We start from the raw sequence: 870,351 nt of genomic DNA, 5'->3' as shown, positions 1-870,351 counted from the left end.
ATGCTCAACCACAAACAGCGTATTGCCGGCGGCTTTGAGGCGTTGCAGGGCTTCAAACAACGCCTCGCCATCCGCCGGATGCAGGCCGGCCGAGGGCTCGTCCAGCACATAGATCACACCGAACAGTTGCGAGCCCAATTGCGTCGCCAGCCGCAAGCGCTGCAACTCTCCGGATGACAAGGTCGGCGTGCTGCGTTCCAGCGCCAGGTATCCGAGCCCCAGGTCCGTCAGGGTGCTGACCCGCTCCAGCAGATCCTGAGCTATGCGTTGCGCGGCCAGGCGTTTTTCTACCGACAGATTCGGCGTGTGCCGCACGTCCGGTGCGTTGGCATGCCCGCTGGCACCGTGAGCAACCCGCGCTTCCCGAGCCTCACGGGTTTGCCGGTGGGTCAACACGTCGCCCGCCTCATCGGCCTGTTCCAGGTAACTGTGCGCCGCCACCGGTTTCAGTACGGCGGCCACTTGCAGCAGCGGCATCTGCGATAGCTCACCGATGTCGTACCCCGCAAATGTCACCGACAGCGCCTCGCGCTTGAGTCGTTTACCGTCACATAACGGGCATGGGCTGCCGAGCATGAATTGCGAAACGCGCTTCTTCATCAGCGCACTTTGCGAGTGAGTGAAGGTGTGCAGGATGTAGCGTCGGGCGCCGGTGAAGGTGCCCTGGTAACTCGGTTCCATTTTGCGTTTGAGCGCAACGCGGGTTTCTTCCGGCGTGAGCCCGGCATACACCGGCACCGTCGGTGTTTCTTCGGTGAAGAGAATCCAGTCGCGCTGCTTTTTCGGCAGATCTCGCCACGGGATATCGACGTCGTAACCCATGGTCACGAGGATGTCGCGCAGGTTCTGCCCCTGCCAGGCCGTGGGCCAGGAAGCCACCGCGCGCTGGCGGATGGTCAGGCTCGGGTCGGGGACCATCAGCGCTTCGGTGACGTCGTAAACCCGCCCCAACCCGTGACACTCCGGGCACGCGCCTTGCGGGGTGTTGGGCGAGAAGTCTTCGGCATACAGCATCGCCTGTCCCGGCGGATAACTGCCGGCCCGCGAGTAAAGCATGCGAATCAGGCTCGACAGGGTCGTCACACTGCCCACCGAAGAACGAGTGCTCGGCGTGCCCCGTTGTTGTTGCAGGGCCACGGCCGGCGGCAGGCCTTCGATGGAATCGACGTCCGGTACACCGACCTGGTCGATCAACCGCCGCGCATAAGGCGCCACGGATTCGAAATAGCGGCGCTGCGCTTCGGCGTAGAGGGTCGAGAACGCCAGCGAAGACTTGCCCGAACCGGAGACACCGGTGAACACCACCAGCGCATCGCGCGGAATGTCGACATCGATGTTCTTGAGGTTGTGTTCCCGGGCTCCACGCACCCTGACCATGCCGGAGGGAGGGTTGGAGGTGCGCTTGGATGTCATCGAGTGGCCTTAATCAGATATTGAAAAAACACCAATCCCCTGTGGGAGCGAGCTTGCTCGCGATGGTGCAGTGTCAGTCGACATGGATGTTTAATGACACACCGCAATCGCGAGCAAGCTCGCTCCCACAGTTGATCTCAGTTGATTTCCCACTGGCGGTGTATCAGCCATTGAGCACCGTGCGAACCATGCGGGTCAGTGATTCAGGCCTGTAGGGTTTGCTCAGCAAATGCGTGTCGGGGCTCAGTTGATGGTTGCGCGAGATAATGTCACGGGTATGCCCTGAGGTGAACAACACCGCCACCGGGGGATTCTGCACTTTGGCCCACGCGGCCAAATCCGCGCTTTTGATCAGACCGGGCATGACCACGTCAGTGAAAATCAGATCCACCGCTGTGCCCTCCAGCAACATTTGCATCGCCTGGTCGCCGTTGGCCGCTGTCAGCACCTGGTAGCCTTCTTCGCGCAACAATTCCACCGCCGAGGCGCGGACTGCTTCGTTGTCTTCGACCACCAGAATGCTTTCGTGGCCGCCGCGCTGCTGCGGACTATGCTGCGTGATTTCACTGGGCGCCGGTCGCAGGCTTCGCGGAAAGTACAACTGCACCCGAGTGCCTTGTCCCTCAGTGCTGGAAATCTCGATGTGCCCACCACTCTGCTTGACGAAACCGAACACCATGCTCAACCCCAACCCGGTGCCCTGGCCGTCGGCCTTGGTGGTGAAAAACGGTTCGAAGGCCTGCGCGAGCACCTGCGGCGGCATGCCGACACCGGTGTCCGCCACTGCGACACACACATAGTCGCCGGCAACGATGCCCTTGCCGGCACAAAATTTTTGGTCGAGGGTGATGTGCTCGGCATTCAGGCTGATGGTCCCCTCTCCTTTCATGGCATCACGGGCATTGATCGCCAGGTTGAGAATGGCGTTTTCCAGTTGATTGCGATCCACGAAAATATGCCAGGGATCATCCGGGGCACTCACTTTGATCTGCAGGGTTTCCCCCAGCGCCCTTTGCAGCAGTTCCGCCAGACCATCGAAGACCTGCCGTGGAATGCACACCGCTGGCGACAGTGGCTGGCGGCGGGCGAACGCGAGCAATTGCGAAGACAGTTTGGCCCCACGTTCGACCGCGGCAATGGATGCACTGACCCGACGCTGCACATTGGCGTTGTCCGGTTCGTGCCGAGCCAGCAAATGCAGGTTGCCGGCGATCACCTGCAACAGGTTATTAAAGTCGTGGGCCACGCCACCGGTGAGGCCGCCGATGGCTTCAAGTTTCTGCGATTGGCGCAGTTGTTCTTCGGCGGCCAGCCTCGCGTCCACTTCGTCAGCGACGCGCTGCTCCAGGTTGCGGGTGAACCTGAGCAAGGACTCTTCGGCGGACTTGCGTTCATGGATGTCGATCAATACGCCAGGAAAGCGGAATGGCTCGCCCTGTTCATTGAACTCGCAACAGCCGCTCGCCTGCACCCACAAGTAAGTGTCGTCCGGGCGCAGGACGCGATACTCGGCATTAAATGGCTCGCCGGTTTCGACCGATTGATTGACTTGTTCCTGTACCCAACTGAGGTCGTCGGGATGGATCTTCGCTTCGGCGACCTCCGTCGGCAGGTTGGTCAGGTCCTGATCGGCGGGATAGGAGAAGGTCCGGGCGAAACGCTCGTCGCCAGAGAGCCGATTGGCCTTGATGTCCCAGACGAACGAGCCGAGCAAGGCACCGGCATTGAGGGCCAGGCGAACCCGCTCATTGTCGGCGCGGTAGGCGTCTTCGGCGGCCTGGCGGCGGCGTTCGGAAATCACATGCTCGGTCGTCTCGACCACTATCGCCATGACCCCGGCAGGCTTGCCTTCATCATTGGCCACCGGGCTGTAATAAAGATCGAGCCAGACGTCTTCGGGAATGCCGTCGCGCAGCAGCACCAGTTTTTTATTGTGGTAGGACAAGGTGCCGCCCGCCAGGCAGGTGTCGACCACGTTCCGATTGAATTCGGCCACTTCCGGCCAACCCAGTTCCACCGGGGAGCCCAACAGGTATGGGTGGCGGCCACCGGCGAATTCGGAGTAGGCGTCGTTGTAGATCATGTAACCGGCGCGGCCCCACAGCATCACCAGCGGCAGTGGCGAGGCCAGCATCAATTGCACAGTGCTACATAGACTCGCAGGCCAGGTGTCGAGGCTGCCCAGCTCGGTCTGGCCCCAGTCGAACGCACGAATGCGCCCGGCCATTTCGCCGTTCCAGCCGGCACACCCGTGGCTTTCGTCTAGAAACTGCATTGACTGGCTCTTAGTCCCTGTAGATGAACTGGCTCAAGGGATCGCGACAGTGTGAAGACGGCGCGGCCCGTTTGTTTCGAGCATCGCCGACGTCAAATGGTTTCATAGAGGTTAGCTGATTCTTCGGGTCTTCTGCGCCCCCCCCTTTTCACTGTGGGAGCCACGTTTCCGTATTCAGCGGAAATCCCGGCTGCGCACGCTGATGCCGTCGAGCAATGAGCTCAGGTCGCTCAAGCGTCCGGCAATCAGGTGGCGAACCTCACCTTCCTTTTCCCAGCGACCATCGACCTTGAGCAATTGCGAGCCGACCAGGACCTGGCGTTGCCGCTCAGCCAGGTCGCGCCAGACCACCACGTTGACGTTGCCAAACTCGTCTTCCAGGGTCACGAAGGTCACGCCACTGGCGGTGCCCGGTCGCTGTCGCCCCGTCACCAGCCCGGCGACACTGACCGGTCGCCCGTGTTCGACCGTCATCAGTTCTTGCGAACTGCGGCAGCGCCGGGCTTTCAGTTCACCGCGCAACAACGCCAGCGGATGCGGGCCGAGGGTGGTGCCGACACTCGCGTAATCGGCTTGCAGGTCTTCGCCGACGGTGGGTTTGGGCAACGCCACGGCATCCTCTTCCTGACTCGGCAGGCCGACGAACAAACCGAGTTGCTTTTGCACCCCCGCCACCTCCCAGCGGGCCCGATGCCGGTCGCCGGCCAACCCGCGTAACGCACCGGCATCGGCCAGTTGCTCCTGGGCGCGGGCATCCAGTCGCGCACGCTCGCCGAGGTCGGCGATGTCGACAAACACCCCGCGCGCGCGCGCCGCTTCGATGCGCCGGGCATCGTCTTCGCGAAAGCCCTTGATCATCCGCAACCCCAGGCGAATCGCCGGTTGCCCGACGGTTATCGGTTCCAGGCTGCAATCCCAGTCACTGGCGCGCACGTCCACCGGGCGAATCTGCAAATGATGCCGGCGCGCGTCCTGGAGAATCTGGTCCGGGCTGTAGAACCCCATCGGCCAACTGTTGATCAGCGCACAGGCAAAAGCCGCCGGCTCGTGGCATTTCAGCCAGCAACTGGCGTAGGTCAGCAAAGCGAAACTGGCAGCGTGGGATTCGGGGAAACCGTAGCTGCCGAAGCCTTTGATCTGCTCGAAGATCTGCGCGGCAAACTCGGCCGTGTAGCCGTTTTTCTTCATCCCGGCGGCCAGCCGATCCTTGTGCGGTTCCAGCCCGCCGTGGCGTTTCCAGGCCGCCATGGAACGCCGCAACTGATCGGCCTCGCCGGGGCTGTAGTCGGCGGCGACGATGGCGATCTGCATGACCTGCTCCTGGAACAGCGGCACGCCCAAGGTGCGCTTGAGCACCGCTTCAAGTTCCGGCGAGGGATAGGTTTCCGGCTCTTCCTTGTTGCGACGGCGCAGGTACGGATGGACCATCCCCCCCTGAATCGGGCCCGGACGGACGATGGCCACCTCGATCACCAGGTCATAGAACTTGCGCGGCTTGAGCCTGGGCAGCATCGACATCTGTGCCCGGGACTCGATCTGGAACACGCCGATGGTGTCGGCATGGCCAATCATGTCGTAGGTGGCCGAATCTTCGGACGGGATCGTCGCCAGACTCAGGTCAAGGTTGCGGTGGCGACGCAGCAGATCAAAACAGCGGCGGATGGCGCTAAGCATGCCCAAGGCCAGAATATCGACTTTGAGCAGACCGACCGCGTCGAGGTCGTCCTTGTCCCACTGAATGATCGTGCGCTCGGCCATGGCGGCGTTTTCCACCGGCACCAGGCTGTCCAGCGGTTGCTCGGAAATCACGAAGCCACCGGGGTGCTGCGACAAGTGTCGAGGGAAGCCGATCAACTGTTGGGTCAGGCTCAAGACCCGGCGCAGCACCGGGCTTTCGGGGTCGAAGCCGCCTTCCAGCAGCCGTTCCACGGGCGGCGCGGTATCACTCCAGTGGCCGCAGCAATCGGCCAGCGCATTGATCTGGTCCGGCGGCAAACCCAGCGCCTTGGCCACGTCACGCACCGCGCCGGCCGCGTGATAAGTGCTGACCACCGCCGTCAATGCCGCGCGGGTCCGGCCATAACGCTGAAACACGTACTGCAGGACCTCTTCGCGACGCTCGTGTTCGAAATCGACGTCGATGTCCGGCGGCTCGTTGCGCTCCTTGGAGAGAAACCGTTCGAACAGCAACGTGGTGCGATCCGGATCGATTTCCGTGATGCCCAAGGCAAAACACACCGCCGAGTTGGCCGCAGAACCTCGGCCCTGACACAAAATGTGCTGGTCGCGGGCGAACCGCACAATGTCGTGCACCGTCAGGAAATAGCTTTCGTAGCCCAGTTCGGCGATCAGCTCGAGCTCTTTGTCGATCTGCGTCAGCACCGCCGTTTTCGGGCCTTTGGGCCAGCGCCATGCAATGCCCTCATCCGTCAAATGACGTAGCCAGGACGTGGCGGTCTGACCTTGCGGCACCAATTCCCGTGGGTACTGATAACGCAACTGGCCGAGGTCGAAGGTGCAGCGCCGGGCAATGACCAACGTTTCATCGAGCAAGGCTGGCGGATAGATCGATTGCAAAACCTCCAGGCTGCGCACATGCCGCTCGCCATTGGGATGAAGGCGCAGCCCGGCTTCGGCCACCGGCAGGTGACGACGGATCGCGGTCATGGTGTCCTGCAAGGCGCGCCGGCCGCGGGTGTGCATGTGCACATCGCCGCTGGCCACGGCGGGAATACGCAGTTCCCGGGCCAGGGTCAGCAGCGCCGCCAGGCGCCGGGTATCGTCCTGGCCACAATGCAACTGGACGCTCAGCCACAGGCGTTCGGCAAAGGTCTGTTGCAACCAGTGGCCCTGTTCGACGTCATCGACCGTGTCCGGCACCCACAACGCCAACAGCCCCGGCATCGGCTCGCTGAAGTCTTCGCGCAACACCTGATACTGGCCTTTTTGCGTGCGGCGTCGCGCGCGGGTGATCAGCCGGCACAGGGTCTGGTAGCCCTCAAGGTTCTCCACCAGCAACACCAGCTTCGGGCCGTTCTCGATGCGGATTTCGCTGCCGATGATCAGTGGCAGTTCCACTGATTTGGCCGCTTGCCAGGCGCGGACGATGCCGGCCAGGGTGCATTCATCGGTGATCGCCAGCGCCTGATAGCCGTGCTTTTTCGCCCGTTGAAAGAGTTCCAGGGCGCTGGAGGCTCCGCGCTGGAAGCTGAAGTTCGACAGGCAGTGCAACTCGGCGTAGTCGATGTTCATGCGAACCAGCCTTGCAGCCACAGCGGACCGCCCTCACCCACCGCCCGATACGCCCAGCCCTGTTGGCCAGAGCGGGTTTCGACCAGGTAGTAATCCCGGCGCACATCGGCGCCGTCCCACCAGCCGGATTCGATGCGCTCCGGGCCCATGAGGATGCGTGTCGAGCTTTCGTGGATCGCCTGCGGTTGCGTCAGCAACCAGCCCGGACGCTGCACACCCGGCAACCCCGCGCACAGTTGACTGTCGACCCGCGCCTGCCATGCGCACTCCGGGCGGTGATCGGCCTGGAAGCGCAAGCCGTGCACCGCCTCATCGCCGAGTCGCGCGCGCAAGCGTTCGCGCAGTTGCTCCCAGGGCAAGGATTGCTGCGGGCGGTCGTAGAACAGTTCCTGATACTGCGGGACGAAGGTCGGCAAGTCTTCGGCACGCAGCCGAAAACCGCGCACCGGGGCTTCGACCTGTACCTGTTCCAGTCGCCCTCGCGCCAGTTCGAAGAGCATCGCCGGATCGCGCTCGGCGCTGAGCAGGCCGACCTTGATCACCGAGTCCGGCAGGCCGGCGTGTTCCAGGTGCAGGTCGAAACGCTGCACGCCGCTGTCCCGACCGCAGAGAAAGGCCGACAGGTCGCCGGTCAGGCGGCGCAGCGGAAACAGCAGCGCCTGATGGGACTGCACGTCGAAATTGAGCTCGATGCGCACGTCGAAACGGTCCGGCGGCAGGTAGAACGCCAGGGCCAGTCGGCGCGCCCCCGTCAACGCGTCCAGGTGCTTGAGCACCTGGGCTTCGAAACGTCGGGCCAGGCTCTGTCGTGGCAGCGCCTGGACCTGACTCAAGGTGCGCAAGCCCATGCGCGACAACGCCGAGGCAACGCTGGGCTCCAACGCGATACGGTCGACGGGCAACTGCCCGAGATGGTAGTGCAAGGCGTCGCTGTCCGGCACCACCAGCCCGTCATAGACGTTGGTCAACACCCGCGCGGCCACCGGGTTGGGCGCCGCAACGATCCGATGGCGAAAACCCAGCTCGCCGAGCTCGGCACGCAACCGTGCCTCGAAGGTTGGCCACGGCCCGAACAAGCCCAGACTGGACTCGATTTCAAACACCACGGCACGCGGGTAATGCACGCTGACCTGAGAGCTGAAGCGATAGGCCCACGCGGCCAGGAACTGTTGCCAGTGTTCGATCTCGGCGGCGTCGTATTCCGCCGTGGCAAAGCCTTTGCTCAAGGCCTGGGCGGCGGTCATCGACTGCCCCGGACGCAAGCCCAGCGCCCGCGCCGACGCATTGACCGCCTGCAACACCCGGCGCTGCGCCGGGCCGGTCAGCAGCGCCAGCGGCTCATCGGGATCGGGGCGCTGACGCAGCACCGCGTCCAGCGCCAATTGCGGGAAAAGAATACAAACCCAGCGCATGGCAACCTCAATGCCCCACGGGGAAGGCAATCGGCGTCGAACGCGCAAGGCCGCCCCGGCACTTGAGCACGCGCAATTGCGCGGGCCTGGCGTCGATGGCAATGCGCAGGGCGGCGGGCGAAGGATTGACGGCTTCATGGATCGAGCGGTAGGCGAACGCCAGGGTCGAACCGGTTTCCGCCGCCACCTGCAAGCGGCGCAACGCCCGGTCATCGGCCTTGTGCGGCCAGCACAGCACGGCGCCGCAACTGCCCGAGCGCAGGCATTGTTCCGCAGCCCACAAGGCATCCCGCTCGCGGGCCTGAATGATCGACAACTGGCGCAGATCGACCCCGGCGTTTTGCCACGCCAGGGGATACGGCACGTAAGGGGGCGCCACCAGCACGATGCGCTCGCCCGCCGCCGACAACCGCGCCAGCGCCGGCCACACCAGTTGCAACTCGCCGACGCCCTGCCCGGCGAGGAGAATTTCGGTCAGCGCCGCTTCCGGCCAGCCCCCGGTGGGCAACGCCGCATCCAGCGCGGCATGCCCGGTGGGTTGCGGGCTGACGGCCGGTGGCGCAGGCCGGCCCTTCCAGACCTGGCCGCCATTGAACAGCGTATCCAGCGCAACGACGGCGCCCATCACCCTTGCCTCACCAGCCCGCAGAACACCCCTTCGATGGCGAGGTCCTGACCGGGCTGCACGATGATCGGTTGATACGCCGGGTTGCGCGGCAACAAGCGAACCGTGTCGCCGGCCCGCTCGAAACGCTTGATGGTGACCTCTCCGTCCAGTCGCGCCACCACGATCTGGCCATTGACCGCTTCCGGGTTGCGTCGCACGCCCACCAGATCGCCATCGAGGATACCGTCCCCGATCATCGAGTCGCCCTGCACCCGCAGCATGTAATCCGGCACCCGCGAGAAGATCGACGGGTCCAGCAGCAAACGGCTGTGCACCTCGGCATCGGCCCCGATCGGCGCCCCTGCCGCGACCCGGCCGAGCACCGGAATGTCCAGCAACTCGGGGCGCGCCGGTTGCCCAAGCAGACGAATGCCACGGGCCTGATGCGGGTTGACCTCGATGAAACCGGCTTCGGTCAGCGCCAGCACATGCTTGCGTGCCACGCTGCGGGAGGCAAAACCAAAGGCTTCGCTGATTTCAGCGAGGCTCGGGGGCTGACCGTGCTCCGCGATTCGGTCGCGGATAAAGGTCAGGATGGCGGTACGGCGGGGAGTTAAAGTCGTCATGGAGTACATTTGTACTCTTTTGGCATTTTACTGGCAAGGACTTGTAGCAGCGGTCGAGCAACGCGAGGCTGCGTCTGCAGTTTGCCTGATAGAACCCGGTTGCCGGGTTTGCGACGGCTGCGTCCGAACGCGGCCCGCACCGAACGCTGCCTCGCGCTGCTCGACAGCTGCTACAGGGGCAGCGGGATCAATCAGCTCAAGCCACGGGACGCCAGAAACCCTGCGATGTAATCGATAAACGCCAGCACCTTCGCGGTCGCCCGTCGATGGCTTGGGTACACCGCCAGAATATGCGGGCCAAAGCTGTCCGGGTCGATGTCGTAGTCGGCCATCAGCTGCACCAAGCGGCCATCGGCGATGTACGGCGCGGCGCTCCACAATGGTGTGTGCAACAAACCGCGCCCGGCCAGCGCATTGGCCAGCAGCAGATCGTAATTGTCGCTGCGCAACCGCGGATTGGGCGGCTGCGGCAGACTCAGGCGTTGCCCGTCACGCTCGACCCACCAGAATTCGCGGCTGAGCAGCGGATGGCGGTATAGCAGCCATTCGTGGTCATCGAGGGTCTGCGGGGTGACCGGCAAAGTCTTGCGCGCCAGATAGGCCGGGCTGGCGCACAGCGCCAGGCGATTACTGCCGACCACGCGGGCGATCAGCCCCGGCAAGTCATCGTGACCTTCGCGCAGAGCCAGGTCGTAGCCGCTTTCCAGCAGATTGACGAACTCATCGCACAGGTCCACCTGCAAATTGATCTGCGGGTATTGCTCGAGAAAGCCACCACACACCTGATCGAGAAACGCCTGCCCATAGGCCAATGGCGCGGTGATTTTCAGGTTGCCGCGCAGGCCATGCTGCAGCTGTTCGATTTCCTCGCCGGCCTCCTCCAGCCGCTGCAACACCTGGCGCGCGGTTTCCAGATAGAGCCGCCCGGATTCGGTCAGCAAAATCCGCCGGGTACTGCGCTCGAACAGGCGCGCCCCAAGCTCGGCTTCCAGGTGGTTGACCGCTTTGGTCAGGGCCGACGGGGTCTTGCCCAACTGCTCGGCGGCGCGGCTGAAGCTGCCCAGTTGCGCCGTAACCACGAACATTTTCAACGCACCCAACTTGTCCATACTTTTTCCATTCAGGCAAAAACGTTTTTCGTGAGGAAGGCGTTCTGCTGCGCACCAGCAGCCACTAATCTGGCCATCAGACGCAATAACAAGGAAACATTCAATGAAAAGATTCATCCCGAATCTCTTGATGGCCGCTGTTAGTTTTGCCTCGATGGAAGCCATGGCAGCCACCGACCTGGTGCTGATCAATGGCAAGATTTTCACCGCCGACCGTGCCCAACCGAAGGCACAGGCGCTGGCGGTACAGGATGGCAAGGTGCTGCAAGTCGGCAGCGATGCGCAGATCAAAGCCTTGATCACGCCCGACACCAAAGTGGTCGACCTCGGCGGTAAAACCTTGATGCCAGGCCTGATCGACACCCATTCCCACGCGATTTTCGGTGGTCTGGAAATGGTCTCGGCCAACATGGAAGACGAGGTGGTCGAACTCGACGAACTGGAAAAGCGCCTGCGCGGCTGGCGTGACGACGGCAAGGCCAAACATGGCGATGTGTTGACCATCGCCGGCATGAGTTCGGTGTATTGGGCCAAGGCCGAAGCACTGGGCAAAATATTCAACAACGGTGAATGGGCCAACGTGCCCGTGGTGTTCACCGGCAGCGACCACCACACGGCCTGGGCCAACGATTTCATGCTCAAGCGCGCCGGGATTGATGCCGCGCTGCTCAAGTCATTGCTCGCCGCCGAAGCGGACACCATCGGCAAACGTGCCGACGGCACCCCCAACGGTTTCCTGGTGGACGCCGGTTGGGACCGGGTGTCCTCGAAAATACCCGTGCCGAGCACCGCCGACATGCTCAAGGCCGCCCAATCGGCCGTGCGCTACAACAACAGCTTCGGTATCACGGCGTGGATGGACCCCGCCGCCAACGCCGCCCCAGGTGAACCGCTGTTCGCGCTCAAGCCCACGGAAAAAACCGTCGGCGTGCTGCCGGCCTATAAAGCCCTGGCCGAAACCGGCAACATGAGCGTCCACGTCGCCGCCCTGCTGGTGGCCAACCCGAAAAGCCTACCGGCCGATCTCGAGACGCTGGACAAGGTTCGCCAGCAATTTCAGGGCATCCCCAACCTGACCCTGCCCGGCGTCAAGATCTTCGCCGACGGCGTGATCGAATTCCCGGCCCAGAGCGCGGCGATGATCGACCCTTACAACAACTCGCACAAACAGGGCGAATTGCTGATCGATCCGAAGCATTTCGGCGAACTGGTCAGCGCCATCGACCAGCGCGGCTGGCTGGTGCACATCCACGCCATCGGCGACCGCGCGGTGCGGGAGTCGCTGAATGGCATCGAACAGGCGCGCAAGGATCGCCAGAGCGGCGTGACGCACTCGATCACCCACCTGCAAATCGTCAACCCGAAAGAATTTGCGCGGTTCAAACCGCTGAACGTCATCGCCTCGATGCAACTGCTGTGGGCCTCGGCCGACGACTACACCACGGACATGATCAAGCCTTACGTCAGCGCCCTCGCCTTCCGCTATCAATACCCGGCGCATTCGCTGCTCAAGCAAGGCGCGACCATCGCGGGGGCCAGTGACTGGCCGGTGTCGTCGCCCAATCCGTGGAATGCCATGGCCCAGGCCATCACCCGTGTCGGCCCGATGGGCGTGCTGAACATCAAAGAAGCCGTGGATCGGGAAACGATGTTCTACGCCTACACCGCGAATGCCGCGCGAACCATCGGTCTGGAGAAGCAGATCGGTTCGCTGGTTCCTGGCAAGCAAGCGGACTTCATCGTGCTCGACCGTGATGTCTTCACCGTCGACAACAAGGCCCTGAGCGACACAAAAGTGCTGCAAACCTGGTTTGCCGGGCGCGAAGTCTACGCACCGACCCTCTAATAAAAACCCGCTGTAACCCGCTGCCCGATCCCGTGTTCAAGACCGGGGTTCGGCGCAGCTTTGCCCAAAAAAACTGCCCATAACAATCACAATATCGGGACTGCATTCATGAAAGCTTTCACCCTGCTCGCCCTTGGTTCCTTGAGTCTGCTGCCGTTGAGCAGCCAGGCCATCGTCTTGAATGACGACTTCTCCGTATTGGTGGACCTGACCCTGGCGAGCGACTACCGCACCCGTGGTATTTCGCAAACACTCAATGACCCCGCCGTGCAGGCCGGTGTGACCCTGGCTCACAGCACGGGGTTGTACGTGGGTGCCTGGAGTTCGAACGTCGACTTCGGCGGCGGCCTGAAGACCCGTCAGGAAGTCGACTACTACGGCGGCTGGCTCTGGGAAGCGACCGAGGACGTCAACCTCGACATCGGTTACCTCAAATACACTTACCCGAAAGAAAGCCAGTTCAACCAGAGCGAGGTCTACGGCATTCTCAGCGTCTACGGGGTGAAGCTCGGCGCCTATTACTCCGACGATGCACCGGGCATCGACAGCAAGCAGAACTCGCTGTACAGCTATGTCGGTTACGAAACCCAATTGCCGTATGACACCGGCCTGAAACTGCGCTACGGCAACATGGACTTCAAGGACCCGCACCTGTACTCGAGCTCGGGCCATGCCGAAGACTCGTACCGCGAATGGGAAGTCAAACTGACCCACGAACTGGCCGGTGTGATGCTGGGCCTGAGCTACATCGACACCGACCTGTCGAAAAGCCAATGCACCAGCAACTGGGGCTACGACGACCTGTGCAGCGCCACCGTGGTGGCGAGCGTCAGCAAGTCATTCTGACCCACACCAATTCCCTGTGGGAGCAAGCTCGCTCCCACAGGATCGAGTTGAATCTGATGGTTTAGCGGCGCTTGAGGATCTGATCCATCACCCAGTCGGTTTTCAACGCTTCCGCGGCCACCGCCGGGTGCTGCGTTTGACCGCGAATGTGTGCATTCATGCCCAGCACGTGATGCCACTGGATGTGCTCGTGATGGTCGATATGCAGGCTGAGCTGTTCATCCGCCTGAAGCTGCACCGGGTGTTCATCGAACACCGAAAAGCTGATCCGGCCTTGGCTGCCAATCACCTCGACCCGATCCTCGCGGCGATCCGCCACGAAATTCCAGCAGCCCATGCCGGTCGCCCCCGAAGCAAACCGCCACGTAGCACTGACCGCATCTTCGGCGGCATACAGCCCGGCCTGTCGCGCGGTGAAACCGGCGACGTCGGTGATATCGCCGAGCAGGTACTGAAACAGGTCCAACCCGTGGCTGGCGAGGTCGGCGAAGTAACCGCCGCCGGCAATGTCCGGGTCCGTGCGCCAGTTGTGCGCGCCGCCCAGATCGACGGGCGACGGGGCCTTGGTGAGGGTCCAGGTCAGGTGCCGGACCTCGCCGATCCGCCCGGCTTCCAGCCACTGCCGCACTTGCTGGAAGCGCGGCAGCGAACGTCGGTAGTAGGAAACGAACAGGTGCAATCCGGCGTCGGCAAAGACCTGCCGCATCTCGCGGCTTTGCCCGGCATTCAGCGACATCGGTTTTTCGACGCAGCAATGTTTGCCGGCGGCGGCGACCATCAGGCTGTAGGCGTGGTGACTGTCGGGCGGTGTGGCGATGTACACCGCGCCCACCTCGGGGTCATTGATCAGTGCTTGCGCGTCGGTGTACACCCGGGCGATGCCATGGCGCGTGGCGTAATCCGTCACGGCCTCCAGACGCCGCCCCATCACCGCCACCAGTGCCGAACCGGGCGCCTTGTAAAAGGCTGGCCCGCTCTTGCGCTCGGCAACGCTGCCACAACCGATCATGCCCCACCGCACCACGTCCATGTTCAACTCCTGTGGGTTAGCCGATGCGCAAGGCGCGCAGGTCCAGGCGACCGTCCTTGAGCGGCGGGCACCAGTAGTAGCCGCCGGTGATCGGGCGGCTGATGCGGTACAAACCGTCGGTGATGCCGTCTTCCAGACCACTCATGCGCCGCAGTTGCGCTTCGAAAGCGTCGAGGGAAAAACCGAACGCGAGGAACATCAGGCCAGCGCGATCCCCTTCGATCCACGGCATCGAGCGACGGACCACGAACGCCTCGGGGGCGAAGCTTTCCTGGGCGGTGCGCTTGACGTGGGCCGAGACTGGCGCGTCGTCGAGTTCTTCGTTGTCGCTCAAACGACGGCCCATGATGTTGTCTTTTTCATGGGGCGGCAGCGCGTGGAAGCCCTTGAGGTCATGCTGCCACTGCTGGATCGCGGCAAAGCTGCCACCGACCAGGCCATCCGCGCCTTCGCTCAACAGTGCGGCGGCGACGGCGGCTTCGTCGTGCGGGTTTTCGGTGCCGTCTTCGTAGCCGGTCAGGTCGTGGCCGGTCATGTGACGGAAGGTTTCGTTCATCTGCACCAGGCGCAGGGCCGGCGCCAGCGCAGCTTCGATGGCCTGGCTGCGATTGAGCAATTCACCGCGGTCGATGCCGTGCAGCCAGCACCAGAGTGCGTGTTGCGTCGACGGGTTGTCGACGCCCACACCGGTCAATGCCGGAAAGGCACGCAGGCCATCGATCTGAGCGTGCAACGCCTTGACCAGCGATTCGCCAAAGCCGACAACAGCCGATTTCCCGTCCACCAGTTGCATCAAGTTGTCGAGCGCGACGGGCAAGGCTTCGGCGGATTCGAGGGCGAAGAACATATGGCGGGCTTGAGGCGGAACAGGGGTGGCGAGAATGCCCGGCTGGTAATAGCTCATATGAACTCCTTGAAAAAGAGCACCGAGTTTAACCGGAGCACGACGGTTTGTGTGCACCCCTTGTAGCAGCTGACGAGCAGCGCGAGGCTGCATCCGGCTGCGAAGCAGTCGTCATTCCTCTGTGCGAGGTGTACCTGACACACCGAGTTGCCTGATTTTACGACTGCTGCGCAGCCGGACGCAGCCTCGCGCTGCTCGTCAGCGGCTACAGGGGATCGAGGGTTGGGGATTCGTTGCGGAATGCGCTCGGGCTCATGCCGGTCCAGCGTTTGAAGGCGCGGCGGAAGCTGCGCACGTCGCTGTAGCCGACTACTTCGGTGATGCGTTCGATGGGCATGTCCGGGTTGGCCAGCAGGCTCATGGTACGGGCCTGTCGCACTTGTTCCAGGAGTGTTTCGAAGGTCAGCGCGTGTTCGGTGAGGCGGCGGCGCAAGGTGCGGCTGCTCATGTTCAGGTCGCCGGCAATTTTCTCGATGTGACTGCCCTCGGTCAGGTCGCGGGCAATGGCTCGTTCCACGGCCTGGATCAAGTCCATTTTCTGATGCACTTTCGCGGCTTCCAGCTCCAGCAATTTCACCGCCTGACGCAAGGCCAGGGAATGGTGATTGGGCAAGTGAACATCCAGCCAATGCGCCGCGATCACCATGCGATTCTGCAAGCAGCCGAAGCGCACGTCCGGCCCCAGCACGCGCGAATATTCGCCGAAATAATCCGGCGCAGCGTGCATGAACTCCACCGCCATCGGCTTGAAATCCGCCCCGACCAACGCCCGGCCGTACACCAGCAGACTGGCGAAAAACTCCTCCACCGCAAACAGTTGCACATCGGCGAACGGCAAGCGGCATTCAACGTCGACAAACACCCGGTCCCCCGCCTCCTCCACGCTCGACACCACGATCCCGCCGGAAGTGTGCTGATGCCGAATGCCCAGCTCAAAGGCATCGCGCAGGGTCTTGCACAGCGACAACACATGCCCCAGCAACCCCAGCGTACCGAGCACATTCTGCGCGCCGACCCACAAGCCCAGGCCCTGATTGGGCAAGGCTTTGAGCGCGCGCTGAATCATCGCCACGGCCTGCCGATAGGAAATGCGCTGCGCCGGGTCCTGAAGATCTTCAAAGGTAAAACCCAGCCCTCGGCACAGGCTGTCGGGGTTGATGCCTTTTTGCTTCGCGACTTCGGCGAGGGTTTGCAGGAGAAACGGCGACACCAGCGCCAGTTCAAAGGTGGGATCAATCACTTTCATTTGCATGGGGTCATACATTCCGGGGCGAGCTGCATTCTTATTTTTGTTACCGGTTATGTCGAAAGAAGTTAGCACAGGGTTCAAAGGCTGTCCGCAGAAGTCCCCCTAAATGGCCGCCAATACCCTGCCTGGCACCGCGCAGACAGCTTATTTCTATGTGGCGGCCCTCGTATGGACGCAGGACAGCCCGCTAACAATAATAATGAGTACCCCCATGATCCCGACCCGCACGAGATTCCCCCTACTGGTCATCAGCCTGGCCGGCATTTTCACCACTCATCCGGCACTGGCCACCGAGGCTGGCGTGGACAACATCGGCCCAGGCACCGACGGTTTCTTCATGTTGCCGCTGTCGCCCGACAGCCTTCCGGACAACATGGTTGCGTTCAACCTCTACTACAACCACTACACCTCCACGAAGCTCAACATCAGTTCGCTCGGCGGCAAGGTGCCGGATGTCGATATCGAATCCACAGCGGTGATTCCACGCCTGGATTACCTCAGCCCCCTGCGGGTGTTCGGTGGCCGGTTTGCGGGCTACATTGCGCAGCCGTGGCTCAAGCAGGAAGTGGCGGTGTTCGGCTTGCACGACACCCGCGAAGGCATGGGTGACACCACTGTCGCTCCGATCATTCTGTGGGACATGGGCCCGAACCTGACCCTGGCTGCCGCGCTGGAAATCACTGTGCCGACCGGCGAATACAGCGTCGATCGCCTGGCCAACACCAGCAACAATTTCTATACCTACAAACCGCTGTTTTCCTTCACCTGGCTGCCGACGGATAAAACCGAGGTGTCGATGAAGACGACGTACAGCTTCAACGAGAAAAACAAAGACACCGATTACAAATCGGGGCAGATTTTCCACTTCGACTATTCGGCCAGTTACAAAATCACCGACAACCTGATGCTCGGGTTGAACGGCTACTACCTCAAGCAAACCACCGACGACAAACAGTTCGGCCACACCGTGCAGTTCAATGGCGAAGACGTGAACGATGGGGTTCGCGGACAGGTATTCGCGATTGGTCCGGCCTTGCACCTGACCTTTTTGCAGTACGCCACGGCAGAGATTCGCTGGGCCAAGGAGTTTGATGTGGAGAACCGGCCTGAAGGGGAAATGCTGTGGGCCAAGGTCAGTATCCCTTATGCGTTCTGACGATTGATCGTTCCCACGCTTTGCGTGGGAATGCAGCCTGGGACGCTCCGCAGCCCATCAAGAGCCAGAGCGTCCGTTGAGGCGCTCCCACGCAGAGCATGGGAACGATCATCAGGAATACACCGGCCAGCTATCAACAATCTGCCCTCCCCGAACCGCCAGCAAATCCCCAAACTGCAACAACACCGATTCCGTCTGAGTCGGCCGCAAAAACACCTGGTCCTCAACCCCCAGCCCCACCGCCGCCGAACCATTGACCATTTCCTGATTCGAGCTGCGGCCATACACCCCGTTGCTCTGCAACCCCGATGGCGATTCAAACTCCGCCATCCAGTTACCGCCATAGACGAAAAACGTCTCGCGCTGATTGGTGTCCCACCACGAAAACAACCGGGACTTGTCATCCAGCGCCGGAATGTTCACCGCCCCCGTGCTCTTCAACACCGGCGTAGCGATGTACGCCGCCGGCACATGTTCCACCAGCGACGGCAAATCATAGTGTGTCGGCTTGAGCATCGCGGTCCCCACCGAAACCTCCGTGCTGAGCTGTTCATGCTCGTGCATGCGATAACTCGGGCTGCCAGCGGTGTTGAGGGTCAGTCCTTGATGCCACAGGCCGGGATATTGCTGACGGGTGAAGTCGACGCAGCGGTTGTAAATCACCATCACCTTGGCGAACAGTTCTTCGGGCGAGCCCAGTATTCCCGGCACGCCCATGCCCACGAACGGGTCGTAGCCCATGAAGCCGGCGAACTCCAGGTGCTGAGGATTTTTGCTGATCAGTGCCAGCATCGGTCCGAGCACACCCGCATCGCTGACACCCCCACGATGCAGCCCGACATCCAGTTCAATGTTCACCCGTAATCGCGTGCCCAATCCCTGCGCCAGCGCGAGGTACTGTTGAAGTCGTTCAGGCGTATCAAGCAGCCATTGCAATTGCTTCGAGGGATCAAAAGGCCCTTTGTGCGACTGATAAAACAACTCGGCCGAACGCACCGGCAGCGGTTTGCCTAACAGGATGTCGGACTCGGGAAACTGCACCGCATCATGATTGAGAAACGGCTGATGAAACGACATCAAGCGCTGCGTGCCCGCGCGCTTGGCAATGTAGGTCAGCAGCCCCGGCGCCGGCAGTGATTTCTCTACCAGGCGCAGGTGCTTGCCGCCGCGTTTTACCGACAGCATCACCGCATCGATGTTGTGATCCAGCCGATCAAGATCGATCAGCATCACCGGCCGCATCGGCCCGTGTTCCTTGAGCTCGCGGTTCAGCGTATGGAAATAATCGCTGTACGGCGCGCCTCGATCACCCGGCCGCAGCCAGGCGCCAGCCCCCGCCAACAACACGCTGACGCCGGCGGCCCCCATCAGGAAATTGCGTCGATTGACCGCCATCAGCTCACCCCCAGAATCGATGACAAGTGCGCATTGAGGAACTTGCCGCTGGGGTCCAGCGCTTGCCGCACCTCGATAAATTCCTGCCAACGCGGGTACAGCGGCTGCAGGCTTTTCGCGTTGAGCGTGTGCAACTTGCCCCAGTGCGGCCGGCCGTTGTACTTCCAGAAAATCGGTTCGATGGCGGCGAAGAAGTTGTGATGGTCCATCTGATAATGCTGGTGGACCGAGATCGAGCAACTGTCGCGGCCTTCGAACATGCTCAGGGGAATGTCGTCGGCTTTGACGTAGCGGTATTCAATCGGAAACCAGGTGCGCAGGTCCTTGTCCTGAATCAGCTTGAGGATTTCGCGCAGACACGCCGGGCCGTGCTCGGCCGGCACTGAATATTCCATTTCGTTGAAACGCACCGTGCGCACGTTGGCGTAGATGTCGAACGAGTCGCCCACCCGGTCGTCGAAACTGGCGAGGTGGCGCAGGCTGTTGAGCAGGGTGCGGCGCAGGTCCGGAAAGTCGCTGCCGTACTTGTCGATCTTCTCGATCAAGGTCACAAATTCGTTGCCGCCCTCCTCATCCGCCGGAATCGGCGGTGTCGCAGGGTCGGTGGTTTCGTTGAGGGCGATCGACAAGGCGTAGTCGGAATGGGTCACCACGAGCATTTCCCAGTGCTGGTTTTCCCGGGTGTTCTTGTCGAGGTCTTCCAGCAACTCTTCGGTCCTGGCGATCCACTGCCGTTCCCTCAAGCGATACGCGGGGCGGTTTTGCAGACGGATTTTCGTCGCCACACCGAGCGCGCCGAGGGACACCCGTGCCGCGCTGAACACTTCAGGATGACGTGTGCTGTCGCAGTCCAGCACCTCACCCGTGGCGGTCACCAATTGCAGGCCGCAGACGTGGGCCGAATAGGACTGGAAGTTCTTGCCGGTGCCGTGGGTCGAAGTAGAAATGGCGCCGGCGAGGGTCTGGTAGTCGATGTCGGCCATGTTTTGCAGGGCCTGGCCGACATCTTTGAGCGGTGTGCCCATGCGCGACATCGGCGTGCCGGCGGCGAACTCGGCTTGCAGGGTTTTCGCGTCGTGATCGAGCAGCCCGGTGAAATAGCTCAGGGACAGCAATGTGCCGTCTGTGGGCACCAGCGCGCTGAAGGAATGCGCCGAACCCACCGGGCGAATCTTGCCGGGAGCCTGGCGTACAACGTGGGTCAGCTCGTCCAGATTCTTCGGCGCCAACCGCGCCGCCGGCAGGCAACTCTGGCCACCCGACCAGTTACGCCAGGGGATCAGCCGTGGCGCGCGCAGCAGTTCGGCCAGCGCCGGTGTAGAGCCGAGCGCGGTAAAGGCGCCAATGACACTCGCCCGTTGCAACAACTGACGCCGTGTTAAGTCCATCGTCATGAATCGCACCCTGTCGTTCTTATTGTGGGATGTGCTGGCCGGACATGAAGCTAATCAGCGCCAGGAACTGTTCCTCTGAACACTGCACGCACTGGCCCATCGGTGGCATGCCGTTGTAGCCGTTGATCGCGTGATCGAGCAGCGTGTCGGCGCCCTGCATCACCCGAGGCTCCCAGGCTTTGCTGTCGCCGGTCAGCGGTGCCCCGGCCGCCGGGTTGGCGTGACAGAGCTTGCAACTGTTGTCGTAGACCTGCGCCAGCTCGGTGTCGGCGGGCCTGGCGGTAGCCGCGTCAATGTGCGTTGCCCGGGTTTTCGGCTCTTCGCCACACCCTGCGAGCAACACCACGAGCCCCACCAGGGCAAAACAGAGGCTAGGCTTTTCACTGAATCGGCGTGCCCGCATGGCGTTCCTCTCATGGGGTGCCCGGTCAGCCGGGTGCACCGTTTATTGTTGTGATCAACAGAGCTCAACACTAAGGCACCCGGCGTGGGCGGGTTGAGGGCATTGGGGGCCAACAAGGGGGGCTTCTGAGGCCATGACCGCTGCGCCATGAAATCCGCACGCCATCACGCACCGGCACAAAACGCTGAGATGAGTCATGACAAGCGAGGCCGAGGTCTGCTAAAACGATTCATCAGTGCATGACCCAATTCAGAGGGGGTAGCGATATGACCACAGCCAACATTCTCGACAACCTGTTTCCGAGCCTCGCCGACATCCCGGAAAAGTACCGCCTCGATGGCCAGACCGAGCAGCGCGAGTACCTGGTCGATGGCGAACTGAAAACCTGGGACGGGCCGCTCGCCCAGGTCCGCAGCCCGGTGTACCTGACCGGCGCGAATGGCGACGAGCAAGTGATCCTCGGCAGCACGCCGCTGCTGGACGCCGACACTGCGCTGACCGCGCTGGACGCCGCCGTCCGTGCTTATGACCGCGGCCAGGGCTTGTGGCCGACCATGCGCGTGGCCGAACGCATCCAGCACGTCGAAGCCTTTCTGGGTCGTATGCGTCAACAGCGTGAGGCGGTGGTCAAGCTGCTGATGTGGGAGATCGGCAAGAACCTCAAGGACTCGGAAAAAGAGTTCGACCGCACCTGCGATTACATCGTCGACACCATCAATGCCTTGAAGGAACTCGACCGCCGCTCCAGCCGCTTCGAGCTGGAACAGGACACTCTCGGCCAGATCCGTCGCGTCCCGATGGGCGTGGCTCTGTGCATGGGCCCCTACAACTACCCGCTGAACGAAACCTTCACCACGCTGATTCCGGCGCTGATCATGGGCAACACCGTGGTGTTCAAACCGGCCAAACTCGGCGTGCTGTTGATTCGTCCGTTGCTGGAAGCGTTCCGCGACAGCTTCCCGGCCGGGGTGATCAACGTGATCTACGGCAGCGGCCGCGAGACGGTCAGTGCCTTGATGGCCAGCGGCAAGATCGACATCTTCGCGTTTATCGGCACCAACAAAGCCGCCAGCGACCTGAAAAAACTCCACCCAAAACCTCACCGGTTGCGTGCGGCGCTGGGTCTTGATGCGAAGAACCCCGGCATCGTCCTGCCAGAGGTCGATCTGGACAACGCGGTGAGTGAAGCAGTGACCGGCTCGCTGTCGTTCAATGGCCAGCGCTGCACCGCGCTGAAAATCCTCTTTGTCCACGAAGACGTGGTCGAAGCGTTCATCGAGAAATTCAACGCCAAACTCGCCAGCCTCAAACCCGGTATGCCGTGGGACAGCGGCGTGGCGCTGACCCCGTTGCCGGAGTCGGGCAAGGTTGATTACTTGCATTCGCTGGTCGCCGATGCCGAAAGCAAAGGCGCCAAGGTGGTCAACCCCAACGGCGGCATGGCCCGCGCCTCGTTCTTCTACCCGGCGGTGCTGTACCCGGTGACCCCGCAAATGCGTGTCTACCAGGAAGAACAGTTCGGCCCGGTCATCCCGATCGTGCCGTACCGCCATCTGGACACGGTGATCGATTACGTCCTGGAATCGGACTTTGGCCAGCAGTTGAGTATTTTCGGCACCAACCCGGTGGCGGTCGGCCGACTGGTGGACACGTTCGCCAACCAGGTCGGGCGCATCAACCTCAACGCCCAATGCCAGCGCGGTCCGGACACCTTCCCGTTCAACGGGCGCAAGAATTCGGCCGAAGGCACGTTGTCGGTGCATGATGCCTTGCGGGTGTTTTCGATCCGCACGTTGGTCGCGACCAAGTTCCAGGAGACCAACAAGGACCTCATCAGCGAGATCATCAGTGGACGCAGTTCGAGCTTCCTGACCACCGATTACATTTTCTGAGGACACCGAGCCTGAGTACCTTCAGCCATCGATTGCCACCGCTGCTGCGCCGACTGCTGCGTCCATTGCTGGACCCGTACCGGCGCTATCGCCACGCCAGACTGATTCATGCGGTGCGGGTCTCGCTTGGGTTGCTGGCAACGATTCTGCTGACCACCGGCATCCATTTGCCGCACGGTGAATGGGCGTCGGTGACGATGCTGGTAGTGATTGGTGGCTTGCAGCACCACGGCAACATCGGCAAAAAAGCCGCCGAACGGGCCATTGGCACGTTGATCGGGGCCGGCGTCGGTCTGCTGCTTGTCGCGCAACAGGCCTGGCTCGGAATGCCGTGGCTGACCTATTTCGCCATGTCGGTGGTGTGCGGGGTTTTCTCGTATCACGCCATTGGCAAGGGAGGCTACACGGCGTTGCTCGCGGCGATCACCGTATTTATCGTCGCCGGGCACGGTGACAACCCGGTTACGGACGGCTTATGGCGTGGGGTGGATATTCTGATTGGCATCGCCTTGGCGCTGGCGTTTTCCTTTGCGTTGCCGCTGTATGCGGTGTTTTCCTGGCGCTACAAACTGGCCGATGCGCTGCGCGATTGCGCGACGATCTACGGGCGCATCATCAATGGCCAGCCTGTCAGCGATGACGACCACCTCAAACTCATGGGGCGCCTGAATTCGGTGATGGTGCAATTGCGCTCGCTGATGCCGTCGGTGTCCAAGGAAGTGAAAATCTCCATGACCGAACTGGATGCCATTCAGCGCAATTTACGCATGTGCATCAGTACCCTGGAAATTCTTGCCAACACTCGCCCGGACCCCAGCGACTCGAACGCCATGGCGCAATTGCAATCGGCAATGACTGCCGAGCATCGGCAGATCCGCGTGCAATTGATCGGGATGGCGCGGGCATTGAAAACCGGAGCGTCGCAACGGCTGAGCCGGCCCGTCGACTTGCCGCCCGCTTCAAGTCTCGAAGCGCCGGTCTACAGTCCGCTCGACGGTTATCGGCTGCTGACCCGACAGTTCGCCGCCAACATCGGCGAGATGCGCCAGCGACTGGCCAAGACCGCGCCGCGCTGGAACATCTGACGTTACTGAGCCGCCAACTTGCGCGATTTGAAGCCCCAGCCCTGTTGCATACCGGCGGCGGCCAGCAAAATCGCCGCGACGCCGAGCCATTGCAACGGTTCCAGACGATGGCCGAAGGCAAACCAGTCGACAAAAATCGCTGCAATCGGGTAGATGAACGACAACGCCCCAGTCAACGCCGTCGGCAGTTTCTGAATCGCGCCGTACAACAGCACATACATCACACCGGTGTGGACGATGCCCAGCGTTACCAGGCTGGCCCAGGCACTCGGCGCTTGCGGCAGTGCTGAAAAGTGCGCGAACGGTGCGAGCAAAAGCACCCCGGTGCAGACCTGGATCAAGGCGATCAGATGGGGTGGCGTACCGGTCAGGCGCTTGATGATCAGCGCGGCAATGGCGTAAAGGAATGCAGCACCCAGCGCCAGACCAATCCCCATCAGGTAATCATTACCGCTCTCGCCCTGCCCGCCATGGGCGCTGACAATTGCGAGCATCCCGACAAAGGAAATGCCCAGCCAGAACAGCTTCTGCAGGGTGATCTTTTCGTTGAGGAACAACGCGGCCAGACCCACCAGCATGAACGGCTGCACGTTGTAGACCGCCGTGCCAATGGCAATCGAGGCGCGCGAATAGGACGCGAACAACAGCACCCAGTTGCCGACAATCGCCACGCCGCTGAGCACCGCCAACAGGAAAGTGGTACGGGTCAGAATGCCGGGACGGAAGAAGCCGAACGCCGCGCAAATCATCAGCAAGGTGCCCGCCCCGAACAGGCAGCGCCAGAACACCACGTCCAGCACCGGTTGCCCGGACACCAGCACAAACCAGCCAATGGTCCCGGAGATCAGCATGGCGGCGCTCATCTCGAATGAGCCGCGACGTATTGATTTGTCCATCTTCAGACTCCTGTGTTTGAGCGCAAAGTATGCCAATCCACCCGGGGGCTTCTCCAGCGCAAAAAGCAGGCTAAACTCGGTTTCTGCCTTTTTTATCAAGGCAGTTTCAATTTATTGCCTTACAGAGGTTTCGCCATGACCGACGATATCGACCAAGTGCTGATCAGCGCCTTGATGGAAGATTCACGGCGCTCGCTCAAGGCGTTGGCGCACCTCAGCGGCTTGTCCTCGCCCAGTGTCGCCGAGCGTCTGCGCCGCCTCGAAGAACGCGGTGTGCTCAAGGGCTACACGGTGGAAATCGATCCGAAATGCTTCGGCTATCAACTCCAGGCCATCGTGCGGATTCGTCCTTTGCCGGGTCAGTTGCAGGAAGTGGAGCGACAGATTCAGGCAATCCCCGAATTCACCGAGTGCGACAAAGTCACGGGCGACGACTGCTTCATCGCGCGCCTGCATGTACGCTCCATGGAACAACTGGACACCCTGCTCGACCGCCTCAATACCCACGCCGAAACCAACACGGCAATCGTGAAGAAGACTCCGGTCAAACGCCGGTTGCCACCGATGGCGTAAGTGATGTTTGCTCTCGACTGGCGTAGATTGAGGTTTTCCGGCGAAAGATTGGCGGTATGAAAACCCAGGCAATGCTACTGGCGGCGCTGATGCTGACGGGCTGCGGCACGATTCAAACGGCCGTGCGCGGTGACGAAGTGGCGTCTAAAAGTCTTAAGGATCAGAAATCCTATTGCGGCGCCATTCCGCGAATCTACAGCGGTGTGACTTATGATTTTTGCAGTCTGAATGCGCCGCTGCAAAATGGACTGGATGCACAAACCCACACCAACGCTCCAGCCATTGTGCTGATTGACGTGGTGATGTCCGGCGCACTCGACACCTTGCTGCTGCCCTACACCATTTACCGCCAACAGGCCGATGGCAACATCGTCATTGCCGAGTAACCCTGAATCCCAGGCAATAAAAAACCCGCCTAAGCGGGTTTTTTACTCAAGGCCTTCGATCAATCATCGCGGCTCATGATGCCAAACAGCTGCAACAAGCTGATGAAGAGGTTGTAGATCGATACATACAGGCTGATGGTCGCCATGATGTAGTTGCGCTCGCCGCCGTGAATGATGGCGCTGGTCTGGAACAGAATGCAGACCGAGGAGAACAGCACGAAACCTGCGCTGATCGCCAGTTGCAGGCCGCTGATCTGGAAGAAGAAGCTCGCCAGCGTCGCACCCAGCAGCACGAAGAAGCCTGCAGTGATGAAACCGCCGAGGAAGCTCATGTCCTTGCGGGTAATCAGCACGTAGGCTGACAGACCACCAAACACCAGCGCCGTCATCGCGAACGCCGAACTGACCACTTCAGCGCCGCCCTGCATGCCCAGGTAGCGGTTGAGGATAGGGCCGAGCAGGAAACCCATGAAACCGGTCAGGGCAAATGCCGACACCAGGCCCCAGGCCGAGTCACGGAGTTTGTTAGTAAGGAAGAAAAGGCCATAGAAGCCGATCAGCACCACGAACACGTTCGGGTAGCCGACACGCATCTGCTGAGCGACGAACGCCATCACGCCGCTGAATGCGAGGGTGAGAGCGAGCAAGCCGTATGTATTGCGCAGGACGCGGCTAACCTCTAGCTGCTCAGCCTGCACGCTGTTATTAACTGCGTAATCCTGTTCGCGCATGGCGACACTCCTGTTGGTATGAAATGTTCAGTCGCAAAGATCATAACAGACGCTCTGTAACAAGCTATGCAGAGAGTTTGACAGTGTGTTTCATTCAGGTATTATGGCGCCCGCAACGCAAACGGAGGTGTGGCCGAGTGGTTTAAGGCAACGGTCTTGAAAACCGTCGACTGTAACAGGTCCATGAGTTCGAATCCCATCGCCTCCGCCATATTTGTACCGACAAAGCCCTGATTATTCAGGGCTTTGTCGTTTCTGGCACTCAGGAATTTTGCTCCTCTCTCTATGGATCGTTTCCGCATCTATTCGGGCATTTCCGCAACCCAACCCTTCTGACACCGTTAAGTTGGTGCTAAACAAATCAAACTAAGCACAGCGCGTCGGTAGCATTGAATGCTCAGTAGACCGTTTTCGGCCGATTCTGTTGAAAAAGTCGGATTTTCAGATCACCTGAACTCAGGCACAGCCACCACCAGAGAACCTACTCACCACATTGAGTGGTTTCTCGGCCCTTCGTTGACCATTGTTGCTTTGTTATTGGGTTAATTTGAGGTTTTTGGCTTAGTGCAGGCGCACCTATCCCGGGGCAGGCGGCCCTTGGGATGTAAGTTTGGCCAGTCGACGCAGGTTCTGTACCGCAGCCGCCAGTGTGAACTCATCGGTCGCGCCTCTCATGCCACGTAGTCGCAAGCGATCCAATTTCAGGATGCGCTTGAGGTGGGCGAACAACATTTCGACCTTCTTACGTTCGTGGCGAGAGCGCACGTACTCCGGCGTCGCCGCGATGCGTCGAGCCACGTCACGAGCGGCTTCATGAACGCTGCGAGCGATCTTGCGAAACGACGTGTTCGGGCAGCACTTGGCTTTCATCGGACACGTCGCGCAGTCAGTCTGTCTGGATCGGAAGATGATGGTGTTGGCTTTGGTGACGTGCGAACGCTCGTTCTTGAAGGCTCGCCATTCGCTACGTAATGCATTGCCAGCCGGGCAGCAGTATTCCTCAGTCTCTTCATTCCAGCGGAAATCGTTGCTCGAAAAACTGTCGTTCTTGCGTTCGGTTTTGTCCCACACCGGCACATGTGGCTCGATGTCCTTTTCCTCCACCATCCAGGCCAGCATCGGCGCGGTACCGTAAGCGGTGTCGCCAATGAGGCGTTCCGGCTTGATGTCGAACTGCGCCTCAACGCGATCGATCATCGTCTTGGTGCTCTCGACTTCTGCGGTTCGATGAGCCGGTGTGGGTTCCACATCCATGATCACGCCGTGCTCGGTATCGATCAGATAATTCGTGGAGTAAGCGTAGAACGCTGGGCCACCTGGAGCTGCGGTCCAGCGGGCTTGAGGATCAGTCAGCGATAGACGCTTCGGTAGCGTTTCGGCCAGAGCCTCTTCATCGAGTGCCTCAAGATACTCACGCACGGCGCGGGTGCTCAGGGCCGGATCGCTCCAGTTGACCGGTTCATCACCCGGTACACCGCGCTGCCGACTCGCATCCGCTTTGATGATGCTGGCGTCCACGGCAAAGCCTTCGCCCTTGACCAGACCGGCGTCCATGCAACGACGCAGCACTTCATTGAACAGCCAGCGAAACAGATCGCTGTCCCGAAAACGGCCGTGTCGGTTTTTGGAAAAGGTCGAGTGATTGGGGACTTCATCTTCAAGGCTCAATCGGCAGAACCAGCGATACGCCAAGTTCAAATGGGCCTCTTCGCACAACCGCCGCTCTGAGCGTATGCCGTAGCAATAGCCCACGATCAACATGCGGATCATCAATTCAGGATCAATCGACGGGCGCCCAATCGGGCTATAGAAGTCGGCGAGGTGATGGCGCAAATCACTCAGATCGAGACACCGATCAATGCTGCGCAGAAGGTGATTGGCTGGGATGTGATCTTCAAGGTTGAACGAGTAAAACAGTCGCTCCTGCCCACTCGATAACTGTCCCATCATGCTGTGTGATCCCCCGCCGGCCAATGAAGCAATTTTGCCGCAGGCCAGACAGGGGAGCTACTTTTTCAACAGAATCGGCCAATAGCTGCCTGTCACGATTAGCCCGGTTGTCGCGATCAGCCGATTTAGAACGCACTGCTCAGAGGTGTTCCCCACACCCGTTGAAGGTGCCCACTAATGGCACCTTTTTTCAGCTCTATCCCCAATGTGGCCAGACTTAAAGCAAGTCTTCAAGCTGCATCGTCAAAATGATTTTACCGACGTTTTCGGAAGACTCCATCCGGCGATGCGCATCGGCAGCCCGTGCTAGCGCAAAGGTGCTATCGACAACCGGCTCAAGGCTTCCGGCACCCTCGAAGCGATCAAGCCAGTGCTCGCGGAAGCGCTTGATCATGGCGTGTTTGTCCGGTTGCGTGCGCGACTTCATGACCGTACCAATGATTTGCAAGTGGCGATAAAGAATGTCCTCCAGCGCCACCGTGACGTTGCCGCCACCGCCGAGAATCCCCACCTGAATGAGGCGGCCGCCGCGTGCAAGGGACGCGACGTTGCGGGCGAAGTAGGGCTCACCGATAAAGTCGATGATCACATCGACGCCGCGACCCTGGGTTTTGTCGGCGATCACTTCAGCGAAGTCCTGCGTCTTATAATCGATCGCCACGTCAGCGCCCAAATGCTCGACACGCGCCAACTTGCTGCCTTCGGTCGTCGCATACACCGTGGCGCCGGTGGCGTAAGCCAACTGCACCGCGGCTGATCCGACGCCGCCGGCGGCCGCGTGAATCAGCACCGAATCGCCAGCCTTGAGTCGAGCCAGGTGCATCATTGCTTCATGGGCCGTGACGAAGACCTCGGGAATGGCTGCTGCGTGTACATAGTCTAGCTGCGCGGGGATGTGCATCGCCAGGCGGTAATCGATGCGTGCCAACTCGGCGTAGGCACCGCCGCCGACCACGCCCATGACTCGATCTCCGACCTCGAACCCCGTCACCGCGTTACCTTTGCCGATCACTTCGCCGGCAATTTCCAGGCCGATGATCAGCGAGTCACCGAAATTCGGATGGCCGTACCCTCCGGTTCGGTGAGTCAGATCCGCACGGTTCACCCCGGCGGCATAGACACGTACCAGCAGGTCGTCAGGACGGACTTCAGGATTGGCGACTTCGACGAGTTCAAGGACGTCTGGCGCACCGAATTCTCTGATGTTGATGGCTTTCATTCAGTTGTTCTCCGTTTCGCTGAATGTGGCGTTGGCAATAGCAGACGCAGTGATGGCGCCAGGGAAGCCCACGTAGAACGCCAGGTGCGTGATGGCTGCCGCCAGTTCGTCTTGGGTCACACCGTTGCCAGCCGCACGGCGTAAGTGGGCAGGCAACTCTTCCGAGTGCCCAGCGGCAATCAATGCCGCCACGGTGATCAGGCTACGGTCGCGCGGGGACAGCGCCGGGTCACTCCAGATCTGCGGATAAAGCGTCGAGTCGACGAATTGCGACAGCTTTGGCGTGAACGCGCGCGCGGCTTCGCGAGGACTGCTGAAGTTGAGCTTGGACATGGGCAAGTTCCTTAAACCTGGCTGATGAATTTGTGGGTGAGATAGTGTTCGATGCCTTCAATGCCGCCTTCGGAGCCGTGACCGCTTTCTTTCATGCCGCCGAACGGGAGTTCGGTCGCGACGATGCGGTATTGGTTGATGCCGATCATTCCGGCCTCCAATCCGTCGGCGACATCAATGGCCGTGCGCGCGCTGGAGGTGAACGCGTAGGCCGAGAGTCCGTACGGCAGGCGGTTGGCTTCTTTGAGCCCATCGGCCAGTTCATCGAACGCCATCAGCACGGCAATGGGGCCAAAGGGTTCTTCGTGCATGACGCGGGCGTTCATCGGCACATCTGCCAGAACCGTGGGTTGAAAGAAGTAGCCTTCGCCTGACAAGGCTTCACCACCGACCAATACCCGTGCACCTTTTTCGACGGCATCGGCGACCAGTTCTTCCATTTTTGCCAATTGCCTTGGGTTGGCCAGGGGGCCGACCTGCGTGTCTGGATGCAGGCCGTCACCTATTCTCAGCGCTTGGGTCGCTGCGACAAAGTGATCGACGAAGGCTTGATAGGCGCCGCGCTGGATGAGAAACCGAGTAGATGAAATGCACACTTGCCCGGTGCCGCGAAACCGGTTCGCTACGCCTTCGATAGCGGCTTTTTCAATGTCGGCATCTTCGAACACCAGCACCGGTCCGTGCCCACCCAGTTCAAGGGTGATGGGCTTCACGCCTTCGGCAGCTCGTGCAGACAGCAGGCGCCCGATCGGCACTGAACCGGTGAAGGTCACTTTGCGAATGATCGGCGAGGCGATCAGATGGCTGGACACTTGATCCGGTACGCCGAAGACCACTTGCAGTACACCTTTGGGCAATCCAGCATCATCGAGTGCACGCGCAAGGGCCAGCGCTGTGGAAGGGCTTTCTTCACCGGGTTTGAGAATGACGCTACAACCCGCAGCCAGCGCTGCCGAGAGCTTGCGTGCCGGGGTGATGGCCGGGAAATTCCACGGTGTAAATGCGGCCACTGGGCCGATGGCCTGGCGTTTGACCAGTTGCAACACGCCGGGACGGTTGGCCGGCACCACACGGCCATCAATACGCCGGGCGCTTTCGGCAAACCATTCGAAATACTCCGCCGCGCGGGTCACTTCATCCAGGCTTTCACCCAGCGGTTTGCCTTCCTCCAGGGTCATCTGCGCGGCAATCTGCGGTGCACGTTCGAGGATCAGGTCGGCGGCATGCTTGAGGATCTTGGCGCGCTTGTCAGGCACGGTCTGGCGCCATTGCTCGAAGCTCAGGCGAGTCACTTCCAAGGCGTGATCAAGGTCGCCTGCGGTGGCGAGTGGGACGCGTCCGATTTCGCGGCCGGTAGCCGGGTTAACGACGGCGGCAGTATCGCGCCCTTCAGCACTGATCCATTCACCACCGATGAAAAGATAAAGCGGGTCGTAGGAGGTTTTCATGATGTGCCCTTCAGTTGGTTGTCAGAGATTCGAATGAAACCCGGCGCCTGTTCAGGCGGCCTGTGCAACCAAGTTTATGGAAGGAGGGCCCATTGATTTAGACGGGCCAAAGGGAATCATTGTTGTCGCCAGAGGTAATATCGAGCCGCGGGCCGAACGTGTAGCATCCGGAAAATGCGCGTTAGCACGGGTGAGTGTCAGATCTATAGGAAGGTCGCGATGGATAAGCTTTCGAACATGTCGGTGTACATAAAGGTTGTCGAGATGGGTAGTTTCACGGCCGTGGCCAATCATCTGGACTCCACGGTCGGTAACGTCTCGCGTGCTGTCTCTGCGCTGGAAAACGTGCTCGATGCGCGCCTGTTGCAACGCTCGACCCGACGCCTGTCGGTCACCGATGCGGGGCGACGATTCTATGAGCGCTGCACGAAAATTCTCGCTGATCTGGAGAGTGCCGAAGCCGAAGCCAGCAATGCCGCCCTGGAGCCTCGGGGAACACTGAGGGTGCATTGCGTACCCGGGCTGGCTCGGCATTTGGTCACCGGGGCCGTGCTGGAATACCGTCAGCAATTCCCGGAAGTGACCGTGGATTTATTGCTCTCGCAACGTATGCCTAACCTGTTGGAAGACCAACTGGACGTCTCGATTCTGATCGCCCGAGCGTTACCCGATTCGGCGTATGTCAGCCAAAAAATTGGTGTCAGCCATTGTGTGCTGGTGGCGTCGCCAGACTACCTGGCTCGGAATGCGGCCCCCGAGACGCCTGAAGATCTGCGCGATCACCAGTGTTTGCTGTTGGGTACCGTTGACTATGTGCGGGATGAGTGGCAGCTGAAAAGCAAGGCAGGAGACGCGACATTTGTCCCGACAGGGCCAAGTTTCAGCGTCAACGATATGGATGCGATGGCATATGCCATTCGAGATGGGGCGGGGATTGGCTTGCTGGCCGGGTTCACGGCCGTCGACGATTTGCGTTGCGGCAAGCTCGTGCGGGTTTTGCCTGACTACCATACCTATGAGCGCAACGTGTACGCCGTCTATACCTCTCGGCAGTTTGTCGATGCAAAAATCACGCGGTTTATTGAAACGCTGAAAGATCGGGTTGGCAGTCAACTGGCCGCCACGGCCAAAGAACTGATCGATTGAAATGCCACGGAGCAAAAAGGTATTTGCGCCTCGATGAAACAACGCTTCGAGGCGCAATGATTGGCGAACAGCTTGGTTATCCCTGGCTGCAACGGCCCATGACGTTATAGGCCAATACGTGCTGTTTGCCTTGTGAATCCTGGTAGGTCATGTGCGTCGGCACTACAGCGCAAACATCTGGCACCGGGTCTTCAGAGATGACCTTGGCGACATCAAGGTGGCTGCCATAACCGTATTGCTCTACAGGCTGAGTATTTGCAGCGCCGTCCTGTGCCGCTACCACAGAGCTGAAGCCCAAGAGTGCGACGATGATCATTGCCGTTTTCATAATGAGATTTCCTAAAGTAAGTGTGATGTTGCTGGCAGGACGTACTTTAGGTTCGAGGGTTTTCTGGAAACAGGAGCGAATCAGGGAAAGACTTTTCTAAATTCCGAACACAATGTGGGGATGTCTGAGGTAAAGGCGGTTCGTCTGTGACCGTCCGCTATTGGCCGATTCTGTTGAAAAAGTAGCTCCCCTGTCTGGCCTGCGGCAAAATTGCTTCATTGGCCGGCGGGGGATCACACAGCATGATGGGACAGTTATCGAGTGGGCAGGAGCGACTGTTTTACTCGTTCAACCTTGAAGATCACATCCCAGCCAATCACCTTCTGCGCAGCATTGATCGGTGTCTCGATCTGAGTGATTTGCGCCATCACCTCGCCGACTTCTATAGCCCGATTGGGCGCCCGTCGATTGATCCTGAATTGATGATCCGCATGTTGATCGTGGGCTATTGCTACGGCATACGCTCAGAGCGGCGGTTGTGCGAAGAGGCCCATTTGAACTTGGCGTATCGCTGGTTCTGCCGATTGAGCCTTGAAGATGAAGTCCCCAATCACTCGACCTTTTCCAAAAACCGACACGGCCGTTTTCGGGACAGCGATCTGTTTCGCTGGCTGTTCAATGAAGTGCTGCGTCGTTGCATGGACGCCGGTCTGGTCAAGGGCGAAGGCTTTGCCGTGGACGCCAGCATCATCAAAGCGGATGCGAGTCGGCAGCGCGGTGTACCGGGTGATGAACCGGTCAACTGGAGCGATCCGGCCCTGAGCACCCGCGCCGTGCGTGAGTATCTTGAGGCACTCGATGAAGAGGCTCTGGCCGAAACGCTACCGAAGCGTCTATCGCTGACTGATCCTCAAGCCCGCTGGACCGCAGCTCCAGGTGGCCCAGCGTTCTACGCTTACTCCACGAATTATCTGATCGATACCGAGCACGGCGTGATCATGGATGTGGAACCCACACCGGCTCATCGAACCGCAGAAGTCGAGAGCACCAAGACGATGATCGATCGCGTTGAGGCGCAGTTCGACATCAAGCCGGAACGCCTCATTGGCGACACCGCTTACGGTACCGCGCCGATGCTGGCCTGGATGGTGGAGGAAAAGGACATCGAGCCACATGTGCCGGTGTGGGACAAAACCGAACGCAAGAACGACAGTTTTTCGAGCAACGATTTCCGCTGGAATGAAGAGACTGAGGAATACTGCTGCCCGGCTGGCAATGCATTACGTAGCGAATGGCGAGCCTTCAAGAACGAGCGTTCGCACGTCACCAAAGCCAACACCATCATCTTCCGATCCAGACAGACTGACTGCGCGACGTGTCCGATGAAAGCCAAGTGCTGCCCGAACACGTCGTTTCGCAAGATCGCTCGCAGCGTTCATGAAGCCGCTCGTGACGTGGCTCGACGCATCGCGGCGACGCCGGAGTACGTGCGCTCTCGCCACGAACGTAAGAAGGTCGAAATGTTGTTCGCCCACCTCAAGCGCATCCTGAAATTGGATCGCTTGCGACTACGTGGCATGAGAGGCGCGACCGATGAGTTCACACTGGCGGCTGCGGTACAGAACCTGCGTCGACTGGCCAAACTTACATCCCAAGGGCCGCCTGCCCCGGGATAGGTGCGCCTGCACTAAGCCAAAAACCTCAAATTAACCCAATAACAAAGCAACAATGGTCAACGAAGGGCCGAGAAACCACTCAATGTGGTGAGTAGGTTCTCTGGTGGTGGCTGTGCCTGAGTTCAGGTGATCTGAAAATCCGACTTTTTCAACAGAATCGGCCGAAAGCAGCCTCTCAAAGAGGACTTACAGAAAATTAATGACCAGATGTGCAGCCACTGTGCACCTGGAGATTGGCGACCTATAGTACTGCTGGATATCAGGTTTTGCCGCTCCATCATGGTAAACGCTTAGGCTTTTACGCCGCAGCGACAGGCCCGAACCAACATCGAATACCAGCGGCTAGCAACCTCCTTCCAGCACGGCCTAGGACACACCTTCCCGCCCCAGCCACAGTGTGGCGTCCCTCCACGCACCTACCGTCACAAGCTCCTCCAGCGTCTCTAATAGAATTTTTTCCCAGCTAAGCGCCAGACGGCTATTTCTCCGGTCCTTGAGCGTGGTCAACGAGACCGTGGAGCGAATGCCCGGTCGCTCAATCGCATGGCCGACCAAGATTCCCCTGGCAATGTCCTCCTGGACCGCGGCATGCGCCAGAATCGAATAGCCCATGCCCTCAGCCACCATGCGCTTGGTCAAGTTGACGCTGTCCACATCGAACACGACATTCAATTGAAAGCAATTTTGTGCTGCGACTTGTTCAATCAGGCGTCGATTGCTGTGGGGCAATCCTGGGAGGATCAACGGAAAATCCGCTAACCCAAGTATGCGCACCGACTTCGACGCTTCGCCCGGCGGACCGACCAGCACCATTCGTTCGCTGAAAATCGGCCGCACATCAAATGCCTCCAGCAAAGGCTGGTTGTAAACCACGGCTACCTGAATGCGGCCATCCAGCAACCATTCCTGCAGTGACGTGCTCAAACCTTCCAATACATGCAATGAAGCCTTAGGCCAGCGCTCGTGAAAACGACGAATCAACTGCGGACCGACGATGGTACCGATGGCAGGGGGCAAGCCAACTGCCAAGTGCCCTCGCTCCTCGAATGCACTGTTGCGCACGTGGTCAGCGGTTTCTTCCATGTAACGCAGCATAACGTCCGCCCGCTCCAACAGGCGCGCACCTGCCGCGGTCAGTTCTACGCCCCTACCATGACGAATGAACAAGGTCACTTGAAGCTGCTCTTCAAGCTTGGCGATCTGCCGACTGAGCGCCGGCTGCGCGATGAATAGCTCCTTGGCAGCGCGACTGAAGCCGCCGCACTGGGCCACTTTTACAAAAGAGCGGAGTTCTCGTATGTCCATCGTATTCACCATGCCGTAATGGCATAGCTTTGTATCAAAATAAGGTTTTTGTGCCTAGCGGTTGTTTTTTCTATGCTGAAGTCACATAGCTGAAGGCCCAGCTTTCCCGTCAGGGAAGTGTTACCACAAGAATAATGATGCCCACTATTGGGTCAGGAAATGCCATGAATCAGTTGAAGAAGCTCCACGTGCAGGTGCTGTTCGCACTTGTTGCCGCCGTCATTCTCGGATTTGCCGCGCCACAATGGGCGGTCGCCATGAAACCTCTCGGACAGGCTTTCATTGCCCTGCTGAAAATGATGCTGGCTCCAATCGTCTTCGTCACCCTTGTGCATGGTCTGACCCATGTTCAGGACATGCGCAAACTCGGCCGGCTCGGCGTGAAATCGCTGATCTATTTTGAAGTCGTCAGCACAGTCGCGATGTTGATCGGGTTCATTCTGGTCAACGTGGTGGAGCCCGGCGTGGGCCTGCATGCCACCAGCCTCAACGAGTCCAGCGAAGCGATCAAGGCCACCTCCGCCGCCGGCAGCGTGTCCATGGTCAACTACCTGCTCGGCCTCATTCCGCACACGCTGGTCGATGCATTTGCCAAGGGCGACATCATCCAGGTACTGATCATTTCGGTACTCGCCGGTATCGCCATCAACCGAGTCTGCGGCCCGGATTCGGTCGCCGTTAAAGCCATTGGAGAAGCCCAGAGCATCCTGTTCAAAATGCTTGGCTTCATCATGAAGCTGGCCCCGCTCGGCGCGTTCGGCGCCATGGCTGCGGCCATCGGTAGCTACGGCGGTGACACCCTCCTCTATCTCCTGAAGCTGATTGCGGTGTACTACGCAGCGTCCCTGATCTTTGTGTTTGGCATTCTGGGTTCGATCAGTTGGTCCATCGGCTTGCCGTTCGGAAGTGTGTTGCGCCTGATCCGGGATGAAATCCTGTTGGTGTTCGGCACGGCATCCGGTGAGGTGGTGTTTCCTCGCCTGATCGAAAAACTCAAGCGCAGCGGATGCGATGAAGTGGTGGTCGGCTTTGTCCTCCCCGCAGGCTACAGCTTCAACCTAGACGGCACTGCGATCTACATGGCGATTGCTATCGGCTTCATCGCCCAGGCCACCGACACACCGTTCTCCCTGATGCAGCAATTGGGTCTGTTGGCCATCCTGAGTATCACCTCAAAGGGCGGCACCACGGTTGCCGGCGGCGCCTTCATCAAACTGGCCGCGACCTTGCAATCGGTGCAAACCCTGCCCTTGAGTGGCCTAGGGCTTCTGTTTGGTATCGACCGCATCATGGCTACCGCCACCGCGCTGACCAATATCGTCGGCAACACCGTCGCGGTGTTCGCCATCGCCCGCTGGGAAGGTGCCTTCAACCCTGAAGACTTCGAGCGCGAAACCGGCCGTAAACCGAGCCGCAGCTTGCTGCGTCCACCTGCAGAAACCCAGGCAGCCGAGTTGTCCATCGAGCCGGCGCAGAAATCGAATATTCAGTCACCGCGTCCCTGACAGGAAATCTCCATGAATCGTCTACCCCCTATTGACCCGAAAAACCTCACTGATGCTCAGCGGCCGGTTTACGAGCGCATCGCGAACGGCCCGCGCAAAGGTGTGAGAGGCCCCCTGGCGATCTGGCTGCATCGGCCTGAGCTGGCGGAGTGCGCCCAGGCACTGGGCCGCTACTGCCGCTATGACACCTGCCTGGAACCCCGCTTGTCGGAGCTGGCCATCCTGATGATGGGGCGCCACTGGCTCGCAGAATACGAATGGGCTGCGCATAAGCCATTCGCGCTGGAGGCGGGTCTCGCGCCACACATTATCGATTCCATTCGCGATGACCTGACGCCAGCGTTCGATAACGTCGATGAGGCGCTGGTGTACCGCTTCATTCGCGAGCTGCATGCCCAACGTGCAATCAGCGACGGCCTGTACGCCGAATTTGTCGAGTTGCTGGGCACCGATGCGGCCGTCGACCTCGTCGGCATCGCCGGTTATTACAGCCTGATTTCCATGACCATCAAGGTGTTCGAAGTACCTGCCCCTACGGGCTGCACCGCCGAACTGCCGACTACATTGAACTGAGGATATTTGCATGACCGACACTCTTCCAAAAGCGACCGCCTCAAAGGCAAGGTCGCTATCGTCACCGGTGCGGGTTGCGTCGGCAGCGGATGGGGCAACGGCCGCGCAGTCGCGGTGATATTCGCCATGGCCGGTGCCAAGGTGTTTGCGGTCGATCGTGATCTAGGGGCCATGGAGGAAACTCTGGAGCGCATCCGCGATGCGGGCGGTGAAGTCACACCTTATGCCTGCGATGTCACCAACACTCAGGCCGTCGCGGCCATGGTTGCCGCCTGCAAAGAGACCTATGGCACCGTCGATATTCTGGTAAACAACGTCGGCGGTTCCGCGGCGGGTGGCGCCGTTGCCTTGGCTGAGGAAAAGTTCGATGCCCAGATTGCCCTCAACCTCGGCAGCGTCTTCCTGACCTGCAAGCACGTGCTGCCACTGATGGAAGCCCAGGGCAGCGGCTCGATCATCAACACGGCTTCAACGTCCGGTATTCGCTGGACGGGCTCGGCCCAAGTGGCCTACGCGGCCAGCAAAGCCGGGATCATCCAGTTGTCGCGTGTGACCGCCGTGGAATACGCGCCCAAGGGCATCCGCGTGAACACCGTGGTGCCCGGGCAGTTGCACACACCGATGGTCGAAGTACGCCTGGCCGGGCAACGCACTGGTGGTGATGTGAACAAATTACTCGACACACGCCTGGCACGCATTCCTCTCGGGTTCATGGGCGATGGCCGCGACACGGCTTACGCCGCGCTGTACCTGGCCAGTGACGAGTCGCGCTTTGTCACTGGCACCGAAATTATCGTCGATGGCGGCATGACCGCGCGTTGCGACTAAGCCACTGCAAAGGCTGCACAGATTGCAGCCCTGCCCACCTAACCAATCAGAGTCGAACATGGACGATCTATCTTTCGTTCAGGCGGCACGCCGTCTGTTCATTAAACGCAGCCTGATCGCTGCAGCCGGTATCGGCCTGGTTGGCGATGCATCTGAGCAAACTTTCGGAGCCAACATGCCGATTTTATCCAACCCTGGGGGCGCGTGGGATTGCCACACCCATATCTACGGCCCCTGGGCTCAGTTCCCTCTTCCAACCGATGCAGCCTATACGCCTGAGCCGGCACCTTTTACCGAGCTGCTGGCACTGCATCGTCGGCTGGGCATCCGCCACGGCGTGCTGGTACAGGCCGCGCCGTATGGCACCGATCATTCTGCCATCCTGGAAGCGATTGCCAGCAGCCAAGGTGCGTACCGCGGTGTCGGCATCATTGATGAAACCACCACCGACTCGCAGTTGCAGGCCCTGCATGACGGGGGCCTACGCGGAATCCGTTTCAATTTGATGGGCCACCTGCCTGGCGCACGTGATCCTGAAAAACTGCGCGCTCTGGCTGAGCGCGTCGGCCCGTTTGGATGGCATGTACTGGTGCATGGCGAATTACCTACGCTACTGCCTTTTCTACAAGCCTGGCGCGACCTGAAGACGCCGTTGGTCATCGATCATATGGCACGTCCAGACCTCACTCAGCCTGTTGATCCGTTGTTGATGAGTCAACTGCGTGCTGAGCTGGGTCATTCCAATCGCTGGCTCAAACTGTCGGGCGTCGACCGCGCCATGCAAGGTCAGCCAGGCCCGTGGCCGCAGGCGCTGGATCAGGTTCGTACGCTACTTGAGTGCGCACCGGAGCGTGCCATCTGGGGGTCGGATTGGCCGCATCCGAACATCAAAGGGCCGGTGCCGGATGACGCCGAGCTTCTCGCCTTCATTCACCAGGTGTGCGACAGCCCTGCCCTGCAGCAGGCGGTCCTGATCGATAACCCGGCACGCCTTTACACCTGACGTCTGCCCCTTGCGGAGTGACAAGATGAACGAGATCACCTGGACTCCCAGCGTGCGCGTGCCCGACCCAAGGGTGCGTGAACTGGACCCACGATTTGCGCATTACCGTATTGCCCATGCCAAGGTCGAGCGTCTCGACGGTGGTCTGCGCTGGGCAGAAGGCCCGGCCTGGTTTGCCGACGGACGCTTCCTGCTGTTCACCGACTTGCCCAACGATCGCATCATGCGCTGGGACGAGGCCACCGGCGTGCTGGGCGTGTTTCGCCAGCCCGCCAACCAGGCCAATGGCATGACGCGCGACCGTCAAGGCCGCTTGCTGGTATGCGAACACGGCGGGCGGCGGGTGACCCGCACCGAGTACGACGGCAGCATCACGGTGCTGGCCGACGGTTTCGCGGGAAAGCCGCTGAATTCGCCGAATGACATTGTGGTGAGGTTGGACGACAGCATCTGGTTCACCGACCCGCCTTTCGGCCTGATCAGTGACTATATGGGCCGTCAAGGCACTCCAGAACTGCCGGCCAATCTGTATCGCCTCGATGCGGACGGCACGCTGCACTGTGTGGCGGAAGACCTCGAAGGCCCGAACGGCCTCGCCTTTTCCCCGGATGAAAAAACCCTTTATCTGGTCGAGTCCAGAGCGCGTCCGCGACGAATCGTGGCCTACAACGTCGACATTCAAGGTCACCTCAGCCAGCGGCGCGTGTTGATCGATGCCGGCTGCGGGTTGCCCGATGGTTTACGCGTGGACGTGGACGGCAATCTCTGGTGCGGCTGGGGCGCACCGGAGCCGGGCATGGATGGCGTTCGCATCTTCGCCCCCGATGGCAACGCCATTGGCCATATCGACTTGCCGGAGCGCTGCGCCAATTTGTGCTTCGGCGGGCCACGCGGCAATCGCTTGCTGATGGCCTCGACCACTTCGCTGTATTCGTTGTTCGTCAACACCCGCGGCGCTTGAAACGAGCGTCTAATCGAGAAGGTAGCACCATGAAAAAAACAAGATCTGCCCCGATGTTAGTGACCACTGGTTTGGTCAGCCTGATCGGGTTCTCTCAGTTGGGCGAAGCAGCTGAGCTTAAAGTTATTGCCAGTGGCGCTCTCCGGGGTGCAATGGAACACCTTCAACCGGCGTATGAAAAAGCCAGCGGCAATACCCTGAGTTTCAGTTGGGGGCCTTCGATGGGAACCTCGCCTGAATCCATTCCAGAGCGTATCCGGCATAAGGAGCCGATGGATCTCGCGATCATGGCCGACGAAACCCTGGAACTGCTCTCGGCGACCGGCGCCTTCGAAATGACGACCCGCCGCGAAATCGCGGATTCTCGTATCGGTGTGGGTGTACCTCACGGTAAACCGAAGCCAGATGTCTCAAGCGTCGCGGCGTTGAAAGCAGCCTTGCTGAACGCTGACAAAATCGCATATTCCCAGGGCGCAAGCGGCGTGTACATCCGCACCGAGCTGTTCCAGCGCCTGGGCATTAGCGACCAGATAAAAAACAAAACCGTCGAAATCGCCGGCAAGGAGCTGGTAGGCACGGCCCTGGCCCGGGGCGATGCGGACATCGGCATGCAACAAATCAGTGAATTGAAAGTTACACCGGGCGTGGACTTCCTGGGTCCCCTGCCGGAGGAAGTGCAGAAGATCAGCCGCTTCTGCGCCACCGTTGCACAGCAAACCCATAATGCGCTGCCTGCGCGTGAGTTCATTGCCTTTCTCAGGAGCCCAGCAGCCCGTCGCCTCCTGGAAGAGAGCGGCCTTGAGCCAGCGAAAACCTCGAACGTCCAGGAGTCTGAATAATGAAAAACGTTTCGCGTTTTCTGCTCGCCACCACCTTTGGCTTATCGTGCGCCATGGCAATGGCCGCCGGCGCACCGCTCAAGCAAGAGCTGGTTCGTTACGACAATGTGCAAATCGAAGTCACTGCCCAAGGTACCGGGCCAGTGATTGTCATGCTGCCCTCGTTGGGTCGTTCGGGGCGTGATTATGATCAGGTCGCTGATTATCTTCAGGCCGACGGCTTCCGCGTCGTCAGGCCTGAGCCGCGTGGCATCGGGCAAAGCAGAGGGCCAATGGAAAACCTGACCGTGCACGACTTTGCCCGAGACGTCGCGGCGGTGGTCGAACATGAGAACAAGGGGCCGATCGTGGTGGTCGGTCATGCCTGGGGCAACTTCGCAGCGCGTATGCTCGCCGCAGACCGCCCCGATCTGGTGCGCGGCGTGGTCATGGCCGCAGCCTCCGCCGGCAAGGTGCCGCCGGGATCGACAGAAAAACCCATCAATGCCGAGATGCGCCAGGCCATCGACGGCGCGGGCGATCTGTCACTACCTGAAGAGCAACGTCTGATCTACCTGCGCAAGGCATTCTTTGCACCTGGCAACGACCCTAGAGTCTGGTTGGACGGCTGGCACCAGTCAACCCACGATGCCGAAGGCCACGCGCGCAATACCACGCCGGTGGACGATTACTTCGCCGCTGGCACGGCGCCGATTCTCGACCTGCAAGGCGAGGCAGATACAGTGGCCCCACGGCGCTTCTCGGGCGTACTCAAAAGCATGCTTGGCGACCGGGTTCAAGTAGTCGTATTGAAAAACGCCGGCCATGCCATGGCCCCGGAACAACCCAAGGCGATGGCGGATGCAATCGCCGTTTTTGCCAAGGCGCAGTACGCGAAAAAATAATTTCAGGTGGACGTCAGGAATGCTCCGAATCCAAAGATTCGGAGCATTTTTGCGTTAAAGGACAGCTAAAAAGCGAGTGGCGCGCTCATCGCAAAGGATTAAGCAATCAATGACTCATTTTGCCGCGTACACGCGGTGAGCGAACTCAGCGATGGCATCTGCCATTGCACGAGGCTGCTCAGGCGCCATGGCATGTCCGGCGTTGGCGATAACCTTGTGTTCGACCCGATCAGCGAGCATCGACTTGAGAATATTTGGAATCACCACCGCGTCATGCTGACCCTGCAAGTCGAGGATCGGCACGGTTTTACCGGCAGACCAATAGAGTTCCACGGGAGTGCTGTCCCGCGCGTGATCCTGCGCTTGGTGAGTCTTGTCGTACCAGCCGCTTAACCAGGCACGCGGGTCATTGCCAGGGGCGAAGAACGCCTCTTTGAGATAATCGATACGTTTAGCTTCCGGCAACGAATAATTACCCGCGCCTTTGATGGCCTCGACCATTCGGCCATAAGGTTTCTCCGATGAGCCCGTAGGCAACTTGCCAATGGACGCGGCCGCCAACACGATGCCATTGACCAGGTCCGGGCGATCCACCGCCAGCACGCGCGCGGGCTGGCTGCCCCAGGCATGTCCGACCACCACCGAAGGCCCGGTCTTGGCACTGTCCATAACCAGCGCGACGTCAGCGGCGAAATCATGCAGCGTCGGCGTATCCATCGGCGCCTTACTGCCCTTGATCCCACGCGGCTCAGGACGGATGACGCGGTAGCCGTCCGCGGCCAAGTAGCGTGCCACCTCGTCATAGTCATTCGCGCCGCGCCCTTTCGAGGGAAGGATCACGATCACATGGCCCTTGCCCTGATCCAGCGCCTCGATATGTACGTTGCCCTTCTCGGCAACCAGTGTACGTACCGAATCATCGGCATTTCCCGGCAGGCTATAGGCAACGAGGCCAGCGACGATTAAAGATTGCATGACGCGAGTGTAGTGCATGGGATGAGCCTTTTGTTGTTGGTGTGAACGCTCAGGTTTATGCACCGGGAAGAAAATAACCAATACCGATGTCTGATGCTGTTCGATGCCTGTCGGGCATAGCCGCTGACCTGCAAAAATCCCCTCAAAGTCCCATGCCCTGCCGTTATGGAAACCTATGGTTTAAAGGTCTTGGCGTACCTCAGAACGCCAGCCATATGCTTTCAGGCTCCTGACTACAACAATAAAGGAGCACCATGAATACACTCACATCCGCTCAAGTGACAGCCCAAGAGTCGCTGGAATCCAGCGCTTGTCGCAAAGCCGCGATACGCTTGATTCCGTTGCTTGCCATCGCTTACTTCTTCAATTATCTGGACCGAACGAATGTCGGGTTCGCATCGTTGACGATGAATGACGACCTGGGACTTACAGCATCCCAGTTCGGTTTTGCGGCCGGCATCTTTTATGTCGGTTATTGTCTGTTCGAGGTGCCCAGCAACCTGGCGCTCTATCGCTTCGGCGCACGTCGCTGGCTGGCCAGGATCATGATCACCTGGGGGCTGTTCTCCGCCTCCACCGCATTGGCGCAAGGGCCTGTCAGTTACTCAGTGATTCGGCTGCTAGCTGGCATTGCCGAAGCCGGGTTTTTCCCAGGCGTGATCTTCTTCCTCTCGCTGTGGTTTCCCATCCAGTATCGAACGCGGGTCATGGCCTGGTTTCTGTTCGCTATCCCCGTGTCTTCTGTACTTGGCGGGCCGCTCTCGGCAGCCATGCTGGCGATGGATGGCATCTGGGGTTTCCATGGCTGGCAATGGCTCTTGGTGCTGCAAGGCCTGCCAGCCTGCTTACTGGGCGTGATGTGTCTGAACATGCTGGCCGACAGGCCTGCCGACGCGAAATGGCTGACCGTGGACGAGCGTCACGCGTTGCAATCGGCCTTGGACGCCGAGCATGAATCAAAGGGCTCCCACAGCTTTCGCGAGTCAATCAACGACGTGCGCGTATGGCTGCTGGCGGCCATTCTGTTTAGCTACATCATTGGCATCCTCGGCATCGGCGTCTGGCTGCCGCAAATCCTCAAGACCCATTCACTGACCACCACTCAAATCGGCTGGGTGTCGGCGATCCCCTATCTGATCGCCAGTGTCGCCATGCTGCTGTGGGCCAAAGTGCTCGCACGCAAGCGGCGTTATGTCCTGCACCTTGCGATTACGTGCGCCACGGGGGCGGCCGGTTTTATCTTCTCGGTGGTCTATAGCGACCTGATTCCGGCGCTGATTGGCCTGACGGTCGCGTTGATTGGCTTAAGCTCGGTGCGCACCTGCTTCTACAGCATTCCGGCGACGTTCCTGAGCAAGCAGGCAGCGGCGGGTGGCATTGCGTTCATTAACGCGGTGGGCAGCCTTGGCGGCCTGGTGGGACCGTATGCAGTGGGCTGGCTTAAGGACGTCACACACTCATTCAATGCCGGGCTCATTGCGATGGCGGCCATGCTGTGTGTCGCCACGGTGTTGACGTTGATTTTGCGCTACGTGGTAAAGGAAGCCTGATACACCAAGGCCCCGGCAGGCTGATTAAACCGCCGGGGTTGCTCGTCAGTTGCCGTGGAAGGTTTTCTGGCGAGTCATAAAGGTCGAAAGCGCCTTGCCCTCAAGGTTGTAGCGCTTGAGCGCCCTCGCCACAGCGCCGAGCCCTATCTGATCGGCATAGTAGGTCAACCCGCCTTTGTAGCGCGGGAAGCCATAGCCATGAATCCACACCAGATCGATGTCAGCAGGGTGAGCGACGATATCGTGGTCGATCAACCAGGCGGCCTCGTTAATCATCGCAAACAAACAGCGCTCTTCAATTTCCCGATCGGTGATGCTGCGGGGGGTGATGCTCCATTGTTGTCGATGATGCGCCAACAACTCTGCCAGCCAAGGGTCCGGCAACGCCTGGCGGCTGCCTGACGCGTAGCGATAGAACCCGAGGCCAGCCTTTTGCCCGAGCCGACCTGCGGCATACAACGTATCGACCCAATCGCAGCGCTTCTCACGCTCGCTCAACCGCGACAAACGCCCCTGACGGTTACGCCAGGCGACGTCCACGCCAGCCATGTCCCGCAATTCAAAAGGGCCAATGGGAAAGCCGAACGCACGCATCACTCGGTCGACGGCTTCGGGAGACGCCCCCTCCTCCAGCAGGAACATGGCTTCGCGCTCTCGCGCCGCCAAGAGCCGATTCCCGACAAAACCGTCGCATACCCCAACGGTGACTGTCACTTTGCCCAGCCGCAGCGCCAAGCCAAGCACGTCAGCCAGCACAGACCTATCGGTTTGGGTCGTGCGCACCACTTCCAGGAGTTTCATCACCGGCGCCGGGCTGAAAAAGTGCATCCCCAATACCTGTTGCGGGCGACGGGTGCAATCGGCGATGGCTTCGACGTCCAGATAAGAGGTATTGGTCGCAAGAATGGCATCCGGCTTACACAGCGTATCCAACTGGCGAAATACCTCGCGCTTGACCTCCATGTCTTCGAAAACAGCTTCGATGACCAGGTCGGCGTCCGCCACAGCGTCCATTGACGTCGATGGCGAGATCAATGCCCGGCGTTCCTGACAGGTTTGCTCATCCATACGCCCCTTAAGCAGCGCGTCGCGGTAATAGTCATCAATGTGCTTTACGCCGCGTTGCAGCGCTGCGTCCTTTACATCGATCAGGCTCACAGCAACACCTGCATTGGCCACGCAGATAGCAATTCCGCTGCCCATAGTGCCTGAACCGATCACCGCGACCTTTTCAATCCCACGTCCCTGGCCGTTGGCGGCCAGCGTGCGCGTGCGCCCCGCCAGGGCTCGCTCGGCGAAAAACAGATGCCGCAAGGCCTTGGCCTGGGCCGATTGCCGCCGTTCGACAAACAGTTCGCGCTCCAGCGCCATGCCGGCGTCAAACGACTCGGTCAGCGCCGCATTGATGGCCTTGAGCGCGGCCTGGGGCGCTTCTTGCCCAGCCAACTTCTTCATCACCGCAGTGACTTTCGTTTCGAATTCAGCGCTGTTGTGGGCAGGCATCAACCGATCCCGCGTGCGCTCCCAAAAAGGATGGGTAAGGATAAAGCGCCTGGCGTGTTCGATGGCTGCACCTGGTAGGTCGTCGGCCACACAGTGGTCGACCAGCCCGACGGCCTGAGCCTGCGTCGCCGACAGGCGCTGCCCGCCAATCACGACATCGACGGCAACCAGCGGCCCACAGAGGCGAACCAGCCGCTGCGTGCCTCCAGCGCCAGGTATCAACCCCAGGCTGACCTCCGGCAAACCCAACACCGTGTGTTCATCAGCAATACGCAGATGACACGCCAGCGCCAACTCGAGGCCGCCACCGAGCACCGAACCATGCAAGGCCGCGATCACGGGTTTCTGGCTGTTTTCGATAGTGCTCAGAACGTACGGAAGATGGGGCTCCATCAGGGGCTGGTCGAATTCCTTGAGATCGGCGCCGGCCACAAACGTCTTGCCCTGGCAGGTGATGACAATCGCCTGCACCGCAGGGTCGGACCCGGCCAGCGCGAAGCAGGCCGAGAGCTGTTGCCGAACGCCCTGTGACAAGGCGTTCACAGGCGGGTTATTAATTGCGATGACAGCGATCCCGCGGGTTTCCGACCCCGTGTCCTTTGAAAGCCCCCAGGGTCCCCGGCGGTTTTCTGCCCGATCCGGTCGGTCAGCCGAGACAAATCCACCAGGTGTTCTGAAATCACTTGCTTGCCCCTTGAGTCGAGGTGGGTACACCGAAACGGTTGCCGATGGTGTTCGAGTCGACACTGACATGCGAATCCCGGATGAACAGCCACCACAGCACTGTCAGCAGCAGTAGTTTGATCACTATTGCCGTGAGCAGATGGCGTCGAAGTAGCTTGTCGGAAATGGTCATGTCTATGCAGTTAGCACACGGCATGCCAAGGGGAATAATTCTGTTTTTATCGTTTAAAAACAGTTACTTAGACAATATTCAAGCGGTGCGCGGAATGGGTTGGCAGATCAGTGCGCTGCCAATGACTGCCAGTGCCGGCAGTCATTGGCAGAATTGCGGCGTGAGCGCTGGCTACTAGGCCAGCCCCTGCTCTTTCAGGCGTCTGTACAAAGTACGCTCACTAATCCCCATGTGCTTGGCCAACTCACTGCGGGTACCTTTGAAAGTTGCCAGTGCCTGTACCAGCGAGCCGCCGTCGAAAGGAGTTGAAGTAGAGGCCTGAGGAGATGCCAGCACGGATGCCTGGGGCAAATGTATGGAGCGGATCACCCCATCGTCAGCAAACAGACTGGCTCTTTCCAGAACATTGCGTAATTCACGGATATTTCCGGGCCAGGAAAACCGCTGCAATTGTGCGAGAGCATCCGCATCTATCGTCAGCCGGCGCTTGCCGGAACCGGCACGTTGTAGAAATGAGTTCACCAGCAAACCAATGTCTTCAACCCGGTTGCGCAAGGGGGGTAACTGAATTGGGAAGGCGCTGATGCGGTAGTACAGATCCTGTCTGAACTCACCTTTTTCCATCATTTTTTCCAATGGTTTGTGGGTCGCAGCAATTAACCTGAAGTTAGCGTGAAGGGTCTCGACACTCCCTACACGGCGATAGGTGCCCGATTCGATCAGACGCAACAGTTTCACTTGCATGGCCAACGGAACATCGCCAATTTCATCGAGAAACAACGTGCCGCCCTGGGCCGTTTCAACCAAGCCAGGCTTACGTGTGGTGGCACCGGTGAATGCTCCTTTTTCATGGCCGAACAGTTCGCTCTCAAATAACGTTTCGGTCAATCCAGAGCAATCAACGACGACAAAGGGTCCATTGGCCCGCTCGCTGGTTTCATGTACGGCGCGGGCGAACAGCTCTTTGCCCGTACCGGACTCGCCTAGCAGCAGCACCGGCAGCATTGAGGGTGCCACCCGCTGCAGCTCCGACAGGGCACGGTTAAAGGCAGGTGAACGGCCGACCAACCCTTCGTTGCTGGGTCGCGCTGATGCACTGCGGACCAGGGTGAGACGCTCCACATAGGCAGTAATAACACCGTGTTCGTCTAGAATCGGGCGCAATTCGACGTCGACATGCTCAGGACCGCGAGGCGTGTGGTGAATGTGCAAAACACGATCTGGCCCGCGCATTTCCTGCGCCTTTTTCATCGGACAATTCTCACCCGCCTGATCACAAGGGACATCGTAATGGTGTGAGATTTGATAACACTTATGGCCGATAAAGGGTGTGTCAGCGCTGCCAAACTGCCGCTGATAGGCAGTGTTGGCTGCCAGGATGTTGTAGTCCGGATCGAGCACGATCATTGGCTGGGGTTCGTACTCAAGAAACGAAACAAGTGATTGCACTTGATCCGTCTGCGCAAGTGAGTGGGCTGGGGTGGGCAGGATAGTCTTCATCGTGGCTCCTGAGAATCCATCCATCCTGCGATGACACTGCCACCTCTGTCAACGCGGACTGCCAATGGCAGTAAATCCCGGTGAATATAGAAAAGATCAAACCACCTGTAGGAAATAAACTGAATAAAATCATACAGATAAAAGCATACCTTTGTGTGGGCAGGGCCTGGCAGACTTATTGCTATGTCAGTCCTTAGTGAGAGCGGCTTGGTAAAAGCCCCCCTAAGGAGACAGGTCATGAGCGTAAAACTTCGCGTCGAAGGATTCTTCGATTCTGCTACCAATACCGTCAGCTATCTTGTGCTGGATGAGGCCTCCCACCACTGCGCTTTAATAGACAGCGTGCTGGATTACGACCCTAAGTCCGGTCACACCGCCACAACGTCTGCCGACAGGTTGATTGCGAGGGTGAACGAACTCAAGGCGAAGGTTGACTGGATTCTGGAGACCCACGTCCACGCAGACCATCTCACGGCAGCGCCCTACCTGAAGGAAAAGCTCGGCGGAAAAATAGGGATCGGCAGCCAGATTTCGACGGTGCAGGAGGTGTTCGGCACTCTGTTCAATACAGGTCGAGATATGGCCCGCGACGGGAGTCAGTTCGATCACCTGTTCGTCAATGACGAGCCGTTCGCCATTGGCACGCTGCAATGCCATGCGCTCCATACACCGGGCCATACACCCGCCTGTATGACTTATGTGGTTAGCGATGGCGCCGAAACGGCTGCATTTGTCGGCGACACCTTGTTTATGCCGGACTACGGGACTGCACGCTGTGACTTTCCCGGTGGAAATGCTCGCACGCTGTTCCAGTCAATTAACAAGGTGCTGAGCCTGCCGGCCAATACCTTGCTCTACATGTGCCACGACTATCAGCCGGGTGGCCGCGAGGTGCAATTCGTCAGTACCGTTGCCGACCAGCGCGCCCACAACGTTCACGTCCGTAATGGCATCAGTGAGGAGGAGTTTGTGGCGATGCGCACAAAGCGCGATGCATCGATGGAAATGCCGACACTGATCCTGCCATCGGTTCAGGTCAACATGCGCGCCGGGCACTTGCCTGAGCCGGAAGCGAACGGGACGCGCTACCTGAAAATCCCGCTCAACGTCGCCTGACGTTGCCTTCCCCACAATACGCATAAAAAAAAACCATAACGGAGTCACTTATGGACATTCGCCACCTTGCGCCTGGACTGTCGGTATCCGAACAGATTTTTCCCAACCAAATGGCCGAACTGAAAGAGGCCGGCTTTCGCACCGTCGTGTGTAACCGTCCCGATGGCGAAGGCAGTGATCAGCCCTTGTTTGCCGAAATCAAACGTGCGGCCGAAGCAGTCGGCATTGAAGCGCACTACCTTCCCGCTGAATCCGGCAAAGTCACCGACGAGCAAGGTATTGCTTTCGGCAAGCTCCTTGAAACACTGCCAAAACCGGTGTTGGCCTATTGCCGTTCCGGCATGCGCTCGACAACGATGTGGGCACTCTCACAAGCGGGCAAACAACCCCTGCCACACATCGTCGAGACGGCCAAAAAAGCCGGGTTCGATATGAAAGGCGTCATTCGCCGGATTGCCAATCAGGGGCGTACGCCGGTCGAAGTGGCTGAGGCGCAGCATACCGTGGTCATCATCGGAGGCGGTGCGGCAGGTATCGCGACTGCATCCAGTTTATTGGCGCGAGATCCTGGGATCGACGTTGCCATCATCGACCCGGCCGATGTGCACTACTACCAGCCTGGCTGGACCCTTGTCGGCTGTGGCGTCTTCGATGCACCCCAAACCGCTCGCACGATGGGTACGACCATCCCCCGCGGTGTGCACTGGATCAAGTCGGCGGTCGCCGCTTTCGAACCCGAGAGAAATGCCGTCATTCTTGATGGATGCAGAGTCGTCAAATACGAGCAACTGATCGTGTGCCCTGGCCTGAAGCTCAATTGGCATGCCATCGAGGGTTTGTCGGACACCTTGGGCCGCAACGGCGTGACTTCAAACTACCTGTATCACCTTGCCCCCTACACGTGGGAACTGGTGCAGCAACTGCGTGGTGGCCGTGCGGTTTTCACGCAACCGCCCATGCCAATCAAATGTGCCGGGGCGCCGCAAAAAGCAATGTACCTGTCTGCCGATCATTGGAGGCGTGCCGGTGTATTGGACAACGTCGAGATCGAATTTTGCAGCGCCGGCGCGGTGCTGTTCGGGGTTCCCGACTATGTGCCTGCACTGATGGAATACATCACGGCTTATGGTATCGACCTGAATTTCGGCCACACGCTCACCAGCGTGAATGGACCTGCACGGACTGCAACGTTCAATTGCGTCAATCCGGATGGCAGCGCCCATTGTGTGACGCGCGACTTCGATCTGCTTCATGTGGTGCCACCGCAGATTGCGCCGGATTTCGTTCGGGTCAGCCCTCTCGCTGACGCGGCTGGCTGGATCGATGTCGACCCTGCCACGTTGCGCCATAAAACCTGGGGCAATATTCACGCACTGGGCGACGCCACCAACACCAGCAACGCCAAAACCGCGGCAGCAGCACGCAAGCAGGCGCCCGTTGTTGCCCATAACGTGTTGGCTGCAATGGGTAAAGCAAAAGGCAGCGCCCATTACGACGGTTATGGCTCCTGCCCGCTGACGGTTGAACGCGGCAAGATCGTACTGGCTGAATTCACCTATGGCGGCAAGGTCGCCCCCAGCTTTCCATCCTGGCTGATTGACGGTACTCGGCCATCCAGGCTGGCATGGTTGCTCAAAGAGCGGATTCTTCCACCGCTGTATTGGAAGGGAATGCTCAAGGGCCATGAGTGGATGGCGAAACCTGAGATGGCCGACGTATGAAACCAGGCCTGAAAGCGAGGAGACTGAGATGATCGCCGTCTTACTGCTCGGGCTTACTGTCGGGGTGATTCTGGCTCTGACCGGTGCCGGAGGTGGAATACTGGCTGTTCCATTACTGGTATTTGGAGTGGGGTTGAGCATGGCCGAGGCAGGGCCAATTGGTTTACTGGCTGTCGGTTTAGCCGCGACCCTGGGTGCCGCAATGGGACTTAAAAACGGCACCGTTCGCTACAAAGCTGCGCTTCTAATTGCGGGAGCGGGGATCGTGTGTTCTCCACTTGGCCTTTGGCTGGCGCAGCGCACGCCTAACCGTCCGTTAACGATCATGTTTGCCTTCGTGCTGATGTACGTTGCATTCCGGGTATATCAACGATCACTCCCTCCCTCCACGGAGTCGAAGCCCCCCGTCACATCCAAACCGCCGCCTTGCCTTTTGGACGTGAACCGAGGAAAGCTTAACTGGACGGGTCCGTGTGCATGGGCACTCACCGTCTCTGGCGTTGTTGCGGGCGGGCTTTCCGGCTTGCTCGGCGTGGGCGGTGGCTTTGTGATGGTGCCGGCGCTCCAGCGATACACCAATTTGACAGCGCAGTCGGTGCTTGCGACGTCGCTTGCCGTTATTGCGCTGGTTTCAATTTCCGGCGTTGCTGCAAGCTCGGCAGCTGGGCACTTGCAGTGGGCAGTGGCCCTTCCGTTTTCCACTGGAGCATTGGTCGGAATGGTAGGCGGGCGTCTGATCGCGGCACGGCTCGCGGGTCCACACCTACAAAAAGGGTTCGCCGCCGTTTCTATGGTGGTTGCGGTGGCCTTGCTGGTGAAAGCTATTTAGTCATGAACATGAGTCATCCACTTCCAGGACTGCCCAAGACTCGCCTATAGCCCGAGACTTGCCCCGACCTCCCCTGCCAGTGACGAGCCCTATTGAATGCCGCTATACACTTAGTTTTTTTATATACTATAATCTGACTAACTGAACAATTAGTGATCAATCGTATGCCCGAATCAGATCTCCAGCAGCTACACGCCAATGCCGATGCTGCCAGCCAATTCCTTAAAGCCCTGGCCAATCCGGATCGCTTGATCCTCCTATGCCAGCTATCTCAGGGTGAGCGCAATGTCAGCGATCTGGAGTCACTGCTGGGGATACAGCAACCGACGCTTTCTCAACAGCTGGCTGTGCTTCGCCGCGAAGGCCTGGTAGAGACCCGCCGTGACGGAAAGCAGGTGTTCTATCGCATCAGCAGTCCCGCAGCATTGGCGGTCATCCAAACCCTGTATCAACAATTTTGCGTCGGAGAAGGTCCATGAATGTCGACTGGCTCAACTTCACTCCCTGGTCGTCCCTTGCTGGCGGCGCATTGATTGGCTTGGCGGCCAGTCTATTCGTCGTCGCTAACGGGCGTATCGCAGGCATCAGTGGTCTGATCGGCAGTCTTTTACAGCGTGGGAGCGAGGGGGTAAGTGAGAAAGCACTTTTTCTCCTGGGCCTGCTCATCGCGCCACTTCTATGGGGCTTGTTCGCCACGTTGCCGCAGATTGAGTTCAAAAGTGGCTGGTTCGGACTGATCGTCGCCGGTCTATTGGTGGGCATCGGCACACGATACGGTTCAGGTTGCACCAGTGGCCATGGGGTGTGCGGCATATCGCGCCTTTCGCCGCGATCGATGGTTGCCACTGCGTGTTTCATGTTCAGTGGTTTCGTCACGGTGTTTGTCTTGCGTCATCTGCTGGGGAGTTGAACATGACCAAACTGACTGCGTTCATTGCGGGCCTGCTGTTCGGCTTGGGTCTGCTTCTGGCAGGCATGGCCAACCCCGGCAAAGTACTCGCTTTCCTGGATCTAACCGGTGCTTGGGACCCTTCCTTGGCGTTGGTCATGGTCGGGGCAATTGGTGCGGCCATTGGCCCGCTAACCTGGGCACGACAACAATCCAGTTCGCTGCTGGGAAGGCCAATGCAGCTACCGGTCAAACGTGAGCTGGACCCGCGCTTGATTGGCGGGAGCCTGGTGTTCGGCATCGGCTGGGGAATCGCTGGCATCTGTCCGGGTCCCGCAGTGGCAATTCTGCTGACAGGACGCTGGCAAGTGATCGTATTCATGTTGGCCATGCTGGCCGGCATGTTGTTGTTTACTGCGCTGGAGACCCGGCGTAGCCATTGATTGGGAGATCGCCATGAAAGCGAACATTGGAACCATTGACCGCAGCCTGCGCATTATCGCCGGTCTGCTGCTCATTGGCCTCAGTCTGTCCGGTGTGATCGGCGTGTGGGGTTGGATAGGTTTAGTGCCGCTGGCCACTGGCATTTTCCGTTTCTGCCCTGTCTATACATTGCTAGGCATCAAAACCTGTAACCGTTGCTGAGCGACCACCGTTGCACACTTGCGGGTGCCTGAAGGTGCCCGTGGTGGGTTGCTGGTGTTTAAAACTATTCTGAGCGGAGCAGTTTCAAAACCTGTTTGAACAAGGAGATTTTGATGTCCGACCTGAACGATCCACGCGTGTTCTTTGCCGCTGAGCGAACGTTGCTGGCATGGAACCGAACCAGCCTTTCGCTGATGGCATTTGGCTTTGTGATTGAACGATCCGGACTACTGCTGCAAATGCTGAAGCCGGGCGTTCTGGGTCCTCCTGGGAAACATTTTTCGTTCTGGATCGGACTGGCTTTTCTGATGCTGGGTTCATGGGTTGCCTGTTGGTCATCCTGGCAATACAAAAAGGTAGTCAAGACCCTCAAACCCGTTGAGATCCCGCTTGGCTACAGCGTCAATGCTGGCCCTGGCATAAATGTCATTACGGCAATCCTGGGCGTTTTGCTCATGGCCTATTTGTCCATGATGTGAGCGAGGCTGGCCTGCCTGATCTCGCTCGGTTTTCCCACCACTGCTTCTGCATATTTGGGTCTAACGGTCGCCTCACCGATGTTAACGGTGCAGGCTCCAGCTTTGTCTACCCGGTTTTGTCCAAGCGAGTTCGGCAATCAACGCTACATCTTGAAAAATGGATCATAGGCTACGAGGAGGCCCGCCCATTCCGAGCCTCCCCCGAGTGAATAGGTTAATTGCTGACCGAAGCGATTTGCGCCGCACGACGGTTCTTTTTGCCAATCATAAACACCAATAGCGAACCAATTGCGGTCAATGCACAGAGCGGCATCAGTGCGATAGGAAAGCTCCCGGTCTGATCACGCAACACCCCAATCACTGAGCTCATGGCGCCGGTCCCCAGGTGGGCAAAGGTATTGATCGCCGCAATCCCGGTGGCCAAAGTCGCTGGTGGCAGGGATTCGGAACAAAGTGCCCAGAACGGCCCCTTGATCGCATAGTTACCCATCAATACGAGCGTCATTGTCATCGTTGTCTCCCCTGCCACCTCGCGCCGCGAGGGTGTTCCAGGGTCAGGCGCTTTCCTCGAACACAATTGCTCCCCGCACCAGGAATAAATGCGCAATCCATCTAACCCGGTGGTCTCAGCGACTCAATCAGTCCTTGTTCGCGAACAGGGCCCCACGCTCAAAACAACTGCTTACACAATAGAAATACATAAAGTCCGATCTTGTACTACCGAGTGTTAGCTTGTGCGCCTTTTCGGGCCATGAGATGCCAACGCCTTCATCATGCACATAAAGCTCCCCAGCATTCCGGCCCTAGGTGTTTACCTCGCCCTTGCTTGCCTCTTTGCGGGCGCATGGTTCACCCACCCTGCCCCCAAGCATTCCTCCTTTGCCCCGACAAGCCCGGTTTTGCCGGTGACGGATCAGACGGCCAAACCCATTTATACCAGCCGTTTCGCCTCCTCCGGGCTGGTGGACTTCGTGCATTCTTCAGCGGTAACAGCCTTGCCTGACGGCAGCTTGATGGCGGTCTGGTTCGCCGGCACTCGCGAAGGCGCCGCCGACGTGCAGGTGCGCTCCGCTCGCTTCAACGTGAGTACCGGCGAGTGGGGTGAAGAACAGGTCATGGCCACTCGGGAATCGACCCAGCTAAGCACTCGAAAATACATCCGAAAACTGGGCAACCCGGTCATTGCACTGGCGCCGGACAATCGCCTGTGGCTGTTCTTCGTCTCCGTGTCCATGGGCGGCTGGGCCGGTAGCGCGGTCAATGTGATGGTTTCAGACGACTTGGGTATGAATTGGTCGGCACCGCGCCAATTAATCACTTCACCCTTTCTGAACATCAGCACCCTGGTCCGGTCGGCACCGGTGTTCCATGCCGACGGCTCCATCGGCTTGCCGGTCTACCACGAGTTTCTGGGCAAGTTTGCCGAGTACCTGTACTTGAGCGCAGACGGTGAAGTGATCGATAAATACCGCATCAGCCACGGCAATAACTCATTGCAACCCGCGGTCGTTCCGCTGGACGGTCAGCGTGGTATCGCCATGTTGCGTTATGCCGGCGACACGCACCACCGAGTCCTGGCGAGCCGCACCGAGGATGCCGGACAGACCTGGAGCGAACCTTATCCGCTCGATCCATCGAACCCCAATTCCTCGTTGGCGGCCGTTGCGACGCCCGGACACGGATTGCTGGTAGCGCTCAATGACCTGCAAGAGGGGCGCTTCAAGCTGAGCCTCTATCTCACCGATGCGAAAATGGACGATTGGCGCCTGGTGCGCGATCTGGACAAATCACCGGACCCCGAGGGCGATCCGTATTCACCCCTCGCCTACAAGGAACTCATCGGGAAAGAGTTCCGCGACTCCAGTGGCAAGCTCCGCCAACCGCTGGAGGCGCGATTCCTCGACAACCTCGACAAACGCGTCTGCAAAAGCGAAGGGTGTGAGTTTGAATACGAATACCCGTACTTCATCCGCAGCCCCGACGGGATGTATCACTTGGTTTATACCTGGAACAACACCTTCATCAAACACGTGTCTTTCAACGATATCTGGCTGTCCGAGCGTCTCAAATGATCAGCCTGTGGCAAGCCCATCTCAGCTTCGCAATGATCATCTTCCTGGCAATGCCGTCTTTTGGCCTGAACAGGGTCTGGCGCATCGCGCTGTTGCTTACATTGCTGGTCGCAAGCTTCATACCACTGGACGGGATTTCGCTGGCCGCTTACTTGCGCAGCCACATGGATGACCTCGCGATCACCTCATTGGTGTTCATGGGGTGGGGCTGCCTGCGTCGACTGGATGTGTTGCCGCCCGCGCAGCGTGATCAAACCGGCGTACTGATCCTCTTCGCCGTCATGGCCCTGGTGTTATATCCGGCAACGCTGGGCTTGAGTGATCTGGACCCTTACCGACGGGGGTTCAGCCCACGCCCCCTGTTGTTTGTCGTTGCACTGCTGACGTTCAGCCTGTTTTACCTGCGCAATTACCTGGCCGTCGTGTTGTTGACGAGCGCGACCCTGGCCTTCCTCGCCGGGATCAAACCTTCCCACAACTATTGGGACTACCTGATTGATCCACTACTGGGCCTGTATTGCGGCCTGACGCTGCTGGTGCTGGGGACGCGCTGGACGTATCGCCGATGCATCACGCTGCGCCGCCCAATACCAAACGAATCCGTTTGAAAATTAACGAAATTCTTAATAGGGAAACATCGATGGGCTGGCTGAAATCGAGACGTTTGCATTACTGGCTGGGCGCAACAGCGATCGCGTTTGTGCTGTTTGCACTGCTGCGGGTGGTGTTCTTTTTCGGCTTTTCCGGTTTCGACGCCAAAGCCCTGAGCGACGACAATGCCGTTCTGGAAACTCTGGGCATCGGCTTTCGCTTCGACTTGCGCCTGGCCATTCTGGTCATGCTGCCATTGGCGTTATTGGCCTGGATCCCTCGCTGGAACCTGATCAGTAGCCACCTCGTTCGCTGCATCGCCCGGGGATATCTGGTCGCCGTTCTCAGCGCCATGCTGCTGATCTACATCGTCGATTTTGGCCATTACGCCTACCTCGGCGTGAGGATCAACGCCACGGTGTTGCGCTTCATCGAGGATGCGCAAATATCCCGTGATATGGTCTGGCAAACCTACCCGGTCATCTGGATTTCATTGGGTTGGCTGGCAACCGTCGCGTTCGTGACACTGGCGCTGATCCGTTTGGAGCGCGTCACGCTGGACCGCCCCCGCAACGTCATTCACCGGCTCTCCGCGGCGTGGGGCAGTGCGTTGATGGTCGTGCTGGTACTGCTGGGTATTTTGGGCCGTGTCGAGCACTTGAACCTTGAAAATCCGGTGCCATTGCGCTGGAGTGATGCGTTCTTCTCGGGCAATAACCAGATCGCCGCATTGGGCCTGAACCCGGTCATTTTCTTCTACGACACCGTCAAAGTCGGCCAGTCGCGCTATGACGAAGCGACAGTACGCGAACTGTATGCGGTCATGACTAACTATCTGGGCGTTGATAAACCCGATCCACAGGCCCTTGACTTTGTCCGTCACCAGGCACCACAACCCTACAAAGTAGCGGGCTCGCGGCCACCGAACGTGGTGTTCGTGATGCTTGAGTCGCTGGGCACCAGCGCTGTCGGGGCCTATGGCAACCCGATTAATCCGACGCCCAATATCGATCGCCTGGCCACGCAGAGCTGGTTCTTCAAGCACTTCTATGTGCCGGTGACAGGGACCGCAAAAACCGTCTGGGCCAGCATCAGCGGAGTACCTGACGTTACTCGCCAGGATACCGCGACGCGTCATCCACTGATCACCAACCAAAACACGCTGGTCAATGCCTTCACCGGCTACGAGAAGATCTACACCATTGGTGGCAACGCCGGTTGGGCCAACATGAATGCCTTGATCAAACAAAGCATTGACGGCGTTCGCCTGTACGACGAGCGAGACTGGAAATCCCCAGTGGTGGATGTCTGGGGCATTTCGGATCTGGACCTGTTCAAAGAGACCGACCAGATCCTGCAAACGCTGCCCAAGGACAAACCGTTCTTCGCCTACGTACAAACAGCCGGCAACCATCGCCCCTTCACGATTCCAAAGAGCAACGACGGATTCGAGGTCAAGCACCCTACTCTGGAGCAAGTCCAGGCCGCCGGTTCGCGCAGTGTCGAACAATACAACGCCGTGCGTTTGCTGGACTTCAACATCGGACGCTTGATGGAAATTGCCAAGGCCGGCGGCTGGTACGAAAACACTATTTTCGTGCTGTTTGGCGACCACAACACCCGCATCGCCCAGATCCCTTTCCTGCCACCGGCCTACGAGCAACTGGGTCTGGAAAGCAACGCAGTGCCGATGATCATCCACGCGCCCGCCCTGATCGGCACGCGCAAGGTCGAGGAAGCCGTCGGCCTGGTGGACTTACTGCCAACGGTGGCCGGTATGGCCGGCCTTGAATTTCGCAACAGCGGCATGGGACGTGATATTCAGCAACCTGCACCCGAAGGCGAACGCGTGGTGCCATTGGTGTTGCGCGAAGGCACGTTCCCGCTGATTGCCGGCGTGACTCAACATTACTTGCTACAGATGGAACACGACGGCAGCTCGCCAACTCTCCATGACCTCGCCTCACCGACGCCGCTGGACAACGTCGCCGAGCAACACCCCGAAGAGTTCAAGCGATTGTCAGAGTTGACCCGCGCCATGCATGAAACCTCACGGTTGATGCTGTACCAGAACGTGCGGAAATAACGCCGGGATTTTTGCCAACCATGGGAAGGTGTGTTCTTGCTGGAGGTGCGGTAATCCCGGAATCCGGGATTACCCACGATGCAGGAGTTACGGGCTGACTTAACGATTCAAGAATGAATATAAAGCCCGCCCGCAGGGGTGATGCCGCGCTGCCAGGATGATTGCAATGATGTTGCGCGACAGAACTTGGCGATCTTGTAAAAGAGCTAGATCGTTAGCTCTTTGTTGAGGTTGCTCATCACAAATGTATAAGCGTCTGGTGATGTGAAAAAAGAGTGCCACGCATAGGGTGCTCTGAAGTAAGTGTGATTCCCCGACCGCCAGATAACGACGACATGTCCCGCGAGACTTGCGCCGGCAGCCGCTAACTGAAACGTCCTCATAATCGCTTCTTGCGAGTGGTTAGACTGACTGCCGAATGAAGCATCCAGTGGGAAAATTATCATGTTTTGCCCACCCTGACGCACATGAGCGATGAGGTACTTTGCCATCTCCTTCTCCTTGAAATTACTACCGTTACTGTCCACCCTCGTGCATTCGAGGGCGTGGGCCCGCTAACGCTTCGAGTACGATCGCCCATTGATATAGATGATGAAAAAACATGATTCCAACAACCCGCTGAAGGCGCGTCAGAACGCCCCCCCGAGTGACGACCCACTATCAGAACCGGACATTGTATTTATTGCTGGCAACATTAAATGTCGCCATAACTCTTACAGCATTATCACCGAAAAATTTCCGAACAACACCGTCATACACACAGAGCACAACACCTTCACCCGGCACATATGAACTACCATTATTCACCAGCGCCAAGTTGTACACATCATAACTATGCGCAATATCCGGCATGAGCTTATCGCAAATAGCAAGATGATCAGGCTCGCCAGCAATTACCATGACAGGGGAAAGCAGGGCCAGCAGAAAGAGTAACTTTTTCACTTTTGCTTCGCCTTTAGTGTATTAACTACCAATGGCGCCGGATGGTAATTTGAGCCTGATTAGCTGTCAATATGCGATATCTGCTAGCTTTTTTGCGGCATCTGATTTCATCAAATACAAATCCTGGTTATTTAAACACTGGGAAATCAATAATTAATCCGACATACCAACTAGGTTAATACCGACTTTTTAATCGTCAGAATCATTGAAGCCTCTTAACGACACAGGGGAATAAATGGCTGTCCCTCATACAATTAAGCCTATTCGCTCTGACTGCCAGTCCAGGTGTCCGCTACATCATCTGTCGGCTTGTCAGTAGTGATGAGCTTCTCGATACCCCAGTCACCAGGCACATGCCAATCCTCGCCGAAAAGTTCGGCCGGGTGCATCGTACGATCGGAGCCATTTCCACAGGCCAAGGACTTCGCCGGACAATAACGGTCGCACCCCCAACAGATCCGTTCGGGGTGCTTGGGGTTGATGGGGAAGTTCTTGGCCATGCCGATCTCCGGTCATTGGGAGGCTTTATTCCAACCTACAGACGTTACGCAAAGCCAGCCTTGATACACATCAAGAATCGACATCGGGTGACTGCGCTCACCTCCTTCGCAATCCCGGGGCTAAGCTAATGCTTTAATAGAATTGGAGACGTGTCTCATGCTCAATAAAAATCCTTTCCCAAGCGGCCTATCAACTTGGGACGATCAAGATGCCGCAACATCTCTCGATGACAAAGCGTTTACCGCTCCGCCCGCCTTGACCAACGCCGAACTGGTTCATCTGCGTGTCCGAGTGATTGCCCTGGAAAACCTGGTCATCGCCCTGCTGGCCGATGGATCGGAACACCAACTCAGCATGACGGATCTCAGAGGCTGGCTGCGGATCATCAGTGTCGGGGGTAGACGATCAATACGCCTTGATTTGCATCAAGCACAAGCAACGTCTTGGAAGAACAGGCCACCGTTCAAAGCCGTTCACCAGGTCAGATAGAACATTCCCTTGGCCAGCAGCACGATAGCGACCATGTGACAGAACAGGCTGCCGTGGATGAACTGCAGGTATCGCGGGCTCATTCGGCCACTTTTGAACAAAAACATGGCCACCAGGAAGTGCAGCAGTACGCTGACGGCCACCGCGATTTTTATGGCCAGCAATGTGCCGAACGAGGAAGCCAATGGTGAGGCCAGGACTGGCAGATAGCGCAGCCCGACCATGCCAAGCCCCGCACCAAACAATACCAGTAGCACCCACGGCATCAGCGAGCGCGCTCGCCGGCCGATGCCCTGCTCGACCAGCAGCATGACCCTGGCAGGTAGCTGTTTGCGGATGCTTTCAAGGAACAGCACTTCGAAGAACACAGTGCCGATAAAGATCAGGGCGGCAAACAGGTGCAACGTCAGAAACAGCGGATAGATCATGGAGGTTTCGCCTTGAGTCAAGGCAACCCGTTACGGCACAAACGTACGGGATGTCGGTCTCTGGAGACTACAGAGCCGTCCGATCCATGTGGTTGACATCGATCAAGAAAGCCACAGACCCCACACTCACCGTGCTTCATCATAATCAACGTACAGGAGCGACCATTTCACCGTTGCTCGATAGAAAAACCTGATTGGAGGCCTGTCTAAACATCGTGACCTGGTATGAACGCAGGTTCGGCTGGAGATTCCCCACTATCGCGGGCTGATGAACGCAAACCACATCGCCAACTACATCATTGAAAGCGGCACGGTGAACCAGGACTTCATCAATAAGCACACCCGGTTTGCCCTGGGCCTTGACAACATCGGCGACGGTCTGCGTCCGGACGACCCACGGGAACGCCCCCTCTTGGCATGGCGGATTTCGCCACGCGTCCAAGCCAGTGCCCACAGCGAGAGCCAAATATTTTCTCATGAGAAAAGTCCAGGGCGCGGGCAGCACAGTGACAGCACCGGACAAGGCCATTACAATTTGATTAACATCTAGCGACTTGAGTGATTGAATACACCATGGAAAGTAAGACTGCGCGCCTCACTGTGCTCATTGATCCCGTCAAGAAAAAAGCGTTCGAGGAACTCTGTGCAGCGCAAGACCTGACGTCTTCGCAGGTTGTCCGTCAACTGATTCGTGACTACCTGGACACCCACGGTGCCAGCTATTCGACCAAGAGCAAGCATGCCACCGGCACCAAGTCATAACCCAATACAGGCAGTTAGCTGCTAGAGGATCGACTTACCCTCTGCGAGAGTGAAAGCTTTATCCAGCGCGGTGTTGAAGTCGGCGTGGTAATGCTCCATGCCGATTTCTTGCAAGATACCTACCCTATCAAGCTTGTTGAGCACCTTCGCGTTCGCCTCGCAGAGTTTCACGACGATATTCCGCTTGTGCAGTTGCTGGATGACCTCCTCCAGCACCTGCAATCCAGTGATATCCATAAACGGTACGCGCTTCAAGCGGATAATCAGCAGGCGCGGGTCGGTATGGGTCTGTGCCAGGACACGCTCGAAGGTCTCAGCCGCGCCAAAGAACAATGGCCCTTCAATTGTATAAATCAGTGTCCCTGGAGGCAGGCGAACATGCCCGTTGGCCCTCAACTCGTGTTCTAGCTCGTGCTCGACGACCTGTTGCACCTCGACAGATGAGGCCATTCGACGCATGAAGTGCAACATGGCGAGAATAACGCCGATATTCACGGCGATCACCAGATCACTAAACACAGTGAGACTGAAGGTGATGAGCAGGATAGCAACGTCTGCGCGTGGGGCCCGCTGGACCATGCGTTTGAAGTGCTTCAACTCGCTCATGTTGTACGCGACCACGAAAAGAATCGCGGCCAGCGCGCACAGGGGGATGTTTGAGGCTAGTGGTGCGAGGAACAGAATAATAAGCACCAAGGTGACCGCGTGCATAACGCCGGCCAGAGGGCTCGTACCGCCGTTGCGGATATTGGTTGCAGTACGGGCAATGGCTCCGGTAGCGGCGAAGCCGCCAAATAATGGCGAGACCAAATTAGCCACTCCCTGACCGATCAATTCCTGATTGGAATCGTGCTTGGTGCCCGCCATGCCATCGGCCACCACTGCGGACAACAGCGATTCGATTGCTCCAAGCATGGCGATAGCGAATGCCGGACCAATCAAATCGATGACGCGAGACATTGTAACTTCAGGCAGGCTCAACGCTGGAAGGCCTTGAGGTATGCCCCCAAATGCGCTGCCAATTGTGGCTACCCCCTCGAAATGAACGATTGACTGTATCGCTGTCGCTACCGCCATTGCGATTAGCGGGCCAGGTACCCGTTTGAGTCCGGGAATTTTAGAGGCAGTAATGACCAGGAAAAGGCTAATCACCGCCAGCAGAGTGGTGGCGACATGAAGATCCGGCAGGGCCTGGAGCAAATGCCAGAACTTGTCATGGAAGTGCTCTCCACTGACAGCCGGTAAACCGAAAAAGTCTCTCCACTGCCCGACCCAGATAATCACGCCAATGCCCGCGGTGAATCCGACAATCACCGGGTCAGGGATAAACTTGATGACTGAACCGAGCCGTGCCATCCCCAGCAATAACAACATGGCCCCCGCCATCATCGTGGCGATTTGCAATCCGTCAACGCCATGCTTGGCCGTGACTCCCGCCAGAATCACGATGAACGCACCTGTCGGCCCGGCAATCTGCAAGCTGCTTCCCCCAAAGAGTGAAACCAGCAGACCACCAACGATTGCGGTGTAGATGCCTTGCTCAGGTTTGACGCCAGACGCAATGGCAAACGCCATTGCCAGGGGGAGCGCAACGACCCCGACGATCACACCGGACACTAGGTTGCGAAGCCAGTGTCCTCGCCCCAACAACCCCGCCTTCCATGCCTCAGCAATCGCAATCATGGCTAGATCCTCAGTGGATGCATGTGCATAATATTAACATCCAGTGATAATTTAAATGCCCTTGATCAACCGCCTCGTGCGGCTGGTAATTTTTTACAGTGAAAGCTCAGATGGAGCTGGCCGGGCATGCACTGCCAATACAGAATTTAAGAACGCGCGTAGCGTGGTAACTGACATGAATCGTAAAAATGTGAAAGACAAACATGCCGAAGGCGTGACTTTTGACACCCATGTAATCGCAAACCCGACTAACCCCAAGGAGTGGATTGTGTTCTTCAAGAAGGACGCAGGGAGAAGTTATTTCTTGGTTGATGACAACGAAGAAGTCGAGACTTTCGGGCATCTGGATGACTTGATCGCTGAGCTTCGAGACCTGGGTCTCAAAACCGCGGAAATCCACTTTTAGCCCTTGGATTGCGCCATGCAGACATGATCATATCGGTGAAGATCGAGTAGCTAGTCAGTCAAAGCAGAGCACTTGGGTCTAGCCGCTCTGTGCCATCGATCAGTTGGGGGCGCAGCCGGCATCAGCGGCATCGTCGGCGGGCTGTTGCGCCCGATGGCCGGCCCACCATGATGAAGGCTAGAGAGGGATCCCAAGCCCCGTTGGGGATTGGCAGGGATTTGTCCTGGCCCCGCGTTGGGATTGATGGGCTCAGGCATTCTCAAGGGCGTGGTGTTTGTCATGGCCATGTTGGCTGGTATGGGGCTGTTCGAAAGGCTTGAACGACAAAGACGCCCAGAGTCACCGGTTCCAATTTCCGAGAATAAATCCAGTTGATTTTATCCAGGAGCCAACCCTGTTCGCCTGAGGCGTTATTGTTTCTTGAGTACCTGTTCGCCTGAGGCGTTATTGTTTCTTGAGTAACAGCAGGAGTAGCGCTGTGAAGGCAATCACTGCCCCCATGAGGAATGTGCTGTCCGATCCAACGCTTTGCCATAACCCGCCCGCTATTACACTGGCCATCAACATACAGACACCGCTGACCAGATTGAAAATGCCGAAGGCGGTTCCCTTGAGTTCTCTGGGTGATTTATCAGCTACCAGCGAGGCAAGAATGCCTTGGCTAAATCCCATATGGAGTCCCCACAGCGCGACACCCAACATCATCGTGATCACTGAACTGGACTGAGCAAGCACAAGATCCGCCAGGACGAGTAACCCCATGCCCACACAGAGCAGCTTCGTGCGACTGACACGATCGGACAGCCAGCCGGCCGGGTAAGCGGACAACGCATAAAAAAGTGCCATGATCACCATCACCAGCGGTACCCAGGTGATCGACAGTCCTATCTGCTGCGCCCGCAATACCAGAAACGCCTCGCTGAAACGGGCAAGTGTAAACACCCCGCCAATAATGACGACCCACCAATATCCGGAGGAGAAGTCGTGAAGGACGCTCCAATGAATTGGAGAACGGAATCTATGTGTGCTGGAGGCCTGGGTAGATTCTTTTACTCCAGCGACAATGAGCACCACCGCTACTGTTGCGGGGATCACTGCAAACCACAGCACACGCTGGATATCTGCAAGCCATAGCATAAGCAGGATGGCCAGAATGGGGCCAAGAACAGCACCCACGGTATCCATCGACTGTCGCAGCCCAAAACAGGCACCCCGGATTTCTGCTGGCGACACATCTGCAACCAAGGCATCTCGGGGTGCACCACGAATGCCTTTGCCGATTCGATCCAGAAAACGTGCGATAAAGACGACTTCAACCGAATGCGCAAGAGGAAAAAGTGGTTTGCTCAGAGCCGCTAAACCGTATCCAAGCAGCAGCAACCCTTTGCGCCGCCCCATAAAGTCGCTGATAGCGCCAGAGAATACCTTGACCAGCATCGCGGTCGACTCTGCAATCCCCTCGATCACGCCGACGGTCAACGCATTCGCACCCAATGTCGTCACCAAAAATACAGGGAGCAAGCTGTGTACCAGTTCAGAGGATAGATCCATGAACAGGCTGACAAAGCCCAGCGCCCAGATCGTGCGCGGAATACGAATAGGCTCAGCTTTAGTACCTGGACTTTCGCTACTCATCGTTTCGTCCTTTGCCCATCAGCACTGAAGAGAGACTGCGAAAATCAAAGATCCTCTAATTAATAGCGCAAATGCATCGATTAAAACGGTTTTCTGAAAATCCCCAATCCACTTCGTTGCCTGGTCACCAAGAACCAGAGCGTTGTCGTCAGTTCCCCTCCTCAGTCCCCGCCAAGTGTCCTCCCATACCTTCTCCCCTGCGCCCTATTCGTGCTGAACAATAGCGGTTTGTGTGTATCGGTGTGGTTGAACACCGCGAAGCATTGAAATCAACTCGACTTCTTTTTGACATTTTTTTCCCAAACGGCCTCGTAAGGTGCGTTATCCGGCCAAACAGGTAGCAGTCAATGAATCCACCCAGCTCTTGCGACATGGACGAAGCCACCCTCAGCCAAGCCGCTCATTGGTGTATGCGTTTACAAGAAAACACCTGCACGCAGGAGGAAAAACTGGCCTTTAAGGAGTGGATTCAGATGGATCCTCGCCACGCCTTTGAATACGCAAAAATGCTGGAAATCTGGGACCTCAGCGACCAGTTGCCAAACCATCAAAACACCTCGAAAAAGCTGCTGACTGATAGATCGACGCAGCAGAACGGCGCGCACAAAATGTGATGCGCTGAAACGGTCGCACCATTGCAGTGCAATCTGTTGGCGAAAACCGCTTTCCTCAACTAGGGTCTCTACGCAATCAAACGCCCCCGCTCATAGGTGGGGGCCCCTGATCAAGGAGAGATAAATGCCGTCCATTCGCAGTGTCGAAAAAACCTATCGCGCCTGGTCGAGCCCGATCCTGTTGGAGCTCAAGGAGCGAGAACACCAACTGGACCCCGTCGCGCGCCAGGCGCTCGAAAACATCCTGGTAGAAAGAAGACTGATCAACCTCGGCAATCCTTCAGGCAGTGAGCGGCGCAACGCGGGTCGGGACAACCATCAGTAAACCGCGTCCGATGACCGGTACACATTCTGCCTTTTGCTCATGCAGACAGAAGTCCGAAATCCAAAGGAACTGGCACTACGCCATTAATGTCGTAGCGGTAGCACCTGGAGAATCGGATGACTCACACTCGCTATTTTCAAATCACCTACCGTTTCAACGATGACCGGCACGTTTTCGTACAGCCAGACACGCACATGAGTCACGCAGACGCATGGTATTACGCTTGCCTGCATTCAGGGCTGGGACTTTCATATGGGCAAAATCACGATCAACAAAACGACGAGGCACTTCGAAGTCACGCGCAAGCAGGCGGCCTGATCGATGTCAGCTGGGAAGAATTACCCAGTTGAAAAGGCCGGTGCGCCTCTTTACAGACAATCCTTCACGGCTTTGCGCATGGCGCCGGACTTGGCCCAAGGTGGCCCCTGATACAGCGAAACCCGACTGCCGTCCTTGTACTTGACGATATCGAGAATTTCATCCGCGGTGATGATGCTCGGCGCATTCAGCCGATAGCCATTGGAAATGCCGACCTGGGTCGTTTTCGGAATTTCTTTCTGCCACGCCGGCAAAATACACGCCGCCAGTTCTTTGGGCGGCTTGTCGCTGTATTTGCTGACGTTGGGTTCACCCGGCACCACAGACGCCGGCAACGAACAACCTGCCAGCATCGCCAGCGTTACTCCCCCAATCCACATCCGCATGACGCATCCTTATCCCGTAAAACGCGAAATGTAACGCTTCGCCGGCCGGACATCCATCTATTGAATACAACTCAATGTGGAGCATTGTTTCCTGGAGGCTCTGGATAGGTTCTTTCGTTGAGATAAGCCATCCACCGCTCATAGGCTTCATGCTGCCATTGCGTGACCCGCTCCCACTCCGGGCCGCTCAGTTGATGCGCTGAAATCAGCTTCATCATCTCTGTGGTGGCGGTATCCAGGTCAACAATCAACTCATGGGCATGAAATTTGAAGTCATCGGTATTGCTCATAGAGTGTGGCCCCGTCCTGACGAAGTTCATTGACCTTCGTACGACAACCGCGAAGGTCACTCGCCCTCAACTTCCCGACCAACGGACGCACCTTCTATCCCGCGGGAATCTGACGAACAAACGTTACGCCGTTCTAAATGGAACTACTCTTTCTTATCGAGAGATTGCTGGAGGTCGTCATGTGGCTTAACGAAGATGAAAACGCACTTCGCCGTGACCTGCAAAGCGTTGCGTCAGATTTGAGGTGGTCGGCGGTCGAGTTGCTGCGCATTGAGCAACAGCTACGCCAGGCGGGTAATGAGGTGGATGCGCAAGCCGTTCTCAAGTTATGCGCGTTGTTTCAGGGCGATGAAGCACGCCTGGCGGGCTATGCCGAGGAAGTGAAAGCCAAGGTGATCAGTCGGAAGAAGGCCTCACTAACGGGAGCACTGTCATGAACAAGTTTCACCCTGGCAGTCCTGCTGGCGGTGGGTGGCTGCAGCACCGAGGAACATATTTACGGTACCCAGCCCTTGGTCGCCAAAGTCCAGACCGGGATGAGCAAGGATCAAGTGCAGCAGATCGGCGGTCAACCGGTCTCGATCACCGACCGCACGGTGCAGCCTGGTAGTTGTTTTGACTACACATTGACGCACGCGGACCAGCATCAGCCGTACAACGTCAGCTTCGATGGCAACGGCAAGGTCGACCACAAAAGCTTCATGACTTGCGCGCAATGGAGTCACGTTCAACAGAAAGCCAGGGAACCCTCACACTCAAGCGGTGGCGGAGGCTACTGAGCGAACTAGCCGGCAACAGGCTTGTTGCAGGTATCCCGCCATTTATCGGCGAAGGTGTTGATTGCCTGGCTTTTCTGCGCTTGAGAATCGCGAACGGGCTGGCTGTACGCTTCGTTGATCAACATTGCTCCCAACGTGTCGTGGTCGGGATTGCCCGATTTTATGGCGAGCAAACTGGCTTTCGATTCGCCGTTTTGACGAGACTGCATGATCGATCCGGCCAATACACGGAACGCTTCGCAGACCTGCGGGTTGGTTTTAATTTCGCCCAACGCCTGGGCTTGAGCCGGGCTTGCGCAAGCCCAACTTATTGCAGACACCAAGGCCAGAGACATCCAGCGCCCTTTCAACATGGGTTCTTCCTTGAATTGAAAACGGCCACCCTATCACTCCAATGTCGCGTTTAAAATCCTCTGCGCTTCGCTTCTGAAACAAAAAAGCCCCGGCATTCCGGGGCTTCAAGGGTGTCGTCATTCTGACTGCTGAGCTAACGGGCGAACCGTCCTCGCTCTATAGGCGGGAAGCGATGCAGCATAGGCCAGCGCTTCCTCTCTGCTGCTGAAAGACCCCAAGCGGTCACCTTGGGTGCAAACCCGCCAGGGGCCGTTGTTTACGCTCAGTACGTCATAACCGTTCATGTGCATTTTATTCAGTATCGGAACACTCATGGTCACCTCCTGTTCGGTAGTGGAACCGACGATTGCCTGCAATACCTTACACCCGACCTTTGCCCAAGTGCCGACCAGACGTCGCGTCAGTAATCCAGCGTTCAATTGCACTTTTCGCTGAGAACATCGCTCTAACACCTGAAATAGAGATCACGGCCCGAATGTTGCATTTTTATTACGTTTTTATGACACGCAATTGTTAGGTAACCGATGAAAGTACGTGCAACGGTCATTTGCGAACTGGACCGACATGTTCTCCTGGTGCGCAAAACCAGGTGTCGCTGGAGCTTGCCCGGCGGAAAAGTCGAACCCGGTGAAACCACGGCGGGCGCCGCGTTGCGTGAGCTTCAAGAAGAAACCGGCCTGGGCGCCGACAACCTGCTGTACCTCATGGAGCTGGAATCGGGCGGCACCCGCCACCATGTCTACGAAGCGTCGGTGCCGAACCTTGAGCAGGCCCGGCCCCAAAACGAAATCATCGACTGCATCTGGCACCCGCTGGAGACGGTCGACAACCTGAGCACCAGCGACGCCACGCGCCAGATCGTCAAGGCGTTTCGGCGCCGCTTGTAAGCGACTGCTTGACGTAGGTACGGGTTGTTCTCAGTGAGCGTCAGCCCTGGTCGCCGCCACCGACCGGCATGATCATGCCGGTGATGTAGGACGCTTCGTCGCTGGCCAGAAACAGGATAGCGCCTGCCTGCTCATCCAGCGTGCCGTAGCGCTTCATCAAACTGCTGTCGAGCGTCTGGTCGACGATCTGCTGATACCAGACTTTTTCCTCAGGACTTTGCTCGGCAGTGTTGCGCGCAATGACCCGGGGCGGCGCTTCGGTGCCACCGGGTGCGGTTGCATTGACCCGCACCCCGCGGCCGGCAGTTTCGAAGGCCAGGCAAGCGGTCAGTGCGTTCACCCCGCCCTTCGCCGCGCCATACGGCACGCGATTGATACTGCGCGTGGCGATGGACGAGACGTTGACGATGGCGCCACTGCCCTGCTCCAGCATGAACGGCAGCGCCGCATGACAGCACCACAACGTCGGGAACAGCGAGCGGCGGACTTCGGCTTCGATCTGCTCCTCGGCATAGTGCTCGAACGGCTTGGTCCAGATCGTGCCGCCGACGTTGTTGACCAACACGTCGAGACGCCCGAAACGTTCAATGGCGGTGCGCATCACCCGGCTGCACTCACTGTATTGCTCAAGGTCGGCGGTCAGGGCCAGCACCTGATTACGTTGGCCCAACTGCTGCTGCACCTCAAACACCTGCTCGGAGCGGTCGACCAGAATCAACCGCGCCCCCTCAGCGGCCATGCGCTCAGCCACCCGCCGCCCGATGCCTTGCGCAGCCCCGGTAATCAGCACCACTTTTTCGTGAAATCTGTTCATACCCACCTCGTGAAAAAAACCTGACCTGCAGGAGCGAGCCTGCTCGCGATAGCGGTCTAACAGGCGACATTCCCGTTGAATGTCCCGCCCCCTTCGCGTGTACTACTCAAGCCGCGCTGGCGGCGAATTTTTCGTAGTAGAAATTCGCAGGCTGGACGCCTTGCTCACGGATGAACTGGCTGACCGCCTCGACCATCGGCGGCGGGCCGCACAGGTAGACGTCGACGTCACCCTCGTTCAAATGCCGCGGCTCGATGTGCTGGGTCACGTAGCCCTTGAGTGGATACTGGCTGTCGGGGTTGGCCACACAGGCGCTGAAGCTGAAGTTCGGGATGCGTGCGGCGAAGGTTTCGAGGCGGTCGAGTTCCACCAGGTCGAAATCGTTGGTCACGCCGTAGATCAAATGCAGCGGATGTTCGCTGCCCTGCTCGGCTATTTTTTCCAGCATCGCGGTGAACGGCGCCAGCCCCGTGCCACCGGCCAGCAGCAACAACGGACGGCGAATATCGCGCAGATAGAAGCTGCCCAGCGGCCCGGCCAGGTTCATGCGGTCGCCCGCCTTCGCCATGCCAGTCAAAAAGCTGCTCATCAAGCCGCCGGGCACATTGCGGATCAGGAAACTGACTTCGCCGTCGCGCTGCAACGAGCTGAACGAATAGGCGCGGGTCTGCTCGCTGCCCGGAACCCCGAGGTTCACATATTGCCCCGGCAGAAACGCCAGGGTGCTCAACGCTTCACCCTTGATCGACAGCGCGATGGTGCTGTCAGACAACTGGCGCACCGCGCTGATCGTGGCGTCATAACTCACCTGCCGCGTGCGGCAAACCTCCGAGGACGCCGGCACCCGCACCACGCAATCGCTCTGGGCACGCATCTGGCAAGTCAGGACAAAACCCTGCTCGGCTTCTTCCGCGCTGAGAGCGTCTTCGATGTACTCCTCGCCCAAGTCATAACGACCGGCCTCGGCGAAGCATTTGCAGGTGCCGCACGCGCCGTCGCGGCAGTCCAGCGGGATATTGATGCCCTGGCGGTACGCGGCATCGGCCACTGTTTCACCGGCATTGGCGTCGATGAACCGGGTGACACCGTCTTCAAAATTGAATGCAATGGAATGCGTCATGACAGCCGCCTCACAAGTGGTAGACATCGATGACCTGGCGAACGTAATCGTTCTTCAGGATCACTTTCTTGGCCTTGATCAGCGGGTTTTCACCGCGCACATCAAGGGTGTAGAAACTGCTGCCGAAATAGCTGTCGACGGTCTTGTAGCGAAAGCTCAGGGTGTGCCAGTTAAAGCGCACCTTGCACAGACCGTCCGCCTGTTCGAGCAGCTCGATGTTGCTGAGGTTGTGTGAGGTGCGGGTGTCCGGAATGCTCGCGCTGGAACGCTCGGTCTTGATACGGAAGATGCGGTCTTCCAGCCCCGTGCGGTTGCCGTACCAGATCAGCGAGATTTCCCGCTGCGGGTCTTCGGTCAACTCGTCGTTGTCGTCCCAGGACGGCATCCAGAAGGACGCATCGGCGGCGTACAATTCCAGCCAGTCATCCCATTGCTTGTCGTCGAGGTAGCGTGCTTCGCGGTACAGAAAATCACGCACGGCGTCATAGGTGATGGTCATTGCACGGCCTCCACGGCAATCAATTCGGACTGTTCGGCGGCCAGTGCCTTGAGCATCGTCTGCTGCCAGTATTTGTGTTGCAGCACGAACAGGCCTTCGTCCTCGGTGCGCACGCCGCTGAGCAGCGGGTGCAGGTCGATTTCCTTGGCCGCCTCGTCAGCACCCTCGATCCAGTGTTCGGCGCCCCGGGACATGTCATTCCAGGTGGTGACGCTGCCCTGATAGCTGGTCTGGCACGAACGAAACTCTTCCAGATCGTCCGGGGTGGCCATGCCGCTGACGTTGAAGAAATCCTCGTATTGACGAATTCGGCTGGAACGGGCGTGGTCGCTTTCGCCTTTGGGGGCGATGCAGTAAATGGTGATTTCCGTGCGGTTGACCGAGATCGGCCGGGCGATGCGGATTTGCGAGCTGAACTGGTCCATCAGGTACACGTTCGGGTACAGGCACAGGTTGCGCGAGTTCTCGATCATCCAGTCGGCGCGAGCCTTGCCGAAATCCCGGGCCAGTTCGTCGCGCCGCTCGTACAGCGGGCGATCTTCGGGGTTGGACCAGCGCGTCCAGAGCAGCATGTGGCCTTTGTCGAAAGAATAAAAACCACCGCCCTGCTTGGCCCAGGTGCCGGCGCTCATGGTCGGGTTGCTGTCGCCGGCATCGCGTTGTTTGCGCTGGTTCTGGGTGGCCGCGTAGTTCCAGTGCACCGAGCTGACGTGGTAACCGTCGGCGCCGTTTTCGGCGGTGAGTTTCCAGTTGCCTTCGTAGATGTAGCTCGAAGACCCGCGCAGTACCTCCAGGCCATCGGCGGACTGGTCGACGATCATGTCGATGATTTTGGCCGACTCGCCAAGGTGTTCAACCAAAGGCACCACATCGGCCTTGAGGCTGCCGAACAGGAAGCCGCGATAGGACTCGAATCGCGCAACTTTGGTCAGGTCATGGGAGCCTTCGCAGTTGAAGCTCGCCGGGTAACCGGCCGCGGCCGGATCCTTGACCTTGAGCAGCTTGCCGGAGTTGTTGAAGGTCCAGCCGTGGAAGGGGCAGGTGTAGGAGCTTTTGTTGCCGGTCTTGTGCCGGCACAGCGTCGCGCCGCGATGGCTGCAGGCGTTGATAAAGGCGTTGAGCACACCGTCCTTGTTGCGCGCGATGAAGATCGACTGGCGCCCCATGGTGGTGGTGTAGAAATCGTTGACATTGGGGATCTGGCTTTCGTGCGCCAGGTACAGCCAGTTGCCTTCGAAGATGTGTTGCATCTCCAGGTCGAACAGCCGTGGGTCGGTGAACATCTCGCGCTTGCAGCGGTAGATGCCGGTTTCCTTGTCGTCTTCAAGCAGGGAGTGAAGGTATTCGGGTCGCAGGGACATGGCCGCCGCCTCCATTGTTTTTATTCAGGCAGGGCCATGCTAGGACGGAGGGATGAGGCGGACTATCCGCTGGGTGCAGACGTTTATCCGTTTACTGCAGTTGTCGCGGAACCTGTAGCAGCTGTCGAGCCTGCGAGGCTGCGTGTAGCAGCGGCTACGGGGAGGTGTGGTCGGTCAATGGCGGCGTTTGAGGGTGTCGGAGGGCAATTCGCCGAACAGTTTGCGGTAGCTGTCGGAGAACCGCCCCAGGTGCAGGAAGCCATAATCCATGGCCACTTCCGTGACGTTGCGCACGTTGCACGTCGGGTCGCTGAGGCACAGGTTGATGCGCTCTAGTTTTTTCTGCCGGATGTAGTTTTGTGGCGACGTTCCCGCATTGCGCTCGAACAACCCGTACAGCGAACGCAGGCTCATTCGCGCCTGGCGTGCCAGTTCCTCACTGTCGATGTCGTGCTTGAGGTTGCGTGCGATGTAGTCGGCAATCACCTCGAAAGTGGGCGAACCCAGACTTGTGCGAATGACGTTGGTTTTCATCAGGCTGAGCATTTTGCTGACGATGATCTGTGCATAGTGCTCCTGCACACGCGGAATCTGCTCGGTGGCCTCGGCTTCCTGGCAAATCATTGCGAGCAAGCTGACGAAACCCTCCAGCTCATCGAGTTGATAACGACTCTCCAGGAATCGCACGCCCTGCCCCGGATACCGCCAGCGCTGTTCATCGCACACCGATTCAAACAACCGAGTCGGAACCTTGAGGATGAATTTTTCGCAATCGTCGGAATAGGTCAGGTCAACCGGTTCATCGGGGTTGATCAGCAGCAACTCACCGGGCGCGAAGTAATGTTCCTGACCCCGCCCGCGCGACAGGCAGTTGCCCCGCAGCAGCACTTGCAGGTGATAGATGCTGTCGAGTGCGCCGGAGGTCACCCGCACGCTGGCGCCGTAGCTGATGCGGCACAGGTCCAGGCTGGCGAATTTGCGGTGATCGAGGCTGGCCAGCGGCCGGCCGACATTGGGCATCAGGATACAATGGTTGCCGACGTGCTGATTGACGTAACCCGACACCGCGTAAGGGTCGGCATGGTCGAATATTCTGCTGCGCTGACTCAACAGTTGCGCGTGCATCATCGGGTCACTCTCGTTGTTGTTATTGGCGGTGTCAGTTCCATTCTAGAACAGCGCGCATAACATTGTGTCGGCAGACTGAAAACCCCAGTGGGAGCGAGCCTGCTCGCGAAGGCGGCGTCAGCTTCAACATCGACGTTGACTGACACTCCGCTTTCGCGAGCAGGCTCGCTCCCACAGGTTTGATCGCGCTATCAATCTTCCAGCGCGCGAACCCGTTCGTGGCGTTGTTGCTCTTCGGGTTGGGCGGTCGACTGTAGCGTGAAATCAAATTCGATTTCAGCAAACCGCCCGCTCACACCATGCGCCGCGGCGCGTTGTTGATCGTCGCTGAAGCGGATGTGGGCGATCAACTCGTCGCGGGTGGCGTAGGCGAAATCGTCATGCAGGTACTGATCACCATCGAGGTTGATCTGGGTGGTCAGGTGACGATGATCCGGTGCCGAGATGAAGAAATGCACGTGCGCCGGACGCTGGCCGTGACGGCCCAGTTGATCAAGCAATTGCTGGGTCGGACCGTCCGGCGGGCAGCCGTAACCCGACGGCACGATGCTGCGGAAACGGTAGCGACCTTCGGCATCGGTGACGATACGGCGGCGCAGGTTGAACTCCGATTGCGTGGTATCGAAGTACGAGTAAGTGCCGCCAGTGTTGGCGTGCCAAACGTCCACCACGGCGCCAGCCAGCGGTTCGCCGGCGGTGTTGAACACGCGCCCTTGCATGAACAGCGTCACACCCGGATCGAGGCCATCATCGAGTCGCGCTTCGCCTTCGGACAGCGGCGCGCCGGCTACGTACAGCGGGCCTTCGATGGTCCGTGGCGTGCCGCCGGATTTGCCCGCCTGCTCGTCTTCGGCGTCCATCAGCAGGTCGAGGTAATGCTCCAGACCCAAGCCGGCCACCAGCAACCCGGCTTCCTGACGCGCGCCCAGCACGTTGAGGTAGTTGACGGCTTTCCAGAATTCTTCCGGGGTCACCGCCAGGTCTTCGATGATGTTCACCGAATCTCGCAGAATGCGGTAGATCAGGGCTTTGACACGCGGGTTGCCGGCGTCGTTGAGCAGGCCGCTGGCGTCTTCGAGAAACTTCTGTGCGCTGGCAGTGTGGGAAATCTTGACGTTCATGGTGGATCCTCATCTTGTAATTATTAGCGTAGCGAACTGAACAGGCTGGGTTCAGCGGTCATCCTCGCGGATGGAAGACGGATGCCGGCACATCGCGTCGATCTCGATCGCCATGTAGGGAAACAGCGGCAACTGCATCAGCAGGTCGTGCAATTGCTGGACGCTGTCGACATCGAAAACGCTGTAGTTGGCATAGTGCCCGGCGATGCGCCACAGGTGGCGCCACGTGCCCTGCTCTTGCAGGCGCTGGGCCAGGGCTTTCTCGTCAGACTTCAGCTTGGCGGCGGCTTCGGGGTTCATGTCGACCGGTAGATTCACGGTCATTTTGACGTGGAATAGCATGATCTCTCCTCAGGCTTGATGAACGGAAGTGGATGTTTTGTCACGACGGAAAAACGCCAGGCGTTCTTCATCGAGGCTCAGGCCCAGGCCCGGTGTTTGCGGAACATGCAGTTCAAAATCGCGATACACCAGCGGCTCGCTGAGAATGTCTTCGGTCAGCAGCAAAGGGCCAAACAGTTCAGTGTCCCAAGCCAGTTTGTTCAGGGTGATAAAGGCATGGGCCGAGGCCATCGTGCCGAGCCCGCCTTCGAGCATCGTGCCGCCGTACAGGGCGATGCCAGCGGCTTCGGCAATCGCGGCAGTGCGTAACACGGCACGCGGGCCACCGTTCTTGGCGATCTTCAAGGCAAACACCGACGCAGCGCCTTCGCGTGCCAGATTGAAGGCGTCTTCCACGCATTCGATGGATTCGTCGGCCATGATCGGCGCCGGGCTCATCGCATTCAGGCGCGCCATGCCGGCGCGGTTGTTGCGCGAGATCGGCTGTTCGATCAGGTCGATGCCGTTGGTGCCAAGGATTCGGCAAGCGCGCAATGCGACCGCTTCATCCCAGGCCTGATTGACGTCGACCCGCACACTGGCGCGGTCACCCAGGGCTTTTTTGATCGCAATAACGTGGGCCAGGTCGCGGTTGACTTCACCGGCGCCGATTTTCAGTTTGAAGATCCGATGACGGCGCAGGTCGAGCATTTTTTCCGCTTCGGCGATGTCTTTGTCGGTGTCGCCGCTGGCCAGGGTCCAGGCCACCGGCAAGGCATCGCGAACACGCCCGCCGAGCAACTCGCTGACCGGCAGGCCGAGGCGCTTGCCCTGAGCGTCGAGCAACGCGGTTTCGATTCCGGACTTGGCAAAGGTATTGCCGCGGATGCTGCGTTCCAGACGCAGCATGGCGGCGTTCACATTGCCGCTGTCCTGGCCGATCAGCAGCGGCGCAAAATGTTTGTCGATGTTGGTCTTGATGCTGTCCGGGCTTTCATTGCCATAGGCCAGGCCACCGATGGTGGTGGATTCACCGATCCCTTCGATGCCATCGGCGCAGCGCACACGAATGATCACCAGGGTCTGATTCTGCATGGTGTGCATCGCCAGCTTGTGCGGGCGGATGGTCGGCAGATCGACGATGATCGTCTCGATCGATTCAATGGCTGTTGCACGCATGTCGATACCCATCAGGTTCTTAAAGTTCTGGAACCGATTCTCGTACGGCTTTTTTTACGATGCCAATATAGAATTGGTCTGACTTGATACCTTTAAGGTATGCAAACGACCGACGTTCGGAGGCCCCATGGAACTGCGTCATCTGCGGTATTTTCAGGTGTTGGCTCAAACCCTCAATTTCACCCGCGCCGCCGAGCTGCTGCACATCGCCCAACCGCCCTTGAGCCGGCAGATCCAGCAACTGGAAGACGAACTCGGGGTGTTGTTGCTGGAGCGTGGCCGGCCGCTGAAGCTGACGGAGGCCGGGCGGTTTTTCCATGAACACTCCGCCGCCCTGCTCGAACAACTGAACAAGGTTTGCGACAACACGCGGCGAATCGGCCTGGGGGAAAAGACCTGGCTGGGCATCGGCTTCGCGCCTTCGACCCTGTACGGCGTACTGCCGGAACTGATCCGCCGTCTGCGCAGCGGCGAGCCTCTGGAGCTTGAACTGGGGCTGTCGGAAATGACCACGCTGCAACAAGTGCAGGCGCTCAAGGCCGGGCGGATCGATATTGGCTTCGGGCGAATACGCATCGACGACCCGGCGATCATTCAAACGGTGCTGACCGAAGATCGGCTGGTCGCCGCCCTGCCCGCCGGGCATCCCCTGCTGGCCGGGCCGATCAGCCTGCGCGAATTGGCGAAGGAACCATTTGTGCTGTACCCCGGCAATCCGCGCCCGAGCTATGCCGACCATGTGATTGCACTGTTCGAGTCCTATGGCGTGAGCATTCACGTGGCGCAATGGACCAACGAACTGCAAACGGCCATCGGTCTGGTAGGGGCCGGGATCGGCGTCACGCTGGTGCCGGCCTCGGTGCAATTGCTGCACCGCGACGACATTGGCTTTACCCCGCTGCTGGAAGACAACGCCACCTCGCCGATTATTCTCAGTCGGAGGGTGGGTGATGTGTCACCCGGGTTGAATCATTGTTTGAAAATGATCGAAGAGCTGCAACCCCGGGCCTGACCGTCAGCCGGCAAACGCCCGGCGGCCGGCTCTAATCTCGGTACGCAGTTCGCCCACCAGGTCGGAGATTTCGCGCACTGTGGTCAATTCAGCGGTAGACACGCCATTGATCAATAAGTGAATGCACCCGGTGGCTGGCTCGAACACCTTAATGCACAGCAGTCCGTCGGCACTCTTCGTGCATTCGCAAGAAAGTGGCTCGAAGCCAGACTCCACAATGTTGCAAAGGACTGAAATGGGAACCATCGCTGTCGCCTCCGTGGCGGTCGGTCGAAATCAACCTGTTCAGGATAGATGGCCTTTTTCCTTTACGCCCCAGCCAATGCTCACTGAAAGTGATACTTGCCTCGCATATTGGCGAGGTTTTAATGGGAATTCTTGTCCCAGAACCAGTTCCAGAACCCTGGCAGCTCCACTGGCTGGGAACTGTCCTTGACGGTACGCGCCATGGCCGCGCGCAGCACGGCGTCGTGATCATCGTAAAATGGTTTTTGCGCCAATGGCACGCCGGTGGCCTTGGCGCTGTCGATCAGGATTTGCAGGTATTCCCGGGCATGCCGGGCGGTGTAGCGGTTGAGGTCGTGGAAGGTCACCACCACCGGAATCACCCCATCCACGGTCGGCAACTCGCCCTGCGCGATGCGCTCACGCACTTCAGACATTGAACGCAGCATATGAGAGCGACGCCGGGGGCTGGCGTTAAAGCCCCAGATCTTGCCGTCGTTGGCACTCAAATCAGTCAGCAGCACATGCATGCCGTGCTGCTGATACGCCGCGAAGACGCGTTTGTCGTAGTTCCAGAATGGCGGGCGGACCAGGGTCGGCGGCGCACCGGTAATCGCCGCGATGTCGGCACTGCCTTTGCTCAGCGACTGCTCCAGTTCTTCCGGGCTCAGCGAACGGTGATTGGTGTGCCAGTGGGTTGCGGTGTGAAATCCCAGTACCTGCCCTTCTGCGTGTTCGCGATGCATCAGCTCGCGCCCGATATCACTGTCGCCGGCGCGCGGCGCACCGGTCTGCACGAAAAACACCGCTTTGATGTCGGGTTGCAGTGGATTGTCCTTCAGGCTGTCGAGCACCGTAGCGGTAGGGTTCCAGAAACTCGACGCGCTGGGGCCATCGTCGAAAGTCAGCAGAAAACGAATCGGCGCCTGGGCCTGTAGACGGTGTTCCGTCTGCGGGGTCAGTGCGATGGGGGCCGAAATGCAGCCTGCCAGCCCGGTGGCAATGGCGAGTACGCAGAATATGTTGAACAGCTGCTTCATGTTTTGCCTTGGGCCAGACCCTGACGGTCAACACTATGAATGGCAAAAATCCTTCGCCCGCTCTTCCTTCGCCGCCCCGTCAGTGACGCGGGCCGAGGTTTGATCAGGGTATACAGTGTTTGGTTCCGCGACCCGCCCCCCCAACGCACGGGTGATCCGAAAGCTAAGCTGAACATTCCCGTCAGCGCTTTCCAACCGCAGGTTCAGCCGATGTGTGGACGTCTGTCGCAGTACCGTGGCATTCACGATTTCGTTGCCGTGTTGAGCATTCCCGACGCAATGATCAATCACGTCGGGGATGAGCCCTTGGCCCGCTATAACGCGGCACCCACCACTCAACTCGCCCTGCTCCATCTTGAGCCGGACGGGCTGCACGCCGATCCGGTGCGCTGGGGTTGGCGCCCGCACTGGGCCAAGGATCGCGCGGCGCCGATCAACGCGCGGGTTGAAAAAGTCGCGCACGGTCCATTCTTTCGGGCGATCTGGCCTCACCGGGCGATTGTACCGATCGACAATTGGTTCGAATGGGTCGACGCGGGTGATTCGACGCGACTGCCATGGCTGATTCGTCGACAGGACGGCGCACCGAGTTACTGCGCCGCCATTGGCCAGTTCCCGGTCGCTGGCAATGAACCACGCAGCGACGACGGTTTTGTCATCATCACCGCGGACAGCGTCGGTGGCATGCTCGACATTCATGACCGGCGGCCGGTGGTGTTGTCGCCGGAACTGGCGCGCGAATGGCTCGACCCGGCCACGCCCAAAGAACGCGCCGAACAGATGGTGCTGCTGCAAGGGGAACCCAGTGAAATGTTTGAGTGGTACAGGGTCGACAAGGCGGTCGGCAACGTCAGAAACCAGTCTCGCACGTTGATTGACCAGCTTGTTCAGGACTGATCAGTTGAACAGTCCTGTATAGACAGGAAAGTTATCGTTCAATGACTTCAACGCATGAACGTTACACAGACTGTTTCATATCAGAAACACATGCTGCGTGTATTTGAAATCGGCCCTCAACCGCTTGTCCGACAATGTCTTTATCGTACATACATTCACTAACACTAAAGTTAGGATGCGCGCCGCATTTCCAATGGCATCGCCAAGTTGACCAAAAAGTCAACAAAGAAGGAAATCCTTATAAAATCAACAAGCATTGCAGAGAACTAAGTTGCGCGACGATCTTGTAATTAATCAAGTCAGCAGCCTGGAGTGTGTGTACCTGTCCATGACAGAACGCTATCAACTTGACTGCTTTATCGGGCAATACATAAAGACCCGGAACCTGCGTTCTATCCCCAATATCAACAACATCCTGCGTTCGACCCTCGCCACCTACGCCGGCACCCCGCCGGTCATGGTCAACGAGCTAAATGCATGGATCGACAGGAAATTGGGTTATCGGGCTTCCCATCCGGATTTTCCGTCGTTGGAAGACCTTTAAAATGATGCCCGGTGCCGTTCAGCACAAGAACTGAACGAACCGGACTTCGTTGCACTCACAGTAGTAGAGGCCTGCGGGCCTCCTTCTTTTCAGCTTTGTTATTTCTGCACACCGCTTGTAACGCAGATCTACCTGAATTCTCCATTCAACTGCTGAGCCCCAGCCCAGGCTGAACTCAGGAGCAAGACATGAGCGAGCTCGTCCCTTACGCCGTGCACTACTTGTTCGAAGGCGTTCGTCGGCACTTTTTCAAACTGGCCGAACAGTTTTCGGATGTCGACGCGATTCATTCGGCGTCCGCCCATGCCTATCCGCAGTCTGGGCGAAAGATCGCTGCACACGCCACCCTCGACGCCGCGCGGTTGACCGCCACGCAACTGGGCATCACCCAAATACGCTGGAACGAGGCGATCTAACTTATCCAAGCAAAAACACAACCCTGTAGCTGGCGAAGCCTGCGTCCGGCTGCGCAGCCGTCGTAAAATCGACGCATGCGGTGTTTCAGATAGACCGCGTCAGCAGGATTTACGACTGCTTCGCAGCCGAACGCAGCCTCGCGCTGCTCGTCAGCTGCTACAAAGGTTGTGGTGCATGGGGTCAGGGCTTCAGCGGACGCTCTTGGTCGCGCTCTGACAGCTCCCGACTGTCGTCATTTTTCCAGTCCTGCCGCAAACGTTCCTGCCGCTTGATCTCTTCCTCCGTGGGTTCATCCTCATCGTCAAAATCCGGATGTTTTTGATCGTTGGCCATGCGCACCTCTCTTCCAGTGAAGGGACCCATTAAGCGTAGAACACATTTGAGCGTTCGACTCAGAGCCACCAACGCAGCAAAAAGAAAAACACCATGCTCAAGAGCATGCTGAGCAAGGTGTTACGGGTGTAAAGCACCAGCCCCACCGCCACCAGCGAACTGATCAGGTACGGGTTGTCCCACTGCAGATTCAGCTGCTTGTCGGGCATGAACACAATGGGCCCGCAGATCGCGGTCAACATGCCGGGCACGGCAAACCCGAGGAACTGCCGGGCATTGCTGCTCAAGCGCACCGGCAATCGGGGTTCGAGAAACACGTAGCGGTTGAGAAACACCAGCACACCCATTCCGACAATCACCGCCCACACCATCATGCTGTTCGCCCCAGGTAGAGTTTGTTGCAGATAAAACCGGCGGTCATACCCGCCAATCCGGACAGTACAAGCGCCGAGCCCCATTGCCAGTAGCTGAACAACACCGAACAGAACAGCGACACCGCGACACACACTACCGTGGGCACGTTGCGCACCACCGGCGTAATCAAGGCGATAAAGGTGGCGGCGATGGAGAAGTCCAGGCCCAGATGCTCCAGCCCCGGAATGCTGCTGCCCAGCACAATGCCCGCCAGCGTGAACAGGTTCCAGGCAATGTAAAACGTCAGCCCGACGCCCAGCGCGTACCAGCGATTGAATTGCTGTTTGTCGTGCTGACTGGTCAAGGCAAACAACTCGTCGGTGAGCAAAAAGCCCAATCCCACCCGCCAACGCCCCGGCAACGGCGAAATCACCGAACGCATGCTCATGCCATACAGCAGATGCTGCGAGGTCAGCAGCAAGGTGGTCAGCAGAATCGAAAAGACCCCGGCACCGCCCTTGAGCATGCCGATGGCGACCAACTGTGCGGCCCCGGCAAACACAATGCTCGACAAGCCCTGCCCTTGCAGCGGCGTGAGGTTGGCCTCGATGGCCATGGACCCGGCCAGCAAGCCCCAAGGCGCGGTGGCCAGGGACAGCGGCATGATCGCCACAGCGCCACGCAGAAAGGCACTGCGCGGCATGATTGAATTCTTCATAACGCCCTACAACCGGTGAAAGACCCGAGACTGTGCCAGCCGTCGCGGCGGATGGCTTGAACAATCTTGCGCACTTGCGTCGTGAGCGTGTGCAGCGAAGGCACTCCGTTCATCGGCCGGGCGCTTGATTCGCCTCGATAGTAGCAACATGATGGCGCTGCATATTTCCTTGAGGCCAGGCCCTGCATGAGCTCAGTCGAACCCGATAGCGATGTCTATAAAACCCTGCTGGAGTCAACCAATGCGATTCCCTGGCGGATCGACTGGAAAACCATGACCTTCAGCTACATCGGCCCGCAGATCGAGGCGTTGCTGGGCTGGAAACAGGACAGTTGGGTGACGGTCAACGACTGGGTCGAGCGCATGCACCCGGACGATCGGGATTACGTGGTGGAGTTCTGCGTCTCGCAATCGCGTGCCGGGGTCGATCATGAGGCGGATTATCGGGCACTGACCCAACAGGGCGACTACGTGTGGATTCGCGACGTGGTGCACGTGGTGCGCAAGGACGGCGAAGTCGAAGCGTTGGTGGGCTTCATGTTCGACATCAGCGAACGCAAGAAAACCGAAGAACACCTGAGCCGGCTGCAGAAGCAACTCGAAGAGTATTCGTTCCAGGACGGCCTCACCGGCATCGCCAACCGGCGGATGTTCGACACCGTCATGGAACGCGAATGGGGCCATGCCCAGCGCACCGGTTTGCCGTTGTCGTTGCTGATCCTCGACATCGACTACTTCAAGCAATTCAACGACCACTACGGCCACATCAAAGGTGACGAATGCCTGCGCCAGGTGGCCCAGACGTTGTCGCTGGCGGCCAATCGTCCGCGTGACTTCATCGCCCGGATCGGCGGCGAAGAATTCGTCTGGCTGCTCCCGGAAACCGACGCCGAGTCCGCACGGCTGGTGGCGCGCAAATGCCTGCACCTGATTCGCCAACAACAGATTGCCCATGCATTTTCCCCGGTATCGCCGCTGTTGAGCGTGAGCCTGGGCGTCGGCACCACGGTCGCGCCGCTACAGGCGACGGCTGTCGATTTCATCGAGCAGGTCGACAAATTGCTCTATCGCGCCAAGCACAACGGGCGGATGCGCGCCGAGTTCGCAGATTTGCGCTGAACACCGGGAGACGTCCGAGTACCATGAAGCGATTCGCCAACAGGTCAGGGAGTCGACATGTTTTACCGGATCGCCGCCGACGGGCTGGTGCTGTTTCATCTGCTGTTCATTCTGTTCGTGCTGTTCGGCGGGCTGCTGGTACTCAAATGGCGGCCGCTGATCTGGGCCCACCTGCCTGCTGCTGCGTGGGGTGTGATGGTCGAAGTCTTGCACCTGACCTGCCCGCTGACCCCGTGGGAAAACCTCATGCGCCAGGCCGCCGGGCAAACCGGCTACGGTGGCGGCTTTATCGAGCACTACATCTGGCCGGTGATTTACCCCGCCGGCTTGACGCCGCCGATTCAATTGGCGCTGGGCAGCGTGGTGCTGGCGATCAACGTGCTGGTCTATCGTCGGTTGTTCAGGCAGTGGAAACTGCGCCGGGCCGCCTGAAACCAACGCCGAGGATGAACCCATGCTGTCGATTGAAGACCTGACTTTGCTCCAGGCCATCCGCGAAACCGGCAGCCTGTCGCGGGCCGCTGCGCACCTGGGCAAGGCGCCGTCGACCGTGTCCTACGCCGCGCGGCAACTGGAAGAGCGCTTCGACGCGCTGCTCTTCGACCGCCGTCGCTACCGCTTGCAGCTCACCCCGGCCGGCGAGTTGCTGGTGAACGAAGCGGCGCGGTTGATGCAGGACGTGTCCCGCCTGACCCAACGGGTGCAGCAAGTGGCCAACGGCTGGGAAAGCCGACTGTGGATTGTCACCGACGAATTGCTCGAATTCGAAACCTTGATTCCGGTGATCCACGAGTTTGATGCGCTGGAATCCGGCGTGCCGCTGCGCATCACCCAAGAGGTGCTCAAAGGCGTTTGGGAAGCCCTGCGTGAAGGGCGCGCGGATTTGATCATTGGCGCCACCAACGAGCCACCGGCGATTCCGACCCTGCGCTGGATGCAGTTGGGAGAAATGGAGTGGGTGTTCGCAGTTTCACCGAAACACCCGCTGGCCAAGGCCAAAGAACCGATTTCCCGGGCCATGGTCGCGCAGCACCGGGCGATCGTCGTGGCGGACTCGTCGCGGGTCACCGAGGGCAGCACCTACGGCGTGTCGGGCGGCCAACCGGTGCTCGCGGTGCCGACCATGCGCGCCAAAGTCCTCGCTCAATGCGATGGCCTGGGCGTCGGCTGGCTGCCCCGGCACCGGGTGGGCTCGCTACTGAAAAACGGCACGCTGGTTGAAAAACAGATGGCCGACCCACGCGAACCGAACATCCTGTACGCCGGCTGGCGCGGCGATCATGACGGCCGGGCATTAGGGTGGTGGCTGGAAAAACTCAAGCAGTCGTACCTGTCCACCAAACTGGTCCAGGGCAGCGACCGGTTTATCTGACCTCAATTGGCTATCACGCTCATGTTGCGCCCGCTGGACTTGGCCACATACAAGGCCTTGTCCGCTGCGGTGACCACATCGTCGGGCTGGTCCTGCGAGGCCGTGTTGTAGGCGCAAACGCCGATACTGACGGTCACCCTGCCCTCTGCGCTGTCCAGGTGCTCAATGTCCTCCAGCAGGACGGCGTGACGGATTTTTTCAGCCACCAGAAAAGCGCCGACATAGTCCGTGCCAGGCAGCACGACCGTGAACTCTTCGCCGCCATAACGGGCGGCTAGATCACCGGGGCGCTTGATGTTGTCCTTGATGATCGAGCTTATCCGGCGCAAACACTCATCACCGGCGACGTGACCGTAGCGGTCGTTGAAGCTCTTGAAGTGATCGACATCGATCATCAGCATCGCGAGGTGGGTCTGGGTGCGCCGTGCGCGGCCCATTTCCGCGAGGATAAACAGGTCAAACTGACGCCGGTTGGACAGCCCGGTCAACGCGTCCTCCAGGGCCAGCAGCTCAAGGCTGCGATTGACCTCGATGAGTTTTTCCTGGCCATCAAGCAACACGCGCTGGAAGTGATGTTGCTGCTTCATGAAGTGAATGAGGCGATAACCGAGCGCGCCCAGAAACAGCAGCAGCAACAATACGATCCCCGCGCTCAGCGCCGTCTCCTTGCGCCAACTGGCCAGCACCTCCTCCTTGTCCAGCGCGGTAAAGATGATCAGCGGATAACCGCTGACCCGCCAAAACCCGACCACCCGTTCCACACCGTCCACAAACGACTTGACAGTGGCCGTGCCGGAATCGCCTTTAGGCAACAGTTGGGTAAACAGCGGCCCCTTGGCCACGCTGCTGCCAATGTCAGCCGCTTTGAACGGCCGACGTACAACAATACTGGCGTCATCGGCAATCAGGTTGATCACCCCGTTCTGGCCCATGTCGATGCTGTCGTACAGCTCAAGGAAATGACTGAGATAGATCGTGGCCAGCGCCACCCCGGCGAATCGGCCATCCGGATAATTGATCCGGCGCGACACGGTCATGATCCATTCACCGCTCGAGCGACTTTTTATCGAACGACCGATATGTGGGCCACGGTCGGTATGGTCACGATGGAAGATGAAATATTCACGGTCGGAATTGTTGGCGTTGGGCACCTCTGCGCCATTGGAGTTAGCGATCCAGCGCCCTTGTTCGTCGTAGACAAACAAGCCATGCAGTTGTTTGAGCTCATCACGTTCAGCGCGGAGCAATCGTTGCAACCGGGGCAGTTGCTGCGGGCCGACGCCCTCGTTTTCGAGGCGGTCCACCAAGGCAAACAGCAGCGTATCGGCCTGTTTGATCGACGCCTGCGCCTGCGAGGCCAGGGTTTGCGCCAGGTTGGACATCGCCACTTCTTTGTCCTGCAGATGGTACTGGCGCGAGTTCCAGGCTTCCCAGAACACGATCACCGTCATCGACAGGCACACCGCCACGAGCAGCACTACCGCATAGCGGACCTTGAGCCTTGATTCGATCTGGCCGGGCACCCAAGGCGTGGCGGGACGCGGGTTTGCAATCGGATCTTTGATGGACGGATTCCCCATGACAGTCCCTGATTTGTTATGACAGGGCGATTTTTCCTGTTCGCCCTTTAGATGTCGCATCAGAAACACGATAGGTGATTTGCCGGCCCCGTGACGAGTTTGTGTCGGGAAACCTTATCTCGACGCCTGCTTCACCGCCTCAAGCCAGGCTGGATCCAGACGGGTCTGGTCGGTGTCGATGCCCAGTTCCTCCATTCGCGCCTTGTGCTGATCCATTTCGCGAACCAGCTGACTGTGGTCGCTGGAGTTGGCGTCCAGCTCGTGCATCTGGTGCAGGCCCAGGTGATAGAAACGCAGCAGTTTCATGGCCACTGGATCACCGGTCGCCACCGCTGCGGTGACCTGATGCATGATGTTGGTGATGCTCATCAGGCTGCGTTTGAGCTGCCAGCCGTAGACTGCCGCAGCCATCCATGGCTGGTTCCAGAACTTGCCGCGCATCAGCGCCACCATCAGCAACACCGCGATAAACACACCGCCGACGTTATACCGCAGGTTGTCGCCGCCGGGTTCACCGAACACCGCCACCGCCGCCGTGGACAGCACCATCGCCAGCGCGAGGAACATCAGGGCAATAATCACCGTACTGCGGCGCGTCTGTTGTCGATAGGTTTGAGCGTTCTGCGGCTGGATTTCGAACATCGCGACAGGTTTCCTTGGGAGCAGAGACAAAAAGAAAGCCAGGCATTATCGCCTCTGCGAGGGATTTAGCTATGCTGGGGCTCCTTTTCATCTTTTCATCGTCAAACGGGGGACATGGCGGTATAGCGCAGTTCGTGCCATCTTCATCCATGGATACACACTATTCGGATGCCCTTCGCGCGGTTCGGCGAGTGACATCGTTTTAAGGATCACTGAATGACCCAACGACAAGTAATCAACGCCTCGGTCAGCCCTAAAGGCAGCCTGGAAACCCTTTCCCAACGCGAAGTCCAACAACTGAGCGAAGCCGGTTCCGGCAGCACCTACAACATCTTCCGCCAGTGCGCCCTGGCCATTCTCAACACCGGCGCCCATGTCGATAACGCCAAGACCATTCTCGAAGCCTACAAAGATTTTGAAATCCGCATCCACCAGCAAGATCGCGGCGTACGCCTGGAACTACTGAACGCCCCGGCCGACGCCTTCGTCGACGGCGAAATGATCGCCAGCACCCGTGAAATGCTGTTCAGCGCCCTGCGTGACATCGTCTACACCGAAAACGAACTCGACAGCCAGCGCATCAACCTGAGCACCTCCCAGGGCATCAGCGACTATGTGTTCCACCTGCTGCGCAACGCCCGCACCCTGCGTCCCGGCGTCGAACCGAAGATCGTGGTCTGCTGGGGCGGTCACTCGATCAACACCGAAGAATACAAATACACCAAGAAAGTCGGCCACGAGCTGGGCCTGCGCAGCCTCGACATCTGCACCGGTTGCGGCCCCGGCGTGATGAAAGGCCCGATGAAAGGCGCGACCATCGCCCACGCCAAACAGCGTATCCACGGCGGTCGCTACCTCGGCTTGACTGAACCTGGGATCATCGCCGCCGAAGCGCCGAACCCGATCGTCAATGAGCTGGTGATCCTGCCGGACATCGAAAAACGCCTGGAAGCGTTCGTGCGCGTCGGCCACGGCATCATCATTTTCCCGGGGGGGGCGGGCACGGCCGAAGAATTCCTGTACCTGCTCGGCATCCTGATGCACCCGGACAACGACGGCCTGCCCTTCCCGGTCATCCTCACCGGGCCCAAGCATGCCGCACCGTATCTGGAGCAACTGGACGCGTTCGTCGGCGCCACGCTGGGCGACGCGGCGAAGAAACATTACCAGATCATCATCGACGATCCGGCGGAAGTCGCACGGCAGATGACCCAGGGACTCAAAGCGGTCAAACAGTTCCGCCGCGAGCGCAATGACGCGTTCCACTTCAACTGGCTGCTGAAGATCGACGAAGGCTTCCAGCGCCCGTTCGACCCGACCCATGAAAACATGGCCAACCTGAAGCTGAGCCTGGCCATGCCGGCCCACGAACTGGCGGCCAACCTGCGCCGTGCGTTCTCCGGCATTGTCGCCGGCAACGTCAAGGACAAGGGTATCCGCCTGATTGAGCAGCACGGGCCGTATCAGATCCGTGGCGATGCCCAGATCATGCGTCCGCTGGATCAATTGCTCAAAGCGTTCGTCGCCCAGCACCGGATGAAACTGCCGGGTGGCGCGGCGTATGTGCCGTGTTATCAGGTCGTGGCATAACCCACGATCCGACTAACACCCTTTACCCCTGTAGGAGCGAGCCTGCTCGCGATGAGGCCAGATCAGTCAGCATTGATGCTGAATGACACTCCGCCATCGCGAGCAGGCTCACTCCTACAGGGGGTTAGTGGGGTTACAGGTGATCAGCATCAATCACTGCTTTGGCAAACGCCTGCGGATCTTCCTGCGGCAGGTTGTGGCCGATGCCGCCATTGATCAGCCGGTACTCATACTTGCCGGTAAATCGCTTGGCGTAATCCTCGGCCGCCGGATGCGGCGCGCCGTTCGCGTCACCTTCCATCGTGATGGTCGGCACCGTAATTGATGGCGCCGTGGCCAACTTCTGTTCCAGCGCTTCGTATTGCGGCTCGCCCTGCACAATGCCCAACCGCCAGCGGTAATTGAAAACGGTGATCGCGACATGGTCCGGGTTGTTCAGCGCGGCAGCGCTGCGATCATAGGTCGCGTCGTCGAACACCCATTTTGGCGACGCCGTCTGCCAGATCAACTTGGCAAAGTCGTGACGGTTTTTTTCGTAGCCGGCCTGGCCACGATCGGTCGCGAAATAAAACTGGTACCACCACTGCAATTCAGCCTTGGGCGGCAACGGGTTCTTGCCTGCGGCCTGGTTGCCGATCAGGTAGCCGCTGACCGACACCAACGCCTTGACCCGCTCCGGCCACAGCGCCGAGACGATGTCCGCCGAACGCGCACCCCAGTCATAGCCGCCGAGTACCGCCTGTTTGATCTTCAGCGCATCCATGAAGTCAATCACGTCACTGGCCAGCGCCGCAGGTTGGCCGTTGCGCAGGGTCTTGTCCGACAGGAACTGCGTGTCGCCATAACCCCGGGCGTATGGAACCAGCACCCGGTACCCCTTGGCCGCCAGCAACGGCGCCACTTCGCTGTAGCTGTGGATGTCGTAGGGCCAACCGTGCAGGAGAATCACCACGGGACCGTCAGCAGGCCCCACCTCGGCGTAAGCCACATTCAACAAGCCAGCCTTGACGTGCTTCAGCGGCCCGAACGAGTCGTGCGACTCCACGTTCGCCACCACCGGCTCTGCAGTCGGGGTCGCGGCTTGCGCTGTGGCGGCACTGAGGACACCGAACTGCATCAGCGCAACAGCGAGCATCGTTGGTGCCAGGAAGCGGCGACGTGATTCGGTTTTACGGCTCAACACATTCATCTTCATAGTGATTTCCCTACCCGTCATTTGTCGGTTGTTTTGCACGACTCAGTGGATGGATCAACCGCCCTGATTGCCGCACTCGCGGTGACGATAGTCGGTGGCGGTGAGGCAAGTCGTCTTGTCTCGATGGAAGCCATTTAATCGCCCGCAGGTATCTGCCATGTGTCGTCAACACCGCGTTATTAAGGCGTAAGGTGTCAAACAGCGCCTGCGATACAGTGCGATACAATTCTCCGAATCGAATAAAAAGAGGGTTGAGCAATGGAGCATGTGAACCACATCCTGATCGTCGATGACGATCGCGAGATCCGCGAGCTGGTGGGCAATTACCTGAAGAAGAACGGCCTGCGGACCACGGTGGTTGCGGATGGCCGGCAGATGCGCCATTTTCTGGAAACCAATCAGGTCGACCTGATCGTGCTGGACCTGATGATGCCCGGCGATGACGGCCTGGTGCTGTGCCGTGAATTGCGCGCCGGCAAGCACAAAGCCACGCCGATCCTGATGCTCACCGCTCGTAATGACGAAACCGATCGCATCCTCGGCCTGGAAATGGGCGCAGACGATTACCTGACCAAACCCTTCGCCGCCCGCGAATTGCTCGCGCGGATCAACGCGGTATTGCGCCGTACACGGATGCTGCCACCGAACCTGCTGATCACCGAAACCGGTCGTCTGCTCGGTTTCGGCCGCTGGCGTCTCGACACCACGGCTCGCCACTTACTGGATGAAAACGACACCATGGTCGCCCTCAGTGGCGCGGAATACCGGTTGCTGCGCGTGTTTCTCGATCACCCGCAACGGGTACTCAGCCGCGACCAGTTGCTCAACCTGACTCAAGGCCGTGATGCCGACCTGTTCGATCGCTCCATCGATTTGCTGGTGAGCCGCTTGCGCCAACGCTTGCTTGATGACTCGCGCGAACCGACCTATATAAAGACCGTGCGCAGCGAAGGCTACGTGTTCTCCTACCCGGTGGAGTTGCTCGGCGCCGAATCCTGATGGGGTTTTGTATCCGTCTGTATAAGAACCCGCGACAGATACGCAAACCCCGATTTCGACGGGTTACAGCACACATCACCGATACACCCGAGCGTTTAACTGTGATCACCGGATAGCAGCCGCTACCGCCCCACTCACACTAAACGCACGGAGAATCACCCATGTTCAACTTTTCGAAAGTCTCGTCCCTGGCACTCGGTCTGGCACTGGTCGGTGGTCTCGGTCTGTCTAACCTGGCATCGGCGAACACCGCCCATGCCGTGTCCCACAGTCAGCATCAGCAACGGTTGGTGGAAGGTGGTTCGGATCGATTGATCGAAAATCGTGTCGTTGAAGGCGGCGCGGATCGGCTGCAAGAACTGCGTGAACGCGTGGCGCTGATCAGTCCGAACAACGCCGTTCGCGCTGGTGTGGTGGTGGCGGAGAACCGCCCTGAGTTCGGTTCGAAATATCAGCGGTATTGAGTCACAATAGAGATCCCCTGCAGTTTGATTGAGTGGTGTCCAGTAACGAGACCAGCCGCGGTTCCATCGAGCTCTCCAGCACCTCAATCAACGCCAGCGTCACCGGCAGCTTGAAGCGCCGCCGCCCCGCGCTGCCGGGGTTGAGGAATAGCGTATCGTCGCGCCATTCGATGCGCGGTTGGTGCGAATGGCCAGTGATCACCAGTTTGATGTCAGCATCGAGCAACGCCGGAACATCGGCGATGTCATGCACCAGCAACGTGCCCCATCCGTTCAGTTCAAAGCGCAGCAGATCCTCGAGATCTGCCGCCCAAGGCTCGGTCAGGTCATTGTTCCCGCGCACCACCTGCAGCGGAGCAATGGATGCCAGTTGATCGAGAATATCGCGGCTGCCGATGTCACCCGCGTGGATGATCCGCTCACAGCCCTCCAGCGCCGCCACCGCTTCGGCGCGGAGCAAGCCATGGGTATCGGAGATCACGCCAACCTTCATGCACAACTCCAGACGACGCTTGGAACTCAGGCGTTCAAGGATCTACTTGTGCCATCAGTTCGGCAACCGATTCCTGGCGTTTGGCGTAGCGCTGGGCCAGCACCGCACAGACCATCAACTGAATCTGATGGAACAGCATCAACGGCAGGATCAACACGCCGATGGTGCTGCCGGCGAACAGCACTTGGGCCATCGGCACGCCGGTGGCCAGGCTTTTCTTCGAGCCGCAGAAGAGGATGGTGATGCGGTCTTCCACATTGAAACCAAAGGCTTTGCCCAGCACCGTCGAGGCCACCAACACCAGCCCCAGCAACACGCAGCACGCCACCACCAGCCCGGCCAGTTCCCACAGTGGGATCTGCTGCCAGATGCCCTCGTTCACCGCTTCACTGAACGCGCCGAAGACCACCAACAGAATCGAACCCTGATCGACGAACTTCAGCCAACCCTTGTTGCGCCCGACCCAAGCACCGATCCAGCGCCGCGCAATCTGCCCGGCAATGAACGGCAGCAGCAGTTGCACGCTGATCTTCACAATCGCACCGAGCGTCGAGCCGCTGTCGCCATGCACATTCAGCAGCAGCGTCACCAACAATGGCGTGATAAAGATCCCGAACAGACTGGACGCCGCCGCACTGCAAATCGCCGCCGGAATATTCCCCCGCGCCAGGGAGGTAAACGCAATGGCCGACTGCACCGTGGCCGGCAGCGCGCAGAGGTAGAGCATGCCCATGTACAGGTCGTCACCGATCAGGGGCGACAGCACCGGTTTGAGCGCCAGGCCGAGCAGCGGAAACAGCACAAAGGTCAGGCTGAACACCAGCAAATGCAGGCGCCAGTGGCCGGCGCCGGCGATGATCGACTCGCGTGACAGTTTGGCGCCATGCAGGAAAAACAGCAGCGCGATGGCGATGTTGGTCATCCAGCCAAAGCCCACCGCGACCTGACCGCTGGCGGGCAAAAAACTGGCGAGCAGCACGACGCCGATCAGAGTCAGGGTGAAGTTGTCGGGTAGGAAGCGAGGGCGCGTCATCGAGGGCATCCGGGTTTGCCAGGAACGTGATCTCGACTCTAACGCTTCTGCGGATTACCGACTAACGCTAGTAAGCCAGGAGATGTCGCCTAACGGACATGCCTGACGAGTCAACCTGCGTTCTTGACGCCTGGTGCCATTCAGTGGGAAAACATGCCGGGCCCGAATGGAAGTGTCGGTCATTCACGATCAAGGAAGACTCATGAAAACCCTGTTCTGTTTACTGATCGCCACCGGCGTCGGCGGTGCCTTGCAATACGCGGGCATTCCCCATGGCCTGTTGCTGGGGTCGATTCTGGCAACGGCATTGATCGCCAGTCGTCTGCACTTCTCCCCTACCCTGCGTTTCGGCCTCGGCTACGTGCAGATCGTACTGGGAATCGCGACCGGCCTGATGTTTACCGCGTGGGACAGCCACACCGTCGCGGCCATGCTCCCCAGCCTCGGTTTGATGCTGTTTTGCCTGATGGTGCAAAGCTCGGTGGCCGGCCTGGCGCTGCTGAAAATCGCCGGATGGAACCGCAAGGATTCGCTGCTGGCGGTCTACCCCGGCGCACTTGCTGCGATATTCGACTTGCTCGAATCCGAACGCGCGTCCAGCAAAGTGATTGTCGTGCATCTGGTGCGACTGCTCGCCATCACCCTTCTCGTCAGCTTCTGCATTCCCGGACAGACCCACCTGGCGATGGCCGACAGCAACCTGCAAGACATGAGCATGGCACTGCCCCTGCTGTCGCTGATCGCCTTGTGCCTGTTGCTCGGTCGCTTGCTGCTGAACATCGGCGTGCCGGCACCGTTCATGCTCACGGCCATCGTGCTCACTGGCGTCTACCTCAAGTCCGGTTACTTGCAGGGCTTTCACATGCCGTCATGGAGTGTCGACTTTGCGACCGTGCTGCTCGGCGCGCTGATTGGTTCGAAATTCAAGGACATCTCTTTCGGCGAACTCCTGCATCACGGCCGTACCGCCGTGATGTCGGTCGGCCTGATGCTGCTGATCGCTGCCGCATTTGCCGGCGTCGCCGGGCAGTTTTTGGGCAGCAATCCCTTGTCGCTATGGCTGGCGTACATGCCGGGCGCCATCGAGACCATCGCCCTCGTCGCCTTCAGCGGCGGGCTGAATGTCGTGTTCATCCTCACCCATCACCTGGTGCGCATGGTGGTGCTGCACTTTGCGCCTGCACTGGTGGTGCAGGCGCGGCGCTGGCGGGAGGATGTTTGACCGGCAGTCGCGTATCAGAGCAAAGGATTAAGTCGGAGAGATGGTGGCCAGTGCGCCAATCAGAATGGTCAACACCAGAAAACCACCGAGGAAAATTGCCATCTTGCCCATTGGAGCCTCCAACATTGTGAATTCGCGGTAGGCCGTCATTGTGAGCCTGCAACTGAGTGCATTACAGAGGCAGATGGACCAGGAAAATACGGATCAGATGCCCGAAACGAAAAAGCCCCGCCCCACTGATGTGGGACGGGGCTTTTACTGCATGGACCGCCGTTTTACAGGTCAGTGATTTCCTTGTGGCGTGGCACCAGCGCCTTCATCACGCTCCAGGCCACCAGATAGGCCAGCGAGCAGATCGCGAACATGATCATGTAGCCGGTGTGAATGTCGTTGATCGATTTGTAGTAGTCGAACACGTAACCACCGATCTTCGTCATCACCACACCGCCCAGACCACCCGCCATGCCGCCAATACCGACCACCGACGCAATGGTTTTTTGCGGGAACATGTCAGACACGGTCGTGAAGATATTGCACGACCACGCCTGATGCGCCGACGCGCCTACACCAATCAACAACACCGGCACCCAGAAACTGATGTAACCCAATGGCTGCGCCAACAACACGACCAACGGGAACAACGCGATCACCAGCATGGCTTTCATACGACCGTCATACGGCTTGTCGCCGCGCGCCATGAAGTAGCTCGGGAACCAGCCGCCGCCGATGCTGCCGATCATCGTCATGCTGTACAACACGGCGAGCGGTGCAACGATGGCCGCGCCCTTCATCTCATATTGCGCCGACAGATAGGTTGGCAGCCAGAACAGGAAGAACCACCACACGCCGTCCGTCATGAACTTGCCGAAGGCAAACGCCCAGGTCTGGCGGTAGGTCAGCAGTTTGAACCACGATACTTTTTTGGCAGCGACACCCGACACTTGCGGGGTGACCACTTGCACCGGTTCATCGGCACGAATGTAGGCCAGTTCCTCGGCCGACAGACGTTTTTGCTGCTCCGGTTTCTCGTAGAGTGCGATCCAGACAGCGACCCAGACGAAGCCCAACAGGCCAATCACGATGAACGCTGCTTCCCAGCCCCAAATGCCGGCAATCAATGGCACGCAGATCGGCGCCAGGATCGCGCCGACGTTGGCGCCGGAGTTGAAGATGCCGGTGGCGAACGAGCGTTCCTTCTTCGGGAAGTATTCCGCAGTGGCCTTGATCGCAATCGGGAAGTTACCCGCCTCACCAATCGCCAGAACCGCCCGCGACAACATGAAACCGGCAATGGACACCGGAATGACAGCCAGCCCGAGCGCACTGCTCAGGAAGCCGATGCCCTCACCCATTGGCACTGCAAAGGCGTGCATCACCGCACCGGTGGACCAGATGCCAATCGCTAACATGTACGCTTTCTTGGTGCCGATCTTGTCGACGAAGCGGCCGGCGAACAACATGGAAATCGCATACACAAACTGGAAAACCGAGGCGATGTTGGCGTAGTCGGTGTTACTCCAGCCAAATTGCGTCGACAGCTGCGGCGCTAAAAGACTGAGTACCTGGCGGTCCAGATAGTTGACGGTCGTGGCAAAAAACAACAGTGCACAGATCGTCCAGCGGTATTTGCCGACCGCCTGGCCGACGCGTTGCGCATTGATGGGCTCGTTCAGATTCATGGCATCACTTTATTATTGGATTATGGTGATGATCTCTCGGTTTCAAGCGAGATCAATTGTGTCGTAGAGCATCGCCAAAACGCGAGGAATCCGCGCCAAGGCTGGTCAGGTTCAGCCGTGTCTTGCGATTAGCCGTTTTGCGCTATCGGTTAACTCACGCGTAGCGCGATCTCAATGGCGCAAGCCGGGCATGAAGTGATGCGAGGAAGCGTTTGGCGGGACAGTCGCCTGTGACGGGCGAGATGGCGCAGACGGGTAAAGCGTCAGGAACGAACCGGAAGCAGCGGCATTCAGCGAGGTGAGGACGCAGGTTGAATTCATGATGGGCCGACACTCTTTCTTATTTTTAGGATGAACAGATCGCTAATCGTCTGTCGTCGTACAACTGTGCCTTTTATATCGAGTCCCATACGACGCTGTCAATCTGAAAAATTGCCGTTGGTCTAGAGAATCACCCCCGTTTAATAGCCAAATCATCGCTGAACGCTCTGGCGATGGGCTTCACGGCTTGTTGTTCGTCGGGCGATATTAGTGACACGCGGGGACTGAAGTCATCCGTCGATGTTGTACGACGACGCATGTATTCAGGACGATGCGCCTCGCCGGGACATCGGCGAGGCGTTTTAAGTCAGAGAGGCAGGCTTGATGGCTGATCGTCAAGGGTCAGTTCGACACTGTCGCGGTACTCGGGCACGGACACTGACCACCCCAGTTCCAGACTGATGCGTCGGCGCAATACATCCGCGGCGTTGGGCTCGCCATGTACCACATAAGTATGCTTCGGCGGTCGTTTGAACCCGCGCAACCACTGGATGATTTCATCAGCGTCGGCGTGCGCGGACAACGTTTCCATGGGCACCACCTCCGCCCGGATGGGCACGTCTTTACCGTGGATGCGCACCGACGGCGCACCGGCGACGATCTGCGCACCGCGAGTGCCTCCTGCCTGGAAGCCTGGGACCAACAGGGTATTCAGCGGATTCGGCGCCAATGCTTTGAGGTGGTGCAGCACCCGCCCTCCTGTCGCCATGCCGCTGGCGGCGATAATCACCGCCGGGGTGCGCTGCTGATCCAAATTAATAGAGTCACGAGTCGACCGCACAAAGTGTGTGCCCAGGCACATGCCTTCGCAGTCCTCCAGCGACAGCCGATGCTCACTGCGAAAGCGCTGGTACAAGCGCGTGACATCTGTCGCCATAGGGCTGTTGAGGTAGATCGGCAGGTCTGGAATGGCATGCGTCTGTTTCAGCCGATACAAGTAATACATCAGCAATTGAGCACGCCCGACAGCAAACGATGGCACCAGCGTGATGCCATAACGCATGGCCGTGCGATTGATGACCTCGGCCAGTTTTTTCTCCGGAGGCTCGTCAGGGTGCAGACGGTCACCGTAGGTTGACTCAATGAGCAAGAAATCAGCTTGTTCGATGGTTTCCGGCGCGAACATCAGCGGGTCGTTCGGCCGCCCCAAATCCCCGGAAAACACCAGCGTTACGCCATCGGCCACCACTTCGACGGTGGCGGCGCCCAGTATGTGCCCGGCGCCGCGCAACTTAATGCTCATGCCGGGCACAATGTTCACCGGGTGATGCAACTCCAGGGGTCGCAACAGCTTCAGCGCCCGTTCAGCGTCTTGTTCGGTGTAAAGCGGTAGCGCCGGTGCGTGTTTGGAGTAGCCATGCCGATTGGCAAACTCGGCTTCCTCTTCCTGTAAGCGACCACTGTCTCGCAGCAGGATTTTCACCAGCTCACAAGTCGCCGCCGTGGCATAAACCGGCCCGCGATAACCGTTGCGCACCAGCACCGGCAAGTAGCCGCTGTGATCAAGATGAGCATGAGTCAGCACAATGGCGTCGAGATCGCGGACCGGCAGCTGAAAAGGGTCCCAGTTATGCAATCGCAGTTGCTTGTAGCCCTGAAACAGGCCGCAATCGATCAGCACATGCTGGTCCCTGTGTTCCAACAGGTATTTGCTGCCTGTGACCGTGCCTGCCGCACCGAGAAATGTCATTCGCATGGCCGTCTCCTTGATCATCCATGGGGGCGCGATGGCTTGACGATCATCAAGCTGCACGGCGCCTTGTTCAGCACACTCTCGACGGTACCGCCGATGAACCGGTCGATCCCGTGATGATAGGCGGTACCCAGCACCACCAAGTCAAAAGCCTGTTGTCGAGCAAACTTCACGATCACCTTGTGAGGGATGCCCTTCAGCAGATGTCGGCGTTTCTTGTCGATGCAATAACGTTCGGCAAGCGCATCAAAGGCCTCTTGCTGAGCATCATTGATCGCATCGCTCAAACTGTTCTCCAGGCTCAGTGTCGGCACACTTCTCTCGGTATCCCCCACCACCGACCAGTTGCTGACGTTGAGTACGTGCAAGTCGGCGCCACAGGAGGCCGCCACTGTCGAGGCCAGATCGAGAATCCGGTCATTAAGCCCGTGGCTCAGCTCTTCGAGATGGGACAAATCGACTGCCGCAAGAATGCTCATCGGCTTGGAATTTTTTGCGTCGCTGACCAGATGCAAGGTCGCCGGACAGTCGCGCAGCAACAGCCAGTCAAGGGGCCGGTGGAACGCGCGGTCGAGTACCGGCACATGCGTGGCGTCCTTGATGACCAGGTCCGCATGGAAGTCATTGACGTATTCCACTATGTGCGCAGGGGTGGACCTGGACCAGACGACTTCGGTGGTGACCTGCATACCGATGCATTGATGAAACCGGGCTTGTTGCTCCAGCCAGTGTCGGTGCACCTGCAGGTAGCCCTCCCGCGCCTGAGCCATTGCATCGTGATCAAACAACCCGGCCACCGCCAGCACCTGCACATAATCGAATGCGACGATGTGCAACAGCGCCCCCGTGGCACAGGCCAGCGCATGCGCGCGATCAAACGCCGGGGTGCGGATCATTTCGCAAGGGGCAATCAACAGGATACGTTTAAGTTTGAGCATCATAGACCTCGTCCCGCGAGCGCTTTACCTGACTGACGGCCAGCCCGCCGTCCAGCCTGAGGCTTCCTGCCATGGCTGATTATTTAAGTTTCGCTTTATCGGTTATTCGATTGGCGCGCTGGTTGGCCTCATCGGCAGCCCGTTGTGCTTGCTCCGCTTTGTTGTACGCCTCATCGGCCCGCAGCCGAGCGGTCGCGGCGTTGTTTTCAGCGGCCTCCAATCGCGCGTCAATTTCCTGAGCGTGCCGATGACTGCAACCGGCGGTCGTTGCCAACAAGATACTCAGTAGTACAAAGGACAAGCGCTTGCTCATGACTTTTCCCCTCGGTTTATCGCAGCGGTGTACTTCACCTGGATTGCCAAAGTATCGGACGCCAGCGCTTGCGCACTCTGATTTTTGTCAACTTATAGCTCGCTGACAGTGAGTGAGTGGCTCACTGAAGCCTTGTTGATTTAACTCAATGTTTTTATGCCGCCGGGGCGTAGAAAAAGTGAACCGGGTCCAGGCGGCTTAAAGGCCGCACCTGAAACAGAGGGCGCTGTCATGAGCAACTTGAGTTGGCGTAAAACCATCCTGGAAGCACTTGAGTTCAAGCCTGAAATCAACGCCGCCAATAGGGAAGTTGCCCTCCGGGCGACTCAAGACTGGCGGCCCTGCCCCTGTCTTCTTGCTGAGTGAACGTCATGAAAAAAACACACCAGTGGAACCTCTCCTACTTCCTGATCGCGTTTGTCGTGTTCACCCTCACTCAGTTACTGTTTGTCGATCGTCACGTTGTGCAGAACATTCCCTACAGCCAGTTCCTGCAATTGCTGAAGGAGCAAAAGGTCAGCGACTTAAAGGTCGAAGCAGGTCAGATCAGCGGCAAACTGCAAGAGCCTATCGAAGGGCACTCCTTGTTCTCGACGGAACGGGTCGATCCGGCGCTGGCGGCGGAGCTTGCCCATTCGGGTGCCAGCTTTGCCGGAGTCAACGAAAATACCTTTCTGAGCGGCCTGCTGGGCTGGCTGCTGCCGTTCGCCCTCATCATGGTGGTCTGGCATTTCCTGTTTCGCTCAATGGCGGAAAAACAAGGAATGGGAGGGTTGATGAGCATCGGAAAGTCGCGGGCCAAGGTGTTCGTCCAGCGCGATACCGGAGTGACCTTCGCCGATGTGGCGGGTATCGATGAAGCCAAGACCGAACTGGTGGAAATCGTTTCTTTTCTCAAGGACAAGGCCAAATACGCACGCTTGGGGGCGCACATCCCCAAAGGCACCCTGTTGGTCGGTCCGCCGGGAACCGGCAAGACCCTGGTCGCCAAAGCGATCGCCGGGGAAGCCGGTGTGCCGTTTTTCTCGATCTCGGGGTCGGAGTTCGTCGAAATGTTCGTCGGGGTGGGAGCCGCACGGGTGCACGACCTGTTTGAACAAGCGCGGGAGGCGGCGCCCTGCATCATCTTCATCGACGAACTGGATGCGCTGGGCAAAATGCGGGGCGTTGGTGCATTTGGCGGCAATGACGAAAAAGAGCAAACCCTCAACCAATTACTCGCGGAACTGGACGGATTCGATCCTCGTGAGGGCGTTGTATTGCTGGCCGCGACCAATCGGCCAGAGATCCTCGACCCGGCGCTGCTGCGAGCCGGCCGAATCGACCGTCAGGTGCTGATTGATCGCCCGGACCGAAAAGGCCGGCAAGCGATCCTCAAGGTCCACCTGCAAAAGATCACCACAGAGCCGGGCCTGGATGGCGAGCGTATTGCCGACATCACCACGGGCTTCACGGGCGCGGACCTGGCCAACCTGGTCAACGAAGCGGCCATCGTCGCCACTCGCCGCGGCGCGGAGTCGGTCAACCTGGACGATTTCACTGCCGCGGTGGAACGTATCATCGCGGGGGTTGAACGCAAGAGCAGCCTGCTACGCCCCGAGGAGCGCCAGGTGGTGGCGTATCACGAGATGGGGCATGCCCTGGCTGCCAGTAGCCTGCCGGCCATGGACCCCGTTCACAAAGTATCAATCGTGCCTCGCGCCATCGGTTCCCTGGGCTATACGTTGCAACGACCGACCGAAGATCACTTCCTCATCAGCTGCCAGATGCTCAAGGACCGGATTGTCGTCCTGATGGCCGGACGCGCCGCCGAATACCTTGCTTATGGCCAGATTTCTACCGGGGCGGCCGATGACCTGGCCCGTGCCACTGATATCGCCCGGCAATTGATCACCCGGTTTGGCATGAGCGACGAACTTGGGCAGTCGGTGCTGGAGCGGCAAAGCGCGACGTATCTGGGCGAACATATGGGCGGCGGCGAGCGAGACTATTCAGAACAGACCGCCAGGGAAGTTGACCTGGGTATTCGTGCCCTGCTCGATGAAGCTTATGGACGGGCGAAAGCCTTACTCCACAGTCGGCGGGCTGATCTGGATGCCGGTGCACGCCTGCTGCTGGAAAAAGAAACCCTGACGCCGCAAGAATATCCACCACTGATGCCGATCAAACCCGCCCAGGCCCCGACACAACCGAACGTGGCACCTGCCTGAGGAACGTCCCTTGTCGCCCCCCTTTGGCGCAGTCCTTCACACCTACGCTGCCACCGGAGGTTTGCCATGCTGGCCGTTACCTTGATCAATACACTGGTGGTCATCGTTGTCGTGGTGATTCATTACGAATGCCTGCTACGCCTGAACGATTGGCTGCCCCGGCTCAAGCTTTGGAGCCGCTTCAGGATTGTTGTCGGGGTGTTCGGCGCGCTGCTGGCCCATGCGCTGGAAGTCTGGTGCTTCGCGCTGGTCTATTACCTGATGGTGCGTTCCGGCGAATGGGGCGGCCTGACAGGCAACTTTGATGGTTCTCTGCTGGACTGCGTCTATTTTTCCTTCACGACCTATACGACGATCGGGTTCGGCGATATTTCGCCCGTGGGCAATCTCAAATACCTGACCGGCCTGCAAGCCTTGACCGGCCTGGTACTCATCACCTGGACGGCCTCGTTTCTGTTTCTTGAAATGCAGAAATACTGGAAGCGCAAATAGCAAACGCCGACCTCGCGCTCTCTGTCACGCCCACCGGTCAGTCGGGTCTGACCGCCCCGCCCTCTTCAGACCGCCAAGACGCTGCAAGGCACCTGATACAAAATATGCTCGGTTGTGCTGCCCAGAAGCTTACCCATTCCATGGGACTGGACTTTGCCCATCACAATCACATCCACTTGATGATCGAAGGCAAACTCGCTCAATGCTTTGACGGGGTTTCCTAAAATGAAATGTCGACGATCAGAGGCCACCCCATACCGACCGGCCAACTTGAGGAATGACTTCTCCAGGTCACTGCGCAGCGCTTTGGTCAGGTCAGCCAGCGTCAGGCCATCCATGTCTGCCAGGAAGGCGGCGGAAATATCGCAGGCGTACAGCAAATGCAACTCGGCATCACACTGTATGGCGAGGCCGCTGGCTTGCTGGATGATCCGGTCATTGAGCTCGTCGTCGGGAGACTCGGTTTCCGACACTTCGACCGCCGCCACAACCCTGCGTGGCAAGACAAAGCCGCTCCCGCCCACCAGATAAACCGGTACCGGGCAGTGACGCAGCAGATGCCAGTCCAGAGGCGTGAAAAAAGCACGTTTGAGCACCGATTCATGCTGAACCTCCTTGATCAGCAGGTCGGGCTGCATGTCCGAAACGTGATCGAGAATGTCTTGCGGCAAGTCATCCGCCCATGCCACCTCGGTGGTCACATTGATCCCCCGGTCACGCAGGTTTCTTGCCTGCTCCTTCAGCCAGTCTTGATGGTCCTGCAGATACCGCTCCCGAGCCATTTTCCGGTCGCCTTCCTCGAGCAGTGACAACATTTTCCACGGAGCAATCAAGGCGGCAATATGCAAATTCGCATGGCTGGCCTTGGCCAGTGCTGCGGCATGATGGATTGCCTGGGAATGGCGCAGGGCCGGGTTGATGATCAGTAACAACCGTTGATACTGGCTCATGATCTGCCTCCAGTCAGGTGGGGGTTGAACGTCGCTTGCTGCCTGCTGCCTGCTGCCCAGGCTCGCGGTGGCGTTTCGCTGGATCAGGCGCCAGCGTGACTTTAGAGTCCTCCTGCGGCACCTGCGTGACCTTGATTTAGATCAGCTCCCCCACCTCAACCATCGGCCACAGGCGTCCACTGCCAATTCAGCACCTCGGGCATGTCTTGCCCGTGCTCGATGAGGTAGAGCTTGTGTTTTTCCATCGTCGACCAGTATCGCGACCGCGCGTTTTGCAGTTGATCATGCAGACGGGGAACTCGCTCGATGACGTCCAGCGCCAGTTGATAACGGTCCAGGTTATTGATCACGGCCATGTCGAACGGCGTCGTGGTCGCGCCCTCCTCCTTGAAGCCACGGACGTGGAAATTGTCATGATTAGTGCGTTTGTACAGCAGGCGGTGGATCAGCGCGGGGTACCCGTGGAAGGCGAAAATCACCGGTTTATCGACCGTAAACAGCTCATCAAACGCCGTGTCCGGCAAACCATGGGGATGCTGGAAGGAAGGCTGCAGCACCATCAGGTCGACCACATTGATCACCCTGACGCGCAAATCCGGAACGTACTCGCGCAACAAGGTGACTGCCGCCAGGGTTTCCAGGGTCGGCACGTCACCGGCGCAGGCCATCACCACGTCCGGGTCCTGATCATCCCGGCATGCCCAGTCCCAACGGCCGATCCCCGTCTGGCAATGTCGGATGGCCGCATCAATATCCAGCCACTGCCACTCCGGTTGTTTGCCGGCGACGATGACGTTGATGTAATTGCGGCTTTTCAGGCAGTGGTCAGCCACCGACAACAGGCAATTGGCATCGGGCGGCAGGTAGATCCGCACCACGTCTGACTTTTTATTCGCCACCAGATCGATGAACCCCGGATCCTGGTGGGAGAAGCCGTTATGGTCCTGACGCCAGACATGGGACGTCAGCAAGTAATTGAGCGAAGCAATGGGTTTGCGCCATGGCACTTCGGCAGCGGTTTTCAGCCATTTGGCATGCTGATTGACCATCGAATCGACGATATGGATGAACGCCTCGTAACAGGACAGCAAACCATGGCGACCTGTCAGCAAATAGCCTTCGAGCCAGCCCTCGCACACCTGCTCGCTGAGGATCTCCATGACCCGGCCATCGACCGACAGGTTCACATCGTCTGGTTCCAGCGGTTCCATCCAGGCTTTGGCGCTGACCTCGTAGACCGCATCCAGTCGGTTCGAGGCCGTTTCATCCGGGCCGAACAAACGAAAGTTTTTCGTTAACAGGTTGTTTTTCATCACATCGCGCAAAAACGTGCCCAGTACCCGCGTGGCCTCCGCGCGCCGGCTGCCAGGCTCCTCGAGCTTCACCGCATAGTCGGTGAACTGCGGCAGGTCCAGCGCCCGCAACAGCAAGCCACCGTTGGCGTGGGGATTGGCACTCATGCGTCGGTGGCCGGTGGGAGCCAGTGCAGCGATTTCGGGCTGCAAGGCGCCATTGGCATCAAACAGTTCATCCGGGCGGTAGCTGTTGAGCCATTCCTCCAGTTGCCGCAGATGAATCGGCTGCTGGAAATCGGCCAGAGGCACCTGATGCGCACGCCAGGTGCCTTCGACGTGAAGGCCATCGACGAATTTCGGGCCGGTCCAGCCTTTGGGGGTGCGCAACACCAACATGGGCCAAAGCGGCCGTTCTGGCGCTCCGGATTGCCGAGTCTGGCGCGCCTCGCGCTGAATCTCGCGGATTTTCAGCACCATCGTATCCAGCGTCCGGGCCAGGGCCTGATGCACCTGCGCCGGATCATCGCCCTCAACGAAATAAGGATCGTAGCCATAGCCATACATCAGGGCTGACAGTTCATCTTCACTGATTCTGGACAGCACCGTGGGGTTGGCGATTTTGTAGCCATTGAGGTGCAGGATCGGCAACACCGCCCCGTCACGTGCGGGGTTGAGGAACTTGTTGGAGTGCCAGCTGGCCGCCAGCGTACCGGTTTCCGCTTCGCCGTCTCCGATCACGCAAGCAACGATCAGTTCAGGGTTGTCGAAGGCGGCGCCGTAAGCGTGGGCCAGGCAATAACCCAGTTCGCCACCTTCATGGATCGAGCCCGGGATCTGTGCCGACACATGGCTGGAGATCCCGTACGGCCAGGAAAACTGCCGAAACAGACGAATCAGGCCGTTGGTATTGCGCTCCACCGATGGACGGAATTCGGTGTAGGTCCCCTCCAGATAGGTCTGCGCAACAACCGCAGGCCCACCGTGTCCGGGACCTGCGACAAAAAGCATGTTCAGGTCGTACTGGTTGATCAGGCGGTTAAGGTGGGTGTAGATCAGGTTAAGCCCCGGTGTTGTCCCCCAATGGCCCAGCAACCGAGGTTTGATGTGTGCCAGGGTCAGGGGCACCTTGAGCAAGGGGTTATCTTTGAGGTAGATCTGCCCGACAGCCAGGTAATTGGAAGCCCGCCAGTAGGCGTCCAGCCCTTCCAGTTGCTCATCATTCAGAAAATTACTCATGAAGTTCCCCGCCCATCGTCGGACCTGCCGATTGTCATGGGTCGATTCTGGGTGCCTGAAACGCTCAGGACTTGATTTACATCAAGTTTCAAAGTGGCGGCGCCAGTCAAGGTGCCGGAGGGCCCCCTGTATCTCGGCTCCCAATCCGCGCGGGGCATTCCCCATTCGTCGAATACCCCGCCATACCCCGCAATGAAATGCGCGTGCGGGGCAGCACCACCTATGCTTAATGCACCCCACCCAGATGGCGTCGTTCCCCATGCCTGAAACCCGCCCACTTCAAATTCATCACCTCAAGGCAGCGTGCTCCAACTGCAGTGTGCTGGAGCTGTGTCTGCCAATCGGTTTGAGCGGCCCGGAAGTCGAACGCCTTGATACCCTGATCGTGCAACGTTTCAAGGTAAAAAAGGGGACAGCGTTGTACCGCACGGGAGATCCCCTGCTTTCGCTTTACGCGGTCCGCATCGGCTCATTCAAGACCAGCATGCTGTCAGTGGATGGGCGTGAACAGGTCACTGGCTTTCACATTCCGGGCGAGATGCTCGGTCTGGATGCCATCAGTGCCGACGAACACGCCTGTAATGCGTTTGCCCTCGAGGACAGCGAAGTGTGTCCCATCCACTTTGCGCAGCTAGAGAAACTCGCCCAAAACCTGCCGTCGCTGCAGCACAACCTCAACAGGCTGCTGAGCCGTGAAATCGTGCGTGATCACTCCATGCTGATGCTGATGGGCAACATGAACTCGGATGAGCGGCTGGCAGCCTTTTTACTGAACCTGTCGCAGCGCTTCAGTATCCGTGGCTATTCATCCAGGGACTTCGTTCTGAAAATGCGCCGCGAAGAAATCGGCTCCTACCTGGGGTTGCGGCTGGAAACCATCTGCCGGGGCATTGCTCACCTTCGGGATCAAGGTTTGGTGGAAATCGCCGGCCGAGAGGTAAAGATCCTGGACCTGGAAGGGCTCAAGCAACTCGTCGCCGGTTGTCACCGTCCCCAGCGCTGACACTTGCACGTCTGGAGAAACATCATGCGTGCCATGGTGCTACAGGTTGCCGGCGCGCCCTTGCAACGGGAAGACCGCCCCATCCCGATACCCGCCGCCCACCAACTATTAATCAAAGTCCTGGCTTGCGGGGTCTGCCGCACCGATCTGCATCTGGTCGACGGGGAATTACCGCAAGCAATACTGCCGCGGGTGCCGGGTCATGAAATCGTCGGTGAAGTCACTGCAGTGGGCGCTGACGTCGCGTCCGACTGGATCGGCAAGCGGGTGGGCGTACCGTGGCTTGGCTGGACGTGTGGTCAGTGTGCGTTCTGCACCTCAGGCCAGGAAAATCTTTGCGATAAGGCGCAATTCACCGGATGTCATCTGGACGGTGGTTACGCCGAATACACCGTCGCCGACAGGCGTTTCTGCTTCCCGATTCCCGACAGTCTCTCGGACATTCAAGCGGCACCGCTGCTGTGTGCCGGGCTAATCGGCTTTCGGGCGTTACAGATGGCAAAAGGAGCACGGCACCTGGGCCTTTATGGTTTCGGGGCGGCAGCGCATCTGGCAATCCAGGTGGCGCGAGGCCGAGGGCAGAAGGTGTATGCCTTCACTCGACCAGATGACCACGAAGGCCAGGACTATGCCCGATCCTTGGGTGCCGAGTGGGCGGGGGCATCGGATCAACCACCGCCGCACTTGCTCGATGCCAGCCTGATTTTTGCGCCTGTCGGTGCGCTGGTGCCGCTGGCCCTGGCCACGACCATCAAGGGCGGATGCGTGATATGCGCCGGTATTCACATGAGCGACATCCCGGCGTTCCCCTATCGTCTGCTGTGGGGCGAACGCAGCATTCGCTCAGTAGCCAACCTGACCCGCGACGACGGCACGGCATTTTTTCAGGAGTTGCAACACACGTCCGTGCATTGCGACGTCACCCGCTTTGCCCTGGACGATGCCAACCAGGCACTGGAATGCTTGCGGGCCGGTCAGTTCAATGGCGCCATCGTGCTCACACCTTGACGCCCTGCCGGACCGCCAGAATGCTGCCCGGCACCGAATACAGCGCCCGTTCGGTGTTACTGCCGATCAAGCGGTCAATCCCCACTCGGTGCACAGTGCCCATCACCACCACATCCGCCAGGTATTGCTCGACAAATTCACTGATCACCGGCACCGGCAGGCCCATCACGAAATGCCGCCGCTCAGGCGGCACGCCGTAGCGATCCGCCAGGGTGACAAACGCCAGGTGCAAGGATTCACGCAGTTCCTCGATGTAGTCCACACCCCAGCCCCCCGGACAGTGGCGCATCACCATTGAAGGCGGGCGACAAATCGTAGGCATATAGCAGGTGCAACGGGGCGTCGCATTGCAGGGCCAGGGCATTGGCCGTCTGGATGATGGTGTCGTTCAGTCCGCTGATTTGAGTCGAGGGATCAAACGGGTCCACAGCGGCCACGACCCGGTGCGGCAAGCTGTAACGAACCTGATTGACCAGGTGCACGGGAACCGGGCATTCGCGCAGTAGATGACAATCGAGTGGAGTAATGAACACTCGCTTGAGCACCGGCTCCAGGATGACATCCTTGATCACCAGGTCGGGTTTGAGTTCTTCAACCGTTTTCAGGATATCCAGCAATGGATGGGTCGTGAAGATCACTTCCACCGTGACATCCAGCCCTTGGCCACCCAGCTGCTCCACCTCATCCGCCACCCAGCGACGATAGCGGCGCAAGTAGCGCTGATACCCGGCGTCGTCCGTTTTCTCTTCCCACAAATGCACGATCGGCGCCGGCTCGACAAAGGCCCGCACATCCAGCGCCGCCCCGCTCACCTTGGCCAGCGCGACGGCGCGCAGCAAGGCGGGAGATTGATGCAGGGTTTGGTCGGCAATCAGCAGCAAACGATGAAATTGACCCATCACACACCTCCGCTCGACTCCGGTCGTTAAGCGCCGGTTGCTCCAAGACTGCGCTCGGCACCCTCCTTCCCGTTGATTTACATCAAACACACGTCAATCAGCGCCCCACATTACGGGCATCTGATCCAGATCAGGTTTGACCGCTGCCAACGGCGTAGAAAGGAATGAGCCGTGCGGTTCGTCACCGCGCGCACACTGTACAAACCGGATGGAGGATCTCCCCATGCTTACCGTCAAAGACCACAACGAACGGGCTGCAGCGGCTTACGCTGCGGTCCTCGGGCAATACTGGATCGAAGCGCTCAAGGACGGCCGGCATGTATTGATCCGGCCGCTGGCAGAAAAAGACCGCGACCGTGAATACGCGTTTATCAAGCGACTGTCGCCCGAATCCCGGCACATGCGTTTTCTCGCACAGATCAACGAGCCCGGCGCTGCGATGCTCGATCAGTTGATGGACACCGATAACAAAAAGCGCGTCGCCTACATCGCGCTGGTTCACGAAAACGGCCAATTGATCGAGATCGGTATCAGCCGTTACGCTGCCACCGATGAGCATGAATGTGAATGCGCCGTGACGGTCGCCGACGACTGGAAGCACCTGGGGCTGGGGACGTTGCTGATGGAGCATCTGATCAAGACGGCGCGCAAAAACGGCTTTCGCCAGATGTATTCGGTGGACGCCGCCAGCAATACATCGATGCGCGACCTGGCCCGGACACTGGGCTTCGATACACACAATGACCCCGATGACGCCCGTCAGGTGATTCACCGCCTCTGCTTGTAAACAAGCGCCCCACGATGTGCAGGCCAACGGCACATCGTGGGGCGCTTTGGCACTCAGGATTGCAACGCCCTGCCCGGTTTTATCGCCAGCACACTGCAGGGGGCCCGGTGCAAGAGCTGTTCGGCGGTAGTCCCCAACAATTTGTTCAACCCATAATGCTGCACCGTCCCCATGACAATGATGTCCGTATGATGCTCGGCGACAAAATCACAAATACTCGTCAGCGGTGACCCCTCGATGAAATGCCGATCCTGCGGTGGCACGCCATGTCGCTCGGCGATGGCTGCAAACGCTTCGTGCTGCGCCGCCCCCAGGGCTTCATAGATCCCCGTGGCCATGGGCAGTGCGCCAAAGCCAATGTCCTGGGCATAGATTGCCGTCCAGTCGTACACATGCACCAGATCAAGCCGGGCATCACACAGGGCGGCAAGCTTGGCGGCTGCGTCAATGATCTGGTCATTAAATACATGGTCCTGGTCTTCACTGCGCAAGACATCGATGATCGCCAGCACATTGCGGGGGCGTGGATGAACGGCATTGGTCACCAGATGCACCGGCGCCGGACAATCGCGCAGAAGCTGCCAATCCAGTGGCGTGAAAAACACGCGCTTCAATGCCGACTCTTCCTGGGCATCCTTGATAATCAGTACCAGTGGCATCTCGTTGACGTAGTGCAAAACCTCCTCATAAGGGTGCTGTACCCACACCACCTCACTGGTGACCTCCACGCCCTGTTGGCTCATCGACGCGGCTTGCTCCGCGAGCCATTGCCGATGGCTTTGCAGATAACCATCACGGGCGAGACTCATTTGCTCAGAGGCAAACAGACCGGCCACCGCCAAAGCTTGCAAATAATCGAACGCGACGATGTGCAACGGCAATTGCATGGCCAGTGCCAGCGCGGCGGCACGGTCGAAAGCCGGTGTACGGGTCATGGCTGGGGGGGCAATTAACAGTAAACGCTGAGTCTGCGACATGGGGCACCTCGGCACACGGCCATCAGGATAGAGATAACAGGCATCCAGATTGAGCGTTCCTGCCGCGGCTGACTTGATCTTGATCAACCGCCCCCCTTTCCCTTCGGCCTACCCTGAATTGGGGCTTAACGCATCAATGGCGGTATCGGAGGGGGCAATGATCGAATATGACCAGCAGTTGTTGGTAAGAGCATTGGACGCTGCGACAAATCCGGTATTGATCACCGAGCGCACGGGCTGCATCGTCTGGATCAATAAGGCGTTCTGCCTCTTGAGTGGCTATTCAAAGCCCGAGCTGGTCGGGAAAACCCCGCACCTGCTTTCTTCGGGACGACAAAGCACCACCTTTTATCGGGACCTGTGGCTGACGATCCTGGCGGGGCTGACCTGGCAGGGAGAGATGGTCGAGCGACGCAAGGACGGAGGTCATTGCACTGTCAATCAGGTCATCACCCCAGTGATTGACGATCAGGGGGTGGTGACGCACTTCATCGCCATTTTGCACAACTTCAAAGTGAGGGATGAGGAACGCGCGAATATGCAGCAACTGGCGTTTCACGACACCTTGACCGGGTTGCCTAACCGCAGATTGTTTCTGAATCTGCTTGAACAGGCGATGGAACACGCCACGACATTCCAACAGTCGCTGGCACTGATGTTTATCGATCTGGATCGCTTCAAGTCCATCAACGACACGTTGGGACACGGCTGTGGCGACAAGCTGCTTATAGCGGTTGCCGAACGCCTGGGCCGGTCCGTGCGCAGGTCCGATGTCGTCTCCCGCTTGAGCGGCGACGAGTTTGCGATTCTGATCACGGGTGTGGATCAACGGGACCAGATCGAGGCCTTGGCCAATAATCTGATTGCCGCGATTGATCAGCCCTTCATGATCGATAAACATCATATAGAAACGCGCATTAGCGTCGGCATCAGCCTGTTTCCCGCTGATGGTGTCAGCGCCGAGGCATTGCTTGAGCAAGCCGACAACGCGATGTACCACGCAAAAAAAAACGGCGGTAATGCCTGTCGCTTCAGTGGCCTGATCCCGTCCTCTGTTTAAACATTCAAGACAACAAGTTGTCTGCCCACGGGTGAACAGCGCCAGGACTACTCAATGGTCGCCGCCAAATGGCTACCCCGTGCCTCCCGTATAAATACCTGTTGGGCAGCGGTGTCTGGCCATTTATGCGGCGCGTTGATCCGTGCCTTGAGTTGACCAACGAACGCCTGAGCTTCCTCTTGGCGGTTGAAGTTCACTTCCAGGTTATCCAGCTGCACGACCCAACGATGGGTCGTCCGTTTTTCTGTAATCGCAATGATCATAAACACCTCCCGTCGACCTCGAGAATCACCCATCCCTCATCACGGTTTTTACACAATGTTCTGCACACCCGACTCCCGGGTGCGCACGTCACTCATGGCCATGACGGATGCCTCTGGCCATGTCCGATGGAATTGGGCACTGCCCCAAGACTGCGCCGAGGTGGCAGGACAGAAATTGATAATGGTCAATACTTTGTGAGAGGCCGCCTGTGATTGACCGCGCGTCAGGCGCTGAAACCGGTCAACCGTCTCTTTGACAAAGATCAAACCCACCCCCCTCTCCAGCAGCAGGATAAGAACCAGGCCTTACGGCCCAAACGCACGGTCGACATTGAGTGCAAGGGTTTCTGCGATGACCTACGGGAGAATTGTCATGTCTGAGCAATCACGTTTCATGCTGGTCGTTTCGCCGCTGATGGAAAACAGCCCCGCTTTCGACCGGGCCGCAGCATTGGCCAAGGCTGCGGGGGCCGCCTTGCATATCGTGGCGTTCGACTACCTGGAGGGACTGGCGACCGCCGGTCTGGTCAACGAACAAGCGCTGGAGCAGATGCGCCTGGGCTATGTCGAGCGTCATCGCCAATGGCTCGAAGACCAAGCCCGGCCCTTGCGTAAAATCGGCGTGCACGTCACCACGGAGGTGGTCTGGGTAGAAAAACCTCTGAAAGAAATCCTCATTCACCTCAAAGAACAGCCGATGGCGGTACTGATCAAGGCGCTGGAGCATGAATCGCTGCTGTCACGCCTGATGTTCACGCCACTGGATATCCATCTGCTGCGCGAATGCCCGGTGCCGCTGCATTTTGTCAGCAATGTGCAGCACGCGCTGCCGCGAAGAATCCTCGTCGCGGTCGACCCGTTCCATCGTGACGGTCAATACGTGGGTTTCAACGACAGGATTCTGCGCGAAGCCTCGAAACTGGCGAGCATCTGTAACGCTGAGCTCGATGTGATCTATGCCCATGACCTTTCCTCCATCAGCGCTAACGAATTCGGCTTTGATAATGCCTCGGCGTTTTTCTCATCAGGCAAAGCCAAATCACTGTTCGATGCACAGGGCCAGACTTTCCGCGATCTGGCTGATCGCAATGGCATCCCGCCGGAGCGTCAGCACATGATCATGGGCGACCCGGCCAAGGTCCTCTCCAGTTATGCCGATGCTTATAGCATCGACGTCATCGTGATGGGCCGGGTCGGTCATCGTGGCATTGAGCGATTGGTCGGCAGTACGGTGGAACACCTGCTGTACAAAATGCCGTGTAGCGTGTGGGTCGTTTCGCCAGAGACGCTGGAGGACTGAGGCAGGGTTGTTGCCGCGTTTTAGGCTGGCACCGCTTGACGCCCAAGCGGTGCTGATCTTGAATCTTGTTTGCTGCCCTTTCCCCCCGACACGCCTGATACTGGCCAGCAGTCTGCAGCCAAACCCGCCGTCGGGCTTCGTCAACCGGCACCTGCTAGCCGGGAAAAAGGATTTGCCATGACTAATCTGGTGATTTGCTGCGACGGCACCTGGAACACCCCCGACCAACTCGACCAAGGCATCCCCGCCCCCACCAACGTGGTGCGGCTTTACAACGCCGTAGCTGACAACGCCAAGGGCGTAGCACAAACCACCTACTATCACCCCGGTGTCGGCACCAATGGCAGTTGGTGGGATAAAGCCGTCGGCGGCGGCACCGGTGCCGGCCTTGATGACAACATCATGAGCGCCTACCAGAAGCTCTGTTACTGCTACCAGCCCGGCGACAACATCTTCCTGTTCGGCTTCAGCCGCGGCGCTTACACGGTGCGCAGCCTTGCCGGGTTCATTGGCCGCTGCGGGCTGTTGCAGATCGTCGGGTTACCACCCGCCGAGGTCTGGACGCGCATCCAGACCCTGCTCACCTACGGCTACCGGCGTAAAACCGAGGAGCGCAAAGACTGGGATGCGCAAGGTTGGCAGTTCCACAACAAGGCTGGCAATTCGATCCCCATTCGTTTCATTGGGGTCTGGGACACCGTCGGTGCGCTGGGCATCCCCGACGACATGGCATTGCTCAATCTGCTCGACAATCGCGAACGCTACACCTTCCACGACACCACGCTGCACCCCTCGGTCAAGTACGCCCGCCACGCGTTGGCGATGGACGAACGCCGCGCCTCGTTCCAGCCGACGCTGTGGAGCAAGCCGCCGACGGGCACCGACCTCCAGCAAATCTGGTTCCCCGGCGTGCATTCAGACGTCGGCGGTGGCTACCAGAACTGCGGCCTGGCCAATGGCGCGTTGAAGTGGATGATTGATGAGGCGAGCGCGGCCGGACTGATTTTTGACCCCAATATTGTCAAGCAGATCAAGCCAGACCTCTACGACACCCTGCACGACTCCTGTGATGGCGTGTTCACTGTGCTGCCGACTCAACCCCGCAGCGTGGCCGACATGAGCTCACAACAGACGTTGTTCCACACATCAGCACTGGACCGGCAGAAAGTCCCCCCCATCACCCAATCGCCCTACCGCAAAGCACGCTTGCTGGCACCGCCTAACCCGCTGGTACTGGACATCTCCGCCCGCCAACCGTGGAACGAAACCGGCCTGTGGCTCAACGCTGGCACCACGTACACCTTTAGCGCCAGCGGTGAGTGGCTGGACGCCTCGATCGTTTGCGACCCGGCCGGGCCAGTGAGCAAGCATTTTCAACCCAGCGAACTGGCCTACGTGGCCGGCGCGGCATTGGGCAAACTGGAAACCTGGTACAGCAAGCTGTTCAACAACAGCGACGCAAACTTTTACTTCACCCGCCGCCACGAGAATTACCCTTGGTTCAGTCTCGTCGGCGCAATCGCCAACAGCGAGGGTGTCGACGCCAAAGGCGTCCTGTTGAAACCGGAAACCTTCCTCATCGGCCACGGCTGCACGTACACGCCGAAGCGCTCCGGGTATCTCTATGCCTATGCCAATGACGCGTGGAATTGCTATGGGAATAACAAGGGGCATGTGGCGTTGACGATTCAGTAGTCCATGGCTGATCACCGGGTTATTGCGAGGGGGTGAAATGCATGAAGCCCCGCCCCCTCAGAGGGGACGGGGCTTCTGACTGCACACCCTGCTGAAACAACGAATAACCTGTGGCAAGTTCCTTCGTCACAAAACAGCGGTCACACAGCTGGCTCAATCTTATCCAGCACTCCATTCGCCGTGATCTCTGCCACCATGATGCTGTTGGAAATGCCCAGCAGCGCGTAGCGCGCCTCCCCCTCCAGATGATCCACCAAGTGGTGGACCATCACATCAAGCGAAGCCAGTGTCTCGACCAAAAAAACCGCCAGGGTTTCGGCTGTGGCTTTCGGGTCCACGGAAAATAGCGTGCTGCGTGTTCGCGGGGTGGCTTTGATGTCGGCGTTGGACGGGAAGTGGACGTTGAGGGCGCGTTCGGCGGCCTCGTTGAGCTTTTTTGAATCGGGTTCGTACGGGGACACTGGATCGGTGTCTGGTGGATTGGGGGTTACCTTGAACATGGTGAAACTCCTAGAGAAATGGAGCTGCCACGATTCGCTGCGAAACGAAAAATAAGGTGGCAACTGTACGCGGGTTCGCAGACCAGGACTCTAGGAACCCGGCAGACCCGAAGGTCTCCCACGCACAGCCGCCATGACATGAGGGACAGACCTGACGAAGCATCTGGTCATGGACGTAGACGTTGTGCGTCTAGAGATTACCCGGGCTGCGAAACCCGATCACTGATGGGCAGTGACACGAGTCAAGTTACCGAGAGGCCCAAAAGCGCACAAGCCGGCGGATTCTGGCGTACCCGTAGGCAAAGGCACAAGGTTTTGTAGCTTTCAGGACGTAACCTTGAGGGTGCTTAAACATAAGCTCTCAAGTGTTGTTGAATGGGCTGACACGTACTTCCTACGGAGGGTGAAAGAGGTAGCAATGTTGTCTCTTGAATCAATCGGTAATCGGCCAAAAGCAGTCGGTCGAGCAAGATCCAGAAAAGCGGGTTGCGCGACTTTACCATTTGCCAGCTTGGGCTCATCTGAGCACTGCCAGACTGGCTGCCATATGCCTATCGGCCGATAGGCTGCCGAGGGTCGGCCAAGGTGTCCTTATAAAGATAACGACGGGCGTGCCGATACTGCAAAAGTACTCCAAGTCACTGCACGCTGTTGTTGGCGATGAGCAAGGAACACAAAATGATGTCTACTCGTCGGAACGCACTCAAAGCATCAGACGTGACCCTTTGCGGTCTGGTGTGCCTGGCTGGGGTCGCCGTCACGTTCTTGGTGCTGATTCTGTTCGTAGGGTCAGAGAAACGTACCGTTAGCGTTGCTTTTCAACTGGAGGTCGACGAAAGATTCAGTCGCCTGCAACGACGCTTTAATACTCAGGTCTTGAAACTAGACGTTGTAAGGCGTTTCTTTATCAACGCCGACGATGTCACTGAAAAGGAGTTTCTGGGATTCGTTACGCCTCTAGTGGAAGAGGACGAAGCCTATAGCTGGGTACCAAGGATTCTCGAGAAGGATCTCCAAGCGTTTCGCGCTAAGGCGCTTCTCAATGGCACCCGTGATTTTTCATACCATGAAATTAATCCCGTCACCGGCGAAAAAGTCCCCCTCGCCAGCCGGCCTGAACACTGGATATTGCTCTACTTATTGAAGCGCGACGACGTAAAGATAATACCGGGCATGGATGTTCTGGCTCGCCCCGGTCGCCAAGCCTTGATGAGCAAGGCACGAGAAACACGTCAAATAGTTGTGTCGGAACCGTTGAAAATGACCAATGGGCAGTCGGGGATTTTCTTTGTCGCACCTGTATTCCAGGAGTCCCCTGAGGTTCCATTGAACGATGATAATTTGCAGGGGTTCGTTGTCTCCACCGTACGCTTGGCTTCGTTGATGGAACAAGGCATTCCATTACCAAGTCTGCAACGACTGAACGTGACACTTTCATTGATCGACACGCAGCATCAAGGGGAAAACATTTATCAGAGCGCTGCCCCTGCGGCCCCTTCAGCGCTGTACGCGCAGCGGCTACTGAAAGTAGCCGACCAAAATTACTTGATCCAGTTTAGACCCAGCCCAACATTTCTGGTCGCCAACAGCTACGCACTGTCCATCAGCCTAATTATCGTGTTCGGAGCTGGGTTGACGCTGCTGCTGACCTTGATGGTGTACTTGTTGATTACGCAGCGCGCCCGCGCCCTCTCGCTGGTTGATGAACGCACGAAAGACTTGCGGTTGTTGAACATTACCGATCACCTGACCGGAGTCTATAACCGCCGACACTTCGAAGAGTTGATGGAGCGCCTGCTCATCGAGGCTAACGTGCAATACCGCCCTCTGTCGCTGATCATGTTTGACGTCGATCACTTCAAACACATCAACGACCGCTGGGGCCATCAGTGTGGTGATAACGTTTTGAAGTCGTTGTGCACACGAATACGTTCGGCAACACGCAAAACCGATCTGCTGTGCAGAACAGGCGGAGAAGAGTTTGCATTGATCTGCCCGGATAGCCAACTGAACGATACAAGGCTACTGGCAGAAAAGCTTCGAGCTCTAATAAGCAACCTGCCATTTGATGATATTGGACAGGCGACGTGTAGCTTCGGCGTTGCCACGTGGATTCCATCAGAATCGTTTGACGCCTTCATTCGGCGCGCTGATACCGCGATGTACAGTGCTAAATCAAGTGGTAGAGATCAAGTCCAACTTGCCGATATGTAGCAGGTCGGCTACCCGGATGTCACGGCGCAAAAGCCAAAACTCGATAGCTTCGCAGCCGCGCTCTGCGTTCAGGTCATCGTCCCATTGTCCAGCACGCCCCCTGGTAATGACCGGCAGAAGACGACCCAAATCAGTCCTTCGGGGAAGGGCTGAAATCGGCCGATTTCTGTTGAAAACAATCGGATTCTCAGCTCGCCTGAACTCAAGCATGATCACCGCCAGAGAGCCTACTCACCACTTGAGTGATTTCTCAGCTCTTCGTTGACCTTTGCTGCTCTGCTATTGGGTTAGTTTGAGTTTTTTTGCTTAGTGCAGGCGCACCTATCCCGTGACCGGTGGCCCTTGAGATATAAATTTGGCCAGCCGGCGACATGAACTCATCGGTCGCGCCACTCATGCCACGTAGTCGCAAGCGATCCAATTTCAGGAAGCGCTTGAGGTGGGCAAACAACCGATCATTGTCTGGGTGCTCTCGACTTCTGCGGTTCGATGAGCCGGTGTGGGCTTCACCTCCAAATCGTCTACCTTGCTGGTGACACCGTAACGTATGGGCAGGTGGCGGGCATCCTCGAACGTGTCCCGGGACGTCCATTCAAACGTAACGTCTGGATGGTTGCGCACTTGATCCGGGAACTGGAAAAAGCCCCCACTCATCACATCAAAAAGTACCGCGCAGTGTTCGCACAAGGCAAAGGTGTGGCTTGCTCCCTGCGGCATACCAAACTATCGGGTATTTATCCGCGCAGTAAACCTCACGCCCCTTACCTCCCCGCTAATCACTCCTGCTTATATAAGTACACGGGCACATGAAGTAACTCGTTTCATATTTGAAACAAATCCGCCATGTTCCCGCGTTCGGCGTTACTGAACCAAGCATCCTCCCTTTCGCAGTTTCCCTGTAATACACATCAAATGTGCAATTTCGTGCCACACAGGAAACCTTGTTTCATATATGAAACGTGCGTGAAATGAGAAATTCAACGTAACTTCATAATAAGAAAGGTTTTTTTAAGAAAAAACCAACTGGGCAACTCAGTGGCATTGTTCATGCAATAAACACCGTATCACCTATAAAACAGACCAGAGACCCTTCCCAATGGCTGTGAACGAGATGTACGCCATCGCTCCTCAATGGAATAAACCCGCTCCCAAGGAAGATCTGGAGCCCATCGAAATTGAATTTCGCAATGTCGGCAAATGTTTCCCGGCCAAAGGAAAGTCCGAAGCGCCGTTTGCCATTCGCGACGTCAATTTCAAGATTCGCCGCGGTGAAGTGGTGTCGATCATCGGCCCTTCCGGTTGCGGCAAAAGCACCATTCTGAACATGGGCTCCGGCCTCTATCGACCTTCCGAAGGCGAAGTGTTTGTCGGCGGTGAAGCGGTGACAGGTCCGGTTCGCCAAGTTGCTTTCATGCTGCAAAAAGACCTGCTGATGCCATGGCGCAGCATTCGTCGCAATGTCGAACTGGGCCTGGAAATTCAAGGTGTACCGGCCGCTAAGCGTCAGGCCGTGGCCAAAGATCTGCTCGATCGTTGCCACCTGCAAGGCTTTGCCGACCACTACCCGTTCCAGCTGTCGGGCGGCATGCGGCAGCGTGCAGCCCTGGCTCGTACCTTGGCCATCGACCCGCAAGTGCTGTTCCTCGACGAGCCGTTCTCGGCCCTGGATGCGCAGACCAAGATGATCCTGCAGCAGGACATGGCGCGGATGCTGTTCGACGAAAAGAAAACCGCCCTGTTCATTACCCATGACCTGATCGAAGCCATCGCCATGTCCGACCGGTTGCTGGTCATGAGTGCCCGCCCGGGCACCATCATCGAAGAAATCAACGTCGACCTGCCGTTTCGCGACAACCCGCTGGAGCGCCGCAAGCTGCCGGAGATCGGTCCGCTGGCCGGTCGCCTGATGGAATTGCTGAAAGTCGGCGAAGACACCGAACTGCATTGATCAACGCCCTTGCGGCCATCAACCGATTCAGGAGTACGCATGTTCAAGTCTCTGTTTCAACGCTTCAGCCAGGCCAGCGGCATTGCGCTCGGCCTGGGCATGGCCTTCGCCGCGCAGGCGCAGCCCACCGACGTGACCTACTTGTTGCCGGCGCCGCCGAACTCGCCGGCGTTCGCCCCGTGGATCATTGCCCAGCAAAAGGGTTACTACGCCGCCCAGAACCTGAACATGACCTTCATCGCGGCCAAGGGCGGTGTGGACGTGGCGAAGCAGATCGGTGCCGGTAACGCCATGCTCGGCGGTGCCCTGGGTGATACCCCGATTGTGGTGCGGGCCAACGGTATTCCGGTGCGCTCCGTCGCCGTGCTGGGCGCCGGCGGTGTAACTATGATTGCCACCAACGCCGCCGAAAATATCAACTCGATCACTGACCTCAAGGGCAAGACCATGACGGTGATGTCCTACTCGGACACCACCTATTACGCCTTGCTCGCCTCCCTTAGAAAAGCAGGCCTGAGCAAAACCGACGTGAACATCCAGGCTGCCGGCCCGTCGGGCGTCTGGCAGTTATTCTCGGCTGACAAAGCCCAGGCGATGGCGGGCGTACCGGACTGGGTGGTCAACGCCGAAGAAGCCGGCGTGAAGATCAAACTGATCCCGCAATCGCAAATTTTCGAAAGCATGGCCCAGGCAATTCTCGCGTCGGACGACGCCATCAAGACGCACCCGGAAATTGTTCGCGGCGTGGTCCAGGCCACCCTGCAAGGCATGCGCGACATCATCCAGGACCCGCACGCCGCGGCACTCACCTTCGCCAAAGCTGTCCCCGCCTACGCCGGCAAAGAAGATTCGCTGGAGAAGGTCTTCAAGCTTTACGTCGAACACGTCTACGCCAACCAAACCGTACTGGGTCGCATCGATCCGGCGCGGCTGGAAGCGGTCCGCACGTTCTATGTCAGCGAAGGCATCGTCAACCAGGAACCGAAGCTCGACGACCTGTACACCAATCAGTTCATCGACACCCAAACAGCTGCGCAATAACGGCGAGTGACAACAAGGTAACGACACGATGAAAAACCTCAATAACTCCATGCTCGGCAGCGTTGCCCTGCTGATCCTGTTCCTGGTGCTCTGGCAATGGGGCCCGGGACTGCTCGGCATGCCCGAATTCGTCATGCCGCACCTGAGCCGCGTGGCCCAGGAAAGTGTGGTGATGTGGCAAACCGGCGGTCTGCTGCAACATACCTTGATCACCGCATTCGAGATCATCGTCGGCTTCGGCCTGGGCGCTCTGCTCGGTGTGGCGATCGGTGTTTCGCTCGGGCTCTCGCCCGCTGCCGAAGCCATGCTGTCGCCATACATTTTGGCCCTGCAAATCGCCCCCAAAGTCGCCTTCGCCCCGCTGTTCGTGATGTGGCTGGGCTACACGATTTACCCGAAGATCCTGATTGCCATCCTGATTGTGTTCTTCCCGGTGATGATCAACGTGCTGTCGGCCATCCGCACCGTTGACCCGGACATGATCAACCTGGTCCGGACCATGAACGCCAGTCGCTGGCAGATCTTCCGCCTGGTGGAGTTCCCATCGGCCATGGCCGCGCTGTTCTCGGGCTTGCGCATTGCCTCCACCCTGGCTGTGATCGGCGTCACCGTCGGTGAGCTGGTCGGCGGCAACCAGGGCTTGGGATTCCTGCTGGTCGATGCCGAAGGTCAGGGCAACACCGCGGGCGTATTCGTCGCCATTGTGATGCTCACGCTGATCGGTGTGCTCTCTTACGGCGCGGTGGTCTGGGCCGAGAAACGCGTTCTGCATTACATGCCCAAAGCCATGCTGAGTACCCAATGATGACGGCCCTCAATCGTTTGCTCGAAGGCCGCCGGATCCTGGTCACCGGGGGCGCCCGCGGATTGGGTTATGCCTTTGCCCAGGCCATCGGCCGCGCCGGTGCCCACGTGGTGATCGCCGACATTCTTGCCGAGCGCGTCCAGCAATCGGCCACTGAACTCGTCGCCGAAGGCCTGACCGTGCATGGCGTGACAGTTGATCTGGCGCAACCCGATTCGATCGATGCCTGCGTGGCTGAAGCCACCCGCTTGCTCGGCGGCCTCGACGGCCTGGTGAACAACGCTTCAATCACCAATTCCGGCGGCAAGACCTGCGAAGAGCTGAGCCTCGAGACCTGGGATCAGGTCATGCAAGTCAACGTGCGCGGCACCTGGCTGATGACCAAGGCGTGTCTGCCGGCCCTGCGCGCCAGCGGTCATGGCGCCATCGTCAACCTGGCGTCGGACACGCCTCTGTGGGGTGCGCCCAACCTGCTGGCCTATGTCGCCAGCAAGGGCGCAATCATCGCGATGACCCGCAGCCTGGCCCGCGAACTGGGCACCGACAACATCACGGTCAACGCCATCGCGCCGGGCCTGGTGCTGGTCGAAGCGACCGCCTACGTGCCCGAAGCACGTCACCGTTTGTACAACGATCACCGGGCCATTCAACGCCCACAACTTCCCGAAGACGTCAGCGGCGCCGTGTTGTTCGCGCTGTCCGACCTCGCCCGTTTCATCACTGGACAAACCTTGCCGGTCAACGGCGGGTTCGTCATGCCTTGACTTGATCTGGAGACAGCCATGACCGATTTATCAGCACAGCAAGACACCCCGAAAAGCTGGGAACAGCCAGCCGGCAGCGATCTCGAAAGCTGGATGAAAACCCGCATCGCTCGCTATGACACGCGCAAGTACGACTGGAACGCGCTGAAGTTCCAGGCCGACTACGATCCGAAATTCCGTCGTGCGCAAATGCGCTACATCGGCACCGGCGGCACCGGCGTGAGCACCGACATGAACACCATCCCGTCGGAGAATTTCACGTTCTCGACCATGGTGATTCCGGCCGGTCATGAAGGCCCGCCGCACCTGCACACTGACGTTGAAGAAGTGTTCTTCGTGCTGCGCGGCAAACTCAAAGTGATCATCGAAAAGGACGGCGAGCGCTTCGAAACCATCCTCACCGACCGCGACGTGATTTCCGTGCCGCCCGGCGTGTACCGCGAAGAGATCAACATCGGCGATGAAGACGCGCTGATGTGCGTGATGCTCGGCGCGAAAAAACCGCTGACCCCGACCTACCCGCCAGAACACCCTCTGGCCTCGATCAAGCGCGGATAAGCCCATGTCGTACGCCATCGATAATCTCGTTTCGCCGCTCACGGCTGACCTCCAGGCACAACTGGCCCTGAACTTTCCGGTGCGTACGCTGGAGATCGCCGGCGGTCGCCAAGCCTTTCGCGAATGCGGGGCCGGGCCGGCCATTGTGTTGTTGCACGGGATCGGCTCAGGCTCGGCGTCGTGGTTAGAGGTGGCGCAGGAGCTTGGCCAGAGCGCCCGGGTGATTGCCTGGGACGCGCCCGGCTACGGTGATTCCACGCCGCTGAGAACGCTGGCCCCCGACGCTTCGGACTACGCCGAACGACTGCTGCAACTGCTCGACGCACTGGGCATCCAGCGCTGTGTGCTGGTGGGTCATTCCCTGGGCGCGATTACCGCCACGGCGTTCGCCAGCGGCGTGCAGCAGCAACGGATCAGCCGGCTGGTCTTGATCAGCCCGGCCCAAGGCTATGGCCATCCATCACGCGCGTTGCAGCGTCAGGAAGTGCGCAACAAACGCCTGCGTGCCCTGGAACAACTGAGCATTCAGCAGATGGCCGAGCAACGCAGTCCCTACATGCTTTCACCCGCCGCCAGCCCGAAAGCACTGGCCTGGGTGCGATGGAACATGGCGCGGCTCAATCCCGATGGCTATCGCCAGGCCATTGAACTGCTGTGCAGCGATGACCTGCTGCGGCACCCACCGCTGTCGATGCCTTGCGAAGTGCATTGCGGCGAAGCCGACGGCATCACCGCGCCCGAAAGCTGCCTGACCCTGGCCAAGGCGTTGGGCGCCACGTTCAACCTGATTGCCGATGCCGGGCATGCCAGCCCTATTGAACAACCTTATGTCGTGGCGGGCCGTCTGGCCTTTGCCATTAAAGAATCCCTGACAGGTGCATCTCTATGAACGATTCAGATCTGCTGAAGGACGCTCAGGACAAATACATCGTGCCGGGCCTGGAGCGCGGTCTGCTGCTGCTCTGCGAATTCAGCCGGCGCAATCGCACGCTGACAGCGCCAGAACTGGCCCGGCGTCTGGCACTGCCACGCTCGACCATATTTCGTCTGCTGTCGACCCTGGAAACCATGGGGTTTGTCACCCGCAGCGGCAATGAATACCGCTTGGGCATGTCGGTGCTACGCCTGGGCTTTGAATACCTGGCTTCGCTGGAACTGACCGAACTGGGCCAGCCGCTGCTGGCTCGCTTGTGCGACCGCCTCAACTACCCGAGCAACCTGGTGGTGCGCGATGGTCGTTCGATCGTTTACGTGGCCAAGGTCTCGCCGCCGTCAGTGTTCTCCAGTGCGGTCAACGTCGGCACTCGCCTGCCCGCCCACGCCACTGTCCTCGGACGAATTCTGCTCGAAGACTTGTCGCTGGCCGAGTTGCGTGAGCTGTACCCGGAAGACCATCTGGAGCAGTTCTCGCCGTGCACGCCGAAAACCGTGATGGAACTGTTCGACCTGGTTCAGGCTGACCGCCAGCGCGGTTTCGTCAGCAGCGAAGGCTTCTTCGAGTCAACGATCTCGACCGTTGCCGCCCCGGTGCGCGATGAGACGAGCAGGATCGTCGCCGCGCTGGGCGTCACGATCCCGACCGCACAGATCGCTCACGTCAACTTCAACGAGTTGCTCCTGCAAGTGCGCCGTAGCGCCGACGAACTGTCGCGGCTGCTCAACTACAACAGCGCTGCTGCCCATGACGGGCACCGCGTCACTGCATTGATGAGGGATTGAGATGAGCCTTTATCAACTGCAAGACAGCACCGCGATTGTCACCGGCGGCTCTTCGGGCATTGGCCTGGCCTGCGTCGAGTTATTGCTCGAAGCCGGCGCGGCCGTGGCCTTTTGCGGCCGGGACGAAAACCGGTTGCGCAACGCTGAAACCGAATTGCGTCAACGCTTCCCCGAAGCACGGCTGCTCACCCAAGTTTGCAACGTGCTCGATGCGGACTCAGTCAAGGCGTTTGCCGCCGCCAGTCTGGCCGCATTGGGCCCGGCCAGCGTGTTGATCAACAACGCCGGGCAAGGTCGGGTGTCGACCTTCGCCGACACCACCGACAGCGCCTGGACCGAAGAGTTGAACCTGAAGTTCTTCTCGGTGATCAACCCGGTCCACGCCTTCATGGCACAGCTGCAACGCCAGCCGAACGCGGCCATCGTCTGCGTCAACTCGCTGCTGGCCAGCCAGCCGGAGCCGCACATGGTCGCCACCTCGGCCGCTCGCGCCGGGGTCATGAACCTGGTGCGCTCGATGGCCACCGAATTTGCCGGTCAGGGTATTCGGGTCAACGGCATCCTCATTGGCCTGGTTGAGTCCGGGCAATGGCGCCGACGTTTCGAGGCCCGCGAAGAGCGGGACCTGGACTGGACCCAATGGACCGCCCGGCTCGCGCAACAAAAACACATTCCCTTGGGGCGTCTGGGCCTGCCGATTGAAGCGGCCCGCGCGATCCTGTTTCTGGCCTCGCCTCTGTCGGCTTACACCACAGGCAGCCATATCGATGTTTCTGGAGGCCTGTCTCGTCATGCGTAATGAAAATACTGTCACCGTTGGCGCTGCCATCACCGCGTTTCTCGAGCAGTGCGACGTCAAGGCCGCGTTCGGCGTGATCTCGATCCACAACATGCCGATCCTCGATGCCTTCGCCGTTCGCGGAAATATCCGCTTCGTCATGGCTCGTGGGGAAGCCGGCGCCACTAATATGGCCGACGCCTATGCCCGCACCACCGGCGGCCTCGGTGTCTGCCTGACATCCACCGGCACCGCAGCCGGCAACGCCGCAGGCGCCATGGTCGAAGCGTTGACCGCCGGCACACCGCTGCTGCACATCACCGGGCAGATCGAAACACCGTACCTGGATCAGGAATTCGCCTACATCCACGAAGCCCGCGACCAACTGACCATGCTCAAGGCTGTATCGAAGGCTGCGTTCCGTGTGCGCAGTGTCGAAACCGCCATCAGCACCATGAAGCTGGCCGTGCAGACTGCGCTGACCGCTCCCACCGGGCCGGTCAGCGTGGAAATCCCGATCGACATCCAGTCGACCTTTATCACGATGCCGACCGACCTCTCGCCGCTGCCAATCCCAGTGGCCGTCCCCGCGCCCGAAGCGCTGGACCTGGTGGCCGAACGACTGGCCACCGCCACCCGTCCATTGCTATGGCTCGGCGGCGGCGCACGACACGCCGGGCCTCAAGTCAAACGCCTGCTGGACATGGGCGTCGGCGTGATCACCTCGACCCAGGGTCGCGGTGTGGTCAACGAAGATGACGAACGCTGCCTCGGCGCGTTCTCGCAAAACAAACTGGTCGAGCAGTTCCTGCAAAGCTGCGATGCCTTGCTGATCGCCGGCTCCCGTCTGCGCAGCAATGAAACCTTCAAGTACGCGTTGAAATTGCCACGCAACACTTTGCGCATCGACGCCAACCCGGCCATCGAAGGTCGCAGCTATAACAGCGAACTGTTCATCTGTGGCGACTCGGCGCTAGCACTTGAAGGTCTGGCGGATCGTCTGGAAGGTCGGCTGCAAATCGATCCGACCTTCCTTGCCGAGCTCAAGCAAGTGCGCGAAAAGTCCCGCACGCAACTGATCGCCGACCTCGGCCCGTACTCGGCCATGGTCGAACAGCTGCAAGCCATCACCGGGCGCAATTTCTCCTGGGTACGCGACGTCACGCTGTCCAACAGCATCTGGGGCAACCGCCTGCTGACCCTGTTCCACCCGCGAGCTGGCGTGCATGCCCTCGGCGGCGGCATTGGCCAGGGCCTGTCGATGGGCATCGGCGCGGCAGTCGCTGCGGCTGAAACAGCCCCTGAGCGCAAAGTCTTCACCCTGGCCGGTGACGGCGGTTTTATCCTCAACCTCGGCGAACTGGCGACGCTGGTGCAAGAAAAAGCCAACGTGGTGATTCTGCTGATGAACGACCAGCGCTACGGCGTGATCCGCAACATTCAGGACGCGGTCTACGGCAGCCGTCACTGCTACGTCGACCTGCACACCCCGGATTATTCCAAGCTGGCGGAATCGCTGAACCTGCGCCACGGCCTGGTCACCGACCTGAAGGATTTCGGCCGCGTGGTCGACGGCGCACTGGCTCAACCCGGCCCGTTCCTGCTGGAAGTGGACATGCTCGCCGTCGGCAGCTTCGCTACCCAGTTCGCCGGTCCGCCCAACAGCGAAACCAAAGCGCAAAAAGCCACGGCCTGAGGACTTCGTCATGTTGCATATCACCATGATCGGCTGCGGCGCCATTGGCGTCGGCGTGCTCGAACTATTGGAGAAGGACCCGCAGCTGTGCGTTGACTACGTCATCGCTTCGACCGGGTCTGAAGAATTGGTGCGCCAGCGGCTGGCCAGTTTCAAGCAACCACCGCAGGTGCTGACCGCCTTACCGGCCGACGCCCGCCCGGACCTATTGGTCGAGTGCGCCGGCCACCGCGCCATCGAAGAACATGTGTTGCCGGCGCTGGAACGTGGCATTGCCTGCCTGATCGTCTCGGTCGGCGCGCTGTCCGAAGTTGGCCTGGTTGAACGCTTGGAAGCAGCAGCCGAACGCGGCCAGACCCGCATCGAGTTGCTGCCCGGCGCTATCGGCGGCATCGACGCCTTGTCGGCGGCCAAAGTCGGCGGGCTGGATTCGGTCAATTACACCGGCCGCAAACCGGCTAAAGCCTGGAAAAACACCCCCGCTGAACAGGCCTGTGACCTGGACAACATTACCGAAGCCACGGTGATTTTTCAGGGCAGCGCCCGGGAAGCGGCACGGCTCTATCCAAAAAACGCCAACGTCGCCGCGACCTTGTCGCTGGCCGGGCTCGGCCTGGATCGCACCCATGTGACGCTGATCGCCGATCCGCTGAGCGAGGAGAACGTCCATCACTTCGAGGCTCGCGGCGCTTTTGGCGGTTTCGAACTGAGCTTGCGTGGCAAACCGCTGCTGGCCAACCCGAAGACCTCGGCGCTGACCGTTTACAGCGTCGTCCGCGCCCTGGGCAACCACGCCCACGCGATTTCGATTTAGGGGACCGTCGATGACTCTCGAACAGACTTTACCGATCTGCATTGCCGGCGACTGGCGCCTCGGTCGCGGCGAGCGTTATGCCACGTGCTACCCCGCCACGGGCGAAGCCGTCGCCTGGCTGAATGCCGCCAGTGTCGACGACGTTGAAGACGCCGTGCAAGGCGCCCATCAGGCGTTTTTGCACAGCGGCTGGGCGCAGCGCAAACCTCACGAACGGGCCAGCGTGCTTTACCGCATCGCCGAGCTGATCCGTGAGCGCAGCGAGGAACTGGCGCAATTGCAGCGCCAGGACAACGGCAAACCGATCAACGAAACCCGTGCCCTGGTGGCCAGCGCCGCCGGCACATTCCAGTTCTTCGCTTCGGCCTGTGAAACCCTCGAAGAAACCATCACGCCGTCCCGTGGTGATTTCGTCAGCATGAGTGTGTACGAACCGATGGGCGTGATCGCCGCGATCACCCCGTGGAACTCGCCGATTGCCAGCGAGGCGCAGAAGGTCGCTCCGGCGCTGGCAGCGGGCAACGCGGTGGTGATCAAACCGGCGGAAATCACCCCGTTGATGGCCCTGCAACTGGCGCGCATCTGCGAAGACGCAGGCTTGCCTAAAGGCCTGCTCAGTGTGCTGCCGGGTAAAGGTTCACTGCTCGGTGATGCGCTGACCCGTCATCCGTTGGTCAAGCGCGTGTCGTTCACCGGCGGCACCAAAACCGGCAAGCACATTGCCCACATCGCCGCCGACAAGATGATGCCGGTGTCGCTGGAACTGGGCGGCAAATCACCGACCATCGTCCTCGACGACGCCGACCTCGACCACGCGGTGGCGGGTGTGCTGTACGGCATCTTCAGCTCTTCGGGCGAAGCCTGCATCGCCGGCTCGCGGTTGTTCGTCGCCCGCGCGCTGTATGAGCCGTTCATGTCGCGCCTGGTGGCCGCTGCGGCCGAACTGCGCGTCGGTGATCCGGCCGATGAACGTACCCAAATGGGTCCGTTGATCAGCGCCGGCCACCGCGACTCGGTGGAGCGTTATGTGGCTCTGGGGCTGGCCGAAGGTGGACGCCTGCTGCTCGGTGGCAAACGTCCGAGCGGCGGCGTGTACGACCAGGGTTATTACTACCCGCCGACCATCCTCGAAGGCCTGAACAACAGCCAACAGGTTTGTCAGGAAGAGATCTTCGGCCCCGTTTTGGTGGCGATGCCCTTCGATGACGAAGCGCAATTGCTCGAACAGGCCAACGACAGCCTGTACGCCCTCGCCGCCGGCATCTGGACGCACGACTACAAACGCGCCTGGGCACTGGGCCGAAAAATTCAGGCCGGTACGGTGTGGATCAACACCTACAAACAGTTCTCGATTTCCACACCGTTCGGCGGCTGGCGCGACAGCGGTCTGGGCCGTGAAAAAGGTCGCCTCGGCATCCTGCAGTACATGGAACAGAAAAGCCTTTATTGGGGCATGAATGAACAGCCACTGGCCTGGGCCGGTGCGCAACGAGAGGTTGGGTTATGAGCGTTTTAGGCATTGATGAAGTCACCTACGGCGTCGAGGACCTCGACACCAGCGTGCGTTTTTTCAGCGACTGGGGCCTGACTAAAGTCAGCGAGCAGCCTGATGAAGTGATCTTCGAAACCCTCAACGGTTGCCGCGTGGTGCTCGCCGACATCAACAAGGCCGGTTTGCCACCTGCCATCGAAGCCGGTTCAACCGTGCGCGAAGTGGTGTGGGGCGTCGAAAGCGACGCCGACTTGAAGCTTTATGGCGAACGAATCGCCAACGATCCGGGCTTCATAGAAGCCGATGGCCGCATCGGTTGCACCGACCCTAACGGCCTGGCAATCCGCCTGCAGGTGACCCGCAAACGTGACCTGGAGATCGAGTGCAGCGGCCATAACACCTGGCAGACCAAAGGCCGGATCAACAAAGCCGCGCCGATCTACGACCGCGCCACGCCGATCGAAGTCGGTCATGTGGTGTTTTTCGTCAAGGACGTGAATGCCTGCGAAGCCTTCTATCACGAGCGCTTCGGCTTCCAGGCCTCGGACCGTTATCCGGATCGCGGAGCGTTCCTGCGCACCGCCGAAGAAGGTGGCCACCACGACCTGTTCATGCTGCAACTGCCCGCCCCTCGTGCCGGCTTGAACCACGTCGCCTTCACCGTGCGCGATGTGCACGAAGTGTTCGGCGGCGGCATGCACATCTCCCGCCGCGGCTGGGCCACGGAAATCGGCCCGGGCCGACACCCGGTGTCTTCGGCGTTCTTCTGGTACTTCAAGAACCCGGCCGGCGCCCTGGTCGAGTACTACGCCGACGAAGACCAACTGACCGGCGAATGGCAGCCACGGGACTTCGAGCCGGGCCCGACGATGTTCGCTGAGTGGGCGATTGCCGGCGGCATCGATGGCAATACCCGTCGCCAGCAACATGTCGAAGCGCCGCAAGGCAAGTTCCTCACCGACAAACCGAAATCCTGAGCAGGAGTCGTCCATGTCTTCGCTGAATATCGCTATCGCCGGTGCCGGAATCGGCGGCCTGACCGCCGCCATCGCCCTGCATCGCGCAGGCCATAACGTCACCGTATTCGAACAGTCGAAAGCCTTTTTGCGGGTCGGTGCCGATATCAACCTGACCCCTAATGCCGTGCGTGCTCTGGATGGTCTTGGGGTGGGCGCCGCCGTGCGCATTCCGGCCGCTCGTCCAACGCACCGGATCAGTCGCCTGTGGGACAGCGGCGAGGAATCTTCGCGCCTGGAAATGTCCGATGCCGCCGAACAGAAATACGGTGCACCGCAACTGACCATTCACCGCGCCGATCTGCTGGCCGCGCTGGCGGACGTCTTTCCACCAGAACAGGTGCAGTTTGGCAAACGCGCCGACCACGTCGTGCAAACCGCCGACGGCATCGAGTTGCGCTTCAAGGATGGCAGCCGTCACTTCACCGATCTGTTGATCGGTGCGGATGGCATCCATTCGGTAGTGCGTAATGCGCTGTTCGGTGATGAGCAACCGCGCTTTACCGGAGTGGTCGCTTACCGCGCCGTCGTACCTGCCGAACGCGTGGCCCATGTGCCGAACATTCAGGCGTTCACTAAATGGTGGGGCCCGACACCGGAAAGCCAGATCGTGACGTTTCCGCTGAACCAGGGTCGGGACATTTTCATCTTCGCTACCACCGCTCAAGACAGCTGGCATGAAGAGTCCTGGACCAGCGCCGGCGATGCCGACGAGTTGCGTAGCCATTATCAGGACTTCCACCCGGATGCTCGCGCTCTGTTGGATGCGTGCAACGAGGTGCTCAAGACCGCGCTGTATGAACGCGATCCGCTACCGTTCTGGTCCAAAGGGGCGATGACGCTGCTGGGCGATGCCTGCCATCCGATGATGCCGTTCATGGCTCAGGGCGCCGGCCAGGCGATCGAAGATGCGGTGGTGCTCGCTCGCCATTTGCAAGACCTGACCGGCACCGCGCAAATCGCCGATGCCCTGCAGGCTTATCAGCAGGCGCGGTTGCAACGCACCAGCCAGATCCAGATCGGCTCGCGCGGCAACCAATGGCTCAAGGACGGCGGTAACGCCGACTGGGTTTATGGCTATGACGCCTGGGCCGTGCCGATGCCGAACGTGGCGTGAGCAGGACCGCAGCCATGAGCAAATCCTTGCTGGTGACCGTACTGCTCAAGCACGACCAATCAAAGAACCTGGAAGACATTCAGCGGCACATGAAGCAGCAGGACTGGTGGGAACGGTTTCCCCCGCAAGGCGTCGAGGTGGTGTCCTGGACCGTGGCCATGGGCCTGGGCCAGATCGTCACCCTGCGGTTGCCGCCGAGTCTGCTGCCGACCCTCAACGTCGAGCTCGAACGGTCGGCCTGGGGCGTGTTCAGCACCGAAGTTTTCCCGACGTATGACTTTATTCCCGTGCGCGAAATGATCCGCGAACGGGTACGTAACGGAGATCAATGAGATGAGCAATACCGAACCCTACCTGGAGCCCCATCAGGCCCGCAAACGTCCGAACACCCAGTTCGAAGAGTTGCTCGGCGACTCCATCGAGCGCGCCTTCGGCAACGGAGTGACCGAATTGCCCGATCTGCTCGCGCACCTGAATCTGGCCGGGCCGCCCTGCCCGCTGACCACCGGAGAGTGGACAGCAGACGCCTATAAAACCCTGATGGCTCGGCTGGGCGAATGACCCGCCGGAGGACAATAAGAAATGAACATGAATACAACCGTCGATCCAGCTGAAAACCTCTTGGCCAACGGGTTGAAAAACCTTTGGTTCCCGGTCCTGCCCTCCGATCAATTGGGCGAAAAACCGGTGTCAATTCGCCGTCTGGGCTACAAAATCGCCCTGTGGCGCGACAATGACGGCAGCGTCCATGCCCTTGAAGATCATTGCCCTCATCGCGGCGCGCCGCTGTCCCAGGGACCGGTGCTGGGTGACCGTCTGCAATGCCCTTATCACGGCGTCGAAGTGCGCTGTGACGGCACCGTCACCAAAGTCCCCGGCAGCCCTGGTTGCAAGCTTGAAGGCAGCCGCCCGACACGCATGTTTCACACCCGTGAAGCCGCTGGCGCGATCTTTCTGTACAACGCTGCAGATCCGCACGTGGACACCCCTCCGGAGCTGGTCCTGCCAGAGCAACTGACCTCCCCCGAATGGAGCAGCTTCCTCTGCTACACAGAATGGAAAGGCGATTATCGCTACGTCATCGACAACGTCATGGACCCGATGCACGGCACCTACCTGCACAAGATGTCGCACTCCATGAGCGAAGGCGAAGCCACCGCCAAGTTCGTCACCCGCGACACCGACAACGGTTTCTTCTTCGAGAAAGAAGGCCAGCGCGGGGTGAATTTCGACTGGACCGAGTTCATGGATAACGGCTGCCACTGGCTGCGCCTGGAAATCCCCTATCCGAAAACCGGCGGCCCGGGCGGCAACTTCACCATCATCGGCAGCTACACGCCGAGCAGCCGCTCCTTGTCCGCGGTGTTCCACTGGCGTTGCCGTCCACTGACCGGCTGGCAGCGCGATACCTGGCGTTTCCTCTACAAAAACCGCCTGGAAGCACGCCACTGGGCAGTGCTGGAACAGGACCGGGTGCTGCTCGAGTTCATGGAACCGGACGCCAACCAGCGGGAAAACCTCTACCAGCATGACTTGGGTGTGGTGCGTCTGCGTCGCTACCTGAAAAACGCGGCCAAGGCCCAACTGGAGCTGATCGACGCGAAGCAGGTGCCATGAACGCAGCCGTGCAACGTGTTCAGGCCGGCTCGTTGATCGAGCCGGCCAGCGCCACCTGGTCGAATGCCTTGCTGATCGGCAATGAAGTGGTGATGTCCGGCATGACCGGCCATCCCGCTACACGCCTGGCCGTTGTGGCAGACGCGCCGCTCGATGCCTACGCCCAGACACTGGTCGTGTTGAACAAAGTCCGGGCGCTGGTCGAGGCGGCGGGTGGGCATATCGGCAACATTTACCGGCTGACGGTGTATGTCACCGAGATCGCCGACAAGGACGAAGTGGGTCGCGCACGGCGTGACTTCTTCGAAGGTCAGGCGGTTTTTCCTACCTCCACGCTGGTTGAAGTGAGCGCGCTGGTGTTTCCCGAACTGCGGGTGGAGATCGAGGCCGGCGCGCGTCTCGATCTCGATTTGCGTACTGTCGAAAAGAGGTGACCGATGTCCCATTCCTCCCCCCTCACCGCTCGCGTGCACACACTGCGCTACGAAGCCGAAGGCATCATCAGCGTCGAGTTGCGGCCGTTTGGCGACACGGTGTTCGCCCCGTTTGAAGCCGGCTCGCACATCGATTTGCACTTACCCAACGGACTGGTGCGCAGTTATTCACTGCTCAACTCGCCAAGCGATCAAGGCCGTTATGTGATCGGCATCCTGCGAGATCGCAACAGCCGTGGCGGCTCGGAATTTGTGCATGCGCAGCTGCGGGTCGGCATGCAACTGCCAATCTCGTCGCCGCGCAATAATTTCCAGCTCGACCTCAGTGCCAGACATAGCGTGCTGGTGGCTGGCGGTATCGGTATCACGCCGATCTACTGCATGTTCCGGCAACTGCTGGCGCTGGGAAAATCCGCCGAGTTGATCTACTGCGCCCGCTCGCGACAGGAAGCCGCGCTGGTTGAGGAACTCAGCGGCTTGAGTGCCAAAGTCGTCTATCACTTCAACGATGAAAAGGGCATGCCGCCAGACCTGAGCGCCTACCTGGCGGGTCAGCCGAGCGATACGCACTTCTATTGCTGCGGCCCGACGCCGATGCTCGATGCTTTCGAAAGTACCTGCGAAGGCCTCGGTTACCCTCATGCGCATATCGAGCGTTTCACGGCGGCAGAACTGCCGCCGTCTGAAGACGCGCAGAGCAGCTACAGCGTCGAGCTGAAAAAAACCGGCAAGACACTGTCGATCGAGCCGGGTTTGAGTTTGCTCGACGTACTGCTTGAGGCGGGTTGCGACATCGAGTACAGCTGTCGCGAAGGGGTCTGCGGGTCGTGCGAAACACGCGTACTGGAAGGTGATGTCGACCACCGGGACGGCGTGCTGACCAAAGCCGAACGTGCGGCCAACAAATCCATGATGGTGTGTGTGTCGGGTTGCAAGAGTCGGCGATTGGTCCTGGATCTATAACGCGAGTATCAAGTTTCCAGGGTTAAACAGGCCGACAGATATGTCGGCCTTTTTTATGCGCGTGAAATAAAAAACGCACACTGAACGTGCAGTTTCGTTACCCCTCGACGCGCCTGTTTCATGGGCAATACAAACAAATATGTTTCCCATATAAACAATTGTTTTTATTGAGTTTTTAAGCACCCAACAGACTTTTGGCAGTTGGCATAGTTTCTGCTCAGGTAACCCTGAGTTCATAGGCCATACGCCGTATTACCCATAAAACAACAAAAACAGAAACGCACTTAATCAAAGCAACACTCGCCGTTATCCACCCATCGCCACTGTTAAGGCGAACGGAAAAGTGTTGCCAGTCACTTTGTAGCGTTCAATTGAGCAGCGGAGTCAACATGAAGCATTACCTTATATGTATGGGACTGATGATGAGCAGTTGCGTGAGCTTCGCCGGTGAACCCGGTCCCGCCGCGCCCGTGACATCGACTACCGGTAAAAAGCCGTTTCCGCATATCGCTTGGCGCAGCGACGATGGCGAAAGCAGTCTGGACATCGGTGGTGCCCTGCGAACCAACTACCGCGACGAGCATTGGGACACCACCGAAAACAACGGGCGTTTTCTCTTCGACACCTTCCGTGTCGACGTACAGGCGACCTACAAAAATCTCTACAGTGATGTCGGCTACTGGTTTCAGGATGACGGCAAACGCTCCATCGACCGGGGCTTCGTCGGCTACCGCCTGAACAGCAACTCAAACCTGCAACTGGGCGCTCCATTCAAACCGTTTGGTCTGGAACCCTATCCACAATTTGGCTGGAGCTATCACCTGCCCTTCTTCATGGGCTATGGCGTCAGCGCCGGCACAGGCCTGAAATACAGCTACAAGGATCAGGACTGGGATCTGCAACTGGGGTACTTCCCGCGCATGTTGCCTTCCGACATTCGCTACTCGCCGGAAATCGGGCGTTACGCCGACCTCAAGGACAATGCGATCCCCTTCACCCAGTCGCGCCAGGACAACGAGAAACACAACCAGATCAACGCCCGGGTCGCGCGGACCTTTATTAATGACGGCTGGAAAACCGAAATCGGCGCGTCGGTGGCCACCGCCCAGCTTTACAACGCCACCACCAAAGACGACGGCGATTACTGGGCCGGCGGTATCCACGCCATCATCAACGCCGGCGCGTGGACCGTCTCCACCCAAGGCATTCGCTACGAGTACGACCCTAAAAACCCTACCGGTGTCAGCAACGACTCGGTGCTGATGGGCGGTAACGGCCTGACGCCCGCGTATCTGATTGCCTCCAAGGCCACCATTGCTTCGCTGAACGTCGGCTATGACATCCCGACGCCGAAACTGGGGCAATTGAAGAAGATCAAGCTCTACAACGACTACAGTCGCATGATGAAAGACAAGAGCGGTTGGGACGACTCGCAGATGTACACTGTCGGCGCACAGTTCCTGGCCATGCCGATCATGGCGTGGGTCGATCTGACCTGGGCAAAAAACGCCAACCCCTATGGCGGCGCGGAAAACGGTACGGGCTTTACCAATACCAGTTCGGTTGGCAGCAATACCTGGTACTACCGGACCAATATCAACATTGGGTATTACTTCTAATGCCTGCCTTATGGCCGCTGTTACGGCTGCGATAAATCCGTCGGCAGACGTAATGTTTCGGCAACTCTACGTCCTGATTCGGCTGATTGCATTGGATCGTTTACTGCCGGTCGCGACCGGCAGAATTCGCCCATTAGCGAACGCTCAGCCTACGTCTTTTTTCGGCTAGAGGCCGTCACCTGCAGGGTGATGACGTTTGCACCGACATCGGCCATAGATATTTTGCAAACGACTTCGTAAGCTCCAGCCTACTCTTGTCTCTTTTTCCCCAGTCCCATGTTTAGCAGTCGCGTCGACGAGATCGGATTCTACGTTTACCGACCCTCTCCTTCGCTCGCATTGATCTGTTTCGCGCATTAATGCATGCCAACAATGCACTTATCATATCGATCATCCTGTTCCACCATTCGCCCTAATAAGAACCGTGCGCCGCGTCCAGGCAGCGCACGTCATAAAAGCGGTGGAGTACAGGTCAATGACAACATCAAACCCTTCCGGGCGTTCACGCGCCAGTGCCATTTTCCGGGTTACCTCGGGCAACTTCCTCGAACAGTTCGATTTCTTCCTTTTCGGTTTTTACGCTACGCAGATTGCAGCTGTGTTCTTCCCGGCCAGTAGTGAGTTTGCCTCCCTGATGATGACCTTCGCGGTGTTTGGCGCGGGTTTCCTGATGCGTCCGTTGGGCGCGGTGGTACTCGGTGCTTACATCGACGATGTGGGTCGGCGCAAAGGGTTGATCGTGACGCTGTCGATTATGGCCAGCGGCACGATTCTCATTGTGTTGGTGCCCGGTTACGAAACCATCGGGTTATTTGCGCCCGCTATCGTACTGATCGGTCGCTTGCTGCAAGGCTTCTCGGCCGGTGCGGAAATGGGGGGCGTCTCGGTGTACCTCTCGGAGATCGCCACGGCGGGCAACAAAGGTTTCTTCACCAGTTGGCAGTCGGCCAGCCAGCAAGTGGCAATTATCGTCGCGGCGGCTTTGGGTTACGGGTTGAATCAGTGGATGGCGCCCGCAATGATTGCCGATTGGGGCTGGCGGATTCCGTTTTTCGTCGGTTGCATGATCGTGCCGTTCATTTTTTTCCTGCGCCGTAACCTCGAAGAAACAAAGGAGTTCGAAGCGCGCAAACATCGGCCGAGTATGGGCGATGTGTTCCGCACCCTCGCGCAGAACTGGGTCATCGTGTTCGCCGGGATGATGATGGTCGCCCTCACCACCACGGCTTTTTACCTGATCACCGTGTACGCGCCAACCTTCGGCAAAACCGTGCTGCACCTGAGTACGTCCGATGCGTTATTGGTGACCCTGCTGGTGGGTGTTTCGAACTTCTTCTGGTTACCCATTGGCGGCGCATTGTCTGACCGCATCGGTCGGCGTCCAGTGCTGATCGCCATGGCGCTGTTAACCCTCGCCACGGCGTATCCAGCGCTGACTTATCTGGTCAACGCGCCAAGCTTCGTCAACATGCTGTTGGTCTTACTGTGGTTGTCGTTCATTTACGGTTTGTACAACGGCGCGATGATTGCGGCGCTCACCGAAATCATGCCGGTCGAAGTCCGTGTTGCCGGCTTTTCACTGGCGTATAGCCTGGCCACGGCAGTGTTCGGGGGTTTCACTCCGGCGATGTCGACCTTCCTGATCCAGTACACCGGCGACAAGGCCGCACCCGGTTACTGGATGAGTTTCGCCGCACTCTGTGCCTTGTGCGCGACGCTGTATCTCTACCGCCGCTCCACCGGCCGCCTGCAACCGGCGATGTCTTGAACCTGCCCTTTTGTGAGAACACGACCATGAACAAACTATTTAATTTCGCCGCCCTCGGCCTGGTGGCCAGCCTCGGCCTGAGCTCCGTCGCCCAGGCAGAAGAGATCCGCGTGATGACCTCCGGCGGTTTCACCGCGGCCTACAAAGTTCTCGGCCCGAAATTCGCCGCGTCCACCGGCAACACGCTGGACACCGCCCTTGGCCCATCGATGGGCAAGGCGCCGGAAGCGATCCCCAATCGCTTGGCCCGTGGCGAGAAGGCTGACGTAGTGATCATGGTCGGCTACGCCCTCGATGACCTGATCAAGCAAGGCAAAGTTGATCCCGCTTCACGGGTTGAACTGGCTGATTCCCGAATCGGGCTCGTAGTGCGTGAGGGCGCGACGAAGCCGGACATCAGCTCCGTTGACGGACTGAAGAAAACCTTGCTCGACGCGAAGTCCGTCGCCTATTCCGATAGCGCCAGCGGCGTGTACATCGAGGATCAGTTGTTCAAGCGCCTGGGCATTGAAGACCAACTCAAACCCAAATCGAAGATGATCCCGAAAATCCCCGTGGGTTCGGTGGTTGCCACCGGCGACTACCAACTGGGCTTCCAGCAGGTCAGCGAATTGCTGCCCGTGCCGGGCGTAAGTTTTGTGGCAAAGATTCCAGAGTCGGTGCAATCGGTAACGCGTTTTGCTGCCGGCATTCCCGTAGGCGCGCAACACCCGGCTGAAGCCAAGGCGTTGCTGGAGTACTTGGCGTCCTCGGCCGCTCAACCGGATGTCAAGGCCACCGGGCTGGATTCGGTCAGTCGCTGACCTGAACTTTCATTTCCACCACCAGCCGTTCCAGTTCCAACGCAGCCGGGGTCAACGTGCGACCCCGGCGCTTGATCAGGCCGACACTGCGCATCACCTGCGGGTCGGTCAGCGGTACCCGCGTCAGAATCGGGTGATCCGCTGCCGGCATCGCCATCAGCGGCACCGCAGCGACCCCCAACCCCGCTTCAACCAAGCCGATCATCGTCGTCACATGCCGGGTTTCACAGATGCTCTGCCGTTGCGGCACGATGCCGGTCAGCGCCTGATCCAGCAAAAAGCGATTGCCCGAGGTCTTGTCCAGCGAGATGTAATCCTGCTGATAGAACTCATCCCAGGTCACGCTGGTTCGACCCGCCAACGGATGATCGCGCCGACAGGCCAGTACATAACCTTCCTGCACCAATGGCTCGAACTCGACTTCAGTCTCCAGCGTACCCATGAAGCTCAGACCGAAATCGGCTTCGCCATTGACGACGGCGCTGAGTACGTCGTGGGCGCTGGAGTCGAGCACTTTTACTTTGATCCTCGGGAACTGCCGGTGGTAATGGGCGATCACGCGCGGCATGAAGTAATACGCTGCCGAGGGCACGCAGGCCACCGTGACATGGCCTAGCCGGGTCGAAGCGACTTCGCTGATGCCCAGCAGCGCCACGTCCAGATCGTCCAGCAAGCGCTCGACGCTGGGCATGAAACCGCGCCCGGCCTGAGTCAAGCTGACCTTGCGTGTAGTGCGTTCGAACAATCGTACTCCGAGGGCGTCCTCAAGTTTTTCGATGCGCCGGCTCAGCGCAGGCTGAGAGATACGCACGGCGTCGGCGGCTTTGCGAAAACTGCCCTGCTCGACCACGGCGCGAAAAGCTTGCAGGTCGTTGAGGTCGAAGTTTATGGCCATGGTGCGCACTCGGGATCAGACAGATTGATCAGCTTATCCTATGAATGTAAAAAATTATTCCACAATGTAGGTTCCTGTGGGGTTGGAGACAGTGTGCGAAACGCGCTGGCAACGATCAGCAAGCACTAAGCATTCATCAATATGGCGCCAGTGCGGTTCGCCGCTGTTCTGGTCGCGAAGCCGGGGTGAATACGCAGACTGGATATCTATAGCGTTGGGTCCGCTAGACACGACCTTTACCGACAAGCAGCAACCCATCGAAGTGCCGTCTAAGGCACCCTGGTATGAAATCCAGGGTCGGTGGCCACAGTCTCGAGACAGCTTCGGGTCAGCTGCTACCATCCTCGACAACGCGCACGCGCTCAACGGTCAGCCCAAACCTGCGAGAATACTGCCTCTTCGGGCTTCGCAACTTGTATGGCGAACGTTCAGGTATTTGAATAACAAATTCGCGAGGAGCCGCCACATTGGAATTGAGACAACTGCGCTATTTCGTAAAAATCATCGAGCTTGGCAGTCTGGGGCGTGCGGCACTTGAACTGGACGTTGGTGTGTCAGCCCTCAGTCAGCAAATCTCCAAGCTGGAAAGCGAACTGTGCACCCGCCTCCTGAATCGAACCTCTACCGGCGTGACGCCCACTAGCGCCGGATTTGCGTTTTTACACCATGCCCAATTGACGCTACGCCAGGCGGAAAACGCAATCATGGCCGCCCATCGCGGGCGAATGAGCGGTTATGTCAGCGTCGGTTTACCGCCGACTACGGCAACGGTGCTCGCGTTGCCGTTGATCAACGCAATGCGTGCGCGTTATCCGGACATACAACTGCATTTGGTGGAAATGCTTTCCGGCCACTTGGCGGCGCAGCTCAACGCACGGCAAATTGATCTGGCCATCCTGTTCCAGCTCGAAGGGGGTAAACGCTGGAGCGTGACTCCGCTGCTGGATGAAAAGCTGTTTGTCATTGCCTCGCCCAGCCTGCCTCAAGCGCCTTCTGGTGATAGCGTGCAGTTAGCAGACCTCGGCGGCCTGCCGCTGGTGATGCCCAGCGCGCAACATGGATTGCGCTCGGCATTGATGAGCGCGTTCGAGCGGGTCGGGCTAACACCCAACGTCATTATGGAAGTCGACGGTCTCGCTGTTTTGATGAACGCCGTTCGGGCAGGTCATGCGGCAACGATACAACCGGGGGCGGCCGCTGCATTGAAAGACGGGTCCGGACTTTCAGTGATCAGGATTGCCGATCCCCATGTGGGCCGGCGTAATCTTCTGGCGACGCTGGCTGACGACGAACTCTCTCCGGCGGCGCTGGCAACGCGTCTGGTCATCGTCGATGTGGCACGACAGCTGGTGGTCGACAAACAGTGGCCTGGAGCTACATGGATAGAAGGTGTAGACGCTTGATCCTTCCTCATCCCGGCCCCATTAGTCTCTTCTGACGACAAAGCCTTTAGAAAAACTAAACACCCCGCGTCAAACACAGCCTTTCGGCCACTCCTTGCTCACCCTATCGTTCTCCCCACTCGCAAGGAGCACTTCGTTCCCGCCTCCTTGCAAATCGAGGAGCGATAATGATCGATGTCTTAATCATAGGGGGTGGCAACGCTGCCTTGTGCGCCGCTCTGATGGCGCGAGAAGCGGGCGCCAGCGTGATGCTGCTGGAAGCCTCTCCGAAAATCTGGCGCGGTGGCAACTCCCAACACACCCGTAACCTGCGGTGCATGCACGACGAACCGCAGGACGTGCTGATCGATGCCTATCCGGAAGAAGAATACTGGCAAGACCTGTTGAAGGTTACCGGTGGCCTCACGGATGAAAAGCTTGCACGCATTGCCATTCGGGCATCGTCCTCTTGCCGCGACTGGATGCGTTCACACGGCGTGCATTTTCAGCCACCGCTGTCCGGCGCGCTGCACGTGGCGCGGACCAATGCATTTTTTATGGGCGGCGGCAAAGCGCTGGTCAATGCCTATTTCCGCAGCGCCGAGCGCCTGGGTGTAAAAGTTCGCTACAACACGCAAGTGACCGACATCGAGTTGGACGACGGTAAATTCGTCGCCGCCCATGTGGGCGAACATGAGGTCGATGGTCAGCGTTTCGCCGCAGAACGCATTGAAGCCCGGGCCTGCGTGTTGGCGGCCGGTGGCTTCGAATCCAACCGTGAATGGCTGCGCGAAGCCTGGGGTCAGAACGAACGCGGTGAATGGCCATCGGACAATTTCCTGATCCGGGGCACCCGATTCAACACCGGCATTTTGCTACGGCGCATGCTCGACCTGGGCGCAGATGTGATTGGCGATCCGACGCAAGCACACATGGTCGCGATTGATGCCCGCGCGCCACTCTACGACGGCGGCATCTGCACCCGAATCGACTGCGTATCGCTGGGTGTGGTGGTCAATCGTGATGGCGAACGCTTCTACGACGAAGGTGAGGATTTCTGGCCAAAACGTTATGCGATCTGGGGCCGTCTGGTGGCCGGACAACCCGGTCAGCAGGCGTATTCGATCATCGATCAACAAGCCATCGGCCGCTTCATGCCGCCGGTCTTTCCCGGAACCACCGCCAATACTTTGCAAGACCTTGCCCGCCAGTTGAAGCTGCCTGAAGAAAAATTCGTCAAGACTGTCGAGGACTACAACAACGCCTGCCGCGTTGGCACGTTCGATCACACGGCGTTGGACGACTGCCACACCCAAGGACTGACGCCCGCCAAAACCCATTGGGCGCGGCCATTGGTGAAACCACCTTTCTACGCCTACCCGCTTAAACCGGGTGTCACGTTCACCTACCTCGGCCTCGCCACCGACGAAACCGCTGCCGTGCATTTCAACGGCAAAGCGAGCCCCAACCTGTTCGTCGCGGGAGAAATGATGGCCGGCAATGTTCTGGGCAAGGGCTACACCGCCGGCATCGGCATGGCCATCGGTACCGCGTTCGGCCGCATCGCCGGTGTACAGGCGGCCGCTTCGGTGGGCTTTGGCGTTTCATCTGCAAACACGGAGTCTCGCTATGCAACTGTTTGATCCCCAAGCGTCGGGCGGGTTGATCCCGGTGTTGAATCTCGACGAAAGTGAAGTCCAGCGGCAGATGACCATCTGCAATAGCTGCCGTTATTGCGAAGGCTTTTGCGCGGTATTTCCGGCGATGACCCGGCGCCTGGAATTCACTCAGGCCGACATCCATTACCTGGCGAACTTGTGTCATAACTGCGGCGCGTGCCTGCACGCCTGTCAGTACGCCGCCCCACACGAATTCGACGTCAACATACCCAAAGCCATGGCCAAAGTGCGCCTGGATACCTACGCCGAATACGCCTGGCCGCAAGTAATGGGCAGGTTGTATCAGCGCAACGGCCTGACCCTGGCACTGGCTTCCGGTGGGGGACTGGCCTTGTTTCTATGCCTGACCCTGATGCTGATGGGCAATCTGTTCACGGCCATTCCCGGGGGCAATTTCTACCAGATTTTCCCGCATAACACCCTGGCGCTGATGTTCGGCTCAGTGTTCGGCTTTGCGGTACTGGCACTGACCCTGGGTGTACGGCGCTTCTGGCGCAACGTTTCACCGGTCGCAGCGCCACTGCCGTTGAAAACGTCCGCGGCATTGGAGGCTACGGCCAACGTCGCGAAGCTCAAATACCTGGACGGCGGCCATGGCGAAGGCTGCAACAATGCCGACGATCAATTCACCTTGTGGCGACGCCGATTCCACCACCTCACCTTCTACGGCTTCATGCTGTGCTTCGCCGCCACCGGTGTCGCCACGCTCTTTCACTATCTGCTGAAGTGGTCGGCGCCTTATCCGATCTTCAGCTTGCCGGTGATGTTGGGTATTGCCGGTGGCATCGGCCTGCTGATCGGCCCGGCGGGTCTGCTTTGGCTGAACCTGCGTCGCAACCCTGCGCACGGCGATGAGAACCAAAAACCCATGGATCGCGGCTTCATCGCGCTGCTGTTTCTGGTCAGCGCAAGCGGCCTGGCGCTACTGGCTTTGCGTGAAACCAGCGCCCTGGGCTTGATGTTGGCGATTCATCTCGGCCTGGTCATGGCGTTTTTCTTGACCATGCCCTACAGCAAATTCGCCCATGGAATATTCCGCAGCGCAGCGCTGCTCAAACACGCCATCGAGAAGCGTCAACCCAACCCGATCAACGCCGGCAGCGACTGACGGTTAAAGCACTCATTCCAAAAACAATAGTGAGCATAACGGTAGCCATGATGAAAACGACAACGGCAACAACCCGAGCCAAGGGGTCCAAATTGGGCGCCATATTGCGGGTCACCAGCGGTAACTTTCTCGAGCAGTTCGACTTCTTTCTGTTCGGGTTCTACGCGACCTACATCTCCCGGACCTTCTTTCCAGCCACTAGCGAGTTTGCCTCGCTGATGATGACCTTCGCGGTATTCGGCTCCGGATTCCTGATGCGTCCGTTAGGTGCCATTGTGCTGGGCGCGTACATCGACAAGGTGGGTCGTCGCAAGGGGCTGATCGTGACGCTGTCGATCATGGCCGCCGGTACCGTATTGATCGCCTTGGTGCCGGGCTATGCCGCCATCGGCGTGGCGGCCCCCATTCTGGTGTTATTGGGCAGGCTGCTACAGGGCTTCTCCGCTGGCGCGGAAATGGGCGGTGTTTCCGTGTACCTGGCGGAAATTTCCACCCCCGGGCACACCGGTTTCTACACCAGTTGGCAATCGGCCAGCCAACAGGTGGCGATCGTCGTCGCGGCCGCGTTGGGCTACACGATCAATGCCACGATGCAAGCCGCTGAAATCGCCGATTGGGGATGGCGTATTCCGTTCTTCATTGGCTGCGTGATCATCCCGTTCATTTTCATTATTCGCCGCTCACTGGAAGAAACCGCTGCCTTCACTGCTCGCAGCCATCGTCCAACCACTCGCGAAGTGTTTCGCTCGATGCGTGACAACTGGCGCACCGTACTGGCGGGCGGTTTGCTGGCGTCTATGACCACTACCACGTTCTACCTGATAACGGTCTACACACCGACGTTTGGCAGGACAGTACTGAACCTGAGCACCACCGACAGCCTGGCGGTCACACTGCTGGTCGGTATCAGCAACTTTATCTGGCTGCCCATCGGCGGCGCCCTCTCCGACCGCATTGGCCGTCGGCCGCTGTTGCTGGCGATATCGTTGCTGTGCATCTTCACCGCCTATCCCGCCATGCACTGGCTGGCAGAGGCGGCGAGTTTCGAACGACTGCTTACTGTTCTGCTGTACTTCTCATTCTTCTTTGGCATTTACAACGGCGCCATGGTCGCGGCACTGACCGAAGTCATGCCACAGAACGTGCGGGTCGTCGGGTTTTCACTGGCCTTCAGTTTGGCCACCGCGGTGTTTGGCGGTTTTACCCCGGCAATCTCGACGCTGCTTGTCCAGGCCACGGGCGATAAGGCATCACCTGCCTACTGGCTGATGTTCGCGGCGGTGTGCGGGTTCACGGCGACGACAATTCTGTATCGTCGGCACAAACCTTTGGCCGTCAGAACCGTTTAGTTCTTCGATCGCCGACGCTTACCACGCGTCGATCCGGGGAAGTATTCAGCCTAAAGACCCCATTTAATGGGCATAGACAGATTCTTCGAATAATTCTCAATAGGTGGCCCTTGATTCCACTCGATCAAGGGCCCGAAGCAGAGATGCTGCTTTTCCAAGAGCGCAAGAGGCGGTCGATTTAACACCGGAGTACGAGATCTGACTTGTGCTTATTCGTATGGCCCATGACCGGCTATATCGGGTCGGTTGCTGCTCTTCGCGACAGGCAGCGATCGGCCAAAATCGGCCCTTCGAGGTATCAACAAAACTAGAGGCGATTCATACGCGCGATTCCATAAATGGACAGCAACAATGCCGCTTAGTAGCATCCCGCGCTAGCTTTCGTATATCAAGGATGAAGTTCATGCCGTTTTTCACGCTTCGTTTCACAGGCGCCATTGTCATCGCTGCGCTTTTTTACAGCTTGCTGGCGGGTTGTGCGGCCAAGAACACTTACGTCGACGCCACCGAGCCGGACGCCGCCAAACTTAGATTCGTTGCCAATGCCCCAAACGCCCGTCTCTACTATCTTGACGACCAGCGCTGCGAAGGAGCGACAGGGGAGCTCAACAACCTTTACGTGCCTGATACTTTGCGCCGTGCGGGCATGATCATTCCGCCACCGGCCAAAGCCCGAGGCTATCTGGAGATCAAGGTCAAGCCGGGCATCGAGGGTTATATCCATGTCGCCACCAGCGGCCAAAACTGGTTGTGCATGACGCACCTTAGTCTGATTCCAGTAGCCAACGCTGAATACGAAGTCACCTTGAACATGCATGATAACAAGTGCATCACTCAGTTGAGCCGCTTGCAGCGGATCGATGGGAAAGATTTGCGGGCACCGATGCCAACCCTCGAATACCGTACCCCGGAATGTTTGCGTGTGGAGGCCTCGAAATCACCTGCTAAATAGTCGTCCCCCTGTGCAATAGAGCCGCCATTCGTGGAAGTCAGCTATCGGCCGATTCTGTTGAAAAAGTCGGATTTTCAGATCACCTGAACTCAGGCACAGCCACCACCAGAGAACCTACTCACCACATTGAGTGGTTTCTCGGCCCTTCGTTGACCATTGTTGCTTTGTTATTGGGTTAATTTGAGGTTTTTGGCTTAGTGCAGGCGCACCTATCCCGGGGCAGGCGGCCCTTGGGATGTAAGTTTGGCCAGTCGACGCAGGTTCTGTACCGCAGCCGCCAGTGTGAACTCATCGGTCGCGCCTCTCATGCCACGTAGTCGCAAGCGATCCAATTTCAGGATGCGCTTGAGGTGGGCGAACAACATTTCGACCTTCTTACGTTCGTGGCGAGAGCGCACGTACTCCGGCGTCGCCGCGATGCGTCGAGCCACGTCACGAGCGGCTTCATGAACGCTGCGAGCGATCTTGCGAAACGACGTGTTCGGGCAGCACTTGGCTTTCATCGGACACGTCGCGCAGTCAGTCTGTCTGGATCGGAAGATGATGGTGTTGGCTTTGGTGACGTGCGAACGCTCGTTCTTGAAGGCTCGCCATTCGCTACGTAATGCATTGCCAGCCGGGCAGCAGTATTCCTCAGTCTCTTCATTCCAGCGGAAATCGTTGCTCGAAAAACTGTCGTTCTTGCGTTCGGTTTTGTCCCACACCGGCACATGTGGCTCGATGTCCTTTTCCTCCACCATCCAGGCCAGCATCGGCGCGGTACCGTAAGCGGTGTCGCCAATGAGGCGTTCCGGCTTGATGTCGGACTGCGCCTCAACGCGATCGATCATCGTCTTGGTGCTCTCGACTTCTGCGGTTCGATGAGCCGGTGTGGGTTCCACATCCATGATCACGCCGTGCTCGGTATCGATCAGATAATTCGTGGAGTAAGCGTAGAACGCTGGGCCACCTGGAGCTGCGGTCCAGCGGGCTTGAGGATCAGTCAGCGATAGACGCTTCGGTAGCGTTTCGGCCAGAGCCTCTTCATCGAGTGCCTCAAGATACTCACGCACGGCGCGGGTGCTCAGGGCCGGATCGCTCCAGTTGACCGGTTCATCACCCGGTACACCGCGCTGCCGACTCGCATCCGCTTTGATGATGCTGGCGTCCACGGCAAAGCCTTCGCCCTTGACCAGACCGGCGTCCATGCAACGACGCAGCACTTCATTGAACAGCCAGCGAAACAGATCGCTGTCCCGAAAACGGCCGTGTCGGTTTTTGGAAAAGGTCGAGTGATTGGGGACTTCATCTTCAAGGCTCAATCGGCAGAACCAGCGATACGCCAAGTTCAAATGGGCCTCTTCGCACAACCGCCGCTCTGAGCGTATGCCGTAGCAATAGCCCACGATCAACATGCGGATCATCAATTCAGGATCAATCGACGGGCGCCCAATCGGGCTATAGAAGTCGGCGAGGTGATGGCGCAAATCACTCAGATCGAGACACCGATCAATGCTGCGCAGAAGGTGATTGGCTGGGATGTGATCTTCAAGGTTGAACGAGTAAAACAGTCGCTCCTGCCCACTCGATAACTGTCCCATCATGCTGTGTGATCCCCCGCCGGCCAATGAAGCAATTTTGCCGCAGGCCAGACAGGGGAGCTACTTTTTCAACAGAATCGGCCAGAAGCAGTCACTCGAACGAGGTTTTTACCTGATCGGTAGGAGGCATTAAAGACAGCTATGACACTTTCCAAAGGCGACTTCATAAAACTAACCCACGTCGATTCTACGAAGGCTGTGTATGTTGATTGGATAAATGCTCGTGATGCGGCGCCTGGGGATATCGCAGTCGTCAAAGAAACTTTTAGTACGGAGTCCGGACTCATCATCCGTCTACTGTGCGAGCCCCGGTCGGGCTTTCAAGAATGGTGCACCACATTTTATGAAGCCGATTTGACCTACGAACTGTTGCTCGTAAAACCAATTCACGATGACTAAGCTTGAAAGTCCGCTTCGGGTTATGGATTCCTGCCTCTCGCGAAAGGCAGGATTCGGCCAGAAGTAGTCATTCGATGTATCTATGAAAACTCAGGGCAATTCATCAAGCGAGTCAGGTGCGTACCAACTCTGCGTCAAACCAAACGTCTTCAAAATTATTGCCGTCGATGTAAAAACGATAGCCTGGCGGCAAATCGAGATATCCGACAACTTCCGGTAGATAGTCCGTGATGTGCTCTACATGCAGGGGTGAAAAAAAATCGTCAGCCTCAGACCACTCCATACCGCACCACAGGTACCAACCATTCGTACCGTTTTCCGGATTAACCCTTAACCCATTTATGGGCTGAAGCCCCAGGGTCCCCAACGCTATTCCGATTTTTGACCCCGATTGTGGTCGATCTGGGGCAACTCCCTGCCATTCACAAATGCTTTGCTCCTTCCTTACTCGCATGGCGATTTTCTCCAAAGATTTGGGTGCCATACAGTTCGCACTCTCATGGCTGGGGTGGTGGGTATGGGCCGATTACTACCTGTAACGACTGGCCCGAAGGAGTCGATGTTGGTCAATCATAACAGGCAGAAATCCACCATTTTCAGTCTTTAGCGAACGGCTGCAATGGGTCGATTCTGTTGAAAAAGTAGCTCCCCTGTCTGGCCTGCGGCAAAATTGCTTCATTGGCCGGCGGGGGATCACACAGCATGATGGGACAGTTATCGAGTGGGCAGGAGCGACTGTTTTACTCGTTCAACCTTGAAGATCACATCCCAGCCAATCACCTTCTGCGCAGCATTGATCGGTGTCTCGATCTGAGTGATTTGCGCCATCACCTCGCCGACTTCTATAGCCCGATTGGGCGCCCGTCGATTGATCCTGAATTGATGATCCGCATGTTGATCGTGGGCTATTGCTACGGCATACGCTCAGAGCGGCGGTTGTGCGAAGAGGCCCATTTGAACTTGGCGTATCGCTGGTTCTGCCGATTGAGCCTTGAAGATGAAGTCCCCAATCACTCGACCTTTTCCAAAAACCGACACGGCCGTTTTCGGGACAGCGATCTGTTTCGCTGGCTGTTCAATGAAGTGCTGCGTCGTTGCATGGACGCCGGTCTGGTCAAGGGCGAAGGCTTTGCCGTGGACGCCAGCATCATCAAAGCGGATGCGAGTCGGCAGCGCGGTGTACCGGGTGATGAACCGGTCAACTGGAGCGATCCGGCCCTGAGCACCCGCGCCGTGCGTGAGTATCTTGAGGCACTCGATGAAGAGGCTCTGGCCGAAACGCTACCGAAGCGTCTATCGCTGACTGATCCTCAAGCCCGCTGGACCGCAGCTCCAGGTGGCCCAGCGTTCTACGCTTACTCCACGAATTATCTGATCGATACCGAGCACGGCGTGATCATGGATGTGGAACCCACACCGGCTCATCGAACCGCAGAAGTCGAGAGCACCAAGACGATGATCGATCGCGTTGAGGCGCAGTTCGACATCAAGCCGGAACGCCTCATTGGCGACACCGCTTACGGTACCGCGCCGATGCTGGCCTGGATGGTGGAGGAAAAGGACATCGAGCCACATGTGCCGGTGTGGGACAAAACCGAACGCAAGAACGACAGTTTTTCGAGCAACGATTTCCGCTGGAATGAAGAGACTGAGGAATACTGCTGCCCGGCTGGCAATGCATTACGTAGCGAATGGCGAGCCTTCAAGAACGAGCGTTCGCACGTCACCAAAGCCAACACCATCATCTTCCGATCCAGACAGACTGACTGCGCGACGTGTCCGATGAAAGCCAAGTGCTGCCCGAACACGTCGTTTCGCAAGATCGCTCGCAGCGTTCATGAAGCCGCTCGTGACGTGGCTCGACGCATCGCGGCGACGCCGGAGTACGTGCGCTCTCGCCACGAACGTAAGAAGGTCGAAATGTTGTTCGCCCACCTCAAGCGCATCCTGAAATTGGATCGCTTGCGACTACGTGGCATGAGAGGCGCGACCGATGAGTTCACACTGGCGGCTGCGGTACAGAACCTGCGTCGACTGGCCAAACTTACATCCCAAGGGCCGCCTGCCCCGGGATAGGTGCGCCTGCACTAAGCCAAAAACCTCAAATTAACCCAATAACAAAGCAACAATGGTCAACGAAGGGCCGAGAAACCACTCAATGTGGTGAGTAGGTTCTCTGGTGGTGGCTGTGCCTGAGTTCAGGTGATCTGAAAATCCGACTTTTTCAACAGAATCGGTCGAAAGCTGCCGATCACGACTCACCGCTTTCGACCCGAAGCAGCCCTTGATGGCTGTTTGTTCTCGTCATATGTTACGGGTATTCATGGAGGATTCTGACTGATGGCACGCGTGGGTTTGATACTGACACCCGGTTTTGCGGACTGGGAATACGCTTTCATTGCGGGTACGGCCTCCCCTTTTTACGGGATCGACGTTAGGTTTTTCGCTCCTGCTACGGGGGAGTTTCGTTCACAAGGTGGATTGGCTGTAACGGTCGACAGCAGCTTGCATCAATGTCTGGACTGGAAACCGGACGTTGTCGTCGTTATTGGAGGAATGGTCTGGGAAAGTGCAGAAGCGCCGGATATTCGAGACTTTCTTCATGCCAGCCGTTCAAGTGGAGCAACCCTTGCCGGTATCTGTGGAGGAACGCTGGCACTTGCGAGGGCCGGGCTTCTAGATACGGTTCCTCATACCTCGAACAGCGCTGACTTCTTACAGAATGCGGTCAGTTATCAAGGCTGCACGCTTTACCGAAGCAGCTTAATAGCGGTGATGGCGGATCGCATCATTACTGCTCCAGGCACCGCCCCCGTTAGCTTCACCTGCGCAGTGTTTGAAAGTGCCGGGCTATCTTCAGAGAGCATTTCCCAATTCAGGTCAATGTTGGCAGCGGAACATGCGTGATCGCGTCGTCCCGGCGCTGATTGGACGTCGATCACGTCAGCGTCACCAGGCCGACCCGGTCGAATCCTTGTTCCGCCAGACAGGTCATCAATGGGATTGCGAGCACAACGGATTGCAAGTGTTCGCGGTAGACGGCGCATTGTTGCGCCCCCTTGATTCAACTGGCCTGAGAGAGCAACCCCACAATACTGCGGCATAGCCGGAGCACTGTGGGGTGGGTATGAAAGCGCCTACACCGTCCCGAAACCTTAAAAATTCCAACACTCAGCGATGAAATGAGAATGTCCAAAAAAAAAATCTATGCCAAAGAGTTCGACATCTGCGTATCGATGTCAGATTTAGTAACCTGGGAAGGTGACCAGAAGACTCCCAGCGCCGACCTGCAGGCGGTTTTTACCACCCTTGAAATCCCCGTCAACATTCTCGAACTCCACGAGTTGTATTTCGCCCACCTTTACAACGGCTACGGCGACGTGCATGTGTATCATGCTCAAAATAACGGAGGCAGTATTTTCGCAATCGACTTGTATCGAGAGCTCACGGACCAACAAGATTTGACAGGTCTGTTTCTGCGAATTGAAAGCCCCGCATTTGATCAGGCACTCGTCCATCTCAGGTCATTCTTTGACAACGCCAGCTGCCAAGTTGCATTTGACCAGGCAAGCTACTCTAGGCGACTTCGCGAAACGCTTGACGAAAGCAGATACCCTCGACTGGTCGAAGTAGATCACGACTTCATACAGCAGCATTTCACTCATCGGTGACGCTAGCCAACCAGACACTGCACAATTGCGATTCAACGTTGGCGTTTAGCAATTGCGCCAATACTGTGGTCACTTGCCGATCTCCTCCTTGCGACCAAAGAATGCGATCACCTGGTTCACCATGCTTCGAACGGATTGGGCCTCTCTACACCATACTGTTGCGGCCAAATCCATCCCCACTGTACCTGCTTCTGCCTAACTACTACCGGTTAGCATCACTCCTCACCCAAGGAGGTATTGCTCTATGCCGGACACCACTAACCTCTACCTGTTCATTGCTGCCGCCTTGATGTTGCTGATCGTGCCTGGCCCTAACATGGCTATCGTCAGTAGCCATGCAGTTGCCCACGGCTGGCGCGCCGGCCTCGCCGCAGCACTGGGAATAACCCTGGCCGATGTGCTGATGAGCGTCATGGTTAGTGCAGGTCTCGGTGCGCTGGTGATGAGTTGGGCGCCGGCGTTTGATTTGCTACGGTGGGCGGGCGCTTGTTATCTGATGTGGCTGGCCTGGCAGGCATTGAAGATTCCTCCTACGGACACTGATGTTCTAGCTACACAAACTTCGCTTCGGAAGATCGTGGCCCGCGCCACGCTTAACAGCCTGTTAAACCCCAAGGCGCTGTTGTTCTTCATGGTATTCCTGCCGCAGTTCGTCACCGTAGGTGCCAGCAACGTCACCTCGCAATTGATGTTCTTGGGTTTATTGCTTGCGCTGATCGCATTGATCTTCCATTCCCTACTCGGGTTCTGCGCTGGACGGCTGCATGGGCGCCTCAGCAAAGGAATAATATCTAAACGCCTTGGTGCTTATGGTTTCGCTGCGGTAATGACAGCTCTGGCAGCACGTTTACTTGTGCTTAACCGGCCGCTTTAAAGGGTCGAGGCGCACCGATTTAGCAAATACCTTCCTTGCCGATCCGCACCGTCGAATACCGTGACCTAGACGTGACTTCCGCTTTGGGCCGGTTGCTGCCCTTCGTGACAGACAGCAACCGGCCAATAGCTGACCTTGCAGATCGGCTGCCAGAAAGCCACTTTTCCACTGCTATGCTAACAACGTCTGTTTCTACGCCAGAGACGAGCAGCATGGCATCACAAGGCATTTTTTATTCATTGCACATCGTCAGAGGAACGCCCCGCGATGCGACACTCACTTAAACATTCGAGACTTCGTTTTGGCTTTTTGCTGACTGTTATCTCAATGGGGCTGACCGCTTGTTCCAGTAACGACAATATCAATACACCTGCCAAAGCCATTGCTCGACCACCGATCGATGATAGCGAGACGTCTTCTGTACGTGTCACTACCAGCTGGATACAACACTCGCTTAGTCAAGCTGAATGCCTGAAGCACGCTCAATCAGCGCTTACAAAAGCGAGATATTTTGTTGATGCCGGAGACAGGTCCGTTTTTGGGTTTCGTCAAGGGATGACTTTTTCGATCCGCTGCGACTACGAAGGCGTTGCATTTTTAGCAGTGGCTTATCGTCATAGACCCAGTGTTGAAACGCAGGATCGGATCTTGAATGAAATAACCAGGCTATTTTAAGGACTAGTGACAGGCAGCAAACGGCCAACACCAACAGCCTTCCGATTTTGAAGCTATGGTAGATACCGGTTCAAACTTTCCGCAGTCATGAGCCATGCCTGCCGGGAGCCAATTGAGCATTACGCACGACCGCCCTCTTCATCCCTTTATTGTGAGCGGGGCGTCAAGATAGCCAACGCAGCCGCCACGATGAAGAGCGCCGGCACGTCACCTGCCAAGTGCCCCATTTGCTCCGGCTGGGTGAACGCCTGGACGGCCATGATTCCTCCGTGTACGGCGCTAGACCACACGGCGAACCAGATTAGGCTCAGATTGGCTAATGGATCACGTGCGGCCAGGATCAGGAACACGCCAAGTGTGGCGTAGATGCCAACGATCATCATCGGGTAGTCCGAGTGACCGACGTGCCAGGCCCAGCCGGACGGCCAGAACAACATAAGTGGGTAGAGAGCAAGGCACGCGAGGCCCGCCAAAACCAGAACGACGCGCAAATACCTGAGGCTATCGACTACGGTCATGACGAATTCCTCTTTGGGCCTAACGCTAAATTGCCCCCAAGTGGCGTGATAACACCTTCACAGGCTTGGTGGATAACATTCCTTTTTCTGTCGTCTAGCCTCGACTAGGCCGGGCATTGTGACAGTCGGGTGTCTGCTGAAGGGGTTTATACCCCATGGACGGAAAGCTCAATCAGTTCCGGCAGTTGAGCAAGCATAGCTACTCGTTTGCTATCGCTCCGTCCACCGGCTGCTTCTGGCTGAAAGCCGCTCCGTCAAACAATCTGAATCTATCCTTTACACAAAACCACCCTCCACAAAAAAGCCCACTGACCGTCTCCGGTTCAGTGGGCTTTTGACAAGGCCTCTACTTACAAAGCCATATCACTAGCAGCATTAGCCTTCGGAGCTTTTGGCGCGTCACCAGGAGCAGCAACCGGAGCCGCCAACTGCGGGATCACCGGTGGCGGAGTCAGTTCCAACACCTTGGAAGTGTAAGCCCACTCCTGCGCAACCTTCTCAGGACTGCCGTTCAACTGAGTGCCATAGCTCGGCACGATCTGGTGCAGCTTCTCCTGCCAGGCCGGCGAAGCCACTTTGTCTTTGAACACTTTCTGCAGCACGGTCAGCATGATCGGCGCAGCCGTCGATGCACCCGGCGATGCGCCCAGCAGACCGGCAATCGAGCCGTCGGCAGAGGACACAATTTCGGTACCCAGCTTCAGCACGCCACCAGCGGCTTCATCACGCTTGATGATTTGCACGCGCTGGCCGGCTTGCCACAGGCGCCAGTCTTCGGCTTTGGCGTTCGGGAAGTATTCTTTCAGGGCGTTCATGCGGTCTTCGTCAGACAGCATCAGTTGGCCTGCAAGGTACTCAACCAGTGGGTATTCCTTGATGCCGACCTTGGTCATTGGCCACACGTTGTGCGTGGTCGTGGTGGTCAGCAGGTCCAGGTACGAGCCTTCTTTCAGGAACTTGGTGCTGAAGGTCGCGAATGGGCCAAACAGGATGACGCGCTTGCCGTCCAGGACACGGGTGTCCAGGTGCGGCACCGACATTGGCGGTGCGCCGACGGAGGCTTTGCCGTAGGCCTTGGCCAGGTGTTGTTCGGCGATGGTCGGGTTTTCGGTCACGAGGAACGAGCCGCCGACCGGGAAGCCTGCGTATTCCTGGGCTTCAGGAATGCCGGACTTCTGCAGCAGGTGCAGTGCACCGCCACCAGCGCCGATGAACACGAACTTGGCGTCGGTTTCGGATTTGGTGCCGTCTTTCAGGTTTTTGTAGCTGACGCGCCAGGTGCCGTCTTCGTTCTTGGTGATGTCTTGCACTTCGCTAGACAACTTCAAGTCGAACTTTGGCGTGGTTTGCAGGTGCGCGACGAACTGGCGGGTGATCTCGCCAAAGTTCACGTCGGTGCCGATCGGGGTCCAGGTGGCCGCGATTTTCTGGTTCGGGTCGCGCCCTTCCATCATCAGCGGAACCCACTTCTTGATCACAGCCGGGTCTTCGGAGTACTGCATGCCGGCGAACAGCGGGCTCGCTTGCAGGGCTTCGTAGCGCTTCTTCAGGAATTTGATGTTGTCATCGCCCCACACAAAGCTCATGTGCGGCGTGGAGTTGATGAACGAATGCGGATTTTTCAGCACGCCTTGCTGAACTTGCCAGGACCAGAACTGACGGGAGATCTGGAACGCTTCGTTGATTTCAACGGCTTTCGGGATCTGTACGTTGCCTTTGTCGTCTTCCGGGGTGTAGTTCAACTCGGCCAGGGCGGAGTGACCGGTACCGGCGTTGTTCCAGCCGTTGGAGCTTTCGAGGGCAACGCCGTCGAGACGCTCGATCATTTCCATCGAGGTGCCGGGTTCCAGCTCATTGAGCCACACACCCAACGTTGCGCTCATGATGCCGCCGCCAATCAGCAGCACATCGACTTTCTTTGCCTCTTCCGCTTGAACGGACGTGATCCCCATCGACAAAGCCAGCCCCAGCAGGGCCGTGTTCATTTTTTTAAACATCTGTAGCACCTATGATAAAACGCCATCCGCCCTTCCATCTTCACATCAAAAACCCCTGGTTCACGGCATACAGGCAGGATGTCGTGGGTGTTCATGCATGAGGATTGGAGGGTGGGCACACAAGGCCGATGTGTCTCCATCGACCTCAGTTATATGTCCCTACTGAACTGACTTTTTATCATTATTGGCTTCAGCTACTTGAGCGACATTGATCCTGTTTGCGCGTCTGCGAGACGGGCAAACTGATTAGGTCAAACCAAGTTGGCGCGCAGAATATCACGGCTCGGCGACCGTGCGCTCCCGAAAGGACTTGTGAGTCTAGTCCAGACGAGGCTCGTTCGCCGCGTTCTGGCCCAAACGATTCAGCACAAACACCTTGGCGTTGCGGGTCATTTGGTCCAGATGCCGGTCGCGCTGCTTCTCGGCATCGATCATTGCGCGCTTGCCGTGCTTCTGCAGCAAGTAGTGATGGATCTGCCGAACTTCCAGAGAACTGTAGATCGACGCCACATCCAGCAACCCCATCAAGCCTTCGCTGCTGTGGTCGCGAGTGTTCATCAGCACTTGCGTAGCGCGCACGCCCAGCACCTGAAAACCCATCGATTCGAACCACGGCACCTTGGCCACGGCGCAGGTCAATTCGGCGTGCGGGTAACGCTTGATCATGTCTTGCAGCATGGCGCGCGCGACACCTTGGCGACGATGGCCGACGTCGACCGCCATGTAGGCCACGCCACACGCCTGCGGATCGTCCTTGATCGGCAGGTACAGCAAAAAGCCGATGACCTTCGTCGGGTCTTCGTCGTCGGTGGCGACGATCAACTCGACCGCAATCCCCTTGGACCCGTCGAGCGCTTCCAGGTACAGGTGCACTTCGAAGCCGACCGTGTATTGGTAGACGTTGTACAGCGGGTTGCTCGGGCCGATGCCGACCATGCTGATGTCGGTCAGGTTATCGACGACCAGTTGCAGGATCTGGCTGTTGATGTGCTCCGGGCACGGGGCTGCGAAGTGGGTGAGTTGGGGCATTGAAATTCTGACTCCGGGAAAAGACTTACTGGGCATCGGCCAGGCTATTGTCACAGATTGAGCGCCACGCGGCTTGCGCCAGCAGTTCGCGGTAGGCCTTGGGACTGCCCTTCACTCTCCCCGACAACCACGCGCGGCAGTAACTGTCGGCCTGGCCGATGATCAGTGACAGCAACAGTTCACCCGGCACCGCGCGCAATTCATCGCGCCGGCCGGGCGCTGCCAGCCATTCGCCGAGTGTGTGATTACGGGTTTTGTTGCGGCTCGCGAGCTCGTCCTTGAACGGGCCTTTGGTGATGGCGAACCGTGCGTGGTACTGGAACCGCGCCCATTCAGGCTGGCTGTCGACCCAGTCGACGTAGCTGTGCACCAGCGCATGCACGCCCTCCTCGGTCGTCTGCGCTTCGGCCAGGTAGCGGTCGCGAAGCTGGGCCTGATCGTCCAGCGCGGTGAAAAACAGCGCCGCCACCAAGCCTTCCTTGTTGCCGAAATGGTGGTAGATCGCGCCGACGCTGGTGTCGCACTCGGCGCGGATCATTTCGATGGTCGTGGCTTCGACCCCCAGGTCGTTAAACAGGGCCAGGGCCTTTCTGAAGATATCGCGCTTGAGTTCGGCTCTTCTGCCGGGGTAGCAGCGTTCGAGTAAATCTGGAGTTTCCATGCGGGACACAGGCCGAGTAAATCCATGACAAGGCAGAGCACTGCCCATGAGTAAGCACCGTTAGGTTGACAGATTTCACCGCGACAGAATACTGTTCCGTCACAGAACATTATTCTGTTACGGAACATCGTTCTGTAAAACCAACTGTCAGTGAGGCTTCAACATGAGTCAGTTTCTCAGCATGTTTAACAGCGCAGGTCCGGAAGCGTTCAGCAAAATGGCCTGTCAGGTGGCGCCCTACTTCAGCACCATCAACCCGCTGATCTCGGAATTGCGCCCGGGGTATGCCGCGGTCCAGGTGCCGTTCAAGCGGGAGATCACCAACCACCTGGGCAGCGTGCATGCGATTGCGATGTGCAACGCCGCCGAACTGGCCGCGGGGACAATGACTGACGTGTCGATCCCCTCGGGTGCGCGCTGGATTCCAAAAGGCATGACTGTGGAGTATCTGGCCAAGGCCAAGAGCGACGTGACGGCAGTGGCCGACGGTGAAGCGGTGGACTGGCAGACCGAAGGCGACAAGATCGTCCCGGTGGATATTCATGACGCCGAAGGCAAGAAGGTGTTTACGGCGCGGATCACGATGAATGTGAAACTGGCCTGAGCCCGACCATCACGGTCACCTCAGCGTTCGGCAAGTCGGTCACCGCACCGATAGCCGCGCACTAAAGCGTTATCGAGGGCGCCCGGTCTGCTCATTGCGGACCGGGCGCCTGTCGATTACGGACCGATTCGTCCAGAGAGTGCGGATCGTTGGCCTGTTTTTCTGCTTTCACCACTGCCCTAAGGTGGCGTCCAGACACTTACTGGAGGTCACCATGAATCACCCAACCCTGCTTTCGCCGATCAACATCGGTCAACACAGCCTCACCCACCGCGTCGTCATGGCGCCATTGACCCGCATGCGTTCCGAGCCCGGCGACCTGCCCGGCGCCTTGATGGCCGAGTACTACTCGCAACGGGCCACTGACGGCGGCTTGATCATTTCCGAAGCCACCGTGGTCTCGACTACCGGCAACGGCTACCTCGGTTCGCCCGGCCTGTATAACGACGCACAGATCCCTGGCTGGAAAGTCATCACCGAAGCGGTTCACGCCAAGGGCGGCAAGATCTTCCTGCAACTGTTCCATGCCGGTCGCCAGTCCCACAGCGACATGCAGCCTGATGGCGCGCAACCGGTCGCCCCGTCGGCCGTCGAATACGATGGCGTCGCCTACACTGCCAGCGGCTGGGTTGCCAGCACACCCCACCGCGCACTGACTGAAGCGGAAGTGGTGGCACTGGTCGAAGATTTCCGCAGCGCTGCACAACGCGGGCTGGAAGCCGGTTTTGACGGCGTGGAAGTCCATGGCGCCAACGGCTACCTGATTGACCAGTTCCTGCAGGACGGCAGCAACCGTCGCACTGACGCCTACGGCGGCACCATCGCCAAGCGCTCGCGTGTCCTGATGGACATCACCCGTGCCGTGATTTCGGTGTGGGGCAGCGAGCGCGTTGCGGTCCGCCTGGGCCCAAGCGGCAACTTCGGCGACATGAAAGACAGCGATCCTGAAGCGCTGTTCGTCTACGTCGCCGAACAATTGGCCACGCTGAAACTGGCCTACCTGCACCTGATCGAACCACGGGTGTTGGGTAACTCGATCGATGAGAGCAAGGACCAGAACCCGGTGGCTTCGCAGTTGATTCGCAAGCACTACGACGGCCTGATCATCGCCGCCGGTGGCTTCACCGCTGCATCGGCCGAGCAGATTCTGCAAGCGGGTGATGCCGACCTCGTGGCATTCGGTCGCGACTTCATCGCCAACCCGGACTTGCCGGAACGTATTCGCCATGATCGGCCGTTGAATGCTTACGACCGCGACACGTTCTACGGTGGTACTGAGGTTGGGTTTACTGACTATCCGTTCTACCAACAAAGCGCCTGAACTTTGCGCTGAATGTAAGACCGCCATTGCTCGCTCCCACATTTGATCTCCGTCGGACACAAAATGAGTGTTCACCGTAGATCAAATGCAGGAGTGAGCCTGAACGCGATTAGCCGCACCTCCGTTCCCGAGACTTCCCTTCCCAATTCCCCCGCCCGCCTCTACTCTGCCTTGACCCTCTCCCAGCACCGAGCACACCTCAAATGATGGACAGCCTCAGCGGCATCACGGCCTTCATTCATGTGGCCGAAACCCGCAGCTTTACCGAAGCCGGTCGCCTGCTGGAGATTTCCTCCTCCGCCGTCGGCAAAAGCGTGGCGCGCATGGAGGAGCGCCTGGGCGTGCGGCTGTTTCATCGCAGCACCCGCAGCGTCACCCTGACCACCGAAGGCGAACTGTTTCTGGACCGTTGCAAACGCATCCTCAGTGAAGTGGAAGCGGCGGAAATGGAGTTGCTGGAGTTGTCCGCCACCCCGCGCGGCAAGGTGCGCATCAGCGTGCCGATCCAGAACGTGTTGATCATGCCGGTGCTGGCCGGGTTCATGCGTGCCTACCCGGACATCGAGCTGGACGTGGACATGTCCGACCGCATGGTGGACGTGATCGAGGAAGGGTTCGACGCGGTGATCCGCACGGGCGCGCCGCAGGATTCGCGGCTGATGGCGCGCAAGTTGGGGGGTTATCAATTGCAGTTGGTGGCGTCGCCAGCGTATCTGGAGCGCCATGGCGACCCGGTGCACCCGGACGATTTGATCCGCCACGTGTGCCTGCTGCACAAATTTCCGGCCACCGGGATGATCGAGCGTTGGCCACTGCGCGTCGGCGATACGCACATCGAGCCGAACCTGGCGCGGGCATTGACCTGCACCACGATGGACCCGCTGACGTACCTGGCGATTGATGGGGTGGGGATTGCCTGCCTGCCGGATTTTTCAATCCGTCAGCCGTTGGCCGACGGCAGGCTGAAGGTGGTGCTGGAGGACTACACCGACCACACCGGCAACCTGTGGATGCTCTGGCCTGCGTCGAAGCAGACGGCACCGAGGTTGCGAGTGTTGATCGACTACTTCAAGGACAACATTCTCAAAGCCTGAAATCAGCGTTGCAGCGCCTCGGCAATCGGCGCTTTGCCGAGACCGAAACTGAGCATCACCGCCAAACCGAGCACACCGATGGCCGCGCCCAGCCACAACGCTGAAGACACGCCGGCGTGATCAACCATCAAGCCGCCAAACAGCGAACCCGAAGCAATCGCCACCTGAAACGTGGTCACCAACATCGCGGAACTGGCTTCCGGCAATTGCGGCGACGTCAGTTGCATCCAACTGCTCACGCCCAGAGGAATTGCGCCGTAGGCAACACCCCACACCAACACCGCCAACGTCACGCCCCAATCCTGCAACCCGGGCAATGCCAATTGCGCGATCACCATCAGCAACACCACGGCGCCCAGCGACGCACGCAAGTGCGTGGTGATGCTCCCGGCCATGGCGAAGTTCGCCAACATGCCGACCAGGCCAAATCCGAGCAGAATCGCGGTGATCGCGCTCGGCGAAAAACCGGCGTCATGCCCCAGGAACGGCGCAATGTAGGTGTACGCCGTGAAGTGCGCGGCGACCACTGTGCCGAGCAGCAGCATGCTGCGACGGGCATTGCTGCGCGACAGAAACGCCAACAAGGCGCGCACCTGCAAGCCCTCGCGGGACGGCAGCGAGGGCAGCGTCAGCCATTGAGCCGCCAGTGCCAGCAACGCCAATCCCGCGGTCACGGCAAACGACATCCGCCACGAAAACAGCGTGCTGACAAACGTACCAAACGGCACACCGAACACCGTCGCCAGGGTAATCCCGGCAAAAATCAGCGCCGTCGCTTTCGCCGCTTTTGACTCGCTGACCAAACGCCCGGCAGCCGCAATCGCCACCGCCCAGAATCCACCCAGCGCCACCCCCAACAAGCCGCGCCCCACCAACATGATCGACAACGACGGCGCCAACGCCGAAACAGCGTTGGACGCCACCAGCAACAGGGTCAACAACAGCAATAAATGTCGCCGATTCATGCGCCCCGCGCCGAGCATGATCGCCGGCGCCGACACCGCCGCCACCATGCCCGGCACGGTGACCATCAACCCCGCGACCCCATCGGTGATGCCCAGGCTATTGGCAATTTGCGGCAAGACGCCGACCGGCAGGTATTCGGTGGTGACAAAGGCAAAAGCGCCCAGGGCCACCGCGTACACCGACAGCCAGTCGCGCCAGGAGGACGGCTCCGCTGGCGCGTGCGCAGCGGTGGCCGGTGATGCAGACAGATCGTTCATGGCAAAGCTCCACAGGAATGAGTGGCGCCATGCTAGGTATCCGAGCCCTGCGGAAAAATGGTGCACGGCTCCGATCACTGCGGATCAATCGTTCCGCAATCGCACAAGCGTGCAGGCCATTAGCGCCTTTCCTGTCCGCAGTGTTCGGCCCTTTGGCCGGTTTTTCCGCAGGGCGGCGCTCCCTAGACTTCACCTCGTCAACCAAACCCTACGAGGACCTTCCCATGACAACTGCACACTCCCCTATTCGCGTCGGCATCATCGGCGTCGGCAACTGGGCTCGCCACGGCCATCTGCGCGTACTTAATCTGCTGCCGCAATATCACCTGCAAGCGGTGTACAGCGAACGCCGCGAACGCGCCGAAGCCGCGGCCAGCGAGTACGCCATCAGCCAGGTCGCCGACTCGGTTGACGCGTTGGTCAACAACCCTAAAGTCGACCTGGTCGTGGTGCTCAACACCGCCCCGCAACACGAAAAAACCGTGCGTGCCGCCATCGCCGCCGGCAAAGACGTCTACTGCGAATGGCCGTTGACCACCACCACCGCAGACTCCGAACAACTGCTGCACCTGGCCAAGGATGCCGGCGTGCGCCACATCGTCGGCCTGCAACGCCGCCACGCGCCGCACAACCGCTACCTGCAAGACCTGCTGCAACAAGGCTACGTCGGCAAGGTGCGCTCCGTGCGCATGCACGTCAGCATGAATTACTTCCAGGCCCTGCGCCCCAACGCCCTGCGCTGGACCGCCCCCGAGGAAAACTTCTCCAGCGTCATCGCCATCTACGCCGGACACTTCCTCGACATGCTCTTCACCGCCACCGGTTGGCCCGTGAGCGTCTCAGGGTTGATGGTCAATCAGTTCCCGAAAGTGACCATCAAGGAAACCGGCGAAGTGCTGGACAGCACCGCCCCCGATCAGCTCGTACTCAGCGGCATGCTTGAAGACGGCGGCGTGATTTCGATCCACATCGAGGGCGGCAAACGCAACGGCTCAGGCGTGCAGATCGACATCACCGGCGACCAGGGCGACCTGAAAATCACCAACCGTTCGGCATTTGGCGACGTCGGCGATGATTACGTGATCGAAGGTGCCCACGGCGACAATCTGGCACTGGAAGCACTGCCACTGCCAGCCAGCTATCAGCGTCTGCCCGAGTCGACATTGCCTTCGGCGGTGCTGGAACTGGCTGAGCTGTATTACGTGTATGCGCAAGACGTGGTCGACGGCAGCCATGGTGCGGCGACGTTTGAAGAGGCGGTGCGCTTGCATCGGTTGTTGGATGCGGCCAAGTAAAAGACTCAGATCAAACCGGCCTTCTTCCAATTGGCGAGCAGCCCCTTCGAGACCTCAAAATGCATCCCATCCTCGACTGGAAAAGCAGCGCCCCAGTACCAACCTGCTGAGTTGAAGTAAGTGGAAAGGATCAACAAACCGCGCTGAATCTTGCCATCCCCCTGGGGGTCGAGGTCCGATTCAAGTTGCACATCGAGTGCCGTCCCCCACGAATGGTTCGAGATCGAAGGGCCGATTCTTCCATTGATTTTGGTGTATCTGGAACACAGCATTCCCTGTGTTTTCAAAATCGCATAGAGGTCCGGGACTTCAAGGTTTACCCGCGAAAAAATGCTCACCAGTGAGTCCAGGGCGGGCTTGAGTCCTGTGACTTTTAACGGTCCTACATTGCGGGTTTCAAGCCTCTTCTTGAAATCAGGATTGTCCGGCGCCTTGCATTTTCCCTTGGGGTCATATTGACCACCCACCACGGGATGCCCGAAAAACCCAAGCATGTCGGCATTTCTGGGGGATGTCAGTCCTTTGTTGAACGTATCTTTGGGGGGAAGTGCAATCAGTTCCAGGTAGTCCATATCAGCCTCACATTCACGGCCACTGGCCGGATCACGGTTAAGTAGGCATTTCAGGTCCGGACTTGGTCAAAAGGTAATCTTGACCTCCACCCACAAGCCCGTTGGATGGTAGGCCAGTACCGCCGGATTTTTGGCCGCGGTCGGTATTCTCATGAATGTTGCGGTTTCGGTGGCAATGTCACTGTCGCCGATCAGCACCCGGTTTTTGGTGCTGGTGTTCAGAGCGCTGTAAAGGTCCGGATAAGGCATGTTCCAGTCGTTACCCTCAGCGACTTTAGTGACCAGGGGAATCATCGCGACCAACCTTGGGTCGGTCATTTTCTGCAACCCCAACTGACGCAGTGTCGCGTTGTGGCTGCAATGGTGGCCGACCTTGTACAGCGTGACGCGTGCGAGGATTTCATCGACGGTGAGCGCACGCTCGCCTGCCGGGACAGGCGAGCGCGGATAAGTCTGGTCAGTCCACGACAGCCAATTGCCCACTTGAGCGTCACCGGGAAACAACAGAATTTGCTCATCCGCCAGTTCAAACGCCAGCACCAGGCTGGTGTTGTTGGTGTCGGAGTCCATTTTCAGCGCCAGCGTCTCGGCAGACGAATACCACTCGTCATCGATTTGTCGCCATTGCGCGGCGGGGTCGAAGTACAACTCCAGGGTCAATGTGCGTTCTTTCGGCGGTCGTTTTTCGATCGTCTCCAGCGCACGCTGATGTGGCAGTGCGAAGGGAAGATCCACCTTGTCGACAGCTTTTCCGTTGAGGTGACCGACCTGAATTTCTACGGCGTGTGCGTCTTCCTGACGGGTCAGGTACACCTCCTTGTCCGCCCCTGGCGAGGGTGTGTCCTTGCGCAACCGGTCTTCTCTTTTGGGCGGTCCCAGCACGTAGGCTTTGAGCCCCTCGATCCCTTGCGGCCGGGCAACATCGCCCGGTTCCAAGTAGCGGGTTCGTGCAGGCGTGGCCTTTTCCTTGAGCATATCCAGCGTGCTGGCACCGGTCGGACGAGCGCCGTCTTTCATGCCCATAAACTCACTGAGACCAAATACTGTCTTGATGTGAATGTCCGGTTTTTCCCCTATCGCAAGCCCGGCCATTTTCGGGTTGGAGACCAAGGCAGACAGCGCATTCCTGGTCTTATCAAAACGCTGGCGCAACTCAATGGCCCGAGGGTCGGTCGGGCTCTCGGTCCAGGCGAGCCAAAACTCTCGAATGTCGAACTTATTCTTGAAGGTGTCCTGTTCGTAGAGAAAACCGGACAGGTGATCGTGATGCTCGTGAGTGACAACCAGCAAATCCAGCTTGCCGCCCGTGGTTGCCAGAAGATCTGCGACAATATTTTTCATCAGGACTTTCGCACCCGTAACGCCCTGCAATACCCCGCAGTCAATCAGGATGTGCTTGACCTCTTTGTTCTCCACTTCCTGGCGCAACAAAAAACAGTCACCAAGGATGCCGCGATACATGCGCACCGATACCGTGCCGTGCAGAGTGCTCGTCGTCATGCCGTCAGACTCCACGATGCATCATGGCAAACGGGTTGTCGTTGGCGTGTGCGTCCCGGTATGTCAGCGCCAGACTGTCGGTGCCCACCCCGAGAAAATCACGCTGGAACGCCAGTCGCTCCTCATCATCAATGCGCTTACGAATCACATAACGGACTTTTCGATCACGCAGATCGATGATCAGCGTCGCACCCCCCGGAAAAGAAAGTCACTGGTCAAGGGTGGTGTCGGCCCCACCATGTCCTGTTGATCCTGGATAGCCTGTTTGTGTTTATCCAGGAATCCTTGCCGCTTTTGCGTGACCTCGATCACCAACTGACGCAGATCCTGACCATCGGGACCTGCTCGACGGCAAGTGCGCACCGAGTGCACCTCGACTGCCGGCTCGATTCCGTTGAATCGTGGAAAGAGGCTGCCGGCGATGTATCCGGGCGTCCGGTCGGTATTGAAAATGACCCCCAGGGCATCTGCCCATCCAGAGTTCGAACCGCAAACCTTCATGATCCAGTGCCAGACAATCCTGCGATTTCGCTCGGACTGGCGAAAGCCCTTGTGCCGCTGATATTGCGGGGTGATATCCAGCGTTGGCGTACCTTTGGGTGCCTTAAGCAGATCCTTGGCCACCAGATCGACTGCCGCCGCTTCCCATAACAGACTGTCGGGTGCCAACGACAAGCAGTTAGCGGGCAGGATGCCGCGACGCCGGAATGCCTGAATCATTGCCAGGCGATATTGCATGGGGTCGTCCGGGATCAGGTCGGTGTCCGCCGTGATGATTGCCCGCAAGAACTCGCCGAAGCGCACATCCACCGGTGGCAAGTAGTCCAGCGCGCGAATGCACATGCGCAAGACATGATCCGCCGACTTGATCGCTTCTCGGGTCAAGCGCTGGACCAACTCCGGTGGCAGGCGATTGCGCGCGCCTTCTCCATTGTCGGCCAGACGTAAGAGATCGGCAGAGCGCTGCTCGTAGATGCTGACAAACGCATCGAACACCGCAGCGACCAGGATTGCACCGCGCTGGTGTGGCTCGCCTACTTTGGACAGCAAGGTCGGGTCGGGCAATTGCTGGCTGTCCTTGTCGTCGATGGCCTCGCGCAATGCGGCATACCGGCCCGTTGCCTCCCCGAATTGCCGCGCCAGGCCACTCAGCCAGGAGCGCTGATTGAGGCTGCCGCCATTGCCGGCCACATACATCGACACAGCCTCCGGCAAGGTGAAATGCATCATCAGCGCCACGATGTCGGCAAAGGCTTCATGAAAGGCCAGGCTGTCCGAGCTTGTCGACTCGCTGTAGCGACGGTGCAAACCATCGAGAATGGCGTGGGTGGTTTCGTGGGCAATGATGTCGTGGGACAACGCCGTGAATACCCAACTGCCTGGCAGGTTGGCGCCGGGATCGCTCATGGACGCCTTGAAGTAACCGAACAGCAAAGCCTTTTTGTCTTTGCTGTAATAGGCATTGGCCTCACGTAACCCATGAGGATAAATGCGCAGCTTGCGAACCTCCTTGTAGGTGTTGGACTGTTCATCCCACTGCGGGCACCAATACACCTTGCGGCCCAGCGCACGCTCGAACAGCTTTACGGTTTTCATCGCAACGGCAAACACCATCTGCTGATGAAAGCGCGGGTCTCCTTCAGAAGGCGTCAAGCCGTCCTGCGCCAGCAGATGACGGTCGTCGAGATCCACCGGGTCGTAAAACTGAGCGCTGCCTGGATCAATATCGATGACCTCGAAGTACTCATTGACCGGGCCGGGCTGCATTTTCGCTTCCCAGCGTTCCTCCCACGGAATCTGGATGGTTGCGTGACTGATACGCGCCGTTTCCAACTGCGTGGAGGCCTGCGGATCGAACGCGTAGACCCGTAGTTTGCGCATGGGCGGTGGTGGGTAGTTGTTCATCTGCATCCCCTGTGCGCGGGTTAACCATCAAAGGTGCAATTCGATATCGACCATCGCACCAGCCAGCAGCGTGCCGCTCCACACCTCGCTACAATTCGCCGGGTTGCCCACGTCCACCAGACGGATGCTTAGCGGCACGCCGACGGCGACATCCCAACCACCCGAATGGGGAAAGCGGCCGAAGTCGCGAAAGAACAGATACCTCAGGGGGGTTCTGTTCGAGGGACGATTCAGTTGCCCGACCACGTTAAACACACCGGCCGTCATGATCTCTACCCTCACCGCGCTGACGCCCGGATTCGCCGCAACCTTTAACCAGGTGACGGATATCCAGGCCTGTGTCGGCGCAGGTCGAGGCTTGATGTTTTCCGCCGTGAGCACACTTCTGTAGCCCAACGTGACCAGCAGTTTGTTGACGCCGGCACTGCCGCCGGCAATCACCATCGCGGTCAGCAAATTGGCGAACCACAGGTCCTTGGGTGCAATAGCGGGAAATTTGTATTGCGCTGCCAGCGTCTGCACAACGTTGACGTTGAACCAACAAACCACCAACAATGCCATGAACAACATGCACGGAGTTTTCATCCCGCGACCGTCGAACAGAATCAGAAACGGACGCCAGTTGAAAACAATCGCCATCGCCGATTCCAACAACGTTGCCAGTACGAACAGTTTCAAAAGCGTCGACGCCGACGCGTCAAGATCACCGACGACAGCCACATGATCGGTACTTGCAGGCTGTTCAGAAGGAGGTGGCTCCGCAGCGGGATCCGCAACAGCCTGCGTAACAGAATCTGCTGCCTGAACCGATACCGGAGAAACAGGAAGATAAATCAGCAAGATAGCCAACAACCAGAGCACACGACGAAAGTTGCGCATACATCCTCCTGGGGCCATTCGCGTACCAGCTGTTAACCCGCTGAAACAACCATCCAACAAGTTGTTAAATTACTGATACGCAAACTTGTTTTGTTGATGCAGCAGCGCGCAACCTTTCGTTTGCAGCGTAGTTGACCGCAGCGGCAACGCAACAAACTTTAAATTACACTTAATACCTTTCCGCTACTGCGGTTATTCCGAGGACACGCCCCGAACAACTTCAAGTTTTGTGTCTGTCATTTAAATGATCGCAGCAAGCAACTGTGTGCGTAACGAAAGAAAAGCTGATTGCTTTCCACTGCTGGAATTTCAAACACTTCTAAAGTAATTCTCTTCGTCGCCGATTCTTCATGTGAACTTACCAACGAAGGACCGTGAGATGTATTACCCCCGCGAAGCTGAAAAAGATCACCTGTTCAACCGGGTGATCCTGCTCACCGTGGCCTGCTGTGTGGTGCTGATCCTGGCCGGCATGGCCCGGCACGAGGGCATCCGCTATGCCGCGATCCAGCTGGGCCCTGTCGAAACGACGGGGACAGTGACGCAACTCGATGACATCCTGATGAACCGCGACGGCAAAGTGATCCATTACCGCTACACCGATCTCGACGGCCAAGTGCACGACAACCAATACGTCGACGAACGTTATGCAACAAAAACCGCCTATGAAACCGGCGGCAGCATTCCCCTGCTCTACTCCCGCTGGCTACCGGCGCAAAGCAGCATCGCCCGCGAGCTGAACGGCAACCGTCCGGGGTTTTACATCATGATGGGTGGGGTATTGCTGACGTTGTTGTTCCTGGGGATATCGGCCAGGACGCTGGGCCGGATTTATGCGATGAAAGAGGAAGACCGGTTCTATTAACCCTTCCCCGCCTTTACTCTGAAACCGCCACTTGATTACGCCCACGCGCCTTGGCCCGATAAAGCGCCTTGTCCGCATTGTTCATCAGACTTTGCAGATCAGGGTCCTGCATCTCCATTGCGGCAACGCCAAGGCTGGCCGAAATGCGATAAACCGGGCCGGTCATCAACCCACCGATGGACTGGATCAGGTGCTCGGCAATTTCGAGGGCGACCTCAATGGACGTGTCCGGCAGCAGGATGGCGAATTCCTCGCCACCCAGCCGGCCGTAGACGTCTGTTTCACGAAAACAGGTGCTGATGACCACTCCCATCTGGCGCAATACCTGATCGCCAACCTGATGGCCGTAAGTGTCATTGATGTGCTTGAAGTGATCCATATCGAGCATGACCGCGCACAGCGGCAACCGATGGTGTTGGCAGTTGTTGAACAACTGCTGCGCATGCTCAAAAAAGCCCGGCGGTTTTTCAGCCCCGTGAGTTCATCGGTTTGCGCAGCATGCGTGGCGATGCGGTGCGCCAGTTCCATTTCACGGGTCAGGCGAAAAGCAGTTTCCAGCGCTTCGGACAGTTTGCGGGTGGCTCTGGCAACAAATGAAGCAAACACCACGACGGCCAGGGCCATACCGACTTGCAATGTTGTCGGCTGAAACACCAGCCAGGTGGTACACGGCAACAACACCAGGCCAATCGACACCAGCGTCATGTACCGGTAGGACGAGTAACACGACACGGCACTGACCGACATGCCGACGGCAAACAGCATGACCAGTGCCTGGGCCAACAGGTCGTCTGACGGCATGACGGCTAAAGCGCCAGCGCCCCAGATACCGGCAGACAACACCAGCGTCACCCAATAGATCCGCTCCCAGCGTTGCGGCGTGCGCTCACTGTCCGGGCTGCGAAAATAGACCACAAACATCAGGATGCGCAGTAACGAGGAGGCGCTCAGCAGGCCAATCCAGCCGATCATCACGTTGTGATCCATGCGCTCCCAGCACAGCCCGCACAGCATAAGCGCGGCCAGGTAACTGCCGAACACCGCGGACACGGATTGGTTGAACAGCTGTCGCAATCGGTCACCGCGCACTTGCGCCGCGATGAAAGTCTCCTGATGGTGCCGAAATCCTGGGCCATCCATGTGATCCGCCTAATCATGATGCTGCGACAAAAAAAAGCGATTGTGGCACCCTGCCACCTAGACAAACAAATGAATCCCACGCCGAACTTAAGACCCACCGTACTTTGTAGCAGCTGGCGAAGCCTGCCCCCGGCTGCGCAGCAGTCATGAGATTAGACGATGCGGTGTTTCAGGAAATCCGCGTGTGCTGAATTTACGACTGCTTCGCAGCCGGACGCAGGCTTCGCCAGCGGCTACAAAGGCACCGCTGCGTTACTGCTGCGGCGCCACCATCTTGAAGCGGATATTGATGTCGTCGGAAACCACGGTATCGGCATATTCACCTTCGCCGATCTTGAAATCGCTGCGTTTGAGCGTTAACTCGCCGTCGAAGATGCCGATGGTGTCCTCGGCTTTTAGCAGGACCGGAACCGCGACATCACGGGTAACCCCCCTGAGCGTCAGTTTGCCGATGATTGTGTATTTGTTGTCGCCAAGCGCCTTCACATCGGTCGATTCAAAGGTCGCCACAGGATAATCCGCCGAATTGAACCAGGCGGGTTTTTGCAGTTCCGTGTTGGCGTCACTGCTGCCGGCATCGATGCTGTCGAGCTGGATGGTGAGCGATGCCTGGGCTGCCGCAGGGTTGGCCGTGTCGAAATCCAGCTTGGCTTCGAACACGCCAAACGTGCCGTACACCTGCGAGGTGAATTGGTTGTACGTGAAGGAGATCTTGCTCGCGGCTTGATTGACTTGTTTGTATTGCACCGCTTGCGCGCAGGGCAAGCAGCCAACAGTCAGCATGGCGGCCAGCACTGCGAGCCACGAGAATCGAACACTCATGGGATTCTCCGATAGAGGGCTCCCGTTATGAAGCGAACTGCCCACACACGCGGACGGACGATAGGACGACTAAAGCAAATAACTCGTGTTTCTTCCACTGGCAGCAGGACTTTCGACCACCTGTCGGCCACTCCCGGGCAGCGCCCGATATTGCCACCTTGGCGGGTGTTTAATACCCGTTGCACTCACCGCTTCGGGAGACGGGTCATGAAAGTCGTCGTCATCGGAGGTACCGGGTTGATCGGCAGCAAGGTCTGCAAAAACTTGCAGGAACTGGGCCATGAAGCCTTTGCTGCATCACCGAGCACCGGCGTCAATGTGATCAGCGGAGAAGGCCTCAAAGAGGCACTCCAAGGCGCTGACGTGGTGGTCGACGTGGCGAACTCACCCTCATTTGAAGACCACGCCGCATTGCACTTCTTCGAAACCGCCGGGCACAACCTGTTCGCGGCGGAGAAGCTCGACGGGGTCAAACACCATGTAGCCCTGTCTGTCGTCGGCACCGAGCGGATGCTCGACAGCGGTTACTTCCGGGCAAAAATGGCGCAGGAAGCGCTGATCAAGACGTCGGGTATTCCCTACACCATTCTGCGGGCCACCCAATTCTTTGAGTTTATCCACGCCATCGCTCACTCCGGACGTGAGGAAGGCGACACTATTCACCTGACGTCTGCCGCGTTGCAACCGGTGGCCTCGGACGATGTCGCGACAGCGCTGACCGATATTGCGCTGAAAGCGCCGGTCAATCAGACCGTCGAAGTGGCCGGACCTGATAACCGGCCGCTCGTCGAGTTCGCCAGCGATTACCTCAAGCACACCCAAGACCCGCGCCAAACCGTGGCGGACGACTCGGTTCCCTACTTTGGTGCGCCGATCAATGACCAGTCACTGACACCGGGCGCCAAACCGATCATTGGCGCGACGCGGTTTCAGGACTGGCTCAAGGCCCACTAGACCACTGTTTGACCAGGAAAACTTAAACGCTCAACGGGCCTAACATTGGCTCGCCACCGTCCGCGGGGAAATAACGGCGTAGTCCTGTTTTTTCACTCGCTGCGTCAACACCAGCATGCTCAGGAAACCCAGCGCAATCAGCACCGGATACGCCATCAACAGTTCGGACAGGGAGTATTTCCAGGCCAACGGGCGACCGACGCCCAGCATGGCCGCATACATCCAGGACACGGCCGACAGCGAGCCGCAGAACAGTGCGAGCATCCGTGCGCTGAATCCGAGATCGAGCAAGGAGCCTGCCTTTTGCAGCGCGGGCAATACCAGGCGATGCAACAAGATGCCGTTGTAGGTCAGCAGCATGACAATGATCACTTTGGCTTGAAGTTTGGGGTTCATGAAGTAGTTCATGCCTTTTTCCAGGTAATCAATACCGATGACCGCGGCGCCCGTCACCCACAAGGCTATCAAAGCAACGATCACAGACTTCTGCAGACTTTCCATATGAGCATGATCGTGTTCAGTGAATGTTTTTCGATTCAACAAATCTTTAACCATTGCAATATCACTGGTCAACACCAAACCAATGGCCACACAACAAGCCACTAAATGAACGTAAATAACGCCCAACCGCAAAAACTCCATACACTCTTTATTCTCGAGCAGGCTCATAATTGTATTTATCGCCACGGTACTTTCTCCACCTTGTTCGATAGTACAGATCGGCAACTAACAGGGTATTTAACTCTTCAAACCCCCGTGCGATCTTACTTTTATAAGAGATGCCAAATCGCAGACCTGACACTGCGTAGCCCATTGATTCACTTGGCAAACCAATGACCGACTTGTTTACTGCCTCCTGAATTTCAGATAAAAAAATCCCCATTTGCAGTCACTGCATATGAGGTTCGTTTTCCACTTCTTTTCTACGACTGCTGGAGCAGGTCATGGTGACGTGCTGAAGTATCAGAGGGTGTTACGTCTCGAATGTTCATTTCTCAAGCAAACTACCGACAAACGGTTACTTCAGCGAAACTCATTGAATCTGACCACGAATCGAGAACTTCTCCGAAAGCCGCGCACTAACTGGCCCGCTTTAAATTAGATCAGCCTCAGGCTCTTTCATTGGATCCATTAGTTGTTGCGTTACTCACGAAAAGTGCAATAGAGACCCGCTCGCATTTACCCCCATGCACGACTAAAACAGTCATACTTTTTCACGTCTGAAACTCGGGCTCCCGCCAGCCCCGCCTCAACCGTCGATCGCCGACGCGAGCGGGAGCCAGACGCACACTTCGAAACCCTCTTGCCGACCTGTTGCAGGGGAGCTCAATTTCATTCTCGCGTTAACCCCCTGCACAATTGTTTTGGCAATCGCCAGGCCCAATCCTGAACCGCTGATCTCACTGTGACCGCGTACAAAGCGCTCGGTCAGGTGCTGCAACACTGGCGCCGGCACCACCGGCCCGCCATTGACTATCCGCAGTTGGGCCTGGTCGGTGAGGCTGACTTCGATCGGTTGCGCGGTCTCGCCATACTTCAGAGCGTTCTCAATCAGGTTACGCAACAAGATGCCAAAGGCGTCCGGGTCAATGTTCGAGTACACGCTGGCCTGGTGTGGCAGTTGCAACTCGATGCGCTGGCCGCTGCGCTGGTTCCACTCATCGACGCTATGGGCCAACAACGGAATCAGGTCCTGAGGCGTTTCGGACAGCAGCCCACCGCCCTCGGCCTTCGCCAGTTGCATGAGCTTTTCCGACAGCCGCGCCAGCTCGCGCAAGGCGTTTTCGATCTTCGCCGCACGCACTCGCAAAGGGCCTTCAGGCGCCTCCTGGTGCAAGCGCTGGATCTGCGCCAAGGTCGCGGCCAATGGTGTACGCAACTCATGAGCGCTGTTGGCGGTAAAGCTGCGCTCGGCTTCGAGGGCCTTGCGCAAGCGCTCCAGCAGGTGATTGACCGCCTCAGCCAACGGATCGATTTCTGCCGGCAGGCGGGCCACTTGGATCGGTGATAGATCACCCACACCACGCGCCTCGACCGCACGTCGATACGCCAACACGCTACGCAGGCTGATCCGCACAAACAGCCAGGTGCCCAACAGGCTGACGGGAATCAGCGCCAACAGTGGCAGCAACAAGGCAAACAAGGCTTCCCGCGCGGCTTCACGGCGATGATTCAACGGCTCGGCGACTTCAATGAACAGCGTCCCGCGCAATGCACTGGCGCCATACAAGCGGTACTTCTCAGAGGTAGAAAAACCTTCGGACGGTTGTTGATTGAAGATCTTCGGGTTGGCGTCGTGGGACTGCATCAGGATCTTGCCACTGGCATCGCGCACCAGGTACGTCAGGTATTCCTTGTGCATTTTCAACGTCGCAACATGCTGTGCCTCTCGGGGTTCCTCCCGGTTGCTGATTTCCAGCACGGCCAACGGCAAGATGCGTTGCGCGGTTTCTTCCAGTGCGCTGTCGAATGCCTCGTCCAACTCATGTTGCACCACCAGCCAGGCGCCGACGGTTGCGCCCAGCCAGAGCAAGGTCATGCCCAGGGTCAACCCCAGGCCGAGACGTTTTTGCAGGCTCACAGAAGGCTTCATACGGCCATCAACCGGTAGCCCATGCCGCGCACGGTTTCGATCAGATCCCGACCCAGCTTTTTACGCAGCCGGCTGATATAGACCTCGATGGTATTGCTTTCGATTTCAGCACCGAAGGCATACAGCCGTTCTTCCAGCTGCGACTTGGACAACAGCGCGCTGGGGCGCTGCACAAACGCTTCGAACAGCGCCCACTCTCGCGCCGTCAGGTCCACGGTAGTGCCGGCACGCTGCACGGTGCGGGCGTTCATGTCGACCTGCAAATCACCGAGCCTGATCTGTGGATTTGGGTTGCCGCTGTAACGTCGGGCCACCGCAGCCACACGGGCCGAGAGCTCAAACAGGTCGAACGGTTTGACCAGGTAATCATCGGCCCCGGCATTGAGGCCGGCGATACGATCGGAGATCTGATCCTGAGCGGTCAGAATGATCACCGGGGTCACGTCCCCTGCCGAGCGTTGCTGACGCAAAAAATCCAGCCCGCGCCCATCCGGCAGCATCAGGTCAAGCAGGATCAGGTCGTAAGGCGTGGTGCGTACGCTGTTGCGCGCATGGTCCAGGCGCTGCACCCAATCAACGGCGTGGCCGTCATCGGCGATCTGCTCGCGCACCGCCTCCCCCAACCCTGGTGCGTCCTCGACCAATAAAACCCGCATCTGGTACCCCCCGTGATGGTTGTCGTGCAACACCTTAGTTGCCTTACCTGACGTCAATCTGAAGATTCAGCTGGTTGTCAGGAATGCACCTTAGGGTATGCCACAGACGCCGACCTCGGCAGGAGACAGATCATGAAAACAGGTTTTATTGCCCATGCCGCGCTGTTGAGCCTGCTGCTCAGCGGTTATGCCCTGGCCGATGACGATTGCAGCGACCCGGTGAGCGACTGGCAACCACGCGAGACTTTGCGTCAGCAGGTCGAGCGGCAATACGGCTGGAGCGTGCAGCGCATCAAGGTCGACGACGGTTGTTACGAGCTCAAGGGCCTGGACCGCAAAGGCAATGGCATCGAAGCCAGCTACTCACCGGCCTCGCTGCGCCTGCACACACTTGAGATTCATTTCCGCGACGACGGCGATGCCAGGGACTACCTCGGCAGCCCGCTCACCGAATGACGCCTCACCTGTCGATGAATTTTTCCTGCGCTTCAGGTTGCTGTCAGCCAGCAGGTCCAGTCTCTCGACCTAACGATCAAAAGGACACCCTCATGAAAAAGATCATCGCAGCCACCTGCCTCGCCAGCGCCATTGCCTTGCCGGGTCTGGCCCAGGCCCGTGAAGTGACCTTGACCACTCAGCTCAAAGACTACAGCGGCAATGATGCCTACCTGGCGATCTACGTGACTGACGCCAATGGCCAATACCAGAAAACCCTGTGGGTGGCCGGCAAGAAGGTCAAGTACTACAAGCACCTGGGCGACTGGGCCCGTGGCAGCGGGATGAACCCGAGCGAGTTTGACGGGGTCAGCGGCGCCAGTGTCGGCAGCGGGCGCACGCTCAAAGTCAGCGTCGAACTGGCAGACACCCTGATTGATGCCGGGTACCAGATTCGCATCGACAGTGCCGTCGAGGACAAACGCGACGCCCGCGCCGATGTCAGCGTTCCCCTGACCTCCAAAGGCTCAGGCAAGCCGGCGACCGGCAGTGCCTACGTCGACTCCTTTACTTACGATCTGTAGCACCCGCCATCTCTGGAGGCTGAACATGCTTCGTCAGTTCCATTCCCTTCCTCGGCCTGATCGCCGCCCTGCTGGTCATGGTGTTGGCCATCAGCGGCGCGATCCTGTCTGTCGACCCGGCGCTGGAACGCTTGCACAGCACGTCCACGCCTGCCGGACAACTTAACGTCGGCCAACTGGCCGGGCGCGTTGCCAGCCACTTTCCGGGCGTAGAGCAGATCCAGCGCACAGCGTCCGGGACGGTCATCGTCTACTACAACCACAACGGTCAGGCTGGCGCAGAAAAGGTCGACCCAATGACCGGCCAAGGCCTCGCGCCCTACGAGCCATCCGCGTTCTCGCGCTGGGTGAAAGAACTGCACCGCTCGATGTTCCTTGGCACGCCGGGCCATGGCGTGTCGGGTGTCGGCGCGCTGTTCATGCTGATGTTGTCGGTGACCGGTGCGCTGTTGCTGGTCCGGCGCCTGGGTGGCTGGCGCAACCTGCTGCGGCCATTGCGGGGCACCTTCAGCCAGCGCTGGCACGCTGAAGTCGGGCGACTGGCCTTGCTGGGGCTGCTGCTGTCGGCATTGAGCGGGCTCTACATGTCCGCCACCACCTTTGGCTTTATCGCCGACGGCAGTCAGAGTGAACCCGCCTTCCCCGCTCACGTCAGTGCCGGTCCGGCCTTGCCGGTGGCAAAGCTGCAAGCCTTGCAGGCCACCGACCTCAATGATCTGCGCGAACTGGTCTACCCCAGCCCCAATAATGCGCAGGACGTATTTTCCCTGCGCACGGCCCAGGGCGACGGCTACGTGGACCAGGCCAGCGGCGCGTTGCTGTCCTATCAGGCCCACGACTCGATGCACAACCTCTACGAATTGATCTATCAATTGCACACCGGTGAAGGCCTCTGGTGGCTGGGCTTGCCGCTAGGGCTCTGCGCCCTCTGCGTACCGTTGATGAGCGTGACCGGCATTGTGTTGTGGTGGCGCCGCCGCAAGGCGAGCCCGACCCTGCGCCACAACAGCCCGGCCCACATTGCCGACTGCGTGATTCTGGTGGGCAGTGAAAACAACAGTACCTGGGGCTTTGCAAAAACCCTGCATGATGCTTTGCACCTGGCGGGACACCGGGTGCATAGCGCGACAATGAATCAATACGCCAACCACTACAGCAACGCTCAGCGCGTGTTCATCCTCACCGCGACCCACGGTGACGGTGACGCGCCAGCCTCGGCTTCGCAGTTCCTGGAACGACTGGCGAAAACCGGCCTCAAGCCCGGCCTGCCCTTTGCCGTGCTGGGCTTTGGTGATCGGCAGTTTCCGCAGTTCTGTCAGTACGCCCATCAGGTGCAGGACGCGATGTTGCAGGCCGGTGGTTCGCCATTACTGGGGCTGGAAACCGTCAACCGCCAGTCCTCCCAGGAGTTTGCGCGCTGGGGCCATGCGTTGGGTGAAGTGCTCCAGCATGACCTGACACTGGTCCATACCCCGCAGCGGCCACAGACCTATCCATTGCAGCTGACGGAGCGCATTGTCTACGGTGAGCAGGTGAACGCACCGACCCACGTCTTGCGCTTCAAGGCACCCGGCAAGCTGCCGGACTTTCTGGCCGGTGACCTGGTCGGGATTGTGCCCCCGGGCAGCCCGATCCCCCGCTTCTACTCGCTGGCCAGCGGCTCCCAGGACGGCGTGTTGGAAATCTGTGTACGCAAACACAACGGTGGCGTGTGCTCGGAATTTCTCCATGGCCTGGACATCGGCGGGCCAATCGAAGCGTTTATCCAGCCCAACCCGCAATTTCGCCCGGCGTCAGGCACGCATCCGGTAATCCTGATCGGTGCCGGTACCGGCATCGGCCCACTGGCGGGTTTTATCCGCAACAACACGGCTCGACACCCGATGCACTTGTATTGGGGTGGACGCAACCCGGCCTCGGATTTCCTTTATGAACCGCAGCTTAATCAATACTTGTCAGACCGACGCCTCACGGCATTGCGTGCCGCCTTCTCTCAAGTTCAGGACCGCAGCTACGTGCAAGACCGGCTGATCAGTGATGCCCTGGCCTTGCGCCGACTGATTGAAAAAGGCGCCCAGGTGCTGGTGTGTGGCAGTCGCGAGATGGCCAAAGGCGTGATGCAGGCCCTCGATGAAGTGTTGGCCCCTCTGAACCTGAGCGTGCTGACCCTCAAGGCACAAGGACGCTACCGTGAAGACGTCTACTGAGTTGCAACGCTACAACCTCAACGGCGAAACCATGGGCACCCGCTACACCGCCCTGTTCTATGCCGCTGCCGGGATTGATACCGACGCCGTCGGCCACAACCTGGCACGCGCCGTGGCCCGGGTGGATCAGCAAATGTCCACCTGGAAACCCGACTCTGACCTCAATCGCCTCAACGCCGCCCCAGAACAGCAATGGGTCTCAGTGCCAGAAGAACTGGCGACGGTGCTGTCTGCGGCACTGCGCGTCAGTCAGCAATCGGGCGGTGCCTTCGACATCGCGGTCGGTGATCTGGTTGACGCCTGGGGGTTCGGCCCCACAGAACAGACGATCACAGAGCAGGCGCTCACCACGTCGCCCCACACACGCCTGTCAGCCAGCGCTGCGCTGGTGATAGATACGCAACGCAATCAGGTGCGCAAACGCGCACCACTGCAGCTAGATTTGAATGGCATTGCCAAAGGGTTTGGCGTGGATGAACTGGCCCGTTGCCTGGACGGATTGGGCATCACCCGCTACCTGGTCGGTATCGATGGCGAGATGCGCGCCCGGGGTGTCAAGCCGGATGGCCAGTGCTGGGCCGTGGCCCTGGAAAAGCCCCGCCGGGGCGTGCGTGAAGTCATGGGCGTGATGGAACTGAGTGATGCCGCTATCGCGACCTCAGGGGACTATCGACACTGGGTCGATGTGGCCGGCCAAGCCTATGCCCATACCATGAACCCGGCCACCGGCGCGCCACTGTGCAACCCGCTTGCCGCCGTCACCGTGGTGGCATCCTCCTGCATGCTCGCCGATGCCTGGGCCACGGCGTTGATGGTGCTGGGCGAAACCGAGGGCCCACGTCTGGCACAGGAACGCGGGATGGACGCACTGTTCGTGCTGCGCGACGGCCAACAGTTCAAGGAAATATCCATTGTCGGCGGCCAATTGCAGGCGCAGATTGAAACCCGTCCGATGTGAACCGCCCAATGACAGTGAGTCGCGATCAACCATGAAATTCATGCACAGGCACACCGAGGCACACCGAAGCGATCGTATCGGCTGGCTGCGCGCCGCCGTCCTTGGGGCCAATGACGGGATTGTCTCCACCGCCAGCCTGCTGATCGGCGTTGCAGCCGCCAACGCCAGCCACGCCACGTTGCTGGTCACGGGCATGGCGGGGCTGATGGCCGGCGCCATGTCCATGGCCGCTGGCGAATACATCTCCGTACACTCCCAGGCCGATACCGAGCGCGCCGACTTGTCCCGCGAACAGGCCGAGTTAGCCAGCGATCCGAAAGCCGAACACATCGAACTCGCCAACATCTACATGCACCGTGGTGTCTCCCCCGAGTTGGCGCATCAGGTGGCCGATCAATTAATGGCCCATGACGCACTGGGCTCTCACGCTCGGGACGAATTGGGCATCAGCGCCACCCTCACCGCCAAACCCTTGCAAGCCGCCCTGGCCTCAGCCGCCAGCTTCGTGGTGGGTGCCGCATTACCGTTGGCGGTCACGTTTGTCGCGCCGGAGCACAACGTGGTGCCGTGGATATCGGGCATGTCGTTGGTGTTTCTCGGGACGCTGGGCGCCATCGCCGCCAAGGCCGGCGGCGCTAATGTCCTGACCGGAGCCTGGCGAGTGACATTCTGGGGGGCACTGGCCATGGGCATTACGGCACTGGTGGGGCACCTGTTTGGCGCCGTCGTCTAATTCACGCTCCTGCGCACAAAAAACAAAGGGCGCCTGTTAATTAAAACGGGCGCCCTTCATACGCTGCCAACCTATGCCACGCCGACAAAATCACTCGCAGTAAGGGCCACATGCCCGACCAGATCAATTTGGAAATCGGCGCCATTGCCGCTGTTCACATTGCCCTCCACATACGTGTGATCGACCCCGCCGACATTGACGAAGTGGTACTTCAACTGCGCCTGGTTGCTGAACTCGGTGCCGGCGCCGTTCCACTCGCCGAGGAAGGTGAAGTCCTGATTACCCGCCGAACCTGCGCCGGAGGTCCGGGCATCGATCGAGGTCAGATCGATGTGGTCGGAGCCCTGCGTAAAGTCGGTGATGACGTCGCGGCTTGTGGTTGAAGTACCCGAGTCGCTAGTCGAGGAGAACACAAACATGTCCGCCCCTGCACCGCCGGTCAATGTATCGCGGTTGCCATTGCCGGTCAGCGTGTCGGCGCCACCGCCACCACTCAAGGTGTCGATACCGCCCTGCCCGGTCAGGGCGTTATTGGCGTTGTCGCCGGTCAGGGTATTGGCACCCGAGCTGCCGATGACATTCTCGACACCGGTCAAGGTGTCGCTACCGGTTTGCGAACTGCTGGCCAGGCCGGTGGACAGGTTGACCGTGGCGCTGGCCGAGGTCCCTGACAAGTCATAGGTATCGGTGTCGCCACCGCCGTCGTAGCTGTCATTGCCATCGTTGACCGACGCCCGGAAGGTGTCATTGCCAAGGCCACCGAACAGGTTGTCCGCGCCTTGCCCGCCAATCAACGTATCATCACCGCTGCCACCGTCCATCCAGTCATTGCCGCCCTGGCCTTGCAACACGTTGCTGACGCCGTCGCCCTGAATGTGATCGTCGCCCGAACTGCCGGTGACGTTTTCGATGCCGGTCAGGGAGTCGTTGCCGGTCTGGGTGCTGGTTGACGTACCGGCGATCAAATCGACCGTGGCGGGCGCCGATGTCGCCGACAAATCGTAGGTGTCAGTGCCGGTGCCACCGTCATAGTGGTCGTTGCCGTCGTTCAGCGACGCCAGCATCGTGTCGTTGCCTGCCTCACCAAAGACCGTGTCGTTACCGGCCAGGCCGCTGAGCTGGTTGTTACCGCTGTTGCCATGGATCACGTTGTCCAGCGCGTTGCCGGTGCCGTTGATGTTGTTCGAGCCCAGCAAGGTCAGGTTCTCGACGTTGGCACCGAGGGTGTAGCTGACCGAGGACATGACCGTGTCGGTGCCTTCGTTGAGGTTTTCCTGAACCACATCGCCATTGGCATCGACCATATAGATGTCATTGCCGGCGTTGCCGCGCATCGTGTCGTTACCGGTGCCGCCGTCCAGCAAGTCGGAACCCAGCCCGCCATTGAGGACGTCATTGCCCGAGTAGCCCATCAGGATGTCCTGATAGTTGGTGCCATTGAGCGTGTTGCCAAAGAAGTTGGTGCCTTCGATGAAGCGCCCTACCGCTTCCGAAGGGTCGGACGTCAGTTGTTCCACCGTGCCGTTATTGTCGGTGTAAGTGGTGATCACCCGCAGTTGCTGGCCGAACTGCGCCGAGGTAGGCGCAAAAGTCGATGCATTCGCCCCGGCGATACTAATCCAGGTCGCGCCCACCAGTGCCTGCCACTGATAGGAGAACCCGCTCGGCCCAGGCAAGCCGTCCGCATCCTGGATGGCCGACGTATTGGCGGTCAGCCGGTATTGAGCCGGCACCGGACGGCTGGGCGTGGTCGGCGCGGTGGCATAACCCGAGAGCACCACGTTGCCGGTCGGCAAATGATTGGTGATGCTCAGGTTGATCGTGCGGTCGGCGAAGCGCAGTTTTTCAACGCCGATGACAATATCGGTGCCATCGACGTTCGCAGCGCCCACCCGCAGGTCCACCACTTTGAACGCCGTGATCAGCTCGCCGCCGGGCCGGGTATCAGTGAACTTGGTAATGCTGTAATTGGCATAGTTGCCCGAGTAGATGGCTGTGTCCGCCGCGCCATCGGCAGTGCCGGCGGCCTGGTGGTTATCGCCCAGGACGAAGTCGGGGCGGGTCGATTGCAAGCCGGTGAAGTGCTCGGCAAACCCTTGACTGGCCAGCAGGTGATTGAGATCAGCGAGTTTGATCGAGTCCCCGACGATCACGTCATTGCCGCCGTTGCCTTGGGAGACATCGTCACCACTGCCGCCAATCAGCCAGTTCTCCGTGGCATTGCCGATCAGGCCCGCCAGCGGATTGGCCGGCGTGGCGGTGTTCGCACGGGCGTCACTGAAGCGTGAACCGATCAACCCTTCGATGTCCGTCAGCAAGGCATTGAACGGCTGGAACAGCACGGAAGTACCCGGTGCCGCCACGATGTTCTGATTGTTGAGGTCTGCTGCGGCGTCCAGCGCAATGTTCACATCACTGAAGGCCGCAATGTCGAAGCCCACATCGCCAAGGGCTTCATCACCGTCCCCCTGACCGGGCGCGCCACCCAGGCCCGGCAACAGAATGTCGTCGCCGACACCACCAAACTCCTGGTCGCCGGTGGAGCCGCCGGAAATGATGTCGTCGCCGTCCTCACCGAACAGAATGTCCGGGCCGTCGCCGCCATAAATCTCATCATTACCGTCACCGCCATGCACCAGGTCGGTGTCGCCACCGGCATCGATGTAGTCATTGCCGGCACCACCGTACAGCTCGTCGATCCCGGCTTCACCATAGAGATGGTCATTGCCGTTACCGCCAATCACCACATCGAGGGCACCGGCGCTGGTCCCGGCATAGATGGTGTCATCCCCTTCCCCACCATCGAGGAAGTCTTCGATATCACCGCCATAGATCACGTCGTTGCCGTCGCCACCGTAGATGTGGTCGGCACCGGCCTTGCCATCCAGGATGTCGTCGCCGCCTTCACCGTAGATCGTATCGTCACCGTCCCCGGCATCGAGCCAATCGTTGTAGTCGGTGCCGACCAGCACTTCATGGGAGTTGTAACCCACGGCTGCAGTGCCATCGGGGTTCTCGCCTTGGTCCGGACGGTAGTCACGGATATACGTTTGTGCCGTGTGCGTTTCCGGATTGGTCAGGCTGACCAGCAAGCCATTGCCGCCAATCCCGCCCGCGCCACCGGTGGAGTAAACACCGACATGGTTGGCCGCGATCAGCGTGCCGTATTTGTGCTCGCTCTTGTACGCCGTGGCACTGGTGCCAGAATCGGTGTAGCTCAATTCGACGTAGCTATCGGCATAGCCGAAGACATCACCGGCCAGGTGCCGGGCATCGGTGGTGCGCTCAATGATGTCCTTGAATTGCTCGGTCACCACCTGCTCATTGAGGTTGGTCATCGCTGGCAAGCCGAGGTCGAGGCGGAACAGGTAATAGAAACGGTCACCGTCCATCAACCGTTCCATCTGGTCCTCGAAAATGGCGTTGAAAGTGGTACCCAGTTGCCCGGTGTAGACGTGTTTTTCCGCCAGGCCACCGATCCACAGGTCAATCGCGTTGTAGCCGTCATAGCCCGCCACATGATTGCCGTTGGCGTCTGCTGCGCCGGAGAGGAATAACGCCGCCTCTTCCGCCGTGACGCTGCCACCGGCATAGGTGGCGGTAACGCCGGAGACATCGGCATCGATGATCGCCTGGGCATGCGCCACGTCGCCGTCGAAGGAATAGGCGGCGATAAAATTCACCAGGGACTCGGGGTGAATCATGTTGTTGGCGAAGTCACTCCAACTGGTATAGGGCGTCAGGCCATCGACGATCAGGTTGGTGTGGTGCTGCGCGCCGGCCGGTGAGGCCCGTTCGGCAATCAGCGCATCGTGGATCTGCTGGCGCGCCTGGTTCAGGGTCGGCAGGCCCAAGTCGCGACCACGGGCCAGGTTGATCGTTGCCAGGTCCAAAGGCTGGCCCAGCAAGCCTTGTTGCAAGGCCGGAGTGACGAACTCGTCGATTTCGTTACTGATCTGCCGAGTCATGCCCAATGCGATAGCGGTCGGCCCCACTTCGGCGAAACCGCCAGGGTTGAGGAAGGCCTGCTCCAGCGCATAGTGGGTAATCGCGCCGGTCAGGTCGTAGCCGCCGCTCGCGCTTTTTTCCAGGGCATCGATGGTTTCACGCAATTGCGAGTGCCCGAAACGGAACGCTGCCTGGCCATACTCCAGCGAGATGTTGGTGTTGATGCCCGAGTCGTAGGTTACGAATTCCGGCAGGTCCGGGGTAATCAGCCGCGCGTACTGGTCGATCGCGACGTGTTGGTATTCCATTTCCACGGTCAACTTGGCGGCGTAGAACAACTTGTCCTGATCCCAGGACACCGTGACGCCATCGGCCAGGGTGAAGTTGCCATTGGCATCGGTATAGAAACCGCCGCTACCGTTACTCACCTGTACCTGCCAGTTGTGGCGCACAGTGACGTCGGTCTGCGCCAGCACCTCGTTCTGCAGGTTGATCAGCTGCACGTTGTGGTCTTCGTGGAAGACGTGGTGAATGGCGGTCAGGCCGAAGTTTTCGTTCACCCGGCCATCACCGGCAATGTAGTGGTCGCCCACCGACTCCAGCAGCAACTCGTTGGCCACCGCAAAATCGGCACTGCCGGGCGCGGCGCTGATGGAGAAGTCAGAAAAGTTGACGAAGCTGAACAGGTTCTTCGGCCCCGAGTTGTCATAGTTGATGACCATCCCGAACGGGTTGTTCGCATCGAATGTGATGCTGGTGATGTGCGCATCCAGCGACATCAGCATCGCCTGATCGATATGCAGATCGTCGAAGTGCGGGTTCATGTCCAGCAGGATCGCTTCGCGGGTGTACACCGCTTGCACGCCTGCCGTGGTCGGGTCGGCGTCCAGCACATGGCCGTGGGCATCGCGCACGCGGAAGTTGGCGATGTCGTCCCAGGTCAGGTCGTCACGACCGGTGGCCAGCACATGAGCACGTAACTCGCTCAGGGTCGGCAGGGTCTGGTGGGTCAGCACACCGTTGAGGGTCCAGGCGGCTTCATCACTCAGGGTCGTGCCGTCGAACAACGCCGCCCCGGCAATGAATTGGCCAGGGTGATTAGGGTCCGCTACCCACTGACGCAGCAATTGAGTCACGGCATCGTTAGAGCCGTAAGTCTGGTTCTGATCGATGTACGGCGAGTCGAGGTTGACGTATTGCGCCTGGCCTTGGCCGTCCACTTCGCTGACTGTCGCCCGATGCACTTTGATCGAGTAAACCGGTTGCCCGTCCGGGCCAATCGAGCCATACAGCGGATCATCCGGCGCCAACGGAATAGTGATCGTCGCGTTTTGATTGGGCTTGTTGATGAAGTCCAGGCCGTGGTCGAAGAACTGCCCGAACAAGGTGAACCAGCCAGTGGTCGACGGGTCGCCGCTGACGGTGTTCTGGTTGCGAATGTAGTACTGGCCGGAATCCGGTGAGGTGGTATCGACTTCGCCGATGGTACCGAGAATGCCCGGATCCGTGACGATCGCCACGCCGTTCGCGGTGTGCTGGATGTGCCCATTGGCATCGGTGGCAAAAGTCACCCCGCCGCTGACAATGGTCTGGCTGATCATCCGTGGTGTGTAGTCCACCAGCGAGGCTGTCGGATCGCTATACAGTGAACTATTGTCAGTCAGGGGCGTGGCATCGGCGGGAACGCCCGGTCCTGCCAACGCGGCGTTATCCAGGTTCTGATGAACGTAGTGCGTGTAGTCCGAGTGGGTCAGGCGGATGAAGTTCTGCCCGAAACTGCCCCAACTCTGTCCGTCCTGCGTCAGGTTGTTGAAGTGACCAGAGACGTCACGCAAACCGATCGGGTCCCGTGCGCCGTTGTACCACTGGGTTTCGCCGGCCGGGATGTCCAGCGGATTGAAACTGCCGAGGATGCCCAGCACATGGACATTGCCGTCCGAACCGTTGTAACCGTACAGCGGTTCACCGGCGGCGTTGTAACCCACGATATGAATGGTCGGAAACGTAACCTGCTGTTCAAGAAACGAAATATCGTTTTGATTGAGGGTGAAGCGTTTTAGCTCATACATGGCAAGCTCCAGATATCCATTGAACAGCAGGGTTTTTCACCGACTTATCACGATGATCAGGGAACCGGACTGATGGCAAAAGATGCAAAAGTCGAATCAAAAAACGAGACTTTTGTCAGTGATCAAACTGAGACTTTGGTCGAGCCCCTCTCGGCCAGCGAGCAAGACCACAAGGCCCGCTGGCGCATCAGGTTCAAGACCCGCGCACGCAACCTGAGTCGCTCTACACAATTCGTCATCGCCGCCGCGCTGATCCTGGGGCTGACCATGTTTTTCGTCGGCAAGCTGGTCAGTGCGCGCATAGAACGCGCCGCCGTGCAAAGCGCCGCGGAGGCCGGCGCCCACTATATGGAAGCGTTCCTGGAGCCCTACGTTCAGGAGATGAGCCGCGATAACGGGCTGTCGGCGTCGAGCATAAAATCCCTGGATCGCCTGATGGAGAGCCGCTCGCTGAAACGGCACATCGTCTCGATCAAGATCTGGCGGGCAGACGGCACGGTGGCTTACAGCACCGACAAATCCATTACCAACCGCAAGTTCCCGATGGATGAAATCGCCGGTGCGATCAAGGGCAACGTGGTCACCGACCTTGAGGACCTGGATCAGGAAGAGAATGAGTTCGAGCGAAAGCTGAACGTACCGCTCTATGAAATTTATGCACCGCTGCGGGAGTTCAATACCGGGAAAATCATCGCGGTGGGCGAGTTCTATGAAATGGCGGCCAGTCTGGAGGAGGAAATCAATCGCGTCCGCCAGCAAGTATGGCTGGTGGTCGGTGCCGCGACCCTGGCGATGCTGACGCTGCTGTTCTTTCTGGTCCGGCGTGGCGACAAGATCATCCAGCGTCAACAAGTGGCGTTGCGCTTGCGACTGCTGGAGCAAAACCGGTTGCACATCAGCAATGCCGCGTTGCAACGCAAGATGACCAACGCGACTCAGGAGTTTTCACGAATAAACGAACTGACGCTGCGGCGCATCGGTGCGGACCTGCACGACGGCCCCGCGCAACTGTTGACCCTGATTCTCATCCGCCTCGACGACCTTGCGGAAAATTGCACGGAGGTCGATCAGGAGTCGATGGAAACCATCCGGGGAGCGGCGAGCGATGCATTAAGGGAGGTGCGCGATCTTTCCCGGGGGCTGGCCCTTCCGGAAATCAACGATCTGACGCTGTTGGAGGAGTTGAAACTCGTAGCCCAGCGACATGAGCAGCGCACCGGCACCAAGGTCAAATTGAAACTGGGGCACTTGCCCGATGGGGTGCCGTTGCCGCTCAAGCTGTGCATCTATCGCTTCGTGCAGGAAACCCTGAACAATGCGTACCGCCATGCCGCAGGCAAAGGTCAGGTTCTGAGCGCCAACCTTGTCGACGGAATGTTGCTCATCACGATCAACGATAACGGCCCGGGCATGAACGCCGATGCCCTGGTGGTCGACACCCACGGCAGGACGCGGTTGGGGCTGGCGGGGTTGCGTTATCGGGTGGAATCGCTGGGTGGCGTGTTCCGCATTGACTCAGCAACCGGCAAAGGCACGTCGGTTACCGCACAATTCAAGCTGTAGTCAGGAGCCCCCTCGGGCGTCCAGGGACGACGTCGCTGACGTCACATGAAGTCGACCAATACTCTCTCGTTCCCAATAGCGCCTCAAGGCCGTGACGGCTTCCACACGATTGCGGGCATGCAGCTTTTGCATCACGCAGGTCATGTAGTACTTGACGGTTTTTTCGCTGATCAACAGCTTTGAGGCCACTTCCTTATTTGTCAGGCCCTTTGAGACTTCACGGATGATCTGCTCTTCCCGATGGGTCAGGTCGATCTTGCGAACTTCAGCCTCATGCTTTTTAAAATTGCTCAACAGCTTATTGGCAAATTCTGGGGTGATGTACGTATCGCCCCGGGCAATCGACCGGATCGCCAGCACCAGGTCTGGCCCGCTGACCCCTTTCAAGACATAGCCACGAGCTCCCGCTTCGAGTGCTGAATAAGCATCATCCTCTGACTCGGACACTGTCAGCATCAACACCTTCACATCCGGCAGCTGCGTAGAAATGAACCGCACGGAGCCAAACACGTCGCCCGGCATATTGACGTCCATCAGCATCACGTCCGGCCTCGTTCGCATCGCGATGCCCCGGGCTTCATCCGCGCTGGCACCCTGCTCTACGACTTGTAAATCCGCCCTCTTCCTCAACGTGTTGGCAACACCTTCACGCAACAACGGATGATCGTCGACGATGCCAATCCGAATGAACGGGTTCATGACATGCTCCTGAAAGGGCCAAGTATTCGAACACCCATTGATTAATAGCAGGTAACCCGAACGGGCGCTGGGCTCCGGATGGAAATGCCGGGGTCTTTGAGGGCAAAAATTAGACTTAAGTCGCACGAAATTTGCCCGTCAATAAGCAATCTTCGTCATAAGCTTCTGAAAAATCAGACGCCAACTCATTGTTTTTGAAGACTGTCAAAAACGTCAAAAAAACTTTTTGCTAAAAAACCCGGATCAGCCCTCCATCCGACCAACAGTCGTTCCCCTACGCTGAGGTACATGAATCCACGGTTCGGGGACCCTCCGATGGACAACAAAACCCAGCAGCGATCCGAGTTGGCCGAGGTGCTTTTTCGGCTGCGCCATACGTTTTATTCGCTGGCCGGGTTCAGTGGTGTGATCAACGTACTGATGCTGGCCCCGGCCATTTACATGCTGCAGGTGTATGACCGGGCGCTGGTCAGCAGCAACCTCACCACGCTGCTGATGCTGACCTTACTGATGATCGGTTTGTACACCTTGCTGGCCATGTTGGAAGTGGTGCGAACCCGCGTGCTGATCCGGGTCGGCAATCGTCTGGACATGGCCTTGAACCGTCGTGTCTTTACCGCCGCGTTCGAGCGCAACCTGCAGCGGGCCGGCGGCAACCCCGCCCAGGCCCTGCAAGATCTGGCGCAGGTCCGGCAGTTTCTGACCGGCAACGGGTTGTTCGCGTTCTTCGATGCGCCATGGACGCCCATTTACCTGTTCGTCGCCTACCTGATTCACCCCTTGCTCGGGATCGTCACCCTGTGCGGATCGCTGATCCTGGTGTCCCTGACCTGGCTCACCGAAATTGCCACCAAAAAGCCGTTGAGCGAGGCGAACCTGGCGTCACAAATCTCGGGCACTTTCGCCAACAACAATCTACGCAACGCCGAAGTCATCGAAGCCATGGGGATGCTGCCGGCCATCACCCAGCGCTGGTTCGGCAGCCACCTGCGGATTCTCGAAATGCAGACCCTGGCCTCCGACCGGGCGGCCTACATCAGTGGTTTGGGGCGGTTCGTGCGGATCGCCCTGCAATCGTTGATCCTCGGCACAGGCGCCCTGCTGGCCATCGAAGGCTCGATTACTCCCGGCATGATGATCGCTTGCTCAATCCTCAGCGGTCGCGCGCTGGCACCGGTGGAGCAACTGATCGGCGCCTGGAAGCAATTGCTCACCAGCCGCCGCGCCTGGTCGCGGCTCAAGCAGCTGCTGCAAGCATTTCCGCCCCGGGCCGATGCGATGAAACTGCAACGGCCACTGGGCATGCTTTCGGTCGAGCACTTGCACGCCGGCGCGCCAGGCATGAGCCAATCGATCATTCGCGGGCCGCACTTCAACCTGTCGCCAGGCGAATCGCTGGGCATTATCGGCCCGTCCGCGTCGGGCAAATCCACCTTGGCGCGCCTGTTGGTGGGCATCTGGCCGGCGCAAAGCGGCAAGGTACGGCTCGACGGCGTGGACGTCTATCTATGGAACAAGGAAGAGCTCGGCCCCTGGGTCGGCTACCTGCCACAGGATGTGGAATTGTTCGAAGGCAGCATCGCCGACAACATCGCCCGTTTCGGTGAGGTCGACAGTGACGCGGTGATCGTGGCGGCCAAACGGGCCGGTGTACACGACATGATCCTGCGGTTTGCCCACGGTTATGACACCACCCTGGATGTCGACGGCAACCCGCTGTCCGGTGGGCAACGCCAGCGCATCGGCCTGGCCCGTGCGTTGTACGGCGAGCCGTCGATCATCGTGCTCGATGAACCGAACGCCAACCTCGACGACGCCGGGGAAAAAGCCCTGATCGATGTGCTCGAAGACCTCAAATCCCGAGGGTGCACCACGGTGCTGATCAGCCACCGCCCCAGCATCCTCGGCACCGTCGACAAAGTCCTGATGCTGCGCGAAGGCAGCACGCAATTGTTCGGTCCCCGGGACGAAGTGTTTGCGGCATTGCGTCAAACCAGCGTGCTGCCGACGGTGGGCGCTCCAACCCTGTCAGCCGTTCGCGGGAGAGAATAAATGGGCGCCGTGAGTCTCGATCCGCGTGGCCAGGATTTGCTGCGTGCGGCGGCCAGTATCGATGTCGATGACCACCGTCCGGCACGTTGGGGCGTGTTGCTGGTGATCCTCGGTTTTGGCGGATTTCTGCTCTGGTCCTGGCTGGCACCGCTGGACGCCGGCATTGTCGCCACCGCCACGGTCAAGGTCACCAGCAACCGCAAAACCATCCAGCACCTCACGGGTGGCAGTGTCGAAGCGATTCTGGTGCGCGAAGGTGACAGCGTCAGCAAGGACCAGGAACTGGTTCGACTCGACGCCACCCAGGCACTCTCGGAACAAGGGGTGGTGAACGCGCAGTACATCGCCACCAAAACCATGGAAAACCGCCTTGAGGCCGAGCGCGATGGCGCTGCCGACGTGGTGTTCGACCCCGCCATGTTGCAGCGTTACGCGGGCAACGATCATCTGAACGACGCCATCAGCCTGCAGCGTCATCTGTTCGCCACGCGGCGCACCAGCCTTGAGGGCGAGATTGGCATCCTGCGCGAGTCGCTCAACTCCGCCGAAGCGCAGATCAAGGGCTTGCAGCACATCTACGGTGCCCGTTCCGCGCAGATCGGGTTTCTCAATCAGGAACTGGTCGGGGTCCGTCAACTCGCCGCCGAAGGCTATGTGCCCCGCAACCGGATGCTCGAACTTGAACGCACCGGTTCTGACCTCAATGCCTCCCAGGCCGACAACCTGAACAACATTGCCAAGGCGCGGGGCCAGGTCGCTGACATCAAGCTGCGCATCCTTCAGCGCGAGTACGACTACCGCAAGGAAGTGCAGTCGCTGCTGGCCGACGTGCAGAAAGAAAACAGCGCCCTCACCGATCGTTTGCAGGCGCTGGACTATCAAGTCCGGCACACGGTGATCCGCTCGCCCATCGACGGTGTGGTCCAGGGCTTGAACGTGTCGACCATCGGCGGCGTGATCGCGCCCGGTTTCAAGATCATGGAAATCGTGCCGGCCCACGAACCGTTGCAGATCGACGCGATGGTGCCGGTGCAAGCCATCGACCGGATGACGCCAGGCCTGCCGGTGACCATTTCATTCCCTGCGTTCAACCACGTGCAGACCCCGAACATTCCGGGCCAGGTGCTGACCATTTCCGCCGACCGCCTGGTCAGCGACGACAACAAACAGCCCTATTACCTGGCGCAGATCGAAGTGACACCCGCCGGCATGGCCATGCTGGGCAGCAACCATATTCGCGCGGGCATGCCCGCCTCCGTCACCATCAAGACGGGCGAGCGCAACATGATGAGTTACCTGTTGAAACCACTGCTGGACCGGGTCAACAGCGCCTTTAAGGAGCAGTGACGTGAACCGCGGACGACGTTTTATCGGTTTTGCCGCGTCGCTTTGCGTGGCGCAGTCGGTGGCGGCACTGGACTTGCGCGAGTCCTGGAACTTGATGCAGTTTCAGGGCCCGACCTACCTTTCCGCCGGTCACGAACGCGATGCCGCGCTGGAAAACCGCGCCATCGGTCAATCCGGCGTGCTGCCGAAAATCGGCATCACCGCCTTCGACAACCACATCAACGGCACGCAAAAACAACCGGACTTTTTCGGCAACAGCCACACCAACGACCTGAACTACAACTCGCGGGGCGCGACCTTGCAGCTGCGCCAACCGCTCTTCAACAAACAGAAAATGGCCGAGTATCGCCAAGGCGAGTATCAGGCCGAGTACGGCGTGGCCGTGTTCGACGGCAAGGCACAGGATGCGGCCGTGAAACTGGCCGGGCGCTATTTTGATGTACTGCTGGCCCACGAAACCGTGGCACTGGCGACGGCCAAACTCAATTCCTTCAACGAACAAGTGGCCTCGACTCAACGACGCAAGGACCTGGGCGACGGCACCATCACTGACGTCGACGAAGCGGTGTCGCGCCGCGACTTGGCCCAAGCCGAGCTGATCGAAGCCGAGGACAGCGTGACCGTGGCCCGGCGCCTGTTGCAGGAATACCTCGGTCAGACACCCGATGAAATCGCCACGCTGCAAGACACCTTCCCCACGCCGCCTCTGCAACCGGACAATCTGCAGGAATGGATCATCCGTGCGGGTACCGACAGCCCCTCGATCCGTGCACGACGCTTGAACGTCAACACCGCCGACGAGGAAGTCGCCAAGGCCAAGGCCGGTCACTGGCCGACCCTTGATCTGGTGGTGGGCTACACCGCTGCCGACAGCGAAACCCTGTCCACTCAAAACCAGCGTAACCGCTACTCTTCTGCCGGCGTGGAGTTGAACATTCCGTTGTACAGCGGCGGCTACGTCAGCGCCCGGGCGCGGCAAAGCGTTGCTACCCGGGATCAGGCCGAAGATGACCTGAATGCCACCCGGGAAGAAATCATCTCGGGAACCACCCGCGAGTTTCGCGGCGTACAAAGCGGCGAAGCGCGTATCCACGCGCTGGAAAAAGCGGTGAAGTCCAGCGAACGCTCAGTGGACTCCTCGAAAAAAGGCTTCCTCGCGGGCAGCAGCACCAACGTTGACATCCTCAACGCCCAGGAACAGCTTTACACCGCCCGTCGCGACCTGTTCGAAGCCAAACTGCGCTACCTGTTGGCCAAACTGCGGTTGGCGGCAAATGTCGGGGCACTGGGCGATGATGACATCGCCAGCGCCAATGCCTACCTGGGACCGAAGTTGTCGTTTTGAGCGAAAGGTTTTTTGGCCAGGCAATTATTGACGGGAAGAGTCCTCTTTCGCCCAGGCCCGCTGCAACAACCGCATGACCTCGGCATCCGATGTCTGGGAAAAATCCATGTACCAATGCCCGATCGACATCAGCCACTCCGGCATGATCGGGCATACCAGTTCATCGACTTCACAACGCAGCAGCTCCCGCGTCTCCCGCGCCACCACCGCGTCGAACGCAGCCTGATCAATCGGGTGCACCCGCAGCGCCTGTTGATTGAGAATCTGGATGCCGCCGCTGGCAATCGCGCCCATGGCGAACTCTTCGTGCGACGGCACACCGAGCTTGCGCACCAGCATCAGGTCGAGACGAACATCCAGCGCCGTGGCCACTTCATACGCCACCGGCACGCCGCCTCGGGGCAAGGCGAGAACGATCACGTCCGGGCGATTGGCTTAAGCCTGCAACGGCGCCACCAGACGCCGACCCGCCGCCGGCCGGTCCTGCAAAATCGTGGGCGATGAGGGACTCATTAGAAAACCTCCTCAGGTAATCACGCCTGCCGGTTTCATCACGCAGTCCCGAGGAATTGTCGGCCTGGGCGCGGCTGACAGCAAGCCGCTTGCCTCACACCAACCGTTCGATCCGCTGATGCCGCCAGACAAACCGGTAATACGCCGTCTGCAACGCCAGCATCCCCAGATACGCCACCGGAAACGCCATCCACACGCCTTGCAAACCAAAGTGCCCGTCCAGCACATACGCCACCGGCAATTGCACCAGGACCACGCAGAAAATCGACACCGCCATCGGCACCAACACCGTGCCGCTGGCGCGCATGATGCCGCCGACAATCGCCTGGAAGCCAAACACCAACAAGCTCCAGAGCATGATGTGCAACAGGTGCTCGGCCATTGCCCGCGTCGAGTCATCGGTGAGGAACAGCCCCAACAACCAGTGCGACAGCAGGTAACCCAGCACCACCAATCCGCCCGTCAGACACACATTGATCAGCAACCCCGTGCGCAAAATCGGCCCCATGCGCTCAAGGCGCCCTGCCCCAATCGCCTGAGCCCCGAGGATCGACGCGGTGATCGCAATCGACAGCGCCGGAAACTGCACGTAATTGACGATCTGCGTCACCGCCCCATACGCCGCCGTCGCCTGCGAACCGTGCCGGTTCACCAGCGCCAGAATCACCAGTTCCGACACTGACAACACCACCATCTGCAACCCGGTCGGCAGCCCGATGCGCAACACCTTGCCGAGAATCTCCCGGTCCAGCTTCATCGCCGCAAACATCTCCCGATCCGGCGCCAACGGATGCCCCTTGCGAATCAGCCGCCACGCCAGCCACCCCATCGCCGACAAGTTCCCCGCCAACCCGGCATACGCCGCACTCTGAATCCCCATCATCGGCAACCCGAACCAACCCCGAATCAACGCCGGCGTCAGCGCCAACCCAATACAGGTCGACACCACCAACGCAATCAGCGGCGACACCGTATCGCTGACCCCGCGCAGCAGTTGGGTGAACAGCACGTAGACCAACAGCGACGGCATGATCCACATCATCACGTGGGCATAGGCCACGGCGTCGTCCAGTACATCAGCCGGCGTGCCCAACCCCTGCAAGGCCGACCGCGCAAACACACTGCCGAGGACGGCGGCGGTCAGGCCGATCATTGCCCCGAGCAGCAAGGTGGTGCCGGCAATGGTTTTCACCAGATGCGGTTCACGCGCACCCCACGCTTGGCCAATGAGCACACCCGCCCCTGCGCCGAGGCCGATGACCAGGGCAATGAAGAAAAAGACAATGGGGAACATGCCGGACACGGCGGCCAGGGATTGCGTGCCGAGCATTTGGCCGATGTAGATGCTGTTGACCGTGCCGGACATGGACTGGAGAAAGTTCGACAGGACCATCGGGGCGAGGAAAAGAAGGTAGGTTTTCCAGAGGGGGATGGGGTGGGTGGGTGTTTGCATTGAGGGTCCGTCTCGGGTGGGCACGCGGTTGGGGAATTCTACGCCAGGGCCTTGTTCCGAGACCGCTCTTATTTTGGAAAATCTGGAGCGTTCGAGTAATAAATGGGGCAATCCAGATGGCCAATTTCTGCCTATCGTGAGAGGCAGAAAAGACCAGAAGCAGCCCGTCGCGATCAGAAACGTTTGACGACAACGCGTCGCTCTCGCACTCTGTTTTGCCCCTGTTTCTTCACTAGGCTTCCCTGTGTCATTCGCGACCGTAGTGCTGCTCGACTCCCGGCCACAGCCAAGTACGTCGCCCGAACCCGTCGTGTTCGCCACGGACACGCAGCTATGTTTACGGTATTGCACGGCTGAAGAAGAAATAGCTGTAATCCATTTCCCTCCACTAAAAAAAATTCAGTTCGGCTCACCAAACGATGAGGCTTTGGGCGGCCATCCGCTTATTAGACTTGGCCTCAAGCATTACCAAATTCATCGAATAGATAATTCGCCTTGGCTAGCAGAGCTTGAGCAGAGAAACGCCTTTCATCCGCGACACGATAAACAGCGGTTTCTAAAAGATGCCATCCATTATGTCTTTACGTTTCAGGACTCTACGTTGGAATGCATCGTAATTGAGGGGCAGTTCTGGCATCCAAAAGTACAAGTCTTTACCTCGGAGCAGAAGGCAAGGGATGTCTGGCGCGAACTGATAAATGATGTGGGCGCATGATCCCAATAGTCACTGTGGATGACGGCTATGGGTCGTTCTCTGCAGGTCAGGGTCACGAAGTGTGCTGGTCAAATACAATGCAAATGACTGGTCAGGTCGAATGCAACTGGGTGGACAAATCTGTGCATTACCCAGCAGGCAGCGGACTCCAGTTTCATTTCACGTTGGAACACCCCCCTGCTGGGAGATGTTTCCAGCCGTATCCTCAACAAATTCCATACTGGGTCTCTGTACTGATTCGCGAGATGTTACTACCCCCCCTGAGTATCAATATCGGCATCTTGAACCGGCTTATGTTCAGGTTCTGATTTGAAGTCGGGGCTGTACGGGTTCTCTTTAGCTGCGGGGTCCTGCTTTGGATTATTTGGTGCATCGACTTCGGCCGTTTTCGACGGTACTTCAGACCGCTTGGGGTCATGACCCGCTTCGTTATCCGTGCTGCTCGTACCGCCCTGCTGCGATATGTTTCCCGGTGCATTCTCATCAATGTCCATGTTGCTCTCCGATGGTTATGTAAATGTCCGTGCTTGAACATGAGAGGTAGGGAAACGCTGTAAGTGCCCGGCGATGGACGAATGGCGAGAACAAAAAACCCGGCTCACTGGCCGGGTTTCACTTGTGGATTCAACCGGTCGTGACAGGCAGAAATCGGCCGATTCTGTTGAAAAAGTCGGATTTTCAGATCACCTGAACTCAGGCACAGCCACCACCAGAGAACCTACTCACCACATTGAGTGGTTTCTCGGCCCTTCGTTGACCATTGTTGCTTTGTTATTGGGTTAATTTGAGGTTTTTGGCTTAGTGCAGGCGCACCTATCCCGGGGCAGGCGGCCCTTGGGATGTAAGTTTGGCCAGTCGACGCAGGTTCTGTACCGCAGCCGCCAGTGTGAACTCATCGGTCGCGCCTCTCATGCCACGTAGTCGCAAGCGATCCAATTTCAGGATGCGCTTGAGGTGGGCGAACAACATTTCGACCTTCTTACGTTCGTGGCGAGAGCGCACGTACTCCGGCGTCGCCGCGATGCGTCGAGCCACGTCACGAGCGGCTTCATGAACGCTGCGAGCGATCTTGCGAAACGACGTGTTCGGGCAGCACTTGGCTTTCATCGGACACGTCGCGCAGTCAGTCTGTCTGGATCGGAAGATGATGGTGTTGGCTTTGGTGACGTGCGAACGCTCGTTCTTGAAGGCTCGCCATTCGCTACGTAATGCATTGCCAGCCGGGCAGCAGTATTCCTCAGTCTCTTCATTCCAGCGGAAATCGTTGCTCGAAAAACTGTCGTTCTTGCGTTCGGTTTTGTCCCACACCGGCACATGTGGCTCGATGTCCTTTTCCTCCACCATCCAGGCCAGCATCGGCGCGGTACCGTAAGCGGTGTCGCCAATGAGGCGTTCCGGCTTGATGTCGAACTGCGCCTCAACGCGATCGATCATCGTCTTGGTGCTCTCGACTTCTGCGGTTCGATGAGCCGGTGTGGGTTCCACATCCATGATCACGCCGTGCTCGGTATCGATCAGATAATTCGTGGAGTAAGCGTAGAACGCTGGGCCACCTGGAGCTGCGGTCCAGCGGGCTTGAGGATCAGTCAGCGATAGACGCTTCGGTAGCGTTTCGGCCAGAGCCTCTTCATCGAGTGCCTCAAGATACTCACGCACGGCGCGGGTGCTCAGGGCCGGATCGCTCCAGTTGACCGGTTCATCACCCGGTACACCGCGCTGCCGACTCGCATCCGCTTTGATGATGCTGGCGTCCACGGCAAAGCCTTCGCCCTTGACCAGACCGGCGTCCATGCAACGACGCAGCACTTCATTGAACAGCCAGCGAAACAGATCGCTGTCCCGAAAACGGCCGTGTCGGTTTTTGGAAAAGGTCGAGTGATTGGGGACTTCATCTTCAAGGCTCAATCGGCAGAACCAGCGATACGCCAAGTTCAAATGGGCCTCTTCGCACAACCGCCGCTCTGAGCGTATGCCGTAGCAATAGCCCACGATCAACATGCGGATCATCAATTCAGGATCAATCGACGGGCGCCCAATCGGGCTATAGAAGTCGGCGAGGTGATGGCGCAAATCACTCAGATCGAGACACCGATCAATGCTGCGCAGAAGGTGATTGGCTGGGATGTGATCTTCAAGGTTGAACGAGTAAAACAGTCGCTCCTGCCCACTCGATAACTGTCCCATCATGCTGTGTGATCCCCCGCCGGCCAATGAAGCAATTTTGCCGCAGGCCAGACAGGGGAGCTACTTTTTCAACAGAATCGGCCAATAGCGGGCATCCGGAAAGAAAAATATTTCTAGTCAGAAAAACGGGCGCCTGTTTAAGGACGCCCGTCTATTTATAGCGGCAGGATAGCAACGGAGTTAATCGTGTCCGTTATGGCCGTTCTGCTGCATGGCTTTAAGAATGCCGTCTAAATTGTAGGTCTCCGGTGCCTGCATGGGCGGGAAATCCCTGTACGACATTAATTCCTTCTCCCAGAGCAACTGTCCGATTGGCAGCATGTTCCAGTTGTAGACATAGGCATTACCAGGAGAGCCCAACGCACCGCCATAGCCGGTGATGGACTTCGCATCAGCGCCGACGGTTGTTTCAAAGGGGTCGCGCTTGAGGTTGAGCAGTTGGGTCCAGTGGAACGTGGTCGCGCCATACAACCCGCCTGTCGCGGTATCCGGCACCATGGTGTAGTACATCTTCCAGTTCTTGTAGCGGACCGCCGAAGGTTGCGAGCCGGTGTAATAGAAGAAGGTATCGCGCGCCGACTTGTCGGATTTGCCGGTCAGGTAGTCGGTCTGATCCACGCCATCGAGCTTGGTCTTGACGATGCCAGGGTATTTGCCTGCCATGATCTCCTCATTCAGCTCGTTGCCCTTCTTGCCGCCCGCGATATTGACCAAGGTGGGCAACCAGTCGAGCGAGGCAAAGATGTCGGTCAGGACCGTCCCAGGTTTAATTTTTCCAGGCCAGCGAACGACCAGTGGAGCGCGCATGCCGCCCTCCCAGGTGGTCAACTTGCCGCCCTTGAACGGGGTGGTACCGCCATCCGGAAAGGTAATGGTTTCCGCACCGTTGTCAGTGGTGAAGACGACAATGGTGTTGTCCAACTCGCCCATGTCCTGGAGTTTCTTCAGGACATAACCGATATTGTCATCCAGTTGCTTCATGCCCGCTTCATTGGTGCCCCAGTCCTTTCCGCCCGCCTCACCGACCATGGCGTCATACTTGGGTGGCAAAACCGTGGTGATGTGCATGCGTGCCGGGTTGTACCAGACGAAGAACGGTTTGTCGGTCTTCTTCGGATCGTTGCGATCGAGGAAGTCGATGACCTTAGCGGAGATTTCTTCATCCACCGTCTTCGAGCGTTCCAGCGTCAGTACCCCTTCGTCCTTGCACGTGGTGTTTTTCTGCGTACCGTCGCTGGAGACGCAGGACATGACCGGACGTGGTGGCGTCAGACAGGTACCCTCCCTTGGATCGATGGCGCCGGGTACTTCGGGCAGGCCGTTGATCGGAGTGACCTTGCATGGTGGTGCAATGCCCTGCTCTTGCGGAGTCTTGTTGATATCGACAAAGCTAACGCCCTGCATCGCATCGAGGTGATAGAGGTAGCCCCAAAACTCCTGAAAGCCGTGGGAAGTCGGCAGAGCCTCAAAGTTGTCACCCAGATGATTTTTTCCGAATTCGCCAGTGGTATAGCCCAGATCAAGCAAAAACTTGGACAGAGCGGGAGTGCCAGGACGCAGCCATGAAGGGCTGCCGGGTAATTGCGGTGGAATCATGCCGGTACGCAACGGATGCATCCCCGTGTAGAACGCGTTGCGCCCCGCCGTACAACTCTGCTCGGCGTAGTAGGTCATGAATTTCGCACCTTCCTGGGCGATGCGATCAATATTCGGCGTTTCACCGACCGCCAGCCCCTGGTGATAAATGCTCGGCTGCATCCACCCAATGTCGTCGGCCATGATGAACATGATGTTGGGTTTCTTGTCGGCCGCTTGAGTCACTGTCGGCAGACTTGCACCCATCGCCAGAGAGCCTAATGCCAATCCCGCCAGTACAAGTTTTCTCGGTTGCATGAATTTGATCCTCGTTTAGCTGATTCACATAACGTCCAATTTCGGATATGTCGTGCTCTCATCTCTCAAGGCTCAAAAACTTCAACTGCTCCATCCTAATACTGACGGCCATCCGTCATCTGTTGGTGCAGCCCCCTTAATCTATTGAGCATTGACCCGCAATGACTTGTAGCTAACGTCGAATACACAGCTTGCATTCATAGCCCTTACCAATGACAAGGATCGTGAGTATAGACCCGCATCTCAAAGGTGCCTGCCGGGTAGACCCTGGGGGAAATGCGACCTCAATGCCCTAGTGTCCACTTCTTACAACCGATGGCTTTTGCCCCTCTCCCCCATCCACAAAGTTGGCGAAAACATGGAGGACAATGTTTGCGGGAGCTGCTGAGCTGGCGACCCCTTGAACATCAATAGCCCACCTCATAAGCGCCAAGCGCAGCAAGCAGCCTGATATCCCACGATTGAAAACGCTTCGCGGTTTTCCACTTGGTCTAGGTCGGGGGGTCAGGTTGCCCACCGGATTTCTGCGACAGGCAGCAATGGGTCGATCGTTGCCTATCGTGAAGGACCGCAATCGACCCCGATCTGACGTTGAAGCCCTCGTGAATGCCTTGAACCGTTTGTCAGGCGTACAAGTCATATCCTGCCGCGATGATCAGCGGAGAAACCAGCAACGTTGCCCAGAATCCCGACTTTGGAACAGCAATGACGCAAATGATCGAAATCATAAGCACATAGATGCCAACAATTTTAAGTAGCGCGAGATCGCCAACGGCTACGGCGTGAATCGCTGTCTGCCCTGCGAGCATAAAAAGCGGCCCCAACATGGTAAACCAGAGGGCAGTACGCCGATCTTCGTGCGCTTTGAATTGGTCAACGAAGCCAGAGTCTACAGCGGCGGCAAATGCTGTTTTGAACTTGATGATACCGAATGGAATATGGAGAACGCCCAAGGCGAACAGGGTCCATGCGACGATGTTTGACATGTCTTATATGCTCCGTAACGGTAAGGTTGGAAGGTGCGTAGCGTTTACACGGTCCCAGAGTGCGAGCGAGTGGTTTGCGTTTCTTGTCGCGATGGCGTGTCGTATAACATTCCTTGTCATCCCGTAAGTCCCTGTCTGGCTTAGAAGTGGTGACGGCAAGGACTGCTGCCTCCTAATGAAGCTATCTATTTGCCATCACCGTGTCCACCGTCCACTTTTGGCCGAAAGCACACGGTCAATGCAAAGACAACGATCCAGCCCTACCCCACCCCGCCATGCAGCAACACCCCGTACGATTGCAAAAACTCCACCGTGCCATGAAAGATCAGACCAACCCCCATGGCAGAGACGAAGAACCCGACAATGCGCGTGGCGGCATCGATGCCTTGCGGGCCAATCGTTTTGAGGATGACTTGAGCGTAAGCCAGTGACAAATAGGTGGTGAACATCGTGGCGCAGATGGCCAGCGCCACGACGGCGAAAGACAGCACCGCATGACTGGCGTCTTTGATGGTGCTGGTCAGGCCGATCACGGTGGCAATCGCACCGGGGCCAAACATGATGGGCATGGCCAGGGGGATGAAAGACACGTCCTGGTCGGCGTCGTGACCAGTGGGAATCAGGCTGCTGTTGGGCGTGGGGGCGAACAGCTCGAAACCGATCCGCATCAGAATCACCCCACCGACCACCCGGATCATGCTCAGGGGAACGTCGAACAGTCGCAGGAGCAGATTGCCGAAAATCAGGAAAAAGAACATCAGCAATAACGCAAAGAAACAGGCTCTGCGGGCTACCCGACGGAGCTCGGCAGTGTCCTTGCCTTGCAACATGCCAAGGAACACGGGAATCGCCTCTAGCGGGTTGATGATGGCCAGTAACGTGGTAAACATGCCGACAAACAGCGTTACATAGGTGTTCATGGCGCACCTTCGAGGAGAGACCGCGTTACATCACCTTAGCGGATGATGGGCGATGAGCCCGTTTAGAGCTCAATCTGGCGCTGCGGCACAGGTGGCGCTGGTTCAGGAAAGGTCAGTCGATGACTGACAAAGGATGCGGATCTGGTCCTACACTTATCTCGGAAACCCTCACCTTGCCCGTCGTTCCGATGAAGCTTATAGTCCGCCCCGTCGCTCAGAATGGCGACCAGGTTTGGCGACCTGTTATACGAGTGCGAGGGCGTCTGCTTATTGCAGGCGTCAGCGCATCCGCAAAACCGCAGTTCTATGGCGGTTGTGCGCGGGAGACCTTCGGGTCTGCCGGTTACTCGTTTCCGGTTCGCCAACCTGCGCACAACTGCCACCCATTTCGTTTGGCGACGACATGTGGGCAGTCTCAACACACTAAACGAGACTACTTCTATGGAAAGATACATGCCCCTCACCGGAATCGACCTGATCCCGGCCTCCCTGCTCATCGACACCCAAGCCCCGCTCGACGTCCTGCAAGCCATGGCCGACTACCGCATCCGCACTGTCACTCAAGTCCTGGAGAACATCGCCTTCCGCGCCGAGCTCGGTTGCGACACGGTGGTGCTGTCGGACTTTTCCAAACTGCTGGCCATTCCGTTGCGCGATGGCTGTGACTTGATGGACGTGATCGGTCGACGTTTGCGAGCCCAGGTGGCGGAGTAAATAAAAACGGGCGCCCTATCAGGCGCCCGCTTTGGTTTTACCGCGTAACCTCTATCACCCGGCAGGCTAAGCTTTATGAGGAAGCTGAACGAGCGAAACCCTGCCCCGTCAGGAGGCTGACCATGAGCAAACAACCTCAACCACGAAGCCGCTCCAACCCTCAACCCAGATCCCGCCCGGTCGTGCCTAACCTGCCGAGCAAAACGGGCAACAAGTCCGGGGGAATGCGCGGCAACTACCCGCCAAAACAGTCCTGAGGACTTCAGGGGTATCCAGCGACTGCTCATCGAACTCACTCGCTGGATTGAAGTTCGCTGCTTGCCATAAACATATGGATAAACGAATATTCGAATAACCATATGTATCGAGCCGTGTCCATGCTGACCCCTGCCGCCGTATTCAAATGCCTGTCCGACGAAACCCGTGCGCGGGCCACGTTGCTCATCACCCGCGAGGGTGAGCTGTGCGTGTGCGAACTGGTCTGCGCCCTGAACGACAGTCAACCGAAAATCTCCCGCCATCTGGCGCAGCTTCGCGCATGTGGCCTGTTGCTCGATCGACGTCAGGGTCAGTGGGTCTACTACCGGCTCAATCCTGATTTGCCGGGTTGGGTGCGCACCATTCTTGAGACCACGCTAGCAGCCAACACCGCCTGGCTTGAGGAAAACAGCGCTCGACTCGACGCGATGGGCGACCGCCCTCTCAACACCACCGCCTGCTGCTGACCCCATCGCCTGCCGAGTCTTTTATGTTCATTGCATTCGCTATTTTTCTGGTCACCATCGTATTGGTCATCTGGCAGCCCAAGGGACTGGGTGTCGGCTGGAGCGCCACGTTCGGGGCGGTTCTGGCATTAATCACGGGCGTCGTGACGCTGAACGATATTCCACTGGTATGGGGCATTGTCTGGAACGCTACCGCCACGTTTGTGGCGGTCATTATCATTAGCCTGCTGCTCGACGAAGCCGGCTTTTTTCAGTGGGCCGCGCTGCACGTGGCGCGCTGGGCCAAGGGTGATGGCCGACGCCTGTTCGCCTTCACGGTTTTGTTGGGGGCCGCTGTATCCGCGCTGTTTGCCAATGACGGTGCGGCACTGATTTTGACCCCGATCGTGATTTCGATCTTGCTTGCCCTGCGCTTCTCCCCTGCGTCGACCCTGGCGTTCGTCATGGCGGCAGGCTTTATTGCCGACACTGCCAGCTTGCCGTTGGTGGTGTCGAACCTCGTCAACATCGTTTCAGCCGACTACTTCGGTCTGGGCTTCAGCGAGTACGCCTCTGTCATGGTGCCGGTCAACTTCGTTGCCGTAGGCACTACGCTCACCGTGCTGTACTGGTTTTTCCGCCGTGACATACCCGAGCGCTACTCACTGGATGACCTGCAAGACCCGCGGCGTGCCGTGCGGGATCCGCTGACCTTTCGCGTCGGCTGGATGGTTTTGGGGGTGTTGCTGATCGGGTTGTTTGCGCTGGAACCGCTGGGCATTCCAATCAGTGTCATTGCAGCAGCCTGCGCCGCGATGCTGTTCGCCGTTGCGGCGCGTGGGCATGTGATTTCAACCCGGCGTGTGCTGCGCGAAGCACCCTGGCAGGTCGTGACGTTTTCGCTGGGCATGTACCTGGTGGTGTATGGGCTGAAGAACGCTGGCCTCACCGGCTATCTGACGACGGCCCTGAATCACCTGGCCGAATATGGTGTCTGGGGTGCCGCGTTGGGGACGGGCTTGCTCACCGCATTGCTGTCGTCCGCCATGAACAACATGCCGACGGTGTTGGTGGGCGCGCTGTCGATCCAGGCCAGCGAGGCCACCGGCGTCGTACGTGAAGCGATGATCTACGCCAATGTCATCGGCTCGGACCTGGGGCCCAAAATCACCCCCATCGGTAGCCTCGCAACCTTGCTCTGGCTGCACGTCCTGGAGCGCAAGGGCATTCGTATTACGTGGGGATACTACTTCAAGGTGGGCGTCATTCTGACGCTGCCGATTCTGTTCATTACCTTGTCTGCCCTGGCCTTACGCCTGAGCGTTTAGCACCTGTGCGTCTTCAAAGAGGAATCACCATGCGCGTCCTGTTTATGTGTACCGCCAATAGTTGCCGCAGCATCCTGTCCGAAGCGATGTTCAATCATCTGGCGCCGGACGGTTTCGAGGCTGTCAGCGCCGGCAGCTTTCCCAAAGGACAGGTGCTGCCGCGCAGCCTGACCACGTTGCAAGAGGCAGGGATATCGATCGACGGGTTGAGCAGCAAAGGCAACAACGCCTTCGAGGCCAACCCGCCGGACATTGTGATCACCGTCTGCGACAAGGCTGCCGGAGAGACGTGCCCGGTGTACTTCGGTCCGGCGTTGAAAGCCCATTGGGGGTTGGAGGATCCCTCCGAGGTGAAGGGCGATGAAACGGCCGTCTCCGCAGCCTTCCACTCGACCCTGACGCGCATCGAAAAGCGCTGCCGGGCCTTCCTCGCCCTGCCCTTCGCCGAGCTTGATCGCGATGCATTGAAGCGCGAACTCGACCGCATCAGCACCCTGTAACCGGAGCCCCCATGAGCCACCCTCTGCCTAATCTCGATGCGTCTTTAATTGAGCCCATCGCCAACGATCACGACGGCCAGCACAAGCCACGAATCCTGTTGCTGTACGGGTCGACCCGCGCACGGTCGTTCAGTCGGCTGCTGGTCGAAGAAGCCGCCCGCCTGCTCGAACACTTCGGTGCAGAGACGCGCATCTTCAATCCCTCGGGACTGCCACTGCCGGACGATGCGCCGAACGATCACCCGAAAGTCCAGGAGCTGCTTGAGCTGATGCAGTGGTCTGAAGGACAGGTCTGGTGTTCACCCGAGCGCCACGGTTCCATGTCGGCCGTGTTCAAGGCACAGATTGACTGGGTGCCGCTGGCGTTGGGCGCCGTGCGCCCGACCCAGGGAAAAACGCTGGCGGTGATGCAGGTCTGCGGTGGCTCCCAATCGTTTAACGTGGTCAACCAGTTGCGCGTGCTGGGACGTTGGATGCGCATGTTCACGATCCCCAACCAGTCTTCCGTGCCGAAAGCCTTTCTGGAATTTGACGAAGGGAATCGCATGAAACCCTCCGCGCTGTACGACCGGGTCGTCGACGTCATGGAAGAGCTGGTGAAGTTCACGTTGCTGCTACGGGATCGCCCGGATCTGGTTGACCGTTATTCGGAGCGCAAGGAGACGGCGCAGGAGTTGAGTCAGCGGGTGAATCAGCGGTCGATTTGAAAGCCTGAATCGTTCATCAATCCCTTGGTTTTTATCAAGATGCTGGTGACAAACACTGCACGACTCAAACAAGACGCGTATTTTGGCGCCCTCTTAATGGGGCGCACCCTGTATGGCTTGCGCCCACATAGTCTTCGGGGTTGAGTTGTTTATTGCCACATATTCTATGTGTTGTTGAAGTGCTTGTTAGCGCATGGTCTATGGTTGTTCCAGTCAGCGCGCAGGTCGCTGAAACCCATTCACAATCTTGTCACTCGCTAAGCCTTTGCCTAGCGTGCGGCCTAACTCATTTATTCAAGTGGTGCCTTCGCCTCGCTTGTATAAAGTGTTAGCACTCTGGCGCCACGAACTTTTAACAGAACCCAATCTGGAGATTTGTATGCCTGGAGATTTCCCTGACAAAAATGGATGCACTCTAATAGTGGTCGATAAAAAAGACTTCAATCGCATTGTACTGAGTGCAACCGCCGCGACCTTTCATTGGCGCAGCGTCCCGGAGTATCGAGCCCCGGCCCAGGTCCACCTCGCCGACCTGGTTGAAAAGCTTCAATTGACAGCGGTTGATGGCTCAAGTCCAAGCCACGGCACAATGCATCTTGACGAAGAAGACGCCTCAACACCTGAATTGCATATGCATGTTGTAGGAGACATCGACGATCAAATTTTTAAAGAAAAAATACTTTCCGTGATTGAAAGCCTGGCCGCCCAGGATCATTTAACCGAAGACGAACTGGCCTACATCAAGCGCGGCATAAAGGCACACAACGAATGGTAGCTAATGCTTATATAGCCGCACAATAAAACCCTTCTCACATCACGAACAATCCAATCAAAAGGAGGTGATTAGCGCACGACAAACAAACACTTTACGGCCACTCGATATATCAACGAATCCGCATGAAAATAACTTTTCTATGGAGATAACGTCATGGCTGCAATAACGAAAGCATTGTTGGGTCAGGATTTGTCAGAAGAAATGAAAAATGAGTGTTCAGCGCATCTTGATACGCTGATGGCGCTGGGTCTGGCGAAATCCCAGTACTACGCGCAACTGATCAATACAGCGCTGTTGGGTGCAGGTCAGGGAACGGATAAAACATTCCCCATCTCAACCATTCAATCCTTCACCTATCAGACAAAAGCCTACACATCAGATAATGCCAAAAACATCACCAATGTCGTCAACGACTCCGTGAAAGGCTTCGTTGCGGGAGACAACGTATCCGCCGTGGGTACGATCGTCTCGGGCTTTGTCGACATGCTGTTTGGCTCATCGCAAGGTTCGGAAAGCGAGGTCAGAAGGTATTGCGCGATTCTTGAGGGCGCGTCGATGATTCGCCTTGATTTTGCGGGTTGGTCGCGCTCGGTCACCTCCACATCGTTGAAAAGTAAATGCGACCAGGTCAGTGCATTTGTGCTCTATCGATCGATCGTGAATATGAAAGAGGTGTCGCTGAATGATTTCATCGCCGTGTATCAAATCACGGCGAAGATAGAGAACCCGACGCTGGACACCGCTGGCATCGTGAAAAAATGCCAGGAGCTGTACCTGTTGTTCAACCCGGAAAAGCGCAACGACGGTTTGCTCAGAGCCGCCCACACACCTCTCGAAGGGGTGAATTTTCAACCAACGACAGGCCACCAATCGTTGGACGTCTTCAATAAGCACCTCACAACGCTGTAACACTCACCGCTGACGGCAGGCACGTCACAGGATTCAAAAGCGCCGCTTTGTTGTGGTTTTGGCTCCTGCCGTTTGAGTGCCTGCCTGACCCGCTACGGTTAGAAGGGGATAAAGCCGAACGAACCGAAGTCGGCATCGCAAATCAACTAACCACTGGTCGACGCCCTATTGATCTGCAGATTCAATATATATAGTTTTGAGTCTGCGGATCAATTGAGGTTTGGCACATGGCAGTCCCCCTTCAGGAACCAGCATTCACCAAGAGCCAGTGCGTCACGGGCTTGCGGGCAGCCGTGGGCATTCTCGAAAAATGGTCTGCGTCCAGCGAGCAGGCCTGTCGCATCCTGCGCATTTCCCGCAGCACCTACACCCGCGCCCGGCAGCAAGACCCCGAATGGGCGGTGGCGCTGGACGCTGACCAGATGCAGCGCATCAGCTTTGTCCTCAACATCCACGCAACCTTGCGCCTGGTTTTCGACAACCCGGAAAACGTCTACGGCTTTGTATCGATGGCCAACGACAACGAGTTTTTCAACGGGCGTACCCCGCTCGAGATCATGGCCCAGGGCGATATGATTTCGCTGTATGAAACCTTTCGGCGCATTGACGTACTGCGGGGCGCGCAATGGTGAAGGTGAGCGAACTGGCAGAATGTGCCGGCGAGCGGTTAAAAGCCTACCGACTGGTCAATTCGAAGTACCCACCCATCGCGCTGTTTGATGACGTGGCGGACGCGGACGAATTTGACGTGCTGTATCAGATACAGGCACTGACCAATCCCCGGCTGCACAATGAAGTCGGTCGTCTTGAGTTGATTGCCCGGGATCAGATCCCGTTCGGCATTCCTGGCTGCTCTTACGCGATTGCGCCGTTTACCCACGTTAACCCGGCGGGTTCGCGGTTCAGCGATGGCAGCTTTGGGGTGTTGTACCTGGCGGATACCATGGAAACGGCGCTGGCTGAAGTCCGGCATCACCAGAGTCTGTATTGGTCGAATGTCCGCAACCTGAACTATGAGCGCTTTGTGTTCCGCGGGCTGTCCTGTTCTTTTATCGACGCGGCGATGAAAGATGCGACGTCCATTGCGCTGACGGACCCGATCTACGCGCCCGACGATTACACCCATTCCCGTCAACTGGGCAGCTTGATCAAAAAAGCGCGATGCCCCGGTATTCGTTACCACTCGGTGCGTCTGCCAGGCAGTGACTGCTGGGCGCTGATGACGCCGCGACCGGTCGCATCGATTGTTCAGACGGCTCATTACGAGATGGTCTGGAATGGGCAAATCACCAGTGTCAGCAAGATCAGTGAAGCGTGAAGGCCTCTAAAACGGGGGCAGATGCATCCATTACCGGCATCGATAGTCACCATTGACCCAATGAAGTTCTCTTAAAAAATCCTCGGCGTAACATCCGCTCCATACCAACCCATAAACACCCCGGAGCACACCATCATGAAACGCCAAACTATCCTCGCTATCGCTTTCTCGGTCTTTGCAGTTAACGCTTTTGCCGCAACCTCTGCTCAACCTGTGGTCGCTGAAGGCGGCTCGGATCGCCTGATTGAAAGCCGAGTGGCTGAAGGGGGTTCGGATCGTTTGATCGAGAATCGTGTGGCTGCTGATGGTTCGGACCATCTGATGGAAAACCGCGTAGCCGCTGATGGTTCGGATCGTCTGATGGAAAACCGCGTAGCCGCTGATGGCTCCGACCATCTGATGGAAAACCGCGTAGCCGCTGATGGTTCCGATCGCCTGATGCAGAACCGCGTTGCCGAAGGTGGTTCCGACCGTCTGATCGAAAGCCGCGCTGCATAAATGCAGGGCTTTACCGCAGTACTCAATGAAAAGCCCGGCCTTATCAGCCGGGCTTTTTCGTGAGCTATTTTTAGTGCACTCGCTACGCGGGCGTTGTACATGTATCGCTGATAACCATTAGGTCAACTCGGCACGCCGCATGAACCACACTGAAACGCTCGCCAAAATCCTGCTCGGCCCCTTGCTGCTCATGCAGGGCATTTACACCCGGAAGGTAACGCCCAGGCTGCCGGAAGCCGAGGGCGCACGCCAAGGCATGGCCGGCAGCGGCGTAGCCCTGCGGTTGTTGATTGTGGGCGACAGCGCCGCCGCTGGCGTTGGGGTGTCGACTCAAGACGAAGCACTCAGCGGCCAATTGGTCAGCCAGTTGGCCAATGATTACCACGTGTCCTGGACACTCTGGGCCAGGTCCGGGCTTGATTCGCAAGCGCTGCTGGGGTTGCTCGAAGACAGCGTTCCAGAGGCCTTCGATGTGGCGCTGGTGTCTATCGGCGTCAACGATGTCACCAGCACATTGGCGGCTGACGAGTGGGTCGCCCGACAACATCGATTGATTGGCTTGCTGCGCGAGAGGTACGCGGTAAAGCAGATCGTGCTGTCCCCGCTGCCACCCATGCACCTGTTTCCCGCGCTGCCGCAACCGCTGCGTTGGTACCTGGGACTTAGGGCTAGCGCTTTCAACACGTGCCTTGCCGAACTGGCTGAGCGTAGTGATCACTGCACGCTGCTGGCGACCCGGTTGGCCCCCATAAATGGCTCGATGGCACGGGATGGCTTCCATCCGGGTCCTGCGATATACAGTCAGTGGGCGGACGATGCAGCGGCGGTCATCGGCCAACGTTTTCGCCAAAACACGCGCCTCGACATTGCACAACCCACAATAAAAATACAGGAGTAGAAAATGTCTGAACTGAACCTGCACCCCAACGCCGCGGCCTCCTTGCAGCAATGGCACGAGATGATCCGCACGGCGGACTTGAGCGCCCTGCCCGGTTTGCTCGACCCGCACGCCGTGTTCCGCTCGCCGATGGCGCACACGCCTTATCCGGGCGCGGCCGTGGTGTCGATGATTCTCAACACTGTCGTCAAAGTCTTCGAGGACTTCGCCTACCACCGCGAACTGGCGACAGCAGACGGCTTGAACGTGGTTCTGGAATTCAGCGCCAATGTCGGTGGGAAACAGTTGAAGGGCATCGACATGATCCGCTTCAACGAAGCCGGGAAAATCGTCGAGTTTGAGGTGATGGTCCGTCCGTTGAGCGGCTTGCAAGCCTTGGGCGAGCAAATGGGACAACGCCTTGGGGCTTATCTGGCGGCCAGTAAAGCCTGATTCCAAACGCCTGAAACTCACCTCCCGCGCGGTGATATCACCGCGCGCGATCATCCATTGCCGACATCGATAGTCACCATCAACTCAATGAAGTTCTCATAAAAAATCCGCGGCGTAACATCAGCTCCATACCAACCCATAAGCACCCCGGAGCACACCATCATGAAACGCCAAACCCTTCTCGCTATCGCTTTCTCGGTTTTCGCAGTGAACGCTTTTGCCGCGACTTCGGCTCAACCTGTAGTCGCTGAAGGCGGCTCGGATCGCCTGATTGAAAGCCGTGTGGCTGAAGGGGGTTCGGATCGTCTGATCGAAAAACGCGTCGCTGAAGGTGGCTCTGATCGTCTGATCGAAAAACGCGTCGCTGAAGGTGGCTCGGATCGTCTGAACGAAAAACGCGTCGCCGAAGGTGGCTCTGATCGTCTGATCGAAAAACGCGTCGCTGAAGGTGGCTCGGATCGTCTGATCGAAAACCGTGTAGCCGCTGATGGCTCCGACCGCCTGATGCAGAACCGCGTCGCCGAAGGTGGCTCCGACCGCCTGATCAAGTATCGCGCTGCATGAATGAATAGCCTTCCCGCAGCATTCGACAAAAAGCCCGGCCTGACCCGCCGGGCTTTTTCATGCACAAAATAAATCAGCCCCCACTTAAAGCCGCTGCCGCACCTGTGGTACATAAGACCTGATTGTGAATTCTGCGCTCAATGAGGTTTGCCCATGTTCCGTTCGCCACGCCTGCCACAACTGCTGACCTGCGCCCTGTTCGGTGTATTCGCGTGCGGCGCCCAGGCCGGTACGCCCTCCCCGGCACCCGCCAGCTTGTTGCCGTTGCTGGTGACGATAAACGAGCGCTTGAGCATTGCTGATCTGGTGGCGTTGACCAAGTGGGACAGTGGCAAACCGATTCAGGATACGGCCCGGGAAACGCAGGTCATCGACAACGCCAGGAAGATGGCCGCGAGCCGGAAACTGGACCCGGAAGCGGTTGCCGAGCTGACGGCCGCACAGATCGAAGCCAACAAACTGGTGCAGTACGGCCTGCTCGCTCAATGGCGCGCAGCGTCCAAAGCGCCGGACACTCCACGGCCAGACCTCGTCAATCAAATCAGGCCACGCCTGGATGAGCTGCAAAATCGCTTGCTGCAGCAATACGCCGAATTCGCGCCCTATCGCAATGACCCCAATTGCCCGAACTGGCTGGGGACCGAGCGAGCCAACCTGATCAAGGATCAACTGCACGGCCAGGCCCTGATACGCGCTACCGGGGAGCTGTGTATCGCGGCGCAATGAGATTGAAGGCCGTGTGGCCGAAGGGGGTTCCGACCGTCTGATCGAAAGCCGCACTGCATCAATGCGCGGTTTTACCGCGCAACTCAATGAAAAGCCCGGCCTTATCCGCCGGGCTTTTTTACGCACGCCATTCAACGCGTCTTATGCAGTCAACCCGATCCAGCCATGAATGCCAACGTACAGGCCCACCGCGATAATCAACACCCCGGACAGATAAGGTGCCCGACGCGCCACTGCCCCCAGCCACGGCCAGCGGTTGCTGGCTTGCCGCGCGCCAATGGCTGCGGCCACACCGACCGATACCAGCGTCATCGCCAATCCAATACTGAAGCACAGGACGAGCATGCCGCCTAACGCCACTTCCTTGACCTGAAGGCAGAGCAGCAAAACGGTGATCGCCGCCGGACAAGGAATCAACCCTCCCGTCAAACCGAACACGATGATCTGGCCAGTGGTCACTTCACGGTTGGTGAAACGCTTGCGGATGTCATTGGCGTGGGCACGTTCATGCGCATCCTGATAACCGTCAATCGACAACTCCAGCCCTTGCAGTTCCGCGTGCGAATGCCCGTGGTCATGCTCCGAGTATTCCAGGTCGTAGTCATGCGAGTGCCCGGCATGCCCAAGACTCAGGCGAACGCTGAATTCGTGGGGTTCGGGAATGGCGGCCGTCGATTGCAGAAAACCGTCCTGCTCGACAAATGAGAACGCCTGGGTGCTGCCGTCTGCACGCGTGGTCAACACGCGGACATCCCCGGCACCCCAGGCATGCCCGCTCAACGCTTTCAGGCGCCAGTGCGGCGGCATGCCGGTTTCGAAAATCGACAGTTCGACGCGGCCATGACCGGTATCGATTCGCTGGGTTTCGTCGTGGTGAGCGTGATCCTGTTCGCCGTGGTGATGGTCTTCACCTTGCTCGAACTTGAACATCTGCTCGCCGCGCCAGGTGCGCCACAGCATCCAGAGTGCAATCAAGATAATCAGCGCAGCGGAGGCAAGTTGAAAATACGGCTCAGTGGTTTGCGCATCCATCCCCTTGCCCAGGTACATGCCACCTATCGCGACCAGCCACACCACCGCCGTATGCGACAGCGTTGCCGCCAGGCCCAATAGCACCGCCTGTTTGACCGAACCACGAACGGCCACGATGAACGCCGCCATCATGGTTTTTGAATGCCCGGGCTCAAGCCCGTGCAAGGCCCCCAGCAGTATCGCGCTCGGAAAATAGAGCCACGCGTGGGCGCCACCCTGTTGCAGCAGTTCTGCGAAATTGGGCATCACGGGACCTATTTGGAGTAGCGGCGGATGGCTTCGAGCAGTTCATCGACACCTTTGGCCCGCTCCTCATCGCTCAACGCCGGGTTGGCGACGTGGGCGTGAGCGTGAGCCTCGATGATTTCATCCATCAAACCGTTCATGGCGCCGCGAGTGGCCGCGGCGAGGTGCAGGGTCTTGGCGCAATCGGCCTCTGATTCCAGCGCGCGCTCTATCGCCTGAACCTGCCCGGCAATGCGTCTTACCCGTTTTAATAGGTCGTCTTTTTGCTCATGAGTGTGCGACATACCATACCCCCCTACCTATACAGGCGAGCATGATGACCTGCCGTTGGGAGATAAGCAATCCCCCAAGTGCAGGCAGTCATGTCAGGTAGAAAGAAACGGGGGAGCAGCGGTCGCTAGTCGTAGAACGGCTCAACCGACACCCGACTGCCGACAAAAAAACTATCGGCCACCAATCGCAGCGGCTGGAGGTCCAGGTCGCTGGCGTTGTCGCCAATCAGCTGCTGGAAATGCCGATAAACCGCCGCGTATTCGCCCTCCTCCGATACGGCCTGGCGCACGCCGTCAATGCTCAACAGAGCACCACCATTGTCCAGTCGCAGCACGCCTTCGGCGCAGCGGATCTCGATGCTCCAGAGTTCGTCGTGACCGTGGTCGAAATCGAATTCCGCGCGGACATCGAGGTGCCGTGCATCAGACATTTTGATCGACGCGGCAATCGGCGATTGGCAGTTGTCGGGGACGCGCAGTTCGGCTGACTCGACAAACAGCGGCAGCGCCAGCAGATGGGTGATGATCGACAAGGCATTGATGCCGGGATCGAATACACCCAGGCCACCGGGCTGCCAGATCCAGGCCTGGCCGGGGTGCCACTTGCGCACGTCTTCCTTCCAGTCGATCTGAACGCTTTGCAGGGTGCGGGTGGCCAGCCAGTCACGGGCGGCTTCGATGCCCGGCGCGTAGCGTGAATGCCAGGCGAACAAGCCGCTGACACCTTGCTCTGCGGCCTGATTCACCAACGCCATCGCTTCACCCAACGTGGCACATGGCGGTTTTTCTACCAGCACGTGTTTGCCAGCGGCCAACGCGTGTTGCACCAGTGCGAATCGACCTTGCGGCGGTGTGCAAAACGCAATCGCATCGACGTGCGGGCCACTTTCGAGCAGCTCGCTCAAGGACTGAAAATTCTCTACCCCGGCGCAGGGTTGCCCTTGGGTGGCGACAGACACCAACTGGAACGCGGGGTTGGCGTTAATAGCGGGAACGTGTTGATCCTGGGCAATCTTGCCGTAGCCCACCAGGCCGAGACGAATCGGTTGCATCAATGACTCCTGTTTTTTTTGTCTTGTCATGGAACGCGAGCCGGCAAGATTACGTTTGTATGGCGTGGAAGTCATTGACGACATGCTGATGCCCGCTCCGCCCACACCTTCACAATCCTTTCATCCCCGCCTGCCAAGGTGCTGGTCTCGGCAGCCTGGGCAGCGGCGATAGACAGGCTCAAAACGGACAGCGAACACAAAAGACGTTGAAACACGGTGCAGCCTTATTCATAAGCATTGGGCTGCCCACTCTCTGTATTGAAGGAATACTGAATATGACGGATTGGCCACGAATGAAAATCCGCGCGCGATCGGTCCGTATGGCGCGTTTTTGGACTGTATTTCCCAACCTTTAAACGTTGCTGGCGCTGACTGCACTGCCTTTGACGCCGACCAACGCATTAAACGTATTCACATCAAGTGGCCGGCTCAGGAAATAGCCTTGGCCTTCATCGCACGCCACCGCTTTCAACAAGCTCATCTGCTCTGCACTTTCAATGCCCTCGGCCGTCACCGTGAGCGCCAACGCGCGCCCCAAGCCCACGATCGCCTGGATAATGGCCCGGTCATCCTCGCTTTCATCCAGCCTGTTCAAGAAACTGCGGTCTATTTTCAGGCCATCGAATGGAAACGCGCGCAGGTAACTCAACGATGAATATCCGGTTCCAAAGTCATCCATGGAGATCCGCACGCCAAGGCGTTTGAGTGTGCGCATTATCTCAAGTGCACCCGTGGCATCTTCGAGCATCACGCTTTCGGTAATTTCCAGCTCGACCCGGGCAGGGTCGATTCCGGTGTCGTGCAGTGTTTTCTGAATGCGCTCGACCAGATTGCCGCGCTTGAATTCGGTCGATGACAGGTTGACGGAGACGAACAAATTCTCCGGCCATTTTGCGGCGCAACGGCATGCGGTCTGGATCACCCAGTTGCTCAGGAAAAGGATCAGCCCGGACTCCTCGGCAATAGGGATAAACGTATCGGGGGGGATTAATCCGCGCTCGGGATGCTGCCACCGGACCAGCGCTTCGGCACCGACCATCTGACCGTCCGAGATACGATAGCGTGGCTGAAAATGCAGGCGCAGCTCACCGTGCTTGATGGCGAAACGCAGGTCGTTTTCCAGACGACGGCGCTCAATGATTCTGGCGTTCATATCGCCTGCATAAAAGCGCCAGGTGTTACGGCCGCCCGACTTTGCCTCGTACAACGCAATGTCCGCATAGCGCAGCAACTCGGTCGCTTCGCACGCATCATTGGGCGCCATCGCGATGCCGATACTGGCGCTGACAAACACTTCCTGCTGATCAATCTCTATGGGCCGCTCAACGGACTCGATCAGGCGATGACACAGGGTCTCGACTTCTTCCTGGGAACTCACGTCACTGAGGATCAGTACAAACTCATCCCCCCCGACCCGGGCGACAAGGTCGCCGTGGCGCACGCAGTCCGCCAGGCGACTCGACACTTCATTGAGCACGCGGTCACCGGCGGCATGCCCGAGCAAGTCATTGACCGGTTTGAAGCGATCCAGGTCCAGGCAGAGCATGACCAGCGGTTGTTCCACCGTCGGCATTGCCTTGAGTTTACCGTCAAGAAACTCCTGAAGACGGGTCCGATTGGGGAGCCCGGTGAGGGCATCATGCTGGGAAAGGAATTCGATGCGCCGACGGGCTTCGACTTCGTCCGTCACATCCGTTGCGGTGCCCCGGAACCCTGCGCCCGTCATGTCCCGGGCCGAGATACGCGTGATGCGCTCTCGCCCCTTGGCATCGATATAGCGGCACTGGATGCTGATGTCCGGACGACGGTTCGGAATGCTCAACCATTGGGTCAGCAAACCTAATTCGGTGGCCAGCAGATCATTGATCGACGCACCGATCCAGGCGTCCCGGGAGAGCCCGGTGACATTTTCAAATCGATCGGACAAATAGGTAAAACGCCCACCATCCCCTATTTCCCATACCCAGTCCGAGATGGCTTCAACGACGTCGCGAAAGCGCGCTTCGCTGATGCCCAGGGCGTCCTGACTGGTCTGAAGCGAGGTGTAGCTGGCGTCCAGCGCCACTGCACTGGCGGTGGTGCGCCGCAAAATAACCCAGATCATCAGGCACACCAACAACGCGGCAATGGCGATCAATGGCAGCCCTACTCCCAGTAACCGCAGACCTGGGCTGGACGGACTCCAAGACAGATTGCCGGCAGCACCGTTCTCTCCCAGTGGAAAGAAAGACGTCGCGTCAAGATCATCAGCCGTGGCGACATGCAGGCCCTCGACCCCGAAATCATTACCTAATAGCTCAAGCCTGGCGCTGTCGAGAATGTCGACGAAAATCAACACCGACGGTAGCCGGGCATCAGACACCACGGTCGGGTCGGTTCCCGGTGTAATAGCGGCTGCCGCGACCAGCGCGGGTTCGCCTCCAATATTGATAAAGGCGGTTGTCGGTGTTTCTGAATCCGCGCCTGCACGTGCCTTTTCCAGCATCGGCGCAATGGCTTCCCCCAGCCACTCTGACGCGGCAACGGATTTCAGTTCGCCCTTGATCACCGAGTAAACCGTGCGATTGACGTCGTTGACGACAAACAGCCCCTGAAATCCAAAGTCGGTGTAAAGCGTTGGCCCGGCGTTTTGCCGTACATAGGCCCAATCCGGGTCTACTTGAGCATGCAAGTGCTTGTAGGCATCACCCCAAAATGCGTAGTCCTTGACGACTGAGCGCAGCGACTTTTCCAGCGATTGCACCGCCTTCTTTGTGTAAAACGCACTTTCGACTTCCTCTGTCCGGTCTAAATCGTTTGCAAGATAAACCAGTGAAAAGCTGGCCAGTAAAAACACACCGGCTAACAGACCGACAAACTTGAACAGTGAAGTCCGTGCCAGCGACACGCTTGAACGATGAGAGAGGGAGTGGACGATAGAGGCCAGGCTATTCGGCATAAATTCCCGCTGGTCGTTGATGCAAGAGGGGTGTACACCACGTTATCGGCTGAATTAGCGAACTAATGAATGACCTGATTTTGCGCGTGGCCGTTCACAATGCTCTCGCAGAGGGTAGACGAGGAATCTGTCCACTACTCGGAACACGTCAGAAATTTATGCTGGATATGGGTGATCAGCGATAACGCTGAGGGGGTATTAATGGTTGCCGAGTGCGGCGCCTGAAGAACGGATTTAAACAGGCGCCGAGTCCGAGGTACGGCAGATCAATGCAGCTTGGGCGATACCGACGTCCCGACTTTGCTCAACCCTTTGGTGTTGTGATCGCCTGGCGTCGTAGTCGCCACAGCCCGGGCTTTAGCTACGCCGCGAGTGTCTTTGGAGTGAGCGATGCCTGAAGTCGTTGAGCCATGACCGCGATCACCATTGCGATCACTGCCGTAGTGGTTACCACTTTCACCATGATCGCGAACAGCTTTGCCGGCATGGTCACTGCTGAGCCCGTCGCCGCGCCCGTTACTGCTAATGCCGCCGGCGTGATCTGATCCGCTGTGGCCGCCGGCTGTACCGCCACCATGGCCACCGCCAACGCCACCGCCACCTCCGTGACCGCCGCCATTACCACCACCACCACCACCACCACCACCACCACCACCACCGTCCTTCGCATAAGCGGAGTTCATGATGGATAGGTCAGCAGGCAGTAATGGGGCGGCTGCAAGCATCATGGCGCATGACAATACAGCAACGAGACTCTTGTTTTTTAAAAGCATGATTGCTTCCATAGGGTTGATATCACGTGTTTTAAGACGCGTCAGACCCCAGTCAGTTCAAGTCCCGCGATAGACGGAATGCCTTTACTGCGCGATTGAAAACGAGACTCAAATACTAATCAAAAGCACCGTTGAGCACTTCGTAAATCAGCCCGGTGGCGAGTGCGACCAATATCAAGTCCGTGCCAGCTTGTTGCCATTCATATCCATCGTAATGAGGCAGCCTGCCGACTAACCGACCGTCCAGTTTTTTGGCAATACCCGGTGGTAACGGTTTGCCTCGCGCAAGGTTCTTTTGAATGCCCGGAGGCAATGCAGGCCCAGAGTTCCAGTAGCCCGGATACCCGCCAATAATTCCCAGGACACTGCCGCGATCAATGCTTGGGCCGTTGTCCCAATCGCCGCCCTTGCCTTGGTTTCCATGGGCCTGATTGTTGTGCGGGTTTCCCTTGCCGTTACCCTGACCCTTTCCATTACCAGGGTCGGCTAATGCCGTGGTTGAGCCGACGATCAACGCAAGGCACGTAACGGCTGAAATCAATAAGCGAGATCTGATCATGGTGTCGTTCCTTCTTCGTGGCAGGACGCTGTACTGAAATTTAGTACTGCAATCCAACAAGTGTGCACAATTTTGTGCGCAAAACATCAGAAATACCATTAATGAGCTATACCGGCTAATCACCCCCGCAGTTCTTCGACGCAGGAGTTTGGCCATGAAGTTCAAACATTCACTGGCAGTGCTACTGGTCAGCGCAACCCTTTTCGGTTGCGCCACATCATCAAACCCCAGTGTGACCGTGCCGTTAGTTGCCACGCGGCAGAACGCCGGCCAGATCGGCGATGTAACGTTGACTAGCTTTGACAATAAAACCGGACTCAGTTTCTTCATCAGCGGTGCGCCAAGCGGTGTCACCCTGCCCCTGCGCCTCTACACCTTCATCTATAAAGGCAGTTGCGAAAAACCCGGGGCGGTGGCGTACGCCATGAATGATCAGGTCAACACCGAACGCCAGCCAATACGCGGCTGGACGTTATCCAGAACCGCGCCTGTTGCCATGTCGGTGTTGCTGGCGGGTGGGTATTCCATCGTCGTGCGAACGGCATCGACGGATGGCAATGTCGATATTTTCTGCGGGGATATCAAGCAAGGCAGCACGGCGAAGTAGCCACCTCTTTACTGGCATCAGGGTGTGCTTTAATTCGGGTTCTTCTATAAAGAGTGAGTGCCCCCGGAATGGAACCCAACATCGCACACCTGTCCAGCTTTCACGTGGCGGGTCTGACCGTACGTACGAACAACCGCGATGAATCAACGCAGGACCGCGCAAAAATCCCTGGTTTGTGGAATCGCTTTTTTTCCGACAATGTTGCCGAGAAGATCCCGCAACGGTTGACCGAGGCGCCGATTGTCGGCGTGTATTCGGACTACGATTCTGATGCGAGCGGTGCTTACGACGTGACGGCGGGTGTCTCGGTCAGTACGCCGAACCGCGACTTCGATAACGTCGGGATTCAGGCAGGCAAGTACATGGTCTTCGAGGCCCGCGGCGCCATGCCGGCTGCCGTTATCCAGGCCTGGGGAACTATTTGGGCCTACTTTGAAGCGCATCCACAGGTGCAACGCTGTTATGCCACGGACTTTGAATCGTATGGCGGTCCAGACGAAGTTCAGATTCATATCGGCATCGTGTCGTAGGCGTTCCGAAAAACTTTTTCATTTCGACAACACGTTTTTCACGAAACGCTTACAGAACAGAGCGCAGATTGAACTGACAAATGGATTTGACCCCAAACAGAGAGCCCGCCGAAGCGGGCTTTTTGTCGTTTATCGCGCGCGCCCCGTGCCTTCCCGATCGTGTTCATAGTGTCTGGTGAGCGGGAACGCCGGCAACCAGGACTCGCGACGCACGATCCAGCTTTCGTAAGTGGGCTTCAGTTGGTCAGGGGCATCCAACGACCCCAGGTTCACTTCGATTTCATCGCCCGAGCGGGCAAAAACCGACGAACCGCAACGCGGACAGAAAAACCGCCCGGCGTAATCGCCGGTCTCGCCCTCGATCGTCACTGCCTCCTGAGGGAATATCGCCGAGGCGTGGAACAGCGCCCCATGGTGCTTGCGGCAATCGAGACAGTGGCAAAGGCCGACCCGGTAAGGACGGCCCGAGGCCACAATCCTGACATTGCCGCACAGACAGCCGCCCGTGAATCGATCCATGCTGTACCTCCTCTGGAATCACGCATTCGCAAGGTGATTAAGAAGATAGCAGCACGGGGCGCACGCCATTCTTTCACTCACGTGGTTGTTCAATTTCAGACAAAAAAAAACCCCGTCACCGAAAATGCGGTGCGGGGCAAGAAAATTGGTTGGTTGCGGCCAACCAAAGGAGCTCTGTAAAAAACGCGTTCAATCCGAGGTCAAATACAATCCTGTGCGGCGCGTTCAAAACTCGACGGCAAGAAGCTTGAGGCCAGCAGATGTCGCTCGTAGATGAACACCTTGCCGCCGTCCCCGGACTTGTAGGCTTCCAGCACGTTGTCCGTGGAGACTTTGCTCGGCACCACGATCCGGTAGCTGCGCGAGGTCTGCGAAACGGTCGGGCTCAACGCACTGCCCTGCAATTTCGGGACGACGCAGTCGGCGTATTGGGCCGGGGTCTTGCGGGTCTGCAAGGTCAGGGTCGGGTCGTTCGGCGCGGAGGCACAACCGGCGAGCAACACTGAGGCAACTGCCGTGGCAGCTACGAATAAAGGACGCATCGGTCTCTTCCTGAAAACAAAATGTTCGGTTCATCACGCGGTTTTTTTTCAGCCGCGTGTTCGATGGGGGCGATTTTCCGACTATTGTCGACAAAGAAGAACTTGTGTTTGGTAATGGTCACTATTACGTCTAGCAATAGTTGCGCGCCACGCCGATGGATGCACACTCAAACACCCCCCACAAAAAGATTGATGAGGATCACGCCTTGAGAACCTTTGACCTGATCCGCGATGCGGTTTTGCCGGATTTTCGTGACCGGGTGGCCGAGTACCTGGTCCAGTACGAAACCGTGCTGATGAGCAAAAACCCGCCCGAGCCGGAGCTCTCGCGAGCCACGGCCAATCAGTTGCGCGGTTATTTGCGTGGGTTGAACACCACGCGGGTGCTGGGCATGGCGGAATGGGAGGAGCTGGATCGGCGGGTGGTGAATACGTGGCTTTAGCGCTGCGATCCCGGCGTTTCACACCTTTTCAGCGTTTTTCATCAAACCGATTCGATTGAATCAGCTGTTTTCACAGCACCACTGAAGGCGTAACGGTTTACTGCACTCCCAAGCTTACGGCGCATGACCGAGGCTGTTGTCGCAGGAGACCCCATGAGCCTGGAACGTCTGAGCAAACTCATCTCGATAGGATTTGGTATGGCGCTGGTGGCCTGCCTGACGACCGTCGCTCTGGATGAGTACTTTGGCAAACAGGCCGAGCAAGCCACTGATCGTCGCCATCAGACGATTATCGGCGTTGCCAGAATGTCGACCCTCAACCGCGAACTGACTCAACTGGCGAGGCTCTATGTCGGCACCGGCGATGAGTTGTTTCTCTCCCAATACAATCAAAAATGGCAAGACGGCCAGGCATTCCACGCCGCAGCGATGGATTTTCGAGTGATTGGACTGACGGACACAGAGACACGATTGCTGGCCACGGTCGAGGACATGGACCTCAAGCAGACGGGCATGGAGCGCGTGGCAATGAAGGAGAGTTTCCACAGAGGTGGGTCGTCACTACTTGCAACGACCACCTACATCAACTCCGAGTGGAATTTTGCCGCCGCGCTCAATCAGCTGACACTCTCGACCACCCAACGTTTTAATAGCGACTTCGAGGCGGCCCGGCACAATGCCGAGCTGGCTAGCCACATTAATGTCCTGACGCAACTGATCACGCTGAGCGTGGGACTTTTGGCCTTTCTGGTCATCTTGCGTCGCCAATTGGTGATGCCGTTATTGAGTCTTTCCGAGCGCATACGCCGCCTGCATGCGGGCGAAGCCCTCGGGGAGTCGCCGCACCGTCGGGGGCTTGCTGAAGTCGCGACCCTGGCCGAGGCATTCGATGCCTATGTCGAGGTCAATGAAGAACAGCGTCGCCAGCACTGGGTCAAGGGCCACCTCGGCGAGCTGGTGCAAGCCTTGCAGTTATGTGCCAGCCGGGAGGCTTTTGCGGCAACGTTGCAGCAAAAACTGGGCGAATCCCTGGGCTGCAAGGCGGTGTTGCTATTCGACGCAGTGCCCTTCACCCTCCGTACTGGCCAGGTGCATTTCAGCTTGCCGCTGCTGCAAGAAGGGCAACAGTTAGCCAGCCTGGAGCTCAATTTCGCTCATCGCCCGGACCCCGCCCAGCTGACGTTACTCGACAACTTGCCCAACCGGCTGGGCACCTTGCTGAGTTTGCTGCAGCAGCGAATGCACAATCTGCAGTTGTTGCAGCAGGCTCACCGGCAGACGCGGCAGCTGGAAATACAGGCGTTAAAACTGCAACAGCGCCAACAGTCCCTTGAAGCCACCGAAAGCTGGTACCGCGGCATCGTCGAGTTTGCCCCCAAAGCGCTGCTGGTGTTCGACGAACACGGCGTGATACTCGCCAACCAGGAAAGCGAAGCAACTTTTGGTTATGCCTCCGGCAGCTTGCTGGGCCAGAGTTACCGCACGCTGGTGCCCGACAACCAGCTTGAGGCGATTGATCACTTGCTCGAGCGGGTGCGCATCAACAAAGTGCTCGACACCGTCGAGCTGGTTGCCCGTCGTGCCGATGGTGGCGAGTTTCCTGCCGAGATGCGCCTGTGCCTGCTGCCCGCGCGCGAGGATCGAGGGCAATGCCTATGCGTTGCGATTCGCGATCTCAGCCAGCGCAAAGCCGAAGAACGCAGCCTGCGTGATGCGCACGAACTGCAGCAGGCCATTGTGAGCTCGGCGCCCTATGGCATTGCACTGGTGCAGGGCGGGTTGATCACACAGGCCAATTCGCGGCTGGATGAATTATTGGGATACGGCCCGGGCGAGCAGTTGCAGCGCTCCCCGTTGATCTGGCTGGATCAGGTCATGTCGACGCAAACCTTGATGACGCTGGAAGCGCAGGTCCGCGAGGCGCTGGAACGCGGCGACATTTATCAGCAGCACATTCAACTGCGTCGAAAGGACGCCCAATGCTTCTGGGCCAGCGTCAGTGCCCGAGCCATCGCGTCTGGAAACCAGTCGCGCGGGTCGATCTGGATCATCGAAGACATTTCCGTCCAACAAGCGGCTGCAGACGAGATGCAACAGGCGCGGCAACTGGCCGAGGACAGTGCACGCATCAAGGCCGAATTCCTCGCCAACATGAGCCACGAGATTCGCACGCCGATGAACGCCATCATCGGTATGACTCACCTGACGTTGAAGACAGAACTGAATGAACGTCAGCGCGACTACTTGAGAAAAGTCCAAAGTTCCAGCCGGCATTTGCTGGGGGTCATTGACGACATTCTGGATTTCTCCAAGATCGAGGCCGGCAAGCTTCAGCTGGAAGTCCGTGACTTCAGCCTGGTCCAATTGCTGGAAGAAGCGCTCGATCAGGTACGTCCGCGCATTGCCGATAAAGGCCTGGATGTGCGCCTTAACATTGGGGCCGACGTGCCCGAATGCTTGCGTGGCGATGCGCTTCGACTGCGGCAAATACTGCTCAACTACTTGAGCAATGCGGTGAAATTCACCGAACGCGGACAGATCCGGGTTGAGGTGAGCTTGCGTCAGGCAGGTGCGGATGACGCTTTGCTTCATTTCAGCGTGACCGACAGCGGCATCGGGATCTCGTCCGAACAGCTAAAGCACATGTTCCAGAGCTTCCAGCAGGCTGACGCCTCCACCACACGACGCTTTGGTGGTACGGGCCTGGGGCTGGCCATTGCCAAACAACTGGCCGGGTTGATGAATGGTCAAGTCGGCGTTCAGAGCGTGCCGGGCGAAGGCAGTCACTTCTGGCTTGAGCTGCGCCTGCAGTTGGCACGTAGCCCTGTCATTGATGGCTTGACCGACGGGAAGCCTTTCAGCAATTGGAGAGCGGCCGAAGGGACCCGTGTCTTGCTAGTGGATGACAATGAACTGAACCAGCAGGTGGCCGCCGAATTGCTGCGGGCGGTGGGGTGTGGGGTTGATATCGCGGCGGATGGCCATCAGGCGCTGAACCGGTTGTCGGAAGTGCGCTATGACCTGGTGTTCATGGACATGCAGATGCCGGTGATCGATGGTCTGGACGCTACCCGTCTGCTGCGCCGGTTGCCGGGGCTGAGCACGCTGCCGGTGATCGCAATGACCGCCAACGCCAGCCAGCGTGATCATGACGCCTGTCTGGCCGCTGGCATGAATGACTTTCTCAGCAAGCCTTTCGAACCGCAGACGCTCTACGCCATTTTGCGACGCTGGCTGACGGAAACGCCGCTCCACCCGCAACGCGCAGTCACAGCAGGGAGTGACGCTGACGAGGGTTTGAAACTCGATGACGTAGATACGGTTGCCGGACTTCGACGGGTACTCGGCCGGCACAGCCTGTATGCGGACCTGTTGCACCGCTACCTGGACCACCAGAGCCCGTTGTTGGAACAATTAAGTGCAGCGCTGGCGGCGGGCGAACTGGTTAAAGCCGAGTTGTTGGTCCATAGCTGCAAAGGCGCCTCCGCGACCATCGGTGCCGACGCCGTCGCTCAAGCGGCCAGCGCATTGGAGCTCGCACTGCGCGCAAAGCGCCCGATCGATGAGCTGCAACTCGGTTCGCAGGCGTTGTCCGTCCCCTTGCAGGCACTGCTGGGGCAACTGCGGCAGAAGCTGCCTTGCGACGTCGAGACGGCGCCGGCAGCGGTCGACGTTGTCGAGTTGCAGCGGATCTGCCGAGACCTCGATGTGCTGCTGGATGAGTTTGATGCGCAGGCAGTGCCCTACTTTTCCGCCCATGCAAGCGTGTTGCGCGGCGCGTTTTCCTATCGCTTTGCGCCACTGGAAGGCGCGGTCAAACGATTCGATTTCGGGCAGGCCCAGGTCTGCCTGAGAGAGGCCCTGCGGGCTGTGCAACCGGCGCAGTGAACGTATGCAAATACGAGGATAGAAGCCGTTGAAAACGCGCTGATCAGAAATTTTCAGCGTTTTTCAGCGGCCGGCGGCGACCGTTCAGGCCATTTCAGAGCAGTTGTGTGGGAGGCATGCGTTACTGCAGTCACTTGGCAGAAGCGACGGACCTGCGTCCCGTCGCGCTTTCGGGTTTGCTCCCGGCTGCTTGACCACCCCATCCGGTGACCCCGTCACGAGGACGTCCATTTGAACAGCTCCCCCCTCGACCCTCCGTGCTGGTGGTCGACGATATGCCGGCCAATCTGCAGCTGATCAGTGAGCTGTTGTTTGATCTCTATCATGTGCGCGTTGCTAACAGCGGTGCTCAGGCGTTGCAGATCGTCGAGCGAGCGATACCCGATCTGATTCTGCTGGATGTAATGATGCCCGACATGGATGGGTATGAGGTCTGCCGTCGTCTCAAGGCGGATCCTAAGTCACGTGATGTGCCGGTCCTGTTTCTGAGCGCGCGGAATCAGAACGAAGATGAGTGCCTGGGGTTCGAACTTGGCGCGACCGACTATCTGTTCAAGCCGATCAACCCGCCCACGCTGCTGGCACGGGTGCAGACCCAATTGCGCCTCAAGGCGACAGCTGATCTGTTGCGTTCGCAGAATACTTACCTCGATCAGGAGGTCCTGGCGCGGACCCGTGAGCTGCAAGCCACCCATGACGTGACCATCCTGGCCTTGGCGTCGCTGGCCGAGACCCGCGACAACGAGACGGGCAACCACCTGCGACGCACACAGCACTATGTTCGGTTGCTGGCGGAAAAATTGCGCGATCACCCACGATTCAGCGCCCATCTGGATGATCAAAGCATTGAGCTGATGTTCAAGTCGGCGCCCCTGCACGATATCGGCAAGGTCGGTATTGCCGACCATATCCTGCTCAAGCCGGGACGCTTTGAGCCCGCCGAATTCGAAATCATGAAGACCCATGCCTGGCTCGGTTATCAAGCGCTGGTACATGCTGAGGACATGCTGGGGGCGCAAGTGCCCTTCCTGCGCATCGCCAAGGAAATTGCGCTGTGCCACCACGAAAAATGGGATGGCAGCGGTTATCCCAATGGTCTGGCCGGTGAGGCCATTCCGGTCAGCGCCCGCCTGATGGCGGTTGCCGATGTCTACGACGCGGTCATAAGCCGACGGGTCTACAAGTCGCAAATGTGCCACGAAACAGCGGCAACGATCATCCGCGACGGCGCCGGCCGGCATTTCGATCCGGATGTGGCGGCCGCCTTCATCGCTATTGAAAAAGAGTTTGAACAGATCGCCGAACGCTATGCCGACCCGGTTACCGAGGTACGGCAGTGAAGATACAAACGGTGCCGGTTGGCACATCGGAGTAAAGATCATGAGCTGGGTCGTGAGGCACGCGCAGGCTATCAAGCGCAGTTGCTGGATAACAGTGGCCGTTTTGTCGATGCTTATCGTGGTTGCCGTGGTCGATCGCTATCAGCGCCAATACCTCATGCTGCTGGAGAGTCAGCAAGCACTGCTGGCGCAACGCAGTGCCTGGGGTTATTCCAGCCTGTTGAACAACCTGCAAACCCATAAATTGCAGCAGTCGATGCTGATGGCCAATCCGCCGCCCACGGGCTGCCTGTCAGACGAGTTCATTGCCGGGCAACAGCGCGCGACGGCGACGCAATCTGCGGATGTCGAAGGACTTTCACAGTACACATTGCGGGTGCCGATTCACCAGTTGGCACTGCTGCCCAAGCCGCAGGCGCCGCGCATCCGCCTCAAGGACGGCGGTATCCACATGACCAGCCGGCAACAGCTGGGCTATACCTGCGACGGGCGTTACGCCGTGATCCAGGAAACGCAAACCCGGTTGGAGCCGCAGCCGCTGCTGCCCCCGCAGGCGATGGGGTCTGCGATTGCCCAGGGGCTTGTCGTGCATGTCGCCCTGTCCCAGGGTCAGGGGCCCACCTTGTATTTCGACATCCACTTCACTGCTGGCAAGGCAACGTACCTGCCCGCTACGAAGGCGGCCTGGTCGACTTCGTTGCCTTTTCAAGTGCAAGGCGAAGAGCGTTTCTTTCGCAATTTTTCAAACCTGCACCACGGGCTGCAAATGCGGATCTACAGTGAGCCGGTGGCCCCGGACTTTCTGTCGCAGTTCCTGAGCCTGAACGGCCTCGGATTGTTGTTGGCCATTGCAGTACTCGCATGTCTGCTGCTGATCAGTGGGCTGGTGGCGTACCTGATGGACGCCAGCGTGGAGCAACATCGGGCGGCCACTCGCGACTTTCTCACCGGCCTGTACAATCGCCGAGCCGCGATGTTGCGGGCTGAAATGGAACTGGCGCGCGCCACGCGCAAACCGGGTTCGGTCTGCGTATTGATGCTGGATATCGACCACTTCAAGCAGATCAATGACACCCACGGCCATGACGGCGGCGATCAGGTGCTGAAGTTTCTTGCGCAGTTGCTGACACGGACCGTACGGCAACAGGATCTGGTGGCCCGCATCGGCGGTGAGGAGTTCCTCATCATGCTGCCGGACACCGATCTGCCGGGCGCACAACAGATGGCCAACCGGCTGCTGCAAGCGCTGCGCACCTCGCCCGTCGAGTACGGCAGCAAGCGAATTGGCGTCACCTGCAGCTTGGGTGTCAGCGCCTGGAATGGCCCCGGTGAAAGCGTTCAGAACTTGCTGATCCGTGCGGACCGGCTGCTGTATCACGCCAAGCAGCAAGGACGCGACCGCTTTGCCAGTGAGATCCTGTCCGATTCTGCGCTGGCCTGAATTCAGTCCTTTGGCGGTGATTTCGCCACCTGTTGCGCACAGAGGTTGGCCAAAGCAAGAAATGGCCGCTTAACTCTAGAGGTCGAGGACGCATATCCGACTTGCCGTCCTGCCACGCACGGAAGCTCGCCATGGGCCAATTGCTGATTGATGAACACCTGGTGTTCGACGAGAACAACTTCCTGTTGTTTCGTGCCGACGCCGATGAGGAGCCTTTGCGCATCGGTGCAATCGCCAGCCGTTGCCTGGCCATGTTGCTCCGGTCGGACGGTGCCGTGGTGCGCAAGCGCGAGCTGATGGCCGGCGCCTGGGGGCAATATGGGCTGGAAGTGACCGACAACAGCCTGGCCCAGGTAGTCCGGCAATTGCGCCTGGCCCTGGAGAAACTGCAGCCCGATCGCGAATTCATCCAGACCTTGCCACGCATTGGTTACAAGCTCGTCGATGGGGTGAAAGTCGAGGAGTTGTCAGCCGTTGCGAAAACGGCGCCTGCCCCGAGCGAGACGGTGGCTGACAACGAGGCGCCCGCTCCTGCTGCATTTCCTGAATCGAACAGGGCGGATGCAGAGGACGAACCGCCATTGCCTGCATCAGCCAGACCCGATTCGGCTCCCATGCCCGTGCTCCCGATCACATCACCAAAGCGTTGGGGCCTGGGGCTCGCACTGCCGCTGTGGGGCGTACTTGCTTTCCTGTCGGGGAAAACCTGGTTGGCCCCCTCCCCTGAGGCGCCGCAGCCCGCGTTCGCCGCGCCCGTCACGATGGATGACGTGCGCGTGCATCTGTCGGCTCAGGACGTACAACCTTCAGCGACATCACACCTGCAACTGATGGTTCAGAACAGTCGCAAACTGGCAGGGCTTCTAGGCCTCTCGGCGCAAAACATCCACCTGTACCTGTTACCGTCGCGTCGTGGGGCTGATCAGATTCTCTGCGATGGCGAACTGGAAACGGCCAGCAGTCGCTGCATTGGCGTCCAACAACATGACTAGACGCGCCGCAAACACAATCTGGTGCCTGGCCTTCGTCGTCGTTGGCCTGTCGGGGTTGGCGCTGGGGCGCCTGGCGGGCGAACACAAAACTAAACCGGACCTCTGGTGCACGGGAGAAAGCGCGCACCAAGTGCCGTCCGAAGTACGTCCTGCGTGGCTGATGACACGTTTCAGACTGGACTTGCGGCCCACCGGGCTCAGCCACATGCGCATGGTGGCCCGATTGATCGATGCCGACTCGGGAGCTGAAATCGGCGCTCTGCGTCGCAACAGTGCCTTTGGGGTGCAACGACAGGACCAGCGATTGCAGCTCACTGTCGAGCGCTCCGCCAAGGGCGAAGCGGACAGTCCGATTCCTGAACTGTCGGGCGCGCTGGGGATGTTTATTTTCCGCTCGGACAACAGCGTGAGCTACTGGATGCGTTCAGTGTCCGAAACGCGCTACCTGTTCGATGACGGCAGTGACATGTTCATTCTGTGCAGTCAGCGTCCATCATCGAACAGCAAGGGTTAATGGCCCGGTGCAATCGATCAAGTGCGCCCTACAGAACCGGTGACCGGCAAGTTACCGAGCAACTTCAACCCCGTGGTTTTCACGAACGTCTCGTAATCCATCGGCCTCTCGATACGGGTTTCTGCGTTGGGCAGCACGTACGCCCAGGCGCGCTTCGACGAGGCGTCGTAAACCAGCTTGAACAGGCGCGTCGGCACCCAGACCTTGTTGTCGCCAATGGTGCTATGGCCCGAATCAAAGATCGGGCCGGTAAAGACAAAGACGTTGCCATCGGCGCGCTTGGCAAACTTCCTGACATCCGACTCGACCTTGCTCCAGATCTTGCGATTGTTGGTCGGGTCCTGCGGCACCATGTTCGACAACGCAAAGGATTGGGCCATGGCATTGGGGTTCGGCGCATCGGCGGCCGGGGATTGATGACCACGGTCCACAGCCGGGTGTTGGCTGCGGTAGTCACTCAACTCTGCCCGCCCACTCTTGGGAATGCGTGGATCCGGGTAGAACTGGTTGGTGCGCTCCTCCCCTTTGGCGTCCTGTAGCTGGGCGGCATTCAGTCGCTCAACCACCACCAATGGCGTCTTGCTGGTTTGCGAGTACAGCACCGCGAAGTTATCGGAGCACAACGCCAACGGGTTCATGGTGGCCGGCACCGTGGCGATGTTGATCGGCCGGGCTGCCGGAAACAGATCGGCGCAGCCGTCGAACGAGGCCTGTTTCTGTTTGTTTGAATAAAGGTCCAGCGCCGCGCCCTGGCTGATCGAACCCGAGCGGGACACTTGTTCCTGATGCTGAGTGGGCGGCTTGAGGAGATCCAGCAGGCTGCGGGCTTGCGCCCCGGTCGAGAGCAAAACAAGGGCCGACAGCCCAACTGCAATTTTGCGTAGGTACATGCGTTAGATCTTCGATGTGAGGTGAGGAATAAACGAATGGCGAGTCCCGATTCGCGGGACTCGGTGGAGGCGGTTGCGGATTATAGTGCGGTGAGCATGCGTTCACAGTCCTTGATCAAAATACCGATGCGGTTGCGGGCAGTCCGACCGCTGCGAGTCGTGCGGGGGTTATTGACCACCATAAATCCCTTTAGTGCGAGCGGGTCAGCTTCTCTATGGGTGGCCGGGCCGTCAATCGAGCGCGCGTCCTGACTTGCCTGCAAATATCTGCATGCGAGTTTTGATCCGCTTTAATACTTCTTCCGTGGCAGTCGACAATGGACGCCCTTGCTTAACTAAAAGTCGGGCATTGACGTTCTGGCACACTGGATGATCAATTTCCAATGCCACCAGCTCACCGGACTCGAATTCGTCAAGCGCCGACAAACTAGCGGTCAAGGTGGCCCCCTTTCCGCGTAGAACATATCGCCGAAGTACGGCCAATGAGTTGGTCACCAAGGTGGGTTTTACTTCAACATTCTCGGAATGCACTAACAGCTCAAACACATGACCCAAACCGAATTCGGGTGGCATGACGGCCAGTGGATAGCTGAGCAATTGCCTGACACTGATGGGATGTTTGAATTGCGCCAGAGGATGGCCGGCACTGACCAGCAGCTTTACGGGTTGATGCGAAGAAGCTTTGTACTCGATATCAGCATGGGCCAAGGGGTTGTAGGCGAGCCCTATGTGCGCCCTGCTTTCGGCAACTTCCGTCAGCACATCTTTATTGGGTAAAACGTCCATGTGCACGTTCAACCCGGGGTATTCGCCACAAAAATCGGCCAGGACATCGTCCATCAAACGATCGATGAATCCCTCGCTGCAAACGATTCGCACCTCCCCTCTCTGCAACCCCTGCAGCTCTCCCAGTCGGTCCTCCAGTTGTTCTTGCTGGGATTGGCAGCCTCTCCAGAATTCCAGCAGGTATTTCGCCGACTCGGTTGGCTCTACGCCTCGGGCTTGCCGATTGAACAACTGCACCCCCACCTCCTCTTCGAGCAGCTTTACCTGTCGGGTGATCACCGACGGTGCAGTGTTAAGACTTTCTGCTGCGGCTCTGATGGAACCGTGGGACAACACGGCAAAGAAGTAGCGCATTCGGCGCTGGTTTATCTCTCTCATGGTCGAGTAAACATCCCTGGCTCCGTTGCTCTAAAAGCAACACTATGGGTTAAAAGCTGCCGTTGCTACAAACCCCTTTGTTACCCACCATGACGCGGTCTTCCTGATCCAGACAACCCATAAGTTCTCGGAGGTCGGAATTGAACCGGTTGAATATGAATAAAAACAAGAACGAATCAACGGCGGCGCTTTATCGAAAGATAAGCTGGCGCCTCCTGCCCTTCCTGCTGATCTGCTACATCTTTGCCTACCTGGATCGCGTCAACATCGGTTTCGCCAAACTGCAGATGCAAAGCGACCTGGGCTTCTCGGACACGGTCTATGGCCTGGGAGCGGGCATCTTTTTCATCGGTTATGCATTGTTCGAAATCCCCAGCAATTTACTGCTCCCCAAAATCGGCGCGAGGAAGACGTTCAGCCGCATTCTGATCCTTTGGGGGTTAACCTCCGCCTGCATGTTTTTCGTCAAAAGCGAAACTCAGTTTTACGTCTTGCGCTTCTTTCTAGGTGTGTTTGAAGCCGGTTTCGCGCCGGGCATGATCTTCTATCTCACCTATTGGTATGGACAAGATCGCATGGCACGCGTCATGGCCACGGTCATGCTCGCAGCGCCACTTGCCGGCATTTTCGGTGGTCCTCTTTCCGCCTGGATCATGAGTTCATTTCACACCACGGCGTCCCTGTCTGGCTGGCAATGGATGTTCCTGATCGAAGGCGCGCCTTGCGTGCTGCTGGGCGTCATGGCGCTGTGGTTCCTTCCTGATCGTCCATCAGATGCAAAGTGGCTGACGCGCGAAGAAAAACAACTGATTACGGCGTCGCTGGCGCCTGAGCAAACCCACCATCATTCATTCCGGCAAGTGGCGAAAGATCCGCGGGTTTACCTGATGGCGGCGGCCTATTTCTGCCTCATTTGCGGCATCTATACCCTCGGGTTCTGGCTACCCACGATCATTCGCGAAACCGGCGTCACCGACTTGCTGCAGATAGGCTTTTATTGCGCGATACCTTACATTTTCACCGCTATCGCCATGCAGGTCTTCAGTCGTCGCTCTGACCGACTCAATGAGCGTCGCTGGCACACCGCAATCCCCGCATTGATCTGCGCTGTGTGTTTGGTCGCCTCGACCCTGTTCAGCGGACAACTGATTTTTTCCATGATCTGTCTGACCGTTGCCACTTCATCGGTCTGGGTTGCCTATACGATCTTCTGGACCCTCCCCTCCCAACACCTCAAGGGCGATTCGGCAGCCGGAGGTATCGCACTGATCAACACCATTGGATTGATGGGCGGCTTCTTCAGCCCGACGATCATGGGCTACGCCAATACGGTAACCGGCAACACACAAGCAGGATTACTCGTCATGGCTGCCCTGCTGTTGCTCGGTTCGATATTGCTGGCGGCCAACCACTTGCCTGTTCGCAAGCTGAACCCCATCCCGGCACATACAACGACAACGAAGGAACAGGTCTTATGACAGGTCGAATTTTGATCGCTGGTTTCCAGCACGAAACCAATACGTTCGCGCCCTCAAAAGCCCACTACAGCAACTTCGAGCGCGGCGAAGGGTTTCCACAAATGGCACGAGGGGTGGACGTTCTTGCCATGCGGGACATTAACCTCCCCATCGGCGGTTTTATCCTTGAAGCAGAAAAACTCGCCTACGAACTCATACCCGTCATTTGGGCAGGCGCAAGTCCGTCGGCGCATGTCACGGAGGATGCATTCGAACGCATCAGTGAGGAAATCCTCGCCGCTGCACGTCGCGAGCGGTTCGATGCCGTGTACCTGGACCTGCACGGCGCCATGGTTGCAGAACATGTCGACGATGGCGAAGGTACGCTATTGAAGCGGCTGAGAGACGCCGTCGGCCCCCACGTACCCATCATTGCGTCCCTTGACCTGCACGCCAACATGACGGAACTCATGTTTGCCAACAGCGATGCCTTAGTGGCCTTCCGAACCTACCCTCATGTCGATATGGCTGCCACCGGCGCCAAAGCGGCTGGACTTCTTTCCTGGCTGCTCGACAACAGACGCGAATTGAAGCGGGTCTCGAAGCGACTGCCTTTTCTGATTCCGATCAACTCGATGTGCACCCTGCTTGAACCTGCCCTCGGCGTGTATGAGCAGTTGGAAGTGCTGGAAAACGCTGAGATCCTCTCCTTGTCGTTTGCGCCAGGGTTTCCTGCGGCGGACTTCCCGGAATGCGGTCCTGTGGTGTGGGGATATGGGCGTGACGAGGCAGCGGTTGAGCGCGCCGTTCAACAGCTGTATCAAAAAATTGTCGACGAGGAATCACGTTGGAAAGTTGAGTTTCTGTCGCCAGACGATTCGGTCATCGAGGCGATGCGTTTAGCGGCATCTGCCGATCGCCCGGTGGTCATCGCAGACACCCAGGATAATCCCGGCGCAGGTGGGGATTCCAACACCATGGGCATGCTGCGGGCGTTACTGAAACAGGGTGCTACGCAAGCAGCAATAGGGCTGATCTTCGATCCGGCCGCTGCGCAGATGGCCCATCGTGCAGGCATTGGCGCCTCTTTAGTCATGGAACTGGGCGGGCAATCGATGACCCCAGGCGATGCACCATTGGCCGGACGTTTTGAGGTCATCTTCCTGTCCGACGGATGTTGCCAGTTCGACGGCCCGATGATGAACGGCATGCGAGTGGATGTTGGCCCCGCGGCATGCCTGAAGATCGAGGGTGTTCTGGTGGGGGTGAGCTCCGGAAAAACCCAGATGCTGGATAGAAACCTGTACCGGATGGTGGGCATTGAACCGGAAAAAATGAAAATCCTGGTCAACAAAAGCTCTGTCCATTTCCGCGCCGACTTTCAAGCGATGGCACATGCCGTGCTCGTCGCGAAGGCACCTGGACCGATGATTGCGGACCCGGCGGATTTACCCTGGAAAAACCTTGCACCCGGCCTTCGTACCAGTCCCTTGGGTCAATCATTCGACAAGCCAGCTTGATTGGCTGACGTCCTTGGTTCCTGCCAAACACGCTTCGTGGCGGCGTCGTTGCTCAAAAAGCAACGGAGCCACCCGCAAGTTACTGTTGAAACTCGCCTTTTTGTTCCCCACCATGAGGCAACCCTTTTAATCCACCCTTAGATAACGCTTGATGCACGATGTAATTTCTGAGTATCAAAAAACAAAATAGCCATAAGTTAGTCAGGTATGCATGCCGCTGCACATATAGAACAAGGAAAGTTGCATGAGCCTACTCACTGAAAACCCAAGGTTCGCCATCGTTCTCGCTATTTTTGGCTCCCTCGCAATAGTACTGGCCGCGAGAATTGTGCATCTGTCGATTTTTTCTCATGAATTCTTGAATAACGAAGGGCGTAAACGCTCAACGCGAATGATTGAAACAATACCCGTGCGCGGCACTGTTTTTGATCGCTTCAGTAACCCCCTGGCGGTCTCTACCCCCGTCAGCACCTTGTGGGTGAATCCCAGGCAGTTTGCGCCAACTGATCAGCAGGTAAGCCTGTTGAGTGAACACCTTGCCGTGGAGGCTGCACGGATCAGACAATTGACATTGAACACTCAGGGCAAATCGTTCGCTTATTTAGTCAGAAGGATTGATCCAGCAATCGCAAACAAAGTAGTAAAACTATCTATTCCCGGCGTATATGAACGCCAGGAGTACAAGCGATTCTATCCACAAATTTCGATGATGGCTCAGACACTGGGCTTCACCAACATTGACCAGAAAGGCATTGAAGGCATCGAGCTAATGTATGACCGCGAATTATCAGGAACGCCGGGGCTGCAAGAGCTTACTTTAAATCGGCTCAAACACATCACCCGTGAGATTGTCGTGCGCAAGCCCGTCATTCCTGGAGACGACTTACATTTAACAATTGATTCGGTCCTTCAACACCACGTTGAAAAAGCACTCTGGAAAGCGCTTAAAGATAATGCAGCCCAGTCGGTAAGCGCCATTCTCATACACGCCAAGACAGGAGAGATACTGGCACTCTCCACCGTCCCTTCATTCAATCCAAATGCGCGTAAAGGTTTTCGCCCGGCGGTTATTCGAAATCGTGTATTTACCGATGTCTACGAACCGGGCTCAGTGATAAAGCCCTTGAGCATGGCCGCCGTCTTGACGGCAGGTGTCGTTGCCAAAGATGCCATTATCCAGATCGCACCAGGCTTCGTTAAGATTAATGGTCATACGATTCGGGACGTGGGAAGGGACAATCAGTTGGATTTACCCGGAATCCTTCGTCGCTCTTCAAATGTCGGAATGAGCAAGATCGCCATATCAACCGGTGGTGCCGTCATTTCACAAATGCTGCGGGATGCAGGATTCGGGAGTGACACCTCTGTGCTCTTTCCAGGGGAAAGTGTCGGGTTTGTTCCAACCAGGAGAATATGGTCGGATATCGCCACGGCAAGCCTTTCATACGGATACAGCCTGTCGGTCAATCTGGCTCAGTTAGTTCAGGCCTATACCGTTTTTGCAAATGATGGAAACCTGGTTCCCTTATCGATCATTAAAGGCCAGCCTCAGACACCGCGCAAAGTCATGAGCCCGGAGGTCGCCAACAGCATCCTCGATATGCTGGTGCACGCAGTGGATGGACCTGGCGCAGGCGGAAAGCGAGCAGCCATCGAGGGTTATGCCATCGCGGGCAAAAGCGGAACATCACGCAAGGCCTCCAGTGGCGGGTATCAAAACAATGCATACCGGGCGATGTTCGTCGGTATCGCACCGGCCAATGCACCGGAGTTCATCATGGCTGTTCTAGTGGACGAGCCTACGGCCAAGGGTTACTTCGGTGGAGCGATTGCAGCACCGATTTTCAAGGAGGTACTCGAAGACGTCCTTCGCCTCAGAAATGTACCGAGTGATCAAAGTCCAAGCCTACCGGCAATACAGGGCTGATTTGCAGGAAAACAGTACGTATCCACCTTCTAGATAATTACTTACCAAAGGATAGATAAAATGAGAAAAAACCTATGGATGGTCGTTGCAGCGACGTCCCTTGCCATCGGTACAGCGTTTGCTCAAGCACCTGCAAAAACTGAAGTGACCAGCGACGCTCCCGTTGGAGCATTGAACGAATGCTACGACACCCTTGGTGATCAACCTCGGACCGCCTTGCAGCCTTGTCTTGAGCGCAAGACCAGTGAAGCCTTGGCACAAATGCATATCGCCTACAAAAAACTGGAAGCCGGGACAAAGGAAGTCGATTCGAGTTCGACGCCCAAAGCACTGGCCTCGCTGCTCGCTTCTCAGCAGGCTTTCGAGGCGTTCAAAGATGCGCAGTGCCAGTGGACGGGAGACGCCATGATGGGGGGCTCGGGCTCTGGAGATGTTGTAAGTGCTTGCAAAGTCGATTTGATCCGTTGGAGAACAACGCAACTTTCCGATTGAATAGTCAGCCCCAGGCGACTGGCAATACCCGAGTTTGGTAAGCCAAAGGATCAGGGCAGGTTTTCAAGTAGCTCCAGTGCCCGATCGAAATCGAAGCTTTCGGCTTGCTGGACCACCCGATGCAACTGCTCAGCCATCCGCGAACCGGACGTCAGCGTCTGGAGCTTGTGCAAAGCCGTCAGCGCCTGGGTGTCACTCTCGGCCAGCAGATACCGGACGTGGGCCAATTGCGTATGCCATTCGCTGTCGAGTGGCACCGTAGGCTCTTCGGCCAGTGTCGGTTCGGTAAGCAGCGATAGCCCCTCCAGCACAGGTGTCAGGCAGCGTTCGACCTCGGCCAGTCTATCTGCCACGTCCTGCTCCTCGCCTGCGCTCAGGCACACCTGCTCCAATTGGCTGGCGGCGTTTGCCACGCCAACGGCACCGATGTTGCCCGCCGTACCTCGCAAGGTATGCGCCAGCCTGATTGTCACCGAAGGATCGCCCTGCCCTCGGGCATCCAGAAACTCGGCGCAAAAAGCCTGTTGGCTGACGTGAAATTTGCGCAGCAGGCGCAGGTAAAGCTCGACCTTGCCCATGCAGGTGCGGAGGCCCGCGTTCAAATCAATGCCAGGAAGACTGGCTGGCAGGCCCGCCGTCAACGGGGTGACCGGTGAAACATCGACCGACGGCGCGCCACGGCCAGGTTCGGGGTGTATCCACTTGGCCAATGTGGCGAACATGTCCTCGACGTTCAACGGTTTGGAAATGTGAGCGTTCATGCCGCAGTCAAGCGCCCGTTCACGGTCCCCCGCCATCGCGTCGGCCGTCATGGCGATCACCGGCAGATTCGCCCAACGTGGCTGCTCGCGGATCTTGCGGGTCGCGGTGTAACCGTCCATCACCGGCATCTGGCAGTCCATCAACACACCGTCGAAGTCGTCATCACGCGCCAGCTGTTCGAGTGCTTCTTCGCCGTGAATGGCCAGACGCAGCTCGATCCCGGCACTCTCCAGCAGTTCACACGCCAGCTCACGGTTCAGCTCATTGTCCTCGACCAGCAGCAGGCGCGCGCCACGTAGGCTGGCCATGGCACTGGCGCTCTGGCCGAGTCGCTCGCAAGCCCGGCGATCGGTCTGAGGACGGTTGCCCAGCACGCTGCCCAGCGCCTCAAGCAACGTCGAAGGCGTCACCGGTTTGGTCAGCACCACCGGCAATTGGATGCCGTACCGGATGGCCTCTTCACGGGCCTCCTCGCGCCCGAACGCGGTGACCATAATCACCGAGGGCGTTTGCGCCAGTTTCGCTGCGTGCATCTGCCGCACCGTCGCCACGCCGTCCATGCCAGGCATGCGCCAATCCATCAGGACCAGGTCATAGGGCAGCGTTTTGGCTTCGGCCTCCACCAGCAAGTCCAGTGCGGCCCGGCCACTGTGCGCGACGTCCACTTCCACGCCGAAACTGCGCGTCATGTCAGACAAAATCTCGCGTGCGCTGGCGTTGTCGTCGACCACCAACACGCGTTTGCCCACCAGTTCGGCGGCGGTCACCATGCGCCGCAACGGGACCTCGCGCTGCACGCCCAGGCTCACCTCGAAATGGAACGTGGAGCCTTGGCCCGGCTCGCTCTCCAGCCAGATTTTCCCACCCATCAGCTCCACCAGATGCCGGGAGATGGCCAGGCCCAACCCGGTGCCTCCGTATTTACGGGTCGTGGAGCTATCGGCCTGACTGAATGGCTGGAACAGGCGCGAGCATTGCTCGGCGCTCATGCCAATTCCGCTGTCACGCACCCAGAAATGCAGTTGCGCCTGCTCTCCTGCGGCGCCGCGCAGCTCTACACCAAGCACGATCTCGCCCTGCTCGGTGAATTTCGTCGCGTTGTTGCCCAGGTTGACCAGCACCTGCCCCAGGCGCAACGGATCGCCAATCAACGCGGTCGGCAGTTCGGGAGCAATGTTGAAGAGCAATTCCAGGCCTTTGTCCTCGGCTTTCAGGCCAATCATGTTGGCAAAGCCGTCGAGTACGTTTTCAAGGTAGAAGGGAATGTGCTCGAGGTGCATTTTGCCGGCCTCGATTCTGGAGAAATCGAGGATGTCGTTGATGATCACCAACAGGTACTCCGCCGAGCGATGGACCTTTTCAATGTAATTGCGCTGGCGCGGATCGAGCTCGGTGCGCAAGGCCAGGTGACTCATGCCGATGATGGCGTTCATCGGCGTGCGGATCTCGTGGCTCATCGTCGCCAGAAAGTTGCTCTTGGCCCGGGTCGCCTCTTCTGCGGCCTCGCGGGCCCGCTGCACCTCGGCTTCGGCGATCTTGCGATCGGTGATATCGAAGTACCAGTTGGCCCCCATGCCCCGTTCTCCCAGCGTCAGCGTGATGGCCGACACCAGTACGTCGAAGTGTTCGCCCCCGGCACGCTGCAGACGGGCCTCGAAGTTCAGCACCGCACCTTGCGACGCCGCTTCGAGAAAGCGCTGGTGCGCCCCAGGATCAACCCAGAACTGCGCCGGGTCCGCGCCCTCGAGTTCATCGAGGCGGGTCCCGAACAAGCTGTCGAACTGCGGATTGCAGTAGGTCGGGCGGCCATCGACATCTCTGATCACCATGGCCACCGGGCTGCTATCGAGTACGGCGCGCAACTGTGCCTCACTGGCCTTCAGCGCCGCCTGCAACTGACGACGCTCACTGACGTCGCGCACCGAAGCGCACACGCAGATTTCGCCTCCTTCCAGACTTGGTAAATGCGACAGACTGATCTCTGCCGAGAAAAAGCTACCGTCCTTGCGCACGCCTTGCAGGTCGTCCAGGTTGGCCCCCATCTGGCGAGTGTCACCATGCGCGGTGAATCCCTGTCGCAGCGCCACATGACGCCCGCGACTGGCCACTGGCACCAGGCGTTCGATGGCCTCGCCGATCAACTCACCGGCGTTGTAGCCGAACAACTGGTCCAGTTGGCGATTGGTTCGCAGGATATGCCCCTCGGCATCCACCACCAGCATGCCGTCCGGCGCCGCTTCGATAATCCCGCGATACCAGGCCTCGGTCGCGCGCAACGCCACTTGCTGGGACTCGAGCACCTGCGCCTGCTGCTCCAGTTGCAGCGCTTGTTCCGCCACTTCACTCGCCTGGCGACGGGTTTCTGCCAATAGGGTCTTGACCGCCTGATTACGCTCCAGGATCGCCATGGCCGCCGCCAGACGCGGGATGGCTTCCTGCAACAGCAGCATCTCGCGCTCGCCTAACGGCGCCAGCCCGGCCAGCTCGAGCACGCCCAGCAATCGCTCGCCACGCATGATGGGTTGCAACAACAGGCATCTGGCCGGGGTTTCGCCAAGCGGCGAGTGCAAACGCCAGTAATGCTCGGGCAGCGGGTGAAGCTGACGTGGCTGGCGATCCGCCGCGCACTGCCCCAACAGGCCATCGCCGAACAGGACTTCCTCCTCCGGTGGCCGCTCGGCATCGGTGGCATAGCGCCCCATCAGCAGCAGCTTGCCGGCTTCCTCGTGTGCGCTGTAAAGCACCCCTTGGCAGATGCCTTGCGGGCTGGCCATGTGTTGCAGGAATACCTGCGCCAGCTCGGCGGGCGTTTCTGCCTGCTGCAAATCGACCTGCAATTGGGCGGTCTGCGCCTTGATCCAGCGCTGACGTTCCAGTTGTCGAGACTGCGTCTGCAGCGTGGCAATGGCCCGCGCCAGATCGCCCGTTTCGTTGTTCATGTCGGTGTGGGGAATCGGCTGATCGAGCTCGCCGGCGGCCAACTCGTCCACCGCCACCCGCACCCGGTTAAGCGGATTGCGAATCGACTGGCTGACCAGCCAGGACAGCAGCAGCGCCAGCGACAAGCCACCCAACAACAGCACGTAAGTCAGCTTGGTGCTGCGCTCGGCATAATCGGCAATGTCCTTGGCCGTTTCGCGAATCGTGTCGCCCTTTATCTGCGCAACCGTGTTCAACAACGCGTCGGCCTGCTGGTCAAGTTGCTGGAACTCATTGCTGTTGAGCAGCAACAACGCCTGCCCCTGCCGCCCCTGATCAATCATGACAAAGGCTTGTTCTCTATTGCGCTGCAATTGTTGCAGCAGCACATCCAGCTCGGCCAGGCGCGCGAGGTTTTCCGGACGCCTGAGGGTCAATTTGGCTTGGGCCAGTGCCTGTTGCAGACGACCCTGGGTCTCACGCATTTGCTGCAGGGATTCAACACGGATCTGCGCGCTGTCGGTGCCTACCGCACGCTGCAAGGCCTGCAGCATATGAGGCAGTTGCACCCGTGCCTCATACAAGTGCTCCATGCCGACCAGTTCCTGAAGATAGAGGTTTTGCATGTCGTGCTTGAGCGACTGCTGGGTACGCAGGCTTTGCACGCCGAGTACCAACACCAACAGCAGCAGCGCGGCGAACCCCAGGATCAGTTTGTGCAGCAGCGCAAGACGCTCAAGCAGGGGGCGCAATCCAGTCATAACTATCCTCGTGAACCTGATGAAAACACTGGCAATGGGGCATGCAGTCGCAGGTTCATGGTGTCTGGCCGATGCGCTCCAGGGCAGCCCGCTGGCCGGCCATGTCCAGATCGGTATCGGCGAAACGCTCGGCAACGGCCTGGAACTGTTCAACGCAACTCAGAAAGGCATCGCAGATGTCCGGGTCGAAGTGCGTGCCTCGCCCCTGCCGAATAATCTCGACGGCCTGTGCGTGGGGCATCCCCGATTTATAGACCCGTCGGCTGATCAGCGCGTCATAGACGTCGGCCACTGCCATCATCCGTGCGCTGATGGGGATGTCGTCGCCAGCCAGTCCCTGCGGATACCCGCTGCCGTCCCATTTTTCCTGGTGACTGTAGGCAATCTCCTTGGCCAGACTGAGGAAGTCGGCGCGAATGCCCAGCGCATCCTCGGCATGCTGGATCGCGTCACGTCCTAACGTTGTATGGGTCTTCATGATCTCGAACTCTTCCTCGGTGAAGCGTCCCGGCTTGAGGAGGATGTGGTCGGGAATGCCGATCTTGCCGATGTCGTGCAGGGGCGCCGACTTGAACAGCAACAGGATGGTCTCCTCGCTGAGGAAGTGACTGAATCGCGGATGATCCCGTAGATGCTCTGCCAGCACCTTGACGTAATGCTGGGTCCGCCGGATGTGGTTGCCCGTTTCGTTATCGCGGGTTTCCGCCAGTGACGCCATGGCCTGGATGGCCACGTCCTGGATCGCAATCACCTCGCGAGTCCGGCGCACCACTTCCTGCTCAAGGTAGTCGTTGTGATCGCGCAGGAAGTCTGCCGCCGCCTTGATCTTGAGCTGGGTATCCACCCGCGCCAAAACCAGCGCCGGCCGGATCGGTTTGGTAATGTAGTCGACGGCGCCCAGTTCCAGTCCATGGATCTCGTCCTCGGTCCCGGCCATGGCCGTCAGGAAGATGATCGGAATGTCGCGGATGCGCGGGTCGCGTTTGATCTGATCCGCCACTTCATGGCCGGACAGCCCGGGCATCATCACATCCAGCAGGATCAAGTCCGGCAGTGTGTCGCCCTGCAGAATTCGCAACGCTTTCTCACCGCTATGAGCGGCCTTGACCCGATAACGATCCTTGAGCAGATCCGTCATCAGCATCAGGTTATCGGGTGTGTCATCGACCACCAGGATGGTAGGCGGACTGAAGCGACGCTGTTCGACACTCATGGGGGCGGCTCCCTTGCCATGCATTGGCATCCCAAGGCGACATTTACGCCCCGGCGCAAGGAAGCTTAGCTGCTGTTCTTGAAGACCGGCTTCGATCTAAAGCATTTTCTCCAGGCCGATCTTGTCGCTGAGCCAGGCCTTGAAGCTGCGCCAATGCCCGCCCGGCTCCGTTCGCAACGTATGCAGGCGACCGTCGTCCTCCGTGAGCCAGACGACTTCGCCCTTTTCCAGGCGAGCCTGGTAGCTCACGGCGGGCGCCATGCCCTCAAGCGCCAGTTCGCGCATGTAGCCGGCCAGCTCAGGGCTGTCGACCAGCACGCCGACTTCGGTATTCCACAGCACTGAGCGCGGGTCGAAATTGAAGGAGCCGATGAATACTTTCTGCTGGTCCAGGATCATCGCCTTGGTGTGCAAGCTCGAGTCCGAGCCGCCACTGAAACCACGGGAAGAACCGCCACTGGGATCGTCCGGCTGGAGCCGCAGTTCATAAAGTTTCACGCCATGTTCGAGCAGGGTCTTGCGGTAAGGCGCATAACCGCCATGCACTGCAGGAACGTCGGTGGCTTCCAGTGAGTTGGTCAACAAACGCACATCAACGCCGGCATCGGCACGCCCGATAAGGTAGCGCATCCCCGACTTTTGCGGGACAAAATAGGCGGAGATCAGGATCAGGTCCTGATTGACCTTATCAAGCTCAGGCCGCAGTTGTGTGGCCATCAACAGCGCTCGGGCCGGTTCATCGTCGGCCAGCACTTTGCTCGGTGCATCCCACATCGCCTTGCTGTGCGCCCAGATCAGCTGCTTGCGCCAGGTCTCGAGCTGCGGTTGAGTCCGGTAGGTCATGAGGTGATCGTACAAAGCGCTGTTCTCGACGCGGGTGCTTTGCAGCGATTTCTCGAGGCGTTGCCGACTGTTCAGCAAGTCTTCGGCGGTTGGCTTGTTGGACACCAGGGCACTGATAGGCTGGCTCAGGGCGCTGTTCCAGTATTGATCGAAACTGCGGCCCAACTGTGCGGCGACCGGGCCGACGCACAGCAGGTCCATGTCGGTGAAGTTGCGATCGAGCTTGGCGTCGAAATACTCATCCCCCAGATTGCGTCCGCCGACGATGGCCGCGCTGTTGTCGGCCAGCCATAGCTTGTTGTGCATGCGACGGTGCTGTTGGGACAGATTCAGCAGGCGGCCCATGGTTCGGGTGACCATCGTGCTGCGCCCCAAATGCAAAGGGTTGAAGACGCGGATATAGATATTCGGGTGCGCGGCCAGGGTCGCGATGACTTCTTCCTGTCCGTCGCTGGCGGTGTCGTCGAGCAACATGCGCACCCGTACGCCGCGATCGGCGGCCAGCAACAATTCATGCACCAGTGCCCGGGTGCTGAGACCGTTGTGCACGATGTAGTACTGCAGATCGACGCTTTTCTGCGCATTGCGAATCAACTCGGCACGCGCCCGGAACGCCTCGCTGCTGTTAGGCAGCAAGCGAAAACCCGAGCGCCCTTCATGCGGGGCTGCCTGGTTCTGGAGGGAGCGCCCGAACGCCGATTTGCTGGCGGGTATTGCCTCGCTGAATTCGTGGGGCAAGCGCGTGGTGGAACAGCTGACGACCAGCAGCGCGAGAAACAGTGCGGGGAAGAACCAAGGCATGAACAAGGCGCTCGTCCTCAACCTCGACGGGGGCGTCCCGGCCTCGGGAGCCCGTCTATAGCCGCCGGTTGCCCCCACAAGGGTTCGCCGACGGCAACAAGGATTCCCTCAGGCTGGGTGCCGGATGCAGAGACCATCGAGCCCACGGCAATCTGCACAACTTTTTTTAGTAAAGCCCGGTTCAAGCGGCCTGTCGAAAATTAACCGCAGGACTGTTCCTGTGCTGCACCGTCTAATCTGAGTAGGGCAAGCCCCTAAACACGCCTCTCGATCAGGGGAAACAGGATGACCAAAAAAACTGCGCGCCACGGCTGTTCAAGGTTTCTGCTCTCCCTGCTCGTCCTCAGCCTGGCGCTGACAACAGGATGTTCAAGAAAAGTGCACAGGGATCCCTATGCGCTTTCAAGCTTTGGCTCAAATTGCTATGCGAAAGCGCTACCCACTACCGGCGAGGGTGGTCTGGCCTGGGGCGACACCTTGAACATGGCGCGCAAGAAATCCATGGACAATTGCATACGCTATGCCGGTCGCTCCGGTGGCACGCCGAAGACCTGCCAGGTGGTGGTCGCGGAGTGCAAAAATCAATAGCGGCCCAAGACGGCGGACCAGAGCTTAACCCTGCCGCACAATGTCGACCGAGATCTCCACCGCCGCTACCGTTCCTCTGTTCTCCAGCCAGTGTGTGGTGTTCCTGTCTTCCGGCCAGCCCACTCCCGGGCCATAGTCCGTGGCGACACCGTTGCGGTGATCGGTGATCGTTCCTTGCAGGATGTAGACGGTGCCGGGTCGGTCTACATGGTTGTGAATCGGCCCGAAGACGCCTCCAGGCTCGATGGTCACCCTGCGCATTCTGAGTTGGCGCCCTGCCATGCCCTCGATCTCAGGACCCAGGTCAATCGTTGCCAGTAACTGCACCGCAACGCCTTTTGTCTCGGGTGCCGCCTGCTCATTACTCATCACCTATTCCTCTCTGTACAGACCGGGCCTGACTGTTAGTAAACACCCTTAAAGCGTGTGTGCACTCGAGAGGCGACAAAGGATCGATCAGCGGTTCAGACGTGTCATGAAATGAAAAGAAGGTGTCGTCGAATGAATGGTCGGCCACAAAAAAATACGCGTAAAACACGTCACTAACCGTAGTGGCGCTGCGCCTCTTTCGTACCTCCAAAACATAATAATCCGAAGAAGGATCGCGTTTTATGCGTGTGAATTTGCCTGTAACCGAGCATGAAAGACTCTTCCCCGCAGAACAACGGTTGATCTCCACAACCGACCTTGATAGCCGAATCACTTACTGCAATGAAGCGTTTGTGGCCATCAGCGGTTTCACCCATGACGAATTGATCGGCCAGCCGCATAACCTGGTCCGACACCCTGATATGCCGCCCGGGGTCTTCATTCATATGTGGCACACCATCAAGCAAGGCAAACCCTGGATGGGGATTGTGAAAAACCGCGCGAAAAATGGTGATTTCTATTGGGTCAGCGCCTACGTCACACCCATCTTTGAAAACGGACGATTGAGTGGCTATGAGTCGGTTCGTTCGGTGCCCACTCGCGACCAGGTCCGCCGGTCCTCGGCACTCTATGCGAGGATGCGGGCCGGCAAACCGATCGTTTCGCTGAGTGCACGGATTTTCCGGCCGATGCAACACGGCTGGCCATTATTGATGGCAGGTGTGGTTTCACTTCTGGCTGATCAGTGGCTCCCAAAAGTGGCAGCCCAAGGGGTTCTGTTGGCGAGCCTGGGTATCGCCTGGTACTTGATCGAGTCCCGACATCGCCGAGCCACCGAGCGCACCCTGGCCGAGCATCCGAAAGCCTTTTCCGATCCGTTGGTCGCGCTCACCTTCAGCGACAACCACGGCCCCCAGGGTCGGCTCGACATGGCCATGCTCAGTGAGGAAGCACGCTTGCAGACAGCCTTGTCCCGACTGGTCGATGCCGGGATCAATGTGAAGGCCAAGGCCGCACAGTCCTCCGAACTCTCGGGTGCGCAAGCGCAGTCACTGGATCGCCAGCGCAGTGAAACGGATCAGTCCGCCGCCGCCATTTCGCAGATGGCGGCAACGAACCAGGAAGTGACGCAAAACGTCATGAACACCGCGCATGCCGCGTCCGAAGCCGACCAGTTGACTCGCGAAGGCAGTGAGCTGGCCGTGCAAAGCCTGAGCGCCATGCAGGCCATGAACGATGCCGTCAACGAAATCGGCCAGGCGGTCAACGCATTGGCGATCGAGACGCAAGCCATCGGCAGTGTCGTGGACGTCATTACGTCCATCGCCGAACAGACCAACCTGCTGGCGCTGAATGCGGCGATCGAGGCGGCCCGGGCAGGTGAACAAGGGCGCGGCTTTGCCGTGGTGGCCGACGAGGTGCGCTCCCTGGCACAACGCACCCGCACCTCCACCGAGCAGATCCACGGCATCATCGCGTCACTGAACATGGGCGCCGATCGCGCCGTCTCAACGGCCAGCCGGGGTGAGCAGATTTCCCGCGACAGCATGCAGCGTGTCGAGGCGGTACAGTCGGCGCTGGTCGGCATCAGTGAAGCCGTCAGCCGAATCACCGGCATGAGCCAGCAGATGGCGTCGGCATCGGAAGAACAAAGTCACGTGACTGAAGACATCAATCAGCAGATTACACGGATCGCTCAGCTGTGCGATCACAGTGCCGGGCAGGCCAAGCAAGGTGCTGCGATCAGTCGGGATCTGGAGGGAATGGCTGAGTATCTGCACGGATTGGCAGAGCGTTTTAACCGATAGGTATTAGTGACGGTTGACCTACAGGGTGCTGAATCAGCACCCTGCGGTCATCACGGGCAGCACTTCCGTAAACAGGAGTCCCCCATCAGCAGGACAACGTTGCCAGATAATACGCCGTCGACCTTCCAAAATATCTAGGATCGACGACCCGGTTGGAACCCATGACGTCTCGCACTCAACACGGCCAGTAGGCTCAAAACTGCAAGAACCAATAGCGTCCATGGGAAAGAGCCAGGACCGGCGTATTGAAGTAACACTCCCCCCAGCAGCCCACCGCCGGCGACAGCAAGATTGAATACGGTTACCAACATTGACTGCGCGACATCTGTCCCTTCACCCGCGTTATCCGCGATGGCTGTCTGCAACAGCGTTGGCGCCCCACCGAAGGTCAGCCCCCACAAGGCAATACCAGCCAGCGTAACCATTGAGCTGCCATTGGCGAAGCCAATGATTAATGCAGCTGCGGCAAACAGAGCGAGGCTGAGAATCGTCAGCATCCTGAGAGAGCGATCTACAAACACCCCCGTTATCCAGATTCCGAGGACGGAAGAGGCACCAAACAAAAACAACACAACATCCACATATTCGGCAAGTCCCACTGACGCCAGATAAGGTGCGATATAGGTGTAGAGGATGTTGTGAGCCAAGATCCAGGCAAAGATCACAAAGAGGACTGACCGGATACCCGGGGTAAGGAAAATTTCGCGAATGGATTGACGCTTTGAAGACGATTGACCGGGGTAATCAGGAATACAGGATCGGACCCAAATCAACAGTGCAAATGAAAGCCCCGACATTATCCAAAATACGCCTCTCCAATCCGAAAGACCGCCCAGCCAGGTGCCCAATGGAACACCAATAGACAGAGCGATGGGTTGGCCAACCCCGACAATTGCCAAGGCGCGTCCTTGAAGATGGTTAGGGACCATGCGTCTGGCGTAGCCAGCCAGCAGCCCCCAAATAAGACCCGCCGCCATACCTGCAATAAATCGCGAGACAAGTATCACTACGAAATTAGAAGAAAGCGCGGTAATTGAGTTGAAAACCAGCAAACCAAGAATAGCCAGAAGAAACAGAGGTCTCCTCCGCCAACTGCGTGTGGCTGCAACGATTGGAATCGCGGCTAAAACCGAACCCAACGCATAGAGAGTTACCAACTGACCGGCGAAAGCCTCTGAAACGCCAAGGCTTGATCCAATCTGTGGCAACAGTCCCGCCGGCATGGTTTCAGTCATGATGGCAATGAAACCCGCCAGGGTAAACGCCAGTAACTTCCAAATAGGAATACGTTCGCTATAGCCGATATCGGAAATAGGCTGATTGGAAAAACTGCTGTCCTGAGCTGTCATAATACGTTCACCGCTTTAATAATTTGGGACTTTGCAAAGTAGATGCGCACGCTGGAGAATCTCGTATTCATAAACGTCCGCGTGCCATCCAAGGGGGTCAACAGGCTCGAGTGCTATTGATATTTTTACGATACTTTCAACAGCACTAACTCAAGGCTCGGGTACCGCGTCACCTCAAACGCGATAGATCCACGTTAACTTGCTTTGTTTTATCAATCAGTACAGCCAAGACGCGTTCGTACTGAGGGTGTTCAACGCAGGTTTTACATCGCATTAACACGATTATCTAAAACAGCCAGACTTCTGGAATGATCAGTACAATACTAGGCAAAAAAATTTAACTGAGCTTGGTTATTCTAAAAAAACGGGCCTCAAAGAGCACTTATTGCGACGTCAACAATGTCTCCCAGCCTTTCCGCACGCTCTTCTTGTGCACTTCCTTTGCCAAGCACCCTGATACCCTGAATTGTGCTGACAAAGAATCTCGCGAGTGCGCCGGGATTTTTTTCTACGGATATTTCGCCGCTCTCCTGGCCTCGCTTTATCAGCCCCTTAAGGGCCCGCTCCATGCGCGAAAAGTTTTGGGCGACCAAACTTGCTATTTCCTGATCATGCCTTGCCAACTCTAACGAGGCATTGGCGACCATGCACCCCAGACTCTCTTTATCGTTGAGTTCTTCCGAAACAATTTTCATCAGCAGTTTGCGCACAATATCTCGCACCAAACCTTCCTCTGATAAAATCGAGATATTTGGCGCAGTGAGTTGGTAATAACGGCGAAGAGCAAATTCATAGAGACCTCGTTTGCTGCCGAACGCGTTATAGAGACTTCCGCGTCCTAACCCCGTTCCGTCTACAAGATGTTGAATACTTGCTCCGCTATACCCTCGCAACCAGAAAACATGCATAGCCGCTTCGGCTATGGCATCTGAGTCAAACTCCTTGGGTCTCATAGGGTGTGCGCTCTGGAATGATCGTTCCAAACAATCTAAAGCGTCCATGCCCGATAGTCAACACACGATTGAGCGCTCTGAAACGGGTCTCTTGGCCTTTACCGTAAACAGGGCAATACTAAAAAATGATCTTCAGCACACAAAAAATCCTGTAATTGCCGAAAATCGGCTCCATCCCCGGGCTTACTTCGAAAGCTCTTGCAACAAAGTTTGAAATCGTGCTGCAGCAATCCACCTGTGGATTCAATCGGTCAGAAGCAACCATCCGCAAACGTATAATTCAACGCTGATGATTGGAGCCGCATTGGTCAAAAGGAGATCGGGTGGGGGCATTACGCAGGTTCGCCCCCCACTACTAATCCACAATAAACAACTTCGCCCCGGTGGTGGTGAACGACCGATGTCCCTCAGCATTATTACCCACCTGATAACTCATGCCCGGCGTCAGTGTGAACTGACGACCATCTTCCAGCTCTGTATGCAACTGCCCCTCCAGGCACAAAAGGATGTGCCCCCTCCAGCACCAGTGATCGGCCAGATACCCAGGGCTGTACTCGACCATCCGCACACGCGCTGAACCAAACTGGCAGGTCCGCCAATAGGCTGTGCCTGTCTGACCGGCATGCGCCACCGGCTCTATCGTTGACCAATCGGTGGTACCGAAAGGAATGGCAGTGAGATCCATGGTTGCCTCATCGAATTACAATAAATGCGGACCGTAACAATCTGGCGATGGTGCCGATAGACACAGACAGCCCGGATTTAGGGGATACAGGCGCTGCAAACCCGCAACAGGCTGGCGAGCCATCTCACTGTTGTTTCTGGCTTACCGTACTAGCGATGGTTGCGATAGCGTTCGGTCAACGACTGCACGAGGGTGACGTAGGATTGCGTCTCGGCGTAGGGAGGCACCCCGTTGTACTCGACCACGGACGCTTCGCCAGCGTTATAGCCTGCCAACGCCAGCACCTGGTTTCCGTTGAAGCGCTTGAGCAACCAGGCCAGGTAGCGCACGCCGCCACGGATGTTTTGTCGTGCGTCGAACGGATTGTCCACGGCGAAGCGCTCGGCGGTGGCGGGCATCAACTGCATCAGCCCTTGGGCGCCAGCCTCGGAAATGGCGTTGGGGCGAAACGCCGATTCGGCATGAATCACTGCGCGGACCAGCGCCCTGTCGACACCGTAATGACCCGCAGCGGCTTCGATCTCCCGCCGATAGGAATCAGTGTCCAGGCGCAGTGAGGCGACCTTGAAATCCTTCGGCACCCTGCACAGATAGCAGCCCTTGATGACATAGAGCTCAAGGACATCGACCCGTGCGGAGATGCCGACGGGACGTCGGCTCACATATTGACGAATACCCTTGTGCATGAAGGTGAACACCCGAACCCGCACCGCGCCTGAATCGTCGTCCTGCGCAAGCTGGGGCGGGTCAATTGTCTTAGTGCCGACACCGGCGCCCGCCGTGCCATTCAGGCGAGTGCAGCGGGCGTTGGACCTGGCTTGACTGGTGTAGCTGATGGCTCCGTCACTGGCTTGGCACTTGAACGTGGCGCTCGCGCACAGTGGAGCGGCCAGCAAGGCCAGCTCGATGCAGCCAAGAAGGCTCTTGCGAGCCCATCGCCATGCTCTGGAACTCATCACATCGCTCCGTGCCCGGGCGCAGCCTTTGGAGGCCTGTACTGGTGATCGCCTTTGTTCTGATAGTTATACCCCTTGTAACCGGTCAAGGAACTTGCATTGACGTACGGGCTGCCGGCGCTCCACGGCGAGGCCCAGACTTGATTGCTCGCACGACGCGACTTCCCAACTGTTGCATGGACGAAAGCTGAGTGCTTTGGCATTCCTGCCGGGAATGCAATGCATAAAATTAATGAATTTTTATTATCGCCGCTTATGACCTAAGTTGATTCCAAGGACATGGAGAACCGCCTTGAAATCACCACTTAACCCCGCTGAAAAGTTTGATAACACTCGGGCCAATGAGTACGGACGACAGAGCCGTATCGCACTGGCAGGTTATGACGCCTGTCAGGACTTGGTGGCGTGCATGCTCGCGGCAAGCCTTGGAAAGAGGGACTCGGCAAAAATACTGGTCGTTGGCGCTGGCGGTACGGCGCAGGAGATCATCGCGATGGCCAGGCTTGAGCCAGTCTGGCGCTTCACCGCCGTTGATCCGTCTGAGCCGATGCTGGAAACCGCAAAACAGCAGTTAGCCGTAAACAACGTGCTTGAAAGAACGGACGTGCATCTCGGGCACGTTGAAGACTTGGCCGCAGATGAGTCCTACGACGCAGCCACTTTGATTGGTGTACTCCACCATCTCGATGGGGATGATGCCAAGGGAGAAATTTTACGGTCCATTCGGGCTCGTCTGAAACCGGGGGCTCCACTGATTGTCGCCGGCAATCACTATGCCTACGCCAGCCAGCCGTTACTCCTGGCAGCCTGGGGGCAACGTTGGCGGCAGCACGGAGCCAGTCCGGATGAAGTGAAAGTCAAACTTGGGAAAATTCTTCAAGGCGCTGACCCTCCACATTCTGAGGCGGCTGTTCAGAAGCTTTTGCATGATGCGGGTTTTGGGGACGCTACTCGTTTTTTCAGCAGCCTGTTTTGGGGTGCCTGGTTAACGTGTAAAACAGTCTGAACGGCGATCTGACATGCACGGAGCTAGACTCCGCCGTCATCCCCTTTAGTTGGCGTAACAGCCGAACCTGCCAGCAGGCCGCCGTCAATGTTGAATTCACTGCCGGTGATGTATGTCGCTTCATCCGAGGCCAGTAACAGCGCCACGGCCGCCACTTCTTCGGGCATGCCAAACCGTCTGAGCGGCGTATCCCGGACCAGTGCGGCCATTCGTTCTTCACGCCCCTCGTCGGTGCCTAACATCGGCTCCCACATGGGCGTGAGGATCGCCGCCGGATGAATTGAGTTGCACCGAACCTTGAGGCCTTGCTCAGCGCAGTAAAGCGCCACCGTTTTCGTGTGATTACGAACCGCGCCCTTGGACGATGCGTACGCTGCCGCGCCCGGAATACCGACCAAACCTGAGCGGGAGGAGATGTTGATAATCGAGCCCGATCCTGGATTCCGCATGGCGCGAATGGCGTACTTGCACCCCAGGAATACACCGTCAAGATTGGTCTGATGCACGGCGAGCCAGTCTTCCAGTCGCGCATGTTCCGGGTCGTGCCGCACGGCGCCTTGTTCAAACCCGGTAATGCCGGCGTTGTTCACCAGGATGTCCAGCCTGTCGCGCTCTTTCAAAATGTGCGCCGTCACTCGCTGCCAATCGTCCTCCCGCCGCACATCCAGGCGCAGATAACGGGCACGATCACCGAGTGAGTTTGCTAGCGCTCTGCCGAGCTCATCGTTTATATCGGTGACGTAAACGAAGCACCCCTCCTGCACGTAGAGTCGTGCAATCGCGGCGCCAATTCCTTGGGCTGCCCCTGTAATGATCGCAGTCTTGGCGGTAAGTTTATTGTCCATAAATGATCCTGAGACGCCCTTGGTTTGATGGGAGCAAAGCGTTAACGAACCCGAAGTCGAGTTCACACGCAAAAGCAGACACTAGCACCCCGAACATAAAGCACCTGTTCTATCCTCTCATCCAACCAACAACTCCGGACATCAACATGCCCGCTCCCGAATCCACCCTCCTCCAAAGCTGGCACCATAATGCCCGATCCTGGATCGAAGCCATCCGCACCGGCGCTATCGAAAGCCGCCGGCAAGTCACCGACCAGGCCATCTTGTTGGCGGTAATGGGCCGGCAGCCTGAGCGCGTGCTCGACCTGGGGTGTGGTGAGGGCTGGTTGTTGCGTGCGCTGGCTGACCGGGGCATAGAGGCGGTCGGGGTGGACGGTGATGCGACGCTGATCGAGGCGGCACGGGCAGCGGGCTCTTCGACAGTACAGGTGGCGAGTTATGAAGAATTGGTGGAGGCGAAGGTCAACGTTGGCAGTGACTTCGATCTGATCTGCGCCAACTTCGCACTGCTGCACCAGGACATCATCCCGCTGCTCACGGCCATGAACGCCCTGCTCGTTCCTGGCGGCACGCTGGTGATCCAGACGCTGCATCCGTGGACCGTAGCGGCCGGCAACTATCAGGATGGTTGGCGGGAAGAGACCTTCGCCGGGTTCGGGGGTCAGTGGCAACCCATGCCCTGGTATTTCCGCACCTTGTCCAGTTGGCTCAATGCGCTGGACATGGCTGGTTTTCGGCTGGTCGCCTTGCAGGAGCCGCAGCACCCGCAAAGTCCTGTGCCGCAGTCATTGTTGTTGATGGCGGAGCGGCGGGAGTCATAGCAATCGCGAATGTCACTGCGGCTGAAAGGTTTGCAGGTAGGCCAGCAGGTTTTCGATCTTTTCCGGATCGCTGAGTCCCCAGAAAATCATCCGGGTGCCGGGGACCACTTGTTTCGGCGCTTCGAGGTACGCGGTCAGTGTCTCGCGGGTCCAGACGATACCGGCGGCTTTCATCGCGTCGGAGTATTGGTAATCCGTGGTGCTGCCGGAGTGCCGGCCAAAGATGCCATTGAGCTGCGGACCGAATGAACCCCGCGCCGACTCCCCGACCTGATGGCAGCCCCCGCAAATTCGCTTGAACAGTGTCGCACCCGCTTCAGCATCGCCGGCCGCGTGTGCCTGAAGGCTGAATACACCTGCAGTGAACAACAAGGTAAACGTGAGTGCAGCGGCTTTGTACATGTTCATTTCCCAGTCGTGTTTCGTCAGGCGCGAAAGATGGGCGCCCGCTTGCGGGGGCGAAAGTCTACGCAAAGAATGGCTGTCTTCATAACCCACGGTGTCATCAGGGGTTATTCACTGACAGCTTCAAGCGCAGTCTCTATCCTGTGCGGGCGTATTGGCGTTTGACGAACATTCTATTGGAGACACCTGTGCTACCCCTGACCGCCCGCGAGGTTTACCAGACATTGCGCGATGCCGCCCTGGGCATCCACCCTTTGCGGCGCCTCGATGAACACGCCGGGCCCGGCCAGATTCAGGTCGATATCGAAGGCTGGCGCCTGACCCTCGACGTCGACGGCGTCCATGTGCGCCACTGTCAACGCTGCCACAGCCCCGATGGCCACGTGGGTGAACTCGACGACTGGCAACGTTTTGGCACTGACCCGGTCAGTTTTCTCAGCGCATGGGAACTGGCCCAGATCGAGCGGCTGCTGACCAAGTGCCAAGGCGCACCCGCCAAACGCCAGTCATGAAAAAGCCCGGATAAACCGGTCTTTTTTCGTTGTTCGTCCCGCAGCCCAGGCCATTGCCCTCCTCCACGTGCCTCACGCCAGATGCATTCACAAAGAAGCAGAAAGTAGTCGCGAGACTGCGTAATAATCGGGTCCAATCGATAAATACTGAGGAGTGAGTTTTATGACCACGCAATCCGAAACCGCCATTCTGGCCGGCGGCTGCTTCTGGGGTATGCAGGATTTGATCAGGCGAATGCCCGGCGTGCTGTCTACCCGGGTCGGTTACTCGGGCGGCGATGTGCCCAACGCCACGTACCGCAATCATGGCACCCATGCGGAAGCCATCGAGATTGTGTTCAATCCGGCGGTGATCAGCTATCGCCAGATCCTCGAATTTTTCTTCCAGATTCATGACCCTTCGACGGCCAATCGTCAGGGCAACGACATCGGCCTCAGCTACCGTTCGGCGATCTTCTATCTCAACGAAGAACAACGCGATGTCGCCGAGGACACCGTGGCTGATGTCGATGCGTCCGGCCTGTGGCCTGGCAAGGCCGTGACGGAAATAGCCCCCGCCGGCCCGTTCTGGCAGGCCGAGCCGGAGCATCAGGACTACCTCGAAAAAGTACCCAATGGCTACACCTGCCATTTCATTCGGCCGAACTGGAAACTGCCAAAACGCGCACTCTGAAGCAATGACTCGAGTCGCGAGCAGGCTCGCTCCCACAGTGTTATGGGGTGGGTTCAAGGTTGTGCTTGAACCACCCCACGCTCTTCCAGCAAGCGCACAAACACGGTCAAACTCTGGGACACCGTTCCTCGGCGCCACACCAGCCACGTGCGCAAATACCGGAACGATTCGGACAACGGCCAGATACTCACCGTGGTGCACCCTGGCATGCTTTCCAGCATGCTGCGCGGCATCAACGCCAGGCCGGCACCGGCGCTGACGCAGGCCAGCATGCCGTGATAGGACTCCATTTCGAAGATCTTGCCCGGCACCGCCGCGTCCTTGCTGAACCAGCTCTCAAAGTGGTGCCGGTACGAGCAATTGGAGCGAAAGGCGTAGATATTTTCGCCGTTCACATCCTGCGCCCGGTGGATCGGCGAATGGTTGAGCGGCGCGATCAGCACCATCTCTTCCTCGAACGCTGGCACGCCTTCCAGTGCCGGGTGCAGCACCGGCCCGTCGACAAACGCGGCAGCCAACCGCCCCGACAACACCCCATCAATCATCGTCCCCGAAGGGCCGGTCGACAGGTCCAGTTCAACCTTGGCGTGTTTCTGGTTGTAGGCCGCCAGCAGCCCGGGAATGCGCACCGCCGCCGTGCTTTCCAGCGACCCCAGTGGAAACGAGCCTTGCGGTTCTTCCCCTGCCACAGTGGCACGGGCTTCCTGCACCAGGTCGAGGATGCGCCGGGCATAGTCGAGAAAACTCCACCCGGCCGGCGACAGGCGCAGGCGGCTTTTCTCGCGGATAAACAGGTCCACGCCCAAGTCCTGCTCCAACTGTTTGATCCGCGTGGTCAAGTTGGAAGGCACGCGGTGGATGTGCTGTGCGGCGACGCTGATGCTGCCGTGCTCGGCAACGGCCTTGAAGATTTCCAGCTGAACCAGATCCAAGTCATTCTCCAAACGTGAACGATATGCTCAGTATTATTCAGTTTCCGAAAAACAAACGCCACCGTAACCTGAGCGCATTCCCACCTAGCAGGACGGTGCCATGACCCGCGTTTCCAGCCTTACCCACGCCATTTCGATCAACCCGACCACCGGCGAGCAGATCAGCCACTACCCTTTCGAGTCCGACTCGGCACTGCAAGCCGCCCTGTCGCGGGCCGCAGGCGGCTTCCGTGTCTGGCGCAAAACCGCCGTGGCGCAACGCTCGCAATTGCTGATCGCCCTGGCTCAGGCCCTGCGCAACAGTGCCGACACAATGGCCACCATGATCACCCTGGAGATGGGCAAGCCCATCTCCCAGGCCCGTGGCGAAATCGAAAAGTGCGCGCAGCTCTGCGAGTGGTACGCCGAACACGGCCCGGCCATGCTCAACGCCGAATCGACGCTGGTTGAAGGCGGCAAGGCGCGCATCGAATACCGCCCGCTAGGGCCGATTCTCGCGGTGATGCCGTGGAACTTCCCGATCTGGCAAGTGCTGCGCGGCGCCGTTCCAGCGTTGATCGCCGGCAACACCTACGTGCTCAAACACGCTCCCAACGTCATGGGCAGCGCTTACCTGCTACTGGACGCTTTCAAGAACGCCGATTTCCCTGAAGGGGTTTTCGAAGTACTGAACGTCACGCCGGACGGCGTTTCCACGGCGATTGCCGACCCGCGCATCGCCGCTGTGACCCTCACCGGCAGCGTGCGCGCCGGCATGGCCATCGGCGCTCAGGCTGGGGCGGCATTGAAAAAATGCGTGCTGGAACTGGGCGGTTCCGATCCGTTTATCGTGCTCAACGATGCCGACCTCGATGAAGCAGTCAAAGCCGCCGTCATCGGCCGCTACCAGAACACCGGGCAAGTCTGCGCGGCGGCCAAGCGCTTGATCGTCGAGCAAGGCATTGTCGAGGAATTCACACGTAAATTCGTCGAAGCCACGGCCAAACTGGTGGTCGGCGATCCACTGGCCGCTGACACTTACCTCGGCCCGATGGCGCGGTTTGATCTGCGTGATGAACTGGATCAACAAGTGCGTGACACCCTCGAAGAAGGCGCGACCTTGTTGATGGGCGGCAAGAAGGCGCAAGGGCCGGGCAACTTCTACGAGCCGACCGTGTTCGCCAATGTCACCGACCAGATGACCTCGTTCAAACAGGAATTGTTTGGCCCGGTAGCCTCGATCATCACCGCACGCGACGCCGCCCATGCACTGGAGCTGGCGAATGACAGCGAGTTCGGCCTGGCGGCAACCGTCTTCACGGCCAATGTCGCGCTCGCCCAACAGATGGCCGGCGAACTGGAAACCGGCGGCGTGTTCATCAACGGCTACAGCGCTTCCGACCCCCGCGTGACCTTCGGCGGTGTGAAGAAAAGCGGGTTTGGCCGCGAGCTGTCGCACTTCGGCGTGCGCGAGTTCTGCAATGCCCAGACCGTGTGGCTGGACCGCCGCTAAGCGAAAAACGCAGCCTGGGCGTCGTTGGCTCCCAGGCTGCGATTTTATTCATGCACAAAATAGAGCTTGTTGACGATCATCCAGCGCTCATTGATTTTCAGTAACGACAAATAATCGGTAAAGCGCATACCGGCATAGTCATCCATTACCTTGACGGCCGCAGCATCCCCCGTGATATCGACGCTGAGCGTTTCCCAAAACGGCTTGACCTCTCTGGGCGCCGGCCCCTCGGCCTTGATGGCGCTGACAAACTCATCCAGCGACGACCATTCCAGCGTTCCCTCGTAGTGACCGATGATGCGACAGGCGGGATGAAACGCGTGCCGCAGCAGCACTTCGTCGGCGAATACCATTCCTTCGACATAATTACGAATGACAACGCTGATGTGCTCCCTGTCCAGCGATTGAGCAGTCATGACATACCTCCAGCTTTATCGTCCTCACACCGCCGGTGAGGGCTCAACCTAAAAAGTCTAGCACCGCGATTCGACCCCTCGTGCGCGGCGACTATGCTGTTGGAGGTCACTTTTCGGGAGGCGCTGAAGATGTCCCTGACGCTTTATTACCATCCACTCTCGTCGTACTGCCACAAAGTGCTGATCGCGCTCTATGAGCACGCGGTCGACTTCGACAAACGGATCATTGATCTGGGCAACGCCGCTGAAAAAGCCGAGTTGCAGGCGCTCTGGCCGATCGGCAAATTCCCGGTCATTCATGATCACACCGGCCAGTGCGACGTGGCGGAGTCGACGATCATCATTGAATACCTGGATCACTATTTTGCCGGGCAACACCGGCTGATTCCGGGCCATTGGGACACGGCGCTGGAGGTCCGTCTGTGGGACCGGGTCTGCGACAACTACCTTCAGACGCCACTGCAACAGATTGTCCTGGATCGCATCCTCGGTGCGAACGGCAATCTGACCCAACAGCGCGCCACGCTACAGACCGTGTACGGCATGCTCGACCGCCAGTTGGCGAACAACGCCTGGCTGGCCAGCGCCGCGTTCAGCCTGGCCGATTGTTCAGCGGCCCCGGCGCTTTTCTATGCCAGTACCCTAGAGCAGATACCTGGTGAACACGGCCATTTGAACGCCTATTTCGAGCGGCTGATGAACCGGCCATCCGTGCAGCGGGTGATCGACGAAGCCAGGCCTTACTTCTCGCTCTACCCGTTCGAGCAAGACATCCCGCAACGGTTTCACCCGCGCCCCTAACGCACGATGTCGATCAATTGTTCGCGCTGCGCCCCCGTGAGCATTGGCCCGAAACCGGCGCCGGCATTGTCCGCCATGTAACGCGGATTGCCGGTGCCGGGAATCACGCAGGTCACCGCCGAATGGGACAGCAGGAACTTCAACGCCAGTTGCGCCCAACTGGTGACCCCCACTTGCGCAGCCCAACCGGGCAGTGGCTTGCCCTTCAAGCGTTCGAGCAAACCGCCGCCACCGAAGGGCCGGTTGCAGATCACCGCCACCCCGCGTTCGCGACACAGCGGCAGGATGCGTCGCTCGACACCGCGATCGTCCAGCGCATAGTTGATCTGCAAAAAATCCAGGGGCTCAGCCTTGAGCACCGCCTCCACTTCCTCATAGGCCGTCGGCGTGTAATGGGTGATGCCGATGTAGTGAATCCGACCTTGCTCCTTCCATTCGCGCAACGTCGGCAAATGGGTTTGCCAGTCCAGCAGGTTGTGGATCTGCATCAGATCGATGCGGTCGGTTTGCAGCAGGCTGAAGGACCGTTCCATCTGCGCAATACCTTCCTCGCGGCCACGGGTCCACACCTTGGTGGCGAGAAAGGCCGGCGAGCGCGGCTCATGGATCGACAGCAATTCACCGGTGGTCTGTTCGGCGCGGCCATACATCGGCGAGCAGTCGATGACGGTGCCGCCCTTCTTGAGCAAGACGCTGAGCACCTCTGGCAATTGTTTGTAGGCGAGGCTGGAAGGCTCGACATCAAAACCGCGATACGTGCCCAGCCCGACAATGGGCAATAGCTCGTTGCTGGAGGGAATGGCGCGGGTCTGCATGGTCTTGCCTCCTGTTTCCGTCGACGGCGCCGAGGTTGCAAAAGCCCGATCGAAGGTGAAAACCGCCGAAACACCGGCAGCCAGCGTGAGAAATCGTCGACGCGTGTATCCGTCAGTGTGGCTCATCGTATTGCCCGTGTGGCCCAACCCGGCGTGCCCCGCTACCGTTGAACTAAACTCTGGCACCGATCCCGTGTTAGCGGACCTCGATCCCAGAGCCGTCAATGTCGCCCCCTAAAGTTAGTCGAATGTTCAGAACCCTGACGCTTCTCGTTGTCATCCTTGCTGCGTTGTACCTGACGCTGTGTGCGGCGTTGTTCGTGTTTCAGCGCGCACTGATCTACTACCCGCAAGCCAGCGCGGCCACCACACCCGCATCACTGCTGACGCTGACGGTCGAAGATGCACAAATACAGGTGTCGGTCAGGCCTCATGACGGCCCGAACGCCTTGATCTACTTCGGTGGTAACGCCGAGGATGTGTCTCGCAGTCTGTCCGGGTTTTCCCAGGCGTTCCCCGAGCAGGCGCTGTACTTGATGCACTACCGCGGGTTCGGCGGCAGCAGCGGCTCGCCCTCGGAGGAAGCGATTGCTCGTGATGCGCTGACCTTGTTTGACAAGGTCTACAGCAGCCATTCGAAGGTTGTCGTGGTCGGGCGCAGTCTCGGCTCGGGCGTCGCCGTGCGCCTGGCCAGTCAACGCCCGGTCTCGCGGTTGATCCTGATCACGCCCTACAACAGCCTCGAAAGCCTGGCCAGACAACAGTTTCGCTGGTTCCCGGTGAGGTGGCTGTTACAGGACCGCTTCGAATCCTGGCGATATGCAGCGCACATCACGGTGCCGACGCTGTTGATCGCCGCCAGCCACGACGAGGTCATCCCGCGTTCCAGCACGCAGCAGCTCTACACCCATTTCGCCCCCGGTGTGGCGACGTTGAAGGTGATACCGGGCACCGGCCATAACTCCATATCCGACAGCCCCGAGTACCTGAAGCTGCTGGGCGACGGATTATGAGATGGACTACCTTCATAGACAGTATCGATCGCGCAGTCATCCAGAGTGATTGGACTCACCGCCCGCAAGCTCTTAGCCTGCGCGCGACGCGAAACACCTGAAGGCAGAACTCCATGATCGTCAGACCCAAACCGAACTTCATCAACATCCTCAGCGCGATCAAGGGCTCCATCGCCAAACGGATCGCCCTGCGCAGTTTGATGGTGACGCTATTGGCGTCGGTCATCGTGCTCGTCGAGACTTTGCACCCCAGCTACTTTTCCAAAGTCAGCGCGACGCCGTTCACGCTGCTCGGTTTGTCGCTGTCGATCTTCATGAGCTTTCGCAACAACGCCTGTTATGACCGCTGGTATGAAGGCCGCAAAGCCTGGGGCGATGTGATCGTGGCGATTCGTTCGATGATTCGAGAAACCGTGATCATCAAGGACGCCGACACGCGCAACACCCTGCTGAGTCACTTGTGCGGGTTCGCCCACGCGCTCAACGCCAAACTGCGCCAGGAAAACGAACTGGCAGCGAGTGGCCGCTGGCTCGACCCGATCCCCAAGGACAACGCGCCGGATTTCAGCGGGCGCATATTGCTGCAGGTCGGCCAGCAGTGTTCGGCACTCAGCGAGTCGGGGGTGATCAACGAATGGCGCTACACGATCATGGCCAATCATCTGGCACACCTGACCCAGGCACAGGCTGCCTGCGAACGGATCAAACACACGCCGCTACCGTTTGCCTACACCTTGCTATTGCACCGCACCAGCTACCTGTTCTGCTTCCTGCTGCCCTTCGCCATGGCCGAACCCCTGGGCTGGATGACCCCGATTTTCACGGCGATTGTCAGCTACACCTTTTTTGGCCTGGATGCGATTGGCGACGAACTGGAGGACCCGTTTGGCCGCGACGAAAACGACCTGCCCCTCGATGCGATCGTGCGCACCATCGAGCGGGAAATCCTCACCGCGATGGGGGAAACACAACTTCCACCGGCGCTGGAACCGGTGGACTTTGTGTTGAAGTGATTTCACACCTGATAAAAATCCCGGTACCACTCGACAAACTGCGCCACACCGGTTTCAACCGTCACTTGCGGGCGGAAGTCGACCCAGTCCGCCAGCGCCGACACATCGGCCCAGGTCTTGATCACATCACCCGCTTGCATCGGCAAGTTATTGCGCAGCGCTTTGACCCCCAATGCCGACTCCAGGCATTCGATAAAATCCAGCAACGCGACCGGATGGCCACGGCCGATGTTAAAGAGGCGGTTGACGCCCCCACTCTCGTGGTTCGCCACTGGCGGCTTTGTTCGCAAGCGAGCGATACCTTCGACGATGTCGTCGACATAGGTGAAATCGCGCGCCATCTGACCATGGTTGAACACCTCGATCGGCTGGCCCTTGAGGATCGCTTCGGTGAACTTGAACAGCGCCATGTCCGGGCGCCCCCAAGGTCCGTAGACGGTAAAAAAACGCAGGCCGCTGGCCTTCAGGCCGTACAGATGGCAGTAGCTGTCGGCGAGCAGTTCATTGGCGCGCTTGCTCGCGGCGTACAGCGAAACCGGATGATCCACCGGGTCATCCACACTGAACGGCAGCTTGTTATTGGCACCGTACACCGAACTGCTCGACGCGTAGATCAGGTGCGCGGGCGGATAGTGTCGACAGGCTTCCAGCACATTCAGGAAACCCACCAGGTTGGATTGCGCATAGGCGTCCGGGTTATCCAGCGAGTAACGAACCCCCGCTTGCGCCGCCAAGTGCACCACTTCGGTGAAGTGATGTTCGTTGCACAACGCCATCAACGCAGGCTTGTCGATAATGTCCATTTTCTGAAAACGGAAGCCCTGCAACACGCTCAGTTGTTTGAGCCGGGCCTGTTTGAGTTCGACGCTGTAATAGTCATTGAGGTTGTCGACACCTATCACTTCAAGGCCTTGCAGGCATAACCGTTTGACCGTGTGAAACCCGATGAATCCCGCAGCGCCAGTCACAAGAACGGTCATAGTGCCTTGCTCCCCTGTTAACACAAGAAGGGCTTAGTTATAGCGTTGCTATTGCATGGGGTCCAGATTCGAAGCTTACTACTTAACAACCCCCATGATTGGGGATTATTCTCAACGGCCCGACTATCAATCACATCAAAAGTTTAATTTGTCCGACGAAATAAAAATTCCTCCTGAAAACAGCCGCTTGAGTAGAAGCAAATTCACTATTGGATAAAAGGCGTGCTTTTTGACGAGGAACGTTTGACAGCTCGCTTAGAGTGGTCGATAACTACACCGGTCTATTGGAACAGTTGTGCGAGTGCGGACTGTCTGTTTAGCCTCTGATCCTTAGTCTCCTACCGAATTAGTTTTTATGTGGGTCCCTTGTGCGGACCGTGCGGTAGCTTTGCCCAAAGCGAAGTTGACTCAGGCTTATGCCTGATATGTTGCACGGTATAGCGTCACGTCATTGGCTTGTGCCCTTTCGTGATGCGTTTTGTGATTCATTATTGATACACAACTGCGCAACTCTATAAAAAAACATATCTGCTCGATTAACACTTCCTAGGCCTCAATAGAGCCACTGCCTGCCTAAACTTCTCAATTCACAGAGTTTACCAGCATGCCAGCATTAAGCTCCGAGCGGTCTAATTGGTACCTGTTGCAATGTAAACCACGTCAGGATGAACGTGCCCACCTGAACCTTCTGCAACAAAACTATGTGATCTTCCACCCCCAACTGGTGACCGAGCGCGTGATACGCGGCAAACGCCACAGGGTGCTGGAATCGCTGTTCCCCGGGTATCTGTTTATCCACCTCAGCCGTAACGACAATTGGGCGCCCTTACGCTCCACCCGCGGCGTCAGTCGTATTGTCGAATTCAATCATGGTCCTGCGACAGTGGCAGAGCACGTCATCGAGCATCTGCGCGCGCGCTGTTTTGAATCGGCGGATGCGCACATCGACCATGACCTGAAACCCGGCGAACACTTGCAAATCATTCGAGGGCCACTGTCGACACTGGAAGGCATTTTCGTGTCCTCGCAGGGGGCTGAACGTGTGATGATCCTGCTGCAGTTCCTTAATCGCGATCAAACTATTTGCGTTCCACGCAGTGATCTCGGACGCCAGAGCACGCCCATACAACTTAATAACTAATTGTTTGCCTTATATGCTTTCGTCAGGAGCTACGAAAAATGGCCTTGAAGTCACGCTGCCCTATTGCACTGCTCATGGCCTCTCTTTATCCAGGGATGGCATGGAGTATCAACCCACAAAACATTGATGTTTACGGCTTCAACTTCACTCCAACTTTCCTGCTCTCAGAAAGTTACGACGATAACTTTCGCGAATTGGAAAACAACACACAATCTTCCATGATCACTCGGTTGGCGCCCTCCTTCGAACTGAAGGCTGAAGACCGCAACAGCGCCACGCGCCTTATCTGGCAGCCGACTCAGAACATATACCACGATGAGTCCGATGCCTCGTACACGGCACAGCGGGTGCGGGCCGACAGCATCATGGAGTTCACCGACCGACACCGTCTGAAACTTGAGGCCGAGTACCGCAAATGGGAGCGTACGGAATCGACGGCGGTCATAGGCGAAAACGACAAACTCAACAACAAACGTGTGGGTGGCCTGTACACCTACGGCGCCAAGAGCGCTGATAACCAGATTGATGTCGGCGCCAACTATGCAGAACTTCGCTATACCAATGCCGATGGCGTCAACGACGACAAAGAACGTAATACCGCCGGTGTGACCACCACCTGGTATCACCGCATTGGCAGTAACACCCGTGGCTTGCTGGAATACGACCACACGAACTTCGATTATCTGCAATCCAACAGCCCGCGCAGCAGTAAATCCGACGCCATCCTGGGCGGTGCCACATGGGACTTCACCGCCCGCACCTCGGGCAAAGTGCGCATTGGTTACGAGAAAAAGAATTTCGACAGCAGCCAATCCAAAGACCTCGACAACCCCACCTGGCAAGTGGATCTGCAATACAAACCACGTACTTACTCGACCTTTACCTTTGTCGCCCGCCAGGCCCTTGCCGAGGGCGACGATGGTGCTGACGCTGTCAAATCAACCTTCACTCAGGTCGGTTGGCGCCACGGCTGGACCGAACGCATCACCACCGTGGCCCAGGCCGGTTATGGCCGATATGTCTACGAAGGCGAAAGCCGCACGGACAATCTTCAGGATTACAACCTGGCCCTGAGATACGCCATGCGCCGATGGCTGGATATCGAACTCGGCTATCGCTACCGGGATAACAATTCGGACGCCGAAGATGAAAGCTACACCCGCAACGTTGTTTCGATCAGCTTCAACGTAAGCCTTTAGGAGGGTTTTGCGATGAACTCACACACTCTTGGCTTGTTGTTCGCATTGGCATTTGCCCCCACTACGTACGCAGCGGACTCCGGCACCCAGTACAAACTGGCGGCGGGCGACGTGTTGCGCATCACCGTGTTCGGCGAGCCGGAACTGAGCATTAAAAGGGTTCGCCTCAACGACGCCGGAACGTTTTCCTACCCGTTCCTCGGTGAAATTTCCGCCAAGGGCCTCACCCCCAACCAGGTCGAAAAGATCATCGTCGACGGGCTAAAACAGGGCTATCTGAACGATCCGAAAGTCAGCCTGAGCCAGATCGAATACCGCTCGTTCTACATCAACGGCGAGGTCACCAAACCCGGCAGTTACCCCTTCGTGCCCGGCCTGACGCTTGAGAAAGCCATTGCCTTGGGCGGTGGCCTCACCGAGCGCGCCTCGATCAAACGCGTGACGATCGTGCGCGGCGACAGCGGCCAGACCCTCACCGATGAAGTGACGCGCAGCACCACAATTGCCCCCGGCGACACCATTTCCATTGCACAAGGCTTTTTCTAATCATGGACAACAGCCCTAGCAACTTCGTCGAACGTCCTCTGCAAACGCACGTGTATCAACAGCACAGCGAAGACAGGGACACCATTGATCTGCTCAAACTGTGGAGGGTGATCTGGCGCGCGAAATGGAAAATCGGCTGGCTGGTTGTGCTCAGCGTTGCCCTGGCGGTGGTGGCCGTCTCGCTGATCACCCCGCAATACATCGGCAGCACCACGTTGCTGTTCAACGACAAGACGCCGCCGCTGATGTCCTTCCAGCAAGTGAAGGATTCAGGCAGCAACGCTACTGACTACTTGCAGACCCAGCAGGCTCTCCTGGAATCCCGGGACCTGGCCGAACGTGCGGTGAAAAAACTCGGTCTCACCACCAACCCGATCACCGACCCGCGCCAGCAGCCGGCGCCGTGGTTCACGCCGCGCAAATGGCTGGCGGACCTCAACCTTAATCAGTGGATACCCGGAATGGGCATGCTGTTGCCGGTGAAGGACGCGCCAACCGAGGAAGACGTGTTCAATCAGGTCACGCAAAACCTGATGCTGCACACCACCGTCAAGTTTGTCGGCAAAAGCCAACTGCTGAACATCGAAGTCGAGCTACCGGACCCTGATCTCGCCGCCGCAGCGGCCAACGCACTGGCCCAGGGCTTTACCGACAGCCAGATCGACACCAGCGAAAAATCTTCGCAGTCCACCACGGCGTGGATGAACACCCGACTGGTCGATTTGCGCAACAACCTGCGCGTGGCCGAGAAAAAACTTCAGGGCTACCGCGAAGAGCAAGGGCTGGTCGATGTCGGCGGTGTCTCCACCATCAGCGCCAACGAACTGGAGGCTACCGGCAGCCGCATGGTCGACGCCCGCCGTACCCGCGCTGAAGCCGAGAGCGAATACCGTCAGGCCAAGGCGTTGAGCACTGGCGACCTGAGTCGGCTCTCCAGTGTACCCGCTGTGTTGTCCAATCCGCTGGTCCAGCAATTCCAGGCTGACCGGGCCAAAGCGCAAGCCAAGGTCGATGAGCTGTCGGGGCGCTATGGGCCGAAACACCCGAGCCTGATTTCCGCACAGTCCGAATTGCGCGCCGCCACCACGGCCCTGCAATTGCAGGTGCAGCAAGTGGTCGCCGGGATCGAGCGGCAATATCAGCTCGCCTCGGCCAGCGAAGCCTCGATCCGCCAATCGTTCAACAGCAACAAGGCGCAGATCCAGGACATCGCGCGCAAAGAGTTTCAGTTGCGCGAGTTCCAGCGTGAAGTCGACAGCACCCGTGCGCTGTACGAAACCTTCGTCACTCGCTTGAAGGAGACCGCCGCCACCGCCGACATGGACTCGACCAAGGTGCGCATCGTCGACCCGGCAATTGTTCCGATGGAAGCCAGCAAGCCACGCAAAACGTTGATCGTGGGCATTGTCGGGTTGCTGGCAGCCCTGATTGGCGTTGCGCTGGCCCTGCTGTTTGACAGCCTGAGCAACACCTTCAAGACCGACGAGACCATCGAGAGCACGCTCAATATTCCATTGCTCAGCGTCGTTCCGTTGGTGATGAAGAAAAGCCGCCGGCAACTGGCGCGGTTGTTTGAGGACAACGACAACCCGCGCTTTTCCGAGACCATTCGCAACCTGCGCACCTGGTTGATGTTGCAAAGCAGCGAGATGCCGTCGCAGGTGGTGCTGGTGACCTCGACTGTGGCCGGTGAGGGTAAAAGCACCATCGCCAACAACCTCGCCAGCTCGCTCACCTCCCTTGAGCGCGTGCTGCTGATCGATGCCGACATGCGCCAGCCGACCCTTTCGCTGAACTTCGACTTCCCGCCGGACGCCCCCGGGCTGGCGAATGTGATTGCGGGCACGGCTCGGCTCGAAGACTGCATCGTCTCGGTGGGCAACCTGGATTTGCTGCCGGCCGGGAAAATGTTGCAGCCCTCGGTGGACCTGTTCACCGCGCCGCGCCTGCCATCTCCCGCCGACGCGCTCAACCCGGCACGCCAGCCTCCGCCCCAGGACTTGCTCAGTTCGCCACGCATGGCGCGGATGCTCGAAGCACTGAAGTCGCGTTACCGCCACATCATCATCGACTCGCCGCCGGCGGAGATGATCAGCGATGCCTTGCTGCTGGCCCAGCATTCGGACGCCGTGATCTACGTGGTCAAGGCCGACAGCACGCCGATCAGTCAGGTGCAAAGGGGCATCGCAATGCTGCAACAAAGCCACGTACCGGTGTTCGGTACCGTGCTCAACCAGGTCGACCTGCGCAAGGCGCGCAAGTATGGCTACAACCACTCCCGCACGTTTTATAACTACGACTTCGCGCCCCGTTAACACCGGGGCGACCTAGCCAACGCGTCACCTCTGCCAATACAAAAACAGCTGCTTCACCTCTGCCGAGCAACGGAAAAGCCTGCGGGAGCCACGCCGTGTCCGCCCGTTTTGTGCTGGTGCATTTACTTCTGCCTTGAGGTCAAGCCCATGACACCGCTCTATACCGCTCACCTGACTCACCGCCGAGGCCTGACGTTCTGGGGACATTGGGTCTGCGCAATGACGCTGACCATCGGGCTGCTGATGCTGCTGGTACTGTGGCGCGTCGGCAACCTGACCAGCGATTACCGGATTCTGATCATTCTGACCGTGCTCGGCTCGGTGCCGATCTACAGCCTGATGCAGGTCTACCACAAGCGTCATGGCTTGCTGGTCGGGCTCGGTCGATTGCTGGCCGGCTGGCTGATCCTGCTGGCCGTGCTGGCGGCCATCGCCTTCATCACCCAAACCAGTGCGACGTACTCGCGACAAGTCATCATGGTTTGGGCGGTGTTGGGGTTTCTGGTTCAGGCGCTGAGTTTCCTGCCCCTGCATTACTTCGCCCGGTTGCACGCGCGCATGGTCTGCAAGGAACGCCGGTCAGTGATCATCGGCACCTGTCCGACCGCCCATGAGCTGGCGAAAAAACTCTCCCGGCCGAACCGCGCGCTGGTCCTGGGGTTCATCGCCGCCGCCGACGACAGTGGCCCGGCGCCGAGCATTCTGCCGCTGCTGGGCCGGGTCGACGCCATTCGCGAGATCATCACTCGCCTGGCCGTGCGGCGCGTCTATATCGTCCTGACGATGGCGCATGCCGCAACCATTGAAGCGCTGTACATCGACCTGCTGGACATGAACGTCGACGTGGTCTGGATCCCGGATTTCAGCAGCATGGTGCTGCTCAATCATTCGATCTCGGAAATCGAACGAATGCCGGCGATCTACCTCAACGAAAGCCTGATCAGCTCGCACCCCGCCAGCCTGTTTTGCAAGGACCTGTTCGAACGCAGCCTGGCGGCCACGGCCCTGATTGTGATCAGCCCGTTGCTGTTGGTGGTCGCGGCCGCCGTCAAGTTGAGCTCGCCAGGGCCGGTGCTGTTCAAGCAAAACCGCCACGGCTGCAACGGCGAAGTGATCAAGGTCTGGAAGTTTCGCTCAATGCGCGTCCATGACGACCGCGAGGTGCGCCAGGCCACCCGCGAAGACGATCGCGTCACGCCGGTCGGACGCTTCCTGCGCCGCAGTTCCATCGACGAATTGCCGCAGCTGTTCAACGTGCTGTTCGGCCAGATGGCCCTCGTCGGCCCCCGCCCGCATGCCGTCACCCACAACATTTACTACACCGGCAAAGTCCGCGCCTACATGGCCCGTCATCGCCTAAAGCCTGGGATTACCGGGCTGGCCCAGGTCACCGGGCATCGCGGCGAGACCGAGACCGTGGAAAAGATGCAGCTGCGCGTGGCCCAGGACCTCAACTACATCAACCAATGGTCACTGTGGCTGGACATCAAGATTCTGATCAAGACGCCCTTCACGTTGTTCTCGAAAAACATCTACTGACGCCCTGCTTCGACTCCCCGAGGTTTGATCATGAATGTGAGCGTATTCGGTATAGGTTATGTGGGCCTGGTCCAGGGCGCCGCGCTGGCAGAAGTCGGCCATAGCGTGATGTGCGTGGATGTCGACGCCACCAAGGTCGATGCCCTCAAGGACGGCACCTTGCCGATCTACGAGCCCGGTTTGGAAGCCCTGGTGCGCGACAATTACCAGAGCGGCCGCCTGCAGTTCGGCACCGACCTGGCCAGCGCCGTGCAGCATGGCGATGTGTTGTTGATCGCCGTCGGCACGCCGCCTGACGAAGACGGTTCGGCAGACCTTCAATACGTGTTGAGCGTGGCGCAAACCATCGCGCAGCACATGGATCGTCACCAGATCATCGTCGATAAATCCACCGTCCCCGTCGGCACTGGCGACCTGGTACGTGCACGCATCGAGCAGGTGCTGGCCGACAACGGTCGCAGCCACCTGACCTTCGATGTGGTCTCCAATCCGGAGTTTCTCAAGGAAGGTTGTGCGGTAGAGGACTGCATGCGCCCGGACCGGATCGTCATCGGCACCGACAGCCCGCACGCCGAAGAGGTCATGCGTGAACTGTACGAACCGTTCAATCGCAACCGCGAAAAAATCATTGTCATGGACATTCGCAGCGCCGAGCTGACCAAGTACGCGGCCAACTGCATGTTGGCGACCAAGATCAGCTTCATGAACGAAATGGCCAACATCGCCGAAAAGCTCGGCGCAGACATCGAAATGGTCCGCCACGGAATCGGGTCCGATCCGCGCATTGGTTATCAATTTATCTACCCCGGCCTCGGCTACGGCGGCTCGTGTTTCCCCAAGGACGTGAAGGCGCTGATTCACGCCGCCACCCGTGTCGACATCGATGCGCGGGTGCTCAAGGCCGTGGAGTCGCGCAACAACGAGCAGAAAACCACCCTCTACAGCAAGATTTCCGATCACTTCGACGGCGCCCTGCGCGGCAAGACTTTCGCCCTGTGGGGCTTGAGCTTCAAACCCAACACCGACGACATGCGCGAAGCCCCCAGCCGGGTCCTGATGGAAGCCTTGTGGCACGCCGGCGCGAGCGTCCAGGCCTACGACCCGAAAGCCATGGAGGAAACCCAGCGCATTTACGGCTCGCGCGACGACCTGACCCTGGCGGGCACCAAGGAAGCGGCGCTGAAAAATGCCGACGCCTTGATCATCGTCACCGAGTGGCAAGCGTTCCGCGCGCCGGACTTCGACCTGATCAGCCAACAGCTCAAGCAACCGCTGATTTTCGACGGACGCAACCTGTTCGATCCGCAGCGCTTGAGCAAGCGTGGCTTCACCTACGTGTCCGTGGGTCGCCAGACCCACGCCGCAATCTGAGGGGGTCAGGCCATGATCACGCTGAAAATCGTCAGGCAATACTCACCGACGTTGCTGGATGCCAGCCAGGCGTATTCCTTCATTAATTTCGCGTCCATCGGCAGCCTGATCAAACACACCCCGGGCACCGTTGCCTACTTTTGCGACGGCATGCTGATGTCGGCGTTCATGTCGCGGGTCACCGGGCGCAACGTCGGCCGGGTCAGTTTCGACTTCACTTCCATCGCTCATCCGGTGCTGGGTAGCGCCGAGCAACAGGGCAAACGGGTGTATTTCGTCGGTGCCCGGCAGGACGAACTCGAGTTGTTCATCAGCAAGATCAAGGCGCGCTATCCGCAACTGATCATCGCCGGGTATCACAACGGCTATTTCGATGCAGCGCAGGCCGAGGGCATTCAGGCCGAGATCTGCCGCAGCGGAGCGAACATCCTGATCGTCGGCCTCGGTGCCGGACTGCAAGAAAAGTTCGAGCAGGACGCGCAGCGCTCCGGGTTTCGCGGTGTTGCCTTTACCTGTGGCGGGTTCATTCGCCAGGAGGCCATGGCCACGCGTCACTACTACCCGGCGGTGATCAACCGCCTGCACCTGCGCGCGTTCTATCGCATGTACCGCGAGCCGCACACCATCAAGCGCTACCTCGTCGACTACCCGAGCAATTTCCTGCAACTGCTGGGGATGGTCGTTCGGCACGAAGTCACCATCAGTGTCGGGGAATGACCATGCACATTCTGTTCATCCTCAAGGATTTCACTTCGGGCGGCGGTGTCGAGCGCGTTCAGCAGCGCTTGTCCGAGCAGTTTCTCAAGGACGGCCAACATGTGAGCTTCTTCGTCATCAACGGCGACACGCCCGACACTGAAGGCGTGCGAAGTCTTAATGACGGCGATGGCAGCGGTCTTTGGGGGATGCTCAAATCGATCGTCCAGTTACGCCGGCTGATTCACCGCGAAGGCATCACCCATCTCATTTCCGCCAAGGAGCAGGCCAACCTGTGCACGTGGTTCGCCACCCTCGGCAGCTCCTGCAAGGTGATCTATAGCCGTCACGCATCATTCGATTGCTCGGAACAGAAAACCGGCCCCACCAGCCTGCGCCTGCTCTACGCGCTGTACCTGTGTGGCAGCGGCAAGGTGGTGGCGGTGTCCACCGCGCTGCGCCAATCCCTGGCCGAGATGATGCCGTGGGGGCGGCAGCGCATCCGCTATTGCCCCAACGCGGTCATCACCGACCAGCTCCTGCGCGCCGCCAAGGGTCCGTTGCCCACCGAAGTTCCGCGCAATTACTGGCTGGGCCTGGGCCGGTTGGTCGAACCCAAAGGCTTTAACCTCCTGCTCGACGCCTACGCCATGGCCCTGCAAAGCGAGGCAGTGCCGGACCTGGTGATTGCGGGTGACGGTCCGTTGCGCGAAGCGCTGATCATTCAGGCAAACCGCCTGGGCATCGCGCACCGGGTGCATTTCACCGGGTTCCTGAGCAACCCCTATCCCCTGCTCAAACAGGCTCGACTGTTCATTCTCAGCTCGCTGCACGAAGGCATGCCGACCGTGCTGATCGAAGCCCTGGCGCTGGGTACGCCGGTGCTGGCGTGCGACTGCGAGACCGGGCCTCGGGAACTGCTGGACCACGGCCGACTCGGCCAACTGGTCAACGTCAACGACGTACCGGCGTTGGCCGAAGGCATGCTGCAAAGCCTGTTTTTGCAGGGTCAGGTGGCGATCAACGGGGAAATGATCAGTGACGCGATCCGCCAGTACACCAGCCAGGACGCCGCGCAGGCGTATTACCAGGTATGGAACCAATGAAAAAGCTGCTGATTATCCTCCACGACCTCAGCGCAGGCGGGGCGGAAAAAATGATGACGCGCCTGGCCGGTGCGCTGGTGGACGCGGGCAACGACGTGACCCTGCTGATGCTCACTGGCGGCGGCCTCAACGTGGCAAACCTCGACCCCCGAGTAAAAAAGGTTGAACTGGGCAGCCCGCGCAGTTCAAGGGCGGTGCCGGCGCTGGCGCGCTTCCTTCGGCAAAACCGTTTCGACGCACAACTGGCAGCGCTGACTCACGTCAACGTGGTGGCCATCGTTGCCGCCGCGCTGTCGGGGACGCTGGCCCGGTTGCACGTCAGCGAGCGCAATGCGTTTTCTCACGACAAGCACGTCAACCCCGACCTCATGGTACGGATCGCCTACCGCGTAGCGCCGCTGCTGTATCGACTGATTCCCAACCCGGTGATTTGCGTGTCGCGAGGCGTCGCCCAGGACCTGATCGACACGACTATTGCGCGCCGACAGGACGTGACCATTGCCGACAACCCGGTGCTCGACAACGACTTTCGCGACAAACCGCCACGCCCGCCCAGCCACCGCTGGCTGCTGGAAGCGTCGAGCCCGGTCATTGTCGCCGTGGGCCGCCTGGCGCCGCAAAAAGGTTTCGACACCTTGATCACCGCGTTCGCCGCGCTGCCCAATCGCAGTGCGCGCCTGATCATTTTTGGCGAAGGCGTACTGCGCGATCGTTTGCTGGCGCAGGCACGCAAACTGGGTGTGGAGCATCGGGTCGACCTGCCGGGTTACACCCATGACCCGATGGCGGAAGTGGCCGCGGCCGATTGCTTCGTGTTGTCGTCGCGTTTCGAAGGCAGCCCCAACGCGCTGGTCGAAGCTTTGTCCACCGGCACGCGGGTGGTCTCGACCCGGTGCCCCCATGGCCCGCAAGACATCCTGATCAATGGCGTCGTCGCCCCCCTCGTGGCGGTCGACGACCCGATTGCCCTGTCGCAGGCGATTGCCCTGCAACTCACCACTCCACGCGATGTACACCGCCAGGCCCGCCTCGATGCGGCGGCCCGGTTCATGAACGCCAGCGCGGTGAAAACCTACCTCACCGCCCTGCTCGGGAGCCCCTCGCCATGAACAGACTGGAGATCCGCTATTCCACCCTGCGTGACGGTTTCACCTTGTTCGGCGTGCTGTTTTACATCCAGGTGATTTCCTTTGTCCTTGGTTTGGGCAGCGCCTCGAGTTTCGACGACATCGACAAAGACCTCGAAGGCAACGTGACCAACCAGGTCTGCGGTTTGATCACGCTGCTGGTGCCGTTGTTTTTCTTCATCCGCAACAAGGTGTTCCTCAGTAAAAGCTTTTACCGGGGCAACTTCTTTCTGCTGCTGTTCATGCTCTGCGTGATCGCCTCCATCGGCTGGTCCTTCGACCCGATGCTGAGCCTCAAGCGGTTTGTCGCGATGATCAGCGTGGTGTTTTTTGCAGGCTTCATTGCCTACAACTACAGCCTCGAAAAAATCACCTTCATGCTCGGCTGCGCCATTGGCGCGGCGGCGTTGATCGGCTTGATCCTGGCGCTGGTGATGCCCAGTGCCGCGTTCGTTTCCGGCGGCATTCGCGAAGGCGCGTTCAAGGGGATTTTCATGGAGAAGAATGCCGGCGCACGGATCAACGCCATCGCGATCCTGTTGCTGCTGCCGATGATTCGTCAGCGCAACCGCTGGGCACTGTTCTGTTCGTTCTTCTCGCTGATTGCGATCCTGCTCGCCCAATCTGCGACCGGTGTGGTGCTGGTCGTTGCCGGCACCATCAGCTACTGGTATTTCCTGACGCTGATCCGTCTGCGCATGAACCGATCGCAGCTGTTGTTCCTCGGCTGCACCCTCGTCTACCTGCTGGGCTGCCTGTTTCTCTACAGCAACTTTGCGGTGGTCCTGGAAATGGCCGGTCGCGACCCGTCACTCACCGACCGCACGATGATCTGGGAGCTGCTCGGGCCGTTTGTCGACGATCAGTACCTCAAGGGCTACGGCTTCGGCGCCTTCTGGTCGAGCCCTGATGCTGCCGCGTTCATCAAGCGTTGGGGGTACATCGGCAACGCCCACAGCGGCTACATGGAGACACTGCTCAATGGCGGCATCATCCAGCTGGCCGCGCTGGCTCTGCTGCTCGCTGAAGCGCTGCTTAAACAGTACCGGGCCGTGACGGCGAACCAGTCTGCGCAGTTTCGCGCCAGCGCCTTGGTGATCATCGGTCTGTTCATCGTCACCAACTACGTGGCGTACGTGATTCCCAACTACCGCTCCGCCGAGTTCCTGGTGTTCTGCACCCTGGCCCTGTCCTTCCGGCATCACCACGCGACCTGTCCCGAGTTGTCACCGTCACCCGTGCGTCAGCGTCCATCTGGCCAAGCATTCCCGCGCGATTCAGCCAACGCGTAAAAAAGGAGAATCACCCGTGTCAGACCAAACCCCGTCTTTACCGCATTCAGTGTGTGTCGTGATCCCGATGTACAACGGCGCCGACAGCATTGAGCAAACGCTGACGTCCCTGGCCGGGCAAACCCGACTGCCCGACCACGTCATCGTCGTCGACGACGGTTCCTCCGATGACGGGCCACAACGGGTCAAAGCCTTCGCGGCGCCGTTTCGCCTGACGCTGCTGCACCAGGCCAACGAAGGCCAGGCCAGCGCGCGCAACCACGGTCTGCGGCATTCTGAAGAGACGTTTGTCGCGTTTCTCGATGCCGATGATCAGTTCCGTCCGCAAAAGCTGGAGCTGCAACTGGCCCTGTATGACGAACTCAGTCGTCAAGGCCGGCCGGTGGGGCTGATCGACTGCTACACGCAGGTCAATTACAGCGACGGCAGGCGGCAACTGGACAATCTGCGCAAGAACGGCCGGCATTTCTACGATTTCATCCACGCCAACGTCCTCAATGGCGTATCCACCGCGCTGGTCAAGCGCGACGTGATCATGCAATACGGCGGCTTCGATGCCAGCCTGCGTTACTCCGAAGACCGCTTCATGTGGACCCGGATCGCCGAACACTGGGAGATCCACACGGTGCCGCAGGTGCTGCTGGAGCGCACGGTCAATGGCAACAACATGACCGCGCAACCGAAGAAGTACTACCCGAACAAAATCAGGTTCATCGAGGTGTACCTCGCCCGCTACGGCGCGCAGTTGACCAAGCAGCAACGGATCGATTTCGTGCTGGGCAACCACACTGACTTTCTCAATGCCTTTTCCCGCAAAGGCGAGTATGCCGACGTGATCGGCGTCTACCGGCGAATGCTGGACTATTCCTGGCAAACGCTGATCTTCGCCAGCGGCAAACCAACCTTGCGCTACCTCAATGCCTGCGCCCGCTCATGGCGCAAGGCAACGGCGTCAACCACCGCTCATTGAACCGGTATCCGCCATGGCCAATCATCGCCTGATGACATTGATCTGGATCTTCACCGAGAAATTCGGCCTGATCTTCCTGTCGATGATTACCTTTGTCGTGTATGCCCGGCTGCTGTCGCCCGCCGAGCTGGGTGTGGGCACGGTGATCATTGCCATCGTCGAGTTGATCGGCCTGGTGTATTCATCGGTACTGGAAGACCCGCTGGTGCGACTCGAACGGCTGGAGGACAACCACATCTCCACGGCCTTCTGGGCGGCGGTACTCGTCAGCCTGGTGTCCATCGTCATCATCTCGGGGGCGGCAGTTCTGTATACGCCCGACCCGGTGCTGCAATGGATGACGGCGGTGGCCTCGGTGAAAATCCTGTTCACCATGATGGCGCGAGTCTATGTGGCGCAAATGCGCCGTAGCGGCGACTTCAAGACGTTGGCGTCGCGCACACTGCTGGGCAAAGTGTGTGGTGGCGTCGGCGGCGTCGCTGTCGCGCTTTTGGGGTTGGGGGCCTGGGCGGTCATTGCCCAGGCACTGATCATGGAGTTCGTGTCCATCATCGTATTGATGCGCGCCGACCCGCGACGCATTGCCTTTCATATTGACGGCCCGTTCTTGCGCGAACTGTTGAAGGCCGGTGCACCGGTAGCCGTCAACGCACTGAGTTCGCAAACGCTGCAGCGCGGGGTCAATGTGGTGCTGGGCATGACGGCCGGCGCCAACGCGGTCGGCATGTTCAACATGGCAATGCGCATCATTGAGCTGCCACGCACGGCGATTTACAACGGCCTGCTGAGCTACGCGCTGCCGGTGTTCGCCCGGCGCAGCGCCGATCCATCACGGTTGCGCGCGATCATCGGTGATTCGACCGCCGTCAGCGGTTTCCTGCTGACGCCCTTGTTCATCGGCATCGCACTCACCGCGCACGACGTGATCCTGTTGATCTTCGGCGCCAAATGGACCGAGGCCATTCCCCTGTTGCAGGTGCTGGCGTGCACGGCAGCCATTGGCAATGTCGCCATGTACGCCACCACCGCGCTGGTCGCGGTCAATCGCAGTCACCTGACCATCAAGGCCGAAGTGGCAACCACCGTACTGGCACTGGCGCTGGTCTATGGCTTCGGCAGTCTCTATGGCGGCATGGCCGCCGCCCTGGCATTACTGGCCCGGATGGTGATCATCACGCCGTTGCAGATCCGTGGCTTGAACAGCGCCATCGGCTATGGCTGGCGGCTGTTTTTCGACACCAACTATCGCAGTGTGATTGCCTCGCTCGTCATGGCCGCGATCGTTCTCCTTGTTTCTTCTCGATCGGGTTTCGAAGGTTACTTGCACCTGATCTGCAGCATCGTGGCCGGCGCGCTGAGCTATGCCGTGGCGTATAGCCTCATGCACCCGCGCTGGCCGCAAGAATTCAAATCGGTATTCACCGCCCGCTGAATTCAGTCCCAAAACAGGAACACCTCACCATGCGCAAAACTACGCTGATCACCGGCGGAGCGGGCTACATCGGCTCGCATACCGCCCTGGCACTCATCAACGCCGGACACCGTGTGCTGATACTCGACAACCTGTGCAACAGCTGCCGAGAGTGCATCGCGCGCCTTGAGCTACTGACCCACACCCGAGTTGATTTCATCAATGGCGACATGGGCGACCCGATCTTGCTCGAGCAGATTTTCAGTCGTTACGACATCGACGCCGTGGTGCATTTTGCGAGTCTCAAATCCGTGGAAGAAAGCGTCCGAAAGCCACTGGACTATTACGCCAACAACGTCGCCGGGACGCTCAATCTGTGCCAGGCGATGCTGCGCCATGAAGTGTTCAACCTGGTGTTCAGCTCGTCGGCCACGGTGTATGGCGACCCCACGCAAATACCGATTGCCGAAGACCTCGGCACAGGCAAACCGGTCAATCCCTACGGCCGGACCAAGCTGATGATCGAAGAGCTGCTGACCGACCTGTGCCACTCCGATTCGCGCTGGAACATCGCCTTGCTACGCTACTTCAACCCGATTGGCGCGCACGAAAGCGGGATGCTCGGCGAAGATCCCAAGGGCCGACCCAACAACCTGTTGCCGTGCCTGACGCAGGTCGCGATTGGACGGATGCCCGAACTCACGGTGTACGGCAGCGACTATCCCACCGTGGACGGCACGTGCGTGCGCGACTACATCCATGTGGTCGACCTGGCCAATGGTCACCTCAAAGCGCTGCAGGTATTGCAAGACATGGGCGGCATTCACTGCTGGAACCTCGGCACCGGCATCGGCTACAGCGTGCTCCAGATCATCCACAGTTTCGAAGACGTGACCGGCATTGCCATTCCGTACCGCATCGCCCCGCGCCGCCCCGGAGATATCGCCCAATGCTGGGCCGACCCGAGCCGGGCTGGACGGGATCTGGGCTGGAGCGCGCAACGCAATCTGGATCAGATGATGGAGGATTCCTGGCGTTGGCAGTCGTGCAATCCGCAGGGCTATCAATCCTCATTCGACGTCCCGGCATTGACGGCGGTGAAGTAAGCCGTCGTTCCAACGGCAAGGAAAACACATGCTCAGAGACTGTCTGTGGGTACTGCTGTTGTCGGTTTCGCTGGCGTGCAGCGCCGCGCCAGCGCCCTCCCGTCCGCCCGCCGCCGGGCTGGTGCTGTGGCTGGACGCGGCCGATGCGTCGAGCATGAGTATCGATGCTCAGGACCGCCTCGAGCACTGGAACGACAAGTCCGGCAAATCCAACCACGCCACGGTCGACGATGCCATTGCGTCCTCGCGTCCGCAGCGCGTGGCCAACGCCCTGAACGGAAACGCGGTGGTGCGTTTCACTGGCGCTTCGGCGTTGCTGGGCAAAACCATCCGCGCCGACAAGGGCCCGGCAACCCTGCTGATCGTCTCCCGCCGGCAGCCCGAACAGACTCCGGCAGACCCGTGGCAGCGGCTGTTCAGCTCGCGCCCGAACAGCGTCGATAACGACAATGTGCTGCCGAACTTCGCCATCAGCCTGCGACAGGCAGACGCCTACGCGCCGACCTTTTCCGTCCTCGAACTTCAGGACGTGCCCATCGGCCCCTACGCGGTCGGGCGCAACGTAGTCGGTAACGCCGATAATTTCAAAGGCGATATCGCGGAAGTGCTGGTGTACGACCGCCCGTTCGCCTCCCTTGCGCAGCAACAGGAGGCGTATCAATACCTGGCGAACAAATGGTCGATTGCCGTTCCCAGGCAGGCTGATACCTGGACCCGGGTCGGACCGTTGGGCACGTTGCCAAAACCCCTCGACGCCAGCTTGCCCCTGTCCGATCAGGCCAATGCTGGCAACTGGATATTCGACGGCAACCTGTCCGATGACTTCAATGGCGACGTTCTCGACCCCGTGCGCTGGCACGTCAACAATGCCCAGGGGAATGAATCCCTGGGCCGCAAGCCGGCACTGTTCAAGCCGGCCAATGCGTTCGTGGCCAACGGCAACCTGAACATCGTCTTTCGCAAGGAAGCCTTGCCACAGAAGTACGTGGACCTGGGTTTCAAGGACTATTCCTCCGCCATGGTGCGCACGGTCGACCGCGGTTTTTACGGTTACTACGAGGCACGCGCCAAACCCATGGACTCGGCAGGTTCCAGCGCCTTCTGGCTGGCCTGGACCGGTATGGAAGACAACGCCACCGAAATCGACATCTTCGAAATCGGCGGCAAGACCAAAAACGCGGCCTTCGACCGGCTGTACAACATGAACGCCCACGTATGGGCCACCCCGCAAAGCACCGAGCATATCGCCAACGGCAGCAACTGGGTCAGCCCCTGGCGCCTGGCGAGTACGTTTCATGTCTACGGCTTCGACTGGCAGCCCGACAGCCTGCGCTGGTACGTCGATGGCGTGCTGGTCCGGGAATCGAAAAATGCCAATTTCTTCTTTCCGATGCAGATCGTCTTCGACAGTGAGGCCATGTGGCAATGGTTCGGCGTGGTCGACGATGCTGACTTGCCCTCTACCTTCAGGGTCGATTACGTCAAGGTGTGGCAACGCAGCCAGTAGCGTTTCTCAATCATGGATCAGCCCGTCAGGTGCCTCCGATTAGCCCTGAACTTTCGATCGAGCAGTCGAGTCGACAGAATTCCAGCCCGTCCGCACGCCCGATCATTCCCGCGCACGGCCGCACTGGGTCAGCGTTCAATCGACAGGGACGTCAGTCGTCAATCAGCGCCAATCCATCTGGAGTGTGTACGTGATCAAACGCCGGCTGAATGAACTGGATTTGCTGCGCTTCCTGGCAGCGCTCGCCGTGGTGTTTTTTCACTATGCTTTTCGCGGGTATGCAAAAGGCGACATGTCTGAAATGCCCTATCCGCTGTTGGCAGAGCCTGCCAAATACGGTTACTTGGGCGTCGAACTGTTTTTCATGATCAGCGGATTCGTCATTCTGATGACCGCGTCGGGCAATAATCTAAGAGCGTTTTTCATCTCCCGCGCCATTCGCCTCTACCCTGCTTTCTGGGTGTGCTGCACCCTGACTTTTCTAGTCACGCTGGCCATCGGACAGCCGCGCTACAGCGCTGATATTTATCAATACATTATTAACATGACGTTGCTGGGCGACTTTGTGGGCGTCGAGCCGATAGACGGCGTGTACTGGTCGCTGTTTGTAGAAATAAAGTTCTACCTGATGATCTCCATTCTCCTGGCCTTCAAGAAAATAGAAAGAATAGAAACCTTTCTTGTGTGCTGGCTACTGATCTCTGCCGGTGCCGAAGTCTTCGCCTTTGAAAAGTTGCGCTCGACATTAATTACCGACTACGCCGCCTATTTCATCGCGGGTGCGACGTTCTACATGATCTGGGCCAAGGGGTTCACCAAAAGACGCGTGCTGCTCCTGGCAGGCGCGTTGGCATTGGCCTGCTTCACCGCCGTCGTATGGGCCGAATTGCTCGAAACCAAATACCCAACCGACTTCGATCCGCTGATCGTCTGCAGCATGATCATCCTGTTTTTCATGACGTTCCTCCTGGTGGCAACCAACAAGACAGCAGCCGTAGGAGCCTTCAACTGGACGGCATTAGGTGCGCTGACTTACCCGCTATACCTGCTGCATCAAATGATCGGCTTCATGATCTTCAACATCGCCTATCCGGCGGTAAACCCGCACGTCCTGCTCTGGGGCACTATCGCGTTGATGATCGGTGCGTCTCATATCATCCACACAAAAATAGAAACCCCCATTGCCAGGCACTTTAAAAAAGCCCTGTCATTCTCCTTCAAGCGTGTCGAGGCGAATAAGCCAAGGTATCTGCGGCCGGTTGAGCGTCAAGCGGACGCAAAACCGACCGAGCCAATCCCTAAATCATCGGCGAAGCACTGACCACCCGCAGCGCCAATCCTTCGAACGCATCCAGCGTGATGGTGAATTCCCCTTCAGGCGTCAGGTCCCCTTCCACCCGCTCATTGATGATGTCGACCACCGGCCCCGGCGCAATGTTGGGCAGGTGCAGGGTTTCAGTGATCGGCGTGGAGCCGAAGTTCAGCGCAGTGATTTGCGTGCCTTTGCCGGCTGGTAATTCGTGGACCATGACCAGCAGCCCCGGATGCTCGACATCCGGAATCAGGATCTGCCGACTGGCGGCAATGTCGTAGGCGCGGCGTGCGGCGAGGATTCGCTTGAGTTGCGAGACGAACGAATCCGGATCCTTCAATTGGCTGGTCAGGCTGCCATACAACGTCTTCGGTCGCGGCATCTGCCCGGCCGAGAGTTCTGCTTCGGGGTTGAGGTCGACCAGATCATAAGCGCCGCGATGAATCCACCGGGTGTCGCCGTCGTGCATCAAATGCGCGACCTGTTCGGCCGGCAATGGCAGCGCACCGACCAGATCCCATCCAGACAACGCGAATACGCCGGGCTGCATCGCGTTGTACATCACCAACAGCAAATGCACCTGACGAATCTGCTGGATGTCCTCGGCGGTGATCGCGTCGAGATCACGAATCCCCAGCGCGGCCGTGATGATGCTGGCGGTGGTGCAGGACACACCGTTGGTGACGAACTTCAGATTGTACGGCGCGTGTTCCCCGGCCAGGCGTTCATACATCTGCTCGCGAATGTGCTCGCGCAGGATGTTGCCGGGGAAGGTCTGGCCCTGATAGAGGAAGTTATCGTGGGCATGCAGCGTCCAGAAATGCACCAGTTCCAGGGTCAGTTCGTCGTGGTTTTGCAACGCGTGGATCAACGAACCGGGGTCGATACCGAGGGTGTGCATCTGCCGCAGCATCAGGCGCAGGAACTCGGTATCGCCCATCAGCAGCGCATGCTGGTAGGCCGGTCGGGTGATGAAATCGTATGAAAGATCCGCGCCGCCGTGGGACATGGCGGCGATGTCGTCGACGGTCAGGTTGAGCTCCTGAAAACTGAAGCCGCCCGCCTTGCGGATCGCCCCGGCCAGCAACTGATTGCCGGTGATCGACAGCGGATGGCTTTCCGACCAGGCGGTGCCGTCGAGTTTGCGTTCGACGCCGAGAAAACCGTTGGCATCCAGACGCAGGATCTTGGCGCCCATCACGTCGATGGCGTGCAGCGCGTCGCCGATGATCATCTGCTGCGCGGCGAAGGTTGGGTCCAGCCAGTTCAGCGAGGGCTGCCCTTCCTTGAAGTAATGCAAATAGACCCAGCGGCGCGGCTTGCCGTCGACGCCCACCACAACCGGTGTCGCGCTCCAGTCAGTTTCCTTGACCCCGGGCTCGAAGAAAATTACTCGCTGCAACTGGCCGACGATGTAGTGCTTGTCGCGGAGCACATCGACCTGCAACGGGCTGAGGTTTTGCGCATCGCGGCCCTCAGCGATGTCGGGCAGCAGCGGCCAGTCTTCTTCGCGGATTTCCACCATGTGGTAGAGGCCGGGATAGTCCTCATACGCCATCTCGGCCAAACGGAAGTCTGCGCCTTTGCCGGTGTGCGACGGGATCACGTCATCGATGATCACCGCGTTGTGCGCGGCGGCCATGCGCACCAGCGCCTGCAACTGCGCCTCGGTGCCCAGTTGCGGGTCGATGTCGAAACTGATGCGGTCGAAATTGCCGTCAATCGTCGGCGTGCGTTCGGTGCCCGTCAGGCCGCCGGACATTTTCAGCGGGCCATTGTGAATGCCCTGAATGCCGATTCTCGACAGCGCATGCCACAAGGTTTCATCGCCCAGGGCTTCCAGCACGGTGCCGTTCTCCCGGGTGACGATGGACGCCGGGTACGCCGTGAACCACACCGACGCCAACGCCGACGCATCGCGCGGCCGGGTATGCGCATAGGGTTGTTGCCACAAGCGGCCCTGCCCGGAATAGAGCCTGGCCCGCTGCCGGGCGGCGTGCAGCATGGATTGTTCAACCAGCCAGATCACATGGTTCTTGTCCGCTGCGGTCATAAAAACAATCACCTGTCATTGAAGTCAGAGGCGCGAGGCCCGTGTTCATAGGGCGTCGCTCGTTTTTATATGAGGCCCTGTGGCGGGATTCGTTGCATTGACCGGCGAGCGCTTTCAAGTAGAAGGTATCGCCGCCGATACAATGAAAGCGTCATGGATACGGCGTACGGTGTCCGGCATCGAGCGTCTTATCGCTCTCACTTGCGAGCGTTCCTCGCCAAGGAAGCACAATGATCACTGTTTCAACTTCAACGAATGCGGCGATGTCAGCCTACGCGGCGGCCGTCGATTCGAAGTCTGCCACTGCCCGGCAGCCGGTCGCTCAAGACGACACGGCGCAGGCCAAGGCCTCAAACACCGATTCGGTGAGCCTCTCCAGCACCTCCACCGATTACAGCAGCTCGATCGTCGGCAATGCGCCGTACTTTCCGGTGCGCGCGGGGATGAATGCCGATGCGCTGGTATTGGGTGCGTCCAAGCCCGGTGCGGTCTCCAGCTCCAAGGACAAGACCTTCCCGGAAGTCGCCGCCGATGCGCGCAAGCGCATGGATGAAAAATACGCGCAGATGACCGCCAGCGGCAAGCCGTACGCCAAGACCGATGAAGACCGTAACGCGCTGTTCGGCGACCTTGATCGACGCTCGCTGAACGCCGTCGCCACCAATGAAGGCGGCAAGTTCACCGCGGATGAACAAGCCTCGGCCCAGGCCTTGATGCGCCAGCAGGGCCGTCTCGCCACCGGTTATTACAGCGGCCCGGCGGATCAGGAAAAAAACTGGAAAGACCCGTTCGCCAACGACCCGGTCGCCCGTGCCCATGCGGCCCTGGATTTTCTCGACAACATGAGCCCCGAGGAAAAGAACACGCCGCAATGGCTGACCCAGCACTTGTCGCTGGAAGCGGCGTTGAACCAGGGTGGTGGTTCGGATCCGACCGAGAAAAAGTCCGGGCATTTTCACAACCTGGCTGAAATTCTCGCGGGTGTGGTGACGGATGGGTCGGACCAGAAAAAAGCCGACGATGGCAAAACTGACGATCCGGCCGCCCTGATCCTGGCCAAGCTTCAAACACAGGTTTCCTGAGCCCCTCGCACCGCCGCAGTCCCTTGTGGGTGCGAGCTTGCTCGCTCCCACAAGGGACTGCGGCGGCTGCAATATTCAGGCAGCGGCGAGTTGGCGTTTGCGGGCAGGCAATGCAATAACCAGCGCCAGGACAATCAACCCCGCCGCCACCGCAAACGTCACCCGCATGCCATTACCGGCAAACACCGCCCCCATCGCCGAGGCCCCCGTGATCAACCCCAGATTGCGCGACAGACTGAGCAGCCCGGCAATCACCCCGCGCTGATCGGCGCTGACACCGGTCATGATCGAGGTGTTATTCGCCGCCTGAAACAGCGCATAACTGACCGTGATCACCGCGATGGGAACGACGTAGCCAGGCACACCAAAACCCACCGGCATAATCGCCAACACCCCGGCGCCCAACGCCATGGTGACCAGCCCGAACACCGTCATGCGCTGCGCCCCGAATCGATCCACCAGACGCCCCGCCGGCACCCCGCCCAGCGCCGCCACCAGCGGACCGACCGACAAGGTCAACCCGACCAGCGCGGCGTTCAGCCCCAGCGTACCCGAGAGATAAAACGGCCCCACCACCAGCGTCGACATCATCACCGTCGACACCAAGGCGCTCATGGCCAGGCTCGCACTCAGCCCACGTTCACGGAACATCGCCAGCTTGATGAGGGGCGACGTGGATCTCGCCTCGACCCACAGGAAAACCCCACCACCGATACCAGCAATCAGCAGCACCCACCCTTCACCCAACGTCATGGCCAGCGCATACGCACCGAGCGTCAGCGCCAACAGCAGCGTCCCGGGGAAGTCGAAAGCGCTACGCCGAGCTACCGGCCGATCCGCCGGCAAACAGCGGTAAGCGAGTACAACATTCAAAACACCCAACGGCACGTTGACCAGAAAAATCGTCTGCCAGCCGAACCCGGAAATCAGCACACCGCCCAACGAAGGACCCAGCGTGGTGCCCATCGCCGACATCGTCCCCAGCAAGCCCATGGCGTTGCCGGTTTGCGCTTTCGGCACCGTATCCGCGACAAACGCCACGGTCAGCGCCAACATGATCGCCGCGCCCAGACCTTGCACGGCACGGGCCGCCACCAGCCAGCCCAGCGAAGGCGCGAGCCCACAGGCCAGCGAAGCCAGGGTGAAAATGACGATCCCACCCAACAACAAGCGTTTGCGCCCGATCAAGTCACCGAGCCGCCCGACGCTGACAATCAACGTCGTGATCGCCAGCAGATACGCCAGGACAATCCATTGCACATCTTGAAATGCTGCATCAAAGGTCTGAGCCAACGTCGGCAATCCGGCATTGGCGATGCTGGTGTCGAGGGAAGGCATCAACATTGACAGCGAAAGGCTGGCAAGCGCCCAGCGGACCGGGGTGGATGGCGTGAGGGTTTTCATGGGCAGGCCCCTTCTGAAAGATTGGCTTTCAGCGTAAGCGCGCTGCTGGCATGGCGGAAGACGCAGCGTTTGCACTTGATACCTGCACACAACGCCATGCCACCGCCAAGTCGTGCTAACGTTCAGCCATGACCACGCCCGATCTGAACCTGCTGATTACCCTTGATGCCTTGCTCGCCGAAGGCAGTGTGGCGCGCGCCGCTCAACGCTTGCGCCTGAGCCCGTCGGCGATGAGCCGTGCGCTGGCGCGCTTGCGCGAAACCACCGGCGACCCGCTGCTGGTGCGCGCCGGCCGTGGGCTGGTGCCGACACCGCGAGCGCTGGAACTGCGCGAACAAGTCAGCCAATTGGTGCAGCACGCCGAAGCGGTACTGCGCCCCGCCGAGCAACTCGACCTCAAGCACCTGACCCGAACCTTCACCCTGCGCACCAGCGACGGCTTCGTCGAAAACTTCGGCCCGGCACTCATCGCCCGTCTCAGCGAGCAAGCGCCCGGCGTGCGTTTGCACTTCCTGCAGAAACTCAACAAGGACAGCGCGCTGCTGCGCGATGGAAGCGTCGATCTGGAAACCGGCGTGGTCGGCGACACCACCAGCCCCGAAGTGCGCACCCGTGCGTTGTTTCAGGACCGCTTTATCGGCGTGACGTGCGCCGGACATGGGTTGAGCGAAGGCGAGATCACCCCCGCCCGTTACGCCTCTGGCCGGCACATTCTGGTCTCGCGTCGTGGGCGGGACCGCGGGCCGATGGATGAGGCGTTGCAATCACTGGGGCTGGAGCGAGACATTGTCACCATCGTCGGCGGTTTTTCCGCGGCACTGGCACTGGCCCGCGCCTCGGACCTGATCGCGACCGTCCCCGAACGGCACACGCAAAACCTGCGCGCGGGGTTGCACAGTTTTTCCCTGCCGATCCCGACGCCGCCGATCACGATCTCCATGCTCTGGCACCCGCGCATGGATGCGGACTCGGCGCATCGGTGGTTGCGCGACTGCGTTCGTGAGGTGTGCGCGCAGGGGAACTGATTTTTGCCGCACCCGGGTCTAGACTTCAATCCTTGCCGATACGGTCTGCTGATGTGAGCAAAAGTCATGAGCGACAAAGACGATCTGCGCAAATACTCCTCCCAGGTCATCGACGGCGTCGAAGCCGCGCCCGCCCGCGCAATGCTGCGCGCCGTGGGTTTCACCGATGCCGACTTCAAGAAGCCACAGATCGGCATCGCGTCCACCTGGGCGATGGTCACGCCGTGCAACATGCACATCGACAAGCTCGCCCTTGAGGCCGAAAAAGGCGCCAACGCGGCGGGCGCCAAAGGCGTCATTTTCAACACCATCACCATTTCCGACGGCATCGCCAACGGCACCGAAGGCATGAAGTATTCGCTGGTGTCGCGGGAGGTGATCGCCGATTCGATTGAGGTGGTGGTCGGTTGCGAAGGCTTTGACGGGCTGGTGACCGTCGGCGGTTGTGACAAGAACATGCCGGGCTGCCTGATCGGCATGGCACGGCTCAATCGTCCGTCGATTTTCGTGTATGGCGGCACGATTCGTCCCGGCGCGGGCCATACCGACATCATTTCCGTGTTCGAGGCCGTGGGCCAGCATGCACGGGGGGATATCAGCGAGATCCAGGTCAAGCAGATTGAAGAAGTGGCGATTCCCGGCCCCGGTTCCTGCGGTGGGATGTACACGGCCAACACCATGGCCTCGGCCATTGAAGCGTTGGGCATGAGTTTGCCCGGTTCCAGTTCTCAGGACGCGGTCGGCACTGACAAGGCCTCAGACAGTTTTCGCGCCGGCCAGCAAGTGATGGAGCTGCTCAAGCTGGACCTCAAACCCCGCGACATCATGACCCGCCAGGCCTTTGAAAATGCGATCCGCGTGGTCATCGCCCTCGCCGGCTCGACCAATGCCGTGTTGCACCTGCTGGCCATGGCGAATGCCGTGGATGTTGACCTGACCCTGGACGACTTCGTCGAGCTGGGCAAAGTGTCGCCAGTGGTGGCCGATCTGCGCCCCAGCGGCAAATACATGATGAGTGAACTGGTGGCCATTGGCGGTATCCAGCCGCTGATGAAACGCATGCTCGCCGCCGGCATGCTGCACGGTGATGTGCTGACGGTGACTGGCAAGACCCTGGCGGACAACCTCAAAGACGTGCCCGACTATCCCGAAGGCCAGGACGTGATCCAGCCCTTCGACACGCCGATCAAGAAGGACTCGCACCTGGTGGTGCTGCACGGCAACCTCTCACCCACCGGCGCCGTGGCCAAGATCACCGGCAAGGAAGGTTTGCGCTTTGAAGGCACGGCGCGGGTTTATCACGGAGAGGAAGGCGCGCTGGCGGGGATTCTCAATGGCGAGGTCAAGGCGGGCGATGTGATCGTGATCCGCTACGAAGGGCCCAAGGGCGGTCCGGGTATGCGCGAGATGCTGTCGCCCACTTCGGCGGTGATGGGTAAAGGCTTGGGCAAGGAAGTCGCGTTGATTACAGATGGGCGTTTTTCGGGTGGCTCGCACGGTTTTGTCGTGGGGCATATCACGCCGGAGGCCTTTGAGGGTGGGCCGATTGCGTTAGTTGAGAATGGCGACAGGATCACCATTGACGCCGAAACCCGGCTGATTACGGTGGATGTTTCCGATGCCGTATTGGCCGAGCGTAAGACCCGTTGGGTGCGGCCCGAGTCCAAGTACAAGCGTGGGGTGTTGGCGAAGTATGCCAAAACCGTGTCGAGCGCTTCGGAAGGGGCTGTGACGGATAAGTATCTTTAGGGCTTTGGATTTGTTTTGTTTGGGCTATTGCCATCGCGAGCAGGCTCACTCCTACATTGGATCTCGGGCGTTTACAAAACCCATGTAGGAGTGAGCCTGCTCGCGATGGCGTCTATACAGACACCATCAATTAAAGCCTGAACCGATCCACCGACTGCGACAGTTTCCCCGCCAGACTCGACAACTCATCGGTCGTCGACGCCGTCTGCCCAATCACCTTGCTGTTGCCTTCCGACATCCCCGCAATCATGTCCACCTGATGCGCGATTTCGTTGCTGGCCAGGCTTTGCTCGCCGATGGTGCGGGTAATGTCGTTGACCAGTTGCGTGGTGCTCAGTGTCGCGTCGAGGATTTCACGAATCGCCCGTTCAACATCGGCGGTCACGGCCATGCCTTTGTCGACCTGCGCCACGCCCGCTTCCATGCTGGTTACCGCTTCGCGGGTGCTTTGCTGGATGCGCGCGACCATGCTGGCAATTTCCTGAGTGGAGGCGCTGGTGCGGCCGGCGAGGTTGCGCACCTCGTCGGCGACCACGGCAAAGCCACGGCCCTGCTCACCGGCACGGGCGGCTTCGATGGCGGCGTTCAACGCCAACAGATTGGTCTGGTCAGCGATGCCCTTGATCACCTGAATGATGTTGAAAATCCCTTCCGACTCCTTGTCCAGCGTACGAATCACCTGAGCCGACTGCTGCGCGGAACGGGCGATGCCGTCCATGTCTTCGACAACCTGATGGATCACCCGACCGCCATCCTTGGCCAGTGACTCGGCCTGGTTGGCCATGTCCAGCGCGCGTTCGGCGTGGCGGGTAATTTCCTCGATGCTGGCGGTCATTTCGCTGGCGGCGGCGGCCATGGTGCTGGCGGCGGCGCTTTGCTGCTGACTGCTGTCAGCGACCTGATGGCAACCGCTGCTGAGTTGATCACTCATGCCGCTGACGCCATGGGCATTGCTGCGTACCACCTCGATCATACCCCGCAGATCGCGCTGCATGGTCGCCAGGCTGCGGATCAACGCGCTGGCTTCGTCCTTTTGTGTCGGCTCGACAATCGGTTCGCTCAAGTTGCCGTGGGCGATGCTTTGGGCAATCCGGCTGGCGGTCTGCAACGGCCCCATGATGCTCAGAATCACCCAGCGCCCCTGAATCAACAGCAACACCAGGCTGGCGATCAGCACCACGCCGAGGGTGAAGTTGGCGCTGTGGATGACTTGCGCCGTGCCTTGGCTGGTCTGCTGCGTGTTGGTTTCGATCAACTCGCTGAGGGCCGCCATCTGGTCTTCCAGTTGGCTGAACGCGGTATTGAAAGTGCCCAGTTCCTTTTGCGCAGCTTCAGGATTTTCCAGCGCCAGGCCAACGATACGCTCGGCGGCGCTGATGTAGGTGTCGAGGCTCGGTTTGACCTTGTTCAGTGCAGTCTTGAGAGTGTCGTTGACCGGCAGCTTGAGGTTTTCACCCAGCACGTCACGAAAATGCTTTGCGTGCTCCTCGATGGAACTGTGGACGTCAGCCTTGCTGCTGGTGCTTTTGCCCAAGCCCACCAGCATCGCCGACAGCACGTCAGCGCGCAGGGCGTCGTGCATCATGTCGGCTTCGAGGTGATTGCGCAGCGCCGTCATGCTGACCTCGCTTTCGTTCACTGCGTCAGCCATCTGTGTGTTGCCCACGTAACTGACCAGACTGACGATCAGCGCGGTCAGCAAACTGGTGCCAATCAACAAGAGTAAACGGAGTTTTATAGACATGGTGCAGCCCTCTGTTGGCACGTCGGCATTATGAAAACGCTATCGACTGCAAACGCCACATATTTAAGGCAGGACCGGCACTTTTCGCATTTTGCGACACGCGGTAGGCAACGCCGCTGTTTTTGCGCCCCTCCTTCCTGAACCTAGTCTCAAAACCCCAGTCATACAGGCGCCTTGAAATCCCACTTACCGTCGTCTCTGATCAGAGCTGTCCGCCTCATGCACCCGACCGTCCTCGCCTTGCGCTGCGCCTCGCTGTGTCTTTTGCCTGTGTTTGCTCTATTTGCCTCCCCCGCTCATGCCAATGGCGAACGCCAACTGGTGGCGGCGATCAACGATTACCGTGCCCATCCCCAGCGCTGCGACAGGCGCCCGGCACAACGCCTGGCACCGCTGGCGCTGAATTCCAACCTGGCATTGCCCATCGGTTATGGCGGCGGTTTGCGCGATCGGCTGAAGGCTTCCGGCTATTCAGCAGTGACCGTACGCAGCATACGGGTGGTCGGCGCGCAGGATGCCGATGAAGCGTTTGACAGGCTTCAGGACGATTACTGCGGGGCGCTGCTGGACGGCCAGTACGCCGACATTGGTGTCAGCCGCGCCCGAAGTGAATGGCAAGTGGTGCTCGCGCAGCCGGTGCTCGACCGCAAGGTCGGCGATACACGCGCCGTCAGCAAAGCGTTGTTGGCGCAGGTCAACGCCGCGCGGGCCAAGTCGCGGATGTGTGGCGGCCAGCGCTTCTCTGCCGCGCGGCCGCTCAGCTGGAACGCTGCTTTGGGTGCCGCCGCACAAGGCCACAGCAAGGCCATGGCCTACGGCAATTACTTCGCCCACCGCGACCCCAACGGCGATATGCCCGCGGATCGCGCGAGGGCCGCCGGTTACCGTGGCAGGCAGATCGGCGAAAACATCGCCGCCGGGCAGAGCTCACCGAGCAAGGCGATGGCCGGGTGGCTGGCCAGCCCCGGGCATTGTGCGAACCTGATGAACCCGATGTTTACTCAGGTCGGCGCGGCGTATGCAGCGGATGCGCGCAGTGATGAGGGGGTGTATTGGACGATGCTGTTCGGGGCGCAATGACCGGGGTCATGCCTGCCGCTTTTTCAGCAGGCACATCACCCACACACTGAAACAGAAGTTCGTATCGCGCCTCTGACTTGGGCTGCAGGGTACGGGCTCCTGGCTCAACCTCGCATTGAACGCTTGCGCGCCAGACGCTGCTGCCAATTGCCATCATTGGCACGCTGACATTGCTCTTCAGAATCGAACTGCACATGGGCCGATACCGGTTTGACGATGACATCCGCGTCGCTCAGAGCCATCGCTGTCAGTTCGACCATGCGCTCCCCTTGCCCGCCGGCCAACGCCTGATCCTTATTAGCCTGAGTGTCAAAAACCCAGATCACCCTGAGGCTTGAAGGGAATACGGTGTAATCGACTACATGGGTCAGCCAATCAAACCCGACGACTTCCGCTTTGGCGGTTTCACAGGCATCGCTCAGGGTGGCGACCAGACGGCGTTCGATGTGAGCCTGGTCGCGTTTGCTCAATCCCATGGAGGAATCCTTGTGATGATCGAGATAAAAGTGGCGGAGCCTACAAATGATGCTTCTACAAATCAAATTGATTCGCCCGTGCAGCAGTGGTTCCAAGGCGCCAGCTACCTTCGGGCCTTACTCAACCCTTGTGGGCGCAGGGCTTACCCGCGATGGGACCATCAGCCCCGGTCAATTCCGATGCCTCCCATAAAAGCTTTTACCTATCAGCCCCGAATACTCCACCTATTAGCTGACTTGCAGATAGGCGTCTAACCTTATTCCAGCGCTGGCGTCAGCCGGCCGGTTTTGAGCTGATAAGGAGACAGGAATGAGTCAGAAACATGACTAAGCCTGCCGTGGGCCACCGTGATTGCACCTCTTTTTTTCTGTACCGATAGCCGTGTGATCAAAACAATCAGTGAATCGAACTGCTGGCCCAGCAGCCTGTGTCATTGCTTTCGCTCGTCGCTATTCCAGAACCCACAAAGGGCCGGATAGCCCGGATGAACACGACCAAAGGTAGCTCGCACATGGCAAATGAATCGAAATGCCCGTTTAACCACGCCGCCGGCGGTGGCACGACGAACCGCGATTGGTGGCCGAACCAGCTGAATCTGAAAATCCTGCACCAGCACTCGTCCCTGTCCGATCCGCTGGACGAGGGCTTCAACTACAGTGAAGCGTTCAAAAAACTGGACTTTGCCGCGGTCAAAAGAGACCTCACGGCACTGATGACCGATTCGCAAGACTGGTGGCCGGCCGACTTCGGTCATTATGGGCCGCTGTTCATTCGCATGGCCTGGCACGCCGCCGGTACTTATCGCACCGGTGACGGTCGCGGTGGCGCCGGTTCCGGCCAGCAACGCTTTGCCCCCCTCAACAGCTGGCCGGATAACGTCAGCCTCGACAAGGCACGCCGGCTGCTCTGGCCGATCAAGCAGAAATATGGCCGCAACATTTCCTGGGCAGACCTGATCGTACTCACCGGCAACGTCGCGCTGGAGTCCATGGGCTTCAAGACCTTCGGCTTCTCCGGTGGTCGTCCCGACGTTTGGGAACCGGACGAAGACGTGTACTGGGGCTCCGAAAACAAATGGCTGGGTGGTGACACCCGCTATGGCAAAGAAAACGAGCCCATGCAAGAACCCGGCGACGGCCCACTCGTGGCTGAACCGGGAGAAAACGAGGAGAGCCGCACCGAACAGGGCCGCAATCTGGAAAACCCGCTTGCGGCCGTGCAAATGGGCCTCATCTACGTCAATCCCGAAGGCCCTGAGGGCAATCCGGATCCCGTCGCTTCAGCCAAGGACATCCGTGAAACCTTCGGCCGCATGGCGATGAACGATGAAGAAACCGTAGCCCTGATCGCGGGGGGGCACGCCTTCGGTAAAACCCACGGCGCCGGACCTGCCGACAATGTCGGTGCCGAGCCCGAAGCCGCCGGTCTCGAACAGCAAGGCTTTGGCTGGAAGAACAGTTTTGGCACCGGTAAAGGCGCGGACACCATCACCAGCGGCCTGGAGGTGACCTGGACCACCACGCCGACAAAATGGAGCAACAACTACCTGGAAAACCTGTTCGGCTTCGAGTGGGAACTGAGCAAAAGCCCCGCCGGGGCGAACCAGTGGGTGGCGAAAAACGGTGCAGGTGCCGGCACCATTCCGGATGCCCACGACCCGTCCAAACGGCGCAATCCGACCATGCTGACCTCGGACCTGGCCCTGCGCTTCGACCCGATCTATGAGCCGATTTCCCGGCGTTTCCTGGCCAATCCCGATCAACTGGCTGACGCCTTCGCCCGCGCCTGGTTCAAGCTGATCCACCGCGACATGGGCCCCCTCTCCCGCTACCTCGGCCCGGAAATGCCGAACGAAGAACTGCTGTGGCAAGACCCGATCCCGGCGGTCGATCATGCCTTGGTCAACGACAGCGATGTCGCCGCACTCAAGAGCAAAATCCTCGCCTCCGGCCTGTCGGTTTCGCAGCTTGTGTCCACCGCTTGGGCGGCGGCTTCGACCTTCCGCGGCTCCGACAAACGCGGCGGTGCCAACGGCGGACGCCTGCGTCTGGCCCCGCAGAAATTCTGGGCAGCCAACCAGCCGGAACAACTGGCGAACGTGCTGGCGAAACTTGAAAGCATCCAGAACGAGTTCAACAGCACCGGCAAGAAAGTCTCGCTGGCGGACCTGATCGTGCTGGCCGGTAACGCCGGCGTTGAACAGGCCGCAAAAAATGCCGGGCACACCGTCACCGTGCCATTCACGCCAGGACGGATGGACGCCTCACAAGAGCAAACCGACGTGGAATCCTTCGGCTTCCTCGAACCGATTGCCGATGGCTTCCGCAACTACCTGAAAACCAACTACCGCGTACCGGCCGAGCACTTGTTGATCGACAAGGCGCAATTGCTGACGCTCACCGCGCCAGAAATGACCGCGTTGGTCGGCGGCCTGCGTGTGTTGAACACCAACGTCGGACAAACCCGGCACGGCGTGTTCACCCAGCAACCGGAAGCGCTGACCAACGACTTCTTCACCCACCTGCTCGACATGGGCGTGGAATGGAAACCGACCTCCGAAGCGGCTCAAGAGTTTGAAGGCCGGGATCGCAAAACCGGTCAAGTGAAGTGGACCGGGACGCGGGTGGATCTGGTCTTTGGTTCGAATGCGCAATTAAGAGCATTGGCTGAGGTGTATGCGAGCAGCGACGCGAAGGAGAAGTTCGTCAACGACTTCGTGGCGGCCTGGACCAAGGTGATGAACCTCGACCGGTTTGATGTGAAGTGAAGCACCTGTTCCACCCCGACCCGGTGACAAGGGCCGGGGTGGCCTGATTCGGTGCAGATCGACACAACAACAAAGATCCCCTGTAGGAATGAGGTTAAAAAGCCTCGCCCCCTCGCTGACCAGGGATCAACGCTCTCGATAACGACTATGCCCAAGGGTGTTTTTTCATTACCGGGCTCCAGCACTACAGTGGCCACATCTTCTTCCCCCACTCTGGAGCAACATCATGAAAAGCATCATCGGTCTTGGTTTCGCCCTGTCGGTCCTTGGCGCTACGTCCGCTATCGCCGCCCCGCATACCACTTCGCAGGTTGTCGCCGCCGTCAAGGTCAGCCAACCGGCGACACTGAACGTGAACACGGTCGGTCTTGATCACAAAGACAGCCAGCCAAGCAAACTCTACGTCGCTGAAAACCGTCCTGAATTCGGTTCGAAGTATCAGCGTTATTGATTAACCGCTTTTGCACCGCTTGAACAAAACCCCGGGCAGATCCGATCTCCCCGGGGTTTTTCTTTGCCTTACGCAATCCCTGTAGCAGCTGCCACCAGTCGTGCGGCCAGGGCTTTGGCCTGCAGCGCTACGTCGGTGACGGCGGTGCTTTCCCACCACATGCCGCGCAACGGCGGGCCCATGGCGAACAGGCGACGGGCGACCTGGCCATCGCCGTCCAGTACGGCACCGTCGACCACCGCCGCGATTCCCAGCGCCAATGGTCCCGGCTGGATCAGTCCGCGCGCCAGCAATTGCTGCGGCAACGGTCGAGCGACCCGACGCCAGTCGTATTCGATACCGCTGGAGTTGATCAACGCCGCGCCAGTCACCACACAGGTGTCGGCCTCGCCACGGCGGCGAATGCGGATGCTGACGCCACCCTGCGACACGGGCTCAAGCCCTTTGAACGACGCGGCCTGAATCCGCAACCGCCCTTCCCGGTGCAACCTTTCCACCAGGGCCGCACTCAACGGCGGCGAGCGGTGGTGATGACTTTCCCACCATGGCCGGACATGCCGCACAAACTGCCGACGTTGCAGGTCCGTGGCCTGATTCCACAACCGTCCAATGTGCGCCCGCACGGTATCGAGCGGTGCTTGCCAGTCGATACCTTGGGCGATCGCCTCGCGGCATTGCCGGCGCAGTTCGCGCACCAGTTGCCGGGGGGTGCGAAGGCTGTGATCCGCGGCCAGAAAATCCACCCAGGCCGGCGGTTGCCGTCGCACATGCGGCAGCAAGCCGTGGCGGGAAAACACTTCGATCGGTCCGCGATGCCCAGCCTGTTCCAGCGACACCACGGCATCGACCATGGTCAGGCCGGAACCGATGATCAACACCGTTGATTGTGGATCGAGCTGACGCATCGCGGCGACATCCCACGGATCGAGCGCGGCGGCGTTCAAACCGCTGGACTCGGTCTGTGGTGTGCGCGCGGCGGGGAACATGCCTGTCGCCAGCACCGCATAAGCGCCCTGCAAGCGTTGCCCGTCACTCAAGGTCAGCCGTACCGAATCGTCGTCGGTTTGCAGATCGATTACTTCAGCCTGTACATGCTCGACGGTTGAGCCATTCAACGCGCCGGCCGCTTGCGCTTCAGCCAGACGTTGTTGCACGTACACACCGAATAGCCCTCGTGGCGGGAACAACTCGCTGATCGGTACTGGTTGCTCAGCCGATTCCGGCCAGCCACCCGCGGCAATGTGCTCGGTCAGCCATTGCGTCAAGTCATCGGCATTGTCCGGGTCGACGCTCATCCGCGCTGCGTTGCCGTTCAGCGTATGACCCAATTCGACCGCGCTGTAGGCTTCGCCTCGACCGAGTTCGGCACGTGGTTCGATCACCAGCACCGAACGGCGGCCCGGCAAGCGCAACAACTGCGCCGCCAGCATCGCACCGCTGAGGCCGCCGCCGATGATCAGCATGTCGGCGTGGCGGATGGCGTTGGTCGTCTGTGCGCTTTGGATTTCGCTCATGCCATGCTCATTGGTCAAATGGAAAGCTGCTGCGTGCCACCTTAATGGGTTGCTCTCCCGCACACAAACCCACCCTTAGTAGGAGTGGGCCTGCTCGCGAAGGCGTCTACGCAGACACCATTTCTTCTCCAGTTGCCGCAACGTCGCCAGATCCCGATACCCCGCCCCCGGATGACTTTCCGGCAACCGCGCCCCCTCCTCAAACAACTTCTCGGGATTCTGATAAAGGCGCCAGGACCTTTTGCAGGCGTCGTACCCGATTACTATCTCCAGCTATTTCAACGGGTTGGCGAACCTTCCGAGAACAAAGTGCAGCTGTAGAAAGGCAAAGTGTCCATCCCCTGTTGATCGGCGAACAGTCAGATCACCACGTTGCGCACAAACCGCGCTGCCACCGGGCCATCGTTGCGATAGGCATGAGGCTGGTTGCTGGCGAACATGAAAAACTCACCGGCAGCGATGTGCTGTGGCGTATCACCCAACATCAGGGTCAGGCAGCCTTCGAACACGTAGATCTGTTCACTCCAGCCTTCGGCATCTGGTTGCGACGGATAAACTTCACCTGGTTGCAGGCACCATTCCCATTGCTCCACTTCACGAGTCGCGGTGGCCTTGGACAATAAAACAGCTTTGCTGCCGGGGATTAATCCGGCCCAGGCCACTTCGTTGATGCGACTCGCATCGCGGGCGTCCGGTGCCTGAATAAGGTCGCTGAACCTCACGTCCAGCGCTTCGGCCACTCGGTCGAGGGTGGTCAGGCTGACGTTCTTCTCGCCGGCCTCGATGGCCACCAGCATCCGGCGGCTGACCCCGGACTTTTCGGCCAGCGCGGTCTGGCTCATGTCGGCGGCATGGCGCAGGCGCCGAACGTTTTGGCTGACGTGCTGGAGGACCGAAGCCCGTTGCGTGGAATCTTTGTGCACTATATTGCTCACTTGGTGGGGTTGGGCAGTATACTGCGCAACATTCGGCGCATTGTGCGTCCCCCTCAGGTAGCGTGCAAGGTCATGACGTCGGTGAACTCCTCTTCCCCCCGTTTCTCACGGTTCAGCAAAGCCGAGTGCGTGCTGGTGCTGATCACCATGGTCTGGGGCGGCACCTTTTTGTTGGTGCAGCACGCCATGACCGTCAGCGGCCCGATGTTTTTCGTCGGCCTGCGCTTCGCCGCTGCTGCGAGTCTTGTGGCGCTGTTCTCCTGGCGCCACCTGCGGGAACTGACCTTGTTCGAACTCAAGGCCGGGGCCTTTATCGGTGTGGCGATCATGCTCGGGTACGGCTTGCAGACCGTGGGCTTGCAGAGCATTCCCAGCAGTCAATCGGCGTTTATCACGGCGTTGTACGTGCCCTTTGTGCCGCTGCTGCAATGGCTGGTGTTGGGACGTCGCCCGGGGTTGATGCCGAGCATCGGGATCATGCTGGCGTTTACCGGGCTGATGTTGCTGTCGGGACCGTCCGGCGCTTCGTTCAATTTCAGCCCCGGTGAAATCGCCACGCTGATCAGTGCCATTGCGATTGCCGCCGAAATCATTCTGATCAGCACCTATGCCGGTCAGGTCGATGTGCGGCGGGTGACGGTGGTGCAATTGGCAACCACCTCGGTGCTGGCGTTTCTGATGGTGGTGCCGACCCAGGAACGCATTCCGGACTTTTCCTGGCTGCTGTTGTGCAGCGCGTTGGGGCTGGGCGCGGCGAGTGCGGCGATTCAGGTGGCGATGAACTGGGCGCAGAAGAGCGTTTCACCGACCCGGGCGACCTTGATTTATGCGGGCGAGCCGGTGTGGGCCGGGATTGTCGGACGGATCGCCGGGGAGCGGTTGCCGGCGATTGCGCTGGTGGGCGCGGGATTGATTGTGGCGGCGGTGATTGTCAGTGAGTTGAAGACCAAAGGTAAGGGGACTGCGGCTGAGGGAGAGTTGGAGCGGGAAACCTCGGTTGAACCTTGATAATTCTGTTGCCGGATAGATAGCTATCGCGAGCTTGCTCGCGATGGGGCCAGACCGGCTAAAAACTGGCCCTGGAAACCATGTGAATCAGCCTTTTTCCGTCTACCGTGTAGGATTCTGCGACAGCTTGGCGTTTGGCGATCTTGGGAGTGGCACGTATGATGCTTCACAAACTTCCGCAGATTAGAAGCCTATGTCCCTGATAGTTCTACTGCTTCTGCCTTTTATCGGCAGCTGTCTGGCAGCCGTCCTGCCACACAACGCACGCAATACCGCCCCCCTGCTGGCCGGCCTGATCGCACTGATCGGCACGGTCCAGGTCGCGCTCCTGTATCCGCAAATCGCCCATGGCGGAGTGATCCGCGAAGAATTCTTCTGGCTGCCAAGCCTCGGCCTTAACTTCGTCCTGCGCCTGGACGGCTTCGCCTGGTTGTTCTCGATGCTGGTACTGGGCATCGGCACGCTGGTGTCGTTGTACGCACGTTACTACATGTCGCCGGACGATCCGGTGCCCCGGTTCTTCGCGTTTTTCCTGGCGTTCATGGGCGCCATGCTCGGGCTGGTGATTTCCGGCAACCTGATCCAGATCGTGTTTTTCTGGGAGCTGACCAGCCTCTTCTCGTTCCTGCTGATCGGTTACTGGCACCACCGCAGCGACGCGCGACGCGGCGCCTACATGGCGCTGATGGTCACCGGCGCAGGCGGTTTGTGCCTGCTGGCGGGGGTCATGCTCCTCGGCCATGTGGTCGGCAGCTATGACCTGGACAAGGTCCTGGCCGCCGGCGAGCTGATTCGCGCACATGCCCTCTACCCTATTCTGTTGCCCCTGATCCTGATTGGCGCCTTGAGCAAAAGCGCCCAATTCCCCTTCCACTTCTGGCTGCCCCACGCGATGGCGGCGCCGACACCGGTCTCGGCCTATCTGCACTCGGCGACCATGGTCAAGGCCGGGGTGTTTCTGCTGGCACGGCTGTGGCCGTCGCTGTCCGGCAGCGAAGAATGGTTCTACATCGTCAGCGGCGCCGGCGCCTGCACCCTGTTGCTGGGCGCGTACTGCGCGATGTTCCAGAACGACCTCAAAGGGCTGCTGGCCTATTCGACCATCAGCCACCTGGGCCTGATCACCCTGCTGCTGGGCTTGAACAGCCCGCTGGCGGCCGTCGCCGCAGTGTTCCACATTCTCAACCACGCGACCTTCAAGGCCTCGTTGTTCATGGCCGCCGGGATCATCGACCACGAAAGCGGCACCCGCGACATTCGCAAGCTCAGTGGTTTGATCAAACTGATTCCGTTCACCGCCACCCTGGCCATGGTCGCCAGCGCCTCGATGGCCGGTGTGCCGCTGCTCAACGGTTTCCTCTCGAAAGAAATGTTCTTCGCCGAAACCGTGTTCATCAATGCCACGGCCTGGGTCGAGTGGAGCCTGCCAATCGTCGCGACCATCGCCGGCACTTTCAGCGTCGCCTATTCGCTACGCTTCACCGTCGACGTGTTCTTCGGCCCGACCGCCACCGACCTGCCGCACACCCCGCACGAGCCGCCACGCTGGATGCGTGCGCCGGTGGAATTGCTGGTGTTCACCTGCCTGGTGGTGGGGATGTTCCCGGCGCAAGTGGTCGGTTCCATCCTGGCCGCCGCGGCCCTGCCGGTGGTCGGCGGAACCCTGCCGGAATACAGCCTGGCGATCTGGCACGGCTTGAACGCGCCGATGATCATGAGCTTGATCGCCATGTCCGGCGGCATCGTGCTCTACCTGCTGTTGCGCAATCAGCTCAAGCGCGGGCGCTTCAAATACCCGCCGGTGATTGGCCGGTTCAACGGCAAGCGCCTGTTCGAGCGCGGCCTGGTGATCATGATGCGCCTGGCCCGTCGCCTGGTGCGCCGGATCAGCACCAACCGCCTGCAAACCCAATTGTTCCTGGTGGTCCTCGCCGCCGTGCTGGCCGGGCTGATCCCGATGCTTCACAGCAGCCTGAGCTGGGGCGACCGGCCGAAAATCCCCGGCTCCATCGTGTTCGTGACCCTGTGGCTGCTGGCGATTGCCTGCGCCCTCGGCGCAGCGTGGCAGGCCAAGTATCACCGGCTCGCGGCCCTGACCATGGTCAGCGTCTGCGGCCTGATGACCTGCGTAACCTTCGTCTGGTTCTCCGCGCCGGACCTGGCGTTGACGCAACTGGCGGTCGAAGTGGTGACCACGGTGCTGATCCTGCTGGGCCTGCGCTGGCTGCCACGCCGGATCGAAGAAGTCTCGCCACTGCCGAGCACCCTGCGCAAGGCGCGCATCCGGCGTATCCGCGACTTGCTGTTGTCGACCGGGGTAGGTGGCGGCATGGCCTTGCTGGCCTACGCGATGCTGACGCGCCAGACGCCCAACGATATTTCCTCGTTCTACCTCAGTCGCGCCCTGCCCGAAGGCGGCGGCAGCAACGTGGTCAACGTGATGCTGGTGGACTTCCGTGGCTTCGACACCTTGGGTGAAATCACCGTGCTGGTGGCCGTGGCCCTGACCGTGTTCGCCCTGCTGCGACGCTTCCGCCCGCCGAAAGAAAGCCTGCAGTTGCCGGCGCAGCAACGCCTGTTGGCACCGGACGTGGTCACTGACCTGGTCAACCCGCGCCACGCCAGCGACACCGCACTGGGTTTCATGATGGTCCCGGCGGTGCTGGTACGCCTGTTGTTGCCGATTGCGCTGGTGGTGTCGTTCTACCTGTTCATGCGCGGGCACAACCAACCGGGCGGCGGTTTTGTCGCCGGGCTGGTGATGTCGGTGGCGTTCATCCTGCAATACATGGTCGCCGGCACGCAGTGGGTCGAGGCGCAAATGAGCCTGCGACCGCTGCGTTGGATGGGCACCGGGCTGCTGTTCGCCACGGTCACCGGGCTTGGGGCCATGGCGGTCGGTTATCCGTTCCTCACCACCCACACCTGGCATTTTTCATTGCCGGTACTGGGGGACATTCACATCGCCAGCGCGCTGTTTTTCGACATTGGCGTGTATGCCGTGGTGGTCGGTTCGACGCTGTTGATCCTCACCGCCCTCGCCCACCAATCGGTTCGCGGCCACAAAACCGCGGCCCAGCCTAAACCCGTCGCCACGCAAGGAGCCGTCTGATGGAAGAAGTCATCGCAATCGCCATCGGCGTGCTTGCGGCCTCCGGCGTCTGGCTGATCCTGCGGCCACGGACCTTTCAGGTGGTGATGGGCCTGTGCCTGCTGTCCTATGGCGTCAACCTGTTCATCTTCAGCATGGGCAGCCTGTTCATCGGCCGCGAGCCGATCATCAAGGATGGCGTGCCGCAAGACTTGTTGCATTACACCGATCCCCTGCCACAAGCACTGGTGCTGACCGCCATCGTGATCAGCTTCGCCATGACCGCATTGTTTCTGGTGGTACTGCTCGCTTCCCGGGGCTTGACCGGGACCGACCATGTGGATGGCCGGGAGCCTAAAGAATGAATGCGATGACGCACCTGATCGCCGCACCGATTCTGCTGCCGCTGCTGACCGCCGCCATCATGTTGATGCTCGGCGAGAAACACCGTCCGCTGAAGGCCAAGATCAACCTGTTCTCCAGCCTGCTCGGCCTGGGAATTTCCGTGTTGCTGCTGCAATGGACACAAACCACTGGCGTGCCGGGTTCCATCGGCGTGTACCTGCCGGGCAACTGGCAAGTGCCGTTCGGCCTGGTGTTGGTGGTCGATCGGCTGTCGGCCTTGATGCTGGTGCTGACCGGGATCATCGGCGTCAGCGCCTTGCTGTTCGCCATGGCCCGTTGGGACGGCGCCGGTTCAAGCTTCCACGCGTTGTTCCAGATTCAATTGATGGGGTTGTACGGTGCGTTCCTGACCGCCGACCTGTTCAACCTGTTCGTGTTCTTCGAAGTGCTGCTGGCGGCGTCCTACGGCTTGATGCTGCACGGCTCGGGCCGGCCGCGGGTGTCGGCGGGGCTGCATTACATTTCGATCAACCTGTTGGCATCGTCGCTGTTCCTGATTGGCGCGGCGCTGATCTATGGCGTCACCGGCACACTGAACATGGCCGACCTGGCGCTGAAAATCCCGCTGGTGCCGGAAGCTGATCGCGGTTTGCTGCATGCTGGCGCGGGGATTCTCGCGGTGGCGTTTCTGGCCAAGGCCGGGATGTGGCCGCTGAACTTTTGGCTGGTGCCGGCCTACTCCTCGGCCAGCGCTCCGGTGGCGGCGATGTTCGCGATCATGACCAAGGTCGGTGTCTACACCTTGCTGCGCTTGTGGACGCTGCTGTTCTCCGGTCAGGCCGGGGCGTCCGCCTACTTTGGCGGCGACTGGCTGATCTACGGCGGCATGGCGACGATTGTCTGCGCGGCATTGGCGATTCTGGCGGCGCAACGCCTGGAAAAGATGGCCAGCCTGAGCATCCTGGTGTCGGCCGGGATCCTGCTGTCAGCCATTGGTTTCGCCCAGCCAAACCTGATCGCGGCGGCGCTGTTTTATCTGGTCAGCTCGACCCTGGCGTTGAGTGCATTGTTCCTGCTGTCCGAGTTGATCGAGCGCTCGCGTTCGGTCAATGAACTGCCGTTGTTCGACGACGCCGACCTGATTGCGCGACCGGCGCCGGCTGCGCAACCGCTCAAAGGCATCAACCTCGATGACGATCAGAAAGCGGTGGTCGGCCAGGTGATTCCCTGGACCATGGCCTTCCTCGGCCTGAGCTTTATTGCCTGCGCGCTGCTGATCATCGGCATGCCGCCGCTCTCCGGGTTCATCGGCAAGCTCACCCTGCTCAACGCCCTTCTCAATCCGTTGGGCCTGGGGAACGGCGTCGGCGAACCGGTATCGAATGCGGCGTGGGGGTTGCTGGCGTTGTTGATTCTGTCGGGGCTCGCCTCGTTGATCGCATTCTCGCGCCTGGGCATCCAGCGCTTCTGGACCCCGCAAGAGCGCCCATCACCACTGCTGCGCCGCTTTGAATGCGTGCCGATCATCGTCCTGCTGGGACTGAGCATTGCGTTGACCTTCAAGGCTGAAGCGCTGCTGCGCTACACCCAAGCGGCCGCTGACGCCTTGAACAACCCGCAGCAATACGTGATGGCCGTGCTCGGCACCCGTGCGGTGCCAAGCCCGGAAGCCAAGGCGGCGATGGCGGAGGTGCAACCATGAAGCGCTTGTTCCCTGCTCCCTGGCTGTCCTTGGCACTCTTGCTGTTATGGCTGGTGCTGAACCAGTCGATCAGCCCTGGCAACCTGCTGCTCGGTGTGATGCTGGGTTTCTGCGCGCCGTTGATGATGCGTCGGTTGCGACCGCTGCCCATTCGAATTCGTCGTCCGGGGGTGATCCTGCGCTTGCTGCTGGTGGTCGGTCGCGATGTGGTGGTGTCCAACCTCGCCGTGGCCTGGGGCGTGCTGAACGCCGGTCGCCGTCCGCCCCGCTCGCGCTTCATCAAGGTGCCGCTGGACTTGCGCGATGCCAATGGCCTCGCCGCGCTGTCGGCGATCTGCACCGTGGTGCCTGGCACCGTGTGGTCGGAACTGGCGCTTGATCGCAGCATCCTGTTGCTGCATGTGTTCGATCTGGATGACGAAGCGCTGTTCATCCAGCACTTCAAGGCGACCTATGAGCGCCCCTTGATGGAGATTTTCGAATGAGCGCATTGCTGTCGAACGCCATCCTGGCGAGCCTGTTCCTGTTTTCCGTGGCGATGATCCTGACGCTGCTGCGCCTGTTCAAAGGACCATCGGCCCAGGATCGGGTACTGGCGCTGGATTACCTGTACATCATCGCAATGCTGATGATGTTGACGCTCGGCATTCGCTATGCCAGTGACACCTATTTCGAGGCGGCGCTGTTGATCGCCCTGTTCGGCTTCGTCGGCTCGTTTGCCCTGGCGAAATTCCTGCTGCGTGGCGAGGTGATCGAATGACTGACGAACTGTCGCTGTGGGTTGAGATTCCAGTGGCGATTCTGCTGCTGCTCAGCAGTCTGTTTGCGCTCATTGGCGCCATTGGACTGGTGCGGATGAAGGATTACTTCCAGCGCATGCACCCGCCGGCGTTGGCCTCGACATTGGGCGCATGGTGCGTGGCACTGGCATCGATCATTTACTTTTCGGCACTCAAATCGGGGCCGGTGCTGCATGCGTGGCTTATTCCGATTCTATTGGCGATTACCGTGCCGGTGACGACCTTGTTGCTGGCTCGGGCGGCGTTGTTTCGCAAGCGCATGGCTGGGGATGATGTGCCGGCTGAGGTGAGTAGTCGGCGGAGTGAGAGGGGGAGCTGAATCCGGGGATTTGTATTGACTGGGAGGGCCTCATCGTCGGAACGCCGCCCGGAGCCTGCTCGCGATAGCGGTGGGGCAGTCGGTATTGATGTGACTGATCCACCGCTATCGCGAGCAGGCCCACTCCTACAGTTAGATTTGCTTCAGGCGGAGATATTGGTCGGGATCCACGGATGCGCTGACCGACTGATAGTTGGCCAACAGGGCATGTTGTGTCTGGATCGGGTGCTCATGCGTTTCAGTGATAATCACCAAATCCGCCCCCGCCGCTTCTGCCGCGAGAATGCCTACAGGGGCATCTTCAAAGATCAGGCAATCCGTCACCTCGACACCCAGCCGCTTGGCGGCCAACCGATACCCCGCTGGATCCGGTTTCCCGGCGCTGACCTCTTCAGCCGTCACCATGACATCCGGCTCGGGAATGCCCGCCGCCGCCATCCGGCGCAACGCCAGCGTTCTGGGCGCGGACGTCACGATTGCCCATTGACCGGCCGGCAAGGACCGAAGGAATGCCGCCGCACCACGAACCTCGACAACCCCCTCCACGTCGTCTATTTCTGCCTCGGTAATCCACGCCGCTTCAGCTTCGGCATCTACACCCGGCAACCCCTGTCGGTTCACCGTGTCGATGGCGCGGACGCCGTGAATGGTTGGCAGAAAGGACGCGACATTCACCCCGTGGCGCACGGCCCAGATCGTCCAGATCCGCTCGGCGGCGGCAATGGAATTGAGCACGGTGCCGTCCATGTCGAACAGGAACGCGCGGTACGGTGTGTTGAAAACGGATCGATGAGCAGACAAGGATGAGCTTCCTCTCGCAAGGGCCTGGCGGGTGTGCCGAGCAATGTAGCATTTACTTGCGAGACGGACTCATGCAGCGTAATAACGTTTCAGCTGAAGGGTTTGGACTTCAAGGCGTCCTTGACGCAGTCGAGCAGTTGGCCGAGTGCCCAGGGCTTTTTGATGAACGAAACGGGATGCCTGACACCGGAGCTTTCCGGGGTTTCGAAACCGGACATGATCATGATCGGTTTGTCGGGCCAGCGGTCGCCAAACTGATTGGCCAGGTCAGCGCCATTGAGCTTGCCCGGCATGGTGATGTCGGTGAGCAACAGGCGGACGTTGTCCGAGTGTTGCTCCAGGTAAGCGGAAGCGGCGTCCGCGCTGGTCTGTGGCTGAACCACAAAACCCTCTTCCTGAAGAATTTCGCAGAGAAACTCCAGGATCAACGGGTCATCCTCGACCACCAGAATCAACCCGCCAGTTACGTTCGTGCCCACCGTCGATACTGGCCCCATGATTTCAACACTCCCTGAATACACCCATGATTTTGCGCCATAAATCCGCTGCCTATCAGGTATGAGCAGCGGACTTGGCGGAAATTCATTTTTGATACAGGAGACGACGAAATCAGGCGTCCTGCAAAATCAGGTCGGCGCCCTTCTCGGCCACCATCAGCACCGCCGCATGGGTATTGCCCGACGTCACGTTAGGAAAAATCGACGCATCGACGATGCGCAATCCCTCAAGACCATGGACTTTCAAACGCGGGTCGACCACGGACTTCTGCTCGTCCGAACCCATGGCGCAGGAACCACACAGGTGGTAAATCGAACCACTGTTTTCGCGGAAATACTGCAGCATCTGCTCGTCGGTTTCGACGACCGGCCCCGGCAACACTTCTTCAACCGTGATGCCCTTGAGCGCCGGTGCCTGCATGATCTTGCGCATCAAGCGGCTGCCCTGAATGACCTCGTCGATGTCCTTCTGGGTGCTCAAGTAATTCGGATCAATCAGTGCGGCGTCCCGGGGATTTTTCGAGGCGATCTCGATGTGCCCGCGACTGGTCGGTCGGCATGGGTTGAAGCACAACAGGAAGCCTGAGTACGGCTCCGGTTTGAGGCTGGCCTTGTTGTTTTTCGGGATCTGGTACGACAGCGGGTTGAAGTACAGCTGCAGGTTGGGGTTGGTTTGCTGCTCGTTGCCACGGAAGAATCCGCCGGCCTGATTGACGCTCATCGCCAGCGCGCCCTTGCGGGTGAACAGGTATTTCAGACCGAGTTTGAACTGACCGAACAGCGAACTCAGCTCATCGTTGAGCGTCGGGATATTGGCCTTGTAGTAATAGCTGGCGCACAGATGATCCTGCAGGTTCTGACCCACCGCCGGCAGGTGCTTGACCATCGGGATGTTGTGCTTGGCCAGCAGCGCCTGATCCGCGACACCGGACAGTTGCAGGATCTTCGGCGTGTCCACCGCACCAGCGCAAAGAATCACTTCTTTGTTGGCGGTGAAGGTTCGCACCACGCCGTGCTGGGTAATGGAAATTCCAGTTGCGCGGCCGTTATCGAACAGCACTCGGTCCACCAGGGCGTAGTGCTCGACAGTCAGGTTCGGCCGGCTCAGGGCCGGGTGCAAATGGGCAAAGCTGCTGGAGCAACGCTGGCCATTTTTGGTGTTGACGTCGTAAATGCCCGAACCTTCGAATTTCGGCCCGTTGAAGTCGTCGCTGTGCGGGTAACCGAGTTCATCGCAACCTTTGAGGAACACATCGCAGATCGGATGGGTCTGGCCCTTCATCGGCGTGATACTGATCGGGCCGCTGCCGCCGTGGTATTCGCTGTCGCCCAGCGGATGGTTTTCCAGTTTGCGGAAATACGGCAACACATCTTTAAAGCCCCAGCCTTCGTTGCCGTTGGCCGCCCAATCATCAAAGTCGTGGGCCTGGCCACGGACATAGATCATCGCGTTGATCGAACCCGAACCGCCCTGCACTTTGCCGCGTGGGGCGTAAATTTCGCGGTTGCTCAATTGCTTTTGTGGCTGGCTGTAGTACATCCAGTTGAAGGTTGGGTTGTAATACATTTTGGCGAAGCCGACCGGAATCTTGAACCACAAGGAACTGTCCTTGCCGCCCGCTTCCAGCAGCAACACCGAATGTTTGCCATTGGCCGAGAGCCGGTTGGCCAGAATGCAGCCTGCGGCGCCAGCGCCAGCGATGATGTAGTCGTAAGTCATGCAGGGTTACCGCGTAAGTCGTTGTACAAAAAAACCACCCATCCATCAGTCAAAACGCGATCCCTGTGGGAGCGAGCTTGCTCGCGAAGGCGCCGTGTCAGTCAACCTTAATGCTGAATGTCAGGCCTTCATCGCGAGCAAGCTCGCTCCCACAGGTTTTGCGAGTGGGCGGCAAATCCGCTCAGCCCCTGGCTGGCGATGTGTCTTTAACGTCCACCGGGGTCGGCGCCATTTGCAGGTGCAGGCGCTCGCCGGTGTACGGCGAATGCCTGCGCACCACGTCCATGTTCAGCTCCACGCCCAGGCCCGGCTCGGTGGACGGGATGATGTAGCCGTCCTCCCATTGCAGCGGCTTGGTCAGGACTTCGGCATGGAAACCGCCCCAGGTCATGATGCTTTCCTGGATCAGGAAGTTCGGCGTGCAAGTTGCCAACTGGAAACTCGCGGCCGCGCCAATCGGCCCGTTGTAGAGGTGTGGGGCGATTTGCGCGTAATAGGCTTCGGCCATGCTGGCGATCTTTTTCGCTTCCAGCAGACCACCGCAGCGGGCGACGTTCATCTGCAGAATCGACGCGCCACCGGCTTGCAGCAGCTTGAAGAATTCGTACTTGGTGGTCAGTCGCTCACCGGTGGCAATCGGAATCGAAGTCTTGGCCGCGACCTGCGCCATGGCTTCTTCCTGACCCGGCGGCACCGGCTCTTCGAACCACAGCGGGTCGTACTTCTCCAGGCGCTTGGCCAGGCGAATCGCCGAGGACGGCACCATTTGCCCGTGGGTCCCAAACAGCAGGTCGCACTTGTCGCCCACCGCTTCGCGGATCTTGCGGCAGAAGGTTTCGCAGCGTTCCAGCACTTCCAGGGAAATCTGATGCCCGGAATACGCGGTGTACGGCCCGGCCGGGTCGAATTTCACGGCGGTGAAGCCTTTGTTCATGTTCTCGATGGCGCACTCGGCGGCCAGGTCCGGGTCGTCGTAGTCGTACTCGCCCTTGCTGTTCACCGGGTAGAGGTAGGTGTAGGAACGCAGGCGTTCGTTGACCTTGCCGCCCAACAGTTCATACACCGGCTTGTTCGCCGCTTTGCCGATGATGTCCCAGCAAGCCATTTCCAGGCCGCTGACCACACCCATCATGGTCAGGTCCGGGCGCTGGGTGAAACCGCTCGAATAGGCCTGACGGAAGAAGCGTTCGATGTGGTGCGGGTCCTGGTTCAACAGGTAGCGTTCGAACACGTCTTCGATGATTGGCAACATGGCTTTAGGGCCGAAGGTCGCGGCGTAGATCTCGCCCACGCCTTCGATGCCGCAATCGGTTTTGATCTTGACGAACAGCCAGTACATCCCGCCGATGTGCGGTGGCGGTACGGCGACGATATGGGTTTCAAGGGCGACGATTTTCATCTCAGGCACCTGTCTTAATCAGGGATTTACGATTGATACGAGCACGCAAGGTCAGCGCCGCGAGGGTCCCCAGCAGGCCGACGAAAGCGATGTAGCCGAAATACAGCTTGTAACCAAAGGCACCCGGGAAATGCTCGGTAAGGTAGCCGTTGATCAAAGGAATGAATGCGTCTGGCAGATAACCGACCACCGAGACAATGCCGATGGCCAGCCCCGTGATGCGCAGCGGAATGTTGCAGGTGTCGAGGATCGCCCAGTACAAACCGCGAATGGCGTAGGTCATCAGGCCGATGAAAATCACTGTGCCGACCAACAGGCCCATGCTGTTGAGCGCCGGGAACACGATCAGGCCGACCATCGCCAACGTCGCGCAGAACAGCGCCACGATCAGCACCGAGATGTTCGAGAACTTGTCACCCAGCCAGCCACCGCCGATGCCGCCAATCGGGCGCATCCACAGTTTGATGGTGGTGATGGTGCCGGCCATGACCGCAGTCATGCCGCCGCCCTGCAGGTAATCGGAGAAGCTGTAGGTGGCCCAGAAGATGTGATAACCGCAGAACACGATGGCGGTGACCAGCCACAGCTCAGGGATTTTCACCAGGGTGGTCAGGTCGCTGAGCAGGTTGTACTTGCCCTTCTCCACCGCCGCCGTGTCTTCCATCGACTTCGGGTCCTTGATCAACACCAGCACACAGCCGATGGCGATACAGGTGAAGGCATACAGGTAGACCACATGCTTGAAGCCTTCAGCCGCCGACTCACCGCGAGTTTCGGTGGCGAAAGCAAACAGCCCCAGCGCGACCGTTGCCAGCAAGGCTTCGACCAGCCCGCGACCGCCGTCAAGGATGCCGAAGAAACGGCCCTGCTCGGTGTGATGGGCAATCATCTTCACGCGCTTGAGCACCGAGGCCCAGAACGTCAGGCCGGTGGTCAGGCCCCAGCATCCGAAGATGATCATCAACCCGGTCATCGACGGCGCAGTGGAGTACCACAGGCCCAGGGCACCGGTGGCAACCAGCGAGAAGAAAATCAGGAAGCGTGGGGCAATGCGATCCGCCAGCCAGCCACTCGGCAAGTAACTCAGGAGGAAAATCGTGCCGAGCATCGAATACAGATACCCCAGCTCGCTGTGGTTGATCTGGAACACTTCGAGCATGGTGGTCTGGTAGACCTGGCGCAGGTACAGGATCGGGTAGATCGCACCGGCGGCCAGCACCAATAACATCAATTGGAAATAGCGACTGCCCTTGTCACTCTGGCTGATTGAACCCGCATTCGAACCCCGAACAGCGGCAGCAGTGGATGCTTGCTTGGACATCTAGGTGACCTCTGGCCGCCCGGTGGTCCGGGTGGCCCTGTTAATTGTTTTTATTGGAGTGAAGCAGCTGCAAACGCCAAGCTGTAAGCGGCAAACCAGAGCCGGTTACCGTTCGCTTTTATTTGCAGCTTGAAGCGTGAAACTTGTCGCTGCCGCCCTAGTACTTCATGACCACGAGACGGGTCTGGGTGAATTCGAGCATGCCGTGCTTGCCGTCATCGCCGCCCAGGCCCGAGCGTTTCCAGCCAGCGTGGTAGCCCTGGTACGGATCGGCCGGGGTGCGATTGATGTAGAGCTCGCCGGCTTCGATGCCGTTGGCGACTTTCATCGTGGTGCGGTAGTTCTCGGTGTAGAGCACCGAGGCCAGGCCGAACTGATGGTCGTTGGCCATCGCCAGCGCTTCGTCGATGTCGCGGTACTTGAGCACCGGCAGCACCGGGCCGAAGATTTCTTCCTGGATGATTTCCATGTCCTGGCGGCAGCCGCTGAGCAGGGTCGGCGGGTAGAAATGGCCGTTGCCTTGCGGAATAAAACCACCGGTTTCCAGGACGGCGCCGTCCGCGATGGCGCGCTCGACCATGGCGTGGATGTTCTGCTGCGAACTGGCGTTGACCAACGGGCCCATGAAGCTGGCGTCGGTGGCGCGGTCGCCGAACTTCACGGCGCTGAGTTTCGCTTTCAGCAGCGCGAGGAATGGTTCATAGATGCTTTCCTGCACGTAGACCCGCTCCACCGCCGTGCACAACTGGCCGCAGTGGGTGGTTTTCGAGGCGACGATGGCAGTCGCGGCGGCTTCAAGGTCGGCGTCAGCTTCGATGATCGCCGGGGTTTTGCCGCCCAGTTCCAGCGATGGCTTGGCGATATTAGCCTTGCAGTAATCGAGCACGATGCGCCCGGCATTGACGCTGCCGGTCAGGGTGATCAGGCCCACAGCCTTGTGCGTGCAAACAGCGGCCGCAGTGGCGTGGTCCATGGTCAGGATGTTCACCACGCCGGCCGGCAGTCCGGATTGCGCCACAGCCTTGGCGATTTCAAAGGCCGAGGTCGGTGTGTTGTTGCTTGGACGCACCACCACGGTGTTGCCGGCAATCAGCGCCGGGGCGATTTTGCGCAGCAGCGTATAGACCGGGTAGTTGAACGGAATCAGGCACGCGACCACGCCAATGGCTTCGCGGTGCAGGAACAGGTTTTCGTTCGGGCTGTCGCTGGGAATGATCTCGCCTTCAATGCGGCGGGCCCATTCGGCGTGATAGCGGGTGATCTGCGCGGCGTAACGGGCTTCGTTGCTGGCATCGGCCACGCTTTTGCCGGACTCGGCGGCCAGGGCGGCGCCAATGTGTTCAGCGCAGGCGTCCAGGGCATCGGCGAAGGAACGCAGGTGTTCGGCGCGTTCGATACTGGTGAGTTTGCCCCAGACCTTTTGCGCGGCGGCAGCCGCTTCAACCGCGTTGACCGCTTCGACAGCGGTGGCGGCCGCGACGTGGCCGACCAATGCTTCGGTCGCCGGGTTATAGACTGCGATCAGCGCATCGCTGGCAGGTTCGATGAAGTGGCCGTTAACAAAATTTCGCTCGAGTCGCATGTGCATCGCCCATCGTTGTTTTTATCCAGTTCGAGCAGTCTTGGCATCCTGAGCGGGTTGAACAAACGATTTATTGAGCAGGCAAACATTCGAAAAATGCAGGTTACCCGCTGGAACGATGAGATCCCCTGTGGGAGCGAGCTTGCTCGCGATGGCGGTGTATCAGTCGACAACTGCATTGCCTGACACTCCGCCATCGCGAGCAAGCTCGCTCCCACAGGGATTTGTGGTGGTCAGAGAGCGGCGGTTGAGGGTTCGAGCTGCCGTTGCGCCAACCAGATTTCTTCCTGCAACCACTGGCTGAACACCTGCAATTGCGGCATCAGGGTCTGCTCCGGCCGGGTGACCAGCCAATAGGACTGGTGCCCTTCCACATGCACGTTGAGCACTTGGGTCAGCTGCCCGCTGGCCAGTTCCGGGGCGACCATGTGCCAGTCGGCGATGGTGATGCCGAGGCCATCGACGGCCGCACGAATGGCCAGGTCCAGCAGGTCGAATTCATACCCGCCCTGGGTGTCGACCCCGGTGATGCGTGCGGCGTCCAGCCAGTGTTTCCAGGTCAGGTAGCGCTGGTCTTCCCGGGCCAGCACATGCAGCAATGTCAGCCGATTGAGGTCGATGCCCTGCTCGCTCCACTCCCGCGCATACAAGGTCGGCGCGCACACCGCGATGTGCCGCTCCTGAATCAGCATCGAGCTGTTGAGGCCATCCCATTCGCCATCGCCGAAACGGATCGCACAGTCGAGGGTGCTGGTTTCCGCCAAGCTGTCCTGCAAGCGCGTGGTGATACTCAGTTCCAGCTCGGGATGCTTCTCGCGCAACCGCCCCAGACGCGGCATCAGCCAGCGGTTGGTAAAGGTCGGCGGCGCGTTGATGTGCAGGCGATTGGAATGGGTTTTCTGCTGGATGCTGCGCACCGTCAGCTCGATCTTGTCGAAGGATTGATGCAATGCCCGCAGTAATACCTTGCCGGCGCTGGTCAGTTCGAGGTGGTGGTGGCGGCGTTCCAGCAGGCTCTCGCCGAGCTGCTCCTCCAGCTGACGGACCTGGCGGCTGACCGCACTCTGGGTCACGTTCAACAACTCGGCGGCGCGGGTAAAACTACCGGTGCTGCCGGCCACTTCAAACGCCTTGAGGGCATTAAGACCGGGCATTTTGCGTTTCATGGAAAGCACTCGAGGACGTTAGCTGATCGGCCAAGCATCCCATGCCCGCCACACATTGTCCTACAGGATTTTCTCAGTAACATGCATCTGAGGAAGGTTTGCGCGCATTTTTAATCGTTTGTTCAACCCACCGTTCATCGCAAGACTGGCCGGCATCTCATATAAAAATAACCGAGAGCTGCCCCATGCCCTTCCCTGCTTCCCTGCGCCTAAGTCCTCTGTACATCGCTCTGTTCTGCACCTTTGCGGCTCCTGCCATGGCCGTGCAAGTGACCGACAATCTTGACCTCGGCGGCGCGGTTCGTGCGCGCTGGGACTACGACCCGGATCGCGACATCCAGAAGTTCGGCCTGGACACCATGTTCCTCAGCGCCAAGTACAACTCCGACAGCTGGATCGGCGAGGCCCAGTATCGTTTCTATGGCCGGTCTTATCCGTATCAGTACACCAAGAACTATGCCGACATCCAGTTCGCCAAGTTCGCGTGGGCCGGCTACAAGTTCAACCCCGACCAGCAGGTGCAAGTAGGCCTGAACACGGTGCCGTTCGGTTTGCAGCCGTACTTCGGCAGCACCTTCTACGAAACCCTGGGCAACGTCATCGGCCTGGAAGATGTGCAACAGGTCGGCGCCAAGTACGTCCAGCAATCGGGCGACTGGAACCTCCAGGCCGGTTACTACTTGCGCCCGGCGTGGCAAGGCAAAGGCACCAGCAACGGGGTCACTTACTCCAGCGTGGTGTCCGAAGCCGACAGCTATGTCGCCGACGGCAGCAACAACCAGGAGCGCAACACCGTGGTGCTGCGGGTGGCCAAGGCGCTGGACCTGGGACCGTGGAAATCGGAGGTCGGGCTCTCCGGCCTGAGTTCGTCGCTGGAGAACAAGGACACCAATGCCGATGGCCGGCGCAATGCCGTGGCCATTCACTACCTGGGCAAGAACGGCCCGTGGGGTGTGCAGTTGCAAGCGGCACGGCAACAGATGTCGCCGCGTAACCCCGGCACCGATGAGTTGGTTACCCTTGGCGGTTATGACGGCACGTACAACGTTGCCAGTCGCGGCAACTTGTATGTGGCGGACATCAGTTACGACGTCGCCGGGAAATACCTGTTCGACCAGGTCAGCGGGGTCAAGCTGTACGCCAACTACAGCGCCTTCGATAAATCCGCCAGCGAGTTCAAGACGTCGGAGCGGGTGATTTTGGGCAGTTCGTTTTCGGTGAGTAAATTGTGGGTCGCAGCGGAGTGGTTGTTTGGCAAGAATGATCCGTATATCGGGGGGAGCAGTTACACCCAGAGTCTGGGGGCTGGCGGGAGTGATCAGTGGGAGAATCAGCTTTATGTGAACATTGGGTATTACTTCTGATCGGGTAGTTCTAGCGTCCTTGATAAAGTCATCGCGAACAAGCTCGGCTCCTACAGGGTTTAGCGCACTCTTGCAGGAGCCGAGCTTGCTCGCGATGGCGTCAGCCTAAACAACACTTGCATCCGCCCATTGCTAATAGTCAGATAGGCACCACAGAGAACGCCGCCAAAACAATAAACCGGCCCGACGCAACACCAGAGGCCGGTACGGAGTCCACCTTCGATGCGTCAACTGCCCTCGCTCAATATGCTGCGCGTCTTCGAAGAGGTCGCGCGTCATCGCAGCTTCAGCCAGGCGGCGCTCGGCCTCAACGTCACCCAAGGCGCCGTCAGCCGCCAGATCAAGCAACTGGAAGACTACCTCGGCGTCGCGCTGTTCGTGCGCACGCCCCAGGGTTTGTCGCTGACCGAATCCGGCATCGCCCTCTCCCCGCACCTCGCGGAAGCGTTCGACCATATTGAACGTGCCCTGCAAGCCGTGCGCGTACCCAACCTGCGCCAGCGCCTGAGAATCCTCGCGCCACCGACCTGGGCGACGCGCTGGTTGTCGGCGCATTTGCGCGTGTTCTGTCAGCGTTATCCCGACATCAGCCTGAGTGTGACCAATCAGGCCAGCCACGACAGCCTCGCGGAAATCGACTGCCACATCCGCTTCGGCCTCGAAGCCAACAGCCATTGCAGCAGCCAATTGCTGGTGATGGAACGACACATCGCCGTGGCCAGTCCGGAGCTGTTCAGCGACGGTCAGCCGCCGGATCTGCGGGGCTTTGCGCTGCTGCACATCCTGCACGATGGCAAACGCTTGAAGGTCTGGGAAAACTGGTTGGCGGCCATGGGACGCGACGATGTCGATGCCGCGCAAGGGCTGGAGTTCAGCACGCTGGATCAAGTGATCCACACCGCGCTGGCCGGGGGTGGCCTGGCGGTGATTGACCGGCAGATGATCGAGAAGGAATTGGCCAATGGCAGCCTGCTGCCGATTACCCCGGTGGAGGTGATCGGGCCGTATGGCTATTGGCTGGATGTGGCGAATGACAAGCAGGGGTTGTCGAAGGTGCGGTTGTTTACGGATTGGTTGGGATTGGTCAGCAATCCCTGAAGCCACCGACATTCTAATGTGGGAGCGGGCTTGCTCGCGAAGACGGAGTGTCAGTCAATATTGATGGTGACTGACACTCCGTCTTCGCGAGCAAGCCCGCTCCCACATGGGAACTTTGACAGTCTGTTAGATCGGGGCCGGGACTTTCACCGCCACCGCCGCACCGCCCTCCACCGGGCTCTGTGCCTTGCACGCCTGGCTCAGTGTCAGCGATTTGGTTTCCGGCGCCCACGCCCAGGACAGCCAGGCGCCGATGGCCAGGATCGCCGCCAGAATCCCCATCGTCGGGCTCAAGCCGATCCCCGCCACACTCACCGGCAACAAGAACGTACTGATTGCCGAACCCAACCGGCTGACCGCCGTGGCCAGGCCAATCCCGCTGGCCCGCACTTCAGTCGGGAAGCTCTCGGCCGGGAACACGCCCACCAGGTTACTCACCGCCGACAACACCAGGGTAAACAGCCCGAACACCAGCACCATCAGGAACGCTGCACTGCTCGGCAACACCGCCAGCATGAACAACGCGACCGCCAGAATGATGAACGAGTTGATCAAGAACCCGCGGCGCGAGAATTTGATCGTGCACCAGATCCCGATCAACGCGCCGAGGATCAGCAGCATGTTCAACATCAGTTCAGTGCCGAAGCCTTCAGCCAGGCCCATCTTCTGCAGAATCGAAGGCAGGAAGGTGTAGATGGCGAAGTACGGCATGACGATGCAGACGAAAAACAGGCAGTTGAACGCGGTGCGTTTGCGGTATTCACGGCTGAACAGCACTGCGTAGCCGGAACGGGTTTCGGTGGATTGGGTTTCGTCGAGTTCGACGTTGGCGCCCAGATGCTTCTTGACGATTGCCCGCGCTTCGGCAATTCGGCCCTGGTTCACCAGCCAGCGCGGTGACTCTGGCGTGCCGATGCGCGCAATCAGAATCAACGCCGCCGGGATCGCCGAAGACGCCAGCATCCAGCGCCAGGCGTCATCACCCAGACTAAGCATGGCGGTGCCGACAAACGTCGCGGCCACGTAGCCGAAGGTCCAGATCACACTGAACGAACCGAGCAGCACGCCGCGATGCTTCTTCGGCGCGAATTCGGCCAGCATGGCGTGGCCGACACTGAAATCACCGCCCAGCCCGATGCCGATCAGCACCCGGCACAGAAACAGGCCCATCGCGGTTTCGGCGTAGAACTGCATGACCGAGGCGATAGTGATCAGGACAAAGCTGACCAGGAAGATTTTCTGACGGCCGACCTTGTCGGAGATCCAGCCGAAAAACAGGCTGCCGAGGAACAGGCCGATCAGGGCCGAAGCACCGATCAGTCCCTGCCAGAACGCATCCAGGTGCATCTGCGGGCTCAGCAAGGTGAACGCGATGCCGATCAGGCCGAGGATGTAGCCGTCGGTGAAATGCGCGCCGAAGGTCAGGCCGGCGATTTTCAGGTGAAAGCGCCCGATGGGCAGGTCGTCGATTTTTACCGGTTGTACGGACATGTAAATCTCCAATTGTTGTTATTGACGGAGAAATGAAACCGATCGCTGTTCTGTAGGAGTGAGCCTGCTCGCGATAGCAGGGTGTCAGTCGAAGCTGTGTTGCCTGACACACCGCCATCGCGAGCAGGCTCACGCCTACAAGGGGTGTGGTGGGGGTTAGAGGCCGCCCATCAACAGGTATTTGATTTCCAGGTAGTCATCCAGACCGTACTTCGAACCCTCGCGACCGAGGCCCGATTCCTTGATGCCGCCGAACGGCGCCACTTCCGTGGAAATGATCCCTTCGTTGATCCCGACCATCCCCGCTTCCAGTCCTTCGGCCATGCGCCACACGCGGCCGATGTCGCGGCTGTAGAAGTAGGCCGACAAACCGAATGGCGTGTCGTTGGCCTTTTGCAGCACTTCGGCTTCGTCCTTGAAACGGAAGCAGGCCGCCACCGGGCCGAATGTTTCTTCCTGCGCGATAAGCATTTCGCTGCTGGCTTCGGCGAGGATGGTCGGCTCGTAGAACGTGCCGCCGAGCGCATGACGACGGCCGCCACACAACAGCGTGGCGCCCTTCTCCAGTGCATCGCCGACGTGCAGCTCGACCTTGGCCAGCGCCGCCGCGTTGATCAGCGGGCCTTGCTCGGTTTCCCCGTCCAGCGCACTGCCGACGCGCATCGCCGCAACGGCTTCCGCGAGTTTGCCGGTAAAGGCTTCGTAGACGCCGTCCTGAATAAAGAAGCGGTTCACACAGACGCAGGTCTGCCCGGTGTTGCGGAACTTCGAGGCCATCGCGCCTTTGACCGCAGCGTCGAGATCGGCATCGTCGAAGACAATGAACGGCGCGTTGCCGCCCAGTTCCAGCGAGACCTTTTTCAGGGTTTCCGCCGCCTGGCGCATCAGCAATTTGCCGGTGCGCGTGGAGCCGGTGAACGACAGTTTGCGCACGATGCTCGACGCTTGCAGCGCCCCACCGATGGCCACCGCATCGCCAGACACAATGTTGAACACCCCCGCCGGAATACCCGCTTGCTCCGCCAACACCGCCAGGGCGAAGGCCGACAGCGGCGTTTCTTCCGAAGGCTTGAGGATCATCGTGCAACCGGCGGCCAATGCCGGACCGACCTTACGCGTGACCATGGCCAGCGGGAAGTTCCACGGGGTGATCGCGGCGACCACACCGATGGCTTCCTTGACCACGATGATCCGCGCATCGGCCTTGTGGCTCGGGATCACGTCGCCGTAAGCACGCTTGGCCTCTTCGGCAAACCACTCCAGAAAACTCGCGGCGTAGACCACTTCGCCCATGGCCTCGGCCAATGGCTTGCCTTGTTCGCGGCTGAGCAGAGTCGCCAAGTCCTTCTGGTTGCTCAGCATCAGCTCGCTCCAGCGCTTGAGCTTCTGGCTGCGCTCCTTGGCAGTGAGCTTGCGCCACGCCGGCAATGCACGGTTGGCGGCTTCAATCGCCCGATTGGTTTCTTTGGCGCCAGCCTTTTGTACTTCGGTGATCAACTCGCCGTTGGCCGGGTTGAACACCGGGTAAGTCGGGCCACCGGACGACCATTGGCCGTCGATGAAATTACCCGTGCGAATCAGCGCGCTCATGCCACAGCCTCAGTCAGGGTGAAGCGTTCCAGACCCGGACGGGCCGAACGCAAGATACGTTTGCCGGCGGTGTAATCGTTGATCACGTCGCACGGGGTGTAATTGCGTTCCAGTTCGTGCAGTTCTTCGGCGTCAAGTCTGGTATCGAGCGCGGCCAGTGCACTGTCGAACTGTTCGGTGGTGTCAGCGCCCACCAGCATGCAATCCACACCCGGATGGTTGGCCACCCAGGCCTGGGCAATTTGCGCGTTGGACACGCCACGGGCACGGGCGACACGTTGCACCGAATGGGCGATTTCGAACGAGGCTTCGTCGCTGTACATCTGCTGCGTGAAAAAGTCGGTCTGGTTGCGGGTCGACTGCACGTCGCCGGTCAGCAAGCCACGGGCCAGCGGGCTGAACACCGAGACACCGAGGCCTTGGTCGCGGCAGAACGGAATCATCTCGCGCTCTTCTTCGCGGTAGGCGCAGTTCAATTGCAGCTGCATGTTGATCGGCTTGACCCAACCGTTGCGCTCACAGGCCATGAGGATCTTCGCCAATTGCCCGGTGAGCATGGTCGAGACGCCGATGTAACGGGCCTTGCCGGAGCGCACGATGTCGTTCATGGCGCTCATGGTTTCTTCGACCGGGGTGTTCACATCGAAGTAATGCAGCATGAACACATCGACGTAATCCATGTTCAAGCGCTTCAGCGAAGCGTCGATGCTGTCCATGATGTGTTTGCGCGAATGGCCACTGGCATTGATGCCGTTGCGGGTGCCGTAGCCGACTTTGGTGGTGATCACCAGGTCTTCGCGACGGGCCAGGCGCTTGACGATGCGTCCCACCACTTCCTCGCCAACGCCAGCGGAATAGAAGTCCGCCAGGTCGATGAAGTTGACGCCGTTGTCGAGGGCGTGCGCGACGATTGGCTCGCTTTTCTTCTCGTCGAAGATCCACGGTTTCCAGTCCGGAGTGCCCATGTTCATCGTGCCCAGGCACAGACGGGAGACTTGCAGGCCGGAGTTGCCCAAACGAATGTATTGCATGGCGCGGACCTCAGGCTTTTGGCGTGTAGAAAGGGTTGCTGATGTGATTGACCACATCCGCCAGTTGCGCGGTTTCCGGCTTGCCGGTCAGCGCGGCACGGATCGCCGTGCGGCAGGCGTTGTAGTTATTCAGGTAGACCGCATCGAGGTCATCGCAAGCCGGGTTGACCCAGTTAGCGGTGACGATGGCCCATTCGTCTTCGGCTTCCGGCGGCAAAGTGCCGTCCAGCAGCGCTTCGAGTACTGCCTTGGCGATACCGGCCTGCGACGCGCCCCAGGTAGCGTTGCCGTGCAGGTCGCTGCTGATCGCGGCTTTGTTGACGTAAAGGGTCATCGGCTTGACCGGAATGTTCGGCTGGGCAATCACCATGAACGGGCAATGACCCTGGCTAGGCGACGCCAGGCTGTTGGCAAACGCCTGGCCGGCCGGGCCATTGCGCGGGCCGATCAGAATGTTGATGTGCGCGGCGTTCACGCCCGGGCCTTCGAAACCTTCACCGATGTACAGGTCGAGTTCTTTCATGAGTCGTTACTCTTCAGGGAGTTGAGGTTGATCAGAAACGCACGCAGGCAGCGGGCCTGGCGTGGCAAATGTCGGGGTTCGAAGAGCGCAGCAGGTCGCTGGCGAAGACGCGGCAGTGATGATGAGTCATGGTTGCAAACGCTCTTTTTTGTTGTTGATGAGCTGGTTTGCGATTTTTTAACACTGGGGGTTTGCGGGGCTGTAACCATTAAAAGTCATGAGGGTATGAGTTCAAGTCATACCCGGTAAACCTGTGGGAGCGAGTTTGCTCCCCGCAGGTTTCGGGAAGGATTGGACTATTGCGACATGGCGTCTTTTTTCATGGCGTCTTTGCTCATGCTGTCCTTGGACATTGCATCTTTGGACATGCTGTCTTTCTTCATGGTGTCCTTGGCCATGGCATCCTTTTTCATCGTTGTGTCTTTTTTCATGGCGTCTTTGGACATGGCATCCTTGGACATCGAGTCCTTGCTCATGCTGTCGCTGCTGGTGGTATCGGCAGCGAAAACACTGGCGGCACCCAGTGCGATGCACATGGACAGGACGGCGGTGGCTAACTTTTTCATGATCAAACTCCTCGAAGCGCAGGTTACGAATGAACGCAGCGTGGGCTGCGTGATGAATGTGTCTGTCAGCTGCCACCGAACCAGTTGTAACCCTGGTCTTCCCAGTAGCCACCGCTGTAGGTATTGCTGACGAAAATCGCCTGAATGTGTTTGGGGTTTTTGTAGCCCAGCTTGGTGGGCATGCGCAGTTTCATGGGGAAGCCGTACTGGCGAGGCAGCACCGCGCCGTCATAGGTCAGCGTCAGCAAGGTTTGCGCATGCAGCGCCGTGGCCATGTCGATGCTGGTGTAATAATCGTCTGCACATTTGAAACCGACGTACCGGGCATCGGTGTCTGTGCCGACGCGCTTCAGGAAGTCGCTGAACCGGACGCCTCCCCACCGTCCGATGGCGCTCCAGCCTTCGACGCAAATATGCCGGGTGATTTGTTCGGTTTGTGCCATGGCGCGCAGTTCTTCGAGCCGCCAACTGTGTTTGTCCGCGACCATGCCGGTCACTTCCAGCCGATAGGACTCCTCCTCCACCGTCGGTGCTTCGTCAATGCCGTAGAAGGCATTGAAGGGAAACGGCCGGGTGATCATGGATTCCGGGTAGGTCGGCGCCATGGCGTCGGGATTGAACAACCAGCCTTGCACCCGATCGTTGAAGCGCGACATGGACGACAACGCGGTCTCGACGCTTTCGTTGTCAGTCAGGTTGCAGCCAGACAGCATCGCCACACCGCCGAGGGTCAGGCCGCGCAGCAGAAACGCGCGACGCGAGCGGTCGGGGATCTGCGGGGCGAGTATTTTTCGGGCGTCTGTCAGGATCGATGACTCGTCCAGCCCGGAACTTTCGATGCGCTTTTTCATACCCGCTCCTTGCGGCCGACGATCATCGCCCACAACGTTTTTGGCACCAGTGCGACCATCACCAGATGCACCGCGACAAAAGCAACCAACAGCGACATTGCAAAGAAATGCACCCGTCGCGCGCCTTCGTAGCCCGCCAGCAGTTCACGCAACAGCGGGAACTGGACCGACTTCCAAAGCACCAGCCCGGAGACCACCAACAGCGTGATGTCGACCATCACGAACAGGTAGGCCACCCGTTGCACCTGGTTGTAATGACTCAGGTCGGCATGGCTCAACCGCCCTCTCAATGCGGCCCACAGGTCATGCAGGACACCTTTGGGAGAGACGGGTAGAAAACGGCGTTTCAGACGACCGCTGAACAGATTGATGCCGAGATAAATCAGGCCATTGAGGGCCAGAAACCACATCGCCGCGAAGTGCCATTGCAGCGCACCGCCGAGCCAGCCGCCCAGCGTGATCGACTTGGGAAAGCTGAAGTCATAAATCGGCGAGGCGTTATAGATACGCCAACCACTGGTGACCATGACCAGCACGGCCAGGGCGTTCAGCCAATGGGTCAGCCGTAACCAGCGAGGATGGCTACTGACAGAGGGTGAAGCAGATAGCTGCGACATGTCCGGCTCCCTGCGATTGATCATTGGGGCCGAGTATGGGAGCCGATTGATCGCCAAATCCTCACGTAAAGTTAAATTAAACGTGATAACTCCCGACGCGTTGCAACACGCCTTGCCTTGCATTTGTGGTTAAAATGCCGCCCCCTCAAATTGCCGACCCTGCCCGATGAACTCAGACGCACTTGCCACCCTCCACGCCCACCTGCTGACGGCCCTGGCAACGGCCCCAGCGGAAACCCGCCGCTTGTTTCACGGCCGTGGCCGCTGCTGGCCGGGGCTGGAGCAGTTGACCGTCGACTGGTTGCAGGGGGTGGTGCTGGTCGCGCTGTTCAAAGAGCCGGAAGCGTCGCAGCTGGAAGCGTTGAAACAACTGCTGATCCAGATCACCCGGTCACCCGAGTGGGCACAATCCGGCGCGCACACCTTGCTGTTGCAACATCGCTACTTGCTGCAAAGCACCACCGAGTGGCTGCTGGGCGAGGTGATCGACGAGATGACGATCACCGAGGGTGGCTTGCGTTATCGCGTGGACCTGGGCCGCAAGCAGAACACCGGGCTGTTTTTAGACATGCGTTATGGCCGTGACTGGGTGCGGGCCAATGCCCACGGCAAGCGCGTATTGAACCTGTTTGCCTACACCTGCGGCTTCTCGGTCGCCGCCATCGAGGGTGGCGCCGAGCACGTGGTCAATCTGGACATGTCCAGCCCGGCCCTGAGCCGTGGGCGCGAGAATCACCGGCTCAACGGGCACGATTTGAGCCAGGTCAGTTTTCTGGGCCATGACCTGTTCAAGTCCTGGGGCAAAGTGATTGGCAAGGGGCCTTATGACCTGGTGATCATCGACCCGCCGTCCTTTCAGAAAGGCAGTTTTTTGCTGACCAAGGATTACCAGCGTGTGTTGCGCCGGTTGCCGGAATTGCTCAGCCCTGCGGGCTCGGTGCTGGCGTGCATGAATGACCCGGCGTTTGGGTCTGATTTCCTGATCGATGGGGTGATGCGTGAAGCGCCGAGTTTGCGTTTTGAGCAGCGGCTGGAGAACCCGCCGGAGTTTCCGGATGCCGATGTTGAGTGTGGGTTGAAAGCGTTGGTGTTCAAGCTGGGCGATTGAGTCTTGCCGGGCTCAACGCGGCTGCAACACCAACGCAAACAACTCCCCATGCCCGGTCACATTAAGCTTGTGATAGACATTGCGCCGATGCACTTTCACCGTCTCCGGTGAGATACCCATGTGCTGGGCGATGGCCTTGCTGGAGAAGCCCTGAAGGATCAGCCGGGCGGTTTCGATTTCCCGTACCGACAGGCGCGCGTCGAAGCGGTCCAGCAACGTCGCGAGATCGCCGGCCACCGGTTCAGCGGTCGCGCCTTCCGGCGGCATCAATTGCAGATGGCGGCGCATCGCCGACAGCACCCAGTCGCGCACGCACAGCAGGCGGCCCTGCTCTTCCAGGCTGAACCGCGTCGAACGTCCCAGCGACAAACCCAACACCGCCCCATCAACGTGGACCATGAACTGCAACTCGTCCGCCCCCACCACCGAGCGGAAGTAACTCAGGTAGTACTCGCTCTGCTGGAACTGGTCGGGCGCCACCGATTCGAGGCTGTGCAGGCCCTCGGCAATACCGGCGCAAGCCGCCTGGTAAAAGGGGTCGAGCAGGTACATGCCGGCGCTGTAGTCCGCCAGTTCTTCGTGCTCGGCGGCACCGCCCTTCGAATCGAAATCAATCAGCAAACGCGGGACCCGCCCCGCGCGCATCACCGCGACCAGCGCATTGTCCAGCGGCACCAGCAGCCGCAATGTGTCGACCAGCGCCCGCCAGAACCCGTCCTGCCCCAACGCGCCAAACACCCGCGCCAGCGACTGGTGCACCGGCAGCTCTTTCAACAATGCGTCCACGCACTACCCCTTTCGAGTAACCCATGATGGGAATGGGTGAGTCCCCCGCCTGCCAGTACGCTGCAAGCACCTGTTCATCACCGGCCTGCAGCAGGCCAGGAGTGCCGCATCATGAGTCGTCACCGCTCGCATATCAATCTTGGACTGGGCGCCTGTTTGTGCGTCTCGTTGTCGGCCATGGCCACCGATGCCCCGACGGTGCATGTCTACAACTGGTACGACTACATCGGACCCGACACCCTGCACGACTTCAAGCGCGACACCGGGATCGAACCGGTCTACGACACCTTCGACAGCGCCGAAGTACTCGAAGGCAAACTGCTGACCAGCCGCAGCGGCTACGACGTGGTGGTGGCGAGCAACTTCAGTCTGCCGACGCTGATCAAGGCCGGCGCCCTCGCCCCGTTGCCCCACGCACAAATGCCTGACTTCAAGAACATGGACAGCGACCTGCTGGCGAAACTCGCCAACAACGATCCGGGCAACCAGTACGCAGTGCCGTACCTGTGGGGCACCAACGGGATTGGCTACAACATCGACAAGGTCCGCGCGGCGTTGGGCGACAAGGCGCCGGTGGATTCCTGGGACCTGGTGTTCAAGGAAGAGAACCTGGCCAAGCTCGGTCAATGTGGCGTGGCGATGCTCGACTCGCCGTCGGAAATGCTCCCGGTCGCCCTGCACTACCTGGGCTTGCCACCGAACAGCACCAACCCTGAAGACTACAAGAAGGCCGAGGCGCTGCTGCTGAAGTTGCGTCCGCACATCGCGTACTTCAACTCGTCCAAATTCATCAGCGACCTGGCCAACGGCAACATCTGCGTGGCGGTGGGCTGGTCTGGCGCGATGCTGGAAGCCAAGACCAACGCCGAGCAGGCCAACAACGGCGTGAAGATCGCCTACAGCCTGCCGAAGGAAGGCGCGCCGGTCTGGTTCGACACGCTGGTGCTGCTCAAGGACGCACCGCATCCGCAACAAGGCCTGGCCTTTATCGACTACCTGATGCGCCCCGAAGTCATCGCCCCGGTCAGCGATCACCTGAACTACCCCAACGGCAACCGCAGCGCGACACCGTTGGTGGCCGAAGCGACCCGCACCAACCCGGCGGTGTATCCGTCGGCTGAAGCGCTGGCCACGTTGTTCACCCTTCAACCGCTGCCGCCTGCGACTGAACGAGTGCGCACGCGGGTCTGGAGCAAGGTCAAAAACGGCCAGTGAGAACCCTGTAGGAGTGAGCCTGCTCGCGATGGGGCCATCACCTTCAACATCGATGGCGACTGATCCACCGCTCTCGCGAGCAAGCTCGCTCCCACAGGTTTTGTGACTATTTGACGGTTATCGAAAAGCCCAATTTTCTGCCACGATTTGAAGATGAGAAACCCCATGAAACCACGTGCCCGTGACCTGAACATTCAGTTCGGCCAACTGCAACCCGGCCCCCTCAATGCCATCACCGATGTACCCGGCGTCCGCGTCGGTCACAGTGAAGTGCGTGGCCGTACCGACAGCGGTCGTGACATCCACACCGGCGTCACCCTGATCGAACCGCGTGCCGGTTCCACCAACCAGCAACCGTGCTTTGCCGGTGTGCATGTGCTCAATGGCAACGGTGACGCTACCGGTCTTGAGTGGATTCGCGAAGCCGGCCTGCTGACCAGCCCGATCGCCTTCACCAACACCCACAGCCTGGGCGTGGTGCGCGATGCGCTGATTGCGCTGGACCGACAGGCCCAGCCCGATGACGGCCGGTTGTACTGGAACATGCCGGTGGTGCTGGAGACGTTCGATGGTTTGCTCAGCGACATCAATGGTTTCCACGTCAAGCCCGCGCACGTGGCCCAGGCACAGCGCAATGCCGTCGACGGACCGGTGATCGAAGGCGCAGTAGGCGGTGGCAGCGGGATGATCTGTCATGAGTTCAAAGGCGGGATTGGCACGTCCTCGCGACGCTTGAGCCCGGCGCAAGGCGGCTGGACCGTTGGCGCCATCGTCCAGGCCAACCATGGCATTCGCAACGAGTTGCGTGTCGACGGTTACCCGGTCGGGCGCTACATGGAACAGGTCGACTCACCCTTCCTCAAAGCCTCGCTACCCTATCCGGGCATGGGTTCCATCGTCGTCTGCCTGGCCACGGATGCGCCGTTGCTGCCGCACCAGTGCACACGCCTCGCGCAGCGTGCCAGCCTGGGATTGGCCCGCACCGGTGGCGGTAACGAGGACCACAGCGGTGACATCTTCATTGCCTTCGCCACCGGCAACCAGCACGTGCCACCCGCCGCCTATGAAGGCAAAGGCGCGCCGACATGCGACAACCTGCGCATGGTCAACAACGATCACATCAGCGAGTTGTTTCTGGCCGCGACCGAGGCCGTGGAAGAAGCCATCATCAATGCGCTACTGGCGTCTGACACGGTGGAAGGCAACGGCCATACGGTGAAAGGACTGGATGCGCAAACGTTGCTCAAGGCATTGCGCCAGGCGGGTTGGCCAGGCCAGCGCTGACAGAATCGCCCGATGCCACGCATCGGGCGGTCACTGATTATTTCTCCAACACCAGCAGCGGCGTGCCTTTCTTCACAATGTACGTCGCCAGCTCCGACGCTTTACCGCCACCCACGTTCCTCGCGACATGCGCCGTGCCCTCCGGGATGTACAGTGAATCGCCAGCCTTGAGCGTGACCGGTGGCTGGCCCTCCAGCTGATACTCAAACGAACCTTCGATGACATAAGCCACTTCCACTCCGGGATGCGAGTGTTTAGGCGAGGTCACGCCGGCATCGAAATCGACACGCACCTGAATCACCTCACGCTCGGCCGCCCCCAGGTCTTTGCGCACCAGATCGGTACGGTGGATGCCGGACTGCCAGCTTTTGCCAGGCTGCGCCTCATGGCCTGATTCGCCAGCCTGCGAAAAACTCGCGAAAGCTGCCAGTGAAATAACGGCAAGGGCAATGCCTGAGCGGCCAGCAGTGTTGCGGGAAGTGATACGGGACATCGCGATTCTCCAATGATTGCCGTCAATACGGTGAGCCCATTTAGAGGGTGCGGTGTATCCCGCTCGTGTCACGCAGGCCATGGTTTTGTATGCGAAGTTGGCTGCTGGCCCCGCGGATACGTAGCGATACAAACATGCGCCCGCGAAGACCGACTGTCTGCAGAAATGCCCACCGTCACCAGACAGCTGACATTCACCGGGGACTCACTTCAATGCGCTCATTGCCCCTGAACCACTGCAACCGGATCCGCCCCACGCCCCCCTTGAAGGCGTCACGTCGTGCTTTGCGTTCAGCGGCGTAGGCTTCGCTGGGTGTGCTGATCAGTTCGCCACGGCGCAACGGTTCGCCGCAATGTGCACACAACGGCCCCAGCCCTGCGGGATGTCGACAGGTGGCGTGGGTGTAAACGACCGCCAGCCCCTCCTCCTCTGACTTGCACCAGGTTTCACCCCAGGCGCGCAGTGCCAGCACCACGGAATAGAACGCATCGCCTTTGGGCGTCAGGTGGTACTCGTAGCGCGGGGGCCGCTCGCTGTAGGCGCGGCGCACGACCAGCCCGTCAGCCTCCAGGCGTTTGAGACGGGTGGCGATCATTTGCGGGGTCCCGGCGGTTTGCGCCTGGATCTCGTCGAATCGATGGCTGCCCATGAACAACTCGCGCAGCACCAGAACCGTCCAGCGGTCGCCGACGACGGCCTCGGCCCGTGAAATCGGGCACAGGGTTTCAGGAACAGGTGTATTTACCGACATGCGGTCTTGCCTCTCTTGCAGTTACTATGATTATCATATCAACATGATATCCGGGCAAGCGCCGGACATCGGTCACTCAACATTCCAGGAGAACACCGCCATGTCAAAAGCCCTCTATCCCCTCGACAGAACCGCTTATCTGTTGGTCGATCCTTACAACGACTTCCTCTCCGAGGGCGGCAAAGTCTATCCATTGATCGAACCGATCGCCGCCCAAGTCGGCCTGCTCGACAACTTGCGCGCACTCGACCGCACCGTCCGCGCCCTCGACATTCCGGTGGTCATCGTACCGCACCACCGCTGGGAAAAAGGCGACTACGAAAACTGGGATCACCCGAGCCCCACCCAATGCAAGATCATGCACATGCATCACTTCGCGCGTGGCGAATGGGGTGGTGAATGGCATCCGGATTTCGCGCCGAAGGACGGCGACATCGTCGTTCAGGAGCACTGGGGTTCGAGCGGTTTTGCCAACACCGACCTTGATTTCCGCCTTAAGCAGAAAGGCATTACCCACGTGATCATCGTTGGGTTGCTGGCCAATACCTGCATCGAGGCTACCGCACGTTACGCGCAAGAACTGGGCTATCACGTCACCCTGGTGCGCGACGCCACGGCGGCCTTCAAGCCTGAAATGATGCACTCGGCCCATGAACTGAATGGTCCTACGTTCGCTCATTCCATCGTGACCACACCCGAACTTATCGCCACGCTGACCCAAGGTGACCGCCCATGAACTTGACAGGCAAGCTCATGATCGGCGCTCGTGATGTGAGCGGTTCTGAAGGAACGATGAAGGCGCTCAACCCTGCCACGAACCAGTTGATTGAACCGGATTTCGCCCTGGGTGGCTCGGCCGACGTCGACCGGGCCGCGACCCTCGCTGATGCAGCGTTCGATGTTTACAGCCATACCTCGCTGGCCAAGCGCGCCGCGTTCCTCGACAGCATCGCCGACAATCTCGATAAGGTCCGTCAGGCGCTGGCGGCCCGAGCCGCACTCGAAACCGGCGTGCCCGAGGCGCAACTGGAGGGCGAAGCGATAAAAGCCGCCACCCAGTTTCGCCAGTTTGCCGATGTCGTACGCAGAGGACGCTTCCTGCAACTGGCCATTGATCCGGCACAACCTGATCGTCAGCCGCGTCCGCGCATGGACCATCGTTTGCAGAAGATCGCCCTCGGCCCGGTAGCGATTTTCGGCGCGAGCAACTTCCCTATCGCCTATTCGGTTGCCGGCGGTGATACCGCTTCGGCACTGGCCGCTGGCGCAACCGTGATCCTCAAGGCGCATAACGCGCATCCCGGGGCTTCGGAAATTCAGGCACACGCCATCCGCGACGCCGTGCAAGCGCACGATCTGCCCGAAGGCGTGTTCTCGATGGTGCGCGGTGACGGTAACGCCATCGGTGAAGCGCTGGTCGATCACCCGCTGATCAAAGCGGTGACGTTCACCGGTTCGGAACGTGGCGGCATGGCGCTGTATCGCCGTGCGCAACGGCGTCCCGATCCGATTCCGGTGTTCACCGAGATGACCAGCATCAACCCGACGTTCATCCTGCCCCATGCGCAGGCGGCAAAAGGTGCGCTGATCGGTGACGGCTTTATCGAGCGCATGCTGGTCAACGTCGGGCAAGCCTGCTTGAAACCCGCGCTGTTGATTGCCATCGACGGGCCTGGCTTTGAGGCCATGCGCGCCGCGATGATCAAGCGCGTCAACGAGGCGTCAGCGCGACCGATGCTGACACCCGGCATTCACGCAGCCTATTTGAACGGTCTTGGCCAGATCGAGGACGCAGGGGCACGGCGTATTGGCGAAGGTTCACCGGCCATTGCGGCACTGGAGGGCGCCTCAGCGTTGCTGGAAGTCGACGGCGATCAATTCCTGAGCGAAGCGCTGCTGGCTGAAGAAGTCTTCGGCCCGTCAGCGCTGTTGGTGAACGTCAGGGATGAGGCAGAAATGCTCGCTGTGGCGCGTTCGCTGCGGGGGCAACTGTCGGCGGCCATGCACCTTGAGGATGAGGATCTGCCCTTGGCGCAGCGCTTGTTGCCCGTGCTGGAGCGCCGCACCGGACGCATCGTCGTCAATGCCTTCGCGCACCCGCAGGAAGTGACGTTTGCCACCGTTCACGGTGGACCGTTTCCGGCGACGTCGGACAGCCGCTTCACGTCGGTCGGCATGACCTCGATTGAGCGGTTCTTGCGCCCGGTGGCTTACCAGGGTTTTCCGCAAGCGCTACTGCCGCAGGTGTTGCGAGACGCAAACCCGCTGGCGTTGCCTCGCCTCATTGACGGTGTCTAGAACGGGGGCTCGGGGTTCAATGCCGGGCCATCAGGCCATGCAGGACCCCGAACCTCAACCCGCCCTCGGAAGGCGTCATCTGCGAGATACCGAAGACTTTGAACGCCGCCAGCATCACCACCAGCCCACCCGGCAAGGTGCTCAAACGGTGGTTTTGCAAGCCGGCCAACTTGAGCTGTTTCACATGCCCCACTTCCAGCAGGCGCAACGACAGGCGCAGCAGGCCGCTGTAGGTGATGCCGCTTTCGCCGTCGTCGTTCATGCCGTTGGCCTTGAGCACTTTGGCGAGCATCCGTGCGGTCCCCGACGAGCCGATGGCCTGCTGCCAACCCAACGCTCGATAACGCCGCGCGACTTTTTCAAACTGCAGCGTGGCCACCCGTTCCGCCTCCAGCAGTGCCGGAGCCGTGATGCAACCACCGGAAAAATAACGCGCGCCAAAGGTGCCGCTGCCAATCGCAATGCTCTCGGTCAACAGCGGTTGAGTGCCCTGCCCCAGAATCAACTCGGTGGAACCGCCGCCGATGTCCACCACCAGTCGCATGCTAAGCGGACTGGGGATCGAATGGGCCACACCGGCGTACACCAGATGCGCCTCTTCGTGCCCGGAAATCACATCGATGCGAAAGCCGAGATGACGCTCGGCGCTCGCCAAAAACAGTTGTGCATTGTCGGCCTCGCGCACTGCGCTGGTCGCCACCGCCCGCACCCGCCCAGGTTCGAATCCGCGTAGCTTTTTGCCGAATCGCGAGAGCGCCTGCCAGCCACGGTCCAGCGCCATTTCATCCAGCGCTCCGCCCTGAAAACCCTCCGACAAACGGACAGGTTCACGCAGGGTTTTCACCTCGTGAATCATCCACTTCTGGTTCCGTTTGACCGGTTGGCCAATCATCATGCGAAACGCATTGGAGCCCAGGTCGATGGCTGCAAACAGGGAGGCGTCTCCTTTCATGGGGCGGATTCCTGGCAATTTCATCAGCCCGCGGACGGAGTTCCGCTGAGCGCTCAAGACGGTTTGCGAGGATCCTGCCATGGGTTAGGTGACACCAAGATGACACCACGGTTTTTTTCACTATGTCTTCATCGTCACTTGTCCGTCACATCCCCCGGCCTAGCATGGCCACCTCCACCTCTGTCGGGACTCGGACCATGCATTTAGACAACGACACCCTGATTCAACGTATCCATCGTGAGCTGCTCGACCACAGCGACGAAGAGCTGGAACTGGAGTTGATGGAGGACGGACACGACCTTAACGCACTGTTCGATGAGCACGTCGGTGACAGCCGCGAAAAAGAACAGCGTCGCCGCTATTTCAGCGAGCTGTTCCGCCTGCAGGGTGAACTGGTCAAGCTGCAAAGCTGGGTGGTGAAAACCGGGCATAAAGTGGTGATCCTGTTTGAAGGACGCGACGCAGCGGGCAAAGGCGGCGTGATCAAGCGCATCACCCAGCGGCTCAATCCGCGAGTCTGCCGGGTCGCCGCCCTGCCCGCCCCCAACGACCGCGAGCGCACCCAATGGTATTTCCAGCGCTATGTCTCGCACCTGCCGGCCGCCGGCGAAATCGTGCTGTTCGACCGCAGCTGGTACAACCGTGCGGGCGTCGAGAAGGTCATGGGTTTCTGCAACGACGACCAATACGAAGAATTTTTCCGCACCGTGCCGGAGTTCGAACGGATGCTCGCCCGTTCCGGTATCCAGCTGATCAAATACTGGTTCTCGATCTCCGACCAGGAACAGCACCTACGCTTCCTCAGCCGCATTCATGACCCACTCAAGCAATGGAAACTCAGCCCGATGGACCTGGAATCCCGCCGTCGCTGGGAGGCGTACACCAAGGCCAAGGAAATCATGCTGGACCGCACCCACATCGCCGAAGCGCCGTGGTGGGTAGTGCAGGCCAACGACAAGAAACAGGCCCGACTCAATTGCATCCACCACCTGCTGGGGCAGATGCCGTATGAAGAAGTGCAATCCCCGGTGATCGAGCTGCCAGAACGCGTGCGCCAGGAACACTACACGCGCAGCCCGACGCCACCGGAACTGATCGTGCCGCAAGTATATTGAGACCGACGGGGGCGCATGCGCGCCCAACCGTCATCATTGTGTAACCTTGCGCCAACAATACTGACGCCATACACCGCGTGCTTTTTTTGGGCTGCCTTTTGGGGCGGCTTTTTTTTGTCGGCTGGTTTGTACACCTCAGGCCGCTGGGTGAGCTCGTACTAGCCGTTTTCGACTTCGGCTACGGCTCGCATCGCAGGCGCTTTCGCGTATCGCGACAGTCCAATCTTGAGAATAACCAACAGAGGGGCAGCAACGACAAAGAGCATCGCGACTGCGAAGAACGCGGTATCAAAAGCAATCACAGTAGCCTGCCCTGTCACGACCTTGCCCAACAGGCTCGTCGCGGCACGACCGGCGGAGACTGGGTCCATGCCCTTTCCCGCCAGCATCGCACCTGTGGTGGTCAACCGTTCGATGAGTGCGTTCCCTCCTGGCGTAACGTTGGCACCAAGGACCGCGCTATTGATGACAACGTGATGCTCGATCAGCGTCTGGAGCCCCGCGACGCCCATCAAGCCCCCCAATTGCCGCCCTGTGTTGAACAGGCCAATGCCACAGGCGAGGTTGCGGCTGTTGAGGTCGCTGAAGGCGATCAGCGTGATCGACAGAAACAGAAAACCAAGGCCCAGGCCTCGTAGCAGGATGGCGGTCATCATGCTGGCCGTGCCGCTTTCGCTGGTCGAACCGGACAGCATCCACATGGCCCCCATGATCATCAGGATGCCAAAGGGCACGGTCGCCACAGGGGGAACGTGGCGGACTTTGAAGAGAAAGGCCGCGATAAACAGTGAACCGATAAAAAAACCGCTACTGGGCAACAAGAGCAGGCCGGCCTCGGTCGGGGTGAACGCGAGCACCGACAGGGCAAACGCCGGAATCAGGAACGCGCTGCCGAACAACGCAGCACCGGCGACAAAACTGACGATAAAGGCAAAGGTAAATTCGCTCGATTTGAACACGGTGAAATCGAACAGCCCCTGGCCTTTGACCAACAGTTGCTGACCGATAAATGCCAGCAACGCGCCGCCGCCAAGCATCGTCAGCAACAGAATGTGCGGTTCCTCAAACCAGTCCCAGCGGCTGCCCTGAGTGAGCACGTAGGTGAAACAGAACAGCGTCGTAGCGATCAGTGCGAAGCCGAGCCAGTCGAAGGAGCGTTGTCGCGCACTGGCAGGCACCGGGTGGTCGGCGATGAGCAAAAGACCGGACGCCGCCAAGGCCAGCGGCACCACGCTGAAGAAAATCCAGGTCCAGGACTGGCTGTCGATCAGCCACCCTTGCAGGGCCGGCGCGACCGTCCCGGGTGCGACCACCGAACCCATGGCGAACAGGGCTTGCAGGATTGGCTGCCAGGACCGCGTATACGCGCGAAATATCAGCGCCTGCCCCCCGACCAGCAGGATCCCCGCAGCGAAACCCTGGATAACGCGAAGCGCAACCAGCAGGTCCAACTGAGCGGTAATGGCGGCCATGCAGCACGCCAGCCCCATTAACAGTGTTGAGCCGGTGATCACATGACGCGGATAGAAACGGCTCAACAGCCACGGGGCGGTCATGAACCCGATCAGCTTTAGCGCGATGTAGCCAACGTCCAGCCAGGCGAACTCATCAGGCGTGGCATAGGTGTCGCCGATAATGTCGCCGCGTCCGAGCGATAGAACGGTGCTGGCGATCGCTTCCGTCAACGTGGCCAGCACGATCCCCGTCATGAGCAGCACGCCGGAGGTGGCACTGACAGGGCTGCGCGTGGCGACAGTCGTGTTCATGAGTCATCCCCGCTCGCCACTTCAACCCGCGCGGACAGACCCGGCACGATGCGCCCCGGCATTGGGTTGTGGGCAAAGCGGATCTTTACCGGAACCCGCTGCACGACACGCACAAAGTTACCGGTCGCGTTGTCGGGCGGTAGCAAGCTGAACGCCGAACCACTGCCCGGTGCAAAACTGTCGACCACGCCGGCAATGGCCTGGTCGGGATAGCCATCGACCGTGATACGCACACGCTGGCCGGGATGGAGGGTTTCGAGCTGGGTTTCCTTGAAATTGGCCACGACCCATACATCGTTGACCGGCACGATGTCGAGCAAGGCAACGCCCGGTGTCACGAACCGGCCGAGTCGAATCTGCCGGTTGCCGACAACACCCGCCACCGGCGCACGCACCACGGTGTGGTCAAGATCGATCTGCGCGAGATCACGCGCGGCCTGCGCTTGCGACACAGCCGCCTCGGCCGCCGCTCGTTCGGCCACGAACACGGCGATGTTTTGTTGTTGCGCCTCGACCGTTGCCGAAGCAGCCGAAACCGACGCCTCGGCTCTGGATTGCGCGGTGCCGGTTTCATCGACCAGTGCCTGGCTGACCGCGTTGCTGACGATCAACTGGCGGCTGCGGTCATGGGTCTTGGTCGCCAGGCTCATCTCGGCGGTGGCCGAACGGCGTTGCGCTTCGGCCTGTCGAATCAACGCATGTTGCAACTGGATCTGTGCATCGACATGGGTCAGGCGTGCCCGGGCTGCGCTGACATTGGCCTCCGCTTGCGCCAGTCTGGCGCGATAGTCGCGCTCATCGATACGAAACAGCACGTCACCGGCCCGTACAGTCTGATTATCCTCAACCTCCAGCGCTGTGACATAGCCACCGACTTTGGCGGCGAGCGACGTAACATCACCGCGGACATAGGCATTATCGGTCGAGGTCACACCACTCGAAAATGCAATAACCACCCAGGCCACCATAACCCCTACAGCAGCGACGCACAGCAGTTTGCCGATGGTCTGGCGCTTGCTTCGCGGCGCAATGACAACAGGAGTGCCGGCGTCAGCGCCAATGGCGGCATTGTCCTGGAGCGAGTTCATATTTTTATTTCCTGTTCAGTGCCTGGAACAACCGCTGCCGCCGGGCGGCAGAGTCTGCCGCCCGGCTGTCGAACATTCATGAGCGCGTTGACCGGCTCATTTTTTGATCGGTGTGACGAGTTCCTTTTCGTTGGTGTCGAGGACGAACACTGCCAGCAGGCGTGCAGGCTCGGCATCGCTGGCGTTGGCGCTGACCTCATGCACGGAGCCCGGCTCCTCTACGAAGTTTTGGCCGACGGTGTAGATCTTTTCCGGTTCGCCTTTGACCTTGATGCGAAACGAGCCTTCCAGGACCGTTGCATAGATGAAGGCCGTTTTTGGATGGGTGTGGGCCGGCGACGCAGCGCCCGGCCCGTACTCGACGACGACGCCTTTCATGCTCTTGCCTGGAAGATTGGGAATGGGACGGTCGAACACGACCGTCACCTTGCCGTGGGGCGGCTCAGCGGCGGACGCTGCGCTGATCGATAGCACTGCGAAGGCCGCGGCCAACAGGATTCGAGTAACCATGGGATGGCTCCTTCGTGGGTGGGAATGTGAGGGTGCGGGCCGTTACCGGGCCTTCGATTGAGCGATCCAGTCTTCGAAGCAGATCGCCCCCAGCCGTGGATTCTTGCCAGGCACCAGCGATTGATCGTCGAGCACGGCGCCGAAGTAACGGGCGTGCACGTCCGGCAGGACCTTGCGGCTGTCCCCAGTCGCCCGCAGAAAACGCCTGGCGAGTTCGTCGATCGGCATCGCTTCCGGGCCACCCACTTCAACCGTGCCATTGACCGGTGCTGCCAGCACCACATCGGCCAGCGCCGCCACCACATCGTCGGACGCTATCGGCTGGATCAGCGCCGGCGAGACACAAAACTCCTCGCCGACAGCGAACGACTGGACGATGCCTTCGACAAACTCGAAGAACTGCGTGGCACGCAGGAGGGTGTAAGGAATGCCGGATGCCTTGATCAGGTTTTCCTGCGCGACCTTGGCCCGAAAATAACCGCTGTCGGGAAGGCGTTCGCTACCGACGATCGACAGGGCTACGTGATGACGAACCCCGGCGGCCGCTTCGGCGGCCAGCAGGTTACGCGTCGATGTTTCGAAAAAATCAAGCACGGCCTGGTCTTCCCACGACGGCGCGTTCGCCACGTCCACAACGATGTCAGTACCATCCATCGCTGCGGCCAGGCCTTCGCGGGTGATGCTGTTCACGCCCGTGCTGGGGCTGGCGGCGACCGCGTCGTGGCCGCGCTCGCGAAGGGTGTTCACAAGTTTCGATCCGATGAGGCCGGAGCCTCCGATAACTACGATCTTCATGGCTGTTCTCCACGTGTCGACGGCAACCATTGCGTCGGTGTAGAGAGATTGCATGCGCGCACGCGGCAAGTCCTTGCAGCGGGCTTGGATTTACCTTCATGAACGCTTGGATTTGCGTCCAAAGCAGTGGTTATTCGTCCATCGTCACCGTGGACCATGCAACGGGTTTCGAGCTGCCGTATTATCAATCTCAACTAAATATCACCAGCAGCCTGGGACACGGAGTTGAAGGCGCTTTGCCAGGGGACGCCCACGTTGCAATTCGCGTTTGAAGACTTCGTGCTCGATCAAGAGCGCCGGGAATTGACCTTGCGTGGGCAAGTCGTGGCCGTCGGGCCACAGACTTTCGATCTATTGCTGTACCTGATGTGCAACCGCGATTGCGTTGTCAGCAAGGACGACTTGCTCAAAGCCGTGTGGAGCGGCCGGATCGTCTCGGAGTCGACGATCACCAGCCACATCAATGCGGTGCGTAAAGCCATCGGCGATACGGGCGAAGAGCAGCGCCTTGTCCGCACAATTGCCCGTAAGGGTTACCGCTTCGTCGGGCACATCAACGTCGACAACAGCGAGCAAGCACGACACCCTGGCGTCGACGAACACGCGGCCTCCAGGCAAACGCCCTCCTCTGCGCTGCTTCTCCCGGACAAACCGTCGATTACGGTCTTGCCCTTCCAGAATCTGAGCGGCGATCCAGAGCAGGAATACTTCGCCGACGGCGTGGTAGAGGACATCATCGTCGCCCTTTCAAGGATCCGCTGGCTGTTCGTCATCGCGCGCAACTCGAGCTTCACCTACAAAGGTCAGGCGGTGGACATCCAGGGCATAGGTCAGACGCTGGGCGTTCGCTACGTGCTCGAAGGCAGCGTGCGCAAGTGCGGGAACAAGGTGCGCATCACCGGGCAACTCATCGACGCGACCAGTGGCACGCACCTCTGGGCGGAACGCTTCGAAGGCCTGATCGACGACATCTTCGAGTTGCAGGATCAAATCGCCGAAAGTGTCGTGGGTGCCATCGCGCCGCAACTGGAACGGGCAGAAATCGAACGCGCCAAACGCAAACCCACCGAAAGCCTGGACGCCTACGATTATTACTTGAGGGCCATGGCAAAACTGCACAGCGGCACCCGCGAAGCCATCGCAGATGCCCTGCCGATGTTCAACACAGCCATAGAACTCGACCCCGAATTCGCCTCAGCCTATGGCATGGCCGCCTGGTGCCACTTCTGGCGCAAGCTCAATGGCTGGATGAGCGACCGGCCTGCCGAAATCGCCGAAGGCACGCGGCTTGCGCGCCTGGCGGTGACACTCGGACGCGACGATGCCGTCGCGTTGACGCGCGGCGGACATGCGCTTGCTCATCTGGCCGGTGATGTCGATGGGGGCATAGCGCTGCTCGACAGGGCACGCCTGCTCAACCCTAACCTCGCCCCCGCCTGGTTCCTGGGCGGCGTCTTGCGCGCGCTGCGCGGTGAAACTGAAGGCGCCATCAAGGACTTGACCCATGCCGTTCGCTTGAGTCCGGTGGACCCCGAAATGTTCAGGATGCAGATTGGGATGTCGCTCGCGCACTTCTTCGCCGGCCGCTTCGACCTCGCTACGCAATGGGCGGAAAAAGCCTTGGGCAACCTGCCCAATCTGCTGGCCCCGGTGGCCTTGGTGGCGGCCAGTTACGCGCTCAGCGGACGCATGGACAAAGCGAAGCAGGCCATGCAGCACCTGCGAGCGCTGGATCCGTTGTTGCGGGTTTCTAATCTGAGGGATTGGCTGCCTATTCAGCGTGCGGAGGACCTTGCACGGTTTACGGAGGGACTGCGGCGGGCGGGGTTGGAGGAGTGAGCTGGGGATGGCTGACCGTAGGAATGTCAAACAGTTGACCTCTTCAGGCAGAAAAGCGGTTTGCGTGTTAATCAGAACTGCCAAACCCACGAGACTCATGATCGGTAGACCGCTGAACGATTTAGCCAAACTGTTGAATCGACCGGTTGAATCCACCCCCTAAAGCGTCCCTTCATAACCGGTAGCCGCCAGTGCTAAATGAGTTTTTGCGATGGCCCGCGCAGCCAAAAAAATGGCCCGCATGCGGGCGGGCCAAATGGGGATTTTTCAAAGGAGCAAGGGTAATCTGCGCTCCAGTCTGTGAGCACTGCGTGAAAAACATGTCGCCGAAACGAAAGCATTCGGTCGAAGCAAACACACTACTGTTGCTGATGCAGGTATTTCTGAATGGCATCAATTTCAAGTTTGCTTGGCTTTACACCGTTGTCAGACGTGAAGCTAGCGCTAGCCCAATGCGGCATTGGCGCCTTCAGAGGCTTCCCATGGTCGTCGATACCGCTCAGCACGGCGCGCTCGAATACTTTTGATTTCCACTCACTGGCATCTCCGGCCAGCTTGGGCGCCGATCCTCCCGCGCCTCGAGGCCCGTGACAACCAACACAGTTATCTTGAAAAAGTACTTCTCCATCTGGCGGTGATGCCATGGCCGATGAGCAGGTGAGTAGGGCTATGAACGTCAGAAATGCGCATTTCATTTTAGGCTCCCGGCGACCCAACGATGACGTGAGCGGCTTAGGGGCGCTAAGTGAGAGCCTAGCAGCTGGCGAAGCCTGCTACAGGACGGTGTCGTTCTTACTCGGTCAGGCGTTCGTATTGCCCGACCGGGTAAACGAGTACCGATCGATATCCGTCCGCAGCGTCCAGCCCTGACGTTGCCAATAGCGGGCCGCCGCCTCATTGGTCTTGAACACATCGAGATGGCACTTGAGGATACCGAGTGGCTCAAGACTCGACAGGCAACGCTCCACCAACGCATTCGCAATGCCCTGACGCCGAAACGCCGGCTCGACAATCAGGTGCTGCAAGTACCCTCGACGCCCGTCGTGGCCCGACATGATGCAACCGCACACCACACCGTCGACTTGCGCCACAAAGCTCAACCCGGGGTTGCGTTCCAGATAGCGGGCAGTGGATTCACGCGAGTCTGCGTCACGCAGCGAGACGCCGGGCGTGCGCCGCATCAGTTCGATGACGGTCTCGTAATCGTCCAGGGTCATGACACGAATGTTGAACATTGAGTGCGCCTGAAAGTGGGAATTGTCTGGCGCAGAAGCCTATCAGATGCGATTCCGACGGGCAGAATTGTATCGATCTGTATGTTCGCCGGCGATCTTACACAGCGATACACAACGGCCGGTTCCAGACACACACGCACGACATGAGGGTGCAAAAGTGCGCCACGTCGCAAGGACTTCCCTGAACCCGCGACCTGAACACACAAGCCCTATACCCTCAGCAGGAACTTGCCATGATCCATCAAATCGACACTGTGCTGTACACCGGCAAAACCCACACCACCGGTGGCCGTGACGGCCAGTCCAAAAGTTCGGACGCACGCCTGGACATCAAGCTGTCCCCGCCCGGTTCGTCGGGCAGCGGCACCAATCCGGAACAGTTGCTGGCGGCGGGTTGGTCGGCGTGTTTTATCGGTGCGATGGGTAAAGCGGCGGTCGCATTGAACGTGACACTTCCGAGCGACGTGGCCGTGGATACCGAAATCGACCTGGGCAAAACCGATAACGCTTTTTTCCTCCAGGCACGCCTCAATGTCAGCCTTCCAGGCCTGGATCCAGCCGTCGCCCGCGCCGTGGTGGACGCGGCTCATCAAACCTGCCCGTACTCCAAGGCGACCCGTGGCAACATCGATGTCGAGATCAATCTGGTGTGATCCGGCCCGCTGGAACAGCCTGCCTTTCGGGGTGGGCCGTGCCGATAGCAGTTTTCCGTCCTGCCGTGTTTTTCACAGGACGAAATCGGTCTAAAGAGCGCGCTTTACACTGCGCATGCTTTGCTATTCTGAAGGTGTAGGTGAAGACGCAGACTGATGCGCAAGCGGATAGCAAGGAGACGTGGGGCACGTCCCGAAGGGTACACGGTTAGAAAGATCTCCGCGCTGAGATCCAGCCCTTACGCCGTGTGAAGCAGAAGTACATAACACTGTTCTGTCAGAGTCCTGATAAACCTTGTAAGCCAGAAACCAGCACTGGCCACCTACTCGAAATCCGAAGCCCGCCTTGTGCGGGCTTCTTCGTCAACGCCCCCCCACCTATCAGCAGGACTCTGCGCTTACTGAACGTTTTTCAGCTTGACCACATCACCGGAGATTTTGGTGGTGTAACCGGTCAGGACCCAGGCCCAGAACCAGTTTTCCTGCACTTGGGTGTTGATCATCGCGTCGCCGCCCTTGGCTTTGATCGCCGCGTCTTGCGCGCGAACAAAACGGCTGTTCTGCCGGATCGGGATCACACCAAACAGCAACAGGCCGGTAGCGGATGCTTCGCTGTGGCCGAGGACGGTGTATTGGCTGGCGTCATAATGCTGGGTGTTCATCGGGGCACCGGTGCAACCCGCCAAAACCAGACCGAACAGAGCAACCGCGACAACTTTACTGAGGTCCTTCACTGAAAAACTCCATGAGAATGTGCCCGGGATCCGTCTCTCGGGCGGCGCACACTCTAACGGAGGTGATGGCCAATTGGTACTACCCACAAAAAATTGCGCTGGTGTTCTCCCGATTTGTGCTCACTTGACCGGTTTACGCCGAGCGGCCGCCCGCGACAGGTTGAGCGCCACGGCGGACTTGATCAGTGCCTTCAACGCCTTTTCATCGAGCTTTTCGCCCTCATGCACATCAATGGCACGTCGGGTATTGCCTTCCAGGCTGGCATTGAACAGCCCTGCCGGATCCTCCAGCGCGGCGCCTTGGGCGAAGGTCATTTTGACCACGCTTTTGTAGGTCTCCCCGGTGCACAGGATCCCGGCGTGAGACCAGACCGGCACGCCCCGCCACTTCCATTCCTCGACCACCTCGGGATCGGCCTGACGGATCAACGTTCGAATGTGACCGAGCATCTCGCCCCGCCAATCGCCCAGTTCCTTGATTCTGTCGTCTATCAACGCCGAGGCGTCCTGCGTCACGGCAGCCTGTGCAACGGGCTCGTCCTTCTTCATACAGTGATCACCTGCTTCATGATGGTTTTGACCCGCCTCATGATAGTTGTCGCTCGCCCACCGCTCGAGCGTCACTGACTGACGGCGCCCCCGTCCGGCACGATCTGCGCACAGCGTTTCCTCTGCCACCGGCTTAATGCCAAAATGCAACGCTCAGGTCACCCGTCCAGCCCCTGCCCCGCGTCATGCAGTGCAACGAGAATCGATATGAACCCCCATTTTCAGATAAGTGATGCCCCTGAATCCCACGTCTCCCATCAGCCGCCGGCGGTCACAGCATGATTGAAGTCACTGAGGTTTCCATTGCGCAACTGCGTGCTGCGCTTGAATCCGGCCAGACCACGGCGGTCGAGTTGGTAGAGGCTTATCTCGCCAGGATCGATGCCTACGACGGCGCCGACACCCCTACCGCCCTCAACGCGGTGGTGGTTCGCAACCCCGACGCGCTCAAGGAAGCGCAAGCGTCGGATGCCCGTCGGGCCAAAGGCGAAACGCTGGGCCCGCTCGACGGCATCCCCTACACGGCCAAGGACAGCTATCTGGTGAAGGGGCTGACCGCCGCCTCCGGAAGCCCGGCCTTCGCCAATCTGATTGCCTATCGCGATGCGTTCACCATCGAACGCCTGCGCGGTGCCGGTGCCATCTGCCTGGGCAAGACCAACATGCCGCCCATGGCCAACGGCGGTATGCAGCGCGGGGTCTATGGTCGTGCCGAGAGCCCGTACAACGCGGACTACCTTACCGCGCCTTTCGCTTCGGGTTCGTCGAACGGTGCCGGCACCGCAACTGCTGCCAGTTTCGCCGCGTTCGGCCTTGCGGAAGAAACCTGGTCGAGTGGGCGCGGCCCAGCATCGAACAATGGCTTGTGCGCCTACACGCCCTCGCGCGGGGTGATTTCGGTGCGCGGTAACTGGCCGCTGACACCGACCATGGACGTGGTCGTGCCGTTCGCCCGGACCATGGCGGACCTGCTTGAGGTGCTCGACATTGTCGTGGCCGAAGACCCGGACACCCGCGGCGATCTGTGGCGGATGCAACCCTGGGTGCCGATTCCCAGTGTCTCCTCGGTGCGCCCCGCTTCCTATCATGACCTGGCCGCACAACCTGAGGCTCTCGCCGGCAAGCGTTTCGGCGTGCCGCGCATGTACATCAACAAAGATCTTGAAGCCGGCACCAGCGAGGCGCCGGGTATCGGCGGGCCGACCGGGCAGCGCATCAACACCCGCGCCTCGGTAATCGGTCTATGGGAAGCGGCTCGCAAGGCCCTCGAAGCCGCCGGCGCTGAAGTCGTCGAAGTCGATTTCCCGCTGGTCTCCAACTGCGAAGGCGACCGTCCGGGGGCACCGACCGTGTTCAATCGCGGCATCGTCTCCAAGGAGTTCCTGCACCACGAATTGTGGGACCTGACGGCCTGGGCGTTCGATGATTTCCTTCAGGCCAATGGCGATCCCAAACTGAATCGCCTGGTTGACGTCGACGGGCCGCTGATTTTCCCCCACGACCCCGGCACGCTGCCCAACCGCGAGGGCGATCTGGCGGCCGGCATGGACGAATATGTGCGGATGGCTGAACGCGGCATTACGCCGTGGAACGAGATCACCACCGTGCCTGATGGCTTGCGCGGGCTTGAACACACGCGGCGTATCGATCTTGAGCAATGGATGGATCGCCTGGGACTGGACGCGGTGCTGTTCCCGACCGTCGCCGACGTGGGCCCGGCGAACGCCGATGTCGATCCTGCGTCTGCGGACATTGCGTGGAGCAATGGCATTTGGGTCGCCAACGGCAACCTCGCCATCCGCCACCTCGGCGTTCCGACGGTCACGGTGCCGATGGGCGTGATGCCGGACATCGGCATGCCTGTCGGGCTGACGTTCGCCGGTCGCGCCTATGACGATTCGTCGCTGCTGCGCCTGGCGTCGGCGTTTGAAGCCACCGGGAGCAAACGCTTGATCCCGCCGCGCACCCCGCCGCTGCCAACCCAGCCGTAAACATTGAGCGGGATTGGTGCGCTACAGGCTCCAATCCCGCTCAATAATTCAGCCCTTGGCCGCCATTGCGGTGACTTCCACACGCATGCCTTCGACCGCCAAAGCGGCCACGCCCACAGCGGCGCGAACCGGCCACGGCTTGGCGAAGAAACGCTTGTAGACCTCGTTGAACGCGGCACGATCAGCCATGTCGGTGAGGTAGATGGTCAGGTGCAACACCCGATCCATCGAACTGCCAGCCCCTTCCAGTGCTGACTTGAGCGCTTGCAGCGTGCATTCGCTCTGCTCGACGATGCCACCCAGTTCCAGACTGCCGTCGGCGCGGGTAGGGATCTGAGTGGAGACCAGCAGCCCACCAAAACCGGCAACGTCGGAGGAGATGGAGTCCTGGTCTGGATCAGGGATGAACGTGATGTCTTGGTTAGCCATGAGGATCTCGCGCTTGAGGTGAAAAGGGGCTGTTGCGTATCAGGCGCGCAGTTTACATCCATCTCATTTAATCGGGGCGCAGCAACCCGGAAGGAACCACCGTTTCGATCAGTCCGGTCGTCACGTCGTACACCAGCCCCGTCACCGTGAAACCACCCGGCAGGTTCGGATTGGCCTTCAGTGCCGCCACGTCAACCGCCACCGCTTTATAAGGGTCATCGATTTCAAGCGCCGCCAACTTGTCTGTCTCGACGCCCATGTGTCTGGCCATCGTCTCAAACAGCGCCGCGTTCACACAGTGCCTTGACCACGATACCAAGGGCGGCGAAGAAGTGAAGATCCTGCGCGACAATATGCCCTTTGGCAGTCCGGGTGCGGGCGAGTTTGGCACGTACTTCATCGGCTACGCCCGTTCGCCCGATCCCCTTGAACAGATGCTGGAGAACATGATTGTCGGCCGACCACCGGGCAATTATGTCCGCTTGCTGGATTTGCGCACTGCCTCCACTGGCGGCTTGTTTTTCATCCCTTCGGCAGACTTGCTGGAACAACTGGCGGACCTCAAGCCCTGAGCCGCGGGCGCAGCCTTCATGAATGACGGCTGCGCTCTGCTAGTTCGGATCGAGCAACCCGCCGCTCCAGTTGCGCGATACCCGGCTGCCGGTGAATTTCGCCACCACCGTGCCCTGCGGCACCAGCCGATCGCGATAACGGGTGACCATGCGCCCCGCTTGCTCGGCGACCAAAACCATCTCGGACGATGGATCGCCCGGCCGCCGCAGAATCCGCGCAAAGCGCTGCCCTTCTTCGACGAAATCCCCCAATTCTTTTTCAAAGATCAACACGCCGGGCTGCGGCGCCAGAATGGTTTCCATGTGGCCCATTTCCATCGCCTCGACGGGCCAGTCAGCGGGTGCCTGCGCCTCATCGATGACCCCGCAGCCGCATAGCCAGACGTACAACCCTTCGGCGTCCTGCTCGGCAAACCGGTCGCTGACGTCGCCTTGCCCGCGCAACTCCAGTGTCGCCGCCATGCGTTGGTCGGTGACGCCGTCGCGCAGCCATGGCGCAATGAGGGTCTCTTCGAAAGAGCCATCGCCGCCGTCATCCCAGATGATCGCCACGTCCATTTTCATCGCGGCGGCCAATTCACGACCACGGGGCCAGAAACGGCGGTGGACGTAGAGGTAGGGCATTGCTTCGTCATCGGTGTGCAGGTCGAGCATCACGTCCGCCGGGGCCGCGAGCTGCACCAGTTTTTTTTGCCATTCCTGGACGTTGGTCGAGGGTTGGGCCATGGCGGCCGACTGGTCGAACCCGCGGTTGAAGTTATGCCCGGTAGCCTCATGAAAGCGACCGAGAAGGCGTCCTTGGCGAAACTGCCCGATGCCCAGCGGATTGGCTTGCGGCACCACCGTCACGCGGCCGTTGAGCCGCCCCTGGGCCTGGGCGACCTCAAGCTTCTGCATCAGCAGATGCAACACCAGCATCCCGGCGATTTCATCCGCATGCACCCCGGCCTGGAGGTGTACGGTCGGGCCGCTGCCATGGCCGTCGTAGCGCCACGCGCCGACCTGCACCGAGTCACCGTTGTTGTTGCGAACACTGAACGAAACATCCTGCGCCATCTGCTTGTCCTCCCGCGTCACGAACGTTAAAAACCGACACGTTGCCAAGGCCGAACTGGAGATTGAACGCACGTTCAACTAAGCTCGCCAACCAGGCAACACACCCAAGGAATCCTTGTGACAGTCCCTTCCACAAAAAACCGCCGCGCTGAACCGGACGAGCGTCGCGAAATGCTGGTGGCCGCCACCCTGCGCTGCCTGGTGCGCGACGGTCACGCCGGCATTTCCGTGCGCCGCATCGCCACCGAGGCCGGGGTGTCCGTGGGGTTGCTCAATCACCATTTCGGCAGCATCGATGCGTTGATTGCCGACACCTATCAAAAGATCGCCAGCGAGCTGACCACCGCCCTGCTCCAGGAGATCCAGCAGGCCGGCACGCCCGCGCAGAAGATGGACGCGTTCCTCACCGGTTCCTTCTCGCCTCGGGTCATGGACCCGCAATTGCTTGGGGTCTGGGTGGTGTTCTGGAGCCTGATCCGGCACTCAGAACACGTCAGCCAATCCCACGAAAAAAGCTACCGAGCCTACCTCGACCTGCTCCGCCAACTGCTGGATGACATGGCGGCCAGCGAAGGCTTCGTGATCCACGACACGCGCCTGGCCGCCATCGGTTTATCGGCGATGCTCGATGGTCTCTGGATCGAGTGGTGCCTGAACCCCGAAACCTTCAGCCCCGCCAACGGCCTCCACATCTGTCGCTGCTGGATAAAGGGGCTGCGACACGGAGCATTCAGCACCGACGACGTCCTGTGAGGGGTGACGGCCGAAGATCATCGCCAGGGTGCCGCTGACGGCGATCAGCCCGGCACCGACCATCAGCGACACGTCCATCAGCGTGCCCCAGATCAGGCTCGACAAGAGGAACGCCCAGATCAGCCCGGTGTATTCGAACGGTGCGAGCAACGTGGCCGTGGCCCGCTGAAAACTGGCAAACAGCAGAAACTGGCCGATGCCGCCGACCAGCCCGGCGCCGAGCATCCCGAGCCACGCGGGGGTGGGTGCGGGTGTGTAGGTCCAGGGCAACGCCACTGCCATGCAAATCACAAACACCACGTTGGTGATCAACATCTGTTCGAGCACGGACGTCTGCTCATCCACCTGGCGCAACTGGATGTAGGTGAACGCCCAGCACATCGCCGCCAACAACGTCAGCACCACCGGCACCGGATCGACCAGGTTGCTCGGGCGGCAGGCGATGATCACACCAACAAAACCGATGATCAGGCTGAGCCACTGCCAGCCGCTGGCGCGTTCCTTGAGAATCACCGCCGCCAGCACCGTAACCATGATCGGTGCGGAAAAATACAGCGTGGTCATTTCCGCCAGGGTCAGGTCCCGGGCCGCCGTGTAATACAGCACCCAGGCAACAATTGACAACAACCCGCGCACCACCAGCAAGCGTCGGCTCGGCGAGCGCCAGGCGCGCTGGACCAAACGCAAATGCCCGGCCAGCAGGCAGGCCAGGACCACCACAAGGGCGCGCCAGAACAGAATGCTGACCACCGAATAATCCGCCACCAGCCACTTGATGGCGGCGTCCTGCAGGGCCAGGAACGTATAACCCAAGGTGCACAGGCCAATGCCTTGCAACGACCGGTCAACCATCCTTGGCGTACTCATTACACCGACCTGCGCACGGGTGTCCCGCGCCGTTCGGCAAAGGCAAACAGCGCTTCGATCATGAACGTCAGGCAGACATACACGCCGGCCACCAACAGCAACGGTTGATAGACTTGCAGCGTTTGCGCCCGCACCACGTTGGCGGCGCCCAACAGATCGACAATCGCAATGGTCGAGGCCAGTGCGGTGGACTTCAGCAGCATCACGGTCTCCCCGGCCAGGGTCGGCAACAGCAGACGCAACGCCCTGGGCAAACGCACCCGCAGCAACGACTGGCGCGGGGTCATGCCAAACGCCGACGCCGCTTCCATTTCCCCTTTGGGCACCGCCAGCAACCCGCCGCGAATCACTTCGCCGACATAGGCCCCTACCGACACCACCAAGGCAAACACGATGTACCAGTAACCGTCGCGCAGGTATGGCCAGAGGAAGCTGCCGCGGATCAACGGGAACTGCGCAAACAGGCTGCCGAGGCCGTAGTAGAAGATGTAGATCTGGATCAGCAACGGCGTACCGCGCGTCACGCTGGTATAGAACAGGCTGACCTTGGCGATCACTTTGTTTTTCGAGATCCGGGCCAGCGCCACCAGCACTGCGAGCGCATAACCGAACACGCTGGAAATCAACAAAATGGTGATGGTCGTTTGCAGCCCCCGGCCCAACAGCGCCGCGTATTCAACTATCCACGCTGGAATCATTTCATTCACTCAGCCAAAGGCATCCAGCGACGGATGCGTCGCTCAAGCCGTCCCGACAGGTAGTTGGACACCAGCGTCACGGCGTAATACATCGCCGCGGCGGTGAGGTAGAACAACAGGTAGTGACGCGTCGAGCCCGCGCCTTGCTTGGCGGTGTACAGCAACTCGTTGGTGCCGACCACGCTGATCAATGCGCTGTCCTTGATCAGGTTGATCCACAGGTTGGCCATCCCGGCCATGGCGTAAGGCGCCATGATCGGCAGCGTGACCCGTCGGAACAGGCCGAAGCCGCTCAAGCCGAACGCTTTGCCTGCCTCGATCTGACCGAACGGAATGGCCTGGATCGCCGCCCGGAAAATCTCCGAGGCGTACGCGCCCTGCACCAGCCCCAGCACCACAATCGCCGCCAGCGGACCGCTGACATTCACCGTGTCGTAGCCCATCTGCGCCATCAGCGAATTGAGCAGCATCGAACCGACGTAGTACAGCAGCAGGATCAGCAACAACTCCGGAACCGCACGGAATAACGTGGTGTAACTGCGCATCAGTGCCGCGATCGGTTTCGGCGCGCCCAGCTTGAGGCAAGCCACCACCAGCCCGATCAGGAGCCCGAGCACAAACGCCCCGGCGGAAATCTGCAGGGTCATCCAGAGCCCTTTCAACAGCGCACTGCCCCATCCTTGTTCGCTGAAATTGATCAAATCGAACATTGCCGGCATTTCACTCTCCCGTTAAAGCACCACCGGACCTTGTGGGCGCGAGCTTGCTCGCGCCCACAGGGTTTTGCATCGGCCACAGGATCTCTATCAGAACGCCGGTTTCACGCTGGTGCCGAAGTAGTGTTGGGACAGGTCGTCATAGTCCTTGCTCGCCAGCAAGGTCTTGATCGCCGTGTCGAGTTTGGCCTTGAGCTCGGTGTCGTCCTTGCGCAAACCGGCGCCCACGCCTTTGCCAAAAATCGGGTCGTAAGGCACTGCGCCGAGGTAGGCCAGGTCCTTGGCATCCGGGGTCTGGACGAAGGCCGCCATGGCCGTGCCGTCCGCCATCATCAGGTCGATACGACCGGCAATCAGGTCGGCGTTGGCCGAGTCCTGGGTGTCGTAATACTTCACGTCGGCAATTTTTTCGTAGTACGTCTTCAGGTAACTGGCGCTCACCGTGGAGTTCTGCACCCCAATGGTTTTGCCCTTCAGGTCATCCGGGTACTTCTTAACAGACGCGTCCTTCGGCCCGACAATCGCGATCACCGAATCGTAGTAAGCCTTGCTGAAGGCGATCTGTTTTTCCCGTTCTTCAGTCACCGACATCGAGGAAAAAATCACGTCGATCTTCTTCGCCAGCAACGAAGGAATGATGCCGTCCCACGCCACTTCCTTGATTTCACACTCGGCTTTCATCTCGCTGCACAGCTTGTGGATCAGGTCGACTTCGAAGCCCTTCCACTCACCGTTGGCCTGTTTCTCGGTGTACGGCGGATAGGGTTCGGCCGCGACCGCGAACCTGATCGGTTGCGCCTGCGCCGCGCTCATGCCAGCCAGCAGCAAGCAGGCCGCGCCGGTAAACCAGTTTGCCAAACGTCGATTTCCCATGATTTTTCCCCGTCTTTTTATGATGTTTTAGCGAGTCTGATGTGCGTTGACGAACTGTCGGCAACGTTCACTGCGTGGGTGTACGAACACTTCATCCGGCGAACCGGTTTCCTCGATCAGCCCTTGGTGCAAGTAGGCGACTTGGGAAGACACATCGCGGGCAAAGGCCATTTCATGGGTCACCAGGATCATGGTCCGGCCTTCTTCCGCGAGGGAGCGGATCACCCGCAGCACTTCGCCGACCAGTTCCGGGTCGAGTGCCGAGGTGGGTTCATCGAACAGCATGACCTTGGGCCGCATGGCCAGGGCCCGGGCGATGGCCACCCGTTGTTGCTGCCCCCCGGAGAGAAACGCCGGGTACTCGTTGCGCTTGGCCGCAAGCCCCACGCGTTCCAGCAAGGCTTCAGCCCGTTCAGTGGCTTCGGCACGGCTTTCACGCAGGACCTGGGTCGGCGCTTCGATGAGGTTTTCCAGCACCGTGCGATGGGGCCAGAGGTTAAAGTTCTGGAACACCATGCCCAGGCTCGAACGGATCCGCACCAGCTGTTTGGCGTCGGACACCAGTGGCGCGCCGGGACGGTCGTGGTTGAGCTTGATGCTTTCGCCGTCCACCAGAATGCGTCCCTGGTCCGGCACTTCGAGCATGTTGATGCAGCGCAGCAAGGTACTTTTGCCCGAGCCGCTGGCGCCGATCAGGGAGATCACATCGCCTTCGCGGGCCGTCAGCGAGACGCCCTTGAGCACTTCGATATTGCCGAAGCGTTTGTGCAGGCCATCGACTTCGATCATGGTCTTGGACGTGACGGGGACAACGGTGGCTTCGCAGGTGACGCGACTGAGCACCGGTCGTGGCGCCTCACCTTTCAGCACCAGGACAAAATCGCGAATACGCTGACAGGCCTGGGCCAACCGCTCTTCTCCGAGGGTGAACGAGAGCCGCACAAAGCCTTGCGCCGGCTCGCCAAACGCCGCCGCATCGAGGACCGACACGCGCGCCTCGCGCAACAGGCGCCAGGCGAACTCCAGCGAAGTCAGCCCGGTGTCACGCACGTCCATCAACACGAACATGCCGGCATCGGGGTTGAGCACTGAAATGCCCGGGCAGTTGGACAGACTCGTGACCACCAGATCACGCCGACGGCGATAGATGTCGCGCATGCCGTGGGTCACGTCTTCGTGGGCCTGCACCGCTTTCAGCGCCGCTTCCATGACAAACCCCGGCAAGCCATAGAGCATGCTCAGCACCAGGGTTTCCGCGTGGGCGATCAAGGCTTCGTTGGCGACGATCCAGCCGATCCGCCAGCCGGTCATGGCATGGGATTTCGACAGACTGCCGACCACCACGCAGCGCTCGGCCATGCCCGGCAACGCCGCGAGGCTGAGGTGTTCGCGTTCGAAGGCGAGGCTTTCGTAGACTTCGTCGGCCACCACCCACAGGTCATGTTCGATGGCGAGGTCGGCGATGGCTTGCAGCTCTTCGCGGTTGAGCACCACGCCGGTGGGGTTGTTCGGGTTGGAGAAGAAAATCGCCCGGGTGCGCGGGGTGATGGCCTTGGCCAACACGGCGGCATCGAGCCTGAATCCGCAATCCGCCGAGCACGGCACCCGCACCAGCGTGGCGCCGGAGGCCTTGAGGGTGGCCTCGTACGTCACGTACATCGGGTCCAGGGCAATCACTTCATCGCCCGTGTTGAGCAGGCACATCGAGGTGATGAACAACGCGTTCTGCGCCCCGGCCGCGACGATCACGTTCGGCGCTTGCACCTCACGGCCGAACAATGGGCTGTAGCGGTTGGCGATGGCTTCGCGCAAGGCCTGGCGACCGGCGATCTCGGTGTAGTGAGTGTCACCCTCGCGCAGCGCTTCGATGGCGGCATCGGTGATGAAATCGGGTGTGGGGAAATCCGGGTCACCGACGCTGAGAATGATCACATCCTCGCCACGGCGCTGGGCTTCAAAGGCTGCATTGTGAATATCCCAGGCGGCGACACCGTCGCCTGAAATCCGCTCAACAAAAGGTGAAAACCGCATGCCAGTGCCTCGTTCGAATTGAAGAAACGCCAGCCCGCGCTACCCGCCGGGGAGGTGGCCATCAACATAGTCGAAGCTGAACAGTCGTTCAACAGAAAAGTCGCGAAGGTTCGCGTTCAGCGTAAACAGGTCGTTTTCACGACAGTCGCGGCGTTTTCAGCACGGGGGCATGGTGAAGCTGAATGGGAATCCCGAGAGGGTTTCCAGCCACGGAAGTTTAATAAGAGGGGTACAACTTCTGAGTCAGTCTTATTAGATAAGTGCTGCACATTAGATAATTCCTTCGCACGTGTAACACCAACAAGACACTTATAAAACCTGACACCTTCAACCTAGGCTAAACCTCAACAACATCAGCACTCCGTACCGACGCGCTTTTCTGAACACCCCGAACCCCAAGGCCTTCACCCGCACCTTAGAAGTTCACCCCAATAGCAATGCTCTAAATTAAAAACAACTGACTCATTCCAATTAATCATAAAAAAGCCCAGTCGGATTTTGCTAATCGAATATGCTCAACTCAACGCACCAACAGGCAGTTAGTTCTCTTATCAAGCCGATGACAACAACCGCTTGTTCATGCAAATAACGCCAGCAGACATCACTTCAAGGAAATGGACATGAAGATCAAGATTCTGTGCGTGCATGGCATTGGCCATGAAGAAGCGGATGAGAGTTTCGAGCAATCCTGGAAACGGTCGATTACCACGGCGGTGCTGAGCGTGGCGCCGAATGCGGTGATCGAACTGGACTATTTCGAGTATGACGCGCGCTTTGCGTCCAGCGGTCTGGGCGCGCCGGAAATTGCCGAAGCGACGCTGCGTCTACTGACCAGCGCCGTCATCCATTCAGTCGGGGATCTGTTCCGGCGTGATCGCGGCATCGGGCAATTTCCTGATCGCCTGCGCTGGACGGCCGGCATGGTGGCGCAATGGACCGCGGACGAGGCGCTGCGAACCACGCTGCGTAAAGACCTCGCCACGCGCATCAACGACTCAGAACCGGATATCGTCTGTGCGCACAGCCTCGGAACACTGGTCGCCTATGACACGTTCCGTCGGGATCCGTCGCTGATGAACAAGCGCGTGCTGATCACGTTCGGCTCGCAGATTGCCAACCCCGCAGTACGCGAGACGTTCGGCGGACGTATCGAAGGCATTGACACGGCATACAAGTGGTACCACCTCTACAACGAACACGATCATGTGTTTACCGCACCGCTGTACCTGCGCGATGCCAACTTCACTCAAGTCATGACGCCTTTCGACAAACCGGGCGACGCGCTCAATCACGATGCAACGTACTACCTCGGTCACCCCGAAACCCGGTCCAATGTCTGGGGCCCGCTGTTACAGGTCGGCCTCGCCAGGGGGTTCGACAAACGTTTGCTCGCCGTCGACAAATCACTCGGTCTGGCCGTGCCAAAGGCACAAACCGCACGTCGTTCGAGAGACAAGGCGTTGCTGATCGGGATCAACAACTATCCCAACCCTTCGGACCGGCTCGAGGGTTGCGTCAATGACGTGTTCCTGATGAGTTCATTGCTGCAAGAATCGAACTTCTCTCCGGATGACATCCGCGTCGTGCTCGATGACCGCGCCACCACCGCCGGCATTCGCGATCGCCTGCACTGGTTGCTCGACGACGCCCAAGCGGGTGATCGCCGAGTGCTGTTCTACTCAGGGCACGGTGCGCAGATTCCCAATACCAATGCCGCCGGCGAGGCCGATCGCATCGATGAATGTCTGTGCCCCTGGGATTTCGACTGGACGCCGGAACACGCCATCGTCGACAACGACTTTCGCGACCTGTACATCCAGCTGCCGTACAACACACAGTTCATAACCATCTTCGATTGCTGCCACTCGGGCGGCATGACGCGTGAAGGCGCGCGGCGTGCCCGAGGGTTGACGCCACCGGATGACATCCGCCATCGCGCCCTGCGCTGGGAGGCCAGTCTGCAGATGTGGGTCGAGCGCGATTGGGTGAAAGAGGCGCGCAAGAACGCGCAGAAGGCAGAAGCCGCCAACACCGTGAGCAATCGCGACGGCATTCGCCGGGTCGGCCAGGCCATCGCGGTACGCGGGTACGACGACAAGCTCTACAACAGACGTCGCATCGCTTACAAACACGATGGCCCTTTTCTGCCGATCCTCATGTACGCCTGTGGCGAATCCCAACTGTCGTATGAGTACCGCCACGGCGTGATTTCGTACGGCGCGTTCACCTACGCGCTCGCCCAGACGCTGCGCTCATCCAAAAAGCGTCCGACATTCAATGCCTTGGTCCGCGCCACGGGCAAGCTCCTGGCCGAGCTGGGTTATGACCAGAAGCCGGCCATTGTCGGGCCGAAGGTTTTACTCGGCAAAGTCGTTCCATAAACCATCAACCACCACGCTGAAAATCAAACCGGGCGTCTTGAAGACGCCCGGTTTCTTATTGAGTGGGTCAAAATCAAATCGGCTCCTGCTCGCAACTGAGCTAACGTTGGCGAGGGACCTATCATCGAAACCTGACCTCTAATAAAAACAACCGAGGGTCGCGATCAGGCTATGAACATTCTTTACGACGAACGCGTCGACGGCGTTTTGCCCGAGGTCGACAAAGCCGCCCTGCTCCAGGCGTTACGAGCGCGCTTGCCGGATCTGGACATCCTGCATCAGCAAGAAGAACTCAGACCGTATGAATGCGACGGGCTCTCCGCGTATCGCACCACGCCGCTGCTGGTGGTGTTGCCGCGCCACCTGGACGAAGTCCAGGGCATCCTTCAAGTCTGTCATGAGCGGCACGTCGCGGTGGTTGCCCGTGGCGCCGGCACCGGGTTGTCCGGCGGTGCACTGCCGCTGGAAAAAGGCGTGCTGCTGGTGATGGCGCGCTTCAACAACATCCTGCACATAGACCCCGCCGCCCGCACCGCGCGGGTTCAGCCGGGGGTGCGCAACCTGGCGATTTCCCAGGCCGCGGCGCCGTTTGGTTTGTATTACGCGCCGGATCCCTCCTCGCAGATTGCTTGCTCAATCGGCGGCAACGTCGCCGAAAACGCCGGTGGCGTGCATTGCCTCAAATACGGCCTGACCGTACACAACCTGCTCAAAGTCGACATTCTGACCGTCGAGGGCGAACACCTGACGCTGGGCTCCGACGCGCTCGACTCGCCCGGTTTTGACCTGCTGGCCTTGTTCACCGGTTCCGAAGGCATGCTCGGGGTCATCACCGAAGTCACGGTGAAACTGCTGCCCAAACCGCAAACCGCCAAAGTGCTGCTGGCCGCCTTCGATTCCGTGGAAAAGGCCGGGCGCGCGGTGGGTGACATCATTGCCGCCGGCATCATCCCCGGCGGCCTGGAGATGATGGACAACCTGGCGATTCGCGCCGCCGAGGACTTCATCCACGCCGGCTACCCCGTCGACGCCGAAGCCATTTTGCTCTGTGAACTCGATGGCGTTGAAGCCGATGTCCATGATGATTGCGACCGCGTGCGCCAGGTGCTGGAACAGGCTGGCGCCACCGAAGTCCGCCAGGCCCGCGATGAAGCCGAGCGCGTGCGGTTCTGGGCCGGGCGCAAGAATGCCTTCCCGGCCGTCGGACGGCTGTCGCCGGATTACTACTGCATGGACGGCACGATCCCGCGCCGCGAACTGCCCGGTGTGTTGCGGGCTATCGCGACACTCTCGGATGAATATGGCCTGCGGGTGGCCAACGTGTTCCACGCCGGCGACGGCAACATGCACCCGCTGATTCTGTTCGACGCCAATCAACCGGGCGAGCTCGACCGCGCCGAAACCCTGGGCGGCAAGATCCTCGAGCTGTGCGTGAAGGTCGGCGGTAGCATCACCGGCGAACACGGCGTGGGGCGGGAGAAAATCAATCAGATGTGCGCGCAGTTCAACAGCGATGAGCTGACCGTGTTCCATGCGGTCAAAGCGGCCTTCGATCCTGGCGGCTTGCTCAACCCCGGCAAGAACATTCCGACCCTGCACCGCTGCGCCGAGTTTGGCGCGATGCACGTGCATATGGGGCAGTTGCCCTTCCCTGATCTGGAGCGCTTCTGATGCGTAGCGAACACGACATGGATGACAGTGCCGCGCTGCTGGAGCAGGTCAACCAGGCGCTGCAAAACGCCACGCCGTTGCGCATTCAGGGCTCCAACAGCAAGGCATTCCTGGGACGGATCGTTGCCGGTGAGGTGCTCGACACGCGCACCCACCGGGGCATCGTCAGCTATGACCCGACCGAACTGGTGATCACCGTCCGCTGCGGCACACCGTTGTCAGAACTGGCTGAGGTATTGGACCACGCACAGCAGATGCTGCCGTGTGAACCGCCCTCCTTCGGCGAAGGCGCCACCGTCGGCGGCATGCTTGCCTGCGGCTTGTCGGGGCCTCGACGCCCGTGGTCAGGCTCGGTCAGGGACTTTGTCCTCGGCACACGGGTGATCACCGGGCATGGCAAGCATCTGCGCTTCGGAGGCGAAGTCATGAAGAACGTCGCCGGTTACGACCTGTCGCGCCTGATGGTCGGCAGTTACGGATCGCTGGGGGTGGTGACTGAAGTGTCACTCAAAGTCCTGCCCAAACCGCGTCAATGCCTGAGCATCAGCCTGGACATGGACAGTGACCGCGCCCTGCTGCGCCTCGCGGAATGGGGCCAGCAGCCCTTGCCGATCAGCGCCGCGTGCCACGACGGGCAACGCCTGCACCTGCGGCTTGAGGGGGGCGAAGGCTCGGTGGCGGCGGCCCATGATCGATTGGGCGGCGAGCGGCTGGACGCGAACTATTGGGCGGACCTCAACGAACATCGACTGAGTTTCTTTGATGAGGACCAACCCCTTTGGCGGTTGTCCCTGCCCCACAACACACCCCGACTGTCTTTGCCCGGCGTTCAACTGATCGATTGGGGCGGCGCACAGCGCTGGCTCAAATCCGAGGCGCAAGCCTCGTTCATTCGCAAGATCGTCGGCGAGGTCGGCGGGCATGTGACCTGCTACAGCCATGGCCTGATCGACAGCCCGTTCCAACCGCTGCCGGCTGCACTGATGCGCTATCACCAGAACCTGAAGCAGCAACTTGACCCACGGGGCATTTTCAACCCCGGTCGCCTGTACGCGGAGTGTTGACCCATGCAAACCACGCTCAGCGACCAGGCCCGCCAGCTGCCCCGCGCCGAAGAAGCCGAACGCATTCTGCGCACCTGTGTGCATTGCGGTTTTTGCAATGCGACCTGCCCGACTTATCAATTGCTCGGCGATGAACTGGATGGCCCGCGAGGTCGCATCTACCTGATCAAGCAGGTGCTGGAAGGCAACGAAGTCACGCAAAAAACCCAGCAGCATCTGGATCGTTGCCTGTCGTGCCGCAACTGCGAAACCACCTGCCCGTCCGGCGTCGATTACCACAACTTGCTCGACATCGGACGCGCAGTGGTGGACGCCGCCGTACCGCGCCCGCTCGAGCAGCGTTTATTGCGCGAAGGGTTGCGCCGCGTGGTACCCAACCCGGGATTGTTCAAAGCGCTGGTGAGCGGTGGCCAGGTGTTCCGTGCCTTGTTGCCGAACACCCTGCAAGCCAAGTTGCCTCGCCGTGTGTACCCGGCCAAACCACGCCCGACGGTGCGCCACGCCAGGCAAGTGCTGATACTCGAAGGTTGCGTGCAGCCGGGGCTGTCGCCCAACACCAACGCCGCCACTGCGCGGGTGCTGGATCGACTCGGTATCAGCGTCATACCCACCCGCGAAGCCGGGTGCTGCGGCGCCGTCGATTATCACCTCGACGCCCAGGTGGCCGGCCTTGATCGCGCACGGCACAACATCGATGCGTGGTGGCCGGCGATTGAAAACGGTGCCGAAGCGATTGTGCAAACCGCCAGCGGTTGCGGTGCGTTCATCAAGGACTATGGTCATTTGCTGCGCAGCGATCCGGCCTATGCCGAGAAGGCGCAAAAGGTCAGCGCACTGGCCAGGGACCTGGTCGAAGTGCTGCGCGATGAACCGCTGGAAACCCTCGGTATCCACAGCGACCAGCGCCTGGCGTTCCATTGCCCCTGCACCTTGCAGCACGCGCAAAAACTGGGCGGCGCGGTTGAGGCGCTGCTGACACGTCTGGGTTTTAACCTCACGCCCGTACCTGACGGCCATTTGTGCTGCGGCTCGGCGGGCACCTATTCGCTGACTCAACCGGAACTGTCCCGGCAACTGCGCGACAACAAGCTCAATGCGCTGGAGAGCGGGCATCCCGAAATCATTGTCACCGCCAATATCGGCTGTCAGTCCCACCTCGACGGCGCGGGTCGAACCCCGGTCCGGCACTGGATTGAACTGGTGGAAGCCGCCCTGCCCTGATCACCCTCTGGAGCAATCGCCATGAAGCGTAAAGCCATACTGAGTCAGGCCGAAGTCAGCCAGATCCTCACCGCCGCCCGCACCGAAGCACAGAACAATCAATGGGCCGTAACCATTGTGATTGTCGATGACGGTGGCCATCCCCTGGCGCTCGAACGCCTCGACGGGTGTGCGGCCAGCAGCGCCTACATCGCCACTGAAAAAGCCCGCACCTCGGCCTTGGGCCGGCGTGAGTCGAAAGGTTATGAAGACATGGTCAACGGCGGACGCTTCGCCTTTTTATCGGCGCCGTTGCTGACGTCCCTTGAAGGTGGCGTGCCGATTGTTTACGACGGCCAGGTGATCGGCGCGATCGGCGTGTCCGGGGTCAAGGCCGAACAGGATGCGCAAGTGGCCAAGGCCGGGGCGCAGTGTTTGAAGTAACGCCATAAAAGGTTCGGCACTATCAACCTGTGGCGAGGGAGCTTGCTCCCGCTGGACAGCGCAGCTGTCCCGTTTTTTGGGGCCGCTTCGCAGCCCAGCGGGAGCAAGCTCCCTCGCCACAAAAGCGCCCTCGCCACAGGATCGCATTACTTGCGCGCCAGCTTGTACCGAATGCACTCTTCATAAAAGCTCTGCCGCACCGCAGCCGGTTTGAACCGCGACGGACTGTCGTAGGTCTGCTCGGTAATGCCCATGGCCATCATGTGCATCCACGGTTTGTTGAATTTGTAGGTCTGAATCTTCTTGCGAGCGGCATACAGCGACACCCCGGACAACTTCAGCTCCTGGGCCCTGGCCGCCGTCCCCGCGCCCCAGTCGCACATATATCGGTCATTGGCCACCAACTCCCTGGCCTGGGCCGCGCCGGCCATGCTCGCCAGGGTAAACGAGATCATCGTGATCGCTACATTGCGCAATTGCATTCCGCCTAACCACCTGAAAATAAAGTGATTTTGGCGACTGTTTTGCGCCAGCGGGGCCAGCAGTTTGCCTTATCTGCACCTAATAACCGCATTCGGACTCAATGGGCCGGGATCAGCCCCGAGCCCATGTGGTTTTTTTTAGCGCAGCGCCGCCTTCAAGTCATTGACCCGCTCGTTCCAGGTGAAGTGATAGACGTTGACGGGCGGCAACGGATGACATTTACCGTTATCCGCGTCGGCCCCCACAATCGACCACTGGGCACGCGAGGTTTCGCCCAACTCACGGGCGGTCTGGGGATTGAAACACTTCTCCAGCTCCTCGTCGGGGACCAGCGCGTACGCCTTGGGATGGTCGCGCAGCCATTGTGCGGCTTGCTCGATGGAGGAGCCGGCCATGCCGAAATGCACAATCGGCTGCCGGGCGTACAACCAGTGACCCTCACGCCAGTCGACCAGCACCAGTTCTGCGCCACCGGTCATGGTCGCGGCCTGCGCCATGATCGCGTTATGCGGGTTGGCACCGTCCCTGACCGGTTCGATGAAACCACGGGCGAACCACAGCGCAAACCAGATCACCGCCACCACCTGGAACACCTGACGACCGCGTGGGCGCTGGCTGAACCAGCGTTTGAGCAGCCAGGGAATCAGCGGTGCCGCCACCAACACCAACCCTGGAAGCGCCGGGTAGATGTACAACTTGCGCTTGCCGCTGCTGATGCAGAAAAACAGCACCACCAGCAGGACCCACCCCAGCAGCACCAACACCCGGCCGTCATGCTTTTGCAACTGCCGACGCCACGCCGGCACCAGCCACGGCAACGCCAGCACCAGCGGCAGCCAGTATTGCGGGATCACGTAAACGAAGAAGTACCAGAACGGTTCACGATGGTCCCAGGCCGCGGCATATCGCCCTGCGGTTTGACGCAGCAATATTTCCTTGGCATAGGCGATTTCCTCGGCGCCGCCATTGAGCACGATGGACAACGCCAGGGGCAGCAACCAGATCGCCGTGGCGCCCAACATCACCGCCAGTCCCAGCCACCACTTGCGCGCCTCCCCCGGCATCGCCACCACGCCAGGCCAGTCTTTGCGCACCGCATAGGCATACGGAATCAACATCAGCGCCGGGACAAACCCGACCCCCTTGGTGATTACGCCCACGCCCATGGCCGCGCAGCCGATGTAAAACCAGCGCCAGGCCGGGCCAAGCAACAAATGACGCGTGAGACCGTAGAGGCCGACCGAGGTAAACAGCACCAAAAAGCTGTCGATCTGGCCGGTCTGCAAGATGCTGTAGGTTTGATAGGTGGCCAGGTACAACAGGGCCGCGATCCGGCCGATGCGCTGGTTCCACAGGCGTCGGCCAAGGTCGTAAACCACTGCGGTGACTGTCACACCGGACAACAGGCCCGGAATATAAAGGGCAATCGCAGGCTTCCCGGTCAGCCAAGTGAAGAACGCCACGGTCCACATGAAAATCGGCGGCTTGTCGCCGTAGATCTCTGCCGCCCGGTGCGGAATCAGCCACGCGTTGTTGTGCAACATCTCCAAAGCGACGCCAAGGAATCGTTCCTCGTCGACATTCTGCGGCTGACGCAGCCCCAACCCGGCGCCGATCAGCAGCAGGGCCAGCAACATCAAGCCCAGGCACTCGACGCCGGGCGATAGCGTTCTACGCATGACTCATTCCTTAGCGGGGGTGCTTTTGGCAATCAGTTGCAAATTGCGCAGGTAGACGATCGAGCCAAATGCCTGACCGGCGATAAACACAGGGTCCTGGCGGTAAATGGCGTACGCGAGCAGCAACGTGCTGCCGACGATGCTCAAGTACCAGAAACTCGTCGGGATCACGCTGCGCTTCTGGTATTCGCTGTACAACCATTGCAGGACAAAGCGGCCGGTGAAGGCGATCTGGCCAATGAAACCGACCGCCAGCCACAGGGCTTCGCGGGAGAGGCTCATCCTTCGATCTCCTGCGCCTTGGTGTTCAAGCGCGTGCGTTTGATCAGCCACCAGACCCCGAACAGATCAAGAATGCCCACCAGAGCCCGGTCGAGGTTGCCGTACTTGGACACCCCGGCGGTACGCGGACGATGGTTGACCGGGTGGACGATCATGCGGCCGTTGTGACGCTGGATCAGCGCGGGCAGAAACCGGTGCATATGGTCGAAGTACGGCAAGCGCAGAAATGCCGCCCGCTCGATCAGCTTCAACCCGCAACCGGTGTCCGGCGTGGCATCGTTGAGCATGCGCCGGCGCAGTCCGTTGGCGAAGCGCGAGGCCCAGCGTTTACTGGCGGTGTCGCGGCGATTAACCCGGTGACCGGCCACCAGTTGAACATCGACCGGACCGTGACCGCCCCGCACCAGTTGCAACATGCCGGGGATGTCCGCCGGGTCGTTCTGGCCGTCACCATCGAGCGTCGCCAGCCACTGCCCGCGCGCGGCGAGCGCGGCATGGTAAAGCGAGGTGCTTTGGCCCAGCGAACGCTCATGGCACAGAATGCGCAGCGTGCTCAAACCGCTGTTTTTGATCTGTTGCAGTTCGTGCAGGGTGGCATCGGTGCTGCCATCGTCGACGACGATGATTTCGTACGCTTCATCCGCCAACGCCACACGGATTTCCTCAATCAAGGGCTTGAGGTTATTGGTTTCGTTTTTCGCCGGAATCAGTACCGATACGAAAATGTCTTGGCTCATAGGGTTCTCCCCCCGCTAATGGTTGTTCTCAAGGGTGAACGCTTCATCGCTGATAAAAGTGCCGATACCACTTCACAAACTCCGCCACACCGGTCTCGACCGTCATTTGCGGGCGGAAGTCGACCCAATCCGCCAACGCCGACACATCGGCCCAGGTCTTGATCACATCGCCCGCTTGCAGCGGCAAATAGTTGCGCCGCGCCTTGATGCCCAGCACGTTTTCCAGACACTCGACGAACGCCAGCAACGGCATGGGTTCGCCCCGTCCGATGTTGAAAATTCGATTGATGCCTTCGCCGGCACTGTCCGCCAACGGCGGTTTGGGCCGCAGGCGCACGATGCTTTCGACGATGTCATCGATGTAGGTGAAGTCCCGCGCCATCTCGCCGTGGTTATAGATGTCGATCGGTTCGTCGTTGAGCATCGCTCGGGTGAACTTGAACAGCGCCATGTCCGGCCGCCCCCAGGGCCCGTAAACGGTGAAAAACCGTAGGCCACTGGCGCGGATTCCGTAGAGATGGCAATAGCTGTGCGCGAGCAGTTCATTGGCGCGCTTGCTGGCGGCATATAGCGAAACCGGATGCTCGACGGCGTCTTCGACACTGAACGGCATTTTGCTGTTGGTGCCATACACCGAGCTGCTCGACGCGTAGATCAAATGCTCCGGGCGATGGTGCCGGCAGGCTTCCAGCACATTCACAAACCCCACCAGGTTCGATTGCGCGTAGACGTCGGGATTGTCCAGCGAATAGCGAACGCCGGCCTGGGCGGCCAGATGCACGACCTCGGTGAATCGATGCTCCTGAAACAGCCCCATCAGGGCCGCTTTATCAACAATATCCAGTCGCTGGAAGCGAAAACCCGGCAACGACTCCAACTCTTTGAGCCGTGCCTGTTTGAGTTCTACGCTGTAGTAGTCGTTGAGGTTATCGATACCGACGACATCAAGACCTTGCTGGCACAGCCGTTTAACCGTGTGATAGCCAATAAAACCGGCAGCGCCGGTAACCAGAACAGTCATAGCACCTCATTATTATTCGAAGCCCGATTCAACTTCATGCCCGGCACCATTGATAAGTCCTTGAGGCCCGTGACATCGTTGACACGCTGCCCCGTTACCTTGCCTGCCCAATGGTGAAATTTTGTTACATATTTATTTAATTTGTATGAAGGCAACAAGAGTGCGAAATCGCGTTTTAGCGCTACTGATAAGCCTTGTCATTTGCGGCATGGCCAATGCTGAATCAAGGCCTGAAAACATGGTGTATTTGCGCACCATCGACCCGAGCATCGAACAGGACATGCGCTACGCCAGTGCCCACAATTTCACCGGGCACCGGCTCGAAGGTTATGACGCGGCCGAATGCCTGTTGTCCGTCGACACCGCCAAGGCCCTCGCCCGGGTCCAGGCGGAATTGCGCACTCAAGGCTACGGTTTGAAGGTGTTCGACTGCTATCGACCCAGCCGCGCCGTCGCCGACATGGGGCGCTTCGCGACAGAACCGGGTGACCCGCGCAAGGCCGAGTTCTATCCGCGCGTGGACAAGCAGGACTTCTGGCGTTTGGGCTATGTGGCGCGGGTGTCGGGACACTCCAAGGGCTCAACCGTAGACCTGACGCTGATCGGCCCGGATGCGCTGCCCGCCGACACCTGGACCCCGACGGCGACGCAAGTCGATTGCACCGCGCCCTATGACCAGCGCTGGCACGACGGCGCCCTGGATATGGGCACCGGTTTCGATTGCTTCGACGAGCGCGCGCATACCGCCAACCCGACGATCAACGCCACCGCCAAGGACAACCGTCAACGTCTGAGCAGTGCCATGGAGAAAGAAGGGTTTGCCGGGTATTCGAAGGAATGGTGGCATTTCACATTCAGTGGCGAGGCCGCGCCGAAGGACGTGATGGATTTCCCGATCACACCGATGAGCGCCAGCGACACGGTCGGCAGCAGTGGTCAGTTGATTGTGGTCACCAGCAAAAACTGGGATGACATTCAGGGCACCGCGCAGCGCTATGAACGTGACGGGAAAACCTTTCGAAAATACGGCGATGCCTTTCCCGTCGTGGTCGGCAAAAACGGCATGGGCTGGGGCAAAGGCGTGAGCAGTGTGGGTGATGTTGAAGGCCCGATCAAACGCGAAGGCGATGGAAAAGCACCGGCGGGAGTCTTCAAACTGGGCACGGCGTTTGGTTTCGACGCTACGGTCGACACCCACTTGCCTTACCTCGCGCTGACACCGACCACCGAATGCGTGGATGACAGCCAATCCAGTCACTACAACAAACTGGTCGACGGCGCAGCGACGGCTACAGACTGGAGCAGCTCGGAACACATGCGTAACGAAGAGGGTTATCGCCAAGGCATTTTCATCGAGCACAACACCCCGGCCACAGCGGGTTCGGGTTCGTGCATTTTCTTCCACATCTGGCGCGGCCCTGCGTCACCCACAGCGGGCTGTACGGCCATGGATCAGGAAGATATTGCTGCGTTGCTCAAGTGGCTCGACCCTCGCGAGTCGCCATTGCTGGTGCAGATGCCGGAGGCGCAGTACGAGCAGTTTCGTGAGGCGTGGGCGTTGCCGTGATGTGGGTGGAGGTGCATGACCACCACCCTTCTCAACCCTGCTTCAAATCAAGGCAATACGTGTAATACCCCCCATCACGCACATACCCCAACGACTCATACAACCGCTGCGCACCCACATTGTCGGTGGCGGTTTCCAGCACCATGCCCTTGGCACCGCTCAACACCGCAAAGGCACGGGCGGTGTTCATCAGCAACGTTCCCACCCCTAGCCCGCGGGCCTCGGGGGTGGTGAACAGGTCGCTGAGCAACCAGGTGCGGTGGGCGTCGATGGAGGAAAACGTCGGGTACAACTGCACGAAACCCAACGCGTGGCCCGCGGCGTCTTCGGCGAGGAAAATCACCGATTCGTCCCGGGCAATGCGTTCGGCGATGAAGTCCCGGGACTGGGTCGGGTTCGAGGGCTGGCCGTAAAAGCCTCGGTAGGCGTCGAAGAGGCGCGCCACCTTGTCGAGGTGGCTGGCGTCGGCGCGCAGGGCTTTTACGTCCATTTCGGGATCCCTCGAAGGTTGGATTACTTGGGCTGCGCCACAGTGCGCAAGTACGGTTTGATGGTTTTGAAACCGTCCGGGTATTTTTTCCGCGCATCTTCATCGGACACCGATGTCGGGATGATCACGTCTTCGCCCGGACGCCAGTTCACCGGCGTGGCGACGGTGTGCTTGGCGTTCAATTGCAGGGAATCGAGCAGACGCAGTACTTCATCGAAGTTGCGCCCGGCACTCATCGGGTAGATGAGCATGGCCTTGACCTTTTTGTCCGGGCCAATGATGAACACCGAACGCACGGTGGCGTTGTCGGCGGCGGTGCGGGTGCCGCCACTGGCATTCGGGTGGATCATGTCGTAGAGCTTCGCCACCACCAGGTTTTCGTCACCGATCATCGGGTAGTTGACCGCGTGCCCCTGGGTTTCTTCGATGTCCTTGGCCCAGCTTGCATGGTTGCTGACCGGGTCGACGCTGAGGCCGACGATCTTGGTGTTGCGCTTGTCGAACTCAGGCTTTAGCCCGGCCATATAGCCCAGTTCGGTGGTGCACACCGGGGTGAAGTCCTTGGGGTGCGAAAACAGGATGGCCCACTTGTCGCCAATCCATTCGTGGAAATGCAGCGTGCCTTCGGTGCTCTCGACGGTAAAGTCCGGTGCCTCGTCGCCAATGCGGATTGCCATGTTCGTTCTCCTTACTGTGGGGTCGTAGGGAAAACCGTCGGAGTGCTGGGTGCGCCTCCAACGGCATTCAGGATCGGTGTTGAACCTGCCAACGCGGATCAGTATAGGAGACGCTGCAAGACAAGGCCGTTACCGCTAAAACCCGCCTGAAAAATACAAAAAGCCAGATCGACTCGGCGTCGACCTGGCTGTTGTTGAGCAAAAAACCAGGGCATTAAACCCGGACGTTACGCCCCGGCAACGTCGAGCGCTGGCTGTTTTCCCAATTCTCCACCAAGCCAACCGGTGCATCCGAGGCTGGCAGCATGTTGCGTCCGCGCACCAGATCGCTGGCGCGCTCGGCGAGCATGATGGTCGGCGCGTTGAGGTTGCCGTTCGGCTCGGTCGGGAACACCGACGAGTCGATCACGCGCAATCCGGCGATGCCATGCACACGCAACTCGGAATCCACCACCGCCATGTCGTCCTCGCCCATGCGGCACGAGCCGCACGGATGGTAGGTGCTTTCGAGGTTTTCCCGCACGAAGGCGTCCAGCTCTTCATCGCTGTTCACCCGCGGGCCGGGGGCGATTTCGCCGTCGCGGAAACGGTCCATGGCTTTCTGGCCGATGATCTCCCGGGTCAGGCGGATGCAGCGGCGGAAGCCTTCGCGGTCTTCTTCCCGTTGCAGGTAGTTGAACTGGATCTGCGGGTGCTCGTACGGGTCCGCCGAACGGGCGCGCACGTAGCCGCGGCTCTTGGGTTTGTTCGGCCCGGTGAGCACCATGAAGCCGTGGCCCTTGATCGGTTTGTTGCCGTCGTAACGCATGGCGGCGGGCAGAAAATGGAACTGGATGTCCGGCCAGCGCAGGCCCTTGTCCGAGCGAATGAAACCTCCGGCCTCAAAATGGTTGGTGGCGCCGAGCCCGTCCTTGAACAGCAGCCAGCGCAGACCGATCATCAGTTTGCTCAGCGGGTCCATTTTGCTGTTGAGGGTCACCGGTTCCTTGCAGCCGAACTGGATGTACACCTCGGCGTGATCCTGCAGGTTCTCCCCTACCCCCGGCAGGTCATGGCGCACGCCGATCCCGGCTTTGCGCAGGACCTCGGCCGGACCGATACCGGAGCGTTGCAGCAGGTGCGGCGAACCGATGGGGCCGGAAGAAATCAGCACTTCGCGGTGGCAGTAAACCTGGTGCGTCTGGCCATCGTGGTCGTACATGACGCCCACCGCCCGTTTGCCTTCAAGGAGGATCTGGCGGGTCATCGCGTGGGTGATCACCGTCAGGTTCGGACGGCCCATGGCCGGGCGCAAATAGGCGTTGGCCGTGGAGCAGCGTACGCCGTTTTTCACCGTCATGTGCATGGCGCCGAACCCTTCCTGCATGTAGCCGTTGCAGTCTTCGGTCTTGATGTAACCGGCTTCGGCACCGGCTTCGACCCACGCCCCATACAGCGGGTTTTTCATGTGGTTGCCGTTGGTGGTGTGCAGCGGCCCGGTGCCGCCGCGATAGCCGTCGCCACCCTCCTCGTAATGTTCTGCCCGTTTGAAGTACGGCAGGCAATTGCGGTAGCCCCAGCCCTGGGCACCGAGGGATTCCCACTCATCGAAGTCGTAGGCGTGGCCACGGATGTAGACCAGGCCGTTGATCGACGAAGAACCGCCCAGCACCTTGCCGCGTGGACAGTGGATGCGCCGCCCGTTGAGGAACGGCTCTGGCTCGGTTTCGTAGCGCCAGTTGTATTTCTTGGTGTTCATCGGGATCGAGAAGGCGCTCGGCATCTGGATCACCACACTGCGGTCGCTGCCACCGAATTCCAGCACCAACACCGAAGTCGCAGGATCCTCGCTCAAGCGGTTGGCCAACACACAACCCGCGGAGCCGGCGCCAATGATGATGTAGTCGTATTTTTGCGTAGCCATGGTTATCTCCCGGCCGTCGATTCGTTGAACACTGGGGACGGGCGATGGGTCAGCGAGTCGCCAGTGGTGTATTGCGGAGAGGTTTTCTCGATGTGCTGGATCACGGTTTCTTCACGCTTGAGATCAATCGAGCGGCTGAACCAGTAGTACACCAGCCCCGAAACGATCAGCCCGACCAGCCAGGCGATGTCGATGCTGCCCAGGGCTTTGGCGAGGGGGCCGACATAGACCTCGCGCTGCTCGACGCCGTCGTAGATGTAGAAGAACGGAATCATCGACACGAAACCGATGGCGTACGCGGCGATGCCACGCAGGCCCCAGCTGCCGTAGATGTTGCCGTGGGGCATGAAGAAGTGCGGGATGGCGTAGCGGCCCTTGCGCACGAAGAAGTAGTCCGTCAGGTTGACCGAGGTCCAGGGCACGAGGAAGTACAGCATCACCACCAGGTAGATCCCCAGCACCGACAAGCCTTTGCCCGAACTCTGGATGCTCAGCGCCACGCCGAGTTGCAGCAGGATCACAAAACCAATCGCCAGGATGCGGGCCTTGCGGGTTGGTTCGATGTGCTTGATGGAGTCGACGCAGGTCAACGTGGTCAGTTTCGCGCTGTAGATGTTCATCGCGATCACCGGCAGGAACGCCAGGATCGTGATCACCACCACCGCGGTGCCGATCAGTGGCGAGACGACGTTGCCGACCTGACCGAGGGCGACCAGCACGTCCGTGGAATGCAGGTGATCCGCCAACCAGCCACCCACCGAAATCATCCATGCGCCGGACAACGAGGCGCCAAGAAACACCACGGCAATCAGCTTGCCGCTGGAGGTGTTCTTCGGCAGGTAACGGGAATAGTCGGACACGTACGGGGCGTAAGCGATGTTGTAACTGGCCGCCGCCGCGAACTGGGCGATGAACCCGGTCCAGTTGAAGCCCAACGGCGCTGGCGCGACTTCTCCCGCAGCCAGTACCGGCATCGCGGCATCCGGTACCCAGCCCATCAGCACCGCCAGCGTCACCAGGCCGTACAGCGGAATCGACAGGTACAACGCCCATTTGAAGCTGCGGTGCATCCAGTCATGACCGAGGATCGCCAGGACTGCCGCCGGTATCGTCACCGCCACCGCAATCGCCCAGGGATGAAAGCCGAATAGCGTGTGCAAACCCTGCATCATCAACACCAAGTTGACGATGTTGAACCCGGCAAACACAAACAGCGTCGCCAGCAACACGAGGATCACACCGCGATAGCCGAACTGCGCCCGCGACTGGATCATTTGCGGCAAGCCCAGGTGCGGGCCCTGTGAACCATGGAACGCCATGAACAGTGTGCCGAACATGATGCCCAGCGTGCCGGCGAGTGTGGTCCAGAGCGCGGTCAGGCCGACGCTTGGGCCGACGAAGCCGATGGTCATGGTGAAGAAAGTGAAATTGCCGAGGAACCAGAACGGGCCTTGGCTCGCCAGTTTGTCGGTGCGTTCGTGTTCCGGGATGAAGTCGATCGAATGGCTTTCGACGATCGGTTTGTCGTCGAGAAGCGACACGCTAGGAGCGGCTTTGGCGTCAGTGTTCATGATGGACTCTTATTGTTGGAAGATCATGACGGAACTGCATTCCTTGCGATGAGCACCTTGAGGCGAGGGAGCTTGCTCCCTCTCCACGGGTGCCGCGTGCTTAAGGCAACGTGATCCAGACGGCCTTTGTCTCGAGCAGGTAATCGAGCTGCTCGGCGCCCAGGTCCTTGCCGAAACCGGACTGTTTGTAGCCACCGAACGGCATCGACGGATCGAGGGTGCCGTGGGCGTTGACGTAGACCGAACCGGCCTTCAACCGTGGGATCAGGCTGTGCACCTTGCCCAGGTCGTTGGAGTACAGCGCGGCGGCCAGGCCGTACACCGAGTCATTGGCCAGGGCCAGCGCCTCTTCCTCATCGTCGAACGGTGCGGTGACCAGCACCGGACCAAAAATCTCTTCCTGGACAATGCGCATGTCGTTGCGGCAATGGGCGAAGATGGTCGGCTCGACGAAGAAGCCTGGGCCATCGACGGGCTGGCCGCCGTAGACCAGTTCGGCGCCTTCCTGCTTGCCGGTTTCGATGTACTCGGTGACCCGCTGCTTTTGCAGGGCCGAGACCAGCGGGCCAATGAAACAGTCGGGATCCAGACCCGGTGCAATCTTCAGGGTGCGGGTGTAGGCGATCAGCTCACGCAAAAATTCGTCGTAGACACTGCGATGAATATAGGCGCGTGTACCGGCGTCGCACACCTGGCCCGAGTTGAAAAACACACCGTTGGCGACCGCTTGCGCGGCCGCGGGGATGTCCGCATCGGCCAACACGATTACCGGTGATTTTCCTCCCAGTTCCAGGGTTAGTCGCTTCATTTCGTCCAGCGCCGCACGCCCGACGGTACGGCCGACCGGGGTCGAGCCGGTAAAGGTCAATTTATCGATGCCGGGGTGCGTGGCCATGGCCGCGCCGACCACGCTGCCGCGTCCCGAGACAATATTGATCACGCCGTCGGGAATCCCGGCTTCCTGCACCAGTTCGGCAAAACGCAGGGCTGACAGCGAGGTCAGTTCAGCGGGTTTGACCACCACGGTGCAACCGGTGGCCAGGGCGGCGCCGAGCTTCCAGGCCATGGTTTGCAGCGGGAAGTTCCACGGCACGATAGCGCCGACCACCCCCACCGCTTCCTTGCGCGTATACGCCAGATAGTTGCCCGGCAGCGAAGGCTCGACGGTGCGTCCGTGCAGCTTGGTCGCCCACCCGGCGAAATAACGCAAGGTATCGACGGTGCCCTGGATATCGACGTCCTTGGCAAACGCGACCGACTTGCCCATGTCGATCGATTCGATTTCCGCCAGTTCTGCCGCATTCTGCTCGATCAGGTCCGCCAGGCGTTGCATCAAACGCTCGCGTTCCACCGGTTTGGCCTGGCTCCAGGCGCCACCGTCGAACTGTGCGCGAGCGGCTTGCACGGCGCGGTCCAGATCCTCGGTGGTGCCCATCGGAATGCGTGTGATCAGGCCTTCGGTCGACGGCTCGATGACGTCGGAGGTCTGTCCGTCGCTGGCCTCGACAAAGGCGCCACCGATGAACATTTTCTGCACCTTGCTGAGGAAGGTCTGGGTCGCTTCGCAGACACCGAATTTCTGCAGGTACTGCTTAACACTCGCGTCCATTTTTCATGCCCTCTGTGCGGCGGTCAGTTCACGCCGATTCGGTGGTGGTTGCGCTCACGGCGTGCTTCGCCTGAGCCCGTTCATGGAAGATGAAACCGATACTGTTAAGCAGCAGTTGCGCCGCCAGAATCGAGGTCATACCGCTCGGGTCATACACCGGTGCAACCTCCACCAGGTCCATGCCGACAATGTTGCCTTTGCTGCGCTTGGCCAGGGCCTGGATGATTTCCAGCACTTCGTAGTAGAGGAAACCGCCGTGGCTCGGGGTGCCGGTGCCGGGGGCGATGGACGGGTCGAAACCGTCGATGTCGATGGTGATGTAGTAGTTGATGTTCTGCGGGATCAGCGCCAGCACTCCTTCGACGCCGAGGCGGCGGACATCCCTCACCGAGAGGATTTTCGAACCGGCGGCGTGGGCCGCTTCGTAGTCATCGCGGTTGGACGACGAGACGTTGCGAATGCCCATCTGGGTCATGCCGACAATGTGGTTCATTTCCGAGGCGCGGCGCAGCGGGTTGCCGTGGCCGTAGCGCACACCGTGCCGTTCGTCGACGAAATCCAGGTGCGCATCGAAGTGGATGATGTGGATCGGGCCGCGGCCCTCGAAAGCCTTGATCACCGGCGCGTGCACCGAGTGGTCGCCGCCGAGCACCACCGGCATGACGCCGGCATCGAGGATTTTGCGCACAGCGTATTCGGTGTTTTCGTTACTGGTGACCATATCGGTGTGCACGATGTCGGCGTCACCGACGTCGACCATGCGCACGTCGGCGGCGGTCAGGTACATCACGTCGTCTTCGTGGTCGTAAGCGCCGGCGTGGCCGAAGGAAAACAGCGTCGATGCTTCGCGAATCCCGCGTGGTCCGAAGCGTGCGCCGGAGCGCCACTGGGTGCCCATGTCATTGGGCACGCCGAGCACCGCGACGTCGGCATCCAGCGCGTCCCAATCGGTGCACACCGGGGATTTGCCAAAGGTGCAATGACCTACGAATGGCAGGTTCAGGCGACCGGATTCATAACCGTTATTCGACATTTCAAGCCTCTCCACTTTTTGTTATCGGCTGGGCGGACTGCAAGGCGACCGCCGTTGGAATGACTATGGGCGCAGGTTTTCGTGGAAAAAATGCTAAACATCAGATACTCATATCGGCATTACCGATGCATCCACGTGCGGGAGGTCCAAGGTGATTCAGCTACACGATGTCGATCTGAAATTGCTCAGGGTGTTTGCCACGATTGTGCGGTGCGGGGGCTTTTCCGCCGCGCAGGCCGCGTTGAACGCCGGTCAGTCGACGATCAGCGAACAGATGACTCATCTGGAAACCCGGCTCGGGGTCAAACTCTGCCAACGCGGGCGCAGCGGGTTTCGCCTGACCGAGCAAGGCGTGGCGATACATGAAGCCACCCAACGCCTGCTGTCGGCGGTGGAAAATTTCTGCATGGACGCCGACGTGCTCAAGCAGCACATCAGCGGCAAACTCAACCTGGGAATTATCGACACCACCATCACCGACCCCGATTCGCCACTGCCACGCACCACTCAGCGCTTCGTGTCCCGGGGGCATGACGTGCACCTCAACGTCTACGTCGGCACCCCCGCCGAACTCGAAGAACGGGTGCTCGACGGTCGCCTGCACCTGGCCATCGGGCACTTCCCGATCCATGTACCGGGGTTGCTGCACACACCGCTGTATCAAGAGGCCTTGGGCTTGTATTGCGGGCGCAGGCATCCGCTGTATGGCAACAAGGCCGAAGGCGACGAACTGCTCGAAGAAATCGCCGCGAGCCGCATTGTCGTACGCGGCTACATGCAGCAATACGACCTCGAACATTTGGGTGTCAGCAAAGCCGCCGCGACCGTGGACAATATCGAGGCGCTGGCGATTTTGCTGATCTCCGGGGCCTACCTGGGCTTTCTGCCAGCGCATTTCGCCGCGCAGTGGATCAAGACCGGGGAGATGCACCAACTGGCGCCGAACAGCCTGCAACTGGTGTCGCCGTTTGACGTGATTACCCGACGCGGCACGGCCCCGCCACCGATCCTCCAGGCCTTCCTGGAGGACCTGGCGGCCAGCTCGCGTAAAACCGCCAATGGCTGATCTGCGCTCGCCACAGCCACGCAGTGCCCGGCATACTCATTGACGCCACCACCCCGCTCACCACCCTTGCAGGCCCGTTATGCGCATCCACGTCACCTTCATCGACCGCGTCGGCATCACCCAGGAAGTGCTGGCCCTGCTCGGTGGGCGCCGGTTCAATCTGGACGCCGTCGAGATGGTGCCGCCGAACGTTTACATCGATGCGCCGACCCTCGGTGCCGAGGTGCTGGAAGAGTTGCGCGAGGCCTTTCTCGGGGTGCAGGGCGTGCAAGCGGTGACGATGGTCGACATCCTTCCGGGGCAGCGCCGCAGCTTGCAACTCGATGCCTTGCTCGCGGCCAGCACTGACGCCGTTTTGGCCGTGGATGATCGCGGTGTCGTGCTGCTGGCCAACCCGGCGCTGATTGCATTGTGTGGGCGCGAACCGGCTGGTGAATCGCTGACGGCATTGTTTGATGATCCGTCCCTGCAACACACGTTGATCGAACACCACTTCCGCCTGCCCATGCACGAGGTCAGCCTGGGCGGCCAGACGTTACTGCTGGACGCCATGCCAATCACCGACGCCGGCGCCCTGCTGACCCTGTATCACCCGAGCCGCATCGGCGAACGCCTGTCGGCGCTGCACCATGACCATGCCGAAGGGTTTGATGCGCTGCTGGGCGAGTCCCCGGCGATCCGCACGCTCAAGGCCCGTGCCCAACGTGTGGCCACCCTCGATGCGCCGCTGTTGATCCAGGGGGAAACCGGCACCGGCAAAGAGCTGGTCGCACGGGCCTGCCACGCGCTCAGCACACGTCGGGAGGCGCCATTTCTCGCCCTGAACTGCGCGGCGCTTCCGGAGAGCCTCGCCGAAAGCGAACTGTTCGGCTACGCCGCCGGCGCGTTCACCGGCGCCCAGCGCGGCGGCAAACTCGGCCTGCTGGAACTGGCGGATCAGGGCACGGTGTTTCTTGATGAAGTCGGTGAGATGTCGCCCTACTTGCAAGCCAAGTTGCTGCGCTTTTTGAGCGATGGCTGCTTCCGCCGGGTGGGGGGGATCGCGAGGTCAAGGTCAACGTTCGGGTGCTGAGTGCAACCCACCGGGATCTGGAAAAAATGGTCAGCGAAGGCCACTTTCGCGAAGACCTGTTCTACCGCCTCAACGTGCTCAACCTGCAAGTACCGCCGCTGCGCGAACGCGGCCACGACATCCTGCTGATGGCCAATCACTTCATGCAACAGGCCTGCGCGCAGATCCAGCGCCCGGTCTGCCGTCTGGCCCCGAGCACCTTTGCCGCCCTGCTCGGCAACCGCTGGCCGGGCAATGTGCGCCAGCTGCAAAACGTGATTTTCCGCGCGGCGGCCATTTGCGAAAACCCGCTGGTAGACATCGACGATCTGGACATCGCCAGGACGGCGGTGGAGCGCCAGAACGACGGTGAAGTTGGCAGCCTGGAAGAAGCTGTCGAAGGGTTTGAAAAGCACCTGCTGGAGCAGCTCTACCGCAGCTACCCGTCCAGCCGCCTGCTCGCCGCCCGCCTGCAAACCTCCCACAGCGCCATCGCCATTCGCCTGCGCAAATACGGCATTCCCGCCAAGCCCTGAAACCCTGCCCACCTCCTACAGGGGGCTATGTGCTGTCGATGCGGACTGTTTGCAAATCGATACAGCGTATCGAATTCAAGACACAGCCCTTCCACCCCGTGTTTTCTTGCCCTGCTCGCTACACGCCTGTTGCCCGTATTGATTTCAATACAGGCAACACCCTTTGCCTCTCAACAAATAACTATAAGCCATTGATTTAATACAAATAACAAACATTGGCACCCCCCTTGCTATCACTCCCTGCAACCACGCTCGCTGCCCCCGCACGAGCCTGTAAACGTCATCCGCCACCAGCAGCGGATGGGTCTGAACAATGAGGAGTGGGTATGAGCGAATTGCGTTTTACCGTCGATCACGAATGGCTGCGGCTTGAGCGTGATGGCCTGGTCACCGTTGGCATCACGCCGTACGCGCAGCAGGCTTTGGGCGATGTGGTGTTCGTGCAAGTGCCGGAACTGGGGACGTTTGGCGCCGGTGATGAAGTGGCGGTGCTGGAGTCGGTGAAAGCGGCCAGCAACATCGGCATGCCGCTGGACGGCGAAGTGGTCGAAGTCAACGCGACGCTGGAATCCTCACCGGAACGGGTCAACGAAGACTCACTGGGCGAAGGCTGGTTCTTTCGTTTCAAACCGGCCGACGCTGCAGCCATTTACCAACTGCTGGATCAGGACGCCTACGCGCGCCTGACCCAGGAATCCGCCGAAGCCTGAACCCCTTCCCGCTTACCACACAGGACACCACCATGTTCAGCAAACACGATCAGATCAAAGGCTACGACGACGAACTGCTGGCAGCGATGAATGCCGAAGACGCACGGCAGGAACACCACATCGAGTTGATCGCCTCCGAGAACTACACCAGTCAACGGGTGATGGAAGCGCAAGGCAGCGGCCTGACCAACAAGTACGCCGAAGGCTATCCGGGCAAGCGTTATTACGGCGGCTGCGAACACGTTGACGTGGTCGAGCAACTGGCGATTGATCGCGCCAAACAATTGTTCGGTGCCGACTACGCCAACGTCCAGCCGCACTCCGGCTCTTCGGCCAACAGTGCTGTGTATCTGGCCCTGATCCAGCCTGGAGACACCATTCTCGGCATGAGCCTGGCCCACGGTGGCCACCTGACCCATGGCGCCAAAGTGTCTTCCTCGGGCAAGCTGTATAACGCCGTGCAGTACGGCATCGACACTAAAACCGGGCTGATCGATTACGACGAAGTCGAGCGCCTGGCCGTCGAGTGCAAGCCAAAGATGATCGTTGCCGGTTTCTCGGCTTACTCCAAGACCCTCGACTTCCCGCGTTTCCGCGAGATTGCCGACAAGGTCGGCGCATACCTGTTCGTCGACATGGCCCACGTCGCCGGGCTGGTGGCGACCGGTCTGTACCCTAACCCGCTCCCCTTCGCCGACGTCGTCACCACCACCACGCACAAAACCCTGCGCGGTCCGCGTGGCGGCCTGATCCTCGCCAAGGCCAATCCGGAACTGGAGAAAAAGCTCAACGCCGCGGTGTTCCCCGGCGGCCAGGGCGGCCCGCTGATGCACGTGATCGCAGCCAAAGCGGTGTGCTTCAAGGAAGCGCTGGAGCCCGGTTTCAAAACCTATCAGGCGCAGGTGATTCGCAATGCCCAGGCCATGGCCAAGGTGTTTATCGACCGTGGGTTTGACGTGGTGTCTGGCGGCACCGACAACCACCTGTTCCTGGTCAGCCTGATCCGTCAGGGCCTGACCGGCAAAGACGCCGACGCCGCCCTCGGTCGAGCCGGGATCACGGTGAACAAGAACGCCGTGCCCAATGACCCGCAGTCGCCATTCGTGACGTCGGGGTTGCGCATTGGCACGCCGGCGATCACCAGCCGTGGTTTCAAGGAAGCGCAAAGTATCGAGTTGGCGGGATGGATCTGTGACTTGCTTGATCACCTCGGTGATGCCGATGTCGAGGCGCAAGTCGCCAGCCAAGCCGCCGCCATGTGCAGCGACTTCCCGGTCTACCGCGACTGATCAGCCACCCCGTAATCCCTGTGGGAGCGAGCTTGCTCCCACATTGGACTGTGTGTGGGCTCGCCTCTGCCTTCCGAAGAAAGAAAATACTCATGAACCCCATTGTGGAATCAACCAACCCCGCCCCGGCCAAAATGCAAGTCGGCGTCAAACTGCGCGGTGCGCAAAAGGTCGCGCGGATCCCGGTCAAGATCATCCCGACCGATGAGTTCCCGCGCAAACCCGACTGGATCCGCGTGCGCATGCCGATCTCTCCCGAGGTCGACCGGATCAAACAATTGCTGCGCAAACACAAGCTTCACAGCGTCTGCGAAGAAGCTTCGTGCCCCAACCTCGGCGAATGTTTTTCCGGTGGCACCGCGACCTTCATGATCATGGGCGACATCTGCACCCGCCGTTGCCCGTTCTGCGATGTCGGCCACGGTCGGCCAAAACCGCTGGACGCCGATGAGCCGATGAACCTCGCCGTGGCCATCGCCGACCTGCGTCTGAAGTACGTGGTGATCACCTCCGTGGATCGCGACGACCTGCGCGACGGCGGCGCCCAGCACTTCGTCGACTGCCTGCGCGAGATCCGCAAGCTGTCGCCGGGCGTGCAACTGGAAACCCTGGTCCCGGATTACCGGGGGCGCATGGACGTTGCGCTGGCGATCACCGCGACGGAGCCGCCGGATGTGTTCAACCACAACCTGGAGACCGTGCCACGGCTGTACAAAGCCGCGCGGCCGGGTTCGGATTTCGAGTGGTCGCTGGACCTGTTGCAGACCTTCAAGTTACTGGTCCCGTCCGTCCCGACCAAGTCCGGCCTGATGCTCGGCCTTGGTGAAACCGACGAGGAAGTGATCGAGGTCATGCAGCGAATGCGTGAGCACGACGTCGACATGCTCACGCTCGGCCAGTACCTGCAGCCGTCGCGCAGCCATTTGCCGGTCCAGCGTTTTGTGCACCCGGACGTGTTCGCCTGGTTCGCCGAGGAAGGCGCAAAAATGGGCTTCAAGAACGTCGCCTCCGGCCCGCTGGTGCGTTCGTCTTACCATGCAGACCAACAAATGCAGGGTGCAAAGGCAGTCTGAGGTATGTCGCCTGGAAGAAAGTGACGGGCATAAAAAAACGCCAGACCCGATAGGATCTGGCGTTTCTTGAAGATGGCAGGGGCGGCTGGATTTGAACCAACGCATGGCAGGATCAAAACCTGCTGCCTTACCGCTTGGCGACGCCCCTGTAGCACTTGCTACGTGTGGACGGGAATTTAACAACTTTCGCGCCGTCCGGGAAGCCCCTGCTTAAAATATTTTTCTTCTAAAACAGCCACTTAACATTAATTGATTGCAGATACAACGGGCGCCGCAGCCGATTAAACCCCTGGCTGATGACTGGTCACACAGTGAATGCCGCCGCCACCGGCCGAGATGGCGTCGATATTGAGCTGCACCACCTCACGGTCTGGGTAGAGCTCTGACAGCAGGTCGAAGGCCTTGGTATCGGCAGCTTTGTCCCCGAACTCAGGCGCAATGACCGCCCCGTTGATCACGAAGTAGTTGATGTAGCCGGCGGCGAAGTCCGGGTTGTTCTTGTTGAACTTGCTCTTGCGCGGGTACAGCGGTGGCGACACGGTATGCACTTGGAGCTTGCGGCCATCGGCGTCCGTGGCGTTTTTCAGAATCTCCAGGTGCGCCAACGTGACGTTGCGGTCGTAGGACTCGGGGTCGTTGTCGAGGTTGGCGATCACGACGCCCGGCTTGACGAACCGTGCGTAGAAATCGACATGAGCGTCGGTGATGTCTTTGCCTTTGATCCCCGGCAGCCAGATGATTTTGCGCAAGCCGAGGCGCTCCTTCAGTTCTTGCTCGACCTCGGCCTTGCTCCAGTCCGGATTGCGATTGGCGTTGATCCAGCTGCTTTCGGTCATGATCCCGGTGCCGTGACCATCCACTTCGATGCCGCCGCCCTCGCCCACCAGTTCGGTGCGCAGGTTACTGGCCTCTGCGTTTTCAGCGACCAGACCGGCCAGCTTCGCGTCCTTGGCGTGCTGCTGTTTGTTGCCCCAACCGTTGAAGTTGAAGTCCACAGCACCCAGTCCGCCGTCGCCGTCGATGACGAAGTTGGCGCCGATGTCGCGCATCCAGATGTCATCGAGCTGGGTGTTGATATAGGTGATGTTGGCCGTACCGCACAGCTCCTCGGCCAGACTTCGCTCGTTGCTGCGGCAGAACACCGTGACCGGCTCATAGCGGGCGATGGTGCGGGCGATCCGGCCAAGGGCTTCTTGCACATCGGCGGTGAAGTCCTCCCAGATCGCGTCCTGTGCGCCAAAAGCGATGAAGGCGCGTTGGTGTTTATCGCCTTCATCGGGCATGAACCATGGGCCCCGGGTGGCGGCGTTGACCCAGCCCATGGACGCGGCGGCGCCGAGACCTGCGACCACGGAGACGTATTTGATGAACTCGCGACGCGTCGACATATGTAAATCCTTGAATAGCGGTTCGTAATTGCGCAAAAGGTGAAGGCCGGCACCGGGTGCCGGCCGGATGTCACTGCGCAGTGGCAGTCTTGAACTTGGTCCAGGTGCGCATCCGCGCGCGCATATCGGCTTGTGAAATGTCCTTGCCCGGGATCAGCCGTGCGTAGGTGGCGTCGTCGAGGTAGATGTCCGGGTTATTGCGCATGGCCGCATCGACACTCGGCCGCGCCTTGGCGCTGGAAGTCGGGTATCCGGTGAAATTGCTGATAGCCGCCATGTTCTGCGGGCGCATGACGAAATTGATGAACGCATAGGCGTACTCCGGATGTTTGGCATCGACCGGGATCGCCATGGTGTCCATCCACACCGTGGTGCCTTCACGGGGAACGCGGTACTGGAACGTGGTTTTCTTGCCGGCTGAGTCCGACGTCCGCTGCGCTTGGGTCATGTCGCCGCTGTAGCCGAGTGACAGGCACAGGTTGCCATTGACCAGATCGGTCACCGGCTGCGATTGGAACTTGCGAATGTACGGCCGCAATTTCATCAGCAGATCACTGGCGGCGGCGAGGTCGGCCGGTTTGGCGCTGCGTGGATCTTTGCCCAGATAGTTGAGCACCACGGCCAACACTTCGTCCGGCGAATCGATCATCGAGATCCCGCAATCGGCAAACCGCGCGGCCAGTTCCGGTTTGAACAGCATGTCCAGGCTGCTGACCGGCGCGTCCGGCATGCGCTGCTTGATCTGCTCGGCATTGTAGGTCAGGCCGATGGTGCCCCAAGTGTAGGGAACGGTGGCCTTGCTCGAATGCTCATAGTGCGAGCGCAGCTTCTGCAAACCGGGTTCGACGTCCCCCATCGCGGTGAGTTTCGACTGGTCCAGCGCTTGCAGGCTGCCGGCGCGCATCAAGCGTTCGGCCACGGTGTCACCGGGGAAGATCAAGTCATAACCGCTGCCCCCGGCAAGCATCTTGGCTTCCAGGGTTTCACTGCCGTCCATCACGTCGTAGATCACCTTGATTCCGGTTTCCGCGGTGAACTGGCTGAGCGTGTCCTCGGCAAAATAATCGGCCCAGTTGTACAGGCGCAGGGTTTTCTCTTCGGCGTGCAGCGACGGGATCGCGCAGCACAGGGTCAGGCCCAAGGCGCCGAGCAAGCGTTTGTTGGCAATGTGCATGTCAAACCCCTTGAGTGTTCCAGCGAGCATTGAGGTGACGGCCATCCTGGCTCAACAGCGCTCCGTACATGTCCGGACGGCGATCGCGATAGATGCCCCAGCTCAAACGCTCTTCGCGCATGGCAGCGAGGTCCAGGGTGTGGACCCGCACGCCCGTGCTGTCGCGGTCGGCTTCGGCGAGCAACTTGCCTTTGTGGTTACAGATGAAGGACGAACCGTAGAAACTCATTTGCAGTTCGGGATCGGTGGTCGCCACTTCGCGGCCGACGCGGTTGGCGGCCACCACCGGCAGGATGTTGGCCGCCGCATGGCCGCGCATGGTCATTTGCCAATGATCCCGGGAGTCCAGCGCTGCGCAGCCAGGTTCAGAGCCGATGGCCGTGGGAAACAGCAACACTTCAGCGCCCATCAACGCCAGGCAGCGAGCGGTTTCGGGGAACCACTGATCCCAGCAGATCCCCACGCCGAGGCGCCCGAACGCGGTGTCCCAGACCCGGAAGCCGGTGTCGCCGGGGCTGAAATATTCCTTCTCCTGATAGCCGATGGCGTTGGGAATGTGCGTCTTGCGATACACGCCCAGCAGGCGCCCGTCGGCGTCGGCCACGCTCAAGGAATTGAAGTAGGCGTTGCCAGCCTTTTCGAACCAGCTCAGCGGCAACACCACACCCAATTCCCTGGCCAGCGCGGCGAAGCGCTTGAGCACTGAGCTGTCGCTGTATTCTTCAGCCAGCGCCAAGTGCTTGTGGTTTTGCTCGATGCAAAAATACGGCGTGGCAAACAGCTCCTGCAGCAGGATGACCTGTGCGCCCTTGGCCGCCGCATCGCGCACTAATTGCTCGGCCAGATCGAGGTTGTTTTTCAAGTCCCAGGTGCAGGGCATTTGCGTGGTGGCAATTGTCAAAAGTGTCATCAGATCAACCCTCCACCGGCCACGCCGGCTGTTGTTGGGTGATGCAATGCACCCCGCCGCCGCCATGGGCCAGATGATTGATCCGCACCGGCACCACTTCACGTCCGGGAAACGCCTGGCGCAGTACATCCGCCGCATCATCGTCGGCGTCGATGCCATAAGCCGGCATGATGATCGCGCCGTTGGCGATATAGAAATTGGTGTATGACGCGCAGAACACTTGCGCCTCGGTGTCGACGGCATCGGTGGCTTCGTACAACTCGATCATCTCGAACTTGCGCCCGTGGGCATCGCTGGCCAGTTCCAGGGCGCGACGGTTTTCGCGCACCACGTCGGCATACACCGAGCCTTGGTCGCGGGTGGCGTCGACCAACAACACACCCGGACGCGCAAACGCACACACGCCGTCGACGTGACCATCGGTCATGTCACCGGTCACGTAGTCCGGATCACCCGGCAGCCAGATGGTTTTCTTCACGCCCAGCAACCGCGTGAAAATCTCTTCCATCTCGGACTTGCTCATGCCCGGATTGCGATTGGGGTTGAGCAGTACCGATTCGGTGGTGATCAACGTGCCCTCGCCATCGACATGGATCGCGCCGCCTTCGTTGCTCAACGGTGTGCCAAAGCACGGTAAGCCCAGATGATTGAGCGCACGGCGCGCCAGGCTTTCGTCCAGCTCATGCGCCGACTTGCCGCCCCACGCGTTGAAGCGCCAGCTCACCCCGGCCATGCCGAGTTGCGGGTGGCAGACGAAGCTTGGGCCGGAATCGCGGCACCAACTGTCGTTCACCGCCAACGGGATCAGCTCGATGTTCGGCCCGCACAAGGCTTTGGCACTGGCGACAGCAGACGGGTCGACGACCATTTTTACCGGTTCGAAACGGGCAATGGCATTGGCCACACGGGCGAAATCCTCTTGCACCAGCGGCAGTGTGACGTGCCAACCCGACTCCCAGAGTGCCTGGTTGTGCGGCCACACCATCCAGGTCGCGGCATGGCGAACCCACTCCGCCGGCATCCACCAACCACTGTTTTGAATTTCCTGCTGCTGCTTGACCTGCTGCATGATAAAAAGCCCTTTTAGTTAAGCCATTGTGTTCAATGAAAACTGCCTTGGCGGTCTTGGCATGCATGCTACGGCTGGAAAAACGGGCGAACAAACGATGGATTTTGCGCAGAAGTGATTAGGAGAACTTATCAATGCTCAAGCACTGGCCACCCCTCAGCACCCTTCGTGGCTTTGAAGCTGCGGCCCGTTTGGGCAGTTTTCACAAGGCCGCCGACGAGCTGAACCTCACCCAGTCGGCCATCAGTCAGCAGATCCGCAGCCTGGAGGCGTACCTCGAACAACCGCTGTTCTTTCGCAGCGGCCGCAGCGTCGCCCTGACCGACGCCGGCCACGATTTGCTCAGCACCACCCAGGCGCTGCTGCAACAATTGGCGGTCGGCATTCGCCGTCTCGGGCAATACCAGAAGCCCAATCAACTGGTGCTCAACACCACGCCGGCGTTCGCCCGACATTGGCTGTTGCCGCGTTTGGGGGATTTCCGCGCTCAACATCCAGAGGTGGACCTGTGGATCTACAGCACCGATGAAGTGCCGGACATGGCCACCCAGACCATCGACATTGCAGTGCGCGACGACATCAGCTCCCAGGCTGAATGCAGCTTCAAAGTGCTGCACGCCGACCGACTGTTCCCGGCGTGTCACCCAAGCCAATTGGCACTGCCGAGCGAACAGCGCACCACCCTGCACGGCGAGCGGGAAATGGACTGGAGTCATTGGGCGGTGGAAGCCGGTATCGACGTGGGCCAGCAGGATCAGGGACTGAACTTCTCCGATCCCGGTTTGCTGCTGGACGCGGCGTGCGCGGGGCTGGGTATTGCGTTGGTGAGTCAGTTATTGAGTCAAAAGGCGTGCAGTGACGGGTTGTTGCAGCCGTTGGTGGAGCAAACCATTCGCGGGCCGAATTGGGCGGTGCTGACGCATCGCGACAGCGAGAGCAGTGCGAGGGGGTTTAGTGAGTGGTTGGTGAGACATCTGGAGGCGATCGGCTAATGACCTGACAAGGTGGGGAGAGGCATCGCGTATCGAGCGCATCACAGGATCTGAGTTAACATTCAAGTCTCGCGTCATTCAAGACCAGGCAAGCCGAGTAAAAAACATGAACCGCCGTAAAAAAATACAGCAGCTATTAAAGGCTCACGCCAAAAAGGCCAGCGCCAAACTGGCGCCGCAAAGCAAGGAAAAATACATCAGCAAGGCTGACCGGTTGAAACTGGAGGCCGAGGCCAGTTCAGACTCAGCCGTTACCGCTGAAAGTTGATCGATACGTCTTAAACGCCGACAACCAGTCTCACCCTGTGGCAGTCAGAAGGCTCAAGTTTTTGACCGTTTGATGAGCGAACCTCAAGCGGCATCAGTGGCTGGCCGAACTGGTTATCCAGCAGCACAGAACGCGTCTCTTGGGGCTGGAACAGAAAACGTTCGCCCCACTGCCTGATACTGACCACTACCGGAAAGATCTCCCGTCCTTTTTCCGTCAGCACGTACTCCTTGTACGCGCTGCCATCTGACGCCGGTCGAATGTCGAAGACCCCGACTTCAACCAACGTTTTCAGGCGCGACGCCAGAATGTTCTTGGCCACGCCGAGACTCTTTTGAAATTCGCTGAAGCGGCGAATGTCGTCAAATGCGTCACGAATGATCATCAGCGACCAGCGATCTCCGATGGCCTCCAGTGTTCTGGCGACCGGGCATTCGTTGCTTTGCGGTGAAGCGTCTTCGACCATTTTTTTGCCCTTCCCAAAGGTGGCTTTTTCAGGTTGCAATTTGAAACCAGATGCAGCAACAATCGCATCAGGTTTTTATTTGAAACCAGATTAACACCATGGAGGTGTGCATGACAGCCAAGGTCGACTTAACCACCCAACAACTGTCCACGCAGCCTGCGGGGCTTTCTCCGTCGCTCACGTTGTTGTTTTCTGTCACCTGCGCGCTGGCCGTCGCCAACGTTTATTTCGCGCAGCCTTTACTCGACTCAATGGCTCAGAGCCTCGGCGTGGAATCATCCATGATCGGGGTTGTGGTGACGGCCACTCAGGTCGGTTACGCGCTGGGGTTGCTGTTCATCGTCCCGCTGGGTGACTTGGTCAACCGCAAGCGGCTGATTCTTTCGCACGTGTTGCTCTCCGCCGTTGCGCTCGCAGCGGTCGGCGCAGCGCAGCAATGGCTGACCCTGTTGGGTGCGATGGTCGTGATGGGGTTGTTGGCCGTGGTCGTTCAGGTGCTGGTGGCTTATGCCGCCGTGCTGGCAACGCCCTCACAACGCGGGCATGCCGTGGGGACGGTCACCAGCGGCATTGTCCTGAGCATTCTTCTGGCGCGATTTACTTCAGGCCTGATTGCGGACCTCGCGGGCTGGCGCGCCGTGTACTGTGTGTCCTCAGGATTGATGCTGACGCTCGCGGCGGTGCTCTGGCGAGCGGTGCCTGTCACGGCGTCGCCAAGGCATGAAGAGTCCTACCTGATGCTGATCAGTTCTCTGTTCAAACTGTTCATCACCGAACCCGCGTTGCGTGTCAGGGGCTTGCTGGCCCTGCTGATCTTTGCCGCTTTTTCCGTGCTGTGGACCGCCATGGTGCTGCCGTTGAGCGCCCCGCCGCTGTCGCTTTCACACACGGCCATCGGCCTGTTTGGCCTGGCCGGCGTCGCCGGTGCCCTGGCGGCCAGAAGAGCCGGTCGCTGGGCCGATCAAGGCCTGGGACAGCGGGTGACCGGGATTTCGCTGGCGCTCCTGACGTTGTCCTGGCTGCCCATCACGTTTGCCGAGACGTCCCTGATCGCGCTGGTCTGCGGCGTCGTCCTGCTCGACTTCGCGGTGCAGGCCGTACACGTCACCAACCAGAGCATCATTTTCGCGGCGCGACCCGATGCCCAGAGTCGTATGGTCGGCGCCTACATGTGTTTCTACTCGGTCGGTAGCGCGCTGGGCGCCGCTGCCGCGACTCAAGTTTATGCGGTATGGGGATGGATGGCCGTCAGTTTGTTGGGGGCCTTGATCAGCGTGACTGCCTGGCTTGTGTGGTTTGTCACGTTGCAGCGGGTTTCGCAGCCGTGTCTGCCATTAGGACGCCGTCCATGATCGCGAGGACTGCGGTCGAGCGCGACCCCGGCTCGAACGCAGCCTCGCGGGCTCGGCAGCGGCTACAAGATGGTGGTGTTAGCCTCGTCTGTAGCAGCGGTTACCTGGGGGGTTCTATTTTATCCAGCACGCCGTTTGCCGTGATTTCGGCCACCATGATGCTGTTTGAAATGCCCAGCAGCGCGTAGCGGGCCTCCCCCTCCAGATGATCCACCAACTGATGGACCATCACGTCGATCGAGGCCAGTGTCTCGACCAAAAATACGCCCAGGGTTTCGGCGGTGGCGTGCGGGTCCACGGAAAACAGCGTGCTGCGGGTTCGCGGTTTGGCTTTGATGTCGGCGTTCGACGGGAAATGGAAATTGAGGGCGCGTTCGGCGGCTTCGTTGAGTTTTTTTGAATCGGGTTCGTACGGGGATGCCGGATCGGTGTCCGGTGGGTTGGGTGTTACTTTGAACATATGCTCGCTTCCATGATTGAGCGCCACCCTCCTGCGACTAAACGAGAGGGAGGCAGCTGTACGCAGGTTAGTCGACCGGGGAAGCTAGCAAAGCCGGCGCGCCCGAAGGCGCCCTGCGCACAGCCACCATCAAGTGCAGGCATGGGAATGCCTGAATGACAGAGCTAATGCACCTTACTTTTAACCCCGGGCGACTAAACCCGACCACTGATGGGCAGTGGCAGGGAAACGATAGAGGCCAGGGACAAAGCAAACAAGCCGGCGGATTCTGTCTTACCCGTAGGCGATGGCGCAAGGCGTTGTAGCCTCTGAGTGGTAACCGAAGGCTTCATTTAAACGCTGGCGATTTTTCTTGTTTAAGCCAGCCTGTCGACTGAACACGCGGCTTACCTGAAACCGGAAACCCTCGCAGAAATAACACAAAATAATCCGCGCCAAGCGGCACCCCGGATAAGAGCTGCTACGCTTCAAGCATTAACTTTCGCGCTTTCCAACACGCTGGCGCACACACTCTCTGCAGGCTGATGGAACAGCCGAATGACCAGCTCCTGCGCCCAACCGAATCACACTTCGTTGAGCAAAGGAGTGAACATGCCGCCCCGTAAAAACAGGCCTACCGACAACACGTCTGGGCAATCGCGAGACAACGGGGAAGAACGGGTCTTTCACTCACGCAAGGAACGCCTGTACGCCGGTGAGCAATTACGCGTGAGTCTGCCGCATGCCCTTCACGCCGAATGGAAACCCGCGCGCAAACACCGCGACCCTATCGCACTCCTCGAAGAGTCCAATCGCTATCGACTGCCCAATCTGGTGCCCGTGCGCTACGGGCGCATGCTGGCCAGTCCTTTCACTTTTTTACGCGGCTCTTCGGGGTTGATGGCCCATGACCTGGCGACGACCCCGATCACCGGCTTTCAGGTGCAGGCGTGCGGGGATTGTCACCTGATGAATTTCGGATTGTTCGCGACACCTGAGCGCAATCTGATCTTCGACATCAACGACTTCGACGAAACCCTCCCCGCCCCCTGGGAATGGGATGTCAAACGCCTGGCGATCAGTTTTGCCGTGGCCGCCCGCGACAACCGCCTCAACGATAAAGCGGCAAAGGCCAGCGCCGCCGAATGTGTGCGTGCCTACCGCGAGAATCTGCGCAAATTTTCCAAGATGAGCCCGGTGGAAGTCTGGTACGACTGCCTGGACGCCCAAGCGATCATCGACATGGCGCCCAATGCTGAAATCAAGAAAATCCGTGAGCAATTGGTCGCCAAGGCCAAGCTGCGTGTTGGCGATTACCTTTATCCCAAAATCAGCGGTGAAGTCGGAGGGCGACGGCGTCTGATCGATCAACCGCCGATTCTGTTTCATGTGTATGAAAAGGGCTTCGTGCGCAACGTCCATCTGGCGCTGCAAGATTATCGATTGTCGCTGCCCCATGAACGGCGCGTGCTGTTCGATCGCTACCGTCTCGAAGACATTGCCGTCAAAGCGGTGGGCATTGGCAGCGTCGGTACTTATTGTTTCGTCGGCCTGTTCTTTTCCGCAGAAAATCACCCGTTGCTCCTGCAATTCAAGGAAGCCTGTCCCTCGGTACTCGCGCCCTATGCCGGCAAGAGCGAATACGAGAATCAGGGACAACGTGTCGTCACGGGGCAGCGCCTGATGCAGTCGTCCAGCGACATCTTTCTGGGCTGGACCCGCGGTCAGAACGGCCGCTATTTCTTTGTGCGTCAGTTGCGCGACATGAAAATGTCCGCGCCCATCGAGGGCATTTCCGCCCCACGATTGAAGATGTACGCCGAGTGGTGCGGTCTGACCCTGGCCCGTTCCCACGCCAAATCCGGGGATGCTGCACTCATCAGTGGCTACCTGGGCAAGACCGACTCCTTCGACCAGGCCATCGGAACATTTGCCCTCACCTATGCCGATCAAAACGCAAAAGACCATGCCTCGCTGGTGGCCGCCGAGAAATCAGGTCGGATCATTGCATTGAGAGAAGAAGAGCTATGAGGCCGAGTTTGCCGGTGGGCGTGATTTTTCGCGTCTGTCACGAATAGCCAAGCGACTGTCGTCGAATGAAAAGCGCCCCCGATTCGGGGGCTTTTTAATGGGAGTCATAAAAAAGCATCTGGCGCTTGAGCCCGTCTGATCGCCCACAAGGCGAATGCGGTTGCTCCGCCTGAGCCACGAGTGGCCTGATGCACTCAGCAAGAGAATAACAATATGAAAATCGTGAAAAGTCTTCTGGCTGCCTCACTCCTGATGACGCTGGCCATTGAGGCCCAGGCCTCTGTATCGAGTCAGCAAGCTGCGGAACTTGGCACCAACCTGACGCTGGTCGGTGCTGAAAAAGCCGGTAATGCCGATGGCTCCATCCCGCCCTATAGCGGAGGCCTGACCACGGCCCCCGCCAGTTTCAAGATCGGCGACAGCATGCGCCCGGACCCTTATGCCGGTGAGAAACCGCTGCTGGTGATCAATGGCCGCAACGTTGATCAGTACAAAAACATGCTGACGGCCACCACCGTTGAGTTGGCCAAGCGCTACCCCGGCTACCGCATCGACGTGTACCCGACCCACCGCACCGCATCGTTGCCGCAGACGGTGCTGGACAATAGCCGCAAGAATGCCACCACCGCCCGGTCCCTCAATGGCGGGATTGCCTTCGACAATGTATTGCCCGGTGTGCCGTTCCCGATCCCGCAATCGGGTGCCGAAGCGATGTGGAATTTCCTGCTGCGCTACCAGGGCGTCAACATCCATTCCAAGTACGACTCCTGGAACGTCGACTCGGCGGGCGTGGCAAGCCTGGCCGTCACCGGGGAGGCCTTCGTCTCCTTCCCGATCTACGAGAACCTGTCCAAGCCCATCAACAACTCCGACCTCTACTACCAGTTGAAACTGTCCTATACGGGACCTGCGCGGCGAGCCGGCGAGTCGATCATGCTCAAGAACGCCACCAACCCGCTGCAGCGTCCTGGCCGTGCCTGGCAGTACATGCCGGCCCAGCGCCGGGTCAAACAGATTTCAATCCTGGCCTACGACACGCCGAACCCCGGCACCGCCCGAGCCCTGGAACTGTATGACTGGACGCTGGTGGGCAAGCAAGAAATGATCGTGCCCTACAACACCTACAAACTGACCTACGCGCGGGAGGCCAAGTCGCTGACCACCCCCAATTACCTGTCCCCGGATTTCGTGCGCTGGGAGAAACATCGGGTCTACGTGGTGGAAGGCAACCTCAAGCCCGGCGCCAGTCACATCTACCAGAAGCGCCGCTTTTACCTGGATGAAGACACTTGGGCCGCTGTCGCCTCCGATCAGTACGACACGAGTGGCAAACTTTACCGGGGCTCCTTCGCGTTCCTCAGCCAGAGCTATGACGAGCAGGTCCCGGATGCCACGCCTTTCATGACGTACGACCTGTCGCGCGGCTCGTACAACATCAATGGCGTGGTCGGCCCGCATGGCGGGATTCGGTATATCGAGCCGCTGTCGACGGCGCAGTGGATACCGGAGTCGATGGCGGGTGCGGGTATTCGCTAGGTGCAGGGTGATGGCGAGGACTGCGTCCTCGAACGCAGCCTCGCGGGCTAGGCAGCGGCTACAAAAGGCAGCGCCAATGGCCGCTGTTATCGGTGCCTATTGAGCCGACTGCGCGAGGGTCCCTTGGGAGTCCTCGGGCCGTAGACAGCCTTTGGCCATCCACTGGCAGTCTCTGGCCCAGTGATAGCTGGTTTCCAGATCGCCTCGATCGTTGTAATACGCCAACCTCAATTGATGGGCGTTCAGGTCGAGTTTGGCAAACCCGGCCCGCGATGCGGTGAACGCGCTATCGGGCGTCGGCGTGTTCAGGGCATACAGTTTCTGCCCTCCCGCACCGGAGATGACCCACGCTGGTTCGCCGGCACGCAACAGCAATTGCTGATTGTGATCATGGCCTGACAACAGCAGATCAACGTTGTTGCGCTGCAGCGCCGGCAAAAGCCTGGCGACCAGATCCGACTCCTCACCATGCTGGCCCTGATTGCGCACCGGGTGATGGGACGCTGCGATTCGCCACACCGGTGCCGGACCGGGTGCCTGGAACGCCTGATCAATAAAGTCGATTTGCTGCTGCAAACTTTCACGCGGCGCCGACGTGTCGAGGAACACCATTCGCACCAATGGGCGACCGTCGACTTCACCGAAATCCTTGGCGTAAAAATTCATCGGCATCTGCCAGCGGCCCGATCCCTTGTGCTGTTGTCCGTACTTGATCTCGTACTTTTGCGACACCGGGTAATCGTGATTGCCCAGTACCGCGTAGAACGGCACATGACTCAGCCAATGCCCCCAATAGACGCGCTCGAACCGGGTTTGCCAACTGGAGTCATGGGTACTGGCCAGCGACTTGCCGTAGAAGTTGTCGCCCAGGAACACCACCATGTTCAGGCTTCCCTCATTGGCGGCGACTCGCTCCATGGCCCGCCCCACCCGCCACTGCTGCAGGTTACCGCTGCCTTGATCGCCCACGGCGATCATCGACACCGACGCAGGGTCCGGGCTTCTTAGCGGAACGTAAGGCGCTGGTGGCGTGTATAACCAGTAGCCACCCGCCATGGACAGACAGATGAAGGCGACGCTTGAGCACAGCGCGAGCCGTCTGAGCAGCAAACGTTTTGCAATCTTCGAGGGGGGCTTTATGCGCTTCAAGGGTGACTCACTGGGTGTCAGCGTTCGGAGGAAGTTCTGGTGAACTTTTCTCTTAATTGATCACACCAGTTGTTCACGCTTTGTTAAAAAATCGTGCGGTATACATTTTCAAAATGATTATTTCGACGCGATGGCGAGGACTGCGGTCGAGCGCGACCCCGGCTCGAACGCAGCCTCGCGGGCTCGGCAGCTGCTACACAGTCGACAGGGTTTTAGTGAGTGATTGGCGAATTATCTGCAAGCACCCGGCTGGATGACCCCACCAGCGAACTCGCCAACAACGCCTCCAACCCCATCGGCTTGGCGAAGTAGTAACCCTGGGCCTGCCCCGCACCTATTTCGCGCAGCAGCTCCAGCGTCGCTTCATCCTCGACACCTTCGGCAACCACACTCAGGTCCAGCGATTCGGCCATCCGCACAATCGCCCGGACGATGGCGCGGCTGCGCGCACTGGTGGTCAGTTCGAGGATGAACGATTTGTCGATCTTCAAGCCGCTGAAACGGTATTGATGCACATAGCTCAGGGACGAAAACCCGGCACCGAAGTCATCGAGCACCACCGACATGCCATTGTCGGCGAGTTGCTGCATGGTCAGGCGGGCGATGGCCGGCTCAGCCACCAGCGCACCTTCGGTCAACTCCAGGCAAATCCGCGAGGGCGCAACTCCGTGCCGCGCCAACAGTGCAAGCACTTCACTGGCAAAGTCCGGACGGGTCATGCTGTAGCTGGAGCAATTGACGTGCACCGCAGGCCAATTGGCATGTTCAGGCTGGGCGAGGATCACCGCAACGCTGGTGAGCATGTACAGGTCCAGTCGACCGATCAGGCGCAAGCCCTCGACATCCGGCAAGAACTCGCCCGGCGCGATCACCCGGCCGCCCGGCTGATGCCAGCGCACCAGCGCTTCAAGGGCAATCAGCTCGCCGGTGTCAACACTGACAATCGGCTGGAAATACGGCAGCAGTTCGTCAGTGCGTTTGAGCGCGTTGCGCAAGGCCCCTTCCCGCTCGACCTGGTCCGAAACTTCCCGGCGCACTTCCTGGTTGAACACCGCGTAGCTGTCACGCCCGGCGCTCTTGACCCGGTACATCGCCGCGTCGGCATCGCGCAGCAAGTCGGCGGGCTCGTGATGGAACTGACTGTCGGCGCTGACGATGCCGATACTGCAGGACGAAAACACTTCATGGCCATTGATGAAAAACGGCAGGTCGAACGCCACCAGAATCCGCTCGGCGATTTCGATCACCACCTCCAGCGATGCCTCGGGCGCCAGCACCGAAAACTCATCGCCCCCCAGGCGCGCCAGCATGTCGGTTTCGCGCAGGCAACCGCGCAGACGCTGGGCGGCCTGCATTAACAGCAGGTCGCCAAAATGGTGACCGAGGCTGTCGTTGACCATCTTGAAACGGTCGAGGTCAATGAACATCACCGCCAGGTGCCCGCCGACGCTGCCGAACTCCAACCAGGCCTGGCTCAGGCGCTGTTGCAGGTAGGTACGATTCGGCAACCCGGTCAGCGCATCGTGGGAGTTTTCGTGTTGCAACTTGGCATTGGCGTGATCAAGCTCACGGGTGCGGTTCTGCACCCGGGCCTCCAGCTTGAGATTGGCGGCATGGATCGCTTCGGCGGCCGTGCGGCGTGACAACGCGGTGTCGATATGCCGGGACACGAACGTCAATAGTTCCTGATCACGCAGGGTATAGCGCACCTGCGAGGTATAACTTTGCACCGCCAGCACGCCGCGCACCACATCGCCATCGAACAACGGAATGCCCAGCCAGGAGTAAGACCGGACAGACTCATTGGCCAGTTCGATTTCACCCTGCGCCGCCAATCGTTCAGCCTCGCCGACGTCAATCAGGCACGGCCGGCGCTGCCGGATAACGTACTCGGTCAAGCCCCGGCAGCCACGCCGTGCCGGCGGACAGATCGTCTGCCGCTCATCGACGTAATACGGAAAGGTCACTTCACTGATCGAGTCGTCGAACAGCGCAATGTAGAAGTTCTGCGCGAACAGCAAATCACCGACGATGCCATGCAAGGTTTGAAACAGCTCAGCCATGTCGCCGGGCTGGCTCGACAGTTCGGCAATCTGGAACAGCGCGCTTTGCAGATGCTCGGCGCGCTGGCGGTCGGCCACTTCCTGCCTCAACGCATCGTTGACGGCCGACAGCTCCAGGGTGCGGCGCATCACCGTCTCTTCCAGGTCTTCGCGGTGCAGAATCCGGTCCAGCGCCATGGCCACGTGGCGGGCCACCACCAGAAACAATGCGCGGTCTTCAGCGCTGTAGGTCCGGGACACCTCGTAGACTTGCATGGCCAGCATGCCAAAGACGTCGTCCGAGGCATTTTTCAACGGCGCGCCCATCCAGAACTCCGGACGATCACCCACGCAGTAGAAACGGTCCTCGGCCTGCGCCGCGATGATGCCGGCGGCGTCGATCAGCAGCGGCTGGCCCGTGGTCAACACCTGGCCAGTCAACGACAGGTGCGAAGGGTCGAGGTATTCATAGTGCTGGGACTCCACGGCATCCACGTCGATGATGTCGACATAATACGGGTAGTCAATCTTGCCGGTGTGGGGGTCATACAGCGCGAGATAGAAGTTCTCGGCGTCAATCAGGCTGGCCAGTAACTGGTGAACCCCCACCAGAAACACCGAGCGGTCGCGGGTCGAACTGGCCAGGTAGGTGATTTCATACAGCACACGCTGAGTAATCTGCGCGCGGGCCAGGGTATTGGTCTGGACCTGAATGCCCAGGCGCTGGGCGAAATCGGCGAGCGCCGGGTCCGCCGCTTCGTTGAGGGGGGCAAGTAGCCAACCCAGCTCGCTTTCGCCTTTACCGGTCGGCCAGCGGTGCAAGCGCCGGGTCTGGCAAAAGGCGTCAAAGTCTTCATTCGCCACGCTAGCCGGCCACTGCACCTGCGGGTCGCCCTGCCCGACCAGATGCATTTGTTCACCGGCGCGGTAAACCGCCCACGCCGTGGAGTGCGCCCAGTGGCGCGCGGGGATGAGCAATTGCTCAAGAGTGTCCTTGTTGCCAGCGTAGGTCATGCCGACCGTATCCAGATGTCCATTCAGTTGAGATGCGACAACGTCGCAATCGTTCGATTGCCGCAGGGCGTCGGTCCATGGACGAACTCTCATCAACGCTCCCTGAGCCAAAAACTGGCAATACTCACTTACAGATTGCTGGCAATGTGCCGGTTAGCTTCCCGTTTAAAGCTAATGGGAGTTTTTTTCAATCGTTTTATTGGGTGGTCGCTCTAAATGGACGACCAACTCACACCAGCAGCTCAGTGATCCACCGAGCCTGCCGGGCGATGTCTTGCAGCTTCTCCTGCGGCACGGCCTGTCGCGCTCGGGCGAGCTGGCTCAGGGTCTTCTGCTTTTCGCGCAGCAGGCGCTGCCACTTGGCCAGGAACGCCGGACTGCGTGCCTGCATCTGCAGCGGGCCGAAGTATAGCTCCTCAGCGGTGTACATCACCGGGCCAGCGCGCTCGGCAACGATGATTTCGTAGTCGAAGCGATTTTCCCGCAGCAGTTCCTCGCAGAGGATGCGGTAGCCATTTTCCATCAACCATTGGCGCAGTGGCTGCTCGCCGCCGTTGGGCTGCAGGATCAAGCGCTCCTGCCCGCTCAGCCGCGCCTTGCCGTTGTCGAGGATGTCGCGAATCGTCTCGCCGCCCATGCCGCAGATGCTGATCGCGGTGATCCCGTCGCCCGGCTCGATGGCCGCCAGTCCATTGGCCAGGCGCACGGTGATCCGCACGTCCAGGTCGTTCTCGCGCACGGTGCGTTCAGCCGCGTGGAACGGCGTCAACGCCACCTCACCGGCGACGGCCGCCACGATGGCGCCACGGTGCATCAACGCCACGGGCAAGTAGCCGTGATCGGAGCCGATATCGGCCAGGCGCGCACCGACTGGCACATGCGCCGCCACGCGTTCCAGGCGCATGGACAATGTCTGTTCGTTCAACTGCAGTTCCCTTCACCACGAATGCCCGGCACCGTTGGCCGGATCGGGACGCGATTGTGTCGGGCAATGCTGCGCATTACAAATTCCTGCGACCGGGGCCCGGATCCGCCCCGTCCTGGCGCCTGCGTCAGGGTCATCGGACCAGCCGATACGTGGACTGCACCAAACCGGAAGGAAAGCAGCAACTGGAGACCAGTTTCAAGTCAACATCCTGCTGAAGACGCCCGAACAATGGCCTTCCCGACCCGATCAGCACGGGCACGGTGGTAATCACCATGTCAGCAACTAACCCATCGCGCAGGAATGACTGCACCAACTGCCCGCCATCGACATAAACCCGATGCACGCCCTGCCCGGCCAGTTCCTCCATCAAGGCCGCGGGGGTAAGACTGGAAAAACGCAGCTTGCCCTTCAACGCGTCGGGCACCGGTGCATTGGCCAACTGTTCAGACAGCACCACGACGGGCCGGTCATAGAACCATGATTCGAAGGTCAGCACTTTCTCGTAGCTTCCCCGCCCCATCACGATCACATCCTTGTCGGCGATGAAGGCTGAGTAGCCATGATCCTCGGCCGGATCATCACGCTGCAAAAGCCAGTCGATGTCCCCATCAGCGCGGGCGATGAAGCCATCCAGACTGGTGGCAATGAATACATGTGCGGTGGCCATCAGGTCCCCCTATTTATCCGTCGTAGGTCAAAGCATGATCATACGTGTGAATTTGAGGAAGACCTGGACAAGCAAGCATTTGGGCGCGACAGGAAGGATTTGACCCGCCTGCTATGCTGCATCCACCGTTCATTGACTCAGGTCTAAACGCTGAACGGTCGAATCCTGATAATGATTTTTCATATTTTTAGGCAGGCTCTGAATGACTCCACAGATCTTCCAGATTCACGGCCTCGTGAGTTTTACCCTCGCCATCCTCCTGCTTTTTCTCGGCAAATCCCTTGTTCAGCGCAATGCCTTGCTCCGTCAATACTGCATTCCCGAGTCGGTGGTTGGCGGCTTTGTCTGTGCGGCAGTGACGACCCTGTTTTATTTCGGCCTTAACATCGAGATCGAATTCGATCTCGATGTTCGCGACACCCTGCTGCTGTATTTCTTTGCCGGCATTGGCTTGAACTCGGACATGCGCCAGCTGCTCAAGGGCGGCGTCCCGCTGCTGATCCTGCTGGTGCTCGCGGGGGTGTTCATCGTCCTGCAAAACGCGCTGGGCATGGGCGTGGCCGAGGCATTTGGACTCGATCCCAAGGCCGGGTTGATGGTGGGCTCCATTTCCCTGACGGGTGGCGCGGGCACGACCCTGGCCTGGGCGCCGCTGTTCGTCGACAAGCTGGGCATCAATAATGCGCATGAACTGGGCATGGCCAGTAACACTGTCGGCCTGATTGCCGCGTGCGTGATCGGCGGCCCGATCGCCAACCGCCTGATACGTCGTCATCAACTGACACCTTCCGGGGACGGGAGCCTGGAAGTCGGCGTCCTTGAACAGCAACCCCACCAGTCAATGGACTACTACGATGTGCTCTGGGCGTGGATGTGGCTCAACCTGACCCTGATGCTCGGCTACGGACTCAACCTGCTGCTGGTCGATGCCGGCATCACCCTGCCCAAATTCGTCAGTTGCCTGTTCGCGGGTATCGTCATTCACCACATCGTTCTCGCGGTGATGAATGAACAACGGTTGAAATCCTGGGGCGGCGCCCGCCTGGGTCTGTCGCTGATCTCCGATATCTGCCTGGGCATGTTTCTGACCATGGCGCTGATGGGGCTTCAGTTATGGCAGCTCAGTGGCGCGTTGCTGTTCATTCTGTGCGCCCTGAGCCTGCAAATCCTGCTGACGGTGCTCTACACGTATTTCGTGGTGTTCCGTTGCATGGGCCGCAATTACGAAGCCAGCGTGATAGCGTCCGGCTTCGGCGGCATTGCCCTCGGGTCCACGGCAACGGCCATCGTCAACATGACGACCGTGACGCAAAAATACGGCGCGGCACATCAAGCCTTCCTGATCGTGCCGCTGGTGTGTGGCTTTTTCATTGACCTGGTCAATGCGGTGATCATTGGTATGTTCAGTGGTATCTAGCACCGCCCCGGTCCATGGCGATCGGCATCAGGTCATCAGTATTTGATGTCCCGGGCAGTGCGGCGCGTGTCCTGTTTGGTGCTGCGCTTGTCCTGGCGGCATTGCGCGTTGCTTTTCTCACTGGCCTGTCTGCAATCGACCTTGGTTTGCCGTGCATCCGAGCGCCCTGTCTGGCGTGTATCCCGCGCTTCACGCCGCTGTTCTCCCTGCTCGGTCGCGTAAGCCGTTACCGATACTGACTGCACACCCACGGCGACGACCAGTGTCGCCAGGGCCATCATGCTGTATTTGCGAATCATGATATTCCTCCCGTTAAAACGCTTGGCTGGCTCACTGCCAATCAGTTTAGTCGTCCACTCAGTTGGCGGGGTACATCGCGAGGTAGCTGTCGACGGCCGTGTCTACCGTTGGAAAAAACGCCGTTTCGCCAAACTGCGAGAACAGCCCGAACCGCTTCAGTTTGTCCTTGACCGGGTCTTTCATCTCGGCCAGACACAATTCGATGCCTGCTGCGCGCAAGGTTTCGTCCAGTTCGGCCAACATGTCGGCCGACGTCACGTCGACGCTGGTCATCGGTTCCGCCGCCACGACCACCCAACGCACGGGCGTAGGTGATGCCGCCACGGCGTCCAGTACCCGGTCGTTAAACAGTTCGGCATTCGCGAAAAACAACGGGGCGTCCCAGCGAAACAGGACCAGGCCGGGGATGAGCCGGGCATTGGGAAAACGCTTGAGGTCGTGGTAACCCTGGACCCCTTCGGCACGTCCCAATACGGCGGAGTACGGCCGCCAGCCATCCCAGAGGAATTCGATCACCGCCAGCAGGATGGCCAGGCCAATACCCTCGATGGCGCCGAACACCGCGACGCCGACGGTGCAGGCGATGGACAGCCAGAACTCCCAGCGCTGAATGCGATAGATACGCCGCAGATCAGTGATCTCAATCAAGCCGATGGCCGAAGCGATGACTACCGCCGCCAGCGCGCTATTGGGCAGGTCCTGCAACAGGTTCGGCGCCACCATCAGCAGCAACGCCACCGCCAGCGCGCCGACGACACCGGACAATTGGGTTTTGGCGCCGGCGGCCTCGGCCACCGGAGTGCGTGACGAACTGCTGCTGATGGGAAAACCCTGGAAAAAACCGGCCGCCAGGTTGGCGACGCCGAGCCCGACCATCTCCTGGTTCGGATCGACGTAGGTGCGCGAACGCGCGGCATAGACACGCGAAAGAACACTGGTGTCCGCGAACGAAACCAGCGCGACGGCGCAACCACCGATCAGGACCGGAACCATATCGGCGGAAGTGATCCAGGGAATGGCGAACGCGGGCATGCCTTGTGGAAGTTCACCGAGCACCGATATGCCGTATTTCGTGGCAAGGTCCAGCACACCGACGGCGATGGTTGCCCCTGCCACGGCAATCAAAATACCCGGAATGCGTTTGTGCCCCTTGAGCAACAGGATTACCACCAGGGTGGCAGCGCCGACCGCGCAGGTGACCCAGTTGGTTTTTCCATGCAGCACGGCGGTGAAGATCGCCCATATGTTTCTCAGCGGTCCGTCGGACTCGATCTTGAAGCCGAAAAACTTGGGTAACTGGCTGATCAGTACGGTCAGCGCGATACCGTTCATGTACCCGTAGCGGATCGGTTTGGAGAGCAGTTCGGTGATGAAGCCCAGGCGCGCGATGCCGGCCAGGATGCAGACCACCCCTGACACGATTGCCATCATCCCCGCCAGGGCAACGGCGCGATACGGATCGCCACCGGACAGTGGCAGGATCACCGCCAGGATGACTGCCGCCAGGGAGGAATCCGGCCCCAGTACCAGAATCCGGCTGGGCCCGAATAACGCATAGGCGAGCAGCGGGATGATCGTCGCGTAGAGGCCATAGATGCCGGGCACACCTGAGGCCACCGCGTAGGCGATACCGACAGGCACCAGCATCGTGGTCAGGACGAGTCCGGCCACAATGTCATTTCGCAGCCACGCAATCTGATAGTGGCGCAGGGTGTTCAGCCCCGGCAGCCAGCGCACCAGCAAGCTCTGATCGGTGCCTGCAACGCGGCGGGCAATGCGCCCCGGCTCCGGGGCGGAAGGTGGAGAATCTGAATCGCTCATAGAACTGTAACCCCTTGGTGTACAGCGCATGTTGGCATGGGAGGCAGCGCCTATTGATGGCTTCCTCCTCTGTTTTCAACCACCGAGAGCGATGATCGCAACGATCAGCACAGCACCAGTGAGCGCCATTGCCAGGCCGCCCTGCCACGGCTTTGCACCGGCGTATCGTGCCAGCATCCAACCGGCGATGAACAGCACGGCGAGGCCGACCAGGTTGGACAAGCGAACGGCGAGCGCCGTGTCTTCGAGTAACAGGAAAGGCACGACCAACGGAAAGGTCGAGGCCACCACCAACAGAAAAACACCCAGCGCCCCCTTGAAGTCATCCCAGCCGAGGCCCGACCGGACCGACGTGGCCGGGTACTGGACCAGACGGCTGCGTAACAACTCCAGGGTCTCGGGCTTGGCCGCTGCCGCCAGGTGCGACGGCAATGCAGCCGCCACCAGCGTCTGGCCGGTGGCCGCGTCTGCCCCGCCGAGCTTTTCGTACAAGGTGCTTTTGCGCGTGCGGTCGATCAAGGCCCGCAACAGATACATCACCGCGTCCGCGAGTCCCCAGGCCAGGTTGCAACCGAGTGCGGCGAACATCATTGTCCGTTCCGCCTCCTGGCCCGACGTCGCCACGCTGATCGTTCCGGTGAACGTCATCGCCATGAGCAAGCCGAAAATCACTTCTGTAACACGATCAACGGGGTCGAGTATCCGTGCCCGCTTTTGTTCCCCTGTGTTCGGCATGCGTCCTACCTCGCTGAAAAGTCCTGTGCGGTGCAAGCTTTCAAAGGCCAGAGCACAGCGCTTTCAGGCGGCGCTCTTTTTCGATTTCACTTCATTGTAGTGACAAAAAAAATTGTCGCTGCCGGTGTGCGCGAGTCTCCAAAGCAACACGATTGCCTATGAGCGAAATCGCACTCTGTAGCAGCCGGACGCAGGCTTCGCCAGCATTCACCGACTATTCGTCAGCGCTGTACCGGCGTCCGGACTTTTATTACCACCGTCTGAAGCTGAGCATGCTCGACGCCGCCCGGTTTTTCCTCAACACCACCGACGCCCTGCTCGGCGGCACGCGGATTCCACCGAGCCCGGCCGAGATCCCGGCCCAGGCCTTCGCTGCCTGGATGCAGCCGGAACTGGACCGTTTCTTCGGCGAGGGGCGGATCACGGTCGTGCTCGATCCGACCCAGGCCGCCAAAGCCATCGCCGGGGCGAGCCGCATCCGCCTGCGTGCCAGCGCGCTGTTCTCGGAACTGGACAAGAACCAGTTGCTGCAGCACGAGGCGTTCGTGCATATCGCCACGGCGCAAAACGGCGCGCTCCAACCCAACCTCAAAAGCCTCGGCCTGGGCGCGCCACGCACAACCCAGACTCAGGAGGGTATTGCCACCCTGGCCGAGCTGTTTACCGGCAGCATGGACATCAACCGTTTGCGTCGCCTGGCCCTGCGCGTGCTCGCGGTCCAGCAAGCGCTGGATGGCGCCGACTTCATTCAGGTGTTCGAAGGTTTTCTGGCGGCAGGCCAGTCGCAAGAGGAGTCGTTTCGCTCGACCCAACGGGTATTCCGCGGCGCCGATCTGCGGGGCGGTTCGGCGTTCACCAAGGATGCCGCGTACCTGACCGGCTTGCTCGGCGTGCACACCCTGCTGCGCATCGCGATCCGCGACAACCGGCCGGAGCTGGTCGGCCATTTGTTTGCCGGGCGCCTCAGCCTGGGGGATACCGTACGCCTGGCGCCGCTGTTCGACTCCGGCTGGCTCACGGCGCCGGTCCATCTGCCAGCCTGGGCCAGCGATCTGCGCCTGCTCGCCGCCAACCTCGCCTTCTCGGCCTTTATCACTCGGATTCAGCTGGACGTGCTCGATCTAGAGGTGCTCATGGCGTTCGCAGACGAGCACGAAACCGATGCCAGTGGTGGCGCCAGGCCGGGTGAACGTAAATAAATGGCAGATATTTTTTGTTTGCTACGCTTAGTGAGCGGCGTCGAAGTCAGGACCTGAGGCTTGCACTGTCGGCTTCTACTTCCGGGGCATTGATTCACTTATTTCAAACCTGCCTGACTACAGGGAGTTGCAATGCGCATTCCAGTATTTTACGCGCTGTCGGCTGTCCTATTGTTGAGCGGGTCTAACTGCATTGCAGGTGCGACCGCACCTGCGCCGGCAAACGCTGCCGCTACGGCACCGGTCCCCGCTCCCGTCACGCCGCCTGCCAAAGACCCCGTGTTTACCCAGGAACAGCTGGATCAAATGCTGGCGCCCATTGCGCTGTATCCCGATCCACTGCTGGCCCAGGTACTGATGGCCTCCACGTATCCCGGAGAGGTCGCCGAAGCAGTCACCTGGTCCAAAGCCCATCCGGACGCCAAGGGCGACGATGCGGTCAAACAGGTGGCGAGCCAACCCTGGGACCCAAGTGTGCAGGCACTTGTCGCCTTCCCGCAGGTGTTGGCAACGCTGGGGCAGGATCCCGTCTGGGTGCAACGCCTGGGTGATGCCTTCCTCGCGCAGCCCGACGATGTCATGAACGGGGTGCAACGTTTGCGTCGTCAGGCCCAGGAAGCAGGCAACCTGCAGAGCAACCAGTATCAGAACGTGACCATTCAGAATAATCCTGCACCCGCACCCGCACCCGCAGCGCAATCCGCGCCCGCAGCTGCGCCCCCTGCCAGCAGCAGCTCCACCATCATTATTCAACCCGCCGATCCACAGGTGGTGTACGTCCCCACGTATAACCCGACAACTGCCTACGGCACTTGGCCGTATCCGGCCTCGCCGCCAGCGTACTACCCACCGCCGCCCGCCTATTACCCTGGCCAGGCCTTGATGGCCGGGCTGGCGTTTGGTACCGGTGTGGCCATCGTCGGTGCGTTGTGGGGTGAATGTGACTGGAACGACAACGACGTCGACATCGACGTTGAACGCTACAACAACATCAATGGCAACAACCGCATCAACGTGAATCAGAACAAGTGGGAGCACAACGCCGCGCACCGCAATGGCGTTCCCTATCGCGATAACCGAAGCCGCGAGCAATACGGCCGCCAACTGGACGGTGCCAGTCAGCGTCAGGCCTATCGAGGGGACAATGCCCAGCGCGCCCAGGCCCGCGAAAACGCCCGCACCTCAATGGACAGGGCCGGTATCGAACGCCCTCCTACCAGCAATCGCGAAGCCCGTGATCAAGCGCGTGATGCTTCCAGAGCTAACGCCAGCAATCGGATGCAAGCCGGTACGGACAGACCGAACACGGCCAATAGAGCGCAGACCTCCGACAGACAAAACGCAGCGGATAGACAGAAGGCCGCTGACAGAGCCAAGGCTGCGGACAGAAGCCAAGGGACTGCCCGAAACAATCAGGCGAATCAGCAGCCGAGAAAACAGACCGCTCAGACAAATCAGCGACAGGGCAACGCGCAGGCGCGTCAATCGACGCAAAACCGGCCTTCCACGACGGCCGCCAGCAAGGGCAGTGCCCGCAACAATGCCTTCGCCGGCGCGCGCGCTCCGTCCCAGGTCAACGCACAAGCCAGTCGTGGCCGGGCCAGCCAGGCATCCGCCCAGCGCCCCAGTGCCTCGCGAGCCGCCGGCCATCAGGTCAGTCGGCCGTCCAATCCACCAGCGCGTCAAAGTCAAAGGGGTGGCCGTCGTTGAATAACTATCCTCAATTGAAGGCACGCCTGGGTGTGCTTCTTCAGGCCTTGGCGATAACCGCCGGTTTGGCGTGGTCGTGCATGGCGACAGCACAGCAGGAATTCCCAACCCCGGAAAAAGCCGCTCAAGCGTTCGTCGAAGCACTGGGTACGACACACGCCGATCACGAACGCCTGACCGAGTTGCTGGGTAAGGAATGGCGCAGTTTCATCCCTCGCGAAGGCGCAGAGCGTAAAGACGTGGAGGCGTTTCTAAAGCAGTACCACGAAGAAAACCACATCGAAAAAACCAACGACCGCACCGCGATTCTGTCGGTCGGCAGCAACCACTGGACACTGCCGATTCCCATCGTGAAAACCACCAACGGTTGGCGCTTCGACATCAAGGCCGGCAGTGCCGAGGTCCGGGCACGTCAAATTGGACGCAACGAACTGGCCGCGGTGCAAGCGGCGCTGGCCTATCACGACGCCCAGATGGACTACGCCTCAGTGGATCGTGACGGTGATGGCGCGCTGGAGTATGCGCAGAATATTTTCAGCACTCCCGGCACCCATGACGGACTCTATTGGGCGGACGACGACAGCGGCCAGATCAGCCCGCTAGGCCCTGAGTTCGGCAAAACCATTGCCGGCGAAGGCTGGCATGGCTACCACTTCCGCATTCTCAATGGCCAGGGTCCTTCAGCACCCGGTGGCGCCTACAGCTACCTTATCGGCGACAAGATGAGCCGAGGCTTTGCACTGATCGCCTGGCCAGAAAAATACAATGACACCGGCGTGATGAGCTTCATGATCAGTCATGAAGGACAGGTGTTCGAGAAAGACCTGGGGCCTGACAGTGAAAAAGTGGCGAAGGCAATGAAACGCTTTGATCCGGATGACAGCTGGAAGGAAGTGACTGCAGATTCGGAGTAGGCGGTGTCGTTTCAAAATCCGACTTAAACAGGGGACTTAAAGAATTGTTAAAAGGAGACGGATTTATTGTTCCGTCACCTTTTGAAAAATAAACCCGTCCCCTTTTTCTCTGCTTTTTCTCTGATCGAGATCGATCCATCCTGCTGGAGCCAGGTGGGCGTTTCCGTTCGTCTGTTGTTGCGGTGAACAGCGCATTGAGATGCGCATTCAAAGGGCGACCACCTATGCTTACCACACGCCACATCAGGCACCATCAGCCACGCCTGAAGCCCGCCCCCTTAAAGCTTTTACCTCAAGGCTGCGTGTTCTAACTGCCCACCCTGAACAGGCAGGTCATTGATGTATCAGAACTTAGCGCTACTGGCCGCCTTTCTCCTGACCTACAGCATATTTGCGGGGCGCTTCGAGTCACGTCTGCTTAATGGCCCGCTTATGTTCATGCTGGCCGGTCTAATTCTGGGCCCGGCATTTCTGGGCATTCTGCAACCCCGGATTGACAGGGATGGCCTCAAGTTCCTGGCCGAGCTGACGCTGGCGATTGTGCTGTTCAGCGATGCGGCCAACGCCGACCTGAAGGTCTTGCGGGCCAATGAAGGACTTCCGCTGCGCTTGCTGATGATCGGGCTGCCACTGACCATCGCGGGGGGTTGGCTGGTCGGCCTCTGGTTGTTCCCACAGGTCCCACCGTTGGAACTGGCAATACTGGCAACCCTTCTGGCTCCCACCGATGCTGCACTAGGCAAGGCTGTCGTGAGCAACCCCAAGGTTCCGGCACCCGTGCGTGAAGGCTTAAACGTCGAGAGCGGGTTGAATGATGGGATTTGCGTCCCCGTGTTGCTCATGTTTGTGGCATTGCTGGTCGAGCAATCGACACAGTCCCCTGTCTCACTGGCGTTGGAGTTAGTGATCGAGGAACTGGGCATCGGCGCATTCAGCGGTATTGCTCTGACGCTCATTGCCTGGCAGTTGCAGCGCTACTCCGCAAAACACCACTGGCAAACGCCCATGTGGTCACAGCTGACTCTGCCCGGTCTCGCCATTCTGTGCTTTGCCACAGCACAAACACTCGGTGGTAGCGGGTTCATCGCCGCGTTCGTCGGCGGGTTGCTCGCAAGTTTTCTGTTTACCGAACAAAAGCACCAGATTCTCAAGGCCAGCGAAGAGTTTGCCAGCCTGTTATCGGTCATTACCTGGGTCGTGTTCGGCGCACTGGTGATTCCATGGGCCTGGAGCAGTCTCACCCTGAACATCTGGATTTATTCGGTGCTCAGCCTGACTGTGATTCGCATCCTGCCTGTGCTGATCAGTCTGGTGGGAACCCGCTTCGATTTCGAAACCCGCCTCTTCATCGGCTGGTTCGGCCCGCGAGGTCTGGCCAGCATTGTCTTCGCCGTCATGATATTGGCCTCCCCCCTACAAGCCAGTCGTACGGTGGTGGCTACTGCTGTCTGTACCGTTTTACTCAGCGTGTTGTTACATGGTTTGAGTGCCAACCCATGGGTTGCACGGCTGGCCAATCGTGATCATTGATGCTGGTCAAAACCCGCAAAGCTTGGGCGGGTGGATGTGTTGGCGACCCGGCCGTGATTGCACCCGCTTGGGCTCAGGCAGGTGAGTAGTACGTCGGGGATCGAGCGTTATTACTCTGGGAAACCCCTATGACCACTTCGCAAGATAACGACGAGTCCGACGCAGATTTAGCTCAGCTGGTAATAGGGCAAGGGCCCTGCACTTATCTATTGCTGCTCTTATTAGGATTGATCCTGCTGTTTCCCTTTCTTGAGGAAGGGATATTTGCTCGCACGTTGCTCGGCATTGTGTTTTCCATCGTGCTGCTCGTGGGCGCTTTCGCCACCAGGCAGACTCGATGGGGGCTAATCCTCAAGCTGGGGCTGGCGTTTCTTGGGGTCAGCCTTCTATGGACGTCGTTGTGGGTCAAGAGCATCGCGATTTTTAACCTTGCCGGGATAGCGTATACGGCGTCTCTTGCCGTCTCGTTTAGCGGAGTGCTGCGCTACGTGCTCAAGCGCGGGCCAATTACAGCCGACAAGCTGCATGGCGCGCTGGCGGGTTACATCATGCTGGCCTTCGTGTGGTCCTTCGTCTTTGCCCTGGTGGAGATATCCAATACTGGCTCATTCGGCCCTGGCCACCTCGACTTCATGCAGCCCGGTACTTTTTTCAAACTGATCTATTTTAGCTTCACGACGCTCACGACCACCGGGTACGGTGACGTTATCCCATTGACCAACCACGCCCGTTCACTGGTGATGATCGAAGAATTTTCTGGCGTCTTTTACGTTGGCGTTGTGATCGCGCGGCTTGCCGGTCTTTACCCGTCGAATCAGAGGAATCAGGCGAAGTGATTCTCGTGGCTAAACGCCCCAACTCTGGGGCGCTCCATACCGGTCCGGGTTTGCCTGGATTAAGGTTCAGAAAGGGTGAACCAGAAGTCAAAGGTGTCGAAGTTGGTCAGCATTTCCTTAAATTTGGCTTTGTCGCCGTCGATAGTCACTTCGCCGCTTTCCGACAGATTGCCCAATTTCAGCTTGCCCAGGGCGATGTCATCGAGGGTGGTTCGGTTAAGAGTGACCGTGCCGTCGGCCTTATCCGATTGTGCACACTAGAAACTACGAGCGACTAAACCCGACCACTGATGGGCAGTGGCAGGGAAACGATAGAGGCCGAGGCCAGGGCACACAAGCCGGCCGATTCTGTCTTACCCGTAGGCGATGGCGCAAGGCGTTGTAGCCTCCGGGTAGTAACGGAAAGCGTCATTTAAACGCAGACGATTTTTCTTGTTTAAAACAACGGATCGCGAGGTTCGCCAAGGAATTTCGTATACCCTATCCCCATCTCACTGCAAACGACCTGCCGACGTGAACCTACCCAAACTCAACGCTCCCGACCTTGGCAATACGCCTTCGACCTCGGAAATCATCACCCGCCATCTACGGGACGCGATTGTTGCCGGGCATTTTGCCGAGGATGAACCGATTCGCCAGGACGACATTGCCCGGCAGTTCAACGTCAGCAAAATCCCTGTGCGCGAGGCGCTCAAGCGGCTGGAGGCCGAAGGGCTGGTGATGTTCCAGCGCAATCGCGGGGCGATGGTCACGCGGATTTCCGATGCGGAACTGGCGCAGATGTTCGAAGTGCGCATGTTGCTGGAAGACAAGGTGTTGCGCCTGGCCATTCCCAACATGACCGAAGAGACCTTCGCCCGCGCCGAGCGTATCTGCCAGGAATTCATCGGCGAAGACGACGTCGGGCGCTGGGCCGAGCTCAACTGGGAGCTGCATTCCTGCCTTTACGAGCCGGCGCAGCGGCCGTTTCTGGTGAGTCTGATCCGTTCGGTCAACGATAAACTGGAGCGCTACCTGCGCATGCAGATGAGCCTGTCCGCCGGCAAGGAGCGCGCCGATCACGAACACCGCGAGATCCTCGCGGCCTGCCGTGCCGGGGATGTGGACCTGGCGGTGAAGCTGCTGGATGAGCACATTGCCGGGGTCTGCAAAACCCTGTTCGAGCACCTGCCCCACGCGCACTGATCGCTGCGGGCACTGTGCCGATTTCGTCATCGGCACAGTTTAAATCCATCAAGCCGCCACCCGACCGCACGGGCCACTCTAGCGTTCACTCAACCGAATGGACGTGGCCCTCCCATGAAACACATCTCCGTCATCGACTCCCACACCGGCGGCGAACCGACGCGTCTGGTGACCGCCGGTTTTCCTGATCTGGGCCGCGGCAGCATGGCTGAACGGCGCAAAATCCTCGCTGAACAGCATGACCCATGGCGTGCAGCGTGCGTGCTCGAACCGCGCGGCAGTGATGTGTTGGTGGGCGCCCTGCTCTGCGAACCGGTTGACCCGAGCGCCTGTGCCGGGGTGATTTTCTTCAACAACAGCGGTTATCTGGGCATGTGCGGCCACGGCACCATCGGCCTGGTGGCCTCGCTCGCGCACATGGGCAAGATCGGGCCTGGCGTGCACAGCATCGAAACGCCGGTGGGCACGGTCCAGGCCACCCTGCACGACGACCACACGGTCAGCGTGCGCAATGTCCCCGCTTATCGTTATCGCAAGGACCTGACATTGCAGGTACCGGGGATCGGTCAGGTGACCGGCGATGTCGCCTGGGGCGGCAACTGGTTTTTCCTGATCGCCGACCATGGCCTGCGGGTGGCCGGTGACAACCTTGAGACGCTGACCGCGTACACCTACGCCGTACAGCAAGCGCTGGAAACCCAGGGTATTCGCGGTGAAGACGGCGGCCTGATCGACCATGTCGAGCTGTTCGCCGATGACGATCACGCCGACAGCCGTAACTTCGTACTCTGCCCCGGCAAGGCCTACGACCGTTCCCCGTGCGGCACCGGCACCAGCGCCAAACTGGCGTGCATGGCGGCGGATGACAAATTGCAGCCAGGGCAGATCTGGCGACAGGCCAGTGTGATTGGCAGCGAGTTCGAAGGCTCTTTCGAATGGCAAGGTGAGCGCATTATCCCGACCATCCGTGGCCGCGCCTTCATCAGTGCCGAAGCGCGCCTGATCATTGAACAGGACGATCCATTCGCCTGGGGCATTCGCCCATGATTGAGGGGCGTGTGGCCGATGTGATCGTCATCGGCGCCGGCATCATCGGCGCGGCGTGCGCCCAGGCGCTGGCGCGGCGTGGCTTGCAGGTGCTGGTGCTCGATGCCGGCCTGCACAACGCGACGGCGGCGGGCATGGGGCACTTGCTGGTGCTCGACGACAACCCGGCCGAACTGGCCTTGAGTGATTACTCCCTGCAACGTTGGCGCGAGCTCGGGCCGGGCTTGCCCAACGGTTGCGCTTACCGCAACAACGGCACGCTCTGGCTGGCCGCCAACGCCGAGGAAATGGCGGTGGCCCAGAGCAAATACCTGAACCTGCAGGCTCAGGGAATCGCCTGTGAACTGATCGGTGCCAGTGCCTTGCGCCAGCGTGAGCCGGAGCTGGCCGAGGGACTTGAAGGCGGACTGCTGATCAAGGGTGACGGCATACTCTATGCGCCGGCCACAGCCAACTGGATGCTCGACACCCCGAACATCCGCCAGCGCCGGGCATGCGTCGCGCAGGTCGATGGCCCTCGGGTACGCCTCGAGGACGGCCAGTGGTTGAGTGCCGACGCCGTGGTGCTGGCCAACGGTACGCAGGCCAATCAATTGTGCCCCGAGTTGCCCATCGAGCCGAAAAAAGGTCACTTGCTGATCACCGATCGCTACCCCGCTACCGTCACCCACACCCTGGTGGAACTGGGCTACGTCACCAGCGCGCACAATGCCAAAGGCCCGTCGGTGGCCTGCAATATTCAACCGCGTCCGACCGGGCAATTGTTCATTGGGGCCTCGCGGCAATTCGGCACGACAGACCCGCAAGTCGAAGGCTGGATGCTCGCGAAGATGCTCAAGCGTGCGGCCGGCTACATGCCGGGGCTGGCCCAACTGAATGGCATCCGCGCCTGGACCGGGTTTCGTGCCGCCAGCCCTGACGGTTTGCCGCTGGTGGGTCAGCACCCGCAACGTCAGGGCTTGTGGCTGGCGGTCGGGCATGAAGGACTGGGGGTGACCACCGCGCCCGGCACGGCGGATTTGCTGGTCGCGCAACTGTTCAACGAAACCCCGCCACTGGCCGCGCAACCTTATCTGCCGCAGCGATTCCTCGGAGAATCTGTGTATGCCTGAATTGATGCTCGACGGTCATGCCCTGACGGTCGCCGACGGTACCAGCGTCGCCGCAGCCCTGGCGCTAGGCGGCAATGGTTGCAGTCGCACCTCGGTCAGCGGACAACGCCGCGCACCGCTGTGCGGCATGGGCATTTGCCAGGAATGCCGGGTGACCATCGACGGTCGCCGCCGCCTCGCTTGCCAGACCCTTTGCCGTGACGGCATGCAGGTGGAGACACAGCCATGAATGAATACGCCGACCTGTTGATCATCGGTGCCGGCCCTGCCGGGATGGCCGCGGCATTGGCCGCGGCCCCCAGCGGCGCACGCATTGTCATGCTCGACGACAATCCGTTTGCAGGCGGGCAGATCTGGCGCGACGGCCCTCAAGCCAGCCTCCCCGCTCAGGCCCGTCAGTTGCGTGAGCGCTTGCAGTCCCACAGCAATATCCGCCATCACAGCGCAACCCGGGTGATCGCCAATCCCGGCCCGAAACAACTGCTGGTCGAAGACGACGAAAATGGCTGGCTGATCAGCTATGACAAATTGATCCTGTGCACCGGTGCCCGCGAGTTATTGCTGCCCTTCCCCGGCTGGACGTTGCCTGGGGTGACCGGGGCCGGAGGTTTGCAGGCACTGATCAAATCCGGACTGTCAGTGCGCGATGAACGCGTGGTGATCGCCGGGAGCGGGCCATTGTTATTGGCCAGTGCGGCGACTGCCACAAAACACGGAGCCTCGGTGCTGCGCATCGCCGAGCAGGCTTCATTAACGTCTGTCGTCGGTTTCGCTGCGCAGTTGCCACGCTGGCCAGCGAAATGGTTGCAATCGTTCAGCCTGTTCAACCGTCACTACCGTGCAGGCACTCATGTGCTGGCTGCGCTTGGCACCGACCGACTCGAAGGCGTGCGCCTGCAACAACAAGGCAAAGTCGTCGAGCTGGAATGTGATCGGCTGGCCTGTGGGTTCGGCCTGATCCCGAATATCCAGTTGGGTCAGGCATTGGGTTACGCCATCGAAGGACAGGCGTTGAAGGTGGATGCCTGGCAAGCCAGCACCCATGCCGATCATTACGCGGCAGGCGAATGCACCGGGTTCGGCGGCAGTGAACTGGCCCTGGCCGAAGGTGCGATTGCCGGGCACAGCGCCGTGGGTGAGGTTGAACAGGCCCGCCAATGGTGGCCACGCCGGGCACGCTGGCAGGGTTTCGCCAAGGCATTGAATCAGGCCTTCGCCCTCGACCCGCAACTCAAGTCCCTGGCCCGTCCCGACACCCTGGTCTGTCGCTGCGAAGACGTGCCCTACGCCGCACTGACCGAACACAGTGACTGGCGCGCGGCCAAACTCGCCAGCCGCTGCGGCATGGGCGCCTGTCAGGGGCGAGTGTGCGGCGCAGCGGTTGAGCACCTGTTTGGCTGGCAACCTTCGGCGGCGCGTCCACCGTACAGCCCGGCGCGGATCGAGACGCTGATGTGCCTGGACGACACGCCGCCCGCGTGATGAGTGAGACTGGGGTTTCGGTCATGCGACCGAGCCTCTATGATCCGGAGGTCGCCCTCGGACCTCCCAGCGCTATGTACCCCTCACTCACCACGTTCAAACCCTGCGATCTGCCGACGCTATTAAGCAACCTTCAGCCGATCGCGCCGCTGCTCGACACCTTGTCGGACGTGGTGTTTTTCATCAAGGATCTCGACGCCCGTTACGCCTTCGTCAACCAGACGCTGGCGCGGCGTTGCGGTTTTAAACACAGCGATCAATTGCTCGGGCTCACCGCCGACAAGGTGTTCCCGGAACACTTCGGGCCGCTGTACACCGAGCAGGATCGACGGGTGTTATCCAGCGGCCGGATGCTCGCCGACCAACTGGAACTGCACTTGTATTTCGGCAACCAGCCGATCTGGTGCCTGACCCACAAACTGGCCCTTCACGACGAACAGGGTCACATCGTCGGCCTCGCCGGCATCTCCCGGGATTTGCCAACGCCCCAGTCCACTCACCCGGCGTACGTGAAGCTCGCTGCCGTGGATGCGCATATCCGCAGCCACTTCGCGCGGCCCATCAGTCTCTCTGAATTGACGGCGATTGGCGGCTATTCCGTCGCGCAACTGGAGCGTCACTGCAAGCGGGTATTCCAGCTCACACCGCGGCAGATGATTCACAAGGCGCGCCTGGAAGAAGGTTCGCGGCTGTTACTGAGCACCGATTTGCCCATCACCGAAATCGCCCTGCGCTGCGGTTACACCGACCACAGTGCGTTCAGTCGGCAGTTCCGCGCACTGACCAGTTTGTCGCCGAGCCAGTACCGCGATAATCAGCGTTAAGCCCGTCACCGGTGTTCCCTAAAGGGGCGAACGCACCACCATTGCTCCCATCTGTAACACCAGCACGCAGAACGCCGGCGCGGGGTTGTGCCACTGCAAACCTTCTACTTCAAGGGCTGACGCTAAATTCACGGTTCTGACTGGAAATCGGCACGTTGATTGCTATTGTTAATATCGTATACGAAATCCTCAATACGATTTTTCAACAGCACTTCACACGAACGAGGCCTCTATGAAAAACCCCGCATTTGCCGTAGCCCTCAGCGCTGTTCTCAGTACCTCCTTTGTCGCCAGCGCCCAGGCGGACAAGCTCGACGACATCATCGGTTCGGGCAAGCTGCGCTGCGCCGTGACCCTGGACTTCCCGCCGATGGGTTTCCGCGATGCCGGTAACAACCCGGCCGGTTTCGATGTGGACTATTGCCGCGACCTGGCGAAGATCCTCGGGGTCGAGGCGGAAGTGGTCGAGACGCCGTTCCCGGACCGCATTCCGGCGCTGGTCTCCGGGCGGGCCGACGTGATTGTCGCCTCCACCTCCGACACCCTCGAACGGGCCAAGACCGTCGGCCTCACCGTGCCTTACTTCGCGTTCCAGATGGTGGTGCTGACCCGCGACGACACCGGCATCAACGGCTTTGACGACCTCAAAGGCAAACCCGTCGGTAACACCAGCGGCACCTATGAAGCCATCGCCCTGGAGAAAGACGTGAAGAATTGGGGCACCGGCAGCTTCCGGGCCTACCAGTCGCAGAACGACACCCTGCTGGCCGTCGCCCAAGGCCACATCGACGCGACCGTGGTCACCAACACCGTCGCTGCCGCCACCCTCAAATCGGGGAAATACAAAAACCTGAAAGTCGCCGGTAACGCGCCGTACGTCATCGACTACGTGTCCCTCGGCGCCAAGCGCAACGAGTATGGCCTGCTCAACTACCTCAACCTGTTCGTCAACCAACAGGTGCGCACCGGGCGTTACAAAGAACTGTTCGTCAAATGGGTCGGCACCGATATCTCGCCAGCCAACCTGACCGTGCCACAGGTCTACTACTAAGGTGTCCGGCATGCCTAGGTCTGTTTCTCTGACCGGTCGCAGCCTGGTCGAGGGCGCCGCTCAAGGCGCCCTGTTGTTCGCCGATGTCGGGTTGAGTTTCTGGGGCGGCGTTGATTCCGCCAGTGGCGAGGTCATCGATCGCCACCACCCGCTCAGCGGTGAGTTCCTGGCCGGGTGTGTGCTGGCGATTCCCAGCGGACGCGGCTCTTGCACCGGCAGCAGTGTGTTGATGGAACTGATCAGCAACGGCCATGCACCGGCGGCACTGGTGCTGGCCGAACCGGATGAGATCCTGACCCTGGGCGTGCTGGTCGCGCAGACCATTTTTGCCCGTTCCCTGCCGGTGCTGTGCATCGGCCGGGAGGCCTTCGCGACGTTGCGCGATCACCCTTTCGCCAGGGTGGATGGCGACACGCTGAACCTGTTCGAACACCTGCCCGGCGATGCCTGGCAGGCACTCGAAAAACCGTTGCCCACCGACAGCCGTGCTTCAATCGAACTCACCGGGTTTGATCAGGCATTGCTCGACGGCCAGCACGGTCAAGCCGCGCAAATGGCCATGCACATCGTGCTGCGCATGGCCGAGCTGCAAGGGGCGCGAAGCCTGGTGGATGTCACCCAGGCGCACATCGATGGCTGCATCTACACCGGACCTGCAAGCCTGCGCTTTGCCCAACAGTTGGTGGAATGGGGAGCCAAAGTGCGGGTGCCGACCACCCTCAATTCGATTTCCGTGGACCAGCGCCGCTGGCGTGAATTGGGCATCGACCCGGCCCTCGGCGAGCCGGCCAGTGCCTTGGGCGATGCCTATATGGAAATGGGCGCACAACTGAGTTACACCTGCGCGCCCTACCTGCTCGACAGTGCGCCCAAGGCCGGCGAGCAGATTGTCTGGGCCGAATCGAATGCCGTGGTGTACGCCAACAGTGTGCTCGGTGCGCGCACCCTGAAGTACCCGGACTACCTCGACATTTGCATCGCCCTCACCGGCCGTGCCCCGCTGATCGGCTGTCACCTGGACGCGCAACGCAAGGCGCGGTTGCAGATCGAGTTGCCGGTACTCGGTGAGCTGGACGATGCGTTTTACCCGTTGCTCGGTTATCACATCGGTGCGCTGGCCGGCAGCCGCGTGCCGTTGGTGCTGGGTCTGGAAAATCGCCAGCCGAGCCTGGACGATCTCAAAGCCTTTGGTGCCGCATTTGCCACCACCTCGGCGGCGCCGCTGTTTCATATCGCCGGGGTTACACCGGAGGCGATTGACCCTTTACAGGTGCTGGAAGCAGATGCGTCGATCCCCGTGGAAAAAATCCGCCTGAAAGACCTGCTGGTGAGTTGGCGCGAGCTCAACAGTGCCCTCAATCACCACGTGGATGTGGTGTCGCTGGGCAACCCGCATTTTTCCCTCAGCGAGTTCGCGCATCTGGCGCGGCTGTGCCGAGGTCGGCACAAACACCCGGACGTCGTCCTCGCCATCACCTGCGGCCGAGCGGTACTGGAGCAGGCCCGCGAGGCCGGACATATCCCGGTGATCGAGGCCTTCGGCGCCACGCTGGTCACCGACACCTGCTGGTGCATGCTCGGCGAGCCGGTGATTCCACCCGCCGCCACCACGCTGATGACCAACTCGGGCAAGTACGCCCACTACGCACCCGGACTGGTGGGCCGCAAGGTGCATTTCGCCAGCCTTGCCGAGTGTGTCGATACCGCGTGCAACGCCATCGCCAGCGCACGCCTGCCGGCCTGGCTGCAACCCGCCGCCCAACTGGAGAGCCCTGCGCATGTTTGACTACACCTTTCAATGGCGCTCTGCCCTGCGCGCCTTGCCGGACATGCTCGCCGGTGCCGTGGTCACGTTTGAGACCGCGGCCCTGTCGATGATCTTCGGCGTGCTCATCGCCCTGGCCCTGACGGTCATGCGCGAAAGCAAACAGCCACTGCTGCGCGGCATCGGCAACGGCTGGGTATCGATTGCCCGCAACACGCCGTCGTTGTTCCAGATCTACATCCTGTACTTCGGCCTTGGCTCGCTGGGCATGCACGTCAGTTCATGGCTCGCGCTGCTGGCCGGGATCACGTTCAACAACGCCGGCTACCTCGCGGAAAACTTTCGCGGCGGGCTCAAGGCCGTGCCGCAAACCCAAGTGCGCGCGGCACGGTCACTGGGCATGAGCGCCTTTCAGACCTATCGCATGATCATCGTCCCGCAGCTGCTGCGCATCGTGTTCTACCCGCTGACCAACCAAATGGTCTGGGCGGTGCTGATGACGTCGCTGGGGGTGATCGTCGGGCTGAACAATGACCTGACCGGGGTGACCCAGGACTACAACGTCAAAACATTCCGCACCTTCGAATACTTCGCGATTGCGGCGGTGCTGTATTACGCGATTGCCAAGACGATCGTCGCGACGGCCCGGCTGATGGCCTGGCGGTTGTTCCGTTACTGAGGAGCTGTCCATGTTTGCCACCGGTTTTTCCTCGAATGACCTGATGTTCCTGCTCAATGGCGCCTGGGTCACGCTGCAATTGACGTTCTGGTCGATCATCCTCGGCTCCATCGCCGGGCTGCTGTTCGGCTTGTTGCGGGCGTTGTTGCCACGGGCCAGTTTGCCGCTGGCCTGGGTGCTGGACGTGTTTCGCAGCGTGCCGTTGTTGATCCAGTTCGTGCTGTTCAACTCACTCAAAAGCATCGTCGGCCTGAACATCAGCGCCTTCAGCGTCGGCTGCATCGTGCTCGGCGTGTACACCGCCGCGTACTTCACCGAGATCGTGCGTGGCGGCGTGCTGGCGGTGCCCTTCACGGTACGCCGGGCCAGTCGTTCACTGGGCCTGAGTTTCTTGCAGGACCTGCGCTGGATCGTCCTGCCGATGGCCACGCGCGTCGCCTTCCCCGGCTGGCTGAACCTGGTGCTGGGGGTGATGAAAGACACCGCGCTGGTGATGTGGATCGGCATCGTCGAACTGCTGCGCGCCTCACAAACCATCGTCACCCGCATTCAGGAACCGTTGCTGGTGCTGTGCATCGCGGGCCTTATCTACTACGTCATGAGCCTGGTGGTTGCTCGCCTCGGCGCTCGTCTGGAAAGAAGGTGGCAGGAAAATGATTGAGATCGACAACGTACACAAATCGTTCGGCAACCTCGAAGTGGTCAAGGGCGTGAACCTGACCGTGAACAAGGGTGAGGTGGTGTCGATCATCGGCGGCTCCGGCTCCGGCAAATCCACGCTGCTGATGTGCATCAACGGCCTGGAGCCGATCCAGAAAGGCAACATCCGCGTGGACGGTGTCGAGGTTCATGACAGCGCCACCGACCTCAACCGTCTGCGGCAGAAGATCGGCATCGTGTTCCAGCAATGGAATGCCTTTCCGCACCTGACGGTGCTGGAAAACGTCATGTTGGCGCCGCGCAAAGTGCTGGGCAAAAGCAAGGCTGAAGCCGAGGAACTGGCGGTGCAACAACTGACCCATGTCGGCCTGGGCGACAAGCTCAAGACCTTCCCCGGCAAGCTCTCCGGCGGTCAACAGCAACGCATGGCCATCGCCCGCGCGCTGGCGATGTCGCCGGACTACATGCTGTTCGACGAAGCCACCTCCGCCCTCGACCCGCAACTGGTGGGCGAAGTGCTGGACACCATGCGCATGCTCGCCGAAGACGGCATGACCATGGTGCTGGTGACCCATGAGATTCGCTTTGCCCGCGATGTGTCCGACCGGGTGGCGTTCTTTCGCAATGGGCTGGTGCATGAGATTGGGTCGCCGGATCAGGTGATTGGCAATCCGGTGCATGCGGAGACGGCGGCGTTTCTTAAATCGGTGAAATAGCGGATGGCCCCATCGCTGGCAAGCCCGCTCGCACAGGGTTTGGTGGTGTCCGCAAAGTGGGTGACCAACACAGATACCTGTGGGAGCGGGCTTGCCCGCGATGGGGCCCGAACAGACAAAACAAGGAGCAGGCAATGCGCTCATCAAAAGTCATTCATGTAGTCAGCTGCCACGCCGAAGGCGAAGTCGGTGACGTGATCGTCGGCGGCGTCGCCCCACCCCCCGGTGCCACCGTGTGGGAGCAATCACGCTGGATCGCCAAGGACGAAACCCTGCGCAATTTCGTGCTCAACGAACCGCGCGGCGGCGTGTTTCGCCACGTCAACCTGCTGGTGCCGGCCAAGGACCCGCGGGCGCAGATGGCCTGGATCATCATGGAACCGGCGGACACGCCACCGATGTCCGGTTCCAACTCACTGTGCGTGGCCACGGTGTTGCTCGACAGCGGCATCCTGCCGATGACCGAGCCGCAAACCCGGCTGGTGCTGGAAGCCCCCGGTGGGCTGATCGAGGCCGTCGCCGATTGCCGTGACGGCAAGGTTGAACGGGTGGAAATCAAAAACGTACCCTCCTTCGCCGACCGCCTGGACGCCTGGATTGAAGTCGAGGGCATCGGTTCATTGAAGGTCGATACCGCCTACGGTGGCGACAGTTTCGTAATCGCCGATGCCAAGGGGCTGGGCTTTTCCATCCGACCCGACGAGGCCGCCGATCTGGTCGCGGTCGGGCTGAAAATCACCCGCGCCGCCAACGAACAATTGGGCTTCGTGCATCCGCTGAATCCGGAGTGGTCGCATATTTCCTTCTGCCAGATCGCGGCGCCCATCGTCCATGAGAACGGCATTGCCACCGGCGCCAACGCGGTGGTGATTCAACCCGGCAAAATCGACCGTTCCCCTACCGGCACTGGCTGCTCGGCGCGCATGGCCGTGATGCACGCGAAGGGCTTGATGCAGGTGGGCGAACGGTTTATCGGTCGTTCGATCATCGGCTCCGAGTTCCACTGCCGCATTGATTCGCTGACCGAAGTGGCCGGCCGCGCGGCCATCTACCCCTGCATTTCCGGGCGGGCCTGGATCACCGGTACTCACCAATTGCTGCTCGATCCGAGCGATCCATGGCCGCAGGGCTATCGCTTGTCCGATACCTGGCCGGGGGCTTAATCCCAAACACCCGGACCAACGGCTACAAAATCCCCTGAAAAAACCGAAATAGCACTGGCCGAATCTTTTCATTTTAAATATCGTATACGAAATACAATTAACGACCCGGAGGCAACAAATGAGCAAGCGTATTAACTGGAGTGGCGTCTTCCCCGCGGTGACCACTCAATTCAACGATGACTTCACCATCAACCTGGACAAGACCCATCAGGTGATTTCCAACGTGATCCGCGATGGCGTGTCGGGCCTGGTGGTGTGTGGTTCGGTGGGTGAAAACACCTCGTTGACCGCCGAAGAAAAAATCGCCGTCACCGAAGTCGCGGTCGATGCCTCTCGCGGCCGGGTGCCGGTGATTTGTGGCGTGGCCGAATTCACCAGCGTGCAAGCGGCCAAAGTGGCCAACGCCGTGCGCAAGGTGGGCGTCGATGGCGTGATGCTGATGCCGGCGCTGGTCTACAGCTCCAAGCCGTTTGAAACCGCCGAGCACTACCGCTACGTGGCCAAGCATGCCGACGTACCGTTGATGGTCTACAACAACCCGCCGATCTACAAAAACGACGTCACCCCGGACATCCTGATTTCCCTGGCCGACTGCGACAACGTGGTGTGCTTCAAGGATTCCTCCGGCGACACCCGCCGTTTTATCGACGTGCGCAATGAAGTCGGCGACCGCTTCGTGTTGTTCGCGGGGCTCGACGACGTGGTGCTGGAAAGCATCGCCGTGGGCGCCGAAGGCTGGGTCTCGGGCATGTCCAACGTGTTCCCGAAAGAAGGTGAAACTATTTTCCGTCTGGCCAAGGCCGGGCGTTTTGCCGAAGCCATGCCGATCTACGAATGGCTGATGCCGATCCTGCACCTGGATGCCCGTGCCGACCTGGTGCAGTGCATCAAACTGTGTGAAGCCATTGCCGGTCGCGGCAGCGCGCTGACCCGTCCGCCACGCCTGGCCTTGCCGGACGAAGATCGCCTGTTCGTCGAACAGATCATGGCCAAAGCCCTGGCGAACCGTCCGCAGCTGCCGGACGTCGGTCTCTGAGTGAGTGCCGGGCGGGCCTTGGAGGCCCGGCCCGGCTGCCTGTTTTTGTGCCTCTACAGGAAACGTCAGCATGCCCAATCATCAAGACACTCAACGCGCAACCTCGCCCTCCGGACTCAAGCGCGTCGTGGCCGCCGCCATGGCCGGCACGGTCGCCGAGTGGTATGAATTCTTTCTCTACGGTACGGCCTCGGCCCTGGTCTTCGGCCAACTGTTCTTCCGCCAGACCGACAGCCCCGTCGACGGCATCATCGCCGCGTTCGCGCTGTACGCCGTGGGCTTTCTCGCCCGCCCGCTGGGGGGGCTGGTGTTCGGTCACTACGGTGACAAATTCGGCCGCAAGCGCCTGCTGCAACTGAGCCTGGTGGTGGTCGGCATCACCACGTTCCTGATGGGTTGCCTGCCCGGCTTCGATCAGATCGGGTACGCGGCACCGGTGTTGCTGGTGCTGTTGCGGCTGATTCAGGGTTTCGCCTTTGGTGGTGAGTGGGGCGGCGCGATTCTGTTGGTGTCCGAACACTGCCCGGACAATCGCCGGGGCTTCTGGGCCAGTTGGCCGCAAGCCGGTGTGCCAGCCGGGAATCTGGTCGCGACCGTCGCCCTGCTGCTGTTGTCGTCGAACCTGTCGGAGCAACAATTTCTCGCCTGGGGCTGGCGCGTGGCGTTCTGGTTCTCGGCGGTCGTGGTGTTGATCGGCTACTGGATTCGCACCAGCGTCGATGACGCACCGATCTTCAAGGAAGCCCAGGCGCGTCAGGCTCACACCAAGCAACAACAATTGGGCGTGGTGGAGGTGCTGCGTCACCACTGGCGTTCGGTGCTGGTGGGTATCGGCGCGCGCTTTGCCGAAAACATCCTCTACTACACCGTGGTGACGTTCTCGATCACCTACCTCAAGCTGGTGGTGCACAAGGACACTTCAGAGATTCTGTTTCTGATGTTCGGGGCTCACTTGCTGCACTTCTTCATGATCCCGTTGATGGGGTATCTGTCGGACATCGTCGGGCGCAAACCGGTGTATCTGGTCGGCGCGGTGCTTACGGCATTTTGGGGGTTCGTCGGCTTCCCGATGATGGACACCGGCAACAACTGGCTGATCATGGCGGCCATTACCCTGGGCCTGGCCATCGAGTCGATGACCTATGCCCCGTATTCGGCGCTGATGGCCGAGATGTTCCCGACGCACGTGCGCTATACCGCCCTTTCGCTGTGCTACCAGGTGGCGCCGATTTTCGCCGGTTCCCTCGCTCCGCTGATCGCGATCACGCTGCTCAACAAGTACCACAGCTCGACGCCCATCGCCTGGTACCTGGTCGGTGCCTCGCTGATCTCTGTCATTGCCGTGGGGCTGACCCGGGAAACCCGCGGCAAGTCGCTGCACGCGGTGGATGCCGAGTCCGCGGCGCGCATGGCTGCACTGGATAACGCCGCTCACGTTAGCCCGCGTCGAGGCGATTCGCTGGCGTGAATCCAAAACCTGTAGGCGCGTGGCTTGCCCGCGCCCACAGGGGATGTATTACCTTTTTGCCTGACAGGAGTTTTCATGCCCCAGATCCTCGGCCACAACTACATTGGCGGCACACGCAGTGCCGCCGGCAGCCTCACGTTACACAGCCATGACGCCAGCACCGGCGAGGCGCTGCCCTACGCTTTCGTGCAAGCCACCGAAGGCGAAGTGCACGCCGCCGCTGAGGCCGCTGCCGCTGCATTCCCGGTCTTTCGCACGATGCCAGCGGCACGCCGTGCGGATTTTCTCGAAGCCATCGCCGCACAACTGGATGCGCTGGATGATGAATTCGTCGCCCTGGTCACCCACGAAACCGCACTGCCTGGCGCACGGATACAGGGGGAACGCGCGCGCACCAGCGGCCAGATGCGCCTGTTCGCCCAAGTCCTGCGACGCGGTGATTTTTACGGCGCACGCATCGACCGCGCCTTGCCCGACCGTCAACCGCTTCCCCGTAGCGACCTGCGTCAGTACAAGATTGGCGTCGGCCCCGTGGCAGTGTTTGGTGCGAGCAACTTTCCGTTGGCGTTCTCCACCGCTGGCGGCGATACCGCAGCGGCCCTGGCCGCCGGTTGCCCGGTGGTGTTCAAGGCCCACAGCGGACACATGGCTACGGCCGAACAAGTGGCCGATGCAATCATCCGCGCCGCCGAACAGACCGGCATGCCCCAGGGTGTGTTCAATATGATCTACGGCGCGGGCGTGGGTGAAGCGCTGGTCAAGCATCCGGCGATCCAGGCCGTCGGGTTCACCGGTTCGCTCAACGGTGGCCGGGCGTTGTGTGACATGGCCGCCGCACGTCCACAGCCTATTCCGGTGTTTGCGGAAATGAGCAGCATCAATCCGGTCGTGGTGTTGCCCGAAGCCCTTGATGTTCGCGGCGAGAACATCGCCAATGAACTGGCCGCCTCTGTGGTGCTCGGCTGCGGCCAGTTCTGTACCAATCCGGGATTGGTCATCGGTATGCGCTCCGTGCAATTCAGCGCCTTCACTGAGACCCTGACTGCGCGGCTGGCTGAACAACCGGCGCAAACCATGCTCAACGCCGGCACCCTGCGCAGCTACGAAAAAGGTGTGCAGGCCTTGATTAATCACCCAGGCGTGACCCACCTGACCGACCATGAACAACACGGCAATCAGGCGCGCACGCATCTGTTCAAGGCCGACGTGAGTCTGTTGCTTGAAGGTGATCCGTTGCTACAGGAAGAAGTGTTCGGCCCGACCACCCTCCTCGTCGAAGTGGCCGACAAGGCCGAACTGCGCCAAGCGCTGAACAGCTTGCACGGTCAACTCACCGCCACCCTGATTGGCGAACCCCAGGACTTGCATGAACATGCAGAGTTGCTGGCGCTGCTGGAACAAAAGGTCGGCCGGGTGCTGTTCAATGGCTACCCCACCGGCGTCGAAGTGTGTGATGCGATGGTGCATGGCGGCCCCTACCCGGCCACCTCGGATGCCCGTGGCACCTCGGTCGGCAGCCTGGCCATCGAACGTTTCCTGCGCCCGGTGTGCTACCAGAACTGCCCGGACGCGCTGCTGCCCGCCCCACTGAAAAACGCCAACCCACTGGGCATCGCGCGGCTAATCGACGGCAACACCCACCGAAACCCGATCTGAAAAACACCCAAAACCTTGTTGGAGTGAGCCTGCTCGCGATAGCGCAGTGTCAGTCAACAGAGATGTGGGCTGTGCCGCCGCCATCGCGAGCAAGCTCGCTCCCACAGTTTTTGAATCAAGCCAGCAATGCCATGAGGTCGTTATACAACGCCTCGGGAATCTGCACGCCCTCCACCAGGCTACGCGCCCGCGCTTCGTATCGGCGTTGAGATGGCAAACGTGCGCCCTGCCCTTCAATCCCCTGGAACAACGCTTCGGCCCTGGCCAGATGCACCTCTGTCGAATCCCCCAAAAAGCGTCGTGGGTCCAGGGCAATGATCAGTTCCCCATGGTACGGCGACGATTTGCTGCCCGCATCGTAGGCCAGGGATTCGGCACTGGTCAGGTCGCCGATCAACGGCCCGGCAATCAGCTCCACCATGGCCGCCAGCGCCGAGCCCTTGTGCCCGCCGAATGTCAGCATCGCGCCGCTGTCGAGGACGACGTTGGCATCGGTGCTCGGTTGCCCCTGCGCGTCCACGCCCCAGCCCTCGGGAATCGCTTTGCCAGCACGACGATGCAGTTCGATGTCGCCACGGGCGATGGCGCTGGTGGCGAAGTCGAACACGAACGGATCCTGTCCCTGACGGGGCCAGCCGAAGGCAATGGGGTTGGTGCCGAACACCGGCAAGCGCCCACCGGCCGGTGCCACCCAGGCATGACTTGGATTACACGCCAGCGCCACCAGTCCGGCAGCAGTCAATTGCTCGATCTCCACCCACAGCGCCGAGAAATGCACACAGTGATTGATCGCCAACGCCGCAATCCCGTTGGCTCGGGTTTTCTCCGTCAGCAACGGCAAACCTGCCTGAAACGCCAACTGCGAAAAACCGCCACCGGCATCCACCCGCACAATCGAGGGCGCCTGGTTGATCACTTCGGGTTCAGCCGTGGCCGAGACTTTGCCGGCGCGCAGGGAGTTGACGCACCCCAGAACCCGGTACAAACCGTGGGAGGCACAGCCATCGCGCTCGCCGGCCGTCACCGTCGTCGCCACCGCACGCGCATGGGCCAGGTTAAAACCGTTGTGCAACAGGATCGATTCGGCCAACGCGTGGGCTTCGATCAGGGTCAGTCGGATCATGGTCATCTCCTTGAACAGACCGGTCAGGGTGGTCTATTCGAGGCGACAGGGCTTGATGGGTTTGCACGGAGGGAGTGACGAAATCAGCACAGGTGCTTCACCAAGTGCCCGCGACAGTGCAATGACGATCCCTGCACTGTCGCCCCTGTCGGTCAGGCCTTCGTGCTTCGTACCGCTGGCACAACCACCGCCGATTTCCTGGCCAGCAGGTAGTAAAGAACACCCGGCACCACCAGCCCGACGATCCAGGAAATATCCACGCCGCCCAGTTGCGAAACCATCGGCCCGGAGTAGAAATGCGTGTCGACAAACGGCAGCTGGATCAACACGCCGCTGACATACACGCTGATCCCCAACACGTTCCAGCGACCGTAACGCCCGGCCGGGTCGGACAAGGCCGGGATGTCATAGCGCTCCTTGTTGATGAAGTAGTAGTCCACCAGATTGATCGCGCTCCACGGGGTGAAGAACGTCAGCAAAAACAGGATGAAGTACTTGAAGGAGTTGAGGAACGAGTACTGGCCGACCAACGCGAGCGTGGTCGATGCCGCGACGATCAGCAGCACAAACAGCATGCGCTGGCGGCCGGTGATTTCCAGGCGACTGCGGAAACCGCTGATGATGGTGGCCACGCACATGAAGCTGCCATAGGCGTTAAGAGTGGACACGGTGACTTTGCCGAACACCACGCTCAGGTACAGCAGCGACGCCATCACCCCGGTACTGCCCAGGCCGACGATGGTCGCCACTTCGTGACCGCGAAAGTTGGCACCGGCCAGTGCGGCGGCAAACACCCCCAGCACCATGGATGCCTGGGCGCCGAGCACGGTCCCGAGGCCAACGGCGGTGAACGTTTTCCAGGACGACGTTTTGCTCGGCAGGTAACGCGAGTAGTCGGCCACGTACGGGCCAAACGCAATCTGCCAGGACGCCGACAGCGACACTGCCAACAGGAAAGTGCTCCAGCCAAAGTGGCGGTTTTCCAGGAGCAGGCCGATGTCGTTGAGGGTCATCAAGCGGGTAAACAGGTACGCGAAGGCGATGATGCCGAGCACGCTGGCCACACGCCCCACCAAGTGAATCACCCGATAGCCGAAGATCGTCAGGAACGTGATGCACGCGGCGAAAATCAGGATGCCGGTGCTGTCGCTGACGCTGATCAACTGGGCAATCGCCTGCCCCGACAACACCGCGCCGGTGGCGCTGAAACCGAGGTACATCAGGCACACCAGCACAATCGGGATCGCCGCGCCGTAGACCCCGAACTGCACACGGCTGGAGATCATCTGCGGCAGACCCAGTTTCGGGCCCTGGGCCGCGTGCAAGGCAACGACCGCACCGCCGAGCAACTGGCCGATCAGCAAGCCGATCAATGACCAGAACACATCCCCGCCCAACACCACGGCCAGCGCCCCGGTGACGATTGCGGTGATTTGCAGGTTGGCGCCGAGCCACAGGGTGAACTGGCTGTAGAGGCTGCCATGACGCTCGGCCTCGGGGATGAAATCGATCGAGCGGGTCTCAATCAGGGGACTTCGTTGCTGATTATCGTGGAGCTGAGTCATTATTTTTATTCTCTTCAAAGGTAGAAACCATGCCGAACAGTTCAGCCAGCTGCTACAGAATTGTGTTGAAGCTGAAATTGTTTAGCTGATCGGCATTAGTAGGCGTGGGTTATTTTTGTTGTTCGGTCATGGCCACTTGGCCTACGAACGGCGCCTTGGCCCACACGATCTTGCCCCCCACCACGGTCATCAACACGCTGTTGCGGGCCAACTCATCCTCGGGCACCTGCATGAAGTTTTTATCCAGCACGATCAGGTCCGCAAACTTGCCCACCTCGACCGAACCGACGACGTTCTCCAGCTTCAGTTGCTCGGCGGCGTTGACGGTGATGGTGCGCAGCACTTCGGCACGGGACAACGCAGGGTCGGCATTCAGGCGACCCGCGTATTGGGGGCCATAGCTGTGCGGATTGGTCGGATCACCGGAACGGGTGACACCGACTTTCAGTGCCAGGAACTCATCGAGCGGATCAACCGGCCAGTCGCTGCCATAGGCCACGCGACCACCCGCACGGGCGATGCTGCCCGAAGGCTCCATACGCGAAAATCGAGTAGGCCCGAGGTGATCGCTGGTGCCGTCAACGGTGGACGGTGCCTGCTGCGCCCACTGGAAGGACATGTTGGCGGTCACGTCGAGGGCCTTGAAGCGCCCATAGTCGGCGGGGTCCACGGACTCGTTGTGGGTGACGGTCGGGCGAAAGCCATTGCCGGGCAATTGTTGGCGCACGTATTCGATGCCGTCGAGTGAGTCACGCACGGCGCGGTCGCCGGTGGCGTGCAGGTGCGGATCGAGGCCGGCCTGCACCGCTTGCAACAGCAGCGGCTTGAGCACTTGCGGCGGGAAATACAGCTCACCGACGTTTTTACCCGGCGCCCATTTTGGTGCCTTCTCGGTGCCGGCGTTGCGCAGGTACGGCGTCAACATCGCACCGGTGTCCGCCGGGGCATTGATGATGCCATCCATGAACAATTTGACGTGACGCATGCTCACGCCGGGCGCGACTTTGGCTTCGCCCTGATCGTAGGTCGCGGCCATTGCCTTGGCCTCGGCGATGGTTTTCGCCGGGTCGGCTGCAGCGGCGGCCGGGTCCAGTTTGATCGCCAGCAAGGCCCGGGCGGTCAGTTCACCCGACTGCTGCAAGGTGGTGAAGGCTTTGCCGTTCTCCGGCCCCGACAAGGCATCGAAGAAACTGGTGATGCCTTGCTGGCGCATGGCGTCGAGCGCCGCGCGGGTCTGGTTGAGTTTTTCCGCGTCGGTGGCCGGCGGCACCACGGCGGCCATCGCGTCGGCCGCGCCGTCTTCGCAGATGCCGGTGAGGTTGCCGGCACTGTCGCGCACGTACTTGCCATCCCCGGGGTTGGCGGTGTTTTTGCTGATGCCGGCGACGGCCAGGCCGCGCGAGTTGGTCAGCACGGTGTGGAAATCGGTGGAGCGCACCTGAATCGGCCGGTCGGTCTTGAGGGCGTCCAGCGTCGATTTGTCCGGGTCGCCGTCGAGGCCGTCCATGCCCATCCGGTCCCAGCTGCCGACTTCGAGCCAGACATCAGGCCCCTTGCCCTTGTCGGCATCCAGGCACGCCTGAATGGTGGTCTGGAATTCCTTGCGCGTCATGGTCTGGTATTTCAGGTCGCATAACGTCATGGCGCGGCCGCCGTCACCGGGGTGCATGTGCGCATCGATGAAGCCCGGCATCAGCATGCGCCCCGCCAGATCGATCAATTGCGTTTGTTTGCCGATGTACGACGCCGCCCCTTCATCGTTGCCGACGTAGACGATCTTCCCGCCCGTGACGGCAATTGCCTGCTGCACCGAGTTCTGGCCATCGACGGTGTAGACATAGCCGTTGCGCATGACCATGTCTGCCGGGGTCGAACCCTGGGTCTGGCACCCCACCAGCGCCAGACCGGAAAATGCCGTGGTTGCCGCAATGGCGACAAAAAGCCTGGAGAATTTCAACTGCCTCACCTCTGTTTTTATAGTTTTGGAAGAGGCCCGAACAGCCTGCGCGCAAGCCCCTGATATGCAAGGCATACCCTAGCGTGCGCGGGCGTTGGATGGACCTCCACAAATGAGGAGGGGGCGGTGATTCAGAGGGCTTCGCGGCGGGTTGCCTGTGCAGACAAGACAGCGCCCAGCTCGACTTTGCTTTTCACGCCGAGCTGCAAATAGCAGTTGCGCAGATAAGTGCGCACCGTCGCAGGGCTCAAGCCCAGGATCTTGGCGATCTCTTTATACGAGTGACCGGCCGCGAACAGCATCGCCGCCGTCCGCTCCCGTGGCGCCAGCACCACGCCGCGTGACTGCGTTTCGAGGGACAGAATGACGTGCTTGCCATTCGGGCTGAGGGTCAGCGCACAACGGCCCAGACGCATGACGCTCGGCGCTTTTGGCAGTTGCGCGATCACTTGCGCCGGCAGCATCGAACCGCTCCACCCCGGCACCTCGCGCTGGATCGCCGCACACAGACTGGCGCCGACGTACAGCAGCGTGCCGTCCATGCGCGCTACGCCAAAGTCGCTGGCACCGTTACCGGTGTCGATGCGGATCATGTCCTGCACCTGGAAGCGCCACAGCTGCAACAGGTGATCGCAGAAGGCCGAAAACAATGCGGCCTCGCTGTCGTTGAACCCCGGCGCGTGTTCGCCGCGATACAGGCAGACAAAAAACATCAAACCGCTTTCGGGCAACTCGAAGGTGATGCAGATCACATGGTAGAGGTCATGACGGCGAGCGAACGCGTCGACCTCTACATGGGGATCGGTGTAGCCACTGTCACGCACCACTGCGCCGGGTTGACTCAAGGTGTCATGGGAGAACCGGTCGCTGCCTGCGCTCTTGTGCCATTCGGCGGCAAACGACTCGGGCAGGTCGATGCGCCCGTGCATCCAGCTTTTCGGCGCCACATGGGCATCCGACGTGGACATCTCGCCCCACCACGCCGACGCGAACGGCACCAATGAGCGAAAGGCTTGCAGCCCGTCTTCGATGAATTGCGAAGCGCCGCGCTCCCGAGCCAGTCGCCCGAGGTGCAACACACACTGATTGAATGCCTTCAGCGTCGCCATCGACGGTGTGCCGCCGACCTCACTCCCCTCCTCCATCATCTTGATCCTGTAGGCTGCCTGGCATTTTTTTCGACCATGCCACAAGGCCAGCGATGGCGTCCACAAGCCCTGCATTCATGCGCAAAACAGCAACAGTGTTTGTCCTTCCGACCGCTGTTTGAGGCCGGGGCAAACCCCTAGCATCGTTCCTGCCCGGTGAGCATTTACCAACCGCTCACAAGGTAGAAAACCAACCCTCCTCAAACGATACGGTGAACGCCATGAAACTTTCGAAATTCGCGCTTCTGCTGACACTGGCCAGTCTCGGCGCCCCCGCCTTCGCTGACGATAGTTCTGCAAAGGCCGCAACGGCCAACAGCCCGGTTGAAACCTACACCTACGACACCCACCTCGACATCAAACGCGTCATCAGCGTGTCAGACGTCGGCGATGAGTGTGGCCCGGTACCGGCGCAAATGACCTACGAAGACTCCCGCGGTCAACAGCACGTCCTGCAATACCAAGTCATGGGCACCGGCTGTTCCAACGGTTGAATACCGTGCAGACGATGGAGGGTCGACACTCCATACCGGCGGCACCGGCGTTTACCTGTTTTTGCTTGAACCGACGATTTTCTCATCGGAGGCCAACAGGACCGGAATGTAATCCTTGAGAAAATCCACCCAGGTCTTGATTTTCGCATCGACGAATTTGCGTGACGGATAGATGGCGAACACATTCAGTTCTTCGAAACGATACTCAGGCAACACCCGCACCAAGGTCCCCGCTTTCAAACCTTCCACGGCAGACGCAATCGGTTGAATGCCGATGCCCATTCCGTTGCTGATCGCCACTGTCATCGCGTCGGCGGTGTTGACGTGAAACGGCGACATCGGTGTGCTCACCGTCTCCACGCCTTCGGGCCCTTCGAATACCCAGTTCTCCGCCGGCATCACAGTATTCACAATCCGCAGGCAATCATGTGCGCCCAGTGCAACCGGTGCGTGGGGAATTCCGCGTTTCTTCAAGTACGCGGGCGAAGCGCAAAGAATGCTGTAGGTAATGCCCAGCCGCTGCGCGACAAAGCCTGAATCGGGTAAGTCCCGCGCCAACACAATCGACATGTCATAGCCTTCTTCCAGCAAGTCCGGCAGCCGATTGGTCAGGGTCAAATCAAACATCACCGAAGGGTGCGTCTCTCTGTAGCGAGCGATGGCGTTGATCACGTAGTGATTGCCCACGGCGGACATCGCATGAATTTTCAGCCGACCCACGGGCCTGGTTTGCGCCGTCCCCGCTTCTTCATCGGCTTCGCGCATCTCCTCGATAATCTTCTCGCAGCGTTGCAAATAGCGCAGGCCCGCCTCGGTCAGGGCCAGACGTCGGGTCGTGCGGTTGATCAGGCGTGTTTGCAGCCGCGCCTCCAGGCTGGAAACCGCTTTGGACACGTTAGTGGTCGAGGTGTCCAGCATCGCCGCTGCGGCCGTGAAGCTGCCGCTCTGGGCCACGGCGATGAAACAACGCATGGTTTGGAAAACATCCATCGGTTTTGCCTCGGCGCACAATTGACCAGTCAAAAAAAAGCGGCGGCCTGAGATCAGGCCGCCGCGCTAGCATGGGTTACCTTTTGCCCGGGATAAAGCCCGGAATACCAGTTTCCACCACCGAGTTGAAGCGCACCCGTGTCGTGATGTCCTCCTTGATCTCAAGCATGGCCCGGTGCGGCAGCGTGGTAATGTCAAAGTTTTCCTGAATATGGCTCAGTGTCGCAGACGTGGTCAGAAACGCCACACCGCGCTGCACCGACCAGGCCAAGGCGACTTGAGCCGGGGTTCTGCGCAGGTGTTTGGCGATGCCGGTCAGCACCGGATCTTCCAGCACCGCAGGCTGCATGCCATGACCGAGCGGCGCAAACGCGAGGACGATGATGCCGTGCAGTTTGCAGAACTCCAGCAGCTCCCATTCCGGCAGATACGGGTGGGATTCCACCTGCACCACGGCAGGTTTTATCCGCGCGACTTCGACAATCGCCTTCAACGCCTCAAGGGTGATGTCCGACAAGCCGATGGATTTGCAGCGCCCTTCATCCACAAGCTGTTCCAACGCCCGCCACGTCTCGATCAAGGTCACGCCCGAGTCATAGATCATGTGGCCGAACGGGTCTCGGGGTTCCTGGTCATCACCGGGTTGAAAGGCGAACGGCGTGTGGATCAGGTAGCAGTCAACGTAATCCACTTGAAGGTGCCGGCAACTGGCCTCGAACGCCGGCAACACGCGCTCGGGACGATGGTTGGTGTTCCACAGTTTGGTGGTAATGAACAGGTCTTCGCGCCGGGCCTTGCCCGAGTCGATGAAGGCCTTGAACGCCACGCCCACGGCTTCTTCATTGCGATAACGCTCGGCGCAGTCGAAATGACGGAAACCGGTTTCCAGCGCGTGGGTGACCGCTTGGGTGGTGACGCTGAGGTCGCGGAACAAGGTGCCAAAGCCCACGGCTGGCATCTCGGCCGAGCCGTGGTTCAGTGCAAATTTTGTCTCGCGAAGTTCGTCGTGAAAGGCTTCGTAGGTCATGTCGTTACTCCACTCTCTGAGGCCGCAGCCTTTACTGATATGAACGTTTGGATGCTTCGCGACTGGCGACTCGCTGCTCAAACACGCCAACCGAATTGCCACCCAGGGCGACAAACAGCTGGACGGTGTCGAGGTACTGCGCGGTCTTCACCCTGATCTGTCCCAACAACGCTTGCTCATAGGCGCGCTCGGCCTCCAGCACCTGGAGAATGCTGTTCTCGCCTTGGGCGTACGCTTGCTGGTTCAAGCGAAAACTGCTGTCGGCGGCGCGCAATGCATCTTCCTGGGCGAGGTTTTCTTCGGCGTGATGGTTGATGGCTTGCAGCGTGTCGGCGACCTGACCGAACGATTGGATGACGGTCTGCTGGTAGTCAGCGAGCGATGCGTTGTAACCATCGACCGCCGCCTGGCGTTCAGCCTTGAGGGTTCCACCATTGAAGATCGGCCCCGCCACCCCGGCGGCGAAGCCCCAGAGCGCGGCGCCACCATTACCGGACGCCGACTGTGCGAGAAACGCGGACAGCTCCACATGGGGATAGAGGTTGGCAGTCGCGACACCGACGGCGGCGCTGGCCATGTGCAGTTGCGCTTCGGCTTGCAAAACGTCCGGCCGGGTGTGGGCCATTTCCGAGGGCAGACTGACAGGCACGTTGGCCGGCAAGGCAAATTCACTCAGGTCGAAGTCCGGCGCGATCCAGTCGGCCGGGCCTTTGCCGGTCAGAATCGACAGCGCATGCCGGGCCGAATCACGTTGCTGAGCCAGAGGCGGCAATAGCGTGCGGTCCTGGGCGAACCGGGTTTCGGCCAGCGACACATCGATCTGCGTGGTGCTGCCGTTGGCATGGGCCATGCGCACCAATTCAAGGTTTTTGCTGTCATTGGCCAGCAGTTTTTCCACGGCCTGGATCTGCGCATTCGCCGAGGCCATCAACAACGCCTGGCTGGCGACATTGCCCGTCAAGGTCAGGTACGCCGCTTCGTAGCGATGTTGCTGAAACGCCGTCAATGCTTGCTGTTGTTCAACCTGGCGCTTGTTGCCGCCGAACACATCCAGGTCGAAACCGACCCGAGGCCCGATGGCATAAAAGTTGGAAACCACGGGCTGCGGTCCGTTGTGCGTACGCTGACGACCGGCCTGGGCAGCAAAATCGACCTGCGGATACAGCACCCCTTGCGCCGCCGCGACGGAAGATGCCGCCTGGCGAATGGTGGCATCGGCCGCGACGAGTTCCAGATTGCCTTCGATGGCCCGGCGCACAACGCCGTCGAGCTTGGGCGAACGAAACGCTGTCCACCAGTCGCCGTTGACCTTCTTGCCCAAATCGATGCGCTGGCCAAGACGCTGCTCGGCCTGTTGATCGTAGTGTTGCGACGGACTCGGCGCAGGCATTTGATAATCGGGGCCGACCGTGCAAGCGGTCAGGAACACCAGCACCGCGACCGCGCCGAACGTGGTGTTGATCAGTTGTCTGTTGATGAAACGCGCATTGGATTTCATGAGGCAAACTCCACGAAAACTAGTTGGTCGCAACAGGCTTGCGAAGAAAGATCACCAGTGGGCTCACCACCAGCATCGCGAACATCAAAATCTTGAATTGGCCGACCACGCCGATAAACGCCGCCTGGCCGGTGATCATTTCGTTGAGCCCCGCCATGGCTTGCAGGGACGTCGCCGCCGAATGCGCCGCCGCGCCATACGGCGTCAGGTTGCTGGCCAGCGCCATGTGCATCGCGTGGGTGTTGTTGTAGAAATACAACTGCACGATTGCCACACCGAGGGTGCTGCCGTACACACGCGACAGATTGAACAGACCGGTGCCTTCCGGGCGCAGCGTCGGGTCGAGCGTGCTGAACGCAACCTTGGTCAGCGAGGGCATCAACAGGCCGATGCCGATGCCCTGAATCGCCCCGGCCAGCGCCACCGGCCACCCGTCCATCAGCGGCGAATAACCGAGCATCAGCCAGTTGGCATACACCACGATGGCCACGCCCGCCGCCACGAACAGTCGACGGTCGAAACGCTCCGGAACACGCCCCATCAACAGAAATGCACCAACCAGGCCCATGCCCCGCGGGATGGTCAGCGAACCGGTGGTGTCCGGCGGGTAGCCGAGGATTTCATCGAGCATCGGCGACGTCAGCGCCATGGTCGACAGCAGCACGAAACCCACCGCAAAAAAGATCACCGTCGACAACACGAAGTTGCGGTCGCTGAACAAACGCTTGTTGAGAAAATGCACCTTCGCGGTCAACACATGCACGAGGAACAGGTAGAGCCCGAGTGCACAGCCGATCGCTTCCAGCCAGATTTCGGTCGAGGCAAACCAGTCCAGGCGTTCCCCACGATCGAGCAACATTTGCAGGCTGATCAGCCCCAGCGTGAAGGTGCCGAAACCGAAGAAATCGAACGTCGGGCGTTTCTCGGCCTTCTTCTCGGCGAGCAACAATGCGATCACCAGGAAGATGTACGCCGACAGCGGCAGGCTGATGTAGAAGATCGGGCGCCAGCCAAAATGTTCGGCGACCCAGCCGCCGATGCTCGGGCCGCTGACGATGCCCAACAGCACGATGGCGGTCCACGTCGCGCCGAACTTCGCGCGTTTCTCCAGTGGCAATGTTTCCAGGGCAATCGCCATCGACAACGGCGCCAGCACGCCACTCGCCAGGCCCTGGAAAATCCGCGCGCCGATAAACTCCAGCGGCGTCGAAGCCAGGGTGGCGAGCAACAAGCCCAGGACGAACACGGCCAGCGCGGTTTGGTACACCCGTTTCAAGCCATAACGCCCGGCCAGCCATTGCGCGACCGGCATGGTGATCGCGCTCGCTGCAAGGTACGAGGTGAAAATCCACCCCGCCTGGTCGTCGGTCATCGACATACTGCCTTGAATATGTCTGAGCACGGCATTGGGCAGAGGCAGGTTCGCCGATTGCATATACGTCGCGAGCAATGCGGCCAACCTCAATGAACCCGCGGGAGTGGTGTTCATCAGGAAGCTCCTGCGGTCAACAGCGCCTTGAGCGGTTGCCACCATGGCGTGCGGTGCCCGGTATCGACCTTGACCGTGGCACTGATCCCCGAATAGAGCGGCATCTGCGGGTCGAGCTCGTCGAGTTCGAGTCGCACCGGCACCCGCTGCACCACCTTGACCCAATTGCCGGTGGCATTTTCCGGCGGCAGCAAGGCGAAGTCCGAACCGGCACCGGGGCTCATGCTGATCACGTGGGCCTTGAATTCGTGATCCGGGTAGGTGTCGAGATGAATGGTCGCGGCCTGACCCGGACGCATATGCGTCACCTCCGTTTCGCGGAAGTTGGCTTCCACCCACACCTCGCGATCGGACAACAGCGCAAAGGCTGGCGCGCCGTTGTTGACGAAATTACCCACCTGCAAATCATCGACCTTGGCGACGATGCCGTCGTCCGGCGCATACACCGTGGCGTACGAGAGGTAGAGCTGGGCTTCATCCAGTTGCGCCTTGGCCTCGCGGACGGCCGGGTGGCTGTCGGCCTCGATGTTCGGATTGCCATTCAACGCGACCACGGTGCTGGCGATCTGTTGTTCGATGGAGGCAATACGTTGGCGTGACACTTTCACGTCGGTGTCGGCGCGCTCATAAATCGACTTCGACACGAACTCGGACGCGACCAGTGCCTTCTTGCGCCCAAATTCCTTTTGGTCAAAGTCGGCCGACTCTTTGGCCGATTGCAGTTCAGCCTGTTGCTGGCGGTAACTGGCCTTGAGCCCATCGATGCGCAACCGCGCGACGCTCAACTGGGCTTGTGCGCGGTCAACGGCGATCTGCAAGGGTTTGGGGTCGATGCGGAACAACACCTGGCCCTTGCGAACGGGCTGGTTGTCTTCGACTGCGATCTCGATGACCTGCCCCGAGGTGCGCGCATTGATCGAGGCCTTGGCCACTCGGGCGTAGGCGTTATCGGTCGAGATGTAAGGCTCGCCAGCAACATAGTGGGCGTATCCGATCGCGGCGAAGAGCGCCGGGACACCCACCATCAACAGGGGCCGTACGGTTTCTTTAAGCGTTTTTTTGTTGGGCGCTGTCGGGTTTGGCCCTGGGTGCTCAAAGGTTTGTGAAGCCGGGATATCGAACTGTTTAGTCATGATCGAAAACACCTTTAACCGGGAAGTCAGGGGCTAATACCCATAAAAAACAGCCATACCGTGCGCAGTCAGAAGGATCACTCCGCCGCACCCTGTTTCGTCGCCGCTATACCCCGTTCGAGCGCTGCTTCAACAAACCTGAAATTGAGGAACTTCTGGTTCCTTAATTTTGTGCGATGGTGTAAGAATATGCCTCGACTTACCTTCACACAAGGATTTTGTACGCCATGGCACAAAAAAAGATTACCGAAGCAAAAGGACGTGGACGCCCACGCGCCTACGACCCACAGACCGCACTGCAGCAAGCGCTTGGTGTGTTTTGGAGTACTGGTTATTCCGCCGCGTCGCTGGACAGCATCGCCACCGCAGCGGGCATGAACCGCCCGAGCCTGTATGCCGCTTTCGGTGACAAACACGCGCTGTACATCAAGGCGCTTGAGCAGTACTGGGAATTTGCCGCCGCCGACATGCACGCGGCGCTGACGGACAGCCAACTGACCTTGAGCGAGGCGTTGATGCGTTTCTATGAGGGGCAGCTATCAATCTACTTCTCGGGAGACGGCCAACCCCGCGGCTGCTTCGCGATTGGCACGGCCACCACCGAAGCCGTCGAGGATGTTGAAATCCGTGAGGTGCTGTCGGACCGTCTGAGCCGACTCGACGCCGATCTCGAAGCGCGTCTGCGAACGGCCGTGACTGCCGGCGAACTCAAAGACAACGTCGACCCGGCCGCCCTCGCCGTGCTCGCCTCCTCCCTGCTGCACAGCATTTCCATCCGGGCGCGTGCAGGAAAATCCCGCGCGGAACTGACCGAACTGGCACGCAACGCGGTCAACGTGATCTGCGGTTGAGAGGCTTTATGGCGGGTGAAGGACTTGAAGACATTTTGGCCGATCAGCTCGACGTGATTTTCTGCGGGATCAATCCGGGCATGACGGCCGCCGCCCAAGGGCATCACTTTGCGGGCCGGAGCAATCGTTTCTGGCGCACGCTGCACCTTGCCGGGTTTACCCCCGAGGAGGTGCGCCCGGAAAACGACCGGACCCTCTTGCAGTACCGCTGCGGATTGACCGCCGTGGTCGACCGGCCTACAGCGCGCGCCGATCAGCTGTCGTTGCACGAATTCATCGCCGCCGCTGCCGACTTCGAACAGAAGATCCTGCGCCATGCGCCCCGTGTCGTCGCGTTTCTCGGCAAGGCCGCCTACAGCGCGTTAACCGGCCAGCGAGACATTGCCTGGGGCCTTCAACCCAAGACCTTCGGCAACGCCAAGGTCTGGATTTTGCCCAATCCGAGTGGGCGGAATCTGGCGTTCTCGCTGGATCAATTGGTGGCTGCGTATCGCCAACTCCATCAAAACTTGCACAAATCAACAGTAGGCTAAGCTAAGGATCAGCTTATTGCGCACGATGCTCGCTCCGGCAGGGTTTGGGTGTTTCTGAAGAGCGTCTGCAACAGCTATTTCAGACAGGCCCACACTGTTCACGCAGGACTGACGTGATGACCGAGCCCCTTCTCAGCTTTGATGAACTGAAGCGTGCCGCCGTTGCCGGCGAAATTGATACCGTCCTGGTCTGCATGGTCGACATGCAGGGACGTCTGGTCGGCAAACGATTCCAGGTCGAATTTTTCATCGACAGCGGCCATGAAGAAACCCACTGCTGCAATTACCTGTTGGCCGACGACATCGACATGGAGCCCGTGCCGGGCTATGCCGCTGCCAGTTGGAGCAAAGGCTATGGCGACTTTGTGCTCAAGCCTGACATGTCCACCCTGCGCCGGGTGCCCTGGCTGGAATGCACGGCGCTGGTGCTCTGTGATGTGCTCGATCACCACCATCGCCGCGACTTGCCGCACAGCCCGCGGGCGATCCTGAAGAAGCAGATCGAACGCCTGCGCGAGCGTGGCTATACCGGCATGTTCGCCTCGGAACTGGAGTTCTATCTGTTCGACGAGAGCTACGAGGCGATCCACAAGCGCAACTACCACAAGCCAAAAACCGCCGGCCATTACATCGAGGATTACAACATCCTGCAGACCACCCGCGAAGAGCCGGTGCTGCGGGCGATTCGCAAGCACCTGCAGGCCAGCGGCATTCCCGTGGAAAATTCCAAGGGTGAATGGGGCCCCGGCCAGGAAGAAATCAACATCCGCTACGCCGATGCCCTGACCATGGCCGACCACCACGTCATCATCAAACATGCCTGCAAAGAGATCGCGCAACTGCAAGGCAAGGCGATCACGTTCATGGCCAAGTGGCGTTATGACGCCGCCGGGTCCAGCAGCCACATCCACAATTCGCTGTGGGACAAGAACGGCAAGAAGCCGCTGTTCTTCGATGCCAAAGCCGAATTCGGCATGTCGAACCTGATGCGCTCCTGGGTCGCCGGTCAGCTCAAGTACGCCAACGACATCACCTGTTTTCTCGCGCCCTACATCAACTCGTACAAGCGTTTCCAGGCCGGCACGTTTGCACCGACGCGGGCGGTCTGGAGCCGCGACAATCGCACCGCCGGTTTTCGGCTGTGTGCCGAAAGCAGCAAATCCATCCGCATCGAATGCCGCATCGGCGGCGCCGACCTCAACCCGTATCTGGCCTTCGCAGCCCTGATCGCGGCGGGCCTGGCCGGGGTCGACGAGAAGCTCACCCTCGCCCCGCCGTTTGAAGGCGACGCTTACGTCGATGACCATTTGCCCGAAGTCTCCAAGACCTTGCGCGAAGCCAGCGCCGCACTCCAGAGCTCGAGCATGTTGCGCGAAGCGTTCGGCAACGAGGTGATCGACCACTACGTGCACACCGCCGAATGGGAACAGAAAGAGTACGACCGGCGGATCACCGACTGGGAACTGCAGCGCGGCTTCGAGCGCTATTGAGGTCAGCATGACGGCAACCATCCAACTCATTTCCCCGGTCGATGGCCGGGTGTATGCCGAGCGCCGCTACGCCGACGCCACGCAGATCGAACAGGCACTGACCGCCGCCTCCACCGCCCAGGCACAGTGGAAACGCCGGCCACTGAGCGAGCGCGCGGTTTTTTGCAGTGCGGTGGTGGACGCGATGCTGGCGATGAAAACTGACATCGTGCGAGAACTGGCCTGGCAAATGGGGCGCCCGGTACGCTTTGGCGCGGGTGAACTGCGCGGTTTCGAAGAGCGTGCCCGGCACATGATCGCCATTGCACCTGAAGCCCTGGCGACGATTGAACCCACGCCCGTCAGCGGATTTCGTCGGTACATTCAACGTGATCCGTTGGGGACCGTGCTGGTCATTGCGCCATGGAATTACCCGTACCTGACCGCGGTGAATACGATCATTCCGGCGCTGATGGCCGGCAACAGCGTCATCCTCAAACACGCGTCGCAAACGCTGCTGGTGGGAGAACGGTTCGCCGAGGCCATGGCCAATGCCAACTTGCCGCCCGGTCTGTTTCACAACCTGCTGCTCGATCACCGCCAGACCGCCGACATCATTGGCTCCGGACGCGTGCAGCAAGTGAATTTCACCGGTTCCGTTGGCGCTGGCGAGGCCATGGAAACCGCCGCTACCGGGCGCTTCCTTGGCGTCGGCCTGGAGCTCGGTGGCAAAGACCCGGCCTATGTGCGCGCCGATGCCAATCTTGAACACGCGGTAGAAAACCTGGTGGACGGCAGTTTCTTCAATTCCGGGCAAAGCTGCTGTGCCATCGAACGCATTTACGTCGACAAGACAATCTACCCGGACTTCATCGAACGTTTCGCCGCCCTGACTCGCCAATACGTGCTGGGCAACCCGCTGGATGAAGCCACCACACTCGGCCCCTTGGTCACCCCGGCCGCCGCTGATTTCGTGCGCGGCCAGATCGCCGAAGCGCTGGCCCAAGGCGCCATGGCACTGATTGAACCCACGGCATTTGCCGCTGACGAACCGGGCAGCGCCTACCTCGCGCCGCAAGTATTGGTCGATGTCACTCATCAAATGTCGGTCATGCGCGAGGAAAGCTTCGGTCCGGTGGTCGGCATCATGCCGGTGGACGGTGACGACGAAGCCATCGCCCTGATGAATGACAGTGAATTCGGGCTCAGTGCCTCGATCTGGACTCAGGACCTGGCCGCCGCCGAACGCCTGGGCAATGAAATCGACACCGGCACCGTGTTCATGAACCGCTGCGATTACCTGGACCCGGCCCTGGCCTGGACCGGGGTAAAAAACAGCGGACGCGGCGTCACCCTGTCGCGCCTCGGTTATGAACACCTGACCCGCGCCAAATCCTTCCATTTGCGCCACGAGATCTGAGCCATGAGCCTGACCGCGAACTGGAATTACCCCACGAGCATCCGCTTCGGTGTCGGCCGCATCGCCGAACTCGCCGACACCTGCCGCGCCCAGGGCATTCAGCGCCCGTTGCTGGTCACCGACAGTGGCCTGGCGCGTGCGCCGATGACCCTCGCCACCCTCGACGCCTTGCGCTCAGCGGGCCTCGGTGCGGCGATGTTTAGCGACCTCAAGCCCAACCCGGTCGAAGCCAACCTTGCCGGAGGCCTGGATGCCTGGCGTGCCGGCAACCACGATGGCGTGATCGCCTTCGGGGGCGGCAGCGGCCTGGACATGGGCAAGCTCATCGCCTTCATGAGCGGACAGACGCGGCCGGTCTGGGATTTCGAAGACATCGGCGACTACTGGACCCGCGCCGATGAACGCCGCATCGCCCCGGTCATTGCGGTACCGACCACGGCGGGCACGGGCTCGGAAGTCGGGCGTGCAGCGGTGATCATCGACGAGGCGACCCACACCAAACGCATCATCTTCCACCCGAAAATGATGCCGCGCGTGGTCATCAGCGACCCGGCACTGACCGTCGGCATGCCGGCGAAAATCACCGCCGGCACCGGCATGGACGCCCTGGCGCACTGCCTGGAAGCCTACTGCGCCCCCGGTTTTCACCCGTTGGCCGACGGCATCGCCGTGGAAGGCATGCGCCTGGTGGCCAACGCATTGGTGCGCGCCGTGCACACGCCGGGCGACCTGGAAGCGCGCGCGAACATGCTCGCGGCGGCGGCGATGGGCGCCACCGCGTTCCAGAAAGGCCTGGGCGGAATGCACGCGCTTTCACATCCGGTGGGCGCGCTGTACGACACCCATCACGGCATGACCAATGCGACCTTCATGCCCTATGTCCTGAAATTCAATCGCCCGGCCATCGAAGAACGCATCACCCGCCTGGCCGCGTATTTGCGTTTGCCTTCCCCCGGCTTCGACAGCTTCCTGGCCTTCATCCTCAAGCTGCGCAAAGACATCGGCGTGCCACACACGCTGTTCGAGTTGGGCGTGGACGATCGACAGGCTGATCTGATCGCGGACATGGCCGTGGTCGACCCTTCTGCCGGCGGCAACCCGCTGCCCTTGACCAAGGCCGGTGCGGCAGAGATTTTCGACGCGGCGTTTCACGGCCGCCTGTAGAGCCGTTGACTGTCGGTGCTCGACACATGAAGGCAGCGCACGGCAGGTTGTATCGGTTGGAGACAGGAGCAGTACGACAAGGGGTTGAAAGCCAGCTCGTCCGGCATTCCGGAGGGGCGCGTATCAAAACCTGAAGGGGCACACAACATGAATCCAGCAAGCCAGCCCGGCTCCGACGCCTCGCATGACGAGGACGTCAAGGCGCTGCACAGCATGGGCTACGCCCAGCAGCTCTCACGACGCATGGGCGTTTTCTCCAACTTCGCGATTTCCTTCTCGATCATCTGCATCCTCTCCGGGGGCATCAACTCCCTCGCCCAGGGCACCTCCGGCGCGGGCGGCGCGTCCATCGGCATCGGCTGGCCCATCGGCTGCCTGATCTCCGGGGTGTTCGCCATGGCCATGGCGCAGATTTCCTCGGCGTACCCCACCGCTGGCGGGCTGTATCACTGGGGTTCGATTCTGGGCAACCGCTTCACCGGATGGCTGACCGCGTGGTTCAACCTCCTGGGATTGGTCACCGTACTGGGGGCGATCAACGTCGGCACCTATTACTTCTTTTTCGGTGCGTTCGGCCCGGCATTGGGCATGGAAGACACGACCATGGTGCGGGTGATTTTCCTCGCCGTGCTGACCGGTCTTCAGGCCTTGTGCAACCACCTGGGGATCGGCCTGACCGCCAGGCTCACCGACTTCTCCGGCTACCTGATTTTCGCCACGGCTTTGGCGCTGACCATCGTCTGCCTGATCTCGGCACCGAGCTATGAATTCGCACGGCTGTGGACCTTCAGCAACTACTCCGGCGATGCCGGCGGCGCGGTCTGGCCATCGGTGTCGAACGGCTGGGTGTTCATGCTCGGCCTGCTGCTGCCGATCTACACCATCACCGGTTATGACGCCTCGGCACACACCTCCGAAGAGACGCGCAACGCAGCCATTTCCGTTCCGCGCGGCATGGTCATGTCGGTGGTCTGGTCGTTGCTGTTCGGCTGGGTGATGTTGTGCTCGTTCGTGCTGATGTTGCCGAACATGGACGAGGCGGCCAAGCAAGGCTGGAACGTGTTTTTCTGGGCGATGAACACCCAGGTCAGCCCGACGCTGAAAGTGGCGCTGTATGTAGCGATTTTCATCTCGCAGATCCTCTGCGGCTTGGCGACCGTGACCTCGGTGTCCCGGATGATTTTCGCCTTCTCCCGCGACGGCGGCCTGCCCTTCTCCAGAGCACTGGCCTCGGTCTCGCCAACCTTTCGCAGTCCGGTGGCGGCGATCTGGACGGGTGCCACCCTCGCCGTGCTGTTCGACTGGGGCTCGTCGGTGATCTCGGTCGGGGCCACGCCGGTGTATACGATCGTGGTGTCCTGCACGGTGATCTTCCTGTTCTTCTCTTTCATCATTCCCATCGTGCTGGGCCTGTTTACCTACGGGACCTCGAAGTGGCCGACCATGGGGCCGTGGAACATGGGACGCTTCTGGTACACCGTATTCGCCCTGCTCTCGGTGCTGTCGATGGTGATCATTTTCATCATCGGCATTCAGCCACCGAACGATTGGGCGCTGTACATCACCATCGGCTTCCTGGTGCTGACGGCGATTGTCTGGTTCGGCTTTGAAGCCCGACGCTTCCAAGGGCCGCCGGTGGGCGATGTGATTGCCCAGCGCCAGGCGCAGATTGCGGCGGCAGAGGCGGCGTTGAATAAACGCGCCTGAAGCTACACGAACCCTGTAGCAGCAGGCTTCGCCAGCTGCTACAAAATTGCGTTAGCGTCTCAAAAACGTGGCTTGATGGTTTTCCATTCTGGTTTGTAACGCTGCATCTGTTTCACATCATCGCGCTGGCGAATGCCGCACGTCAGGTATTGGTCATGCAGCTTGCCGAGTTGATCGTGATCCAGCTCCAGGCCCAACCCCGGCGCACGAGTAATTTTCACGCAGCCATCGACGATCGGCAGCTTGCCGCCCTTGATCACCTCTTCGTCCGGCTCCTGCCACGGGTAATGCGTGTCGCAGGCGTAATCGAGATTCGGCACCGACGCGGCGACATGGGCCATCGCCATCAGGCTGATGCCCAAGTGCGAGTTGGAGTGCATGGACACGCCCAGGCCAAAGGTCTGGCACATTTTCGCCAGCGCCTGGGTGTCGCGCAGGCCGCCCCAATAGTGATGATCGGCGAGGACGATCTGCACGCTGTTCAAGGCCACACTGCGGCGGAACTCATCGAAATCAGTCACCACCATGTTGGTCGCCAGCGGCAGGCCGGTGCGTTTGTGCAGTTCGGACATCCCCTCCAGGCCTGGCGTCGGGTCTTCGTAATATTGCAGGTCGTCACCCAGCAGTTCGGCCATGCGAATCGACGTTTCCAGGGACCAGTTAGCGTTCGGATCGATCCGTAGCGGGTAACCCGGAAAGGCCTTTTTCAGCGCCTTGATGCACGCCACTTCATGCTCCGGTTCCAGCGCGCCGGCCTTGAGCTTGATGCTCTTGAAACCATAGGTCTCGATCATGCGCCGAGCCTGGGCGACGATCTGCTCTTCGTTCAGCGCTTCACCCCAACTGTCGGGCTTGTAGGGGGAATCGATGTGCTGGGCGTACTTGAAAAACAGGTAGGCGCTGAACGGAATCTCGTCGCGGATCGCACCGCCCAGCAAGTCCACCAATGGCACGTTCAGCGAGTGCGCCTGCAAATCCAGGAACGCCACTTCGAACGCCGAGTAGGCATTGCTCACCGCTTTGCTGGCGTGAGAGCCGGGCGCCAGTTCGGCGCCGGCGATGCTCGCGGGTTTGTTCGCCGCCACGGTGGCCTGCACGATGGCGCGCAGCTGATTGAGGTTGAACGGGTCGAGGCCGATCAGCTTGTCTTGCAATTGCTGCTGGATCGCCAGCGCCGGCGCGTCGCCGTAACTCTCCCCCAAGCCGATGTAGCCATTGTCGCTCTCGATCTCGATGATCGAGCGCAGCGCGAACGGTTCGTGGATACCGCTGGCATTGAGCAGCGGCGGATCACGGAAAGCGATGGGGGTGACGGTGACTCGTGTGATTTTCAAGAGGCTGCTCCCTTTGGATCTGGTTTCAAAGCGGTGTGACTGACAGTGGATTGCGGCAAGGGGGTCGTGGCGGGTTTACCGGTCAGCGCGCGCAAGGCGTCGCCACGGGGTGCGGTGCGTGCGAAAAAGATCACCACGGCGGCGACCAGTGAGGTGGCGGCCAGGCCGTAGAGCCCGCCCTCGATTGAGCCGGTTTTTTGTTCGAGAAAACCGAATGCCGTCGGCGCCACGAAACCGCCCAGGTTGCCGATGGAATTGATCAGGGCGATCACCGCGGCGGCGATGCGCGCATCCAGATAGCCTTGCGGAATCGGCCAGAACAACGCCGAGGCCGCCTTGAAACCAATGGCCGCAAAACAGATGGCGACGAAGGCGAAGATCGGTCCGCCGGTGGTCGACATGAACATGCCGAACGCCGCAATCACCAGCGTCAACGCCACCCAGGCTTGCTGGTGTTTCCATTGTTGGCCATGGCGGCGAAGCCATACATCGCGACGATGGAAATCAGCCACGGAATCGAGTTGAACAGGCCGACCTGGAAGTCGCCCAGATTGCCCATTTTCTTGATCATGCTCGGCAGCCAGAACGTGGCGCCATAAATGGTCAGGGCAATGGAAAAGTAGATAAAACAGAACAGCGCGATTTGCTTGTCGGCCAGCAGTTTGAACATCGACGGCTTGATTGTCTGCGCGGCTTCGCGAGCCTGCTGCTCCAGCGCGATGGCGCCCACCAGCGCGTCCTTCTCTTCGGCGCTCAGCCACTTGGCTTCACGCGGATGGGATTGCAGCCAGAACCAGACAAAACCGCACAGCACGATGGAGGCAAAACCTTCAATCAGGAACATCCACTGCCAGCCATGCAGGCTGAAACCGCTGACGTTCAGCAGCGCACCGGACACCGGGCCGGAGATGACCGACGCAATGGCCGAACCACTGAGAAAAATCGCCATGGCCTTGCCCCGTTCCGTCGACGGCAGCCACTGGGTGAAGTAGTAAATGATGCCTGGGAAAAAACCCGCTTCGGCCGCGCCGAGAATGAAACGCAGCACATAAAAACTGGTTTCGCCGCGCACGAAGGCCATGGCCATGGCGGCGGCGCCCCAGGTGAACATGATGCGCGTCAGCCAGGCGCGAGCACCGTAGCGTTGCAGCAACAGGTTGGAGGGCACTTCGAAGATCGCGTAACCGATGAAGAACAGCCCGGCGCCCAGGCCATAGGCTGCGGCGCCGATGCCCAGGTCGGTTTCCATGTGGCTGCGCACGAAGCCGATATTGACCCGATCGATGTAGTTGACGATGAACATCACCACAAACAGCGGCAGCACGTGGCGTTTCACCTTGGCCGCGGCGCGGGCGAGCACACGCGGGTCTGGCGGATTCTGGAGGGTATTCAAGAGGCAACTCCCGATCATTGTTTTTTTTAGGGACGAGCCGATCATGGACGCGGCAATTGATCCCGTCTAATCTAACTTGGCATTCGATTGATACCTGGATTAGATCAATGTTCGAACTGACTCAACTGCGCTGCTTCACCACAGTGGCCACCGAACTCAACTTTCGGCGCGCCGCCGAACGCCTGAACATGACGCAACCGCCGCTCAGTCGACAGATCCAGTTGTTGGAGCACCATCTGGGTGTCGAGCTGTTCACCCGCACCACCCGCAGCGTCGCCCTCACCGCCGCCGGTCGTGCCTTCTTCATCGAAGCGCAGAACCTGCTGGAGCGCGCCCAGCAAGCCGCCGTCACCGCCCGGCGTTTTGCCGAAGGCGACATCGGCTCGGTCAACATCAGCTTCGTCGGGAGCGCGGTGTACGAATTCCTGCCCAAGGTCATCGCCGAAGCACGGCTCAAACAGCCCCACGTCAAAATCGACCTGTCGGAAATGAACACCTACCAACAGCACGAAGCCCTTCGCGCTCGGCGGATCGATCTGGGCATCGTCCGCGCGCCCTTGCTGGAACCGGGCTACGCCACCGAGTGCCTGGTGCGTGAGCCGTTCGTGCTCGCCGTCCCCAGTCGCCACCCGCTGGCGACTGCCGACACCGTGTCCGTCCAGGACCTCGACGCGCAACCGTTCCTGATGTACTCCCACGCCGCCTACCCGCCCTTCAACGAACTGCTGACCGGGATGCTGCGCTCCGCCCGCGTGGCCCCGGAATACGTGCAATGGCTCGGTTCGTCACTGACGATTCTGGCGCTGGTCAACGCCGGAATGGGCCTGGCCCTGGTCCCGCGTTGCGCCACCAGCGTGGTGTTCAAGAACGTGGTGTTCCGGGATATCGATCTGGGGGAAGGCGTGCAGAGTGAGCTGCATCTGATCTGGCGCGAGAACAATGACAACCCGGCGTTTGCGATGTTGCTGGAGGGGATCAGGAAGGCTGTGAGGGAGGGATGGGGCGTGTGAAAGCATCGATCAAACGATGAATACCTGTGGCAAGGGGGCTTGCCCCCTCACCACAATCAGCGGTTACACAGAGGGCTCAACCTTATCCAGCACCCGGTTCGCCGTGATCTCCGCCACCATGATGCTGTTGGAAATACCCAGCAAGGCGTAGCGCGACTCACCCTCCAGGTGATCCACCAATTGATGGACCATCACATCGACCGACGCCAACGTTTCGACCAAAAACACGGCCAGGGTTTCGGTCGTGGCCGCCGGGTCCACGGAAAACAGCGTACTGCGCGTGCGCTGGGTGGCTTTGATGTCCGCGTTTGACGGGAAGTGAAAATTGAGCGCGCGCTCGGCGGCGGCGTGGAGTTTTTTGGAGTCGAGGGTTTCGTATGGGGATGCGGGGTCGGTATCTGGTGGATCGGTTTCTGGCGATTCGGTATCTGGTGGATTGGGCGTTACTTTGAACATTGGCTCTAACCTCATAAGAGTGAGGCTGCAACCCGCTCGCGACTAAACGATAGGGAGGCAGCTGTGCACAGGTTAGTCGACCGATGAGCCAAGAAATCGGCGCGCCGAAGCGCCCTGCGCACAACCGCCATCAAGTGCAGGCATGGGATACCTGGCTGATAGGGACACTGTGCGTCTTGACATCAACGGGCGACTAAACCCGATCACTGATGGGCAGTGACGGGAATCAAATTACCGAGGGAGCCCAAGGCGCACAAGCCGGCGGATTCTGGCGTAGCCGTAGGCAACGGCGCAAGGTTTTGTAGCTTTCAGGACGTAACATGGAGGGCGTTTAAACACGCGCTTTCAAAAGTTGTTGAATGAGCCGACACGTAGTTCCTAAAGACTCCTGTCGTGGGAATGATCAATAACCTGTGGCGAGGGGGACGGCTTTATTGTTCCTGCCGTCTGAAGCCGTTCACTTCTGCGGAACGACAAAACTCACTTCCGTATGGGTGAGAATCTTGTGAGTCGGATCCGCCACTTCAAGCAGCACCTTATGCGTGCCGGGCGTCAGCCCAACCACGATAATCGGATCTTCACTGGTGTGCGCCCATGTCCCTTTCCAGTCGTCGACGGTCACATGCAGGTGAGCGAGACGGGGTGATACGTCAGCAGCCGTTTTGCCAAACACCGGCATGATCCTGGCGTGTTCTATTTGATACTGGATGATGACAACCCCGCGGGCGAGCGGCTCGGCAAGCGGCGGATAGGCGATGAGCGTGGGCACCGCCTCGGATTCCAGCGGGAGGATTGCCGGTGGCTGCTGGGGGGCTGCAATGCCTTGACCGCTTGCGGCGATGTAAAGAAAGAATGCCGACGCAACGGCCAAGGCATTTCTGAGCGCGACGGGCATGATTGTTCTCCCGTGAGATAACTTAAGGCTAGATCAAACTTGGCAGTTGTCGATATGGCACAGAACGTGCCGCATCCTCTCGAACGCCGCACACCCTCAACGCCCGATGGATGACTTATCGAGTATCGCTCGATACCCTACCTCCCCGTTCCCAGTCCAACGCCCCTTTCACCCAGGCGAGCATGTCATGAAATCCCCCGCAGGTTTGCTGCTGTCGGCTATCGAACTGGACCGTGCCAGCGCCATTCCCCTGTACCGCCAACTGTATCTGCAAATTCGCAAACAGATACTCAACGGCAGAATCCAGGGGGGCGTGCGTCTGCCGTCGACGCGGACCTTGAGCCAGGAATTGGGGCTGTCGCGGATCACCATTCTCAATGCGTTCGATCAGTTGATTGCCGAAGGTTTTCTGGCCTCGCGCACCGGTGCCGGTACGTACGTCGGCACGGAGTGGGAAAACCGGGGGATCGAGGACGAGCAAACGTCCCAGCCACCGCGCCTGTCGGACCTGAGCCAGTCAATGCTGTCGCTGCGCAGCGATCATTTTCGCGGGGTGTCCTATACCGACTGGGACCCTGCGACCCCGACCTCTTTCCTGCCCAGCCACAGCACCTATGAAGCCTTCCCGCAGGCGATCTGGCGGCGCCTGATGAACCGCCATCTGCTCAAGCCCACCAAGGCCATTCTGGGATATGGCGAGTTGCAAGGCTTGCAGGCGTTTCGCGCGGCGATTGCCGAATACGTTTTCGATGCGCGGGGCATCGACTGCGATGCCGGGCAAGTGGTGATCGTTTCCGGCGCGCAGCAAGCGTTCAACCTGCTGGGCATGTTGCTGCTCAATCCGCAGGACAGCGTCTGGATGGAAGATCCGGGGCACATCGCCGCGCGCATTGCGTTGCAGGCCCAAGGGGCGCAGGTGATTCCCTTGCGTATCGATGAACAGGGGATCGACGTCCAGCAAGGCCTGGCCGAGTGCCCTGATGCCCGACTGGTGTTTTGTACGCCGTCGCGCCAGCACCCGTTGGGTGTCACCCTCAGTTATGCGCGGCGCCAGGCGCTGATCGACTGGGCGGCGCAGCATCAGAGCTGGATCATCGAGGACGATTGCGACAGTGAGTTTCGCTACAGTGGCCGCCTCCTGCCGGCGCTGTATGCCATGGACCAGATGGCCCGGGTGATCTACGTCGGTACGTTCAGCAAAGTGCTCTTCCCGTCACTGCGACTGGGTTACGTGATTCTGCCGCAGGCACTGGTCGAACCCTTTTGCACGTTGCGTGCGGTGATGGATCGCAGCCCGCCCACCCTGCTTCAGGCGACGACAGCAGACTTCATGGGCGAAGGCCACTTTCTGGGGCACATCCGCCGCATGCGTGCGCTGTACAAGGCGCGCCAGCAGGCCTTGATCGGAGAGCTTGAAAAGCAGATTGGCAGCTTTTTCAGGATCACCCCGGCGGACGCCGGCATGCACCTGATCGCCTGGCTACCCGCCGAACTCAGTGACATCGAAGTTGCCCGGCAACTGGCCCAGCGCAACATCCACACCTACGCCTTGAGCGACTACCGCATCCAGCATGCCCTGCCGCCGGCGCTGTTGATCGGCTTTGCCGGCACACCCGAACACCAGGCCCGGGAGCGTGTCGAGGCGCTGGCCCAAGCCTTGCGCGCATTGGGTTATCTGCCGCCGACCACTTGAGGCGAGGCAAGTGGTCTTATCAAATAACTGATAGTGGATCTATCGAGAGTTCCTGACTGGCGCGATAAAGGCTGCGCCGGCAGACCCGGTGTCTGAACCAGGAACGACTCTAATGAACAATAAGATCCAGGAACGATTCAACGCCTTGCTGAGCCATAAAGTGGTCGAAGACGGGGCTGTCCCCGTGCTCACGGATGCACTGGCCCGGCGGTTGCTTGAGCGTCTGGGGCAATTGCGTCTGTTTGCCCACGCCTACCCGCTACTGACCAACCTCACCCACGGCCGTGTGACCCCGGCCGACCTGCTGGACTTCGCCTATCGCCACGAGCTGCAAGGCCTGAGCCTGCACTTGCTCGACGGCGAGGAAAACAGCCTGAGCCAGATGTCACCCGTGCAACTCCAGGCGTTTGCCGCCAAGGCCAAGGCGCTGGGGCTGGATGTACACCTGGAAATCAGCAGCACGCGGAAAAAGGATGTCGACCAGGTGATCGCCATCGCCAGGGCGCTGGGGGTGCGCAACATCCGTGTTTACTCGCGGTACGAGGGCACGCTGTCACAGGTCATGGAGATCATCGAAACCGACCTGCAGTACCTCGCGCAGCAAGCCGATGAACACGACCTGTTCTTTGACTTCGAGCAGCATGAAGAACTCAAGAGCGGCGAAATCGCGCAACTGCTCAATCGCCTCAACCACCCTCGCCTGCATGCCCTGTTCGACTTCGGCAACATGATCAATGCCTGCGAACAGCCTTTGCAGGCCCTGCGCAACCTGGGGCCGCACATCCGCCAGACGCACATGAAAGGCGTACGCATCGTCCCCGAACACAACGGTTTCGGCCATTACGGTGTACTGCAGGGCAGCGACGAAGACGATCTGCCCAGCGCCCGCCTGCTGTTCGAATTGTTGATGCTGGGCGAAGCCACCCCACAGGTGATCGCCTTCATTCTCGAGCAGGAAAACCACTACGTGGCCCCCGCCTTCCGCCAGAGCATCGAGGCCGCCGATCCGTTCATTGCTTACCGGGAGATGAGCGAAACGCCGCTCCCGAACGGCTTCTCGCTGGAGCAAATGCTGGCCGATGAACACCGCTGGGCAAACAACCAGGTCGCCTATGTCCGTAGCCTGCTGGCCGAACTGCGCACCTTGGCCGAACTGACCCTGGCCAGCCCTTCCAACGCCTGACCCTGACGACCCGATTACGCCCGGAGAACAATAATGACAACTCAAAACAAGGCCAAATGGCTCCGATTCCTGATCCTCATCCTCGGGGGCGGCACCATCTACAAACTGGCCAACCTCAAGGACGCCTTTTACGTGCCCATGCAGGAATTCATGGGGTTGAGCCACACTGAAATCGGCATGTTGCTCAGTGCCAACGCGATCATCGCCACTGCGCTGTTTGTGCTGGGCGGCCTGCTCGCCGATCGCTACGACACGCGCAAGCTGATCCCCCTCGGCCTGATCGGCACCGGTGGCCTGGGGTTGTACCTGGCGACCTTTCCGCCCTTCAGCAATTTACTGATCGTGTTCAGTCTGTTAGCCGTGTGCGCCGACTGCCTGTTCTGGCCATCGCTGCTCAAAGCCATCCGCAACCTGGGTGACGATCAGGAGCAAGGCCGGTTGTTCGGCCTGCTCGAAGGCGGGCGTGGCGTGGTGGATACACTGGTGGCGTTTTCGGCGCTGGGCGTGTTCGTCGCCATGGGTTCGGGCGAAACCGGCCTGAAGTCGGCGATCCTGTTCTACTCGGTCATCGACATTTTGGCCGGCACCCTGACCTGGTTCCTGCTCAAGAGCGGCAACGCGCAGTCGGTGGCCAAGCCCAAGAATGGCCTGGCGAACCTGATGGAAGCGATCAAGGTTCCAGGCATCTGGCTGGTCAGCCTCAACGTGTTCATGGTCTACATCGTCTATTGCGGCCTGACCTATTTCATTCCCTACCTCAAGGAAATGTACGGGTTGCCCGTGGCATTGGTGGGCGCCTACGGCATCATCAACCAGTACTTCCTGAAGATCCTCGGCGGACCTGCCGGCGGTTTTATTGCCGACAAGCAATTCAAGAGCACCAGTCGCTACCTGAAGTGGGCATTCCTGGCGCTGTTGCCGCTGATGGGCGTAATTATGTTGATTCCGAAAAGCCCGGGCTTCATCTATGCGGGCATGGCTGCCACCCTGTCCTTCGCCTTGATCGTGTTCTCCATGCGCGGGGTGTTCTGGGCGCCCATGGGTGAAGTCGGCATTCCCCAACACATCACCGGCTCGGCCTTCGGCATCGGTTGCCTGATCGGCTATGCGCCCGGCATGTTTGCCTACGTCATCTACGGCGCGATCCTCGATCATTTCCCCGGTGAACAGGGTTACAACTATGTCTTCACCTTGATGAGCCTGCTGGCCGTCGTGGGCTTCATGGTGTCGAGCCTGCTTTATCAAGCGGTGCGCAAAAAATCCGTGACCACTGACGGCATGAGTGCGGCGCAAGCCTGATCGTCGAGTGCAGAGGTCATCGGCATTGACGATGACCTCTGCCTCGCCCGTCACTCAATGCGGCGCGCGAGGAATCGTCTTCAGTAGGTCTTCAGGGCTGATGTAACCCACCACCGGCTCTGAACCACTGCCCGGCAGCGGCAGGTCAAGGATGTGGCCCTTGATCTTGCCGATGACGTGCATTTCGCAAGGCTTGCAGTCGAACTTCAGGGTCAGCACTTCGTCACCGTGCACCAGTTGCATTGGCGCGACTTTGGTGCGCACACCGGTCACGCCTTTGGCTTGCTTGGGGCACAGATTGAAAGAGAACCGCAGGCAGTGCTTGGTGATCATCACTGGCACTTCCCCGGTTTCTTCATGAGCCTCAAACGCCGCGTCGATCAGCTTGACGCCGTGGCGGTGATAGAAGTCCCGGGCCTTCTGGTTGTAGACGTTGGCCAGGAACGACAGGTGCGACTCCGGATACACCGGCGGCGGCGTGGTTTCGGCCTTGCGGTGACCTCGCGGGTGGGCGAGCAGCCGGGCCGCGGTCAATGCCTCGATCACTTCGCGACGCAAGGCTTTGAGCTGCGAGTTGGGAATGAAGAACGCCTGGGGTGCATCCAGCTCAATGGCAGTGGCGTGGTAGTCCGTGGTGCCCAATTGACCGAGCAGGTCGCGCAGTTGCTCCAGGGCCTGCTCCGGCTTGTTGGCCAGACCGAACGGACCGTCCAGCGACAGGCTGGCGCTGACGCCCTCCTCGCTCGTGGCGGTCAATTGCAGGCGCTGCTCATCCAGACGGGCCACCCAACTCAAACCGATACGGCGTTCGGCAGAAGTCTTCTGCAAGGCCTGCTGCCAGTTATGGTCAAGGTTGCGGCTCAGTGGATGGTTGGGCCGCAGCTTGAACATCCCGTCTGGCATCTCGTTGGGTTCGACCCGGTAGCGATAGCGCTTCTGGCCGTCTTCGAGGAATTCACCCTTGGGCTCGGCGATGTTGGCGCGGAAACCCACCACCTCGCGTTTGATCTGCACGTTGAGGCCGTCGCCATTGGACAGCGGCTCGAAGGTCACCACCTGCAAATCACGCTTGCCGACCTTCTCCACCACGCCCACCGACAAGCCCGTGAAGGTCGGCGAGTCGAAGGCGCCGATGTCGATCTTGCGATCAGTGACGAAGTAATCGGTGCTGCCACGGTGGAAGGTCTTGTCCGGGTCGGGCACGAAGAAGTGCGCGGTGCGGCCGCTGGAGGCCCGCGCCAGGTCCGGGCGGTCTTCCAGCACGTCGTCCAGACGCTGACGGTAATAGGCCGTGATGTTCTTCACATAGCCCATGTCCTTGTAGCGCCCTTCAATCTTGAACGAGCGAACCCCGGCTTCGACCAACGCCCGGATGTTGGCGCTCTGATTGTTGTCTTTCATCGACAGCAGGTGTTTTTCGTAGGCGACGACGCGGCCTTGGTCGTCCTTGAGGGTATAAGGCAAACGACAGGCCTGGGAGCAGTCGCCACGGTTGGCACTACGACCGTTCTGGGCGTGGGAAATATTGCACTGCCCGGAGAACGCCACGCACAACGCGCCGTGGATGAAGAATTCGATCGCGGCATCGGTCTCGTCGGCGATGGCGCGAATTTCTTGCAGGTTCAGCTCGCGGGCCAATACCAGTTGGGAGAAACCCGCCTGGTCCAGAAACTTCGCCCGTGCCAGCGTGCGGATGTCGGTCTGGGTGCTGGCGTGCAGCTCGATCGGCGGGATATCCAGCTCCATCACCCCCAGATCCTGAACGATCAACGCGTCGACGCCGGCATCGTACAACTGATGAATCAGCTTGCGCGCCGGCTCCAGTTCGTTGTCATGCAGGATCGTGTTGATCGTGGTGAACACGCGGGCGTGATAGCGACGGGCGAACTCCACGAGTTGCGCAATATCGCTGACTTCGTTGCAGGCATTGTGCCGGGCGCCGAAGCTCGGGCCACCGATGTACACGGCGTCGGCGCCATGCAGGATGGCCTCGCGAGCGATGCTCACGTCACGGGCGGGGCTGAGCAATTCCAGGTGATGTTTGGGAAGAGACATATTTTTTATCTGGTTATCACGGTAGGTGCGCATTGTAGCGGGCAAAAACGAGATGGGCACGTGGGGCGACGGAATGAGGGTTGTTGCACACCTGCACAGCAAAAGCAGCACTTGCCGACACCCACTTGCAGCGAGTGTCAGCAAGGGGTCGCACTACTTCGATACCACCACCGCCGGTGGCTGCCAGCTGCCTTCGCCAGGGGGAAGAATCGAAGGCGGTGCGGTCTTCGGCCAGTAGAGACGCATCACCAGATAGACCGTGTCGTCAGGTGCCGGCAGCCAGTTGGCTTCCTTGGCCTTGCCGGGGGAGTCCTTCTGGATGTAAATCGTCAGTGAGCCATCCGTGTTTTTCTTCATGGCCGACAGCATCGGCGAATTGATCAGGTAACGGTTGAGCGGATTCTTGATCAGCAGTTGGCTCTTGCCGTCGTACAGGGTCACCGACCAAAAGGCATTGACCGGCGGCAGCTTGCCGGCCGGGAAGGTAAGCGTGTAGTTGCGCTTGCTGGTATCCAGCGTCTGGCCGTTGCCGTCGGTGCGGGTATAGGGGTACATCGCCTCAACGGCGTCATTGCCGTAAAGGCCGCCCTTCGCGGCACCGGCACGCATCAGCCAGTCGGCCTTGTAGAACGCCTGGTCGCCGAAGAACGCACCGACGTTCCAGCCATTGATGTTTTTCATGCCGCTCGAGAGAAACTGGTCCACCTTCTCATCGCCGGCCTTCATTCCCAGCAAGACTACCGCTTTGTGTTCGAGCGAGAGGTCTTTGAATTCGAAGCGCCGGCCGGGGCCTACGCCGATGCTGGCCAGCTTCGCCCGGATCTGCTTGTCGTCAGCCGATGGCGGCACATACTCCAACGCGGCCGACAGGTACTCGAAGAAATTGTCCTTGATCCCCGCCGTGGTGGCCGGCACGAAATCAATCTTCGGGGCCGCGGGCGGCGCTGGTTGATGGAGGAAGGCTGAAAGCGGCTGGACCTTGTAACCCGCCTGAACCTTCTCGACATTGGGCATGTCGGCTGGATTGAACAACTGGGTCCGGATCAACGTCAGGGCAAAGGGGGTCGTGGAGGTGAACACTTTATCGATGCCAGGCGGTGTCGCCCCTTTCCAGTCAGGGCCTGCAATCAGATAGCTCCCGGGCGCGCTGGCCGTTGCCCGGCTGCCGATGTAGCCAAAGTTATAGGTGTTGCCGTCGATCAGCTGCACCGAGTAATAGCGCTTTTTGGAGACTGCCGGCACGGTGATCACCAGAGGCTCGGCACGCAGGTCGGTCCAAAGTATCGAGTATGGAGTGTCGCTGTTTGGCGTAATGACGGCAGTGTCAGCGGGCGTCGCGACCCGATGTTCGTTATACAGTCGGTTGAAAGGCGCCTTGAACTGGCTGGACTTGGGGTCCACCGCGAACTCGTTCATCACGGCGTAGTTCATCACCAGCGGCAGGCCGTAGATAAAGCCTTCCTCGGCGATAGCCTTCGTCTGTTCGAGGCTCGGCGCGGGTACGCCCTTGGCCACATCAGCCTTGTCTGCCTGTGTGATCGGATCGTTCTTGCTCGCACATCCCGTGAAAAGCGTTGAACCCACCACGACAAGTGCCGCAACTAATGTCCAGCCCCGGTTAAACGTCCTGTTCATGTCCACCTCGTTTGTTCTGAGCAAGTTGGCACCACGCCAGTCTGACGACTGAATGCCTGCAAGAACCCTAGGCACAGGGTTCCGGCTCGTCAAACGGACAAGGACAATTTTGAGTTCATCACTGATTGACGGTGCTTCGCGATGTGAACAAGGCCATCACTGCCGCGAGCACCAGCAAGATAGCGCTGGCGAGAAAGGTCATGCGATAGCCGCTCCCGTCGAACAACAGCCCGCCGAGGGTAGAGCCCAGGGCAATGGATAGCTGAATGACCGCCACCATCAGGCCGCCACCGGCTTCAGCATCCTTGGGCAACGCCTTGGCCAACCACGACCACCACCCCACAGGTGCCGCCGTCGCGATCAGGCCCCACAGCCCCAGTAATACAAAAGCAGCCACGACGCCACCGCCAAGGACAATCAAGGACAGTGCAATGGCGGCCATTAAGAGTGGAATGCTGACCAGGACGCGGTACAGGCCGGTTTTCAGGAAACTGCCGATCAGAAGGGTCCCGACAAAACCCGCCACGCCGATGACCAGCAGGATCATCGACAACAGGGAGACCTCTACACCCGTGACGGTCTCCAGAAACGGGCGCAGATAGGTGAACAATACAAACTGCCCCATGAAGAAAATGCCCACGCTCAACATGCCGAAACGGACCAATCGGCTCTTCAACAATCGAAAGACATTGCCCGTGCCCGCTTTACGCGGCGCCGCCGTCATGGCCGGCAGGCTGATCCACTGCCAGATCAATGCGATGATCGCTACCGGAATCAGGCAGAGAAAAGCGCCCCGCCAACCGATGACACTCCCCAGGTAGCTTCCCAGCGGGGCGGCCACTACGGTTGCCAGTGCATTGCCACCGTTGAAGACTGCCAGCGCCTTGGGCACGCTATGGGACGGCACCAGGCGCATGGCCATTGCCGCCGACATCGACCAGAACCCGCCGATCACCACGCCGATCAGCGCACGCCCCATCATGTACACCGTATAGTTTGGCGCCAGACCGACCACCAGCCCCGACACGCACATAATCCCGGTCAGTAGCAGCAACAGCGTCTTGCGGTCCATTGCGCCCGCAAGCCTGGAAATCGAAAGGCTTGTCAGCACCGCGAAAGCGCCGGAGATGGCAATCCCATACCCGGCCAGTCCTTCACTGATGTGCAGATCCGACGCAATCGGCGTGAGTAAACTGACAGGCATGAACTCGGAGGCGATCAGCGCGAATACGCACAGTGTCATCGCAAAGATGCCACTCCAGTAAGCCGGCCGTTCCCCAGTTCCCGGCGTGCCGAGGGCATCACCTGTCGGGGTGTCGAATACAGGTGTCTCGCTCATCCTCAGTACTCCGTTCCAGATAGGTGACAGAGCTTGACGGATTCGAGATACCTTGATTAGTAGGTGTAATCTTCATGTGCTTTTGAGAAAAACTCAGCAATGGCCCATACCAAAGTCAACGATCTCCAAGCTTTTCTGGCAGTGGCACGCGATCAAAGCTTCACCAAAGCCGCAGCCAAACTGGGCATTACGCCTTCTGCACTGAGTCATACGATCCGGGCACTTGAACAAAGACTGGGAATACGTCTGCTCGCCCGCACAACACGCAATGTGTCGCCGACAGAGGCAGGCGAACGATTGATGCGCTCGATCGCCCCGCTTTTTGATCAGATCGCGGTCGAGATTGAAGCCTTGAGCGAATTACGGGACAAGCCCAGTGGCACGATTCGTATTTCCTGCACCGACGATCAGATTGAGTTGTGCATTCGGCCGATGCTTGCAGGCTTCTTGAAGAATTACCCGGATATCACCCTGGAGTTCTACGTCGACTATGGATTCACCAACGTGGTCGAGGAACGCTTCGATGCCGGCATTCGCCTGGGCGAATCGATCAGCAAGGACATGATCGCCGTTCGCATAGGACCGGATTGGCGGTTGGCGGTGGTGGGCTCTCCAGCCTATTTCGAACGCAACCCGGCACCCACAACCCCCTATGAACTGACCGGGCATGACTGCGTGAATATCCGACACAGGCCATCAGGGGCGATTTACGCCTGGGAGTTTGAACGAGATGGCCGGGCGTTTACGGTCAAGGCAGATGGGCCACTGGTTTTCAACAGCATCATGCATGTTCTCAATGCCGCCGTTGATGGCATTGGTCTGGCCTATGTACCCGAGGAATTGGTCGCACCGTATCTGGCCGACGGCCGCCTCAAAGAAGTCCTGGCCGACTGGTGCCCCGAGTTTCAGGGTTACCACTTGTATTACCCCAACAGACGCCAGACGTCTCCCGCCTTTTCTGCATTGGTGGAGGCGCTGAAATATAGAAGCTGAGTGTTCTGTATTCGACGCGCTGCAACGTCTGTTACAGCTCTAAATCAGCCAAACGGAGCCAATCTGATACGGTTTTTTATTGTGGATCTGAGTCTGTTCTGTGGCTGGGTCGGTGTTCTATAAAGAGCGGGATCGGAGTGCGAGCGGACTGCACCCGACCGCCCACTTTTCCAGACTCTTTGAAGATCGGATGGTCTCGGCAGTCCTCAGGAACCATCATGAATACCCTCTGCACGAGCTTTCACAGCGTGGCTCTCCCCGAGTCGCAGCGTGACATTCTCGGCATGATCGCGACCAATCATCCACTGGGCGACGTTCTGGCCGCCATCTGCCTGATGCTCGACGCACAAGAGCCTGACACGCGTTGTTCGATACTGCTCACCGATGCTCAGGGCAAGCATCTGCTGAACGGTGCGGCGCCTGGCCTACCGCCTGAATACAGTCAGGCCATCCATGGCATGCCCATCGGTCCACAGGAAGGGACCTGCGGCACCGCAGCATTCCGGCGCGAATTGGTGGTCACCGTAGACATTGCCCTGGATCCGAGCTGGGAGCGTTTCCGGAGTCTGGCGCTGGGGCACAATCTGCGCTCCTGCTGGTCGTTGCCGTTATTCTCGCATCAGGGCTGTGTGGTGGGGACGTTTGCGCTGTACCAGGATCGGGCCAATGGACCGAATGAGGCGCAGATTCAACGGCTGACCTGTGCGGCGCAGCTGGCGGCCATTGCGATCCGCCATGAGCGTGACGGCCACCGTCTGGAGGAAAGCGAACAACGTTTTCGTTCATTGTTTACCTACAACCCCAACCCGGTGTTCGCCCTCGATCTGGCTGGCAATATCCAGAGTGTGAATCCAGCAGGCCTGAAGCTGAAACCGCACACTGCAACCGACTTCATCGGTCATCATTTTTCCCACCTGGTGCTCGAAGAAGACCTGGAACGGGTCAGTCGGCATTTTTCCGCTGCCCGCACCGGCGAGCCGCAACGCTTCGAGGCACGGGTTCGCGACGAGAATGAAAACCTGTTGACCATGGACATCTCTAACCTGCCGATCATGGTCAACGGAAAGATCGTCGGGGTATTTGGCATTGCCCGGGACATCAGCGAGCAGAAGCATTACGAGCGCCAATTGAGCTTCAACGCCAGCCATGACCGGCTAACCGGTTTGCTTAACCGTGTTTCGCTTGAAGACCGGCTTATTCTGGATTGTCACATCAGTCGTCGGCGTAAGCGTCGTCTGGCGGTGATGTGCATTGATCTGGATGGATTCAAATCCATCAACGATTCGATCGGACACTGCTTCGGCGATCAGGTGCTGATTGAAGTGGCGCAGCGCATGACCCAACAGGTTCGTCCCGGGGATACCATCGTGCGCATGGGCGGTGACGAATTTATCGTCTTGCTGCCAGATCTGCTTCGGGATGAGGACGTTGTCCCGGTGGCCGAGCGATTGATGGCCAGCATTGCCAGACCCTACTGCCTCCAGGGCATTGACCTGCACGTGAGTGCAAGTATCGGCATCACCCTGAGTGATGGTGACATCGAGCAGCCGATGCAGCTGATCCAGCAAGCTGACATGGCCATGTACAAAGCCAAGCAGCAAGGGCGCAACAACTTCCAGTGGTACACCAGCGATCTCAATCAACGTGTTTGCGAGCACGCAAGCCTGCGCAATGACCTGCAAAAGGCGATCGAAACTCAGTCGTTTGAACTGCATTATCAACCGCAGATAGACGCGCGCACCGGTCGGGTAGTCGGGATCGAGGCGTTGCTGCGTTGGGAACATCCGGAGAAAGGCTTTATCTCTCCAGCGGTGTTTGTGCCGGTGGCAGAAGACAGTGGTCAAATCATCCCACTGAGCCTTTGGGTCCTCGATACGGCTTGCGCGCAGCTGCGCCAGCTAGGCGATCAGGGCCTCACAGACATCTCGATGGCCGTGAATATTTCGCCGATGCATTTCCAGCGCGGCCAGTTCGTTGAGTGTATCCAGACAGTGCTGAGCAAGCACGGAGTTAGCGCCGGGCAGTTGGAACTGGAGATTACCGAGTCGCTCTTGCTGCATAACGTTGAACAGGCCATCGATACGTTACACCGGCTCAAAGCCTTGGGTGTACGCATTGCGCTCGATGATTTCGGCACCGGCTTTTCCAGCCTCAGCTACCTCAAGCGTTTGCCCATCGACAAGATCAAGATTGACCGCTCGTTCATCCAGGATATCGCCACCGACCATCACGATGCCGCCATCACCCAAGGCATTATTTCCATGGCCCATCACCTCAGCCTGACAGTGGTCGCCGAAGGCGTGGAAACGGCGTCTCAGGTGAATTTCCTGAAGGGCAGTCGCTGCGACATTTTTCAGGGCTATTACTTTGCCAAACCGATGCCATACGAGGCACTTGAGATGTTCTTGGGCATCGATATCCGCGGGAGCAATACCACGCAGGCCAGATGAACAGGACTCCCTGGTGATCGCTGGGCTAGCCGACTGAAAACCGTAATCGTCCTTGTCAGCGGCTGAACTAAAACGGGCTGGATATCCGCTCTATCCGGACGAGGATGCCTGCAATCACTTAGGGGGGAGACACGCATTCGCTGCCCGCCACGGGTCAATGGAGCAGACGTGCAGGTGAAACGATATTGGGGCCCCCTGCTACCCGGCTGAGCAATTCCAGCCGGGCAACCTCAAATGTATTCCATACCTCCCGATCGGCAACACTGGGTAGCGAGATGGCTTCTCCAGAATCAAAATCCTCTAGCGCGGCATCCACAATGGCCACTGCGCTTTGATATCGGGTCTGCTGTGAACCGGCATACAAAATTGCTTGAACACGTACTGCGACTTTATTGAAACGCTGGCGCAGCGCGTGGGATAGCGAGAGCAAAAAAGCGCTACTCGCCGACTCAATGGCAGCACCGGAACTCGTCTCGAACACGGGCACCAGATTGATAACCGTTCCGGCGCCCCTCTTTACGAAACCATTTGCCAATGCGTAAGACAAGCGTACGGGAGCAGTGATCCCCAAGGCGATTGTGGCCCCTATCTCATCTTCCTCAGGGATATCGTGATGGTTGATGAGCAATGTGATACTGGCGTCCTGGCTTAACAAGGCCTCAATGCGGACAACTTCGGCGGACACGGCCAAATCGGCATTCAGCACTTCAACCGATCGTCCGCTGGAGTCAGTGAGCGCTGCAGCGAGCGTCATTAATTGCGGCCGATCCACGGCAATTAAAATCAAGTCGTAGCCCCGCTGAGTCAGTCGGTGGGCGAACGCTGTGCCTATCGCGGTACCAGCGCCGGTTATAACTGCCGTGCCTTTATGAGTCATGCGGTTTGCTCCAAAGGCGGGTGCATGAAATAGGACCAGAGTAGTGAACGCCCGTATGTCGGTAAAGGCCGTAAAACCATCATTTCCGGCCTCGTGTTGGTCAAGTTTATGGGCGGAAATATTGGTATTCCGACCTGTTGACGGAGTGCAAGCTGCTTAATCTGTCTTCACTGAGTCGGGCCGTAAGACGCCGCTACCGACACCACCGACAGCCGCAGCATCAACTTGATGACCATTGCCGATGATGATCAATACGGTGACCACCCCAGCGCACTGGAATCTACAGCCAGTCAACAGATGGTCATCCGGTTGCGGTAATGCGTGCCAGCGTGGAGCCTGGCGATCTGGAGTTCGTAGTGCAGCTCAATGAGGCACTGGCTGCGGGTTGAAGTTTCTCGTGCCTCAGTATCGGCCTTACCGAATTTACCCGGCAAAAAACGCTAACCCCCTCGAAATCGCGGTTCTGCTTGCAGTCCGGCGATTTTCGCGCATGATTACGTTTCGCATGTCACCAGACATCATGCGTCAAGCCACTGATCAACTGGGCGAACGGGAGTCTTTATGCAAAGTGTTGCGTTGATCGTACGGCCCGATTTTCAGGTTATGAGCCTTGCTGCGCTTTCAGCTTTCGAGTTTGCCAACCTGGCCGCGGGCGAAAAACTCTATGACATCAGCGTGCTATCCGAGCAGGGTGGATTGGTCGCCAGCTCCCTGTTCACCTCGGTTGATACTCAGCAGTTCAACAAGACAGATTTCGATACCGTCTTGATCAGCGGTGCAATGGATCGCAGTTCGGCGTCGAACGGTATTCACTCCTTTCTGGTTGAAGCCAATGCCGATTCACGGCGGGTAGGCGCTTTGTGCGTCGGCGCTTTCGCGCTTGCCGAGTCCGGGTTGCTCGATGGGCGTCGAGCCACAGTGCACTGGGCTCGCGCCAAGGAAATGCGCGATAGATTTCCCGCAATTAAGGTAGAAGAAGATCGCATCTTCATCATCGATGGCAAGATCTGGACCTCGGCGGGCATGACCGCTGCGCTCGATTTAACCATCGGTATGGTCGAGAAGGATTACGGTGCCGCACTGGCCCGGACTGTCTCTCAGCGGCTGGTGCTTTACCATCGCCGCGCGGGTGGGCAGTCCCAGCATTCGGCGATGCTGGAACTGAGTCCGAGCTCCGACCGGATTCAGCAGTCGCTGGACTTCGCTCGAAAAAACCTGCGCCGCGACCTTTCCGTAGAAGACCTTGCGGATGCGGCTTGCCTGAGTCCTCGGCAATTCAGTCGAAGCTTTCGCGAGCAGACCGGAAGCTCACCCGCCAAGGCCATCGAAAATCTACGTCTGGAGGCCGCACGATTGATGATCGAACAAGGGCGTCTAACGCTTGAAGCGGTGGCCTCGGAGACCGGCTTTGGCGACCGTGAGCGTATGCGCCGGGCCTTCCTGCGCGTATATGGTCAATCCCCGCAATCGTTGCGCCGGACCTTCGGTTCTAACGCTGACGTATAAGCTTCTATCTTTTCGCAGCAGAATAACGGCGGCCATTGGCCGCCGTTATTCATTCTTGGAACGCTACTTTTTGAGCGTACAGATTATTTAATTTGAAGGTTGAAGTTGCGGTGCAGGTCGACGACCGGATATGTAGGCCAAGATCAAGGCTGTCGCTGTGCAGAGGGCGCTGACAAAGCCAAGGTTGGCCAACGAGCTGTAGTGCAATGTCAGGGAGCCAAGACCCGCACCCAGTGAGAAACCGAGGTACATGAAGGAGGCGTTGAGCGACAACACCACCGGCGCGCTCGCAACACCAGCCACGCCGACCAGCGTGGTTTGCTGGGCAGGATAAAAAGCCCAGTGAGCCACGCCCCACGCAGCGATGGCGAGGACTATCGGCACAACTACGAACTGTCTATCGATAAAGTGTGGCGCCAGCGACAGGACGACGAACGCCGTAGTGGATGTCGCCAACGCTGGCAGGATCACTGCGCGCGGACCTTTGCGGTCTACCGTTCGGCCGCTGATGGCCAGGCCGATTGCGGCTGAAACACCCCAGCCAAATAGCACGAAGCCTATCGCGGGGCCATTTATGAAGGTGGTGGCTTCCAAAAGCGGCGCGAGGTAGGTGTAAGTGGTGTAACTCGCCATCGCCCACAACGTAGTGATCAGCAGTGTATGCAAAACCGCAGGCTGAGCCGCAGTTGAAATGCGCTGGCGCAGGCTGGCGGTAGCGAGTCCGGTTCCTATCTCGCGTGGAAGCCCTATCAGCAAACCGGCGACGGCCAACGCGGCAATGATCGCGACGCTGCCGAACGTGGCGCGCCAACCCATTGCCGCCCCCAGCACGGTGCCCGCCGGAACACCCAGGGCAATGGCGAGCGACAGGCCACCGTTGACGATAGCGATGGCGCGGCCACGCTGTTCGGGCGGCACGACCACGCTGGCCAGTGCGTTCGCACCGGGTACATACACTGCCGCCGCGAGCGCCAGCACCAGTCTCGCGGCCATCAACGACCAATAGCCACTGGCCGTGAAGGCCAGCAGATTGGCCACCGCAAATAACGCCATGGCACCGATCAGCAGCCTGCGCCGGTTCAGGTTCCCGGTCAGCGCAGCCAGCACTGGAGAGCTCAGTGCATAGGCCAGAGCAAATACCGTGACCAACTGGCCCGCCGTGGCAACGCTGACGTCAAGATCCTTGGCCATGCCGGGAAGCAGGCCCGCGATCATGAAGCTTTCGGTACCGACGGCAAACGTGCCTAAGGCCAGCCAATACAGCGGCCGGTTGCTTTTGATGAATTGGGTTGAGTTCATGGTGTTCCAGCTGTGGAAATGTGAGTTAAGCCACCCGGGTCTCAATCAAGCCGTGACTAGTGTCGGATAGTCCGTGTAGCCCACTTCGGCGCCGCCGTAAAAAGTGTTGCGGTCGTACGCGTTCAATTCAGCACCGGATTTAAAACGAGCGGCCAGATCCGGGTTGGCAATGAACATGCGCCCGTAAGCGATGGCATCGGCATCCCCGGAAGCAATCGCTTCGCTGCCACTCTGCGCGGTGTAGCCTCCCGCCGAGATCACCGGTCCTTTAAAAAGACGGCGGAATAATCGAGCGTTGTTGGCGACATCCAAACTCAGGTCATCACCCAGGCCTACCGAAGAAGCGCGAGGCTCGATCAAGTGCAGATAGGCGATGCCACGCTCGCTCAATGCCTGGATGACATAGCTGAACAGGTCCGTGGGGTTGCTTTCTTTCATGTCATTGAAATTGCCCGACGGCGACAGACGTACACCCACTTTGTCCGCGCCGATGGTGTGGGCAATCGCATCGACCACATTCAGAAGCAGGCGAGCGCGGCCTGCTATCGAACCGCCGTAGGCATCTTCACGCAGGTTACTGTTGTCCTGAAGAAATTGGTCGAGCAGGTATCCGTTGGCACTGTGAATTTCAACCCCATCAAAACCTGCGGCCATCGCATTTTCAGCGGCCTGACGAAAGTCATTGACGATGCCGGGCAGTTCATCGATATCCAGAGCACGCGGGATTTCGAAAGGTACCAGTGAAAATTCGGGTGTGAACGCCTGGCCGTCGACCGGAGCCAATGCAGATGGCGCCACCGGCAAAGCGCCCTCGGGGCTATAGGATGAATGTGAAGTCCGCCCGCCATGCACGATTTGCGCAATGATGCGCCCGCCTTGAGCATGTACTGCCTTGGTCACTGCGTACCATCCGGCCACTTGCTCGGCCGAGTACAGCCCCGGCATATTTGGGTAACCCATGCCCTGCACACTGACGCCCGTGGCTTCGGTAATGATTAACGCGGCTGAAGCACGTTGAGCGTAGTACTCGGCGCTCAGGGCGGTAGGTACGCCACCGGCAGCTGAACGCATGCGCGTCAGGGGGGCCATGACGATGCGATGAGGCAGTTCCAGCGACCCCAATCGCAGGGGGGCATAAAGATTTTCGATGGACATGAGCAAGTACTCCGCAATAACTGAAGTCAAAAAGGGATGATGAATTGCAGACGCTGGACTTGGGTTTCATCCAGCGTGGCGGACGAGCCAATTAGCTGAAAATGAGCTTGCTGAAGTCCAGCGACACAAGCAAAGGCTCGGGGATTTTTTGCCCAGCTTCGTCGTAGGCGTAGATACGGCGTTTTGTCGGCATCATCAGCCCCTGTACCTCGCAGTAATCACTGACGTAGTTAGCGCCGGTAGCTCCGCCAAGAATGTCGACGGTGTAATCATGGCGACGCATCAGGCCATCCGGCCCGAAGTGGGTGATCTGCTTGCGGGTATGGCTCTCGATATGATCAGGGAAAGTGACTTCCAAACGTCGCCATACTTCGCCGTTTTCGTTCCATGGCTCGATCTCCCTGCATTCGAAGCCGGGGTAGGTATAGAGAAAAGGCGAAGTCAGGTAGGTCCACAACGCTTCGCTGGCAAAATAGGCCACATGTAGCAAGTCCCAAGGGCTTTCCAAGGTATGACCAACGAAGGAGTCGGCGGGCTGGTCGCGTTGTTCGACGATGATTCCATCGAGGGTTTCCAGGGTCAGTTGACCGGGCAGGAACACGCTGCGTTGGTTCGGTCCGGCGAAGGGGGTGATGCTCAGGCGCTGGGTCTGGGTCTTGATATCCAATTCTTTATCGAACAGCTGACCCGGCTGCTGCTTGAGGTGCCAGATAGCACCGTCGATCGAAACGTTGGCTCGCAGTTGTGCGAAGCTATTCCAGCGATCCAGGCCACCGTGGGCCTCAACGGCGAAAGCGAGTAGATCATTCATCAGGCGTGCTCCGAAAAGAGGTTTTATATCGATGCGCAAGGGTTGCGCCGGTCCGGCGACTCAGAGTGCGGCGCGAAGCACCAGTTCAGCGACTGCGCCAGGCTGGGAAATCATCGAGCAATGCCCGGCGTCCACCGTGGCCTGCACGGCTCCGATCCTGGTCACAAACATTGATTGAAGTTCAGGCGCAATGGCGTTGTCTTGTGTCGCGAGCAGATACCAGCTTGGCTTATCGGTCATACTGAACTCCCCAACGGGATAGCGAAGTTGAGCTGGGTGGTGAAGAACCGCAGAAAAGAAGTAGTAACTTCAGGCCGAGGCTCACCGTGAGGAGTGCGGAGCTTCAACTGCTCTGCGCTGCTCATGGGAAGTATCTTGGGCCGTATAGGTTTGGGACATCGGTCGAAAAACCGACATTTCAAGCCATTGTGCGTTGACCGGAAAAGGCGTTTTTTTGGGCGCGCGCCAAAGCGCCGCAGCGACCACAACTGTCGCTGAAACGAGAGGGTTGGAAGGGATGGAGACTAACGCCACTGTGACGCTTCTTCAGACGCTAAGGCCCTGACAGCTGAATTCCATCCGGTACGCAAACGATGAACGCAGATAACCGATCAGCGCCTGCAAGGGGGCCGATTCAAAGTGCTCGGCCATCGCCAGAGGACAACTCCAATCACCCTGAATCAGCAGAGTGAGACGGTCGGTGGGATCCAGAGCTAGCGCATAACGAGAGCAGTTTGGAAGTACAGCCATGCTGTCGATAAAACCGCTGATCTGTTGGGCGAGGTCGGATGGGCTTCCGCGCCGCAACTCAACAACGATGAGGTTACTCGCCTGGGTCTGCTGACCAGCGTGTAGGGCGCCGTTATTCTGAAGATGAGTGGTCATCGGTTAGCTCCTGCTGTTTGTTGTCCATGATCGGTATCGGCACCGGACTTCCCCGGCGCATTTACCGGTGTCGGCGGCGCCATTTCCCTACCCTCCTCTTCCCAGTGCCTCGCAGGAGCCAGATGTCTTGCAAGAGCGCTGGGGGCCATGAGGGTCAGCGGTCTGCCGCACTGCAATATGGCCCTGCTGCGTTTGCAACAGGGCCTTGAAGGGTCATCCCGGGAGTGACGTGGGCCTGTTACTTTGGCAGGGCTGCCAACGCCGCTTTTTCGATCACCGCAGCCACTTCTTTCGGGTGCGAGATATACACCGCGTGGCTGGATTTGACTTCTGTCACCTGAGCCGCGGCACGGGTGTACATGAAGCGTTCCAGATCAGGATTTATCGCCCGGTCCTGGGTGGCGACGATGGCCCAGCTCGGCTTCGACTTCCAAGCCGGCGAGGTAATCTTCTGGCCGAAGTTGGCGCCGTTGGTCAGCACTTGAGACAACGCCATAAAGTGGGTGAGCTTTTCCGGCAGGTCGGCGGCAAAGTCGGCGCGAAACTTGTCCGGCGCCAGGTAAACGAAACCGTCCGCCGTCGGGGTAATCGCCGTCGAAGCCGCCGGCATTTTGTGCAGTAATTCGCCCGCCGCTTCACCCGCGTCCGGAGCGATACCCGCGACGTATACCAACGAGGCAACCTTCGGATCGGTCCCGGCCTGGGTAATCACCACACCGCCGTAACTGTGTCCGACCAATACCGCCGGGCCATCCTGCAAGGCCAGCGTACGCTGGACCGCTTTTACGTCGTCATCCAGTGAGGTTTCCGGCTCTTGCACGACCGATACATGAAAGCCGTCCTTTTCCAAAATCTCCGTGACACCGCGCCACCCGGAGCCGTCGGCGAAGGAGCCGTGTACCAGCACAATGTTGTGGATCGCGGCAGCCGGCGTAGCCGCCATGACGTAGCAAGACGCAACGGTGGAAGTTGCCATTAACAGTGCCGCGGATAAAAACTTCATCGATGATTCCTTTTATCAAGTGTGGATTAAAGATGTAGCGCGCGTGTTCACGAAGGCGCGTCGAGCGATGACGCTGAAGTTGAACGCCCCCGAAACTCACGTTCTTTGTTGTTGTGCCATGGGTCCCATGTTAGGGAGCGGCAGCAAGGTTCACCGGACGAAATACCAGCCTTTTGAGCCATGTTTTGTCCTTTTTTTTCCGGGCTCATCAGAGCTCGCGTACAAACCAAAAAGCCCCCATGAGGGGGCTTCGTTTGATCTCTACGCTACAGCCGTTCGCGCTCGGCGAAAGACGTTACGCAGTCGCTTCTTCTTTATAGAACTCGTAGTCGGTGTAACCCACCTCGGTGCCGCCAAAGAAGGTTGGACGGTCATAAGCGTTCAGCGGCAGGTTGTGGCGCAGGCGCTCCGGCAAGTCCGGGTTGGCAATGAAGTGGCGACCGAAAGCCACCAGATCGGCGTCGCCAGCCTGAAGGATGGCCTCGGCGGATTCGCCGTCAAAGCCACCGGCAGCAATGATCACGCCTTTGTAGTGTTTGCGCATCAGCTGGGCAGCCACCGGCGCCGGGTCGGCATTCTCGTCCTCGATGTTGCCCAGGATGCGCGGCTCGATCAGGTGCAGGTAAGCCAGGTTCAGCGGCGCCAGTTGTTGCGCGACGTAGGTGAACAGGCCTTCTGGATCGCTGTCGCCCATGTCACCCCAAGTGCCGCTCGGGCCAACACGTACCGCCACGCGATCACTGCCCCACACTGAAATCAGCGCGTTGGTCACTTCCAGCAGGAAGCGAGCGCGGTTTTCGAACGAGCCGCCGTAAATGTCGGTGCGTTTGTTGCTGTTGTCCTGCAGGAACTGGTCGATCAAATAACCGTTGGCGCCATGCAGTTCCACGCCGTCAAAACCGGCTTTCACGCCACGTTCGGCAGCAGTGCGGAAGTTTTCTACCAGGCCTGCGATCTCCTCGATGCTCAGGGCGCGGTTCGGGGTATTGGGTACCCACCCTTCGGTGGTGTAAGCAACGCCGCCGTGCAGGACTTCCGATGGGCCGACGGGGATGCTGCCTGCAGGCTGCACGTCGACATTGGATTGGCGACCCGCATGATAAAGCTGCAGAAAGATCTTGCCGCCTTTAGCGTGCACGGCGTCGGTGACGTGTTTCCAGCCCGCGATCTGGCTGTCGTCGAACAGGCCAGGTGCGCCGAGATAGCCGTTGCCGTTTGGCGCGGCGATGGTGGCTTCACCGATCAGGAAGCCGCCTTCGGAAGTGCGCTGGGCGTAGTACTCGGCCATCAGAGCGCCAGGACGAGCGCCCTCTTCGGCACGCATACGGGTCAGCGGTGCCAATACAATGCGGTGGGCGAAGGTGAACCGCCCGACTTTAACTGGGGAATGAAGTTTGGACATGGTTGCCTCGATTGAAGTGTATGTGTAGAGCCATTGGATATCTGCCCGGGTCGATAGCCATGTGGGCTTTCGGGGTTGGGGCGCTTGGCATCAGTAAAGGTGATTTTCCGGAGTGAATAAATGGGCCGCGTTTCCCAACACTTCGGACTTTTTGGCTGTAATGCTGGCGATCATGGAGATCGAACTGTCGATGTCCGTATAACGGCGCCCGCACTCATGCAAGCGCCGCGGGGTGCTCACTGGGCGTAGAGTTCCAATATCTGTGTGTTGAACTCAGTGACAAAGGCGTGTTCATCGGCCCCGGCATTAGCGCGCATTGGTTTGGCCCGCTCGACCAGGATTTCCACCGCGTCCGTGCCCAGCACCGCTATCGTCTCGGCAATAAACTCATCCAATGGCATCGCCAGTTCCGCTTCGGAGCTATCCATCAGCTCAGTACGTACCCAGGGCGGCGCGATTTCCAGCACCTTGACCGAGGTATCGCGCAGCATGAAGCGCTGTGACAGTGCATAAGAATGCAGCGCAGCCTTGGTGGCGCTGTACACCGCCGTCAGCGCCATGGGCACGAAGCCGAGCACTGAGGAGGTGTATGCCACATAAGCTTCATCGGCCTTCTTGAGGTGCTCAATCAGCGCCGAAGTCATGCGAATGGGGCCCATCAGATTGGTGGTAACGGTCGACGCCAGCAACTCGTCATCCACATGGCCGGCTGCGGTGTCCGGCAACATGATCCCGGCGTTATTGATCAGCACGTTGAGCTGCGGGAATTCGTTGATCAACTGTTTCGCGACCTCGGTAATACTGGCTGGATCGGTAATATCCAGCTCGACCGCATGCATGCCTGGGTTGGCCGCAACGACGGCTTCCAGATGGCCCTTGCGCCGACCTGAGATAATCACCTGGTTTCCCAGCTTGTGCAGTGCTTCGGCCAGCCCGCGGCCGATGCCAGAGCCGCCGCCGGTAATGAAGATAGTGTTTTGAGTGAGTTTCATGGGTGTGTCCTCTGAGATTGCAGAAATGCTAAGCGTGAACAATTAAGGAAAAATATCGGTTACCTGGCGGCGCGAATGACCAGATCGGCGACAGCCGCAGGCTTGGAAACCATTGAGCAATGGCCCGCATCGACATGGTCGCTGATGGCGCCGATCTTCTTCACCATCAGCTCTTGAAGTGCCGGTGTAATGGCGTTATCAAGGGTCGCCACCAAATACCAGCTGGGCTTGTGCTGCCAGGCGGCTTGAGTGAGTGGTGTGGTGAGTGCCGCTACAGCGGTGGGACGCTGGTTTTCAAACAGCTGACGCTTCTCCTGCGCACTCACATCCTGAGCAAAGCCTTCAAAAACACCCTCGTAAGTGAGGCTCGACGAGCCCGTCTGATCTATGTGGATCTCGGCACTCATCAGCGATGGCTCGGCCAATGCGGTCAGCCCCAATGCTGATTCGCCAATGTCAGGGGTAAAGGCGTTGATATAGACGAGGCCCGCCACCTTGGCGTGAACACCTGCCTCGCTGATGACCGCACCGCCATAGGAATGGCCCACCAGCAACACCGGTCCTGGAGCGGCGGCGATGGCCTGGGACACGACGTCGGCATCTGCTGCCAGTGACGTCAGCGGCAGGTTGACCGTGCTCGTGCTCAGGCCGGCGGCTTCGATCAATGCGCGCGATTTGCTCCAGCTGGTGCTGTCGGCCCAGGCACCGTGTACAAGAATGACGTGTTCGATAGTGCTCATGGCCTTTCTCCTGATTTCGGGTAGACGGGCGGGTTGCCCGTGCTGTGGATTCAGGGTCTATGCTAGGCGCGAGCCAAGAAGCTGATCGGTCGAAATACCGACGTTTCGGGCCATTTCGCCGCCCGCCTCTACTCTGCCTTGACCCTCTCCCAGCACCGAGCACACCTCAAATGATGGACAGCCTCAGCGGCATCACGGCCTTCATTCATGTGGCCGAAACCCGCAGCTTTACCGAAGCCGGTCGCCTGCTGGAGATTTCCTCCTCCGCCGTTGGCAAGAACGTAGGACAACATTCTCAAAGCCTGAAATCAGCGTTGCAGCGCCTCGGCAATCGGCGCTTTGCCGAGACCGAAACTGAGCATCACCGCCAAACCGAGCACACCGATGGCGGCGCCCAGCCACAACGCTGAAGACACGCCGGCGTGATCAACCATCAAGCCGCCAAACAGCGAACCCGAAGCAATCGCCACCTGAAACGTGGTCACCAACATCGCGGAACTGGCTTCCGGCAATTGCGGCGACGTCAGTTGCATCCAACTGCTCACGCCCAGAGGAATTGCGCCGTAGGCAACACCCCACACCAACACCGCCAACGTCACGCCCCAACCCTGCAACCCGGGCAAGGCCAATTGCGCGATCACCATCAGCAACACCACGGCGCCCAGCGACGCACGCAGGTGCGTGGTGATGCTCCCGGCCATGGCGAAGTTCGCCAGCATGCCGACCAGGCCAAACCCGAGCAGAATCGCGGTGATCGCGCTCGGCGAAAAACCGGCGTCATGCCCCAGGAACGGCGCAATGTAGGTGTACGCCGTGAAGTGCGCGGCGACCACTGTGCCGAGCAGCAGCATGCTGCGCCGGGCATTGCTGCGCGACAGAAACGCCAACAAGGCGCGCACCTGCAAGCCCTCGCGGGACGGCAGCGAGGGCAGCGTCAGCCATTGAGCCGCCAGTGCCAGCAACGCCAATCCCGCGGTCACGGCAAACGACATCCGCCACGAAAACAGCGTGCTGACAAACGTACCAAACGGCACACCGAACACCGTCGCCAGGGTAATCCCGGCAAAAATCAGCGCCGTCGCTTTCGCCGCTTTTGACTCGCTGACCAAACGCCCGGCAGCCGCAATCGCCACCGCCCAGAATCCACCCAGCGCCACCCCCAACAAGCCGCGCCCCACCAACATGATCGACAACGACGGCGCCAACGCCGAAACAGCGTTGGACGCCACCAGCAACAGGGTCAACAACAGCAATAAATGTCGCCGATTCATCCGCCCCGCGCCGAGCATGATCGCCGGCGCCGACACCGCCGCCACCATGCCCGGCACGGTCACCATCAACCCCGCGACCCCATCGGTGATGCCCAGGCTATTGGCAATTTGCGGCAAGACGCCGACCGGCAGGTATTCGGTGGTGACAAAGGCAAAAGCGCCCAGGGCCACCGCGTACACCGACAGCCAGTCGCGCCAGGAGGACGGCTGCGCTGGCGCGTGCGCAGCGGTGGCCGGTGATGCAGACAGATCGTTCATGGCAAAGCTCCACAGGAATGAGTGGCGCCATGCTAGGTATCCGAGCCCTGCGGAAAAACAGTGCGCAGCTCCGATCACTGCGGATCAATCGTTCCGCAATCGAACAGGCGTGCCGCCATTAGCGCCTTTCCTGTCCGCAGTGTTCGGCCCTTTGGCCGGTTTTTCCGCGGGGCTCCGCTCCCTAGACTTCACCTCGTCAGCCAAACCCTACGAGGACCTTCCCATGACACCTGCACACTCCCCTATTCGCGTCGGCATCATCGGCGTCGGCAACTGGGCTCGCCACGGCCATCTGCGCGTACTTAATCTGCTGCCGCAATATCACCTGCAAGCGGTGTACAGCGAACGCCGCGAACGCGCCGAAGCCGCGGCCAGCGAGTACGCCATCAGCCAGGTCGCCGACTCGGTTGACGCGTTGGTCAACAACCCTAAAGTCGACCTGGTCGTGGTGCTCAACACCGCCCCGCAACACGAAAAAACCGTGCGTGCCGCCATCGCCGCCGGCAAAGACGTCTACTGCGAATGGCCGTTGACCACCACCACCGCAGACTCCGAACAACTGCTGCACCTGGCCAAGGATGCCGGCGTGCGCCACATCGTCGGCCTGCAACGCCGCCACGCGCCGCACAATCGCTACCTGCAAGACCTGCTGCAGCAAGGCTTCGTCGGCAAGGTGCGCTCCGTGCGCATGCACGTCAGCATGAATTACTTCCAGGCCCTGCGCCCCAACGCCCTGCGCTGGACCGCCCCCGAGGAAAACTTCTCCAGCGTCATCGCCATCTACGCCGGACACTTCCTCGACATGCTCTTCACCGCCACCGGTTGGCCCGTGAGCGTCTCAGGGTTGATGGTCAATCAGTTCCCGAAAGTGACCATCAAGGAAACCGGCGAAGTGCTGGACAGCACCGCCCCCGATCAGCTCGTACTCAGCGGCATGCTCGAAGACGGCGGGGTCATTTCGATCCACATCGAAGGCGGCAAACGCAACGGCTCAGGCGTGCAGATCGACATCACCGGCGACCAGGGCGACCTGAAAATCACCAACCGTTCGGCATTTGGCGACGTCGGCGATGATTACGTGATCGAAGGTGCCCACGGCGACAATCTGGCACTGGAAGCACTGCCACTGCCTGCCAGCTATCAGCGCTTGCCAGAATCGTCATTGCCTTCGGCGGTGCTGGAACTGGCTGAGCTGTATTACGTGTATGCGCAAGATGTGGTCGACGGCAGCCATGGTGCGGCGACGTTCAGCGATGCATTGCGACTGCATCAGTTGCTAGATACTGCAAAAAGCGGAACTCAATCACCCCTCAAATGAGTGAGCGGCGATTTTGACAGGTGTGGAATTCGTCGAGATCGATCATATCCAGATTGCCCAGCGTAGACGCATCGGTGCGAGCTCGTGCGCCCCGATGCGCCAAGCAATCTCAGTAGGCATTTTTCCGATCATTCAAGCATGACTTCTTACTCGACTAATTCCGGAAAAGTTGCACCAAACATCGGTAGGCCGCTGGCGGAGCTGATCGCTGTGGCTTCGTCCTGGAGAACGTCCCAGTGCTCGACCAAAATGCCATTTTCGATACGGACGATGTCTACAGCGATGAGCGCAGTCGGACTACCGTTTCCAGAGAAACGGCCATGAACCATCACTTTGTCATCCTCGGCCATCATTACGCTGTGTTCATAAGTCAGTGTAGTGGGCAGACTTTTGATCAAGTCAAATAAACCCTGCCGTCCTGGAGGGATAAGCGCACTGTGCTGGATATAGTCCGCAGACCAATACTCCTCGGCTGCAGCGTAGTCGCGTTTATTGAATAAAGTATCGAAAGCTTTAAGCACGATCGATTTATTTTGCACTTCAATATTCATAGTTGCTCCTGATTGTATATTGAGACTTGGAGAAACAGAACGCCGACCATTCGAGCCCTGACGGACAGTTACAGCGACAGGGTTGGCCTCTCGAGCGATTTTTAAATTCCGTCAAGTCCAGTTATGAAAAGGCGAACAAAGGACAACGCCTCAGAGTTCCGCACGCTGTAGGTAATACATCCTAGCCTTGCGGATTTAACCGTATAAGCCGAAAAACCGACATTTCATGCCATACCGCTCAACTAACGGAGAACTTCTATACGTAAATCTTCTTTGTTAAGCGTCAGGAGCAACCGCAGATCTGAGTCCACGGCAGGCGCGTAGCCGCCCTCGGATACCACTAGACTACGAAACACCCGCAGAACGATTTAGCCAATCTGTTGCGTCGACCGGTTGAATCCACAGCCAAAAGTAGCCGTTCATGAACCGCAGCTTTTTGACCCAAAGTCGAGTGACTGCCGGTCTACACCGCGTCCACGTCATTGACCGGCAACGAAGCAAACATTTCAGCGCGGCACACCTCAAGGATCTCATCCGCCAATGCGGAATCATCCGGGCAGGCACGTGACAAAATAATTGCACCGACAGCACGAGACAGCAGGTCGATCATTTTCTTTCTCCCCTCACCCGAAGCGGCATCCGGCTTCGTCGGATATTTGTCCCCGAGCGTTTGCAAGGTGTGCTCGATCCCTTCGGCAAACGTCGCTTTCACATCATCCGACTGACGCGCCGCGTCGCCACACAACGCGGCCATGGTGCAACCGTTGCCGCGTCCGTCCCGATGTTCCCTCGTCACATAGACGTCGATGAAGCCCGGAACATCGAGCGATTCAGCACCTTCCAGCGATTTGGAAAGGCTGCTGGCCGAGGCTTCGGCCATCAGGTCGGCCTTCGAGCCGAAATGCTTGTAGAAACCTCCGTGGGTGAAACCGGCAGCCGCCATGAGATCCGATATACCGACGCCGTCGAAGCCACGCTCACGGAACAGCTCAGAGGCCGTCTCAACGATGTGCTCCCGATTGGCCTGCGCCTGGGCCTTGGTCACTCTCACGTGCAATACCTCATGTCCACTGGGAAATCATGGACCCAATGATACATAGATGTTGATCACAATCAAAACCGTTGACAGCTTAGATTTCGATCATCATCCTAATTGCACGCACCACCGACCTCCCTCAACAGGCACGGAAGACATACCCGATGACCGACCAGAATCTGTTCACCCCTTACACGCTTGGCGCCCTCACGCTGTCGAACCGTGTCGTCCTCGCGCCGCTGACGCGCAACCGTGCAGGCCAGGGCTTTGTGCCAAGTGAGTTCGCGGCCACCTATTACAGCCAACGGGCCAGCGCAGGCTTGCTGATCAGCGAAGCCACGCAGATTTCCCGACAGGGCCAGGGCTATCAGGACACTCCCGGGATCTACACGCAGGCGCAGATAGATGGCTGGCGCACAGTGACCGATGCCGTCCACGCCAAGGGCGGAAAAATTTTCCTGCAACTGTGGCATGTCGGTCGGGTGTCGCACGTTGATCTGCAAGAAAACGGCGCCGCTCCCGTGGCCCCTTCTGCGTTGCGCGCCGCCACCAAAGTGTTCGTCAACAACCGCTTTGAAGACGTCTCCGAGCCGCGCGCACTGGAGATCAGCGAACTGCCGGGAATCGTCACCGATTTCCGCCAGGCCGCGGCAAACGCTGTCGTCGCCGGGTTCGATGGCGTGGAGATTCACGGTGCAAACGGCTATTTGCTGGATCAATTCCTCAAGGACAGCGCCAACGTGCGCACCGATGCTTACGGCGGCTCGATTGAAAATCGTGCGCGTCTGCTGCTTGAAGTGACGGCAGCCGTCGTCAATGAAATCGGCGCGGATCGCACCGGTGTGCGCCTATCGCCTGTGTCGCCGGCCAATGGCGTTTCCAGCAGTGATCCGCGGGCGCAATTCGATTACGTCGTCGATCAACTCAACGCCCTCGACGTCGTTTATCTGCACGCAGTCGAAGGTGCAACCGGTGGCCCCCGCGACGTGGCGCCATTCGATTTCGGCGCCCTGCGCCAGCGCTTCAAAAACACCTACATCGCCAACAACGGCTACGACCTGGACCTGGCGACTTCGCGGCTCGCCGAAGACCAGGCCGATCTGATTGCGTTCGGTCGTCCGTTCATTGGCAACCCGGATCTGGTTGAGCGCCTCAAGAGCGGCGCGCCGTTGTCCGCCTTCAACCCCGCCACCCTCTATGGCGGCGGCGCGGCAGGCTACATCGACTACCCGACGCTGGCTGAATCGGGCGCCATCGCAAGCTGAGCAATCAATGACCGCGCTATTTGTTTTCACACATCCTGAAAGAGAGATGACCCCATGAGCATTCGTCCTACCGTCCTCATCACTGGCGCCTCCACTGGCATCGGCGCCGTCTACGCCGAACGCTTCGCGCAACGCGGCCACGATCTTGTATTGGTTGCCCGAGACCAGGCACGCCTGGACGCACTTGCAGCGCGCTTGCGCAGCGAACACGGCGTCGCCGTCGAAGTGATTCCGGCGGATCTGACCCAACTCAGCGATCTGACAACCGTTGAAGCACGCCTGCGCGACGACGCCCGTATCGGCATCCTCGTCAATAACGCTGGCGCCGCGCTGTCCGGCAACTTCATCGACCAAAGCACCGACAGTGTTGCGCAATTGGTCGCCCTCAACACCACGGCGCTGGTGCGGCTCGCCAGCGCCGTCGCCCCACGCCTGGCCAAAGCAGGCGAAGGCGCGATCATCAACATTGGTTCGGTGGTGGGCCTGGCGCCCGAGTTCGGCATGTCGGTCTACGGTGCGACCAAGGCGTTCGTGCTGTTCCTTTCCCAAGGCCTGAGCCTGGAACTTTCGCCCTTGGGCGTTTACGTGCAGGCCGTGCTGCCGGCCGCTACCCGTACGGAGATCTGGGATCGCTCCGGCATCGACATCAACACCCTGAACGAAATCATGGAAGTGGGCGATCTGGTGGATGCCGCACTGGTCGGTTTTGATCGGCGTGAGCCAGTGACGATCCCGCCGCTGCACGAAGCTGAACGCTGGGATGACCTGCAGACTGTACGTCAGGGCCTGCTGGGGCAGATCCGCCAGTCTGCGGTTGCCCAGCGTTACCAAATCCCACAGTGATCTTTTTGTAGCGAACACCCAGCCAGGATTCGATGCAGGCGCCCAAGGCACTGCATCGAAAGCGGCCCGCTGTTCGGAGTAGACATGACTCCCACGAATACAAATAACCCCGCTGGCTCGCCGACATCGTTCGTCAATGCGGCGAACCAGTCGATCACGGTCAACGGCATTCCCTTCGCCTATCGCGACATCGGCCCCACAACCGGTGTGCCCCTCGTACTGTTCAACCATTGGGGCGCGGTGCTGGACAACTTCGACCCCGGGATCATCGATGGCCTGGCACAAACAAGGCGCATCATTGCCACCGACTATCGTGGGATCGGCGGCTCTGGAGGAACCGCGCCACTGACGGTCGGCGAAATGGCAGACGATGCCATTCAACTGATACGCGCGCTGGGTTTCGAGACAGTTGATGTGCTCGGTTTTTCACTCGGCGGTTTTGTCGCTCAAGACCTCGCCCTGAAGGCGCCCGAATGGGTGCGCCGCTTGATTCTCGCCGGCACCGGACCGGCCGGCGGCCCCGGTATCGACAAGGTCGGTTCGGTGACGTGGCCATTGATGCTCAAAGGCTTGCTGACCTTTCGCGACCCCAAGTTCTACCTGTTCTTTACTTCAACGCCCAACGGCCGCCGATCCGCCTCACAGTATTTGCGACGCCTGAAAGCACGCCAAAAAAATCGCGATAAAGGCCCGACGCCCAGCGCTTTTCTCCGGCAGTTGAAAGCCATCACCGCGTGGGGCAAACAGGTCCCTCAAGACCTCGGGCGCTTGCGCACGCCGACGCTGATCGTCAACGGCGATAGCGACATCATGGTGCCCAGCATTAACTCGATTGGGCTGGCCAACCGCATCCCCAATGCACAACTTGTGATTTATGAGGATGCCGGCCACGGCGGCATTTTCCAGCACTACGCTGACTTTGTGGACAAGGCACTGACGTTCCTTGATGCCTGATCAACGCGACGCCGTAAAAGCACCGCCCACCCCCATTCCAACCGACAAGAGCCGCACAACGATGAAGGCATTTTTAATTGATCGCTACGGCAAGAACACCGGGCGCATTGGCGAAGTCCCCGCCCCCGCGGTGGGTGTCCACGACGTCTTGATTGAGGTACACGCCAGCAGCGTCAACGTGCTGGATTCGAAGATCCGCAAAGGCGAATTCAAACTGATCCTGCCCTACTCATTTCCACTGGTACTGGGCAATGACCTGGCGGGCGTCGTGGTTGAAGTTGGCTCGCAGGTGAAGCGTTTCAAACCAGGAGACGAAGTCTACGCTCGCCCGCCAGAAACGCGGATCGGGACGTTCGCCCAATTGATCGCCGTGAACGAAAACGCAATCGCCCTGAAGCCTGCCAATACCGACATGGCTCAAGCCGCGTCGATCCCTTTGGTCGCACTGACCGCCTGGCAAGCGCTGGTCGAAACCGCCCAGTTGAAAAAGGGCCAGAAAGTGCTGATCCACGCCGGCTCCGGCGGTGTCGGCTCCCTGGCCATCCAGCTCGCCAAACACCTTGGCGCCTTTGTCGCGACCACCACCAGCACCGCGAATGTCGAATGGGTAAAGGCGCTGGGGGCCGATCGGGTGATCGATTACACACGGCAGAACTTCGAAAGTGTCTTGCACGACTACGACGTGGTGTTGAACAGCCTCGGCGCGGACGTGCTGGAGAAGTCACTCAAGGTCCTCAAGCCCGGTGGCCAACTCATTTCCATCTCGGGACCACCCACTGCGCAGTTCGCGCAGGAGCAAGGATTGTCCTGGCCATTGAAGCAAGTCATGCGCCTGCTGAGCCTTGGTATTCGGCGCAAGGCACGCAAGCGGGACGTCAGCTACGCGTTCGTGTTCATGCGGGCCAATGGCGCGCAACTGCAACACATCACCGCGCTCATTGAGGCCGGAATCATCAAACCTGTGATTGACCGCTCCTTCACCTTTGAATCAACGGCAGAGGCATTGACGTACGTCGAGCAGGGACGAGCCAAGGGCAAGGTCGTTGTTACGATCAAATGACTACGCTGCCTGTCGATGAGTCGACCACAGAGGCCGCTGAATCGATGTATGGTTTCGATCAGTTAGCCATCACCTCGTCCAGTGCCTGCTCGAGGGTGCTGACCGTGCGCTCGATGTTGTGCAGCTTTTCGAGTCCGAACAGACCGATGCGGAAGGTCTGGAAATCAGCCGGCTCGTCGCATTGCAACGGCACTCCGGCGGCGATCTGCAGGCCATGGTCGGCAAATTTCTTGCCGCTCTTGATGTCGGCATCATCGGTGTAGCTCACCACTACGCCTGGGGCCTGAAAGCCGGCTGCGGCCACGCTTTTGATGCCTTTGCCGGTCAACATGGCGCGCACCCGATCGCCCAGAGCCTGTTGTTCGCCGCGGACCTTGTCGAAACCGTAGGCTTGCGTCTCGTTCATCACGTCGTTAAATCGCGCGAGGGAATCGCTGGGCATGGTCGCATGGTAGGCATGGCCGCCCTGCTCGTAAGCCTGCATGATCTGAAGCCACTTTTTCAGGTCGCAGGCGAAGCTGCTGCTTTGCGTCTGTTCGATGCGCTCGAGGGCCAAAGCACTGAACATCACCAGGGCGCAGCAAGGGGAAGCGCTCCAGCCTTTCTGCGGTGCGCTGATCAACAGGTCGACTGCGCATTTGTGCATATCAACCCACAGCGCGCCTGAGGCGATGCAGTCCAGCACGAACAGGCCACCCACCGCATGCACGGCGTCGCCGACGGCCCGCAGGTAGTCGTCGGGCAGGATAATCCCTGATGAAGTTTCAACGTGGGGGGCGAAGACAATCTGCGGCTTCTGCGCCGCAATGGCGGCCAGCACTTCGTCAAGAGGGGGTGGGGCGTAGGCAGCCTGGCGCCCCGTCTCGACCGGTCGGGCTTTGAGCACCGTAGTGGCCGCCGGGATGTTGCCCATCTCGAGGATCTGGCTCCAGCGATAACTGAACCAGCCGTTGCGTATCACCAGACACTGCTGGTCGGTGGCAAACTGTCGCGCCACCGCTTCCATACCGAATGTGCCGCTGCCCGGGACCACCGCAACAGCCTGGGCGTTGTAGACCTGTTTCAGGGTCCTGGAAATGTTCTTCATTACGCCTTGAAATGACTGCGACATGTGGTTGAGCGAGCGGTCGGTGTAGACCACTGAGTACTCGACCAGCCCCTCGGGATCGATACTGGGATAGAGCTTTGACATGGAGTGACTCCTTTGGCAGAGATGTCAGTGGTATCGACCCTGCCCTAAGCCTTGGCAAATGACAAGATCGCTCGGGATTGAATGGCGACTTCTGCGGTCGATAACGTCCTGTTACGAAGGGCAGCCGCCGCCGCTCGAATAAAGCTTAGGCAGGCTTGAAACAGTACGCGGCCAGTTTGTTACCGTCGAGGTCCCGGGCATAGGCGGCATAAGCATCGGGTGCCCAGCCCCGCGGCCCCGGAGCGCCTTCGTCGGTGCCGCCACAGGCCAGCGCTGCCGCGTGGAAGGCGTCGATGGCGGCGCGATTCGGTGCTTCAAAGCTGACAGTGACACCGTTGCCGACGCTGGCGGGAGCGCCGTTTGCCGGTTTCAGCACGAAAAAGGACGGGGCATTCTCACCCCAGATCGATCCATTGTCTTCCAGGTCAGCGATGCGTTTCTGGCCGAGTGCGCCGAGTACGTTGTCGTAAAAACGGCGAGCCTTTTGCAGATCGTTGGTACCGACGGTGACGTGAGTGAAGATGCTCATTTTGATGCTCTCTTTTTTAAAAACCAGGTGGGTGGGCATTGCGGTTTGCCCGTGCGCGAGACGTCTGACGCTCGACGCCAGGGCGATTCAATCAGCGATCGAAGTGGATAACGGTGCGAATACTCTTGCCTTCATGCATCAACTCGAAGGCCTTGTTAATGTCTTCAAGTCCCATCGTGTGGGTGATGAAGGTGTTGAGCGGGATTTCGCCGGTCTGGGCCTTCTCGACATACGTGGGCAATTCGCTGCGGCCTTTTACACCGCCGAAAGCGGAACCGCGCCAGACGCGACCGGTGACGAGCTGGAACGGACGGGTACTGATTTCCTGACCGGCGCCGGCGACGCCGATAATCACCGACTCGCCCCACCCTTTATGGCAGCACTCCAGGGCCGCGCGCATGAGATTGACGTTGCCGATGCATTCAAAGGAGTAATCCACGCCGCCCTCAGTCATCTCGACAATCACGTCCTGAATGGGTGTGTCGTGATCCTTCGGATTGATGAAATCGGTAGCGCCCAGTTGCCTGGCGATGTCGAACTTGGCCGGGTTGATGTCGATTGCGATGATCCGCCCGGCCTTGGCCATGGTCGCGCCGATAATGGCGGCCAGGCCGATGCCCCCGAGACCGAAGATCGCCACGCTGGCGCCCTCCTCCACCTTGGCCGTGTTGAGCACCGCGCCAATGCCGGTCGTCACACCGCAACCGAGCAGGCAGACCTTGTCGAGAGGGGCATCCTTCGGAATTTTGGCCAGGGAAATTTCCGGCAGCACGGTGTACTCGGAGAACGTCGAGGTGCCCATGTAGTGGAATATGGGCTGGCCCTTGTATGAAAAGCGGCTGGTACCATCGGGCATCAGGCCCTTGCCCTGAGTCGCACGGATCTTCTGGCACAGGTTGGTTTTGCCGGATGTGCAAAATTTGCACTCGCCACATTCGGGGGTGTACAGCGGGATCACATGATCGCCCACCGCCAGGGACGTCACCCCCTCACCGACCGCCTCGACGATACCACCGCCTTCGTGGCCAAGAATGACGGGGAAGATCCCTTCGGGATCGGCACCGGACAAGGTAAACGCATCAGTGTGACAAACACCTGTCGCAACAATACGTACCAGCACCTCACCGGCCTGCGGCGGTGCTACATCGATTTCCACAATGTGCAGTGGCTGGTTCGCCGCGAAGGCGACGGCCGCTCGTGATTTGATCATGTTCGTAATTTCTCGGACGCGAAGTAGAGCCGCCTCTGTGTAGAAGCAGTAAAAATCAGTAGTAAGAGTGTGTTCAGGGGGCCGTTACAAAGGGCGGGCATCCTTGCCCTCAAGATCGGTTAGAGCGATGCCTCGATCTTTTTTGCCGCGGCTTCATCTACCCAGGCGTGCCAGACTTCCGGGTGTTCCTTGAGGAACATCCTGGCCAGCTTCGGAGATTCGATGCGTTCCCGGGTCATCCTCGCCAGGTTCTGATTCAACAGGTCGATGGGAATGTTGACCTTCTCCAGAACCGCGACCAGTTCGGGAGCTTGTTCATGAAAAGCCTTGGAGAGTCCGACCATGGTGATAACGTCTTTGTTGGCGCCCGTCTTTTCTTCCAGTCTTATCGCATCGATCTGCCCCATCAGCGGTGTCGGTGACCAGTAATAGAACAGTACCGGTTCACCGCGTTTATAGCTGGACAGGACCGCCGCATCCAATGCGGCACCGGTGCCTGGACGGAAATTCGTGAAGGTGTTTTCGAGACCGTACTCTTTCAACATCTCGGTATTGTCCTGCTCACAAATCCAACCCGCGGGACAGTTGTAGAAGCGGCCTTTTGAAGGTTCCTCAGCGTCGTGAAAGACGCTCGCGTACTTGCTCAAGTCAGCAACTGTCTTGAGGTCAGGAGCTTGCGCTGGCCTGTTACGTTTAACGTCCCCTTCAACAACATAGCGCGGTACATACCAGCCCTGTGTCGCACCAATAATAGGCGCGCCAACCCCGACGACTTTTCCGGCTGCCGCAGCCTTTTTCCAGACCTCGCTGCGTTCCATCCATTCTTCGCCAAACACCTGAATGTCGGTGCCGGCCAGAGCGGTCTCAAGAATGATGGTATTACCCACCAACTGATCCGTTGCACAGCCATAACCGTCCTTGAGCACGATCATCATGATGTCGGTCAGGAGCATCCCGCTCTCCCAATTCAGGCCGGCAAATTTCACCGGCTTGCCCGACTCACACCATCCTGAAGCCTGGCTTGAAGCACTACCAACGAGCAGGCCAAGGGTGAGCAACGAGGCCAGCAAACTCTTCCTGTTTTTCATGATCAGACGCTCCGAATGATTATTATTGGGGGCAGCGAACTGTTGTGTGCAACACAGGAACAAACGAGTCCATCAGATTCAGCATGGACGAGTCTGTGCGCATACACGTGAAGCCAAGGCGTGAATCAATTGCTTTTATTGTGATTGGCGAAACTTAATCCGGGTCTACGGAGGTGCGTCCGTAGAACAACTGGCGGGCATAGGCACTGAACTCAACATTGGGCTGGTCCACGTACGCGAACACCGCATTGAGCCTCAGCCGGTCCCCTTCCACCGGCGTCACCCGGTGCAATGAATAGCGGCCGCGAAACAATGTCAGGGTACCGGGAACTTGAGGCAAAACCTCTACCTGCTGTGTTTTCGGGTCATCGAGGAATTGCCTGACCGCGTCATAACAATCGTCGTTTTCATTGCGCAGCATGCGCACATACTCGAAATCCCCACCGGCATTCGCCGCCTGAAGAGACAGCGTGACGCTGAAGTCGGAACGGTCAAAATGCCAGCCCAATTCCTGCCCTTCCGTGAAGCCCTGCAAGTTAAGGGCAGCTAATGGATCGGCATGGCGATAGAGCGCGTCCAGCGCCAATACATCTTTGATGAAAGCAAGGACGTCGTCCGACTGATAGATCTGCCTGATCAAATGCTCGGCCGGAATATCGGCGTAGGCAACGGTGTCTTTTGCCGTGTTCATCAATCGTCTTAGCGGATGTTGCGGATCAACGCTTTCATCTTGAGGCTTGAAGTAAACCGTGTGGTTTTCCCGAAAATGAAACATGCGCGAATGCAGGGCTAGTGTCTGATCTGCCATCTCGACAACCGATGGATCGCGAACAAAACCCGGGAAGATTGCAACACCCTCCTCCCCCAGCAATGACTGGCTTTGAGCAACCAGTGCGAGGTAGGCGGGACTGGTGCGGTCAGTAATGGGATAACGCTCAAGGTCGATGATATCGCCCAGGGTCAGTGCAGGTGTGAAAGGTAAGGTAGTCATTTTTGTTGGTCTCCAGTGGCTCTGCTGGATTCAGATTGCATCGTCACAAAAAACAAGTCACGCTCATAATTTTACGCAATTTTGTGAATTATTTTCAGGTCGCCTGCCATGAGACTCACACTGGATCACCTTGTGATGCTGCAAACCCTATCGGAGGTGGATTCGGTAACCGCCGTTGCCGAGCGCCTATGGCTGACGCCCTCGGCAGTCAGTCACCGCCTACGCGAAGCCGAGCGGCGGCTGGGTGTCAGCCTGACGGAACGATCAGGAGGAAAGCTCAGGCTCAGCCCTGCTGGCGCACGCCTGGAACGAGCAGCCAAAGACATCATTGCGATACTCAATGAAGCCGAGTCTGAGGCCAGGTCGATGGCCGGTGGCGTCACGGCGTTTGTACGCATGGGTGTCACCTCCTACGGCCCGTTTCGCTGGATTCCGAAATTCATCAAGCACTACTCAAGTCTGCGGCCAGACATCGAAATCACGCTGGTGACCGTGCCCCGTAATGACGTTTATGCGAGCCTGATGCAAGGAAGACTCGATGTGTCCATCATCGATGACGGCATGGTGCCTAGCGGTGTTGCCAGGTTGCCGCTTTTTCGGGACGACTTGATTGCGATCATGGCAACCGATCATCCCCTTGCCGGAAGGAAAAACATCTACGCGCAAGACTTCAAGACCTACAACCTGGTGACGTATTCGACCGATCGCGCCAGCGGCTGGGAATATGACCGTTTCTTCGCCCCCGCCAGCATTTTGCCGCGCCGCATGATCACGGTGGAGTTGATCGAAGCCATCGTCGAATTGGTGCGCTCAGGCTACGGAATCAGCATCTTGCAACGCGATTTGGTAGCCCCCAGCCTTGAGCGCGGGGAACTTGCGTGGGCGTCCCTGAATGACGGTCTGGATATCGCCTGGAACGCGATCATTCGCCCCTCGGAACGGGAGGACAGTGAGGTCAATAAAATGGTTACAGAGCTGGATAGCTGGATTAAAAATGCAGGAAAACCTGAGCACGGCTAATCGCTGTCTGGCCTGCGGGCTTTCCTTCCCGTCGACTCGACACCGCCTGGAAAGCCCCTCCACGCTCACACCTGATCCATCGCCTCGACCAGCCCCATATCCTCACCCAAAAACCCGCCGCTTTGATGCTCCCACAGCCGCGCATAGAGGCCGTTCTTCCCCAGCAGTTCGGTGTGGGTGCCCTGCTCGATGATGCGTCCGTCATCCATGACGATGAGCCGGTCCATGGCCGCAATCGTGGACAGCCGATGAGCAATCGCGATCACGGTCTTGCCCTGCATCATTTCATCGAGGCTTTCCTGAATCGCGACTTCGACCTCCGAATCCAGCGCGCTGGTGGCCTCGTCCAGCAGCAGGATCGGGGCGTTCTTGAGCATCACCCGGGCAATCGCGACGCGTTGGCGCTGGCCGCCCGACAGCTTGATGCCGCGCTCGCCCACCAAGGTGTCGTAGCCGGAGTGACCTTGCCGGTCGCTCAGTTGGCTGATGAACTCGTGGGCCTGGGCATTGGCCGCGGCGGTGCGAATTTGTGCGTCGCTCGCATCGGGACGGCCGTAGGCGATGTTGTCGCGAATGGAACGGTGCAGCAGCGAGGTGTCCTGCGTGACCATGCCGATGGCGCCGCGCAGGCTGTCTTGCGTCACGTGTGCGATGTTCTGGCCGTCGATGCGAATCTCCCCGCTGTCGACGTCATAGAAGCGCAGCAGCAGGTTGATCAGCGTGGATTTGCCGGCGCCGGAGCGGCCCACCAGGCCGATTTTTTCGCCCGCGCGGATGCTCAGGCTCAGGCCATCGAGCACCTGGCGTTCGCCGTTGTAGTTGAAGCTCACGTTATCGAAGGTGACCGCGCCACCGGAGGTCACCAGCACGCCCGCGTCCGGGGCATCCTTCACCTTGGGACCGCGGGTAAAGGTGGCCATGCCATCCTGCACGGTGCCGATGCTCTCGAACAGCGAGGTCATTTGCCACATGATCCAGTGCGACATGCCATTGATACGCAACGCCATGGCGGTGATGGCCGCCACGGCACCTGCGCCGACCTCACCCTGGTGCCAGAGCCACAGTGCATAGCCACCGGCTGCCATGATCAAACCCACCACCAACGCCTGGTTGACGATCTCGAACTGGCTGACCAGGCGCATCTGACGAAAGCCGGTTTGCTTGAAATCCTCCATCGCGGCACGCGCGAAATGCGCTTCACGATTGGAGTGGGAGAACAGTTTCACCGTCGTGATGTTGGTGTAGGCGTCCGAGATACGCCCGGTCATCATCGACCGCGCATTGGCCTGTTCCTGCCCGACTTTCCCCAGGCGAGGCACGAAGTACAGCATGGCCAGCCCGAACAACGCGACCCAGGCAATGAACGGCAGCATCAGTTTCAGGGCGAAGCCGCCGGCCAGGGCGATGATCGCGATGAAATACACCCCGATCCCGGGTGCGATCTCGATCAGGGTGAACAGCACGTCGCGCACGGCCAGCGCCGTCTGCATCACCTTGGTCGTGACGCGGCCGGAAAACTCATCGGAAAAAAACGAAAGGCTTTGCCGCAGCATCAGGCGATGGAAGTCCCAGCGCAGCCGCAACGGCAAGTTAATCGCCAAGATCTGGTGCTGCACCATGGTGCGCAACGCCACCAGCCCGACACTGGTCACCATGACGATGCCGATGCCCCACAACACGCGACTTTCCTGCGCAGCCGCTTCACCGCCGGCCTGCCAGGTCGAGAGCAGGTCCACGACCTGGCCGAGGAAGGAAAACAGCCAGGCTTCGTAAATCGACACAGCGGCACTGAGCAGCGCCAGCGCAAGAATGTAACCGCGGGCGCCCCGCGTGCAGGCCCACAGGAAGCGAGCCAGGCCGGCGGGCGGTGGTGGCACCTCATCAGGAGGAAAAGGGTCGAGCCTTCGTTCAAACGCACGAAGCATGGTGTTCTCCAAAACGGTCAAGTTGAGGGGATTCTGCCATTGAACGGTTGCTTTGAGGGTTTTGCGACGTTGAGGTAGACGCTGTTGGCAAGATTTCAGGCCGTGCGCCGCATCGGCGAAACGTTGAGCGACGCCGAAGGTGTTGCCTCAGCGGACGCCGCCAGCCGATGCTGGGCCATGAAGTCGACAAACACCCGCAGCTTCGGCGAGTGAAAGGGGCTGGCCGGCCACGGGGCACCACGCGGGATTGGGCAAGCTCCGCCTCCATGGTTTCCAGCTCATTGAATTTTCGCTGGCAGGCGTTGAGCACCTGCTGCCCTTCGTCGGTCAGTTGAATGCCGCGCGTACTGCGATGAAACAAACGCACACCCAAGCGCTGCTCAAGCCGCGCCACCGTCTTGCCGATGGCCGATGACGAAAGCCCCAGTTGATTGCCGGCCTCGGTGAAGCCCAAGGTCTGCGCGGCACGGGCGAAGATTTTCAGGGTGCTGAGGTTATCGAGCATGTTCATAGGGGCAGGCGCAGTGTGGCCACCCAATTGCAGCATGGCCTCAGCGCCAGTGACATCATCGGCCGAACCGGCGGTGATGAATTCATCGTGATCGCCCTGGGCACACCCTCCGGTCAACCCGGCGAGGGTCCATGATTCAGCTCTAGCAGTCGCCTCCGTTTCAGCGTGGAAACAACAACGTCACCGCGAATCGAAACCCCCACCCCTGTGGCCCGTCATCCGGGCTGTCGAGCCAGTACCGTGGCCCGGCTTGCACCGTCAGGGGTTGCCCGCTGATTTTCAACAGTTGTGTGACCGTCAGATTGACCGGCACGGACCATTCGCGTGACTGCCAGTTATAGGTGGACTCAGTGTTCACCCCGTAGGTCGTGAGGGTGCTGGTTGTATAGGAAAGGAACGGTTGCAGGAAGGTCTGGTTGACCTTTTCCTTGTTGTCCGGCGGGCTGCCGTCCAGCCCCCAGATGTGGTTGGCGAGTATCCCGTGCGTCCAGCCATTGGCCTGTTTCAGCGCAACCGCGGTCGGGCCGATGCCCCACTGCTCGCTACTGAGCAATTCATCACTGCCGGTAGGAATCAATAGTGCCGGGCCGACGCCGAGTATCCAGCCACTGTCCGTGGGCTTTTTCGGCGAGAAGAAAAAGCTCTGGGTGATATCGCCAACACCGGACTTGTCCGCCGCGCCGTCAGGTGCCAAACCATGTTGATCAATGACCGGCAGGATCGTGCGTGAAATCAGGTTCCAGTCGTCATTGAGGGTAAATGGCAGGACCGGCTGAATATTGGTCACGCTGTGCATGCCCTCTCCGGTCGGCCCCATTTTCTGGTCCCAGTTGTACTGCACCGGCAGGCTGTACATGGCTGCAACCGGGTTGAGGGCTTGTTTGGCCAATTCTGCCGAGTCCTCAGCCTGGGCCATGGGCACGAAGCACAATGAAGCGAACAGTGCCGTAGAGGTGTAACTCCATCGCTGTATTAAATCCATTGCTCATCACCTGAATCGACAAAGCAAGAGATAAGCGTAGGCAACAGTGATCAATGTGCAATTTTCCCGAATCTCGCACGTCGACTCGGGTAGTAGAAACCGCCAAACCAGGGCGCCCGGCATTGAGGGCACCCTCACCCGCCAGGCCACCAACGTCATGTCGGTTTTGCGCACCTCGCGCACCTGGTGTCAGCAGGTGCGCGAGGTAGCTTCAGCCTCAACAGAAAAAACGCGGCCCTGATGGTTACTGCTGCGTGCCGGGCAGCAGTTCAAAGGTGGGGGTAAACGGGGTAATGGCGGCCATCAACTGTTCGAAAGGTTTGTGATTGCCCACGAACGTGGCTTTGCCGGCCCCAACGAGTTGAGCGAAGCTGGTTTTCCTCGCCATTACGCCTTCAAGATCAGCACGATCAAGGGTGATCGTAAGGTCGGCATTTTTCGCTTGCTGCCCCTTGATATTGGTCAGAGTTGAATTGCTCAACTCAACCACAAACTGCTCACCGTTGTCGGGCGTCTTGAGATTCAAGACGAAGTGTTGATCCGCCACTTTGCTGCCATCCAGCGCGATGCCCAGGTACTCCAGCCACAACTCGGTACTCATGGCGCGAATCATGTCAGGCCCGGTGGTTTTGGGCGGTACACCCTTTGGCATGCCGTTGCGCAACTCATACGCCGCCGCAAGGAAGCTGTTGCGCACCCCTGCACTTTCCTTCTGATAACCGACCTGCTCATAGACGTCCGCAAGCAAGTCCTTGGCCTCGGTGTTCTGGGGTTCGGCATACACCAGCTTATTGAGAATTTCATAGGCTTCGCGGTATTTGCCCTGATCGAACAAGGATTTTCCCTTGGTCATGATCTTCTCTGAGCCCCCCATCATTTCCACGTACAGCGGTGCCGAATCCTTTGGTGACAGCGGCATCAGCGTCGCCGGGTTGGCATCCCAGTAACCGAGGTAGCGGTTGATCACGGCGCGGCTATTGTGCTCTTCGGAGCCGTGGTAGCTGTGGGTCGCCCAGTTGTTTTTCAGGCTGTCTGGCAATTTATAGACGTTGTGAATCTCGTTGATGGTGACGCCCTGGTTGGCCGCGTGCAGCACGGCGTTATTCAGGTTGGCGTAGGCGTCGCGTTGCGCGCGCATGATGTCCTGAATCCGCTCATTGCCCCAACGTGGCCAACTGTGCGCGGCGAACATGACGTCCGCCTGCTGTCCGTAGCGATACAAAGCGTTGTTGATGTTCTTCGACCAGACCAGCGGATCACGGACCAGAGCACCGCGCAGGGTGTAAATGTTATGGATGGTGCCGACGATGTTTTCCGCGGCCCAGAATGCCTTGAACTGCGGGAACCAGGTATTCATCTCCGCTGGCGCTTCGGTGCCCGGCGTACTTTGAAATTCCATTTCCACGCCGTCGATCGTCAGGGTCTCGAAATCTTTCGAGATATAGCGATTGGGTTCGATCAGGCCCATGTTGCCGATGGACGCATTTTTTCCGATGGCCATGTCGACGTGGCCATACGGACTGTGCGGCAACAACACGCCATATTGGAAAAATGCCCGCCGGGTCATTGCGTTACCGGCGTAGACGTTTTCAGCCACGGCATGTTCCATGAAACCGGTGGGTGCTATCAGCGGAATTTTGCCGCTGCGCACATCGGCCTCGTCGACCAACCCGCGCACGCCACCGAAGTGGTCGGCATGGGAGTGAGAGATCACCACCGCTACGACCGGGCGCTTGCCGATTTTTTCATTGATAAAGTCCAGCGCAGCCTTGGCGGTTTCCTTCGACATCAGCGTGTCGAACACAATCCAGCCCGTATCGCCCTTGATGAACGTGATGTTCGCCAGGTCAAACCCGCGCACTTGGTAAATCTTGTCCGGAACCACCTCGTACAGACCGAAGGCCATATTGAGTATCGCCTGACGCTGCAACGACGGGTTGATGCTGTCGTAGTCCTTGCCGTCGAGCAGGAAGTCATAGCTGCCCATGTTCCAGGCGACATTTCCGGCTTCGGCCATGATCTTGTTGTAAGTCGGTGCCGCAATAAAACCTTTCCTGGCCTCTTCAAAATCTCGTTTATCACCGAACGGAAGTGTCTTGCGTACACCGTTTTGCAGTTCGATCGTGTAGGCCGAAGGCGGTTTGCCTTTGGTATCGAAGTGCGCACTTTTTGTTGCGGAAGGATCAGAACTTGCGCCGTTTGCATCGGCAGCAAAAATGCCAGGACTAACGCCACAGCCCAGCGTCATTGCCAGTGCCAGATGAAGGGTCTTGTTGTGCATGAGGGGGTTCCTGTACCAAGGGCTGCCAAGAGCGTCAATGCGGACAATTGCGCTCGATTTTATTGTTTGGGTACGCGTCAACTTGACCCGCCAGGCCATGAATAGCATATTCATCTCATTACGAAAAATTCCGTTTCAGTGAGTTTCGATAACATAAAGGTTATGAGATGACACCCCGTCGCTTACGTCAGTTTTTGGCATTGATTGAACATGCGCACTTTGGTCGAGCGGCCAAAGCGTTAGGGGTTTCCCAGCCGGCACTGAGCAAAAGCATCCAGTTGCTGGAGAATGAACTGGGCGTCACGCTGTTCGACCGACGCCCTGAAGGCATTGCGCTGACGGCGTTCGGTCATTTGCTTCGTGAAAAAAGTCGACGCTTGTTAGTGGCCGAGGAAGATTTGCGGCGTGACATTGCCTTGCTGGCGGGAGGTGATATCGGAGCGCTGAAAGTGGCCTTGGGTCCCTATCCAAGTATGACCAGCGGATACACCAGCATCGCGCGGCTGCACGCCCGGCATCCGCACATCAAAGTCACGGCCCATGTCGCCGGATGGCGTGACGTGGATCATCAGGTCGCGACCGGCGTAGTGGATTTGGGGATTGCCGAAATCAGCACCCTGGAGGGGCGGGACGAATTCACCTGTGAGTTGTTGGGTGAGCACCAGGGACGCTTGTTTTGTCGGCCTGGCCATCCTCTGCTTTCGCAAAAGCGGGTATTGACGTTGGCGCAAACACTCGATTATCCCTGGGTGGCTTCGCGTATTCCGCTGCGACTGTCCAGCCACTTACTCCCGGCAACGTTGGGCTGTGCCGGTGCATACGATGCAGTGAATGGTGATTTTGTACCGGCAATTGAAATAGACGTGCCCATGCAAATCGTTAAATTCGTCGAGAACAGTAACGCCCTCGCGGTAGGGAATTTATCGACTTTTGAGCGAGAGTTCCTCGCCGGCGAGGTCGTACCATTAATCCTCCATGACCTCGCCCTGCGCACCCGCTATGGTTTTATCTACCTGAAAGAGCGCTCACTGCCGCCCGCCGTCGAGGTTTACATGAACGAAGTGAGGGGTGTCGAAGAGGAAATTTGTCAGCGTGAAACCGTTCTGGCCCAAATGACAAGCGCAGTGAAAAAAGATCAAGGTTAGTGGTTCGCCTGCCGAAATATCATGCACTTTGGCGACAGCGCGGGATATTCAAGAACGCAACGCCGCGTGCATGAGCTATACCCAAGAGTCCCCCCACCGCACTTCTTCCACTATTGGAGGTTGGCAATGAAACTCTGTCCCCCCCTGTCAGCACTATTGATCACCGCAAGTCTCTTCGGCTGCACCCACCCATCAAACCCGTCAATGAATCTTCCTTTGACAGCGACCCAGAGGAACCCCGGTCATACCGCCACGACCACTTTGACTGGCGAAGGCAATCAAACCAACTTTGACTTCTACATAACCGGCGTTCCAAACGGAACCATCCTGCCCCCGCGCCTCTACACCTTCATCAACAAAGGTAGTTGCCAGCAACCCGGGCCTGCCGCGTTCGCCATGAACGATAAGGTCAATACCGAACCCAATGCGGGGACCGGCGGATGGACCTTTTACAGAAGCGCGCCGATAAAAATGCCAGACCTGTTATCTGGCAAGTACTCCATTGTCGTGCGTACTTCACCCGAGGATGGCAGCGCCGATATTTTCTGCGGCGATGTGGCGCACGCGACTCGATAAAGCACCTCTAGTCACTGTTGAGTCGAGTCGAGTCGAGTCGGGCTGTATGTGGCGATTGTATTCTTGGTTGGGATTTATTCGGGTTGTAATCCTGGCGTTACATACACCACCCCAACATCGCAATCGCCCCGTCTACTTGAAAAAAACGCACTAGACTTTTCCTGCGCCTGTATCTGTGGAGGGTCATATCACAAGGGGAAAATGATTCTGTACGCAGAACCTAGGCTAATTGCTCGGTGGTCAATGCACCAAGGGTCAATGTTGTTGTGCACTCATCGCCCGGTTGCCAGCACCATGAAACAACGAGGAATCCTGGTATGAAACAGCTATCGGATCGTTTCAGGCTATCTATAGTGTTTGCTGCGCTTTTGTCATTCAACGGACTGGCCCACGCGGCCCAAACGGAAAAAACCAACATTCTGTTTATCGTCTCCGACGATACCGGCTATGGCGACCTGGGCCCCTACGGCGGTGGCGTCGGTCGAGGCATGCCCACGCCGAGCATCGATCAGTTGGCGGCAGAAGGTGTCACTTTTTACTCGTTTTATGCCCAGCCCAGCTGCACACCCGGTCGCGCGGCCATGCAAACCGGGCGAATCCCCAACCGTAGCGGCATGACGACCGTGGCCTTCCAGGGCCAGGGCGGTGGTCTGCCCGCCGCCGAGTGGACGTTGGCATCGGTGTTGAAAACCGGTGGCTACGACACCTATTTCACCGGCAAATGGCATTTGGGCGAAGCCGACTATGCGCTACCCAACGCGCAGGGTTATGACGTAATGAAATACGTCGGCCTGTACCACCTCAATGCCTACACCTACGCTGACCCGACCTGGTTCCCCGACATGGACCCGGAAACCCGCGCCATGTTTCAACGGGTGACCAAGGGCGCGTTGTCCGGCAAGGCGGGTGAAAAACCGGTCGAGGAATTCAAGATCAACGGCCAGTACGTTGACACGCCTGTGGTTGACGGCAAGCCCGGCGTGGTCGGCATTCCGTTCTTTGACAACTACGTCGAAAAAGCCGCGCTGGAGTTTCTCGACACCGCGGCCAAATCGGACAAGCCCTTTTTCATCAACATCAACTTCATGAAAGTGCACCAGCCCAACATGCCGGCACCGGAGTTCATTCATAAGTCCATGTCCAAGTCCAAGTACGCCGACTCGATCGTCGAACTCGACACTCACATCGGTCGGATCATGGACAAGCTCAAGGCGCTCGGCCTGGATAAGAACACGTTGGTGGTTTACACCACGGACAATGGTGCCTGGCAGGATGTGTATCCGGATGCCGGTTACACCCCGTTCCGCGGAACCAAGGGCACGGTGCGTGAGGGCGGTAACCGGGTGCCCGCCATTGCCGTCTGGCCAGACAAGATCAAGCCAGACACCAAAAACCACGAGTTACTCGGGGGCCTGGATTTGATGGCCACCTTCGCCTCGGTTGCTGGCGTGAAGCTGCCCGAGAAAGATCGTGAAGGTCAGCCGATCATCTTCGACAGCTACGATATGACTCCCGTACTCACTGCCAGTGGCCCTTCTCCACGCAAGGAGTGGTTCTACTTTACCGAGAACGAATTGTCACCGGGGGCGGCCCGTGTCGGGAACTACAAGGCCGTGTTCAACCTGCGCGGCGACGATGGCGCAGTAACCGGTGGTCTGGCGGTGGACTCCAACCTGGGGTGGAAAGGCGCCGAAAAATATGTCGCCACCGTGCCGCAAGTCTTCGATTTGTGGCAAGACCCGCAAGAGCGTTATGACCTGTTCATGAACAACTTCACCGAGCGCACCTGGACGATGGTGCCGATCACGGCAGCGATCATGAAGCTGATGAAAACCTACGTCGATTACCCGCCACGCAAACTGCAAAGCATGGGTTATGACGGGCCGATCGAACTGTCGCAGTACCAGAAATTCCAATACGTACGTGATGCGCTGAAAAAAGAAGGCATCAACTTGTCGATGCCAAACGGCAACTGATCAAACAGGCGAAACAGGGCGGCTTCATCAGAGGCCGCCACTTCGCCCTGTTTGACCCTAGCGAGCCGTCACGGCTCATGCCGATTGTCTGCGCCAAGTGCCAGGGGATGTGCCGAACTGGCGCTTGAAGGCGCGACTGAACGCGGCTTCGGATTCGTAGCCGACGGCAAAGCCGATCTGCGCCACATTACCGCGACCCTCGCGCAGCTGTTGAGCCGCCACGTGCATACGCCAGAGGGTCAGGTATTGCATCGGTGGCTGTCCGACCAATGCCGTGAATCGCTCCGCAAACACCGAGCGCGACATGCCCACCTCCTGAGCCAGGGCTTCTGCCGTCCAGCTGTCGGTTGGCCGGGCATGGAGCAGCGCCAGTGCGCGCCCAATGTGCGGGTCTCGCAACCCTGCCAGCCAGCCGCGCCGCTCCGCGGGGAGGCTGGCGACATACTGGCTGACGGCCTCGACAAACAACAATTCCGAGAGCTTGGCGATGACCGTTGTCGAGCCGACGCGCCCCGCCGCTATCTCACTGACCGCGAAACGGAAGGAGCTTTCGATCCAGGCGCCCGAAGCCGTCGCGCGCAAGTCCAGTTTCAACAAGGATGGCAGCGACGACAGCAACGGACTGAAGGGCGTTTCAGAGCCGAGGAATCCGCACAATAACTGTGTGGCCTCGCCGCCCCCGCCGCAGTTGATCCGTGAAATCGCGCCGACTTCCGGCGGCTGGATAACGTCCTTCACCAGCATGGGCTCAACGCTCAGGTCGCTGCCAAACGAATGAGCGTCATTGCGCGGAAGCAGCACGAGTTCGCCGGCCCCCACGTCGATGGCGGCACCACCGTCGATGCTTATTTGCATGTGCCCCGCCGCGACAAAATGCGATGACATGACGTGTCGGGGCGCCGCCAGGAACGGGCTGCAGTCATCCGCCGAGAGCCTGCCGTTAATGCACCAGGGCGCGGTGAGCTCCGCCTCGAGGAACACCCCTCCAGACAGCCGAATCACTCGCAAAACATCAGAAAGCGCATCCAGCATGTGCCAACCCTCCCTTCCGGAGCCCGGAGCAGGTAATCAGGCGTACGGGGCATTCACGGCCGCAAAGGCGACACCTAGATTAGCACCAACGCGGACCCGGCGACCGAGACGAGCCCAGAGGCTCACCCATGGCGAAGGGTTCCGACGTCAACCGTAGCGGCCCCACAGCAGGAGATCGATATGAATACCCTCACGACCATACCCGGCCCGGATTCAGGCAATGCCGCCCGTTATGCGCAAATGGTCAGATCATCGAAAAAATCGGAATGGCAGATCGATCGCGATTTGCTCCGGGACCGTCGTTTCGACTTCTCGCGCAAATTCCTGCCCGACGGGCTGTCGCAGATCGACCGCCTGACCTTTCTCGCCGCGGACGAGGCGCGCCTGCTCAGTCAGATTCAGGGCCGGACCTACGCGTACCTCTTTGGCCTGGTCGAGCGTTTTATCAGTGCCAAGATGCTCGATCAGGGGCGCGCCCATGTCTTTGATGATCAGCTCGCCCTCGAAGCGCTGGTGCGTTTTTCCAACGACGAGATCAAGCACCAGGAGCTGTTCCGGCGCATGGAAACAATGCTGGACTCGCGCTTGCCCGCAGGCTATCGCCAAGTGGCCGATGCCAACGATGTGGCGCGTGCGGTACTGGCGGCCAGCACCTGGTCGGTGCTGGCGCTGACCTGCCATATCGAGCTGTTTGTACAAACGCACTACACGAAAAGCATCGCCCCGCGCGAGGAGTTGTGCCCGCTGTTCAAGGACGTCTTCAAATTTCACTGGAAGGATGAAAGCCGGCACGTCGTACTCGATGAACTGGAGTGGAAGGCCGAGCACGCGAAACTCACGCCGGACGATTGCGACCAGGCGGTGAATGACCTGATTGCGCTGGTAGGCGCCGTCGACGCCATCCTGCAGGCACAATCGGCCGCCGATGCCGAGTACTTCATTGGCAATGTGCCCAGATCGCTCAGTGCCGACGAGACCGCGCAGATCAAGGCCGGCGTGCTGGGCGCCTACCGCTGGCAATACATTATTTCGGGCGTGCAGCATCCCCACTTTGGCCGGCTGCTGACAAGCATGACCACGCCCGCACAGATGGCCAGGATTCAGGCCGCACTGGCACCGATCATGAGCCACTGAGTGACCGCGCGCGACCGACTGCCCATCGGCCGCGCGCTGCGCGATAACGTGCTGACAGCGATCTGTGGAGGATGGCGGCCATGACGATACCGATGTGGATGCTGCTGGGATTTGCGACCTGGACGTTGCTGCTGTTGATGGCCACCGTCGGCGTGTATCGCTGGGGCGCCATCCTGTTCTCGAATGTGCCGATCGCCTCTTTCCGCAGCGATCAACTCGAAGGCGAGGACTGGTATCGGCGCGGAACCAGGGCACACGCCAACTGCGTGGAAAACCTGCCGGTCTTTGCCGTCATCGTCTGGATGATTTCAGCCCTCGACATCAACGGGCCTGCGGTGAACTACTTGAGCCTGTGCGTGCTGATCGCTCGCGTGTGCCAATCGCTGGTGCACGTCTGCCATGTGCAAACCGATGCCTTCGTGGCCGTTCGGTTTACTTTCTTTAGCGTTCAGTTGCTCTGCTTTCTTGCGCTCATTGTCATCGCCGCCGTTCATGGCGGCGAAATGGCGCTCGACTTGACCCATTATTTGCATTCGTCCTGACCACCGTTTGCATCGGAATTGACCCGCACGCTTTGTAGTGGCGATGAACACTGAACGAATTTTATCCGAGGCGTAGCGCCAGCCAAAAAGCAGCGTGGCGCCGCTGTTTTTGAATCAAGGTTGCTTGCGGAAGAACAAGGTGATCTGGCCTACCTCCACCCCGAACTTGGTCATGAACGAGCGATTGATCAGGGTGTTCTTGTCCATAAGGTACATCCAGTCGTCTAACTGAACCTCATACGCCTTGCCATCCACCGGTAGCCTCAGCACGTAATTCCAGCGCAGTGTATTGCCTGCCACCTCACCAAGCGCCTCGCCCACCACGTCGCCAGCGGTTCCGCGCCACTGACTGGAGCCAACCGGGGTTAACGTCCACACTCGTTTTTGCTTCGTACCGTCGCTGTACGTAAATGATTCGTCGAGTATCAGCCTGCTACCTTCGGAGTGGCCAATGATCTCCACGTGGAAGCGCTTGGCGACCATGCCAGAACGCTTTTGAAACATGCCCCAGGCTTCAACCCGCCCCTCGAAGAATTCTCGCAATTCAAGCTTGGGCGTCTCCTGGCTGTAGGTTTGCACATCCACCCGGCTGCAACTGGCAAGGCCAATACACAGCAGCAGTATCCCTATCTTCAACATGCGCATTTCCTCAACGGTCTCAGGGTTTAGCTGCACCCAGCAATTGGGCGCGCAGCTCCGGGTTACGTGTTCGGGGGTCAAGCCATATCGAAAAAAAAGCTTTGGCGAACGCAACATCTCTCACCACATGCCGAAGGTGCTCACCGACGTAAAAACGTGCGCCTTCTCCAGGCATATAAACGCCGGTGATGCGGTCACCGGCACGCACATCGACAAACGCTTGAAACATCTCCGACTCCCAGCGGGCCATGAGCTTTGAATTCACAGTGTTGGGCGACAGGCGACGGATTTCCTTGATGCTGGCCTCCACCAGATCATCGCGACTAATGGCGCGACTGTAGGTCAGCTCCAGCGCAAAAGGCGCATCCGCATCCAGCGTTTCACCGGCAATGAGGCGTGAGCTCCAGAACTGCGCGCTGTAAATGGAAAACCCGAATACGCGCATCTCGCCGTAACCTAGCCGACGAGCATTGGGAACAGCCTCGCGCCAATCAGCAAAGAGTTCTGCGCTTTGGAGCATCAGAACAAAACAGATAGCGTGGTGGATTAAGCGGCCCGTCTGCCTGATCATGCAAAGCCCTCGAAATGACTCAATAGGCGCCCTTAAAAGTTATACCAAATAATAATTTTGTACAGCTATCGTCTCAAACTCGACGACACCCACAAGAACGGACACCACCGCCCTCGGCCAAATGAATTGATTGACACGCATTCGAACGCGATCTGCGCCGAAAAAAGAGGCGAGTGACAGGCACAACGTCATGAAAATAGTCCACCCATGAGGGGTGCCAGGGGTTGGCTTTGGCACGCATTAATGATGCCGGCAGCGTCTTCTGGCGATCTGGAGGTCAGCAACAGGTGCTGAAGCGGCCATTGTCAGCTGACTTTTTAGGCCTCTCTTGCACAAAACATCTACAAACTTATCCAGTACGTACAATTAAAAGCAGAGGAAGTTTCCAATGAAAGATTGCGCGTCCTTCACGCTTTCCAGCCACTCATGAAGATCGACAGCCATAGGCAACCTGGCATCAATGTAATGGCGTTTGAGTGCGAAGGGAGGATAAGTCCTTAATCGCAAGCGAACTCAACCGCGCACCAGATAAGCCCCTGAAGGAACCCGATCCCGCAGTTTCTTGCATTTGCCGGGTGGGGGCTGATGCCCCGGCGGGCGACCAGGAAACCAGATTCGGCATTTACCCGGTGGCGGCATGTGGCCGCGTGGAATCTCAAGTTCATCGTAGGCGGGCTCTGGCTCGACGGAAGTCATTTGCCCCGCTCCTACGGGCTGAAATCTGCCTGCCGTCGGTGAATCCGATGCCACATCTGCCTGTGCGCGGGCGAAGTTGCCCGCGTCACGCCCAGTGCCTGCAACCGATTGCTCAACCGCCGCCCTCTGCGCTTCGCGGCGCCGTTGGGTCTCCGCTTCCAGCGCTTGCCGCACTGCGACCTGATCGTCTTTGGCAGTGGGTGGAATACCCGAAGATTGAGCCTGTTGCGCCGCCTGAATCAGTTGGAAGTTGCGGTTGCGCAACTCGACGTTGCGCCCGACCCGCAGGTTCGAGCGCGCCGCCAAAGTTTCAGCCTGCTGGTATTGCCCCTGCTGAAGACGCAACACACCGAGGTAATGCAGCGTCGCGGGATTGTTCGGCTGGATATGCAGGGCACGCTCCAGCGTGGCGGCGGCTTGGTCCAGTTGGCCATTTCCATACTGCTGCGAGGCTGTTTCGATCAGGGCGGTGGATGCGCTGTTGCTTTGCGCGGTCGCACTTCGCTCGGCAGCAACCGAACAAAACGATGCGACAGCGCAGAACACCAGGATGAGGCCGGGCAGAAAACACGTGGTTGGCATCAGGGGCGGACTCGGCAGAACTCGGAAGGCACTGCCGTTAAACAGGCCACAGCGCTGCTCGGCGTTTGCGATACAGGGCGGCTATTGACCGGGCCAACACCCTGAAGTTCCTGCTGCGACGGGGGGCTATTTAAACCACGGCCCTTTAGAACTTTTCCCTATTTATCGGTCTATCTGGATAGGCTCATTCGCTCGGTCAGCCCTGCCCCCGCAGGCTTGCCTCGGCCAATTGGCCACATGCCCAATGTTCAATCAGAGGTTGTCTTCGCTCATGAAATTCAATGTCCCACGGATGGTGCTTTTCGGCCTGTTCGCGTTTGCGGCAGTGAGCTCGGCATCAGCCACACCGATGAAAACCTCAACCCCTGTTTTCGCCACTGAAGTCACCGCCGTTCAGGTGCCTGCCCAGTCTGCGGAGAACCCTTGGCCGAGCCTGGCCAGCATGGCCGGCCAGCAGACGGGACCGTTACTTGCCCATGACGACCGATATTGGCGTGACGGCCGTTGGCACGATCGTAGAGACGACTGGCGCCGAGACGATTGGCGCCGGGACGACTGGCGCAGAGATAATTGGCGCAGAGAGCAAGCCCGCCGAGAAGCGGACCGTCGTGATTGGGAGCGACGCCAGGATCGCGCCATGCAGCATCGTTACGAGGACGAGCACCGTTACTATCGTCGCTAAACAAAGCGTAGCGGTCGCTGAAATACAGGGCTGGGGATAGTCATCCCTTTCGATCCCCAGCCTGCGACAACGGCCTGGCCACCTGTTCCAACGCCTGGCGCTCCGCCGCCCCCCCCCAAACCGCTTGCACCCCCTCCGCCACACCCATCAGCGCAGCACCAATCAGATACCCGATCAACAAACTGCTGCGCTGCTGGGTCTGGATCAACTGGCCAAACAACGTCGGCCCGATGCCGCCTAGCCCGGTGCCAAACGCATAAAACAAGCGCCCCAACAGCAGCGCCCCGACCGGGTTTTGATGCGTATTATCACGCCCCAAACTGATACGTTTATTTTCAGTAATGTTGCATATGGAATTTTATTGTGTCATTTATACCTTCGCCGATCACAGGATTGATCCACCGCGCCAACCCGGATGGCGGGCACCCGATCCCTCAAATGCCCTCCAAGGAGTCAACAAAATGAACAAGACAGAACTTCTAGGTGCCCTGGCGCTATGTGCTTTCAGCTTCCTGGCACATGCCGATGACGACAGCCTGCGAATCGGTATCGAAGCCGCCTACCCACCCTTCTCCTTCAAGACACCGGAGGGCAACATCAGCGGGTTCGACTACGACATCGGCAACGCCTTGTGCGAAGAAATGAAGGTCAAGTGCGAGTGGGTCATTCAGGAGTTCGACGGCATGATCCCGTCGCTCAAAGTGCGCAAGATCGATGCCGTGCTGTCGTCGATGTCAATCACCGAAGACCGGATGAAGTCTGTGGACTTCAGCAAAAAGTACTACCACACACCGGGCAAGTTCGCGATGAAGGCCGGCAATGTGATCAATGACCCGCTGGTGGACTTGAAGGGCAAGAAAGTCGGCGTGCAACGCTCCTCGACTTACGATCGTTTTGCCACCGAGCAACTGGAAAAAGCCGGCGTCGTCGTGGTGCGTTACGGCTCACAGAATGAGGCTTTCCTCGACCTGGCCTCGGGCCGCCTGGACGCCACCCTCGCCGACATCGTCGCCACCGACGAGAGCTTTATCAAGACACCGGCAGGCCAGGGCTTCGCGCTGGTCGGGCCGGACATCAACGACCCGAAATACTTCGGCCGGGGCGCCGGGATCGCCGTGCGCAAGGGCGACACTGCCAACGTTGCGCGCCTGAGTGCCGCGATTGACGCCATTCGCACCAATGGCAAGTACCAGCAAGTGATGGCCAAGTACTTCGCGTTCGATATCTACGGCGAGTAAGCCCTACCCCAGCCCCGGGGATGGCCCGTTGCGGGCGTCTTCCGGGGCTTGTCTTGCGCGCCTCGCGGCGCTCGCTTGAGGAACTTCATCATGCTCCACGGCTACGGATCGAGCATTCTCGATGGCGCCTGGCTGACCATCAACCTGGCCCTGACCTCCATGTCCCTGGCGATTGCCCTGGGCCTGATTGGCGCGGCATTGCGGCTGTCACCGCTCAAATGGCTGGCCCTGCTCGGGGAAAGCTACACCACCCTGATTCGCGGCATTCCAGACCTGGTGCTGATCCTGCTGATCTTCTATGGCGGCCAGGATCTGGTGAACCGCATGGCCCTGGCGCTCGGTTACACCCGCTATATCGACATCAACCCCTTTGTCGCGGGCGTCTGCACCATGGGCTTCATTTTTGGCGCCTACCTCTCGGAAACCTTTCGCGGCGCTTTCATGGCAATACCCAAAGGTCAAGCCGAGGCTGGTGTGGCTTATGGAATGGGCGGTGCGCAGGTGTTCTGGCGAATTCTGGTGCCGCAGATGATTCGTTTCGCCATTCCCGGGTTCACCAACAATTGGTTGGTACTGACCAAATCCACCGCGCTGATTTCGGTGATCGGCTTGCAGGACATGATGTTCAAAGCCAAAAACGCTGCGGATGCCACACACGAGCCGTTCACGTTTTTCCTCGCAGTGGCGGCGCTGTACTTGATGCTCACCAGCCTGTCCTTGCTGGTGCTGCGCTATCTGGAAAAACACTACTCGGTCGGCATCAAAGCCGCCGAATTGTGAGGGGGAACCGCCCATGATTCTCGACTACAACCTGATCTGGGAAAACCTGCCGCTGTACTTCAATGGCGCCTTGTTAACCCTCAAAGTCTTGCTCATTTCCCTGGCCCTGGGTTTGGTATTAGCGATACCCCTGGCACTGATGCGGGTTTCACGATCGCCACTGATCAACTTGCCGGCCTGGCTCTACACCTACGTGATTCGCGGCACACCAATGCTGGTGCAATTGTTCCTGATCTATTACGGCCTGGCGCAGTTCGAAACCGTTCGCCAAAGCGTGCTCTGGCCTTACCTCTCCAGCGCCACCTTTTGCGCGTGTCTGGCCTTCGCGATCAACACCAGTGCCTATAGCGCGGAACTGCTGGCCGGCAGTTTGAAATCCACGCCCCCCGGCGAGATCGAGGCCGCCAGAGCCGTGGGCATGTCCCGCCAGACCCTGTACCGCCGCATTCTCCTGCCATCGGCCTTGCGCCGGGCATTGCCGCAGTACAGCAACGAAGTGCTGATGATGCTGCAAACCACCAGCCTCGCGTCCATCGTCACCCTCGTCGACATCACCGGAGCCGCGCGGACTGTCAGCTCACGGTTCTATTTACCGTTCGAGGCGTTTATCACCGCCGGCCTCATCTACCTCGTCCTGACTTTCATTCTGGTGCGCCTGTTCAAGTTGGCCGAGCGCCGCTGGCTGGCGTATCTGGCACCGCGCAAGCACTAAGGAGCTGCTATGGAGCACATTCAATACCGCTTGCCGTGGAGTGCATCGGGCACCGAACGCACGCTGACGCTGTTTCGTTTTGGCAGTGGCACACGCAAAGCGTACATCCAGGCTTCATTGCATGCCGATGAACTGCCGGGGATGCGCGTCGCTGTCGAGCTCAAGCGCCGTCTTCTGGAACTGGAAGCACAAGGCCGTCTGAGCGGGGTGATCGAGTTGGTGCCCCTGGCCAATCCGATCGGTATCGCCCAGATGTTCCAGGCCACCCATCAGGGGCGCTTCGAGTTCTCCAGCGGCAAAAACTTCAATCGCGACTTCCCGGAGTTGGTTGATGTTGTTGCACCGCGGCTGGAGGGCCAATTGGGAGACGACGCCACCGCCAACATCGCCCTCATCCGCCGTGCCATGGTAGATGCCCTCGGCGCCATGCCGGCAGCGAGCTCGGAACTCGACGGCCTGCGTCGCCTGTTGCTGCAGCAGGCCTGCGACGCCGATGTGGTGCTGGACCTGCACTGCGATTTCGAATCGATCATGTTGTTGTATGCGATGCCGCAACACTGGCCACGCCTGCAATCACTGGCCGCACGCCTCGGCGCCGGGGTCACGCTGCTGGCCGAAGGTGCGGGCGGCAGCGCGTTCGACGAAGCCTGCGCCATTGCCTGGTTACGCCTGGCTGAGCGCTTTCCTGAAGCCAATATTCCGCTGGCGTGCGCGGCGACCACCATCGAATTGCGTGGCATGGCAGACACCGAACGCGAGCAATGTGTCGACAGCGCACACGCCATTCTCGGGTACCTCGCCGATCAAGGCCTGATCAGCGGTGACTGGCCCGCGGCACCGCCGAGCCATTGCCAGGCCGTGCCCTTCGCTGGCGCGCAGTACGCCTGTGCGCCGCATCCCGGCGTGGTGAGTTTTCTGCAACCGCTGGGTGCGCAGGTCAAGGTCGGCGATCCGCTGTTCGAAGTCATCGACCCGCTGACCGACCGCCATAGCGTGGTGCGCGCCAGCACCGACGGCATTCTTTATGCCCGCGAACGGCTGCGCTTTGCCCAGCCTGGATTGTGGCTGGCCAAGGTTGCCGGCTCTACCCCCATTCGCCAGGGTCGCTTGCTTAGCGACTGACTCCAGAGAGTTCAAACCATGTACAAACTTGAAGTTCAGGACCTGCATAAAAGTTACGGTGCGCATCAGGTGCTCAAGGGCGTGTCCTTGCAAGCTCAGGCCGGTGACGTGATCAGCATCATCGGCTCCAGCGGCTCTGGCAAAAGTACGTTCCTGCGCTGCATCAACCTGCTGGAGCAACCCAATGCGGGCAACATCGTGCTCAATGGCGAACCGCTCAAACTGGTGACCAACACACTCGGCGGGCTCAAAGCGGCCGAACCCAAGCAGTTGCAACGCATGCGTTCGCAGCTGTCGATGGTGTTCCAACACTTCAACCTTTGGTCCCACATGAGCGCCCTGGAAAACGTCATGGAAGCCCCGGTGCATGTGCAGGGTCTGGGCAAGAAAGAGGCACGGGAGAAGGCCGAGCACTACTTGGCCAAAGTCGGTGTGGCACACCGCATGAACGCCTGGCCGGCGCATATGTCCGGTGGCGAGCAACAGCGCGTGGCCATTGCCCGCGCACTGGCGATGGAACCGCAAGTGATGCTGTTTGATGAGCCGACGTCGGCGCTCGACCCCGAGCTGGTCGGCGAAGTGCTTAAAGTCATGCAGGATCTGGCGCAGGAAGGCCGGACCATGGTGGTGGTGACTCACGAAATGGGCTTTGCCCGCGAGGTCTCAAACCAACTGGTGTTCCTGCACAAAGGCGTTGTCGAAGAGCGCGGCGACCCGCGTGAGGTGCTGGTCAATCCGCAATCCGAACGCCTTCAGCAGTTTCTGGCCGGGAGTTTGAAGTAACACCGCTACGGCTCGGCGGTGCCCTGACAGGGTTGGCTTCGGATACACTCCAGCCAACCTTGTCAGGGCATCAGGCACAGCCCTTCTCATACCTTCAGGAATAGTTGAGCCGGATATGCCCCCCCTTCGAAAGACACCACAGTCTACGCCGCGCCGGTCATGCAAAAACTGACGGAAATCGTTGCCGAACTGCCTCCATCACTGCGCAAGGTGGCGGACTTCATCCTGCGTCACCCGCTCAAAGCCGCGACCCTGACCATCGAGGAAATGGCTCACGAAACATTGACCTCACCCGCCGCCGTCAACCGTCTGGCTAAAGCGCTGGACCTCGGTGGTTACAGCGGCATGAAGGCCGAACTGGTCGCAACGTTGCAGCAGATGGTGTCGCCGGTCGACAAATTGCGCAACGAACTGGCCCATCGCCCGGGCGGCGCATTTGGGCTGCATGAACAACTCCAGAGTGCCAGCAGCAACCTGGCCACGGCGGTGACCAACAACCACCCCGACACCTTTGAAGCGTTCGTCACCCGCCTGACCACGGCACGCAAAATCTACATTCTGGGGTTCGGTAACAGTGTTTACTTCGCCGGCCTCGCCGCCTCGACCCTGGTGCCCTTTTGTACCGACGCCACGGCCATCAGCATGGAGGGCGGCAACGAAAATGCCGCGTACCGACTGGCCGCGATCACCGACCAGGACGTTTTGCTGGCGATCTCCCTGCCGCGCTACTCCCTCGACACCCTGCAACTGGCCCGCTTCGCCAATGAACGTGGCGCATCGGTGCTGGCCATTACCGACTCACCCGCCTCCCCCCTCACCGGCATCGCCGAGCACACGCTATTTGCGCCGTGCGACCACCCTGTACTGACCAGTTCCAACATCGCCGTGCTGGCCTTGATCGAAGGCTTGGTCGCCGGCGTGATGGCGCGCAATAAAGAGGCGGTGAAGCTGGCGACAGAATTGACTGAAAGCGTGATGTCGTACCTGCATTTCCCTAACAGCGGAAAGCCTGCGAAAAAGTGATTTCGTTCGTTTTTGCCTGATCGATCGGCGCAGGAACTCTGTTCGACATTTGATGCGTTTAAACAGGCTTCCGGTCGTACGTTTAAAGACACTCGGTGTAACGTCCTAACGGCTACAACGCCTTGCGCCATCGCCTACGGGTAAGACAGAATCCGCCGGCTTGTGCGGCTACGGGGTGGGCTATATCGTTTTCCGGTCACTGCAAAACAGTGATCGGGTTTGGTAGCCCGTCTGCAAATAGTCGTATGGCGACACCGTATGCAGTCTCTTTTTTGAGGCTCGGCGTTATATGGTGGTCATGCGTGGGGCTCCTTTGTGAGCGCCGGGTTTTCCTACTTGCAGCCGGTCTACCAACCCGCGTATGGCCACCACCCTCGTTTGGTAGCAAGGGTGATGGCTCCTTCAATCTGCCGTAGGAGTTTCACTATGAAAAAACCAACACCCAACCCACCGGAAACCGATCCGGCATCGCCCTACGAATCGCTCGATTCGAAAAAACTCCACGAAGCCGCCGAACGCGCCCTCGACCATTACCTCAACCCGGCTGCCCAGATCATGGCCAGCAACCACGAACCCGAACCGATGTTCCTCGCCAATCCCAAGTGCAACACCGAATCCCTGCTGGTCAACGCCAGCGAATCACTGGGCTCGGCGACCACGATGCTGAGTAATTTGGCGGCGTTGTTGGAGAATTCACACCGCAAGACGCTGCTGGGGATTACGCAGGTGGTGATGTTGGGGGAGTTGGCGGTGAATCAGGCGTTGGATAAGGTTGAGTTGAAGGAATAAGGGCTTGCCTCTGTGGCGGGAAAATGGGTTCTCGCCACAGAGGGGGATGTGACTAGGCATGTGCATGCATGATTGATCGGCTTTCGGGCAAAATCGAATCTTTACTGACTGCTAACGACTGTGGATTCAACCGGTTGAATCCACAGCCAATAGCGGACACTCGAGGAGTGTTTTCTTGGTCTTTCTTGATCCGGCGGCGCCATTCGGCGGAAGCACACCCTCGGGGATCAGACGAGAACTTGGCAGTGCCTTTATCGAGGACTATACAGAGCTCAAATCAGTGAGCCAGATCCTTCGACAAAATCTGGATAGCCCAAAGCATCTCGCCACGTTGGATTGATGGGCTTATAAAATTATAAATCCGCAGCGGCAGCACAATTCAAGCTTCATTGATTTCATTGGCCCGGCGAATAGCGCCTCTTTATTTTGACGAATTACGAGGATCGTCATGACTATCAATATATTCAAGACCTAGCGGACCCACTCCATAAACTTGAGATATATATTCTCCAGACTTAGCCCAATGAAAGTGCGGAGTATTCGCCGGAAGTACCACCACGCTACCGGGCCCATAAGCAACTAACTTGCTCGAGTCAAATACAGCGCCAAAACCAATATAAAACACACCAGATATCACAGTGTATATGCGGTCTTCCGGATGTGTATGGGGCATTAGTTTAGTGCCGCTCGGAACTTTAACACGCACAACGTATGGCGCTGGCTTACCTGGATCACCGACCAGAACAGCCAGCTTTACTTCTTTCGGGAATGCAGGAAAGCTATGCCACTCCACGTCTTCATTATACAACGCACCGGTTTTACCGAGCGGTAATGGTTGCGCTTGAACGTGCGACATTGCGGCACCCACGACAAGCAGGGTTGTCAGGCAAGTAGCCTTCATAATAATCTCAATCATAAAAACCACCTTAGCCATGCATTAATAAATCGGCATCGACACTTTTAGCCTAATAAGCAAGTCGTGGCGAGTTACCGCTGAAAACAGAAACATCATGCCCAGCTTATTGATAGATCACTCTTGTGATGATATCGCTGACGCGATTTTCAGTTGATACGCAATGTAATCAATTCAAGCTGCAAAAGTGTGCTCTAGACTGATTTGACTGCGGAGCAAAACCAAACGTGATATTTCGAAACGAGCGCCTCATTTCACACCGACAGTTCATTGCAGGGACAAATAATCAGGCTGCAGCGAGCCCGCCATCAATCAGGTAGATCGCGGCAGAAAACGTCACGATCGACAGCACGGTACTGACCAGAATGCTTGTCGCAGCTTCACTCTGATAGGCACCGGTCTGGTTCGCAAACATCGCCGGGATCGTCGCCGACGGAAGTGCGCACAGTAGAATCATCTGTTGTGCGTAAAGCCCATGGGTGCCCAGCAAAACAGTGGCCGCAAACATCAATACAGGGTGAATGAACAGCTTAAGCCCAAGATTGGTCCATACTTCACCCGACATTTTCAGTTTCTCCGACGACATGATCAATCCAAGGCAAAGCAGCGATACGCCGGGCGTCGCCTTGCCAAGGAGATTGAGTGACTCCGCCGCAATGGGAGGCAGCTTGAACTGAAGCAGAGAAATAATGATGCCCAGCGCCGGAGCCCACATCAGCGGGCGGCGCACCGCGCCGGACAAGCTCGACACGAACGCCTGGGCGCCACTGCCCTTTCCATCGGCAATGGTGAGCAACATGGTGGTCAGCGGGATCATCACCAGGCTCGCGATCAGGTTCAGCACCAGCACCGAATAGATACTGCCCGCGCCGTACATCGCGGCGAGTATAGGGATGCCCATGAAGGCAGCATCAGGATAACCATTGACGAAGCCCTTGAGCGTTGCAACCTTGAGATCGCGAGTGCTGTACCAGCCGATCACCAGCGCTATCGTGTACATACCCATGATGCCGATGAACGTGGCCACGACGAACTTGAAGTCGAACAGTTGCTCACGAGGCGTGCTTGCCATCCCGACAAAAAGCAGCGCCGGGAATATCCAGCCGAGCACCAGTCGGCTGATCAGCAGGCTGTCTGAATGGGTAAGCCGTCCGCGCTTGCCGGCGATATAGCCAAGCGCGATCACAAAGGCGACGGGTAAAATTGGCCCTACGATTCTGTCTAACATGTCTTCAATCCTCGTATTTATTTTTATCAAGAATGTCGTCGTGGCTGTTGAAGGCCGACACCGTGACTGTCGCATCGGCGTCGATCAAACGCGGTAATGACCATGTGGCCTTTGCGGTCAGGGTTTGAAGCGGTAGTCGCGAATGACATCTTCGTCCGGCTCGATGCCGAGTCCCGGCCCTTGCGGCACGTCGATCCGGCCGTTACGCGGAATGATGGCGTCGCCGTAGAGTTGTGCTTCGAGATCAAAGTAACGCCACTCGACCAGTGACTTCGCGCCACCCAAGGCCGCGCTGCCATGCACAGCGGCCAGCAGGCCGGGACCGTCATAGAAGGCATGGACCATCACGGTGACGCCATGGGCGTTGGCCAACGCATAGACTTTTTGCAGTTCGGTAATGCCGCCCATTTTTGCCGGGCTGGGCTGAACAAAATCCACCGCGCCGGCTTCAAGCAGGTGCTGGAAGTCCATGAGCGTCGACGCGTTCTCACCGGCAGCGACAGGAATGCCGCCGTGTTTGCGCACCCGCGCCAGCCCCGAATAGTCTTCTGGCGGCCACACCGGCTCTTCGATCCAGCGCAGATTTAGCGGGCGAAGCTTCTCGGTCATATCCAGTGCTTCGCGCACGCTCCAGGGGGCGTTGACGTCGAGGGTGATTTCCACGCCGGGACCTGCGGCTTCGCACGCGGCACGGATGACATCGGGATCGACCTCATGCAGCTTGAGATGCTTAAAGCCGCTGTTGACCGCGCGCCGCACATTGATGCGAATGAGTTCGGGATCGGCGTAGCGGATCAGGCTGGCATACGCCGCCAGCGAAGTGGCCTCACTGCCGCCAAGCAACTGGTAGACCGGTTTGCCGGCCGCTTTGCCAGCGATGTCCCACAGCGCGATATCAATTGCCGACAAGCCATATATGAACGAACCGCTGCGACCGAAGACGTGAAATTTCTTCTGTAAGTCGCCCTGCAGTTTCTCGCGCCGGGTGGCATCGCTGCCGATCAGTTCTGGCGCCAGGATCGTGTCGATCACGACTTTTACTGCAGGTATCGCGGTGAAGCCGAAGGTTTCGCCCCAACCGACGATGCCGTCATCCGTGGTGATTTTGACCACGAGGGAATCGACCATCTGCAGGTCTTTCGGCCCCCAGACGCCCCCTGCCGACTTGCCACCCGTGGTAAAGGGAATCCGAAGCGGAATGGTTTCAATGCTGGCAATTTTCATAAGACTGCGCCTCAAGCAGGTTGCAAAGCTGGCGTGGCGATTTTCAATGTCGTTCACGTCAGGGGTTGGGGACAACGTACATAACGTCCTGATGTCCTTCAACTGAACAACTTGATGTTTTTCAGCCTTTGAGTCACGACAGTCTTAAGCCATTGTTTTTATTTACTTTTAAATTAATGCTAATGGGGAATTTCAGTTGTTACTTACTGGAACAAGTCTTCTGATGTAGATTAAGAAGACAAGTGAGAAGGATGAACGAGCATGAGCGAAATGAACGTACAACCCGTGGAGCGGCGACCTCATCTTGCCGAGCACATTGCCCGCTCGTTGAGCGATGAGATTGCCTCCGGCAGGCTACGACCGGGGGACCGTTTGCCGACCGAACAGTTTCTCTCGCAAAACTTCGGCGTCAGCAGAAACGTGGTACGGGAAGGAATCGCGACCCTACGAGCGCAAGGGCTGATCCAGTCACGCCAGGGTGTAGGCGTATTCGTCTCGGCCGCACCCCAATCGCCGGAGCCTTTAGTAGCGCATGAGAGTGCGCCTTTTCTGGACGGTGACGACACGATCCGCAACATGTTCGAGGTGCGGGCCGTACTGGAAAGCCAGGCCGCCGCGCTTACGGCGTCGACTATGACGCCCCGCAAGTTGAAGACGATTCAGGCGGCGGTGCTGCGGATGCAATACGAAGGCGAACCGACGCTGGACACTGTCAACGCTGACCTCGACTTTCATCGGGCCGTGGCCGCAGCGTCAGGCAACGACTATCTCGAGACGATGATTCGCACGGTGCTTGAGCCAATGCGGGCACTGATCACCATGAACTTTGCACGGCGAGGCCCTGTGTTCAGCAATATTCCGCATGCCGCACGCGGGGAGCATGAAGAGCTCGTACAGGCGTTCATCGACCGCAATGCAACGGCGGCGCGCCAGATTATGGGGCAGCATATCGTTAGCGCAGCATCACGATTCGGCTACGACATTAAATTCTTCTAGCGCACCGACTGCCCAATGGCAGTTGTTTTCTTGTCCTACAAGAAAGACACAGGATGTGGCCTTCGACACGACGGGATGCGAGGTACGGCTACTCCGGTCTCGTCCCTCATGTACTTTCCCACCCTCCCGGGGAGTACAGCAGTATTGCTACTGTGCCCTCTGCGCGTCTTGCACCGAGTAGGCAGGATAATCAATGTAGCCTTGAGCGCCACCGCCATAAAACGCTTCACGCCCCGCTTCGGCCAGCGGCCAGCCATGCCGCAAGCGATCGACCAGATCGGGGTTGGCTATGAACGGTCGGCCAAAAACCGCCAGGTCTGCCACGCCCTCATCGATGGCCTGCTGTGCTGTTTCAAGGGTGAACCCGCCCGACAGGATCAAGGTGCCGCAGTAAGCCGCCCGGATGGCTTTTTGAAAGTCTGGCGTGCCCAAGTGGCTGGCGTGTAGATAAGCAATCTCGCGTTGGGACAGCGCTCCGGCCAGTGCAAGCCACGTCGCCTCTTCTTCATCGAATGCGTGCAGATCAGCCAGTCGCGCAAAAGGCGAAACACGCACAGCCACCTTCGAACGGCCGATCTCGGCGCTCACCGCGTCGACCGTCTCAAGCAAAAAACGCAGGCGATTGGCAATCGATGCGCCACCGTAACCGTCTTCACGGGTGTTGAAGCCGCCATTAATGAATTGCTCAAACAGATAGCCGTTGCCAGCATGAATTTCGACACCGTCAAAACCGGCTGCCATGGCATTCTTCGCGGCCAGGCAAAAGTCTGAGATGACCTGCCGAATACCCTTGGCATCCAAAGCAACGGGCGCGCTGACGGGCACTTGCGCCGGCTGGCCATCACTATCGTAAGCATGTACCAACGTTTGCGCGGCAGGCACGGCCACAGGTGCGACCGGTGCCCGGCCCTCCAGCAAGGACGAGTGCGAGACCCGCCCCACATGCCAGAGTTGAATGAAAATGCGCCCCCCGGCCTGATGCACCGCATTCGTCACGCGTTTCCAGCCTTCAATCTGCGACGGGGTGTGAATCCCCGGCGTGTAAAGGTAGCCACGCCCCTGGTCAGACACCTGAGTGCTTTCGGTGATGATCAGACCTGCTCCCGCGCGCTGGGCATAGTAGATCGCCATATCCGCAGACGGCACGGTGTCCTTGACGCGGGCGCGGGTCATCGGCGCCATGACGATGCGATTGGACAATTGCTGACCCGCCAGATCGTAAGACTCGAAAAGAGATGACATGTGCTTATCCTCCGACAGTGGCTGGGCCTCAAACATGCGACGGAAAATGCGGCAAGATGTGCTCGCCCAGTTCGTCAAGAATCTCACCATAGGGCTGGCGACTGACCTTGGGGTTGAGCGCGATATGCGAAACACCGGCTGCTTGCGCTTGCTCCAGGTAGTTACGCAGGCCGTTGCGCCCGGCCCGGAAGCCTCCCTGGATGCGCTGGAATGGCTGGTCCGGATTGTCGCTGAGGTCGAAGTAGCCACCGAGCCCTAACGGTTTGAAAGCGTTTCGCCCTTCGATTTCACGCACTTTGGCGTGCCAGGTCTCGCCCAACAACGCCAACCGCTCGGGGCTTTGCACGCCAGCCAGGTAGCCATCAAGGTGTTCAGCCAACCAGTCGATGCTCTGCTGCGCCTGGCCGACAGCGATTGAAGGGACGCGTCCATACGGCGCTTTCGGCACCAGGTCGAGATTGCCAGATGAGCCGCCGAATCGCTCGGAGCGAAAGCGCGGGAAGTCCTGCTCAATCAGTGTGCGAAACACCGAAAAGGCATCCCGGTAGCGGTCACCACGGGTTTCAAAATCGATACCCAGCATCGGGTAGTCGCTGTATCGATCGCCCGAAGACAGCCCCAACACCAGGCGCCCTTCGCTTAACTGATCCAGGGACGTTGCCTGCTTGGCCAAATACATGGGCTCATGGGTAGGCAACACGATACCGGTGGTTCCCAGGACGATGCTGCGTGTGGCTGCGGCCAGGAAGCCGATGTAAACCAGAGGCTCAAAGATGTGCGCCACATCGTTGTACTCCGGATCATAGAAAGGAATATCACGCATCCACAGCGCGCCAAAACCAAGCGCCTCGGCGCGTTGAGCCATTTCCAGATGGCCACGCATGGTCGGTGCCGCTCGGCCGGCGTGGGTCTCGAGGGGCAAAATCAGACCCACCGTCAGCGCCTGTGGCTGGAACAGGCGTTGAAACCCAGGATGACGCTCAAGCGCCGGATGGGCAGTCGGTAAGGCGGCAGGTTGCACGTGTGGCGAGTGTTGGGCAGCGATAGACATGATGACAGTCTCGGTGAGTGACGATGACTGACATGGTTATTGAATCCCGGGTTCAGATAAACAGCAGCTATAGACCATCACACGGTCCAGTGAGTCCCCAATAATCTCAGATCTCCCAAGGTACTCCTGACTCCCAACGCTCGATCAGCAGATCAATAAAGGCGCGAACACGCGGGGACAACTGACGCTTGCTCGGGTAGACAATCCGGATGGGGTCGGGCGATGCACGGTAAGGTTTGAGCACTTCCACCAATGTTCCGTCGCGCAAGTCGTTACCGGTGATATAGGTCGGCAAATGAATCAGGCCAATGCCCGTCAGCGCCGCTTCGCGCATGGCTTCAGAACTGTCAATGTTCAGCCGCCCTGGTTGTTCATGTAAATAAAGTCCGGTGGGTGTCTGGTAACGCCAGACACTACCCTGGCCACTGATGAAAGCGATGGTGTCATACCCGACGAGATCAGCAGGCGTTTGCGGTACACCGTAACGGGCCAGATAAGACGGCGAGGCACACGTTGCGAACTGCTGCCACCCCACGGTGCGGGTTAATAGTTGTGAATCATCTTTTGGCGTGCCAATACGGATGGCTATGTCGACCCCCTCTTCGACGAGGTCGACAAAGCGATCGGTAAACCAGACGTCCGCGCGAAGTTCAGGCCACTGTTTCAGATAAGCATCCAGAATCGGCAGGATATGACGCTGGCCGAAGGACAGGGGGGCTGTGAGTTTAAAAGTGCCGGTCGGCCGCCCACGACGCAAGGCCATGGTTGCATCCACCTCATCAAGATCATCGAGAATCTGCTTCCAGCGTTCATAGGCAACCTGCCCCTCGTCAGTCAGGCTCAGTTTGCGCGTCGTGCGATTGAGCAGCCGTGCTCCCATCCGGCCTTCAAGACGAACAATGCTTTTACCTACAGCAGATCGGGTCAGACCGAGTGAAGCTGCGGCGCAGGTAAAGCTTCCAGCCTTCACTGCGCTGACAAACGCCGCGATGTCACCGAATCGATTGGCTTCCATTGGTAGCTTTACTCCAGTGAATACGGACGTTGTAGTGGGCCATGAAGTCCCAAAGACTGGTTTTTCTGTTAACCCGAAATCACAGATTATTACCCTACCCAAGAGGTAGTGTCACAGAGTCAAAAGCAGTGTCGAATCAAGTTTTATCACCTGCTGGCTGGCCCGGTGAACGGCGGTTTTTTGCTGTCGGGGGTCTCATCTGATCAAGTGACTTGCGAGTCAATCTCACGCTGCTACGCTTTTATGTTCGGCCCTCCTGGCACAAGGCGACATGCTTCGCCCACTCAGATCCGGTGTTTATGGATCTATCGAGACTTGCCCTCTTCTACCGGTACTGCCGACCGTGCCAGATCACCTAACGGTCATGCGCACGAACCCCATGCACATGTGTTGACCCGCGAAGGAACGAAGCAACGAGCGTGACTTTTCACGCGCTCATCAATTGAATGCCATAGCGACGGCTCAATCGGGAATTCACATGCCCTTAGGCATTTCTCTGGAGACACTCCTATGAGACTTCAGTTGCTTTCGGCCGCACTGATTTTCGCCAGTATGGCGACGACAGGCGCGGCCCTCGCTGGCGAGACTTCCCCCTCAACCACCGATAAAGCATCGCCCACCAGCGCGGTCAAACAGGAAATAAAACTCACACGGGTCACACCCGAGTATTGGCGGGTCACGTTCCACAACCCGCCTTACAACATCTATGGTCCCGAAACCATGCCGCAGCTGAACGAGGTGGTCACTGCCATCGAGTCCGATCCGAAGCTGGTGGTCGTGGTGTTCGACAGTGATGTTCCGGATTTCTTCCTCACCCACTATGACTTCGTCCCCCCGCTGACTGACACCACCAGCCTTCCTAACGGCCCGACCGGTCTGCCGCCCCTGCCGGACATGCTAGTGCGATTGAGCAAGGCTCCGGTGGTCTCGATTGTGTCGATTCGCGGTCGCGCCACGGGCGTCGGCAGTGAGCTGGCACTGGCCAGTGACATGCGCTTCGCCAGTCGCGAGAAGGCCATTCTGTCGCAATGGGAGATTGGCGCCGCACTCGTGCCGGGAGGTGGCCCCATGGCTCGACTGCCAAGGCTGATGGGGCGCGGGAGGGCACTGGAAGTGCTGCTGACCGGCAACGATATCAATGGCGAGCTCGCCGAGCGTTACGGCTACGTCAACCGCGCGCTGCCCGATGCAGAACTCGACAAGTTCGTCGACACCATGGCCCGGCGCATCGCGCGGTTCGACAAGCAGTCGATTGCTGATATCAAACGACTGGTCGATGCTGCCAGCCTGCCGCCGAACGACGCCATCGCTGCCGAATGGGATGGTTTCATCGGCTCGGTCAAACGCCCAGCAGCGCAGGCCCGCATCAAACAACTGATGGAGCTTGGATTGCAGAAGAAAGCCGACGTGGAGAAACGCCTGGCTCACTACACCGGCACCTTGGGTGAGGAATCAAAATGATCCTGCCTCTCATTTTTCTAAAGGAGTCACCATCATGAGTACTCTGGAAAACGTTCTGTACACAGCAAAAACCCACACCAGTGGCGGTCGTACAGGCAGTGGGAGGTCGAGCGACGGTGAGCTTGAAGTCAACTTCAGCTCCCCTGGTTCAGGCAAGCCGGGCACCAATCCTGAACAACTATTCGCCCTCGGTTATTCAGCCTGTTTCATTGGCGCAATACAGGTGGCTGCCGGCAAGCTGAAGGTCAAATTACCGGAAGACACCTCGGTAGAGGCTGAGGTGGATTTGGGTAAAACCAACGGAGGCGCCGATTTTCAGTTAGCCGTGAGGCTTAACGTCAGCGTGCCGGGACTAGATCAAGATGTGAAGCAGCAACTGGTTGATGCCGCGCATCAGATTTGCCCGTATTCACGAATGACGCGGGGGGATGTGGAGGTACAGGTCAAGCTGGTTTAAGTCAAAACTGCGCCTTGGCGATGTAGCTGCTGACTATGCAAACGGCTGGAAATGCAAAGCCCCGAAAAGTCATGGCTTTGCGTTTCGGCAGCAGGATTCGCTCTGGGCATCGGAGCAAAAACCCTGTCTCCTGATTTGGAGGTCTCCAATGAGTAACAGTACCGAAATAACATCCTTCACTGGCTGGGCCGCAACAGCGCCAGGCGCTCCACTAGAGAGCTATAGCTACGACCCCGGCCCATTGGGGGATGACGAGGTGGAAGTCTCAGTTGAATATTGTGGAGTGTGTCACTCCGACCAGTCGATGATCGATAATGAATGGGGCTTGAGCCAATACCCTTTTATCCCCGGTCATGAGGCGGTCGGCAGTATCGTACGGATGGGCTCGCAAGTACGCAGTCTCGAATTAGGGCAACGAGTGGGGATTGGTTGGTACAAGGGCAGTTGCATGCATTGTTCATCGTGTATGGGCGGCTCGCATCACCTGTGCGGCACAGTCAAACCTACCATCATCGGCAGCAACGGTGGCTTCGCCGATCGCCTGCGCTCTCACTGGGCTTGGGCAGTGCCGCTACCGAAAGAACTCGACCCGGCCATGGCCGGACCGTTGTTCTGCGCAGGGTCGACGGTGTTCAATCCGCTCTTGCAGTTCAACGTCAAACCTACTGATCGAGTGGGTGTTGTCGGCATCGGAGGGCTCGGTCATCTTGCTCTACGCTTCCTCAACGCTTGGGGGTGCGAAGTCACCGCTTTTACATCGACACTGGCCAAGCAAGACGAAGCCAAGCGATTGGGAGCACACAACGTAGTTGCCTCGACCGACAGTACTGCGCTGAATGCCATTGCCGGCACCCTGGATTTTCTGCTGATTAGCGCCAGTGCAGACCTCGACTGGCCGGCCATGCTTGGAACGCTGCGCGGCAAAGGTCGCCTGCACTTTGTCGGCATCGCGCCCAGCGCTATCCCTGTGCACGTCTTCAACCTGATTCCACAACAAAAAAGCTTGTCCGGCTCGCCAATTGGCTCGCCCGGTAACACGGCGACCATGTTGGAATTCTGTGCACGTCATCAGATCCTGCCGCAGGTAGAAATGTTTCCCATGAGCCAAGTCAACAACGCCATCGAACATCTACGCAGCGGCAAAGCTCGCTATCGCGTAGTGCTGGACGCAAGCAAGTAACAAATCGGCGCGTAGGGTAAAGCCCCACGCGCCGTCACTACCTGTGCTTCTACTTCCCCCGCTCCAGATCCAGATCGACCCGCAGCACCCACGGCCTGGTTTGCCCGGAACGGCCGCCCAGTATTACTTGAGTTTCGCCAGCATGGCCACGGCGACTGCCTTGGCCGATTGTGGGTTCTGGCCGGAAATAACTTCGCGGTCTTCGATCACGTTCTCGCTCCATGGCTTGGCTTCGGAGAAGTTAGCGCCGGCTGCCGTCAGGCCATCCTGCGGGAACAGTTTCATATGGCCGCCGCCGAGGAAGCCTTTGGCCTGCTCCTCTTCCGCGTCGGTGAAGGCGGTGACTTTGTAGCCCTTGTAAATCCAATTGGCTGGCGCTGCCGGCTGTTTGCCCGATTCCAGCGCGGAGACAAAACCGTGCGCGTCCGGGATCGCCGACAACATGGCTATGGTGCCATGGCAAGTGAAGCCGGTGATCTTGCCTTTTTCATGGAAGTGGGTCAGCAGCAGGCCCAGTTGTTTGTCCTTCAGCAGATCCTGCATCGGGATATGGCCGCCAGGCACGAACACAGCATCGAACTTGTCGTAGCCGATTTTCTGAACCTGCGCGAAGCTGATCGTCGGCGAGCCGCTCTTCGAGGTCAGCTTCAGCGTGTCCAGCAGCGCAAGACTTTCCTGACGGGACTTTTCATCGCCGCCCCAGAAGCTCACATCATTGGACTTCTGGTCCGCGGTTGGCGCCTTGCCGCTAGGGGTGGCAAATACGACGGTTTGACCCGCCGCGATGAAGGTCTGCACCGGTTGCATTAATTCGTTCAGGAAGAAACCTGTTTGCATGACCTTCCCGTCTTTCAGGTCCAGTTGATCCTGATCCGACAGTACAACCAATACCGTGCCGGCATTGGCATAGTTAGCGGCAGCGGCTAGCAGGGCGGCAATAATGATTTTTTTCACACGTTTCTCCAGTAGGAATGGTTTGACGGAGCCATCTTATTACTAGAGCAGACGGCAATAGAGCCCCTGAATTGAATTTCACTTATTACATTGAGTAATCAATTGTTGGGGGCTTACTGTCGCCTACGTGCTTGGTCAGCCGCTAGAATTTTCTCGGTGCAAACTCCGGGAAATAGCTGACACAGGCCGTCCTCGAAAAACACTGAGCTACGAAACACCCGCTGAACGATTTAGCCAATCTGTTGCATCGACGGGGTTGAATCCACTGCAGTTAGCTGCCTTCCGCGCCTCGTGTTTAAAGACACTCGGTGTGCTTTCTGTGCCATACAGGGGCGTGTCGTGGACTGCATGTTCGAGTCGGAACAGGCCTCGGAATGGCAGCTGTTCATTGCCCACGGGCAAGGCGGCCAAGGGCCTGTGGCTGGTTTTGACATCATCAATAATCGCCTCAACAAGCCGGTTTATTCCGTGACTACCGCAATTGTTGAGCGTTTGATGAGTTGCGCACCCAACGATGATGAAGCGCGGATCCGTTCGATGGCACTTAATGGCCAACTGGCCGTCTTTCAAATGATGCGCCGTACTGCACTCACTTCATTGAACTGGGGCGAGGTTGATGCGCAGCGGCTTGAATTAATAAAGTGTGTGGTTATTAAGCACACCCGCGCTGTACTGCACGCCATTATCGCTGAGAGTTAATTCGACATAACCCAATGCGTCCAACCAGCGCACATTTCCGATGGCGACCACCGTTTTGCGAGCCTGAGGGTGTGTAACTGCTTCGCTGGTTGCGGTGTAAATGGATCCCCCTGAGCTGCCTTCCACGAAGGCAGCTCAGGGCCGATAGCTATCCGTCGTTACAATCAACAATCGACCAGAAGCACTCTGGCCCTGGGTTGGCCGCCCTAAGCGAGCAACTGGATATGCCTCCGAAACGGGCTTGCGAAACAGGTAGCGGCTCCCCTTCACTACCACCGCATTTGGTAACCGAAAAAGGACGGACGACCGTCCTATCCCCCAACCACCCCATACAACCCCTCCCGCCGATCCCCATGCAAATCATTGCGCGCACTAATCCGCTTATTCCGCGCCTCCCCCAGATTCACCGTCGCCAACAAAATCCGCTCCCCACCCTGCTCCGCCGGCCCCGCCACCGGATACCCATCCGCATCCACAATCACCGACCCCTGCACCCAACCCACCCCACGCTCAAACCCATGCCGATCGCACGCCGCAATAAACATCCGATTCACCGAAGCATTCGCCTGCACCCGCACCACTTCCGCCGGACGCTCCGTCAGCGGCCGAGGCCCATCCGGCCAGTTAACCGGCGCACACAGTAAATCCGCCCCCGCCAGTGCCGGCAGCCGCACCCACTCCGGAAACTCCAGGTCGTAGCAAATCAACATCCCAATCCGCCCATGCACCGTTTCAACCACCGGCGGCGCAGCATCACCTGCGGTGAAAACTTCACTCTCCGCATCCCACAGGTGCGCCTTGCGATACACAGCGCGTAACCCTTGGGCATCGATCATCGCCGCGCTGTTGGCCAGTTCGTCACCGTCCAGTCGCTCGCAAAATCCGCCGACCACGACAATGTCCAACTCGCGGGCGAGTGCCGCCCACAGGCTCAAGGTCGGTCCATCGACCGTTTCCGACAACGACAACGCTTCACGGCGGTCATTGAACACATACCCGCTCTGCACCAACTCAGGCAGCACCACAACCTGCGCCCCTTGATGCGCCGCCGAACGAATCGCCCGTTCGGTCAGCGTCCGGTTGAACGCCAGGTCGCCAATCTTCGGCGCCACTTGGCAGCAGGCGACCACGGTGTTTTTTGCAGTGTTCAACGCACCGCCTCCATCGCAGGTTGAGTCATGGCGAGGATGTCGCTCTCGGTAATGGCATCGATCACCCGGCGTTCGGACGCGAGGTCCAGCGAGCGGCTGAGGATGAAGTACGTCAGGCCCGACACCACCAATCCCACCAGCCAGGCGATGTCCACGCCTTCGAGCATCCGCGCCAGCGGGCCGACGAAGACTTCTTTGTTGGCGGCGGCATCGAAGATGTAGAAGAACGGCACCATCGCGGCGAAGCCGATCAGGTAGGAGACGATGCCACGGAATTGCCAGGCGCCGTAGATGCCGTTCGGGGTGAAGAAGTGCGGGATGGCATAGCGGCCTTTGCGAACGAAGAAGTAGTCGACCAGGTTGACGGCGGTCCAGGGCACGAGAAAGTACAGGAGCAACACGAGGAAGGTGTTCAGCAGCGCGATGCCGTCGCCTTTGATCGACAGCACGCAGGTCAGCAGGATCACGCTGATTGCGGTGATGGACAGGATGCGGGCGCGGGGTGTCGGGGTGATTTTCTTGATCGAGTCAGCGCCGGTCAGCAGCGTCAGCATGGCGCTGTAGGTGTTGAGCGCGATGATCGGCAGGAAGCCCGCCACCGAGACGATCACCAGCACGTTGCCCAGCCCCGGAATCATCGAAGAGCCAACCTGGTTCAATGCGACCAGTGCATCCACCGCTTTCAACTGCTGCGCCAGCCACGCGCCGAGGCCGATCATCCAGCTGCCGGATAGCGAGGCGCCGATGAACACGGCGGCGATCAGTTTGGGGCGGCTGGTGTTTTTCGGCAGGTAACGGGAATAGTCGGAGACATAGGGCGCATAGGAAATGTTGTAGCTGGCGCCGATGGCGAACAGTGTGGCGAACGCGACCCAGTTGAAGCCGAGGTCAGTTGCCGGGGTGACGCCTTCCTGGCCGGCGCCGAACATCAGGGCGATAGTGACCAGTGCGTACAGCGGCAAGGTGGCGAGCAACGCCCACTTGAAGGCTTTGTGCATCAGGTCGTGGCCGTAGATCGACAGCAGCGCGCCGATCAGCACCACCGCCACGGCGACGATGGTCGGGTCGATGCCGAACACGTGTTCGAGGCCGTTCATGATCAGCGAGATGTTCACCACGTTGAAGCCGACGAACACAAACATCGTCGCCATCAGGGCCAGGATTACGCCGCGATAACCGAACTGGGCGCGGGACTGGATCATTTGCGGCAAGCCCATTTCCGGACCTTGCGAGCCGTGGAAGGCCATGAAGATGGTGCCGAACATGATGCCCAGCGCGCCGGCGAGCATGGTCCACAGCGCTGACAAGCCGAGGCTTGGGCCGACGAAACCGATGGAGATGGTGAAGAAGTGGAAGTTGCCCAGGAACCAGAAAGGTCCTTGGCTGCTGAGTTTGGCGTGACGTTCGTTTTGCGGAATGTAGTCGATCGAGTGGCCTTCGATGGCCAACCCGCCGCTCGCTTCGAGGGCGTGCGCAGTTTGTGGGGACCCTGACATACGAATGTTCCTATGCTGGTGATTGTTGTTTTTATGGGCAAAGCGCCGGTTTCATTGCAATGTAGGGCGTCGGTCAGGGCGGTAAAATATCGCAGGCGCACTGTTTACATAGATCGGCGTCTATGTGGTGAACATCGGAGGCAACACATGCTGGGCACTGTATCGGAACTGGATCTGCGTTTGATCCGGGTCTTTCTGACCGTCGTCGAGGCCGGTGGAATCTCGGCCGCGCAGACGGCACTCAACACCACGCAACCGACCATCAGCGCGCAATTGGCGACGCTGGAAGCGCGGGTCGGGTTTCGTCTGTGCGAGCGTGGGCGCGGCGGATTTTCGGTGACGCCCAAGGGTGGCCAGTTTGTCGAAGCGGCCCGTCGGTTATTGGCGGCGGCCGAGGGCTTTCGGGTTGAGGTGCAGCACATCAATCGCAAGGTGTCGGGCATCATCAACATTGGCTTGCTCGGTCAAATCGATCCGTCCGCCAACAAGAACATCGCCCTGGCAATTGCCCGTTTGCGCTCGCGCCATGAGGGGCTGTATTTCCACTTCACCGAGCTGTCGTCGTCGCTGCTGGAAGAGAAAATCATCAACGGCCATATCGATCTGGCCATCGGTTATTTCTGGCATCGCTTGCCCAACATCGATTATTTCCCGCTGTTCCAGGAAACCCAGATCGCCTACTGCGCGCCAGCGCATCCGCTGTTCGATCACGTCGGTGATCTGAGCCGCGAAGACGTACGCGATTACGACTGGGTCTGGCCCAGCCACCCCTTGCCGGAAATGCCCGCGCCCACGTCCATCGAACGTTTGACGGTGCTCACCGACAGCATGGACGGTGCGGCGCTGCTGATTCTGTCGGGCCAGCACTTGGGTTTTCTGCCCCAGCATTACGCGGCCAAACATGAAGAGTTGGGGCAGTTGCATCCGCTCAACCCTGAGCTGCTGCGTTATGAGGTGGGTTTCCATGCGGCGGTGCGACATTCGGCGCGGCAACGGGAGGTGGTGAGTGCCTTTCTGGCGGAGTTGATCGGGATTTTTGCAGACGGGTAATCAAGGGACGAACATAGATCCGCCCCTTTTCAGGCCAGGCTCTCACCGCTCTTCAAGCACACCGAAGCGCAGGTTGTTGGCCACGTAATCCGGATGGAAGACATCCTGATCGAGCTGGAACAGCGCTTTATACTGCGGCAGGCGCTCGTTCTGGTTGAAGGGTTCCTCGGGGCTCACGCCTGTTAGCTCGGCGAGAAGATCGCCAATCAGTTGTTCTACGCTCATTTTATTATTCTCTCTGCGACTGAAGGTCTGTGCGGTCAAGCAGCCGAACGGCGGGGCTTGTAGCGCCGTTCGTGAGAAGAATTTAATACACCGAAGCGTCATTAATTTTTCAATTGGCGACAGCGCTTTCTCATTTCATGACAATTTGTTTCCGTTGATCCGGCAGTTCCACATCAGTCATCAACAGCCGACGGCGACGTCATCGCTGGCCTCCACGCTATATATTTTTGTATATTGCGTAGCTCAAATCGCCTAGACCCTCTCCATGAGCCGCATTCGCCAGCATAATCAGCACCTCATCCTGGCCGCCGCCAGCGAAGAGTTCGCCGCCAAAGGTTTCGATGCCACCCAGACCCGGGACATCGCTGCGCGTGCGGGGATGCCGAAGGCGAATCTGTATTACTACTTTCAGAGCAAGGAAAACCTCTACTCGCGCGTGCTGCTCGGGTTTGTCGAGCCGCTGCTGCACGCCTCGGCCGCGCTGCGCGAAAGCGATGACCCGGTGGCGGGATTGCAGGCCTACATTGCCGCGCGAATTCGTATCGCCCGCGAGCATCCGCACATTGCCAAGGTGTTCAGTAGTGAGTTGCTGCTGGGGGCGCGGCAATTGCCCGAGGAGTGCCGGGACCTGCTGTATGCCGAGGCGCAACGCAATGTGGAGTGTCTGCGAAGCTGGATTGATCGGGGCCTGTTGGCGCCGGTGGACCCGGAACATTTGATGCTGTTCATCTGGTCGGCGACCCGGAGCTACACCAATCTGGGTTGGCAAATGGCGCACATCACCGGGCAGCAAACGCCGCAGGATGAGGATTACGCAAGGGCGGCGGCGACCATTACCCGGCTGGTGTTGGGCGGTGTGGTGCCGGAGGTCGGGCAGTCGCCGAGGGCGTTGATGTTTGCGACGTGAGCAGCCTGAAGCGTCCGGGCCTCAGGGCTGTCAGTAGATTCAGATGCGGATTTCAGCCGCAGGCTTGACGTCGATGCGCGCCACCGAACCGGTCAGGTGCGCCAGGTCCTTGTTGTACTCGGCGATGATGTCTTCGGCAGTCAGGTTACCGTTGTCGAAGGTGGAGTGCGCGTCCGCTGCCAGCTCCACGTCGTAGCCCAGTTTCAGTGCCTGACGCACGGTCGCGTTGATGCAGTAGTCGGTTTGCAAACCGCAGATGATCAGGCGCTCGAACTCCTCTCTCGGCAGCAGCTTTCCCAGGTGAGTCTGGTAGAAGGAGTCCGGGGTTGTCTTGCGTACGAACTTATCCTCGGGGTCAGTCACAAGTCCTTCGGCCAGTTGCCAGCCGGCCGCGTCATGCACGAGCGGCCCGCTCTCGTCTTCGTGCTGGATGAACACGACCGGCACCCCGGCGATCCGGGCCCGAATGCTCAAGTGGTTGATGTTCTCGATAACGCGATTGATCTCAAAGCACTCGTACTCGCCAGAGCACAGCGCCTTCTGGACGTCGATGATTAACAGTGCAGTGGCCATGATTCATTCCTTGAACAATCAATGGATCAGGGGACGAAAATAGATCCGTCCCCTTTCAAACACAACCGCTAGTAGCCGAGTGACAACCCGGTGTTGCGACGTGGGTCGTTAGCGCCGTAGAAGCGGTTTTTGCCGACCGGTTTACCTTCCAGCGAAGGTGCGCCGACGAGGATCGCCGCGACGTGGTTGGCATCCTGTGGCCCGGCAAACTTATGCCCCCAGCTTTCGAGGATCTTCACCGTGTCCGGGCTGGTGGTGAAGGTCTCGAGGTTGGTCTCTTCCGGCAGCCATTGCTGGTGGAAACGCGGGGCGTCCACCGCTTCCTGGATGTTCATGCCGTAGTCGATCACGTTGAGCATGGTCAGCAAGGTGGCGGTGATGATGCGGCTGCCGCCGGGGGTGCCGACGACCATCACAACCTTGCCGTCCTTGGTGACGATGGTCGGGCTCATGGACGACAGCGGCGCCTTGCCGGGGGCGATGGCGTTGGCCTCCCCTTGCACCAGGCCGTACATGTTCGGCACGCCGATTTTCGAGGTGAAGTCGTCCATTTCGTCGTTGAGGATGACCCCGGTTTTGCTGGCCATGACGCCGGCACCGAACCAGTCGTTGAGGGTGTACGTCATCGACACCGCGTTGCCCCATTTGTCGACGATGGAGAAGTGCGTGGTGTTGCTGCCCTCATGCGGCGCTACGCCGGGTTTGATCTCGCGGGACACGCCGGCCTTCTGCGGCTGGATCGCGGCACGCAGTTTGGTGGCGTAGTTTTTGTCCAGCAAATGCGCGATTGGATTTTTCACGAAATCCGGGTCGCCGAGGTAGCTGTTGCGGTCCACATACGCATGGCGCATCGCTTCGATCTGATAGTGCATACCTTGGGCCGAGTGGTAGCCCAGGTCTTTCATCGGGTAACCGTCGAGGATGTTCAGGATCTCGCAAATCACTACCCCGCCGGAGCTTGGTGGCGGTGCCGAGACCACGTGGTAGCCACGGTAATCGCACTCGATAGGCGCCAGTTCGCGGGTTTTATATTTGTCGAGGTCGGCCTGGGTGATGATGCCTTTGTTGGCCTGACTGGAGGTGACGATGGCGTCGGCGACCCAGCCTTTATAGAAACCGTCGGCGCCCTTCTCGGAAATTTCCCGCAGGGTTTTGGCCAGGTCCTTCTGCACCAGTTTTTGCCCGACTTGCATCGGCTCGCCGTTGCTCAGGAAGATCGAGCCGGAGTCCTTCATGTCTTTCTTGAACACGTCGGTGGCGTAGTCAAGTAAATCGACATCGCCCTGCTCCAGGGCAAACCCGTCTTCGGCCAGTTTGATCGCCGGGGCGATCACTTCCTTGCGCGGCTTGGTGCCGTACTTGCTCAGGGCCAGTTCCATACCGGACACCGTGCCCGGCACACCGACAGCCAGGTGGCCACGGGTACTGAGGTCGGGGACGACATTGCCTTCTTTGTCGAGGTACATGTTAGCGGTGGCGGCCAGCGGGGCTTTTTCACGGAAATCGAGGAAGGTCTTGCGCCCGTCCGCCAGCTGAATGGTCATGAAACCGCCGCCACCGAGGTTGCCCGCTGCGGGATACACCACCGCCAGCGCATACGCCACCGCGACGCCGGCATCCACGGCATTGCCGCCGTTCTTGAGCACATCAACGCCCACCTGGGAGGCCAGATGCTGGGCCGTGACCACCATGCCGTTTTCGGCCGCGACGGGGGCCACAGAGGCGGCGTGGGCAGTCAGGCAGCTAAGCGCCAATGAGGTCGCGATGAGCGATTTGGCAAAAGGTTCGTACTTCATGAGTCGGTCTCTTTTTGTTTTTAGGGTCTGAAAAAAGCAGAGAAAACGTTTCAAGAGCAGAAGGCAGTATGGCTCGGATTACACATTGCGCCTCCCCGTCGAGGCAGTATGCTGAGGCTCTGTTCAGCCCTTCTGCGGAGTCCGCCAGCATGACTTACACCTTCACCACCCTGGCGTCTCCGGTCGGCGAACTGAAGCTGGTGGCGAAAGAGGCAAGACTGGCGGCCATCCTCTGGGAAAACGACAAGCCGAACCGGGTGCGGCTGGGCCCGATGCACGAAGCGCCGGACAACCCGATCCTGGTGCGCGCCGTTCAGCAGTTGCAGGAATACTTTGCCGGCACCCGAAACTCGTTCGATCTGGAACTGGATTTTGCCGGCACGGATTTTCAGAAGAAGGTGTGGCAAGCCCTGCTGACCATCCCATTCGGCGAGACGCGCAGCTACAGCCAGATCGCCGAGCAAATCGGCAACCCGAGCGCGGTTCGGGCGGTGGGCGCGGCGAATGGCAAAAACCCGATCTCGATTGTTGCACCCTGCCATCGGGTGATCGGCGCCTCGGGCAAGCTCACCGGATTTGCCGGTGGGCTGGAGGCGAAAGAGCGGTTGCTGACGCTTGAAGGGTGCGAGTGGTCAGGCGCCAGCAGAACGGGCGACCTGTTCTGACTGACCGGAACACCTGTAGCAGCTGCCGAGCCTGCGAGGCTGCGTTCGGCGGCGAAGCCGTCGTAATCCGAGCGCACTCGATCTAGCTGATGCACCGCGCTTCCCACATCCACGGCTGCGGCCCGCATCAGACACAGCCTCGCAGAGCTCGTCAGCGGCTACAGGGAAAGCGTCGCTCAGGTGAAAATGTTCTTCATCGCCGCGTATTGCAGCAGCATGATGGTCTTGGCGTCGCAGATTTCCCCGCGATAAAACGCTTCAAGCGCCTCGTCGAAGGCCCACTCCAGCACCTCCAGCTCTTCGGTCTCTTCCTCCAGCCCACCGCCCTCGCTGACTTTCGACGTGGCGTCGTACTCGGCAATAAAGAAGTGCAGCTTTTCAGTGACCGAGCCGGGGCTCATGTACGACTCGAAGATCTTTTGTACGTGGTGCACGCGGTAACCGGTTTCTTCCTCGGCTTCGGCGCGGATGCGTTCTTCCGGCGCAGCACCTTCGAGCAACCCGGCGGCCACTTCAATCAGCAAGCCGTCATGGCCGTTGACGAACACCGGCAAGCGGAACTGGCGCGTCAGCACGACAGTACGCTTCTCGCGGTTGAACAACAGAATCGCCGCGCCGTTGCCCCGGTCGTAGACCTCGCGGGTCTGACGTTGCCAGTCGCCGCTGTTGCGCTGATAGTCGAAGGTAATTTTTTTCAGCAGGTACCAGTCGTGGGACAACACCTGGGATTCGATAATGTTGACCCGTTCGGCTGTGTTCGCCATGGCACCGCATCCTTTTTCGTGAGAAGCGCCCATGGTAGGCGAAAACGCAAAAGCCCTGCATCTCCCTGACACCTAATACGGGACCTTGTAGCAGCCGGACGCAGGCTTCACCAGCTGCTACAGGGTTGGGGGGTTCTCAGGTTCAGGACAGCTGCGCTTTGTATTCTTTTTCGTACTGGCCGGCGAGGGTTTCTTTCTGTTTGTCATCGAGCAGTTTGCCGGCCATCTGGAAGAACTTCTGCTCTTCCTCTTTCAGGTGGTGATGAACCTTCTCGGCCAGCTTCTTCGCGGTCGCCAGCCAGGCAGGGCTGGACATCTCGGTCGCGTCCAGTTCCTCCATCATTTCGTCCATTTCGTGGTGTTCGGCGATGGCGTGGCGGCTCAGGTCGACGCCGTTGTCGAACTCCATCAGCGGAATATAGAAATGCCGCTCCTCGGCGGTTTCGTGGGCCTGGAGTTCGGACTTGAGTTGTTTGTAAGCCTCGACCCGCTCAGGGGTGTCGCCACTGGTATTGATCAGCGCATCGGCATAACCGCGTTGGCGCTCGTGGCTTTCACGCAAGGCTTCGAAAATATTCACGGGGTGTCCTCATTGGCCGCGTTCTGAAGTGACGCTGTTTAGGCTAGACCTCCGCGCGACGGCGACGGTTCCACAATTACCGCGAGCACGCCAGGCTGGCGGATCATTGCCAAAAGGATGTCGCTCATGACCCTGCGAATCGAACAGTCGCAAAACCCCACGGACGCAGAACGTGAGGCGATCCTCATACCGCTGCGCGCCTACAACACCGCGCAGGCTGGCCCCGGCAATCCGCAACCGCTGGCGTTGCTGGTGCGCGACGACAACGGCGAGATTCTCGGCGGGTTGTATGGCCGGTTCTTTTACCAGTGGTTGTTTATCGAGTTGCTGTCGGTGCCTGAACAGGCTCGGGGACAGGGTTTGGGCTCGAAACTGATGCAGATGGCCGAAGACCTGGCGCAGGAAAAGGAATGCGTGGGGATCTGGCTGGACACCTTCGACTTTCAGGCGCCGGAGTTTTACAAACGGCTCGGTTACAGCGAGCTAGGCCAGATTGCCGACTACCCGCCGGGCCACAAACGCCACTTCTTCCAGAAACGCCTGATCAACTGATCAAAACACAAACCTCCTACAGGGGGTACTGCGTCAGCTCTGATTCAGAGACAAGTCGCCAACGCCGCCAAACGGCGCTTGGCAACAAAATCGTCATGCTGCGCGTAGTAACTGATCACGGTGCCGGACGCATCGGTGGTCACGTCGATAAAGGATTCCGCCGACCGCGTGTAAACCGTCGAACCGCCCTTTTTACCCGGCTGCAAATACGCGCCGGCGTCCACGCCGAACACCGCCTCGTCCTGCCAGGAAAACTGCACGCACTGGGCCACGACCATTTCCGGCTTGTTCGAGTTCAGGGTTTTGTACGGGGCCTTGGTGCGAGCATCGTCCATCACCGAGCCCGCGCATCCCGCCAGCAACGTTACGGCCAGCGCCACCATCAGAATTCGCATTACGTTCGCTCATCAATAAAAAGCGGACTGTATCACCGTGGCGCGGCGTTTCGTTCTGCTTTACTGCATTTATACCGCGACACCGCGTAACGATTCGCGCACCCTGTCGCGCCATAAACACCGCCTTTTTCTGGAACCCCCATGACACCCAACGCCGAATTCTACAAACCAACCCCTGAATACGCCGACAAGCTGATCAGCCAGATTGGCCAGACACCGTCCTGGATTGCCAAGCGCATTGGCGTCACCGACAAGCGCATCCGTTACATCCTCGACGGCGAACGCACCGTCAAAGGCGAGACCACGCCGATCAAGATGACCTACACCGAGCAGTTCGCCCTCGAATGCCTGGCCGCTGCGGCCAAGGCCAGCAAGAAACAATCTTCGTAACCCGTTATCAAGGAGAGACCATGGCGGCAACCGAACAGCAACACGAGCAGGCGCTGAAGAAGTTTCTCGATGAGCGCCCGCAACTGCGCCACGAACTCGACAACCTCAACCCGCTGCTGGCCCAGGCCAAGGGTGAGACCGCGGCGCAGTACCGCGACGAGCGATTGCACGAAGCCTTCGAAGCCGAGGCCGAGCGTCAGGGACTGTTCGCCTGGGAGCTGACGCTGCTGTTGACGGCCGCCACACCACAGGACTACGAAGCCCATCGCCGGGAAGTGCACAAGGAAGTCGCAGAGATGGCCGGCATGAATTGGCTGGACTATTGCGAGTTATACGGGATAGAACCGTAACCCCTGCACAAGGATGCCCGCTCCGATGCTGCCTTCCGCCTCCTCAACCCACGCCAGCCCCGGCCACCTGCACACGCAAAAGTGGCGCGGGCGCATCGGCATGACGCTGGTGGCCATGCTCTCGGTCCTCGCCGGCATGACCGATGCCATCGGCTTTATGGCCAGTGGCGATTTCGTCTCGTTCATGAGCGGCAACACCACGCGGCTCGCCGTGGCCATCAGCGACGGTGATCTGGGGCTGACCGGGCGTTTGCTACTGCTCGTGGCCACGTTCATCGTCGGCAACGCCTTGGGCATTGTCGTCAGCCGCCTCGGCAGACGACGGGCGCTGCCCTTGATGCTGACCGTCGCCGTGCTGCTCTGCGCGGCCGCTACCTGGCCCTACGACGAACAATTGCCCGCGCTGCTGGCGGCGATCATCGCCATGGGCATGCTCAATGCCGCCGTTGAGGAAGTGAACGGCCTGCCGGTCGGCCTGACCTATGTCACCGGCGCCCTGTCGCGCTTCGGACGCGGATTGGGGCGCTGGATGCTCGGCGAACGGCGCAATGGCTGGCGCGTGCAATTGATCCCCTGGACCGGGATGTTCGTCGGGGCTGTTCTTGGGGCGGTGCTGGAACAGCATCTGGGGCTTCAGGCCTTGTTCGCCAGCGGATTGCTGGCGGGGGTGCTGGGGGTGGTGTCGTTGAAAGTTCCGCGGCGGTGGCAGTTGGGGTATATGCCGCGCTGAGTTTTGTATGACCGTGCGGGCCTCATCGCGAGCAAGCTCGCTCCCACAGATTACGTGGTGAAGCTGCAATCTCGAACATTACACAAACCCCTGTGGGAGCGAGCTTGCTCGCGATGAGGCCCGCCCAGACAACATCGATTTAGCCCCCTCAGCGATAAAGCTTTATCATGGCCGCAGTTTCGCTGATCGAGTCCGTCATGAAGTTCGCCATCGCGCTGTTTTCCGCCGCCCATGCGCCCTCCTCGCGCCGCGCCCTGTTGTTTGCCCAGGCTGCGCTGGCCGGTGGGCATGAGATTGTCCGGCTGTTTTTCTATCAGGACGGCGTTTATAACGCGTCCGGCAGCGTGGTCACCCCGCAAGACGAGCTGGACCTGCCCAAGCAATGGCGCGCGTTTGTCAACGAGCATCAACTGGACGGCGTGGTGTGTATCGCCGCCGCCCTGCGCCGTGGCGTGTTGAATGAGGAAGAAGCCGGGCGTTATCAGCGCGACGCGGTTGCCGTGGGCGCGCCGTGGGAATTGTCCGGCCTCGGCCAGTTGCACGACGCGGTGCAGGACGCTGACCGCTTGATCTGTTTCGGAGGCGCGTGAGATGCCTAAATCCTTGCTGATTATCAGCCGTCAGGCGCCATGGTCCGGGCCAAATGCGCGCGAAGCGCTGGACATCGTGTTGGCTGGCGGCGCCTTCGACCTGCCGATCGGCCTGCTGTTTCTCGATGACGGCGTGTTTCAGCTCGCCGCGAAACAGGACGCCAAGGCGCTGCAACAAAAAGACCTGAGCGCCAACCTGCAAGCCTTGCCGATGTTTGGTGTCGAGGAGTTGTTCGTCTGCGCTGCCAGTGCCGCAGAACGAGGGCTGGACCCATCCGGTTTCTCGCTGGAAGAAGCCCAGGCGCTGACCGCCCACGACATCACCGCCCTTATTGACCGTTACGACCAGGTGATCACCCTCTGATGTCGACTTTGCATGTGTTGTCTCATTCCCCGTTCGGCGACGATCGCCTGAGCAGTTGCCTGCGCGTGATCGGCGCCAACGATGCGCTGCTGCTGAGCGGTGACGCGGTGTATGCCCTGCAACCCGGCACCGCCCCGTTCAGCGCGCTGAAGACTCGCGGCCTGACACTGTTTGTACTGGCCGAAGACGTTCAAGCCCGGTCCATTGAGACGCCAGACTGGGCCAAGGCCATCGATTACCCGGCCTTCGTCGATCTGTCGATTCACTACGACAAGGTCAACAGTTGGCTATGAATTCCCTGACAGTCGGCGCTCGCGCCATCGAGTTGGACAAGGACGGTTTCCTGGTCGAACTGAGCGACTGGTCCGCTGACGTCGCCAGCGCCCTCGCTGCGGCCGAAGACATCGAGTTGAGCCCCGAGCATTGGGAAATCCTTGAACTGCTGCGCCGTTTCTACGACGAATTCCAGCTGTCGCCGGCCACCCGCCCGTTGATCAAGTACACCGCGTTGAAGCTCGGCCCGGAAAAAGGCAACAGCCTGCACCTGAACCGACTGTTCAAAGGCACCCCTGCCAAACTCGCCGCGAAGCTGGCGGGCCTGCCCAAACCGACGAATTGCTTATGACCGACTTCCCAGCGTTGACCCTCGAAACACCCGCCGAGCATCCGTTCGCCCAGTTCGTGCGAATCCTCGGCAAAGGCAAACGCGGCGCCCGCGACCTGACGCGTGAAGAAGCCCGCGAAGCCATGGGCATGGTGCTCGACGACAAGGTCGAAGACACCCAGCTCGGCGCGTTTCTGATGCTGCTGCGACACAAGGAAGAAAGCGCCGAGGAAATGGCCGGTTTCACCGAAGCCTTGCGCGAACGTTTGCAGGCGCCCGCCTTGAATGTTGATCTCGACTGGCCGACCTATGCCGGCAAGAAACGTCATCTGCCGTGGTACCTGCTCGCGGCCAAGTGCCTGGCGCAGAACGGCGTGCGTATTTTCATGCACGGCGCCGGCGCGCACACGGCCGGGCGGCTGTACAGCGAACAACTGCTGGAAGGACTCGGCATTGCGCTGTGCCGCAACTGGCAACAGGTGGGCGCGGCACTGGATAACGGTGGCCTGGCGTTCATGCCGCTGGTGGATTGGGCGCCGCAACTGCAACGCATGATCGACCTGCGCAACACCTTGGGCCTGCGCTCGCCGATCCATTCCCTGACACGCATCCTCAATCCGTTGGGCGCCCGTTGCGGCCTGCAAAGTATTTTCCACCCCGGCTATCAGGCGGTGCACCGCGATGCCAGCGGCTTGCTGGGCGACACAGCGATTGTGGTGAAGGGCGACGGCGGCGAGATCGAGATCAACCCGGACGCCGACAGTCACTTGTACGGCACCACCGGCGGTGAAAGCTGGGACGAAGAGTGGCCGCAACTGTCGGCCCAGCGTCACGTCAAACCCGCCGCCCTCGACCCTGAACATATGAAGGCCGTATGGCGCGGCGATGTGGTCGACAGCTACCCGCAAATGGCCCTGATTTCGACCATGGCCTTGGCGTTGCGCGGACTCGGTCAATCCCGTGATCAGGCGTTCGAAACGGCCCAGCAGTATTGGGATGCTCGAAACAGATCGATTTAACCGATCATAACTGCCCAACCTTTGCGCTATTTGTTCGAACTGATGGGCATAGACTCCTCTCCAACGATTTATCGGTTTGAGGAGTCTTGATCATGGGTTTATTAGTCGAAGGCCGCTGGCAAGACCAGTGGTACGAAAGCGGCAAGGACGGCGCGTTCCAGCGCGAACAGGCGCAACGCCGCAACTGGGTCACCACCGACGGCAAGCCGGGCCTGACCGGTGTCGGTGGCTTTGCCGCCGAGGCCCGCCGCTATCACCTCTACGTGTCCCTCGCCTGTCCGTGGGCTCACCGCACGCTGATCCTGCGCAAACTCAAAGGTCTCGAAAACCTGATCGACGTATCGGTGGTCAGTTGGCTGATGCTGGAAAACGGCTGGACCTTCGACCAGCGCCTGGGCTCTACCGGCGACAAACTCGATCATCTCGACTTCATGCACCAGCGTTACACCGCCGACACCGCCAACTACACTGGCCGCGTCACGGTGCCGGTGCTGTGGGACAAACAACAGAACCGCATCGCCAACAATGAATCGGCGGAGATCATCCGCATGTTCAACAGCGCATTCGATGACCTGACCGGCAATGACCTGGATTTCTACCCTGAGCCACTGCGCGGTGAAATCGATGCGTTGAATGAGCGGATTTACCCGGCGGTGAACAACGGCGTGTACCGCGCCGGGTTTGCGACCTCGCAGCACGCTTATGAAGAAGCGTTTGATGGTTTGTTTGAAGAACTGGATCGGCTGGAGCAGCTGTTAGGCGCCAATCGTTACCTGACCGGCGAATACCTGACCGAAGCGGATATTCGGCTGTTCACCACGCTGATTCGTTTTGACGCGGTGTACCACGGGCACTTCAAGTGCAACCTGCGGCGGATTGCCGATTATCCGAACCTGTCGAACTGGTTGCGTGAGATTTACCAGTGGCCGGGGATTGCCGAGACGGTGAGTTTTGAGCACATCAAGCATCACTACTACGGCAGCCACAAGACCATCAACCCGACCGGGATTGTGCCGAAAGGGCCGGCACAGGACTTTACCGTGGCGCATGATCGGGCGCGGTTGAGCGGAAAAGGGGTTTGGCGCAAGGCCTGAGGTTTTGTGCAGGATTTGAAGGCCCCATCGCGAGCAAGCTCGGTTCCTACAACGACACAAATCACTGTAGGAGCCGGGCTTGCCCGCGATGGAGGCGACTCGGTCTCTAGACTTGCGCCTGAGCCCCTTCGAACCACGCCAGTTTCTCGCGCAGTTGCACCACTTCCCCAACAATCACCAACGTCGGCGCATGCACTTCATGCTCCGCGACCAACCGTGGCAGGTCCGCCAACGTGCCGGTAAACACCCGCTGATTGACCGTAGTGCCCTGCTGAATCAACGCCGCCGGGGTATCCGCACCGCGACCGTGCTTGATCAACTGCTCGCAGATAACCGGCAAGCCCACCAGGCCCATGTAGAACACCAGCGTCTGCGCCGGCGCGACGAGGTCGGCCCACGGCAGATCGGTGGAACCGTCCTTCAAATGCCCGGTGACAAACCGTACGGACTGGGCGTAATCGCGATGGGTCAGCGGAATCCCGGCGTACGCCGCGCAACCGCTGGCCGCCGTGATACCCGGCACCACCTGGAACGGGATGCCATGGGCCGCCAGCTCTTCGATCTCTTCACCGCCGCGACCGAAGATAAACGGATCACCGCCCTTCAACCGCACCACGCGCTTGCCAGCCTTGGCCAGATCGACCAGTTGCTGGTTGATCTGATCCTGCGGCACGGCGTGATCGGCGCGGCGCTTGCCGACGTAAACGCGCTCGGCATCACGACGGCACAATTCCAGAATCGCCGGGGCCACCAAGCGGTCATACAACACCACGTCAGCTTGCTGCATCAGCCGCAAGGCACGGAATGTCAGCAGGTCGGGATCACCCGGCCCTGCCCCGACCAGGTACACCTCGCCGGTCGTAACATCCGCTTCGCCGTCGATTTTCGCCTGCAACAGACGTTCGGCTTCGGCGCCCTGCCCGGCCAGTTGCCGGTCAGCAATCGGGCCTTGGAAGACGTCTTCCCAGAACCCGCGACGCTGCTGCACATCCGGAAACAGACCTTTGACCTGATGGCGGAAACGCGCCGCCAAACCGGCCAGTTGACCGTAGGTAGAAGGAATCCAGGTTTCAATCTTGGCGCGAATCAACCGGGCCAGCACCGGCGCATCGCCGCCGCTGGACACCGCAATAATCAGCGGGGAACGATCGACAATCGCCGGAAAGATCACGCTGCACAGGGCCGGTGCGTCAACGACGTTGACCGGCACACACCGCCGATGGGCATCGGCGGACACTTGCGCGTTCAATGGCTCGTCGTCGGTGGCGGCAATGATCAGCCCGCAACCGTCCAGATCCGTTTCGACATAACCCCGTAACAGGCACTCGCCGCCGCTGCCGGCCACCAGTTCGCGCAGTTGCGGTTCGATTTCAGGTGCAACCACCCGCAGCAGCGCACCGGCATCGGCCAGCAGGCGGGATTTGCGCAAGGCAATCTCCCCCCCACCGACAACCAACACACGACTGCCGCGCAGGTTGTGAAACAGCGGCAGATAGTTCATTTAGCCGATGACCTCAAGGCCACCCATGTACGGCTTCAGCACGTCAGGCACGCGGATCGAACCGTCGGCCTGCTGATAGTTCTCCAGCACCGCCACCAGGGTACGACCGACCGCCAGGCCGGAACCGTTCAGGGTGTGAACCAGTTCAGGCTTGCCGGTTTCCGGGTTGCGGAAACGCGCTTGCATGCGACGGGCCTGGAAATCGCCGCAGTTGGAGCACGACGAAATCTCGCGGTACTTGTCCTGGCTCGGAATCCACACTTCCAGGTCGTACGTCTTGACCGCGCTGAAGCCCATGTCGCCGGTGCACAGCGCCAGGGTGCGGTAAGGCAGCTCCAGCAGTTGCAGGACTTTCTCGGCGTTGGCGGTCAGGCTTTCCAGCGCTTCCATCGAGGTCGACGGCTCAACGATCTGGACCATTTCAACTTTGTCGAACTGGTGCTGACGGATCATGCCGCGGGTGTCACGACCCGACGCACCGGCTTCGCTGCGGAAGCACGGGGTGTGGGCCACGAACTTGATCGGCAGCAGTTTCGAATCAACGATTTCGCCAGCGACGATGTTGGTCAGCGACACTTCGGCAGTCGGGATCAGGTACAGATCGGCTTCGCCTTCGCGGGCGATCTTGAACAGGTCTTCTTCGAACTTCGGCAGTTGACCGGTGCCTTGCAGCGCCGGCGCCTGGACCAGATAAGGCGTGTAGGCCTCTTCGTAGCCGTGCTCGGTAACGTGCAGGTTGATCATGAATTGCGCCAGCGCACGGTGCAGACGGGCAATCGGGCCGCGCAGCAGGGCGAAACGCGCGCCGGACAGCTTGGCGGCGGTTTCGAAGTCCAGCCAGCCGAATTTCTCGCCCAGGGCCACGTGGTCCTGAACCGGGAAATCGAACGCGGTCGGGGTGCCCCAGCGACGGACTTCGACATTGCCGTCTTCGTCTTCGCCAATCGGCACCGATTCGTGCGGCAGGTTGGGGATGCCCAGCAGGATCGAATCCAGATCGGTCTGGATCGCGTCCAGCTCGACTTTACCGGCGCTCAATTCGCTGGCCATGCGCTCGACGTCAGCCATCAGTGGCGCGATGTCTTCGCCGCGCTGCTTGGCCTGACCGATGGATTTGGAACGGGCATTACGCTCAGCCTGCAGTGCTTCGGTGCGGGTCTGGACGGTCTTGCGCTGTTCTTCCAGCGCTTCGATGCGCGCAACATCCAGCGTGTAGCCACGGGATGCCAGGCGGTCCGCTACGTCCTGAAGGTTGCTACGTAACAGTTTGGAATCGAGCATGTCGGTTTCTCGTTTATCAAAGTTTGGTCAAGGACAGGCCGGCCCAGGTGGCAAGCAGCCCGCCGAATACGCTGAGCGTCGCATAGCCCAGGGCCAGCGGCACTTGCCCGCTTTCCAGCAGGCGCACCGTATCCAGTGAAAAGGATGAAAAAGTCGTCAGCCCTCCGAGGAAGCCGACGATCAACCCGGCACGCACCTCAAGCGGCACCTCCGGACGAATCAAAAAAAGACCGTATAGAGCACCGATCAGCAAACAGCCCACGATATTAACGGCCAGCGTCGCGGTATAGAAGTGCCGCGGCCAATTAGCGTTGATCCAGTTTCCGGTAGCAAAACGTAACAGTGTGCCGGCGACACCGCCGATGGACACCGCGATGACCAATGGAATCACTATTTTCTCCGCTGCCGAGGGCTTAGACGGTCAAGTTGGGCGAGGTGATTGAGCTTTTCGCCGATCTTCAATTCCAGGCCACGCGGCACTGGCTGGTAGAACGGCTGCGGTTCGAGTTCTTCCGGGAAGTAGTCTTCGCCCGCGGCGTAGGCATCCGGCTCATCGTGGGCATAACGGTATTCGTCGCCGTAGCCGAGTTGCTTCATCAATTTGGTCGGGGCATTGCGCAGGTGCAGCGGCACTTCCAGCGAACCGTGCTCGGTGGCGCTGCGCATCGCGGCCTTGAAGCCCATGTACACCGCGTTGCTTTTCGGCGCGCAGGCCAGATAGGTAATGGCCTGGGCCACCGCCAATTCACCTTCGGGGCTGCCGAGGCGCTCCTGCACTTCCCACGCCGCCAGGCACAGGCTCAGGGCGCGCGGGTCGGCATTGCCAATGTCTTCGCTGGCCATGCGCACCACGCGCCGGGCCAGGTACAGCGGATCGCAACCGCCGTCGATCATCCGCGCGAACCAATACAACGCGCCGTCCGGGTTGGAGCCGCGCACCGATTTGTGCAGCGCGGAAATCTGGTCGTAGAACGCTTCGCCGCCCTTGTCGAAACGCCGACGGGTATCGCCGAGCAGACTTTGCAGGAGATCGACGCCGATCTCGCTGTTGTCTTCGGCCAGGTCCGAGGCGTTTTCCAGCAGATTGAGCAGCCGCCGGCCATCGCCATCGGCGGCGGACAACAGCATCTGGAAGCCTTCATCGCTGAGTGTCAGCTGGCGCTTGCCCAACCCACGCTCTTCGGTCAGCGCGCGATGCACCAGTTTGCGCAGTGCCGCTTCGTCGAGGCTCTTGAGCACATAGACGCGGGCCCGCGAGAGCAAGGCGTTGTTGAGTTCGAACGAGGGGTTTTCGGTGGTCGCGCCGATAAAAATCAGCGTGCCGTCTTCAACGTACGGCAGGAACGCGTCCTGCTGGGACTTGTTGAAGCGGTGAACTTCGTCGACAAACAAGATCGTACGTTTGCCGTACTGCCCGGCCTGTTGCTTGGCGATTTCCACCGCCTGACGGATTTCCTTCACGCCGGCCAGCACCGCCGAGACCGTTTCGAAGTGCGCATCCGAGACTTCCGCCAGCAACCGCGCCAGGGTGGTTTTGCCCACGCCCGGCGGGCCCCAGAAAATCATCGAATGCAGGGCGCCCTGCTCCAGCGCTTCACGCAAAGGCTTGCCGCGAGCGAGCAGGTGTTCCTGACCGACGTACTCGTCCAGATTGGCCGCACGCAGGCGGGCGGCCAAGGGCTGAGCAATCGGGGCGCTGCGAAACAGGTCCATCACGACTTGCGAAACCTCACTACTTGAACACTGCAGGCTCACTCCTACAGGTATTGCGGTTTATTCCTGGATCACGTCCGCCCCTTTAGGGATGTCGAACTTGAACTTGGACGCCGGGATCGGCTCGTTGGCCTTCACACCGGTGAACAGGATATTGGTGCGCTGACCGACGCTGTCGATCAGTTGCATGTCGTTGACCAGACCGTTACGGAACGACAGACGCAGGCTGTCGAACAAGGTGTCTTTGGTTTTCGGCTTCAGGGTGAAGTCGATCACGCCGCCGGCTTCCTTGGCGCTGATGTCGAAGCTCTGGCTGATCTTGGACACATCACCAGACAGCAGCAGCGCCGGGGTCTGGGTCAGACGCATGTCGAGGGTCTTGATAGTGACCTGCTCCAGATCCGGGTCCCACAGGGTGACCTTCTTGCCGTCGGACACCATGGTTTGTTCAGCCGGCGCATTGGTGTGCCAGTAGAACAGACCCGGGCGCTGCAACGACATATCACCAGCGGTTTCCTGCAACTGGGTGCCGCTGCCATCAAGCGTCAGCTGGGAGAAACGTGCGGTCAATGTCTGGGATTTTTCCAGCAATTGGGTCAGGCGCGCCACGTCCTTGTCATCGGCGTGGGCCGAGAGCGTGGTCAAAGCTAGAACCGGCAGCAACAACATGCGGATAAGACGCATGGGAGTCCTCTTGATATTCGTGGGGGGTGCGAGTGGCGCGTCACTGCGCCACCCTGCTTCAAAGCAAATCAGTCGCGTACCGGGCCAGGCGCCAGGACTTCACGCGAACCGTTGGTATTCATGGACGTCACGACCCCGGCCATTTCCATGGCTTCGATCATGCGTGCGGCGCGGTTGTAGCCGATTTTCAGTTTGCGCTGAACGGCCGAGATGGACGCGCGACGGCTTTCCAGGACGAACTGCACCGCTTCGTCGTAGAGCGCATCGGTTTCAGCATCATCGTCGCCACCACCGCCGCCATTCTCAAAGCCGCTGCCGGCTTCTTCGACACCGGCGAGAATTTCGTCGTTGTATTCCGGTGCGCCGCGCAGTTTCCAGGCTTCCACCACGCGGTGAACCTCGTCATCGGACACGAACGCGCCGTGTACACGAATCGGCAGACTGGTGCCCGGTGGCATGTAGAGCATGTCACCGTGACCCAGCAATTGTTCGGCACCGCCCTGGTCGATGATGGTCCGGGAGTCGATCTTGCTTGACACCTGGAACGCCATACGCGTCGGGATGTTGGCTTTGATCAGACCGGTGATCACGTCCACCGACGGACGCTGGGTCGCCAGGATCAAGTGAATACCGGCAGCACGGGCCTTCTGGGCGATACGGGCGATCAGTTCTTCAACCTTCTTGCCGACGATCATCATCATGTCGGCAAATTCGTCGACGACCACGACGATGGTCGGCAGCTTGGTCAGCAGCGGCGCTTCGTCGTGAATGCTTTCGCGCTTGTACAACGGGTCGGTCAGCGGCGTGCCGGCGTCCTGGGCTTCCTTGACCTTGGCGTTGAAGCCGGACAGGTTTCGTACGCCCATCTTCGCCATCAGTTTATAGCGCCGCTCCATCTCCGCCACGCTCCAGCGCAGGGCGTTGGCCGCGTCCTTCATGTCGGTCACGACCGGGCACAGCAAGTGCGGGATGCCTTCGTAGATCGACAGCTCAAGCATTTTCGGGTCGATCATGATCAGTTTGGCGTCTTCAGGGCCGGACTTGAACAGGATCGACAGGATCATCGCGTTCACGCCCACCGACTTACCGGAACCGGTCGTACCGGCCACCAGCAAGTGCGGCATTTTCGCCAGGTCAGTGATGACCGGCTTGCCGCCGATGTCGTGACCGAGGGCCAGGGTGACCGGCGACTTGAAGTTGTCGTACTCAGGAGTCGACAGCACTTCGGAGAACCGCACGATCTGGCGGTCCTCGTTGGGGATCTCGATACCGACGGTGGTCTTGCCGGGAATCACTTCAACCACACGCACACTGGTCACGGCCAGGGAACGTGCCAGGTCTTTCGCCAGGTTGGCGATACGGCTGACTTTCACGCCTGCCGCCGGTTGAATTTCGTAACGGGTAATCACCGGGCCCGGGTGGATCGAATCCACCGAGACTTCGACGCCGAATTCCTTGAGCTTGATTTCCAGCAAATGGCCAACCGCAGCCAGGGATTCGGGCGAGTAATTGAGTTGTTTCTTTTCCGCAGGGTCGAGGATCGAGATCGGCGGCAAGGTGCCTTCCACGGCGCTGTCGACGAACAACGGTGCCTGCTTCTCTTTCTCCACACGCTTGCTCGGTGCAGCGGGTTTCGGCGGCGCTGGCGCAATGACCGGCGGTACCTGCTTCTCGCGCTCGGACATGTGCTTGCTCAGGGCCTGTTCGCGTTCGATCAGGCGTTCCTTGACCTTGGCCTGCTCGCGCTTGTCGGTGACGGTCGGTGCGACCACGTCATGCACGCGATCATCGACTTCACGCAGTTGCGCCACCAGTTGCTTGCGTTCGGTACGGGCTGCCCACCAGCGATTGGCCGCGCCCTGGAACAGTTCGAACAGGTCGAGGGTGATCTTGCCGGTGACGTCCATCACCTTGAACCATGACAGGTCGGTGAACACCGTCAGGCCAAACAGGAACAGCGCGATGAACAGCAGCGTGCTGCCCTGGATATTCAGCGCGTTCTTCGCCAGGTCGCCAAGGCTTTCGCCTAAAGCGCCGCCAGCACCCGCCGGAAGGCCGGTGGCGGCATGGAAATGGATGTGCGCCAGGGCGGCGCCAGACAGCACCAGAAACACCAGGCCGATCAGGCGCCAGGAGAACAGCCAGCCGCTCCACTGCCACGGCTCGTGGCGCTGACGGAAGATCTGATAGACCTTGACCGCGAGCAGCAACGGGAAGATATAGGCGAAGTAACCCAGCACCATGAACAGGATGTCAGCGCTGTAGGAACCGGCGGGACCGCCGAAGTTCTGCACGTCATCAATCTTGCTGTTGTGACTCCAGCCCGGATCGTCCTTGCCGTAAGTCAGCAAGGCCATCATCAGGAACAGGCACAAGGCGCCAATGGCGATCAATGCACCTTCCTTGAGCCGGTAGTGCAAATGCTGGCGCCAGAGCGGAACGACTGTTTTGGGTGCTGCGGTGGATTTCTTCAAAACGCTTCTTTTCCTGCGCCCGAGGCGCGTCCATCTGTTGAATGACTATAAAAAACTGCCCAATCCAGGCAGGTAAAAAAGTGAACAGGCGCAACCGGGACTACTTTTAACACTGCACCCCGTCTTTTATAAACATGGTGAGCACTGCTTATTTTGTTACAACCCCCTTTGCACGCAGGCATTGTACGGGTTTGTTCGCCCGATAACATGCGTGAGGCACTGGGTACAGCATAGCCAAAAAGTGCCGGTATATGCGGCCAATTTGAGCATGCATTCTCTTTCGTGACAAAGGCTTATGAGGTGTTTTTATGAGCGAAGCGAAGCATTCACGCCTGATCATTCTGGGTTCCGGCCCTGCCGGTTACAGCGCAGCCGTTTATGCCGCCCGCGCCAACCTCAAACCCGTTGTCATTACCGGCATACAGGCAGGTGGCCAGCTCACCACCACTGTCGAAGTCGACAACTGGCCCGGCGACGTCGAAGGGCTCACCGGCCCGGTGCTGATGGAGCGCATGCAAAAACACGCCGAACGCTTTGACACAGAGATCGTTTACGACCACATCCACACCGCCAAGTTGCAACAGCGCCCGTTTGAACTGATTGGCGACGGCGGCACCTACACCTGCGACGCCCTGATCATCGCCACCGGCGCTTCGGCGCAATACCTGGGCCTGCCCTCGGAAGAGACGTTCGCCGGCCGAGGGGTTTCCGCCTGCGCGACCTGCGACGGCTTTTTCTACCGCAATCAGGTGGTGGCGGTGATCGGTGGCGGCAATACCGCCGTTGAAGAGGCCCTGTATCTGTCGAACATCGCCAAGGAAGTCCATCTGATTCACCGTCGCGATAAGCTGCGCTCGGAGAAAATCCTCCAGGACAAACTGTTCGAGAAAGCCGCCAACGGCAATATTCGCCTGCACTGGAATCAGAATCTGGATGAAGTGCTGGGCGATACCAGCGGCGTGACCGGCGCCCGCCTGCGCGACAGCCAGACCGGCGAAACCCGTGAGTTGGCGCTGGCCGGCGTGTTCATCGCCATCGGCCATAAACCCAATACCGATCTGTTTATCGATCAACTGCCGATGCGCGACGGCTATCTGCGGGTCAAAAGCGGCAACGAAGGCGACGCCACCGCCACCGCAATCCCCGGCGTGTTTGCCGCCGGCGATGTCGCCGATCACGTTTACCGCCAGGCCGTCACGTCCGCCGGGGCCGGTTGCATGGCCGCACTGGACGCCGAAAAATACCTCGACGACATTCCCACCGTTTAACGGCACACTTTACGGCGGGCCCACCAGCCCGCCACCGCCCTCCCCTTCTGCAAGCCCGGATGCCATGCTGACTTGGTTACAACGCAATACCCTGACCTTCCCCCCGCTGGAAAAAGCCATGCGCGACCCCAACGGGCTCTTGGCTGCCGGGGGCGATCTGTCTGCCGATCGTCTGATTCAGGCCTATCGCCATGGCTGCTTTCCGTGGTTCTCCGAAGGCCAGCCGATTCTCTGGTGGTCGCCGGATCCGCGCACCGTGTTGTTTCCCGACGAACTGCATGTTTCCCGCAGCCTGGGTAAACTGCTGCGCCAACAGCGCTATCAAGTGACCTTCGATCAGGATTTCGCCGCCGTCATCCGTGCCTGCGCCGCGCCGCGTGATTACGCCGACGGCACCTGGATCACCCAGGCCATGCAGGACGCCTACATTGAACTGCACAGGCGCGGCCATGCGCATTCGGTGGAAGTCTGGGATCAGGGCGAGCTGGTTGGCGGGCTGTACGGCCTGGCGATGGGGCAGTTGTTCTTCGGCGAGTCCATGTTCAGCCGCGCCGACAACGCCTCCAAATTTGGCTTTGCCACACTGGTGCGACATCTGAAAGACTCGGGTTTTGTGCTGATTGACTGCCAGATGCCGACCGATCATCTGCACAGTCTCGGCGCACGAGCGATCCCACGCCGCGAATTCGCCGGTTACCTGGCGCAGCACCTGGATCAACCCAACCGCGCCACATGGGTTTGCTGAGCGACTTTCGCGCCGGTGGCTTACACTTAATTCAAAGCTTTTTCCCGAGGGTTGATCATGACCGAGTTGGCGCGTTTGAAGTTCTATGCCACTCAGCCCCACTCTTGCAGCTATCTGCCAGATGAACAGGCCACGACCCTGTTTCTCGACCCTAGCCAGCCCATGGATGTGCATGTCTATGCAGATTTGTCTGAAATGGGTTTTCGGCGCAGCGGCGACCACCTCTACCGGCCTCATTGCCAGAACTGCAACGCGTGCGTCCCGGCGCGCATCCCTGTGGCGCAATTCACCCCCAATCGCCAACAGAAGCGCATTTTCAAACGCAATGCCGACCTGCAGGTTCGCCCCGCCAGGGCGCAGTTCAGCGAAGAGTATTTCGACCTCTACCAGCGCTACATCGAACAGCGCCACGCGGATGGCGACATGTACCCGCCGAGTCGTGATCAATTCTCCACGTTCCTTGTGAGGGATCTGCCGTTCTCGCGTTTCTACGAATTTCGTCTCGCAGGGCGGCTGCTGGCGGTGGCCGTCACCGACTTACTGCCGAACGGCCTGTCGGCGGTTTACACCTTTTACGAACCGTCCGAAGAACGTCGCAGCCTGGGGCGTTTTGCGATCCTGTGGCAGATCGGCGAGACCCGGCGCCTTGGACTGGAGGCCGTCTATCTCGGCTACTGGATCAAAAACTGCAAAAAGATGAGCTACAAGACCCAATATCGGCCTATCGAACTGCTGATTAATCAACGCTGGGTCATCCTGAACTAGAACCCCTTGGCTTAAACCCCATTTTTCGGGCACAATGCACGCCGCTTTTGCCTGGCGCAGTTGCACCGGGCCATTCATTGGACACCGAGGGCTTTACTGCATGTCGAAAGAAGACAGCTTCGAAATGGAAGGCACTGTCGTCGACACCCTGCCCAACACCATGTTTCGTGTGGAGTTGGAAAATGGGCACGTCGTAACCGCGCATATCTCCGGCAAGATGCGCAAGAACTACATTCGTATTCTTACCGGTGACAAAGTGCGCGTCGAGCTGACGCCCTATGACTTGAGCAAAGGGCGCATCACTTACCGCGCTCGCTAATCAAGTCAATACAAAACGCCCGGCTCTGCCGGGCGTTTTTGTTTGTCTGCGATTTGGTGGGGTTTGGGGGTTGTGTGTATATCCGTTGCTGCGGTCACGGCGGCTGGCGGTTTCGCTCTTACAGCGAGTCACTTTTGACAAACGCGGTACGTGTCAAGGTACCTGTCGCCTTGGTACTTCCGCTGCTAACCCATTGCGCCGTTAACTTCAGGGCGTTCTGGGTTCAAATACACCGCATCTGCCAGCTTCCAGTTGCGTGTCCTGGTACTCCAGCGGCTCGGATTCGCTTCCCTGGCCTCTTCATAAAGCGCTGCTCTAGCTTGTAATAAAGCCGTCGCTTTGCCTTCGTGTCGCTCGTTTGGTGTCACGTATTTCAAGGCACTGTGGCGGTGATCTTCGTTGTACCACTCGATGAATTTCTGCACCCAAAGCCTTGCATCAGTCACCGTTTCAAAAGGTTGATCCGGCCAGAGTGGGCAGTACTTAGCGGTGCGGAACAGTGCCTCGGCATAAGCGTTATCGTTGCTCACCCTAGGCCGGCTAAAGGATGGCTCGACGCCCAGCGCAACCATACTTTCACGCAACAAAGAACCTCTCATCACGTGCCCGTTATCCGAGTGCAGCACCAGCGGGCGACCCGCTGTGTGTTCACGTAAGCACCCCTTTCTGAGCAGTTCGCACGCGTGTTCGGCGCACTCCACCTCATGTACTTCATTGGCGACCAGCTTGCGGCTGTAGACATCCTTGACCATGTACCAGTAGAAAAACCGGCCTCTGACGGTACTTGGCAACCAGGTGATATCCCAGCACCACACCTGATTGGGGCTGTCAGCGCGATGAGTCGTCAGCACCCTGCGTTTCGGGGCTTTGGTTCTGCCACGACGCACGTTTTGGTTGGCGGTTTTTAACACACGATAAAACGTCGACTCCGAAGCCAGGTAGATGCCTTCATCGGCCAGCTTAGGAACGATTTGGTACGGGGTGAGGCTGGCGTAGCCAGCCTGATTGGCGGCATCAAGCACTGCTTGGCGCTCCGTCTCACTGAGCTTATTAGCCGGAGCTGCCCGTTGAGCCAGTCGTCGTCGATCACAACCAGTGTGTCGCCAGCGTTGGACTGTGCGCAGGCTCAACCCCAACTCATTGCACGCTCGATATCGACGAGCGCCATTCAGTACCGCGTCTGCAATCAACTTCATGGCTTGCGTGCGATCAAAGGCGTCGATCAGTCTTCCTTGTCCTTGCCCCAGATCGCATTGGCTTTTTTTCTGAGTGCCAGCAAAGCCTCCGCCTCAGCACGCCCAGCATCTGACCGGATCAACTGACGCTCCAATTCTTTAATCCGCCGTTGTTCGGCAGTTTTCTCTACATTGGGTTTCAGATCAGCAAGAATATTGGCGTTTTGGCAGATCTCGCGCCATTGACGGATTTGCTCCGGGTAGATGCCCTTGAGCCGGCAGTATTGAGAAATTTCCACCTCACTCAACGGTGCTGTTTCCATCACAGCGTTGAATTTATCGGCGCTGGACCATTGATCACTGGTCTTGCCATTTCCCGGCACGATCAAACCTTTATCTCTAGCCATTTGTCTCCAGTTTCGCAGTGACTGAGGCGTGAGATTAAGTGCAACGGCGAGTTCCGCCACTGAGCGATTGAGGGGCGGCATCATTTGCAGGACGACCCAATCTTTGAAGTCTTCGTTATAGCGCTTGGACATTGCTAAACACCTTCGCCCTCTTGCATGAGTGAGTCAATCAACAAGGGCGACAGGTAGCCTGACACGGAGGGAACGCCTCAAAAGTAACCAAAAAGTCTTCGCCCCGGCGTACGGCGCCTCGCTGAGGCTCCGCGTACCCTCGCTACGGTGTCCATCAGGGGGCATCGCCTCCGGCCTGCTTCGCGACGACCTCCTCTCGATGTGTGCCGCCTAACCCCCTGATGGACACCTACGCTCGGCCTGCCGAAGGGGCGAAAGATCAAAAGATCGCAGCCTCGTTTCACTCGACAGCTCCTACAGGGGATGGGTGTGCATGTGCTTCTCACCACTCAACAGGATGAGCGTTAGCTCGGCTGCAGCTCTTGATCTTGATCCACGGGCGACATCGGAAGGCTGAGGGGAGGGATTCATCCGGGGTGGGAGCGCAGCGACCGTTCGACGAAGTCGAACACATCGAGAGGAGGTGCAGCGAAGCAAACCGGAGGCGATGCCCCCCGGATGGATCCCGGAGCGAAGGAACCCCGAGCCCCAGCGAGTGGGCCGAACGTAGGAGCAAGCGTTTTTTTGCTTACTTTTTTTAGGCGTTTGTAAAAAAAGTGAGTCGCCGTAAGGGCGAAACCGCCAGCCGCCGTTACCGCACCAACGGATATACACCCACCCCCCCCCAAACCCCAAACAGCAAAAAGGCGCCCGAAGGCGCCTTTCGCTTTACAACAGATCAACAGCCGTCAGGCCATCTCAGCCGTGGTCTCGAACTCGAAGGTCAGCTCGCCATCCTTCAGATCGATATGCACCACACCACCATGGTCGGCCAGCTCGCCAAAGAGGATCTCTTCGGCCAGTGGACGCTTGATCTTGTCCTGGATCAAACGCGCCATTGGACGAGCACCCATTGCCGTGTCGTAGCCACCCACTGCCAGCCAGCCGCGCGCTGCGTCCGTCACTTCCAGCTGCACGCGCTTGTCTTCCAACTGCGCCTGAAGCTCGGTAAGGAACTTGTCCACCACGCTTTTGATGACCTCATGGCTGAGGCGACCAAACTGGATAATGGTGTCCAGACGGTTGCGGAACTCTGGCGTGAAGCTCTTCTTGATCACTTCCATCGCATCGGACGAGTGGTCCTGATGGGTGAAACCGATCGAAGCACGCGCCGCTGTTTCGGCACCGGCGTTGGTCGTCATGATGACGATCACGTTACGGAAATCCGCCTTGCGCCCGTTGTTATCGGTCAGCGTACCGTGGTCCATGACCTGCAGCAGCAGGTTAAAGACTTCCGGATGCGCCTTCTCGATCTCATCGAGCAACAGCACGCAGTGAGGCTGTTTGGTGATGGCTTCGGTCAGCAGACCGCCCTGATCGAACCCGACGTAGCCTGGAGGTGCACCGATCAGACGCGATACGGTGTGGCGCTCCATATACTCGGACATGTCGAAGCGAACCAGTTCGATGCCCAACGCCTTGGCCAGTTGACGCGCCGCTTCGGTTTTACCGACACCGGTCGGCCCTGCGAACAGGAACGAACCGACAGGCTTGTCGGGCGACTTGAGGCCCGCACGGGACAGTTTGATCGCCGTCGACAACGAGTCGATGGCGGCATCCTGGCCAAATACGGTCAGCTTCAGGTCACGCTCAAGGTTACGCAGCAACTCTTTGTCGGAGCTGGTGACGTGCTTAGGCGGAATCCGGGCGATTTTCGCCACGATGTCCTCGACCTGAGGCACCTCGATGCGCTTCACACGCTTCTCGATTGGCTGCAGACGCTGATAGGCGCCCGCCTCGTCGATAACGTCGATCGCCTTGTCCGGCATGTGCCGGTCATTGATATAGCGCGAAGCCAGTTCAGCCGCCGCACGCAGCGCCTCATCACTGTATTCGATGTTGTGGTGCGCTTCGAAACGCCCTTTCAGGCCGCGCAGGATGCCAATGGTGTCTTCCACCGAAGGCTCCGACACATCGACCTTCTGGAAGCGTCGTGCCAGGGCACGGTCCTTCTCGAAGATCCCGCGGAATTCCTGGAACGTGGTCGAGCCGATGCAACGGATATCACCCGAGGACAGCAGCGGCTTGAGCAGGTTCGAGGCATCCATGACGCCACCGGACGCAGCACCCGCACCGATGATGGTGTGGATTTCGTCGATGAACAGGATCGCCTGCGGACGTTTTTTCAGCTCATTGAGCAGCGCCTTGAAGCGCTTCTCGAAATCACCACGGTATTTGGTCCCGGCCAGCAAGGCGCCCAAGTCGAGGGAATACACCACGCTGTTGGCCAGCAAATCCGGCACCTGGTTGTCGACAATGCGTTTGGCCAGGCCTTCGGCAATCGCGGTTTTACCCACGCCCGCCTCGCCCACCAACAGCGGATTGTTTTTACGACGGCGCGCCAGAATCTGTGCGACGCGTTCGACTTCCAGCTCACGGCCTACCAATGGATCGATTCGACCCTGGCGCGCGAGTTCGTTGAGGTTGCTGGCATAAGCATCCAGAGGATTGCCTGAAGATGAAGACTCACCGCCCTCGTCGTCCTGCATATCTTGCTCACCTTCAGAGTGATCGCCATGCCCGGGCACTTTGGAAATGCCATGGGCGATGTAGTTGACGACATCGATGCGCGCAACGCTCTGCTGTTTCAGCAGGAACACTGCCTGACTCTCTTGCTCACTGAAGATCGCGACCAGCACGTTGGCGCCAGTCACTTCGCGTTTGCCCGAGCTCTGTACGTGAAAAACAGCACGTTGCAGTACACGCTGGAAGCCCAGGGTTGGCTGGGTTTCACGATCCTCGTCATGGACAGGGATCAATGGCGTGGTGGAGTCGATGAACTCCTGCAGGTCATGCTTGAGTTTGTCGAGGTTTGCGCCGCACGCACGCAAAACAGTGGCGGCAGCCTCATTGTCCAATAGGGCCAGCAGGAGATGTTCGACGGTCATGAACTCATGACGCTTCGAACGGGCCTCCTTGAAGGCTAGATTGAGGGTGACTTCGAGCTCGCGGTTTAACATAGCTTCACCTCATACCCAAGTGGTCGGCGATTAACCGTCCTTCTCGATTTCACAGAGTAGCGGATGCTGGCTTTCCCTGGCGTACTGGTTGACCTGCATGGCCTTTGTCTCGGCGATGTCGCGGGTAAACACTCCACATACTGCCCGCCCTTCTGTATGGACGGCCAGCATGACCTTGGTCGCCAGCTCCCGATTCAGGTTAAAAAACACCTCGAGCACTTCGACGACGAAATCCATCGGTGTGTAGTCATCGTTGAACAAAACCACCTTGTACATCGGCGGCGCCTGTAACGCAGGCTTTGCCTCCTGAACAGCAATACCCGCTGAATCGTCGTCGTGTGAATCAGGATGATCCTGATTGAATGTTAGTCGAATCTGGCTGATTGCATGCATGGAAAGAAAGGTTCGTCAGTTGTGCTAATACAGTGGTGGGGGCGCCCAGGGACGATTTCAACACCGACCGCCCGGTCACCTTGACTATCGGGAAAACGGTGTTACAACCAATAGAGCCCACAGTGGGTAAAAAAGGTCCGCGGAGTCAATCTTAATTCCAAGATTAGACTGCGGATGTACTGGATGATACTCCAGTGATGGAGTCTGTTGCAGAGGGATATGAGCATGGCAGTCGGCAAGGTGAAATGGTTCAACAACGCCAAGGGATTCGGTTTCATTAACACCGACGCCAGAGAAGGTCGTGATGAGGATGGCAAGGAAATCGATTTCTTTACCCACTATTCGGCCATCAAGATGGAGGGCTACAAGACCCTCAAGGCCGGACAGGTCGTTTACTTCGAGATCGTTCAAGGCCCCAAGGGACTGCACGCCGTAAACATTGGGGCCGCCCCGTCAGTGAGCGAACCAGTCGCTCCCGCCACCCAGCAGGAGACGGTATCGAACTGACGCAACCGGCATTCAGACATGAAAAAACCGCCCGAGGGCGGTTTTTTTTGTACCGGCTCGCTTACATATGCGAGATCAGCGCATCACCAAAACCGGAAGACGACACCAGCTTCGCGCCGTCCATCAGGCGTTCGAAGTCATAGGTCACGGTCTTGGCGGAAATCGCGCCATTGGTGCCCTTGATGATCAGGTCGGCCGCTTCGGTCCAGCCCATGTGACGCAGCATCATTTCAGCAGACAGGATCAGCGAGCCCGGATTGACCTGGTCCTTGCCGGCGTACTTCGGCGCAGTACCGTGGGTCGCTTCGAACATGGCAATGGTGTCGGACAGGTTGGCACCCGGCGCGATACCGATACCGCCCACTTCCGCCGCCAGGGCGTCGGAGAGGTAGTCGCCGTTCAGGTTCAGGGTCGCGATCACATCGTATTCGGCCGGGCGCAGCAGGATCTGCTGGAGCATGGCGTCGGCGATGGCGTCCTTGACGATGACGTTCTTGCCGGTTTTCGGGTTCTTGAACTGCATCCACGGACCGCCGTCGAGCAGGGTCGCGCCGAACTCTTCAGCCGCCACTTCGTAGGCCCATTCCTTAAAGGCACCTTCGGTGAACTTCATGATGTTGCCTTTGTGCACGATGGTCAGCGAGTCGCGGTCGTTGTCGACCACATACTGCAGGGCCTTGCGCGCCAGGCGCTTGGTGCCTTGCAGCGAAACCGGCTTAATGCCGATACCGCAGTTTTCGTCGAAACGGATCTTGGTGACACCCATTTCATCTTTAAGGAACTTAATGACTTTGGTTGCTTCCGGCGAACCGGCTTTCCACTCGATACCGGCGTAGATGTCTTCCGAGTTCTCACGGAAAATCGTCATGTCGACGTCGCCTGGTTTTTTCACCGGGCTAGGCACGCCTTCGAACCAGCGCACAGGGCGCAGGCACACATAAAGGTCGAGTTGCTGACGCAGGGCCACGTTCAGGGAACGGATGCCGCCACCGACCGGGGTGGTCAGAGGGCCCTTGATGGAAACCACGTAATCTTTAACTGCGTCCAGGGTTTCCTGGGGTAGCCAGGTGTCCTGATCGTAAACCTGAGTCGCTTTTTCCCCGGCGTAGACTTCCATCCAGGAAATTTTGCGCTCGCCGCCGTAAGCCTTCTTAACAGCAGCATCGACAACCTTGATCATGACCGGGCTGATATCAACACCAATACCATCGCCTTCGATGAAGGGGATGATCGGGTTGTTAGGAACATTGAGAGAATGGTCTGCGTTGACGGTGATTTTGTCGCCGACTGCTGGAACCTGAATCTTCTTGTATCCCATGCTGAACTCCATTGTTTGGATTGAACATCTGGCTTCGTTCGAGCGTAACCCAGTTAAATCGGCGCGCAAACCCTATGTTCCATCCATCTGCCGCAAAGCTGCATTCCTCGCGGGCTACAAGCCTGAAAGCAAAGGGAAAAGCGCCAAAGTCGAGCACGACGAACGACTCTACGCCCCACTCGCCCCTGCGACCTTTAGACCAATGGACGATATTCCTTACTCATGAACCATCGGCAGATTGCCAGCTACCTATGTATAATGCCGCCGCTGACTAAAGGGTCACGACGGTGGAGAGGCTCTATGACGAGACTTTCCGCCCTATAAGCCGGTCTGTTACCGCAGTCCGAATGCTTGACGCCCTACTGATGCACCCAACATCACAGCAACGAAACCTCGATATTCGGCTCATGGATGACTTTGAACGAACGCGCTTACCCGGCGCCCCTCGAGTTTCTGCGCACGCTTTAGCAAAGAAGAGAGAGTTAATCCGAATATGCCCACCCGCTCGAAGATCATCTATACCTTCACCGACGAAGCCCCAGCCCTCGCCACCTATTCACTGTTGCCTATCGTAGAGGCCTTCACCGCCTCGGCCGATATCGCCGTTGAAACCCGCGATATCTCTCTTGCAGGACGCATTCTGGCCAGCTTCCCCGAGCAACTGGGTGATAAAGCCGTAGCCGACCACCTCGCCGAACTGGGCGACCTGGCTGTTACGCCTGAAGCCAACATCATCAAGCTGCCGAACATCAGTGCTTCCGTACCGCAGCTGCAAGCCGCCATCAAAGAACTGCAAGCCCAGGGCTTCGCCGTTCCTGACTACCCGGAAACCGTGACCAGCGACGCCGACAAGCTCGCCAAGTCGCGCTACGACAAGATCAAGGGCAGCGCCGTAAACCCGGTTCTGCGCGAAGGCAACTCCGATCGTCGCGCACCGCTGTCGGTCAAGAATTACGCTCGCAAACACCCGCACAAAATGGGCGCTTGGGCTAAAGACTCCAAGTCTCACGTTGCGCACATGAGCGCCGGCGATTTCTACGGCAGCGAAAAAGCCGCCCTGATCGAAGCCGCTGACGCCGTCAAAATCGAACTGATCGCTCAAGACGGCACCACCACCGTCCTGAAAGAAAAAACCACCGTACAAGCCGGTGAGATCCTCGATTGCGCGGTCATGAGCAAAAACGCTCTGCGCAGCTTCATCGCTGCCGAGATCGAAGACGCCAAAGCCAAGGGCGTGCTGCTGTCGGTTCACCTCAAAGCCACCATGATGAAGGTCTCCGACCCGATCATGTTCGGCCAGATCGTTGCCGAGTTCTATAAAGACGCACTGGCCAAGCACGCTGACGTGCTGGCGCAGATCGGCTTCAACCTGAACAACGGTATCGGCGACCTGTACGCTCGCATCAAAGCCCTGCCGGCTGAGCAGCAAGCGCAGATCGAAGCGGACATCCAGGCGGTCTACGCCGTTCGTCCGTCGTTGGCCATGGTCAACTCCGACAAAGGCATCACCAACCTGCACGTGCCGAGCGACGTCATCGTCGACGCCTCGATGCCAGCCATGATCCGTGACTCCGGCAAAATGTGGGGCACCGACGGCCAGCTGCACGACACCAAAGCGGTGATCCCGGATCGCTGCTACGCAACCATCTACCAGGCCGTGATCGAAGACTGCAAAGTCAACGGTGCTTTCGACCCAACCACCATGGGCAGCGTGCCAAACGTTGGCCTGATGGCGAAGAAAGCCGAAGAGTACGGTTCGCACGACAAGACTTTCCAGATCAAGACCAACGGTGTGGTTCGGGTTTCCGACAGCGCCGGTCGCACCCTGCTGGAACAGTCGGTTGAAGCCGGCGACACCTTCCGCATGTGCCAGACCAAAGACGCGCCGATCCAGGACTGGGTCAAACTGGCCGTCAACCGTGCTCGCGCCAGCAGCACTCCGGCGATTTTCTGGCTGGACCCGATGCGCGCCCACGATGGCGTAGTGATCGAGAAAGTTCAGGCTTACCTGAAGGATCACGACACGGCCGGCCTGGACATCCAGATCATGGCGCCTGTCGACGCGATGAAGTTCACCCTGCAACGTACTCGCGAAGGCAAGGACACCATCTCGGTGACCGGCAACGTATTGCGCGACTACCTGACTGACCTGTTCCCGATCATGGAACTGGGCACCAGCGCCAAGATGCTGTCGATCGTTCCGCTGATGAATGGTGGCGGCCTGTTCGAAACCGGCGCTGGCGGTTCGGCGCCGAAGCACGTGCAACAGCTGCTGGAAGAAAACTTCCTGCGTTGGGATTCCCTGGGCGAGTTCCTGGCCCTGGCCGCGTCCCTTGAGCACCTGGGTGTGACGTACAACAACCCTAAGGCGCTGGTTCTGGCCAAGACCCTGGATCAGGCCACCGGCCAGTTCCTGGACAACAACAAGTCGCCATCGCGCAAAGTCGGCAACATCGACAACCGCGGCAGCCACTTCTACCTGGCGCTGTACTGGGCTCAGGCCCTGGCCGCCCAGACTGAAGACGCTGCACTGCAAGCGCAGTTCGCGACCCTGGCCAAAACCCTGACCGAGAACGAAGCAACCATCGTTGCCGAGCTCAACGCCGTTCAGGGCAAGCCAGTGGACATCGGCGGTTACTACCACGCCAATGCCGAGCTGATCAGCAAGGCCATGCGCCCTAGCCCAACCTTCAACGCAGCGGTTGCTGCGCTGGTTTAAGGTTGTAAGGATGCATCACAAACCCCGGCCAAGCGCCGGGGTTTGTGTTTTCAGGCTCACTCCTACACTTAACTGCATTTACACCTTGGAAATCGAGGAAGCTTCATGGACTGGAAACCCCACATCACCGTCGCCACCATCGTCGAGGACAATGGCCGCTTCCTGATGGTCGAAGAACTCAAGCACGACCGTATCGTACTCAATCAACCCGCCGGCCACCTCGACCCGAATGAAACGCTGATCGAAGCCGCGGTACGCGAAACCCTCGAAGAAACCGGCTGGGACGTTGAAGCCACCGGTGTAGTCGGCATTTACCTGTACACCGCCCCGAGCAACGGCGTGACTTACCAGCGTGTCTGCTTCACGGCAAAACCGCTCAAACACCACCCGGATTATCAGCTGGATGACGGCATCGTCGGCGCCAAGTGGCTGACGCGTGACGAATTGCTGGAACAGCGCGCAAACTGGCGCAGTGAGCTGATCATCCGCTGTATCGATGATTATCTGGACGGCAATCACTTCGGTCTCGAACTGATCCGCCCTTCTCTTTAGCCTTGCGGGCTCCAGCCTGCTAGAATCGCGTCCTTTTTCAAGACACTCATTGAATCCCTATGCGTGATCCAGCCCCTTCTGACACACAAAAGAAGCGCGTCATTGTCGGCATGTCCGGCGGCGTGGACTCTTCCGTTTCCGCTCTCCTGTTGATCGAGCAGGGCTATGAGGTGGAAGGCCTGTTCATGAAGAACTGGGAAGAAGACGATGGAACGGAATACTGCACCGCCATGGACGACCTGGCGGATGCGCAGGCTGTGTGCGACAAAATCGGTATCAAGCTGCACACCGCCAACTTCGCCGCCGAGTACTGGGACAACGTGTTCGAGCACTTCCTGGCCGAATACAAGGCCGGTCGCACGCCGAACCCGGACATCCTGTGCAACCGCGAGATCAAGTTCAAGGCGTTCCTCGACTACGCCATGGTGCTCGGCGCCGACCTGATCGCCACCGGCCACTACGTGCGCCGCCGCGATATCGACGGTCGCACCGAACTGCTCAAGGGCCTGGACGCGAACAAGGACCAGAGCTACTTCCTGCACGCCGTCGGCGGCGAACAGATCGCCAAGACCCTGTTCCCGGTCGGCGAGCTGGAAAAGCCTGAAGTCCGTGCGATTGCCGAGAAATACGAACTGGCGACCGCTAAGAAAAAGGACTCCACCGGTATCTGCTTTATCGGCGAACGTCGTTTCAGCGACTTCCTCAAGCAATACCTGCCAGCGCAGCCCGGCGAGATCAAGACCACCGAAGGCGAAGTGATCGGCCGTCACCACGGCTTGATGTACCACACCATCGGTCAGCGTCAGGGCCTGGGCATCGGCGGTTTGAAAGACGCCAGTGACGAGCCGTGGTACGTGCTGATCAAGGACCTGGAACACAACGAACTGATCGTTGGCCAGGGCAATGACCACCCGTACCTGTTCTCCCGTGCCCTGCTCGCTTCGGACATCTATTGGGTCAACCCGATTGATCTGACCGAGCCGCGCAAGCTGACCGCCAAGGTCCGCTATCGCCAAAGCGACCAGCCCTGCACGCTGGAGAAAACCGCTACCGGCTACCGCGCGACCTTCGATGACCCGCAGCGCGCGGTCACCCCAGGGCAATCCGTGGTGTTTTACGACGGTGAAATCTGCCTGGGTGGCGGCGTTATCGAAATTGCCGAGCCGTGGACCAGCAAAGGCCAGCCACAATGAGCCCGACTCAGGAGCAACTGACGGCGCTGGGCGGCGTGTTTCTCGCTGCCGTCCTCGTCGACAAGATTGCCAAGACCGGCCAGACCACCGAAGCCGGCCTGACCTGCATGCTCGGCAGCCTGCTGATTCGCGACCCCAAGGACACGCTGGAAGTCTACGGCGGTGACGACCTCAATCTGCGCGAAGGTTATCGCGCGCTGGTGGGCGCACTTGAACGCGACCCGAGCGCCCTTCAACGCGAACCTTTGCGTTACGCCCTGGCGATGCTCGGTCTGGAGCGTCAACTGGCCAAGCGTGGCGACATGCTGGACGTGATCGGCAAGCGCTTGCCGCAGATTCAATCCCAGGTCGAACACTTCGGCCCGGCCCACGAAAACGTGATCGCCGCGTGTGGCGCACTGTACCAGGACACCCTGAGCACGCTGCGCCAACGGATTCAGGTCCACGGCGACATGCGCAACCTGCAACAGCCAAGCAATGCTTCGAAAATCCGCGCCCTGTTGCTGGCCGGAATTCGCTCGGCGCGCCTGTGGCGGCAGTTGGGCGGTCATCGCTGGCAGCTGGTGATCAGCCGACGCAAATTGTTGAAAGAGCTTTACCCCTTGATGCGTAACGAATAAGTCGCGCAGACAAGTTTTACTCCGCATTACGCGTAATACGCCGGTCAGTTGGCAACGGACCGACGGATTTTTTCATGTATGATACGCGCCCCATTTCGTTGCCCGACTGTCCGAGAACACCCCATGCAGCTTTCTTCGCTCACTGCGGTTTCCCCTGTTGACGGCCGCTACGCCGGCAAAACCCAGGCCCTGCGCCCGATTTTCAGTGAATACGGCCTGATCCGTGCTCGCGTTCTGGTTGAAGTGCGTTGGCTCCAGCGCCTGGCCGCTCACCCTGGTATCAGCGAAGTGCCGGCGTTCTCCGCCGAAGCCAACGCCGTGCTGAACACCCTGGCGGAAAACTTCGCTCTGGAGCACGCCGAGCGTGTCAAAGAGATCGAGCGCACCACCAACCACGACGTCAAAGCCATCGAATACCTGCTCAAAGAGCAAGCGGCCAAGCTGCCAGAACTGGCTGCCGTCAGCGAGTTCATCCACTTTGCCTGCACCAGCGAGGACATCAACAACCTGTCCCACGCCCTGATGCTGCGCGAAGGCCGTGATGACGTGATGTTGCCGCTGATGCGCCAAACCGCCGAAGCCATCCGCGAACTGGCCATCCGTTTTGCCGATGTACCCATGCTGTCGCGTACCCACGGTCAACCGGCTTCGCCGACTACCCTGGGCAAAGAGCTGGCGAACGTGGTTTACCGTCTGGAGCGTCAAATCGCTCAGGTCGCTGCCGTACCGCTGCTGGGCAAGATCAACGGCGCTGTCGGCAACTACAACGCTCACCTGTCGGCCTACCCTGAGATCGACTGGGAAGAAAACGCCCGCGCCTTCATCGAAGACGAGCTGGGCCTGGGTTTCAACCCGTACACCACCCAGATCGAACCGCACGACTACATCGCCGAGCTGTTCGACGCGATTGCGCGCTTCAACACCATTCTGATCGACTTCGACCGTGACATCTGGGGCTACATCTCCCTGGGTTATTTCAAACAGCGCACCATCGCTGGCGAAATCGGTTCGTCGACCATGCCGCACAAGGTCAACCCGATCGACTTCGAAAACTCCGAAGGCAACCTGGGCATCGCCAACGCACTGTTCCAGCATTTGGCGAGCAAACTGCCAATCTCCCGCTGGCAGCGTGACCTGACCGACTCCACCGTGCTGCGCAACCTCGGTGTCGGCTTCGCCCACAGCGTGATCGCGTACGAAGCCAGCCTCAAAGGCATCAGCAAGCTTGAGCTGAACGCTCAAAAGATCGCTGCCGACCTGGACGCTTGCTGGGAAGTGCTGGCCGAGCCAATCCAGACCGTGATGCGCCGCTACAACATCGAAAACCCGTACGAAAAGCTGAAAGAACTGACCCGCGGCAAAGGCATCAGCCCAGAAGCGCTGCAGACTTTCATCGACGGCCTGGACATGCCAGCCGCCGCCAAGGCCGAGCTGAAATTGCTCACCCCGGCGAACTACATCGGCAACGCTGTAGAGCAAGCCAAACGTATCTGATTGACCGCTGGACCTGCTTGAGACGCCCGGCCGCGCCGGGCGTTTTTATTCCTGTCTAAAAAGTAGTTTTTTTCAATAGGTTACACATGAATCCTGACATTCCTCTTCAACTTCTGGGCGGCATCACGGCACGCGAATTCCTGCGCGACTACTGGCAGAAAAAACCGCTGCTGATCCGCCAGGCGATTCCTGATTTCGAAAGCCCGATCGACGCCGACGAACTGGCCGGCCTGGCGCTGGAAGAAGAAGTCGAATCGCGTCTGGTGATCGAGAACGGCGAGCGCCCATGGGAGTTGCGCCGCGGCCCGTTTGCCGAAGACGAATTCAGCAAACTGCCGGAACGTGACTGGACCCTGCTGGTTCAAGCGGTCGATCAGTTTGTGCCGGAAGTCAGCGAACTGCTGGAAAACTTCCGCTTTCTGCCGAGCTGGCGCGTTGACGACGTGATGATCAGCTTCGCCGCCCCCGGTGGCAGCGTCGGCCCGCACTTCGACAACTACGACGTGTTCCTGCTGCAAGGCCACGGCAAGCGCAACTGGAAAATCGGCCAGATGTGCGATGCCGAGAGCAAGCTGCTGCCCCACGCAGACCTGCGCATCCTCGCTGAATTCGAAGCCACCGAAGAGTGGGTTCTGGAACCGGGCGACATGCTGTACTTGCCACCACGCCTGGCTCACTGCGGCGTCGCGGTCGATGACTGCATGACGTACTCGGTGGGCTTCCGTGCGCCGAGCGCCGCTGAAGTGCTGACCCACTTCACTGACTTCCTCAGCCAGTTCCTGACGGACGAAGAGCGTTACACCGACGCCGACGCCCTGCCTGCGGTCGATCCACACCAGATCCAGCACGACGCCCTTGATCGCCTGAAAAGCCTGCTGGCCGAGCACATGAGCGACGAGCGCCTGCTGCTGACCTGGTTTGGCCAGTACATGACCGAACCGCGCTACCCGGAACTGGTGGTTGGCCCGGAAGAGATCGAGGAAGACGACCTGCTCGCCAGCCTTGAGCAAGGCGCCGTTCTGATCCGCAACCCAAGCGCCCGCCTCGCCTGGTCCGAAGTCGATGACGACCTGCTGCTGTTCGCCAGCGGCCAGAGCCGTTACCTGCCGGGCAAGTTGCGCGAACTGCTGAAAATGATTTGCGCCGCTGACGCACTGCACATCGACAACCTCGGCGAATGGCTGATTGACGAAGACGGTCGTGGCCTGATCTGCGAATTGATCAAGCAAGGCAGCCTGGGGTTTGCTGATGAATAAAATTCACGTACGTGTCGCAGACTGGCAGAAGGACATCGCCGAGATCCGGCGCATTCGTGAGACGGTATTCATCGCCGAGCAATCCGTTCCACCTGAGCTGGAATGGGATGCCGATGACGCCACCGCGGTGCATTTCCTGGCCTTCGAAGGCGACTTCCCGATTGGCACCGCTCGCCTGCTGCCCGATGGTCACATCGGCCGGGTTTCGGTGCTCAAGGACTGGCGTGGCCTGAAGGTCGGCGATGCACTGATGCATGCAGTGATTGGTGAAGCGGAGAAACGCGGGCTGAAGCAGCAACAGCTCAGCGCGCAAGTGCAGGCCACGGCGTTCTATGAGCGCCTGGGTTTTCACATCCTCAGCGAGGAGTTCCTGGAAGCCGGGATTCCGCATGTGGACATGGTGCGTCACTCGGCTTGATACCGAGGCACCCCCATCGCGAGCTCACGATGAGGCCCGCAAGAACACCACAAAACGCCCCGCCATTTTCGGATGCCGGGGCGTTTTGCTGTCTACGATTCAACTTGCACCACGCCGGGCCGACAAACTGGCACTATCAAGGCATTAGAAGTCGGAGATAACGGATATGTCCCTACGCACCCTGCTCACCACCCTGTTGCTGACCTGCAGTTTTTCAGCCATGGCTGCCACCGAGATCGTGCCCCTCAAGTTTCGCACCAGCGCCGACATGCTGCCCATGGCGCAGGATTTCATTGGCAAGGAAGGCCAGGTCAGCGCCTATGGCAATCAGCTGATCGTCAACGCAGATCAACGCAAGATCGACGAACTTAAAACCCTGATCAGCCAACTCGACGTCGCCGCCAAGCGCTTGCTGATTACCGTCGACACCAATGAAAACAACTTTCAAGGCGATCAGGGCGCCTCGGTCAACGGTGCCAAGCCAAGCCAGACCCGAATCATCAATTACAGCACCGACAGTCGTGACGGTGGCATCCAGCAGATTCAGGCCAGCGAAGGCACCCCCGCCCTGATTCAGGTCGGCCAAAGCGTGCCACTCACCAGCTCACAGACCGATTCCTACGGTGATCTGCGCAGCCAGACCGAGTACCGCAACGTCACTCAAGGTTTCTACGTCACCGCCAGCGTCACCGGCGACATCGTTCACTTGGCGATCAGTACCAACCGTGACCGCATGAGCCAGGAACGTCCCGATGTAGTGAACGTGCAAAGTACCGACACAACTGTCACGGGCCGCCTCGGCGAATGGATCCTGCTGGCCGGCGTCAATCGCCAGACCCAAGCCGACAAACAGGGCACGAGCCGCAACTACGCTACTCAGGGCCGGGATGACATGACCCTGCGGGTGAAAGTCGATACTTTGGACTAAACCACCGAAAACTGACTGATTAGTCGTATTAGACCAAAGATGTAGTGCCTGAAAAAAAGCACTACAAAACGTTTGACGATCGAAAAAAGCAAAGGCATGATGGCCTCGCTCCCGCTAATCAGGGGCCCTGGCAAGGGCCTTCGAAGCGATGCTCGCACCTACCCCGCGAGCCGCTTCGTGTCTGTACCGCCCACAAGGTGTGTTTGACGAGGTTGCCGACTGGAACGAAGTTGTCCCGAGGGACGGAAGCGTAATTAGGTAACCCGGCTTCACACTGATGTTTGCACCAAGGCCCACGATGCCCCAATGCGTTCGCCAGTTTGCCCTTACCTGCTCACTTCCCCTCGAGCCCATCGTTCATCCTGTCGACACCCCCGCCAAATCCGACTTGACCACCTAGCTTCTGGTCAGCGAGCGCATGAATTTTCCACCGCAGAACAACTTTCCGTAAAAGACGCGACGAGGTTTATCTCCATGGCACTGACACGCGAACAGCAAATTGCAGCCCTCGAAAAAGACTGGGCTGAAAACCCACGCTGGAAAGGCGTGACTCGCGCTTACTCCGCTGCTGACGTCGTCCGCCTGCGTGGCTCGGTTCAACCTGAGCACACCTTTGCAAAAATGGGCGCCGAAAAGCTGTGGAACCTGGTCACCCAGGGCGCCAAGCCATCCTTCCGTCCCGAGAAAGATTTCGTCAACTGCATGGGCGCCCTGACTGGCGGCCAGGCTGTACAGCAAGTTAAAGCCGGTATCCAGGCGATCTACCTGTCGGGCTGGCAAGTTGCTGCGGACAACAACTCCGCCGAATCGATGTACCCGGACCAGTCGCTGTACCCGGTGGATTCCGTTCCAACCGTGGTCAAGCGCATCAACAACTCGTTCCGTCGTGCTGACCAGATCCAGTGGAAAGCCGGCAAAGGCCCGGGCGACGAAGGCTACATCGACTACTTCGCTCCAATCGTGGCTGACGCTGAAGCCGGTTTCGGCGGCGTACTGAACGCTTACGAGCTGATGAAGAGCATGATCGAAGCAGGCGCCGCTGGCGTTCACTTCGAAGACCAACTGGCTTCCGTGAAAAAATGCGGCCACATGGGCGGCAAGGTACTGGTTCCTACCCAGGAAGCTGTACAGAAGCTGACCGCTGCCCGTCTGGCAGCTGACGTTGCCGGTACGCCGACCATCATCCTGGCCCGTACCGACGCTAACGCTGCTGACCTGCTGACTTCCGACTGCGACCCGTACGACCAGCCATTCGTGACTGGCGAACGTACCCAGGAAGGCTTCTACAAAGTGCGCGCCGGTCTGGACCAGGCCATCGCTCGCGGCCTGGCTTACGCGCCGTACGCCGACCTGATCTGGTGCGAAACCGCCAAGCCGGATCTGGACGAGGCTCGTCGCTTCGCTGAAGCGATCAAAAAGGAATACCCGGACCAACTGCTGTCGTACAACTGCTCGCCTTCCTTCAACTGGAAGAAAAACCTGGACGACGCGACCATCGCCAAGTTCCAGCGCGAACTGTCCGCCATGGGTTACAAGCACCAGTTCATCACCCTGGCCGGCATTCACAACATGTGGCACAGCATGTTCAACCTGGCGCACGACTACGCCCGCAACGACATGACTGCCTACGTGAAACTGCAAGAGCAAGAGTTCGCTGACGCCGCCAAGGGTTACACCTTCGTGGCTCACCAGCAGGAAGTGGGCACCGGCTACTTCGACGACATGACCACTGTGATTCAAGGTGGCACGTCTTCGGTAACCGCACTGACCGGCTCGACTGAAGAAGAACAGTTCCACTGATCTGCTTCGCCTGAACGATCGGCCGCTGCGGACCGACTAGAAAGCTAACCGCAACGCCGCACATCTGACGCCCCGACTGGTTCGGGGCGTTTTTTTTGCCCGCGATTTAATGAACACCGCCAAATCCTGTGAGAGCCGGGCTTGCCCGGCTCTCACAGGGATGGTGGCGCCCGAAGAAAACATTGATCCAGAGCGGTATCGCCGTCAGAAAAATCCGCTAAAAAGGTCGCCTTCACTACTTGCTGTAGCGCATATAAAAGGCAACTTCCCGGCCCCAACCCGGATAACCAGATTAAAAACCACCGCAAACAATATTGATTATCATTCAGGCGCAACTATGTTCGTTACATTCCCTACAAAACAATATTGATGAAAACCCGGCTAATGCCCGCAACGCATGGGCTGGGGGACTTTGGAGGTGCGCTATGTCCTTATTCCTGTAAATAATTTCGCTATAGGAATTTTACTTGCTGAGTGTTGTGCCATAAAATCAGCGGGATTGATTGCTGCGACATATCGTCACTGCTTTGTTTCTTTTCAAGCTCAGAGACCTTTGCTCTCTGTTAAGGATTACCAGCATGCCCGAAGCGACAGGACTCATGGCCCACAACTGGGGCTTTGCCATTTTCCTTCTGGGCGTTGTCGGCCTCTGCGCCTTCATGCTCGGCGTCTCCAGCCTCCTCGGGTCAAAAGCCTGGGGCCGCAGCAAAAACGAACCGTTCGAATCCGGCATGCTGCCTACAGGTGGCGCCCGTCTGCGGCTCTCAGCCAAATTCTATCTGGTCGCGATGCTCTTCGTGATCTTCGATATCGAAGCCCTCTTTCTCTTTGCATGGTCTGTGTCCGTCCGCGAAAGCGGCTGGACCGGATTCGTCGAAGCTCTCGTTTTCATAGCAATTCTGTTGGCAGGCCTTGTCTACCTATTCCGAGTGGGCGCCCTTGACTGGGCTCCGGAAGCTCGTCGTAAGCGGCAAGCGAAGCTGAAACAATGAGGCTTTGGCAATGCAATACAATCTCACCAGGATCGACCCCGATGCTCCTAACGAGCAGTATCCGATTGGCGAACGGGAAACCGTTTCCGATCCGTTAGAAGATCAAGTCCACAAAAACATCTTCATGGGCAAGCTCGAAGACGTGCTTAACGGCACGATCAACTGGGGGCGCAAGAACTCCCTGTGGCCGTATAACTTCGGTCTTTCGTGCTGCTACGTGGAAATGACCACCGCCTTCACGGCGCCCCACGACATCGCGCGCTTTGGCGCCGAGGTTATCCGGGCATCGCCGCGCCAGGCGGATTTCATGGTTATCGCCGGTACCTGCTTCATCAAGATGGCGCCGATCATTCAGCGTCTCTACGAGCAAATGCTCGAACCTAAATGGGTTATCTCCATGGGTTCGTGCGCCAACTCCGGTGGCATGTACGACATCTACTCTGTCGTTCAAGGGGTGGACAAGTTCCTGCCCGTGGACGTCTACGTGCCTGGCTGCCCGCCCCGTCCTGAAGCGTTCCTGCAAGGCTTGATGCTCTTGCAAGAGTCGATTGGACAGGAGCGTCGTCCGCTTTCCTGGGTCGTTGGGGATCAAGGCGTCTACCGCGCCGAGATGCCTTCCGAGAAGGAAAAGCGCCGCGAACAGCGAATCGCAGTCACCAACCTGCGCAGCCCCGACGAAGTCTGATCCAGATCTGCTTCTTTAATAGAACGCGACACTGGCTTCATTCTTTACGTTGACCGAAAGCGATAAATAACCATGACTACAGGCAGTGCTCTGTACATCCCGCCTTATAAGGCAGACGACCAGGATGTGGTCGTCGAACTGAACAACCGTTTTGGCGCGGACGCGTTCACCGCCCAGCCGACCCGCACCGGCATGCCGGTGCTGTGGGTTGCGCGCGCCAAACTCGTCGAAGTCCTGACCTTCCTGCGTAACCTGCCCAAGCCGTACGTCATGCTCTATGACCTGCACGGCGTGGACGAGCGTCTGCGCACCAAGCGTCAAGGACTGCCAAGCGGCGCCGACTTCACTGTGTTCTATCACTTGATGTCGATCGAACGTAATAGTGACGTGATGATCAAGGTCGCCTTGTCCGAGAGCGACCTCAACGTGCCGACCGTGACCGGTCTGTGGCCGAACGCCAACTGGTACGAGCGTGAAGTGTGGGACATGTACGGCATCAACTTTGCCGGTCACCCGCACCTGACCCGCATCATGATGCCGCCGACCTGGGAAGGTCACCCGCTGCGCAAGGACTTCCCGGCCCGTGCCACCGAGTTCGATCCGTTCACCCTGAACCTGGCCAAGCAACAGCTTGAGGAAGAAGCCGCGCGCTTCAAGCCTGAAGACTGGGGCATGAAGCGTTCCGGTGCGAACGAGGACTACATGTTCCTCAACCTCGGCCCCAACCACCCTTCCGCGCACGGTGCGTTCCGCATCATCCTGCAGCTGGACGGTGAAGAAATCGTCGACTGCGTACCAGACGTTGGCTACCACCACCGTGGTGCCGAGAAGATGGCTGAACGTCAGTCCTGGCACAGTTTCATCCCGTACACCGACCGTATCGACTACCTCGGCGGCGTGATGAACAACCTGCCGTACGTGCTCTCGGTCGAGAAGCTGGCCGGCATCAAAGTGCCTGAGAAGGTCGACGTCATCCGCATCATGATGGCCGAGTTCTTCCGGATCACCAGCCACCTGCTGTTCCTGGGGACCTACATCCAGGACGTCGGCGCCATGACCCCGGTGTTCTTCACGTTCACCGACCGTCAAAAGGCGTACACGGTGATCGAAGCCATTACCGGTTTCCGTCTGCACCCGGCCTGGTACCGCATCGGTGGCGTCGCCCACGACCTGCCGCGCGGCTGGGAAAAACTGGTGAAAGACTTCGTCGAGTGGATGCCAAAGCGTCTGGACGAATACCAGAAAGCCGCCCTGGACAACAGCATCCTGCGTGGCCGGACCATCGGCGTCGCCGCCTATAACACCAAAGAGGCCCTGGAATGGGGCGTCACCGGTGCCGGCCTGCGTTCGACCGGTTGCGACTTCGACCTGCGTAAGGCACGTCCATACTCCGGTTACGAAAACTTCGAATTCGAAGTGCCGCTGGCCGCCAATGGCGATGCCTACGATCGTTGCATCGTGCGCGTCGAAGAAATGCGCCAGAGCATCAAGATCATCGAGCAGTGCATGCGCAACATGCCGGAAGGCCCGTACAAGGCGGATCACCCGCTGACCACGCCGCCGCCGAAAGAGCGCACGCTGCAGCACATCGAGACCCTGATCACGCACTTCCTGCAAGTTTCGTGGGGCCCGGTCATGCCGGCCAACGAATCCTTCCAGATGATCGAAGCGACCAAGGGCATCAACAGTTATTACCTGACGAGCGATGGCGGCACCATGAGCTACCGCACCCGGATTCGTACCCCAAGCTTCCCGCACCTGCAGCAGATCCCTTCGGTGATCAAAGGCAGCATGGTCGCGGACTTGATTGCGTACCTGGGTAGTATCGATTTCGTTATGGCCGACGTGGACCGCTAAGCATGAATAGCACGCTTATCCAGACAGACCGTTTCACCTTGAGTGAAACCGAGCGCTCGGCCATCGAGCACGAGTTGCATCACTACGAAGACCCGCGCGCGGCGTCGATCGAAGCCTTGAAGATCGTCCAGAAGGAACGTGGCTGGGTGCCGGACGGCGCTCTGTACGCCATCGGCGAGATCCTCGGCATCCCGGCGAGCGACGTTGAAGGCGTGGCTACTTTCTATAGCCAGATCTTCCGTCAGCCCGTGGGCCGTCACATCATTCGCGTTTGCGACAGCATGGTCTGCTACATCGGTGGTCACGAATCCGTGGTCAGCGAAATCCAGAGCAAGCTGGGCATCGGCCTGGGTCAGACCACCGCCGACGGTCGTTTCACCCTGCTGCCGGTCTGCTGCCTCGGCAACTGCGACAAGGCGCCGGCGTTGATGATCGACGACGACACTTTCGGTGATGTGCAGCCTGCCGGCGTTGCCAAATTGCTCGAGGGCTACGTATGACCCTGACTTCCTTCGGTCCTGCCAACCGCATCAAGCGTTCGGCCGAGACTCACCCGCTGACCTGGCGTCTGCGTGACGACGGCGAAGCCGTGTGGCTCGACGAGTACCAGGCCAAGAACGGTTACGCCGCTGCGCGCAAGGCCTTCGCCGACATGGCTCAGGACGATATCGTCCAGACCGTGAAAGATTCCGGCTTGAAAGGTCGCGGCGGTGCAGGCTTCCCCACGGGCGTTAAGTGGGGCCTGATGCCCAAAGACGAATCCATCAACATCCGCTACCTGCTGTGCAACGCGGACGAGATGGAGCCGAACACCTGGAAAGACCGCATGCTGATGGAGCAACTGCCCCATCTGCTGATCGAAGGCATGCTGATCAGTGCTCGCGCGCTGAAAACCTACCGTGGCTACATCTTCCTGCGTGGCGAGTACACCACTGCCGCCAAGCACCTCAACCGTGCCGTGGAAGAAGCCAAGGCAGCCGGCCTTTTGGGCAAGAACATTCTCGGCAGCGGCTTCGATTTCGAACTGTTCGTCCACACCGGCGCCGGGCGTTACATCTGCGGTGAAGAAACCGCACTGATCAACTCCCTCGAAGGCCGCCGCGCCAACCCGCGTTCCAAGCCGCCCTTCCCTGCCGCCGTTGGCGTGTGGGGCAAGCCGACCTGCGTGAACAACGTTGAAACCCTGTGCAACGTGCCGGCGATCATTGCCGACGGCGTGGACTGGTACAAATCGTTGTCCCGTGAAGGCAGTGAAGACATGGGCACCAAGCTCATGGGCTTCTCCGGCAAGGTCAAGAACCCGGGCCTGTGGGAACTGCCATTCGGCGTCACCGGTCGTGAGTTGTTCGAAGACTACGCCGGCGGCATGCGCGACGGCTTCAAGCTCAAGTGCTGGCAGCCTGGCGGCGCCGGTACCGGTTTCCTGTTGCCGGAACACCTGGACGCACAAATGTACGCCGGCGGCATCGCCAAGGTGGGCACCCGTATGGGTACCGGCCTGGCCATGGCGGTGGACGACAGCGTCAACATGGTGTCCCTGCTGCGCAACATGGAAGAGTTCTTCTCCCGTGAGTCGTGCGGTTTCTGCACCCCGTGCCGTGACGGTTTGCCGTGGAGCGTCAAGCTCCTGCGTGCGATCGAGAACGGTGAAGGGCAAGCCGGCGATATCGAGACCCTGCTGGGTCTGGTCGGTTTCCTCGGCCCTGGCAAGACCTTCTGTGCTCACGCACCGGGCGCCGTGGAGCCGTTGGGCAGCGCAATCAAATACTTCCGCCATGAGTTCGAAGCCGGCATCGCGCCTGTCAGCGCCGTCGTCCCGCCTCTGGCAAGGCCGATCGTAGTCGGCGCGTAAACGCTTAAAAAGGCGAAGGGTCCGTGCCCTTCGCCTTCTCGTTCGATGACGCCTTTTATGGGCTGTTTGGATTCGGACGAATAACAAGATTCCATTAGCCACGCCCGCTGACACCGGGCCAACGAAGAACTTTGAACCATGGCCACTATCCACGTAGACGGCAAAGAGCTCGAAGTCGATGGGGCAGACAACCTGTTACAGGCATGTCTGTCGCTAGGCCTCGATATCCCTTATTTCTGCTGGCACCCAGCCCTTGGCAGCGTTGGCGCTTGCCGCCAGTGCGCGGTCAAGCAGTACACCGACGAGAACGACAAGCGTGGTCGTATCGTCATGTCGTGCATGACGCCGGCGACCGACGGCAGCTGGATCTCCATCGACGACGAAGAAGCGAAAGTGTTTCGCGCCAGCGTCGTTGAATGGCTGATGACCAACCACCCTCACGACTGCCCGGTCTGTGAAGAAGGCGGTCACTGCCACCTGCAAGACATGACGGTAATGACCGGCCACAACGAACGCCGTTACCGCTTCACCAAGCGTACCCACCAGAACCAGCAACTGGGCCCGTTCATTTCCCACGAAATGAACCGCTGCATCGCTTGCTACCGCTGCGTACGCTTCTATAAGGATTACGCCGGCGGCACCGACCTCGGTGTGTTCGGCGCCCATGACAACGTGTACTTCGGTCGCGTTGAAGACGGCACCCTCGAAAGCGAGTTCTCCGGCAACCTCACCGAGGTCTGCCCGACCGGTGTGTTCACCGACAAGACTCACTCCGAGCGCTACAACCGCAAGTGGGACATGCAGTTCTCGCCGAGCATCTGCCATGGCTGCTCCAGCGGTTGCAACATCTCCCCGGGCGAGCGCTACGGTGAACTGCGTCGTATCGAAAACCGTTTCAACGGTTCGGTCAACCAGTACTTCCTGTGCGACCGTGGCCGTTTCGGCTATGGCTACGTCAACCGCGAAGACCGTCCGCGTCAGCCTCTGCTGGCCAACGGCGCCAAGCTGAGCCTCGACGAAGCGCTGGACAAAGCCGCAGACCTGCTGCGCGGTCGCAACATCGTCGGTATCGGTTCGCCGCGTGCCAGCCTTGAAAGCAACTACGCGTTGCGCGAACTGGTCGGCGCCGAGCACTTCTACTCCGGTATCGAAGCGGCCGAGCTGGAGCGCATTCGTCTGGTCATGCAGGTGCTCAAAGACAGCCCGCTGCCGATCCCGAACATGCGCGACATCGAAGACCATGACGCGATTTTCGTCCTCGGCGAAGACCTGACCCAGACTGCAGCGCGTATGGCGTTGTCCCTGCGTCAATCGGTCAAAGGCAAAGCCGAAGACATGGCCGATGCCATGCGCGTTCAGCCTTGGCTCGACGCCGCCGTGAAGAACATCGGTCAGCACGCGCTGAACCCGCTGTTCATCGCCAGCCTGGCTGAAACCAAGCTCGACGACGTCGCCGAAGAATGCGTTCACGCAGCACCGGACGACCTGGCCCGCATCGGTTTCGCCGTGGCTCACGCCCTCGACGCCAGCGCTCCAGCCGTTGAAGGCCTGGACGCTGAAGCCCTCGAACTGGCCAAGCGCATCGCCGACGCCCTGCTCGCGGCCAAGCGCCCATTGATCATTGCCGGCACCTCGTTGGGTTCCAAGGCGCTGATCGAAGCGGCGGCAAACATCGCCAAGGCCTTGAAGCTGCGCGAGAAGAACGGTTCCATCAGCCTGATCGTGCCAGAGGCCAACAGCCTCGGCCTGGCCATGCTCGGTGGCGACTCGGTCGACGCCGCACTGCAAGCAGTCATCGACGGCAAGGCCGACGCCATCGTCGTGCTGGAAAACGATCTGTACACCCGTACCGACAAAGCCAAGGTTGATGCCGCCCTGACCGCCGCGAAAGTGGTGATCGTTGCCGACCATCAAAAAACCGCCACCAGCGATCGCGCGCACCTGGTTCTGCCAGCCGCCAGCTTCGCTGAAGGCGACGGTACCCTGGTCAGCCAGGAAGGCCGCGCCCAGCGCTTCTTCCAGGTCTTTGATCCGAAGTACATGGACGCGAGCATCCTGGTTCACGAAGGCTGGCGCTGGCTGCATGCCCTGCGCGCGACCCTGCTGAACCAGCCGATCGACTGGACCCAGCTGGACCACGTCACCGCTGCCGTCGCCTCGAGCACGCCGCAACTGGCGCGCATCGTTGATGCCGCACCGTCCGCCGCGTTCCGCATCAAGGGCATGAAACTGGCCCGCGAACCGCTGCGTTATTCCGGTCGTACCGCCATGCGTGCTGACATCAGCGTGCACGAACCGCGTACCCCGCAAGACATCGACACCGCGTTCAACTTCTCGATGGAAGGTTACTCGGGCTCGGTCGAACCGCGTCAGCAAGTGCCATTCGCCTGGTCTCCGGGCTGGAACTCGCCGCAAGCCTGGAACAAGTTCCAGGACGAAGTCGGTGGTCACATCCGCGCTGGCGACCCGGGCACCCGCCTGATCGAAAGCACCGGTGACTCGCTGAACTGGTTCGCCGCTGTGCCGCGTGCGTTCAATCCGGCTCCGGGCACCTGGCAGGTTGTGCCGTTCTTCCACCTGCTGGGCAGCGAAGAGACCTCGTCCAAAGCCGCGCCGGTTCAGGAACGCATCCCGGCCGCTTACGTTGCCTTGGCCAAGTCCGAAGCCGATCGCCTGGGTGTCAATGACGGTGCCATGCTCAGCTTGAACGTGGCTGGCCAGACCCTGCGTCTGCCACTGCGCATCAACGAAGAACTGGGTGCCGGTCTGGTTGCATTGCCTGCGGGCATCGCCGGCATTCCGCCAGCGATCTTTGGCAAATCCGTTGACGGTCTGCAGGAGGCAGCGCAATGACTTGGTTCACTCCTGAAGTGATCGACGTGATCATCGCAGTCATTCAGGCCATCGTGATTCTGCTCGCCGTAGTGGTGTGCGGCGCGCTGCTCAGCTGGGTCGAGCGTCGTTTGCTCGCCCTCTGGCAGGACCGTTACGGTCCGAACCGCGTCGGCCCGTTCGGCGCGTTCCAGATCGCGGCCGACATGATCAAGATGTTCTTCAAGGAAGACTGGACCCCGCCGTTCGCCGACAAGATGATCTTCACGTTGGCACCGGTCGTGGCCATGAGCGCCCTGCTGATTGCCTTCGCGATCATCCCGATCACCCCGACCTGGGGTGTGGCGGACCTGAACATCGGCATCCTGTTCTTCTTCGCCATGGCCGGTCTGTCGGTGTACGCGGTGTTGTTCGCCGGTTGGTCGAGTAACAACAAGTTCGCCCTGTTGGGCAGCTTGCGGGCTTCGGCACAAACCGTGTCGTACGAAGTGTTCATGGGCCTGTCGCTGATGGGCATCGTGATCCAGGTCGGCTCGTTCAACATGCGCGACATCGTTGATTACCAGGCCCAGCACCTGTGGTTCATCATTCCGCAGATCTTCGGCTTCCTGACCTTCTTCATCGCTGGCGTCGCCGTGACTCACCGTCACCCGTTCGACCAGCCGGAAGCGGAACAGGAACTGGCAGACGGTTACCACATTGAATACGCCGGCATGAAATGGGGCATGTTCTTCGTCGGTGAGTACATCGGCATCGTGTTGATTTCGGCGCTGCTGGTGACCTTGTTCTTCGGTGGCTGGCACGGTCCGTTCGATATCCTGCCGCAGATCCCGTTCATCTGGTTTGCACTGAAAACCGCGTTCTTCATCATGATCTTCATCCTGCTGCGCGCTTCGATTCCGCGCCCACGGTATGACCAAGTGATGGATTTCAGCTGGAAGTTCTGCCTGCCGCTGACCCTCGTCAACATGCTGGTGACCGCTGCGATCGTGTTGCTCAACACGCCCGCCGTCGCGGCTCAGTGAGGATAGAGAATCATGAAGTACATATTTGACATCGTGCATGGCTTCTTCACCCAGCTTCGCAGCCTGGTGATGATCTTCGGCCACGCCTTCCGCAAGCGCGACACGCTGCAGTACCCGGAAGAAGCCGTGTACCTGCCGCCGCGCTACCGTGGCCGTATCGTCCTGACCCGCGACCCTGATGGCGAAGAGCGCTGTGTAGCCTGCAACCTGTGTGCCGTGGCGTGCCCGGTGGGTTGCATCTCGCTGCAGAAAGCTGAAACCGAAGACGGTCGCTGGTACCCGGACTTCTTCCGCATCAACTTCTCGCGCTGCATCTTTTGCGGCCTCTGCGAGGAAGCCTGCCCGACCACCGCAATCCAGCTGACACCGGATTTCGAGATGGCCGAGTTCAAACGTCAGGACCTGGTGTACGAGAAAGAAGATCTGCTGATCTCCGGCCCCGGCAAAAACCCTGATTACAACTTCTATCGTGTTGCAGGCATGGCGATTGCCGGGAAGCCGAAAGGCTCCGCGCAGAACGAAGCCCAGCCGATCAACGTGAAGAGCTTGCTGCCTTAAGGAAGAAAGATGGAATTCGCTTTCTATTTCGCATCGGGTATCGCTGTGGTGTCCACGCTTCGCGTGATCACCAACACCAACCCTGTGCACGCCCTGCTCTACCTGATCATTTCGCTGATCGCCGTGGCCATGACGTTCTTCGCCCTCGGCGCACCGTTTGCCGGTGTCCTGGAAGTGATCGCCTACGCTGGCGCCATCATGGTGCTGTTCGTGTTCGTGGTGATGATGCTGAACCTTGGCCCGGCCTCGGTTCAGCAAGAGCGCGTCTGGCTCAAGCCCGGTATCTGGCTCGGCCCGGTCGCCCTCGGCACCCTGCTGCTGGTTGAACTGCTGTACGTACTGTTCAGCCATTCCAGCGGCCAGGCCATCGGCCACACCACTGTAGACGCCAAGGCCGTGGGCATCAGCCTGTTCGGTCCGTACCTGCTGGTGGTTGAACTCGCCTCGATGCTGCTGCTCGCTGCAGCCGTCACGGCGTTCCACTTGGGCCGCAACGAAGCCAAGGAGCAATGACGATGCCTGCTATCCCTATGGAGCATGGTCTGGCGGTCGCCGGCATCCTGTTCTGCCTCGGTCTGGTCGGCCTGATGGTCCGCCGCAACATCCTTTTCGTGCTGATGAGCCTGGAGGTCATGATGAATGCCTCCGCACTGGCGTTCATCGTTGCCGGTAGCCGCTGGGCGCAGCCGGATGGACAGATCATGTTCATCCTGGTGATCAGCCTGGCAGCCGCCGAGGCCAGTATTGGCCTGGCGATTCTGTTGCAGCTGTATCGCCGCTTCCACACTCTCGATATCGACGCTGCCAGCGAGATGCGCGGATGAATCTTCTCTATCTGACTTTCGTATTCCCTCTCATAGGTTTCCTGCTGCTGGCGTTCTCACGCGGCCGCTTCTCGGAAAACCTGTCGGCGCTGATCGGCGTCGGTTCCATCGGTCTGTCGGCCATCGTCACGGCTTACGTGATCTGGCAATTCAACGTCGCCCCGCCTGAGGGCGGTCACTACACCCAGGTGTTGTGGCAGTGGATGGCGGTTGAAGGCTTTACGCCGAACTTCGCGCTGTACCTGGATGGCCTGTCGGTCACCATGCTCGGTGTGGTCGTCGGCGTCGGCTTCCTGATCCACCTGTTCGCGTCCTGGTACATGCGCGGTGAAGCCGGTTACTCGCGCTTCTTCGCCTACACCAACCTGTTTATCGCCAGCATGCTGTTCCTGGTCCTGGGCGATAACCTGTTGTTCCTGTACTTCGGCTGGGAAGGCGTGGGCCTGTGCTCGTACCTGTTGATCGGTTTCTACTACAGCAACCGCAACAACGGTAACGCGGCACTCAAAGCCTTTATCGTCACCCGCATCGGCGACGTGTTCATGGCCATCGGCCTGTTCATCCTGTTCCAACAGTTGGGCACGCTGAACATCCAGGAGTTGCTGGTCAAGGCACCTGAGCACTTCAAGGTCGGCGACTTCTGGATCGTTCTGGCGACCCTGATGCTGCTGGGCGGCGCTGTCGGTAAATCCGCGCAACTGCCGCTGCAAACCTGGCTGGCGGATGCGATGGCCGGTCCTACTCCGGTTTCGGCACTGATCCACGCCGCAACCATGGTGACCGCTGGTGTTTACCTGATCGCCCGTACCCACGGCCTGTTTGCGTTGGCGCCGGACATCCTGCACCTCGTCGGCATCGTCGGCGGCGTGACCCTGGTGCTCGCCGGTTTCGCGGCACTGGTGCAGACCGACATCAAACGTATCCTCGCCTACTCGACCATGAGCCAGATCGGCTACATGTTCCTGGCGCTGGGCGTTGGCGCATGGGAAGGCGCGATCTTCCACCTGATGACCCACGCCTTCTTCAAGGCGCTGCTGTTCCTTGCCTCCGGTGCGGTGATCGTTGCGTGCCACCACGAGCAGAACATCTTCAAGATGGGCGGCCTGTGGAAGAAACTGCCGCTGGCCTACACCAGCTTCATCGTCGGCGGCGCGGCACTGTCTGCCCTGCCACTGGTCACCGCCGGTTTCTACTCCAAGGATGAAATCCTCTGGGAAGCGTTCGCCAGCGGCAACCACGGTCTGCTGTACGCAGGTCTGGTCGGCGCATTCATGACCTCGCTGTACACCTTCCGCCTGATCTTCATCGCGTTCCACGGTGAAGCGAAGACCGAAGCGCATGCGGGTCACGGTATCGCTCACTGGCTGCCACTGTCGGTGCTGATCGTGCTGTCGACCTTCGTCGGCGCCATGATCGTTCCGCCGCTGCACGGTGTGCTGCCCGAAAGCGTCGGCCATGCCGGCGGCGAAGCCAAGCACAGCCTGGAAATCGCCTCGGGCGCTATCGCCCTGGCCGGTATCCTGCTGGCCGCGCTGCTGTTCCTCGGCAAGCGTCGTTTCGTCACTGCTATCGCCAACAGCGGCATCGGCCGCTTCCTTTCGGCCTGGTGGTTCGCTGCCTGGGGCTTCGACTGGATCTACGACAAACTGTTCGTCAAGCCATACCTTGCGATCAGCCACGTACTGCGCAGAGACCCGCTCGACCAGACCATCGGTCTGATCCCGCGTATGGCCAAAGGCGGCCACACCGCCCTGAGCCGTACCGAAACCGGTCAACTGCGTTGGTACGCAGCCTCGATGGCAGCCGGCTCCGTGCTGGTCATCGGCGCCATCGTGCTGGTAGCGGTCTGAATATGAACCTTGCGAACTTGCGAAAGGAATTGAGCCCGTCATGATTCTGCCTTGGCTAATCCTGATCCCCTTCATCGGCGGCCTGCTGTGCTGGATGGGTGAGCGCTTCGGCGCCACCCTCCCCCGCTGGATTGCGCTGTTGACCATGACCCTGGAACTCGCACTCGGCCTCTGGCTGTGGGCCCACGGTAACTATTCATTTGCTCCGGCGCCTGGCGCCGATCCGACCTGGGCGCTTGAGTTCAAGCACATCTGGATCCAGCGTTTCGGCATCAGCGTGCACCTGGCCCTCGACGGCCTGTCGCTGCTGATGATCCTGCTGACCGGTCTGCTGGGTATCCTCTCGGTCCTTTGCTCGTGGAAAGAGATTCAACGTCACGTTGGCTTCTTCCACCTGAACCTGATGTGGATCCTGGGCGGTGTCGTCGGCGTGTTCCTCGCCCTCGACCTGTTCATGTTCTTCTTCTTCTGGGAAATGATGCTGGTGCCGATGTACTTCCTCATCGCGCTCTGGGGTCACAGTTCTTCGGACGGCAAGAAAACCCGGATCTACGCGGCGACCAAGTTCTTCATCTTCACTCAGGCGTCCGGCCTGATCATGTTGGTGGCGATCCTGGGTCTGGTGCTGGTCAACTTCAACAACACCGGCGTGATTACCTTCAACTACGCCGACCTGTTGAAGACCAAGATGTCGATGACCACCGAGTACATCCTGATGCTCGGTTTCTTCATCGCCTTCGCGGTGAAGCTGCCGGTCGTACCGTTCCACTCGTGGTTGCCTGACGCTCACGCCCAGGCGCCAACCGCAGGTTCGGTCGACCTGGCCGGTATCTTGTTGAAGACGGCGGCTTACGGCCTGTTGCGTTTCGCCCTGCCGCTGTTCCCGAATGCCTCGGCCGAGTTCGCGCCGATTGCCATGACCCTGGGTCTGATCGGGATTTTCTACGGTGCGTTCCTGGCCTTCGCCCAGACCGACATCAAGCGTCTGATCGCCTACTCCTCCGTTTCCCACATGGGCTTCGTGTTGATCGGCATCTATTCCGGCAGCCAACTGGCGCTGCAGGGCGCGGTGATGCAGATGCTGGCACACGGTCTGTCGGCGGCGGCACTCTTTATCCTGAGCGGTCAGTTGTACGAGCGCACCCACACCCGCGACATGCGTGAAATGGGTGGCCTGTGGTCGAAGATTGCTTACCTGCCGGCCATCAGCCTGTTCTTCGCTGCGGCGTCCCTGGGCTTGCCGGGTACCGGTAACTTCGTCGGTGAGTTCCTGATCCTGATCGGCACCTTCGCCGCTGCGCCGTGGATCACCGCGATCGCAACGTCGGGCCTGGTGTTCGGTTCGGTCTACTCGCTGATCATGATCCACCGTGCCTACTTCGGCCCGTCCAAGTCGGACGCGGTGTTGCATGGCATGGATGGTCGCGAACTGATCATGGTGGTCGGTCTGGCGGCGCTGCTGATTTACATCGGCGTGTACCCGCAACCGTTCCTCGATACCTCTGCCGCGACGATGCATGGCGTGCAGCAGTGGCTCGGCTCCGCCTTCACTCAACTCGCTTCGGCCCGGTAAGAGCGCTATGGAATTCACGACTCAACACTTTATCGCGCTAGCGCCGTTGTTGATCACCAGCGCCACGATCATCGTGGTGATGCTGGCGATTGCCTGGCGCCGCAACCACTCGCAGACCTTCCTGATTTCCGTGGCGGGCCTGAACCTGGCGTTGCTGTCGATCCTGCCAGCCCTGAAAGTCGCGCCATTGGCCGTGACCCCGTTGCTGCAAATCGATAGCTTTGCCTGCTTGTACATGGCGCTGATCCTGGTCGCCACCCTCGCTTGTGTGACCCTCGCCCACGCCTACCTCGGCGATGGCGGTTCGGGTTACCCGGGCAACCGCGAAGAACTGTACCTGCTGATCCTGATGTCCGCCGCCGGCGGCCTGGTTCTGGTCAGCGCGCAACATCTGGCCGGGTTGTTCATCGGTCTGGAACTGTTGTCGGTGCCGGTCTACGGTCTGGTGGCCTACGCCTTCTTCAACAAGCGTTCGCTGGAAGCCGGTATCAAGTACATGGTGCTGTCGGCCGCCGGTTCTGCGTTCCTGTTGTTCGGCATGGCACTGCTGTACGCCGATTCGGGCAGCCTGAGCTTCGTCGGTATCGGCCAGGCGCTGGCCGCCACTGGCCTGCCAAGCTCGCTGGCGCAACTGGGCCTGGGCATGATGCTGATCGGTCTGGCGTTCAAGCTGTCGCTGGTACCGTTCCACCTCTGGACACCGGACGTGTACGAAGGTGCTCCGGCACCGGTGGCCGCGTTCCTGGCAACCGCTTCCAAAGTCGCGGTGTTCGCGGTAATGGTGCGTCTGTTCCAGATCTCCCCAGCGGCAAGCAGCGGTGTGCTGAGCGACGTACTGACCATCATCGCCATCGCGTCGATCCTGTTCGGTAACCTGTTGGCACTGACCCAGAGCAACCTCAAGCGTCTGCTGGGTTACTCGTCCATCGCCCACTTCGGCTACCTGCTGATCGCCCTGGTCGCGAGCAAGGGTCTGGCCGTGGAAGCCATCGGCGTGTACCTGGTCACCTACGTGATCACCAGCCTCGGCGCGTTCGGCGTGATCACCCTGATGTCCTCGCCGTACAACGGCCGTGACGCAGACGCGCTGTACGAATACCGCGGCCTGTTCTGGCGCCGTCCGTACCTGACCGCCGTACTGACCGTGATGATGCTGTCCCTGGCCGGTATCCCGCTGACCGCGGGCTTCATCGGCAAGTTCTACATCATCGCCACCGGTGTCGAATCGCATCAATGGTGGCTGGTCGGTTCCCTGGTACTGGGCAGCGCCATCGGCGTGTTCTACTACCTGCGTGTGATGGTCACTTTGTACCTGATCGAGCCGAACCTGCGTCGCCACGATGCGCAACTGCACTGGGAACAACGTGCAGGCGGCGTGATGCTGCTGGCTATCGCGCTGGTCGCGTTCTTCCTCGGCGTTTACCCGCAGCCATTGCTGGTCCTGGTTCAACAGGCCGGCTTGGCGGGTTGATCGCTTAAGCGACACTCGGTCGAAAACAGAAACGGCACCTTCGGGTGCCGTTTTTGCGTTTGTGGGATTTGGTATGGCGGCCCCCCAAATACGCTTTTGTGCGGGTAGCAAATGCCTTTCCGGTTGAGCTTGATGGGTAGCACCTTTACGGCTGTCCGAAGAGACTTCAAACACGATAGGAAAAGTCTCTACGCGCCTCCAGAAAAAATTGCTAATCCGTTAATTATTGCGATTTACCGTACTAAACGAGCTGAACTATCTCTCATGCCATTCGACCCAATTGCGGACGCGAATGCATCATCAACCCGGGCTCTACCCCTATTTACGAATCACAATCGTCAATCGCCGATTGATGTGCACTTATTTCATTACAGCGACAATAACAACACTGAAACTTTCAGTCATTTTTGACCGATCAATTTCTAACTCATACAGTTGCTTCGTGCTTGATTTGGCACACTCACCAACCAACAACAAAGAGAGTCTAAACATGGGTTATCTCGTAAGCTGGAACGCCAACAAAGTCATCGACCTTGAACAACAGGACGCCCCTACTGCAGAGCAAATTGAAGAACTGCAACTGACCGAGACTGAACAGGCCGAGCTGGAAGCCGTTTAAAAAAACGGGGGGGTAATGCCCCCCCGTTTTTCAAGGGAGTCAACCATGGACAGTTTCACACCTGCAGAACGAGACCTCACCCTTGCGCAGGCCGAACAGCGGATTTACGCCGAACTGGCGAGTCTGGGACTTCGCGCCGAGCCCCGCGTATTAGGCCAACAAATCGTCGCGGTGCAGGTCTGTGCCAGTTCCGGCAACCCGCGCGGCATCGCCCGGGGGGCGGGCAAGGGTTATCAGCCTCACGCCCATGTTGGAGCACTTTACGAAACACTGGAGCATTATTTAAGCGATCATTTCAATACGTCCGATATTGATTGCATCGCCCCGTGTTATTTTGCCGAGTCTGAATTATTTATCGATGACACCGTCCTTTCCCCCCTGATCGAACAAAACAACGTATTGACAGCCTGCAGAACTTATTCGGATGTTTTCAAACAAACTTCATTCTATTACCCGGTTGCTTTATGCACTCCCGACTATTCATCCAACCCACTGAAACAAGACACAACACACTACGGTGTGTTGCGACGTTACGCCTCTAACAGTGGAACAGCCATTGGCGCCAGTTACAACGAAGCCGTCTTGCATGCCACCAATGAATGCATCGAACGCGATGCGGTCTCGTTGTTTCTGCTGGAGCATTTTTACTACGAAAACCAGCCAGCGCTGCGCCGGGTCGCTCGAGTGACGGATGACGAAGAACTGGGCCGATTATGGCGAGATGCCGAATCGGAGATCGGAGCAGAAATCGCCCTGGTCGACATCAGCACCGAATTCCTGCCACACACGTTCCTGGCGTTCTCTACCAAACCTGGCACCCACCCCAACGTGTTTGGGAGCGGTTGCTCAATCAGCCCCCGGCATGGCGCGTGGCGGGCGTTGACCGAACTCGTCCAGCTGCATCACACCGCCTCGGAGCCAGAACTGCAGTATTTCCTGAGTAACGCACAAAGGCACCTGAGCAAATTTCCGCGCCTGCTTCGCTGCCTGCAATTCGATCTGTCTCCACTGCTGAGTCTGTGCGAGCAACTCACGGTTCAATTACCCGACGCAGTCAATGAGCGCCCGTTGGCGGAGCAAATCAACTTGCTGGCCAACGACCTGCAGCGGCATGGGCGCACGCTCGGGGTAACCCAGCTGCATCAGACCCAACTGGGGACCACGCTGGTGAATGTGGTCATTCCGGGGCTGGAACGGTTTTTCGTGATATCCAGTGGCAATGTGGTGATCCCGCAGGCACGCGGACGGCGCCTGCAAAAACATCAGGAAGTGGCAGCATGACCCCTGCCTTTCGTCGAGAGCGCCACCTCACTCATGCCTTCGCCCATCGCAAAGCAATGCCAGACGAACTCGATGTCCACATCGAACCCTTCGGCCCGGGCCTGCATCATTTGTTCGTTTTGCGCGTGAACGGCAACGATTGGGTAGGTCGCAAAGTCCTGCAACACCGCGACACTGACGGCTGGCACATCAGCAGCCTGCTCAAGCCCTGGATGCTGCTCGGGCCGTTGGCTGAATGGCAGTGGGGCAATCAAGGCGCAGTGATCTATTTCCGTGCGGTGTCTTTGCAGGAGAAGGAAACGGCGTTCACCAACGCAGTGGCGCAACCTGACGGCGAAGTGCGTTTCCCGTTTCCGGCCATGGATGACAGGGGTGTTGAATCGGTATGCCCGCCCGATTATTGGCAGTGCAACGAGTCACTCGCCACACAGTTGAATGCCGACGAAACACATTTTCGCGAGCATTGCGCAAACCTGCTCAAGACCCTGTCGGATCCGGGAGCAGTGATCCTTGATCCGGCGTGTTCGACGGGCGAATTCATCGCTCATCTGGCCACCGAACTCCCGGACCGTCAGTGTCTGGGCTCTGATCGCTCAGCGTCGATGATTGAACATGCCAAGACGCGTCACGGCACGTCACCCGTCCGGTTCTACTGTGCCGACGCCGGCGACGTCGCAACAGCCGGCATCACATGCGATGTACTGATACTGCGTTTCCTCAATGCCGAAGTGATGACGCGCGAGGACGCGCAGAAAGCGTTCCACGATTTGGCGGCATGCGTTAAGCCGGGCGGCACCCTTCTTCTTTTCGGCCATACACCGGTGCTGATCGCCGTGCCTTACATGGCGCAGTTGCTCAAGCTTGAGCTGATGTCCTGCGTTGCGGCCCGTCCAGGCCACACGGAACTGTTTCAGTTCTACCGGCTGAGGATGCCCCTCTGATGATCAGAAACGGCTACTACCCGACAGACGACGGCCATCATCTCTATTGGGAGCGATACGGTACGCCAGGTGGCGAACCGATATTTTTTCTGCATGGCGGACCGGGTGGTCGCAGCAACCGCCATCACCTGGAGTTTTTCGATGAGCGTTGTTTCGACATCATTCTGTTCGACCAGCGTGGCTGCGGACGCTCCCTTCCCCAAGGCGAACTCCAGTACAACAATACCTGGCTTTGTGTCCAAGACATCGAAGCCCTGCGCCAGCACCTGGGCTTCGAGAAAATCAGCCTGCTCGGCGTCTCCTGGGGAAGCTGGCTGGCCATCCAGTACCAACAACGCCATCCCGAGGCTGTTCTGAAAACCACGTTGGTCTCTGTGTTCGTGCCGTTTGCGGCCAATGTAGGTGCCTACGATAAAGCCTTGAGCGACGGCTTGTCGGCAATGCCTCATGGAACCTGCGCCGCCAGTGCGGAGGCGATCTACCAAGCCCTGATTAACGACTGTTCAACACAGCAGCGTCATGCGGCGCTTCACTGGTTGGGGGCGGCATTGCATTTGAATGGACAATCGATGCCCCCTGGCGCACTCGAAGATTTCGTTGACGACGACGCCGTGCGCGGCATCCGCCTGGAATTGCACTACCACGTTAACCGGTACTTCTTCAGCGTGGATGACGAAAACCTTTCGCTCAACGCCGACACCCTGGTGATACAAGGCATCAAAGACACCTTCGGCCTGTTCAGCCTGCGCTGGTTGCGCGAGCGCCAGCCCATTCACTGCCGCCTCCTACGCGCCGGGCACAACGCTTTCGAGTTGCCGGTACTAAAAACCGTGCGTCTGTCGTTGAAACGCGCGTATGCGCAGGCGACTCCGACATGACGAAATTGTAATGCCCTCATCACCTTCGCGTTATCCGCAGCTTGCAACGATGTGACCCGGCGACTATGCCGGCGGGCCGATGCCCGCCGAACAATAAAACCCACGCCGAAGCACGTTCCCGTTCTGCCGAACCCAAGGAGTGATTGATGGTTAACAATAAAAAAATGTCGATGGCCGCGTTGGCTGTAGTGGTCGGCTCAGGGCCGTCCATGGTCCTGGCGGAAGATAAGGCCGAGGGGTTTATCGAAGGCAGCAGCCTGACGGTGCTCAACCGCAACTTCTACTTCAATCGTGATTACCGTCATGGCCAGTCGAGCCCTACCGGCAATGGATATTCCGAGGCCTGGGCCCAAGCCATCATCAGCAAGTTCGAGTCCGGGTTTACTCAAGGCTCCGTCGGGGTCGGCGTTGATGCGTTTGCCATGATTGGCCTGAAGCTCGATACCGGTGACGGCCGCAACGGTGGCCGCAGTTCGTTCGACGTGCTGCCGGTCAACAGTGAAGGCGAAGCGCGGGATGAATACACCAAGGTCGGAGGCGCAGCCAAAATCCGGGCCTTCGATACGGTAGTCAAGGTCGGTGATGTGTTCCCTGCCGCCCCGGTCGTCGCGGCAGGTGATTCACGATTGCTGCCGGAAAGCTTTCGCGGCGTCACGGCGACCAACACCAGCCTCGAGGGATTGTCGGTTCAGGGCGGACGCCTGCATGCGATGAGTCAACCGGTGTCCAGTGACATGCGCGAAAACTTCGCGACGTTTTACGCCGGCCCGGTCAATTCGCCGTGGATCGCTTACGGCGGCGGCGATTATGCGCTGAACAAGAACCTCAGCTTCAGCCTGTATTCGAGCCGCCTCAAGGATGCCTGGAATCAGTATTACGCCGGCACCGCGTGGACGTATCCGCTATCGGACGACCTGTCGTTGTTTGGCGGCCTCAACTATTACAAGGCAGTCGATGAAGGCAAGCAGTTGCTCGGCCGGTTCGACAACAACATCTGGAGCGGCCGGGTCGGCGTGAAACTTGGTGCGCATTCCGTGGCGTTGTCGCACCAGCGCAACAACGGCAATGACGACTTTGACTACCTGCGCCAGTCCGACTCGATCTTCCTCGACAACTCCATCCAGTACAGCGACTTCAACTCGCCCAAAGAACGTTCGTGGATGGTGCGTTACGACCTCGACATGACGACCTACGGCGTACCGGGATTGTCGTTCATGACCCGCTACGCCCGTGGCACCGACGCCGACTATTCCAACGCCAACGCCGTGTACATGCGCCGCGATGCCGACGGTAATCCACTCACCGACCAGAAGCGCTGGGAACGCGACATCGAAGTCAAATACGTGGTGCAGACCGGCTCGCTGAAAGACCTGTCGCTGCGCCTGCGCCAGGCCAATACCCGCGCCACTGCATATGAATCGGATCTGGATGAAGTGCGGGTGATTATCGAGTACCCGTTGGCGATTCTCTGACTTTACGGGTTATAGGCATTCACCTTTAGAAGCTCCTGGCTCCTTTGGTAAGAGGTGAATTTTTTGGCGTCCTTTGGGGCGCCTTTTTTTTGCGCCCGGATTTGGCGGGTTCATCCAGCCTCTTCATTGACTGACCCAACGCTATCGCGGGCAAGCCCGGCTCCCACAGGTTTTGCGGTGTATGCAGAGTCAGCAGGCAGCCCAAAAATACTGTGGGAGCGAGACTGCTCGCGATGAGGCCGGCTCATCCAGCCTCTTCATCGACTGACCCACTGCTATCGCGAGCAGGCTCACTCCAACAGGGGGTCAGCGGTGAATAGCCGACCGGATCAATGTTATCCAGTGCTTTGTTCACCGCCAGTTCGCCGAGCATGACGCCCTGCGCAATTCCCTGCAGCGTCCTGCGGTGGGTGCCTTCCACAACCTTAAACATCGCGAATTGAAGTACGCAATGTAAGCCTTACCCACCGCGCTTAGGGCAATCCCCAGCCACGGTGTATTTGAGGGTGTTGAGTTGGCCCTTGGAGTCTTCGTAGGTCATTGCGGCCGGCACCGCAGCGCAAGCCGCTTGCGGGCGCACCACACTGACCACTTTCACCACATCCAGCTTCATCCCGTACGCATAATCCTTAACCACCGGCGCAGCTTTACCCTGGTCGGCGGCGTACTGTTCCATGGCTTTGGCATTGGCGCTGAGCGCACGCTCAAACGTGCGATCGCCGCCGCCCTCAGCAAACACATTCAGGGACATCGCCATCACGCTGGCGAACGTCATCAACTTGATCAATTTCATGTTCATCACCTTCATAAAAAAGCCCATCACCGGAATTCGATGACGGGCTTGTTCAAGTGCGGCACGCTTACAAGTCTTTGGTCTTATCGTCCTTCTTTTCATTGACGACGACGGTGTCGCGGGCCTGTTCCTTGGCGACGAACAGCTCAACGGAACGGTCTTTGGCCGCCATCATTCTTGCGAATGTCCTGTCGCCGCCACCGGCCGCCATGACCACAGAAGACATCACCAACGCCGCTGCAAACGCACCCAGTTTTACAAGTTTCATCTTTGATTCCTCGTTTAATTAACTAACGGGATCAAGGTAACAATCCGAACCTTTCGTGACGGTGGCGTGCAAATTACATATCCGTTATGTGCGCGCTAAACCTGTAGAAGTGAGCCTGCTCGCGATGACGGTGGGTCAGTCAATGAACGTTTGCCTGATAGACCGCTATCGCGAGCAGGCTCACGCCTACAAGGGATCAGTGGGGTCCTCATCCCTGCGATGGGCGAGCTGATACAGCGCCGGCAAGATCAGCAACGTGAGGAGGGTCGAGGACACGATTCCGCCGATCACCACCGTCGCCAGCGGCCGCTGCACCTCTGCCCCGGTGCCAGTCGCCAGCGCCATCGGAATGAAGCCCAGTGACGCCACCAGGGCCGTCATCAACACCGGCCGCAACCGCGTCAGCGCACCCACGTTGATCGCATCAGACAGCGAACGCCCCTCCTCGCGCAAATTGCGGATGAACGCGATCATTACCAACCCGTTGAGCACCGCCACCCCCGACAGCGCAATGAATCCGACGCCTGCCGAGATCGACAGCGGGATGTCCCGCAACCACAACGCCATGACGCCACCGGTCAAGGCAAACGGAATCCCGGTGAACACCAGCAGCCCGTCCTTGAGGTTGTTGAACATCATGAACAACAAGCCGAACACCAACAGCAGCGCCACCGGCACCACGATCTGCAAGCGCCTGGCCGCCGACTGCAATTGCTCGAACTGGCCACCCCAACTGGTCCAGTAGCCCGCCGGAACCTGCACATCGCGCTCGATCACCTCGCCGGCCTCTTTAACGAACGAACCAATGTCGCGCCCACGCACGTTCGCGCTGACAATCACCAGCCGCTTGCCATTTTCGCGACTGACCTGATTGGGTCCGAGCACCAGATCGAGGCTGGCGACGTCCTTGAGTGCGATGAAGCCAATCTGGCCGGCAGTGCCATTGAGCGGCGCCGGCACCGGGATCAGCAGCGCCGACAGGCCGTCGATGTCCTTGCGCATGGCATCGGACAGGCGCACCACCATGTCGAAACGCCGGTCGCCTTCATACAGCGTCCCGGCCTTGCGCCCGCCGACCGCCACCGCAATGGTGTCTTGCACATCGCCCACGTTGAGGCCATAACGCGCGGCCTTGTCGCGGTCGATGTTGATGGTCAGCACCGGCAGGCCGCTGGTTTGTTCAACCTTGACCTCGGAAGCGCCATCGACCTTCTGCAACGCTGCGGCCACCTTCGCCGCCGTGGCGTTGAGCACGTCCATGTCGTCGCCGAACACCTTGACCGCCACGTCGCTGCGCACGCCGGAAATCAGTTCGTTGAAGCGCAACTGGATCGGCTGCGACAGTTCATAGTTGCTGCCCGGCAACGTCGCGGCGGCTTGTTGCAGTTCGGCCATGAGGGTTTCACGGGACTTGCCGGGGTCCGGCCACTGCTCTTTCGGCTTGAGCATCACGTAGCTGTCGGAGATGTTCGGCGGCATCGGGTCGGAGGCGATTTCGGCGGTGCCGGTGCGGGCGAACACACGCTCGACTTCCGGCACTTTGCCAAGGATCAGGGTTTCCAGACGCTGCTGCATGTCGACCGACTGGGTCAGGCTGGTGCCTGGCACGCGCAGGGCTTGCAGGGCAAAATCGCCTTCGCTGAGGCTGGGCACAAACTCGCTGCCCATGCGGCTGGTCATGACCCCGCTGAGCACAATCACGCCCAAGGCCATGCCCACGGCCAGCGCCCGATGGCTCATCACCCAGGCCAACGCCGGCGCATAAACCTGGCGCGCGCCGCGCATGACCACCCCCTCCTCTTCCTTGACCTTGCCGGTCACGAACAGCGCAATGGCTGCCGGAACAAACGTCACCGACAACAGCATGGCGCCCAACAACGCGATGACCACGGTGAACGCCATCGGGTGGAACATTTTCCCTTCGACACCGCTCAAGGCGAAGATCGGCAGGTACACAACCATGATGATCAACTGGCCGAAAATCAGCGGACGCCGCGCCTCCTTGGCGGCGGCAAACACTTCGTGAAACCGTTCGGAACGGGTCAGCAATCGCCCGTGATGCTGCTGCGCATGGGCCAGCCGTCGCAAGGTGTTTTCAACGATCACCACGGCGCCATCGACGATGATCCCGAAGTCCAGTGCGCCAAGACTCATCAGGTTGGCGCTGACCTTGTTGCTGAACATGCCGGTGAAGGTGAAGAGCATCGACAGCGGAATCACCATCGCGGTAATCAGCGCCGCGCGGATATTGCCGAGAAACAGGAACAGAATCGCGATCACCAGAATCGCGCCTTCGACCAGGTTTTTCTTCACCGTGGCGATGGCTTTGTCCACCAGGTGCGTGCGGTCGTACACCGGCACCGCGATCACGCCTTTGGGCAGGGATTTGTTGATCTGTTCGAGCTTGCTGGCAACCGCTTGCGAAACGGTTCGGCTGTTCTCGCCGATCAGCATGAACACCGTGCCCAGCACCACTTCGCGACCGTTTTCAGTGGCGGCACCACTGCGCAATTCGCGGCCGATGTCCACGGTGGCGACGTTCTTCACCCGGATCGGCGTGCCGTCGACATTGGCCATGACAATGTTGGCGATGTCCTCGGTGCTCGCCACTTGCCCCGGCGCACGAATCAACAATTGCTCGCCGCTGCGCTCGATGTAACCGGCGCCGACGTTGGCGTTGTTGCGCTCCAGCGCCGTCACCAGATCGGTGAGGGTCAACTTGTAAGCCGCCAGCCGTTTCGGATCGGGAGCAATCTGGTATTCCTTGGCGAAGCCACCGATGGTGTTGATCTCGGCGACACCCTGGACGTTGCGCAATTGCGGCTTGATGATCCAGTCCTGAATCACCCGCAGATCGGTCGGCGTGTATGGCGTGCCGTCGTCCTTCAGCGCCCCGTCCTGCGCTTCCACCGTCCACAGGAAAATCTCGCCGAGACCGGTGGAAATCGGCCCCATCACCGCCTCCGCGCCCTCGGGCAATTGTTCCCTGGCGATCTGCAATCGCTCGTTGACCAGTTGCCGGGCGAAGAACAGGTCGGTGCCGTCCTTGAAGATCACCGTGACCTGCGACAGCCCCGAGCGCGACAGCGAACGGGTCTGCTCCAGCGCCGGCAAACCAGCCATCGCGGTTTCAATCGGGAAGGTGATGCGCTGCTCGGTTTCCAGCGGGGAGAACCCGGGGGCGCCGGTGTTGATTTGCACCTGGACGTTGGTGATATCCGGCACGGCGTCGATCGGCAGTTTTTGATAACTGGCGATGCCGAGGCCGGCCATGAGCAAAACGGCGAGCAGCACGATGATGCGCTGCTCGATGGCAAACTGGATCAGGCGTTCGAACATGAGAACCTTCTCGTCGAGGGGGCGTATCGGTGGGAGTCTTCAGTCACTGTCTGCGGTGAGCGTCTTTAGTGAGCGTGCTCAGCCGAGGCTTTGCCCAGTTCCGACTTGAGGATGAAGCTGCCGGCAGCAGCGACCTGCACGCCCGGCTCCAGCCCCTGGATGATTTCCACCTGACCGGCCGCGCGACTGCCCAGCTCCACCGCTTGCGCCTTGAAGCCGTCGTCGGTGCGCACAAACACCGTGGGTTTGTCCTCGACCGTCTGGATCGCGGTTTCGGGGATGGCGACCTTGACCTGGCGGCTGTCGGTGGCGACCCGGGCAGCGACGAACAGTCCCGGACGCCACGAACCTTGCGGGTTTTCCAGGGTGACGCGAACCGTCGCGGTGCGCGTCTGTTCGCCGAGCAAGCTGCCGACGTAAGCCACGGTGCCGACGACTTCGGCGTTCAATTCCGGGGCGCTGACGGTGACTGTTTTGCCCACTTGCACCTGGTTCAGGTCCTTGGGCGACACGCCGAAGGTCACCCACACCCGCGACAGGTCCGAAAGCGTGAACGCCGCCGTGGTTTCGTCAACCACCTCCCCCGGCGTCAGGTGTTTTTCCACCACCACGCCGTCGAACGGCGCGCGCAACTCATAGCGATTGCCGCCGGTGGCGACCACGCTGCCGCTGAGCACGCTGATTTTCTGCCGGGCATTGTTCAGGGCAATTTCGGCTTCCTCCAGCGCCTGGCGCGCCTGAAGGAAATCCTGCTCGGCGGAAATCTTGTCTTGCCACAACTGCTTCTCGCGCTCGTAAGTGGTGCGCGCCAATGTCAGGCGCCGCTGTGCAGCAGCTTGTTCGCTGCGCTGATCGGAGATCTGCTGACTGGCGATCACCGCCAGCAACTGCCCCTTTTTCACCGGCTGCCCGAGATTGACCGACACCGACTCGACCACCCCCGGCACGCGTGGCACAACGTGGGCGGTACGGTCTTCGTCGAAGCGCACTTCGCCGGGAAACGACAAACCGAGGCTGATGTTCTGCGCCCCGGCTTCGGCCAATTGAATGCCCGCTGTAGCAACTTGCTCGGCGCTCAACGTCAGGAGTCCTTCTTCGCCTTCGGCCTGTTCGCCGTCGGCAGCGGCGCCTGCTTCGGCGTGGTCGGCATGCTCCGCCGCCTCATCGGCGTGGGCGTCGACGGAGGCATTGCCCGTCCACATCGAACCGATGCCAATGCCCAGTGCCAACGTCGCCGCAGCGACAACAATCAGTTTTTTATCCATGGAAACTCCTCTGCGTCAGACCATCGCGCAGTCAGGTAAAAGGTGAAATTCAAGGGCTGACGGCGAGATCGCCAAAAATGCGTTCGATGCGCACCCGCGCGTCCGTCGCCTCGGCAACGGCCTGGATGTACTGGGTGCGGGCACTGATCAAGGTGCGCTGGGCATCGAGCACGTCGAGGAAGCCGAACTTGCCCATTTCGAAACCGCGGGTGGCGCTGTCAACGGCACTTTGCGCGGCGGGCAGGATGGTCTGGTTGAACGCTTTGACTTCGCCATTGGCGGTCTGCCATTGCTCCAGGGTGGTCTGGATTTCGGTGCGCAAGCGCAGCTCGGTGGCATTGCGCAGGTCCCGCGCCTGATCAGCGCGGCGCGCGGCGGCCAGCACGTTGCCCTGATTGCGGTTGAACAGCGGAATCGGCATCGACAGCCCCACCACGTTCACTCGCTCGCGCTCCGTTTCGCTGTACTGGCTGCCGACACTGACGGTCAGATCGGGCATCCGCTGTGCTTTCTCCAGCCCCAAAGAAGCTTCACGCTGATCGATCTGCAATTTGGCCAGCCGCAGCTCGGCGGTTTCGTTCAAGCGTTCGAGCAACCGGGTCGGCGGCGGTACGGCGGGCATGCCTTGAGGAGCGGCCTGCACATTCACCGACGTCGGCAGCGGTGAACCCATGACCTGCGCCAATTGCTGGTAGGCATTGCTCTGATCACGTTCGGACCGGCTCAACTCCAGCCGCACTTCCGACAATTGCACCTGCGCCCGCGTGCCTTCGACCGGTGACGATTTACCCGCCTCGATACGCCCTTGCGCCACGCGCACACCCTGCTCGGCGAGTTGCAGCGACTGACGGGACAACCGCAACCGCTGCTGGGCGGTCTGTGCGCCGGTAAACGCCTGGATCACATCGGCGCGCAAGGCATTGCGCTGGCGTTCCAGCTCGATTCCGGCGGCGTCCTGCGCGCGGCTCGCCACCTCGATACGTGCACCGCGCTTGCCACCCAGTTCAATCGGCTGGCTGAGCATCACCGTGGTGGTGCGCGAATCGCGCCGGGTATCTTCAGCCTCCCACGACACTTCGGGGTTGGGAATCAAGCCGGCCTGCTGCCGGTCCCCTTGGGCGATGCCGATTTCCCACTGCGCTGCCGCCAGGTCAGGGTTGCCGGCGAACGCCGTTTGCAGTGCCTGGTCCAGCGTCAGCGTCGAGCCGGGCAAGTCCGCTGCGAAACCTGGACCGGCCAGCCATAAAAAACAGGTGGCACTCACCACCCGCCGCGTTTTTTTCAGGCGTGATCGCGCCGTCAGTTCTCTTAAACCGGGCAATGGAATACTTCCTTAAATCAAGAATCTTCGGTGCCGCCACGGTAAAGTTCTGAACTTATCGACAAGGTGACTGGAACATTACAAATCCGTTATCCACGGTTCCGGCAAGTTGTTTTGCTCTAGCATGCGAAGTACAAAAGCCAACATCGCAATACACAGAAACAAATGCTCAGTGGTTATCCGCCGAACAGTACTTGCCCGAACTCAGTTCTCATGCAGCGGATGAAATTTTGGACACATGCACTGCGACAAGCCGTCGCAGAGGGCCGGTTTAAAGGCACAGCACCGATGTTTTTGGTTGACCCTGTAGCCACTACAACCTTTACCTTGCACACGTTGATACGGAGAACCGCTGAAGCAAAACACAAAACCCGTACAATTCGCCGTTATTGAAACCCGTCCGGACACCCTTACAAAAACAACAACTTTCCCGACCAACTTAGTTACATATCCTTTAAACAGAAGTGGTGATTAATCATGCGAATCCTTGTCGTCGAGGACGAGCTTAAAAGTGCCGAATACTTACATCAGGGACTGACGGAAAGTGGTTATATCGTTGACCACGCGGCAACGGGGGCCGATGGACTGCATCTGGCCCTGCAACAGGTTTATGACCTGGTGATCCTGGACGTGAATCTGCCCGAACTGGATGGCTGGGGCGTACTTGAACAACTGCGGCGTACCCGCTCCACCCGGGTGATGATGTTGACCGCGCGCGGTCGACTCGCCGACAAGATTCGTGGCCTGGACCTGGGCGCCGATGACTACCTGGTCAAGCCGTTCGAGTTTCCGGAATTGCTGGCGCGGGTACGCACCTTGATGCGCCGCAGCGAAAACATCCCGGTGCCACAGGTGCTCAAAGTCGCCGACCTCGAACTCGACCCGGGGCGCCACCGCGCCTTTCGCGGCGAGCAGCGCATCGACCTGACCACCAAGGAATTCGCGCTGCTGCATCTGCTGATGCGCCAGTCCGGCGAGGTGCTCACCCGCACCCAGATCATTTCGCTGGTGTGGGACATGAACTTCGACTGCGACACCAACGTGGTCGAAGTCTCGATCCGGCGCTTGCGGGCGAAAATCGATGACCCCTTCGACAACAAGTTGATTCATACCCTGCGCGGTGTCGGCTACGTGCTGGAGGCGCGGGAATGAAGCCGGTGAGCCTGTCGCTGCGCCTCGGCCTGACGGTGAGTATTCTCGGGGCGCTGTTGGTGGTGTTTCTGGCGAGCTTGGCGTATTTCGCCCTGACCCATGAGCTCAATTCACTCTCCCGGGACAGTCTGGAAAAGAAAATGGCGCAGGTGGAACACAGCCTGTCGCTGTACATCGATGCCAATGAAGTCAGTGGCAAACCGCACATTCTGCTCGATCAGGTCATGGGGCATGACAACCTGACGCTAACGATTTATGACCGCTCGAACCTGCGATCACCGTTGTTGAAGTCCGGCTCCGGCATGGCCGATCCGCGCGTCGAACTGAAGGTCATGCGGGCGGCCACCGATCAGTTGGCTTACTCCACCAGCACCGATGCCCAAGGCGTAAAGTTTCTGACCGCCTCCCGATTGATCCGCCTGAAGGACGGCACCAGCGTCCCGGTAATGCTGTCGATGGACAATGCCCACGATCAGGCATTGCTCAGTGCCTATCTGCGCACGACGCTGATGGCGTTGCCGTTGCTGCTGATCCTCATCGGCCTCTGTGCCTGGGCGGCCGTGCAGCGTGGCCTGGCACCGATGCGAGAGTTTCGTAAAGTGGCGGAGATGGTGTCGACGCAAGACCTCGACCATCGACTCTCGGTGGTGAACATGCCGCAGGAACTCAGTGAACTGGCGCAGGGCATCAATTTCATGCTGCATCGCCTCGACAGCGGCGTGCAGCAGTTGTCGCAGTTCTCCGATGACCTGGCCCACGAACTGCGCTCGCCGATCAACAACCTGATGGGCAAGGCACAGGTGACGCTCTCCCGTGAACGCACGACGGATGAGTACAAGGACGTTTTAGTGTCGTGTACCGAAGAACTGGATCGCCTTGCGCGGATTGTCTCGGACATGCTGTTTCTGGCGCAGGTCAGCCACCCGGCGGCGCTGACGCCTTTCGAGCTGATTGCGCTGGAAGATGAAGCCCTGAAAGTCGCCGACCTGTTTTCCCTGTCCGCACAGGACAAGCAGATTCAGTTGACGGTCATTGGCAGTGCCCGGGTGATGGGCGACCGGCTGATGATCCAGCGGGCGATCTCGAACCTGCTGTCCAACGCCCTGCGTCACTGCCCCGCCGGGCAAACGGTGTCGCTGCTGATTGAACAAGGCGCGACGCAGGTTTCCCTGCTGGTCAGCAACCCCGGTGCGGGCATCGAGGCGCAGCATCTGCCCCATCTGTTCGACCGCTTTTACCGCGTCGACAGCAGCCGCTGCCGTGCACAAGGCAGCACCGGACTGGGCCTGGCCATCGTGCGCTCGATCATGAGCCTGCATCAGGGCGTGGCGGAGGTTAAGAGCCTGCCGGGAGTGATGACGGTGTTTCGGTTGGGGTTTCCTGCGATTGAGGGGGTGGCGCACTGAAGCATCGTATTTGAGATATCCGCTGCCGGGGCCGGCCTCATCGCGGGCAAGCCCGGCTCCCACAGTGATCACCGTCGTCCGCAGCATGTGTGCCCCCGCTGAAACCTGTGGGAGCGTGGCTTGCCCGCGATGGCGGTGGGTCAGGCACCCACAAAAACGGCACCTTTCGGTGCCGTTCGCCTTGCTCAGTACAGAGGTTTACTTACGCGCATCCGCCCACGATTTCAGCAGCTCGTTGTAGCTCACGGTTTCGCCTTTCGGCTTCTCGTTCGCCAGTTTCGGCTTCGGTGCGCCCGGTTGATCGAACCAGTATTGCGCATCGCGCTCGGGGTTCATTTTCGGGGCGCAGGTGGTTTGCGCCTTCGAACGTTCCAGACGGGACATGATCGCGTCCTGATCCTTGGCCAGACCATCAAGTGCCTGTTGCGGGGTTTTCTCGCCGCTGGCCGCTTCGGCGATGTGGCTCCACCACAGTTGCGCCAGACGCGGATAGTCCGGCACGTTGGTCCCGGTCGGGGTCCATTGCACGCGGGCCGGGCTGCGGTAGAACTCGACCAGACCACCGAGTTTCGGTGCCAGGTCGGTCATCGCTTGCGAGTTGATGTCCGACTCGCGGATCGGCGTCAGGCCGACGATGGTTTTCTTCAGCGACACGGTTTTCGAGGTCACGAACTGCGCATACAGCCACGCCGCCAGTTTCTGCTTCTCAGGCGTGGACTTCATGAACGTCCACGAACCCACGTCCTGATATCCCAGCTTCATGCCCTCTTCCCAATACGGACCGCGCGGCGATGGCGCCATCCGCCACTTCGGCGTGCCATCGGCATTGACCACCGGCAGGCCCGGCTTGGTCATGTCGGCGGTGAACGCGGTGTACCAGAAGATCTGTTGGGCGATGTTGCCCTGGGACGGCACCGGCCCCGACTCGGAGAAGGTCATGCCCGCCGCTTCCGGTGGCGCATAGGCCTTGAGCCAGTCGACGTATTTCTGCGTGGCAAAGACTGCCGCCGGGCCGTTGGTGTCGCCGCCGCGGGTCACGCTGGAACCCACCGGGTGGCAATCCTCGACGCGGATGCCCCACTCGTCCACCGGCAAACCGTTCGGCAGGCCTTTGTCGCCGCCACCGGCCATGGAGAACCAGGCATCGGTGAAGCGCCAGCCCAGGGACGGGTCTTTCTTGCCATAGTCCATGTGCCCGTAGACCCGCTTGCCGTCGATTTCCTTGACGTCTTCACTGAAGAATTTGGCGATGTCTTCATAGGCCGACCAGTTCACCGGCACGCCCAATTCGTAGCCGTACTTTTCCTTGAACTTGGCTTTCAGCTCCGGCCGTTCGAACCAGTCGGCGCGGAACCAGTACAGGTTGGCGAACTGCTGGTCAGGCAGCTGATAGAGCTTGCCGTCCGGGGCGGTAGTGAAGGAAATACCAATGAAGTCCTTCAGGTCCAGGGTCGGCGAGGTGAAGTTCTTGCCTTCGTTGGCCATCAGGTCGGTGATCGCTTCGGTCTTGCCGTAGCGGAAGTGCGTACCGATCAGGTCCGAGTCGTTGACCCAGCCGTCATAGATGCTCTTGTCCGACTGCATCACGGTCTGCAGTTTTTCCACCACGTCGCCTTCTTGCAGCAGGTCGTGGGTCACCTTGATCCCGGTGATCTCGGTAAAGGCCTTGGCCAGCACCTTGGACTCATATTCGTGGGTGGTCAGGGTTTCGGAGACGACTTTGATGTCCATCCCTCGAAAAGGCTCGGCTGCCTTGATGAACCACTTCAATTCCGCGAGCTGCTGCTCGGCCGTCAGGGTGGACGGTTTGAACTCGGAGCCAATCCATTTCTTCGCAGCGTCTTCATAGGCGTCGGCCCAGGCCGCAGCGCTCAACCCACTGAGTGCCAGCATGGCTGCCAATGAAATGCTATGTCGCAGCTTATTGTTTTTGTCGAACATAGAGACCTCCTGTTTGATTTTCGGAGCAACATTGCCGAGCGATTCGACTAGCCCCAACGCATCACAGCCAACAGCCACACCAGGGACAACGCGGACGCTACCCAGATGCTCCAGTCGGTGACGCCGATTACCAGCAAATGCAGGTAGGCGCTGCCGAGAAGACCGATAAACAGCCGATCGCCACGGGTGGTGGCAATCGGCAACAAACCCCGCCGAAGAATGCTCGGCGAACGCAATTCCCAGGTCGTCATGCCCACCAGAATCAGGCCAATGACGATGAAGAACGCCGCGGTCGGGACCGTCCAACTCATCCATTCCATCATCAGCTCCTCATACCCGGCCGAGGGCAAAGCCCTTGGCCACGTGGTTGCGAACAAACCAGATCACCAGCATGCCCGGCAGGATGGTCAACACCCCCGCCGCCGCCAGCACGCCCCAATCGATACCGGACGCCGATACCGTGCGCGTCATCACCGCCGCAATCGGCTTGGCGTTGACCGACGTCAGCGTGCGCGCCAACAGCAACTCGACCCAGGAAAACATGAAGCAGAAAAACGCCGTGACGCCGATCCCGGAACCGATCAGCGGGATGAAAATCTTCACGAAGAACTTGGGAAAACTGTAGCCGTCGATGTAGGCGGTTTCGTCAATTTCCTTGGGAACACCGGACATGAAGCCCTCAAGAATCCACACCGCCAACGGCACGTTAAACAGGCAGTGAGCCAGGGCCACGGCGATGTGGGTGTCGAACAGCCCGATCGAGGAATACAGCTGGAAGAACGGCAGCAGGAACACCGCCGGCGGTGCCATGCGGTTGGTCAGCAGCCAGAAGAACAGGTGCTTGTCACCGAGGAAGCGATAGCGCGAAAACGCATACGCCGCTGGCAGCGCCACGCTCAGGGAAATCACCGTGTTCAGGCTCACGTAATACAGCGAGTTGAGGTAACCGGTGTACCAGCTCGGATCGGTGAAAATCACCTTGTAGTTATGCAAGGTGAAGTCCGAGGGAAACAACGTCAGGCCGCCGAGGATTTCGGTGTTGCTCTTGAAGGACATGTTCAGCAGCCAGTAGATCGGCACCAGCAGGAACAGGATGTAGATCAGCAGTGGAATCAGCTTTCTCTTGCTCATGATGGGCCTCAGCGGTTGGCGTCAGAGTGAGTCATGGCGGTGTAGAACAACCAGGACACCAACAGGATGATCAGGAAGTACACCAGCGAAAACGCCGCTGCCGGTCCCAGGTCGAATTGCCCTACGGCCATCTGGGTCAACGTCTGACTGAGGAACGTCGTGGCATTCCCAGGGCCGCCACCGGTCAGTACGAACGGCTCGGTGTAGATCATGAAACTGTCCATGAAGCGCAGCATCACCGCGATCAGCAGCACGCTTTTCAGCTTGGGCAACTGGATGTGCCGGAACACTGCCCACGCCGAGGCCCGATCAATCCGCGCCGCCTGGTAATACACGTCCGGAATCGCCCGCAGCCCGGAGAAGCACAACAGCGCCACCAGCGACGTCCAGTGCCACACGTCCATCACCAGCACCGTGACCCAGGCGTCCATGGTGTTCGACGCATAGTTGTAGTTAATGCCCATGGCATTCAGGCTCGAACCCAGCAGGCCGATGTCGGCGCGGCCGAAAATCTGCCAGATGGTGCCGACCACGTTCCATGGAATCAGCAGTGGAATGGCCAGGATGATCAGCACCAGTGACGACCAGCGGCCCTTGGTCGGCATGGTCAGGGCGATGGCGATGCCCAGCGGGATTTCGATCAGCAGCACGCAGGCCGAGTAGATGAACTGCCGCAGCAGCGAGTCATGCAGGCGCGGATCGAGCAGCACCTGCTTGTACCAGTCGGCGCCGACGAAGTAGCGGCTGGACTGGTCGAAGATGTCCTGCACCGAATAGTTGACCACCGTCATCATCGGGATCACCGCACTGAAGGCCACCAGCAGGAACACCGGCAACACCAGCCACCAGGCCTTGTTGTTTTGCACCTTGTTCATGGCTGTGTCTCCAGCAGGTAATCATCGGCATAGACCATCAACCACTGCGCCGGAAAACTGATGTACGCCGTGCCTTCGGGCACCGGTTTGTCTTCGGCCAGGCGCACTTTCAACGGCGCGCCGTCGAGGTTCAGGGTCAGGATCTTGTAGGTCCCGAGGTCTTCGATGTGTACGACCTGTGCTTGCATCGCGTCATCAAAGGGTTCTTCCCACACGTGGACGAACTCCGGACGGATGCCGACTTTCAGGGTTTTCCACTCGGACTCGGCGATGCGCTGCTGTTGCGCCTCGGACAGCGGCAGGTGCGTCGAGGCGAACCCCACGCCACCCGGTTGCGGCGTGACCTCGATCAGGTTCATCCCCGGGCTGCCGATGAAATAGCCGACAAAGGTGTGGCTCGGCCGTTCGAACAATTCCCGCGGCGTACCGAATTGCACGATCTGCCCGCCGTACATCACCGCAATTTTGTCAGCGAAGGTCGAGGCCTCCAGCTGATCGTGGGTGACGTAGACCATGGTGATGTTGAACTGCTCGTGAATCTGCTTGAGCTTGCGCCGCAGCTTCCACTTCAGGTGCGGATCGATCACGGTCAGCGGTTCGTCGAACAGGATCGCCGAGACGTCATCGCGCACCAGCCCACGGCCCATGGAGACTTTCTGTTTTTCATCGGCGGTGAGGTTGCTGGCCTTTTTGCTCAGCAACGCCTGCAGGTCAAGGACCTCGGCGATTTCCTGCACCTTGCTGTGAATTCTCGCCTCGGCCATGCCCTGGTTACGCAGCGGAAACGCCAGGTTATCGAACACCGTCATGGTGTCGTAGACCACCGGGAACTGAAAAACCTGGGCGATGTTGCGCTTCTCCGGCGTCAGGTCGTTGACCGCTTTGCCGTCGAACAACACATGCCCCTGCGAGGGGCTGAGCAGCCCGGAAATGATGTTGAGCAAGGTCGACTTGCCGCACCCCGAAGGCCCGAGCAACGCATAGGCGCCGCCCTGCTCCCAGATGTGATCCATCTCGCGGATCGCGTAATCCTCAGGGCCGGTGGGGGTTTTGGTGTAACTGTGGGCGAGGTTCTGCAAACGGATTTCGGCCATCAGGCAACCCTCGCAATACGGCGGCCGGGCGCCTGGACCAGACGTCCCTGCGCATCGAACACAAACAATTTATGGGTCGGGATATAGATGCGGATCGGTGCATCGACGTCGTATTCGTGAACGCCGGGCAAGTGCAGCACCAGCAGGAAATGCTCGTTGCGCACGTGCAGGAAGGTTTCCGAACCACTGATCTCGGCGACCTCGACGGTCACGGCCAGCTCCAGGTCATCGTCGTTGCTCGGCACCAGCGAGATGTGGCTCGGCCGCACGCCAAAGCGGAATTCGCCCTCGCCCACCGGCCGCAAATCCACGTTCAACGGGAAGTGCACGAAATTGGCGAAGCTGACTTCGTTGCCGGCAATGCGCCCCGGCATCAGGTTGATCGGCGGCTCGGAGAACAGCTCTGCCGCGAGCACGCTTTGCGGCTGGTGATAGACCTCGGACGACTTGCCGCTCTGGATCACCCGGCCTTCGTGAAGAATGGTCGTGGTGCCGCCCAGCGCCAGGGCTTCGTTGGGTTCGGTGGTGGCGTAGATGGCGATGGTGTGGCGGGCCTTGAACAGCTCGCGCATTTCCTGGCGCAGTTCTTCGCGCAGCTTGTAATCGAGGTTGACCAGCGGCTCGTCGAACAGGATCAGCTCGGCGTCCTTGACCAGCGCGCGGGCCATGGCCGTGCGCTGTTGCTGACCGCCGGAGAGTTCAAGGGGATGGCGCTGGAGAAACTTCTCGATGCGCAGCATCTTCGCGGTTTCCAGCACTTTGCTCTGGATCAGCTCATTGGACACACCGCCCTGGCGCAATGGCGAGGCAATGTTCTCGAAGACGGTCATGGTCGGGTAATTGATGAACTGTTGATAAACCATCGACACGTTGCGCAAACGCACCGGGCGCTGGGTGACATCGACGCCGTTCATGAGGATGCGGCCGCTGTCGGGCTTGTCCAGCCCGGCCATCAGGCGCATCAGACTGGTTTTGCCGGACAGCGTGCGCCCGAGCAAAACGTTGAAGGAACCGGGTTCAAAACTCAGGCAGGCATCGTCGATCCAGGTCTGGCCCTCGACGGTGCGGCTGACGTGCTCCAGGGTTAATGACATGGCTCGGCCTTTTTATTATTTGGAGTCAAGCGACCGGAGCTACAGAGCGAGTTTCGTGCCAGAAATTGCAAGCTATTGATCTGGTTTGAAAATCCTTCAGTGAAGGGTGTGAGCACTTTCGTTGCTGAACAGAAATGAACAACTGAGGCTGAACAACTGAACAATCCGCTGGTTGACAATGAACAATAGTGAACAACACTCTACACACCGTTTTACTGCGAAATATTCCGAATTACGCACGGCCCTGTAGCAGCTGCCGAAGGCTGCTACATGAATCGCGTTACTCACAACAAAAATAATAATGTTCAGAGATCGACTGCCATGGCCGCACCCGCCTCGCCGCTCTCCCACGACGCCGTCATTCAGGACTCCTGGAAGCGTTGCCGCGCCTTCGGGCTTGATCATCAGAGTGCACCCGCGTTTGATCAGCTGCCGGCCGAAGGCATCGCACAATTGCTGGAGAGCCAGCATTCCCTGGTGCAAACCACGCATCAAGAAGTCCTGCCGTATTACGAAAACATCCTGAGCAATTCCAACTGCCTGATCATGCTCGCCGACAATCAAGGCCAGGTGCTCACGTCGTGGGGCACCCAGCGCTTTATCGAGCCGAGCCTGACCCGTGGTTTCAGCGCCGGCGCCAGCTGGATGGAGCGTTGCAGCGGCACCAACGCCATCGGCACCGCCCTCGCCTGCGAGCAGGCCGTGCACATCGAACACGATGAACACTTCCTGAAAGCCAATCGCTTCATGACCGGTTCCGCCGCGCCGATTTTCGATGCCGAGCGCAAAGTGATCGCGGTGCTGGACGTGTCCAGCGACAGCTACCTGCCGCCGTCCCATACCCTCGGCATGGTCAAGATGATGAGCCAGACCGTGGAAAACCGGCTGATTCTCAACCTGTTCCACGGCCAGCACTTTCAACTGACGTTCAACACCGGGTTGAACAACCTCGACAGCCAATGGGCCGGGCTGTTGATCTTCGACGAGACCGGCCAGGTGCTGTCCGCCAACCGCCGGGCCGACAATCTGCTGGGCATCAGCCTGTCGCGGGTCAGCGTCGAAAGCCTGTTCAAGGTGTCACTGCTGGAATTGCTGAACCAGCCCGACGGCCTGCCGTTCGCGCTGCAAGCCTCGGGGCGCAATCGCTTTCAGTGCCTGCTGCGGCGGCCGAAACAAGTACCGATTCAAGCGCGACTGTTTTCTGAACCCAAGAGCGCTGAACCGGTGGTCGTGGCGGCACCCGAAACGATCAGCCTCAACACCCTGCACTTCGGCGACAGCCGCGTGGAAAAAGCCGTGCGTCAGGCTGAACGCCTGCTGGAGAAGGACATTCCACTGCTGATCCACGGCGAAACCGGGGTCGGCAAGGAAGTCTTCGTCAAAGCCCTGCACCAGGCCAGCTCTCGCAGCAAACAACCGTTCATTGCGGTCAACTGTGCGGCGATCCCCGCCGAACTGGTGGAATCCGAGCTGTTCGGCTACGAGAAAGGCGCGTTCACCGGCGCCAACCAGAAAGGCAGCATCGGGCTGATCCGCAAAGCCGATAAAGGCACCCTGTTTCTCGATGAAATCGGCGACATGCCGCTGCCGACCCAAGCCCGGTTGTTGAGGGTATTGCAGGAACGCTGCGTGCAACCGGTGGGCAGCAGCGAGCTGTTCCCGGTCGATATCCGGATTATTTCGGCGACCAACCGTGCGTTGCGTGAGCAAGTGCAACTGGGGCGGTTCCGCGAAGACCTGTACTACCGGATCGGCGGTTTGACCCTGGAACTACCGCCCCTGCGCGAACGCAGCGACAAGCAGGCCTTGTTCAAACGTTTGTGGGAGCAGCACCGCGAGCCATCGCAGTGGGCCGGGTTGAGCCGTGAGGTGCTGGAACTGTTCGGCCGTCATCCGTGGCCGGGGAATTTGCGCCAGGTCAGCAGCGTGATGCAGGTGGCGCTGGCCATGGCCGAGGAGCAGCCGGTACGACCGGAGCATTTGCCGGATGACTTTTTTGTCGATCTGGAGATGGAACCGGTGGATTCGCCAGAAGTGTTGGCGGTGGATTTGAATGATGTCGAAGATTTGAATCGGCAGTTGCGGGCGGCTGGGGGGAATATTTCGCACTTGGCCCGGCGGTTGGGGGTTAGTCGCAATACCCTTTATAAGCGGTTGCGCCAGGCTGAGTGATGAGTGAACCGCAATCCTGGTGTTCGGCGTTAGACCATCGCGAGCAAGCTCGCTCCCACAGGGTTCAGTGTCGTGCGCAGAACTCAAACCAAGCGAAGATCAACTGTGGGAGCGAGCTTGCTCGCGATAGCGCCAGCCGGGACACCACAACCTTTGAGCCCTGCACATAAACAAAAACCCGCACAAGGCGGGTTTTGTTTTGCAGCGGATAACGCAATCAGTCAGCCAACCGCCAGGTCGTGCCGCCCTTGCCGTCTTCCAGCACCACGCCCATGGCGGTGAGCTGGTCGCGGATGCGGTCGGATTCGGCCCAGTCTTTACCGGCACGAGCCGCCAGACGCGCAGCAATCAGCGCGTCCACTTCAGCGGCATCCACACGCCCTTCAGCGCCAGCCTGCAAGAAGTCATCGGCTTCAAGCTGCAACACGCCCAGCACGCTCGCCAGTTCCTTCAAGCGCGCTGCCAGGCCCGCCGCCGCATTGAGATCGCTCTCGCGCAGGCGGTTGATCTCACGCACCATTTCGAACAGCACCGCGCAAGCTTCCGGCGTGCCGAAGTCGTCGTTCATCACCTGGGTGAAGCGCTCGACAAAGGCCTCACCACCGGCCGGTGCCACGTTCGGCAGACCTTTTAACGCGTGGTAGAAACGCTCGAGCGCGCCTTTGGCGTCCTTGAGGTTGTCTTCCGAATAGTTGATCGCGCTGCGGTAGTGGCTCGACACCAGCAGGTAACGCACGACTTCCGGGTGGTACTTTTCCAGCACATCGCGAATGGTGAAGAAGTTGTTCAAGGACTTGGACATCTTCTCGCCATTGATGCGAATCATGCCGCAATGCATCCACGCGTTGGCGTAGGTCTTGCCGGTGGCCGCTTCGCTCTGGGCGATTTCGTTTTCGTGGTGCGGGAACTCGAGGTCGCTGCCGCCGCCATGAATGTCGAAGGTCTCGCCGAGGCAGCAGGTCGACATCACCGAGCATTCGATGTGCCAGCCTGGACGACCGTCGCCCCACGGCGAAGGCCAGCTCGGCTCGCCCGGCTTGGCGCCTTTCCACAAGACGAAGTCCAGCGGGTCCTGTTTGGACTCGTCGACTTCGATCCGCGCGCCGATGCGCAGGTCTTCGATTTTCTTGCGCGACAGCTTGCCGTAGCCCACGAACTTGGCGACGCGGTAGTACACGTCGCCATTGCCCGGTGCGTAGGCATAGCCCTTGTCGATCAAGGTCTGGATCATGGTTTGCATGCCAGCGATGTGATCGGTGGCCCGCGGTTCCATGTCCGGCTTGAGGATGTTGAGGCGCGCCTCGTCCTCGTGCATCGCGGTGATCATGCGCTCGGTCAGCGCCTCGAACGGCTCGCCGTTCTCCTTCGCCCGATTGATGATCTTGTCTTCGATGTCGGTGATGTTGCGCACGTAGGTCAGGTTATAACCGCTGAACCGCAACCAGCGGGTCACCAGGTCGAACGCGACCATGCTGCGGCCATGGCCAATGTGGCAGTAGTCGTACACGGTCATCCCGCAGACGTACATGCGCACATTGTTGCCATCCAGAGGCTTGAAGACTTCTTTGCTCTTGGTGAGCGTGTTGTAGATCGTAAGCACTTTAGTTTCCTTGAATCACTGGCCCCACGAATCACGCAAGGTCACGGTACGGTTGAACACCGGATGACCTGGTTTCGAGTCCTTGATATCCGCGACGAAGTAACCTTCGCGTTCGAACTGGAAACGGTCTTCCGGCTGTGCATTGCCAAGCGAAGGCTCGGCACGACAACCGGTGAGGACTTGCAGCGAGTCAGGGTTGATGTTGTCCAGGAAACTGGCGCTGTCTTCAGCCTTCTCAGGGTTGGCCGAGCGGAACAGGCGATCGTACAGACGCACTTCGCACTCGACGCTGGCAGCGGCCGGCACCCAGTGCACCACGCCTTTGACCTTGCGGCCTTCAGGGTTCTTGCCCAGGGTTTCCGGGTCGTACGAGCAACGCAGTTCGACGATGTTGCCATCGGCGTCCTTGATTGCTTCGTCGGCGCGGATCACGTAGCTGCCGCGCAGACGCACTTCGCCGTTGGGTTCCAGGCGTTTGTAGCCTTTTGGCGGCTCTTCCATGAAGTCATCGTGGTCGATGTAGATTTCACGGGCGAACGGCAGCTTGCGCACGCCCAGTTCTTCTTTCTGCGGATGACGCGGCAGTTCGAGGTTCTCGACCTGGTCTTGCGGGTAGTTGGTGATCACCACCTTCAACGGGCGCAGCACGCACATGGCGCGCGGAGCGTTCTGGTCCAGATCCTGGCGGATGCTGAACTCGAGCATGCCGAAATCGACGACGCCGTCAGAACGGTTGGTGCCGACCATGTCGCAGAAATTGCGGATCGACGCAGGCGTGTAACCACGGCGGCGGAAGCCCGACAGCGTGGACATGCGCGGATCGTCCCAACCGAACACGTGCTTTTCATCGACCAGTTGCTTGAGCTTGCGCTTGCTGGTGATGGTGTAGTTCAGGTTCAGGCGGCTGAATTCGTACTGACGCGGGTGCGCCGGTACTGGCAGCGCGTCCAGGAACCAGTCGTACAGCGGACGATGGCTTTCGAACTCCAGGGTGCAGATCGAGTGGGTGATGCCTTCGATGGCGTCCGACTGACCGTGGGTGAAGTCGTAGTTCGGGTAGATGCACCACTTGTCGCCGGTCTGGTGGTGATGCGCGTGACGGATGCGGTACATGATCGGGTCGCGCAGGTTCATGTTCGGCGAGGCCATGTCGATCTTGGCTCGCAGCACACGGGCGCCGTCCGGGAACTCGCCGGCACGCATGCGGGCGAACCAGTCGAGGTTTTCTTCCACGGAGCGATCACGGAACGGGCTGTTCTTGCCCGGTTCGGTCAAGGTGCCGCGGTATTCCTTGGCTTGTTCCGGGCTGAGGTCGTCGACGTAGGCCTTGCCGGCCTTGATCAGCTCGACGGCCCAGTCGTGCAACTGGTCGAAATACTGCGAGGCGAAGCGCACGTCGCCGGACCATTCGAAGCCCAGCCATTTGATGTCGCTTTCGATCGCGTCAATGTATTCCTGGTCTTCCTTGGCCGGGTTGGTGTCGTCGAAACGCAGGTGGGTGACGCCGCCGAATTCCTGGGCCAGGCCGAAGTTCACACAGATCGACTTGGCGTGACCGATGTGCAGGTAGCCGTTGGGCTCAGGCGGGAAACGGGTGACGATCTGCGTGTGCTTACCCGAGTCCAGGTCCGCCTGGATGATCGGGCGCAGGAAATTGACCGGCACGGCAGGGCCGGTCTTGGCATTCGAGGTAGGGTCGACAGTGGGCTTGCTCATAGGATCCTTGAACGTACAAGTGCGTGGCCGGAACGAAAGGCCTGACAAAACAAAGCCGCTATCATAGCCGATGCTGTCAAGCTGCTGACAGAGCGGGCCCTAAAACAGGTGCGTTTAATGCACCTGTTTTGAAAAACAGCCTCGAAATTAACGCCTGTCGCGCTAAACTGCGCACCTTGGCTGCTGTTGGCCGGACCGGTTAAGGGCCCTGACGCCCCGAAACCCACGAATTCATTAAAGAGTACCGATCATGACCCAAGTCAAACTGACCACCAACCATGGCGACATCGTCCTGGAACTGAACGCTGAAAAAGCCCCGATCACCGTGGCCAACTTCATCGAGTACGTGAAAGCCGGTCACTACGAAAACACCGTTTTCCACCGTGTCATCGGTAACTTCATGATCCAGGGCGGCGGTTTCGAGCCAGGCATGAAAGAAAAGAAAGACAAGCGCCCAAGCATCCAGAACGAAGCCGACAACGGCCTGCCGAACGTTAAGTACAGCGTGGCCATGGCTCGCACCATGGAACCGCATTCGGCTTCCGCCCAGTTCTTCATCAACGTGGCTGACAACAGCTTCCTGAACCACAGCGCCAAGACCACTCAGGGCTGGGGCTACGCCGTGTTCGCCAAAGTCGTTGAAGGCACCGACGTGGTCGACAAGATCAAAGGTGTTGCCACCACCATGAAGTCCGGCCACCAGGACGTACCAGCAGACGACGTGATCATCGAGAAAGCCGAGATCATTGAGTGATACTGCTGATTTCAGACTTGCATCTGGAAGAGGAGCGCCCGGACATTACCCGGGCGTTTCTGGATTTGCTCGCCGGACGCGCCCGCTCGGCGAGTGCGCTGTACATTCTGGGCGACTTTTTCGAAGCGTGGATTGGCGACGACGCCATGACGCCCTTTCAGCGTTCCATCTGCCAGGCCCTGCGCGAATTGAGCGACAGCGGCACGGCCATTTTTCTGATGCACGGCAACCGCGACTTCATGCTCGGCCAGGCCTTTTGTAAACAGGCCGGCTGCACGCTGTTGAAGGACCCGAGTGTCGTGCCGTTTTACGGCGAACCGGTGCTACTGATGCACGGTGACAGCCTCTGCACTCGCGACGAAGCCTATATGAAGCTGCGTCGCTACCTGCGCAACCCGATCAGCCTGTTCATCCTGCGAAATTTACCGCTGCGCACCCGGCATAAGCTGGCGCGCAAGCTGCGCAGTGAAAGCCGCGCGCAAACGCGGATGAAGGCCAACGACATCGTGGATGTCACGCCGGAGGAAATTCCGCGGATCATGCAGGAATACGGCGTGAAAACCTTGATCCACGGCCATACCCATCGCCCGGCCATCCACAAGTTGCAGTTGGGCGAACAAGCGGCCAAACGCATTGTGCTGGGGGATTGGGATCGCCAGGGCTGGGCGTTGCAGGTGGATGAGAACGGGTTTGCACTGGCCCCCTTCGACTTCACCCCGCCACCGCAATTGGCCGCTCCCACTCACTGACTGCCGAACACAAAACCCTTTGTAGGAGTGAGCCTGCTCGCGATAGCGGTGGATCAGTCAACAAAAGTGTTGAATGTGAATCCGCTATCGCGAGCAGGCTCATTCCTACAGTGGATTGTGTTTAGGTCAGTGACCGGAAGCAGCCGGCCCCGCTTTCGCTGCAAACGGCGGTTTCGCCAGCCATACAATCAGAATCAACCCCATGAACCCCCAGCCCAGCAACGTGAAGTAATCCACGGTGGAGAGCATGTACGCCTGACTCGTCAGCACATGATCCAGCTGCGCATAGGCCGGGTTACCCGCCCCGCCCAAGGTGTTCAGTGCATCACGGGTGGCCGGATCGAATGTGGTGATGCTTTCGCTCAGATACGCGTGATGCTGATCCGCCCGGCGAATCCAGATCCAGGTGGTCAGTGACGCCGCAAAACTACCGCCCAGTGTGCGCAGGAACGTCGCCAGGCCCGCGCCGTCGGCGATCTGGCTCGGTGGCAGGTCCGACATCAAGATGCTCAGGGTCGGCATGAAGAACAGCGCCACGCCAATGCCCATGAACAGTTGCACCAGGGCGATGTGCTGGAAGTCCACTTCATTGTTGAACCCGGCGCGCATGAAGCAGCTCAGGCCAATGGCCAGGAACGCCAGCCCGGCCAGCAATCGCAGGTCGAACTTGTGCGCGTACTTGCCGACAAACGGCGACATCAGCACTGGCAGAATCCCGATCGGCGCCACGGCCAACCCCGCCCAGGTCGCGGTGTAGCCCATCTGGGTTTGCAGCCATTGCGGCAGGATCAGGTTGATGCCGAAGAACCCGGCATAGCCGAGCACCAGCACCAGCGTGCCGATGCGGAAGTTGCGATACGCGAACAGCCGCAGGTTCACCACCGGGTGCTTATCGGTCATTTCCCAGATGATGAACACCGCCAGCGCGATCACGGAGATGGCCGCGCCAATCAGGATGAAAGTCGACTCGAACCAGTCCAGGTCATTGCCCTTGTCGAGGATAATCTGCAACGCACCGACGCCAATGATCAACGTGATCAATCCCACGTAATCCATCGGTTGGCGGCTGGTTTCCACCGGGCGCGCCTTGAGTTGCTGGCGCACCACCATCACTGCGAAGACGCCGATCGGCACGTTGATGAAGAAAATCCACGGCCAGCTATAGCTGTCGGTAATCCAGCCGCCAAGAATCGGCCCTGCAATGGGCGCCACCACCGTGACCATCGCCAGCAACGCCAGGGCCATGCCGCGCCTCGCGGGGGGATAGACCGCGATCAGCAGCGTCTGGGTCATCGGGTACAACGGACCGGCCACCAGGCCTTGCAGCACCCGAAAACCGATCAGTTCCGGCATCGAGGTCGAGATGCCGCAGAGAAACGAGGCCAGCACGAACAGCACCGTGGCCCAGAGAAACAGCTTCACTTCACCGAAGCGGCGGCTGAGCCAACCGGTCAGCGGCAGCGCAATCGCGTTGCTCACGGCAAAGGAAGTAATCACCCACGTGCCCTGCTCCGAACTCACGCCCAGGTTGCCGGAAATGGTCGGCAGCGCCACGTTGGCGATGGTGGTGTCAAGCACTTGCATAAAGGTCGCCAGCGACAGGCCGATGGTGCTGAGCAACAGGCTGGGCGGCGTGAAAGAGGCGTTATTGCTCATCGCGAATCCTTTGAAACCGGGAGGGCGCGGCGCCCATTAACGGAGCGCCGCTGAGGGATTGGCGAATCAGCGTTGCGCGGTCTTGCTGACCGCCGCGCTGTTGTCGTGGATCAACTGAGTGATCATCGCGTCGGCTTCAGCCAACTGACGGTCGTAGACGTTGGTGCTGAACGAGGCCTTTTGCGGTGGCTGTTGCGCCAGCACCGGGCCGCTCTGGTCGTGCAGGTTCACGTCAACCTGAGTCGACAGCCCCACGCGCAACGGGTGCCTGGCCAGTTCTTCGGCGTTGATGTGGATCCGCACCGGCACGCGCTGGACGATTTTGATCCAGTTACCGGTGGCGTTTTGCGCCGGCAGCAGGGCAAATGCGCTGCCGGTACCGGCGCCGAGGCTGTCGATGGTGCCGCTGAATTTCACGTCGCTGCCGTACAGGTCGGCCTGGATGTCCACCGGCTGACCGATGCGCATGTCACGCAATTGGGTTTCCTTGAAGTTGGCGTCGATCCACAGTTGATCCAGCGGAATCACCGCCATCAGCGCGGTGCCCGGCTGAACCCGTTGACCCAATTGCACAGAGCGCTTGGCCACGTAACCAGTGACCGGCGCGATCAAGGTGCTGCGCGAGTTGTTCAGGTAGGCCTGACGCAGTTGCGCGGCGGCCGACATCACGTCCGGGTGCGACGAGACCACAGTGTCATCGACCAGCGCACTGGTGGTTTTCAATTGCTGCCTGGCGTTGGCCAGGGCGTTTTGCGCCGAGGTCAGGTCGTCGCGAGCGTGGGACAGTTCTTCCTGGGAAATCGCACCGCCAGCGGCGAGGTTTTTCCGGCGATTGAAGTTGTCCTGAGCCTTCTGCACTTCAGCCTGCTGCGCGTTGACCTGGGCTTTCATGCCGTCAACGTTGCTGTACAAACCGCGCACCTGACGCACGGTGCGGGCCAGATTGGCCTGGGCACTTTGCAGGCCGACTTCGGCGTCATTCGGGTCGAAATTGATCAGCACCTGGCCTTCGTGGACCAGGTCACCATCATCCGCGCCGATGCTGACCACGGTGCCGGTGACCAGCGGGGTGATTTCCACCACGTTGCCGTTCACATAGGCGTCGTCGGTGCTCTCGTTCCAGCGCCCGAAGAGTTCGTGATAACCCCAGACGCCGACACCGGCGAGGACAACCACGATGGCCAGAACGACCAGCATGACTTTGCGTTTACGCGAATTGCTCGTGTCTTGAGCGTTGTCTGGTGATGTGTTGGTTGGAGCAGCAGATGTATCGGCAGTGGCCATGACAAATACCTTGAATTAGTTGTGCTGCGTGGCTGGGAGGGCGTTGGCTGCGGTCAGGGTTTCGCCCTGAAAACCGCCGCCCAGCGCTTGCATCAATTGGATCGACAAGTCGATCTGCTCGGCATTCAGGTTGGCCAGCTGACGCTGGGCCTGGAGCAATTGCTGCTCGATGCTGAGCACGTCCAGGTAGTTACCGATGCCGGAACCGTACCGCTGGACCACGGTGTTGTAAGAATCCTGGGCAATGTCGGTGGCATGCTGCTGGGCACCGATTTGCCGGCCGATATCGCGCAACTGGTTAATGGTGTCGCTGACATCGCCGAGCGCTTTCACCAGGCTTTTGTTGTACTGCGCCACCGCGAGGTCGTAATCGGCGTCGCGGGAATCGAGGTCGGCGCGCAGGCGGCCACCGTCGAAAATCGGCACAGAAATCGTGGGGGCGATGTTGAAGAAACGGCTCGCCGAACCAAACATTGCATCCCCCAACAACGATTCGGCACCGGCCGCGGCGCTGAGGTTCAAGTTGGGATAGAACTGGGTTTTGCCGGCGGCGATGTTCTTGCTCGCGGCTTCGACCCGCCACCTAGCGGCCACCAGGTCGGGACGACGGCCAAGCAATTCGGCGGGCAGCACCGATGGCAAAGCGACTGCGCTGGCCTGAAGAATTTTCGGTCGGGCGATTTCGTTGCCGCGGTCCGGACCTTTGCCGAGCAGTACCGCCAGGGCGATTTTGGCGCTGTTCAAGCGTTTTTCGGCGTCGATCAGGCTGGCTTCGGACGTGGCTTCCAGGCTTTGGGTCTGCTGGAACTGATACTGACTGTCGATGCCCGAGCTCAGGCGACGCTGCCCCAAATCGAGCATTTGTTTAGTGCGCTTGAGGTCTTCATTGGCCAGGTCGTAGACGATGTGCGCCTGCCCCAAGTCGCTGTAGGCGCGGGCGACGTCGGCGGACAGGGTCAACTGCGCGGCCTGTTGATCGACTTCGGCGGCGCGAGCCTGCCCCAATGCAGCTTCCCAGGCGTCACGCTGACCGCCCCACAAGTCGAAGTTGTAATTGAAGCTGGCACCGATGTTGCGCACGGTGGCGTAAGTGCCGCCCTGCCCGGTCGGGTCCTGATCGCGGGCCAGACGCGAGCGGCTGACACCGGCGCTGGCATCGAGGGTCGGCATGCGCGCGGCGTCGGCGGCATAGGCAGCAGCGCTGGCCTGGTGCGCGCGGGCGTCGGCGATTTGCATGTCGGGGCTGTCGTGCAAGGCTTCGCGGATCAGACCGTCGAGTTGCGGGTCGCCGAGGCTTTTCCACCAGTCGCTTTTCGGCCAGGCCGCTGGCGACAGGCTTACGCCGCTGAGGGATTGTCCGGCCTTTAGGGTTTTCGCATCGAGGCTTTTGCCTTCTGTGGTCAAGCCGCTGTAGCTGGCGCAACCGGCCAGGGTCATGGCGGCCAGGACCAGGCTCAACCCGGTGCGCAGAGTTTTACTGTTCATTTGTCACCTACCCGCAGCAGGGTGATCGAATCACCGGCGGCTATCAGGATTTTCTTGAGGAGGTGTTCCAGGGTTTTCAGCTCATCGGGGGTGATGGCGCCGGCCAGTTCGTTCATGGCGTCGGCGCCAATGTGCGGCAGGCGGTCGGCAAGGTTCTGGCCTTCTGCCGTCAGCACCAGTTGAACCTGGCGGCGATCCGCCTCGCAGCGTTGGCGGATGAGGAAACCTTTCTGTTCCAGGCGATCAAGCATGCGGGTCATCGAGCCACTGTCCAGCGACAGGTGACGGCACAACTCGGCCGGGGTATCGACGCCGAACTGGGCCACGATGATCATCACCTTGAACTGAGCGGCGGTGATGCCGTGGGGTTCCATGTGGGTGTCGATGATCCGGTCTTTGAGCAGAGCGGCACGTCCCAGCAGGAGGCCGAGGTGGCAGTTTTCGAAATCGTCTGGGGTGAAATGCTTCATCTGACCACCAATTAGCTGCCTAAGCAGTGAATGTATGACGAGATGTTACTGCCTAGGCAGCCAATGTCAACGTAATAGTTAGGTTGCTTTGTATTTGACAGATAAATGGCGCAGCACAAAAGCAAAAAATCGCAGCCTACGGCAGCTTCTTCAGGTTTTTATGTACCCCTGTAGAAGCTGCCGCAAGACTGCGATCTTTATGCTTTTTGCTTACAACGTTGCCGCAGTGGCCGACCCAGGCTTGAACCAGGTCGGCGCGAGGCTACTTACTCAAACGTGCACTGCTCCGGCGCCACGCCCGCGCAACGAGGCAGCACGCTGCCATCGGCCTGGGTCTGGTTGGTCCAGGCAGCGCCCACTGGCTTCACCGCGTCAGCGGATTTCAACGTCATTCGCACACCTTCGCGTTTTGGTCCCACGTAATCGCAGGCTACGAAGTTTTTCGCGTTGACGACATACGCTTCCTCGAAGGCTACGGCTATCAGATCCTCCTTTGCAGCTATCGGGTTCTCGCCTGTCCATTGCAGACCTTTACTGGCAGCTGCGGTGTAGACAAAGCCGCCGTCTTTCATCGCTGTTTGCTGGATCGCCCCGACAGTCGGGCAAGCGTTGCCGGCATAGGCATTAGCCATCAAAGCCATCATTACAACTACGCCAGCGGAAAATTTGTTGGTAATACCGGTCATGCTTGTTACTCCATGTGCACTTAAAGATTAGTCATCATCCATCTACGACTTGTTATTAGCCCAGTCAGATAAATCAATTGATCGCATCAATTGCGATGACGCATCCTAGTACAGAAACTCATTTCAACAAATAGCAGAGATGAGTAAAAAAACATCAAAACGTGTCAACTTACCCCACTACAAAACAATAACAAATAATAAAAAAATAAAATCCAAACTGACAGCCAAACCCCTAGACATCAATAGCCTCAACACCTGAAGCGATCAAACCCTCATCAGCACATGCCTCACAAAAAAGACAAACAGACAGTTTCCCACAAGGAAACATCCACTCGCCCTACGAGAACAACAAAGTTAATCCCTCAAACCGCGACAACTTTTCTTATTCCTTATAGTGAATATCCCCACACACTAAAACCTCCCTCCTTACTTCACATTGTTATTACATGAAGAGGAGGGAGCATTTGAAGTTCTTAAATCAAAAATCCCGCTTGTAGAAGATGTCCAGCGAACTCGCCACGCCGCTCGCCGCTTCGAGGTAGACCTTCTTGCTCAGCTTGTAACGCAGGGCAATGGTGTTGGCCGGTTCAAACACGCCCACGCCATAACGCAAACTGAGTTTCTCGGAGATATTGCCGCTGGCCACGACGCTGGTGGCAGTGCCGCTGCCCTCGGTGTCCAGTTGGAAATCCTGGATTCCCAGCTCTTTGGCCAACCCGCCGGTCACCCCGGAACTGCCCATCAAACCCAAGCCAAGTGCAGCCTGGGCGAGCATGTTGTTGTCTTCGCCGTTGCTGCTCAGCGGGCGCCCCAGCACCAGATAGGACAAGGCCTGTTCCTGGCTCATGGCCGGTTCGGAGAAGATCTGCGTGGTCGGCTGCTCGGCACTGCCGCTCAGGCGAATACCGGCGATCACGTCGTCAGTCTGGCGAATCGCCTCGACGTCCAGGTACGGCTGATCGAGCGGGCCGGCAAACAACAAACGCGCCCGGCGCACGGTCAGGCGCTGACCGTAGGCGCGATAACGCCCGTCGTTGAGCCACAGTTCGCCGCGTGTGTCCAGGTTGTCGCCGATGTGCACATGCCCCTGCACATTCGCGGTCAGGCCAAACCCGGCAAAGCTCAGCTTGTCTTCGCCCACCACCACATCAATGTCCATCTTCATGGCCAAGGGCGGTTTGCCTTCTTCGGTCTGTTGGCCGACGATTACTACGTCATCGGAGATTTTTACCGTGGAAGGCGGCAACTCGCGAATGGTGATCTCGCCTCTGGGCACCAGCACTTTGCCGGCGATCGCCAACTCATCGCCCTTCATCGAGATTTTCAAATCCGGCGCGACTTCCAGCTTGGCGTACGGCTCAACCGTCACAGGTAACTGCGAGCCCTTGAGCGCCAGGTCCACCACCAGCGCCTGTCCCCAGGCAATGTTGCCGTTGAGGGTGCCCTGCCCGGCCTTGCCGCTTTTCCAGTCGCCATTCAATTGCACGGTTTCACCGACAATCACTGCTCTCAGTTGCAAGGCGTGCAGCGCCATCGGCAGTTCCGCCCCGGAGACTTCACCGTCGCTGAGCAGCAGGCTGCCGTTGACCTGCGGCGCCAACAGGCCACCGGAAATCGTGCCGCTGCCATTCAGGCGCCCGGTGAGCTTTTCGACCATCGGGACGAACGGCCGCGCCACCGACAGGTCCAGCCCGCTCAAGCGGAACGAACCGGTGAGCGGTTTGTTTTTCGGCAACGGGTTGATCTGCGCCTGCACCATCAGTTCGCCCAGTTTGCCGCCGACGAAGTTGAGATCAGTGTCGATACGTTTCGGCGTGAGTTTGCTGGTGAGTTTCAGCGTCTGGTACGGGAAGTCCAGCCACTGGTCCTTCTCCTTCATGCGCAACGTGCCGCCGCTGGCGTCGATGCTGATCTGGCCGTTCGGGCCGCTGGCCGGCAGGTCCAGTTGCAGGTCGGCGTTGAGGCTGCCCTTCCAGGCGAAATCCTTCGGCAGCCACTGCGCCAGGCTTTCAATCGGGAATTGCTTGAGGTGGAAACGCAGCTTCGGCTCCGGCATTAAACGCTGGTCTTCACCGCACAGGCTGGCCGGGCCGGACATCCAGCAGTGGGCGCCGAAATTGATTTTGCCGTCCGCCAGCCGCTCCAGTTTCGCCGGGCCTTGCAGCTTCCAGTCTTGCCCACCGGTCTGGATATCGCCGCTGGCCAGGCGCCCGCGCCAGTTGCCTTTGTCCAGCCCACCGTCGAGACCGAGCGCCAGTTTCAGCTGCGGGCCTTGCAGGTCGAGGCTGAGTTTCTGGTGTTTGATGTCACCCTGGCCACTGGCGGTCAGCGTACCCAGTGAGGTTTCACCGGCCTGAATGCCGCTGCCCTTGAGGTCGATTTTCGCCCGTTGCGCGCTGTCGAGGGTGGCGTCGAGGTTGAGGCTTTGCAGGCGATTGTCGTCGAACGCCAATTGCGTGCCTTGCAGCCCGAGCTTGCCTTGCGGCGCTTTGAGCGTACCGGCGACATCGATGCGGCCGTTCAGTTGCCCCCGCAGTTGCGGCCAGAGCTGGGCCAGACGCGGCATCTTGATGTCGATCTGGCCGGCAAGTTTCTGTTGCAGGCTGCCCTTGCCGTTGATGCTGTTGTCGCCGAGGCGGATTTGCAGCGCGTTGAGGTTCCATTGCTCGCCGCCGCCATCCGCCTTGGCCTGGATCACGGCGGGTTGCCCGCGCAGTTTGCCTTTCAGGTCGAGGCCGGCAGTGAGGCTGAGTGTGTCATTTTTCATCTCGCCTTTGCTGCGCAGCGGTCCGGCCAGTGTGCCCGGCAATTCCGCCACCCAGTACGCCGGGTTGATCGCCGACAGGTCGAGCGCGGTGTCCCAGGCAATGCCGTCGGCGAATTGCAGGTTCAGGTGCCCTTCGGCCTTGCCCTGCCCGGCCTGGAGCTGGATTTGTTGCAGGTAGATTTTCGTCAGGTCGCCGCTGAACGGGCTGTTCAGCGTGAAAGCGCCAGCCGGTCCATCCGCCGCTGCCTGGAAGCTGCCGAGGTACTTGCCGTCGGTGTAGGAGATGTCACCGTTGAAGCTGCGCAACGCCACTTCCGGTTCGTCGATCAGCGGATAGAGGCGGTGCCACGGGAAATCCAGCCAGGCGATTTTCGCGTCGGCGCTCAGGCCTTTGCTCCAGTCGAGGGTGCCGCTGAGCTTGAGGTTTTGCTTGTCGTTGGCGGTGAGGTCGAGGGCGGCGATCTGGGCGCCCTTGGCGTCGACCTTGCCTTGCAGCAGCAACGCGACCGGGCCTTGTTCGGCGGGCAGCGTGGCTTTACCGAGCAATTGGTAACCGTTTTTCAGATCGCCGTCGCCGGTGAGTTCCAGTTGATTGAGTTGCAGGGTGTCTGGCAGGTCGGCGGCGGGTTTGAAGCCGTCGGCGGTGATGCGTACCTTGGCCGGCAAGTTGTCCGCCAGCGGTTGCAGCTCGCCGGTCAACTGTCCGTTCAAGTAACCGCTGCTGTCGGCTTTCAGGTTCAGGGTTTTCAGCAGGTCGCCGTCGACCTTCAGCGCCAGCGTCCAGGGCGCGGGGGCTGACAGGGTCAGTTGACCTTCAACCTTGAGCGGCCAGTTGCCGGTGGGTTGCAGCAAGCCGGAGAGGTTCAGGCTCAGGTCATCGCGCTGCAACTTCACCGAGTCGATCTGCATCCCTTGCGCGGTCCAGTGCGCCGCCAGTTGCAGGCCTTTGAGTGCTTCACTGCCGTTGAACAGCAGGCTGCCGATCTGCACATCACCCAGTTCGATGGCCAGGGGTAGCTTCAGATCCGGAAGGCTGATCGGCCCGCTGCTTTCTTCTTCAGCACCGGGCGGAAATTGCAGGCTGACTTGATCGGCCTTCACTTGCTCAAGGCACAACGTCATGCGTGTCAGGCACAGCGGCGACCAGGCGAAAATCACCTTGCTCAGCTCAACCCGGCTGGTGTCTTGCTGCCACAGCACATGATCGGCGCTCCACTGCCCGCCCAAACGGCCCTGGAAATTCTCGACGGTCAAACCCGGCACGAAGCCTAACGCCCAGCGACTGCCCGTGGCCGTGCCCAGCACCGAGGCGATGCTCAGGACAACCAGCATCAGCAGCGCCAGAATCGCCAGCAGCGTTATTTTCAAACCACGATTCACAGCTCAGGCCCCATGGAAAAGTGCAGCCGAATGCCGCCGTCATCGTCCAGCGCGTGGGCCAGGTCGAGGCGGATCGGCCCCACCGGCGAGACCCAACGCACGCCGATGCCTACCCCGGTCTTGAGGTTTGGCAGTTCGAGTGTATTGAAAGAGTTGCCCTGGTCCACGAAGGTCGCGACCCGCCACTTCTCGGCGATGGAATATTGGTATTCGGCGCTGGCCGCGACCATGTAGCGCCCGCCAATGCGGTCGCCCTCGGAGTTCTCCGGGGACAGGCTTTGATAGTCGTAACCGCGTACGCTCTGATCGCCACCGGCGAAAAACCGCAGTGACGGCGGGACTGAGCTGAAGCCATTGGTGGCGCTGCCGCCCACCTGTACCCGGCCTAGAAAGCGGTGTTTGTCAAAGACTGTGGTCAAGCCTTTCACCAACGCGGTGCCGTAGAGCAAGTTGCTGTCTGAGCCCAGGCCTTCTTTCGCCACTTTGGACTCGAATTGCAGGCGATAGCCGTTGTGCGGGTCGATGCGGTTGTCACTTTTCAGGTAGGAATAGCTGACGCCGGGCATCAACAACGTACTCAAACCCGAGTCGTCGCCCAGGGAGTAATCCTCACGCTGCCATTTCAACGACACCACACGCTGCCAGCCACTGGGCAATTTGCTGTGCCATTCCGGGCCGATGGTCAGCAGCTTGCTGTGGGTGTCAGTGCCGGCGATGTCTTCGTTCTGGTAACCACCGGCAAAACGCAGTTTGTCGGTCAACGGCGGGTCGAGCGGGATGTCGTAGAACAGCCCGACGTTTTGCCGGGGCGCCGACAGCTCGGCTTCCCAGCCATAACTGTGCCCCTGCGGATTGACCCAGTGTCGGGTCCAGTTGGCCTTGACCCGGGGACCGACGTCCGTGGAATAACCCAGGCCCAGGCCCATGGTTCGCGGCTTGCGCGTTTCGAGTTTGACCTCCACCGGGATCACGTCGTTCTTGGACGCCGTCGGTGCCGCATCGACGCGCACACCTTCGAAATAGCCACTCGATTGCAGCGCCTGGTTGAGTTCGGCGATGAGTTCGGAGTCATAAGGCGCGCCTTGCTTGAACGGCACCATGCGTTGCAACAGGTCTTCGTCAAACGGCGTGTCGCCTTCGAAACTGACCTTGCCCAAGGCGTAGCGCGGGCCGCTTTCGTAGATCAGTTCGATATCGGCCACGCCGGCACGCGGGTCTACCGATAATTTCTGGCGGGTGAAGTGGCCGCTGAAAAAGCCGAAGCGCGAGGCTTGATTCTGGATCAGGCGCTTGGCGTCTTCGTAGTGGCCATGATTGAGCACCGCGCCGGTTTTCAGCGACGCGCCCTGGGGCACACGAAAGGATTTGAGGGAGGCCGCCGGGCCGTCGACGCGAATCGTGACAGTGCGCAGGTGCACCGGCTCACCGGGATCGATGTTGAGCACCAGGCGCGGCGTCTTGCCGCCCTTCACATCGCTATCGATCTGCGGCTGGTAATACCCCAAGGCCTGGGCGGCCTTGCGCGCCTGATCCTCGGCGCCACGACTGAAGCGCAGCAACGCTTCTTCGTCACGATCGCCGAGGTTGCCGATATAGCCTTCTATATTGGCTTTCAGTTCATCGTTGGACGGTTTTATCCGCACATCCAATTCACTTTGCGCCAGCGCCGCGCAGCTGGTGAACAGCATCAACGCGCCACTGGTAATTCGTCCTGGAAATTTCATAGGCGCGGATGCTATCACGAGCTTGGGAGCGTGATAGAGCCTCGCATGGCGTTAAAGTTCTACCGTTTATGCCGTTGCGGTTTGCAACACCTGCGGATTGGCGTGAAAAAACACGTGTTCGCGAATCGGTCCTACCGCGACCTCGCCGATTTCCTCATAACCCTGACGCTTATAGAACTCCAGATAGCGAGGATTCCCTGTGTCAAGGATCACCCCCTGGGAGGTTTCATCGACTGCGCACCAGTTATGCACCGCTTGCAGCAGTTGTTCGCCGAAGTGTTTGCCCTGGAATTGCGGGTGAATCCCCAGCAGCGGCAGCACGTGGACCGAATCACTCGGCACGCAGGCCGCGACGGCGGCGTGGTAATCGAGGTAGCGACGGGTGCAGCGAAACCCGGTACTGAGCACCATGCGCAAACGCCAGGCCCAACTTTCGGTGATACCCAGGCGTCGTTGCGGCGGCGCGATCAGCGCGATGCCGATCAAACGGTCATTGACCAGCAGGCCGATGGCTGGCAAATCCTGAAGGAAATGCTGTTTGACCAATTCACGCACGGTGGCCCGCACCCGATGTTCATAACCGGGACGTTCGGCCTCGAACAGGTAACCAAAGGTCGGCTCGTGCCGGTAGGCGTGGTACAGCAGGGAGCGCGCTTCGTGGGCATAGCCGCTGTCGAGCATGTGAATGTCGGCGATGGCGGTCGAGGTTTCAGGCATAACGGTTGATCTCCCCGGTACAGCTCAAATGGCTGTGCTCTTCTTGGTACGAGCCTATCGGTGCTGACACAGTTCCCTACTGATCGATATCAGTGTTGACTGTGATGACGCCATCGCTAGCAAGCTCGCTCCCACAAAGGTATAGACCAGACTCGGACGATAGGAGTGAGCCTGCTCGCGATGAGGCCCGCATCAGCGATGAAAGACCAACCGCCGAACACGAATCCCCTCACCCTACACTGGCCCGATTCCTACATGTCAGCTAGCATCGCCCTTTTGCCAGGACTGCCGACCATGAAGATCGTCTCCTTCAACATCAACGGGCTGCGCGCTCGCCCGCATCAGCTGGCAGCGCTGATCGAAAAACACCAGCCAGACGTCATCGGCCTCCAGGAAACCAAGGTTCACGACGACCAGTTCCCGCTGGCCGAGGTACAGGCGCTGGGCTATCACGTTTATTTTCATGGGCAGAAAGGCCATTACGGCGTCGCCCTGCTCTCGCGCAAAGAACCGCTGGCCCTGCACAAAGGCTTCGCCACCGATGAAGAAGACGCTCAGCGCCGCTTCATCTGGGGCACGTTCGCCGACGCCAACGGCGTGCCGGTGACGATCATGAACGGCTATTTCCCACAGGGCGAAAGCCGCGACCACCCGACCAAGTTTCCGGCCAAGGAACGCTTCTACAGCGACCTGCAGCAACTGCTGGAAAGCCAGTTCAGCAACGATCAGCCGGTGGTAGTCATGGGCGACGTGAATATTTCCCCGGAAGACTGCGACATCGGTATCGGTCCGGACAATATGAAACGCTGGCTGAAAACCGGCAAGTGCAGCTTCCTGCCGGAAGAACGCGAGTGGATGGCCCGCCTGAAAAACTGGGGCCTGGTGGACAGTTTCCGCCACCTGAACCCGGACGTGGCCGACCGTTTCAGTTGGTTCGACTACCGTAGCCGTGGGTTTGAAGACGAACCCAAGCGCGGGCTGCGGATCGACCTGATCATGGCGTCCCATGGCTTGTTGCCACGGGTCAAGGATGCTGGCGTGGATTACGACCTGCGAGGGATGGAGAAACCCTCCGATCATGCGCCGATCTGGCTTGAATTGAGCTGATATCCAAAGTTCAACACAACCCCCTAAATGTAGGAGTGAGCCTGCTCGCGATAGCGGCTGTACATTCAGCATCTTTGTTGACTGACAGTCCGCTATCGCGAGCAGGCTCACTCCTATATTAGATAACTGTCATCTTTCGGAAATCTTACTGACTTATTCTCCCCGCACTTTCTTTGGTTTTTTAAGGTGCGGGCATGACGCTGCGCGTTTTGTTTCTATGGATGCTGTGCGCCGGCCTGCCCCTGACGGCATCGGCCGCTGATTTACCAATCTCCGCCAATGGCCCGGTGCTGCGCATCCAGGGCTCTAACACCATCGGTGCGGCATTGGGCCCGGCGTTAGTCGAGGGGCTGTTGCGCGAACAGGGCCTGCTCAAGGTTCACAGCGAAGCATCGGACACCGCGAACGAACTGCGCATCGTCGGCGAAACGGCACAAGGCCGTCGCGTTGTGGTGGAGGTGGCAGCGCACGGCTCCAGCACCGGCTTCACCGCGCTGAAGAATACCAATGCCGACCTCGCCGCCTCTTCGCGTCCGATCAAGGACAGCGAAGTGGTGGACCTCGAACCCTTGGGCGACTTCAAAAGCCCCGACGCCGAACAAGTCATCGCCATCGATGGCCTGGCGATCATCCTTCACCCGCAAAACCCGTTGAACCAGCTCAACACCGAACAACTGGCGCGAATCTTCAGTGGCGAAGCCAAAACCTGGGAAGAGCTCGGCGGCAGCGGTGGCGCGATTCATGTCTATGCGCGGGATGACCAGTCGGGCACTTACGACACGTTCAAGGAATTAGTCCTCAGCCGTCGTGGGAAAACCCTGAACAGCGCCGCGAAACGCTTCGAGTCCAGTGAACAATTGTCTGACGCCGTCAGTCTTGACCCGCAAGGTATCGGCTTCATCGGCCTGCCCTATGTGCGCCAGGCCAAAGCCGTGGCAATCGTCGATGGCCAATCCCAGGCGATGTTGCCGCTTAACAGCCTGATCGCCACCGAAGACTATCCGTTGTCCCGCCGGCTGTTTTTCTACCTGCCGCCCCATGGGGAAAACCCATGGGCCGAGGCCCTGGCGGTGTTCACGCAAAGCAGCAAAGGCCAGGCGATTGTCGCGGCCAACGGTTTTATCGCCCAGACGGTCCAGGCCATCACGGTCACGCCGAATGCGTTGATGCCGGAGGGCTATCAGGCACTCAGTCGTCACGCGCAGCGGCTGTCGGTGAATTTCCGCTTTGAAGAAGGCAGCGCAACGCTCGACAACAAGGCGCAACAGGACCTGACGCGGGTGCTCGACTATATAAAGCAGCATGACAAAACCAACCGCGAGGTCACGCTGGTCGGGTTTGGCGATGCCAAGAGCGATCCGGCACGCGCCGATCTGCTGTCGAAGCTGCGGGCGATGGCGGTGCGGCGAGAACTGGTGAAAAGCGGCGTGGTGTTTCGCGAGATTCGCGGCTTTGGTGCGGAAATGCCAGTGGCGGCGAATAACGCGGATGAAGGGCGGATCAAGAATCGACGGGTTGAGGTTTGGGTTTACTGAATCACACCGGCGCCCAACGCCACAAAACCGGCCTGTAAAGATACTAAAACTGATATTTCCTACAGGTTCACTTTGTTGATGGCAGTCGCTTAATGGTGGGATCCCGATCAAGGGTTTCTCACCAGAAAGGAACGCTGACATGACAAACCCCACTCAAGCGCCAATACCGTTGTCAAAGTCTGGTGATCTGGATCAGTCCTTTGGTTTTCTAGGCACTGTGCCGGGTCCTGCCAACGGCACTGTTCATTCGATTGTCTCTTCGGACAACGGCACGCTGACTTACGCCATCGAGGACGGTGTAGCATTTCAAATCCGCAGGAACCTCATCAATGGCGGTCGAGATACTGCATTTGGTGACGACGGTATTGTGACGGGACAGTTTGAAAGTGGCAGAAGATCCAAACCCTGCCGACTGATACTTCAAGAGCAAAAAATTCTGGTCATCGGCGATATTCTCACTGACCAAGGAAAACTAGGAGCACCGGCAGTTTTACGTCTCAATGACAGTGGCAGCCCTGACCTTGTTTTCGGCACCGTACAGTTGCCCGCTCCTGCATTCTCCTCAAATTACGATTCGACTGACGGATGCCTCCAGCACGACGGCAAAATCGTCGTCCTGACTCAGAAGATTGATGCCTCGGGTGTTGGCAATTTGGGGCAACTGACACGCTTGAAAAAGGATGGGAGAGGCGATAACAGTGACGGGATTGATCGCGATTTCGGTGAGCAAGGCAACGTCGAGATCAGTTTTGGCGAGCACCTCTGCCGAATGATTAGCGTGGTTATACAACCGGACAGCAAAATCGTTGTCGGTGGCCATTACGTCACGGCAAGTGCTTCCGTCTCCCAAATTGTGCTGGCGCGGTTTGACATTAACGGCACACGCGACAAGAGTTTTGGCAACGACGGATATGTGCGGTTAGGACCTGAAGACGGCCGGTATGAATTGGGTCAGTTGATCGTTCAGGCCGACGGGAAGCTGCTTTGCGCGGGTATGACCGGGCGTTCTGCAGCCCTGTTGATGCGATTTGACACCCATGGAAAACCTGACCAGACGTTTAACGGAGGTCAGGAATTACGTACGGAGCTAGGTCATCAAAACGCGAATTGGAGCGCACTGTCGATTCAGCCCCACGACGAAAAAATTGTCGTGGCAGGTTGGACGCCCGGGTTCCCTTCTTCAATGTTTTGGGGAAGGTTATTGCCTGACGGTACTTTTGACACAGGTTTTGGTAACACGGGCTGGATTAAATCATCAGTGCCGGGCACCCCGTATTCTGTGACCATTCAGGAAGGCGGGAGGATCATCGTTGCAGGCAGGCGAGAAAACGCGTTTATGTCCGTCGTCTGCGGTGTGCAGGGCTGACAAACCTCGCGATAAAGACTCCCGGGACGCCAGCAGCGAAGCCGTCTGCTGGCGTACTCAAGGTTTTGTCAGTGCCCGCTACGCATCATTTCTTTCGGCACATACTTGCCAATCTCGAATTTGCCAATCGCCGCACGGTGCACTTCGTCCGGGCCGTCGGCCAGGCGCAGGGTGCGCTGCATGGCATACATGTAGGCCAGCGGGAAATCGTTGGAAACCCCTGCCCCGCCGTGGATCTGGATCGCCCGGTCGATAACGCGCAAGGCCACGTTCGGCGCGACTACCTTGATCTGCGCGATTTCGCTCTTCGCCACTTTGTTGCCCACGGTGTCCATCATGTACGCCGCTTTCAGCGTCAGCAGCCGTGCCATGTCGATTTCCATCCGCGAGTCGGCGATCTTGTCGATGTTGCCGCCCAGGCGTGCCAACGGCTTGCCGAATGCGGTACGGCTGACCGAGCGTTTGCACATCAATTCCAGCGCGCGCTCCGCCATGCCGATCGAACGCATGCAGTGGTGAATCCGGCCTGGGCCCAAGCGACCCTGAGCGATTTCGAAGCCGCGTCCTTCGCCCAGCAGGACGTTTTCGTACGGCACGCGGACATTTTCGAACAGCACTTCGGCGTGGCCGTGCGGCGCGTCGTCATAACCGAACACCGGCAGCGGACGGACGATCTTCACGCCCGGGGTATCCACCGGCACCAGAATCATCGAGTGCTGGGCGTGGCGCGGCGCATCCGGATCGCTCAGGCCCATGAAGATCAGAATCTTGCAGCGTGGATCGCAGGCGCCTGAGGTCCACCATTTCTTGCCGTTGATGACCCACTGATCGCCATCACGCACGGCGCGGGCGGCCATGTTGGTCGCGTCGGAGGAGGCAACATCCGGCTCGGTCATGGCGAACGCCGAGCGGATTTCCCCGCGCAACAGCGGTTCGAGCCAGCGTTGTTTCTGTTCTTCGTTGGCGTAGCGCACCAACACTTCCATGTTGCCGGTGTCTGGCGCGGAGCAGTTGAACGGCTCCGGGCCCAGCAACGAACGGCCCATGATTTCGGCCAGCGGCGCGTATTCGAGGTTGGTCAGGCCGGCGCCGAGTTCGGACTCAGGCAGAAACAAATTCCACAGACCTTCGGCCTTGGCCTTGAGTTTGAGTTCTTCCATGATCGCCGTCGGCTGCCACCGATCGCCTTCGGCAACCTGGCGCTCGAACACGGCTTCGGCGGGATAAACGTAAGTGTCCATGAACGCGGTTACGCGCTCACGCAGTGCCTGAACCTTGGGCGAATAAGCGAAATCCATGAGCATTTACCTTCTTGGGCAGAGGTTGTTTTTGGTCATGTATCGATGCTAGAACAGCGTTGATAATTTACCTAGCCTATTCTCGGCGTGTATTAACATTCATCACCGATATATGATCGGGTGATTGAGAACCAACAATAAGAGTGCAGCGCAATGAATCTGAGCAAGGTCGACCTCAACCTTTTCATCGTCTTCGACGCGATCTACACCGAAGCCAACCTGACCCGTGCCGGGCAGATTGTCGGCATTACCCAGCCCGCCGTCTCGAACGCTCTGGCCCGCTTGCGCGAGACCTTCAACGATCCGTTGTTTGTGCGCACTGCCCAAGGCATGGTGCCGACGCCCATGGCCCAGAACATCATCGGGCCGGTGCGTAACGCCCTCTCCCTGTTGCGGGTGTCGGTGCAGGAAAGCCGCATTTTCAACCCGTTGCAAGCGGTCAAGACGTACCGCATCAGCATGACCGACCTCACCGAAGCGGTGATCCTGCCGCCACTGTTTCAGCGCCTGCGCCGCCTGGCGCCGACGGTGATCATTGAAAGTTTCCTGTCCAAGCGCCGCGAAACCACCAAGGAACTGGCGGCCGGGCGTCTCGACTTCGCGGTGGATGCGCCGCTCAATACTGACCCGCAAGTGCGCCACGTCAAGTTGATGGAAGACCGGTACGTGTGCGCCATGCGCAAGGGCCACCCAATGGCGGGCAAAGAGAAATTCACTCTGGATGATTATCTGTCGCTGACCCACATCCATATTTCCAGCCGCCGCAGTGGTCTGGGGCATGTCGACCTGGCACTGGGGAAAATGGGCATTCAGCGCAAAATCGCCCTGCGCTCCCAGCATTACCTGATGGCCTCGCAAGTATTGCAGCAGACCGACATGGTCATGACCGTGCCGGAGCGCTTTGCCCGTCGCAATGACTTGCACGCCTTCAGCTTGCCGGTCAATGACGTGCCGCCGGTGGAAACTCATCTTTACTGGCACGAAAGCACTGACCAGGACCCGGCGAACCGCTGGATGCGCGAGCAGATGATCGAGTTGTGCCAGCAGGTGACGGCGCATGAGAAGAAGCTTGAAAAGGTGTAGGACTTGATACCGAGGTGCTCCCATCGCGAGCAGGCTCACTCCTACAGGGGATCTACGGTGACTAGTCAATCTATGTCGGTGCAGAGATCTCCTGTAGGAGAGAGCCCGCTCGCGATGAGGCCCTTAAGAAAACCATAGACCCCAGCCCCTTGACGTAAACGTCAACCTGCCATTAGCTTAGCGCCATGACCTTTTTCGAGCGCTTCCATGAGCAGCCAGACCTATAGCATTTCCGACCTCGCCCGCGAGCTCGACATCACAACGCGGGCCATCCGCTTTTATGAAGAGCAAGGCTTGCTCAGCCCCGAGCGTCGCGGCCAGGAACGTATCTACTCGCCCCGCGACAAGGTCAGCCTGAAGCTGATTCTGCGGGGCAAGCGCATCGGCTTCTCCCTGGCCGAGTGCCGCGAGCTGATCGAGCTATATGACCCCACAGGCGGCAATCAGAAACAACTGCAAACCATGTTGAGCAAGATCGCCGAGCGCCGCGAGCAGCTGGAACAGCAGATGCTCGACATCGAGCAGATGAAGCTGGAACTGGATACCGCGCAGGAACGCTGCACTCAAGCGCTGGAACAGACCATCCAGAACCAGAAGGTTATTCAATAGGGCCACACAATCCCCTTGCAGGAGTGAGTCTGCTCGCGATAGCGCCGGATCAGTCAATACATGTGTTGAATGTAAATCTGCTATCGCGAGCAGGCTCACTCCTACAGGGTTATTTGAACATTCAGACAATCAACACAGGTCGATTCCCATGTCTCTACCCACCCACGTACGCATGGTCGAAGTCGGCCCCCGCGACGGTCTGCAAAACGAAGCCCAACCCATCAGCGTTGCCGACAAGGTTCAACTGGTCGACGCCCTGACCGCCGCCGGCCTCGGCTATATAGAAGTCGGCAGTTTCGTTTCCCCAAAATGGGTGCCGCAAATGGCCGGTTCCGCTGAGGTTTTCGCACAAATCCAGCGCAAACCCGGCGTGACCTATGGCGCCCTCGCCCCCAATCTGCGCGGGTTTGAAGATGCGATGGCGGCCGGGGTCAAGGAAGTCGCGGTGTTCGCCGCCGCGTCTGAAGCCTTCTCGCAACGCAACATCAACTGCTCGATCAGCGAAAGCCTGGAGCGTTTCGTACCGATCATGGACGCCGCCAAGCAACACGGCGTGAGCGTGCGCGGTTACGTGTCCTGTGTGCTGGGCTGCCCTTACGAAGGTAACGTCGCCCCCGAGCAAGTCGCCCGGGTCGCGCGCGAGCTCTATGCCATGGGCTGTTACGAAGTGTCGCTGGGCGACACGATCGGCACCGGCACCGCTGGCGCCACGCGCAAGATGTTCGAGGTGGTCGCAGCCGACGTGCCCCGTGAAAAACTCGCCGGGCACTTCCACGACACCTACGGCCAGGCCATGGCCAACATCTACGCCAGCCTGCTGGAAGGAATCTCGGTGTTCGACAGCTCCATCGCCGGCCTCGGCGGCTGCCCGTACGCCAAGGGTGCCAGCGGTAACGTTGCCACTGAAGACGTGGTTTACCTGCTCAATGGCCTGGGTATAGAGACCGGTATCGACCTGGATGCATTGATCCTGGCCGGCCAACAGATTTGCACGGTGCTGGGGCGTCCAAGCGGTTCGCGCGTGGCCAAGGCTCGCAGCGCACAGTGAGTGTGTCCGGGTGTTACCGCGTGGACACAAAGGTGGGCGCAAGCGAGTAACACGGAAACAGATTCCAGGGTTTTCCCTGATACGGAAAACCCTACAAAATCTTAAAGCATTGATTTTAAAGGGTTTTAAAAAGTTGGCACGGCTTCTGCTATCTCTACTGCATAACAAGAACAAAAAAAGCAGCAAACCCTAATAAAAATAAGACGTAACGACTCTGACATAACAAAAACAACACGGCAGAGACGCAGCTAACAGATTTTTTTGGAGAGGATGTGCTTTTCAGGGTGCTTTTCGGAGTTACCCGCAACCGGGCAGAGAACAATAAAACTACCCTCAGGTAGCTCCCGAACTGGTTGGATCGCTCAGCGAAAAAGTAGATCAGCGCTCAAAAAAATACGTTTGCTCTTGATCCCGGATGGGGATCGACAAAAACAGCGGTAAAGGGTCACGGTCACTAAAAACAAAAACAGACCGCCCCTCAATAATAAAAAAAGAGCACGCGCAACGACAAAATTAAAGGGGAGCTTCGGCTCCCCTTTGTGCTTTCCGGGATTTGTGATTTCCCCCGCTCTCTGTAGGAGTGAGCCTGCTCGCGATGGCGGCAGCACATCCAACATCGATGTCGACTGACTCACCGCTATCGCGAGCAGGCTTACTCCTACAGGGGGATGGGTTTAGCCTTTGTTTTCGCGCAGTTCTTCGATACTGATCTCACGCATCCGGAATTTCTGGATCTTGCCGGTCACGGTCATCGGAAACTCCTCCACAAACTTGAAGTAACGCGGCGTCTTGAAGTGCGCGATGCGCTCCTTGCACCAGGTTTGCAGTTCCTGCTCGGTGGCGCTGTGGCCCGGGTGGAACTTGATCCAGGCAACTATCTCTTCGCCATAACGCGAGCAGGGAATGCCGATCACCTGCACGTCCGCCACCGCCGGGTGGGTAAAGAAAAACTCTTCCAGCTCCCGCGGGTAAACGTTCTCGCCGCCACGGATGATCATGTCCTTGTTGCGCCCGGCAATGCACACGTAGCCTTCGTCGTTCATGCTCGCCAGGTCGCCGGTGTGCATCCAGCCGGCCTGATCGATGGCTTCCGCGGTGCCTTGCGGGTTGTTCCAGTAGCCGAGCATCACGCTGTAGCCACGGGTGCACAGTTCACCAATGGTGCCGCGCGGCACGAGATTACCGGCCTCGTCGATGATTTTGCTTTCCAGCTGCGGCTGGGTGCGGCCGACGGTGGTCACGCGTAACTCCAGCTCGTCTGACGGACCGGTCTGTAACGACACAGGGCTTGTTTCCGTCATGCCGTAGGCAATCTGCACTTCATTCATGTGCATTTCGTTGATGACCCGGCGCATCACTTCGATCGGGCACGTGGCACCGGCCATGATTCCGGTGCGCAGGCTCGACAGATCGAATTCGGCGCGCTGGGGCTGATCGAGCATGGCGATGAACATGGTCGGTACGCCATACAGCGCCGTGGCTTTTTCTTCGGCGACAGTGGTCAGGGTCAGCAATGGATCGAAGGCATCGTTCGGGTAAATCATCGTGCTGCCGTGGGTGATGCAGCCGAGGTTGCCCATGACCATGCCGAAGCAGTGATACAGCGGCACCGGGATCACCAGGCGATCATTAGCGGTCAGGCCGAGGCTTTCGCCGACCATGTATCCGTTGTTGAGAATGTTGTAGTGACTGAGGGTCGCGCCTTTCGGGAATCCGGTGGTGCCGGAGGTGTACTGGATGTTTACCGGTTGATCGAAATGCAGGCTGTCCTGGCGTTCGCGCAGCTGTTCATTCGAAACGCTGGCGGCCAGATCCGCCAATTGCGACCACGGCAGAAAACCTGAAGGTGGCTGCGCATCCAGGCTGATGACTCCGCGCAAATCAGGCAGGCGCTCACTGTGTAACTGTCCGATGGATTGCTCGGCCAGTTCGGGAACGAGCCCTTGCAGCATTCCGTGATAGTTGGATGTTTTGAACGCGCCGGCGCAGACCAGCCATTGGCAACCGGATTGTTTCAACACGTATTCGAGTTCGGAGCTGCGGTACGCCGGGTTGATGTTGACCAGAATCACGCCGATTTTCGCGCTGGCGAACTGGCTGATGCACCACTGCGCGCAGTTCGGCGCCCAGATGCCGAGTCGATCACCGGCCTGCAAGCCCAGCGCGAGCAGCGCTCTGGCATGCAGGTCAACGACCTCGGCCAGTTGCTGCCAGGTGTAGCGCAACTGTTGATGGCGCACGACCAGCGCCTCCCCGGTCGCCTGCTGCGCGACGGTGTTATCGAACGCCTGGCCGATGGTCATCGCCAGCAAGGCTTTGTCCTGGGAACCACGGGTATAGCTGCGCTGCGGGCTTGCACTGGGTTGATCCATGATGACCCCTATTGTCTTTATTAATGGGCTGGCGGCGCTCCCACAGGATGCCCGCGTTCTATCTTGAACTGGCTCTACTCTCGCTCAAGTTGACGTTAACGTAAAGGGTGATTGACAGCCATTCGTCACAGGCTTACGTTAACGTAAAGGTGAGAGCCGAATCATTGCCCTCCCCACCCTACAAAAAAGCCAAAAGGTGCCCCATGAGCTACCCATCCCTGAATTTTGCCCTCGGTGAAACCATCGACATGCTGCGCGATCAGGTTCAGTCCTTCGTCGCCAAAGAGATCGCCCCGCGCGCCGCTCAGATCGACATCGACAACCTGTTCCCCGCGGACCTGTGGCGCAAATTCGGCGACATGGGCCTGCTCGGCATTACCGTACCGGAAGAATACGGCGGCGCTGGCCTGGGCTACCTGGCCCACGTTGTGGCGATGGAAGAAATCAGCCGCGGTTCGGCGTCGGTGGCCTTGTCCTACGGCGCCCACTCCAACCTCTGCGTCAACCAGATCAACCGCAACGGCAACCACGAGCAAAAATCCAAGTACCTGCCGAAGTTGATCAGCGGTGAACACATCGGCGCCCTGGCCATGAGCGAACCGAACGCCGGTTCCGATGTGGTCTCGATGAAACTGCGCGCCGACAAACGCGGCGACAAGTACGTGCTCAACGGCAGCAAGACCTGGATCACCAACGGCCCTGACGCCAACACCTACGTGATCTACGCCAAGACCGACCTGGAAAAAGGTCCGCACGGCATCACCGCATTCATCGTCGAACGCGACTGGAAAGGCTTCAGCCGCAGCAACAAGTTCGACAAGCTCGGCATGCGCGGCTCCAACACTTGCGAGCTGTTCTTCGACGACGTCGAAGTGCCGGAAGAAAACATCCTCGGCGTGCTCAACGGCGGCGTGAAAGTGTTGATGAGCGGCCTCGACTACGAGCGCGTCGTGCTCTCCGGCGGCCCGACCGGCATCATGCAGGCGTGCATGGACCTGATCGTGCCGTACATCCATGACCGCAAGCAATTCGGCCAAAGCATCGGCGAATTCCAGCTGATCCAGGGCAAAGTCGCCGACATGTACACCCAACTCAACGCCAGCCGCGCTTACCTCTATGCGGTGGCCCAGGCTTGCGAGCGTGGCGAAACCACGCGCAAGGACGCTGCCGGCGTGATCCTCTACAGCGCCGAACGCGCCACGCAAATGGCCCTCGACGCAATCCAGATTCTCGGTGGCAACGGTTACATCAACGAATTCCCGGCCGGTCGTCTGCTGCGTGACGCCAAGCTGTACGAAATCGGCGCTGGCACCAGTGAGATCCGTCGCATGCTGATCGGTCGCGAACTGTTCAACGAAACCCGCTAAACGGAGCTGTCCATGGCTATCCTGCATACCCAGCTCAACCCCCGTTCGGCGGAGTTCGCCGCCAACAGCGCGGCGATGCTCAAACAGGTCGACGCCCTGCACACCCTGCTCGCCCAAGTGCAGCTCGGTGGTGGCCCGAAGGCTCAAGAGCGCCACACCTCGCGGGGCAAATTGCTGCCTCGCGAGCGCATCAATCGTTTACTCGATCCGGGCTCGCCGTTTCTTGAGATCAGCCAACTGGCGGCCTACGAGGTGTACGGTGAAGACGTTCCGGCCGCTGGCGTGATCGCCGGAATCGGTCGCGTGGAAGGTGTCGAGTGCATGATCGTCGCCAACGACGCCACGGTGAAAGGTGGTTCGTATTACCCGCTGACCGTGAAAAAACACCTGCGCGCCCAAACCATCGCCCAGCAGAACCGCCTGCCGTGCATCTATCTGGTGGACTCCGGTGGCGCCAACCTGCCGCGTCAGGATGAAGTGTTCCCGGATCGCGAGCACTTCGGGCGGATCTTCTTCAACCAGGCCAACATGAGCGCCATGGGCATTCCGCAGATTGCCGTGGTGATGGGTTCGTGCACCGCCGGTGGCGCTTATGTGCCAGCGATGGCCGACGAAGCAATCATGGTACGCCAGCAAGCGACGATTTTCCTCGCCGGTCCGCCGCTGGTAAAAGCCGCGACCGGTGAAGTGGTCAGCGCCGAAGACCTCGGCGGGGCCGATGTGCATTGCAAGATTTCCGGGGTCGCCGACCACTATGCCGAGAGCGATGAACACGCCTTGGCCATTGCCCGACGCAGCGTCGCCAACCTCAACTGGCGCAAGCTCGGCGAACTGCAACAACGCGCCCCGATTGCCCCGCTCTACGCCAGCGACGAGTTGTACGGCGTGGTCTCGGCGGACGCCAAGCAGCCGTTCGATGTGCGCGAAGTGATCGCGCGGCTGGTCGACGGTTCGGTGTTCGATGAATTCAAAGCGCTGTTCGGCACCACACTGGTGTGCGGCTTTGCCCACCTGCACGGTTACCCGATCGCGATCCTCGCCAACAACGGCATCCTGTTCGCTGAAGCCGCGCAGAAAGGCGCGCACTTCATTGAACTGGCCTGCCAGCGCGGTATTCCGCTGCTGTTCCTGCAAAACATTACTGGTTTCATGGTCGGCCAGAAGTACGAGGCCGGCGGCATCGCCAAGCATGGCGCGAAACTGGTGACCGCCGTGGCGTGCGCCAAGGTGCCGAAATTCACCGTGATCATCGGCGGCAGTTTTGGTGCCGGTAACTACGGCATGTGCGGTCGGGCCTACGACCCGCGCTTCCTGTGGATGTGGCCAAACGCACGCATCGGCGTAATGGGCGCCGAGCAAGCCGCCGGCGTATTGGTGCAGGTCAAACGCGAGCAGGCCGAGCGCAGCGGCCAAGGCTTCAGCGCCGAGCAGGAAGCCGAGATCAAACAACCGATCCTCGATCAATACGAAGAACAGGGTCACCCCTACTATTCCAGCGCACGGCTATGGGACGACGGCGTCATCGACCCCGCTCAGACCCGCGATGTGTTGGCCCTGGCCTTGTCCGCGTCGTTGAACGCGCCTATCGAACCGAGCCGCTTCGGCGTGTTCCGGATGTGATCGGGAGAAAACCATGAGCGACTTCAAGACCCTCGAACTGCTGACCGACCCACGGGGTTTCGCCACCCTGTGGCTCAGCCGTGAAGAAAAGAACAACGCGTTCAACGCAGAAATGATCCGCGAACTGATCCTCGCGCTGGACACCGTGGCCAGCGACGCCAGCCTGCGGTTCTTGCTGGTGCGTGGACGCGGCAAGCATTTCAGCGCCGGCGCGGACCTCGCGTGGATGCAGCAATCGGCCGAGCTCGATTACCACACCAACCTTGACGATGCCCGGGAACTGGCGGAGTTGATGTACAACCTCGCCAAACTGAAAATCCCCACCCTTGCCGTGGTGCAAGGCGCCGCCTTCGGCGGTGCGCTGGGCCTGATCAGTTGCTGCGACATGGCGATTGGCACCGACGACGCGCAGTTCTGCCTGTCGGAAGTGCGCATTGGCCTGGCGCCAGCGGTGATCAGCCCGTTCGTGGTGCAAGCCATCGGTGAGCGTGCGGCCCGCCGTTATGCGCTGACCGCGGAACGTTTCGGCGGGCAACGGGCGCGGGAAATCGGTTTGTTGTCGGAAAGCTATCCGGGCACCGAGCTGGAGCAGAAAGTCGATCAGTGGATCGACAACCTGTTGCTCAACAGCCCCGCTGCCATGCGCACCAGCAAAGACTTGTTGCGTGAAGTCGGCCACGGCGCGCTGACCCCGGCCCTGCGCCGTTACACCGAAAACGCCATCGCCCGCATCCGCGTCAGCCCTGAAGGTCAGGAAGGCCTGCGCGCCTTTCTGCAAAAACGTCCACCGAACTGGCAAGCCCCCACCACCAAGGAGCCACGTTGATGAGCGCACCTGTTCTCACCACCTTGCTGGTGGCCAACCGTGGCGAAATCGCCTGCCGGGTCATGCGTACCGCAAAGGCTCTGGGCCTGACCACCGTGGCCGTGCACAGCGCCACTGACCGTGACGCGCGACACAGCCGTGAAGCGGACATCCGCGTCGACCTCGGTGGCAGCAAAGCCGCCGACAGTTACCTGCAAATCGACAAGCTGATTGCGGCAGCCAAGGCCAGCGGCGCTCAGGCGATTCACCCGGGTTACGGCTTTTTGTCGGAGAACGCCGGGTTTGCCCGCGCGATTGAAGACGCCGGCCTGATCTTCCTCGGCCCACCCGCCTCGGCCATTGATGCGATGGGCAGCAAATCCGCCGCCAAAGCGCTGATGGAAACTGCTGGCGTGCCATTGGTGCCGGGCTATCACGGCGAAGCGCAGGACTTCGACACCTTCCGCGAGGCGTGTGATCGCATCGGTTATCCAGTGCTGCTCAAGGCCACCGCCGGCGGTGGCGGCAAAGGCATGAAAGTGGTCGAGGATGTCAGCCAGTTGGCCGAAGCCCTGGCCTCCGCCCAACGTGAGGCGAAGTCCTCCTTCGGCGACTCACGGATGCTGGTGGAGAAGTACCTGCTCAAACCGCGCCACGTGGAAATCCAGGTCTTCGCCGACCAGCATGGCAACTGCTTGTACCTGAATGAACGCGATTGCTCGATCCAGCGTCGCCACCAGAAAGTCGTCGAAGAAGCACCTGCGCCAGGCTTGAGTCCGGAGCTGCGCCGCGCCATGGGCGAGGCAGCCGTGCGTTCGGCGCAAGCCATCGGTTATGTCGGCGCCGGCACCGTGGAGTTTTTGCTGGATTCGCGCGGTGAGTTCTTCTTCATGGAAATGAACACGCGCCTGCAGGTTGAACACCCGGTCACCGAAGCCATCACCGGCCTCGACCTGGTGGCCTGGCAGATTCGTGTGGCCCGTGGTGAAGCGCTGCCAATGACCCAGGCCGAGGTGCCGCTGATCGGTCACGCGATTGAAGTGCGGCTGTACGCCGAGGACCCGGCCAATGATTTCCTGCCGGCCACCGGGCGTCTGGAACTGTATCGTGAATCCGCCGCAGGCCCGGGGCGTCGGGTCGACAGCGGTGTTGAAGAAGGCGATGAGATTTCGCCATTCTACGACCCGATGCTCGGCAAGCTGATTGCCTGGGGTGAGGATCGCGAACAGGCGCGGTTGCGCTTGTTGAGCATGCTTGATGAGTTTGCGATTGGCGGGCTCAAGACCAACATCAACTTCCTGCGCCGGATCATCGCGCACCCTGCGTTTGCCGCGGCAGAACTGGACACCGGGTTTATCCCGCGCTTCCAGGAGCAATTGCTGCCCGCGCCTTCGGACCTCAGTGATGCGTTCTGGCAAGCGGCCGCTCAGGCCGTTGCCCAGAGCCAGGCCGATTCACCGCGCGCAGATGACGTGAGTTCGCCATGGGCAATCAGCAATGGTTTCCGGGCTGGATTGCCGAAAGAAATCACCTTGCACTTGAGCTGCGAAGGCCAGGACCGCGCATTGACCCTGGGCGATGTCTGCACGGCCCAGCTTAAAGGCGAGCAATTGCTGACCGAACACCACGGTGTACGCCGCCAGCACCGAGTAATCCGTCGTGGCGACTCTGTTTATCTGCAATGGGAAGGTGAACTGCGCCGCATCGAGTCCTACGATCCGATCGGCGCCGTCGAAGCCAGCCACAGCCATCAGGGTGGGCTCACCGCCCCGATGAACGGCAGCATCGTGCGTGTGCTGGTAGAGGCCGGGCAAACGGTCGAAGCCGGGGCGCAATTGGTGGTGTTGGAGGCGATGAAAATGGAGCACAGCATTCGTGCGCCCCACGCGGGTGTGATCAAGGCCTTGTATTGCCAGGAAGGCGAGATGGTCAGCGAAGGCAGTGCATTGGTCGAACTGGAAGAAGCGTGAAATGAAGATCGGTCCTACGTTCCAGGAGGACCGATCTGATTAGAATTTGGCCGTTGCCTGAACCACTACGCCGAGAATTCGGCATTCATCGGTATAAAGGGCTTTCGGATACGTCGGATTGAGCGGGACCAGGTAACGCTGCCCGCCCTCTTCGATCAGCTTGCGAAACGTCGCCTCGGTGCTGTCCGACCACTGCGCGATCACCAGTTTTCCGGGCTCCGGCACAATGGCCGGGTCCACCAGGATCATCATGCCCTCGGCGATGCTCACGCCCGTGGGTGCCGTCATCGCATCACCCACGACCACCAGCCAGAACGCCGCGCCCTGGGCGCGGTAGTCGGTGAGTTCGAAGCGTGGCTTGCCGTAGACCGCCAGCTCACCGTCACGCAGCTGCATCGGCTCACGCCAGTCACTGACCGGGTAACGGAAGTACGGGTTGTACTTGTGCGTCAGGCAAGGCTCGTCGTCCTGCAAGACCTCCCGAACCACCATCGCCACTTCCAGAAAATCCATCCCGAGCGCGCGCAAGACACGATTCATGTCTTGAATGCTCGGCTGACGGCGTTTATTCAGCCAGTGACCCACGCCACCCTGGGACATCCCGAGGCGGTCGGCGAGTACCTCTTGAGTGACTTTGAGGTCACTCATCTTGGCTTTGACTAACTCAATCCATTTATCCATGTGCGGCACGATACGTGGGGTACTCCGACCAACAAAACACAACTTGTAGTATTTAAATTCCAGTCACAAATACAGTTCGTACTAGGATGGATTCACGGATCTGAATCTATCACGGAGCTTGCCATCGTCATGACGTTACCCAGCAATGACCTGCCAGATATGCACATCGATACCACCTTGACCTCGCCCAAAGGCAACGCCGCCGCACAGCGAGCGCTGGATTATTACTTGAAACCAACTGTGTCCGAACCCGCTGCCGTGGAGCGGTTCTTCGATGTGAACCCGGGGATCAGCGCAGAAGAGGCGCTGGTTCATGCCTCGGATTTGTTGCGATGTGCCGCGGCGACAGCACATGAATCAGCCAGCAACCTGAACGGTCCCAGTCGCGACCTGGCCTATTCGACGGTGCACATGATCGACATGGCGAAGGCGATGATCGATCGGTCTTTGCAAGCGCATCGGAACGCATGAAACGGGTGAGCGTTTGGGGAGGACAGGAAAGAGCTTTCCTGTCGCGCAGATAAAATCATTTGACTCTCAAACGAGAATGATTATTATTGCATTCAGCTGATCGCGAGATCAGTCGATTGTCCAAGTGACCTCAGGTCGGTCTCCTGGACTATCTCCTCATCAGGCTAATCACGGTTTTTAACCCGGCTTTTTGCCGGGTTTTTTTTGCCAGTTATTCTGGCTTTTACCTTCAGGCTAATGAAGTCTTTGGGGGCTGCAAATTCGATGGCGTGGATAATATCAAAGGAATATTGGTTGGCAAGAGAAGCCCGGCTTCATTGGGCCAAACGATTCTAAAAATAGCACTTGAGAATCAATCGCACAGTCTCTAAGCTGCGTCGGCGTCATGGAAGACGCCCCCTCTGCACCCCGCAATTCCCCTCGGTTTTACTTCGGCAAGCCGTCACGCTTTCGACTTTACTCTTGGCTGAACAACCTGCGATTCCTCACTCACTGCCGAGGTGACCATCGTCGCTATGATCGACTTCAGCGCCAACTGCCCGACCGGCTGCCCCTGACTGTCAGTGACCACCAATTCATCGAACCCCGCCTCAACCAGTCTTTTGACCGCTGACTCCAATGACGTCCCCATGGGTACGGTCAGCGTCGCTCCACCTTTCACCTGAACAATGGGCCGCATGATGGCTTCGACGCCGATCACCCGCCCCCGATTCACTTCTTTGACGAAGTTGGCAATGTAATCATCGGCAGGCGTCATGACGATTTCCTGTCGGGTGCCTTGTTGCACCACCTCACCGTCACGCAAGATCGCGATGCGATCACCAATGCGCAGTGCCTCATCAAGATCATGGGTAATGAATACGATGGTCTTCTTGATCTCTTTTTGCAGGTCCAGCAACACCGACTGCATGTCCATGCGGATCAGCGGATCCAGGGCCGAGAACGCTTCATCCATCAACAGAATAGGCGCATCACTGGCCAATGCCCGGGCAAGGCCGACGCGCTGCTGCATGCCTCCGGACAGCTGATTGGGATAGTGACTTGCGTAACCCTGGAGCCCTACCCGGTCCAACCAGCCTGTAGCGATTTCTACTTGCCTGTCACGGGACATGCCCTGGATCTCCAACCCATACACCGCGTTGTCGAGCACGGTGCGGTTTGGCAGCAGCGCGAACTTCTGGAACACCATGGAAATTTTATGTCGGCGAAACGCTCGCAAATCAGTCGGGCTCATTTTGAGCACATCCACGCCACCCACGATGACTTCGCCGGCGGTGGGTTCGATCAATCGGTTGATATGGCGGATCAAGGTCGACTTGCCCGAACCGGACAGCCCCATGATCACCTGAATCCCCCCGGACGGCATGCTGATATTGATGTCCTTCAACCCCAGCACATGACTGTGATTGCTCAGCAGTTCAGCCTTGCTCATGCCCTGCTTGACCCGCTCGATACTGGCCTGAGCCTGGTAACCGAAGATCTTGTAGAGATGCCTGATTTCGATGCCGAAATCGTTGGTCAGATCAGTGGCCATGAACCCTCTCCAAATGCTTTTGCAGTCTTCGGCCATAGGCTTGGCTGACTCGGTCGAAGATCACCGCAATACCGACAATAGCCAGCCCGTTGAAAATGCCCAGGGTGAAATATTGATTGGAAATAGCCTTGAGCACCGGTTGGCCCAAGCCTTGAACCCCGATCATCGACGCGATGACCACCATGGCCAGCGCCATCATGATCGTCTGGTTGATGCCGGCCATGATCGAGGGCAACGCCAAGGGTAACTGGACGTTTTTCAGTTTCTGCCAACTGGATGAGCCAAAGGCGTCGGCGCACTCCAGCATCTCGGCGTCAACGTGACGGATGCCGAGGTTGGTCAAGCGGATCATCGGCGGCAAGGCGTAGATCACAACCGCAATCAGCCCCGCGACCTTGCCAATCCCCAGCAACATCACCACTGGAATCAAATAGACAAAGCTGGGCAGGGTCTGCATCACGTCCAGTACCGGGCTGACAAGGTTCTGCAGACGGTTGGAACGGGCCATCGCGATCCCGGTCGGCAAGCCGATGACGATGGATATCACCGTGCAGACGAAGATCATCGACAGGGTCTTCATCGTGTCAGACCACATGTCCAGATAACCGATTGCCATCAGTGTGAACACGCAACCCAGGACAATTCTCCAACTGCGGCTGGCGAACCAGGCAATCAAGGCGACCAGCACAATGATGATTGGCCATGGCGTCGTGGTCATGAACCTTTCGGACTGATTGAGGAAAACCTGCAACGGCTGGAAAAAGGCTTCAAAGCTGTCGCCGTAAGTGCTGGTGAAGTTACGAAAGGCGCCATCGATGGCCTTTTTCAAGGCCCGGAGTCTTTCGTCCTCCATGTGTGGAAAGCTGAGTAACCACTCCATGACATTCCCCTTTTGTAGAAGACCGTAGGAAGCTGGCAGGTCGTTTCAATACGTGGGTGTTTTTATTGTTATCGGTGCGCGAGGCTCAATGCAGCGCGAACAGGCGAGCTGCATCGACCCAAGTGGATTAAAGCGCAGCCTTGATCTTGCCGCTGGCTTCAGGGGTAACCCATTTAGTCCAGAGCGCTTCGTTGTTTTTCAGGAAATACTTGGCGCCTTCCTCACCGGTGGCCTGGTTGTCAGTCATCCAGGCAATCAGTTTATTCACCGTCTCGTTGGACCAGGCGCGCTTGTTCAGGTACGCCATGACCGTTGGCGAGCGAGCGGCGAAGGACTTGGTGGTGAGGGTGTAGACCCGATCAATCGGCCAGCCATTCGGTTTGGGATCAGGACAGTCAGCAACGGTATTGCAACGTTTCCACTCCGCCGCATCGACCGGATGGCCGTTGTCCAGCTTCACCATGGGGTACTTGCCCAGTAAAGCCGTGGGCTCCCAGTAAAACCCCAGCCAAGGCGCCTTGCGCTCGTAGGCTTTGGCGATGGAACCATCCAGCGCGGCGGCCGAACCGGTGTCCACCAGGACGAAACCGGCCTTCTCGAAATCGTAGGCCTTATAAAACTGACTGGTGACCACGGTGCCGCCCCAACCCTGCGGGCCGTTGTAGATCGCGCCTTTTTTCTTGTCGTCAGGGGCCGGGAACAGTTCGGGATGTTTTTTCACATCCTCGAAGCTTTTGATGTCCGGATGGGCATCGGCAATGTACTTCGGAATCCACCAGCCCTGCGAGCCGCCGTCGGATAACGAGTTCGCCGCCTGGATCAGGTTGCCACTTTGAATGCCGCTCCTGGCGACCTCCGGAACCAGGTCGATCCAGCCTTCGGGGGCGATGTCAGGCCGGCCCTTCTCGACCATGGAGGTGATGGTCGGAACCGTATCCCCGGTGACCAGATCGGCATTGCAACCGTAACCTGCGTTGAGAATCAGCTTGTCGACGTTGGCCATGACTTCAGCCGATTGCCAGTTCATGTTGGCAATCGTCACATCACCACACTCGGAGGCTGACACCCAACCGCTGAAGGCGACGATGCCGAGTGCAAGTCCCGTTTTCGAGAAAGACTTTAAATTCATAAACGCTAACCTCGATTGCGGCCAGAGTTAAGGAGGGCCAACTACCGCGTCATTGGACCTTCTTTCGTGTCAGCAGAATGGGCAAAGGGATTCATGCAACTGGCGACCGAGGCCGCTGAATCCAGACCTGCTTTTATTGTTTTATCAAATCCGCTGGCGAGCATGGCGTCGAGACCCGCCGCCGTGACCCCGCGATAATTGATGAGCGTCTGCAAGAGTTCGTCGACGGAGCGCCCATCGCCAATCAACTGACTGGCTTGCACCACCACTGCATGGCAAGCGCGCTGGGCGATTGCCGGTGGCAAACCGCTGCTCACGGCATGCTGAAACAGGCTGCGAGCCAACAATGCCGGGTAAGCAGGCCCTGTACCCACCAACGCCGTCAGGTAGTTCAAATGCCTTTCGCTGAAGACTTCATCGGCACCACCAAAGGTTTCGAACAAACACTGGGCGAACGCTTTTTGCTCTTCGCTGACCTGTTGAGTCGCCAGCCAGGGCGTATAAGATTTGCCGATTTCGGCAGCGGCATTCGCCATGGCGCGAATCACCTGCCGACTGCCGGTACGCTGCACCACATCTTCCAGAGAAACGCCTGCCATCAAGGAAATCACCAGCCGGTTTTCAGCGAAGATTTCTACCTCGGCAAACTGCTCGGGGCGCACGGACACGATGACCACCTCGCAGCGCTCCACCAACTCCTGGTTGTCGCTCGTTACCGTCACCTGTGACCACTTGGCACTCGTCAGCGGGTTGCTCGCACTGCGGTTCGAAAGCACCAAAGCCCCGGGCTGGACAAACGCCTTGTCGAGCATTGCCAGGGCAATCGAACGGCCAAGCCATCCCGATCCACCGATAATGCCTATCGTGGGTTCTTCGTACATGTGAACCTGCCTTCGTCAGTCAGACGTTGCGATCAGTCCTGGGTAGACGATGAATTCTCATCCATCACATACCCATGGCGGGAGTAGAAGCGTTTCAATTCACGCTCCAGGGGTTCCTGGCCGGTGAAGATCTTCACGTACTCGGGAATCCGCCGCATTCGCTCCCCGATATCCTCTCGGGTGTTGGTGCTGATGTAGCCAATCTGTGTCAGGTAAATCGTGCGGGCCCGCACATCGGCCCCCTCGTAGGTGTAGTCGAAGCGCATGAACATCCGGATCAAGGCTTCGCGGCGGGCAATGTCGGCCACGCGGATATGCTCGGACACTTCAGCGGACTGCAAGGCCCAACTGCGCATGGCAAATTCGAACTGTGAATCGAACAGATCGGGGTTCAGCCAACAGTCGAAAACATTGAGCATCGCTTCGGCAATGCTCTCGGCATAACACTCGGTCTGGGCGACCAGATTACCGGTGTTCTTCACCCGCCAGCGCTCGATCAAAGCAGCGAGCAGCTCTTCGCGGTCCTTGAAAAACCAGTAAAAGCTGGTTCTCGACAACCCCAGCTTTTTGGCCAGCGGCATCACCCGCACCGTGTCGACTCCGCACTCGGTCAGGCTTTCATAGGCTGCATCGAGCCACCCTTCCAGGGACCCTCTCCAGCCGGTTTCTACTGCTTTGGTTTGTTCGTTCATGGCTCGATCCTAGCCGCTCATACAACACCACGCAAGCAAAATGTACACCTGTGTCCATAGTGTTGACACAGGTGTACATTTCACCCTAACGTAATTTCAACGCAGGTCCTTGCCCGCTTTCGGAGAGTCTTGACGATGCTGAATGATCCGCTCCTCCAGCCCTATCAGTTGAAGCACCTGACTTTACGAAATCGCATCATGACCACCGCCCACGAACCGGCTTATCCCGTGGACGGCATGCCCAAGGAGCTCTATCGCGCCTACCACGTGGAACGGGCGAAGGCCGGCGTGGCTTTGACCATGACCGCAGGCTCCGCTGCGGTTTCCCGGGACAGCCCGCCGGTGTTCAACAACATCCTGGCCTACAAGGACGAGGTGGTCGGCTGGATGCGCGACCTGAGTGATGCCTGCCACGAACATGGCGCGGCCGTCATGATCCAGTTGACGCACCTGGGCCGGCGCACGCGCTGGGACAAGGGCGACTGGCTGCCCGTGGTGTCACCCTCGTTCGAGCGTGAAGCCTCCCATCGCTCCTTCCCGAAGAAGATGGAAGACTGGGATGTGGAACGCATCATCAAGGACTATGCCGACGCCGCCGAACGGATGAAGTTTGCAGGTCTGGACGGCATTGAGCTGCAAGCCTATGGGCACCTGATGGATCAATTCTGGTCGCCACTGACCAACGACCTCGATGCCCCCTACGGCGGCTCCATCGACAACCGGCTGCGCTTTACCTTCGACATCCTCAGCGCCATTCGCCAGCGCGTCGGCCACGAGTTCATCGTCGGCGTGCGTTATACCGGCGATGAATTGACGCCCGGCGGGCTGACCGCGGCGGATGGGCTGGACATCTCCAGGCGCTTGAAAGACAGCGGCATGGTGGACTTTCTCAATGTTGTCCGCGGCCACATCGACACCGACGCGGGTTTGACCGACCTGATTCCGATCCAGGGCATGCGCAATTCACCGCACCTGGACTTCGCGGGAGAAATTCGCGCCGCCACCGACTTCCCCACCTTTCACGCGGCGAAGATTCCAGACGTGGCCACCGCCCGCCATGCCATCGCCTCGGGCAAGATCGACATGGTGGGCATGACCCGCGCGCACATGACCGATCCGCATATCGTGCGCAAGATTATCGAAGGCCGCGAAGACGATATTCGCCCCTGTGTCGGCGCCAATTATTGCCTGGACCGGATCTATCAGGGCGGTGCTGCCTATTGCATTCACAACCCGGCCACCGGCCGCGAAACCAGCATGCCCCATGACATTCCCAAGGCGGCGAGCAAACGCAAGATTGTGATTGTCGGGGCTGGCGTCGCCGGGCTGGAAGCGGCGCGAGTGGCGGCCGAGCGCGGCCATGAGGTGGTGGTGTTCGAAGCCGCCAATCAGGCCGGTGGTCAGGTTCGGCTCACCGCGCAATCGGAACGCCGACGGGAAATGATCAGCATCGTCGAGTGGCGCATGGCCCAGTGCCTGGCACGTGGCGTCAGTTTTCGTTTCAATACCTGGGCCGAGGCCAGTACCGTCCACGACGAAAACCCGGACGTGGTGATCATCGCCACCGGCGGCCTGCCCCATACCGAGATTCTCTCGACAGGCAATGATCTGGTGGTCTCCACCTGGGACATTATTGCCGGGGATGTGAAACCCGGGCGCAATGTCCTGCTGTTCGACGACGCCGGTGATCATGCGGCGCTGCAAGCTGCCGAATTCATCGCCAGAAGTGGCGCAAAAGTCGAAATCATGACGCCGGACCGGACCTTCGCGCCGGAAGTCATGGCAATGAATCTGGTGCCGTACATGCGCTCGCTGCAAGCTTTGGATACCACCTTCACCGTCACCTTCAGGCTGCTCGCAGTCGAGCGCGAGGGGCAGGATCTGCTGGCAACGATCGACAGCGATTACGGCAGTGCGCGCAAGGTCCGACGCGTCGATCAAGTGGTGGTCAACCACGGCACCCGACCGCTGGACGAACTGTATTTCGAATTGAAATCCGCTTCCAGCAACGGCGGTGTGATCGAACATCAGGACCTGATCGTTGGCAACCCACAACAGGTGGTGACCAACCCGGACGGCAGATTTCAGTTGTTCCGCATCGGCGATGCCGTGGCTGCGCGCAACACCCACGCCGCGATCTATGATGCCTTGAGACTGGTGAAGGACTTGTAAACGAACCCAGGTGAAAAACATGCCAAGCGATGAAACACCCTCATGGAAAATTGCCGGGAAAAACGGCATCCAGGGACCGGTTGAAGGCTCTCTTTATTATTCGTCCTCAATGGATGACTGGTTGCCGACGAAGGCTGAAGGCTTCTGGATCAAGCCGCTGTTCGAGGACAGCGAACGCGGCGAAAAAACCATGCTGATGAAAGTCGACCCTGGCGCCCAAGTCGCCAGTCATACCCATGAAGGCGAGCTGGAACAACTGTTCGTTTTGCAAGGCTCCTTCTACGACCAGGACCGCACACTGAACGTCGGCGACTACTGTTGCCGCGCTCCGAACGCGGCACACAGTGCGGGCTCGGTGCAGGGGGCCGTCCTGATGGTGATCTATACACGCCGATGACGGTTTCACCAGGGGCGATTTTTCCAACCGCCTAATCCCTTTCCAGCGTGTAAAGTAGCAGCCATACAATCATATTCAGGAACCGACTATGACCGTGGCCAAATCTTCCTTCGACATCAGTGCAAACTTCGACAGCGGCAACATTGAAGTGCTGGATATCAGCAACCCGCTTCAAGCGCTGCTGGCCATCAAACCTGACACCCGCAGCCCGCACTTCCAGTGGTTCCACTTCAAGGCCAGCGGTCTGCACGTCGGTCAAGAGCACTGGTTTCGCCTGAACAACGCCAGCAAGTCCTCGTACAACAAAGCCTGGGACGGTTATCAGGCTGTTGCGTCGTACGACCACGTCAACTGGTTCCGCGTACCGACTATCTTCGAAGGCGACTGCCTGCGCTTCAGCCTCGAGGCCACCGCTACTCACGCCTGGTTCGCCTATTTCGAACCTTACAGCCGTGGCCGTCATGACTGGCTGATCGAACAGGCACTGACCAAGGCCGGCACCGAGCTGCTGGCGACCGGCAAGAGTGTTGAAGGGCGCGACATTCAGTTGTTGCGCAAAGGTACCGGTGCCGAAGGCCGGCGCAAGGTCTGGATGATCGCTCAGCAACACCCTGGCGAACACATGGCCGAATGGTTCATGGAAGGCGTGATCGAGCGCCTGGAAAAGCACGACGACCCGGTGTTGAACAAACTGCTGGCCAGCGCCGACCTGTACCTGATCCCGAACATGAACCCGGACGGCGCCTTCCACGGTCACCTGCGCACCAACGCCATGGGCCAGGACCTGAACCGTGCCTGGCAGAGCGCCAGCCAGGAGATCAGCCCGGAAGTGCTGTTCGCGCAACAGCAGATGGAAAAATATGGCGTCGACCTGTTCCTCGACATCCATGGCGATGAAGAAATCCCGTACGTGTTCACCGCTGGCTGCGAAGGCAACCCGGGCTTTACGCCGCGCATCGAAAAACTCGAAGAGCATTTCCGCAGCCATCTGAAACACCTGACCAAGGATTTCCAGACCAAGCACGGCTACACCCGCGACGAGCCGGGAAAAGCCAACATGACCCTGGCCTGCAACAGCGTCGGTCAGAAGTTCGACTGCCTGTCGTTGACCCTGGAGATGCCGTTCAAGGACAACGACGATGCTCCGAATGCGCTGACAGGCTGGTCCGGCAAGCGCTCCAAGCAATTGGGCAAGGACGTGCTGACCACCGTCGCCGACATGATCGACACCCTGCGCTGATCACCCGAATCCTGTACGTTCGGCTCATGTAGCAGCTGCCGAAGGCTGCGTTCGACAGCGGCTACATGAGCCGAACGCAGGCTGCGCCAGCTGCTACAGGGATCAGCCGCGGTCCTTGCCCCGCAACATGCTGTCCAGCACATCATCGCGCCGCACCCAGCCGTGAAACAACGCCGCCGCCAAATGCAGCAGCACGGTCAAGAACAGCAAATACGCCAAATACCCATGCGCCTTGCGTAAAAACGCAAACACCTGCGCATTGGCCGGCAGGATCGATGGCAACTGGAACGAGTTGCTGAGCATCACCGGATCACCCGCCGCCGAAATCATTGCCCAACCGAGCAACGGCAACACGAACATCAAGGCATACAGCAAGACGTGCGAGGCCTTGGCTGCCAGCGCCTGCCAGCTCGGCAAATCGGCCGGCAACGGCGGTTGTCGGGTGGAAAAGCGCACGAACAAACGCACGATCACCAGCAGCAGAATCGCAATGCCCAACGGTTTGTGCAGATGGATCAACCACTCATGGCGCTCGGACACCGAAGCCACCATCCCCGCACCGATAAACAGCATCGAAATGATCATCAGCGCCATCAGCCAATGCAGCAGCCGCGCCAATGGCGCGAAATGGTTCGGTTGGGCGCTCATTGTTGAGCCTCCTGTTTAGCGGCGGGCAACTGACTGACTTCACTGGTGCGGCGCAAGTAGGAACTGGCGTAACCGGCTGAACGAGCCGCGAGCAACGGGTCGTCGGAACCTTCGATACCACTGGGCAACACGAGCGGGTCGTAGTTGATGTCACGGCACTCGCCATTGAGTTGCGGCTGGGTACGTTCAAGGACCAGCGTGCCGGCGTTCAACACTTTGCGACCATCGGGCCAGGCCTTGCTGGCGTCGTTGACCGGGTCCCCCGGGTTGGCCAGCGTGATCATCAACTGCCAACGCAACGGTCCGGCCGACAAGCGCTGAACCAGGTCTTTCTCCAGAAAATCGCTGCCTTCAGGTGCTGTGGCGCCCGCCGCATCCTGTGCCACCGGCACCATGTTCCAACGCACTGCCTGGCGTTGACCGGCCGCATTCACCAGGTAGAACGCATTGACGCTGTTGTACGTCTCGGTCGCATAACTGGCCGACGGCTTGGCGGTTTTGATCCAGGCCAGGAACGGCGCCGCTTCCGGATGGGAGCCGAAGAATGCCGGGACCGCCGCCGGATCAGGTTTACCCGTGGCGGGAAGCGGCGACTGGGCTTGCTGCAATTGATAGAACGCTTCAGGCGTGCCCACCGGGAACACCGGCATGCTGTTCATCCCGGTGCGCCACTGCTGGCCATTGGCCTGGGTAAATCGCAACGCCATGCTGCGAATCGGCACGGCGCTGTCAGGCGCGTAAGGATTGCCGGCGGGCAATGCGAACCGCCCGACCACCGGGGTCTGTGCTTCGCTGAACACCTGGGCACTGGAATAATTGCGCGCTTCACTGCTGCTTTCGAAATGGCCGATCACGCACACGCCTTTGGCGTGATTGCGCCGGAAACCCGGGTGCACGCCGTTGTTGGTTTCCAGCACATTGATCAGTTTTTTCGGTGTCAGACGTTGTGGGTCAAAGGTGCCGTTGACGTAGGCAAAGGCCCCGGCCAACGCGGCGACCACCACGGCAATGCCGGTCAGGCGTAACGTCAGGCTTGCGCCACTCAGCGGTGGCCGGGTGGGCCCGGTTGGCGGTGTTGAGCGATCAACCATGAAAGACTCCAGGGCCATCGGCCACAGGGGGAAGGAGCTATGAGACGAACGTCACGTAGGATTATTCCCCCTGAACTGTAGTTTCTTTCAAAGCGTCGCGAGCGACGAATACTCAAACCCCATCAGGCAGGGTTAAAACATGCCTCACGTTTATCGAGAAAAGCCTGCATGCCTTCTTTTTGCCCGGGGGTTGCAAACAACCCATGGAACGCCCTTCGCTCGTGCAACAGGCCTTCGCGTAATCCCGGCTCCAGCGCGCGATCAACCGCTTCGCGCGCTGCCATGGTGGCGGTTTTGGCGAAACCGGCGATGGTCTGCGCCGCCGCCAGGGATTCTTCCAGCAGGTCGGCGGCGGCAATGACTCTCGACACCAGCCCTGCCCGCTCGGCCTCCTGGGCAGACATCGAGCGGCCGGTCAGGATCATGTCCATGGCTTTGGATTTTCCGATCAGGTGCGTGAGACGCTGGGTGGCGCCCATGCCGGGCATCACGCCCAGTTTAATTTCCGGTTGAGCAAATCGCGCCGTATCGGCCGCAAAGATCAAGTCGCACATCATCGCCAACTCGCAGCCGCCACCAAACGCATAACCGGCGACCGCGGCCAGCGTGGGGGTGCGTAACGTGGCAAAGGCTTCCCACCCGGCAAAATAATCCTCGTGGACCATGTCCAGATAGGACTTTTGGCTCATCTCCTTGATGTCGGCACCCGCCGCGAAATAGTCCACGGTACCGGTCAGGACGAAACACCCCACCCCCGGATCCCGATCCAACCGTTGCAGGGTGTCCAGCAATTCGCGCATGACCTCATCGCTCAGGGCGTTCCGGGCTTGCGGGCGGTTCAGACGAATCAAGACGACTCGATCATGATGTTCGATCAATGTGTGCATGGTGACCTCTTTGAAAAATAGTTGAAGGGTTAATAGCCAGCGCTCACGTCAGGAATCCCAGATCGCGCCGTAGGCTGGAATGCCTCGACTCTCCATTTCCTCGACCACTCGCTGAGTCAGTGTCTGGTTGGAAATGCAGATCACGGCCTCTGCACCGAACGCTTGAACCGCGTCATAGGCCAGTTGCACCAGATCGGGTTTGCCGAGCACATCGGTGTCCCAGATCAAGGCGTCGGGCTGGGCCTGAAGAATCTCCTCCACCAGCTCGTCACCGTAGGTTTTTCGTGGGTTGCGGGTCGACCAGATCAGATGGATCGGCACTTGCCTTGCGAGCAGATGGGGCAGCACCGGGCCGATACCGCTGCCGGTGGCGACATACACCACCGACTTGAACAGGGTTTCGATGTGCGCCACGCCAGCGGTGGTAATGCCTTTGACCCAGACATGAGTTGGCATTTGCTCGATGAATTCGCCGGTCCAGTCCCCGGCCCGGGAAATGATCAGCCGAAAACCGGCCTCCCCCGGCGTGGGAATGTTGGCAAACGAATGCCATTCCAACAGCGGGTTGAGACTGATGGCGTTGGACGAACCGGCAAATGGCGTGACATGCCCGAACCGGGCAATGACGGCGTGGGATGAAGTCCTGAGTAACTGCACCGGCACTTTGCGCAAACGCAACCATGGCAACGCAATGCTGAACGTCAGCACCATCAGCATCCAGAAGGGCACCGAGGTGGCCAGCACCTCTTGCAGCGGCACTTGCGGGTTCTGATCACGAGCAAACAGAAGGGTCGAGCCCCAAAACATGACGAGTGCGGCCCAGCCACCGAAGCGGTGAGTTCGCTCGAACCCATTGTGGAAACGCGAACGAATCCACGGATGCGCCATGGTCGCCACCAGTAGCAACACCCCCAACAGCCCTGCATTCACCCAAAGCAGCGCGGTCGAAACGCCACCTTTGCCGTCAATCCAATGCCAACCCAATGAGCCCAGCAACGCCACGAACCAACCCATGGCGGCCAAGGCTCCGCCACTGTGCAGGCCCCCCAAGTGATAGACCTTGGCCAATGAGCGACGAATCATCAGTGGCCAATGGGTGGGGGCCCGGGTGGCCAGCCAGAACAGCAGATTGATGACGTATTGCTGGCGGATCAAAATCGCCATCGACAGATTCGCCACTACCAGCCCCGCCAGCGTTTCAAGGGCAATACCGGTGGATGTCCACCATTGCCCGGCGTTCAATCCATGCACCAGCGCGGCACCATTGAGTATCAGGACCAGTGCCACAAGCCGGTTGTAATGGGAAAACCACGGCAGCGTTCCAAGGCGTCGCCACAGCGCACGCTTGGCGGGTAAACCGCGAGCGGCGCTCATGCGCTCACCCTCGATACAGCGTTGGCATCAAGGTTGGCCTGCTGCGCCTGGGCCAGCAGCCGCCGCTTGTCGACTTTACCCCGTGAAGTCAGGGGAATGTGGTCCACGGCGATGATCAACGAAGGGACGCAATAATAGGCGAGGCGCGCCTCACAGCGACGTCGCGCCGCTTCGATGTCGGTGGACGCAGGGCTGACGAAGGCCACCAGATGACGACTGTCGAGTTTCAGCGTAACCGCTCGCTCGCAGGCGTCGCATGACTCCAGCACCGCCGACACACTGTCGAGCTCAACCCGAAAGCCCCTCACCTTGACCTGATCATCAACGCGTCCCAAGTGTTCGAGCTCGCCCTCCTCCGTCCAGCGCCCCAGGTCGCGAGTCCGAAACATCATCCGGTCCTGACCCAGAAATGGATCGGGTCGATAACGTTCGGCGGTGAGCGCCGCATTCCCCAGGTAACCCGCCGTTACGCAATCCCCGCCCGCCCACATTTCCCCTTGCACCCCAGTGGCACACGGTCGACCGTCTTCATCGAGTACGTATACCGTGTTATTGGGCGTGGGTTTGCCGATGGTCAGGGGCCTGCCGGCCTGATACCGCTGCATGGTGTTGACGATGGTGGTCTCGGTCGGGCCGCAGGCATTGTAAAACGTGCAAAACGACGACCAGTGATCGGCCAGTGGCTGTGGGCACGGCTCGCCGGCAACGGCCACGACCTTGGCCTGTTGGCAACGCGCGGGATCGAGTGTGCCGAGAATCGACGGCGTGGCGATCAGTACGTCGCATTGCTCGGCGGTCTGAGCAACGTCTTTGCCCCGGATCATCAACGTCGCGCCATGGGCCAGGCAACCCAGAATCTCCCACGCGGCCATATCGAAGGCGATGTTCAGCATCTGCCCGACCTTGAACCCAGGCTTCATGCCGAGGTTGCCCGGTTCCGTCAGCAGAATATTGCAGACATTGCGGTGGGTAACCCGAACCCCGTTGGGCTGCCCGGTGGTGCCGGAGGTGAACAACAGGAAGCACAGTAGATCCGGGATCGTTGACGGCGTACCGGCCACGTTCACTTCGTCCGATGAGGTGGTCGGGGCTGTCATGAAATCATCAAGGCATATGCAGTGCTGCGCTGCTGTCAGGGGAATCTGCGACTCAAGATTCGACAGCGTCAGCACAAGACGCGTGGCGGCAACCTCCATGATATGGCGCAATTGTGTCGCGGGGGTGATCCCCACGTGCTGGGGAATGTAGGCCGCGCTCGCCTTCAATACGGCCAACATGCCCACCAGCATGGGGATCGAGCGTTCCACGAACAGGGCAACGTGATCACCGGGCTTGACGCCCTGGCTGATCAACACGGCAGCCAGTCGATTGGCCTGCCTGTTCAATTCGTTGTAGGTGATGGATTCACCTTGCCAAAGGGCCGCAATACCTTGTGGATGGGTCACGGCTTGCGCTTCGATTGCGTGATGAATCAAGGAGAACGCGGGCTTGACCGTCGGCCCACGGCCCAATGTCTGCCAAAGGTCATGATCCACAGCTGGCGCAGGCATCGGCGAAAAGACCACTGCGGGTTTGAGGGTGATAGCGTGCTCTTGCATGTCAAAAATCTCATCGGGCTCTATGTTCAAGCTCAAGACCGGACGGTGGCGCCGAGCCGACTGACTGGCTGGACGGAATGCCGCTTGCGCTTGTTACGAGGGTTGAGCCACGACGCTTGACGCAATTACAGGATTACAACCAATGAAGAAAAGTCCTACAAAAAACAGTCCGTGGGATTTTCTTTTACGGCAGAGGGAATAACCTGCGTCAGACGGCGTCTTCCTTGTCACTGCCGCCCTTCACTGACTCAGAACCCGCCCTATCCCATGAACGATATCGACGAACAACTCAGAGAAATCATTCCCAGGCTCCGGCGCTTCGCCGTGTCGCTGACGCGCAATCCCAGCAGCGCCGACGATCTGGTGCAGTCGAGTCTGGAACGAGCGCTGTCGAGTTGGGCGGACAAACGCCCCGAAGGCGACTTGCGCGCCTGGCTGTTTTCGATACTGTACCGGCAGTTTCTGGATGCCCACCGCCGTTCCCGGCGCTATGCGCGGATGCTCGAATTCTTTACCGGGCGTGACGACGCACAGCCCTCGGTCGAACGCACGGTGATTGCTCAATCGACGCTGCAAGCCTTCGACCGACTCACCACCGAACAGCGCGCCCTGCTGCTCTGGGTGTCGGTGGAAGGTTTGAGTTATAAAGAGGTCGCCGAGATTCTCGACGTCCCCACCGGCACCGTGATGTCCCGCCTGTCCCGCGCCCGCCAGGCCTTGCGCCAGCTCAGCGACGGCGAAATCATCAGCCCATCTTTGCGGATACTCAAATGATCAGCATGCCCCCGAGCGAGCGTGACCTGCACGCCTACGTCGATCACCAACTCAACGACGCCGACCGACGTCTGGTGGAAACGTATCTGGCCAGCCACCCGGAAACGGCCGCGCAAGTGCGCGCCTGGCAGCACGACGCCCAACAACTGCGCGCAGCCATGAGCGGCGCCCTGCACCACACCGCCAACCCGGACCTCGACCCGGCACTGATTCGCCAGCGTCTCAAACGCCAGTCGCGTCGTCATCTGGCCAGTGCAGCGGTGCTGTTGATTGCCGTCAGCGTCGGTGGGTTGAGCGGCTGGCAAGCGCGCCAAATGACCCTGCCCAGTCCCCCGCTGCCGATGACCGATGCGCTGCAGGCTTACCGGCTGATCGCCCAGCAGGGCATTCTGCCGGCCGACTACACGGTCAGCGACGATGGCGACATGCAGGGCTGGCTCGACCGTTATTTCACCCGCGCCAATCGCCTGCCGGACCTGTCGAGCGCAGGCTTCAAACCGGTCAGCGGCCGTTTGCTCAGCACCGAGCAAGGGCCGGCGGCGATGGTGGTTTACGAGGATCAGGGCGGGCACAAGATCAGCTTCTACGTGCGCCCACCGGGACCGAAAAACATTTTCCTGCCGCGAGGCAGTCGCAGCGATGGCGAGTTGCAGGCCGAATATTGGTCCGGCAGCGGCTACAACTACGCGATGGTCAGCCCGAGCGACACGCCGACGGCGCAGATGCTCAAGCAAACGGAGCAGTTCTGACCACCTAAAGGGATTCGGCGTCGATCACAAAACCTGGCCCCCCCAATCAACGGTAGGAGTGAGCCTGCTCGCGATAGCGGTGGGTCAGTCAACAGCAATGCTGGATGTACCGACCTCATCGCGAGCAGGCTCACTCCTGCAAGGGGTTCAGCGATCTGTTCAGCCCTGCCCAAACACCTGTGAAGGCCGGCGCAGCAGCGGATCGAATGGATTAATCCGCGGCCCGATCATCGCCGCTTCGCGCTTGAGCATCTCCACCACCGTCGGCAATCGATCCGGCCCCAGCCGGTCACTCACCGTCGCCACACTCAACGCCGCCACCGCCCGCCCCTCTCGATCCAGAATCGGCACCGCCACCCCGGCCATGCCTTGCAGCACACCGGTGTTGCGCCCCGCATACCCCAACGCACGCACGTTCTCGACCTCCGAGCGCAGGAACACTTCGTCGTACAAATGGAACTCCTTGAGTCGCGGCAAGTTGTAGTGGATCACCGTATCGCGCTCCTCCTCCGGCAGGAACGCCAGAATCGCCAGGCTGCCCTGGCCCACGCCCAGCGCCACGCGCCCGCCGATATCGCCGGTGAACGTGCGGATCGGAAACGGCCCTTCGCTGCGGTCCAGGCAGATCGCGTCAAAACCGCTGCGCGCCAGTAAAAACAACGAATCCCCCAACGACGCCGAGAGCCGCAGCAACGACGGCCGCACCAGTTCACGCAGGTTGCCGGTATTGCCCGCTCGCGCCGCCAAGGCAAAAAAATCCAGGCTCAGGCGATAACGTTTGCTGCGCACATCCTGCTCGACCATGCCCTCGTCCATCAGGCTGCGCAACAAACGGTGCGTGGTCGGTTGCGACAAGCCAATGCGCTGCGCCAGTTGTGTCACGCGCTCCCCGCCCTCGACGGTGTCACCGAGGCTGCGCAACACGGCAAACAATCGGGAGACCGCACCGACACCGACTTCATTCTTGTTTTCATTCCGCTCAGTGGAATCTGACATGTGGTTTCTCGACAATAAATTTACTCACTGAATGAAATCGAAAATAGTCATCGCTTCAGTGAAATAGGCCATTGAGCCCATCCTAGTCTTCGTCCTAATCTGCGTCCACAGGGGCGATTCGAACAACAGCGGCAGCCGACTCCAGTCGAGCGCCAACGCACCCCGCAAGACCTTTTCGTATCTGCCCATACAAAAAAGCGCGCCTTCGGGTGACGCATAACAATCTCAGGTGGAGCGCAGTCATGGCTTTTGTGCAACTTGAAGGACTCGGCAAACGTTACGGTGAGATCGACGCCGTCGTCGCCACTAACCTCTCGGTAGAGAAAGGCGAGTTCGTGTCCCTGCTCGGTCCGTCCGGGTGCGGCAAAACCACCACCCTGCAAATGATCGCCGGCTTCGTCGAAGTCACCAGCGGTCGCATCCTGCTCGACGGCCGCGACATCACCCACGCCAAACCCGCCAGCCGTGGACTGGGCGTGGTGTTCCAGAGTTACGCGCTGTTCCCGCACATGACCGTCAAGGACAACGTCGCCTTCGGCCTGCGGATGCGCAAAGTGCCCGCCGCCGAGTTGCAGCAACGCGTGGCCCGGGTGTTGAAACTGGTGCGCCTGGATCAACACGCCGAGCGTTATCCCCGCGAGCTTTCCGGTGGTCAGCGCCAGCGTGTGGCACTGGCCCGGGCCTTGGTGATCGAGCCGCCGGTGTTGCTGCTCGACGAGCCGCTGTCCAACCTCGATGCCAACCTGCGCGAAGAGATGCAGTTTGAAATCCGCCGCATCCAGCGCGAAGTCGGGATCACCACGCTGATGGTCACCCACGACCAATCCGAAGCGCTGTCCATCAGCGACCGCGTGGTGGTGATGCAGGCCGGGCGCATCACGCAAATCGACGCGCCCTACACCCTCTACGAACATCCGCGCACCGAGTTCATTTCCGGCTTCGTCGGCAAAGCCAACCTGCTGCCCGGCGAGCGTGACAGTGCCGGCGTGGTGCAGGTGCGCAGTGGCGGCGACCTGACCCTGAGCCTGCGCCCGGAAAAAATAGATCTGCGCGAACAAGATCACGGGCGTCTGCAAGGCAAGATTGCCAGCCGCTTCTTCCTCGGCAGCCAATGGTTATACGGCGTCTCCACGGCCTTGGGTGACATCAGTGTGGTGCGTCGCAACGACGGCTCGACGCCGCTGAACGAAGGCACGGCGGTCGGCCTCGACTGGGATGCAAAGTTGCTGCGGGTGCTGACGGTCGACGAGGTGTCGGCATGAGTACGTTGGCCGCCGTTCGCCAGGGGCGTCAGGGCTACTTGTTGTCGGCACCGGCCCTGGCGTTGTACATCAGCCTGTTGGCCATCCCGCTGCTACTGACGCTGGTGTTGTCGTTCAACGTCTTCGACTACAGCTCGGGGATCAAGAGCGACGCCTACACCCTCAGTCACTACAGCAGCCTGCTGGGCGACCCGTACTTCTACGAAATCTTTCTGCGCACGATGTGGATCAGCGCCCTGACCACCCTGCTGTGCGTGGTGATCGGCGTGCCCGAGGCTTACATCCTCAGCCGCATGGGCGCGCCGTGGCGTTCGATCTTTCTGATCTTGATCCTCACGCCGCTGCTGATTTCGGTGGTGGTGCGCGCGTTCGGCTGGAGCCTGCTGCTCGGCGCCGACGGCCTGGTCAATCAAACCCTGCAAGCCTTTGGCGGTTCGCCGATGAAGCTGTTGTACACGCCGTTTGCGGTGGTGATTGCGCTGGTCCACGTGATGCTGCCGTTCATGATCATTCCGGTCTGGACCTCACTGCAGAAACTCGACCCGGCCGCCGAACAAGCCGCGATGTCCCTCGGCGCCAGTCACTTCACGGTGATGCGCCAGGTGATTCTGCCGCAGATCATGCCCGGCGTTCTTTCCGGCACCTTGATCGTGTTCGGCCTCGCCGCCAGCTCATTTGCGATCCCCGGCCTGCTGGGCGGGCGTCGCCTGAAAATGGTCGCCACGCTGATCTACGACCAGTACCTGTCGGAGCTGAACTGGCCGATGGGCGCGGCGATTGCCGTGGCGCTGCTGGTGCTCAACCTGCTGATCATGCTGTCGTGGAACCGGATGATCGAAGGCCGCTACAAAAAGTCATTGGGATAACTCGTCATGTCCAAGAACGGTCCTTTCGCCCTGCTGTTTCACGCCCTGGTGGTGCTGTTCATGCTCGCGCCGCTGGTGGTGGTCTGCCTCGTCGCGTTCACCCCGGAAAACACCCTGAGCCTGCCGACCACCGAGTTTTCCCTGCGCTGGTTCCGCGCGGTGTTCGAGCGCGCCGACTTTGTCGATGCGTTCTACAACAGTTTGATCCTGGCGTTTTGCTCCGCCAGCCTGGCGACCCTGATTGCGGTGCCGGCGGCGTTGGCAATCACCCGTTTCGAGTTTCCCGGACGGGATTTTTTCAACGGTCTGTTCCTGTCGCCGATCATCATTCCGCACCTGGTGCTGGGCGTTGCCTTGCTGCGTCTGTTTGCGCTGATGGGGGTCAACGGCAGCTTCGCCTGGCTGATTTTCGCCCACGTGCTGGTGATCACGCCGTACGTGCTGCGACTGGTGCTGGCGTCGGCCATTGGCCTGGACCGCAGCGCCGAACATGCCGCGCAATCCCTCGGCGCCGGGCGCTTCACGCTGTTCCGGGAAATCACCTTGCCGATGATTCTGCCGGGCGTTGCGGGGGGCTGGTTGCTGGCGTTCATCAACAGCTTTGACGAGGTCACGCTGTCGATTTTCGTTACCTCGCCGGCCACGCAAACCCTGCCGGTGCGCATGTACGTGTACGCCACCGAATCCATCGATCCGATGATGGCGGCGGTGTCGGCCCTGGTGATCGCGCTGACCGCGCTGACGATGATTCTGCTTGATCGGGTCTACGGCCTTGATCGGGTGCTGGTGGGAAAACAATGAGGGCGCCATGGCTTTGCTGAAACGACTGGCCGAGGGCGATCGCCCGGCCGTGAACTTTACCCTCGACGGCCAACCGGCCAGCGCCCTGCTCGGCGACACCGTGCTGACCGCGGTGCTGACCTGCAGCGAGCACCTGCGCGGCAGCGACTTCAGCGCCGAACCCCGCGCCGGGTTCTGCCTGATGGGCGCGTGCCAGGACTGCTGGGTCCGCCTGGGCGACGGCCGACGCGTCCGCGCGTGCTCGACGCTGCTTGAAACCGACCACCACATCACCCGCGAACCGGGGCGCTCGCTATGAACACCGTGTCTATCTGCCGAAACCTCCCCCCTGTGGGAGCGGGCTTGCCCGCGATGGCGGACTTTCAGCCAACATCGATTTTGAATGTGCGATCGTCATCGCGGGCAAGCCCGCTCCCACAGGGATTTTGTGGCTGTCGGCTAAAGGGTGGTGGGTATGAAGAAGCCTGTGGTCATCATCGGCGCCGGCCCCGCCGGGATTCGGGCGGCGCAGACGCTGGTGGCACATGGCGTTCACCCGGTGTTGCTGGATGAAGCCGCGCGCGGTGGCGGGCAGATTTATCGGCGTCAGCCGGCCAACTTCAAGCGCTCGGCGGTCAAGTTGTATGGCTTCGAAGCACGCAAGGCCAAGGCGCTGCATCAGACCCTCGATACCCTGCGCGAACAGCTCGACTATCGGCCCGACACCCTGGTGTGGAACGCCGAAGCGGAGGCGCTCGACACGCTGCATGAAGGCCGCGCCGCACGCATTGAGTTCTCCCGCGTGATTGTCGCCACGGGCGCCACCGACCGGATTCTGCCGGTGCAAGGCTGGACGCTGCCAGGCGTCTACAGCCTCGGCGCCGCGCAGATCGCCCTGAAATTCCAGGGCTGCGCCATCGGTGAACGCGTGGTGTTCGCCGGCAGCGGCCCGTTGCTGTACCTGGTCGCGTACCAATACGCCAAGGCCGGTGCGAAGGTGGTCGCGGTACTCGACAGTTCGCCGTTCAGTGCCCAGGTCCGCGCCCTGCCCGGCCTGCTCGCGCAACCGGCCACGCTGGCTAAAGGCATTTATTACCGCAGCTGGTTGAGCGCTCACGGCATCCCGGTGCATCAGGGCGCCACCTTGCAACGCATCGAGGGCGAACACCGCGTGCGGTCGCTGAACTGGTCCGACGCAAAGGGCGAACATCAAATGGCATGCGACGCCGTCGCGTTCGCCCATGGCTTGCGCAGCGAAACCCAACTCGCCGATTTGCTCGGCTGCGAATTTGCCTGGAACCCGCTCAACCGCGCCTGGCTACCGCAACGTGACAGCGCCGGACGCAGCAGTGTCGCCGAGGTGTACCTGGCCGGTGACGGCGCCGGGATCATGGGCGCCGATGCCGCGGAAATGGCCGGTGAACGAGCCGCCTTGGCGGTGCTCGAAGACAGCGGCCACCTGATCGCGCCACAGCGCTGCGTCCAACTCGAGCAATCGCTCACCCGGATAAACACCTTTCGCAAAGGGCTGGAACAGGCCTTCATCTTCCCCGAACACTGGGCAGCCCAAACCGCTGACGAGGTGATGATCTGTCGCTGCGAAGAAGTGCGCGCCGGTGACATCCGTCAGGTTGTGCGCGAGGGCCACTGGGAAATCAACCGGGTCAAAGCCCATTGCCGCGCGGGCATGGGTCGCTGCCAGGGGCGGATGTGCGGCGCCGCCACCGCAGAAATCATTGCCGGTGAGAGTCAGCGTGCCGTGTCGCAGATCGGTCGGCTGCGCGCACAGGCGCCGGTCAAGCCGCTGCCGTTTGGCCTGGAGGTCGAATCGTGATCGAAGTCGATGCGATCATCATCGGCGGCGGCATTGTCGGCGCCTCGGCCGCCCTGTTCCTCAGCAAAGCCGGACGTCGCGTGGCGTTGCTGGAGCGGGACTTTTGCGGCTCGCATTCCAGCGGTGTGAATTATGGCGGCGTGCGGCGTCAGGGTCGACCGCTGTCACAACTGCCCTTGTCGCAACGGGCACACGAGATCTGGGAACAACTGCCCCAGTTGATTGGCATTGACGGTGAATATCAACGCAGCGGTCATTTGAAGCTCGCACGCAGCCTCGACGACTTGCGTGCGTTGCAGGATTACGCCGCCAGCAGCCAGGGTTTCGGCCTCGATTTGCAGCTACTGGATCGCGCTGAATTGCGCGCACGTTTTCCCTGGGTCGGCGACGTCGCCGTGGGTGCTTCGTATTGCCCCGACGACGGTCACGCCAACCCGCGACTGGTCTCACCCGCCTTCGCCCAAGCCGCGCGGCGCCACGGCGCACAGGTGCATGAACAGTGCGCCGTCACTGCGGTGGAGCACGACGGCCAGTGCTTTCGGGTCAGCGCCCACAACGGTCTGGAACTGCACGCGCCATGGCTGCTGAACTGCGCCGGCGCCTGGGCCGGCCACCTCGCCGAACAGTTCGGCGAAGCAGTGCCCATGCACGCCGGGCACCCGGCGATGCTGGTCACCGAGCCGTTGCCACTGGTGATGAACGCCAGCACCGGCGTCGAAGGCGGCGGCATTTATGCCCGTCAGGTCGCTCGCGGTAATTGCGTGCTTGGCGGTGGACAGGGCTTTGCCCTCGACGCGGCCCGCGCACGCCCCGGCCAGCAGGCGGTGATCGAAATCCTGCGCCAGGCCGTCGAGCTCTATCCATTTCTTGAAGGCGCCCAGGCGATTCGCACCTGGAGCGGCACCGAAGGTTATCTGCCCGACCGCCAACCGGTGATCGGGCACAGCAGCACGCAACCCGGCTTGTTGCACGCGTTCGGCTTTGCCGGCGCGGGTTTCCAGATCGGGCCGGCGGTGGGCCAGGCGCTCACCGAGATCATCTGCAACGGCGCCTCGTCGACGTCGCTGGATGCGTTTTCCATCACCCGGTTTCACTCCATTTCCGTAGCTTGATAGAGGAAGGTCGCGCCAATGAATCATTTCAAACGCACTGCACTGCTCGGATTTTCATGCCTGAGCGCCCTGCTCACGGTGACCCAGGCTCACGCCGAGCCGACGCTTTACCTGGGCATGAACGGCGGGACCATGGAGCGGCTGTACGCCGACAAGGTGTTGCCGGTGTTCGAAAAAGCCAACAACGTCAAAGTGGTCATCGTGCCCGGCACCTCCGCCGACATCCTGGCCAAGGTCCAGGCCAGCAAAGGCAACCCGCAGTTGCACGTGATGTTCCTCGACGACGGCATCATGTACCGCGCCATCGCCATGGGCCTGTGCGACAAACTTGAGGACAGCCCGACCCTGGCGCAGATTCCGGCCAAGGGCCGAATCAAGGACCAGGCCGTGGCAGTGAGCCTCGGCGTCACCGGGCTGGCGTACAACACCCGGTTATTCAAGGAAAAAGGCTGGAGCGCGCCGACGTCGTGGATGGACATGGCCGACCCGCGCTTCAAGGACAAACTGGTGTTCCAGTCGATGGCCTCGTCGACCTTCGGCCTGCACGGTTTCCTGATGTTCAACCGCATTCAGGGCGGCAGCGAAACCGACGTCGAGCCGGGATTCAAGGCCTGGCCGAACACCGTCGGGCGCAACGTGCTGGAATACATTCCGAGCTCGGCGAAAATTTCAGAAATGCTTCAGACCGACGAAGCCGCGCTGTTCCCGTTGACCCCGACTCAAGTCACCGCGCTGAAGCTCAAAGGCATGCCGGTCGAGTACGCGCAACCGAAGGAAGGCGCCGTGGTGCTCAACGTTGCCGAGTGCGCCATCGCCAACAATACCCAGCCGGAACTGGCACAAAAACTCGCCGCGTTCCTGCTGACGCCTGAAGCGCAAGCCGCCGCACTTGAAGACGGCGACCAGATCCCCTCCAACCCGAACACCCCGACCACCGACAAGACGCGCGGCCAGGTCGAGGCGATGAAGCATTACCTGGAAACAGCGATTGCCATCGATTGGGACCAGGTCAACGAACAGCGCCCGGCGTGGAACGCACGCTGGAATCGCAGCATCGAACGCTAGATAACCGCCCCCGCACCCAGCTCGGCAGCCACACGATTGATGTAGCAGCTGTCGAGCTCCAGGGGTCTACCCGATTCGTCCGTCGACATGACTGGATGGGTAATTACCCATCTGGTTACACTACGCCGCCGCTGCTCGGGGAGCCGGCTGACGACTTCGGGGTGACATGACAATGGCCGCTCGACTGCCCAACCGTTCGCGACTGACTCCACGCTTGCCTTCCTTGCGCAGCCTTTTCGGCAAGGCGCTTGCCGCCCCTGCCAGCGGTACGGCGGCCGGTAAAGCCGTCCACGATTACTTCCGCCAGAAAGCCCATGCCCAGGGCTACACCCTCAGTCACAGCCAGCAGCGAGTGATCGACTGCATGGCGCAAAACGCCACGGCGCTGCTTGGCGCGTCGACAAAAACGCCTCCCGGTCTCTATTTGCATGGCGCAGTCGGTCGCGGCAAGAGCTGGTTGCTCGACGGCTTTTTCCAGGCGATTGCGGTCGAGGAAAAACAGCGACTGCACTTCCACGAGTTCTTTGCCCGCTTGCATCAGGGCATGTTCACCCACCGCGATCAGCCCGATGCGCTGGCCTTCACCCTCGATGAACTGCTGAGCGACTGCCGGGTGCTGTGTTTCGACGAGTTTCACGTCCATGACATCGGCGATGCGATGCTCATCACGCGGCTGTTCAAGGCGCTGTTTCGTCGCGGCATTCTGCTGCTGGTGACGTCCAATTATCCGCCGGAAGGTTTGCTGCCCAACCCGCTCTACCACGCCCGTTTCAAGCCGGTCATCGACCTGATCCACGCCCGCTTGCAAGTGATGGAAGTCGGGGGCCCGCATGACTACCGCAGTCAGGTCAGATCCCATGCGCAGCAGGTGTTTACCCAAGGCCGGTATGTCTGGCCGGGCAGCGTGACGCAACGGCAGGCATTGAACCTGCCCGAACGCGTCACCCCGCCGCTGCAATTGGCGGTCGGCACCCGGCACCTTCAAGCGCGGCATTGCGAAGAGCGGACCATCGGGTTCACCTTTGGCGATCTGTGCGATCACCCCACGGCGGTCATGGATTATCTGGAGTTGTGCCGGCGTTTTGATCATTGGATCATCGACGACCTGCCCAACCTCGCCGACTGTTCGATGGCCGCGCAGCAGCGGTTCATCAATCTGATCGACGTTCTATACGATCAGGACAAACACCTGACACTGCTCGGTCAGCAATCGTTGCGTGAAAGCCTGAGCGGCGATGCCATCGACCTGGCGCGCACGCGCAGCCGCTTGGGTCAGTTGCTGGAAGTACGCGCACCGGCCTGACAGACGAGCCTCCTTTACCGCTATCATGTCGCCCATTTCCAGGCCACCGCGCCTTCCCCTGATCAATAGCGAACCCGCCCATGGATACCCTCGCCCAACTGCGCGCCGGCCAATTGACTGGCATCACCCGCCTGGACCTGGCCTGCGGCCTGACAGAGTTCCCTCGGGAAATCTTCGACCTGGCGGACTCGCTGGAGGTGCTCAACCTCAGCGGCAACGCCTTGCGCAGTCTGCCGGATGACCTGCATCGCCTGACCCGGTTACGCGTGCTGTTCTGCTCGGACAACCTGTTCACCGAACTGCCCGCGTGCTTGGGCCAATGCGCCGCGCTGACGATGATCGGCTTCCGCTCCAATGCCATCGAAACGGTCCCCGCCGCCGCGCTGCCGCCGTTGCTGCGCTGGTTGATCCTGACTGACAACCGCATCACTGAACTGCCCACGGAACTGGGCGACCGCCCGAACCTGCAAAAACTCATGCTCGCCGGCAACCGCTTGCAACGCCTGCCCCGCAGCCTGAGCCAGTGCCATCGACTCGAGCTGATCCGCATCGCCGCCAATCAGTTCAAGGAACTGCCCGAATGGCTACTGGCCCTGCCCAGCCTGACGTGGCTGGCGTATGCCGGTAATCCGCTGGAAACCGAAGCGGATGCCGCAGCGCTGCAAGCCACTCCGCGGATTCCCTGGGAGCAACTGCACCTGGAGCAGCAATTGGGCGAAGGCGCTTCGGGGGTGATTCATCGGGCCACCTGGGCGCAACCGGAGCAACCGGCCACGCAGGTCGCGGTCAAGCTCTACAAGGGCGAAATGACCAGCGATGGTTCACCCCTGCACGAAATGAACGCCTGCATCACCGCCGGCCTTCACCCGAACCTGATCCGCGTCGAAGGCCGAATCGTCGATCATCCCGAGCAACAAGCCGGGTTGGTCATGCAACTGATCGATCCGAGTTATCGAAACCTGGCCGCCCTGCCAAGCCTGGCGTCCTGCACGCGAGACGTCTACACCGATGACACCCGCTTCAGCGCGGGCGTGGCATTGCGCATCGCCCATGGCGTCGCCTCGGTGGCCAGGCATTTGCACCAGCATGGCATCACCCACGGCGACCTCTACGGCCACAACATCCTGTGGAACGAGGACGGTGATTGCCTGCTGGGGGATTTTGGCGCGGCGTCTTTCCACGCAACCTGCGACAGCCCTGAAAGCCGGGCGCTGCAACGGATCGAGGTGCGGGCATTTGGGGTGTTGCTGGGGGAGTTGCTGGAACGCATCGACTCGGGGTTGAGCGAGGTTGCGCGTGAGGAGCTGGAGGTGTTGCAGGAGCGCTGCTGTCACCCTGAGGTGCTGAAGCGGCCGGGGTTTGGCGAGATTGTGCGGGAACTTCAGGATCGGTGACCGCTGCGGGTCAATCGTCGGAACGCCGCCCGGAGACAGGCTCACTCCTACCTTGGATCTGTGTATGACGCAGACCCGTGCAGGAGTGAGCCTGCTCGCGATAGCGGTATTACTGAAGCAACAAATTACCCAGCCAGACCGACAAACATATCCTGCACATCATCATGGTTGTCGAGGCCTTCCAGGAACGCTTCAACCTCAGCCATCTGCTCATCGCTCAAACCGCTGACCGGATTCTTCGGCTGGTAGCCCAGTTTCGCCGACACCACCGTGAAACCTTGCTCCGGCAGTGCTTTTTGCACCGCGTCCAGGTCCGCAGGTTCGGTCAGGAACAGGGTCGTGCCCTCTTCTTCGCCCGGTTCAAAATCCTGGGCACCGGCTTCAATCGCCGCCATTTCCGGATCGGCATCCGGAGTGTCCGGGGACGCTTCGATCATGCCGACATGGTTGAAGTCCCACGCCACGGAACCGGAAGCGCCCAGTTGGCCCTTACGGAACGCCACGCGGATTTCCGCTACGGTGCGGTTGATGTTGTCGGTCACGCATTCAACGATCAGCGGTACCTGATGCGGGGCAAAGCCTTCGTAAGTCACGCGATGGTATTGCACGGTTTCGCCCAACAGGCCCGCGCCTTTCTTGATCGCGCGATCGAGGGTTTCCTTGGGCATCGAGGCTTTCTTGGCCTGTTCAACCACAAGTCGCAGGTGTGCGTTGGTGGCGGTATCGGCGCCGTTACGTGCAGCAATGGTGATTTCTTTCACCAGTTTGCCGAAGATCTTGCCCTTGGCGTTGGATGCCGCTTCTTTGTGTTTAACCTTCCACTGTGCGCCCATTACTCACTCTCTTGATCTGTGGCGCCGAGACATCTATTGGCCGACGCGTTGCGCAAGTTTATACGGCCTAAAGTTGGCAATCGACCAAAAAATGCGCCGGGTCCACCGGCTTCACCGATCGACATTTTCGCCAGCACTCGTAGGGCGATTCTGAAACAGCGATTTGCGGTGACCATTGAGCGGCGCGGTTTCGTACCCTTCGCGTCCGCAATCCAAGGCAGAAGCGCACTCGATGCACAACGACAAGGAAAGTCTCTACACCCTGACCCTCCTCGACAGCGGTTTAAGCCTGCAGGTGTTGACATTCAGTGGCACCGAAGGCCTGAACCGGCCCTACCGGTTCGACATTGAAGTGATTGGCCTGGCACCGGCGATGAACCTAGACCCGTTGCTGCAACAACCGGCCCTGCTGACGATGGGCGATCGCACCGCTGTTCACGGCATTCTTCATAGCGCCAGCCGTGAACACCGCGGCCCGCATTGCATCGGCTATCACCTGGTGCTGGTGCCTTACCTGCAAACCCTCGACCGTCACCGCTGTCGTCGGGTGTTTCATCACCTCAGCGTGCCGGCCATCCTGCGTCAATTGTTCCAGGAGCATGCGCTGCCCGAGGACAGCTATCGTCTGGAACTGGCCACCGTGCACTACCCGCCCCGGCCGTTTTGCATTCAATACGAAGAGTCCGACCTGACACTGATGCAGCGGCTGTGCGAAGAAGAAGGCATCCACTATCACTTCGAACAGCAGTGCAATGGGCATGTGCTGGTACTGGCGGATGACAGCCAGACATTCCCCCAGGAGCCGCTCGTGCTGCCCTTTCAAGAGGATGCGCCCAGCGAGACGTCTTTGCCGGTGATCAGTGAGCTGTCCCAACGTCATAACGCACGTGTCCTGCCCACCCGCCGCGTTGCCAACAATCGAGGATTTCAGGCATCGGGTGACGGCGCCGCCAACCATACCTTGGCCAAGACATCCCCCTTCACCGGTCGCCCCGCCCCCGAGCAGGCGCACCGCGAGCAACTCAGTCGCCGGTCACTGGAGCGTCTGCGTTGCCAGCATCGACAGATTGAAGGCCAAAGTGATCACGCCGGCTTGCGCAGTGGCAGCATCGTGCAAGTGATGGAACATCCCCTGTCGGGCTTCAACGATCAGTGGCTGATCACCGACGTCCAGCACGGCGGGCAACAGCCTTCAATCCTCGCCGACCAACGTCCCCGTCGCTACAGCAATCAGTTCACCGCCATTCCCTGGTCAACGGAATTCAGGCCCGCGCTCACGCAACCCCGGCCGAGCATTCCAGGCTATCAGAGGGCGTTAGTGCTGGGCGTCGCCGGACAACCGGCAGCGCTGGATGAGCAACATCGAATCCACGTGCGGCTGTGGCCAGCACTGGAAGAGGACGCGGATGAATCCATCGGCCTGTGGCTTCCCGTGGCCCTCGCCACACCGCAAGGCGGGATTGATCCCGCCAGCCTGCCCCTCGCCGGCACCGAAGTGCTCATCAGCTTTCTCGACAGCGACCCGGATCGCCCGGTGTTGTGCGCCACCGTCTTCCACCCGACCAAGCCCCGCGCCGCCTATCCACCGCGCAGCGATGGGCGATTGCTGCTCGATTGGCTGATCAATCGCTAGCCCTTGTCCGCCTTGCCGGCCGCCGCGGCAAACTTGGCCAGGCGTACGTCCAGGTGCCGTGGCCTGCGGCCGTGATCTTCGGCGCGCTCCTTGCGGCGGATGGCGTTGCGCACCATCAGGGAACCGAGGTAACGAATCGGCTCCGGCGGAAAAACCCTAAAGGACCGTTCACCAATGGTGAACGGGTCCAGGCATTGTCCAGCCCCAGGACCATCGAGGCCAGAATCTGCCCGCCCATGTGGCACGGGCCAACGCCGCTGCCGGAATAACCGAACCCGTAGAACACATTCCCGCTGGCGCTCATCTGGCCAAAGAACGGCAGACCGGTGACCGAACGATCCGACGGACCATTCCAGGTCGCCTCGACCCTGGCGTCGGCAAACGCAGGAAAGAACTCGTTCAGGCTGTCTTTCAACAACCCGGCGTACGGAGACGGCTGATCGAACACCGGCAACATCCGCCCGCCATAGGCGAAGGTGTTGCCGCCCTTGCCGAGCATGATCCGGCCGTCCGGGGTGTTGTGGTAGTAGTGCACGAAAATCCGCGAATCAAGCACGGTGACGCCGCTGGTCAGGCCGATCTCGTCGAGCAGATCGGGGCGCGGCTCGGTGATCAACATGTCGCTGGAGACAATCGCCACGCTGCGCTCGAACTGCGGGAACGCCCGGGCCATCCAGGCGTTCATTGCCAGCACCACCCGGTCTGCGCGAACGGTGCCGTTGCGGGTTTGAATCCCCGCTGGCTTGCCCTCCTCCAACCCGGTCATCGCAGTGTTCTCATGAATGCTCACGCCCAACTGCAACGCCACCCGCCGCAAACCGCGCACCAGTTTCCCGGGTTGCACGCTGGCGGCCGCCGGGGAAAACCAGCCCTCCAGATGCTTGCTGGAACCGGCCATGCGTTGCACGTCGGCGACCGGGCGCTGGGTGAACGAGTTGATGCCGTTGCGCTCCAGCGCGGCAATCACCGCATCGGTCGAGCCACACTGGGCGCGATTGGTCGCGGTGTAGAGCGTGCCATCGAGGCGGTAATCGGCCTCCACGCCATACTGTTCGCAGAAGGTGCCAATCGCGTAAATGCTGCGCTCGGATTCCTTGACCAGGCGTACCGCCTCCTCGACACCGAACAGTCGCTCGAGGGTGAAATACTTGGCCGACCACGACAACGCACAACCGCCGTTGCGGCCGCTGGCACCGGCCCCGCAGATGTCGGCCTCGATCAGCACCACATCGAGTTCCGGGTTCTGCTCCTTGAGCATGATCGCCGTCCACAAACCGGTGTAGCCGCCACCGACGATGCACACGTCTGCACGGGTATCGCCTTCCAGCGCCGGGCAAATGTCGGACGTATCAGCCTTTAAGGCCTGGTCCAGCCAAAAGGGTCTCATGGGGAAATCTCCAGTCAGATGCCCACACGCCAGCCTGCCGCCCGTGCAGCAGGCTGCGAGGGACAGGATTCAGGTACGCAGGGGTTTGATCGCCATCGCCCGATTGGGCACGAAGGGATAGTTGGTACGCAGGCCAGCCGGGCGGCTGTTCCAGTGGGGAATCAACACCAGGGCCGAGAACAAGGCGCAACCGGCGAAGACGATGAACACGGTGACCGAGTCGAAGTAGCCCGGCAGCAATCCGCCAAGAATCGCCCCGACCGAACCGCAACCGTTGACGAAACCCGCTGCCGTCGCGCCCGCCTTGGCGGTGCCGAAATCAATCGCTGCCGCACCGCTGATCATCGAGTCCGGCCCGTACAGGGTCAGGCCCATGACAAACAACAGCACGACCACCAGCAAGACGCTGCCGGTGTGCAAGGCGCCCATGAACAAGGCCAGGGTCACGGTCAGCGCCAACAGGCTGAGGACGCAGGCCGGCATGCGGCGCGCACCGAACACTTTGTCCGATGCCAGACCCAGCAGGATCGGCCCGAGCAACCCGGCCAGTTCAAACGCGGTCGGGATGATCGCCGCGCCGACCTTGCCCACCGTCGGCATTTGCTCGAACACGATCACCGGGCCCCATAGCAGAATCGCGTAACGCGCCGGTTTCAGCAGAAAGTACGCCAGGCCCAGCACCAGCACCGTGCGGTTGCGCAGGATTTCCTTCAAGGGTTCCAGGATGCTGATCTTGCTTTGCGCGTCAGCCTCTTCGGCGGTCAACTCGGGTTCGATGTCCACCGCCGGCAGGCCGACGTCTTGCGGTGTGTTGCGTTGAAAAATAAAAAACAGCACGGCGACCAGCCCAACCACCGCCGCACTGGAAATGAACGCCGCATGCCAGGTGCCGATCAGCGTATACGCCCACCAGCCCGCAAACGGCGATGCCACCAGCCCACCAAAGGCATAGCAGGAACTCCATAACCCCAGCACCCTGCCGCGCTGTTGCGCGGGGAAGAAACTGCCGAGGTTTTTGCACAGCCCGGACCAGCCGGTGGACTGCGCCAACCCTTGAATCAACATGCAGGTGGCGAAGATCGGCAGTGTCGCGTAAGTGCCCATCACCAGCGCTGCCGCCGCCGAAATCAGTAACCCGCCGAGCACCACGACCCGTGGGCCAAAGCGGTCGGCGAGCATGCCCCAGGTGAACTGCCCGAGGGCGTACGCCGCCAGGTAGATCGCGTCGAGGTTGGCCATGGCCATTTTGTCGAGCATGAAGGTGGGGTCTTCGGCGATCCCCAGTTTGGCCACGGAAAATGCTTTGCGGGTGAAGTAGAAAGCGGCGTAGGCGAGCCAGGTGATCGCGAAGATCTGCACGCGCCAGCGCTTGATGGTGCCGATGGGATTGTTCATTGTGGTTCTGACCTCAGGGTGTGAGTGTGCCGGCAGAATTGGAAGAAAACGCCTGTGTTTTTATTGTTGAGCACTGCGGTATCGCGGATTCCCTGTCGCGATACCGGTCAGATGAGTCCTGCTGTTGCACGCACAGACTCATGGCCACCGCGGCTGTTCGACTGACCAGTCACCGGGGCTGAGGTGGATAAAAACAATTACTGATTAATAAGTGAAATCGATTTATCGTATTTCCAAAATAAGCTCAGCTTGTTACTGGAGGTTTCGATGTCGGTTTCCCACGCCCAACTCAAAGCCTTCCACGCCGTGGCCGTCCACGGAAGCTTTACCAAAGCCGCCGAGCGGCTATTCCTCACGCAACCGGCGATTTCCGACCAGGTGCGCAAACTCGAGGAGCGCTTCGGTGTGTTGTTGTTTCACCGCAACAAACGCTCGGTGCGCCTGACGGATCTGGGCGAGCGCTTGCTCGCCATCACGCAACGGCTGTTCGTGATCGAGGCCGAAGCCCAGGAGCTTTTGCAGGACTCTCAAGCCTTGCAGACCGGCAGCCTGATCCTCGCGGTGGATGCGCCGGTGCACGTGCTGCCGCAGATCGCGCGGTTCTGCGAACGCTATCCGGGCATCAGCGTGAAGATTGAAACCGGCAACACCGATGAGTCGCTGTTTCGTCTGTTCAACTATCAGGCCGACCTGGCGTTGTTGGGCCGGGATGTCAGTGATGAACGGCTGATCTCGCTGCCATTGCGCAATGACCCGATGGTGGCGTTTGTTTCACGCCATCATCCGTGGGCGGATCGCGAATCGATCTGCCTTGCGGACCTGGATGACACGCCGTTGGTGCTGCGTGAAATCGGTTCGGTGACACGCCAGACGCTGGAAGAGGAAATGGCCCGGGCGGGGTTTCGCATTCGCCCGGCGATTCAGGTGGAAGGACGGGAAGCGGCGCGGGAGGCGGTGGTGGTCGGGATTGGGGTTGGGGTGGTGTCGGCCGCCGAGTTTGGTGCCGACTCAAGGGTTTGCGCGTTGCCGATTACTGATTGCAAACGGCGGCTGACGGAGACGCTGGTGTGCTTGCGTGAGCAGAGTTCGCGGCGGGTGGTGGCGACGTTTCTGGAGATGGTTCGCGAAAGTCTGGTGTAGGCAGGCCCGCGATAGCCGCACCTCGTTTCTAACTGACCGGCGCCAGATCAAAAAACGCCTGAATCAAGCGCAAATCCCGCCGCCGCTCCATGCACCCGATCATGTGCCGGTTAACCAACCCCTCGCCCACAATCGGCACCGCCGCCACCCGTGGGTCATGGCTGACTTCCACCGACGACACCACCCCCACCCCCAACTCCGCCGCCACCGCCTCGGTCACTGCTTCACGACTGTCCAGCTCCAGCAACACCCGTGGACTGACCTTCGCCGAATCGCAGGCCTGATCGAACGTGCGTCGGGTAATCGAACTCGGCTCACGCAACACCATGATCACCTGATCCAGTTCCTTGAGCTTCACGCTGGAAGCTTTCGCCCAACGATGACTTTGCGGCACCAATGCGCAAATCCGCGATTCGCTCAGTGCCTGTAAATGCAGGCCCTTGCGCGGTTCAACCTCGGTCAACACCGCCACGTCGGCGTGCTCGGACAATAACGCCGCCAGGGTTTCCTGGGCATTGCCCAGCCGCAGGTTGACGGTGATGCCGGGGTAGCGCGCGCGCAGACTGGCCAGCATCGGCATGACCATGTGCGGCCCGTCTGCCGCCACTTCAAGCCGTCCGGTCAGCAACTGCCGGTTCGCTTCGAGCATCACCTGTGCCTCTTCCGCCAGGCCGAACATGGCCCGGGTGATCGCGGCCAGTTTGGTGCCCTCCTCCGTCAGCTCCACCCGTCGTGCGGTACGGCGCAACAAGGTGATCTGGTAATGCTCTTCCAGGGCCTTGATGTGCCCGGTCACCGCCGGCTGACTGATGAACAACCGCGCGGCGGCGCGGGTAAAGCTGCCTTCGCGGGCCACGGCATCAAAGGCCCGAAGCTGAAACAGGTTCATGAATAACTCTCACTGATGGCTGGCATAACAACAAACAATTTGATTGATAACACGGCAAATTGCAATTTATGTCCCGTAGCTTCATCCCATCGAATGCGAGGACACGAGAATGAGTACTGCCGAACCCATCCTGCTTACCCCCGGCCCACTGACCACATCGGCCCGCACCCGTCAGGCGATGATGGTCGACTGGGGTTCATGGGATGACCGCTTCAATCAACTGACCGCCAGCCTGTGCGAGCAACTGCTGGCGATCATCAACGGCGGCACCAGCCACCACTGCGTGCCCCTGCAAGGCAGCGGTACTTTCGCGGTCGAGGCAGCGATCGGCACGCTGGTGCCCCGCAATGGCAAAGTATTGGTGCTGATCAACGGCGCCTACGGCAAACGCCTGGCGAAGATCTGCGAAGTGCTCGGCCGCTCCTTCAGCACCTTCGAAACCGCTGAAGACGAACCGACCACCGCCGCCGACGTCGACCGTCTGCTGCACGCCGACGCCAGCATCACCCACGTCGCACTGATTCACTGCGAAACCAGCACCGGCATCCTCAATCCGCTGCCGGAAATCGCCAACGTCATTGCGCAACACGGCAAGCGCTTGATCATCGACGCCATGAGCTCTTTCGGCGCGCTGCCGGTGGATGCGCAACAGGTGCCGTTCGACGCCCTGATCGCCGCGTCGGGCAAATGCCTGGAAGGCGTACCGGGCATGGGCTTCGTCTTTGCTCGCAAAGAGTCGTTGGCCAACGCCGCCGGCAACTCGCACTCGCTGGCGATGGACCTGTTCGACCAGCACACCTACATGGCCAAGACCGGTCAATGGCGCTTCACCCCGCCGACCCATGTGGTCGCGGCGCTGCACGAAGCCTTGCTGCAATACAACGAAGAAGGTGGCCTGCCGGCGCGGCATCAGCGCTATGCCGACAACTGCAACGTGTTGCTGGAAGACATGGCCCGGCTCGGTCTGCGCAGCTTCCTGCCCGCCGCGATTCAGGCGCCGATCATCGTCACGTTCCACGCGCCGAAAGACCCGCGTTACCAGTTCAAGGAGTTCTACGAACGGGTCAAGGCCAAGGGATTCATCCTCTACCCCGGCAAATTGACCCAGGTTGAAACCTTCCGCGTCGGCTGCATCGGCCACGTCAACCAGGCCGAGATGCACGCGGCCGTGGCGGCGGTTGCCGAAGTCCTGCGCGAGATGGAAGTGTTAGAGATCTGACGCACAACCATCTGCTACACAAATTTGCTCATCATTCCAACAGACAGGATTTGAGACATGAACTACGCAAACCCAACCAAACTCCAGGCCGCCATCCTCGACTGGGCCGGTACCGTCGTTGACTTCGGCTCCTTCGCTCCCACCCAGATTTTCGTCGAAGCCTTCGCCGAGTTCGACGTCCAGGTCTCCATCGAAGAAGCCCGCGGACCGATGGGCATGGGCAAGTGGGACCACATCCGTACCCTGTGCGATCAGCCACAAGTCGCTGAGCGTTATCGCGCCGTGTTCGGCCGCGCACCGACCGACGATGATGTCACCGCTATCTACAAACGCTTCATGCCGCTGCAAATCGAAAAAATCGCCGAACACTCGGCCCTGATTCCGGGCGCACTGGACACCATCGCCACCCTGCGTCAGCAAGGGATCAAGATCGGTTCGTGCTCCGGCTACCCGAAACAGGTCATGGACAAAGTGGTCGAGCTGGCCGCCACCAACGGTTACGTCGCCGACCACGTGGTCGCCACTGACGAAGTCCCCAACGGTCGCCCTTGGCCGGCCCAGGCCCTGGCCAACGTCATTGCGCTGGGCATCGACGACGTCGCCGCCTGCGTGAAGATCGACGACACCGTGCCGGGCATTCTCGAAGGTCGTCGTGCCGGCATGTGGACCGTGGCGCTGATCTGCTCGGGCAACGCGCTGGGCCTGGACTACGAAGGCTATCGCGCCCTCGGCAGCGATAAGCTGGACAGCGAACGCAAGCGCATCCACGCGATGTTCGAAGGCTCGCGTCCGCACTACATGATCGACACCATCACCGACTTGCCGGAAGTAATCGCCGACATCAACAAGCGCCTGGCGAATGGCGAAATGCCGCAAAGCAGTTGATCGCGGTTTTCTGCGCATAAAAAAGCGTCAGCTCCATTACGGAACTGGCGCTTTTTTGATGTCGATCACCTGAACCAGAGCGTTATACGGCACAATCACCCAAGGCAAATCCGCCAAAGCGGATTACAGTTAAGGAACGCCGTCGGTCAAGAACGGTGGTTTCAGACCAGACCTGTGAGGAACACCGTATGCCCTGGAAGAATTCCGAATCACGCTACAGCACCGTATCGATCACGCTGCATTGGTTGATGCTGGTCTTGTTGGCGCTGGTTTATGCCTGTATCGAGTTTCGCGGGATCTTTCCCAAAGGCAGTGGCGGTCGCGCGCTGATTGTTGAATCGCACTTCATGCTGGGCCTGACCGTGTTCGTGCTGGTCTGGCTGCGCTTGTTCGCCCGCAGCCTGGGACCCGCACCGCAGATCTTCCCCGCCTCGCCCAAATGGCAAATTACGTTGGCGAAGTTAATGCACTGGGCGCTGTACATTTTCATGATCGCGATGCCGATTCTCGGGTGGCTGGTCACCAGCGCCAAGGGTAATCAAGTGATGTTTTACGGCTTTGACCTGCCAATGCTGGTTTCGGAAGACAAGGCGCTGGCCAAGCAGATCCAGGAGTGGCATGAACTGGGCGGCACCATTGGCTACTGGCTGATCGGCCTGCACGCACTGGCCGGGATCTATCACCATTACGTGGTGCGGGATAACACCCTGCTGCGGATGATGCCCAAGCGCGGCTGAACACAGCTGAACGCGATCCTTGTAGCAGCTGGCGAAGCCTGCTGCGACAAGGATGGGGTGGTTACTGAAAACCCCGGCGGCCTTGCAAGCCGCCGGTGTGGATGAAGATCAAGCGTGTACCCTTTTCAAAATGCCCTGCCTCGACTTGCTCCTTGAGCATCAGCAACGCCTTGCCGGTGTACAGCGGCTCTAAAGGCACACCGCTGGCGTGTTCGGCTTGATCGATGAAGTCGAGTAACGACTGATCGACTTTGGCAAAGCCGCCACGGCTGGCGTCCAGCAGTTCGAAGTTACGCTGCGGCACACCGGCCTCTTGCAGTATCGATTCGACCTGTTGCGCCACGCCGTGATCGTCGGGCACCGCCATCGCGCCATACACACTGCGTTCACCCGCCTCGGCCAGCACCAGGCCGGCCAGGGTGGTGCCGGTTCCGCACGCCAGCCACCAGCCGTCGAAGTCGCTCCATCCCAAACGATTCAATTGATCGTCGACCATTGCCTTCAACGTTATGCACCCTCGCGCGCCACGCAGACCGCCGCCCCCTTCTGGCACTGGATACAGGTCGGGGTATTGCGCCTGCCAGGGCTGCCAGAAACCCGGTTCATGCCGCGCCCGGTAGCCGCCGTAGCCCAACCAGTGCAATTGCATGCCCAATGCCTGCAAGTCCTTCACCGTCGGGGTGTCTTGTGGATGGCCACGCAGCAGTCCCACGGTGGTGAAACCAAAGCGTTTACCGGCGGCGGCCAGTGCGTGCAGGTGATTGGAGTGAGCACCGCCCAGGCTGATGATGCCGTTGGCGCCGGCGAGGTTGGCGGCGTTGAGGTGTTCGATGAGCTTGAACCACTTGTTGCCGCTGATTAGCGGGTCGATTTTCTCCAGGCGCAGGATCGCGACTTCGATGCCGGCGGCGGTGAGCCAGTCGAGAGGGAGGGGGTCGAGGGGGGCTTGGGGTAGCCAGTCGCTGGGAGGGAGGAGCATTGGCGGTACGCATTCTGTCAAAAGACAGCAGCGTAGCAGCTGTCGAGCCCCAGCGAGGCTGCGTTCGGCTGCGAAGCAGTCGTAAAACCAACCACCGCGGTGCTCCAGATAAACCGCGGTGAATGGGTTGACGACTGCTTCGCAGCCGAACGCAGCCTCGCTGGGGCTCGACAGCGGCTACGAGGGATGTGACATGGCCTTAGAGTTCGGCGGCGAGGCGCGACCCCTGATTGATCGCCCGCTTGGCATCCAGCTCCGCTGCCACGTCCGCACCACCAATCAAATGCACGCTCTGCCCGGCCGCGACCAACCCGTCCTGCAATTCACGCAGCGGATCCTGCCCGGCACAGATCACGATGTTGTCCACCGGCAGCACCTGCGGCTCGCCGGTTTCGCCGATGCGGATGTGCAGGCCTTCATCGTCGATCTTCAAATACTCGACGCTGTTGAGCATCTGCACCTGCTTGTTCTTGAGCCCCGTGCGGTGAATCCAGCCCGTGGTTTTACCGAGGCCGTCGCCGACCTTGGATTTCTTGCGTTGCAGCAGGAACACGTCACGCGCCGGTGTATGCGGCTCAGCCTTGATGCCCGCCACACCACCGCGCGCTTCAAGGTGAGTATCGATGCCCCACTCCTTCCAGAACGCTTCGCGGTCCTGACTGGTGGCGACGCCCTGGTGCACGAGAAATTCCGACACGTCGAAACCGATACCGCCCGCGCCGATCACCGCGACACGCTTGCCCACCGGTTTGCGCTCCAGGATCACGTCCAGGTAGCTCAACACCTTGGCGTTTTCCACGCCGGGAATCGCCGGGGTCCGTGGCGCGATGCCGGTGGCGAGAATAATCTCGTCGTAACCGCCCTCGACCAGTCGAGCCACGTCGACGCGGGTGTTCAGGCATACCTCGACGTTGGTGGTCTGCAATTTACGGTTGAAATAGCGCAGGGTTTCGAAGAACTCTTCCTTGCCCGGCACGCGCTTGGCGATGTTGAACTGACCGCCGATTTCGCTGGCCGAATCAAACAGCGTCACCTGATGCCCGCGCTCGGCGGCCACCGTCGCAGCGGAAAGCCCGGCAGGACCCGCACCGACCACGGCGATTTTCTTGATCTGCTGCACCGGCAAGTAGTTGAGCTCGGTTTCGTGGCAAGCACGCGGGTTGACCAGGCAACTGGTCAACTTGCCGCCGAAGGTGTGGTCCAGGCACGCCTGGTTGCAACCGATGCAGGTATTGATTTCATCGGCACGCCCTTCAGCGGCCTTGTTGACGAAGTCCGGGTCGGCGAGAAACGGCCGCGCCATCGACACCATGTCGGCATCGCCTTCGGCCAGAATCTGCTCGGCCACTTCCGGGGTGTTGATGCGGTTGGTAGTGATCAGCGGAATGCTCACCGAGCCACGCAATTTGGCGGTGACTTTGCTGAACGCCGCGCGCGGCACTTTGGTGGCGATGGTCGGGATCCGCGCTTCGTGCCAGCCGATGCCGGTGTTGATGATCGTTGCACCGGCCTGTTCGATGGCCTTGGCCAGGGTGACGATTTCTTCCCAGCTGCTGCCGCCTTCCACGAGGTCGAGCATCGACAGGCGGAAGATAATGATGAAGTTCGGCCCCACCGCTTCACGCACGCGACGGACGATTTCCACCGGCAGGCGCATACGGTTTTCGTAGCTGCCGCCCCAACGGTCGGTGCGGTGGTTGGTGTGGGCAGCGAGGAACTGGTTAATGAAATAACCTTCGGAGCCCATGATCTCGACACCGTCGTATTCGGCGGTTTGCGCCAGTACCGAACAGGTCACGAAATCGCTGATCTGTTTTTCGATGCCTTCCTCGTCCAGCTCTTTGGGCTTGAACGGGTTGATCGGCGCCTGGATGGCGCTCGGGGCGACCTGTTTCGGGCTGTAGGCATAACGCCCGGCGTGGAGGATCTGCATGCAGATTTTCCCGCCCGCCTCGTGCACGGCGCGCGTCACGATCCGATGCTTGAGCGCTTCTTCCTCGGTGGTCAGCTTGGCTGCACCGGAATACACCCCGCCCTCGTCGTTAGGGCCGATGCCGCCGGTCACCATCAGGCCAACACCGCCGCGCGCACGTTCGGCAAAGTACGCCGCCATACGCTCGAAACCGCCAGGTTTCTCCTCAAGACCGGTGTGCATCGACCCCATCAGGGTGCGGTTGCGCAGCGTGGTAAAACCCAGGTCCAGCGGGGCCAACAGGTGCGGGTAGTGAGCGGCGGCCATTTGTAACTCCACATCGAGCGATCACGGAAAAAGTGCAGGAGCTCTTCGGCTCCCGTCAGTCATGGTGGACAGACTAAGAGTCGCATCGCTGTCACTCAATGACCGAAACTGACAAGTTAATGATCAAAATGCGCAGCCGCCCTTGGCAAGGGCCGACCGGAACCCCGGCCCTGGCCGCAAACCCTGCCATGGGTTTCAGTTGGATTGGAATTCTTAGCACTGGCGATACGTGTACCCGAGGCCTTTCTCACAACATTTACCCAGGTTTAACTCCCGACATAGCCTTGCTGATACTCACGCGGCGTGCAGCCAAATTCACGCTTGAACACCGTGTGCAGGTATTGCGCCGACTTGAAGCCGCAATCCTGGGCAATCTCGGCAATCCCGGACGTCGTGTTTTCCAACCCGGCAGCGGCAGCGGCCAGTTTGAAACGCAGCACTTCATCATGAACGCTGCGCCCCAACTTGCGACGAAAGTGCGACTCAAGAGATGACCGCGACACCCCCACATAATTCGCCACCTGCTCGGTCTTGATGCCTTGGCAAGCGTATTGCCGAATAAAGTGCAGCGCCTGCATGACATACGGGTCGTCGAGCGGTTGGTGCAAGCTGGAAGTCTGCACATTGATCCCTTCCGGCGGCACCAGGATCTGCGTGCCGGTCGAAGGCATGCCACACAGCATCTGGTGCAGCAAACGTGCGGCGGTACGGCCCATGCTGTCGGTACCCTGGATCACCGAACTGAGCGGCACCCGGGTCAGGCTGCGGGTCAGCGGATCGTTATCGATACCAATCAACGCCACCTGTTCCGGCACCGCGATCCCCGCCGTCAAGCAGGCTTGCAGCAGTTGCCGGGCCCGCGCGTCACTGACCGCGATGATGCCAATGGGTTTAGGCAGGCTGTGCAACCAGGCGATCTGCTGCGCGACGGCGCTGTCCCAAAGCGGTGCGCTGGTTTCCAGGCCACGATAAATTTCGGCGGGCAAGCCATCGCGCTGCAGCAGACGGCGGAAGGCACTCTCGCGCTCCTGCGCCCAGCGATTGGTCTGCGCTTCGGGCAGGCTGAAACAGGCAAAACGGGTCAGGCCGGCGTCGATCAGGTGTTTGTAGGCCAGATTGATCAAAGCGAAATTGTCGGTGGCCACATAAGGCATGTGCCGCGGGTAAGCGCGCTCATCCTCATAGGACCCCCCCACAGCCACCACCGGCAGCTTGATCCCCGCCAGCGCCTGACCAATGACCGGGTCGTCGAAGTCGGCGATGATGCCGTCGCCCTGCCAGCGCTCGATACCCTTCAGCCGGCAGAGAAAGTCCTCCTCCAGAAACAAATCCCAGGACGCCCGGGTGCTGCTCAGATAGTTGCCGATCCCGCTGATGATGCCGCGGTCGTAGATCTTGTTTCCATTGAACAACAGGGCGATGCGGTGGCTGGGCGGAACGGTTTTCATTGTTTTTGTCTCCAGGCCGGTCGGCACAGACTAGGCGCGCGGAGGCGGAATCTCAATACTCAAAATCGAACCCGTGTTTGGTGATTTTCGCAATCGGTCAGCGCCGGGGCGGCGTTACTATCAAGGTCAGTCAGGGCCGCTCTCAAATAACAAGGAAATTGCAGATGACCTACTTCCCCGCGGTCGTCCGGGTTCGCCACAGGACCGACCAACTGCTTCAGTCATCAGCGCTTTACGACCGGCTCCACAAGTAACCTCTCCCCCAAAGTGTTTCCCTGTGTCGCACCGCATGACCGCGACTCTCGAGACCGGACTGCTCGCCTGTACGCGCCGGTTCTCTTGTCCGCCATTGCAGTACGTTTCCAGTATCGATGTGCATCTAAACAACAATAAAAGGACATAACCCTATGAAGAACCTGAAAACCGCCCTGCTCGCCAGCTTCCTGGTCATGATCGGCAACTCGGCCATGGCTGACGCACAACACCCGAAAATCGGCTTTTCGATCGATGATCTGCGCCTTGAGCGCTGGTCCCGCGACCGCGACTACTTCACCGCCGCAGCCGAGCAATTGGGCGCCAAGGTTTACGTGCAATCAGCCGATGCCAACGAGCAGCGGCAGATTTCCCAGATCGAAAATCTGATTTCGCGCGGCGTCGACGTGATTGTCATCGTACCGTTCAACGCCACGGTGCTGAACAATGCGGTCTCCGAAGCCAAGAAGGCCGGGGTCAAAGTTCTTTCCTATGACCGCCTGATCCTGAATGCCGACATCGACGCCTACATCTCTTTCGATAACAAGAAGGTCGGCCAGATGCAGGCTGAAGGCGTGGTCAAGGCGCAACCCAAGGGCAATTACTTCTTGCTGGGCGGAGCGCCGACTGACAACAACGCCAAGATCTTGCGTGAAGGCCAGATGGAAGTGCTTCAACCCTTGATCGACAAAGGCGACATCAAGGTGGTGGGTCAACAGTGGGTGAAAGAGTGGAACCCGACCGAGGCGCTGAGCATTGTCGAGAACGCCTTGACCGCCAATAACAACAAGATTGACGGCATCGTTGCGTCCAACGATGCCACCGCCGGGGGGGCGATCCAGGCCCTCGCTGCGCAGAAGCTGGACGGCAAGGTACCGGTCTCCGGCCAGGATGCCGACCTTGCGGCGATTAAACGGGTGATCGCTGGCACCCAGACCATGACCGTCTACAAACCATTGAAACTGTTGGCCTCGGAGGCCGCCAAACTGTCTGTGCAATTGGCGCGCAACGAGAAGCCTACGTACAACTCGCAATATGACAACGGCGCCAAAAAGGTCGACAGCATCCTGCTCAAACCGACGCCTTTGACCAAAGACAACATCAACGTGCTTGAGGACGACGGGTTCTATACAAAAGCGCAGATTGCCGGGCAGTAATCGCCAGGTTTTCGACGCTTGCCTGACAATATCGGGCGGCTGACAGTCAGTCGTCGCAGGCAAGCGTTCGTCGAGAAGATTTCCAATCTTTGCTTTCGTTCGAGAGTTTTCAATGTCTGACTATCTGCTGGAAATGAGAGGCATCGTCAAAGCCTTCGGCGGGGTTCGTGCGCTGAATGGCATCGACATCAAGGTCAAACCGGGCGAGTGCGTGGGCTTGTGTGGAGAGAACGGGGCCGGTAAATCGACCCTGATGAAGGTGCTGTCGGCGGTCTATCCTTGCGACACTTGGGAGGGCGACATTCTTTGGCGTGGCCAGCCACTCAAGGCCTATTCGATCAAAGAGACCGAAGCCGCCGGTATCGTCATCATTCATCAGGAACTGACCCTGGTCCCTGATCTTTCCGTCGCCGAAAACATCTTCATGGGCCACGAACTGACACTGCCGGGTGGACGCATGAATTACCCGGCGATGATCCACCGCGCCGAAGCACTGATGCGTGAGCTGAAGGTGCCGGACATGAACGTCTCCCTCCCTGTGTCGCAGTACGGCGGCGGTTATCAGCAATTGGTGGAAATCGCCAAGGCATTGAACAAGAAGGCGCGCCTGCTGATCCTCGACGAGCCCTCCTCGGCCCTGACCCGTTCGGAAATCGAGGTGTTGCTGGACATCATCCGCGACCTGAAGGCCAAGGGCGTTGCCTGCGTCTACATCTCGCACAAGCTCGACGAAGTGGCGGCGGTCTGCGACACCATCTCGGTCATCCGCGACGGTAAACACATCGCGACCACCGCGATGGCCGATATGGACATTGCGCAGATCATCACCCAAATGGTCGGTCGGGAAATGAGCAACCTCTACCCCAGCGAACCGCACGAGATCGGCGAAGTGCTGTTCGAAGCACGCCACATTACCTGCTACGACGTCGACAACCCCGGCCGCAAGCGTGTGGACGACATTTCTTTCGTGTTGAAGCGCGGCGAAATCCTCGGCATCGCCGGACTGGTGGGCGCAGGGCGCACGGAGCTGGTGTCGGCGTTGTTCGGCTCGTATCCCGGTCGCTATGAAGGCGAAGTCTGGCTGGACGGCAAACCCATCGATACCCGCACCCCACTGAAATCGATCAGGGCCGGTTTGTGCATGGTCCCTGAAGATCGCAAACGTCAGGGCATCATCCCGGACCTGGGGGTGGGACAAAACATCACCCTGGCAGTACTCGACAGTTTTTCCCGCATGAGCCGCATCGATGCCGAAGCCGAGCTCAGCAGCATCCAGCAGGAAATCGCCCGGATGCAACTGAAAACCGCGACGCCCTTTTTGCCGATCACCAGCCTCTCCGGCGGGAACCAGCAGAAAGCCGTGCTGGCCAAGATGCTGCTGACCAAACCCCGAGTGTTGATCCTCGATGAACCCACGCGTGGCGTCGATGTCGGCGCCAAATATGAAATCTACAAATTGATGGGTGCGCTCGCGGCCGAAGGCGTAGCGATCATCATGGTGTCGTCGGAACTGGCCGAAGTGCTGGGCGTTTCCGACCGAGTGCTGGTGATTGGTGAAGGCCAGCTGCGCGGTAACTTTATCAACCACGAATTGACCCAGGAGCACGTGCTCGCTGCGGCGCTCAGTCAGCCGAACGGGCATGACAACAACGATCGGAAATCTGCGTAAATGAATCAGGTTAAACAGTTGTTCACCCGCTACAAAATGCTCGCCCTGCTGATTGCCGTGATGATTATCTGGCTGTTTTTCAGCTGGCAAACCGAAGGCGGGTTTCTAACCCCACGCAACCTGTCGAACCTGCTACGGCAGATGTCGATCACCGGGATTCTCGCCTGCGGCATGGTGCTGGTAATCATCAGTGGCGAAATCGACCTGTCGGTGGGCTCGATGCTCGGCCTGCTGGGCGGGGTCGCGGCGATTCTCGATGTGGTTTATCACGTGCCGTTGCCGCTCAACCTTGCGATCGTCGCCCTCTGCGGATTGTTGATCGGCCTGGGCAATGGCTACATGACCGCCTACCTGCGCATCCCCTCCTTCATCGTCGGCCTCGGCGGTATGCTGGCGTTTCGCGGGGTGCTGCTGGGCATTACCGGCGGCACTACCATTGCCCCGGTATCGAGCCAGCTGGTCTACATGGGGCAGGGTTACCTGCCACAACTGGCGGGGATAATTCTCGGCGTGCTGTTGTTTGGCCTGGCCCTGTTCCTCACCTGGCGCCAACGCCTCAACCGCGCCCTGCATGGTTTGTCCATGCACTCGCTGCTGCGCGACAGCATACGTGTGGTACTGATCGGCGTGGTGCTGGCCGGTTTCGTCTACACCCTCAACAGCTACGATGGCATTCCGGTTCCAGTGCTGCTCCTGCTGGTCCTGCTGGGACTGTTCAGTTACGTCACCAGCCAGACCGTGTTCGGCCGCCGCATCTATTCGGTGGGCAGCAACATGGAAGCCACACGCCTGTCCGGCATCAATGTGCAGGCGGTCAAACTGTGGATCTTCGGCATCATGGGCGTCATGTGTGCGCTCGCCGGCCTGGTCAACACCGCCCGCCTCGCGGCCGGCTCACCCTCCGCCGGCAACATGGGTGAGCTGGATGCCATCGCGGCATGCTTCATCGGCGGGACGTCCATGCGGGGTGGCTCTGGCACCGTATATGGTGCGTTGATGGGAGCATTGGTGATCAGCAGCCTGGATAACGGAATGTCGATGCTGGACGTCGACAGCTACTGGCAGATGATCGTCAAGGGCAGCATCTTGGTATTGGCGGTTTGGGTAGATGTCAGTACACGGGCAGGACGTCGCTGACTCTCGTTGTCTTCACCGTCTGGACGCCCCACTCGCAGGCAAGCCGGCATAAAGCCTGAATAGAGAAACGGCTTTTTCAACCTCGAGGGAGCCCAGGGTATTTGTCAGGTCGTTTGCCGTTCACATCCTCTGTTGTCCAGCATCGCAAACCAGGTGCGTGCGGTGCTCGGGCAACAGCAGGACCAGGGACTCATCCCGCTTGGTCTTGCTTTAAATTCAGTAGGGTTTGCCGCAATAGGCCAGGTCATTCGACCCGGCTTGTTAGCCCATTCGCAGACCACAACCCTTCGCTAAATGACGCACAACAGCTGGCGGACTCAACCCGCCAGCGTCCCCAATTGTCTGTCCGGTATTGTCAATTAACCCAGACGCACTGGACGAACAGACGCTACTGACGTCGATCACCACCCACCAGAATACGCGACTGGCGCACCGCTATGAGCAGCATAAAAAATGGGCAGCCCAGGCTGCCCACACAAAAAAAGCGGACAGCCTGGGCTGTCCGCAAATATGCGCACATAGAGAGGAGCTTATCGCAACAGCGTTAGAACACCGACTGAATTTTCAGGCCGGCCACCAGTGCGTTATCGACTTCATCAACACCGCCCGGGTGAGTGATGTATTGCAGGTTAGGACGCACGGTCAGCCAGTTGGTAACGTGGAAGCCGTAGTTGATTTCGTAGTTGTACTCGGTGGTCCGCAGTGGCGAGAACAGTGGGTTCTCGTAATCAGTGACATTGTTCGCCGCGTTCACCAGCTCGGCGTTTTTCTTCACGTCATCGTTGACGTGGGTGCGGGCGAAACCGATACCCATGTCATCTTTAGGACGCGCGTCGAACGGGCCCTTGTACACAAACATCAGCGACTGGTAGTTGTCGACGAAGTTGGTGTCCTTGTCGTGGAACGTGGCGTTGGCCGCAATGTTCAGACCGCGGGTCTTGTCACCGTTGTGGCTGGTGAGTTGTTGCTGTGCAACGAACCAGTAGCCGTGTTTGCTGCTGTGGCTGCGGTAGGCGTTGCCGCTGGTGGCCGCATCATTGCCGTTGTCGTCCTTGAGAACGTCATTGGCCTCGGCGGTGCTTTTGTAGTAACCGACACGGTATTCGCCCGGCAGGTTGTTAGGGTTAGGCAACCAGACCAGTTCGACCGGTAACACGGTACCGGCGGTGCCGCTGCCGCTGAGCTTGAAGCCGTTACCGTGCTCAAGTTGCGACGGGTTCTGGTTGTACGCGCCGATCTGCGCATAGAACTCAGGCGAGATGTTGTACTTCACGCGGACCGCTGCCTGCATGACTGGCCAGTTGTACCAGATGTTGGTGGCCCAGTTACCCACCTGGGAACCGCAGAACGCCAGGTTCTGGAACTCGCACGGGAAGGTGTTGAAGTCTTCGCCTTCGCCGAAGTAACCGGCCTTGACGTCCAGTTTGCCGTCGAGGAACTGGTGCTTGATCCACAACTGGGTCAGACGAACCATGTGGCCACGGCCGTAGACTTCCTGCGAGGAACTCAAGGTGCCGGCACGCGGATCGCCTACGCGGTCGTTGGAGATGTTCTCTCCGTTACGGTTGGTGAGCTGGATCTTGGCCTGGGTGTTATCCCAACCAAACAGTTTTTCCAGGTCCAGCGCCGCCCCCAGGCCGAACTGGTCCGCGTAACGCGCGGTTTTGTCGTTGTTGTAGCCACCGTGGAGGTTGCCGCCGACTTCACCGACGTAATCCATCTTGATGTCGATGCCTTGCTCGATCAGCTTGGTCCGCTCGCCACCCCAATCACCGGTCATCCATTCGGAGTCAGCGCTGAACGCGTCAGCCGCGTGCACACTACCGGCCAGCATCATGGCTGCAACTGCTGACAACTGGCAGATAAGCTGAGCGTTGTTGTTCTTCTTCATCCCTACATCCTCGTTTTATTTTTATTAGCTTTTTAGTACGTAGTCATCTTTGCGAAGCGCTTGAAGATGTAGGCGTGGCCCCCCCCAAGCACGAGCACATTGCAACAAATGCCGGTAATTGACAATGAAAATGTTATCGGTAACATTAGCCCTGCGAACCACATCCTCCGCGCTGTGTCGCCCCACCAAAATAATTACAAACCGGCCACAAGAATGGCGTCGGGAGAAATCCGTGAGCAGAGCCTCAACCTCCAGATATTTGATTTTCATCACGATTGCGGCTGCATTCGGTGGCCTGCTGTTTGGGTACGACACCGCTGTGATTTCAGGTGCTGTTCAACCCATACGCAGCTACTTCGTCGAGCCTCTGTTCCAGAACACGGAACTGGCCCGTCACGTCGTCGGAGAGTTCAAGACCTCACTGCTGCTCGGCGCAACATTGATCTTCTGCCTCAGCCTGTACTACCTCATCCGACTCTACGGCCGTACTCGCGGTCTGATGGTCGGAGGCCTGGTGGCTTTTTTCGGCAGCTGGCTGATGCATGACCAAGTCATGTCACTGCCTGATCAGATCACCCCGAACCTGGCGAGCTCGCTCACCGGATTCACTATTTCCTCGGCCCTGCTGGGCTGCGTGATCGGCGGCTTCTGTGCCGGCTCGGTCAGTGAGCGTCTTGGCCGGCGCAACGGATTAATGCTGTCGGCTGCATTGTTCATCATCGCCAGCATCGGCTCGGCCCTCCCGGAATATTTCAATCCGCTGCCATTGCAGGACATCACCGTTTTCAACCTGTACCGCATCATCGGCGGCATCGGTGTCGGTATCGCCTCGATGCTGTCGCCGATGTACCTGGCCGAAATCGCCCCCAGCCACATCCGTGGCCGTCTGGTGTCGTGTAATCAGTTCTGCATCATCCTCGGCATGCTGGTGGTGTATTTCATCAACTACTTCATCGCCCACGGCGAACCTCAGGAATGGCTGGTGCAACAAGGCTGGCGATGGATGCTTGGCTCCGAGGTGCTGCCCGCCCTGGTCTTCCTCCTGCTACTGATCCGCACCCCGGAGACACCTCGCTACCTGGTGATGCGCGGTAAACACGAACAGGCCTCGCGCGTACTGGAAGCCATCAACGGTAAGGACAAGGCGCCAGCCATCCTTCAGGAAATTCGCGCCTCGTTTGCAGAGAGTGCAGCCGACGCGCCGTGGATGTCCTTTGGCGGTCTGCTGATTGCCATTTCCCTTCTGCTGTCGATTTTCCAGCAGTTCATCGGCATCAACGTGGTGCTGTATTACGCGCCGGAAATCTTCAAGAACATGGGCAGTCAGGGCGATGCCTCGCTGCAACTGACCATCATCGTCGGTGCGGTCAACCTGATCTTCACCATTGCCGCCATCGTGCTGGTCGACCGCGTCGGGCGTAAACCGCTGATGATCATCGGTGCGCTGGTGATGGGCATCAGCATGCTGGGCCTGGGGACATCGTTCTACCTGCAGAACCTGGGTGTGACCGCGATGCTCTTGATGCTGAGCTATGTCGCCGCCTTCGCGGTGTCCTGGGGGCCGGTGGTCTGGGTCCTGCTCTCGGAAATTTTCCCGAACAGCATCCGGGGCGCCTTGTCCATCGCCGTCGCCGTACAATGGCTGGCGAACCTGTTGGTCTCCTGGAGCTTCCCGATCATGAACGACAATGCCTGGCTCAATGAAATGTTCAACCATGGCTTCGTTTACTGGGTGTACGGCGTAATGGGGTTGCTTGCCGCTGGCTTCGTCTGGCGCTGGGTTCCGGAAACCAAGAACAAGACGCTGGAAGAAATGAGCACCACCTGGAAAACCAGGACTGTCACTGCCGCCAAACTGAGCGCCGAACCCGTCTGAATCTCCGGCCCTGCGCTGCGGGGTCGCTTTTTTTGTTGTTGAGGATTGATGCAATGACCCAGGCAAATGCCCAATACCCAAGCCTTTGCGACCGCACGGTGTTCATTACCGGTGGCGGCAGCGGCATCGGCGCGGCACTGACCCGCGCGTTCCACCTGCAGGGCGCACGCGTGGCTTTCATCGATATTGCCGAGGAGGCCAGCCTTCAACTCGTCGCCGAGCTCCAAGCGCAAACCGGTCGTGCTCCGTGGTTCCGCCTCTGCGATATCCGTGACGTGCCATCACTGCAGGCGGCGATTCATGAAGCCGGCGAGGAGCTGGGGCCGGTCCGCGTACTGGTCAACAATGCTGCGCGCGACGATCGCCACGACTGGCGCGAGATCGATACCGCCTATTGGGACAATGGGATGGCGATCAACCTGCGGCCCCTGTTCTTCGCTATCCAGGCGGCAGCGCCGCAAATGATCGCTGCGGGTGGCGGCTCCATCATTAACTTCGGCTCCATCAGCGTACAACTGGCGCTCGGCGGCTTGTCCAGTTACGTCTCCGCCAAGGCAGCGGTGCATGGACTGACACGCAGCCTGGCACGTGACCTGGGTGCTGACGGCATCCGCGTCAATACCGTGGTGCCTGGGTGCATCATGACGGAACGGCAATTGGAGAAATGGATCTCCCCGGCCGACGAGGCGCGTATCCAGGAGCACCAGTGCCTCAAGTTGCGCCTGTTGCCCGAGCATGTGGCGCCGACCGTGCTGTTCCTCGCGGCGGATGACAGTGCCCAACTCACGGCCCATGAATTTCCGGTAGACGGCGGCTGGGGTTGACCATGAGCGCCTCATTGAACATCGCAGTTCCCCTGACAATGAGCCTGGGCGAATGTCCATTGTGGGACCACCGTCATGATCGCCTGCACTGGATCGACATCCATGCCGGACGGATCTATAGCTGGACGCCTGGCGACAACGTCGAACCGCACATCATCGAACTGGACGAGCCCGTAGGCAGTCTGGCACTGAGTGCCGACGGCCTGCTCGCCGCCACCGCAAGTGGCCTCTGGCGACTCGATCGCGACGGCCATAAACGTCACGTGGCCGCCAACCCGGAATGGCTCCAAGGCACCGGTAATCGCTTCAACGATGGCCGCTGCGATGCCCGGGGACGCTTTTGGGTCGGCACCCTCGACCGCAACGAGACCGCGCCCAGTGCGGCACTCTACTGCTGGAACGGTGACAGCCTCGACTGCCACCTCGGCGGGCTGGCGATTTCCAACGGGCTGGCCTTCAGTCCGGACGGGGCCTGGCTGTACCACGCCGACTCACCGCGCCGGCAAGTCTGGCGCTATCCCTATGACATGCAAAATGGCCAGCCGGGCCCGGGCGAGCCCTGGATCGATCTCGATACCCTTGGCCTCCCGGGTGTTCCCGACGGTGCCGCGGTGGACAGTGCGGGACGCTACTGGTGCGCGCTCTATGGCGGGGCACAGGTCGCCTGTTTCGACGCTTGCGGTCACCACCTGTTCAGCATCGACCTGCCCTGCCCACACCCGACCATGCTGGCGTTCGGCGGCGCCGAATTGCGTACGCTGTATGTCACCACGGCACGCCAGCACTTGTCGCCGGAGCAAACCGCACGCTGGCCGCACGCAGGGAGTTTGTTTGCCTGCCAGGTTGACGTGCCAGGACTGGCCGAACCTGTACTGGGCAACTGAAAGACTTTTTTGCAGAACGTTTACGGCTTGAAATGTTACCGATAACAGATCTGTTTTTGCGGGTAAGGCCTTCCCCTGATCCCCTGAAGACCGCCCCTAATCCGGCGCCAGCGCCTGATCAAGAGAAACCACATGAACACAGTTAAACGCCCGCTACGCAGCCAACAATGGTTTGACGATCCCGATCATGCCGACATGACCGCCCTCTACGTTGAGCGCTTCATGAACTACGGCATGACACGCGAAGAGTTGCAGTCGGGCCGCCCGATCATCGGTATCGCCCAGACTGGCAGCGACCTTGCACCCTGCAACCGCCACCACCTGGAACTCTCCCAGCGGACCAAGGCCGGTATCCGTGATGCCGGCGGCATCCCCATGGAATTCCCGGTTCACCCGATGGCCGAACAGACCCGACGCCCCACGGCCGCGCTGGATCGCAATCTGGCCTATCTGGGGCTGGTGGAAGTCCTGCATGGTTTTCCACTGGATGGCGTTGTCTTGACCACCGGTTGCGACAAAACCACCCCCGCCTGCCTGATGGCCGCCGCGACAACGGACCTGCCCGCCATCGTGCTGTCGGGCGGACCGATGCTCGACGGTCACCATAAAGGCCAGTTGATCGGTTCCGGCACCGTGCTCTGGCACGCACGCAATCTGCTGGCCAGCGGCGAAATCGACTATGAAGGCTTCATGGAAATGACCACGGCGGCCTCACCGTCGATTGGGCACTGCAACACCATGGGCACGGCGTTGTCGATGAACGCCCTCGCCGAAGCGCTGGGCATGTCCCTGCCCGGCTGCGCGAGTATTCCAGCGGCCTATCGTGAACGCGGACAAATGGCCTATGCCACCGGCAAACGCATCGTTGAAATGGTCCGCGAAGATATTCGTCCTTCACAGATCATGACCCGCGAAGCGTTTGAAAATGCGATTGCCGTAGCCTCGGCCCTGGGCGCCTCGACCAATTGCCCGCCACACCTGATCGCCATCGCCCGCCACACCGGCATTGATCTTGGGCTGGAAGACTGGCAACGCATCGGCGAAGACGTGCCACTGCTTGTCAACTGCATGCCGGCCGGCAAATACCTGGGCGAAGGCTTCCACCGTGCGGGCGGTGTCCCTGCGGTCATGCACGAACTGCAGAAAGCCGGTCGACTGCATGAAGACTGCGGCACGGTCTCAGGCAAGACCATTGGCGAGATCGTCAGCAACGCGGCGGCCAGCGATACCGACGTGATTCACGCCTATCAAGACCCGTTGATTCAGCGAGCCGGGTTCATCGTCCTGAGCGGCAACTTCTTCGACAGCGCGATCATGAAAATGTCGGTGGTGGGCGAAGCCTTCCGCAAGACCTACCTGTCCGAACCCGGCGCGGAAAACAGCTTCGAAGCCAGGGCCATCGTTTTTGAAGGCCCCGAGGACTATCACGCGCGGATCAACGACCCCTCCCTGGAAATCGACGAGCGCTGCATCCTGGTCATTCGTGGCTGCGGCACCGTGGGTTATCCAGGCAGCGCCGAAGTGGTCAACATGGCACCACCGGCAGCACTGATAAAACGAGGCATTGATTCACTGCCTTGCCTGGGCGATGGACGCCAAAGCGGCACCTCGGCCAGTCCGTCGATCCTGAACATGTCGCCGGAAGCGGCCGTGGGCGGAGGGTTGGCGTTACTGAAAACCAACGACCGCCTGCGCGTGGACCTCAATACTCGCCGAGTGGACCTGCTGGTCGACGAAAGTGAGATGGCCCATCGGCAGTCCGAGCTGAAACCTTCATTCCCGGCTTCGCAAACCCCTTGGCAAGAGCTCTATCGGCAACTGGTTGGCCAGCTCTCGACGGGGGGTTGCCTGGAACCCGCCACGTTGCATTTGCGGGTAATCGCCCGGAGCGGCAATCCGCGTCACTCCCATTAATTCAACCGCTGTCGCAAGAGGGTTTCGTACATGTCCCAAACATCCACAGCAACTACTTTGGCGGATTTGAATGTCCTGGCTCAGGGCCTCGGCGAAGGCACATGGATCAGTCGTGTCTGGATCCCGGGTTACGCTGCAGGCCCCTCCGTCGTTTTGGTCCGCGACAGTCAGGTCTATGACATCAGTGCTCGAGTGGCGACTGTTTCAGCGCTGCTTGAGCTTGACGATCCCGTCAGCTATCTGCGCGATTTGCCTTTGGATCAAGCGCTGATCAGCGTCGATGATCTACTGCGCAACAGCGACGCCGCCGTGCGCGATGAAACCCGACCGTGGCTGCTGGCGCCCATCGACCTGCAAGCTGTGAAGGCTGCCGGCGTTACATTTGCCACCAGCATGCTGGAGCGAGTTGTCGAAGAACAGGCCAAGGGCGACCCCGCCAAGGCAGATAGTATTCGTGCCAGTCTGGTCGAGAGTATCGGCACTGACCTCGGGCAAATCGTACCCGGTTCCCCCCAGGCGCTGACCCTCAAGGAGGTGCTGATCGCTCAGGGAATGTGGTCACAGTACCTCGAAGTCGGGATCGGTCCCGACGCCGAAATATTCACCAAGGCTCAACCCCTGTCGGCGGTGGGTTACGGCGCGGACATCGGCATTCACCCCAAATCCAGTTGGAACAATCCGGAGCCCGAAGTGGTGCTGGTCGTCTCCAGCCGCGGCAAAGTACAGGGCGCCACCCTGGGTAATGACGTCAACCTGCGCGACTTCGAGGGCCGCAGCGCCCTGCTGCTGTCAAAGGCCAAAGATAACAATGCGTCGACGGCTCTGGGCCCATTCCTGCGGCTGTTCGATGAAACCTTCGACATCGACGATGTGCGTCGCGCCGAGGTGGCTTTGCGGGTCGTCGGCAACGACGGCTTCATCATGGATGGCAGCAGCTCGATGAACCAGATCAGCCGCGACCCGCTGGATCTGGTCGCTCAAACGCTCAATGAGAACCATCAGTACCCGGACGGTTTTGTCCTGTTTCTCGGCACCCTGTTCGCTCCCAAGCAAGACCGTGACCAACCGGGCGGAGGATTTACCCATAAAGAGGGCGACCTGGTTGCCATCAGCAGCGCCAAATTTGGCACGCTGGTCAATCGGGTGACGACCAGTGATCGCGCACCCGCCTGGCAGATGGGCTATCGCTCGCTCCTCGAAAACCTCCATGGCCGTGGCCTGTTAGAGGCCGCCATTACACCCCGCTGATCCCTATTCGCTGTCGGAGGACTTATGACTGCAATCCTTGGCCACAACTACATCGCCGGTGCCCGCAGCGGCGCTGGCGATATCCGTCTGCAAAGCATCGACGCCCAGAGCGGCGAACCGCTGCCCGCAATCTTTCTACAAGCAACCGAGGCAGAAGTGGACGCCGCGGCTCAGGCCGCCGCCAGTGCCTATCCGGCATACCGAGCGCTGCCCGCGTCGCGTCGCGCCGAATTCCTCGAAGCCATCGCCGCCGAACTGGATGCCTTGGGTGACGATTTCATCGCCACGGTCTGCCGTGAAACCGCCCTTCCGACCGGTCGTATCCAGGGCGAACGCGGCCGCACCAGCGGCCAGATGCGCCTGTTCGCCCAAGTGCTACGCCGCGGGGACTTCTACGGCGCACGCATCGACCAGGCCCTACCGCAGCGTCAACCGCTGCCCCGCGCCGACCTGCGCCAGTGCCGCATGGGCGTTGGTCCGGTCGCCGTGTTCGGTGCCAGCAACTTTCCACTGGCCTTTTCCACGGCTGGCGGTGATACCGCTGCTGCTCTCGCAGCCGGCTGCCCGGTCGTGTTCAAGGCGCACAGTGGTCACATGGCGACGGCCGAGTTAGTCGCTGACGCGATCCTGCGCGCAGCCGTCAAGACCCGGATGCCAGCCGGCGTGTTCAACATGATTTACGGCAATGGTGTCGGCGAGCAGTTGGTCAAGCACTCGGCGATCCAGGCGGTCGGCTTCACCGGTTCGCTCAAGGGCGGCCGTGCCCTGTGTGACATGGCTGCTGCGCGCAAGCAGCCAATCCCGGTGTTCGCCGAGATGTCCAGCATCAACCCGATGGTGCTGTTGCCTCAGGCACTCCAACAGCGAGGCACGCAGATTGCTGCCGAACTGGCCGCCTCGGTGGTCCAGGGCTGCGGGCAATTCTGCACCAATCCAGGGCTGATCATCGGTATCAGCTCGCCTGAGTTCAGCGCTTTCCGCGATCGGCTCTCGAGCATCCTCGCCGATCAACCGGCACAAACCATGCTCAACATCGGCACCCTCAAAAGCTACACAGCGGGCGTCGAGCGTTTACAGGCACATCCTGGCGTACGCCACCTGGTGGGGCAGCTACAACAAGGTAACCAGGCCTTTGCGCAATTATTCCAGGCCGACGTCGAGTTACTGCTGCAGGGTGAAGAATTACTGCAAGAGGAAATATTCGGTCCGGCGAGCGTGGTGGTCGAAGTGGCTGACCGTGAACAATTGCAACAGGCGTTGGCAGCCCTGCAAGGCCAACTCACCGCGACCCTGATCGCCGACCCCGACGACCTTAAAGACGCTTCGGATCTGGTCGCACAACTGGAACAAATCGCCGGTCGGTTGCTGCTCAATGGCTACCCTACGGGAGTGGAAGTCTGCGACGCGATGGTCCACGGTGGCCCCTATCCAGCCACCTCGGATGCCCGCGGCACGTCAGTCGGCACCCTGGCCATCGACCGTTTCCTGCGGCCGGTCTGCTACCAGAACTACCCGGATGAACTGCTTCCAGAGGCACTGCGCAACGCCAACCCATTGGGTATCTGGCGCTTGGTAGACGGTCAGAACAGCAAGGAAGCGCTGGCCTGACGAATCCGCCCACCGGGCAGCCATAAAAAAAGAGCCCCTGGTTTCCTCAAACCCGGGGCTCTTTTTTGCTTCGTCATGGACGCTCGGATCACGCCCGCTCAAGGATTTTTCAGGTACTTTCCCGCGCCAGTACTTTGAACTCCACCACATCGCACTCTCGCGGGCGTGGTAATCCGTGGCGTTGAGCCGCCGCGCTGTTCAACAGCAACTGACCTGCGCGTCTACCAATCCCATAGGGATCAACCGAGACCGTGGTGATGGTTGGCGTGCAGTAACGCGACACCTCAAAGTCACCAAAACCGGCTACCGCAATATCACCGGGTACACTCAGGCCCATCCGATGACACTCCATGATGGCGCCGAATGCTGACAGATCACTGACGCACATCACCGCATCGGTGTCCGGCCATTTTTCCAGCAGGCGCTTCACCGATTCACCGCCATGACTCATGGTAATCGGTGACTCGCCATACTCCACCAGTCGTGGCTCTCCGGCGCCCAACGCGGCGACGGCCTGAAGATAACCTTGCTGACGTTGCTGACCCCGATGATCGAGTCCCGATGCGCCACCGATGTAACCGATGCGCCGATAACCACGGTCATACAGATGCTCGAACAGCGCGGCCGCGGCGGCCACGTTGCTGAATCCGACCGATTGTTCAATCGGGTCTTCAGGAATGTCCCAGGTCTCGACTACAGGGACCTGGGCTTGTCGCAACAACTTACGGGTGTCGTCCAGGTGCGCGCTGCCGGTCAACATCACCCCTACCGGGCGATGGCGCAATAACGTACGTACCAATAACGCCTCTTGGTCCAGGTGGTAATCGGTATCCCCCAACAGCAAACACAAGCCATGCTCCCTGACGATGTCGTTGAGACCTCGCACGGTATCGGCAAAGTTCGAACTCGCCAAGGACGGCACCAGGGCCACGATAAACTCCGAGCGCCCGGAAGACAGGGTGCCGGCAGAGGCATCGGGCAAATAACCGAGGCGATCAATCGCAGCGTGGACCAGCGCTTGAGTACGTTCTGAAACATCGCGCCCGGCCAGGACGCGAGAAACGGTCATCTTGGAAACGCCAGCCAGCTTGGCGACGTCAGCCATACGAGGCGGCGATGGCATTTTGTCTAATTCATCGAGACTCATTGACGTCCTGTTTTCCCTGAAAAAAAGGTCGCGACAGCCGGTCAACCCCCGCTGCGTACGCTGATAGCAACTGATTATACATACGCATGGGCAGGTCTACCTGCCGGACATGCGCAGCATCTTGCGAAGGCCGGACGAGCATCTTTACAACGCCAACGTTAGCGGTAACATCAATTGATCAAGCCATTAACCAGGACTCTCTACGTGGCAATTACCCAAGCATCCTTTGGCTTTCATCATGAACAAGAAGTCACGGCCTATACGCTGACCAACCGCAACCACTGCCAGGCCCGCCTCATCACTTTCGGGGCCCGGTTGGTAGAAATGCATGTCCCGGACAAACACGGCAAAGCCTGCGATATCGTGCTGGGCTTCGATACACTCGAGCCGTACCAGACAAGTGACACCTATTTCGGCGCAACCTGCGGCCGCTACGCAAACCGCATCAGGAACGGCCTTTTTTTCCTGGACGGCCAGCGTGTCGAGGTGGCCTGCAATGAACCGCCGAACCACCTCCACGGCGGGGAGCAGGGCCTGGATAAACAGATATGGGACGCGACATTCAACGAAAGCGAAAACTCCGTCACCTTCAGCCATGTGTCGAAAAAGGGCGATTCAGGCTTCCCGGGCGAGTTGTTGCTCAAGGCAAAATACACCCTGACCGACGACAATCGCCTGCTCATTACCCTGCAGGGCAACACTGACGAAACCACCGTTTTGAACATGGTCCATCACTCCTACTGGAACATGGCGGGTCATGACTCGGGCAGCGTCGTCGGGCAGATGCTGAGCGTGGAAGCAGACTTCTACACCCCGGTCGATGAACAGTTGCTGGCCACCGGTGAGGTGTTGGCCGTTGCCGGAACGCCCTTCGATTTCCGCGAGGCCAAGCGCATCGGGCAAGACATGGAACACAAGGGGGGCTACGACCATAATTGGGTGTTGCGTGGAGCCAGCCCGGCCATTCACCCGGTCGCCAGTTTGTGGGATACAGTCTCCGGACGGGGCTTAACGCTTAAATCCACGGAACCCGGCGTACAAATCTACACTGCCGGACACCTTGGCCCTGCAGTCATTGGCAAAGGCAATACGCCTTATTGCAGCTACGCAGGCGTTGCATTGGAAACCCAGAAATTCCCCGACTCACCGAACTTCGCCCACTTTCCGACAACGCGCCTTGAGCCCGGCGAAACCTACTGCCACGAGATGGAAATCCAGTTTTTCGCTCGCTGACTGCAAAGCCATGACAGAGGTTGCAGGCGGCAATGAGCGGGTTGCTTGCCTGGAACCGCTCGTCCATGAGCGTAATCGGGATCCTGAGCGCTCCAGCGTTGGCCTTCACCCTACGGCGTGATGTCTTTGGTGAGCATCGCCTTGGGGATCAGCAGAATCAGCACACAGCTGACCAGCAAACAGCCACCCAGCACATAGGTGCCATTATTCATGTCGCCCGTCAGGGTTTCGGCTGTGGCGGTGATCATCGAACCGGTGAAACCCGACAGGTTTCCGATCGCGTTGATCATGCCAATACCCGCCGCCGCTGCCACACCGGATAACACTGTGCCAGGCAACGTCCAGAAAATCGGCATCAGACTCAACAAACCTGAGGCGGACACGCTCAGGAAGAAAATAGACACCGGCAGGTTATGGGCAAAGATGGCACTGCAAATCAACCCCACCCCGCCGATAAAGGCAGGAATCGCCGCATGGAATCGGCGCTCGCCGGTTTTGTTGGAGTGCCAGGCGTTCAGTGTCATTGCAACGATGGCGGTGGCGTAAGGAATGGCCGTCAGCAAGCCAATGTGCAGCGTATTGGAAATACCTGTCGCCTTGATGATCGTCGGCATCCAGAACGCCAGACCATAAAAGCCAGTATTGAACGTCAGCAATATCAACACCAACAACCAGACCCGACCATTGAAGATTACATCCCGAAAGCTGGACGCCTTGGTCGTGTTATCCCGGTTGAGGTTGTTTTTCAGCAGTTTTTTTTCTGCGGCATTGAGCCATTTCGCTTTGTCGATGTTATCGACCAGCAACGTCACTACCACGACCGCCATGACCAGCGATGGAATGCCTTCGATGATCAGCATCCACTGCCAGCCAGCCATGCCATTAACACCTTGCATGGCGCCCATCAACCAACCAGAAAGGATCCCGCCCAGAGTCAGGCTGATCGGCATGGCCATAAGGAAACCAGCCATGACACGGCTCTGTCGATGGGTCGGAAACCAGTAGTTGAGGTAAAGGATCACGCCAGGGAAGAAACCGGCTTCGCATATCCCGAGCAGGAAGCGCAGCACGTAGAACATGGTCGTCGATTCAATGTGACAGAATTTTGCCAGAGGCACGGTAAATGCCACGGCAATAGAGACGATGCTCCAGGAGAGCATGATCCGCGCGATCCAGAGGCGGGCGCCAAAGCGATGCAGGAACAGATTGCTCGGCACTTCAAAGAGAAAATACCCCCAGAAGAAAATACTCGCACCGAGGGCGTAGACCGTATTGCTGAATTGCAGATCGTTGAGCATATCGAGCTTGGCGAAGCCAATATTGACGCGATCCAGGTACGCCGCCATGTAGCAAAACAGCAGGATCGGCAGAATACGCAGAATCACCTTTCGATAGGTACGATCCTCAAAGGTAAGCTCCGCCGCGCCCTCTCCTGTAAGAGGACGTTGAGATACTGATTCCATGGTTTGACCCCAGGCATGTCGTCATGCCGTTTATTTTTGTTTTGGCTTGCGATCCTCTGTCTCACGAACTGATCTTGATAAATCCGTACGGGAGGTAAAATCTGCAAGCGACCTGTTACCGGTAACATTTTTAATTTAACAGGTCAGCTCCGAGCAATGCAAACAGGTTCGCTTCAATATTTTTGGGCGGTTTGCCTACGGGTAGGCATCCGCTTCACGCACAGCGTGTTGTTGCGGCAGGAATCTTGACCAGCCGATTACAACCCGGTCCCAGATAATCCAAGGCGGAAAATAGCGATTCAATTGCACTCAGGAATGTGCCAACCACGCCCCCTCAAATTCACGTATCAGGTTTTTAAAGCACACCTGCAAAGCGCGCATTGAGCCTCACTTCAAGAAGTCGAGACCCACGTCGATTTCATCAGCATGAAAAAAACGCACAAGGGATGGAAATTTTTTCTCCAACCCATTGATTTGCCATACCCTGCGATTCTAAACATACTGAAAATCCATGCCTGCACACGGCCGTTGACTGCTTCCCCATGCGCAAACTTCTGTACCTGACCTTTTCCATGGCGATCATTGCCGCCCTTACCACTTACGCGATGTGGGCCGCGGATCGTCCGGTGGGCCATTACCTGTCGGACTTGCGTATCAACCTGGCCATCGATCAAGGCACGCCCGCAGATCGCGGCAACCTGCTGGGCATCCAGCCCGAACTGTTCCCGACCGACTATCAAAGCCCCGAGCGCCTGCACCGCAAACTCGCGGCGTATTTGCAGAAGGCCCAGGATCAGGGCCTGCTGAACGACAAGACCATCGTCGTGCTGCCCGAACATGTCGGCACCTGGCTGATGGTCAGCGGCGAGAAAGATGAGCTGTACCAGGCGACGACGCTCCAGGAAGCGATGAACTGGCTGGCGGCGAGCAATCCGTTGCAGTTCGTTCGTGCACTGATCAGCGCCAAGGGCGACAGCCGGGTCGACGATGCCCATTTGCGGATGAAAGCCAAAGGCATGGCCAAGAATTATCAGGCTCTGTTCGGCGGGTTGGCGAAGGAGTTTCATGTGACGCTGGTGGCAGGCACCATCGTGCTGCCGGAGCCCAGCGTGATAGACGGCACGCTGAAAATCGGCCGCGGTGCGCTGTACAACAGCAGTGTGATCTTTGGTCGTGATGGCCTGCCGATCGGCCAGCCTCAACGCCAGATGCACCCGGTGTTCGAGGAACCTGAGGACATCAAGGCCAATGAACAACAGGCTCTCACCGTCATCGATACGCCGGCCGGACGCCTGGGCGTGTTGATCGGCAGCGACAGTTGGTACCCGGACAATTACCGCAAACTCGATGATCAGGGCGTGCAACTGGTCGCCGTTCCGGCGTACGTCATCGGCCGTGACACCTGGGATAAACCGTGGCGCGGTTACCGCGGATTGCCGACACCCGCCTCCGTCAGCCTCAAGCCCGGCGAACTGAGCGAAGGTCAGGCCTGGCATCGCCTGACCCTCACCGCCCAACCGCCCGCGAGCCGGGCCATTGCCGGCATGAGCGTGTTCCTGCGTGGGCAGTTCTGGGACAAGGGCAGCGCCGGGCAAAGCTTTCTCAGCAACAACGGTCAACAGTTCGCCGACGGCAATGCCCGCGGCGCGCGGTTGCTGAACCTCTGGTTGTGATCCATGAAACCGCTACCGATGCGCCTCGGGGATTTATCGGTGGGTTTCGTCCATAGCCTGGCCGATGCCGTACACAGCCACGGAGTAGACCCGCAGCCGCTGCTCGACCAATACGGGCTGGACGCGGCCCGGTTGGCGGAGCCCGGTGCCCGGCTGTCGATCCCGCGCTATATGCGTTTGGGCCATGGGGCTATTCAACTGACGGGCGATCCCGCGCTGGGTTTGCGCATGGGCCAGCTCAGTCGCCTGAGCCAGGCCGGCCTCGCTGGCGTCACGGCCGCGCAGGCGCCGACGGTTCGAGAGGCCGCACGCTGCCTGATTCGTTTCGAAGCCTTGTACGGCTCCAACTATCGCGGTCAGTCGAGCTTTCATGAAGACGCTCAGGGCGCATGGCTGCGCTTCTATTCCATCAGCCCCTACAACGCCTACAACCGCTTTGTGGTGGATTCGATCATCGCCGGCTGGTTGCACCAGTTGTCCAGCATCAGCCCTGCCCCGCTGCGCGCAGAGCGCATCGAAATCGAATTCGACGCGCCGGAATACCGCGAGGCCTATGCCCTGCTGGGCGATTGCCCGATCCAGTTTGCTGCCGAGCACAATCAACTGCGCCTGAGCCTGGCCAGCCTCGCCCAACGCAACCCGGAACACTGTCCGAGCACCTGGCGGCATTTGCTGCAACTCTGTGAACGGGAACTGGAGCAGCTGACGCGCACCCGTAGCCTGCGTGAACGCATCACTCAGTTACTGGGGCCGTTGCTCAATGGTGGCCGGGAACCCGACCTGGAAGAAGTGGCGGCACGCCTGAAGCTGCCCACCTGGACCTTGCGCCGCAAACTGGCCGAAGAGGGCACGCAATTTCGTGCGATTCTCAACGACACCCGTCGCGACCTGGCCATGACCTACATCCGCGATACCGAACTGGCGTTCGGAGAAATCGCCTACCTGCTGGGTTTCGCTTCAGCGGAAGCCTTCCAACGGGCCTTCAAGCGCTGGAACGGCCAGACACCCGGCGAGTTTCGCCGCAGCCATCGCCAATCCGCTTGACGCTTACAGCTCTGTAGCGTCTTCGGCGGGTTCTAGCGGGTCCAGTTCAAACGCCTGGTACTCGAGCAGTTCTTCTTGATAATCGTCCATTTTTGAATCCCCCAGCGCTCGTTAAAAAAATGCCTGAATAAATGACCAGCGCCTTGAGCATAAAGTGCCCCCGTGAAAGAAAAATGACGCGGGCGCACCGCTCAGCGGCTACTTAATAAAACGTAGCAGTCGGTCAGGAATTTATCACAGGATTTTTTCGACACAGGCTGTAGGACTGCAGCCTGACTGACGCAGATCAACGTTAAGCGCCTACAGGATCGGTGTCGTCTGACCCGACCCCATGGATAAACGCTTACTGACCAGAGATGGGCATGGCCGGAATCGGCTCGCTAGGTGGCGGCAGGTCCGACTGTGGTGGTGGCGTGACCGCTTCTGCGGTCGGTGCCGGTTCACCGTTTTGTGCTGGGGTAATCGGTGCTGTCTCGGCCGGCGGAGCAACCGGTTCAGAGGCCGCAGGAACCGGTGCAGGCTCAGCAGCCGGTGCGGGTGCGGGTGCGGGTGCTGGCGTCGGTTCCACAGGCGTTGGCGCCAACGCTGCAGGCGCCGCTTTGGCCTCAGGCACGCCCAGGTCAGTCTTTGGCTTCTCGACGATGTGTGCGGCTTTCTTCGCTTCCGGAGGCAGGAACAATTCGACCAGGGTGAAAAAACGCTCGTAGAACTTGGCTGACGAAACGGTTTCGCTGGCGACCTTGACCATCGAGTCGTCGGACGAGCCGATCGGCATCGACACCGAGCCCAACACACCGACACCCAGGCTGGCGGAGTTGTTGGTTTTCTTCAGCGCATAGCGGTCCTGCAAGGCGTTGGCGAACATGGTCGCGTGGTGCCCTTCGCTGCCGTCATCGGCGCAGACCACACTGAAGCTGATCTCCATGTGCGTGTCGCCGGTCTGCTGGAAACTCTTGTGCCCGCTGATCAGCTTGGGATCGCTGCTGGTGATGATGTAACCCTGGCTGAGCAAGGCACGACGTGCGGCTTCGCAGGTCTGCGCATCGCTTACGGGGTAGTTGCGCGAAAAGGTGCCGGAGTCAGCGAAGTTCTCATGCTCATAAATCGCGGCTTTCTTGGAGGAGCAGCCGGCAGCAGCAGCGAGCACCAGTGCCAACCCGACGAGACGCATGGGAATTGATTTAAACATTGAACATCCTGAGGAAAACGGTCCGGGGCGTATTGTGCAACAGATCGATGCTTAGCGGAGCATCGATTAGTGTCTTAAAACAGATACAAGTGTAAAGACTCCCAATGACGGGAAAAGGTCGCTCCACACCCGCTTCCGGCGACGGGTAACCGTTTAAGTTTCCCTTCAGGCATAAAAAACCCCGGCCTTTCGGCCGGGGTCTTTGTGTAGCGAGACGCTTAATCAGTCATCAATAACGCTTGATGTCCGCTTCGCTTTCCAGCTGCTTGCGGTAAGCCGCGAAGTCTTGCTGGCCAATGCGCGAGGCGAGGAAGCGGCGATATTGAGCCTTCTCTTCTTCGGTCGGCGCGGCCGCTTCGTTCACGTTGTTCAGACGCACGATCACCAGGCTACCATCGGCCAGGGTCACGTTGCTGAAGGTCGGCTTGTCCTTCGCGGCAGGCTTGGGCATCCGGAACAGCGCCTGCAACACAGTTGGGTCAACCCCTTCCTGAGCGCGGGTAGCCGCTTCGGTCACTTTCCAGCTCTGGCCGTCGATCGCCTTGTCCAGCGGGGTCTTGCCGTCGCGCAGGCTGGCAATCAGCTGTTCAGCCTTGGTCTTGGCGGCAGAGCTGGCGTGCTCCTTGGCCAATTGCGTGCGGATGGCCGTGTTAACGGCTTCCAGCGGCAGCTGTGCGGGTTTCAGGTGTTCCTTGGCGCGCAACACGATCACGGTTTCCGGATCGAGTTCGATGGCGGTGCTGTTGGCACCCTCATCCAGCACTTCAGGACTGAACGCAGCGGTTACTACTGCACGGTTGGCCGCAATGCCCTCACCGCCTTCACGACCAAATGGCTTGGAGGTGTGGATGGTCAGTTTCAGGTCTTGCGCCGGCTGGGCCAGATCGGACGCTTCGAACGAGGCGTCTTCCAGTTGCTTGGTCGCCTCGACGAAACGCTGCTCGACTTGCTGGGTTTTCAGTTCGCGGGTCAGCTTGTCTTTCAGGCTGGCAAACGTCGGCACTTCAGGTGCTTCCACACCCAACAGCTTGATCAGGTGGAAACCGAAGTCGGTACGAACCGGCTCGGAAACTTGATCCTTGGCCAGCGAATACAGGGCTTTTTCAAAAGCCGGGTCGTAGACGCCCGGACCTGCGTAACCGAGGTCACCGCCATTGTTGGCCGAACCCGGGTCCTGGGAGAACTCTTTGGCCAGGGCCTCGAATTTCTCGCCTTTAGCCAGGCGTGCCTGCACGTCTTCGATCTTGGCCTTGGCTTGCGCCTCGGTCACTTTGTCGTTCACTTCGATCAGAATGTGCGCAGCCCGACGCTGTTCGGACAGGTTCGCGGTTTCTTTCTGATACGCCGCTTGCAGGTCTTCGTCCTTCACGGCGACCTGATCAAAGAAGGAAGCCTTCTTCAATTCCAGGTAGTCGATGACCACCTGATCCGGCGTCATGAACTCCTTGGCGTGTTCGTCGTAGTAGGCTTTGACTTCTTCGTCGGTCAGCTTCACAGCCGCCGGGTCAGCCTTGACGTTCAGGGAAGCGAAATCGCGGGTCTGTTTTTCCAGACGGGCGAAGGCCAGTACCTGAGCGTCAGTGACAAAACCGCTACCGGCCAGGCCAGCGCGCAGCTGACCGATCAGCATTTCCTGAGCCAGCATCTGGCGGAACTGCATACGGCTGTAGCCGAGCTGACGGATCACCTGGTCGAAACGCTCCGGGCTGAACTTGCCGTCGACCTGGAATTCAGGCGTCTGCAGGATCACTTGGTCCAGGGCAGCTTCGGAGAAAGCGAACTTCGAGTTCTGTGCGCCTTGCAGCAGCAATTTGCGATCGATCAAGCCTTTGAGGGCCGATTCGCGCAGCATTTTTTCATCGAGCAAGGAAGCATCGAAATCCTTGCCCAGCTGTTGCATGAGCTGACGGCGTTGCATATCAACCGCCTGGCTCAGCTCGTTCTGGCTGATTTCTTCGCCATTGACCTTGGCCGCATCATTGCTGTGCGTCGTGGCCTTGAAAATGGCATCGAAACCGGTCAAAGCCATCAGTGCAACGATGACCCCGATAATGGTCTTGGCAATCCAGCCTTGTGAATTGTCCCTGATATTCTGCAGCATGCGTCCCCCAGAAACGGTTGAACTTCAAAATTAGGCAACCGTGGAGCGTGGGTAGAATCCGGATAGAAGAAAGGCGCATCCGGGGATGCGCCTTCTCGTAACTGGCGGAGCGGACCGAGGGTTCGAACATGCGACCCTCGGCGTCTCGGACCGGCAACTTGCCGACTGGACTACCGCTCCGCTGCCAGGTCAGGCATGACCCCGACCCGGATAGGCAAAAATCTGAATCGAACTTAGTTGACAGCTTCTTTCAGTGCTTTACCGGCTTTGAAACCTGGTTTTTTGGCTGCTGCGATTTCCAGAGTCTTACCGGTCTGTGGGTTACGACCGATGCGAGCTGGACGATCAGTGACGGAGAAAGTACCGAAACCAACCAGAACAACGGAGTCGCCAGCCTTGAGAGCGCCAGTGACGGATTCGATTACTGCATCCAGGGCTTTACCAGCGCTGGCTTTGGAGATGTCCGCAGATACGGCGATAGCATCAATCAGTTCCGACTTGTTCACTCTAAGTCCCCTTATATCTATTTGAGTATGATTCTAAGTTTTTTGGTGAAAACAAAAACGAGTGCTGAATGGCCTACAGACACTTAAGAGCCGCTTTATAACAAGGGCTCTAAAAAGCTGTCAAGGAAGCCACCCGGCCAAATGCGTACTAATGCGTGCTAATTCTTTCCTTAGAGTCAGACTCGCGTTTTTCATCCTTTGCAACGATCTCTGGAGCCACATCAGGCAGCGGCTCCGGCGCGTATTGCAGCGCAATTTGCAGGACCTCGTCAATCCATTTAACCGGTTTAATCTGCAGATCTTGCTTGATATTGTCAGGAATTTCCTTCAAATCGCGTACGTTCTCTTCAGGAATGATCACTGTCTTGATCCCGCCACGGTGAGCAGCGAGCAGTTTTTCCTTCAGGCCGCCAATTGCGAGCACCTGGCCGCGCAAGGTGATTTCACCCGTCATCGCAACATCTGCGCGCACCGGAATCCCGGTCAGTGCCGACACCAGGGCCGTGCACATGCCCACACCGGCGCTAGGGCCGTCCTTAGGGGTCGCCCCTTCCGGCATGTGGATATGCGTGTCGCGCTTCTCGTGGAAGTCCAAGGGAATCCCCAGGCTCTTCGCACGACTGCGGACCACGGTCAGTGCTGCGGTGATCGATTCGACCATCACATCACCCAGGGAACCGGTCTTGATCAACTGGCCCTTGCCCGGAACGACCGCGGCTTCGATGGTCAGCAGTTCGCCGCCCACTTGCGTCCACGCCAACCCGGTCACCTGACCAATCTGGTCCTGCGATTCGGCCAGGCCGTAGCGGAATTTACGCACGCCCAGGAAGTGTTCGAGCATCTCGGCAGTCACTTTCACCGAGAAGCGTTTTTCCATCGCATGTTCTTTGACCGCCTTGCGGCAGACCTTGGCAATCTGGCGCTCCAGCCCACGCACACCGGCTTCGCGGGTGTAGTAGCGGATGATGTCGCGGATCGCTTCGGCGTCGAATTCCAGCTCGCCTTTCTTCAGGCCGTTGGCAGTGATCTGCTTCGGCGAGAGGTATTTCACGGCGATGTTGATTTTCTCGTCTTCGGTGTAGCCCGGCAGGCGAATCACTTCCATCCGGTCCAGCAAGGCTGGCGGAATGTTCATGGAGTTCGAGGTGCACAGGAACATCACATCGGACAGGTCGTAGTCGACTTCCAGGTAGTGATCGTTGAAGTTGTGGTTCTGCTCGGGATCGAGCACTTCCAGCAACGCCGACGCCGGATCGCCACGCATGTCGCTGCCCATTTTGTCGATTTCATCGAGCAGGAACAGCGGGTTGCGAACGCCCACCTTTGTCATCTTTTGAATCAATCTTCCTGGCATCGAACCGATATAAGTACGGCGATGCCCACGGATTTCGGCTTCGTCACGCACGCCACCGAGGGCCATGCGCACGAATTTGCGGTTGGTGGCGTGGGCAATCGACTCCGCCAGCGAGGTTTTACCCACGCCAGGAGGACCTACCAGGCACAACACCGGGCCACGAATTTTCTTCACGCGCTTTTGCACGGCGAGGTATTCGAGGATCCGCTCTTTGACTTCTTCCAGACCGTAGTGGTCTGCATCGAGAATGTCTTCAGCGCGCGCAAGGTCCAGGCGCACTTTGCTCTGAGCCTTCCAAGGCACCTGAACCAGCCAGTCGATGTACGAACGCACCACGGTCGCTTCTGCGGACATTGGCGACATTTGTTTCAGCTTGTTCAGCTCACCCTGGGCCTTGGCCAAGGCATCTTTCGGCAGGCCGGCAGCATCGATGCGCTTTTTCAGCTCTTCGATTTCGTTGTGGCCTTCGTCGCTGTCGCCGAGCTCTTTCTGAATGGCCTTCATCTGCTCATTCAGGTAGTACTCGCGCTGGCTGCGCTCCATTTGTTTCTTGACGCGACCGCGAATGCGTTTTTCGACTTGCAGCAGATCGATCTCGGCATCCAGCAACGCCAGAACGTGCTCGACCCGGGCCGACAAATCGATGATTTCGAGGATTTCCTGCTTCTGTTCGATCTTCAGGGCCATGTGCGCGGCCATGGTGTCGACCAGGCGGCCTGGCTCGTCGATGCTGTTGAGCGACGACAGGACTTCAGCGGGGACTTTCTTGCCCAACTGCACATATTGTTCGAACTGAGCCAGCAGGCTGCGCACAAACACTTCCGACTCGCGCTCTGGCGCGTCGACTTCATCGATCAACGAGACTTCGGCACGGCAGTGGCCGTCCACTTCGCTGAAGCGCTCCACGGCGCCCCGCTGCTCGCCTTCGACCAGAACCTTTACAGTGCCGTCAGGCAGCTTGAGCAGCTGCAGAACGGTCGCAATCGTACCTACGCGATAAAGTGCATCTTCACCGGGATCATCGTCAGCAGGGTTTCTCTGAGCCAGCAGAAGGATCTGCTTGTCGCCCGTCATCGCGGCCTCGAGGGCTTCGATGGATTTCTCGCGCCCCACGAACAGCGGGATAACCATGTGCGGATAAACCACAACATCACGCAATGGCAGGAGAGGCAATTCGATGGTTGTCTTCATGATTTCGCCTCTACGGCGGCCATAAGGCCGGAAACAGATGGAAGTAAGCTTGAAACCAAGATGGGGGCTGCCTTCAAAAAAAACAAGCGCAAAGACAGTGATAAAACGCAGTAAAAGCAAAGGGGCCCGAAGGCCCCTTCTTTGTACCCGCTGCGTGACGCTTAAGCGTCTGGCGCGGCCTTGGCAGCAGGCTCACTGTTTTCGTAGATATACAGTGGCTTGGACTTGCCTTCTATAACGCTTTCGTCGATCACTACTTTGCTCACCTCGGACTGCGAGGGGATTTCATACATAGTGTCGAGCAATACACCTTCGAGAATCGAGCGCAGTCCACGGGCACCGGTCTTGCGTTCCAGGGCACGTTTGGCGACCGATTTCAGTGCGTCGGCCCGGAATTCCAGGTCCACGCCTTCCATCTCGAACAACTTGGCATATTGCTTGGTCAGCGCATTTTTCGGCTCGGTGAGAATCTGCATCAACGCAGCCTCATCAAGCTCGTCCAGCGTGGCAAGTACCGGCAGACGACCGACGAATTCCGGGATCAGACCGAACTTGACCAGATCGTCAGGCTCGACTTCACGCAGGGACTCACCGACTTTCTTGCCTTCTTCCTTGCTGCGCACTTCCGCGTTGAAACCGATGCCGCCCTTGGTGGAACGGTTTTGAATAACCTTTTCCAGACCGGAGAACGCACCACCGCAGATGAACAGGATGTTACGGGTGTCGACCTGAAGGAACTCCTGCTGCGGATGCTTGCGACCACCTTGAGGTGGAACGGAAGCAACCGTGCCTTCGATCAACTTGAGCAGGGCTTGCTGCACGCCTTCACCGGAAACGTCCCGGGTGATCGACGGGTTGTCAGACTTGCGCGAAATCTTGTCGATTTCGTCGATGTAGACAATGCCCATCTGGGCTTTTTCTACGTCGTAATCGCACTTCTGCAGCAGCTTCTGAATGATGTTCTCGACATCTTCACCCACGTAACCCGCCTCGGTGAGGGTGGTTGCGTCGGCAATGGTGAACGGAACGTTCAGCAAACGAGCCAGTGTTTCGGCAAGCAGGGTTTTACCCGAGCCTGTCGGGCCGATCAGCAAGATGTTGCTCTTGCCGAGTTCGACGTCGTCATTCTTTTTGTCACGCTGATTCAGGCGTTTGTAGTGGTTGTACACCGCTACGGCCAGAACCTTTTTCGCACGCTCCTGACCAATCACGTACTGATCAAGGATGCCGCTGATTTCTTTAGGCGAAGGCAATTTATGCGCGCTGCTTTCGGCCTGGGCTTCCTGCACCTCCTCTCGGATGATGTCATTGCACAGGTCGACGCACTCGTCGCAGATAAAGACCGAGGGGCCGGCAATCAACTTGCGTACTTCATGCTGGCTTTTGCCACAGAAGGAGCAATAGAGCAGCTTGCCGTTGTCCTCGCCGTTGCGGGTGTCAGTCATTCGTTCGATCCAAATCCGATAGGCTTGCAACACAAGATGAAGGCTATTGCGGGCTTTTTCAAGCCCGCAGGTGGTCGGACCTGCCGACCAACCTTATTTTGAGCTGCTTATTTTAAGCGGGGCGCTGGCTGATCACTTCATCGATCAACCCGTAATCACGCGCAGCTTCTGCACTCATGAAATTATCGCGGTTGGTGTCGCGCTCGATTTCTTCAAGAGTGCGCCCGCTATGCTTGGCCATCAGCGTGTTGAGACGCTCGCGAATGAAGAGGATTTCCTTGGCATGGATTTCAATATCCGAAGCCTGGCCCTGGAAACCGCCCAGTGGCTGGTGAATCATCACACGCGAGTTCGGCAGGCAGTAACGCTTGCCCTGCGCACCGGCCGTCAACAGGAACGCGCCCATGCTGCACGCTTGACCGATACAGGTGGTCGACACGTTTGGCTTGATGAACTGCATGGTGTCGTAGATCGACATGCCCGCAGTCACCGAACCGCCCGGCGAGTTGATGTAGAGATGGATGTCCTTGTCCGGGTTTTCCGCTTCAAGGAACAGCAATTGCGCACAGATCAGGTTGGCCATGTAGTCCTCTACCGGACCAACCAGAAAGATCACTCGTTCCTTGAGAAGGCGCGAGTAGATGTCATAGGCGCGCTCGCCACGAGCAGACTGCTCGACAACCATCGGGACCAGGCCGCCTGCGGCCTGGATATCAGAGTTCTGCTGAATATACGAATTACGGAACATGCTCTGCAGTCACTCCCAAATAGTTATGTCTTGAATACGCATAAGCCAGCACGAAGGCTGGCTTATGGTGTGTGCTTCTTACCGCAAAAACGATCAGTCGGCTTGTGGAGCTTCTACCGGCTTGACTGCTTCTTCGTAAGAGACCGATTTGTCGGTCACGCTAGCTTTCTGCAGAACAGTATCCACAACTTGTTCTTCCAGCACAACCGAACGAACTTCGTTCAGTTGCTGGTCGTTCTTGTAGTACCAGGACACAACCTGCTCAGGCTCTTGGTAGGCCGAGGCCATTTCCTGAATCATTTCGCGAACGCGGGTTTCGTCAGGCTTGAGGTCGAATTGCTTGACCACTTCAGCCACGATCAGACCCAGTACAACGCGGCGCTTGGCTTGTTCTTCGAACAGCTCGGCCGGCAGTTGGTCAGGCTTGATATTGCCGCCGAACTGCTGAACAGCCTGCACGCGCAGACGGTCAACTTCGTTGGACAGCAGAGCCTTAGGCACTTCGATCGGGTTGGTGGTCAGCAGACCATCCATTACCTGATTCTTGACCTTGGATTTGATCGCCTGACGCAGTTCGCGCTCCATGTTCTTGCGAACTTCGGTGCGGAAGCCATCCAGGCCAGTTTCCTTGATGCCGAATTGAGCGAAGAATTCTTCGTTCAGCTCTGGCAGTTTTGGCTCGGAAACAGTGTTCACGGTGACGGTGAACTCGGCAGTTTTACCAGCCAGATCCAGGTTCTGGTAGTCAGCTGGGAAAGTCAGGTTCAGAACACGCTCTTCGCCAGCTTTAGCGCCAACCAGACCGTCTTCGAAGCCAGGGATCATGCGGCCGGAACCCAGCACCAGCTGAGTGCCTTTGGCGGAACCGCCAGCGAACACTTCACCGTCAACCTTGCCGACGAAATCGATGTTCAGCTGGTCTTCGTTCTGGGCAGCGCGATCGGCCACTTCGAAACGGGTGTTCTGCTTGCGCAGGATGTCCAGCATTTTGTCCAGATCGGCATCAGCCACGTCAGCGCTCAGGCGCTCTACGGTGATACCTTCGAAACCGGCAACGGTGAACTCAGGGAACACTTCGAAAATAGCGACGTATTCCAGGTCCTTGCCCGCTTCGATCGACTTAGGCTCGATCGAAGGTGCGCCAGCCGGGTTCAGCTTTTGCTCAACAACAGCTTCGTAGAAAGAAGACTGGATCACATCGCCCACGGCTTCTTGACGCGCATCAGCACCGAAACGGCGCTTGATTTCGCTCATTGGCACTTTGCCTGGACGGAAGCCAGCAATCTTGGCCTTTTGGGCAGTCTGCTGCAGACGCTTGTTGACCTGAGTCTCGATGCGCTCAGCCGGCACGGTGATGCTCATGCGGCGCTCAAGAGCAGAAGTATTTTCAACAGAAACTTGCATGGATATTCCTCGTTGCACAGACGTTAGCCGGCCGTTTCCGACCCCAGAATCAAGGGCATGCATTCTAGTGGGTCAAACTCAAGAAGTCACCCTACTGAAAACGGGTAAAAACGCAGCAGGCAGTTAATAGGCGGGGACAAACGGTTGTGCCTCGCCCTGTTTGCAAATACAGCCAGTCACGCCAGGGCTCTGCACCAATCCTTCTATATATAAAAGGAATCGGCAATCCATCCCTGACAGTCGATCCCACAAGGAGACCGACGGGCGAATCGGCATCATCGAGCAACACAAATACGATAACCCCTTCCACCCTTCTCAACCCCGGAACCCGCGGCCGCAAAAATTTTGACTTGCGAAACAAAAACGGCGCAGCCCTTTTCAGGTGCCACGCCGCAATCTGCTAGTAGCTCAGCTGTTTGCCTGGGTAGACGGAGAGATCAAAAATCTCCCACGTTGCGGACCAAAGCACTATTAAGCTACAGAAACACCACAAAAATCAACAGCATAAGCCGGTCGCAAAAAACCACGCGCCCCCAAAAGCCCCGCAGTGTACACGTTATGACTTTACGAAACGCACGTTTGTACGCTGTGCATTTTTGAACCACACCCACTTCTTATTGAGACGAGACCCACCCGACAACGTTCAAGGCATGGAAAGAGCGAAAAAACCCGTCTGTTTCTGCTCATTACTTCTGTCATCAAGTAAGGGATCGCCAAGTTCAAGTTACAGGTAACAACAAAGGGAAATGGCGGAACCTCAGACCTGCAATATCGCCTGCAAACCGCCGACATCCTGACAAGCAAAAAGCCATCCCACATTGGTGGACTTCCCCCCAAGGCGGCGATACCATGCGCCCCGTCCAAAATTGACTGTAATCGGGCTTCGAAGCGGGCTGGGCATTACCACTAGCCCCCCGCTCGATGCAGCATCCAGACCCTCATATCGGTAGTACAACCCTCTGCTTTTATTGCTGAGCGGTCCTCGATATATGCCTACCGAGCTCATAAACCCTAGCCGGCCTCATCCCACATGATTTTTAGCTCATGGCAGTTCATTCTGATTTTTCTGCCGATTACGTTTTTTGTATATTTTTGGCTAAATCATCGACGCCTGATTACCGCAGGAAAGGTCTGGCTGGTTGCAGCAAGCCTGTTCTTTTATGCGTATTGGGATGTCCAGTACCTCCCCCTCATCCTTGGTTCAATTTTTTTGAATTTCGCGATCGGAACCGGACTCGCCCAAGCGCATGAACAGTCGCTTCGAGAGACTAAAAAGCCCCACCATGGCGTCAACCGAAAAATAGTTCTGACGACCGGCATTGCCGCCAACTTACTGTTGTTGGGCTACTTTAAATACACTGACTTTCTGCTTAGTAATATTAATATTATTGCAGGCACAAACTTCCCGCTTCCTCATATTCTGCTACCCCTGGCCATCAGCTTCTTCACCTTTACTCAAATTGTTTACCTGGTGGACAGCTACAGAGGCGAAACAGCCGAGTATGACCTGCTGAATTATTCGCTGTTTGTGACATTTTTTCCGCACCTGATTGCCGGTCCGATCGTTCATCACCGCCAGATAATGCCGCAGCTCTCCTCACGCTGGACGTTGGCCCGCAGATACCCGAACATCCTTAAAGGCCTGTTTATCTTCTCGATCGGCCTTTTCAAGAAAGTCGTCATTGCAGATAATTTCGCGGTCTGGGCAACAGCTGGATTTGATGGCGGCCAGACACTCGGCTTCTTTACCGCCTGGGCCACAAGCCTTTCCTACACCTTCCAGCTTTACTTTGACTTCAGTGGCTATTGCGACATGGCCATCGGGGCATCCCTGCTGTTCAATGTCTGGCTACCGATAAACTTCAACTCTCCCTATAAAGCCCTGAGCATCCAGGACTTCTGGCGGCGCTGGCACATCACGCTCAGCAATTTTCTCCGCGATTATCTTTATATCCCTTTGGGCGGAAATCGCTCTGGAGAATATCGTACTTATTTCAACCTGTTCGCCACGTTCGTTCTTGGCGGCCTATGGCATGGCGCCACATGGATGTTCGTGATCTGGGGAGCCATGCATGGCGCAGCCCTTGTCATCCATCGCTTCTGGGCGCGCTTGCGCCGCCCGATGACGCCAGCATTGGCCTGGTTCGTCACCTTCATGTTCGTCAACATCACATGGGTCTTTTTCCGCGCCAAAACACTGGATGATGCATGGCGAGTACTCAGCGGAATGGTTGACTTCCGCTCCGCCATTGGCCACACCAGCGCCTCCGTTCCGACATCAGACCTGGCCTGGGGTGGATGGCTGTCAGACCTGGCATTGCAGGTAACACCCGCAAGCCTTGTCGGCCAACTACCTACTTTCGCGGCAATCATTATCGCCTTTGCGATCATTACCCAAAAGAACTCGATGGAAATGGCAACCGGGGCGATCGGACGATGGAAGGTGACCTACAGCGCCGTCCTGTTCTCAGTGGCGATGTGCTTTACGCTGGCGGCTACTAGCTCAGTCTTCCTTTACTTCAACTTTTGATGCCCTCTATGAAACGTAGCGTATTCGCTTTTTTACTCTCGGCTGCCCTGGTACTGCTTGCAGTTCCAGCTATCAACATAATGATTGCACCGAATCGGGAAGCCATTCACCTGCAGGAAAAGGCCTTCCTTTACAACATGGACTTCGCATCCCGCTGGACAGCGTCCGTGCTGTACCCATTCGGGATCAGCACAGATCCGAAACAAGTGATTATCGGAAAGGATGGCTGGCTTTATCTAGGCGATCTTTATCAAGCGACCCTGTCCGATGACAGGCGGCCTGCGACAGAAAGCGATATTCAACTCACCAAGGAAATCGGGGCCGCCACAGAAGCGTGGGACGCTTACCTTGCCAGCAAAGGCGTAAAGGCCTTCCGAATCATGGTCGGGCCGAACAAAGGCACCATTTACCCGGAACACATGCCGAACTGGGCCAAGCCAGCACCCTCCAACCCCACTGACACTCTGTTCGTACAATCGAACGGAGAGCATTTTGTCGATCTCAGGCCAGCGCTACTAAATGCCAAAGAGACGCACGAAGAAGTTCTTTATTACAAAACCGATACTCATTGGAATGCCCTGGGCGCCGGAGTCGCGCTCCGTGCCTTTTCCCAACAGATCGGAAAAAGCGCACCCGAACTAAAATGGCCATCCGAGAAAGCGTATGAGATACTTCGAGTCGACCCGGGGATCGGCGGCGATCTGGCGAAATTTCTTCGACTCCAAGGAAGCTTTTCCGAACGCAATCCAATCTTGAACGCATCAATGCCAGCGGTAGAAACCACTCAAACCGATTTCGACTCCAAACAAGTCCTTGCCAAAGGCGGCAATCCAGTAATTGCGTCGCCGATGACACCGCTACTGGTTACTTCAACAGGGGCACTTAACAATAAAAAGGTACTTTGGCTGAGAGATTCATATGGCAACTCCCTCTCGCCATTGATGGACGCGACGTTTAGCGAAGTACTCCAACTTCACTGGAGCGAGGCAATCAAGCCCGGCGGCCGCCTTGCCGAACTCGTTGAAAAATGGAAGCCGGATTATGTGTTCGTCACTGTTGTCGAACGCGCCGCGAGAACCCCGTGGTTTGCCATTTACCCGCCTCCCGCCTTTATCCCTGACAGCAGTGAATTCAAAGTCGCCAGAACGTCGACGCCAGTAGGCGTGCACGACCTGATACAAGGCCCGTCCAAGAACGATTATCAAATCAGCGGAACCGATGCCTTTGTTGATTTCGCACTCTCAAATACGGCCACACAGGCAAACCCGCAACACCTGAACATCGACCTGACCTGCGCTGACAACACAGCATCAGTTCCGCTACAGCTATTTTGGCTTGAAGCCGGACAAGCCTCATACGATGAAGCACATAGCGCGAGATTCTCAGCCCCGACAGGGCAACATCAGATTGATCTTCGCACGATTCCAAAATGGAATACCGGCGCAACCATCAATCGGGTTCGTATTGATATCGACGCACAAAACGTCTGCTCTCACTTCAAGCTAAACAATCCGAGCTTCGATCTGAAAGCCCCTGGCGCTCGATAGGTAGCACACCAGCACAAGCCCGCCCTTCTCACCGAAGGGCGACACGAGAACTAAGCACTGACGCCTGGATTGGACCAGCGCAACGACCACCGACCCCGCCAAACAACCCCCACCACAACACCTCAGCCCCCTTCTGCGCCTCGCCAAACACTGAACGATACCGACGGGAAGTCGTGACGCAAAATCATGGACAAAAAAAACGCAGCCCTTTTCAGACCTGCGTCGCTTTCAAACCAAAAAAAAGCGCCAGACTGTCAAGTCTGGCGCCTTTCGAATATGGGGTGGACGAAGGGGATCGAACCCTCGACAACGGGAGTCACAATCCCGTGCTCTACCAACTGAGCTACGCCCACCATATTGCGTGACAAAGAAGTAAAACAACTTCCCTGCTGACCCCAACCAAGCCAATCGGCATGAATGAAGCTTTATTTGGTGCGGATGAAGAGACTCGAACTCTTACGCCTCGCGGCGCTGGAACCTAAATCCAGTGTGTCTACCAATTCCACCACATCCGCGGGTTGAAGCTGTTAAAGCAAAGGCGCCAGACTGTTAATCTGGCGCCTTTCGAAATATGGGGTGGACGAAGGGGATCGAACCCTCGACAACGGGAGTCACAATCCCGTGCTCTACCAACTGAGCTACGCCCACCATATTGCGCTACTTGTGCCAAAGCTGCCTAATGGCGCACCCGGCAGGACTCGAACCTGCGACCATCCGCTTAGAAGGCGGATGCTCTATCCAGCTGAGCTACGGGCGCCTTGTAATTTGTACTCTTGGAGGACTACAAACTAAGTGCTTTCCAGCCTTGCGAAACCGCAGTCCCGCTTGACCTTCTTAACCAGTGCTAGGCTGTGCCCGACAAGTGCGACGAATAGTATAGAGCCCCCTGAGGGTCGTCAAATCCTTTTTAAAAAAAATTCATTTAATTAAAGGAGTTAGAGGAATTTGCAGACCAAGCGCCTTTGCCCTCACCTCATGACATGCGAGAATGCGTTCTCTTTTTTTCCCCTCTCGATGGTTAATCACGCGCAATGACTGCACAACTAATCGACGGCAAATCGATCGCCGCCAGCCTGCGCCAGCAGATCGCCAAACGAGTTGCCGAGCGTCGCGAGCAAGGCTTGCGTACACCTGGCCTCGCGGTGATCCTGGTCGGCAGCGATCCCGCCTCTCAGGTTTATGTCTCGCACAAGCGTAAAGACTGTGAAGAGGTCGGCTTTATATCCCAAGCCTATGACCTGCCTTCCGAAACCACTCAAGAAGCGCTGACCGATCTGATCGATCGTTTGAACGACGACCCGGCAATCGACGGCGTTCTGCTTCAGCTTCCTCTGCCTGAACACCTGGACGCCTCCAAATTGCTGGAGCGCATTCGCCCGGACAAAGACGTCGACGGTTTCCACCCTTATAACGTCGGTCGCCTGGCGCAGCGTATTCCGCTGCTGCGCCCCTGCACCCCTAAAGGCATCATGACCCTGCTGGAAAGCACCGGTGCCGATCTTTACGGGATGGATGCAGTGATTGTCGGGGCATCCAACATTGTCGGTCGCCCGATGGCGATGGAATTGTTGCTGGCCGGTTGCACCGTGACCGTCACCCACCGCTTTACAAAGGATCTGGCGGGCCACGTGGGCCGTGCCGATCTGGTGGTGGTGGCCGCGGGCAAACCGGGCCTGGTCAAGGGTGAGTGGATCAAGGAAGGCGCGATCGTGATCGACGTCGGGATCAACCGCCAGGAAGACGGCAAACTGGTCGGCGACGTGATCTACGAAACCGCCCTGCCCCGCGCCGGCTGGATCACTCCGGTACCGGGCGGCGTTGGCCCGATGACCCGTGCCTGCCTGCTGGAAAACACACTGTACGCGGCAGAAACCCTGCACAGCTGAGTTCCAAAGCAGATATAAAACGACCCCGCCCATGGCGGGGTTCTTTTTGCCCGAAGAAAAAGCCCTACCACCCGCCTGAAAATGACATTTTTTTCATGTTTCACAGGACTTTCACCTGTTACTTGAACAACCATCGACAGTTATTCAGCCATACTCCAGAATGTCGCGCTTTTACGAAATAGCCCGTTACAAAACGGCTTATCAACACATAATGAGTCTGCCAGCGTGAAAATCCGTCTTTCCATCCTGAGCCTATTTTTTGCAGTTACAGGGACTTTCATCACGCCAATCGCCAACGCTGGCGATACCACCGCTGCGCCGCGAGATGCACAACATCTCAAACTTGCTTCGGGCAGCTCATTAGTCATGGATATGCAGACGAACAAAATCATCTACGCCAGCAACCCTGACGTGGTGGTGCCGATTGCATCTGTCAGCAAACTGATGACCGGCCTGGTCATCGTTGAAGCCCGACAGAACATGGACGAGTACATCAACATCAACATCAGCGACACCCCGGAAATGAAGGGTGTGTTTTCCCGGGTCAAACTCAACAGCGAAATGCCCCGCAAGGAAATGCTGCTGATTGCCCTGATGTCTTCTGAAAACCGCGCCGCAGCGAGCCTGGCCCACCACTATCCGGGCGGCTATGCAGCCTTCATCGCCGCGATGAACGCCAAGGCCAAGGCGCTGGGCATGGTCAACACCCACTTCGTCGAACCGACCGGCCTGTCCCCGCGTAACGTGTCCACTGCCCGTGACCTGAGCAAACTGCTGGTGGCTGCGCACAAGTACCCGCTGTTGACCGAACTGAGTACCACCAAGGAAAAAACCGTGTCGTTCCGTAAACCCAACTACAGCTTGGGTTTCCGCAATACTGACCATTTGGTACGCAAACCGGACTGGGACATCCAGTTGACGAAAACCGGCTTCACCAACGAAGCGGGCCACTGCCTGGTGCTGGTGACCAGCATGGGTAATCGCCAGGTTGCGCTGGTCATCCTTGACGCTTATGGCAAGTACACCCACTTTGCCGACGCCACCCGTATCCGCAACTGGGTCGAGACCGGCAAGGGCGCAGACGTGCCATCCGTTGCCTTGCAATACAAATCCGACAAAAACCTCAAGCACCGCCAGAGCGGCGTGGTTGAAGCCTCGAAATAAAAGCACTTACAAAAAAGCCCCGGACCGTCGGGGCTTTTTTTTGTCTGGCATTCATCAGTCGTTGGGCAACGGCATCTGATCGTCATCCGGAATGCCATCCCCTTTGCTCGGATCTCTCCAACCATGTGGATGCTCCGTCGGCACCACCACCGGTCTGGCCAGAGGATCGCGCAACGGGCTGTCCGGATCCATCACCGGGTCGATGTCTTCTTGGGGGGTTGTGGGAACGCTGTCAGGACGTTTGTCGTCGAAACTCGAATCGGTAGACATAAACACCTCATCAGGGCTTAGGGTTTCAGGTCAGCGAGGGGATCGTAGGGCTTCGCGGGTGCCTTGGGGTTGTCGCCCGGCTTCACGTCCCTGGGCGCCTTGGCGGGACCGATGGGGTCGACCTGAGGGTCGGCAAGGTCCGGCGAATCGGGATCGAAACCCAACTCATCGCCCGAAGAGTGCTCAGATGAATGCGGGCCGACAGGGGTTGTGGAATGTGCCATGGGCGCCTCCTTGAATGTGGCCCGGAAAAAATCCGGGCACTGTCCATTAGAGAGCCGCCGCAGGCAGCAGTGCCTGCAGAATGACGAACGGACGCTTACTGCGTGCTCAGTGCCTTCTTGGCCCGAGCCGCCGCTTGCTCCTGGCCGGCCTGACCCAGATCATTCGCGGCCTTGAGCCAACGCTGCTGATCGACGTTGGCCGGAATCTGGTTCGGCTTCTGGATCAGCACGGCCCAGCCGCCCGCGTCCTTGAACGACGATTCAAACGAACTGAAGCTCATCATGTTCCGGTGATTCATGCCTGCGCGCAGCAGCACGGTCTGCTTCTTGCGGTTGTACCCGGCGAGAATGGCGTAGCGCGGCTCAGCCCAGAGCGCGGTGCCTTCGGTGAAGCGCACCATCACCGGATAGCCGGCAGCGACCTGAGTCAACAATGCGGGCAACGTGCTGTCGAGTGGATAAACCACCATCCCGTATTCGCGGGCCAGGTTCTGCATATTCTGCTGTAGCTGGTCCTCGGCGCCCGGCACATGCAGGGGTTTTTCCAGCAAGCCTGGAGTAATCACGATGCCCTGCTGTGCCAACAGGCTGGCCAGCACTTGCGGTCCGCTTTGAAAGGCTTGCCCGCGATAGAACGTACCGCTGAGTTCCACCCGCTCCGGCAGACGCTTGATCTCAGGCGCAACGCTCCCGGCGCACCCCGCCAACCCGGCCACACAGCCCACAATCAGCGCCGCCATGCGAATTCGAGAAAATACCCGCTCCATCTTCACTCTCTTGTTCAGACGCCGGGCAACAGGCTCCCGGCTAGGCTGTCGATCATAGGATGCCCCGTGACGGCGGTATAGCCTTAACCGGCAGTTGCATGCATTCGATAGAGCGAACTGGTTAGTGACAGGCGACCTTTGGTCAATTGTCTGACACACAGCACCGACTAGACTGTCAGTTGCATAGCGTGTGTGCCCGATGCAGGGCAAAGAGGAGGCACGATGAGCCTGACAATGACGATCGTGATGTTGATTTCCGGCTGGCTGGCCGTTGCCGCTGCCATGTTGTGGGGAGTCCTGCGCATTACCCGGCGGCACCATCACCACCCGATTCAATCAACGCCTGAGGAAACCAGCGAAAAGTCCGCTGCCCGTCACGCCACCGTGCACTGAGTGGCATTTTCCGTCTTCAAAAAAAAGGCCGCCTGAACACTTTCGTAGTCAGGCGGCCTTTTCATTTACAGCCGATCAAGCATCAGCAGTGATGCGCTTCTGTTTGGCTCGACGCGACATCATGTTCAAGCACTCGATCGTTGCCGAGAACGCCATGGCCGCGTAGACGTAGCCTTTCGGTACGTGGGCGCCGAAGCCTTCGGCGATCAGCGTCATGCCGATCATGATCAGGAAGCCCAGCGCCAGCATCACCACCGTCGGGTTGTTGTTGATGAACCTGGCCAACGGATCAGCCGCCAGCAACATCACCAGTACCGACACCACCACCGCGATGATCATGATCGGCAAATGCTCGGTCATGCCGACCGCAGTGATAATACTGTCGATGGAAAACACCATATCCAGCATCAGGATCTGACCGATTGCAGCGGCAAAGCCCAAGGTCACGGTCGACGTCGCCGACTTCGGATCTTCCGGCGCCGGGTCCATGCTGTGATGGATCTCGGTGGTGGCTTTCCACAACAGGAACAGGCCGCCGGCAATCAGGATCATGTCCTTCCAGGAGAACGCGTGGCCGAGGATGTCGATCACAGGCGCCGTCAACTGGACGATAAACGCAATGGTGCTCAACAGACCCAGGCGCAGGATCAGCGCCATGCCGATACCGATGCGGCGGGCTTTCTGCCGATGCTGCTCGGGCAGCTTATTGGTCAGGATCGAGATGAAGATCAGGTTATCGATGCCGAGCACGATCTCCATGACAATCAACGTGGCCAGGGCCACCCAGGCGGTAGGGCTTGCAGCAAGTTCTAAAAGGTATTCCATGGGTCAGTCCTGACTCGTATTAGACGTTAGATTTCCTGGGACGAAGCTTCGGTTTTTTCTTTGTCTTCGCCCGCTGATTCTTTCTTGCTGATCAGGCCGCCGGTGGCGTCGCTGAGCGCTTGTTCGGCGGCTTTGTGCGTATCGTCGATGGCCTGTTTGGCGCTTTCAGCAGCCTTGCCCATCAGTTGCTGAGCGCTTTTTTCGGCCTGGTCGCAGCCGGCCAGTACCAGTAAAGACGCGAACAGCACAGCCGTAGTGGTGATCTTCATGATGCTTCCCTCGTTAGAACAAACGGCACCGAGTTGATGGCCCGTTGATAGCGATGCATTCTAGGGAGGCAAACACTTCAGGAAAATTCGTATTTTTAGCGGTTATACTTCGGTTTTTACGAACTGTAGACTGTCATGCTCAACTATCGGCAATTGCATTACTTCTGGGTGGTGGCCAAGACCGGCAGCATCGTGCGCGCCTGCGAGCAGCTGAACCTGACACCCCAAACCATCAGCGGGCAGATTTCCCTGCTCGAGCAAACCTACGGCATCGAGTTGTTTCGACGAGTGGGCCGGCAACTTGAACTCACCGAGGCGGGTCGTCAGGCCCTGCCCTACGCCGAGCAGATGTTTCAGCTAGGCGGAGAACTCGAATTGATGTTGCGAGCGCAACCCAACGAGCAGCAGATTCAGTTTCGGGTCGGTGTCGCCGACGTTGTGCCCAAGTCCATCGTTTATCGACTGATCGCGCCGACCATGGAATTGAGCGAGCCGCTGCGCATCACCTGTCGCGAAGATAAACTCGAACGGTTGCTCGCCGACCTGGCGATCCAGCGCCTGGACATGGTGATTTCCGACAGCCCGATGCCTTCGCACCTGGACATCAAGGGCTACAGCCAGAAACTCGGGGAATGCGGGATCAGCTTCTTCGCCACCGCGGAACTGGCTGCGCAGTACGGCCAGGATTTCCCGCGCAGCCTGCACGGCGCACCGCTGTTGATTCCGGGGCCGGAAACCGTGGTGCGCAACCGCTTGCAGCGCTGGTTCGCCGAGCAGCAGATCCAGCCGCGCATTGTCGGCGAGTTCGACGACAGCGCGTTGATGCAGGCGTTTGGTCAGTCCGGGAGCGGGATCTTCATCGGCCCAAGCGTGATCGCCGATGAAGTGAAACGCCAGTATGGCGTGGAGGTGATTGGCCAGACCGACGCCGTGACCGAGTCGTTCTACGCCATTTCAGTGGAACGCAAGGTCAAGCACCCCGGCATTGTCGCCATTACCGAAGGTGCCCGACGCGAGCTGTTCACCGAACTGTAGAACCTCAGGCGCAGATTTCACGTGGTTTGAAGGTCATCAGCGCAATCGCCAGCAGGATCGAGGCGAGAATAAAAGCGGCGGCCGCGAACCCAAGGCCTTGCAGACCGAAGTTGTCGATCACCCGACCCCCGACCATCGCGCCCAGGCCGATGCCGAGGTTGGCCCCGGCAATGTTCAGCGAGGCGGCGAACGCTGGCGCTTCGGGCGCCGCTTTCATCAGGCGCACATGACTGACCAGGAACAGCGCCGCCTGCGTCACGCCCCAGATGCCCATCGCCGCCGCCAGACCGAGGGGCGAATGAATGTTCGGCACCAGCGCCACCAGGCCGGCAATCATGAACGCGCAAAACATCACCGAAGCAATCAGCGGATGACGGTCCACCGCGCGACCGCCCAGCGAGTTACCGATCAACCCGACCGCGCCGAAGCCCATCAGGCACCAACCGACCACCGTGCCGTTGAAACCGGCGAGGCGCTCAAGGATGTCCGCCAGGTAGGTGTACGCGGTAAACATGCCGCTGAAGACCACAATCGACAGCAGCACATGGCCGATCATCAGTGGGCTGCGCAAGATCTTGAATTGCGAACGGAAACTCACCTGATGCTGGTGCAGGTTGGTTTTCGGCAGGTAGATAAACAGCAGCAAGGCCTTGGCAAAGGCGATGACCGCCAGAATGCCAAACGCACTGCGCCAGCCGAACGCATCGGAAATCAGCGTTCCCACCGGAATGCCGAACACCGTGGCGCAGACAATGCCGAAACCAATCTTGGCAATGGCCCGCCCGGCGTAGTCCGGCCCGACAATGTCCACCGCCGTCTCGCTGGCCAAGGCCCAGAACACCGGCAAGCCGAGTGCGGGAATCAACCGGGCGAAGGCCATCACCCAGATATTCGGCGCAAACGCCGCGAGGGTGTTGGCCAGACCGAACATGATCAGCACCGAGATGAACAGCTTGCGGCGTTCAAAGCGGGCGAAGTACGCGGTCAGGAACGGCCCGAAAGCGGCGACGGTGAAGGCGAACAACGTCACCAGCAAACCCGCTTGCGGGATGCTGACTTCAAGGTCGCGGGCGATGGCCGGCAACAGGCCGACGATGACGAATTCCGTGGTCAGCACCGTAAAACCGGCGGCGGACAACAGAAGAATGGGCAACAGCATGCACAACTCCAGAAAACGACGACACCAGCGAATAGCCCGAAGGCCCACTGGCAGACTTGAAAATGAGGATGGCGAATCTTAACAGAGTGTGTCCAAAGCAGGTTGCACGAACCTGCTTATCTGGTGGATTGCGCGGGTGGCAGATCGTCACAGATCTGAAGGATCCATCCTGCGCTGTGATAAAGTCCGCGCCCTGAAAAACGTACACCCTGTGGCTGACGCCGCTCAGTCAAGCCATCACGCACCTTTTTTAGCAGCTGGCAAAGCCTGCGTACGGCTGCTACAGATCGTCTGATGGTTTAACTGATCGGCATTACACCCCTTTCCGGTTTCCCGTCTGCGGCCTGCCCTGTTTGTTGCTGCATACCTGCGAAACCCTGCTCCTATAAAAATCAGAGATGCTGTTTATGACTGCTTCATCCCCTTCTCTATTGCAACGCCTTAAACGCACCACCCTGGTCACGCAAATCATCATCGGCCTGATCGCCGGCATTGCCCTGGCCCTGTTTGCGCCTGAAGTGGCGAAGTCCACTGCGTTTATCGGCAAGGTGTTCGTCTCGGCGCTGAAAGCCGTCGCACCGATTCTGGTGTTCGTGCTGGTCATGGCGTCGATCGCCAACCATAAGCACGGCCAGGAAACCCATATCCGGCCGATTCTGTTTTTGTATTTGCTTGGCACGTTCGCGGCGGCGGTGGTCGCCGTGGTGGCCAGCATGATGTTCCCGTCGAATCTGGTGTTGTCCACGCAAGACGTCGCGGTCACCGCACCGGGCGGTATCGGCGAAGTGTTGCAAAGCCTGCTGCTGAGCGTGGTCGATAACCCAGTGAGTGCGCTGATGAACGCCAACTTCATCGGCATCCTCGCCTGGGCTATCGGCATGGGCATCGCCATTCGCCATGCCGGTGACACCACCCGGGAAGTGCTGGGCGACTTGTCCAACGGCGTGACCGTGATCGTGCGCCTTGTGATCCGTTTTGCCCCGCTGGGGATTTTTGGCCTGGTGGCCTCGACCCTCGCCACCTCCGGTTTCGGTGCCTTGATCGGCTACGCGCATCTGCTGGCTGTGCTGCTTGGTTGCATGCTGTTCGTGGCGCTGGTGATGAACCCGATCATCGTGTTCTGGAAACTGCGCCGTAACCCGTATCCGCTGGTGCTGATGTGCCTGCGAGAAAGCGGCATCACCGCATTTTTCACCCGCAGTTCGGCGGCGAACATTCCGGTCAATCTGGAATTGAGCAAGCGCCTGGGCCTGCATGAAGACACCTACTCGGTGTCGATCCCGCTCGGCGCGACCATCAACATGGCCGGCGCGGCAATCACCATCACCGTGCTGAGCCTGGCGGCGGTGCATACCTTGGGCATCGCCGTGGACATTCCGACCGCGATCCTGCTGAGCGTCGTCGCAGCGATTTGCGCCTGTGGCGCTTCGGGTGTGGCGGGTGGGTCGCTGTTACTGATTCCACTGGCGTGCAGCCTGTTCGGCATCCCGAGTGAAATCGCCATGCAGGTGGTGGCGGTCGGTTTCATCATCGGCGTGTTGCAGGACTCGGCGGAGACGGCGTTGAACTCGTCCACGGATGTGCTGTTCACGGCGGCGGCTTGCCAAGGTGAAGAGCGCAAAGCCGAACGCCTGGCCTGACCAACACCGCCGCCCCCTGTAGGAGCGAGCAGGCTCACTCCTACAGGGGGCGGAGGTGTTGTTGAGGAATGCGTACTTATGAAAAAGCCCCCGCAACCAACGGCTGCGGGGGCTTTTTTGTACCCGGGCGGTTTAGAACGCGCCCATGTAATCGCGCTTGCCCACTTCCACACCGTTATGACGCAGCAATGCGTAAGCAGTGGTGACGTGGAAGAAGAACTGCGGCAAACCGTAGCTCAGCAGGTAAGCCTGGCCACTGAAGCGCTTCTCTTTAGGGGTGCCCGGACGGGTCACGATCTCGATGCCTTCCTTGCCGTTGATCTGCTCCGGCTTGATCTCGGCGATGTAGGCCAGAACCTTGGTCAGCAGCGCTTGCAGCTCGGCGAAGGTGGTTTCGGTGTCTTCGTACTTCGGCACTTCAACTTCGGCCAGACGCGAAGAAACGCCTTTGGCGAAATCAACGGCGATTTGCACCTGACGCACCAGCGGGAACATGTCCGGGAACAGACGGGCTTGCAGGAATGCGTTCGGGTCGATGTTCTTGGCGGTCGCGTGGGCTTCGGCCTTGTTCAGCACATCGCTGAGAGCGGTGAGCATTTGCTTGAAAACAGGGACGGAGGCGTCGTACAGGGAAATGGTCATGGCAGTCTCGTGTGGTAACAGGAGGGGAAACGTCGGCCGATTATAGCCATGCCCGCCCCTCCTGCCATGGGTCTTTTTCAGCTGCCGCAGACCTTAATGGCACTCCCCCCCCATGCGCACCAGCAGCGCGGCGCGGTGTGGTTTCAGATAGGGTTCGACTTCGCCGACTTTGCACGACGCCAGGTTCTGCAATTGCGGGTCGAGGGGTTCTTGCACAAACAGCAGTCCCGTCGGGCGCTCATCCCCTTGCAACTGCGCAAGGGTCAGCGGCGCCACCGGCCGGCCCATGTAATAGACCAGACGGATATCCGGTTCACCGACGCTGTAGGCCTTCTGGCCCGGTTGCCCGGCAGCCAGCGTGGCGACCTGTTCCAGACCTCCAACGCGATGGGACAGCACCCGCGCTTCGACGAACACATAAAACACCACAAACCCGGCCAGCATCACGTAGGGAACCGTGGCCAGGCAGGTGCGCCAGCGTCCTTGCATACCTTCGAGCACGGCGGCCCAGTGCATGGCCAGCAGCAAGGCCATGGACGGGTAAACCGGCAACAGGTACTTGCCGTGCTTTTCGGTGAACAGGGAAAAAATCAGCAGCGGCAGCAGCGTGCAACACAGCAGCATGGCCGCTTCGCGGCGCGAGCGGATCATTGCCCAAAACTTGCGTGGCTGCACAAACACAATCAGCCAGAACGGAAAGAAGTCACCGGCCAGGTACAACAAGTACGCGTACCAGGATTCGGCGCCCTGGCCGTCGATCTTGTTCATGATGTCTTCGCTGATGATCGACGACCAGATGCCCCAGCCCTGACTCAACGACACCGCCACGTACCACGAACTGCCCAGCACCACGGCAATCAGCCAGCCCCAGCCGTCACACAGGTAGGCTTTGGCCCGCGCATCGCGGTAGATCAAGGCGTACGTCAGGATCGGCGCCGTCACCCACAACAGGCAAACCGGCCCTTTGGTCAGCAGCGCGCAACCTAACAGCAGGTAGCTGAGCCGGCTCCACAGCACCCGGCCCTGCTGGAAGATGAACTGCCACGCCGCCAGCAATGCGCCGAAGCACAGCAGGGTCAACAGCATCTCGATTTCCGAGCGGCGGGCGAACAGGCTGAACGCGCCGTTCGCCGCCAGGAATACCACCGCGAACAAACCGACCTGGCGCCCGGCCTGCCGAACGCCGTACCAGTACGTGCCGATGCAGCACAAGGTCGCCGCCAGTGCCGAAGGCAACCGCACGCTCCACTCGGACACACTGCCCAGCAAGGCCGTCGACACCAGGCCGGCCCAATAGAAAAACGGCGGCTTGGACAGGTACAAATCGCCGTTCATGTAGGGCAGCAGCCAGCTCCCGGCTTCGTGCATTTCCCGTACGGTGACGGCACGGCGCGCCTCGTTGACGCTGAGAAACGGCACACTGCCCAATCCCCAGAAAAACAGCAGCGCCATGGCGACCGCCGCGAGCAACGTAATATTTCGGGTCGATAACGATCCGCGCATGACCTACTCCTTCAGGTTTTTGCTTTTGGCGATCAACTGTAAATTGCGGAAATAAACGAGGGTGCCGAAGGCCTGGCCGGCGATGAACACCGGGTCTTCCCGGTAAATGGCGTACGCGAGCAGGAGCGTGCTGCCGACGATGCTCAAGTACCAGAAGCTCGTCGGGATCACGCTGCGTTTTTTGTATTCGCTGTACAGCCACTGCAGGATAAAGCGCCCGGTAAAAGCGATCTGGCCGACAAAACCGACCACCAGCCACAGGGCTTCGCGGGACATGTTCATCCTTCAATCTCCTGCGCCTGGGTGTTCAGGCGTGTACGCTTGATCAGCCACCAGACCCCGACCAGGTCGAGGATGCCCACCAAGGCGCGGTCGAGGTTGCCGTACTTGGACACCCCGGCGGTGCGCGGGCGGTGGTTGACCGGGTGGACGATCATTCGGCCGTTGTGCCGCTGGATCAGTGCCGGAATAAAACGGTGCATGTGGTCGAAGTACGGCAGGCGCAAAAACGCCGTGCGTTCGATCAGCTTCAACCCACAGCCAGTGTCCGGCGTAGCGTCCTTGAGCAAGCGGCTGCGCAGACCGTTGGCGAAACGCGAAGCCCAGCGTTTGCTCGCAGTATCGCGGCGGTTGACCCGATGCCCGGCGACCAATTGCACATCCCCCGAGCCTGACTCGCCGCGCACCAGCGCCAGCATGCCGGGAATGTCCGCCGGGTCGTTTTGCCCATCGCCATCGAGGGTGGCCAGCCATTGTCCGCGCGCCTCGAACGCGGCGTGGTAAAGCGACGTGCTCTGCCCCAGCGAACGCTCATGGTGCAGGATGCGCAAGGTGCTCAGGCCGTTGTGCCGGATCTGCCGCAGTTCGTGCAGGGTGGCATCGGTGCTGCCATCGTCGACAACGATGATTTCGTAGGCCTCGTCGGCCAGGGCCACGCGGATTTCCTCAAGCAGCGGCTTGAGGTTGTTGGCTTCGTTTTTGGCGGGAATCAGTACGGATACAAAAATGTCTTGGCTCATGGAGTCTCTCTCGCCCTTTTTGTTTTTCAGTTATCAGGGGCGAATAAAGGTGACGCACACCGATTGACTCGATGCATGGATCAGTGGTTCGGAACGCTGCAGCCCGCGGCTACAGTGCCTTGAGTGCACACGCACTAGGTCGCGCGGGCCCGCCTACGGTGCCTGCCCGATTGTAAAAATGGCGTTAATATTTCATCTATGTTTCGTCATCACAGCCTAGCAGCTACGACGAATTCAGTTGCCATTGGCGCTTGCCAATCTAAAGTGCATCCACGCACGTGAAAAACATGAATCGGGTAAGGATGCAGACCATGAGCATTGAGCAAGAAACGACCTTCGACGAGCCACGGCTTAACAGCACGGAAATCCGCATTCTGGGCTCGTTGATCGAAAAACAGGCCACCAGCCCGGAAACCTATCCGCTGACCCTCAATGCCCTGGTCATCGCGTGTAACCAGAAAACCAGCCGCGAACCGGTGATGAACCTGACCCAGGGCCAGGTCGGCCAGAGCCTTCGGGCGCTGGAAGGACGCGGTTTCGCCAAACTGGTGATGGGCAGCCGCGCGGATCGCTGGGAGCACAAGGTCGACAAGGCGCTGGAACTGGTGCCGGCCCAGGTGATTCTGACGGGGTTGTTGTTCCTGCGCGGTCCGCAGACGGTCAATGAATTGCTGACCCGCAGCGGGCGCATGCATGAATTTGAAGACACCGAACAGGTGGTGCATCAGCTGGAGCGTTTGATTGCACGAGGGTTGGCGTTGTTGATCCCGAAGCAGGCCGGGCAGCGGGAAGACCGGTACATGCATGCGCTGGGTGACCCGGCGGATATCGAGGTTATCCTGGCGGCGCGGCAGAATCCGGTGGAACGTGGGGCTTCTGGTGGAGTATCGGCAGAAAGGATCGAAGAGCTCGAAGCGCGAATTGCCGCACTCGAAGAACGTCTGGCCCGCCTCGAATAACCCTCCCGCTCCCTGTAGCAGCTGACGAGCAACGCGAGGCTGCGTCCGCGGTTTGCCTGATAAAACCCGATTGCCGGGTTTGCGACGGCTTCATCCGAACGCAGCCCGCACCGAACGCAGCCTCGCGCTGCTCGTCAGCTGCTACAGGATGCTCGTTAGCCTGAGTGTTACTCGCCGTCCCAGTAATCCACACCGTCGCCCGGTCGGGCGATGGCGACGAAGCCTGAGGCATTGCCCTCGGCATCTACGTGAAAGTCGTCCATCACCGCGTATTTGCCGGAATCGGGATATTCGCAAATCTCCGGCGATTGCTGGGTGCTGACCGCCAGATAGCGCAGTTCCCCGCGGCTGGTGTTGATAATCTGGTGCGCCGCCTCCGGACCTCCCGGCGGGCAGGCAATCACGTCGCCCGCGCGGATCGGGAAACGTTCGGCACCGAGGCGTACCTCCCCTTCCCCGGCCACGACGTAAAACATCTCCTCATTGACCCGATGGCTGTGAAACGGACTGCCGCGCATGCCCGGTTCCAGCACGTACAGCCGATACCCCAGCTTCTGCGCGCCCAATTGCTGACCGACACGGGCCATTCGCTGCTGGTAACGGCCCGCCGTATCGCCGGTGGGCGCCATGGCTTCGGGCAACGGTTCAAGGTCGACCTGGCTCAGATTGAGAATGCGCGGATGCATGGGGATTCCTCCTGGCTGCGGGTCCTAGCTGCGGGCAAATTCCACGGCTTTGTGAAATTGCTCATCGGTCGGCCGGATGCCGGTGTACAGCACAAATTGCTCCAGTGCCTGGATGGCGACCACTTCCAGCCCGGTAATCACCCGTTTGCCTTCAGCACGACCGCGCACGATCAGCGGTGTTTCCGAGGGAATGGCTACCACATCGAAGACAGTCTCGGCAGCGGCAATGGTTTCAGCATCAAACGCCAGTTGATCGGCCTCCGGGCCACCCGTCATGCCAATTGGCGTGACGTTGATCAGCATTTGCGGACGCTGAGCCCCCAATTGCGCTTGCCACTGATAACCCAGCGACTCCGCCAGGGCACGGCCGGCGCGCTCATTGCGGGCGACGATCAAGCCGTTCTGGTAACCGCCGTCGCGCAATGCGCTGGCCACGGCCTTGGCCATGCCGCCGCTGCCGCGCAGGGCGAAGGTCGAATCCTTGGGCACTTCGTGGGTCTTGAGCAGTTGCTCGATGGCAATGTAATCGGTGTTGTAGGCCTTTAAGTGGCCGTCAGTGTTGACGATGGTATTGATCGACTGAATGGCCGCCGCCGAGGCATCCAACTCATCCACCAGCGCAATGCACGCTTCCTTGAATGGCATCGACACGCCGCAACCACGAATGCCCAAAGCGCGAATACCGCCCACGGCGCCGGGCAGATCCTGGCTGCTGAAGGCCTTGTAGTAGAAATTCAGGCCTAATTGTTCGTACAGATGATTGTGAAAGCGCAGGCCGAAGTTGCCTGGGCGCCCGGACAGCGACATGCACAGTTGGGTGTCTCGGTTGGGGTTCATCTGCATGAAACTTTCTCCTTCTAAAGCACTTTCAGATGGACGGGATTAGCCATTCCATCGGGTCTGTTCGATCATAACGGCATGGCGGTGGGCACGGGTGCGAACCGTCAGGAAACCGGTACAGACCTTACACAAAATTTACCTATTTGCTGTGCTGATTTTGGAAAAAATGCTGTCTTAGAAGTATCCCCGCGACAACGCTTGGGTCTATTGCAGACGCAAGCGCCGGGTCGAAGAACCGAGGAATTATCATGATCCGTAAAATCCCCACAGTTGCCTTGCTGATCGGCGCACTTGCTGTCGCAGGGCAGGCACAAGCCCATGGCGGTGGTTGTGGTAATTGCTGGCAAGGACCAGCGGTCTTTGGCGCGCTGGTGGGTACGGCCATCGTCGGTTCGGCCCTGATTAATGCCAATCGGCCGGTCTATGTACAACCTCAACCGGTTTACCAGCCAGCGCCGGTTTATGTACAACAACCACCACCGGTTTATTACCAGCCGGCACCGGTCTACGTGCAACAGCCGGTCTATTACGGGCCACCACCGGTTTACTATGGCCCGCCACGTGGTTACTACGCGCCGCGCGGTTACTACGGCCCTCCCCGCGGTTATGGCCACTGGTAACACCCTCACCAGGCCCTGCCTCAACAGCGGGGCTTTTTTGTGACCGTTCGTCGGCGAACGTCTGGATAAATCGCGTCAAGGTCGCTGTGGAGACAGCGTCGGCGGCGCAAGTTGGCAAGATTGACTCGACCCGCCCTCGCCTTGCGCCAAACGGTCATATTTATGTCATGCCAGGTCCGCAAGCTTGGACCTGTCCGCAAATAACAGGTTGATAACAACAAGGACGACCTTATGCCCACGCAAAACCCGCACCGCAATGTCGGTTTGTGCACTTCCAGCAAGGTGTATGACGCCTTGACCGAACTCAAGCACCTGGAAGGCCATCGCAGCGCCAAGTTCCTTTCGCTGCTGGCCGAAAACCTGGTGCGCAAAGGCCTGCTCAACGAGCAGGAAGTGATTCACATGCTGGATCTGGTGGTCGAGTGAGGCCGATACTCATCGGCATCAATGACGACTATCGAAAGCGTTGATTGTCCGTTTCAGCGCCGGGTCCGTAAGGTAACTCCATCGATTGATGGAGGTACTTATGTCCCAGGTTCAGATCATGTCCGTTGTTGGCAGCGCCGTTCCCGCACCGCTCAGAGAGCTGGGATTGCTCGCCTGTTGGTACCTGATGCAGGACGGTGAAGCGATCAGCGGCCCACTCACTTCGCTGCCCGCCGCCCAGGCCTTGTCGCACCGTATCGGCCAAGGCCGACTCAGCGCCTAAGGCAACTGCACTTTCGGTTTGGTTTCAATGAAGATGGCCCAGCTCGACATGAACAGGGCCGCGATCAGCGGCCCGATGACGAAGCCGTTGAGGCCAAAGATCGCGAGACCGCCGAGGGTCGAGATAAGGATCAGGTAATCCGGCATCTTGGTGTCCTTGCCCACCAGGATCGGTCGCAGCACGTTATCCACCAGGCCGATCACAAAAACCCCGTACAAGCCCAGCACCACGCCCTGCCACATCGCCCCGCTGAGCAGGAAAAACGCCGCTACCGGCGCCCAGATGATTCCCGCCCCCACCGCTGGCAACAGCGACAGAAACGCCATCAGCACCGCCCAGAGCAATGCGCTCGGGATGTCCAGAAACCAGAAAATCAAACCACCCAAGGCGCCCTGGGTGATCGCCACCAGCAGGTTGCCCTTCACCGTCGCCCGCACCACGCGATTGAACTTGAGTTGCAACCGACGCTTCTGGTGCTCCTCCAACGGCACGGCCGCGCGAACTTTGCGTGCCAGCTCGGCGCCGTCACGCAGAAAGAAATACAGCAGGTAGAGCATGATGAAAAAACTCACCACAAAATCAAACGTGCCCTGGCCGAAACTGAACACCTGAGTGGCGAAATACTCATTACCCGTCACCGCGCTCTTGATGATTTTCTCGCGCAGCCCGTCCAGCTCTCCTATGCCGAACCGGTCAAGCAGGTGCTGGAAGTACGGCGGCAAGCTGTGCTTGAAGTGCGACACGTACCCCGCAATGTCCAATTCTCCGCTTTCGATGTTTTTGTACAGCATCGCGCCTTCCTGAACGAGGAAGAAACTGAGGACGATCACCGGCAGGATCGCAATCAGCAGGCTGATACTCAGCGTCAGCAGCGACGTCAGGTTGCGCTCCCAGCCCAGCTTCAATTGCAGTCGACGTTGCATCGGCGCAAAGAGGATGCCGAGGATCACCGCCCAGAACACCGCGCCGTAGAACGGCAACAAAATCCAGATAAACGCGGCAGTCACCAGCCCCAGCAAGATCACCAGTGATTTGTTTTTTACGGTTTCTTCGTTCATGTCCGATCCGTGTCAGTGCGCAGGGACTCAGACTCCTGAAATGAAGAGCCGTCCTTATTGCTTAGTCCGCCACGGTTCGCGCGAGTGCCATCCGTTTGTTCATCAAGCATAGATCCAGATCAATGAACGCCGCCGGCAACGCGCTTACCCTCCACGGTTTTTGCGACTGCCCCCGCCATGACTCTTCTTGCCCCCGAACTGCTCGCCCCCGCCGGCACCCTGAAAAACATGCGTTATGCCTTCGCTTACGGCGCCGATGCGGTGTACGCCGGCCAACCGCGCTACAGCTTGCGGGTGCGCAATAACGAATTCGATCACGCCAACCTCGCCCTCGGCATCCAGGAAGCCCAGGCCCAGGGCAAGCGTTTTTACGTGGTGGTGAACATTGCGCCGCACAACGCCAAGCTCAAGACCTTCCTCAAGGACCTGGCGCCGGTGATCGCCATGGCGCCGGACGCGCTGATCATGTCCGATCCGGGCTTGATCATGCTGGTGCGCCGGCACTTCCCGCAGATGCCGATTCATCTCTCGGTGCAGGCCAACACAGTGAACTGGGCGAGTGTCGAGTTCTGGCAGCAACAGGGCTTGAGCCGGATCATCCTGTCGCGGGAACTGTCCCTGGAAGAAATCGGCGAAATCCGCCAGCAAGTGCCGGCGATGGAACTGGAGGTGTTTGTCCACGGCGCGTTGTGCATGGCGTATTCCGGGCGCTGCCTGCTGTCGGGCTACATGAACAAACGCGATGCCAATCAAGGCAGTTGCACCAATGCCTGCCGCTGGAAATATTCGGCGCAGGAGGCCACGGAAAACCAGCTGGGCGAGATCGTCCAACAGTATCAGCCCGAACCGACCCTGGGCATCGGCGCGCCCACCGACCAGGTGTTCCTGTTGCAGGAGGCCAATCGGCCGGATGAGTTGATGCCCGCCTTCGAGGACGAGCACGGCACTTACATCATGAATGCCAAGGACCTGCGCGCCGTGCAGCATGTCGAGCGTCTGACGCACATGGGCGTGCACTCGCTGAAGATCGAGGGCCGGACCAAATCCCACTTCTATTGCGCACGCACCACGCAGGTGTATCGGCAGGCCATCGACGATGCCGTCGCCGGGCGTGAGTTCGACCGCAGCCTGATGACCGATCTGGAGTCATTGGCACAGCGTGGCTACACCGAAGGCTTTTTGCGTCGGCATGTGCATGACGAATACCAGAATTATCAGCACGGCAGTTCGGTGTCCGAGCGACAGCAGTTTGTCGGGGAGTTGACCGGTGAGCGGCGTGACCGGATGGCGGAGATCAAGGTGAAGAACCGGTTTGCGCTGGGGGATCATCTGGAACTGATGACGCCCAAGGGCAACTTTCATTTCGATTTGCATCAACTGCACAACGTCAGAGGTGAATCCATTGAAGTGGCACCGGGGGATGGGCATACGGTGTATGTGCCGATTCCGGATGCGGTGGATCTGAGGTTCGGGTTGTTGATGCGGGATGTCTGCGCAATCACCGCGTAACCCTGTGGATCACGCGAACTCCTCGCGCAACATCGCCACAAACGCCTCCCGCGCCGGGTGAACCCCGGCGTTTTCATGCCAGTAAAACAGGTTGTCGATGGCCGTCAGCTCCGGAAACTCAAACCCAGCACACCCTGCCCCTTTGGCGTACTGATCAAAGACCCCTTTAGGCACCAGCGCGACGCCGGCTCCCGCGCTGACGCACCCGACAATCGCGCCATAACTGGCCAGGCTGACAATCGGCAGCGCCTGCCCCTGACGCAGCAACCAATGTTCCAGCGCCGCCCGGTACGGACAGCCCTGGGGCCACATGAATACGGTCTTGTCCTGCAAATCCGCGATGCCACGCACCGGCCCCAACGATGTCGAGGCAATCAGCAACAGCTCTTCGCGGTACATCGGCGTGCGCTTGAGTTGGGAGCGTTCGACATCCACCGCGACAATCGCACCGTCGAGCCGATGGTTAAGTGTGTCATCCAGCAGTTGGCCCCAGGTGCCGGTGGTCAGTTCCAGCGCAACCGCGGGATAGCGCTTGTGGAATTTCGCCAGCAGGCGCGGTAGCCGGCCGGTGGCCGAGGACTCGATGGCGCCGATGCGCAGCGGCCCGGAAGGGTCAGCGGACGGGTCCAGTGCGCGTTTGGCTTCAACGGTCAGCGCGAGGATTTTCGAGGCGTAAGACAAAAATGTCTGCCCCGCCGGGCTGATGCGCAGCCCCCGGCCCTCACGCAGAAACAGCGCCACGCCCAACTCCGTCTCCAGCGCCTTGATCCGCGCCGTGATATTGGACGGCACGCAATGCAGCAACTCGGCGGCCCGAGCGATGCTGCCGACGTCGGCCACAGTCTTGAACATGCGAATCTGCGCCAGCTCCATAATCATCACCAAAAGTGAACAGTCGACGCAGTATAAGTCAGTTGTGGTGAGCTGTTCGGCTTCAGATACTCGGCACATACACCCAAGGTGCCCCACCATGAAGCCACTCACCCGCCCCGCCCACTCGCCACTCAAAATCATCCTGGCGATGGCCTTTGTCATCGCCTGCTGGGGTTATTCGCCAACGGGCATTCATATCGGCTTGCAGGCCTACGACCCCGGCCATCTGGCCCTGCTGAGGTTTCTGATTGCCTCGGCGTTCATGGCGGTCATTGCCGCGTTCAAAGGCATCAGTCTGCCCAGGCTTCGCGACCTGCCGCTGCTGATGGTGCTCGGTTTTTTCGCGGTGAGCCTGCATCACGTCGTGCTCAACATCGGGCAACAGCATGTCAGCGCTGGCGCCTCCAGCGTGCTGGCGCAATCGACGCCGTTGTTCAGCACGTTACTGGCGCGCTTTGTGTTCAAGGACCGGGTCAGCTTCTGGCGCTGGGGTTGCATCGTGGCGGGACTGGTCGGCGTGGTGATTGTGGTGGCCGGTGATCGCGGACTGGGCAGCGTCGACGTTCACGGATGGCTGATCCTGCTGGCAGCGGTGTCGTGGAGTTTTTACTTCGCCTTGCAGAAGCATCAAACCGGGCGCTACGACGGTCTGACGCTGGTGTGTTACACGGTGTGGTCGGGCACGGCGCTGCTCCTGATCTACCTGCCGGGACTGGCCAGCGAGGTCGTCGGCGCACCGGCACATGTGCAGTGGGCGGTGATGGCGTTGGGCGTGTTTCCCAGTGCGCTGGCTTATCTGGCCTGGGCGTTTGTGCTGGCGCACGTGGACTTGAGCCGCGCCAGCATGACGCTGTACCTGATCCCGCCGACGGCGATGGCCATGGCGGCCTATGCCTTGGGCGAACAGCCAACGCTGACGGTCGGCGTCGGTGCCCTCGTGGTGTTGATCAGTGTGCTGGCGCTGAATCTGGAGCGCCGGCCTACGGGAATCGCGGCGAGTCCCGCCCGGTCATGACCCAAGCGGCGACTCAGGCGCCGCCTGCGGAAAAGCGGTCGCGGCTGTTGGTCAGGTGCAACCACATCGCCGCCCGCGCCGCGTCCGGATCCTGACGCTTGATGGCGTTGAGAATCGCCTCGTGTTCGAGGTTGGCGAGTTGCCCCAGCTTGCTCAGATCCGCCGCTCCGCGCTCGGCGGCATTGAGGCGGGTGCGCGGGATCATCGCACTGCCCAAGTGCTGCATGATGTCGGTGAAACACACATTGCCGGTGGCTTCGGCGATCAACAGGTGGAAGCGCTTGTCCGCCTCGACGCAACTGTCGTTGTTGGCCAGCAAGCTCTGATAATCGTCCAGCGCTTCACGCATCTGTGCCAATTGCAGCTCCGTACGACGCGTCGCCGCCAGCGCCGCGGCCTGGGTTTCCAGGCCCATGCGCAACTCCAGAATGCTGCGCACCCCCAGCGCGGTATCGACGTTCAGCCGCAAGCCTTGCTCCGGCGCGCGTTCGATGACAAACGTGCCGATGCCGTGACGGGTTTCCACCAGCCCCGACGCCTGCAATTTCGAGATCGCCTCACGCACCACGGTGCGACTGACGCCGTGTGCCTGAACGATCGAGTTTTCCGACGGCAGCTTGTCCCCCGGCAACATCTGGCCCAGCAAGATGCTCTGGGTCAGCTTGGCGACCAGGTCGTGAGCGAGGTTGTGGCTGCGCCTTGGGGCTGGCGTATCGAGGTCAGGTTGCATGGCGATGATCCGGAAACGGGGCTAACGGAATCGTAGCACCGCGCGGGATTGGGATCTTCAGAAAACAGCACCCAGCTTGTATGACAACACTCAACAATCGTGCCCATTCCAGGTAAGAAGCCCGCCAGGCGACACCAGAAAAAGCATAACAAATCGCTTAAATCTCACCATTTCGTTGGACATCACCCCTTGCGCATTAAAAAAACGCAGTTGTATGATGTCTATCAACAACGCAACACCCCGCATAAAAATAATCAGTGGGAGAAACCAAGTGAATACATCCGTATCAGGGATGCACGACGGTGCCGATTCGGTCCTGAAGTCCGCCATCTCAAAAGTGAAACGCCATGTCCTGCCGTTGTTCGTCATCATGTTCATCGTCAACTACATCGACCGTGTGAACATCGGCTTCGTCCGCGCCCATATGGAACACGACCTGGGGATCGGCGCTGCCGCCTACGGTCTCGGGGCCGGGCTGTTCTTCATCGGTTACGCGCTGTTCGAAGTCCCTTCCAACATCCTCCTGCAAAAAGTCGGCGCACGAATCTGGCTGACCCGCATCATGCTGACCTGGGGCCTGGTGGCCGCCGGGATGGCGTTCATCCAGAACGAAACCCACTTCTACATCCTGCGATTCCTGCTGGGCGTGGCCGAGGCCGGGTTCTTTCCGGGGGTGATTTATTACTTCACGCGCTGGTTGCCAGGGGTTGAGCGCGGCAAGGCGATCGCGATCTTTCTCAGTGGCTCGGCAGTGGCCTCGCTGATCTCCGGCCCGCTGTCCGGGTTGCTTCTGCAACTCGACGGTTTCGGGTTGCACGGCTGGCAGTGGATGTACTTCATTGAAGGGATGTTTTCCGTCGGGCTGTGCGTGTTCGTCTGGTTCTGGCTGGACTCCAAACCCCACGACGCCAAATGGCTGAGCCGCGAAGAACAGGATGCGCTGGTCAACGCCATCGAAAACGAACAGCTGGCCCGCGAAGCCGCGACGCCGATCAAACCGTCGTTGGGCAAACTGCTCAAGGATCGCCAGATCATTCTGTTCTGCCTGATCTACTTCTTCATTCAGCTGACCATCTATGCCGCGACCTTCTGGCTGCCGAGCATCATCAAGAAGATGGGCGACCTCAGCGACATTCAGGTCGGGCTGTTCAACTCGATCCCTTGGCTGCTGTCGATTATCGGCATGTATGCCTTCGCTTCGCTGTCCGCCAAATGGAAACACCAGCAAGCCTGGGTGGCTGCTGCGCTGTTGATTGCCGCCGCCGGGATGTTCATGTCGACCACGGGCGGGCCGATCTTTGCCTTTGTTGCAATCTGCTTTGCGGCACTGGGTTTCAAGTCCGCTTCGTCGCTGTTCTGGCCGATCCCCCAGGCGTATCTGGATGCGCGGATCGCCGCTGGCGTGATCGCGTTGATCAACTCGGTGGGCAACCTCGGCGGGTTCGTGGCGCCGACCACCTTCGGTCTGCTGGAGGAGCACACCGGTTCGATTCAGGGCGGTCTGTACGGGTTGGCCGCGACCTCGATCATCGCCGCAATCATTGTCTTTGCCGCACGCAACACACCCAAAACCGCACCGGCCGCTGCGCTGGGCAAACCAACGCCCAACCACGCCTGATCCGTTGTTTATAAGGACAAGAAAATGCACCCACAAGACTGCGCAAAAGCCCCGATCATCACCAGCATGGAGGTGGTTCCAGTGGCCGGCCACGATGGCATGCTGCTCAACCTGAGCGGCGCCCATGGTCCGTTTTTCACCCGCAATATCGTGATCCTCAAGGACAACGCCGGTCACACCGGGGTCGGCGAAGTACCGGGTGGTGAGCGTATTCGCCAGACACTGGAAGACGCCCGCGCGCTGGTGGTTGGCAGCCCGATCGGCACGTATCAGAAGATTCTCAACCAGGTGCGCCAGACCTTTGCCGATCGCGACGCCGGCGGGCGCGGTTTGCAGACGTTTGACCTGCGGATCACCATTCACGCCGTTACGGGGCTTGAGGCCGCCCTGCTCGACTTGCTCGGCCAGCATCTGGACGTACCGGTCGCCGCCCTGCTCGGCGAAGGCCAGCAACGTGACGAAGTGAAGATGCTCGGTTACCTGTTTTACGTGGGTGATCGCCAGCAGACAGACCTGGCCTACCGCAGCGAACCGGACGCCGATAACGACTGGTTCCGTGTGCGCCATGAGCAAGCCATGACCGCTGACGCGGTGGTTCGTCTGGCTGAAGCCGCTCACGCCCGCTACGGTTTCAAAGACTTTAAACTCAAGGGCGGCGTGCTCGGTGGTGATGAAGAAATCGAAGCCGTCACCGCACTGGCCGAACGCTTTCCGGATGCGCGCATCACGCTCGATCCGAATGGCGCGTGGTCACTCAAGGAAGCCATTCGCTTGTGCCGCGATCAGCATCATGTTCTGGCCTACGCCGAAGACCCGTGCGGCGCGGAAAACGGTTACTCCGGCCGGGAGGTCATGGCCGAGTTCCGCCGTGCCACCGGACTGAAAACCGCGACCAATATGATCGCCACCGACTGGCGGGAAATGGGCCACGCCATTCAGTTGCAATCGGTGGACATTCCCCTGGCCGACCCGCATTTCTGGACCATGCAAGGTTCGGTTCGCGTGGCGCAGATGTGCCATGAATGGGGCCTGACCTGGGGTTCGCACTCGAACAACCACTTCGATATTTCCCTGGCCATGTTCACCCACGTCGCGGCGGCTGCGCCGGGCGACATCACCGCCATCGACACTCACTGGATCTGGCAGGATGGCCAGCGCTTGACCAAAGCCCCACTGCAAATCGTCGGTGGTTGTGTGCAGGTGCCGAAGAAGCCGGGGCTAGGGGTTGAACTGGACATGGACCAATTGGCCAAGGCCCATGAACTGTACAAAGGCATGAGACTGGGGGCGCGAGATGACAGCGTGGCGATGCAGTTTCTGATCCCCGGCTGGAAATTCGATAACAAACGGCCGTGCCTGGTGCGCTGACTTCTGCCGCTGTACTCCTTGCAGGAGTGAGCCTGCTCCGGGCGGCGTTCCGACGAAGAGGCCGGCACATTCAACATTGATGCCGCCTGACATTCCGTTATCGCGAGCAGGCTCACTCCTACAAGGGTGGCGTTTCGCACGCTTGCAGTAGCCACTCCTTGAACGCCGACATCGCCGCCGTTTCGGGGCGGGATTGCAAGCGGGTGAGCCAGTAGCTGCCAGTGGTGATGCCGATGGCGAACGGTTGCTCGATGGCACCCGCCGCCAGTTGACGGGAAAACATCAGCGGCGGCGCCAATGCAATGCCGGCACCTTGAAGCGCGGCTTCCATCATCGCCAGCGAAGAGTCGAACACAATATTCCTGGTGGGTGCCGTATTGGGCGGTAACCCGCAAGCCAGAAACCACTCAGGCCACTCGTCTGTCCGGTAGGAACGTAACAACGTTTGTTTCAAAAGATCCTGAGGCTCGCTTAACTGTCGGGCCAGTTCGGGAACGCACAGCACCGACAGCGGCGCTTCGATCAACCGCAGCGCGTCAATCCCGTGCCAGGCGCCAGCGCCAAAGCGAATCGCGTAATCCAGCCCTTCAGCGGCCACGTCCACCCGATTGTTATGGGTCGACAGCCGTAAATCTATGAACGGATGTTTCTCCTGGAAGTCCGCCAGCCGCGGCAATAACCACCCGACCGCGAACGTACCCACCGCCCCGACAGTCAACACATCCCGATAGTGCCCGCCTTCGAACCGCTCAAGCGTTTCGGCGATTCGGTCAAAAGACTCGCGCAGGACCGGCAGCAAGGTTTCACCCTCACTGGTCAGCATTAACCCGCGTGGCAAGCGTTTGAACAGTGTTACGTTGAGTTGGGCTTCAAGGCTTTTGACTTGATGACTCACCGCCGCAGGCGTAACGAACAACTCCACCGCCGCCCGAGTAAAACTCAAATGGCGTGCGGAGGCCTCGAAAGCGCGCAACGCATTCAGCGGCAAGTGAGGACGAATCATGCCAACTCCATAGTTTTTCTAATGGCTCACCCGAAATATCGTCGTTTGTCGACGCTAGGCGTACTGCCTAGATTTGGCTCGCCTATCAGGCAACCCGATTTGCAAGAGCGCATGGAGTGTAGCGGGTTACCATCGACACAACTCATGAAGAGTAGATCTGACATGTACACAAACAAATTGCCAAGGCTTGCATCCTATGGTGCTTTCGCCCTTATCCTCGGCGCGGCATCCTGTATTGCCGCGCCCCCGTCCGACCAACAACTCGAATCTGTGGTCAACGCCGCCGTCGGCCCCGTGATTCAGCAACAGAACATCGCCGGCCTTGCCGTCGCGATCACCCAGAACGGTCAGCAGCATTACTTTAATTACGGCGTGGCCTCTAAAGAGAATCGCAAACCGGTCAGCCAGGACACCTTGTTCGAAATCGGTTCGGTCAGTAAAACTTTCGCCGCCACGCTGGCCGGGTATGCGCAGGCCAACGGCAAACTGTCCCTGTCCGATACTGCCAGCACCGTTTTGCCGGCATTGCGAGGCAGTGCGTTCGATCGCATCAGTGTGTTGCAATTGGGCACTTACACCGCTGGCGGGTTGCCGCTGCAATTCCCCGACGACGCTGACCATGCCGACACGATGCTCGATTACTTCAAGCGATGGACACCGGTTTACCCTGCTGGCACCCATCGCCTGTATTCGAACCCAAGCATAGGGCTGTTCGGTTATCTTGCCGCCCACAGCATGGGCCAGCCGTTCGATGACCTGATGGAAAAAACCTTGCTGCCAAAACTGGGCCTCAAGCACACCTACCTCAAGGTCCCGCCAGCGCAGATGGGGCTTTACGCTCAGGGTTACAACAAGGACGACAAGCCGGTACGTGTCGAGCCGGGGGCGCTGGATTCCGAAGCCTACGGCGTGAAAACCAGTGCCTCGGACCTGATTCGATATGTTGAAGCGAACATGAAACCGGCAGGACTGGAAAAGCCATTGCAGCAAGCCATCGCCACCACTCACACCGGTTATTACACGGTGGGTCAAATGACACAGGGGCTGGGTTGGGAGTTCTACCCTTATCCGGTCACGCTGGATCGGCTGCTCGCCGGCAACTCGACCGAGATGGCAATGGAAGCTCACGAGGTCAAGTGGTTGAACCCGCCGCAGCAGCCACCGCAAAACGTGCTGCTCAACAAAACCGGCTCCACGGGCGGCTTCGGTGCCTACGTTGCGTTTGTGCCCTCGAAGGACATCGGCATCGTGATCCTGGCCAACAAAAACTACCCGAACCCGGAACGGATCAAAATCGCCCACACGATATTGAATGCCCTGAGCGAATAACCGGAAGCAACACGAGCCCTCTGTAGCCGCTATCGAGCTCCAGCGAGGCTGCGTTCGGCTCTGTAGCAGTCGTAAACCCTGCACACGCGGTCTTTCTGAAACACCGCGTTGCCTGATTTTACGACTGCTTCGCAGCCGAACGCAGCCTCGCCGGAGCTCGACAGCGGCTACAAAACAAAAAATGGGTGACCCTTTGAGGTCACCCATTTTCGTTCTTACGCCTGCTTAATGCCGGGTCTCTGGCTCACCGGCAGACGCCTCCCTGTCCGCCGCAAGGTTGTCCCGCACCTGGTTCACCAACAACTCGGCGACCATCGCCAACTGCTGGATCGAAAATATTTCACCGCGGTTCGGCCCTTCCAGTTTGGCGGCAAAGTTCTCAAGCAGGGCCGTCAACGACGCGAGGGTATCGCAAGCTTGTTTCAGTAGCGTCCGCGTGTCGACGCCGGGGGCAATGGTGAATATAGGCTGGGGCGAGGAAACAGGCCTGGGGCGAGGAATGACCGCCACGTCGGCGGTGCCACACAGCTTCACAGACGCGGGATGATTGGTATTGTCAGGGGTGTCTCCTTGAGGCTTGCTGAACTTTTTCACAGGCGAGGCTCCTTTTTCACGGGTGTTTTCATCCTTGGGTCCTTCAATGTCGCGGACATCCATGAAGGCTAGCGGTGCGGGCTGACAGACACCAGTTCATCAAGTGCGACACAACTTGAAGGAATTCTCCGAAGCCCGTGAAGGCGGATACTTCACACGCAAAAAAAATGGGCGATCACCTGGATCGCCCATTGTTGTTACTGCGACTGCAATCGTCGCCCGATCACGTCCATCAAATCACAACCGTCACACAGCGGAATCGCCAACACCCGCGCAAAATCCTGAAGCAACAGAGCATCACGGCCCATCCCCTCGCCCACGGACAAGGTTTCCAGCTGTTGGCTCACGCTACGAATGCGATAGGCCGCAGTGTCATGCAACACATCCACCGGCGCATCCGTATCAATCAGCAACGACGCAATTTGGCAATCGATGCCCGTAATCGGCATATATCTGGCCATCAGTGATCTCCTCTCTCAATGCCGTATCGGTGGCTGAACGACAGGCGCACCTTCGGGTGGATCAACGTTATCCAGCGCCTGGTTCACCAACAACTCGGCAATGACCGCCAACTGCTGAATCGAGAGCGCGACGTTACGCTTTGAGCCTTCCAGTTTGCAGGCCAGATCTGTAATCAGGACATTCAGTGATGCCAGAGTTTCGCAGGCATGGCTTAGCAGAGTTGTGGAATCGACGCCGGGAGTGATCGTGAATACGTGGCTGATCGGGTCGGTATGACTGGGGTTTCGCAAGCGAGCGCTGACGGCAGGCTCGGTGATTTCGGAAAGTGGAACGGCATCGACAGGATCTGAATCGGCCGGGGATAAGGGGGATTGGGACTTAATTTTTTCATGTGCGAAGAACCTCGGTAATTTAAGAAAACTGCCGATCTCACTTCCACAGAGAGGGTGGCAGCTGTACGCAGGTGTGGAAGTCCGGGATACCGAGAGAAACCCAGTGCACGCAATCGTGCTCCTGCGCACAGCCGCCATAAGCAACAATGTTGGCATAAAAAAAAGCCAACAGGTGTTTAGAGGCACATGCTCTCTCGGTAACCACCGGACTTCCACATCCGACCGCTGATTTTGCAGCGGCCCGACAAAGGTATCGGTAGGTGGGTTGGCGCACCAGTTCATGGAGTACGATACGTCTCGCAGGAAATGTCCGACGCCTGTGCAGGCCAGCGCACTGCGTCCGAGGACGTCCCTTCGAGATTACATCCCCACCACCTACAACCCGGGTAGGATCGCCCGCTTTTTAGCCTGTCCACCACGCGGTCAGTGCTGATAGCTCCAGTCGGCAAGGCTTTCGATTTGAGTCAGGGCTGGTTTGTCGAACCGCAGGCGGGATTGCAAGTTGCGCGCATCAGCGGTGGGCGTTACACCGCCAGCAATGGCCCGGATGTCGAACAGGACGCGATGATGTCTGTACAGCCGTTTGCCGGGTTCACGCGCCGAGATTGGCGCGGGCGTTGCGGTGAAGGCGGCGGACAAACACAGCTTCTTTGCGGAAGTGGGCTACACCCATGGCAGCGACATCGAGCAGCCGTGGGCGGTGACGGTCGGGTATCGCTATAACTGGTAACCACACCCTGCAGCTGGCGCAGCCTGCGTCCGGCTGCGAAGCAGTCGTGAAATCAAGCGGTGCGGTGTTTCAGGAAGACCGCGTACTCAGGGTTTACGACTGCTGCGCAGCCGGACGCAGGCTGCGCCAGCTGCTACAGGGTCGGTGGGGTGTCAGTCATCCGGCATTTCAGGGGGCTTGGTTGGTTTGGCCGGTTTGCCATTCTTGGTGGCCTTGGCCCCTTTAGCGCCTTTGACCGGCTCAGCCTCGGCAGGTGGGGTCACTACCGGCGGCGCGGTGGCTTCTTTTTCGGCTGCTGGCAGGGCATCGATGGTGTCGAACACTTTCTTCAAATCGACCGATTTTGACTCAGCCCCCGAACTCTCAAGCTTCTTCTCGCCGTCCTTGCCGATCAGGATCACTTTGGGCAACGCCCCCGCACCGAGTTTCAGGGAGCGAATCAGCGCCATGGTGTCCTGCTGACCGAGGTCCTCGCCGTCGCGCTGGCCGAACATATTCAGCACGCTATACACCCGGATTTTGCGTTGGGCGATCCCGTCCTTGTTGGCCGGATCGTCCAGTGACTTTTTCAGCCCGACCCAGACAGGATCGACGGTGCTGGGTGCAATGACAATCAAGGGCCGGAACCGGCCTTTGTCGGTATCCAGCGGTGAATCACTTTCGGTTGCGAATAAGGGACCGGCGAAAGCCAGCAAGGTTGTCAGGGTCAAAAACCTGATGAGCATGCGCATCTCCTTTTGATAACCACGCTCTAATGATTGCGCATCGCGGCGTTCGTTCCGGGTGACGCACCGCAATTGTGTTTCGCCTTGACCCAAGCTTAGGTCAGGGCGGTCATTGCGCAACAGACGGGGCTAATCTCATCGCAGATAAGCAGCGGGGTGATTCAATCGGAATCAGAACGCCAGTTTGTAACCGATCAGCATCAACATCGTCGCCAGGCAAGGGCGCAGCACTTCATCGGAAATCTTGCCGGTCAAATGACTGCCCAACCAGATCCCCGGCAGCGAGCCGATCAACAAGAATCCCAGCACGTGCCAGTCCATGTTGCCCATGCTCGCATGGCCAAGCCCGGCGACCAGTGTCAACGGCACCGCGTGGGCGATTTCGGTCCCGACGAGGCGACGGGTCGGCAGCAGCGGATACAGGATAAACAGGGCCACGGTGCCCAGGGCGCCCGCACCGATGGACGTCAGCGCAACCATGGTGCCCAGCACCAGGCCGGTGATCACCGTCATGCCGTTGAGGCGTTTGCCACTGGGGTTGTAGTTGCCACCGGCGCGTTTGTGCGCGAAATCGAGCAGGCGCTTCTTGAACAGAATCGCCAATGCCGTGGCAAACAGGACGAACCCCAGTGCCTGCTTGATGACGGCATTCATGGTTTCAGGCGCGGTGTGCAAGCTGCTCAGGAACCACAGCGTCAACGCCACCGCCGGCACGCTGCCAAGGGTCAGCCAGCCGGTAATCGCCCAGTCGATGTTGTTGTTTTTCCGGTGGACCAGCACGCCACTGGATTTGGTGATCGCCGCGTAGAGCAAATCGGTACCGACCGCTGTCGCGGGGTTGATGCCGAACCACAGCAGAATCGGGGTCATCAACGACCCACCACCGACGCCCGTCATGCCGACAATAAAGCCAACCACCAACCCGGCAACGATCAACCCGATGTTCACTAAATCCATTGAGACGTCCACAAAGACCGCAGAAGAAATCTGGCCCGCAGCATAGCGATTTTTCTTATAACCACTTATATCGATGCGAACTATCGTTATATCCAAGACATAACAACATCCATTCCCCTGTAGGCGCTGTGTCGGGGTTTATTGCACCGGCAGGAAATTCAGGAACAGCAGGCTCTGCGCATAATTCAAGCCGATGCGCCGGTAGCGTTCGTCGAGCATCTGCGTCAGCAAATCCAGCCGGGCAACGATCTTGCCGAACTCCACGGCGAAACTCAGGTTGCTGCCCTCCTCCGAGATCTCGTTGGAGAACAGCAAGGGTTCGCCTTGTTTGTTTTGCCGCTGGCTGAGAATCCACGTGGCGATCTCGATGTTGCGCGCGGCGTTGTTGACGAACGTCGGGTTGATCGCGTCCGTCATGTAGAACTCCAGGCGATTGCCGTGAGCGGTTACCAGCATGCTGCCGATGGCATAGATGAAAGCACCGACCCGGTCACCGAGAAACTCCGGGCTCATGGCAAACCTGAGCGCCGCCAGGTCTTTTTTGCCACCGAGGGTGGGCAGTGGCTGTTGCTGCTCGATGGCCATGCGCACTTGCTTCCCGGCGGTTCGGGCATCGAGGAAGCCGGATTTTTTCAGCTCCTCGGGGTTGCGCAGGTAAAGCTTGCTCATCAGCAAATAGAGGCTGTCGAGGTTGTCACGCATCGTCAGCGTGGCCATGCGGTCGACGCTGGTCTGCAGAAATTCCTGGGGACGGCCTTCGCGGAACTGGCTGACAATGTCATTGCCCTGTTGCTGGCTGCAACCGCTGACAAAGAACATCGCCAAGCCAGCCAGAAACAAGCAGCGGCGGCGGATCGGTGGGGTGATGCGGGGTAACACTCGAGCCATGGGTTCTTGAACTTGGGCATGGGCCAGCGGTGGGGATCGCCGCCGGCTGCCCAAGGATAGAGCCGTCAATACCAAAAAAGTGCAGTGCCGGTGGTCCGTGAGCGAAGGCGCCTGCCTGCCCAAAGGTGATATCTCGTCATGTTCGCTTTTACCTGGAAGATGGCGCTGGAGGGAACCACCGGGTTATTTTGCTGCCAACTAGGTATCCACCGTGTTGCACACAGGAGGTTTTCATGCGGTTCCTTGAACTGGCCGGCGTCAACGTACCGGTCATTGGCCAGGGCACCTGGCACATGGGTGAAGATCATTCGGCGCGCGCTAAAGAAGTCTCGGCCCTGCGCCAGGGCATCGAGCTGGGCATGACGTTGATCGATACCGCGGAAATGTACGCTGAAGGCGGCGCCGAGGAGGTGGTCGCGCAAGCCATCAGCGGTCTGCGTGACCAGGTCTTTGTGGTCAGCAAGGTCTACCCGCACAACGCCAGTTGCCAAGGCATTCCCCAGGCGTGCGAACGCAGCCTGCGGCGCTTGAAAACCGATTACATCGATCTGTACCTGCTGCACTGGCGCGGCCAGTACCCCTTGGAGGAAACCGTCGAAGCCTTCGAGCGCCTGCGTGAAGACGGCAAGATTGGCCGTTGGGGTGTGTCCAATTTCGACTTGGACGACCTGCATGAACTGCACTCATCAACCTGCGCCACCAATCAGGTGCTCTACAACCTGGAGGAGCGCGGCATCGAATTTGATTTGCTGCCCTGGAGCCAACAACACCAGCTGCCGTTGATGGCGTACTGCCCTATCGGCCAGGGCGGTGAAATGCTGACGCATCCGACGCTGGTAAAAATTGCCGCCCATCACGGGGTGACACCGGCTCAAGTGGCGCTGGCATGGATCCTGCGGCAGCCCGGCGTGATCGCCATCCCCAAAGCGGTCAAACCTGAACACGTGAAATTGAATGCGCAAGCCGCGCAAGTGCGGCTCGAACCCGGGGATCTGGAGGTGCTGGACCACGCGTTTCACGCGCCACAACACAAACAGCGATTGGCCATGGTCTGAGCCATCGCCGTATTGGCAGAGGGTTTCTGCATGCGAAGCACCGATCAGCTCGATGCTTTTAACTTGCCACGTTTCGTCCAGGCTCAAGACCCGGTCTTTGAGTGGGTTCAGGAAGAACTGAGTGCCGGTCAAAAACGCCGTCACTGGATGTGGTTCATCTTTCCGCAGCTTGCCGGGTTGGGGGGCAGCGAAATGTCCCGATACTTTGCCATTCGCTCCAAAGAGGAAGCCGCGGCGTATCTGCAGCATTCATTGCTGGGTCCACGATTGCGGACGTGCACGCAATTGGTCCTGAACATCAAACAGCGCTCGATCGCCGAGATTTTCGGTCATCCCGATGACCTCAAGTTCCACTCTTCAATGACGCTGTTTGCCCAGGTCGCTCCGGACAACAGCCTCTTTGACCAGGCCCTTGAACAGTATTTCCACGGCATACGGGATGACTGGACGCTTTCATTGCTGGACTTAAAACAGGCCCATTTGCCCACCAATCAGGGTTGAGAAGTCATCGTCGACAAACGGCAGGATCGCGTCCGCCACCGGTTGCAGTTGCCGGGTGACGTAATGGTCGTAGTCGATCGGGGCGCTGCGAATCTCCAGCGGTTCGGGCCCGGCAACGGTGATCACGTAGCTGATCCAGCCGCCGTTCTGGTACTGACGCGGACGGCCCTGGCGGTCGTTGAAGTCATCGGCGATGCGCGCGGCACGCACGTGGGGTGGCACGTTGCGCTCATAGTCGTCGAGGGTACGGCGCAGGCGCTTGCGGTAGATCAGGCGATCATCGAACTCGCCGGCCAGGGTCTTTTGCACGTAATCGCGCACGTAGTCCTGATACGGCTTGCGGTGGAAGATCCGCGAGTACAGCTCCTGCTGGAATTGCCGGGCCAGTGGCGACCAGTCGGTGCGCACGGTTTCCAGGCCTTTGTAGACCATTTCATCCGTGCCATCGGCGCGGGTCACCAGGCCGGCGTAACGCTTCTTGCTGCCCTCCTCCGCGCCACGGATGGTCGGCATCAGAAAGCGTTTGTAGTGGGTTTCAAACTGTAATTCCAGGGCACTTTCCAGCCCGTATTCCGCATGCACATGTTCGCGCCACCACTGGTTGACGTGGTCGACCAGCGCGTGGCCAATCTGCGCGGCCTCCTCCTGACCGTGGGCGCGGCGCAGCCAGACAAAGGTGGAGTCGGTGTCGCCGTAGATCACCGTGTGACCCTGAGCCTCGATCAGTTGCCGGGTACGCAGCATGATTTCGTGGCCACGCAAGGTAATCGACGACGCCAGCCGTGTGTCGAAGAAACGGCAGCCGCTGGAGCCGAGTACGCCGTAGAAGGCATTCATGATGATCTTCAGCGCCTGAGACAGTGGCGCGTTGTGTTCGCGTTTTGCGGTTTCGCGGCCTTCGGCGACCCGGGCGACGATGGCCGGCAGGCAATGCCGGGTTCGTGAAAAACGTGCCCCGCGAAAACCCGGCACAGAGTCGCTGTCGTCGGGATGCTGCAAGCCTTCGATCAGCCCCACCGGGTCGATCAGGAAGGTGCGGATGATCGACGGATAGAGGCTTTTGTAGTCGAGCACCAGCACCGATTCGTACAGGCCCGGCTGCGAGTCCATGACAAAACCGCCGGGACTGGCCTGTGGTGACTTGCCGCCCAGATTCGGCGCGACAAAGCCCTGACGGTGCATCAGCGGCATGTACAGGTGAGTGAACGCCGCCACCGAACCACCGCTGCGGTCCGCCGGCAAACCGGTGACGCTGGCGCGCTCCAGCAAGAAGGTCAGCAGTTCGGTCTTGGCGAAAATCCGTGTGACCAGCTCACAGTCTTTGAGGTTGTAAGTGGCGAGGGCCGGTTTGTCCTCGGCGAACATGCGGTTGATTTCGTCCATGCGCTGGTACGGCGTGCTGATCGCCTTGCCCTCACCGAGCAAGGTTTGCGCGACGTTCTCCAGGCTGAACGAGGGGAAGTTCCAGGTTGCCGAGCGCAGGGATTCGATGCCGTCGATGATCAGGCGCCCCGCGGCTGACGCGAAGTAATGGTTGCGGCTGCCGTGTTCGCGCCACTGCATTTCTTCGCCGCCGCGCCCAAGCTTGAGCGGTACGCCCAGGCGTCGGGCGTGTTCGTGGAGGACGCGAAGGTCGAACTGCACGACGTTCCAGCCGATGATCGCGTCGGGGTCGTGGCGGGCAAACCATTCGTTGAGTTTTTTCAGCAGCACGGTTCGCGAGTCGCAGTATTCAAGCTGGAAATCCACCGCGCTGGCGTCACCATTGGGCGGCCCGAGCATGTACACCTGGCGTTCGCCGCAGCCTTCCAGGGCAATGGAATACAACTCGCCTTGTTCGGTGGTCTCGATATCCAGCGAGACCAGCCGCAGGTTGGGCCGGTATTTCGGGTCGGGTTTCATCTGCGCGTCGAGCAGCAGGCCTTGCGCATCGGGCGACCCACCAAAGATCACTGGCGCGGTGATGAACCGTTCCATCATGTAGCGCTCGGGCGGGCGAACGTCGCCCTCGAACATCTCGACGCCGGCCTTGCGCAGCGCGGTTTCCAGGCGCATCAACTGACCGTGCTGCTGGCAATACAGGCCGAGCACCGGACGATGCTCGAAATCCAGCAGGGCCAGGGGCTTTAGTTCGACGTCTTTCTCGCCGCGCAGCACCTCTTGCGCCTGTTCGCGCTGGGCGGCTGGAATGAACGCCACCGACGGCTGATGAGGCAGGCGGATGCGCCGGGGACCACTGTCGGTCGCCAGCCAGAACTCGACTTCCGTGCCGGCCGGGGTGTCGCGCCAATGCCGGGTCAGGACGAAGCCCTGCTGTAAATCCACCACTGCAACCTCTCGATTTGATTCAGGCGGCAATTCTACGCGTCATCAAGGGGCAGCGGGTCATGCGCGCCACTTTCGACTTTCTCATAGGGTTTACCCGCGGTTTACCGAAAAAATACCGCTGAATGGCGTTTTTTGAGTCTTATCTGCCGCTTTCACTCTTGCCCTCAGCGCTTGGGTCTACGATTCTTCAAGAACAACGACAACACCCGAGAAGCCACCATGAAAACCGTCGCCCAACTGCTCAAGCTCAAAGATCAGAAGAATCAGGAAGTGCACCAGATCAAACCTGATCACATGGTGCTGGAAGCGCTGATGAAGATGGCCGAGAAAAACGTCGGCGCCTTGCTGGTGGTGGAAAATGACGAGGTGCTGGGCATCATCAGTGAACGTGATTACGCACGCAAACTGGTGCTGCATGGCCGTTCTTCGGTGGGCACGCCGGTGCGCGACATCATGGTGTCCCCGGTGATCACCGTGGACACCCATCAAACCGTCGACACCTGCCTGGGCATCATGTCCGACCGACGCCTGCGTCACCTGCCGGTGGTGGAGAACGGCAAGTTGATTGGCTTGCTGTCGATCGGCGACCTGGTCAAGGAAGCGATTGCCGAACAGGCCGAACTGATTCGCCAGCTGGAGCAGTACATCCGCGGCGAGTAATCCGAAGACACCCTGGATCAAAATGTAGGAGTGAGCCTGCTCGCGATGGCGGTATGTCAGTTAATGAATAGGCTGACTGATACACCGCCATCGCGAGCAGGTTGTTATTCGGTGTTCACACTGGCCAATGCCGCGCGAAGACCGGGGCCAGTGTCGGGTGCCGGTCGATGCGCTCCAGCCACGCGAAAAAACCGGGACGGGTGTTGCGTAAATGCTCACGGCTGCCGGCCCACCGCGACACCACCGCCGCCAGCACATCCAGTGCGCCCGGCGTCTCATCCCCCAGATACAGCTCGCCGGAAAACTGATCGGCAAACACCTCCCAGCTCCAGTGCAATCGCGCGCGGGCGCCGGCCATGAGGTTTTGCCTGGACGCCTCATCCGTCTCGGCCAGCCAGCGTTCGGGGTAATCGATGATGCCGATGGCTGCGTAGCAATTGCTGACGATGTACGTGAGGCCGCGGATCGCCTGATCGCGGTCGGCGGGCAGTGTCGGCAACAGGTTCGACTTGGGAAAGGTCAGCCCGAGATGAATCAGGATCGCCGCACTTTCGGTCAGGATGCTGCCATCGGGCAGCTGCAGCGTTGGAATCTGCTTGAGCCGGTTGAGCTTCTCCAGTGCCTGGGCTGCCTCCGAGGACAACTCGACGTCGATGAAGCGATAAGGAATTTCGCACAGCTCGAGCGCCGCTTCTATCGCCGCCGCGCCGGAATTCTGGTGTCCATAAAGTTGATACATGGTGCGGCCTCCTGGCGAGACGGGAATGGGGTCATGAGAGGCGTCACCTGCCGGTCGTGGTGATCCAGCTAATCAGTGTAGAAGCGTCGATCCGCCCTACCCGTACGATCCGACGACTGAACCATCACGCCCGCGTGGAGCGACTCACAGGGGCTATCAATACCGTCGATGTTCACCATCACATCAATGAAGTTCTCATAAAAAATCCTCGGCGTAACATCCGCTCCATACCAACCCATAAGCACCCCGGAGCACACCATCATGAAACGCCAAACTATCCTCGCTATCGCTTTCTCGGTCTTTGCAGTTAACGCTTTTGCCGCAACCTCTGCTCAACCTGTGGTCGCTGAAGGCGGCTCGGATCGTCTGATTGAAAGCCGAGTGGCTGAAGGTGGTTCAGATCGTTTGATCGAGAATCGTGTGGCCGCTGATGGTTCCGATCGCTTGATCGAAAACCGTGTAGCCGCTGATGGTTCGGATCATCTGATGGAAAACCGCGTAGCCGCTGATGGCTCCGATCATCTGATGCAGAACCGCGTTGCCGAAGGTGGTTCCGACCGTCTGATCGAAAGCCGCGCGGCATAAATGCAGGGGTTTACTGCAGTACTCAATGAAAAACCCGGCCTGACCCGCCGGGTTTTTTTACGCCTCTGGTTCGATCAGGGTTACTGGCCAGCCCGCTTCATGCAACGCTGATAACGCTCATCGACGCGCTTGGCAAACCATGCCGTGGTGAGCTTGCGGGTGATTTTCGGGCTTTGCAGTTCGATCCCCGGCAACACGGCACGAGGCAGTGCCCTGCCCTCGGCCTGATCGGCCAACGCAAACACTCGCCGGTAGAGTTCCGTCTCCTCGAATTTCAGGCTTTTGCCCTCCTCCAATTGATTGCGAATGGTCGTATTGCGCATCCCCAACGGCTTGCCAAGGCTGCGCACCGCCACTTCCGTGGTACCGGGCATGATTGAGTCATACCGGACCAAGTCGCCATCCAGCGCCAACGGGATGCCTGACACCCGGCTCAACGCGTTCTGAAACGCCGCATTGCGGCTGGCGTACCAACCGGCATTGAAATCAGCGAAGCGATACAACGGTTGCGTGTAGCTCACCGGATAACCGAGCAAATGGGCGATGCCGAAGTACATGCCGCCGCGCCGAGTGAATACCTCGTGGCGAATCGAGCCTTCCACCGGGTACGGATAGTTCTTCGCCTGCTGTTCGGCGAACTCGATACTGACCTGCATCGGCCCGGCGGTGTGTACCGGATTGAAGCCACCGAACAGGGTCTTGCCCAAGGGCACCATGCCAATGAAATCATCGAAAATCGCGCTGAGTTCCTTTTCACTGCGCGCCGCGTTGAGGCGGTCGCTGTAGCTTTTGCCGTTGGGTGACTTCACCTGCAGCGCGCCGCTGATCAACAGGCTGGGGATGTAGACTTTAGCGGCGCGACGGTCGATTTCGTCCCGGGCGATCTTGCCCAGGCCCAGCACAGGCGGGTCGACCTGGAAGGTGGATTCCTGCTCGGTCACGGCGAGCACCGAACACAGGTTTTGCGTGGACGGATAAATATTCTGGGCGGCGAAGGCGGCGTAGATGTCCGTGGCCCACCCTTGGCGATCCGTGGTTTTGGCCGGCAGCAAGCGCACGATTTCGGCCTTGACCTCGGCGGGCGGGCGCGCGGGTTGTTCCTGCGGGTGCTGAGTGCCGCAACCGGCCAGCAGCAACAGCGCCGCGCCGCCCATGATCAATCGATTGGCTTGCATGGTGCTCCATCAAATCCGTTGAGCCGGGTTAACCATACGACCAATGGCATGGCGCAGGCTATGACTCTTGCGGCCGCGCCCTGTTCCATCGTCATGTCAGCGGGGCCTTTTTCCGTTGGGCGGTCAGCCTTCCGGCCGACTGCGCCTGAACCATACTTGAGCCAGTCACCGAGGAGACAGGCTCATGCACCGTAGCGACGTACTGATCGTCGGCGCCGGCCCGACCGGGCTGGTCCTGGCGCTGTGGTTGAGCAAACTGGGGATCCGCGTGCGGATTATCGACAAGACGTCGGCGCCCGGCACCACGTCGCGTGCGCTGGCAGTCCAGGCGCGCACGCTGGAGCTGTATCGCCAGCTCGACCTCAGCGAAGCCGTGGTGCAAAACGGCCATCGCGTGGCGGCAGCAAATTTCTGGGTCAGCGGTGAATCGGTTGCACGATTGCCACTGAGCAACATCGGCGCTGGCCTGACACCCTATTCGTTCATGGAAATCTTTCCACAAGACCAGCACGAACGCTTACTGATCGAGCGTCTTGAAACCTTCGGCATCAAGGTGGAACGCGGCACCGAACTGGAGGACTTCGAGGAAACCGGCGATGGCATCACCGCCCACTTGCGCCTGCCCGATGGCCAACAGGAAACCTGCCAGGCGTGTTACCTGGCCGGTTGTGATGGTGCCCGTTCGATAGTGCGTAAAAAGCTGGACACCGGGTTTCCCGGTGGCACCTACCAACAGATTTTCTACGTGGCGGATGTGCAGGCCAGCGGGCCGGCACTCAACGGCGAACTGCACGTGGACCTTGATGAAGCGGACTTCCTCGCCGTGTTTCCGCTCGCCGGCAGCGGGCGCGCGCGGTTGATCGGCACCGTGCGCGACGAGCGCGCCGACCGGGCTGAAACCCTGCGTTTCGAGGACGTCAGCAGCCGGGCCATCGAACATCTGAAGGTGCAGATCGAGCAGGTGAACTGGTTCTCGACTTATCGCGTGCATCACCGGGTGGCCGATCACTTTCGCACCGGCCGCGCCTTTTTGTTGGGCGACGCGGCCCACGTTCACAGCCCGGCCGGTGGTCAGGGCATGAACACCGGGATTGGTGATGCGATCAACCTGGCGTGGAAATTCGCGGCGGTGTTGAGTGGCGGTGCCGAGGCGAAACTGCTCGATACCTACGAAACCGAGCGCATCGCCTTTGCGCGCAAACTCGTCGCGACCACCGACCGGGTGTTCAGTTTCGTCACCGCCGAGGGACGCGTGGCCGACGTGCTAAGGACACGGCTGGCACCGTTTTTGATCCCGAAGATGGCCTCGTTTGAAACGTCCCGCGAGTTCCTGTTTCGCACGGTCTCGCAGATCACTCTCAACTATCGTGGCATGCCGTTAAGCACCGGCGTTGCCGGGCACGTTCACGGCGGCGATCGCCTGCCTTGGGCGCATGACGGCGAAGGCGACAACTTTGAATCGCTGAGGAATCCGACCTGGCAGGTGCACGTGTATGGCGACACCAGCGACGAAATGATCGCCTGGTGCATCGAGCATCATCTGCCCTTGCATGTGTTTGACTGGCGACCGGCGTTTGAAGCAGCGGGGTTGGGGCGTAACGGGTTTTATCTGCTGCGCCCGGATACGTATGTGGCGATTGCCGAGACGTGTTCCGATCCGAAGGTGATTGAGCGGTACTTCAACCATCATGGAATCCGGCCGTACTTCGGCACGCCCTGAAGTCACCACCAATCAACGGTGGGAGCGAGCTTGCTCGCGATGGCGTTAGCACATTCAAAAGTGATGTGACTGACCGTCCGCTATCGCGAGCAAGCTCGCTCCCACAGGGTTATGTGGCGGGGTTTAGATCCCGGCCAGGGCCAGGTCCATTGCGAAGTAGGTGAAGATCAGATCCGCGCCCGCCCGCTTGATCGCTCCCAGGCTTTCACGCACCACACGGTCCTCATCAATCGCCCCCGCTTGCGCGGCGAATTTGATCATCGCGTACTCGCCGCTGACCTGATACGCCGACAGCGGCAAACGCGATACTTCGCGGATGTCGCGGATGATGTCGAGGTAGGCGCCGGCCGGCTTGACCATCAGTGCATCCGCGCCTTCCTGTTCGTCCATCAGCGATTCGCGCACTGCTTCGCGGCGGTTCATCGGGTTCATCTGATAGCTTTTGCGGTCGCCCTTGAGCGCGCTACCGCCGGCTTCACGGAACGGGCCGTAGAGCGCCGAGGCAAACTTGGTCGAATAGGCCATGATCGCCGTCTGGCTGAAACCGGCGGCGTCCAGCGCCCGGCGAATCGCCTGGACCTGCCCGTCCATGGCCGCCGACGGGGCAATCACATCGGCACCGGCCCGAGCAGCGGCGACGGCTTGCTTGCCAAGGTTGATCAGGGTCTGGTCGTTATCGACTTCGTAGTTGTGCATCACGCCACAATGGCCGTGGTCGGTGTATTCGCAGAAGCAGGTGTCGGACATCACGATCATTTCCGGCACGGCATCCTTGGCGATCCGCGACATGCGCGACACCAGCCCGTTATCGCTCCAGGTATCGCTGCCGCTGCTGTCCAGATGATGCGACACGCCGAAGGTCATGACCGACTTGATGCCGGCGCGGGCGTAGCGCTCGATTTCGCCGGCCAGTTTCGACTCCGGAATGCGCATGACGCCGGGCATGCTGTTGATCGGCACGAAGTCGTCGATTTCTTCCTCGACGAAAATCGGCAGCACCAGGTCGTTCAGGCTGAACTCGGTTTCCTGGAACAGGCTGCGCAGGCTCGCATTGCGGCGCAGACGGCGTGGACGTGCTTCGGGGAACTGGCTGGACATGGGCATTCCTGAAAAACAGAGGATGAGACTAACGTCGTAGGGGGTGAAGCTTATGCCCTGCAAGGCACAAGGCACAAACCTCAGGTGCAGAACAAACCCTTACCGGCTCGGCAATAATCCCCCCGGATCGACACAGCCCCCTGTAGGAGTGAGCCTGCTCGCGATAGCGATAGCACATGCACCGTCAATGTGACTGACACACCGCTATCGCGAGCAGGTTCACTCCGACAGGTTTAGAGCTTCAGGGTGCCGGAAATACAGGTCACCACCGCTCCACCAATCCAGATTTCATCACCGACCTGAACCACCTGAATGCGCCCCGCCCGTCCCATCGTCAGGCCCTGGCTGACCACATAGGAGGCTGGCGCCAGCCCCTCGGCAAGCAACCACTGCGCAATCCCGGCATTCAAACTGCCGGTCGCCGGGTCTTCCGGCATGCCGTCGCCGGAGATGAAGGCCCGTACTTCGAATTGTGCTTCATCCCCATCACGCTCGGGATTCCACGGTGCAATCACACCGACCGCCAGGCCCAACATTTGCGAGTGATCCGGTTGCAGTTCCAGCACCTGCTGGCGGTCCGCGACCATCACCGCCAGCCAGCCAGCGCCGTTATCCACCCACTGCGCCCGGACAATCGCCCCGACCTCCAGACCGAGCCCGCGTCGCACGCGCTCCACCAGTTCGGCGTCCACCGGCCCGGCGTTGATCAGGGGTGGCGCGAGAAAGGCCAGCTCCGCGCCTTGTCGACGGACCCGCACCAGCCCGACGCCGCACTCCTGAATGATCTCCTCGCCCTTGGGCACGCCACCAGCCTCAAGCCAGGCATGGCAAGTGCCCAGGGTCGGATGACCGGCGAAGGGCAACTCATTCAGGGTGGTAAAGATCCGCACGCGATAGTCGGCCCGCGGATCGCGCGGCTCCAGCACAAACGTGGTTTCACTGAGGTTGGTCCAGGTCGCGAACGCCGCCATGCGTTCATCACTGAGTGCGTCGGCCCCCAACACCACCGCCAACGGATTGCCCTTGAGGGCGACGCGGCTGAAGACATCTACTTGCTTGAAATCGAATGTACGCATGATCTTCCTTGTTCGTGAGGCACTCTATTTAGGGATTTCCAGCCCACGGATCACCGCCGGCCGCGACAGAAAGCGTTCCAGCACGCGCGTGACGTTCTTGAAATCCTTGATGCCCACCAGGTCGCCGGCCTCATAGAAACCGATCAGGTTGCGCACCCACGGGAACGTCGCGATATCGGCGATGGTGTAGCGTTCACCCATGATCCAGTCGCGCCCTTCAAGGCGTCCATCCAAAACTTTTAACAAACGTTTACTTTCCTCGACGTAACGGTCGCGGGGGCGTTTGTCCTCGTAGTCCTTGCCGGCAAACTTGTTGAAGAAACCTACCTGGCCGAACATCGGCCCGATGCCGCCCATCTGGAACATCAACCATTGAATCGTCTCGTAACGCGCGGCCGATTCCTGCGCCAGCAGTTGCCCGCTCTTGTCGGCGAGGTAAATCAGAATCGCCCCGGACTCGAACAATGGCAGGGGTTTGTCCTCGGGACCATGCGGGTCGAGGATCGCCGGGATCTTGTTGTTGGGGCTCAACGACAAAAACTCGGGGGACATCTGATCCTGGGTGTCGAAGCCCACCCGATGCGGCTCGTAGGGCAGTCCGATTTCTTCGAGCATGATCGAGACCTTGACGCCGTTGGGGGTCGGCAAGGAGTACAGCTGGATCCAGTCGGGGTATTGAGCCGGCCATTTTCGGGTAATCGGGAACGCAGACAGATCGGTCATCGGTAGCCTCCATCGCCAAATAAAGCGTTGAGCATAATCCAGGATTGGCGCCCGCAGGTTGCGATCTTTTCGCGTTATCGAAACCGCTGATGATGACGATCAAAAGATGTCAGCCTTTGCCAACGCGTCTACGTGTAGGGTGTCCATAATTTCGCAACATCTTGTCGATAACCTTGACTGCACCCTGTTCAAGGTTATCGATAAAGTGCCGCGCACCCGCCGGTATCGAACCAAACAGGCTCAGAGGACTCTGAGCAATGCCCTTTCGAACACGGACCGGCCCAACGACATGGAAAACACCCGAAGCTGGGAGCTGGCGGTGTAAAGGTTTGTCAGCCTTAACTGAATGCGCTGAAGATCCCTTATTCACATGATGAACCTGTCCAGATTCGCTAAACGCTTCAAACACCGTGCGTATATTTTCCTGCCGACGCTGCTGGCGGCGAGCGCATTGTTTTTGTCGCTGGAGTCCAGCGAAAGCCGCGCCCAGCCGGCGGACGGCACCCAGACCCTGGTGTTCCTGCGTCACGCAGAAAAACCCGCTGGCGGTCTGGGCCAGCTCAATTGCCAGGGCCTCAACCGCGCCATCGACCTGGCCACCTTGTTGCCGGAAAAATTCGGCAAGGCCAACTATGTGTTTGCCGCCAACCCGACGCGCAATGTCGAGGAAGGCGAACTGGACAATTCCTACAGCTACATCCGCCCCCTGATGACCATCAGCCCCAGCGCGATCAAGCTCGGCTTGCCGGTGAACATCGAGTTCTCGGCCAACGACACCAGCGATCTGGCGGACGAATTGCTCCACGACAAGTACCACAACGCCATCATCTACACCGCCTGGTCCCACGGCTACCTGCCCGAGTTGATCAACAAGGTCGCTGGAGAGGCGGTCGGCAAGAAACAGAACATCACCGAGGACTGGGAGTCCAGTGACTACGATTCGGTGTACGTACTGACCCTGACCTGGCACAACGGCAAGGCCAGCCTCGTCAGCCACAGTTACAAACAAGGGCTGGATAACGGCTCGCAGACGTGTCCGACCTAAGCGGTCGGCAACTTCCCACACGCAGTGAAGACCACGGCAGACAAGTGGCGGGCTATCATGTACCCAACTCCCCTTTGTCTGGACTCTCTTCATGTCACTTTCTTCCGCAGCTGTCCCCGCCCGGGGTTGGTCGTTCTGGTGGAAACCCGCCCTGTTCGTTCTGGTCGCCTGCATTGGCCTCTATTACGTCAAGTGGTCGCCCTACTACCTGAAAGCCTTCATCGCCGCTGACAACCACAGCATCGGCGCCTCCATCCTCAACGACGAACAAACCGCCCCGCTGGCCGCTGCCCTGACGTATGCCAAGGTGTATTTCCTGGCGATCTGGAAAGCCGCCGTACTGGCGGTGATTCTGGGCTCCCTGCTGCAAGTGTTGATTCCACGGGACTGGCTGCTGCGCCTGTTCGGACGCGCCAGCTTCGCGTCGACCTTGCGCGGCGGCCTGTTCGCCCTGCCGGGGATGATGTGCTCGTGCTGCGCCGCGCCAGTGGCCGCGAGCATGCGTCGCTCAAACGTCTCGGTCGGCGCGGCGCTGGCCTTCTGGATCGGCAACCCGGTGCTCAACCCGGCAACCCTGGTGTTCATGGGGTTCGTGCTGGGTTGGGGGTTCACCGCGTTGCGCCTGGTCGCGGGGATTGTGCTGGTGTTCGGGGTGTCGATGGTCGCTCAGCGCATCAGCGGTCCGGAAACACTGCCTGAAGCGGCTGTCGAGGCGGTCGCCGAAGTCAGTGAAAAGGACACGCAACCGTTCCTGACGCGCTGGGGTAAAACCCTGTGGCAATTGTTCTGGAGCACCATTCCGATCTACATCCTGGCGGTCATGGTGCTGGGCGCGGTGCGGGTCTGGGTATTTCCGCATATTGACGGGGTCATGGCCAACGGCCTGCTCTGGCTGGTGCCGCTGGCGATCATCGGCACGTTGTTTGTGATTCCCACCGCCGCGGAAATCCCGATCGTGCAAACCATGATGACCCTGGGCATGGGCACCGCTCCAGCCGTGGCGTTGCTGATGACACTGCCGAGCATCAGCCTGCCGTCGCTGCTGATGCTGCGCAAGGATTTCGATGCGCGGGTACTGGTGAGTGTGGCGCTGATGACCATGGGGGTCGGGGTGGTTAGCGGGTTGATCGGGGCTGCTTTGCTCTAAGATCTTTGGTGCCTGAAAGGGCCCTATCGCGAGCAAGCTCGCTCCCACATTTTGACCGTGCTTGATAAACATCTCGGTCTAATGTGGGAGCGAGCTTGCTCGCGATGGGGCCGGCCAAAACGACCTTAATGTTGCGGGTTCACCCGCTCCCGCAGGTACTCAAGAACCGCCGCCTTCTCTCCCGCAAACTCAATCCGCACGCCTTTCTTCTCCCGCTGAAACGCATACATCGGGTCGTAATATTCACGCAGCAACCCTTCGATCCAGCCCCGGTGCAGGTCCACCGCGCCGCTTCGGCCCTGCTCCGCCAAGGCCTCTTCCATCAACACCAACATCCGCCGATGGCGTTCGCCACCCAGGCGTTTCTGCACGTTGTTGAGGCTTTCCAGCAAGCGCTCGGAAAACCGCGCAAACCCCTCATCACCATGCACACCAATGAATTCAGCACACAGGTCCACCACGTAGTCGCGCAAAATCCGCTCGACGCGCCCTTCAAGGCTGTCTTCCAGCCAGACCATCGGAAACTGCTGCATGCCCTGATACAGCGGCAACGGCAAAGCGCAACTGCCGACCGCCCGGCTCTCGTCTTCCAGCACAAACTGCTCGATGCCATGGGCGCGCTTTTTCAGCACATCCACCGCCAGACGGTTCTCGAAATCAATGTTGGATGGCTGCCCGGTCGCGCGCTTGCCGAAGCTGGAGCCGCGATGATTGGCGTGGCCTTCAAGGTCCAGTCCATTGCTCAACTGCGTCAGCACCTCAGTCTTGCCGGTGCCGGTCATGCCGCCCAGCAAGACGAAATCGCATTGGGCAACGGCCTGATCGAGGGTGTCGAGCAAGAAGGTGCGCATCGCCTTGTAGCCGCCACCGACCCGTGGATAGTCAATGCCGGCCTCGTCCTTGAGCCACTGCTGGACGATCTGCGAGCGCAAACCGCCGCGAAAACAATACAGATACCCCTCGGGGTGCGCCCGGGCGAAATCGGCCCAGGCCTGGATGCGCTCAGCCTTGATCTCGCCGGACACCAGTTGATGCCCCAACGTGATGGCCGCCTGCTGCCCGTGTTGCTTGTAGCAAGTGCCGATGCGTTGGCGCTCGTTGTCATTCATCAGCGGCAGGTTGACCACGCCGGGGAATGAACCCTTGATGAACTCCACCGGCGCGCGCGCATCCATCATCGGCCGGTCGTTAAGAAAGATCTCGCGGTAATCGGTGAAGTCGATCGACATCAAAACACCTCAACCGCGTGTGTCTGTCGCTCAACCAGTTCGCCTATCGGTTCCAGGTTCAGGCCCAGTTCGGCCGCCACCGCGAGGAACCGTTCATTGCCTTCGGGCGTGACCGCAATCAGCAGGCCACCGCTGGTCTGCGGATCGCACAGCACGCGTTTGTGCAGTTCCTGGAGTCGTCCCAGTTTGCTGGCGTAACTGTCGAAATTGCGCAGTGTCCCGCCCGGCACGCAGCCTTGCTCGAGGTAATACTCGACACCGGGCAGACGCGGCACGCGGTTGTATTCAATGCGGGCGGTCAGTTGGCTGCCGTCGGCCATTTCCACCAGGTGCCCCAGCAGACCAAACCCGGTGACGTCAGTCATCGCGGTCACGCCGTCGAGCTTGCCGAAACGGCTGCCGGGTTTGTTCAGGGTGCACATCCAGTCGCGGGCCAGACCGATGTCGGCGGTGCGCAACTTGCCCTTCTTCTCGGCGGTGGTAAGGATGCCGATGCCCAGCGGCTTGGTCAGGTAGAGCAGGCAGCCGGCGGTGGCCGTGTCATTGCGCTTCATGTGGCGCTTTTCCACCAGCCCGGTCACAGCCAGGCCAAAGATCGGCTCCGGTGCATCGATGGAGTGCCCACCAGCCAGCGGAATCCCGGCCTCGTCGCAGACCGAGCGGCCGCCGCGAATCACTTCCCGGGCAATCTCCGGCGCCAGCACATTCACCGGCCAGCCGAGGATCGCAATCGCCATCAGCGGATCGCCGCCCATGGCGTAGATGTCGCTGATAGCATTGGTGGCGGCGATGCGGCCGAAGTCGAACGGGTCGTCGACGATGGGCATGAAGAAATCCGTGGTCGAGACGACCCCGCGTTCTTCATCAATGGCGTACACCGCTGCGTCATCGCGCGACGCATTGCCGACCCAGAGTTTGGGGTCGAGGTTCTGCGCCCCGCTGCCGGCCAGAATCACTTCCAGAACCTGGGGCGAGATTTTGCAACCGCATCCTGCGCCGTGGCTGTATTGGGTCAGACGAATCGGCTCGCTCATGGGGTGCACCTTGTGGGATCAATGCGGCCGATTCTAGCAGAGCATGGCCGGAGCAAGGCGCGAGCATCGCAGGTACTGATAGACAGCCATCGCGAACAGGCTCACTCCTGCATTTGATCTTCAGTGAACACAAATCCAGTGTTCGACACAGATCCGTTGTAGGAATGAGCCTGCTCGCGAAGAGACCGGCACAACCCGCATCAGTGCCGGTTATGGCAACAGAATCACCTTGTCACCGCTGCCCTGATTCACTTCCGCATACCGCTCCAGCCCTTCCGCCAGCGGTGATTCAAACAAGCCCTCGGGCAATGGCAACAAATCCTGATCAAAGAACTGACCGAATTGATCAAGCATTGCCGCGCACGCCTGAACCCCATACAGCAACGAGTTGATCCCCACCACCGAACCGCCCTTGCGATACAGCGCCAGGGCCGGCAGTTGCACCATGCCGTCCACCGGCGCGGCGATGATGGCGATGCGGCCGAAGGTTGCCAGGGCCGCAACCGAGGCCGGCAGCCAGAACCCGGTGGTGTCGAAAATCACGTCGGCGCCGCCGCGATACACGGCGTTCACCTGGGCGCCCAAGTCCTCCGGCTTATCCAGTTGCAGCGTCTGATAACCCTGAGCCTGCAATTCCTTGACCTGCTCCGGTCGCCGCGCCGCCGCCAGCACCTGGGCGCCGCGTACCTTGGCCAGCGCCAACGCCGCGCTGCCCACCGCCCCGCCACCGATCACTAACAAGCGCGTTTGCGCCGTCACCAGGCTGCGCTCCAACGCATCCCACGCCGTGGTGTAGGGCACGCCGAGGCTGGCGGCCTGGGCAAAACTCAGGTGGGTCGGTTTGAGCGCCACGCCGTTGGCCGGCAGCTTGACGAATTGCGCATGGGAGCCGTCGGCAAAGAACCCCAGTTCACGCCCGGTGCCCCAGACTGCCTGGCCGATCAGCGCCTGCGGGCCTTCAACCACGACACCGGCAAAATCCCGACCGGGAATCCGTGGCAGCGTGGTGTAGGGGAAACGTCCGAGCACGTTCTTCACGTCGCTGGGGTTGAGGCCGGCGGCCTTGATCTGCACCAGTACTTCATCGGCGCCGGGAACGGGCGTCGGCACGTCAACGTAGCGCAAGGCCGAGAGGTCACCGGTTTTGTCGAACTGCAATGCTTTCATGAGCGTTTCCATGGAGTAAATGAACGGTTCAGGAGATCCAGCCAGCGACCAGTTGCCGGCCCATGGGCCACAACTTTTCACCGGCCAGCATGCCGAGCAGCCCGACCAGCGCGATGGCCGGTGGTGCGGGGGAACGAAAGTCCAGCGCGCCGTAGAGCAAACCGACGCCCAGACCGATGACCAGCGAGATGAGGTAGCTCATGGCGGACTCCGGGGGCAATGAAGACAGGCCCAAAGTCTAGTGCGAGGTGACCGCGGGCACCGGCCAAGTGCTTCTGAATTTCGGCCAAAGCACCCATATCCCAGCTGCTACAAGGTTTGGATATGGCTGGAAAATTGTGAAGGCGCGATGCCCAGTTCCCGGCGGAACATGTCGCTGAAGCTGCTCGGTGAATAGCCCAGCTCGCGGGCAATTGCGCTGACCGACACGCCCTGAATCAGCTCGGCCACCGCCGTCGCCAGTTGCACCTGTCGTCGCCATTCGGCGAAGCCCATGCCCAGCCCCTCCTTGAACAACCGCGCCAGGGTGCGCACGCTGGCACCGGCGTTTTCAGCGTGTTGTTCGAACGGGATGTCCAGCGAAGGCGCGACCATGACCGCCTGACAGAGGTTCATCAGGCGCCGGTCGGAATCATCCGGCAACGGGATTTTCAACAGAGAGCGCCTGGCTCGTCTAAGCTCCAACAGCGCCAGGCCGACCAGTGCTTCGTAATACTCGGGCGCACCATCGTTACCCTGTTCGACCAAGCCGACGATCAATTCACGCAGCAAGCCGCCGACTTCGATGACCTGGACCGTGTTGTCCAGCGTGGCGGCCAGGGACGGCCGCAGGTAGATGTTGCGCATCTGCAAGTCCGACACCACACGAATCCCGTGAGGCATGCCCGGCGGTAGCCATACCGCCCGCTGCGGCGGCACCACCAGCGCCTCATGGGGCGTTTCAACCCACATTACCCCGCTCATCGCATACAGCAATTGGCCCCAGACATGCTCGTGCGGCTCGATATACAGGCCGCGCGGATAAGTGCGCGCCAGCGGTTGCACGGGCACATCGGTGTCACTCAGGTCAGGGGGCGCGGCAAGGGCCATGGGGCAGCAATCATTGAGGTTTTCAGGTCTTGCATGGTAACCAGCCCGAGGCCTTGTCGCCACTGGCTGCCACCGTCTGACAATAAGACTGAATTTTCCGTAACCCCAATGATCCTTCTATTACCACAGGGAGGAATACGGGCTTTATGAACAACGCAAAACTATTCGTCATTGAATACACCCTTCATGGCGTCCCCAAGTCATTCATCATCCGCCTGGACAAGATGGACAACGCGGAAGCTTGGCATTGGGCAAGCTGCGACGCCGGAGTGGGCAGGATCCCGCGATTCGGCCGAGAGAAGGTGCAAAAGACCAGCAAACCGATGGCGGAGAAATTCGGGGTCGAGAATGTGAAGTGGCGGCCGGCGAGTTAATGAAGTGGGGGGCGATCAAGCGACTGGAACCTTGTGGGAGTGAGCTTGCTCGCGATGGCGTCGGCACTTTCAACAGGTAAGTGACTGACAGTCCGCTATCGCGAGCAAGCTCGCTCCCACATTGATTCGGGTTGATTGGCCTTCCCGATCAGGCTCCACTTTTTTATGCACTACTTCTCGTGAGCACACTTGCAGCCCTTGCTGGAGCATTCTTCGCCGTGCTCATGGTGCTTGGCGCAGGCCTCGCAGCAATAGTGCTTACCGTGGCGCGCTATCGGATGCTCGCCCAGCTTGCACGAGCATTTGGGACAATCGCAGATACTGTCACTGCTGATCATGAGTCAGACTCCATTGGTGTGGTCGTCGGGATGCCGCAGACGCGGCCCGTCTAACCAGTGTAGGAGTTTGTGTCAGGCCTGCCGGGTGCTGCTGCGATACATGAACACCAGCGCCAGCCCCAGGCACACCATTGCCACGATCCGGCTGTTCGACAAATTGATGGCCGGATTGCCCAGCCAGCCGAAATTGTCGATCAGCATGCCCATGCCCAGTTGCCCGACGATCACCGCCACGGTCGCCACCGCTGTGCCGACCCTGGGCACCGCGCCGACCATGACCATCATGTACACCACGCCGAACAGCGCGCCACTGAGCTGCCATTTCGGCACGTCCAGCAAACTCAAGGCCTGCGCCGGTTCGAAAAACAGGATCAGCAGACCGGTGACCACCGCGCCCACCACGAAGGTCAGCAAACTGCTGCGCAACACGCCCACCGTTTCGCCCAGACGGCCATTGATCGCCGCCTGCACACTCAGCACCGCACCCGCCGCGACGATCACGGCCAACAAAATAATCAGATTCATCATTAACCCCGAGCGATCAAAACAAGTGCCACGACAATCAGCAGCAACGCCAACCAGCGTTCACCGTTGACCTTTTTGCGGCTCGCGCCGAACCAGCCGAAGTGATCGATCAGTACGCTTTTGCCGACCTGCCCGCAGAGAATCGCGATCATGGTCATCGCAATGCCGATGTGCGGCGTGGCCAGGGTCAGCACCACCACATAAATCGGCCCGAGAAAGCCGCCGATCAATTGCCAGCGCGGCAAAGTGTTCAACGCCGGGCCTTGTTGCGGGCCGCTGAACAACAGCAGCAAAAACAGAATCGCCGAGCCGACCCCGAAGATGCTCAACGTCGCCCATAAATGCCCAACCTGGACCCCGAGCGGCCCGAGTAACCCCGCCTCCACGGAAAGGCCCATGCCCGCGAGGATCACCAACGGCAACAGCAATAGCCGCAGCCCTGGTTTGGACGCGGGTGTGACCGCGGTGTCGATTGAAGACGCTTGCATAAAGGAAACCTGCCTGTAGAAACAATGGCCGGCATTATCCGGTGGCAGAGCTTTGCGATAAATGGGAGCATCCTGACAACACTTTTGCGTAATCCGCACAGCAGGATGAACCATGCACGGTCTCAACGAACTCGGGTTCAAGGCGCTTCGGCTGTTTGTCGCTGTGCTCGACCACGGCAGTTTTTCAGAAGTGGCACGGCGCGAGGGTCTGGCGCCCTCTTCGATTTCCCGGCAGATCCAGCTAATGGAACAGGCCCTGAGCCAGCAATTGCTCTACCGCCACACTCGCGCCGTCACGCCCACCGAAGCCGGGCGCATGCTCGGTCATCATGCGCGGCGGGTGCTGGTGCAACTGGAAGAAGCCGAACAAGCCTTGCAGGAACAGCAAAGTGAACCCAGCGGACTGGTGCGGATCAACGCCCCCGTGGTGTTCGGCCAACGACACCTGACGCCGTGGCTGGGGCAATTGTGCGAGCGCTATCCGAAGCTGCAGCTGGATATCCAGCAAACCGACCATTACATCGACCCGCTGCAAGAAGGCGCCGACCTGCTGTTTCGCATCGGCCCGCTGCACGACTCCAGCATGCAGGCACGGATCCTCGCGCCGCACCGCTTTCAAGTCGCCGCCAGCCCGGCCTACCTCGAACGCCACGGCACGCCGCAACGCCCTGAAGACCTCGCGGCGCATCAATGCCTGGCTTACAAAGGCGCGACCGGCCTGCAACGCTGGTTTTTCCGCAAGGATCAGCAGGACTGGACGCCCTACTCGGTCAAAGGGCCGATCACCGGCAACCACGCCGACACCCTGGTGCAAGCGGCGGAGCAAGGGTTGGGGCTGGTGATGTTTCCGTCATGGCTGATTGGTGAAGCAGTGCGCGAAGGCACGCTGGTGCCGGTGCTGGGGGAATTTCAGGTCTCCAACAGCCTGGAGCCGCAACAGATTGCGGTGCTGTGGCCGGGCAGCCGACGGTTGTCGGTGAAGGTGCGGACGGTGATTGATTTCTTTGTGGAGTGCTTTGGGCCGGTTCCGTACTGGGACAGACCGTAGCATCAACACAACCTGTAGCAGCTGGCGAAGCCTGCGTTCGGACGCAGCAGTCGTAAACCCTGTGTATGCGGTGCACCTGATACACCGCGCAGCCTGGAATTCACGACTGCTTCGCAGCCGGACGCAGGCTGCGCCAGCTGCTACAGGGAATGCGAAACGGCTTAGATACGGAACTGGCCGACCAGTTTGCCCAGGCGCTGGCCAAGGTCTGCCAGGCTGCGCGAAGTCTGCGCGCCGAGCTGGGTTTCATCCGCCACGTTGTCCACGGCCACCGCAATTTGATGCACGCTGCGGTTGATCTCTTCAGCCACCGCCGTTTGTTCTTCCGCAGCGCTGGCGATCTGCGCGTTCATCGAATTGATGGTGCCGATCAACTGCGCCATGGTGTCCAGCGAGGCGCCCGCCTCGTTGGCCTGGGCGGACGTGCCGTCACCGGCTTCGCTGGAACGGCGCATGGCTTCCACCGCCGATTGGGTGCCAGCCTGCAAGCGGTCGATCATGCTCTGGATTTCCTGGGTGCTGATCTGCGTACGACTGGCCAGCGCCCGCACTTCATCAGCCACCACCGCAAAACCACGGCCGGCTTCACCGGCGCGCGCTGCTTCGATGGCAGCGTTGAGCGCCAACAGGTTGGTCTGATCGGCAATCGAACGGATCACCCCAAGGACGCTGACAATCGACGACACGTCTTTTTGCAGGCTGTCCAGGGACACGCCGCTGCTGCGGATGTCGTCCACCAGTGCATGAATCTTGACGATGCTGCCCGCCACCACGCGCTTGGCCGCCTGACCTTCTTCGTCGGTCTGCTGCGCCGCCACTGCCGCGTTTTGTGCACTTTTCGCCACTTCCTGCGCCGCCGCCGACATTTCGTTGATCGCCGTGGCGACCTGATCGGTCTCGTGACGCTGACGCTCCATGGCCTGGTCCGAGCGCTGGGCCTGATCGGACACCTGATTCACCAGCCCGGTCAGTTGCGTGGTCATTTCGGTGATCTGGCGCACCAGGCTGTGGATCTTGTCAACAAAGCGGTTGAACGAGCCGGCCAGTTCACCGAGTTCGTCCTGGCTGGTGATGGTCAGGCGACGGGTCAGGTCACCCTCGCCTGCCGCGATGTCATCGAGGTTGGCTTTCATCATGTTCAGCGGGCGCAGGATGGTGTTGGCCAGTAGCAGGCCGACGGCCGCGATCACCAACAGCACCACCACGGCAATCCCGACGATGCTCAGCAGCACGCCTTCCATGCGCTCCTGAACCTTGGCTTCCACCAGCGCGACTTGCGCTTCGATGCCGTCAAGGTTGACCGACGTACCCACCGCCATGTCCCACTTCGACAGGTATTCGGTGTAGCCCAGTTTAGGCACCAGCACTTGGGTGTTGCCGGGCAGTGGCGAGCTGTATTGCAGGTAGTGCGTCCCGTCCTTGGCAACTTTCACCAGGTCGCGGTTGACGTAGACACCGTTCGGATCGCGGTTGTCCTTGAAGCTCTGGCCCACGCCTTCGGGGCTGTTGGCCTTGAACAGGCGAACCGTATTGGAGTCGTAGCCGAAGAAGTAGCCTTCCTTGCCGTAGGTGATACTCGACAGCAACTTGATCACCTGCGCCCGCGCGGCGTCATCGCCGGGGGCGGCGGCGTCGTAGAGCGGCTTGATGGTGGTCATGGCCACGGCCACGTAGCTTTGCAGGGTGGCCTTGGCGTCGTTGAGCAGGCGCTGGCGCGTTTCCTCGACTTCCTTGTGCGCCTGTTCCTGAAGCACGAACAGTGTGGTCAGGCTGATAACCAGGGCAAAGAGCAACACCGGGAGAACGGCAAGGGACAGGACTTTAGCCTTCAGGCTCATGCGCATGACGGTTCACTCTTTTGGTTTTGTTGGCGTGGTTAAAAGCTTTAACGGCACGCCGGGCCAAAAGTTGAGCTACCGGGGCAATGAGGTCCCTTATAGGAGTGAGCCTGCTCGCGATGACGGCAGCACATCCAACATCTATGTGACAGACATACCGCTATCGCGAGCAGGCTCACTCCTACAGTTGATCGGTGGTGTTTACAAAACCATCGCCGCCACCCAACCAAACGCCAGCAGCGGCAGGTTGTAGTGCAGGAACGTCGGGACCACGGTGTCCCAGATGTGGTGGTGCTGGCCGTCGATGTTCAAGCCCGAGGTCGGGCCCAGCGTCGAGTCCGAGGCTGGCGAGCCGGCATCACCCAAGGCGCCGGCCGTGCCAACGATGCAGACGATGGCCAGCGGGCTGAACCCCAGCTGCACACACAACGGCACGAAAATCGCTGCCAGGATCGGCACGGTGGAGAACGACGAACCGATGCCCATGGTCACCAGCAAGCCCACCAGCAACATCAGCAACGCGCCGATGCCCTTGCTGTGGTTGATCCACGAGGCCGAAGATTCCACCAGCGTCTGCACCTGGCCGGTGGCTTTCATCACTTCGGCAAAGCCTGACGCGGCGATCATGATGAAGCCGATCATCGCCATCATCTTCATGCCTTCGGTGAATAAATCGTCGGTTTCACGCCACTTAACAATGCCGGAGACCGAGAAGATCAGGAACCCGGCCAGGGCGCCGATGATCATCGAGTCCAGCAGTAACTGGATAATGAAGGCCGCCACGACGGCCACGCCGGCCACCATCAGGCTCAGCGGGTTGTACTGCACCGCGACCTGTTCGACTTGCTCGATTTTTGCCAGGTCGTAGACACGTTTCTTGCGGTAGCTGAAAAACGCCACTGCCAGGCCGAACACCATGCCCAGCGCCGGGATGCCCATGGCGTGGGTGACGTTGATGCCGCTGATGTCCACACCGCTGCGGGCGACGTTGGCCAGCAGAATCTCGTTGAGGAAGATGTTGCCGAACCCCACCGGCAGGAACATGTACGGGGTGATCAAACCAAAGGTCATCACGCAGGCAATCAACCGGCGATCCAGTTGCAGCTTGGTCAGCACGTATAAAAGCGGCGGCACCAGCAGCGGGATAAAGGCGATATGTATCGGCAGAATGTTCTGCGAAGCGATGGCCACTACCCACAGCAAACCGATCAGCAGCCACTTGACCTGACCGCCGCCGCTGGCGTGCTGCCGATCGACCATCGCCAGGGCCTTGTCCGCCAGGGCATGGGCCATGCCGGACTTGGCAATCGCCACGGCGAACGCGCCGAGCAAGGCATAGGACAACGCCACCGTCGCCCCGCCGCCGAGGCCGCTGTTGAAGGCCTTGAGCGTGGCGTCGATGCCCAGGCCACCGGTCAGGCCACCCACCAGCGCACCGACAATCAGCGCGATCACTACGTGCACACGGGACAGGCTGAGGATCAACATGATGCCGACCGCGGCGATTACAGCATTAATCATCGTTACCTCAAGGCAAGCGAAATGAGCTCAGCCGGCAGTCTGCGAAGAGCCGCCAGCGGATTAAGTAATGGGTTTTATTAGAGGGCGCGCACTGTGCCGCAGCACCGGCGCCTTGTCAAAGTGAACACCATCCCCGTAGCAAATTTTGTTTCGTGTCTTATTTGAGCGCATGGATAAAGAAAGCCGGATCACGGCCGTTACAGTGCAAAGTCTCAGATATTTATCGAATAAAGGACGTCTCCATGTCACTCAGACAACTTTCCATCCAATGGAAAATCACCCTGCTGGCCGGGCTTTGCCTGGCCGGCATCGTGACCCTGCTGGTGGGTCTTTCGCTGTACCGCATGGAGCACAGCTCCGCGATGGTGAAAGCCTCAAGCATGGAGATGCTCACCGAAGCCGCCCAGGCGCGGATCGAATCCCAGGGTGAAAACCAGGCGCTGCTGATTCGTCAGCAGTTCATGGACGCCTATCAATATGGCCATGGATTCTCGCGTCAGGTGTTGTTCCTGCGCGATCAGGCCGAAAAGCGCTTTCTCGACGCCTTCGACCTGCGTGAAGACCTGACCCGCCAGGTCAAGTCGGCGCTGCAAGCCAACCCCGAGCTGCTCGGCCTGTCGCTGGTGTTCGAAGCCAACGCACTGGACGGCAAGGACGAACTGTTCACCGGCCAGGCGGAGCTCGGCAGCAACGACAAGGGCCGCTTCGCCCTGTACTGGTCCCAGCCGACGCCGGGCAAAGTGAAATCCATGGCGCTGCCGGAAAGTGACATGGCCGACACCAGCACCGGCCCCAGCGGCGAACCGGCCAACGCCTGGTTCACCTGCCCGCGCACCTCGCTCAAGCCGTGCGTGATCGAACCGTACTTCTACGTGATCGACGGCCAGAACGTGCTGATGACGAGCATCGTGTTTCCGCTGATGGTCAACGGTAAAGTGATCGCTTCGCTGTCGGTGGACATCAACCTCAACAGCCTGCAGGCCATGAGTCAGAGCGCAAGCAAAAAGCTCTATGACGGCCAGACCAACGTCAGCATCCTCAGCCCGGTCGGTTTGCTCGCCGGCTACAGTGCCGACGCCAGCAAACTCAGCCAGCGCCTGGACACCGTGGACAAGGCCAACGGCGCCGAGCTGATCCGCATGCTCGCCAGCAGCAGCAAAACCGAAAGCCTGCACAACGATCACCAGTTGAAAGTGCTGGCGCCGTTCCAGCCGATTCCAGGCGGCAAATCCTGGGGCGTGCTGCTCGACGTGCCGGAAAAAGTCCTGGTCGGCCCGGCCGAGATCCTGAAAAAACAACTCGACGACAGCAACACCACCGGTACCCTGGTCGAGCTCAGCCTCGGCGTGCTGGCCGCGTTGATCGGCCTGTTGCTGGTGTGGCTGATGGCCCGCAGCGTGACCAAACCGATCCTCGGCGTGGCCCACATGCTGGAAGACATCGCCAGCGGCGAAGGCGACCTGACCCGGCGCCTGGCCTATGACAAAAAGGACGAACTGGGCCAGTTGGCCGGCTGGTTCAACCGCTTCCTCGACAAGCTGCAACCGATCATCGCCGAGGTCAAACGCTCGGTGCAGGACGCGCGCAGCACGGCGGACCAGTCGTCCGCCATCGCCACCCAGACCAGCGCCGGCATGGAGCAGCAATACCGTCAGGTCGATCAGGTCGCCACCGCGTCCCACGAAATGAGCGCCACCGCCCAGGACGTTGCCCGCAGCGCCGCCCAAGCCGCACAGGCAGCCAAGGACGCGGATCAGGCGACTCGCCGCGGTTTGACCGTGATCGACCAGACCACCACCAGCATCGACCACCTCGCCGCCGACATGAGCGCGGCCATGGTGCAAGTCGAAGGGCTGGCGGCGAACAGCGAGAAGATCGGTTCGGTGCTGGAAGTGATTCGCGCGATTGCCGAACAAACCAACCTGTTGGCCCTCAACGCCGCCATCGAAGCCGCCCGTGCCGGTGAGGCTGGACGCGGTTTTGCCGTGGTCGCCGATGAAGTGCGCAACCTGGCACGCCGCACTCAGGAGTCGGTCGAGGAAACCCGCCTGGTGATCGAGCAATTGCAGAGCGGCACCCAGGACGTTGTCGGTTCGATGAACAACAGCCATCGTCAGGCTCAGGGCAGTGTCGAGCAAGTCAGCCAGGCCGTGACTGCGTTGCGTCAGATCGGCGATGCGGTGACGGTGATCAGCGACATGAACCTGCAGATTGCTTCAGCGGCGGAAGAACAGAGTGCCGTGGCGGAAGAGATCAACAACAACGTGGCAACGATTCGCGACGTGACGGAGTCGCTGTCGGGGCAGGCCAATGAGTCGGCGCGGGTGAGCCAGTCGCTGAACAGCCTGGCGAATCAGCAGCAGAGTCTGATGGACCAGTTCCGGGTTTAACGCAGTTATTTCATCCGCAGAAGATCAAAATGTGGGAGCGGGCTTGCCCGCGATGAGGCCATAACATCCGACATCTATGTTGACTGTTACATCGCCATCGCGGGCAAGCCCGCTCCCACAGGTCACTCAACGTTTTGGGAGTTCGATCACGACCTTCAACCCGCCCCACTCACTCTCGTCCAGCCGCAGCACCCCGCTCCACGTGTCGACGATGTCGCGCACAATCCCCAATCCCAACCCGTGCCCATCCGTCTGTTCATCCAGCCGCGTACCGCGACTGAACACTTGCGCCCGCTGCTCCTCGGGAATCCCCGGCCCATCATCTTCTACACTCAACTCAAACCCGCCCGCTGTCTCGATCACGCTCAAACGAACCTCGGCATCCGCCCATTTACAGGCGTTATCGAGCACGTTACCGAGCAGTTCGAGCAAATCCTCACGGTCCCAAGGCAGCTGCAGCCCGGCCGGTGCGCGGTAGCTGAGCGCCAGGTGCTCGCCATGAATCATGTTCAGCGTCGCCAATAGCCCCGGCAGTTCTCCATCACAATCAAACAACGCCCCCGGCAGCGCGTCGCCGGACAACCGGGCGCGGTTGAGTTCGCGATTGAGGCGTTGCTGGACCTGTTCCAGCTGCGCCTTGAGGATCTTGCGCAACTCTGGATGAGCGTCGAGTTTTTCGCTGGAGGCCAGGCTCAACAGCACCGCCAACGGGGTTTTCAAGGCATGCCCGAGGTTGCCCAAGGCATTGCGTGAACGTTTGAGGCTGTCTTCGGTGTGCGCGAGTAGATGGTTGATCTGCGCCACCAGCGGCTCGAGTTCCACCGGGACCTGATCATCCAGTTGCGAACGCTGGCCTTGTTGCAACTGGGCGATCTGTTCGCGGGCCTTTTCCAGCGGGCGCAAGGCGCGGCGCACGGTGATGCGTTGCAACAGCAAAATCAGCAGCAACCCGGCCAGCCCCAATCCCAAGCCCACTTGCTGCATGCGTTTGAAGCTCTCGCGCACCGGTGTGTAATCCTGCGCGACGCTGATGGAGATGGACTGCCCAAGGCGTCGATAGTCGGAACGCAACACCAGCAACTGCTGCCCTTCCGGCCCCAATTGCAGGTTGCTGTGCAGGCCCGGATGCTCCAGCCGTGGCAACTCCTGATCCCACAGCGAACGGGAGCGCCAATGGCTGTCGGCAAAATCGATGCGGAAGTAATGCCCGGAGAACGGACGTTGATAGGCCGGTGACAGGTGCCGCTCATCCAGTTGCAAGCCTTGCGGCCCACGGACCAGCGCCACCAGCAAATTTTCGCTGTCGTCGCGCAACCCGGCTTCGAGGTAGCGCTGCAAGCCCATTTCGAACAGCCACAGACTGGTTTGCGCCAGCACCAGGCCGACGACGACCATGACGCTGATCAGTCCCAGGCTCAAGCGGCGCTGGATCGACCTCACTGAGCAGCCCCGCCGAACAGGTAACCCTGACCGCGGCGGGTTTCGATCACGCTACGACCGAGTTTACGGCGCAGGTGGTTGACGTGAACTTCCAGCACGTTGGAATCGCGCTCGGTTTCACCGTCGTAGAGGTGTTCGGCGAGGTGGCTTTTGGAGAGGATCTGTTCGGGGTGCAGCATGAAATAGCGCAGCAGGCGAAACTCGGCGGCGGTCAGCTGAATGTCGGCACCATCGCGGGTCACGCACTGCCGGCCCTCATCAAGGTGCAGCCCGGCCGCCTTGAGCGTCGGCTGATTGGCCTGGCCGTGGGAACGACGCAGCAGCGCCTGAACCCGCAGGTGCAATTCTTCCGGGTGGAAAGGCTTGGTCAGGTAATCATCGGCGCCGGCCTTGAGGCCTTCGATGCGCTCGGCCCACGAATCGCGTGCGGTGAGAATCAGCACCGGCGTCGACAAACCGCCTTCTCGCCATTGCGTCAGCACCTCAAGCCCCGACAAACCTGGCAGGCCGAGGTCGAGGATGATCAAGTCGTAGGGCTCGCTGCTGCCCTGATAGACCGCATCGCGACCGTCGGCCAGCCAGTCCACCGCATACCCCTGACGATTGAGGCCGGCCATCAGTTCGTCGGCCAACGGCACGTGGTCTTCCACCAGCAGCAATCGCATCGATCAGTCTTCCTTGTCTTTGAGTAAACGGCCGCTGACGGCCTCGATGTCCAGCTCGCGGACCACGCCCTCGGCGGTCAGCAACTCGACTTCATAAATGTAGACGTCGTGCTTTTCTTCTAGCTCGGCTTCCAGCAGTTTGGAACCGGGATAGCGATCCAGCGCCTGCTGCAGCAGTTGCTCCAGCGGCAGGATTACCCCTTGCTGGCGCAGGCGCAGGGCTTCGTCCTGGTCGAGGTCGCGGGCCAAAACCGCCGAGCAAAACGCCAGCAGCACCAGCGCCATGCGTGAAAATGAACGCACCTTCATTACGTATCCTGATGATCCTTGAGAACCTGGCCGCTGACGGCGTCTAATTCCAGGTCCCACTCGATGCCCTGTGGGTCGCGCAGCTCAACCTGATAGATGTACTTGCCATACTCTTCTTCCAGTTCGGTCTGGGTCACCGTCGAACCGGGGTGTTTGGTCAGAGCCGTGGCGTTGAGCTTCTCGAAAGACACAATGGTACCAGCGTCACGCAGCCTCAGGGCTTCGTCGGGACCGAGGTCGCGGGCGTGGGCGAGGCTGGCGGTCATGGCAATGATCGAGGCGGCGGACAGGGCAGTCAGGATTTTCATGGGTGTCTCCGTATTTTTTATGTGTTGCCTACGAAGGGCACCTTAGCGAGCTGAACTTAATTGAAACTGAATTGCCATCATGAAAGATGGCAACACGACACTACAGACCTGCTCAAAACCCTGTGGGAGCGCGCTTGCTCGCGATAGCGGTGTATCAGTCACCGTTAGTGTTGAATTTGAGACTGCTATCGCGAGCAGGCTCACTCCTACAATGACCGTGCTGCCTGTTTATAATCTTGCGCTTGCCAACCATCGAGACCGGTATGACCGCCATCCACATCAAGTTCCCCTCCCTGACCCTCAAGGCCGGCCCGCGTGCGTTGGCGCGCATCCGTAAAGACGGCTTGAGCGCCGCCGACGTCGGCACGCTACCCGGTGCCGCCGGTGGCCCGAAGGCGTTGGGGATTCAAGGGCTGGACCTGGCGTTGTTTGGCGAATGGCTGCCGGCCGCCCCCCGCGAACGCTCGCTGATTGGCGCCTCGGTCGGTTCCTGGCGCTTCGCCAGTGCCTGCCTGCCGGACGCTGCCGAAGGCATCCGGCGTCTCGGGCATTTGTACACCGAGCAGAATTTCGCCAAGGGCGTGACCATGGCGCAGATCAGCCAGAGCTCGCAGCGCATGCTCGATGAATTGCTCGACGGCCGCGACGCCTCGATCCTGAACAACGCGAATTACCGACTGAACATCATGGTGGTCAAAAGTCACGGTAACCTGGCCGACGATCATCGCGGTCGGTTGGGGCTGGCGTTGGGATCAGTGATCGCCGACAACCTGCGCGGTCGCGCGCGGCTGTCGCGGCATTTCGAACGGCTGATCATCCACGACCCGCGCCTGGCCCCGCCGGTCAATGCGCTGAATGACTTCCCCTCGCGCTTTGTTGCGCTGAACGCCGGCAACCTGCGCCAGGCGCTGCTGGCGTCGGGTTCAATCCCGATGGTGATGGAAGGCGTGCGCGACTTGCCCGGCGCCGGCGCGGGGACATTCCGCGACGGCGGACTGCTCGACTATCACCTCGACCTGCCCTACAGCGGCAACGACATCGTGCTGTACCCGCATTTCACCGACCGGGTGATTCCCGGGTGGTTCGACAAGACTTTGCCTTGGCGCCGCGCCTGCCCTGCGCGCCTGCAGGATGTTCTGCTGCTGGCGCCGTCGAAAGAGTATCTGACGCGCCTGCCCTACGGAAAACTGCCGGACCGTAACGATTTCAAGCGTTTCATGGGCGATGCGCCGGCGCGGCAGAAATACTGGCGCGCCGCCATGGAAGAAAGCCGACGCCTGGGTGACGAGTTCCTCGAACTGGCCGCCAACGGTCGCCTCGGCGAGCGCTTGCTGACCCTTTAGTCAGTGTTTCGCCCGCAGCTCTGGTAAACTCGCCGCCTGCCCACATCGCCGCGGCGATCGCCACCTGACAGAGCTGAAATCACTGTGGAAATCTTCAAAGAGTTTACGTTCGAATCCGCCCACCGCCTGCCCCACGTGCCGGAAGGCCACAAGTGCGGTCGCCTGCACGGTCACTCGTTCAAAGTAGCGATCCACTTGAGTGGCGACCTCGACCCGCACACCGGCTGGATCCGTGACTTCTCGGAAATCAAGGCGATCTTCAAGCCGCTCTACGAGCGCCTGGACCACAACTACCTGAACGACATTCCCGGCCTGGAAAACCCGACCAGCGAAGTGCTGGCCAAATTCATCTGGAATGAATTGAAGCCCCTGTTGCCGGAACTCAGCGCGATCCGCATCCACGAAACCTGCACCAGCGGCTGCATCTATCACGGCGAGTAACCCACTCCAACAGCCAACACGAATCCCTGTGGGAGCGGGCTTGCCCGCGATAACGGTGTACCAGTTAGCACATGTACTGACTGACACACCGCTATCGCGGGCAAGCCCGCTGCCACAATGGGTACTGCGTTTCGTCAGTGAATGATCAAGCCACCTTCATCGGTGGCTTTTTTATGCCTATGCTTTTTGTCTCGCCCCAGAGGACACGCACATGGCTGACTGGCTGCTGGACCGCCAATACCGCTTCAACGGGCACCGCATTCACTACGCCGTGCACGGCGACGGCCCGCCGCTGGTGTTCGTGCATGGCACGCCCTTCTCTTCCTACGTGTGGCACCGCATCGCCCCGCACTTCATTGCCTCCTACCGGGTGTACTACTTCGACCTGTTGGGCTATGGCCAATCGGAGAAAGTCGACGGCGACGTGTCGCTGGGCGTGCAGAACGAGTTGCTGGCGCGCTTGCTTGATCACTGGGCCATCGAGCAGCCCGACGTGGTGGCTCACGATTTCGGCGGCGCCACCGCACTGCGCACGCACCTGCTGAACGGCAAGGATTACCGCAGCCTGACATTGATCGACCCCGTGGCGCTGACCCCGTGGGGCTCACCGTTCGTGCAGCATGTGCGCCAGCATGAAGCGGCGTTCAGTGGCGTACCCGATTACATTCAACAAGCCATCGTCCCGGCCTACATTCGCGGGGCGATCAAACGCGACATCCCCGAAGCAGAACTCGCGCCCTACGTGCGGCCGTGGCTGGGGGAGCCGGGGCAAGCGGCGTTCTACCGGCAAATTGCGCAGATGGATGAGCGCTATACCCGCGAGGCTCAAGGGTTGTACCCGAGCATTCGGTGCCCGGTGCAGATTCTGTGGGGCGAGGACGACCAGTGGATCCCCATCGAACGCGGCCGGGCGCTGCATCAGCTGATACCGGGGTCGCAGTTTCATCCGATTCCCAATGCCGGGCATCTGGTGCAGGAAGATGCGCCCGAGGCCATCGTCGCGGCGTTGCTGCGGTTCCTGCCCCTGACTCAATGACCCCACTCCTACAAGGGCTGTGTTGTGTTTCGTCACGCGGCACTGGCAAGGATCGCCACTGCCGCGCTAATTTAGAGTCATCAACCCAAAGGACTCGCCTCATGCACATCATCAACGCCCGCCTGCGCAACCAAGATGGCCTGCATGAGTTGTACCTGGAAGACGGCCTGATCCGCACCATCGCCCGACAGACCGAAGCCCCGACCCTGGGGCCCGACGATCTGGACGCCGGTGGCAACCTGGTGGTGCCGCCCTTCGTCGAACCGCACATTCACCTCGACGCCACCCTGACCGCCGGCGAGCCGCGCTGGAACATGAGCGGCACGCTGTTCGAAGGGATCGAGTGCTGGGGCGAACGCAAGGTCACGATCACCGAGGAAGACACCAGGACACGCGCCAGGAAAACCATCCAGACCCTCGCCGCCCACGGCATCCAGCATGTGCGCACCCACGTCGATGTCACCGACCCGCAGCTGACCGCGCTCAAGGCGATGCTCGAGGTGCGCGAGGAAAGCCGTCACCTGATCGACATGCAAATCGTCGCGTTCCCGCAGGAAGGCATCGAGTCGTACCGCAATGGCCGCGAGCTGATGGAGGAAGCCATCCGTATGGGCGCCGATGTGGTCGGCGGCATTCCGCATTTCGAGTACACCCGTGATCAGGGCGTCAGTTCAGTGAAATTCCTGATGGACCTGGCCGAGCGCACCGGTTGCCTGGTGGACGTGCATTGCGACGAAACCGACGACCCGCATTCACGCTTCCTCGAAGTACTGGCCGAAGAGGCGCGCAGCCGCGGCATGGGTTCGCGGGTCACCGCCAGCCACACCACGGCGATGGGTTCTTACGACAACGCCTACTGCGCCAAACTGTTCCGCTTGCTCGGGCATTCGGGGATCAGCTTTGTCTCCTGCCCCACGGAAAGCATTCACCTGCAAGGACGCTTCGACACTTTCCCGAAACGTCGTGGCGTGACGCGGGTCAACGAGTTGCTCGAAGCCGGAATGAACGTGTGTTTCGGCCAGGACTCGATCGTGGACCCGTGGTATCCGCTGGGTAACGGCAACATCCTGCGAGTGCTCGAAGCCGGGCTGCACATTTGCCACATGCTCGGGTATCGCAACCTGCAAAGTGCGCTGGACCTGGTGACGGACAACAGCGCCAAGGCGATGAACCTCGGTGATCGTTATGGCCTGGAAGCGGGCCGTCCGGCGAACTTGCTGGTGCTCTCGGCGGACAGTGACTACGAGGTGATTCGCAGCCAGGGCTTGCCGCTGTATTCGGTGCGCGGGGGCAAGTTGCTGATGAAGCGGACGATGCCGGTGGTGGAGTTCAGTGGTCTGAGCTGAAAACCGCGTCGACTTTGATGGCCTCATCGCGGGCAAACCACGCTCCCACAGTGGAATGCATTCCAAATGTGGGAGCGTGGCTCCCGCGATAGCTTTCTTGAGTTCACCGCTTCAACCGAGCCGTACCAAACAGCCTGACCCGACTCAATTCCCCCGCCACTTCCTCCAGCAAAATCGGCGCCGTACCGCCCGGCATCACCACATTGACCTCCCCCGCCGAAACCCAACCGACCCGCCACGCCGCACACGCCACCGCACTGGCGCTGGTGCCCGAAGATGCCGTCGGCCCCTCCCCGCGCTCAAACACTCGCGCGGCGACCCGGCCTTCGGATTCAAGCATCGCCCACTGCACATTCACCCCCGCCGGACACGGCTGACCGGCCCCGGCCGGCATGGCGTAAGCAATCCGCAGCAACCCTTCAGCCAAGGGTGATTCACGCATCTGCGCATTGCTCGGCAACGCAGCAGCGTCCTCTAACAGCGTCACGCAATGTGGATTGCCGACGCGCACAAACTGGCTGCGGTTCCAGGCAGGATCCAGCGCCGCCAAGGGCGCGACATGGCTGACGTCCCGACCGTTCAACAGCCCATCCTCAACCCCCTGCGCGCCCACGGCTTGCGGCCCGAACGTCGGCTTTCCCAGGTCCAGCCAAAACCCTTGCACGCCATCGACTTCCGCCGGTTTCACGGATGTCTCCCCCGGCGAAACCGTGTCCGTCTTGTCGTGATGAACCCGCAGCAGGCACGCCCCCTCCTCCGGCATCAAGCCCTGCTCACTGAGCGACTGGGAGAAAATCGTCAGCCCATTGCCACTGCGTTCGGCCAAGGTGCCGTCGGTATTGACGATCAGCAGGTCATACGGCGGCGCCGATTGAAACGGCCCGACCAGCAAACCGTCGCTGCGATGGTCCTTGCTGCCGGGGGGCTGAATGCCGGGGGCCCAGCCACAAAATGCGTTGATGGCCGCAACCGACCACTGCTCGCGGGTTTGCGCGGCAAGGTCAGCCCGTTGAGGCAGATCGATCCCGCTATCGCGCACAGCCTCGGGCGCCACGACGATATAAATATTGCCCCGTGCATCGTAAATCCGCGTCATGTCGCCTCCTGTCGGAACAATCAATGGGTCGACGATATCGCGAAACCGCGACAGCCTGTGCAAGGATGTGAACCTGCCTCACCGCGAATTGCTGCGGACACTGATAGAACCCGCGGGATCAGTCAGTGTCCTTTGGGGACGCGACGTTTTTTGCCAAGGATTGATATGACCAGCCTCAAGACCCCAACCTCATTTGTTCCTGGCCATCTGGAGCAGATGTCCACCCGCATCGCCTTCTTCATCGCCGGTCTCGGCATCGCCGCCTGGGCGCCGCTGGTGCCGTACGCCAAGGCGCGGGCCGGGCTGGATGAAGGCACGCTCGGCCTGCTGCTGTTGTGCCTCGGGGTCGGGTCGATTCTGGCGATGCCGATGGCCGGATTGCTGGCGTCACGCTTCGGCTGCCGACGCGTGGCGGCGGGCGGGACGTTGCTGATCTGTGCGGCCTTGCCGTTGCTCGCGACGGTGTCGTCAGTGCCGGCGTTGATCGCCACGTTGTTCATGTTTGGCGCCGGGCTGGGCACGGTGGATTCGACGGTGAACCTGCAAGCGGTGATCGTCGAACGGGCCAGCGGCAAGAACATGATGTCGGGGTTTCACGGGATGTTCAGCCTCGGCGGGATCGTCGGCGCCGCGGGGGTCAGCGGCTTGCTCGGCCTCGGGATTTCACCGTTGGGCGCGATGTTGGTGGTGATTGCAGTGCTGCTGCTGGCCCTGCTGAAAGCGGCGCCACACCTGTTGCCTTACGGCAGCGAAAGCACCGGCCCGGCGTTTGCGGTGCCCCATGGCATCGTGCTGTTTATTGGCGGAATGTGCTTCATCGTATTCCTCGCCGAAGGCGCGGCGCTCGACTGGAGTGCGGTGTTTTTGACGCAGGAACGCGGGATCGATACCGCGTACGCGGGGCTGGGGTATGCGGCGTTTGCGTTGACCATGACGGCCGGGCGCTTGACCGGCGACCGGATTGTCCGGCATCTGGGTTCCACGCGAGTGATGGTGTTCGGTGGACTGACGGCCGCAGCGGGCCTGGCGTTGGCCACGTTCGCACCGACCTGGGAGATGGCGCTGGTGGGGTATGCATTGTTGGGTGCGGGGTGTTCGAACATTGTGCCGGTGCTGTACACCGCTGTCGGCAAACAGACCGTCATGCCCGAACACATCGCCGTGCCGGCCATTACCACGTTGGGTTATGCGGGGATCCTCGCCGGTCCGGCGTTAATCGGGTTTATCGCCCATGGCAGCAGTTTGAGTTTTGCCTTTGGGTTGATGGCGCTGCTGCTGGTGGCGGTGGCCATTGGCGGCAAAGTGTTAAAAGCCTGAATTGTCGTGAGAGGGCTTGCTATGGCGAGGAGGCAAGCCCCCTCGCCACAGGTTTGTTTTTAGAACCCCACACTAGCCTGCACAAAGAACGTCCGCGGCGCCCCCACATACATCCCCGAGTTGTTGTCGCTGGACCGGGTGAAATACTGCTTGTCGAAGATGTTCTTCACCCCGGCGCCCAGCTTCAGGTTCGACAACTGCGAACCAAAGTCATAGCCACCGCGCGCGTTCCACGTCACGTAACCCGGAATATCGCCAAACTGCCCGTCCGCCGAACCTTCGGTGATGTAGTTGCCGTTGAAGCTGCCATCGGCGTTCACACCGGTGCCCGGCGAACGCTGCTTGGACTGGGCAAACGCATCGAGGTTGTAGGTCCAGCGATTGATGTCGTAACGCAGCCCGGCGGTGGCCACCTGACGCGAGTAGAACGGCAGGTCACGGCCCTTGAAGCCGGGAATCTCACCCTCATAAGTCGCGCGAGTGTAGGTAAAACCGGCGTTGGCGGTCAGGCCATCGAGCATCGGGTTCAGCGCGGCCAAGTCGTAATGCATCGACGCTTCCAGCCCCTGGTGCTTGGTCGCGCCGAGGTTGGTCCAGCCTACGTCATTGCTGATGTATTGCAGTTCGTCATCGAAGTCGATGTAGAACAGCGTCACTTCCCCGCCCCACGCGCCATCGTTGTAACGCGTGCCGACCTCGTAGGTCTTGGCTTTTTCCGGCTCCAGGCCATTGGCGGTGTTGTCGCCGATGCCGCCTTGGCCGAGCTGGAAATACTGCAGGCTGCCAAACGAAGTTTCGTAGTTGGCGAACAGCTTCCACTCTTCGGATACGTGATACATCACACTCAGCGCCGGCAGCGGCTCGTTGCTTTCGATGCTGCGGTTTTTCTCCGGTACACGCTTGCCGGCGGTGTCGAGCACCGCACGGTCGTGCCAGTCTGTGCTGATGTGTTCGAAGCGGATCCCCGGGGTCACGGTCCAGTTGCCGACGTCAATCTTGTTGTCGATGTACACCGAGTTGGCTTCAGTGCCGCCAGTCCGATCCTGGAACACATGGCCGTCAGAGGACGGCGTCAACACCGGCTGATTGTTCACCAGCGCGACACGGCTCGACTCTTCGTGCATCGCTTCTTTGAGGTAGCGATAACCGACGCTGACTTCCTGCGTGGTCGGACCCACATCAAACACGTGGGACACCCGTGGCTCGATGCCGAAGGTGTAGTAAGTGCGCGGGTACGAGCTGAGGGTTTTCTGGTCGCGGGCGGCGATGTTGCTGCCGCGAAAACTGTCGGTGTAGTAGGTCAGTACCTCGGCCTGGGTGCGGTCGTCGATCTGCCGCGCCCACTTGAACGACACGTCCTTGCGGCGGCCGCTGAAGTTGTCATAGTCGCGCACCGACTGGAACGGGTCGGCGTCGTATTGCGCCTGCGTCAGGCCGCCGGGCATGTCGGCACTGGCGTCGTAGTAGTGAAAGTTGAGGCTGAAATCGTCGACATCGGTCGGCGCCCAATGGGTCTTGAGGATCACGTCGTCGATGTCGTTGCCGTTGTTGCTTTCGCGGTAACCGTTGCCGTTGACGCCGGAATACAACAGCGCCATGCCGATGCCGTTGTCAGCGGTGCCGCCGACAAACGCGGTGTCGATGTGTTTCCAGCCACCGTGCTGCGAAGTTTCAAGGGTGGTGCCGATTTCACCGGTGGCTTTTTCCGGGATCGCGCGCGTCACGAAGTTGATCACGCCACCGACGTTTTGCGGCCCGTAACGCACGGAACCGGCGCCGCGCACCACATCGATGCTGTCGAGGTTGCCCGAGGAAATCGGCGCCATCGACAATTGCGGCTGGCCGTACGGCGCAAACGCGGCCGGCACGCCGTCGATCAACACGGTGGAGCGCGGCGACAGGCGCGAAGTCAGGCCGCGCACGCCGACGTTCAGGGAAATATCGCTGCCGCCGGTGCCGTTGGCGTCCTGCACTTGCACGCCCGGCACACGCTTGAGCACATCACCGACGTTCATCGCGCCCTGCTCGATCATCGCTTCGCGACGAATCACCGTTCGCGCGCCGGGATGGTTCTGCACCACGGCGGCGTCGGCATCACCGAGCCAGTTGCCGACCACTTTGATGTCGGTCATGCCCAGTTCAAGCGGGCCGTTGGCGGCGGCAGTGGCTGCCGGCGTCAGGGTCACCGAGCCTTCATTGATCTGGTAGTCCAGACCGCTGCCTTGCAGCAATTGGCGCAAAGCCTGTTCCGGCGAGATGTCGCCGTCGACGGCCGGAGCCTGTTTGCCGGCGACCAGATCAGGACTGAAAAAAACCTGCAACGAAGACTGCTGGCCCAACTCACTCAAGGCCTCGCCCAATGGCTGCGCCGGAATATGAATGCCACCGGCGGCGAACGCCTGAGGCAGCGCAGCGTTGACCGCCAAGGCGAGCGCCAGCGGCAACCAATGGGATTTCTTGTTTTTGGCAGAGGTGTTATTCACGTCGAACAATGTCCTGTGGATCGCAAACATATGCGTTTGTTAATGCAAACCAGTTGCAGTTGGACAAGAAGACGATGAACTCGAAAAAAACCTGAATTTATTTTGAGATTATTTCCTGACTGCCGTCGTCGAGGGTGCGCACAGCCACCGGCAGGATGCTCGGCAGGGCCTTGAGCAGTGCGTCGGTGTTGTCGGATTTGAACACGCTGGTCAGGCGCAGATTGCCGACTTTGTCGCTGCCGACGGTGAGCGGCTTCTCGCGATAACGCGACACTTGCGCTGCCACCTCGCTGAGGCTGGCGTTGTTGAACACCAGTTTGCCGCTGCGCCACGCGGTCAGTTCTGCCGGGTTGACGGCGTAGGCTGTCGCGACAGTCCCTTGGGCATCAATGCGCGTGCCGAGGCCGGCGGTCAGGCTGACAAATTCGGCGCCCTGCCCCTGAACCTTGACCGTCCCCTGCTCCACCGCGACCCGGGTTTCGCTGAGATCGCGGCGCACATCGAAACGCGTGCCGGTGACCGTCACCTGGCCGTTGCCAGCATCAACCACAAACGGCCGGCGGGTGTCGTGCTCGACGCTGAACATCGCTTCGCCTTCGATCAACTCGACGCCGCGCCGGTCTTTTTCAAAGTTCACCTGAATGCGGCTGCGGCTGTTCAGGTCGATCACCGAGCCGTCAGGCAACGCCACATGACGACGTTCGCCCAACGCAGTGGAATATTCGGCGGTGTAAGTCGCCGGGTGATTCAAACCACTGAACAAGCCCAGACCCAGCGCCACAGCCACCACACTCGCGGCCACCGCGTAACGCATCCACGACTGACGTGCGCGTCGCGCCGGCAGGGTTTCACACAACGCTTGCAAACGTGCGGCCGGCAGCAGGTCAGCCGCCGTCCACAAGCCTTGAAGGGCTTCGAACTCTTCTCGATGTTGAGGGTGTTCGCCGAGCCACGCCTCGAAGCGCCGGTATTCAACGACGTCCACCGCCGGTTCCTGCATCCGCACAAACCAGCGCGCCGCGTCGTCCCGAACGGTTGTATGCCCGCACGCGCAATCACGAGTATCCATCATGGAAGGTCCTGTTGGCCTGGGGATGAGAAGGCGCTGCCAATCATGGTTGCAACCCGTCAAGGCGGTCGCGCAGGTGCCGCAACGTGCGGATCATATACTTCTCCACCATGTTCTTTGACAGGCCCAGGCGTTCGGCGATTTCGGCCTGGGTCAGGCCTTCGATCTTCTGCCACACAAACACTTTGCGGCAATTGAGCGGCAACTCGGTGAGCGCCCGCTCGATGGAATCAGCCAACTGGATCGCCTGCATGTACTGCTCCGGGTCGCCGGTCGACGACACACTGAGATCATTCGCCTGCGACTCCATGGCGCCCCTTCGATCCTCCCGCCGATAACCGTCCACCGCGATGTTGCGCGCGGTCTGGTGCAAATAGGCCCGAGGTTGCTCCACCGCCACCGAATTCGACTCAAGCACCCGCACGAAGGTGTCGTGGGCCAGATCCTCGGCCTGCTGACGATTTCTCAGGCGACGGGTCCAGGTGCCAACCAACTCTTCGTAATGCTCGAAAAAGCCGTGTCTGCGGGGCAGCTTGGGGGTCATTGCGGTGTGCTGTGGGGATGGGGTGCGAATAGTAATGCTTCCTATTAACTGGAGGCAATGGATTACACGTCGAACTAACGGCAGGTGGATCGGCTGGTTGGGGAGCTTCCGGATCTGAGAGTGATGTTGTCTGGCATGCCGCCATCGCGAGCGGGCTCGCTCCCACAGTGGATTGCATTCCCCTGTGGGAGCAAGCCTGCTCGCGAAGAACGATAACGCGGTCTCTGATGGTTACGTCGGCACCTCAACGTTATCCATCATCCGGTTCGCCGCCAGTTCGGCCAGCATGATGATCTGCTGGATCGCCATGGCCGTATGCCGATGCGGCCCTTCCAGGTACCCCGCGAAGTCGCTGGTCATGACACTGGCCTGGGCCAATGTTTCACAGGTGTGGGCCAACAGGTCTTCGTCCCGCAGATTCGGTGCGAGCATGAACATCGTGCTGGGTTTGCGGGTCGCCGGGGATTTGATGGCGCCTGGGTTGAGGTAGTGATCGAGGGCGCGTTCGGCGGCTTCGTGGAGCTTCTTTGAATCGAGTGATTCGTAGGGGGATGCCGGATCTGTGTCTGGCGGATTTGGCGTTACCTTGAACATATTTACCTTCGTCCTTATCGGGCAGCCACGCCTCGCTACTAATACGAGGGGTGGCGGCTGTACGCAGGTTAGTAGACCGGAGAACGAAGGCAAAGCCGGCGCGTCCGAGGACGCCCTGCGCACAGCCACCATCAAAATACAGGCATGGAAATACCTGTCTGACAGACGCTTGTGCAGCCTTCATATCCTCGGGCTACTAAACCCGATCACTGGGAATCAGTGACGGGAATCAAGTTACCGAGGGCGTCCAAAGCACACAAGCCGGCGGATTCTGGCGTAGTCGTAGGGAATGGCGCAAGGCGTTGTAGCTTTCAGGAAGTATCCTTAAACACCTTTAAACAGCACTCCGATTTGAGGCCGCCATCGCGGGCAAGCCACGCTCCCACAGGGTCGGCAGTGATCACAAAATTTGTAAACCGGGCAGATTGGCGCCTGACTGGGAACGAGTGGCATTTCGGCCATTTTCTACGCTTTTTTTGCAGCCACACTGCCTGCTGCCAGCCGCCTTCTAGACTCATCGAATCAAGTGGAGCCACGCTCTGTGCGCTTTTCACTACGCTGATGAAAAACAAGGAAAAATCACCTTGAAGGTTTCGGCAATCAGTTTCGCCGGCGGCGTACTGTTTTCGGTGGGCGCTTCGGCCACCGGGATCATTCCTGTCTTCGACCTGGATTTCACCCGGTCAGCCGATCAGACACTGAAGAAGCTCAATATCAACGACGCGTGCATCGTGGCGGCGCCTGACCCCGTCGCGTTCACCTATTGCCGGGAAGGCTCGACCACCCTGTGGAAGTATCAGGCTGTTGAACTGGAACAACCGTCGGCAATTCACGTGGGTGCCCGGCAACCCAATATGCAGACCGGGCAAATCAGCGTTCTGGAAGTCAACAGCGCGGCGTGCCTGCAGGAAATGGAGTCCGGCGCTATTCCTGCCCTGATGTGCAGGGCAATACTCAGCATGATTGTGCTGATGCTGCTGATTGGCTTGCGATACACCTACAAGGTCATTCGCCACCACTACGATCAACGCACAGCGTTATCGGATCCCTTCTGGCAGCCCCCGCTCGAGCCTGTGCCGCCGGCGCACCATGCCATGGCCAAGGCGTTAGGCGCGTTTGCCGTCGCCGCTTTGCTGGCCCTCGCTTATTGCTGCTGCGCCGTTATCTGACCTCGACTCCCCCGCTGAATCCGCGCCCCGCAGGATGAAAATCCGCCTCTCCCAATTTCAAAAACAACGACAACCCGTACCTCTGTGCGACAAGCCTTATCCCTCCACGAAAATTACTTTCGCCTCGTTTGAAAATCACCTCTCGAAATGTTTTAAGAGTTTCACAATCCATTCGACGTGACCCTTTCGAGGAGTACCGCATGACCCTGTCCTTCGGCTATTGGCTGCTGGTGTATGCCGCCATCGCCATCATTGCGCTGATCGTGCTGATCGCCCGCTACCGACTCAATCCCTTCATCGTCATCACCCTGGTGTCCATCGGCCTGGCCTTGCTGGCCGGGATGCCGGCGTCCGGCGTGGTCGGCGCTTACGAGGCGGGCGTCGGCAAAACCCTGGGGCATATCGCGCTGGTGGTGGCGCTGGGCACCATGCTCGGCAAGATGATGGCCGAGTCCGGCGGCGCCGAGCAGGTGGCGCGGACCTTGATCGACCGTTTCGGCGAGAAGAACGCGCACTGGGCGATGGTCTGCATTGCGTTCCTGGTCGGGTTGCCGCTGTTTTTCGAAGTCGGTTTTGTGTTGCTGGTGCCGATTGCCTTTACCGTGGCGCGGCGTGTCGGGGTGTCGATCCTGATGGTCGGCTTGCCGATGGTCGCCGGTCTCTCCGTGGTTCACGCCCTGGTGCCACCGCACCCCGCAGCGATGCTGGCGGTGCAGGTGTATGGGGCGTCGGTCGGGCAGACCTTGATGTACGCGATTTTGATCGGCATTCCGACGGCGATCATTGCTGGGCCGCTGTACGCCAAGTTCATCGTGCCACGCATTCAATTGCCGGCGGAAAACCCGCTGGAGCGCCAGTTCCTCGACCGCGAACCGCGCGACAGCCTGCCGGGCTTCGGCATCACCATGGCGACTATTTTGCTGCCGGTGGTGTTGATGCTGATCGGTGGCTGGGCCAACCTGATTTCCACGCCGGGCAGCGGCTTCAACCAGTTCTTGCTGTTCATCGGCAACTCGGTGATCGCCCTGTTGCTGGCGACCTTGCTGAGCTTCTGGACCCTGGGTATTGCCCAAGGCTTCAGCCGTGAATCGATTCTAAAATTCACCAATGAATGCCTGGCACCCACGGCGAGCATCACCTTGCTGGTCGGTGCCGGCGGCGGCCTGAACCGGATTCTGGTGGACGCCGGCGTCACCGACCAGATCGTCAGCCTGGCCCACGAGTTTCACTTGTCGCCGTTGATCATGGGCTGGCTGTTCGCCGCGTTGATGCGCATTGCCACCGGTTCCGCGACGGTGGCGATGACCACGGCTTCGGGGATTGTTGCGCCGGTGGCGATTGGGCTGGGTTATCCGCACCCGGAATTGCTGGTGCTGGCGACCGGTGCCGGCTCGGTGATTTTTTCCCACGTCAACGACGGCGGCTTCTGGTTGATCAAGGAATACTTCAACATGACCGTGGCCCAGACCTTCAAGACCTGGACGGTGCTGGAGACCATTATTTCCGTGGTCGCTTTCGGCCTGACCGTGGGCCTGTCCTACCTGATTTAACCGCGCGCCAATCGACTCAAAAAATACGTCACCCCGACGGCCTGATGCTCAGGTCGTTCATCGGGCGCGCCCTTCTGCGCGCCGGTTTCGGGGTGGCGGCGACTCTCCAAAAATCATAAGAAATCATCAGGAGCACCGTATGTACAACCGAACCGTCCCCACCGCCCTCTTGCTGGCCGCCAGCTCCCTGTGCGCGCAGGCCGCAGACACCGCCGCGCACGGCTTTCTGGAAGACAGCAAAGCCACCCTGTCGATGCGCACCTTGTATTTCAACAGCGACAACCGCGATGGCACCGCGGCGCCTTCGAAAACCGAGGAGACCGCCCAGGGTTTTGTGCTGCGTTACGAGTCGGGGTTTACCCAAGGTCCGGTAGGGTTCGGCCTGGATGCGCAGGCGCTGCTCGGTATCACACTGGACAGCGGCGATGGTCGCCACGTCGGCAGCGGCATGATCCCCACCGATGGCGACGGTGCAGTGGGCGCCTGGAGCAGCTTCGGCCCGACGGCAAAAATGCGCATCTCCAAGACAGAGTTTCGCTACGGCACTTTGCTGCCCAAGTTACCGATCCTCATCGCCAACGATGCGCGCGTATTGCCGCAGTCATTCACGGGTGCCCAAATCACTTCGAACGACATTGAAAATCTGACGCTGACCAGCGGCGTGCTTGAACACGCGGTCGGCCGCGCTTCGACAGACCGGACCGGCCTGTCGGTCCCCGGCGCCACGCAGGACAGTAACAAGTTCTACTACGCTGGCGGTGATTACAACATCACCAAGGATTTGAAGGCCCAGTACTACTTCGCGCAGCTGGAAGAGTTCTACAACCAGAACTTCCTCGGGCTGGTCCACGTTCTGCCGATTGACGGCAAAAGCTCCCTCACCACTGACCTGCGCTACTTCAACACCACGTCGACCGGCGCCAACAGCAGCGCCGCCGGCCGGGCCCGAGGCTACGGCATGTCGGGTTACACCGAGGACAACAACGGCGAGATCGACAACAACACCTGGGCGGCGATGATCACCTACGTGAACGGCGGCCACTCGGTGTCGCTGGGGCATCAACAGGTGAGCGATGGCAGCAACTTCGTCCAGCCCAACCAGGGCAGTCTGGTGGACAAGGGCGCCGGTGGCGGCAGCGTTTACCTGCCCACGGACAAGATGATCCAGAACTTTGCCCGCGCCGGTGAACAGACCAACTTCGGTCAGTACACCTATGACTTCGCGCCCTTGGGCGTGCCGGGGTTGAAGGCGTCGGTGGTGTACCTCAAGGGCACGGACATCAAGGCCCGCAACGCCAGCGATCAGTCCGAGTGGGAGCGCGACATGACCCTGGACTACGTGCTGCAATCGGGCACGCTCAAGGGGCTCGGTTTCACCGTGCGCAACGCCAAGTCCAACACCGATGCCGGGCGCAACGTCGATCAAAACCGCTTTATCGTCAACTACACGATCTCGCTGTTGTAACCACCGCCGGTTGAGAAACAAACGCCCCCTGTAGCAGCCGGACGCAGGCTTCGCCAGCTGCTACAGGGGTTCGCGTTTCGGGCGTTGATTGGAGGGCGGTGGGCTGGCGAGTGGATATCTGCACGAAGCTGATTATGCTTCAAGTAATCCGGCAGAAATGCCGGCGCCCTGCTTCGTGCAATTTGCAATCCGACGACATCAGCCCCAGGGCCTGGGTGCGGCAATTGATGAGAGGTACTCCGGCCTATAACAAGAGCAAGACGGAGAACACCATGGCCGCAATCGACAGTACAACCACAGGCAGTACGCCCGGACACGGCATCACCAAGGAGGAGCGCAAAGTCATTTTCGCGTCGTCCCTGGGTACCGTATTCGAATGGTATGACTTCTACCTTTACGGCTCTCTCGCCGCGATCATCGCCAAGCACTTCTTCGCCGGCGTCAACGAGACCACGGCGTTCATCTTCGCCCTGCTCGCCTTCGCCGCGGGTTTCGCCGTGAGGCCTTTCGGCGCCATTGTGTTCGGCCGGTTGGGCGACATGATCGGGCGCAAGCACACCTTCCTCATTACCATTGTCATCATGGGTATCTCCACCGCCATCGTCGGCTTCCTGCCCGGCTACGCCACCATTGGCGTGGCGGCGCCGGTCATCCTGATCACCCTGCGCCTGTTGCAAGGCCTGGCACTGGGCGGTGAATACGGCGGCGCGGCGACGTACGTGGCCGAACATGCGCCGCCCGGCAGACGCGGTTACTTCACCTCGTGGATCCAGACCACCGCGACCCTCGGCCTGTTTCTGTCGCTGCTGGTGATCCTCGCCTGCCGCACCCTACTCGGCACCGAAGCGTTCGAAGCCTGGGGCTGGCGGGTTCCGTTCCTGCTGTCGATCCTGCTGCTGATTGTCTCGGTGTACATCCGCCTGCAACTCAGCGAGTCGCCGGTGTTCAAGAAAATGAAGGAAGAAGGCAAGGCGTCGAAGGCGCCGCTGACCGAATCCTTCGCCCGTTGGGGCAACCTGAAAATCGTGATCATGGCGTTGCTCGGCGGGACGGCCGGTCAGGCGGTGGTCTGGTACACCGGGCAGTTCTATGCACTGTTTTTCCTGCTGCAAACCCTGAAGATCGACCCGCAAACCGCCAACCTGCTAATCGCCGGTTCGCTGCTGATCGGTACGCCGTTCTTCGTGATTTTCGGCAGCCTGTCCGACCGCATCGGCCGCAAGGGCATCATCATGGCCGGCTGCATCCTCGCGGCGCTGACCTACTTTCCGATTTTCCACGCGTTGACCCAATACGGTAACCCCGACGTATTCGTTGCGCAGGAGAAGAACCCGGTCACGGTGATCGCCGATCCGGGCCAGTGCTCGTTCCAGTTCGACCCGGTGGGCAAGGCCCGATTCACCAGTTCCTGCGACCTCGCCAAGAGCCTGCTGGCGAAGCGGGCCATCCCCTACAAAAACGAGAAGGCGGAACCGGGCACCGTCGCCCAGGTGCGCATCGGCGACAAGGTCATCCAGAGTTTCGAGGGCACCAGCCTGCCGGCCGCCGACTTCAAGACCCGCAATGACGCCTTCACCGCCACCCTCACCCTGGCCCTGAAGGACGCCGGTTACCCCGAAAAGGCTGACCCGACGAAGACCAACTACCCGATGGTGTTGCTGCTGCTGACCCTCCTCGTGATCTACGTGACCATGGTCTACGGGCCTATCGCTGCGTGGCTGGTGGAACTGTTCCCGGCGCGCATCCGCTACACCTCGATGTCGCTGCCGTACCACATCGGCAACGGCTGGTTCGGCGGGTTTCTGCCAACAGTGGCGTTCGCCATGGTCGCGGCCACCGGGGATATCTATTACGGGTTGTGGTATCCGATCGTGATCGCGGTGATGACAGCGATTCTCGGCACGTTCTTCCTGCCGGAAACCAAGGACCGCGAGCTTCATCACACCTGAAATGCGCAGCCGCCCTCTCCTGCCGGGAGAGGGCGTGGCGGGTTCATTTGACCAGCCGTTTTTCCTTGGACGGCCGGTAGCCGAAGTACGAGCTGTAGCACTTGCTGAAATGGCTCGGCGAAACAAACCCGCACGCCACCAGCACGTCCACCTGGGACAGCTCGGTGTGCTGCAACAGCCGACGCGCCTCAGTGATGCGCAGTTCCATGTAATAGCGCTGCGGCGTGGTGCCCAGTTGTTCCTTGAACAGGCGCTCCAGTTGCCGACGTGAACGTCCGGCGTACACCGCCAGTTGTTCCAGCTCCAGCGGTTCTTCGAGGTTGGCGTCCATCAGCTTGACCACCTCGCGCAACGGCGCGCTGACGCAGATGTTTTCCGCCGGTTTGATCCGCCGGTAACGCGACTCTTCAAACGCCAGAATGTCCTCGATGCCCTCGACCAGGGCTTTGTCGTGCAGCCCTTTGATCCAGTCCAGCGCCATATGGAAAGCCCCCGAAGGACTCGACGCCGTGAGTCGGTCACGGTCAATCACATAGGGTTCGCTGGTGACCTGTGCCGCTTTGGACACTTCCGCCAGTGCCGGTCGATGCTCGGGGTGAATGGCACAACGATAACCGTCCAGCAGGCCAGCGCTGCCGAGGAACCAGGCGCCATTCCACAGCCCGGCCAAGGTGACGCCGCGCTCTGCCGCCGCCCTGAGCAGGTGGACGAAGTCATCGGCGACTTTCAGCTCCGTGCGGTAGCCGCCACACACCACCAACAGGTCCAGTTGCTGAATCGCCGCGGCATCGAAACGCGCGTCAGGCCGGATCACCAGGCCCAGATCACTGACCACCTCACCGTCATGCAAGCCAAACGTTCGCGAGGCGAACAGGCCGGGACGCAACAGATTCGCGGTGACGATCGTATCCAGTGCCTGGGTGAATGCCGGCAGCGAGAAGTGTTCGAGCAGCAAAAAGCCTGTGCGCGTTATCGGCACAGGCTTGTCCGCAGGTTCGTTGAGATAGCGGAGGTTTTTACCCTTCATGCCGCCGCTGAATTGCCGTCGTTCGATCAATGTCCGACCCACTCGATTACGTTAACTACAGAAGTCAAAACCCGTGGAATCATTATGCGACAGATCCGGCGGGCTGGAAGCCGGTCGACGTCAGGTTGGCGAGACTGCGTGCTTTTCTGTCCGCTGATCGCAGCCTCGCCAAGGCTCGACAGCTGCTACGGGGAAAGTGTTGATCGTTCCCACGCTCTGCGTGGGAATGCCACCCGGGACGCTCTGCGTTGCGTCTTCAGAGATTGCGCGACAGCGCCCGGCGTACGCTGTCGCTGTTCAGCGCAGGGCTTTGTGCCGGAGCATCGACGCGGTTCTGAACCGCTTTCGCTTCGTCAACAGGGCTTTCTTCCTCAATCACGATGTCTGCCTCGACAAAGAGCTCTACCTGTGCAGAAGGTTGCACCACGTGGGCAGGACTTGGCGCCCGGCTGCGATTACCGGCCAAAGTGTCCAGTTTGTCGAGGTAGGCATTCAAATCGCTGACCAGCAGTTTCTTGCGCTGGGAGCCCTGGTACCACGCGTAGCAAAAATAGCCCGCCCCCGCCAGGATACCCAGCCCGCCTGTAGCCAGACCCGCGACACACAACCCGGACACGATCATCACGGTCTTCCAGTTGAAGGGCGCCAGCTCCAGCTCGGTATGCAGCGCGTTGGCGTCACGCAACACCCAACGTTTGGACGCCGTGTGATTCTGCAGAATGGTGTGCAAGGGCGAACCATCCTTTTTCAACGCACTGATCAACGAGACTTCCTGACCCGTGCGTAATGGAATGTCCACGCCACGCAGCTTTACATCGTGTTCGACGCCGTCCGGGGTCTTGACCCAGAACTCATGATTGATGATCGACACCGAACTGATACGCACCGGCGTTACTTCACTGTCCTTGCCGTTCACATGAACGCCACCGGTGGACGTCACGCGGGTTTCGCTGAGCTTTTCGCTGCCCACCACTTCACCGCTCAAGACTGTGAAAACAACGGTTGTATCGCCATGGGTGAAGGTGTGCATTTTCGATTCCTTGAAAGGTCCGCATCGGTCGACGTACAGGAGAAAGATACGTATGCGGCGGATGCTACTAAGCAGCCATCAGGCTGTCCAGAAATCGCCGCCGCTGGTGACGCGGACAGAACGGCGATTATGCCGTCACGACTCTCAAGAAATTTCTAAGAACTGGTGGCCAGTGACGACATTTTGACCCTGGTCGTTAAACGCGAAGACTGACCACAAAAATTGTGCTCAACCCCTCTCCCACAGGGGTTTGGGGGTGGGTTGTAGATTTGGGTTCAGTGCTGGCGCAACCACTCGATAAACAGCGCAAACAACTCTGACTGCGACCCGACTTCCAGCTTCAAATACAGATTCTTGCGGTGCATGCGCACCGTCTCCGGCGAGATGCTCATCTGGCTGGCCGTGGATTTCACCGAATGCCCCCGAAGTACCATGTGCGCCACTTCCCGCTCGCGCTCGGTCAAGACGTCGCAGCCAAAGTTTTCGAAGGCGGACTGCACGCGTTGCTTCAGATCGTCACTTTCAGTGACTGCGCTTTGCACCAGGCCACGACGGCCAAACTCACTGACAAATTCCCGAACCAAAGGCTCCACCGCGCGCAACAGATTCAACTGCTCCGCCCGCAGGCTTTCCCCGCCAAATCCCTGAAACAGGCTGACCGAGACCTGGCTGTCATGCCCCGTATCGATCAGGTAAAAACTGTCCTCCGAACACCCGGTCTTCAAGTAATAAGTCTTGTAGTACTCGCTGTCGAAGAAGTTGTCCGGGGCGATTTCCTCCAGGTGATAAAACCCTTCGGCCAGGCCCTGCTCCACCGCCAGGCAAAACGGGTCGAGCAAGTAGCCACCGGAAAAATAGCGGTCGATGATCGAGTCCCGATACTGCTCCGGGATACCGCGCTGGTACAGCAACTGCGGCGCACGGTCCTTGTGTTCGAGGCTGATCATCACCGATTCGATGGACACCAGATGCCCGAACGCCGACGCCAGGTAGTGCAGCGCATCAGGCGCGTCGACATGGGCGAATGCCTCGCGCATGTCGCCGTGCCATTTGTGCAAGGCCCCGAAGGGCAATGCGATCAGCGTATCGTCGTTGGGTTTGCTCATGCCCCGCAGTCTAGCGGGAGAACCGACGCCGGGTAACCGCCGATTGATCGAACTCATTGCCCGACGTACTGGCCGCTTTTCTCAAGCTCGGCCGCCACTTCAAGAATGCACACCCGCAGGATCTCGACGATTTCATCGACCTGGGCGCACGTCAGGATCAACGGCGGCGACATTACGTTGAGGTGCATGATCGGCCGCACCAGCAAGCCTCGGGCCTGAGCCCGGGAGTGAATCATCTCGCCGATGTTGATCTCATCGGCGAACAACGCCTTGGTGCGTTTGTCGGCCACGAACTCCACGCAGGCCATGAACTTCTGGCAGCGCACATCGCCCACCAACGGCAAGTCGCTGAGGGTTGCCAGGCGTTCTTCGAGATAGGCGCCGACCACCTCGACATGCTCCAGCAGGTGTTCGCGCTCGATGATCTCGATGTTTTTCAGCGCCGCCGTGCAGCACACCGGGTGGCCGCTGTAGGTGAAGCCGTGGGTAAAGCAGCGACCCTTGCCGGGCTCGGCGATGACTTTCCAGATACGGTCGGAAAAGATGCACGCGCCCAACGGCAAATAAGCCGACGTCAGGCCTTTGGCCGTGGTGATGATGTCTGGCTGCACATCGAACAGATCATAAGAAGCGAAAAATTTGCCCAGACGCCCGAACGACGTCACCACTTCATCGGCGACAAACAGAATGTCGTAGCGCTGGCAGACTTCCCACATGCGTTTCAGGTAACCCTTGGGCGGAATGATAACCCCGCCCGAGCCCATGATCGGCTCGGCAAAGAAGCCCGCAACCTTGTCCGCGCCGATCGCCAGGATCTTGTCCTCGAACTCCTTGATCAGGAACTCGAGAAACTGCGCCTCGTCCATACCGTCCGGTGCGCGGTAAGGATTCGGGTTGGAGACGTGGTGGATCTTGTCGTTGGCATAATCGAATTCCGGCACGCGGTCGGCGGCTTTGTTGCCAATCGACATCGTCAGCGTGGTGGAGCCGTGATACGCGTTAAACCGGGCGATGACGTGCTTCTTCTGCGGTTTGCCACGGCAGTTCTGGTAGTACTGAATCAGCCTGTACGCGGTGTCGACGGCGGTGGAGCCGCCGGTGGTCAGGAACACATGATCGAGATCGCCCGGCGCCAGGCTGGCGAGCTTTTCGCACAACTGGATGGCGACGTTGTTGGACATGTCGGAAAACGGATTCGAATACGCCAGTTGCCGTACCTGATCGGCAATCGCCAGAGCCATTTCCTCGCGGCCCAAACCAATGTTGGTGCACCACATGCCGCCGACCGCATCGAGAAAACGGTTGCCGTGAGCGTCGTAAATATAGGCGCCGTCACCGGCCACAATGTTCAGCGCGCCCTGTTCGGCGTGTTCGTCGAACACGTGGTAGCCGTGCATGTAGTGGGCTTTGTCAGCCTTGATCAACAGGGCGTCATCAACAGCCGGCAGTGCTTTCAACGTTGGAGTAGCCATACAAAAACCTCAAACCGAAGGGTTAAACGATCAGATCCCGCTCTTCACCGTGCTCCAGACGCGGGTGATGGCGCGCATTTCCTTGGCGTCCTGGGTCTTCTGCGGAAACAGGCGCTGACGGGTTTCTTCATCGGGGTAGATCGCCGGATTGCTGCGCACATCGGCGTTGAGCAACGGCGTGGCCGCCGCGTTGCTGTTGGCGTAGTGGATGTAGTCGGTCACGTCCGCCATCACTTGGGGCTGCATCAAGTACTCAAGGAACTTGTGCGCGTTGGCCACGTGCGGCGCATCGGCGGGGATGTACATGTTGTCGAACCAGATCAGCGAACCTTCCTTGGGAATGAAGTACGCCAGTTTGATCTTCAGCTTGGCCTCTTCGGCGCGGGCCATGGCGGTGGCGTAGTCGCCGGACCAGGTCATGGCCATGCAGACATCGCCGTTGGGCAGGCTGGTCAGGTAGTTCACCGAATCGAACTTCTTGATGTACGGCCGCACGGACAGCAACAAGTCCTGTGCGGCTTTCAAGTCTTCCGGCGACGCACTTCGCGGGTCTCGTCCGAGGTACTTCAAGGCCAGCGGAATCACTTCGGTGGGCGCATCGACCAGGGTGACGCCGCAGTCAGCGAAGCGCGAGACGATTTTGGGATCGAAGATCATCGCCAGCGAACCAATCGGCGCGTCCGGCATGCGTTGCTTGATCTTGTCGACGTTGTAGGTGATGCCGTTGCTGCCCCATGTGTACGGCGCGGAATACACGGTGCCGGCATCGAAGCCCTGCAAGTCCTGCAAGACTTTCGGGTCAAGGTTGGTCCAGCCCGGCAGCAACTTCTTGTCCAGCGGCTGGAACACTTTGGCCTTGATCAAGGGCGGCGCAAGGGAGGCATTCAATACCACCAGATCGTAACCGGAGTGCCCGGTCAGCAACTTCGCCTGGACGGTTTCGTAGGCATCAAAGGTGTCGTAAATCACCTTGATACCAGAGGCTTTCTCAAAGTCGGCGATGGTCTTTTCGCCGATGTAATCCGCCCAGTTATACAGCCGGAGCGTATTGTTTTCGTTCACGTCAGTGGCGGCGTGCACATTGAGTGTCAGCGGAACTAGCAACAGACTGGAAATCACCATGAGGGCCTTGCGCATAGCAAATTCACCTTATCAAGCGAAGTCGGTTCTGGACGACCGGTTGATGCCACTATTGAGTGATCGGGCCAACGGCACCATACCCCGAATGGGTGTGTGAACCTTTTTGCCGGCCAGCGCTGCGCGAAAACATGGCAAAAAGCAGCAGTTTCGTTGACTCGTTTTGTCATAGCTCCCGCGCCCGTCGGGCGCTTAGAGTGGCTGCCGGACAAAACGGGCGGGGCATTCCATGACTGAGCTGATCAAACAACAACGCAACGACGGCGTTTTGACGCTCACGCTCGACCGCCCCGACAAGCTCAACGCGCTGAACAACAGCCTGTACACGCAGTTGGCCGACCTGTTGCTGGCGGCAGATGAAGACGCTGACATCGGCGTGATCGTGATCACCGGCGGCACCACGTGCTTTACCAGTGGCAACGATCTGGCGGATTTTCTCGAGCACCCGCCGACGCATCTGGACAGTCCTGCGTTTCGCCTGATGAACGTCGTCATTCACCTGAAAACCCCGTTGATCGCCGCCGTGTGTGGCGCGGCCATCGGCATTGGCACCACCCTGTTGCTGCATTGCGATCAGGTGCTGGTGACGCGAAACGCCAAGCTGCGCGTGCCATTCGTCAACCTGGGCCTGTGCCCCGAGTTCGGTGCCAGCCTATTGTTGCCACGCCTGATCGGTCACGCCCGCGCCGCGCGTCTGCTGCTGTGGGGCGACAGCCTCGACGGCGCAGCGGCGGTTGCCTGTGGCCTGGCCAACGAGCTGTTCGACGACGGCCAACAATGCCTGGACGCCGCGCAGAATCTGGCCCGACGCCTGCTGGCCCTGCCGCAGGATTCACTGCGCCAGACCCGCCAACTGCTCAAACAGCCGTCGCTGCCGGAGCTGCAAGCCACTATTCGTCAGGAAAACCTGTTGTTCATCGAGCGCCTCAAGACACCTGAAGCGCAAACAGCGTTGACCGCCCTACTCAATCGCAGTACAGAAAAGCATTCACCAAGAGGAAAGCCGTAATGAACACCCCGGATATTTTTGTTGTCAGCGCCGCGCGTACCGCCATCGGCACCTTTGGCGGTTCGCTCAAAGACGTTCCGCTGGCCGACCTCGCGACCACGGCCGTCAAAGCCGCCCTGCAACGCTCCGGCGTCGACCCGGCGCAAGTTGGCCATCTGGTGATGGGCAGCGTGATCCCGACCGAAACCCGCGACGCCTACATCTCCCGCGTGGCCGCGATGAACGCCGGCATCCCGAAAGAAACCCCGGCCTACAACGTCAACCGCCTGTGCGGTTCCGGCCTGCAAGCGATCATCAATGCCGCGCAAACCCTGATGCTGGGCGATGCCGAGATCGTCGTCGGTGCCGGTGCCGAATCCATGAGCCGTGGGCCTTACATCATGCCGGCCGCCCGTTGGGGCGCGCGCATGGGCAACATCCAGGCCATCGACTACATGCTGGGCATCCTGCATGACCCGTTCCACGGCATCCACATGGGCATCACCGCCGAAAACGTCGCCGAGCGCAACGGCATCACCCGTGAAATGCAAGACGCCCTGGCCCTGGAAGACCAGAAGCGCGCGGCCTTCGCCATCGCCAATGGCTACTTCAGCGAGCAAATCGTTGGCGTGGAAATCCGTGATCGCAAGGAAACCAAGCTGTTCAGCGTCGACGAACACCCTCGCGCCACCTCGCTGGAACAACTGGCGGGCATGAAGCCAGCGTTCAAGAAAGACGGCTCGGTCACGGCCGGCAACGCTTCCGGCCTGAACGACGGCGCCGCTGCGCTGGTCATGGCCACCGGCGCTGCCGTGCAGGCCAACAACCTGCGCCCGCTGGCCCGCCTGGTCAGCTACGCCCACGCCGGTGTTGAACCGGAACTGATGGGCCTCGGCCCGGTGCCGGCCACCCGCCTGGCGCTCAAGCGTGCCGGCCTGACCGTCGCCGACATGGACGTGATCGAAGCCAACATCGCCTTCGCCGCCCAGGCCTGTGCGGTCAGCCAGGAACTGGACCTCGACCCGGCCAAGGTCAACCCGAACGGCTCGGGTATTTCCCTGGGTCACCCGGTCGGCGCAACCGGCGCGATCATCGCCACCAAAGCCATCCACGAACTGCACCGCACCAACGGCCGTTATGCGCTGGTGACCATGTGCATCGGCGGCGGCCAAGGGATTGCAGCGATTTTCGAACGCGTTTAAGCGTCAACGCGGTGCCCGGTGCAACGCCGGGCATCGCAGCCGTTTGATGATTTCCTTCGACAACGGGTCGCAATCCATCAATCCCGCCCTCACGCCCTGGATGGAAACCATTCGACGACCGGCAAAAAAAATCAATTGCCACTAAATATTACATACGTCATATTACCTACGTAATAAACACCCGTTTCCTACAGGTAACCCCCATGACCAGCATGCCCAGCCTTGAAACCGACCAAGCTGTCCCGGTGAGCACGCCCAAGCCTCCCCTGCTCAAACGGTTGATTCTGCTGACAGCGGTTGTCGCTGCCCTGGTTGCGGGCGGGCTGTATGCCTCGCACTGGTGGACAACCGGTCGTTTCATCGAAGAAACCGACGATGCCTACATCGGCGGCGACGTCACGGTGATCGGCCCTAAAGTCGCCGGGTACATCGAAGAAGTGCTGGTGACCGACAACCAGGCAGTCAAAGCCGGCGATGTGCTGATTCGTCTCGACTCCCGCGATTACCGCGCCAACCTGGCCAAGGCCGAAGGTGCAGTGGCTGCTGAAGAGGCGCTGCTGGCGAATCTCGACGCTACCGAACAACTGCAGTACGCCGTGATCGGCCAGGCCCGTGCCGGGATCGATGCTGCGGGCGCGGAAACCTCCCGCTCCCGGGATGACAATGCCCGCTACAAAAAACTGGTGAGCACCAACGCGGTCTCGGTGGAAAGCGCTCAGCGCGCTGATGCTACGTTCAAAACCGCCCAGGCGATCAGCTCGCGGGCCCAGGCCGAATTGTTGGCCGCGCAACGTCAGTTGAACGTGATCGCCACCCAGAAACAGCAAGCCCGCGCCGCGTTGATGCAGGCCCGCGCCGAACGGGATCTGGCGCAATTGAATGTCGGTTACACCGAACTCAAGGCGCCGGTGGATGGCGTGATCGGCAATCGCCGGGCGCGGGTCGGCGCGTATGCGCAGGCCGGTTCGCAGTTGCTGTCGGTGGTGCCGTCCAGTGGTTTGTGGGTCGATGCCAACTTCAAGGAAGATCAACTGGCGCGGATGATTCCGGGCCAACGCGTGGTCATCCATGCGGACGTGCTGTCAGGGCAGGAATTCCACGGTCATCTGGGCAGTCTTGCGCCGGCCAGCGGCTCGCAGTTCAGCGTGTTGCCACCGGAAAACGCCACGGGCAACTTCACCAAGATCGTCCAGCGGGTGCCGGTACGCGTCATCCTCGATCCGGCTGACGGAGTGCTCGGTCACTTGCGTCCGGGCCTGTCGGTGACGGCTGAAGTCGACACCCGCAAAAGCGCTGACATCCCAGCCGTGGCCAGCGCACCATGAGCCGCGCCCTCGCCGCCCCTGCGCAGCCGTTCAACCCCGCCAACATGGCGACGGCGACCAAGGTGTTCGCCTTCGCCAGCATGTGCATCGGCATGTTCATTGCGCTGCTGGATATCCAGATCGTTTCGGCCTCGTTGCGTGACATCGGCGGCGGCCTCTCCGCCGGCACCGATGAAACGGCGTGGGTGCAGACCAGCTACCTGATTGCCGAAATCATCGTGATTCCACTGTCGGGCTGGCTGTCGCGGGTATTTTCGACTCGTTGGTTGTTCTGCGCATCAGCGGTCGGCTTTACCTTGGCCAGCCTGCTCTGCGGCGCGGCCTGGAACATCCAGAGCATGATCGCCTTCCGCGCGCTGCAAGGCTTTCTCGGCGGTTCGATGATTCCGCTGGTGTTCACCACGGCGTTCTTTTTCTTCACCGGCAAACAACGGGTGATTGCCGCCGCAACCATCGGCGCGGTGGCCTCGCTGGCACCGACATTAGGGCCGGTAATCGGCGGCTGGATCACCGACATTTCGTCCTGGCACTGGCTGTTCTACATCAACCTGGTGCCGGGTATTTTCGTTGCCGTGGCCGTGCCGATGCTGGTGAAAATCGACCAGCCGGAACTGTCGCTGCTCAAGGGCGCCGACTACCTGAGCATGGTGTTCATGGCGCTGTTTCTCGGCTGCCTGGAATACACCCTCGAAGAAGGCCCACGCTGGAACTGGTTCAGCGACAGCACCATGCTCACCACTGCCTGGATCAGCGGCCTCGCCGGCCTGGCCTTTATCGGCCGGACCTTGCACGTCGCCAATCCGATTGTCGATCTGCGCGCCCTGAAAGACCGCAACTTCGCCCTCGGCTGTTTCTTCTCGTTCGTCACCGGGATCGGCCTGTTCGCCACCATTTACCTGACGCCGCTGTTTCTCGGCCGGGTGCGGGGCTACAGCGCGCTGGACATTGGACTGGCGGTTTTCTCCACCGGGGTGTTCCAGATCATGGCGATTCCGCTGTATGCCTTTCTGGCCAACCGCGTGGATCTGCGCTGGATCATGATGACCGGACTCGGCCTGTTCGCCTTGTCGATGTGGGATTTCAGCCCGATCACCCATGACTGGGGGGCCAGGGAGCTGATGCTGCCGCAAGCGTTGCGCGGGATTGCCCAGCAATTGGCGGTGCCACCGGCCGTGACGTTGACCTTGGGTGGTCTGGCGCCAGCGCGGCTCAAACATGCTTCGGGGTTGTTTAATCTGATGCGCAACCTGGGCGGCGCCATCGGCATCGCCGCCTGTGCGACCATCCTCAACGACCGCACCAACCTGCATTTCACCCGGTTGGCGGAACACCTGAACAGCACCAACGAAGCACTGAACCAGTGGCTGTCGCAGGTCGGCAACAACTTCGCCACCCTCGGCCAGAGCGGTGACACGAGCGTCACTGCCAGCCTGCATCAGCTATGGCTATTGACCTACCGCGAAGCCCAGACACAAACCTATGGCGACGCGTTTTTGATGATCATGGTCTGCTTCATCATCGCCACGGCGATGGTGCCCTTGATGCGCAAGGTGCAACCACCGGCCGCGCCGTCAGCGGATGCGCACTGATCAGGCTTGAGGCATTTTGCGGAAACCAATCGCCAGACGGTTCCAGGCGTTGATGGTGGTAATGGCCACGGTCAGGTCGACCATTTCTTTCGGGCTGAACTCGGCGGTGGCCAGCTCGTAGTCTTCATCCGGCGCGTGGGTCTGGCTCACCAGCGTCAGGGATTCGGTCCAGGCCAGTGCCGCACGTTCACGCGGGGTAAAGAACGGCGTTTCGCGCCAGGCCGACAACGTAGCCAGACGGCGCTCGTCCTCACCGCCCTTGCGGGCATCGGCGCTGTGCATGTCGAGGCAGAACGCGCAGCCGTTGATTTGCGAAGTGCGCAGCTTGACCAGTTCGATCAGGTTTTTTTCCAGCGGCAGCTTCGACACCGCGGTTTCCAGGGCGATCATGGCTTTGAGCGCATCAGGGGAAGCGGTGTAGAAATCGATACGAGGTTTCATGGTGGACTCCGGTAGCAAGTGGGGATGGAGCTACGTTAATCCCGCCCGCCCTTCGGACAAATAGCCAATATTCCAGAAGTCGAGGAGGCCACTCCCCCCAAACCGCTAAGCCCTATTACGCAACCACTGCAAAAACCCCTTACGCTCCACCACCTTCGGCACTTCCTGGGTCAACGTCTGCGCCTTGTTCAAGCGGAAATCCAGCAGCGCCTTCATCGACTCGCCAATGTCATGCCGCGCATCCAGGCACGGTTTGAGATAGTCCTTCTCAATCCGGTACAGGCTGCACGCGGTCTTGGCGATGAAGTCGGCCGGCATCGCCGTATCCTGCAAGATCCCGCCCTCGCCGATCACCTCGCCCGGTCCCATGCGTCCCGACTCGAACTTGACCCCGGCACGGCTCAACTCCACCGAGACCACTCCGGATTCGATGATGAACAAATGATCGCTGACCTCTCCCGCCGGCAGGATCATGTCCCCGGCACGGAAGGTTTGCAGGGTCATGTGCTGGCTGAAGGTCTCTTTCTCATCCTGACGCAGGGTCGAGAAAATCGCCGAGCTTTCCAGCAAGGCCCGTGGCCGTGACAAACCGGCAGGCACATTCGACTCGATGGTCGACAACAGGCTGACACCCGCGGCCTGCAAATGACGATATGACAGATCGAACAGCAGATTGCGCACCATGCGTTTCTGATCCATCGAGACCACGAAACCACTGATTTCATATTCCACACCTGCGGCACTGGAGCCCTTGAGGGCGACGCACGGTGCCGGTTTTTGCAACAAATGGCGGCAACCCTGCATGGCCCGTTCCAGTGCGTCGATGACTGTTTGCGGGCGTGTATGCGGGCTCAGTTGCAGGCTGATCGACACGCCAAAAATGTCGCTCGGCCGACTGAAGTTGATGATCTTGGCCTTGGCCGCCAGGGAGTTGGGGATCACCGCCATGCTGCCTTGGGCGGTTTGCATGCGCGTGGCGCGCCAGTCGATGTCGGTGACCCGGCCTTCGGTGCCATCGATGGAAATCCAGTCATCCAGTTGATAGGGTTTGGTGGTGTTGAGGACGATCCCGGAAAACACATCGCTGAGGGTGCTTTGCAAGGCCAGGCCGACGATGATCGCCAAGGCGCCGGAGGTGGCCAGCACGCCTTTGACGGGCAGGTCCAGCACGTACGCCAGCGCCGCAATGATCGCGATCAGGAAGATCACCGCACCGAGCAGATCCTGGAGCAACCGCCCCGTGTGCCCGACCCGCTGCATCATCACCGCGCCGATCAGCACCGTCAGGGTCCGAGCGCCGAACAGCCACCAGCCAATCTGCAAACCGGTGGCCGCCAGGTGCAATGGCACGTTGTCAGGCCAAGGGGCGACCTCCAGCGGGTTCAAGCCTTCGTTGAACAGCAGGACGCTGAACAACGAGAAAATCACCAGCCTGACCAGCAACTTCCAGTTACTGCCGGTGGCGCTGGCGCTGATCAACCGCCACAGCCCAAGATCAACCACGATCAGGACCATGGCGCAGACCAATGGATGATTGGTGAAAAAAGACAGCATCGAACGACTCCAACGAAGGCCAATGGCGCGAAGATCTCACACATTGGGCACAGTGTAGGAGGGTTTCATGCAAAACAAATGTGGGAGCGAACCTGCTCGCGATGGCGGTGTGACAGCCACTGCACACGTGTCTGTTATACCGCTTTCGCGAGCAGGCTCGCTCCCACCGGGGGTTTAGGTTGTCAGCCGTTATTTGCTGTTGGTCAATGTGTTGAAGCTGGTCATCAGGTTGCGATAGTCCGGAATATGGTTGGAGAACAAGGTGCCCAACCCTTCCACGTCGTTACGCCAGTCGCGATGCAGTTCACAGGCCAGGCCGAACCAGGTCATCAACTGCGCGCCGGAGGCCGACATGCGGTCCCAGGCCGATTGTCGGGTCAGCTCGTTGAAGGTGCCGGAAGCGTCAGTCACCACGAACACCTCAAAGCCTTCGGCCAGCGCCGAGAGTGCCGGGAACGCCACACAGACTTCCGTCACGACGCCAGCGATGATCAGCTGTTTCTTGCCGGTCGCCTTGATCGCCTTGACGAAGTCTTCGTTGTCCCAGGCGTTGATCTGTCCAGGACGGGCGATGTAAGGCGCATCCGGAAACAGCGCTTTGAGCTCAGGCACCAGCGGGCCATTGGGACCGTTTTCGAAACTGGTGGTGAGGATGGTCGGCAACTTGAAGTACTTGGCCAGGTCGGCCAGGGCCAGCACATTGTTCTTGAAACGGTCCGGTTCGATGTCGCGCACCAGAGACAGCAGTCCCGCCTGGTGATCAACCATCAAAACCGCAGCGTTGTCCTTGTCGAGACGTTTATAAGAAGTCGTCATTGCAGTAGTCCTCGCGTGTTATCGATGCCGAGTGGATATCGGCGTGGGGGAGTCGTTTAGCGCTGGGAGTCCAGCACTTCGTGTTCATTCGCCACTTGCTGAGCCTTGAGGTAGCTTTCGATCAACAATTGATAATGCGGCATGGCCTGGGCGTAGACAGCGGCCCACTGCTCGGCATCCGGACGGTTCCACGAGCCTTGCAGTTCAGACAGCGTAGCCATAATGTCGATCGGCACGACCCCGGCCTGCGCCAAACGGGCGATGGTCAGATCAGTGGCCAGTTTTGAGTGGTTGCCGGAGGCGTCGACCACCGCAAACACTTTGTAGCCTTCATGCACCGCCGCGATGGACGGAAACGCCAGGCAAACGCTGGTCAGCGTGCCGGCAATGACCAGGGTTTTCTTGCCGGTGGCTTTGACTGCCGCGTGAAACCCGGCGTTGTCCCAGGCATTGATTTCGCCCTTGCATACCCTGGCCTGGGAACCGGCCTACTCATCCTGTGCAGAGCGGGTTGTTGACGGAGTACGGGCTAACCGTGCATCCGGCCGAAGCGACCGGACTGGAAGTCGGCGAAGGCCTGGTGAATCTCTTGCTCGGTGTTCATCACGAACGGGCCGTGACCGACAATCGGCTCGTCGATCGGCTCGCCGCTGAGCAACAGCACCACCGCATCCTGGCTGGCTTCAAGGGTCAACTGATCACCCTTGCGATCGAACAGGGCCAACTGACCTTCGCCCACCGACTCCAGGCCATTGACCTGAACCGTGCCACGCAACACCACCAAGGCCGTGTTGCGACCGTCGTGCAGGTCCAGGGTCAGCAATTTGCCGCCCTTGAGACGCAGGTCCCAGACGTCAATCGGGGTGAAGGTGCGAGCCGGGCCGGTGTGGCCGTCAAACTCACCGGCGATCAAGCGCAAACTGCCGGCCTGGTCCTTGAGCGGGATGTTCGGGATGTCGCCATCGAGAATCGTCTGGTAACCGGCGTCGGCCATTTTGTCCTTGGCCGGCAGGTTGACCCACAGCTGCACCATTTCCAGGGTGCCGCCAGACCTGGCGAAACCTTCGGAGTGAAACTCCTCATGCACAATCCCTGAAGCGGCGGTCATCCATTGCACATCGCCAGGGCCGATCGTGCCGCCGCTGCCGGTGGAGTCACGGTGTTCCAGTTCGCCCTTGTAAACGATAGTCACGGTCTCGAAACCACGGTGCGGATGCTGACCAACGCCACGTCGTTCAGTGGTCGGGGTGAATTCGGCAGGCGCCGCGTGATCCAGCAGCAGGAACGGGCTGATGTGCTTGCCCAGGTTGTCGTAGGAAAACAGCGTCCGAACCGGAAAACCGTCGCCGACCCAATGGGTACGCGGGCTGGTGTAGATACCGATGATGTTTTTCATGGTGTCTCCTGATGAGGTGAGTGAAGCCATGGACAAAGCTTAAAACTCGAACCTTTGGTGCGCTAGACTGCAAAAACCAGCCTTTGCGTTCTATCTAAGGAACGATGATGGAAGACCTCAACACCCTTTACTACTTCACCCAAGTGGTGGAACACGGCGGTTTCGCCCCGGCTGGGCGGGCGTTGGACATGCCTAAATCGAAACTCAGCCGACGCATCGCCGAGCTGGAAGAACGCCTCGGTGTCCGCCTGCTGCACCGCACCAGCCGGCATTGTTCACTGACCGAAATCGGCCAGGCCTATTACCAGCGTTGCCTGGCGATGCGCGTGGAAGCGGAAAGCGCCGCCGAACTGATCGAACGCAATCGCTCCGAGCCTCAAGGCCTGGTTCGCATCAGTTGCCCGACGGCGCTGCTCAACTCCTGGGTCGGGCCCATGCTGACGCGCTATATGCTTAAGTTCCCGCTGGTGGAATTATTTATCGAGAGCACCAATCGCCGGGTCGACCTGATCCACGAAGGGTTCGACATCGCCCTGCGCGTGCGCTTTCCGCCGCTGGAAAACACCGACATGGTGATGAAGGTTCTGGGCAACAGCACTCAGTGCGTGGTGGGCAGCCCGGCCTGGGCCGAACGCCTGTCCTCCCCGGCCTCCCCTGCCGACCTGAGCGGTTTGCCGAGCCTGCATTGGGGCGCCGCCCAGCGTGAATATCAGTGGGAATTGTTCGGTGCCGAAGGCGCCAGCGCACTGATTCGACATACACCCCGCATGGTCACCGATGACCTGCTGGCGTTGCGTCACGCGGTAGTGGCGGGGATTGGCATCGCGCACCTGCCGAGCGTCGTGGTGCGCGATGACCTGGCGGCCGGCCGCCTGGTGGATCTGGTGCCGGGTTGGGCACCGAAATGCGGCGTCATCCATGCCATCTTTCCATCGCGCCGTGGACTGCTGCCGTCGGTGCGCACATTGATCGACTTTCTGGGCGAGGAGTTCAACCACGCGGACATCGCTTGAAGAGGCCGGCACACACCATCACTCTTTGCATTCATGACTTGCGGTAAACAGTGCTTTGCCCAGCCAGCGGTTTTTCCCAAGGATCGCGACGGGGATACTCCTGCTCATTCCCACTGCAATCCCTGGAGTCACAGATGTCTATTCCCGCCTTCGGTCTCGGTACGTTTCGCCTGCAAGGCCAGGTGGTCATCGATTCGGTAAGCACAGGCCTGGAGCTCGGCTACCGAGTGATCGACACCGCGCAAATCTACGAAAACGAAGCCGACGTCGGCCTCGCCATCGCCACCAGCGGTATCACCCGTGACGAGTTGTTCATCACCAGCAAAATCTGGGTCGCCAACTTCGCCAAGGACCGTTTGGTCGACAGCCTCAAAGAGAGCCTGCGCAAACTGCAAACCGACTACCTCGACCTGACGCTGATCCACTGGCCGTCGCCGGAAGACCAGGTGCCGGTCGAGGAATTCATGGGAGCCCTGCTTGAAGCCAAACAGCTTGGCCTGACCCGACAGATCGGCGTCTCCAACTTCACCGTCGACCTGATGAAGCAGGCCATCGCCGCCGTCGGTGCTGACCACATCGCCACCAATCAGATCGAACTGCACCCGTACCTGCAAAATCGCAAAGTCGTCGAGTTCGCCCGCAGTCATGACATCCAGATCACGTCCTACATGACCCTGGCCTATGGCGAAGTGCTCAAAGACCCGATCATCCAGCAGATCGCCGAACGCCTTCACGCCACCCCGGCGCAAGTCACGCTGGCGTGGGCCATGCAGTCCGGTTACGCGGTGATCCCTTCCTCCACCCAACGCGCCAACCTGCAAAGCAACCTCAAAGCCTGCGACCTGACCTTGAGCGACGCCGACATGACATCAATCGCCAGCCTTGATCGCGGCCAGCGGCTGACCAGCCCTAAAGGCATCGCGCCGCAGTGGGATTAAGCGTCAGCCGCGTGAGAGGCTTTGGTCCAGTCGGATCATCGCATGCTGCAACTGATCGACGGCTTCATCGATCATCGCCACGCGACCTTCCGCGCAAGCGCGCTCAAGTTGCTCGCAGCATTCGATCAAACGCTCCGCGCGGACCATCCGCGCGCTGCCCTTGATACGGTGCGCCAGCTCGTGAAGACGCGGGTGATCGTCACCCGCGTGGGCTTGCAGCAGATGATTGAGGTCTTCGTGGTTGGCCTTGGCCAATTCACGCAGCAACTGGTTGATCAGCGTCCGGTCTTCGCCGACGTAAAGCTCCAGGCCGGTCAAGTCCATCTCCAGACTTGCTTGCGTGTCGGCCGGCAGGGCCGTTGGCTCACTGCCAAACCGCGAGGCCAGCCAGGCGCTCAAATCCGCCAGCAGAATGGGTTTGAACAGGCAGTCGTCCATGCCCGCTTCCAGGCACCGAATCCTTTCTTCAGGTTGCGCGTTGGCGGTAAACCCCAGAATCAGCGTGGGCGGCAATCCATAGGCGCGCTCTTCATCACGAATCGCACCCGCCAACTCATAACCACTGAACCGGGGCATGTTGCAGTCGCTGATGACCACATCGAACTCATGGATACGCCACAACTCAAGCGCTTGCAGGCCATCTTCGGCCTCCATGACCCGGTGCCCCAGATAGCTCAGTTGACGCGTCAGCAACAAGCGATTGGCCGGATAATCATCGACCACCAAAATCGTCAGGGGTCGGGTGGACAGCGCCAATCCACGGTCCATCGCCTCGCCGGCAGGCAAGGCTTTCAACGCCACCAAGGACAGACTGATGTCAGCCTGAGTGCCCCGCCCCAGGACACTATCGAGCGCCAACCGTCCGCCCATCATTTCGCACAGGGTGCGGCTGATGACCAGCCCCAGTCCAGAGCCTTTGCGTCCCGACTGCAGGTTGTTGCCGGCCTGGACGAACGGGCTGAACAACCGCTGCTGATCCATGGCGCTGATGCCGATGCCGCTGTCTTCAATGTGCACCGCGACGGCCAGATGACCCGGAATTCCCGGCACCACCCGCAGTGTCAGGCTCACTTCACCCGTCTGGGTAAACTTGATTGCATTGCTCAACAGATTGGACAGCACCTGCTTGAAACGCGTGGGGTCAATCAACACGTCACGGTCACTGCGTTCATCCAGATCAACCCGCCATGCCAGGCCTTTTCCCCGTGCCAGCCCTTCAAACACCCTGCACACCGATGCCACCAGCGCATGCAAATTGACACGCTCGGGGGTCAGGGACAGATGCCCGGATTCGATGCGCGCGATGTCCAGGATATCGCCGATCAACGCCAATAACTGCTGCGCCGCAGTGGAGGCTACCTCCAGGGCTGAACGATCGGCGATGCCCTCTTTCGCGCGCATCCCGGCCATTTCGAGCATGCCGATCAAGGCGTTCATCGGCGTACGGATTTCGTGGCTCAAGGTCGCCAGGAACGTGGTTTTCGCGCGATTGGCGTCGTCGGCCGCGTCTTTGGCGTCTTGCAATTGCTGCAACCATTGTTGGCGCTGGCGGATCTGCCGACGTTGCCAGGCGATCCAGCTCACCGCCAGCAGAAGCAACGCGGCGGCGGCGGCGAACGCCTGCAGGATGGCTGGCCGGTGACGCAGCCAATAACTGTCATCCACCACCACATCATTGCCCCAGCGGGTGACCAGACCGTCCATTTCAGCAGGCGAAATACTCAGCAACGCCTTGTTCAAGATCGATTGCAACTCCGGGTCTGCACCGTCCGTTGCCATCGCAATGCGCGCCGGTTCGTCACCCACGGTGCTGCTGATCCGTAAGCGTCCCGAGTAATACCGGGCAATCAGATAACGGGTCATGAACAATGAACTGACGGCCGCGTCGGCTTGTCCGTTCATCACTGACTCCAGCCCCTGCGCCGGGTTTTCAACATCCACCATGCGCACCCCAGGCACCCGCGCCTGAATGAAGGCGCGCACCGGGTGGCTGTGGTAAATCGCCAGGCGCTTACCGGCCAGTTCGTCCAGTGTCTTGGGGCTATCGGGTGTGATTGCGCTGACGAGCGTGTACGGATTGGTCACATAGGGGCTGGTGAAGTGCAGATCGGCGACACCTTCGGTGGTCGGGATGATGGCGGGTATGACGTCGATCTCGCCCGCCTTGAGTTGCTGGATCTGTTGATCAAGGGATCGCTCCCGTAACACCTTGAAGTTCAAACCGCTGCGCTGGCTGATCAGCGACAGCAATTGCGCGGTCAACCCGCTGAATTGTCCCTCGGCATTGAAAAACGTCAAAGGCGCGAAGTTCTCGACTACCCCGACAGTGACGTGTGGATGACGCTCTAGCCACTGCTGCTCACTGGCGCTCAGATTGACTCGCGACTGACCCTGCGTGTTGACCCTGCCGGCGCTCCAACGCTGTTCGATGAGCGCACGCTGGTTCATCGGGATCGCCGCCAGGGTCTTGTCGATGATGGCCTTGAGCGGCAGGTTGTCCCGCGACAGGGCAAAGCCGAACGGATTGGCGTCGAGACCGGACGGTCCCATCAACTGAACGTTATTGGGGTAATTATTGTTGATCAGGTAATTGGCGCTGATGAGGTCCCCGAGGTACACGTCATCTTTCCGATACGCCACCGCCCCCAGCGCATCGAGCGCAGACGGGTAGCGATACAGCCTGGCCTCGGGATAAAACATTTCGACCGTCTGCGCCGGCAGATAGTCATCGACCATCGCAATGCGTTTGCCCGCCAGATCCTCGGGCATGCGTTCGTCCAGCCGGGTGGCCAGCATTGGCTGATCTTCAGCATAGGGGCTGGACAGGATCAACCCGGGATCGGCCGCTTCGAAGTTGTTCGAGGTTCCCAGCAGATCAAGCCGGTCGTATTTCAGGGCTTCCATGGCCGCTTCCCGCGTGCCATACCGCTGCACTTCAATCGGGATGTCCAGCAGTTGCGCAATCAGTCGGGCGTAATCGGCGGTGATGCCTTCCAGCTCATCATGATTGCGCGTGATTTCGAAGGGCGGGTAATCCGGCCCACTCACTCCGAGGCGCAGGACACGTTTGCTGTGCAGCCATTGCCGATCCTTTTCATTCAGATGGACCGCGTAACCCTCCACCGTGGAACGCCCCAGCAGTTGCAAGTACTTCGTCTGCGCAGGCACGGCCGACAGGGCCGCTGGCGCCAGACACAGCATCAATATGCACAACAGGACACGCACGTTCAGGTGCCCTCAGATCAAGTGATTGCGGATGGCAAAGTCGCGCAGGTGCACAGCTGCCTGCACACCAAGCTTTTCGATCAAACGGGTCTTGTAGGTGCTGACTGTCTTGTGGCTCAAGTGCATCGCCTCGGCGATGGCCTTGTTTGCGGTACCCCGAGCCAGGTATTGGAGAATGGTCAGTTCGCGGTTGGAGAGTTTGTCGATCATTTGTTTTTCGCTTTGCTGCAGCGCGTCCATGGAGGCGCTGGGCAGTTGTGCGAAGTAGGTGTACCCGGCCATCAGCGCGTGTATGGCCTTGTGCAACTGACTCAGGTCGTTGGTCTTGGAGACGTACGCCAAAGCACCGGAGCGCATGCAACGCTCTTGAAAAAACAATGGGTCAAGGGACGTGAACACCAACACCACACACGACAAATCGCTGTTTTTTATTCGCTCAAGTACATCCAGCCCGTTACCACCGGGCATCACCAGATCCAGAATCACCAGATCAACAGTGTGCTCACGAAGAATCGCCGACGCGTCACCCACGCTGGCCGCTTCATGAATCCGTTGAAATCCTTCCCGTTCAAGCACCAGTTTGACTGCGGCACGAACCACCGGATGATCGTCCACAATCAGCACTGACTTCATGGAAACTCCCTGTGCAAAAAATCGACGATGACGCCACGGATGCGCGCCGGAAAAGGCCAGAGTGCACGCAGCAACTGCGCGAAAACTCTTACATGGCGGAAGGATGAAAACTACCTGTCAGAAATGACAGTTCCGACGAACGGGCACCTCTATTCAGCCCGTTTTTTGCTGATAGTGCCCGACCAGATCATGACGGGTACTCACCAACGGATCGACACGGGACATCAAGTGCCGGATACACATCAAGTCGGGAAGCAGTACGGTGCTCGTCTGAATTGGCTGTTGCGTGCAAATCGAATTCTGCGCGCGTTCGTCGTTGAAAATCATGGCATGACGAACCTGGGGGTTATCGAGGAAAAACCCCCGCAGGTCCAACGAGCCCTTCGCCAGAGAAGCATTGATGACCACCAGGTCAAACGGCTCGCAACCGTATTCGACCAGCGTCAACAGCTCTTCAAGGTGTTGAACCGGTGCCACCCGGTAGTAACCCAGCTGGTTAAACACGCGCTCAACCTTCATACGGTGGAAGTGTTGCTCGTCGGCAATCAGGATTCGTAATGCTTTATTCATCATTCCGGGGCCTGCAGGGTGACCAAAGTGTGGCGCAAGGCTACGGAAGCTTGGTACCGGTTTATGTAGGACTTTTCCTAAATGCTCGCTCACACTTTCTGATTTTTACGAGGGTTCACGGCTGGATCCGCCCCCCTCGCCTCCGGGATAGCGTCACAACCAGACGATTTACTGCCAGCCAAACCGCCGAATGTAGAACCCTTTCACCGCCTGCGTCAGCGCCATGTACGCCAGCAGAATCACCGGCAGAAACACGAAGTACATCGATGGCAGTGCCTGGAGTTTGAAGTAGTGCGCCAGCGGCCCCATCGGCAGGAAAATGCCGACCGCCATGATGATCCCGGTCATCACCATCAACGGCATCGCGGCGCGGCTTTGCAGGAACGGGATTTTCGGGGTGCGGATCATGTGCACGATCAGCGTCTGGGTCAGCAGTCCGACCACGAACCATCCGGACTGGAACAACGTCTGGTGGTCCGGGGTATTGGCGTCGAACACGTACCACATCAAGGCAAACGTGGTGATGTCGAAGATCGAGCTGATCGGCCCGAAGAACAGCATGAAGCGCCCGACATCCGCCGGTTGCCAGCGCTGTGGTTGCTTGAGCATTTCTGCATCGACGTGATCGAACGGGATGGCGATCTGCGAAATGTCGTAGAGCAGGTTCTGCACCAGCAGGTGCATGGGCAGCATCGGCAGGAACGGGATGAACGCACTGGCCACCAGCACCGAGAACACGTTGCCGAAGTTCGAACTGGCGGTCATTTTGATGTACTTGAGCATGTTGGCGAAGGTGCGGCGCCCTTCCAGTACGCCCTCCTCCAGCACCATCAGGCTTTTTTCCAGCAAGATGATGTCGGCCGCTTCCTTGGCGATGTCGACGGCGCTGTCCACCGAAATACCGATGTCGGCGGTGCGCAGGGCCGGGGCGTCGTTGATGCCGTCACCCATGAACCCGACCACGTGGCCGTTGCCCTTGAGCAGGCGCACGATGCGCTCCTTGTGCGACGGCGTGAGTTTGGCGAAGACGTTGGTGGTCTCCACCGCCACGGCCAGTTGGGCGTCACTCATGCGCTCAATGTCGTTGCCCATCAGCAGCCCCTGCTGTTCCAGACCGACTTCGCGGCAGATTTTCGCGGTCACCAGTTCGTTGTCACCGGTCAGTACTTTTACCGCCACACCGTGAGCCGCCAGCGCTTTGAGGGCCGGTGCGGTGCTTTCCTTGGGTGGGTCGAGAAACGCCACGTAACCGATCAGCGTCAGCTCCTGTTCATCGGCCAGGCTGTAAGTGTCACGGCCTTCGATCATTGGCCGCGCAGCCACCGCGACGACTCGCAGGCCTTCGGCGTTGAACGTCGCCGTCACCTGGCGAATCCGCGCCAGCAATTCATCGCTGAGCGCCTCATCAACGACGCCGTGGCGTACCCGCGTGCACACCGCCAGCACTTCCTCCACCGCGCCTTTACAGATCAGCAGATGAGCATGCTCGCGCTCGGCGACCACCACCGACATGCGCCGGCGGGTGAAGTCGAACGGGATCTCGTCGATCTTGCGAAACGCTGTGCCGACCTTGAGTTCACGGTGGATTTCCACGTGTTCGAGCACCGCAACGTCCAGCAGGTTTTTCAGGCCGGTCTGGTAGTAGCTGTTGAGGTACGCCATTTCCAGCACGTCATCGGAGTCATTGCCCCAGACGTCGACGTTGCGCGCGAGGAAGATTTTGTCCTGGGTCAGGGTGCCGGTCTTGTCGGTGCACAGCACGTCCATGGCGCCGAAGTTCTGGATCGCATCCAGACGCTTGACGATGACTTTTTTGCGCGACAGAAATACCGCGCCTTTGGCCAACGTCGAGGTGACGATCATGGGCAGCATTTCCGGGGTCAGGCCCACGGCAATCGACAACGCGAACAGCAGCGCCTGGGTCCAGTCGCCCTTGGTGAAACCGTTGATGAACAACACCAGCGGCGCCATCACGAACATGAAGCGGATCAGCAACCAGCTGACTTTGTTGACCCCGGTCTGAAACGACGTCGGCGCACGATCAGTGGCACCCACTCGCTGCGCCAGCGCACCGAAATACGTGTCGTTGCCGGTGGTGAGAATCACCGCCATCGCCGTGCCGGACACCACGTTGGTGCCCATGAACAGAATGTTGTCGAGGTCCAGCGGGTTACGGGTGTCGTTATCTTGCTGGCGCGGAAATTTTTCCACCGGCATCGATTCGCCGGTCATCGCCGCCTGACTGACGAACAGGTCCTTGGCGCTGAGCACCCGGCAATCGGCGGGAATCATGTCGCCGGCCGAAAGCACGATCAGGTCGCCCGGCACCAACTGTTTGATCGGCAACTCGATGCGCTGTGCGTCGCGGCGCAGGACTGTCGCGGTGTTGCTCACCATCGCCTTCAGCGCGTCGGCGGCCTGGTTGGATTTGGTTTCCTGCCAGAACCGCAGCAATGTCGAGAGCACCACCATGGAGAAAATCACGATGGCGGCTTTCATGTCCTCGGTCAGCCACGAGATGACCGCGAGCAACGTCAGCAGCAGGTTGAACGGGTTTTTGTAGCAGTGCCACAGGTGCGTCCACCACGGCAGCGGTTGTTCATGCTCGACCTCGTTGAGGCCGAAACGCTCGCGCAGGGCGTCGGCTTCCTCCTCGCTCAGGCCATCGGTGTGCGTGCCGAGTCTTTCCAGCAATTGGCCGGTGTCGCTGCTGGCGGCGCCCACCAGGGTTTGCGCCAGCGTCGGCGGTACTTCACGGCTGACCGTGGTGTCGGTGAAGGTTTCCAGCAGCGCCAGACGACGGAAGTGCCGGGCGATGTGGCGGGTGCGCAGGAATCCGGCAAAGAATTCCTTGAGCAGGGTCAGGTTCATGGCGTTGCCCCCAGGGTCAGCCGGGAAACCTTCGAGCAGGCGTGTCGAGTCGCTGCGATGACGACCAGGCAGGCGCCATCACACGAGAGTGTGTCGATGAGAGGACATCGGGTCGTGCCAGGACTGGCTCGACCGGGAGGCCGCTGCTCGCTGTACGGCGAGACAACGGCACAAAAAAGCTGCGCGTTATCTTGCCGAGAAGGTGCCGGTTACTGAAACCGGCCGACTACTGTCACTCGAACAAGTACCCACTGTGGGTCTCCGCTATTGATGAAAACGCGCGAAGCTTACGCCGCGATTTATGCAGAGTAAACGAAGGAACAGTGTGCGGTGGGGGAATCGCGGGGTTCTTCAGGAAGGGTTCAGGATTGCTGCGCAGATCATTCCCACGCTCCGCGTGGGAACGATCGCAGTGAGAGTCAGCTGGCAGTCGCCAGTAGCAAATCCACCACCGACCGGCTGTGCCCGCGGTTCTTGCCATGCTCATACAACGAACCGGCAATCTCGTCCGCCCGAATTGGCAGGATCGACAACAGCGTGTCGCTCAACCCATGGCTCGCCTGGCAGAAGCCCTGCATATAGATGCCGGCCTTGCAGCGCTCGTCAGTGATCAGCTTATAGTTGCGATCCACTTCAAAATCACCCAGGTACTGCTCCAGCGGCGCCAGCAATTTGCGGTGCATCTGCCGCTCGTAACCGGTGGCCAAGACCACGGCGTCGTAGAGACGAACCGTGACTTCACCCGTGGCGTTGTTGCGCACGGCCAACTCGATACCGTGTTCAGTGGCCGTGGCTTTTTCAATCGTGGTCAATGTGCGGAACGCGTGACGGGCAATGCCCGATACTTTCTGGCGATAGAAGATGCCGTAGATGCGTTCGATCAGATCGATGTCCACCACCGAATAATTGGTGTTGTGGTACTCGTTGACCAGACGTTCACGCTCGCTGTGGGCTTGCTGGAACACCAGGTCGGTGAACTCCGGCGAGAACACTTCGTTGACGAACGGGCTGTCATCCGCCGGTTTCAGTGCCGAGCCGCGCAGGATCATGTCGACCTGCACCGAGGGGAAGCTGTCGTTCAGATCGATGAACGCTTCCGCCGCGCTCTGCCCGCCGCCGATGATGGCGATGCTCATAGGCTGGTTGTTCACGCACGGTTGCGTGGCCATTTGCGCCAGGTACTGCGAGTGGTGGAACACGCGTCCGTCATCCTTCAGCGCCTTGAACGCTTGCGGAATGCGCGGCGTACCGCCGGCGCTGACCACCACCGAACGGGTGGTGCGCACGTGCTGCTGACCTTGGGCGTCGCGCGAGATCACCCGCAGCGCTTCGACCTGCTGGCTGTGCACCACCGGTTCGATGGTCAGCACTTCTTCGCCGTAACGGCTCTGCGATTCAAATTGCGCAGCGACCCAGCGCAGGTAGTCGTTGTACTCCATGCGGCACGGATAAAAGGTGCCCAGGTTGATGAAGTCCACCAGGCGACCGTGATGCTTGAGGTAGTTGACGAAGGAATACGGGCTGGTCGGATTGCGCAGCGTCACCAGGTCCTTGAGGAACGAGATCTGCAATTCGCTCTGAGCCACCAGGGTGTTGCCGTGCCAGCGGTAGTCCGCCTGCTTGTCGAGAAACAGAACATCCAGCTCGCCCTGGCGTGGCCCGCGCTCTTGCAAAGCGATGGCCAGCGCGAGGTTCGAAGGGCCGAAACCGACGCCGATCAGGTCGTGAACGATGGGCGATGCAATTGCCTGTGTCATTTCCAGTGTCCTCTGGATGAACCCCTCAACCGATGGGGAGTAAGCCTAAGTGACCTGACCGGCCTTGGGCAGGACAGCAGGTCGTCTGTTGAGTAGGAACGAGGACAGTGAAATAAAATTTAATCAGCGGGGATCAATGGGCGTCCCACTGACGCATCCGCACCCGGCAATGCTTCATCGCATTGACGATATGCTTTTCCACCAAGGCCCGCGAAATGCCCAGCTGTTCGGCGATCTCCGGGTGCGACAGGCCCTCGATCTTGCGCAACAGAAAACTCTCGCGACACAGCCGTGGCAGCTCCGCCAGGGCACGCTGGAGCATTTGCAGGCGCTGGCCGTGATCGAGGCAGTTGTGCGGAGATGGCGTGAAGTAGCGTTCTTCGGTGTCGAGCACGTCCAGCGACTCGACCTGACGCAGGGCATTGCGCCGATGGTCGTCGATCACCAGATTGAGCGCGGTGCGGTACAGAAACGCCCGGGGCTGTTCGATGGGCGTGTCGCTGGAACGCTCCAGAACCCGCACATACGCGTCATGCACCACATCTTCGGCCACCTGACGGTTGCCTAGCTTGGCGTTCAGGAAACACACCAGCTCGCGATAGTAGTTTTCCAACATGACTCCCGGCCGCACGGGTGCGGTTTCTGTCCTTGAGCCCCCTCGTCGACCGCCGACATAGGCAGTGGCACGATAGTGGCAGTTCGAGATGCGTAATTTATAGTAATTCTCATATAGATTTAAAGTATTGCTTGTCCTTGCCGCACAAATAGTCCTGAGCTACAGGTGTAACCCTATGTGTCCGCACCTAAATTCCCCGCACCATTCCTCGTTTACAGGACAGCTCCCCGTCTCTGTCGGCTGTCGCTGTTAGCTGCGCGCAGGTTGAACGACGGGCCGATACCCATGGCCGGAACCCTGCATGAAACGTCCCCGACACACCCGACGCGCCCTGCTTGTAGCACTTAGTCTGATCCCCGTTATCGCCGTCGCCGCGTGGCAAATCATTCCGCCCGGCCGCGACAGGTTCGCCACCGTGTCCGTCAGCCGCGGCGACATCGAAAGCAGCGTCACCGCGTTGGGCACCCTGCAACCCCGGCGATATGTCGACGTCGGTGCCCAGGCCTCCGGGCAGATCCACAAGATTCATGTGGAGGTCGGTGACGTGGTCAAGGAAGGCCAGTTGCTGGTGGAAATCGATCCGTCCACGCAACAGGCCAAACTCGACGCAGGGCGTTTCTCCATCGAAAACCTCAAGGCTCAGCTCCAGGAGCAACGGGCCCTGCACGAACTCGCGCGGCAGAAATACCAGCGTCAGCAGAACCTCAAGGTCGGTGGCGCCACCCGCGAAGAGGACGTGCAAACCGCGCAAGCTGAACGGCGATCCACACAGGCGCGTATCGACATGTTCCACGCGCAGATCCGTCAGGCCGAAGCCAGCCTGCGCAGCGATCAGGCCGAACTCGGTTACACGCGAATCTATGCGCCCATGTCCGGAACGATCGTCGCCCTCGACGCCCGGGTCGGCCAGACGCTGAACGCACAGCAACAAACGCCGCTGATTCTGCGCATTGCCAAACTGTCGCCGATGACCGTGTGGGCCGAAGTCTCGGAAGCCGATATCGGCCACGTCAAACCCGGCATGAATGCCTGGTTCACCACCTTAAGCGGTGGCAATCGTCGCTGGAGCAGCACGGTGCGGCAGATTCTGCCCGTACCGCCCAAGCCACTCGACCAGACCAGCCAGGGTGGCGGCAGCCCAGCCAGTTCGAGCAAAAGCGGCAGTGCCCGCGTGGTGTTGTACACCGTGTTGCTCGACGTCGATAACGCCGACAACGCGCTGATGGCCGAGATGACGACGCAGGTGTTTTTCGTGGCCGACCAGGCCAAAAACGTCCTCACCGCGCCCATTGCCGCGTTGCAAAGTGGCGCGGAACCGGACACCCAGACCGCACACGTCGTGGCCAAAAACGGCAGCATCGAGTCGCGTCAAGTGCGCACCGGCATCAGTGATCGCCTGCGCGTGCAAATCCTCGATGGCCTGCGCGAAGGCGATCACCTGCTGATCGGCCCGGCTGACGGGAGTGGCGGCTGAATGCAGACGCCCCTGATCGATCTGCACGAGATTCGCAAAGCCTACGGCGGCGGCGATTCTCCGGAAGTGCATGTGTTGCGCGGCATCGACCTGTCGATTCATGCCGGCGAGTTCGTGGCGATTGTCGGCGCCTCCGGGTCCGGCAAGTCGACACTGATGAACATCCTCGGCTGCCTCGACCGCCCGACGTCGGGCGAATACCGCTTCGCCGGGGAAAACGTCGCCGGGCTCGACAGTGACGAACTGGCCTGGTTGCGCCGTGAAGCCTTCGGTTTTGTGTTTCAGGGGTATCACCTGATCCCCTCCGGCTCGGCCCAGGAAAACGTCGAGATGCCGGCCATCTACGCCGGCTTGCCGGCCGCCGAGCGCCACGTCCGCGCCGCTGCCCTGCTCGACCGTCTCGGTCTGGCCTCGCGCACCGGCAATCGTCCGCATCAACTCTCCGGTGGCCAGCAACAACGGGTGTCTATCGCCCGCGCCTTGATGAACGGCGGTCATATCATCCTTGCCGACGAACCCACCGGCGCCCTCGACAGCCACAGCGGCGCCGAGGTCATGACCCTGCTCGATGAACTGGCGAGCCAGGGTCATGTGGTGATCCTGATCACCCACGACCGCGAAGTCGCGGCTCGGGCCAAGCGCATCATCGAAATCCGCGACGGCCTGATCATCAGCGACAGCGCCCGCGATAACCCTCAAGCCCAGACCTCAGCCAACCCCGGTGCGTTGCAAGCCGTGGACTTGCGCAAGCGTCTGAGCGAAGGTGCCGAAGCCACCGGCGCGTGGAAAGGCGAACTGATTGACGCGGTGCAAGCGGCGTGGCGGGTGATGTGGATCAACCGCTTCCGCACCGCGCTGACGCTGCTCGGGATCATCATCGGCGTGGCCTCGGTGGTGGTGATGCTCGCCGTCGGCGAAGGCAGCAAGCGCCAGGTCATGGCGCAGATGGGCGCCTTCGGTTCGAACATCATTTACCTCAGCGGCTCGGCGCCGAACCCGCGCACCGCGCCGGGCATCGTCACCCTCGATGACGTCGCGGCGGTGGCCAGCCTGCCGCAAGTGATGCGGATCATGCCGGTCAACGGCCAGGAAGCCGGGGTGCGCTTCGGCAACCTCGACCACTTGAGTTACGTCGGCGGCAACGACACCCACTTCCCGGCGATCTTCAACTGGCCGGTGGTCGAAGGCAGCTACTTCACCGACGCCGATGAGCGAAACGCCGCGGCAGTCGCCGTGATCGGCCACAAGGTACGGAGCAAATTGCTCAAGGACGTGGCCAACCCGATTGGCCAATACATCCTGATCGAAAACGTGCCGTTTCAGGTGGTCGGCGTGCTCGCGGAAAAAGGCGCCAGCTCCGGCGACTCCGACAGCGACGACCGCATCGCCATCCCCTACTCCGCCGCCAGCGTGCGGCTGTTCGGCACGCATAATCCGGAATACGTGGCCATCGCCGCCGCAGACGCGCGCAAGGTCAAAGATACCGAGAGAGCCATCGAGCAGTTGATGCTGCGCCTGCACAACGGCAAGAAGGATTTCGAACTGACCAACAACGCGGCGATGATCCAGGCCGAGGCGCGCACGCAAAACACCCTGTCGCTGATGCTCGGCTCGATTGCTGCGATTTCCTTGCTGGTGGGCGGTATCGGCGTGATGAACATCATGCTGATGACCGTGCGCGAACGCACACGGGAGATTGGTATCCGCATGGCCACCGGCGCCCGGCAGCGCGACATTCTGCGCCAGTTTCTGACCGAGGCCGTGATGCTCTCGGTGGTCGGCGGGCTGGCCGGGATTGCCCTGGCGCTGATCGTCGGCGGTGTGCTGATTCTCAGTGAAGTCGCTGTCGCGTTTTCCTTGATAGCGGTGCTCGGCGCCTTCGGCTGCGCCCTGGTCACCGGTGTTGTCTTCGGCTTCATGCCGGCCCGCAAAGCTGCCCGACTCGACCCGGTCACGGCCCTTACCAGTGAATGATTTCTCCATGAAGCCGCCATTAAGTCTGTTGACGCTCTGCCTGTTGCTCAGCGCGTGCGGCACACCCGCCCAACGCCCCGACGCCGGTATCGAGCCACCCGTTTCCTGGCAATCGCCGCACACCCAAGACGCCGCGCGCAGCAACCCGCAATGGTGGACGCAGTTCGGCAGCCCGCAGCTGGATCAACTGGTCGAACAGGCGCGGGTCGGCAGTTTCGATCTGGCCGCGGCCATCGCCCGCGTGCGTCAGGCCCAGGCCGAAACGGTGGTGGCCGGCGGTTCGCAACTGCCGGAGGTCAAGGCGGGTTTGAATGCCAACCGCCAGAAACTGCTGCGCGGCAGCGGCTACAGCCAACTGGATGCCGACAGCGACAACAGCGCCGTGGACTACTTCAACGCCAACCTCAGCGCCAGCTACGAAATCGATTTCTGGGGCGGCCAACGTGCGTCCCGCGACAGCGCGCAATTTGCTTTGCAGGCCAGCCAGTTCGATCAGGCAACGGTGGAACTGACGCTGCTCAGCAGTGTTGCCAGCGGCTACGCGCAAACCCTGTCGCTGCGTGAACAGAGCCGCATCGCCGAGTTGAACCTGGCGAATGCGCAAAACGTGTTGAAGCTGGTGCAGACGCGGTTTGACTCAGGCTCGGCGACCGCGCTGGAACTGGCTCAGCAGAAAAGCCTGGTCGCCGCGCAACAACGGCAATTGCCGCTGGTGCAGCAACAGGCGCAGGACGCGTCGATCAGTCTTGCCGCCCTGCTCGGCCGACCGGTTCAGGCGCTGGCATTGGGTCAGGAACACTTTGATCAGCTGTCATGGCCGACCATCGGCGCCGGCCTGCCCAGCGAACTGATCAGCCGTCGCCCAGACATTGCCCGTGCCGAGGCGCAACTGGCGGCGGCGCAGGCGGACGTCACCGTGGCCCGCGCCGCGATGTTGCCCACCGTGACGTTGAGCGGCGAAATCGGCTCGGGCGCGGATCGCGCGTCGGACATTCTGCGCAGTCCGTTCTATAACCTCACCGCCGGATTGCTGGCGCCCGTGTTCAACAACGGACGCTTGGGCGCCGAGCGCGACAAGGCCACGGCCCGCCAGGAGGAACTGCTGGAGACCTATCGCGGCGCGATCATCAACGGTTTCGCCGACGTGGAAAAAGCACTGAACAGCATTCGCGGGCTGGATGAACAGCGGCAATGGCAAGGTGAAGAACTGAAGCAGGCGCAGACCGCATTCGATATTGCGCAACGTCGCTATCAGGCTGGGGCCGAGGGTTTGCTGACGGTACTGGAGACGCAACGCACGCTGTATGCGGCGCAGGATTTGAATGTGCAACTGCGGTTGTCGCGGTTGCAGGCGAGTATTGCGCTGTACAAGGCGCTGGGTGGAGGGTGGCAGGTTTTGTGATGTTGAGTGTCAGTGAGTCCGCCATCGCGGGCAAGCCCGGCTCCCACAGATTTTATGTGTGCCGCATGTTTTGGACACGACGCATAACCTGTGGGAGCCGGGCTTGCCCGCGATGAACGATAACGCGGACTAACTGATTAACTGGTAACCGGCTTAGCCTTCAAATGCCGCGCATACCAGGGCCGCTGCGGCACTTTCCTGAACAAGTCCGCGAGCTTCGTCTCATCCTCGCCAAACGTTATCCGCAGCGCCATCTTCATGGTTTCCGGGTCCATCTCCACCGACTTGCCCGCCTGCAACCCCGGCGTTGTATTGCAACCGTGGGTGCTCGGCCCCAGCCACGGGTCATCGACCTCTACCCACCGCCCTGGCGCAAACCACGCCACGCCGCTCACCTCGAGTCGTCTCACCTCCCCCGGATGAAAACGCTCATGCGCGCGAAACCAGTCCTCCAGTCGATCATCGATCCAGCCATGGAAATGCCAGAACACCGGGTTCACATGGGACGAAAACGGATCGCCGAGAAAGTCGTTTTCCGGCGCAAACCAGCGTGCAGAGAAGTCTGATGGATCCCGGGCGAACGGCACCGGATGGCCGTTGGACGGATCACGCGGCACCGAGGCCCAGCGCATGTGCAGCCAGTCGTGCAGGCCCAATTCAACCTCTGAACCGAACTGACCCAGGGTCAGCTTCGACAGGTAACGCGGGTCGCGGTAGCGCGACTCCCAGACCTGGAAGTTGCTGTGATAGGTCTCGGCGGTCTTGATGTCACTGACCCATTGCGAATAGTCGGCATCGTCGTCGGCCAGCCAGGTCGGCGGCAGCGCGGTGCCGTCGTGGTTGTCGCAGTACTGGGCGAAGCCGATGCGGTCACGGGCCAGTTCCGGTTGCGGTAACGGGAAGTGCTGCCACGACGGCAGGTCCTGCATCGACCGCGCCGTACCGAGCATATGCCGGTGCATGAAGAAAAAATCCACGCCCGACCCGTTGCGATCCTTGCGCGCACCGCGAGCATCGCGCTCCTTGTCTCGCGGACCTGGCTGCCAACCGAGGCCGCGCAAGGCATTGCGCTTGTCTTCGGCCAGGGTGTGCCATTTGTCCCGCGAGGCATGCCAGAGCTGGTGAAACAGCCGATGCTCGGGGGAGATCAGCCAAGCCAACAATGGCGCATTGAGCCCGGTGCGTTCGCGGGCTTCGGGGAAAACCCGTTTGACCGCGACGAAGCGGTTGTCCTGCGCGGTCATCATCAGCGGCCGATCGAGGTTCAATACGCGACCGCTGAGGGTGCCGCTGCCGGCATTGCCGAACCCGGCCCAGACTTCGTCCAGGGTCATGCTGAATTCGTAATCGGAGGTGCCGTTGGCTGCGTCGGCACTGACCAGCCGCCAACTCAATTGCGCCGCGTTGGCATCGGCCAGATCGCCGAGCACCCGGTAGCGCGGTGTTTCGTTTGAACGCAAACGCTCGGCCGTGTCGAGGAACCCGATCAGGCCGCGTCCTTTGTGGCCGACGTCAAGAAACACTTCCAGACCGTCGCGAGGCAACCCTTCGATCCCGGCGTCACGCCCTTCGAAACGAATCTGCCAGACGCCCCGCAGCGTGTCCGCCAGCCGCTGGCCGGCGACATCCGCCACCTCAAATGAGGCTTCGCCGGGGGTGATCGTCGGATCCGGTTTCGTCCATTCGCGATGCCCATAAAAAACCGCAGGCACGGCAGCGCCGGTCAGCACCAGGCCCGCCATGAACCCTCGTCGAGAAATCGTCATTGCCCTACCTGTGTCAGCCATGAAGCAGGCTTTATCCAAGCTAGAACGTTCGCCCCCTCCGAAAATTTAAAAGCATCGCGAGCAAGCTCGGTCCCACTGTGGTTCTGCGGTGTTCACAAAATCCCTGTGGGAGCGAGCTCGCTCGCGATGAGGCCATCAGCCGCCCTAAATTTCCAACGGCATCACTCGTCCATCCCAGATAGCAAAGCCCCCCACACCGGGGCAACGAACCTGACTGAGATGAACATGAAAAAACCACGTTCAAAAAAGGCGCTGTACCTCGGCTTGCCCCTGGCGCTGGCCATCAGCGCCGGTGGCGGCTATGCCGTCTGGGATCACTGGTTCAAGGACAACCCAGGCTACCCGGTCAAGGTGATGCAACAGGCCGATGAACTGCAAACGCGCATCCTCTCCTTCGACAGCCACGTCACCGTGCCGCTGGACTTCGGCACCGCCGGTAATGAAGCCGACAAGGATGGCAGCGGCCAATTCGACCTGGTCAAGACCGGACGCGGACGCCTGTCCGGCGCGGCCCTGACCATCTTCGGCTGGCCGGAAATCTGGAACGGCGCCAACGCCCCGCACCGCCCCACCGCCGGTTTCGTCGACGAAGCCCGGTTCGAGCAGGAAACCCGCTACAAAATCATCAGCGCCATGGTTCGCGATTTCCCCAACCAGGTCGCCATCGCCTACACCCCCGACGATTTCCGGCGCCTGCATGGCGAAGGCAAGTTCGCGGTGTTCATGAGCATGCTCAACGCCTACCCGCTGGGCAACGACCTCAATGCACTGGACACGTGGGCCGCCCGTGGCATGCGCATGTTCGGCTTCAGTTACGTGGGCAACAACGCCTGGGCCGACTCGTCACGACCGCTGCCGTTTTTCAATGATTCGCGCGATGCCCTCGGTGGCCTGTCGAACATCGGCAAACAAGCCGTGCACCGCCTCAACGACCTCGGCGTGATCATCGATGTCTCGCAGATGTCGACCAAGGCCCTGGAGCAAGTCGCGCAACTGAGCCGCACGCCGATGGTCGCCTCGCACTCGGCGCCACGTGCGCTGGTGGACATCCCGCGCAACCTCAGCGACCAGGAAATGCAGCTGATCAAGAACAGCGGCGGCGTGGTGCAGATTGTCGGCTTCCCGACCTACATCCGCCCCTTGAGCCAAACCACCCAGGACAAACTCAACGCCCTGCGCGCCCGCTTCGACCTGCAACCGTTGCAAGGCCTGGAAATGGCGCTGATGCCCGGCGACCCGGTGATCACTGTCTGGTCCGAGCAGCGCTTCGGCGAGTACGCCAGCCAGCTCTACGCGATTGTCGACGAAGAACCGAAAGCCACGCTCAAGGACTACGGCGATGCGATTGATTACGCGGTGAAGAAAATCGGCATCGACCATGTCGGCATCAGCTCCGACTTCAACGACGGCGGCGGCCTGGATGGCTGGAAGGATGTCAGCGAAGCGCGCAACGTCACGGCCGAGCTGATCAGTCGCGGCTACAGCGAGGCCGATATCGCCAAGCTGTGGGGCGGCAATTTCCTGCGGGTCTGGGACCAGGTGCAGAAGGCTTCCCGGCCGATGGCGAACAACTGAATCCCCTTTGCAAAAAAGCGAACCTTGCTGATGACCAACCGTCGTTCATTCCTCAAGCAGGCCGGGATTCTCGCGGCTGGCCTGCCCCTGAGCAGCGCTGTGATGTTGCCGGCACGGGCTGCCACGACGCAGCCGCTGGCCAAGGACAAGTGGGCGCAATTGCGCCAGCTGTTCGATCAGGACCCGGACTATTTGCACTTCGCCAACTTTCTGGTGACATCGCACCCGCGACCGGTGCGTGAGGCCATCGAACGACACCGCGCCAACCTCGACCGCAACCCCGGCCGGGCGATGGACTGGGACCTCGGTGAAACGGAAAAACGCGAACAGGACGTGCGCGTCTGGGCCGGGCGTTACCTCAAGTCCAAGCCTGAGCAGATCGCCCTCACCGGCAGCACCACCGAAGGCTTGTCGCTGATCTACGGTGGCATTCATGTGCGCGCGGATCAGGAAATCCTCACCACCGAGCACGAACATTACGCCACGAACTATGCGCTGGATTACCGCCAGCAAAAGGACGGGGTCAAGGTGCGCAAGCTCAAGCTGTTCGAGAACAGCCGCGACGTGTCCGTCGACGAAGTGCTCGGTTCCATCGCCAAAGGCATCCGCCCACACACTCGCGTGCTGGGCATGACCTGGGTGCAATCTGGCAGTGGTGTGAAACTGCCGATTGGCGAGATTGGCAAATTGGTGGAAGAACAGAACCGCAACCGCGACGACAAGGACCGCCTTCTGTATGTGGTCGACGGCGTGCACGGTTTTGGCGTCGAAGACCTCGACTTCCCCAACATGCACTGCGACTTCTTCATCGCCGGTACTCACAAATGGATGTTCGGCCCGCGCGGCACCGGGATCATTTGCGCCCGTTCCGCCGAGCTCAAGGACGTCACGCCGACCATTCCGACGTTCTCCGAAGCCACGACCTTCTCGACGATCATGACCCCCGGCGGTTATCACAGCTTTGAACACCGCTGGGCGCTGGACGAGGCGTTCAAGTTGCATCTGCAGCTGGGCAAGGCCGAGGTGCAGGCGCGGATTCATGCACTCAATACCTATGCGAAAAACCGCTTGCTGGAAAACCCGCAGATCGAACTGGTCACGCCAAAGAGCCCGGACCTGTCGGCCGGTTTCACCTTCTTCCGGATCAAGGACCGCGACTGCGAAAAAGTCGCCGCCTGGTTGATGGAAAACCGCGTGGTCTGCGACTCGGTGGAGCGCGATGTCGGCCCGGTGATCCGGATTGCGCCTGGTTTGCTCAACACCGAAGACCAGATCGACCGTTTCATAACCCTGCTGAACAAAACCGCATGACGCCATGACTCCTACATTGGTCGTGGCGTGACACCCGTTTTTTATATCGAGACGACTCATGAACCGAGATCATTTGACCCTGCCGTTCAAGGCCCTGGCCCTGGCCGCACTTATGATCGGAGGCGCCCAGGCCGCCACCGCATCGCCACCTGGCAAAGTATTCAAGGACTGCCGCGACTGCCCGGAAATGGTGGTACTGCCCGCCGGCACCTTCACCATGGGCACACCGGACGATGAAATCGGCCGCGAACCCGACGAAGGCCCGATGCACGACGTGACCTTCGCCAAGCCGTTCGCCATGAGCCGCTTCCAGGTCACCGCCGGCGAATGGGACAGTTACGTGCGCGAGAGCGGCGTGATCATTGCCAATGGCGATACCCGGCCGGGCCGCGAGTGCGTGGCCAGCAAGCCGCGTTATCCGCAAACACCGCGCCAGCCGGCGGTATGCATGAACTTCGACGACGTTAAAAACTACGTCGCCTGGCTGTCGAAAAAAACCGGGCAGAACTACCACATGGTCAGCGAAGCCCAACGGGAATACGCCGCGCGGGGCGGCACCAAGGGCCCATTCCCCTTCCCGTTCGATGAGGGCAAGGCCTACAGCATCGCCAAACACGCCAACACCTACGGCCCGGCAGACGGTTACAGCTACAGCTCGCCCGTGGGCAGCTACCCGCCGAACACCTTTGGCATGTACGACATGCACGGCAACGTGTACGAATGGGTCGAAGACTGCGAACACCCGGACTACGTCGGTGCCCCCACCGATGGCAGCGCGTGGGTTGAGGCCAACTGCGAAGCCGTGCGCATACGCGGTAATGACTGGGGTGAAGCGCCAGTGTTCTCGCGCTCGGGCAACCGCAATAGCCAGTACCCGCAAGAGCGCGGGGACTGGATCGGCTTTCGCGTGGTGCGTGACCTCTAAGAGCCACTGAAATCCCCTGTAGGAGTGTGGCGGCCATCAGTCGGTGGTCGCTAAATTAAGCCTTCGATCAGACGTTCTACTGGGTATCTGCCTTTCCACCCAAGGAACCGTCCTCCATGACCCAGCCTCCCCGTGGCGCCATCGGCGAATTGTTCGCCCTGTTGAAACCCTTTCGGCTGATCGTCGCCGCGTCCATTTTCCTGGGCATGGTCGGCGGCTTGAGCGTCACGATCTTGCTGGCGACCATCAACAACGCCCTGCATTCGGACACCGGCCTGACTCAGGGCGTGGTCGCGCTGTTCGCCGGCCTGTGCCTGCTGGCGCTGCTGAGTTCGATCTGCTCCGACATCGGCACCAACTACGTTGGCCAGCACATCATCGCCAAGCTGCGTAAACAGCTGGGCGAAAAGGTCCTGTCGGCGCCCATCGAGCAGATCGAGCGCTACCGCAGCCACCGGCTGATCCCGGTGCTGACCCACGACGTCGACACCATCAGCGACTTCGCTTTCGCCTTCGCCCCGCTGGCGATTTCGGTGACCGTGACCCTCGGCTGCATGGGTTACCTGGCGATCCTGTCGTGGCCGATGTTCCTGATCATGGTCGCCGCCATCCTGATCGGCACGGCGATTCAGGCCTATGCCCAGAGCAAAGGCGTGCAGGGTTTCATGGCTGCCCGCGACGCTGAAGATGAACTGCAAAAGCACTACAACGCGATTGCCGAAGGCGCCAAGGAACTGCGCATCCATCGCCCGCGCCGCCAGCGCATGTTCGTCTCGGGCATCAAGGCCACCGCCGAGTTCATCTGCAACACCCAGGTGCGTTCGATCAACACCTTCGTGATCGCCAAGACCTTTGGCTCGATGCTGTTTTTCGTGGTGATCGGCCTGGCGCTGGCACTGCAAACCTTCTGGCCGAGCGCCGATAAAACCGTGATGAGCGGTTTCGTGCTGGTGTTGCTGTACATGAAAGGCCCGCTGGAACACTTGATCAGCACCCTGCCGATTGTCAGCCGGGCGCAGATTGCTTTTCGCCGTATTGCCGAGTTGTCCGAGCAGTTTTCCACCCCGGAACCGCATCTGCTGCTGAGTGATCAGGGCCAGGTCAAACGAGTCGTGCACGAACTGAAGCTGGCCGATGTGCGTTTCGCTTTCCCGGCCGTTGAAGGGGCGGCGCCGTTCCAGCTCGGGCCGGTCAACCTGACGATCAAGCAAGGCGACATCACCTTTATCGTCGGCGAGAACGGTTGCGGCAAGACCACATTGATCAAGTTGCTGCTGGGTCTGTACACGCCGCAGCAGGGTGAAATCAGCGTCAACGGCGAGGCCATCGACGCGCAAAATCGCGATGACTATCGCCAGTTGTTCACCACGATTTTCGCCGACTACTACCTGTTCGATGACGTGGTCCAGGGCGATACGCACATCCCCGAAGACGCCAACCAATACCTGCAAAGGCTGGAGATCGCGCACAAGGTCAGCGTCAAGGACGGCAACTTCACCACCACCGACCTCTCCACCGGCCAGCGCAAACGCCTGGCGCTGGTCAATGCGTGGCTGGAGGAACGTCCAGTGTTGGTGTTCGATGAATGGGCGGCGGATCAGGACCCGACCTTCCGCCGAATCTTCTACACCGAGCTGCTGCCGGACCTCAAACGCCTGGGCAAGACCATCATCGTGATTTCCCACGATGACCGCTATTTCGATGTCGCCGATCAACTGGTGCGCATGGATAGCGGCCGGGTGGTCACCGAACTCGCCCCTGCCTGAAAGCCCCCTAGAGACCACCCCAGCGGCTACAGACCGCATCGGAGCATGACGGGCGTTTTCGCCCAGTTTCATCTTTCTGACATTTATTTCTCAGGTTTCTTTCCGGTTTTACGTCCACGCCCCGTCTTAATAATCATTCTTATTAACAATAACTTTGCACCACACTTTTCAGGAGCTCAGGTAAGTAATGCGACCTCAACCACGCCGCACACCTCTCGCGCTGGCCGTACAGCGCCCGACTTTGCATCGCACCCTGTTTACAAGCGTATTGCTGACCGCCACCTTGCTGGGGAGCTCGATGGCCAATGCTGCACCTGTAAAAGTGAATATTGCCGTCCAGCCGCTTTCCAATGCGCTGACCGAACTGGGCATGCAGACCAATCTGCAGATCCTCTACAGCCCGGATCAGGTGGCCGGCATCAAGTCCCGTGCGGTGTCCGGTTCGCTGGAACCGTCTGATGCCCTGAAGGCATTGCTGCAAGGCTCCGGCATTTCGTTCCAGATCAACGGCAACACCGTGACCCTGATGTCCGGTGGCGGTTCGGGCCTGCAACTGGGCGCGACCACCATTTCCGGCCAGGCCCTGGGCCTGACCACGGAAGACACCGGCTCGTACACCACCGGCGCCACCGCCTCCGCGACCGGGCTGCCACTGAGCATTCGTGAAACCCCGCAATCGGTCACCGTGGTGACGCGTCAACAGATGGACGATCGCGGTGTACAGAGTGTGTCTGACGCCTTGCGCAACACCCCCGGCGTCACGATGCAGAAGTACGACAGTGACCGCACCGAGTTTTCCGCCCGTGGCTTTGCCATCACCAACTTCCAGTACGACGGCGTCAACATTCCCTACGACGGCGTGTACGGTGAAAACCCGAACAACGGCGACGACGCGGCCAGCCTCGACCGCATCGAAGTCGTCAAAGGCGCTACCGGCCTGATGACCGGCGCGGGCGACCCGTCGGCCACCGTCAACCTGATCCGCAAGAAACCGACCAAGGAATTCAAGGCCTCGGTCAGCGCCACCGCCGGCTCCTGGGACAATTACCGCACCGAGGGCGACATCTCCGGTTCACTGACCGATACCGGCAACGTACGGGGTCGCTTCGTCGGCGCCTACCAGGACAAAGACTCGTACATCGACCACTACAGCCAGAAAAAAGACCTCTTCTACGGCATCATCGAAGCCGATCTGACGGACGACACCTTGCTGACGTTTGGCATCGACAAGTCCAGTGTCACTCCACGCGGCAGCACCTGGACCGGTAACGCACCGTACTTCACCGACGGCAGCCGTACCGACTTCTCGCGCAGCTTCAACCCGGGTGCCGACTGGAGCCGCCGCGATTTCGACAGCACGACTTACTTCGCGTCGCTTGAACAAGCGCTGGCCAATGGCTGGAAATTCAAGGCCAGCTTCGACCAGAAAACCACCGATCACGACACCCAACTGGCCTCGGCCAGCGGTGGCTCCGCAGACCCTGTCACGGGCGAAGGCAACTTCCTGTACTGGGGTCGCTGGGAAGGTCATCGCGTGCAGAACTCCGGTGACGTGAACATCTCCGGCCCGTTCTCGCTGGGTGGTCGCGAGCATGAACTGGTCGCCGGTTTCATGGCGGCCCACTCGCGCCAGACCGGTGCGACCTACGACACCAGCGCGTTTGAACTGGTGCCGGGCAGCATCTTCGACTGGAACGGTCACCTGCCGAAACAGGAGTTCCCGAAAAACGGCAAGTACGAACGCACCCAAAGCCAGAACGGTATCTACATGGCCACGCGCCTGCGTCCGACCGACGACCTGTCGTTCATCCTCGGCGGCCGTTTGAGCACCTTCAAGTACAACGAAGACTACTCGTACTATCCGGGGGCAACCCTGACCGACACCCATGCCAGCTACAAGGAACATGGCGTTGTCACGCCGTACGCCGGTGTGGTCTATGACCTGAACGATACGTACTCGGTGTATGCCAGCTACACCAAGATCTACCAGCCACAAATCTACCTGGACGCAAGCGGTTCGACCCTCGACCCGGTTGAAGGCGACAGCTACGAGACGGGGCTGAAAGCGGCTTACTTCGAAGGCAAGCTGAACGCCACCTTTGCCTTGTTCCAGATCAATCAGGACAACGTTGCCCAGTATGTCACCACCGACGTCGGCACCGGTCGAGACGTCTATGAAGCCATCTCCGGCGCCACCACCAAAGGTGTCGAAATGGAACTGGCCGGCGAACTGGCCGAGGGCTGGAACCTGTCGGCCGGCTACACCTACGCCCGCACCCGCGACAAGGATGAGCAACGTATCTACGGGTTCCCGCTGGCCTCCAGCAAACCGGAACACGTCGTGCGCACCTTCACCACCTACCGCCTGCCGGGCGCGCTGGATCAGTTCACCGTCGGTGGTGGCATCAGCTGGCAAAGCGCGTTCTACGGCCAGAGCTACAGCCCGAACGTGGGTAATGGCGAAGGTGGCAACACCCTGCTCAAGCAAGGCGGCTACACCCTCGTCGACCTGATGACCCGCTACCAGTACGACGAGCACCTGAGCTTCACCGCCAATGCCAACAACGTCTTCGACAAGAAGTACATGTCTGGCCTGGGTAACTTCGGTACGACGTTCTACGGCGAGCCGCGCAACCTGCAGATCACGGCGAAGTATGATTTCTGAGGGGTGAGCTGAAATGAAAAATGCCCGTGTCGTGAGATGCGGGTATTTTTTTGGCCATGATTTATGGTGAGTCTGATGACGCTATCGCGAGCAAGCTCGCTCCCACAGTGGACCGGTGTGAACACAGATTATTTGTCCACTGAAGATCCCTGTGGGAGCGAGCTTGCTCGCGATGGCGATAGTCGCTTCACCAAAAAACCATCAAGCCCGACACAAAATATCAAACCCGGGAGCGCACCCACCCCGCCACTTCCGCATGAATCCCCTCAACCTCCCCCAACAACCCCGCCATGCGCATAAAGTCATGGGTCATCCCAGGCTGTTCCAGCAACGTCACCTCATTCCCCGCCGCACGCAACAGGTCGGCATAGGCCAGCCCTTCATCATGCAGCGGATCATGCCCGGCCAAGTACACCAGCGCCGGTGCCACGCCGGATAAATCCGCCGCCAGCAACGGCGAGCAGCGCCAGTCCGAAAGGTCCTGCGGCGTGCGCCCGTAATGCGCGTAGAACCAATCGAGTGTTGGCGTTTCCAGCAGATAACCCTCAGCGAAATCCCGATGCGAGGCACGCTGGGTCGTCGCCTCCGTCACCGGGTACAGCAACACCTGCGCCTTGGGTTTCAACGCCAGCTCCTCAGGCTCACGCACCGCCATGATCGCCAACACCGTGGCCAATGTCGCGCCCACGCTGTCACCGACCAATGCCACCCGATGGGCATCCAGCCCTCGTGCCGCGCCTTCACGCACCAGCCAGTTGCCAGCGTCGCAGGCATCCTGCACGGGCGTCGGGAAACGCCATTCCGGTGCCAGTCGATAATCCACGGTCAGCAACGCAAAACCGCCCTGGGAGGCCAGGCGTCGGCACAACGCATCATGGGAATCGAGACTGCCGACCACATAGCCGCCGCCATGGAAATACAACACCACCGGTTGCATGCCCTCGACCGTTTGCCCGTCGCGATACAAGCGCGCCGACAGGCTATGACCGTCGCGGGCAGGAATGGTGAAATTTTCACAGACCACGGTTTCCAGCGGCACGTCGAGAAACGCCGACGACGCTTCAAAATCGATCCGTGCCTGTTGTGCTGACAGCTCATGCATCGCGCGGCTTTTGCCGGTCATCCGGCTGAACTCGGCGAGTTCGAGAAATGCTTCAAGTTCTGGCAATACGGCCATGGAATGAGTCCTTTAAACAGAGAGATCAATAATCGAACCTGGACATGTAGGAGCATGGCTTGCCAGCGATAGCGCCCTTGAGATCGCCATCGCGGGCACGCCTTGCGCCTACAGAAACGTCATGCAATGACCCTGCGACGCTCCAACAGGTCTTCCAACTCATCCAGCAACCCGTCGCTACGCAGCAGTTCGTAATGTCCGCCGGCCAACAGGCGATCCACACCATGGCTGCCGACCTGCGCCTCGAACACTCGACGCTCCTCCTCGCGCTCGGCCACCCACCAGCGGTGCGCCGCTGCTTGAATCACCGGCAGTTGCCGATGCGCCAGCGCCAGTTGCTTGAGGCGTGAACCTGTCGCGAAGATCTGCGTGAGTTCCCCTGCGCCCAACGTGGCTTGTTCGTTGGAGCCGTGCATGACCGCCTCGATCACGGCGCTGGAACCTTCACGCTCGTTCAAGTCAGCGGCTTTCAACGCGATCAATGCCTGTGCCTCATCGGCCGGCAACCCCAGCACAAACTTCAGGAAGTCCCCCAGATCCTCGCGCCAGTCCCCCGCTTCTGCCGTGCCCGCCACGTAACTGTCGATCAGCCCGGCAAACGCAACCGTTTCACCCCGGGATTCCAGTTCGTGAGCGACCAATTGCGTCAACGCACCGCCCAACGACCAGCCCAACACGTAATACGGCCCCTTGGCCTGCTGACCGCGAATCCGCTGCGCATAGGCTTGCGCCATGGCCAGCAGCGACTCGTCCTGCCACTGCGGATCAAGCAGCATGCGGCATTGCACGCCGTACACCGTGCGCCGTCCTTCCAGGCGTCGCGCCAGCGGTTCGTAGTCGAACACCGTGCCGAAACCGGCGTGCAGGCAGAACAACGCCGGCACGTTGGGGATCCGTGCATTCAACGCCAGCAACGGGTCCGGTGCGGTCGCCGGTTCAGCCAACTGATAGTCGCTGAGCTCAGCGATGCACGGTTTCTGCATCAGATCCCGCAGCTTCAATTCAAAGCCCAATTGCGGCTGACTGCGCACCCGCGAAATCACTTTGAGCACCTGCAACGAATCGCCGCCGAGTTCGAAGAAGTTGTCGTCGATGCCCACTTGCGGCACGCCAAGCACCTCTTGCCAGATCGCGGTCAGCGCCGTTTCCAGCGGGTTGCGCGGCGCGCGATAGCCGCCAAGCGCCCATTCCGGCGCAGGCAGTGCGCGACGATCAAGCTTGCCGTTGGCCGACAGCGGGAAGCACTCCAGGACCATGATCCGCGCCGGCACCATGTAATCCGGCAGTTGCGCTTGCAGTTCGGCCTTCAAGCGACGATCCAGACCGACTGCGCCGGCCGCCACCACATAACCGACCAATTGCTTGCCGGTCGGTGTGTCGTGAACCACCACGGCGGCATCCTGCACGCCCGCGCACTCACGCAGGCGCGCTTCGATCTCGCCCGGTTCGATACGGAAACCACGGATCTTCACTTGCTGGTCGAGCCGTCCCAGGTAGTCGATCAACCCGCATTCGCGCTGGCGCACCAGGTCGCCGGTGCGGTACATGCGGCCACCGGCCTCGAACGGATCGGGGATGAAACGCTCGGCGCTCATGCCCGGACGCTGGTGATACCCCCGCGCCAGGCATTCGCCGCCCAGGTACAGCTCGCCGCTGACGCCGACCGGCAACGGATTGAGGTCGGCATCAAGCACGTACACACCACGCCCGGCCACGCCTCGACCAATCGGCGCATACGCCGCGTCGCAGGTTTCGCTGGTCTCGGCACGCCACAACAGCGGCGTGACCACGGTTTCGGTCGGGCCATAGCCATTGACCAGACGCTGCGGACGCAAGGCGCGTTTGACCTGTTCGAAACTGGCGTCCGGCACCGCGTCACCGCCAAAGCAATACACCTCGACCGCTGGTGGATTGCCCAGACGCTCGGCGACTTCGGCCATCTGTTGCAGGTACGCCGGCGGGAAGCAGGCGACGGTGACGGCATGACGATGCAACACTTCCAGGGTCTGTTCCGGGGTCCACACAGTGTCCTCGCGGATCACCAGACTGCCGCCGGCCAACAACACACTCAGCCAACGCTCCTGAGCGCCGTCGAAGGCGAACGACATGAAGTGCAGTTCACGGCTGCGCGGTGCCAGTTCGTAGAGTTCGATAATGTCGCGGCAATGCCGGGCAATCGGCCCGCGTTCCACGGCCACGCCTTTGGGTTGGCCGGTGGAGCCGGAGGTGTAGATCAGGTACGCCAGATGCCCCGGCAACGAATTGGAAAGCGGGCACGCCGCGTTGTCGACGACGCGCAACTGATCGAACGGCAGGCGTGGTGGGCTATCCGCCAACGGCAGCCGTTCGCCCAGATCGCTGTCGCAGAGCAACAGACTCGCGGCCGAATCGCTCAACATATAAGCCAGTCGCTCGGCCGGGTACGCCAGGTCCAAAGGCAGGTAAGCCGCCCCCGCTTTAAGCACCGCGAGGAACGCAATGATGGTGCGTTCGGAACGCGGCAACGCTACCGCCACCAGACTTTCCGCGCCAATGCCCCGGTCGATCAGCTGCTGCGCCAGCCTATTGGCTTGCGCCTCAAGCTGTGCATAGCTGATGTGCCGATCCTCACAGATCAAGGCGATTTTCTGTGGCTGCGTCTGTACATGCTGATTGAACGCGTGCAACACATCGGCGCTGTCGGTCGACGCTTGCGGCAGGCTGATACGCGATTCAGGCAGGCCAATGGTGCCGAGCAGACACGTCGCATCTTCCGGCAACGCACGCAGCAACCCTTCAAGCTGCGCACGAATCCGCTCTACTTCCACGTCACTGAAGCGGTCCCGCAGGAACAGGTACTCGACTTCCAAACCTTCTTCGTTGGCACTGACCATCAAGTCCATCGGGAAGTTGGTCACGCCGCCGCTGCCGACCTCGGCAAAACGTAGCTCACCTTCCTCGCCCCCGCGCAGCGCGCGGTCCACCGGATGGTTTTCGAACACGATGATGCTGTCGAACAAACCCTGGCCACCCTGCCCGGCCCAACGCTGAATGTCCGACAACGGCGTGTGTTCGTAGTCGCGGACCATCAAGTTGTAGTCCTGCAACTCGCGCAACCACTCGCCCAACGGCTGTTGCGGATCAAGCGTCTGGATCACCGGCAAGGTGTTGATGAACAGGCCGAGCATGTCCTGCGCTCCGGCCAATCCGGTCGGACGCCCCGCCACCGTGGCGCCGAACGCGACGCTGCGCTGGCCGCTGTGGCGTTGCAACAGCAACAACCACGCACCTTGCACCAGGGTGTTCAGCGTCACGCGTTGACGCTTGGCAAAGGTGTGCAGTTTGCGCGTCGCCTCGCTGTCGAGGTTGCTGTACATCACGCCGTGCCCGGAGCCAGCGGCACCCGAGGCCTTGGCCAGAATGGTCGGTTCTTCGAGCAATGCCAGGCGCTCGCGCCAGAAGCCTTCGGCCTGCGCTCCGTCCTGACGCTGCAGCCAAGCGATGTAATCGGCGTAGCGACCGGTCAGGCTCGGCAAGGTGTCGTTGTGGTACAGGCGCAGCATGTCGCCCAACAGACGCGAGGCGCTCCAGCCGTCCAGCAGCAAGTGGTGGTAAATCCAGATCATCTGGTAACGGTCATCACCGAGGCGCACCAGGATGAAGCGCATCAGCGGCGGGCAGCTCAGGTCGAAGCCCTTGGCCTGTTCCGCGGCGGCCAGTTCCTGCAACGCATGCTCGGTGTCGCTGCGCTCACGCCAGTCGAGTTCTTCGATGGGCAACTCGACGTCGGCGAACACCGCTTGCAGCGGATCGGCCAAGCCATCACGCCAGCGGAATGCCGCCCGCAGCACTTCGTGACGCTCCACCAGAATCTGCCACGCCGCGCGGAAACGCGGCACCTGCAAACCGTCCACCGCCACGCTCAACTGGTTGACGTAAGGGTTGAGTTCCGGTGAATCGAGACAATGGAACAACATGCCTTGCTGCATCGGCGACAACGGATACAGGTCTTGCAGACCTTCACGGGCGGCAACGTCGATGTGCGGCACCAGCGCAAACGCCGGGACTGTCGGCACGTCAACCAACGCCGCTTCACGGCTGCTGGCCACCACGGCCAACGCACGAATCGTCTGTTGTTCGAACAGTTGCTTCGGACTGAACACCAACCCGCGCTGCCCGGCACGGCTCACCGCTTGCAGCGAGATGATCGAATCCCCGCCCAGTTCAAAGAAGTTCTCGGTGACGCCCACCGACTCCAGCCCCAGCAGTTCCTGCCAGATCTCCACCAGCAGCGCTTCGGCCGGCGACGCGGCGACGACGTGATCGTGCTGCTGCCGAGTGGCCTCAGGCGCCGGCAGTCCTTGGCGATCAAGCTTGCCATTCGGCGTCAGTGGCAACGCCGCCAGGCACATCAAATGCGCCGGCAGCATGTGTGCCGGCAAGCGGCTGCGCAGATGAGCCGTCAGCGCTTCACGCAGGTCCTGCTCATCGGCGAGCGGATCACGCGGCACCACGTAACCGACCAATTGGCGACTGACCGGGCCGTCGCGGTCGATCACAAAGGCTTCACGCACGCCTTCATGTTCAAGCAGGCAGGCTTCGATTTCGCCGAGTTCGATACGGAACCCGCGAATTTTCACTTGCTGGTCGATCCGGCCCAGGTACTCAACGACGCCATCGGCACGGAACCGCGCAAGGTCACCACTGCGGTACAAACGCGCACCCTGCACGAACGGATCCGGCACAAAACGTTCAGCCGTCAAATCGGGACGCTGATGGTAACCCCGGGCGACACCCTCGCCGCCCAGGTACAACTCGCCCGCGACGCCGACCGGCAGCGGCTGCAAACCGCCGTCCAGAATATAGGCGCTGCGATTGCCCACCGGCCGGCCTATCGGCATGAATGCCGAGTCGAATTCGGTATCCGGGTACGCCAGCCAGATCAGCGGCGTGATCACCGTTTCGGTCGGGCCGTAACCGTTGATCAGCCGTTTGGGTTGCAGCACCTGTTGCACTTCATCGAAGGCATGTTTGGCCATGCCTTCACCGCACGGGGTGTAGGAACGGATCGGCAGGTCACGCCCCGCTTCGCCCATGAAATCGGCGATCTGCGCCAGGTAGCTCGGGGTGAAACAGGCGATGGTAATGCCGTGTTTTTCGATCTCGGCGCAGGTGCGCTCGACACTCCACAACTCATCGTCACGGGGCATCACCGCCGAACCGAACACCAGCGGCGTCAGCCAGCGCTCGTGGGCGCCGTCGAAGCTGATCGAGGCGAATTGCAGCTCGCGGTCGTCCGGGGTCATGCCGTACAACTCGCCAATCGACAGGCAATGCATGGCCAACGGACCGTGGGCCACGCTGACGCCTTTTGGCCGCCCGGTGGAGCCCGAGGTGTAGATCAGGTAGGCGAGGTTTTCGCCACAGGTCAGGTTGACCGGGTTGGTGTCAGCCATCGATTCCAGCGGTTCGCGGTCGACTTCCAGCACTGGCAGACCTGGCGGCAACGGCAGTTTTTCCCGCAGCCACGACTGGCTGATCAGCAGCGCAATGCCGCTGTCTTCCATCAGATAACGCAGACGTTCGGCCGGGTACGCCGGGTCCAGCGGCACGTAAGCACCGCCGGCCTTGAGGATCGCCAGCAGGCCGATGATCATTTCCGGCGAACGCTGCATCGCCAGGCCGACCCGCACTTCCGGGCCGATGCCCAGTGCGCGCAAGCGATAGGCCAGTTGATTGGCGCGACGGTTGAGCTGGTCGAAGCTCAGTTCCAGGTCGTTAAAGATCAACGCGGTGGCGTTCGGGCGGATAACCGCTTGGGCTTCGATCAATTGATGCACGCACAGCGGGTTTGCCGTGGTGGTGAACGCAGGGTTCCACTCGACCAATTGTTGCGCGCGTTCCGGCGCGGTCAGCAGCGCCAGTTCACTCAATGCGGCCTGAGGCGCGGCGACCATCGCTGACAGCAGCGCGGCCAAATGCTCGCTCATGCGGACAATCGCTTCGGCGCGGAAGTGAGCGCACTGATAGCTCCAGTTCAGGCTGAGCTGGCGCTCAGCAGTCGCCGCCAGGGTCAGCGGGAAGTTGGTGCGTTCATGGTTCTGCGGGACCGAGAAGCTCAACCCGGCCGGTGCGCCCCGTTGCAGCGCTTCGGCCACCGGGAAGTTTTCGAACACCAGCAGGCTGTCGAACAGCGGCTCGCCGGCCCGCCCGGCCCAGCGCTGAATGTCGCCCAAGGCGGTGAATTCATGCTCACGCAATTGGAGGTTCTGCGCCTGCAAGCGAGTCAACCAGTGGCCGACACTTTCAAGCGCATCTGGCGTGCTGATCACCGGCAAGGTGTTGATGAACAGCCCGAGCTGGCTTTCGGCCCCTGGCAAATCGACCGGCCGCCCCGCCACGGTCGCGCCAAACGCCACGCTACGCTGGCCACTGTAGCGCTGCAACAGCAGCGCCCACGCGCCTTGCACCAAAGTGTTGAGCGTAACTTTCTGCTGACGGGCGAACTCGCTGAAGCGTTGGCTGGTGGCTACATCGAACGTCTGGCGATGGTCGCCAAACCCTGCCGTCGACAGGTGTTTACCGCCGCCATGGGCCAGGCTCTGCGCCAACAGCGTCGGGTTGTCGAGGTTGGTCAGTTGCTCACGCCAGAACAGTTCATCGGCCTGCGCGTCCTGACGTTGCAGCCAGCCGATGTAATCGGCGAAACGCCCGGTGGGCGCCTGCACCGCTTGCCCGGCATACCGCTGCAGGACTTCACTGAGTAACAGCGAATTGCTCCAGCCATCCAGTAACAGGTGATGGTGGGTGTAGATCAGTTGTTGGCGATCATCGTCGAGTCGCACCAACGTCAAGCGCATCAACGGCGCCCGGGTCGGGTCGAGTTGCAAGCGTTCGTTGTCAATCAATTGAATCAACGCTTCGGCCTGATCGCCACGACGACGCCAGTCGAGGCAGGTCATCGGCAAGTGCAGATGACGATGGACCAACTGCACCGGCGCTTCGAATCCCTCCGGGAAGTGGAAACTGCTGCGCAGGATCGGATGGGTGTCGAGCACCGCTTGCCATGCACGGCCCAGTCGTTCGGCGTCGAGGCCACGGACTTCGACGCTGAGCTGGTTCACGTAGGCGCCAGACTCCCCCTCATACAGGCTGTGGAACAACAAACCGGCCTGCATCGGCGACAGCGGATACACGTCCTCGATCTGCGCCGGCGGCACCGGCAGATCATCGAGTTGCGCCTGGGTCAGCCGCGCCAGAGGGAAGTCCGCCGGGGTCACGCCGCCCGCCCCATCGCTCAGGCAATGGGCGATCAGCGCCAGCAGTTCGATACGGAAATCTGCCGCCAGGGCTTCGATTTCGCGCCGGTCGAAGCATTCGCGGCTGAAGGTCCAGTCGAGCTTCAGTTCGCCGCCATAGACCTGACCGTCCACCGACAGCCAGTTCGGCAACGGTGCCTCGGCCGATTGCGCGGCACCGCTGGATTCGCGGGCCGGGGTGAACAACGCGTCCTCGGCAAAGCTCTGGTCGAACTGGCCGAGGTAGTTGAACGTCACCCGCGCCTGCGGCAACGCGGCCAGTGCCGCTTGGGTCAACGCATCGCCCATGTAGCGCAACAGGCCGTAGCCCATGCCTTTGCCGGGGATTTCGCGCAGTTGCTGCTTGATCGCCTTGATCGAACCCGCCAGGTCGGCGGTCGGCGTCAGGCGCACCGGGAACAGGCTGGAGAACCAGCCGACGGTGCGGGTCAGGTCGATGTCGTCGAACAGTTCTTCGCGGCCATGGCCTTCGAGCTGAATCAGCGCCGATTGGTCGCCGGTCCAGCGGCTGAGGGTGCGGGCCAGTGCGGTCAGCAGCAGGTCGTTGACTTGCGTGCGGTAGATCGCCGGCGCCTGTTGCAGCAATTGGCGGGTTTGTTCACGGTCCAGACCGATGCTGACGCCCTGGCGCAGATGCCCGGCCTGACTGGCGTGGGCATTGGCAGCCGGCAACCAATCATTCGCCACGCTCAGCTGCGCCTGCCACCAACTCAGTTCATCAGTGGCTGCTTCGGAGCGTGCATAGGCGTCGAGTTTCCCGGCCCACGCCTGGAAAGCGCTGGTCTTCGGCGGCAGCGCTTGCCCAAGGTAGGCCGCCTGCAAATCTTCCAGCAACACCCGCCAGGACACACCGTCCACCGCCAAGTGGTGAATCACCAAGAGCAAACGCTGGGAGCCATCGGCTTGCGCAATCAACGCCACGCGCAGCAAGGGACCGTCTTGCAAACTGAGGCTGCGTTGCGCTTCATCGCACACCGATTCCAGCGAGGCATCACTGGCCACGCGGGCGGTCCAGAGCATGTCGATCACGTCCGCGCTGTCGGCCCCGACATAACGCGCCGACCATTGGCCTTCGACCTGACTGAAGCGTAAACGCAGGGCATCGTGCTGCTTGAGCAGGCGTTGCAGCGCGGCTTGCAGGCGCGGCAGTTCGAGGGTTTCGCGCGGCGTCAGCAACACGGCCTGGTTCCAGTGCGCGCGTTGCGGGATGGGTTCGGCGAAGAACCAGCGCTGGATCGGCGTGAGTATTTGCACACCGTCCACTGGCCCTTGTTGCGCCAGCGGCGCGGCGTGCTCTTTGACCACCGCGGCCAGCGCTTGCAAGGTCTGCTGCTGGAACAAGTCGCGGGGTTGCAGGCTCAGGCCTGCACGACGCGCACGGCTGACCACTTGAATCGAGATGATCGAATCACCGCCCAATTCAAAGAAGTTGTCCTGACGCCCGACCTGCTCCACGCCCAACACGTCCTGCCAGATCTGCGCCAGCACTTGCTCGTGTTCGCTGCGCGGTGCTTCGAAGGCGCGTTGGCTGATGTACGCGGTGGGCGCAGGCAGGCGTTTGCGGTCGAGCTTGCCGTTGGGACTCAAGGGCATTTGTTCGATCAGCACGGTCTGCGCCGGCACCATGTAATCCGGCAGGCTCGCGAGCAGATGGCTTTTCAGGGTTTCGCGCCACGCGCCTTGTTGATCGGCAGTGGCCTCCAGCAGTGCGCGATCCTGCGGCACGAGATACGCGACCAATTGCTTGCCGCTCGGACCGTCGAGGGCCAGTACCACGGCTTCCTGCACGTCGGCATGTTCTTGCAGGCGCGCTTCGATTTCGCCCAGTTCGATGCGCAAACCGCGAATCTTCACTTGGTGGTCGATGCGCCCGCAGTAATCGATGGCGCCGTCGGTGCGATATCGCGCCAGGTCACCGGTACGGTACAGGCGCTCGCCGCTGCCGAACGGATCGACCACGAAACGCTCGGCGGTCAACGCGCCGCGACGGTAATAACCACGCGCCAGGCCGACACCACCGAGGTACAACTCGCCCACCGCGCCCAGTGGCAATGGTTGCAGTTCACTGTCGAGGATGCAGGCGCGCAGGTTGGCAATCGGGCGCCCAATCGGCACGCTGTCGCGGCCTTCTTCCACGCAGGTCCAGTGGGTCACGTCGATGGCCGCTTCGGTCGGGCCATAGAGGTTGTAGAGGTTGGCGTGCGGCAGACTTCGTAGCGTCTGGCGTTGCAGCTCCATTGGCAGCGCTTCGCCGCTGCAAATGATCCGTGTCAGCGAGGTGCAGGCCAAAGATTCGTCAGCGCCGATGAACGCGGAAAGCATCGACGGCACGAAGTGCAGCGTGGTGATGGCTTGCTCGACGATCAACGCAGCGAGGCATTGCGGATCGCGATGCTCACCCGGCGCGGCGATGACCAGCGTGGCGCCTTGCGTCAAAGGCCAGAAAAACTCCCACACCGACACGTCGAAACTGAACGGTGTTTTTTGCAGCACGCGGTCGGTCGGCAGCAGGTTGTAGGCGTCTTGCATCCACTCCAGACGGTTATGCAGCGCCACATGGCGGTTGCCCGCACCTTTGGGTTTGCCGGTGGAACCAGAGGTGTAGATCACGTAGGCGAGGTTTTCGCCGACGGCCCGACTCTTTAAATCAGAAGCAGGCAAATCAGTGCCGGGCAGATCGTTCAGCCAATCAGCCTCGGGGCGCAGGCACAAGGTCCGCAGGGTATCGGGCGTCGGCAATTGCGCCAGCAGATGTTCCTGGGTCAGCAACAACGAAATACCGCTGTCTTCGATCATGTAGCTCAGGCGATCCCGCGGGTATTCCGGGTCCAGCGGCACATACGCGCCACCGGCCTTGAGAATCGACAGCAGGCCGACCACCATTTCAAACGAACGCTCGCAGGCAATCCCGACAATCACTTCCGGGCCGACACCCTGGGCGCGCAGGTGATGGGCCAGGCGGTTAGCGCGCAGGTTCAGTTCGGCGTAACTCAGGGTCTGGCCCTGGAACACCAGCGCCGTCGCCGCGCCGTTTTCAGCCACGCGCTCTTCGAAATGGCGCTGTACGCAGACGTCGCCCGGATAAGCCTGAGCGGTGTCATTGAGTTCATCGAGAATGCGCAGACGCTCGTCGGCGTCCAGCAGCGGCAACTCGGCGAGCGGGCATTGCGGGTTCGCCAGCACGCCGGCCAACAGGTTGCGCCAGTGGCGGGCCAGATGCTCGATGCGCTCGGCGTCGAACAGATCGGTGGCATACGTCAGGCTGGCGAACAGCTTGTCGCCCTCCTCCTGCGTGTCCAGTTGCAGGTCGAATTGCGTGGTATGCGCCGTGGCGTTCAGCGCTTCGACCCGCAGGCCGGCGAGCAAGCCGCTGACCGCTGCCGGTTTGGCTTGCTGGTGGTTGAACATCACCTGGAACAGCGGGCTGTGGCTGAGGCTGCGTTCACCTTGCAGCGCCTGCACCAGACGTTCGAACGGCAAGTCCTGATAATCCTGGGCGTCCAGCGACGCGGTGCGGGTCTGGTCGAGCAATTGGCTGAACGGCAGGCGACCGTCCAGTTCGGCGCGCATCACCTGGGTGTTGACGAAGAAGCCGATCAGGCCACGGGTTTGCGCACGGTTACGATTGGCAATCGGCACGCCGATGCGCACGTCGGACTGGCCGCTGTAGCGATAGAGCAAGGCCTGAAAACTTGCCAGCAACAGCATGAACGGGGTAACGCCGCGCTGTTTGGCCAGGCTCATCAGGCCGCTGGCCAGCTTTGCATCGAGGGCGAAATCCAGACGTGCACCGCGCTGGCTCGGTTGTGCCGGGCGTGGGCGATCAGTCGGCAACTCCAGCAGCGGTTGTTCGCTGCCCAACGTGTCACGCCACCAGTTGAGCTGGCGTTCCAGCTCCCCCGCTTCCATCCAGCGACGCTGCCACACGGCGTAGTCGGAATACTGGATCGGCAGCGGTTCCAGCGCTGCGTTTTGCCCTTGGCAATGCGCGGCGTAGAGACGGGAGAACTCCTCCACCAACACGCCCATCGACCAGCCATCGGTGACAATGTGGTGCAGGGTCAACAGCAGCACATGGTCTTCGGCATCCAGTTGCAACAGGCTGACCCGCAACAGCGGCCCGTGTTGCAGATCGAATGGGCGAGCGATGTCCTGTTCGACGCTTTTCATCGCGAGATCGAGGCGATGTTCCTGAGGTTCGTCGCGCAGATCGATGTGTTCGATCGCCAGCGATGTGAACTCGGCCAGCGTCTGAACGACTTGACCGTCATCCTCGATAAAACGGCTGCGCAGGCTTTGATGCCGCTCCAGCAACACATCAAAACTCTGCTGCAACGCTGCGACATTCAGCGACCCGTGCAAGCGCAACGCCGCCGGGATGTTGTACGCAGCGCTCTGCGGGTCAAGCTGCCAGAGAAACCATTGGCGCTGCTGCGCGTATGACAGTTCAAAGCTCGTTTGCGGCTCGGCAGCCGGCGGAATCGGCAATTGGCCGAAGCTCACGCCCTGCTCTTGCATGCGGCTCAGAAACTCGCGGCGCTTGTCGGCGGGCAGGCCGGCGAAACGGCTGGCGATACGCTGGGCAGTGGTGTGTTCCATCAGTTGATCTCCATCTCGTCGAGAAGCGACTCAAGCGCATCAAGACGTGCATCGTTGTCAGCCGGGGCGTGTTGCCCGGCCATGGCGGCATAAGCCTGCAGGTCGGTGGATTCGAACAGCGCGCGCAGCGGCAGCTCGATGCCCAGTTCCAGTTCCACACGGGCACTGGCCTGGGCGGCGAGCAACGAATGCCCGCCCAGTTCAAAGAAATTGTCGCGCCGGCCGATCTGCGCCACGCCCAGCACCTCAGCCCAGATCGCCGACAGTTGCTGTTCGAGGACACCTTCGGGGGCTTCGAACGGACGTTGCCAGTCCTCGGCATCCGGCGCGGGCAAGGCCTTGCGATCGAGCTTGCCGTTGCCGGTCAGTGGCAAGGCGTCGAGCAACAACCAATGGCTCGGCACCATGTAATCTGGCAGATCGACCTTGAGCGCGGAGCGCAGGGTGTCGCGCCAGGCAATCGGGTCATGCGGGGTGTGCTCGGCCACCACGTAGGCGCACAACTGCGCTCCGCCGTCGCCGTTGTGGACGTTTAATACCGCTTGGCGCACGCCCGGTTGGGCCAGCAGCGCGGCTTCGATTTCGCCGAGTTCGATGCGAAAACCGCGAATCTTCACTTGCTGGTCGATGCGGCCAAGGTAGTCAATGCTGCCATCGACACGCTGGCGCGCCAGGTCGCCGCTGCGATAGAGGCGTTGCGAAACGTCAAACGGGCTCGGCACAAAACGCTCGGCGGTCAGGCCGAAACGCCCGTGATAACCGCGCGCCAGGCCGGCGCCCGAGATATACAACTCGCCTGCAACGCCCACCGGTACTGGCTGTAACTGACTGTCGAGCAAGTACCAGCGCAGGTCGCGGATCGGCAGGCCAATCGGGCTCAGGGCCTTGCCGTGCAGGTCGGCCAGACGAATCGCACGGTAGGTCACGTGCACCGTGGTTTCGGTGATGCCGTACATGTTGACCAAAGTGGGTTGCTGGTCGCCAAAGCGTTCGAACCAGGGGCGCAGGCTCGCGACGTCGAGGGCCTCACCGCCGAAAATCACCTGCCGCAGGGCCATGCTGCGCGGGCTGGCGCAGGCAATCGGCATCAGTTGGCGGAACGCGCTCGGGGTCTGGTTCAGCACCGTCACGCCTTCATCGCAGAGCAAACGGTGAAACGCTTGCGGCTCGCGGCTGATGTCATGCGGCACGATCACCAGGCGTCCGCCGGTGCACAGCGAGCCAAACAGCTCCCACACCGAAAAGTCGAAGGCGTAGGAATGGAACAGCGTCCAGACATCGTTCGGGCCGAAGTTGAACTCGTCGGCGGTGGCGCTCAGCAGGCGCCCGACGTTGGCATGGCTGAGCAATGCGCCTTTGGGCCGCCCGGTAGAACCGGAGGTGTAGATCACGTACGCGAGGTTGTCAGCGGCCGCCAGCGACGGCAGGTTGTCGTCGCTGAAGGTGTCCAGCTCCAGCGATTCCAGGATCAGCACCTGCACGCCCTCGCAAGAGGACAAACCGTCGATCAAATGCTGTTGGGTCAGCAGCAGCGTGAGGCCGCTGTCTTCGATCATGTAGCTCAGGCGCTCGGCCGGGTAGTGCGGATCGAGCGGCACGTAGGCACCGCCGGCCTTGAGAATCGCCAGCAAGCCGACCACCAGCGGCATCGCCCGCTCGGTGGCAATGCCGACCCGCACTTCCGGCCCGACACCCTGCTCCCGCAGCATACGCGCCAGTCGATTGGCCCGGGCGTTGAGCGCGGCGTAGGTCAGTTGCTTGCCTTCGCAGACCAGTGCAATGGCGTTCGGCTGTTGCGCGGCTTTAGCTTCGAACATCCGGTGCAAGGTTGGCGACAAGGGTTGCGCCTCGAACGCCGGGTTCCAGTACTGGATCAACGCGTCGGATTGCGGTGCATGCAGCAGGGGTAATTCGGCGACGCGTTGCTGTGGATCATTGACCACCGCGCGCAGCAGATTCAGCCACTGCTCGGCGAGGCGCTGCATCGACGCCTCGTCGTACAGATCCGTGGCGTAAGTCAGGCTGGCATCGAGCGCTTCGTTCTGCTCCTGGGTGTCGAGTACCAAATCAAACTGGGTGGTCTGCTGCTGCCAGTGCAAACGCTCGACCTGCAAACCGGCCATGCTGCGCTCGACGCTCGCGCCCAACTGCTGCTGATGGTTGTAGAGCACCTGGAACAACGGGCTGTGATTGAGGCTGCGGTCCAGTTGCAAGGCATCGACCAATTGCTCGAACGGCACGTCCTGATGGGCTTGCGCATCCAGGGCAACCTGCTTGACCTGTTGCAGCAACGCACTGAACGGCTGCTGCCCGTCGATCTGTGTACGCAGCACCTGGGTGTTGATGAAAAAGCCGATCAGGCCTTCGGTTTCAATACGCGAACGTCCGGCGCTTGGCACGCCGACGCTGATGCTCGACTGCCCGCTCTGTCGATGCAGCAAGGTCTGGAAACTCGCCAGCAACAGCATGAACAAGGTCACTTGCTGCTCTTGGGCACGCTGGCGCAAACCGGCCAGCAACTCGCGATCAACGTTCAGCATCAGGCTGGCGCCACGCTCAGAGCGACGGGCCGGACGGGTCAGCTCACTCGGCAACTCCAGCGGAGTCTGGCTGCCGGCCAGTTGTCCGCTCCACCATGCCAGTTGCCGTGCGCCCTCGCCGGCTTCCAGCCAGTCGCGTTGCCAACGGGCGTAGTCGCTGTAGTTCACCGGCAGGCTGGCCAGATCGGCACCATGGCCGTCGACGGCCGCCTGATACAGCGCGCTGAACTCATCGACCATGACCTGCATCGACCAGCCATCGGCAGCAATGTGGTGCACGGTGAGTACCAGCACGTGTTCGTCGGCGTTCACTTGCAGCAGCAAGACGCGCCACAGCGGGCCGTTTCGCAGGTCGAACGGCCGGGCGATTTCTTCCGTCACCGCGCTGTCCACCGACAGCTGATCGAGCGTGCGCAGTTCCAGTTGCAGCGCCAGCGTCTCATGCAGCACCGGACGCGCCTGCTGGCCATTCTGATCGAAGGTGGTGCGCAGGGTTTGGTGACGGGCCTGCAATTGCGCGAACGCTTCGCGCAACGCAGTGAGGTTCAGCGACCCCTTGAGGCGCAATGCAGCGGGAATGTTGTAGGCCGGGCTTTGCGGGTCCAGCTGCCAGAGAATCCATTGGCGTTGCTGGGCGTACGACAGCATCGGCGGTTGATCGACTGGCGCAGATTGCAGGACCGGCTGACCACTGATGTTCGCCAGCGCCGCACGCTCGGCAAATTCCGCCAGAGTCGCGGCCGAGAACAGGCTGCTCACCGACAATTCGAGGTGCACTTGCTGGCGCACCCGCGATATCACTTGAAGCACCAGCAACGAGTGACCGCCCAGTTCGAAAAAGTTGTCGTTGCGCCCTACTCGCTCGACCTGCAACACGTCCTGCCAGATAAGCGCCAGCTGCGTTTCCAGCCCTCGGGCCGGGGCCACGAAGTCACGTTGTACGCCGCTGACTTCAACGCGGGGCAAGGCCCTTCGGTCGAGTTTTCCGTTGGTGTTGAGCGGCAACCTGGCCAGCAGGATCAGGTGGCTTGGCACCATGTATTCCGGCAACGACTGACGCAGAACCGCCTTGAGACCTTCCAGATAGTCAGTTTCAGAAACCACCGCATCGTTGGCCACAACATATGCCACCAACTGCACGCCGTCCTGAGCGATGACCGCCGCTTCACGCACGTCCTCGCGAGCTTGCAGACAGGCTTCGATCTCGCCCATTTCAATGCGGAAACCGCGGATCTTTACTTGATGATCGATACGGCCGACGTATTCCAGATTCCCGTCAGCGTTGTAGCGCGCCAGGTCGCCGCTGCGGTACAGCCGCGCGCCCGGCTCACGGGCAAACGGGTCCGGCAGGAAACGTTCGGCGGTCAGCGCCGGGCGATCGAAGTAGCTTTGTGCAAGGCAGGTCGGTGCGCCGATGCACAGCTCGCCGACGCCACCGTTGGGCAACAACTGAGCGGACGCATCCAGCACGTACAACGCACGACCGGCGACGGCGCGACCAATCGGAATGCCGAACGCATCGCAGGCATCCTCGAGACGGCATTCATGCACGCTGGACACCACGGTCGCCTCGGTCGGGCCGTAGGTGTTGAGCAGTCGCACGTGGCTCAATCCAGCTTGATGCCACAAGCGCAAACCTTCGACCGACATCGCTTCACCGCCGACATGCACCTGACGCAAATCGCCGAGATTGCTTATGTCGCCACTAGCACATTCGCGGGCGAGCAAATACCAATAGGCCGCTGGCAAGTCCGCCACGGTCACGCCTTGCTGGACGATTTCAGCCGCCAGTCGCCCGGCATCCCACAGCGCATCGCCACGCATGATCAACGCCGCGCCGACGCACAACGCCGGGAAGCACTGCTCGACGAAGCCGTCGAAACTGAAGGTCGCGAACTGCAACACGCGGTCCGCCGCCGACAGCACCGAATAGTCGGCGGCGCTTTGGCAGAACTCGCGTAATGCGGCGTGGGCGATGGCCACGCCTTTGGGTTGGCCGGTGGAGCCGGAGGTGTAGATGACGTAGGCCAGATCTTCGGCAACCGCATGGCTTTGCGGATCGTGTTCAGGGAAACCGACGTTGTCGTCGAGGCTGAGACGGCGCACGCCTTGACCACTTTCCAGCAGGCCGGATTCGCACAGCAGCACATCGAGGCGGCTGTCGTCGACCATGTAGGCCAGGCGTTCGGCCGGGTAGCTTGGGTCCAGCGGCACGTACGCCGCGCCGCTTTTCAGCACCGCCAGCAGGCTGACGATCAGTTGCGGCCCACGGCGCAGCGCCAGCCCGACACGCTTGCCGGGACCGGCACCGTTTTCAATCAGGCGATGGGCCAGGCGGTTGGCCTGGGTGTTCAGCTGGGCGTAGCTCAAGGATTGACCGTCAACCTGCAATGCCAGTGCATTCGGCGTATTGGCAGCCTGAGCGGCGATGTGTTCATGGACCAACAGGGTGGTGGATAACTGAACCGGGGCCGGCTGACTGAGCGCAAGCAGCGCATTTTTGCCCTCGACATCGAGCAATTCCAGCGCACCCAAAGCCGCGTCCGGCAGCGCCATCAACTGCATCAGCAGATGCTGCAGGTTGGCCGACAACTCAGCGATTTGCGCCGCACTGAACCGCGCCGCGTCGTAGCTGAAATCCAGGCTCAAACCCTCGCCCAGTTCGATGCCGAGGGTCAGTGGATAGTGCGTGCGCTCGTGGTTGTGCAGGTTGCCGAACGACAACCCGGCCGGTGCGCCCTGCTTCAGCGCTTCGGCGACCGGGAAATTTTCGAACACCAGCAGGCTGTCGAACAGCGCCGAACCCTGCTGCCCTGCCCAGCCCTGAATGTGGTAAAGCGGCACATGCTCGAACTCGCGCATGGCCAGGTTCAGCCCTTGCAGTTCGCCCAGCCATTGGCTGACGGTTTGCGCAGGCTTCATCGCGCAGACCAGTGGCAGCGTGTTGATGAACAGCCCGAGCTGTTCTTCGATCCCCGGCAGCGGCGCCGAACGACCCGCGACGGTGGCCCCGAAGACCACGCAATCCTGACCGGTGTAGCGGTGCAGCAACAGGCTCCACGCCGCTTGCAGCACGGTGTTGAGGGTGACTTTCTGTTGCCGGGCGAAGTCGGCCAGACGCTGAGTGGCGCGGTGGTCGAAGGCTACTCGATAGGCTTCGCTGCCCTCGGCACCCACGGGCGGGCGCAAGGCTTCGGCGAGCAAGGTGGGCGCTTGCAGCGGCGCCAGCACGGCTTTCCAGAACCGCTCGCCAGCGACGGCGGATTGCTGCTGTAACCAGCCCAGATAATCGCGGTATTGCCCGGTCGGTGCCGGCAGCGATTGCCCGCTGGCGTAATGCTGGATCACTTCGGCCAGTAACTGCGCGTTGCTCCAGCCGTCCATCAAAATGTGGTGGCTGGTGTAGATCAGGTGCCAGGCGTCAGTGTCGGCACGAACCAGCTTCAAGCGGAACAGCGGCGCGCGCCCCAATTCGAAACCGTGGGCGCGCTCGGCATCGGCCAGCGCCTCGGTGTCGGTCGCTTCCAGCACCTCGAGCGGCAATGCAACCTGACGGACGATCGCCTGATGCGCGGTGTCGAGTCCTTGCCAGTGGAAGCTGCTGCGCAGAATATCGTGGCGTTGCAGTGCGGTCTGCCAGGCACAGGCAAAGCGCTGCGGATCGAGGCCTTGAATGTCCAGGCGCAACTGACTGATGTACGCGCCGACGTGCGGTTCGTAGAGGGTGTGGAACAGCATGCCCTGTTGCATCGGCGACAGTGGATACAGGTCCTCAAGAGTTGCCACCGGCAATGCGTCGAGTTGCGTCTGGCTGAGGCGCGCCAGCGGGAAGTCGGACGGCGTGGCTTGCGGCACTTCAACGGCGCAGCAGTGATCGATCAGCGCTTTGAGTTCCTGCGCGTAGTCGTCCGCCAGACGCTGGATAGTCGCGGTGTCGAACATCTCGCGGCTGAAGCCCCAACTCAATGACAATTCGCCGCCGTAAACCTGGCCTTCAACTGTCAGCCAGTTGCCCAGCGGCGCCGACGGATCCTGCGCCACGCCGGTACCTTCGGTGGACGGCACGAACATTGCGCCGTCGTCGAACTGACGGTCGAATTGCCCCAGATAGTTGAAGGTAATGCGCGGTTGCGGCAACGCGGCAAGTTCGGCGCTCAACACCGAGCCGCCGAGATAACGCAATGCGCCATAGCCGAGTCCCTTGTCCGGCACGCCGCGCAGATGTTCCTTGATGGTTTTGATCGAGGCGCCGAGATCGCTCGACGGCACCAGATTGACGGGGAACAGACTGGTGAACCAGCCCACGGTGCGGGTCAGGTCGATGTCGTCGAACAGGTCTTCGCGGCCATGCCCTTCCAGTTGAATCAGCGCGCTGCCCTGCCCGCTCCAGCGACAAACCGCGCGCGCCAGTGCAGTCAGCAGCAGGTCGTTGACCTGGGTGCGATAGGCCGCCGGGGCGTGTTGCAGCAGTTTTCGGGTGTGTTCGGTATCGAGTTTGAGCTCGATTTTGTGCTCGAAACGGTTCTCCAGCGCGCCGTTCGGGCGGTCGCAGGGCAGACTATTCGCTGCGCTCTTCAGTTGGGTCAGCCAATAACCGAGGTTGTTTTCAAACGCTGGAAGATGATCTTGCAGACGGGCAACCCAGCGCTGATAGCCGCTGGTTTTAACCAACGACACCTTGTTGCCGCTGTAGAACTGCTGAAGATCTTCCAGCAGCACGCGCCAGGAGACACCGTCCACCGCCAGGTGATGAATCACCAACAGCAGGCGTTGTGTACCGTCAGCCATCGCCACCAGCAGCGCACGCATCAGCGGGCCATTTTGCAGATTGAGACTGCGTTGGGCTTCGTCGCACAGGGCGTTAAGTTCGTCGTCGGAGTGCGCCTGACGCTGCCACAGCACCGACTCCGTGGTCGGCGCGGCGTAGGTTTGCTGCCAGCCGTCAGCAGTCTGCTCGTAGCGCAGGCGCAAGCTGTCGTGGTGGGTCAGCAATTGCTCAAGGGCACGGTCCAGCGCCTCGGCGTTCAACACCTCGCGTGGCACCAACAGCAGCGACTGGTTCCAGTGCTGACGCTCGGGGATTGCCTGTTCGAAGAACCACTGTTGCACCGGCGCCAACGCCAGCGCGCCGATTGCCGGGCCCTGGTCGATCAACACCTGTTCGCCGCTGCGGGCCGCTTGGGCGAGACTGCGAATGGTCTGGTGCTGGAACAGGTCCCTGGGGCTCAACACGATCCCGGCTTGGCGCGCGCGACTGACCACTTGCATCGACACGATGGAGTCGCCGCCCAGTTCGAAGAAGTTATCCTCCAGACCGACGTTATCGACAGCCAACACGTCCTGCCAGATCGCAGCGAGGGATTTTTCCAGTGCGCTGCGTGGCGCGACGTGTTCGCGTTGTTGTTGTGAACCCTCAACCGCCGGCAAGGCTTTGCGGTCGAGTTTGCCGTTGGGGGTCAGCGGCAAGTGATCGAGGAACAGCAGGAACGCCGGGACCATGTAATCCGGCAAATGCTGGCGCAGTGCGGCTTTCAAGGTTTCACGCTGAGTCGCTTGAGCGTCGGTGTCGCCCAGCAACACGGGATCGTTCGGCACGATGTAGGCCACCAATTGCTGGCCGTTGACCCCGTCCTGCGCCAGCACCGCCAGTTCGCGCACGGCGTCCTGCTGCAACAGCCGCGCTTCGATTTCAACGAGCTCGATGCGAAAGCCCCGAACCTTGACCTGATGGTCGATGCGCCCGACGTATTGCAACGTGGCGTCGGCCTGATATCGGGTCAGGTCGCCGGTGCGGTACAGGCGCTCGCCATTGCGGGCGAACGGGTTTGGCACATATTTTTCGGCGGTCATGCCCGGCCGCGCGAGGTAACCACGGGTGATCCCCGCACCGCTCAGGTAAAGCTCGGCAGAGACACCTTGCGGCACCGGTTGCAGCTCGGCATCCAGCAAATAGCTGGCGGTGTGTTTGAGCGGGCGACCGATGTTCGCGTGGCCACCGGCCTCGCGTCGGGTCCAGGTCGAATACGTGGTGTCTTCCGACGGGCCATACAGGTCGTAGACGTGTTCGACGGTCGGTTGCTGATACAGCGCGTCCACCAGACTCTGCTTCAGCGGTTCCCCGGCGAGGTTGATGATGCGCACACACGGCGGAATCTGCCCGTCGCGCTGCAATGCATTGATCGCCGACGGTACGGTGTTGATCAGGCGTACTTGATCCCGCGCCAGCAGTTGCGGCAATTCCAGGGCATTGCGGGCGATGATCACCGAGCCGCCGTTGGCCAGGGTCACGAATAGCTCCCACACCGACAGGTCGAAGCACACCGAGGTCGAGGCCAGCACACCCTGGATGTCTTCGCGGCTGTAGACCGATGCCGACCAGTCGATCAGCGCCAGCACATTGCGATGGGCGATGGCCACGCCTTTGGGGTTGCCAGTGGAGCCGGAGGTGTAGATCACGTAGGCGAGGTTGTCCGGTGTGACGCCGGTTTCGGGGGCGTTTTCCGGGTACTCGGTCCACGTTTTGTCGCCCAGCAGCAACACTTGCATATCGGCTGTCACGGTCAATGTCGTGGCGACCGATTGCTCCGTCAGCAACACCAAGGCGCGGCTGTCTTCGAGCATGTAGGCGACGCGTTCGGCCGGGTAGTCCGGGTCCAGCGGCACGTAGGCGCCGCCGGCCTTGAGTACCGCCAGCAACGCCACCAGCAGGTTTTCCGAACGCTGCATCGCTACGCCGACGCGGACTTCCGGGCCGACACCCAGTTCGATCAGTTTGTGCGCCAGGCGATTGGCCTGAATGTCGAGTTCTGCGTACGTCAGCTGCCGGGTGCCGAAGGTCACCGCCAATGCATTCGGACTGGCCGCGGCTTGCTGGCTGATCCGTTCATGAATGCACAGGTCTTGCGGGTAGTATGCGTCGGCGCGATTCCAGTCATGCACGATGCGCTGGTATTCCGCGCTTTCCAGCAGCGGCAAATCGCTGATGCGCTGCGTCGGATCGCTGACCATGCCTTGCAGCAGACGGGTCCAGTGCCGCGCCATGCGCGTGATGGTGTCGGCGTCGAACAAGTCGTTGGCGTAGGTCAGCGCGGCGTGCAGCTTGCCGCCCTTTTCGTAGGTGTCGAGGGTCAGGTCGAACTGCGTGGTGCGCCCTTCCCACTCGATCACGCCCAGCGCCAGGCCGGACGCCGTGCTGACAGAGGCAATGTCCGCGACCTGTGGCTGGTGGTTGTACATCACCTGGAACAGCGGCGTATGGCTGAGGCTGCGTTCCAGTTTCAGCGCCTCGACCAGACGCTCGAACGGCAAATCCTGATGGGCCTGGGCACCGAGGGCAGTTTCCTTGATGGCGCGCAGCAAGTCGTCGACGCGGGTCTGGCCATCGAGTTGCGTGCGCAATACTTGGGTGTTGACGAAGAACCCGATCAGGCCTTCGATCTCGGCGCGATTGCGGTTGGCAATCGGCACGCCGACGCGGATATCGGTCTGCCCGGTGTAACGATGCAACAGCGCGTTGAAGGCGCCGAGCAACAGCATGAACAAGGTAATGTTGTGTTTCTGCGCAGTGGCGCGCAGTTGTTCCGCCAGTTGTGCGTCAACGGCAAATTCGTAGCGAGTGCCGCGATAGCTGGGCATTGCCGGGCGCGAGTGGTCGGTGGGCAGTTCCAGCACCGGGTGTTCATTGCCCAACTGTGTTTGCCAGTAATCGAGTTGGCGCGCCTGCTCGCCCGCTTCCAGCCAGCGGCGTTGCCACAGGGCGTAGTCGCTGTACTGGATCGGCAATGGCGCGAGTTGTGGTTGTGTGCCCGCGTCGAACGCGTCGTAGCAGCGGATGAATTCGTCGATCAGCACGTTCATCGACCAGCCGTCAGACACGATGTGGTGCAGAGTCAGCAGCAGCACGTGTTCCAGATCGGCGAGTTTGAGCAAAGTGACGCGCAGCAACGGGCCGACTGACAGATCGAACGGCTGCACCGATTGCTGTTCGGCGGCTCGCGCAACGGCGAGTTCGCGCTCCGTGGCCGGGAGCGCGCTGAAATCCACATGATTGATGACCAGCGGCGCGCTGGCCGGTACTTGCAGCAAGCGGTCGTCGGTCTGGCGCTGGAACACCGTGCGCAGGGTTTCGTGACGTTCAACGAGGCTGGCGAACGCTTGCTCCAGCGCGGGCAGGTTAAGCCGCCCGGTCAGGCGCACCGCGCCCGGCAGGTTGTACGCGCCGCTGTGCGGGTCCAGTTGCCAGAGAAACCACATGCGTTGCTGTGCGTATGACAACACTTGGCGATCCTCGGCCTCGATGTCAGCCGGGATGGGAAACCGGGCGAAATCAACGCCCTCCTTGTGCAAGGCCGCAAGGAACATCTGGCGCTTTTCCAGGGGCAACCCGATAAACCGGCGAGCGAGTTTCAAGGAGTCTTCAGCATTCATTTCTAAGCATCCGGATCAGTGGCGGGAAGCACAAAGGCACGTCGTCCCTATAAAACGAATGCACACCGGAAAAATTAACGAATGAGAATAAGTATCAGGAAGGAGACAGAACGCGGAGTGTCGGGTTGGCGAAAGTCCAATGCAGGAGTGAGCTTGCTCGCGATAGCGGTCTGTCAGTCACATCCCTGTTGAATGTACCGACGCCATCGCGAGCAGGCTCACTCCTACAGGGATTGGATGTGTCAGGCACTGGCGGCCATGGCATGCCGGCGATGGTGGATCTCGAGCTGATCCTTGATCACTCGCAGCACCTTGGCCTCGTGCTCATGGATGAAGAAGTGACCACCGCCAAGCATGTCCACGGAAAAACTGCCGTGGGTTTCCTTGCTCCAGCCGATCAGCTGTTCCGTGGTCGCGCGATCAGCCTTGCCGCCGAGCACGTGCACCGGGCAGTTGAGCAAGGGGCGCTGCTGTGGTTCGAAGCGTCCGCACAGCAGGAAGTCCGCGCGCAGGACCGGCAGCGTCAGGCTCATCAGTTCTTCGTTGGCCAACACTTCTTCGCGGGTGCCATTGAGCGTACGCAATTGCTCGATCAGCTCGGCATCGGTTTTCGGCTCGGCAAAACCGCGATCGTAGTCCGCACGCATCGTCGGCGCAGCGGTGCCTGAAGCGAACAGCGCCACCGGCTCCGGACCGCCCAGCGAGCGCAACGCATGGGCCATTTCACAGGCGAGCAAGGCACCCAGACTATGGCCGAAAATCGCGTAAGGGGTTTTCAGCGTGGCGATGTGTTCTTGCGCGAGTTGCAGCGCCAGGCGCCGCATGTCGGTGTGCAACGGCTCGCCGAACCGTGCGCCACGGCCGGGCAGTTCCACCGGTTGCAGTGTGAGCCACTCCGGCAGTTTGCGCCGCCAGCGGCTGTAAACCATGGCGCTCGCGCCTGAATAGGGCAGGCACAGCAATGTCAGCTGGGTCACCGGGCTTACCTCGAAAAGTTGTCTATCAAGGGAACGGATGAGCGCCGCGGAGAATTAGTCGTACGCATCCCCTTGTAGGAGTGAGCCTGCTCGCGATAGCGGTAAGTCAGTCAATTCAGATGGTGACTGTTACACCGCTATCGCGAGCAGGCTCACGCCTACAGGGGGGCTTTATTTCAAGTGGCGGAAGCTTTGGACAGCGGAAATGAGGACCACCAGGCCGGCAGCTATCGCCACCCAAAACCCGCTGCGCGCGCCGAACGCATCCACCAGCCACCCCGAACTCGCCGCACCAATCGCCACGCCAATACTCAACCCCGTCACCAGCCAGGTCAGGCCTTCCGTCAGCTTGGCCGGTGGCACGATGCGCTCCACCAGGGCCATGGCGACGATCAAGGTCGGCGCAAAAAACAGCCCGGCCACAAACACCGCCAACGACAACCCTAGAATGTTGCTCGCCAGCAACAACGGCAGCGTCGTCAACGCTGTCGCCACCCCGCCGTACAGGAACAATCGCGGCAATGGCACCTTCGAACGCAAGGCCCCGAACGCCAGCCCGGCCATGCATGAACCAATCGCATACACCGACAACACAATGCTCGCCGCCGCCGGTTGGCCCTGCTGCTGGGCGAACGCCACGCTGACCACATCGACCACGCCAACAATGGTGCCCATGGCGACCATCAACAACATCAGCAACTGAATCTCGACGGAACGAATGATCGAGCCTTGATGGTGTTCTTCATGGGGATGAATGGCCGGCTCGGTGTCGCGTTGCAGGACGAAAGCCGTGACACCAATCGCCAGCATCAACAACGCCGCGAGCGGCCCGGCCTCGGGGAACGCCACCACGCACAAGCCCACCGACACTGGCGGCCCGACGATAAAGCAGACCTCGTCCAGCACCGACTCCAGGGCATAGGCGGTTTGCAGTTCGGGCTGGCCGCGATAGACCTCGGTCCAGCGTGCCCGCACCATCGCCGACATGCTGGGCATGCAACCGGCCAGCGCGGCGAACACGAACAACGTCCAGTGCGGCGCCTGTAAACGGGTGCACAGCAACACCAGCAACAACGCCCCGCCGCCGATCAGCGCCGAAATCGGCAAGATCCGGCGTTGGCCATAGCGGTCGACCAATCGTGAGACCTGCGGCGCGCAAAAAGCTGTGGCCAAGGCAAAGGTTGCCGCCACGGCACCGGCCAGTCCGTAACCACCCTGCAGTTGCGAGAGCATGGTGATCAGGCCGATGCCGGTCATGGAAATCGGCATGCGCGCGATCATGCCGGCCAGCACGAAGGCTCGGCTGCCGGGGGCTTTGAACAGATCGCGGTAAGGGTTGGCCATGGGGTGCGGGTCTCGACAAGGGACTGCAAATTGCCATAAGGCTGATTGAGGGGAAAGCGCCCAATTGTTGGTGGAATGTGAAGGCCCCTTCGCGAGCAGGCTCGCTCCCACATTGGATGTGTCTACGACGCAAAACCCTGTGGGAGCGAGCCTGCTCGCGAAGGGGTCAGAACAATCACCACATCATTCCAGCAAATGAACTCCTGCCCCCAAAAACCAGTCAGCTAGGTAGGCCCTCACCGCAAGGCGCTAACCGTCATGCCGATTTCTCTCCAGCCGCTACTTCACGAACGACAAAGCGCCATCGACGCCCACGGCATCATCGGCGACATGCGCAGCGCCGCACTGGTCAACGACAAGGGCAGCGTGGACTTTTTCTGCTGGCCGGAATTCGACAGCCCGTCGATTTTCTGCTCGCTGCTTGATACGCCCCAGGCGGGTATCTTCCAGTTGTCGCCGGACTTGCCCGACGCCCGCCGCGAGCAGATTTACCTGCCGGACACCAACGTGCTGCAAACCCGTTGGCTGAGTGATCGCGCGGTGGTCGAAATCACCGACCTGCTGCCCATCGGTGACACCGAGGACGATCTGCCGCTGTTGATGCGCAGGGTTCGGGTGGTCAGCGGTGAGGCGACGTTTCACATGCGCTGCGCCGTGCGTCATGACTACGCTCGCGCCAGGACGCGCGCGCGGATGGATAAAAAAGACGTGACGTTCGAGGCCGCCGATCAACCGTCCATGCGCCTGTCTTCGGATCAGGGGTTGCAGGTTGATGGTGATGCAGCGGTGGCCGAATTCACCCTGAAGCAAGATGAGAGTGCACAGTTCCTGCTCGGCGGACTCGACGATCCGCGCTTCAAGGAGGGTGCCGCCGACCTGTGCCTGCAACGCACCCTGAAGTTCTGGCGCGACTGGATTGGCCAGTCCAACTATCGCGGCCGCTGGCGGGAAATGGTCAACCGCTCGGCCCTCGCCCTGAAGCTGCTGACATCACGCAAACACGGCGCGATTCTCGCCGCCGCCACCTTCGGCCTGCCGGAAACACCGGGTGGCGAGCGCAATTGGGATTATCGCTACACCTGGATCCGCGACGCATCGTTTACCGTCTACGCGTTCATGCGCCTGGGGTTCGTCCAGGAAGCCAACGACTACATGCGCTGGCTGCGCGGGCGGGTCAGCGACTGTCATGGCCAGTCGAAGAAGCTCAACATTCTCTATGCCATGGACGGTCGACAGGAACTGCCGGAGGTCGAACTGACGCACCTGTCCGGACATGGCGGCGCGACACCAGTGCGCATCGGCAACGGTGCCTGCGATCAGATCCAGCTCGACATCTTCGGCGAGTTGATGGACGCGATCTACCTGGTCAACAAATATGGCGAGGCGATCTCCCATGAAGGCTGGAAACATACCGTGGAAGTGGTCGATCAGGTGTGCGAAACCTGGCAGCAGGCAGACGTCGGTATCTGGGAAATGCGTGGCGAGCAGCATCACTTCCTGCACTCGCGACTGATGTGCTGGGTCGCACTGGACCGCGCCATTCGCCTGGCCTCGAAACGCTCACTGCCCGCCCCGTTCGCCCGTTGGGACCAGATGCGCCAGGCTATCTACGCCGACATCTGGGGAAACTTCTGGAACGAAGAACGCGGACATTTCGTCCAGTACATCGGCGGCACCGCCCTCGACGGCTCGATGTTGCTGATGCCGCTGGTACGCTTCGTCAGCGCCAAGGACCCGCGCTGGCTCGCCACCCTCCAAGCCATCGAAAAAAACCTGGTGCGCGACGGCATGGTCTATCGCTATCGCAACGACGACACCCGCATCGACGGCCTCGACGGCACCGAAGGCGCGTTCGCCGCGTGCTCATTCTGGTACGTCGAATGCCTGGCGCGGGCCGGTCAGGTGGAAAAAGCCCATCTGGAGTTTGAACAGTTGCTGAGGTATGCCAACCCGCTCGGCCTGTATGCCGAAGAGCTGGACAATCATGCGCGGCATCTGGGGAATACGCCGCAAGCACTGACACATCTGGCGTTGATCAGTGCGGCGAGTTTTCTGGATCGGAAATTGAGTGGGGAGAAGAGTTTTTGGCAGCCTTGAGACTGAGGCGTAGCCATCAGCCACAACATCACTAGCCGACAAAGTCCGTCAGAAATTTCCCGTTTTGCGCTGCCGCTTGTAGGAACGAAGCTCACTCACACCAGGCTTAAACACACTCCCAGAACCTACCAACCCAACGTTGGCGAGCATTTGTGGGCTTTCAGGCCAAACCTCCTACAAAAATTGAACAAACATTCCCCTTTCACCCCGGCACCTCCCATTCCTACAGCCTGAAATACCTTGTTGCCAGTCGTTACATCCCCCCTAACATCCAGCAACAACGGGTACAGCGGAGCTGTCCAACAAAACCCGAATTCAAGGAACCTGAATGAGCCAGCGCATCCACCGCAGCATCGACTCACCCCTTCGCTCCGGCCTGAACCGCGACGAACTGTGGGAAGGCCCGGACAAAGGCCTGATCAAATGCTGGGAAATCGGCCGCCAACGCGCCGCCCGTTTCCCCAATCTCGCCCAACGCAGCCTTGCCGGAGAGCTACCGGTTCTGGGCTGGAAGGGGGTGTCAGTCGCAGCCTGAAAAAACTCGAAAAATACGGATCTCTCAAATACCTGGCGCAGTGGCAGGGTTTGCGCGGGGAGGATCTGGATGTTGATTTGGCTGAAGAGCGCGCGTTGGAATGCTCCCGGACCGGGATGGTGGTGACGTTTACGCCGGATCGGTCAAAGTATTTTAATCAGGTGGCGGAAGTGGAAGCCTGATAGAGAGCGGGCCCACTGACCGAAAACCGCTCGCGATACGCCTGTGGTGTCACGCCCATGGCCCTTAGAAAACTGCGCCGAAGCGTTTCTTCGCTGCCAAATCCGCATTGCACCGCCACCCGCTTGATCGGTACACCGGTGTCGCTGAGCAACCGTCGCGCCGTTTCGACCCGGATTAATTCAATGGCGCGCGCCGGAGTTTGCCCGGTGTCGGCGCGGTAGTGGCGGACAAAACTGCGTTCGCTCATGCCCGCCTGCAACGCCAGGGTGGGAATGCCGAGGTCCTTGGTCAGGTTTTCACTGATCCAGGCGTGAAGTTCGTCGAACCGGTCGCTTTCTTTCTGTAAGGACAAGGTCACGCTGAACTGTGACTGCCCGCCCGGACGCTTGAGGAACACCACCAGTTGCTGGGCGACTTCCAGCGCCATGTTGCGGCCGAGGTCCTCTTCGACCATGGCCAGGGCGAGGTCGATGCCAGCCGTGACCCCGGCCGAGGTCCAGACCGGGCCGTCGTTGATGAAGATCGGATTGGGCTCGACGTGGAGGCGCGGATGCTTCTGCGCCAACTGCTCGCAACGCGTCCAGTGCGTGACCACTCGCCGGCCATCCAGCCAGCCGCTGGCAGCCAGCAAAAACGCCCCGGTGCACACGGATGAAACCCGCCGGCAAGCTGCCGCATGTTCGCGCACCCAGGCCACCAGCGCCGGGTCTTCCGCCGCCGCGTAAACGCCCCAGCCACCGGCAATCACCAGCGTGTCGCTTTCGCCCTCGGGCAACGGCTCGGCCAATAGCCCCAAGCCCGCCGACGATATTACCGCCCCGCCGCCGCTGGCAATCACTGTCGGCGCATAGGGCGGCGGCAATCCTTTCTGGCGAGCCATGTCGTTGGCCGAGGCGAAAACCTGCAAGGGCCCGGTGACGTCGAGCAGTTGCACATTGGCAAACGCGAGTACGTGAATGATTTTCGGCATGTTGGCGTAATTCGTGGGGTGATTGGCGGATACGCCAAATCCTACGAGCCTACAGTGAAGACGTCCACCCACTTCAGGAGAAATACGCCATGACGTTGCAGATCGGTTTTCTGTTGTTTCCCCAGGTTCAGCAACTGGACCTGACCGGCCCTTACGATGTGTTGGCCTCACTGCCGGACGTGAAGGTGCATTTGATCTGGAAGGACCTGGTGCCGATTACCGCGAGCACTGGCCTGGTGCTGAAACCGACCGTGACGTTCGACGATTGCCCGGCGCTGGATGTGATCTGCGTTCCCGGCGGCGGTGGCGTCGGGCCGTTGATGGAAGATGAAGAAACGCTGGCGTTCATCAAGGCGCAAGCCGCCACCGCGCGGTATGTCACGTCGGTCTGCACCGGTGCGCTGGTGCTCGGCGCCGCAGGGTTGCTCAAGGGCAAGCGGGCGACGACGCATTGGGCCTATCACGAACTGCTCAAGCCACTGGGCGCGATCCCGGTGAAGGACCGGGTGGTGCGCGACGGCAATCTGCTGACCGGTGGCGGGATTACCGCAGGGATCGACTTTGCCCTGACCCTGGCGGCGGAACTGTTCGACAAGGACACCGCGCAGCTGGTGCAGTTGCAGTTGGAATATGCCCCGGCACCGCCGTTCCAGTCGGGCAGCCCTGAAGCGGCACCATCGAGTGTTCTGGCTGAAGCGCAACGCCGGGCAGCCGCCTCGCTTGAGCTGCGCACGCAAATCACCGAACGGGCAGCGGCCAGGCTCTAAGCGCTGCCGGACTTTTCGACAGGCAAAAAAAAACCCGCCGAAGCGGGTTTTTCCCAAGACCATTGTCGACTCCCTGTCGGTAGCCAATCCTTGCTGATGGTCGATCATCCGTGATCCTGAAGCGCTTCCTGTGCTTCAGTTGATGGAGTTAGATTACGTGTCGGATCCAATCTGCGATAGACGACATAGCTACCATCGCGTGTAAGACATTCGCTATACCCACCCTTCCGAAAACCCTTAGACGCCTCAGGTTTAATGGCTGGAGGCCTCGAATTCAGGGGGCTGTAGCTTTAACCACCTTCACGCTCGTGGGCTTTGGCGCTTTTGGTCAGAAACTGTTCGATGTTGTTCATCTGCTCATCCCAACCGCGGCTGTCCATACGGAACGCCTTGAGCCTTCGCGCTTGGGGAACATGATCGAAACCGGATTCGGTGACCTTCAACAAGGTGCCTTCATCCATGTCTTCAAGCTCGAATTTCACCAAAGTAGTGGGTTCCTGGGAATAGTCGACATCCGGTTCAACCGCATACGGGTGCCAACGAAACGAAAACACCCGCTCGGGCTCGACCCGCTCCACCAGCACATTCCACAGCAAGTGCTCATACCCGGGATAGGTGATCTGCCCCTGGGTCCACTCACCGGCGACGAAACGCTTGCCGTCCAGCGCAACGCCAAACCACTGCCCAAACGCTTCGGCATTGGCCAGCACACGCCAGACGTGCGAACGCTTCGCCTTGAGCAGGATTTTCCTTTCGATGCGATCTGATGCTGGGTTCATAAGTCACCTCCTGTACTGAACAGTAGGTCAGTAACAACCACAAGACCAACCCTAAAATTGGACCAATCGCTTGTCGCGATCAACCATGCTCGGGATATTCGGCCATTTTTGTGCGCATAAGTTCGGGTTTGCGGGCGAGACGGTTGCGGACAGCAAGGCGTGTTCTGTCGGCGCAGGTTCATAGTGATTCGCTAAACTGCCTCGCAATTTCCTCTGCCACAGCGAGTTTCCGCCATGTACTCACGCTTTTTCCTGGCACTGGCGCCAGTGTTGTTCACTTCGATGGCGTTCGCCGTGGATTGCGACAACGCCACCGACCAGGCCACGATGAACCAATGCGCCGCGCAGCAGAATGCGGCGGCCGACAAGGAGTTGAATGCGCTGTATCAGCAAATCACCACGCGTCTGCAAGCTGAGCCCGAGCGCAAGAAGTTGTTGGTGGGCGCGCAACGGGCGTGGGTTGCGTTTCGGGATGCCGAGTGCAAGTTTTCGGCTTCGGGGGTGGAAGGGGGCAGTGTGTATCCGTTGATCTATAGCAGTTGCACCACCGACTTGACCAAGGCGCGGGTTCAGACGTTCAGGAATTATCTTAAGTGTCAGGAGGGGGATGTGGGGTGTCCGGTTCCGGGGGTTTGATTTGGCAGTATTTTTGAGGGCCTCATCGCGAGCAGGCTCACTCCTACAGGGGATCTGTGTTGCACCGCAGATCCAGTGTAGGAGTGAGCCTGCTCGCGATGGCGGCCGGTCAGGCGCCGCTATTACCGGACAAATATCTGCGCCGTGGTAATCGCCATATCCCCACCCGGCATTTTGATGCTGCCAATCTGCTTCAAGCTGTCGGCATCAAAAATCGCCACGTCGTTAAACGTCCCGGCCAGGTAGATCTTGCTGCCGTCCTTGTTGAAGGAAATGCAGTAGTAGGAATGATCCAGCGTCGCCGACTGAAGCATTTTCTTTTCCTTGATGTCGTACTTGGCCAAGCGGTTGAGCACCCCGAACATCAGGTTCGGGTCCTTCGGCGAGCGCATGCCGCTGAAGTAGATTTCCGTCAGGGGACCGAAGTCGGTGGTTTCGGTCTTGCCGGTTTTCAGGTCGATGCTGAATAGCCCGTAGAGGTATTCGGCGGTCAACGGATCCTGCTTCTTGTCCTTGAATTTCGCGGTGGTGTAGAGCAGCGAGAAATCATGGCGATACGTCTGCTGGTTCCATACGTAGAGCACGTCCGGCGCGCTGTAGTTCGGGCGTTTCCAGTGACGACTGGGAATCAGCACGTCGAACTTGCCAGTGTTCACATTGACCTTGTAGACGTCCGCCCCGGCCACGTACAGCGTGCCGTCGTCGCCGCTTTGCATGATGGTCAGTTGCCGCGGCGCCGGGAAACTGCGCACCGGTTTGGCGTCCATGCCGGCGTCAGTCTTGTACACATCGAGCCGCGGCTGCTGCACTTCGTAGCGGTCATTGAGCATCAGCGTCGGGTTGGCAATGGCAAACAGTTCCTTGCCGTCGTGGCTGAGGGTGAAGGCGAACATCGACTTCGCTTTCTCCCCAGGTTTCTGGGTGATGCTGGCGTGGAACACCTGCTTGCAATTGTCCAGCTCGACGCCGTAGACATCGGCGTAGTGGTTGTTCAACACATAGGCGGTCTTGCGGTCCGGCGACAGTTGCACGGTGCCGGGGCCAAAGGCGTCGGGCATCTTGCAGGTCTTGAACAGCGTGTCGGTGGCCAGGTCGATCACGTTCAGGTTGTTCGGGTAGTTGGTGGTCAACATGTACTCGTGACCGTCTTGCAGTGCTGCATTTTCATCGGCCAGAACGTTGAGCGAACACGTGCTCAGGACGGCGAATGCGGCCAGGCCGCAGGCTTTGATGCTGTGCATGCTGGAATCCTTCTTCTTATCTGATCACTTGTCTTTGGGGAAGACAGTGCCGAGGTTGCGCCAGTTTTCGTTGGACGCCTGGGCATCCTTGTTCCAGTCCGGATAGGTGCTCATCATGTCGGGCACCTGGGCCGGCCACCAGCACGGGTCGGAACAGCCATACAAGTCGGCTTCCATCGGCTGGCACAGCGACGACACCCCGCCAAACGCATCGATCTCCCAACCCGGGTCGGTGGTCGAGGCGCAGCCCGCCACAGAGCTCATGGCCACCACTTCTTCGATGCGGTTTTCGGCCGCAGCCTCGTCCAGTTTCAGCGCTTTGTTATTGATTGCCTTGAGATGTTTCATATCAGTGAGCCTTGCGCGGAGTGATGTAGCTGCTGATAAACGCAGGGTTATGGGCCATGATCCGGGTGTAGACCTCGATGCCGAAGTCGACCCAGTCACGCATCAGTTCGCAGTAGTGATAGGTCGGGTGGGTCGGGTCGCCGTACCGGGCGTAGCTTTCGTGGTAGCAGCCGCCGGAGCACAGGTTGCGGATCTGGCAGTCCTCGCAACCGGTGTTGGTGCGGTCGAGGCGTTGGGACAGGAAGTCGTTCAACTCCACCTGTTTGACGCCGCTGTGCACGTTGCCGAAGGTCGGCAGTGACGAACCGGTAAAGCGATGACACAGGTTCAGTTCGCCTTTGTGATCCACCGCCAGCATCTTCAGGCCCGCGCCGCACGGCAGGGCTTTTTTGTGGCCTTCGTGGATGTCGGTGATCAATTGGTGCAGGTTGGAAAAACCGATGTTGCGGTGTTCCAGCGCCGCGTCCAGGTAACGCCGACCCAGCCTCTTCATGCTGGCGAAAACTTCGATCAACTCGTCGCTGGACAGGTTGAAGGTGCTGATGTCGCCAGAGGTCACCGGGGCAAACCCGACTTCGGCAAAACCCAGTTCATTGAACAGGTGATCCCAGATGGTTTCGACGTCGGTGACGCCGGTGGTCAACGTGACCCGCGCGCCCACCGGACGGCTGTTGTAGCGCGACAACAGCATCTCCGCCTTGCGCCGTACCACGTCATACGTGCCCTGCCCGCCGACGGTGATACGGTTGCGGTCGTGCACGGTTTTAGGCCCGTCGATGCTCACCGACAGCCCGAAACGGTGGGCATTGAGGTAGTCCACAGTTTCTTCAGTGAGCAGCGTGGCGTTGGTGGTCATGACGAACTCGACGAACTTGCCGGCCTCGCGGAAACGCTTCTCGCAATAGTCGACCATGTACTCGATCAGTTTGCGGTTGCTCAACGGCTCGCCACCGAAGAACACCACGGTGAAACGCTCTTCATCCGGGGATTCGCGCAGCAGCATTTCCACCGACGCGACCGCCGTTTCGACGTCCATTTTCTTGCCCGCCGACGGCTTGTCGAGGTCTTCCTTGTAGCAGTAGGTGCAGCTCAAGTTGCAGCCGGTGTTGACGTTGAGCACCACGGTATTGATCGCGGTGCGCTCGACCCGTTTGGTGCCGATGTCCGGGGTCAGTGGCGAGCCGTCGCTGACCAGTTCCAGGGACATCAACTCACGCAAGGTCTCGGTGATTTCCTCGCCGTTGAAGCGGGAGGACAAGCGCTGGATCAGGTCGTCCGACGAACAGCCGGGACCGCGCAAGGTATCGATGATGGTGCCGGTCAGTTCGTCGCTGGCGAACAGCGAACTGCTGGGGATGTGAAACAGCATGCGGTCGGCATCGACGTGCACTTCGTGCAGGTTCCGTTCGACCAGATTCAAAATAGCGCCCATTGCAACCTCCTGTGCAAACCCCGTTTGACGGGGCCTGCGGTCATTCCGAAAAAGTGTCTGAAGCCGTAGGAATCAGCCAACTCATGGAATGGGTGGATTGTTCCAGCGTTGCACGGTGACGATCATGTGGCCTTCGCCGGTCAGGGATTTCCCTGCATCGTCGACGGCGGCGATCACCTTGAGGTTGCCGGCATTGTTGGTGGACATCTTGCGTTGCGGGTTCGGCCCGGCATCGCCCGGTGTGAACACGCCGCTGTCCGCCTGCATGGTGCCAGCGAACTTGACGTCTTCGTCTTCCTTGGCGCGGTCATCGAAGGCCTCGACCTTCCACTGCGCCGGGAACACGCCGATGCGATACAGCTTGCCGTCAGCGCCTTTGCCCCAGGCTTCGGCGTCGAAGCGGCCCTGGACTTTCGGCGTCGAACCACCGCCCTCGCCGATCCGCGCCACCGAGAATTCCGGCACCACTTTGACTTCGGCGATGGAGCTGTAGACCGACAGGCTCGGGCCTTTCAGTGTGCCGACGGTGACTGCACGCACGCCTGGCTGGGCATTGGCGGCGGCCTTGAGCTTGACCTTGATCCGCTCAGGGCTCTGCTCGACGATTTCGACCACTTCCACGCCTTTGCCGAAATTCGGTTTGCCGGTGAGACCGCTGCCGACCAGCGTCACTTCCGTTTCACTGCCAGCCTTCAGATAACCCGGCTGTACCGCCAGCAAACGGCTGGAACCCTGCTTGGCGGCGACGAAGTCCAGACCGCGCTCGTCGTGCTCGGCCTCGAACATCCGGCCCTGCATCGCATTGCCTTGGGCGGCGAATACCTGACGCATGGTCACGCCGTCGATGGTCACGTTGCCGCGCCATTCGTAGCCGGTGTAGAGAATCGCGCTGCCGTCGCCATTGAACGGGCTGCCGTCAGCGTATTGGCCTTTGACGCCAACCTTGAAGGTATCGCTGCCATCGGCCGTGACGCTCATCACGCCGGCCAATTCACCCTTGCCTGGCAAGTGGCCGCTGAAACTCCAGTCGCCCACCAGGGCATCGCTTTTCGGCGCGGCGCTCTGCCATTTTTTCCAGGCCGGGTTGTCCAGCGGATAACGCTTGGCCAACAACGGCACCATGTCTTTGCGGGCAATGTCGAACCAGTCGCGGTCGCGGGCCAGGGCCTGGTATTCGAGGGACGGCCATTGGCCGAGGTGGAAGTTCACCAGGCGTTCCCATTCCTGGGCCGGACGGCGTTGCAGGGCGACCCGCGCACCGGAGTGGCAGCGGCCACACATCTGGCTGGTCTGGTCGTCGAATTTTTCGACGGTGTTGAGTCGGCGCTCCAGCGCATAACGCACGCCATCGGTCTCGCTCGGTGCCAGGCCCTGGGTGTCGGCCAGGTACTTGACGAGGGTGCGGCGGTCGTCATCGCTGATCTGCAAACCGTGCATGGTTTGCATCCGGGCGATGCTCATCAACCAGCCTTCCGGGGTCTTGCGCTGGTGGCTGATGCGGCTGAGGGTGTTATTGGCTTCAGGGGTGTGACAGCCCTGACACGTTTCCTTGAGGATGGTCTGGGCGTCGCGGGCTGCCAGGCTGTCGGGCGAATGCAGCGCCACGCAAGCGGCCACGGCCAGCAGGCTGGCGCTCAGGCCTGATCGGAGTTTTCTCTTCATCAACGTCGAACCTCGCACGGTGCGTTCTTATTGTTGTGGCTTATCGTTTTTATGGTTTCTGCCGCCGGCGGCGAACCGCTGACGGAGGCAAGAGAAACGTCTGCGATGAGCAATACACGGAGCGTGCCAGCTTGCCGATGTTGTTTTTTATCAATCAGTTGCGTGCAATCAAGGGCCTGGAACAGCCGTTGAAGGAGAGCGCCTGCGTCTAATATCGCGACAGGTGTTGCAGTCTGAGACAAGCATAGATGCCCAGCGGGAACAGCTCATCGCCCAACGATTGACGGCACGGGTAGGCCGGCGCGAAATAGTTGTTCACCGATTGCCAGCAAGGGGATAAAAAATGGCAAGCATCACTGTCTTGGCGGGGGACTTTCTGCAGGGTGATGGAGAGTACAGGGACGGCGTTTTCACCCTCAGGACGTCGCTTCATCCATGGCCCGGCCTCACCCTCCCGATTTCAGCGTTCAAGCGTGTGGAAGTCGCCAACGAGGAGTCGATCAACAACATCAAGGATGCCATCGGGTTCGGCGTAGCCGGCGCCATGCTGCTGGGCCCCATCGGCGCGATTGCCGGGTTCATGCTGGCCGGCAAGGAAACCGAAGTGACCTTCCTGGCCACTCTCAAGGATGACCGGACGCTACTAGCGGCCGTGGATAGCAGCACGTTCGAGGAGATTTCTAGCATAATCCCCTCATGAACACCTCAACGCAGGCCGCACCACACGCGGTGGTGCGGCTGACGCCGGTTCAGCTCAAGAACGTTGGGTGGACGTCTTTGTGTGCGTTGATCTGTTGCTGCATCTGCCCCACCAGCGTCGCAATCGCGTGGGCGGTGTCCAGCTCCCAGACGGGAACGTGACTCACCACCAGGTCCACTTTGCCGGTCATGCAATTGCAGACCCGGATCGTCAACGACTGATCCGGTGCCATGCTGCAGGTGCATACCGAAGGTAGAAAACTCCGTTCAATGATGCTTTGAATCTCCAGGGTTGAAAGGTTCATCACAACCCCCCTTGTGCGAGATGTATGGCCGGGGAAATGTTCCGTCATTTCACCCACCGAGCCTGAAAATTCTAGACCCCAACACGGGGGCACTCAAGGTCGCAACCCGGTTGCTCGTCGTCTCAGCGGGTGTCGCAATTTGCGAAAAAATCGCTACCGCCCGCTATGCCGACGGGAGAAGAAATGCCGACGGCAACGCAATTTTTGTAGCCGCTGGCGAAGCCTGCGTTCGGCTGCGCAGCAGTCGTAATTCATGAGTTTGCGGTCTGCCTGAAGCACCGTATCGTCTGATTTCACGACTGCTGCGCAGCCGAACGCAGGCTTCGCCAGCTGCTACATGGCATAACCTTCACCACCCTCCATTGGCGTCCGGCTGATCAACGTTGGCCTGACCACCCGGCGACTTGGCACAGCCATTGCGAAAGCCCTGTTCTCACGAACAATAAGAGGCTTCGCCATGACGCTCCCTAATGTGCTTCCCGCCACCTCCGCATTTATCCAGCGTGCCCCGCGCATGTTGATCGGCGGGGAATGGGTCGAGGCCGCCGATGGCCAGACCATGCCCCTGCACAACCCGGCCACCGGTGAAGTGTTGTGCGTGGTGCCACGTGCCACGCCGGAGGATGTCGACCGCGCGGTGTTGGCCGCGCGTCAGGCTTTCGATGATTCGGCCTGGACCCGCACCCGCCCACGCGAACGGCAGAATCTGTTGTGGAAACTCGCCGACCTGATGCAGCGCGATGGCGAGCTGCTGGCGCAACTGGAATGCCTGAACAACGGTAAAAGCGCGGCGGTGGCCCAGGTGATGGACGTGCAACTGGCCATCGATTTCCTGCGCTACATGGCCGGTTGGGCGACCAAGATTGAAGGTTCCAGCGTTGAGGTGTCGTTGCCGCTGATGCCCAACGATCAATTCCACAGTTTTATCCGTCGCGAAGCGGTGGGCGTGGTCGGCGCCATCGTCGCCTGGAACTTCCCGCTGCTACTGGCCTGCTGGAAGCTCGGCCCGGCCCTCGCCACCGGTTGCACGGTGGTGCTCAAACCCGCCGATGAAACCCCGCTGACCGCGCTGAAACTCGCTGAGCTGGTCCTCGAAGCCGGTTACCCCGAAGGCGTGTTCAACGTGGTTACCGGCACCGGCATCACCGCCGGTTCCGCGCTGACGCACAACCCGCTGGTGGACAAGCTGACCTTCACCGGCTCGACTGCCGTGGGCAAGCAGATAGGCAAGATCGCCATGGACTCCATGACCCGCGTGACCCTGGAGCTGGGCGGAAAATCACCGACC

General features: G+C 59.6%; 767 protein-coding genes, 6 tRNA genes and 22 pseudogenes (1 of these 795 only partly in view). 412 read left to right on the top strand and 383 right to left on the bottom strand.

Annotated elements, in window-relative coordinates:
- The 7 genes from AB4N43_RS30010 to AB4N43_RS29980 all read right to left on the bottom strand — a co-directional run.
- The coding region (locus AB4N43_RS30010; RefSeq protein WP_460152667.1) for an excinuclease ABC subunit UvrA at window positions 1–1,413 on the bottom strand (1,413 nt) is incomplete at its 3' end.
- A gap of 163 nt (window positions 1,414–1,576) precedes the next feature.
- Window positions 1,577–3,688: a hybrid sensor histidine kinase/response regulator gene (locus tag AB4N43_RS30005; protein WP_194940184.1), complete on the bottom strand. Its 2,112-nt coding sequence runs from the start codon at window positions 3,686–3,688 to the stop codon at window positions 1,577–1,579.
- Window positions 3,689–3,862: 174 nt separating this feature from the next.
- Window positions 3,863–6,940, bottom strand: coding sequence for an error-prone DNA polymerase (locus tag AB4N43_RS30000; RefSeq protein WP_059182837.1), 3,078 nt, complete (start codon window positions 6,938–6,940; stop codon window positions 3,863–3,865).
- Window positions 6,937–8,352 carry a Y-family DNA polymerase gene (locus AB4N43_RS29995; protein WP_460152664.1) on the bottom strand — a complete coding sequence of 472 codons (1,416 nt, stop codon included), beginning with the start codon at window positions 8,350–8,352 and terminating at the stop codon, window positions 6,937–6,939. The genes AB4N43_RS30000 and AB4N43_RS29995 overlap by 4 nt, the downstream gene beginning before the upstream one ends.
- Before the next feature lie 7 nt (window positions 8,353–8,359).
- A complete protein-coding gene (imuA, locus tag AB4N43_RS29990) occupies window positions 8,360–8,977 on the bottom strand; it encodes a translesion DNA synthesis-associated protein ImuA (protein ID WP_027923746.1) in 618 nt (205 codons plus the stop codon).
- Window positions 8,977–9,594, bottom strand: coding sequence for a transcriptional repressor LexA (gene lexA / locus AB4N43_RS29985; protein ID WP_027923745.1), 618 nt, complete (start codon window positions 9,592–9,594; stop codon window positions 8,977–8,979). The genes imuA and lexA overlap by 1 nt, the downstream gene beginning before the upstream one ends.
- A gap of 182 nt (window positions 9,595–9,776) precedes the next feature.
- Window positions 9,777–10,694, bottom strand: a complete 918-nt coding sequence (locus AB4N43_RS29980; protein ID WP_027923744.1) for a LysR family transcriptional regulator — start codon at window positions 10,692–10,694, stop codon at window positions 9,777–9,779.
- Window positions 10,695–10,797: 103 nt separating this feature from the next.
- Here AB4N43_RS29980 and AB4N43_RS29975 point away from each other — a divergent pair, with 103 nt between their 5' ends.
- Window positions 10,798–12,540, top strand: coding sequence for an amidohydrolase (locus tag AB4N43_RS29975; protein ID WP_460152661.1), 1,743 nt, complete (start codon window positions 10,798–10,800; stop codon window positions 12,538–12,540).
- A 108-nt stretch (window positions 12,541–12,648) separates the two neighbouring features.
- Complete coding sequence (locus AB4N43_RS29970; RefSeq protein ID WP_027923742.1) at window positions 12,649–13,386, top strand: TorF family putative porin; 738 nt, start codon at window positions 12,649–12,651, stop codon at window positions 13,384–13,386.
- Between the two features lie 61 nt (window positions 13,387–13,447).
- Here the strand turns inward: AB4N43_RS29970 and AB4N43_RS29965 are convergent, their stop codons facing one another.
- The 3 genes from AB4N43_RS29965 to AB4N43_RS29955 form a co-directional block, all read right to left on the bottom strand.
- Complete coding sequence (locus AB4N43_RS29965; protein WP_460152659.1) at window positions 13,448–14,416, bottom strand: Gfo/Idh/MocA family protein; 969 nt, start codon at window positions 14,414–14,416, stop codon at window positions 13,448–13,450.
- A gap of 16 nt (window positions 14,417–14,432) precedes the next feature.
- Window positions 14,433–15,320, bottom strand: coding sequence for a Dyp-type peroxidase (locus AB4N43_RS29960; protein WP_027923740.1), 888 nt, complete (start codon window positions 15,318–15,320; stop codon window positions 14,433–14,435).
- Between the two features lie 205 nt (window positions 15,321–15,525).
- Complete coding sequence (locus AB4N43_RS29955; RefSeq protein WP_059182833.1) at window positions 15,526–16,572, bottom strand: AraC family transcriptional regulator; 1,047 nt, start codon at window positions 16,570–16,572, stop codon at window positions 15,526–15,528.
- A 208-nt stretch (window positions 16,573–16,780) separates the two neighbouring features.
- Between AB4N43_RS29955 and AB4N43_RS29950 the strand changes: the two genes are divergently transcribed.
- Window positions 16,781–17,725 carry a SphA family protein gene (locus AB4N43_RS29950; RefSeq protein ID WP_027923738.1) on the top strand — a complete coding sequence of 315 codons (945 nt, stop codon included), beginning with the start codon at window positions 16,781–16,783 and terminating at the stop codon, window positions 17,723–17,725.
- Window positions 17,726–17,836: 111 nt separating this feature from the next.
- On the opposite strand, the gene AB4N43_RS29945 is transcribed toward AB4N43_RS29950, so the two are convergent.
- The 3 genes from AB4N43_RS29945 to AB4N43_RS29935 all read right to left on the bottom strand — a co-directional run bounded on the left by AB4N43_RS29945 (window position 17,837) and on the right by AB4N43_RS29935 (window position 20,917).
- Entirely contained in the window at window positions 17,837–19,045 is a 1,209-nt protein-coding gene (locus AB4N43_RS29945; RefSeq protein WP_460154242.1) for a DSD1 family PLP-dependent enzyme, read from the bottom strand.
- Window positions 19,046–19,119: 74 nt separating this feature from the next.
- Window positions 19,120–20,514: a D-arabinono-1,4-lactone oxidase gene (locus tag AB4N43_RS29940; RefSeq protein ID WP_460152656.1), complete on the bottom strand. Its 1,395-nt coding sequence runs from the start codon at window positions 20,512–20,514 to the stop codon at window positions 19,120–19,122.
- Window positions 20,515–20,533: 19 nt separating this feature from the next.
- Window positions 20,534–20,917 (bottom strand): c-type cytochrome, encoded by a 384-nt coding sequence (locus AB4N43_RS29935; protein WP_027923735.1) that lies wholly within the window; start codon window positions 20,915–20,917, stop codon window positions 20,534–20,536.
- Window positions 20,918–21,183: 266 nt separating this feature from the next.
- Between AB4N43_RS29935 and AB4N43_RS29930 the strand changes: the two genes are divergently transcribed.
- Window positions 21,184–22,809, top strand: a complete 1,626-nt coding sequence (locus AB4N43_RS29930; RefSeq protein ID WP_059182829.1) for an NADP-dependent glyceraldehyde-3-phosphate dehydrogenase — start codon at window positions 21,184–21,186, stop codon at window positions 22,807–22,809.
- A gap of 41 nt (window positions 22,810–22,850) precedes the next feature.
- Window positions 22,851–23,894, top strand: a complete 1,044-nt coding sequence (locus AB4N43_RS29925; RefSeq protein ID WP_032833532.1) for an FUSC family protein — start codon at window positions 22,851–22,853, stop codon at window positions 23,892–23,894.
- 2 nt (window positions 23,895–23,896) lie between these two features.
- On the opposite strand, the gene AB4N43_RS29920 is transcribed toward AB4N43_RS29925, so the two are convergent.
- Window positions 23,897–24,790: a DMT family transporter gene (locus tag AB4N43_RS29920; protein ID WP_027923732.1), complete on the bottom strand. Its 894-nt coding sequence runs from the start codon at window positions 24,788–24,790 to the stop codon at window positions 23,897–23,899.
- 135 nt (window positions 24,791–24,925) lie between these two features.
- On the opposite strand from AB4N43_RS29920, the gene AB4N43_RS29915 reads away from it, so the two are divergent.
- Together AB4N43_RS29915 and AB4N43_RS29910 are read left to right on the top strand one after the other, a co-directional pair.
- The gene (locus AB4N43_RS29915; protein WP_059182827.1) at window positions 24,926–25,363 is read left to right on the top strand and encodes an Lrp/AsnC family transcriptional regulator; all 438 of its coding nucleotides are present in this window, start codon (window positions 24,926–24,928) and stop codon (window positions 25,361–25,363) included.
- 56 nt (window positions 25,364–25,419) lie between these two features.
- Window positions 25,420–25,749, top strand: a complete 330-nt coding sequence (locus AB4N43_RS29910; RefSeq protein WP_410922772.1) for a YceK/YidQ family lipoprotein — start codon at window positions 25,420–25,422, stop codon at window positions 25,747–25,749.
- Between the two features lie 59 nt (window positions 25,750–25,808).
- On the opposite strand, the gene AB4N43_RS29905 is transcribed toward AB4N43_RS29910, so the two are convergent.
- On the bottom strand, window positions 25,809–26,480 hold the full coding sequence (locus AB4N43_RS29905; protein ID WP_027923729.1) for a Bax inhibitor-1/YccA family protein: 672 nt from the start codon (window positions 26,478–26,480) through the stop codon (window positions 25,809–25,811).
- 123 nt (window positions 26,481–26,603) lie between these two features.
- Here AB4N43_RS29905 and AB4N43_RS29900 point away from each other — a divergent pair.
- Window positions 26,604–26,691: transfer RNA gene (locus AB4N43_RS29900), tRNA-Ser, on the top strand.
- A gap of 365 nt (window positions 26,692–27,056) precedes the next feature.
- Here the strand turns inward: AB4N43_RS29900 and AB4N43_RS29895 are convergent.
- From AB4N43_RS29895 to AB4N43_RS29880, 4 genes are all read right to left on the bottom strand, one after another.
- A complete protein-coding gene (locus tag AB4N43_RS29895; protein ID WP_460152538.1) occupies window positions 27,057–28,430 on the bottom strand; it encodes a transposase in 1,374 nt (457 codons plus the stop codon).
- A 217-nt stretch (window positions 28,431–28,647) separates the two neighbouring features.
- Entirely contained in the window at window positions 28,648–29,649 is a 1,002-nt protein-coding gene (locus AB4N43_RS29890) for an NAD(P)H-quinone oxidoreductase (protein ID WP_460152652.1), read from the bottom strand.
- The gene (locus tag AB4N43_RS29885; protein WP_034154073.1) at window positions 29,650–29,982 is read right to left on the bottom strand and encodes a carboxymuconolactone decarboxylase family protein; all 333 of its coding nucleotides are present in this window, start codon (window positions 29,980–29,982) and stop codon (window positions 29,650–29,652) included.
- An 11-nt stretch (window positions 29,983–29,993) separates the two neighbouring features.
- Window positions 29,994–31,430 carry an NAD-dependent succinate-semialdehyde dehydrogenase gene (locus AB4N43_RS29880; RefSeq protein WP_058426061.1) on the bottom strand — a complete coding sequence of 479 codons (1,437 nt, stop codon included), beginning with the start codon at window positions 31,428–31,430 and terminating at the stop codon, window positions 29,994–29,996.
- A gap of 219 nt (window positions 31,431–31,649) precedes the next feature.
- Here AB4N43_RS29880 and AB4N43_RS29875 point away from each other — a divergent pair, with 219 nt between their 5' ends.
- Complete coding sequence (locus tag AB4N43_RS29875) at window positions 31,650–32,576, top strand: LysR family transcriptional regulator (protein WP_116832068.1); 927 nt, start codon at window positions 31,650–31,652, stop codon at window positions 32,574–32,576.
- A 76-nt stretch (window positions 32,577–32,652) separates the two neighbouring features.
- Here AB4N43_RS29875 and AB4N43_RS29870 read toward each other — a convergent pair whose 3' ends face one another.
- Complete coding sequence (locus AB4N43_RS29870) at window positions 32,653–32,904, bottom strand: DUF2790 domain-containing protein (protein ID WP_058426063.1); 252 nt, start codon at window positions 32,902–32,904, stop codon at window positions 32,653–32,655.
- A 242-nt stretch (window positions 32,905–33,146) separates the two neighbouring features.
- Here AB4N43_RS29870 and AB4N43_RS29865 point away from each other — a divergent pair, with 242 nt between their 5' ends.
- Window positions 33,147–34,520 carry a transposase gene (locus AB4N43_RS29865; protein ID WP_460152538.1) on the top strand — a complete coding sequence of 458 codons (1,374 nt, stop codon included), beginning with the start codon at window positions 33,147–33,149 and terminating at the stop codon, window positions 34,518–34,520.
- Window positions 34,521–34,886: 366 nt separating this feature from the next.
- On the opposite strand, the gene AB4N43_RS29860 is transcribed toward AB4N43_RS29865, so the two are convergent.
- Window positions 34,887–35,825: a LysR family transcriptional regulator gene (locus AB4N43_RS29860; RefSeq protein WP_460152650.1), complete on the bottom strand. Its 939-nt coding sequence runs from the start codon at window positions 35,823–35,825 to the stop codon at window positions 34,887–34,889.
- A gap of 164 nt (window positions 35,826–35,989) precedes the next feature.
- On the opposite strand from AB4N43_RS29860, the gene AB4N43_RS29855 reads away from it, so the two are divergent.
- The 7 genes from AB4N43_RS29855 to AB4N43_RS29825 are packed head-to-tail and all read left to right on the top strand — an operon-like array spanning window position 35,990 to window position 42,418.
- Entirely contained in the window at window positions 35,990–37,330 is a 1,341-nt protein-coding gene (locus tag AB4N43_RS29855) for a cation:dicarboxylate symporter family transporter (protein ID WP_460152648.1), read from the top strand.
- A gap of 12 nt (window positions 37,331–37,342) precedes the next feature.
- A complete protein-coding gene (locus tag AB4N43_RS29850) occupies window positions 37,343–37,903 on the top strand; it encodes a carboxymuconolactone decarboxylase family protein (protein ID WP_460152646.1) in 561 nt (186 codons plus the stop codon).
- A gap of 6 nt (window positions 37,904–37,909) precedes the next feature.
- Window positions 37,910–38,731, top strand: coding sequence for an SDR family NAD(P)-dependent oxidoreductase (locus tag AB4N43_RS29845; RefSeq protein WP_460152644.1), 822 nt, complete (start codon window positions 37,910–37,912; stop codon window positions 38,729–38,731).
- Between the two features lie 58 nt (window positions 38,732–38,789).
- Window positions 38,790–39,734 carry an amidohydrolase family protein gene (locus tag AB4N43_RS29840; protein WP_460152643.1) on the top strand — a complete coding sequence of 315 codons (945 nt, stop codon included), beginning with the start codon at window positions 38,790–38,792 and terminating at the stop codon, window positions 39,732–39,734.
- A gap of 25 nt (window positions 39,735–39,759) precedes the next feature.
- The gene (locus AB4N43_RS29835) at window positions 39,760–40,695 is read left to right on the top strand and encodes an SMP-30/gluconolactonase/LRE family protein (protein WP_460152641.1); all 936 of its coding nucleotides are present in this window, start codon (window positions 39,760–39,762) and stop codon (window positions 40,693–40,695) included.
- Between the two features lie 29 nt (window positions 40,696–40,724).
- Window positions 40,725–41,534 carry a molybdate ABC transporter substrate-binding protein gene (locus tag AB4N43_RS29830; RefSeq protein WP_460152640.1) on the top strand — a complete coding sequence of 270 codons (810 nt, stop codon included), beginning with the start codon at window positions 40,725–40,727 and terminating at the stop codon, window positions 41,532–41,534.
- Window positions 41,534–42,418 (top strand): alpha/beta fold hydrolase, encoded by an 885-nt coding sequence (locus AB4N43_RS29825; protein ID WP_460152638.1) that lies wholly within the window; start codon window positions 41,534–41,536, stop codon window positions 42,416–42,418. Before AB4N43_RS29830 ends, AB4N43_RS29825 begins: the two co-directional genes overlap by 1 nt.
- Window positions 42,419–42,532: 114 nt before the next feature.
- Here the strand turns inward: AB4N43_RS29825 and AB4N43_RS29820 are convergent, their stop codons facing one another.
- Window positions 42,533–43,411: an alpha/beta fold hydrolase gene (locus tag AB4N43_RS29820; RefSeq protein ID WP_460152636.1), complete on the bottom strand. Its 879-nt coding sequence runs from the start codon at window positions 43,409–43,411 to the stop codon at window positions 42,533–42,535.
- A gap of 236 nt (window positions 43,412–43,647) precedes the next feature.
- Here AB4N43_RS29820 and AB4N43_RS29815 point away from each other — a divergent pair, with 236 nt between their 5' ends.
- Window positions 43,648–44,943, top strand: a complete 1,296-nt coding sequence (locus tag AB4N43_RS29815; RefSeq protein WP_460152634.1) for an MFS transporter — start codon at window positions 43,648–43,650, stop codon at window positions 44,941–44,943.
- 45 nt (window positions 44,944–44,988) lie between these two features.
- On the opposite strand, the gene AB4N43_RS29810 is transcribed toward AB4N43_RS29815, so the two are convergent.
- Together AB4N43_RS29810 and cydP are read right to left on the bottom strand one after the other, a co-directional pair.
- Complete coding sequence (locus tag AB4N43_RS29810; protein ID WP_460152632.1) at window positions 44,989–46,989, bottom strand: 3-hydroxyacyl-CoA dehydrogenase NAD-binding domain-containing protein; 2,001 nt, start codon at window positions 46,987–46,989, stop codon at window positions 44,989–44,991.
- A 136-nt stretch (window positions 46,990–47,125) separates the two neighbouring features.
- Window positions 47,126–47,302, bottom strand: coding sequence for a cytochrome oxidase putative small subunit CydP (gene cydP / locus AB4N43_RS29805; RefSeq protein ID WP_460152630.1), 177 nt, complete (start codon window positions 47,300–47,302; stop codon window positions 47,126–47,128).
- On the opposite strand from cydP, the gene AB4N43_RS29800 reads away from it, so the two are divergent.
- Window positions 47,301–47,480, top strand: a complete 180-nt coding sequence (locus AB4N43_RS29800) for a hypothetical protein (protein ID WP_460152628.1) — start codon at window positions 47,301–47,303, stop codon at window positions 47,478–47,480. The two genes, cydP and AB4N43_RS29800, sit on opposite strands and share 2 nt — an antisense overlap.
- Here AB4N43_RS29800 and AB4N43_RS29795 read toward each other — a convergent pair.
- Entirely contained in the window at window positions 47,477–48,802 is a 1,326-nt protein-coding gene (locus AB4N43_RS29795) for a sigma-54 interaction domain-containing protein (RefSeq protein ID WP_460152626.1), read from the bottom strand. The genes AB4N43_RS29800 and AB4N43_RS29795 overlap by 4 nt on opposite strands.
- A 237-nt stretch (window positions 48,803–49,039) precedes the next feature.
- Here AB4N43_RS29795 and AB4N43_RS29790 point away from each other — a divergent pair, with 237 nt between their 5' ends.
- The 8 genes from AB4N43_RS29790 to AB4N43_RS29755 all read left to right on the top strand — a co-directional run bounded on the left by AB4N43_RS29790 (window position 49,040) and on the right by AB4N43_RS29755 (window position 54,481).
- Window positions 49,040–49,918, top strand: a complete 879-nt coding sequence (locus AB4N43_RS29790) for an MBL fold metallo-hydrolase (RefSeq protein WP_027923712.1) — start codon at window positions 49,040–49,042, stop codon at window positions 49,916–49,918.
- 50 nt (window positions 49,919–49,968) lie between these two features.
- Window positions 49,969–51,639 (top strand): bifunctional protein tyrosine phosphatase family protein/NAD(P)/FAD-dependent oxidoreductase, encoded by a 1,671-nt coding sequence (locus AB4N43_RS29785; protein ID WP_027923711.1) that lies wholly within the window; start codon window positions 49,969–49,971, stop codon window positions 51,637–51,639.
- A gap of 28 nt (window positions 51,640–51,667) precedes the next feature.
- Window positions 51,668–52,468: a sulfite exporter TauE/SafE family protein gene (locus tag AB4N43_RS29780; protein ID WP_059182824.1), complete on the top strand. Its 801-nt coding sequence runs from the start codon at window positions 51,668–51,670 to the stop codon at window positions 52,466–52,468.
- A 164-nt stretch (window positions 52,469–52,632) separates the two neighbouring features.
- Complete coding sequence (locus AB4N43_RS29775; protein WP_410922771.1) at window positions 52,633–52,947, top strand: metalloregulator ArsR/SmtB family transcription factor; 315 nt, start codon at window positions 52,633–52,635, stop codon at window positions 52,945–52,947.
- Window positions 52,944–53,378 carry a YeeE/YedE family protein gene (locus tag AB4N43_RS29770; RefSeq protein ID WP_027923708.1) on the top strand — a complete coding sequence of 145 codons (435 nt, stop codon included), beginning with the start codon at window positions 52,944–52,946 and terminating at the stop codon, window positions 53,376–53,378. Before AB4N43_RS29775 ends, AB4N43_RS29770 begins: the two co-directional genes overlap by 4 nt.
- Window positions 53,379–53,380: 2 nt before the next feature.
- On the top strand, window positions 53,381–53,800 hold the full coding sequence (locus AB4N43_RS29765; RefSeq protein ID WP_059182823.1) for a DUF6691 family protein: 420 nt from the start codon (window positions 53,381–53,383) through the stop codon (window positions 53,798–53,800).
- 13 nt (window positions 53,801–53,813) lie between these two features.
- The gene (locus AB4N43_RS29760; RefSeq protein WP_027923706.1) at window positions 53,814–54,002 is read left to right on the top strand and encodes a YgaP family membrane protein; all 189 of its coding nucleotides are present in this window, start codon (window positions 53,814–53,816) and stop codon (window positions 54,000–54,002) included.
- A gap of 113 nt (window positions 54,003–54,115) precedes the next feature.
- Window positions 54,116–54,481 (top strand): YidH family protein, encoded by a 366-nt coding sequence (locus AB4N43_RS29755; protein WP_027923705.1) that lies wholly within the window; start codon window positions 54,116–54,118, stop codon window positions 54,479–54,481.
- 214 nt (window positions 54,482–54,695) lie between these two features.
- On the opposite strand, the gene AB4N43_RS29750 is transcribed toward AB4N43_RS29755, so the two are convergent.
- Complete coding sequence (locus AB4N43_RS29750; RefSeq protein ID WP_228758757.1) at window positions 54,696–54,992, bottom strand: MFS transporter; 297 nt, start codon at window positions 54,990–54,992, stop codon at window positions 54,696–54,698.
- Between the two features lie 262 nt (window positions 54,993–55,254).
- On the opposite strand from AB4N43_RS29750, the gene AB4N43_RS29745 reads away from it, so the two are divergent.
- From AB4N43_RS29745 to AB4N43_RS29735, 3 genes are read left to right on the top strand one after another with little or no spacing between them, the layout of a single operon-like run.
- Window positions 55,255–56,553: a sialidase family protein gene (locus tag AB4N43_RS29745; protein WP_194940196.1), complete on the top strand. Its 1,299-nt coding sequence runs from the start codon at window positions 55,255–55,257 to the stop codon at window positions 56,551–56,553.
- A complete protein-coding gene (locus AB4N43_RS29740) occupies window positions 56,550–57,161 on the top strand; it encodes a hypothetical protein (RefSeq protein WP_027923702.1) in 612 nt (203 codons plus the stop codon). Before AB4N43_RS29745 ends, AB4N43_RS29740 begins: the two co-directional genes overlap by 4 nt.
- Before the next feature lie 32 nt (window positions 57,162–57,193).
- A complete protein-coding gene (locus AB4N43_RS29735; RefSeq protein ID WP_027923701.1) occupies window positions 57,194–59,230 on the top strand; it encodes an LTA synthase family protein in 2,037 nt (678 codons plus the stop codon).
- A 660-nt stretch (window positions 59,231–59,890) separates the two neighbouring features.
- On the opposite strand, the gene AB4N43_RS29730 is transcribed toward AB4N43_RS29735, so the two are convergent.
- A complete protein-coding gene (locus AB4N43_RS29730) occupies window positions 59,891–60,172 on the bottom strand; it encodes a hypothetical protein (protein WP_059182820.1) in 282 nt (93 codons plus the stop codon).
- 260 nt (window positions 60,173–60,432) lie between these two features.
- On the bottom strand, window positions 60,433–60,672 hold the full coding sequence (locus tag AB4N43_RS29725) for a DUF3079 domain-containing protein (protein WP_027923698.1): 240 nt from the start codon (window positions 60,670–60,672) through the stop codon (window positions 60,433–60,435).
- Between the two features lie 157 nt (window positions 60,673–60,829).
- Here AB4N43_RS29725 and AB4N43_RS29720 point away from each other — a divergent pair, with 157 nt between their 5' ends.
- Window positions 60,830–61,162: a hypothetical protein gene (locus AB4N43_RS29720; RefSeq protein ID WP_410922767.1), complete on the top strand. Its 333-nt coding sequence runs from the start codon at window positions 60,830–60,832 to the stop codon at window positions 61,160–61,162.
- Here AB4N43_RS29720 and AB4N43_RS29715 read toward each other — a convergent pair.
- The gene (locus AB4N43_RS29715; RefSeq protein ID WP_410922766.1) at window positions 61,147–61,590 is read right to left on the bottom strand and encodes a CopD family copper resistance protein; all 444 of its coding nucleotides are present in this window, start codon (window positions 61,588–61,590) and stop codon (window positions 61,147–61,149) included. The two genes, AB4N43_RS29720 and AB4N43_RS29715, sit on opposite strands and share 16 nt — an antisense overlap.
- Before the next feature lie 268 nt (window positions 61,591–61,858).
- Between AB4N43_RS29715 and AB4N43_RS29710 the strand changes: the two genes are divergently transcribed.
- Together AB4N43_RS29710 and AB4N43_RS29705 are read left to right on the top strand one after the other, a co-directional pair.
- Window positions 61,859–62,140 (top strand): hypothetical protein, encoded by a 282-nt coding sequence (locus AB4N43_RS29710; RefSeq protein ID WP_460152620.1) that lies wholly within the window; start codon window positions 61,859–61,861, stop codon window positions 62,138–62,140.
- Between the two features lie 23 nt (window positions 62,141–62,163).
- Window positions 62,164–62,352: a ribbon-helix-helix protein, CopG family gene (locus AB4N43_RS29705; protein WP_027923642.1), complete on the top strand. Its 189-nt coding sequence runs from the start codon at window positions 62,164–62,166 to the stop codon at window positions 62,350–62,352.
- A gap of 21 nt (window positions 62,353–62,373) precedes the next feature.
- Here the strand turns inward: AB4N43_RS29705 and AB4N43_RS29700 are convergent, their stop codons facing one another.
- Entirely contained in the window at window positions 62,374–64,035 is a 1,662-nt protein-coding gene (locus tag AB4N43_RS29700) for a SulP family inorganic anion transporter (protein WP_194940206.1), read from the bottom strand.
- 175 nt (window positions 64,036–64,210) lie between these two features.
- Here AB4N43_RS29700 and AB4N43_RS29695 point away from each other — a divergent pair, with 175 nt between their 5' ends.
- Window positions 64,211–64,441 (top strand): hypothetical protein, encoded by a 231-nt coding sequence (locus AB4N43_RS29695; protein ID WP_027923640.1) that lies wholly within the window; start codon window positions 64,211–64,213, stop codon window positions 64,439–64,441.
- 201 nt (window positions 64,442–64,642) lie between these two features.
- A pseudogene (locus AB4N43_RS29690) lies at window positions 64,643–64,816 on the top strand (DUF6691 family protein); the annotation flags it as partial.
- 69 nt (window positions 64,817–64,885) lie between these two features.
- Here the strand turns inward: AB4N43_RS29690 and AB4N43_RS29685 are convergent.
- A complete protein-coding gene (locus tag AB4N43_RS29685; protein ID WP_410922765.1) occupies window positions 64,886–66,076 on the bottom strand; it encodes an MFS transporter in 1,191 nt (396 codons plus the stop codon).
- A gap of 347 nt (window positions 66,077–66,423) precedes the next feature.
- Here AB4N43_RS29685 and AB4N43_RS29680 point away from each other — a divergent pair, with 347 nt between their 5' ends.
- From AB4N43_RS29680 to AB4N43_RS29670, 3 genes are all read left to right on the top strand, one after another.
- Window positions 66,424–66,690, top strand: coding sequence for a FecR/PupR family sigma factor regulator (locus tag AB4N43_RS29680; protein ID WP_460152617.1), 267 nt, complete (start codon window positions 66,424–66,426; stop codon window positions 66,688–66,690).
- Between the two features lie 124 nt (window positions 66,691–66,814).
- Complete coding sequence (locus AB4N43_RS29675) at window positions 66,815–67,015, top strand: hypothetical protein (RefSeq protein ID WP_027923637.1); 201 nt, start codon at window positions 66,815–66,817, stop codon at window positions 67,013–67,015.
- 116 nt (window positions 67,016–67,131) lie between these two features.
- On the top strand, window positions 67,132–67,365 hold the full coding sequence (locus AB4N43_RS29670) for a DUF6555 family protein (protein ID WP_027923636.1): 234 nt from the start codon (window positions 67,132–67,134) through the stop codon (window positions 67,363–67,365).
- 18 nt (window positions 67,366–67,383) lie between these two features.
- Here AB4N43_RS29670 and AB4N43_RS29665 read toward each other — a convergent pair whose 3' ends face one another.
- A complete protein-coding gene (locus AB4N43_RS29665; RefSeq protein ID WP_027923635.1) occupies window positions 67,384–67,719 on the bottom strand; it encodes a hypothetical protein in 336 nt (111 codons plus the stop codon).
- A gap of 71 nt (window positions 67,720–67,790) precedes the next feature.
- Window positions 67,791–68,009 (bottom strand): hypothetical protein, encoded by a 219-nt coding sequence (locus tag AB4N43_RS29660; RefSeq protein WP_027923634.1) that lies wholly within the window; start codon window positions 68,007–68,009, stop codon window positions 67,791–67,793.
- A 179-nt stretch (window positions 68,010–68,188) separates the two neighbouring features.
- Between AB4N43_RS29660 and AB4N43_RS29655 the strand changes: the two genes are divergently transcribed.
- Both AB4N43_RS29655 and osmE read left to right on the top strand, forming a co-directional pair.
- Window positions 68,189–68,446, top strand: a complete 258-nt coding sequence (locus AB4N43_RS29655) for a hypothetical protein (protein ID WP_059183085.1) — start codon at window positions 68,189–68,191, stop codon at window positions 68,444–68,446.
- A gap of 12 nt (window positions 68,447–68,458) precedes the next feature.
- Entirely contained in the window at window positions 68,459–68,788 is a 330-nt protein-coding gene (osmE, locus tag AB4N43_RS29650) for an osmotically-inducible lipoprotein OsmE (protein ID WP_059182790.1), read from the top strand.
- A 5-nt stretch (window positions 68,789–68,793) separates the two neighbouring features.
- Here the strand turns inward: osmE and AB4N43_RS29645 are convergent, their stop codons facing one another.
- Entirely contained in the window at window positions 68,794–69,138 is a 345-nt protein-coding gene (locus AB4N43_RS29645) for a hypothetical protein (protein ID WP_460152615.1), read from the bottom strand.
- A 120-nt stretch (window positions 69,139–69,258) separates the two neighbouring features.
- Window positions 69,259–69,456, bottom strand: coding sequence for an SPOR domain-containing protein (locus AB4N43_RS29640; RefSeq protein WP_027923630.1), 198 nt, complete (start codon window positions 69,454–69,456; stop codon window positions 69,259–69,261).
- A gap of 210 nt (window positions 69,457–69,666) precedes the next feature.
- Here AB4N43_RS29640 and AB4N43_RS29635 point away from each other — a divergent pair, with 210 nt between their 5' ends.
- Window positions 69,667–70,029, top strand: a complete 363-nt coding sequence (locus tag AB4N43_RS29635) for an NUDIX hydrolase (RefSeq protein WP_027923629.1) — start codon at window positions 69,667–69,669, stop codon at window positions 70,027–70,029.
- 40 nt (window positions 70,030–70,069) lie between these two features.
- On the opposite strand, the gene AB4N43_RS29630 is transcribed toward AB4N43_RS29635, so the two are convergent.
- The 8 genes from AB4N43_RS29630 to AB4N43_RS29595 all read right to left on the bottom strand — a co-directional run bounded on the left by AB4N43_RS29630 (window position 70,070) and on the right by AB4N43_RS29595 (window position 77,572).
- Window positions 70,070–70,843: a 1,6-dihydroxycyclohexa-2,4-diene-1-carboxylate dehydrogenase gene (locus AB4N43_RS29630; protein WP_027923628.1), complete on the bottom strand. Its 774-nt coding sequence runs from the start codon at window positions 70,841–70,843 to the stop codon at window positions 70,070–70,072.
- 106 nt (window positions 70,844–70,949) lie between these two features.
- Window positions 70,950–71,963 (bottom strand): benzoate 1,2-dioxygenase electron transfer component BenC, encoded by a 1,014-nt coding sequence (gene benC / locus AB4N43_RS29625; protein ID WP_027923627.1) that lies wholly within the window; start codon window positions 71,961–71,963, stop codon window positions 70,950–70,952.
- Window positions 71,964–71,973: 10 nt separating this feature from the next.
- On the bottom strand, window positions 71,974–72,462 hold the full coding sequence (gene benB, locus AB4N43_RS29620; protein WP_027923626.1) for a benzoate 1,2-dioxygenase small subunit: 489 nt from the start codon (window positions 72,460–72,462) through the stop codon (window positions 71,974–71,976).
- Window positions 72,459–73,823 (bottom strand): benzoate 1,2-dioxygenase large subunit, encoded by a 1,365-nt coding sequence (benA, locus tag AB4N43_RS29615; RefSeq protein ID WP_194940209.1) that lies wholly within the window; start codon window positions 73,821–73,823, stop codon window positions 72,459–72,461. Before benA ends, benB begins: the two co-directional genes overlap by 4 nt.
- Before the next feature lie 174 nt (window positions 73,824–73,997).
- A complete protein-coding gene (locus tag AB4N43_RS29610) occupies window positions 73,998–74,951 on the bottom strand; it encodes an AraC family transcriptional regulator (protein ID WP_460152612.1) in 954 nt (317 codons plus the stop codon).
- 191 nt (window positions 74,952–75,142) lie between these two features.
- Window positions 75,143–76,072: a catechol 1,2-dioxygenase gene (gene catA, locus AB4N43_RS29605; RefSeq protein ID WP_059182787.1), complete on the bottom strand. Its 930-nt coding sequence runs from the start codon at window positions 76,070–76,072 to the stop codon at window positions 75,143–75,145.
- Between the two features lie 51 nt (window positions 76,073–76,123).
- The gene (catC, locus tag AB4N43_RS29600; RefSeq protein ID WP_027923622.1) at window positions 76,124–76,414 is read right to left on the bottom strand and encodes a muconolactone Delta-isomerase; all 291 of its coding nucleotides are present in this window, start codon (window positions 76,412–76,414) and stop codon (window positions 76,124–76,126) included.
- 9 nt (window positions 76,415–76,423) lie between these two features.
- The gene (locus AB4N43_RS29595) at window positions 76,424–77,572 is read right to left on the bottom strand and encodes a muconate cycloisomerase family protein (protein ID WP_027923621.1); all 1,149 of its coding nucleotides are present in this window, start codon (window positions 77,570–77,572) and stop codon (window positions 76,424–76,426) included.
- 127 nt (window positions 77,573–77,699) lie between these two features.
- On the opposite strand from AB4N43_RS29595, the gene AB4N43_RS29590 reads away from it, so the two are divergent.
- Window positions 77,700–78,584 carry a LysR family transcriptional regulator gene (locus AB4N43_RS29590; protein ID WP_194940210.1) on the top strand — a complete coding sequence of 295 codons (885 nt, stop codon included), beginning with the start codon at window positions 77,700–77,702 and terminating at the stop codon, window positions 78,582–78,584.
- Window positions 78,585–78,587: 3 nt separating this feature from the next.
- Here AB4N43_RS29590 and AB4N43_RS29585 read toward each other — a convergent pair whose 3' ends face one another.
- Both AB4N43_RS29585 and AB4N43_RS29580 read right to left on the bottom strand, forming a co-directional pair.
- Window positions 78,588–78,830 (bottom strand): DUF1652 domain-containing protein, encoded by a 243-nt coding sequence (locus AB4N43_RS29585; protein WP_027923619.1) that lies wholly within the window; start codon window positions 78,828–78,830, stop codon window positions 78,588–78,590.
- 119 nt (window positions 78,831–78,949) lie between these two features.
- Complete coding sequence (locus AB4N43_RS29580; RefSeq protein WP_027923618.1) at window positions 78,950–79,849, bottom strand: polysaccharide deacetylase family protein; 900 nt, start codon at window positions 79,847–79,849, stop codon at window positions 78,950–78,952.
- Between the two features lie 210 nt (window positions 79,850–80,059).
- On the opposite strand from AB4N43_RS29580, the gene AB4N43_RS29575 reads away from it, so the two are divergent.
- The 3 genes from AB4N43_RS29575 to AB4N43_RS29565 all read left to right on the top strand — a co-directional run bounded on the left by AB4N43_RS29575 (window position 80,060) and on the right by AB4N43_RS29565 (window position 81,706).
- Window positions 80,060–80,746, top strand: coding sequence for an SOS response-associated peptidase (locus tag AB4N43_RS29575; RefSeq protein WP_460152609.1), 687 nt, complete (start codon window positions 80,060–80,062; stop codon window positions 80,744–80,746).
- A gap of 271 nt (window positions 80,747–81,017) precedes the next feature.
- Window positions 81,018–81,290 carry a hypothetical protein gene (locus AB4N43_RS29570; protein ID WP_194940214.1) on the top strand — a complete coding sequence of 91 codons (273 nt, stop codon included), beginning with the start codon at window positions 81,018–81,020 and terminating at the stop codon, window positions 81,288–81,290.
- A 188-nt stretch (window positions 81,291–81,478) separates the two neighbouring features.
- Window positions 81,479–81,706, top strand: coding sequence for a DUF6555 family protein (locus tag AB4N43_RS29565; protein WP_027923615.1), 228 nt, complete (start codon window positions 81,479–81,481; stop codon window positions 81,704–81,706).
- A gap of 181 nt (window positions 81,707–81,887) precedes the next feature.
- Here the strand turns inward: AB4N43_RS29565 and AB4N43_RS29560 are convergent, their stop codons facing one another.
- From AB4N43_RS29560 to AB4N43_RS29550, 3 genes are read right to left on the bottom strand one after another with little or no spacing between them, the layout of a single operon-like run.
- Complete coding sequence (locus AB4N43_RS29560) at window positions 81,888–82,040, bottom strand: hypothetical protein (protein ID WP_172825942.1); 153 nt, start codon at window positions 82,038–82,040, stop codon at window positions 81,888–81,890.
- 59 nt (window positions 82,041–82,099) lie between these two features.
- Entirely contained in the window at window positions 82,100–82,411 is a 312-nt protein-coding gene (locus AB4N43_RS29555) for an AzlD domain-containing protein (RefSeq protein ID WP_027923614.1), read from the bottom strand.
- Window positions 82,411–83,112, bottom strand: a complete 702-nt coding sequence (locus AB4N43_RS29550) for an AzlC family ABC transporter permease (protein WP_460152606.1) — start codon at window positions 83,110–83,112, stop codon at window positions 82,411–82,413. The genes AB4N43_RS29555 and AB4N43_RS29550 overlap by 1 nt, the downstream gene beginning before the upstream one ends.
- 186 nt (window positions 83,113–83,298) lie before the next feature.
- Between AB4N43_RS29550 and AB4N43_RS29545 the strand changes: the two genes are divergently transcribed.
- Genes AB4N43_RS29545 through AB4N43_RS29535 form a run of 3 tightly spaced genes read left to right on the top strand, consistent with a single transcriptional unit; the run spans window position 83,299 to window position 85,603 of the window.
- Window positions 83,299–84,231: a sensor domain-containing diguanylate cyclase gene (locus AB4N43_RS29545; protein WP_194940217.1), complete on the top strand. Its 933-nt coding sequence runs from the start codon at window positions 83,299–83,301 to the stop codon at window positions 84,229–84,231.
- 57 nt (window positions 84,232–84,288) lie between these two features.
- Window positions 84,289–84,663 (top strand): DUF2784 domain-containing protein, encoded by a 375-nt coding sequence (locus AB4N43_RS29540; protein WP_027923611.1) that lies wholly within the window; start codon window positions 84,289–84,291, stop codon window positions 84,661–84,663.
- A 22-nt stretch (window positions 84,664–84,685) separates the two neighbouring features.
- Window positions 84,686–85,603, top strand: coding sequence for a LysR family transcriptional regulator (locus AB4N43_RS29535; RefSeq protein WP_027923610.1), 918 nt, complete (start codon window positions 84,686–84,688; stop codon window positions 85,601–85,603).
- A gap of 2 nt (window positions 85,604–85,605) precedes the next feature.
- Here AB4N43_RS29535 and AB4N43_RS29530 read toward each other — a convergent pair whose 3' ends face one another.
- Window positions 85,606–87,183, bottom strand: coding sequence for a sensor domain-containing diguanylate cyclase (locus AB4N43_RS29530; RefSeq protein ID WP_027923609.1), 1,578 nt, complete (start codon window positions 87,181–87,183; stop codon window positions 85,606–85,608).
- 114 nt (window positions 87,184–87,297) lie between these two features.
- The gene (locus tag AB4N43_RS29525) at window positions 87,298–87,825 is read right to left on the bottom strand and encodes a DUF3087 domain-containing protein (RefSeq protein ID WP_027923608.1); all 528 of its coding nucleotides are present in this window, start codon (window positions 87,823–87,825) and stop codon (window positions 87,298–87,300) included.
- Window positions 87,826–88,041: 216 nt separating this feature from the next.
- Here AB4N43_RS29525 and ppnN point away from each other — a divergent pair, with 216 nt between their 5' ends.
- Window positions 88,042–89,415, top strand: coding sequence for a nucleotide 5'-monophosphate nucleosidase PpnN (gene ppnN, locus AB4N43_RS29520; RefSeq protein WP_460152602.1), 1,374 nt, complete (start codon window positions 88,042–88,044; stop codon window positions 89,413–89,415).
- Between the two features lie 133 nt (window positions 89,416–89,548).
- Here the strand turns inward: ppnN and AB4N43_RS29515 are convergent, their stop codons facing one another.
- Window positions 89,549–90,610: an alpha/beta fold hydrolase gene (locus tag AB4N43_RS29515; protein ID WP_059182782.1), complete on the bottom strand. Its 1,062-nt coding sequence runs from the start codon at window positions 90,608–90,610 to the stop codon at window positions 89,549–89,551.
- Window positions 90,611–90,868: 258 nt separating this feature from the next.
- Between AB4N43_RS29515 and AB4N43_RS29510 the strand changes: the two genes are divergently transcribed.
- The gene (locus AB4N43_RS29510; protein WP_027923605.1) at window positions 90,869–91,609 is read left to right on the top strand and encodes a response regulator; all 741 of its coding nucleotides are present in this window, start codon (window positions 90,869–90,871) and stop codon (window positions 91,607–91,609) included.
- 161 nt (window positions 91,610–91,770) lie between these two features.
- A complete protein-coding gene (locus AB4N43_RS29505) occupies window positions 91,771–92,073 on the top strand; it encodes a phage infection protein (RefSeq protein WP_460152600.1) in 303 nt (100 codons plus the stop codon).
- Window position 92,074: 1 nt separating this feature from the next.
- Here the strand turns inward: AB4N43_RS29505 and AB4N43_RS29500 are convergent, their stop codons facing one another.
- Both AB4N43_RS29500 and AB4N43_RS29495 read right to left on the bottom strand, forming a co-directional pair.
- A complete protein-coding gene (locus AB4N43_RS29500; protein ID WP_059182780.1) occupies window positions 92,075–92,566 on the bottom strand; it encodes a metallophosphoesterase family protein in 492 nt (163 codons plus the stop codon).
- A gap of 34 nt (window positions 92,567–92,600) precedes the next feature.
- Complete coding sequence (locus tag AB4N43_RS29495) at window positions 92,601–93,599, bottom strand: bile acid:sodium symporter family protein (RefSeq protein ID WP_460152598.1); 999 nt, start codon at window positions 93,597–93,599, stop codon at window positions 92,601–92,603.
- Window positions 93,600–93,801: 202 nt separating this feature from the next.
- On the opposite strand from AB4N43_RS29495, the gene AB4N43_RS29490 reads away from it, so the two are divergent.
- Window positions 93,802–94,821 carry an AbrB family transcriptional regulator gene (locus AB4N43_RS29490; protein WP_027923603.1) on the top strand — a complete coding sequence of 340 codons (1,020 nt, stop codon included), beginning with the start codon at window positions 93,802–93,804 and terminating at the stop codon, window positions 94,819–94,821.
- A gap of 275 nt (window positions 94,822–95,096) precedes the next feature.
- On the opposite strand, the gene AB4N43_RS29485 is transcribed toward AB4N43_RS29490, so the two are convergent.
- From AB4N43_RS29485 to AB4N43_RS29470, 4 genes are all read right to left on the bottom strand, one after another.
- The gene (locus AB4N43_RS29485; RefSeq protein WP_027923602.1) at window positions 95,097–96,500 is read right to left on the bottom strand and encodes an MFS transporter; all 1,404 of its coding nucleotides are present in this window, start codon (window positions 96,498–96,500) and stop codon (window positions 95,097–95,099) included.
- A 628-nt stretch (window positions 96,501–97,128) separates the two neighbouring features.
- Entirely contained in the window at window positions 97,129–98,517 is a 1,389-nt protein-coding gene (locus AB4N43_RS29480; protein ID WP_228758760.1) for an MBL fold metallo-hydrolase RNA specificity domain-containing protein, read from the bottom strand.
- Between the two features lie 14 nt (window positions 98,518–98,531).
- A complete protein-coding gene (locus AB4N43_RS29475) occupies window positions 98,532–99,452 on the bottom strand; it encodes a universal stress protein (protein ID WP_460154241.1) in 921 nt (306 codons plus the stop codon).
- Window positions 99,453–99,531: 79 nt separating this feature from the next.
- A complete protein-coding gene (locus tag AB4N43_RS29470; protein WP_027923599.1) occupies window positions 99,532–99,765 on the bottom strand; it encodes an Lpp/OprI family alanine-zipper lipoprotein in 234 nt (77 codons plus the stop codon).
- 371 nt (window positions 99,766–100,136) lie between these two features.
- Between AB4N43_RS29470 and ftsH the strand changes: the two genes are divergently transcribed.
- Window positions 100,137–101,975 (top strand): ATP-dependent zinc metalloprotease FtsH, encoded by a 1,839-nt coding sequence (gene ftsH / locus AB4N43_RS29465; protein ID WP_460152595.1) that lies wholly within the window; start codon window positions 100,137–100,139, stop codon window positions 101,973–101,975.
- A gap of 66 nt (window positions 101,976–102,041) precedes the next feature.
- Entirely contained in the window at window positions 102,042–102,467 is a 426-nt protein-coding gene (locus AB4N43_RS29460; RefSeq protein WP_027923597.1) for a potassium channel family protein, read from the top strand.
- A 65-nt stretch (window positions 102,468–102,532) separates the two neighbouring features.
- On the opposite strand, the gene AB4N43_RS29455 is transcribed toward AB4N43_RS29460, so the two are convergent.
- Together AB4N43_RS29455 and AB4N43_RS29450 are read right to left on the bottom strand one after the other, a co-directional pair.
- Window positions 102,533–103,417, bottom strand: coding sequence for a universal stress protein (locus AB4N43_RS29455; RefSeq protein WP_460152593.1), 885 nt, complete (start codon window positions 103,415–103,417; stop codon window positions 102,533–102,535).
- A gap of 155 nt (window positions 103,418–103,572) precedes the next feature.
- Window positions 103,573–105,948, bottom strand: a complete 2,376-nt coding sequence (locus AB4N43_RS29450) for a phosphoketolase family protein (protein WP_460152591.1) — start codon at window positions 105,946–105,948, stop codon at window positions 103,573–103,575.
- A 259-nt stretch (window positions 105,949–106,207) separates the two neighbouring features.
- Here AB4N43_RS29450 and fnr point away from each other — a divergent pair, with 259 nt between their 5' ends.
- Entirely contained in the window at window positions 106,208–106,951 is a 744-nt protein-coding gene (gene fnr / locus AB4N43_RS29445) for a fumarate/nitrate reduction transcriptional regulator Fnr (protein WP_027923594.1), read from the top strand.
- A 24-nt stretch (window positions 106,952–106,975) separates the two neighbouring features.
- Window positions 106,976–107,959 (top strand): zinc-dependent alcohol dehydrogenase family protein, encoded by a 984-nt coding sequence (locus AB4N43_RS29440; protein ID WP_460152589.1) that lies wholly within the window; start codon window positions 106,976–106,978, stop codon window positions 107,957–107,959.
- On the opposite strand, the pseudogene AB4N43_RS29435 reads toward AB4N43_RS29440, so the two are convergent.
- Window positions 107,949–108,858, bottom strand: a pseudogene (locus AB4N43_RS29435) (universal stress protein). The gene AB4N43_RS29440 and the pseudogene AB4N43_RS29435 overlap by 11 nt on opposite strands.
- 223 nt (window positions 108,859–109,081) lie before the next feature.
- Here AB4N43_RS29435 and AB4N43_RS29430 point away from each other — a divergent pair.
- Window positions 109,082–109,645, top strand: coding sequence for a GNAT family N-acetyltransferase (locus tag AB4N43_RS29430; protein ID WP_027923591.1), 564 nt, complete (start codon window positions 109,082–109,084; stop codon window positions 109,643–109,645).
- A gap of 53 nt (window positions 109,646–109,698) precedes the next feature.
- Here the strand turns inward: AB4N43_RS29430 and AB4N43_RS29425 are convergent, their stop codons facing one another.
- Window positions 109,699–110,622: a universal stress protein gene (locus AB4N43_RS29425; RefSeq protein ID WP_027923590.1), complete on the bottom strand. Its 924-nt coding sequence runs from the start codon at window positions 110,620–110,622 to the stop codon at window positions 109,699–109,701.
- A gap of 157 nt (window positions 110,623–110,779) precedes the next feature.
- On the opposite strand from AB4N43_RS29425, the gene AB4N43_RS29420 reads away from it, so the two are divergent.
- Entirely contained in the window at window positions 110,780–111,682 is a 903-nt protein-coding gene (locus AB4N43_RS29420) for a diguanylate cyclase domain-containing protein (protein WP_194940226.1), read from the top strand.
- Between the two features lie 47 nt (window positions 111,683–111,729).
- Here AB4N43_RS29420 and AB4N43_RS29415 read toward each other — a convergent pair whose 3' ends face one another.
- The gene (locus tag AB4N43_RS29415; protein WP_059182774.1) at window positions 111,730–111,945 is read right to left on the bottom strand and encodes a hypothetical protein; all 216 of its coding nucleotides are present in this window, start codon (window positions 111,943–111,945) and stop codon (window positions 111,730–111,732) included.
- Window positions 111,946–112,318: 373 nt separating this feature from the next.
- Between AB4N43_RS29415 and AB4N43_RS29410 the strand changes: the two genes are divergently transcribed.
- Window positions 112,319–113,245, top strand: a complete 927-nt coding sequence (locus tag AB4N43_RS29410) for a universal stress protein (protein ID WP_194940227.1) — start codon at window positions 112,319–112,321, stop codon at window positions 113,243–113,245.
- Window positions 113,246–113,422: 177 nt separating this feature from the next.
- Window positions 113,423–114,940, top strand: a complete 1,518-nt coding sequence (locus tag AB4N43_RS29405) for a DUF2235 domain-containing protein (protein ID WP_460152586.1) — start codon at window positions 113,423–113,425, stop codon at window positions 114,938–114,940.
- A gap of 140 nt (window positions 114,941–115,080) precedes the next feature.
- Here the strand turns inward: AB4N43_RS29405 and AB4N43_RS29400 are convergent, their stop codons facing one another.
- Window positions 115,081–115,440 carry a DUF6124 family protein gene (locus tag AB4N43_RS29400; RefSeq protein ID WP_027923584.1) on the bottom strand — a complete coding sequence of 120 codons (360 nt, stop codon included), beginning with the start codon at window positions 115,438–115,440 and terminating at the stop codon, window positions 115,081–115,083.
- Window positions 115,441–116,118: 678 nt separating this feature from the next.
- Here AB4N43_RS29400 and AB4N43_RS29395 point away from each other — a divergent pair.
- The 23 genes and pseudogenes from AB4N43_RS29395 to AB4N43_RS29285 all read left to right on the top strand — a co-directional run bounded on the left by AB4N43_RS29395 (window position 116,119) and on the right by AB4N43_RS29285 (window position 138,606).
- Window positions 116,119–117,654, top strand: a complete 1,536-nt coding sequence (locus AB4N43_RS29395) for a diguanylate cyclase (protein ID WP_460152584.1) — start codon at window positions 116,119–116,121, stop codon at window positions 117,652–117,654.
- Window positions 117,655–118,167: 513 nt separating this feature from the next.
- A pseudogene (locus tag AB4N43_RS29390) lies at window positions 118,168–118,356 on the top strand (aromatic alcohol reductase); the annotation flags it as partial.
- Window positions 118,357–118,765: 409 nt separating this feature from the next.
- On the top strand, window positions 118,766–119,602 hold the full coding sequence (locus tag AB4N43_RS29385) for an ABC transporter ATP-binding protein (protein WP_050590200.1): 837 nt from the start codon (window positions 118,766–118,768) through the stop codon (window positions 119,600–119,602).
- Between the two features lie 39 nt (window positions 119,603–119,641).
- Window positions 119,642–120,643, top strand: a complete 1,002-nt coding sequence (locus tag AB4N43_RS29380) for an ABC transporter substrate-binding protein (protein ID WP_027923580.1) — start codon at window positions 119,642–119,644, stop codon at window positions 120,641–120,643.
- A gap of 28 nt (window positions 120,644–120,671) precedes the next feature.
- A complete protein-coding gene (locus AB4N43_RS29375; RefSeq protein WP_027923579.1) occupies window positions 120,672–121,448 on the top strand; it encodes an ABC transporter permease in 777 nt (258 codons plus the stop codon).
- Window positions 121,445–122,212: an SDR family oxidoreductase gene (locus tag AB4N43_RS29370; protein ID WP_172825941.1), complete on the top strand. Its 768-nt coding sequence runs from the start codon at window positions 121,445–121,447 to the stop codon at window positions 122,210–122,212. The genes AB4N43_RS29375 and AB4N43_RS29370 overlap by 4 nt, the downstream gene beginning before the upstream one ends.
- A gap of 18 nt (window positions 122,213–122,230) precedes the next feature.
- Window positions 122,231–122,770 (top strand): cupin domain-containing protein, encoded by a 540-nt coding sequence (locus AB4N43_RS29365; RefSeq protein ID WP_027923577.1) that lies wholly within the window; start codon window positions 122,231–122,233, stop codon window positions 122,768–122,770.
- 4 nt (window positions 122,771–122,774) lie between these two features.
- On the top strand, window positions 122,775–123,659 hold the full coding sequence (locus tag AB4N43_RS29360) for an alpha/beta fold hydrolase (RefSeq protein ID WP_460152581.1): 885 nt from the start codon (window positions 122,775–122,777) through the stop codon (window positions 123,657–123,659).
- Window positions 123,656–124,489 carry an IclR family transcriptional regulator gene (locus AB4N43_RS29355; protein ID WP_027923575.1) on the top strand — a complete coding sequence of 278 codons (834 nt, stop codon included), beginning with the start codon at window positions 123,656–123,658 and terminating at the stop codon, window positions 124,487–124,489. Before AB4N43_RS29360 ends, AB4N43_RS29355 begins: the two co-directional genes overlap by 4 nt.
- 1 nt (window position 124,490) lies before the next feature.
- Entirely contained in the window at window positions 124,491–125,288 is a 798-nt protein-coding gene (locus AB4N43_RS29350) for an SDR family oxidoreductase (RefSeq protein WP_027923574.1), read from the top strand.
- Entirely contained in the window at window positions 125,281–126,963 is a 1,683-nt protein-coding gene (locus AB4N43_RS29345; RefSeq protein WP_027923573.1) for a thiamine pyrophosphate-binding protein, read from the top strand. The genes AB4N43_RS29350 and AB4N43_RS29345 overlap by 8 nt, the downstream gene beginning before the upstream one ends.
- 10 nt (window positions 126,964–126,973) lie before the next feature.
- The gene (locus AB4N43_RS29340; protein ID WP_027923572.1) at window positions 126,974–127,777 is read left to right on the top strand and encodes an aspartate dehydrogenase; all 804 of its coding nucleotides are present in this window, start codon (window positions 126,974–126,976) and stop codon (window positions 127,775–127,777) included.
- Window positions 127,778–127,787: 10 nt separating this feature from the next.
- Window positions 127,788–129,284 (top strand): aldehyde dehydrogenase, encoded by a 1,497-nt coding sequence (locus tag AB4N43_RS29335; RefSeq protein WP_460152579.1) that lies wholly within the window; start codon window positions 127,788–127,790, stop codon window positions 129,282–129,284.
- Window positions 129,281–130,246 (top strand): VOC family protein, encoded by a 966-nt coding sequence (locus AB4N43_RS29330; protein WP_460152577.1) that lies wholly within the window; start codon window positions 129,281–129,283, stop codon window positions 130,244–130,246. Before AB4N43_RS29335 ends, AB4N43_RS29330 begins: the two co-directional genes overlap by 4 nt.
- Window positions 130,247–130,259: 13 nt before the next feature.
- Entirely contained in the window at window positions 130,260–131,402 is a 1,143-nt protein-coding gene (locus tag AB4N43_RS29325) for an FAD-dependent monooxygenase (RefSeq protein WP_460152575.1), read from the top strand.
- 14 nt (window positions 131,403–131,416) lie between these two features.
- The gene (locus AB4N43_RS29320; protein WP_460152573.1) at window positions 131,417–131,734 is read left to right on the top strand and encodes a hypothetical protein; all 318 of its coding nucleotides are present in this window, start codon (window positions 131,417–131,419) and stop codon (window positions 131,732–131,734) included.
- A gap of 1 nt (window position 131,735) precedes the next feature.
- On the top strand, window positions 131,736–131,963 hold the full coding sequence (locus AB4N43_RS29315; RefSeq protein ID WP_027923567.1) for a recombinase-like helix-turn-helix domain-containing protein: 228 nt from the start codon (window positions 131,736–131,738) through the stop codon (window positions 131,961–131,963).
- Window positions 131,964–131,984: 21 nt separating this feature from the next.
- Complete coding sequence (locus AB4N43_RS29310; RefSeq protein WP_027923566.1) at window positions 131,985–133,019, top strand: aromatic ring-hydroxylating oxygenase subunit alpha; 1,035 nt, start codon at window positions 131,985–131,987, stop codon at window positions 133,017–133,019.
- Window positions 133,016–133,453 carry a Rid family hydrolase gene (locus tag AB4N43_RS29305; RefSeq protein WP_027923565.1) on the top strand — a complete coding sequence of 146 codons (438 nt, stop codon included), beginning with the start codon at window positions 133,016–133,018 and terminating at the stop codon, window positions 133,451–133,453. Before AB4N43_RS29310 ends, AB4N43_RS29305 begins: the two co-directional genes overlap by 4 nt.
- A gap of 3 nt (window positions 133,454–133,456) precedes the next feature.
- Window positions 133,457–134,416, top strand: a complete 960-nt coding sequence (locus AB4N43_RS29300) for a PDR/VanB family oxidoreductase (protein WP_027923564.1) — start codon at window positions 133,457–133,459, stop codon at window positions 134,414–134,416.
- 389 nt (window positions 134,417–134,805) lie between these two features.
- Window positions 134,806–136,035: a hypothetical protein gene (locus AB4N43_RS29295; RefSeq protein WP_027923563.1), complete on the top strand. Its 1,230-nt coding sequence runs from the start codon at window positions 134,806–134,808 to the stop codon at window positions 136,033–136,035.
- A 475-nt stretch (window positions 136,036–136,510) separates the two neighbouring features.
- Window positions 136,511–137,803: an MFS transporter gene (tcuC, locus tag AB4N43_RS29290; RefSeq protein ID WP_027923562.1), complete on the top strand. Its 1,293-nt coding sequence runs from the start codon at window positions 136,511–136,513 to the stop codon at window positions 137,801–137,803.
- Between the two features lie 26 nt (window positions 137,804–137,829).
- Entirely contained in the window at window positions 137,830–138,606 is a 777-nt protein-coding gene (locus tag AB4N43_RS29285) for a substrate-binding domain-containing protein (protein ID WP_027923561.1), read from the top strand.
- Here the strand turns inward: AB4N43_RS29285 and AB4N43_RS29280 are convergent.
- Window positions 138,596–139,501 (bottom strand): LysR family transcriptional regulator, encoded by a 906-nt coding sequence (locus AB4N43_RS29280; RefSeq protein ID WP_027923560.1) that lies wholly within the window; start codon window positions 139,499–139,501, stop codon window positions 138,596–138,598. The genes AB4N43_RS29285 and AB4N43_RS29280 overlap by 11 nt on opposite strands.
- Window positions 139,502–139,968: 467 nt before the next feature.
- Here AB4N43_RS29280 and AB4N43_RS29275 point away from each other — a divergent pair, with 467 nt between their 5' ends.
- From AB4N43_RS29275 to AB4N43_RS29255, 5 genes are all read left to right on the top strand, one after another.
- Entirely contained in the window at window positions 139,969–140,904 is a 936-nt protein-coding gene (locus AB4N43_RS29275; protein ID WP_027923559.1) for a LysR family transcriptional regulator, read from the top strand.
- 167 nt (window positions 140,905–141,071) lie between these two features.
- The gene (gene tcuA, locus AB4N43_RS29270) at window positions 141,072–142,526 is read left to right on the top strand and encodes an FAD-dependent tricarballylate dehydrogenase TcuA (RefSeq protein ID WP_027923558.1); all 1,455 of its coding nucleotides are present in this window, start codon (window positions 141,072–141,074) and stop codon (window positions 142,524–142,526) included.
- Complete coding sequence (tcuB, locus tag AB4N43_RS29265) at window positions 142,513–143,670, top strand: tricarballylate utilization 4Fe-4S protein TcuB (protein WP_059182764.1); 1,158 nt, start codon at window positions 142,513–142,515, stop codon at window positions 143,668–143,670. The genes tcuA and tcuB overlap by 14 nt, the downstream gene beginning before the upstream one ends.
- A gap of 47 nt (window positions 143,671–143,717) precedes the next feature.
- The gene (gene tcuC / locus AB4N43_RS29260) at window positions 143,718–145,019 is read left to right on the top strand and encodes an MFS transporter (protein ID WP_027923556.1); all 1,302 of its coding nucleotides are present in this window, start codon (window positions 143,718–143,720) and stop codon (window positions 145,017–145,019) included.
- A 403-nt stretch (window positions 145,020–145,422) separates the two neighbouring features.
- Complete coding sequence (locus AB4N43_RS29255; RefSeq protein ID WP_059182762.1) at window positions 145,423–145,971, top strand: hypothetical protein; 549 nt, start codon at window positions 145,423–145,425, stop codon at window positions 145,969–145,971.
- 209 nt (window positions 145,972–146,180) lie between these two features.
- On the opposite strand, the gene AB4N43_RS29250 is transcribed toward AB4N43_RS29255, so the two are convergent.
- Together AB4N43_RS29250 and AB4N43_RS29245 are read right to left on the bottom strand one after the other, a co-directional pair.
- Window positions 146,181–147,554: a transposase gene (locus AB4N43_RS29250; protein ID WP_460152568.1), complete on the bottom strand. Its 1,374-nt coding sequence runs from the start codon at window positions 147,552–147,554 to the stop codon at window positions 146,181–146,183.
- 508 nt (window positions 147,555–148,062) lie between these two features.
- Entirely contained in the window at window positions 148,063–148,434 is a 372-nt protein-coding gene (locus AB4N43_RS29245) for an immunity protein Imm33 domain-containing protein (RefSeq protein WP_460152566.1), read from the bottom strand.
- 218 nt (window positions 148,435–148,652) lie between these two features.
- Here AB4N43_RS29245 and AB4N43_RS29240 point away from each other — a divergent pair, with 218 nt between their 5' ends.
- The 5 genes from AB4N43_RS29240 to AB4N43_RS29220 all read left to right on the top strand — a co-directional run bounded on the left by AB4N43_RS29240 (window position 148,653) and on the right by AB4N43_RS29220 (window position 153,170).
- Window positions 148,653–150,026: a transposase gene (locus AB4N43_RS29240; protein ID WP_460152538.1), complete on the top strand. Its 1,374-nt coding sequence runs from the start codon at window positions 148,653–148,655 to the stop codon at window positions 150,024–150,026.
- A gap of 264 nt (window positions 150,027–150,290) precedes the next feature.
- Window positions 150,291–150,857, top strand: a complete 567-nt coding sequence (locus tag AB4N43_RS29235) for a DJ-1/PfpI family protein (protein WP_027926082.1) — start codon at window positions 150,291–150,293, stop codon at window positions 150,855–150,857.
- Window positions 150,858–151,138: 281 nt separating this feature from the next.
- Window positions 151,139–151,621 (top strand): hypothetical protein, encoded by a 483-nt coding sequence (locus AB4N43_RS29230; protein WP_059182760.1) that lies wholly within the window; start codon window positions 151,139–151,141, stop codon window positions 151,619–151,621.
- 244 nt (window positions 151,622–151,865) lie between these two features.
- Window positions 151,866–152,495: a LysE family translocator gene (locus AB4N43_RS29225; protein WP_194940242.1), complete on the top strand. Its 630-nt coding sequence runs from the start codon at window positions 151,866–151,868 to the stop codon at window positions 152,493–152,495.
- Between the two features lie 267 nt (window positions 152,496–152,762).
- Window positions 152,763–153,170 (top strand): hypothetical protein, encoded by a 408-nt coding sequence (locus AB4N43_RS29220; protein WP_155953754.1) that lies wholly within the window; start codon window positions 152,763–152,765, stop codon window positions 153,168–153,170.
- Window positions 153,171–153,316: 146 nt separating this feature from the next.
- Here AB4N43_RS29220 and AB4N43_RS29215 read toward each other — a convergent pair whose 3' ends face one another.
- The 4 genes from AB4N43_RS29215 to AB4N43_RS29200 all read right to left on the bottom strand — a co-directional run bounded on the left by AB4N43_RS29215 (window position 153,317) and on the right by AB4N43_RS29200 (window position 157,375).
- On the bottom strand, window positions 153,317–153,688 hold the full coding sequence (locus AB4N43_RS29215) for a DUF6632 domain-containing protein (RefSeq protein ID WP_059182759.1): 372 nt from the start codon (window positions 153,686–153,688) through the stop codon (window positions 153,317–153,319).
- Window positions 153,689–154,038: 350 nt separating this feature from the next.
- On the bottom strand, window positions 154,039–155,685 hold the full coding sequence (gene mqo, locus AB4N43_RS29210; RefSeq protein ID WP_410922740.1) for a malate dehydrogenase (quinone): 1,647 nt from the start codon (window positions 155,683–155,685) through the stop codon (window positions 154,039–154,041).
- A 318-nt stretch (window positions 155,686–156,003) separates the two neighbouring features.
- Window positions 156,004–156,714 (bottom strand): GNAT family N-acetyltransferase, encoded by a 711-nt coding sequence (locus AB4N43_RS29205; RefSeq protein WP_059182757.1) that lies wholly within the window; start codon window positions 156,712–156,714, stop codon window positions 156,004–156,006.
- 25 nt (window positions 156,715–156,739) lie between these two features.
- Window positions 156,740–157,375, bottom strand: coding sequence for a TetR/AcrR family transcriptional regulator (locus AB4N43_RS29200; protein WP_027926075.1), 636 nt, complete (start codon window positions 157,373–157,375; stop codon window positions 156,740–156,742).
- Window positions 157,376–157,538: 163 nt separating this feature from the next.
- Between AB4N43_RS29200 and AB4N43_RS29195 the strand changes: the two genes are divergently transcribed.
- From AB4N43_RS29195 to AB4N43_RS29185, 3 genes are all read left to right on the top strand, one after another.
- The gene (locus AB4N43_RS29195; protein ID WP_027926074.1) at window positions 157,539–157,979 is read left to right on the top strand and encodes a hotdog fold domain-containing protein; all 441 of its coding nucleotides are present in this window, start codon (window positions 157,539–157,541) and stop codon (window positions 157,977–157,979) included.
- Between the two features lie 214 nt (window positions 157,980–158,193).
- Window positions 158,194–159,300: an alkene reductase gene (locus AB4N43_RS29190; protein ID WP_460152561.1), complete on the top strand. Its 1,107-nt coding sequence runs from the start codon at window positions 158,194–158,196 to the stop codon at window positions 159,298–159,300.
- A gap of 206 nt (window positions 159,301–159,506) precedes the next feature.
- Window positions 159,507–160,394 carry a LysR family transcriptional regulator gene (locus AB4N43_RS29185; protein WP_027926072.1) on the top strand — a complete coding sequence of 296 codons (888 nt, stop codon included), beginning with the start codon at window positions 159,507–159,509 and terminating at the stop codon, window positions 160,392–160,394.
- Window positions 160,395–160,396: 2 nt separating this feature from the next.
- Here AB4N43_RS29185 and AB4N43_RS29180 read toward each other — a convergent pair whose 3' ends face one another.
- Window positions 160,397–161,617: an MFS transporter gene (locus tag AB4N43_RS29180; protein WP_460152559.1), complete on the bottom strand. Its 1,221-nt coding sequence runs from the start codon at window positions 161,615–161,617 to the stop codon at window positions 160,397–160,399.
- A gap of 224 nt (window positions 161,618–161,841) precedes the next feature.
- On the opposite strand from AB4N43_RS29180, the gene AB4N43_RS29175 reads away from it, so the two are divergent.
- Window positions 161,842–162,912: a Gfo/Idh/MocA family protein gene (locus AB4N43_RS29175; RefSeq protein WP_460152558.1), complete on the top strand. Its 1,071-nt coding sequence runs from the start codon at window positions 161,842–161,844 to the stop codon at window positions 162,910–162,912.
- Window positions 162,913–162,917: 5 nt separating this feature from the next.
- Here the strand turns inward: AB4N43_RS29175 and AB4N43_RS29170 are convergent, their stop codons facing one another.
- The 5 genes from AB4N43_RS29170 to AB4N43_RS29150 form a co-directional block, all read right to left on the bottom strand.
- A complete protein-coding gene (locus AB4N43_RS29170) occupies window positions 162,918–163,484 on the bottom strand; it encodes a M15 family metallopeptidase (protein ID WP_410922962.1) in 567 nt (188 codons plus the stop codon).
- Between the two features lie 66 nt (window positions 163,485–163,550).
- Window positions 163,551–164,984 (bottom strand): ComEC/Rec2 family competence protein, encoded by a 1,434-nt coding sequence (locus tag AB4N43_RS29165; protein ID WP_410922961.1) that lies wholly within the window; start codon window positions 164,982–164,984, stop codon window positions 163,551–163,553.
- Window positions 164,985–164,988: 4 nt separating this feature from the next.
- Window positions 164,989–165,132 (bottom strand): hypothetical protein, encoded by a 144-nt coding sequence (locus tag AB4N43_RS29160; RefSeq protein ID WP_460152556.1) that lies wholly within the window; start codon window positions 165,130–165,132, stop codon window positions 164,989–164,991.
- Window positions 165,133–165,164: 32 nt separating this feature from the next.
- Window positions 165,165–166,889 carry a hypothetical protein gene (locus tag AB4N43_RS29155; RefSeq protein WP_460152554.1) on the bottom strand — a complete coding sequence of 575 codons (1,725 nt, stop codon included), beginning with the start codon at window positions 166,887–166,889 and terminating at the stop codon, window positions 165,165–165,167.
- 27 nt (window positions 166,890–166,916) lie between these two features.
- On the bottom strand, window positions 166,917–167,768 hold the full coding sequence (locus AB4N43_RS29150; RefSeq protein WP_410922959.1) for a hypothetical protein: 852 nt from the start codon (window positions 167,766–167,768) through the stop codon (window positions 166,917–166,919).
- A 379-nt stretch (window positions 167,769–168,147) separates the two neighbouring features.
- Between AB4N43_RS29150 and AB4N43_RS29145 the strand changes: the two genes are divergently transcribed.
- A complete protein-coding gene (locus AB4N43_RS29145; protein WP_059182752.1) occupies window positions 168,148–168,633 on the top strand; it encodes a DUF3592 domain-containing protein in 486 nt (161 codons plus the stop codon).
- 13 nt (window positions 168,634–168,646) lie between these two features.
- Here AB4N43_RS29145 and AB4N43_RS29140 read toward each other — a convergent pair.
- Together AB4N43_RS29140 and AB4N43_RS29135 are read right to left on the bottom strand one after the other, a co-directional pair.
- A pseudogene (locus AB4N43_RS29140) lies at window positions 168,647–169,773 on the bottom strand (GGDEF domain-containing protein).
- Window positions 169,774–170,025: 252 nt separating this feature from the next.
- The gene (locus AB4N43_RS29135; RefSeq protein ID WP_027926051.1) at window positions 170,026–170,595 is read right to left on the bottom strand and encodes a YceI family protein; all 570 of its coding nucleotides are present in this window, start codon (window positions 170,593–170,595) and stop codon (window positions 170,026–170,028) included.
- A gap of 207 nt (window positions 170,596–170,802) precedes the next feature.
- On the opposite strand from AB4N43_RS29135, the gene AB4N43_RS29130 reads away from it, so the two are divergent.
- Complete coding sequence (locus AB4N43_RS29130; RefSeq protein WP_194940247.1) at window positions 170,803–171,549, top strand: SDR family oxidoreductase; 747 nt, start codon at window positions 170,803–170,805, stop codon at window positions 171,547–171,549.
- 39 nt (window positions 171,550–171,588) lie between these two features.
- Here AB4N43_RS29130 and AB4N43_RS29125 read toward each other — a convergent pair whose 3' ends face one another.
- The 3 genes from AB4N43_RS29125 to AB4N43_RS29115 form a co-directional block, all read right to left on the bottom strand.
- Window positions 171,589–172,236, bottom strand: coding sequence for a hypothetical protein (locus tag AB4N43_RS29125; RefSeq protein ID WP_194940248.1), 648 nt, complete (start codon window positions 172,234–172,236; stop codon window positions 171,589–171,591).
- A gap of 562 nt (window positions 172,237–172,798) precedes the next feature.
- A complete protein-coding gene (locus AB4N43_RS29120; RefSeq protein ID WP_460152551.1) occupies window positions 172,799–174,142 on the bottom strand; it encodes a sensor histidine kinase in 1,344 nt (447 codons plus the stop codon).
- Window positions 174,139–174,798 (bottom strand): response regulator transcription factor, encoded by a 660-nt coding sequence (locus AB4N43_RS29115; protein WP_027926047.1) that lies wholly within the window; start codon window positions 174,796–174,798, stop codon window positions 174,139–174,141. Before AB4N43_RS29115 ends, AB4N43_RS29120 begins: the two co-directional genes overlap by 4 nt.
- Window positions 174,799–174,930: 132 nt before the next feature.
- Here AB4N43_RS29115 and AB4N43_RS29110 point away from each other — a divergent pair, with 132 nt between their 5' ends.
- The 5 genes and pseudogenes from AB4N43_RS29110 (at window position 174,931) to AB4N43_RS29090 (ending at window position 179,715) form a co-directional block, all read left to right on the top strand.
- A complete protein-coding gene (locus AB4N43_RS29110) occupies window positions 174,931–175,254 on the top strand; it encodes a PepSY domain-containing protein (protein ID WP_059182749.1) in 324 nt (107 codons plus the stop codon).
- A gap of 92 nt (window positions 175,255–175,346) precedes the next feature.
- Window positions 175,347–175,817, top strand: coding sequence for a DUF2271 domain-containing protein (locus tag AB4N43_RS29105; protein WP_410922955.1), 471 nt, complete (start codon window positions 175,347–175,349; stop codon window positions 175,815–175,817).
- A 25-nt stretch (window positions 175,818–175,842) separates the two neighbouring features.
- A pseudogene (locus tag AB4N43_RS29100) lies at window positions 175,843–178,024 on the top strand (PepSY domain-containing protein).
- A complete protein-coding gene (locus tag AB4N43_RS29095) occupies window positions 178,008–178,982 on the top strand; it encodes an FAD:protein FMN transferase (protein ID WP_460152548.1) in 975 nt (324 codons plus the stop codon). The pseudogene AB4N43_RS29100 and the gene AB4N43_RS29095 overlap by 17 nt, the downstream one beginning before the upstream one ends.
- A gap of 31 nt (window positions 178,983–179,013) precedes the next feature.
- Window positions 179,014–179,715, top strand: coding sequence for a VIT1/CCC1 transporter family protein (locus AB4N43_RS29090; RefSeq protein ID WP_027926042.1), 702 nt, complete (start codon window positions 179,014–179,016; stop codon window positions 179,713–179,715).
- A 71-nt stretch (window positions 179,716–179,786) separates the two neighbouring features.
- Here AB4N43_RS29090 and AB4N43_RS29085 read toward each other — a convergent pair whose 3' ends face one another.
- Complete coding sequence (locus tag AB4N43_RS29085; protein ID WP_460152546.1) at window positions 179,787–185,732, bottom strand: peroxidase family protein; 5,946 nt, start codon at window positions 185,730–185,732, stop codon at window positions 179,787–179,789.
- Window positions 185,733–185,804: 72 nt separating this feature from the next.
- Here AB4N43_RS29085 and AB4N43_RS29080 point away from each other — a divergent pair, with 72 nt between their 5' ends.
- On the top strand, window positions 185,805–187,295 hold the full coding sequence (locus AB4N43_RS29080) for a sensor histidine kinase (RefSeq protein WP_460152544.1): 1,491 nt from the start codon (window positions 185,805–185,807) through the stop codon (window positions 187,293–187,295).
- On the opposite strand, the gene AB4N43_RS29075 is transcribed toward AB4N43_RS29080, so the two are convergent.
- The gene (locus AB4N43_RS29075) at window positions 187,296–187,994 is read right to left on the bottom strand and encodes a response regulator (protein WP_027926039.1); all 699 of its coding nucleotides are present in this window, start codon (window positions 187,992–187,994) and stop codon (window positions 187,296–187,298) included.
- 315 nt (window positions 187,995–188,309) lie between these two features.
- Between AB4N43_RS29075 and AB4N43_RS29070 the strand changes: the two genes are divergently transcribed.
- The 3 genes from AB4N43_RS29070 to AB4N43_RS29060 are packed head-to-tail and all read left to right on the top strand — an operon-like array spanning window position 188,310 to window position 192,738.
- Window positions 188,310–190,046, top strand: a complete 1,737-nt coding sequence (locus tag AB4N43_RS29070; RefSeq protein ID WP_027926038.1) for a type I secretion system permease/ATPase — start codon at window positions 188,310–188,312, stop codon at window positions 190,044–190,046.
- Entirely contained in the window at window positions 190,047–191,393 is a 1,347-nt protein-coding gene (locus AB4N43_RS29065) for an HlyD family type I secretion periplasmic adaptor subunit (RefSeq protein WP_027926037.1), read from the top strand. It begins immediately after the preceding gene.
- A gap of 1 nt (window position 191,394) precedes the next feature.
- On the top strand, window positions 191,395–192,738 hold the full coding sequence (locus AB4N43_RS29060; protein ID WP_410922950.1) for a TolC family outer membrane protein: 1,344 nt from the start codon (window positions 191,395–191,397) through the stop codon (window positions 192,736–192,738).
- A 24-nt stretch (window positions 192,739–192,762) separates the two neighbouring features.
- On the opposite strand, the gene AB4N43_RS29055 is transcribed toward AB4N43_RS29060, so the two are convergent.
- Together AB4N43_RS29055 and AB4N43_RS29050 are read right to left on the bottom strand one after the other, a co-directional pair.
- Complete coding sequence (locus AB4N43_RS29055; protein ID WP_460152542.1) at window positions 192,763–193,158, bottom strand: phosphoribosyltransferase; 396 nt, start codon at window positions 193,156–193,158, stop codon at window positions 192,763–192,765.
- 187 nt (window positions 193,159–193,345) lie between these two features.
- Window positions 193,346–194,704 (bottom strand): MATE family efflux transporter, encoded by a 1,359-nt coding sequence (locus tag AB4N43_RS29050; RefSeq protein WP_059182743.1) that lies wholly within the window; start codon window positions 194,702–194,704, stop codon window positions 193,346–193,348.
- 310 nt (window positions 194,705–195,014) lie between these two features.
- On the opposite strand from AB4N43_RS29050, the gene AB4N43_RS29045 reads away from it, so the two are divergent.
- Entirely contained in the window at window positions 195,015–195,419 is a 405-nt protein-coding gene (locus AB4N43_RS29045) for a hypothetical protein (protein ID WP_460152540.1), read from the top strand.
- A gap of 251 nt (window positions 195,420–195,670) precedes the next feature.
- Here AB4N43_RS29045 and AB4N43_RS29040 read toward each other — a convergent pair whose 3' ends face one another.
- From AB4N43_RS29040 to AB4N43_RS29020, 5 genes are all read right to left on the bottom strand, one after another.
- Window positions 195,671–195,913, bottom strand: a complete 243-nt coding sequence (locus AB4N43_RS29040; RefSeq protein WP_032833684.1) for a hypothetical protein — start codon at window positions 195,911–195,913, stop codon at window positions 195,671–195,673.
- Window positions 195,914–196,232: 319 nt separating this feature from the next.
- Window positions 196,233–197,606 carry a transposase gene (locus AB4N43_RS29035; RefSeq protein ID WP_460152538.1) on the bottom strand — a complete coding sequence of 458 codons (1,374 nt, stop codon included), beginning with the start codon at window positions 197,604–197,606 and terminating at the stop codon, window positions 196,233–196,235.
- Window positions 197,607–197,783: 177 nt separating this feature from the next.
- Window positions 197,784–199,496 (bottom strand): arylsulfatase, encoded by a 1,713-nt coding sequence (locus AB4N43_RS29030; protein WP_460152537.1) that lies wholly within the window; start codon window positions 199,494–199,496, stop codon window positions 197,784–197,786.
- Between the two features lie 623 nt (window positions 199,497–200,119).
- Window positions 200,120–200,482, bottom strand: coding sequence for a DUF6463 family protein (locus tag AB4N43_RS29025; protein ID WP_027924606.1), 363 nt, complete (start codon window positions 200,480–200,482; stop codon window positions 200,120–200,122).
- A 260-nt stretch (window positions 200,483–200,742) separates the two neighbouring features.
- Window positions 200,743–201,402 (bottom strand): MarC family protein, encoded by a 660-nt coding sequence (locus tag AB4N43_RS29020; protein WP_027924607.1) that lies wholly within the window; start codon window positions 201,400–201,402, stop codon window positions 200,743–200,745.
- Window positions 201,403–201,843: 441 nt separating this feature from the next.
- Here AB4N43_RS29020 and AB4N43_RS29015 point away from each other — a divergent pair, with 441 nt between their 5' ends.
- The 14 genes from AB4N43_RS29015 (at window position 201,844) to AB4N43_RS28950 (ending at window position 211,475) form a co-directional block, all read left to right on the top strand.
- The gene (locus tag AB4N43_RS29015; protein WP_059182741.1) at window positions 201,844–202,116 is read left to right on the top strand and encodes a hypothetical protein; all 273 of its coding nucleotides are present in this window, start codon (window positions 201,844–201,846) and stop codon (window positions 202,114–202,116) included.
- Between the two features lie 377 nt (window positions 202,117–202,493).
- Window positions 202,494–202,841: a metalloregulator ArsR/SmtB family transcription factor gene (locus tag AB4N43_RS29010; protein ID WP_027924609.1), complete on the top strand. Its 348-nt coding sequence runs from the start codon at window positions 202,494–202,496 to the stop codon at window positions 202,839–202,841.
- A 23-nt stretch (window positions 202,842–202,864) separates the two neighbouring features.
- On the top strand, window positions 202,865–204,148 hold the full coding sequence (locus AB4N43_RS29005; RefSeq protein WP_460152534.1) for an arsenic transporter: 1,284 nt from the start codon (window positions 202,865–202,867) through the stop codon (window positions 204,146–204,148).
- Between the two features lie 29 nt (window positions 204,149–204,177).
- On the top strand, window positions 204,178–204,648 hold the full coding sequence (locus tag AB4N43_RS29000) for an arsenate reductase ArsC (RefSeq protein ID WP_460152532.1): 471 nt from the start codon (window positions 204,178–204,180) through the stop codon (window positions 204,646–204,648).
- 11 nt (window positions 204,649–204,659) lie between these two features.
- A complete protein-coding gene (arsH, locus tag AB4N43_RS28995; protein ID WP_027924612.1) occupies window positions 204,660–205,355 on the top strand; it encodes an arsenical resistance protein ArsH in 696 nt (231 codons plus the stop codon).
- A 379-nt stretch (window positions 205,356–205,734) separates the two neighbouring features.
- Window positions 205,735–206,130 carry a hypothetical protein gene (locus AB4N43_RS28990; RefSeq protein ID WP_059182739.1) on the top strand — a complete coding sequence of 132 codons (396 nt, stop codon included), beginning with the start codon at window positions 205,735–205,737 and terminating at the stop codon, window positions 206,128–206,130.
- A 153-nt stretch (window positions 206,131–206,283) separates the two neighbouring features.
- Window positions 206,284–207,039, top strand: coding sequence for a hypothetical protein (locus AB4N43_RS28985; RefSeq protein ID WP_027924614.1), 756 nt, complete (start codon window positions 206,284–206,286; stop codon window positions 207,037–207,039).
- Window positions 207,040–207,266: 227 nt separating this feature from the next.
- The gene (locus AB4N43_RS28980) at window positions 207,267–207,671 is read left to right on the top strand and encodes an antitoxin Xre-like helix-turn-helix domain-containing protein (protein ID WP_027924615.1); all 405 of its coding nucleotides are present in this window, start codon (window positions 207,267–207,269) and stop codon (window positions 207,669–207,671) included.
- On the top strand, window positions 207,665–208,357 hold the full coding sequence (locus tag AB4N43_RS28975; RefSeq protein WP_027924616.1) for an RES family NAD+ phosphorylase: 693 nt from the start codon (window positions 207,665–207,667) through the stop codon (window positions 208,355–208,357). The genes AB4N43_RS28980 and AB4N43_RS28975 overlap by 7 nt, the downstream gene beginning before the upstream one ends.
- Window positions 208,358–208,492: 135 nt before the next feature.
- On the top strand, window positions 208,493–208,855 hold the full coding sequence (locus AB4N43_RS28970) for a hypothetical protein (RefSeq protein WP_460152529.1): 363 nt from the start codon (window positions 208,493–208,495) through the stop codon (window positions 208,853–208,855).
- Between the two features lie 139 nt (window positions 208,856–208,994).
- Complete coding sequence (locus tag AB4N43_RS28965; RefSeq protein WP_410922946.1) at window positions 208,995–209,753, top strand: SGNH/GDSL hydrolase family protein; 759 nt, start codon at window positions 208,995–208,997, stop codon at window positions 209,751–209,753.
- Window positions 209,754–209,756: 3 nt separating this feature from the next.
- Window positions 209,757–210,185, top strand: coding sequence for a nuclear transport factor 2 family protein (locus AB4N43_RS28960; protein ID WP_027924619.1), 429 nt, complete (start codon window positions 209,757–209,759; stop codon window positions 210,183–210,185).
- Window positions 210,186–210,347: 162 nt separating this feature from the next.
- On the top strand, window positions 210,348–210,749 hold the full coding sequence (locus AB4N43_RS28955; RefSeq protein WP_460152527.1) for a hypothetical protein: 402 nt from the start codon (window positions 210,348–210,350) through the stop codon (window positions 210,747–210,749).
- A gap of 153 nt (window positions 210,750–210,902) precedes the next feature.
- Window positions 210,903–211,475 (top strand): chorismate mutase, encoded by a 573-nt coding sequence (locus AB4N43_RS28950; RefSeq protein ID WP_027924621.1) that lies wholly within the window; start codon window positions 210,903–210,905, stop codon window positions 211,473–211,475.
- 141 nt (window positions 211,476–211,616) lie between these two features.
- On the opposite strand, the gene AB4N43_RS28945 is transcribed toward AB4N43_RS28950, so the two are convergent.
- The 6 genes from AB4N43_RS28945 to AB4N43_RS28920 all read right to left on the bottom strand — a co-directional run bounded on the left by AB4N43_RS28945 (window position 211,617) and on the right by AB4N43_RS28920 (window position 218,347).
- Window positions 211,617–212,753 (bottom strand): nickel/cobalt efflux protein RcnA, encoded by a 1,137-nt coding sequence (locus tag AB4N43_RS28945; RefSeq protein WP_027924622.1) that lies wholly within the window; start codon window positions 212,751–212,753, stop codon window positions 211,617–211,619.
- An 8-nt stretch (window positions 212,754–212,761) separates the two neighbouring features.
- Window positions 212,762–213,037 (bottom strand): metal/formaldehyde-sensitive transcriptional repressor, encoded by a 276-nt coding sequence (locus tag AB4N43_RS28940; RefSeq protein WP_027924623.1) that lies wholly within the window; start codon window positions 213,035–213,037, stop codon window positions 212,762–212,764.
- Between the two features lie 113 nt (window positions 213,038–213,150).
- Complete coding sequence (locus AB4N43_RS28935; RefSeq protein WP_194940256.1) at window positions 213,151–214,077, bottom strand: Gfo/Idh/MocA family protein; 927 nt, start codon at window positions 214,075–214,077, stop codon at window positions 213,151–213,153.
- Between the two features lie 352 nt (window positions 214,078–214,429).
- The gene (locus tag AB4N43_RS28930; protein WP_460152524.1) at window positions 214,430–217,015 is read right to left on the bottom strand and encodes a bifunctional diguanylate cyclase/phosphodiesterase; all 2,586 of its coding nucleotides are present in this window, start codon (window positions 217,013–217,015) and stop codon (window positions 214,430–214,432) included.
- Between the two features lie 266 nt (window positions 217,016–217,281).
- Window positions 217,282–217,788: a hypothetical protein gene (locus AB4N43_RS28925; RefSeq protein ID WP_460152522.1), complete on the bottom strand. Its 507-nt coding sequence runs from the start codon at window positions 217,786–217,788 to the stop codon at window positions 217,282–217,284.
- 115 nt (window positions 217,789–217,903) lie between these two features.
- Window positions 217,904–218,347, bottom strand: a complete 444-nt coding sequence (locus AB4N43_RS28920; RefSeq protein ID WP_027924626.1) for an anti-virulence regulator CigR family protein — start codon at window positions 218,345–218,347, stop codon at window positions 217,904–217,906.
- Between the two features lie 154 nt (window positions 218,348–218,501).
- Between AB4N43_RS28920 and AB4N43_RS28915 the strand changes: the two genes are divergently transcribed.
- Together AB4N43_RS28915 and AB4N43_RS28910 are read left to right on the top strand one after the other, a co-directional pair.
- Complete coding sequence (locus AB4N43_RS28915; protein ID WP_059182732.1) at window positions 218,502–218,954, top strand: hypothetical protein; 453 nt, start codon at window positions 218,502–218,504, stop codon at window positions 218,952–218,954.
- 68 nt (window positions 218,955–219,022) lie between these two features.
- Window positions 219,023–219,484 (top strand): GyrI-like domain-containing protein, encoded by a 462-nt coding sequence (locus AB4N43_RS28910; protein WP_194940259.1) that lies wholly within the window; start codon window positions 219,023–219,025, stop codon window positions 219,482–219,484.
- A gap of 129 nt (window positions 219,485–219,613) precedes the next feature.
- Here the strand turns inward: AB4N43_RS28910 and AB4N43_RS28905 are convergent, their stop codons facing one another.
- Complete coding sequence (locus AB4N43_RS28905) at window positions 219,614–220,003, bottom strand: GFA family protein (RefSeq protein ID WP_460152519.1); 390 nt, start codon at window positions 220,001–220,003, stop codon at window positions 219,614–219,616.
- A 200-nt stretch (window positions 220,004–220,203) separates the two neighbouring features.
- Window positions 220,204–220,545: a YajG family lipoprotein gene (locus tag AB4N43_RS28900; protein WP_027924630.1), complete on the bottom strand. Its 342-nt coding sequence runs from the start codon at window positions 220,543–220,545 to the stop codon at window positions 220,204–220,206.
- Between the two features lie 206 nt (window positions 220,546–220,751).
- Here AB4N43_RS28900 and AB4N43_RS28895 point away from each other — a divergent pair, with 206 nt between their 5' ends.
- From AB4N43_RS28895 to AB4N43_RS28870, 6 genes are all read left to right on the top strand, one after another.
- Window positions 220,752–220,988, top strand: a complete 237-nt coding sequence (locus AB4N43_RS28895; protein WP_027924631.1) for a hypothetical protein — start codon at window positions 220,752–220,754, stop codon at window positions 220,986–220,988.
- A gap of 153 nt (window positions 220,989–221,141) precedes the next feature.
- On the top strand, window positions 221,142–224,876 hold the full coding sequence (locus AB4N43_RS28890) for a response regulator (RefSeq protein ID WP_460152516.1): 3,735 nt from the start codon (window positions 221,142–221,144) through the stop codon (window positions 224,874–224,876).
- A gap of 275 nt (window positions 224,877–225,151) precedes the next feature.
- Window positions 225,152–226,216, top strand: a complete 1,065-nt coding sequence (locus AB4N43_RS28885; protein WP_050590217.1) for a response regulator — start codon at window positions 225,152–225,154, stop codon at window positions 226,214–226,216.
- Between the two features lie 40 nt (window positions 226,217–226,256).
- Window positions 226,257–227,657, top strand: coding sequence for a GGDEF domain-containing protein (locus tag AB4N43_RS28880; RefSeq protein WP_460152514.1), 1,401 nt, complete (start codon window positions 226,257–226,259; stop codon window positions 227,655–227,657).
- Between the two features lie 131 nt (window positions 227,658–227,788).
- A complete protein-coding gene (locus AB4N43_RS28875) occupies window positions 227,789–228,649 on the top strand; it encodes a transcriptional regulator (protein ID WP_027924633.1) in 861 nt (286 codons plus the stop codon).
- Window positions 228,642–229,163, top strand: coding sequence for a hypothetical protein (locus AB4N43_RS28870; protein ID WP_027924634.1), 522 nt, complete (start codon window positions 228,642–228,644; stop codon window positions 229,161–229,163). Before AB4N43_RS28875 ends, AB4N43_RS28870 begins: the two co-directional genes overlap by 8 nt.
- A gap of 17 nt (window positions 229,164–229,180) precedes the next feature.
- Here the strand turns inward: AB4N43_RS28870 and AB4N43_RS28865 are convergent, their stop codons facing one another.
- Together AB4N43_RS28865 and AB4N43_RS28860 are read right to left on the bottom strand one after the other, a co-directional pair.
- On the bottom strand, window positions 229,181–230,053 hold the full coding sequence (locus tag AB4N43_RS28865; RefSeq protein ID WP_027924635.1) for a DNA/RNA non-specific endonuclease: 873 nt from the start codon (window positions 230,051–230,053) through the stop codon (window positions 229,181–229,183).
- A 231-nt stretch (window positions 230,054–230,284) separates the two neighbouring features.
- Window positions 230,285–231,193 carry a LysR family transcriptional regulator gene (locus AB4N43_RS28860; RefSeq protein WP_256218429.1) on the bottom strand — a complete coding sequence of 303 codons (909 nt, stop codon included), beginning with the start codon at window positions 231,191–231,193 and terminating at the stop codon, window positions 230,285–230,287.
- A 164-nt stretch (window positions 231,194–231,357) separates the two neighbouring features.
- Here AB4N43_RS28860 and AB4N43_RS28855 point away from each other — a divergent pair, with 164 nt between their 5' ends.
- From AB4N43_RS28855 to umoC, 4 genes are all read left to right on the top strand, one after another.
- The gene (locus tag AB4N43_RS28855) at window positions 231,358–232,695 is read left to right on the top strand and encodes an MFS transporter (protein WP_460152512.1); all 1,338 of its coding nucleotides are present in this window, start codon (window positions 231,358–231,360) and stop codon (window positions 232,693–232,695) included.
- The gene (locus AB4N43_RS28850; protein WP_460152510.1) at window positions 232,692–234,194 is read left to right on the top strand and encodes a M81 family metallopeptidase; all 1,503 of its coding nucleotides are present in this window, start codon (window positions 232,692–232,694) and stop codon (window positions 234,192–234,194) included. Before AB4N43_RS28855 ends, AB4N43_RS28850 begins: the two co-directional genes overlap by 4 nt.
- Before the next feature lie 244 nt (window positions 234,195–234,438).
- On the top strand, window positions 234,439–236,121 hold the full coding sequence (locus AB4N43_RS28845) for a peptidoglycan D,D-transpeptidase FtsI family protein (protein ID WP_027924638.1): 1,683 nt from the start codon (window positions 234,439–234,441) through the stop codon (window positions 236,119–236,121).
- 60 nt (window positions 236,122–236,181) lie between these two features.
- Window positions 236,182–236,613: a lysozyme inhibitor LprI family protein gene (gene umoC, locus AB4N43_RS28840; RefSeq protein ID WP_027924639.1), complete on the top strand. Its 432-nt coding sequence runs from the start codon at window positions 236,182–236,184 to the stop codon at window positions 236,611–236,613.
- Window positions 236,614–236,663: 50 nt separating this feature from the next.
- Here umoC and AB4N43_RS28835 read toward each other — a convergent pair whose 3' ends face one another.
- From AB4N43_RS28835 to AB4N43_RS28825, 3 genes are all read right to left on the bottom strand, one after another.
- Window positions 236,664–241,055 (bottom strand): response regulator, encoded by a 4,392-nt coding sequence (locus AB4N43_RS28835; protein WP_460152507.1) that lies wholly within the window; start codon window positions 241,053–241,055, stop codon window positions 236,664–236,666.
- 55 nt (window positions 241,056–241,110) lie between these two features.
- A complete protein-coding gene (locus AB4N43_RS28830; RefSeq protein WP_027924641.1) occupies window positions 241,111–242,268 on the bottom strand; it encodes an HD-GYP domain-containing protein in 1,158 nt (385 codons plus the stop codon).
- A gap of 96 nt (window positions 242,269–242,364) precedes the next feature.
- Complete coding sequence (locus AB4N43_RS28825) at window positions 242,365–243,912, bottom strand: phospholipase D family protein (protein ID WP_460152505.1); 1,548 nt, start codon at window positions 243,910–243,912, stop codon at window positions 242,365–242,367.
- A 285-nt stretch (window positions 243,913–244,197) separates the two neighbouring features.
- Here AB4N43_RS28825 and AB4N43_RS28820 point away from each other — a divergent pair, with 285 nt between their 5' ends.
- The gene (locus AB4N43_RS28820; RefSeq protein WP_460152504.1) at window positions 244,198–244,500 is read left to right on the top strand and encodes a hypothetical protein; all 303 of its coding nucleotides are present in this window, start codon (window positions 244,198–244,200) and stop codon (window positions 244,498–244,500) included.
- Between the two features lie 24 nt (window positions 244,501–244,524).
- Here the strand turns inward: AB4N43_RS28820 and AB4N43_RS28815 are convergent, their stop codons facing one another.
- Entirely contained in the window at window positions 244,525–244,869 is a 345-nt protein-coding gene (locus AB4N43_RS28815) for a cupin domain-containing protein (RefSeq protein WP_059182728.1), read from the bottom strand.
- Window positions 244,870–245,111: 242 nt separating this feature from the next.
- Here AB4N43_RS28815 and AB4N43_RS28810 point away from each other — a divergent pair, with 242 nt between their 5' ends.
- Window positions 245,112–246,677 carry a methyl-accepting chemotaxis protein gene (locus AB4N43_RS28810; RefSeq protein WP_460152502.1) on the top strand — a complete coding sequence of 522 codons (1,566 nt, stop codon included), beginning with the start codon at window positions 245,112–245,114 and terminating at the stop codon, window positions 246,675–246,677.
- Between the two features lie 134 nt (window positions 246,678–246,811).
- Here AB4N43_RS28810 and AB4N43_RS28805 read toward each other — a convergent pair whose 3' ends face one another.
- The 4 genes from AB4N43_RS28805 to AB4N43_RS28790 form a co-directional block, all read right to left on the bottom strand.
- Window positions 246,812–248,026 carry an MFS transporter gene (locus AB4N43_RS28805; protein ID WP_027924645.1) on the bottom strand — a complete coding sequence of 405 codons (1,215 nt, stop codon included), beginning with the start codon at window positions 248,024–248,026 and terminating at the stop codon, window positions 246,812–246,814.
- A 371-nt stretch (window positions 248,027–248,397) separates the two neighbouring features.
- A complete protein-coding gene (locus AB4N43_RS28800) occupies window positions 248,398–249,027 on the bottom strand; it encodes a TetR/AcrR family transcriptional regulator (protein ID WP_228758763.1) in 630 nt (209 codons plus the stop codon).
- A gap of 307 nt (window positions 249,028–249,334) precedes the next feature.
- Window positions 249,335–249,664 (bottom strand): DHCW motif cupin fold protein, encoded by a 330-nt coding sequence (locus AB4N43_RS28795; RefSeq protein WP_007992577.1) that lies wholly within the window; start codon window positions 249,662–249,664, stop codon window positions 249,335–249,337.
- 149 nt (window positions 249,665–249,813) lie between these two features.
- A complete protein-coding gene (locus tag AB4N43_RS28790; RefSeq protein ID WP_460152499.1) occupies window positions 249,814–250,620 on the bottom strand; it encodes a lytic transglycosylase domain-containing protein in 807 nt (268 codons plus the stop codon).
- A gap of 292 nt (window positions 250,621–250,912) precedes the next feature.
- On the opposite strand from AB4N43_RS28790, the gene AB4N43_RS28785 reads away from it, so the two are divergent.
- Entirely contained in the window at window positions 250,913–251,626 is a 714-nt protein-coding gene (locus AB4N43_RS28785; RefSeq protein ID WP_059182720.1) for a class I SAM-dependent methyltransferase, read from the top strand.
- A gap of 23 nt (window positions 251,627–251,649) precedes the next feature.
- On the opposite strand, the gene AB4N43_RS28780 is transcribed toward AB4N43_RS28785, so the two are convergent.
- The gene (locus tag AB4N43_RS28780) at window positions 251,650–252,471 is read right to left on the bottom strand and encodes an SDR family oxidoreductase (protein WP_027924650.1); all 822 of its coding nucleotides are present in this window, start codon (window positions 252,469–252,471) and stop codon (window positions 251,650–251,652) included.
- Window positions 252,472–252,617: 146 nt separating this feature from the next.
- Here AB4N43_RS28780 and AB4N43_RS28775 point away from each other — a divergent pair, with 146 nt between their 5' ends.
- Window positions 252,618–253,292: a class I SAM-dependent methyltransferase gene (locus tag AB4N43_RS28775; RefSeq protein ID WP_059182719.1), complete on the top strand. Its 675-nt coding sequence runs from the start codon at window positions 252,618–252,620 to the stop codon at window positions 253,290–253,292.
- 12 nt (window positions 253,293–253,304) lie between these two features.
- Here AB4N43_RS28775 and AB4N43_RS28770 read toward each other — a convergent pair whose 3' ends face one another.
- On the bottom strand, window positions 253,305–253,694 hold the full coding sequence (locus tag AB4N43_RS28770) for a c-type cytochrome (RefSeq protein WP_027924652.1): 390 nt from the start codon (window positions 253,692–253,694) through the stop codon (window positions 253,305–253,307).
- Between the two features lie 191 nt (window positions 253,695–253,885).
- On the opposite strand from AB4N43_RS28770, the gene AB4N43_RS28765 reads away from it, so the two are divergent.
- Both AB4N43_RS28765 and msrA read left to right on the top strand, forming a co-directional pair.
- A complete protein-coding gene (locus AB4N43_RS28765; protein ID WP_460152497.1) occupies window positions 253,886–254,209 on the top strand; it encodes a DUF7693 family protein in 324 nt (107 codons plus the stop codon).
- A 163-nt stretch (window positions 254,210–254,372) separates the two neighbouring features.
- A complete protein-coding gene (gene msrA / locus AB4N43_RS28760) occupies window positions 254,373–254,882 on the top strand; it encodes a peptide-methionine (S)-S-oxide reductase MsrA (protein ID WP_027924654.1) in 510 nt (169 codons plus the stop codon).
- A 53-nt stretch (window positions 254,883–254,935) separates the two neighbouring features.
- Here the strand turns inward: msrA and ptrR are convergent, their stop codons facing one another.
- Window positions 254,936–255,814 carry a putrescine utilization regulator PtrR gene (ptrR, locus tag AB4N43_RS28755; RefSeq protein WP_460152495.1) on the bottom strand — a complete coding sequence of 293 codons (879 nt, stop codon included), beginning with the start codon at window positions 255,812–255,814 and terminating at the stop codon, window positions 254,936–254,938.
- A 100-nt stretch (window positions 255,815–255,914) separates the two neighbouring features.
- On the opposite strand from ptrR, the gene AB4N43_RS28750 reads away from it, so the two are divergent.
- On the top strand, window positions 255,915–257,306 hold the full coding sequence (locus AB4N43_RS28750) for an aldehyde dehydrogenase family protein (RefSeq protein ID WP_460152493.1): 1,392 nt from the start codon (window positions 255,915–255,917) through the stop codon (window positions 257,304–257,306).
- A gap of 44 nt (window positions 257,307–257,350) precedes the next feature.
- On the opposite strand, the gene AB4N43_RS28745 is transcribed toward AB4N43_RS28750, so the two are convergent.
- A complete protein-coding gene (locus AB4N43_RS28745) occupies window positions 257,351–257,722 on the bottom strand; it encodes a nuclear transport factor 2 family protein (RefSeq protein ID WP_027924657.1) in 372 nt (123 codons plus the stop codon).
- A 129-nt stretch (window positions 257,723–257,851) separates the two neighbouring features.
- On the opposite strand from AB4N43_RS28745, the gene AB4N43_RS28740 reads away from it, so the two are divergent.
- On the top strand, window positions 257,852–258,523 hold the full coding sequence (locus AB4N43_RS28740) for a glutathione S-transferase family protein (RefSeq protein WP_027924658.1): 672 nt from the start codon (window positions 257,852–257,854) through the stop codon (window positions 258,521–258,523).
- On the opposite strand, the gene AB4N43_RS28735 is transcribed toward AB4N43_RS28740, so the two are convergent.
- Window positions 258,520–259,464 (bottom strand): aldo/keto reductase, encoded by a 945-nt coding sequence (locus tag AB4N43_RS28735; protein WP_460152491.1) that lies wholly within the window; start codon window positions 259,462–259,464, stop codon window positions 258,520–258,522. The genes AB4N43_RS28740 and AB4N43_RS28735 overlap by 4 nt on opposite strands.
- 98 nt (window positions 259,465–259,562) lie before the next feature.
- Here AB4N43_RS28735 and AB4N43_RS28730 point away from each other — a divergent pair, with 98 nt between their 5' ends.
- Window positions 259,563–260,351, top strand: coding sequence for an alpha/beta hydrolase (locus AB4N43_RS28730; protein WP_194940269.1), 789 nt, complete (start codon window positions 259,563–259,565; stop codon window positions 260,349–260,351).
- A gap of 113 nt (window positions 260,352–260,464) precedes the next feature.
- Window positions 260,465–261,364, top strand: coding sequence for a bestrophin family protein (locus tag AB4N43_RS28725; protein WP_027924661.1), 900 nt, complete (start codon window positions 260,465–260,467; stop codon window positions 261,362–261,364).
- Between the two features lie 2 nt (window positions 261,365–261,366).
- On the opposite strand, the gene AB4N43_RS28720 is transcribed toward AB4N43_RS28725, so the two are convergent.
- Window positions 261,367–262,344 carry an NAD-dependent epimerase gene (locus tag AB4N43_RS28720; protein ID WP_460152489.1) on the bottom strand — a complete coding sequence of 326 codons (978 nt, stop codon included), beginning with the start codon at window positions 262,342–262,344 and terminating at the stop codon, window positions 261,367–261,369.
- A gap of 604 nt (window positions 262,345–262,948) precedes the next feature.
- Between AB4N43_RS28720 and rfaH the strand changes: the two genes are divergently transcribed.
- The 15 genes from rfaH (at window position 262,949) to AB4N43_RS28645 (ending at window position 280,991) form a co-directional block, all read left to right on the top strand.
- Window positions 262,949–263,485: a transcription/translation regulatory transformer protein RfaH gene (gene rfaH / locus AB4N43_RS28715; RefSeq protein ID WP_460152487.1), complete on the top strand. Its 537-nt coding sequence runs from the start codon at window positions 262,949–262,951 to the stop codon at window positions 263,483–263,485.
- A gap of 38 nt (window positions 263,486–263,523) precedes the next feature.
- Complete coding sequence (locus AB4N43_RS28710; RefSeq protein ID WP_027924664.1) at window positions 263,524–264,684, top strand: outer membrane beta-barrel protein; 1,161 nt, start codon at window positions 263,524–263,526, stop codon at window positions 264,682–264,684.
- 12 nt (window positions 264,685–264,696) lie between these two features.
- A complete protein-coding gene (locus AB4N43_RS28705; protein ID WP_027924665.1) occupies window positions 264,697–265,230 on the top strand; it encodes a polysaccharide biosynthesis/export family protein in 534 nt (177 codons plus the stop codon).
- Window positions 265,231–265,232: 2 nt separating this feature from the next.
- On the top strand, window positions 265,233–267,545 hold the full coding sequence (locus AB4N43_RS28700) for a GumC family protein (protein WP_027924666.1): 2,313 nt from the start codon (window positions 265,233–265,235) through the stop codon (window positions 267,543–267,545).
- Window positions 267,546–267,692: 147 nt separating this feature from the next.
- Complete coding sequence (locus tag AB4N43_RS28695; RefSeq protein ID WP_460152484.1) at window positions 267,693–269,084, top strand: undecaprenyl-phosphate glucose phosphotransferase; 1,392 nt, start codon at window positions 267,693–267,695, stop codon at window positions 269,082–269,084.
- A gap of 30 nt (window positions 269,085–269,114) precedes the next feature.
- Window positions 269,115–270,455 (top strand): UDP-glucose dehydrogenase family protein, encoded by a 1,341-nt coding sequence (locus AB4N43_RS28690; protein ID WP_027924668.1) that lies wholly within the window; start codon window positions 269,115–269,117, stop codon window positions 270,453–270,455.
- A gap of 12 nt (window positions 270,456–270,467) precedes the next feature.
- The gene (locus AB4N43_RS28685; RefSeq protein WP_194940272.1) at window positions 270,468–271,172 is read left to right on the top strand and encodes a WecB/TagA/CpsF family glycosyltransferase; all 705 of its coding nucleotides are present in this window, start codon (window positions 270,468–270,470) and stop codon (window positions 271,170–271,172) included.
- Between the two features lie 2 nt (window positions 271,173–271,174).
- Entirely contained in the window at window positions 271,175–272,257 is a 1,083-nt protein-coding gene (locus AB4N43_RS28680) for a glycosyltransferase (RefSeq protein ID WP_027924670.1), read from the top strand.
- A complete protein-coding gene (locus AB4N43_RS28675) occupies window positions 272,254–273,366 on the top strand; it encodes a glycosyltransferase (RefSeq protein WP_027924671.1) in 1,113 nt (370 codons plus the stop codon). Before AB4N43_RS28680 ends, AB4N43_RS28675 begins: the two co-directional genes overlap by 4 nt.
- Window positions 273,363–274,676, top strand: a complete 1,314-nt coding sequence (locus AB4N43_RS28670; RefSeq protein WP_460152480.1) for an O-antigen ligase family protein — start codon at window positions 273,363–273,365, stop codon at window positions 274,674–274,676. The genes AB4N43_RS28675 and AB4N43_RS28670 overlap by 4 nt, the downstream gene beginning before the upstream one ends.
- 16 nt (window positions 274,677–274,692) lie before the next feature.
- Window positions 274,693–275,646 carry a glycosyltransferase family 2 protein gene (locus AB4N43_RS28665; RefSeq protein ID WP_027924673.1) on the top strand — a complete coding sequence of 318 codons (954 nt, stop codon included), beginning with the start codon at window positions 274,693–274,695 and terminating at the stop codon, window positions 275,644–275,646.
- Between the two features lie 13 nt (window positions 275,647–275,659).
- Window positions 275,660–277,078 (top strand): oligosaccharide flippase family protein, encoded by a 1,419-nt coding sequence (locus AB4N43_RS28660; RefSeq protein ID WP_460152478.1) that lies wholly within the window; start codon window positions 275,660–275,662, stop codon window positions 277,076–277,078.
- Window positions 277,079–277,107: 29 nt separating this feature from the next.
- On the top strand, window positions 277,108–278,163 hold the full coding sequence (gene galE / locus AB4N43_RS28655) for a UDP-glucose 4-epimerase GalE (protein WP_027924675.1): 1,056 nt from the start codon (window positions 277,108–277,110) through the stop codon (window positions 278,161–278,163).
- A gap of 28 nt (window positions 278,164–278,191) precedes the next feature.
- Complete coding sequence (locus AB4N43_RS28650) at window positions 278,192–279,670, top strand: family 16 glycosylhydrolase (RefSeq protein ID WP_027924676.1); 1,479 nt, start codon at window positions 278,192–278,194, stop codon at window positions 279,668–279,670.
- A 190-nt stretch (window positions 279,671–279,860) separates the two neighbouring features.
- The gene (locus AB4N43_RS28645) at window positions 279,861–280,991 is read left to right on the top strand and encodes an acyltransferase family protein (RefSeq protein WP_460152476.1); all 1,131 of its coding nucleotides are present in this window, start codon (window positions 279,861–279,863) and stop codon (window positions 280,989–280,991) included.
- On the opposite strand, the gene treS is transcribed toward AB4N43_RS28645, so the two are convergent.
- A complete protein-coding gene (treS, locus tag AB4N43_RS28640) occupies window positions 280,969–283,035 on the bottom strand; it encodes a maltose alpha-D-glucosyltransferase (RefSeq protein ID WP_059182715.1) in 2,067 nt (688 codons plus the stop codon). The two genes, AB4N43_RS28645 and treS, sit on opposite strands and share 23 nt — an antisense overlap.
- A gap of 230 nt (window positions 283,036–283,265) precedes the next feature.
- Here treS and AB4N43_RS28635 point away from each other — a divergent pair, with 230 nt between their 5' ends.
- A complete protein-coding gene (locus AB4N43_RS28635) occupies window positions 283,266–284,117 on the top strand; it encodes a hypothetical protein (RefSeq protein ID WP_027924678.1) in 852 nt (283 codons plus the stop codon).
- A 75-nt stretch (window positions 284,118–284,192) separates the two neighbouring features.
- On the opposite strand, the gene AB4N43_RS28630 is transcribed toward AB4N43_RS28635, so the two are convergent.
- The gene (locus AB4N43_RS28630; RefSeq protein WP_460152473.1) at window positions 284,193–285,521 is read right to left on the bottom strand and encodes an MFS transporter; all 1,329 of its coding nucleotides are present in this window, start codon (window positions 285,519–285,521) and stop codon (window positions 284,193–284,195) included.
- Window positions 285,522–285,649: 128 nt separating this feature from the next.
- On the opposite strand from AB4N43_RS28630, the gene AB4N43_RS28625 reads away from it, so the two are divergent.
- Both AB4N43_RS28625 and ilvD read left to right on the top strand, forming a co-directional pair.
- Window positions 285,650–286,546 (top strand): LysR family transcriptional regulator, encoded by an 897-nt coding sequence (locus tag AB4N43_RS28625; RefSeq protein WP_194940279.1) that lies wholly within the window; start codon window positions 285,650–285,652, stop codon window positions 286,544–286,546.
- A gap of 66 nt (window positions 286,547–286,612) precedes the next feature.
- Entirely contained in the window at window positions 286,613–288,295 is a 1,683-nt protein-coding gene (gene ilvD / locus AB4N43_RS28620) for a dihydroxy-acid dehydratase (protein ID WP_460152471.1), read from the top strand.
- A gap of 130 nt (window positions 288,296–288,425) precedes the next feature.
- Here the strand turns inward: ilvD and AB4N43_RS28615 are convergent.
- Window positions 288,426–289,022, bottom strand: a pseudogene (locus AB4N43_RS28615) (methyl-accepting chemotaxis protein); the annotation flags it as partial.
- Between the two features lie 309 nt (window positions 289,023–289,331).
- Window positions 289,332–290,039, bottom strand: a pseudogene (locus AB4N43_RS28610) (MCP four helix bundle domain-containing protein); the annotation flags it as partial.
- A gap of 219 nt (window positions 290,040–290,258) precedes the next feature.
- Between AB4N43_RS28610 and AB4N43_RS28605 the strand changes: the two are divergent.
- Window positions 290,259–291,119 (top strand): CAP domain-containing protein, encoded by an 861-nt coding sequence (locus tag AB4N43_RS28605; protein ID WP_460152469.1) that lies wholly within the window; start codon window positions 290,259–290,261, stop codon window positions 291,117–291,119.
- A gap of 104 nt (window positions 291,120–291,223) precedes the next feature.
- Here AB4N43_RS28605 and AB4N43_RS28600 read toward each other — a convergent pair whose 3' ends face one another.
- Window positions 291,224–291,595 carry a hypothetical protein gene (locus AB4N43_RS28600; RefSeq protein ID WP_460154240.1) on the bottom strand — a complete coding sequence of 124 codons (372 nt, stop codon included), beginning with the start codon at window positions 291,593–291,595 and terminating at the stop codon, window positions 291,224–291,226.
- Window positions 291,596–292,107: 512 nt separating this feature from the next.
- Between AB4N43_RS28600 and katG the strand changes: the two genes are divergently transcribed.
- Both katG and AB4N43_RS28590 read left to right on the top strand, forming a co-directional pair.
- Window positions 292,108–294,363: a catalase/peroxidase HPI gene (katG, locus tag AB4N43_RS28595; RefSeq protein WP_460152467.1), complete on the top strand. Its 2,256-nt coding sequence runs from the start codon at window positions 292,108–292,110 to the stop codon at window positions 294,361–294,363.
- Window positions 294,364–294,589: 226 nt separating this feature from the next.
- Window positions 294,590–294,814: a hypothetical protein gene (locus tag AB4N43_RS28590; RefSeq protein WP_059182710.1), complete on the top strand. Its 225-nt coding sequence runs from the start codon at window positions 294,590–294,592 to the stop codon at window positions 294,812–294,814.
- A gap of 68 nt (window positions 294,815–294,882) precedes the next feature.
- On the opposite strand, the gene AB4N43_RS28585 is transcribed toward AB4N43_RS28590, so the two are convergent.
- On the bottom strand, window positions 294,883–296,328 hold the full coding sequence (locus AB4N43_RS28585; protein ID WP_460152464.1) for an FAD/NAD(P)-binding protein: 1,446 nt from the start codon (window positions 296,326–296,328) through the stop codon (window positions 294,883–294,885).
- Window positions 296,329–296,687: 359 nt separating this feature from the next.
- Entirely contained in the window at window positions 296,688–297,251 is a 564-nt protein-coding gene (locus AB4N43_RS28580; protein WP_027924688.1) for a helix-turn-helix domain-containing protein, read from the bottom strand.
- Between AB4N43_RS28580 and AB4N43_RS28575 the strand changes: the two genes are divergently transcribed.
- The 7 genes from AB4N43_RS28575 to AB4N43_RS28545 all read left to right on the top strand — a co-directional run bounded on the left by AB4N43_RS28575 (window position 297,246) and on the right by AB4N43_RS28545 (window position 304,528).
- Window positions 297,246–298,271, top strand: a complete 1,026-nt coding sequence (locus AB4N43_RS28575; protein WP_460152461.1) for a DMT family transporter — start codon at window positions 297,246–297,248, stop codon at window positions 298,269–298,271. The genes AB4N43_RS28580 and AB4N43_RS28575 overlap by 6 nt on opposite strands.
- A gap of 193 nt (window positions 298,272–298,464) precedes the next feature.
- Window positions 298,465–301,383: a monovalent cation/H+ antiporter subunit A gene (locus AB4N43_RS28570; protein ID WP_059182707.1), complete on the top strand. Its 2,919-nt coding sequence runs from the start codon at window positions 298,465–298,467 to the stop codon at window positions 301,381–301,383.
- Window positions 301,383–301,727, top strand: coding sequence for a Na+/H+ antiporter subunit C (locus tag AB4N43_RS28565; protein WP_007944721.1), 345 nt, complete (start codon window positions 301,383–301,385; stop codon window positions 301,725–301,727). Before AB4N43_RS28570 ends, AB4N43_RS28565 begins: the two co-directional genes overlap by 1 nt.
- Entirely contained in the window at window positions 301,724–303,409 is a 1,686-nt protein-coding gene (locus AB4N43_RS28560) for a monovalent cation/H+ antiporter subunit D (RefSeq protein WP_460152458.1), read from the top strand. Before AB4N43_RS28565 ends, AB4N43_RS28560 begins: the two co-directional genes overlap by 4 nt.
- Window positions 303,406–303,894 (top strand): Na+/H+ antiporter subunit E, encoded by a 489-nt coding sequence (locus tag AB4N43_RS28555; protein ID WP_027924692.1) that lies wholly within the window; start codon window positions 303,406–303,408, stop codon window positions 303,892–303,894. Before AB4N43_RS28560 ends, AB4N43_RS28555 begins: the two co-directional genes overlap by 4 nt.
- Window positions 303,891–304,169: a K+/H+ antiporter subunit F gene (locus tag AB4N43_RS28550; protein WP_027924693.1), complete on the top strand. Its 279-nt coding sequence runs from the start codon at window positions 303,891–303,893 to the stop codon at window positions 304,167–304,169. The genes AB4N43_RS28555 and AB4N43_RS28550 overlap by 4 nt, the downstream gene beginning before the upstream one ends.
- Window positions 304,166–304,528 (top strand): Na+/H+ antiporter subunit G, encoded by a 363-nt coding sequence (locus AB4N43_RS28545; protein WP_027924694.1) that lies wholly within the window; start codon window positions 304,166–304,168, stop codon window positions 304,526–304,528. The genes AB4N43_RS28550 and AB4N43_RS28545 overlap by 4 nt, the downstream gene beginning before the upstream one ends.
- 132 nt (window positions 304,529–304,660) lie before the next feature.
- Here the strand turns inward: AB4N43_RS28545 and AB4N43_RS28540 are convergent, their stop codons facing one another.
- From AB4N43_RS28540 to AB4N43_RS28510, 7 genes are all read right to left on the bottom strand, one after another.
- Entirely contained in the window at window positions 304,661–305,329 is a 669-nt protein-coding gene (locus AB4N43_RS28540) for an HAD-IA family hydrolase (RefSeq protein WP_460152455.1), read from the bottom strand.
- An 89-nt stretch (window positions 305,330–305,418) separates the two neighbouring features.
- The gene (locus AB4N43_RS28535) at window positions 305,419–305,826 is read right to left on the bottom strand and encodes a response regulator (protein WP_027924696.1); all 408 of its coding nucleotides are present in this window, start codon (window positions 305,824–305,826) and stop codon (window positions 305,419–305,421) included.
- Window positions 305,827–305,938: 112 nt separating this feature from the next.
- The gene (locus tag AB4N43_RS28530; protein ID WP_410922710.1) at window positions 305,939–307,546 is read right to left on the bottom strand and encodes a GMC family oxidoreductase; all 1,608 of its coding nucleotides are present in this window, start codon (window positions 307,544–307,546) and stop codon (window positions 305,939–305,941) included.
- Between the two features lie 181 nt (window positions 307,547–307,727).
- Window positions 307,728–308,945 (bottom strand): mandelate racemase/muconate lactonizing enzyme family protein, encoded by a 1,218-nt coding sequence (locus tag AB4N43_RS28525; RefSeq protein WP_027924698.1) that lies wholly within the window; start codon window positions 308,943–308,945, stop codon window positions 307,728–307,730.
- Window position 308,946: 1 nt separating this feature from the next.
- Window positions 308,947–310,266, bottom strand: coding sequence for an MFS transporter (locus AB4N43_RS28520; protein WP_460152452.1), 1,320 nt, complete (start codon window positions 310,264–310,266; stop codon window positions 308,947–308,949).
- A 157-nt stretch (window positions 310,267–310,423) separates the two neighbouring features.
- Window positions 310,424–311,848, bottom strand: a complete 1,425-nt coding sequence (gene aldA, locus AB4N43_RS28515) for an aldehyde dehydrogenase (RefSeq protein ID WP_460154239.1) — start codon at window positions 311,846–311,848, stop codon at window positions 310,424–310,426.
- 233 nt (window positions 311,849–312,081) lie between these two features.
- Window positions 312,082–313,014, bottom strand: coding sequence for a LysR substrate-binding domain-containing protein (locus AB4N43_RS28510; RefSeq protein WP_059182704.1), 933 nt, complete (start codon window positions 313,012–313,014; stop codon window positions 312,082–312,084).
- A gap of 185 nt (window positions 313,015–313,199) precedes the next feature.
- On the opposite strand from AB4N43_RS28510, the gene AB4N43_RS28505 reads away from it, so the two are divergent.
- Complete coding sequence (locus AB4N43_RS28505) at window positions 313,200–314,378, top strand: hypothetical protein (protein ID WP_460152450.1); 1,179 nt, start codon at window positions 313,200–313,202, stop codon at window positions 314,376–314,378.
- A gap of 222 nt (window positions 314,379–314,600) precedes the next feature.
- Window positions 314,601–315,476 carry a LysR substrate-binding domain-containing protein gene (locus AB4N43_RS28500; protein ID WP_059182702.1) on the top strand — a complete coding sequence of 292 codons (876 nt, stop codon included), beginning with the start codon at window positions 314,601–314,603 and terminating at the stop codon, window positions 315,474–315,476.
- 126 nt (window positions 315,477–315,602) lie between these two features.
- Here AB4N43_RS28500 and AB4N43_RS28495 read toward each other — a convergent pair whose 3' ends face one another.
- The 7 genes from AB4N43_RS28495 to AB4N43_RS28465 all read right to left on the bottom strand — a co-directional run bounded on the left by AB4N43_RS28495 (window position 315,603) and on the right by AB4N43_RS28465 (window position 322,145).
- Entirely contained in the window at window positions 315,603–316,967 is a 1,365-nt protein-coding gene (locus tag AB4N43_RS28495) for an MFS transporter (RefSeq protein ID WP_027924704.1), read from the bottom strand.
- Between the two features lie 156 nt (window positions 316,968–317,123).
- Window positions 317,124–318,557, bottom strand: a complete 1,434-nt coding sequence (locus tag AB4N43_RS28490) for an NAD-dependent succinate-semialdehyde dehydrogenase (RefSeq protein WP_460152447.1) — start codon at window positions 318,555–318,557, stop codon at window positions 317,124–317,126.
- Window positions 318,554–319,588, bottom strand: coding sequence for an aldo/keto reductase (locus AB4N43_RS28485; RefSeq protein ID WP_310265070.1), 1,035 nt, complete (start codon window positions 319,586–319,588; stop codon window positions 318,554–318,556). The genes AB4N43_RS28490 and AB4N43_RS28485 overlap by 4 nt, the downstream gene beginning before the upstream one ends.
- Window positions 319,589–319,598: 10 nt before the next feature.
- Complete coding sequence (gene fae, locus AB4N43_RS28480; protein WP_008043405.1) at window positions 319,599–320,111, bottom strand: formaldehyde-activating enzyme; 513 nt, start codon at window positions 320,109–320,111, stop codon at window positions 319,599–319,601.
- A gap of 296 nt (window positions 320,112–320,407) precedes the next feature.
- Window positions 320,408–320,677 (bottom strand): pentapeptide MXKDX repeat protein, encoded by a 270-nt coding sequence (locus AB4N43_RS28475; protein ID WP_460152446.1) that lies wholly within the window; start codon window positions 320,675–320,677, stop codon window positions 320,408–320,410.
- 65 nt (window positions 320,678–320,742) lie between these two features.
- Window positions 320,743–321,528, bottom strand: coding sequence for a molybdopterin-dependent oxidoreductase (locus AB4N43_RS28470; protein ID WP_410922707.1), 786 nt, complete (start codon window positions 321,526–321,528; stop codon window positions 320,743–320,745).
- A complete protein-coding gene (locus AB4N43_RS28465) occupies window positions 321,525–322,145 on the bottom strand; it encodes a cytochrome b/b6 domain-containing protein (protein WP_027924709.1) in 621 nt (206 codons plus the stop codon). Before AB4N43_RS28465 ends, AB4N43_RS28470 begins: the two co-directional genes overlap by 4 nt.
- 166 nt (window positions 322,146–322,311) lie before the next feature.
- Between AB4N43_RS28465 and AB4N43_RS28460 the strand changes: the two genes are divergently transcribed.
- A complete protein-coding gene (locus AB4N43_RS28460) occupies window positions 322,312–323,253 on the top strand; it encodes a class I SAM-dependent methyltransferase (RefSeq protein WP_460152444.1) in 942 nt (313 codons plus the stop codon).
- Between the two features lie 12 nt (window positions 323,254–323,265).
- Here the strand turns inward: AB4N43_RS28460 and AB4N43_RS28455 are convergent, their stop codons facing one another.
- Window positions 323,266–324,039, bottom strand: coding sequence for a helix-turn-helix transcriptional regulator (locus AB4N43_RS28455; RefSeq protein ID WP_059182698.1), 774 nt, complete (start codon window positions 324,037–324,039; stop codon window positions 323,266–323,268).
- Between the two features lie 111 nt (window positions 324,040–324,150).
- Here AB4N43_RS28455 and AB4N43_RS28450 point away from each other — a divergent pair, with 111 nt between their 5' ends.
- Entirely contained in the window at window positions 324,151–325,254 is a 1,104-nt protein-coding gene (locus tag AB4N43_RS28450; RefSeq protein ID WP_027924712.1) for a polyamine ABC transporter substrate-binding protein, read from the top strand.
- Window positions 325,255–325,419: 165 nt separating this feature from the next.
- Window positions 325,420–326,538, top strand: a complete 1,119-nt coding sequence (locus tag AB4N43_RS28445; protein WP_460152441.1) for a DmpA family aminopeptidase — start codon at window positions 325,420–325,422, stop codon at window positions 326,536–326,538.
- Between the two features lie 37 nt (window positions 326,539–326,575).
- Here the strand turns inward: AB4N43_RS28445 and AB4N43_RS28440 are convergent, their stop codons facing one another.
- Together AB4N43_RS28440 and AB4N43_RS28435 are read right to left on the bottom strand one after the other, a co-directional pair.
- Window positions 326,576–327,031, bottom strand: a complete 456-nt coding sequence (locus tag AB4N43_RS28440; protein ID WP_194940295.1) for a cupin domain-containing protein — start codon at window positions 327,029–327,031, stop codon at window positions 326,576–326,578.
- Between the two features lie 193 nt (window positions 327,032–327,224).
- Window positions 327,225–327,782 carry a winged helix-turn-helix transcriptional regulator gene (locus AB4N43_RS28435; RefSeq protein WP_460152439.1) on the bottom strand — a complete coding sequence of 186 codons (558 nt, stop codon included), beginning with the start codon at window positions 327,780–327,782 and terminating at the stop codon, window positions 327,225–327,227.
- Between the two features lie 100 nt (window positions 327,783–327,882).
- Between AB4N43_RS28435 and AB4N43_RS28430 the strand changes: the two genes are divergently transcribed.
- Both AB4N43_RS28430 and AB4N43_RS28425 read left to right on the top strand, forming a co-directional pair.
- Entirely contained in the window at window positions 327,883–328,518 is a 636-nt protein-coding gene (locus AB4N43_RS28430) for a cysteine hydrolase family protein (protein WP_027924716.1), read from the top strand.
- Entirely contained in the window at window positions 328,515–330,080 is a 1,566-nt protein-coding gene (locus tag AB4N43_RS28425) for an aldehyde dehydrogenase (NADP(+)) (protein WP_027924717.1), read from the top strand. The genes AB4N43_RS28430 and AB4N43_RS28425 overlap by 4 nt, the downstream gene beginning before the upstream one ends.
- A 16-nt stretch (window positions 330,081–330,096) precedes the next feature.
- Here the strand turns inward: AB4N43_RS28425 and AB4N43_RS28420 are convergent, their stop codons facing one another.
- Window positions 330,097–331,032, bottom strand: a complete 936-nt coding sequence (locus tag AB4N43_RS28420) for a Ppx/GppA family phosphatase (RefSeq protein ID WP_027924718.1) — start codon at window positions 331,030–331,032, stop codon at window positions 330,097–330,099.
- 197 nt (window positions 331,033–331,229) lie between these two features.
- Here AB4N43_RS28420 and ppk2 point away from each other — a divergent pair, with 197 nt between their 5' ends.
- Window positions 331,230–332,147, top strand: a complete 918-nt coding sequence (gene ppk2, locus AB4N43_RS28415; protein ID WP_027924719.1) for a polyphosphate kinase 2 — start codon at window positions 331,230–331,232, stop codon at window positions 332,145–332,147.
- A 158-nt stretch (window positions 332,148–332,305) separates the two neighbouring features.
- Here the strand turns inward: ppk2 and AB4N43_RS28410 are convergent, their stop codons facing one another.
- From AB4N43_RS28410 to AB4N43_RS28395, 4 genes are all read right to left on the bottom strand, one after another.
- The gene (locus tag AB4N43_RS28410; RefSeq protein ID WP_059182696.1) at window positions 332,306–333,913 is read right to left on the bottom strand and encodes an MFS transporter; all 1,608 of its coding nucleotides are present in this window, start codon (window positions 333,911–333,913) and stop codon (window positions 332,306–332,308) included.
- On the bottom strand, window positions 333,910–335,001 hold the full coding sequence (locus tag AB4N43_RS28405; protein WP_410922702.1) for an HlyD family secretion protein: 1,092 nt from the start codon (window positions 334,999–335,001) through the stop codon (window positions 333,910–333,912). Before AB4N43_RS28405 ends, AB4N43_RS28410 begins: the two co-directional genes overlap by 4 nt.
- Before the next feature lie 96 nt (window positions 335,002–335,097).
- Window positions 335,098–335,511, bottom strand: coding sequence for a cupin domain-containing protein (locus AB4N43_RS28400; RefSeq protein WP_460152436.1), 414 nt, complete (start codon window positions 335,509–335,511; stop codon window positions 335,098–335,100).
- Window positions 335,512–335,553: 42 nt separating this feature from the next.
- Window positions 335,554–336,306 carry an SDR family oxidoreductase gene (locus AB4N43_RS28395; RefSeq protein ID WP_027924723.1) on the bottom strand — a complete coding sequence of 251 codons (753 nt, stop codon included), beginning with the start codon at window positions 336,304–336,306 and terminating at the stop codon, window positions 335,554–335,556.
- A gap of 255 nt (window positions 336,307–336,561) precedes the next feature.
- Between AB4N43_RS28395 and AB4N43_RS28390 the strand changes: the two genes are divergently transcribed.
- The gene (locus tag AB4N43_RS28390; protein ID WP_059182694.1) at window positions 336,562–338,145 is read left to right on the top strand and encodes a winged helix-turn-helix domain-containing tetratricopeptide repeat protein; all 1,584 of its coding nucleotides are present in this window, start codon (window positions 336,562–336,564) and stop codon (window positions 338,143–338,145) included.
- Between the two features lie 359 nt (window positions 338,146–338,504).
- Here AB4N43_RS28390 and AB4N43_RS28385 read toward each other — a convergent pair whose 3' ends face one another.
- Window positions 338,505–338,840, bottom strand: coding sequence for a c-type cytochrome (locus tag AB4N43_RS28385; RefSeq protein WP_194940297.1), 336 nt, complete (start codon window positions 338,838–338,840; stop codon window positions 338,505–338,507).
- 105 nt (window positions 338,841–338,945) lie between these two features.
- Window positions 338,946–339,380 (bottom strand): GNAT family N-acetyltransferase, encoded by a 435-nt coding sequence (locus AB4N43_RS28380; protein WP_059182692.1) that lies wholly within the window; start codon window positions 339,378–339,380, stop codon window positions 338,946–338,948.
- Between the two features lie 233 nt (window positions 339,381–339,613).
- Between AB4N43_RS28380 and AB4N43_RS28375 the strand changes: the two genes are divergently transcribed.
- Window positions 339,614–340,033, top strand: a complete 420-nt coding sequence (locus AB4N43_RS28375; protein ID WP_460152433.1) for an organic hydroperoxide resistance protein — start codon at window positions 339,614–339,616, stop codon at window positions 340,031–340,033.
- A gap of 398 nt (window positions 340,034–340,431) precedes the next feature.
- On the opposite strand, the gene AB4N43_RS28370 is transcribed toward AB4N43_RS28375, so the two are convergent.
- Complete coding sequence (locus AB4N43_RS28370; RefSeq protein WP_460152432.1) at window positions 340,432–340,767, bottom strand: hypothetical protein; 336 nt, start codon at window positions 340,765–340,767, stop codon at window positions 340,432–340,434.
- A gap of 120 nt (window positions 340,768–340,887) precedes the next feature.
- Window positions 340,888–341,316 (bottom strand): DUF1801 domain-containing protein, encoded by a 429-nt coding sequence (locus tag AB4N43_RS28365; RefSeq protein ID WP_027924729.1) that lies wholly within the window; start codon window positions 341,314–341,316, stop codon window positions 340,888–340,890.
- A 278-nt stretch (window positions 341,317–341,594) separates the two neighbouring features.
- Here AB4N43_RS28365 and AB4N43_RS28360 point away from each other — a divergent pair, with 278 nt between their 5' ends.
- Window positions 341,595–343,307, top strand: a complete 1,713-nt coding sequence (locus AB4N43_RS28360) for an amidase (protein ID WP_059182689.1) — start codon at window positions 341,595–341,597, stop codon at window positions 343,305–343,307.
- A gap of 48 nt (window positions 343,308–343,355) precedes the next feature.
- Here AB4N43_RS28360 and AB4N43_RS28355 read toward each other — a convergent pair whose 3' ends face one another.
- Window positions 343,356–343,736 (bottom strand): RidA family protein, encoded by a 381-nt coding sequence (locus AB4N43_RS28355; RefSeq protein ID WP_027924731.1) that lies wholly within the window; start codon window positions 343,734–343,736, stop codon window positions 343,356–343,358.
- A gap of 67 nt (window positions 343,737–343,803) precedes the next feature.
- Window positions 343,804–343,995 (bottom strand): carbonic anhydrase, encoded by a 192-nt coding sequence (locus AB4N43_RS28350; RefSeq protein WP_027924732.1) that lies wholly within the window; start codon window positions 343,993–343,995, stop codon window positions 343,804–343,806.
- A 32-nt stretch (window positions 343,996–344,027) separates the two neighbouring features.
- Here AB4N43_RS28350 and AB4N43_RS28345 point away from each other — a divergent pair.
- Window positions 344,028–344,308, top strand: a pseudogene (locus AB4N43_RS28345) (Dyp-type peroxidase); the annotation flags it as partial.
- Between the two features lie 39 nt (window positions 344,309–344,347).
- Here the strand turns inward: AB4N43_RS28345 and AB4N43_RS28340 are convergent.
- A complete protein-coding gene (locus AB4N43_RS28340; RefSeq protein WP_460152429.1) occupies window positions 344,348–345,364 on the bottom strand; it encodes a M14 family metallopeptidase in 1,017 nt (338 codons plus the stop codon).
- Window positions 345,365–345,535: 171 nt separating this feature from the next.
- Between AB4N43_RS28340 and AB4N43_RS28335 the strand changes: the two are divergent.
- Window positions 345,536–346,021, top strand: a pseudogene (locus tag AB4N43_RS28335) (TetR family transcriptional regulator C-terminal domain-containing protein); the annotation flags it as partial.
- Here the strand turns inward: AB4N43_RS28335 and AB4N43_RS28330 are convergent.
- From AB4N43_RS28330 to AB4N43_RS28310, 5 genes are all read right to left on the bottom strand, one after another.
- The gene (locus AB4N43_RS28330; protein ID WP_228758765.1) at window positions 345,977–346,984 is read right to left on the bottom strand and encodes a DMT family transporter; all 1,008 of its coding nucleotides are present in this window, start codon (window positions 346,982–346,984) and stop codon (window positions 345,977–345,979) included. The pseudogene AB4N43_RS28335 and the gene AB4N43_RS28330 sit on opposite strands and share 45 nt — an antisense overlap.
- A complete protein-coding gene (locus AB4N43_RS28325) occupies window positions 346,984–347,682 on the bottom strand; it encodes an ABC transporter permease subunit (RefSeq protein ID WP_027924736.1) in 699 nt (232 codons plus the stop codon). Before AB4N43_RS28325 ends, AB4N43_RS28330 begins: the two co-directional genes overlap by 1 nt.
- A 5-nt stretch (window positions 347,683–347,687) precedes the next feature.
- Entirely contained in the window at window positions 347,688–348,401 is a 714-nt protein-coding gene (locus AB4N43_RS28320; RefSeq protein WP_027924737.1) for an ABC transporter permease, read from the bottom strand.
- An 87-nt stretch (window positions 348,402–348,488) separates the two neighbouring features.
- A complete protein-coding gene (locus AB4N43_RS28315; protein ID WP_027924738.1) occupies window positions 348,489–349,271 on the bottom strand; it encodes a transporter substrate-binding domain-containing protein in 783 nt (260 codons plus the stop codon).
- A 27-nt stretch (window positions 349,272–349,298) separates the two neighbouring features.
- Entirely contained in the window at window positions 349,299–351,302 is a 2,004-nt protein-coding gene (locus AB4N43_RS28310; RefSeq protein ID WP_059182685.1) for an aminotransferase class I/II-fold pyridoxal phosphate-dependent enzyme, read from the bottom strand.
- 620 nt (window positions 351,303–351,922) lie between these two features.
- Between AB4N43_RS28310 and AB4N43_RS28305 the strand changes: the two genes are divergently transcribed.
- The 5 genes from AB4N43_RS28305 (at window position 351,923) to AB4N43_RS28285 (ending at window position 358,062) form a co-directional block, all read left to right on the top strand.
- Window positions 351,923–353,683 (top strand): caspase family protein, encoded by a 1,761-nt coding sequence (locus AB4N43_RS28305; RefSeq protein WP_172825940.1) that lies wholly within the window; start codon window positions 351,923–351,925, stop codon window positions 353,681–353,683.
- Between the two features lie 171 nt (window positions 353,684–353,854).
- Complete coding sequence (gene glcD / locus AB4N43_RS28300) at window positions 353,855–355,354, top strand: glycolate oxidase subunit GlcD (protein ID WP_027924740.1); 1,500 nt, start codon at window positions 353,855–353,857, stop codon at window positions 355,352–355,354.
- Complete coding sequence (gene glcE, locus AB4N43_RS28295) at window positions 355,354–356,418, top strand: glycolate oxidase subunit GlcE (protein ID WP_027924741.1); 1,065 nt, start codon at window positions 355,354–355,356, stop codon at window positions 356,416–356,418. Before glcD ends, glcE begins: the two co-directional genes overlap by 1 nt.
- 3 nt (window positions 356,419–356,421) lie before the next feature.
- Window positions 356,422–357,639, top strand: a complete 1,218-nt coding sequence (gene glcF / locus AB4N43_RS28290; RefSeq protein WP_059182683.1) for a glycolate oxidase subunit GlcF — start codon at window positions 356,422–356,424, stop codon at window positions 357,637–357,639.
- A gap of 21 nt (window positions 357,640–357,660) precedes the next feature.
- Window positions 357,661–358,062 (top strand): heme-binding protein, encoded by a 402-nt coding sequence (locus tag AB4N43_RS28285; protein ID WP_460152426.1) that lies wholly within the window; start codon window positions 357,661–357,663, stop codon window positions 358,060–358,062.
- A gap of 146 nt (window positions 358,063–358,208) precedes the next feature.
- On the opposite strand, the gene AB4N43_RS28280 is transcribed toward AB4N43_RS28285, so the two are convergent.
- The 5 genes from AB4N43_RS28280 to AB4N43_RS28260 form a co-directional block, all read right to left on the bottom strand.
- Window positions 358,209–358,538, bottom strand: a complete 330-nt coding sequence (locus tag AB4N43_RS28280; RefSeq protein ID WP_027924744.1) for a hypothetical protein — start codon at window positions 358,536–358,538, stop codon at window positions 358,209–358,211.
- A 144-nt stretch (window positions 358,539–358,682) separates the two neighbouring features.
- On the bottom strand, window positions 358,683–360,224 hold the full coding sequence (locus AB4N43_RS28275) for an ArnT family glycosyltransferase (RefSeq protein ID WP_027924745.1): 1,542 nt from the start codon (window positions 360,222–360,224) through the stop codon (window positions 358,683–358,685).
- Window positions 360,225–360,227: 3 nt separating this feature from the next.
- The gene (locus tag AB4N43_RS28270; RefSeq protein WP_059182680.1) at window positions 360,228–360,506 is read right to left on the bottom strand and encodes a lipid-A-disaccharide synthase N-terminal domain-containing protein; all 279 of its coding nucleotides are present in this window, start codon (window positions 360,504–360,506) and stop codon (window positions 360,228–360,230) included.
- The gene (locus AB4N43_RS28265; protein WP_059182679.1) at window positions 360,503–361,243 is read right to left on the bottom strand and encodes a glycosyltransferase; all 741 of its coding nucleotides are present in this window, start codon (window positions 361,241–361,243) and stop codon (window positions 360,503–360,505) included. The genes AB4N43_RS28270 and AB4N43_RS28265 overlap by 4 nt, the downstream gene beginning before the upstream one ends.
- A 43-nt stretch (window positions 361,244–361,286) precedes the next feature.
- The gene (locus tag AB4N43_RS28260; RefSeq protein ID WP_059182678.1) at window positions 361,287–362,264 is read right to left on the bottom strand and encodes an NAD-dependent epimerase; all 978 of its coding nucleotides are present in this window, start codon (window positions 362,262–362,264) and stop codon (window positions 361,287–361,289) included.
- 145 nt (window positions 362,265–362,409) lie between these two features.
- Between AB4N43_RS28260 and AB4N43_RS28255 the strand changes: the two genes are divergently transcribed.
- Window positions 362,410–363,831: a M15 family metallopeptidase gene (locus AB4N43_RS28255; RefSeq protein ID WP_460152424.1), complete on the top strand. Its 1,422-nt coding sequence runs from the start codon at window positions 362,410–362,412 to the stop codon at window positions 363,829–363,831.
- A gap of 31 nt (window positions 363,832–363,862) precedes the next feature.
- Here the strand turns inward: AB4N43_RS28255 and AB4N43_RS28250 are convergent, their stop codons facing one another.
- The 6 genes from AB4N43_RS28250 to speB all read right to left on the bottom strand — a co-directional run bounded on the left by AB4N43_RS28250 (window position 363,863) and on the right by speB (window position 371,114).
- Window positions 363,863–364,321 (bottom strand): GNAT family N-acetyltransferase, encoded by a 459-nt coding sequence (locus AB4N43_RS28250; protein ID WP_027924750.1) that lies wholly within the window; start codon window positions 364,319–364,321, stop codon window positions 363,863–363,865.
- A 23-nt stretch (window positions 364,322–364,344) separates the two neighbouring features.
- Window positions 364,345–364,998 carry a peroxiredoxin gene (locus tag AB4N43_RS28245; RefSeq protein WP_059182676.1) on the bottom strand — a complete coding sequence of 218 codons (654 nt, stop codon included), beginning with the start codon at window positions 364,996–364,998 and terminating at the stop codon, window positions 364,345–364,347.
- A gap of 214 nt (window positions 364,999–365,212) precedes the next feature.
- Window positions 365,213–366,901, bottom strand: coding sequence for a choline dehydrogenase (gene betA / locus AB4N43_RS28240; protein WP_027924752.1), 1,689 nt, complete (start codon window positions 366,899–366,901; stop codon window positions 365,213–365,215).
- A gap of 2 nt (window positions 366,902–366,903) precedes the next feature.
- The gene (locus AB4N43_RS28235; RefSeq protein WP_460152422.1) at window positions 366,904–368,472 is read right to left on the bottom strand and encodes a purine-cytosine permease family protein; all 1,569 of its coding nucleotides are present in this window, start codon (window positions 368,470–368,472) and stop codon (window positions 366,904–366,906) included.
- 100 nt (window positions 368,473–368,572) lie between these two features.
- On the bottom strand, window positions 368,573–370,081 hold the full coding sequence (locus tag AB4N43_RS28230; protein ID WP_460152420.1) for an aldehyde dehydrogenase family protein: 1,509 nt from the start codon (window positions 370,079–370,081) through the stop codon (window positions 368,573–368,575).
- Between the two features lie 28 nt (window positions 370,082–370,109).
- A complete protein-coding gene (speB, locus tag AB4N43_RS28225) occupies window positions 370,110–371,114 on the bottom strand; it encodes an agmatinase (RefSeq protein WP_027924755.1) in 1,005 nt (334 codons plus the stop codon).
- 151 nt (window positions 371,115–371,265) lie between these two features.
- On the opposite strand from speB, the gene AB4N43_RS28220 reads away from it, so the two are divergent.
- From AB4N43_RS28220 to lipA, 5 genes and pseudogenes are all read left to right on the top strand, one after another.
- Window positions 371,266–372,180 carry a LysR family transcriptional regulator gene (locus AB4N43_RS28220; RefSeq protein ID WP_027924756.1) on the top strand — a complete coding sequence of 305 codons (915 nt, stop codon included), beginning with the start codon at window positions 371,266–371,268 and terminating at the stop codon, window positions 372,178–372,180.
- Window positions 372,181–372,259: 79 nt separating this feature from the next.
- A pseudogene (locus AB4N43_RS28215) lies at window positions 372,260–373,767 on the top strand (sigma-54-dependent transcriptional regulator).
- Window positions 373,768–374,093: 326 nt separating this feature from the next.
- Window positions 374,094–374,477 carry a glycine cleavage system protein GcvH gene (gcvH, locus tag AB4N43_RS28210; protein ID WP_027924758.1) on the top strand — a complete coding sequence of 128 codons (384 nt, stop codon included), beginning with the start codon at window positions 374,094–374,096 and terminating at the stop codon, window positions 374,475–374,477.
- Between the two features lie 32 nt (window positions 374,478–374,509).
- Window positions 374,510–375,766: a serine hydroxymethyltransferase gene (gene glyA / locus AB4N43_RS28205; RefSeq protein WP_027924759.1), complete on the top strand. Its 1,257-nt coding sequence runs from the start codon at window positions 374,510–374,512 to the stop codon at window positions 375,764–375,766.
- Between the two features lie 92 nt (window positions 375,767–375,858).
- Entirely contained in the window at window positions 375,859–376,839 is a 981-nt protein-coding gene (lipA, locus tag AB4N43_RS28200) for a lipoyl synthase (protein ID WP_059182674.1), read from the top strand.
- 73 nt (window positions 376,840–376,912) lie between these two features.
- Here the strand turns inward: lipA and AB4N43_RS28195 are convergent.
- The 5 genes from AB4N43_RS28195 to AB4N43_RS28175 all read right to left on the bottom strand — a co-directional run bounded on the left by AB4N43_RS28195 (window position 376,913) and on the right by AB4N43_RS28175 (window position 381,380).
- Window positions 376,913–376,987, bottom strand: a tRNA-Gln gene (locus AB4N43_RS28195).
- 133 nt (window positions 376,988–377,120) lie between these two features.
- Window positions 377,121–378,227 carry an agmatine deiminase family protein gene (locus AB4N43_RS28190; protein WP_059182673.1) on the bottom strand — a complete coding sequence of 369 codons (1,107 nt, stop codon included), beginning with the start codon at window positions 378,225–378,227 and terminating at the stop codon, window positions 377,121–377,123.
- A 70-nt stretch (window positions 378,228–378,297) separates the two neighbouring features.
- Window positions 378,298–379,401: an extracellular solute-binding protein gene (locus AB4N43_RS28185; RefSeq protein ID WP_027924762.1), complete on the bottom strand. Its 1,104-nt coding sequence runs from the start codon at window positions 379,399–379,401 to the stop codon at window positions 378,298–378,300.
- Window position 379,402: 1 nt separating this feature from the next.
- Window positions 379,403–380,311, bottom strand: a complete 909-nt coding sequence (aguB, locus tag AB4N43_RS28180) for an N-carbamoylputrescine amidase (protein WP_194940311.1) — start codon at window positions 380,309–380,311, stop codon at window positions 379,403–379,405.
- A 4-nt stretch (window positions 380,312–380,315) separates the two neighbouring features.
- Window positions 380,316–381,380, bottom strand: a complete 1,065-nt coding sequence (locus tag AB4N43_RS28175) for an agmatine deiminase family protein (protein WP_027924764.1) — start codon at window positions 381,378–381,380, stop codon at window positions 380,316–380,318.
- Window positions 381,381–381,514: 134 nt separating this feature from the next.
- Between AB4N43_RS28175 and AB4N43_RS28170 the strand changes: the two genes are divergently transcribed.
- Both AB4N43_RS28170 and AB4N43_RS28165 read left to right on the top strand, forming a co-directional pair.
- Window positions 381,515–382,372 (top strand): LysR family transcriptional regulator, encoded by an 858-nt coding sequence (locus AB4N43_RS28170; protein WP_027924765.1) that lies wholly within the window; start codon window positions 381,515–381,517, stop codon window positions 382,370–382,372.
- Window positions 382,373–382,478: 106 nt separating this feature from the next.
- Entirely contained in the window at window positions 382,479–382,640 is a 162-nt protein-coding gene (locus AB4N43_RS28165) for a DUF2986 domain-containing protein (RefSeq protein ID WP_194940313.1), read from the top strand.
- A gap of 10 nt (window positions 382,641–382,650) precedes the next feature.
- Here the strand turns inward: AB4N43_RS28165 and AB4N43_RS28160 are convergent, their stop codons facing one another.
- Window positions 382,651–383,106 (bottom strand): winged helix-turn-helix transcriptional regulator, encoded by a 456-nt coding sequence (locus tag AB4N43_RS28160; protein WP_027924766.1) that lies wholly within the window; start codon window positions 383,104–383,106, stop codon window positions 382,651–382,653.
- A 110-nt stretch (window positions 383,107–383,216) separates the two neighbouring features.
- On the opposite strand from AB4N43_RS28160, the gene AB4N43_RS28155 reads away from it, so the two are divergent.
- On the top strand, window positions 383,217–384,458 hold the full coding sequence (locus tag AB4N43_RS28155) for an MFS transporter (RefSeq protein WP_460152415.1): 1,242 nt from the start codon (window positions 383,217–383,219) through the stop codon (window positions 384,456–384,458).
- Between the two features lie 100 nt (window positions 384,459–384,558).
- On the opposite strand, the gene AB4N43_RS28150 is transcribed toward AB4N43_RS28155, so the two are convergent.
- Window positions 384,559–384,918, bottom strand: coding sequence for a DUF6124 family protein (locus AB4N43_RS28150; RefSeq protein WP_410922687.1), 360 nt, complete (start codon window positions 384,916–384,918; stop codon window positions 384,559–384,561).
- Between the two features lie 591 nt (window positions 384,919–385,509).
- Here AB4N43_RS28150 and AB4N43_RS28145 point away from each other — a divergent pair.
- Both AB4N43_RS28145 and AB4N43_RS28140 read left to right on the top strand, forming a co-directional pair.
- Window positions 385,510–386,928, top strand: coding sequence for a DUF2252 domain-containing protein (locus tag AB4N43_RS28145; protein ID WP_410922686.1), 1,419 nt, complete (start codon window positions 385,510–385,512; stop codon window positions 386,926–386,928).
- 213 nt (window positions 386,929–387,141) lie between these two features.
- Window positions 387,142–388,464, top strand: coding sequence for a DUF1329 domain-containing protein (locus tag AB4N43_RS28140; protein ID WP_027924769.1), 1,323 nt, complete (start codon window positions 387,142–387,144; stop codon window positions 388,462–388,464).
- 96 nt (window positions 388,465–388,560) lie between these two features.
- On the opposite strand, the gene AB4N43_RS28135 is transcribed toward AB4N43_RS28140, so the two are convergent.
- The 4 genes from AB4N43_RS28135 to AB4N43_RS28120 form a co-directional block, all read right to left on the bottom strand.
- A complete protein-coding gene (locus AB4N43_RS28135; RefSeq protein ID WP_059182668.1) occupies window positions 388,561–389,442 on the bottom strand; it encodes a metallophosphoesterase in 882 nt (293 codons plus the stop codon).
- Between the two features lie 383 nt (window positions 389,443–389,825).
- Window positions 389,826–392,762, bottom strand: coding sequence for an EAL domain-containing protein (locus AB4N43_RS28130; protein WP_460152412.1), 2,937 nt, complete (start codon window positions 392,760–392,762; stop codon window positions 389,826–389,828).
- A 136-nt stretch (window positions 392,763–392,898) separates the two neighbouring features.
- The gene (locus AB4N43_RS28125) at window positions 392,899–393,594 is read right to left on the bottom strand and encodes a tRNA (adenine(22)-N(1))-methyltransferase (protein ID WP_027924771.1); all 696 of its coding nucleotides are present in this window, start codon (window positions 393,592–393,594) and stop codon (window positions 392,899–392,901) included.
- Window positions 393,595–393,727: 133 nt separating this feature from the next.
- Entirely contained in the window at window positions 393,728–394,264 is a 537-nt protein-coding gene (locus tag AB4N43_RS28120) for a dihydrofolate reductase family protein (RefSeq protein WP_059182666.1), read from the bottom strand.
- A 202-nt stretch (window positions 394,265–394,466) separates the two neighbouring features.
- Between AB4N43_RS28120 and gltS the strand changes: the two genes are divergently transcribed.
- Entirely contained in the window at window positions 394,467–395,681 is a 1,215-nt protein-coding gene (gltS, locus tag AB4N43_RS28115; protein WP_027924773.1) for a sodium/glutamate symporter, read from the top strand.
- A gap of 35 nt (window positions 395,682–395,716) precedes the next feature.
- Here the strand turns inward: gltS and AB4N43_RS28110 are convergent, their stop codons facing one another.
- From AB4N43_RS28110 to AB4N43_RS28100, 3 genes are all read right to left on the bottom strand, one after another.
- Window positions 395,717–395,980: a hypothetical protein gene (locus tag AB4N43_RS28110; protein WP_059182665.1), complete on the bottom strand. Its 264-nt coding sequence runs from the start codon at window positions 395,978–395,980 to the stop codon at window positions 395,717–395,719.
- A 58-nt stretch (window positions 395,981–396,038) separates the two neighbouring features.
- Window positions 396,039–397,802, bottom strand: coding sequence for a SulP family inorganic anion transporter (locus AB4N43_RS28105; RefSeq protein ID WP_027924775.1), 1,764 nt, complete (start codon window positions 397,800–397,802; stop codon window positions 396,039–396,041).
- A gap of 75 nt (window positions 397,803–397,877) precedes the next feature.
- On the bottom strand, window positions 397,878–398,537 hold the full coding sequence (locus tag AB4N43_RS28100; RefSeq protein ID WP_059182664.1) for a VIT1/CCC1 transporter family protein: 660 nt from the start codon (window positions 398,535–398,537) through the stop codon (window positions 397,878–397,880).
- Between the two features lie 197 nt (window positions 398,538–398,734).
- Between AB4N43_RS28100 and AB4N43_RS28095 the strand changes: the two are divergent.
- The 5 genes and pseudogenes from AB4N43_RS28095 to AB4N43_RS28075 all read left to right on the top strand — a co-directional run.
- Window positions 398,735–399,736: pseudogene (locus AB4N43_RS28095) on the top strand (tyrosine/phenylalanine carboxypeptidase domain-containing protein); the annotation flags it as partial.
- A 132-nt stretch (window positions 399,737–399,868) separates the two neighbouring features.
- The gene (locus AB4N43_RS28090; RefSeq protein WP_460152408.1) at window positions 399,869–401,446 is read left to right on the top strand and encodes a DUF3300 domain-containing protein; all 1,578 of its coding nucleotides are present in this window, start codon (window positions 399,869–399,871) and stop codon (window positions 401,444–401,446) included.
- 80 nt (window positions 401,447–401,526) lie between these two features.
- A complete protein-coding gene (locus tag AB4N43_RS28085; protein WP_371258954.1) occupies window positions 401,527–402,360 on the top strand; it encodes a DUF2950 domain-containing protein in 834 nt (277 codons plus the stop codon).
- A gap of 339 nt (window positions 402,361–402,699) precedes the next feature.
- Complete coding sequence (locus AB4N43_RS28080) at window positions 402,700–403,890, top strand: cation:proton antiporter (RefSeq protein ID WP_059182663.1); 1,191 nt, start codon at window positions 402,700–402,702, stop codon at window positions 403,888–403,890.
- 128 nt (window positions 403,891–404,018) lie between these two features.
- Window positions 404,019–404,726, top strand: coding sequence for a potassium channel family protein (locus AB4N43_RS28075; protein ID WP_059182662.1), 708 nt, complete (start codon window positions 404,019–404,021; stop codon window positions 404,724–404,726).
- 59 nt (window positions 404,727–404,785) lie between these two features.
- On the opposite strand, the gene AB4N43_RS28070 is transcribed toward AB4N43_RS28075, so the two are convergent.
- A complete protein-coding gene (locus AB4N43_RS28070; RefSeq protein ID WP_460154238.1) occupies window positions 404,786–404,917 on the bottom strand; it encodes an alkyl sulfatase C-terminal domain-containing protein in 132 nt (43 codons plus the stop codon).
- Between the two features lie 322 nt (window positions 404,918–405,239).
- Here AB4N43_RS28070 and AB4N43_RS28065 point away from each other — a divergent pair, with 322 nt between their 5' ends.
- From AB4N43_RS28065 to AB4N43_RS27995, 15 genes are all read left to right on the top strand, one after another.
- Window positions 405,240–405,911: a GntR family transcriptional regulator gene (locus AB4N43_RS28065; RefSeq protein ID WP_027924781.1), complete on the top strand. Its 672-nt coding sequence runs from the start codon at window positions 405,240–405,242 to the stop codon at window positions 405,909–405,911.
- Window positions 405,912–406,025: 114 nt separating this feature from the next.
- On the top strand, window positions 406,026–406,958 hold the full coding sequence (locus AB4N43_RS28060) for a 4-hydroxyproline epimerase (protein WP_027924782.1): 933 nt from the start codon (window positions 406,026–406,028) through the stop codon (window positions 406,956–406,958).
- Window positions 406,955–408,070, top strand: a complete 1,116-nt coding sequence (locus AB4N43_RS28055) for an NAD(P)/FAD-dependent oxidoreductase (protein WP_460152405.1) — start codon at window positions 406,955–406,957, stop codon at window positions 408,068–408,070. The genes AB4N43_RS28060 and AB4N43_RS28055 overlap by 4 nt, the downstream gene beginning before the upstream one ends.
- Entirely contained in the window at window positions 408,063–408,299 is a 237-nt protein-coding gene (locus AB4N43_RS28050; RefSeq protein WP_027924784.1) for a (2Fe-2S)-binding protein, read from the top strand. The genes AB4N43_RS28055 and AB4N43_RS28050 overlap by 8 nt, the downstream gene beginning before the upstream one ends.
- Complete coding sequence (locus AB4N43_RS28045) at window positions 408,296–409,552, top strand: FAD-dependent oxidoreductase (RefSeq protein WP_460152403.1); 1,257 nt, start codon at window positions 408,296–408,298, stop codon at window positions 409,550–409,552. Before AB4N43_RS28050 ends, AB4N43_RS28045 begins: the two co-directional genes overlap by 4 nt.
- 74 nt (window positions 409,553–409,626) lie before the next feature.
- Complete coding sequence (locus AB4N43_RS28040) at window positions 409,627–410,376, top strand: AraC family transcriptional regulator (protein WP_027924786.1); 750 nt, start codon at window positions 409,627–409,629, stop codon at window positions 410,374–410,376.
- 232 nt (window positions 410,377–410,608) lie between these two features.
- Window positions 410,609–411,427, top strand: coding sequence for an ABC transporter substrate-binding protein (locus AB4N43_RS28035; RefSeq protein WP_027924787.1), 819 nt, complete (start codon window positions 410,609–410,611; stop codon window positions 411,425–411,427).
- Window positions 411,428–411,437: 10 nt separating this feature from the next.
- Window positions 411,438–413,213 carry a cis-3-hydroxy-L-proline dehydratase gene (lhpI, locus tag AB4N43_RS28030; RefSeq protein WP_460152400.1) on the top strand — a complete coding sequence of 592 codons (1,776 nt, stop codon included), beginning with the start codon at window positions 411,438–411,440 and terminating at the stop codon, window positions 413,211–413,213.
- Entirely contained in the window at window positions 413,206–413,871 is a 666-nt protein-coding gene (locus AB4N43_RS28025) for an amino acid ABC transporter permease (protein ID WP_027924789.1), read from the top strand. The genes lhpI and AB4N43_RS28025 overlap by 8 nt, the downstream gene beginning before the upstream one ends.
- Window positions 413,872–413,881: 10 nt before the next feature.
- On the top strand, window positions 413,882–414,532 hold the full coding sequence (locus AB4N43_RS28020) for an amino acid ABC transporter permease (RefSeq protein WP_027924790.1): 651 nt from the start codon (window positions 413,882–413,884) through the stop codon (window positions 414,530–414,532).
- On the top strand, window positions 414,525–415,247 hold the full coding sequence (locus tag AB4N43_RS28015; RefSeq protein WP_027924791.1) for an amino acid ABC transporter ATP-binding protein: 723 nt from the start codon (window positions 414,525–414,527) through the stop codon (window positions 415,245–415,247). The genes AB4N43_RS28020 and AB4N43_RS28015 overlap by 8 nt, the downstream gene beginning before the upstream one ends.
- 134 nt (window positions 415,248–415,381) lie before the next feature.
- Window positions 415,382–416,410: a trans-3-hydroxy-L-proline dehydratase gene (locus AB4N43_RS28010; RefSeq protein ID WP_027924792.1), complete on the top strand. Its 1,029-nt coding sequence runs from the start codon at window positions 415,382–415,384 to the stop codon at window positions 416,408–416,410.
- A 118-nt stretch (window positions 416,411–416,528) separates the two neighbouring features.
- Window positions 416,529–417,446 (top strand): dihydrodipicolinate synthase family protein, encoded by a 918-nt coding sequence (locus AB4N43_RS28005; protein WP_027924793.1) that lies wholly within the window; start codon window positions 416,529–416,531, stop codon window positions 417,444–417,446.
- Between the two features lie 70 nt (window positions 417,447–417,516).
- The gene (gene abaF, locus AB4N43_RS28000) at window positions 417,517–418,914 is read left to right on the top strand and encodes a fosfomycin efflux MFS transporter AbaF (RefSeq protein WP_460152397.1); all 1,398 of its coding nucleotides are present in this window, start codon (window positions 417,517–417,519) and stop codon (window positions 418,912–418,914) included.
- A 75-nt stretch (window positions 418,915–418,989) separates the two neighbouring features.
- A complete protein-coding gene (locus AB4N43_RS27995; RefSeq protein WP_027924795.1) occupies window positions 418,990–420,570 on the top strand; it encodes an aldehyde dehydrogenase (NADP(+)) in 1,581 nt (526 codons plus the stop codon).
- A gap of 115 nt (window positions 420,571–420,685) precedes the next feature.
- On the opposite strand, the gene AB4N43_RS27990 is transcribed toward AB4N43_RS27995, so the two are convergent.
- From AB4N43_RS27990 to AB4N43_RS27975, 4 genes are all read right to left on the bottom strand, one after another.
- Window positions 420,686–421,693 (bottom strand): Ldh family oxidoreductase, encoded by a 1,008-nt coding sequence (locus AB4N43_RS27990; protein ID WP_027924796.1) that lies wholly within the window; start codon window positions 421,691–421,693, stop codon window positions 420,686–420,688.
- Between the two features lie 152 nt (window positions 421,694–421,845).
- Window positions 421,846–423,258: a purine-cytosine permease family protein gene (locus AB4N43_RS27985; protein ID WP_027924797.1), complete on the bottom strand. Its 1,413-nt coding sequence runs from the start codon at window positions 423,256–423,258 to the stop codon at window positions 421,846–421,848.
- Between the two features lie 109 nt (window positions 423,259–423,367).
- The gene (locus AB4N43_RS27980) at window positions 423,368–425,215 is read right to left on the bottom strand and encodes an amidohydrolase (RefSeq protein ID WP_027924798.1); all 1,848 of its coding nucleotides are present in this window, start codon (window positions 425,213–425,215) and stop codon (window positions 423,368–423,370) included.
- A 131-nt stretch (window positions 425,216–425,346) separates the two neighbouring features.
- Window positions 425,347–426,360 carry a helix-turn-helix transcriptional regulator gene (locus AB4N43_RS27975; RefSeq protein ID WP_027924799.1) on the bottom strand — a complete coding sequence of 338 codons (1,014 nt, stop codon included), beginning with the start codon at window positions 426,358–426,360 and terminating at the stop codon, window positions 425,347–425,349.
- A gap of 224 nt (window positions 426,361–426,584) precedes the next feature.
- Between AB4N43_RS27975 and AB4N43_RS27970 the strand changes: the two genes are divergently transcribed.
- A complete protein-coding gene (locus tag AB4N43_RS27970) occupies window positions 426,585–426,857 on the top strand; it encodes a DUF2790 domain-containing protein (protein ID WP_059182654.1) in 273 nt (90 codons plus the stop codon).
- Between the two features lie 51 nt (window positions 426,858–426,908).
- Here the strand turns inward: AB4N43_RS27970 and AB4N43_RS27965 are convergent, their stop codons facing one another.
- From AB4N43_RS27965 to AB4N43_RS27945, 5 genes are all read right to left on the bottom strand, one after another.
- Window positions 426,909–427,847: a LysR family transcriptional regulator gene (locus AB4N43_RS27965; protein ID WP_027924801.1), complete on the bottom strand. Its 939-nt coding sequence runs from the start codon at window positions 427,845–427,847 to the stop codon at window positions 426,909–426,911.
- Window positions 427,848–427,923: 76 nt separating this feature from the next.
- On the bottom strand, window positions 427,924–428,874 hold the full coding sequence (locus AB4N43_RS27960; protein ID WP_460152393.1) for an aldo/keto reductase: 951 nt from the start codon (window positions 428,872–428,874) through the stop codon (window positions 427,924–427,926).
- 31 nt (window positions 428,875–428,905) lie between these two features.
- Window positions 428,906–430,372 carry an efflux transporter outer membrane subunit gene (locus AB4N43_RS27955; RefSeq protein ID WP_460152391.1) on the bottom strand — a complete coding sequence of 489 codons (1,467 nt, stop codon included), beginning with the start codon at window positions 430,370–430,372 and terminating at the stop codon, window positions 428,906–428,908.
- Window positions 430,373–430,391: 19 nt separating this feature from the next.
- Complete coding sequence (locus AB4N43_RS27950) at window positions 430,392–431,861, bottom strand: DHA2 family efflux MFS transporter permease subunit (protein WP_027924804.1); 1,470 nt, start codon at window positions 431,859–431,861, stop codon at window positions 430,392–430,394.
- A complete protein-coding gene (locus AB4N43_RS27945; RefSeq protein ID WP_059182651.1) occupies window positions 431,861–432,994 on the bottom strand; it encodes an HlyD family secretion protein in 1,134 nt (377 codons plus the stop codon). The genes AB4N43_RS27950 and AB4N43_RS27945 overlap by 1 nt, the downstream gene beginning before the upstream one ends.
- Before the next feature lie 227 nt (window positions 432,995–433,221).
- Between AB4N43_RS27945 and AB4N43_RS27940 the strand changes: the two genes are divergently transcribed.
- The 6 genes from AB4N43_RS27940 (at window position 433,222) to AB4N43_RS27915 (ending at window position 440,138) form a co-directional block, all read left to right on the top strand.
- Window positions 433,222–433,845, top strand: a complete 624-nt coding sequence (locus AB4N43_RS27940; RefSeq protein WP_027924806.1) for a TetR/AcrR family transcriptional regulator — start codon at window positions 433,222–433,224, stop codon at window positions 433,843–433,845.
- An 8-nt stretch (window positions 433,846–433,853) separates the two neighbouring features.
- Window positions 433,854–434,378, top strand: coding sequence for a G/U mismatch-specific DNA glycosylase (mug, locus tag AB4N43_RS27935; RefSeq protein WP_027924807.1), 525 nt, complete (start codon window positions 433,854–433,856; stop codon window positions 434,376–434,378).
- Between the two features lie 116 nt (window positions 434,379–434,494).
- Window positions 434,495–435,868 (top strand): glutamine synthetase family protein, encoded by a 1,374-nt coding sequence (locus AB4N43_RS27930; RefSeq protein ID WP_410922674.1) that lies wholly within the window; start codon window positions 434,495–434,497, stop codon window positions 435,866–435,868.
- A 7-nt stretch (window positions 435,869–435,875) separates the two neighbouring features.
- Entirely contained in the window at window positions 435,876–437,267 is a 1,392-nt protein-coding gene (locus AB4N43_RS27925; RefSeq protein WP_460152389.1) for an aldehyde dehydrogenase family protein, read from the top strand.
- A gap of 3 nt (window positions 437,268–437,270) precedes the next feature.
- Window positions 437,271–438,431, top strand: coding sequence for an iron-containing alcohol dehydrogenase (locus tag AB4N43_RS27920; RefSeq protein ID WP_460152387.1), 1,161 nt, complete (start codon window positions 437,271–437,273; stop codon window positions 438,429–438,431).
- Window positions 438,432–438,578: 147 nt separating this feature from the next.
- A complete protein-coding gene (locus AB4N43_RS27915; protein WP_460152385.1) occupies window positions 438,579–440,138 on the top strand; it encodes an amino acid permease in 1,560 nt (519 codons plus the stop codon).
- 59 nt (window positions 440,139–440,197) lie between these two features.
- Here AB4N43_RS27915 and AB4N43_RS27910 read toward each other — a convergent pair whose 3' ends face one another.
- Both AB4N43_RS27910 and AB4N43_RS27905 read right to left on the bottom strand, forming a co-directional pair.
- The gene (locus AB4N43_RS27910) at window positions 440,198–441,472 is read right to left on the bottom strand and encodes a glucarate dehydratase family protein (RefSeq protein WP_059182641.1); all 1,275 of its coding nucleotides are present in this window, start codon (window positions 441,470–441,472) and stop codon (window positions 440,198–440,200) included.
- Window positions 441,469–442,865, bottom strand: a pseudogene (locus AB4N43_RS27905) (MFS transporter). The gene AB4N43_RS27910 and the pseudogene AB4N43_RS27905 overlap by 4 nt, the downstream one beginning before the upstream one ends.
- Window positions 442,866–442,972: 107 nt before the next feature.
- Between AB4N43_RS27905 and AB4N43_RS27900 the strand changes: the two are divergent.
- On the top strand, window positions 442,973–443,875 hold the full coding sequence (locus tag AB4N43_RS27900; RefSeq protein WP_027924814.1) for a LysR family transcriptional regulator: 903 nt from the start codon (window positions 442,973–442,975) through the stop codon (window positions 443,873–443,875).
- Window positions 443,876–443,938: 63 nt separating this feature from the next.
- Here AB4N43_RS27900 and AB4N43_RS27895 read toward each other — a convergent pair whose 3' ends face one another.
- Together AB4N43_RS27895 and AB4N43_RS27890 are read right to left on the bottom strand one after the other, a co-directional pair.
- Window positions 443,939–444,331 carry a DUF6124 family protein gene (locus tag AB4N43_RS27895; RefSeq protein WP_059182639.1) on the bottom strand — a complete coding sequence of 131 codons (393 nt, stop codon included), beginning with the start codon at window positions 444,329–444,331 and terminating at the stop codon, window positions 443,939–443,941.
- 457 nt (window positions 444,332–444,788) lie between these two features.
- Window positions 444,789–445,226: a DUF6130 family protein gene (locus AB4N43_RS27890; RefSeq protein ID WP_460152382.1), complete on the bottom strand. Its 438-nt coding sequence runs from the start codon at window positions 445,224–445,226 to the stop codon at window positions 444,789–444,791.
- A gap of 187 nt (window positions 445,227–445,413) precedes the next feature.
- On the opposite strand from AB4N43_RS27890, the gene pdxR reads away from it, so the two are divergent.
- From pdxR to AB4N43_RS27875, 3 genes are all read left to right on the top strand, one after another.
- Window positions 445,414–446,919, top strand: coding sequence for a MocR-like pyridoxine biosynthesis transcription factor PdxR (gene pdxR / locus AB4N43_RS27885; protein WP_460152381.1), 1,506 nt, complete (start codon window positions 445,414–445,416; stop codon window positions 446,917–446,919).
- 112 nt (window positions 446,920–447,031) lie between these two features.
- A complete protein-coding gene (locus AB4N43_RS27880; RefSeq protein WP_059182637.1) occupies window positions 447,032–448,102 on the top strand; it encodes a sugar phosphate isomerase/epimerase family protein in 1,071 nt (356 codons plus the stop codon).
- Window positions 448,103–448,135: 33 nt separating this feature from the next.
- A complete protein-coding gene (locus AB4N43_RS27875) occupies window positions 448,136–449,401 on the top strand; it encodes an MFS transporter (RefSeq protein ID WP_027924819.1) in 1,266 nt (421 codons plus the stop codon).
- Window positions 449,402–449,455: 54 nt separating this feature from the next.
- On the opposite strand, the gene AB4N43_RS27870 is transcribed toward AB4N43_RS27875, so the two are convergent.
- The 3 genes from AB4N43_RS27870 to AB4N43_RS27860 form a co-directional block, all read right to left on the bottom strand.
- Window positions 449,456–451,456, bottom strand: coding sequence for a peptidase U32 family protein (locus AB4N43_RS27870; RefSeq protein ID WP_027924820.1), 2,001 nt, complete (start codon window positions 451,454–451,456; stop codon window positions 449,456–449,458).
- Window positions 451,457–451,609: 153 nt separating this feature from the next.
- On the bottom strand, window positions 451,610–453,091 hold the full coding sequence (locus tag AB4N43_RS27865; RefSeq protein ID WP_027924821.1) for a DUF1254 domain-containing protein: 1,482 nt from the start codon (window positions 453,089–453,091) through the stop codon (window positions 451,610–451,612).
- 118 nt (window positions 453,092–453,209) lie between these two features.
- Complete coding sequence (locus AB4N43_RS27860) at window positions 453,210–454,334, bottom strand: MFS transporter (protein WP_032833610.1); 1,125 nt, start codon at window positions 454,332–454,334, stop codon at window positions 453,210–453,212.
- A 195-nt stretch (window positions 454,335–454,529) separates the two neighbouring features.
- Between AB4N43_RS27860 and AB4N43_RS27855 the strand changes: the two genes are divergently transcribed.
- A complete protein-coding gene (locus tag AB4N43_RS27855) occupies window positions 454,530–455,423 on the top strand; it encodes a LysR family transcriptional regulator (RefSeq protein WP_059182633.1) in 894 nt (297 codons plus the stop codon).
- A 218-nt stretch (window positions 455,424–455,641) separates the two neighbouring features.
- Window positions 455,642–457,873: a putative bifunctional diguanylate cyclase/phosphodiesterase gene (locus AB4N43_RS27850; protein ID WP_460152378.1), complete on the top strand. Its 2,232-nt coding sequence runs from the start codon at window positions 455,642–455,644 to the stop codon at window positions 457,871–457,873.
- A 154-nt stretch (window positions 457,874–458,027) separates the two neighbouring features.
- Here the strand turns inward: AB4N43_RS27850 and AB4N43_RS27845 are convergent, their stop codons facing one another.
- On the bottom strand, window positions 458,028–458,750 hold the full coding sequence (locus tag AB4N43_RS27845) for an SDR family NAD(P)-dependent oxidoreductase (RefSeq protein ID WP_027924824.1): 723 nt from the start codon (window positions 458,748–458,750) through the stop codon (window positions 458,028–458,030).
- A 561-nt stretch (window positions 458,751–459,311) separates the two neighbouring features.
- On the opposite strand from AB4N43_RS27845, the gene AB4N43_RS27840 reads away from it, so the two are divergent.
- Window positions 459,312–460,256, top strand: coding sequence for a GlxA family transcriptional regulator (locus AB4N43_RS27840; protein WP_027924825.1), 945 nt, complete (start codon window positions 459,312–459,314; stop codon window positions 460,254–460,256).
- Between the two features lie 87 nt (window positions 460,257–460,343).
- Here AB4N43_RS27840 and AB4N43_RS27835 read toward each other — a convergent pair whose 3' ends face one another.
- From AB4N43_RS27835 to AB4N43_RS27795, 9 genes are all read right to left on the bottom strand, one after another.
- Window positions 460,344–461,555 (bottom strand): MFS transporter, encoded by a 1,212-nt coding sequence (locus AB4N43_RS27835; RefSeq protein ID WP_027924826.1) that lies wholly within the window; start codon window positions 461,553–461,555, stop codon window positions 460,344–460,346.
- 45 nt (window positions 461,556–461,600) lie between these two features.
- Window positions 461,601–462,710, bottom strand: a complete 1,110-nt coding sequence (locus AB4N43_RS27830) for an alkene reductase (RefSeq protein WP_460152375.1) — start codon at window positions 462,708–462,710, stop codon at window positions 461,601–461,603.
- Between the two features lie 91 nt (window positions 462,711–462,801).
- Window positions 462,802–463,521 (bottom strand): hypothetical protein, encoded by a 720-nt coding sequence (locus AB4N43_RS27825; RefSeq protein WP_027924828.1) that lies wholly within the window; start codon window positions 463,519–463,521, stop codon window positions 462,802–462,804.
- A 60-nt stretch (window positions 463,522–463,581) separates the two neighbouring features.
- A complete protein-coding gene (locus AB4N43_RS27820) occupies window positions 463,582–463,761 on the bottom strand; it encodes an alpha/beta fold hydrolase (RefSeq protein ID WP_460152374.1) in 180 nt (59 codons plus the stop codon).
- A gap of 306 nt (window positions 463,762–464,067) precedes the next feature.
- Entirely contained in the window at window positions 464,068–464,406 is a 339-nt protein-coding gene (locus AB4N43_RS27815) for a hypothetical protein (protein WP_027924830.1), read from the bottom strand.
- A 238-nt stretch (window positions 464,407–464,644) separates the two neighbouring features.
- Window positions 464,645–465,409 carry an alpha/beta fold hydrolase gene (locus tag AB4N43_RS27810; protein WP_027924831.1) on the bottom strand — a complete coding sequence of 255 codons (765 nt, stop codon included), beginning with the start codon at window positions 465,407–465,409 and terminating at the stop codon, window positions 464,645–464,647.
- Window positions 465,410–465,704: 295 nt separating this feature from the next.
- Window positions 465,705–466,811 carry an alkene reductase gene (locus AB4N43_RS27805; RefSeq protein WP_027924832.1) on the bottom strand — a complete coding sequence of 369 codons (1,107 nt, stop codon included), beginning with the start codon at window positions 466,809–466,811 and terminating at the stop codon, window positions 465,705–465,707.
- Between the two features lie 236 nt (window positions 466,812–467,047).
- The gene (locus AB4N43_RS27800) at window positions 467,048–467,803 is read right to left on the bottom strand and encodes an SDR family oxidoreductase (RefSeq protein ID WP_027924833.1); all 756 of its coding nucleotides are present in this window, start codon (window positions 467,801–467,803) and stop codon (window positions 467,048–467,050) included.
- A 59-nt stretch (window positions 467,804–467,862) separates the two neighbouring features.
- A complete protein-coding gene (locus tag AB4N43_RS27795; protein WP_027924834.1) occupies window positions 467,863–468,543 on the bottom strand; it encodes an alpha/beta hydrolase in 681 nt (226 codons plus the stop codon).
- A 59-nt stretch (window positions 468,544–468,602) separates the two neighbouring features.
- Here AB4N43_RS27795 and AB4N43_RS27790 point away from each other — a divergent pair, with 59 nt between their 5' ends.
- On the top strand, window positions 468,603–468,953 hold the full coding sequence (locus tag AB4N43_RS27790) for a LysR family transcriptional regulator (protein WP_460152371.1): 351 nt from the start codon (window positions 468,603–468,605) through the stop codon (window positions 468,951–468,953).
- Here the strand turns inward: AB4N43_RS27790 and AB4N43_RS27785 are convergent.
- The gene (locus AB4N43_RS27785; protein ID WP_460152369.1) at window positions 468,852–470,072 is read right to left on the bottom strand and encodes an MFS transporter; all 1,221 of its coding nucleotides are present in this window, start codon (window positions 470,070–470,072) and stop codon (window positions 468,852–468,854) included. The two genes, AB4N43_RS27790 and AB4N43_RS27785, sit on opposite strands and share 102 nt — an antisense overlap.
- A 223-nt stretch (window positions 470,073–470,295) precedes the next feature.
- Between AB4N43_RS27785 and AB4N43_RS27780 the strand changes: the two genes are divergently transcribed.
- Window positions 470,296–471,390 (top strand): Gfo/Idh/MocA family protein, encoded by a 1,095-nt coding sequence (locus AB4N43_RS27780; protein ID WP_460152367.1) that lies wholly within the window; start codon window positions 470,296–470,298, stop codon window positions 471,388–471,390.
- Window positions 471,391–471,536: 146 nt separating this feature from the next.
- On the opposite strand, the gene AB4N43_RS27775 is transcribed toward AB4N43_RS27780, so the two are convergent.
- Both AB4N43_RS27775 and AB4N43_RS27770 read right to left on the bottom strand, forming a co-directional pair.
- Window positions 471,537–471,941, bottom strand: coding sequence for a nuclear transport factor 2 family protein (locus AB4N43_RS27775; protein WP_027925201.1), 405 nt, complete (start codon window positions 471,939–471,941; stop codon window positions 471,537–471,539).
- Between the two features lie 463 nt (window positions 471,942–472,404).
- Complete coding sequence (locus AB4N43_RS27770; protein ID WP_027925200.1) at window positions 472,405–472,992, bottom strand: TetR/AcrR family transcriptional regulator; 588 nt, start codon at window positions 472,990–472,992, stop codon at window positions 472,405–472,407.
- 149 nt (window positions 472,993–473,141) lie between these two features.
- Between AB4N43_RS27770 and AB4N43_RS27765 the strand changes: the two genes are divergently transcribed.
- The 4 genes from AB4N43_RS27765 to AB4N43_RS27750 all read left to right on the top strand — a co-directional run bounded on the left by AB4N43_RS27765 (window position 473,142) and on the right by AB4N43_RS27750 (window position 477,099).
- A complete protein-coding gene (locus tag AB4N43_RS27765) occupies window positions 473,142–474,242 on the top strand; it encodes an alkene reductase (protein ID WP_194940332.1) in 1,101 nt (366 codons plus the stop codon).
- A 54-nt stretch (window positions 474,243–474,296) separates the two neighbouring features.
- Window positions 474,297–475,085 carry an SDR family NAD(P)-dependent oxidoreductase gene (locus AB4N43_RS27760; RefSeq protein ID WP_059182630.1) on the top strand — a complete coding sequence of 263 codons (789 nt, stop codon included), beginning with the start codon at window positions 474,297–474,299 and terminating at the stop codon, window positions 475,083–475,085.
- An 84-nt stretch (window positions 475,086–475,169) separates the two neighbouring features.
- Window positions 475,170–476,039: an alpha/beta fold hydrolase gene (locus tag AB4N43_RS27755; protein WP_059182629.1), complete on the top strand. Its 870-nt coding sequence runs from the start codon at window positions 475,170–475,172 to the stop codon at window positions 476,037–476,039.
- Window positions 476,040–476,100: 61 nt separating this feature from the next.
- Window positions 476,101–477,099: an NADP-dependent oxidoreductase gene (locus tag AB4N43_RS27750; protein ID WP_059182628.1), complete on the top strand. Its 999-nt coding sequence runs from the start codon at window positions 476,101–476,103 to the stop codon at window positions 477,097–477,099.
- A 58-nt stretch (window positions 477,100–477,157) separates the two neighbouring features.
- On the opposite strand, the gene AB4N43_RS27745 is transcribed toward AB4N43_RS27750, so the two are convergent.
- The 5 genes from AB4N43_RS27745 to AB4N43_RS27725 all read right to left on the bottom strand — a co-directional run bounded on the left by AB4N43_RS27745 (window position 477,158) and on the right by AB4N43_RS27725 (window position 482,109).
- Window positions 477,158–478,291: an aminotransferase class V-fold PLP-dependent enzyme gene (locus AB4N43_RS27745; protein ID WP_027925195.1), complete on the bottom strand. Its 1,134-nt coding sequence runs from the start codon at window positions 478,289–478,291 to the stop codon at window positions 477,158–477,160.
- Window positions 478,292–478,436: 145 nt separating this feature from the next.
- The gene (locus AB4N43_RS27740) at window positions 478,437–478,820 is read right to left on the bottom strand and encodes a VOC family protein (protein ID WP_027925194.1); all 384 of its coding nucleotides are present in this window, start codon (window positions 478,818–478,820) and stop codon (window positions 478,437–478,439) included.
- Between the two features lie 91 nt (window positions 478,821–478,911).
- A complete protein-coding gene (locus tag AB4N43_RS27735) occupies window positions 478,912–480,030 on the bottom strand; it encodes an S-(hydroxymethyl)glutathione dehydrogenase/class III alcohol dehydrogenase (RefSeq protein WP_027925193.1) in 1,119 nt (372 codons plus the stop codon).
- Between the two features lie 119 nt (window positions 480,031–480,149).
- Complete coding sequence (locus tag AB4N43_RS27730) at window positions 480,150–481,118, bottom strand: ABC transporter substrate-binding protein (protein ID WP_460152363.1); 969 nt, start codon at window positions 481,116–481,118, stop codon at window positions 480,150–480,152.
- A 154-nt stretch (window positions 481,119–481,272) separates the two neighbouring features.
- Complete coding sequence (locus tag AB4N43_RS27725) at window positions 481,273–482,109, bottom strand: HalD/BesD family halogenase (RefSeq protein ID WP_460152361.1); 837 nt, start codon at window positions 482,107–482,109, stop codon at window positions 481,273–481,275.
- Between the two features lie 108 nt (window positions 482,110–482,217).
- On the opposite strand from AB4N43_RS27725, the gene AB4N43_RS27720 reads away from it, so the two are divergent.
- Window positions 482,218–483,129: a LysR family transcriptional regulator gene (locus tag AB4N43_RS27720; protein ID WP_027925190.1), complete on the top strand. Its 912-nt coding sequence runs from the start codon at window positions 482,218–482,220 to the stop codon at window positions 483,127–483,129.
- 65 nt (window positions 483,130–483,194) lie between these two features.
- Here AB4N43_RS27720 and AB4N43_RS27715 read toward each other — a convergent pair whose 3' ends face one another.
- The 4 genes from AB4N43_RS27715 to AB4N43_RS27700 form a co-directional block, all read right to left on the bottom strand.
- The gene (locus AB4N43_RS27715; protein WP_027925189.1) at window positions 483,195–485,054 is read right to left on the bottom strand and encodes an ABC transporter ATP-binding protein; all 1,860 of its coding nucleotides are present in this window, start codon (window positions 485,052–485,054) and stop codon (window positions 483,195–483,197) included.
- Window positions 485,038–485,682 carry a LysR family transcriptional regulator gene (locus AB4N43_RS27710; protein ID WP_256218457.1) on the bottom strand — a complete coding sequence of 215 codons (645 nt, stop codon included), beginning with the start codon at window positions 485,680–485,682 and terminating at the stop codon, window positions 485,038–485,040. Before AB4N43_RS27710 ends, AB4N43_RS27715 begins: the two co-directional genes overlap by 17 nt.
- 43 nt (window positions 485,683–485,725) lie before the next feature.
- Window positions 485,726–486,481, bottom strand: coding sequence for a transporter (locus AB4N43_RS27705; protein ID WP_371258956.1), 756 nt, complete (start codon window positions 486,479–486,481; stop codon window positions 485,726–485,728).
- A gap of 310 nt (window positions 486,482–486,791) precedes the next feature.
- Complete coding sequence (locus tag AB4N43_RS27700; RefSeq protein WP_027925186.1) at window positions 486,792–488,828, bottom strand: alkyl/aryl-sulfatase; 2,037 nt, start codon at window positions 488,826–488,828, stop codon at window positions 486,792–486,794.
- Between the two features lie 167 nt (window positions 488,829–488,995).
- On the opposite strand from AB4N43_RS27700, the gene AB4N43_RS27695 reads away from it, so the two are divergent.
- The 3 genes from AB4N43_RS27695 to AB4N43_RS27685 all read left to right on the top strand — a co-directional run bounded on the left by AB4N43_RS27695 (window position 488,996) and on the right by AB4N43_RS27685 (window position 492,525).
- A complete protein-coding gene (locus AB4N43_RS27695) occupies window positions 488,996–489,973 on the top strand; it encodes a LysR family transcriptional regulator (protein ID WP_460152358.1) in 978 nt (325 codons plus the stop codon).
- Between the two features lie 126 nt (window positions 489,974–490,099).
- On the top strand, window positions 490,100–490,549 hold the full coding sequence (locus tag AB4N43_RS27690; RefSeq protein WP_460152356.1) for a hypothetical protein: 450 nt from the start codon (window positions 490,100–490,102) through the stop codon (window positions 490,547–490,549).
- Between the two features lie 317 nt (window positions 490,550–490,866).
- Window positions 490,867–492,525 (top strand): arylsulfatase, encoded by a 1,659-nt coding sequence (locus tag AB4N43_RS27685; RefSeq protein WP_027925183.1) that lies wholly within the window; start codon window positions 490,867–490,869, stop codon window positions 492,523–492,525.
- A 75-nt stretch (window positions 492,526–492,600) separates the two neighbouring features.
- Here the strand turns inward: AB4N43_RS27685 and AB4N43_RS27680 are convergent, their stop codons facing one another.
- Window positions 492,601–493,557 (bottom strand): AraC family transcriptional regulator, encoded by a 957-nt coding sequence (locus AB4N43_RS27680; protein ID WP_027925182.1) that lies wholly within the window; start codon window positions 493,555–493,557, stop codon window positions 492,601–492,603.
- Window positions 493,558–493,737: 180 nt separating this feature from the next.
- Here AB4N43_RS27680 and AB4N43_RS27675 point away from each other — a divergent pair, with 180 nt between their 5' ends.
- Complete coding sequence (locus AB4N43_RS27675; RefSeq protein ID WP_460152354.1) at window positions 493,738–494,691, top strand: hypothetical protein; 954 nt, start codon at window positions 493,738–493,740, stop codon at window positions 494,689–494,691.
- Window positions 494,692–494,771: 80 nt separating this feature from the next.
- Entirely contained in the window at window positions 494,772–495,233 is a 462-nt protein-coding gene (locus tag AB4N43_RS27670) for an MAPEG family protein (protein ID WP_050590225.1), read from the top strand.
- 114 nt (window positions 495,234–495,347) lie between these two features.
- On the opposite strand, the gene AB4N43_RS27665 is transcribed toward AB4N43_RS27670, so the two are convergent.
- From AB4N43_RS27665 to AB4N43_RS27655, 3 genes are all read right to left on the bottom strand, one after another.
- Window positions 495,348–495,872, bottom strand: coding sequence for a DUF3833 domain-containing protein (locus AB4N43_RS27665; protein WP_460152352.1), 525 nt, complete (start codon window positions 495,870–495,872; stop codon window positions 495,348–495,350).
- 19 nt (window positions 495,873–495,891) lie between these two features.
- Entirely contained in the window at window positions 495,892–496,443 is a 552-nt protein-coding gene (locus AB4N43_RS27660) for a chalcone isomerase family protein (RefSeq protein WP_460152350.1), read from the bottom strand.
- A 513-nt stretch (window positions 496,444–496,956) separates the two neighbouring features.
- Entirely contained in the window at window positions 496,957–497,721 is a 765-nt protein-coding gene (locus tag AB4N43_RS27655) for a tetratricopeptide repeat protein (RefSeq protein ID WP_460152348.1), read from the bottom strand.
- Window positions 497,722–497,992: 271 nt separating this feature from the next.
- Between AB4N43_RS27655 and AB4N43_RS27650 the strand changes: the two genes are divergently transcribed.
- On the top strand, window positions 497,993–498,403 hold the full coding sequence (locus AB4N43_RS27650; protein ID WP_081743996.1) for a hypothetical protein: 411 nt from the start codon (window positions 497,993–497,995) through the stop codon (window positions 498,401–498,403).
- 40 nt (window positions 498,404–498,443) lie between these two features.
- Here AB4N43_RS27650 and AB4N43_RS27645 read toward each other — a convergent pair.
- Window positions 498,444–498,668 (bottom strand): annotated as a pseudogene (locus AB4N43_RS27645) (MFS transporter); the annotation flags it as partial.
- Between the two features lie 196 nt (window positions 498,669–498,864).
- On the opposite strand from AB4N43_RS27645, the gene AB4N43_RS27640 reads away from it, so the two are divergent.
- The 7 genes from AB4N43_RS27640 to AB4N43_RS27610 all read left to right on the top strand — a co-directional run bounded on the left by AB4N43_RS27640 (window position 498,865) and on the right by AB4N43_RS27610 (window position 504,850).
- A complete protein-coding gene (locus AB4N43_RS27640; RefSeq protein WP_059182609.1) occupies window positions 498,865–499,641 on the top strand; it encodes an ABC transporter substrate-binding protein in 777 nt (258 codons plus the stop codon).
- Window positions 499,642–499,731: 90 nt separating this feature from the next.
- Window positions 499,732–500,421, top strand: a complete 690-nt coding sequence (locus AB4N43_RS27635) for an ABC transporter permease (protein WP_059182608.1) — start codon at window positions 499,732–499,734, stop codon at window positions 500,419–500,421.
- Window positions 500,422–500,434: 13 nt separating this feature from the next.
- On the top strand, window positions 500,435–501,133 hold the full coding sequence (locus tag AB4N43_RS27630) for an ABC transporter permease (protein ID WP_027925173.1): 699 nt from the start codon (window positions 500,435–500,437) through the stop codon (window positions 501,131–501,133).
- 9 nt (window positions 501,134–501,142) lie between these two features.
- Window positions 501,143–502,255: a succinylglutamate desuccinylase/aspartoacylase family protein gene (locus tag AB4N43_RS27625; protein WP_460152345.1), complete on the top strand. Its 1,113-nt coding sequence runs from the start codon at window positions 501,143–501,145 to the stop codon at window positions 502,253–502,255.
- A gap of 18 nt (window positions 502,256–502,273) precedes the next feature.
- Entirely contained in the window at window positions 502,274–503,038 is a 765-nt protein-coding gene (locus tag AB4N43_RS27620) for an ABC transporter ATP-binding protein (RefSeq protein ID WP_027925171.1), read from the top strand.
- Window positions 503,039–503,197: 159 nt separating this feature from the next.
- A complete protein-coding gene (locus tag AB4N43_RS27615; protein WP_460152341.1) occupies window positions 503,198–504,061 on the top strand; it encodes a MurR/RpiR family transcriptional regulator in 864 nt (287 codons plus the stop codon).
- 426 nt (window positions 504,062–504,487) lie between these two features.
- Complete coding sequence (locus AB4N43_RS27610) at window positions 504,488–504,850, top strand: DUF6124 family protein (RefSeq protein WP_194940337.1); 363 nt, start codon at window positions 504,488–504,490, stop codon at window positions 504,848–504,850.
- 421 nt (window positions 504,851–505,271) lie between these two features.
- Here AB4N43_RS27610 and AB4N43_RS27605 read toward each other — a convergent pair whose 3' ends face one another.
- The 3 genes from AB4N43_RS27605 to AB4N43_RS27595 form a co-directional block, all read right to left on the bottom strand.
- Complete coding sequence (locus AB4N43_RS27605) at window positions 505,272–505,766, bottom strand: cupin domain-containing protein (RefSeq protein ID WP_194940338.1); 495 nt, start codon at window positions 505,764–505,766, stop codon at window positions 505,272–505,274.
- A gap of 283 nt (window positions 505,767–506,049) precedes the next feature.
- Window positions 506,050–506,991, bottom strand: a complete 942-nt coding sequence (locus tag AB4N43_RS27600; protein WP_027925168.1) for an AEC family transporter — start codon at window positions 506,989–506,991, stop codon at window positions 506,050–506,052.
- Between the two features lie 117 nt (window positions 506,992–507,108).
- Window positions 507,109–508,215: a mandelate racemase/muconate lactonizing enzyme family protein gene (locus AB4N43_RS27595; protein ID WP_410922974.1), complete on the bottom strand. Its 1,107-nt coding sequence runs from the start codon at window positions 508,213–508,215 to the stop codon at window positions 507,109–507,111.
- Window positions 508,216–508,476: 261 nt separating this feature from the next.
- On the opposite strand from AB4N43_RS27595, the gene AB4N43_RS27590 reads away from it, so the two are divergent.
- Window positions 508,477–509,211, top strand: coding sequence for a FadR/GntR family transcriptional regulator (locus tag AB4N43_RS27590; RefSeq protein ID WP_027925166.1), 735 nt, complete (start codon window positions 508,477–508,479; stop codon window positions 509,209–509,211).
- Between the two features lie 147 nt (window positions 509,212–509,358).
- On the opposite strand, the gene AB4N43_RS27585 is transcribed toward AB4N43_RS27590, so the two are convergent.
- The 3 genes from AB4N43_RS27585 to AB4N43_RS27575 all read right to left on the bottom strand — a co-directional run bounded on the left by AB4N43_RS27585 (window position 509,359) and on the right by AB4N43_RS27575 (window position 512,519).
- On the bottom strand, window positions 509,359–510,453 hold the full coding sequence (locus tag AB4N43_RS27585; protein WP_460152337.1) for an alkene reductase: 1,095 nt from the start codon (window positions 510,451–510,453) through the stop codon (window positions 509,359–509,361).
- A gap of 28 nt (window positions 510,454–510,481) precedes the next feature.
- A complete protein-coding gene (locus AB4N43_RS27580; RefSeq protein ID WP_194940340.1) occupies window positions 510,482–511,504 on the bottom strand; it encodes an LLM class oxidoreductase in 1,023 nt (340 codons plus the stop codon).
- Window positions 511,505–511,610: 106 nt separating this feature from the next.
- Window positions 511,611–512,519, bottom strand: a complete 909-nt coding sequence (locus tag AB4N43_RS27575; protein ID WP_460152335.1) for a LysR family transcriptional regulator — start codon at window positions 512,517–512,519, stop codon at window positions 511,611–511,613.
- A 510-nt stretch (window positions 512,520–513,029) separates the two neighbouring features.
- Between AB4N43_RS27575 and AB4N43_RS27570 the strand changes: the two genes are divergently transcribed.
- The 3 genes from AB4N43_RS27570 (at window position 513,030) to ahr (ending at window position 515,617) form a co-directional block, all read left to right on the top strand.
- A complete protein-coding gene (locus AB4N43_RS27570) occupies window positions 513,030–513,980 on the top strand; it encodes an enoyl-CoA hydratase/isomerase family protein (protein WP_027925162.1) in 951 nt (316 codons plus the stop codon).
- A gap of 34 nt (window positions 513,981–514,014) precedes the next feature.
- A complete protein-coding gene (locus AB4N43_RS27565; RefSeq protein WP_081743994.1) occupies window positions 514,015–514,437 on the top strand; it encodes an organic hydroperoxide resistance protein in 423 nt (140 codons plus the stop codon).
- 148 nt (window positions 514,438–514,585) lie between these two features.
- Window positions 514,586–515,617 carry an NADPH-dependent aldehyde reductase Ahr gene (gene ahr, locus AB4N43_RS27560; protein ID WP_027925160.1) on the top strand — a complete coding sequence of 344 codons (1,032 nt, stop codon included), beginning with the start codon at window positions 514,586–514,588 and terminating at the stop codon, window positions 515,615–515,617.
- A 123-nt stretch (window positions 515,618–515,740) separates the two neighbouring features.
- On the opposite strand, the gene AB4N43_RS27555 is transcribed toward ahr, so the two are convergent.
- Window positions 515,741–516,571 carry a type 1 glutamine amidotransferase domain-containing protein gene (locus tag AB4N43_RS27555; protein WP_059182603.1) on the bottom strand — a complete coding sequence of 277 codons (831 nt, stop codon included), beginning with the start codon at window positions 516,569–516,571 and terminating at the stop codon, window positions 515,741–515,743.
- Between the two features lie 348 nt (window positions 516,572–516,919).
- On the opposite strand from AB4N43_RS27555, the gene AB4N43_RS27550 reads away from it, so the two are divergent.
- Window positions 516,920–517,270, top strand: coding sequence for a CerR family C-terminal domain-containing protein (locus AB4N43_RS27550; RefSeq protein WP_155953741.1), 351 nt, complete (start codon window positions 516,920–516,922; stop codon window positions 517,268–517,270).
- A 311-nt stretch (window positions 517,271–517,581) separates the two neighbouring features.
- On the opposite strand, the gene AB4N43_RS27545 is transcribed toward AB4N43_RS27550, so the two are convergent.
- A complete protein-coding gene (locus AB4N43_RS27545) occupies window positions 517,582–518,421 on the bottom strand; it encodes a nitrilase family protein (RefSeq protein ID WP_460152332.1) in 840 nt (279 codons plus the stop codon).
- On the bottom strand, window positions 518,418–519,917 hold the full coding sequence (locus tag AB4N43_RS27540) for a purine-cytosine permease family protein (RefSeq protein ID WP_460152330.1): 1,500 nt from the start codon (window positions 519,915–519,917) through the stop codon (window positions 518,418–518,420). The genes AB4N43_RS27545 and AB4N43_RS27540 overlap by 4 nt, the downstream gene beginning before the upstream one ends.
- A gap of 147 nt (window positions 519,918–520,064) precedes the next feature.
- On the opposite strand from AB4N43_RS27540, the gene AB4N43_RS27535 reads away from it, so the two are divergent.
- The gene (locus tag AB4N43_RS27535) at window positions 520,065–520,967 is read left to right on the top strand and encodes a LysR family transcriptional regulator (protein ID WP_027925155.1); all 903 of its coding nucleotides are present in this window, start codon (window positions 520,065–520,067) and stop codon (window positions 520,965–520,967) included.
- A gap of 42 nt (window positions 520,968–521,009) precedes the next feature.
- Here the strand turns inward: AB4N43_RS27535 and AB4N43_RS27530 are convergent, their stop codons facing one another.
- Entirely contained in the window at window positions 521,010–521,192 is a 183-nt protein-coding gene (locus tag AB4N43_RS27530; RefSeq protein WP_460152328.1) for a hypothetical protein, read from the bottom strand.
- 265 nt (window positions 521,193–521,457) lie between these two features.
- Here AB4N43_RS27530 and AB4N43_RS27525 point away from each other — a divergent pair, with 265 nt between their 5' ends.
- Window positions 521,458–522,099 carry a TetR/AcrR family transcriptional regulator gene (locus AB4N43_RS27525; RefSeq protein WP_059182596.1) on the top strand — a complete coding sequence of 214 codons (642 nt, stop codon included), beginning with the start codon at window positions 521,458–521,460 and terminating at the stop codon, window positions 522,097–522,099.
- A 39-nt stretch (window positions 522,100–522,138) separates the two neighbouring features.
- Here the strand turns inward: AB4N43_RS27525 and AB4N43_RS27520 are convergent, their stop codons facing one another.
- Window positions 522,139–522,672: a cysteine hydrolase family protein gene (locus AB4N43_RS27520; protein WP_027925152.1), complete on the bottom strand. Its 534-nt coding sequence runs from the start codon at window positions 522,670–522,672 to the stop codon at window positions 522,139–522,141.
- A 68-nt stretch (window positions 522,673–522,740) separates the two neighbouring features.
- Window positions 522,741–524,468 carry a gamma-glutamyltransferase gene (gene ggt / locus AB4N43_RS27515; protein WP_027925151.1) on the bottom strand — a complete coding sequence of 576 codons (1,728 nt, stop codon included), beginning with the start codon at window positions 524,466–524,468 and terminating at the stop codon, window positions 522,741–522,743.
- 149 nt (window positions 524,469–524,617) lie between these two features.
- Here ggt and AB4N43_RS27510 point away from each other — a divergent pair, with 149 nt between their 5' ends.
- Window positions 524,618–525,133: a methylated-DNA--[protein]-cysteine S-methyltransferase gene (locus tag AB4N43_RS27510; protein WP_059182595.1), complete on the top strand. Its 516-nt coding sequence runs from the start codon at window positions 524,618–524,620 to the stop codon at window positions 525,131–525,133.
- A 176-nt stretch (window positions 525,134–525,309) separates the two neighbouring features.
- On the opposite strand, the gene AB4N43_RS27505 is transcribed toward AB4N43_RS27510, so the two are convergent.
- Window positions 525,310–525,897: an NUDIX domain-containing protein gene (locus AB4N43_RS27505; RefSeq protein ID WP_027925149.1), complete on the bottom strand. Its 588-nt coding sequence runs from the start codon at window positions 525,895–525,897 to the stop codon at window positions 525,310–525,312.
- A 142-nt stretch (window positions 525,898–526,039) separates the two neighbouring features.
- Window positions 526,040–526,477, bottom strand: a complete 438-nt coding sequence (locus AB4N43_RS27500; RefSeq protein ID WP_027925148.1) for a hemerythrin domain-containing protein — start codon at window positions 526,475–526,477, stop codon at window positions 526,040–526,042.
- A 126-nt stretch (window positions 526,478–526,603) separates the two neighbouring features.
- Here AB4N43_RS27500 and AB4N43_RS27495 point away from each other — a divergent pair, with 126 nt between their 5' ends.
- Window positions 526,604–527,029 carry a GNAT family N-acetyltransferase gene (locus AB4N43_RS27495; protein WP_027925147.1) on the top strand — a complete coding sequence of 142 codons (426 nt, stop codon included), beginning with the start codon at window positions 526,604–526,606 and terminating at the stop codon, window positions 527,027–527,029.
- A 44-nt stretch (window positions 527,030–527,073) separates the two neighbouring features.
- Here the strand turns inward: AB4N43_RS27495 and AB4N43_RS27490 are convergent, their stop codons facing one another.
- Complete coding sequence (locus tag AB4N43_RS27490) at window positions 527,074–527,424, bottom strand: hypothetical protein (protein WP_027925146.1); 351 nt, start codon at window positions 527,422–527,424, stop codon at window positions 527,074–527,076.
- A 141-nt stretch (window positions 527,425–527,565) separates the two neighbouring features.
- Here AB4N43_RS27490 and AB4N43_RS27485 point away from each other — a divergent pair, with 141 nt between their 5' ends.
- The 9 genes from AB4N43_RS27485 to AB4N43_RS27445 all read left to right on the top strand — a co-directional run bounded on the left by AB4N43_RS27485 (window position 527,566) and on the right by AB4N43_RS27445 (window position 532,565).
- Entirely contained in the window at window positions 527,566–527,814 is a 249-nt protein-coding gene (locus AB4N43_RS27485) for a hypothetical protein (protein WP_027925145.1), read from the top strand.
- Window positions 527,815–527,834: 20 nt separating this feature from the next.
- The gene (locus AB4N43_RS27480) at window positions 527,835–528,164 is read left to right on the top strand and encodes a DUF6388 family protein (RefSeq protein WP_059182593.1); all 330 of its coding nucleotides are present in this window, start codon (window positions 527,835–527,837) and stop codon (window positions 528,162–528,164) included.
- Between the two features lie 25 nt (window positions 528,165–528,189).
- The gene (locus AB4N43_RS27475; RefSeq protein WP_027925143.1) at window positions 528,190–528,894 is read left to right on the top strand and encodes a YoaK family protein; all 705 of its coding nucleotides are present in this window, start codon (window positions 528,190–528,192) and stop codon (window positions 528,892–528,894) included.
- A gap of 197 nt (window positions 528,895–529,091) precedes the next feature.
- Window positions 529,092–529,484 (top strand): sulfurtransferase complex subunit TusD, encoded by a 393-nt coding sequence (tusD, locus tag AB4N43_RS27470; protein WP_027925142.1) that lies wholly within the window; start codon window positions 529,092–529,094, stop codon window positions 529,482–529,484.
- A 1-nt stretch (window position 529,485) separates the two neighbouring features.
- Window positions 529,486–529,848, top strand: coding sequence for a sulfurtransferase complex subunit TusC (tusC, locus tag AB4N43_RS27465; RefSeq protein ID WP_059182591.1), 363 nt, complete (start codon window positions 529,486–529,488; stop codon window positions 529,846–529,848).
- Entirely contained in the window at window positions 529,848–530,141 is a 294-nt protein-coding gene (tusB, locus tag AB4N43_RS27460) for a sulfurtransferase complex subunit TusB (protein WP_027925140.1), read from the top strand. Before tusC ends, tusB begins: the two co-directional genes overlap by 1 nt.
- Window positions 530,138–530,473 carry a TusE/DsrC/DsvC family sulfur relay protein gene (locus AB4N43_RS27455; RefSeq protein WP_027925139.1) on the top strand — a complete coding sequence of 112 codons (336 nt, stop codon included), beginning with the start codon at window positions 530,138–530,140 and terminating at the stop codon, window positions 530,471–530,473. Before tusB ends, AB4N43_RS27455 begins: the two co-directional genes overlap by 4 nt.
- The gene (locus tag AB4N43_RS27450) at window positions 530,470–531,471 is read left to right on the top strand and encodes a glycosyl transferase family protein (protein ID WP_410922968.1); all 1,002 of its coding nucleotides are present in this window, start codon (window positions 530,470–530,472) and stop codon (window positions 531,469–531,471) included. Before AB4N43_RS27455 ends, AB4N43_RS27450 begins: the two co-directional genes overlap by 4 nt.
- A 92-nt stretch (window positions 531,472–531,563) precedes the next feature.
- Entirely contained in the window at window positions 531,564–532,565 is a 1,002-nt protein-coding gene (locus AB4N43_RS27445) for a glutathione S-transferase family protein (RefSeq protein WP_460152321.1), read from the top strand.
- Between the two features lie 106 nt (window positions 532,566–532,671).
- Here AB4N43_RS27445 and cysG read toward each other — a convergent pair whose 3' ends face one another.
- The 6 genes from cysG to AB4N43_RS27415 form a co-directional block, all read right to left on the bottom strand.
- The gene (gene cysG / locus AB4N43_RS27440; RefSeq protein ID WP_027925136.1) at window positions 532,672–534,066 is read right to left on the bottom strand and encodes a siroheme synthase CysG; all 1,395 of its coding nucleotides are present in this window, start codon (window positions 534,064–534,066) and stop codon (window positions 532,672–532,674) included.
- A complete protein-coding gene (serS, locus tag AB4N43_RS27435; protein ID WP_059182587.1) occupies window positions 534,067–535,347 on the bottom strand; it encodes a serine--tRNA ligase in 1,281 nt (426 codons plus the stop codon). It lies immediately after the preceding gene.
- 16 nt (window positions 535,348–535,363) lie between these two features.
- Window positions 535,364–535,738: a fluoride efflux transporter CrcB gene (crcB, locus tag AB4N43_RS27430; RefSeq protein ID WP_027925134.1), complete on the bottom strand. Its 375-nt coding sequence runs from the start codon at window positions 535,736–535,738 to the stop codon at window positions 535,364–535,366.
- Entirely contained in the window at window positions 535,738–537,060 is a 1,323-nt protein-coding gene (locus AB4N43_RS27425; protein WP_027925133.1) for a replication-associated recombination protein A, read from the bottom strand. The genes crcB and AB4N43_RS27425 overlap by 1 nt, the downstream gene beginning before the upstream one ends.
- Window positions 537,061–537,120: 60 nt before the next feature.
- Complete coding sequence (gene lolA / locus AB4N43_RS27420) at window positions 537,121–537,744, bottom strand: outer membrane lipoprotein chaperone LolA (protein WP_027925132.1); 624 nt, start codon at window positions 537,742–537,744, stop codon at window positions 537,121–537,123.
- A 68-nt stretch (window positions 537,745–537,812) separates the two neighbouring features.
- On the bottom strand, window positions 537,813–540,218 hold the full coding sequence (locus AB4N43_RS27415; RefSeq protein ID WP_027925131.1) for a DNA translocase FtsK: 2,406 nt from the start codon (window positions 540,216–540,218) through the stop codon (window positions 537,813–537,815).
- Between the two features lie 308 nt (window positions 540,219–540,526).
- Between AB4N43_RS27415 and trxB the strand changes: the two genes are divergently transcribed.
- From trxB to infA, 4 genes are all read left to right on the top strand, one after another.
- A complete protein-coding gene (trxB, locus tag AB4N43_RS27410; RefSeq protein ID WP_460152318.1) occupies window positions 540,527–541,486 on the top strand; it encodes a thioredoxin-disulfide reductase in 960 nt (319 codons plus the stop codon).
- Window positions 541,487–541,550: 64 nt separating this feature from the next.
- The gene (gene aat / locus AB4N43_RS27405) at window positions 541,551–542,231 is read left to right on the top strand and encodes a leucyl/phenylalanyl-tRNA--protein transferase (RefSeq protein ID WP_027925129.1); all 681 of its coding nucleotides are present in this window, start codon (window positions 541,551–541,553) and stop codon (window positions 542,229–542,231) included.
- A 57-nt stretch (window positions 542,232–542,288) separates the two neighbouring features.
- A complete protein-coding gene (locus AB4N43_RS27400; RefSeq protein ID WP_027925128.1) occupies window positions 542,289–542,996 on the top strand; it encodes an arginyltransferase in 708 nt (235 codons plus the stop codon).
- Between the two features lie 100 nt (window positions 542,997–543,096).
- The gene (infA, locus tag AB4N43_RS27395) at window positions 543,097–543,315 is read left to right on the top strand and encodes a translation initiation factor IF-1 (protein ID WP_002553999.1); all 219 of its coding nucleotides are present in this window, start codon (window positions 543,097–543,099) and stop codon (window positions 543,313–543,315) included.
- Window positions 543,316–543,500: 185 nt separating this feature from the next.
- Here the strand turns inward: infA and AB4N43_RS27390 are convergent.
- The 3 genes from AB4N43_RS27390 to clpS all read right to left on the bottom strand — a co-directional run bounded on the left by AB4N43_RS27390 (window position 543,501) and on the right by clpS (window position 548,421).
- A protein-coding gene (locus AB4N43_RS27390; protein WP_256218453.1) for an IS3 family transposase occupies window positions 543,501–545,029 on the bottom strand; the annotation gives its coding sequence in 2 pieces (ribosomal slippage) (window positions 543,501–544,570 and window positions 544,570–545,029; 1,530 coding nt in all).
- Between the two features lie 728 nt (window positions 545,030–545,757).
- On the bottom strand, window positions 545,758–548,028 hold the full coding sequence (gene clpA / locus AB4N43_RS27385; RefSeq protein ID WP_027925125.1) for an ATP-dependent Clp protease ATP-binding subunit ClpA: 2,271 nt from the start codon (window positions 548,026–548,028) through the stop codon (window positions 545,758–545,760).
- A 30-nt stretch (window positions 548,029–548,058) separates the two neighbouring features.
- Window positions 548,059–548,421 (bottom strand): ATP-dependent Clp protease adapter ClpS, encoded by a 363-nt coding sequence (gene clpS, locus AB4N43_RS27380; protein ID WP_027925124.1) that lies wholly within the window; start codon window positions 548,419–548,421, stop codon window positions 548,059–548,061.
- 225 nt (window positions 548,422–548,646) lie between these two features.
- On the opposite strand from clpS, the gene AB4N43_RS27375 reads away from it, so the two are divergent.
- Complete coding sequence (locus AB4N43_RS27375) at window positions 548,647–548,928, top strand: cold shock domain-containing protein (protein WP_027925123.1); 282 nt, start codon at window positions 548,647–548,649, stop codon at window positions 548,926–548,928.
- Between the two features lie 61 nt (window positions 548,929–548,989).
- On the opposite strand, the gene icd is transcribed toward AB4N43_RS27375, so the two are convergent.
- The gene (icd, locus tag AB4N43_RS27370) at window positions 548,990–550,246 is read right to left on the bottom strand and encodes an NADP-dependent isocitrate dehydrogenase (RefSeq protein ID WP_027925122.1); all 1,257 of its coding nucleotides are present in this window, start codon (window positions 550,244–550,246) and stop codon (window positions 548,990–548,992) included.
- Between icd and AB4N43_RS27365 the strand changes: the two genes are divergently transcribed.
- The 28 genes from AB4N43_RS27365 to AB4N43_RS27230 all read left to right on the top strand — a co-directional run bounded on the left by AB4N43_RS27365 (window position 550,245) and on the right by AB4N43_RS27230 (window position 581,936).
- Window positions 550,245–550,472 (top strand): hypothetical protein, encoded by a 228-nt coding sequence (locus AB4N43_RS27365; protein WP_032833628.1) that lies wholly within the window; start codon window positions 550,245–550,247, stop codon window positions 550,470–550,472. The genes icd and AB4N43_RS27365 overlap by 2 nt on opposite strands.
- Window positions 550,473–550,739: 267 nt before the next feature.
- Complete coding sequence (locus AB4N43_RS27360) at window positions 550,740–552,965, top strand: NADP-dependent isocitrate dehydrogenase (RefSeq protein ID WP_027925121.1); 2,226 nt, start codon at window positions 550,740–550,742, stop codon at window positions 552,963–552,965.
- 105 nt (window positions 552,966–553,070) lie between these two features.
- A complete protein-coding gene (locus AB4N43_RS27355) occupies window positions 553,071–553,517 on the top strand; it encodes an NUDIX hydrolase (RefSeq protein WP_027925120.1) in 447 nt (148 codons plus the stop codon).
- 59 nt (window positions 553,518–553,576) lie between these two features.
- A complete protein-coding gene (gene mnmA / locus AB4N43_RS27350; RefSeq protein ID WP_027925119.1) occupies window positions 553,577–554,710 on the top strand; it encodes a tRNA 2-thiouridine(34) synthase MnmA in 1,134 nt (377 codons plus the stop codon).
- On the top strand, window positions 554,707–555,330 hold the full coding sequence (gene hflD, locus AB4N43_RS27345) for a high frequency lysogenization protein HflD (RefSeq protein WP_027925118.1): 624 nt from the start codon (window positions 554,707–554,709) through the stop codon (window positions 555,328–555,330). Before mnmA ends, hflD begins: the two co-directional genes overlap by 4 nt.
- A gap of 123 nt (window positions 555,331–555,453) precedes the next feature.
- On the top strand, window positions 555,454–556,824 hold the full coding sequence (gene purB, locus AB4N43_RS27340; protein ID WP_027925117.1) for an adenylosuccinate lyase: 1,371 nt from the start codon (window positions 555,454–555,456) through the stop codon (window positions 556,822–556,824).
- An 86-nt stretch (window positions 556,825–556,910) separates the two neighbouring features.
- Window positions 556,911–558,080: a ribosomal protein uL16 3-hydroxylase gene (locus AB4N43_RS27335; RefSeq protein ID WP_027925116.1), complete on the top strand. Its 1,170-nt coding sequence runs from the start codon at window positions 556,911–556,913 to the stop codon at window positions 558,078–558,080.
- Window positions 558,073–558,498 carry a GNAT family N-acetyltransferase gene (locus AB4N43_RS27330; protein WP_027925115.1) on the top strand — a complete coding sequence of 142 codons (426 nt, stop codon included), beginning with the start codon at window positions 558,073–558,075 and terminating at the stop codon, window positions 558,496–558,498. Before AB4N43_RS27335 ends, AB4N43_RS27330 begins: the two co-directional genes overlap by 8 nt.
- Before the next feature lie 166 nt (window positions 558,499–558,664).
- On the top strand, window positions 558,665–559,426 hold the full coding sequence (locus tag AB4N43_RS27325) for a secretin N-terminal domain-containing protein (protein ID WP_460152312.1): 762 nt from the start codon (window positions 558,665–558,667) through the stop codon (window positions 559,424–559,426).
- Between the two features lie 474 nt (window positions 559,427–559,900).
- Window positions 559,901–561,226 (top strand): isocitrate lyase, encoded by a 1,326-nt coding sequence (gene aceA, locus AB4N43_RS27320; RefSeq protein ID WP_027925113.1) that lies wholly within the window; start codon window positions 559,901–559,903, stop codon window positions 561,224–561,226.
- A gap of 578 nt (window positions 561,227–561,804) precedes the next feature.
- Window positions 561,805–562,218 carry an NADH-quinone oxidoreductase subunit A gene (locus AB4N43_RS27315; RefSeq protein WP_003223812.1) on the top strand — a complete coding sequence of 138 codons (414 nt, stop codon included), beginning with the start codon at window positions 561,805–561,807 and terminating at the stop codon, window positions 562,216–562,218.
- Between the two features lie 10 nt (window positions 562,219–562,228).
- Window positions 562,229–562,903: a NuoB/complex I 20 kDa subunit family protein gene (locus tag AB4N43_RS27310; protein ID WP_007946424.1), complete on the top strand. Its 675-nt coding sequence runs from the start codon at window positions 562,229–562,231 to the stop codon at window positions 562,901–562,903.
- A gap of 72 nt (window positions 562,904–562,975) precedes the next feature.
- Entirely contained in the window at window positions 562,976–564,760 is a 1,785-nt protein-coding gene (gene nuoC / locus AB4N43_RS27305; RefSeq protein ID WP_027925112.1) for an NADH-quinone oxidoreductase subunit C/D, read from the top strand.
- A gap of 2 nt (window positions 564,761–564,762) precedes the next feature.
- A complete protein-coding gene (nuoE, locus tag AB4N43_RS27300) occupies window positions 564,763–565,260 on the top strand; it encodes an NADH-quinone oxidoreductase subunit NuoE (protein ID WP_008020715.1) in 498 nt (165 codons plus the stop codon).
- Window positions 565,257–566,612 carry an NADH-quinone oxidoreductase subunit NuoF gene (gene nuoF / locus AB4N43_RS27295; RefSeq protein ID WP_059182581.1) on the top strand — a complete coding sequence of 452 codons (1,356 nt, stop codon included), beginning with the start codon at window positions 565,257–565,259 and terminating at the stop codon, window positions 566,610–566,612. Before nuoE ends, nuoF begins: the two co-directional genes overlap by 4 nt.
- Window positions 566,613–566,750: 138 nt before the next feature.
- Window positions 566,751–569,465, top strand: coding sequence for an NADH-quinone oxidoreductase subunit NuoG (gene nuoG, locus AB4N43_RS27290; RefSeq protein ID WP_059182580.1), 2,715 nt, complete (start codon window positions 566,751–566,753; stop codon window positions 569,463–569,465).
- Window positions 569,462–570,469, top strand: a complete 1,008-nt coding sequence (nuoH, locus tag AB4N43_RS27285) for an NADH-quinone oxidoreductase subunit NuoH (RefSeq protein ID WP_027925109.1) — start codon at window positions 569,462–569,464, stop codon at window positions 570,467–570,469. Before nuoG ends, nuoH begins: the two co-directional genes overlap by 4 nt.
- A 12-nt stretch (window positions 570,470–570,481) precedes the next feature.
- Window positions 570,482–571,027 carry an NADH-quinone oxidoreductase subunit NuoI gene (gene nuoI / locus AB4N43_RS27280; protein ID WP_007946418.1) on the top strand — a complete coding sequence of 182 codons (546 nt, stop codon included), beginning with the start codon at window positions 570,482–570,484 and terminating at the stop codon, window positions 571,025–571,027.
- A gap of 9 nt (window positions 571,028–571,036) precedes the next feature.
- Window positions 571,037–571,540: an NADH-quinone oxidoreductase subunit J gene (gene nuoJ / locus AB4N43_RS27275; protein ID WP_027925107.1), complete on the top strand. Its 504-nt coding sequence runs from the start codon at window positions 571,037–571,039 to the stop codon at window positions 571,538–571,540.
- 2 nt (window positions 571,541–571,542) lie between these two features.
- Window positions 571,543–571,851: an NADH-quinone oxidoreductase subunit NuoK gene (nuoK, locus tag AB4N43_RS27270; RefSeq protein WP_007946416.1), complete on the top strand. Its 309-nt coding sequence runs from the start codon at window positions 571,543–571,545 to the stop codon at window positions 571,849–571,851.
- On the top strand, window positions 571,848–573,701 hold the full coding sequence (gene nuoL / locus AB4N43_RS27265; protein WP_027925106.1) for an NADH-quinone oxidoreductase subunit L: 1,854 nt from the start codon (window positions 571,848–571,850) through the stop codon (window positions 573,699–573,701). The genes nuoK and nuoL overlap by 4 nt, the downstream gene beginning before the upstream one ends.
- A 40-nt stretch (window positions 573,702–573,741) precedes the next feature.
- Window positions 573,742–575,274, top strand: coding sequence for an NADH-quinone oxidoreductase subunit M (gene nuoM / locus AB4N43_RS27260; RefSeq protein WP_027925105.1), 1,533 nt, complete (start codon window positions 573,742–573,744; stop codon window positions 575,272–575,274).
- A 7-nt stretch (window positions 575,275–575,281) separates the two neighbouring features.
- Entirely contained in the window at window positions 575,282–576,745 is a 1,464-nt protein-coding gene (gene nuoN / locus AB4N43_RS27255) for an NADH-quinone oxidoreductase subunit NuoN (RefSeq protein WP_027925104.1), read from the top strand.
- 490 nt (window positions 576,746–577,235) lie between these two features.
- A complete protein-coding gene (locus tag AB4N43_RS27250) occupies window positions 577,236–577,364 on the top strand; it encodes a hypothetical protein (protein WP_256218451.1) in 129 nt (42 codons plus the stop codon).
- Between the two features lie 45 nt (window positions 577,365–577,409).
- Entirely contained in the window at window positions 577,410–578,645 is a 1,236-nt protein-coding gene (locus AB4N43_RS27245) for a YcaO-like family protein (RefSeq protein WP_059182579.1), read from the top strand.
- Entirely contained in the window at window positions 578,642–579,586 is a 945-nt protein-coding gene (locus AB4N43_RS27240; protein WP_460152308.1) for a class I SAM-dependent methyltransferase, read from the top strand. The genes AB4N43_RS27245 and AB4N43_RS27240 overlap by 4 nt, the downstream gene beginning before the upstream one ends.
- Complete coding sequence (locus tag AB4N43_RS27235) at window positions 579,586–580,464, top strand: alpha/beta fold hydrolase (RefSeq protein WP_460152306.1); 879 nt, start codon at window positions 579,586–579,588, stop codon at window positions 580,462–580,464. Before AB4N43_RS27240 ends, AB4N43_RS27235 begins: the two co-directional genes overlap by 1 nt.
- Before the next feature lie 146 nt (window positions 580,465–580,610).
- Window positions 580,611–581,936 carry an OprD family porin gene (locus AB4N43_RS27230; protein WP_059182576.1) on the top strand — a complete coding sequence of 442 codons (1,326 nt, stop codon included), beginning with the start codon at window positions 580,611–580,613 and terminating at the stop codon, window positions 581,934–581,936.
- A gap of 325 nt (window positions 581,937–582,261) precedes the next feature.
- Here the strand turns inward: AB4N43_RS27230 and AB4N43_RS27225 are convergent.
- From AB4N43_RS27225 to AB4N43_RS27200, 6 genes and pseudogenes are all read right to left on the bottom strand, one after another.
- Window positions 582,262–582,360, bottom strand: a pseudogene (locus tag AB4N43_RS27225) (DUF6124 family protein); the annotation flags it as partial.
- Between the two features lie 36 nt (window positions 582,361–582,396).
- On the bottom strand, window positions 582,397–582,729 hold the full coding sequence (locus tag AB4N43_RS27220; RefSeq protein WP_027925099.1) for a DUF2790 domain-containing protein: 333 nt from the start codon (window positions 582,727–582,729) through the stop codon (window positions 582,397–582,399).
- Window positions 582,730–582,796: 67 nt separating this feature from the next.
- Window positions 582,797–582,997, bottom strand: a complete 201-nt coding sequence (locus tag AB4N43_RS27215; RefSeq protein WP_027925098.1) for a co-regulatory protein PtrA N-terminal domain-containing protein — start codon at window positions 582,995–582,997, stop codon at window positions 582,797–582,799.
- A gap of 186 nt (window positions 582,998–583,183) precedes the next feature.
- Window positions 583,184–586,336 (bottom strand): CusA/CzcA family heavy metal efflux RND transporter, encoded by a 3,153-nt coding sequence (locus AB4N43_RS27210; RefSeq protein ID WP_027925097.1) that lies wholly within the window; start codon window positions 586,334–586,336, stop codon window positions 583,184–583,186.
- A 65-nt stretch (window positions 586,337–586,401) separates the two neighbouring features.
- Entirely contained in the window at window positions 586,402–587,601 is a 1,200-nt protein-coding gene (locus tag AB4N43_RS27205) for an efflux RND transporter periplasmic adaptor subunit (protein WP_460152303.1), read from the bottom strand.
- Between the two features lie 49 nt (window positions 587,602–587,650).
- Window positions 587,651–588,922: a TolC family protein gene (locus AB4N43_RS27200; protein WP_027925095.1), complete on the bottom strand. Its 1,272-nt coding sequence runs from the start codon at window positions 588,920–588,922 to the stop codon at window positions 587,651–587,653.
- Window positions 588,923–589,399: 477 nt separating this feature from the next.
- Between AB4N43_RS27200 and AB4N43_RS27195 the strand changes: the two genes are divergently transcribed.
- Both AB4N43_RS27195 and AB4N43_RS27190 read left to right on the top strand, forming a co-directional pair.
- Entirely contained in the window at window positions 589,400–590,074 is a 675-nt protein-coding gene (locus AB4N43_RS27195) for a heavy metal response regulator transcription factor (RefSeq protein ID WP_027925094.1), read from the top strand.
- Window positions 590,071–591,480, top strand: coding sequence for a heavy metal sensor histidine kinase (locus AB4N43_RS27190; RefSeq protein WP_059182574.1), 1,410 nt, complete (start codon window positions 590,071–590,073; stop codon window positions 591,478–591,480). Before AB4N43_RS27195 ends, AB4N43_RS27190 begins: the two co-directional genes overlap by 4 nt.
- A gap of 198 nt (window positions 591,481–591,678) precedes the next feature.
- On the opposite strand, the gene AB4N43_RS27185 is transcribed toward AB4N43_RS27190, so the two are convergent.
- From AB4N43_RS27185 to AB4N43_RS27160, 6 genes are read right to left on the bottom strand one after another with little or no spacing between them, the layout of a single operon-like run.
- Complete coding sequence (locus tag AB4N43_RS27185) at window positions 591,679–593,421, bottom strand: ABC transporter substrate-binding protein (protein ID WP_460152302.1); 1,743 nt, start codon at window positions 593,419–593,421, stop codon at window positions 591,679–591,681.
- A 47-nt stretch (window positions 593,422–593,468) separates the two neighbouring features.
- The gene (locus AB4N43_RS27180) at window positions 593,469–593,741 is read right to left on the bottom strand and encodes a DUF2160 domain-containing protein (protein WP_027925091.1); all 273 of its coding nucleotides are present in this window, start codon (window positions 593,739–593,741) and stop codon (window positions 593,469–593,471) included.
- A 10-nt stretch (window positions 593,742–593,751) separates the two neighbouring features.
- Window positions 593,752–594,552 carry a carbohydrate ABC transporter permease gene (locus AB4N43_RS27175; RefSeq protein ID WP_027925090.1) on the bottom strand — a complete coding sequence of 267 codons (801 nt, stop codon included), beginning with the start codon at window positions 594,550–594,552 and terminating at the stop codon, window positions 593,752–593,754.
- A gap of 8 nt (window positions 594,553–594,560) precedes the next feature.
- Entirely contained in the window at window positions 594,561–595,427 is an 867-nt protein-coding gene (locus tag AB4N43_RS27170) for a carbohydrate ABC transporter permease (protein WP_027925089.1), read from the bottom strand.
- Window positions 595,424–596,521: an ABC transporter ATP-binding protein gene (locus tag AB4N43_RS27165; RefSeq protein ID WP_027925088.1), complete on the bottom strand. Its 1,098-nt coding sequence runs from the start codon at window positions 596,519–596,521 to the stop codon at window positions 595,424–595,426. The genes AB4N43_RS27170 and AB4N43_RS27165 overlap by 4 nt, the downstream gene beginning before the upstream one ends.
- Window positions 596,521–597,615 carry an ABC transporter ATP-binding protein gene (locus AB4N43_RS27160; protein ID WP_027925087.1) on the bottom strand — a complete coding sequence of 365 codons (1,095 nt, stop codon included), beginning with the start codon at window positions 597,613–597,615 and terminating at the stop codon, window positions 596,521–596,523. Before AB4N43_RS27160 ends, AB4N43_RS27165 begins: the two co-directional genes overlap by 1 nt.
- 321 nt (window positions 597,616–597,936) lie before the next feature.
- On the opposite strand from AB4N43_RS27160, the gene AB4N43_RS27155 reads away from it, so the two are divergent.
- The gene (locus AB4N43_RS27155; protein ID WP_027925086.1) at window positions 597,937–599,787 is read left to right on the top strand and encodes a sigma-54-dependent Fis family transcriptional regulator; all 1,851 of its coding nucleotides are present in this window, start codon (window positions 597,937–597,939) and stop codon (window positions 599,785–599,787) included.
- A 217-nt stretch (window positions 599,788–600,004) separates the two neighbouring features.
- On the opposite strand, the gene cysS is transcribed toward AB4N43_RS27155, so the two are convergent.
- Together cysS and AB4N43_RS27145 are read right to left on the bottom strand one after the other, a co-directional pair.
- Complete coding sequence (cysS, locus tag AB4N43_RS27150; RefSeq protein ID WP_027925085.1) at window positions 600,005–601,387, bottom strand: cysteine--tRNA ligase; 1,383 nt, start codon at window positions 601,385–601,387, stop codon at window positions 600,005–600,007.
- Between the two features lie 15 nt (window positions 601,388–601,402).
- Window positions 601,403–603,103 carry a glutamine--tRNA ligase/YqeY domain fusion protein gene (locus AB4N43_RS27145; protein WP_027925084.1) on the bottom strand — a complete coding sequence of 567 codons (1,701 nt, stop codon included), beginning with the start codon at window positions 603,101–603,103 and terminating at the stop codon, window positions 601,403–601,405.
- A 250-nt stretch (window positions 603,104–603,353) separates the two neighbouring features.
- On the opposite strand from AB4N43_RS27145, the gene AB4N43_RS27140 reads away from it, so the two are divergent.
- Together AB4N43_RS27140 and lpxH are read left to right on the top strand one after the other, a co-directional pair.
- Window positions 603,354–603,857, top strand: coding sequence for a peptidylprolyl isomerase (locus tag AB4N43_RS27140; protein ID WP_027925083.1), 504 nt, complete (start codon window positions 603,354–603,356; stop codon window positions 603,855–603,857).
- On the top strand, window positions 603,854–604,606 hold the full coding sequence (gene lpxH / locus AB4N43_RS27135; protein WP_027925082.1) for a UDP-2,3-diacylglucosamine diphosphatase: 753 nt from the start codon (window positions 603,854–603,856) through the stop codon (window positions 604,604–604,606). Before AB4N43_RS27140 ends, lpxH begins: the two co-directional genes overlap by 4 nt.
- Before the next feature lie 126 nt (window positions 604,607–604,732).
- On the opposite strand, the gene AB4N43_RS27130 is transcribed toward lpxH, so the two are convergent.
- From AB4N43_RS27130 to AB4N43_RS27095, 8 genes are all read right to left on the bottom strand, one after another.
- On the bottom strand, window positions 604,733–606,262 hold the full coding sequence (locus tag AB4N43_RS27130; protein ID WP_027925081.1) for a DHA2 family efflux MFS transporter permease subunit: 1,530 nt from the start codon (window positions 606,260–606,262) through the stop codon (window positions 604,733–604,735).
- A gap of 66 nt (window positions 606,263–606,328) precedes the next feature.
- Window positions 606,329–607,546, bottom strand: a complete 1,218-nt coding sequence (locus tag AB4N43_RS27125) for an HlyD family secretion protein (RefSeq protein ID WP_027925080.1) — start codon at window positions 607,544–607,546, stop codon at window positions 606,329–606,331.
- Between the two features lie 15 nt (window positions 607,547–607,561).
- Entirely contained in the window at window positions 607,562–609,031 is a 1,470-nt protein-coding gene (locus AB4N43_RS27120; RefSeq protein WP_460152300.1) for an efflux transporter outer membrane subunit, read from the bottom strand.
- Entirely contained in the window at window positions 609,028–609,501 is a 474-nt protein-coding gene (locus AB4N43_RS27115; RefSeq protein WP_027925078.1) for a MarR family winged helix-turn-helix transcriptional regulator, read from the bottom strand. The genes AB4N43_RS27120 and AB4N43_RS27115 overlap by 4 nt, the downstream gene beginning before the upstream one ends.
- A 266-nt stretch (window positions 609,502–609,767) precedes the next feature.
- Entirely contained in the window at window positions 609,768–610,187 is a 420-nt protein-coding gene (locus tag AB4N43_RS27110) for a DUF3757 domain-containing protein (RefSeq protein ID WP_197622302.1), read from the bottom strand.
- Window positions 610,188–610,665: 478 nt separating this feature from the next.
- Entirely contained in the window at window positions 610,666–614,334 is a 3,669-nt protein-coding gene (locus AB4N43_RS27105) for a translocation/assembly module TamB domain-containing protein (RefSeq protein ID WP_460152297.1), read from the bottom strand.
- Window positions 614,331–616,058, bottom strand: a complete 1,728-nt coding sequence (locus tag AB4N43_RS27100; protein WP_027925075.1) for an autotransporter assembly complex protein TamA — start codon at window positions 616,056–616,058, stop codon at window positions 614,331–614,333. The genes AB4N43_RS27105 and AB4N43_RS27100 overlap by 4 nt, the downstream gene beginning before the upstream one ends.
- A gap of 66 nt (window positions 616,059–616,124) precedes the next feature.
- On the bottom strand, window positions 616,125–616,775 hold the full coding sequence (locus AB4N43_RS27095) for a GNAT family N-acetyltransferase (RefSeq protein WP_027925074.1): 651 nt from the start codon (window positions 616,773–616,775) through the stop codon (window positions 616,125–616,127).
- A gap of 294 nt (window positions 616,776–617,069) precedes the next feature.
- On the opposite strand from AB4N43_RS27095, the gene xthA reads away from it, so the two are divergent.
- From xthA to AB4N43_RS27080, 3 genes are all read left to right on the top strand, one after another.
- Window positions 617,070–617,882, top strand: coding sequence for an exodeoxyribonuclease III (gene xthA, locus AB4N43_RS27090; protein ID WP_027925073.1), 813 nt, complete (start codon window positions 617,070–617,072; stop codon window positions 617,880–617,882).
- A gap of 194 nt (window positions 617,883–618,076) precedes the next feature.
- Window positions 618,077–619,417, top strand: coding sequence for a substrate-binding domain-containing protein (locus AB4N43_RS27085; protein ID WP_460152295.1), 1,341 nt, complete (start codon window positions 618,077–618,079; stop codon window positions 619,415–619,417).
- A gap of 139 nt (window positions 619,418–619,556) precedes the next feature.
- Window positions 619,557–620,783: an NHL repeat-containing protein gene (locus AB4N43_RS27080; protein WP_460152294.1), complete on the top strand. Its 1,227-nt coding sequence runs from the start codon at window positions 619,557–619,559 to the stop codon at window positions 620,781–620,783.
- A gap of 68 nt (window positions 620,784–620,851) precedes the next feature.
- On the opposite strand, the gene AB4N43_RS27075 is transcribed toward AB4N43_RS27080, so the two are convergent.
- The gene (locus AB4N43_RS27075; protein WP_027925071.1) at window positions 620,852–622,081 is read right to left on the bottom strand and encodes an acyl-CoA dehydrogenase; all 1,230 of its coding nucleotides are present in this window, start codon (window positions 622,079–622,081) and stop codon (window positions 620,852–620,854) included.
- 153 nt (window positions 622,082–622,234) lie between these two features.
- Here AB4N43_RS27075 and AB4N43_RS27070 point away from each other — a divergent pair, with 153 nt between their 5' ends.
- The 3 genes from AB4N43_RS27070 (at window position 622,235) to AB4N43_RS27060 (ending at window position 624,821) form a co-directional block, all read left to right on the top strand.
- Window positions 622,235–623,164, top strand: coding sequence for a LysR family transcriptional regulator (locus AB4N43_RS27070; protein ID WP_027925070.1), 930 nt, complete (start codon window positions 622,235–622,237; stop codon window positions 623,162–623,164).
- A gap of 207 nt (window positions 623,165–623,371) precedes the next feature.
- Window positions 623,372–623,773 (top strand): MerR family transcriptional regulator, encoded by a 402-nt coding sequence (locus AB4N43_RS27065; protein ID WP_027925069.1) that lies wholly within the window; start codon window positions 623,372–623,374, stop codon window positions 623,771–623,773.
- 148 nt (window positions 623,774–623,921) lie between these two features.
- Window positions 623,922–624,821 (top strand): hydroxymethylglutaryl-CoA lyase, encoded by a 900-nt coding sequence (locus AB4N43_RS27060; RefSeq protein ID WP_027925068.1) that lies wholly within the window; start codon window positions 623,922–623,924, stop codon window positions 624,819–624,821.
- A 674-nt stretch (window positions 624,822–625,495) separates the two neighbouring features.
- Here the strand turns inward: AB4N43_RS27060 and AB4N43_RS27055 are convergent.
- Entirely contained in the window at window positions 625,496–627,193 is a 1,698-nt protein-coding gene (locus AB4N43_RS27055) for an AMP-binding protein (protein WP_460152291.1), read from the bottom strand.
- A 203-nt stretch (window positions 627,194–627,396) separates the two neighbouring features.
- Between AB4N43_RS27055 and AB4N43_RS27050 the strand changes: the two genes are divergently transcribed.
- The 4 genes from AB4N43_RS27050 to AB4N43_RS27035 are packed head-to-tail and all read left to right on the top strand — an operon-like array spanning window position 627,397 to window position 632,955.
- Entirely contained in the window at window positions 627,397–628,560 is a 1,164-nt protein-coding gene (locus AB4N43_RS27050) for an isovaleryl-CoA dehydrogenase (protein ID WP_007946948.1), read from the top strand.
- Between the two features lie 12 nt (window positions 628,561–628,572).
- Window positions 628,573–630,180, top strand: a complete 1,608-nt coding sequence (locus AB4N43_RS27045; protein WP_027925065.1) for a carboxyl transferase domain-containing protein — start codon at window positions 628,573–628,575, stop codon at window positions 630,178–630,180.
- Window positions 630,181–630,193: 13 nt separating this feature from the next.
- Window positions 630,194–631,006 (top strand): gamma-carboxygeranoyl-CoA hydratase, encoded by an 813-nt coding sequence (locus AB4N43_RS27040; protein ID WP_059182567.1) that lies wholly within the window; start codon window positions 630,194–630,196, stop codon window positions 631,004–631,006.
- Window positions 631,006–632,955, top strand: coding sequence for an acetyl/propionyl/methylcrotonyl-CoA carboxylase subunit alpha (locus AB4N43_RS27035; RefSeq protein WP_460152289.1), 1,950 nt, complete (start codon window positions 631,006–631,008; stop codon window positions 632,953–632,955). Before AB4N43_RS27040 ends, AB4N43_RS27035 begins: the two co-directional genes overlap by 1 nt.
- Before the next feature lie 39 nt (window positions 632,956–632,994).
- Here the strand turns inward: AB4N43_RS27035 and AB4N43_RS27030 are convergent, their stop codons facing one another.
- Window positions 632,995–633,636, bottom strand: coding sequence for a LexA family protein (locus tag AB4N43_RS27030; RefSeq protein ID WP_460152287.1), 642 nt, complete (start codon window positions 633,634–633,636; stop codon window positions 632,995–632,997).
- 129 nt (window positions 633,637–633,765) lie between these two features.
- On the opposite strand from AB4N43_RS27030, the gene AB4N43_RS27025 reads away from it, so the two are divergent.
- Window positions 633,766–634,107 carry a DUF6124 family protein gene (locus AB4N43_RS27025; protein WP_027925061.1) on the top strand — a complete coding sequence of 114 codons (342 nt, stop codon included), beginning with the start codon at window positions 633,766–633,768 and terminating at the stop codon, window positions 634,105–634,107.
- 442 nt (window positions 634,108–634,549) lie between these two features.
- Here the strand turns inward: AB4N43_RS27025 and AB4N43_RS27020 are convergent, their stop codons facing one another.
- The 5 genes from AB4N43_RS27020 to AB4N43_RS27000 form a co-directional block, all read right to left on the bottom strand.
- On the bottom strand, window positions 634,550–635,641 hold the full coding sequence (locus AB4N43_RS27020; RefSeq protein ID WP_059182564.1) for a quaternary amine ABC transporter ATP-binding protein: 1,092 nt from the start codon (window positions 635,639–635,641) through the stop codon (window positions 634,550–634,552).
- Entirely contained in the window at window positions 635,631–636,494 is an 864-nt protein-coding gene (locus AB4N43_RS27015) for an ABC transporter permease (protein WP_371258955.1), read from the bottom strand. The genes AB4N43_RS27020 and AB4N43_RS27015 overlap by 11 nt, the downstream gene beginning before the upstream one ends.
- Window positions 636,495–636,648: 154 nt before the next feature.
- Window positions 636,649–637,650, bottom strand: a complete 1,002-nt coding sequence (locus AB4N43_RS27010) for an ABC transporter substrate-binding protein (protein WP_027925059.1) — start codon at window positions 637,648–637,650, stop codon at window positions 636,649–636,651.
- Between the two features lie 41 nt (window positions 637,651–637,691).
- Window positions 637,692–638,531: a pyrroline-5-carboxylate reductase family protein gene (locus AB4N43_RS27005; protein ID WP_027925058.1), complete on the bottom strand. Its 840-nt coding sequence runs from the start codon at window positions 638,529–638,531 to the stop codon at window positions 637,692–637,694.
- A 32-nt stretch (window positions 638,532–638,563) separates the two neighbouring features.
- A complete protein-coding gene (locus AB4N43_RS27000) occupies window positions 638,564–639,223 on the bottom strand; it encodes a TetR/AcrR family transcriptional regulator (RefSeq protein ID WP_460152284.1) in 660 nt (219 codons plus the stop codon).
- 135 nt (window positions 639,224–639,358) lie between these two features.
- Between AB4N43_RS27000 and AB4N43_RS26995 the strand changes: the two genes are divergently transcribed.
- From AB4N43_RS26995 to AB4N43_RS26985, 3 genes are all read left to right on the top strand, one after another.
- Window positions 639,359–641,395, top strand: coding sequence for an NADH:flavin oxidoreductase (locus AB4N43_RS26995; protein ID WP_027925057.1), 2,037 nt, complete (start codon window positions 639,359–639,361; stop codon window positions 641,393–641,395).
- 19 nt (window positions 641,396–641,414) lie between these two features.
- Entirely contained in the window at window positions 641,415–641,792 is a 378-nt protein-coding gene (locus tag AB4N43_RS26990; RefSeq protein ID WP_194940368.1) for a cupin domain-containing protein, read from the top strand.
- Between the two features lie 88 nt (window positions 641,793–641,880).
- Window positions 641,881–643,032, top strand: coding sequence for a M14 family metallopeptidase (locus AB4N43_RS26985; protein ID WP_027925056.1), 1,152 nt, complete (start codon window positions 641,881–641,883; stop codon window positions 643,030–643,032).
- 102 nt (window positions 643,033–643,134) lie between these two features.
- On the opposite strand, the gene AB4N43_RS26980 is transcribed toward AB4N43_RS26985, so the two are convergent.
- The 5 genes from AB4N43_RS26980 to AB4N43_RS26960 form a co-directional block, all read right to left on the bottom strand.
- Complete coding sequence (locus AB4N43_RS26980; RefSeq protein ID WP_027925055.1) at window positions 643,135–643,680, bottom strand: cytochrome b; 546 nt, start codon at window positions 643,678–643,680, stop codon at window positions 643,135–643,137.
- Window positions 643,677–644,771: a catalase family peroxidase gene (locus AB4N43_RS26975; protein ID WP_410922915.1), complete on the bottom strand. Its 1,095-nt coding sequence runs from the start codon at window positions 644,769–644,771 to the stop codon at window positions 643,677–643,679. The genes AB4N43_RS26980 and AB4N43_RS26975 overlap by 4 nt, the downstream gene beginning before the upstream one ends.
- Window positions 644,772–644,893: 122 nt before the next feature.
- On the bottom strand, window positions 644,894–645,658 hold the full coding sequence (locus AB4N43_RS26970; protein ID WP_059182561.1) for an enoyl-CoA hydratase-related protein: 765 nt from the start codon (window positions 645,656–645,658) through the stop codon (window positions 644,894–644,896).
- Window positions 645,659–645,706: 48 nt separating this feature from the next.
- Window positions 645,707–647,032, bottom strand: coding sequence for a ferredoxin reductase domain-containing protein (locus AB4N43_RS26965; RefSeq protein WP_027925052.1), 1,326 nt, complete (start codon window positions 647,030–647,032; stop codon window positions 645,707–645,709).
- On the bottom strand, window positions 647,029–648,582 hold the full coding sequence (locus tag AB4N43_RS26960) for an amino acid adenylation domain-containing protein (RefSeq protein ID WP_460154237.1): 1,554 nt from the start codon (window positions 648,580–648,582) through the stop codon (window positions 647,029–647,031). The genes AB4N43_RS26965 and AB4N43_RS26960 overlap by 4 nt, the downstream gene beginning before the upstream one ends.
- 315 nt (window positions 648,583–648,897) lie before the next feature.
- Here AB4N43_RS26960 and AB4N43_RS26955 point away from each other — a divergent pair, with 315 nt between their 5' ends.
- Window positions 648,898–649,404 carry an RNA polymerase sigma factor gene (locus AB4N43_RS26955; RefSeq protein ID WP_027925050.1) on the top strand — a complete coding sequence of 169 codons (507 nt, stop codon included), beginning with the start codon at window positions 648,898–648,900 and terminating at the stop codon, window positions 649,402–649,404.
- The gene (locus AB4N43_RS26950) at window positions 649,401–650,153 is read left to right on the top strand and encodes an anti-sigma factor family protein (protein WP_027925049.1); all 753 of its coding nucleotides are present in this window, start codon (window positions 649,401–649,403) and stop codon (window positions 650,151–650,153) included. Before AB4N43_RS26955 ends, AB4N43_RS26950 begins: the two co-directional genes overlap by 4 nt.
- 159 nt (window positions 650,154–650,312) lie before the next feature.
- Here the strand turns inward: AB4N43_RS26950 and AB4N43_RS26945 are convergent, their stop codons facing one another.
- The gene (locus AB4N43_RS26945) at window positions 650,313–651,149 is read right to left on the bottom strand and encodes an IclR family transcriptional regulator (RefSeq protein ID WP_460152279.1); all 837 of its coding nucleotides are present in this window, start codon (window positions 651,147–651,149) and stop codon (window positions 650,313–650,315) included.
- Window positions 651,150–651,391: 242 nt separating this feature from the next.
- Between AB4N43_RS26945 and AB4N43_RS26940 the strand changes: the two genes are divergently transcribed.
- From AB4N43_RS26940 to AB4N43_RS26900, 9 genes are all read left to right on the top strand, one after another.
- Entirely contained in the window at window positions 651,392–652,411 is a 1,020-nt protein-coding gene (locus AB4N43_RS26940; RefSeq protein ID WP_027925047.1) for an ABC transporter ATP-binding protein, read from the top strand.
- Entirely contained in the window at window positions 652,408–653,277 is an 870-nt protein-coding gene (locus tag AB4N43_RS26935) for an ABC transporter permease (RefSeq protein ID WP_059182559.1), read from the top strand. The genes AB4N43_RS26940 and AB4N43_RS26935 overlap by 4 nt, the downstream gene beginning before the upstream one ends.
- A gap of 6 nt (window positions 653,278–653,283) precedes the next feature.
- Window positions 653,284–654,078: an ABC transporter permease gene (locus tag AB4N43_RS26930; protein ID WP_460152276.1), complete on the top strand. Its 795-nt coding sequence runs from the start codon at window positions 653,284–653,286 to the stop codon at window positions 654,076–654,078.
- Between the two features lie 7 nt (window positions 654,079–654,085).
- Window positions 654,086–654,376 carry a (2Fe-2S)-binding protein gene (locus tag AB4N43_RS26925; protein ID WP_027925044.1) on the top strand — a complete coding sequence of 97 codons (291 nt, stop codon included), beginning with the start codon at window positions 654,086–654,088 and terminating at the stop codon, window positions 654,374–654,376.
- A gap of 156 nt (window positions 654,377–654,532) precedes the next feature.
- Entirely contained in the window at window positions 654,533–655,891 is a 1,359-nt protein-coding gene (locus tag AB4N43_RS26920) for an FAD/NAD(P)-dependent oxidoreductase (RefSeq protein WP_460152274.1), read from the top strand.
- Window positions 655,888–657,003: an NAD(P)/FAD-dependent oxidoreductase gene (locus tag AB4N43_RS26915; protein WP_194940374.1), complete on the top strand. Its 1,116-nt coding sequence runs from the start codon at window positions 655,888–655,890 to the stop codon at window positions 657,001–657,003. Before AB4N43_RS26920 ends, AB4N43_RS26915 begins: the two co-directional genes overlap by 4 nt.
- 18 nt (window positions 657,004–657,021) lie before the next feature.
- Window positions 657,022–658,068 carry an ABC transporter substrate-binding protein gene (locus AB4N43_RS26910; protein ID WP_194940375.1) on the top strand — a complete coding sequence of 349 codons (1,047 nt, stop codon included), beginning with the start codon at window positions 657,022–657,024 and terminating at the stop codon, window positions 658,066–658,068.
- A gap of 172 nt (window positions 658,069–658,240) precedes the next feature.
- Complete coding sequence (gene zapE / locus AB4N43_RS26905) at window positions 658,241–659,371, top strand: cell division protein ZapE (protein ID WP_460152272.1); 1,131 nt, start codon at window positions 658,241–658,243, stop codon at window positions 659,369–659,371.
- Between the two features lie 80 nt (window positions 659,372–659,451).
- Window positions 659,452–660,765: a leucine-rich repeat-containing protein kinase family protein gene (locus tag AB4N43_RS26900; RefSeq protein ID WP_059182553.1), complete on the top strand. Its 1,314-nt coding sequence runs from the start codon at window positions 659,452–659,454 to the stop codon at window positions 660,763–660,765.
- A 125-nt stretch (window positions 660,766–660,890) separates the two neighbouring features.
- Here AB4N43_RS26900 and AB4N43_RS26895 read toward each other — a convergent pair whose 3' ends face one another.
- The gene (locus tag AB4N43_RS26895) at window positions 660,891–661,598 is read right to left on the bottom strand and encodes a YebC/PmpR family DNA-binding transcriptional regulator (RefSeq protein WP_460152270.1); all 708 of its coding nucleotides are present in this window, start codon (window positions 661,596–661,598) and stop codon (window positions 660,891–660,893) included.
- Window positions 661,599–661,830: 232 nt separating this feature from the next.
- Here AB4N43_RS26895 and AB4N43_RS26890 point away from each other — a divergent pair, with 232 nt between their 5' ends.
- Complete coding sequence (locus AB4N43_RS26890) at window positions 661,831–663,231, top strand: type VI secretion system Vgr family protein (RefSeq protein ID WP_460152269.1); 1,401 nt, start codon at window positions 661,831–661,833, stop codon at window positions 663,229–663,231.
- Here the strand turns inward: AB4N43_RS26890 and AB4N43_RS26885 are convergent.
- Window positions 663,228–664,618, bottom strand: a pseudogene (locus AB4N43_RS26885) (FAD-dependent oxidoreductase). The gene AB4N43_RS26890 and the pseudogene AB4N43_RS26885 sit on opposite strands and share 4 nt — an antisense overlap.
- A 69-nt stretch (window positions 664,619–664,687) precedes the next feature.
- Entirely contained in the window at window positions 664,688–666,013 is a 1,326-nt protein-coding gene (locus AB4N43_RS26880) for an MFS transporter (protein ID WP_027925035.1), read from the bottom strand.
- A 267-nt stretch (window positions 666,014–666,280) separates the two neighbouring features.
- Here AB4N43_RS26880 and AB4N43_RS26875 point away from each other — a divergent pair, with 267 nt between their 5' ends.
- Window positions 666,281–667,153 carry a LysR family transcriptional regulator gene (locus AB4N43_RS26875; RefSeq protein WP_027925034.1) on the top strand — a complete coding sequence of 291 codons (873 nt, stop codon included), beginning with the start codon at window positions 666,281–666,283 and terminating at the stop codon, window positions 667,151–667,153.
- A 28-nt stretch (window positions 667,154–667,181) separates the two neighbouring features.
- Here AB4N43_RS26875 and AB4N43_RS26870 read toward each other — a convergent pair whose 3' ends face one another.
- On the bottom strand, window positions 667,182–668,042 hold the full coding sequence (locus AB4N43_RS26870) for a LysR substrate-binding domain-containing protein (RefSeq protein WP_027925033.1): 861 nt from the start codon (window positions 668,040–668,042) through the stop codon (window positions 667,182–667,184).
- Window positions 668,043–668,151: 109 nt separating this feature from the next.
- Here AB4N43_RS26870 and AB4N43_RS26865 point away from each other — a divergent pair, with 109 nt between their 5' ends.
- The 3 genes from AB4N43_RS26865 to AB4N43_RS26855 all read left to right on the top strand — a co-directional run bounded on the left by AB4N43_RS26865 (window position 668,152) and on the right by AB4N43_RS26855 (window position 670,883).
- The gene (locus AB4N43_RS26865; RefSeq protein ID WP_027925032.1) at window positions 668,152–669,261 is read left to right on the top strand and encodes a 2-aminoethylphosphonate--pyruvate transaminase; all 1,110 of its coding nucleotides are present in this window, start codon (window positions 668,152–668,154) and stop codon (window positions 669,259–669,261) included.
- A 57-nt stretch (window positions 669,262–669,318) separates the two neighbouring features.
- Window positions 669,319–670,146, top strand: a complete 828-nt coding sequence (gene phnX / locus AB4N43_RS26860) for a phosphonoacetaldehyde hydrolase (RefSeq protein ID WP_027925031.1) — start codon at window positions 669,319–669,321, stop codon at window positions 670,144–670,146.
- 188 nt (window positions 670,147–670,334) lie between these two features.
- Window positions 670,335–670,883 (top strand): cytochrome b, encoded by a 549-nt coding sequence (locus AB4N43_RS26855; RefSeq protein ID WP_027925030.1) that lies wholly within the window; start codon window positions 670,335–670,337, stop codon window positions 670,881–670,883.
- A 61-nt stretch (window positions 670,884–670,944) separates the two neighbouring features.
- Here AB4N43_RS26855 and AB4N43_RS26850 read toward each other — a convergent pair whose 3' ends face one another.
- From AB4N43_RS26850 to AB4N43_RS26840, 3 genes are all read right to left on the bottom strand, one after another.
- Entirely contained in the window at window positions 670,945–671,862 is a 918-nt protein-coding gene (locus AB4N43_RS26850; RefSeq protein WP_027925029.1) for a 1-aminocyclopropane-1-carboxylate deaminase/D-cysteine desulfhydrase, read from the bottom strand.
- Between the two features lie 199 nt (window positions 671,863–672,061).
- Window positions 672,062–674,101: an oxidoreductase gene (locus AB4N43_RS26845; protein ID WP_460152265.1), complete on the bottom strand. Its 2,040-nt coding sequence runs from the start codon at window positions 674,099–674,101 to the stop codon at window positions 672,062–672,064.
- A gap of 266 nt (window positions 674,102–674,367) precedes the next feature.
- Window positions 674,368–675,549 carry a XylR family transcriptional regulator gene (locus AB4N43_RS26840; RefSeq protein ID WP_027925027.1) on the bottom strand — a complete coding sequence of 394 codons (1,182 nt, stop codon included), beginning with the start codon at window positions 675,547–675,549 and terminating at the stop codon, window positions 674,368–674,370.
- 407 nt (window positions 675,550–675,956) lie between these two features.
- Between AB4N43_RS26840 and xylF the strand changes: the two genes are divergently transcribed.
- From xylF to AB4N43_RS26825, 3 genes are all read left to right on the top strand, one after another.
- A complete protein-coding gene (xylF, locus tag AB4N43_RS26835) occupies window positions 675,957–676,958 on the top strand; it encodes a D-xylose ABC transporter substrate-binding protein (protein WP_027925026.1) in 1,002 nt (333 codons plus the stop codon).
- Window positions 676,959–677,070: 112 nt separating this feature from the next.
- Entirely contained in the window at window positions 677,071–678,627 is a 1,557-nt protein-coding gene (gene xylG, locus AB4N43_RS26830; RefSeq protein ID WP_027925025.1) for a D-xylose ABC transporter ATP-binding protein, read from the top strand.
- Window positions 678,628–679,764, top strand: a complete 1,137-nt coding sequence (locus AB4N43_RS26825) for a sugar ABC transporter permease (protein ID WP_027925024.1) — start codon at window positions 678,628–678,630, stop codon at window positions 679,762–679,764. It begins immediately after the preceding gene.
- Window positions 679,765–680,308: 544 nt separating this feature from the next.
- Here AB4N43_RS26825 and AB4N43_RS26820 read toward each other — a convergent pair.
- Window positions 680,309–681,655, bottom strand: a complete 1,347-nt coding sequence (locus tag AB4N43_RS26820) for a carbohydrate porin (protein ID WP_059182500.1) — start codon at window positions 681,653–681,655, stop codon at window positions 680,309–680,311.
- Window positions 681,656–681,887: 232 nt separating this feature from the next.
- On the opposite strand from AB4N43_RS26820, the gene xylE reads away from it, so the two are divergent.
- The 6 genes from xylE (at window position 681,888) to AB4N43_RS26790 (ending at window position 690,009) form a co-directional block, all read left to right on the top strand.
- Complete coding sequence (gene xylE / locus AB4N43_RS26815; protein WP_218186585.1) at window positions 681,888–683,531, top strand: D-xylose transporter XylE; 1,644 nt, start codon at window positions 681,888–681,890, stop codon at window positions 683,529–683,531.
- Between the two features lie 53 nt (window positions 683,532–683,584).
- Window positions 683,585–684,355, top strand: a complete 771-nt coding sequence (locus AB4N43_RS26810; protein ID WP_027926056.1) for an SDR family NAD(P)-dependent oxidoreductase — start codon at window positions 683,585–683,587, stop codon at window positions 684,353–684,355.
- Between the two features lie 2 nt (window positions 684,356–684,357).
- The gene (locus AB4N43_RS26805; RefSeq protein ID WP_460152261.1) at window positions 684,358–685,239 is read left to right on the top strand and encodes an SMP-30/gluconolactonase/LRE family protein; all 882 of its coding nucleotides are present in this window, start codon (window positions 684,358–684,360) and stop codon (window positions 685,237–685,239) included.
- A gap of 132 nt (window positions 685,240–685,371) precedes the next feature.
- Window positions 685,372–687,153 (top strand): IlvD/Edd family dehydratase, encoded by a 1,782-nt coding sequence (locus AB4N43_RS26800; protein WP_027926058.1) that lies wholly within the window; start codon window positions 685,372–685,374, stop codon window positions 687,151–687,153.
- 30 nt (window positions 687,154–687,183) lie between these two features.
- Window positions 687,184–688,401, top strand: coding sequence for a fumarylacetoacetate hydrolase family protein (locus AB4N43_RS26795; RefSeq protein ID WP_027926059.1), 1,218 nt, complete (start codon window positions 687,184–687,186; stop codon window positions 688,399–688,401).
- Window positions 688,402–688,425: 24 nt separating this feature from the next.
- Entirely contained in the window at window positions 688,426–690,009 is a 1,584-nt protein-coding gene (locus tag AB4N43_RS26790) for an aldehyde dehydrogenase (NADP(+)) (RefSeq protein WP_027926060.1), read from the top strand.
- A 109-nt stretch (window positions 690,010–690,118) separates the two neighbouring features.
- Here AB4N43_RS26790 and AB4N43_RS26785 read toward each other — a convergent pair whose 3' ends face one another.
- Window positions 690,119–691,078: a LacI family DNA-binding transcriptional regulator gene (locus AB4N43_RS26785; RefSeq protein ID WP_231986496.1), complete on the bottom strand. Its 960-nt coding sequence runs from the start codon at window positions 691,076–691,078 to the stop codon at window positions 690,119–690,121.
- A gap of 282 nt (window positions 691,079–691,360) precedes the next feature.
- Here AB4N43_RS26785 and AB4N43_RS26780 point away from each other — a divergent pair, with 282 nt between their 5' ends.
- Window positions 691,361–692,389 (top strand): aldose epimerase family protein, encoded by a 1,029-nt coding sequence (locus tag AB4N43_RS26780; protein ID WP_218186586.1) that lies wholly within the window; start codon window positions 691,361–691,363, stop codon window positions 692,387–692,389.
- A 110-nt stretch (window positions 692,390–692,499) separates the two neighbouring features.
- Here the strand turns inward: AB4N43_RS26780 and AB4N43_RS26775 are convergent, their stop codons facing one another.
- Window positions 692,500–693,852, bottom strand: a complete 1,353-nt coding sequence (locus tag AB4N43_RS26775; protein ID WP_027926063.1) for an MFS transporter — start codon at window positions 693,850–693,852, stop codon at window positions 692,500–692,502.
- 542 nt (window positions 693,853–694,394) lie between these two features.
- Here AB4N43_RS26775 and AB4N43_RS26770 point away from each other — a divergent pair.
- Window positions 694,395–695,525 (top strand): carbon-nitrogen hydrolase family protein, encoded by a 1,131-nt coding sequence (locus tag AB4N43_RS26770; protein ID WP_027926064.1) that lies wholly within the window; start codon window positions 694,395–694,397, stop codon window positions 695,523–695,525.
- 3 nt (window positions 695,526–695,528) lie between these two features.
- Window positions 695,529–696,569 (top strand): AraC family transcriptional regulator, encoded by a 1,041-nt coding sequence (locus AB4N43_RS26765; RefSeq protein WP_194941038.1) that lies wholly within the window; start codon window positions 695,529–695,531, stop codon window positions 696,567–696,569.
- Window positions 696,570–696,912: 343 nt separating this feature from the next.
- On the opposite strand, the gene AB4N43_RS26760 is transcribed toward AB4N43_RS26765, so the two are convergent.
- From AB4N43_RS26760 to tig, 7 genes are all read right to left on the bottom strand, one after another.
- Window positions 696,913–697,758 carry a DUF2242 domain-containing protein gene (locus AB4N43_RS26760; RefSeq protein WP_460152258.1) on the bottom strand — a complete coding sequence of 282 codons (846 nt, stop codon included), beginning with the start codon at window positions 697,756–697,758 and terminating at the stop codon, window positions 696,913–696,915.
- 229 nt (window positions 697,759–697,987) lie between these two features.
- The gene (locus AB4N43_RS26755) at window positions 697,988–699,859 is read right to left on the bottom strand and encodes a SurA N-terminal domain-containing protein (RefSeq protein ID WP_027926067.1); all 1,872 of its coding nucleotides are present in this window, start codon (window positions 699,857–699,859) and stop codon (window positions 697,988–697,990) included.
- A 233-nt stretch (window positions 699,860–700,092) separates the two neighbouring features.
- Window positions 700,093–700,365, bottom strand: a complete 273-nt coding sequence (locus AB4N43_RS26750) for an HU family DNA-binding protein (protein ID WP_027926068.1) — start codon at window positions 700,363–700,365, stop codon at window positions 700,093–700,095.
- A 148-nt stretch (window positions 700,366–700,513) separates the two neighbouring features.
- The gene (lon, locus tag AB4N43_RS26745; RefSeq protein WP_027926069.1) at window positions 700,514–702,910 is read right to left on the bottom strand and encodes an endopeptidase La; all 2,397 of its coding nucleotides are present in this window, start codon (window positions 702,908–702,910) and stop codon (window positions 700,514–700,516) included.
- A 161-nt stretch (window positions 702,911–703,071) separates the two neighbouring features.
- Entirely contained in the window at window positions 703,072–704,355 is a 1,284-nt protein-coding gene (gene clpX / locus AB4N43_RS26740; RefSeq protein WP_007946893.1) for an ATP-dependent Clp protease ATP-binding subunit ClpX, read from the bottom strand.
- 112 nt (window positions 704,356–704,467) lie between these two features.
- Window positions 704,468–705,103 (bottom strand): ATP-dependent Clp endopeptidase proteolytic subunit ClpP, encoded by a 636-nt coding sequence (gene clpP / locus AB4N43_RS26735; RefSeq protein ID WP_027926070.1) that lies wholly within the window; start codon window positions 705,101–705,103, stop codon window positions 704,468–704,470.
- A gap of 93 nt (window positions 705,104–705,196) precedes the next feature.
- Entirely contained in the window at window positions 705,197–706,507 is a 1,311-nt protein-coding gene (tig, locus tag AB4N43_RS26730; RefSeq protein WP_027926071.1) for a trigger factor, read from the bottom strand.
- 1,030 nt (window positions 706,508–707,537) lie between these two features.
- Here tig and AB4N43_RS26725 point away from each other — a divergent pair.
- On the top strand, window positions 707,538–709,037 hold the full coding sequence (locus AB4N43_RS26725) for an MBOAT family O-acyltransferase (protein WP_460152255.1): 1,500 nt from the start codon (window positions 707,538–707,540) through the stop codon (window positions 709,035–709,037).
- A gap of 8 nt (window positions 709,038–709,045) precedes the next feature.
- Window positions 709,046–710,584, top strand: coding sequence for an alginate O-acetyltransferase AlgX-related protein (locus tag AB4N43_RS26720; RefSeq protein ID WP_460152253.1), 1,539 nt, complete (start codon window positions 709,046–709,048; stop codon window positions 710,582–710,584).
- A gap of 277 nt (window positions 710,585–710,861) precedes the next feature.
- On the opposite strand, the gene AB4N43_RS26715 is transcribed toward AB4N43_RS26720, so the two are convergent.
- From AB4N43_RS26715 to AB4N43_RS26700, 4 genes are all read right to left on the bottom strand, one after another.
- Window positions 710,862–710,937 (bottom strand) — tRNA-His (locus tag AB4N43_RS26715).
- Window positions 710,938–711,014: 77 nt separating this feature from the next.
- Window positions 711,015–711,099, bottom strand: a tRNA-Leu gene (locus tag AB4N43_RS26710).
- A gap of 57 nt (window positions 711,100–711,156) precedes the next feature.
- Window positions 711,157–711,232: transfer RNA gene (locus tag AB4N43_RS26705), tRNA-His, on the bottom strand.
- A gap of 32 nt (window positions 711,233–711,264) precedes the next feature.
- Window positions 711,265–711,341 (bottom strand) — tRNA-Arg (locus tag AB4N43_RS26700).
- Window positions 711,342–711,615: 274 nt separating this feature from the next.
- Between AB4N43_RS26700 and folD the strand changes: the two genes are divergently transcribed.
- Window positions 711,616–712,470, top strand: coding sequence for a bifunctional methylenetetrahydrofolate dehydrogenase/methenyltetrahydrofolate cyclohydrolase FolD (gene folD, locus AB4N43_RS26695; RefSeq protein ID WP_027925381.1), 855 nt, complete (start codon window positions 711,616–711,618; stop codon window positions 712,468–712,470).
- 225 nt (window positions 712,471–712,695) lie between these two features.
- Complete coding sequence (gene pbpG, locus AB4N43_RS26690) at window positions 712,696–713,634, top strand: D-alanyl-D-alanine endopeptidase (RefSeq protein ID WP_027925382.1); 939 nt, start codon at window positions 712,696–712,698, stop codon at window positions 713,632–713,634.
- Between the two features lie 54 nt (window positions 713,635–713,688).
- On the opposite strand, the gene AB4N43_RS26685 is transcribed toward pbpG, so the two are convergent.
- The 3 genes from AB4N43_RS26685 to AB4N43_RS26675 form a co-directional block, all read right to left on the bottom strand.
- The gene (locus tag AB4N43_RS26685; RefSeq protein ID WP_027925383.1) at window positions 713,689–713,904 is read right to left on the bottom strand and encodes a hypothetical protein; all 216 of its coding nucleotides are present in this window, start codon (window positions 713,902–713,904) and stop codon (window positions 713,689–713,691) included.
- A gap of 17 nt (window positions 713,905–713,921) precedes the next feature.
- Window positions 713,922–714,128, bottom strand: coding sequence for a DUF6021 family protein (locus AB4N43_RS26680; protein WP_027925384.1), 207 nt, complete (start codon window positions 714,126–714,128; stop codon window positions 713,922–713,924).
- A 95-nt stretch (window positions 714,129–714,223) separates the two neighbouring features.
- Window positions 714,224–714,895: a cysteine peptidase family C39 domain-containing protein gene (locus tag AB4N43_RS26675; RefSeq protein WP_027925385.1), complete on the bottom strand. Its 672-nt coding sequence runs from the start codon at window positions 714,893–714,895 to the stop codon at window positions 714,224–714,226.
- 222 nt (window positions 714,896–715,117) lie between these two features.
- Here AB4N43_RS26675 and AB4N43_RS26670 point away from each other — a divergent pair, with 222 nt between their 5' ends.
- Window positions 715,118–715,288 (top strand): hypothetical protein, encoded by a 171-nt coding sequence (locus AB4N43_RS26670; RefSeq protein ID WP_172825935.1) that lies wholly within the window; start codon window positions 715,118–715,120, stop codon window positions 715,286–715,288.
- 75 nt (window positions 715,289–715,363) lie between these two features.
- On the opposite strand, the gene AB4N43_RS26665 is transcribed toward AB4N43_RS26670, so the two are convergent.
- A complete protein-coding gene (locus tag AB4N43_RS26665) occupies window positions 715,364–716,113 on the bottom strand; it encodes a TerC family protein (protein ID WP_027925386.1) in 750 nt (249 codons plus the stop codon).
- 26 nt (window positions 716,114–716,139) lie between these two features.
- Complete coding sequence (locus AB4N43_RS26660) at window positions 716,140–716,382, bottom strand: hypothetical protein (protein ID WP_140667852.1); 243 nt, start codon at window positions 716,380–716,382, stop codon at window positions 716,140–716,142.
- Between the two features lie 135 nt (window positions 716,383–716,517).
- Here AB4N43_RS26660 and nhaR point away from each other — a divergent pair, with 135 nt between their 5' ends.
- On the top strand, window positions 716,518–717,417 hold the full coding sequence (gene nhaR, locus AB4N43_RS26655) for a transcriptional activator NhaR (protein WP_027925388.1): 900 nt from the start codon (window positions 716,518–716,520) through the stop codon (window positions 717,415–717,417).
- Window positions 717,418–717,421: 4 nt separating this feature from the next.
- On the opposite strand, the gene AB4N43_RS26650 is transcribed toward nhaR, so the two are convergent.
- Window positions 717,422–718,576 (bottom strand): MFS transporter, encoded by a 1,155-nt coding sequence (locus AB4N43_RS26650; RefSeq protein ID WP_027925389.1) that lies wholly within the window; start codon window positions 718,574–718,576, stop codon window positions 717,422–717,424.
- Window positions 718,577–718,983: 407 nt separating this feature from the next.
- On the opposite strand from AB4N43_RS26650, the gene sstT reads away from it, so the two are divergent.
- Window positions 718,984–720,216, top strand: coding sequence for a serine/threonine transporter SstT (sstT, locus tag AB4N43_RS26645; RefSeq protein WP_027925390.1), 1,233 nt, complete (start codon window positions 718,984–718,986; stop codon window positions 720,214–720,216).
- Between the two features lie 132 nt (window positions 720,217–720,348).
- Here the strand turns inward: sstT and AB4N43_RS26640 are convergent, their stop codons facing one another.
- The 4 genes from AB4N43_RS26640 to AB4N43_RS26625 form a co-directional block, all read right to left on the bottom strand.
- Complete coding sequence (locus AB4N43_RS26640; RefSeq protein ID WP_027925391.1) at window positions 720,349–720,858, bottom strand: DUF1993 domain-containing protein; 510 nt, start codon at window positions 720,856–720,858, stop codon at window positions 720,349–720,351.
- Between the two features lie 93 nt (window positions 720,859–720,951).
- The gene (locus AB4N43_RS26635; RefSeq protein WP_027925392.1) at window positions 720,952–722,361 is read right to left on the bottom strand and encodes an ArnT family glycosyltransferase; all 1,410 of its coding nucleotides are present in this window, start codon (window positions 722,359–722,361) and stop codon (window positions 720,952–720,954) included.
- A gap of 3 nt (window positions 722,362–722,364) precedes the next feature.
- On the bottom strand, window positions 722,365–722,643 hold the full coding sequence (locus AB4N43_RS26630; protein WP_027925393.1) for a lipid-A-disaccharide synthase N-terminal domain-containing protein: 279 nt from the start codon (window positions 722,641–722,643) through the stop codon (window positions 722,365–722,367).
- Complete coding sequence (locus AB4N43_RS26625) at window positions 722,640–723,380, bottom strand: glycosyltransferase family 2 protein (protein WP_059182495.1); 741 nt, start codon at window positions 723,378–723,380, stop codon at window positions 722,640–722,642. The genes AB4N43_RS26630 and AB4N43_RS26625 overlap by 4 nt, the downstream gene beginning before the upstream one ends.
- A 311-nt stretch (window positions 723,381–723,691) precedes the next feature.
- On the opposite strand from AB4N43_RS26625, the gene AB4N43_RS26620 reads away from it, so the two are divergent.
- Window positions 723,692–724,339: a YceH family protein gene (locus AB4N43_RS26620; protein ID WP_194941042.1), complete on the top strand. Its 648-nt coding sequence runs from the start codon at window positions 723,692–723,694 to the stop codon at window positions 724,337–724,339.
- A gap of 167 nt (window positions 724,340–724,506) precedes the next feature.
- On the opposite strand, the gene AB4N43_RS26615 is transcribed toward AB4N43_RS26620, so the two are convergent.
- Entirely contained in the window at window positions 724,507–725,025 is a 519-nt protein-coding gene (locus AB4N43_RS26615; RefSeq protein WP_059182493.1) for a cupin domain-containing protein, read from the bottom strand.
- A gap of 24 nt (window positions 725,026–725,049) precedes the next feature.
- Window positions 725,050–725,868 carry a shikimate 5-dehydrogenase gene (locus tag AB4N43_RS26610; RefSeq protein ID WP_027925397.1) on the bottom strand — a complete coding sequence of 273 codons (819 nt, stop codon included), beginning with the start codon at window positions 725,866–725,868 and terminating at the stop codon, window positions 725,050–725,052.
- Between the two features lie 245 nt (window positions 725,869–726,113).
- Between AB4N43_RS26610 and AB4N43_RS26605 the strand changes: the two genes are divergently transcribed.
- The 3 genes from AB4N43_RS26605 (at window position 726,114) to AB4N43_RS26595 (ending at window position 727,194) form a co-directional block, all read left to right on the top strand.
- Entirely contained in the window at window positions 726,114–726,485 is a 372-nt protein-coding gene (locus AB4N43_RS26605) for a hypothetical protein (RefSeq protein WP_027925398.1), read from the top strand.
- 231 nt (window positions 726,486–726,716) lie between these two features.
- Window positions 726,717–726,911: a hypothetical protein gene (locus AB4N43_RS26600; protein ID WP_027925399.1), complete on the top strand. Its 195-nt coding sequence runs from the start codon at window positions 726,717–726,719 to the stop codon at window positions 726,909–726,911.
- Between the two features lie 100 nt (window positions 726,912–727,011).
- Window positions 727,012–727,194: a hypothetical protein gene (locus tag AB4N43_RS26595; RefSeq protein WP_027925400.1), complete on the top strand. Its 183-nt coding sequence runs from the start codon at window positions 727,012–727,014 to the stop codon at window positions 727,192–727,194.
- Here the strand turns inward: AB4N43_RS26595 and AB4N43_RS26590 are convergent.
- On the bottom strand, window positions 727,191–728,252 hold the full coding sequence (locus AB4N43_RS26590) for an AI-2E family transporter (RefSeq protein WP_059182492.1): 1,062 nt from the start codon (window positions 728,250–728,252) through the stop codon (window positions 727,191–727,193). The two genes, AB4N43_RS26595 and AB4N43_RS26590, sit on opposite strands and share 4 nt — an antisense overlap.
- A 177-nt stretch (window positions 728,253–728,429) precedes the next feature.
- Between AB4N43_RS26590 and trhP the strand changes: the two genes are divergently transcribed.
- Window positions 728,430–729,761, top strand: coding sequence for a prephenate-dependent tRNA uridine(34) hydroxylase TrhP (gene trhP, locus AB4N43_RS26585; RefSeq protein WP_027925402.1), 1,332 nt, complete (start codon window positions 728,430–728,432; stop codon window positions 729,759–729,761).
- A gap of 9 nt (window positions 729,762–729,770) precedes the next feature.
- Here the strand turns inward: trhP and AB4N43_RS26580 are convergent, their stop codons facing one another.
- Entirely contained in the window at window positions 729,771–730,634 is an 864-nt protein-coding gene (locus AB4N43_RS26580; protein ID WP_059182490.1) for a LysR substrate-binding domain-containing protein, read from the bottom strand.
- Between the two features lie 97 nt (window positions 730,635–730,731).
- Here AB4N43_RS26580 and AB4N43_RS26575 point away from each other — a divergent pair, with 97 nt between their 5' ends.
- Window positions 730,732–731,649 (top strand): DMT family transporter, encoded by a 918-nt coding sequence (locus tag AB4N43_RS26575; RefSeq protein WP_410922829.1) that lies wholly within the window; start codon window positions 730,732–730,734, stop codon window positions 731,647–731,649.
- Between the two features lie 13 nt (window positions 731,650–731,662).
- Here AB4N43_RS26575 and AB4N43_RS26570 read toward each other — a convergent pair whose 3' ends face one another.
- On the bottom strand, window positions 731,663–732,379 hold the full coding sequence (locus AB4N43_RS26570; RefSeq protein WP_194941044.1) for a FadR/GntR family transcriptional regulator: 717 nt from the start codon (window positions 732,377–732,379) through the stop codon (window positions 731,663–731,665).
- Between the two features lie 271 nt (window positions 732,380–732,650).
- Here AB4N43_RS26570 and AB4N43_RS26565 point away from each other — a divergent pair, with 271 nt between their 5' ends.
- Both AB4N43_RS26565 and gudD read left to right on the top strand, forming a co-directional pair.
- Window positions 732,651–733,997, top strand: a complete 1,347-nt coding sequence (locus tag AB4N43_RS26565; RefSeq protein ID WP_027925406.1) for an MFS transporter — start codon at window positions 732,651–732,653, stop codon at window positions 733,995–733,997.
- A gap of 24 nt (window positions 733,998–734,021) precedes the next feature.
- Window positions 734,022–735,365 carry a glucarate dehydratase gene (gene gudD, locus AB4N43_RS26560; protein ID WP_460152244.1) on the top strand — a complete coding sequence of 448 codons (1,344 nt, stop codon included), beginning with the start codon at window positions 734,022–734,024 and terminating at the stop codon, window positions 735,363–735,365.
- A gap of 118 nt (window positions 735,366–735,483) precedes the next feature.
- Here gudD and AB4N43_RS26555 read toward each other — a convergent pair whose 3' ends face one another.
- Window positions 735,484–736,368 (bottom strand): LysR family transcriptional regulator, encoded by an 885-nt coding sequence (locus AB4N43_RS26555; protein WP_027925408.1) that lies wholly within the window; start codon window positions 736,366–736,368, stop codon window positions 735,484–735,486.
- Between the two features lie 162 nt (window positions 736,369–736,530).
- Here AB4N43_RS26555 and ampC point away from each other — a divergent pair, with 162 nt between their 5' ends.
- Window positions 736,531–737,697, top strand: coding sequence for a class C beta-lactamase (gene ampC / locus AB4N43_RS26550; RefSeq protein ID WP_027925409.1), 1,167 nt, complete (start codon window positions 736,531–736,533; stop codon window positions 737,695–737,697).
- A 225-nt stretch (window positions 737,698–737,922) separates the two neighbouring features.
- On the opposite strand, the gene AB4N43_RS26545 is transcribed toward ampC, so the two are convergent.
- The 3 genes and pseudogenes from AB4N43_RS26545 to AB4N43_RS26535 all read right to left on the bottom strand — a co-directional run bounded on the left by AB4N43_RS26545 (window position 737,923) and on the right by AB4N43_RS26535 (window position 739,144).
- On the bottom strand, window positions 737,923–738,291 hold the full coding sequence (locus tag AB4N43_RS26545; RefSeq protein WP_059182485.1) for a DUF6124 family protein: 369 nt from the start codon (window positions 738,289–738,291) through the stop codon (window positions 737,923–737,925).
- 197 nt (window positions 738,292–738,488) lie between these two features.
- Window positions 738,489–738,752, bottom strand: coding sequence for a hypothetical protein (locus tag AB4N43_RS26540; protein WP_194941046.1), 264 nt, complete (start codon window positions 738,750–738,752; stop codon window positions 738,489–738,491).
- 15 nt (window positions 738,753–738,767) lie between these two features.
- Window positions 738,768–739,144, bottom strand: a pseudogene (locus AB4N43_RS26535) (DUF6124 family protein).
- A 427-nt stretch (window positions 739,145–739,571) separates the two neighbouring features.
- Here AB4N43_RS26535 and AB4N43_RS26530 point away from each other — a divergent pair.
- Window positions 739,572–739,875, top strand: a pseudogene (locus tag AB4N43_RS26530) (autotransporter outer membrane beta-barrel domain-containing protein).
- A gap of 152 nt (window positions 739,876–740,027) precedes the next feature.
- Here AB4N43_RS26530 and AB4N43_RS26525 read toward each other — a convergent pair.
- From AB4N43_RS26525 to AB4N43_RS26515, 3 genes are all read right to left on the bottom strand, one after another.
- Window positions 740,028–740,600, bottom strand: a complete 573-nt coding sequence (locus AB4N43_RS26525; protein ID WP_059182481.1) for a DUF4174 domain-containing protein — start codon at window positions 740,598–740,600, stop codon at window positions 740,028–740,030.
- Between the two features lie 171 nt (window positions 740,601–740,771).
- The gene (locus AB4N43_RS26520) at window positions 740,772–741,557 is read right to left on the bottom strand and encodes a sulfite exporter TauE/SafE family protein (RefSeq protein ID WP_059182480.1); all 786 of its coding nucleotides are present in this window, start codon (window positions 741,555–741,557) and stop codon (window positions 740,772–740,774) included.
- Between the two features lie 138 nt (window positions 741,558–741,695).
- A complete protein-coding gene (locus AB4N43_RS26515; RefSeq protein WP_027925415.1) occupies window positions 741,696–742,445 on the bottom strand; it encodes a Do family serine endopeptidase in 750 nt (249 codons plus the stop codon).
- A gap of 233 nt (window positions 742,446–742,678) precedes the next feature.
- Between AB4N43_RS26515 and AB4N43_RS26510 the strand changes: the two genes are divergently transcribed.
- Window positions 742,679–743,500 carry an aldo/keto reductase gene (locus AB4N43_RS26510; protein WP_027925416.1) on the top strand — a complete coding sequence of 274 codons (822 nt, stop codon included), beginning with the start codon at window positions 742,679–742,681 and terminating at the stop codon, window positions 743,498–743,500.
- Between the two features lie 30 nt (window positions 743,501–743,530).
- On the top strand, window positions 743,531–744,001 hold the full coding sequence (locus tag AB4N43_RS26505) for a DUF1810 domain-containing protein (protein ID WP_027925417.1): 471 nt from the start codon (window positions 743,531–743,533) through the stop codon (window positions 743,999–744,001).
- Here AB4N43_RS26505 and AB4N43_RS26500 read toward each other — a convergent pair.
- On the bottom strand, window positions 743,966–746,326 hold the full coding sequence (locus AB4N43_RS26500; protein WP_172825934.1) for a DNA polymerase II: 2,361 nt from the start codon (window positions 746,324–746,326) through the stop codon (window positions 743,966–743,968). The two genes, AB4N43_RS26505 and AB4N43_RS26500, sit on opposite strands and share 36 nt — an antisense overlap.
- A 222-nt stretch (window positions 746,327–746,548) precedes the next feature.
- On the opposite strand from AB4N43_RS26500, the gene AB4N43_RS26495 reads away from it, so the two are divergent.
- Window positions 746,549–746,989, top strand: coding sequence for a CBS domain-containing protein (locus tag AB4N43_RS26495; RefSeq protein ID WP_007944798.1), 441 nt, complete (start codon window positions 746,549–746,551; stop codon window positions 746,987–746,989).
- A gap of 115 nt (window positions 746,990–747,104) precedes the next feature.
- Here AB4N43_RS26495 and AB4N43_RS26490 read toward each other — a convergent pair whose 3' ends face one another.
- Complete coding sequence (locus tag AB4N43_RS26490; protein WP_027925419.1) at window positions 747,105–747,728, bottom strand: glutathione S-transferase N-terminal domain-containing protein; 624 nt, start codon at window positions 747,726–747,728, stop codon at window positions 747,105–747,107.
- Between the two features lie 261 nt (window positions 747,729–747,989).
- On the opposite strand from AB4N43_RS26490, the gene AB4N43_RS26485 reads away from it, so the two are divergent.
- Window positions 747,990–748,313 carry a hypothetical protein gene (locus tag AB4N43_RS26485; protein WP_460152240.1) on the top strand — a complete coding sequence of 108 codons (324 nt, stop codon included), beginning with the start codon at window positions 747,990–747,992 and terminating at the stop codon, window positions 748,311–748,313.
- An 80-nt stretch (window positions 748,314–748,393) separates the two neighbouring features.
- Here AB4N43_RS26485 and AB4N43_RS26480 read toward each other — a convergent pair whose 3' ends face one another.
- Window positions 748,394–749,488, bottom strand: coding sequence for a DUF1615 domain-containing protein (locus AB4N43_RS26480; RefSeq protein WP_460152239.1), 1,095 nt, complete (start codon window positions 749,486–749,488; stop codon window positions 748,394–748,396).
- Window positions 749,489–749,672: 184 nt separating this feature from the next.
- Between AB4N43_RS26480 and AB4N43_RS26475 the strand changes: the two genes are divergently transcribed.
- Window positions 749,673–751,208 carry an FAD-dependent oxidoreductase gene (locus tag AB4N43_RS26475; RefSeq protein ID WP_460152237.1) on the top strand — a complete coding sequence of 512 codons (1,536 nt, stop codon included), beginning with the start codon at window positions 749,673–749,675 and terminating at the stop codon, window positions 751,206–751,208.
- 123 nt (window positions 751,209–751,331) lie between these two features.
- Here the strand turns inward: AB4N43_RS26475 and hemB are convergent, their stop codons facing one another.
- From hemB to AB4N43_RS26460, 3 genes are all read right to left on the bottom strand, one after another.
- Entirely contained in the window at window positions 751,332–752,306 is a 975-nt protein-coding gene (gene hemB / locus AB4N43_RS26470; RefSeq protein WP_460152235.1) for a porphobilinogen synthase, read from the bottom strand.
- 233 nt (window positions 752,307–752,539) lie between these two features.
- Complete coding sequence (locus AB4N43_RS26465; protein ID WP_460152233.1) at window positions 752,540–753,382, bottom strand: PhzF family phenazine biosynthesis protein; 843 nt, start codon at window positions 753,380–753,382, stop codon at window positions 752,540–752,542.
- Between the two features lie 24 nt (window positions 753,383–753,406).
- Window positions 753,407–754,105 (bottom strand): glutathione S-transferase family protein, encoded by a 699-nt coding sequence (locus AB4N43_RS26460; RefSeq protein ID WP_027925425.1) that lies wholly within the window; start codon window positions 754,103–754,105, stop codon window positions 753,407–753,409.
- 373 nt (window positions 754,106–754,478) lie between these two features.
- Between AB4N43_RS26460 and AB4N43_RS26455 the strand changes: the two genes are divergently transcribed.
- A complete protein-coding gene (locus tag AB4N43_RS26455; RefSeq protein ID WP_371258960.1) occupies window positions 754,479–755,150 on the top strand; it encodes a histidine phosphatase family protein in 672 nt (223 codons plus the stop codon).
- Between the two features lie 91 nt (window positions 755,151–755,241).
- The gene (locus AB4N43_RS26450) at window positions 755,242–756,297 is read left to right on the top strand and encodes a permease (RefSeq protein ID WP_460152231.1); all 1,056 of its coding nucleotides are present in this window, start codon (window positions 755,242–755,244) and stop codon (window positions 756,295–756,297) included.
- 125 nt (window positions 756,298–756,422) lie between these two features.
- On the opposite strand, the gene mnmH is transcribed toward AB4N43_RS26450, so the two are convergent.
- The 5 genes from mnmH to AB4N43_RS26425 all read right to left on the bottom strand — a co-directional run bounded on the left by mnmH (window position 756,423) and on the right by AB4N43_RS26425 (window position 760,816).
- On the bottom strand, window positions 756,423–757,526 hold the full coding sequence (gene mnmH, locus AB4N43_RS26445; RefSeq protein WP_059182471.1) for a tRNA 2-selenouridine(34) synthase MnmH: 1,104 nt from the start codon (window positions 757,524–757,526) through the stop codon (window positions 756,423–756,425).
- The gene (gene selD / locus AB4N43_RS26440; RefSeq protein WP_027925430.1) at window positions 757,526–758,560 is read right to left on the bottom strand and encodes a selenide, water dikinase SelD; all 1,035 of its coding nucleotides are present in this window, start codon (window positions 758,558–758,560) and stop codon (window positions 757,526–757,528) included. Before selD ends, mnmH begins: the two co-directional genes overlap by 1 nt.
- A gap of 210 nt (window positions 758,561–758,770) precedes the next feature.
- Window positions 758,771–759,727, bottom strand: a complete 957-nt coding sequence (locus AB4N43_RS26435; protein WP_027925431.1) for a quinone oxidoreductase family protein — start codon at window positions 759,725–759,727, stop codon at window positions 758,771–758,773.
- A gap of 28 nt (window positions 759,728–759,755) precedes the next feature.
- On the bottom strand, window positions 759,756–759,929 hold the full coding sequence (locus AB4N43_RS26430) for a DUF1427 family protein (protein WP_081744004.1): 174 nt from the start codon (window positions 759,927–759,929) through the stop codon (window positions 759,756–759,758).
- Window positions 759,930–760,036: 107 nt separating this feature from the next.
- Window positions 760,037–760,816, bottom strand: a complete 780-nt coding sequence (locus AB4N43_RS26425; RefSeq protein WP_194941051.1) for an AraC family transcriptional regulator — start codon at window positions 760,814–760,816, stop codon at window positions 760,037–760,039.
- A gap of 146 nt (window positions 760,817–760,962) precedes the next feature.
- On the opposite strand from AB4N43_RS26425, the gene AB4N43_RS26420 reads away from it, so the two are divergent.
- Window positions 760,963–761,190 (top strand): DUF6555 family protein, encoded by a 228-nt coding sequence (locus AB4N43_RS26420; RefSeq protein WP_027925433.1) that lies wholly within the window; start codon window positions 760,963–760,965, stop codon window positions 761,188–761,190.
- A gap of 170 nt (window positions 761,191–761,360) precedes the next feature.
- Here AB4N43_RS26420 and AB4N43_RS26415 read toward each other — a convergent pair whose 3' ends face one another.
- The 3 genes from AB4N43_RS26415 to AB4N43_RS26405 form a co-directional block, all read right to left on the bottom strand.
- Window positions 761,361–761,528, bottom strand: coding sequence for a metallothionein (locus AB4N43_RS26415; RefSeq protein ID WP_081744005.1), 168 nt, complete (start codon window positions 761,526–761,528; stop codon window positions 761,361–761,363).
- 72 nt (window positions 761,529–761,600) lie between these two features.
- Window positions 761,601–762,056, bottom strand: a complete 456-nt coding sequence (locus AB4N43_RS26410; RefSeq protein WP_027925435.1) for a DMT family transporter — start codon at window positions 762,054–762,056, stop codon at window positions 761,601–761,603.
- Window positions 762,056–762,541 carry a DMT family transporter gene (locus AB4N43_RS26405; protein WP_460152228.1) on the bottom strand — a complete coding sequence of 162 codons (486 nt, stop codon included), beginning with the start codon at window positions 762,539–762,541 and terminating at the stop codon, window positions 762,056–762,058. Before AB4N43_RS26405 ends, AB4N43_RS26410 begins: the two co-directional genes overlap by 1 nt.
- 112 nt (window positions 762,542–762,653) lie before the next feature.
- Here AB4N43_RS26405 and AB4N43_RS26400 point away from each other — a divergent pair, with 112 nt between their 5' ends.
- A complete protein-coding gene (locus AB4N43_RS26400; RefSeq protein WP_027925437.1) occupies window positions 762,654–763,589 on the top strand; it encodes a LysR family transcriptional regulator in 936 nt (311 codons plus the stop codon).
- 161 nt (window positions 763,590–763,750) lie between these two features.
- On the opposite strand, the pseudogene AB4N43_RS26395 reads toward AB4N43_RS26400, so the two are convergent.
- From AB4N43_RS26395 to AB4N43_RS26385, 3 genes and pseudogenes are all read right to left on the bottom strand, one after another.
- Window positions 763,751–764,338: pseudogene (locus AB4N43_RS26395) on the bottom strand (methyl-accepting chemotaxis protein); the annotation flags it as partial.
- 318 nt (window positions 764,339–764,656) lie between these two features.
- Window positions 764,657–765,427: pseudogene (locus AB4N43_RS26390) on the bottom strand (cache domain-containing protein); the annotation flags it as partial.
- A 201-nt stretch (window positions 765,428–765,628) separates the two neighbouring features.
- On the bottom strand, window positions 765,629–766,945 hold the full coding sequence (locus AB4N43_RS26385) for a Na+/H+ antiporter family protein (RefSeq protein WP_460154236.1): 1,317 nt from the start codon (window positions 766,943–766,945) through the stop codon (window positions 765,629–765,631).
- Between the two features lie 245 nt (window positions 766,946–767,190).
- On the opposite strand from AB4N43_RS26385, the pseudogene AB4N43_RS26380 reads away from it, so the two are divergent.
- Window positions 767,191–768,432 (top strand): annotated as a pseudogene (locus AB4N43_RS26380) (methyl-accepting chemotaxis protein); the annotation flags it as partial.
- 150 nt (window positions 768,433–768,582) lie between these two features.
- On the top strand, window positions 768,583–769,338 hold the full coding sequence (locus tag AB4N43_RS26375) for a methyl-accepting chemotaxis protein (protein ID WP_371258962.1): 756 nt from the start codon (window positions 768,583–768,585) through the stop codon (window positions 769,336–769,338).
- Window positions 769,339–769,464: 126 nt separating this feature from the next.
- Here AB4N43_RS26375 and AB4N43_RS26370 read toward each other — a convergent pair whose 3' ends face one another.
- Genes AB4N43_RS26370 through AB4N43_RS26355 form a run of 4 tightly spaced genes read right to left on the bottom strand, consistent with a single transcriptional unit; the run spans window position 769,465 to window position 772,060 of the window.
- Window positions 769,465–770,778, bottom strand: a complete 1,314-nt coding sequence (locus AB4N43_RS26370) for an ATP-binding protein (protein WP_027925445.1) — start codon at window positions 770,776–770,778, stop codon at window positions 769,465–769,467.
- Window positions 770,775–771,443: a response regulator transcription factor gene (locus AB4N43_RS26365; RefSeq protein WP_027925446.1), complete on the bottom strand. Its 669-nt coding sequence runs from the start codon at window positions 771,441–771,443 to the stop codon at window positions 770,775–770,777. The genes AB4N43_RS26370 and AB4N43_RS26365 overlap by 4 nt, the downstream gene beginning before the upstream one ends.
- A gap of 3 nt (window positions 771,444–771,446) precedes the next feature.
- Window positions 771,447–771,752 (bottom strand): PepSY domain-containing protein, encoded by a 306-nt coding sequence (locus tag AB4N43_RS26360; RefSeq protein ID WP_027925447.1) that lies wholly within the window; start codon window positions 771,750–771,752, stop codon window positions 771,447–771,449.
- Entirely contained in the window at window positions 771,752–772,060 is a 309-nt protein-coding gene (locus tag AB4N43_RS26355) for a PepSY domain-containing protein (protein ID WP_027925448.1), read from the bottom strand. Before AB4N43_RS26355 ends, AB4N43_RS26360 begins: the two co-directional genes overlap by 1 nt.
- A gap of 263 nt (window positions 772,061–772,323) precedes the next feature.
- Between AB4N43_RS26355 and AB4N43_RS26350 the strand changes: the two genes are divergently transcribed.
- The 4 genes from AB4N43_RS26350 (at window position 772,324) to codA (ending at window position 776,226) form a co-directional block, all read left to right on the top strand.
- Window positions 772,324–773,403 (top strand): patatin-like phospholipase domain-containing protein, encoded by a 1,080-nt coding sequence (locus tag AB4N43_RS26350; RefSeq protein ID WP_027925449.1) that lies wholly within the window; start codon window positions 772,324–772,326, stop codon window positions 773,401–773,403.
- 84 nt (window positions 773,404–773,487) lie between these two features.
- Window positions 773,488–773,844: a 6-carboxytetrahydropterin synthase QueD gene (queD, locus tag AB4N43_RS26345; protein WP_081744008.1), complete on the top strand. Its 357-nt coding sequence runs from the start codon at window positions 773,488–773,490 to the stop codon at window positions 773,842–773,844.
- Between the two features lie 211 nt (window positions 773,845–774,055).
- Window positions 774,056–774,880 carry an alpha/beta fold hydrolase gene (locus AB4N43_RS26340; RefSeq protein ID WP_460152226.1) on the top strand — a complete coding sequence of 275 codons (825 nt, stop codon included), beginning with the start codon at window positions 774,056–774,058 and terminating at the stop codon, window positions 774,878–774,880.
- A gap of 101 nt (window positions 774,881–774,981) precedes the next feature.
- The gene (gene codA, locus AB4N43_RS26335) at window positions 774,982–776,226 is read left to right on the top strand and encodes a cytosine deaminase (protein WP_027925452.1); all 1,245 of its coding nucleotides are present in this window, start codon (window positions 774,982–774,984) and stop codon (window positions 776,224–776,226) included.
- 103 nt (window positions 776,227–776,329) lie between these two features.
- On the opposite strand, the gene AB4N43_RS26330 is transcribed toward codA, so the two are convergent.
- Window positions 776,330–777,322 carry a diaminopimelate epimerase gene (locus tag AB4N43_RS26330; RefSeq protein WP_194941056.1) on the bottom strand — a complete coding sequence of 331 codons (993 nt, stop codon included), beginning with the start codon at window positions 777,320–777,322 and terminating at the stop codon, window positions 776,330–776,332.
- Window positions 777,323–777,487: 165 nt separating this feature from the next.
- Between AB4N43_RS26330 and AB4N43_RS26325 the strand changes: the two genes are divergently transcribed.
- On the top strand, window positions 777,488–778,639 hold the full coding sequence (locus AB4N43_RS26325; protein WP_460152224.1) for an MFS transporter: 1,152 nt from the start codon (window positions 777,488–777,490) through the stop codon (window positions 778,637–778,639).
- 59 nt (window positions 778,640–778,698) lie between these two features.
- On the opposite strand, the gene AB4N43_RS26320 is transcribed toward AB4N43_RS26325, so the two are convergent.
- The 4 genes from AB4N43_RS26320 to AB4N43_RS26305 form a co-directional block, all read right to left on the bottom strand.
- A complete protein-coding gene (locus AB4N43_RS26320; protein WP_027925455.1) occupies window positions 778,699–781,122 on the bottom strand; it encodes a TonB-dependent siderophore receptor in 2,424 nt (807 codons plus the stop codon).
- Window positions 781,123–781,219: 97 nt separating this feature from the next.
- Window positions 781,220–782,194, bottom strand: a complete 975-nt coding sequence (locus tag AB4N43_RS26315; protein ID WP_460152222.1) for a FecR family protein — start codon at window positions 782,192–782,194, stop codon at window positions 781,220–781,222.
- 40 nt (window positions 782,195–782,234) lie between these two features.
- A complete protein-coding gene (locus tag AB4N43_RS26310; protein WP_027925457.1) occupies window positions 782,235–782,735 on the bottom strand; it encodes a sigma-70 family RNA polymerase sigma factor in 501 nt (166 codons plus the stop codon).
- Between the two features lie 231 nt (window positions 782,736–782,966).
- Window positions 782,967–783,329 (bottom strand): DUF6124 family protein, encoded by a 363-nt coding sequence (locus AB4N43_RS26305; protein ID WP_027925458.1) that lies wholly within the window; start codon window positions 783,327–783,329, stop codon window positions 782,967–782,969.
- 584 nt (window positions 783,330–783,913) lie between these two features.
- On the opposite strand from AB4N43_RS26305, the gene AB4N43_RS26300 reads away from it, so the two are divergent.
- From AB4N43_RS26300 to AB4N43_RS26285, 4 genes are all read left to right on the top strand, one after another.
- On the top strand, window positions 783,914–784,498 hold the full coding sequence (locus AB4N43_RS26300) for a hypothetical protein (protein WP_027925459.1): 585 nt from the start codon (window positions 783,914–783,916) through the stop codon (window positions 784,496–784,498).
- A 200-nt stretch (window positions 784,499–784,698) separates the two neighbouring features.
- Complete coding sequence (locus AB4N43_RS26295; RefSeq protein ID WP_027925460.1) at window positions 784,699–786,048, top strand: GntT/GntP/DsdX family permease; 1,350 nt, start codon at window positions 784,699–784,701, stop codon at window positions 786,046–786,048.
- Between the two features lie 139 nt (window positions 786,049–786,187).
- Window positions 786,188–787,513, top strand: a complete 1,326-nt coding sequence (locus AB4N43_RS26290; RefSeq protein ID WP_027925461.1) for an OprD family porin — start codon at window positions 786,188–786,190, stop codon at window positions 787,511–787,513.
- 272 nt (window positions 787,514–787,785) lie between these two features.
- A complete protein-coding gene (locus AB4N43_RS26285; protein ID WP_194941060.1) occupies window positions 787,786–789,462 on the top strand; it encodes an MFS transporter in 1,677 nt (558 codons plus the stop codon).
- 43 nt (window positions 789,463–789,505) lie between these two features.
- On the opposite strand, the gene AB4N43_RS26280 is transcribed toward AB4N43_RS26285, so the two are convergent.
- The 5 genes from AB4N43_RS26280 to AB4N43_RS26260 form a co-directional block, all read right to left on the bottom strand.
- Window positions 789,506–790,519, bottom strand: a complete 1,014-nt coding sequence (locus AB4N43_RS26280; protein ID WP_027925463.1) for a GlxA family transcriptional regulator — start codon at window positions 790,517–790,519, stop codon at window positions 789,506–789,508.
- Window positions 790,520–790,745: 226 nt separating this feature from the next.
- A complete protein-coding gene (locus tag AB4N43_RS26275) occupies window positions 790,746–791,519 on the bottom strand; it encodes a hypothetical protein (protein ID WP_027925464.1) in 774 nt (257 codons plus the stop codon).
- Window positions 791,520–791,794: 275 nt separating this feature from the next.
- Entirely contained in the window at window positions 791,795–792,682 is an 888-nt protein-coding gene (locus AB4N43_RS26270) for a helix-turn-helix transcriptional regulator (RefSeq protein ID WP_027925465.1), read from the bottom strand.
- Entirely contained in the window at window positions 792,679–794,097 is a 1,419-nt protein-coding gene (locus tag AB4N43_RS26265; RefSeq protein ID WP_460152218.1) for an aminotransferase, read from the bottom strand. Before AB4N43_RS26265 ends, AB4N43_RS26270 begins: the two co-directional genes overlap by 4 nt.
- Window positions 794,098–794,127: 30 nt before the next feature.
- On the bottom strand, window positions 794,128–795,234 hold the full coding sequence (locus tag AB4N43_RS26260) for a polyamine ABC transporter substrate-binding protein (RefSeq protein WP_027925467.1): 1,107 nt from the start codon (window positions 795,232–795,234) through the stop codon (window positions 794,128–794,130).
- 229 nt (window positions 795,235–795,463) lie between these two features.
- Here AB4N43_RS26260 and AB4N43_RS26255 point away from each other — a divergent pair, with 229 nt between their 5' ends.
- The 4 genes from AB4N43_RS26255 (at window position 795,464) to AB4N43_RS26240 (ending at window position 800,338) form a co-directional block, all read left to right on the top strand.
- Window positions 795,464–796,243, top strand: a complete 780-nt coding sequence (locus AB4N43_RS26255) for an enoyl-CoA hydratase (protein WP_027925468.1) — start codon at window positions 795,464–795,466, stop codon at window positions 796,241–796,243.
- On the top strand, window positions 796,243–797,424 hold the full coding sequence (locus AB4N43_RS26250; RefSeq protein WP_059182457.1) for an acetyl-CoA C-acyltransferase family protein: 1,182 nt from the start codon (window positions 796,243–796,245) through the stop codon (window positions 797,422–797,424). The genes AB4N43_RS26255 and AB4N43_RS26250 overlap by 1 nt, the downstream gene beginning before the upstream one ends.
- A 203-nt stretch (window positions 797,425–797,627) precedes the next feature.
- The gene (locus AB4N43_RS26245) at window positions 797,628–798,749 is read left to right on the top strand and encodes an HlyD family secretion protein (protein ID WP_027925477.1); all 1,122 of its coding nucleotides are present in this window, start codon (window positions 797,628–797,630) and stop codon (window positions 798,747–798,749) included.
- Complete coding sequence (locus AB4N43_RS26240) at window positions 798,746–800,338, top strand: DHA2 family efflux MFS transporter permease subunit (RefSeq protein WP_027925478.1); 1,593 nt, start codon at window positions 798,746–798,748, stop codon at window positions 800,336–800,338. Before AB4N43_RS26245 ends, AB4N43_RS26240 begins: the two co-directional genes overlap by 4 nt.
- On the opposite strand, the gene AB4N43_RS26235 is transcribed toward AB4N43_RS26240, so the two are convergent.
- The 5 genes and pseudogenes from AB4N43_RS26235 to AB4N43_RS26215 all read right to left on the bottom strand — a co-directional run bounded on the left by AB4N43_RS26235 (window position 800,339) and on the right by AB4N43_RS26215 (window position 804,545).
- A complete protein-coding gene (locus tag AB4N43_RS26235; protein ID WP_027925479.1) occupies window positions 800,339–800,779 on the bottom strand; it encodes a carboxymuconolactone decarboxylase family protein in 441 nt (146 codons plus the stop codon).
- Window positions 800,780–800,884: 105 nt separating this feature from the next.
- A complete protein-coding gene (locus AB4N43_RS26230) occupies window positions 800,885–802,333 on the bottom strand; it encodes a mechanosensitive ion channel family protein (RefSeq protein WP_027925480.1) in 1,449 nt (482 codons plus the stop codon).
- A 189-nt stretch (window positions 802,334–802,522) separates the two neighbouring features.
- Complete coding sequence (gene ycaC, locus AB4N43_RS26225; protein ID WP_007943416.1) at window positions 802,523–803,149, bottom strand: isochorismate family cysteine hydrolase YcaC; 627 nt, start codon at window positions 803,147–803,149, stop codon at window positions 802,523–802,525.
- Window positions 803,150–803,205: 56 nt separating this feature from the next.
- Window positions 803,206–803,613 (bottom strand): annotated as a pseudogene (locus AB4N43_RS26220) (isochorismatase family protein); the annotation flags it as partial.
- A 65-nt stretch (window positions 803,614–803,678) separates the two neighbouring features.
- Complete coding sequence (locus AB4N43_RS26215; RefSeq protein WP_027925481.1) at window positions 803,679–804,545, bottom strand: pirin family protein; 867 nt, start codon at window positions 804,543–804,545, stop codon at window positions 803,679–803,681.
- 107 nt (window positions 804,546–804,652) lie between these two features.
- Between AB4N43_RS26215 and AB4N43_RS26210 the strand changes: the two genes are divergently transcribed.
- Together AB4N43_RS26210 and dkgB are read left to right on the top strand one after the other, a co-directional pair.
- On the top strand, window positions 804,653–805,558 hold the full coding sequence (locus tag AB4N43_RS26210; RefSeq protein ID WP_194941063.1) for a LysR substrate-binding domain-containing protein: 906 nt from the start codon (window positions 804,653–804,655) through the stop codon (window positions 805,556–805,558).
- A 134-nt stretch (window positions 805,559–805,692) separates the two neighbouring features.
- Entirely contained in the window at window positions 805,693–806,496 is an 804-nt protein-coding gene (dkgB, locus tag AB4N43_RS26205) for a 2,5-didehydrogluconate reductase DkgB (RefSeq protein WP_027925483.1), read from the top strand.
- Between the two features lie 3 nt (window positions 806,497–806,499).
- On the opposite strand, the gene AB4N43_RS26200 is transcribed toward dkgB, so the two are convergent.
- From AB4N43_RS26200 to AB4N43_RS26175, 6 genes are all read right to left on the bottom strand, one after another.
- The gene (locus tag AB4N43_RS26200; RefSeq protein WP_460154235.1) at window positions 806,500–809,697 is read right to left on the bottom strand and encodes a transporter substrate-binding domain-containing protein; all 3,198 of its coding nucleotides are present in this window, start codon (window positions 809,695–809,697) and stop codon (window positions 806,500–806,502) included.
- A 36-nt stretch (window positions 809,698–809,733) separates the two neighbouring features.
- Window positions 809,734–810,354: a response regulator gene (locus AB4N43_RS26195; RefSeq protein ID WP_460152212.1), complete on the bottom strand. Its 621-nt coding sequence runs from the start codon at window positions 810,352–810,354 to the stop codon at window positions 809,734–809,736.
- Window positions 810,355–810,507: 153 nt separating this feature from the next.
- Window positions 810,508–810,927: an ANTAR domain-containing protein gene (locus tag AB4N43_RS26190; protein ID WP_027925486.1), complete on the bottom strand. Its 420-nt coding sequence runs from the start codon at window positions 810,925–810,927 to the stop codon at window positions 810,508–810,510.
- A gap of 165 nt (window positions 810,928–811,092) precedes the next feature.
- The gene (gene mgtA / locus AB4N43_RS26185; RefSeq protein WP_460152210.1) at window positions 811,093–813,795 is read right to left on the bottom strand and encodes a magnesium-translocating P-type ATPase; all 2,703 of its coding nucleotides are present in this window, start codon (window positions 813,793–813,795) and stop codon (window positions 811,093–811,095) included.
- A gap of 419 nt (window positions 813,796–814,214) precedes the next feature.
- Window positions 814,215–815,552, bottom strand: a complete 1,338-nt coding sequence (locus AB4N43_RS26180; RefSeq protein ID WP_460152208.1) for a lysine N(6)-hydroxylase/L-ornithine N(5)-oxygenase family protein — start codon at window positions 815,550–815,552, stop codon at window positions 814,215–814,217.
- A 133-nt stretch (window positions 815,553–815,685) separates the two neighbouring features.
- Complete coding sequence (locus tag AB4N43_RS26175; RefSeq protein WP_027925489.1) at window positions 815,686–816,168, bottom strand: sigma-70 family RNA polymerase sigma factor; 483 nt, start codon at window positions 816,166–816,168, stop codon at window positions 815,686–815,688.
- Between the two features lie 301 nt (window positions 816,169–816,469).
- On the opposite strand from AB4N43_RS26175, the gene AB4N43_RS26170 reads away from it, so the two are divergent.
- The 3 genes from AB4N43_RS26170 to AB4N43_RS26160 are packed head-to-tail and all read left to right on the top strand — an operon-like array spanning window position 816,470 to window position 821,018.
- Entirely contained in the window at window positions 816,470–817,642 is a 1,173-nt protein-coding gene (locus AB4N43_RS26170) for an efflux RND transporter periplasmic adaptor subunit (RefSeq protein ID WP_460152206.1), read from the top strand.
- Entirely contained in the window at window positions 817,643–819,616 is a 1,974-nt protein-coding gene (locus AB4N43_RS26165; protein ID WP_059182451.1) for a MacB family efflux pump subunit, read from the top strand. It abuts the gene before it with no gap.
- 7 nt (window positions 819,617–819,623) lie between these two features.
- Window positions 819,624–821,018: an efflux transporter outer membrane subunit gene (locus AB4N43_RS26160; RefSeq protein ID WP_059182450.1), complete on the top strand. Its 1,395-nt coding sequence runs from the start codon at window positions 819,624–819,626 to the stop codon at window positions 821,016–821,018.
- A 137-nt stretch (window positions 821,019–821,155) separates the two neighbouring features.
- On the opposite strand, the gene pvdP is transcribed toward AB4N43_RS26160, so the two are convergent.
- Window positions 821,156–822,784: a pyoverdine maturation tyrosinase PvdP gene (gene pvdP, locus AB4N43_RS26155; RefSeq protein ID WP_027925493.1), complete on the bottom strand. Its 1,629-nt coding sequence runs from the start codon at window positions 822,782–822,784 to the stop codon at window positions 821,156–821,158.
- Between the two features lie 246 nt (window positions 822,785–823,030).
- On the opposite strand from pvdP, the gene pvdM reads away from it, so the two are divergent.
- The 5 genes from pvdM (at window position 823,031) to AB4N43_RS26130 (ending at window position 831,047) form a co-directional block, all read left to right on the top strand.
- A complete protein-coding gene (gene pvdM / locus AB4N43_RS26150; protein ID WP_027925494.1) occupies window positions 823,031–824,380 on the top strand; it encodes a pyoverdine-tailoring dipeptidase-like protein PvdM in 1,350 nt (449 codons plus the stop codon).
- A 30-nt stretch (window positions 824,381–824,410) separates the two neighbouring features.
- A complete protein-coding gene (pvdN, locus tag AB4N43_RS26145) occupies window positions 824,411–825,691 on the top strand; it encodes a pyoverdine-tailoring periplasmic protein PvdN (protein WP_460152203.1) in 1,281 nt (426 codons plus the stop codon).
- Window positions 825,692–825,749: 58 nt separating this feature from the next.
- Entirely contained in the window at window positions 825,750–826,616 is an 867-nt protein-coding gene (pvdO, locus tag AB4N43_RS26140) for a dihydropyoverdine dehydrogenase (RefSeq protein WP_027925496.1), read from the top strand.
- Between the two features lie 116 nt (window positions 826,617–826,732).
- Window positions 826,733–828,382 carry a cyclic peptide export ABC transporter gene (locus AB4N43_RS26135; protein WP_460152201.1) on the top strand — a complete coding sequence of 550 codons (1,650 nt, stop codon included), beginning with the start codon at window positions 826,733–826,735 and terminating at the stop codon, window positions 828,380–828,382.
- 187 nt (window positions 828,383–828,569) lie between these two features.
- On the top strand, window positions 828,570–831,047 hold the full coding sequence (locus tag AB4N43_RS26130) for a TonB-dependent siderophore receptor (RefSeq protein ID WP_027925498.1): 2,478 nt from the start codon (window positions 828,570–828,572) through the stop codon (window positions 831,045–831,047).
- A 220-nt stretch (window positions 831,048–831,267) separates the two neighbouring features.
- On the opposite strand, the gene AB4N43_RS26125 is transcribed toward AB4N43_RS26130, so the two are convergent.
- The 5 genes from AB4N43_RS26125 to AB4N43_RS26105 form a co-directional block, all read right to left on the bottom strand.
- The gene (locus tag AB4N43_RS26125) at window positions 831,268–832,224 is read right to left on the bottom strand and encodes an alpha/beta hydrolase (RefSeq protein ID WP_027925499.1); all 957 of its coding nucleotides are present in this window, start codon (window positions 832,222–832,224) and stop codon (window positions 831,268–831,270) included.
- 119 nt (window positions 832,225–832,343) lie between these two features.
- Window positions 832,344–844,121: a non-ribosomal peptide synthase/polyketide synthase gene (locus tag AB4N43_RS26120; RefSeq protein WP_460152198.1), complete on the bottom strand. Its 11,778-nt coding sequence runs from the start codon at window positions 844,119–844,121 to the stop codon at window positions 832,344–832,346.
- The gene (locus AB4N43_RS26115) at window positions 844,121–855,088 is read right to left on the bottom strand and encodes an amino acid adenylation domain-containing protein (RefSeq protein ID WP_460152196.1); all 10,968 of its coding nucleotides are present in this window, start codon (window positions 855,086–855,088) and stop codon (window positions 844,121–844,123) included. The genes AB4N43_RS26120 and AB4N43_RS26115 overlap by 1 nt, the downstream gene beginning before the upstream one ends.
- Before the next feature lie 242 nt (window positions 855,089–855,330).
- Entirely contained in the window at window positions 855,331–856,065 is a 735-nt protein-coding gene (locus AB4N43_RS26110; protein ID WP_027925502.1) for a thioesterase II family protein, read from the bottom strand.
- A gap of 171 nt (window positions 856,066–856,236) precedes the next feature.
- Window positions 856,237–857,409 carry an MFS transporter gene (locus AB4N43_RS26105; protein ID WP_027925503.1) on the bottom strand — a complete coding sequence of 391 codons (1,173 nt, stop codon included), beginning with the start codon at window positions 857,407–857,409 and terminating at the stop codon, window positions 856,237–856,239.
- Window positions 857,410–857,667: 258 nt separating this feature from the next.
- Between AB4N43_RS26105 and AB4N43_RS26100 the strand changes: the two genes are divergently transcribed.
- Both AB4N43_RS26100 and AB4N43_RS26095 read left to right on the top strand, forming a co-directional pair.
- Window positions 857,668–859,506: a glycoside hydrolase family 15 protein gene (locus AB4N43_RS26100; RefSeq protein ID WP_194941074.1), complete on the top strand. Its 1,839-nt coding sequence runs from the start codon at window positions 857,668–857,670 to the stop codon at window positions 859,504–859,506.
- Between the two features lie 328 nt (window positions 859,507–859,834).
- Window positions 859,835–860,223, top strand: a pseudogene (locus tag AB4N43_RS26095) (hypothetical protein).
- Here AB4N43_RS26095 and AB4N43_RS26090 read toward each other — a convergent pair.
- Window positions 860,199–861,194 (bottom strand): GlxA family transcriptional regulator, encoded by a 996-nt coding sequence (locus tag AB4N43_RS26090; RefSeq protein WP_460152193.1) that lies wholly within the window; start codon window positions 861,192–861,194, stop codon window positions 860,199–860,201. The pseudogene AB4N43_RS26095 and the gene AB4N43_RS26090 sit on opposite strands and share 25 nt — an antisense overlap.
- A gap of 89 nt (window positions 861,195–861,283) precedes the next feature.
- On the opposite strand from AB4N43_RS26090, the gene inhA reads away from it, so the two are divergent.
- Entirely contained in the window at window positions 861,284–861,961 is a 678-nt protein-coding gene (gene inhA, locus AB4N43_RS26085) for an isonitrile hydratase (RefSeq protein ID WP_027925507.1), read from the top strand.
- A 290-nt stretch (window positions 861,962–862,251) separates the two neighbouring features.
- Here inhA and AB4N43_RS26080 read toward each other — a convergent pair whose 3' ends face one another.
- Window positions 862,252–862,740: an SRPBCC family protein gene (locus AB4N43_RS26080; protein ID WP_194941076.1), complete on the bottom strand. Its 489-nt coding sequence runs from the start codon at window positions 862,738–862,740 to the stop codon at window positions 862,252–862,254.
- A 234-nt stretch (window positions 862,741–862,974) separates the two neighbouring features.
- On the opposite strand from AB4N43_RS26080, the gene AB4N43_RS26075 reads away from it, so the two are divergent.
- Entirely contained in the window at window positions 862,975–863,376 is a 402-nt protein-coding gene (locus AB4N43_RS26075) for a lysozyme inhibitor LprI family protein (protein ID WP_460152191.1), read from the top strand.
- Between the two features lie 122 nt (window positions 863,377–863,498).
- On the opposite strand, the gene peaD is transcribed toward AB4N43_RS26075, so the two are convergent.
- The 4 genes from peaD to peaA all read right to left on the bottom strand — a co-directional run bounded on the left by peaD (window position 863,499) and on the right by peaA (window position 868,059).
- Window positions 863,499–864,617 carry a quinohemoprotein amine dehydrogenase subunit beta gene (gene peaD, locus AB4N43_RS26070; RefSeq protein WP_027925510.1) on the bottom strand — a complete coding sequence of 373 codons (1,119 nt, stop codon included), beginning with the start codon at window positions 864,615–864,617 and terminating at the stop codon, window positions 863,499–863,501.
- 24 nt (window positions 864,618–864,641) lie between these two features.
- Window positions 864,642–864,965, bottom strand: a complete 324-nt coding sequence (gene qhpC / locus AB4N43_RS26065; RefSeq protein ID WP_008145336.1) for a quinohemoprotein amine dehydrogenase subunit gamma — start codon at window positions 864,963–864,965, stop codon at window positions 864,642–864,644.
- Window position 864,966: 1 nt separating this feature from the next.
- Complete coding sequence (gene peaB, locus AB4N43_RS26060) at window positions 864,967–866,397, bottom strand: quinohemoprotein amine dehydrogenase maturation protein (RefSeq protein WP_410922866.1); 1,431 nt, start codon at window positions 866,395–866,397, stop codon at window positions 864,967–864,969.
- Between the two features lie 81 nt (window positions 866,398–866,478).
- Window positions 866,479–868,059 carry a quinohemoprotein amine dehydrogenase subunit alpha gene (peaA, locus tag AB4N43_RS26055; protein ID WP_460152189.1) on the bottom strand — a complete coding sequence of 527 codons (1,581 nt, stop codon included), beginning with the start codon at window positions 868,057–868,059 and terminating at the stop codon, window positions 866,479–866,481.
- A 343-nt stretch (window positions 868,060–868,402) separates the two neighbouring features.
- On the opposite strand from peaA, the gene AB4N43_RS26050 reads away from it, so the two are divergent.
- On the top strand, window positions 868,403–868,759 hold the full coding sequence (locus AB4N43_RS26050; RefSeq protein WP_027925513.1) for a hypothetical protein: 357 nt from the start codon (window positions 868,403–868,405) through the stop codon (window positions 868,757–868,759).
- 49 nt (window positions 868,760–868,808) lie between these two features.
- Here AB4N43_RS26050 and AB4N43_RS26045 read toward each other — a convergent pair whose 3' ends face one another.
- The gene (locus AB4N43_RS26045; protein ID WP_027925514.1) at window positions 868,809–869,063 is read right to left on the bottom strand and encodes a DUF1652 domain-containing protein; all 255 of its coding nucleotides are present in this window, start codon (window positions 869,061–869,063) and stop codon (window positions 868,809–868,811) included.
- Between the two features lie 457 nt (window positions 869,064–869,520).
- Here AB4N43_RS26045 and AB4N43_RS26040 point away from each other — a divergent pair, with 457 nt between their 5' ends.
- Window positions 869,521–870,351, top strand: the 5' portion of a protein-coding gene (locus AB4N43_RS26040; protein WP_460152186.1) for an aldehyde dehydrogenase family protein. It continues 660 nt past the right edge of the window; the window shows 831 of its 1,491 coding nt (coding positions 1–831); its start codon is at window positions 869,521–869,523; the stop codon falls past the right edge of the window.

It is taken from the genome of Pseudomonas sp. S2_B07, from assembly GCF_054668435.1.
Note: the sequence above shows the minus strand (reverse complement) of the source record. Positions and strands in the feature narration are given on the sequence as shown.

Coding starts and splice junctions, on each gene's coding strand:
- AB4N43_RS27975 (WP_027924799.1), bottom strand. CDS start 426,360: ATGGAGGAGGGGAGTGAGGTCGGCGGCACACCGTCGATGGCGACGCTG.
- AB4N43_RS26255 (WP_027925468.1), top strand. CDS start 795,464: ATGACTGAGCTGATCAAACAACAACGCAACGACGGCGTTTTGACGCTC.
- AB4N43_RS29170 (WP_410922962.1), bottom strand. CDS start 163,484: ATGGACTACCTGGAACTGATTGCACTTCCCCCCAAAGATACGTTCAAC.
- AB4N43_RS29905 (WP_027923729.1), bottom strand. CDS start 26,480: ATGCGCGAACAGGATTACGCAGTTAATAACAGCGTGCAGGCTGAGCAG.
- AB4N43_RS27450 (WP_410922968.1), top strand. CDS start 530,470: ATGACCGACTTCCCAGCGTTGACCCTCGAAACACCCGCCGAGCATCCG.
- hflD (WP_027925118.1), top strand. CDS start 554,707: ATGAGCCCGACTCAGGAGCAACTGACGGCGCTGGGCGGCGTGTTTCTC.
- AB4N43_RS28090 (WP_460152408.1), top strand. CDS start 399,869: ATGCGCATTCCAGTATTTTACGCGCTGTCGGCTGTCCTATTGTTGAGC.
- AB4N43_RS26270 (WP_027925465.1), bottom strand. CDS start 792,682: ATGAGTTCGATCAATCGGCGGTTACCCGGCGTCGGTTCTCCCGCTAGA.
- AB4N43_RS26115 (WP_460152196.1), bottom strand. CDS start 855,088: ATGAATGCTGAAGACTCCTTGAAACTCGCTCGCCGGTTTATCGGGTTG.
- AB4N43_RS28590 (WP_059182710.1), top strand. CDS start 294,590: ATGAAAAGCATCATCGGTCTTGGTTTCGCCCTGTCGGTCCTTGGCGCT.
- AB4N43_RS27065 (WP_027925069.1), top strand. CDS start 623,372: ATGAGCAGCCAGACCTATAGCATTTCCGACCTCGCCCGCGAGCTCGAC.
- AB4N43_RS28695 (WP_460152484.1), top strand. CDS start 267,693: ATGACACCGCTCTATACCGCTCACCTGACTCACCGCCGAGGCCTGACG.
- AB4N43_RS27445 (WP_460152321.1), top strand. CDS start 531,564: ATGGGTTTATTAGTCGAAGGCCGCTGGCAAGACCAGTGGTACGAAAGC.
- AB4N43_RS26660 (WP_140667852.1), bottom strand. CDS start 716,382: ATGAAGATCACCACTACGGCTGTGCTGTTCGCGTCTTTACTGGTACTG.
- AB4N43_RS26465 (WP_460152233.1), bottom strand. CDS start 753,382: ATGCGTACATTCGATTTCAAGCAAGTAGATGTCTTCAGCCGCGTCGCC.
- AB4N43_RS27060 (WP_027925068.1), top strand. CDS start 623,922: ATGTCTCTACCCACCCACGTACGCATGGTCGAAGTCGGCCCCCGCGAC.
- AB4N43_RS26540 (WP_194941046.1), bottom strand. CDS start 738,752: ATGGCCAGATATATGCCGATTACGGGCATCGATTGCCAAATTGCGTCG.
- AB4N43_RS29965 (WP_460152659.1), bottom strand. CDS start 14,416: ATGGACGTGGTGCGGTGGGGCATGATCGGTTGTGGCAGCGTTGCCGAG.
- AB4N43_RS27145 (WP_027925084.1), bottom strand. CDS start 603,103: ATGAGCAAGCCCACTGTCGACCCTACCTCGAATGCCAAGACCGGCCCT.
- AB4N43_RS26910 (WP_194940375.1), top strand. CDS start 657,022: ATGAATCATTTCAAACGCACTGCACTGCTCGGATTTTCATGCCTGAGC.
- dkgB (WP_027925483.1), top strand. CDS start 805,693: ATGTCTATTCCCGCCTTCGGTCTCGGTACGTTTCGCCTGCAAGGCCAG.
- AB4N43_RS26245 (WP_027925477.1), top strand. CDS start 797,628: ATGACCAGCATGCCCAGCCTTGAAACCGACCAAGCTGTCCCGGTGAGC.
- AB4N43_RS27125 (WP_027925080.1), bottom strand. CDS start 607,546: ATGGCCACTGCCGATACATCTGCTGCTCCAACCAACACATCACCAGAC.
- AB4N43_RS26650 (WP_027925389.1), bottom strand. CDS start 718,576: ATGCTGTTGCCCATTCTTCTGTTGTCCGCCGCCGGTTTTACGGTGCTG.
- AB4N43_RS27000 (WP_460152284.1), bottom strand. CDS start 639,223: ATGAACGAACAAACCAAAGCAGTAGAAACCGGCTGGAGAGGGTCCCTG.
- mnmA (WP_027925119.1), top strand. CDS start 553,577: ATGCGTGATCCAGCCCCTTCTGACACACAAAAGAAGCGCGTCATTGTC.
- AB4N43_RS28350 (WP_027924732.1), bottom strand. CDS start 343,995: ATGGGCGTCGAGACAGACAAGTTGGCGGCGCTTGAAATCGATGACCCT.
- AB4N43_RS29185 (WP_027926072.1), top strand. CDS start 159,507: ATGGACAGCCTCAGCGGCATCACGGCCTTCATTCATGTGGCCGAAACC.
- AB4N43_RS26510 (WP_027925416.1), top strand. CDS start 742,679: ATGCGGTTCCTTGAACTGGCCGGCGTCAACGTACCGGTCATTGGCCAG.
- AB4N43_RS28955 (WP_460152527.1), top strand. CDS start 210,348: ATGAAACGCCAAACCCTTCTCGCTATCGCTTTCTCGGTTTTCGCAGTG.
- AB4N43_RS28705 (WP_027924665.1), top strand. CDS start 264,697: ATGAACTCACACACTCTTGGCTTGTTGTTCGCATTGGCATTTGCCCCC.
- AB4N43_RS27760 (WP_059182630.1), top strand. CDS start 474,297: ATGAGCATTCGTCCTACCGTCCTCATCACTGGCGCCTCCACTGGCATC.
- AB4N43_RS27680 (WP_027925182.1), bottom strand. CDS start 493,557: ATGCTGGATGCGCTTTCTGATGTTTTGCGAGTGATTCGGCTGTCTGGA.
- AB4N43_RS28500 (WP_059182702.1), top strand. CDS start 314,601: ATGCGTCAACTGCCCTCGCTCAATATGCTGCGCGTCTTCGAAGAGGTC.
- AB4N43_RS27785 (WP_460152369.1), bottom strand. CDS start 470,072: ATGAACGATCTGTCTGCATCACCGGCCACCGCTGCGCACGCGCCAGCG.
- nuoL (WP_027925106.1), top strand. CDS start 571,848: ATGAATCTTCTCTATCTGACTTTCGTATTCCCTCTCATAGGTTTCCTG.
- AB4N43_RS29110 (WP_059182749.1), top strand. CDS start 174,931: ATGAAAACAGGTTTTATTGCCCATGCCGCGCTGTTGAGCCTGCTGCTC.
- AB4N43_RS26895 (WP_460152270.1), bottom strand. CDS start 661,598: ATGGGCGCACAGTGGAAGGTTAAACACAAAGAAGCGGCATCCAACGCC.
- AB4N43_RS27505 (WP_027925149.1), bottom strand. CDS start 525,897: ATGGCGAACACAGCCGAACGGGTCAACATTATCGAATCCCAGGTGTTG.
- AB4N43_RS26590 (WP_059182492.1), bottom strand. CDS start 728,252: ATGAACGAAGAAACCGTAAAAAACAAATCACTGGTGATCTTGCTGGGG.
- AB4N43_RS29080 (WP_460152544.1), top strand. CDS start 185,805: ATGGCAAAAGATGCAAAAGTCGAATCAAAAAACGAGACTTTTGTCAGT.
- AB4N43_RS28130 (WP_460152412.1), bottom strand. CDS start 392,762: ATGAGAGTTCGTCCATGGACCGACGCCCTGCGGCAATCGAACGATTGC.
- AB4N43_RS27750 (WP_059182628.1), top strand. CDS start 476,101: ATGAAGGCATTTTTAATTGATCGCTACGGCAAGAACACCGGGCGCATT.
- AB4N43_RS28750 (WP_460152493.1), top strand. CDS start 255,915: ATGACCCGCGTTTCCAGCCTTACCCACGCCATTTCGATCAACCCGACC.
- lexA (WP_027923745.1), bottom strand. CDS start 9,594: ATGTACTCCATGACGACTTTAACTCCCCGCCGTACCGCCATCCTGACC.
- AB4N43_RS27925 (WP_460152389.1), top strand. CDS start 435,876: ATGACGGCAACCATCCAACTCATTTCCCCGGTCGATGGCCGGGTGTAT.
- AB4N43_RS28900 (WP_027924630.1), bottom strand. CDS start 220,545: ATGCGTCCTTTATTCGTAGCTGCCACGGCAGTTGCCTCAGTGTTGCTC.
- AB4N43_RS28430 (WP_027924716.1), top strand. CDS start 327,883: ATGTCAAAAGCCCTCTATCCCCTCGACAGAACCGCTTATCTGTTGGTC.
- AB4N43_RS28520 (WP_460152452.1), bottom strand. CDS start 310,266: ATGTCCAAGCAAGCATCCACTGCTGCCGCTGTTCGGGGTTCGAATGCG.
- AB4N43_RS26805 (WP_460152261.1), top strand. CDS start 684,358: ATGAGCGCCTCATTGAACATCGCAGTTCCCCTGACAATGAGCCTGGGC.
- nuoE (WP_008020715.1), top strand. CDS start 564,763: ATGAATAGCACGCTTATCCAGACAGACCGTTTCACCTTGAGTGAAACC.
- sstT (WP_027925390.1), top strand. CDS start 718,984: ATGACTGCTTCATCCCCTTCTCTATTGCAACGCCTTAAACGCACCACC.
- AB4N43_RS28555 (WP_027924692.1), top strand. CDS start 303,406: ATGAAGCGCTTGTTCCCTGCTCCCTGGCTGTCCTTGGCACTCTTGCTG.
- AB4N43_RS28355 (WP_027924731.1), bottom strand. CDS start 343,736: ATGGCTAACCAAGACATCACGTTCATCCCTGATCCAGACCAGGACTCC.
- AB4N43_RS27045 (WP_027925065.1), top strand. CDS start 628,573: ATGGCTATCCTGCATACCCAGCTCAACCCCCGTTCGGCGGAGTTCGCC.
- betA (WP_027924752.1), bottom strand. CDS start 366,901: ATGGCTACGCAAAAATACGACTACATCATCATTGGCGCCGGCTCCGCG.
- AB4N43_RS29195 (WP_027926074.1), top strand. CDS start 157,539: ATGAGTCAGTTTCTCAGCATGTTTAACAGCGCAGGTCCGGAAGCGTTC.
- AB4N43_RS26770 (WP_027926064.1), top strand. CDS start 694,395: ATGCGCAAACTTCTGTACCTGACCTTTTCCATGGCGATCATTGCCGCC.
- AB4N43_RS26955 (WP_027925050.1), top strand. CDS start 648,898: ATGAACGATATCGACGAACAACTCAGAGAAATCATTCCCAGGCTCCGG.
- AB4N43_RS29120 (WP_460152551.1), bottom strand. CDS start 174,142: ATGAAGCCTTCTGTGAGCCTGCAAAAACGTCTCGGCCTGGGGTTGACC.
- AB4N43_RS28600 (WP_460154240.1), bottom strand. CDS start 291,595: ATGGGATTGAGCAAACGCGACCAGGCTCACATCGAACGCCGTCTGGTC.
- rfaH (WP_460152487.1), top strand. CDS start 262,949: ATGCCAGCATTAAGCTCCGAGCGGTCTAATTGGTACCTGTTGCAATGT.
- AB4N43_RS26195 (WP_460152212.1), bottom strand. CDS start 810,354: ATGAAGTCAGTGCTGATTGTGGACGATCATCCGGTGGTTCGTGCCGCA.
- AB4N43_RS28485 (WP_310265070.1), bottom strand. CDS start 319,588: ATGCAATACATTCGTTTGGGCAACTCCGGCCTGCAAGTCTCCCGTCTG.
- AB4N43_RS26190 (WP_027925486.1), bottom strand. CDS start 810,927: ATGATGAATAAAGCATTACGAATCCTGATTGCCGACGAGCAACACTTC.
- AB4N43_RS28835 (WP_460152507.1), bottom strand. CDS start 241,055: ATGACTGGATTGCGCCCCCTGCTTGAGCGTCTTGCGCTGCTGCACAAA.
- AB4N43_RS27355 (WP_027925120.1), top strand. CDS start 553,071: ATGGACTGGAAACCCCACATCACCGTCGCCACCATCGTCGAGGACAAT.
- AB4N43_RS26825 (WP_027925024.1), top strand. CDS start 678,628: ATGAATCAGGTTAAACAGTTGTTCACCCGCTACAAAATGCTCGCCCTG.
- AB4N43_RS27790 (WP_460152371.1), top strand. CDS start 468,603: ATGCTAGGCGCGAGCCAAGAAGCTGATCGGTCGAAATACCGACGTTTC.
- AB4N43_RS27235 (WP_460152306.1), top strand. CDS start 579,586: ATGATCAGAAACGGCTACTACCCGACAGACGACGGCCATCATCTCTAT.
- AB4N43_RS27900 (WP_027924814.1), top strand. CDS start 442,973: ATGTTCGAACTGACTCAACTGCGCTGCTTCACCACAGTGGCCACCGAA.
- AB4N43_RS28625 (WP_194940279.1), top strand. CDS start 285,650: ATGACCACGCCCGATCTGAACCTGCTGATTACCCTTGATGCCTTGCTC.
- AB4N43_RS28375 (WP_460152433.1), top strand. CDS start 339,614: ATGATCCATCAAATCGACACTGTGCTGTACACCGGCAAAACCCACACC.
- inhA (WP_027925507.1), top strand. CDS start 861,284: ATGACGTTGCAGATCGGTTTTCTGTTGTTTCCCCAGGTTCAGCAACTG.
- AB4N43_RS26940 (WP_027925047.1), top strand. CDS start 651,392: ATGGCTTTTGTGCAACTTGAAGGACTCGGCAAACGTTACGGTGAGATC.
- AB4N43_RS26605 (WP_027925398.1), top strand. CDS start 726,114: ATGATCCGTAAAATCCCCACAGTTGCCTTGCTGATCGGCGCACTTGCT.
- AB4N43_RS28325 (WP_027924736.1), bottom strand. CDS start 347,682: ATGATTCCAGCGTGGATAGTTGAATACGCGGCGCTGTTGGGCCGGGGG.
- AB4N43_RS29980 (WP_027923744.1), bottom strand. CDS start 10,694: ATGGACAAGTTGGGTGCGTTGAAAATGTTCGTGGTTACGGCGCAACTG.
- AB4N43_RS26620 (WP_194941042.1), top strand. CDS start 723,692: ATGAGCATTGAGCAAGAAACGACCTTCGACGAGCCACGGCTTAACAGC.
- pvdM (WP_027925494.1), top strand. CDS start 823,031: ATGAAAAAACCACGTTCAAAAAAGGCGCTGTACCTCGGCTTGCCCCTG.
- AB4N43_RS29850 (WP_460152646.1), top strand. CDS start 37,343: ATGAATCGTCTACCCCCTATTGACCCGAAAAACCTCACTGATGCTCAG.
- speB (WP_027924755.1), bottom strand. CDS start 371,114: ATGTCGAATAACGGTTATGAATCCGGTCGCCTGAACCTGCCATTCGTA.
- lipA (WP_059182674.1), top strand. CDS start 375,859: ATGAACCCCATTGTGGAATCAACCAACCCCGCCCCGGCCAAAATGCAA.
- AB4N43_RS27160 (WP_027925087.1), bottom strand. CDS start 597,615: ATGTCATTAACCCTGGAGCACGTCAGCCGCACCGTCGAGGGCCAGACC.
- AB4N43_RS26090 (WP_460152193.1), bottom strand. CDS start 861,194: ATGCCGAAAATCATTCACGTACTCGCGTTTGCCAATGTGCAACTGCTC.
- AB4N43_RS26230 (WP_027925480.1), bottom strand. CDS start 802,333: ATGCTGTCTTTTTTCACCAATCATCCATTGGTCTGCGCCATGGTCCTG.
- AB4N43_RS26400 (WP_027925437.1), top strand. CDS start 762,654: ATGCACGGTCTCAACGAACTCGGGTTCAAGGCGCTTCGGCTGTTTGTC.
- AB4N43_RS28330 (WP_228758765.1), bottom strand. CDS start 346,984: ATGAGTACGCCAAGGATGGTTGACCGGTCGTTGCAAGGCATTGGCCTG.
- AB4N43_RS26525 (WP_059182481.1), bottom strand. CDS start 740,600: ATGCTCATCAGGTTTTTGACCCTGACAACCTTGCTGGCTTTCGCCGGT.
- AB4N43_RS29885 (WP_034154073.1), bottom strand. CDS start 29,982: ATGTCCAAGCTCAACTTCAGCAGTCCTCGCGAAGCCGCGCGCGCGTTC.
- AB4N43_RS28305 (WP_172825940.1), top strand. CDS start 351,923: ATGAAGATCAAGATTCTGTGCGTGCATGGCATTGGCCATGAAGAAGCG.
- AB4N43_RS29585 (WP_027923619.1), bottom strand. CDS start 78,830: ATGGTTCCCATTTCAGTCCTTTGCAACATTGTGGAGTCTGGCTTCGAG.
- AB4N43_RS26355 (WP_027925448.1), bottom strand. CDS start 772,060: ATGAAAATCCTGACTGCCCTGTCCGCCGCCTCGATCATTGCCATGACC.
- AB4N43_RS28450 (WP_027924712.1), top strand. CDS start 324,151: ATGAGTCGTCACCGCTCGCATATCAATCTTGGACTGGGCGCCTGTTTG.
- AB4N43_RS28055 (WP_460152405.1), top strand. CDS start 406,955: ATGATTGAGGGGCGTGTGGCCGATGTGATCGTCATCGGCGCCGGCATC.
- trhP (WP_027925402.1), top strand. CDS start 728,430: ATGACTCTTCTTGCCCCCGAACTGCTCGCCCCCGCCGGCACCCTGAAA.
- AB4N43_RS27550 (WP_155953741.1), top strand. CDS start 516,920: ATGTTCGAGTCGGAACAGGCCTCGGAATGGCAGCTGTTCATTGCCCAC.
- AB4N43_RS28545 (WP_027924694.1), top strand. CDS start 304,166: ATGACTGACGAACTGTCGCTGTGGGTTGAGATTCCAGTGGCGATTCTG.
- AB4N43_RS28920 (WP_027924626.1), bottom strand. CDS start 218,347: ATGATCAGATCTCGCTTATTGATTTCAGCCGTTACGTGCCTTGCGTTG.
- AB4N43_RS29280 (WP_027923560.1), bottom strand. CDS start 139,501: ATGGCCATAAACTTCGACCTCAACGACCTGCAAGCTTTTCGCGCCGTG.
- AB4N43_RS28320 (WP_027924737.1), bottom strand. CDS start 348,401: ATGCCGGCAATGTTCGATTTGATCAATTTCAGCGAACAAGGATGGGGC.
- mqo (WP_410922740.1), bottom strand. CDS start 155,685: ATGTTTAAAAAAATGAACACGGCCCTGCTGGGGCTGGCTTTGTCGATG.
- AB4N43_RS29240 (WP_460152538.1), top strand. CDS start 148,653: ATGATGGGACAGTTATCGAGTGGGCAGGAGCGACTGTTTTACTCGTTC.
- AB4N43_RS28630 (WP_460152473.1), bottom strand. CDS start 285,521: ATGAAAACCCTCACGCCATCCACCCCGGTCCGCTGGGCGCTTGCCAGC.
- AB4N43_RS28105 (WP_027924775.1), bottom strand. CDS start 397,802: ATGAGCGATTCAGATTCTCCACCTTCCGCCCCGGAGCCGGGGCGCATT.
- purB (WP_027925117.1), top strand. CDS start 555,454: ATGCAGCTTTCTTCGCTCACTGCGGTTTCCCCTGTTGACGGCCGCTAC.
- AB4N43_RS28285 (WP_460152426.1), top strand. CDS start 357,661: ATGAAGCGTAAAGCCATACTGAGTCAGGCCGAAGTCAGCCAGATCCTC.
- AB4N43_RS29630 (WP_027923628.1), bottom strand. CDS start 70,843: ATGAACAGATTTCACGAAAAAGTGGTGCTGATTACCGGGGCTGCGCAA.
- AB4N43_RS27120 (WP_460152300.1), bottom strand. CDS start 609,031: ATGAACAGTAAAACTCTGCGCACCGGGTTGAGCCTGGTCCTGGCCGCC.
- AB4N43_RS26420 (WP_027925433.1), top strand. CDS start 760,963: ATGAACAACGCAAAACTATTCGTCATTGAATACACCCTTCATGGCGTC.
- AB4N43_RS29970 (WP_027923742.1), top strand. CDS start 12,649: ATGAAAGCTTTCACCCTGCTCGCCCTTGGTTCCTTGAGTCTGCTGCCG.
- AB4N43_RS27490 (WP_027925146.1), bottom strand. CDS start 527,424: ATGCGAATTCTGATGGTGGCGCTGGCCGTAACGTTGCTGGCGGGATGC.
- AB4N43_RS26160 (WP_059182450.1), top strand. CDS start 819,624: ATGAAGCCGCCATTAAGTCTGTTGACGCTCTGCCTGTTGCTCAGCGCG.
- AB4N43_RS28875 (WP_027924633.1), top strand. CDS start 227,789: ATGGGCCAATTGCTGATTGATGAACACCTGGTGTTCGACGAGAACAAC.
- AB4N43_RS29490 (WP_027923603.1), top strand. CDS start 93,802: ATGAAAACCCTGTTCTGTTTACTGATCGCCACCGGCGTCGGCGGTGCC.
- tcuA (WP_027923558.1), top strand. CDS start 141,072: ATGATCGATGTCTTAATCATAGGGGGTGGCAACGCTGCCTTGTGCGCC.
- nuoM (WP_027925105.1), top strand. CDS start 573,742: ATGATTCTGCCTTGGCTAATCCTGATCCCCTTCATCGGCGGCCTGCTG.
- AB4N43_RS28970 (WP_460152529.1), top strand. CDS start 208,493: ATGAAACGCCAAACTATCCTCGCTATCGCTTTCTCGGTCTTTGCAGTT.
- AB4N43_RS28445 (WP_460152441.1), top strand. CDS start 325,420: ATGAAACCACGTGCCCGTGACCTGAACATTCAGTTCGGCCAACTGCAA.
- AB4N43_RS26080 (WP_194941076.1), bottom strand. CDS start 862,740: ATGAACCCAGCATCAGATCGCATCGAAAGGAAAATCCTGCTCAAGGCG.
- AB4N43_RS28145 (WP_410922686.1), top strand. CDS start 385,510: ATGCCGCCCCGTAAAAACAGGCCTACCGACAACACGTCTGGGCAATCG.
- AB4N43_RS29875 (WP_116832068.1), top strand. CDS start 31,650: ATGGATAAGCTTTCGAACATGTCGGTGTACATAAAGGTTGTCGAGATG.
- AB4N43_RS28400 (WP_460152436.1), bottom strand. CDS start 335,511: ATGGTTACTCGAATCCTGTTGGCCGCGGCCTTCGCAGTGCTATCGATC.
- AB4N43_RS29415 (WP_059182774.1), bottom strand. CDS start 111,945: ATGATCATTGCGATTACAGAAAAACGGACGACCCATCGTTGGGTCGTG.
- AB4N43_RS27155 (WP_027925086.1), top strand. CDS start 597,937: ATGGCCGCACCCGCCTCGCCGCTCTCCCACGACGCCGTCATTCAGGAC.
- codA (WP_027925452.1), top strand. CDS start 774,982: ATGCACATCATCAACGCCCGCCTGCGCAACCAAGATGGCCTGCATGAG.
- AB4N43_RS28915 (WP_059182732.1), top strand. CDS start 218,502: ATGAAGTTCAAACATTCACTGGCAGTGCTACTGGTCAGCGCAACCCTT.
- AB4N43_RS29960 (WP_027923740.1), bottom strand. CDS start 15,320: ATGAGCTATTACCAGCCGGGCATTCTCGCCACCCCTGTTCCGCCTCAA.
- AB4N43_RS27565 (WP_081743994.1), top strand. CDS start 514,015: ATGAGTACTCTGGAAAACGTTCTGTACACAGCAAAAACCCACACCAGT.
- AB4N43_RS26975 (WP_410922915.1), bottom strand. CDS start 644,771: ATGGTTGATCGCTCAACACCGCCAACCGGGCCCACCCGGCCACCGCTG.
- pvdO (WP_027925496.1), top strand. CDS start 825,750: ATGAACCGAGATCATTTGACCCTGCCGTTCAAGGCCCTGGCCCTGGCC.
- AB4N43_RS29705 (WP_027923642.1), top strand. CDS start 62,164: ATGGAAAGTAAGACTGCGCGCCTCACTGTGCTCATTGATCCCGTCAAG.
- AB4N43_RS27860 (WP_032833610.1), bottom strand. CDS start 454,334: ATGACACTGTGCGTATTCGCGCTGATCGCCTCCGAGTTCATGCCTGTC.
- AB4N43_RS28550 (WP_027924693.1), top strand. CDS start 303,891: ATGAGCGCATTGCTGTCGAACGCCATCCTGGCGAGCCTGTTCCTGTTT.
- AB4N43_RS29660 (WP_027923634.1), bottom strand. CDS start 68,009: ATGAGCAATACCGATGACTTCAAATTTCATGCCCATGAGTTGATTGTT.
- AB4N43_RS28385 (WP_194940297.1), bottom strand. CDS start 338,840: ATGAAATGCGCATTTCTGACGTTCATAGCCCTACTCACCTGCTCATCG.
- ppnN (WP_460152602.1), top strand. CDS start 88,042: ATGACCCAACGACAAGTAATCAACGCCTCGGTCAGCCCTAAAGGCAGC.
- AB4N43_RS26170 (WP_460152206.1), top strand. CDS start 816,470: ATGAAACGTCCCCGACACACCCGACGCGCCCTGCTTGTAGCACTTAGT.
- AB4N43_RS26820 (WP_059182500.1), bottom strand. CDS start 681,655: ATGAAGAAGAACAACAACGCTCAGCTTATCTGCCAGTTGTCAGCAGTT.
- AB4N43_RS27015 (WP_371258955.1), bottom strand. CDS start 636,494: ATGGAGGACGAAAGACTCCGGGCCTTGAAAAAGGCCATCGATGGCGCC.
- AB4N43_RS29695 (WP_027923640.1), top strand. CDS start 64,211: ATGAATCGTAAAAATGTGAAAGACAAACATGCCGAAGGCGTGACTTTT.
- AB4N43_RS27795 (WP_027924834.1), bottom strand. CDS start 468,543: ATGAGCACTATCGAACACGTCATTCTTGTACACGGTGCCTGGGCCGAC.
- AB4N43_RS28795 (WP_007992577.1), bottom strand. CDS start 249,664: ATGGATCTCACTGCCATTCCTTTCGGTACCACCGATTGGTCAACGATA.
- AB4N43_RS26670 (WP_172825935.1), top strand. CDS start 715,118: ATGAGCCTGACAATGACGATCGTGATGTTGATTTCCGGCTGGCTGGCC.
- AB4N43_RS29755 (WP_027923705.1), top strand. CDS start 54,116: ATGTCCGACCTGAACGATCCACGCGTGTTCTTTGCCGCTGAGCGAACG.
- AB4N43_RS26935 (WP_059182559.1), top strand. CDS start 652,408: ATGAGTACGTTGGCCGCCGTTCGCCAGGGGCGTCAGGGCTACTTGTTG.
- AB4N43_RS29315 (WP_027923567.1), top strand. CDS start 131,736: ATGAGCAATACCGAACCCTACCTGGAGCCCCATCAGGCCCGCAAACGT.
- aguB (WP_194940311.1), bottom strand. CDS start 380,311: ATGACACTTTTGACAATTGCCACCACGCAAATGCCCTGCACCTGGGAC.
- AB4N43_RS27195 (WP_027925094.1), top strand. CDS start 589,400: ATGCGAATCCTTGTCGTCGAGGACGAGCTTAAAAGTGCCGAATACTTA.
- AB4N43_RS28160 (WP_027924766.1), bottom strand. CDS start 383,106: ATGGTCGAAGACGCTTCACCGCAAAGCAACGAATGCCCGGTCGCCAGA.
- AB4N43_RS26315 (WP_460152222.1), bottom strand. CDS start 782,194: ATGATGGATACTCGTGATTGCGCGTGCGGGCATACAACCGTTCGGGAC.
- AB4N43_RS29930 (WP_059182829.1), top strand. CDS start 21,184: ATGACCACAGCCAACATTCTCGACAACCTGTTTCCGAGCCTCGCCGAC.
- AB4N43_RS28245 (WP_059182676.1), bottom strand. CDS start 364,998: ATGGCAATCCGCATTGGCGACGAGGCACCGGACTTTACCGTCGAGAGC.
- AB4N43_RS29430 (WP_027923591.1), top strand. CDS start 109,082: ATGCTTACCGTCAAAGACCACAACGAACGGGCTGCAGCGGCTTACGCT.
- AB4N43_RS26260 (WP_027925467.1), bottom strand. CDS start 795,234: ATGCGCAAGGCCCTCATGGTGATTTCCAGTCTGTTGCTAGTTCCGCTG.
- AB4N43_RS29295 (WP_027923563.1), top strand. CDS start 134,806: ATGAAGCATTACCTTATATGTATGGGACTGATGATGAGCAGTTGCGTG.
- AB4N43_RS26990 (WP_194940368.1), top strand. CDS start 641,415: ATGCCAAGCGATGAAACACCCTCATGGAAAATTGCCGGGAAAAACGGC.
- AB4N43_RS26875 (WP_027925034.1), top strand. CDS start 666,281: ATGTCGGTTTCCCACGCCCAACTCAAAGCCTTCCACGCCGTGGCCGTC.
- AB4N43_RS26945 (WP_460152279.1), bottom strand. CDS start 651,149: ATGTCAGATTCCACTGAGCGGAATGAAAACAAGAATGAAGTCGGTGTC.
- icd (WP_027925122.1), bottom strand. CDS start 550,246: ATGGGATACAAGAAGATTCAGGTTCCAGCAGTCGGCGACAAAATCACC.
- AB4N43_RS26290 (WP_027925461.1), top strand. CDS start 786,188: ATGTACAACCGAACCGTCCCCACCGCCCTCTTGCTGGCCGCCAGCTCC.
- AB4N43_RS28830 (WP_027924641.1), bottom strand. CDS start 242,268: ATGAGTGTCGAACAGCGTCGCTTCAGTCCGCCTACCATCCTGGTGGTC.
- AB4N43_RS27700 (WP_027925186.1), bottom strand. CDS start 488,828: ATGCACAACAAGACCCTTCATCTGGCACTGGCAATGACGCTGGGCTGT.
- AB4N43_RS29800 (WP_460152628.1), top strand. CDS start 47,301: ATGTCTATGCAGTTAGCACACGGCATGCCAAGGGGAATAATTCTGTTT.
- AB4N43_RS27950 (WP_027924804.1), bottom strand. CDS start 431,861: ATGAACACCACTCCCGCGGGTTCATTGAGGTTGGCCGCATTGCTCGCG.
- AB4N43_RS29895 (WP_460152538.1), bottom strand. CDS start 28,430: ATGATGGGACAGTTATCGAGTGGGCAGGAGCGACTGTTTTACTCGTTC.
- AB4N43_RS29255 (WP_059182762.1), top strand. CDS start 145,423: ATGCCGTTTTTCACGCTTCGTTTCACAGGCGCCATTGTCATCGCTGCG.
- gltS (WP_027924773.1), top strand. CDS start 394,467: ATGACTCCACAGATCTTCCAGATTCACGGCCTCGTGAGTTTTACCCTC.
- clpP (WP_027926070.1), bottom strand. CDS start 705,103: ATGTTCCGTAATTCGTATATTCAGCAGAACTCTGATATCCAGGCCGCA.
- AB4N43_RS26200 (WP_460154235.1), bottom strand. CDS start 809,697: ATGCTGTGTCTGGCGCCAGCGGCCCTGTCGGCCGTGCCTGCGCAGACG.
- AB4N43_RS29750 (WP_228758757.1), bottom strand. CDS start 54,992: ATGACAATGACGCTCGTATTGATGGGTAACTATGCGATCAAGGGGCCG.
- AB4N43_RS28825 (WP_460152505.1), bottom strand. CDS start 243,912: ATGCCTTGGTTCTTCCCCGCACTGTTTCTCGCGCTGCTGGTCGTCAGC.
- AB4N43_RS29500 (WP_059182780.1), bottom strand. CDS start 92,566: ATGAAGGTTGGCGTGATCTCCGATACCCATGGCTTGCTCCGCGCCGAA.
- xylF (WP_027925026.1), top strand. CDS start 675,957: ATGAAGAACCTGAAAACCGCCCTGCTCGCCAGCTTCCTGGTCATGATC.
- AB4N43_RS27360 (WP_027925121.1), top strand. CDS start 550,740: ATGCCCACCCGCTCGAAGATCATCTATACCTTCACCGACGAAGCCCCA.
- msrA (WP_027924654.1), top strand. CDS start 254,373: ATGACCACGCAATCCGAAACCGCCATTCTGGCCGGCGGCTGCTTCTGG.
- AB4N43_RS29890 (WP_460152652.1), bottom strand. CDS start 29,649: ATGAAAGCCATCAACATCAGAGAATTCGGTGCGCCAGACGTCCTTGAA.
- AB4N43_RS28060 (WP_027924782.1), top strand. CDS start 406,026: ATGAAACACATCTCCGTCATCGACTCCCACACCGGCGGCGAACCGACG.
- AB4N43_RS26680 (WP_027925384.1), bottom strand. CDS start 714,128: ATGGCACATTCCACAACCCCTGTCGGCCCGCATTCATCTGAGCACTCT.
- AB4N43_RS27625 (WP_460152345.1), top strand. CDS start 501,143: ATGGAGCACATTCAATACCGCTTGCCGTGGAGTGCATCGGGCACCGAA.
- AB4N43_RS29350 (WP_027923574.1), top strand. CDS start 124,491: ATGAGCCTTTATCAACTGCAAGACAGCACCGCGATTGTCACCGGCGGC.
- AB4N43_RS28570 (WP_059182707.1), top strand. CDS start 298,465: ATGTCCCTGATAGTTCTACTGCTTCTGCCTTTTATCGGCAGCTGTCTG.
- AB4N43_RS27110 (WP_197622302.1), bottom strand. CDS start 610,187: ATGACCGGTATTACCAACAAATTTTCCGCTGGCGTAGTTGTAATGATG.
- AB4N43_RS27480 (WP_059182593.1), top strand. CDS start 527,835: ATGGCGGCAACCGAACAGCAACACGAGCAGGCGCTGAAGAAGTTTCTC.
- AB4N43_RS27605 (WP_194940338.1), bottom strand. CDS start 505,766: ATGATTGAGATTATTATGAAGGCTACTTGCCTGACAACCCTGCTTGTC.
- AB4N43_RS27005 (WP_027925058.1), bottom strand. CDS start 638,531: ATGTACGAAGAACCCACGATAGGCATTATCGGTGGATCGGGATGGCTT.
- AB4N43_RS28710 (WP_027924664.1), top strand. CDS start 263,524: ATGGCCTTGAAGTCACGCTGCCCTATTGCACTGCTCATGGCCTCTCTT.
- lolA (WP_027925132.1), bottom strand. CDS start 537,744: ATGCGTCTTATCCGCATGTTGTTGCTGCCGGTTCTAGCTTTGACCACG.
- AB4N43_RS27455 (WP_027925139.1), top strand. CDS start 530,138: ATGAATTCCCTGACAGTCGGCGCTCGCGCCATCGAGTTGGACAAGGAC.
- AB4N43_RS27800 (WP_027924833.1), bottom strand. CDS start 467,803: ATGAAACTCACTCAAAACACTATCTTCATTACCGGCGGCGGCTCTGGC.
- AB4N43_RS29820 (WP_460152636.1), bottom strand. CDS start 43,411: ATGCACTACACTCGCGTCATGCAATCTTTAATCGTCGCTGGCCTCGTT.
- AB4N43_RS29355 (WP_027923575.1), top strand. CDS start 123,656: ATGAACGATTCAGATCTGCTGAAGGACGCTCAGGACAAATACATCGTG.
- AB4N43_RS27655 (WP_460152348.1), bottom strand. CDS start 497,721: ATGCCAACCACGTGTTTTCTGCCCGGCCTCATCCTGGTGTTCTGCGCT.
- AB4N43_RS27575 (WP_460152335.1), bottom strand. CDS start 512,519: ATGGAAGCCAATCGATTCGGTGACATCGCGGCGTTTGTCAGCGCAGTG.
- AB4N43_RS29920 (WP_027923732.1), bottom strand. CDS start 24,790: ATGGACAAATCAATACGTCGCGGCTCATTCGAGATGAGCGCCGCCATG.
- AB4N43_RS27665 (WP_460152352.1), bottom strand. CDS start 495,872: ATGTTGAAGATAGGGATACTGCTGCTGTGTATTGGCCTTGCCAGTTGC.
- AB4N43_RS28965 (WP_410922946.1), top strand. CDS start 208,995: ATGAACCACACTGAAACGCTCGCCAAAATCCTGCTCGGCCCCTTGCTG.
- AB4N43_RS27865 (WP_027924821.1), bottom strand. CDS start 453,091: ATGAACAGGACGTTTAACCGGGGCTGGACATTAGTTGCGGCACTTGTC.
- AB4N43_RS28635 (WP_027924678.1), top strand. CDS start 283,266: ATGATCACTGTTTCAACTTCAACGAATGCGGCGATGTCAGCCTACGCG.
- AB4N43_RS26985 (WP_027925056.1), top strand. CDS start 641,881: ATGACCGTGGCCAAATCTTCCTTCGACATCAGTGCAAACTTCGACAGC.
- AB4N43_RS29310 (WP_027923566.1), top strand. CDS start 131,985: ATGAACATGAATACAACCGTCGATCCAGCTGAAAACCTCTTGGCCAAC.
- AB4N43_RS28740 (WP_027924658.1), top strand. CDS start 257,852: ATGTCCCTGACGCTTTATTACCATCCACTCTCGTCGTACTGCCACAAA.
- nuoF (WP_059182581.1), top strand. CDS start 565,257: ATGACCCTGACTTCCTTCGGTCCTGCCAACCGCATCAAGCGTTCGGCC.
- AB4N43_RS28930 (WP_460152524.1), bottom strand. CDS start 217,015: ATGCCGAATAGCCTGGCCTCTATCGTCCACTCCCTCTCTCATCGTTCA.
- AB4N43_RS27180 (WP_027925091.1), bottom strand. CDS start 593,741: ATGGAATGGATGAGTTGGACGGTCCCGACCGCGGCGTTCTTCATCGTC.
- imuA (WP_027923746.1), bottom strand. CDS start 8,977: ATGGGCGCCGTCGTTGCGCTGGATACGCTGTTCAATGGCGGCCAGGTC.
- AB4N43_RS28230 (WP_460152420.1), bottom strand. CDS start 370,081: ATGGACGCGAGTGTTAAGCAGTACCTGCAGAAATTCGGTGTCTGCGAA.
- AB4N43_RS27365 (WP_032833628.1), top strand. CDS start 550,245: ATGCTGAACTCCATTGTTTGGATTGAACATCTGGCTTCGTTCGAGCGT.
- AB4N43_RS29230 (WP_059182760.1), top strand. CDS start 151,139: ATGTCCAAAAAAAAAATCTATGCCAAAGAGTTCGACATCTGCGTATCG.
- AB4N43_RS27055 (WP_460152291.1), bottom strand. CDS start 627,193: ATGGATCAACCCAGTGCAAGCCCGCAGCGCAGCTATACCCGTGGTTCC.
- AB4N43_RS27600 (WP_027925168.1), bottom strand. CDS start 506,991: ATGTTAGACAGAATCGTAGGGCCAATTTTACCCGTCGCCTTTGTGATC.
- AB4N43_RS26360 (WP_027925447.1), bottom strand. CDS start 771,752: ATGAAGGTGCGTTCATTTTCACGCATGGCGCTGGTGCTGCTGGCGTTT.
- AB4N43_RS26845 (WP_460152265.1), bottom strand. CDS start 674,101: ATGGCCGCCGCTCACTACCCGCACCTGTTGGCCCCGCTGGACCTGGGT.
- AB4N43_RS29940 (WP_460152656.1), bottom strand. CDS start 20,514: ATGACGATGGACTTAACACGGCGTCAGTTGTTGCAACGGGCGAGTGTC.
- AB4N43_RS29725 (WP_027923698.1), bottom strand. CDS start 60,672: ATGGCCAAGAACTTCCCCATCAACCCCAAGCACCCCGAACGGATCTGT.
- AB4N43_RS27335 (WP_027925116.1), top strand. CDS start 556,911: ATGAATCCTGACATTCCTCTTCAACTTCTGGGCGGCATCACGGCACGC.
- mnmH (WP_059182471.1), bottom strand. CDS start 757,526: ATGTCGATCGACTTCACCGATTACCGCGAGATCTTTCTTAACGACCGG.
- AB4N43_RS26520 (WP_059182480.1), bottom strand. CDS start 741,557: ATGGATTTAGTGAACATCGGGTTGATCGTTGCCGGGTTGGTGGTTGGC.
- AB4N43_RS28735 (WP_460152491.1), bottom strand. CDS start 259,464: ATGAGCCACACTGACGGATACACGCGTCGACGATTTCTCACGCTGGCT.
- AB4N43_RS27530 (WP_460152328.1), bottom strand. CDS start 521,192: ATGAGCGTAGAACAACTGATTGGCGATCTTCTCGCCGAGCTAACAGGC.
- AB4N43_RS29385 (WP_050590200.1), top strand. CDS start 118,766: ATGTACGCCATCGCTCCTCAATGGAATAAACCCGCTCCCAAGGAAGAT.
- AB4N43_RS29575 (WP_460152609.1), top strand. CDS start 80,060: ATGTGTGGACGTCTGTCGCAGTACCGTGGCATTCACGATTTCGTTGCC.
- AB4N43_RS29190 (WP_460152561.1), top strand. CDS start 158,194: ATGAATCACCCAACCCTGCTTTCGCCGATCAACATCGGTCAACACAGC.
- tusB (WP_027925140.1), top strand. CDS start 529,848: ATGTCGACTTTGCATGTGTTGTCTCATTCCCCGTTCGGCGACGATCGC.
- AB4N43_RS28905 (WP_460152519.1), bottom strand. CDS start 220,003: ATGGATCGATTCACGGGCGGCTGTCTGTGCGGCAATGTCAGGATTGTG.
- AB4N43_RS29340 (WP_027923572.1), top strand. CDS start 126,974: ATGTTGCATATCACCATGATCGGCTGCGGCGCCATTGGCGTCGGCGTG.
- nuoK (WP_007946416.1), top strand. CDS start 571,543: ATGCCTGCTATCCCTATGGAGCATGGTCTGGCGGTCGCCGGCATCCTG.
- fae (WP_008043405.1), bottom strand. CDS start 320,111: ATGAAAGAACTCGACCTGTACATCGGTGAAGGTTTCGAAGGCCCGGGC.
- AB4N43_RS28380 (WP_059182692.1), bottom strand. CDS start 339,380: ATGTTCAACATTCGTGTCATGACCCTGGACGATTACGAGACCGTCATC.
- AB4N43_RS29610 (WP_460152612.1), bottom strand. CDS start 74,951: ATGATGCACGCGCAACTGTTGAGTCAGCGCAGCAGAATATTCGACCAT.
- AB4N43_RS27330 (WP_027925115.1), top strand. CDS start 558,073: ATGAATAAAATTCACGTACGTGTCGCAGACTGGCAGAAGGACATCGCC.
- AB4N43_RS28005 (WP_027924793.1), top strand. CDS start 416,529: ATGAGCAAGCGTATTAACTGGAGTGGCGTCTTCCCCGCGGTGACCACT.
- AB4N43_RS27930 (WP_410922674.1), top strand. CDS start 434,495: ATGACCGAGCCCCTTCTCAGCTTTGATGAACTGAAGCGTGCCGCCGTT.
- AB4N43_RS26105 (WP_027925503.1), bottom strand. CDS start 857,409: ATGGCCAACCCTTACCGCGATCTGTTCAAAGCCCCCGGCAGCCGAGCC.
- AB4N43_RS27050 (WP_007946948.1), top strand. CDS start 627,397: ATGAGCTACCCATCCCTGAATTTTGCCCTCGGTGAAACCATCGACATG.
- AB4N43_RS27425 (WP_027925133.1), bottom strand. CDS start 537,060: ATGGACCTGTTTCGCAGCGCCCCGATTGCTCAGCCCTTGGCCGCCCGC.
- AB4N43_RS26455 (WP_371258960.1), top strand. CDS start 754,479: ATGAACCTGTCCAGATTCGCTAAACGCTTCAAACACCGTGCGTATATT.
- AB4N43_RS26410 (WP_027925435.1), bottom strand. CDS start 762,056: ATGATGAATCTGATTATTTTGTTGGCCGTGATCGTCGCGGCGGGTGCG.
- AB4N43_RS27085 (WP_460152295.1), top strand. CDS start 618,077: ATGACGCTGCGCGTTTTGTTTCTATGGATGCTGTGCGCCGGCCTGCCC.
- AB4N43_RS27845 (WP_027924824.1), bottom strand. CDS start 458,750: ATGACTCATAAAGGCACGGCAGTTATAACCGGCGCTGGTACCGCGATA.
- nuoI (WP_007946418.1), top strand. CDS start 570,482: ATGAAGTACATATTTGACATCGTGCATGGCTTCTTCACCCAGCTTCGC.
- AB4N43_RS28100 (WP_059182664.1), bottom strand. CDS start 398,537: ATGCCGAACACAGGGGAACAAAAGCGGGCACGGATACTCGACCCCGTT.
- AB4N43_RS28035 (WP_027924787.1), top strand. CDS start 410,609: ATGAAAAACCCCGCATTTGCCGTAGCCCTCAGCGCTGTTCTCAGTACC.
- AB4N43_RS28170 (WP_027924765.1), top strand. CDS start 381,515: ATGCTCAAGCACTGGCCACCCCTCAGCACCCTTCGTGGCTTTGAAGCT.
- AB4N43_RS29010 (WP_027924609.1), top strand. CDS start 202,494: ATGCTGACCCCTGCCGCCGTATTCAAATGCCTGTCCGACGAAACCCGT.
- AB4N43_RS26135 (WP_460152201.1), top strand. CDS start 826,733: ATGACCCAGCCTCCCCGTGGCGCCATCGGCGAATTGTTCGCCCTGTTG.
- aat (WP_027925129.1), top strand. CDS start 541,551: ATGCTGACTTGGTTACAACGCAATACCCTGACCTTCCCCCCGCTGGAA.
- AB4N43_RS28510 (WP_059182704.1), bottom strand. CDS start 313,014: ATGAAACGCAAAATGCCCGGTCTTAATGCCCTCAAGGCGTTTGAAGTG.
- glcF (WP_059182683.1), top strand. CDS start 356,422: ATGCAAACCACGCTCAGCGACCAGGCCCGCCAGCTGCCCCGCGCCGAA.
- AB4N43_RS26120 (WP_460152198.1), bottom strand. CDS start 844,121: ATGGAACACACCACTGCCCAGCGTATCGCCAGCCGTTTCGCCGGCCTG.
- AB4N43_RS29760 (WP_027923706.1), top strand. CDS start 53,814: ATGAAAGCGAACATTGGAACCATTGACCGCAGCCTGCGCATTATCGCC.
- AB4N43_RS29580 (WP_027923618.1), bottom strand. CDS start 79,849: ATGAAGCAGCTGTTCAACATATTCTGCGTACTCGCCATTGCCACCGGG.
- AB4N43_RS29995 (WP_460152664.1), bottom strand. CDS start 8,352: ATGCGCTGGGTTTGTATTCTTTTCCCGCAATTGGCGCTGGACGCGGTG.
- AB4N43_RS26795 (WP_027926059.1), top strand. CDS start 687,184: ATGTCCCAAACATCCACAGCAACTACTTTGGCGGATTTGAATGTCCTG.
- AB4N43_RS26045 (WP_027925514.1), bottom strand. CDS start 869,063: ATGAACCTTTCAACCCTGGAGATTCAAAGCATCATTGAACGGAGTTTT.
- AB4N43_RS27210 (WP_027925097.1), bottom strand. CDS start 586,336: ATGTTCGAACGCCTGATCCAGTTTGCCATCGAGCAGCGCATCATCGTG.
- AB4N43_RS26050 (WP_027925513.1), top strand. CDS start 868,403: ATGGCAAGCATCACTGTCTTGGCGGGGGACTTTCTGCAGGGTGATGGA.
- AB4N43_RS26865 (WP_027925032.1), top strand. CDS start 668,152: ATGAGTACTGCCGAACCCATCCTGCTTACCCCCGGCCCACTGACCACA.
- AB4N43_RS27875 (WP_027924819.1), top strand. CDS start 448,136: ATGACAACTCAAAACAAGGCCAAATGGCTCCGATTCCTGATCCTCATC.
- AB4N43_RS27955 (WP_460152391.1), bottom strand. CDS start 430,372: ATGAAATCCAATGCGCGTTTCATCAACAGACAACTGATCAACACCACG.
- AB4N43_RS26460 (WP_027925425.1), bottom strand. CDS start 754,105: ATGACCGATCTGTCTGCGTTCCCGATTACCCGAAAATGGCCGGCTCAA.
- AB4N43_RS27725 (WP_460152361.1), bottom strand. CDS start 482,109: ATGACTACCTTACCTTTCACACCTGCACTGACCCTGGGCGATATCATC.
- AB4N43_RS27660 (WP_460152350.1), bottom strand. CDS start 496,443: ATGATCAGGCAGACGGGCCGCTTAATCCACCACGCTATCTGTTTTGTT.
- AB4N43_RS26920 (WP_460152274.1), top strand. CDS start 654,533: ATGAAGAAGCCTGTGGTCATCATCGGCGCCGGCCCCGCCGGGATTCGG.
- AB4N43_RS28025 (WP_027924789.1), top strand. CDS start 413,206: ATGTTTGACTACACCTTTCAATGGCGCTCTGCCCTGCGCGCCTTGCCG.
- AB4N43_RS29540 (WP_027923611.1), top strand. CDS start 84,289: ATGTTTTACCGGATCGCCGCCGACGGGCTGGTGCTGTTTCATCTGCTG.
- AB4N43_RS28165 (WP_194940313.1), top strand. CDS start 382,479: ATGAACCGCCGTAAAAAAATACAGCAGCTATTAAAGGCTCACGCCAAA.
- AB4N43_RS29400 (WP_027923584.1), bottom strand. CDS start 115,440: ATGTTCAAGGTAACCCCCAATCCACCAGACACCGATCCAGTGTCCCCG.
- AB4N43_RS29365 (WP_027923577.1), top strand. CDS start 122,231: ATGACCGATTTATCAGCACAGCAAGACACCCCGAAAAGCTGGGAACAG.
- AB4N43_RS28745 (WP_027924657.1), bottom strand. CDS start 257,722: ATGACTGCTCAATCGCTGGACAGGGAGCACATCAGCGTTGTCATTCGT.
- AB4N43_RS28420 (WP_027924718.1), bottom strand. CDS start 331,032: ATGAAAGGAGACGCCTCCCTGTTTGCAGCCATCGACCTGGGCTCCAAT.
- AB4N43_RS29410 (WP_194940227.1), top strand. CDS start 112,319: ATGTCTGAGCAATCACGTTTCATGCTGGTCGTTTCGCCGCTGATGGAA.
- AB4N43_RS27835 (WP_027924826.1), bottom strand. CDS start 461,555: ATGAACTCAACCCAATTCATCAAAAGCAACCGGCCGCTGTATTGGCTG.
- AB4N43_RS29090 (WP_027926042.1), top strand. CDS start 179,014: ATGAAATTCATGCACAGGCACACCGAGGCACACCGAAGCGATCGTATC.
- AB4N43_RS28360 (WP_059182689.1), top strand. CDS start 341,595: ATGATTGAAGTCACTGAGGTTTCCATTGCGCAACTGCGTGCTGCGCTT.
- AB4N43_RS27580 (WP_194940340.1), bottom strand. CDS start 511,504: ATGTCTATCGCTGCCCAACACTCGCCACACGTGCAACCTGCCGCCTTA.
- ampC (WP_027925409.1), top strand. CDS start 736,531: ATGTACACAAACAAATTGCCAAGGCTTGCATCCTATGGTGCTTTCGCC.
- cysG (WP_027925136.1), bottom strand. CDS start 534,066: ATGAACTATCTGCCGCTGTTTCACAACCTGCGCGGCAGTCGTGTGTTG.
- AB4N43_RS28770 (WP_027924652.1), bottom strand. CDS start 253,694: ATGTACAAAGCCGCTGCACTCACGTTTACCTTGTTGTTCACTGCAGGT.
- AB4N43_RS29830 (WP_460152640.1), top strand. CDS start 40,725: ATGAAAAAAACAAGATCTGCCCCGATGTTAGTGACCACTGGTTTGGTC.
- AB4N43_RS29700 (WP_194940206.1), bottom strand. CDS start 64,035: ATGATTGCGATTGCTGAGGCATGGAAGGCGGGGTTGTTGGGGCGAGGA.
- AB4N43_RS27475 (WP_027925143.1), top strand. CDS start 528,190: ATGCTGCCTTCCGCCTCCTCAACCCACGCCAGCCCCGGCCACCTGCAC.
- mgtA (WP_460152210.1), bottom strand. CDS start 813,795: ATGAACCTGACCCTGCTCAAGGAATTCTTTGCCGGATTCCTGCGCACC.
- AB4N43_RS27840 (WP_027924825.1), top strand. CDS start 459,312: ATGCAAAGTGTTGCGTTGATCGTACGGCCCGATTTTCAGGTTATGAGC.
- AB4N43_RS27880 (WP_059182637.1), top strand. CDS start 447,032: ATGAACAATAAGATCCAGGAACGATTCAACGCCTTGCTGAGCCATAAA.
- AB4N43_RS29205 (WP_059182757.1), bottom strand. CDS start 156,714: ATGCCCCAACTCACCCACTTCGCAGCCCCGTGCCCGGAGCACATCAAC.
- AB4N43_RS28235 (WP_460152422.1), bottom strand. CDS start 368,472: ATGAACACTGACGCCAAAGCCGCTCCTAGCGTGTCGCTTCTCGACGAC.
- AB4N43_RS28020 (WP_027924790.1), top strand. CDS start 413,882: ATGTTTGCCACCGGTTTTTCCTCGAATGACCTGATGTTCCTGCTCAAT.
- AB4N43_RS28850 (WP_460152510.1), top strand. CDS start 232,692: ATGACAGGTCGAATTTTGATCGCTGGTTTCCAGCACGAAACCAATACG.
- AB4N43_RS26640 (WP_027925391.1), bottom strand. CDS start 720,858: ATGACCATTTCCCTGTACGACGCCTCCGTCCCTGTTTTCAAGCAAATG.
- AB4N43_RS26675 (WP_027925385.1), bottom strand. CDS start 714,895: ATGGAGCGGGTATTTTCTCGAATTCGCATGGCGGCGCTGATTGTGGGC.
- AB4N43_RS27190 (WP_059182574.1), top strand. CDS start 590,071: ATGAAGCCGGTGAGCCTGTCGCTGCGCCTCGGCCTGACGGTGAGTATT.
- AB4N43_RS28725 (WP_027924661.1), top strand. CDS start 260,465: ATGATCGTCAGACCCAAACCGAACTTCATCAACATCCTCAGCGCGATC.
- AB4N43_RS28470 (WP_410922707.1), bottom strand. CDS start 321,528: ATGAAAAAGCGCATCGAAAGTTCCGGGCTGGACGAGTCATCGATCCTG.
- AB4N43_RS27765 (WP_194940332.1), top strand. CDS start 473,142: ATGACCGACCAGAATCTGTTCACCCCTTACACGCTTGGCGCCCTCACG.
- AB4N43_RS26475 (WP_460152237.1), top strand. CDS start 749,673: ATGCACCGTAGCGACGTACTGATCGTCGGCGCCGGCCCGACCGGGCTG.
- AB4N43_RS29345 (WP_027923573.1), top strand. CDS start 125,281: ATGCGTAATGAAAATACTGTCACCGTTGGCGCTGCCATCACCGCGTTT.
- AB4N43_RS28490 (WP_460152447.1), bottom strand. CDS start 318,557: ATGAGCGCGCTGATTCGCACGGGTAATTTCATCGACGGCCAATGGTCG.
- AB4N43_RS29105 (WP_410922955.1), top strand. CDS start 175,347: ATGAAAAAGATCATCGCAGCCACCTGCCTCGCCAGCGCCATTGCCTTG.
- AB4N43_RS28980 (WP_027924615.1), top strand. CDS start 207,267: ATGGCAGTCCCCCTTCAGGAACCAGCATTCACCAAGAGCCAGTGCGTC.
- AB4N43_RS29535 (WP_027923610.1), top strand. CDS start 84,686: ATGCTGTCGATTGAAGACCTGACTTTGCTCCAGGCCATCCGCGAAACC.
- AB4N43_RS28260 (WP_059182678.1), bottom strand. CDS start 362,264: ATGACTGTTCTGGTTACCGGCGCTGCCGGTTTTATTGGCTATCACACG.
- AB4N43_RS29775 (WP_410922771.1), top strand. CDS start 52,633: ATGCCCGAATCAGATCTCCAGCAGCTACACGCCAATGCCGATGCTGCC.
- AB4N43_RS29005 (WP_460152534.1), top strand. CDS start 202,865: ATGTTCATTGCATTCGCTATTTTTCTGGTCACCATCGTATTGGTCATC.
- AB4N43_RS29335 (WP_460152579.1), top strand. CDS start 127,788: ATGACTCTCGAACAGACTTTACCGATCTGCATTGCCGGCGACTGGCGC.
- AB4N43_RS28775 (WP_059182719.1), top strand. CDS start 252,618: ATGCCCGCTCCCGAATCCACCCTCCTCCAAAGCTGGCACCATAATGCC.
- AB4N43_RS28790 (WP_460152499.1), bottom strand. CDS start 250,620: ATGAGTTCCAGAGCATGGCGATGGGCTCGCAAGAGCCTTCTTGGCTGC.
- AB4N43_RS29665 (WP_027923635.1), bottom strand. CDS start 67,719: ATGCGGATGTGGATTGGGGGAGTAACGCTGGCGATGCTGGCAGGTTGT.
- AB4N43_RS27730 (WP_460152363.1), bottom strand. CDS start 481,118: ATGAAAAACAGGAAGAGTTTGCTGGCCTCGTTGCTCACCCTTGGCCTG.
- nuoN (WP_027925104.1), top strand. CDS start 575,282: ATGGAATTCACGACTCAACACTTTATCGCGCTAGCGCCGTTGTTGATC.
- AB4N43_RS29590 (WP_194940210.1), top strand. CDS start 77,700: ATGGAACTGCGTCATCTGCGGTATTTTCAGGTGTTGGCTCAAACCCTC.
- AB4N43_RS29710 (WP_460152620.1), top strand. CDS start 61,859: ATGAACGCAAACCACATCGCCAACTACATCATTGAAAGCGGCACGGTG.
- AB4N43_RS26215 (WP_027925481.1), bottom strand. CDS start 804,545: ATGAAAAACATCATCGGTATCTACACCAGCCCGCGTACCCATTGGGTC.
- serS (WP_059182587.1), bottom strand. CDS start 535,347: ATGCTCGATTCCAAACTGTTACGTAGCAACCTTCAGGACGTAGCGGAC.
- AB4N43_RS27040 (WP_059182567.1), top strand. CDS start 630,194: ATGAGCGACTTCAAGACCCTCGAACTGCTGACCGACCCACGGGGTTTC.
- AB4N43_RS28815 (WP_059182728.1), bottom strand. CDS start 244,869: ATGAGTAATGAGCAGGCGGCACCCGAGACAAAAGGCGTTGCGGTGCAG.
- folD (WP_027925381.1), top strand. CDS start 711,616: ATGACTGCACAACTAATCGACGGCAAATCGATCGCCGCCAGCCTGCGC.
- AB4N43_RS27170 (WP_027925089.1), bottom strand. CDS start 595,427: ATGAACAAGGTGCAAAACAACAAGGCCTGGTGGCTGGTGTTGCCGGTG.
- AB4N43_RS29380 (WP_027923580.1), top strand. CDS start 119,642: ATGTTCAAGTCTCTGTTTCAACGCTTCAGCCAGGCCAGCGGCATTGCG.
- AB4N43_RS26595 (WP_027925400.1), top strand. CDS start 727,012: ATGTCCCAGGTTCAGATCATGTCCGTTGTTGGCAGCGCCGTTCCCGCA.
- AB4N43_RS27175 (WP_027925090.1), bottom strand. CDS start 594,552: ATGAGCAAGAGAAAGCTGATTCCACTGCTGATCTACATCCTGTTCCTG.
- AB4N43_RS28820 (WP_460152504.1), top strand. CDS start 244,198: ATGACCAAAAAAACTGCGCGCCACGGCTGTTCAAGGTTTCTGCTCTCC.
- AB4N43_RS27495 (WP_027925147.1), top strand. CDS start 526,604: ATGACCCTGCGAATCGAACAGTCGCAAAACCCCACGGACGCAGAACGT.
- AB4N43_RS29675 (WP_027923637.1), top strand. CDS start 66,815: ATGCCGTCCATTCGCAGTGTCGAAAAAACCTATCGCGCCTGGTCGAGC.
- AB4N43_RS26365 (WP_027925446.1), bottom strand. CDS start 771,443: ATGCGATTGCTGCTGGTGGAAGACCACGTGCCGTTGGCCGACGAACTG.
- AB4N43_RS27140 (WP_027925083.1), top strand. CDS start 603,354: ATGACCCAAGTCAAACTGACCACCAACCATGGCGACATCGTCCTGGAA.
- AB4N43_RS26305 (WP_027925458.1), bottom strand. CDS start 783,329: ATGTTCAAGGTAACGCCAAATCCGCCAGACACAGATCCGGCATCCCCC.
- AB4N43_RS26485 (WP_460152240.1), top strand. CDS start 747,990: ATGAAACGCCAAACTATCCTCGCTATCGCTTTCTCGGTCTTTGCAGTT.
- galE (WP_027924675.1), top strand. CDS start 277,108: ATGCGCAAAACTACGCTGATCACCGGCGGAGCGGGCTACATCGGCTCG.
- AB4N43_RS28425 (WP_027924717.1), top strand. CDS start 328,515: ATGAACTTGACAGGCAAGCTCATGATCGGCGCTCGTGATGTGAGCGGT.
- AB4N43_RS26250 (WP_059182457.1), top strand. CDS start 796,243: ATGAACACCCCGGATATTTTTGTTGTCAGCGCCGCGCGTACCGCCATC.
- AB4N43_RS29175 (WP_460152558.1), top strand. CDS start 161,842: ATGACAACTGCACACTCCCCTATTCGCGTCGGCATCATCGGCGTCGGC.
- ggt (WP_027925151.1), bottom strand. CDS start 524,468: ATGAAGTACGAACCTTTTGCCAAATCGCTCATCGCGACCTCATTGGCG.
- AB4N43_RS28605 (WP_460152469.1), top strand. CDS start 290,259: ATGCACCCGACCGTCCTCGCCTTGCGCTGCGCCTCGCTGTGTCTTTTG.
- AB4N43_RS28010 (WP_027924792.1), top strand. CDS start 415,382: ATGCGCTCATCAAAAGTCATTCATGTAGTCAGCTGCCACGCCGAAGGC.
- AB4N43_RS28910 (WP_194940259.1), top strand. CDS start 219,023: ATGGAACCCAACATCGCACACCTGTCCAGCTTTCACGTGGCGGGTCTG.
- AB4N43_RS29935 (WP_027923735.1), bottom strand. CDS start 20,917: ATGCGGGCACGCCGATTCAGTGAAAAGCCTAGCCTCTGTTTTGCCCTG.
- AB4N43_RS27810 (WP_027924831.1), bottom strand. CDS start 465,409: ATGAAGTTTTTATCCGCGGCACTGTTAATGGCAACTTCCACCGTTGCG.
- AB4N43_RS27070 (WP_027925070.1), top strand. CDS start 622,235: ATGAATCTGAGCAAGGTCGACCTCAACCTTTTCATCGTCTTCGACGCG.
- AB4N43_RS28465 (WP_027924709.1), bottom strand. CDS start 322,145: ATGTCGCAGCTATCTGCTTCACCCTCTGTCAGTAGCCATCCTCGCTGG.
- AB4N43_RS27715 (WP_027925189.1), bottom strand. CDS start 485,054: ATGCTTCGTGCGTTTGAACGAAGGCTCGACCCTTTTCCTCCTGATGAG.
- benB (WP_027923626.1), bottom strand. CDS start 72,462: ATGACCATCACCTATGACGCCGTGCGTGATTTTCTGTACCGCGAAGCA.
- AB4N43_RS28405 (WP_410922702.1), bottom strand. CDS start 335,001: ATGAACTCGCTCCAGGACAATGCCGCCATTGGCGCTGACGCCGGCACT.
- AB4N43_RS29300 (WP_027923564.1), top strand. CDS start 133,457: ATGTCCCATTCCTCCCCCCTCACCGCTCGCGTGCACACACTGCGCTAC.
- nuoG (WP_059182580.1), top strand. CDS start 566,751: ATGGCCACTATCCACGTAGACGGCAAAGAGCTCGAAGTCGATGGGGCA.
- AB4N43_RS29720 (WP_410922767.1), top strand. CDS start 60,830: ATGCTCAATAAAAATCCTTTCCCAAGCGGCCTATCAACTTGGGACGAT.
- AB4N43_RS26800 (WP_027926058.1), top strand. CDS start 685,372: ATGAACACAGTTAAACGCCCGCTACGCAGCCAACAATGGTTTGACGAT.
- ftsH (WP_460152595.1), top strand. CDS start 100,137: ATGAAAAAAACACACCAGTGGAACCTCTCCTACTTCCTGATCGCGTTT.
- xthA (WP_027925073.1), top strand. CDS start 617,070: ATGAAGATCGTCTCCTTCAACATCAACGGGCTGCGCGCTCGCCCGCAT.
- AB4N43_RS30005 (WP_194940184.1), bottom strand. CDS start 3,688: ATGCAGTTTCTAGACGAAAGCCACGGGTGTGCCGGCTGGAACGGCGAA.
- AB4N43_RS28805 (WP_027924645.1), bottom strand. CDS start 248,026: ATGACAGCTCAGGACAGCAGTTTTTCCAATCAGCCTATTTCCGATATC.
- AB4N43_RS26665 (WP_027925386.1), bottom strand. CDS start 716,113: ATGGAATACCTTTTAGAACTTGCTGCAAGCCCTACCGCCTGGGTGGCC.
- AB4N43_RS29015 (WP_059182741.1), top strand. CDS start 201,844: ATGGAAAGATACATGCCCCTCACCGGAATCGACCTGATCCCGGCCTCC.
- AB4N43_RS28780 (WP_027924650.1), bottom strand. CDS start 252,471: ATGGACAATAAACTTACCGCCAAGACTGCGATCATTACAGGGGCAGCC.
- AB4N43_RS28175 (WP_027924764.1), bottom strand. CDS start 381,380: ATGCAGCAGGTCAAGCAGCAGCAGGAAATTCAAAACAGTGGTTGGTGG.
- zapE (WP_460152272.1), top strand. CDS start 658,241: ATGGCCGCTCGACTGCCCAACCGTTCGCGACTGACTCCACGCTTGCCT.
- AB4N43_RS29155 (WP_460152554.1), bottom strand. CDS start 166,889: ATGAACAACTACCCACCACCGCCCATGCGCAAACTACGGGTCTACGCG.
- AB4N43_RS26375 (WP_371258962.1), top strand. CDS start 768,583: ATGGAGCAGCAATACCGTCAGGTCGATCAGGTCGCCACCGCGTCCCAC.
- AB4N43_RS28155 (WP_460152415.1), top strand. CDS start 383,217: ATGACAGCCAAGGTCGACTTAACCACCCAACAACTGTCCACGCAGCCT.
- AB4N43_RS27025 (WP_027925061.1), top strand. CDS start 633,766: ATGACGTTACCCAGCAATGACCTGCCAGATATGCACATCGATACCACC.
- AB4N43_RS27075 (WP_027925071.1), bottom strand. CDS start 622,081: ATGGATTTCGCTTATTCGCCCAAGGTTCAGGCACTGCGTGAGCGCGTA.
- AB4N43_RS29035 (WP_460152538.1), bottom strand. CDS start 197,606: ATGATGGGACAGTTATCGAGTGGGCAGGAGCGACTGTTTTACTCGTTC.
- AB4N43_RS29425 (WP_027923590.1), bottom strand. CDS start 110,622: ATGTCGCAGACTCAGCGTTTACTGTTAATTGCCCCCCCAGCCATGACC.
- AB4N43_RS26495 (WP_007944798.1), top strand. CDS start 746,549: ATGAAAACCGTCGCCCAACTGCTCAAGCTCAAAGATCAGAAGAATCAG.
- AB4N43_RS28700 (WP_027924666.1), top strand. CDS start 265,233: ATGGACAACAGCCCTAGCAACTTCGTCGAACGTCCTCTGCAAACGCAC.
- AB4N43_RS29070 (WP_027926038.1), top strand. CDS start 188,310: ATGGACAACAAAACCCAGCAGCGATCCGAGTTGGCCGAGGTGCTTTTT.
- AB4N43_RS29235 (WP_027926082.1), top strand. CDS start 150,291: ATGGCACGCGTGGGTTTGATACTGACACCCGGTTTTGCGGACTGGGAA.
- AB4N43_RS27585 (WP_460152337.1), bottom strand. CDS start 510,453: ATGTCATCTCTTTTCGAGTCTTACGATCTGGCGGGTCAGCAATTGTCC.
- AB4N43_RS28310 (WP_059182685.1), bottom strand. CDS start 351,302: ATGCGGTTTTCACCTTTTGTTGAGCGGATTTCAGGCGACGGTGTCGCC.
- AB4N43_RS29740 (WP_027923702.1), top strand. CDS start 56,550: ATGATCAGCCTGTGGCAAGCCCATCTCAGCTTCGCAATGATCATCTTC.
- AB4N43_RS29770 (WP_027923708.1), top strand. CDS start 52,944: ATGAATGTCGACTGGCTCAACTTCACTCCCTGGTCGTCCCTTGCTGGC.
- AB4N43_RS28525 (WP_027924698.1), bottom strand. CDS start 308,945: ATGAAAATCGTCGCCCTTGAAACCCATATCGTCGCCGTACCGCCACCG.
- abaF (WP_460152397.1), top strand. CDS start 417,517: ATGCCCAATCATCAAGACACTCAACGCGCAACCTCGCCCTCCGGACTC.
- AB4N43_RS28985 (WP_027924614.1), top strand. CDS start 206,284: ATGGCTGCAATAACGAAAGCATTGTTGGGTCAGGATTTGTCAGAAGAA.
- AB4N43_RS26265 (WP_460152218.1), bottom strand. CDS start 794,097: ATGGCTACTCCAACGTTGAAAGCACTGCCGGCTGTTGATGACGCCCTG.
- AB4N43_RS29950 (WP_027923738.1), top strand. CDS start 16,781: ATGATCCCGACCCGCACGAGATTCCCCCTACTGGTCATCAGCCTGGCC.
- AB4N43_RS26850 (WP_027925029.1), bottom strand. CDS start 671,862: ATGCTCCTCCCTCCCAGCGACTGGCTACCCCAAGCCCCCCTCGACCCC.
- AB4N43_RS26240 (WP_027925478.1), top strand. CDS start 798,746: ATGAGCCGCGCCCTCGCCGCCCCTGCGCAGCCGTTCAACCCCGCCAAC.
- AB4N43_RS28460 (WP_460152444.1), top strand. CDS start 322,312: ATGAACTCAGACGCACTTGCCACCCTCCACGCCCACCTGCTGACGGCC.
- AB4N43_RS29040 (WP_032833684.1), bottom strand. CDS start 195,913: ATGGACATTGATGAGAATGCACCGGGAAACATATCGCAGCAGGGCGGT.
- AB4N43_RS29370 (WP_172825941.1), top strand. CDS start 121,445: ATGATGACGGCCCTCAATCGTTTGCTCGAAGGCCGCCGGATCCTGGTC.
- aceA (WP_027925113.1), top strand. CDS start 559,901: ATGGCACTGACACGCGAACAGCAAATTGCAGCCCTCGAAAAAGACTGG.
- AB4N43_RS29495 (WP_460152598.1), bottom strand. CDS start 93,599: ATGACGCGCCCTCGCTTCCTACCCGACAACTTCACCCTGACTCTGATC.
- AB4N43_RS26480 (WP_460152239.1), bottom strand. CDS start 749,488: ATGCAAGCCAATCGATTGATCATGGGCGGCGCGGCGCTGTTGCTGCTG.
- AB4N43_RS27830 (WP_460152375.1), bottom strand. CDS start 462,710: ATGTCCATCGAAAATCTTTATGCCCCCCTGCGATTGGGGTCGCTGGAA.
- AB4N43_RS29330 (WP_460152577.1), top strand. CDS start 129,281: ATGAGCGTTTTAGGCATTGATGAAGTCACCTACGGCGTCGAGGACCTC.
- AB4N43_RS27525 (WP_059182596.1), top strand. CDS start 521,458: ATGAGCCGCATTCGCCAGCATAATCAGCACCTCATCCTGGCCGCCGCC.
- AB4N43_RS26685 (WP_027925383.1), bottom strand. CDS start 713,904: ATGTCTACCGATTCGAGTTTCGACGACAAACGTCCTGACAGCGTTCCC.
- glcD (WP_027924740.1), top strand. CDS start 353,855: ATGAACATTCTTTACGACGAACGCGTCGACGGCGTTTTGCCCGAGGTC.
- tcuC (WP_027923556.1), top strand. CDS start 143,718: ATGATGAAAACGACAACGGCAACAACCCGAGCCAAGGGGTCCAAATTG.
- AB4N43_RS27825 (WP_027924828.1), bottom strand. CDS start 463,521: ATGAATGATCTACTCGCTTTCGCCGTTGAGGCCCACGGTGGCCTGGAT.
- AB4N43_RS29075 (WP_027926039.1), bottom strand. CDS start 187,994: ATGAACCCGTTCATTCGGATTGGCATCGTCGACGATCATCCGTTGTTG.
- AB4N43_RS29780 (WP_059182824.1), top strand. CDS start 51,668: ATGATCGCCGTCTTACTGCTCGGGCTTACTGTCGGGGTGATTCTGGCT.
- AB4N43_RS26785 (WP_231986496.1), bottom strand. CDS start 691,078: ATGACCGTTTCTCGCGTCCTGGCCGGGCGCGATGTTTCAGAACGTACT.
- treS (WP_059182715.1), bottom strand. CDS start 283,035: ATGACCGCAGCGGACAAGAACCATGTGATCTGGCTGGTTGAACAATCC.
- AB4N43_RS28685 (WP_194940272.1), top strand. CDS start 270,468: ATGATCACGCTGAAAATCGTCAGGCAATACTCACCGACGTTGCTGGAT.
- AB4N43_RS27995 (WP_027924795.1), top strand. CDS start 418,990: ATGCCCCAGATCCTCGGCCACAACTACATTGGCGGCACACGCAGTGCC.
- AB4N43_RS29635 (WP_027923629.1), top strand. CDS start 69,667: ATGAAAGTACGTGCAACGGTCATTTGCGAACTGGACCGACATGTTCTC.
- gcvH (WP_027924758.1), top strand. CDS start 374,094: ATGAGCGAATTGCGTTTTACCGTCGATCACGAATGGCTGCGGCTTGAG.
- AB4N43_RS26870 (WP_027925033.1), bottom strand. CDS start 668,042: ATGAACCTGTTTCAGCTTCGGGCCTTTGATGCCGTGGCCCGCGAAGGC.
- AB4N43_RS28365 (WP_027924729.1), bottom strand. CDS start 341,316: ATGAAGAAGGACGAGCCCGTTGCACAGGCTGCCGTGACGCAGGACGCC.
- AB4N43_RS29795 (WP_460152626.1), bottom strand. CDS start 48,802: ATGAAGACTATCCTGCCCACCCCAGCCCACTCACTTGCGCAGACGGAT.
- AB4N43_RS29020 (WP_027924607.1), bottom strand. CDS start 201,402: ATGAACACCTATGTAACGCTGTTTGTCGGCATGTTTACCACGTTACTG.
- AB4N43_RS27115 (WP_027925078.1), bottom strand. CDS start 609,501: ATGAAGCATTTCACCCCAGACGATTTCGAAAACTGCCACCTCGGCCTC.
- katG (WP_460152467.1), top strand. CDS start 292,108: ATGGCAAATGAATCGAAATGCCCGTTTAACCACGCCGCCGGCGGTGGC.
- AB4N43_RS28120 (WP_059182666.1), bottom strand. CDS start 394,264: ATGGCCACCGCACATGTATTCATTGCCACCAGTCTGGATGGCTTCATC.
- AB4N43_RS28045 (WP_460152403.1), top strand. CDS start 408,296: ATGAATGAATACGCCGACCTGTTGATCATCGGTGCCGGCCCTGCCGGG.
- AB4N43_RS29405 (WP_460152586.1), top strand. CDS start 113,423: ATGACTAATCTGGTGATTTGCTGCGACGGCACCTGGAACACCCCCGAC.
- AB4N43_RS29870 (WP_058426063.1), bottom strand. CDS start 32,904: ATGAAAACGGCAATGATCATCGTCGCACTCTTGGGCTTCAGCTCTGTG.
- AB4N43_RS27035 (WP_460152289.1), top strand. CDS start 631,006: ATGAGCGCACCTGTTCTCACCACCTTGCTGGTGGCCAACCGTGGCGAA.
- AB4N43_RS27960 (WP_460152393.1), bottom strand. CDS start 428,874: ATGACCTACGAAGCCTTTCACGACGAACTTCGCGAGACAAAATTTGCA.
- AB4N43_RS28975 (WP_027924616.1), top strand. CDS start 207,665: ATGGTGAAGGTGAGCGAACTGGCAGAATGTGCCGGCGAGCGGTTAAAA.
- AB4N43_RS28075 (WP_059182662.1), top strand. CDS start 404,019: ATGACCACTTCGCAAGATAACGACGAGTCCGACGCAGATTTAGCTCAG.
- AB4N43_RS28565 (WP_007944721.1), top strand. CDS start 301,383: ATGGAAGAAGTCATCGCAATCGCCATCGGCGTGCTTGCGGCCTCCGGC.
- AB4N43_RS27990 (WP_027924796.1), bottom strand. CDS start 421,693: ATGATCCGACTGACCCTGATCGAAGCCCACGCGTTGGCCGAATCGATC.
- AB4N43_RS29225 (WP_194940242.1), top strand. CDS start 151,866: ATGCCGGACACCACTAACCTCTACCTGTTCATTGCTGCCGCCTTGATG.
- AB4N43_RS29910 (WP_410922772.1), top strand. CDS start 25,420: ATGAAAACCCAGGCAATGCTACTGGCGGCGCTGATGCTGACGGGCTGC.
- AB4N43_RS30000 (WP_059182837.1), bottom strand. CDS start 6,940: ATGAACATCGACTACGCCGAGTTGCACTGCCTGTCGAACTTCAGCTTC.
- AB4N43_RS26405 (WP_460152228.1), bottom strand. CDS start 762,541: ATGCAAGCGTCTTCAATCGACACCGCGGTCACACCCGCGTCCAAACCA.
- trxB (WP_460152318.1), top strand. CDS start 540,527: ATGAGCGAAGCGAAGCATTCACGCCTGATCATTCTGGGTTCCGGCCCT.
- AB4N43_RS29065 (WP_027926037.1), top strand. CDS start 190,047: ATGGGCGCCGTGAGTCTCGATCCGCGTGGCCAGGATTTGCTGCGTGCG.
- pvdN (WP_460152203.1), top strand. CDS start 824,411: ATGACCAACCGTCGTTCATTCCTCAAGCAGGCCGGGATTCTCGCGGCT.
- AB4N43_RS28015 (WP_027924791.1), top strand. CDS start 414,525: ATGATTGAGATCGACAACGTACACAAATCGTTCGGCAACCTCGAAGTG.
- AB4N43_RS27220 (WP_027925099.1), bottom strand. CDS start 582,729: ATGAAATTGATCAAGTTGATGACGTTCGCCAGCGTGATGGCGATGTCC.
- AB4N43_RS29440 (WP_460152589.1), top strand. CDS start 106,976: ATGCGTGCCATGGTGCTACAGGTTGCCGGCGCGCCCTTGCAACGGGAA.
- AB4N43_RS29745 (WP_194940196.1), top strand. CDS start 55,255: ATGCACATAAAGCTCCCCAGCATTCCGGCCCTAGGTGTTTACCTCGCC.
- AB4N43_RS28690 (WP_027924668.1), top strand. CDS start 269,115: ATGAATGTGAGCGTATTCGGTATAGGTTATGTGGGCCTGGTCCAGGGC.
- AB4N43_RS29025 (WP_027924606.1), bottom strand. CDS start 200,482: ATGTCAAACATCGTCGCATGGACCCTGTTCGCCTTGGGCGTTCTCCAT.
- AB4N43_RS27820 (WP_460152374.1), bottom strand. CDS start 463,761: ATGACCGATAAGCCAAGCTGGTATCTGCTCGCGACACAAGACAACGCC.
- AB4N43_RS28315 (WP_027924738.1), bottom strand. CDS start 349,271: ATGGGAAATCGACGTTTGGCAAACTGGTTTACCGGCGCGGCCTGCTTG.
- AB4N43_RS28860 (WP_256218429.1), bottom strand. CDS start 231,193: ATGCGCTACTTCTTTGCCGTGTTGTCCCACGGTTCCATCAGAGCCGCA.
- AB4N43_RS26970 (WP_059182561.1), bottom strand. CDS start 645,658: ATGCACACATTGATCGAACATCATGATCGAGTCGTCTTGATTCGTCTG.
- AB4N43_RS26775 (WP_027926063.1), bottom strand. CDS start 693,852: ATGGAATCAGTATCTCAACGTCCTCTTACAGGAGAGGGCGCGGCGGAG.
- AB4N43_RS28720 (WP_460152489.1), bottom strand. CDS start 262,344: ATGACCGTTCTTGTGACTGGCGCTGCGGGATTCATCGGGTTTCACACG.
- clpS (WP_027925124.1), bottom strand. CDS start 548,421: ATGCATGCAATCAGCCAGATTCGACTAACATTCAATCAGGATCATCCT.
- AB4N43_RS29460 (WP_027923597.1), top strand. CDS start 102,042: ATGCTGGCCGTTACCTTGATCAATACACTGGTGGTCATCGTTGTCGTG.
- AB4N43_RS27635 (WP_059182608.1), top strand. CDS start 499,732: ATGCTCCACGGCTACGGATCGAGCATTCTCGATGGCGCCTGGCTGACC.
- AB4N43_RS28880 (WP_460152514.1), top strand. CDS start 226,257: ATGAGCTGGGTCGTGAGGCACGCGCAGGCTATCAAGCGCAGTTGCTGG.
- AB4N43_RS26295 (WP_027925460.1), top strand. CDS start 784,699: ATGACCCTGTCCTTCGGCTATTGGCTGCTGGTGTATGCCGCCATCGCC.
- AB4N43_RS29420 (WP_194940226.1), top strand. CDS start 110,780: ATGATCGAATATGACCAGCAGTTGTTGGTAAGAGCATTGGACGCTGCG.
- AB4N43_RS27165 (WP_027925088.1), bottom strand. CDS start 596,521: ATGGCCGAAATCCGTTTGCAGAACCTCGCCCACAGTTACACCAAAACC.
- tusC (WP_059182591.1), top strand. CDS start 529,486: ATGCCTAAATCCTTGCTGATTATCAGCCGTCAGGCGCCATGGTCCGGG.
- AB4N43_RS26615 (WP_059182493.1), bottom strand. CDS start 725,025: ATGCATCCGCGCATTCTCAATCTGAGCCAGGTCGACCTTGAACCGTTG.
- AB4N43_RS28935 (WP_194940256.1), bottom strand. CDS start 214,077: ATGCAACCGATTCGTCTCGGCCTGGTGGGCTACGGCAAGATTGCCCAG.
- AB4N43_RS26810 (WP_027926056.1), top strand. CDS start 683,585: ATGACCCAGGCAAATGCCCAATACCCAAGCCTTTGCGACCGCACGGTG.
- glcE (WP_027924741.1), top strand. CDS start 355,354: ATGCGTAGCGAACACGACATGGATGACAGTGCCGCGCTGCTGGAGCAG.
- AB4N43_RS26490 (WP_027925419.1), bottom strand. CDS start 747,728: ATGTATCAACTTTATGGACACCAGAATTCCGGCGCGGCGGCGATAGAA.
- AB4N43_RS26285 (WP_194941060.1), top strand. CDS start 787,786: ATGGCCGCAATCGACAGTACAACCACAGGCAGTACGCCCGGACACGGC.
- AB4N43_RS26275 (WP_027925464.1), bottom strand. CDS start 791,519: ATGCACACCTTCACCCATGGCGATACAACCGTTGTTTTCACAGTCTTG.
- AB4N43_RS28435 (WP_460152439.1), bottom strand. CDS start 327,782: ATGTCGGTAAATACACCTGTTCCTGAAACCCTGTGCCCGATTTCACGG.
- AB4N43_RS27590 (WP_027925166.1), top strand. CDS start 508,477: ATGAGCGAAATGAACGTACAACCCGTGGAGCGGCGACCTCATCTTGCC.
- AB4N43_RS29915 (WP_059182827.1), top strand. CDS start 24,926: ATGACCGACGATATCGACCAAGTGCTGATCAGCGCCTTGATGGAAGAT.
- umoC (WP_027924639.1), top strand. CDS start 236,182: ATGAGAAAAAACCTATGGATGGTCGTTGCAGCGACGTCCCTTGCCATC.
- AB4N43_RS27615 (WP_460152341.1), top strand. CDS start 503,198: ATGCAAAAACTGACGGAAATCGTTGCCGAACTGCCTCCATCACTGCGC.
- AB4N43_RS26435 (WP_027925431.1), bottom strand. CDS start 759,727: ATGAAAGCATTGCAGTTCGACAAAACCGGTGACCTCTCGGCCTTGCGC.
- AB4N43_RS28885 (WP_050590217.1), top strand. CDS start 225,152: ATGCCGGCCAATCTGCAGCTGATCAGTGAGCTGTTGTTTGATCTCTAT.
- AB4N43_RS29145 (WP_059182752.1), top strand. CDS start 168,148: ATGTATTACCCCCGCGAAGCTGAAAAAGATCACCTGTTCAACCGGGTG.
- AB4N43_RS27915 (WP_460152385.1), top strand. CDS start 438,579: ATGAATCCAGCAAGCCAGCCCGGCTCCGACGCCTCGCATGACGAGGAC.
- AB4N43_RS27685 (WP_027925183.1), top strand. CDS start 490,867: ATGAAACAGCTATCGGATCGTTTCAGGCTATCTATAGTGTTTGCTGCG.
- AB4N43_RS27705 (WP_371258956.1), bottom strand. CDS start 486,481: ATGGCCCAGGCTGAGGACTCGGCAGAATTGGCCAAACAAGCCCTCAAC.
- AB4N43_RS27510 (WP_059182595.1), top strand. CDS start 524,618: ATGACTTACACCTTCACCACCCTGGCGTCTCCGGTCGGCGAACTGAAG.
- AB4N43_RS28950 (WP_027924621.1), top strand. CDS start 210,903: ATGTTCCGTTCGCCACGCCTGCCACAACTGCTGACCTGCGCCCTGTTC.
- AB4N43_RS28505 (WP_460152450.1), top strand. CDS start 313,200: ATGCCCTTCCCTGCTTCCCTGCGCCTAAGTCCTCTGTACATCGCTCTG.
- mug (WP_027924807.1), top strand. CDS start 433,854: ATGGCGGGTGAAGGACTTGAAGACATTTTGGCCGATCAGCTCGACGTG.
- AB4N43_RS28270 (WP_059182680.1), bottom strand. CDS start 360,506: ATGAGCCTCTCCCGCGAAGCCCTGTGGCTGGCGGTCGGTTTCATTGGC.
- AB4N43_RS28085 (WP_371258954.1), top strand. CDS start 401,527: ATGGCGACAGCACAGCAGGAATTCCCAACCCCGGAAAAAGCCGCTCAA.
- AB4N43_RS29250 (WP_460152568.1), bottom strand. CDS start 147,554: ATGATGGGACAGTTATCGAGTGGGCAGGAGCGACTGTTTTACTCGTTC.
- AB4N43_RS26965 (WP_027925052.1), bottom strand. CDS start 647,032: ATGAGCGCCGCTCGCGGTTTACCCGCCAAGCGTGCGCTGTGGCGACGC.
- benA (WP_194940209.1), bottom strand. CDS start 73,823: ATGTCCCTGCGACCCGAATACCTTCACTCCCTGCTTGAAGACGACAAG.
- AB4N43_RS29815 (WP_460152634.1), top strand. CDS start 43,648: ATGAATACACTCACATCCGCTCAAGTGACAGCCCAAGAGTCGCTGGAA.
- AB4N43_RS29840 (WP_460152643.1), top strand. CDS start 38,790: ATGGACGATCTATCTTTCGTTCAGGCGGCACGCCGTCTGTTCATTAAA.
- AB4N43_RS26580 (WP_059182490.1), bottom strand. CDS start 730,634: ATGGAGCTGGCGCAGATTCGCATGTTCAAGACTGTGGCCGACGTCGGC.
- AB4N43_RS27375 (WP_027925123.1), top strand. CDS start 548,647: ATGGCAGTCGGCAAGGTGAAATGGTTCAACAACGCCAAGGGATTCGGT.
- AB4N43_RS28890 (WP_460152516.1), top strand. CDS start 221,142: ATGAGCCTGGAACGTCTGAGCAAACTCATCTCGATAGGATTTGGTATG.
- AB4N43_RS26840 (WP_027925027.1), bottom strand. CDS start 675,549: ATGAAAACCGTTCCGCCCAGCCACCGCATCGCCCTGTTGTTCAATGGA.
- AB4N43_RS29455 (WP_460152593.1), bottom strand. CDS start 103,417: ATGAGCCAGTATCAACGGTTGTTACTGATCATCAACCCGGCCCTGCGC.
- xylG (WP_027925025.1), top strand. CDS start 677,071: ATGTCTGACTATCTGCTGGAAATGAGAGGCATCGTCAAAGCCTTCGGC.
- AB4N43_RS28110 (WP_059182665.1), bottom strand. CDS start 395,980: ATGATTCGCAAATACAGCATGATGGCCCTGGCGACACTGGTCGTCGCC.
- AB4N43_RS29680 (WP_460152617.1), top strand. CDS start 66,424: ATGAATCCACCCAGCTCTTGCGACATGGACGAAGCCACCCTCAGCCAA.
- AB4N43_RS29835 (WP_460152641.1), top strand. CDS start 39,760: ATGAACGAGATCACCTGGACTCCCAGCGTGCGCGTGCCCGACCCAAGG.
- AB4N43_RS27690 (WP_460152356.1), top strand. CDS start 490,100: ATGAAACTCTGTCCCCCCCTGTCAGCACTATTGATCACCGCAAGTCTC.
- AB4N43_RS29200 (WP_027926075.1), bottom strand. CDS start 157,375: ATGGAAACTCCAGATTTACTCGAACGCTGCTACCCCGGCAGAAGAGCC.
- AB4N43_RS26570 (WP_194941044.1), bottom strand. CDS start 732,379: ATGCAACCTGACCTCGATACGCCAGCCCCAAGGCGCAGCCACAACCTC.
- ycaC (WP_007943416.1), bottom strand. CDS start 803,149: ATGACGACTTCTTATAAACGTCTCGACAAGGACAACGCTGCGGTTTTG.
- AB4N43_RS27850 (WP_460152378.1), top strand. CDS start 455,642: ATGAATACCCTCTGCACGAGCTTTCACAGCGTGGCTCTCCCCGAGTCG.
- AB4N43_RS26950 (WP_027925049.1), top strand. CDS start 649,401: ATGATCAGCATGCCCCCGAGCGAGCGTGACCTGCACGCCTACGTCGAT.
- AB4N43_RS28650 (WP_027924676.1), top strand. CDS start 278,192: ATGCTCAGAGACTGTCTGTGGGTACTGCTGTTGTCGGTTTCGCTGGCG.
- AB4N43_RS28140 (WP_027924769.1), top strand. CDS start 387,142: ATGAAAATCGTGAAAAGTCTTCTGGCTGCCTCACTCCTGATGACGCTG.
- AB4N43_RS28410 (WP_059182696.1), bottom strand. CDS start 333,913: ATGAACACGACTGTCGCCACGCGCAGCCCTGTCAGTGCCACCTCCGGC.
- AB4N43_RS28560 (WP_460152458.1), top strand. CDS start 301,724: ATGAATGCGATGACGCACCTGATCGCCGCACCGATTCTGCTGCCGCTG.
- AB4N43_RS26600 (WP_027925399.1), top strand. CDS start 726,717: ATGCCCACGCAAAACCCGCACCGCAATGTCGGTTTGTGCACTTCCAGC.
- AB4N43_RS27245 (WP_059182579.1), top strand. CDS start 577,410: ATGGACAGTTTCACACCTGCAGAACGAGACCTCACCCTTGCGCAGGCC.
- AB4N43_RS27250 (WP_256218451.1), top strand. CDS start 577,236: ATGGGTTATCTCGTAAGCTGGAACGCCAACAAAGTCATCGACCTTGAA.
- cydP (WP_460152630.1), bottom strand. CDS start 47,302: ATGACCATTTCCGACAAGCTACTTCGACGCCATCTGCTCACGGCAATA.
- ilvD (WP_460152471.1), top strand. CDS start 286,613: ATGAGCGACAAAGACGATCTGCGCAAATACTCCTCCCAGGTCATCGAC.
- phnX (WP_027925031.1), top strand. CDS start 669,319: ATGAACTACGCAAACCCAACCAAACTCCAGGCCGCCATCCTCGACTGG.
- AB4N43_RS29595 (WP_027923621.1), bottom strand. CDS start 77,572: ATGCGTGCAACAGCCATTGAATCGATCGAGACGATCATCGTCGATCTG.
- AB4N43_RS29545 (WP_194940217.1), top strand. CDS start 83,299: ATGAGCTCAGTCGAACCCGATAGCGATGTCTATAAAACCCTGCTGGAG.
- AB4N43_RS29360 (WP_460152581.1), top strand. CDS start 122,775: ATGTCGTACGCCATCGATAATCTCGTTTCGCCGCTCACGGCTGACCTC.
- AB4N43_RS27670 (WP_050590225.1), top strand. CDS start 494,772: ATGACGATACCGATGTGGATGCTGCTGGGATTTGCGACCTGGACGTTG.
- AB4N43_RS26995 (WP_027925057.1), top strand. CDS start 639,359: ATGCTGAATGATCCGCTCCTCCAGCCCTATCAGTTGAAGCACCTGACT.
- catC (WP_027923622.1), bottom strand. CDS start 76,414: ATGCTATTCCACGTCAAAATGACCGTGAATCTACCGGTCGACATGAAC.
- AB4N43_RS27185 (WP_460152302.1), bottom strand. CDS start 593,421: ATGTTCGACAAAAACAATAAGCTGCGACATAGCATTTCATTGGCAGCC.
- AB4N43_RS26555 (WP_027925408.1), bottom strand. CDS start 736,368: ATGATTCGTCCTCACTTGCCGCTGAATGCGTTGCGCGCTTTCGAGGCC.
- AB4N43_RS29085 (WP_460152546.1), bottom strand. CDS start 185,732: ATGTATGAGCTAAAACGCTTCACCCTCAATCAAAACGATATTTCGTTT.
- AB4N43_RS27740 (WP_027925194.1), bottom strand. CDS start 478,820: ATGAGCATCTTCACTCACGTCACCGTCGGTACCAACGATCTGCAAAAG.
- AB4N43_RS27675 (WP_460152354.1), top strand. CDS start 493,738: ATGAATACCCTCACGACCATACCCGGCCCGGATTCAGGCAATGCCGCC.
- AB4N43_RS27965 (WP_027924801.1), bottom strand. CDS start 427,847: ATGGATGTTTTCCAAACCATGCGTTGTTTCATCGCCGTGGCCCAGAGC.
- AB4N43_RS26880 (WP_027925035.1), bottom strand. CDS start 666,013: ATGAACAATCCCATCGGCACCATCAAGCGCTGGCGCGTGCAGATCTTC.
- AB4N43_RS26930 (WP_460152276.1), top strand. CDS start 653,284: ATGTCCAAGAACGGTCCTTTCGCCCTGCTGTTTCACGCCCTGGTGGTG.
- AB4N43_RS28660 (WP_460152478.1), top strand. CDS start 275,660: ATGGCCAATCATCGCCTGATGACATTGATCTGGATCTTCACCGAGAAA.
- AB4N43_RS27230 (WP_059182576.1), top strand. CDS start 580,611: ATGGTTAACAATAAAAAAATGTCGATGGCCGCGTTGGCTGTAGTGGTC.
- AB4N43_RS27485 (WP_027925145.1), top strand. CDS start 527,566: ATGACACCCAACGCCGAATTCTACAAACCAACCCCTGAATACGCCGAC.
- fnr (WP_027923594.1), top strand. CDS start 106,208: ATGCCTGAAACCCGCCCACTTCAAATTCATCACCTCAAGGCAGCGTGC.
- AB4N43_RS27020 (WP_059182564.1), bottom strand. CDS start 635,641: ATGGCCACTGATCTGACCAACGATTTCGGCATCGAAATCAGGCATCTC.
- AB4N43_RS26515 (WP_027925415.1), bottom strand. CDS start 742,445: ATGGCTCGAGTGTTACCCCGCATCACCCCACCGATCCGCCGCCGCTGC.
- AB4N43_RS27735 (WP_027925193.1), bottom strand. CDS start 480,030: ATGATCAAATCACGAGCGGCCGTCGCCTTCGCGGCGAACCAGCCACTG.
- AB4N43_RS26760 (WP_460152258.1), bottom strand. CDS start 697,758: ATGTTTAAATCAATTCCCATGCGTCTCGTCGGGTTGGCACTGGTGCTC.
- AB4N43_RS29150 (WP_410922959.1), bottom strand. CDS start 167,768: ATGCGCAACTTTCGTCGTGTGCTCTGGTTGTTGGCTATCTTGCTGATT.
- peaD (WP_027925510.1), bottom strand. CDS start 864,617: ATGCACAGCATCAAAGCCTGCGGCCTGGCCGCATTCGCCGTCCTGAGC.
- AB4N43_RS27945 (WP_059182651.1), bottom strand. CDS start 432,994: ATGACTAAACAGTTCGATATCCCGGCTTCACAAACCTTTGAGCACCCA.
- AB4N43_RS29735 (WP_027923701.1), top strand. CDS start 57,194: ATGGGCTGGCTGAAATCGAGACGTTTGCATTACTGGCTGGGCGCAACA.
- AB4N43_RS26765 (WP_194941038.1), top strand. CDS start 695,529: ATGAAACCGCTACCGATGCGCCTCGGGGATTTATCGGTGGGTTTCGTC.
- AB4N43_RS27095 (WP_027925074.1), bottom strand. CDS start 616,775: ATGCCTGAAACCTCGACCGCCATCGCCGACATTCACATGCTCGACAGC.
- AB4N43_RS28050 (WP_027924784.1), top strand. CDS start 408,063: ATGCCTGAATTGATGCTCGACGGTCATGCCCTGACGGTCGCCGACGGT.
- AB4N43_RS27895 (WP_059182639.1), bottom strand. CDS start 444,331: ATGTTCAAAGTAACGCCCAATCCACCAGATACCGAATCGCCAGAAACC.
- AB4N43_RS29855 (WP_460152648.1), top strand. CDS start 35,990: ATGAATCAGTTGAAGAAGCTCCACGTGCAGGTGCTGTTCGCACTTGTT.
- nuoJ (WP_027925107.1), top strand. CDS start 571,037: ATGGAATTCGCTTTCTATTTCGCATCGGGTATCGCTGTGGTGTCCACG.
- AB4N43_RS28255 (WP_460152424.1), top strand. CDS start 362,410: ATGAAGGCAACAAGAGTGCGAAATCGCGTTTTAGCGCTACTGATAAGC.
- AB4N43_RS26430 (WP_081744004.1), bottom strand. CDS start 759,929: ATGAGCTACCTCATCTCGCTGGTCATCGGTCTGGGCGTCGGTTTGCTC.
- AB4N43_RS28990 (WP_059182739.1), top strand. CDS start 205,735: ATGCCTGGAGATTTCCCTGACAAAAATGGATGCACTCTAATAGTGGTC.
- AB4N43_RS27540 (WP_460152330.1), bottom strand. CDS start 519,917: ATGTCAGGGTCCCCACAAACTGCGCACGCCCTCGAAGCGAGCGGCGGG.
- AB4N43_RS26890 (WP_460152269.1), top strand. CDS start 661,831: ATGCACAACGACAAGGAAAGTCTCTACACCCTGACCCTCCTCGACAGC.
- AB4N43_RS28250 (WP_027924750.1), bottom strand. CDS start 364,321: ATGGACGTAAAAGCCCTGCGCGCCGACGCCAGCCACCTCGACAAGGTG.
- pdxR (WP_460152381.1), top strand. CDS start 445,414: ATGAAATCCCCCGCAGGTTTGCTGCTGTCGGCTATCGAACTGGACCGT.
- AB4N43_RS27535 (WP_027925155.1), top strand. CDS start 520,065: ATGCTGGGCACTGTATCGGAACTGGATCTGCGTTTGATCCGGGTCTTT.
- AB4N43_RS26720 (WP_460152253.1), top strand. CDS start 709,046: ATGAAACGTAGCGTATTCGCTTTTTTACTCTCGGCTGCCCTGGTACTG.
- tig (WP_027926071.1), bottom strand. CDS start 706,507: ATGCAAGTTTCTGTTGAAAATACTTCTGCTCTTGAGCGCCGCATGAGC.
- hemB (WP_460152235.1), bottom strand. CDS start 752,306: ATGTCCAGCCAGTTCCCCGAAGCACGTCCACGCCGTCTGCGCCGCAAT.
- AB4N43_RS27985 (WP_027924797.1), bottom strand. CDS start 423,258: ATGACTCAGCTCCACGATAATCAGCAACGAAGTCCCCTGATTGAGACC.
- AB4N43_RS29130 (WP_194940247.1), top strand. CDS start 170,803: ATGAAAGTCGTCGTCATCGGAGGTACCGGGTTGATCGGCAGCAAGGTC.
- AB4N43_RS27640 (WP_059182609.1), top strand. CDS start 498,865: ATGAACAAGACAGAACTTCTAGGTGCCCTGGCGCTATGTGCTTTCAGC.
- AB4N43_RS28440 (WP_194940295.1), bottom strand. CDS start 327,031: ATGTCCCGTATCACTTCCCGCAACACTGCTGGCCGCTCAGGCATTGCC.
- AB4N43_RS27400 (WP_027925128.1), top strand. CDS start 542,289: ATGACCGAGTTGGCGCGTTTGAAGTTCTATGCCACTCAGCCCCACTCT.
- AB4N43_RS29765 (WP_059182823.1), top strand. CDS start 53,381: ATGACCAAACTGACTGCGTTCATTGCGGGCCTGCTGTTCGGCTTGGGT.
- AB4N43_RS27240 (WP_460152308.1), top strand. CDS start 578,642: ATGACCCCTGCCTTTCGTCGAGAGCGCCACCTCACTCATGCCTTCGCC.
- AB4N43_RS26960 (WP_460154237.1), bottom strand. CDS start 648,582: ATGCCTGCGCCAGCTGTGGATCATGACCTTTGGCAGACATTGGGCCGT.
- AB4N43_RS27815 (WP_027924830.1), bottom strand. CDS start 464,406: ATGACCACTCATCTTCAGAATAACGGCGCCCTACACGCTGGTCAGCAG.
- AB4N43_RS29395 (WP_460152584.1), top strand. CDS start 116,119: ATGATGTCTACTCGTCGGAACGCACTCAAAGCATCAGACGTGACCCTT.
- AB4N43_RS27940 (WP_027924806.1), top strand. CDS start 433,222: ATGGCACAAAAAAAGATTACCGAAGCAAAAGGACGTGGACGCCCACGC.
- AB4N43_RS27870 (WP_027924820.1), bottom strand. CDS start 451,456: ATGTCTCTTCCCAAACATCACCTGGAATTGCTCAGCCCCGCCCGTGAC.
- AB4N43_RS27650 (WP_081743996.1), top strand. CDS start 497,993: ATGAAATTCAATGTCCCACGGATGGTGCTTTTCGGCCTGTTCGCGTTT.
- AB4N43_RS27855 (WP_059182633.1), top strand. CDS start 454,530: ATGGCCCATACCAAAGTCAACGATCTCCAAGCTTTTCTGGCAGTGGCA.
- AB4N43_RS28080 (WP_059182663.1), top strand. CDS start 402,700: ATGTATCAGAACTTAGCGCTACTGGCCGCCTTTCTCCTGACCTACAGC.
- AB4N43_RS27080 (WP_460152294.1), top strand. CDS start 619,557: ATGACAAACCCCACTCAAGCGCCAATACCGTTGTCAAAGTCTGGTGAT.
- AB4N43_RS28670 (WP_460152480.1), top strand. CDS start 273,363: ATGAACAGACTGGAGATCCGCTATTCCACCCTGCGTGACGGTTTCACC.
- AB4N43_RS27520 (WP_027925152.1), bottom strand. CDS start 522,672: ATGGCCACTGCACTGTTAATCATCGACGTCCAGAAGGCGCTGTGCTCT.
- AB4N43_RS26425 (WP_194941051.1), bottom strand. CDS start 760,816: ATGGCCCTTGCCGCGCCCCCTGACCTGAGTGACACCGATGTGCCCGTG.
- glyA (WP_027924759.1), top strand. CDS start 374,510: ATGTTCAGCAAACACGATCAGATCAAAGGCTACGACGACGAACTGCTG.
- AB4N43_RS27215 (WP_027925098.1), bottom strand. CDS start 582,997: ATGAAACTTGTAAAACTGGGTGCGTTTGCAGCGGCGTTGGTGATGTCT.
- AB4N43_RS29525 (WP_027923608.1), bottom strand. CDS start 87,825: ATGTTCGAAATCCAGCCGCAGAACGCTCAAACCTATCGACAACAGACG.
- AB4N43_RS28925 (WP_460152522.1), bottom strand. CDS start 217,788: ATGCTTTTAAAAAACAAGAGTCTCGTTGCTGTATTGTCATGCGCCATG.
- AB4N43_RS29880 (WP_058426061.1), bottom strand. CDS start 31,430: ATGAAAACCTCCTACGACCCGCTTTATCTTTTCATCGGTGGTGAATGG.
- AB4N43_RS29220 (WP_155953754.1), top strand. CDS start 152,763: ATGCGACACTCACTTAAACATTCGAGACTTCGTTTTGGCTTTTTGCTG.
- AB4N43_RS27315 (WP_003223812.1), top strand. CDS start 561,805: ATGCCCGAAGCGACAGGACTCATGGCCCACAACTGGGGCTTTGCCATT.
- AB4N43_RS29165 (WP_410922961.1), bottom strand. CDS start 164,984: ATGACGACGAGCACTCTGCACGGCACGGTATCGGTGCGCATGTATCGC.
- AB4N43_RS27745 (WP_027925195.1), bottom strand. CDS start 478,291: ATGTCAAAGCTCTATCCCAGTATCGATCCCGAGGGGCTGGTCGAGTAC.
- AB4N43_RS28340 (WP_460152429.1), bottom strand. CDS start 345,364: ATGGCGCAGGATGTTTCGTTCAGTGTTCGCAACAACAACGGTGACTCG.
- AB4N43_RS26325 (WP_460152224.1), top strand. CDS start 777,488: ATGACCAGCCTCAAGACCCCAACCTCATTTGTTCCTGGCCATCTGGAG.
- AB4N43_RS29030 (WP_460152537.1), bottom strand. CDS start 199,496: ATGCAACCGAGAAAACTTGTACTGGCGGGATTGGCATTAGGCTCTCTG.
- AB4N43_RS26725 (WP_460152255.1), top strand. CDS start 707,538: ATGATTTTTAGCTCATGGCAGTTCATTCTGATTTTTCTGCCGATTACG.
- AB4N43_RS27030 (WP_460152287.1), bottom strand. CDS start 633,636: ATGGATAAATGGATTGAGTTAGTCAAAGCCAAGATGAGTGACCTCAAA.
- AB4N43_RS29715 (WP_410922766.1), bottom strand. CDS start 61,590: ATGATCTATCCGCTGTTTCTGACGTTGCACCTGTTTGCCGCCCTGATC.
- AB4N43_RS28730 (WP_194940269.1), top strand. CDS start 259,563: ATGTCGCCCCCTAAAGTTAGTCGAATGTTCAGAACCCTGACGCTTCTC.
- AB4N43_RS29565 (WP_027923615.1), top strand. CDS start 81,479: ATGAGCGAGCTCGTCCCTTACGCCGTGCACTACTTGTTCGAAGGCGTT.
- AB4N43_RS29825 (WP_460152638.1), top strand. CDS start 41,534: ATGAAAAACGTTTCGCGTTTTCTGCTCGCCACCACCTTTGGCTTATCG.
- AB4N43_RS27805 (WP_027924832.1), bottom strand. CDS start 466,811: ATGTCCAAACTTCATTCCCCAGTTAAAGTCGGGCGGTTCACCTTCGCC.
- peaA (WP_460152189.1), bottom strand. CDS start 868,059: ATGAAGAGAAAACTCCGATCAGGCCTGAGCGCCAGCCTGCTGGCCGTG.
- nuoC (WP_027925112.1), top strand. CDS start 562,976: ATGACTACAGGCAGTGCTCTGTACATCCCGCCTTATAAGGCAGACGAC.
- AB4N43_RS26075 (WP_460152191.1), top strand. CDS start 862,975: ATGTACTCACGCTTTTTCCTGGCACTGGCGCCAGTGTTGTTCACTTCG.
- tusD (WP_027925142.1), top strand. CDS start 529,092: ATGAAGTTCGCCATCGCGCTGTTTTCCGCCGCCCATGCGCCCTCCTCG.
- AB4N43_RS27920 (WP_460152387.1), top strand. CDS start 437,271: ATGAGCCTGACCGCGAACTGGAATTACCCCACGAGCATCCGCTTCGGT.
- AB4N43_RS29530 (WP_027923609.1), bottom strand. CDS start 87,183: ATGGGGAATCCGTCCATCAAAGATCCGATTGCAAACCCGCGTCCCGCC.
- AB4N43_RS28190 (WP_059182673.1), bottom strand. CDS start 378,227: ATGTCGACGCGTCGCGAGTTCATCAAATACGTCTCCGTGGTCGCAGGT.
- AB4N43_RS27130 (WP_027925081.1), bottom strand. CDS start 606,262: ATGAGCAATAACGCCTCTTTCACGCCGCCCAGCCTGTTGCTCAGCACC.
- AB4N43_RS26575 (WP_410922829.1), top strand. CDS start 730,732: ATGAAGCCACTCACCCGCCCCGCCCACTCGCCACTCAAAATCATCCTG.
- AB4N43_RS29515 (WP_059182782.1), bottom strand. CDS start 90,610: ATGAAGATGAATGTGTTGAGCCGTAAAACCGAATCACGTCGCCGCTTC.
- AB4N43_RS29505 (WP_460152600.1), top strand. CDS start 91,771: ATGTTCAACTTTTCGAAAGTCTCGTCCCTGGCACTCGGTCTGGCACTG.
- arsH (WP_027924612.1), top strand. CDS start 204,660: ATGAGCCACCCTCTGCCTAATCTCGATGCGTCTTTAATTGAGCCCATC.
- AB4N43_RS29670 (WP_027923636.1), top strand. CDS start 67,132: ATGACTCACACTCGCTATTTTCAAATCACCTACCGTTTCAACGATGAC.
- catA (WP_059182787.1), bottom strand. CDS start 76,072: ATGAACGTCAAGATTTCCCACACTGCCAGCGCACAGAAGTTTCTCGAA.
- AB4N43_RS29480 (WP_228758760.1), bottom strand. CDS start 98,517: ATGCGAATGACATTTCTCGGTGCGGCAGGCACGGTCACAGGCAGCAAA.
- AB4N43_RS27890 (WP_460152382.1), bottom strand. CDS start 445,226: ATGCCCGTCGCGCTCAGAAATGCCTTGGCCGTTGCGTCGGCATTCTTT.
- AB4N43_RS26610 (WP_027925397.1), bottom strand. CDS start 725,868: ATGCAGATGAACCCCAACCGAGACACCCAACTGTGCATGTCGCTGTCC.
- gudD (WP_460152244.1), top strand. CDS start 734,022: ATGCACCCACAAGACTGCGCAAAAGCCCCGATCATCACCAGCATGGAG.
- nuoH (WP_027925109.1), top strand. CDS start 569,462: ATGACTTGGTTCACTCCTGAAGTGATCGACGTGATCATCGCAGTCATT.
- AB4N43_RS27205 (WP_460152303.1), bottom strand. CDS start 587,601: ATGGATAAAAAACTGATTGTTGTCGCTGCGGCGACGTTGGCACTGGGC.
- AB4N43_RS29000 (WP_460152532.1), top strand. CDS start 204,178: ATGCGCGTCCTGTTTATGTGTACCGCCAATAGTTGCCGCAGCATCCTG.
- AB4N43_RS26635 (WP_027925392.1), bottom strand. CDS start 722,361: ATGCGCGGATCGTTATCGACCCGAAATATTACGTTGCTCGCGGCGGTC.
- AB4N43_RS26310 (WP_027925457.1), bottom strand. CDS start 782,735: ATGACCCCCAAGCTGCCCCGCAGACACGGCTTTTTCGAGCATTACGAA.
- AB4N43_RS26340 (WP_460152226.1), top strand. CDS start 774,056: ATGGCTGACTGGCTGCTGGACCGCCAATACCGCTTCAACGGGCACCGC.
- AB4N43_RS29560 (WP_172825942.1), bottom strand. CDS start 82,040: ATGGCCAACGATCAAAAACATCCGGATTTTGACGATGAGGATGAACCC.
- AB4N43_RS29285 (WP_027923561.1), top strand. CDS start 137,830: ATGAACAAACTATTTAATTTCGCCGCCCTCGGCCTGGTGGCCAGCCTC.
- AB4N43_RS29320 (WP_460152573.1), top strand. CDS start 131,417: ATGAGCAAATCCTTGCTGGTGACCGTACTGCTCAAGCACGACCAATCA.
- lon (WP_027926069.1), bottom strand. CDS start 702,910: ATGAAGACAACCATCGAATTGCCTCTCCTGCCATTGCGTGATGTTGTG.
- AB4N43_RS26980 (WP_027925055.1), bottom strand. CDS start 643,680: ATGAGCGCCCAACCGAACCATTTCGCGCCATTGGCGCGGCTGCTGCAT.
- AB4N43_RS28675 (WP_027924671.1), top strand. CDS start 272,254: ATGAAAAAGCTGCTGATTATCCTCCACGACCTCAGCGCAGGCGGGGCG.
- tcuB (WP_059182764.1), top strand. CDS start 142,513: ATGCAACTGTTTGATCCCCAAGCGTCGGGCGGGTTGATCCCGGTGTTG.
- nhaR (WP_027925388.1), top strand. CDS start 716,518: ATGCTCAACTATCGGCAATTGCATTACTTCTGGGTGGTGGCCAAGACC.
- AB4N43_RS29450 (WP_460152591.1), bottom strand. CDS start 105,948: ATGAGTAATTTTCTGAATGATGAGCAACTGGAAGGGCTGGACGCCTAC.
- AB4N43_RS29655 (WP_059183085.1), top strand. CDS start 68,189: ATGTGGCTTAACGAAGATGAAAACGCACTTCGCCGTGACCTGCAAAGC.
- AB4N43_RS27775 (WP_027925201.1), bottom strand. CDS start 471,941: ATGAATATTGAAGTGCAAAATAAATCGATCGTGCTTAAAGCTTTCGAT.
- AB4N43_RS28265 (WP_059182679.1), bottom strand. CDS start 361,243: ATGAGCCAAGACATTTTCGTATCGGTACTGATTCCGGCGAAAAACGAA.
- AB4N43_RS28870 (WP_027924634.1), top strand. CDS start 228,642: ATGACTAGACGCGCCGCAAACACAATCTGGTGCCTGGCCTTCGTCGTC.
- AB4N43_RS26210 (WP_194941063.1), top strand. CDS start 804,653: ATGGAAGACCTCAACACCCTTTACTACTTCACCCAAGTGGTGGAACAC.
- AB4N43_RS29555 (WP_027923614.1), bottom strand. CDS start 82,411: ATGGTGTGGGCGGTGATTGTCGGAATGGGTGTGCTGGTGTTTCTCAAC.
- selD (WP_027925430.1), bottom strand. CDS start 758,560: ATGAGCGAGCCGATTCGTCTGACCCAATACAGCCACGGCGCAGGATGC.
- AB4N43_RS29860 (WP_460152650.1), bottom strand. CDS start 35,825: ATGGACATACGAGAACTCCGCTCTTTTGTAAAAGTGGCCCAGTGCGGC.
- AB4N43_RS29790 (WP_027923712.1), top strand. CDS start 49,040: ATGAGCGTAAAACTTCGCGTCGAAGGATTCTTCGATTCTGCTACCAAT.
- peaB (WP_410922866.1), bottom strand. CDS start 866,397: ATGGGCGCTATTTTGAATCTGGTCGAACGGAACCTGCACGAAGTGCAC.
- AB4N43_RS29785 (WP_027923711.1), top strand. CDS start 49,969: ATGGACATTCGCCACCTTGCGCCTGGACTGTCGGTATCCGAACAGATT.
- AB4N43_RS28150 (WP_410922687.1), bottom strand. CDS start 384,918: ATGTTCAAAGTAACACCCAACCCACCGGACACCGATCCGGCATCCCCG.
- AB4N43_RS29475 (WP_460154241.1), bottom strand. CDS start 99,452: ATGCTCAAACTTAAACGTATCCTGTTGATTGCCCCTTGCGAAATGATC.
- AB4N43_RS28535 (WP_027924696.1), bottom strand. CDS start 305,826: ATGGGGCCAGTATCGACGGTGGGCACGAACGTAACTGGCGGGTTGATT.
- AB4N43_RS29550 (WP_460152606.1), bottom strand. CDS start 83,112: ATGAAGAATTCAATCATGCCGCGCAGTGCCTTTCTGCGTGGCGCTGTG.
- AB4N43_RS28945 (WP_027924622.1), bottom strand. CDS start 212,753: ATGCCCAATTTCGCAGAACTGCTGCAACAGGGTGGCGCCCACGCGTGG.
- AB4N43_RS26235 (WP_027925479.1), bottom strand. CDS start 800,779: ATGAAACCTCGTATCGATTTCTACACCGCTTCCCCTGATGCGCTCAAA.
- AB4N43_RS27755 (WP_059182629.1), top strand. CDS start 475,170: ATGACTCCCACGAATACAAATAACCCCGCTGGCTCGCCGACATCGTTC.
- AB4N43_RS29325 (WP_460152575.1), top strand. CDS start 130,260: ATGTCTTCGCTGAATATCGCTATCGCCGGTGCCGGAATCGGCGGCCTG.
- AB4N43_RS26165 (WP_059182451.1), top strand. CDS start 817,643: ATGCAGACGCCCCTGATCGATCTGCACGAGATTCGCAAAGCCTACGGC.
- AB4N43_RS29215 (WP_059182759.1), bottom strand. CDS start 153,688: ATGACCGTAGTCGATAGCCTCAGGTATTTGCGCGTCGTTCTGGTTTTG.
- AB4N43_RS26450 (WP_460152231.1), top strand. CDS start 755,242: ATGTCACTTTCTTCCGCAGCTGTCCCCGCCCGGGGTTGGTCGTTCTGG.
- AB4N43_RS27100 (WP_027925075.1), bottom strand. CDS start 616,058: ATGAAATTTCCAGGACGAATTACCAGTGGCGCGTTGATGCTGTTCACC.
- AB4N43_RS29135 (WP_027926051.1), bottom strand. CDS start 170,595: ATGAGTGTTCGATTCTCGTGGCTCGCAGTGCTGGCCGCCATGCTGACT.
- AB4N43_RS26855 (WP_027925030.1), top strand. CDS start 670,335: ATGCCCTGGAAGAATTCCGAATCACGCTACAGCACCGTATCGATCACG.
- AB4N43_RS26790 (WP_027926060.1), top strand. CDS start 688,426: ATGACTGCAATCCTTGGCCACAACTACATCGCCGGTGCCCGCAGCGGC.
- AB4N43_RS27570 (WP_027925162.1), top strand. CDS start 513,030: ATGAGACTTCAGTTGCTTTCGGCCGCACTGATTTTCGCCAGTATGGCG.
- AB4N43_RS26630 (WP_027925393.1), bottom strand. CDS start 722,643: ATGAACATGTCCCGCGAAGCCCTGTGGCTGGTGGTCGGTTTTGTCGGC.
- AB4N43_RS26415 (WP_081744005.1), bottom strand. CDS start 761,528: ATGATCAGCAGTGACAGTATCTGCGATTGTCCCAAATGCTCGTGCAAG.
- clpA (WP_027925125.1), bottom strand. CDS start 548,028: ATGTTAAACCGCGAGCTCGAAGTCACCCTCAATCTAGCCTTCAAGGAG.
- AB4N43_RS29305 (WP_027923565.1), top strand. CDS start 133,016: ATGAACGCAGCCGTGCAACGTGTTCAGGCCGGCTCGTTGATCGAGCCG.
- AB4N43_RS29865 (WP_460152538.1), top strand. CDS start 33,147: ATGATGGGACAGTTATCGAGTGGGCAGGAGCGACTGTTTTACTCGTTC.
- pvdP (WP_027925493.1), bottom strand. CDS start 822,784: ATGACGATTTCTCGACGAGGGTTCATGGCGGGCCTGGTGCTGACCGGC.
- AB4N43_RS27010 (WP_027925059.1), bottom strand. CDS start 637,650: ATGAATTTAAAGTCTTTCTCGAAAACGGGACTTGCACTCGGCATCGTC.
- tcuC (WP_027923562.1), top strand. CDS start 136,511: ATGACAACATCAAACCCTTCCGGGCGTTCACGCGCCAGTGCCATTTTC.
- AB4N43_RS27780 (WP_460152367.1), top strand. CDS start 470,296: ATGACACCTGCACACTCCCCTATTCGCGTCGGCATCATCGGCGTCGGC.
- AB4N43_RS29955 (WP_059182833.1), bottom strand. CDS start 16,572: ATGCAAATGAAAGTGATTGATCCCACCTTTGAACTGGCGCTGGTGTCG.
- AB4N43_RS26350 (WP_027925449.1), top strand. CDS start 772,324: ATGACCGCCATCCACATCAAGTTCCCCTCCCTGACCCTCAAGGCCGGC.
- AB4N43_RS29685 (WP_410922765.1), bottom strand. CDS start 66,076: ATGAGTAGCGAAAGTCCAGGTACTAAAGCTGAGCCTATTCGTATTCCG.
- AB4N43_RS27310 (WP_007946424.1), top strand. CDS start 562,229: ATGCAATACAATCTCACCAGGATCGACCCCGATGCTCCTAACGAGCAG.
- AB4N43_RS28810 (WP_460152502.1), top strand. CDS start 245,112: ATGCGTGTGAATTTGCCTGTAACCGAGCATGAAAGACTCTTCCCCGCA.
- AB4N43_RS27720 (WP_027925190.1), top strand. CDS start 482,218: ATGAGACTCACACTGGATCACCTTGTGATGCTGCAAACCCTATCGGAG.
- AB4N43_RS28135 (WP_059182668.1), bottom strand. CDS start 389,442: ATGATCGCCGTGGGCGATCAAGGCAGCGGTAACCTGCAGCAGTGGCGG.
- AB4N43_RS26175 (WP_027925489.1), bottom strand. CDS start 816,168: ATGTTGGAAAACTACTATCGCGAGCTGGTGTGTTTCCTGAACGCCAAG.
- AB4N43_RS26900 (WP_059182553.1), top strand. CDS start 659,452: ATGGATACCCTCGCCCAACTGCGCGCCGGCCAATTGACTGGCATCACC.
- AB4N43_RS27325 (WP_460152312.1), top strand. CDS start 558,665: ATGTCCCTACGCACCCTGCTCACCACCCTGTTGCTGACCTGCAGTTTT.
- AB4N43_RS29050 (WP_059182743.1), bottom strand. CDS start 194,704: ATGCAAACACCCACCCACCCCATCCCCCTCTGGAAAACCTACCTTCTT.
- AB4N43_RS28275 (WP_027924745.1), bottom strand. CDS start 360,224: ATGCGTAGAACGCTATCGCCCGGCGTCGAGTGCCTGGGCTTGATGTTG.
- AB4N43_RS28940 (WP_027924623.1), bottom strand. CDS start 213,037: ATGTCGCACACTCATGAGCAAAAAGACGACCTATTAAAACGGGTAAGA.
- AB4N43_RS28585 (WP_460152464.1), bottom strand. CDS start 296,328: ATGAGCGAAATCCAAAGCGCACAGACGACCAACGCCATCCGCCACGCC.
- AB4N43_RS28800 (WP_228758763.1), bottom strand. CDS start 249,027: ATGGACGCTTTAGATTGTTTGGAACGATCATTCCAGAGCGCACACCCT.
- AB4N43_RS28495 (WP_027924704.1), bottom strand. CDS start 316,967: ATGTCCGTACAACCGGTAAAAATCGACGACCTGCCCATCGGGCGCTTT.
- AB4N43_RS29640 (WP_027923630.1), bottom strand. CDS start 69,456: ATGAGTGTTCCGATACTGAATAAAATGCACATGAACGGTTATGACGTA.
- AB4N43_RS28395 (WP_027924723.1), bottom strand. CDS start 336,306: ATGAAGATCGTAGTTATCGGAGGCTCCGGCCTCATCGGATCGAAACTT.
- AB4N43_RS26125 (WP_027925499.1), bottom strand. CDS start 832,224: ATGGCCGTATTGCCAGAACTTGAAGCATTTCTCGAACTCGCCGAGTTC.
- AB4N43_RS29975 (WP_460152661.1), top strand. CDS start 10,798: ATGAAAAGATTCATCCCGAATCTCTTGATGGCCGCTGTTAGTTTTGCC.
- AB4N43_RS26505 (WP_027925417.1), top strand. CDS start 743,531: ATGCGAAGCACCGATCAGCTCGATGCTTTTAACTTGCCACGTTTCGTC.
- ahr (WP_027925160.1), top strand. CDS start 514,586: ATGAGTAACAGTACCGAAATAACATCCTTCACTGGCTGGGCCGCAACA.
- AB4N43_RS28040 (WP_027924786.1), top strand. CDS start 409,627: ATGTACCCCTCACTCACCACGTTCAAACCCTGCGATCTGCCGACGCTA.
- AB4N43_RS26100 (WP_194941074.1), top strand. CDS start 857,668: ATGCCGATTTCTCTCCAGCCGCTACTTCACGAACGACAAAGCGCCATC.
- AB4N43_RS28865 (WP_027924635.1), bottom strand. CDS start 230,053: ATGTACCTACGCAAAATTGCAGTTGGGCTGTCGGCCCTTGTTTTGCTC.
- AB4N43_RS26130 (WP_027925498.1), top strand. CDS start 828,570: ATGCGACCTCAACCACGCCGCACACCTCTCGCGCTGGCCGTACAGCGC.
- qhpC (WP_008145336.1), bottom strand. CDS start 864,965: ATGAAACATCTCAAGGCAATCAATAACAAAGCGCTGAAACTGGACGAG.
- AB4N43_RS26925 (WP_027925044.1), top strand. CDS start 654,086: ATGGCTTTGCTGAAACGACTGGCCGAGGGCGATCGCCCGGCCGTGAAC.
- lhpI (WP_460152400.1), top strand. CDS start 411,438: ATGCCTAGGTCTGTTTCTCTGACCGGTCGCAGCCTGGTCGAGGGCGCC.
- AB4N43_RS29245 (WP_460152566.1), bottom strand. CDS start 148,434: ATGGCACCCAAATCTTTGGAGAAAATCGCCATGCGAGTAAGGAAGGAG.
- AB4N43_RS29115 (WP_027926047.1), bottom strand. CDS start 174,798: ATGCGGGTTTTATTGGTCGAGGACGCACCAGGGTTGGGGGAGGCGGTG.
- AB4N43_RS28680 (WP_027924670.1), top strand. CDS start 271,175: ATGCACATTCTGTTCATCCTCAAGGATTTCACTTCGGGCGGCGGTGTC.
- AB4N43_RS26625 (WP_059182495.1), bottom strand. CDS start 723,380: ATGAGCCAAGACATTTTTGTATCCGTACTGATTCCCGCCAAAAACGAA.
- AB4N43_RS28960 (WP_027924619.1), top strand. CDS start 209,757: ATGTCTGAACTGAACCTGCACCCCAACGCCGCGGCCTCCTTGCAGCAA.
- AB4N43_RS27610 (WP_194940337.1), top strand. CDS start 504,488: ATGAAAAAACCAACACCCAACCCACCGGAAACCGATCCGGCATCGCCC.
- AB4N43_RS28845 (WP_027924638.1), top strand. CDS start 234,439: ATGAGCCTACTCACTGAAAACCCAAGGTTCGCCATCGTTCTCGCTATT.
- AB4N43_RS29375 (WP_027923579.1), top strand. CDS start 120,672: ATGAAAAACCTCAATAACTCCATGCTCGGCAGCGTTGCCCTGCTGATC.
- AB4N43_RS29485 (WP_027923602.1), bottom strand. CDS start 96,500: ATGAATCTGAACGAGCCCATCAATGCGCAACGCGTCGGCCAGGCGGTC.
- ppk2 (WP_027924719.1), top strand. CDS start 331,230: ATGCATTTAGACAACGACACCCTGATTCAACGTATCCATCGTGAGCTG.
- AB4N43_RS29180 (WP_460152559.1), bottom strand. CDS start 161,617: ATGAACGATCTGTCTGCATCACCGGCCACCGCTGCGCACGCGCCAGCG.
- AB4N43_RS27595 (WP_410922974.1), bottom strand. CDS start 508,215: ATGAAAATTGCCAGCATTGAAACCATTCCGCTTCGGATTCCCTTTACC.
- AB4N43_RS26180 (WP_460152208.1), bottom strand. CDS start 815,552: ATGACACAGGCAATTGCATCGCCCATCGTTCACGACCTGATCGGCGTC.
- AB4N43_RS28475 (WP_460152446.1), bottom strand. CDS start 320,677: ATGAAAAAGTTAGCCACCGCCGTCCTGTCCATGTGCATCGCACTGGGT.
- AB4N43_RS29470 (WP_027923599.1), bottom strand. CDS start 99,765: ATGAGCAAGCGCTTGTCCTTTGTACTACTGAGTATCTTGTTGGCAACG.
- AB4N43_RS27695 (WP_460152358.1), top strand. CDS start 488,996: ATGACACCCCGTCGCTTACGTCAGTTTTTGGCATTGATTGAACATGCG.
- AB4N43_RS27620 (WP_027925171.1), top strand. CDS start 502,274: ATGTACAAACTTGAAGTTCAGGACCTGCATAAAAGTTACGGTGCGCAT.
- clpX (WP_007946893.1), bottom strand. CDS start 704,355: ATGACTGACACCCGCAACGGCGAGGACAACGGCAAGCTGCTCTATTGC.
- AB4N43_RS29510 (WP_027923605.1), top strand. CDS start 90,869: ATGGAGCATGTGAACCACATCCTGATCGTCGATGACGATCGCGAGATC.
- infA (WP_002553999.1), top strand. CDS start 543,097: ATGTCGAAAGAAGACAGCTTCGAAATGGAAGGCACTGTCGTCGACACC.
- AB4N43_RS28185 (WP_027924762.1), bottom strand. CDS start 379,401: ATGCACATTGCCAACAAACGCTTGCTCGGCGCCTTGGGCCTGACCCTG.
- AB4N43_RS28530 (WP_410922710.1), bottom strand. CDS start 307,546: ATGACTTACGACTACATCATCGCTGGCGCTGGCGCCGCAGGCTGCATT.
- AB4N43_RS26330 (WP_194941056.1), bottom strand. CDS start 777,322: ATGACGCGGATTTACGATGCACGGGGCAATATTTATATCGTCGTGGCG.
- aldA (WP_460154239.1), bottom strand. CDS start 311,848: ATGCGACTCGAGCGAAATTTTGTTAACGGCCACTTCATCGAACCTGCC.
- AB4N43_RS27970 (WP_059182654.1), top strand. CDS start 426,585: ATGAAACTTTCGAAATTCGCGCTTCTGCTGACACTGGCCAGTCTCGGC.
- AB4N43_RS27630 (WP_027925173.1), top strand. CDS start 500,435: ATGATTCTCGACTACAACCTGATCTGGGAAAACCTGCCGCTGTACTTC.
- benC (WP_027923627.1), bottom strand. CDS start 71,963: ATGACGCATTCCATTGCATTCAATTTTGAAGACGGTGTCACCCGGTTC.
- AB4N43_RS26755 (WP_027926067.1), bottom strand. CDS start 699,859: ATGCTGCAGAATATCAGGGACAATTCACAAGGCTGGATTGCCAAGACC.